The organism is Trabulsiella odontotermitis (assembly GCF_030053895.1).
Classification (GTDB): Bacteria; Pseudomonadota; Gammaproteobacteria; order Enterobacterales; family Enterobacteriaceae; genus Trabulsiella; species Trabulsiella odontotermitis_C.
Genome location: NZ_CP125781.1, coordinates 2,808,293 through 3,731,038 on the forward strand (window position 1 = coordinate 2,808,293; position 922,746 = coordinate 3,731,038).

A 922,746-nucleotide genomic window follows, 5' to 3' on the forward strand; every position below is an offset into this window, starting at 1 on the left:
CTGGCGGCCAGTACAGCAACGGCACCACTGATGCCACGCGCACGCTGGCGTTTGGTCAACAGGGCCCGCAGCAGCGCCTGCACTACACTGCCGTGCTGAAGGGGTTTTTATCGCTGATCACGCTGCAATTCCCGCAGGGTTCGCACGGGCATCAGCTTGACGCCTTTGCCCGCCGCCCGCTGTGGGAACTGGGGCTCGATTTTGATCACGGTACCGGCCACGGCGTAGGGCATCAGTTGATGATCCACGAAGGGCCGCAACGCATCGCCAAAAAGGTCAACCCATGGCCGCTGACGGCGGGCAACATCATGACCATCGAGCCCGGTTACTATCTGGCTGATCAGTACGGCATTCGTATTGAAAATCAGGTGGAAATTGTCGATGCGCAGCCCGGCTTCTGCCGTTTTGCTTCTTTGACGCTGGTACCGATTGATTTAAGCCAGGTGGACTGGAATCTGCTCAATGATCAGGATGTTGAGTGGATCGACAACTACCACCAGCTCGTCCGCGAAACTCTGTCGCCCCTGGTGAACAGTGACGCCCGTCCGTGGCTGTTTGAGGTGACGGCGCCAGTGCGGGTACAGGTAAACTAAACGAAAACGCGGGTTAGCGCTCAGCTAACCCGCCGGATGTTGCGGGTGAATTGTTGTTCTGTCATGAGGCTTCCCCACTGGTCGCCCTGCCATTCTTTCGTCAGTGTAAAACCGAAGGATTCGTACAGACGCCTCGCGGCCGTCAGTTTATTAAACGTCCATAACTGAACCGCAGAGAATCCCTGTTCATTACAAAAATTCATCGCTTCTGCCATCAGCTTTCTGCCCACACCACTGCCACGGCAACCATCGTCGAGGATGAACCAGCGCAAGTGCGCCTCATTGTTTCCCAGATCTTCACCGTCAATGGCGACAGAGCCGACGATGCGCCCGTACTGCACAGCCAGCCAGATTTGATTGCGCGCCTTATCCAGACGGCCCGAAAAGTCAGCCAGCCCTGCGGCGACCTTACTTTCAAAAAAACAGCCAAAGTTGTGCTCTCTGGCGTAATAACGGCCATGCATTTCCGTGATGCGGCCAATCATTCCTGGCTGATAACCTGAGACAATATTGATGCCGCCCTGCCCGTTCAGGTCGGTGTGATCACGGCAGGCTTTCAGGGCGCTGGCATAGCAACGAAGACCTTGTGAGACGACGTGCTGCTGACAAGCGTCCATTTTTCCCAGTGCAGCAATGACCTGCTCATTACCGTAATGGTTAATTTTCCGCACCGTTTCTCTGCCCTGCTCCGTCAGACTAAGCTGCTTAATCCTTGCATCCTCTGTAGACGGAGTGACTTGCAGTTCACCGTCTTTAACCAGTTTTGCCAGCATGCGACTGACACTGGACTTCTCAAGCCCCAGAAGCTGTACCAGTTGAGCCGCGGTCATTGCCCCCCGGGCTTCCACTTCAAGCAACGTATGCACAACGGAAGGAGAATACGCCGTTGCCGCCAGCGTGTGGCGCATGAAGCCGAGTTCCCGAACCATCAGACGCGATGATGTGCGAATTTCTTCAACCAGTGGCGATTCGGCTGTCATTGACTTTTACCCTATGGAATATAGTTGTATCATACAACCATATTTTTAAAATCGCTGTCAATGGGTGTGCTGGGAGTGAGAGTTAATATGGGTAAGGGATTAGAGGCTAACTGATTTGACAGGCCGCTTCGTGCCAGGAGCGGACGTTGCTAACATCATGCTATGTTAGTGCACAAAATGAAGATAATTTGAATAGGCAAGGTCACACCATGGATACTTCTGAACACTGTAAAGAGGTCTACGCATACTTTGGTCTTGCGATGTATAGAGCACATGACCTGCTCCCCGTTGATTAGTACACCCCGATGTTAGTAATGTCTTCATAAGCCACATGAGGACATCCCCATGAAGAAGCGTTTTTCCGACGAACAGATCATCAGTATTCTCCGCGAAGCCGAAGCTGGGGTACCCGCCCGTGAACTCTGCCGCAAGCATGCCATTTCCGATGCCACGTTTTACACCTGGCGTAAGAAGTATGGCGGTATGGAGGTGCCTGAAGTTAAGCGCCTGAAGTCGCTTGAGGAAGAGAACGCCAGACTCAAGAAGCTGCTTGCCGAAGCCATGCTGGATAAAGAGGCGCTTCAGGTGGCTCTTGGGCGAAAGTACTGACGACAGACCAGAAGCGGGAAGCCGTGATGTTGATGTGTGATGCGACCGGTCTGTCGCAACGTCGTGCCTGCAGGCTTACAGGTTTATCCCTGTCGACCTGCCGCTATGAGGCTCACCGTCCGGCTGCTGATGCGCATTTATCAGGGCGCATCACTGAGCTGGCACTGGAGCGCAGGCGTTTTGGCTACCGTCGTATTTGGCAGTTGCTGCGCCGTGAAGGGCTTCATGTTAATCATAAGCGCGTGTACCGGCTTTATCACCTCAGTGGCCTGGGCGTAAAACGCAGAAGACGTCGTAAAGGGCTGGCAACAGAACGTCTGCCGCTGCTCCGTCCGGCGGCGCCCAATCTGACCTGGTCGATGGATTTCGTCATGGACGCACTTTCCACCGGTCGCAGGATCAAGTGTCTTACCTGCGTCGATGATTTCACAAAGGAATGCCTGACGGTCACTGTTGCCTTTGGGATTTCAGGCGTTCAGGTCACGCGTATTCTGGACAGCATTGCACTGTTTCGAGGCTATCCGGCGACGATAAGAACTGACCAGGGGCCGGAGTTCACTTGCCGTGCACTGGATCAATGGGCCTTTGAGCATGGTGTTGAGTTGCGCTTAATCCAGCCGGGCAAGCCAACGCAGAACGGATTTATTGAGAGCTTTAACGGACGATTTCGCGATGAATGTTTGAATGAGCACTGGTTCAGCGATATCGTTCATGCCAGGAAAATTATTAATGACTGGCGGCAGGATTATAACGAATGCCGCCCGCACTCCACGCTGAATTATCAGACACCGTCTGAATTTGCAGCGGGCTGGAGAAAGGGTCATTCTGAGAATGAAGATTCCGGCGTTACTAACTGAGTGTTGTATCTAATCGTGGGGGCAGGTCACACAATGTGTAGAGCAGTCGATAGTTCAACTTCTCATTTTCTTCGATTTTTTTACAACGAATGTGCCCACATTTACTACCCACGATAAGTGGGAAGTAGAGTTTGACAAGTTTGATAAGGTATTGTCTGAGAAAACAATGGGACAGCTTTTAGGCCTTATTAGAAAACTTGAACTTCTTGATAGTAATATTGAAGTTATGCTTTCAACAACCTTAAAAAAAAGAAACTGGCTAGCGCACTCTTTTTTTGTCGACCATGCAGTAGATTTCATTAATAAAAATGGACGGGATCAAATGATTAAGGAGCTTAATGATTCAATCGAACTATTTAATTCTGTTGAAGATATCCTCTATCCTATAGGTCGTAACGCTGCACTAAAATACGGTTTAACCGATGAGTTATTGGACAAAATTCAAAGCGAACTGTGTAAATCTACAACGAGTGATAATTAGGTATCCTAACTTCCGTTTCTCGCTCAAAGCGGACCAAATATCCTCAAGACCAGACCGGGCGATAGCTTCCCGGCCTTCAATAAATGAGTTCAGACTGATATCTACTATGTGAAACTACAGCAAAAGACGGATAACGCTTTTGCTCAAGTCAACGACATTCCACCGTCGACCTTCAGTGTGGTACCGGTGATAAACTGACTCGCCTCTGACGAAAGAAAAAGTGCCGCATTCGCCAGGTCCTGAGCATGTCCCATTCGGCCCAGGGGGATCATCCCGGCAAATTGTTGTTCCGTCTCAGCGTCAATCCCGAGCTTAGTTAATATTGGGGTTTGCGTTGGTCCGGGGCTGAGAGTATTCACCCGGATTTTTCTGGCGCTGAATTCTACGGCCCAGCTACGTGCGAAAGCCTCTATTGCTGACTTTGTCCCGGCATACACTGTATGCCCTGGCAAGACTTTGTCAGACGCTATCGAACTTATCAGCACTATTGAGCCACCTTCACGCATCACTGGCTGGATTTTTTGTACGCCAAAGAACACGCCACGGGTGTTGGTTGCAAACTGCTGATCGTACTCTTCAGCACCCACCTTATCGGCAGGTTGAATATTGATCACTCCTGCGTTCGCCACGTAAATATCAATTTCACCGAATTTATCCCTGCCAAGCGCAGCAACGCGCTCATGTGTCGTTATGTCACTGATATCGCCAACCACACCTGATGCCTTATCGCCTAACAGAGCTACCGTTTCTTTTACTGCCTCGTCCCGGCGCCCAACGATGATCACCCGAGCTCCCTGAGCAACGAACAACCTGGCGATTGCCAGCCCAATACCGCTATTGCCGCCTGTAATGACAGCAACTTTATCGTCTAAGCTTCCCATATTTGTCTCCTCTGTTATTCCTGTGCCCGTCGTTTCAGAGGATTTTATTTGAGACAAATTTGTCACGGTAGTCATACAATGAAGCAAACATTTATTCCGGAATGTCATCAATGGCTACCAACACCTTACATAGTTTGTCTGCCTTTGTGCGTGCGGTTGAAGCAGGTTCATTTACGGGTGCCGCAAAACTGCTGGATACCACGCCATCTGCAGTATCAAAAAGCGTTTCACGTCTGGAACGGCGACTTGGGGTAAAGCTCTTTCTGCGTTCTACACGCTCATTTATGCTCACGGGCGAGGGGCAAATCTATTATGAAAACGTCGCACCATTGCTTCGGGGGCTGGATGAAGCGGATAGCACGATAGCGTTTAGAGCGCAGGCTATCGGGAAGCTGCGCATTAGTATGCCGAATGATATTGGCCGTATGCTGCTGACATCTGTCACGTCCCGGCTCGTACAACAGCATCCCGGTTTATCACTGGATATCAATTTAAGTGATCGGTATGTCGATATTATTCGGGAGGGCTTTGATGTGGCCCTGAGGCTCGGGCACATCTCAGACAGTGAATTATACGCCAGACGGCTTACTGACCTGCCACTGGTTCTGGTCGCCTCACCTGACTACTTAACCCAAAATAATGAACCGAAAACACTCGCAGATCTTGAGCTGCATCGCCACGTCAGGTATCGAACAGGCGCAAAGGTATTACCCATCAGGTTAGCAGACGGTTCGCATATTCCCGTTACAGGAACATTCGATGCTGACAGCGGTGAAGCCATGCGTATAGCCGCTATTAATGGACTGGGCATTGCACAAATTTTAATGAGTACAGTTCAGGATGATATTCATCAGGGCCGATTAAAACGCGTCATGGCCAACGTCAGTCTGATGCCTGTTCCCGTGCAGGTTGTACATGGATTTGGGCGCACAGTGCCGATAAAAGTGAAAGTATTCATCGATTTCATTGCAAAGGAACTTGAATTACTGACATCAGCATTGTCTGCCGGGGACAAAGCGCCAGCAGAAAACTCTTACACTACCGGGTCAGCAGGCAAATCAAACAGATAGGCCGCTCCTTTAATCGTCTGATGAGGTCATCATCTGCGCAAAGTAGCTCTGCAATTTGTCATAGGAGCGCGTCTTGTGTCGCCACATCAATTCAGCCAGCTCTTTTCCTTTCCTTTCTTTCAGCAACTGAATGAATTCCTGATGCTCCTGTATAGAAATCACCACCACTTCAGGGAAGAGATCGAAAATGGTTTTCGTGCGCCGCTCGTTAGCCAGTAATTCGCTGAGTATTTTCTTCAGATAGCTGTTATCACTCGCTTCTATGATTAACTCATGAAACTGGCGATTGAGCGTGGAGTATTCAGAGTAATTTTTCTCTTCGGCCAGTTTAATCAATTGCTGGTGCAATGTTTCAAGCGACGCAATCAGTTCCGGCGTCGCGTGTTCAGCCGCCAGTCGGGCCGCCAGCGGTTCCAGTGTTTTCCGTATTTCAAGCATATCCTGCATTTCTTTGATGGATAGCCGTTTTACGCGTGAACCTTTATGAGGGCTCATTTCAACCAGATCTTCCGCGGCCAGTTCCTTAAGCGCTTCACGAACCGGTATGTCGCTGCTGTCGTAAGAGAGTGCCAGTTGATGAATGATAAGACGGGTATCTGCTTTGATTTCACCAGATAGGATCCTGTGCTTCAGATCATCATAAATAAGCTTAGATTTAGTCTTGGTGGTAATCTTCATAACAATATGATCGCTTAAGAGTAACCGAGGGCCCGGTGGACGGATGCGCCACAACGCTCAATTGTAACCTACATCCTGAGTGGGGCGTCTACTGATTTCATATGCAAAGGAGAAGAATTCCAGTCTCTCTCCGGAACACGATTTTCCCCGCGCTTTCAACGCCTCACGATGCAAACCCTCCTTCCCTGTTTTTCCGGCTAACCGCCCTCTTTTCGCCTCTGCTACCACTTTGAACTCGCGATGATCGCATTGCCCGGAGAGAGATCTTGATCTCTTTTTCGGCCTTCTTTTCTGCTATTATATATAATATATGATTTATTATATATTATCGTATTCTGGTTAGTCAGATGCGCCAGTTCCAGCGGAAAAACCACCATTAAATCAAAGGAAGCAATGAGGATAACTTAATGAAAAAACTCGGAATTACTTATGAAGAGGTCTACGACCTGCTGCATAAGGCCTGTACCACCATCTCACCCGATGCCCTGCATATGTTGCGGCAAGCCCGCAACAGAGAAAGCGATCCCGGGGCGAAAGTCTTTCTGGAAACCATGATCAGCAACGTTGCGCTCGCCGGCGCAGAGAACAAACCGGTGTGTCAGTCCCCCGGCTACCCCACCGTCTGGATCCGTTTCGGTGAAGCATTCGATATGGACGACTTGCTGAGTTTTTTACCCAAAGCCATTACCGAAGCGACACTAAAGGGACTGATTCGCCCAAGCATTGTGCACCCCCTCACTCGCCACAACCCTGGTGACAGTACTGGCGCGGGCGTACCTAACGTGGAATTGCGCTATGTTCCAGGGCAGAAATTCGTGGAAATCATCATGAGCGCCAAAGGATGCGGCGCAGAACTGGGGAACATATCAAAAATCCTGACCCCGGCCACATTGGGTAAAGACTACAGCGGCCTGAAAAAACTGGTGCTGGATACCGTGATTAATGCCGGGGGTTTTCCGTGCCCACCGTCCGCCATTGGTATCGGCCTCGGCGGGCAAATGGATGTCAGTGCCAAGCTCAGTCGCGAGGCTATCAGCACGCGTAACTGGCTGGATCACAACCCGGATCCATTGCTGGATAAGCTGGAGCAGGAATTACTGGAAGAAATTAATCAGTTAAATATTGGTCCGGCTGGCGTGGGTGGCAAAACCACAACACTGGCGGTGAAAATAGCCTATGCCGCCACACACACCGCAATTTGCCCTGTCACTATTAATTTCCATTGTTGGGTAGCGCGCCGTTTCGGTATTCGACTTTATCCCGATGGGCATCGGGAAACTCTTTTTCAGGTGGAGGAATAATCATGACGGTACATACCCTGACACTCCCTGTCGCGGATGAAGAAATCGAAAAACTGAATATTGGCGATACTGTCTATCTGAACGGTACGGTTTGCACGGCGCGCGATATGGCGCATCTGCAAATTCGCGAACTGGTGCAACGTGGGGAAGCGTTACCGGAAAACTTAGCCGGCAGCGCCATTTTCCACGCGGGCCCGGTAATGATCAAAGATCAGCAGAATCACTGGAAATTACATGTTATTGGCCCAACGACATCCATTCGTATGGAGCCCCATGCTGACTTTGTCGGTAGCCTGGGCGTGAAACTGATCATCGGTAAAGGTGGTATGGGACAAGACAGTCTGGATGCGTTCAAAAAATACAAACAGGCTTATCTTCAGGCCGCTCCCGGATGCGCAGTGGTACTTGCCGCGGGTGTGAAAGCGGTAAAGAATGTGTACTGGCTGGAAAATGGGATGCCGGAAGCGATGTGGGTAATGACGGTAGAACAATTTGGACCTTTTGTTGTGACAATGGATTGTAAAGGAAATAGCCGTTATGAGTGTATTAAAAAACGGGCTCGGGAAATAATGGAGTATATTACAGCAGAAAAATAACCTATTCAGAAATACCGAATATTAACCAGCCAGTTTATAAAAAGTGTCATTACTTTTTTAAATGACCGTGTCATTTAATCATGAGACACATTTATTCAGGAGAATTAAAAATGAAAATTGTCAGCGTTGACATTATTGATGTAAAAAACCCGCTACAGTCGGCAGTGGCTAAATGGCGTCCGATTGTGGTGCGCATTAATACCGACGAAGGTATTTCCGGGTTTGGCGAAGTGGGGATGGCATACGGTGTAGGTGCCTCCGCCGGATTCGGCATGGCGAAAGATCTTGCTGCGATTATTATCGGCATGGACCCGATGCAAAGCGAGAAGATCTGGGACAAAATGCAGAAGAAAACATTCTGGGGACAAGGCGGTGGTACAGTGGTTTCCGCCGGAATGAGCGCGATTGATATCGCATTATGGGATATTAAAGGCAAGGCACTTAATGTCCCCTGCTATCAACTTTTAGGAGGCAAATGCCGTGACTCATTGCGCACTTACGCCAGTCAGTTACAGTTTGGCTGGGGAGACGCCGCAAAGAAAGAGATCCTGACCACACCGGCACAATATGCGGCAGCGGCAGAAAAAGCCCTCGCCGAGGGTTATGACGCGATAAAAGTCGACGTCAATGAAATCGATGAACAGGGTGGTTTGAAAAAACGGAATTTGTACGGTGTCTTTGCTGACCGCGACTTAATGGTGGGGTATAAACGCATCAAAGCCATTCGTGAAGCGGTTGGTGATGCTATTGATATTATCGTTGAGGCGCACGCCCTGACAGATACCGCGTCCGCGATCCGTTTTGGTAAAATGATCGAAGAGTTCCGTATTTCCGCCTATGAAGAACCCACCATGGCGCTCAATTCCGGGCAGCTAAAAGAAGTCAAACAAAATGTGAATATTCCCATCGCTGCGGGTGAACGCATTTATACCCGCTGGGGATTCCGGCCATTCTTTGAAGAACATATTATTGATTTGATCCAGCCCGATCTGGGAACGTGTGGCGGCCTGAGTGAAGCGAAAAAGATTTGTGATATGGGGCATATCTACGATACCACATGCCAGATTCATGTGTGCGGAGGTCCAATTATGACCGCAGCATCGTTACAACTGGAATGCGCGATCCCTAACTTCGCTATTCACGAACTGCATCGCTATGCATTGCTGGAAGGAAACCGGAATACCTGTAAATACGATTATCTGCCGAAAAATGGTCAATATGAAATTCCTGATCTCCCGGGAATTGGCCAGGAATTGACAGATAAATCTATCGCCGAGTCACCAAAAGAAACGGTGCAATAAATTTGTCATTAATGGTAAAAGACATTATACATTGGGACAAAATACGGATAAAATATCCGCAGCAGAATAAATTAATTAAGTAAAGCAACCGGTCATAGGTACGTTTGCTTGCATCTGATATTTTTATTGCCACAGAAAATGGTTTGCAATTATTTAACCTTTTAAAAATATTCAGAATAAATAATAACACCTGTATTTATTATGCGTCCTGTTTCTCGTCATATTCCCTGGGGCAAACTGGGAGAGTCCCTTTTTGTCCTGAATGAGGATAGAACAATGGGATTGATCATATCATTATTTGTTATCGCCTGGGTTGCCTGGGCGATAGCAAAGAAAGGTTACGCCACCGCCATTTTATTGATAGCTGGCGTGGTGTTATTGAGTCTTTCGGTATTATTTGATTTAGGGCCGGGACTGGTATTAAAAAAATCGACCGGTAATGGTTTCTTCGATATCTTTCTGGTCGTTCAACAGATTATGTCATCTAATCTGGCCGGGTTAGGGTTATCGATTATGGCGATGGGTGGGTTTTCCCGCTATATGGATACCCTTAATGCAGGCCAGGCGCTCTACGCTATTGTTGGCGGGCCGTTGAAATATATTAAGTCGCCCTATGTTCTGGCTTGCATGGGATTTATTATTTCGCAAATTGTCGGTATGGCGATCCCCAGCGCATCCGGGCTGGCGTTAATGCTCATGGTCACGTTATACCCGGTCATGATCCGCGCAGGGGTTTCCCGTTTAACAGCAGTGGCGATCATTGGTTCGAGCCGTTTTTTTGACCTCGGCCCAGGTTCGGCCAATTGTCTGCTGGCGGCAAAAACAGCGGGAATCGAATGGGCAGAATATTTCCTCAACTGGCAGCTGATCATCTATTTTCCATTGATGCTCACGATGCTGATTTCCCATTATTTCGTTCAGCGTTACTGGGATCGCCGTGAAGGTCCTGATCCGGAAGAAATGGTGCTGCGGGAAAAATTCCATCAGGAGCAAACCGATCAACAACTTTCCATACCTAAAATTTATGCCCTGTTGCCGATTATTCCTCTGGTGATCCTGCTGGCGTTTAACCCGGTGGTTCTGGGTGAGTTCGGTATCAATATCAAAGTCGATGTTCCCACGGCGATTGTGCTTAGTACCTTTATTGCCATGGCGTTTGAATTTATTCGCACCCGCAAAGGGCTGGATGTCATGGCTGGCATGAAATCCTTCTTTGAAGGGTTGGGTAAACAACTCACCGTGGTGGTCGCGCTGATCGTTGCCGGCCAGGTTTTTGGTGAAGGGTTGATCGCAATCGGCTCGGTGAACTCGCTGATTACTGGCGTGGAAGGCATCGGCCTGGGGGCTGGTTTCATGATCTTATTCATGAGTCTGGTCATTGGTGTCGTGGCTTTCCTGATGGGTTCAGGTAACGCCCCTTTCTTCTCTTTTGCCGCGTTGATTCCGGAGCTGGCGACAAAATTTGGCGTACATTCCGCCGCGATGCTGCTCCCCTTACAAACGATGACCGGTTTCGGTCGTACACTTTCTCCCGTAACGGGTGCGATTGTCGCCATTGCCGGGATTGCAGGGGTATCTCCGTTCCAGATTGTAAAACGCAATGCCGTGCAGCTCATTCTTTGTGCCGTGGTTAACTTTATTTTGACGTTCATCTTTATACTTCCGTCTTAATAAAGCGTTCTTTATTGATGTCCTTTTTTTAAAGGACATCTTTTTATCGAGGAGCAACGATGGACAGGATCCAACAAAACCTGGCCGACTTTATCGCCGGGTGCGATTATGCCAACATTGATAACAAGTATATTCAGGATATCAAATATCGAATTATTGACTGGCTTGGCTGCGCCATCACTGGCGCTCACTACCCCCAGTCAACGATTGCACGGCAGTTTTTTTCCCAGTCACAGGGAATTCAGGAAGCGACGATCATTGGTGCGCAAGGTAAATATCCTGCCGGTAACGCAGCGCTGGTTAACGGTATTATTGGTCATGTTTGTGAACTGGACGATGGTCATCGTAAAGCTATCGGTCACCCCGGTTCAGTTACGCTGCCCGTAGCGCTGGCGCTTGGCGAAAAGCTGAACGCCAGCACAGAGGATTTTCTTAAGGCGTTGATTCTGGGCTATGATCTTTTCGCCAGATTGGGGCAAGCCGTGAACCCTTCGCATTATGCTACCTGGCATACTACAGGGACCTGCGGCGCCTTTGCGGCAACGGCCACGGCGGCGTCACTGATGCGGTTAGATCCACAACAGACCTGTCACGCGCTGGGTATTGTGGCGACCCTTGCCAGCGGAATTCAGGAATCATTCGGAACGCATGCTAAGGCACTGACGATTGGTAATGCCTGTCAGAACGCGATCTATGCGGTCTCACTGGCTAAGCTTGGTTACACAGGCTCCCCCACCGCCATCACCGGGAAAAAAGGATTTATTTCATCGACCTGTACTGAGGCGCATCTTGATATTCTGAGAAATCCCAGCGAAGCCACACTCATCTCGGATACGGCATTTTATAAAATCTATGCGTCCTGCGGTCACACCAACTCGCCGCTGGATGCGCTATTCAGTTTGCTGAAACAGCACACCATCTCTCCCGAGCACATCAAACAAATCACCGTGGAAACCTATAAAGTCGCGGTCGATATCACCCGGGAATTAAAGTCTGATACAGAAGATGCGGCTAAATTTTCGCTACCCTACTGTCTGTCAGTCGCCATTCTGTTTGGTGAGGTGTCGCTGCGTCAGTTCCGGCCCGCTATTCTGCATGATCCCGACGTCAACGCGCTGGCGGCGAAAGTACAGGTTGTTGAATCCGCTGAGGCAACAGCACGCTTTCCCAAACGGCAGGCCAGCGTCAGCATACGGTTACATGATGGTACGCAGTATGTGGCACAGGTTATGGATGCAACAGATGAGGTAAATACGCATCAAATCGAACAAAAATTCCGCGCGGCGACCAGCCATCTCGCCGGGCAGGAAACGGAATCTATGGTCACTCCCGTTTTTGCAACACCGATTTTGACGACAAGTTGGCTTGCTTGAATCTATCCGGCGTCTGAATGGGATTTTATTCCCGCGCCTTGATGAGTTCCGCGCCTGATGAACCTCCAGAAAATATACGGCTTCAATGAGCCTTTCCGTTTTACAGGTTCCTCAACAGGCCGGTGGGCCGTTAGTATCATCAATATCAGTATTCGCAAAACCAGATCAGTAATTCTTTAAACCGGTGTATTTCTGCCGTTATGCTACATAAGTTTGCTGTCGTGCCGTTAGGGCCCAGGCTATTCTGGCCAGCTTGTTTGCCAGAGCACAAGTGACGACAAAGTTGCTTTTCCGGCACAGTAAATCCCTGACCCAATCGGCCAATTTGCCAGACTGGTGTTCCAGTTTTTGTATGAATACCCTGGCACATTGAACCAACAAAGTTCGGATCTTTTTATTACCTCGCTTACTAATTCCCAGCAATGTCGTCCTACCTCCCGTGCTGTACTGCCGAGGTACAAGCCCTGTTGCCGCCGCAAAGTCACGGCTGCTGGCGTACTGCTTCCCGTCGCCAATCTCAGTTGAAATAGTACTCGCTGTCAGTGTTCCGACGCAGGGAATGCTCAGCAAGCGCTGTCCAACCTCATCTTCGTCCAACTTTCGTTTCAACTGGGATTCCAAATCTTTAATCTGCTCAACAAGATAGTGATAATGCTGTTGTAATTTCAGCAATAACTGGCTGAGGTAAAGAGGCAAACTATTATCCTCAAGAATGGTACTCAGTCGGCTAATAACGGCAGCTCCTCGGGGAACGCTAATGCCAAATTCCAGCAGAAAAGCATGCATTTGATTGGTTGTTTTTACCTTATCCTGAACCAGGGATTCACGGACACGATGCAGAGCCCGCATTGCCTGCTGAGATTCCGTTCTGGGCTGCACAAAACGCATAGACGGACGCGATGCAGCTTCACAAATAGCTTCGGCGTCGACAAAGTCGTTTTTATTGCTTTTAACGAACGGGCGGACAAATTGTGGTGATATCAGCTTTGGGGAATGCCCCAACTCTTCCAACTTGCGTGCCATAAAGTGAGAACCGCCACAGGCTTCCATTGCGATGGTTGTAGCGGGGCATGTCGCCAAAAATTCGATCAACTTTGGCCGGGTAAATTTTTTACGGTAAACAGCCTTCCCGCGACGATCCTGGCAATGAATATGGAAAGAGTTTTTACCCAGATCGATACCAATGAGCGCAATGTTTTCCATGATAGTTCTCCGAATGAAAGCCTGTCCTCAGCATAGTACCGGGAAGGAGGGAGTGACCATCTCATTAAATATCCTGTGTTATTTACGGGAAATGGAACAGCATGCTGATCTTACCCCATTAATTCGCTATATCTCGCAGTCTTGCGACTAACGGCGAGCCCAGCCAGGAGCTCAACTGCACGATGACCTGCGCTGCTGGCGCGATCTCCCTATCACGCAAGCAGAAAACCCTTACGCTACCGGGTCAGCAGGCAAATCAAACAGATCGGCTTTGCCACCCGTATAGAGCTGGATAGTGGACGGCTCGGTATACATCCGATGCGGGAAGGTTGCCGGAATCGCGCTGGCCTGGTCGAGCTTCCCGATTTGCTCAGGGGTGAGCGTGAGCTTCACCGAGGCGAGGTTTTGCTCGAGCTGCTCATGAGTACGAGGACCGATGATCGGCAACGCTCCCCTGGCGGCGACCCACGCGATGGCAACCTCACCCGCTGTCACACCCGCCTCGCTGGCGACGGCTTCGACGGCATCAAGAATTGCGGTCCGCTGTGGTGAATCTTCGGCCTGGAAAACCTTGCCCCCGAAGCCTTCCCGGCGTCCGCTTTCACCTTTGCGATATTTACCGGTGAGCATACCGCCGCCAAGCGGCGACCACGCGACGATGCCAAGACCGAGTCCGTGCGCAGCGGGCAGCATTTCGTGTTCAACCGTGCGTTCGACCAGGCTATATTCCAGTTGCAGCGCGGCAATCGGCACAGCGCCTCGCAGCTCGGCAATAGTGGCAGTACGCGCCAGGCGCCACGCGGGAAAATCGGACAGCCCGGCGTAGAGGATCTTACCAGCCCGGGCGAGGTCATCGAAACCACGGACGATCTCCTCGGACGGCGTCACCTGATCAGGAAAGTGCGCCCAGAGCAGATCAATGCGGTCGGTTTTGAGGCGCTTCAGACTCGCTTCTACCGAGCGAATCATCGACAGGCGGCTATTACCACTGGTGAGGATGCCCTCCGAAGGGTCCGTCTGCGACGTATACTTCGTCGCCAGCACGAATTGATTCCTGCGGCCAACCAGTAAGTCACCGAGGATCTCCTCGGATTCACCAAACTGATAGCCATTGGCGGTGTCGATGAAATTCCCACCGGCATCGGCGTAGGTATCGACGATGCGGCGAACCTCGTCAGGTCCGGCGCCGTGTCCCCAGCGCGTCCCAAAAGTACCGGCGCCCAATACGAGTTCTGATACCCGCAGGCCCGAGTGTTTACCAAAGAGTTTGTAACGCATATTCACTCCCGTTGATCAGGTTAGTTGACTATTTGCTTGCACAAGCCACCTGGACTCGAGCGTAAGAGCAGGAAACCGCTGGCTACTGTTCGGTGAACGCAGCCGTTTTGCTGGATCCAGGTAACGCGTCAGCCGCAGCTTCCAGAATTCGTCGTGACAAATTTTCGTCTTCTACGGCGCGTGACAACATCAGCGCGCCGACCATCATTGACAGAATAGCGAGGGCATTCATATCGTTTTGTGTCTCCCCCTGACTACGGGAAAGGGCTTTCTCAATAACCTCTGAATAGCCCCGAATACCGTTCTCAAAACTCTGGCGGATTGGCCCCTCCCGGCGGGCGACGTCCGCCACCAGGGCAGCAATCGCGCAGCCCACGGCGGGATTGTTCCGGTGCTCGGGCGAGAGATATCGGTCGATGATCGCCGCCATCACATCGCCATTGCTGCTGTTAATGAGCGAATTCAGCGTGTCAATATTTGCCGCCATCGCCTGCTCGCACGCTTCAACCGCAAGATCATCTTTTGACCCGAACTGCTTGTAGAACCCGCCTTGCGTCAGGCCCACAGCACCCATAATTCCGCTCAAAGCAACACCGTCAATGCCGTGTTCGCGAAAAAGTTTCGCTGCTTCCTTAACAACAGCGCGACGATTCTCCTCGGCCTTCGCCCGACTCACTTTCATGGAATACCTCAATATGATTTTAGATTATCAATATAATCTAAAAAGGATAGTAGTAAAGGAATCTTTAACGGTCTGCCGCTGACGCCCGTGATTACGATTACCTTGCTAATCTTTCTGTCGCAGTTTCTTTTGCAAAGGATCCGGCATATCGTGTTATGAGTGTTAGCTCATTAACAGGAACGACATCATGCGTGACCTCCCCCCTACCGCCACGCTGCGTACATTTGAAGTTGCCACCCGCCATACCACATTTACCTCAGCGGCCGCAGAGCTGTTTATTACACAAAGCGCGGTCAGTCATCAGCTGAAAAATCTGGAGGAAATCTGGGGCGTGCAGCTTTTTGAGCGAGGGAAAACCCTCAGGCTGACCCCGGCTGGTGCAGCGCTTGCTCCCCTGGTGCGCGAATTCTTTAGTAAGCTTGAAACCACACTTGCCGATCTTCGAGAGCAAAAAGGCCGGGTGCGATTGCGGGTTAATACCACTTACTCTTTCGCCCTGAAATGGCTGCTGCCCCGCCTGCCAGGTTTGGCACGTTTGCATCCGGAAATTCTGGTAACGCTGGAAAGCACTGACAAAGCCATCAATTTCGCCAGTACCGATTCCGATGTGGCGATCCGTTTTGGCCATGGTAATTATCCGGCGCTGCACACAGAATTTATGTTCCGCGAGCAGCTATTTCCGGTTGCCAGCCCGGCGCTATTACAACGTTTTGGCATACCCGACGAACCTGCCGAACTGCTGCGTTACCCCCTTCTTATGCGTGATGGCGCGGATCTGGTGCCGAAATGGGATGTCTGGTTTAAGTTTATCGGCCTGAACACGGATGTGCTGCATGAAAGCGTTCGTTTCGCGGATACTAATATGACGATTGAAGCCGCGCTACTCGGTCAGGGCATTGCATTAGCACGCAGCGGGCATGTTGAAAAAGAGATTGCTGATGGCAGTCTGGTGCGCCTCTTTGATGTGCCTTTTCCTTCCCCCGCCGCCTATTATTTCGTCTGCCCGAAAGGTATCGAAACGCAACCGCACATCATTCATTTCCGTAAATGGTTACTGGCGGAATCACAACAGGCGCAGCTCAGTTACCGTTGAAGTATGAGTATTTGCTCATAGTTTAATGACAACACTTCACTTTTCATTCGGGCACATGCCGTTTAGCATCAGGATATGCCCATTCATATTGTTTTACTTACATTATTTGCCGCTCTGCTACATGCCAGCTGGAACGCCTTGTTGCGCGGCGGGACTGACCGGTTATGGTCGATGACCATTATGTGTCTGACGATCGCCGTGACCTGTGCCGCAACCGCACTGTTTTTGCCAGCCCCTGACAGCGCCAGCTGGAAATACGCGCTGCTCTCGGCACTGCTGCATGTCGGCTATAACCTGTGTCTGATACGCAGCTATCGGAGCGGAGATTTCGGCCAGACCTACCCGATAGCACGCGGTTCTTCACCACTGATGGTGACCTGTGCGGCGGCACTGTTCGCCGGGGAAAGAATTGAACTGAGCACCCTTCTCGGTATCACACTCATTTCCGTCGGCATCCTGATGCTTGCCGCCGTTGGGCGCAAACGGGTGATGTCAGGTTTGCAATATCCCCTTGCTACAGGGGCGTTTATCGCCGCGTATAGCGTCGTGGATGGTATGGGTGTGCGCGTCTCCGGCAACGCGCTTTCCTATACCGTATGGATGAGCGCATTATGGGGTGTGATGATGCCAGCACTCTATATCACATTGCGCGACAGTAAAAGTTTGCTCTGCTGGCGACCCGATTTACTCCGTGCGGCAGGGGGCGGTCTTGTTTCGCTGCTCGCTTACGGCATCATCATTTATGCCATGACAGCAGCGCCAATGGGGGCTGTCTCTGCATTACGTGAAACCAGCGTGTTGTTTGCCGCTGTGCTGGGTTATCTGTTTCTCGGCGAAACGTTAACGCTGAGAAAAATGCTGACGTGCACAATGATTGCCGCCGGTACGCTGATGATAGGTTAATCAAATCAGGAGAATACACGATGTCTGACCATCTCTCGATTGCGCTTGTTGGTCCGGGGGCTATCGGTACGACCATCGCCGCTGTACTTCACGAAGTTGACCGTACCCCCGTTCTTTGCGGGCGCACCGCGCATTCGCAGTTAATTTTGCGTCATGATGAGGGTGAAATTGTCGTACCAGGTCCGGTACTGAGCAATCCGGCGACGATAAGCCACCCGTTCGATCTGGTGTTTGTCGCGTTGAAAACGACTCAGGTCGCTGACAGCGCCGGGTGGCTGGCCGCATTGTGCGATGAAAATACTGTTGTGTGCGCACTGCAAAATGGCGTCGAACAGGAAACACAGCTGAAACCCTTTGTTAACGGCGCAAAAGTGTTGCCGTCGGTGGTGTGGTTCCCGGCCCAGCGCGAGCCTGATGCTTCGGTATGGTTACGCGCCAGACCGCGCCTGACGCTGCCGCATGTGCCGCAGGTAAAACGGGTTGTAGATGCGCTCGCGGGCACGCGCTGCGCGGTTGAGCTGTCTGCTGATTTTATCTCCATCGCCTGGCGCAAACTGTTGCAGAACGCCGTCGCGGGTCTGATGGTGCTGGCGAATCGCCGTGCCGGAATGTTCGCCCGCGAGGATATCACTGAACTGGCGCTGGCTTATCTGCGCGAATGTCTGACGGTAGCCCGTGCGGAAGGCGCAGAACTGCCCGATAGCGTTCTGCAGGAGATCATCGACGGTTTTCATCGCGCCCCTGCGGATTTAAGTACCTCTATTCTCGCCGACCGTCAGGCCAATCGCCCGATGGAGTGGGATATCCGCAACGGCGTGATACAGCGTTATGGTCGCTTACATCAGATTCCAACGCCCATCAGTGACGTCGTGGTGCCGCTGCTGGCGGCAGGAAGTGAGGGGCCAGGTTGATAACGTTCTGGAGCAGAGAACATACGGCCTCCCTATTGATTGCCAGTGGAGGCCGTCTGCGTTTTATTATCCTTTCGGCTCGATCCCTCGAGATTGCAATTCCTTTCGCAGTATCCGTTTTAGCCAGGTCGCCAGCGTACTGTCGCCATCCTTACGCGCCTGCTCTTCAAGCTGTATACGAAACTCATGAGAAAGTCTGATTTGGTACTGATCGGTTTTCGCCTTTTGTGTTGACATTGTAATTACAAATTCCGTAGCATAGTCTTATTGTAATTACACCGCAATGACGAGGTGTAATGCAACTGAAATGAAGCCCGGCAGTGCGCGAACACATGCCGGGCCTCTGACCACAACATTAACGGAGATAATGCTATGGCTAACGCTGATGCTACCACAAACATATATACCGACTCACTGCGCTATACGGACATTCACTATTCTGATATGGCAGGCGCACTGGCGAATATTGATTTTTCCAGAATGGATGACGGCGAATGTCTGATGCTCTCCTGGCGCTGCGACGAAACCCGCGCGGGGTTATGCCACTGCCTGGCTTTTTTAGGTGACTTGCTGGCAAAGGGAGATGCTAACCTCATGTCAGAAAACTATCGTTGTCAGATAGCACATACGCTGACAACCATCAGCCAGCTTGTCCCTGCCCTCACCGACTTGTCACAATTTGTTATGGCCGATTTGCGTGGGCGGGGAGCAGTACTGTCGTAAGTGTGGAAGGCATGAGCCCACGAAGGTGGGCTCTGGAAATCTGATACAGGTAACACAACGCATCGTTGTCAGCACCGAGTGAAAAAACATGCCTGCCATTTTTCACAAATGCCTTTAAATCAAACGATGAGGATGCTACTGAGCGGAAATAGGTTGACAGGCTGCTTAGTGCCAGTAGCGGACGTATGAACACTTGATTTAATTCTATTAATGGCAGAGCATAGTGGATAAAAATGGAGGACCGTTGGTGATTATTGTATCATATACTCACCGTATATAACCTTTGCGATTCATAATTCTTTCATTGTTTTATTATGATGAAAGTTGCGTGATTTGATGTAATGAGATAAAGGGAAAAAGATTGTCATGAAAAAAATAGTATCTATATTTTCTTTGGCAGTGATTCTGTTATTATCTATGAAAGGTATTACCTATATCGATTTTTCCGAAAAAGATATGATAAAATCAATCGTTCCGGCCTGGATTCAAGCCATTGGTAGTATTTTAGCAATAATTATTGCTGGTATGATTTCAGCCAATCAAATTAAACATGAAAAACAACTTGAAAAAAGAAAAGTAGCCGAGTCAGATTTGGCAAAAATGCATATAGTAAGAGCGTTGATAATACGTTCGTTAACGTTAATGAATGAGGTCCGTACGGCAATGGAACGTGGCGAAAAAAACGACTTTCAGCAAGTATCTCCGTGGACTATGCGTAATACAAAGCGCGCAATTGATAATTTAAATTTATTTGAAGTACCAGAGGGAATGTTAGCTCTAGATCTGTTGGCCATAGGCCCATCTCTTGAGGAAATAGCAAAGTTATGGGAACAATGTATGCAAGAGTCATTACACTCTGAAAATCACACCCCTACTATTGATTCTTATAATGATCTTGATGAAGCATCTCAAGAGGTTTTGAAAATATGTGAAGCCGCTTTTAAATTGGCTACGCAAGAGGTTAATCGGCTTTTGGCTATAGTTAAAGAATGACATTGTATCGAATATTATTTTATTGGTTTAAGCTCATAATGCCTACAATTATATAGATGCTTTCTGTTAACTCTGCAGTATTATTTTTCATGATGCTCTTAACTTTCACGGCTAAGAGAAAATTACGTTGTAATGATATCGTTATAAATGAGGCGAATAACTCTTACAACGGAGCAAGAGGGTTGTCACAAATAGAGGAGCTCTAGATATATACATCAATGATACAGGCTTCAATATATCACTGTAATATTGCAGATCAATGCCTGCACAAGTATATTAACCCGCTCAAGGCTATTTAGCAGACTTGTACAAGTCTCCTCCAGTAACGCTTCATGTCAAAAGCGGGCGTTATGTATAGAGTAAATAATCAGTCATTGGAATCGGGCTAGTTTTAGTTAGGAGGGATGATAGCCTTAGAGTTTAACAGGATGCTTCGGTCACTTCCTTCGTACGTGGAAGTAAAACTTCCTATTTTTCTCTCCAAGAAATCAGACCAATTTCTACCTAGCTCATCTATAAAATCAACAAATGAATCATCGACCCGCTCACTATAACTGGGTACCCAAAGTAATTTAGGTTCATTTGAACCATTGATTGTAATATAGCGATTCAAAGTCATATATACAAAACAATTTATCGAAGAATAAGAATGAGTTAATGCATCACAAGCTAATGCTTGGACTAAATAAGGTGAAATGCCAGTAAAACCATCATTGACAAAAAATAAAACACCCTTGGCGTTAGGAACATCGAAATATTTTTTTGTTTCCTTAATTTGTGTGTTTGCTTTTTTTAGAATCCTAGTAATTCCCGGGCGAGCCAGTCTTACAAATTCATATTTAAACCAATTTGGAAAATTATCATTTCCTCCTAAAAGCGAAGGTTTCCAATCCGGGCATTCTTGTAGTAATCGCTTCATCATTTCAAAAAACTTTATTTCTGCACCTTTCTGGTTAAGGAATTCGGTTTTAATTTCTTTTAACTCACCTATTATATTATGGTTCTTGAATGAATAATCAGCATTTTCAAAAGAAGGATTCCCTGGTAAAATATCAGATACAACACATCCTCCATTTTGTCGAATAAAAGAATGAAAGGTGTCCTCAACTGGCAAAGGGGAATGTGGACCAATATCCCAAAATTTTTCATAATTGCTCATGCCGACCTCATAATTAATAATAAAAAAAGGGGTATAACCAATCCAAGATTACAACACTAGGCAGTGATAGTCCACAGGCAATTAATCCTTTATATCCCCCTTAATTAGTAGTTTCATTAATAAATGTTCATTTTAATTGATGTATTCTCTGTGTCAAAAGCTTACGTTTGCGAGTATTGATATAAAGTATTCATAAATTAAATTCCTGTTTTAGGCGAACTTCTTTAGTCACAAAGTCCGCTTCTCGCTCATAACGGACATTCAGCGCTCTGTATATGTCCCCTTCGCGCCAGAAACAGACGCTACTAACGTCAGACTGAGTTCATTGTTGGGGTACTATAAAAGCATGTTGCCACCTTCCTGGTGATGGTGGAGGTGGAGGTGGCAAAACGACAATCCTGCGATGGGTCTTCTACACTGATGATGGCCATACGTGCGGGACAATTTTGTTTGCCGTTAACGGTGCCAGTTGCCTGGACGAAATATCAGAAGGTGACAACCAGAGAATTTCCTCAATTTCAGCGGCGGGTCGAACTTCCTGAATGCATCTTTCTGTGCTGAACATACTGGCGTGAAGAAGATGACCGGGCTCATTAGCCGCTATATCTGTAAATTCCCCAAGCGGCGTAAGCTCCTCAGGTGATAGTTCAAGGTTAAGCTCTTCCCTGAGTTCCCGAATCAGTGCTGACTGAGCGCTTTCTCCCGGCTCAATTTTCCCTCCGGGTTGCATAAAATATGCAGTGTCTCTTTTCCTGACAAGGAGTAACCGTCCTTTTCCGTCCTTCATGATGGCTGCAGCAATGTGGATAGTTTTTGGTTCAGGCATGATGATTTCCGTTCTGAGTAGTCCACTTTGAAACAGGGGGTACGTAGGTTTTAAAATAATCGATAATGTCTTGTAAATTTTCAGAAAACAGAAGCATGTCAGCATAGGCCTGTTTCATAAAACCTTCGCTTACCATTTGCTGCACCATCACTCTTAGCGGATCATAAAAGTGGTTAACATTCAGAAACGCACAGGGTTTATCATGTATTCCGAGTTGCGCCCAGGTCCACTGTTCAAATATTTCCTCAGCAGTTCCTGCTCCACCAGGTAATGCGATAAAACCGGATGATAGTTCTGCCATCACATTTTTTCTCTGGTGCATATTATCCACCACATGAAGCTCGGACAATCCGGTGTGAGCGATTTCACGCTCCAGCAAAGATTTCGGAATAACACCCGTTACATGCCCACCGTATGCGAGAGCGGAGTCAGCGACGGCACCCATCAAGCCAACACGTCCGCCGCCATAAACGAGACGTATCTCTTGTTCTGCCAGCCATTTACCTACGTGACGTGCAGCGTCCATGTACGCCGGTGAACAGCCCTCAGAAGAGCCACAGAATATGCCTACTGTGTGCATATTTTCTCCTCAAGAAAATGAACAGAAAGCCCCGTAATAGGGAGAATCAAGCGGGGCTCATGATAACATTCGTCCTTTCCTGAAGGGAGTACCGTCGTTCGTCCCGATAGAGATGAGTAAGGCACAGATATAATGATGGTCAGTCTGATGTTTAATCCTCGCTCATAGCAAAAAGCCCGCTTAAGTTTCCTTAAGCGGGCTTTTCTAAATATGGCTCCTCTGACTGGACTCGAACCAGTGACATACGGATTAACAGTCCGCCGTTCTACCGACTGAACTACAGAGGAATTGTGTGAACGGGGCGCATATTAACGAGGCGCCCCGGGCTTGTCAAAGTCTGTTTTCACTATTTAAATCGTTTGCCGATTTATTCTCCATTCCGGACGATCCCTCCCTCAGGATTCCCACGCCTGCTCCGCTTTTGCGCCTTCAAACTGCGGCGGCGGCTTGCGGAAACGCTGCGTCAACCAGCCGAGGTAGACAACCCCGACACCGGCCCAGACCAGCCCCAGCGTCAGCGAGGTGATCTCAAGGTTAATCCACAACACAGCGACGGTAGCCGCGCCAATCAGCGGCAGGATCAGATAATGCAGTTTCTCCTGCCAGGTTTTGTTACGCCCTTCCCTGCGCCAGAAGTGGTTAAACACCGACAGGTTCACGAAGGTGAAAGCCACCAGCGCACCGAAGTTGATCAGCGCCGTGGCAGTGACGAGATCGAAAAACAGAGCCGACAGCGCCACAATGCCCACCATGATCACGTTCAGCGCCGGGGTGCGCCATTTCGGATGCACATAACCAAAATATTTCTCCGGGAAGACGTTGTCGCGGCCCATCACGTACAGCAGGCGCGACACGCTGGCATGCGACGCCAGCCCCGACGCCAGCGTATTCACGAACGTGGTGCACAGAAAAATGGACTGGAACAGTTTGCCGCCAACGTACAGGGCGATTTCCGGCAACGCGGCATCGGGATCTTTAAAACGGCTGATATCCGGGAAAAACAGCTGCATAAAGAAGGACGCGGCGATGAAGATCAACCCGCCGTACAGCGCGGTGAGGAAAATCGCTTTCGGGATGGTTTTTGCCGCATCCGGCGTCTCTTCCGACAGCGTCGTCACGGCGTCAAAACCGAGGAACGAGAAACAGACAATGGTGGCCCCGGTAATAATCGGGATCAGATGCGCATTCTGACTGATAAACGGTTGCAGCGACCAGACCGTCCCGACGCCCTCGCCTTTATGCAATCCGTCCACCACCAGGTAAATAAAGACCACGATGATGGCAATCTGCACCAGCACAAACAGCGCGTTAAAGTTCGCCACCAGGTTTACGCTCTTCAGGTTGGCGGCAGTCAGGATCGCCACAAACGTCACTACCCATACCCACGGCGGTACGCCGGGAAATAATGCGGTGAGGTAAATCTTCGCCAGCAGTACGTTAATCATCGGCAGGAACAGATAATCAAGCAGCGACGACCAGCCGACCATGAAGCCCACGTGCGGGTTAATCGCTTTTTGCGCGTAGGTATAGGCGGAACCCGCCTGCGGGAACTGGCGCACCAGTTTGCCGTAGCTGATGGCGGTAAACAGCACGCCGGCCAGCGCCAGCAAATAGGAGGCCGGAACGTGGCCGTCGCTGATGCCGGAAACAATACCGAAGGTATCAAACACGGTCATCGGCGTCAGGTAAGCAAGCCCCATCACCACGACCTGCCAGAGCTTGAGGGATTTACGCAACTGCGGTTTGCCCGCCTGCGTTGAGGTATTCACAGAGGAGTTAGCCGCCATGCCCTTTCCCCCCTTTGCCGGCAATGATTTGCGTTCGTTGTTTCCTTCGAACACACCTGCTTAGCAAGGGGGTAAATCGTGTGAGATCGGTAGTCAAGAAGCGTTCACGGTGCGGGAGTGGCCCGTACTCACAGCGGCTCAGGCAACCGCCCTCGCCATGCGGGTATTTAAACATCTGCATCATCTCATTTCCTCGTCACAAAATCTGTCGTGTTTCTGAAGACCCGATGCCGCCAGCGCTCCATAACGCGACATACGGGAAATGGCAGGGTTTCCTGCAAAGTCTGGCTGCCCGGCTCCGCGCAGGCAGCATGATGCTACAGTCTTATCTAATATCAGGCGTTTTTCAGCATCCACTCGATTTCGGTATCGGTGATGAGACGCTCAAACTGGATTAATTCGTCATTCTTACACGCGTGGTAAACGTGGCAAAAACGCGCTCCCAGCAGGTCACGCAGCGCGGCACTCTCGGTGAATTCACACAGCGCGTCACTCTGGCGGATCGGGAACGGCAGGCCGTCCTGCTCCAGCCCATTGCCTTCGACTTCTGCCGGTAACGGCAAATCGTTATCGAGGCCGTGCAAAATGCCCGCCAGCAGGGTGGCCATCACCAGATAGGGGTTGGCATCTGCACCGGCCACCCGGTATTCAACACGATGGTTGTCGCGGTCGCCGCAGGGAATTCGCAGCGCAACCGTACGGTTGTTGTGCCCCCACGACGCCTGCGTTGGCACATACATGCCAGGCTGGAAACGGCGATACGAATTTACGTTAGGCGCTAACAGTGCCATAGAGGCAGGCATCAGGTCTATCATTCCCGCCAGTGCCCGCTTCAGCGTGCTCGAATCTTCGCCATCGGCGTCCGCCAGCACGTTTTCGCCTTTATTATTCAGGATGCTGATATGGATATGCATCCCGCTGCCCGCATGCTCTTCATACGGTTTCGCCATAAACGTGGCGTGCATTTTATGCTTCTCGGCCACCAGGCGAACCAGACGCTTTAGCGCCAGCGCATCGTCACAGGCATCCAGTACGTTGTCAGTATGATGGAGGTTGATTTCGAATTGACCGGGCGAGGCTTCGGCGACGGCACCATCCGCCGGGATCAGTTGCATCCGCGCCAGGTCATCAATATCCGTCAGCACGTCGGCGAAATGGTTCAGGTTATCAACGGAATAGACCTGACTTTGCATATTGCGATCCTGCGTACCTGGCGCGCACGGCGGCTGGAGATACCCTTCTGCGTCACGCTGCCGGTCCAGTAAATAGAACTCCAGCTCTACCGCTACCACGGGGTGCAGACCGCGCTGGCGAAGCTGCTGCCAGAGTCGGTTCAGTACGTTCCGCGGCTCAACGTCAAAGGGAGCGCCATCTTCATCCAGCATGGTCAGCATCATCTGACCGATAAACTCCGGGTCCGCCGCGGACGGTGTCAGCGTACCCAGTACAGGAACACAACTGCGATCCGGCTCACCCAGCTCCTGCCCTAGCCCGGCTTCTTCAACCACATTGCCGAGGATATCCATGGCAAACACCGAGGCCGGGAAATAACAGCCCTTCTCTAACTTGCGTAGCCCCGAAACCGGAATACGCTTGCCGCGGAAGCAGCCGTTCAGATCGGTTAACAGAACATCGACATACTGCGTTTGCGGGTAACGTTCGAGATAGTGTTTTACTTCGCGCGCAAACGCGCTACTTCGTCTCTCTTCAGACTGCTGAACAAAATTCTTAACTTCTACGATATTGGTTTCCATGATTCACCGCCGTTGCTTTGAGGTACGGTCACTGACACAGACCGTTAAATATAATGTCCATTCATCGACTCTGGCTGCAATCCAAATGTTTGTCAAATGTTAAATGAAGTTTGCAAACAAGTTATCTCACTGCTAGATTGAGAAAATATTGAACGGAAATTTGCAACAGGGAACCGTTTGGCAATAATTTTTTCCAGAACGTGAGGCCGATCATGGGCAATATATTTGACAAGCCAGTCATTGGTGTTGTGATGTGCAGGAACAGGATCAAGGGTCACGAGACCCAGACTTTGCAGGAGAAGTACCTGAATGCCGTTTTAAACGTCGGAGGATTGCCCATCGCGTTACCGCATGCGCTGGCAGAACCGGAACTTTTTGCCGCCCTGTTACCAAAACTTGATGGTATTTTCCTGCCAGGTAGCCCGAGCAATGTACAGCCGCACCTCTATGGTGAAAACGGCGATGAGCCTGACGCCGATCCCGGGCGTGATCAACTGAGCATGGCGTTAATCACCGCCGCGCTCGAAAGGCGCATCCCCCTTTTCGCCATCTGCCGGGGAATGCAGGAAATGGTTGTCGCTACTGGCGGGACTCTGTATCGTCGCCTGTACGATCACGCCCAGTTTCTGGAACACCGCGAAGATGCGGAGTTACCGGTGGAGCAGCAGTACGCGCCTTCGCATGAAGTTCAGGTGCAGGAAGGCGGATTGCTTTCAGCATTACTGCCCGGTTGCAGCACATTCTGGGTCAACTCCCTGCACGGTCAGGGCGCAAAAACACTGGGGCCGCGGCTGCGCGTTGAAGCGCGTTCGCAGGATGGGTTGGTGGAAGCCGTGAGCGTTCACGATCATCCTTACGCGCTGGGCGTTCAGTGGCACCCGGAATGGAACAGTAGCGAATACGCCCTGTCGCGTTTGTTGCTCGAAGGTTTTATTACTGCCTGTCAGAACTATCTCGCTGAAAAGCAGCGACTCTGACCACTACTGTTAAGGAAATAGAAATTATGAGCGATGACGGCCTGGCTCCGGGGAAACGTCTGGCGGAGATTCGACAACAACTGGGTCTTTCTCAGCGTCGCGCAGCCGAACTGTCTGGATTAACACACAGTGCAATCAGCACTATTGAACAGGATAAAGTCAGCCCGGCGATCAGCTCGCTCCAGAAGCTGCTGAAAGTTTACGGACTGTCTCTCTCCGAGTTCTTTGCCGAACCGGAAAAACCGGACGAGCCACAGGTCGTTATCAATCAGGACGATCTGATCGAAATCGGCAGTCAGGGTGTTTCCATGAAGCTGATTCATAACGGGAATCCTAATCGCACACTGGCGATGATCTTCGAGACGTACCAGCCCGGTACGACGACAGGCGAGCGGATCAAACACCAGGGTGAGGAGATTGGCACAATACTGGAAGGTGAAGTGGTATTGACCATAAACGGACAGTCGTACCACTTAGTTGCGGGACAGAGTTATGCCATCAACACCGGCATTCCTCACAGTTTCAGCAACACCTCGGCAGGCATCTGCCGCATCATCAGCGCCCACACTCCCACCACGTTCTGATTTTTCTGGCCTGACGCGTTCAGGCCTTTATTAACACAAAGTGTCACAGGCGAACCCGCCTGCGGCTCTCTGCGGCCAGATTTTGCCGGAGCAATAATTTATCCGATTGAAATAAGAGGTTTTTATGAATTTCCATCATCTGAATTACTGGCAGGGAAAAGCAAAAAATATCACGCCGGAAAGCCGTTTATTTATTAATGGCGAGTATTGCGAAGCACAGGATAACAGTACGTTCGCCACGCTGGATCCCGCCGCCCAGCGTCCGATTACTGCCGTCGCCCGCGGGAAAAAAGCTGACGTTGACCTCGCCGTACGTGCTGCACGTGAAGTGTTTGAGCGCGGCGACTGGTCGCAGGCGGCACCGGCGAAACGCAAAGCGGTGCTGAATAAGCTCGCGGATCTCATGGAGCAGTATCACGAGGAGCTGGCATTACTGGAAACGATCGATACCGGTAAACCGATTCGCCATAGCCTGCGTGATGATATTCCTGGCGCGGCCCGCGCTATCCGCTGGTATGCCGAAGCCATTGATAAAGTGTATGGCGAAGTGGCGACCACTTCACCGAATGAACTGGCGATGATCGTCCGCGAGCCGGTTGGTGTGATTGCCGCTATTGTGCCGTGGAACTTCCCGCTGCTGCTGGCCTGCTGGAAGCTCGGCCCGGCACTGGCCGCAGGTAACAGCGTCATCTTAAAACCCTCAGAAAAATCACCGCTGACGGCCCTGCGTCTGGCGGGGCTGGCAAAAGAAGCCGGGCTGCCGGACGGCGTGCTCAACGTGATCAGCGGTTTCGGGCACGAAGCCGGGCAGGCGCTGTCGCTGCACCCGGACGTGGACGTTATCACCTTTACCGGCTCCACCCGCACCGGGAAACAACTGCTGAAAGACGCTGGCGATTCCAATATGAAGCGCGTCTGGCTGGAAGCGGGCGGCAAGAGCGCCAACGTGGTTTTTGCTGACTGCCCGGATCTGGAAAAAGCAGCCGCCGCCACCGCGGCGGGGATCTTCTACAACCAGGGGCAGGTCTGCATCGCCGGCACCCGTCTGCTGGTGGAAGAGAGCATCGCCGACCGTTTCCTTGCGCTGTTGAAAGAACAGGCGAAAAACTGGCAGCCAGGCAACCCGCTCGATCCCGCCTGCACCATGGGCACCCTGATCGACAACGCCCACGCCGACACGGTGCAGAGTTTTATCCGCGACGGCGAATCCGGCAATACACTGTTGCTCGACGGTCGCAGCGATGCCCATCCGGCGGCTGTCGGCCCGACCATTTTTGTGGATGTCGATCCCAACTCGCATATATCACGCGACGAAATTTTCGGCCCGGTGCTGGTTGTTAATCGCTTTCGTAGTGAAGAGGACGCGCTGCAACTGGCGAATGACAGCGATTACGGACTCGGCGCGGCAGTGTGGACCGGGTCGCTTAATCGCGCGCACCGCATGAGCCGTCGCCTGAAAGCGGGGTCAGTTTTTGTGAACAACTATAACGACGGGGATATGACCGTACCGTTTGGCGGTTATAAGCAAAGCGGCAATGGTCGCGATAAGTCCCTGCATGCCCTTGAGAAATTTAGCGAACTGAAAACCATCTGGATTGCCCTGGAGCCTTCATCATGACTGAACATACCACCAGCTATTATGCCGCCAGCGCCAATAAATATGCGCCATTTCCGACGCTTTCAGAATCCATCACCTGTGACGTCTGCGTGGTGGGCGGCGGTTACACCGGCCTCTCTTCCGCCCTGCATCTTGCTGAGATGGGTTATGACGTGGTGTTGCTGGAATCCGCCCGTATCGGTTTTGGCGCCAGTGGTCGCAATGGCGGCCAACTGGTGAACTCCTACAGCCGCGACATCGACGTGATTGAAAACAACTACGGCCCGGACGCCGCCCGCATGCTCGGTAGCATGATGTTTGAAGGCGGCGAGATCATTCGCGAACGCATTAAACGCTACCAGATTGACTGCGATTACCGCCCCGGCGGCCTGTTTGTGGCACTGAACCCTAAACAGCTGGCAACGCTCGAAGAGCAAAAAGAGAACTGGGAGCGCTACGGCAACACGCAACTGGAGATGCTGGACGCCGACGCCATCGCCAGAGAGGTGAATACCGATCGCTACGTCGGCGCCCTGCTCGACCGCAGCGGCGGGCATATTCATCCGCTGAATCTTGCCATTGGCGAAGCCGACGCGATCCGTCTGAACGGCGGGCGTGTCTACGAACAATCGCCGGTGACCAGGATCCAGCACAGCAATCCGGCAGTGGTCAGTACGGAAAAAGGCCAGGTGACCGCCCGCTATGTGATCGTCGCCGGTAACGCCTATCTCGGTGATAAAGTCGAGCCGGAACTGGCAAAACGCAGTATGCCATGCGGTACGCAGGTGGTAACCACCGAACCACTGTCAGCGGAAGTGGCGCAGTCGCTGATCCCGAATAACTACTGCGTGGAAGATTGTAACTATCTGCTGGATTACTACCGTCTGACCGGCGATAACCGCCTGCTGTACGGCGGCGGCGTGGTGTATGGCGCGCGCGATCCCGATGACGTTGAGCGCCTGATCATGCCGAAACTGCTCAAAACGTTCCCACAACTGAAAGGGGTGAAAATCGATTACCGCTGGACCGGCAACTTCCTGCTGACGCTCTCAAGGATGCCGCAGTTTGGCCGCCTGTCCGGTAACATTTATTACATGCAGGGTTACAGCGGCCACGGCGTGACCTGCACGCACCTGGCCGGCCGACTGGTTTCAGAAGCATTACGCGGTGATGCAGAGCGTTTCGACGCGTTTGCAAAACTGCCGCATTACCCGTTCCCTGGCGGGCGCAATCTGCGCATTCCGTTTACCGCCATGGGCGCGGCGTACTACAGTCTCCGCGATCGCCTTGGGGTTTAATGGCCCACGCACAGGGTGATCCCCCCTGTGCGTTTTTTTACTGTGATTTTATTCTGGGGTATTTCTGCAACCAGCGTCCGCTGACCATACGCCAGTAGAACAGCACGCCGCGTACTGCCCAGTCGAGGAACATACCGAGCCAGACGCCGATCACCCCCATGCCGAGCATAATCCCCAGCACATAGCCCGCCACCACGCGGCAACCCCACATGCTGAACATCGATACCCACATGGCGAAACGTGCATCACGCGCCCCTTTCAGCCCTGACGGCAACACCCATGACGCCGCCCAGATCGGCATAAACGCCGCATTGAGCCACAGCAGCACTTTCACCACCTCCTGGACATTCTGGTCCTGGGTGTAAAACGCGGCGAACACGCCGGCAAGCGGCGCGGTTCCCCAGGCGATCACCGTCAGTCCTATCGTCGACAGCCAGAATACATGGCGCAACTGGCGTTCCGCCTGACCAATCTGCCCTTTGCCGAGACGCTTCCCGGTGATAATTGTTGATGCAGAACCCAACGCGTTCCCCGGCAGGTTGATGAGTGACGCCACGGAGAAGGCGATAAAGTTGCCTGCAATGACGTCCGTCCCCATCCCGGCAACAAACATCTGCGTCAGCAGTTTACCGCCGTTAAACAGCACTGATTCAATACTGGCGGGGATCCCGATGCCCATCACTTCCCAAATGATGCCGAAATTTAACGGCCTGAAGTAACTTCTCAGGGAGATCCGCAGGGATTTCACCCCTTTGATCAGCACCAGTACGATGGCTATCGCGCCGATATAGCGTGAGATGGTTAACCCGAGCCCGGCGCCCACAAACCCCAGCCCTTGCCAGGACAGGAAACCGTAGATTAACCCGCTGCTGATGATAATGTTCAGGATGTTCATTCCGCCGTTAATCAGCAGCGGAATTTTGGTATTGCCCGCCCCGCGCAACGCGCCGCTACCAATCAATGCAATGGCTGCCGCCGGGTAGCTAATCACCGTCAGCTCGAGGTAAGTTAACGCCAGCGCTTTCACCGGCTCTGTCGCCGCTCCCGCAATGATGTCAATAATCTCTTTGCCAAAGGCGTGAATAACAATCGCCAGCACCACGGAAAACAGCGCCATAATCACCAGAGATTGCCGTGCCGCCGCCCTCGCCCGCTTGTGATCGCGTTTGCCCAGACTGAACGCCACCACCACCGTCGTACCCAGATCGATCGCCGCAAAGAAGGCCATCACCACCATGTTGAAGCTGTCCGCAAGACCGACGCCAGCCATGGATTCCGCCCCCAGCCAGCTGACCAGAAACGTGCTCAATACGCCCATCAACAGAACGCAGGTGTTTTCCAGAAAAATAGGCACAGCAAGGGGGGTGATTTCACGCCAGAAGAGGACCCGATAACTTTTTCGGTTTTTATACCAGGCCGTGCGTTCTACGGACTGGCGAAATGCTGCGGTGACGTTCAAGAGGGACCTTAATGAGAAAGTTGAAACTCCATTTCAAATGATGATGGAGAATGCGCAAAGCTGCAAAATATTTTTCTGTATTAATTGGCGGAAATTACAACAAATTGTTGTCAGAAGAAGCAATCAGACGCGATTGCGCGAAATGGGGTTTGACAAAGATTTTTTCGCCGCTAAGATAACCCTCCACACGATTCCTCTGTAGTTCAGTCGGTAGAACGGCGGACTGTTAATCCGTATGTCACTGGTTCGAGTCCAGTCAGAGGAGCCAGATTCAAAAAAGCCTGCTTTCGAGCAGGCTTTTTTGCCTTTCAGTTGCTGTTGATGCAACTGCCGAGACCCCACCAGGCAACCACAAAACTACGCCGTCGGCAGCACAATATCGCTTCCTGCCAGCGTGCCCATCTGGTTGTACATCGTGCAGGCGGCATCGACGATATGCATGGCCAGTGCCGCGCCACTGCCCTCACCCAGGCGCATGTCCATATTCAGGTACGGTTCAAGCTGTAGCGCATTCAATGCCACGCGGGCGCCTTTCTCGGCAGAAACATGAGACGGAATCAGATAGGGTTTGATCGCAGGTGCAATCTGGCAGGCGGCAAGAGCGGATGCGTATGACAGAAAACCATCCAGGATGACCGGCAAACCACAGGAGGCGGCGCCGAGCATTACGCCGGTCATGCCGACGAGATCAAAGCCGCCCACTTTTGCCAGCACGTCGGTCGCATCGCTGGCGTCCGGCTGGTTAATGTCGATGGCGCGACGTACCACAGCCACTTTATGCGCCAGTTGGTTCACAGGGAGATTGGCTCCGACGCCAACCACCGCTTCCGGTTCGGTTTGCGTCAACACACTGACTACCGCAGCGGCGGGCGTGGTGTTTGCCATCCCCAGCTCGCCAACACCAAACAGCGTCACACCGTTGGCGGCAAGCTGGCGTGTGTACTGCATCGAGGCCACCAGTAACGCGATGGCCTGCTCACGGGTCATCGCCGCTTCGCGGGCAATGTTACCGCTGCCCCGTGCCACTTTCATGTTGACGACGCCGGGAATCGGATCGGCATCAATGCCCACATCAACTACATGCACCTGCGCGCCAGCCTGTTTCGCCAGTACGCAGACGCCAGTGTTCTGGCGGATCATATTGGCGGTCTGAATGGCCGTCACGATCTGCGGTGAAATGGTGACGCCTTCATGCCAGACGCCATGGTCAGCGCACATGACGATAATGGCTTTATTATCAACCTGCAGCTTACCGGCCAGACCTGGCATACCCATCAGTTGTACGGCCAGCGCCTCAAGCCGCCCGAGACTGCCCGGCGGTTTCAGCAACCCATCAATATGCTGCTGCGCACGGGCCATCGCTGCCGTATCCGGCTGCGGAATAGTATCTAATAACGCATTCAGGTTTTGCATCGTCAACGATCCCTGTTACAGCAGAGCCAGCAGAAAGACCACTTCGCCCAGTTCAATTGCCGCGCCCAGCGTGTCGCCGGTCTGGCCGCCCAGCGTGCGTTTGAGCAATTTTGCGATCAGGTAAATCGCCACGAGGGTGAATAAGAACGCGACCAGGCCATTCATGCCCAGCAGTGCTATCGCCAGCACGGCGGTGACGCCAAGCGTGATGGTCGCCTGTTTGAACGTTACTTTGCCGATGAACAGGTTGCCCATGCCCTCTTCGCGGGCATAGCGCTGTCCGTACATCAACAATACCGAAACCCCGCGCCCGGCGGCGCAGGTGGCGGCAAGCACCGCCGGAAGCCAGACGCCCCGCAGCGACAGTTCGCTGATCAGCAACACTTTCGCCAGCAAAACAAAAATGAGTGCCAGCCCGCCATTTGTCCCGAGACGGCTGTCGCGCATGATCTCCAGCATCCGCTCACGCGGGCGCGATGAAAATACGCCATCGCAGGTATCCGCAAGCCCGTCCAGATGCAGCCCACCGGTCAGCAATGCCAGTGTCAGCACTGCAAACAGTGCGGCCAGTGGCGTACCACACCAGGTATGCAGCAGCGCAAACACCAGCCCGCTCAACGCACCGAGTAGCAACCCGACCAGCGGAAACGTAATGATGCCACGGACATAATCCTGTAGTTCCACACCCTGAGACCAGCGCTGCGGCACAGGCAGACGGCTCATAAAAGAGAGCGTGGCAAAGAAAACCCTGTTCATTTTATTTTGACTCCTATACCTGACACCACCAGCCAGACGTTTTCCGCCGCCTGTGCCAGTTTTTGATTGACTCGTCCGGCAATGTCACGAAAATGCCGCGCCAGCCGGTTCTCCGGCACAATTCCCATTCCCACTTCGTTTGTGACCAGCACAACCGGTGACGGGCAGCGCTGGCACAATGTGATCAGATGCGTAATATCGTCGTCCACTCGCCGCTCCAGCGCCGCGTAATCCCATGTATCAGGATCACTGTCGCCGCCTTCTGCAAAAAGGATATTGGCGACGAGCGTCGTGATGCATTCCAGCAGGATCGCCTCGTCGGGGGAATTATCCGGTGTGATCAGTTGTTCGAGGTGTTGCCAGCGCTCTTCGGTGCGCCAGTGCGTCGGGCGATGCTGCCGGTGATGGGCGATCCGCTCCGCCATCTCGTCATCAAAAATTTGCGATGTCGCGATGTACAGTACGGAACGGTAATGACACAGCAAAGACTCGGCATGTCGGCTTTTGCCGCTGCGCGCGCCGCCAGTGATAACAATCATGTTGAGGATTCCTGATGCAGAGGCTGTGCAGGTTTGAATAAAATAAGATTCATACAAACATCAGGATGAAAGGAAGAGGAAACGGCGAGAGCCACGCTCTCACCGCGAACCGGTTTATTCGGTTTTACCTTCAGGCACTTTGACTTCGCCCATGACTTTCAGCTTCTTGGAAATGTCACGGCGTTCTTTGGACAGCTCGGCATTTTTGATGATGTAGTCATCAACGCGATCTTCGTAATCGCTTTTCATGCTGGCGATAATGCCCTGAATGGCGTCGACGCTCATGCCTGGCTTGATGTAGTCGCTCAGGTTGTCGAGCAGCAGAACACGCTTCTGGTTGTCACGGATCTTTTTCTCAACGTCCTGGATTTCACGCTGCAATTTGTTCTTGCGTCGGAACAGGCGAACAAACTCCAGTACATCCTGAAATGAAGGCTTAGTTGTTTCCATTTTTACACCCCTGCTAATTAAAACTCGGATTCGTTAAAGCAACCGCTATCGCCTGAGGGATACATTACGTATAGCAATTGCTGATGACAATGGTTATTGCTTTGGGGCCATCATAACCCTAAATGCCGCTGAATCGAAACAACCTGACGTCACACCGTTGCCCGTCTGTCTTTTATTTGCGCAATGCGCGGCAAATCAGATGCGACAGCAGCTCCAGCTGGCGAGCGAGTTCCATGCTGAGCCAGACGTAGCCGTGGATCGGCGTTTCCGACAGGTTTTCGCTATGGTACGCCTGCATGAGCTGCCGTAATTCGGCGGCGATTTCACTTAATCTTTCGCTATTAGCCAGTATCGGCTGCGGATTACCTTCGTACAAGGCATGGGCGATGGTCAGCAGTGTCTGCTGCGTCATCTGTTGCGTCTCGCGCAGTGTCCGGGCATTGAGCATCACAAAATGGCTTTCGCGCGACGCCCAGTTCGCATTGATTTGCAACTCCAGCATACACACCAGATTACGGCTGACGGTCTGAATACCTTCAAAAATCGATTTCTGAATGCGCGTCTCTTTGCTGGCGGGGGTGATAAGCCCTCGCATCTTAACAACCTCGCTGAGCATTTTCTGCAGATGTTTATCCAGACGCGGGCGTTCGAGCAAGTTGGGTGAGGTTCCCGTCTGGTAGAGGCGATTGTAGAGGGTGACAAAATTCGCCATCTGAATTCGCCAGTGGAGGAAAGCGCGCTGCGGCCAGATGCCGGTAAACAGCATCGCCAGCAGGGAACCAAAAATCACATCGCCGCTTCGCCAGAGCGCGGTGGTCAGATCACCCGGCGGCGCCCCTACCACCACCGCCAGCGTGATGCCAATCAGCAACGCCTGATAGGGTTTTTTGCCCAGCGCCAGCCAGCCACAGAGGAACATCGCCACAGAACACCAGATCAGCATCAACGGCAGAGAAATAAGTTCAAGCTTGAGCGCCACCAGCCCCAGCGCGGAGCCCAGGATGGTGCCGCCAATGCGTTCATAGGCGCGCGGAACCACGTTTCCCCAGAACGAAATGGGCCCCATCACCACGACCAGCGTGATCAGGGGCCACGTCCCTTCCGGGATATCAAACACGCGGACCAGCAAAAAGGTCAGAATAAATGCCAGCGCTATCCGCACCCCGTGAACAACACGGTAGTGCCGATACAGGCGAATTTCAAAAGGACTCAGTGATTTATCAGCACGCACACCCGCTCTCCGGCAACGCCGTAAAGCACAATTGTAACGGGTTTTCTGCCGATCGCATCACGCTACGGTAATAATCCTTAACTTTCGCAGGGAAAAAGTGCGCCCGTTTACTTACGTTCGACCGAAACGTACATATCGATGTCCCAGTAGCCGTCAGCGGTGCCATCGTTCAGATAGACTTCAAACGTAGCTTTCGGCGCAAACTGCCAGGTCGCATCTTTCTGCAGACTATCGAAAAACTGATACCACGGGGTCGCGAAGTCGTCATTGACTACCCGCGCGCGGGCCACGGCATAATCCCCGCCGTCTACGGTAGTCATCATCACGCCTTCGCTGTTCGCCGGGATCGTAAAATCATCAGGGACCGTGACGGCGGTGTCGCAGCGCAGTTTTTCTGGCGGCGTGACATCCGGGTTGTCGTAATAAACAGCAATCCATTCGAGCGGCTGAATTTGTTTGCCATCCACCCACGCCATCAGTTGTCCAAATCCCTGTTTGACCTTTTCTTCCCACGGCCCTACCAAATGAAACCCGGCAATCGTGCGCTGACGTTGTTGCTTGATGCTGTATTCCATGTTGCCTCCATTATTGGCGATTTACTGTATAAATATACATATAAAGCTAGCAAAGGAGCCATTGATAGTATGTGCGATGATTCACAAAATTACGCTTTATGGTGCAGCCAGTCGCTGAAGCGTGAGAACAACCCGCCCTTTTCTACACTTTCCAGCGTAACCAGCGGCATATGCGCCACCACGTTATCGCGGTCGAGCAGTTCAATTTCTCCGACCCGTTTGTTCGCCGCCAGTGGCGCCTCCAGCGATTTCTGATCCAGTACGTATTTCGCTTTGATATGCGGGATCTCCGCTTTCGGCAGGGTCAGCCAGAAATCTTCAGCGGTACCGAGGGCGATGTTTTCTTTATTGCCGTACCAGATACGCTCAGTACCCACCTGTTTACCCTGTTGCAGGATCTGCACGGTATCAAAATTCTGTTGCCCCCACTGCAACAGCTTGTGCGCCTCAACTTCGCGCCCTTTCATGCTCTCCGCCCCCATAATGACGGCAATCAGGCGACGTTTCCCGTCTACAGCTGAGGCAATCAGATTATATCCCGCCCCGGACGTATGGCCGGTTTTAAGGCCATCAACATTCATGGTTTTATCCCACAGTAAACCGTTACGGTTCTGCTGGGTGATCCCGTTCCAGGTCAGGCTTTTTTCGCTGTACATATGGTAGAACTCAGGCTCGCCGTGGATGATGGCCCGCGAAAGCACGGCCAGATCGTACGCGGAGCTGTGCTGGCCAGGCGCATCCAGACCATGGACGGTCTCAAAGTGCGTATCCCTGAGCCCCATTTTTTGCACATAGTCGTTCATCATCGCTACAAACTGAGGCTCTCCACCCGCCACGTAATCCGCCAGCGCCACGCAGGCATCGTTACCGGAATCGACAATCAGACCACGGCTTAAATCACGCACCGTCAGGCGCTCGCCCGCTTTCAGGAACATCAGTGATGAACCATCAAACACCGGATTCCCTTTCGCCCACGCGTCACGCCCTACGGTGACCATGTCGTCCGCCGTAATACGGTGGCTGTCGATAGCGCGGTCAACCACATAGCCCGTCATCAGCTTGGTGAGACTGGCGGGGTTGCGCTGCTGATGTTCGTTGCCGGACGTTAAAATCTGGCCGGTGGTGTAATCCATCAGCACCCAGGAACCCGCCTGGATGGTGGGCGCGGCGGGGGAAAATTCAATCGTTTCGGCGGCCAGTGCCGATGAAATACTCATCGCGAGTAAAGATGCAGCAATAAACAAACGGCGTTTCAACAGCATATCCTCAAGAACATTATAAAAATCGCTGTTCTTTTTACGGAAGTTCGCGTGTCAGCGCCTGGCAAAATTGCAAAGAAATGTGACTGTGCCCACTTTCATCCCGCGCCATTCTGTGCAGAGGCACGAGAAAGCACGGCTTTTTATTCGGATGTCAGGCCACAATCGTTTACCATACCCCATCATATTCATACAGGATGGAGCTTCGGGTGTCTGATTCCGCAACGCAGCCAACTTTTCTCTTCCACGATTACGAAACCTTCGGCACCAGCCCGTCTTTAGACAGGCCAGCGCAGTTCGCGGCGATTCGTACCGACTCGGATTTCAATATCATCGGCGAGTCGGAGGTCTTTTACTGTAAGCCTGCCGACGACTATCTGCCGCAGCCCGAAGCGGTATTGATAACCGGGATCACACCGCAGGAAGCGCGAGCCAAAGGTGACAACGAGGCCGCGTTTGCCCGCCGTATTCATGACATCTTTACCGTGCCGAAAACCTGCGTGGTGGGCTATAACAACGTCCGTTTTGATGATGAAGTGACGCGTAATATTTTCTACCGCAACTTCTACGATCCTTACGCCTGGAGCTGGCAAAACGACAATTCACGTTGGGATCTGCTCGACGTCATGCGCGCCTGCTATGCGCTGCGCCCGGAAGGGATCCACTGGCCGGATAACGACGAAGGGTTGCCGAGCTTCCGCCTTGAGCATCTGACCAAAGCTAACGGTATTGAACACAGCAACGCCCACGATGCGATGGCTGACGTCTACGCCACCATCGCCATGGCGAAGCTGGTGAAAAGCCAGCAGCCGCGCCTGTTTGATTATCTCTACAGCCACCGCAGCAAGCAGAAACTCGTGCCGTTGATTGATGTGCCGCAGATGAAACCGCTGGTGCATGTTTCCGGTATGTTCGGCGCCTGGCGCGGCAACACCAGTTGGGTCGCGCCGCTCGCCTGGCACCCGGACAACCGCAATGCGGTGATTGTGGTTGACCTTGCGGGTGATATCTCTCCGCTGCTGGAGCTGAATGCCGATGCCCTGCGCGAACGGCTTTACACCGCCAAAGCCGATCTCGGTGACAACGTGCCGGTGCCAGTGAAACTGGTGCATCTGAATAAATGCCCGGTGCTGGCGCAGGCCAATACCCTGCGCCCGGAAGATGCCGATCGTCTGGGGATCAACCGCCAGCATTGCCTCGATAACCTCAAGGTGCTGCGGGAAAATCCGCAAGTGCGCGACAAAGTGGTGGCGATTTTCGCCGAAGCGGAACCGTTTGTGCCCTCTGAGAACGTTGACGCGCAACTGTATAACGGCTTTTTCAGTGATGCTGATCGGGCGGCGATGAAAATCGTGCTGGAAACCGAACCACGCAATCTGCCGGCGCTGGATGTCACCTTTGCCGACAAGCGAATCGAACGGCTGCTGTTCAACTATCGCGCCCGTAACTTCCCGGGAACGCTGGATGATGCCGAGCAGCAACGCTGGTTACAGCATCGCCGCAACGTCTTTACGCCGGAGTTTTTGCAGGCATACGCTCAGGAGCTGGAAATGTTATACGGTCAATATGACGGGGACAGCGAAAAACTGGGGCTACTCAAGGCGCTGTATCAGTACGCGCAGGATATCGTCTGAAAAAAAAACCGGAGACCATGGTCTCCGGTTTTTCATTGATATCGGCGTTAATTACGCAACGTCTTCGTACTGCGGCACCGGGTTACGGAAGCTTTTAGTCACACAAGCCAGATAGACCAGACCGATACCGGCCCAGATCAGGCCCAGCACCATCGAGCTTTCTTCCAGGTTAATCCACAGCGCACCTACCGTCAGCGCACCACACACCGGCAGCACCAGGTAGTTGAAGTGATCTTTCAGGGTTTTGTTGCGCTTCTCACGGATCCAGAACTGCGAGATCACCGAGAGGTTAACGAAGGTGAAAGCCACCAGCGCCCCGAAGTTGATCAGCGCTGTCGCGGTGACCAGGTCAAAGTTAATCGCCAGCAGAGCAATCGCGCCCACCAGCAGCACGTTCCAGGCCGGCGTACGCCATTTCGGGTGAATGTAACCGAAGAAGCGACTCGGGAACACACCGTCACGACCCATGACATACATCAGGCGAGAAACGCCAGCGTGTGCCGCCATGCCGGACGCCAGTACGGTCACGCTGGAGAAAATCAGCACACCCCACTGGAAGGTTTTCCCTGCCACGTACAGCATGATTTCAGGCTGCGACGCGTCCGGATCTTTGAAACGAGAGATATCCGGGAAATAGAGTTGCAGGAAGTAAGAGGCGCCAATAAACACCAGACCGCCAATCAGCGCCGTCAGGAAAATCGCTTTCGGGATCACACGCTCGGCGTCTTTGGTCTCTTCCGACAGCGAAGAGATACCGTCAAAACCCAGGAATGAGAAGCAGAGGATCGTCGCACCGGTGATCATCGGCACCACGTGCGCATCTTCAGACCAGAACGGGCGGGTGCTGGTCAGTGTACCTGCGCCTTCACCGTGAGAAACACCGTAGATAATCAGACCCACGATCACCGCCACAATCCCCATCTGCAGAATCACAATCAGGGTGTTGAAGTTGGCGACGGTCTTGATGCTGCGCAGGTTAGAGATGGTCATAAAGGCCACCAGCGCCACCACAAAGATCCACGACGGTACGGAAGGCACCAGCGCTTCGAAGTAAATTTTCGCCAGCAGGATGTTGATCATCGGCATGAACAGGTAGTCCAGCAACGACGACCAGCCCACCATAAAGCCTACGGTCGGGCTAATGGATTTCTGGGCATAGGTATACGCCGAGCCAGCAGACGGGAAACGGCGAACCAGTTTACCGTAGCTCAGCGCAGTAAAGAGAATGGCGACCAGCGCAAAGGCGTAAGCCGTTGCAACATGACCGTCAGTGAGGCCTGAAACGATACCAAATGTATCGAACAGCGTCATCGGCTGCATATAGGCAAGACCCATCATGACAACCGGAACCAGCGTAAGCGTTTTACGTAATTCCACGCGAGAGGTGTTTGGAGTAACGTTATGCGACATGGTCATCCCCCTTTACGGCGAATGCCGTCGCGTAAGCAAAAAATTGCCCCATTGTTCTGGAATCCTCAGCGACAACAACTGTCGGTTTTTGGTAAGTATCTATCCGGTACGAAGCCCGGCCTCTTGGTTTTTAATGACGAAACGCAATGCAAAAAAAATAACCGACGAGTGAATAAAACGTCGGTTAGTCTCTGATTTTGCAGGCGGCGTATTGTGCCCTCAACGCTGGTTAAAAACAAGAGAATGCGAGCGCCGTCAAAAAAAACTTTTCAATAAATGATTGATTTTTAAACACCCAATTTATGATAGACCGCAGCAATGGCATTATTTGCTAAAATAGCCTCCCGCCACCACACACTGGCGAGCCCTGCCGTCTGATCGTTCCAGCCAATCCATACCGGATCAAACGCCGACCAGGAAGCCACTTTTTTCTCCACCAGCGCACCGCTATCAAGAAAACGTTGTGCCATATAACGCGGCACAAAACCACACCCCAGTCCACTTATCTGCAATTCCAGTTTAGTTTTAAAATCAAAGACTGTGATGGCGTCCTGATCGTCTAACAGTTGTCGAAACGCGGGGCATTCTGGCGAGGCGCTGTCGCCCACGACAATGGCGCGAAAACGCTTGATGGTGCGTCGGCTGAGCGGTTCGTTCTCCTGCGCCAGTCCGTGATGCGGCGCGACGACAAAAACATGTTCCAGCTCGCCAAGTGCGGCGAAAGCAAAGCCGCTTTGCAGCGGCGGATCGCGCAGCGCACCGACCACAATATCCGCCCGCCCGTGGATCAGCGCGTCCCACGAGCTGCCCAGTACACCATTGATAAATTTCAACCGGGTGACGCTGTGGCTTTGATAGAAGGTTTCAATCAGCGGCGCCAGCAGGGAAAAAGGGAACGTATCATCGACGCCGATAATCAGCTCATTCTCCCAGCCCTCGTTGAGCTTGATGGCCTGCTGTTCCAGCTCGCGCACGTTGTGCAGCACCTCGCGCCCTTTTTCCAGCAGCAATTTGCCGGTGCGGGTGAAGGTGGCGCGGTGTCCGCTGCGGTCGAGCAGTTGAATGTTGAGATCGCTTTCGAGCTTATGAACGGTATAACTGAGCGCCGAGGGCGTCTTGTAGAGCTTTGCCGACGCCGCAGCAAAGCTCCCCTCTTTTTCCAGGGCATCAAGAATGATGAGGACATCCAGCAGTGGCTTCATCGTCGCTCCTTTGCGTGGCGCGATTTGACCGCCGGTATGTCACTCCATCGGCATTACCAGCGGATCAGGGTACTGATATTCAAAGCCGAGTTCATTGCAAATCCGGCTGCCATCAATGACTTTCCCCTTCTCTTTACTGTCTCCTGCAACAAAGGAAGGCGGTTCCAGCCCCAGCTCCCTCGCCATTTGCGGATAAAACACCGCGCGCGAAGGATGTTTCGGCGCACATATATTATAGATGTGTCCCCCTTTTGGGGCCTGTAACAGCAGTGTAATAGCGGAAATCACATCTTCCAGATGCACCAGATTGACGCCATGTTCGCCGTCCGGTGCCTGTTTTCCGGCGAAAAAACGCCCCGGATGCCGCCCCGGCCCCACCAGCCCGGCCAGCCGCAGAATATCCACCGAGGTACCCGGCAGATGATGCAGCCAGTCTTCCAGCTCTTTCAGCACCCGACCGCTGGCGGTGACGGGTTCACGCGGCGTGCTCTCTTTAATGAGGCCCGTCGCATTGCCATACACCGAAGTGGAACTGGTGAAGATGATCCGTGGGATGTGATAAGCCAGCGCAGAATCCACGATTTCCTGCACCGCCTGAAGGTAAAATTCCTCGCCCGGACCGCTGCGACGCGCCGGAAGCGTGATCACCAGCGCGTCCACGTGCATTAGCGCATCCAGATCTTCCGTTTCGCAGACCAGCTGAGGCTCCAGCCGTAAGGGATAGCTGTCGATCCCGCACATCCTTGCCGCCTCCACGCCATCCTGGGTGGTTTTACTGCCCGTGACCTGCCAGCCGTGCGCGGTTAACGACAGCGCCAGCGGCATGCCCAGCCACCCTAATCCGACAATCGCGACTTTTTTCATGCGTTATCTCCTGACTCATTCGGTCTCCTGCATTAAGGCTACGCCAGCCCACCGGAACTGACAATTCATAGCATCAATATGAATTCAATAATCAATGGAAAAAAGCCCTTGCTTTCGGGGACAAAAGTGGTTTAGGTTAAAAGGCATAGTGTGAATAAGCATTCAATGAGAATTTTTATGAGCGTTCAATTTAAACACCACCATCATCACCATCATCCTGACTAGTCTTTCAGGCGATGTGTGCTGGAAGACATTCAGATCTTCCAGTGGTGCATGAACGCAAGAGAGAGCCCCCGGAAGATCATCTTCCGGGGGCTTTTTTTTGGTTCGCTTTCAGACAGGTATACAGAGGAAATAACAATGTCAGATAACAGCCGTTTACGCATAGCTATTCAGAAATCAGGGCGCCTGAGTGAAGATTCACGCGAACTCCTTTCCCGCTGCGGCATAAAAATTAATCTCCACACGCAGCGTCTGATTGCGCTGGCCGAAAATATGCCCATCGATATTCTGCGCGTACGCGACGACGACATCCCGGGTCTGGTCATGGATGGCGTGGTTGACCTCGGCATTATTGGCGAAAACGTGCTGGAAGAAGAGCTGCTGAGCCGTCGCGCGCAGGGCGAAGATCCGCGTTACTTCACGTTGCGCCGTCTTGATTTCGGCGGCTGTCGCCTGTCGCTGGCGACGGAAGTTGATGATGTCTGGGACGGCCCCGCCTGCCTCGACGGCAAACGCATCGCCACCTCCTACCCTCACCTGCTGAAGCGTTATCTCGACCAGAAAGGCATCTCTTTTAAATCCTGTCTGTTAAATGGTTCTGTGGAAGTCGCACCGCGTGCCGGACTGGCCGACGCCATCTGCGATCTGGTCTCCACCGGGGCGACGCTGGAAGCCAACGGCCTGCGCGAAGTGGAAGTGATTTACCGCTCGAAAGCCTGCCTGATTCAGCGCGACGGTGATATGGACGACGCCAAACAGCAGTTGATCGACAAACTTCTGACCCGTATTCAGGGCGTGATTCAGGCGCGCGAATCCAAATACATCATGCTGCATGCGCCCACTGAACGTCTGGAAGAAGTTATTTCCCTGCTGCCTGGCGCCGAACGCCCGACCATTCTGCCGCTGGCCGGCGATCAGCAGCGTGTGGCAATGCACATGGTCAGCAGCGAAACCCTGTTCTGGGAAACGATGGAAAAGCTGAAAGTGCTTGGCGCCAGCTCCATTCTGGTACTGCCGATTGAGAAGATGATGGAGTAACCGCCATGAGCTTCAACACGATTATCGACTGGAACCAGTGCAGCCCCGAGCAACAGCGTGAACTGCTGATGCGCCCGGCGATGTCCGCGTCTGAAACCATCACCCGCAGCGTGGTGGAGATCCTCGAGAATGTGAAAGCGCGTGGCGATGATGCACTGCGTGAATACAGCGCCCGCTTTGATAAAACCGATGTCGCGTCGCTGAAGGTGACGCCTGAAGAGATGGCAGCGGCAGGCGACCGCCTGAGCGCCGAACTGAAGCAGGCGATGGCAGTGGCGGTTAAAAATATCGACACTTTCCATACCGCGCAGCAATTACAGATTATCGACGTGGAAACGCTGCCGGGGGTGCGCTGCCAGCAGATGACCCGCCCGCTGGCGTCCGTCGGGCTGTACATTCCTGGCGGCTCTGCGCCGCTGTTTTCCACGGTATTGATGCTGGCAACCCCGGCGCGTATCGCCGGGTGCAAACGGGTGGTGCTCTGCTCACCGCCGCCGATTGCCGATGAAATTCTCTATGCCGCACAACTCTGTGGCGTGCAGGAAGTGTTTAACGTCGGCGGCGCACAGGCGATTGCAGCCCTGGCCTTCGGAACTGAAACCGTCCCGGCGGTCGATAAGATTTTTGGCCCGGGTAATGCCTTCGTGACCGAGGCGAAACGCCAGGTCAGTCAGCGTCTTGACGGCGCGGCGATCGACATGCCTGCCGGTCCGTCCGAAGTGCTGGTGATTGCTGACAGTGGCGCCACCCCGGATTTTGTCGCGTCTGATTTGTTGTCGCAGGCGGAGCACGGCCCGGATTCACAGGTGATCCTGCTGACGCCGGACGCCGACATGGCACGCCGGGTGGCCGACGCCGTGGCACGCCAGTTAACCGACCTGCCGCGCGCAGAAACCGCCCGCCAGGCGCTCTCCGCCAGTCGCCTGATCGTGGCGAAAGATATCACCCAGTGCGTGGCTATTTCGAATCAGTACGGCCCTGAGCACCTGATCATCCAGACCCGCAATGCGCGCGAGCTGGTTGATGGCATCACCAGCGCCGGTTCAGTGTTCCTTGGCGACTGGTCGCCGGAGTCAGCGGGTGATTATGCGTCCGGCACCAACCACGTGCTGCCGACCTATGGTTACACCGCCACCTGTTCGAGCCTTGGCCTCGCCGATTTCCAGAAACGCATGACCGTGCAGGAGCTCTCCCGTGACGGTTTCGCGAGCCTCGCCAGCACTATTGAAACTCTGGCGACTGCCGAGCGTCTGACTGCCCACAAAAATGCCGTTACGCTGCGCGTTGCAGCCCTCAAGGAGCAAGCATGAGCATTGAAGATTTAGCCCGCGAGAACGTCCGCAATCTGACACCGTATCAGTCCGCCCGCCGTCTTGGCGGCAAAGGTGATGTCTGGCTGAATGCCAACGAATTTCCCACCGCGGTGCCGTTTGGCCTGACGCAGCAGACGCTGAACCGTTACCCGGAATGCCAGCCAAAAGCGGTGATCGACAACTATGCCCGCTACGCTGGCGTGAAGCCGGAGCAGGTGCTGGTCAGCCGCGGCGCGGATGAAGGCATTGAGTTGTTGATCCGTGCGTTTTGCGAACCGGGTAAAGATGCGATTCTGTTCTGCCCGCCGACCTACGGCATGTACAGCGTCAGCGCGGAAACGTTCGGTGTTGAGTATCGTACTGTTCAGGCCAGAGAGGGCTGGCAGCTTGATTTACCGGCAATTGCGGAAAAACTGGATGGCGTAAAACTGGTGTATGTCTGCAGCCCGAACAACCCAACCGGGCAGGTCATCAACCCGCAGGATATGCGCGACCTGCTGGAAATGACGCGCGGTAAAGCGCTGGTCGTTGCCGACGAAGCCTATATTGAGTTCTGCCCGCAAGCGACGCTGGTCAACTGGCTGGATGAATATCCGCACCTGGTGGTACTGCGTACGTTGTCGAAAGCCTTTGCCCTCGCCGGGCTGCGCTGCGGTTTTACCCTCGCCAGCGACGAAGTGATCGCCCTGCTGATGAAAGTCATCGCCCCCTACCCACTCTCCACGCCGGTGGCAGATATCGCGGCACAGGCATTGAGCCCGGACGGAATTGTCGCCATGCGCCAGCGCGTGACACAGGTAATCGACGAGCGCCAGTATCTGATAAGCCAGCTGCGCGACATCCCGTGCGTTGAGCAGGTTTTTGATTCGGAAACTAACTACATTCTGGTTCGCATCACCGCGTCCAGTGCGGTATTTAAATCCCTGTGGGATCAGGGCATTATTCTGCGAGACCAGAACCGACAACCTACACTGAGCGGCTGTTTGCGTATCACGATTGGTACCCGTGCTGAGAGCCAGCGCGTCATTGATGCCTTAAGAGCGGAGAATGTATGACCCAGAAGTTTCTCTTTATTGACCGTGACGGCACGCTGATTGCCGAACCGCCGAGCGATTTTCAGGTCGACAGATTCGATAAGCTGGCCTTCGAGCCGGACGTCATCCCGACGCTGCTGGCGTTGCAGAAAGCCGGCTTTAAGCTGGTGATGATCACCAACCAGGACGGGCTGGGAACGAGCAGTTTCCCGCAGGCGGATTTTGACGGTCCGCATAACCTGATGATGCAGATCCTCACCTCGCAGGGCGTGGTATTTGAAGATGTGCTGATTTGCCCGCACCTGCCCGCTGATAACTGCGACTGCCGCAAGCCGAAAACACAGATGGTCACCCGCTGGCTGGAAGCGGACGTGATGGACACCGCCAACAGCTATGTGATTGGCGACCGTGCCACCGATGTGACGCTGGCGGACAATATGGGCATCACTGGCCTGCTCTACCACCGCGACACGCTGAACTGGCAGGCGATTGGCGCACAACTGACGAAGCGCGACCGTTACGCTCATGTAGAACGAACCACCCGCGAGACGCAGATTGACGTCAAACTATGGCTGGACCGCGAAGGCGGTAGCAAGATTAACACCGGCGTCGGCTTCTTCGACCACATGCTCGATCAGATTGCCACCCACGGCGGATTCCGCATGGAAATTGCGGTGAAAGGCGATCTCTATATCGACGACCACCACACAGTGGAAGATACCGGGCTGGCGCTCGGCGAAGCGCTGAAGCTGGCGCTGGGCGACAAACGCGGGATCAACCGCTTCGGCTTTGTACTGCCGATGGACGAGTGCCTGGCGCGCTGCGCGCTGGACATCTCCGGCCGCCCGCACCTCGAATACCGCGCGGAATTCACCTACCAGCGCGTGGGGGATTTGAGCACCGAGATGGTCGAACACTTCTTCCGTTCGCTCTCTTACACCATGGGCGTGACGCTGCACCTGAAAACCAAAGGCAAGAACGATCACCACCGCGTGGAGAGTCTGTTCAAAGCGTTTGGTCGCACCCTTCGCCAGGCCATTCGCGTCGAAGGTGATGCACTGCCGTCGTCAAAAGGAGTGCTGTGATGAACGTGGTGATTCTGGATACCGGTTGCGCCAATCTGAACTCGGTGAAATCTGCGGTGAGTCGTCACGGCTATGCGCCGGTAGTCAGCCGCGCACCGGAGGTGGTTCTGCGCGCCGATAAGCTGTTTCTGCCAGGCGTTGGCACCGCGCAGGCGGCAATGGACCAGTTGCGCGAACGAGAACTTATCGAACTCATCAAAGCCTGTACTCAGCCGGTGCTGGGGATTTGCCTCGGCATGCAGTTGCTGGGTCGCCGTAGTGAAGAGTCGCATGGCGTCGATATGCTCGGCATTATCGACCAGGATGTGCCGAAGATGATTGACCGCGGCCTGCCACTGCCCCATATGGGCTGGAATCGCGTTTACGCAAAAGCCGGAAACCCGTTGTTTCGCAACATTGACGATGGCGCGTATTTCTACTTTGTTCACAGCTACGCGATGGCGGTCAACCCGTATACCATCGCCCGCTGTGATTACGGCGATGCCTTCACTGCCGCGGTGCAAAAAGATAACTTTTTTGGCGTCCAGTTCCACCCTGAACGTTCCGGTAAAGCGGGCGCTCAGTTGCTGAAAAACTTTCTGGAGATGTGATGATCATTCCGGCTTTAGATTTAATTGATGGCACGGTGGTGCGTCTCCATCAGGGCGATTACGGCCAGCAGCGCGACTACGGTACCGATCCGCTGCCGCGTTTGCAGGACTATGCCGCTCAGGGCGCCGAAGTGCTGCACCTGGTTGACCTGACCGGCGCGAAAGATCCGGCGAAACGGCAGATCCCGCTGATTAAAACACTGGTGGCAGGCGTTACTGTCCCGGTACAGGTTGGTGGCGGTGTGCGTACAGAAGATGACGTTGCAGCGCTACTGGATGCGGGCGTGTCACGCGTGGTGATTGGCTCAACGGCGGTGAAATCACCAGAGCAGGTAAAAGGCTGGTTTACCCGTTTCGGGGCGGAAAAACTGGTGCTGGCACTGGATGTGCGCATCGATGACAAGGGCAACAAGCAGGTCGCTGTCAGCGGCTGGCAGGAGAACTCCGGCGTGACACTGGAAGCACTGGTCGACGCCTATCTGCCGGTTGGCCTGAAACATGTGCTGTGCACTGATATTTCCCGCGACGGCACGCTGGCAGGCTCAAACGTCTCGCTGTATGAAGAAGTCTGCGCCCGTTATCCGCAGGTGGCATTTCAGTCATCAGGCGGCATCGGCGGACTGGACGATATCGCCGCGCTGCGCGGTACTGGCGTGCGCGGCGTGATTGTCGGTCGCGCGCTGCTGGAAGGTAAATTTAACGTCACGGAGGCGATTCAATGCTGGCAAAACGGATAATCCCCTGTCTTGACGTACGTGACGGGCAAGTGGTGAAAGGCGTTCAGTTCCGCAACCACGAAATCATTGGCGATATCGTGCCGCTGGCGCAGCGCTACGCCGAAGAAGGCGCCGACGAACTGGTGTTCTACGACATCACCGCTTCCAGCGATGGCCGGGTGGTGGATAAAAGCTGGGTGTCGCGGGTGGCAGAAGTCATCGACATTCCGTTTTGCGTCGCAGGTGGTATTAAATCGGTTGATGATGCAGCGAAAATTCTGTCGTTCGGCGCCGATAAAATCTCGGTGAACTCCCCTGCTCTTGCCGACCCTGAGCTGATTACCCGTCTGGCGGATCGCTTTGGTGTGCAGTGCATTGTGGTGGGCATTGATACCTGGTTTGACGCTGACAGCGGCAAATATCACGTCAATCAATATACCGGCGATGAAAGCCGCACCCGGGTGACGCAGTGGGAAACCCTCGACTGGGTGCAGGAAGTGCAACGGCGCGGCGCCGGGGAAATCGTCCTCAACATGATGAATCAGGACGGTGTGCGTAACGGTTATGACCTTGAGCAACTGAAAAAAGTGCGCGAGGTGTGCCACGTCCCGCTGATCGCCTCCGGCGGCGCAGGCACCATGGAGCATTTCCTCGATGCTTTCCGGGTGGCGAACGTTGACGGCGCGCTGGCTGCCTCCGTATTCCATAAGCAAATCATTAATATTGGTGAATTAAAAACGTACCTGGCAGCACAGGGCGTGGAGATCAGGGTATGTTAACTGAACAACTGGACTGGCAAAAAACCGACGGACTGATGCCCGCCATTATTCAACACGCAGTTTCCGGTGAAGTACTGATGCTTGGCTATATGAACCAGGACGCACTGGCGAAAACGCAGGAGACTGGCAAAGTCACCTTTTTCTCTCGTACAAAGCAGCGCCTGTGGACCAAAGGAGAGACCTCCGGCAATGTGTTAAATGTGGTCAGTATTACGCCGGATTGCGATAACGACACGCTGCTGGTGCTGGCGAACCCGGTTGGCCCGACCTGCCATAAAGGCACCTCCAGTTGTTTCGGCGAGACCAGTCACCAGTGGCTGTTTCTCTATCAGCTTGAGCAACTGCTGGCCGAGCGCAAAACCGCCGACCCGGCCAGTTCCTACACCGCGAAACTGTATGCCAGCGGCACCAAGCGCATCGCGCAGAAAGTGGGCGAAGAAGGCGTTGAAACCGCACTGGCGGCGACGGTGCATGATCGCAATGAACTGACTAACGAAGCGTCGGATTTGATGTATCACTTGCTGGTGCTGCTGCAGGATCAGGATCTGGATTTAACCACGGTGATTGAAAACCTGAGAAAGCGGCACAAATAATCAGGCATAAAAAAACCGGGCAAGCCCGGTTTTTTATCAATTACTGTTTCGGTCGATAGCTGCGTACAGCGTTGCGCCCCAGCACCACTCCCGCGCCAATCATCCCACCCAGCAGCACCGCCAGTACCAGCGTCAACGCCCGTTTCGGACTGTCGCGATAAACCGGCAAATCAGGTTTCATAACGTAACGGTAAGCATGAATGGTGGTCGGATCGACTTTCAGGTTCTGGATGTCCAGCAGTGTCTGTTTGGTCTGGAAGTACGCAGGCGAGAACACCAGCGGACGCGTGGATTCATTCTGAATCATCGAGTTCAGTGCATCGCTACCCAGCAGGAACATGGTGTCCTGAGTGACGTCCTGCGTTTGTTGTACCTGCGGTTTAGTAATATTGGCCTGCTCAGCAAACTTCAGTGCTTCCTGAATCTGCTTAATGCGCAGATCTTTCTGCTCCTGCGCCACCTTCTCCTGGGTTTCCAGGGAATCACTCAGTGTGCCAATCTGCAGCGTGATGTTGTCTTTCAGGTCAACATCGATTTCTTTCGCGATCTGCTCGTCAACCTGCTGAATATACTTCGCCAGTTGCTGTTGCGCACCTTCGGCAGTCTGCCCCTGGTAGGTAATCTGCAGCGGAACCTTTTCGGTTTTTACCACTGGCTCAATAGCCAGTTTTTCTGGTTTTTCCTGATTATTGAGTGATTCCGCCAGTGCGGAAAACGCTGAATTAAAGCGATCAACCACCCGTGTCTGCAAATCAGTGACATTGGGCGCGGCATTGCCATACAGAATATTCAACGCGTTGCTGTAAGTGGCGATTTGCGCTGTGTCAGGTTGGGTAATAATCGCTGTGGATGTCCATTTTTCTTTCGCAATAAACAGGTATCCTGCCGCGACAAGAATGGCAATGATAATACAGACGCCGATCGTCACTTTTCCACGCCAAAGTTGTATCACTACGTCAATTAAATCAATCTGTTCGGAGTCGACACGGCGCGCGTCAGTTCCATTATTGTTATCTTGTGTCATACGAACCTTATATAGGACAAAGATGGACTATTCACAAAGTGATTTAGTTTACGGATTAACCTGCCGATTACTATCAGAATTTATCCTGATTTTCGAGGAATTTACCTGTTTCAGTGGCAATGTTAATTGTAGATTATGATTATCTTTTTTCACCTTCGACGGGTATTATTTTGCCTTTCGTAACAGATGAAGGTGAGAGCGCCTTCCTGAACGCGTGTTTTGAGGGAATGCTATGAAATATCTGGTAACAGGAGCCGCCGGTTTTATCGGTTTTCACGTCAGCGAGCGACTACTGAAAGCGGGACATCAGGTGGTGGGAATCGATAATCTCAATGATTACTACGATGTGAGTCTGAAGCAGGCGCGCCTTGACCGGCTTGTCTCCCCGCTGTTCAGCTTCCATAAAATCGATCTGGCAGACCGCCCAGCGATGGAAGCCCTGTTCGCCAGCGAGAAGTTTGATCGTGTGATTCACCTTGCCGCGCAAGCCGGTGTGCGTTATTCGCTGGAAAACCCGCATGCGTACGCCGAGTCGAACCTGCTTGGGCATCTGAACATCCTCGAAGGCTGCCGGCATAACCGTGTTCAACACCTGCTGTATGCGTCATCCAGCTCGGTCTATGGCCTGAACCGCAAAATGCCGTTCTCCACCGATGACTCTGTTGATCATCCGGTATCGCTGTATGCGGCAACCAAGAAAGCCAACGAGTTGATGTCGCACACCTACTCACACCTTTACGGTCTGCCCACCACGGGCTTGCGCTTTTTCACCGTGTATGGCCCGTGGGGACGCCCGGATATGGCGTTGTTTAAATTCACTAAAGCGATGATTGAAGGCAAAAGCATTGACGTTTACAACTACGGCAAGATGAAGCGTGACTTCACCTATATTGATGACATTGCCGAAGCCATTATTCGTCTGCAGGATGTGATCCCGGAAGCTAACCCGGAATGGACCGTGGAAACCGGTTCCCCGGCAACCAGCTCCGCCCCTTACCGCGTTTATAACATCGGTAACAGTTCGCCCGTCGAATTGATGGATTACATCACGGCACTGGAAGAGGCGTTAGGCATTGAAGCAGACAAGAACATGATGCCAATTCAGCCGGGCGACGTGCTGAACACCAGCGCCGATACCAAAGCGCTGTATGAGGTGATTGGCTTTAAACCACAGACGTCTGTGAAAGACGGGGTGAAAAACTTCGTTGACTGGTATCGTGGGTTCTATAACGTCTGAATCTGTTTAACCCCCGGCCACCGGGGGTTAACAACGTCGAAGGATTAGTCGTTACCAAACAGATCGCGGGTATAAACCTTATCCGCCACGTCTGACAGTTCTTCCGCCATTCGGTTGGAAACAATCACATCCGCTTCCTTCTTGAATGCGTCCAGATCACGCACCACGCGAGAGCGGAAAAATTCATCTTCTTGCATCACCGGCTCGTAGACAATGACTTCGACGCCTTTGGCTTTGATGCGCTTCATGATCCCCTGAATGGAAGAGGCGCGGAAGTTATCGGAACCACTCTTCATGATCAGGCGATACACCCCTACTACCTTCGGCTTACGCGCCAGGATGGAGTCAGCAATAAAGTCTTTACGTGTACGGTTGGCATCAACGATGGCTGAGATGAGGTTATTCGGCACCTGGTCATAGTTTGCCAGTAGCTGTTTGGTGTCTTTCGGCAGGCAATAACCGCCGTAGCCAAAGGATGGGTTGTTATAGTGATTGCCGATGCGCGGATCCAGACATACGCCTTCGATAATCTGACGAGAGTTCAGCCCCAGACTTTCCGCATAGCTGTCCAGCTCGTTGAAGTAGGCGACGCGCATTGCCAGAAAGGTGTTGGCGAACAACTTGATAGCTTCCGCTTCAGTGGAGTCAGTAAACAGCGTCGGGATATCTTTCTTAATCGCTCCTTCCTGCAACAGCGCCGCAAAACGCTTAGCACGCTCGGAACGTTCACCGATGACAATGCGTGACGGGTGCAGGTTGTCGTACAGCGCACGGCCTTCACGGAGGAATTCCGGCGAGAACAGAACATTGTCGATACCGAATTTTTCTTTAATCGAGTTGGTGAAACCGACCGGAATGGTGGATTTAATCACCATCACTGCCTTCGGGTTGATCTCGATAACATCACGGATCACCGCTTCTACGGAGGACGTATTGAAGTAGTTCGTCTTCGGATCGTAATCGGTCGGAGTCGCGATAATCACATAATCGGCATCGCGATAGGCATCGTGCTTATCGGTCGTCGCACGAAAATTCAGCGGTTTATTAGCGAGATAATCTTCAATTTCTTTATCGATGATAGGGGATTGCTTCTTGTTCAGCATATCCACCTTAGCCTGCACGATATCCAGTGCGACGACTTCATGGTGTTGTGCGATCAGGATGCCATTTGACAAGCCAACGTAACCAGTACCGGAGATAGTTATTTTCATTCGATTGCAACTTATGTGAGTTTAACCGTGGCGACGGCACGCTAGCCGTCACGATAATCAAGGACTGAGTGGGGTTTTACCTCTTCAGTCAACGGACTGTCAAGGCGCTGAATCCCTTATCAGACAAGACATTGAGTCGTGGTTGATGAAACTTGCAATGTAAAAAGTCAGCCATAGCAGGCATAAAAAAGCCCGAAGACAAGCTTCGGGCTGCATTCAGTACTAAGGCTAAATCAGATTAATCCAGCCATTCGGTGTGGAACACGCCGTCTTTATCAGTGCGCTTGTAAGTGTGTGCACCGAAGTAGTCACGTTGTGCCTGAATCAGGTTTGCAGGCAGTACCGCAGAACGGTAGCTGTCGTAGTAGGCAACCGCGGCGGAGAAGGTCGGCACCGGAATACCGTTTTGTACTGCATAGGCCACGACATCACGCAGCGCCTGCTGGTAATCATCAGCGACTTTCTTGAAGTAAGGCGCTAACAGCAGGTTGGCAATGCCTTTGTTTTCAGCATAGGCGTCAGTGATTTTCTGCAGGAACTGAGCGCGGATGATGCAACCGGCACGGAAGATTTTTGCAATCTCGCCGTAGTTCAGATCCCAGTTGTGCTCGTCGGACGCGGCACGCAGCTGAGAGAAGCCCTGCGCGTAAGAGACGATTTTACCGAGGTACAGCGCACGGCGGACTTTCTCAACAAACTCGGCTTTATCCCCTGCCGGTTTGGCCTGCGGGCCAGACAGCACTTTGGAAGCAGCAACACGTTGCGTTTTCAGGGAAGAGATGTAACGTGCAAAGACGGATTCGGTAATCAGCGACAGCGGTTCGCCGAGATCCAGAGAGCTCTGACTGGTCCATTTACCGGTACCTTTGTTTGCCGCTTCATCAAGGATCACATCAACCAGGTATTTACCCTCTTCATCTTTTTTCGTGAAGATGTCTTTGGTGATGTCGATGAGGTAGCTATTCAGCTCGCCTTCGTTCCACTCAGAGAAGACATTTGCCAGCTCGTCATTGGAGAGGTTCAGGCCGCCTTTCAGCAGAGCATACGCTTCGGCAATCAGCTGCATGTCGCCGTATTCGATGCCGTTGTGAACCATTTTCACATAGTGACCCGCACCATCCGGACCAATATAGGTCACGCAAGGCTCACCATCTTCCGCCACCGCAGCGATTTTGGTCAGGATTGGCGCAACCAGTTCATACGCTTCTTTCTGACCACCAGGCATGATGGAAGGACCTTTCAGCGCGCCCTCTTCGCCGCCGGAAACACCGGTACCGATGAAGTTAAAGCCATCAGCAGACAGTTCACGGTTACGACGAATGGTGTCCTGGAAGAAGGTATTACCGCCATCAATGATGATGTCGCCCTTATCAAGGTACGGTTTCAGGGAATCGATAGCAGCATCAGTACCCGCACCGGCTTTCACCATCAGCAGGATGCGGCGCGGCGTTTCGAGAGACTCGACGAACTCCTGAACGGAGTAATAAGGAACCAGTTTTTTGCCCGGATTTTCGGCAACAACTTCTTCAGTTTTTTCGCGGGAGCGGTTGAAAATGGAGACGGTATAACCACGGCTCTCAATGTTGAGCGCCAGGTTGCGCCCCATCACCGCCATACCAACGACGCCGATCTGCTGTTTGGACATTACAAAACTCCTGTCTGGTGTGGTCGCCGCGACGTGTGCGCGGCTTGAAATGTGGCTTAGATGTTAACTCAGTATTGGTGCTGTCGGGTAGCCTTTGGGAGCTCATTACCAAGGGCTTCATTGTATGTTATTTCTGCGTTGAAATTCAAAATAGAGCACAAGTTCTGCACACTCTAGCGATTTAGCGAGAAATTTAATGCAATTGTTGATAAATCGTAAGATGTTGTTCCACTATTTTATCAATAGAGAAGGCACGTTCCGCTAAAAGTCTTCCCGCAATGCCCATTTTTATGCGCTCTTCTGGATGCTCATATAAATATTGAATCGCATCTGCTAATGAAACTGCATCACGGACGTTGACTAATATACCCGTCTCTGAAGGTTCTATAGCATCACGGCAACCTGGTACATCTGTGGTGATTACTGCTCTTCCACAAGCCGCAGCCTCAACTAAAGCTTTCGGTAATCCCTCGCGATATGACGGCAAGCATATAATATTAGCCTGCGAATACTGCTCAGCAATATCACTCCGGTATCCTTGTAAACTCACAACATCTTCTGTCTTCCATGCCTGCAATTCAGTGTCAGTGATACTCGTTGGATTACAAGGATCAGGAGCACCTATTAATCGCATTTCTATTATTTCCCCGCGAGATTTAAGGATGCGCGCAGCTTCAACAAACTCATATACGCCTTTATCTCGTAGCAATCGTGCAGCCATCACCACAACATTCCCATGCATATTTTCTGCCCGGAATGGGTAATTTTTCAAATCGACCCCAGACCCTCGGACAAGGCGAGTCTGCGATTCTTTTAATGCCTTGAAAGCGAGCATTAAATTTTTATCGTCTGGATTCTGAAATATCACAGCGATTTTCTTTTGTGCAAAAGCAAGTCTATAAAGCTTTGCTACAAACCAGCGCCGAATACTACTAACTATACCTTCACTAAGAAAAACCGTCCCTAAACCCGACACAGCAGCAACAACTGCTGGAACATGTGACAATCGAGCGGCAAGCCCACCATATAATACCGGCTTGATAGTGACTAAATGGATAATATCTGGACGGATTTTTTTGAAAATCCGGACAAGCTGAAAAACTGTCCGGATGTCAGTTATTGGATTATTCCCACCACGTGATAGCGTAATATTATGGCATGACACACCTATTTTTCTTAAGCGTTCATCATTCTCCGCATTTGGTGCGATCACACAAACCGCATACCCGCGCTGTTGCGCAGCAAGCAGAATCGGTAATCTATGCGATAAGAGAAAATCCACATTGTTAATAACAAAAGCAAGCTTAGCCATTATTAATCTTTTGATAGAGGTTGAGATATTTTTGCGAAATGCTATGCATTGAAAAATTTTCTTTTATTCTTTTTTGCAGCGCCAGTCCTAACTCCTTTCTCTCTGAGAAATCCATACTAAGGAGTGAACGAAGGCATTGGGCTAACTGAACCGGTTGCTTTGCTGGAACAACATATTGTCTCATACCAATGAGAAAGGAAGCATCTCCAACATCTGTGGTGACGGAAGGCACTCCCATAGCCATAGCTTCACCCAAAACATTGGGAAACCCTTCGGTTACTGAATGAAGGCAAAATATGTCCGAAGCCTTCAGACAACATGGTATGTCATTACGTTCCCCTGCGAGTATAAATTGTTCCGCGTAACCAGTGAGATTAATAGCATTCATCAATGCGCTATTGTCAGAAGTTAAATCCCGACCGACCATCAGAAAGCGTAGGTTCTTATCATCTTGGGCCAATTCCGCGGCGGCTTGTATGAATGTAAGGTGATCTTTTACTGGGCTATAACGACCTACGGAGATTACCACTCGATGGTAACCCTGAATACCTAGATTCTCCTTGAGGATATTAACCAGGTCATCACTTGCACTTAAACGAGACAGATCAAATCCATTCGGAATAACTTGAGATTTTTCAGGTCTGTATCCAAGTTTTTCATGAACTTTTCGTGAGGCTTCAGCCGCATAAACTATCCGTATTGGGAGAATACCAGATAAAATAGCACAAGCATTTCGAATTAATAGAGTAAGCTTGCTCCCACCTTTATTAATATCAGTACTACGTACACACCAGATGATGTTACGTAACCCCAGGCTCCGCGCTGCCAGTCCACCTAAGAGATCACTATGGTACATCCATGTATGTACAATATCCGGATGTAATATAAGCAGGCGTCGGCGCAGCCGATAAAAACAGCGTAATGCACCAAAAAAAGAACGCATTCCTAATGCTTCTATTTGGATCCCTGAGTGTCTTAATTCGTCACCGAGCGTTCCATGGTCAGTTAGAGAAATGACAATATGTTCAATTGCAGGTTCCGTTCTCTGCTCAAGGATAAGGCGTTTTAGCATGAGTTCCGCACCGCCAACATTTAAGCCGATAATGATATGAACGACTCTCAATGGTTTTTCTCCAGCCAGGCCTGAAACATCAGAACGTTCCATAATTGTCGAGAATAGTCCTTTTTTCCTGTCAGATGCTTTTCCCATCGGCTGCGAATGACGGAAGCATTAAAATAGCCTTCTCTATCCAGGCGTTCTTCATTGAGAAGAAACTCAGCCCAATCCCTAAGGGGACCACGTAGCCAATTTGCTAATGGCACAGAGAACCCTTTTTTCGGGCGCTCGATCATTTCACGTGGAACATAACGATAGAGAATATCTCTCAATGGCAACTTACCCGTTCCGTTTCGGATCTTAGAATCGAATGGCATTTGCCAGGCAAACTCAATAACGCGATGATCTAACAAAGGAACTCGAGTCTCGAGGCTACTGTACATTGCCGCGCGATCTACTTTCACTAAAATATCGTCCGTCATATAGACCAAGGCATCAGTTGCCATCATCCATTCAACGAAATTATCCGTTTTAGGCCACAATTCCGGATTGTTAAACGCAGTATAAGGCTCACACCCTTTCAAAACGACTGATTCAGGTAATTGCCAGTGGCTAATGATCTTTAGATAAAATGCCTCTCGGGAAGCTGCGTCCAAACAAGTCGCGAGTTTTTGTAATTTCTGTGGCAGTGGCAGGCTTTGTGCGTTTTTCGCAATGAATCCTCTTAATGCGAGAGGGATGCGTTTCACTGAACTCCAATATCGCGGCGTAAACTGATATGGAGTATAGCCACCAAATAGTTCATCTCCTGCATCACCACTTAACGCAACAGTAACATGCTGACGCGCCATTTTTGACACCATGATGGTAGGAAGCTGAGAACTGTCAGCAAAGGGTTCGCAATAGATATCCGGCAACGAAGGTATAAGCTCAAGGATGTCTTTTTCTGAAACATACATATCAGTATGATCAGTGCCCAAGTGTCTGGCAACAGCGGCTGCATAAGGTGCTTCATCAAAACGCTCATCTTCGAAACCGATTGCGAACGTCTTAACTGGAATTGATGAGAACTTTTGCATTAAGGAAACTATCAGGCTGCTGTCCACACCACCACTAAGAAAAGCTCCTAATGGCACATCTGACAACATTTGATCACGAATACTTGCGGAAATTATCTCTTCCAACCGATCAGTACATTCACTTTGGCTACCTTCGAACGGATTTGAAAGACCCGCTTCTATAACATCATTCATCGACCAATATGCAGTTGATGCAACATGCTGATTTGTGCCACCCGCTGAAAAAGTAATGTAGTGACCCGGCATCAATTTGTAAATTCCAGCATATATGGTATGCGGTGCTGGAATGTAACTGTGACGCATCAATAGACAAAGCGCATCGCGATTAATATCAGCAGAGAAATCAGGATGGACTTTTAATGCTTTAAGTTCCGATCCAAATAGCAGAGTATCATTTTGCCACCCCCAATAAAGAGGCTTTTCCCCCACTCTGTCACGCGCTAGCGTCAATTTATTTTCTAATTTATCCCATAAAGCAATAGAAAACATACCAACACATGATTGCAATGTTTTTTCAATGCCCCAGAAACTAAAACAAGACAACAGTGTTTCCGTATCGGAATGACCACGCCATTGGATTTCATTATCCTTTTGCAATAGTTTTCTTAATTCCAGATGATTATATATTTCACCATTAAAAGTAATAACATATCGTCCACATGAAGAAGACATAGGCTGGTGACCTGCACTAGAAAGGTCAATTATAGCCAGTCGAGTATGAACCAATCCAATACCAGCCTCGGAATCATACCACGTCCCAGTACCATCAGGCCCACGGCGATAAAGCACATCAGCCATTGATATAAGGACATTATTAATATCAGTGCCTTTTTTATTTATATTAATGAAACCTGCTAAGCCACACATAACTATCCTATTTTTCACGAGGAACGTATATAAATTTTTGTGTTTGCCAACAAACTTATTAGACAGGCGTAAATCGCTAAGTTAACATATGCACCTAACCACCCATGAAATAAAAAAACAATTGAGAAACACGACAAAATATTTAATAGTTTTTTCCCAGCATATTTTGATACAATATAATAAGGAAGACAAAGAATAGCCAGAATATAAAAGACGAAAAATACCGACTCTCCCCTCAATATAAAAAGCCAACCAACAAGCCCAACATTAATATTCCATGATGGATTAGGTATATTAAAAAAATAGCCCACCAAATATGTAGTTACTTTATTAACTTCAATATTTAAAAGCTTTGATATGACAATTTGAGGCAACCCTTCCCAGTAATAACCAGAAAATTTATTCTCCGAATATTCTCTATATAATGCAGAGGAATTATCTAGAATTAATGCTAGATGTCCTACATGTTGAAAACGATTCAACAGGTAATCAGTGCCCATTGAATATCTATCAATTGTAAAGTAAGAAGGAATTCCACTTATAAAAGATAGAGCTGATACCCCAGTCCGCATTGCCCATTTCGCCTCTATGATCGCGGGCATCACGGCCAGTAATATTAGTAAGCAAAAAAACAATCTGATAAAGGATTTTAAAGAAATTTTAGCATAAGGGTAACGAGACAAGATAAGAAAAAAAATAATAAAAATACCACTCATCCATCCGCGTAATAACATCGAGAAAGTATAGGCCACAATATTTAGCCAAAACAGAAAAGGGGATTTTAAGCAAAGTGAAATAATTATAGCAATATTATCAGGCTGAAGAAGAATAAAAAGATAGTTTGTGAATGAGCCACCTTCAATTCTTTCAGTGCTGCCTGCAGTGTTTATTCCCATTTTATAATTAAACAGAGCAAATGTGAATTGTATAATAAACAACACCGCTCCCCACGAATTACCTAATGTCAAATCATTATGTGATATTTTTTTATAAAATAATCTATATAATACATATAAAAAAAGAAGGCAGGAAACCTGTAGGATAAACGAATAGACTAATGATTCAGCACTAATTTTGAAAAAAGTAGTCTCTACCTTAACTCCATCGTTCATGCATCCCAAGACCATCGTCAGGAAATTCACAAATAAATACAGAATGATTAAGAGCACTACCGGGTTAAGAGCCAGCATATCTTCAAACTCATTTTAATTAATAGAAAAACTCCAACCATGAAGGTATTTATAAAATTACAAACCAAGCACCTGAAAACAATAAAAATATTCATACATTAGATTTTAACTCTGTAAAACGCAATGACGCTCTTAATTTGCACAATAAAACCACCAAACCCGGAGTAAAAGAAAAAATAAAAAAACATATTTGTTTTGCAGATATTAACTTAAGCTGTATTGACTTACGAATATATAAACGCATACCGTCTGAATCACCTAAAACCGCGGATTGATAGGCATATTTGAAAAGAGCTCTGGCATAAGCTCTTTTAACAAAATTTTTATTATCACCATCTAATAGAGCCTTTTGGAAGATACGATGACATGCTGATACAAGTAACGGATTGATTTTTTTATTATTAACAGACATACCAGTAAAAACTCTATAAGAACCTAAAGAGTCATTGATATGATAAATATTTCCCTTACAAACCTGCCTTGTGTGTATTTCGATATCTATTGCACTGTCAGTCAATTCACCCCAGAACGAATCTTTGAGATCATTCCGGAACATTTTTGAAGAATGAGCAAAAAAAGGCAAGTTCATATATAAATCATACTTATTATATATACCTTGAGGAAAATCTTTGTATTTTTCCTTGATTCTTTTCCCATTTTTATCAATCAAACAAACTTCATGCGAAACGATACAACAGTCAGAATTATCATCCAGTACCTTAGCTTGCAAAGAGATTTTTTCACGTGCCGCCAGATCATCCCCGTCAATATGTGCAATATATTTCCCTCTGGCTATTTTATATACAGATAGTATATTCTGAAAAGCACCAACGTTTTTCTCATGTAAAATTGTTGTTATCAGTTGAGGATACTTAGATGCATAACGTTTTATGACATCAACAGTACCATCAGTCGAAGCATCATCACCGATAATAATTTCATACTCAAAACCGCAGCACTGATTAAGCAAAGATTCCAGACAAGGGCCAATATAAGCTCCTTGATTATAAGTCACAACACAAATAGAAACTTTAATTTGGTTTTTCATTTTTTGTCAATTTATTTCGCAGTATTTTCATTGCTTCGCTTGAAGATAAAACAGCAATGCCCAAGCTCACGCTCGATAAGAGAACTATCATCAATAAATCTTTAATTCTATCAAATTGAAAATTGTATAAGTAATTAAAAACATATCCTGTGATTATTACTGGAATATATACTCTAACGATATTATTAAAGAACCATTTTATGTGTAATCCGGGTTCAAGCTTTGAGTGTACAAAACCAACCCAAACTAGTAGATACAATAAATTAGTAAACACCCATGCATAACCAGCTCCAACTCCACCATAGTTTTTAGCCATAAAAACAATCAATGGAATCAAAGAAAATAGCATTACTAAATTGCCGACAAAATGGTATTTAAGTTTACCTCTGGCATATTGAAGATAATATGGGAAAGCCGATACTGCCAACAAGCCATTGCCAACAGCATAGGCAGAAAGAATTGGAGCACTATCATGTGCTAACCCCCGATCACCTGTCCAGATATAAAGCAAAGGTTCCGAACAAAAAGCTAACACAACTGAAGTTGAGCTTGCTATGACACAAACTAACTGCGTAGTACTATTATATAAAGCTAATAATTTGTCATTGCTACCTTCAGCATGAAGTCGCGCAAATCGCGGCAATAAAGCAGTGCTTATGGGGCCACTAATAATCATTATCCCGCTGGCAACCAGTACAGCCAGAGTGAAATGTCCATATTCTTTCAGTGATAATATTCCAGAGAGAACTAACTTATCCGTTTGTGTTATCATTACCCAAATAGACGAGGTAAAAGCGATCGTAAGCGAAAATGTCAGCACTGATCTCACAGGCCTAAACGACCAGCCGATTTTTCCTAGACCTTTTGAGCCCGGAATAAGATGCCTACTTATAAAGAAAAAACCGCTAAATTCAATTATCGCAATAGTAAACTGATGCAGGAAAAATACAACAGGAGTAAAACCAAATATATACATTGTAAAAAAAACGAAAATAAATCGCAGTGTACAGATTACGACGTTAAAAGAGCTTAGCCAAATTAGTTTTTCCGCCCCGGTAATTACACCTCGATAGAGACCACAAAGCCACCTTAATGCAACACATACAGCAATAACCTTTATGCTTAACACGACTTCAGACAATGGCAATGTATTAATATGTAACCAATATTTAGTAATATCTCCAGCAGAAAAAAATAGTAATCCTCCCCCGACAACGGCAATACTTACAAAAATCACATTCAGTGCTCTCAGTAATTTCCGGTAGTCTAACGCATTCGTTGAACCTCCATAATAGCGAGCAGTTTCTCTTCCAATAGTAGGCGTTAGCCCCAGATCGAGCAGAGTAAACCATGATTGTAACATTGTAAAAAAACCAATTAACCCATAAGCCTCAGCTCCCATGTATTTTATGTATAAAGGGAGAATCAGTATTCCTATGGCGCTAACATAAATTTGGCTTACATAATTTGCAATAATATTTTTTTTAAAAGACACGTCAGGAATATCTCGTGATAATAACAATGGAATAACAAATTATCGAAGCTGCTTAATATATCTACTAGCAAGGTTAGCGCTTACCAATATCAATACACATAGAAGCTTCCAACACCAACTTTCCATGTGTACCGACTTTACGAAGCTTTTTTTTGATATTTTATTACAATCACTTATTATTGCGCATCTGCGAATTATATGAACCTTGTAATACAACTATAATTTGTTGCTTTACTTTGGGTCAAAGTGTATACAATACCATCAATCCAACCTATAAGACATTAGGTTATTTTATAGCAACTAAGCGAAAACGATAGCTCAACACTCATGGCTTATCCGCATCAAAATCTAATAAAACGCGCAATCCCAATTATAACCTCAAGCAGCACTTCTAATAAGCCCCACAATCCTTTCAAGATCAGACTCATCTAACTCTGGATACATAGGCAAGCACAATACTTTATGAGATATATTAAGCGCTACAGCTGTATCATGGTTTACGAAAAAAGTATTCTTTTTATAAACATTGAATTCAGAAATTATCGGGTAAAAATAGCGACGAGCAATAATGTTATTCGCTTTCAATAATTCATCTAATTCATCACGGGACAGCGGATATGCGTCTTCAATCAAAATTGGAAAATATGAATAGTTAGATGTTTTTTGGCCCGCAGAGGGTACAATAGTGATGCCATCAATTGAAGATAAATTTTTATGATAGTAGGAATTAACTCGGCTTCTACCGGAAAGAAACTTCTCCATATAATTTAACTGAAGTAAACCAAAAGCCGCATTGACCTCACTCATTTTACCATTTGAACCAATAGTATTGATGGTAAGTTCGTTTTCGTAGCCAAAATTTTTCAAACGTTCAATTCGCTCTTTCATTTCTTTGCTAGAACAAATTATAGCGCCGCCTTCAAATGTATTGAATACTTTTGTTGCATGGAAGCTAAGTACGCTCAAGTCACCATGGCGAAGTACACTACCCTGGTCGTCCTCAACACCAAAAGCATGGGCTGCATCGTAGATAACCTTTAGATTATGTTTTTTTGCAATAGCTTCGATGGCGTTAACATCACAAGGGTTACCGTAGCAATGCACCGGCATGATAGCAGTTGTTTCAGGTGTTATTGCAGCTTCGATCTTAGATGGATCAAGATTTAATGTTATGGGATCGATATCAACAAAAACAGGTTTTAAACCGTTTAAAACTAAAGAATGACTGGTTGCAACAAACGAGTAAGGAGTTGTAATGACCTCACCTGAAAGCTCAAGTGCCTGGACGGCTGTTTGCAACGCAATCGTGCCATTATTGAACAAGCAAATATATCTTACGCCGAGATATTTACACAATGCTTTTTCTAATTGTTGGTGCATCGGGCCATTATTCGTCAGTTGTTTGTTTTCCCAAATTTCTTCGAGATAAGGGATAAATTCAGCCAGTGGAGGGAGGTTAGGACGTGTAACGAAAATAGGCTTATTACTCATGATTATTCCTTGATCAATGACATTAAGTATTGACCGTATCCATTTTTTATAGATTCGTTCGCTTGCTGAAGTATCTGTTCTTTACTCAGCCATTTGTTGTGATATGCAATCTCTTCCAGACAAGCGATTTTAAAGCCTTGATGTTGCTCAATAGTTTCGACAAAATGTGAAGCTTCCAGCAAACTTTGATGGGTTCCTGTATCAAGCCAAGTAAAGCCCCGTCCCAGTAGCTCCACATTAAGTTCACCTTGCTGCAAATACACTTCATTTACGCTTGTAATCTCTAACTCACCACGAGTTGAAGGTTGAATAGTTTTCGCGATTTCCACAACTTTATTGTCATAAAAATACAATCCTGTAACAGCATAATTCGATTTAGGATGCCTTGGTTTTTCTTCAATCGAGAGTGCTCGTTTATTTTCATCGAAATGAACTACACCGAAACGTTCAGGATCTTTAACCTGGTAGCCAAAGACTGTCGCTCCAACTTTACGCCCTGCTGCTTCTTTCAACTTTGGAGAAAAGCCTTGCCCGTAAAAGATATTATCACCCAACGCCAGACAGACATTGTCGCTACCAATAAAGGCCTCGCCTATAGTGAATGCCTGGGCCAGCCCATCGGGTTTTGCTTGTACTGCAAACTCTAACTGTATGCCGAACTGTGCACCATTACCTAATAATCGCTGAAAATTTTCAGAATCTTCTTCAGTGGTGATGATCAATATTTCGCGTATCCCTGCCAGCATTAGCACTGATAGTGGATAATAAATCATTGGCTTGTCATAAATAGGGAGCAACTGTTTGGATATACCTTTTGTTATGGGGTATAGCCGTGTCCCCGAACCACCGGCAAGAATAATTCCTTTCATTTTATTATACTCCAGATACCATACATGTAGGCTAAGTACCTTTTATAATTAATTATTTAGCAAAGTGTTTACATACCATGGCATAGCTTCACTGATGCCTTGTGATATAGTATGGGTTGGTGAGTAACCTAATAGTTTTTTGGCTTTATTAATATCAGCTTGAGAATGACGAACATCCCCCGTGCGGAACTCTTTATAGATTGCTGATTGCTCATAAGAAACATTGTTATTACCAAGCGCTATTTTCAAAGCATCAAATAATTCATTTAATGTTGTTCTATCGCCAACAGCAACATTATAAACTTCATTTTTAGCTTCGACAGGCGCTAATGCAGCTAAAATGTTCATTTGCACAACGTTATTAATATAGCAAAAATCCCTACTCGTTTCACCGTCCCCATTAATGACAACGTCATTATTATTAATCATAGACGCAGTCCATTTTGGTATGACAGCAGCATAAGCTCCATTTGGATCTTGTCTTTTACCGAATACATTAAAATAGCGTAGGCCGATGGTTTTAAAATTATATGTCCGAGCAAAAACCTGTGCATAAAGCTCGTTAACGTATTTGGTAACCGCATATGGCGAAAGAGGATTGCCAATGTTTTCTTCAACCTTAGGTAGCGCTGGATGATCACCATAGGTTGAACTACTCGCTGCATAGGTAAAACTTTCAACGTTCTGATCACGTGCCGCAACTAGCATGTTAAGGAATCCAGTGATATTAGCAGCGTTTGTGGTTAATGGATCTGCAATCGAGCGAGGCACAGAACCCAACGCAGCTTCATGCAAAACATAATTTACTCCGGTAGCTGCTTTTTGACATGTTTCTGGATCACGAATATCACCTTTGATAAACCGGAATTGCTCCCATTGTTCTTTAGAAACCAATGATTGCACCTCATCAAGATTGTGTTGATGACCGGTCGCAAAATTATCCAGACCAACCACTTTTTGATTAAGTGAGAGTAACGACTCCAAAAGATTTGAGCCAATAAAACCAGCCACACCGGTTATCAACCATGTTTTCTGATTATCTAGCAGATAATTTTTGATTTCATCAAATTTCACAATAATTCCTTGTCACAATACATTTTCATAAAAATGGTAGAAAATCACAACCGAATATCTACAATCTCAGGATCAATAATATATTTGAGATCATAGATTACGCCGTTTCCTTTTATTAACCCTTTTATTTCAGTGTTATCCATTTTTTCAAATTGTGAATGTGCCACAGCAAAAATAACACCATCATAGGTGTTAGTTGGCTTTTTGGCTAACACATCTATACCATATTCATGCTTCGCTTCTTCTATGCTAACCCACGGGTCATAAACATCGACGCAAATATTATATTCTTTTAATTCTGTGATGATATCGACAACTTTGGTATTTCGCAGGTCAGGGCAATTTTCTTTGAAAGTTAAACCCATTATTAAAATTCGAGCCCCTTCAACTTGCACTCGTTTCTTAATCATTGATTTAACTAATTGTGAAGCGACATATTTGCTCATAGCATCGTTGATACGACGCCCGGAAAGAATTACTTCTGGATGGTAGCCAATTGCTTGTGCTTTATGTGTCAGGTAATACGGATCCACTCCGATACAGTGCCCACCTACCAAGCCAGGTCGGAATGGCAAAAAGTTCCATTTAGTACCCGCGGCTTTTAAAACTTCTTCTGTATCGATGCCAAGTTTATTAAAAATTACCGCAAGTTCATTGATTAATGCGATATTTAGATCACGTTGAGTGTTCTCAATCACTTTTGCCGCCTCTGCAACTTGAATAGATGAGGCTTTATGAGTTCCCGCTATGATAATACTTTTATATAATTGGTCAACGAACTCGGCTATAGCCGGAGTAGAGCCCGAAGTAACTTTTTTAATGGTTGTTACACGATGTTCTTTATCACCTGGATTGATTCGTTCTGGACTATATCCTGCAAAAAAATCTTTATTGAATTTCAACCCTGAAATGCTTTCAAGTACAGGAATACATACTTCTTCTGTAGCGCCAGGGTAAACTGTCGATTCATATATTACAACATCATTCTGCTTCAGAACTTTTCCTAATGTTTCTGAAGCTTTTACTAAAGGAGTCAGATCCGGTTGCTTGTACTCATCAATAGGTGTAGGTACAGTTACAATATAGACATTACATGTACGTAACATTTCTAAATCGCAAGAATAACTTAAATGATTTGCTGACCTCAATTCTTCTGAAGAACATTCGAGAGTAAAATCATCACCGTTTGTTAAATCTATAATTCTTTTTTTATTAATATCAAAACCAAGTGTATTGTATTTTTTACCAAACTCAACAGCTAACGGTAAGCCAACATAGCCTAAACCAATGATTCCCACTTTGCAATTATTTAGCTCTATACTCATTATTTAATTCCTGATAACATTTAGAAAACAAATAAGATTAACAGTCAATTTGATCTTGTAATCTATTTTTCTCTTCAGTGCCACTGTTCATCCCAAAATCCAAGCAAGATTTTTGCAAATCTAAAGTACTTAAATAAAGGAATAAAGATGAATACGTAATAGATCTCATATAGTTCCTGCTATAAAATCTGAATTAGCAGTTCCAGTTTAGGAATACTATAATTAATCAACGCTACCGCCCCTGGCTCTACAGCTACCAGTGGACTGCGCAAAAATCCAGTATGTGAAAGCAAACTAATGCTTTCCCCCTCAAAAACACACCTTAACTACAATCTGTTATTGTCGTATCAAAAAGAGAACGAAACAAGAGAAATTCTTCCAGGAAGAGGCTGTCTGTCATGCAAATCCATATCATTCAACTCCCTGAAAATGAATAAAAAAACGACAGAAAAACCTGAATCATGCTTGCGCCATAATCCAAATTCCGCTGCCGTTTATGAGGGGCTTCATGACACTCTGTCTGGCTTACTCCGCTAGCAACTTCTCAATGCCTTTACGGAACTTCGCCCCTTCCTTCAGGTTACGCAGCCCATACTGAACGAACGCCTGCATGTAGCCCAGTTTCTTACCACAATCGTAAGACTGGCCCGTCATCAGCATCGCGTCAACCGGTTGTTTTTTCGACAGTTCAGCGATGGCATCGGTTAACTGAATACGGCCCCAGGCACCGGGTTCGGTACGCTCAAGCTCAGCCCAGATATCGGCAGAAAGCACATAGCGGCCTACAGCCATCAGGTCGGAATCCAGCGTATGCGGCTCGTCTGGCTTTTCAACGAACTCAATGATGCGGCTGACTTTACCTTCGATTTCCAGCGGCTCTTTGGTTTGAATCACAGAATATTCGTTGAGGTCTCTTGGCATATGTTTCGCCAGTACCTGGCTGCGACCGGTCTCTTCAAAGCGCGCCACCATCGCCGCAAGGTTATAGCGCAGCGGGTCAGCGGTGGCTTCATCAATGATGATGTCCGGCAGTACGACAACAAACGGGTTATTACCGACAACCGGGTGTGCACACAGAATAGAATGCCCCAGGCCCAGCTGTTGCCCCTGACGGACGTTCATGATGGTCACGCCCGGCGGGCAGATAGATTGTACTTCAGCGAGCAACTGGCGCTTAACGCGCTGCTCGAGCAGTGATTCAAGTTCGTAAGAGGTGTCGAAGTGGTTCTCAACCGCGTTTTTTGAAGCGTGAGTGACCAGAACGATTTCTTTGATCCCTGCAGCAACAATTTCGTCGACGATGTATTGAATCATCGGCTTGTCAACGATCGGCAGCATCTCTTTTGGAATGGCTTTAGTGGCTGGCAGCATATGCATGCCCAGACCCGCTACCGGAATTACTGCTTTCAAATTCATCATCGCATGTCCACCTGTAAATGGTTGAATAATTATAGTCTTTAAACCGCGTTAATCCAGTATGATTTTTTCTATTCTACCCCTTAAAAAACGGCTTATTCTTCAGCGCAAATCTGAGAAATGGCTTAAGCCTCCAGGAATGTTCGGAAATCATTTCCCAGGCAGTGCAAAATTCAATCTATCCACATTCACTACATGCTGATCCACCCGATCGATATCTACCGAACGCTGCCCTTTCTCGTTAACCGCCGTGATGTTTGCCAGCGACAGCAGTGTGTCCTGGCGCGCCATAAACTTGCCGCGCACATCTTTGCGCATGTCGAAATTGATCTTCAGCGCCGGGCCGCGCTCGGCGTCCTGCATGACGTTGATATTTCGCATAAAGATATGCTGCGGTTTATTGTGCAGCTCCAGTGACGCACGCTTCATATCCAGGTTGGTAATGGAGACAAACGACCGGGCATTTCCTGAGGAAATCTGGATACCGCGGACCTTATATGCCAGTTGGCTGTTATCCATCTGGATATTATTCAGGCGAAAATTCTGCGGAATGGAAAGATAATTACCTTTGATAACGCCATAACCAATTAGCATCCCGGCGCTATTGACCATATCGACATTATCAATAACGAAATTATCACAGCCATAAATCGCCACCGTGGCATTATCGATGCCTGCCTGTTTACTGAACGATGGCAGAATATTTTTCGCTTTTACATTACGGATAATAAAGTGTTTGCCATTTTCGACATGCACCAGTTGGCGGCAGTTGCTACCGGTAATATTGGCGACGACGAAGTTTTTTACCGCCTGGTTCTCAGGGTAAGTATTGTCGTAGGTACTACCCGCAAGGCCGATCCCGATGCCCCAGTTGATCTTGCCATTGGTGCAGTTGATGTTGTCGATGACATGATCGGAAATGAGGATGTTCTTATCGTTAATCGCGACGTTCCATTCAATGGCATCGCCCTGCAGGTCGCTAAAGCGACAGTTAGTGATTTTTACGCCGTCCATCTGGTTGTGAAACCCCTGCCGCAGAATCGCGTAATTGGCTTTGGTCACGGTCAGGTTATCGATGGTCAGGTTACGCATCACCGCCGGTTTTTTGCCGCCAATGTAGATCTGCATCACCGGGCCGTAGCCGCTCATCGCAATCCCCTGGATCGTACAGTCAGAGCCGCGCACATCAAGGGCGATATTGTAGAGACTCCCCCCGTCTTTACCGATGATTTTGCAACCGTCCTGCAGGGCAAAGCGCCCTCGCCCGTTGCCTTTCAGCGCTCCCAGCACCTGCAGCGTTTTGCCCGGCGGCATGATGATGCCGGTGTTGATGTTATCGCACACCACACCCGCCGGAACATCGACCACATCCACTGCAGCGAATGCGTCCCGAAAGGCGCGGATCCAGTCATTATTTGAAACATAGTCGCGGATATCAGCGGACTCGCTGCCGCCAATAGCGCGGGCGGCAGGAGCGTGAAGTAACGGGAGAGCGGCAAGGGCGGAGCCTGCCGAGAGAAAACGACGGCGGGAGAGTGTGAGTCTGTTGTCAGGCATAGTTCCTCTCTGGTATGCCCCGGCCCGTCAGGCGAGCCGGGTTTAAAGCGCGTATAGCAGGCTCGCCAGCTGTTGGTTAATGACCTGCTGATTAAATTCAGTTTCGACCTTCTGGCGGGCGCGTTGTACCACCGGTTGCAGAGCATCCGGGTCGATGGCACAGAAATCGCGCAGACGTTCAGCCAGTGCGCTGGCATCGTTTTCCGGCACCAGCCAGCCGGATTCATCGGCATCGATCAGTTCAGGAATACCGCTGTGGAGCGTCGAAACCACCGGAATGCCTACCGCCATCGCTTCCATCAGCGCGACGGGGATCCCCTCCATATCACCATCGGCGCCAGTGACAGACGGCAGCAGGAAGACATCCGCCTCGTCCAGCATGGCTTTGACTTCATGGCTCGGCTTGAATCCCGGCATCTCAACGACATCTTCCAGCTGATACTGTTCGATCAACGTCCGCAGGCGGCGCTCCCAGGGGCCGATACCCAGAATGCGATAGTGAAAATTCACCCCCTGCTCTTTCAACTGGCGGCAGGCTTCAATGGCCACATGCAGCCCTTTTTTCTCGGTCAGACGGGCGACGGAGATGATCTGCAGAGTATCGCCGGGGGTTTTCAGCGGACGCAGCGCAAAGCGGTCCATATCCACCCCCATGCGCGAGACGGCGATTTTTTGCGCCGGGCACCCCATGGTCTGCAGGCGGTGTGACCAGAGATCGCTTATCGGCAGCATCAGGTCGCCACGGCGAAACAGTTGCTGATACTCCGGCGTGTAATGGTTGAGCACCTCGCGGCTGGAAATATCAATGCCGTGGAACACGGTGGCGATTTTGCCCTGCAGCACACCCAGCTCGCGCAGTTTGGCCGCCGTCACGCCCGCCGGGCCAAAGTGTGCGATAAACACATCCGCACGTACAGGCTCCGGCATCATGCCGCAAATGGCGGAGAGGATCAGATTGCGCGCCTCGTCGCCGTACTGCCGGACGTTCAGCGCTTTCCAGGTCGCCTGGCGCGTCAGGCCACGTGCGGTATGCAGCGCCCGGTACTTGAGTTTTGCCGCCCGGCCTTCCGGCTCATCCAGCAGCCAGCGGGTTTTCTCCGCCAGTTGATATTTTGTGTAAGCCGCGTGCGTATTGGTCAGGTCGCCTTTTTGCAGCGCAACAATCTCCACCTCATACCCCATCTCGATAAACGCCACGATCTGGTTAAGGACGAAAGTCTCTGACGAGAGCGGAAATTTCAGTAAGAAGAACCCAACCTTCATTTCACCTCCCCGATCCGCGCCAGTACTGATTGCACCATTTTCATGCCTGTCGCGCGTTCAGCGGTGACTGCCTGCGCCAGCCGTTCGTTAATCGCCGCAAGCTGGCCCAGCGTATCGCCGACCATCGCCCCCAGGCTGCCGTCCAGCAGATGACGAATATCCACCGCCATTTCCGGCATCCCCAGTTGCTGCATAATGCCCGCCGATTTGTGCTCGTAATTAATCGCGATGGCTGGCGTACCGAAGTTCATGGAGATAATCGCCGAATGCAGGCGCGTGCCGACGGTCAGTTCGCTGGCGCCGAGGATTTTCCCCATCTCCAGATCGTTCAGTTCGTCCATCACCACGTGGTATTGCGACGGATCACGCAGGTATTTGCGCAGATTCAGCGCCACCATGCGGTCATCTTTGTTGTAACTGTCGATACCGGTGCAGGTCGAAAGCGCCACCACCTGATAGCCATCGTCAATAATGCGATTCACCACTTCAGCGAACGCTTTTTCATACGCCTCCTGAGTGGTGCCGAGGCGCTTATCGAACGGAGCCAGCTCGCGTAGCGTCACGGCGACCGTTTTCTTCTGCGCAATCACCTGCAGCCAGTGCTGCACCGCGTAACTGGCGACGAAATCCGCCTCATGGTGATCCACCAGCCAGGCGGTATCGACGCCCTGCTCAACTTTTGCGGTGTCGATGTCGCTGCGTTTCATCATGTTGAGGCTGACGGATTCCCGCAGGATCAGCGCATCGCAATGACCAAAAACATAATTCGCCAGTTGGTTAAACTGTGGCTGCTGGAACGGCCCGACGCTGTGACCAATCATGTACAGCGGTTTTTTTGCCATGAACGTACAGAGCGCATGCTCGAATTGCGGCACACCGTATAAATCGACAAAAAACGAACCGCCGACCTGAATGATGGCATCGTAGCCGGACAACAAACGGACAAAATCAGTAAACCCCTGGGCGATGGCGATATTGCGCAGTTTGCCGCTGTCGGTCACCCGCGAGAGCAACACCTGGTGCTGATAGCGGCGGCGAAGCATTTTCTTCACCCGCCCCATCACACCCGCGGCGTTGTTGTGCTGTTTCATCTGCGAATAGAGCGGGTCGCCCATCACCGGGCGGTCGAGCAGCCAGGACGAGCTCACCGGGTAGCGGCTCATCACGTCCACATCCGCATCCGGCTCGAGTGTGTTAATCGCGTCGAGCAACCCACGAAGAATGGCGCTATCACCACGGTTGCCGCAGGTGTGGTTGCCAAGAATCAGTAATTTCATAGTGACCTCTGAAAAGGGGGTTCTTCTCACCCTGCGCGCAGCAGGGTTTTCATTTTTTCGTTGCGGCACAGCTGGCGTTTCATCTCCACCACCAGCGCATTACGCGACAGCACTATCATCACCAGGAACGCCAGCGCTCCTGCGGCAATCTGCACCGCCAGCAGCAGCGACAACGGCAAGTGACCATTGAGCAGGATGCCCAGCGCGTAACTAACCACCAGTGTCGGCAGCGAGAGGTAAAACGGCAGCCACAGGCTCAGGATGTACTCGCGGTAGCTTGAGCCAAGCACCGGTTTGATCATCACGAAATAGCTGAGCACGGTGTTGATGATTTGCACCAGCAGGAAACCGAGCGTCACGCCCAGTGCCCCGGCAAGGTGGCCCCCAATGACGATGGCGGGAATGAACAGAAACGTTTTAAAGACATTGAATTTGAAGCTGATATCGACGCGTGCTTTCGCCATCAACAACGAGCCGATCGGGTTACCTACCGAGCGCAGCAGCCCGACGATGCACAGCAGTTGCAGAATGGGGATGATGCCCGCCCACTTCTCACCAAACACCAGCGGCACGAAATTGTTGCTGACCACCATCAGCCCCAACAGCGCCGGGAAATTGATAATCCCCACCACCGACAGCAACTTGTAAAAGTTCACGCGCAGTTTTTCGGTGTCATCCTGAATTTTGGCAAACGCCGGGAACAGCACGCGGGTGATGATCGGGTTGAGCTTCATCGGCGGCACCACCGCCACGTTGTAAGCCAGGTTATAACCGCCCGCCACGCTGGCACCGAGAATACGCGCCAGCACCAGGGTGGAGAGATTGGTATTGACGTAATTGATGATGCTGTCCGCCGTCAGCCAGGCACCAAAGCGCAGGTTGGAGGAAACGGACGCCAGCGAAAAATGCAGACCGGGGCGATAAATCTTGCGACCGAACCAGCCGAACAGCAGCGTCCGCACGGCGCTATTGACCAGATACCCCAGAATGGCGGTCATCGCCACCGGCCAGAAGTGCGCGGTGACGACCGTAAAGGTAAACCCCGCCAGCACGGCGGAGGTTTCAATCATGCCGATTTTGTTGAACTCCAGTTCTTTTTGCATCAGCGCGCGGAACTGCTGCCCGTGCGGAATGACCACAAACGCGAACGACAGCGTACGCATCAGCGGCGCCAGGTCCGGGTTGTTCAGTACGGTAGCAATCAGATCGCTCAGCAAAAAGACGGCGACAAACACCACAATCCCCAGCCCGACGTTCAGCCAGTACAGCGTGGTGAGCTCCAGATGGCTGATCTCTTTACGCTGGATAATGGAGTTGGCAATGCCAAAATCCGACAGCGTATCGGCCAGCGCGATGATCACCAGCGACACCGTCAGCAGACCAAACTGGTGGTTATCGATGATCCGCGCCAGTACGGTCATCTGCACCAGGCCGAGGCCGATAATGACGATGGTCGCCATTGCCGACCATTTCGCGCCGCTGATGGTTCTTTCTCTCAGGCTCATGCCGCTACCTCAATACGCCGCTTTGTTAACAAAGCCTTTGAACACCGTCAGAAAAACAATTTTGATATCGAACCAGAGGCTCCATTCGCGGATGTACTCGAGATCGAACTCAATGCGTTTTTCCATTTTTTCCAGCGTGTCGGTCTCGCCGCGCCAGCCGTTGATTTGCGCCCAGCCGGTGATCCCTGGTTTGACTTTGTGACGCAGCATGTAGCCCAGAATCAGCGGGCGATACTGTTCGTTATGTGCCACCGCATGCGGACGCGGGCCGACAATCGACATCCCCCCCGTCAGCACATTGATGAACTGCGGCAGCTCATCAAGCGACGTGCGGCGCAGGAAGTTCCCCACTTTCGTGACGCGCGGATCGTTCTGCGTCGCCTGAGTCACCACCTTGTCGTTTTCCATCACCCGCATGGAACGGAATTTCCACACCATGATCGGCTTGCCGTCCATGCCGTAGCGGGTCTGGCGGAAGATGATCGGGCCGGGCGAACTCAGCTTCACGGCGAGGGCAATCGCGCACAGCACCGGGGAGATCAGCAGCAAAATGAAAGCAGAAAGGACGATATCTTCCAGGCGCTTCAGCACCCGGTTGGTGCCCGACAGCGGCGTGTCGTACAGCGGTACCACCGGTACGCCGTTCACCTCTTCCACGCGGGAATGGAGAATATTGAAGGTGAAAACATCGGGGATCAGGATCACCGAACAGGTGGTATCGGCAAGGTCGCGAACCAGTTTTTTGATGCAGGATTCGTCACGCATCGGCATGGCGATATAGACGTTATGGATCTTGCCCGCTCGGGCATCTTCGAGCAGTTGCTGAGTATTTCCGGCCCAGTCGGCGCCCACGCCACCCGGTTTGGGATCGTGATAAGTGCCGATCACTTCGTAACCTAACCACGGCTGATTGCGGAAGCTGTCGAGCAACGCCTGCCCGACCGGTAAATCACCGGCCACCGCCACGCGACGGGTGTTATAACCCTGATTGCGCAGCCAGCCCGCACCGGAACGGATAAACGCCCGGCTCACCACCATGCCGGTGGTGCTGAGTAAATACCACGCCAGCCAGATGCCAAAGCTGTTGTTGAAATCATCGTTGAACGCCAGCAGCCCGGCGCTGAACACCAGACTCAGCGTCCAGTTTTGTAGCAGTAACAGCAGTTCCGTCGAGATGCGTACGCCACGCCATGAGCGGTAAAAATCGGTCATGCCGCCGATCATCTGAAAGACCACCAGGGTAATCAACGCCATCAGCAAATGCATATACAGAAAGGGCAGTGCCGCTCCCTTACACACCACCCACAGGCCACCGACCATGATGGTGATGTCAGAGAATCGCTGCACCATTGAGATTAACGATGCATTCGTTTTGGCTCGCTCGCGCTTTCTTAGAGTCGTCATCGTTGTTCCTGTTCAGAGATCCCCCTCCCGTCCGGGAGGGGAAGGATTTACTGTTTCAACAGCGCCAGAATGTCCTTTGTTCGCGCTTCCATCAGCGCCGGATTGCCGCGTGATTCCACGTTCAGTCGCACCACCGGTTCGGTGTTCGATGAACGCAGGTTGAAACGCCAGTCGGCATACGCCACGCTGATGCCGTCGGTACGGTCAATCTCCAGCGCATCCTGAGCGAAGTGCTGTTCGACCCGGGCAATGGCTGCCGCAGGTTCCGCCAGCGTGCTGTTGATTTCGCCGCTCGCCGGGAACGCTGCCATGCGGTCGCGCACCAGTTCGCCGAGCGTCTGCCCCTTCAGGCACAACAGTTCGGTGACCAGCAACCACGGGATCATCCCGCTGTCGCAGTAGGCAAAATCTCGGAAATAGTGATGGGCGCTCATTTCGCCGCCGTAGATGGCGTCTTCCTGGCGCATGCGCTCTTTAGTAAACGCGTGACCGGTTTTGGACATCACCGGCGTGCCGCCCGCGGCACTCACCACATCCACGGTATTCCAGGACAGACGCGGGTCGTGAATGATCTTCGCACCAGGGTTTTTCTCAAGGAACGCTTCCGCCAGCAGGCCAACAATGTAGTAGCCCTCAATGAACTGGCCGTTTTCATCGAACAGAAAGCAGCGGTCGAAATCACCGTCAAAGGCGATACCCATGTCCGCGCCATGTTCAATGACGGCGTTGCGGGTATCGGCGCGGCATTCCGGCAGCAGCGGGTTCGGAATACCGTTGGGGAAATTGCCATCTGGCGTGTTATGGACCTTAATGAAGGTCACCGGCACATTGTGGGACTGGAAGCGGGCTTCCAGGGCGTCAATCACCGGGCCTGCCGCGCCGTTGCCGGAGTTAATTACCAGCTTCAGTGGCGTCAGGTTGCGGGTATTGATGTAGCCGAGCAGGTGGTCAATGTAGGCATCACGCAGGTCGATTTTCTGATAGCTGCCGCGTTTCGTTTCATCTACCGGCGGGAAATCATTGGCTTCCGCCAGACGCTGCACGTCGCGCAGGCCGGTGTCGCCGCTGATGGGGCGCGCGCCTTCGCGCACCAGCTTCATGCCGTTATAGTCCATCGGATTGTGACTGGCGGTCACTTCAATGCCGCCGTCCACGCCGAGGTGGAATGTGGCAAAGTAAATCTCTTCGGTACCGGACAGGCCGATGTCGAGCACGTCAACGCCCGCGTCGCGCAGGCCTTTTGCCAGCGCCAGTTTCAGCGTTTCGCTGGTCAGGCGCACATCGCCGCCGAGGACGATGGTTTTCGGTTTCAGGTATTCGCCATACGCGCGGCCAATGCGCCACGCGATATCTTCATTCAACTCTTCACCCAGCTTGCCGCGAATATCGTAGGCTTTAAAACAGGTCAATTTTGTCATGGTTTTACCCTTTTTCAGGCAACAGTGAGCCCTGACCCTCGCAGGTCATTTTTTATTGAGTTGTTTTCATCGCCGGATGGCGATGCGCCACTCCGTAGGCCCGGTAAGCGCAGCGCCACCGGGCAAGGTAATGCGCGCTAAACGCGTCCGTACCGATCCGCAAATCGCACGACGTCATCCTCTTCGAGGTACGCGCCGGAGCGGACTTCAATCAGGTCGAGCGGGATCTTCCCGGGGTTTTCCAGACAGTGGGTCGCACCGAGCGGGATATAAATCGACTCGTTTTCTCCCAACAATTTGATTTCATTATTGATAGTGACTTTGGCGGTACCGGCCACCACAATCCAGTGCTCCGCACGGTGGTGGTGCATCTGTAATGAGAGTCCCTCACCCGGCTTCACGGTAATGCGTTTCACCTGATAGCGTTCGCCGGAATCGATGGAGTCATATTTCCCCCACGGGCGATACACTTCACGGTGGATATGGTGCTCGTGGCGACCATCGGCTTTAATTTGCTCCACCACTTTTTTTACATCCTGCACAGCGTTGCGATCCGCAATCAGCACCGCATCTTTGGTCTGCACCACGACCAGATCTTTCACTCCGACGGTGGTCACCAGACCAGATTCCGCATACACATAGCTGTTTTCAGTTTTATGGCTGATCACATCGCCATGATGCACATTGCCTTCGGCGGTATGGGCGCTGATTTCCCACAGCGAAGACCACGAGCCGACATCGCTCCAGCCTGCGTCCATCGGCACCACCACCGCGTCCGCCGTGCGTTCCATCACCGCATAATCGACAGACTCTTCCGGACAGGCGAGGAACGCCGCTTCTTCGACGCGAATAAAGTCGAGATCCGGGTCCGTCACGTTCATGGCGTTTTCGCAGGCGTCGAGAATATCCGGGCGGTATTTTTTCAGCTCTTCGAGGTAACGTCCGGCGCGGAACAGGAACATGCCGCTGTTCCAGTAATATTCACCGCTGGAGACATACGCCTGCGCAGTATCAAGATTCGGTTTTTCGACAAACTGCGCCACTTCAAACGCCACCGCATCTTTTTCGCCAGGGCAAACCTCGCCGCGGCGAATGTAGCCGTAGCCGGTTTCCGGCAGATCCGGCACGATGCCGAAGGTCACCAGTTTGCCGCTTTCCGCGTAGGGCATCGCGTCGCGCACCGCAGCGCGGAAGGCATCTTCATTCTGAATGACATGATCCGCCGCCAGCACCAGCATCAGCGGATCGTTATCCGGACAACTGCGTTTTGCCGCCAGCGCCGCCAGGGCGATCGCCGGGGCAGTATTGCGTCCTGCCGGTTCAAGAATAATGTTTTCCGTCAGCTTGTTGAGCTGACGCAATTGTTCGGCCACGATGAAGCGATGCTGCTCGTTGCAGATCACCACCGGGCTTTCGCATTCCACGCCGTTGAGACGGTTAATCGTCGCCTGCAGCATGGTCAGTTCCCCTTTCAGGCAGAGAAACTGTTTGGGATAAAGCACACGGGACAGCGGCCATAAACGGCTGCCGGAGCCACCGGCCATCACGACGGGAAATAACTGTGACTGACTCATTGTTTAACCCCGAATATCAGCAATAAATTGGCTCAGCACGTTCTCTTTTTCGAGCGTGCGTTCAGCGTACTCGTGCGCCAGCCGGTTCTCTTTCGGCAGCGCCAGCGCGCGTTCAATTCCTGTCACCAGCGCCGGAACGGACTCCGGCTCGACGCAAACCGCGATCCCGGGAATGGCGTTGCATAACTGCCCCAGTTCGGTTTCCGCCTCGGCGGTGATCACCGCATTGCCGCCGACCGCGAGAATGTTCGTCAGCTTCGACGGCAGCACCGCATCAGCGGCGCCGCGTTTCTGGATAACCAGATGGCAATCGCCCATTTTCAGTAGCGCGGGCAGCGCTTCATACGGTTGTAGCGGCAAAAAGCGCACGTTGTTTAAACCGCGTTCTGCCGCCAGCTTTTCCAGCCGCGCTTTTCCGCCGCCCTGCCCGACAATCACAAACAGCCATGGCTGGTGTTGCAGTTGCGAAGCAGCGTCAATGACACTCTCCAGCCCCTGCTTTTCCCCGATGTTGCCGGAATAAAGAATGATTTTTTGATCGGCAGGTAATCCCAGCTGTTCGCGCAATACCGCCACCTGCGTCGCGCTGACGTCGCGAAAACGCGCCACTTCTGACCAGTTGGGGAAGAAAATCACTTTCTCCGCAGGAACGCCTTTCTCCTGCGCTTTGTTCATCATCGAACGAGAAATCGTGGAGACGTTGTCGACGTGGTGCAGGCCGCTGCGCTCAAAGGCGCTGGCCAGTTTCGCCACTTTGCCGCCATTGCTCTTTCCGGCCATACCGAGACCGAGCATGGCATCAACTTCGTAATCCTGAATATGCAGTAACGTACGCGCCCCGGAAAGTTTCGCCAGCAGGCGCATGCCCGGTGTGCAGAACAGCGTCGGCACCACACCGATAATGCGGTCTGGTTTCCAGCGTCGCTGAGCCATCAGCGGGAAAAAGCTACTGAGCGCAAAACTGCCGAGATGCAATAATCGTTTCAGCGTTGAAGGCTGTTTCGGCACATACAGCGGGCAGCGCCAGACGGTGGCGTCACCCTCTTCCCGGCGGTAGCGCCAGGCGGAATACCGTTCGCCGACTTTCCATTCCGGGTAGTAAGGCGGTGCGGTGATCACCCGCACTTCATGGCCCTGACGGGCCATCCACTCAACCATCTCCCCGGTGTATTTGCCGATGCCGGTTAGCTCGGGAGAATAATTAATGCCGTAAACCAGAATCTTCATAGTCCCGGCACCTCAGCGCGCTTCTCCACGAGGAAGTAGGCGCGGCTGTTGTCGTGCACGTTATCGGCGGCCAGCAGTTCCGCTGACGTCAGCCAGCGGTAGTCGTTATGCTGTTCGACCGGTAAATTCAGCGCGTCTGCGTCCACTTTCAGACGGAAGCCGAGCACCACATAGTGGGTGGTGAAATCGGTGCCGGAAAAATTGTCGTCATAGAAATGTTGCCAGACACCGTAAAACTCCCCTGCCGACATCGGCAGGCGCAGGCCCAGCTCCGCATCGGTCAGACGGGCAAAGGCGTCAGCGAGCGTCTCGTCCTTCTGCACGCGCCCGCCCGGCACGAACCAGTAGCCCTGTGCCGGACGGTTATTGCGTTTCCCGAGCAGAAATTCCCCACGCGCGTTCTCGACGATCAAATCAATAGAGATGAGCGGCGTTGAACGCACCACGGTGGCAAAATCTTCGTGCTTAAGAAACATGGTTACCCCCGGAAACGCTGCTGGTTTTCAAGGAACCACTGGTACGTACTGGCCAGCCCTGCCTCAAGGGTGATTTCGTGATACCAGCCCAGTTGATGCAGACGCGACACGTCCAGCAACTTGCGCGGCGTACCGTCTGGTTTCGAGGCATCAAACACGATGCGGCCTTTGTAGCCCACCACCGTCGCGATAGTTTGCGCCAGTTCGCGAATGGTGCAGTCAACGCCGGTACCGACGTTAATGTGCGACAACATCGGCTGGGTGTTTTCTTTCCACACCTCGCTGTCGAGTTCCATCACATGGATGCTCGCTGCCGCCATGTCGTCAACATGGAGGAACTCACGCATCGGCGTACCACTGCCCCACACCACCACATCCGGCGCATTCTCCTGCGTGGCTTCGTGGAAGCGGCGCAGCAGCGCCGGGATCACATGCGAGTTGCTCGGGTGGAAGTTATCGTTCGGCCCGTACAGGTTGGTCGGCATCACGGAGCGGTAGTCGCGACCGTACTGGCGGTTGTGAGACTCGCACAGTTTGATCCCGGCGATTTTGGCAATCGCATAGGGCTCATTCGTCGCTTCCAGCGTGCCCTGTAGTAGTTCGCTTTCCGGAATCGGCTGTTTCGCCAGTTTCGGGTAGATGCAGGAGGAGCCAAGGAACAACAGCTTATCCACGTTGTGCATATGTGCGGCGTGAATGATGTTGCTCTCAATCATCATGTTCTCGAAGATGAAATCCGCTGGGTACGTGTTGTTGGCGACAATACCGCCTACTTTCGCCGCCGCCAGATACACCTGGTCAATGCGTTCTGCTTCAAAGAACGCATTCACTGCGTTGCTGTCGAGCAGGTTGAGCTCATCACGGGTGCGCAGAACCAGCTCCACGTCATCGCGTTGCTCAAGCTGCCGGGCGATGGCCGAGCCCACCATCCCCCGGTGGCCCGCCACAAAAATACGTTTTCTGGTCATGGATCAGGACTCCATCGCGATGGCGACCTCGTAGCCGTGGGATTTGAGCAGGGAATGTTTCTTCGCCGCTTCCAGATCTTTAGCCACCATTTCAGAAACCATTTCCTGCAGGGTGGTTTCCGGTTTCCAGCCCAGTTTTTCGTGTGCTTTGGTCGGGTCGCCGAGCAGGGTTTCCACTTCCGCCGGACGGAAGTAACGCGGATCCACAGCCACCATCACATCACCCGGTTTTACACCCGGCGCGTCGTGACCCGTAACGGAAACCACGATCCCTTTCTCGTCCACACCAGTACCTTCGAAGCGCAGTTTGATACCGAGTTGCGCTGCCGCCATTTCGACAAACTGACGTACGGAATACTGCACGCCGGTGGCGATGACGAAATCTTCCGGCTGATCCTGTTGCAGCATCATCCATTGCATTTTGACGTAGTCTTTGGCATGACCCCAGTCACGCAGGGAATCCATGTTGCCGAGATACAGGCACTTCTCCAGACCCTGCGCGATGTTGGCGATCGCGCGGGTGATTTTGCGGGTCACGAAGGTTTCGCCACGGCGCGGCGATTCATGGTTGAACAGAATGCCGTTGCAGGCGTACATGCCGTAGGATTCACGGTAGTTAACGGTGATCCAGTAGGCGTACAGTTTCGCTACGGCATACGGAGAGCGCGGGTAAAACGGCGTGGTCTCTTTCTGCGGAATTTCCTGCACCAGACCGTACAGTTCAGACGTGGAGGCCTGATAGAAGCGGGTTTTCTTTTCCAGACCGAGGAAGCGAATGGCTTCCAGCAGACGCAGGGTACCCATCGCATCAACGTCGGCGGTGTATTCCGGGGATTCAAAAGAAACCGCAACGTGGCTCATGGCGCCCAGGTTGTACACTTCATCCGGCTGCACTTCCTGCAGGATACGGGTCAGGTTGGAGGTATCCGTCAGGTCGCCGTAATGCAGGTGGAATTTCGGGTTGCTGGTATGCGGATCCTGATAAATGTGATCAACGCGTTCGGTGTTGAACGAGGAAGCACGACGTTTAATCCCATGAACTTCATACCCTTTTTCCAGCAGCAGTTCTGCCAGATACGAGCCATCCTGTCCGGTTACGCCGGTGATGAGAGCGACTTTTGACATAATTATATTCCTCTGTTTTATCAGGGTTGAGTTGTTACCACGCGTTCGCGCGTCACCACTGCGGGGTTGCCACGGCAAATCGCATTTGCCGGTAGCGATTTAAATACGCTGCTGCGTGCGCCAACGACGGTGCCATCACCAATCGTCACGCCCGGCGCGACAAACACATCTGTCGCCAGCCAGCATTTTTCGCCAATCACAACCGGCGTCGCGTTAATATCAAAGTGCGCGCTGGAATAATCGTGACTGCCGGTACACAAATAACATTTCTGCGAGATGACAGAATTAGCACCAATCGTTATCTCGCCAAGCGTATATAAAACCGCGTCATCGCCGACCCAGGCATAGTCACCGAGGGTTAATTTCCACGGATAAGTAATTTTTACCGACGGACGAATGACTACGTTTTTTCCGATTTTTGCGCCAAATAAACGAAGCAGGAAAGCGCGCCAGCGGTAAAGTATTTGTGGCGACCAGGCAAATAATGTTGCCTGAACAGCCCACCACAGTTGCACCTTAATACCATTCCCGCCCCGGAACCCTTTCGGCACGGAGAAGCCGCTTAACTCTTGCATAAGTTTTCCCGATATTTATATTTTGTTATATAACGCTTTGGTTTTACCGGTGGTACGCAACCGCATTAAATAAGACAATTCTGCCCAGAAGCCTGGCACCCGCAATATTTTGCGCTGCACGTTTTTTGCATCCTGACATAATTCAAGGTTATTCGAGGTAGATACGCCGCCCATCGAGAATTCAGAAACCAGACCTTTCACACGCTTAAACGGATAGCCCGATTTATACATCCTGGCGGCCAGCGCGTAATCCGATGAGACACGGTATTGCAGATCGTAGGGGTGATTTTTCAGTCCCGTTACCGGGAAAAAGATAGCCTGATGGCTGGCCGGCAGACTGTGATAAATATACCAGCCCGGTTTTGCCCCGCGACGAATTTTCGTGCCATCGCCAAAATCTAACAGCGCATCGCCGATATACATCGCATTGTCTTTTTTGTTCGCCAGCTGACGAACGAAATGGGCAATATCCTGATGGAAAACGTCGCCGGAATTAAGGAAGATCGCGAACTTACCCTGCGCCATGGCGATGCCTTTATTCATGGCATCATACAGGCCATTGTCGCGTTCGCTGACGTAGCGTAAGTTGTACTCACCGTTAAGGTTTTTCAGATATTCTGCGGTACCGTCGGTTGAGCCACCATCCACCACAATCCATTCGAAATCGAGGTCGGTTTCGCGCGCCAGATGCGCCAGTGACGCTTTCGTTTTCACGACCCCGTCATAATTGCGAAACGCCACGGTAATAATGCTCAGCAGCATATTCGTTCCCACCTCATACTTTGTGCACAATATTCAACGCTTTGCGCAGAATAAAAGGACACACAATTAAAAACGCATATTCCGGGCTAAATATTGAACCGGTAAAAAACAGCGACAGTGGCGTAAAAAGATACAATTGCACGCCGAAATTCTGGTTATTGCCAAAGGCGTTAATCGTCATTTTTGCAATCTTAACCAGATACCATGCTGTCAGTATTACCGCGAACCAGGAAAAATAGATAATTAACAGATACAAGCCATTATCTATTGTTTTACCGACATCGGCACCGTTAAAGATTCCGAATGATGCAACATATTCGTAAAGAGAACCAAAACGCACCACGCCATCAATATGGGTCAGGGAATAGCCCACCATCACCAGCGGACCGATAATTCGGTAGTAAGATGATGAACCTTCAGTGCCCAAATCGCCGAGTCGTGTTGAAATATACGGGAACGCGAAAATCACCCCCAGCAAAAAAACAGCCAATGAGATAATCGCCAGCGGCAATTTCTTACGAATCGCCTCTTTATTCAGATACTGGAATGCCCATTCCAGCAGGTAAAACAGGATAAATGTCATCACTCCTGAAAACGATCCTGAAAGAACTATCCCTGCAAGAATCATAGCATCGGTCTTTGGGGTTTTGATACCAAACTGTTTGATGCTGAGCCAAATTGAGATTAGTGCCAGAGCAAAAAATGCCGGTTCGAAATAAAGCGCGGTGGTTCGCTTACCGCCAAATTTGATAAAGTTCAGAACATAGCTGTTACTGTAAATAAGATATTTCGAAATCGACTCCATTAAACTGCTGCCGCCGCTGAGGATGATCTGCGCCATCTCTGCCGCCGCCAGCATCACCACCAACCCCACCACCACATAAAAGAAACGCAGAATCTTGCGGTAGTTATGTGGCGAGATGGTTTTGAAGCGAATGCTCCACACCATGCCGATGATGATTACGATGTAGATAAACAGCATGGTCGAGGTGACATATTTGCTGGCATCCAGCGACTGACCGAACAGATAGTTGAAAGCGGTCAGTCCGGCACCTGCGCCCAGCGCAATCATCAGCTTTTTCAGATTCAGGCGTTCGACATACAACAGCAACAGCACAGGCAGGAAGGTCACGATGGTGATCGGAAAACTCTCGCCCAACTGCGCCAGTTTGACGTTAACCAGCAGGTAGATTAACGGCAGCAGCAGATAGCTACAGACTCTGATAGAACGAGACATATTCCTCCAGCATCTGTTGTCCACTGTAGGCCTTGCGGCTGCGGTCGCGAAACGCCTGCAGCGAATCGCCAAACACCGCCTGCGCCAGTTCCGCTTTCGGCAGCGTCACCAGCTGTAACACCTCGTCGTTGCCAAACGTCCGGCCGCCCGATTTCTGCAACACTTCCTGCGCTGCCTCGCTGTGCGTGGCAATCACCGGCACGCCAATAGACAGCGCTTCGCAGAGAATTAACGGGTAGTTATCCACGCGGGAACTAAACAGTAACGCGTCGAGCTGATTCAGTTCATTCATCAACTGGCGCTTGTCGGTGAGAAAACCGTGGTTGATGACGTTTTTTCCCTCAAAAGGTGAAAACTTGCCGAAGGTATGGACTTCAACGGCTTCGCCAAGCGCGATGATGTCACGCACCAGTTGCTGACTGGTTTTGCCGTCGTAACGCAGATCGTGCGCCACCACCGCGATTTTCGGTTTACCCGCCGTCGCCGTCAGCGGCGTTAATTCGGCGAGAATCGCTTCGGTCGCCACGTCGATGCCGTTGTTGATGATTCGGCAACGCCCGTCGCCGTACAGGCTGTTAAACGCGTCCGCAACGTGCTGGCTGGGTGAAATAAACTGGCAACCGAGAGCCAGCATGTTGCGAAATAACTGCCGCTTGCCTTCCACCAGCTGATGTGCGCGGTCAATTTTCACTGGCGGATAGTTGCTCAGCGTCGGGCATTTCTGACAGCCGGTTTTCCAGCCGTCGCAGCCGTCAAGGAACGCACAGCGCCCGGTCACGCTCCAGTGATCGTGCAGCGTCCAGACAAAGGTCACATCGCCTTTATGCGCTTTCACTTTCTGGCAAAAGCTGACCACCTCGTCGAGATTCAGCCAGTAGCTGTGCAGAACATGAAAATGGAGCACCACCGGCCCGCGGGTGCGGGTCACCGTGCGGTAAAGATTATTGAGATTGCCAAACAGGTCGCGGTTGAACAGACGGAACAGCGCCAGGTTGGCCATTGAAGTGACGCGCGCTGTCTGCTTGATCACCTGCGGATAACTATCATGGCTGACGCTTTTCTTACCGCCTTTGCCGTAACCGTAGACAAACTGTGAATGCAGCCCTTTTTGCAACGCGCGCTGGTGTAAATCCAGCGCCACGCCCGCAGCCCCGCCTTCGGCGAGACGCACGTTAAATTGTAAAATATTCATTTAATGACCTTCACTCGCGCTTTTTCGCCCACCACCAGCGCGTTGTCCGGCACGTCGTCCAGCACCACGCTGCCCGCGCCGACGGTGACGTTATTACCGATTGTGATGGCGCCAAGAATGATGACGTTAGCGCCTAACTCGACACCGTTGCCGATCACCGGACAGGTCAGGCTGTCTGCGCCACGGTTACCGATGGTGACGCCATGGCGCACGGTAAAGTCGTCGCCCGCGACCACGTTTTTGTTGATGACCACGGCATAGCCATGGTGAATGGTAAAGCGACGACCAATAGTCGCAGCGGCCTGAATCTCATAGCCAAACAGGCACTCGGTGATGATGCGGTACAGGACCAGCACCGGCGCGGCCCAAATATTGTTGATGATATTTTTCTTGCGCCACACCGAACAGAAATGGGCCACGCGATAGGCCAGCACCATGCAGCAGGGGCGCAAACTCCAGCTGTTTGCGCGGCAATCTTCCAGTAGCATTATTTCCCCCGCAGCCCGTCAGCCAGACGTTTGCCGTTACGCAGCGAAAAGAGTGTCAACAGCGTGCGCCACTTCATACGCTTGTTGCGGATCTGATAGAGCGTAAACAGCTGATACTTTTTGCTGGCACGGTCGAATTTATCTTTGTGCTTGCGATAGAAATGGAAGTAACCGGAAAATTTCTTCGGCGATGAGGTGATCTGCATTTCGCCGTGGTTGATGTGCAGGATCTGCGTCGCCTCTTCGACTTTCCACGGTTCGCCATACGCCACCACCATGCGCAGAAAAATGTCGTAATCCTGCGCGGCTTTCAGTTGCGTATCGAACAGTGATTCTTTAAAGCGCCACGCCCAGCTAAAGACCTGGTTACCAATGATATTGCGTTTATAAAACAGCTTGCGGGAGTATGGCGACTTCGGGTACAGCGGCAGGCTCGCCGGTTGTGAGTAAACTTCGCCCTCGCAAACGTAATCATCGGCATAGAGAAAAGCGTGCGTCGTCAGCTGATGCTTGTGTTCGAGAAAGACCGACAGACGGTTCGGCGTCCATTCATCATCATCATCGATGCCGGTGATGTAATGCCCTTTCGCCTGCAAAATCGCCTGATTGCGCACCGCGCAGGCGCCGGAGTTGAAATCATTACGGGTGTAGTTCACGCGCGGATCGTTCAGTTCGGCGACAAACTGCGCCAGTTGTTCGAACGAGGCGGAACAGTCATCCACTATCATCAGTTCCCAGTGCGGATAATCCTGACGAAGAACAGATTTAATCGCACGAATGGCCAGCTGTTGCCGGTTCCATGTCGGCATATAGATTGAAATAAGCGGACGATGATTGGTCATTATGTTCCCCGGTTGGTATCTGACCCTTCGCCCTGCCCTCATCCTCCAGGACGAGGGTCAGGGAGAAGGGAAAACTTATTTGTTGTCAGACTTATATTCGTACTCGTAGTAACCGTAATCCTGATAACCCGTCGCCCGGCGGAAGATGGAGTTGAGGATCACCCCGCGTACTTCGATGCCGTTCTGTTCGAAACGACCGAGGCTGGTTTCCACCTCTTTCAGGGTGTTGACCGCGTAGCGCGCCACCATCAGCGTGGTGCCAGCCAGACGACCGACCACGGCGGCGTCGGTGACAGCCAGAATCGGCGGGGTATCGATCAGCACCAGGTCGTAGTTGCTGCTCGCCCACTTAACCAGCTCGGCGAAACGCTCGCTCATCAGCAGTTCGGATGGGTTCGGCGGCACCTGACCGCGCGGCACCAGATCGAAATTGTTGATGGCGGTCTTTTTGGCACAACCCGCGATATCCGCTTTGCCCACCAGAATCTCCGACAGGCCGTTGACGTTGGTCGTACCGAGCAGTTCATGCGTATAGCCTTTGCGCATGTCACAGTCGATCAACAACACGCGCTTGTTGGTCTGGCTGATCACCGCCGCCAGGTTGGCGCAGACAAAGGTTTTACCGATTGACGGGCTCACCCCGGTCAGCATCAGGACGTTATTTTTCGCCTGCATCATGGCGAAGTGCAGGCTGGTGCGCAGGCTGCGAATCGCTTCAATCGCAAGGTCGGTCGGGTTACCCACCGCCAGCAACTGACTCTGCTTGTAGCGCTTAACGCCGCGGATGGTTTTGACGCTGTCATGGGACTTCTGCCATTCCGACAGTGGGATGCTGGCGTAAACGCTGATCCCCTGCTCTTCCAGGGCCTGCGGGCTTTCAATACCGCGGTTAAGCAACGCGCGCAGCAGTACGCCGACAATGGACAGCATCAGGCCGAGGATCAGGCCGCCGAGGATGATCAGCGCCTTTTTCGGCTTCAGCACGCCAGGCTGCGTGATTGCATGGTCAACGATGCGCACATCACCCACGGTGCTCGCTTCCTGAATCTTCAGCTCCTGCTGTTTGTTCAACAGTTGCATATAGACCTGCTGGCCCGACTCAACATCACGCGTCAGACGCACAATCTCCTGCTGCGTTTTCGGCATCGCCGTCACGCGTTGATTCAGGTTCGCCTTTTCTTCTTCCAGCGCCTGACGTTTTTCCAGCAGTGTCCGGTACGCCGGGTGACGTTTGGTGTAGAGCTTGGAAATCTCCGCCTCTTTGAAGGTCAGCTCGTTAAGCTGCGCGTCGATGTTGACCATCGAATCGAGCACTGATTTCGCTTCCAGCGGCAGGTCGACCGAGTCTTTTTCCTGACGGTAGGCGTTGAGTTTGTTTTCAGCGACATCAAGGTGGCTTCGCACTTCCGGCAGTTGGCGGGCGAGGAACGCCAGACTTTTCCCCGCTTCTTCTGACTTGCGCTCAACGTTCTGCTCAAGGTAGTTGCGGGTGATGTTGTCGAGAATAGTGCGGATCTGCTCACGGTCTTCGCCAACAAAGTTCAGGCTCAGGACGCCGGTGTCTTTGCCTGTTTCGGTGACCGTCAGGTTATTCTGCAGGTTGTTGATCATCCCCAGCGTGGAGAATTTGGTAATGGTAAATTCGCCGCCAGTTTCCGCGTTAATACCGCTCACCAGCAACGTGACGCCGTCTTTGCTGAGCGGTTGACCGACGTCACCGCGGGCGCTGAAGCCTCCGTCGCTGGTCAGCAGGTACTGTTTCGGCCCCAGCACTTCAAGCGTAAAGACCTGCTCTTTCATGCTGGCGGGCAGCGTAAAGGTTTCCACATGAACGGTATCGTTCTGCCGTCCCATCAGGCGATCCCAACCCGCGCCGAAGATCGGGAAGGTGATTTTGGTGACGCTGATATCGAGGTTCAGATCGTCAACTGTTTTGCCCAGCACCAGACGCGAGCGAATCAACTGGATCTCCGCTTCCGAGGCGGGCGGTTTGCTGTTGAGCGCCGAGTTAATATCCTGCACCAGTGAGCTGCCGGCGTTCTGTTCTATCTGTACCAGCGCATCGGCGCTGTAGATGGGAGTGGCAAACAGCGTGTAGACCACCGCCGCCAGGCCAAACAGCGCTGTCGTCCCCAGAACCCACCATTTCGCCTCAATGACCGTGCCTATCAGGCGTCCGATATCAATTTCATCATTGCCCGTGGCCTGCGGGGCAGCGTGTTTTACTTTTTCTGTCATTGTTATCCCTGCTGAGCTTTGAGTGCCTGTGCCCACTGACGGGCGGACTGATCGAGTAAGGAGTACACCGCTTCGAAAGCGTCACGGCTCTTGCGGTACGGATCGGGGATTTCGCGTTCATCATCCCAGTGACCGAACAGCATGACTTTGCCGCGCATCTCCGGGGCCATGTCGCACAGGCGCGTAATGTGCCGCTTTTCCATAGTCAGGATCAGGTCATAGTCCCGACACATCCGTCCGGAAATTTGCCGCGCGCAATGCCCTTCAAGCGAGATGTTGTGAGCAGCGGCGACGCTCGCGGCTGAGTCATCTGCCCCGTTACCCACCAGCGCCCCCAGACCCGCTGACTCGACGGTCAGCGAAGGGTGATAGGTTTTCAGCAGACGTTCTGCGGTCGGGGAACGGCAGATGTTTCCCACGCAAACGACCAGTATTTTGTTAAACATGCGCATTACCACGTATGGATGTCTTTTGCTGTATCCGTCATGTAGCGAACGCCACTGATGGTTGGCAGCAACTGGTTGATCAGACGGTTCCAGCGGGCAACCGGTGCGGTCGTGACATACACCACGTCATACGGCTGCAACACGAAGTTGGTGGCCATGACCAGGGATGTCGCATCGGACATATCGAGCTGGTAAACGTTGGCAATCTTGCCGTTTTTGTCCTGCTGTAGCGGACGGATCACGAAGATGCCGCTGGCGTTGGAAGTCGTCATGTCGATGCCTTCCGCCTGGCCCAGCGCTTCGGTCAGAGTCATGCCGCTGAAGTCCATTTTGAGGGTGCTCTGTTTCTTCACTTCACCCATCACGAAGACTTTCAGATCGTCATTGCGCGGCACGAACAGAATGTCGCCCGGGTAGAGCAGCCGGTTCTGGCTGAGATCGCCGTTTTGCATCAGCGCCTGCAGCGAAATGCGCTGCTCACGGCCATTATGGGTCAGCACCACGTTGCGCCAGTCTGCGGCTTCTGTCAGACCGCCCGCGGCGTTGATGGCATCCAGTACGGTCAGCGGCACGTTGGTGATTGCCTGTTGCCCGGATTTATTCACCTGCCCGGAGACGTAGGCTTTCTGCGAGCGGAACGCGGCGACGTTAACGTCAACCTGCGGGTCATTGATATAGGCCGCCAGACGCGAAGTCACCTGTGAACGAATTTCGGCCAGCGTTTTCCCGGCCACCTGCACTTTGCCGACGTACGGATAGAAAATTGAACCATCAGGCTGTACCCAGTTACCGGTGTCACTCGAGCTGCGGTACTGACCCGCAGGGGTCGTGAGTTCGGGGTGATCCCAGACCGTCACGTTGAGGACATCGCCCGGCCCTACCCGGTACTGGTAATTGTTTAACTCCTGATCCAGCGACATATTGGGTTGCGCCACATTCGGTCGAGGGCGTAATTGGTCAATCAGTCGCGGGGTCAGCGGATAAACATTCACCATTCGGTCAATGTCAAAATCAGCATCTTGCTGTTTGATCACGTCTTTACCGAAGGTAGACATATTGCTGCCGGGAAGGACAGTACAACCACTCATGAAGGTTACCGACACCAATAATGGCATCAATTTTAGTTTGGATTTCATCATTGATTATTTATCACTTTGGCAGAAAATTATCCTGTGCGAATAAAATATAACGTTCTTTTTTCCATTCTTAGTTGAAGCAGAATGCATTTAATCGAAACGCAATATAATTGGTATCTATCCTAAAAAAGACGTTATTTACTCGCAGGCTATTGACAGAATAATCGAAGCAGGTTGTCACGCCTTCAGGCACGCTACCGCCCTTGGCTTTCAGTTACCAATCCACTGTTAAATCAAATAATTAAAAGATACAACCCTGCTTCACAGGGCTTACCAGAGAATATTCCTGAGGCATATTGTGAAATCATTTTCAGGCTTTCATATGACAGCAATGAAAGAGGCAAAAGATTATTACTCACGATATGCTGGAAGAATTGTTGCAGCTAAGCCAATATCAGGCAAGGTAACAACCTCCCTAAATGGAGTTTTTAAGATTAATATTAAGCGCTCATTTTTATACTTTTAGGATTTTATTTATATTGACAATTTGCGAGCGTTCTTTTTCTCTAAGAAAATTTCCGTTTAACGATACAAAAAGGTGATAATAAATGCCTGAAACAATAAGGTTATATTGGTACCGGCGGAATTAGTTTATTGAGATAAATCTCAGGTAAAGATTGCATTTCAACTCCGCTTTATCCATGATCTCCTTGTGTCATTTTTTTTACGTTACGAAAGGTATTAATCCGTATATGGAATGGATCGCCGATCCCTCAATCTGGGCCGGTCTGATGACGCTGATTGTCATCGAACTGGTATTGGGTATTGATAATCTGGTGTTTATCGCCATCCTCGCTGAAAAGCTTCCGCCCGGGCAGCGTGACCGCGCCCGCGTGACAGGGCTGATTCTGGCGATGTTGATGCGTTTGCTGCTGCTGGCTTCTATCTCCTGGCTGGTCACCCTCACTAAACCGCTGTTCAGCATTCGCGATCTCAGCTTCAGCGCCCGCGACCTGATCATGCTGTTTGGTGGGCTCTTTCTGTTGTTTAAGGCCACCGTCGAATTAAATGAAAGGCTCGAAGGGAAAGACAGCGAAAATCCGACGCAGCGACGAGGAGCAAAATTCTGGGCTGTCGTGACGCAGATAGTGGTGCTGGATGCGGTCTTCTCGCTGGATTCAGTGATCACCGCAGTCGGGATGGTTGACCACCTCGCGGTGATGATGGCGGCGGTGATTATCGCCATCAGCCTGATGCTGCTCGCCAGCAAGCCGCTCACCCGCTTCGTCAATAACCACCCGACCATTGTCATTCTCTGTCTCAGCTTCCTGCTGATGATCGGCTTCAGTCTGATTGCCGACGGTTTTGGCTTCCATATTCCGAAAGGCTATCTGTACGCGGCGATTGGTTTCTCGGTGATGATCGAAGCCCTCAATCAGCTGGCGATTTTCAACCGCCGCCGTTTCCTGTCAGCGAACCAGTCGCTGCGCGCCCGCACCACGGAAGCAGTCATGCGCCTGTTAAGCGGGCAGAAAGAGGATGCGGAGCTGGATGCCGAGACCGCCTCGCTGATTGCCGACCACAACGACAGCCAGTTGTTTAACCCGCAGGAGCGGTTGATGATCGAGCGCGTGCTGAATCTCAATCAGCGCACCGTCAGCAGCATCATGACCTCGCGCCACGACATTGAGCATATCGACCTCAACGCGCCGGAATCAGAGATCCGCGCGCTACTGGAGAAAAACCAGCACACCCGTCTGGTGGTCACCAGCAATGACGATGAAGAAGATCTGCTGGGCGTGGTGCACATCATCGACCTGCTGCAACAGTCGCTGCGCGGTGAGCCGCTCAACCTGCGGGTGCTGATTCGCCAGCCGCTGGTCTTCCCGGAGACACTGCCACTGCTGGCTGCGCTGGAGCAGTTCCGTAATGCACGCACTCACTTTGCGTTTGTGGTCGATGAATTTGGTTCGGTGGAAGGGATTGTCACGCTGAGCGACGTCACAGAGACCATCGCCGGGAATCTGCCTAACGAGGCTGAAGAGATCGACGCCCGGCATGATATCCAGAAAAATACCGATGGCAGCTGGACCGCTAACGGCCATATGCCGCTGGAAGATCTGGTGCAGTTTGTGCCAATTCCCCTCGACGAGAAGCGGGAATACCACACCATTGCTGGTTTGCTGATGGAACATCTGCAGCGGGTGCCGCAGGCGGGAGAAGAAGTGGTCGTGGATGGCTTTACGCTGAAAACGCTGGAGGTGGAAAACCACCGTGTGCAGCGGGTGCAGATTTTCCCACCGCAAGAAACGCCTGATTACGAAGTCTGAAAACCACCGGACGGCTCAGCGCCGCCCGGTGGTCATCACAGTTTTTCCAGCAGCTTTTTCACGTCCTGACTGCTCTGGCTTCCTTTGTTCTTATCGGCCCAGTCGTTCAACCGGCGCTTCATTTCATCCTGCAGTTGTTTACGCAACACCTGGTCGACCTGCAGACTGTAGTTCAGCGACTCCCACGGACCGTACACGCGCAGCGGGATGGCGGTCTGTTTCAGCATTTCCACCAGCTTACTGTCGCCTTTCCAGCCTTCCAGCACGCGAACGTTGAAACGCATATCGCCCTGCTCTTTCATCAGGTCCAGCGAACCCTGTCCGGTCAGTGCCAGCAACGCGGACTGTCCGTCCATATTGCTGAGCGTCAGTACGCCATTGTCGAGTTGCAGATCGCTGGCGAGCTTATCCAGTCGGGTTGCTGTTTCGTAGTTTTCCTGCGCCTGCACGTTGGCGCTGCGCTCTACCGCCTGCTGCACGAGTTGCTGGAAGTTGAGGCCTTCGGCGCGGGTGTTGAGCATCTCAACGTGCCCTTCGCCCTGCCAGTTGCGGCGGAAATCATCAGCGTCAATTTTGCTGCCGCTGAAATCCCCGGCGAGCGTCATTGAGCCTGTCAACTGGATCGGGTAATCAAACGCTTTCAGAATGGTGCCGATTTCAACGTTGTCCAGCTTCGGCTGAAACTCAACCTGCACGTCATTGCGGCGCGCGTCGAGTGTCCCTGGCAGTGAGATTTGCCCGTCGCCAAGCCGCCCCTGCAGTTCGGCAATCGTCAGCAAACCCGACTGGTTGCTGAGATCGCCGCTCACCTGGCTGAAATTCATGCCGCGCCACAGGATCTGGTTCGCTTTCAGTTTGATGGCCGCAGTAAAGCCCCGTAAACCGCTGTAATCAGGCTGCGGATTGCCATCGGCAATCACCGGGCGCTGCTTGACCGGGCTTTGCCCCTGCTGCGTCACGTTGTTGTTTGTTGAGGCGCTGGCAGGTGACAGGAGATTATCCAGATTGAGTTTGTCGAACTGCAGATCCAGCGCCCATTCAGGACGGTCCGCCAGCACTACATGCGCCTCACCGGTAACGATACTGTCGTTCGCCGTCAGATTGAGCTTACTGAAACCGAGCGTTTTGCTCTCTTCCTGCCAGCTAGCCAGCAGGCTACCCTGACCGGTGATGCCCTGCGCCGGGAGATCCGCGCCCTGGAACTGCCAGTTAAGCTGGGTCAGGTTCGCCGACAGGGTGTGCGGATAGTCGCTGCCGTCGATATCGGCGGTGAAGGAGAGCGCCAGGTCACGCTGGTCGCGATTGACCCGGCCGGCAAATTCCATCGAACCTTTATGCTGTTCGTCCTGCTCCATCTGCAAACGGATGTCACGGACGGTCACCAGCTCGTCGCTGTCGTGCTGGAACACCAGCACGCTGTCCGCCACTTTCAGTTTCGCGATATCAAATGACCAGCCGCGATCTTCCGCCACTTCCGGCAAAGTGTTTTCTTTTGGTACGACGGGCGCGTCCTGTCCGCGCACCGCTTCTGTCTGCGGGGTGAGCTGGATCACCGCCCCTTTCAGCATCACCTGGCGCACCTGCAACTGGTGAGAGAGCAGCGGCAACAGCGAGACATCAAGACGCATGTTATCCGCGCGCACCAACGGTTCGCTGGCGCCGGGCGCGGTGAGCGACATTCTGCCGGAGAGAATGCTGAGTTGCGGCCAGACGTGCCAGCGCAGCGGCCCGTCGAGTTGTAACTGATAGCCGCTTCGCGTTTCGACCTGTCGCACCATATAGGCGCGGAAATCATTAGGATTGACCAACAGCACCAACGCAGAGAGACCGGCGATAATCACCACCAGTAAAATCATCAGCGTCGTCAGAAGTCGTCTCATGGCACCCTCAATACAACTGAGCGAACTCAGTCCTTATCAATACGGCTGGCAACAGCACCCTGCTGATCACGATACTTCGCATCTTCACGGCGGTTATACGGGCGCGCAGCCGGACCGGACAGCGGTTCAAAACTCAACGCGCCGATCAGCATCCCCGGACGCAGCGCCAGCGGCAGCTTACCGGAGTTATAGAATTCCAGCACAATGCACCCGGACCAACCGGGATCGATGCGGTGCGCCGTGACGTGAACCATTAATCCAAGACGCGCCAGCGACGAGCGCCCGTCCAGCCAGCCGACCAGATCAGCAGGCAGCGTGACGGATTCATACGTCACCGCCAGCGCCAGTTCGCCCGGGTGGAGGTAAAACGCGTCACCTTCAGCCAGCACAATCTCTTCGCTCATGACGCGATCCAGCGCCGCGCTCACTTCCGCTTTCGGCCCGCTCAGGTCGATAAACGCCGCGGTATGACCACTAAAGGTGCGGAATTTATTGCCCAGACGGACATCCACGGTGGCGCCGTTGATACGCTCAACGGGCGGACGCGGGGTAATCGACAGGCGGCCTTCGTCCAGCCAGGCTTCTATATCTCGGTCACACAGACGCATGCGCATTCTCCTTTCGTGCATCGCGCCCTTACCGTTTCAGGGCATAAGGGCTAAACAGATTCTCTCTGAACGTTACACAATTCACGGGGTTTATTCAAAAAACTGGCTAATTTTCGCTTTCAGGATATCAATCGCAATGCGGTTTTTACCGCCGCGCGGCACGATGATATCCGCGTACTGCTTTGACGGCTCAATAAACTGCAGGAACATCGGGCGCACCGTTTTCTGGTACTGCGCCATCACCGAGTCCATCGAACGCCCGCGCTCGTTTACGTCGCGACGGATGCGGCGCATCAGGCAGATATCAAGTGGGGTATCCACAAAAATGGAGAAGTTCATTTCTTCGCGCAGACGCGCATCAGTCAACAGCAGAATACCTTCAAGGATGATGACTTTTTTCGGCACGACGTGAACCGTCTCTTCCATGCGGGTGTGTTCAACGTAGCTGTAAACCGGGAGTTCGATGGGATTGCCGCGCTTGAGCATTTGCAGATGCTGGAACAGCAGGTTGTGATCCATCGCGTTCGGATGGTCGTAGTTGGTTTTGACACGTTCTTCCATCGACAGATGACTTTGATCTTTGTAATAGCTGTCTTCAGGAATGACGCCAATGTGCTCATCACCAACCTGTTCACGTAATTCGCGGTAAAGCGTACTGGCAATAAGACTTTTTCCGGATGCCGATGCGCCTGCGATACCTACGATGACGCACTGATGAGACTTCTCAGTCATATATTTTTGCGACCTGATTAACCTGGAGTTTTGGAAGGGCGACGCCGGAGCGTCAAACGCGGCAATTATAGGGATTTCAACGCGCCGATACCAGTCATGCTTGCGGATCTGCCAAAGCAAATACAGAAACGCGTAATATCCGCCTTAGTGCAAATTTTTATGCCTGGTTTTAATGCAGCATCGGCAGTTTTCGACCATTCTAAGTAATTAATATCTCGACGCTGTCAAAATATGAACAACCACAATAGGAATTGTAAATTGTTTGTACTAGCATAACTTCAGATAATCGTTCAGTCGTCCGGGCTTGCTCCTGGCGGGAAAGCTACGCGGATTGTAGTAATGAAGAAACCATACCATCGTGTATTCGTCACTCCGGCCCGTCCTCTGCTGCATTTTGCCAGCCTGGGACTCGTGACGTTCATCTTTACACTTTTTTCGCTTGAGCTGACCCGCTTTGGCACCCTGCTCGCGCCGCTGTGGTTCCCGACCTCAATCATGATGGTCGCCTTTTACCGCCATGCCGGAAAATACTGGCCGACGATTGCCCTCGTCTGCTCCGCTGGTAATATCGCTGCCTCATTAGTGTTGTTTCCCGTCGCTGCCGCCAACCTGGGCTATGTGGCGATAAATATTGCCGAAGCGCTGTTGGGCGCGGTACTGCTGCGTAAGCTGCTGCCGAACTATAATCCGCTGCAGAATCTCAACGACTGGATACGGCTGGCTATCGGCAGCGCGGTGATCCCCCCCCTGTTTGGCGCGCTTCTGGTCTGGCTGCTGATCCCCGGCGATAAACCACTGCAAACGATCATCGTCTGGGTGCTGTCAGAAACCATTGGTGCCCTGGCGCTGGTTCCTCTGGGGCTGCTGTTTAAATCGCACTATCTGTTGCGCCACCGTGATCCGCGACTGCTGCTGGAAACGCTAATCACGCTCGCCGTGACGCTGGCGCTGAGCGGTCTGGCGATACACTGGCTGCCCTGGCCTTTCACCTGTGTAATTGTGCTGTTGATGTGGAGCGCGATTCGTCTGCCGCGCATCGAAGCCTTTCTGGTTTTTCTGCTGACGGTGATGATGGTGTCGCTGATGATGGCCGCCGATCCCGACATCATTACCGCGCCGCACACCTACGCGCTGAACAATGCGGCCTGGCTGCCGTTCCTGATGATTCTGTTACCCGCCAACGTCATGACCATGGTGATGTACGCCTTTCGCGCCGAACGTAAACACATCACCGAAAGCGAGGCGCGTTTCCGCAATGCGATGGAATATTCAGCGATCGGCATGGCGCTGGTCGGCACCGAAGGCCAGTGGCTGCAGGCTAACAAAGCGCTGTGCCAGTTTCTGGGTTACAGCCAGGACGAACTGCGGGCGCTGACCTTTCAACAACTGACCTGGCCTGAAGATCTGAATAGTGATCTCGTCCAGCTCGATTTGCTGGCGAAGGGCGACATCAACAGCTATTCGATGGAAAAGCGTTACTACACCCGCAAAGGGGACGTGGTATGGGCGCTGCTGGCGGTGTCGCTGGTGCGACACGCCGACGGTTCGCCGCTCTATTTCATCGCCCAGATTGAAGATATTAACGATCTCAAACACACCGAATGGGTGAACAAACGGCTGATGGAGCGCATTACCCTCGCCAACGAAGCCGGCGGGATTGGCATCTGGGAATGGGAGCTGGAGCCGGACGTGATCAGCTGGGATAAGCGCATGTTTGAGATGTATGACGTGCCGTCGCACCTCAAACCCACCTGGAAGCTGTGGTACAACTGCGTGCTGGAAGAAGATCGCCCTCATGCCGAGCAGACCATTCGCAACGCCCTGCGCGCCCGTTCGCCGTTCAAGCTGGAGTTTCGCATTCAGGTGAAGGACGGCATTCGCCATATCCGCTCGCTCGCCAACCGCGTTCTGAATAAAAATGGCGAAGTGGAACGCCTGCTCGGTATCAGTATGGATATGACCGAGGTAAAACAGCTCAACGAAGCGCTGTTTCAGGAGAAAGAACGCCTGCACATCACCCTTGATTCCATCGGCGAAGCCGTGCTGTGTACCGACATCCATATGAACGTCACCTTTATGAATCCGGTGGCGGAAAACATGAGTGGCTGGACGCAGGAACAGGCGCTAAAACAGCCGCTGCTCAACGTGCTGCATATCACCTTTGGCGACAACGGCCCGCTGATGGAAAACATCTACAGCGGTGACTTCTCGCGTTCAGACATTGAACAGGATCTGGTGCTGCACAGCCGTCACGGCGGCAGCTACGATATTCACTACAGCATTACGCCGCTCAGCACCCTGGACGGACATAACATCGGCACCGTACTGGTCATCCAGGACGTGACCGAGTCGCGCAAAATGCTGCGTCAGCTCAGTTACAGCGCCTCCCACGATGCGCTGACGCAACTGGGCAATCGCGTCAGCTTTGAAAATCATCTCAAACGGCTGCTGCACAACGTGCAGGAAACACATCAAAAACATGCGCTGGTGTTTATCGATCTCGATCGTTTTAAAGCCGTTAACGACACCGCCGGGCACGCGGCAGGCGATGCCCTGCTGCGCGAGTTGTCGGCACTGATGCTCAGCATGTTACGCACCAGCGACATCCTGGCGCGTCTGGGCGGCGATGAGTTTGGCCTGCTTCTGCCGGACTGCAACATCGAGAGCGCACGCTATACCGCGACGCGCATCATTACGGCTATCAATGATTACCAGTTCCACTGGGAAGATCGTACCCACCGCGTTGGTGCCAGCGCCGGGGTCACGCTGATTGATGAGAGCAATAACGTGGCGTCCGAGGTGATGTCACAGGCCGATATCGCCTGTTATACCTCGAAAAACAGCGGGCGCGGCATGGTGACGGTGTACGAATCGCAACAGGCAAACCAGCCTGCGCGCAGTACCCTGACGCAGGATGAGAAATGGCGCATCATCAAAGAGAACCATCTGGTGTTTATGGCCCGTAGTGTCGCCTCGCCACGTACTCCGGAAGCCAGCCACTTCTGGTTGCTGTCGCTGCGCCTGTGGACCAGCGAAGGTGAAATGCTGGAAGAGAAAGCATTCCGCAACAGCCTGTCCGAAAGCGAACTGTTGCGGGCGCTGGACCGCCGGTTGCTCGCTGAATTCTTCCTCCAGTGGGCGCAAAAAGTGGCGGCAAAAGGCATCGGCGTGACCTTACCGTTATCATCAACCAGCCTCGCCAGCGCGCCGTTGATTGACGAGCTGCTCGGTCAGCTGACGGAAAGCAAGATACCTGCCAGGCTGCTGCATTTTGTCATCAGCAGCGACTGCCTGCTCAGTGAGGATCCGACAATGGCGCAAAGCATTCGGCGGTTACGCCAGGTGGGCTGCAAACTCATTCTCAGCCATCCGGGCCAGGATCTGGATATCTTTAACCGCCTGACACCGGATACCGCCGACTACATCATGCTCGACGCTGACTCGGTGGTAAACGTGCATCTCAATCTGATGGATGAAATGATGGCGACCATCGTGCACGGTCACGCGCACCGGCTGGGAATGAAAACTATCGCCGGCCCGACCAACGAATCGCTGGTGATGGACACGCTGTCGGGTATCGGCATTGATATGATTTTCGGCGACACCATCTCACAAAACCAGCCGCTGGAGCTGGTTCTGCACAGCAGTTATTTCGCGATTAACTGATGTCCGGCGCCCAGTCGTCGGTGTACCAGATGTGCAACAGGGCGTACGAGCGCCACGGCTGCCAGCGCTCGGCATAACGGCGAATTTGCGCGGGCGTCATGCCGGGAAAACGCTGCTTGATCAGGTAATCATCGGGCAAAAACACGTCTTTGGCCTGCCAGCCGCGCAGGGCAAAATAGTTTGCCGTCCAGCGGCCAATGCCGGGAAACGATTGCAGAGACTTCATCCCCTGCTCGATGTTATCGGGCGCCATCAGCGGGAGTTCACCGCTCAGCGTTGCGTTCGCCAGATGAATCAGCGCCTCAGCGCGCTTCAACGGCATGCCGAGCGTTTTCAGACGGAGCGGATCGGCTTGCGCCAGTTGCTGCGGCGTCGGGAAGCAATAAAACCCCGGCGCGTTTTCCAGCGGCTCCCCGCAGGCATGTACCACTTTTGAAGTCAGTTTCGCCGCCATGCTGACGCTCACCAGTTGCCCCAGGATCGCCCGAATCCCCTGCTCAAATGCATCCAGCGCGCCAGGCAGACGCAACCCCGGACGCGGCGCACCAAGCGGCCCTAACGCCCGGGAAACCACCTGCGGATCACAGCGCAAATCCAGCAAGCGTTCGACCCGCGCCAGACACTGTTCGGCAACCGGCAACAATCCGTCGCTCAGCGTGACCCGCAGCGTCCGGGTGTGTTCGTCCGGCGCAAGCGTCATCAGCCCCCGATGACCGTCGAGCGCAAAACTACGGGTATAGCGCCCGTCGCTGAACACTTCAACGCCCTCAACGGCACGCATCTTCAGAAAGCCAAACATCCAGTCCCAGTCATAAGGCGGTAGCCAGCGCAGTGTATACATAAACGCTCCTTTATCAGTGGCTAAAGCATATACGTCACGACGACAGGATGCCTTGCTTTTATATTCCAGTTGTCGTCGTCGCCACATTCCGCTAAAGTCGCCACCCTTTCTTCACTGGCATGGGGATAAGTGACGTGTTTATTGGTTTTGATTACGGCACCGCAAACTGTTCGGTGGCGGTCATGCAGGACGGCAGCCCGCGACTGCTCACCATGGAAAACGGTAGCACTCTGTTGCCGTCGATGCTCTGCGCGCCCACGCGCGAAGCAGTCAGTGAATGGCTGTACCGCCATCATGATGTGCCGTTAATGGGTGATGAAACCCAGGCGCTGTTGCGTCGGGCGATTACGTTCAATCGCGATGAAGACATTGAGGTGCTGCAAAATAGTGTGCAGTTCGGTCTCGCCTCGCTGAAACAGTATATGGACGATCCTGAAGAAGTCTGGTTCGTCAAATCACCGAAATCGTTCCTGGGCGCCAGCGGTCTGAAGCCGCAGCAGGTGGCACTGTTTGAGGATCTGGTTTGCGCAATGATGCTGCATATCAAACAGCAGGCACAGACGCAGTTGCCGGAAAGCATCGACCAGGCGGTGATTGGCCGCCCGATTAACTTCCAGGGACTGGGCGGCGAAGAGGCCAACCAACAGGCGCAGGGGATCCTTGAACGCGCGGCAAAACGTGCCGGTTTTCGCGACGTGGTCTTTCAGTATGAACCGGTCGCCGCCGGGCTCGACTTCGAAGCCACGCTGACAGAAGAAAAACGCGTGTTAGTGGTGGATATCGGTGGCGGTACCACCGACTGTTCTTTGTTGCTGATGGGGCCGACATGGCGTCACCGTCAGGATCGCGCGCAAAGCCTGCTCGGCCACAGCGGTTGTCGCATCGGCGGTAACGATCTGGACATCGCGCTGGCATTCAAATGCCTGATGCCGTTGCTGGGTATGGGTGGCGAAACGGAGAAAGGTATCGCGTTGCCAGTACTGCCGTGGTGGAATGCGGTTGCCATCAACGACGTACCCGCACAAAGTGATTTCTACAGCAGCGCTAATGGTCGTGCACTGCGCGATATGGTTCGCGACGCGCGCGATGCTGAAAAAGTCGCATTACTGTTAAAGGTCTGGCAACAACGTCTGAGCTACCGGCTGGTACGCAGCGCCGAAGAGAGCAAAATCGCCCTCTCCGACCGCCAGGAAATTACCACTGCCCTGCCGTTTATCAGCGAATCACTGGCAACGGACATCAACCAGGCCGGTCTGGAAGCTGCGCTGAACCAGCCACTGGCGCGCATCCTGGAACAGGTACAGTTAGCTCTTGATAACAGCAACGTTCGCCCGGACGTCATCTACCTGACCGGTGGCAGCGCGCGCTCGCCGCTGATCCGTAAAGCGCTGAGCGAACAGCTTCCCGGCATTCCGGTCGCCGGTGGCGATGATTTCGGTTCGGTGACCGCCGGGCTGGCGCGCTGGGCACAGGTTGTCTTTGCCTGATTTCACGATCCGCCTCGGGAAAGCGGGGATTGACTCCGCCGCGTAATCGTCTTAACGTGGAGGGATAAGGGAAAGGGAGGAGTATCCTCCCCCTGGTGTCTTAGTAAGCTGTGAAACTTATAACTAAGAGTATCACCAGTATGATGACGAGCTTCATCATATGCCCTTTCCTTCTGAAGGCCCCTTCCTCGGGAGGGGCTTTCCCGTTTCAGCCCCTTGCTGAAATCCTTTCAGCCTGACCTCCCTGCCGGTACGCACTTTAGCGCGCAACGCGGGTTTCCTGCTCAGCTTTCCTTCCGCCTTGCGAGGCGTCTCGTAAAACGCTGATATTGACTGCTTCTCAGACGAATCCTGACGGTGTTTCATATTTCCTCCATTTTTCCGGGGAGCGCGATGACTAAACTAGTATCATCTCCGACACGTTTCAGGATGAGAGTCGATAACGATGAAAGGCAGTAAGAAAACCCGCTGGGGAAGCGCACTGGCCGTGATGGTGGTGATTGCCGCTGCGGGCTACTGGTACAGTCGTTCCGCACCGGATACGACCACGCCCACCGCTAAAGAACAGGGGCAAAAGCCTGCCGCAGGGGCACGCAGAGGCGGACGTTTTGGCGGCGCGCTGGCGCCCGTCCAGGCGGCGACCGCCACCAGCGAATCCGTCCCCCGTTATCTCACCGGGCTTGGCACCGTCACCGCGGCCAACACCGTGACCGTTCGTAGCCGGGTTGAAGGCCAGTTACTGGCGATTCACTTCCAGGAGGGCCAACAGGTAAAAGCGGGCGATCTGCTGGCGGAAATCGATCCCAGCCAGTTTAAAGTGGCGCTGGCACAGGCGCAGGGCCAGCTGGCAAAAGACACCGCTACCCTCGCCAATGCACGCCGCGATCTGGCGCGTTATCAGCAACTGGTGAAAACCAGCCTCGTCTCCCGCCAGGAACTCGACACCCAACAATCGCTGGTCAGCGAAAGTCAGGGCACCGTTAAGGCTGATGAAGCAAACGTCGCCAGTGCGCAGTTACAGCTCGACTGGACGCGCATTACCGCCCCCATTGATGGTCGTGTCGGTTTAAAACAGGTGGATATCGGCAACCAGATCTCCACCAGCGATACCAACGGTATTGTGGTGCTGACCCAGACGCATCCTGTCGATCTGGTCTTTACCCTGCCGGAGAACGACATCTCTACTATCGTTCAGGCGCAAAAAGCCGGGAAAACCCTGACAGTGGAAGCGTGGGATCGCACCAATAAGCAGAAACTGAGCGCGGGTACCCTGCTGAGTCTTGACAACCAGATTGACGCTACCACCGGCACCATCAAACTGAAAGCACGCTTTAACAACGAAGACGACGCGCTGTTTCCCAACCAGTTCGTCAACGCGCGCATGCTGGTGGATACCGAACAAAACGCCGTAGTGATCCCCACCGCCGCGCTGCAAATGGGGAACGACGGTCACTTCGTCTGGGTACTGAATATGGACAATAAAGTCAGCAAGCACAACGTCACTCCGGGCATTCAGGACAGCCAGAAAGTGGTGATCAGTGCCGGGTTATCCGCAGGCGATCGCGTGGTCACCGACGGGATCGACCGGCTAACGGAAGGCGCGAAAGTGGAAGTGGTGGAAGCGCACAGCACCACCGCAGCCCCGGCAGAAAAACCGACCGCGCGCGACTATGGACAGAAAGGAGCACGCTCCTGATGCAGGTATTACCACCGGGCAGCACGGGCGGCCCGTCCCGCCTGTTTATCATGCGTCCTGTTGCCACCACGCTGTTGATGGTGGCGATTTTGCTCGCCGGGGTGATTGGCTATCGCTTCCTGCCGGTCTCTGCCCTGCCGGAGGTCGATTACCCGACGATTCAGGTGGTTACGTTGTATCCTGGCGCCAGCCCGGATGTGGTGACATCAGCCATTACCGCGCCGCTTGAGCGGCAGTTCGGGCAGATGTCCGGTCTCAAACAAATGTCGTCGCAAAGTTCCGGCGGCGCTTCGGTGGTCACCCTGCAGTTTCAGTTGACGCTGCCGCTGGATGTCGCTGAGCAGGAGGTGCAGGCCGCTATCAATGCAGCAACCAATCTGCTACCAGACGATTTACCCAATCCCCCTGTCTACAGCAAAGTTAACCCTGCCGATCCGCCGATCATGACGCTCGCCGTTACCTCTTCCGCCATGCCGATGACCCAGGTGGAAGACATGGTCGAAACCCGCGTCGCGCAGAAGATTTCACAGGTCAATGGCGTGGGTCTCGTCTCCCTTGCTGGCGGCCAGCGTCCGGCGGTGCGGGTGAAACTTAACGCGCAGGCCATCGCCGCGCAGGGGCTGACCAGCGAGACGGTACGTACGGCGATTACCAGCGCTAACGTCAACTCGGCGAAGGGGAGTCTTGACGGCCCGGCGCGCGCGGTGACGCTGTCGGCGAACGACCAAATGCAATCCGCCGAAGAGTACCGCCAGTTAATCATTGCCTATCAGAACGGTGCCGCCATTCGCCTTGGCGACGTGGCGACCGTCGAACAGGGCGCGGAAAACAGCTGGCTGGGGGCGTGGGCCAACAAAAAACAGGCGATTGTGATGAACGTCCAGCGCCAGCCGGGCGCGAATATCATCGATACCGCCGACAGCATCCGCCAGATGCTGCCGCAACTGACAGAAAGCCTGCCGAAATCGGTGCAGGTGAAAGTCTTGTCCGATCGCACCACAAACATTCGCGCGTCGGTCAGCGACACGCAGTTTGAGCTGATGCTGGCTATCGCGCTGGTGGTCATGATTATCTATCTGTTCCTGCGCAACATCCCCGCCACCATCATTCCTGGCGTGGCGGTCCCGCTGTCGCTGGTCGGTACGTTTGCGGTAATGGTGTTCCTCGATTTTTCGATCAACAACCTGACGCTAATGGCGCTCACCATCGCCACCGGGTTCGTGGTTGATGACGCTATCGTGGTGATCGAGAACATCTCGCGTTATATCGAAAAAGGCGAAAAACCGCTGGCCGCCGCGCTGAAAGGGGCCGGGGAGATCGGCTTTACCATCATTTCACTGACCTTCTCGCTGATTGCCGTGCTGATCCCGCTGCTGTTTATGGGCGATATCGTGGGGCGTCTGTTCCGCGAATTTGCCGTTACCCTCGCAGTGGCGATTTTAATCTCTGCCATCGTCTCGCTGACGCTGACGCCGATGATGTGCGCGCGCATGCTGAGCCACGAATCACTGCGCAAGCAAAACCGTTTTTCGCGTGCCAGCGAGCGCTTCTTTGATAACGTTATTGCCGGGTACGGCCGCTGGCTGGCGAAGGTACTTAACCATCCATGGCTGACGCTGGGCGTGGCGCTGGCAACGCTGGTACTCTCTGTTTTGCTGTGGATTTTTATCCCGAAAGGCTTTTTCCCGGTACAGGACAACGGCATTATTCAGGGCACGTTGCAGGCACCGCAATCAGTCTCCTTCGCCAGCATGGCGCAGCGCCAGCAGCAGGCCGCGGATAAAATCCTCAGTGATCCCGCCGTGGAAAGCATGACTACGTTTGTCGGCGTTGACGGCACTAACCCGGCGCTGAACAGTGCGCGTCTGCAAATTAACCTCAAGCCGCTGGCGCAGCGTGATGACCGCGTGCAGACCGTCATCCGCCGTCTGCAACGCGAGATCGACGGCATTCCAGGCGTCGACCTCTATCTGCAACCGGCGCAGGATCTCACCATCGACACCACCGTCAGCCGCACGCAGTATCAGTTTACGTTGCAGGCGAACTCGCTGGATGCGCTCAGCACCTGGGTGCCACAGCTGATGACGCAATTGCAGGCATTGCCGCAACTGGCCGATGTCAGCAGCGACTGGCAGGACAAAGGGCTGGCGGCGTATGTTAACGTTGATCGCGACAGCGCCAGCCGTCTCGGTATTTCAATGGCGGATGTCGATAACGCGCTGTATAACGCCTTTGGTCAGCGGCTGATCTCGACGATTTACACCCAGTCTAACCAGTATCGCGTGGTGCTGGAGCATGACACCAGTGAAACGCCGGGGCTGGCGGCGCTGGACAACATTCGCCTCACCAGTAGCAGTGGCGGCAGCGTGCCACTGACAGCCATCGCTAACGTTGAGCAGCGTTTTACGCCGCTGTCGGTGAACCATCTTGATCAGTTCCCGGTGACCACCATTTCGTTCAACGTCGCGCAGGGCTCTTCGCTGGGTGACGCCGTCGACGCCATCATGAGCGCTGAGAAAACGCTGAACCTGCCCGCCGATATTCGTACCGAATTCCAGGGCAGCTCACTGGCGTTTCAGTCGGCGCTCAGCAGCACCGTCTGGCTGGTGGTCGCCGCGATTGTGGCGATGTATATCGTGCTCGGCATCCTGTATGAAAGCTTTATTCACCCGATAACTATTCTGTCGACGCTGCCCACGGCGGGCGTTGGCGCGCTGCTGGCGTTGCTGCTCTCCGGCAGCGAACTGGACGTGATCGCCATCATCGGCATTATCTTGCTGATCGGTATCGTGAAGAAAAACGCCATCATGATGATCGACTTTGCGCTGGCCGCCGAACGCGAACAGGGTATGGCGCCGCGCGAGGCGATCTACCAGGCCTGTTTGTTGCGTTTCCGTCCGATTCTGATGACCACCCTGGCGGCGCTGCTCGGCGCCCTGCCGCTGATGCTGAGTACTGGCGTCGGCGCTGAACTGCGTCGTCCGCTGGGGATCGGCATGGTCGGCGGTCTGCTGGTCAGCCAGGTGTTAACGTTGTTCACCACGCCGGTTATCTACCTGCTGTTTGACCGTCTGTCGCTGCACCTGAAGAGCCGTTTCCCGAAACGTGAAGAGGAGGCGTAAATGAAGTTTTTCGCCCTCTTCATTTACCGCCCGGTGGCGACGATCCTTATCTCGCTCGCCATCACCCTGTGCGGCGTGCTGGGGTTCCGGCTGTTGCCGGTCGCCCCGCTGCCGCAGGTGGATTACCCGGTGATCATGGTCAGTGCCTCGCTGCCCGGCGCTTCGCCGGAAACCATGGCCTCGTCCGTCGCCACGCCGCTGGAGCGGTCATTAGGGCGCATCGCCGGGGTCAACGAAATGACCTCCACCAGCTCACTTGGCAGCACCCGCATCATCCTGCAGTTCGACCTCAATAAAGACATCAACGGCGCGGCACGCGACGTGCAGGCGGCGATTAATGCCTCGCAAAGTCTGTTGCCAACCGGTATGCCGAGCCGCCCGACCTACCGAAAAGCCAACCCGTCTGACGCGCCGATCATGATCCTGACACTAACGTCAGACACCTACTCACAGGGCGAACTGTACGATTTCGCCTCAACGCAGTTAGCGCAGACGGTGGCGCAAATCGACGGCGTGGGCGACGTTGACGTCGGTGGCAGTTCGCTGCCCGCGGTGCGTGTCGATCTCAACCCGCAGGCGCTGTTCCACCAGGGCGTCTCACTGGATGACGTTCGTAGCGCCATCAGCAGTGCCAACGTGCGTAAACCACAGGGGGCGATTGAAGATGGCAGCCATCGCTGGCAGCTTGCCACCAACGATGAACTCAAAACCGCCGATGAATACAAACCGCTCATCGTTCATTACAACAATGGCGCGGCAGTGCGTCTGGGTGATGTGGCGACGGTCAGCGATTCGGTGCAGGACGTGCGTAACGCCGGGATGACCAACGCTAAGCCGGCCATTCTGTTAATGATCCGCAAGCTGCCGGAAGCCAACATCATTCAGACCGTGGATGCGATCCGCGCCCGCTTGCCGGAACTCAAAGAGACCATTCCCGCCGCCATTGACCTGCAGATTGCCCAGGACCGCTCTCCCACCATTCGCGCCTCGCTGGAAGAAGTGGAACAAACGCTGGTGATCTCCGTCGCGCTGGTGATCCTCGTGGTGTTCCTCTTTTTACGCTCCGGGCGTGCAACGCTGATCCCGGCGGTGGCGGTGCCTGTTTCGCTGATCGGCACGTTTGCCGCCATGTATTTATGCGGCTTCAGCCTGAACAACCTGTCGCTGATGGCACTGACGATCGCCACCGGGTTTGTGGTCGATGACGCGATTGTGGTGCTGGAGAATATCTCACGGCACCTTGAAGCGGGGGTAAAACCGTTGCAGGCCGCGCTTCAGGGGAGCCGGGAAGTTGGTTTTACCGTTCTGTCGATGAGCCTGTCATTGGTGGCGGTCTTTTTACCGCTGCTGCTGATGGGCGAACTGCCGGGCCGGTTATTGCGTGAGTTTGCGGTGACGCTATCGGTCGCGATCGGGATTTCGCTGGCGGTATCATTAACCCTGACGCCCATGATGTGCGGCTGGCTGCTGAAAAGCCATAAGGCGCACCAGCCGGTGCGCAAACGCGGTTTTGGCCGGATGCTGGTAGCGATGCAGCAGGGGTATGGCCGCTCGCTGCGCTGGGTGCTGAACCATACCCGGCTGGTCGGGGTGGTGCTGTTGGGCACCATTGCGCTCAATATCTGGCTTTACATCTCCATTTCGAAAACCTTCTTTCCGGAGCAGGATACCGGCGTGCTGATGGGCGGTATTCGGGCAGATCAGAGCATCTCTTTCCAGGCCATGCGCGGCAAACTTCAGGACTTCATGAAAATCATCCGTGAAGATCCCGCCGTTGATAACGTCACTGGTTTTACCGGCGGCTCGCGGGTCAACAGTGGCATGATGTTTATCACCCTGAAATCCCGCGACCAGCGTCAGGAAACCGCACAGCAGGTGATCGACAGGCTACGCGTTAAGCTGGCGAAAGAGCCCGGGGCGAATCTGTTTCTGATGGCGGTGCAGGATATCCGCGTGGGCGGGCGTCAGGCCAACGCCAGCTATCAGTATACCCTGCTGTCAGATGACCTCGCCGCTCTACGAGAGTGGGAGCCGAAAATCCGCCGGGCGCTGGCGGCGTTGCCGGAACTGGCAGACGTCAACTCCGACAGCGATGACAACGGCGCCGAGATGGATCTGGTTTACGATCGTGAAACCATGTCGCGGCTTGGCATCAACGTGGAAGCGGCAAACAGCCTGCTGAATAACGCCTTCGGCCAGCGTCAGATCTCGACCATTTATCAACCGCTGAACCAGTACAAAGTGGTGATGGAGGTGGATCCGGTCTACACCCAGGACGTCAGTGCGCTGAATCAGATGTTCGTGATTAATAACGACGGCAAAGCAATTCCGCTCTCGTATTTTGCCAAATGGCAGCCTGCCAACGCGCCGCTGTCGGTGAATCATGAGGGGCTTTCCGCTGCCTCCACCGTCTCCTTTAACCTGCCGACCGGGAAATCGCTGTCTGATGCCAGCGCAGCCATTGAACGCACGATGACGCAACTGGGTGTACCATCAAGCGTGCGTGGCAGTTTTGCTGGCACGGCGCAGGTTTTCCAGTCGATGATGCAATCGCAGGTGATCCTGATTCTGGCCGCCATCGCGACGGTCTATATCGTGCTGGGGATCCTGTACGAGAGCTATGTACACCCGCTGACCATTCTTTCCACGCTGCCGTCGGCGGGAGTCGGCGCGCTGCTGGCGTTACAACTTTTCGGCGCCCCATTTAGCTTAATCGCCCTGATTGGTATCATGCTGCTTATTGGTATCGTCAAAAAGAATGCCATCATGATGGTCGACTTTGCGCTTGAGGCGCAACGCACCGGCAATCTGTCGCCTGAGGAGGCTATTTTTCAGGCCTGCCTGTTGCGTTTCCGGCCGATTATGATGACCACGCTGGCGGCGCTGTTTGGCGCGTTGCCGTTAGTGTTATCCGGCGGCGATGGCTCCGAACTGCGCCAGCCGCTGGGGATTACCATTGTGGGTGGCCTGGTGATGAGCCAGCTACTGACGCTGTACACCACGCCGGTGGTGTATCTTTTCTTTGATCGTCTGCGTTTGCGCTTTGCCCGCAAACCCCGACAACCTGTGACCGGGTGAACATGGTAGATCTTCCGCGTAGCGTTCGCTGGCAGCTATGGATTGTGGCCTTCGGCTTCTTTATGCAGTCGCTGGATACCACTATCGTCAACACTGCCCTCCCCTCGATGGCGAAAAGCCTCGGGGAGAATCCGTTGCACATGCATATGGTGATTGTCTCGTATGTCCTGACCGTCGCCGTGATGCTGCCTGCCAGCGGCTGGCTCGCTGACCGCGTCGGTGTGCGAAACGTCTTTTTCACCGCCATTGTCCTGTTTACCGCCGGTTCGTTGTTCTGCGCGCAATCCAGTACGCTGAATGAGCTGGTGATGGCCCGTGTGTTGCAGGGCGTGGGCGGTTCGATGATGGTGCCGGTCGGGCGTTTAACGGTGATGAAAATCGTCCCGCGCGATCAGTACATGGCGGCGATGACCTTCGTGACGCTTCCCGGACAGGTAGGGCCATTGATGGGACCGGCCCTCGGCGGGATCCTGGTGGAATACGCCTCCTGGAACTGGATTTTTCTCATCAATATTCCGGTCGGGATTATTGGCGCGATTGCCACACTGATGCTGATGCCCAACTACACGTTGCAGACGCGGCGCTTTGATGTGTCGGGCTTTATTTTGCTGGTGATTGGCATGGCGACACTGACGCTGGCGCTCGACGGGCAAAAAGGACTCGGTCTGTCGCCACTGATGCTCGGCATACTGGTCACCGTCGGGCTGTTTTCCATTCTGTTTTATCTCTGGCATGCGCGTGACAACGACACGGCGCTGTTCAGCCTCAAGCTGTTCCGTACGCCGACGTTTTCTCTTGGGCTTGGCGGCAGCTTCGCCGGGCGTATCGGTAGCGGCATGCTGCCGTTTATGACGCCGGTATTCCTGCAAATCGGCCTTGGCTTCTCGCCGTTTCATGCCGGGTTGATGATGATCCCGATGGTCATTGGCAGCATGGGCATGAAACGTATTATCGTGCAGGTGGTCAACCGCTTCGGTTATCGCCGGGTGCTGGTGGCGTCAACGCTGGGGCTGGCGCTGGTCAGCCTGCTGTTCATGACGGTTGCGCTGCTGGGCTGGTATTACCTGCTGCCGGTGGTGCTGTTTGTGCAGGGAATGGTGAACTCCACCCGCTTCTCCACCATGAACACCATGACGCTGAAAGATTTACCGGACGAATATGCCAGCAGCGGCAACAGCCTGTTGTCGATGATCATGCAGTTGTCGATGAGTATTGGCGTCACCGTCGCCGGGTTGTTGCTCGGGCTTTATGGTCAGCAACATGTCGCTACCGACACCAGCGCCACGCATCATATTTTTCTCTACACCTACCTCAGCATGGCGGTGATCATTGCGCTGCCGGCACTGATTTTCAGGCATGTCCCCGACGACATCACCAAAAACGTGGTGATAAACCGACGTAAAAGGAGGGAATCGTGAAATTCTGGCGTCCGGGGATCACCGGTAAACTGTTTCTCGCTATTTTTGCCACCTGCATTGTACTGCTGGTCACCATGCACTGGGCGGTGCGGCTGAGCTTTGAACACGGCTTTATTGATTACATCAAGCGCGGCAACGAACAGCGCCTGCAACTGCTGGGCGATGCGCTCGGCGAGCAGTATGCGCTGCACGGCAACTGGCGTTTTTTGCGCAATAATGATCGCTTTGTCTTCCAGATACTGCGCTCGCTCGAGCACGATGGGGGCGATGATCGCCCCGGTCCTGGCATGCCGCCGCACGGCTGGCGGACGCAATTCTGGGTAGTTGATCAGGATGCCCATGTGTTAGTTGGCCCGCGCGCGCCCGTTCCACCGGATGGCACCCGGCGCGCGATTGTCGTCAACGGTGCCGAGGTGGGCGCGGTGATCGCCTCCCCCGTTGAGCGCCTGACGCGCAACACCGACATCAATTTCGACCGTCAGCAAAAGCGCACCAGTTGGCTCATCGTCGCGCTCTCCACGCTACTGGCGGCGCTGGCGACCTTCCCGCTGGCTCGTGGTCTGCTGGCGCCAGTGAAACGGCTGGTGGAAGGTACCCATCAGCTGGCGGCAGGGAATTTTTCCACCCGCGTCACCGCCACCGGTGCTGATGAGCTGGGAAAACTGGCGCAGGATTTTAACCAGCTCGCCAGCACGCTGGAACGCAATCAACAGATGCGTCGCGATTTTATGGCCGATATTTCCCACGAGCTGCGCACCCCGCTGGCGGTACTGCGCGGTGAACTGGAAGCCATTCAGGATGGCGTGCGTCAGTTTACGCCGGAGTCCGTCGCGTCATTGCAGGCGGAAGTCGCCACGCTGACTAAACTGGTGGAAGACCTGCACCAGTTGTCAATGTCCGACGAAGGCGCGCTGGCGTACCAGAAAGCCACCGTTGATGTGGTGACGCTGCTGGAGATGGCGGCGGGCGCTTTCCGCGAACGGTTTGCCAGCCGCGGGCTGTCCATCGCCTTTTCGCTGCCGGAAACCATCACCGTGTTCGGTGACCGCGACCGCCTGATGCAACTCTTCAACAACCTGCTGGAAAACAGCCTGCGCTACACCGACAGCGGCGGTAAGCTGCTGATTAGCGCAGTGACGGAAAATCATACCGTCACCATTGATTTCGCCGACAGCGCGCCCGGCGTCACTGACGAACAGCTGAATTTACTTTGCGAGCGCTTTTACCGTACCGAAGGGTCGCGCAATCGCGCCAGCGGCGGCTCCGGCCTGGGTCTGGCGATTTGCATGAACATCGTCGAGGCGCACGGCGGCACGCTCAACGCCACGCATTCGCCTTTTGGCGGGGTTAGCATTAAAGTAGAGCTACCGTTGGAACGCGATTTACCGAGAGACGTATGACCACGCTACCCATTGATGACAACGCACCACGGATTTTGATCGTGGAAGATGAACCCAAGCTGGGGCAGTTGCTGATCGACTATCTGCAGGCGGCGAACTACGCGCCGACGCTTATCAGTCATGGCGACAAAGTGCTGTCGTATGTGCATCAGACGCCGCCCGATCTCATCCTGCTGGATCTGATGCTGCCCGGCACCGACGGCCTGACGCTGTGTCGCGAAATTCGTCGTTTCTCGGAAGTGCCGGTGGTGATGGTGACCGCCAAAATTGAAGAAATCGACCGCCTGCTGGGGCTGGAAATTGGCGCTGACGACTACATCTGCAAACCCTACAGCCCGCGCGAAGTGGTCGCCCGCGTGAAGACCATTTTGCGTCGTTGCAAACCGAAGCGTGAGTTGCAGGCGCTGGATGCCGAAAGCCCGCTGATTGTTGATGAAGGCCGTTTTCAGGCGTCATGGCAGAACAAGTTGCTGGATTTAACCCCCGCCGAATTTCGCCTGTTGAAAACGCTCTCCAGCGAGCCGGGGAAAGTCTTCTCCCGCGAGCAACTGCTCAACAACCTGTACGACGATTACCGCGTAGTGACTGACCGCACCATCGACAGCCACATCAAAAACCTGCGCCGTAAACTGGAGGCGCTGGATGCTGAGCAGTCATTCATTCGCGCCGTGTATGGTGTTGGTTATCGCTGGGAGGCGGACGCCTGCCGTATCGGCTAGAATCTTCGGTTTACTCCCCTGCGACCCGGCGCTACAATTCCGGCCCTAAATGTAAGGGTACTCCCCTGCCGCTTCACCGTGTGACGCGGATCTGACCTGTCATCAGAACGAGAAAATCATGTTTAAACCGGAACTCCTTTCCCCGGCGGGAACGCTGAAAAATATGCGTTACGCGTTTGCCTATGGCGCCGATGCCGTTTATGCGGGCCAGCCGCGCTACTCCTTGCGTGTACGCAACAACGAATTCAATCACGAAAACCTTCAGCTTGGCATTAACGAAGCTCATGCGCTCGGCAAAAAATTCTACGTGGTGGTTAACATCGCGCCGCATAACGCCAAGCTGAAAACGTTCATTCGTGATCTGAAACCAGTGGTGGAAATGGGACCGGATGCGCTGATTATGTCCGATCCGGGGCTGATTATGCTGGTACGCGAGCACTTCCCGGAGATGTCCATCCACCTTTCCGTCCAGGCCAACGCCGTTAACTGGGCAACCGTGAGATTCTGGAAGCAGATGGGCCTGACCCGCGTGATCCTCTCCCGCGAACTGTCGCTGGAAGAAATCGAAGAGATCCGCAATCAGGTGCCGGACATGGAGATCGAAATCTTCGTTCACGGCGCGCTGTGTATGGCCTATTCCGGCCGCTGCCTGCTCTCCGGCTACATCAACAAACGCGATCCAAACCAGGGCACCTGCACTAACGCCTGCCGCTGGGAATATAACGTCCAGGAAGGTAAAGAGGACGACGTCGGCAACATCGTGCATAAATATGAGCCGATTCCGGTGCAGAACGTGGAGCCGACGCTGGGCATCGGCGCGCCAACGGACAAGGTGTTTATGATTGAAGAGGCGCAGCGCCCGGGCGAATACATGACCGCGTTCGAAGACGAACACGGCACCTACATCATGAACTCGAAAGATCTGCGCGCCATTGCACACGTTGAGCGTTTGACGCATATGGGCGTTCACTCGCTGAAAATCGAAGGCCGCACCAAATCCTTCTACTACTGTGCCCGTACCGCGCAGGTTTATCGCAAAGCCATCGACGACGCCGCCGCCGGTAAACCGTTTGATACCAGCCTGCTGGAAACGCTGGAAGGGCTGGCGCATCGCGGTTATACCGAAGGTTTCCTGCGCCGTCACACCCATGACGATTATCAGAACTACGAATATGGTTATTCGGTTTCCGAGCGTCAGCAGTTTGTCGGCGAGTTCACCGGCGAGCGTAACGGCGCACTGGCCGCTGTAGCGGTGAAAAACAAGTTCAGCGTGGGCGACAGCCTTGAGCTGATGACACCGCAGGGCAACGTCAACTTTACGCTGGAGCACATGGAAAACGCGAAAGGTGAAACGATGCCGATCGCGCCGGGCGATGGTTACACCGTCTGGCTGCCGGTACCGGAAGAACTGGTGCTGGATTATGCACTTCTGATGCGTAATTTCGCGGGTCAAAGTACCCGCAACCCGCACGGTAAGTAGTTAATCTGGGTTATTTTTTCTGCGCGGAAGATTCTTAGAATCCGATCACATACCGCTTCGTTCATTAAGGGTATTATCACTACGCTGAAAAACATAACCCATAAAGCTAGCTGTACCAGGAACCACCTCCTTGGCCCGTGTAATCTCCCTTACGCGGGCTTATTTTTTTCCCCCTCTTCACTATTTTCCGCTGTTTCAGTCTGTTCCTGGGCGACATTTCCAATCCTGCGATAAACTTGTTCTCATGTTAAAAAATGAGGCACCAAGGATGACCACATTTCCCGCCAGTTTGCTGATTCTCAATGGTAAAGGCGCTGATAACGCCCCACTGCGTGATGCCGTAACCCAGTTGCGTAATGAAGGTGTGGAGATCCACGTTCGCGTGACCTGGGAAAAAGGCGATGCCGAACGTTATATTGACGAAGCCCGTCGGCTGGGCGTTGCTACCGTGATTGCCGGGGGCGGCGACGGCACCATTAATGAAGTCGCTACGGCGCTGATTCACTGTCAGGGCGATGATATTCCGGCGCTGGGCATTCTGCCGCTTGGCACTGCCAACGATTTTGCCACCAGCGTCGGCATTCCGGACGAACCGGATAAGGCGCTGAAACTCGCCATCGCCGGTAACGATATCGCCATTGATATCGCCCAGGTGAATGACAAAACCTGTTTTATCAATATGGCAACGGGTGGCTTTGGTACCCGCATCACCAGTGAAACCCCGGAAAGACTTAAAGCCGCGCTGGGCGGTATTTCATACCTGATTCATGGATTAATGCGCATGGACACGCTCAAGCCAGACCGCTGCGAAATTCGCGGTGAAAACTTTAACTGGCAGGGCGATGCGCTGGTGATTGGCATCGGCAACGGCCGTCAGGCCGGTGGCGGGCAGCAATTGTGCCCTGATGCGCTGATCAATGATGGTTTGCTTAACCTGCGGATCCTGACGGGCGAGGAAATCCTCCCCGCCCTGTTCAGCACGCTGGCGAAATCCGGGCAGAGTCCGAATATTATCGAAGGCGCGTCATCATGGCTGACGATTAGCGCCCCCCATGACATCACCTTCAACCTTGACGGCGAACCGCTCAGCGGTCGCGAATTCCGCATTGAAATTCTGCCGTCAGCGTTACGCTGCCGGTTGCCGCCGGACTGCCCGCTACTGAAGTAAAAGGCCAGTATCACCTCTCCCGCAAGAGAGGTGATGAATCCGCCATCAGGCGATAGTCACTTTCGCGTCGAGATAAACATCCTGCACGGCATTGATCAGCTTCACGCCGTCGGTCATGGTTTTCTTGAACGCTTTACGGCCCAGAATCAGCCCCATGCCGCCCGCGCGTTTGTTGATCACCGCCGTCCGTACCGCATCAGTGAGATCGGTCTCGCCGCCCGCGGCACCGCCGGAGTTGATCAGCCCGGCGCGCCCCATATAGCAGTTCGCCAGTTGATAACGCACCAGATCGATCGGGTTTTCACTGGTCAGCTTGCTGTACACCCGGTCATCGGTATAGCCGAAGTTCACCGCTTTATAGCCGCCGTTGTTTTCCGCCATTTTCTGTTTCACGATATCTGCGCCAATGGTCGCCGCCAGATGGTTCGCCTGACCGGTTAAATCAGCAGAAACGTGGTAATCGACACCGTCTTTCTTAAAGTCCGGGTTACGCAGATAGGCCCACAGCACGGTCACCATGCCCAGTTCATGCGCGCGCTCAAACGCCGCAGAAATCTCTTCAATCTGGCGACGTGATTCGACAGAGCCAAAATAGATTGTCGCCCCTACCGCCACCGCGCCCATGTTGAACGCCTGCTCAACGCTGGCATAGAGGGTCTGGTCATAGGTGGTTGGGTAGCTCAGGGTTTCGTTGTGGTTAAGTTTTACCAGAAATGGAATGCGATGCGCGTAACGGCGGGACACCGACGCCAGCACGCCGTAGGTGGAGGCCACACAGTTACACCCGGCTTCAATCGCCAGTTCGACAATATTCTTCGGATCAAAATAGAGCGGGTTGGCGGCAAACGAGGCGCCAGCAGAGTGTTCCACGCCCTGATCCACCGGCAAAATGGACAGATAGCCTGTCCCGGCCAGACGGCCCGTGTTATACAGCGTCTGCATATTTCGCAGTACCGCCGGGGGACGATTATTATCAATCATCACACGGTCAACGTAATCATGACCCGGCAGATACAGCTGGTCAGCGGAAATGGTCATACAACGGTGCTGTAACAGGCTGTCGGCGTCTTTGCCAAGCAATTGCGCAATATCAGTCATAACGATGCTCCCGTAAGTTCCGACATGATGTCAGAAATGGATTGTCCTGACCCGCACCATCGCGGGCAGAATAAGCCTGGTACTCCACGGGCAGTTTTGCCAGCCTGCAGGGTGTTTTTAAGCACAATCCGCTGTCACGTTTCAGGTGCGGTAATTTGCGAGAGCGATCAAACTTTCCGATCAAAGGTATTTAAAAGGTATTATTCATTGGTATTGTTAAGGCGTACCTTACCTGTCATGAAGGATTTAACGATGAAAACTACAGTAAAGCTGTCGTTCATGATGTTTGTTGAATGGTTTATCTGGGGCGCCTGGTTTGTACCGCTGTGGCTGTGGCTGAGTAAAAACGGGTTCAGTGCGGGTGAAATTGGCTGGTCTTATGCCTGTACGGCGATTGCGGCAATCCTGTCGCCAATCCTCGTCGGCTCGCTGACCGACCGCTTTTTCCCGGCGCAAAAAGTGCTGGCCGTACTGATGTTTGCCGGGGCGATCCTGATGTATTTCGCCGCGCAGCAAACCACTTTTGCAGGCTTTTTCCCGCTGCTGCTCGCCTACTCGCTGACTTATATGCCGACGATAGCCCTGACCAACAGCATCGCCTTTTCTAACGTCCCGGACGTCGAGCGTGATTTTCCGCGCATTCGCGTCATGGGTACCATTGGCTGGATTGGCTCCGGTCTGGTGTGCGGCTTCCTGCCTGAAATGCTGGGCTACGCCGATATCTCGCCGACCAGCATTCCGCTGCTGATCACCGCCGGCAGTTCGGCGCTGCTGGGGGTATTCGCCTTTTTCCTGCCGGATACGCCGCCGAAGAGCACCGGCAAAATGAGCCTGAAAGTGATGCTGGGGCTTGATGCGCTAATTCTGTTGCGCGACAAGAACTTCCTGGTCTTCTTTTTCTGCTCTTTCCTGTTCGCGATGCCGCTGGCGTTCTACTACATCTTCGCCAACGGTTATCTCTCCGAAGTGGGGATGAAAAACGCCACCGGCTGGATGACGCTCGGTCAGTTCTCCGAAATCTTTTTCATGCTGGCGCTGCCTTTCTTTACCAAACGCTTTGGTATCAAAAAGGTATTATTGCTTGGTCTTATCACTGCGGCGATCCGCTACGCGTTCTTTATCTACGGTGGCGCGGACCATTACTTCACTTACGCCCTGCTGTTCCTCGGCATTCTGCTGCACGGTGTGAGCTATGACTTCTACTACGTCACCGCCTATATCTACGTTGATAAAAAAGCGCCGGTGACCATGCGTAACGCCGCGCAGGGGTTGATTACCCTCTGCTGTCAGGGGTTCGGCAGCCTGCTTGGTTACCGCCTGGGCGGTGTGATGATGGAGAAAATGTTCGCCTATAAAGAACCGGTGAATGGACTGACCTTTAACTGGGCGGGCATGTGGACCTTCGGCGCGGTGATGATTGCCGTGATTGCAGTCCTGTTTATGTTGCTGTTCCGCGAGTCTGATAGAGAAATCACTGCCATTAAAGTGAAAGAAGACAACCGCGATATTGCGTTAACACAAGGGGAAGTTAAATGAAATACGAGCGTATTCTCGGTGCCTTATATGGCCAGGCGGTAGGGGATGCGATGGGTATGCCATCGGAACTGTGGCCGCGTTCAAGGGTGAAAGCGCATTTCGGCTGGATCGACCGCTTTCTCCCCGGGCCTGCGGAAAACAGCGCCGCCTGCTATTTCAAACGTGCTGAGTTTACCGACGACACCTCCATGGCGCTGTGTCTTGCTGATGCGCTACTGGAGTGTGAAGGTCAAATCGATCGGGATGTGATTGGCCGTCACATCCTGGCGTGGGCCGAACGTTTTGATGCATTCAATAAAAACGTGCTCGGCCCGACGTCGAAGATTGCGTTACGCGCCATTCGCGACGGCCAGCCGGTCAGCGCACTGGAGAACAACGGCGTCACCAATGGCGCCGCAATGCGCGTTTCGCCGCTGGGCTGCATGTTGCCGACGGCAGATCTGGATCGCTTTATTGATGATATCGCCCTCGCCTCCAGCCCGACGCATAAGTCTGATCTGGCGATTGCCGGTGCGGTGGTGGTGGCGTGGGCGATTTCCCGCGCCATCGACGGCGAACGCTGGGGAAACATTGTCGAAGCGTTGCCTGCTATCGCCCGTCATGCGCAGGAAAGACGCGTCACCACCTTCAGCGCCTCGCTGGCGGCACGGCTGGAGCTGGCGCTGAAAACAGTACGTGAGGCCAATGGCGTGGAGTCTGCCAGCGAGCAGCTTTATCAGCTCGTCGGTGCAGGCACCAGCACCATTGAATCGGTACCCTGCGCCATTGCCATGGTGGAGCTGGCGCAGACCGATCCCAACCGTTGCGCGGTACTGTGCGCCAACCTCGGCGGTGATACCGACACCATCGGCGCGATGGCCACCGCCATCTGCGGTGCGTTGCAGGGGATTGACGCCATCGACCCGGTGCTGAAAGCGGAGCTGGACAGCGTAAACCATCTGGATTTCACCCGCTATGCCAGCGCGTTGCGGGGGTATCGTCAACAGCGGGAGGCGCTATGAAGGGATCAGGGCTGGCCGATAAACTCAGAACGCTGGAACAACAGCGCCCGGTCACGGTGATTGGCGCGGCGGTGATTGACGTTATCGCCGATGCCTACGCCCTGCCCTGGCGCGGCTGCGACATCGAGCTTAAGCAGCAGGGAGTGAATATCGGCGGCTGCGCGTTAAACATTGCCGTAGCGCTGAAACGACTGGGGATCAGCGCCTGCAATGCGCTGCCGCTCGGCCAGGGCGTGTGGGCCGAAATCATTCGCAATAACCTGGCGCGTGAAGGGCTGGTCAGTGCTATCGATAACGCCACCGGCGACAACGGCTGGTGCCTGGCGCTGGTCGAACCTGATGGCGAACGGACGTTTATGTCATTCAGCGGTGTGGAAAACGAATGGGTTCCGGCATGGCTGGAGGCGTTACCGGTGCAGGATGGCGGGCTGGTTTATCTCTCCGGCTATCAACTGGCGTCGCCGTGCGGCGAGCTGCTGGTCAACTGGCTGGAGAACACCGCGGGCATGACGACGCTCATCGACTTCGGTCCGCGGATTGCAGACATTCCTCCGGCGCTGATGGCGCGTATTATGGCCTGTAAACCGCTGGTTTCGCTCAATCGCCAGGAAGCGGAAATCATTGCTGAAATTGCGGATTTACCGGCGGAGACCAGCGCCTTCGGTCCGGCCTGGCTTGCCCGCTATGGCGCGCCGGTAATTATTCGTCAGGACAAAGATGGCGCCTGGTATTTCACACCGGAGGCGCAGGGGCATGTTGCCGCGTTTCCGGTGGACGTTGTCGATACGATTGGCGCGGGAGACAGCCACGCGGGCGGCGTTCTTGCCGGGCTGGCGGCGGGATGGGCATTGCCGGACGCAGTCAGGCTGGGGAATGCGGTTGCGTCCTGGGTTGTCGGGCATCGCGGCGGCAACTGCGCGCCCTGGCGCGAAGAATTACTCCTCGCACACGAAAACGTATAGATCGCTGCGGCAGTGGCTGATGCTGTATTCAATCGGCCGCTGCAGCTGATCCAGCGCTACCTGTTTGATCACCAGCACCGGGATCCGGTCATCCATTTTGATATGTGACTGAAATTCAGCGTCCGGCATGCGGGCGCTGACCCGCGAGCGCGTGCGTTGCGGGAAAATATTCTGGCTGCGAAAGTACTCGTACAATGAAATGCCAATCGCGTCAGGATCAGCAATCAGCGGCGCCGGCACCCAGGACTCCTCAATAGACACCGCGTCTTCATCAACGTAACGAATACGTTTGAGCAAAAAAACTTCGCTGCCGGGCGACACCGCCAGCTCCACCGCCACCTCGTCCGGACAGGCGACGATGCGTTTGTTGACCCATAACGTGTCCGGTTTTTTGCCGCGCAAGACCACCTGTTGCGAAAAGCCGCGCGCCTCTTTCAATGAATATTCAAAGATATTATTGATTTGCGTACCGTAGCCGCGCGAACGCGTGACCACGCCTTCATCTTCCAGCGTCTGCATCGCCTTGCGCACGGTAATGCGCGATACTCCGGTCAACTGGCTGAGATCGCGCTCGCCAGGCAGGATATTGCCGTGTTCAAGCCAGCCGCTGCGAACCGCATTCTTCACCGTTTCGGCAAACTTCAGGTACAACGGCATATTGTCGGCAGCGGCGATGCGCTCATTCAGTTGCTCAATAAGACGGGTATGCGCTTGTTCCATCGACTCTTTTCCTGGCAGTGATCTCCTGCCAGTATACTACCACCACGCATGAAAGTGATGCACCGGTCCAATTCCATGTCCCACTTCCAGAGAATCCGCCTGTGCCAGCGCTGCCGACAGCCATGCTTTCGCTTCCGGCACGGTCTCCAGCCAGTTGTTATGACGCGGACGTAACGCCGCCAGCGCCGCCGACAGTGTACAGCCGGTGCCGTGCGTATTTTTCGTTGGTACACGCGGGGTGGTAAACCGCTGCTCACCGGCGGCGGTAAACAGCCAGTCCGGGCTTTCGGCATCATCCAGATGCCCGCCCTTCATCAGTACCGCCTCGCAGCCCAGCGCCCGTAATGCTCGCCCTTGTTCGAGCATTTCTCGTTCATTCTGCGCATGCGGCGCGTCCAGTAGCGCTGCGGCTTCCGGCAGGTTTGGCGTGATCAGCGACACCTGCGGTAGCAGATGTTTACGCAAGCTCTCTACCGCCGACGGCGACAGCAGCGGATCGCCGCTCTTCGCCAGCATGACAGTATCGAGCACTACGTTCTGAATACGGTAACGTTGCAGTCGCTCCGCCACCGCTTCGACGATATCTGTCTCCGCCAGCATGCCGATTTTGGTGGTATCAATGCGCACATCGCTGAACACCGAATCGAGTTGCGCGGCGACGAAATCCGGTTCGATGCGATAGACCGACTGTACACCGCGGGTATTTTGCGCCACCAGTGCGGTGATCACCGCACAGCCGTATGCGCCGAGCGCCGAGAAGGTTTTCAGATCAGCCTGAATACCTGCGCCCCCCGTCGGGTCCGTTCCGGCAATCGTCAGAGCGTTAATGCGTTTCATACTTGCACCTCCCCGCTTAGCGTATACAGCGCATCAAGAAAGGCGGGTTCAAACGCTCCCGGCCCGTTGCCGTTTTGCGCAGCAATCTCGCCCGCCTGTTTCATCACGCCACAGGCGGTGGCGACATTAACCAGCCGATCACCTGGCAGGGCGCAGAATGCAGCAACCACCGCCGACAGCGCGCAGCCGGTGCCGACCACGCGAGTCATCAGTGGAGAACCACCTGCAACAGCGAGGGTTCGCTCGCCGTCAGTGACATAATCCGTTTCCCCGGTTACAGCAACAATCGCACCACTTTGCTGCGCCAGTTTCTGCGCTGCCGGGACAGCGGCGGCGGCGGTGTCTGTGGTATCGACGCCACGCCCTCCCCGGCTCATTCCGGCGAGCGCCATAATTTCAGAGGCGTTGCCGCGAATGGCGGTAGGGTGCAAATTTAAACTTTGCTGGCAAAAGCGGGTACGCAGCGACAACGCGCCGACGGCGACCGGATCCAGCGTCCAGGGTTTTCCCGCCTTAACGGAGCTGCCGATCGCCGCCTGCATCGCCGCAGCGCGGTCTGCTGTAAGAGTGCCGACGTTTATCAGCAACGCATCAGCGACAGCCGCAAACTCAGCGGCTTCGTCAGGATCAATCACCATCGCCGGTGACGCGCCGAGCGCCAGCAGAACGTTAGCGGTAAAGGTCTGAACGACGTCATTGGTCATGCAGTGCACGAGCGGAGAACGGGTACGGAACGATTGTAAGGATTGCGCGATAAGCGCCGGACTAAGCAGGTCAGATGGCATGGTATGCTCCTGCCAGGTCGTGAAGAAGTGATGACCGGACAGGTCTCTGACTTCCCTACGCTGGCATTATCCAGATCAGGTGGTACGGGTCTTTCTCAGCCTTCACCGTGTGAAGGGCACCCCGAGTCATAGTATTTCGACTTGCAGAATAAGCAGGTCATCCGCAGGATGCAAGCGCTGCTCAGAAATCTGGTGATATCTGCCAACTGCCGGAGAAGTTCAGAGAAATCCGGTTATCCGTAGCGCTAATGTTCAACCTGGTTACAATTTTCCCTGAACATATTATTCTCTGGTTCGCTTAAGATAATCTTTCCCCTGCTCACGCCAGTGGTTATGCGGGGCTGGTACCAGACTGATTTTGTGGAGAAATAATGGGTAAGTGTAGATTGCTGTTTCTCAGCGCACTGCTGGCAGTGGCGGGTGCAACCTGGGCCGCACCGGCAACGGTGTCGACGTCAGGCATTCAAAAATATGAACTCGATGGATTTATCGCCGATTTTACCCACTTCAAAATCGGGGACACAGTGCCGGAGCTGTATCGCACTGATGAATACAAGATTAAACAGTGGCAGTTGCGGAATCTGCCAGCACCCGATGCCGGAACGTACTGGACTTACATGGGTGAGAACTACGTGCTGGTTTCGGAGGCTGACGGCAAAATCCTGAAAGCCTACGACGGTGATATTTTCTACCACCGCTGACGGACAGGTGCTACGCCACACGCGTAGCACCCTCTGACGTTACACCGCGCGGAACGCAATCTCGCTCGGGATCACTTCGCCCATCCAGTACAGCTGCGAGGCCACGCGACCAGCCAGCTGACGATAGGATGCGGTAAATTCACTCTCCGGGCGGCTGACCACGGTCGGCGTACCTCGATCGAGATCTTCACGCAGGCTGATATGCAGCGGCATCTGACCGAGTAGCTCAGTGTGATACTGCTGCGCCAGCTTCTCTGCCCCACCAGTGCCGAAAATCGGCTCATGATGACCGCAGTTGCTGCAGATATGCATACTCATGTTTTCGACGATCCCCAGTACCGGCAGATCGACTTTCTCGAACATCACAATGCCTTTTTTGGCGTCGATCAGCGCCACGTCCTGCGGCGTCGTCACCACCACGGCACCGGTAACCGGGATATTCTGCGCCAGCGTCAGCTGGATATCGCCGGTGCCTGGCGGCATGTCCAGCACCAGATAGTCGAGATCCGGCCACAGGGTCTCCTGCAACATTTGCAACAGCGCTTTGCTGGCCATCGGGCCGCGCCACACCATCGCGTTATCATCAGTGACCAGATAACCGATTGAGTTCGTCGCCAGACCAAATTTCATGATTGGCGCCATATGGGTGCCATCCGGCGACGTCGGGCGCTGATCTTCCGCGCCTAACATCATCGGCACCGACGGGCCATAAATGTCAGCATCGAGAATACCAACTTTCGCCCCTTCCGCCGCCAGCGCCAGCGCCAGGTTGACCGCCGTGGAGGATTTCCCCACGCCGCCTTTACCGGAGCTGATGGCAATAATATTTTTCACGCCGTTGACGCCCGGCTGATTCTTCACGCGTTTCATCGTGGCAATGCTGTGTGACAGCTTCCAGTCGATCGCTTTCGCACCAGTGATGCGCAGCAGCTCAGCGCTGCATTCGTCTTTCAGCGCTTCAAACGCGCTCTGCCAGACAAACGGCATCTGAATTTCGATATGCACAACGTCGTCCAGCAGGGCGACATGATGCAACGCCTTCAGCGTCGTCAGGTTGTGCTTCAGGGTTGGGTGCTGAAAATTGGCCAGCGTCCCGGCGACCATCGCACGCAGGCGCTCCGGGGAAGTGGCCTGGGATTGTGAACTCATCCCGACTCCTTTGTTCTTGTGAGTAAACGCGTTAATCAACAAGTTTACCTGAAAGGCTCAGGTTTGTGCTTACTTAATAATGACCCTTTTGGTAATATCGAAAGCCCTTTTCACTATCAAAGAAGTAATATCCACTATGACTCATGTCGCGAAAAAAATTCTGGTAACGTGCGCGCTGCCGTACGCCAACGGCTCAATCCACCTCGGCCACATGCTGGAGCATATCCAGGCTGATGTCTGGGTCCGTTACCAGCGAATGCGCGGCCACGAGGTTAACTTCATCTGTGCGGACGATGCTCACGGCACGCCAATCATGCTGAAAGCGCAGCAACTGGGGATCACCCCGGAGCAGATGATTACCGAAATGAGTCAGGAGCATCAGACCGATTTTGCTGGCTTTGATATCAGCTATAACAACTATCACTCCACGCACAGCGACGAAAACCGCGAGCTGTCGGAGCTGATTTACACGCGCCTGAAAGAGAACGGTTTTATTAAAAACCGCACCATTTCTCAGCTCTACGATCCGGAAAAAGGTATGTTCCTGCCGGACCGTTTTGTGAAAGGCACCTGCCCGAGATGTAAATCCCCGGATCAGTACGGCGATAACTGCGAAGTGTGCGGCGCGACCTACAGCCCGACCGAGCTTATCGATCCGAAATCCGTGGTCTCCGGCGCGACGCCAGTGATGCGTGAATCCGAACACTTCTTCTTTGACCTGCCGTCATTCAGCGAAATGCTGCAGGCGTGGACCCGTAGCGGCGCGCTGCAGGAGCAGGTGGCGAATAAAATGCAGGAATGGTTTGAATCCGGCCTGCAGCAGTGGGATATCTCCCGCGATGCGCCGTACTTCGGTTTTGAAATTCCAAACGCGCCGGGCAAATATTTCTACGTCTGGCTGGATGCGCCAATTGGTTACATGGGCTCTTTCAAGAACCTGTGCGACAAGCGCGGCGACACCGTCAGCTTTGACGAATACTGGAAGAAAGACTCCGACGCCGAACTGTACCATTTCATCGGCAAAGACATCGTTTACTTCCACAGCCTGTTCTGGCCGGCGATGCTTGAAGGCAGCGGTTTCCGCAAACCAACTAATCTGTTCGTTCACGGCTATGTGACGGTGAACGGCGCGAAGATGTCGAAATCTCGCGGCACCTTCATCAAGGCCAGCACCTGGCTGAACCATTTTGACGCCGACAGCCTGCGTTACTACTACACGGCGAAACTCTCTTCCCGCATCGACGACATCGACCTGAACCTGGAAGATTTCGTGCAGCGCGTGAATGCCGACATCGTCAACAAAGTGGTTAACCTGGCCTCGCGTAACGCGGGCTTTATCGCCAAACGTTTTGATGGCGTGCTGGCGGCTGAACTGGCTGACCCGGCGCTGTATCAGACCTTCGTTGACGCCGCAGACACCATCGCGGACGCGTGGGAAAGCCGTGAATTCGGTAAAGCGATTCGTGAGATCATGGCGCTGGCCGATGTCGCTAACCGCTATGTGGACGATCAGGCACCGTGGGTGGTGGCGAAGCAGGAAGGCCGCGACGCCGATCTACAGGCCATTTGTACCATGGGTCTGAATATGTTCCGCGTGTTGATGACCTGGCTGAAGCCGGTGCTGCCGTCACTGACTGAACGCGCTGAAGCATTCCTCAATACCGAACTGACCTGGGATGCAATTCAGCAGCCGCTGCTCAGTCACAAGGTGAACACCTTCAAAGCACTGTATAACCGCATTGAGATGAAACAGGTCGATGCGCTGGTGGAAGCCTCGAAAGAAGAGGTGAAAGCTGCTGCCGCACCGGTCACCGGCCCGCTGGCGGACGATCCGATTCAGGAAACCATCACCTTTGATGATTTCGCGAAAGTGGATTTGCGTATCGCGCTGATTGAAAATGCGGAATTCGTTGACGGCTCCGACAAGCTGTTGCGCCTGACGCTGGATCTCGGCGGCGAGAAACGTAACGTCTTCTCCGGCATTCGTTCCGCGTACCCGGAACCGCAGGCGCTGATTGGCCGTCTGACGGTGATGGTCGCCAACCTGGCGCCGCGTAAAATGCGCTTTGGCATCTCTGAAGGGATGGTGATGGCCGCCGGTCCTGGCGGGAAAGACATCTTCCTGTTAAGCCCGGACAGCGGTGCGCAGCCGGGCCAGCAGGTCAAATAACGCTTTCACTCTCGGGCAACGTTACGTTGCCCGATTTATTTCTCGTCAACTCTGATCAACAACGTCAGCACTTCATAATGGGCGGTATGCGGAAACATATCGAACAGTTGTACTCGCTCAATGCGGTACCCCGAAAGATGGCGAAAATCACTGGCCATCGTCTGCGCATTACAACTCGAATAGATGATAAATGACGGCGCCATCTGGCTCAGGTAGTCGCACAGCGCTTTACCGATGCCGCGTCGCGGCGGGTTGACCAGCACCAGATCGGGAATATCGCCCTGCCCGGTGGCAAACCGCGTGGAGTCCAGCGCCTGAAAATGCAGGTTTTGCAACCCCAGTTCCGCCGCTGACTGTTTCGCGCAGGCAATAGCTTCTGGCGAAATTTCAATACCGGTTAAGGTCATCTCCGGCGTTGCGCAATGCAGACCAAAACCGCCGACGCCACAGAACAGATCCCACATATGCTGAACCGGCAGTTGCCGCACCCAGTCGCGGGCGGTGGCATACAGCTGGCTCGCCACCGTCGGGTTGGTCTGGAAAAAACTTTGTGGGCGGATCCACAGCGGGACGCCGTTAAACGTCTCCGCCAGTGCCTGCTGTTCCGTAAAGAAGATCTCCTGCTCCCCTTCCATGATGGCCATATGCACCGGCTGAATATTGGCAGTGATCACCTTAAGCTGCGGCAATTGTGCCTTCAGCCATGGCAAGGCCACGCGTAACTGCTCCAGTTTGCTTTCCGAACGCAGCACAAAACGCAGCATCATGCCGCCGTCGCGCTGGCTTTCGGTCAGCAGCAGATACTTCAGCTCACCGCGTTTACGGGCGACGTTATAGGGCGTCAGCCCTGCGCGGGCAATAAACGGTTTGAGGGCGGCAAACACCGGGTAAAACGAGGCCGGATAGAGCGGACAGGCGGTCAGATCTTCCGGCGTGCCGTCACGGTGTAACATGCCGAGTAGCGGTTTTTCCACGCTACCGCTGACCACCATTTTGGCTTTATTACGAAACCCCTGCTCCGAGCCACTGACCGGCGCACACCACGCTGTCACCGGCATGGACGCCAGCAGATGGCAGAGATCATCCATTTTTGCCGTGAGTTGTTCGCTGATCGGCTGCGCTATCCACTGACAGGAGCGACAACGACCAGCATCATAGAGTGCGCACTGCATACCAAAGCCTTAATGAATTCAGGGGCGGGGATTGTATCACCGTTATTGTAAGCGGAAAAACCGACGGCTCGCGGAGGGGATAAAAAGCAGAAGCAGCACCAGGATATCAGGAAGTTTTTGCATCATCAGCGAGCGGAAAATTTCCCGTTTCGAGCCACCGGCGATGCTGAAAAGTTCCGGATAACCGTACCCGAGCGACGATGCCCAGAGATAACCGGTGGTGATAATTTGCGTCAGCAGATACAGCCAGCGCGCCCAGTTGCGCCCTTTCACCAGCGAAAAAGCGCAGTAAATTTCGATAAACACCAGCGCCAGGCTACTGAGGAAAACCAGCGTCAGGCTCCACGTCTGCACACTACGGTGAATAAATTCCCCGATGCCGCGGATGCCGAGCAGGTTGAAGATCATCAGTAAATCCAGCGCCCGGATCAGGATAATGGCGAGCGCCGCCACCTGCACAATGGCAGGGACGTTCATGCGGGCATGCGACTGACGTGTTTTGGTAAAAAATCCCACAGCTGACTTCCCTGAAAACTGTGCCGCGACGGGCGCGGCACTTTCGCGGAGGAAATAGTAAATCCTTCAGCCACGTCTTGCACGCTGGATATCGCGCACCCGCTGCTTTTCTGCGCGAGCCATTAAATACCAGGCGATTAAACCAACAATCCCCACTACACCGAGGATCAACGTTGCCAGGGCGTTAATCTCCGGGTTAACCCCCATACGCACACTGGAGAAAACCAGCATCGGCAAGGTGGTGGCACCCGGACCGGAGACGAAACTCGCGATCACCAGATCATCAAGCGACAGCGTGAACGCCAGCAGCCAGCCGGAAATCACCGCGGGCATAATCATCGGCAGCGTAATGATGAAAAAGACCTTCAGCGGCGTGGCGCCAAGATCCATCGCCGCCTCTTCGATGGAGCGATCCAGCTCACGCAGACGCGAGGAGATCACCACCGCCACATACGCCGTACAGAAAGTGACGTGCGCCAGCCAGATGGTCAGCATACCGCGTTCAGACGGCCAGCCGATGGCGTGACCGAGGGCGACAAACAGCAACAACAGCGACAGACCGGTGATCACGTCCGGCATGACCAGCGGCGCGGTGATCATAAAGGCAAAACCGTTGGAGCCGCGAAAACGCCCGAAACGTACCATTACTACAGCAGCAATGGTGCCGAGGATCGCCGCTATGGTCGCCGCCAGCGCCGCGATGGTCAGACTCAGCCCCACGGCGCTCATCATGGCGTCGTCATGAAACAGTTCGCTGTACCAGCGCGTGGACCAGCCGGCCCACACCGTCACCAGTTTTGAACTGTTAAAGGAGTAGATCACCAGCATCAGCATTGGCGCATACAGAAAGGTAAACCCGAGCACCAGAATAAAAATACGCCACGGGGAGCGCACTACTGGCAGATTGTTCATCCGTGTTCCCCCATTTGTTTTTGCTGATGCTTATGGAACCACATGATCGGCACAATCAGCAGCAGCAACATGATAATCGCCACCGCAGACGCCACCGGCCAGTCACGGTTATTGAAGAATTCCTGCCACAGTACGCGACCAATCATGATACTGTCTGGCCCACCGAGCAGTTCCGGGATCACAAACTCCCCGACCGCCGGAATGAACACCAGCATCGAACCGGCAATAATGCCGCCCTTGGTTAACGGCACAATCACGCTGAAGAAGGTTTTCAGCGGACGCGCGCCGAGATCGAGCGAGGCTTCCACCAGCGAGTAGTCAATACGGGTCAGCGCGGTGTAAATCGGCAGCACCATGAACGGCATATAGGCATAGACAATCCCGATGTACACCGCGAGATTGGTGTGCAGGATCGTCAGCGGCTGATCGATAATTCCCGCCCACATCAGGAAATTATTCAGTACGCCGTTGTTTTTCAGGATCCCCATCCAGGCATACACGCGAATCAAGAACGAGGTCCACGACGGCAAAATCACCAGCAACAACAGGATATTGCGTGTGGACGGTCGGCTGTGCGCCACCGCCCAGGCCAGCGGGTAACCCAACAGCAGACAACAGAACGTGGAGATCGCCGCCACCTGCAGCGACTGCAGGTACGCTTCAAAATAGAGCGGATCATCAGTCAGTTGCAGGAAATTGCCGATGTTCAGCGTCAGGCTGAGCTGGTCGTCCGCCCATTCCAGCAGGTCAGTATACGGCGGGATCGCCCGCGCCATCTCGGCAAGGCTGATTTTGAACACAATCAGGAACGGCAGCAAAAACAGCAGGATCAGCCAGATGTACGGCAGCGCGATCACCAGCTTGCGACCATGCAGCATCTGCATACGCGCCAGCCACGGTGCAAATCCCGTCGGTTTTATGGCGCGAACAGGTGGTTCTAATGTACTCATCGCCCCTCCTTACACCGTCAGGACCACACAGCTGTCAGCATCCCAACACAGCCGCACTTCATCGCCCCAGGTCGGCAGACCTTTGCGGTAGCGATGGGCATTCTGCAACTGAGCGCTGAGCATCTGACCGCTTTTGAGACGCACATGATAAATAGAGAGATCGCCAAGATAGGCGATGTGCACCACTTCGCCGACGGCAAAATTGAAGCCATCCGCTGGCGGCTCTTCGCAGAGCATGATTTTTTCCGGCCGCAACGCGACGTACACCGGCACGTTGTCCACCACGGAGGCGTCCGGGTCGACCTTCAGCGGATGCACAAGCCCTGGCGAGTCAATCACCAGACCATCATCCTGGCGATCTTTCAGCATCCCCTCGAAGACATTCACCGAGCCAATAAATTCTGCGCTGTAGCGGGTGGTCGGATGCTCGTAAATCTCTTCCGGTTCGCCGATCTGCACGAACTTACCGCGGTTCATGATGGCGATACGCCCGGCCATGGTCATCGCCTCTTCCTGATCGTGAGTCACCATCACGCAGGTCACGCCGACGCGCTCCAGAATATCCACCACTTCGAGCTGCATCCGGTCGCGCAGTTTTTTATCCAGCGCGCCCATCGGTTCGTCGAGCAGCAGCAGCTTTGGCCGCTTCGCCAGGCTGCGCGCCAGCGCCACACGCTGACGTTGCCCGCCAGAGAGCTGATGCGGTTTGCGTTTAGCAAATTCCTGCATATGTACCAGCGTGAGCATCTCCTGCACCCGACTGGTGATTTCCGCTTTCGGCAGTTTGTCCTGCTTCAGGCCGAATGCAATGTTTTGCTCCACCGTCATGTGCGGAAACAGCGCGTAGGATTGAAACATCATATTGATCGGTCGCTGGTAAGGCGGCACGCTGGAAAGATCGACACCGTCGAGCACAATTTGCCCGGCGGTGGGGTGTTCAAACCCGGCCAGCATACGCAGCAGCGTGGATTTCCCGCAGCCAGAGGGGCCGAGCAGGGCAAAAATTTCGCCTTTGTAGATAGTCAGACTGACGTCATCAACGGCATGTTGTCCGTCGAAGGATTTCGTGAGGTTGCGGATTTCCAGCAGCGGGGTCAGCGCTTTGCGGGTTTTCGCCTGTGGGCGGGGTGTCGCGTCATTCAATCGGGTGCTCTCCGGCAAAAAACAAGCATCAGTATGGACCGGTGCCATACAAAGTCGTTGTAGTGCAGGCGCACCACAGCGGTGCGCCTGTTGCCGGGCAATGAAACCTGCCCGGCGGGTAAAGCGTGTCGAAAAGCGCTAATTACTTCCCGCTTTTGACTTTCGTCCATGCACGGGTACGTACGCGGTCAATCTTCGGATCCTGTACTTTCAGGGTGAACAGTTTGGCCTGCACATCTGCTGGCGGGTAGATGCCAGGGTTAGTACGAACCTCTTCGCTCACCAGCGCCGTCGCCTCTTTGTTGACGTTGGCGTAGTACACATGGTCAGAGATATGGGCGATCACGTCCGGACGCAGCAGGTAGTTCAGGAACTGGTACGCTTCATCTTTGTTTTTCGCATCCGCTGGCATCGCGAATACATCAAAGAATGCCAGCGCCCCTTCTTTCGGGATGGAATAAGAAATATTCACACCGTTTTTCGCTTCTTTCGCGCGGTTCGCTGCCTGCCATACGTCGCCCGCCCAGCCGATAGCCACGCAGATATCGCCGTTTGCCAGGTCGTTGATGTATTGCGAAGAGTGGAAGTAACGAATGTTCGGACGCAGCTTCAGCAGCAGCTCTGTCGCCGGACCGGTGTAGTCATCCGCTTTGGTGCTGTTCGGATCTTTGCCAAGGTAGTTCAGCACGGTGGCAAACACCTCTTCCGGCGCATCAAGGAAGGACACGCCGCAGCTTTTCAGTTTTTCCAGATTTTCTGGTTTCAGGATCAGATCCCAGCTGTTCAACGGGGCATCCGCCCCCAACGCCGCTTTGACTTTATCGACGTTATAGCCAATACCGGTGGTCGCCCACATATACGGCATTGCGTATTTGTTACCCGGGTCGTGACGCGCGATAAGCTTCAGCAGTTCCGGATCGAGGTTTTTCCAGTTCGGCAGTTTGCTCTTATCGAGCGGCTGGAACACACCGGCCGCCAACTGGCGTTCAAGGAAGCTGGCAGACGGAACGACCAGATCAAACCCGGTACTGCCCGCCATCAGTTTGCCTTCCAGTACTTCATTGGAATCAAACACGTCGTAAACCACTTTAATACCGGTTTCTTTTTCGAAATTCGCCACCGTGTCCGGCGCGATATAGTCAGACCAGTTATAGACATGCAGGGTTTTCTGTTCAGCCGCGAGCGAACCAGCAGACACGGCCATCAGCGCACCCGTCACCAGACCGGTTAACCATTTCTTACTAAAAGCGGTCATATCTCTTTCCTTCTCAACGATTGTTAATAAATGAACCAAAATATTGGAGCCTGGAAGCATGCAAAAACCATGCATATTTTGTCATTGTGTCCAGAAAAGGAGAGACGGCGCTCCCCTGCGGTTACAGCTCGCTTTTGCGGCGTAATCCCACCGTTATTAATGAGATATCACCGGGGCATCGCAAGAATAACTGTAGCCAGGGTTGCAGGCTATAGCTCAGATTAAAAAACGCCTTTTATCAATTTTTTATGCAAGATCACTCTATTCGATAGAGCTTACAGGTCGGAATGGTGGTGAATAATTCTTTAATGAAAGGTTAAATGCAGAATAATAAAACGGAACAGGCAGCCGCGCTGGCAGCGACTGCGCTTATCAAAGGGGGGATCAGTGAAGAAAATGGTACTGAATCTCTTCTTTTGGCAGCTCTTCTTCTTCTGGCTTGTAGAGCAACTGATGCGCTGAAGCCTCAAGGATCACCATCGAAATCTGCTCTTCACTCTGGCGGACAAACCAGGAGAATTGCTCAAGCGACACCCCAGCACCGGCGGATAAAGACTGGCAAACCACCAGTTTTGGCAGATTATCATCCTGAATATCCAGGAACGCTTTGATGGTCAGCGAGCTGGCGTTGATGGAAGAGAGATCGGCGGAGAGCGTCAGCAGCGCGGAGGGCTTCACTTCGGCAAGCGCGGAAAAGAGGATGACATTATCAAGAAGATCGATTTTGGCATCGAAAATCCCGTCAAAATTTTGCATATGCGGCAGGTGCAACGCCTGACAGGTATCGCATTCGAAAAAGTTTATGCCGAGTTCATCGAGCCACTGACGTAACGTGTCAAGACCCGGAACGACGAGTGAAGCCATATGCCTGAGACCTTTAGCTGAGAAATAACGGGGCACATATTACGCATAAAGTCTGACATATACTATGAAAGCCGTCGAAAATGGCATCATCCGCCAGTTTTCAGACAGAATCCCGGCTGCGCGTGACGCTCAATCCATTGAATCATACGCCCGGCAATATCAATGCCGGTAGTTTTCTCAATGCCTTCCAGCCCCGGCGACGCATTGACCTCCATCACCAACGGCCCGCGTGACGCCCGCAAAATGTCAACGCCCGCCACATCCAGACCGAGCGTTTGCGCGGCTTTAATGGCGATTTCCCGCTCGCGCGGCGTGATATTGGCGATCGTCGCCACCCCGCCCCGGTGCAGATTCGAACGAAAATCGCCGTCTTTTGCCCGCCGTTCAATGGCGGCGACCACTTCATTGCCCACCACCAGGCAGCGAATATCACGCCCTTTCGCCTCCTGGATATACTCCTGCACCAGAATATGGGCGTTTAGCCCGCGAAACGCGTCAATCACGCTTTCTGCCGCCTGGCGCGTTTCCGCCAGCACCACGCCAATCCCCTGCGTCCCTTCCACCAGTTTAACCACCAGCGGCGCGCCGCCGACCATGTCGATGAGATCGCTGGTGTCGTCCGGGGAATGGGCGATGCCGGTCATCGGCAGGTCGATCCCCTGACGCGCCATCAGTTGCAGCGAGCGCAGTTTGTCGCGCGCGCGCATGATCGCCACCGATTCATTCAGCGGATAGCTGCCGAGCATTTCAAACTGGCGCAGCGCCGCCGTACCGTAATAGGTAATGGCGGAACCAATGCGAGGAATGACGGCATCAAAATGGGGAAGCTGACGGCCTTTATAATGAATGGAGGAGGCCGCCGGATTGATATTCATATAACAGGAGAGCGGATCGAGGATTTCGACCAGATGACCGCGCTTCATCGCGGCCTCCCGCAGGCGTTTACAGGACCAGAGTGTTCCGTCCCGGGACAATATGGCAATCTTCATCCTGCACCTCTTCTGACGTCTGAAAAAGACCTTGGGAAAGTGGGCGTATCATACACTTAGTCAGGCGCAGGCTGAACGGGATTTTAACGTGTCGCCCAACCTTGTTTATGTAAGTAATCAAGGATAAACGGACGCGTTTCTTTGATAACGGTGCGACGAATATGATCACTCCAGGTATCCCGGCGCGTATTGCTGTTGCGCGACAGATAGTAACTGGCCATTTCTTCGTCGTATTGCGCCAGAATCTGTTCATCGACCGGCTGATACTGGTTTTCATGCACCAGCATCGCCGCAGGCATTCGCGGTTTCACGCCCGGATCGTCCGCCGGCCAGCCGAGGCACAGACCAAACAGCGGCAGCACATGTTTCGGCACTTTCAGCGCCTCACCCACCGCTTCAATGTTGTTTCGAATGCCTCCGATGAAAACACCGCCCAGGCCTAACGACTCTGCCGCTGCCATCGCGTTCTGCCCCATCATCGCCGTATCCACCGCACCGAGCAGTAACTGTTCTGCCCTTCCCAGACTGGCATCAGGGCAGATTTGCAAAAGGCGATTAAAATCGGCGCAAAATACCCAAAACTCCGCCGCCTGCGCGACATGTTGCTGACCGCCAGTAAGCGTGACGAATTGTGCGCGGAGACTGGGGTCAGTGACGCGAATAATCGAACTGCACTGCAAAAAACTGGAGCTGGAAGCCGCCTGCGCGCTGGCGATAATAGCGTTGCGCTGCGCCTCGCTTATTGGCTTGTCGGTAAAATGGCGGATGGATCGGTGGCTACGCAGCAGATCAATGGTCGGCGTCATCACGTTTTTTCCTTTCAGAATGTGAAGAAGAGGTTTTGTCGCTCTGCATCAGCTGTGGCGCAATACCCTGCGCCAGTTTCCAGAACAGTGCGAAAGCCGCCGGAAGCATCAGGAAAATCCCCGCGAAAATCATCACGACGGCCGCCATCTGGCTGGCAAAAGGCGCAGGCAAACTGATGTACTGGTTCAGCGACAGCCACGCCAGGGCGAGTAATATCATCCCTGCCGCTTCGAGGATCAGAACGCTTTTCGGTAGCGCGCCGAGCGATTTCATGGATGTTCTCCGGCAGACTCTTTTCAGATGAGAATAACAAGAGTCATTATCAATACAAACCCTAAGCAATCGAAACGACAGGTAAAACCTTCTTTCCCTCTCACGCTGCTGGCGTCATCATAAGCGCTATTCGCCGTCAGGCTTTAGGTTAAGGAGAGAAACAATGTTTGCTGTTATTTTTGGTCGTCCGGGTTGCCCTTACTGTGTTCGCGCAAAAGAACTGGCTGAAAAACTGACCACAGAGCGTGACGATTTCAACTACCGTTATGTTGATATTCATGCGGAAGGGATCACCAAGGCTGATCTGGAAAAAACCGTCGGTAAACCGGTCGAAACCGTACCGCAGATTTTTGTCGATCAAACGCACATCGGTGGTTGCACAGATTTTGAAGCGTGGGCGAAAGAGAATCTCGGCCTGTTCGCGTAACGTTTTATTGACGCCCTGCCCCAGGGCGTCAACGATCGCTGCGTTTGTTACCCAGCAGACTGCAGATAAACAACCCGCACAGCGCACCCAGCGCGCACCAGAATACGGCACTGAATAACCATGCCAGTTCCTGCCAGAAAGAACGTTGCGTCGCCAGATAAACGCGCATCAGCAGAAGACATAATGGCATCGCCAGAATCGCGCCCAGCACCGGACGCACAACGCTTCCCCTGACGGAAATGATACTCGCCAGCGCACCCGGTATGAGGAAAAAGAGTAAACCCAGTTCAGAATTTCCGGACGCAGAAAACGCGCCTTTCATATGCAAAGAAACGGAAAAGCAGACCACAATAAAAAGTAAGAAACAGCAGGCCACGCCTACCCAGCCATGTTCAGACTTCAAAGAATCCTCCTGACAGCATCTCTATCAAACTCACGATTTGCCCCGAAAGGCCCCAGTCAGATAAAGCATTCAGGCATTCCATGCCAATAAGCGCTTACACGTATAAAAACGATTGTGACTAGCCGTAGCATCGCGGAACGATTAAACTAACGGGCTTAATTTGATGGTTATTACCGCTTCAGGGAAAGCGCATTTTCCCTTTCAGATTCTTGGGAAACCTTAGCCCAAATAACCATTTCTTTCAACAACTTACTAGTAAACAAGAAGTTAGCTTCCGTGAATATAAACGTCGCAGATTTGTTAAATGGGAATTACATCCTGTTATTATTTGTGGTACTGGCGCTCGGTCTTTGTCTTGGGAAATTGCGTCTGGGTCCGGTCCAACTCGGTAATTCCATTGGCGTTTTAGTGGTCTCCCTCTTATTAGGTCAACAGCATTTCAGCATTAACACTGACGCATTAAATCTGGGCTTTATGCTGTTTATTTTTTGTGTGGGCGTGGAAGCCGGACCTAACTTTTTCTCTATTTTTTTTCGCGACGGTAAGAATTATCTGATGCTGGCGCTGGTGATGGTCGGTAGCGCGCTAATAATTGCCTTAGCGCTCGGAAAACTGTTTGGCTGGGATATTGGCCTGACGGCCGGTATGCTGGCTGGTTCGATGACCTCAACGCCGGTGCTGGTTGGCGCGGGCGATACGCTCCGCCATTCCGGGATGACCGGAACGCAACTTTCTTCGGCGCTTGACCACCTGAGCCTTGGCTACGCCCTGACCTATCTGATTGGTCTGGTGAGCCTGATTGTTGGCGCACGCTATCTGCCGAAACTGCAGCATCAGGATCTGCAAACCAGCGCGCAGCAAATCGCCCGCGAGCGCGGTCTTGATACCGACATTAATCGCAAAGTCTACCTGCCGGTCATTCGCGCTTATCGCGTCGGTCCTGAGCTGGTCGCCTGGGCTGATGGCAAGAATCTGCGCGAGCTGGGGATTTATCGCCAGACGGGCTGCTATATTGAACGCATTCGCCGCAACGGTATTCTCGCCACACCAGATGGTGATGCGGTTTTGCAACTGGGCGACGAAATCGCGCTGGTGGGTTACCCGGATGCCCATTCCCGTCTCGACCCCAGTTTCCGTAACGGTAAAGAAGTGTTCGACCGCGACCTGCTGGACATGCGCATCGTAACGGAAGAGATCGTGGTGAAAAACCATAACGCCGTCGGTCGCCGCCTGGCGCAGCTCAAACTGACCGACCACGGCTGCTTCCTTAACCGCGTGATCCGCAGCCAGATCGAAATGCCAATCGACGACAACGTGGTGCTTAACAAAGGCGATGTATTACAGGTCAGCGGCGATACGCGCCGGGTAAAAACCATTGCCGATCGCATTGGATTTATCTCGATTCACAGTCAGGTGACCGACCTGCTCGCTTTCTGCGCTTTCTTCATCATCGGCCTGATGATCGGCATGATCTCCTTCCAGTTCAGCACCTTTAGCTTTGGCGTCGGTAACGCCGCTGGCCTGCTGTTCGCCGGGATCATGCTCGGCTTCCTGCGTGCCAACCACCCGACCTTCGGCTATATTCCGCAGGGTGCGCTGAACATGGTGAAAGAGTTCGGTCTGATGGTGTTTATGGCGGGCGTGGGCCTGAGCGCAGGCAGCGGTCTGACCCACAGCCTCGGGGCGGTCGGCGGGCAAATGCTGATCGCCGGATTGATCGTCAGCCTGGTGCCGGTGGTGATTTGCTTCCTGTTCGGGGCATATGTTTTACGAATGAACCGCGCGCTACTGTTCGGCGCCATGATGGGCGCCCGCACCTGCGCCCCGGCGATGGAAATTATTAGCGATACCGCACGCAGTAACATCCCGGCGCTGGGCTACGCAGGCACCTATGCGATAGCGAACGTACTGCTGACGCTGGCGGGTACGCTCATCATCATCATCTGGCCGGCATTAGGATAAAACTGAAGTTTGCAAGCAGCAGAAAAAATTTATGTGAACTACAGAACTTTTTTATCGGACATCAGTCATAAGTAATGCCACTGCTTTTCTTTGATGTCCCCATTTTGTGGAGCCCATCAACCCCGCCGTTTCGGTTCAAGGTTGATGGGTTTTTTCTTTTCTGCCCCCCTTCTGAACCCACGACAGCCCTGCCCGCTTTCTGCTACTGTGTCGGGTATCATTTTTATCAGGCGTTATCGGATGACGACAGAACACTCTCGCAAAGCCCTGCGGTTACGTATGTGGGCACTGTTTACTTTGTTTTTCCTTCCTGGCTTATTGATGGCCTCCTGGGCAACCCGCACACCGGCGATCCGTGATGTGTTATCCGTTTCCACGGCCGAAATGGGCGTCGTGCTGTTTGGCCTTTCGGTCGGGTCAATGAGCGGTATTCTCTGTTCCGCATGGCTGGTCAAACGCTACGGCACACGAAATGTCATTCGTGCCACCATGTCCTGCGCGGTGCTGGGCATTATTATTCTGAGTGTTGCGCTGTGGCTCGCCTCGCCGCTGGTGTTCGCTCTCGGCTTGTGCGTTTTCGGCGGCAGCTTTGGTGCGGCGGAAGTGGCGATTAACGTTGAAGGCGCCACCGTTGAGCGTGAAATGAATAAAACCGTGCTGCCGATGATGCACGGGTTTTACAGTTTCGGCACCCTGGTCGGTGCCGGGATCGGCATGATGGTGACCGGGTTTGGCGTGCCGGCCAGCATCCACATTTTGCTGGCCGGGCTGGTGGGCATTGCGCCGATTGTCATTGCCATCCGCGCGATCCCCGACGGCACGGGCCGCAATTCAGCGGAAGAAGCGCATCTGCAAAAAAAAGGGGTGCCGTTTTATCGCGATATCCAGTTGATGCTGATCGGCGTGGTGGTGCTGGCAATGGCGTTTGCCGAAGGCTCCGCCAACGACTGGCTGCCACTGTTGATGGTGGATGGTCACGGCTTCAGCCCTACTTCCGGCTCCCTGATTTATGCGGGGTTTACGCTCGGCATGACCATCGGACGATTCACCGGCGGCTGGTTTATTGACCGCTACAGCCGCGTGGCCGTGGTTCGCGCCAGCGCCATGATGGGCGCGCTGGGGATCGCATTGATTATTTTCGTCGACAGCGCCTGGGTGGCAGGGGTTTCCGTGGTGCTCTGGGGGCTCGGCGCCTCGCTGGGCTTTCCGCTCACTATTTCCGCCGCCAGCGATACCGGCCCGGATGCCCCGACGCGCGTCAGCGTAGTGGCGACCACCGGATATCTGGCGTTTCTGGTGGGCCCGCCGCTGCTCGGCTTCCTCGGCGAACACTACGGCCTGCGCAGCGCCATGCTGGTCGTCCTGATGCTGGTGCTGATTGCCGCGCTGGTGGCACGTGCGGTCGCGAAACCTGATGCTGAACCTGTCATGGAGAAAAATTGATGAGCGTAAAACTGATTGCTGTCGATATGGACGGCACCTTTCTGAACGACGCAAAAACCTATAACCGTGCGCGATTTCTGCAGCAGTACCAGCGTATGAAGCAGCAGGACATTCGTTTCGTGGTCGCCAGCGGCAACCAGTATTACCAGTTGAAATCCTTCTTTCCCGAGATTGCCGCAGAGATTGCGTTTGTCGCCGAAAACGGCGGCTGGGTGGTGAATGCCGAAGAAGATGTCTACAACAGCGACCTGCCAAAATCCCATTTTGATCAGGTAGTGCGCTATCTGCAGACACGATCGGAGTTTGAAATCATCGCCTGCGGCAAAAATAGCGCCTACACCCTGCGCAAGTACGATGACGCGTTCGTCACCATGGCGACGCGTTATTACCATCGTCTGGAGCGCGTGGACGATTTCAACAACATTGACGACACCTTCCTCAAGTTTGGCCTGAACATCGACGACAGTCTGGTGCCTGAGATGCAGGCGCTGCTGCACGAGGAGCTGGGCGATATCATGACCGCAGTAACCACCGGACACGGCAGCATCGATTTAATCATTCCGGGTATTCATAAAGCTAACGGTCTGAGGCTGTTGCAGGCGCAATGGGGTATTGAGGATAAAGACGTGCTGGCGTTTGGCGACAGTGGTAACGATCTCGAAATGCTGCGTCAGGCGGGTTACGGTTTTGCGATGGCGAATGCTTCACCGGCAGTGAAAGCGGTCGCCCGTTTCGAAGCGCCGCATAACAACGATGAAGGCGTGCTGGAAATTATCGAAAAGGCGCTCAATCAGGACGTGCCGTTTCGTTAAGCATCATCCTTCTCGCGAGGCGCCGACGGTTTTATCTTTCAGGAAATAGACCGTCAGCGCCAGCCACAGGACGCCGTTCAGCAGGTTGAAGACGCTGAACAGACCGTTACCGCCCCACAGGTAAGCATATTTACTGACTTCAATGCCGATGGTAAAAATCAGCATCTGCAACATGCCCATCGCGGCGGAGACTGTGCCTTTGCTGATGTCGCTGGCAAACAACGTCAGACGCACCAGGCCGGCGTTCGCGATGCCGATGCCAAATGCGTAAAGACTGAGCCCGGCCGTCATCCACAAATACGCATGGCCGGAGACCACTGTCGCAGCCGCCGCCAGCACCAGCCCGACCATGATCGGCCCGACGCCCATCAGGATCAACGCCCGTACGGTACGACGCGAGGTCAGCCGCGCCAGCACCAGATTACCGATAATCAGCGCGCCAAAAATCGGCACCTGTAACAAGCCATATTCATAAGCGCTGGCCTTTTCGCCACTGATAATAATGATCGGCGACTGGGCAATCCACGCCAGTAACGGCAGGCTGACAAACCCTATTGCCAGCGACCCGGCGACAAAGCGCCGGTTTTTCAGCACCGCACCATAATCCTGTCCCAGATCCTTCAACGAGAGTTTTTCACCGAGCCGCGTGGCGGTTTCCGGCATCGCACGCTGTAAGCCAAAGAAAGCGATACCGGCGAGTACGGCGAAGAGCACAAACATCGTCTCCCAGGGCGCGACATGGACCCACGCTGCGCCCACCAGCGGCCCCAGCAGCGGCGCAATCAACGCGACATTCGCCATCAGAGCGGTGATTTTGATACACACCGCCTCCTCAAAGGATTCCTGTATCGCGGCGTACCCTACCGCGCCAATAAAGCACAGGCTGATCCCCTGCAAAAACCGCAGAAAAGTGAACTGTTCGATATTCTGCGCCAGGAGCGTGGCGAGGCAGGTAATCACAAACCACACCACGCCGGTCAGCATCACCGGGCGGCGACCAACGCGGTCAGACAGCGGCCCTAACAGCCATTGTAAAAACATGCCTCCTGCCAGGTAAGCCGTCATTGACGTCGGCACCCATTCGATGCCCGCCTGATACTGCTCCACCACCGCCAGCATGCCCGGTTGGATCATGTCATTGCCGATATAGGTGGAGAATTCATAGAGCACGAGACAGAGAGGAAACAGTAATGCCTGGCGACCCAGACGTTTACCGGAAAGCGAATGATTTTGCATACCTACTCTTATTCCAAAAAAATCGCGCAAAGTGTAATGAAATCCCCGACAAGGAGATACTACATTGTGGTCGACGACGGCAATTTTTACCTTTTTTCATTCGTTTAAGGTTCGCTTAAGTATCGACTCATATACTTCCAGCAGTAGATGCAGGATCCGGTAACGCGGCTTCAGATTGTTCGTAAACTACGGACAACTCAGACAACGTGAATTTACCGCTGCGGTCATCGCTTTTAAGGTGAAGGCGTATGACATCCGTCTGGCGCGGCATAATTTGCCCCACTGCAATGAGTCTGGAAAGTATGCTGGAAAATATCAATTACACCTTGTTTTCGCTAATTAACGCCACGCCTGCTTCGCCGTCATGGTTAATTTCGCTGGCTATTTTTATCGCCAAAGATCTGATCAGCATTGTGCCGCTGATGGCGGTCGCGCTCTGGTTATGGGGACCGCGCGCGCAGGTCAGCGAGCAGCGCAAACTGGTGATCAAAATCGCGCTGGCGATGGCCATCAGCATGACGCTCTCCTGGCTTGTCGGCCATCTCTATCCGCACGACAGACCCTTTGTCGAGGGCGTCGGCTATAACTTCCTGCATCATGCGCCGGATGACTCTTTCCCGAGCGATCACGGTACCGTTATTTTTACTTTTGCGCTGGCCTTCCTGTTCTGGCATCGCCTGTGGTCAGGAGCGATTCTGATGGTCACCGCCATCACTATTGCCTGGTCGCGCGTTTACCTCGGCGTGCACTGGCCGCTGGATATGCTGGGCGGGCTCCTGACCGGCATGATCGGCTGTCTGGTGGCACAAATGCTCTGGCAGCGTGTTGGGCACGTTATTTATCTGCGGCTGCAGCAGCTTTACCGTTTATGTTTTTCTGTACCCATCCGCAAAGGCTGGGTGCGTGACTAACCCCCGCCACGCAGGTAATATTGTCCACGACGCCCTGCCGATGCAGGGCGCGTTTTCTCTGGCGGGGACATATGGAAACACGGCGGGACGAGCGGATTGGTCAACTGATTCAGGCCTTAAAGCGTAGCGATAAGCTTCACCTTAAAGAAGCTGCGGCATTGCTTGGTGTTTCGGAAATGACCATTCGTCGCGATCTCAACAGCCACAGCGGGCCAGTCGTGCTGCTGGGCGGTTACATTGTGCTGGAGCCCCGCAGTGCCAGTCATTACCTGCTGAGCGATCAAAAATCCCGTCTGGTGGAGGAAAAACGCCGCGCCGCACGCCATGCCGCCGCGCTGCTGGAAGCGCATCAGATGGCATTTTTCGACTGCGGCACCACCACGCCGTGGGTGATTGAAGCCATCGATAACGATCTCCCCTTCACCGGCGTCTGCTACTCGCTGAATACTTTTCTGTCGTTACAGGAAAAACCGCACTGCCGGGTGATCCTCTGCGGTGGCGAATTTCACGCCAGTAACGCCATTTTTAAACCGCTCGATGTTCACGACACTCTCACGCATCTCTGCCCGGATATCGCGTTTTACTCGGCGGCAGGTGTGCATGCGGTTCAGGGCGCGACCTGTTTTAATCTGGAAGAGCTGCCGGTAAAACACTGGGCGATGCGCCAGTCGCGCCGTCACGTGCTGGTGGTTGATCACAGCAAATTTGGTAAAGTGCGCCCGGCAAGAATGGGCGATGTGAAGGTTTTCGATACCATTGCCAGCGACACCCGCCCCGATGACGATCTGGTGGCGCTGGCGAAAATGCACAACATTACGCTGCTGTACTGACCGCGCCGGGCAGCGCGGTCACGATGATCAGAACCAGCCGCCAAACCATTCGTGGAATTTCATCAGCACAAAATCCACGATGCGGCTGAAGAACCCGCCCTCTTTCACCTCTTCCATCACAATCAGCGGACGCTGCTCAATGGTTTTATCGTTGAGTTTAAAGTCGATGGTACCAACAACCTGCCCTTTGCTTAGCGGCGCGGTCAGTTGCGGCTGCGTCAGCGTATAACTGGCTTTCAGGTTTTTCAGTTGGCCTTTCGGGATGGTAATCGAGCCCGCTTCACCGGCACCGAGTTTGGCCTCGCGGCTGTCGCCGTACCAGACGCGTTGCTCGATAAAAGTGGCGTCAGGTTTAATCGGGGTCACGGTTTCATAGAAACGGAACCCCCACGTCAGCAGTTTTTCAGATTCATTAAAACGGATCCGATCAGTTTTGGTGCCCAGCACCACGGCAATCAGACGCATATCCCCCTGGGTGGCAGACGACACCAGATTGTATCCCGCCCCGGCGGTGGTACCGGTTTTCACGCCATCGGCGTTCAGGCTGGTGTTCCACAGCAGTCTGTTACGATTCGGCTGACGGATTTTATTGAACGTGAACTCTTTTTCTTTGTGGATGGCGTACTCATCCGGCACGTCATGGATCATCGCTTTGGTCAACAGTGCCATGTCGCGGGCGGTACTGAACTGCCCCGGCGCATCCAGGCCGTGCACGGTTTTGAAGGTGGTTTTGGTCAGCCCGAGCTTCTGCGCATAACTGTTCATCAGGCCGACAAAGGAGTCCTGACTACCGGCGACGTAATCGGCAATCGCAATACTGGCGTCGTTACCGGACTGAATAATCACCCCTTTATTTAGATCTTCCACCGAGACCTGATCGCCCGGTTTGAGGAACATCACCGACGATCCGCGCAGCGCCGGGTTACCCGTCGCCCAGGCGTCTCTGCCCACCGTCACACTGTCTGTGAGCTTGATTTTGCCTGCTTTCAGCGCCTGACCCACCACATAGCTGGTCATGATTTTCGTCAGGCTGGCGGGATCCAGTTGTTCGTCGGCGTTGCCTTCCGTCAGCACCTTGCCACTGGCGTAATCCATCAGGATCCACGCTCGCGCGTCAACAGCGGGTGCGGCGGGCGCTTGTTCCGCCGCCTGCAGAGAAGGTACAACGAGGAGTAAAAGCGCGGAGCCTGCTGCCAGGCCGCGAAGAGAAAATGCATCACGCGTCATAAGAGCCACCCAAGTATCCATTCCAAAAAACCGCTAATACGCACCAAACGGTGAGTAATAACGTAGAAATGACCGCAAAGAAACAGTGAGTTGGTAAAGTTTTTAAAGTTTAAGCAATAACTCGCCACCGTGCCGAAAACTCAGTGTTTTTTTTGATCACGATTGCTTACCGCCTGACTTTCGCTCAACATGTCTGGTCTTCATCACCTGAATGCAACATCACGAAAGCAGGAGTTTTTTATGATAACGCTGTGGGGCAGAAACAACTCAACGAACGTTAAAAAAGTTCGTTTGACGCTGGAAGAACTCGGGTTACCTTACGATCAGATCCTGGCAGGGATGGAGTTCGGTATTAACCAGGATGCGAACTTCCTGGCGATGAACCCGAACGGTCTGGTGCCGCTGTTACGTGATGACAGCACTGACCTGGTGCTGTGGGAATCCAATACCATCGTACGCTACCTGCTGGCGCAATATGGTCAGGGAAGTTTATGGGTGGAATCGCCAGTGCAACGCGCGCAGGGCGAAAAATGGATGGACTGGGCGAACGGTACGCTCTCTCCGGCGCATCGCGTGATCCTGATGGGGCTGGTGAGAACACCGGTGGAACAACGGGATATGACAGCGATCAACGCGGGCATCGCTAGTTGCGAGCCGCTGTTCGCTATGCTGGATAACGAACTGGCGACACATCGCTGGCTCTCAGGTGACGCGTTTGGCGCAGGTGATATCGCTGTCGCGCCGTTTGTCTATAACCTGTTGCAAACGGTGGAAACCTGGCAGCCGCGCCCTCACCTGCAACGCTGGTACAAACAGCTGGCGGAGCGTCCGGCCTTCCAGAACGTCATCGCTATTCCGGTTACCTGATTAGCGCTGCGGGCTGACTTTCAGCAACTCGCCGTCGGACTCATCGGTTAAGACATACAGATAACCATCGGGTCCGACGCGCACATCACGAATGCGCTGTTGACGATCTCCCAGAATGCGCCCATCTTCGGTGACCTTTTTGCCGTCAACGCTCAGCACAATCACATCTTCATCTTTCAACGCACCGATAAACAGCTTCTGTTGCCATTGCGGGAAGGTCTTCGCGTTGTAGAACGCCATGCCGCTCACCGCCGGGGATTTCTCCCACCAGAACAGCGGCGGCTCCGTGCCAGCCACTTGCTCGCCTTTCGCTTCCGGGATGGGCAATCCGCTGTAATTAATGCCATGCGTCGCCAGCGGCCAGCCATAATTTTTGCCCTTCTCCGGGATGTTAATTTCATCACCGCCGCGCGGCCCGTGCTCGTTAAGCCAGACGGTATTGCTCCACGGATTCAACGCCATGCCCTGTGGATTGCGGATCCCGTACGACCAGATTTCCGGCCGTGCGCCTGCCTTGCCGACAAAGGGGTTATCCTCCGGCACTTTGCCCTGATCCGTCAGGCGCACGACTTTACCCTGTAGCTTGTCCAGATCCTGCGCTGTCGGGCGTTGATTATTCTCGCCTAGGCCGATAAACAAATAGCCTTTGCCGTCAAACACCAGTCGCCCGCCGAAATGGTTGCCGGTGGAAAGTTTTGGCATCTGGCGGAACACCACCTGAAAACCTTCCAGCCGTTTGAGGTCATCACTCAGGCGGCCATAGCCCACGGCGGTACCTGCTTTTCCGTTATCACCGACCTCAGCGTAACTCAGCCAGATCCGGCGCGATTCCCCGTAATCAGGTGCCAGTACCACATCAAACAACCCGCCCTGCCCGTTATTCCAGACGCGCGGTACGCCAGTGATGGGGTCAGAAAGTCCTTTATCCGATTGCCAGTGACGTAACTGCCCGCCACGCAGAGTGATGAGCATGCCGTGATTATCGGGCAAAAACGCCAGCGACCAGGGGTGATCGAGTTTGCGCTGCAATACCTCGACGTTCACCTCTGCGGCATACGCAGAAGACATCAGCATCGCAGAAAGCAGTAGCACAGGAACAGTGAGGCGCATGGCGGGCTCCTTTTATCGACTCTGGAATAAGGTTAGCCAGCACGAACGGGCATGACGGGATTTTTACAAAAACTTAAGCTGACAGGGGGAGCCCCGCTCCCCCCGATTTCAGACATGCGCGTGTGAAGATACGACATCCAGTTTCTGGATGCTTGATGTCAGTGTTTCAAGACAGCGTTCAAGCGTCTCTACGTTAACAGTGATGTATAATGGGCAATCCCGATGCCCGGTCATCAGGCAAATCGCGGCGGACGCGATTGCCTCCCCCGCCTGACGTAGCGCGTCTCGCTCTTCTCGCGTCAGGGACTTCCTGAGTGGTACGACTTCGTTGATCATTTCCTTACACAGTTCAAACAGATTTTCACGTAGATGATCATTTTCGCTGACTGACATGTATCCTTTCGCCTTTCTCAGTTGCAGATAGGCATCGAGGTCGATACGCGCATTGATGAGTTTTTTCATCATGTTGCGTTTCAGTCTGCCAACGCTCATGCTCTTTTCCTCCTCTGTTGTCCCCTGATACCTTCATAGTATGGTCGTTTTTTGTACAGAATGATGAGCGAAGTCAATGTTTGCTGTTTTTCTTAACATCCTTTACAAAGTCACAACACCCGGAGGGGAGCTCCGGGCGAAGCGGTGTGTTTACGATTTCAGTGCGTGATGGATGGAGTCGAGGATCGGCTGATAGCCAGTACAACGGCAGATATTCCCTTCCAGCACATCTTTGAGCTGCGCATCCGTTGGCTGCGGTGTTTTCTCCAGCAGTGCCGTCGTGCTGACCAGCACGCCAGGCGTACAAAACCCACACTGAACGCCGCCCTTTTCAACAAAGGCAGCCTGCAGTTTTTGTGTGATGGGGTTATCGTTCAGCCCTTCCAGGGTGGTGATTTCCGCGTCATCGCACTGAGCGGCCAGTACCAGGCAGGAGCAGACCGCGTTACCATTCATAATCACGGTACAAGCGCCGCACTCCCCGATAGAGCAGCCTTCTTTGGTCGCCGTCAGCCGGAATGTGTCGCGGACCAGGTCCAACAGTCGCATGTTCCCTTCTACCTTCGCTTCAACCAGTTTGCCGTTGATCTTCACATTAATTGTGCTCATGGTTTTGTCCCTTCAGCAGGGCGCCCCGCGCCCTGTTTCCTGTGTTAATTTATTTGCCCAGCGAAGTTTGTACTTCTGCCATCATGTCGCGGAACATACTGATAAAGACCGGCTGTTTATACGCCGCTGACCAGCGCTTACCGATAGCGGCATCGATCAGTTTTTCCAGTACCTCGCAGGCGCTGTCGATGGTTTCGCTGTCCAGACGTTGTCCCAGCAGACACCGCTCCACGTCCAGCAACCGCTGCGGTTTACTGAACAGCGCGCCATCTACCAGGCGGCAGTAGTTCACCACGCCATTGTCGTCGTATTGCATCAGCGCGCTCAGGCTCTGGCGGGTAATGTTCAGGGCATTGCGCCGCCCAAGTTGATGGTAAAAACCACGTGCGTCCGGTCTGGCGGGTGGCGGCAGGATCACCCTCGTCAGCAGTTCGTCCGGCTGGCGCTGCGTTTTGTATCCCGATAGCAAAAATTCCCCCAACGACAGATTGCGTACGGCATAACGGGAGCGCAATTCGATGCGCGCGTCGTAGAGAATGGCAGGTGGAATGGAGTCTCCGCAGGGCGCGGCGTTGACGATATTGCCGCCAATGGTGGCGCGGTTGCGGATTTGATGCGAACCCACCGTATGACATGCCTCAACCAGCAGCGGGTATCGTGCTTGCAACAGCGGATGATCTGTAATGCGGTTAAAAGTCACCGCCGCGCCGATCGTCATTTCATGGCTGAGCGGATCTTCGCTGATGGCAGTCAGTTCCTCCAGATGCGAAATATCCACCAGCTTCATCGGTCGGGTCTGCAGGCGCCCTTGTACGATAACATCCGTCCCGCCCGCAATGGCGCTGATACCGTCATCGGCCAGCAGCGTTAATGCCTCTTCCAGGTTCTGCGGACGACTTACCGCCACGTTAGTCAGACGCAACACCTGTTTTTTATTATCGTGCTCGATCATCAGCTCGCTCTGGCGCGCCGGCTTTTTCAGGTTGTAGCCGAGAATGACCTGCTCCAGCGTCAGGGGCAGCTTATTGAAGCGAGTCCCGAGGGCGAAACTCACTGCGTTGTTGATGGCGGCAGCGGCCAGTTCCGTGGCGGGTTCGCCGATCCCTTTCGCCCCCAGTGGCCCGGCGGCATCGGGGTTTTCGACGCCAATCACAGTGATCTGTGGAATATCTTTGATGGTGGGCAGGAGATAGCTATCGAAGTTTTCTGATTTGACCTGGCCGTGTTCGATGTTGAAATCTTCCAGCAGCGCATAGCCAAACCCTTGCGCAACCCCGCCGCAAACCTGGCCTTCAAAGCCGACCGGGTTCAGTACATGCCCGACATCGTGGGCGGCGGTCACATGCAGGAGATCGGTTTTCCCGGTACTGGTGTTCACTCTGACTTCCGCCACCTGGCAGCCATAAACCCAGGTAAAATAGGGGCTACCGCACCCTTTTTCTTCGTCCCAGTGGATTGGTGGTGGCACGTACCAGCCATATTCGGTCAGACTGACGCTCGCCCATTTGGTCTGATTAACCGCGGTTTTGAAATCCAGACGGCGGCTCTGATCATGTTTGTTGATGATGAAACCGTCCTGCCAGAGAGTATCAGCAAGCACTGTCGTGCCGATGTGCTCTCCGGTGACATTCAGAATGCGCTGTTTAATTTTTTCTGCCGCATCGAGGATTGCCCCGCCGCCAACCATGGTGCCACGCGTGGCTGCCGTCGAACCGCCGTCGCCGATCACTGACGTCGGCGGCTCGCTGAAATGGATGTCCGCGAGCGCGATGCCAAACGCCTCTGCCGCAATCAACGACATGGTGGTCTGCAGCCCCTGGCCGTTTTCCGACACGGAAGTGGAGATATTCACGCTGCCGTCTTCATTGACCTGAATCAGCGCCGTGGAGGTGTCGACCCCTTCCGCGCCAATGGAACAGCCGCGGTAGCTCAGCGCAAGGCCGATACCGTAGCGGTAAACACCGCCCTGCTGATTGAGTTCATGATAGTGCTGGCGTTTCGCCATGAACGCTGAGGACGCGGTGGCTTTTTCCAGCACTTCCAGCGCTGACACGGTGTGCTTATCGAACACCTGCCCGGTCACCGAGGCGTCGCCCTGACGCAGGGCGTTTATTTCCCGCAGCGCCACCGGTGACATGTTCAGTTGTTCGGCAATGTCATCCATGAAAGATTCATGGGCGTAAACCACCTGCGGCGAGCCAAAGCCACGCATCGCGGAGGTATAACTGTTATTGGTATAAATCGCCGTCACGTCGATGTGGACGTTGGGAATATGGTACGGCCCGGCGGCCTGTACGGAAGAGCGCCAGGTGACGAACGGCGACGAGGCCGCATAACCGCCACTGTCTGCCAGAATGTCGATTTTCATCGCCACAATCCGCCCGCTATCATCCAGCCCTGCTTTGTACTTCATTTTGTAAGGGTGGCGCTTACAGCTCTCGATGATCGATTGCTCACGGTTGTAGGCAAACTTTACCGGACGCCCGGTCAGACGGGTCAGCAGCGCGGAACGACAGGCGAGATGATCGATAACGTCATCCTTACCACCAAACGACCCACCCATGACCGCACGTTTGACGTTGATCTGACTTTGCGGACACCCCATAAATTTAGCGACAAAACCGCGAACGCGATGCGGGTTCTGAATCGAGCCAGAAATAATCAGGCTACCGTCGGTCGGGTCAAGCCAGGTAAGCACCACTTCCGGCTCAATGTAGGCATGCTCCTGAAAACCAACTTCATAGTCGCGTTCAAAGAGATGCGTCGCCTGCGCAAAACCCTCGTCAATATTGCCTTTGATGGTGTGATGATGTGCGGCGATGTTATCACTGCGATCAGGATGAATGAGGCGCGCATCCGGTGCCAGTGCGGCTTCCACATCGGTTAATGGCATATACGGCGTGTAGCGTACACGAATTTTATCCGCTGCTTCGCAGGCCGCGGCGTAGCTGGTGGCGGCGACCACCGCAATCACGTCGCCGCGAAACACCACTTCGTCCTTTACGATGGGCAGATAATCTTTAACGATAACGCCCACCACCGGCGTGCCGGGGATATCCTGCCAGGTGGCGATTTTAACCACCCCGTCCACTGCCAGCGCATCGCTGAGATCGAGCTGGTCGATTTTTCCGGCCGGGATATCCGCATAACGGCACACGCCATATAACATGCCCGGCAGGGTGATATCATCACCGTAAATCGCCGTCCCTTTCACTTTCGCGAGTCCATCCACTCGTCCTTGCGACGCTGAACGTAAGGCACACATAGTATTCCCCTTTTCACTATCCGTAAGATGCAAACCAGAAGGACTATGCGTGATGTGTGCCAACATTGGTCAGGTGGAGGTTATTGATAAATTAACGTGACGGGTTTCATAAAAACGAAGTCAGAGAAACTTACAACTAAAGATGTAAATGTCGATAATTTAATAAAAGACGAGAGTTGATAATGATAAATTATCACATTGAGAGGGAATAACTCTGTCAGATGAAACAGACTATCTGTGCCCTACCGGAGACAGCGGTCGATGACAATCTCCAGTACAATTTCTCCCCCGATCTCTGTAGAATCGCTGCCCTGACCATTCCTGTAATTGAATAAATTTTAAGCTATGAGCAATGTAACGCAGCAGCCTAAGATTGGTTTTATCTCTTTAGGCTGCCCGAAAAATCTGGTTGATTCCGAGCGCATCCTCACTGAACTGCGTACCGAAGGGTATGATGTGGTTCCCCGTTACGACGATGCCGATATGGTGATCGTCAACACCTGTGGTTTTATCGACAGCGCAGTCCAGGAATCGCTGGAAGTCATCGGTGAGGCACTGAACGAAAACGGCAAAGTCATCGTTACCGGTTGTCTCGGGGCGAAGGAAGATCAGATCCGTGAAGTGCACCCGAAAGTACTGGAAATTACTGGCCCGCACAGCTATGAGCAGGTGCTTGAGCATGTACATCATTACGTGCCGAAGCCGCAGCACAACCCGTTCACCAGCCTGGTGCCGGAACAGGGCGTGAAACTGACGCCGCGCCACTATGCTTATTTAAAAATTTCCGAAGGCTGTAACCATCGTTGTACCTTTTGCATTATTCCGTCCATGCGTGGCGATCTCGACAGCCGCCCGATTGGCGATGTGCTGGCAGAAGCCAAACGCCTCGTCGATGCCGGAGTGAAAGAACTGCTGGTGATCTCCCAGGACACCTCCGCCTACGGCGTTGATGTAAAACACCGCACCGGTTTTTACAACGGCGAGCCGGCCAAAACCAGCATGGTCAGCCTGTGCGAGCAGCTGGCGAAGCTGGGCGTCTGGGTGCGTCTGCATTATGTCTATCCCTATCCGCATGTTGATGATGTGATCCCGCTGATGGCGGAGGGCAAAATTCTGCCGTATCTGGATATCCCGCTGCAGCACGCCAGCCCTCGCATTCTCAAACTGATGAAGCGCCCGGGTTCAGTCGATCGCCAGTTAGCACGCATCAAACAGTGGCGTGAAATCTGCCCTGAGCTGACGCTACGCTCGACCTTCATCGTGGGCTTCCCGGGCGAAACCGAAGAAGATTTCCAGATGCTGCTCGACTTCCTGAAAGAGGCGCGTCTGGATCGCGTTGGTTGCTTCCAGTACAGCCCGGTCGAAGGCGCTACCGCCAACGAATTACCGGATCAGGTGCCGGAAGCGATCAAAGAGGAGCGCTGGAACCGCTTCATGCAGCTTCAGCAGCAAATTTCCGCTGAGCGTTTGCAGGAGAAAGTGGGCCGCGAAATCATGGTGATTATTGATGAAGTCGATGAAGAAGGCGCGATTGGCCGCAGCATGGCGGATGCCCCGGAAATCGACGGCGCGGTCTATCTGAACGGTGAAACGAAGGTGAAACCAGGCGACGTGGTTCGCGTGAAAGTCGAAAACGCTGATGAATACGACTTGTGGGGCAGCCGGGTTTAGTCATCAACATGAGAAATAAGGGGACATTGCGTCCCCTTATTTTTTCAGTGTTAATAGTCGAACTGGCGATAGTAGCGACGAATATTCAAATCATGCCCGGTATAATGTTCGAAATGCGCCGCGAGACGGTCTACCAGCAGCGTGGAGATAATGCACGGCGCGAGGATCCAGCGGAATTCGTCATCAATGCCCGCCAGCGGATAATCGCGGGGATCCAGCACAATTAAATGGTCAGTGATCTTTTCGGCAAAACGCTCGACACGCTCATCCAGCACCCGACACTTCCCTTCCCCTTTCACCAGAAATAACGGCACTTCTTTTTCCAGTAATTCCAGCGTACCGTGGAAAAACTCAGCGGACGAAACAGATTTGGTGCGTTTCCACTGCATTTCTTCAAGAATACACATTGAGAAGAGATAGACTTCGCCCCACATTTCCGCGCCACCAGTCCACATCATATAGTCACAGCTGTGATATTTGCTGGCGATGTCGTCAGCCTGCGGGTCAAATTTCTTTTTTGCGTTCAGCAGGTTTTCAGGCAACCGTTCCAGTTGGCTGGCAAACCGATCATAGTGCGCAAATTCCCCCTGACGTTGCACAAGGCGGAAAAATAACCAGTAGAGCAACATATATTCATATTCCACACCATTTTTATGGCGCATCGGAATATGCCAGGTTGCCGCGCTGGCCAGTGGCGAGTCGCTGTTTCTGGTGATCGCCACCACACGTATTCCCTGCGATTTGCACCACTGCGCGATATCCACCGACTCTTTGGTATCGCCTGATTTTGATAATGTCACGACGACCGAATCTTTGGTGAGTTTTTTATGCCCGGTGTGAATTAACTCTGCCGCCTGCTCAAGATAAACGGGGATATCGGTTAATTCTTTAGCAAAGGCGTTTATTGCCATCATCGGGGCTAACGAACCGCCCACAGAGGCGAAAAAGAGCGTGCTGACACCCTGTTTAAAAATATCATCTGCGACGTTTTCCGCCTGTTTACGCGCAGCAATGATCTCACGAGCACTCGTCAGGTACTCGTCCTGATTAAAACCCAACATATTTTTCTCCTGAAGTATTAGATCTTACTTTTTAAGACACGATCGAAATCATCAAATATGCGAACCGCGAGGTTAATGTCTTTGGCGCAGGCCGTTCGCCAGGCCAGGATCTGCATCGGGACAATCAACAACAGTGGCGAAAAGTAATGCGTGACCGGGCAATCCAGCGCCAGCGTCTGCGCGTTCTGTTCATTGCCGAGTGTGACTCTGAAGGTCCGATCCACCGCAGGGGTCATGTACTCCTGCAATGCCCGCAAGCGCGGATTGAGCGTGTCTTCGATAAACAGCATGACATGCCGCGCGTTCGCTTCGAGGTACGGGCCATGCATGTAGGCTTCCAGTTCAAACCCGCTCGACGGCACGCGCACGGTTTCGGTGAACTTCGTTTCAAATTCCTTCGCCACGCCAGTTAACGCGCCATAGCCGATGGCGACAAAACGCGTTCCGTCCTGGAACACTTTCTCATGGCGGTCAAAAAATGCCTGTGTGCGGGCAATGACTGCCGGAACAGAAGCAGCGATGTGCTGCAATGCCGCCAGCGAATCCTGTTGTTCGTCATCGCTGATCTGCTGCTGCGCACGGGCGATAATCAACGCGATCAGCAACAAATTGAGCACGGTGGCGCTGAATCCGCGGGTGACAAATCCCACCTTTTCGATGCCGGTATTAATATTCAGCACCGCGTCGCAGGCCTCGCCAATCGGGCTGTGCGGATCGGAAGTCAGGGCAAACACAGGCAGTTTTGCCGCCTGTACTTTTTGCATCGCAATCAGCGTCGAGGCGCTTTTTCCACTCTGCGAAATCGCCAGTACCAGATCGGTATCGGGATCGAGCGTCTCGTAATGGACAAAGTTATAAGGCTCTTTAATCTCCACTCGCAGCCCGAAACGCTGTTCAAAAAAGTGCTGCGCGCACATCGCCGCGTTCAACGACGAGCCCGTTGCCAGAATCAGTACCCGGCGAACCGGACGCTGGCGCACGTAAGCGGTCAGCGGCGCCAGATGCTGCGGATACTCCCGCAGGATTTTCTCAAGTGCCGCAGGCTCTTCTTCGATATACGTCATCATTGTGGGTAACATCGTTATCTCCTGTTAAAACAAGCCAATCCATGAGCCCAGAATGCCCACCAGCGCCATGCCGCCGATAATTGTGAGCGGTTTTACTTTGCGCCCGAGCAGCCAGTAGACAATGCCAAAACTCACCAGCGGCAGCAGGCACGGCATAATGTCGTTAAGGATGTCCTGAACGTTGGTTTTCGCCTCGCCGGTGCCAAAGGAGATCGGAATGGTGATATCTATCATCGATGCCGCCATCGCACCGACCACCATCAGGCCGATGATCGATGCGCCATAGGTGACGTTCTCCATCATGCCGCTGCGCTGGATGCGCTGAAGCACGCCCGTACCGAGAACATAGCCCCAGCGCGTGAAAAACCAGCGCACAAGAAGATGCGGTACGTTGAACACCAGCAGGAACAGAATGGGCCCGAGGATATTGCCTTTCAGCGCCAGGCTGGTGCCGATGCCGGTTGCAATCAGGCGCAATGTCCCCCAGAAAAAGGAGTCGCCCAGCCCGGCCAGCGGCCCCATCAGCGAAGCTTTTACGTTCTCAATCGCGCCATCGTCCATCGCCTTCTGCTGGCTGTTTTTCTCCTCCATCGCGGTAGTGATCCCAAGCAAAAGGGTCACGATGTGTGGCGTAGTATTGAAAAAGACCAGGTGACGCTTCAGCGCGTTTTTCAGATCCTCTTTCTGCGGATAGAGCTTTTTGAGCACCGGGATCAGCGCATAAACAAACGCCAGGTTCATCTGCCGTTCATAGTTCCAGGAAAACTCCATCTGGAATGAGCGCCAGAACACGCGGCGTAAATCACGGGCGTTAATCTGCTGCTCGCTCTGCTCTTGCGGCAGACATTCTTCAGAAATCTTCGTCGTCATCGCTGACTCCTTGACTGGTTTGGGTCCGGGGTGAGGCAAAGGTGGAGACGTTCACCATCACAACGGCGACAATGGCACCAAGAATGGCAATACCGGTCACCGGTATTTTCAGATACGCCATCAGCACAAAGCCGAGGAAGAAATAAGGCGCCACTTTTTTATTGATCAGCAGACGGGCGAGCATGGCGAAACCGAGCGCCGGAATCATGCCTGTTGCCACGCTTAGTCCGTGTTTAATAAATTCCGGAATTGCATCCAGCAGCGCTTTTACGGCGTTGCTACCTATCAGAAACGAAATTGTGACCACCGCCGCCAGCATCAGCGACAGGCCAAACCCGGCAATCAGATGCATGCGCTCAATACCGCGCGTGTCAGCCTGTTCGGCGTAGCCGTCCGCCTTCTGACTCAACATCGGAATGAACATGCCTAAATAGACGTTTTTGAGTACCAGCGTCAGCGTCGCGATAGGCAATCCCAACAGCAACGCTGTTTCTGTTCCTGCCCCTGACGTGATGGCGAACGCCACCCCTAACACCCCGCCGGTGACGACATCTGGCGGAATGGAAGCGCCAACAGAGAAGGAACCAATGAAGGCCAGTTCCAGCGTCGCGCCCATAATGATGCCGGTTTCGACATCGCCCAGAACCAGCCCTGTCAGTAAACCGGTGACGATGGGCCGGGAAATGAGCGAGGTTCCGAGGGCATATTCTGATTGCGCGATAAACGCTACCAGCCCAAGTAAAAGTGCCTCTACCATAGTGAGTCCTCAGGAATTACACACATTCCGTGAATAGCTGTTTGCGATCGTTGGGTACCTGGCGAATTTCCACTTCAACGCCCTTCCCAACCAGCTGTGTCAATTTTTCTATTTCATCCGGCAGGAGATTAATGGCTTTGGAAATATTAATGCTGCCTTCCTTCACTTTAATTCCGCCAAGATTGATACTTTTGATATCGTCCACCGCACTGGCTAATCGCCAGGCGTCTTCGACAGATTCAACAACAATAAAAAGGTTATATTTATCGGTGACGCCGCTTTTTATCGCTTCGATTGAGTCGTCGATATTTTTGATCACCAGCTTCACCGAAGGCGGTTTAGCCAGCTTTATGGTCGTTTTGCGCAGTTCATCATTGGGGACACTGTTGTTCGCAATGAGAATGCAATCTGCGCCGACATATTGCGTCCATGAAAAGGCAACCTGCCCATGGAGTAATCGGTGGTCAACCCGCATTAAGGCAATCATCATTTTTCCTCATTATCAGAAATCTTTATCCGCCTGGAAGGCAGTGGCGAGGGTTTGATTACAGTACTGAATACTTTCTTTGGAACTGATCAGCGCGTCGTTAATTAATTTGCTGGTATTCTGCTCTTCAGCAGAAATCAGCAAATCAATTACCAGAGGCAAGTTCAGTCCGGAAAGTAAATGAAACTGTGGCCGTTGCAAAAAGCGCACAAACTCATTATTCACGCTACCGGCAAAAATATCGGTAATGGCAATGACGTCGTCTTCTTCAGGCAGAGACGCCATTAACGCCCCAACCTGCGCTGTCAAATCCGTATTTTCATCTACATAAGCGCATAACGTGTAGATATTCGGTTGCATGCCGAGAATCAGCTCAACCGAATTGAGTACCCCTTGGGCGAAAGTGCCATGGCTGGCAAAAATATAGTGTCGTTTCATCCTGTCCTCGAAAGCTCATTCCACCACGCGTAATTTTGCAAGCCGCGTGCCAGTAAAAAGTGGCGATCGACAGGATGAAACGTAAGAAGGGTTAAAACTCTTGATCCTGCTGGATAAATTCAGTCTCCAGCGTTAACACATCATGAATGTAATAAAGCTCCACTACCGGGATTTTGACACTATAGCTCGCCTCAATGACACTAAAGGCCTGGCGCAGGAGTGTCAGCTCGCTCTCCGGACACTGCCGTCCGGTGTAAGTGCCCGGCGATGCGTTACGAATCAAACGCTCAATCAGGCAACTGATGTGAACATACAGCGCCACCTTGCGATCATTCGGCACCTGACACCCGGCCAGATGCTCATAGCGGAAAACAAACTGCTCGACCTGGTTGATCACTTTGCCGGTGTCGAGAATAGTGACCGATTCAATCACCCGCCGCAGGGAGAAGTTTTTCAGCAGCAGGTTATTGATTTCATTAACCTGCTCTGCGGAGGCAATCGTGCCGAAAATGCGCATCAGTTGCCCGTTGCCACCCCCTGCGATCAGGGAATCCAGCGAAATCCACGGCACGGCGGGGATACGCGGGTCAAGCGTACCGACTACCGCCAGCACGTCGTAGCGGTTAAAGATCAGCGCACGCTCATGGGTGTTGCTGAGCATGTGATAATCGCACGCAATAATATCGACGCCGAGGGTTTCCGGAATGCTGGCCTTCAGCAGCATACAGAGGTTTGTCGCTGCCCCCATGCCCGTCACGCAAGTGGTGAGGATCACCCGCGGTTTATTCGCCTGCGGCCAGAACAACTGATGTTCAACAGGAAGATCGGCACTTACCTCCCGCGCGATATCCTCAATCAGATGCCCCTGTAAGATCCGTTCACCGACATACAGCGCCATGCTGGTCGACACGTTGTTGACGATGGCGACCGGCGTGGCGACACGGCGCTGGAAATAGCTATGAATAGCGTTCAGCGAGCCCATATCCACGAGGATCATTAGCCCTGAAGAGAGCGCGTTGCTCTCGATATAGTTCACCACCTGCTGCGCAATGGCCTCCGGCGTGACATCCAGTGGCATGTCAAACGACTCAAATACCGGATTCTTCAGCAGCCGGTTAGCTACGTTGGCGATGCTGCTGGCAGTCGCAAACCCGTGCGCCAGAATGACCGCCCGGCTGACATGCGTCTGGCTGACCGCGCCCGCTTTATGCAGCCATAACGCCAGCAACAGCGCGTCGATTCGCTGAGGCTCAATATCGAGTTTCTGAGTCAGCGCCGCGATCACCGCCTGACAAAAACGGTATAACTGCGAATATTTCTGCGCCAGATAATCATCCAGCAGACGAATGCGTTCATGGCTAAGCGCCGAGTGCGAGCCGTGAGAGCGATGAACCAGATAGTGGCTGAGCGCATAGATGCAGTTGCCGTTAAACTGGATGTTGAACTGCTTTTCCAGCCGGTAAAATTCTTCTCGCACCTGCTGCGTGGTCAACAGCAGCATCGGTGAATCCGTGGTATCACGATGTTCAAAAATGAGCCGATCGAAGAGCGTCTCAATCTCTTCACCCATTCGTTTCTGTACGTCCTCCCACCGCGACTCCCCGGTGTTGACCTGTTCAAACAGCGCCAGCACCTGGCATTGCGTGTCATGAATGATCCCCTGAACCGGGTTGCGCGAACGCAGCAGCCAGACGAGGCTGGTTCGCGGATCGACCGTCAGCCGTTCCTCAGTGGCTAACGGCTCCCCGGAAGCGGGCAACGCGACGGCCACCTTTTCCGGCAGATCCTGAATGCCTACGCTCAGTCTCTCACTGCCCCGCTGTTTCGCCCACGCCGCCGCGACGGCATACTTCACCACGTTTTTCAGCTCGCCGACGTTGCCGCGATAGTGGTAATGATTCAGCACCTGCAACAGACGCGGCGTCAGCGCCAGTTGCGCTGCCAGCGTTTTCGCCTCCAGCCAGAAAAAGAGCAAAATCAGCGCCTCTTTTTCCTGCCGCGAGCGGCTCTGAAGGTCCGGCAGCGTCACCAGTACAGGGATGCGACGCAGAAACGTCGTCAGGAACGTACTGTGCAACTCTTCTGTGGTAGCGAAAATCAGGCGCGTAGAGACCGGGTGCCCCTGCGAGGTTTCACCCACGCGATAGATCTCTTTGCGATCCAGCCAGGTAAATAGCTTTTCCTGCCCCTCGGCGTTCAGCCGATGCACCTCATCAAGAAACAGCATGCCGCCATCCGCGGCTTCGAATGCGCCCTGCTTATCGGTTTGCGCGCCGGTAAACGCCCCTTTAACGTAGCCAAACAGGTTGGCGGCCAGTAGCTCCGGGTTACTGGCGTACTGAGCGCAGTTGAAACTGATAAATGGCGCATCGTCTGCCAGTAGCCCCTGCGAAATGGCGAAGTGATGCATCAGTTCGGCGATATAACTTTTGCCGGTGCCACTGTCACCGGTCATCAGTAGTGGCAGACCACCGTCAGGGTAAAAGAGCGCGCTTTTAAGCTGCTCGATGGGCTTTTTCAGGCTGCCGTCGTGACCAATCAGTAAGGAAAAATGGTCGGGCTGCTCAGGCGCAGGCCCGTCATCGGCAAGAAGTTGGGCTACGCTGTCGTAGTCATTACGCGAGAGCGTAAAAAACTGCTGACAGAAACTCTCTTTATGCAGAAAGTAGACGGGCCGGGTATTAATTTTCACCAGCACGCCCTGCGCCACCAGTTGGTTGAGATAGTGACTGGCAGTATTTCTTTTTAACGCAAAGCGTTGCGCCAGATAGCGGGCAGTGAAAACATCACTCAGGTTTTTAGGATCAAAAAAATCCGTCTGGTTCGCCAGAAATGTCAGTAATTCATTACGCATTGCTTCTCCCGGAACAGGACACCTTGCGCACATGATGCCCGTAAACCCGGGAAGTGAGGGAGCCAGACGGCGGTGAATTTCCGCTTTTGTGGGGGAGTGCACAGAACATACAGGCGCGGTGTCACCGCGCCTGATATTACCCTTTTATCTTCGGATCCAGCGCGTCACGCAGGCCGTCGCCCAGCAGGTTAAACGCCAGCACCGTCAGGAAAATAGCAATCGCCGGGAAAATCGCCACGTGCGGAGCAATCACCATGTCGGCGCGCGCTTCATTAAGCATCGCGCCCCATTCAGGCGTTGGCGGCTGCGCGCCCAGGCCAAGGAAAGAGAGACTGGCAGCGGAGATGATCGACACGCCAATACGCATGGTAAAAAAGACCACAATCGACGACACAGTTCCCGGCAGAATATGACGGAACAGAATGGTGCTGTCGCTGGCGCCAATGCTGCGGGCGGACTCAATAAACGTCTGCTGTTTAAGCACCAACGTATTGCCGCGGACCAGGCGGGCAAACGCCGGGATCGAGAAGATAGCCACGGCGATGATCACATTCGCCATCCCGCTACCCATCACCGCGACGACCGCAATCGCCAGCAGGATGCCAGGGAAAGCGAACAGCACATCGCAGATGCGCATGATGATGCGATCCCACCAGCCTTCGTAGTACCCGGCCAGGAGCCCCAGCACAATGCCCGTCACCGCGCCAATCAGCACGGCAAACACCCCGGCGGCGAGCGAGATCCGCGCGCCAAGCAGCACCCGGCTGAAAATATCGCGACCAAGCGAGTCAACACCAAACCAGTGGATCGTCGACGGCCCGTCGTTCAGCCGATCGTAGTCAAAGTAATTTTCCGCATCAAACGGCGCTATCCACGGCGCTGCAACCGCTACCACGATCAGCAGCAGCACAAACAGCCCGGCTGCCAGCGCGATGGGTTGACGGCGGAACCGTCGCCAGAACTCACACCACGGCGTGCGCACCCGACCGGGCTTGACCGTCGGCATGGCGTCTAATACGGCCTGTCGTCGCCAGTTTAACAATCTCACCTTATTTGTACCTGATCGCCGGGTTAATGGCTGCGTAGAGCACATCCACCACTAAGTTGATAAGAATAAATTCCAGGGAAAACAATAACACTTCCGCCTGAATGACCGGATAATCACGCATTTCGACGGAATCCACCAGCAAACGCCCCAACCCCGGCCAGTTAAAGACTTTCTCCACCACGATAGAGCCGCCGAGCAAAAAACCAAACTGCAGGCCCATCATCGTCACCACCGGGATCATGGCGTTTCGCAGGCCGTGCTTGAGCACTACCAGCGTTTCGCTCACCCCTTTCGCCCGCGCCGTGCGCATGTAGTCTTCGTTGAGCACATCCACAAACGAGGCGCGGGTAAAGCGCGCCATCACCGAAGCCACCGCCGCACCAAGGGTGATGGAGGGCAGAATGTAATGCCGCCAGCTGTCCGCACCGACAGTAGGTAACCAGCCCAGCTCGACGGAGAAGATTTGCATCAACAGCATGCCCAGTGCAAAGGCGGGAAACGAAATGCCGGTCACCGCCAGCGCCATGCCGAGCCGGTCGGGCCATCGATTGCGCCACACCGCCGCCGCGATGCCCATCGCCATGCCGAAGATCACCGCCCACACCATGCTGGCGATGGTCAGCCACAGCGTCGGCAGGAAGCGGCTGGCGATCTCTTCCGACACCGGACGCCGTGACACCATCGAGTGGCCGAAATCGCCCTGCAACACGTTAATGATGTAATCAAAGAACTGAATATGCAGTGGCTGATCGAGCCCCAGTTGTTGCCGCACCAGTGCGATAACCTCCGCATCCGCTTCGGGACCGGCGATTAACCGCGCCGGGTCACCCGGCAACAAATGGACGAACAGGAACACCAGCACCGCCACAATCAGCAGCGTGGGGATCAATCCGAACAGCCGTTTAATCACATAATTGAGCATTACTTCAGATCGGCCTCGTCAAAGCTGAATCCGGTATCCGGCATGATGTAAAACCCGGTCAGATTTTTGCTGTGCGCGGAGACCAGTTTTTCGACCACCAGCGGTACCCACGGCGATTCTTTCCAGACGATATCCTGCGCGTCTTTGTACAGACGGGCTTTCTCTTTCGGATCGTTGGTTTTCAGGGCGTCAGTCAGATCGCTGTCCACCTGCTTGTTGCTGTAAAACGCAGTGTTAAACAGGGTTGGCGGCCAGTTCTGCGAAGCGAACAGCGGCGACAGCGCCCAGTCGGCTTCACCGGTCGAGGCTGACCAGCCAGTGTAGAACATCCTCACCCCGCTCTCTTTCTGCCCTTTGCCTTCCACTTCCGCCGCGCGTTGCCCGGCATCCATCGCCGTCACCTGCGCTTTAATGCCGATCTGCGCCAGCTGCTGCTGGGTAAACTGCAACACCTTCTGCGCTGTGCTGTGGTTATGCGACGACCACAGCGTGGTGCTGAAACCATTGGGATACCCGGCTTCCTTCAGTAGCGCCTTCGCTTTGGCCGGATCGTACGGCCACGGCTGATACTGCTGAGCGTAAGCAATCGACGGCGGCACGATACCCGTCGCCGGAGTGGCGTATCCGGCAAACGCCACTTTCACCAGCGCCTGACGGTTAATGGCGTAGTTGATCGCTTCACGCACTTTCGGGTTGTCGAACGGCTTTTGCGTGACGTTCATGCTGATGTAACGCTGCATGATAGACGGGCTGGCAACCAGCTCCAGCTTGCTATTTTTACCGAGGATCGCCGCCTGTTCGTAGGGGATCGGAAACGCGAACTGCGCTTCACCGGTCTGTAACATTGCCGCACGGGTATTGTTATCAACCACCGGACGCCAGGTGATGGTGTCGAGTTTCGGCAACCCTTGCTGCCAGTAACCGGCGAACTTCTTCACCTTCACAAAATCGGTTTGGTTCCAGGTGTCCAGTTGATACGGACCGGTACCCACCGGGTGGAAACCAATCTCGTTGCCATATTTTTTCAACGCCGCCGGGGAGATCATCGCCGTCGCCGGGTGCGCCAGGATATTGATAAACGCAGAGAACGGTGACTTGAGGGTAATTTTCACCGTGGAAGGATCCACCGCTTCGGTCTTGTCGATATTTTTGTACAGGTTATAACGCTTCAGATGGTTAGCCGGGTTGCTGGCGCGGTCGAGGTTAGCCTTCACCGCCTCAGCGTCAAACACAGTGCCGTCCTGAAACTTCACCCCCTGACGGAGCTTGAGGGTATAGACCAGACCATCATCAGAAACGGTATAACTCTCCACCAGCACGTTCTGCAATTTCATGTCTTTATCAAGGCCAAACAGCCCCTGATAGAAGGATTTTGCCACGGCCTGTGACAGGGTATCGTTGGCATCGTAGGGATCTAACGTGGTGAAATTAGAGCCTACCGCTACCACGACATCTTTCTGCGCAAAGGCGGGCGCGGCGGTCAGGGCAGAGACAACACCCAGCGCCAGCAGCCACTTACCTGAAATTCGTTGTGTCATCTCACTCTCCTGATAATCCCTGCTTTATTAACGCGTCAGAGCGTTTGCCACCGGATCGCGGGCGACAAAATGGCCCGGCGCAACCTGTTGCAACGGTACACTGACGCTCTGTTCTCCCCGCTTGTAAATATTCCCCGGCATCTCATCCGACAGCAGCACACGCTGCGGAGGGCGATGCGCCGGATCGGCCACCGGAACAGCGGCCATCAGTTTGCGGGTGTAGGGGTGTTGCGGGTTTTCAAAGACGGCGCGCCGGGGACCCATCTCAACGATCCTTCCGCGGTACATCACCGCCACACGATGGCTGATACGCTCAACCACCGCCATATCGTGGGTAATAAATAAAAATGCGATGCCCATCTCGCGCTGCAAGTCGAGCAACAGATTGATGATCTGCGCGCGAATGGAGACGTCGAGTGCGGAGACGGACTCATCAGCCACCACCACTTTCGGGTTCAGCGCCAGCGCCCGGGCGATACAGATACGCTGCCGCTGCCCGCCGGAAAACTCATGCGGGTATCGCCAGGCGTGTTCCGCTTTCAGCCCCACGCGCTCCAGCAGCCAGGCGACGCGTCGGCGGGCGGCGTCGCCCTCCAGCAGGCCGTGCACCAGCAGTGGCTCCATAATCGAATATCCGACCGTCTGGCGCGGGTCGAGCGACGCGTAAGGATCCTGAAAAATAAACTGAATGTCGCGGCGCAACGCCTGCAGCTTGCCGGAGGAGAGCTTATCCACCCGCTGCCCCTGAAACGTGATGGTGCCGCTTTGCGCTTCAACCAGCCGCAGCAACGCGCGCCCGGTGGTCGATTTCCCACAGCCGGATTCGCCCACCAGCGACAGCGTCTCTCCCGGCCATAAATCAAAACTGACTTTTTCTACCGCATGCACTTCGCGGGTGACACGATTAAGAATGCCGCTGCGCAGCGGGAAGCGCGCGACCAGATCGCGCACCTGCAAAATGGGCTCGCCCGCGACCACCGTGTCCTGTTCCGGCTCAGGGCGGGTAAACGATGTTCCTTCCGTCACCAACGGGAAACGCCGCGGCAAATCGCTGCCGCGCATCTCACCGAGCTTAGGCACCGCAGCCAGCAGTGACTGCGTGTACGGGTGCTGCGGCGCATTGAAAATCTGCGTCACGCTACCGGTTTCCACCGCTTCGCCCTCGTGCATCACCAGCACCCGATCAGCGATATCGGCCACCACGCCCATATCATGGGTAATAAAAATTACCCCCATCGCCATCTCTTTTTGCAGGACGGCAATCAGTTGTAAGATTTGCGCCTGAATGGTGACGTCAAGCGCCGTGGTCGGTTCATCGGCGATCAGCACCGCCGGGCGACAGGAGAGCGCCATGGCGATCATCACCCGCTGGCGCATGCCGCCGGAAAGCTGATGCGGGTAACGCGACAGCATTGATTGCGCCTCCGGGATGCGCACCCGGTCGAGCATTTTCCGCGCTTCCGCTATCGCTTTGTCGCGGCTGAGCCCCTGATGCAAACGAATCGATTCGGCGATCTGCTCGCCGATGGTGAACACCGGGTTAAGCGAGGTCATCGGCTCCTGAAAAATCATCGCGATATCGGCGCCACGTACGCGACGCATCTGTGCGGCGCTTTGTTCGCCCAGCTCAATCACCTGTTGATTGCGACGGCGCAGCAGCAGGCGCTCGCTGCGCATCTCACCCCCCGCCTGTTCAATCAGCCGTAACAGCGACAGGGCGGTGACTGATTTCCCCGAGCCGGACTCGCCAACAATCGCCAGCGTCTCGCCACGCCGGAGCTTAAACGACAGGTTACGGACAGCAGGCACCGACTGCTGTTCATGGGAAAACGCGACGTTGAGGTTTTTGACCACCAGCACATCGTTGGGATCTATCTCTCGACTGTGAGGCAAACTGGCTCCTTACTCACTGTAGATACCGACACTCGGGGCATCACCGGCGAAGGCAAACGCGCGATACATTCCCTCGCTGTTGAAGGGCAGCGCGACGTTACCTTCGCGATCGATGGCGATCAGCCCACCGCTGCCGCCGAGCGCGGGTAATTTTTCGCGGATCACCCGTTCGCAGGCATCCTGCAGACTCAGCCCGGCGTACTCCATCAGCGCCGAAATATCGTAGGCCGCCAGCGTGCGCATAAACACTTCACCGGTACCGGTGCAGGAGACCGCGACGCTGGCGTTATTGGCGTAACATCCGGCCCCGACAATCGGCGTATCACCCACGCGGCCCGGCAGTTTGTTGGTCATTCCGCCGGTGGAAGTGGCCGCCGCCAGATTGCCCATCGAATCCAGCGCTACGGCGCCAACGGTGCCCATTTTGCTGCGCTCATCGAGCGGTGCCGCGTCATGATCAAGCCGGGTTTCCCCCGCCTCGCGCGCCTGCAAAAGCTGTTCGTAACGTTCCGGGGTCGAAAACAGGCTGTTTTCCACCGGCTCCATTCCCTGCGAGGCAGCAAACTGTTCAGCACCTTCGCCAATCAGCAGCACATGCGGACTGCGCTCCAGGACCATCCGTGCCGCCAGAACAGGGTTACGCAGATGTTTGACTCCCGCCACCGCACCCGCCTGCAACAAATTGCCATCCATGATGCAGGCATCCATTTCATGCTGTTCAGCCGCGGTAAACACCGCGCCGGTGCCGGCATTAAATAACGGGCACTCTTCCAGTAAACGGACGGCTTCAGTGACGACATCCAGCGCGCTGGCTCCCGTTTCGAGCATCCGTTGCCCTTTTTCCACAATGACCGAAAGCGCCGCGACGTACTGCTGCTCACGCTCCGGAGAAAGTTGCCCACGAGAAATCGCGCCTGCGCCACCGTGAATGGCGATCACCGCTTTACTCATTTCTTCGCCTTGTGATGAATTGAACTGCTTTTTCTATACATATCATTAGACTGTCGTCTTGCTTATCTCTTTTTTGAATATAGAAAGTGCCGCCGGTACTGTAAAGGCTACACCTCATGTGGCATACAGTGCATTGCCCTTTTCTGCCATAATGGGCGCAATTGAATTTTCAGCAGGAGTTACTCATGGATTTTACCGCCGGACTGATGCCGCTTGAGGCTGCCCTGTCGCAAATGCTTTCTCAAATCACGCCGCTCGCCGCGTCGGAATCCGTTCCGCTGGTGCAGGCGTTTGGCCGGATCACTGCAGCCGACGTAGTATCGCCGCTGGACGTACCGGGTTTTGATAACTCAGCGATGGATGGGTATGCAGTCAGGCTGGCGGAGGTGCAACGCGGCGCGCCGTTGCCAGTCGCCGGAAAAGCCTTTGCCGGGCAGCCGTTACAGGGCGAGTGGCCAGCAGGCACTTGTATTCGCATTATGACCGGGGCGCCGGTTCCCGTTGGCTGCGATGCGGTAGTAATGCAGGAAGAGACCGAACAAACCGACGAGGGCGTACGGTTTATGGCGCAGGTCAAAGCCGGGCAAAACATTCGCTATCGCGGTGAAGATATCTCCATGGGCGCAACGGTATTTCCGGCAGGCACAAAACTCAGCGTTGCAGAACTGCCGGTGCTCGCGTCGCTGGGGATCCCCGAGGTCAACGTGGTGCGCAAAATCCGCGTGGCGCTGTTTTCCACCGGTGATGAATTGCAGTTACCGGGCCAGCCGCTTGGCGACGGGCAAATCTACGACACCAACCGCCTGGCGGTGCACCTGATGCTGGAGCAGCTCGGCTGCGAGGTGATTAACCTTGGCATTGTGCGCGACGATCCCGAACTGTTACGCCAGACCTTTATTACCGCCGACAGCCAGGCTGACGTGGTGCTGAGCTCCGGCGGCGTGTCGGTGGGCGAAGCTGATTACACCAAAGCGATCCTTGAAGAACTGGGCGAAATCAGTTTCTGGAAACTGGCGATCAAACCCGGTAAGCCGTTCGCCTTCGGTAAACTGAAAAGCAGTTGGTTCTGCGGTTTGCCGGGTAACCCGGTGTCTGCCGCCCTTACCTTCTACCAACTGGTGCAGCCGCTGCTGGCCGCGCTGAGCGGCAGTAACGCCCCGGTGTTCCCGCCCCGCCAGCGCGTGCGTACCACCACGCGGCTGAAAAAAACGCCGGGCCGGCTCGATTTTCAGCGCGGTATCCTCAGCGTTAACGCGCAGGGCGAGCCGGAAGTCACGACCACCGGGCATCAGGGCTCGCATATTTTCAGCTCCTTCAGTCAGGGAAACTGCTTTATTGTGCTGGAACGTGAACGCGGGAATGTGGATGCGGGCGAATGGGTTGAAGTGGAATCCTTTAATCATCTGCTGGGAGGGTTGTGATGACCGTCGAACTGAGCGATGCGGAGATGCTGCGCTACAATCGCCAGATTGTGCTGCGCGGTTTCGATTTTGACGGTCAGGAGGCGCTAAAAGCCGCGCGGGTGCTGGTCGTCGGGCTGGGTGGCCTCGGCTGTGCCGCCGCTCAGTATCTGGCAGCGAGCGGCGTTGGCAACATGACGCTGCTCGATTTTGACACCGTGTCGCTCTCCAACCTTCAGCGCCAGACGCTGCACAGCGACGCGACCATCGGGCAACCGAAAGTGGATTCCGCGCACGCGTCGCTGGCGCGGATTAACCCGCACGTTCAGTTCACGCCCCTTAACGCCCTGCTGGACGACGATGCGCTGCAGGCGCAAATTGCACAGCATGATCTGGTGCTCGACTGTACCGATAACGTCACCATTCGTAATCAACTGAACGCCGGCTGTTTTGTGCATAAAACACCGCTGATCTCGGGCGCGGCGATTCGTATGGAAGGCCAGATCAGCGTCTTTACCTATCAACCAGGCGAACCCTGTTATCGCTGTCTGAGTCGCCTGTTTGGCGAAAATGCGCTGACCTGCGTGGAAGCTGGCGTGATGTCGCCGCTCGTTGGCGTGATCGGCTCATTGCAGGCGATGGAAGCCATCAAGCTGCTGGCTCACTACGGCACGCCCGCGGTCGGCAAAATCGTGATGTATGACGCGATGACCTGCCAGTTCCGCGAAATGAAGCTGATGCGCAACCCGGGCTGCGAGGTGTGCGGGTAAGCATTAGACCTCCGTTATTTGCGTTCATCATTCCCTGCGTCACAGAGTGACAAGGTCTCACCAGACAACCTGTCACCTTTTTGATTTGCATCAAATCAACTTTCATTCGAAAGTCATTTAATTTTCATATGCAAATCGCAAAGGTGATTTATGATCTTCAACATTCAGCGCTACTCAACCCATGACGGCCCCGGTATCCGTACCGTGGTGTTCCTCAAAGGGTGCTCGCTCGGATGCCGCTGGTGCCAGAATCCGGAGAGCCGCTCGCGCTCCCGCGACCTGTTATTTGATGCCCGCTTATGCCTCGACGGCTGCCAGCTCTGCCAGCAGGCCGCGCCGGCAGTCATCGAACGTGCGCTGAATGGTTTGCTGATCCACCGCGAAAAACTGACCGAAGACCATCTTACTGCGCTCGACAACTGCTGTCCGACGCAGGCGCTGACGGTGTGTGGCGAAACGAAAAGCGTGGATGAGATCATGTCCATCGTTTTGCGCGATAAACCCTTTTATGATCGCAGCGGCGGCGGGATTACCCTTTCCGGCGGCGAACCGTTTATGAACCCTGAGATGACGCTGGCACTGCTGAAACAGATCCATCAGCAAGGGATCCATACTGCTGTGGAAACCTGTCTGCATGTGCCGTGGAAATATATCGAACCGGCGCTGCCATTTGTTGATCTGTTCCTGGCGGATCTGAAACACGTCGATGACGCGGTGTTTAACGCCTGGACTGACGGCTCGGCGAAACGGGTGCTGGATAACCTCAAACGCCTCGCCGCGGCCGGAAAAACGCTGACTATTCGCGTCCCGCTGATCCCCGGTTTCAATGCCGATAAAGCCTCGATTACCGCTATCACTGACTTTGCCGCCGACGAACTGCACGTCAGCGATATCCATTTTTTGCCGTATCACACGCTGGGCATGAATAAATACACCCTGCTCGGCCAACCCTACTCTGCCCCTGACAAGCCGCTGGACGACCCGGAATTACTGGCCTTTGCGCAAGACATTGCCCGCCAGAAAGGGTTAACGGCGACCCTACGAGGATAAACCGATGACCATTCTGACACTCAACACGCTCTCCGCCCGTATTCAGGCGCACAAAAAAGCGCTGGTTCACATCGTGAAGCCGCCGGTCTGTACCGAACGCGCCCGTCACTACACCGAAATGTATCAGCAGAACATGGATAAACCGATCCCGGTACGCCGCGCGCTGGCGCTGGCTCACCACCTGGCGGAGCGGACTATCTGGATCAAACATGACGAGCTGATCATCGGCAACCAGGCGAGCGAAGTCCGCGCCGCACCGATTTTCCCGGAATACACCGTCAGCTGGATTGAAAAAGAAATTGACGATCTGGCCGACCGTCCCGGTGCCGGGTTTGCGGTCAGCGAAGAGAACAAACGCGTTCTGCATGACATTTGCCCGTGGTGGCGCGGCCAGACGGTGCAGGATCGCTGCTACGGTATGTTCACCGACGAGCAAAAAGCGCTGCTGGAAACCGGCATCATCAAGGCCGAAGGCAACATGACCTCCGGCGACGCGCATCTTGCGGTGAACTTCCCGCTGCTGCTGGAAAAAGGGCTCGACGGCCTGCGCGAGAAAGTGGCAGAGCGCCGTTCGCGTCTGAATCTCACCGTGCTGGATGACCTCCATGGCGAGCAGTTTCTGAAAGCCATCGACATTGTACTGGCAGCCGTCAGCTCACATATCGAACGCTACGCCGCGCTGGCGCGTGACATGGCGCGTGATGAAATTCGCACCAGCCGTCGCGATGAGTTACTGACGATAGCAGAAAACTGCGACCGTATCGCCCACCAGCCGCCGGAAACCTTCTGGCAGGCGTTGCAGTTGTGCTGGTTTATCCAGCTGATGCTGCAAATTGAATCCAACGGCCACTCCGTGTCGTTTGGCCGTATGGACCAGTATCTCTACCCGTGGTATCGCCGCGACGTTGAACTGAATCAGACGCTGACCCGTGAACAGGCAATCGAACTGTTCCACAGTTGCTGGCTGAAGTTGCTGGAAGTGAACAAGATCCGTTCCGGCTCTCACTCGAAGGCTTCTGCCGGTAGCCCGCTGTACCAGAACGTCACCATCGGCGGCCAGATGCTGGTGAATGGCAAACCGCAGGACGCAGTCAACCCGCTGTCATATGCGATTCTGGAATCTTGTGGTCGTCTGCGCTCCACCCAGCCGAACCTCAGCGTACGCTATCACGCCGGAATGAGTAATGACTTCCTCGATGCCTGTGTGCAGGTGATCCGCTGCGGATTCGGCATGCCCGCGTTCAACAATGACGAAATCGTGATCCCGGAATTTATCAAACTCGGCATCGAGCCGCAGGACGCTTACGACTATGCCGCGATTGGCTGCATCGAAACCGCCGTCGGTGGTAAATGGGGCTACCGCTGCACCGGCATGAGCTTTATTAACTTCGCCCGCGTGATGTTGGCGGCGCTCGAAGGCGGCCGCGATGCCACCAGCGGCAAAATCTTCCTGCCGCAGGAACTGGCGCTGTCGAAAGGCAATTTCAGTGATTTTGACGAGGTAATGACAGCCTGGGATCGCCAGATCCGTTATTACACCCGTAAATCGATTGAAATCGAGTACGTTGTCGACACGATGCTCGAAGAAAACGTTCACGACATTCTCTGTTCGGCACTGGTCGATGACTGTATTGAACGCGCGAAGAGCATCAAACAGGGCGGCGCGAAATATGACTGGGTTTCCGGGTTACAGGTCGGTATCGCCAACCTCGGCAACAGCCTGGCGGCGGTGAAAAAACTGGTATTCGATCAGGGCGCAATTGGTCAGCAACAACTGGCGGCAGCGCTGGCGGATGATTTCGATGGCTTAACTCACGAACAGTTACGCCAGCGTTTGATCAACAGCGCGCCCAAGTACGGTAATGATGACGACAGCGTTGATGACCTGCTGGTTCGCGCTTACCAGACCTATATCGACGAGTTAAAACAGTACCATAACCCACGTTATGGTCGCGGCCCCATCGGCGGCAACTACTACGCCGGGACGTCATCAATCTCCGCCAATGTGCCGTTTGGCGCGGCAACCATGGCGACACCGGACGGGCGTAAAGCCAGAACGCCGCTGGCGGAAGGCGCGAGTCCGGCGTCCGGTACTGACCATCTCGGCCCGACCGCGGTGATCAGTTCCGTCGGTAAACTGCAGACCGGTTCGATTCTCGGCGGCGTGCTGCTCAACCAGAAACTGAACCCGGCGACGCTGGATAACGACAGCGATCGGCAGAAACTGATGATCCTGCTGCGCACCTTCTTTGAGGCGCATAAAGGCTGGCATATTCAGTACAACATCGTGTCGCGCGAAACGCTGCTGGATGCGAAAAAACACCCGGATCAGTACCGTGATCTGGTGGTACGTGTGGCCGGTTACTCGGCGTTCTTTACCGCCCTGTCACCGGATGCGCAGGACGATATTATCGCCCGTACCGAACACACCTTGTAAAAGCCTGCCGGGTAAGGCGCAGCCGCTACCCGGCGTTTTCTTTCATTCGAAATATATTTGTGGTTTAGCTCACATTATCATTAGAATGCTTCTGGTCGCAGTCACCCCAGGAGCACAGGTATGACCGTAAAAGTAATCGTCACTGATATGGACGGGACTTTTCTCAATGATTCCAAGACATACGATCGTGAACGTTTTCAGGCGCAGTTCCGCGCACTGAAAGCGCGTGATATCGAATTCGTCGTCGCCAGCGGCAACCAGTACTACCAGCTCATCTCCTTCTTCCCGGAGCTCAAGGATGAAATGTCATTCGTCGCGGAAAACGGCGCGCTGGTGTATGCCCATGGCGAGCAACTGTTTCATGGCGAGCTGACGCAGCATGAGTCGCAGATTGTGATCGGTGAACTGCTGAAAGATGAGCACCTGAATTTTGTGGCTTGCGGTCTGGAGAGTGCGTACGTCAGCGATCAAGCGCCCGATGATTTCGTGGCCCTGATGGCGAAACACTACCACCGCCTGAAGCGCGTCGCCGACTACCGCGAGATCAATGACAAGCTGTTTAAGTTTTCGCTTAACCTGCCGGACAGCGATATCCCGCAACTGGTGGACAAACTCCACGTCTCCCTCGATGGCATTATGAAGCCGGTCACCAGTGGATTCGGTTTTGTCGATTTGATCATCCCCGGTTTGCATAAAGCCAACGGCATCAGTCGCCTGCTGAAGCGCTGGAAACTGTCGCCGCAGAACTGCGTGACGATTGGCGATAGCGGCAACGACGCAGAAATGCTGGCGATGGCGAAATATTCCTTTGCCATGGACAACGCCGGGCAAAGCATCAAAGACATTGCCCGCTACCGGACTGATGATAACAATCACGATGGCGCGCTGAACGTCATTCAGGCCGTACTGGACAACGCCTCGCCGTTCGACAGCTGATCCCCCACCGGAGCGCCCTGCTCCGGTTTTTTGTACACCTCCTCTCACTTTCACTCTGTAGCAAGTTATTTAACTTGCTTTAACTTATTTTTAACTTAAAGTATCACTTGTAAGTTAAATTACTTTCGAATGAAAGATTGAGAGGTCATCATGACGCTTACCTTTACCCACGATACCCTTCCTGCCGATCACCACGCGGCGATCCGGCAGATGAAAAAAGTGCTGCGCGAGCAAATCGGCGACGTTCAGCAGGTTTTCGCTGCATTATCAGCGCGAATCGAAGCGCGTGTCGCAGAGATTGACGCACTTAAAGCGCAGGGCGATCCGGTCTGGCCGGTGATTGATTATCGTCGTCTTGCCGCCGGTGAAGTGAGCGACGCGGAGCGCGAGGCCATCAGACGCCACGGCTGTGCGGTGATCAAAGGCCATTTCCCCCGCGAGCAGGCGCTTGGCTGGGATCGTTCAATGCTGGAATATCTCGATCGCAACCATTTCGACGAACAATACAAAGGTCCGGGCGATACGTTTTTTGGATCACTCGACGCCTCACGCCCGGAAATTTATCCGATTTACTGGTCGCAGGCGCAAATGCAGGCACGGCAGAGTGATGAAATGGCCGCCGTGCAATCGTTCCTGAACCGGCTGTGGACGTTTGAAACCGACGGTAAGACGTGGTTTAACCCGGATGTCAGCGTGATTTACCCGGACCGCATTCGCCGTCGCCCGCCAGGCACCACCTCGAAAGGTCTCGGTGCGCATACCGATTCCGGCGCGCTGGAGCGCTGGCTGCTACCAGCTTACCAACAGGTATTCGCCAGTGTGTTTCGCGGGGACATCGACAACTACGATCCGTGGAATGCGGCGCACCGCACTGAGGTGGAAGAATACACGGTCGATAACACTACCAAATGCTCGGTATTCCGTACCTTCCAGGGCTGGACGGCGCTGTCGGATATGATCCCGCATCAGGGGCTGCTGCATGTGGTGCCGATCCCGGAAGCGATGGCGTACGTTCTGCTGCGCCCGCTGCTGGACGATGTCCCTGACGATGAGCTGTGCGGGGTGGCGCCGGGGAAAGTGCTGCCGGTCTCGGAGAAGTGGCACCCGCTGTTGATCCGCGCACTGACGTCCATTCCGGCGCTGGAAGCAGGTGATTCGGTGTGGTGGCATTGCGATGTGATTCATTCCGTCGCACCGGTGGAGGATCAGCAGGGCTGGGGCAATGTGATGTATATTCCCGCCGCTCCGCTGTGTGAAAAAAATCTGGCCTATGCGCAGAAAGTGAAAGTGGCGCTGGAGCGTGGCGCGTCACCGGGAGATTTCCCGCGTGAAGATTATGAGGTCGAGTGGAAGGATCGCTTCACGCTGGCTGATCTCAATATTCACGGCAAACGCGCGTTGGGCATAGCGCCTTAATCATCGTACAGTCCTTGTTGTGAAACAGGGGTACGTCGGCTGCCCTGGCGTACCCGTCGCACCGACTCACGCACCGCCAGCGTACCGTTGAGCAACAGCGTTCCCACTGGCGCATCCGGGCGGATCAACCGCTGCTGGAGCATATGCACCGCTTCGGTTCCCAGTTCATCGCGCGGTACGTGTACCGCTGTCAATGGCACGTCCTGGATAGCCGCAAGGTTGAAGCCGTCGATACTCATCACTGAGACATCCTGCGGTACGCGCAGCCCCCGTTTCTGCAGGGCATTCATGGTGCCGACAGCCATAAAGTCGCTGCCCACCAGAAACGCCGTTGGCAGCGTTTTTCCCGCCAGGTTGTCGAGCCATTCACCCACCAGCGCTTCGGTCTCTCTGACACTAAAACTTGGCACCAGAATCAGATCTCTGGCGCCCTGAAAGCGCAGGTTGTGCCGCTTCCACGCCTCTTTGATGCCGGTCAGGCGTAGTTCCATGGTGTAGCGACGCAGGCACAGCACGTTCATAACGGTCCGGTGTCCCATCTCAAACAGATAATGGGCGGCAAACTGGCCGATCAGCCGGTGATCCGGTGAGATGGACGGCAGACGCATCCGCTCGTCGCGGCAGTTGATCAGGACGCATGGTTTCGCCACATCCGCCGCCAGATCGTGGATATGCGTATCATCGATACCCAACAGAACCGCTGCCTGCGTCTCAGCCTCATGCATACGGGAGAGAAAAAGATTGGCGTCGCTGTCATTTTCTTCCAGCGCGCAAAAACGCAACCGCACTTCATGGGAGGCCAGCGCTTTGTTGATGCTCTGGATCACGCGGTAATAAAAGATGTCGGACCGCTCATCAAAAGCGCGCTGCGGTGCAAATACCAGCAGGCTGTTGAGCAGCATACGACCGGCTGCCATGCCGTCCAGCACACCCAACTCGCGCGCGCATGCCAGCACCCGGCTGCGCGCCTTTTCGCTGGTATTAGCTTTCCCCGCCAGCACGCGCGAAACAGTGCTGGCAGACAACCCGGTACGGGCCGCGATTTCAGCGATTTTGAGCTTTTTGTCCATTTTGTGATCTGCCTCTGATTTGAAAATGAAAGAATTTTCACAATCAATAGTGTCCATTCTGACGGGGAAAAAACCTTATCGCCGTGAACCATTCATCACTTCATGAAAAAACTTGCATAAATACGACTGTAACGGCGTGATTTTTCGTCTTAACCTGAATTGGTCCGATAACTTCCATACTAGTTATGTAAGAAATCAGTAAAATAAAAATAATAAGAACAACAGGTTAATAACAACTGGTATGACAGCTCAGGTGCGAGCTGGTCATTTTCCCCTACGACGACATGCCTTGTGGAGACAGCGATGAGCCAGGGCCTTAACAACGATATGGCGGTCAGCAAGACCCGCCGGGTGGTAAAAAACTTACGCTGGTGGATGCTGATTCTGTTCCTCCTCGGCGTGACCGTGAACTACATCACCCGTAACTCTCTGGGCATTATTGCCCCAGAACTTAAAGACAACCTCGGCATTACGACCGAGCAATATTCCTGGATCGTCGGCGCTTTTCAGCTGGCCTATACCCTGTTCCAGCCGCTGTGTGGCTGGCTTATCGACGTCATCGGTCTGAAACTCGGCTTTATGATCTGCGCCACGCTATGGGCGGTCGCCTGTATTGCCCACGCCGGGGCGGGCAACTGGTTGCATCTGGCAATCCTGCGCTTCTTTATGGGTGGCGCAGAAGCGGCGGCGACTCCTGCCAATGCCAAAACCATCGGTGAGTGGTTCCCGAAATCGGAACGCCCGATTGCCGCAGGCTGGGCTGGCGTGGGTTTCTCCATCGGCGCCATGCTGGCACCGCCTATCATCTATTTCGCCCATGCCTCTTTTGGCTGGCAGGGTGCCTTTATGTTTACCGGTGTGCTGGCGCTGCTGTGGGTGGTGCTGTGGTGGGCGTTCTATAACAACCCGGACAAACACCCGAACCTGGGTAAATCCGAGCTGGAGTACATTAAGCAGGATAACGAAGCGCCGCCGGTGAAACTGCCGTTCCTGACCGCGCTGAAAACGGTGGGTAAAAACAAACGCTTCTATGGTATCGCCATTCCGGCGTTTATGGCGGAGCCTGCCTGGGCGGTACTGAGCTTTTGGGTGCCATTGTATCTGGCCAAAGAGCACGGCATGGATCTGAAACAGATTGCCATGTTCGCCTGGCTGCCGTTCCTCGCCGCCGACCTCGGTAGCATTGCCAGCGGCTATCTGACCAAAATCTATACCCGCCTGTTCGGCGCAACGCGGGTGAACTCCATCGTCGCCAGTTCGGTGACCGGCGCGTTCCTGATGATTTCGCTGGCGATTGTCGCCATCACCCGCGATCCGTACATCACCATCGTCCTGATTTCCATCGGCGGTTTCGGCCACCAGATCATCTCCTGCATGCTCAGTGCGCTGGTGGTGGAATCGTTCGATAAAGGCCAGATGGCGACCGTGAACGGGATGCGTGGTTCCGCCGCGTGGATCGCAAGTTTCCTGTTCTCCCTGTTAATTGGGGTTACCGCCGACAAGATTGGCTTTAACCCGCTGTTTATCGCCATGGGCTTTTTTGACCTGATTGGTGCCCTGTTCCTGGTTGCTTTTATTGCTGAACGTCGCGCGAAACGCGCCTGAGAGTGGATGTAAATTATGAAGACGCTTAAACACTGGACTTTTGAAACGCAGTCAGCCCATCACGTTGAGTTGAAGGTTGACGGCCAACATAGCCTGTGTCTGTACATGCTGGAAGAAAATCTGTTTCGCGTGCTGATCAAACGCAACGGCGAGCTGGCGCTGGACAGAACCTGGAGTATTGCGCCAGCGCAGGATGTTCCCTGGGAGGGCCGTCCCCGCGAGGATCTGAGCGGCTTCACCTGCCCTGCCTGGACGCTGGCACAGCAGGACGATCAGTTAACCATCGCCACTCAACAGTTGCGCGTGACCGTACATCAGCCGCTGTGGCTGGAGTGGCATTATCGTAACGACGCCGGTGAGTGGCAGTACCTGGCTGGCGATCGCCCGACCAGCGCTTACCTGCTGAACGCCCACGGTGACGGCGTGGCGCACTATCTCAGCCGTCGCAAAAACGAGCGCTTCTATGGCCTCGGGGAAAAAGCAGGTGATCTACAGCGCACCGGTAAACGCTACGAGATGCGTAATCTGGATGCCATGGGCTATAACGCAGTCAGCACCGATCCGCTGTATAAGCACATTCCGTTCACCATCACCCGCCGCGACGATATCAGCATGGGACTGTTCTACGACAACCTGAGCAGTTGCTGGCTGGATCTGGGTAACGAAATCGACAACTATCACACCGCCTACCGCCGCTGGCAGGCCGAGGCGGGCGATATCGATTACTACATTTTCACCGGCAAACGCGTGCTGGATGTCACCAAAGCCTTTGTGCGCCTGACGGGTAAAACCTTCTTCGGGCCGAAGTGGAGCCTGGGTTACAGCGGCTCAACCATGCACTACACCGACGCGCCGGATGCGCAAAACCAGCTGATGAATTTTATTCGCCTGTGCGAAGAGCATGCGATCCCCTGTGATTCGTTCCAGCTCTCATCCGGCTATACCTCGATCAACGGTAAGCGCTACGTCTTCAACTGGAACTACGACAAAGTGCCGCAGCCGAAGGTGATGAGTCAGGCGTTCCACGACGCCGGTCTGCATCTGGCGGCTAACATCAAGCCGTGTCTGCTGCAGGATCACCCGCGTTACCACGAGGTCGCGGAGCGTGGTCTGTTCATCCGTGATTCCGAATCGAATGCGCCGGAACGTTCCAGTTTCTGGGATGACGAAGGCTCCAACCTCGATTTCACCAACCCGGAGACCGTGGCCTGGTGGCAGGAAGGCGTCACCACCCAGTTGCTGGAGATGGGGATTGATTCAACCTGGAACGACAACAACGAATTTGAGGTCTGGGATGGCGAAGCGCGCTGTCACGGCTTCGGCAACGAGATTGCCATCAAACACATTCGCCCGGTGATGCCGCTGCTGATGATGCGCGCCTCAATGGAAGCGCAGCAGCGTTTTGCGCCGGAGAAACGCCCGTACCTGATCTCCCGTTCCGGCTGTGCCGGGATGCAGCGTTACGTGCAGACCTGGAGCGGCGATAATCGCACTCACTGGGACACCCTGCGCTACAACACCCGCATGGGCGTCGGGATGAGTCTTTCCGGGCTGTATAACGTCGGTCATGATGTGGCCGGGTTCTCTGGCGACAAGCCCGACGCCGAGCTGTTCCTGCGTTGGGTGCAGAACGGAGTGATGCATCCGCGTTTCACCATTCACTCATGGAATGATGATCAGACGGTCAACGAACCCTGGATGTATCCGGCGATCACCCCGGCGATCCGCAGCGCCATTGAGTTGCGCTATCGTCTGCTGCCCTATCTCTACACTCTGCTGTGGCAGGCGCATGCCGATGACGAGCCGATGCTGCGCGCGACTTTCCTCGATCACGAGCACGATGAGCAAACCTTCGAGGAGTGCGACGACTTCCTGCTTGGCCGCGATATTCTGGTCGCCAGCGTTGTGGAGCCGGGTCAGCGCAAACGCCGCGTGTGGCTGCCGGCTAACGAATCCGGCTGGTACGACTTTTACAGCAGCGAGTGGTTCTCCGGCGGCCAGTGGGTGACGCTGGATGCGCCACTGGAAAAACTGCCGCTGCTGGTCCGCGCTGGTGCTGGTCTGCCGCTCAGCGAGCGCATCACCTATGTTAATGCTGCGAAAGACGATCGCCGTGAACTGCGCCTGTTTCCGCTGAAAGGCGTGGGTACCACCCGTGGTTTGCTGTTTGAAGATGACGGTGAAAGCTGGGGTTACAAAGACGGCAACGCCCTGTGGCTGGAGTGGGAAATGGTGTGCGACGGCGCCACCATTAACCTGAAGGTGAACACCCGCGGCGATTATCGTCCGGCGTGGAAAACGCTGAAAGTAACGATACCGGCAGAGGAAAAACGGAAACTGCTGATTAACGGCGTTGAAGGAATTGAGTGGGTGTTTTGAGTAATTGATTGCCGGGTGGCGGCTGCGCCTGACCCGGCCTACAACATTCGAACCGTAGGCCCGGTAAGCGTAGTGCCACCGGGCTTTGTTTTTACCCGTCGATCCCTTTACTGCGCAGATAATCTTCATAGTTGCCGCTGAAATCCACCACACGCTCTGGCGTAATTTCAATCACCCGGGTTGCCAGCGAGGAGACGAACTCGCGGTCATGCGAAACGAAGATCAGCGTGCCCTGGTAAAGTTCCAGCGCCATGTTCAGCGATTCGATCGATTCCATATCGAGATGGTTGGTCGGTTCGTCCATCACCAGGATATTCGGTTTTTCCATCATCAGCTTACCGAACAGCATACGGCCTTTCTCCCCACCGGAGAGCACTTTCGCTGGCTTTTTGATGTCGTCCTGGCTGAACAGCAGACGCCCGAGAATGCTGCGCACCGCCTGCTCGTCATCGCCTTCCTGCTTCCACTGGCTCATCCAGTCGAACACCGTCAGGTCGTTTTCGAATTCGTATTCATGATCCTGCGCGTAATAGCCAATCTGCGCATTCTCAGACCATTTTACGGTGCCATTGTCCGGTGGCAGCTCACCGACCAGCGTTTTCAGCATGGTGGATTTACCCACGCCGTTGGCACCGAGGATCGCAATCTTCTCGCCCACTTCCAGCAGCAGATTGAAGTTTTTAAACAGTGGGCCGTTGTCGAAGCCTTTCGCCAGCGCTTCCACTTCCAGCGCGTTGCGGAACAGTTTCTTGTCCTGCTCGAAACGAATAAATGGGTTCTGGCGGCTGGACGCTTTGACTTCATCCAGTTTGATTTTGTCTATCTGACGGGCACGGGACGTTGCCTGGCGGGATTTCGACGCGTTGGCGCTAAAGCGGCTGACGAACGATTGCAGGTCGGCAATCTGCGCTTTCTTCTTGGCGTTGTCGGCGAGCAGACGTTCGCGCGCCTGGGTGGCCGCCGTCATGTATTCGTCGTAGTTACCCGGATAAACGCGCAGCTCGCCGTAGTCGAGATCCGCCATGTGCGTACAGACCATATTGAGGAAGTGACGGTCATGCGAAATGATGATCATGGTGCTGTCGCGCTCGTTCAGCGTCTGCTCCAGCCAGCGAATGGTGTCGATGTCCAGGTTGTTGGTCGGTTCATCAAGCAGCAGAATATCCGGGTTAGAGAACAGCGCCTGCGCCAGCAGCACACGCAATTTCCAGCCTGGCGCCACTTCGCTCATCGGGCCGTAATGCTGCTCGACAGGAATACCTACGCCCAGCAGCAGTTCACCGGCGCGGGATTCGGCGGAGTAGCCGTCCATCTCGCCGTATTTCACTTCCAGATCAGCCACTTTGTAGCCGTCTTCCTCGCTCATTTCGGCGAGCGCGTAGATGCGGTCGCGTTCCTGCTTCACATCCCACAGTTCCGCGTGGCCCATGATCACCGTGTCGAGCACGGTAAAGTTTTCGAAGGCAAACTGGTCCTGACGCAGTTTACCGATGCGCTCGTTAGGATCGAGCGACACGTTGCCCAGCGTCGGTTCTAAATCGCCGCCGAGAATTTTCATAAAGGTGGATTTACCGCTACCGTTGGCGCCAATCAGGCCGTAACGGTTGCCGCCGCCAAATTTGACGGAGATATTTTCGAACAGCGGCTTACTGCCAAACTGCATGGTGACGTTGCTGGTGACTAACACGGAGATATCCTGAACGATGTGACAAACCGCTTATTATGCCACTGTCTGGCCTTTTTTTCACGGTTACGGCGAATTTCGTTTCCTGCCGCTTCCATTGTTCCGAATTTGTCGCCAGCGTGTACAACAACGGCTACAGTAGCAATCAGGATGAAAAATACTGATTTCGTAGACATCTGAATTCCCTGTTTGCTGGAATGCACATATAATGCGCTCCCATCTGAGGTCTTAATTCTCCAACAACGCCAGTGTGGCAAACTATTTCGCACAACATGAATATGAAATTATCGACAGTTTTTGCGGCTGCTCTGGCCGTTGTAGGCTTTTGTAATACTGCGTCAGCTGTGACGTATCCCCTTCCTACCGACGGCAGCCGTCTGGTAGGGCAAAACCAGGTCATCACGGTGCCGGAAGGCAACGACCAGCCGCTGGAGTATTTCGCCGCGGAGTACCAGATGGGCCTGTCTAACATGCTGGAAGCCAACCCGGGCGTCGACACCTTCCTGCCGAAAGGCGGCACCGTGCTGAACATTCCGCAACAGCTGATCCTGCCGGACACCGTGCATGAAGGTATCGTGATCAACAGTGCCGAAATGCGTCTGTATTACTACCCGAAAGGCACCAACACCGTTATCGTGCTGCCGATTGGTATCGGCCAGTTAGGCAAAGATACGCCGATCAACTGGACCACCAAGGTAGAACGTAAGAAAGCCGGTCCGACCTGGACCCCAACCGCGAAGATGCACGCCGAATACCGCGCTGCCGGTGAACCGCTGCCTGCCGTTGTTCCGGCGGGCCCGGATAACCCGATGGGCCTCTATGCGCTGTACATCGGTCGTCTGTATGCCATCCACGGCACCAACGCCAACTTTGGTATCGGTCTGCGCGTGAGCCACGGTTGCGTACGTCTGCGTAACGATGACATCAAATTCCTGTTCCAGAACGTACCGGTCGGTACCCGTGTTCAGTTTATTGATGAGCCGGTAAAAGCCACCACCGAGCCGGATGGCAGCCGCTACATCGAAGTTCACAACCCGCTGTCCACCACCGAAGCGCAATTTGAAGAAGGTGAAATTGTGCCGATCTCGCTGAACAAATCTGTGCAGCAGGTAACTGGTCAGTCTGACGTTGATCAGGACGTACTGAACCAGTCGATTCAGGCGCGTTCCGGAATGCCGGTTCGTCTGAACTAATTACCAGGCAGGACAAAAAAAGGCGGATTATCATATCCGCCTTTTTTATTATCCGTTATTCACAATCACCATGCCGCCGTGATCGTAGCGGTAATGGCAACGGGCGTACTCCAGCGGCGTGCCGTCCTCAAGATAGATAACCTGCTCCACTTCCAGAACCGGGTCAGTGACGTCACAGTGCAGATGCTGCCGGTCCAGTTCATTGGGCTTCAGCGCACGTACCACGCGCCGGGAGCCCATCAGCTTTAGTCCTAACGTCTCCTGAACGTAGCGAAAGACCGAGCTTTCCAGGTGCGATTTATTGAGACCCGGCACCAGCGCTACCGGCATGACGGTTTCATCGAGCGACACCGGTTCGCCGTTAAGCAACCGCAGACGGGCAAAGTCATACACTGGTGCGTCAGCATCAATCAACAGCGCACTCTGTTCATTTTCACTGGGAAAACGCAGTTCAAAGCGCAACACCTGGCTTTCCACCGGGCCGACGTGCTCCCAGGTTTTGGTGGCGCCAAAGTAGTCGCTACCGGCCAGATCCCACTGCGAAAGCTGACTGTAGTTTTTGCGGATAAACGTTCCCTGCCCCTGACGGGTATAGACCAGCCATTCGACAATCAGCTGGCGCATCGCCTGCTGGATGGTCATCCGGCTGGTACTAAACTCCGCTGCCAGCGCGTGCTGGTCAGGCAATGGCGCATTCGCCGCGTACTGCTGGCTGTCAATGCGCTTTTTGATTTCCCGCGCGATGGCGAGATATTTGGCGGTCATCGTTACATCTCTTCGCCGTTGCTGTGAATGGCGCGCTTCAGCCAGGCATAGCTTTTCTTCGGCACGCGTTTGAGATCTTTAAGATCGTGATTATCACGGTTTACATACACCACGCCGTAGCGTTTGCGCATATCACCCTGCGAACTGAGGATATCAATCAGTCCCCAGCCAAGATAGCCAATCACCTCGGCGCCGTCCTCAAAAATCGCCGCTTTCATGGCGTTGATATGATCGCGATGATACTCAATGCGGTAGTCATCATCGACCGGGTTGACGCCGTCCCAGGCTTCAATCACGCCAATCCCGTTTTCAATCGGGAATACCGGCAGTCGCCAGTCGTTGTAATAACGGGTGATGATAGTGCGAAAGCCCAGCGGATCAATCTGCCAGTTCCACTCGGTCGCTTTCAGGAACGGGTTATCCTTCATGCCATACGTCAGATAATCATTCACCGCCGTTCCCGCCGGGATCACGTCACTGTCGAGGGTACGACTGGCATAGTAGCTGAACGCCAGATAATCGCATTTTGTGGTGGTGAGCAACGCCAGATCGGCAGGCTGATAAATATCGGTAAACCCTTCACGCTCCACCACCGCCAGCACTTCCGGGCTGTAGCCTTCCCCGGCATAAACACGCAGCAGGTTCTGGTTGGTGAATTCGTCGTACTGCTGTGCACAAAAGACATCCTGCGGTTTGCAGGTCGCCGGATAGACCAACTGGTGTGCCAGCATGCCGCCCATGAGCGCCGCAGGTTGGGTATCGTGCAGATAGCAGGTCAGGTGTACGTGCGCCATCATCACATGATGCTGGATCTGGTACAGTTCGCGCAGCGTGCGGTCGCCACGCATGTAACCGGAAATGAGAAACGCATCCGGCATGTGGTAAAGATTTTGTTCGTTAAAGGTCAGCCACCATTTCACCCGATCGCCAAAACAGTCGATCATTTTCTGACCGTAGCGAATAAAGGCCTCCATCACCCGGCGGTCGGTAAAACCGTTGTATTTTTCTGCCAGCGCCAGCGGCATGTCGAAGTGATAAAGGCAGATCATCGGCTCAATGCCGCGGGCGATGAGATCATTGATAAAGCGATCGTAAAAGGCGATGCCTTCGTCGTTAAATTCGCCATCGCCGGTCGGGCAGACGCGGCTCCAGGCAATCTGGAAGCGGTAGCAGTTCATGCCCAGATCTTTCATCAGATCGAAATCTTTCGGGTAGCGGTGATACGAATCGGTGGCGACTTTCCAGTCGGAGGCAAATTCGCGCGGCTCGCGTATGTCATATACCGACATCCCCTTCCCGCCCTCGTTCCATGCGCCTTCCGTCTGCATGCTGGACACCGAGTTTCCCCACAAAAAATTGGCTGGCAGTCGATTCATCTCTCGCACCTCTTAATATGACTAGTCATTTAATATGATATGACTAGTCATATTAAACCTGAACACTATTCGGGCAAATGAAAAGCACGCTTTTTGTGATCCAAAATAAAAAAACCGGGCACCCCTGCTGGCGTACCCGGTTCTGAATCGTTCTTGCGTTATTTGGATGTCAGTTGATTACGGCGATATTCGCCCTGACGTTCCAGCATCCAGCCAGGATACTCACGCGGCAGTTCGCTGACGTCATTCAGCTGTTGCAGCTCTTCAGCCGTGAAGCGAATATCCGTCGCCGCCAGGTTATCCTGCAGTTGATCCGCACGTTTAGCACCGATAATCACGCTGCTGACCACTGGCTGATGCAACAGCCAGGCAAGCGCAATCTGCGCGACGGAAACACCTTTGTTTTCCGCGATGGTACGCATGACGTCCACGCAGTCGAACGCACGGTCTTTGTCCACTGGCGGGAAGTCAAATTCCTGCCGACGACCGCCGCTTTCGCTTTGCCCGTTGCGGTCATATTTACCGCTCAGCAGACCGCCCGCCAGCGGGCTCCAGACCATCAACCCGACGCCTTCGCTTTGCATCATCGGCACCAGTTCACGTTCCAGGTCGCGCCCGGCGATGGTGTAATACGCCTGCAGCGACACAAAGCGCGCCAGCCCAAGCCTGTCGGAAATACCCAGCGCTTTCATGATTTGCCATGCCGCCCAGTTCGATACGCCGATGTAACGTACATGGCCCTGCTGGACAAGGCTGTCCAGTGCATGGAGCGTCTCTTCCATCGGCGTTGCCGGGTCAAAACCATGCAACTGGTAAAGGTCGAGATGATCCAACTGTAAACGGCGCAGGCTCTCTTTGACGCTATTGATGATGTGATAGCGCGAGCTGCCGCGCGAGTTAACGCCCGCCGTGCCAGTCTCGCCAAACACCTTGGTTGCCACTACTACGTTTTCGCGTGGCACTTTCAGGTTTTTCAGCGCCTGACCCGTGATCTCCTCCGAACGTCCTTCGGAATAGACGTTGGCGGTATCAATAAAGTTAATGCCCGCATCCAGCGCGCTGCCCACCAGTTGTTCGGCTTCTGCCTGACGCAGCTGGCCAATCTTGCCCCACATGCCGCCTTCACCACCGAATGTCATGGTGCCGAGGCACAGTTCAGACACAAATAACCCGGTATTGCCTAGTTTCTGGTATCTCACAGGAGTCTCCTCGAATTGAATGATGCGAGTGCCCTATAGTTATAGCCAGTGACGGGTATTTGCGAATGGGGCAATTCTGCCCGTTTCTTGCCTGATCCTCTTTATATGCTGCGCAGCAACAGATAACCGACGAGGGTCGCCCAGGCCAGAACCGGCAGTGAATAGAGGTGAAAACGCCACCAGATGCGGCGATCGTTCGCCATCCGCAGGGCAATGAGATTAGCCAGCGATCCGGGTAATAATCCAAACCCGCCGACGTTAACCGCCCAGGCGAGCAGGGCTGTTGGTGGTATGTAATTCAGCAGCAGAATGGTAGAGGGGACGTTACTGATAAACTGCGACAGGCCAATGGCGGTCAGCCACAGGCCACCGTCGGAGAATTTACCGACGCCGGTCAGAAGATGATGCAGCGAGGGAAGCTGCGTCAGCAGATGCACATCGATAAACATCGCCACAAACACCAGCAACAGCGACCTGTCAACACTCAGCACCACACGCCTTGCCAGTAACAGGAACCCGACGGCGATCAGCGCCAGCCCCCACAGTTCCAGTTTCAGCTCCAGCGCCACCAGAAAGATCAGGTAAAACGCCAGACAACTCCAGACTAAAACCGGCGACCACTGCGGCGAGCGATCGCTGCTCTGAAAGACCAGCGTTTTTGCCGGGAAACAGAACCAGCACAGCACCAGCAGCGTCAGCATCATGGCCAGCGCCAGCGGAAACATTTGACCGATAAACGCGACGAATGAAAGACCGGAACGCCCCCATAACAGGATGTTTTGCGGGTTACCGATGGGGGTTAGCAGCGAACCGGCGTTAACCGCCAGCGCTTCGAAAATAATCAACCGGTTGACCGGGATCGCACACCATTTTTTCAGCGTCAGGGTGAGCGGTACGATGATAAATAGCGCGACGTCGTTGGTTAAAAAGGTGGACAGCAACGCGGCAGCCAGCACCATAAAGAGGGCGATTTGCCGTTCGGTGACAAACCGGCGCGCCATTTTTCGCCCGAGCACGTCAAAATAGCCGCTCTGCTCCACCCCTTTGGTGAGCAGCATCAGACCGCTGAGGGTGATAATTGTGTGCCAGTCAATGGCGGCAGGCCATTTCTGCGGGGCGAAGGGAACCAGAAAACTGAGCAGAATGCCAATAACAACCAGCAGGTGCAGGAATCGATCACGCGCCAGCGCGCGCAAAAACGGCAGATTCATTCAGAGCGTTGCCCCTGCCTGAGAGTGAACTGGTGAAAGACGTCGAGAGTTTCCTGGCTGACATGATGCTCGATGCCTTCGGCATCGCGACGCGCAATCTCCGGGCTGACGCCAAGCACCAGCAGGAAGTTTTCAACAATATGGTGGCGAATGCGGCTCTCCTCCGCCAGGCGTTCCCCTTCCGCGGTCAGGAACACGCCGCGCCATGGGATCTGTTCAATCAGCCCGACGCTCGCCAGCCGCTTGAGCATTTTCGCCACCGTCGGTTGCGACACGCCGAGGCGAGCAGCCATGTCAACCTGACGGGCTTCCCCCACTTCACGGATCAAATCGGAAATCAGTTCGACATAATCATCAATCAGCTCGCGACGATGCGCCTCCCGCACCTGGCGAAAAGCTTCGACGTGCTCTTCCACATTCACCAGATGCGTTACTTTTTTCTTCACTGGCGGCCCCTCGCGACGACTCATTGTGCTTCCTCATTCATGCAACGCGTCAAAGCATCATATAAAGAAGCACCATTGTAAAGGATTGCACCCATAGCACAAAAATTTAACGTGTTAGCAATAGCTATATAATATAGCCTGTGCTATATCTGTATATAAGACGAACATTCTTCATGGACGGAAGAAGCCACAGGTCCCGGGAGGTTGCCATGAATGAATTCAAGAGGTGCTTACGCGTGTTTACTCACTCTCCTTTTAAAGTCCGGTTGATGCTGCTGAACATGTTGTGCGGCTACATCAACAACAAACCGCAACAGGATAAACCTTCCCACTAAAATGCGGCGTCGCGGTACGCCGCTTCATTTTTTTGTCACAATCCCCTGCCAGACTGGCGTTAGCATCACAAAATTCGCCTGTTTTTTTACGGATTTGCAAACTTCCTCGCAAAACATTTGCTTACCGGTAGTTGACCTTCTCATAGCGCCGCTCTATCTTCGTGCAGCCCTGCATGGCTTATGGCATTCAGCTGAGAACCTTTCTCGTTTTTCTCGCACTATCCCGGCAGGTTTTAACCCTTGACGCCAGGGGAAGCACATGGCGTTTTTATGATAGTGACCTATGAATTTAACCCTGAAAGATTCACTTGCTGCCCGCGGTGTGACATTAAGCCCGTGGACAGGTTTTTATGTTCTGCAATCTCTGCTGATTAACCTCGCGCTGGGTTACGCCTTTAGTGCGCTCTATACGGTGGCGTTTGCCTGCGTTCTGCATTTATTGTGGCGCACGTTTCCGCGCGTACAAAAAGCGCTCATCGGAGTCTATTCGCTGGTAGCGGCCTTCTATTTTCCGTTCGCGCAGGCGTACGGCGCGCCGAACTTCAATACCCTGCTGGCGCTGCATTCCACTAATATGGAAGAGTCGACGGAAATCCTCACCATCTTCCCGTGGTATAGCTATTTTATCGCCGTCTTTATTTTTGCCCTCGGCGTGATTGCCGTGCGCCGCAAAATTACCGAGCGCACACCGTGGGGTAAATTGCAAATGCTGGCGCTGGTCTTCTGCGCCGGGACGATTTTCGTCCAGCCGGTGCAAAATCTGGCGTGGGGTGGCGTATTTAAAGTGATCGATACCGGCTACCCGGCGTTTCGCTTTGTGAAAGACGTGATTGTCAGCAACCATGAAGTGCTCGATGAAAAAGCGCGGATGGCGGAGCTGTCCGGCATGAAAGATACGTGGAATATCGTGGCGGTGAAGCCGAAATATCACACCTATGTGGTGGTGATTGGCGAAAGCGCGCGCCGCGACGCACTCGGCGCCTTTGGCAGTCACTGGGATAACACCCCGTTCGCCAGCCACATCAACGGCTACCTGTTTACCGATTATGTGGCAGCCAGCGGCTCCACACAGAAATCGCTCGGCCTGACCCTCAACCGGGTGGTTGACGGCAAACCCCAATATCAGGATAACTTCGTCACCCTCGCCAATCGCGCGGGTTTCCAGACCTGGTGGTTCTCGAATCAGGGGCAGATCGGCGAGTACGATACCGCCATCGCCAGCATCGCGAAACGGGCCGATGAAGTACAGTTCCTCAAAAGCGGCGATTTCGAAGCGGATAAAAACACCCGCGACGAAGCCCTGCTGAAAATGACCGCGCAGGTCTTTTCCAGCGAGCACACCCAACCGCAGCTGATTGTGCTGCACCTGATGGGCTCGCACCCGCAGGCGTGCGACCGGACGCAAGGGAAATACGCGGAGTTCGTGCAGTCGAAAGAGACGTCATGCTATCTCTATACCATGACACAAACCGATGAACTGCTGAGCAAGCTGTACACGCAACTACGCAATACCGGCGACAGCTTCTCGATGGTCTATTTCTCCGATCACGGGCTGGCGTTTAAAGAGCGTGGGAAAGAGGTACAGTATCTGGCACATGACGACAAGTTTCAGCAGAACTTCCAGGTGCCGTTTATGGTGCTTTCCAGTGACGACAAGTCACACCGCATCATTAAAGCGCGGCGTTCCGCGAACGATTTCCTGAGCTTCTTCTCTCAGTGGACAGGCATCAAAGCGAAGGAGATCGCCTCCCGCTACCGTTTCATTTCCGAGCAGAAAGCGGGCCCGGTGTATATCACCAACTTCAAATTGCAGAAGGTGGATTACACCCATCTCGGCACCGACATTTTCACGACCAACACCCGTTAAGCAGTAACGCGCAGGCAAAAAAAATCCGCCCTATGAGGCGGATTTTTTATTATCACCGAAGTGATTAGAAACGGTAACCAACGCCTGCGATCCAAGTGCCAACGTCAACGTTACGGATGCGAGACTGCTCATAGGAAACGTCCAGAGCCACGTTCTCGATCGGGTTGAACTGGAGACCAGCACCGTAGGAGAAGCCGTAATCGCTGGTGTCAGACTTGCTAGCCGGGAAGTCGTTCGCCTGGAATTTACCGTAGCCAACACCCACTACACCGTAGATGCTTGCCCAGTCGTTGATGCGGTAAGCCGGACCCGCAGTGATACCGTAGTACTGACCTTTGTTGTAAATGCCGTTTTCGGTACGATCTTTTTCAGTGTAAGTAAAGGAACCGATAACACCGAGCGGGTTGCTGTCGTCGAACTCGTAACGGTACTTCAGGTTGAAACCGTTCGCTTTGTTAGCAACGCCCTGCATATCGCTCTGAGCGTAACCACCAGTAACGGTAGAAGTACCTGCAACAGCAGAACCTGCGGAAACAGCCAGAACTGCGGCCAGTGCTGAAAGACATGCAATTTTTTTCATAACCACCTCAAATGTGCTTCAAGTAAATCCTAAGTTTTAAATATATCAAAAATTGTTAAGAAACTCTTTCCACTTTACGCTGTCTAAAGGCCCATTTCATGTAACTAAACGTTTCCATGGCTGACTATACCTTTCAAAAATCAGCGAATTTACCGAATATTACGCCATTATTACGAGTATTACACCCGCACCTCATCCAGATTAATCCTAATTTTGTAGCGCAAAAATCCGACAGCGTGGCGACATTCTACGACTTTCCGGCTGCTTTTTTTTCAACAATAGCTAAACCGCAAAGGGGTTATTCATTTACACTGACGGTTTTACTTCCTTTGACAAAAACTGACAGGAGAAAGGATGCCTGCGCCGTCCCGCACCACGCCAGCCTGGTTGCCAATTCTGGTGATAATCATAGCGATGTGCTCTATTCAGAGCGGCGCGTCGCTGGCTAAATCGTTGTTTCCGCTGGTTGGGGCTCCGGGGGTCACCGCGCTGCGACTGGCGCTGGGCACGCTGATCCTGGTGGTGATTTTTAAGCCGTGGCGGCTGCGTTTTGAAAAATCAAAGCGTCTGCCTCTGCTTCTGTACGGGTTGTCCCTCGGCGCGATGAACTACCTGTTCTATCTCTCCATTCAGCGCATTCCGCTGGGCATCGCCGTGGCGCTGGAATTTACCGGGCCGCTGGCCGTCGCCCTGTTCGCCTCCCGCCGTGCCGTTGATTTTGTCTGGGTGATCCTGGCCGTGGCCGGGTTATGGTTTCTGTTGCCGCTGGGCCAGCAGGTCGCGCATGTTGATCTCCTCGGTGCCGCACTGGCGCTGGGCGCCGGGGCTGGCTGGGCAGTGTACATTCTGACCGGTCAGCGCGTGGGCGAAGAGCATGGCGCGGCAACGGTTTCCGCCGGTTCACTGATTGCCGCGATCGTGTTTGTCCCCATCGGCGTGATGCAAACCGGCGATGCGCTGTGGCACTGGTCGCTGCTGCCACTCGGGCTGGCGATTGCGGTCCTCTCCACGGCGCTGCCTTACTCGCTGGAGATGATCGCTCTCACCCGACTGCCGACACGCACGTTTGGCACACTGATGAGCATGGAACCCGCGCTGGCGGCAATCTCCGGGATGATTTTCCTCAACGAGACGCTCACCTTTACCCAGTGGCTGGCGCTGCTGGCGATTGTGACGGCATCGATGGGCTCCGCGTTAACGGTACGCGGTAGCAGTACGATTAAAGAGGTGGATATCAGCTAATTCCTGACAGCAACATACATTTTCCACTATCAAACCGATAGGTACAGCGTGAATCGTACTGTCCGGATCCGGTGCTATACTTATTTCCGTTAATTATCGGGGATAATACATTTCAAGAGGATATGAGATTATGGCTACCGCTAAACTGGTAAAAACTAAAACATCTAATCTGCTTTATACTCGCAACGATGTATCGGATAGTGAAAAGAAAGCCACGGTTGAGTTGCTCAACCGCCAGGTCGTTCAGTTCATTGACTTGTCGCTGATCACTAAACAAGCCCACTGGAATATGCGCGGCGCGAACTTTATTGCAGTGCATGAAATGCTGGATGGCTTCCGTACTGCGCTGACCGACCATCTGGATACCATGGCAGAACGTGCCGTTCAGCTTGGTGGCGTGGCGCTGGGTACCACTCAGGTCATCAACAATAAAACACCGCTGAAAACCTACCCGCTGGATATTCACGACGTTCAGGATCATCTGAAAGAGCTGGCTGACCGTTATGCTGTTGTGGCGAACGATGTGCGCAAAGCCATCAGCGAAGCGAAAGACGAAGACACGGCGGATATCTTCACCGCAGCGTCCCGTGATCTCGATAAATTCCTGTGGTTTATCGAATCCAACATCGCGTAATTCAACATGCCACACTGAAGCCCTCCACCCTTGTGGGGGGCTTTGCACATATATGGTGCAAACTTCTGCACCATTTCTCGCCAAAGTAAATTAATTGTAATAATCACTTCACAGAATCGTTAACAAAAGATTGTTTTATCACCGGCTCTTGCGTTAAAAAACACCTTCTGTCGCGGTGCGGTAAAACTGCACCAAAATGACGCCCCATAACGGTGCACACAAGCTGAATGCTGCCCGTTATCGTGCATTGCCAGTTTCTTCCGTTGTTATAAAACAACAAGTTACAAACATGGCACGATTTTTTCATATTGCCCTGTGTTCTCGCAGGGGATCGCCCCGTGGATAAAAAAGGAAATTCTATGAAGTCTGTACTCAACGTTTCACTGGCTGCACTGACCCTGGCTTTTGCGATGTCCTCTCAGGCCGCGGAAAAACAACTGGTTGTCGCGACCGACACCGCATTTGTCCCGTTTGAATTTAAGCAAGGCGATAAGTATGTCGGCTTTGACGTCGATCTGTGGGCGGCTATCGCGAAAGAGCTGAAACTCGATTACACCCTGAAACCGATGGATTTCAGCGGCATCATTCCGGCGCTGCAGACCAAAAACGTCGACCTGGCGCTGGCGGGCATCACCATTACCGAAGAGCGTAAAAAAGCGGTCGATTTCTCTGACGGCTACTACAAAAGTGGTCTGCTGGTGATGGTTAAAGCCAACAACAACGACGTCAAAAGCGTGAAAGACCTGGACGGTAAAGTAGTAGCAGTGAAGAGCGGTACCGGTTCGGTTGACTACGCGAAAGCCAATATCAAAACCAAAGATCTGCGTCAGTTCCCGAACATCGATAACGCCTATATGGAGCTGGGAACCAATCGTGCGGACGCAGTGCTGCATGACACGCCGAACATCCTGTACTTCATCAAAACCGCGGGCAACGGTCAGTTCAAAGCCGTGGGCGAATCGCTGGAAGCGCAGCAGTATGGTGTCGCATTCCCGAAAGGCAACGACGAACTGCGTGAGAAAGTGAACGGCGCGCTGAAAACCCTGCACGAAAACGGTACGTACAACGAAATCTATAAAAAATGGTTCGGTTCTGAACCTAAATAATTCTGCCTGAATTCAGGTTTGTAACGCCCGGTGGCGCTTGCGCTTACCGGGCCTACGTTTTTCGTTTTTCACCACGGTATACAGGAACTTATCATGCAGTTTGACTGGAGTGCCATCTGGCCTGCCATTCCGCTTTTGATGGAAGGCGCCAAAATGACGCTGTTGATCTCAGTTGTCGGCCTGATTGGCGGCGTGATCATCGGTCTGGCAGCAGGTTTTGCGCGCTGCTTTGGCGGCTGGATTTCCAACCATATCGCACTGGTCTTCATCGAAGTGATCCGCGGCACCCCGATCGTCGTGCAGGTGATGTTTATCTACTTCGCCCTGCCGATGGCGTTTACCGACCTGCGCATTGATCCGTTCAGCGCCGCCGTCGTCACCATCATGATTAACTCCGGCGCCTACATCGCGGAAATCACCCGTGGCGCGGTATTGTCTATTCATAAGGGCTTTCGCGAAGCCGGTCTGGCGCTGGGGCTGTCCCGCCGCGAAACCATTCGCCATGTGATCCTACCGCTGGCGCTGCGCCGTATGCTGCCGCCGCTCGGTAACCAGTGGATCATCAGCATTAAAGATACCTCGCTGTTTATTGTTATCGGCGTCGCCGAACTGACCCGTCAGGGCCAGGAGATCATTGCGGGTAACTTCCGTGCCCTGGAAATCTGGAGTGCGGTCGCCGTGTTCTATCTGATCATCACCCTGGTGCTGAGCTTCATTCTGCGTCGTCTTGAAAGAAGGATGAAAATCCTGTGATTGAATTTAAAAACGTCTCCAAGCACTTTGGCCCGACCCAAGTGCTGCATAACATCGATCTGAACATCAAACAGGGTGAAGTGGTGGTGATTATCGGTCCGTCAGGCTCCGGTAAATCGACGCTGCTGCGCTGCATCAACAAGCTGGAAGAGATCACCAGCGGCGAGCTTATCGTCGACGGTCTGAAAGTGAACGATCCGAAAGTGGACGAACGCCTGATTCGCCAGGAAGCCGGCATGGTGTTCCAGCAGTTCTACCTGTTCCCGCATCTGACGGCGCTGGAAAACGTCATGTTTGGCCCGCTGCGCGTGCGTGGCGCGGATAAAGCCACCGCCGAGAAACAGGCGAAAGATCTGCTGGCGAAAGTGGGGCTTGCCGAGCGCGCGCACCACTACCCGTCTGAGCTTTCCGGTGGTCAACAGCAGCGCGTCGCGATTGCCCGCGCGCTGGCGGTAAAACCGAAAATGATGCTGTTTGATGAGCCGACTTCGGCGCTGGATCCGGAACTGCGTCATGAAGTGCTGAAGGTGATGCAGGATCTGGCCGAAGAAGGCATGACGATGGTGATTGTCACCCACGAAATCGGCTTTGCTGAGAAAGTGGCTTCCCGTCTGATTTTCATCGATAAAGGCCGTATCGCGGAAGATGGCGACCCGCAGGCGTTAGTCAAAAACCCACCGAGCCAGCGCCTGCAGGAATTCCTGCAACACGTTTCCTGATAGTCCTCCCCGCTCTCTCCCCGCCGGGGAGAGAGTCATTACCTCACCAGATTGTTCTCAAAACCCGCGCGCTGGCGTCTGCCTTCTATACTTATCATTTTGTTGGACATTTTCGACGGAGGCTATCGTGCCGTGGGTTTTCCTCTTCCTTTTCGCACTGTTCAGTGCGCCGCTACAGGCGGTGACGATCCCGGGGGTCACCTCCGGCGCCTCGTCTGACGCCAGTCAGGCGTCTGTCCAGGAGCCCGATCTGGCGCAGAAAAAAGCGGCCTATGCGGCGCTGGCTGATGTCCTGGAAAACGACACGTCGCGCAAAGAACTGATCGAACAGCTGCGCCAGGCGGCAGCCACGCCGCCCGCAGAACAGGTGCCGAAAATCATCCCGCCGGAGGTTACTGAGCAAAAAACAGTGCTCGAAAACGTCACCGATGTCAGCCGTCACTATGGCGAACAGCTTTCATCGCGCTTCGCCCAGCTCTGGCGCAACATTACCGGCTCGCCACATAAGCCGTTTAACCCGCAAACCTTCACCAACGCCCTGACCCATTTTCTGCTGCTGGCCGCGCTGGTGTTCGCCATCTACGGCCTGTTACGGCTCTGCGCGCTACCGCTGTACCGCAAAATGGGGCAATGGGGGCGACGGAAAAACCGCGAGCGCAATAACTGGCTGCAATTGCCGTTGATGATCGTTGGCGCGTTTATTATCGACCTGCTGTTGCTGGCATTCACATTATTTATCGGCCAGATGCTGAGCGATAACCTGAACGCCGGCAGCCGCACCATCGCCTTTCAGCAGAGCCTGTTTCTCAATGCCTTTGCGCTGATCGAGTTTTTCAAAGCGATTCTGCGGTTGGTTTTTTGCCCCCGGGTTCCCGAGCTGCGACCGTTTAATACGCAGGATGACGTCGCGCGTTACTGGAATCTGCGGCTGAGCACACTGAGCAGCCTTATCGGCTACGGGTTGATTGTGGCGGTGCCGATTATCTCTAACCAGATCAACGTGCAGGTGGGTGCGCTGGCAAACGTGGCGATTATGCTGGTGATCACCCTCTGGGCGCTGCGGTTGATTTTCCGCAACAAACAGAATATCACCCACAGCCTGCAACAACTGGCTGACCATTCGCTGCCCTTTTTCAGCCTGTTTATCCGCGCCTTTGCGCTGGTGTGGCACTGGGTAGCGAGCGCCTATTTTATCGTGCTGTTCTTTTTCTCGCTGTTCGACCCCGGCAACAGCCTGAAATTTATGATGGGCGCGACGGTGCGCAGTCTGGCGATCATCAGTATTGCGGCTTTCGCGTCCGGCATTCTTTCCCGCTGGATTGCGAAAACCATCACCCTGTCGCCGGAAACGCAGCGCAGTTATCCTGAGCTGCAAAAACGACTTAACGGCTGGATCTCCGCGTCATTAAAATTCGCCCGCTTCCTGATTGTCTGCGTTGCCGTCATGATGTTGCTCAGCGCCTGGGGGCTGTTCGATTTCTGGCAATGGCTGCACTACGGCGCGGGGGAGAAAACCGTCGATATCCTGATCCGCATCGCGCTGATCCTCTTTTTCTCTGCGGTGGGCTGGACGGTGCTCGCCAGTCTTATCGAAAACCGCCTCGCGTCAGATATTCACGGTCGCCCGCTCCCCAGCGCGCGCACCCGGACGCTGCTGACACTGTTTCGTAATGCGCTGGCGGTAGTCATCAGTACCATCACGGTGATGATTGTGCTGTCGGAAATTGGTGTGAATATCGCCCCGTTGCTGGCCGGTGCCGGGGCGCTGGGTCTGGCAATCTCGTTCGGTGCGCAGACGCTGGTGAAAGATATCATTACCGGGATCTTTATTCAGTTTGAGAACGGCATGAATACCGGTGATCTGGTGACCATCGGACCGCTGACCGGGACGGTGGAGCGGATGTCAATTCGGTCTGTTGGCGTGCGTCAGGATACCGGTGCGTATCACATCATTCCCTGGTCGTCGATCACCACCTTCGCTAACTTTGTCCGCGGCATTGGTTCGGTAGTGGCGAACTATGACGTCGATCGTCAGGAAGATACGGATAAGGCCAACCAGGCGCTGAAAGATGCCGTCGCTGAGCTGATGGAGCAGGAAGAGATCCGCGGTCTTATCATCGGCGAACCGTCGTTTGCCGGACTGGTGGGGCTGACCAATACCGCGTTTACCCTGCGCGTCTCCTTCACCACCCTGCCGCTGAAGCAGTGGACCGTGCGCTTTGCGCTCGACACGCAGGTGAAAAAACACTTCGACCGCGCGGGCATTCGCGCGCCGGTACAGACCTACCAGATGCTGCCGGTCAGCGGCGCCGCACCCGAAGGCCAGCCACCGCCGCAGGAGCCGACGCTTTAACGCGGGCGCGAGGCGAAACGGCGACGTTGCTCGTCATTCATAAAGGTCCAGGCGATAAAGCGACTCTGCTTTTGTCCCTGGGCCATCTCTTTTTTCACCACCTTCACGGTACCTGCCTGCGTCAGCGCGCGGTACAGCTCCGGCAGATTATCGCCACGAGAAACCAGCGAGGTGAACCACATCACCTGACGCGCGAACTGCTGACTTTCGGCAATCATTTTACTGATGAAGGCCACTTCGCCGCCCTCGCACCATAATTCCTGCTGCTGACCGCCAAAGTTGAGTGCATCGTTTTTGTCCTGCCCCAGATTGCGGCGTTTGCGCTCGCTGCCCTGACGCGCGGCGGCGGCAGAATCATGGAATGGCGGGTTACACAGCGTAGCGTCGTATTCTTCATTTTTATGGATGATGCCACTGAAAATCTGCTGTGTATTTTTCTGCCTGCGCAGGCGGATCTGACGGCTCAGCCCGGCATTGCCGCTGACAATCGCCTGTGCGCTGGCAAAAGCATCGGCATCCACTTCGCTGCCGGTAAAACGCCAGCCGTATTCATGCGCACCAATCAGCGGATAAATGCAGTTGGCACCGATGCCGATATCGAGAACGGTAGCATTGCGCGGGATCTCGCCGGTCGTTTCGCCCAGCAGATCCGCCAGATGGTGAATGTAATCAGCGCGCCCCGGTACTGGCGGGCAGAGAAAACCATCAGGAATGTTCCAGTGCTCCACACCATAAAAATGCGCCAGTAACGCTTTGTTCAGCGCTTTCACCGCCAGCGGATCGGCAAAATTGATCGTCTGCTCCCCCGCCGGGTTGAGCGTTAAAAAAGGCGCCAGTTGGGGGCTGGTCTGGCTCAGCGCGGTGAGATCGTAGCGGGTGTTGTGACGGTTACGCGGGTGCAGTCCCGGCTTCTGGGCATTCATGGCTTTCTCCTGTTTTCCGCGCGTAAGATACCCGTTGACGGCGGCGGGGTAAATAAGTGAGGCTGGAGAAAATCATGACGACAACAAGGTGCGCTATGTATTTCTATCAACCTTCGCAGGGACACGGACTGCCACACGACCCGCTGAACGCCATTATCGGCCCGCGCCCTATCGGCTGGATCGCCTCCCTCGACGCACAGGGACGACGCAACCTGGCGCCCTACAGCTTCTTCAATTGTTTTAACTATCGTCCGCCGATTATCGGTTTCGCCAGCAGCGGCTGGAAAGACAGCGTACAGAACATCGTGGAAACGAAGGAATTTGTCTGGAATCTGGCGACACGAGACCTTGCCAGCGCCATGAATGAAACCTCCGCCAGCCTGCCCCACGGCGAAGACGAATTTGCTGTCGCAGGCTTAACCCCGGCGGCAAGCCGCTTTGTGAAGGCGCCACGCGTGGCGGAAAGCCCGGTCAATTTTGAGTGCAAACTGTCACAATGCATTCAGCTCACCGCCGCCGACGGCACCCCAGTCGAAAGCTGGCTGGTGCTGGGCGAAGTGGTTGGTATTCATATTGATGAAAGATTACTTGAAAACGGCATTTATCAGACCGCCAGAACTAATCCGGTACTGCGCGCAGGCGGCCCTACCGCGTATTACACCATTAGCGATAGCCACCGGTTCGACTTAGTCCGGCCGGATGCCAGATAACTCTTCATAAAACAGCCACTTCCATGTGGCTGTTTTGTCAACGAAATGTCAGTTTTTGTTGTTCAAAAAATACGCATTTCACCATCAATTTTTTGCGCGCATCCTCGCTTCGTGACCACCTACACTTCTATAGTATTCCGTCGAAACAGAGAGGTTGTCACCATGAAAAGAAGTCTTGCGTTGATTGCTGCTGGCGCGTTAGCCGCCTTCTCTTTCGCGTCACAGGCGGAGCCACAGCAACTGAACCGGGGTGAGACCGGGCAGCTACGTCCGGCCGGTACGGTGTCCGTGAGCGGTGCCAGCAGTCTTGATGAGCTGCAGGCTAAACTGGCAGAAAAAGCCCAGGAAAAAGGGGCAACGGGCTATGTGATTAACGGTGCCAGCGGTGAAAACAAAATGTTCGGTACGGCCACCATCTACAAATAATGCCCTTTTTCCCCGCCATCAGAATGCACTCACACCGTGGGTGCATTATTTTTATCTGTCTCTTGTTTGTTTAATTTTTGACCACATATAATAGATTACGATGATGTGACAATGTCGGAGGTGAGACATGGCTTCAGGATGGGCAAATGATGATGCCGTTCAGCAACAAATCGACAGCACGGTTGATGATGCCGTCGCGCGCGTGAGAAATGCTATTTCAGGTGGTGAAAGCCTCAAATTTTGTGATGAATGCGCAGAGGCGATCCCGGAGGCACGCAGAAAGGCCGTGCCGGGTGTCAGATACTGCATCAAATGCCAGCAGCAGAAAGATTTACATAACTCTACGTTTTCGGGATATAATCGCCGTGGTTCAAAGGACAGCCAGCTTCGCTGACAAATCCTTACCTGTTTACACAGAATAACTCAACGTCTTTACTTCCACGATTTCTGGCGAAATAAGTCGCATTCCGTGCCTTTTTCGCCAGGTGATCGACTTCACACTTCCTTTCTGTGCGTTTTCGAAAAATAATTTATTAATAATCAATAAATTATTATTGATTCAAATTATTTGATGAAGACTATCAATTATGTTCGATTTTCTCCATCGACTAAAAACGTGATACTCATCACATCGACGGAACATCGTCCTCTACAAAACAACCTGCGAGAATCTGAACATGAAAAACGTTAAATATGCTGTTGCTGCCATCGCCCTGTCTACGCTCTCCTTTGGTGCTTTCGCTGCTGATGCCGTTTCTCCGGCGCAGGCGCAGGGCATGAATAAAATTGGTGTGGTTTCCGCTGAAGGCGCAAGCACGCTGGATGGTCTGGAAGCAAAACTGGCTGAGAAAGCGGCTGCTGCAGGCGCAACGAGCTACAGCATCACGTCCGCTAACACGAATAACAAAGTGAGCGGTACTGCCGTTATTTACAAGTAAGCCACATACCCTCTGTGTTGATTAACCCTCATTAACCCTGTTTGTTACCCTTGCTTGCCCGTCCTCGCCACTGGACGGGCTTTTTTTTGCTCTTTTTCCGGCAATCAGCCCGTTACCAGCATTCCGCCACACGAGCCAGCCCTGCTTCAAGGCTTGCGACTTCGCCGGTCGCCAGTAAACAGCAGGCGAGCTGAATTTTCAGCGACTGCGGCACCGGCTCGCTGCCCGCCACGCAGCGCTCAATCCAGTGCGCGGTGATCAGCGGATCTTTCGACGCGGGCAGGATGACGTCGCGGTTATCTTCGCTCTGGCGCTCAACCAGTACCTGCACACCGTTTTCATCGATCAGATTAATCTGCGGGCAACGCTGCGGGCTGGCATACACTTCGCCTTCGGTGCCATGCAGCAAAATGCCACGTCCGCCGATATCAGTGAAAAAGCTGGCAACACGGGTGACATATTCCGGGTGAGAGACACTCGACAGGCGCAGCGCGGCGCTTTCCGCAAACGGGGTTGCCAGTTTCGCCAGCGTGTGCGCGCTGTTACGTACGCCCATCCGCCAGCGCATCGCCAGCTGTTTTTCCATCGGTGGGCACAGCGCGCTGACTGGCATATAGACCGGCTGATGACCTTCCAGTTTGGCCTGCGCCTGCCCGGCGTGGCGCGTAGCCTCGATGCCGATCATCTCGAAAATGGTTTCCGTCAGGATGCGGGTGGGATCTTCACTCACGCCATGCACCACCACCGGAAACCCGAGCTTGTGCAGTAGCATGGCGAGCAGCGGCGTGAGGTTGGCCTGTTTGCGCGCGCCGTTATAACTGGGGATAACGATCGGCATTGGCTTTCCGACCGGAGGCGTCAGGCGGATAGTCTGCTGCTGCATCGCCTCATAAAAGCCGCGCATTTCCGCTTCACCCTCGCCCTTAATCCGCAGCGCAATGAGAATACCGCCCATTTCAAGATCCGGTACATCGCCTTCCAGCATTCGCGTATACAGGGCGCGCGCGGTATCGAAATCGAGGTCGCGCGCATGATGCTTTCCTCGCCCGACTTCTTTGATGATAGTGCGATAATCCATGTTAACTCCTTGCCTGACGCTATCGTCGTTTACGACGGCTCTGTTTTGCTTTGCTTTTTACTATAACCTCTGGCACATCAGGTTGCTCGATGGGAAATACCGGCAGCGCATTAAGTAAGCGCTTACCATAACTCTTGCTCAGCAGGCGCTTATCATAGATAACCACTTCGCCCCAACAACTGTGGCTGCGGATTAGGCGCCCGACCTGCTGGATCAGGTTAAACGAGGCGCTCGGCAGGCTCTGCACTTCGAACGGATAACGGTTGAGACTCTTCAGCCATTCGCCTTCGGTGATCACCACCGGGCTGTCGATGGGCGGAAAGGCGATTTTATGAATATGCACCTGGCTTAGCAGTTCGCCTTTCAGATCCAGCCCTTCCGCGAACGACTGCAACCCCACCAGCACACTGCGCTCACCGTTTGCCACACGCTTGCGGTGCAGTTCCACCAGCCGGTAACGTGGCTGATCGCCCTGCACCAGCAGCATCAGGCGCAAATCGGTGACGTACTCAAGAAAACGCTGCATCGCCCGGCCACTGGCAAACAGCACCAGCATGCCGAGATGCTTTTTGCTTTCCAGCGACTGGCGAAAGAACGCGGCCATTTCGGCGATATGCTGCTCTTCGTTTTCCATCAGCGGCTCATAGCGCATCTGTGGAATCACGATTTTGCCCTGCTCAACGTGATTAAAGGGGGAATCGAGCGCCACAAAGCGGTCACCGGCGATTTCTTTCAGGCCGCTCATCTCCTGCAGGCGCGAAAAGCTGTTCAGCGAACGCAGCGTGGCGGAAGTGACAACAATGTGCGGCACGCTGCGCCACAGTAGCTTTTCCAGTTGATCGCTGACGCGAATGCCGACGCAATGGAACATGATGTGCACCTGCCCATCACGGATTTCCCGCGTCGCCCATTTGCTCACCGGCGCGCCGGACGCCTGTACCATCGACGCCAGCCGCCACAGCTTGCTCTGGCTTTCAAACATGCCAAGGGCGCGGTTCATCTGCAACAATACGCGGTGTAAACGCACGATATCGTGGCTGCCGGTTTTTTCGCTGAGATCGTTAAGAAACAGTTCTGACAGCCCGCGCAACTGTTCGGTGAGCTTCGCCAGTCGCTGGCAAATCGCCATAACTTCGTCAGGTAACTCGCCCATCGTGAAGCGATGCTCGGCCTCCTGGGTGGCAGGCATATAGTGATTGAGCAAAGTATTCAGCGACGAAATCAGTTCGTACAGCTCTTCGCAATGCGCATTCAACCGTTCCGGTATCGCCAGCGGCGGTGTGGTCTTCGGGCGAAATTGTTCGAGGCAGGTCGCCACCAGTTTGGTGAACAGATCTAACTGCAGCCGGTACCAGGGTGCGCTAATCTCTGCGCTCATCTCCAGCGCATCACGCGCAACGTCTGGTAAATGATGGCCTTCATCGAGGACCAACAGCAGGTTTTTCGGCTCCGGCAGCACCGCTTCGCTCTCCATCGCCGCCATCACCAGCGCATGGTTGGCGACCACCACTTCGGCTTCCTGGATTTCCCTGCGGGCGACGAAAAACGGGCATTCGCGATAGTAATGGCAGTTCCGGTTCAGGCAGCTGGCTTTGTCAGTGCTCAGCCGCCGCCAGAGATCGTCATCAATGGCGATGTCGGTGTGATCGCGCAGGCCGTCCCATTTGTAGCCATCGAGATCTGCTTTCAGCTTCGCGCAGCGCTTCTGCTCTTCCTGATTATTGGGAGTTAATGCGTCGTCAAGAAAAGCGAGCAGATCCTGTTGTGTTGGTTCGGTACTGGCGAGTGCCGTCAGGTTACGCGGGCAGACGTAACGCCCGCGGCCAAAGGCGGCGGTAAAGCGCAGATCGGGTATGATTTTTTTCAGCAGCGGCAGATCCTTGCTGAAGATCTGATCCTGCAGGGCGACGTTGGCGGTGCTGACCACCAGCGTTTTTTGCTCTTCGCGCGCAATGGCGATGCCAGGAATTAAATAAGAAAGGGTTTTCCCGACGCCGGTGGGAGCCTCAATTGCCAGATGCCGCCCGTCTTCTCCGGCGAGCGTTTTCGCCACATCAGCAATCATCTGCCGCTGTGGGGGGCGCGGGATAAAGTCGGGGATCTGCTCCTGAAGCGCTTTATACCAGGTGGCAATTTGCGCCTTCAGCGCGGCGGTAAGTGACATCGGGACAACCTGAATACTGTATAAACAGCCACTATTGTGGCACTTTCCAGGCCGGTGGGCAAAGTAAAAGCCCGGCTTTTCGGCCGGGCTCGCAAATTACTCTGCAATCTTACGTGGACGGCGACGACGCGGTTTTTCGCCCGTTGGTTTGTCGTCCTGACGGCGAGGCGCTTTTGGCTTCGCGCTACCGCTATCGCTGCGGCGCGGTTGTTGTTGTCCGCGCCCCGAATTCTGCCTCTGGCCCTGACCGCGGTCACCGCGACCCTGACGACCATTCTGGATAGGTTCCGCTTTGATGGACGGATCCGGCTCGAAACCCGGCAGCGCAATGCGTGGGATCTCTTTCTTCAGCAGACGCTCGATGTCACGCAGCAGCTTATGCTCATCAACACAGACCAGCGACAACGCTTCGCCGGTGGCCGCCGCACGGCCGGTACGACCAATGCGATGCACGTAATCTTCCGGGACATTTGGCAGCTCGTAGTTCACCACATGCGGCAGTTCTTCGATGTCGAGACCACGCGCGGCGATGTCTGTCGCCACCAGCACGCGGAGATCGCCGGATTTAAAATCCGCCAGCGCACGGGTACGCGCGCCCTGGCTTTTGTTGCCGTGGATCGCCGCACTGCGGATACCATCTTTATTTAACTGCTCCGCCAGATGGTTAGCGCCGTGTTTGGTACGGGTGAAGACCAGCACCTGTTGCCAGTTGCCCTGACCAATCATCAGCGACAGCAGCTCCCGCTTGCGTTTCTTATCGACAAAATGGACGTGCTGCGTTACCTGCTCAGAGGCGGTATTGCGACGCGCCACTTCGATTTCCAGCGGATTGCGCAGCAGTTTTTCGGCAAGCTGTTTGATGTCATCAGAGAAGGTGGCGGAGAACAACAGGTTCTGGCGCTTCGGCGGCAGTTTCGCCAGCACGCGGCGGATATCGTGAATGAACCCCATATCCAGCATGCGATCAGCTTCGTCGAGGACGAGGATTTCAATACTGTCGAGTTTCAGCGCATTCTGATGCTCGAGATCGAGCAGACGCCCCGGTGTTGCCACCAGCACATCAACGCCGCCGCGCAGTTTCATCATCTGCGGGTTAATGCTGACGCCGCCGAACACCACCAGCGAGCGAATATTGAGATATTTGCTGTACTCACGCACGTTTTCGCCCACCTGCGCCGCCAGCTCGCGGGTCGGGGTCAGGATCAGCGCACGGATCGGGCGACGACCTTTGGCGTGAGGTTCATTGGAAACTAAATGCTGCAACAGCGGTAAGGTAAAACCGGCGGTTTTCCCGGTGCCGGTCTGGGCGCTGGCCATCAGGTCACGGCCTTCCAGCACCGCAGGGATCGCCTGCTTCTGGATAGGGGTAGGCTCGCGGTAACCCTGCTCTGCAACAGCGCGCAGGATCTCCGGATTCAGGCCAAGGGTATCAAACGACATAACAACTCCGCACCGCCCCGACCATTGCAGGTGTAGTTTTCAGGGTGATAGTAAACAAACAGATGACAAAAACCACAATGTCAGAAAGAGGCGGAGTGTAGCAGCTTTTGTGACGTAGCGCATAAAATATCCCTTCATGCCGAAAGCTGCGACGACGAACTGGACAAGGTGAGAAAACAGTCATAATCTTAATCAATCGATTGATTAATTTTTGGTGTGCGATGAATACGACTCCCACCACCAGTAAAGGTGAACAGGCCAAAAGCCAGTTGATTGCCGCCGCCATCGCTCAGTTTGGCGAGTACGGACTGAACGCGACCACCCGCGATATTGCCGCGCAGGCCGGGCACAATATCGCCGCTATCACCTATTATTTTGGCTCGAAAGAAGACCTTTACCTCGCCTGCGCCCAGTGGATCGCCGATTTTATTGGCGGTAATTTCCGTCCGCATGCCGAGGCCGCCGAACAACTGCTGGCGCAGCCCACCCCGGATAAAACCGCCATCCGCGCGCTGATCCTCAGCGCCTGCAGGAATATGATCCTGCTGCTGACACGCGACGAAACGGTGAACCTGAGCAAATTTATTTCCCGTGAGCAGCTATCGCCGACGCAGGCCTATCAGTTAATTCACGATCAGGTGATTTCCCCGCTGCACAGTCATTTCACGCGGCTTATCGCGGCGTATACCGGTTGCGATGCCAGCCACACCGAAACCATTTTGCATACCCACGCGCTACTGGGTGAGGTACTCGCCTTCCGTCTCGGGCGGGAAACCATTCTGCTGCGCACCGGCTGGACGCAGTTTGATGAGCAAAAAACTGAACAGATCTACCAGGTCATCACCAGCCATCTCGATTTTATCCTGCAAGGATTAATGCAAAGGAGTCTGACGTCATGAAGAAGCCTGTGGTCATCGCGCTGGTTGTCGCGGTAGTGGTCGCCGTCATCGGTGCCGGCACCGCGTGGTACCAGAGTCGTCAGGATCAAGCCCTGACCCTCTACGGCAATGTGGATATTCGCACCGTCAATATGAGCTTCCGCGTCGGAGGGCGCCTGCAGGCACTACAGGTTGATGAAGGCGATGCGATAAAAGCCGGGCAGACCCTCGGCGAGCTTGACCGCGCGCCTTATGAAAATGCGCTGATGCAGGCAAAAGCGAACGTCTCCACCGCCCAGGCGCAATATGATCTGATGATGGCGGGCTACCGCGCCGAAGAGATTGCCCAGGCCGCAGCCGCCGTGCGTCAGGCGCAGGCGGCGTATGACTATGCACAGAACTTCTACCAGCGTCAGCAGGGATTGTGGAAAAGCCGCACCATTTCCGCCAACGATCTGGAGAACGCCCGTTCATCGCGCGACCAGGCACAGGCCAGCCTGAAATCCGCGCAGGACAAACTCAGTCAGTACCGGGCTGGTAACCGGCCACAGGAAATCGCCCAGGCGAAAGCGAATCTGGAACAGGCGCAGGCGCAACTGGCGCAATCGCAACTGGATTTACACGATACCACGCTGGTCGCGCCCTCTGACGGCACGCTGCTCACCCGCGCCGTTGAGCCGGGCAGCATGCTGAACGCGGGCAGTACCGTGCTGACACTCTCTCTGACGCGACCGGTGTGGGTGCGGGCGTATGTCGATGAAAAAAATCTCAACCAGGCGCAACCGGGTCGTGAACTGCTGCTCTATACCGATGGCCGCCCGGATAAGCCTTATCACGGCAAAATCGGCTTCGTTTCGCCGACCGCTGAATTTACGCCGAAAACTGTGGAAACGCCGGACCTGCGTACCGACCTGGTGTATCGCCTGCGCATCATCGTGACGGATGCCGACGACGCGCTGCGCCAGGGCATGCCAGTCACCGTCCGTTTCCCTGACGGAGAGTAAAATGACGGAAGCGGTGATTACCCTCAACGGGCTGGTCAAACGCTTCGCGGGCATGGATAAACCCGCCGTGGCGCGACTGGACTGCACCCTTCATGCCGGGTATGTGACCGGGCTGGTCGGCCCCGACGGCGCCGGAAAAACCACCCTGATGCGCATGCTCGCCGGTCTGCTGAAGCCCGACGAAGGCAGCGCGTCGGTGCTGGGGTTCGATCCAGTAAAAGATGACCGCGCGCTGCATGCGGTGCTCGGTTACATGCCGCAGAAGTTTGGTTTGTATGAAGATTTAACGGTGATGGAAAACCTCACGTTGTATGCCGATCTGCGCAGCGTGGTGGGGGAAACCCGGGAGAAAACCTTTGCCCGGCTGCTGGAATTTACCTCGCTGGGGCCGTTTACCGAACGGCTGGCCGGGAAGCTGTCCGGCGGTATGAAACAGAAACTGGGGCTGGCCTGTACGCTGGTCGGCGAACCGAAAGTACTGCTGCTTGACGAGCCTGGCGTCGGGGTTGACCCTATCTCCCGCCGCGAACTGTGGCAGATGGTGCATGAGCTGGCTGGCGACGGTATGTTGATCCTGTGGAGCACCTCCTATCTCGACGAAGCCGAGCAGTGCCGCGACGTACTGCTGATGAATGAAGGTGAAATGCTCTGGCAGGGCGAGCCGACGACGCTGACGCAAACCATGGCCGGACGCAGTTTTCTGATGCACAGCCCACAGCTCAATAACCGGCAGTTACTGCAACGCGCCCTCACCCTGCCGCAGGTCAGCGATGGCGTGATCCAGGGGAAATCGGTACGCCTGATCCTGAAAAAAGAGGCCCACACTGACGATGTCCTTGCTGCGCCCGGTATGCCGTCGGCCATTGAATTTAGTGAAACCGCGCCACGTTTTGAGGATGCGTTTATTGATTTGCTCGGTGGCGCCGCGACGTCGGAATCCCCGCTGGGGGCGATTCTGCACACGGTGGACGGCGAGCCCGGCGAAACCGTGATTGAAGCCAAAGCGCTGACCAAAAAATTCGGTGATTTCGCCGCCACCGACCATGTGGATTTTGCCGTGACCCGCGGCGAAATTTTCGGTCTGCTCGGCCCCAACGGCGCCGGGAAATCCACCACCTTTAAGATGATGTGCGGCCTGCTGGTGCCAACCTCCGGCAAAGCGCTGGTGCTGGATATGGATCTCAAAGTCAGCTCCGGCAAAGCCCGCCAGCACCTTGGCTATATGGCGCAGAAATTCTCGCTCTACGGCAACCTGACCGTTGAACAGAATCTGCGTTTCTTCTCGGGCGTATATGGTCTGCGCGGAAAAGCGCAGGATGAGAAAATCGCCCGCATGAGCGACGCCTTCGGCCTGAAAAACATCGCCAGTCATACTACCGACTCCCTGCCCCTTGGCTTTAAACAACGGCTGGCGCTGGCCTGCTCGCTGATGCATGAACCGGATATTCTTTTCCTTGATGAACCCACTTCCGGCGTCGATCCCCTCACCCGCCGCGAGTTCTGGCTGCACATCAACAGCATGGTGGAGAAAGGCGTGACGGTGATGGTCACCACCCACTTTATGGATGAGGCCGAATACTGCGATCGCATCGGGCTGGTGTATCGCGGCAAGCTTATCGCCAGCGGCACGCCGGACGACTTAAAAGCGCAGGCTGCCGACGACAGCACGCCGGATCCGACCATGGAGCAGGCTTTTATTACGCTGATCCACGACTGGGATAAGGAAAACGCCGATGCCCAATAACAGCATGATCTCCTGGCGGCGCGTGCGCGCTCTGTGCGTCAAAGAGACGCGGCAAATCGTTCGTGACCCGAGTAGCTGGCTGATTGCGGTGGTGATCCCGCTGATGCTGCTGTTCATCTTCGGTTACGGGATTAACCTCGACTCCAGCAAACTGCGGGTCGGGATTTTGCTCGAACAGCAAAGCAAAGAGGCGCTGGATTTTACCCATGCGATGACCGGTTCGCCTTACATTGATGCCACTATCAGTGATAACCGCCAGGCATTGATTCAGAAAATGCAGGCGGGGCAGATCCGCGGTCTGGTAGTGATCCCGGTGGATTTCGCCGCAAAGATGGCGCGGGACAACGACACCGCGCCCATTCAGGTGATCACCGATGGCAGCGAACCGAATACTGCAAACTTTGTGCAGGGTTATGCCGAAGGGATCTGGCAGTTGTGGCAGCATCAGCGCGCGGAAGATCGCGGGGAAAACTTTGAACCGCTGATTGACGTTCAGACGCGCTACTGGTTCAACCCGGCCGCCATCAGCCAGCATTTTATTATTCCTGGCGCAGTGACCATCATCATGACGGTCATCGGCGCCATTCTGACTTCGCTGGTGGTGGCACGCGAGTGGGAGCGCGGCACCATGGAGGCGCTGCTTTCTACCGAAGTAACGCGGGTTGAACTGCTACTGTGTAAGCTCATTCCTTACTATTTCCTCGGCATGCTGGCGATGCTGCTGTGCATGCTGGTGTCGGTATTTATTCTCGGCGTGCCATACCGTGGCTCGCTACTGGTGCTGTTCTTGATCACCAGCCTGTTTTTGCTCAGCACGCTGGGCATGGGATTGCTGATTTCCACTATCACCCGCAACCAGTTTAACGCGGCCCAGGTGGCGCTCAACGCGGCGTTTCTACCATCGATTATGCTGTCCGGTTTTATTTTTCAGATAGACAGCATGCCCGCGGTGATCCGCGCGGTGACCTATATTATTCCGGCGCGCTACTTCGTCAGCACATTGCAAAGCCTGTTCCTGGCGGGAAATATCCCCATTGTGTTGTTGGTTAACGTGCTGTTTTTGATTGCCTCGGCGACGATGTTTATCGGCCTGACGTGGCTGAAAACCAAACGGCGACTGGACTAACCTGGGTGCCCGTATTTTGCCCGGCGGCACTTCGCTTGCCGGGCCTACGGGAAATGTAGGTCGGGTAAGCAAAGCGCCACCCGACACGAGGATGACACCGATATGTTTCATCGTTTATGGACGTTAATTCGTAAAGAGCTGCAATCCCTGCTGCGCGAGCCGCAGACCCGGGCGATCCTGATTTTGCCAGTGCTGATTCAGGTGCTGCTGTTCCCCTTCGCCGCGACGCTGGAAGTGACCAACGCCACCATCGCCATTTACAACGAAGACAGCGGCAAGCATGCCATCGAACTGACCCAGCGCTTCGCCCGTGCGAAAGCTTTTACCCATATTCTGCTGCTGAAAAACCCGCAGGAGATCCAGCCGACTATCGACACCCAGCGCGCACTGCTGCTGGTGCGTTTCCCGGCCGATTTTTCGCGCAATCTCGATACCTTCCAGCCCGCGCCAATGCAGCTTATCCTCGACGGGCGCAACTCCAACAGCGCGCAGATTGCCGCTAATTATCTGCAACAAATCGTGAAGGAGTATCAGCAGGAGCTGATGGAGGGTAAAGCGAAGCCGAATAACAGCGAGCTGGTGGTGCGCAACTGGTATAACCCGAATCTCGATTACAAATGGTTCGTGGTGCCGTCGCTGATTGCTATGATCACCACCATCGGCGTGATGATCGTGACGTCATTGTCGGTGGCGCGCGAACGTGAGCAGGGAACGCTGGATCAGTTGCTGGTGTCGCCGCTCTCCACCTGGCAGATTTTCGTCGGCAAAGCGGTTCCGGCGCTGATTGTCGCGACGTTTCAGGCAAGCATCGTGCTGGCGGTGGGCATCTGGGCCTATCAGATCCCGTTTGCCGGGTCGCTGCTGCTGTTTTACTTCACGATGGTGATTTACGGGCTGTCACTGGTGGGATTTGGTCTGTTGATCTCATCACTTTGCTCGACTCAGCAGCAGGCGTTTATCGGCGTGTTCGTCTTTATGATGCCGGCCATTTTGCTGTCGGGGTATGTGTCGCCGGTGGAGAATATGCCGGTCTGGCTGCAGGATCTGACGTGGATAAACCCGATTCGCCACTTTACGGATATCACCAAGCAGATCTACCTGAAGGATGCGAGTCTGGAAATTGTTTGGGGAAGTTTGTGGCCGCTACTGGTGATAGCGGCCACGACGGGCTCAGTGGCGTACGCGATGTTCCGGCGGAAGATCCTCTAGCGTCGTTGTCTTCTCTTTCGCCAGTAACGACACCACGGCAGGGCCAGCAAGGATAACGGCGCCAGCCATCGCTAACAGCAGGTTGTTGTGCAACACGCGTGACAACAGCCACAGCGCAATCATTGCCGCACCAAAATACCAGGTGGTGGTGAGCTCTTCGAGCACATCACCGACATTACGCCAGCGCTCATCCTGGTGACGCTGCAAAAAGAGCATCATCACCACCGTCACGCCGTACAGCACACACAGGCCTAAACCGACGCGAACCAGCGCGCCGCTGGTCCATCCCATGACCAGTACCGCCACAACCAGCAAATGCAACATTATCTGCCAGCAACTGAGACCAGTTGTGACACGAACGCGTTGTTGCCACTTCATGGCTTCTCTCCTGGGAAATTTTCAACTGATTATTCAGAGTACCGCACTTTACGGAAAATTCCGTTACACCGCATCTTTTTGTGACGACGACTACACTATTTCAATCAGGAAAGTGACGTTGACGGGAGAATCATGACGCAACAAACACCACCATTTTCAATAAAAGTGCTCACGATTAACACACATAAAGGCTTCACGGCGCTGAACCGCCGATTCATTTTGCCTGAGCTGAGAGACGCCGTTCGCACCGTCAGTGCAGATATCGTCTGCCTGCAGGAGGTGCTCGGCGCGCACGAGGTGCACCCGCTGCACGTCGAGAACTGGCCCGACACCAGCCACTACGAATTCCTGGCCGATACCATGTGGAGCGATTTCGCCTACGGTCGCAACGCCGTCTACCCGGAAGGCCATCACGGCAACGCTGTGCTGTCACGCTATCCTATCGCCCGGTATGAAAATCTGGATATCTCTGTTGGCGAAAGCGAAAAGCGGGGCGTTTTGCATTGCCAGATCGCGCCCCCCAACCTTGATCATCCTGTCCATATCTTATGTGTACATCTGGGTCTGAAAGAGATCCACCGCCAGCAGCAGCTTTCGCTGCTCTCGGATTACGTTAACGCACTGCCGGAAGGTCATCCGGTGGTGGTGGCGGGTGATTTCAATGACTGGCGGCAGCGGGCGAATCATCCACTGAAAGTACAGGCGGGGCTGGAGGAGATTTTTACCCGCGCTACCGGGCGCCCGGCGCGCACCTTTCCGGTTCGCTTTCCCCTGCTCCGTCTCGACCGTATTTACGTGAAAAACGCCAGCGCCTCCAGCCCGACGGCGCTGGCGCTCAGCAACTGGCGACATCTGTCCGATCATGCCCCTCTCAGTGCGGAGATCCATCTATGAAATGTAGCTGGCGCGACGGCAACCGTATCGAACTGCTGGAAAATGGCGATAACTACTACCCCGCCCTGTTTAGCGCAATCGACAAGGCGGAAAGCAAGGTCATCCTCGAAACGTTCATCTGGTTTGAAGACGAGGTGGGTAAACAACTGCATAGTGTTCTGTTGCGCGCTGCGCAGCGCGGCATCCAGGTTGAGGTGCTGCTCGATGGCTACGGTTCGCCGGATCTCAGCGATGATTTCGTCGAAACCCTGACGTCCGCAGGCGTCATTTTTCGTTATTATGATCCGCGCCCGCGACTGTTCGGCATGCGCACTAATCTGTTCCGCCGCATGCACCGCAAGATTGTGGTTATCGACACTACGGTCGCGTTTATTGGCGGCATCAACTACTCCGCAGAACACATGACCGACTACGGTCCGGAGGCGAAACAGGATTACGCCGTGCGGGTGGAAGGGCCGGTGGTGCTCGATTTCGTGCGGTTTGAGCTGGAAAACCTGCCGGGCAACGAAACGCTGCGCCGTTGGTGGAAACGACGTACCCGGGCGGAAGAGAACCGCACACCGGGCGAAGCGCAGGCATTGTTCGTCTGGCGCGACAATGGCGAGCATCGTGACGACATCGAACGTCATTACTTGAAAATGCTGGCCAACGCGCGGCGTGAAGTAATTATCGCCAACGCGTATTTCTTCCCCGGTTACCGTCTGCTGCATGCCATGCGTAACGCGGCCCGTCGCGGCGTCAGCGTAAAGCTCATCGTGCAGGGCGAGCCGGATATGCCTATCGTCAAGGTCGGCGCGCGGCTGCTGTATAACTATCTGGTGAAAGGCGGTGTGCAGGTTTATGAGTATCATCGCCGTCCGCTGCACGGCAAGGTCGCGCTGATGGACGATCACTGGGCGACGGTCGGCTCCAGCAACCTTGACCCGCTCAGCCTGTCGCTTAACCTCGAAGCCAATCTGGTCATCCACGATCGCCAGTTTAATCAGACCCTGCGCGATAACTTAATAACCATCCTGCATCAGGACTGCCGACGGGTCGATGAAACGATGCTGCCGAAACGCACCTGGTGGAACCTCGGGAAAAGCGTCCTCGCCTTCCACTTCCTGCGCCACTTCCCGGCCTGGGTCGGCTGGTTACCCGCCCATACGCCGCATCTGGCGCAGGTTGCGCCGCCTGTGCAGCCCGAGATGGAAACCCAGGATCGGGTTGAGGCGGAGAATCAGGAGGTGAAATCCTGATGAGCCATTCACATCCGCGCTGGCGACGGGCGAAAAAAATCCTCACCTGGTTGTTTTTCATCGCAGTGGCGGTGTTACTGGTGGTGTACGCCCAAAAAGTGGACTGGGGGGATGTCTGGAACGTGGTGCGTAATTACAACCGCACAGCGTTTTTCAGCGCCATTGGGCTGGTGATCGTCAGTTATCTGCTATACGGCTGCTACGACCTGCTGGGGCGTGCCTACTGCGGTCACAAGCTGGCGAAACGCCAGGTGATGCTGGTGTCGTTCATTTGTTACGCCTTCAACCTGACGCTCAGCACCTGGGTTGGCGGCATTGGCATGCGTTACCGGCTTTACGCGCGACTCGGCCTGCCGGGCGCGACCATCACCCGCATCTTCTCACTGAGCATTACCACCAACTGGCTCGGCTATATCCTGCTCGGCGGGCTCATTTTCACCTTTGGCGTGGTGCAGCTTCCTGAGCACTGGTATATCGACGAACAGACGCTGCGCCTCCTCGGCATTGCGCTGTTGGCCATCATCGTCATCTATCTTTCTGCCTGCGCCTTCGCCCGTCGCCGCAGTCTGACCATCAAAAAGCAAAAGCTGGTGCTGCCGAAATGGCGCTTTGCACTGTTGCAGATGGCGATTTCCAGCGCGAACTGGATGGTGATGGGAGCGATTATCTGGATCCTGCTGGGCCAGTCTGTCGATTACTTCTTCGTGTTAGGCGTACTGCTGGTCAGCAGTATTGCGGGCGTTATCGTCCATATTCCGGCGGGGATCGGCGTACTGGAAGCGGTATTCATGGCGCTGCTGGCGGGCGAACATACCTCGCAGGGCACCATTATCGCCGCTCTGCTCGCTTATCGCGTGCTGTATTATTTTATTCCGCTGCTGCTGGCGCTGATCTGCTATTTGTGGCTGGAAAGCCGGGCGAAGAAACTGCGGGCGAAAAACGAAAAGGCGCTGGCGAAGTGATTTCCCCCTCCCGTACGGGAGAGGGAAAACAGGGTTTAGCGACGGTTGCCGAAAATACGCAGCAGCATCAGGAACAGGTTGATGAAATCAAGATACAGCGTCAGCGCGCCAAGAATGGCGTATTTGCGCAGGTTGCTGCTGTCGCGGGTATCAATCTGCTCACCGATGTTTTTCAGCTTCTGGGTGTCATACGCCGTCAGGCCGACAAACACGATCACCCCGATGTAGGTTACCGCCCACATCAGCGCTTCACTCTTCAGCCAGAAGTTCACCAGCGACGCCAGAATGATACCAATCAACGCCATAAACAGCATATTGCCGAAACCGCTAAGGTCACGTTTGGTGGTATAGCCGTAGAGGCTCATCACGCCGAACATGCCGCCGGTGACCACAAAAGTGCTGGCGATGGAGGAGTAGGTGTAAACCACGAAAATGCTCGACAGCGTCAGCCCGGTGAGCGCCGAGTAGAGCATAAAGAGCGTGGTCGCCATGCCGGCGCTCAGGCGCTGCACCATGGCAGAAAGCGCAATCACCAGCCCCAGTTGCACGATGATCAGCCCAAAGAAGGTGATTTTGCTCGAGAAGACGAACATCATCACCGCCGGGGTGTTGGCGGCATACCAGGCGATAAACGCCGTCAGCAACAGGCCGCAGGTCATCCAGCCATACACCTGCGCCATGTACGTCTGCAGGCCGGAACGCGCCTGTACGATGGAATCCGAACGTGGGAATCGATCCATGATACTAACCTCAGAAATTGAAAGTGTGTGATGGTAAGACTAACACATCCTGCACAAGCCGCGAGTGTCCCACAACAGACTTACCAGCGCTCCGCGGCCTGTTTGTCGCTGTCGCGCGATTCCACCCAGCGCTCGCCTTCCGGCGTGGCTTCCCGCTTCCAGAACGGCGCGCGGGTTTTCAGGTAATCCATAATGAACTCTCCGGCGGCGAAGGCGCTGCTGCGGTGAGCGCTGGTGACGCCAACAAACACGATTTCTTCACCGGGCCACATTTCACCAATGCGGTGGATCACTGTCACGCGGCCCAGCGGCCAGCGACTGCGCGCTTCATCGACAATCTCAGCAAGGGATTTTTCGGTCATACCGGGATAGTGCTCCAGCGTCAGTGCTTTCACGCTGTCGCCGAGATTGTGATTGCGCACTTTGCCAGTGAACGTCACCACCGCGCCGTCTTCATCTCGTTCCGCCAGCCAGCAGTACTCATCCCCCACGCGAAAGCGCGCAGGCTCGACACGAATACGCGTTTCGCTCATCTCAGCCTCCGGTGACCGGCGGGAAAAACGCCACTTCATCACCGGCAACGACCGGGTGATCAAACCCGACCAGCGTCTGATTCACCGCCGCCAGCAGTTTGCCCTCTTCGAGCGCCAGCGCCCAGCGATCACCGCGCGACGCCAGATGCTGACGTACGGCTTCCACCACCGGGAAGTTGGCATCAATCGACAGGCTGTCAGTGCCTACCAGTTCGCGCACCTGCGCAAAAAATAAGACTTTAATCATCAGTATCTACCCTGAAATCGCCGGATTTGCCGCCGCTTTTCGCCAGCAGGCGAACCGGACCGATCACCATATCTTTTTGCACCGCTTTGCACATGTCATAGATAGTCAGCGCCGCGACAGAGGCCGCCGTTAACGCTTCCATTTCCACACCGGTTTTACCGGTCAGACGGCACAGCGACTCAATGCGTACACGGTTGTGTTCGGGCTGCGCCAGCAAATTCACTTCCACTTTGCTGAGCATCAGCGGGTGACACAGCGGGATGAGATCCCACGTACGCTTCGCCGCCTGAATACCCGCAATACGCGCGGTCGCAAACACGTCGCCCTTGTGGTGGCTGCCGTCGATAATCATCGACAGCGTTTCTGGCAGCATGGTGACAAAGGCTTCCGCGCGCGCTTCACGGACGGTTTCCGCTTTGGCAGAGACATCCACCATATGCGCTTCACCGGCGGCGTTGATATGGGTCAGTTGCGACATAATCTATTTCTTTAAATGAGGATGAAAATTACAAGGACGCGTCCGCGCATCCAGCTGTGGCGCAATAATGTTTTCCCAGGCCGTGCGACAGGCTTTGGTCGAGCCCGGCATCGCAAAGATCAGGGTGTTATTGGCGATACCCGCTACCGCGCGGGATTGCAGCGTGGCAGTGCCTATCTCTTCAAACGACAACATGCGGAATACTTCACCGAAACCTTCGATTTCACGGTCAAACAGCGGCAGCAATGCTTCCGGCGCCTGATCGCCTACTGTCAGCCCGGTACCGCCAGTGATCAACACCACCTGCACGTCATCGCTGGCGATCCAGTTCGACACCTGCGCGCGAATGGCATAGCGGTTTTCTTTCACGATCGCCTTATCAACGATCTTGTGCCCGGCCTCGTGCGCTTCGTCGCGCAGGTAATGACCGGAAGTGTCATCTTCTTCGCCACGACGATTAGATATCGTAAGAATGGCAATACGCGTCGGAATAAATTCTGCGCTTACCTGGCTCATCATAGTCTCCCTATGTCTGATAACGATTACCCGCGTTTATCCGCCAATATAAGACAGATTTTGGGTAATGCCGGTGTTGCCCTGATGCAGGAAATGGGTTTGCTTTTTATGCGCCAGCGCGGCGGCAATACGTGTTTCCAGCGCCTGCTGCTGAGCATCTGACGCCAGTAAATCGCGCAATTCGACGCCGCCATCGCCAAACAGGCATAAATGCAGCTTGCCGATGGACGAGACGCGCAGCCGGTTGCAACTGGCGCAGAAATCTTTCTCGTATGGCATGATGAGGCCGATTTCGCCTTCGTAATCAGGGTGGCAAAAGACCTGCGCCGGGCCGTCGCTGTGGTGTCTGAGCTGGTGGATCCAGCCGCGCCTGAGCAGTTCATCACGCAACACCATGCCGGAAATATGGTGCTTGCGGAACAGGTCGCTGCCCTCGCCGGTTTCCATTAACTCGATAAAACGCAGCTGGATGCGGCGTGGTTTGATCCACGCCAGAAAGGTGTCGAGCTGATGATGGTTCACATCGCGCATCAGGACGGTGTTGACCTTCACTTTTTCAAAGCCTGCGGCAAAAGCGGCATCAATGCCGTCCATCACCTGGTGGAACTTATCCTGCCCGGTAATCGCATGAAACTGGCGTGCATCGAGACTGTCGACACTGACATTCACCGCCGTCAACCCGGCGTCGCGCCAGGTCGCGGCATCCCGCGCCAGGCGATAGCCGTTGGTGGTCACCGCAATCTGGCGAATATCCTGATTTTCGCGAACAGCCGCTATAATGTCGGTAAAATCACGACGCAAGGACGGCTCGCCGCCGGTGAGGCGCACTTTTTCAGTGCCGAGCGCGGAAAACGCACGAGTCACCCGTCGCACTTCGTCGACCGTTAAAAAGCCATTATTGTTGACGCCGCTGGGCTTGTAGCCGTCCGGCAGACAGTAGGTGCAACGAAAGTTGCACACGTCGGTGATTGACAGGCGCAGGTAATAAAACTTGCGTGCATAAGCATCAGTCAGTTGTGTGGCCATATACACCTTTCCAAATACGGGAGGCACAGTCATTTCTTCCTGTACCCTGGTGGCTTTCGCCACGGCCAGAGCGCCATATCCGGGGACGTAGGCACAAAGGCTAGAGTGTTTTTTCTTAGCGTGATGCTAAGACTGGTATGCCGATAGTAGCGCGTCAGAACAACATTCGCCAGACGCGCCTTCGCTATATAATTATGTATATAGCGACATGATCGTGCATTTTTACTACAGAATACGTAAAAAACCCCCTTTTGCATTGACATGCATCATTTTAGCTCGGGCGAAATATCGTCTTTTAGAGGTAGATCAGGTATTTTATGGCACTTACTGACGGAAGGAATGGATATGCGCACTCGCACTCTAGCGGATCTTGATCGTGTTGTCGCACTCGGCGGAGGCCATGGACTCGGGCGCGTAATGTCCTCTCTCTCATCATTAGGTTCTCGTTTGACCGGCATTGTCACCACCACCGACAATGGCGGTTCAACCGGGCGCATTCGTCGCTCCGAAGGCGGCATCGCCTGGGGCGATATGCGTAACTGTCTGAACCAGTTGATCACCGAACCGAGCGTCGCTTCAGCGATGTTTGAGTATCGTTTTGGCGGTAACGGCGAACTTTCCGGCCATAACCTCGGAAATCTGATGTTAAAGGCGCTCGACCACCTGAGTATCCGGCCTTTAGAGGCGATCAATTTAATCAGAAACCTCCTCAAGGTGGAGGCTTCGTTGATCCCGATGTCAGAGACCCCGGTCGACCTGATGGCACTCGACCACGAAGGCCACGAAATCTACGGTGAAGTGAATATCGATCAGCTAAAAACACCGCCAAAAGAGCTGATGCTTTACCCGAACGTGCGCGCCACCCGCGAAGCAGTGCAGGCCATTGCGGAAGCGGACCTGATCCTCATCGGCCCCGGCAGTTTTTACACCAGCCTGATGCCGATTCTGTTAGTCGAAGAGCTGGCTCAGGCGCTGCGTCGTACCCCTGCGCCAATGGTGTACATCGGCAATCTTGGCCGCGAACTGAGCGTCGCCGCGGCCAGCCTGACGCTCACCGACAAGCTGGCGCTGATGGAGCATTACGTCGGCCGCAAAGTGATCGACGCGCTGGTGGTCGGCCCGAAGGTTGACGCCTCGGCTATCACTGACCGCATTGTTATCAAAGACACCCTTGAAGCCAGCGATATCCCCTATCGCCATGACCGCCACTTGCTGCACCTGGCGCTGGAAAAAGCGATCCAGGCGCTGGGTTAAATTAATATGAAGGATTTATTAAGGTCTTAAGGTTGTCTTAAAAAACCGCTGTCACCATGACGAGTATCGTTATCAGCAGGATCTCGTCATGCGCTTACTTTCACGGCGCCCGGTGCTCGGGCGGCTTGCCTTTATTATTTTGTTTTCGCTCTACATTGCGTTGTTTCTTAACATTGCTTTTTACAAGCAGGCCTTTACGGAACTGCCGGTAGACAATCTGCACAACTGGCTGGTGTTTTTGACCATGCCGGTCGTGGCGTTCAGCGTGATCAATATTGTTCTGACACTGGCCTCGTTCTTATTTCTTGAGCGTCTGTTCATTACGCTGTTTGTGCTGGTCAGCGCCGCCGCGCAATATTTCATTCTGACATTTGGAGTGATCATTGACCGCTCGATGATCACCAATATTTTCGATACCACCCCGGCTGAAAGCTATGCATTGATGTCGACCAAAATGGTGGTGACGCTGCTGTTTTCCGGGGTACTGGTGATTCTCCTCGCCTGGTGGATCAAAACTAAAAATTCCACACCGGCCTGGCGCAGTATTCTGCGCCGCATGATTAATCTCGGCGTTTCCGCGCTGTTGATTGTGATCGTCGCGCTGCTGTTTTACAAAGATTACGCTTCGCTGTTTCGCAATAATAAAGAGCTGGTGAAAGCGTTAAATCCATCGAACAGTATTACGGCGGTCAATTCCTGGTATGCGCATAACAGGCTGGATAACCTGCCGCTGGTCAGAATTGGCGAGGATGCGAAACAACGCCCGGAAATGCAAAACGGACCGCGTAAAAACCTCACAATTTTGATCGTCGGCGAAACCTCGCGTGCGGAAAACTTCTCCCTCGGCGGTTATTCACGCGACACCAACCCGCGTCTGGCAAAAGATAACGTGGTTTATTTCCCGCAAACCGCGTCCTGTGGAACCGCCACCGCGGTTTCGGTGCCGTGCATGTTCTCGAATATGCCGCGGGCGAAATATGACGAAGAGCTGGCGCACCATCAGGAAGGGCTGCTCGACGTGCTGCAACGCGCAGGCATTCAGGTGCTGTGGAATGAAAACGACGGTGGCTGCAAAGGCGCCTGTGATCGCGTGCCACATCAGGATATAACGAAATTAAACCTGCCGGGTCAGTGTATTGAGGGAGAGTGTAATGACGAGGTGCTGTTCCACGATCTCGACAATTACATTAATAACCTGCAGCACGACGGCATTATTGTTTTGCATACCATAGGCAGCCACGGCCCAACCTATTACAACCGTTATCCGGCGCAGTTCCGTCAATTTACGCCAACCTGCGATACCAATGAAATTCAGACCTGTTCGCGGCAGCAACTGGTGAATACGTACGACAATACCATTTTGTATGCGGATTATATTATCGACAAAGCCATTACCTTGCTGAAATCCAAACAGGACAGATTCACCACCAGCCTGGTTTATCTCTCTGACCACGGCGAATCACTGGGTGAGAATGGTGTCTACCTGCATGGTCTGCCGTATTCCATTGCTCCGGAGACGCAAAAGCATGTGCCAATGCTGCTCTGGCTGTCGGATGATTATCAGCAGCGCTATGGCATTAATTACCAGTGCCTGAAAACGCGTGCTGCCGCCAACCCCTATTCGCAGGATAACCTCTTCCCGACGATGTTAGGTATACTTGGAGTCGATACCCGGGAATATCAGGCCGCGGACGATATTCTTGCGCCATGCAGAGGAAAAAGCCGATGAAAATATTAGTCATTGAAGACGACGAGTTGCTGTTACAGGGGCTGATCCTGGCGATACAGAGTGAAGGTTACGCCTGCGATGGCGTGGCTACCGCACACGACGCCGCGCTGTCGATTGCTAACGGTCATTACAGCCTGGTGGTGTTAGATTTAGGCTTGCCGGACGAAGACGGCCTGCATTTTCTGGCGCGGCTGAGACGTGAGAAATTCACCCAGCCGGTGCTGATCCTCACCGCGCGTGACACCATCAGCGATCGCATCACCGGTCTTGATACCGGCGCTGATGATTATCTGGTGAAGCCATTTGCGCTTGAAGAGCTAAACGCCCGCATCCGCGCCCTGCTCCGCCGTCATCACAATCAGGGTGAAAGTGAAGTGAAGGTGGATAACCTGCGGCTGAATGTCACCCGTAGACAGGTCTGGCTGAGTGACGTGGCGCTGGAGCTGACGCCAAAAGAGTACGCCTTGCTGTCCCGCCTGATGCTAAAGGCCGGTAGCCCGGTGCATCGCGAAATTCTCTACAACGACATCTACAGCTGGGACAACGAACCCGCCACCAACACGCTGGAAGTGCATATTCACAACCTGCGTGACAAAGTGGGCAAATCCCGCATCCGCACCGTGAGAGGCTTCGGTTACATGCTGGTTACCGGCCCCGAGGCGGAATAATGGCGCTTTTCCCGACACAAAAATGGACGATGCGCAGCAAGCTATTGCTGACGATTGGTATTATCCTGGTGGTGTGCCAGCTCATCAGCGTGTTCTGGCTCTGGCATGAAAGTGAAGAGCAGATCCAGTTACTGGTACAAAGCGCCATTGAAGGCCACAACAATCGCAAACACATCCAGCACGAAGTGCGCGAGGCGGTGGCCAGCCTGCTGATCCCCAGTCTGTTGATCATCGGACTGGCGCTGTTTATCTGCGTGCAGGCGGTAAAACGCATCACCCGTCCACTCGCCGATCTGCAAAAAGAGCTGGAAACCCGCACGCCGGATAATCTGCAACCGATTTGCATCGCCAATAATGTCAGCGAAGTGGAATCCGTTACGTCAGCCATTAACGATCTGGTTTCGCGCCTGACGCAGACACTGGAGCGCGAACGGCTATTTACCGCCGACGTCGCTCATGAGCTGCGTACGCCACTCGCCGGATTGCGTCTGCATCTGGAACTGATGGCAAAATCCCACGCTATTCAGGTCGCACCGCTGTTGCAACGACTTGATCAGATGACGGAAAGCATCGCCCAGTTGTTACAACTGGCGCGCGTCGGTCAGTCCTTTTCTGCCGGCAGTTATCAGCAGGTGGATCTGGATAACGATGTGATACAGGCGGAGCGCCCTGAGCTAGAACGTATTCTCGCCCAGCGCCAGCAAATACTGGTGATTAAACCCGCGACGCGGGAAGCGGCGGTTCAGGGGGATGCCACACTGCTGCGCGTACTGCTGCGCAACCTGGTGGAAAACGCCCACCGTTACAGCCCGGAAGGCTCAACCATCACGCTCAGCGTCGAATACGACGCCGGTCCGGTGCTGGCAGTGGAAGATGAAGGGCCGGGGATCGATGAAGCGAAAAGCGGTGAGCTCAGTAAAGCCTTCGTGCGGATGGACAGCCGATACGGCGGCATCGGGCTCGGGTTGAGTATCGTCTCGCGCATCGCACAACTTCACGATGCAAATTTCTTCCTCAACAATCGCAAACCCGCTGCCGGGGCGCGCGCATGGGTCAGATTCCATGCGCTGCAGCGTTAATCAGTAAGTAATGGCCCAGTGGTAAGCAAAACCAGTCACCAGCAGCAAAGCAGCCAACACAGCGAGATATTCACGAATTTGTAATTTTGGCATGGACACTATCCTCATTAAACTGAGGACAGTGTCGCCGTAAATTATTAAGCCAACATTAAGGGCCAGTCGCTAAACCTGCAAAATCACGAAGCCGCAATAAACAGGTCACGCAGTTGATGGAGCTGATCGCGGATGGCCGCCGCCTCTTCGAATTCGAGGTTTTGCGCATGCTGCATCATCTGCCCTTCCAGCTCGTGGATCTTCTGCTGCAACGCTTTCGGCGTTAACGCGACGCTGTCTTCCTCAACGATACGCAGTTTACCGCGCCCTTTGGTCTTGGTTTTCGCAATGCCCGCGCCGAGCGCCAGAATATCCACCACTTTCTTGGTGAGCCCTTGCGGCACAATGCCGTTTTCGTCGTTGTAGCGCTGCTGTTTCTCGCGGCGGCGTTCCGTCTCGCCAATCGCTTTCGCCATCGACGGCGTGATCTTATCACCATACAGGATGGCTTTACCGTTAATGTTACGCGCCGCACGACCGATAGTCTGAATTAGCGAGCGCTCGGAACGCAGGAAGCCCTCTTTGTCGGCATCAAGAATGGCAACCAACGACACTTCAGGCATATCCAGCCCTTCTCGCAACAGGTTGATCCCCACCAGCACGTCGAACTCGCCGAGACGCAAATCGCGGATAATTTCCATACGCTCAACGGTGTCGATGTCCGAGTGGAGATAACGCACGCGCTCGCCGTGCTCTTCCAGGTATTCGGTTAAGTCTTCCGCCATACGTTTGGTCAGTGTCGTGACCAGCACACGCTCATTGATGGCGGCGCGAATACGAATTTCAGAGAGCAGATCATCCACCTGCGTCGCCACTGGCCGGACTTCGATGACCGGGTCAAGCAGCCCTGTCGGACGCACGACTTGATCCACCACATCGCCGCCGGATTTTTCCAGCTCATAATTGCCCGGCGTTGCGGAAACATAAATCGACTGCGGCGCCAGCGCTTCAAATTCTTCAAACTTCAACGGGCGATTGTCCAGCGCCGACGGCAAACGGAAACCGTATTCCACCAGCGTCTCTTTACGGGCACGGTCGCCGCGATACATCCCGCCAATCTGCGGAATGGTGACGTGGGATTCGTCAATCACCAGCAGCCCGTCGGCAGGCAGGTAATCAAACAGCGTTGGCGGCGGCTCGCCCGGCCCGCGCCCGGAGAGAAAGCGCGAGTAGTTTTCGATGCCGGAGCAGTAGCCAAGCTCGTTCATCATCTCCAGATCAAACTGCGTACGCTGGCTCTGACGCTGCTCTTCAAGCAGTTTATTGTTCGCCAGCAGCACTTTTCGGCGATCGACCAGCTCGTCTTTAATGTCTTCCATCGCCTGCACGATACGCTCGCGGGGCGTGACGTAGTGCGTTTTCGGGTAGATGGTGAAGCGCTGAATGGTCGATTCAATATGACCGGTTAACGGGTCGAACAGCGACAGTCGCTCGACCTCTTCATCAAACAATTCGATACGCAGCGCAATGTCGTCAGATTCCGCCGGGAACACGTCAATCACCTCGCCGCGCACCCGGAAGGTACCGCGCTGGAAGGCCTGATCATTACGCGTGTATTGCAGTTCGGCAAGACGACGCAGAATGGAGCGCTGATCGACGATCATGCCGACTGTCAGATGCAACATCATTTTCAGGTAAAGATCAGGGTCACCAAGGCCGTAAATCGCCGACACCGAGGCCACCACGATGACGTCACGCCGCTCCAGCAGCGCTTTAGTCGCCGATAGTCGCATCTGTTCGATGTGTTCGTTCACCGAGGCGTCTTTTTCGATAAAGGTGTCTGAGCTGGGGACGTAGGCTTCCGGCTGGTAGTAATCGTAGTATGAGACGAAATACTCCACCGCGTTTTCGGGGAAAAATTCCTTCATTTCGCCATACAACTGCGCCGCCAGCGTTTTGTTGGGCGCCAGCACCATCGTCGGGCGCTGGAGGTCGGCAATTACGTTGGCAATGGTAAACGTCTTACCTGAGCCCGTTACACCAAGCAGCGTCTGGTGAGCCAGACCATCTTCCAGCCCCTCTTTCAGTTTGTTGATGGCCGCAGGCTGGTCACCTGACGGTCGAAAAGCGGAATGCAGCTTGAACGGTTTACTCATGAATGACGACCTGTGAAGGAATGGACGGCAGGAGAGTAATTTTACTCGCCACGCCTCATTTTGCCAACTAAAAATACTGGATATAAAAACAGTAACATATTATCGTATCTCTGATACTCACCCCTTAAAGGGCGAGAGTTACCGCTTAATTTTCACCGCAACGATATAAAACACCAGTCAACCCAGGTTATCCCCAGAATTTTTTCCCTTTTAACATTTGTCAAGTCAGGTAATGAAACTTTTATGGCAAGGCATGACACTTTTCTTACAGCCATTGATTTTATCTAACCTGCTAATTTAAAAGATAAATCTTTAAAAGCCGTCTTTCGCAGCAATTAAGGCGTAAGCCGCGTGGTCTCTCGTTTGCCGCAGGTTTTCTAACTCTAATACACAAGGTTATCCACAGGAATAGTGGATAACTGCGCCCAGGCCATATCCGGGGCTTAACGGCGAAATGACATCAACAACGAAACGTCGACAGGAAAAAATATTTATCGCTATTTTTTGATGTTTTTTCGCTAACGAGAGGGGCAATATCAGACGCGATCCTTATCACAATTCCGATCTTTTCCCCGATCCAGTTGACCGAGATCGAGATAATTTCCTAAATCGTAAGAAGCGACCTCGCCATCCAGCCAGGGAATTTCGCCCAGCAATGGCGCAGGCAGCATTTGCGTCAACGTCGCCATGTATTCCTGATGACGTCGCCCCGGCGGCGTCACGTCGTTCGCCACCCAGCCAGCCAGAGGCAATCCCGCCTGCTGCACCGCCTGCGCAGTCAGTAACGCATGATTGATACACCCTAGTTTGACACCCACCACCAGGATAACTGGCAGGCGTTCCGCCTTCACCCAGTCAGCAAAACTCAGCGCTGGCGACAGCGGCGTGTACCAGCCACCAGCGCCTTCTACCAGTACCCAGTCAGCCAGCGTTTCCAGTTCACGCAGACCCGCTGAAAGGGTTTCCGCGTCGATGGGTCGTTGCTCATCCGCGCTGACGATGTGCGGTGATGTCGGTTCTTCGAAAGTGTAAGGATTCACCTGTTCATAGCGCAGGGAGACAGCACTGTTGCGTTGTAACGCCAGCGCGTCGCTGTTACGTAGCCCCGCCGGGGTAATCTCACTCCCGGAAGCCACTGGTTTATAACCTGCGGTGCGCAGGCCCAGACGATTCGCCGCCTGCAGCAGCGCGCTGCTGGCGACAGTTTTCCCGACTTCGGTATCCGTACCGGTCACAAAATAACGTTCAGACACGTTCAATCACTCCCCAAAAAAGATGATAGGTCAGCGGACAGACACCCGCCTGCTGCGGCCACGCCAGTTGAAGCGCTCTGAGCCTGCCGCGGGTAAATAATTGCGCCGCACGCCCTTCATGAAGATGCGTGGCGCCAATGCCCTTCAGCGAGCGCATCGCGCTCAGCGCGTCGGGGAAGGACAAGGTGATGGATTCCACCCGGGAGCGCCCCTGCCAGCGGGACAGCGCTGCACAGAGCGTCTCCTCGGGAAGAAAACGGTTGGCATGAGGTCGATCATCCACCGCCTGCCAGGCCTGGTTCAGCTCCGGCAACGAGCCTGCCGCCAGGGTGGTAAACGCCAGCACACCGCCAGGGCGTACCACGCGATACAGCTCGCCCAGCGCCGCGTGCAGATCATCGCACCACTGCACAGCGAGATTGCTCCACACCAGATCAAACTGTGCATCGGCCAGCGGCAAGGCTTCGATATCCGCCGCGACATAGTGATGCGCTACCCGGTTCAGGCGCGCCTGCGAGAGCATCTGCGGCGACAGATCCAGCGCCGTAACCTCGCAGCCGCTGTTTTTCCAGTAACGACTGGCCGAACCCGGCCCGCAACCGGCGTCCAGTACACGGGAAAACGCACGCCCCGGCAACTGCGCCAGCAGCCGATCTGCGCTGCGGCGCTGGAGCTCATCATGCTGCTGATAATGCGCTGCCGCGCGGCCAAACGCGGCAGCAACAGCCTGCTTATTAACGAGCGGCATGCAGCACCTCCAGCAACTGTTCGATATCCTGCGACTGATGCGCCGCCGTTAGCGTCAGCCGCAGCCGCGCCGTCCCGGCGGGCACGGTAGGCGGGCGGATCGCCGTCACCCAACAACCCTGCTCGCGCAGGCGTTGCGCCAGCGCCAGCGCCCGATCGTTTTCACCGACGATGAGCGGTTGGATCGCGCTTTGTGAGTCGGTCAACGTCAGCCCCAGCGTCTGCGCACCGCGGCGAAATGCGCGGATGTGCCCGGCCAGGATCTCCCGCCGCCGCTCACCATCGTCGCTGCGAATAATTTCCAGCGCCGCGCGCAAGGCCACCGCCTGCGCAGGGGGCATTGCAGTGCTGTAAATCAGATGACGGGCAAACTGCAACAGGTAATCCGCCACCGCATCGCTACACAGCACTGCCGCGCCGCTCTGCCCAAAGGCTTTGCCAAAAGTCACGACCAGCAGTTCAGGACGGACGTTTTGCGCATCGCAGCTGCCGCGGCCCTGTGCACCGGTCACGCCGATGCCGTGGGCGTCGTCGACCATCAGCCAGGCGCCGGACGCCCGGGTTGCCGCGTGAATCGCCGCCAGCGGCGCGGCGTCGCCGTCCATACTGAAAATGCCTTCGGTGATTGCCAGCTGTTGCCCGTCTGGTGCGCTGGTCAGCAACCGTTGCAGATGGGAAACATCGTTGTGGGTAAAGCGCCGGAGCAGCGCCGGGCTGAAGCTGGCGGCCTCCAGCAACGACGCATGGCTGAGACGGTCGGCCATCAGCCGATCGTCTTTTCCGGCCAGTGCGGCGATCACCGCCTGGTTGGCGGCGAATCCGGAAATAAACAGCAATGCACGCGGGTAGCCGAGCCACCCCGCCAGTGTCTCTTCCAGTTGTTGATGCGCGACGGTATAACCGCTGACATGCCCGGAGCCACCGCTGCCGACACCGTAGCGCACCGCGCCCTTCTGCCAGGCGGCAACCGCCTGCGGATGCTGGCTCAGCCCCAGATAGTCGTTGCTGGAGAAATTGAGCCAACGCTGACCATCGCGCTCCAGCCAGCGCCCCGCACCATGCTCCACCGCCACACGGCGGCGAAAAGCATCCGCCGCGCGCCGTTCGTTCAGCGCGTCGTCAATGCGTTGCTGCCAGCTCATACTGCTGCCGCGTTGTAATACTGTTCGGTATCCGGCGAGCGCAATGCCTGCTCCAGCCGTTGTTGCTGTTCGTTATCGCCAGCGGTGACTTCCGTCTGTTGCGGATTCAGCCCCAGCTTACGGAACAGCAGCAGATCTTTATCCTCTTCCGGGTTCGGCGTGGTTAGCAGTTTGCAGCCGTAGAAAATGGAGTTAGCGCCCGCCATAAAGCACATCGCTTGCGTCTGCTCGTTCATCTGCTCGCGACCGGCGGACAGACGCACGTGCGAAGTCGGCATCATGATGCGCGCCACCGCGATGGTGCGGATGAAATCAAAGGCATCGACGTCGTCGTTATCCGCCAGCGGGGTGCCTTTCACCTTCACCAGCATGTTGATCGGCACACTTTCCGGCGGCGTCGGCAGGTTTGCCAGTTGCAGCAGCAGACCCGCCCTGTCTTTCTCGGTTTCGCCCAGCCCGACGATGCCGCCTGAACAGACTTTAATGCCGGCATCGCGCACTTTGCCAAGGGTATCGAGGCGTTCCTGATAGCTGCGGGTGGTGATGATATTGCCGTAAAATTCCGGTGAGGTGTCAAGATTGTGGTTGTAGTAATCCAGCCCGGCAGAGGCCAGCCGTTGCGCCTGGTCGTCGGTGAGTGTACCGAGTGTCATGCAGGCTTCCAGCCCCATCGCCTTCACGCCCTGCACCATCTGCTCCAGATACGGCATATCGCGCTCATGCGGATTTTTCCACGCCGCCCCCATGCAGAAACGGGTAGAGCCGGCATTTTTCGCTTTCCGCGCCGATTCCAGCACCTGCTCCACTTCCATCAGACGCTCCGCTTCCAGTCCAGTTTTGTAGCGGGCGCTCTGGGGGCAGTATTTGCAGTCTTCCGGACAGGCGCCAGTTTTAATCGACAGCAGCGTGCTGACCTGAACCTGGCGCGGATCGAAGTGCTGACGGTGCACCTGTTGGGCTTCAAACAGCAGTTCAAGAAATGGCTTCTCAAATAACTCAGTAACTTGCGACATTGTCCAGCGTGCGTGGTGAGCCATTGGCGTCTCCAAAAGGGTTTTGTTAATTTTTGCTTCGGTGTAAACTCGTAAACCTAAAACTTTTCAAAATGGTTTACAAGTCGATTATGACAATGGACGATCTTGCTTTCGATCAGCGCCACATCTGGCACCCCTACACCTCGATGACTCAACCGCTGCCGGTATACCCGGTGGTGTCTGCGCGCGGCTGTGAGCTGGAACTGGCTAACGGCGAGCGTCTGGTGGATGGCATGTCTTCATGGTGGGCGGCGATTCACGGCTACAACCATCCGCGCCTTAATGCGGCGATGAAAGCGCAGATTGACCAGATGTCGCACGTGATGTTTGGCGGCATTACTCACCCTTCCGCCGTGGCGCTGTGTCGCCGTCTGGTGGCGATGACGCCGGACGCGCTTGAGTGCGTGTTTCTCGCTGATTCCGGTTCGGTGGCCGTTGAAGTCTCGATGAAAATGGCGCTGCAGTACTGGCAGGCGAAGGGTGAGCCGCGTCAGCGCTTCCTCACCTTCCGCAACGGCTATCACGGCGATACGTTTGGCGCGATGTCGGTGTGCGATCCGGATAACTCAATGCACAGTCTGTGGAAGGGCTATCTGCCGGAAAATCTGTTCGCTCCCGCGCCGCAGAGCCGTTTTGACGGCGAGTGGGATGAGCGCGATATGGTGGCTTTTGCCCGTCAGATGGCCGCGCACCGCCATGAGATTGCGGCAGTGATCATCGAACCCATCGTGCAGGGCGCAGGCGGGATGCGCATGTACCATCCGCAATGGCTGAAACGCATCCGACAAATGTGCGATCGTGAAGGGATCCTGCTGATTGCCGATGAGATTGCCACCGGATTTGGCCGTACCGGCAAGCTGTTCGCCTGCGAGCACGCCGAAATCACGCCGGATATTCTCTGCCTTGGCAAAGCCCTGACCGGCGGTACGATGACCCTTTCCGCCACACTGACCACCCGCGACGTGGCGAATACCATCAGTAACGGCGAGGCCGGTTGTTTCATGCACGGTCCGACGTTCATGGGCAATCCGCTGGCCTGCGCCGTCGCCAGCGAAAGCCTGGCGATCCTCGACGATGGTGCCTGGCAGACGCAGGTGGCCGCCATTGAAACGCAGCTCAAACAGGAACTGGCGGTAGTGCGGGGCAATGAAAAGGTCGCCGATGTGCGCGTGCTGGGCGCCATCGGCGTCGTGGAAACTCATCAGCCAGTCAATATGGCGCGCCTGCAAAAATTCTTTGTCGAACAGGGCGTGTGGATCCGTCCGTTTGGCCGCCTGATCTACCTGATGCCGCCGTACATTATTCGCCCGGAACAACTGACTCGCCTGACGAATGCGGTCAGGAGCGCCCTTAACGACAACACGCTGTTTGCGCAGTGATCTACACTGAGGCGTTAGTGGGTTAATAAGGAGCAGCAATGAAACTTATCAGTCATGATCTCAAAGACGGTGAAAAGTTACCGGCCCGCCATGTCTTTAACGGCATGGGCTACAACGGTGACAATATTTCCCCGCATCTGGCGTGGGACGACGTCCCGGCAGGAACCAAAAGCTTTGTGGTGACCTGTTACGATCCCGATGCACCAACCGGCTCCGGCTGGTGGCACTGGGTGGTAGTGAATCTACCCGCCGATACCCGTGTACTACCGCAGGGCGCCGGTTCCAGTATTTCTGAATTACCGGAAGGCGCACTGCAAACACGTACGGATTTTGGCAAAGCCGGTTATGGCGGCGCGGCACCGCCAAAAGGAGAAACGCACCGCTACATCTTTACCGTTCATGCGCTCGATGTGGATAACATCGACGTAGACACCGATGCCAGCGGCGCGATGGTGGGCTTTAACGTTCATTTTCATAGCCTGGCGAGCGCTTCGATTACCGCCCTGTTCAGCTAAAAAAACGCCCGGTTTGCACCGGGCGTTTTTTCAGTACTCTGTTACCGCCGCTTCCGCCCGCTTTTTAGCACGGGTAAACCACAGCACCGTCAGCAGCGCCAGCCAGACCAGCCCGGCGATCAGCGCAATCCGCGTCTCTTCTACCCAGCCAAGCACCACGATCACCAGTCCCATTAACAGTAGCGTTAACACTGGCGCCAGTGGCCAGAACGGCAGCGGGAAGGCGATCTCGTCACGCTCCTGCGGTGTCAGGCTGCGGCGCATGGCGAAGTGCGACAGCAGAATCATCAGCCATACCCAGATGGTGGCGAAGGTCGCCAGTGAGGCAATCAGCACGAAGATCTGTTCCGGGATCAGCCAGTTAAGCACGACAGCTACTAACAGTGCGCCACCCATCACTACCACCGTCATCCACGGCACGCCATTACTGGCGATGCGCAGGAAGCTTTTCGGTGCCAGACCCTCTTTCGCCATCCCGTACATCATGCGGCCCGCGCCAAAGATGTTGCTGTTGATCGCCGAGATAGCGGCGCTGATTACAATAACGTTGAGAATATTCGCCGCCGCCGGGATCCCCAGCCCGCTGAAGATCAGGACGAACGGACTGCCCGCCTGACCAATGCTGTTCCACGGGAAAATCGCCATCAGGATCATCAGCGTGCAGATGTAAAACAGCACAATACGCAGGGGAATGGTATTGATGGCCTGCGGGATCACTTTTTGTGGGTCCTGCGCTTCTGCGGCGGTAATACCGATAATTTCAATCCCGCCGAAGGCAAACATCACAATGCCCAGCGATGCAATCACCCCTCCCCAGCCGTTTGGCGCAAAGCCGCCGTGCGACCAGAGATTCGACAGCCCGGTTGCCGGGAAGGCGTGACCGAATCCGAAGAACATGATCCCGGCACCAGCGGCAATCATGGCGATGATCGCCGCCACTTTTATCAGTGACAACCAGAACTCCATTTCACCGAAGATCCTTACGTGGCAGAGATTCAAGGCGCCAATAAAGCAAATGATGCTCATCACCCAGATCCAGCGCGGCACGTCCGGGTACCACAACCCCATGTAAATACCGAAGGCGGTGACATCGGCGAGACAGACGATGACCATTTCAAACGTGTAGGTCCAGCCGGTGATAAACCCGGCCAGCGGCCCAAGATATTGACGGGCATAACTGCCGAACGAGCCGGAGATGGGGTTGCGTACCGCCATTTCGCCAAGGGCGCGCATGACGACAAACACCGCTGCGCCGCCGATCAGGTACGCCAGCAGCACAGCGGGCCCGGCAGTCTGGATAGCCGCCGCAGAACCGTAGAATAACCCGGTGCCGATGGCAGAACCGAGTGCGATGAAGCGAATATGACGGGCATTCAGCCCGCGCAGCAGATGAGGCTTGTGTTGTTGTTGCATTTGCGATTGTCCTGCTCGTTATTATGTGACAGCAAAAATGCGCGTAGGGCGGTCAGGGGGCGGAACTCCCCCTGACGCAGGTACAGAAACAACAGAGATTAGATCTGACTGGGTAAGACAGGAGGCAGCAGTTTCGTCAGATGACGTTCTGCCAGTAACGTTGTGGCGTTATCGATGTCCGGCGCAAAATAGCGGTCTTTTTCATAGTGCGACACGCGCTCTCGCAGCAGATGACGCGCCTGCTCCAGCAGCGGGCTGGTGGTCAGCCCTTCGCGCATATCCATCCCCTGACAGGCAGACAACCATTCCACTGCGATAACGCCCCGGGTGTTGGCGGCCATTTCCCACAGGCGGCGACCGGCGGCAGGCGCCATCGACACGTGGTCTTCCTGGTTCGCTGAGGTGGGCAGGCTGTCGACACTGTGCGGATGCGCCAGCGCTTTGTTTTCGCTCGCCAGTGCGGCGGCAGTCACCTGCGCAATCATAAAGCCGGAGTTTACGCCACCGTTTTTCACGAGGAACGGCGGCAATTGTGACATATGGCTGTCCATCAGCAGCGCGATGCGGCGCTCCGACAGTGAACCGATTTCGGCAATCGCCAGCGCGATGTTGTCTGCCGCCATCGCCACCGGCTCGGCATGGAAGTTGCCGCCGGAGATAACATCGTTTTCCGCTGCAAACACCAGCGGGTTATCGGAAACGGCGTTGGCTTCAGTCAGCAGCACTTCGGATGCATAACGCAACTGGGTCAGGCACGCGCCCATCACCTGCGGCTGACAGCGCAGCGAGTATGGATCCTGTACTTTGCTGCAGTTTTCATGGGACTGCGACACCGCGCTGGTGTCGGTCAGCACATGGCGATACAGCGCCGCAGCATCAATTTGCCCGCGCTGACCACGCACATCATGAATACGGGCGTCGAACGGACGACGCGAGCCCAGCGCCGCTTCCGTGGTTAACGCGCCGCACACCACCGCCGAGGCGAAAAGATCCTCCGCTTCGAACAGTCCGCGCAGAGCGAATGCCGTGGAAGTCTGCGTGCCGTTGAGCAGTGCCAGCCCCTCTTTCGCCGCCAGTGTCAGCGGTGCCAGCCCGGCGTTCTTCAGCGCTTCAGCAGCGGGCAACCACTCGCCCTGCCAGCGCGCTTTGCCTTCGCCCAACAGCGTCAGCGACATATGCGCCAGCGGTGCCAGGTCGCCGGACGCGCCGACCGATCCCTTCGCCGGGATCCACGGATAAACCCCCGCGTTAACCATCGCCACCAGCGTCTGGATCACCTGCAGGCGAATGCCAGAGAAACCGCGTGCGAGGCTGTTAATCTTCAGCACCATAATCAGACGCACCATCGCGTCGTCCAGCGGTTCACCAACGCCCGCCGCGTGGGACAGCACCAGCGAGCGTTGCAGGTTTTCTAAGTCTTCATTCGCGATACGGGTCGACGCCAGCAGGCCAAAGCCCGTATTAATGCCATAGGCCGTGCGCCCTTCCGCCATGATGGCGTTGACACAGGCCACACTCTCGTTGATGGCGGCAAACGCGCCGTCATCCAGTGTCAGCTGTAACGGTTGGCTGTAAACATCGCGCAATTGTGACAGCGTCAGCTGGCCGGGAATAAGCGTTAACGTTTTCATGATTAGCGGTTCCCCTGCGTTGCACTGACCATAGGAAGATTGAGCCCCTGCTCTGCAGCGCAGTCAATCGCGATATCGTACCCGGCGTCGGCATGGCGCATGACGCCGGTCGCCGGATCGTTGTGCAGCACGCGGGCGATGCGCGCAGCGGCTTCGTCGGTGCCGTCGCAGACGATGACCATCCCGGAGTGCTGGGAGAAGCCCATCCCCACGCCGCCGCCATGGTGCAGCGACACCCAGGTCGCACCGCTGGCGGTGTTGAGCAACGCGTTCAGCAGCGGCCAGTCGGAGACTGCATCGGAGCCGTCGCGCATCGCTTCGGTTTCACGGTTCGGACTGGCGACAGAGCCAGAGTCCAGATGGTCACGACCGATAACGATCGGCGCGGAAACTTCACCGCTACGTACCATTTCGTTAAATGCCAGACCGAGCTTCTGACGCCACTCCAGCCCTACCCAACAGATACGCGCCGGCAGCCCCTGGAAGCTGATGCGCTCGCGCGCCATATCCAGCCAGTGATGCAGATGCTTGTCATCGTTGATGATCTCTTTCACTTTAGCATCGGTTTTGTAGATATCCTGCGGATCGCCGGAGAGCGCGACCCAGCGGAACGGACCGATACCACGGCAGAATAGCGGACGGATGTAGGCTGGTACGAAGCCCGGGAAATCAAACGCGTTATCAACGCCCATCTCTTTCGCCATCTGACGGATGTTATTGCCGTAATCAAACGTCGGAATACCCATTTCGTTGAAAGCCAGCATCGCGCTGACGTGTTCCGCCATCGCGCGTTTGGCGGCCTGCACCGTGCCTTGCGGGTCAGATTCCGCTTTTTGCTGATATTCCTCCCATGTCCAGCCCTTCGGCAGATAACCGTGCAACGGGTCGTGAGCGCTGGTCTGGTCGGTCACCATGTCCGGGCGCACGCCGCGTTTTACCAGTTCCGGCAGAATTTCTGCCGCGTTGCCGCACAGGGCGATGGAGACCGCTTTGCCTTCTGCGGTGTATTTTTTGATACGCGCCAGCGCGTCATCCAGTGAGGCGGCCTGTTCGTCGACGTAGCGGGTACGCAGACGGAAATCGATACGGCTCTGCTGGCACTCAATGTTCAGCGAGCAGGCGCCAGCCAGCGTCGCCGCCAGCGGCTGCGCGCCGCCCATACCGCCGAGACCAGCGGTTAACACCCAACGCCCCTGTAGGTTGCCGTTGTAGTGCTGACGGCCTGCTTCGACGAAGGTTTCGTAGGTGCCCTGCACAATCCCCTGGCTGCCAATGTAAATCCAGCTGCCGGCGGTCATCTGGCCATACATCGCCAGCCCTTTGGCGTCGAGTTCGTTAAAGTGTTCCCAGGTCGCCCAGTGTGGCACCAGGTTAGAGTTGGCGATCAGCACGCGCGGCGCGTTGTCGTGGGTTTTGAACACCCCGACCGGCTTGCCGGACTGTACCAGCAGAGTTTCATCACTTTCCAGTTGCGTTAACGCTTTTACGATCGCGTCATAACATTCCCAGTTGCGTGCCGCACGACCGATCCCGCCGTAGACCACCAGCTCATTCGGGTTTTCCGCCACGTCCGGGTCCAGATTATTCATTAACATGCGCAGCGGCGCTTCGGTCAGCCAGCTCCTGGCAGTCAGCGCTGTGCCGCGCGGGGCGCGGATCTCTTGCTGGCGATATTTGGTTTGCGACATCGTTGTTCTCTCCTGAGGGGAAACGGTGAATGTATAAACACATATACTTGTCTATACATATACACACAAGGTGAGATTTAACAAAAATGATACAATTTTGTTATATTGCGTCAGCAATCACGTTTTTTGCTGACGCCGGGGATCAGGAGCTGAAATGGCCCTGCAGACGATAGCGACTGCCGGGGAACAGCAGGCTGGCGTGGGAAACGATGTGCGAGGTTGACCAGGTGCGACGGCGGATCAACAGACACGGGTCGTGCTCTTTGATATGCAGCAGACGGCACTCTTCCGGAGTGGCAGCCACGGCTTCGACAATATGCTCCCCTTCCGTCAGCGGCGCAATCAGCGAAAGATAAGCGTGCGGCGTGGTGGTGGTGTAATCCTGGCGCAGATAGTCCGGCACTACCGCGGCGTTGACGCTGCGATCCTCAATCTGCACCGGGACATCGTTTTCAAAATGCACTATCCGCGAGTGAAAAATCCGCGTGCCCTCTTCGACGTCCAGCGCCGCAGCCTGGGTGAAATCGGCACGGGTCTCTTCCAGCAACAACACTTCACAGCGATGCTGATGGTGCCGGGCGGCGATCTCATCGGCAATACTGCGAATTTCAAACAGCGCCGACTGCCCTTTCGGCTCAGCCACGAACGTGCCGACGCCCTGCAGACGCACCAGCAGCCCTTCGTCGGTTAACTCACGCACCGCGCGATTGATGGTCATCCGGCTAAAGCCAAACTGCGCTACCAGCTCGGCTTCGGACGGAATACGGTCGTGGGGTCGCCAGGTACCGGCATAGATCTTTTCGCTGATAGCCTGCTTCACTTTTTCATAAAAAGGCACCGGCGCGCTGGCAGGGGCCGGTCGGGGACGAGGCGAATACATGGCGCTGGCGTTCCTTATGTCAGTCAATGTCGGCGATGTCATGGCAGTATATCCCGTGGGTTACCATTGCCACCAGTGGGTTATCTGCCAGGCGAGACGGGCAGCTATTTTCGCGCCCTGCCCTTCACGATCGAACGTCGGGTTAAACTCGACCAGATCGACCGCCTGCAGCTTGCCGCTGCGGCATAACGGCTCAACGATGCGCAGCAACAGCGCCAACGGTACGCCTAACGCGGCAGGCGCCGATACGGCAGGCATCTCGGCGGCGGGCAACACGTCCAGATCGATTGTCAGGTAGATCCGGTCATAGCTGTTAATGCAGCGGGCGATCTCCGGCAACACCCGCGCCTCCAGCGCATTGAGCACATCGAGATCGTCGATCACCGTAACGTGACGACGTGCGGCCTCATCCCACAGCGCGGCCGTGTTGGCGGCCATGCTGGCGCCAATGCAACAATAGTGAAAACCGCGCTGCTGCGCGTCACAGTGCAGCGCCAGCTGGCGAAACGGCGTGCCGGAACTGGCGCGCGGGGCATGGCGTAAGTCGAGGTGCGCGTCGAGGTTGATGATCCCTACTCGCGCATCAGGAAAAGCGTCAAGAATGGCCGAGCCGTGCCCGAAGGCGGTTTCATGGCCGCCGCCCAGCACCAGCGTACGCATCTGCGCCTGCTGGCAGGCAAGTACCGCGTCATGCAGCGCCTGCTGGGCCGCTTCCAGCGCCTCAGGTTGCGCGCGAATATTACCCATTTCCACCAGCCGATCATGCCCGCTGTGGCTGGCCATATTCGCCAGAGCTTTACGCAGCGTGTCCGGCCCCTGCGCGGCGCCGGGTCGCCCCTGGTTACGTTTGACGCCTTCGTCACACTCAAAACCTAACAGGGCGATTTTGCCGCCATGGCGCTGCGGCGCAAATTCGCCGCGGTTGTCGATGGTCTGAAACAGGCGCAGCGCGTTCGGTGCTTCGGCGCTGTCGTCGCGCCCTTGCCAGAGAGCACGATCAACCGGATGCCATAAATTCATGCTGTCACCTCACCACGGAAAATACGCTGCCAGAGCGGGTTGCGCATCGGTTCATAGACCATTTCGACCGGATGTTCCGCATCCCAGACCACGAAATCCGCCACAAAACCGACCGCCAGTTGACCATGGCTTTTCTCTCGCCCCAGCGCCTGCGCGGCGTGTCGCGTGACGCCCGCCCACGCCTCTTCCGGCGTCAGGCCGAATTTAACGCAGGCCATGTTCATCGACAAATGCAGGCTGGTGAACGGGCTGGTGCCAGGGTTAAAGTCGGTGGCGACCGCCATCGGCACCTTTTGTTGACGCAGCAGCTCCACCGGCGGTTTACGGGTTTCATTGAGAAAATAGAACGCGCCCGGCAGCAACACGGCGACCGTGCCACCGTTGCGCATGGCGGCGACGCCCTCTTCGCTCAGGTATTCAATATGATCCGCGGAAAGCCCTTTATAGCGGCTGACCAGTTGCGCCCCGCCAAGCGATGAGAGCTGTTCGACATGCCCTTTCACCGGAATGCCGAAATCACAGGCGGCGCGAAAAACCCGCTCGGTTTGCGCCGGGCTGAAACCGACGTTTTCACAGAATACATCAACCGCTTCGAACAGCCCTTTTTCCCACAGCGCAGGCAGGATGGTTTCGCAAACCAGTGATATATAACCGTCCTGATTGTCTTTATATTCCGGCGGCGTGGCATGGGCCGCGAGCAGCGTGCGGCTGACCTCAACCGGATTCGCCTGCGCCAGCGCGCCGGCGACCCACAGCATTTTCTCTTCGTTTTGCAGATCCAGCCCGTAGCCGGATTTGATTTCCAGTGTGGTGACCCCTTCGCGCATCAGCCGTACCAGCCGCTGCTGCGCAAGTGCAGTCAGCGTTTCGGCGCTGCTCTCGCGCGTGGCGCGTACCGTGGAATTAATGCCGCCGCCCTGGGCACTGATCTGCTGATACGAAACGCCGTTCAGCCGCTGCTCCCACTCCTGCGCACGGCTGCCGCCAAAAATCAGATGAGTGTGACAGTCGATAAGGCCGGGCGTGATCAGGCGGCCCTGTACATCAGTCACATTACGGGCATTCGCCGGAATCTCCGCATCCGGAATAATCGCGTGAATGCGCCCGTTGCGAACCACCAGCGCATGCTGTTCCAGCAGCCCGTAAGCCTGCGGTTGCGACGGATCGAGGGTGGCGAGACGCGCATTGCGCCAGATGCGGTCTGCAGCTGTCAGTTCAGTCATAATCTTCACTTGTCATGGGTTGTATAGACATTTATTTTCATTCTGCCCCTATTGTCAACAAAGGCTTATGTAAATGTTGATTTTTTGTGACTACTCACCCGCCTGTCATCACGTGTTTTCCGCAAACTGACGAACTTTTTACCAATCGTACTTCCCGTTTCGCCCAACTTAGTATAAAAAGCAGGTTTTGAAGGACTCATCCTCTACTTAACAGCTCTGGAGTAACATGAACACATTTTCGGTTTCTCGTCTGACGCTGGCACTGGCTTTTGGCGTGACACTGACCGCCTGTAGCTCAACGCCGCCGGATCAACAGCCTTCCACGCAAGAAGCGCCAGGCACCACGCTGCGTCCGATCCTTTCCGCTGCTGAAGCGAAAAACTTCGTACAGGCTCATTATTTTTCTACCCTGGATCCTAACGCTGCGCCATGGGCGCCAGCCGCGATCAGCCTCCCGGCTCAGCCCGATTTCGTGGTTGGTCCGGCGGGCGCTCAGGGCGTGACGCACAGCACCATTCAGGCAGCGGTTGACGCGGCGATTGCTAAGCACTCCAGCCGTCGTCTGTTCATCGCGATTATGCCGGGTGAATATCAGGGCACCGTGTATGTTCCCGCTGCACCAGGCAGCCTGACGCTATATGGTACTGGCGAAAAAGCGTCCGATGTGAAAATCGGCCTGGCGATCGACTCTGAGATCGATCCGAACAGCTGGCGTCGTCTGGTCAACCCGGCCGGTAAATACATGCCGGGGAAACCAGCGTGGTACATGTTTGACAACTGCCAGAGCAAACGCGCGGCAACGATTGGCGTGATGTGTTCAGCGGTATTCTGGTCGCAGAATAACGGTCTGCAGTTGCAGAATATGACCATTGAAAACAATCTTGGTGACAGTGTAGATGCAGGCACCCACCAGGCGGTAGCATTGCGCAGCGACGGCGACAAGGTACAAATCAACAACGTCAATATTCTTGGCCGTCAGAATACCTTCTTCGTGACCAACAGCGGCGTGCAGAACCGTCTGCAAAATGACCGTCTGACCCGTACGCTGGTAACCAACAGCTATCTCGAAGGTGATGTCGACATTGTTTCCGGGCGCGGCGCAGTGGTGTTTGATAACACCGATTTCCGCGTCGTGAACTCGCGCACGCAGCAGGAAGGTTACGTCTTCGCACCGGCGACGCAGTCCAATCTCTACTACGGCTTCCTCGCCACCAACTCTCGCTTTAACGCAGCGGGTGACGGCGTCGCACAGCTGGGTCGTTCGCTGGATGTCGACAGTAACACCAACGGGCAGGTAGTGATCCGCGACAGCGTGATCAACGAAGGCTTCAACCTGGCGAAACCGTGGGCTGATGCCGCGATTTCCAAACGTCCGTTCAGCGGCAACACCGGCGCTAAAAACGACAAAGGCGAAGTCCAGCGCAACCTGAACGACACGCAGTTCAACCGCATGTGGGAATTCAACAACCGCGGCGTGGGCAGCGAAGTGGTAGCTGTACCGAAGCAGTAATTGCAGATAAAGAAAAAACCTCGCAATCGCGAGGTTTTTTTATGGCGGAGAATCAGTGTGCGTTAACCACGACCCACATCGGTCCCTGGCCTACCGCATAGCGACCTTTCTCTTCCAGTAGCCCTTGTTCGCCTTTGATTTCATACACCGCGATATGGTGTGATTTCTGCCCGGCGGCAATCACATATTTCCCGCTGTGATCGACGTTGAAGCCGCGCGGCTGGGTCTCGGTCGGCTGGAAACCTTCCAGACTCAGCACGCTGCCGTCTTCGGAGACGCTGAACACGGTGATCAGGCTGGCGGTGCGGTCACAGGCGTAGAGATGACGGCCGTTGGGAGTCAGATGGATATCCGCCGCCCAGCGCACCCCTTTGAAATCACCCGGCATCATATCGAGCGTCTGCACGCATTCGATCTTGCCGTACGGATCTTTCAGCTCCCAGACATCCACCGTGCTGTTGAGCTCATTAACACAATAGGCGTACTGCTGATTCGGGTGGAACGCCATGTGGCGCGGACCTGCGCCTTCGACCGTCGTCACTTCGGCAGGTTCCTGCGCCACCAGTTGACCATCGTCGCTCAGGGTGAACAGGCAGATGCGGTCCTGTTTCAGCGCCGGTACCCACAGCGTGCGGTTGTCCGGCGAGATATTGGCCGAGTGGCAGCCTTCAAGCCCCTCAACGGTATCCACCACGTCAACCGGCAGGCCCGCGTCCAGACGCGTCACGCTGACGCAACCCGCGTTGTAGGAGCCGCTGAACAGGAATTTACCCTGATGATCGGTGGAAATATGGGTCGGACTTCCCGGCAACGGGGATTCCGCGGTATAGGTCAGCGCGCCGTCATCAGGGGCGATGCGGTACGCCAGCACGCGAAACTCAGGACGAACACCAACGTACAGGTAACGCTTATCCGGACTGACGACCATCGGCTGCACCTGACCCGGGACGTCAACCACCTGCACGAGCGTTAATGCGCCGTCGTGTTTCAGGCTCCAGACGTGGATCTGCTGACTTTCCGGGCTGGCGGTATAAACGGTTTGTTTCATGAAAACTCCTTTCCTTACTGCACGTGGAAGCAAAATACCAGGATAGACGGTTTTAGCGGTCAATGCTGTATAAATTTGTCTCACTGCCGTATCGGTGTACCATCACCCGCAACGACATGTTCAACATCAACCTGGAATAACACATGACCTCTCGCGTGATCGCCCTTGATTTAGACGGAACTCTACTGACGCCACAGAAAACACTGCTTCCCTCTTCAGTAGAAGCGCTGAAACGCGCCAGGGAAGCGGGTTTTCAGCTTCTCATCGTCACGGGTCGGCATCACGTTGCCATTCATCCTTTTTATCAGGCACTGGCTCTCGATACACCTGCAATTTGCTGTAATGGCACTTATTTGTATGATTATCATGCAAAAAAGGTACTGGAAGCCGATCCTATGCCCGTTGATAAGGCGCTAAAGGTCATTGATCTGTTGAATGAGCATAGCATCCACGGCCTGATGTATGTCGACGATGCGATGCTTTATGAACGCCCGACCGGGCATGTTGTTCGTACCAGCAACTGGGCGCAGACGCTGCCGCCGGAACAGCGTCCGGTGTTCACGCAGGTGCCGTCACTGGCGCAGGCGGCACAGGACGTCAACGCGGTATGGAAATTTGCGCTGACCGATGAAGACATGCCGAAGCTGCGCGAGTTTGTCAGTCACGTTGAAACGTCGCTGGCGCTGGAGTGCGAATGGTCGTGGCATGATCAGGTTGATGTCGCGCGGCAGGGCAACAGCAAAGGCTACCGACTGCAACGCTGGGTGGAAGCACAGGGGTTATCAATGAAAGACGTGGTGGCTTTTGGCGACAACTATAACGACATCAGCATGCTGGAAGCCGCAGGCACCGGCGTGGCAATGGGCAACGCCGATGACGCGGTTAAAGCCCGTGCGGATGTGGTGATTGGCGATAACACCACCGACAGCATTGCCAGCTATATCTATCACCACCTGCTGTAACTACGAGGTGATCGAGACGCTCTTAATCTGCGCGTACAACCACTGGCCTAGCTTAACCCCCAGGTCATCTCTCGCCCACGGGCTGATGCGCGCCCACAGCGGGCGCCCGCCCACTTCAAGCTGCACTTCCACCTGACCGTTGTTGTCGTAACACTCCACCACTTTGGCGCGTAAAATGTTGCGGATACTGGTCTGCGTTGGCGGCTGCAGCACCAGTGACACATCAGAGGCCTGAACGCGCACACGCACGGCGGTCTGTACTGGTTTGTCGAGTTTGTTGACCCATAAATGCTGGTCGCCCAGCGCCAGCGCGGTCATCGCATAATGCGGATGGTGTTCCAGCACCGTGACTTTCAGGATGCTGCTCTGCTGCTCCTGCGGCAGCCACGGGTGCATGACGCTGCTGCTCCACACCTCTTCAAGATTACCAAACGCTTTAACGCGACCGTCTTCCAGCACCAGCACTTTATCTGCCAGATGTAATATTTCATCCAGCGAATGGCTGACGTAGAGCATGGGAATGTTGATTTCACGCGCCAGGCGTTGCAGATATGGTAGCAGCTCGCGCTTGCGTGGGATATCCAGCGACGCCAGCGGCTCGTCCAGCAAGAGTAACTCCGGCGCGGTCAGCAGCGCACGGCCAATCGCCACACGTTGTTTTTCACCACCGGACAGGCTGCCCGGCAGACGATCCAGCAACGGCGCAATCCCCAGCAGCGCCACCAGCTTGTCGAACTGCCCGGCCATGTTTTTTGCCATGCCATAGCGCAGGTTACCGCGCACTTTGTAGTGCGGAAACAGGCGTGCATCCTGAAAGATGTACCCCACGCGGCGTTTTTCCGGCGTTAAGCAGATCCCTTTTTCGACGTCATTAAGAACCCGTCCGTTGAGGACAATGCGCCCGGCTTCCGGCTGCGTTAAGCCGCTGATGGCATTGATGAGCGACGTTTTCCCCGCCCCGGAGACGCCAAATACCGCCGTAATGCCGGAGGCAGGCAGCGTTTCGTGAATGTCCAGGCGATGTGTGCCCAGCGTCTGCGTAAAGTTGAGTTCCAGCATGGTCACTTCCCTGTCCGTTCGCGGCTAAGACGCGCCAGCCATTCGGACACCAGCAGCGACACCAGCGCCAGCACGATAGAAATAATACACAGACGCGCAGCGGCGCCTTCGCCACCGGGCATCTGAATCAACGTATACATTGCCGAAGGAATGGTGCGCGTCTCCCCGGGGATGTTAGAGACGAAGGTGATGGTCGCGCCGAACTCGCCGAGGGAGCGGGCGAACGCCAGCACCGTGCCGACGATAATTCCCGGCAGCATCAGTGGCAAGGTGATAGTGAAAAAGACACGCCAGCGATCGGCGCCAAGGGTGCGCGCCGCCTGCTCAAGTTTGATGTCGACGCCTTCCAGCGCGAGACGGATCGCCCGCACCATCAACGGAAACGACATCACCGCCGCTGCCAGCACCGCGCCGCGCCAGCTAAAGGCGAAGGTGATGCCAAACCAGTCATAGAGCCAGGAACCGATAAACCCGCGTCGCCCCATGGCGATGAGCAACAAATAGCCCACCACCACCGGCGGCAAGACGAGCGGTAGATGGATCACGCTGTCGAGCAGCGCTTTGCCGGGAAAATTACGCCTGACCAACAACCAGGCCATGAAGATCCCAAAGGGCAAGCTGAAAATCACTGCCAGGGATGAAACTTTCAGGCTCAGCAGTACCGCCTGCCATTCGGGATCCGTCAATATCATCAGTGCGTCGTAAATCCGTATTGTTTAAAGATTGCAGAAGCCTGCGGCCCTTTCAGGTAATCATAAAAGGCGCTGACGGTGGCGTTTTTATGTCCATCAACAATAGCCATCGGATATTCCACTTTTTGATGTGAACTTTCAGGGAAGGTACCGACCACTTTTACCCCTTTACTGGCAACCGCATCAGAGCCGTAAACGATGCCCAGCGGCGCTTCGTTACGTTCTACCAGCGCCAGCGCACCACGCACATCTTCCGCCGGGGCCAGCTTCGGCGACAGCGTATCCCATGCGCCCAGTTTTTGCAGCGCTTCTTTTGCATAGATACCCGCCGGAACGTGATCCGGGTCGCCAACCGCCAGACGTCCGCCGTTCAGCAGGCTGGTCCAGTTCGTTTTCGCATCAATGGTGATTTTGCTCTGCGCGCTTGCTTTCGGGGCGACTACCACCAGGCTGTTGCCAAGCAGCGTTTCGCGCGTGGCAGTGTCGATGGATTTCTTATCGACGGCATAGTCCATCCACTTCTGATCAGCAGAAATGAAGAGATCGGCAGGCGCACCGGCTTCAATCTGCCGAGCCAGTGTAGAGGAAGAGGCAAATGACGAAACCACCTCGACATTTTTCTCTTTTTTGTATTCTTTAGCGATATCCTGCATTGCGTTGGTCAGAGACGCCGCCGCAAAGACCGTAATTTTTGCATCATCCGCCAGAGCATGACCTGCAACAGAAAGTGTCAGTGTTGCCCCTGCAAAAAGGCGTAACCATGTACGTGCCATTTGTAACTCCTGTGTGTGTCGTTATATACAAGCTAATATAACGACAACAGTGGGGTTTTCAAAGCGCTTACTGGTACCACAATGTGGGTAATGTGATGATTATCGGTTAAAAAGGCGGGAACCTAAAAGACAAACACCCGGCAAAACCGGGCGCTTTTCTCGAAATAATTTATTGATTCTGGTGATTCTGATGGGGGCGGTCTCTGTGACCGATACTGGAAAGGACATTAAACACTTCACCCAGACCATAGATTAACCCCAGGATGACGGCCATCACCACGGGAACCATGATTACGGCAAAGACCAGACTTTTCAACAACTCTAACATGGTCGACTCCTGATATTGTGATTCTCTTATTGTAACCTGATAATCAGGAAAAACACGCCCCTTTTGTGCGATGCCTTTAACCGCACATTCAGATGCGCCACACTCGCTTTTTTGATCAGGACTTTGTTATGCAAGCCGAAATTCTTCTTACCCTCAAGCTTCAACAACGCCTGTTTGCCGACCCGCGCCGCATCGCGTTGCTTAAGCAAATCGACCTGACCGGCTCTATCAGCCAGGGGGCGAAGAACGCCGGCATCAGCTATAAGAGCGCCTGGGACGCAATCAACGAAATGAACCAGCTCAGCGAACAGACGCTGGTTGATCGCGCGACCGGGGGTAAAGGTGGTGGCGGCGCGGTGCTGACCCGCTACGGTCAGCGGCTGATTCAGCTTTATGATCTGCTCGCGCAAATCCAGCAGAAAGCGTTTGATGTACTGAGTGATGACGACGCGCTGCCGCTCAATAGCCTGCTGGCGGCCATCTCCCGTTTTTCGCTGCAAACCAGCGCCCGCAACCAGTGGTTCGGCACCGTCACCGCACGCGATCACCACCAGGTTCAACAGCATGTTGACGTATTGTTAGCCGATGGCGAAACCCGCCTGAAAGTGGCGATCACCGCGCAGAGCGGCGAACGGCTGGGACTCGACGAAGGCAAAGAAGTGCTGGTACTGCTGAAAGCGCCATGGGTGGGCATCACCCAGGATAAACGCGTTGCCGCCGATGCAGATAACCAGTTGGCCGGGCGAATCAGCCATATTGAATGCGGTGAAGAACAGTGCGAAGTGCTGATGACGCTGCCGGACGGGCAGACGCTGTGCGCCACGGTACCGCGCGATGACGCGCAGAGCCTGGCAGAAGGTGCTGAGGTGACAGCATTTTTTAATGCAGATCGCGTGATCATCGCCACGTTGTGCTGATGCGCTCGCCTGTCATTGACATTATTTGCAGGAAAACGTATCCCTGTGCATAGTGATGCGAAAAACGGGATATATCATGTCATTGTTGCAAATTATGCAAGGCACATTTCGTCTTAGCGATACAAAAACGCTCAAAATAGAGGCCCTGACGCTCCGCGCCGGTGAAAGCTGGGCGTTCGTGGGTAGTAACGGTAGCGGTAAATCTGCACTGGCCCGCGCGTTGGCGGGTGAGCTTCCACTGCTCTCCGGCACGCGCCAGTCTGATTTTGCGCGAGTGACACGCCTGTCATTCGAGCAACTACAAAAGCTGGTCAGCGACGAGTGGCAGCGCAATAATACCGATCTGCTGAGCCCCGGCGAAGATGACACCGGTCGCACCACTGCCGAAATTATCCAGGATGAGATCCACGATCCGCAGCGCTGCGCCGTGCTTGCAGAACGCTTTGGCATTACCGCCCTGCTCAACCGCCGCTTTAAATACCTCTCCACCGGGGAAACCCGCAAAACCCTGCTTTGCCAGGCGCTGATGGCAGAGCCGGACTTGCTGATCCTCGACGAGCCGTTTGACGGACTGGATGTGGCATCACGCCAGCAACTTGCAGAACTGCTGGCGACGCTCAACGGCGAAGGCTACACCATTGTGCTGGTACTGAACCGCTTTGATGAAATTCCTGCGTTTGTACGTTTTGCCGGGGTGCTGGCGGACTGCACACTCAGCGACGTGGGCGAGAAAAAAGCACTGCTCGAACAGGCGCTGATTGCCCAACTGGCGCACAGCGAAAAACTCGACGGCATTACTCTGCCGGAACCGGATGCGCCTTCCGCCCGGTTATCACTTCCGGACGACGCCCCGCGCATTGTGCTCAATGACGGCACGGTGTCTTACAATGACAGGCCAATCATCAGCCACCTGAGCTGGACGGTTAATCCGGGTGAGCACTGGCAGATTGTCGGCCCGAACGGCGCCGGAAAATCGACACTGCTGAGCCTTGTTACCGGCGATCACCCGCAGGGTTACAGTAACGACTTAACGCTGTTTGGCCGCCGTCGCGGCAGCGGCGAAACCATCTGGGATATCAAAAAACATATTGGCTACGTCAGCAGCAGTCTGCATCTCGATTACCGCGTCAGCACCACGGTGCGCAATGTGATCCTGTCGGGCTATTTTGATTCCATCGGCATCTACCAGGCCGTGTCGGATAAGCAGCAAAAACTGGTGCAGGCATGGCTCAGCATCCTTGGGATCGACAGCCGTACCGCTGACGCGCCGTTTCATAGCCTGTCGTGGGGGCAGCAGCGACTGGCGCTGATCGTGCGGGCGCTGGTGAAGCACCCCACGCTGCTCATTCTTGATGAACCGTTACAGGGGCTGGATCCGCTGAATCGCCAGTTGATCCGCCGTTTCATTGACGTGCTGATTGGCGAGGGTAAAACGCAGTTGCTGTTCGTTTCCCACCATGCCGAAGATGCTCCGGACTGTATTACCCATCGGCTGGAATTTGTGCCTGATGGCGACGGCTACCGTTACGCCATCGGCAGACGTTAACCCCCTTCCTCAACGGAGGTATTTGCCTCCGTTTTTCAGACAAACGGCATCGTCTCTTCTCATCGCCCTTGTTTTATAATGGAAAAAAACAGCGACCCTCACAATATGTCAGGCGTGTAAACGATTCCACTAGTTTATCCCATGTCACACTTTTGACTTCTCTGTTATGCTATGTTTATTACATACCATAAGCCTAATGGAGCGAATCATGAGAGTACTGGTCACAGGTGGTAGCGGTTACATAGGAAGTCATACCTGCGTGCAATTGCTGCTGCAGGGTCACGACGTCATCATTCTTGATAACCTCTGTAACAGTAAGCGCAGCGTGTTACCGGTGATTGAACGTCTGGGTGGTAAGCAGGCCACTTTCGTGGAAGGCGATATTCGCAACGAAGCGCTGATGACGGAAGTTCTGCACGATCACGCCATTGATACGGTGATCCATTTCGCCGGTCTGAAAGCCGTAGGCGAATCCGTTACTAAACCGCTCGAGTACTATGATAACAACGTTAACGGTACGCTTCGTCTGATTTCCGCAATGCGCGCCGCGAACATCAAAAACTTCATTTTTAGTTCTTCCGCCACCGTCTACGGCGATCAGCCGAAAATTCCTTACGTTGAAAGCTTCCCGACCGGGACGCCGCAAAGCCCGTACGGCAAAAGCAAGCTGATGGTGGAACAGATCCTCACCGACCTGCAAAAAGCGCAGCCGGAGTGGAGCATCGCACTGCTGCGTTACTTCAACCCGGTTGGCGCACATCCGTCAGGCGATATGGGCGAAGATCCTCAGGGCATTCCGAATAACCTGATGCCCTATATTGCGCAGGTGGCGGTAGGTCGCCGCGAATCGCTGTCGGTGTTCGGCAATGACTACCCGACGGCAGACGGCACGGGTGTGCGTGATTACATCCATGTAATGGATCTCGCCGACGGTCACGTTGTCGCCATGGAAAAACTGGCCGGTAAACCAGGCGTGCATATTTATAACCTCGGTGCAGGCATCGGCAGCAGTGTGCTGGATGTGGTCAACGCCTTCAGCAAAGCTTGCGGCAAACCGGTGAATTATCATTTTGCCCCGCGTCGCGATGGCGACCTTCCCGCTTACTGGGCCGATGCCAGCAAAGCCGATAAAGAGCTGAACTGGCGCGTGACCCGCGATCTTGACCAGATGGCGCAGGACACCTGGCACTGGCAGTCCCGCCATCCTCAGGGCTATGCAGACTAAGGAACCACATGTAATGGAGCGCTTTAATCCCGTCGACCATCCGCATCGTCGTTATAACCCGCTGACCGGGCAATGGATCTTAGTTTCTCCGCATCGCGCGAAGCGCCCCTGGCAAGGGGCGCAGGAAACACCGGCTAAGCAGACGCTACCGGCTCACGATCCTGACTGTTTTCTTTGCCCGGGCAACACCCGCGTGACCGGGGATAAAAACCCGGACTACCCCGGCACTTATGTCTTTACCAACGATTTCGCCGCGCTGATGGCCGACACGCCCGACGCCCCGGAAAGCGACGACCCGCTGATGCGCTGCCAGAGCGCGCGCGGCACCAGCCGGGTGATCTGCTTCTCGCCGGATCACAGCAAAACGCTGCCGGAGCTGAGCGTCAGCGCGCTGGAAGAGGTGGTCAAAACCTGGCAACAGCAAACCGCCGAGCTGGGTGAAATTTATCCGTGGGTGCAGGTGTTTGAAAATAAAGGCGCGGCGATGGGCTGCTCCAACCCGCATCCGCATGGTCAGGTGTGGGCAAACAGTTTTCTGCCGAATGAAGCCGAACGCGAAGACCGCCTGCAGCGTGACTATTTCCAGCAGTACGGTTCACCGATGCTGCTGGATTATGTTCAGCGTGAACAGGCGGACGGCAGCCGCACGGTAGTGGAAACCGAACACTGGCTGGCGGTGGTGCCCTACTGGGCGGCGTGGCCGTTTGAAACGCTGCTGCTGCCGAAAGCGCATGTTCTGCGGATGCCTGACCTCAGCGACGCACAACGCAACGACCTTGCACTGGCGCTGAAAAAGCTGACCAGCCGCTACGACAACCTGTTCCAGTGCTCATTCCCTTACTCGATGGGCTGGCACGGCGCGCCGTTTACCCAGGACGAACATTCACACTGGCAGTTGCATGCCCATTTCTATCCGCCTTTATTGCGTTCAGCCACGGTTCGCAAGTTTATGGTCGGTTATGAAATGCTGGCGGAAACCCAGCGTGATCTTACGGCAGAACAGGCGGCTGAACGTCTGCGTGCCGTCAGCGATATTCATTTTCGCGAATCCGGAGAATAACAATGAGTCTGAAAGATAAAACCCAATCCCTGTTTGCTGAAAAATTTGGCTACTCTGCCACCCACGTTATCCAGGCGCCGGGCCGCGTTAATTTGATCGGTGAACACACCGACTATAATGATGGTTTTGTGCTGCCATGCGCCATTGATTACCAGACGGTGATCAGTTGCGCGGCGCGTAACGACCGTACGGTGCGCGTCATCGCCGCCGATTATGACAACCAAATCGACGAGTTCTCGCTGGACGCGCCGATTGTGGCCCACGACAGCCAGCAGTGGTCGAACTACGTGCGCGGAGTGGTGAAACACCTGCAAAAACGCGACCGCAACTTTGGCGGCGTGGATATGGTGATTAGCGGTAACGTGCCACAGGGCGCGGGCTTAAGTTCATCCGCCTCACTGGAAGTGGCGGTCGGTACCGTTCTCCAGCAGTTGTACCATCTGCCACTCGATGGCACACAAATCGCGCTAAACGGTCAGGAAGCGGAAAACCAGTTTGTCGGCTGCAACTGCGGCATTATGGATCAACTGATTTCCGCGCTCGGCAAGAAAGATCATGCCCTGCTGATCGACTGCCGTACGCTGGGCAGTAAAGCGGTGTCGATGCCAAAAGGCGTCGCAGTCATCATCATCAACAGTAATTTTAAACGTACGCTGGTCGGCAGCGAATACAACACACGCCGCCAGCAGTGTGAAACCGGGGCGCGTTTCTTCCAGCAGCCGGCACTGCGCGATGTCACGCTGGCACAGTTCAACGCCGTGGCGAATGAGCTGGATCCGCTGGTGGCGAAACGCGTACGCCACGTGCTGACCGAAAACGCCCGTACGGTAGAAGCCGCTGATGCGCTGGAAAAAGGCGATTTGCAGCGCATGGGTAAACTGATGGCCGAATCCCACGCCTCCATGCGTGACGATTTCGAAATCACTGTGCCGCAGATCGACACGCTGGTTGAGATTGTGAAAGCGGCTATCGGTGATAAAGGCGGTGTGCGCATGACTGGCGGCGGCTTCGGTGGCTGCGTCGTGGCGCTGGTGCCGGAAAATCTGGTGGAGACCGTGCAACAGGCAGTAGCCTCGCAATATGAAGCCAGAACCGGCATCAAAGAGACCTTCTACGTTTGCAAACCTTCACAAGGAGCAGGCCGTGCTGAATGAGACACCTGTGCTGGCCCCGGACGGCCAGCCCTTTCGACTACTGACGTTGCGCAATCGCGCAGGGATGATTGTCACGCTGATGGACTGGGGCGCCACGCTGCTCTCTGCCCGTATTCCTCTTTCTGACGGCAGCGTGCGTGAAGCGCTGCTCGGCTGCGCCAGCCCGGAACAGTACCCGGAACAGGCGGCCTTTCTTGGCGCCTCGGTGGGACGCTACGCAAACCGTATCGCCGACAGCCGCTACACACTGAATGATGAAACCATCGAGCTGGTACCGAGTCAGGGTGTCAACCAGCTTCACGGCGGCCCGGACGGGTTTGACAAACGTCGCTGGCAGATCCTCAGCCAGAACGATGAAGAGGTGCTGCTTACGCTGGCCTCTGACGATGGTGATCAGGGCTATCCCGGCAACCTCACCGCCCTTGCGCGGTATCGCCTGACAGACGACTGCCGGATTTCCATTGAATATCGCGCCACGGTCGATAAAGCCTGCCCGGTCAACCTGACCAACCACGTCTACTTTAACCTCGACGGGGTGCAGGGCGATGTGCGTCAGCATAAATTGCAGATCCTCGCCGATGACTACCTGCCGGTAGATGAGATGGGTATTCCGCGCGAGGGGTTGAAAAGTGTGGCGGACACCAGCTTTGATTTCCGAACGCCAAAACGCATTGCGCAGGATTTCCTCAGCGATGACGATCAGAAAAAAGTGAAAGGTTACGACCACGCGTTTCTGTTACAGGCCAAAGGTAATGTGCGCGAACCGGTAGCCCGCGTCTGGTCGCAGGATGAAAAATTGCAGCTGGCGGTATATACCACCGCGCCTGCCCTGCAGTTCTACTCCGGAAATTTTCTCGGCGGCACACCGTCGCGTGAAGCTGAGCCCTACAGTGACTGGCAGGGTCTGGCGCTGGAGAGCGAATTCCTGCCCGACAGCCCAAACCACCCGGAATGGCCGCAGCCCGACTGTATTCTGCTTCCCGGCGAGGAGTACATCAGCCTCACGGAATATCAGTTCATCCCCCGCTAATCCCGAACCCTCCTGATGGAGGGTTTTTTCATTGCAAATTGCTGAAAATAACGCCATTCGCAGACAAAATCATAACCCCGGATTCACAAGCATCTTACACTCAGGCGCTATTTTCGCTATGGTTATGGATAAGCGTTGCTGCGGGTGTCGCCCGGGCAATATAATGAGAATTGTTATCATTCAAAATAAAAGCTTGAGGAGTAGGATATGGCTGTAACTAAGCTGGTTCTGGTGCGCCACGGCGAAAGCCAGTGGAACAACGAAAACCGCTTCACCGGTTGGTATGACGTTGACCTGTCTGAGAAAGGCGTGAGCGAAGCCAAAGCGGCGGGTAAACTGCTGAAGGAAGAAGGCTTCAGCTTTGATTTTGCTTATACCTCAGTGCTGAAACGTGCCATCCACACCCTGTGGAACGTGCTGGATGAACTGGATCAGGCCTGGCTGCCGGTCGAAAAATCCTGGAAACTGAATGAGCGTCATTACGGTGCACTGCAGGGTCTGAACAAAGCGGAAACCGCTGAAAAGTACGGTGACGAGCAGGTGAAACAGTGGCGTCGTGGTTTTGCTGTGACTCCGCCTGAGCTGACTAAAGATGACGAGCGTTATCCGGGCCACGATCCGCGCTACGCGAAACTGACCGAGAAAGAGCTGCCGCTGACCGAAAGCCTGGCGCTGACCATCGACCGCGTGGTGCCGTACTGGAACGACACCATTCTGCCGCGCCTGAAAAGCGGTGAGCGCGTGATTATTGCCGCTCACGGCAACTCCCTGCGTGCGCTGGTGAAATACCTCGACAAAATGGGCGAAGATGAAATCCTTGAGCTGAACATCCCGACCGGCGTACCGCTGGTGTACGAGTTCGACGAAAACTTTAAGCCGATCAAACACTACTATCTGGGTAACGCCGACGAAATCGCTGCGAAAGCGGCCGCGGTGGCGAACCAGGGTAAAGCGAAGTAAATAAAAAAGGCCCGGTTACCGGGCCTTTTTACTGTCCATACGCGCTTAACCGCGACGGGCTTTGACCGCGTTCGATAACTGACGCAGAACGATTTCAGTATCATCCCAGCCGATGCAGGCATCGGTCACGCTCTTGCCGTAGACCAGCGGCTCACCGCTTTCCAGACTCTGATTTCCTTCAACCAGATGGCTTTCAATCATCACGCCGATGATCGCTTTCTCGCCGTTAACGATCTGCTCGCAGACATTCTGCGCGACATCCATCTGTTTTTTAAACTGTTTGCAGGAGTTGGCATGACTGAAGTCGATCATCACCTGCTCTGGCAGGCCCGCTTTTTTCAGCCCGGCTTTCACTTCTGCGACGTGCTCTGCACTGTAGTTCGGCGCTTTACCGCCACGCAGAATAATATGGCAGTCGCCATTGCCGCCAGTATTCACAATCGCGGAATGGCCCCATTTGGTGACCGACAGGAAGCAGTGCGGCGCCCCGGCGGCGTTGATGGCGTCAATCGCCACTTTGATCGTACCGTCAGTGCCGTTTTTGAACCCCACCGGGCAGGAAAGACCAGACGCCAGTTCGCGGTGCACCTGAGATTCGGTGGTCCGCGCACCGATCGCGCCCCAGCTCATCAGATCAGCAAGATACTGTGGCGTGATCATATCCAGGAACTCGCCGGCAGCAGGCAGGCCGCTGTCGTTAATCTCCAGCAGCAGTTTACGCGCGATACGCAGACCGTCGTTAATCTGGAAGCTGTTGTCCATATGCGGATCGTTAATCAGTCCTTTCCAGCCCACGGTAGTACGTGGCTTTTCAAAATAGACGCGCATGACAATTTCCAGCTCGCCTTTCAGCACGTCACGCAGCGTCAACAGGCGAGACGCATACTCTTTTGCTGCCGCCGGATCGTGAATTGAGCACGGGCCAATCACTACCAGCAGACGATCGTCATCACCGTTAAGGATCTTGTGAATCGCTTTGCGGGCATGTGAAACGGTATTCGCAGCATTTTTAGTCGCGGGGAATTTTTCAAGGAGCGCGACAGGGGGCAGTAACTCATTGATCTCTTTAATGCGTAAATCGTCGTTCTGATAATTCATCATCTTTCCAGCGTTGCCATACTTATCTAATTGAGTGCAATCCTTTCAATCTATCTTGTCGGTCAGAAAGTGTAAACGGGCTTTTACACTCAGGACGGATAATTCCTGGAATTACAGAAAAATTCGCCACAAAGTAGCGAAAAGTGAGATCGCGTCTACAATTTTTACTTTGAAACACTCTGTTTTTGCCGCTTAACAATATTCCATGCTGAGTTAAATCAGCCCAGTGGAATATTTAACCCTCTTGAGGGCGTATAGCCCTCGCGCATGCACTGTTGGAAGAAGTTATCCGACGTAACGACCAGAACAGGAGCATCTTTATGAAAATGAATAAATTAGCCTCACTTTTACTGACGGCAACCCTCTCTCTGACCAGCGGCGCAGCGCTGGCCGCCACCGGTTCGGACAGCAACGGTGATGCCAACGCGGCGGCAGAAGCCGGCCAGGTTGCACCAGACGCCCGTCAAAACACCGCGCCGAATAATGTTGATAACAACCAGATCAACAACGGCGGCACCATGCTTCATCCTAATGATTCCTCCAGTAATATGAGTCAGGAAGGGATGACCAAAGACGAAGTGCATAAAAACTCGATGTGTAAAGACGGTAAATGTCCTGACATCAATAAGAAAGTCCAGACCGGCGACGGCATCAACAACGATGTTGACACCAAAACGGACGGCACCACGCAGTAACCCTCCCCTTCTGTACCGAACCATGGAGAGCTTCGGCTCTCCTTATTTGTATGCGCAACCGAAAAAGATCTGTAATGATGACAGGCATAACATTTAAATAATCAGGACGACGTTATGGCGCACTCCCATTCGCACTCGCATTCCCCGCAACCGCAGGACGGCAACGCCCGTCGGTTACTGCTGGCTTTTGCGATTACCGCTGGCTTTATGGTCATTGAGGTCATCGGTGGCCTTATCTCTGGCTCGCTGGCGCTGCTGGCCGATGCCGGGCATATGCTGACCGATGCCGCGGCTCTGCTGTTTGCCCTGCTGGCCGTCCAGTTTGCCCGTCGCCCGCCCAATAACCGTCACACCTTCGGCTGGCTGCGCCTGACGACGCTCGCAGCGTTTGTGAATGCGATTGCCCTGGTGGTGATTACGTTTCTGATTGTCTGGGAGGCAATCCAGCGTTTTTACCATCCGCAACCGGTCGCCGGGGCGACCATGATGGTGATCGCCGTAGCCGGATTGCTGGCGAATATTTTCTCGTTCTGGATTTTGCACCGCGGCAGTGAAGAGAAGAATCTTAACGTACGCGCCGCTGCGCTGCATGTGCTGGGGGATCTGTTAGGTTCGGTCGGGGCTATCGGTGCGGCAGTCGTGATCCTGCTGACTGGCTGGACGCCGATTGACCCGATCCTGTCAGTGCTGGTGTCGTGCCTGGTACTTCGCAGCGCCTGGCAACTGCTGAAAGAGAGCGTTAACGAGCTGCTTGAAGGTGCACCACGCGCTATCGACGTTGGCGAGCTGAAGCGCAAACTGAACCGCGCCTTACCGGAAGTGCGCGACGTGCATCATGTTCATGTCTGGATGGTGGGCGAGAAACCGATCATGACACTGCATGTTCAGGTGATCCCGCCTCATGATCACGATGCGCTGCTCGATCGCATCCAGCATTTCCTCGAGCATCACTACAACATTGAGCATGCCACGATACAAATGGAGTACCAGCCCTGTAGCGGCCCGGAATGCCGTCTTAGCGAGCTGCACGCCGGGCATGGACATTCACACCATCCTTAACTCGAAAGCGCGTGAGAGCCTCGCTCACGCGCGCTGTTAATCCACATCCGGCTACCATTAAGCGCGATGAAGGTCAGCAGCAGATATTCCAGCGACATCGCGTAGACGCCCTGCAAAGCAAAAATAGCGACGCTGATGACGTTGATAATCACCCACAGCAGCCAGTTTTCGACATACTTACGAGTCATCAGGATCATCGCCACAATCGACAGCACCATCATGCAGGAGTCCCAGAACGGGAAGGCGTCAGGCTGCAGCACAGGCATGGCGACGTTCAGCCCCAGCGCCTGCATGATCGACACCGCAATCCGCGTCAGGAAAGCGAAGACCGGATCGATAAACACCGTCATCAGTCCAATCGCCACCACACATACCGCCAGCCAGGTGATCGCTTTCGGCAGCGGCAACCAGCGGATTTGTAGTTCGGCCTCATGCTGACTGGTTTGCCGCGACCACGCGTACCAGCCATAGATGTTGGCGGCGAAGAAAAAAAGCTGCAACAACAGGCTGGCATAAAGCTGGATCTGAAAGAAAATGATGGCGAACAGCGTGACGTTGATAAGACCAAAGAAGTAATTGCTGATTTTTTCGAGGCTGGCGAGCCAGATACACAATAACCCCGCCACCGTCCCGACGGCTTCTATCCACGACAGATCGTAACCGCCAGCGCCAATCGGGATGTGTACCAGTATGTTCTGCGTGCTGAAGAAATCCATTTTAAACCCCGCAAGATAACGTCAATGGTTAAGGACGAAGTGTAGCCGCAAAATCGAGCATCCGGTTGAGAGGCAGTAATGCACCTTCCCGTAACGCGGCATCGACGTGTATTTCGTGTGCCGCACCGCCGTTCTCCAGCCCTTCGGCAATCGCTTTTAAGCCGTTCATCGCCATCCACGGACAGTGCGCACAACTGCGGCAACTGGCCCCCTCGCCCGCCGTCGGCGCTTCCAGCAACTCTTTTTCCGGCACCGCCTGCTGCATTTTGTAAAAAATCCCGCGGTCGGTCGCCACAATCAGTTGCTGATGCGGAAGCGTTCTGGCAGCGGCAATCAGCTGGCTGGTTGAACCCACCGCATCGGCCATATCAACGATAGCCTGCGGCGATTCCGGGTGTACGAGTACCGCGGCGTCCGGATACAGCGCTTTCATGCGGGTCAGCGCCTGCGTTTTGAATTCGTCATGAACGATACAGGCGCCCTGCCAGCACAGCACATCGGCCCCACTCTGCTTTTGCACATAACGGCCAAGGTGGCGGTCCGGCGCCCAGAGAATTTTCTCACCCAGGCTGTCGAGATGTTCAATCAGTTCAACGGCGATACTGGAGGTCACCACCCAGTCTGCCCGCGCTTTTACCGCGGCCGAGGTGTTGGCGTAGACCACCACTGTGCGGTCCGGGTGCGCATCACAAAACGCATTAAACGCATCGCTGGGGCAACCGAGATCCAGAGAACATTCGGCCGCCAGCGTCGGCATCAGGATGGTCTTTTCCGGGCTGAGGATTTTGGCGGTTTCGCCCATAAAGCGCACACCCGCGACCAGCAGCGTTGATGCCGGATGCTTCGCACCGAAACGCGCCATTTCCAGCGAGTCAGAAATACAGCCGCCCGTCTCTTCCGCCAGTTGCTGAATTTCAGGATCGGTATAGTAATGCGCCACCATCACCGCATCGCGCGCTTTCAGCAGACGTTTGATTTTCTCACGGTAGAAGTGCTTTTCCTCGAGGCTCAGCGGCGCAGGTTTCGGCGGAAAAGGATAAATGGCGGTTTCGGGGTCAAACATTACGCTCATCATGCAATCTCGTTTTACAGGCTTAACAAAATGCCGTTATAGCCGCAGAGTTACAGCTCCTGACGGCTTCTGTGTTTTGTATGCTAAACAAGATAGCAGATTGTGCATGTCGGGGGTATATCGCAGATAGCAAAAAAGCGCCTTTAGGGCGCTTTTCTACACTGGTGGGTCGTGCAGGATGACTCGGCTTCGCCTCGCCCTTCGGGCCGTTGCTGCGCAACGTTATCCTTCACGTTTTACCATCGCTATCTACCTAACGATTGGTGGGTCGTGCAGGATTCGAACCTGCGACCAATTGATTAAAAGTCAACTGCTCTACCAACTGAGCTAACGACCCCTTGCGGGATTGTTCTTCGAAGTGGTGGGTCGTGCAGGATGACTCGGCTTCGCCTCGCCCTACGGGCCGTTGCTGACGCAACGTTATCCTTCACGTTCTCTACCAGTGACCACCTTTGGAATGGTGGGTCGTGCAGGATTCGAACCTGCGACCAATTGATTAAAAGTCAACTGCTCTACCAACTGAGCTAACGACCCCTGCGGGTCATGACTTCGAAGATAATTTTTTACTCGGAACCACACTAAGTGGTGGGTCGTGCAGGATGACTCGGCTTCGCCTCGCCCTTCGGGCCGTTGCTGCGCAACGTTATCCTTCACGTTTTACCATCGCTATCTAGCTAACGATTGGTGGGTCGTGCAGGATTCGAACCTGCGACCAATTGATTAAAAGTCAACTGCTCTACCAACTGAGCTAACGACCCGAGTGGTGGGTGATGACGGGATCGAACCGCCGACCCCCTCCTTGTAAGGGAGGTGCTCTCCCAGCTGAGCTAATCACCCGATACTACGCTGGATATTGCTAAGTGGTGGGTCGTGCAGGATGACTCGGCTTTGCCTCGCCCTACGGGCCGTTGCTGACGCAACGTTATCCTTCACGTTTTACTATCGCTATCCACCTAACGATTGGTGGGTCGTGCAGGATTCGAACCTGCGACCAATTGATTAAAAGTCAACTGCTCTACCAACTGAGCTAACGACCCACTTGCGCTGCTTCGGAGATGTTTGATATCCCTCGGCAACGGCGGCATATATTACTGGTTTAAGATTTCAGCGCAACAAAAATTTCGATGAAGATCACTTAACTGCTTACGTTTCAGGCGACACGACCAGAAAAAACACGATTCCTGGTCATGCCGTCATCATTGCAGCGATCCGAGACGTTTTTGCGCCAGTTTTGCGCCTTCGGTACCAGGATACTTGCTGACCACTTGCTGGTAGACCGCTTTCGCTTTTGCCGTGTCCCCTTTGTCCTGCATGATCACGCCGACCTTGTACATCGCGTCAGAGGCTTTGGGTGATTTCGGGTAGTTTTTTACGACAGAAGCAAAATAATAGGCGGCATCATCTTTTTTACCCTTGTTGTAATTCAACTGACCGAGCCAGTAGTTGGCGTTCGGCTGGTAGGTTGAATCTGGGTATTTTTTGATGAAGTTCTGGAAAGCCGCGATCGCGTCGTCCTGGCGAGAGGAATCCTTCACCAGCGCAATAGCCGCATTGTAATCGGTATTGGCGTCACCGCTTTGCACCGGTGCGCCTGACGTGGCCGCGCCAGCCGCAGGCGCTGTGGTGGATGCGCCAGCATTGCTGCTTTGATCGCCACCTGTCTGCTGCGTTTGCGTTGCCGCGCCGCCGCTGGTCAGGCTGTCAATCTGCAGCTGCACTTGTTTCTGGCGTTCAATCACCTGATTCAGCTGGTACTGACTCTCCTGGATCTGTCCGCGGAGGGCGTCAATATCGGCCTGGTTATCAGAAACTTGTTGCTGGAGTTGGGTTAAAAGTTGGCTGTGAGCATTGGAAATACGCTCGAGTTGAGTCACGCGGTCTTCGACCGAGCCTGAGCCGACACTACTGATTGGTGCCTGAGCAAAAGCGGCCCAGGGGGCCGCTATTCCAACCAGTAACGACAGACTCAACAGGTGATGTCTGAAGTTACTGTTCATACGATTCTCTTAGTAAACCAGTACGGCGCGACGGTTTTTAGCGTAAGCCGCTTCGTCGTGACCCAGTACTGCAGGTTTTTCTTTACCGTAAGAAACGATGGAGATCTGATCAGCAGAAACGCCTTTACCCTGCAGGTACATCTTAACGGCGTTAGCACGACGCTCGCCCAGGGCGATGTTGTACTCCGGAGTACCACGTTCGTCCGCGTGACCTTCTACGGTGACTTTGTAAGAAGGGTTGCTACGCAGGAAGTTCGCGTGTGCGTCCAGCATTGCAGCGAATTCAGAACTTACATCGTACTTGTCGAGACCGAAGTAAACGATGTTGTTCTGCTGCAGCTGTTGCATCTGCAGACGAGCCTGTTCTTCAGAAGACATGTTGCCGTTAGCATCCATACCAGTGCCGGCGCCCATCATGCCTTCGCCGCTCTGGTCGTTGCTGGCGTTCTTGTTGGAAGAACATGCCGCGATTGCCATTACCGGCAGAGCCAGCATCAGTCCTTTCAGCACTTTGTTCAGTTGCATTTCTTTGATTCCTATATAACTAATTATTTATTATTACAGATACGGAGACCAGGCAGGGAATTTGACCTGTCCATCAGTCGCCGGAAGACGCGCTTTGAAACGCCCATCTGTAGAAACCAGGTTCAGCACGGATCCCATCCCCTGAGAAGAGCTGTAGATAACCATAGTGCCGTTAGGTGCCAGACTTGGCGTTTCATCTAAAAACGTTGACGACAGAACCTGCACGCCACCCGCTTCCAGATCTTGTTTGGCAATGTGTTGCTGACCATTGGCCGAGCTTACCATTACCATAAATTTACCGTCAGCGCTCACATCCGCATCCTGGTTTTGATTACCTTCCCAGGAAATACGCTGCGGAGTACCACCATTAACGTTGACTTTATACACCTGCGGACGACCGGCCTGGTCAGACGTGAAGGCCAGATTCTGGCTGTCCGGGAACCAGCTTGGTTCGGTGTTGTTGCTGCGACCGTTAGTCACCTGACGGATCTGACCAGAGCCGATATCCATCACATACAGGTTCAGGCTACCGGTTTTAGACAGCGCAAACGCCAGTTTGCTGCCATCTGGCGAGAACATCGGCGCACCGTTGTGCTGCGGGAAAGAAGCAACCTGACGCACGGCGCCGTTTGCCAGCGTCTGGATAACCAACGCAGAACGACCGCTTTCGAAGGTGACGTAAGCCAGTTTAGAACCGTCAGGAGACCATGCCGGAGACATCAGCGGCTGCGGAGAGCGGTGTACCACGAACTGGTTGTAACCATCGTAGTCAGAGACGCGCAGTTCGTACGGGAACTGGCCGCCATTGGTCTGTACTACATAAGCGATGCGGGTACGGAACGCGCCTTTAATGCCAGTCAGTTTTTCGAATACTTCGTCACTGGCAGTATGGCCAGCATAACGCAGCCATTGCTTGTTCACTTTGTAGGAGTTTTGCGCCAGTACGGTGCCCGGGGCACCGCCAGTGTCAACCAGCTGATAAGCGACGTTGTAAGAACCGTCCGGGTTAGGCGTTACCTGCCCGATAACGACAGCGTCAATCCCCAGCGCGGACCATGCGGCAGCCTGGACTTCCTGCGCGGACCCCGGTTGCTGAGGCAGGCGAGAACGATCTAATGGATTGAATTTACCGCTGTTGCGCAGGTCAGCCGCAACAATACCACCGATATCTTCAGGTGCAGCTCCCGGACCAGCCCACTGGAAAGGCACAACGCCAATCGGACGCGCCGAGTCCACCCCCTGGGTGATCTCGATACGTACTTCTGCGTGCAGCGCCGCTGCCCACAGCATCAGAAAACCAAATGCTACTCGTAATGCCTGCTTCATCATATCTCCCTTATCCGGATACAAAATCCACGATAATTTAGCAGAATGTTAACAAACTCAAATACACAAGACTACCAAAACCCTGAGACTACCGTAGTTTGTTTTTCCCCCATCATCATAGAGAGAAATCCATTAAGGTTTGAAGTCCAGCGGCGCATTCTTGAATACTTCATATACAGCCTGTGATGGCGGTTTTGGATACTTCGCCTGACGGGCTGCGGAGAGCGCAGCGCTACAAAGCGCAGGATCGCCACCTTCAGACTGGATATCCAGAAGCATGCCATCTGGCGCCAGTTTGATACGTAATGTACATGTCTTACCGGCGTAAGAGGAAGCATCATAAAAACGGCTTTCGATCGCTGCTTTTATCTGCCCGGCGTAGTTACTGATATCCGCCCCTGATGCACCGTTATTTTTATTGTTACCGCTTCCGGCTGGTGAAGCATTGTTCCCTTTCGCTCCTCCGCCAGTTTTCGGCGCATTCTTACCTGAACTCAGGTCACCGAAAAGATCGTCAACATTGGCTTCCGATGCTTTTGCTGCCGCGGCAGCTTTTTTCGCCGCGGCCGCTTTGGCGGCTTTGTCAGCGGCGGCCTTCTCTGCTGCTGCTTTTTTCTCAGCGGCAGCGGCTTTGGCTGCAGCCGCTTTTTCGGCGGCAGCTTTCTCAGCGGCAGCCTGCTTAGCCTCAGCGGCGGCTTTCTTCTCCGCGTCCTGCTGCGCTTTTTTCGCGGCTTCTGCTTCTGCTTTTTTCTTCGCATCGGCAGCGGCTTTTGCTGCTTCGGCTTCCGCTTTCTTCTTGGCGTCAGCGGCGGCTTTTGCCGCATCTGCTTCGGCTTTCTTCTGTGCGTCGGCAGCAGCTTTCTTCGCCGCATCAGCCGCCGCTTTGGCGTCAGCTTCCGCTTTGGCTTTAGCATCTGCAGCCGCTTTCGCCGCCGCTTCTTCAGCCTGCTTTTGCTTCTCCTGCGCGCTCTTCGCCGCTTCCTGTGCTTCTAAACGTTCTTTTTCCAGTTGCTTCAGACGTTCCTGCTCAGCGGCCTGCTTCTCACGCAGCTCTTCCGCCTGCTGCTGCGCCTGTTTATCTCGCTGCTCCTGAGCACGTCTGGCGCTGGCCTGTTGCTGCTGCTGCCGGTCGTAGTTCTGAACGACCGCACCGGGATCAACCATCACGGCGTCAATGGCTGAACCACCGCCGCCGCCAGCAGAAGCATCTATATGCTCATCGAACGAACTCCAGATCAGCAGTGCGATCAATATGATATGCAGCACTACTGAAATGATGATCGCGCGTTTAAGCTTGTCGTTTTGTTCGATTGCCTTCGACACTCTCGGTTCCCAAAAACTTTGTACCTGTTTCACCGGTTAAATCGGTTGGGTCATTAAACCGACCGACTTCACACCGGCGCTATGTAACAGGTTCAGCGCTTTAATAATTTCATCATATGGCACATCTTTTGCGCCACCGATTAAGAAGACCGTTTTCGGATTCGCCTCAAGACGACGCTGCGCTTCAGCAACAACCTGCTCCGGCGGCAATTGCGGCATCTTTTCCTGGCCAACGTTCACGCTGTACTGACCCACGCCAGAAACCTCAACGATAACCGGGGGATCGTCATTGGTGCTGACCGTTTGCGAATCCGTCGCATCAGGCAGATCCACTTCCACGCTCTGCGTGATGATTGGCGCAGTCGCCATGAAGATCAGCAGCAGCACCAACAACACATCCAGCAGCGGAACAATATTAATTTCGGACTTCAGTTCGCGACGTCCGCGTCCACGTGCTCTGGCCATGGCTTACCCCTTGTTGCTCTCGCTGCTGGTAAACGCCTGACGATGCAGAATCGCGGTGAACTCTTCCATAAAGTTGTCGTAGTTCAATTCCAGTTTGTTGACGCGCTGATTCAGGCGGTTATACGCCATGACCGCAGGAATGGCGGCAAACAGACCGATTGCGGTAGCAATCAGCGCTTCTGCGATACCCGGCGCAACCATTTGCAGCGTGGCCTGTTTCACCGCGCCGAGCGCGATAAAGGCGTGCATGATCCCCCACACGGTACCAAACAGACCGATGTACGGGCTGATGGAGCCGACAGTGCCGAGGAACGGGATATGGGATTCCAGCGTTTCCAGTTCACGGTTCATGGAGATACGCATCGCACGCGACGCCCCTTCCACGATAGCCTCTGGCGCATGGCTGTTAGCACGATGCAGCCGGGCAAACTCTTTGAAACCGCTGTAGAAAATTTGTTCGGAGCCGGTCAGGTTATCGCGACGCCCCTGACTTTCCTGATACAGGCGAGAAAGCTCAATACCAGACCAGAATTTGTCTTCAAACGCTTCGGCCTCACGCCCTGCCGCATTCAGAATGCGGGTACGCTGAATAATAATAGCCCACGAGGCGATTGAAAAACCAATCAAAATCAACATGATAAGTTTAACCAGAAGGCTAGCCTTCAGGAACAAATCAAGGATGTTCATGTCAGTCACTGCTTAAACTCCGCGACAATAGACTTGGGAAGCGCACGAGGCTTCATTAAGAGAGGATCAACACAGACAATCAAAACTTCTGCCTGGTTAAGCAGTTGATTCTCCGCGTTGACGATCCGCTGCGTGAAAACCAGTGAGGTTCCGCGCATCGATGTTATTTCCGTTTGGACTTCGAGCATGTCGTCGAGTCGGGCGGGCGCAAAATACTCCAGCGTCATTTTGCGTACCACGAAAGCTACGCGCTCGGCCAACAGCACCTGCTGGCTAAAGTGATGGTGGCGCAGCATCTCGGTGCGTGCTCGCTCATAAAAAGCGACGTAGCTGGCATGGTAAACCATACCACCGGCATCGGTGTCTTCGTAATAGACACGTACCGGCCATCGAAATAGCGTTGTATTCACTTTACATCCCGGTAATGCAAAAAAGTTTAGAACATTTAAACTTCGCTACTATACGCGCGGCAAACGTGCTTTGGAATGGGTGTAAGTAAACGGAGAGTAAATTTTTATGGGCCTGCGTCAGCCCATAAAAGATTGCGGAGGATTCTTAATCAGGCGAAGAAGAAAATCAGCCCGGCGAGCAAGAGCAGATCGGCGATCAGCGGGCAGAAAATGCCCTGCCAGTGAAGGGCTTTCGGACGGAAACCGACGCCGTGGATAACCCCTGCACACACCGCCCACATCAGCAGTAAACCCTGCCAGATGGAAAGCGCGCTGGTTTTCGCTGCAAAGCGTGTCGGGTCCCAGAACATGCAGCCCGCCAGCACCAGCGCCATCAGTAAGGAAAGGGCCCTTAACGGGCCCTTGTCCATTACCGCATATAACATTGCGATAACACTTTTCATTAATGATCTTCTTGTCCGGATTCAACATGCTCCAGAGCCAACGCGGTGACCACCCCAAAGGCACAAGCCAGAAGCGTCCCCAGAATCCATGCAAAGTACCACATAATTTGCTCCTTACTTAGTACAGAGAGTGGGTGTTGCTTTCGATATGTTCTTTGGTGATGCGACCAAACATCTTCCAGTAACACCAGATGGTGTAAGCCAGAACAATCGGAACGAAGATGATCGCAACGTAGGTCATCAGGTTCAGCGTGATATGGCTGGAGGTTGCATCCCACATGGTCAGACTGGCGTTCATCATCGTGCTGGACGGCATCACGAACGGGAACATCGCCACACCGGCAGTCAGAATAATGCAGGCCAGCGTCAGCGACGAGAACAGGAACGCCCAGGCGCTTCTGTCCATCCGCGCAGTCAGAATGGTCAGCAGCGGCAATACCACACCCAGAGCCGGAATCAGCCACAGGACAGGCGCGCTGTTAAAGTTCACCATCCACGCACCCGCTTCACGCGCCACTTCTTTCGTCAGCGGGTTAGAGGCTGCGGAATGGTCGATGACGGATTTAACCACATAGCCGTCAATACCGTAAACCACCCAGACACCTGCCAGCGCGAAGCAGACTAACGTGACCAGCGCAGTGACCTGTGCGGTCGCTTTAGTACGCAGATGCAATTCGCCAACGGTGCGCATTTGCAGATAGGTCGCGCCCTGCGTCAGGATCATTGCAACGCTGACAATCCCTGCCAGCAGGCCAAACGGGTTCAGCAACTGGAAGAAATTACCGGTGTAATAAAGGCGCAGATACTCGTCCACGTTGAACGGTACACCCTGCAACAGGTTGCCGAACGCCACGCCAATCACCAGCGGCGGCACGAAGCTGCCGAGGAAGATGCCCCAGTCCCACATGTTACGCCAGCGGTTGTCTTCAATCTTCGAGCGGTAGTCGAAACCGACCGGACGGAAGAACAAGGACGCCAGGACCAGGATCATCGCCACATAGAAGCCAGAAAACGCTGCGGCATAGACCATCGGCCAGGCCGCAAACAACGCGCCACCGGCGGTGATCAGCCACACCTGGTTACCGTCCCAGTGCGGAGCGATTGAGTTGATCATGATTCGACGCTCGGTGTCATTACGACCGAGGATACGGGTGAGCATGCCCACCCCCATGTCGAAACCGTCCGTGACGGCAAAGCCAATCAGCAGTACACCGACCAGCAGCCACCAGATAAAACGTAATACTTCATAATCGATCATTTGATGACTCCTGTCTTAGCGTGCCGGCTGAGTCGTCGAAAGCGACTGCTCATAGTGATAGCGACCGGTTTTCAGGCTGCTTGGGCCAAGGCGCGCGAACTTAAACATCAGATAAAGTTCAGCCACCAGGAACAGGGTATACAAGCCGCAGATCAGGATCATCGAGAAGAGAATATCGCCTGCGGTCAGCGACGAGTTCGCCACTGCCGTCGGCAACACTTCACCGATAGCCCACGGTTGACGGCCATACTCGGCGACGAACCAGCCCGCTTCTACGGCAATCCACGGCAGCGGAATACCATAGAATGCGGCGCGAAGGACCCATTTCTTATCACCAATGCGGTTACGAATAACGGCCCAGAAGGACGCGGCAATGATGATCAGCAACAGGAAGCCACACGCCACCATGATACGGAAGGCGAAGTACAGCGGCGCCACGCGAGGAATGGAATCTTTCGTCGCCTGCTTGATTTGCGCATCCGTCGCATCCGCTACGTTCTCTGTATAGCGCTTGAGCAACAGGCCATAGCCCAAATCTTTTTTCACGCTGTTGAACTGATCGCGGACCGCCTGATCGGTGGAACCCGCGCGCAGCTCTTCCAGCAGTTTGTAAGCGGTCATCCCGTTACGGATACGGTTTTCATGCTGCACCATCAGGTCTTTCAGACCGACAACGGGTGTATCCACGGAACGGGTCGCGATGATCCCCAATGCATAAGGAATTTGAATCGCGAAACGGTTTTGCTGTGCGTCCTGATCGGGAATACCGAACAGTGTAAAGGCTGCTGGTGCAGGCTGTGTTTCCCATTCAGCTTCAATAGCGGCGAGTTTGGTTTTTTGTACGTCGCCCATTTCGTAGCCGGATTCATCACCCAGCACAATAACGGACAGGACCGCCGCCATACCGAAGCTGGCTGCAATGGCAAAGGAACGCTTGGCGAAGGCGAAGTCACGACCTTTCAGCATATACCAGGCGCTGATACCGAGGATGAACATCGCCCCGGTGACATAACCTGATGCCACGGTGTGAACAAACTTCACCTGAGCAACCGGGTTCAGCACCAGCTCAGAGAAGCTCACCATTTCCATACGCATGGTTTCGAAGTTGAAATCCGAGGCGATCGGGTTTTGCATCCAACCGTTCGCGACAAGGATCCACAACGCGGAGAGGTTAGAACCCAGCGCAACCAGCCAGGTTACCGCCATATGCTGGACTTTGCCCAGACGGTCCCAACCAAAGAAGAACAGACCTACAAAGGTGGATTCGAGGAAGAACGCCATCAGACCTTCAATGGCCAGCGGCGCACCGAAGATATCGCCCACGTAGTGAGAATAATAAGACCAGTTCGTTCCGAACTGGAACTCCATGGTCAAACCGGTGGCAACACCCAGAGCGAAGTTGATCCCAAACAACTTGCCCCAGAACTTAGTCATATCTTTATAAATCTGTTTGCCGGAAAGGACATACACGGTTTCCATGATGGCCAGCAGGAACGCCATACCGAGCGTCAGTGGCACAAACAGGAAGTGGTACATCGCGGTCAAGGCAAACTGTAAGCGCGACAGTTCGACTATATCTAACATCTTGACTCCTTGCTCATCGCATGAAGACTCCGAGAATGAACCCGTCTGAGCGGTTCACACACATGCCCCAATACAATTAATTTGTATCCAACGTCGTTGCTGAGTTCCTGCAAGAGGAAACGACAATCATTAAAGGTTACAAACACGTTAATAAAAAAACCAATTTGATCCGTAATTATATTACGCCGCAAAACCCTCACAATAAACAGGTTTTTACAGTAAAAAATTTACGTTTTTCGACATTGATCAATTTATAGCTTGAACACCATATTTCCACCAGATTGATCTGCGACAATTTACCCATTTTCAGGAAATTTTCCAATCTTTAAACATTGATTTATATCAATTCGCATGGATTTTGTTAATGGTGTTTAGCATCAGTAAATCACGTATGTTTATTGTTAAGAGTATGTAGCGGATAAGAGATTCGTCGTTACGGAGAGGCAAAGAATATATTTCAGAAAAGATTATTGTTTAATGTCGTGCCCCCTTGCTCTGCCCTGTTCAGAAAATAATTAATGTTAACGGATTCACATTATTTTTATCTTTATGAGTGTCCTGATTAACACCACGGCCTAATTATCACAAAAAAAAGAGCCACGCATGGCGTGGCTGTGGTGAGCACGGGTGTGATTTCATACAAAATCCATCATGATGGTGGCGGTGCCGTGGTAAGCGCCGGGGGTCACCGCGCCACCGGACGGTAGCAGGTAAACATCGAGTGTGATGTTTTTGCTCATCGCATTGACGGTAGTGGTGTTGCCGAAAGTCCAGGTCAAGGAATTGCTCGAATTGAAGTAGAGATCCTTACCGGCGTTATCATTGGAACCATCCTTGTTTCTGTACTGCGGGTTAACACGTATCGCGACACCCACATGCTGTGAACCGGAAGTCTCGTTGTTGCCCAGCACCAGTCCGTTTTCCAGCACTGGCGTGTTGTTAGTTGCCGTGACCGTCGTTTTTACCTTATTGACTCCGTAACAATTATCCATGTTCAGCGTCAGTTGTTTTACCTGACGGGCGCTATTACGATCGCCAGTGCTACCAGTCACCTCTCCCGAAGCGACAGAGCCAAAATCAACCACACCGTTATCTGACAATGAGTACGCACAGGAAGCGGTAATGGCAACATTCATTGGCTCCGGGTAAAAATTATATATTATTGACTGAGTCGCCGCAGAAGAGCCCGTTTCACTCGCATCGCTGACATTTATTGTAAATTGTGATGGCGTCGTTGACACGACGGTACCTGTCGGAATGCCACGAAACTGATTATTCACTACGGGGATCATAACGCCGCCCTGAATGTAAACGTCTTTCCAGTCGTCCTTATGAACCACGCTGATCGGAGGATACGAATTATTTGTTCTTTCCGTCAGCATAAAAAAAAGCCCCTGAACTGAGCTGCGCACTAATAATCCACCTTTATCGTCATCAATTCCCTTACTCCCGAGATTATAAAGGTTAACGACGGAATTCTCATTGATGGCAATTAGCGAGTTGCCCTTCTCGGGCAGATAACGCACCGTGATTTGAGACTGGGGTTGCCCTAAATTACTGCACGTTTTCATAAATGACTTTGTGTCTGAAACACCCGAAAAGTTATTCCCATAGTCTGGGTTATCCAGCATCAGGTACTGACCGTCACCAAGCGCGCGCAACAACGATGAGTTTAGCGTAAATGAGTTTCTTATTGACGTATTTGCAGTATCCGCCGATTGGATATCCCGCACACAGTTTTGCGGCTCTGAATCATAGCTCACCATATAAGCCCAGCTTTGCCCGCTCCAGAACGATGCAAGCAGGAAAATCAACCAATATTTCCCTTTCATATAACTCCTCATAAAATTATCACTCAGAATTAATATTGTATTTGTATAGTCGGGACTAATGTTAATTCCCGGAAGAATAATACTCTGCTGCGCGGCGTGATAACTTATGATTTCTGAATTTACAATTAAGTTGTACTAATAGGCGATGGTTTGCCTGAATTTATGCTGTCCACGGGTATGAGTATCGAGATATAAAAAAGGCCGCTTCTCAGCGGCCAACCATGTCGAAATCGGACATTAAAGCTCCCCTGCGCCGGGGAGCAGAGAGGATTAATTACTTAATGATGGTCTGCAGCGCTTCGCCGATGTCGGCCAGGCTGCGAACGGTTTTCACACCCGCTGCTTCAAGAGCCGCGAATTTCTCGTCTGCCGTGCCTTTACCACCGGCGATGATGGCGCCAGCGTGACCCATACGCTTGCCTTTCGGCGCGGTAACACCTGCGATGTAACCCACGACCGGTTTGGTCACGTGATCTTTAATGTACGCCGCCGCTTCTTCTTCTGCGCTGCCGCCGATTTCACCGATCATCACGATCGCTTCCGTCTGCGGGTCTTCCTGGAACATCTTCAGGATGTCGATGAAGTTAGAGCCCGGGATCGGGTCACCGCCGATGCCCACACAGGTGGACTGGCCGAAACCGTAATCGGTGGTCTGCTTAACCGCTTCATAGGTCAGCGTACCGGAACGGGAAACGATGCCCACTTTGCCTGGCTGGTGAATGTGACCCGGCATGATGCCGATTTTGCACTGACCCGGCGTGATAACACCCGGGCAGTTCGGGCCAATCATGCGCACGCCCGCTTCATCCAGCTTCACTTTCACGGTCAGCATATCCAGTGTCGGGATGCCTTCGGTAATGGTGATAATCAGTTTGATGCCAGCGTCGATAGCTTCCAGAATGGAGTCTTTGCAGAACGGTGCCGGTACGTAGATAACCGTCGCGGTCGCGCCAGTTGCTTCTACCGCTTCACGCACGGTATTAAACACCGGCAGGCCCAGATGCGTGGTGCCGCCTTTGCCTGGCGTTACGCCGCCAACCATTTGCGTACCGTAGGCAATCGCCTGTTCAGAGTGGAACGTCCCCTGGCTGCCGGTGAAGCCCTGGCAGATAACCTTGGTGTTTTTATCGATTAAAATGGACATTATTTCCCCTCCACTGCGGCAACTACCTGCTGAGCGGCATCGGTCAGACTTTTCGCTGCAATAATATTCAGGCCGCTGTCAGCCAGTTTCTTCGCGCCCAGTTCGGCGTTGTTACCTTCCAGACGCACAACCACCGGAACGTTAACACCAACTTCTTCTACCGCACCCATGATGCCGTCTGCGATCAGGTCGCAACGCACGATGCCGCCGAAGATGTTAACCAGTACCGCTTTAACATTGTCATCGGAGAGGATGATTTTGAATGCTTCGGTTACGCGCTCTTTGGTCGCGCCGCCGCCCACGTCGAGGAAGTTTGCTGGTTCGCCGCCGTGCAGTTTAACGATGTCCATGGTGCCCATTGCCAGGCCCGCGCCGTTAACCATGCAGCCGATGTTGCCATCAAGCGCCACGTAGTTCAGTTCCCACTGTGCCGCCTGCGCTTCACGCGGATCTTCCTGAGACTGGTCGCGCATTTCACGCAGTTCAGACTGGCGGAACAGTGCGTTGCCGTCAGCGCCCAGTTTGCCGTCGAGGCAGATCAAATCGCCCTGCTTCGTGATCACCAGCGGGTTGATTTCGATCAGCGCCAGGTCGCGCTCGAGGAAAATAGTCGCCAGGCCCATGAAAATTTTGGTGAACTGCTGAACCTGTTTGCCTTCCAGACCCAGTTTGAACGCCAGCTCGCGTCCCTGATACGGCATCGGGCCGGCCAGCGGATCGAGCGCCACTTTGTGGATCAGGTGCGGGGTTTCTTCCGCCACTTTTTCGATTTCCACGCCGCCTTCGGTAGAAGCCATGAAGACCACACGGCGAGAGCTACGGTCAACTACCGCGCCCAGATACAGTTCTTTATCGATATCGGTCGCTGCTTCAACCAGGATCTGGTTGACCGGCTGGCCGTTAGCGTCTGTTTGATAAGTCACCAGGCGTTTGCCCAGCCAGTGCTCAGCAAACGCGCGAATTTCTTCTTTGCTCTTAACGACTTTCACACCGCCCGCTTTACCGCGGCCACCAGCGTGAACCTGACATTTCACAACCCACGGACCCGCACCAATTTTAGAGGCGGCTTCTTCAGCTTCACGCGGCGTGGTACAGGCATAGCCCACTGGCGCAGGTAAACCATAGCGGGCAAACAGTTGTTTTGCCTGATATTCATGTAAGTTCATGCGTTCTATCCATTCTTAGTAATGGTTATCATTAAGCCTGTAGTCCGGTCGCTGTTGCGCCGGGTGACGCTCCGCTTACCCGGCCTACAGGGCAGGTGATGCTTTTGACTATGACGACTACACGTCCAGCAGCAGACGAGTCGGATCTTCCAGCAGCTCTTTAATCGCGACCAGGAAGCCTACAGACTCGCGACCGTCGATCAGACGATGATCGTAGGACAGCGCCAGATACATCATTGGCTGAATCACGACCTGACCATTCACCGCCATCGGGCGATCTTTAATGGCGTGCATACCCAGAATCGCGCTCTGCGGTGGGTTGATGATCGGCGTGGACATCAGCGAGCCAAAAACGCCGCCGTTGGTGATGGTGAAGTTACCGCCCGTCAGATCGTCAACGGTCAGTTTGCCGTCACGGCCTTTCACCGCCAGCTCTTTGATGTTTTTCTCGATGTCAGCCATACCCAGCAGATCAACGTCACGCAGAACCGGGGTCACCAGGCCGCGCGGCGTGGAAACCGCCATGCTGACGTCGAAATAGTTGTGATAAACCACATCATCGCCATCAATAGACGCATTCACTTCCGGGAAGCGTTTCAGGGCTTCAACCACCGCTTTCACGTAGAAGGACATAAAGCCCAGACGGATGCCGTGACGTTTTTCGAACGCTTCGCCGTACTGCTTACGCAGATCCATAATCGGCTTCATGTTGACTTCGTTGAAAGTCGTCAGCATGGCGGTGGAGTTTTTCGCTTCCAGCAGACGCTCAGCCACGCGCTTACGCAGACGGGTCATCGGGACGCGTTTTTCGCTGCGGGAACCCAGCGCAGGCTGCGCCGCAGGTGCCGCGGCAGCAGGCGCTGCTTTGCTTTCGGCTTTCGCCGGCGTTTTCGCCAGATGTTTTTCCACATCTTCACGGGTGATACGACCGCCCACACCAGTGCCTTTAATGGCGCTGGCGTCGAGGCTGTGCTCAGCCAGCAGGCGACGGATCGCCGGGCTCAGCGCATCGTTGTTTTGCTCTTCCAGAGACGCCTGCTGGCGCTGCGCCGGAGTAGACTCTTTCGCATCGGATTTGGCACCAGACTCTTTACCAGAGCTGTTGCCTTCACGCAGGCGACCGAGGATTTGACGAGAGGTAACGGTGGTGCCTTCGTCTTCCAGCACTGCATCCAGAATGCCGTCCGTCGACGCCGGTACTTCCAGTACCACTTTGTCAGTTTCGATTTCTACCAGCACTTCATCACGGGTTACCGCATCACCTGGTTTTTTATGCCAGGTCGCAACGGTCGCGTCTGCAACGGATTCAGGCAGGTCGGGAACAAGAATATCTACGCTACTCATTATTTATCCTTTAATTAATCGACGTTCAGCGCGTCATTAACCAGATCTTGCTGTTGTTTCTGGTGAACGGACATATACCCTACCGCCGGAGAGGCGGAGGCCGGGCGACCTGCATAACGCAGAGCGGACCCAAACGGAATCACTTCACGGAAATGATGCTGGCTGCAGTACCAGGCGCCCTGGTTGAGCGGCTCTTCCTGGCACCAGACAAAATCATGTACGTGAGCATATGGTTTCAGCGCGTCCTGCATCGCCTGATGCGGGAACGGATAGAGCTGTTCGATACGCACAATAGCGACATCTTTCTGATCATTTTTGCGGCGCTGTTCCAGCAGGTCGTAATAAACCTTACCAGAGCACATCACCACACGCTTAACGGCTTTCGGATCCAGCTCGTCAATTTCACCAATCGCCGGCTGGAAAGTACCGTTTGCCAGTTCATCCAGCGACGACACGGCCAGCGGGTGACGCAGCAGCGATTTCGGCGACATCACCACCAGCGGACGACGCATACCGCGCAGCGCCTGACGACGCAGCATGTGGTAAACCTGCGCCGGGGTCGACGGGACGCACACCTGCATGTTCTGCTCTGCGCAGAGCTGCAAATAACGTTCCAGACGCGCCGATGAGTGTTCCGGACCCTGCCCTTCATAGCCGTGCGGCAGCAGCATCACCAGACCACACATGCGGCCCCATTTCTGTTCGCCGGAGCTGATGAACTGGTCGATAACCACCTGCGCGCCGTTGGCGAAGTCACCAAACTGCGCTTCCCAGATGGTCAGGGTGCGCGGTTCCGCGGTCGCATAACCGTATTCAAACGCCAGCACCGCCTCTTCAGAAAGCACGGAGTCCCAGACTTTGAACTCGCCCTGCCCGTTATGCACATGCTGCAGCGGGGTGTAGGTTGAGCCGTTGGCCTGGTTGTGGATCACCGCATGGCGGTGGAAGAAGGTGCCGCGACCGGTGTCTTCCCCGGACAAACGCACAGAAACGCCTTCGTCAACCAGTGTAGCGTACGCCAGGTTTTCCGCGCCGCCCCAGTCGAACAGTTTCTCACCGGCGGCCATCGCCTGACGGTCACTGTAGATTTTCGCCACGCGGGACTGCATTTCAATCGCGTCCGGTACGGTGCTGATGCGCTTAGCCAGTTCCTGCACGCGCTTCATTTCCACCTTGTTCGGGTAGCTCTCATCCCACTCGTGGTTGAGGTACGGCGACCAGGTGAAAGAGTGCATGTTCATCGGGCGCCACTCTTCAACCACACATTCACCCGCATCCAGCGCGTCGCGGTACAGATTGACCAACTCGGTCGCATCTTCCAGCGTCGTCACCTTGTCCTGTTCCAGCTTGTCGGCGTAAATCTTACGCGGCGTCGGGTGTTTTTTGATTTTCTGGTACATCAGCGGCTGGGTTGCGCTCGGCTCGTCAGCTTCGTTATGGCCGTGACGGCGGTAGCACACCAGATCGATGAACACATCGCGTTTAAAGGTGTTACGGAAGTCCAGCGCCACACGGGTCACGAACGCCACCGCTTCCGGGTCATCCGCGTTCACATGGAAAATCGGCGCCTGAACCATTTTACCGATGTCGGTGCAGTACGGCGTGGAACGCGCATCCAGCGGGTTAGAGGTGGTGAAGCCCACCTGGTTGTTAATGACGATACGCACGGTACCGCCCACTTCATAACCGCGCGCTTTCGACATGTTCAGGGTTTCCTGAACCACGCCCTGACCGGTCACTGCCGCGTCACCGTGAATGGTGATAGGCAGCACCATGTTGCTGCTCGGATTGTCGAGGCGGTCAAGACGCGCACGGACAGAACCGATAACCACCGGGCTGACGATTTCAAGGTGCGACGGGTTAAACGCCAGCGCCAGGTGAACCAGGCCGCCTTTGGTTTCGAAATCGGAAGAGAAGCCCATGTGGTACTTCACGTCGCCGGTGCCGAGGTGTTCTTTATGTTTACCCGCGAATTCGTCGAACAGATCCTGCGGCTTTTTACCCAGCACGTTAATCAGGACGTTCAGACGACCACGGTGCGCCATGCCCAGCACCACTTCACGGGTGCCGCTGTTGCCAGCGTGGCGAATGAGCTCTTTGAGCATCGGGATAAGGGCATCGCCCCCTTCGAGGGAGAAACGTTTCGCGCCCGGGAACTTGGCGCCCAGATAGCGCTCCAGCCCTTCGGCGGCGGTCAGTTCGCTCAGGAAACGTTTTTTCTCTTCCGCCGAGAAGGAGGCATGACCGACCACGGATTCAATGCGCTGTTGGATCCAGCGTTTTTCTTCCGTGGAGGTAATGTGCATATATTCCGCGCCGATGGAGCCGCAGTAGGTTTGCTTCAGCGCCTCAATCAGGTCGCCGAGCTGCATCGTATCTTTACCGATGGCAAAAGAACCTACGTTAAAGCTTTCCTGGAAATCAGCCTCGGTCAGATCGTGGTATGACGGATCTAAATCCGCAACACGATCCTGTTTCCACAGTCCCAGCGGATCGAGATTCGCATGCTGGTGACCACGGAAGCGATAGGCGTTGATGAGCTGCAGGACTTTGACCTGCTTCACATTGGTGTCAGGGTCGGAAATCGAGGAAGTATAACGTGAGGCATCCTTCGCCAGACGACGGAAATAATCACGTGTTTTGGAATGAAATTGATCGGGTTTGACTCCAGTGCCAGGCAGTTGCTGGAACATAGAACGCCAGTTAGCGTCAACAGAGTCAGGATCGGTTAAGAAGTCTTCATAGAGCTGTTCTATCCAGCTCTGGTTGGCACCAGAGAGGTAAGAAGAGTCCAGCCAGGCTTTCATTGCGCCGTTCTGCATCGTGATCCCTTAAGCATTTAATGCTTATTTCGCCGTAGAAACTACCACATACACCAGGTGCATGTGCCGGGGTTCACTTGCGAGCTCTTGTCTTATGCTGGCTCGCGAAGGAACCTTTAAAAACTGTCAAAAACATGTTCAGGGGCAGTTTTTAGAGGTTTCCTGTTTGCCCGGTAAGCGTAGCGCCACCGGGCAATAACATGACTTACGCACTGCGTTGCAGCAGCATCGACTTAATATGGCCGATAGCGCGCGTCGGGTTCAGCCCCTTAGGACACACACTGACGCAGTTCATGATGCTATGGCAGCGGAATACGCTGAAAGCATCGCTTAACCCTTCCAGACGGCTGTCGGTTTCGGTATCGCGGCTGTCGATCAGGAAACGATACGCTGCCAGCAGACCCGCCGGGCCGATGAACTTGTCCGGGTTCCACCAGAACGACGGACAAGACGTTGAACAACATGCACAAAGAATACACTCGTACAGACCATCGAGTTTTTCACGCTGCTCTGGCGACTGTAAATGCTCGCGAGCCGGTGGATTCTTCTCATTATTCAACAAGTAAGGCTTAATCTTCTCATATTGTGCATAGAATTGCCCCATGTCTACCACCAAATCGCGAACTACCGGCAGCCCTGGCAGAGGACGGATGACAATTTTCTGACCCGGGCGATTGAGCGCCGAAATCGGCGTGATGCATGCCAGGCCATTTTTGCCGTTCATGTTCAGACCGTCGGACCCACAGACCCCTTCACGACAGGAACGACGAAACGACAGTGTCGGATCTTTTTCTTTCAGCTGGATTAACGCATCCAGCAGCATCATATCGCGACCTTCTTCCGCTTCCAGGGTGTAATCCTGCATATGCGGAGCATCATCGATATCCGGGTTATAACGATAAACTGAGAATTCGAGTTTCATTGTCCTGTCTCCGCATTAATAAGTACGAATCTTCGGCGGGAACGCCGGACGCAGTTTCGGCTCCATATTGACGCTACGACGCGTCATGGATTCCGACTCTGGCAGATACAGGGAATGGCACAGCCAGTTTTCGTCATCACGATCCGGGAAGTCGAAGCGGCTATGCGCGCCACGGCTTTCGGTACGGTAGTTAGCAGACTGAGCCGTTGCATAAGCGGTTTCCATCAGGTTATCCAGCTCCAGGCACTCAACGCGCTGGGTGTTGAACTCGCTGGAGGTGTCGTCCAGACGGGCATTTTTCAGACGCTCGCGGATCACTTTCAGTTGCTCAAGCCCTTTGTGCATGGCATCACCTTCGCGGAATACCGAGAAGTTGTGCTGCATACATTCCTGCAGTGCTTTACGGATTTCCACCGGATCTTCACCGCTGCGGGTGTTGTTCCAGCGGTTGAGACGATCGAGAGAGCCTTCAACGTCGGATTCGCTGGCGTCACGTAGTGCGCCCTGCTCAGCAATGGATTCCTGCAGATGCAGACCCGCCGCGCGGCCAAAGACCACCAGATCCAGCAGCGAGTTGCCGCCGAGGCGGTTGGCGCCGTGAACCGATACGCAGGCGATTTCGCCCACCGCGAACAGACCCGGGATCACCACGTCTTCGCCCTTCTCGTTCACGGTCAGCGCCTGGCCGGTCACTTTGGTCGGAATACCGCCCATCATGTAGTGGCAGGTCGGAATCACCGGAATCGGCTCTTTCACCGGATCGACGTGCGCGAAGGTGCGGGACAGTTCGAGGATACCCGGCAGGCGGGATTCCAGAACCTCTTTCCCCAGATGGTCGAGTTTCAGTTTAGCATGCGGACCCCACGGGCCATCGCAGCCGCGACCTTCACGGATTTCGATCATGATGGAACGCGCCACCACGTCACGACCCGCCAGGTCTTTCGCATTTGGCGCATAACGCTCCATAAAGCGCTCGCCATGTTTGTTCAGCAGATAACCACCTTCACCACGGCAACCCTCGGTCACGAGGACGCCCGCGCCGGCGATACCGGTCGGGTGGAACTGCCACATTTCCATATCCTGCACCGGCACGCCAGCGCGGATCGCCATCCCCACGCCATCACCGGTATTGATGTGGGCGTTGGTTGTGGACTGATAGATACGGCCTGCGCCGCCAGTCGCCAGCACGGTGGCGCGGGCTTTGAAGTACACCACTTCACCGGTTTCAATGCACAGCGCGGTACAACCCACCACCGCGCCATCCTGGTTTTTCACCAGATCCAGCGCATACCACTCGGAGAAAATGGTGGTGTGGTTTTTCAGGTTTTGCTGATACAGCGTGTGCAGCAGTGCGTGACCGGTACGGTCAGCCGCCGCTGCGGTACGTGCCGCCTGCTCGCCGCCGAAGTTTTTCGACTGGCCGCCAAACGGACGTTGATAAATTTTACCATCATCCAGACGGGAGAACGGCAGTCCCATGTGCTCGAGCTCCAGAATCGCTTCCGGGCCGGTCTTACACATATATTCAATCGCGTCCTGATCGCCGATGTAGTCTGACCCTTTCACGGTGTCATACATGTGCCATTCCCAGTTATCTTCATGGGTATTACCGAGCGCCACGGTGATGCCACCCTGCGCGGATACGGTATGGGAACGGGTCGGGAACACTTTAGAGAGCAGCGCACAGGTCTGGCCGCTCTGGGAAATTTGCAGCGCAGCGCGCATGCCTGCGCCACCTGCGCCGATAACGACAGCATCAAATTCTCTGACTGGCAGTTTCATTACACACCCCACACCACAACGAATCCATAAATCACGTAAACCACCAGCGCAACCACGATGAGCAGTTGCAGAATCAGGCGTACAGCCAGCGGTTTAACGTAGTCGGTCAACACCTGCCACATGCCGATCCAGGCATGAATCAAGATGGAAAAAAGCGCCAGCAGGGTAAAGACTTTGGTGAACGAGGAAGAGAAGAAACCCGACCAGACTTCCCAGGTCAGCGTGCCGCTCGTCGCGAAAAAGCCAACCATATAAATGATGTAGAGGGTCAGAACGATAGCGGTAGCACGGACCAGGATGAAGTCATGTACGCCGTTGCGTCCTAATGCTGAGGCGTTGCTTACCATACGAGGACTCCTGCGAGAAGTGAAAGCACGACAGTAATAACAAAAGAGATAGTAGCGGAGCGTTTCCCTGCTTCGAGGGTTTCGTCCAGGTAGCCAAAGTCCATCAACAGATGGCGAATACCGACGACAGTATGGTATGCCAGCGCAGTGAGGATGCCCCACATAATGAACTTAACGAAGAAGCTGCTCATAATTGAGCTGGCGACGAGGAAACCTTCTGGAGAAGAGAGGCTGGTGCCCAGCAACCACAGCAGAATACCGACGGCCACGAAGGTGATCACACCGGAGACGCGATGGAGAATGGACGCTATCGCCGTTACAGGAAACCGGATCGTTGCAAGATCCAGATTGACAGGTCTTTGTTTTTTCACATTTCTTACCATGAATAACGCCCACATGCTGTTCTTATTATTCCATCCTCCGGTCTGCGTGCGGGTCAAGCAGCGTCCTTACTATAACTAAGCGTCATGTTAAAACTCCCTTTCAGAAGCAAAAACGACACAAAACAACGCTGGGTGGCTCGGGATTAGCAGGGTGTTCCGGAGACCTGGCGGCAGTATAGGCTGTTCACAAAATCATTACAATTAACCTACATATAGTTTGTCGGGTTTTATGCGGAACAGTGATCAATATCACGATAACAACATTTTTTTAAAATTTAATCAGCTGATTTGACAAATATTAAACATTACTGTTACAACCATCACCAGAAAAGTCATATAATGCGTAAAAGTTATGAGGTCGTGCTTTCACCTGAATATAAGTTATGTAACAGTGTGTCGGTATTGACCGAAGTGATCAGGACAGTTATTAGTGATATACAGGTTTGAATGATACGGACTGCTAAGACCCTGATTTGCTGTTGTTTCGCTGTAAACTAACCGTCTGCCATCCAGCGCCCTTTGCTCTGTACCCTGGTTTCTCCTCTGAAACAGAGCGGCGAGCCAAATAACAATTTTGGTAACGGTTATGAACAGTCTGAATGCGAATCCGGCACCCGGCAGTCTTAAGCAATAAGGCGCTAAGGAGACCGTAATGGCTGATACTAAGGCAAAGCTCACTTTAAACGGTGATATTGCTATCGAACTGGATGTGCTAAAGGGCACGCTCGGTGAAGATGTTATTGATATCCGTAAGTTAGGTTCACAAGGAATGTTTACCTTTGATCCTGGCTTCACCTCTACCGCATCCTGCGAATCCAAAATCACCTTTATTGATGGTGATGAAGGTATCCTGCTGCATCGCGGTTTTCCCATTGATCAGTTAGCAACCGAGTCTAACTATCTGGAAGTGTGTTACATCCTGCTGAACGGCGAAAAACCGACGCAGGCGCAATATGACGAATTCAAAACCACCGTCACCCGCCACACTATGATCCATGAGCAGATCACCCGACTGTTCCATGCATTCCGTCGCGATTCCCATCCGATGGCGGTGATGTGCGGGATTACCGGCGCACTGGCGGCGTTCTATCACGACTCGCTGGATGTGAATAATCCGCGTCATCGCGAAATCGCGGCGTTCCGTCTGCTCTCCAAAATGCCGACGATGGCCGCCATGTGTTACAAATATTCCATCGGTCAGCCGTTTGTTTATCCGCGCAACGATCTCTCCTATGCGGGTAATTTCCTGAATATGATGTTCTCCACACCGTGTGAAACCTATGAAGTTAACCCGGTACTGGAACGTGCGATGGACAGGATCCTCATCCTGCACGCTGACCACGAACAGAACGCGTCAACTTCAACGGTACGTACTGCAGGCTCGTCGGGCGCGAACCCGTTTGCCTGTATCGCGGCAGGTATTGCCTCCCTGTGGGGACCGGCACACGGCGGCGCCAACGAAGCGGCGCTGAAAATGCTGGAAGAGATTAGCTCGGTTGAGCATATTCCGGAATTCGTCCGTCGCGCGAAAGACAAAAACGACTCTTTCCGCCTGATGGGCTTCGGTCATCGTGTTTACAAAAACTACGATCCGCGCGCCACTGTCATGCGTGAAACCTGCCATGAAGTGCTGAAAGAGCTGGGCACCAAAGATGATCTGCTGGAAGTGGCGATGGAGCTGGAAAACATCGCGCTGAACGACCCGTACTTCATCGAGAAGAAACTCTACCCGAACGTCGATTTCTACTCTGGCATTATTCTGAAAGCGATGGGCATTCCGTCTTCCATGTTCACTGTGATCTTCGCCATGGCGCGTACCGTCGGCTGGATTGCGCACTGGAATGAAATGCACACGGAAGGGATGAAAATTGCGCGTCCGCGTCAGCTGTACACCGGCTACGACAAGCGTGAATTTGAGTCCAACGTGAAAAAACGCTAAGCCATTAGCGGTCTGAACACACCGGGGACGCGGCAACGCTCCCCGGTTTTTTATCTCACGCGGCGCTGACCGTAATGCCATGTTCCGCAAATGCCGCCCGCAGACGGCGAGCAAACGCCAGCGCCTGTTCGCCATCGCCATGCAGGCAAACGGTTTGCGCACGCACGGTCGCCCATTCACCGGTGATGCTCTGCACGCGACCGCGCAGCACCATCTCCAGCGTCTGTGCCAGCGCCCTGTCTTCATCAACGATCAGCGCACCTGGCTGCGTACGCGGCACCAGGCTGCCGTCCGCCAGATAACCGCGATCTGCAAACACCTCTTCCTGCGTGGTCAGGTGGTTCCGTTGCCCGGCGCGGATCAATTCGCTGCCAGCGAGCCCGGTCAGAATCAATTGCGCGTCAGCGTCACGCACCGCGCGGGCAATCGCGTCCGCCAGATCTGCCGATTTCGCCGCCTGGTTATACAGCATGCCGTGCGGTTTGACGTGGCGCAGCACACCGCCTTCCGCACGAACAATCGCCCCCAGTGCGCCAATCTGATACAGCGTTTGCGCATACACCGTTTCGGGGGGCAGCGACATCGCTGTACGGCCAAAATTCTCCCGGTCGGGAAAGCTGGGGTGTGCGCCAATCGCCACGCCGTTACGCATCGCTTCCCGCACGGCGGTACGCATCATCACCGCATCACCGGCATGAAATCCGCAGGCGATATTGGCCGAAGAGACCAGTTGCAACAGTTGCGCGTCACTGGCCCCCCCTTCCCCGAGATCGGCATTCAAATCAATGTTCATCGTTAAGCCGCCACGCCAGTTGTTCAAGGTAACGTTGCTGATCGCTGCGCGCTTTCAGCGCTTCTTCCAGCGAACAGGGCACAAAATGCACCGGCTGTCCGAGCGGGATTTGCGCCAGCTGGTACATATCCGCATCAATAATACAGGCGATGCGCGGATAGCCGCCGGTGGTCTGCGCGTCGCTCATCAGCACGATGGGCTGTCCGTTATGCGGCACCTGCACCACGCCCGGCAACAAACCATGCGACAACAACTCCCGCTGCGTCGTGCGCACCAACGGCTGGCCTTTCAGGCGATAGCCCATGCGATTGCTCTGCGGGCTGAGTTGCCACGGCGAGCGCCAGAACGCCTCCTGCGAGGCAGTATCAAACTCATGGTATTCCGGGCCGGGCAGCGCGCGAATGCGGTTGCTGGTCAATAACTGTTTCACCCCCGTCGGCTGGCTAAAGGTGCGCGTTGACGGGCAAATCGCCAGCCGATCACCATCCGCCAGCCTGCGCCCTTCCAGACCGCCGATCCCCACTTTCAGATCGGTGCTGCGGGAACCCATCACTTCCGGCACGTCAAAACCGCCAGCCACCGCCAGATAGCTGCGAATACCATGCAGCGGGCGTTTCAGCACCAGTTGCTGTCCGGCGAACGCCTGCTGTCGCCAGCCGCTCCATACCGGTTTTCCGTCGAGCTGCGCTTCACACCCTGCCCCGGTTAACGCAAACCAGTTGTCGCGTTCAAACTCCACGGTTATCTGCCCGAGAGTAATTTCAATCGCCGCCGCATTCGGCGGATTTCCCACCAGCAGATTGGCGGTGATAAGCGCCGGTTTATCCAGCGCACCGCAGTGGCTGACGCCGGACTGACGCAGGCCATAACGGCCCGTATCCTGAATGGAGGCATACAGTCCGGCACGGATAATTTTCAGCATACGCCCTCCCGCTGCGGGATAAAGCGCACGACATCGCCGGGGCGCAACAGCGCAGGCTCAGCACGCGCCGGGTCAAACAGCCGCAGCGCAGTATGACCGATGAGCTGCCAGCCACCCGGCGTATCCAGCGGATAAATGCCTGTCTGCGCGCCGCCGATCCCTACCGTTCCGGCGGGTACGCTCAGGCGCGGCTCTCCCCGGCGCGGAGTGATGAGGGGTTCCGGCAGCCCACCGAGGTACGGAAACCCCGGCTGAAAACCGAGAAACCACACCACGTATTCTACCGAGGCGTGCAGCTCAACAACCTGCTTTTCAGTGAGCCCGCAGTGCTGCGCCACCACGCCGAGATCCGGTCCGACATTTTTGCCATACACCACCGGGATTTCAACGTAGCGGGAGTCCGGCTGCAGCGCCTCGCTCTCTTCCCACCAGCGCTGAAGGCGCTCAATGGCGTCCAGCGCCAGCGACTGCGGATTTCGCAACACCACGGTGATGTTATTCATTCCCGGAATGGCTTCCACCACGTCGGGTTGATCCGCCAGACGCTGGGTCAGCCGCCAGATCCGCTTCTGGCTCTCCAGCGTCACTGGCGGCTCCAGCTCCAGCACGACGGCAGTTTCACCCAACAGATAACAACGCGCTCGCTGCACTTTTCTCTCCACTCAGGCAGGATTCGGGATATCGATAAAGGTAACATCCAGATCGGTGGTCTCGTTCAGCCACTCGCTGAGCGCACGGATCCCACCGCGTTCGGTCGCGTGATGACCGGCGGCATAGAAATGCAGCCCCTGCTCACGCGCCGAGTGAATGGTTTGCTCGGACACTTCACCGGTAATAAACGCATCAACGCCAAAGCGGGCTGCGCTGTCGATGAATCCCTGACCGCCACCGGTACACCAGGCGATGCGCATGATTTTATCCGGCCCGGTATCCCCACTCCATAGTGGTTTGCGACCAAGGCGGGCTTCAATCCACGAAGCCAGTTCGGGGCCAGGTACCGCCATAGAGAGTTCTCCCCATGGCACCAGCGGCTCGACTTCACCCATGATGTTAATCCCCAGCAGTCCCGCAAGCTGGGCGTTGTTGCCGAGCTCCGGGTGCGCATCCAGCGGCAGATGCCAGCCATACAGATTGATATCGTTTTCCAGCAACGTTTTCAGGCGACGGCGCTTCATGCCGCTGATCACCGGTGATTCCCCTTTCCAGAAATAACCGTGATGCACGATGACCGCATCCGCCCGCAGACGAACGGCTTCATCCAGCAGCGCCTGGCTTGCCGTGACGCCAGTGACAATCCGGCTGACTGTCTCGCGCCCTTCCACTTGCAGACCGTTAGGTGCGTAATCGCTGAACGCCCCGCTGTTAAGCTTTTCGTTAATCAGTTGCTCAAGCTCGGTGTTTTTCATCGTTACTCCTCTATCCACAAAACGATCCAAAATAAAAAAGGTTTCACAGGCACACCATAGCGATCTCAGTCGTCCGCGACAACGGCCCGCGTCCCCTTTCTGGCGGCATCGTACGCCGCAAGCGTCGCTTCGCGTGCCCGTTTGTGATCGACTACCGGGCGAGGATAATCAAGTACTACCTGTGTTTTTTCCGCCCATTGCCACGGCGTATGGATTGATGCCGTCGGTACCGCCGCCAGTTCAGGGATCCAGCGGCGAATAAATTCACCAGCTTTATCAAATTTCTCGCCCTGGGTGGTGGGGTTAAAAATGCGAAAATACGGTGCGGCATCCGTACCCGTAGAGGCCGCCCACTGCCAGCCGCCGTTGTTTGCCGCCAGATCGCCGTCGATCAGCTGTGACATAAAATAGCGTTCCCCTTCCCGCCAGTCGATCAGCAGGTCTTTCACCAGAAAACTGGCGACGATCATCCGTAAGCGGTTATGCATCCAGCCCGTCGCATTGAGCTGACGCATGGCCGCATCGACGATTGGATATCCGGTCTCGCCGTTCTGCCATGCGGTGAGTGTCGCGTCTGGTTTTTTCCACTGTACGCGGTCCGTCCAGTCGATAAACGGCTGGTGTTTACATAACTGAGGATAACGGGTAATCAGATGACGGTAGAACTCCCGCCAGATCAGCTCATTCAGCCAGACCGATCCCCTTCCCCCTTCCAGCGCGTCCGGGTGCGTTTTCAACAGGCGATGCAGGCACTGGCGCGGCGATAACACCCCCAGCGTCAGGCAGGCGGAAAGCCGGCTGGTGCCATCGATGGCCGGGAAATCGCGATCGACCTCGTAACGCGCCAGCGCCTGCTGGCAAAAAAGGCGCAACCGCGCCAGGGCACTTTGCTCGTCGGCGGGAAACGCGTCAGCATCAAACGGCTGCTGCGGGTAATCTACGTTCACCGGCGACAGTGCCTCATTAAGCGCCCCACGCTGCCTGACCGCCGGAGCGTGATGACATAGCGGAAGTTCGTCGCGCAGACGGCGCAAAAAAGCGTTTTTGAACGGCGTAAACACTTTGTACATTTCGTGATTGCCAGTGGTGACGCTGCCGGGCGCGAGCAATACGCTGTCATCAAAGCCCTGACAGATTACCTTTTCCAGCGCGCGCTCCACCGCGGCATCCCGCTGGCGCTCGTTAATTTCATACTGATAATTGTAGAAAAGCGCACTGACGTCGTACGCGGCACACACGTCCTGAATCACCGTGACGCTATCGGCAAAGGTGTCAGCTGATTTTACTATCAGCGGAATGCCCCTCTCCGCCAGCGCCTGCTGCAGCGCGTTCAGATGGCTGACCAGAAACGCGGCCTGCCGTGGCGCCATTTGATGTTGTCGCCACTGCGCCGGTGTGGCGATATACAGCGCCAGAACGCTGGCATCCTGATTGCGGCAGGCCGCAGTGAGCGCCAGATTGTCATGCACGCGCAAATCCGCGCGAAACCAGACCAGATGAGTGGTCATACTGCTCCCGATTTAATGTTCGTCGTATAAAGACCAGAACTCAAAATAGCGCTGGCTGCTCAGGTAAGCGTCAGGAAATTCAGACATATAGTGTTGGATGAGGGTGACGGGCGCAAGCAGCGGTTGCGTTCCCTGCCGGTAGTCGTCAATCACCGTGGCCAGTGCCTGGCGCTGCGACGAACTGAGATACGGGCGAAAATACCCCTGCACATGCATCAGCACGTTGGTGTGATTGTTGCGGGTGGCGGGTTGGGACAGGAGATCGCTCAGACGCTGAAGGTACTCACGATAAAAATCCTCCAGCGAAGACCAGCGCGCGATCTCCGCCATAAAACGCCCGAGCTCTCGATACGCTGGCTGTGAATGCGCCAGAAGTACCAGCTTATAGCGGCTATGAAAGGCCACCAGCGCGCCGCGCGTTAATCCCTGTTCCCTGAGTTCGTTAAGCTCCTGAAGCGCATAAGTACGCGCATAAAAATTCTCACACATAGCGGCTCCCTTTCAGTGGTTACCCTAAGTGTAAACCGGGAGATAAAAAAAGCCGCCACCTGAGGTGACGGCTTTTGCATTGCTGTGTGTATCTTCGTTAGTAAAAATCGCAGGTCACTTTTTCGGCCTGGTCCATCCACACCGGTTTATCGCTGGTTTTAGACCAGACGCGATGCAGATAGCTATAAAAACGGGCACGGTCTTTCCAGAACAGCATGACCGGCAGCGCAACAATCCCCGCCACCACGGCGAAAGTGCGACGCAGAAAAATAACAGGTGCTGGATACTCTTTGTAAAGATCCATGATTCTCTCCCCTTTGGCTGGCCGGTAATGTTCACCGGTAAATGGGCTAAATGATGTCTGGCTAAAATAGTACCGCTTTGCCTGTAATTTTACTACTCATCCGACCACTTTTTTTAGCGTGTTTAGCCTTTATTTACATTATTTCTGTAAATAAGTTACGTAAAAGTTAAATTAATACTAACCATTAGTTAAATTGTGGCTTTAGGCCATTTTTATACTTTTTTTACATCCGCCACCGCGATTTTTGCGACATCTTTGCGCCGCGATTTCTACCATCCGGGTAATAACTCAAAGCCCCCGGAGGTGGATTGTGACTACAGGTGTAATAGCCGGCGTTGTGCTGGTTTTCCTGTTACTGGCGTATCTGGTGTATGCCTTGATTAATGCGGAGGCATTCTGATGGCCGCTCAGGGATTTTTACTGATTGCCGGTTTTTTACTGGTGCTGTTCATACTGTCGCGCCCGCTCGGGACGCTGCTTGCGCGCATGATTAACGATACCCCGCTGCCGGGTGTTGCTGGTGTGGAACGCGGGATCTGGCGACTTCTCGGCATTCGCCCACAGGAGATGGGCTGGCGCCAGTATCTGATGGCGCTGTTGCTGCTCAATATCTTTGGCCTGGTGGTTCTGTTCGTTCTGCTGATGTGTCAGGGCGTGCTGCCGCTGAACCCGCAAAACCTGCCGGGTCTGTCCTGGCATCTGGCGCTGAACACCGCAGTCAGCTTTGTAACCAACACCAACTGGCAGTCCTACTCTGGTGAAACCACCATGAGTTATCTGAGCCAGATGGCGGGGCTGACAGTACAGAACTTTCTCTCTGCCGCCACCGGTATCGCGGTGATCTTCGCCCTGACGCGTGCGTTTGCCCGTCGTAGCGCCACCACGCTCGGTAACGCCTGGGTGGATTTAACCCGCATTACGCTATGGGTGTTGTTGCCGCTGTCGCTTGTTATCGCGCTGTTTTTTATCCAGCAGGGCGCGCTGCAAAACCTCCTGCCATACCAGCCATTCACCTCGCTTGAAGGGGCAAAACAACTGCTGCCGATGGGGCCGGTCGCCTCGCAGGAAGCGATAAAAATGCTGGGCACCAACGGTGGCGGCTTCTTTAACGCTAACTCATCGCACCCGTTCGAAAACCCCACGGCGCTGACTAACTTTGTACAAATGCTGGCGATTTTCCTGATCCCCGCCGCGCTGTGCTTCGCCTTTGGCGATGCTGTCGGCGATCGGGGTCAGGGGCGCACCCTGCTGTGGGCGATGTCGATCATTTTCGTCGTTGCCGTGGCAGTGGTGATGTGGGCGGAAACACAGGGCAACCCGCACCTGATGGCGCTGGGCGCGGACAGCAATATCAATATGGAAGGCAAAGAGAGTCGCTTTGGCATCCTCGCCAGCAGCCTGTTTGCGGTAATAACCACTGCGGCCTCTTGTGGAGCGGTGAACGCGATGCACGACTCCTTTACCGCATTGGGCGGCATGGTGCCGATGTGGCTGATGCAGATTGGTGAAGTGGTGTTCGGCGGTGTCGGCTCCGGGCTGTACGGCATGCTGCTGTTTGTGCTGCTGGCGGTGTTTATCGCCGGGCTGATGATCGGCCGCACGCCGGAATACCTCGGTAAAAAAATCGACGTGCGCGAAATGAAAATGACCGCGCTGGCGATTCTGGTCACGCCGACGCTGGTCCTGCTCGGTACGGCGCTGGCGATGATGACCGACGCCGGACGCAGCGGCATGCTCAACCCTGGCACGCACGGTTTCAGCGAAGTGTTGTACGCCGTCTCCTCTGCGGCCAACAACAATGGCAGCGCCTTTGCCGGTCTGAGCGCCAACACACCATTCTGGAACTGCCTGCTGGCCTTCTGCATGTTCTTCGGACGTTTTGCCATCATCGTGCCGGTCATGGCGATTGCCGGTTCGCTGGTGACGAAAAAAATACAACCTGCCAGCACCGGGACGCTGCCGACGCACGGCGCACTTTTCGTGGGGTTGCTGATCGGCACCGTTTTATTAGTCGGCGCGCTGACCTTCATTCCCGCGCTGGCGCTGGGGCCGGTCGCTGAACATCTCTCGTTATTTTAAGTCGTACGGAGCCTTATTTTATGAGTCGCAAACCCATGGCCCTGTTTGAACCCTCGCTGGTCCGCCAGGCGCTGATCGATTCTGTTAAAAAACTAAGTCCTGACATTCAGTGGCGCAATCCTGTGATGTTTATCGTCTGGATCGGCAGCGTACTGACGACCGTGCTGGCGATCGCCATGGCCACCGGTCACCTCACCGGCGATGCCTTCTTTACCGGCGCTGTCAGCCTGTGGTTGTGGTTTACCGTGCTGTTCGCCAACTTTGCGGAAGCGATGGCGGAAGGCCGCAGCAAGGCGCAGGCCAACAGCCTGCGTGGCGTGAAGAAAACGGCGTTCGCCCGTAAGCTGCGCGCGCCGCACCATGGCGCTCAGGTTGATCACGTTCCGGCGGACGAGTTACGTAAAGGCGACGTGGTACTGGTCGAGGCCGGGGATATTATCCCCTGCGATGGCGAAGTGATCGAAGGCGGCGCGTCCGTTGACGAGAGCGCCATCACCGGGGAATCGGCGCCAGTGATCCGCGAATCCGGCGGCGACTTCGCCTCGGTGACCGGCGGCACGCGCATTCTTTCCGACTGGCTGGTGGTGCAGTGCAGCGTTAACCCGGGCGAAACCTTCCTCGACAGAATGATCGCCATGGTTGAAGGCGCCCAGCGTCGCAAAACGCCGAACGAGATCGCGCTGACCATTTTGCTGGTGGCGCTGACCATCGTCTTCCTGCTGGCGACCGCCACTATCTGGCCCTTCTCCACCTGGGGCGGCGCGGCGGTCAGCGTGACCGTGCTGGTGGCGCTGCTGGTGTGTCTGATCCCGACCACCATCGGCGGTCTGCTGTCGGCGATTGGCGTCGCCGGGATGAGCCGGATGCTCGGTGCGAATGTGATAGCTACCAGCGGTCGCGCCGTGGAAGCCGCCGGTGACGTCGACGTTCTGTTGCTGGATAAAACCGGCACCATTACCCTCGGCAACCGTCAGGCTTCTGATTTTCTGCCCACCAGAGGCACCGATGAACGCACGCTGGCCGATGCCGCGCAACTGGCGTCGCTGGCGGATGAGACACCAGAAGGCCGCAGCATTGTGGTGCTCGCCAAACAGCGCTTTAACCTGCGCGAGCGCGACGTGCAACAACTGCATGCCACGTTCGTGCCCTTCACCGCCCAGACGCGGATGAGCGGCATTAACATCGACAACCGGATGATCCGCAAAGGCTCTGTTGATGCGATTCGCCGCCACGTTGAAGCCAACAACGGCCACTTCCCGGCGGACGTTGACCAACTGGTGGAAAGTGTCGCACGCCAGGGCGCCACACCGCTGGTGGTGGTGGAAGGCGCGAATGTCCTCGGCGTTATCGCCCTGAAAGACATCGTAAAAGGCGGCATTAAAGAGCGTTTTGCCCAGTTGCGCAAAATGGGTATTAAAACGGTGATGATCACCGGCGACAACCGGCTGACGGCTGCCGCTATCGCTGCCGAAGCCGGGGTGGATGATTTCCTCGCCGAAGCCACGCCGGAGGCCAAGCTGGCGCTGATTCGCCAGTATCAGGCGGAAGGACGACTGGTAGCGATGACCGGTGACGGCACCAACGATGCGCCAGCGCTGGCACAGGCCGATGTGGCGGTGGCGATGAACTCCGGGACTCAGGCGGCGAAAGAAGCGGGCAACATGGTGGATCTCGACTCCAACCCCACCAAGCTGATTGAAGTCGTACACATCGGGAAACAGATGCTGATGACCCGCGGTTCGTTAACCACATTCAGTATTGCCAACGACGTGGCGAAATACTTCGCCATTATTCCGGCAGCATTCGCGGTAACGTATCCGCAACTGGGCGTGCTGAACGTGATGCATCTGCACTCTCCGGCGTCGGCGATTTTAAGCGCGGTGATCTTTAACGCGCTGATCATCGTGTTCCTGATCCCGCTGGCGCTGAAAGGGGTGAGTTACAAGCCGCTGACCGCCTCAGCGATGCTGCGCCGTAACCTGTGGATTTACGGCCTCGGCGGCCTGCTGGTGCCGTTTGTTGGCATCAAAATTATCGATCTTCTGTTAACCCTGCTGGGTCTGGTGTGAGGAAATAACCATGTCATTAATACGACCGGCTTTTGTTTTACTGATTTTTCTGACGCTGGTCACTGGCGGACTCTACCCGCTGCTGACCACCGCCCTGGGTCAGTGGTGGTTTCAGGATCAGGCCACCGGTTCATTGATCCGTCAGGGTGATGCTCTGCGCGGCTCGCGTCTGATTGGTCAGAATTTCACCTCGCCGGGCTATTTCCACGGGCGTCCGTCCGCCACGGCAGAGACACCTGATAACCCGATGGCCTCTGGCGGCAGCAATCTGGCGGTCAGCAACCCGGCACAGGATAGCGCCATCGCCGACCGCGTTAAGGCACTGCGTCTCGCCAACCCGAACGCCGCAGCTCAGGTACCGGTAGAACTGGTCACCGCCTCCGCCAGCGGGCTGGACAGCCAGCTCACCCCTGAAGCGGTACTGTGGCAGGTACCGCGTGTCGCTCACGCGCGTCACCTTTCCGCAGAGCAAATCACGAAACTGGTGAGGAGCATGACCGAAGAACCGCCGGTCGGCGTTCTGGGGCAATCTGTGGTAAATATTAATGAGCTGAATATGGCACTGGATGCCCTGAAGGAAGAGTGAAATGACCGAAGAGCCGCTGCGCCCGGATCCCGACCGGTTACTGGAACAGACCGCCTCCCCCCATCGCGGTAAGCTGAAGATCTTCTTTGGCGCCTGCGCCGGGGTGGGGAAAACCTATGCCATGCTGGCAGAGGCGCAACGACTGCGGGCGCAGGGGCTGGACATTTTAACTGGCGTCGTGGAAACCCACGGCCGCAAAGAAACCGCGGCTATGCTGACAGGACTGGCGACGCAACCGTTAAAGCGCATCGCTTACCGCGGGCGCTATGTCCTTGAATTCGATCTTGACGCCGCCCTTGCGCGGCGTCCGGCGTTAATTCTGATGGATGAACTGGCTCACAGTAACGCGCCGGGCTCCCGTCATCCGAAACGCTGGCAGGATGTAGAAGAGCTGCTGGAAGCCGGTATCGACGTCTTTACCACTGTTAATGTTCAGCATCTGGAAAGCCTCAACGATGTGGTCAGCGGCGTGACCGGCATTCAGGTGCGCGAAACGGTGCCTGACCCGTTCTTTGATGCCGCCGATGAAGTGGTGCTGGTCGACTTACCGCCGGACGATCTGCGTCAGCGCCTGAATGAAGGCAAAGTGTATATCGGTGGTCAGGCGGAACGGGCGATTGAAAATTTCTTTCGCAAAGGCAACCTGATTGCCCTGCGCGAGCTGGCGCTGCGCCGTACCGCCGATCGCGTCGACGATCAAATGCGTGCCTGGCGCGACAGACAAGGGCAGGAAAAAGTCTGGCACACCCGCGACGCCATCCTGCTGTGCATCGGCCATAACACCGGCAGCGAAAAACTGGTGCGCACCGCGGCGCGGCTGGCGGCGAAACTTGGCAGCGTCTGGCATGCAGTGTATGTCGAAACCCCTGCCCTGCACCGTCTGCCGGAAGAGCAGCGGCGGGCGATCCTCAGCGCGCTAACGCTGGCGCAAGAGCTGGGAGCGGAAACCGCTACACTTTCTGATCCTTCTGAAGACCGCGCCGTACTGCGCTACGCCCGCGAGCATAATCTTGGCAAAATCGTTATTGGCCGCTACAGCAAACGCCGCTGGTTTAACCGTAGCGGTTTTGCCGACCGGCTCGCCGCCCATGCGCCGGATCTGGATCTGATGGTCGTGGCGCTGGACGAAAAGCCCGCGAATCTGCCGTCTCGCGCCAGCGATACCCGCCCCTGGCGGGAGAAATGGCGGGTACAGCTGCGCGGTTGCGCGGTGGCGGTGGCCCTCTGCGCCATTATCACGCTGGTGGCGTCGCAGTGGCTGACAGCGTTTGATGCCACGAACCTGGTGATGATTTACCTGCTGGGCGTGGTGCTCGTCGCCCTGTTTTTCGGTCGCTGGCCCTCGGTGCTGGCGACTGTCATCAACGTCATGAGCTTTGACATCTTCTTTGTAGCGCCCAGGGGCACGCTGGCAGTCTCGGATGTGCAGTACCTGCTGACCTTCGGCGTGATGCTGACCGTCGGGCTGGTGATCGGTAACCTGACGGCGGGCGTTCGCTATCAGGCACGCATCGCCCGTTATCGCGAACAGCGCACCCGTCATTTGTATGAGATGTCGAAAGCGCTCGCCGTTGGTCGTAGCGTGACGGACATCGCCGTCACCAGCGAGCAATTTATTCAGTCCACTTTTGATGCCCGCAGCCAGGTGCTGCTGCCGGATGCGAACGGAAAAATCGTCCCACTGACGCAGCAACAGGGCATGACGCCATGGGACAGCGCCATCGCACGCTGGAGCTTTGACAAAGGGCAGCCTGCCGGGGCCGGTACCGATACCCTGCCCGGCGTGCCGTATCAGATTTTACCGCTCATCAGCGCCGACAAAACTCACGGGCTGGTCGTGGTCGAGCCGAGCAATCTGCGCCAATTGATGATCCCGGAACAGCAACGTCTGCTGGAGACCTTTACCCTGCTGGTGGCAAACGCGCTGGAGCGGCTGGCGCTGACCGCCAGCGAAGAGCAGGCCCGCCTCGCCAGCGAGCGCGAAAGTATTCGCAACTCGCTGCTGGCGGCGTTGTCGCACGATTTACGCACCCCGCTGACGGTGCTGTTTGGTCAGGCGGAGATCCTGACGCTGGATCTCGCCAGTGAAGGTTCAAAACATGCGCCGCAGGCTAATGAAATCCGCCAGCATGTGCTGAACACCACCCGGCTGGTAAACAACCTGCTCGACATGGCGCGCATCCAGTCCGGCGGCTTTAACCTGCGCAAAGAGTGGCTGACGCTGGAAGAAGTGGTCGGCAGTGCGCTAAAAACGCTGGAACCGGGTCTCGGCGGGCGTCATATCAACCTTTCCCTACCCGATCCGCTGATGCTGGTTCACGTCGACGGGTCGCTGTTTGAGCGCGTACTGATTAACCTGCTGGAAAACGCAGTCAAATATGCCGGGCATCATGCACACATCGGTATTACGGCAAAAACCGACAATGACAAGTTGCTGTTGGACGTTTGGGACGATGGCCCTGGTATTCCCGAGGGTCAGGAGAAGGCCATTTTTGGCAAGTTTGCCCGCGGCACGAAAGAGTCTGCGATCCCCGGCGTCGGGCTCGGACTGGCTATCTGCCAGGCGATTGTCGAGGTGCATGGTGGCACCATTTCAGCGTGGAACCGCCCTGAAGGTGGTGCCTGTTTCCGTGTTACACTTCCACTGGAGTCCCCTCCCGAACTGGACGATTTTCAGGAAGAACTGTGATTAACGTACTCATTGTTGAAGATGAACAGGCTATCCGTCGCTTTCTGCGCACCGCGCTGGAAGCCGAGAACATGCGCGTATTTGAGGCTGACACTTTACAGCGTGGTCTGATTGAAGCAGCAACCCGCAAGCCGGATCTGGTGATCCTCGATCTCGGCCTGCCGGATGGTGACGGTATCGACTTTATCCGTGACCTGCGCCAGTGGAGTCAGATCCCGGTGATTGTCTTGTCAGCCAGGGTGGAAGAGACGGACAAAATCGCTGCGCTGGATGCCGGAGCCGATGATTATCTCAGTAAGCCGTTTGGCGTCGGGGAATTGCAGGCGCGTCTGCGCGTGGCGCTGCGTCGTCATGCCGGGGGGCAACAGAGCGAGCCGTTGATTCACTTTGCCGATGTCGAGGTTGATCTGGTCTCACGGCATATTGTTCGGGGCAGCGAAGAAATTCATCTCACCCCGATTGAGTTTCGTTTGCTTGCGGTTTTACTCAATAACCCGGGAAAAGTACTGACCCAGCGCCAGCTGTTAAATCAGGTCTGGGGACCAAATGCGATTGAACATAGCCATTATTTGCGTATTTATATGGGTCACCTGAGACAGAAACTGGAAGCCGATCCCGCGCGGCCACAGCATTTATTGACAGAAACCGGGATTGGCTACCGCTTTATATTTTGAATAACTATTCATTTTAATCAGCACCTGTCTTAGTTTTTATTTATTTCTAAATTAACACACCGCTCAAATTAAATTTTGTCGCGGTGAGTTACTATATTAAATAGATAAAAGAACAATCCATTTACAAAAAAGTCACAATACAGCAGATTGACCTGCGATATGCATAAGTAGTGACTAATTATTTCTGCAATGATCGATATTTATTGATCTTGTTCACAGAATAAGCCGCATTCCTGGATAAAATGGCTGTACCTTCAGTTAATCAGTGAAAGGTACATATCATGGAAAACAATAACCGAATGATGCCACACATAAGGCGGACAACACATATTATGATGTTTGCCCACCGCAACAGCTTTGATTTTCACTTCTTTAATGCCCGGTAGTCATCCGACTACGACGGGCGCTTCAGCATACAGGTCATCCTGAATCCTCGTTAATGCAGGCACACGCCTGTAGCTCATTGCGCTCATCTGAATAGATCCTTTATTTCCAGCAACCGGGCTGGCGGGATTTATTACATCTAAAAAAAAGCAACCTACTGATTTATTCATCAGCGGAGTGGTATTGCTTTTTTTCCGGAATAATCAGTTTCTCATTAGGGAAATTGAGGACCTGTTATTACCTGAAATTAAAGAGATTAAAAATGACTGAATTAAAAATCGCGGTTAGCCGTACTTGCCCTGACTGTTTTTCAACTCAGCGCAGCATTGTAAATACTTCTGAAACCGATTTTATTGACGTTGCCGCCGTTGTCCTCACTATCGAAGATGTTGAATGCGGGATGCTCGATAAATTAAATTCCACCGGCTATAACATTCCGGTATTTATTTCTATTAATAGAGACGAAGTAGTCCCGTCAGAATACCTGGCGCGCGTCCAGGGCGTATTCGAACACGACGAAACCCGCAATGAGTTCTATGGTCGTCAACTGGAAGCCGCGGCACTGAAATATGAAACTCAGTTGCGCCCGCCGTTCTTCCGTGCGCTGGTCGATTACGTGAAGCAAGGCAACAGCGCCTTTGATTGCCCTGGGCACCAGGGCGGTGAATTCTTCCGTCGTCACCCGGCCGGTAACCAGTTCGTGGAATTCTTCGGCGAAACCCTGTTCCGCTCTGACCTGTGCAACGCCGATGTCGCCATGGGCGACCTGCTGATTCACGAAGGCGCGCCGTGCACCGCACAGCAGCACGCGGCAAAAGTATTTAACGCCGATAAAACCTACTTCGTCCTGAACGGTACCTCCTCCTCAAACAAAGTGGTGCTGAATGCGCTGCTGACCCCAGGGGATCTGGTGTTGTTTGACCGTAACAACCACAAATCTAACCACCACGGCGCGCTGTTGCAGGCTGGTGCGACGCCGGTTTACCTGGAAACCGCACGTAACCCGTACGGCTTCATCGGCGGTATTGATGCGCACTGCTTCGAAGAAGAGTATCTGCGTAATCTGATAGGCGAAGTGGCGCCGAAACGTGCGCACGATGCCCGTCCGTTCCGCCTCGCCGTGATCCAGTTAGGCACCTACGACGGTACCATTTATAACGCCCGTCAGGTGGTGGATAAGATTGGTCACCTTTGCGACTACATCCTGTTTGACTCCGCGTGGGTTGGCTACGAGCAGTTCATTCCGATGATGGCGGATTGCTCCCCGCTGCTGCTGGATCTGAACGAAAACGATCCGGGTATCCTGGTGACGCAGTCCGTTCACAAGCAACAAGCCGGTTTCTCGCAGACGTCGCAAATCCATAAAAAAGACAGCCATATCAAAGGCCAGTCCCGCTACGTTCCGCATAAGCGTCTTAACAACGCCTTTATGATGCATGCCTCCACCAGCCCGTTCTACCCGCTGTTTGCGGCCCTGGATATCAACGCCAAAATGCACGAAGGCGAAAGCGGCCGTAACATGTGGATGGACTGCGTGGTCAATGGCGTCAATGCCCGTAAGATGATCCTCGACAGCTGCAAACATATTCGCCCGTTTGTGCCGACGATGGTCGACGGTAAACCGTGGCAGTCTTACGATGCCGCTACCATTTCCAGCGATCTGCGTTTCTTCCAGTTTGGTCCTGGCGAACGCTGGCATGCCTTTGAGGGTTATGCCGCAAATCAGTACTTCGTTGATCCATGTAAACTGCTGCTCACTACCCCTGGCATCAATACCGCCAGCGGCGAATATGAGTCGTTTGGCGTTCCGGCGACCATTCTTGCCAACTTCCTGCGTGAAAATGGCGTGATCCCGGAAAAATGCGACCTCAACTCCATCCTGTTCCTGCTGACTCCGGCTGAAGATATGGCCAAGTTGCAGCAACTGGTTGCGCATCTGGTGCGTTTCGAACAACTGCTCGAATCCGATGCGCCGCTGAAGGATGTTCTGCCGTCCATCTACAATCAACATAAAGAGCGTTATGCCGGGTATACCCTACGCCAGCTGTGTCAGGAGATGCACAACCTGTACGCTCGTCACAACGTTAAGCAGCTACAAAAAGAGATGTTCCGTAAATCACACTTCCCGCGCGTCAGCATGAATCCGCAGGATGCCAACTACGCCTATCTTCGTGGCGAAGTTGACCTCGTGCCGCTGCCGCAAGCCGAAGGACGCATTGCCGCTGAAGGCGCACTTCCTTACCCGCCAGGCGTGCTGTGTGTAGTCCCGGGCGAAATCTGGGGTGGTGCCGTTCTGCAGTATTTCACAGCACTGGAAGAAGGTATCAACCTGCTGCCTGGTTTCGCGCCAGAGCTGCAAGGGGTCTATATCCAGGAACATGAAGGTCGCAAAGAAGTGTGGTGCTACGTCATCACGCCTCGCGACACCAAAGGGGAAAAATTATGAGTGGTAAATCCAATAAGATGGGCGTTGTACAGCTCACCATCCTGACGATAGTGAACATGATGGGCTCCGGCATCATCATGTTGCCCACCAAACTGGCGGAAGTGGGGACTATCTCCATTATCTCCTGGCTGGTCACTGCGGTAGGATCGACGGCGCTGGCGTACGCTTTCGCCAAATGCGGGATGTTCAGCCGCAAATCAGGCGGGATGGGCGGTTATGCCGAATATGCTTTCGGTAAATCCGGTAACTTCATGGCGAACTACACCTACGGCGTATCACTGCTGATCGCCAACGTGGCTATCGCCATCTCCGCAGTCGGCTACGGCACCGAGTTGATCGGTGCCACCCTGTCGCCGGTACAGATTGCACTGGCTACCATCGGGGTGCTGTGGCTGTGCACTGTCGCTAACTTCGGCGGCGCACGTATCACCGGTCAGATCAGTAGCGTGACCGTGTGGGGGGTTATCATCCCGGTGGTGGGTCTGTGCGTTATCGGCTGGTTCTGGTTCAGCCCGACCCTGTACGCCAACTCCTGGAACCCGCATAACGTGCCGTTCTTCAGCGCAGTAGGCTCATCCATCGCCATGACGCTGTGGGCCTTCCTCGGTCTGGAATCTGCCTGCGCCAACATGGATGTGGTGGAAAACCCGGAACGTAACGTGCCGATCGCCGTACTGGGCGGTACGCTGGGTGCGGCGGTGATTTACATCGTCTCCACCAACGTGATTGCCGGTATCGTGCCGAACATGGATCTGGCGAACTCTACCGCGCCGTTCGGTCTGGCGTTTGCGCAGATGTTCACTCCGGAAGTCGGTAAAGTGATCATGGCGCTGATGGTGATGTCCTGCTGCGGCTCGCTGCTCGGCTGGCAGTTCACTATCGCACAGGTCTTTAAATCTTCTGCAGATGAAGGTTATTTCCCGAAAGTCTTCTCCCATGTCTCTAAAGCGAATGCACCGCTGAAGGGGATGCTAACCATCGTGATCCTGCAGTCGGTTCTGTCACTGATGACCATTAGTCCGTCGCTGAACAGCCAGTTCAACGTACTGGTTAACCTGGCGGTGGTGACCAACATCATTCCTTACATTCTGTCGATGGCCGCGCTGGTCATTATTCAGAAAGTGGCGAATGTGGATGCAGGCAAAGCCCGTGTCGCGAACGTGGTGGCGTTCGTCGGTGCCCTGTACAGCTTCTACGCGCTCTACTCCTCAGGGGAAGAAGCGATGCTGTGGGGCGCGCTGGCGACCTTCCTCGGCTGGACGCTGTACGGTCTGGTATCACCGCGCTTCGAACTTAAAAACAAACACAGTTAATCTGTTCTCCCGGCAGCGGCTATGCCCGCTGCCGCCATCACGTAATGTAAAACAGGCTCCTTGCGGAGCCTGTTCTTTTTTACGCGTTTTTCAGCACTTCGCTGACAATTTCTACCGCTTCTTTCTCAATTTTGCGGCGATGTTCTTCGCCAAGGAAACTTTCGCAATAGATTTTGTAGGCATCTTCCGTGCCAGACGGACGCGCAGCAAACCAGCCGTTGTCAGTCATCACTTTCAGACCGCCGATGGACGCCCCGTTGCCCGGAGCTGCCGTCAGGCGGGCGGTGATCGGGTCACCGGCCAGCGTGCTGGCGCTCACCATTTCCGGCGACAGCTTAGACAGGGCCGCTTTCTGCGCGGATGTCGCCGCCGCCTGCAGACGGTTGTAGCTCGGCGCGCCAAAGCGCTGGGCCAGCTCATCATAATGCTGCTGCGGGTTCTTACCGGTGACCGCGGTAATTTCAGCCGCCAGCAGGCACATGATGATGCCGTCTTTATCCGTCGACCATGGCGTACCGTCGAAACGCAGGAAAGAAGCCCCTGCGCTCTCTTCGCCACCGAAGCCGAAGCTGCCGTCGAACAGACCATCAACGAACCATTTGAAGCCTACCGGCACTTCCACCAGCTTGCGGCCCAGGTCGTTAACCACACGGTCAATCATTGCGGAAGAGACCAGCGTCTTACCGACCGCCACGTCTTTGCCCCACTGCGGACGATTCCGGAACAGGTAATTGATTGCTACCGCCAGGTAATGGTTCGGGTTCATCAGCCCTGCCGGGGTGACGATGCCGTGACGGTCGTAATCCGGATCATTGGCAAACGCCAGGTCAAACTTGTCGCGCAGCGCCAACAGGCCCGCCATCGCGCACTCGGAAGAGCAGTCCATACGGATAGCGCCGTCTTTGTCGAGATGCATAAAGCGGAAGGTCTGATCGACCTGATCGTTCACGATGGTGAGATCAAGTTTGTAGAATTCAGCAATGCGTTTCCAGTATTCGATCCCGGAGCCGCCGAGCGGATCAACGCCCAGTTTCAGGCCCGCTTTCTGGATAGCCGCCATATCGACGATATCCGCGAGGCCCTCAACAAACGGCTGCACCAGATCCAGCGCCTTCACGCGGCCGCTTTTCCAGGCGTCATCCAGCGTGATGCGTTTAACGTCTTTCAGACCGTTCGCCAGCAACTGGTTCGCGCGGTCTTCAACCACTTTGGTGACGTTAGTGTCCGCTGGGCCGCCATTGGGCGGGTTGTACTTGATGCCGCCGTCTTCCGGCGGGTTATGCGATGGCGTAATCACAATACCATCCGCCAGCGCGCCGCCTTTTTTGTTGTGAACCAGAATGGCGTTTGAAACGGCAGGCGTCGGCGTAAAGCCGTTCTCTTCCTGCACGATGATATCAACGCCGTTGGCGGCCAGTACTTCAAGCACAGAAATGAACGCCGGTTCCGACAGCGCGTGAGTATCCTTGCCCACGAAGCACGGTCCGGTGATGCCGTTTTTGGCGCGGTCTTCAGCGATAGCCTGGGCAATCGCCAGAATATGCTGTTCGTTAAAGCTGTGACGTTCGGCGCTGCCACGGTGACCGGACGTACCGAATTTCACCGCATGTTCAACATTATTGACATCCGGTTTCAGCACATAGTACTGAGACGTCAGCTGAGCGACGTTAATCAAATCACTTTGTTGTGCAGGCTGACCTGCACGCGGATGGTTTGCCATTGCCTGGTCCTTCTTATGCAAGGGTTAAATTGTGCCGCAAACCTTTTCAATCAATTCCGCGGGGAACTGCATTGACTGCATGATGTGCTCGATCATGCTGCATTTACGGCCCGTATTCGTGTTGGTTATCACCCAGTATGGCGTATCAGGCACCTGTTTGGGCTTTGTTTGATTGCCATTTTTCAGCAGCGTTTGCTCGTCCGCCGCGAAATAAACCCGGGTACGACCGTGGAGCGATTCCGTCGCATCGGCAAACGCGCTGTTGTCCAGTTTCCAGAGCGTGGAGAGCACCAGCATAAAGCGGTTTACCGCTTTCTTTTGTTCTGCGTATTCATCAGAAAGCAGCAGTTCACGCATAGCGCGAACGTTGTCTTTCTTCGGGTTGGCAGATTTAGCGTCGGTGACCGGCGCCTGAGCGATTGCGGGTGCTGAAACCGTGCGGGTGGCCGGAGCAGCGGTTTGCGTTACGGCGGAAAACTTGAGCATACGCCGTAAAATGTCGGATGCGGTCTCGCCAATGTGCTGCGTGTGGCTGGCAATATAGCGATAGAGTTCGTCATCAACTTCGATCGTTTTCATCTTAATCCAGTGATATATCTTTTCTGAATACAAGTCGTTGGGATTATAAGTACAAAACCCAACCGCGGATAGCGTCAAACCAGGATGGCGGCAAAATCCAGATTAGTTCCTGGTCTTGCGGCCGGGCGGCAGAATGTTCACCATGATACCCTAACCCGACAGAGCGAAATAAAGAACTTTACTATGATTTTGAATACCCGAGCGCAAACTGCACAAAACCTGCACAAGAATTCTCCCATCCTTCTGGTACATGGTCTGTTCGGCAGTCTCGACAACCTCGGCGTGCTGGCACGCGATCTGGTGAGCGACCACGATGTTTACCAGGTCGATATGCGTAACCACGGCCTGTCGCCGCGTTCAGCGGTCATGAATTACCCGGCAATGGCGCAGGATCTGCTCGACACGCTGGACGAATACCACCTGGAAAAGGCGATTGTCGTTGGTCACTCTATGGGCGGTAAAGCCGCGATGGCGCTGACCGCGCTGGCCCCGTCACGTGTGGAAAAACTGGTCGCCATTGATATTGCGCCGGTGGATTATCAGGTGCGCCGCCATGATGCGATCTTCGCGGCTATTAATGCCGTTACCGATGCCGGCGCCACGACCCGTCAGCAGGCGGCCAGCGTTATGCGTGAACAATTAAAAGAAGAAGGCGTGATTCAGTTTCTGCTGAAGTCCTTCATTGATGGCCAGTGGCGGTTTAACGTGCCGGTGCTGTGGGAGCAGTATCCACATATCGTCGGCTGGGAAACCATCCCGGCGTGGAACCACCCTGCCCTGTTCATTCCTGGCGGCAATTCGCCGTACGTCACCGAAGCGTACCGCGACGCCTTGCTCTCCCAGTTCCCGCAGGCGCGGGCGCATGTGATTGCCGGTGCCGGACATTGGGTGCATGCGGAAAAACCTGATGCGGTGCTGCGCGCCATTCGCCGCTACCTTGCCGACGCCTGAATGCTTAAAAACTCAGCGACCGCGCGCCAGAATGGCTGCGGTCGTTGGCGTGGGGGTTTCGCTGATGTATGATGGCGCGCTATCCATCCGGGCAATGGCCTGGTTGTTTGTTTCCCCGAAGTCACTCTGAATCATGGCAAAAGAACAAACGGACCGTACGACATTAGATTTGTTCGCAAATGAGCGTCGCCCGGGAAGACCGAAAACCAATCCGCTCTCGCGTGACGAACAGTTACGCATCAATAAGCGCAATCAGCTCAAACGCGATAAAGTTCGCGGTCTGAAGCGTGTTGAGCTCAAGCTCAACAACGATGCCGTGGACGCGTTAAATGAACTGGCCGATGCCCGCAATATGAGCCGCAGCGAACTCATCGAAGAGATCCTGTTGAGCCAGCTTGCCAGCCTGCATCGCCAGGAAAACCGCTGAAAAAGCGCAAAAAACACATTTTCATGTAGCAGAGAGTGCAGTCCGGCATGATTGCTGTTTCCGTGCACTTCTCTGTTCTGCTATGATTGCCCTTATCTGTGGGCAATATGCCACCACCATATCATTTAGTTTCAAGAGGTTATTTTACTCATGGCAATCGTAGGCATCTTTTTCGGCAGCGACACCGGTAATACCGAAAATATCGCGAAAATGATTCAAAAACAGCTTGGTAAAGACGTTGCCGACGTGCATGACATTGCAAAAAGCAGCAAAGAAGATATCGAAGCGTTCGATCTCCTGCTGTTGGGCATTCCGACCTGGTACTACGGTGAAGCACAGTGCGACTGGGACGACTTTTTCCCGTCGCTGGAAGAGATAGACTTTACCGGGAAACTGGTAGCCCTGTTTGGCTGTGGCGACCAGGAAGACTATGCTGAATACTTCTGCGACGCGCTGGGAACCATCCGCGACATCATCGAACCGCGCGGCGCGATCATTGTCGGTCACTGGCCGACAGCGGGTTATCACTTCGAAGCCTCTAAAGGGCTGGCGGATGACGACCACTTTGTCGGTCTGGCAATTGACGAAGATCGTCAACCGGAACTGACTGCTGAGCGCGTTGAAAAGTGGGTCAAACAGGTTGCCGAAGAACTTAATCTGGAAGCCATTAAAAACGCATAAGGCGTGAGCGGTGCGATGAATAAATCGCACCGTATTAATAGATAAAAGCAATCAAATTTATCGCTACAAATTTTTAACTTTTAAGCGCATGCCTGTACAATGACAGCTGATTTAACGAGGTTCGTTCATTAGCTTTGCTGGTAGTGCCTCGTTTTTGAAAGCATAGTATGCCAGGCGCTTGCAGTTTTCATTTATACATGGCAGTTCTATAATTGAGACGCATTCTACCGGGCGCATTCTCTGTGAGACTTCCACTTCAGGAAGTGAATCGTTTAGCAACAGGACAGATTCCGCATGACTGACAACAATACCGCATTAAAGAAGGCCGGCCTGAAAGTCACGCTTCCACGGTTAAAGATTCTGGAAGTACTCCAGGAGCCGGATAACCACCATGTCAGTGCGGAAGATCTATACAAGCGTCTGATTGACATGGGTGAAGAGATTGGGCTGGCAACGGTCTATCGCGTGCTCAACCAGTTTGATGACGCCGGTATCGTAACCCGCCACAATTTTGAAGGCGGCAAATCGGTTTTTGAACTGACGCAGCAGCACCACCACGATCATCTGATCTGCCTGGATTGCGGCAAAGTGATCGAGTTCAGCGATGACTCTATCGAAGCGCGTCAGCGTGAAATTGCCTCACGCCATGGCATCCGCCTGACCAACCACAGCCTGTACCTGTATGGTCACTGCGCTGAAGGCGATTGCCGCGAAGATGAACACGCGCACGACGCCGTGGAAAAATAATCTTCAGCTACCCCAGAAGCCAGCCTCCGGGCTGGCTTTTTTATTGCCGTTTTTCAGCCAAATAAAAAGACCCGCAGCGCGGGCCTCTCTTCACCATCGAAACGGTTATGGTTTGTTGTTGCTGCGGATTTCCTGCCAGATGCGATCGCAGTTGGCCTTGACCGCCTGGTCGTTGCCGGTACGGGTCGCCTGAATGCACTGCTGATAATCCAGCGTACGCACGGTTTCCTGCGTGGCGAACTGCTCGTGCGCTTTCTCTTTTTTCAGCACGTTCAGCACGCTCTGGCAGGCTTCGAGTTTATCCGGGTTGCCTTCCGCCGTGTTAATGCAGGCGCTGTAAGCCTCTTTCAGGCGGCTGTCTTCCTTCGGCGCTGGCGTCGTCGGCTGTGCACACGCAACCAGCCCCGATGCCATGATAGCGATAAGAATGAGTTTCTTCATTATGTCGTCCTTATGTCAGGAGCGGGTTGCCCCGCCCCTGCTGGCATCAGAAAATAGTGAACGGTGCGATGACGATAAATTTCACGTCGCGCTCATCCTGGAAGATGTTGCCGTAACCGCCACCCCAGCTCGGGATATCGGAGTGGTTGTCGTACTGTGTGAAGTGAAGTTTGAGCATCGTGCCTTTGGCACGGCCTTCCTGCACGGTGTACATCGCGTCCAGGCTGTAGGCAGATTCTTTGATTTTGTTGGAAGCCATGTCTTCACGCTGGCCCGCACCGTTGATAAACCAGTCAGACGGTTTCGCATCCCATGCATAGACGTAAGAAGCACCGACCGCCCAGCCAGGCAGATCCCAGTTTTTCAGGTCATACATCGCGCCGAAGAAGACCGCTTTTTCACCGTTGGCGTTGAAGTCTGAGCGGTTATCCCACCAGATATCCAGACGACCATTAGAGGAGGCGTAGGTCGGCGTCATACGCTGCAGGAAGTAGCCCTGCTGTGTACTGACCCCAAAAAGTTGGACAGTTAAACACGAGGCACATAGGTCTGGGTTCGATATTCAATTGGACTCAGACCTTTTAATTTCAGGCTAATTCTTCTGCTGTTGTAGTAGTCAATATATTCCGTAACAGCATCCTTCAGTTCGCTTATATTACTGAACTCGTCAAGATAAAAACACTCCGACTTTAAGGTTCCAAAGAAACATTCCACGACTGCATTATCCAGACAATTGCCTTTTCTGGACATGCTCTGTGTAATGCCTTGTTCTTTAAGGATGTTTTGATACCTTCTCATACGATACTGCCATCCCTGGTCAGAGTGCAGAATAGGATGCTCGTGAGGCTTAAGCTTTTTGAATGCCTGATCGAGCATATTCTCGACCATGTTCATCACAGGTCTTTCCGACAGGCTGTAAGAAATAACTTCGTTGTTGAAGAGATCTATTACTGGAGACAAATACAGCTTTCGCCCATTGACTGCAAATTCAGTAACGTCGGTAACCCACTTCTCGTTTGGCCGTGTAGCCTTGAAATCCCTTTGGAGAACATTGGGGGCGGTTTGCCCTACCTCTCCTCTGTAGGAGCTGTATCGCTTGACCTTAATCGCTGCCTTAAGCGAGAGGGTTCCCATCAGGCGCTGAACGGCTTTATGGTTAATCCGTTCCCCGTCTCGATGGAGAGACAACGTTACCCTACGGTATCCGTAACGACCTTTATTCTCGTGATAAATCTCACCAATACGCTTTTTAACATCCGCATACTTATCAGGCTTGCTGAGAGCCTTTAGATGGTAATAAAACGTACTGCGCGGTATCTCCGCTGCCTTGAGAAGCTCATCAAGAGGGTAAAACTGCCTTAGCTCGTTGAGTACTTTCACTTTTTCGCGGGATGAGCTAAGGCTTTCAGCTTTTTTAGATACGTAAGCCGCATTTCAAGGAATCGAACTTGTCTTTCAAGATCCTCAATACGTCGGTCTTTCGACAGCTCCAATGCTAACGCCGCTTTTTCTGGATCAACTGACATTGTAATGTTTCTTTTGGTGCCGATCTTGAGTGCGCGTAAACCAGCTTCTCCGTGCTCCTCATAGACTTTCAGCCACTTGGCTACAGAACCACTACCAGCAAGCATAAAGTGAGCAGCAGCCTGATTGAGGGACATCTGCTGCTCGGTCACGGCTTTCACGACCTTAATGCGCAACTCTGGATCAGCACTAACGCCTTTAGGTTTGGGAATTAAACCTTTTTCTCCATGTTTTTCATAGAGGGCAACCCACGTCCTGACCTGGGTTCGAGGCACACCAAAACGTGCAGAGATGATCCTGTAACCATCATCAGTTGTGAAGTAGTGATTCACGACTTCAAGGCGCTTTTCGAAGGGGTATTTTGGCTTTGACATATCAGGGACTATTCCATTTCATCGTCCAACAAAATGGGTGCAGTACACTGGCCTTCCGCACGTACCCAGGTGCCTTCCAGTCGCAGGTCAACCACATCCGCCACTTTGTAGCCGAAGGTCAGCGCCTGTAACCATGCGGTGCCATCGTAGATATCGTTGATGGTATTATTGTCCGCTTTGTCGCGAGCGCCATAGAACTGATAGCTGGTGGAGAGCGGAGAACCGGCGACATCAAATTTGTAACTGGCTTTCGCGAAGTACTGGTCGACAAACCCTTCAGACTGACCAAACGCCGCTTCCAGCACCAGGTCGTTTTTGAAATCGTATTTGGCACCGAGAGAGTGCAGGTAATCGACTTTGGTTTTCTTGTCGTTCTGGTAGAACTTGTCGGTTTCAATATGCCACGGCGCTTTATACTCGTTGGTCCACATGTAGGAGAAGCTCAACGCGCCCGCATCGCCATAATCAAAGTTCGCCCCGGCCTCCGCACCCTGGTAAGTACCCGGCATGAAGCTCCAGTGCGGCGCTAACAGGGTTTGCCCGGTCGGCTGAATGTAACCCGCACGCGCCCATACCGGGCCATATTTGAATTTTGCTGCCGCTTTGTAGAGGCTGATCCCGCTCTTATCACCGGAGTAGTCTTCGTCATAACCCTTGTTGATCGAGGAGAACGCGATTTCGTTCGGGTGGCCACTTTCAGCAGATTCGGCCATTTCGATAGCGGTAAAGGCGGCAATATCCAGACCGAACATGTCGGCGGCATAGCCAGACTGGAAGTCCAGATTGGCGTTCCAGGTGGAGTGAGAAAGGTTGGTTTTGTATTTGTCGCCGTCGGTCACGTCTTTACGGTCACGCTCACGCTGCCAGTAATAGATGCCGCCGGTTAAAGTTGAATCATCGATGAAGCCTGCTGCACTGGCCTGCGGAACCGCAACCCAGCCCGATAATGCGGTGACGCCTGCAATAGCCAGCGCCAGCGTACTACGTTTGCCACTGAACGTACGCATGTGTATATCCTCTTTGACTTTTAAAAACGCCGCTCAAAAGGCGAACAGCGATAAAAATAAAAATGTGAAAAAGTAGTCGGGAAAATTCCCGTGCATCTACTGATGTGTAGACTATTTTTCGCGACGCGAATTATCAATCACTTTATGGCACGAAATGACAAGATTATGACAAAGCGCACATAATTGATTGCACTTTGTAACAAAGAGCATCGCCTGCGGAATTTGACAGAAATCGCTACGGATTCAGGAAAATGCGTTTATCAGAAGATGAGATTTAAGATTTTATTATTAAATCAGGTTTGAAAAAGAGTGTTTGCAAATAGTATTAATTCGCATCGCGAATGTTAATAAAGTGTAACGCCATGATTGGTAAGCGAAAAAAAACGCCGCGCTAAGCGGCGTCTTTACTGGAATGACGAATTACTCGCCGATTTTCGCCCAGGTGTCGCGCAGACCGACAGTGCGGTTAAACACCAGTTTGTCCGCGGTTGCGTAACGGCTGTCGAGGCAGAAATAGCCTTCACGTTCAAACTGGAACGCTTTACCCACTTCTGCGACCTTCAGACCTGGCTCAACGAAACCATTTTTGATCACCAGCGATTGCGGGTTAATCGTCGCGAGGAAGTCATCTGCCGCGCCCGGGTTTGGCACGCTGAACAGGCGATCATACAGACGAATCTCCACCGGCAGCGCATGCGCCGCGCTGACCCAGTGGATCACGCCTTTGACTTTACGGCCATCAGCCGGATCTTTGCTCAGCGTATCTGCATCGTAGGTGCAGAAAATGGTGGTGATATTGCCTTCGGCATCTTTCTCAACGCGCTCTGCCTTGATGACGTACGCATTACGCAGACGCACCTCTTTACCGAGCACCAGGCGCTTGTACTGCTTGTTGGCTTCTTCACGGAAGTCAGCACGGTCGATCCAGATTTCACCGCTGAACGGCACCTCACGGCTGCCCATTTCCGGTTTATTCGGATGGTTCGCCATAGTGACCATTTCGCTTTCGCCCTGCGGGTAGTTTTCGATAACCAGTTTCACCGGATCAATTACCGCCATCGCGCGTGGGGCGTTTTCGTTGAGATCTTCACGAATGCAGGATTCCAGCGAGGCGATCTCGATGGTGTTGTCCTGTTTGGTCACGCCGATTCGCTTGCAGAACTCACGAATCGACGCCGGGGTGTAACCACGACGACGCAGACCGGAGATGGTCGGCATCCGCGGGTCATCCCAGCCTTCTACGTGCTTGTCAGTCACCAGCAGGTTCAGCTTACGCTTGGACATGACGGTATACTCCAGGTTCAGACGAGAGAACTCGTACTGACGCGGATGAACCGGGATTGTGATGTTATCCAGCACCCAGTCGTACAGACGGCGGTTGTCCTGGAATTCCAGCGTACACAGCGAGTGAGTAATGCCTTCCAGCGCATCGCTGATGCAGTGGGTGAAGTCATACATCGGGTAGATGCACCACTTGCTGCCGGTCTGGTGGTGATCAGCAAATTTAATGCGATACAGCACTGGATCACGCATGACGATGAACGGCGACGCCATGTCGATCTTCGCACGCAGACAGGCTTTACCCTCTTCAAAACCACCAGCACGCATTTTTTCGAACAGCGCCAGGTTTTCTTCAACGCTGCGATCGCGGTACGGGCTGTTTTTACCCGGCTGGGTCAGCGTGCCTCGGTACTCACGAATTTCATCCGCAGAGAGTTCGTCAACATAAGCGAGGCCTTTGTTGATAAGCTCAACCGCATAGTGGTGCAGTTGATCGAAATAATCCGACGAATAGCAGACTTTGCCTGCCCAGTGGAAACCTAACCATTGCACGTCATTCTGAATAGACTCGACGTATTCGATGTCTTCTTTTACCGGGTTGGTGTCATCGAAACGCAGGTTGCACAGCCCGTTGTAGTCCTGGGCGATGCCAAAGTTCAGGCAGATAGACTTCGCATGACCGATGTGCAGATAGCCGTTCGGTTCAGGCGGAAAACGCGTGTGGATCGTGGTGTGCTTACCACTGGCCAGATCCTCATCAATGATCTGACGAATAAAGTTTGTCGGGCGGGCTTCAGCCTCACTCATCGTGGGTTCCTCAAGGCGTAAACAACGTATAACGGCATATGATCTTATAAGCCAGTCGAAGAGACAACCATTAGTTGCGGAAATTACCTCTCTGAAGAACTATCTGGGGGCTGATTGCTGCAAAAAAAAGCGGCGGAGGAGATCCCCCGCCGCTTAAGGCATGCAGTTGCTTGCTCAGGAGCGATTACTTGCCTTTAATCTCATACAGCGCGGTTTCGCCTGCAACAACGTGACCCTGCGCCTTAATGACCAGGCCGCTGAAGTCGTCGATGTTGCTGCAAACCACCGGGCTAATCATCGAGCGCGCGTTGGCGTTCAGGAAGTCCAGGTCCATCTCAAGGATGGGCTGACCTGCTGTCACTTCCGCACCCTCTTCCACCAGACGCTTAAAGCCTTCACCGTTCAGCGCGACAGTATCGATACCCATGTGGACAACGATTTCCGCGCCTTTGTCAGTTTCCAGGCAGAAAGCATGGTTGGTGTTGAAGATTTTCACGATCGTGCCCGCTGCCGGAGAAACGACAACACTTTCCGTCGGTTTCACCGCCACGCCGTCACCGACCGCTTTGCTGGCGAAGGCTTCATCAGGCACCTGATCCAGCGCCACCACGTCACCGGTTACTGGAGAAACCAGTGCGGCGATGGTAACCGCGTTCGGCACCGCCTGCGGTTTTGCCGCCGCCTGTGCTGGCGCTGCTGCCGGAGCTGCTTCTACCGCCGCGACAGGGCCGGTGGTGTGCATCGCGTTAGCAATTTTCTCAGCCACAAAGCCAACGATGATCTGCACGCTGGTTTTGTTCAGACGGATAACACCGGTTGCGCCCAGGCGTTTAGCCAGTGCTTCGTTCACCAGGCTTGAGTCTTTCACGGACAGACGCAGACGGGTGATACAGGCATCGATACCAGTCAGGTTGTCAGAACCACCGACAGCGGCGATGTACTGACGTGCCAGACCTGCGACATCCTGATCTTTACCACTGCTCAGATTCACGTCCTGACCATCCGCTTCGCTGCCAGCAACCGCCAGTTCGCGACCCGGAGTCATCAGGTTGAATTTGGTGATGGTGAAGCGGAACACCAGGTAGTAGATCACGAAGAACACCAGGCCCTGCGGGATCAACATGTACCACTGGGTTGCCAGCGGGTTACGCGAAGACAGCACCATATCCACCAGACCGGCGCTGAAGCCAAAGCCCGCAATCCAGTGCATGCTCGCCGCGATGAACACGGAGATACCGGTCAGGATGGCGTGGATGACATACAGCACAGGCGCAACGAACATGAAGGAGAATTCCAGCGGTTCGGTGATACCAGTGAAGAAGGCCGCGAAGGCGCCCGCCATCATGATACCCAGTACTTTCGCTTTGTTTTCCGGACGTGCGCAATGGTAGATAGCCAGTGCTGCACCTGGCAGACCGAACATCATGATCGGGAAGAAGCCCGCCTGATAACGACCGGTGATACCGACAACCGCTTTACCTGCTTCGATGGACTGTGCACCACCCAGGAAGTTAGGAATGTCGTTAATACCCGCAACGTCGAACCAGAATACGGAGTTCAGCGCGTGGTGCAGACCTACCGGGATCAGCAAACGGTTGAAGAAGGCGTACACGCCCGCACCGATGGAGCCCAGTTTCTGGATGTGCTCACCAAAGTTCACCAGACCGTCGAAGATCACCGGCCAGATGTACATCATGATGAACGCCACCACGATCATGACGAAAGAGGTGAGGATCGGCACCAGACGACGACCGCTGAAGAAGGAGAGCGCTTTTGGCAGCTCTACGCTTGAGAAGCGGTTGTACAGTTCAGCGGAGATGATACCCACCAGGATACCGACGAACTGGTTGCTGATTTTACCAAACGCCGCCGGAACCTGGTCCGCCGGGATTTTTTGGATCATCGACACGGCAGCTGGCGAGCAGAGTGTCGTTAAAACGAGGAAACCGACGAAGCCGGTGAGTGCTGCTGCACCGTCTTTATCTTTGGACATACCGTAAGCCACACCGATGGCGAACAGTACGGACATGTTGTCGATAATAGCAGAGCCGGATTTGATGAAGAACGCCGCCAGCGCGTTCTCACCACCCCAGCCTACCGGGTCGATCCAATAGCCGACACCCATCAGGATGGCTGCGGCCGGCAGCGTGGCCACTGGCACCATCAGTGCGCGGCCTACTTTTTGTAAATAACCTAGAATACTCACTTTCTTCCCCCTATGAGACCCCGTTCAGACTCATTCAAAGCCGTTTTTTTATTGTGTAACAAACCTTGAAGCGTGGCGATTTATCACCTACGTTCAGAGTGTGTGGAAAATTAATTCGTCTCGCAAATTAAACACCCGCTTTTTGTGATTATAATCACCAAATATCGTAATAACCCCTCCCATTCGCTGGCTAACAGCCAAAACTTATTTTATCATTCAAAAAATCAAGACGGATTGTCCCCTTTCGCTGGCAAACCAGGTTACCCTTAACAGAGTATCGGTACCAATCCGCCAACGCTTTAAATTAACATTATTGAGGTGAACAATGAGACTGATCCCCCTGGCGACTGCTGAACAAGTAGGTAAATGGGCCGCACGTCATATCGTCAATCGTATCAATGCCTTCAAACCTACTGCTGATCGCCCGTTTGTACTCGGCCTCCCGACCGGCGGCACGCCGCTTACCGCGTACAAAGCGCTGGTTGAGATGCATAAAGCAGGCCAGATTAGCTTTAAGCACGTTGTCACCTTCAACATGGACGAATACGTTGGTCTGCCGAAGGAACACCCGGAAAGCTACCACAGCTTTATGCACCGCAACTTCTTCGATCATGTTGATATCCCGGCAGAAAACATCAACCTGCTGAATGGTAACGCGCCGGACATCGATGCGGAATGCCGTCAGTACGAAGAAAAAATCCGTTCCTACGGTAAAATTCATCTGTTTATGGGCGGCGTAGGTAACGACGGCCATATCGCGTTCAACGAACCGGCCTCTTCTCTGGCCTCCCGCACCCGTATTAAAACCCTGACCCATGACACTCGCGTGGCAAACTCCCGTTTCTTCGACGGTGATGTCAACCTGGTGCCGAAATATGCACTGACCGTTGGCGTGGGTACCCTGCTGGATGCGGAAGAAGTGATGATTCTGGTGCTGGGTTCTCAGAAAGCCCAGGCACTGCAGGCGGCCGTGGAAGGAAACGTCAATCACATGTGGACCATTAGCTGTCTGCAACTGCACCCGAAAGCGGTCATGGTTTGCGACGAACCGTCCACCATGGAGCTGAAAGTGAAAACGTTAAAATACTTCAACGAGTTAGAAGCAGAAAACGTTAAAGGTCTTTGATTCAATACCGTCTCTCCTGAGGGGGAGACGGTCGTATTTTTGTAACCGGGGGTTGTAATGTATGCATTAACCCATGGTCGGATTTATACCGGCCACGAAATTCTGGATGACCATGCGATTGTTGTCGCCAATGGCCTGATCGAACGTCTCTGTCCGCTGGCGGATCTACCGTCTGACATTGAGCAGCGCTCAGTCAATGGCGCCATTCTCGCCCCGGGTTTTATAGATGTTCAGCTGAACGGCTGCGGCGGCGTGCAGTTTAACGACACCATGGACGCCGTCAGCGTGAAAACGCTGGAAATCATGCAGAAGGCCAATGAAAAATCGGGCTGCACCAGCTATCTGCCGACCCTGATCACCTCCAGCGACGAGCTGATGAAACAGGGCATTCGCGTGATGCGCGAATATCTGGCGAAATACCCGAACCAGGCGCTGGGTCTGCATCTGGAAGGTCCGTGGCTGAATATCGTCAAGAAAGGCACCCATAACCCGGATTTCGTGCGTAAGCCGGACGCGGAACTGGTGGATTTCCTCTGCGCTAACGCCGACGTCATCACCAAAGTCACCCTCGCGCCGGAGATGGTTGAACCTGAGGTGATCCGCAAGCTGGTGAATGCCGGGATTGTGGTCTCCGCCGGGCACTCCAACGCCACGCTAAAAGAAGCGAAAATCGGCTTCCGCGCCGGGATTACTTTCGCGACGCACCTTTATAACGCCATGCCGTATATCACCGGCCGTGAACCGGGTCTGGCGGGCGCGATTTTTGATGAGCCGGACGTTTACTGCGGCATTATCGCCGACGGCCTGCATGTCGATTTCGCCAACGTCCGTAACGCAAAACGTCTGAAAGGCGACAAGCTGTGTCTGGTAACCGATGCGACCGCACCGGCAGGCGCAAATATTGACCAGTTCATTTTTGCCGGGAAAACAATATACTACCGGAATGGATTGTGTGTAGATGAGAATGGCACGCTGAGCGGCTCCTCTCTGACCATGATTGAAGGAGTTCGCAATCTGGTTGAGCATTGCGGCATTGCGCTGGATGAAGTCCTGCGTATGGCGACGCTCTACCCGGCGCGTGCGATAGGTGTCGATAAGCAACTGGGCAGCATTGCGCCTGGGATGATCGCCAACCTGACCGCATTCACTCGCGACTATAAGGTAACCAAGACCATCGTTAATGGTAACGAGGTCGTCACTGAGTAAGTAAATGTATGACACCTGGCGGACAAGCTCAAATTGGCAATGTTGATCTCGTAAAACAACTGAACAGCGCGGCGGTATACCGTCTGATCGATCAGCACGGCCCCATCTCGCGCATTCAGATCGCAGAACAAAGCCAGCTTGCCCCCGCCAGCGTGACAAAAATTACGCGTCAGTTGATTGAACGCGGCCTGATCAAAGAAGTCGATCAGCAAGCCTCCACCGGGGGCCGCCGCGCAATCTCCATCATCACCGAAACCCGCAATTTCCACGCCATCGGCATTCGCCTCGGCCGTCATGACACGACCCTGACACTCTACGATCTGAGCAGCAAAGTGCTGGCGGAAGAGCACTATCCGTTACCAGAGCGCACGCAGGAAACGCTGGAACACGCGCTGCTGAACACGATTTCGCTGTTTATCACCTCTTGCCAGCGGAAAATCCGCGAGTTGATTGCTATTTCGGTGATCCTGCCCGGGCTGGTCGACCCCGACAGTGGCGTGATCCGCTATATGCCGCACATCCCGGTGGAAAACTGGGCATTGGTCGATGCGGTGGAAAAACGGTTTAACGTCACCTGTTTTATTGGCCATGATATCCGCAGCTTAGCGCTGGCGGAGCACTATTTTGGTGCAAGTCAGGACTGTGAAGACTCCATTCTGGTGCGTGTCCACCGCGGCACCGGCGCCGGGATCATCTCCAACGGGCGCATCTTTATCGGCCGTAACGGCAACGTCGGTGAAATCGGCCACATTCAGGTCGACCCGCTGGGCGAACGCTGCCACTGCGGCAATTTCGGCTGTCTGGAAACCGTCGCCGCCAACGCCGCCATCGAACAACGCGTTCGTCATCTGCTGGAACAGGGCTATCAGAGCCGTGTGACGCTGGATGACTGCACGATCAGCGCCATCTGCAAAGCCGCCAATAAAGGCGACCCGCTGGCGAGCGAAGTCATTGAGCACGTAGGCCGCCAGCTCGGCAAAACCATCGCTATCGCCATTAACCTGTTTAACCCGCAGAAAGTGGTGATTGCCGGGGAAATCATCGAAGCCGAGCGCGTGCTGCTGCCCGCCATTGAAGGCTGCATTAATACGCAGGTGCTGAAGGCGTTTCGCAAAAATCTGCCGGTGGTGCGTTCCACACTCGATCACCGTTCCGCTATTGGCGCGTTTGCGCTGGTAAAACGCGCTATGCTTAACGGCATCCTGCTACAGCGTTTGCTGGAAAGCTAAAGCGGTTTTATAGTACGCCTCTCTTTAAGCTGTTGAGCCTGGGTATCCATGACCATTAAGAATGTAATTTGTGATATCGACGGCGTGCTGATGCACGATAACGTCGCCGTTCCCGGTGCTGCGGAGTTCGTCACCCGCATCCTGGAGAAAGGGCTGCCGCTGGTCCTGCTGACCAACTACCCTTCCCAGACCGGGCAGGATCTGGCAAACCGTTTCGCCACCGCCGGTGTCAATGTGCCGGACAGCGTGTTTTACACCTCGGCCATGGCGACTGCAGATTTTCTGCGTCGTCAGGAAGGCAAAAAAGCGTATGTCGTCGGCGAAGGTGCGTTGATTCATGAATTATATAAAGCCGGGTTCACTATCACGGACGTTAACCCGGATTTCGTGATCGTCGGCGAAACGCGCTCCTACAACTGGGACATGATGCATAAAGCGGCGTTCTTCGTCGCCAATGGCGCGCGCTTTATCGCCACCAATCCGGACACCCACGGTCGCGGTTATTATCCGGCCTGCGGCGCACTTTGCGCTGGCATCGAGAAAATCTCCGGTCGCAAACCGTTTTACGTCGGCAAACCCAGCCCGTGGATCATTCGCGCCGCACTCAACAAAATGCAGGCGCATTCCGAGCAAACGGTCATTGTCGGCGACAACCTGCGCACCGATATTCTGGCAGGCTTCCAGGCCGGTCTGGAAACTGTTCTGGTGCTCTCCGGCGTCTCAACGGTCGATGACATCGACAGCATGCCGTTCCGCCCTTCCTGGATTTACCCGTCCGTTGCGGAAATTGACGTTTTTTAATCACCGCGCCGGATGATGCATAACGCATCCGGCCTGCAATTATCATTTATCTAATGAATAATGTCTTTTACTAATAATTCATCAACAAATGCACAGCAACGCCGCGCCTTTTTCATCAATCAACAACTCTCATTGCATTATTTTCTGATAAGCCCGTAAACCCCTTGCGCCAGCCTCACGCTTTGCGGCATTGTCTCTCTCAGAGCAAATGACACAACAGCATTACGCAACAGGGTAACGGAGACGTTTATGTGTTCTATTTTTGGTGTACTGGATATTAAAACTGACGCGGGGGAGCTGCGCAAAAAAGCGCTGGAGCTTTCCCGCCTGATGCGCCATCGCGGCCCGGACTGGTCCGGTATCTATGCCTGCGATAAAGCGATTCTCGCCCACGAACGTCTGTCGATTGTCGACGTCAACGCCGGTGCCCAGCCGCTGTATAACGAAAAGAAAACGCACGCGCTGGCGGTTAACGGTGAGATCTACAACCACCAGGCGCTACGCGCAGAATATGGCGATCGCTACGCGTTCCAGACCGGCTCTGATTGCGAAGTGATCCTCGCCCTGTATCAGGAAAAAGGCGCTGAGTTTCTCGACGATCTGCAGGGCATGTTTGCTTTCGTCCTTTATGACAGCGAAAAAGACGCCTACCTGATTGGCCGCGACCACATTGGTATTATTCCGCTGTATATGGGCTACGACGAGCACGGCAACTTCTATGTCGCTTCTGAAATGAAAGCGCTGGTGCCGGTGTGCCGCACCATTAAAGAGTTCCCTCCGGGAAGCTATCTGTGGAGCAAAGACGGCGAGATCCGCTCTTACTATCAGCGCGACTGGTTTGATTACGACGCCGTCAAAGACAACGTGACAGACAAAGCAGAGCTGCGTCAGGCGCTGGAAGATTCGGTTAAAAGCCATCTGATGTCTGACGTGCCGTACGGTGTGCTGCTGTCCGGCGGGCTGGATTCGTCAATTATCTCCGCGATCACCAAAAAATACGCCGCGCGCCGTGTTGAAGATCAGGAACGTTCAGAAGCCTGGTGGCCGCAACTGCACTCTTTCGCTGTCGGTCTGGTGGGTTCGCCGGATCTGAAAGCCGCGCAGGAAGTCGCTAACCATCTTGGCACCGTCCACCATGAAATCCACTTCACGGTGCAGGAAGGTCTCGACGCGATCCGCGACGTGATTTATCACATTGAAACCTACGATGTGACCACGATTCGAGCCTCGACGCCGATGTACCTGATGTCCCGTAAAATCAAAGCGATGGGCATCAAAATGGTGCTCTCCGGCGAAGGTTCTGACGAAGTGTTTGGCGGCTATCTCTATTTCCATAAAGCGCCGGATGCGAAAGAGCTGCATGAAGAGACCGTGCGTAAATTGCAGGCGCTGCATATGTTTGACTGCGCCCGCGCCAACAAAGCGATGTCCGCCTGGGGTGTTGAAGCCCGCGTACCGTTCCTCGACAAGAAATTCCTCGACGTGGCGATGCGCATCAACCCGCAGGACAAAATGTGCGGTAACGGCAAAATGGAGAAACACGTCCTGCGTGAGTGTTTTGAAGCTTACCTGCCGGCAAGCGTTGCATGGCGTCAAAAAGAGCAGTTCTCCGACGGTGTGGGTTACAGCTGGATCGACACGCTGAAAGAGGTGGCGGCAAAGCAAATTTCCGATCAACAACTGGAAACTGCGAGCTTCCGTTTCCCGTACAACACGCCAACATCGAAAGAAGCGTATCTGTATCGTGAGATTTTCGAGGAGCTGTTCCCGGTACCGAGCGCAGCAGAATGTGTGCCTGGCGGTCCGTCTGTCGCCTGCTCTTCCGCCAAAGCGATCGAGTGGGATGAGGCCTTCAAAACCATGAACGATCCCTCAGGTCGTGCGGTTGGCGTACACCAGTCCGCTTATCAGTAAAAGTGATGAAAATTCGCACTGGGCCCTGCGGGGCCCTTTGTTGTTTTTCATCACTAAATTTGAGAAATAACCAATAATTGCCGAATAATGCGCCACGCTGTTCGCAACCTAACCAAACAGTCACATTCCGGCGATTTTCCGTCAAAAAGAGGTTGACGCTACAGGGCTCAATACGCATAATGCGCCCCGCAACGCCGATAAGGTAACGCGAAAAAGATGGCTACGTAGCTCAGTTGGTTAGAGCACATCACTCATAATGATGGGGTCACAGGTTCGAATCCCGTCGTAGCCACCATCTTTTTGCGGGAGTGGCGAAATTGGTAGACGCACCAGATTTAGGTTCTGGCGCCGCAAGGTGTGCGAGTTCAAGTCTCGCCTCCCGCACCATTCCCAGGTAAGCGTTGTACGGATGGGGTATCGCCAAGCGGTAAGGCACCGGTTTTTGATACCGGCATTCCCTGGTTCGAATCCAGGTACCCCAGCCATATTTCATCGACTCACTGACGTACCTGTTGTTGGGGTATCGCCAAGCGGTAAGGCACCGGTTTTTGATACCGGCATTCCCTGGTTCGAATCCAGGTACCCCAGCCAGTCGATGAAAAGGAAGTATCGGCTACGTAGCTCAGTTGGTTAGAGCACATCACTCATAATGATGGGGTCACAGGTTCGAATCCCGTCGTAGCCACCAAATAAAATTGGGGTATCTCCAGGCTGTATGACATCGGTCTGATTACGGCACGAAAGCAGAGATAAACCACAAACAATTGGGGTATCGCCAAGCGGTAAGGCACCGGATTCTGATTCCGGCATTCCGAGGTTCGAATCCTCGTACCCCAGCCAAATTTAAAAGACGTTTTAACCTGATGTTAGACGCACCCTGTTGGGGTATCTCCAGGCTGTAAGGCTCCGGTCTGATTCCGGCACACAGGCAGAGATAAACCACAAACAATTGGGGTATCGCCAAGCGGTAAGGCACCGGATTCTGATTCCGGCATTCCGAGGTTCGAATCCTCGTACCCCAGCCACTTCAATGCAAAAAAGCTCGCTTCGGCGGGCTTTTTTGCTTTCTGCCTCTCTATCATTCCCCTCTATAAAAGAGGGGAATTGAACGTTACAACCCCAACGCATACTTCAGCGCCTGACGTTTCAGGACACCCGCGCGTTCGGCTGCCATCAGGCCGATATTGCGCAGCACCCGTACGGGCGCAAGGTCGTTGCTGAATCCGGCATAAAACAGATCCATTCCCGACTGCATAATGTAGTTATCCGCCATACGGCGCGTCTGGTAGCGTTTCAGAATGGGGTAGCTGTACCACGCTTCGCCGTGACTGCGCGCACTGGCTAAGACATCCAGCAGCGCATCCACGTCACGATAGCCGAGGTTAACGCCCTGCCCCGCCAGCGGATGAATGGTGTGCGCCGCATCGCCGACCAGCGCCAGCGACGGCTGGACATACTGCAGCGCGTGGCGGCGGGTCAGTGGGAATGCGCCTGCAGCCACCGGTTTTACCTTGCCGAGTCGTGACGGAAAGACGCGTGTAATTTCCTGCTGCAACTGCTCCATCGTCAATGTTTGTAGCTGGCGAATGCGGGCGGGATGGTCATACCACACCAGCGACGCCCAGTGATCGAACAGCGGCAGGAAGGCGCGCGGCCCGTCAGGGGTAAACTGCTGCCAGGTGCTGTCGCCCGGATCATCTTCGCATTCAACAGTAATTAACATGCAGGACTGCTGATACTGCCAGGAATGAGTGCCGATGCCCGCCATCTGCCGCACCTGCGAATTCGCACCGTCAGCGCCCACCACTAATGATGTGGACAACTCGCTGTCATCGGCGAACAGCAGCCGGTAGCCATCGTCCTGCCGCAACATAGAGGCAAGACCGGTTGCGACGCGCAGCGTCACCTGCGGATGGACCGCCAGCGCCTGCCAGAGCGCGCGCTGCAACACCGGGTTTTCAACCATATATCCGAGCTGCGGAAGTTTCAGTTCTGCGGCATCAAAGACCACATGCGCGTTTTCCCACTCCCAGGTTTCCAGCCGCCGCCAGGGATGACAGCGCATCTCACGCACGCTATCCCAGACGCCCAGCCCGCGCAGCAGTGCGACAGACGCGGCGCTGATCGCCGAAATGCGCACATCCGGCTGCGATTGCGCATTGAACGCGGGCGGTTCCGCTTGTTCGATCACTGTTACCGTAAAGCCCTGCTGCGCCAGACCCAATGCCAGTGCGCTGCCGACCATTCCGCCGCCGACGATGGCGACATCAGTGGTTAGATTGTTCATGGTCACTTATCCTTAAACCTGAATACCCTAAGTTTACCGGATTTTTAACGCCTTGAGGCCAGGCTGGTCACAACGACGGCAAAGCATTACAATACGCGCCCTGCAATCCTGGCTTTACACTGAGCATGAGCAAGTCGATGACGAAAAAACTCCATATTAAAACCTGGGGCTGTCAGATGAACGAATACGATTCATCCAAGATGGCCGATCTGCTGGATGCCACTCACGGGTATCAACTGACCGACGTGGCGGAAGAAGCGGATGTGCTGCTGCTTAATACCTGCTCAATCCGCGAGAAGGCACAGGAAAAAGTCTTCCATCAGTTAGGTCGCTGGAAGCTGCTTAAGGAAAAGAACCCCGATTTGATTATCGGCGTCGGTGGCTGCGTGGCCTCGCAAGAAGGCGATCACATTCGCCAGCGCGCGCACTACGTCGATATTATTTTTGGCCCACAAACACTGCATCGTCTGCCGGAGATGATCAACTCCGTGCGTGGCACCCGCAGCCCGGTGGTGGATATCAGCTTCCCGGAAATCGAGAAGTTTGACCGTCTGCCGGAACCGCGCGCTGATGGCCCGACCGCGTTTGTCTCCATCATGGAAGGCTGCAACAAGTACTGCACTTACTGCGTAGTACCGTACACCCGAGGTGAAGAGGTCAGCCGTCCGTGTGACGATATCCTGTTTGAGATTGCCCAACTGGCGGCGCAGGGCGTGCGTGAAGTGAACCTGCTCGGCCAGAACGTGAACGCCTGGCGCGGTGAAAACTACGACGGCACCACCGGTACCTTTGCCGAACTGCTGCGGCTGGTGGCGGCGATCGACGGTATTGACCGAATTCGCTTCACCACCAGCCATCCGATCGAATTTACCGATGACATCATTGACGTGTATCGCGACACGCCGGAGCTGGTGAGTTTCCTGCATCTGCCAGTGCAAAGCGGGTCCGATCGCATCCTTAACCTGATGAGCCGCACCCACACGGCGCTGGAGTATAAAGCGATCATCCGTAAGCTACGCGAAGCGCGCCCGGACATCCAGATTAGCTCTGATTTTATCGTCGGTTTCCCGGGCGAAAGCACCGAAGACTTCGAGAAAACCATGAAGCTTATCGCTGATGTGAATTTCGATATGAGCTACAGCTTTATTTTCTCTGCCCGTCCTGGCACACCGGCCGCCGATATGGTGGACGATGTCCCGGAAGAAGAAAAAAAGCAGCGTCTGTACATTCTGCAGGAGCGCATCAACCAGCAGGCTATGGCCTGGAGCCGCCGTATGCTCGGCACCACCCAGCGTATTCTGGTCGAAGGCACGTCACGTAAGAGCATCATGGAGCTCTCAGGCCGTACTGAAAATAACCGCGTGGTGAACTTTGAAGGCTCCCCGGAGATGATCGGCAAATTTGTGGATGTGGAAATCGTCGACGTTTACCCGAACTCGCTGCGCGGCAAACTGGTGCGCACTGAGGACGAGATGGGCCTGCGCGTGGTGGAATCCCCGGAATCCGTCATCGCCCGTACCCGTAAAGAGAATGACATCGGCGTGGGGATCTATCAGCCCTGATCCCGGCGGCCTGCCCGCTCGGGCAGGCCCTTGCATTTTCCCCTGCCCGACCACATCTACAGTGTGTCGCTTGCGCCTTTTTCAAGCACCGTGAATAATTCCCTTAAGAGGCTCGCCGCCCCAGGCCGGAGAAGCGAAACGCGTCCGGCAATACTGTAAAAGAGGAACAGTTTGAACATAGAAACCCGAGAAATTACCCTGGAGCCAGCAGACAACGAACGCCTGCTGGGCCTGTGCGGCCCGTTTGATGACAACATCAAACACCTGGAGCGACGTCTTGGCATAGAGATCAGCCGCCGCGATAACCACTTCAAGCTCACCGGACGCGCCATCTGCGTCAACGCCGCCGCAGATATCCTGCGTACCCTGTATGTCGATACCGCCCCGATGCGCGGTCAGGTTAAGGACATTGAACCCGAGCAAATCCATCTCGCGATCAAAGAAGCGCGAGTGCTGGAACAGAGCGCGGAAAGCGTGCCGGATTACGGCAAAGCCATCAACATCAAGACTAAACGCGGCGTCATCAAACCGCGTACGCCGAATCAGGCGCAGTACATCGCCAATATTCTTGATCATGACATCACCTTCGGCGTCGGCCCGGCAGGTACCGGTAAAACGTATCTGGCGGTCGCCGCGGCGGTGGATGCGCTTGAACGTCAGGAAATTCGCCGTATTCTGCTCACCCGCCCGGCGGTGGAAGCCGGTGAAAAGCTGGGCTTTCTGCCAGGCGATCTGAGCCAGAAGGTTGACCCGTATTTGCGCCCGCTGTACGACGCCCTGTTCGAAATGCTGGGCTTTGAAAAAGTCGAAAAGCTGATTGAGCGTAACGTCATTGAAGTTGCGCCGCTGGCTTATATGCGCGGTCGTACGCTGAATGATGCGTTCATCATTCTTGATGAGAGCCAGAACACCACCATCGAACAGATGAAAATGTTCCTGACCCGTATCGGTTTTAACTCGAAAGCGGTGATCACCGGTGACGTAACGCAGATTGACCTGCCGCGCAACACCAAATCCGGCCTGCGCCACGCGATTGAAGTGCTGGCCGAAGTGGATGAGATCAGCTTTAACTTCTTCCACAGCGAAGACGTGGTTCGTCACCCGGTCGTCGCACGTATCGTTAATGCCTATGAAGCCTGGGAAGAGGCGGAACAAAAACGTAAAGCTGAACTGGCTGCCGAGCGTAAACGCGAAGCCCAGTTGGCGCAGGAGCAGAAATGAGTCAGGTGATCCTCGATTTACAGTTGGCCTGCGAAAACACCACCGGTTTGCCGGACGAAGCACGTTTTCAGACCTGGCTGGATGCTGTTATTCCGCAATTTCAGGAAGAATCAGAAGTGACGATTCGTCTGGTTGATGAAGCCGAAAGCCACGATTTAAACCTGACCTACCGCAGCAAAGACAAATCCACTAACGTACTTTCGTTCCCGTTTGAAGCGCCGCCGGGCATCGACATGCCGTTGCTCGGCGATCTCATCATCTGCCGTCAGGTGGTTGAGCGTGAGGCCGAAGAACAGGGAAAACCGCTGGAAGCGCACTGGGCGCATATGGTCGTTCATGGCAGTCTGCACCTGCTCGGCTACGACCATATTGAAGACGACGAAGCGGAAGAGATGGAAAGTCTGGAAACAGAGATAATGCTTGCTCTGAACTATGATGATCCGTACATTGCCGAGAAAGAATAGTCAGTCATGCCGTCTGCGCTGAGTTTACGCGAGACGGCGAATTTTTCATTAACATGAGACCCCACACGACGCCATGAGCGACGACAATTCACACAGTAGTGACACCATTAACAGCAAGAAGGGATTTTTCTCCCTGTTACTGAGCCAGCTTTTCCACGGTGAACCGAAAAACCGTGATGAGTTGCTGGCGCTGATCCGTGATTCCGGGCAGAACGACCTTATCGACGAAGATACGCGCGATATGCTCGAAGGGGTAATGGATATCGCCGACCAGCGCGTCCGCGACATCATGATCCCCCGCTCGCAAATGATTACCCTGAAACGCAACCAGACGCTGGACGAATGCCTCGATGTGATCATCGAATCCGCCCACTCGCGCTTCCCGGTCATCAGCGAAGACAAAGATCACATTGAAGGGATTCTGATGGCCAAAGATCTGCTGCCGTTTATGCGCAGCGATGCCGAAGCCTTCAGCATGGACAAAGTGTTACGCCCGGCGGTTGTCGTACCTGAAAGTAAGCGGGTCGACCGCATGCTCAAAGAGTTCCGTTCGCAGCGTTATCACATGGCGATCGTCATTGACGAATTTGGCGGCGTCTCGGGTCTGGTGACCATTGAAGACATCCTTGAACTGATCGTCGGTGAAATTGAAGACGAATACGACGAAGAAGAAGATATCGATTTTCGTCAGCTAAGCCGCCACACCTGGACGGTGCGCGCGCTGGCTTCCATTGAAGATTTCAATGACACCTTTGATACCCATTTCAGCGATGAGGAAGTGGATACCATCGGCGGGCTGGTGATGCAGGCCTTTGGTCATCTCCCGGCGCGTGGGGAAACCATTGACATTGATGGTTACCAGTTTAAGGTCGCCATGGCCGACAGCCGACGTATCATTCAGGTTCATGTCAAACTTCCGGACGACGCTCCACAACCGAACCTGGAAGACTAAATTAACAGGACGACATATTTACATGGCATTTGCCTCTCTTCTTGAACGCCAGCGCGTGCGCTTGTTGCTGGCGTTACTCTTCGGGGCCAGCGGAACGCTGGCTTTTTCTCCTTATGACTTCTGGCCCGCGGCACTGGTTTCGCTGTCTGGACTGCAGGCGCTCACCCTCAACCGCCGTCCACTGCAAAGCGCATGGATTGGCTATGCCTGGGGCATGGGGCTGTTTGGCAGCGGTGTTCACTGGGTTTACGTCAGTATCGCCCAGTTTGGCGGGATGCCCGGCCCGGTTAACGTTTTCCTCGTGGTATTGCTGGCGGCGTATTTATCGCTCTACACCGGGCTGTTCGCGGGTATCCTCTCCCGCCTGTGGCCGCAAACCAGCTGGCTACGCGTGGCGATTGCCGCGCCGGTAGTCTGGCAGATAACCGAATTTCTGCGCGGTTGGGTGCTGACCGGTTTCCCGTGGTTGCAGTTTGGCTACAGCCAGATTGACGGCCCGCTGAAAGGGCTGGCGCCGGTGATGGGGGTGGAAGCCATTAACTTCCTGCTGATGACGGTCAGCGGCCTGCTGGCCCTCGCCATCGTTCGCCGCAGCTGGCGTCCGCTGGTGGTGGCGCTTGTCCTGTTTGCGCTCCCCTTCCCGCTGCGCTACATCCAGTGGTATCAGTTGCTGCCTGAGCGCGCCACCCAGGTGTCGCTGGTGCAGGGCAATATTCCGCAAGCGCTGAAGTGGGACGAAGACCAGCTGATTAACACGCTGAAAATTTATCTCGACGCCACGCAGAAAGTGATGGGCAAATCACAGCTGATTATCTGGCCGGAGTCCGCGATCCCGGACCTCGAAATCAATCAGCAGCGTTTGCTGAGCATGATGGATGATATGCTGCGCGCCAAAAACAGCTCGCTGATTACCGGGATTGTCGATTCGCGTCTGAATCAGAAAAATCGCTACGACACCTACAACACCATCATCACCCTGGGCAAGGATAATCCGTACAGCTACAACTCGGCCGATCGTTACAACAAAAACCATCTGGTGCCGTTTGGTGAGTTTGTGCCGCTGGAAACGATCCTCCGCCCGCTGGCGCCGTTCTTTGATCTACCGATGTCCTCATTCAGCCGCGGCGCGTACGTTCAGCCTCAGCTCAGCGCGCACAACCTGAAACTGACGGCGGCCATTTGCTATGAAATCATCCTTGGCGAGCAGGTGCGCGATAATTTCCGCCCGGACACCGATTTTCTGCTGACGCTCTCAAACGATGCCTGGTTTGGAAAATCCATCGGCCCGTGGCAGCATTTCCAGATGGCGCGCATGCGCGCGCTGGAGCTGGCACGTCCGCTGTTGCGCAGCACCAACAATGGCGTCACCGCCGTGATTGACCCGCGCGGCGATGTCCAGGCCATTATCCCGCAATTTACCCGCGACGTACTGACCACTACCGTCACGCCGACGCGCGGTATGACGCCTTATGCCCGTACCGGCAACTGGCCGCTGTGGATCCTGAGCGCGTTGTTCGGCTTTGGCGCACTACTGGTCAGCCTGCGTCAGCGTCGTAAATAAGCCTTCTCCCCACTCCTCTCTCTTAACGGGAGAGGAGAAATCCCCCTTCCTTTTGCCATTTCTGGCACGTCTATTGCTTTGTTAAATCAGGAATTCCGCTTTTGGCTTATTGTGCAACCTGGTTGCACCAGCGCAGTTCAGCGGTAGCACCAGCCTGGTGCAATCGGCGATTTTTGCTTCAGAATGGTGCGGTGCGCCTCGCAAAAATAAACAAAAAAGCATCATTATCTTTACAATAAGCCAAACTAAATGCTAACAAACAGGCATAACACTGCACATTTAAGCGGCAGACCATAACAACATCACAATGGGTATCAATAGCGTCTCTGGCGCTGACGATAAAGGAGTTGGATATGCAATTACGTAAACTGACCACAGCAATGCTGGCACTGGGCCTGACTGCCGGTCTGGCTCATGCAGAAGACGCACCTGCTGCGGGCAGCACCCTGGACAAAATCGCTAAAAACGGCGTAATTGTCGTCGGGCACCGTGAATCTTCCGTTCCATTCTCTTACTACGACAACCAGCAAAAAGTGGTGGGTTACGCGCAGGATTACTCCAACGCCATCGTTGACGCGGTTAAAAAACAGCTCAATAAACCTGACCTGCAGGTGAAACTCATCCCTATCACCTCTCAGAACCGTATCCCGTTGTTACAGAACGGCACGTTTGACTTCGAGTGTGGTTCCACGACCAACAACCTGGAACGTCAGAAGCAGGCTGCGTTCTCTAATACTTTCTTCGTCGTCGGCACCCGTCTGCTGGTGAAGAAAGGCGGTCCGATCAAAGACTTCTCGGATCTGAAAGGCAAAACGGTGGTTGTGACCTCCGGTACCACCTCTGAAATTCTGCTGCACAAACTGAACGATGAGAAAAAAATGAATATGCGCATCATCAGCGCTAAAGATCACGGTGACTCCTTCCGTACGCTGGAAAGTGGTCGCGCGGTGGCATTTATGATGGATGACGCGCTGCTAGCCGGCGAACGTGCAAAAGCGAAGAAACCGGACAACTGGGAAATCGTCGGCACGCCGCAGTCCAAAGAAGCTTACGGCTGCATGCTGCGTAAAGACGACGTCGCTTTCAAAAAGCTGATGGATGACACCATCGCTAAGGCCCAGACCTCGGGTGAAGCCGCGAAGTGGTTTGAAAAGTGGTTCAAAAACCCCATCCCACCGAAAAACCTGAACATGAACTTTGAATTGTCGGACGACATGAAAGCGCTGTTCAAATCACCAAATGACAAGGCTCTTAACTAATTAGAACTACAGGGGCGGGATCTCCTGCCCTCTCGATTGTCGGGAAGCATGGACAGACTATACGTTGAGCGGTCGTTCCCCACTCAGCGCGAAAAATGAGCTTCTCACCAATCTTCGAGGGTAGCGCTGCTACCCTTTTTTTTCTGGAGTCGATTTATGTCAATAGACTGGAACTGGGGCATCTTCCTGCAACAAGCCCCGTTCGGCAACACCACCTATCTGGGCTGGCTGTGGAGTGGCTTTCAGGTTACCGTCGCCCTGTCGGTTTCCGCCTGGATTATCGCTTTCCTCGTAGGCTCTCTTTTTGGCATTCTGCGTACCGTCCCCAACCGTTTTCTCTCCGGTATCGGCACGCTGTATGTTGAGCTTTTCCGTAACGTTCCGCTGATTGTGCAGTTTTTTACCTGGTATCTGGTGGTACCGGAGCTATTGCCGGAAAACCTCGGCATGTGGTTTAAAGCCGAGCTGGATCCGAACATTCAGTTCTTCCTCTCTTCACTGTTCTGCCTGGGGCTGTTTACCGCCGCCCGCGTGTGTGAACAGGTGCGCGCCGCGATTCAGTCGCTGCCGCGCGGGCAAAAAAATGCCGGGCTGGCGATGGGGCTGACCCTGCCGCAAACCTACCGTTATGTGCTGTTGCCAAACGCCTATCGCGTGATTGTGCCGCCCATGACGTCCGAGATGATGAATCTGGTGAAGAACTCCGCCATCGCCTCAACGATTGGTCTGGTGGATATGGCGGCGCAGGCGGGCAAATTGCTGGACTACTCCGCGCACGCCTGGGAGTCATTTACCGCCATTACGCTGGCCTATGTACTCATTAACACTGTGATTATGCTGGTGATGAATCTGGTTGAACGTAAAGTTCGCCTGCCTGGCAATCTGGGAGGCAAATAATGTACGAGTTTGACTGGAGTTCCATTGTTCCCTCTTTGCCGTACCTGCTGGCAGGGCTGGTGATCACCCTGAAAATCACCGTGACTGCGGTGATCATCGGTATCGTCTGGGGCACGCTGCTGGCGGTTATGCGACTGTCGAGCTTCCTGCCGCTGGCGTGGTTTGCCAAAGCGTACGTTAACATATTCCGCTCCGTACCTCTGGTGATGGTACTGCTGTGGTTTTACCTGATTGTGCCGGGTTTCCTGCAAAACGTGCTCGGCCTGTCGCCGAAAACCGATATCCGCCTGATTTCCGCAATGGTGGCGTTTTCGATGTTCGAAGCCGCTTACTACTCTGAAATCATCCGTGCGGGGATCCAGAGCATCTCCCGCGGGCAGTCGAGCGCGGCGCTGGCGCTGGGGATGACCCACTGGCAGTCAATGAAGCTCATTATTCTGCCGCAGGCGTTCCGCGCGATGGTGCCGCTACTGCTCACGCAGGGCATCGTCCTGTTCCAGGATACCTCACTGGTTTATGTATTGAGCCTGGCGGACTTTTTCCGTACCGCCTCCACCATTGGCGAACGTGACGGCACACAGGTCGAAATGATCCTCTTTGCAGGCGTCGTGTACTTTGCCATTAGTTTAAGCGCATCGCTGTTGGTCAGCTGGTTGAAGAAAAGGACAGTGTAATGATTACCCTGAAAAATGTTTCTAAATGGTATGGTCACTTTCAGGTGCTGACCGACTGCTCCACGGAAGTCAAAAAAGGTGAAGTGGTGGTAGTTTGCGGGCCTTCCGGCTCCGGGAAATCAACCCTGATTAAAACCGTCAACGGTCTCGAGCCGGTGCAGAAAGGTGAAATCGTCGTCAACGGCACCAAAGTGAATGACAAGAAAACCAACCTGGCGGATCTGCGTTCCCATGTCGGGATGGTTTTTCAGCACTTCGAGCTGTTCCCGCACCTGTCGATCATTGAAAACCTGACGCTGGCGCAGGTAAAAGTGTTGAAACGCAACAAAGCCTCGGCTCGTGAGAAAGGGCTGAAACTGCTGGAGCGCGTGGGCCTGTCGGCGCATGCGAATAAATATCCGGCACAGCTTTCGGGCGGTCAGCAGCAGCGTGTGGCGATTGCCCGTGCGCTGTGCATGGATCCGGTCGCCATGCTGTTTGACGAACCGACCTCCGCACTCGACCCGGAAATGATCAACGAAGTGCTGGACGTTATGGTCGAGCTGGCACAGGAAGGGATGACGATGATGGTGGTCACGCACGAAATGGGCTTCGCCCGTAAAGTGGCAAACCGCGTCATCTTTATGGATGAAGGCAAGATCGTGGAAGACTCCGAAAAAGAAGCCTTCTTCGCTAATCCAAAATCTGATCGCGCGAAAGACTTCCTCGCCAAAATCCTGCACTAACTAAACCTGTCGGCGCGCACCCTCCAGAGTGCGCGCCACTTCACGCTTTCCGTTCTGTTTTCTCGTCTGTCATACTTGCTGGCGTTACCCTTGTCACAAATTCCCCCTACAAGGAGCCGCTATGCCACTGCCCATTATTCTTGATTGCGATCCAGGGCATGACGACGCGATCGCCATGGTGCTCGCCCTCGCCTCGCCAGAGCTTGACGTCAAAGCCATTACCTCATCCGCCGGTAACCAGACGCCCGATAAAACCCTGCGCAACGTGTTGCGGATGCTGACGCTGCTAAAACGCCACGATATTCCGGTAGCCGGAGGTGCAGTAAAGCCGCTGATGCGTGAGTTGATTATTGCTGACAACGTGCACGGCGAAAGCGGTCTCGATGGCCCGACGCTGCCGGAGCCAGGCTTCGCCGTGCAGAAAGGGACTGCGGTTGAGCTGATGGCGAAGGTGCTGCGCGACAGCCCGGCGCCGGTCACGATCGTGGCGACTGGCCCGCTGACCAACGTCGCGCTGCTGTTGAACAGCCATCCTGAGCTGCATCACAACATCGCTCGCATCGTGATCATGGGCGGCGCGATGGCGCTGGGTAACTGGACACCGGCGGCGGAGTTCAATATTTTCGTCGATCCGGAAGCGGCGGAGATCGTCTTTCAGTCGGGGATCCCGGTCGTTATGGCGGGTCTTGACGTCACGCACAAAGCACAGATCCGCCGGGAAGATATCGAGCGTTTCCGCGCCATCGGCAACGAGGTGTCGACCATTGTCGCTGAGCTGCTGGATTTCTTTATGGAGTATCACAAGCAAGAAAAATGGGGATTCACTGGCGCGCCGCTACACGACCCGTGCACCATCGCCTGGTTGCTGAAGCCAGAGATATTCACCACGGTGGACCGCTGGGTCGGCGTTGAAACCCAGGGAAAATATACCCAGGGCATGACAGTGGTGGATTACTTCTTCCTCACCCAAAACCGCCCCAACGCCACAGTGATTACCGATATCGACCGTCAGGCGTTTGTGGATCTGCTGGCCGAACGACTGGCATTTTACCGTTAAGGTTCGAACGGACGGCGCTGGAACTGATCATGCCCGCATTTCGGGCACAGCGGCAGCACGTCCGGGGTGTAAATCGCCAGATGGTAATGGCACTTTTCACACACCAGATTTCCGAGTCCAACGACTTCGCCGCTGTGGTAGACGCCGTGATGGTTGAGATCCTGAAACACCTCGCGCCATTCAAGCTGCGTTTTGTCGGTGATGTCCGCCAGCTCCTGCCAGAGACTCTCTTTGATGACCCGCATAAACACGCTGTCATTAAGTTCGTCCTGGCTCTCTTCATAGCTGCGGGCGAACTCTTCAAGGTCACGGCGCACGGCACGCGTCACCTCTTCAACTTCGGTACGCGTTAACTCCCCGGTTTGACTGACCCGTTCGCGCGCATGTTCCACCAGCGCGTCGATATCGCGCTCTCCGTTGCGTAAACGCTCGGTCAGCGACGTGACCAGTTCGCGATAATATTGAGCAACCTTGTTCATTGTTTCGTCTCCTGGGTCGTTAACTCTCTCTAATGATAGACCTTATTTGTTCAGTGCTGTGTCAGGCGGGCCACAGACCTGGTAAATAAACGCCAGCGCTTAATGTGTGAAAGGCTGTTTTGCCGTGGACGTTTGGGCTATGCTATGCGGATCTGAAATAACACATCCATTGGCTACGTTTGTAGCTGTATTGAAAACAGGACCACTGGCTGCCATGCAAGAGCAATACCGCCCGGAAGAGATAGAATCGAAAGTCCAGCAACACTGGGATGAGAAGCGCACATTTGAAGTCACTGAAGACAACAGCAAAGAAAAATATTATTGCCTGTCGATGCTTCCCTATCCTTCTGGTCGACTACACATGGGCCACGTGCGTAACTACACCATCGGTGATGTGATCGCGCGTTATCAGCGCATGCTGGGTAAAAACGTCCTGCAGCCTATCGGCTGGGATGCATTCGGTCTGCCGGCAGAAGGTGCCGCGGTGAAGAACAACACCGCCCCGGCGCCGTGGACTTACGACAACATCGCGTACATGAAAAACCAGCTCAAAATGCTGGGCTTTGGTTATGACTGGAGCCGCGAGCTGGCAACCTGCACCCCGGAATACTACCGCTGGGAACAGAAGTTCTTCACCGAGCTGTACAAAAAAGGCCTGGTCTACAAAAAAACCTCTGCAGTGAACTGGTGTCCGAACGACCAGACCGTGCTGGCGAACGAACAGGTTATCGACGGCTGCTGCTGGCGTTGCGACACCAAAGTCGAACGTAAAGAGATCCCACAGTGGTTCATCAAAATCACCGCTTACGCCGACGAACTGCTGAACGATCTGGATAACCTGGATCACTGGCCAGACACCGTTAAAACCATGCAGCGCAACTGGATCGGCCGTTCTGAAGGGGTTGAAATCTCCTTTGATGTGACCGGTTATGCTGACAAGCTGACCGTCTACACCACTCGTCCGGACACCTTCATGGGTTGCACCTACCTGGCTGTGGCTGCGGGTCACCCGCTGGCGCAGCAGGCCGCCGCGAACAATCCTGAGCTGGCGGCGTTTATCGACGAATGCCGTAACACCAAAGTGGCCGAAGCCGACATGGCGACCATGGAGAAGAAAGGCATCGACACCGGGTACAGAGCGATTCATCCGCTGACCGGCGAAGCCATCCCGGTATGGGCTGCAAACTTCGTGCTGATGGAATACGGCACCGGCGCTGTGATGGCCGTTCCGGGCCATGATCAGCGCGATTACGAATTTGCCAGCAAATACGGTTTATCCATCAAACCGGTCATTCTGGCGGCGGACGGGTCTGAACCGGATCTCTCTGAACAGGCGCTGACCGACAAGGGCACACTGTTTAACTCCGGCGAGTTCAGCGGCCTGTCTTATGAAGACGGTTTTAACGCCATTGCCGACAAACTGGCTTCGATGGGTGTTGGCGAGCGCAAAGTCAACTTCCGTCTGCGCGACTGGGGCGTTTCCCGTCAGCGTTACTGGGGCGCGCCAATCCCGATGGTCACCCTGGAAGATGGCACCGTGATGCCAACGCCGGAAGATCAGCTGCCAGTGATCCTGCCTGAAGACGTGGTGATGGACGGCATTACCAGTCCGATCAAAGCGGATCCGCAGTGGGCGAAAACCACCGTTAACGGCAAGCCTGCGCTGCGCGAAACTGACACCTTCGACACCTTTATGGAGTCGTCCTGGTACTACGCGCGCTACACCTGCCCGCAGTACAACGAAGGGATGCTCGATTCCGATGCCGCTAACTACTGGCTGCCGGTCGATATTTACATCGGTGGTATCGAACACGCCATCATGCACCTGCTCTATTTCCGCTTCTTCCACAAGCTGATGCGCGATGCGGGCATGGTGAACTCTGACGAACCGGCGAAACAACTGCTCTGCCAGGGCATGGTGCTGGCGGACGCGTTCTATTACGTCGGCGAAAGCGGCGAGCGTAACTGGGTTTCTCCGGTTGACGCTGTCGTTGAACGCGACGACAAAGGCCGCATCGTGAAAGCGAAAGATGCCGCGGGCCACGAGCTGGTGTATACCGGCATGAGCAAAATGTCGAAGTCGAAAAACAACGGCATCGACCCGCAGGTGATGGTTGAGCGTTACGGCGCCGATACCGTGCGTCTGTTCATGATGTTCGCCTCGCCAGCGGATATGACGCTGGAATGGCAGGAATCCGGTGTGGAAGGGGCAAACCGCTTCCTGAAACGCGTCTGGAAACTGGTTTACGAACACACTGCGCTCGGCGCGGTCGCGCCACTGAACGTTGCCGCGTTGACGGAAGATCAAAAAGCGCTGCGTCGCGACGTGCATAAAACTATCGCTAAAGTGACTGATGATATCGGTCGTCGTCAGACCTTCAATACCGCGATTGCGGCGATCATGGAGCTGATGAACAAGCTGGCGAAGGCGCCGCAGGAAGGCGAACAGGATCGCGCGCTGGTCCGTGAAGCGCTGCTGGCGGTCGTTCGTATGCTCAACCCGTTCACACCGCACGTCAGCTTTACGCTGTGGCAGGAGCTGGGTGGCGAAGGCGATATCGACCACGCGCCGTGGCCGGTCGCTGACGAAAAAGCGATGGTGGAAGACAGCACGCTGGTGGTGGTCCAGGTAAATGGTAAAGTTCGTGGTAAAATTACCGTTCCGGTGGATGCAACCGAAGAACAGGTCCGTGAACGTGCGGGCCAGGAACATCTGGTCGCGAAATATCTTGACGGTGTTACCGTGCGTAAAGTGATTTACGTACCGGGTAAACTGCTCAACCTGGTCGTTGGCTAAGCGCGGGAGGAAGCGTGCGATATCTGGCAACATTATTGTTATCCCTGACGGTGCTGGTCACCGCCGGGTGCGGCTGGCACCTGCGTAGCACCACGCAGGTACCGGAGACGATGAAAACCATGATTTTCCAGTCTGGCGATCCTAATGGCCCGTTAAGCCGTTCGGTGCGTAACCAGTTGCGTCTCAATGGTGTAGAACTGGTGGATGGCAGCACCCTGCGCAAGGACATCCCGTCCCTGCGTCTGCTCGGTTCCAGCATCAGCAAAGATACGGCGTCGATTTTCCAGGATGGTCGTACGGCGGAATATCAGATGGTGCTGACGGTCAGCGCCAGCGTGCTCATTCCGGGCCATGACATCTACCCGATCAACACGAAGGTGTATCGTTCCTTCTTTGATAACCCGCAAACGGCGCTGGCAAAAGACGCGGAACAGGCTCTGATCATTCAGGAAATGTACGACAAGGCCGCTGAGCAGTTAATTCGTAAGCTGCCAAGCGTACGGGTTGCTGATGCTCAGGAAACCCAAAACGACACCACGCCGGTGACGACAACCGAAGAAACGTCATCCGACTCGCGTGTCTCCACGACGCTGGGTAACTGATGATTCGGTTGTACCCGGAACAACTCCGCGCGCAGCTCACTGAAGGGCTGCGCGCGGCGTATCTGCTGCTGGGCAACGATCCGCTGCTGCTACAGGAAAGTCAGGACGCGGTCCGCCAGGCGGCTGCGGCGCAGGGGTTCGAAGAACACCACACCGTCAGCATCGATGCCAGCACCGACTGGAATGCCCTTTTCTCGCTCTGCCAGGCGATGAGCCTGTTCGCCAGCCGGCAAACGATCCTCCTGTTGCTGCCAGAAAACGGCACTAACGCCGCCATTAACGAACAACTCGCCACGCTTATCAGCCTGTTGCATGATGATCTGCTGCTGATTTGCCGCGGTAACAAGTTCACCAAAGCGCAGGAAAATGCCGCGTGGGTGACGCAACTGGCTAACCGTTCGGTATTGATTACCTGCCAGACGCCGGAACAGGCGCAACTGCCGAAATGGCTGGCGGCGCGCGCCCGTCAACTCAAACTGCAGCTTGATGACGCCGCAAGCCAGTTGTTGTGCTACTGCTACGAAGGCAACCTGCTGGCGCTGTCGCAGGCACTGGAACGTCTGGCGCTGCTGTGGCCGGACGGCAAACTAACGCTGCCGCGCGTTGAAAAAGCGGTGAACGACGCCGCGCATTTCACCCCCTTTCACTGGCTTGACGCGCTGCTCGCAGGCAAAAGCAAACGGGCGCTGCACATTCTTCAACAGTTGCGTCTGGAAGGCAGCGAGCCGGTGATCCTGTTACGTACACTACAGCGGGAATTGCTGATGCTGGTCACGCTCAAACGCCAGTCAGCGCAGACGCCGCTGCGTACCCTTCTCGACAAGCATCGCGTCTGGCAGAATCGCCGACCGCTTATCACCGACGCGCTGAACCGCCTGAGTGCGGCACAGCTACGGCAGGCCGTGACGCTGCTTAGCCGCACCGAGTTAACGCTGAAAAAGGATTACGGGCAGTCTGTCTGGGCTGAGCTGGAAAGCCTTTCTCTGCTACTCTGTCATAAGGCACTGGCTGACGTATTTATTGATGGATGATATGACATCGTTGCAGGCAATTTATGGCGGCACCTTTGATCCGGTGCATTACGGGCATCTGAAACCCGTCGAAATTCTGGCAAACCAGATTGGTCTGTCAAAAGTGATCATCATGCCCAACAACGTGCCGCCGCATCGCCCGCAGCCGGAAGCAAACAGTGAGCAACGCAAACGGATGGTCGAACTGGCGATCGCCGATAAACCCCTGTTTGTGCTTGATGAACGCGAACTGAAACGCGATGCGCCCTCCTGGACCGCACTGACGTTAAAAGAGATGCGCGAGGAAGTCGGGCCGCAAAAACCGCTGGCGTTTATCATCGGCCAGGATTCACTGCTGAACTTCCCGACCTGGCATCAGTACGACACCATTCTCGACAATGCGCACCTGATTGTCACCCGCCGCCCCGGCTATCCGTTAGAGATGGCGGAAGAGCAGCATCAGCGGTGGCTGGAAAACCATCTGACCTGGGATGTCGAGAATCTGCATTCGCTTCCTGCCGGTAAAATCTATCTGGCGGAAACGCCGTGGTTTGATATCTCGGCCACTATCATCCGCGAACGCCTGGAGCGCGGAGAACCCTGCGATGATCTGCTGCCCGACACGGTGCTCGAGTACATTCATCAGCAAGGTCTGTATCAGGCGGGGTAACGATGAAACTGTGGCTGGTTCGACATGGTGAAACGGAAGCCAACGTCGCCGGCGTGTACAGCGGCCATGCCCCCACCTCACTGACGTCACGTGGCATCCAGCAGGCGGAAACCCTCGCCTCGCTCCTCTGGCATGTGCCTTTTGACATAGCCTTATGCAGCGAGCTTGAGCGTGCGCAGCACACTGCCAGACTGGTCCTCGCCGGGCGCGACGTGCCGATGCTCACCACGCCACTGCTGAATGAAATGTTTTTCGGCGACTGGGAAATGCGCCATCATCGCGATCTGACCATCGAAGACAGCGAGAATTACGCCGCATGGTGTGCCGACTGGCAACATGCCACGCCAACCAATGGCGAAGGGTTTCAGGCTTTTTCTCGTCGCGTGCAGGAATGTCTTGCGCTGCTTCGCGAACATTACCATCACCAGCACGTTCTGGTCGTCAGCCACCAGGGCGTATTAAGTCTGATGACCGCATTGCTGCTCGGGCTTCCCGCCGCCGCAATGTGGCACTTTCCCATCGACCAGGGTGCCTGGAGTTTGTTTGACTTACGGGATGATTTTATCTCGCTCCAGGTGCTTAATAGTCGTGCAATTTACGAGAAAGCATCGGGATAACTCTATTTTCTTTCCTCAGCCGCACCCAGACCATTGACACGCCGGGACAGGCTGCTATTCTCCGCAGCCAGACAGCGCTTCCCGGTAGGTTTACAGAAATTGTTTTACAAAAATGGCGATGCAATCCCCGACGATGAATGGGATGATAGCGCGCCTTAAACCTGTCTGGTGACATTTGTCCCGACATCACCTTCAGTTCGGGTATACTATCTGGCTGTTTATCGTTATTAATTTTCACGCACCCAGGGGGAACACTTGCAGGGTAAAGCACTCCAGGATTTTGTAATCGACAAAATTGATGACCTGAAAGGTCAGGACATCATCGCCTTAGACGTTCACGGCAAATCCAGCATCACCGATTGTATGATCATCTGCACCGGCACCTCCACACGCCACGTGATGTCTATTGCCGATCATGTAGTCCAGCAATCCCGCGCCGCCGGTATGCTGCCGCTCGGTGTGGAAGGCGAAAACGCCGCCGACTGGATTGTTGTCGATTTAGGCGATGTGATTGTCCATGTGATGCAGGAAGAGAGTCGTCGCCTGTATGAACTGGAAAAACTCTGGGGTTAATGCGTGAAGCTGCAACTGGTGGCGGTTGGCACCAAAATGCCGGACTGGGTACAGACGGGATTTACCGAATATCTGCGTCGTTTTCCCAAAGATATGCCGTTTGAACTGGTGGAGATCCCCGCCGGTAAGCGCGGCAAGAACGCAGATATTAAACGCATTCTTGATAAAGAGGGCGAACAGATGCTGGCTGCCGCAGGCAAAAACCGCATCGTCACCCTCGATATTCCAGGCAAAGCCTGGGATACGCCGCAGCTGGCGCTGGAGCTGGAGCGCTGGAAGCAGGATGGCCGCGATGTCAGTCTGCTGATTGGCGGCCCTGAGGGGCTATCCCCCGCCTGTAAAGCCGCGGCTGAGCAAAGTTGGTCTCTCTCCGCCCTGACGCTGCCACACCCGCTGGTTCGGGTACTGGTCGCGGAAAGCCTTTACCGGGCGTGGAGCATTACCACCAACCACCCTTACCACCGCGAGTAATGATGACCAGGGTAGATTAAGCAGCGGATGAAACTACAGAATTCTTTTCGCGACTATACGGCTGAGTCCGCGCTGTTTGTGCGCAGGGCGCTGGTCGCCTTTACGGGGATTTTGCTGCTTACTGGCGTGCTGATTGCCAACCTCTATAATCTGCAGATTGTCCGTTTCACCGATTACCAGACCCGTTCGAACGAAAACCGCATCAAACTGGTTCCCATCGCCCCAAGTCGCGGCATTATTTATGATCGCAACGGCACGCCGCTGGCGCTTAACCGCACCATCTACCAACTGGAAATGATGCCGGAAAAAGTCGATAACGTGCAGGAAACCCTTGATGCACTGCGCAGCGTCGTTGAACTGAGCGATGATGACGTTGCCGCGTTCAAAAAAGAGCGTGCACGTTCGCACCGCTTTACCTCAATTCCGGTGAAAACCAACCTGACGGAAGTACAGGTGGCGCGTTTTGCCGTGAATCAGTACCGCTTCCCGGGCGTGGAAGTGAAAGGCTACAAGCGCCGCTTTTATCCGTACGGCTCCGCGTTAACCCATGTGATCGGCTATGTCTCGAAAATTAACGATAAAGACGTCGAACGTCTGGATAAAGACGGCAAGCTGGCAAACTACGCAGCGACGCACGACATCGGCAAGCTGGGTATTGAACGCTATTACGAAGATGTGCTGCACGGTCAGACCGGCTACGAAGAAGTTGAAGTCAACAACCGCGGACGCGTCATCCGCCAGCTCAAAGAAGTGCCGCCACAGGCCGGGCATGACATCTACCTGACACTCGATCTTAAACTACAGCAATACATTGAAACTCTGTTGGCGGGCAGTCGCGCAGCGGTGGTGGTCACCGATCCACGTACCGGCGGGATCCTGGCGCTGGTCTCTATGCCCAGCTATGACCCGAACCTGTTTGTTGACGGCATCTCCAGCAAGGATTATTCCGGCCTGCTGAACGACCCGAATACCCCGCTGATCAACCGTGCGACACAAGGGGTTTATCCGCCGGCGTCCACCGTGAAGCCATTTGTTGCCGTTTCGGCGCTCAGCGCGGGCGTAATCACCCGCAATACCAGCCTGTTCGACCCGGGCTGGTGGCAGTTGCCGGGCTCGGAAAAACGCTATCGCGACTGGAAAAAATGGGGCCACGGTCATCTGAACGTCACTAAATCGTTAGAAGAATCGGCGGATACGTTCTTCTATCAGGTGGCGTACGACATGGGCATCGACCGGCTCTCGCAATGGATGAACAAGTTTGGTTACGGTCATTACACCGGTATTGATCTCTCCGAAGAGCGCTCCGGGAACATGCCCACCCGCGAATGGAAACAGAAACGCTTTAAGAAACCGTGGTATCAGGGCGATACCATCCCGGTCGGCATCGGCCAGGGTTACTGGACTGCCACGCCCATCCAGATGAACAAGGCGTTGATGATCCTCATCAACGACGGCGTGGTGAAAGTGCCACATCTGCTGATGAGCACCGTGGAAGAAGGCAAGAAAGTTCCGTGGTCGCAGCCGCAGGAACCCCCGGTGGGCGACATCCACTCCGGCTTCTGGGAGATTGCCAAAGACGGCATGTTCGGCGTGGCCAACCGCGGGAACGGTACGGCGCATAAATACTTTGCTGGCGCGCCCTACAAAGTGGCGGCAAAATCCGGTACGGCGCAGGTCTTTGGCCTGAAAGCGAACGAAACCTATAACGCGCACAAGATTGCTGAACGACTGCGTGACCACAAACTGATGACCGCCTTTGCGCCATACGATAATCCCCAGGTGACTGTGGCGATGATTCTGGAGAACGGCGGCGCGGGTCCGGCGGTCGGGACAATAATGCGTCAGATCCTCGATCACATCATGCTTGGCGATAACAACACGGTTCTGCCTGCGGAAAATCCGGCAGTATCGGCAGCGGAGGACCAATAATCATGACGGATAATCCGAACAAAAAATCGTTCTGGGATAAAATCCATCTCGATCCGGCAATGCTGCTGATCCTGCTGGCGCTGCTGGTCTACAGCGCGCTGGTGATCTGGAGCGCCAGCGGCCAGGATATCGGCATGACGGAACGCAAGATAGGCCAGATCGCCATGGGTCTGGTGATCATGGTGGTGATGGCGCAAATTCCACCGCGTGTGTATGAGGGCTGGGCGCCGTGGCTGTATATCGTCTGTATTATTCTGCTGGTCGCCGTAGATGCATTTGGCGCTATCTCAAAAGGCGCGCAGCGCTGGCTGGATCTGGGCGTTGTTCGCTTCCAGCCGTCGGAAATCGCCAAAATTGCGGTACCGCTGATGGTGGCGCGCTTTATCAACCGTGATGTCTGCCCACCGTCGCTGAAAAATACCGGTATCGCGCTGGTGCTGATTTTCCTGCCGACGCTGCTGGTGGCGGCGCAGCCGGACCTCGGAACGTCGATTCTTATCGCCCTCTCCGGCCTGTTCGTGCTGTTCCTTTCCGGGCTGAGTTGGCGGCTGATTGCTATCGCCGTGGTGCTGATCGCCGCGTTCATCCCGATACTGTGGTTCTTCCTGATGCATGATTACCAGCGTCAGCGCGTGATGATGCTGCTCGATCCAGAAACCGATCCGCTCGGCGCGGGCTATCATATTATTCAGTCGAAAATTGCGATCGGCTCTGGCGGTCTGCGTGGCAAAGGCTGGCTGCACGGAACGCAGTCGCAGCTGGAATTCTTGCCGGAGCGCCATACTGACTTTATTTTCGCCGTCCTTGCAGAAGAGCTGGGTCTGATTGGCATTCTGATCCTGCTGGCGCTGTATGTCCTGCTTATCATGCGCGGGCTGTGGGTCGCCGCTCAGGCGCAAACCACCTTTGGTCGCGTGATGGCTGGTGGCTTGATGTTGATTTTATTCGTTTATGTCTTCGTAAATATTGGTATGGTGAGTGGTATCCTGCCGGTGGTTGGCGTGCCGCTGCCGCTGGTGAGCTACGGGGGGTCAGCCCTGATCGTGCTCATGGCCGGGTTTGGTATCGTGATGTCGATCCATACCCACAGGAAAATGTTGTCGAAAAGCGTGTAAGGGGTGCGCAATGCGTAAGCTTTGGATTGGTGTCTGCATCGCCGCAGGTGTGCTGGCGGGTTGTACGAGCGATGATGGTCAACAGCAGACCGTCACCACACCGCAACCGGCAGTGTGTAATGGCCCGGTCGTGGAAATCGGCGGCGCCGACCCCCGCTTTGAACCGCTGAACGCCACCGCGAATCAGGATTACGAGCGTGACGGCAAGAGCTACAAAATCGTTCAGGATCCCTCCCGCTTCAGTCAGGCCGGTTTTGCCGCTATTTATGATGCCGAACCGGGCAGCAATCTGACCGCCAGTGGCGAAGCGTTTGATCCGATGCAACTGACGGCGGCGCATCCGACACTGCCGATCCCCAGCTACGCTCGTATCACCAACCTGGCGAATGGCCGGATGCTGGTAGTACGTATCAATGATCGCGGCCCATACGGCAATGATCGCGTGATTTCGCTGTCCCGTGCTGCCGCTGATCGCCTGAATACCTCAAACAACACCAAAGTGCGGATCGACCCGATTATCGTGGCGCAGGATGGTTCGCTGTCCGGCCCGGGCATGGCTTGTACGACAGTCGCTAAGCAGACCTATGCTCTGCCCTCCCGCCCGGATCTGGGCGGTGGTATGGGGAGCGCAACCTCCGCTCCGCAGGCACAAACGCCGCAGACGGATGTACGCGCTATCAGCAACAGCACGTTGAAACCGGAAGACGCCACCGGTGCACCGGTGAGCAGTGGCGGATTTTTAGGTGCCGCTACGCCGCTGAACAATGGCGTACTGGAGAGCAGCGAACCTGCAACGCCAGCGCAACCTGCCACGCAGAATGCGCCGGTGACAGCACCCGGCTCTGTACAGGGTAGCGTTGCTCCCACCGCTGCGCCTGCAGCCGCACCAGCCGCCAGCGCGGCCACTGGCGATTTCGTGGTACAGGTCGGCGCCGTGAGCGATCAGGCGCGTGCGAAGCAGTACCAGCAGCGTCTCAGCCAGCAGTTCTCTGCGCCTGGCCGCGTCACGCAAAATGGCGCAGTCTGGCGTATACAGCTCGGGCCGTTCAGCAGCAAAGCGGAAGCCACCACGCTTCAGCAGCGTCTGCAAAATGAAGCTCAGTTGCAATCGTTTATCACGCGGGCCAACTAAAACCCAGCGAAGGCAAGCATCTCATTGTCAATGCGTGTAAATGTCGTTAACAAAGTCATGCGTAATGTCAGATGTTTGCCCCTGGTGTATTTGTTATAGTTAGGCACTTTTTTAACTCCATCACGGATGTCGTTGTTCAGACCATGAAGACCACTTTTTCTGCTCGTTTACTCATTACGGCGCTCTCCGTCGCAGCACTCTCTTCCGCTGCCCGCGCCGATGACCTGAATATTAAAACTATGATCCCGGGCGTTCCGCAGATTGACGCGGAATCCTACATCCTGATCGATTACAACTCAGGTAAAGTGCTGGCCGAGCAGAATGCGGATGCCCGTCGCGACCCTGCCAGCCTCACTAAAATGATGACCAGCTACGTTATCGGTCAGGCGATGAAAGCCGGTAAGTTCAAAGATACCGACCTGGTGACTGTCGGTACTGATGCCTGGGCGACGGGTAACCCGGTGTTCAAAGGCTCTTCCCTGATGTTCCTGAAACCAGGTATGCAGGTGCCGGTATCACAACTGGTGCGCGGTATTAACCTGCAATCCGGTAACGATGCCTGCGTGGCGATGGCAGACTACGTGGCGGGCAGTCAGGATGCATTCGTCGGGCTGATGAACAGCTACGTTAACGCGCTGGGTCTGAAGAATACCCATTTCCAGACCGTTCACGGTCTTGATGCTGACGGGCAGTACAGTTCAGCGCGTGATATGGCGACCATCGGTCAGGCGCTGATCCGCGATGTGCCGAACGAATACGCTATCTATAAAGAAAAAGAGTTCACCTTTAATGGCATCCGTCAGTTGAACCGCAACGGTCTGCTGTGGGACAACAGCCTGAAAGTGGACGGTATTAAAACCGGTCACACCGACAAAGCCGGCTTTAACCTGGTCGCCTCCGCAACAGAAGGCCAGATGCGTCTGATCTCCGCGGTCATGGGCGGTCATACCTTCAAAGGCCGTGAAACCGAGAGCAAAAAACTGCTGACCTGGGGCTTCCGTTTCTTTGAAACCGTCAGCCCGCTGAAAGCCGGTAAAGAGTTCGCCTCCGAGCCCGCCTGGTTTGGCGACAGCGATCGCGCCTCTCTTGGCGTAGACAAAGATCTGTATCTGACGATCCCGCGCGGTCGTATGAAAGATCTCAAAGCCAGCTACGTGCTAAACACCGCCGAGCTGCACGCGCCACTGCAGAAAAACCAGGTGGTAGGCACCATTAACTTCCAGTTAGATGGTAAAACCATCGATCAGCGTCCGCTGGTGGTGTTGCAGGAAATCCCGGAAGGAAACTTCTTTGGCAAAATCATTGATTACATTAAATTAATGTTCCATCACTGGTTTGGCTAATAATTGCACACTTGAAAGTGTGATTTACGTCCCCATATACTAGCTATCAATATCACTACTCCCTGTTTTTGCGCAGTGCGCGAATGCAGGGAGTCGTTTTTTATACCACCCGGAGCTGACATGAAAACCAAACTTAACGAACTGCTTGAATTCCCTACTCCATTTACTTACAAAGTGATGGGACTAGCGAAGCCTGAGCTGGTTGATCAGGTGGTGGAAGTGGTGCAGCGCCATGCGCCAGGTGATTACTCCCCGCAGGTAAAACCCAGCAGCAAAGGCAATTACCACTCGGTCTCTATCACCATCACGGCGACCCATATTGAGCAGGTTGAAACGCTGTACGAAGAGTTAGGCAATATCGAAATTGTTCGTATGGTGCTGTAATACCTCTGTTACCCGGCACGCCGGGTAACTGCCCTCTCCGCTGTGTTATACTCCCCGCCATCTGATTTTCCTTCTCTGCGGAGATGCTGTAATGGATCACGCTAAAATTCTCATCCGCCAACTCGGCCTGCAACCTTATGAACCCGTCTCTCAGGCGATGCATGATTTCACTGATAATCGTGATGAGACCACGCTGGATGAAATCTGGCTGGTGGAACATCTGCCGGTCTTTACGCAAGGCCAGGCGGGTAAAGCCGAGCATGTGTTGACGCCTGGCGATATCCCGGTGATTCAGAGTGATCGTGGCGGTCAGGTGACCTATCACGGGCCAGGGCAGCAGGTAGTGTACGTCTTACTGAACCTGAAACGCCGCAAATTGGGCGTTCGTGAACTGGTGACGCTGCTGGAGCAAACCGTGGTTCATACACTGGCAGAATATGGCGTAGAGGCGCACCCTCGTGCTGACGCACCTGGCGTCTATGTTGGAGAGAAATGAATATCGCGATGGATTTATCGCCTTTTTTGCGTATCAACCCCTGCGGGTACGCCGGAATGGAGATGACGCAATTGCAACAATGGCGTCCTGAAGCCACGGTAGAAAATATTGCCCCGGTACTGGTCTCTAATTTGTTAGCCTTGCTAAACAATCCGCCCCATGAATATATCCTCGCTTAATATATAATCCCGAAAGGTCCGGTAATTTACCGGACCTGGCCCTCTTTAACGCGCCACCTCTTTACTTCCTTCCCAACTTTCTATATTTTTTCTTTCTGCAAAAATTTCACTTAACGCACAATTTTGTTTTTTGACGGTCTGATTATCATCAGAATCGTGTATATATTCATGCACATAATGTATTGACAAAAAAAGAAAGCGCCTCCCTTGACGAATGGTTTCATCTGAAAAAGAAATAACAAAAAAGGGATCCTCAACTATCATTCATATTGTGAATGAATATGGAGCAAGAGTGTGGAATATAACGATTTACCGGAAAGCCAAATTAGTCAGCATCGCGAAAATGACACGCCACAAATCTTCAGGACATTGCGCAATATTGATCTCAATTTACTGACCATTTTTGAGGCAGTATATGTACATAAAGGTATTGTTAACGCAGCGAAAATTCTGAATCTTACCCCTTCGGCTATTAGCCAGTCGATCCAGAAACTACGTACCATATTTCCTGACCCGCTTTTTATCCGCAAGGGCCAGGGCGTGACACCGACAGCCTATGCCTCGCATCTCCACGAATACATCAGCCAGGGGCTGGAATCGATTCTGGGCGCGCTGGATCTGACGGGCTGTTACGACAAGCAGCGGACTATCACCATTGGCACGCCGCCGTCTATTGGCTCCGTCATCATGCCTGCCATCTACCAGGCGGTAAAACAGCACTATCCCCAGTTGTTGATTCGCAACATTCCGGTGGTGGATGCGTCCAGTCAGCTGGGCCAGTTTCAGACCGATTTGATTATCGACAGTCATGTCCACACCACCCGTGCGCTCAGCCATCACGTGCTGTTCCGTGACAACATTGTACTGGCCTGCCGCGACAACCACCCTCTGCTAAAAAACCCAATCACCGCGGAAGCACTCGGCAGCTGGGAATACGCGATACTGATGACCGAAGGACACGCACTGGCCCATCTGCAGAAACGGCTTTACGACCTGTTCCCCAACCGGCAGATAAACTTCAGCAGTTACAATCTGTTTACCACCGCGGCGCTGATAGGCAGCAGTGATTTACTCGGCCTGATGCCAGGGCGTTTTTTTAGCGTCGCGGCAAATTGCTGGCATTTAAAAGCCATCCACTATGCCCCACTGCAGGAAGAACAGATTGAATTTTCATTGCATTACAACAAACTGAGCCTGCGCGATCCGATACTGCAAAATTTAATCAGTGTCATTCGCCAGGCTTTTCTGTGATTCATCATACCGGGGGACGTTGACTGAGACACACAGGCTAAAAAGCATTATTCAACAATTATTTTACAATTTGGCGCGCTGTCGGGCTGCTTTATGACCCATTTCAATGATATACTGCCTGTCATTAATTCAAAAATAGTTGATAAATACAACATTCCCTTGAATTGAAACGCTTTCCTTCTGTTACTCGCAACTGGAACACGCACGCTATGAGTAAACCCATTGTGATGGAACGCGGTGTTAAATACCGCGATGCCGATAAAATGGCCCTTATCCCGGTTAAAAACGTGGTCACTGAGCGAGAAGCTCTGTTGCGCAAACCGGAATGGATGAAAATTAAGCTTCCGGCGGACTCTTCCCGTATCCAGGGTATCAAAGCAGCAATGCGCAAAAACGGCCTGCACTCCGTCTGTGAAGAGGCTTCCTGCCCTAACCTTGCTGAATGTTTCAATCACGGTACTGCCACCTTTATGATCCTCGGGGCTATCTGCACCCGCCGCTGCCCGTTCTGTGACGTCGCTCATGGCCGCCCTGTAGCGCCAGACGCTAATGAACCGCAGAAACTGGCACAGACCATCGCCGACATGGCGCTGCGTTATGTGGTGGTAACTTCTGTTGATCGTGATGATTTACGTGATGGCGGCGCGCAGCATTTCGCGGATTGCATCACTGCCATTCGCGAGAAAAACCCGTCGATTAAAATCGAAACGCTGGTCCCGGATTTCCGTGGCCGTATGGATCGCGCGCTGGAAATCCTCACCGAAACCCCGCCGGACGTCTTCAACCATAACCTGGAGAACGTGCCTCGCCTGTATCGTCAGGTTCGTCCGGGCGCGGATTACGCATGGTCGCTGAAGCTACTGGAACGCTTTAAAGAAGCGCATCCGGAAATCCCGACCAAATCGGGTCTGATGGTCGGTCTGGGTGAAACCAATGCAGAGATCATTGAAGTGATGCGCGATCTGCGCCGCCATGGTGTCACCATGCTGACGCTGGGCCAGTACCTGCAACCGAGCCGTCATCACCTGCCCGTGCAGCGCTATGTCAGCCCGGACGAGTTCGACGAAATGAAAGCGGAAGCGCTGGCAATGGGCTTTACCCATGCGGCTTGCGGCCCGTTTGTTCGTTCGTCCTACCATGCTGATCTGCAGGCGAAAGGCGAAGAAGTGAAGTAACACCGTCACATCTGCTTACAGAACCCATAAAAAAACCGGCACATGTGCCGGTTTATTATTTCTGCGAGCCGCTCAGTGAGGCTGTGGTTACTCTTTATGAGCGATCTTTTCCGCCGGAGCCGCTTCCTCTGTGCTCTGTTTCGCCGTGGTTTCATCGTCATTGATGGCTTTCTTGAAGCCTTTAATGGCAGAACCCAGGTCTCCGCCCAGCGTACGTAACTTTTTAGTACCAAACACCAGGATAATCAGTGCTGCCACAACCAGCAGTTTGGTAATACTAATCTCACCCATAGATACCTTCTTCAATAAACAGGCTGCATAACGCGCCATTAACCCATAACCTATTAACGGTCATTTGACGCTCGCACACAATAGCAATCTGTAACAAGGTGAATCAAGCGTTGTTTAAAATAACATCACAATAGTTGCGGTGGCGCAAAACGGCGGTTCTCAAGCACCGGCAGCTTGCCCCGCACCTGCAACAAATGCTCGCGATTAACGTCAGCGTAAATAATCTGCTGCTGATCGGATGCGCCCGCGAGCGTCACGCCCAGCGGGTCAACAACCCGGCTCAGACCAATATTACGGCTCCCGCATTCGCCCGATGCCACCATGTAGCAAGTGGTATCCAGCGCCCGGGCCGCAATCAACGTTGACCAGTGATGTTCTTTCAATGGTCCCCGCACCCAGGCGGCAGGCAGTGCCAGTAGTTCAGCTCCCTGCAATGCCAGCGTGAGCGCCAGTTCAGGGAAGCGCAAATCATAGCAGGTCATCAGCCCGACCCGCAGCCCGTCCACCTCAATCAACGGAGGGAGTTGATGACCGGCATCGACCAGTCGCGATTCCTGGATGCTGAACGCGTCGTAGAGATGGAGCTTCTCGTAGTGAGCAATCACCTCGCCTGCGCGCAGTGCCACCAGCGTATTAACTGCTCGCCCGGCGGATGACGGCACATGGATCGTCAGCACTGTGGTCATGGCGTTGCGGCGACTCTCAGCGATAAGTAAAGCAAGAAAACCGCCTTCCAGCGTTTGTGCGGATTTCACCGATAAGTCGGGGTCGTCATCCGCACGGGCCAGTAACGCCTCGGGTAAAACCAGTAAAGAGGCGTGACGCTGCGCCGCCTCCTGCATTAACGCCACACAGGTTTTGGCATTTCGCTCCCAGTCCGGAGTAACGATAAATTGTCCCGCTGCGACTATCATGTTCTGATTCTCATCGTGTTATCCCGTAGCCAGAGACTGAACTCTGACGGTAAACTTAGCCCTTTCTATTTTGATAGCAGGAAATCGCCGTGTTACAAATCCTTTTAGCAGTTTTTATTGGTGGTGGAACGGGAAGTGTGATGCGCTGGCTGCTGGGGATGCGTTTAAATCCTCTGCACCATGCGTTGCCGGTCGGGACGCTGACGGCTAACCTGTTAGGGGCGTTCATCATTGGCGCCGGGCTCGCGTGGTTTAACCGGGCGACGGGAATTGATCCGATGTGGAAACTGCTGATCACCACCGGATTTTGCGGCGGCTTAACCACTTTCTCCACCTTTTCTGCGGAAGTGGTTTTCCTGCTGCAGGACGGGCGTTTTGGCTGGGCGATGCTAAACGTTGCCGTAAACCTGTTGGGCTCTTTCGCAATGACAGCGGCGGCGTTCTGGCTCTTTTCCAGTCGGTAGCAGGCGTAAAAAAACCCGCTCGTGAGCGGGTTTTGGAATTCAGCTATCGTAATGCTTACAGAGCAGTTACGTTTGCAGCAGAAGGACCTTTGGCACCGTTAGTGATTTCGAACTCTACACGCTGACCTTCAGCCAGAGTTTTGAAGCCGTTGGTCTGGATTGCAGAGAAGTGTACGAACACGTCTTTGCTACCATCTTCAGGAGTAATGAAACCGAATCCTTTGGACTCATTAAACCACTTAACGTTACCTTTAATCTTAGACATCAATATTACCTTTAACATGAAAATAGACACAAATGCTGTGTCGGATATCAGTACAACAATTGTGATGGCTTTTGTCCAGCGTAAGTTTGCTAAAAAGTGATAAAAGTCTCTAACTTTTCACTTAAGCAGGCATTACTCCTTGTTTTTCAACGTCAGAAACGACTTATGTCGTTTCTGAATATCTCCATACAAAATTTAAAACTGGAAGCGCACCCAGGCAAAGTACACGTTGCCGTTATTATAGGTGCCAGGAATATACGTCATCTGGAACGTCGCCGGACCGTAACCGATTGAAGCCAATGGCAAAACGAGTGGCACCGGAATGTAATGCCAGTTATCGCGCGCCGTTACGCCCACGGTGTAACCCAGACCGAGGTGGAAGTTGTCATCCGACAGGGGTCGCCAGGTTTTTTCCCAACCGTAACCGCCAATCGGTTCCCACTTGTTATAGGAATCTTTGAACGCCATCAGGTACAGGCCGTGCCAGTTGCCTTTTTCATCCCAGCGGGACTGACCAAAGCCCGCCCCCCAGGGGCGCTCGTTATACCTGTCCGTCTTTTCTTTATCGTACGCAAAGCGGGCATGCCAGGTGATCGCCGGAACGTAGAGCTCGTAATGCTCCGGGTCGTTCCACGTTTGTACAATGTTATCGCTGAGCGTGTTATATCCATCGCGAACTGTTGCTGTAAACGAGGCTTGCGCAACCGATGAAAACAACACAGAGCCCGACAGCACCAGAAAGAATAAAAAGAATCGTTTAATACTGACCACGTTATTATTACCACTTCCATTTACTAAGCCGGTTACGATAACGAAGATAGTATTAATAGAGCCTTAACAACATCAGATTTTACCCCATTTTCCCTGAAAAATCGGCTAACAGGCTGATCCCGTTTTTAACATCGCCCCTTCTGAAATTGTGACGCAGGAGTTTTAATTCGCGCGACCCCGGACTAATCTTCCACTTTCTTGATTTTCGTCAGCAAGTTTTGCCCAATTCTTCGGCAGATTGCATCTCTTCATTTCTTGAACGACTTCTCTTACAGAACATTCTTTGGGAACGGTGATAATAATGTTAATGATAATGGTCGAACTCCTTATCGGGGTTCTGGTGGTGACGGGCGTGGCCCGCTATATCATCAAAGGGTATTCCGCCACGGGGGTATTATTTGTCGGCGGTTTGTTATTGCTGATCGTCAGTGCCTTAATGGGGCATAAGATTTTACCGTCAAGTAACACCAGCACCGGTTATTCTGCCACTGACATCGTCGAATACGTTAAAATTCTGCTGATGAGCCGCGGCGGCGATCTCGGCATGATGATCATGATGCTGTGTGGTTTTGCCGCCTATATGACGCATATCGGCGCCAACGATATCGTTGTTAAGCTGGCTTCAAAACCACTGCGCTATATCAACTCCCCTTACCTGCTGATGATTGCGGCGTACTTCGTTGCCTGTCTGATGTCGCTGGCGGTCTCTTCCGCAACCGGCCTCGGCGTGCTGTTAATGGCAACGCTGTTCCCGGTCATGGTCAACGTCGGCATCAGCCGTGGCGCAGCCGCCGCTATTTGCGCCTCGCCGGCCGCTATTATTCTCGCCCCGACGTCTGGCGACGTGGTGCTGGCAGCACAGGCGGCAGAAATGCCGTTGATTGATTTTGCCTTCAAAACCACGCTGCCCATCTCCATTGCGGCGATTATTTGCATGGCAATCGCTCACTTTTTCTGGCAGCGCTATCTGGATAAAAAAGAGAACGCCGTGCACGAAATGCTGGATGTGAACGAAATCACCACTACCGCTCCGGCGTTTTATGCCATTCTGCCGTTTACTCCCATCGTTGGCGTGCTGATTTTTGACGGCAAATGGGGCCCGGAACTGCACATCATCACCATTCTGGTCATTTGCATGCTGCTGGCGGCGGTGCTGGAATTTATCCGCGGCTTCAACACGAAAAAAGTGTTTGCTGGTCTGGACGTGGCGTACCGCGGCATGGCGGATGCCTTCGCCAACGTGGTAATGCTGCTGGTCGCGGCGGGGGTATTCGCGCAGGGCCTGAGCACCATCGGCTTTATCGACAGTCTGATCGCCATCGCCACCTCGTTTGGTTCGGCCAGTATTATTCTGATGCTGGTCCTGGTCATTCTGACCATGCTGGCGGCCGTCACCACCGGTTCGGGTAACGCGCCGTTCTACGCGTTTGTGGAGATGATCCCGAAACTGGCGCAGTCGTCCGGTATCAACCCGGCCTATCTGTCGATTCCGATGCTGCAGGCCTCAAACCTCGGTCGTACCATCTCCCCGGTTTCTGGCGTGGTGGTTGCCGTCGCGGGTATGGCAAAAATTTCGCCGTTTGAAGTGGTGAAACGCACCTCGGTTCCGGTGCTGGTTGGCCTGATCGTGGTGATTATCGCAACGGAAATTCTGGTGCCTTCCGCCCGGATCCTGTAACGCGTGGTATTGATGAAAAGGCGCCTGTGGGCGCCTTTTTTATGCTTTAATTAGTCGCATAAATCAATCAACGCCAAATCATCAGGAATATAAATGTTCAGGAAGGATATTGCTGCCTGCGCCGCGACCGTCGCTGCAGTTTTCTGCGCGACCAGCGTCGTTGCCGCCCCGCTGACTGCCACCCGCTACGCTGATTTTGATCGTTATGTTCTGGCGCTCTCCTGGCAGACCGGCTTTTGCCAGAGCCAGCACGATATGAATCGCGATGAGCCCGCCGAATGCCAGTCGCAGCGAGAACAAAAGGATAAAACCCGCAATCTCACCGTGCACGGATTGTGGCCTGGACTCCCCAAATCGATTGCGTCACGCGGCGTTGATGAGCGTCGCTGGATGCGTTTTGGCTGCGCGACGCGCCCAATCCCCAACATGCCGGAAGCCCGCGCCAGCCGAAAATGCGCGGCAGCAGAAACCGGCCTGTCACTGGAGATGGCTAACCAGCTCAATAACGTGATGCCGGGCGCGGGCGGAAATTCCTGTCTTGAACGTTACGAATACGCCAAGCACGGCGTCTGTTTTGGCTTCGATCCCGATGCCTACTTTGGCACAATGGTACGGCTGAACGGGGAAATCCGGCAGAGCGCGGTGGGTCAGTTCCTTGCCGACAACTATGGCAAGACAGTCAGCCGCAACGATTTTAACGCCGCAGTGGCGAAAAGCTGGGGCAAAGAGGGCGTCAGCGCCTTTAAATTAACCTGTGACGGCAACCCCGCCTGGCTCACGGAAGTGCAAATCTCCATCAAAGCCTCGGCCATCAACGCCCCGCTAAGCCGTGACGCGTTGCTGCGACAACCGCACCCAGGCAACTGCGGCAAGCAGTTTGTCATCGATAAAGCCGGTTATTAAGGATTGCCCGGCGCCATATGCGTCGGGCAACATCGTCAGCGCTGAAGAAACGCCAGCAGGTCCTCGTTAATCTGCTGCTTATGGGTTGTACAAATCCCGTGAGAGCCCCCTTTGTAAACTTTCAGCTCTGCATCCGGCAGCATTTCCGCCGCCACTTTGCCGCAAGTTTCAAAGGGAACAATCTGATCGTCATCACCGTGGATCACCAACGTCGGGATCGTCATCCGGCGCAGATCTTCACGCAGGTCGGTTTCCGAAAATGCTTTGATGCAGTCATAAAGCGCTTTAATCGAGCCCTGTAGTCCCTGCGCGACAAACCCCTGGCGCACAGCTTCAGACGCTTTCGCGCCGTCACGGTTATAGCCATAAAATGCCTGCGTCAGCTCATAGAAAAAGGCACCACGATCGTTTATCACCCCTTCGCGGATCCCGTCGAAGACCTCTTTTGGTACGCCATTCGGGTTGAAATCCGTTTTGATCATAATCGGCGTCACCGCGCCGATCAGCACCGCTTTTGCCACCCGCTCCGTACCGTGGCGACCAATGTAGCGCGCCACTTCGCCGCCACCGGTTGAGTGACCGACATGCACCGCATTTTTCAGGTTCAGATGCGCGGTCAGTTGCGCCAGATCGTCGCCATACTGATCCATATTATGCCCGTCCCAGGGCTGCGCCGAACGGCCATGCCCGCGACGGTCGTGAGCAATCACGCGATATCCCTTTGACGCCAGAAACAACATTTGATCTTCAAACGCATCCGCCGTCAGCGGCCAGCCGTGACTGAACACAACCGGTTGCCCGCTTCCCCAGTCTTTAAAGTACAGGTAGCTGCCATCTTTAAGCGTAAGTTTGTCGAAGCTGCTCATAGGATCTCCTGAAACGGAGGGTATCGCCCCACGCGACACCGCCTGAAAAGGATAAGACAGAATCCAGAAAGGTGACGGATTTCGCATAAAATTCACATTAACGACCGGATAAACATTCTTTATTGTGCTCTTTATCACTTCAAACTGGCGCCAACTCTCAGTATGATGGCGAGAGGACAACCCTTGCCGCTGCCGGTGAGGGTTTTCTTTTGGATACAGGTACCTGGAAAGACATGGAGTAAATAATGACCAGACCCGCCATCATTATTAATGAGCTTGATGCTGAACGCATCGACCGCCTGCTTGAACAACCGGCTTTTGCCAGCTTACCCGTGGCTGAAGCACTGAACGCCGAACTGGATCGCGCAAAGATGTGTGCGCCTGAAGAGATGCCTCATGACGTCGTCAGCATGAACAGTCAGGTACGCTTCCGTGATTTAACCACTGGTGAAGAACGTGTGCGAACCCTGGTCTTCCCGGCACAAGTGACCGACAGCAATACACAGCTTTCCGTCATGGCGCCGGTTGGTGCCGCACTGCTGGGGTTACGCGTGGGCAACACCATTCACTGGCAATTGCCGGGCGGTACGTCAACTCACCTTGAAGTGCTGGAGCTGTTGTATCAGCCTGAAGCCGCCGGGGATTTTCACCGCTAATTCTGCTGCTTTTTACGGAGGATGTTGAAACATCCTCTTTCCGTTTTTCCCGCCGACAAAACTTTACCCCACCCCACCCCGCCTCCTGACAAATTTGCGACCTGAATGACACAAAAATGTCGCCAAATATGTTTCAATATATGTATCTCATAAGGACAAGGAGCTACGCATATGTACAAAACAATCATTATGCCGGTTGATGTCTTTGAAATGGAGCTAAGTGACAAGGCTATCCGCCATGCGGAGTTTATGGCGCAACAGGATGGCGTTATTCATTTGCTTCACGTACTGCCGGGTTCCGCCAGCTTTACGATGAGCCGCTTTGCCGCAGATTTACGCCGCTTTGAGGAGCATCTGCAACATGAAGCGGAAACCCGCCTGCAGACGATGATCGGACATTTCAGCATCGACCCATCACGGATAAAAATGCATGTTCGGATTGGTACCGTTCGCGATGTGGTGAACGAGCTTGCCGAAGATCTGGATGCCGATGTGGTGGTTATCGGCTCTCGCAATCCCTCTATCACGACCCATCTGCTCGGCTCAAACGCTTCGAGCGTTATTCGTCACGCTCATATCCCGGTGCTGGTGGTTCGCTAACCCATCAGAGGCTACCAGTGGGTAGCCTCTCTACGTCCTACTTCTGCTGGGTGAGCAGCAACCTGATCCCTAAGCCGACAAATCCCGTCGCAAAACCGATGCGCAACGCTTTAAGCATCCCCGGCTTTGACAGCACCTGCCCGCGCGCGAAAGCGGAAAATACGCCGTACAGCGCAAATATGCACAGCGTCATCAACATGAAAATGCTGCTGAGTATCAACAGTTCCGTGACCGGTGAAGCGGCGTCGGTACGAATAAACTGCGGCAAAAAGGCGAGAAAAAAGAGCGGCAGCTTGGGGTTCAGCAGGTTGATCAGTATTGCGTGAAGTATTATTTCGAACGGCGATTTGCGCTTCCCTTGTGGGTTGAGCTGCATCGATCCTGTCTCTTTAAGTGTGTTCCATGCCATGTACAACAGCCAGATCACACCAAGAAACTTAATGCCTTCAAACGCCAGCTGACTGGTATGAAAAATCGCTGCCAGACCGGTAATTGCGGCAATCATGTGAGGAATGATACCGAGCGTACAGCCAACAGCGGCAAAAAGACTCTTTCTGACTCCCTGCGATAATCCGGTGGCGACGGTATAAAGGGTACCGGTACCGGGCGATACCACGACGATAAATGACGTAATCAGGAATTCGGTGCTGATTTGCATGGCGTTATATCTCGTTGAAATGAGGAATAACGCAGACTATCCCTGACGGGTCGCAGCACTGTCTTGAACAAAATTGCAAAGAACGATTTACGTCAGCGAAAGCACGTACTGGCCTGGCGTCACGCCAAGCTGCCGCTGAAACGCGCGAGTCAGGTGGCTCTGATCAGCGAAGCCTGCCTGCAGCGCGGCATCGACAGGCCGTGTTCCCTGTTGCAATAACCGCTTTGCCAGCCGTACACGCGACTGGATAAGCCACGCATGCGGCGTTGTTCCGGTTTCGCGCGAAAACTCTCTTATCAGTTGAAAACGGCTCATACCGCATAACCCGGCCAGAGCCGCAAGCGTAACGGGCTCAGCGGGCGAATCATCAAGATATTCTCTGGCGAGCGCAATGGAGGGGGAACAGGCATGGCGCGACGTGGCCGAAAGCAGGTGTTGTTTCGTCACCCGCATCAGACACAGCATGACGGCTTCTTCGATGGCGGCCTGGTCGGGCGCCGGGCTGTTAAGTGTCAGGAACAGCCGTTGCATCATCCCGCTAAGTTCAGGATCGGTAGCGACCGGTTTCATATCAACCTGCCTGTGAAGCTCTTGTGCCATGATATCCGGTTCGATATACAGCATATGCCAGCCACGCGGTCCCGCCAGTGGCACGCCATCATGGATCTCTCCGGGATTCACCATAATGATATTTCCCGCGGAAGCCTCAACGCTGCCGATGCAGCTTTGCGAACGTTGCGCACCCTCAACAAACACCCCAATGCCAAACTGATCGTGCGAATGGCGCGGAAACGTATGCGCCGTCAGCAGCGAAACCGCCTCCACGCCCGGCAATGGCTGGCGATACGGCCTGACCTGGTGGATGGCTGTTTTCATGAACATTCCCGCGCGCGTTGACCTGAAACCTTAGGTGTAGCAAAAACCCACGCCGGATGTCACTAAAAACGAAAAAGCCCGGAAGCTTTCGCCGCCGGGCTGCATTGCAGGTGTGGTCTTACTTTTTTTATGCTGTTTTGGTGCGAATCAAATAATCGAACGAACTCAGAGAGGCTTTTGCGCCTTCGCCGGTCGCGATGATGATTTGCTTATACGGTACGGTGGTGCAGTCGCCCGCCGCGAAGATGCCCTTCACGCTGGTTTCGCATTTCGCATCGATGATGATTTCACCCATACGGTTGCGTTCGATAGCGCCATCCAGCCAGGTGGTATTTGGCAGCAGACCAATCTGGACGAAGATCCCTGACAGCGCGACCTGATGCGTGTCGCCGCTGACGCGGTCACGATATTCAAGCCCCGTCACTTTACTGCCATCGCCCTTCACTTCGGTGGTCTGCGCGTTGAGGATGATATCGACATTCTTCAGGCTGCGGACTTTGTCCTGCAATACCTGGTCTGCTTTCATTTCCGGAGCAAACTCCAGCAGCGTAACATGTTCAACGATACCGGCCAGATCAATCGCCGCTTCTACGCCGGAGTTACCGCCGCCGATGACCGCCACGCGCTTGCCTTTAAACAGCGGGCCGTCGCAGTGCGGGCAATAGGTGACGCCTTTGGTACGATACTGATCTTCACCCGGTACGTTCATGTTGCGCCATTTGGCGCCAGTTGCAATGATGATGCTGCGCGCTTTCAGAACAGCGCCAGACGCGGTTTCAATCTGGTGCAAACCCCCTTCCTGCGCCGCCGGCACCAGTTTGCTGGCGCTCTGGCTGTCTATCACATCCACTTCATAATCAGACACGTGCGCTTTCAGCGCGCCCGCCAGTTTCTGACCTTCGGTTTTCGGCACAGAAATATAGTTTTCGATATCGACGGTATCCAGCACCTGACCACCGAAGCGTTCGCCCATCAGGCCGGTACGGATCCCTTTACGTGCGGAATAGACCGCCGCCGCCGCACCCGCCGGGCCGGAACCGACAATCAGCACATCGTAGGCATCACGTTTGTTCAACTCTTCTGCCGCACGTTTTTCCGCACCGGTATCCACTTTGGCAACAATTTCGGTGAGCGTCATGCGACCCTGACCAAACTCTTTACCGTTCACGAACACCGCCGGAACGCCCATCACGTTGCGATCGGTAATTTCATTCTGGAACGTGCCGCCATCAATCGCCGTATGTTTGATGCGCGGGTTCAGCACCGACATCAGGTTCAGGGCCTGCACCACGTCCGGGCAGTTATGGCAGGAGAGCGAATAATAGGTTTCAAATTCGAAATCACCGTCGATATCGCGGATCTGCTCCAGCAGCGCCTGCGCTTCTTTCGACGGGTGTCCACCAGTCCACAGCAGCGCCAGTACCAGTGAAGTAAATTCATGACCGAGCGGCGAGCCAGCGAAACGTGGCCCCTGCGTTGAACCCGGGTTGGTGATCAGGAACGACGGTTTACGCACCGGAAGGCTGTTGTCTTCTTTAAAGGTCACCTGTGGCGACAGTTCGGCAATCTCAGCCAGCAGTTCCTTGATTTCGGCCGATTTTCCGCTGTCATCCAGCGTGGCAATCAGCTCAACAGGTTTTGTCAGTTTCTCAAGATAAGCCTTGAGCTGGGTTTTCATATTTGTGTCGAGCATCATTATTCCCTCTCTAAAAACGCCATCATGCAAACCGTACGCATTGCGACAGCCTGAATGCGACTTGCATCATGGTGCTGGAATGAAATGGGCGCGGATGCGCCCATGATGAAAGCATTTCCCGGAGGCCTGCTACAGGCCCATGCAAGCACAGCGCCGCCGGGTTTGGCAGACTTAGATTTTACCAACGAGGTCCAAGGACGGAGCCAGCGTCGCATCACCTTCTTTCCATTTCGCAGGGCAAACTTCGCCTGGGTGAGACGCAACATACTGCGCGGCTTTCACTTTACGCAGCAGGTCAGACGCATCGCGGCCGATACCTTCAGCGGTAACTTCGATGGCCTGGATAATGCCCTGCGGGTCAACAACGAAAGTGGCACGATCTGCCAGACCTTCATCTTCACGCATGTTGTCGAAGTTACGGGTCAGGGTGCCAGTCGGGTCGCCGATCATCGCGTATTTGATTTTAGCGATGGTGTCAGAGCTGCTGTGCCATGCTTTGTGGGTGAAGTGGGTATCGGTAGACACAGAGTAAACGTCTACACCCAGTTTCTGCAGCTCGTCGTAGTGGTCTGCCACGTCGCCCAGTTCGGTCGGGCATACGAAGGTGAAGTCAGCCGGGTAGAAGAAGAAGACGCTCCAGCGGCCTTCGGTATCTTTCTCGGTAACTTCGATGAATTCACCGTTTTTGAACGCCTGGTTTTTGAAAGGTTTGATTTTGGTATTAATTAAGGACATCTATACTTCCTCCGTGTTTTCGTTGAGTGGTAAGGTAACCAACTTTTGCTACTTCGGCTAATGCGTTTCCTTTATCAAATCAATAAGTATTAGCTAACAACACGCCACGGCCTGGCTGACCAGACACCACCATGAAGTATGTTACCCATTGATTTATAAGGATTGTCATGATTAAACGCACCCTTCTTATCGGCATGATCCCCTGGTTTGTTTCCGCTCAGGAACTGCCGGAAGCAGTAAAAGCCATCGAAAAACAGGGCATTACGATCGTTAAACCGTTTGATGCGCCAGGCGGCATGAAAGGGTATCTCGGCAAGTATCAGGATATGGGAGTGACTATCTACGTCACGCCGGACGGTAAACATGCCATCTCGGGTTATATGTACGACGATAAAGGGGCAAATCTGAGCGAGCAGGTCATCCAGAAAGAGATCTATGCGCCCGCGGGGCGTGAAATGTGGCAGCGCATGGAAAAAGCCAGCTGGATCCTTGATGGCGAAAAAACTGCCCCGACGGTAATTTACGTCTTTGCCGATCCCTTCTGCCCTTATTGCAAACAGTTCTGGAAACAGGCGCGTCCCTGGGTTGAATCCGGAAAGATTCAGCTCCGCACACTGATGGTCGGCGTAATTAAACCTGAAAGCCCTGCCATGGCCGCCGCCATTCTCAGCGCCCGTGATCCGGCCAAAACCTGGCATGAATACGAACAATCCGGGGGCAAGCTGACGCTGGATGTCCCGAAATCCATCCCGCCCGCGCAGATGAAAGTGCTCAATGAAAACCAGCAGCTGATGGATGAGCTGGGGGCTAACGCCACACCCGCTATTTACTATATGAATAGCGAAAAAGAACTTCAGCAGATTGTTGGACTGCCCGATAACACCCAACTAAAAGCCATGCTTGGTGAAAAACCATAAAGAACAATACGATAGTTTTCGCAGGTGATATTCCTCGCCTGTGAAAACAGGCTACAAATGTTCCTTAGCAAATTTTCATTTATCGAATATAATGATTTGTAAGTCTATATTACTCAATCAACGACTCAATACAGTTTACCAGGAACGGTAATATATCGTCGTCTTGTTGATGCGATTGCCCGCTGAAGGATAAAACATGGCTAACCTCTACGATCTAAAAAAATTCGATCTCAATCTTTTAGTAATTTTTGAATGTATTTATCAGCATTTGAGTATCAGTAAAGCGGCGGAAACGCTGTTTATCACCCCTTCAGCCGTTAGCCAGTCATTGCAGCGTCTGCGCAGTCAGTTCAACGATCCTTTATTTATTCGTTCCGGCAAAGGCATCACGCCAACCACCGTCGGCACAAATCTGCATCTGTACCTTGAGAACAACCTTAACCAGATCGAACAAACTATCAATATTATGCATAGTTCAGTGTTGAAAAAGCAGTTTGTGATCTACTGTTCTTCGCTCATACTGGCCGGCGGGATGCTGGATCTTATTACGACATTGCGTAAGCAAAACGATTATGAAATAGAGCACCACGATATTTTCGTCACCCCTGAATCTGCTGAGGATTTACTCGCCTGGCGTAAAGCGGATTTGATTATCTCTATTTTCCCGACCAATAACCGCTCGGTAATTTCTGAACATTACATGAGTACGCCGGTGATCCTCGCCTGCCGCAAAAATCACCCACGAATAAGTGATTACGCAGGCCTTTCTGCATTACACGAAGAGGAGTTTACCTATTACATCACTGATGAACCCGGCGCAAAGCAGATGCGCGATTTCACTGATGCCCAGTTTCCGGATCGCAAATGTACTTTTCGCAGCGACTCGCTGATTTCGATTATTAATATGGTGGCCAATACCGATATTCTTGGGTTTATTCCAAAACTGGCTTTTGATTATTACAAAGATACGCTGCAGTTGCAGGAAATAAAAACACCGCTGACACTCCCCGAAATTAATCTCTATCTCATGTACAACCGTGCGTCGTTGACCAGTGATTCATTTGCGACGTTCATTAATCAAATCAAAAAATAACCACGTCCATTAAAGCATTCTTTCCATGAATGCTTTAATTTACTTTTATTCACTTAAATAATACCAAATAAAAAATTCTGGCGAATAATTGTCATAATAAAATCTCACTATAATATAAAGAACTCTGGATACACACTTGTACGGAAACTGACCATGTCTATTTACAAATACCCGCTCAGCCAGAACGTGCTGGATGCCGCCACCGAACGCATTACATGGGCATTGAATAATTTACCCAAAGTCTGTATCTCGTTTTCCGGTGGCAAAGATTCTACCGTAATGCTGCATATCGCGGCATTACAGGCGCGCAAATTGCATAAAAAAATCTGCGTGTTATTTATCGACTGGGAAGCGCAATTTTCCGCCACGATTACACATATTGAAGCCATGCGCGCAGAATATCAGGATGTTATTGACTATTTCTGGTGGGTTGCGCTGCCATTAACCACCCAAAATTCCCTGTCGCAGTTCGAACCGGAATGGCAGTGCTGGCAACCGGGAACCTCCTGGGTTCGCCAGCCACCCCCGGATGCCATCACCCGGACCGATTACTTTCCCTTTTACCAGACGGGGATGACCTTCGAAGCGTTCGTGCGCAAATTTGCCGACTGGTTCGCGGATAATCGCCCGGCGGCCATGCTGGTCGGCATCCGCGCCGACGAGTCTTACAACCGATTTTTAACTATCGCCTCCGCCCGCAAACAGCGCTTTGCCGATGACAAACCCTGGACCACCATCGCCCCGGGCGGCCATACCTGGTACGTCTACCCAATCTATGACTGGAAAACAGCGGATATCTGGACCTGGTTCGCCAAAACACAACTGAGCTACAACCCGTTGTATAACCTGATGTATCAGGCGGGCGTCCCGTTCCGTTATATGCGTATTTGTGAGCCTTACGGCCCGGAACAACGTCAGGGACTGTGGCTGTATCACGTGATTGAGCCTGAGCGCTGGGCCGCCATGTGTCAGCGGGTCAGCGGCGCACAAAGCGGCGGGCTGTACGCCGGACAGGATAATCAATTCTATGGCCATCGTAAGCTCGATAAACCCGCCAGTCATAGCTGGCAAAGCTATGCCCTGTTTTTACTGGAAAGCATGCCGCAGAAAACGGCTGAACATTACCGAAATAAAATTGCGATTTACCTGCACTGGTATCAGAAAAGGGGCGAAGAGATTCCGGATACGCAGCACGGCGATACTGGCTCGAAAGATATCCCCTCGTGGCGACGCATCTGCAAGGTACTGCTCAACAATGACTACTGGTGCCGGATGCTCTCTTTCAGCCCAACGAAACCTGAACACTATCAGCGCTACAGCAGCCACATGGCCAAAAAGCGCAAGGAATGGAACATCTTATGCAACAACAACTAATCCAACAGCTGGAGCATTATCTGGATTCGCTCGGCGAAGAGGAACGCGTTGAGGCCATTAATCAGTTTCGCCTGGCGATCCATCGCCATAGTCCGTTTCAGGACCAACCAGTGGATTGTGTGTTATGGGTTAAACAAGAAACCGTTGCGCCCAATGACTACAACCCCAACAACGTCGCGCCTCCTGAACGGCGACTGCTGCAAAAATCGCTGGAAGCGGATGGTTTTACCCAGCCCGTTGTCGTGGTGTCGCGTGGCAGTCAACGCTTCGAGATTATCGATGGCTTTCATCGCCAGGAACTGGTTAAAACGAAAAACGTGTTAAAAGCGCAGCTTAAAGGGTATCTCCCCATCACCTGCTTACACGATAACGGCCAGACATCGGCCTCCGGTATGGCATCGACTATTCGCCACAACCGGGCCCGGGGACGCCATCAGATCAACGCCATGTCTGACATCATCCGCGAGCTTGCCCAACTGGGGTGGAGTGATGAAAAAATCAGCAAGGAACTGGGCATGGACAGCGACGAAGTGTTGCGTCTGAAGCAGATAAGCGGACTGCTTGAACTGTTTGCCGACCGTCATTTTTCCGGTGCCTGGACCGTCAAATAAGCCCGGATTTACGATCCGTTATCCACTTTTTCTGAACGTCTTTGCCGTGAGGTGGAGACGTTTACGATGAGCTTCGTATCTCATTCTTCCTCTGCTTTAACCCTCCCTTTTCCGGCCGTAGGCTCTGCGTCATTAGATAATACAAGAAAAGCTAATTATCTAATTATTTACTTATATTTCGCAACGCGATATGCTGGAGGTGTTAGATGACATTTGTCTGGTCCAGAGCTGCCTGGAAGCAGCTGATGAAAATTGATTTTCGTTATCGTCAGAGGGTGAAAGACAGGCTGGTTGATATTGGCGATAGCAATGCGCCACCGCCTGATTTGAAAAGGTTGTTGCACCCCGAAGGGCATTTCCGGCTGCGGGTCGGCGACTATCGGGTCATCTTTGAAATGCAGGGGGAACAGCAGGATATCTGCTACATCGTGGCAGTAAAACGCCGAACCTCCGCCACGTATTTGCATGAGGAGAGTGCTACTTATGGATGTTCAGTTTATTAAAGACGGAAACGGCGAACCGCAGTTCGTAGTCATCCCGTACGATCTCTGGTTTCGTCTGCGTCTCGGGCAAACAGAAGTTGATGACAAAAACGAAGAGGGCTGGGAAGAGATCCCTTATGAGCCTGACGAGTATGACGACGTTGGTATCCCAAACCATATCGTTAATATTATGGACGCGGAAGGCGTCAGCCTGCAGGCCGCATGGCGTATCGCCTGCGGTCTCTCACAACAGGAAGTGGCAGAAAAACTGGGAATAACGCAATCTGCTGTGTCACAACTGGAATCGCCAGACTCACGTCCGCAGAAACGCACCCGTGAAAAACTGGCGGCAATCTATGGCTGCACCCAGGCGCAAATCAGCCTGCGAATTTAGCAGCAGCGGGCGCCGCCTTTACTGCCGTAACGCGCATCTTGTCTGTCGCGGAAAAAGGCTTCGTAGGTCATCGGTGTCTGGTCCGGGTGGTTCACTCGCATATGCTCGACGTAGTTATCATAGTCGGGCACACCGACCATCATTTTTGCCGCCTGACCCAGGTATTTTCCGGCTTTAGAAAGCGTGTCGAACATAACAGCTCCGGTCTGGTTTGCCGGGTAACGCGCTCGCTACCCGGCCGGTTGTGATTAATGCGCGCCTTTTGCCTGCGTCACGATCTGCTCGAGATTTTCCGGCATCGGTTCATACGGCAGCTCTTTGTCCGTCGGTTTATCGACTTTTAACGCCGCCAGCGCGGTCTTCACAGAATACAGCGCCAGTACCACGACCACCACCATAAAGAAGATGGTCAGTCCGGCATCCAGGCGGTTATTGAACACCAGTTGAACCAGCTGCGATTCAGTGTACTGCGACGGAATGTTGCCGCTGTCGATCATCCCCTGGAAGCGGTTGGCGATGGCCAGAAAGCCCACTTTAACGTCCGGGCTAAAGGCTTTCTGCCAGCCAGCGACCAGCGTACAAATCAGCAGCCATGCGGTTGGCAACAACGCCACCCACGCATAACGCTGGCGCTTCATCTTGAACAGCACGACAGCGCAGAGCATCAGCGCCATCCCTGCCAGCATCTGGTTGGCGATACCAAACAGCGGCCACAGAGTGTTGATGCCGCCCAACGGATCCACCACGCCCTGATGCAGGAAGTAACCCCAGGCCAGCACGCAAAGCGCCGTAGCGAGCAGGTTGGCAGGCAGCGAGTCGGTGCGTTTGAGATTCGGGCTGATGACGCCGAGCAGATCCTGCAGCATAAAGCGCGCCGCACGAGTGCCCGCATCTACCGCTGTCAGAATAAACAGCGCTTCAAACAGAATGGCGAAGTGGTACCAGAAGGAGACGTCCATCAGGCCACCCAGTGAACCATGCAGAATGTAGGCCATGCCCACCGCCAGCGTTGGCGCACCACCCGCACGCGAGATAATAGACTGCTCGCCCACCTCACTCGCGATCTGTTTCAGTGTATCCGGCGTGACGGTAAAGCCCCAGCTACTGACCACCTGCGCAGCAGAGGCCACTACATCAGTTGTCCCCGCAGGCGCCAGCACAGCCATCGGGCTGTTCATCGCAAAATAGACGCCCGGATCGATAATGCACGCGGCAACCAGCGCCATGATCGCCACGAAGGATTCCATCAGCATGCCGCCGTAACCAATCAGGCAGGCCTGATTTTCGTTCGCCAGCATTTTCGGCGTGGTACCGGAAGAGATCAGTGCATGGAAGCCCGATACGGCGCCACAGGCGATGGTAATAAACAGGAACGGGAACAGATCACCCGTCCACACCGGGCCAGTGCCATCAACAAACTTAGTGAGTGATGGCATGGTCAGTGTCGGACGCATGATCAAAATACCAATCGCCAGCCCGACAATGGTACCAATTTTCAGGAAAGTGGAGAGATAATCACGCGGCGCCAGCAGCAGCCACACCGGCAATACCGCCGCCACAAAACCGTAGCCCACCAGCATCCAGGTCAGTTGTACGCCGGTAAAATCAAACCACGGCGCCCAGGTTTCGCTCTCTGCCACCCAGCCGCCGGAAATAATGGCGAACACCAGCAGCACGAGTCCGATAACAGACACTTCACCAATCCGCCCCGGACGCAGGTAACGAATATAGATCCCCATAAACAGCGCCAGTGGAATGGTAAAGGCGACGGTATACGTCCCCCACGGGCTGTGGGTCAATGCTTTCACCACGATCATCGCCAGCACCGCAAGGATGATCACCATGATCATAAAGGTCGCGATCAGCGCGATAACGCCCGCCGTCGGCCCCATCTCTTCTTTCACCAGCTCGCCCAGCGAACGACCGTCGCGGCGGGTGGAAACAAACAACACCATAAAGTCCTGAACCGCCCCGGCCAGTACCACGCCCGCGAGGATCCAGATCATGCCCGGCAGATAGCCCATTTGCGCAGCCAGCACCGGCCCGACCAGCGGCCCGGCTCCGGCTATCGCCGCAAAATGGTGTCCGAACAGCACTTTTTTATCGGTTGGTACGTAATCCAGTCCGTCGTTATGGCGAACGGCAGGCGTCATGCGTGTCGGGTCAACCCCGAGGACATTATTCGCGATATAACGGCCATAAAAACGATAGGCAATAAGATAAAGGCAGACCGCCGCCACGACGATCCACAACGCATTTATCTGTTCACCACGGTTGAGGGCGATATAGCCCAGGGCGAAGGCTCCCACAACGGCAAGCACTGCCCAGATGAGGTATTTCCCTGCGTTATTCATTGTGTAGGTTCCATTAGCGCTGAAGTAAGTTGTTACATTTTGTATCTATAACACTCGAATGGAAATTAACAATCCAATAACCCAAGAAAGCGGACATATCACCGAATTTTTACATCACATTGTTAAGCCGATCACTTTCGACCTTTTTCACCCCATTACCCGCGTGCTCAACCGGCATGTACAGCAGCGTCGGCCCTGTTCGTCAAACACCACAATTTCCCAGCACTGATTTTGTCGTCCGGGATACAGCGGCTGACATACGCCACGCACTTTTCCCTGAGACACCGGGCGATGATGGGTGACACTGAGTTCAGTCCCGACCACGCATTCCCCGTCGCGTGTCATCAGAAAGGCCGCCATCGACCCCAGCGTTTCCGCCAGCGCTGCCGAGGCTCCGCCATGCAACAGACCAAACGGCTGATGCGTACGCGCATCCACCGGCATTTCGGCTTCCAGCAGGTCGTCGCCGAGACGGGTATAGTGAATGCCAAGGTGCGCCACCAGGGTGTTCTGACTGGTGGCGTTCAGCGCATCAAGAGACATATGACGTTTCCAGATCATTTACGCCCCCAGCGTTGAGCCGCCATCTACCACGATATCCTGCAACGTGATGTGGCTGGCATGGTCGGAGGCGAGGAACAGAATCGTGCTGGCGATCTCCTGCGGACGGGCGATTTTTCCCAGCGGAATGCCCAGCTTAAACTGTTCTCCGAAGCCGCGAATGCGCTGTTGTTCGGCGTCATCACTGGCCCACAGCGTTCGCTGCATGTCGGTATCGGTTGAGCCTGGCGAGACGAGGTTACAGCGCACGCCGCTGGCGGCCAGCTCCAGCCCGACGGTCAACGCCAGACTTTTTAGCGCCGCTTTCGAGGCGCCATAAGCGCTCATGCCGAGGCGCGGTGTGTGAGCAGCATCCGACGCGACGGTCACGATCGCTCCGCCCTGCTGACGACGAAACTGTGCCATTGTCTGCCGGAACAGGTTAAACGCACCGCCAACGTTCACGGCGAACGTCTGTTGCCAGTCCGCCACGCTCAATGCATCGGTCGCCCCCATGCGCAGAATACCCGCCGCGTTAACCAGCACGTCCAGACGTGGCTGGTTTTCAAGCACGCGGCGACACACCTGCGCCACCTGCTGCGCATCAGCCACATCCAGCACTTCCATGGTAAAAGGATAATGCTCGCCATCGAACGCCAGGTCAAAACCGGTCACCGCCGCGCCCGCATCAGCGAACGCCAGCGCAGTGGCGTAGCCAATGCCTTTTCCCGCCCCGGTAACCCAGACGGTTTTGCCGTGAAAATCAAACCCGGTCATCACTTCACCTCGCGAGAGAGCAGCGTCCACCAGGCTTCAATTGTCGGGTTCTTCGCCAGCATCACAAAATCAATATCACCATGCACTTTGCGCCAGCGCGCCGCCAGCGCCATCATGCGAACGGAATCCAGACCGTAGTCGATCAGGTTTTCGTCATCCAGCGGCTCGTCGGTTTCGTCCAGCAACGGCAGGATCAGCGCCCGTAGCGCCGCTTTTGATAGCGGCACCGGCAGTAGCGTGTCAGTCATTACCACCCGCCCGGAACGCCCGGCGACATAGTTGAGCGCCATCAGATGTTCTTCCCGGCTGAAATCCGCCAGCGCGTCAGCGACAAAGAACGGTTTGATATCACGCATGAAGGCATCCGTTGCGGTGGTCATGCAGCCGATGTGCGCGTAAACCCCGGTGATAATCAGTTGATTACGCCCGGTCTCTTTCAGCATCTGTTCCAGGGGAGAGCGATGAAACGCGCTGTAACGCCATTTTACCAGCACGTTATCGGCCTCGTCCGGTGCCAGCGCGGCGATGATTTGCTGCTGCTCCGGCGAACGGGTCAACCCCGGCCCCCACATGTCATTGAGCAGCGCGCGGTCGTCATCACTCTGATCTTTCGGCTGCGCGGTGTAATAGACCGGAATATGCTGCTGCTTACAGTACTGGCGCAGTGCGGCAATGTTGGCGACCACGGTTTCCATCATCGGGCTGTTCTTGCCCCAGAAATTGAGGAAGTATTCCTGCATATCGTGGATCAGCAACGCCGCGCGTTCAGGCTCAAACACCCAGTCAACTTTATTCGTCGGGACGTCGCTGGCGGTGGGCAGGTCATAGGCCTGCAGTTTTGGGATGGTCATGCTTTTCTCTCCTTCAGGCCAGGGGGCGCTCCGCCAGCCACTGACGCAGTTTCTTCTTATCCACTTTGCCGACCGGCGTCAGCGGCAGCGCATCCACGCAGACCACGCGATCCGGCAGCTTGAATTCCGCAACACCCTGTTCGCGCAAAAAACGTCGTACGGCCACCGCGCGCAGTGGTGCCGTCACCACCAGATACGCGCAGCTTTTCTCGCCCAGCAGGCTGTCCTCCATGCTGACCAGCGCGGCATGGATCACCGCCTCATGGCGCAGCAGCAGGTTTTCAATCTCCTCAGCGGCAATCTTTTCGCCGCCGCGGTTGATCTGATCTTTTTCGCGCCCCTGAACGGTGATGTACCCGGCTTCGTCGATGGAAATCAGGTCGCCGGAGCGGTAAAAGCCGTTTTCATCAAACGCCTGTGCGTTATGTTCCGGGCTGCGGAAATAGCCACGGAAGGTATACGGGCCGCGCGTCATCAGGCGCCCCACTTCACCTCGCGGCAGCGGGTTGCCGTGTTCATCCGCCACCCAGACTTCGTCGTCCGGGCTCATCGGGCAGCCCTGCGTATTGAGGATGCGCTCCGGTGGATCGTCGAGGCGGGTGTAGTTCACCAGCCCTTCCGCCATACCGAATACCTGCTGCAACTGGCAGCCGATCTCCGCCGGAATGCGGGCGGCAAGCGTGGCAGACAACCGCGCGCCGCCCACCTGCAAGAGATTCAATGAGCGTAACGACGCATTACTGCCCTCTTCGCTAATTGCCTGTAACCACAGGCTGACCGCCGGGGGCACCAGCGCCGTCACGTTAATCTGATGCTGTTCAATCAGCGGGAAGCAGAGCGTGGCGCTCGGATCGTTCGCCAGTACCACGCACCCTTCGGCCAGAAACACGCCAAGCGCGCCGGGGGAGCTCATCGGGTAGTTATGCGCCGCAGGCAGCGCGCAGAGATAACGCGTCTGCGCATCAAAATGACAAATCTCATTGCTGCGGCGAATGCTGTAGTAGTAGTCGTTATGCGTACGGGGGATCAGTTTCGGCGTGCCGGTACTGCCGCCGGAAAGCTGGAAAAACGCCACCTCATCAGCAGGTGTTGGCGTCGCGGTAAAACCCGCTGCCGGTTGCGCGATGGCTGTTTCCAGCGCGTGGGCGCCGCTGTCGTGACGCAGCAGCACCAGCCGCAGCGAGCGATGCGCTTCTACAAAAGAATTGAGAAACGCGTCATCGGCAAACAGTGGGTGGCCCCGGTCAGCAATCAGCACCGCCGGTGCAATCTGCAATGCGTAGGCATTAAGTTCGCTGCGCTGGTGGCTGAACAGCGCATTCACCGGCGCGACGCCGAGGCGCAGCAACGCAAACAGCGTGATGTAAAACTCCGCGACGTTTCCCAACTGAACCAGCGCAGTTTCGCCACACTTCAGCCCCTGCTGTTGCAGATGCGCCGCCAGATTGTCCGCCGCCTGATGCAACTGGCGATAACTGATACGGCGCTCGCCGTCGATGACCGCTGTCGCGTCGCTGTCGGCATGGCGGGTCAGGATGTCGGTCAGCGGCAGATCCCGCCAGTAGCCTTTTTGCCGGTAGCGCGCTGCCGCCTCGTCCGGCCAGCGGGTAAAGGGAATGCTCATTGTCGTTCCTTAATGCAGGCCAAAAACGTTCAGCATGGTGGAGAGTTTCACGCCGGTTTCGCGCCACTCGGAAAGCGGTGACGACGCAGGCACAATCCCCGCGCCAGCAAACAGACGCACCTGGTTTTCCCGCACGCGAGCGCAGCGGATTGTCACCACCCATTCGCCGTTGCCTTCGTCGTCGCACCAGCCGACGATGCCGCCAAACAGTTCGCGTTCGAAAGGCTCCAGTTCCGCAATCAGGCGCTTCGCGGCCTGATGCGGAAAGCCGCTCAGCGCCGGAGTCGGATGCAGCAGGCAGGCCAGCGACAACGCATTTTCTTCCTCGCGCGCCACGCCTTCGATGGGCGTCGCCAGATGCCACAGCGTCGGGGTGGTCATCAGTTGCGGGGAATCTGGCATCGCCAGCATTTTGCTGCGCGGTGCCAGCACAGTTTTCATCGCCTGGGTCACCAGATCGTGTTCGTGGCGATCTTTCTCCGAAGCCAGCAGCTTATTACCCGCTTCGCGATCCAGCATGTCGTCCGGCTGACGGCGCGCCGAACCGGCCAGCGGCAGAGAGCTGTAGTGCTCGCCCTCTTTGCGCAGCAACAGTTCCGGGCTGGCACCCAGCAGCACACCGCCGTCCGGCAGTGGAATGTGGAAGTTATAGCTCGCCGGATTCTGCGCGATCAGCCGTTCCAGCAGTGCCCCGCTGTCGAGCGGCGCATCGGTCGAAATGTCGATCAGTCGCGAAAGCACCACTTTGTCCACTTCCGGCGTGGCAGTGCGCTCCGCCGCCCGTGCGACCATGGTCATAAAGCTGTCCTGCGCGGGGATTTCCTGACGTGCGGTAACGTTGATTTCCGGCAGCGCTGCCGCGTAACGCGCCGCATGTTGCCTGCGGGTACGCGAAAAAGTTTGCCAGCGTTCAGGAATAAACAGTGCGGAAGGTTGCGTGGTATCAAACGGGATCGCCCCGACCATCACCGGCTTGCGGATCCCGGCGGCTTTCGCGTCGCCGAAGGCGGTGGTTAAGGTTCGCTGGAAGGCGCTGTTGAGGTTGTCCCCGTCTACCACCGGCGTGGTGATACGGCGGAAGCAGCCAGACGCGGTAAAGCTGCGGTAAGGTGACATAAACAAAAAGCGGTCGGGCGACAGCGTAGTCGTTGCATCCAGCACATCCTCAGCCATTGACGTTTCCATATCATCCTCCAAAAACGATAAAGACATTAATAATGATTATCATTTGTATTTTGGTTCGGTAAGCTAAAAGTAATTGCGCGGGATGTCAACCTGTCCGGCAACGTCTTGTGCGTCAAACGCTTGCAACCGTCGCAGCGACTTGTGAAAATGAGACGCATTCACTTCCATATAAAACAGGAACCTTATCCGTGAAATTCCCTTCGTTGTGGCGTAATACCCTGCTGATTTCCGGCCTCTGGCTTTTAGGATTAGCCTCAGCCAGCGCGGCAGACTGGCCGCGTCAGGTGACAGACAGCCATGGTACGCAGACGCTGGAACACAAGCCGACGCGCATTGTCTCCACCAGCGTCACTCTCACCGGCTCGCTGCTGGCGATTGACGCCCCGGTGGTCGCCAGCGGCGCTACCACACCGAATAACCGCGTCGCCGACGATCAGGGTTTTCTGCGCCAGTGGGGTGATGTGGCAAAAGCGCGCAAGCTCACACGGCTGTACATCGGCGAACCCAGCGCGGAAGCTGTTGCCGCACAAATGCCGGATCTGATCCTCATCAGCGCCACGGGCGGTGATTCCGCCATCTCGCTTTACGATCAGCTCTCCGCCATCGCCCCGACGCTCATCATCAACTACGACGATAAAAGCTGGCAGGAACTGCTGGCGCAGCTCGGCACCATTACCGGTCAGGAAAAAGAGGCCACCGAGCGCATTACCAGCTTCAATCAGCAGCTGGCGGCGCTGAAAAAGCAGATGACCCTGCCGCCGCAGCCGGTCAGCGCGCTGGTCTATACCGCTGCGGCGCACAGCGCCAATCTCTGGACGGCCGAATCCGCGCAGGGCAAGCTGTTGCGCCAGCTCGGTTTTACCCTCGCCCCGCTGCCTGCCGGGCTGCACACCAGCCAGAGCCAGGGCAAACGTCACGACATCCTGCAACTTGGCGGTGAAAATCTGGCGACCGGGCTGAACGGTGAATCGCTGTTCCTGTTTGCCGGTGACCAGAAAGACGTTGACGCGATTTACGCTAACCCGTTGCTCGCCCACCTGTCTGCGGTCCAACACCAGCAGGTTTATGCGCTCGGCACCGAAACCTTCCGTCTCGACTACTACAGCGCCATGCTGGTGCTACAGCGTCTGGAAACATTGTTCGGTTGAATGGTTGCGCCAGTGAGACCTGTAGGCCGGGTAAGGTACAGCCGCCACCCGGCATATCAGACAGTGACTTCCCGCCTGAAGGTTCGTAGCTCCCGTAGCAGCCCCGCCAGCAACACGCCGATCAGCGCCAGCACCCACCCGCTGGCGCTGGCGGAAACCACCGGCGTCAGAATCGCCCCGATTCCACCCAGCAGCGCCGCGCCAATCGCGTCTCCGGTAACATTTTGCGCGGTCCACAATCCGTTAATGCGCCCGAGCATCGCTTCCGGCGTTTGCGTCTGGATCAGGGTGTACTGCAACAGCGAACTGATGGCGCTCAGCCAGCCCGCGAACACCAGGCACAGCACGCCAGCGGGCCACCACGGCATTACGCTGAATAATGCCATTGCGATAAATGCAGCGATCGTCGTCAGCAGCATCACCCTGCCCGGTCGCGGCGTCTGTGAAAGCGTGCCGCTGGTCAGCGCGCCCAGCGCCGCGCCAAGCGGGAATGCCGCATACAGCAGGCCAATTTGCGAAGCGGACATCTGCCAGCCCTGCGCCAGCGCCGGATAGAGCACGCGCACGGCGCTCGCCATGGTCAGCAAACCACCCAACAACGCAATGCCGCCAATCAACGGGTGGTGGACCAGAAAACGGATCCCCGCCAGCAGCGAGGCCAGCGGGTGCTCACGCGGTTGCGGCGGTGGCGGCAGCAATGGCAGACGCAGCAGCGTCAGGGTGGTGATAAAGGTGCCGAGCGCCGCCAGCAGGAAATTCCATGCCACACCACCAGACGCCAGCAACAGGCCGCCGATCATCGGCGAAATGACCGACCCCAGACGCACCGTCAGCATGGTGATCGCCCCCGCCTGCATCAGATTTTCCCGCCCGACCAGCGCCGGGGTAGCCGCCAGCAGCGCAGTCACGCCTAACGACGCGAAAAAGCCATCCCACAGGCCGAGCAGGTAAATCGCCAGCAGCGATGGTTCCGGCAACTGCGCGTTCAGCCACAGCCCGAGAAAACCGATGCCGCAGGTGCCGCGCGCCAGCAGGATCAGTTTTTTACGTTCATAACGATCCGCCAGCACGCCGCCCGCCATCAAACCGACAAACATCGCGCTGCCGGTCAGCGTTACCGACAACCCCACCTGCCAGGTGGAGTGGGTCATCGTCTGGATCTGCACCGGGATCGCCACCCCCAGCAAACCGAGCGATAAAATCGAGATAAAGCGGGCAATAAATACAGCGCGATACGCCGGATGCGTTTTCAGCAGGCTCAGGTTGAGCAGCCAGGATTGTCGGTTCATGACGGTGCCTTGAATGATTTTCTTACCCTTTCCGTGGTGGCACATGTTAACATAATCAAATAAGATCGATAACGATAATTACTATCATTATCATACTCATGGATGTACTTATGACATGTGCGAAAACCGCGATGCGCGCCGTTGCCGTGCCCGGTTTGTTGATCCTGTTAATTTTTGCCACGGTGCTCAGCCTGCTTATCGGGGCGAAACCGCTGCCCTTTGGCGTGATTACCGATGCGCTGTCGGGCCGTTGTCAGAGCGCCGATTGCACCATCGTCCTTGATGCGCGCCTGCCGCGAACCCTTGCCGGGCTGCTGGCGGGCGGCGCGCTGGGTCTGGCCGGGGCGCTGATGCAAACCCTGACCCGCAATCCGCTTGCCGACCCGGGCATTCTTGGCGTCAATTCAGGCGCCAGCTTCGCCATCGTGCTCGGCGCGGCGCTGCTCGGCTTTTCTTCACCGCAGGAACAACTGATGATGGCCTTCAGCGGCGCGCTGGCGGCATCGCTGCTGGTGGCGTTTACCGGCAGTCAGGGCGGCGGTCAGCTCAGCCCGGTTCGCCTGACGCTGGCGGGGGTGGCTCTCGGCGCGGTGCTGGAAGGGCTGTCCAGCGGCATCGCGCTGCTCAACCCGGACGTTTACGACCAGTTGCGTTTCTGGCAGGCCGGTTCGCTGGATATCCGCACGCTGCACACGCTGAAAGTGGTGCTGCTGCCGGTACTGATTGCCGGTGCCGTGGCGCTCGGCCTGAGTCGTTCGCTGAACAGTCTGAGCCTTGGTGCCGATACCGCCACCGCATTGGGCAGTCGCGTCGCGCGCACGCAACTTATCGGCCTGCTGGCGATCGCCGTACTGAGCGGCAGCGCCACCGCGATTGTCGGCCCCATCGCCTTTATTGGCCTGATGATGCCGCACATGGCGCGCTGGCTGGTGGGCGCCGATCACCGCTGGTCGCTGCCGGTCACGCTGCTCGCCACCCCCGCGCTACTGCTGTTCGCCGATATTCTCGGCCGCCTGCTGGTTCCTGGTGAACTGCGGGTGTCAGTGGTGAGTGCTTTTATTGGCGCACCGGTGCTGATCTGGCTGGTGCGTCGTCAGCCGAAAGGAGCTGCGCGATGATCGCCCCTTCCCGCCGGTTAGTATTGAGCTGTGTGCTGCTGGTTGCTGCCAGTCTGGCGATAGCGTTGTGGGGCTTGCGAAGCGGCGCGGTCACGCTGGAGCTGAATCAGGTAATCGCCGCGCTGTCTGGCGATGCGCCGCGCAATGTCACGCTGGTAGTGACCGAATGGCGGTTACCGCGGGTGTTGATGGCACTACTGACGGGCGCCGCGCTTGGCGTCAGCGGTGCCATTTTTCAGTCGCTGATGCGCAACCCGCTCGGCAGCCCGGACGTCATGGGCTTCAACACTGGCGCCTGGAGCGGCGTGCTGGTGGCGATGGTACTGTTCGGCCAGCAACTGACCGCCATCGCGCTAGCGGCGATGGTCGGCGGCGTGCTCACCTCGCTGGTAGTCTGGGCGCTGGCCTGGCGCAACGGCATCGACACCTTCCGTCTGATTATTATCGGCATCGGCATTCGCGCGATGCTCATCGCTTTTAATACCTGGCTACTGTTGCGCGCCTCGCTGGAAACGGCACTGTCAGCGGGACTGTGGAATGCCGGATCGCTGAACGGTCTTACCTGGGCGAAAACCTGGCCGTCCGCGCCGCTGATTATCCTCGCGCTACTCTGCGCCACGCTGCTGGTACGGCGGATGCGTCTGCTGGAAATGGGCGATGACAGCGCCTGCGCGCTTGGCGTGCGGATCGAGCGTTCCCGGTTGCTGCTGATGCTGATCGCGGTAATCTTAACCGCCGCAGCCACCGCGCTGGCCGGGCCGATTTCGTTTATTGCGCTGGTGGCACCGCACATCGCCAGACGCCTCAGCGGTACCGCCCGCTGGGGGCTGACGCAATCGGCACTGTGCGGCGCATTACTGCTGACGCTGGCAGATTTCTGCGCCCAGCAACTGTTTTTACCGTACCAGCTCCCGGTGGGCGTGGTGACCGTCAGCCTCGGCGGCATCTACCTCATCGCGTTGTTAATTCAGGAGTCCCGCAAAACATGATCGAGACCTCAGCCCGTCTGCGCGGCGACCAGTTAACCCTCGCTTACGGCAAGAAAATCATTGCCGAACAACTCAGCGTCGCCATACCCGACGGCCACTTCACGGCGATCATCGGCCCGAACGGCTGCGGAAAATCGACGCTGCTGCGCACGCTGAGTCGTCTGATGACGCCGTCGCACGGCCATGTCTGGCTTGATGGCGAGCATATTCAGCATTACCCCAGCAAAGAGGTGGCGCGGCGCATTGGCCTGCTGGCGCAAAACGCCACCACACCTGGCGATATCACCGTGCAGGAACTGGTGGCGCGCGGACGCTACCCGCACCAGCCGCTGTTCACCCGCTGGCGTCAGGAAGATGACGAGGCGGTCACCCGGGCGATGCAGGCCACCGGGATCACCGAACTGGCGCAGCAAAGCGTGGATACCCTTTCTGGCGGCCAGCGGCAGCGGGCGTGGATCGCCATGGTGCTGGCGCAGGAAACCGCCATCATGCTGCTGGATGAACCCACCACCTGGCTGGATATCAGCCATCAGATCGATCTGCTGGAATTACTCAGTGAACTGAATCGCGAGAAAGGCTACACGCTGGCGGCGGTACTGCATGACCTCAACCAGGCCTGCCGCTACGCGACACATATCATCGCCCTGCGTGACGGGAAGATTGTGGCGGAAGGCGCGCCGAAGACGATTATCACTGCCGGACTGATTGAGGCGATCTACGGCCTGCGCTGTACCATCATTGACGACCCGGTAGCCGGTACGCCACTGGTGGTGCCACTGGGTAAACGGGGGCGCTAAGCCCCCTGTGAATTAGCCTAAAATCTCACGCAACACCGGGCCAATCTGTTTAAACGCCTGCGGGGAGATAATCTCCACATGGGCGCAATCCTGACGGTACACTTCCAGCGTTTTTACCCACGGCGCCCAGGCGCGTTGCGGATCCATCCCCTCCGGCAGCGTCTTTTCCGCCACGAACAGTGTCGCGGTACCGTCAAACGGCACGCTGTGTGCCGTGGTCAGCAAACGCACCGCATCGGCATAATTACCTTCGATGGCGCTGAACAGCGCGTCAGACCCCTGCCCCTGCTGCGCGGCAATAAACGCCTCACGCTCGCGGGCAATTTCCGCCAGCACCTCCGGATCGAGACCGTTGGCCTCTTTTTCCGCCCAGTTTTGCGTCTCCGGCGGCCAGGTATCGAGCAGCCCTAAAAACGCTACTGTTTCCCCGCGCTGATGTAAACGGGCAGCGATGCCCTGCGCCAGCGTTCCGCCCAGCGAATAACCGAACAGGTAATACGGGCCTTCCGGCTGCTGCGCCAGCAGCGTATTCAGATGCTGTTCGCAGACCTCGTCGAGCGTTGCGGCGGTCTGCATCGGCCCTGCCGGACGCGGCGACTGAATGCCGGTGATGTTCCAGTGCTCACGCAGATAGCGCGCCAGAACGCTAAACTGCCAGGCAAAACCGGAGGCCGGATGGAAGCAGAACAGCGTCGGGCCGTGGCTTTTTCGCAGCGGTAACACCGCCTCAAACCCCAGCCGCTGCGCCTGCGCATTATCCTCTGCGGTCAGCAACGCGCTCAGTGTCGCCACCGTCGATGCCACCATGATCTGCCCTGGCGTCACCTGCCGGGCAAACGTGCGGCTCAGTTGCGCCGCCAGCCGCATCGCCAGTAGCGAATGACCGCCGAGGGCGAAGAAATCCGCGTCAGCGTCGTTGACCTCACAGCCCAGTAACGCGCTGAATGCCCGCGCGACAGTGGATTCGGTGCCCGGTAACGGCGCACGTCCGCGGGTCGTCGGGGTCAGTTGCGGCAGCGGCAGCGCTTTGCGATCCAGTTTGCCGTTAGCGCTGAGCGGCAGCGCATCCAGTTGCAGAAGCACTGCCGGTACCATGTGTGGCGGCAGTTGTTCACGCAGTTGCGCCTGCAATACGCGGGTGTCCAGCGGCAGCCCGGAAGCAGAAATCAGATAACCCACCAGTTGACGCGCATCGCCACCGGTTGCCGCCGCCTGATTAAACACGCAGGCATGAGCTACCGCCTGCGCGACGTCCGGCAGGGCCGACATCACGCGGTCGATTTCACCCAGTTCAATGCGCTGGCCGCGGATTTTCAGCTGATCGTCGCTGCGACCGAGATATTCCACCGCGCCGTTATCCAGCCAGCGCGCCACGTCGCCAGTGCGGTACATGCGCTCGCCGGGGACAAACGGATCCGCGATAAACCGACTGGCGGTTAAATCCGGCCTGCCCAGATAGCCCTGTGCCAGTTGAATGCCGGTGAGATAGAGATCTCCCGCCACGCCTGGCGGCACCGGGCGCATCATCGCATCGAGAATCCGCAGCCCGGTATTCCATACCGGGAAACCAATCGGCACACTGTTGCCGGTCACTGCGGCCAGTTCTGCTCCACAGGCCGGATACCAGCTGACATCCACCGCCGCTTCCGTCGGGCCGTAAAGGTTATGCAATGGCGTGCCGGTCAGTTGCTCCCATTCGCGGCACAATCCGGTCGGCAGGGCTTCGCCACTACAGAACACCTGTTTCAGGCTCCGGCAACAATCGCGGTTTTCCGCCGTCAGCGAGGCGACAAACGCCGCCAGCATCGACGGCACAAAATGGGTGGTGGTGATGCCATAATGACGGAAGAACTGCTGCATCGCCAGCGGATCGCGGTGCGCTTCCGGCTCCGCCATCACCAGACTTGCACCGGCAATAAACGGCCACCAGAATTCCCAGACCGAGACGTCAAAACTGCACGGCGTTTTCTGCGCCACCACGTCATCCGGCGTTAACGGATAATGATGTTGCATCCACAGCAGGCGATTCACGATGGCGGTTTGCCCGACCATCACCCCTTTCGGGCGCCCTGTCGAGCCGGAGGTAAAAATGATGTACGCGGTGTGTTGCGGGCGGGACAGCGCCAGCGTCGCGCCGTCGGTGACCGGCAGCGGTGCGCTGTAACACAGCGTGTCGATGCCGGAGAAACGCGACAGTTGATCGGCGGAGGTGATCAGCAATGACGGCTGCGCATCGTCCAGCATCATCTGCAGACGGTCATCCGGGTAGCCGGTATCTAATGGCAGCCAGGCGGCCCCGGCTTCGACGATACCGTGCAGCGCCAGGGTCAGAAACACCGAGCGCGGCAACGCCACCGCCACGCTGTCGCCAGGCTTCACACCGCGTTCGCGTAAGCACGTCGCCAGTGCCACCACCTGCTCGCGCATCTCCCGGTAGCTGAACTGCCAGCGAGCATCCAACAGCGCCGTGGCGTCGGGCGTTTTCGCCGCCTGCGCCGCCACCAGTGCGCTGAGGGTGGTTTCCGGCAACATCATGCCGGTATCGTTAATCGCCGCCAGTCGCTGAACCTCAATGGCTGACAGCAGATCAACCTCGCCGCAGCGCAATGCGGGATCTGCCGCAAACTGGCTGAGCATCGCCGTCAGACGGTCAACGTGAGCGGTGAGCGTGGCGTGATCGTAACGCTGTTTATTGGCAAGAATTTCGAGGGTTAAGCCGCCGCTGTCATCCGGGAACAGCGCCAGTTCGAGATCGTTAACCGGGCCAGTGGCAAGGGTGTGAGTGGTCGCGCGAATGCCCGGCAAATCGAGCTGATAGTCAAACACTTTGACGTTCAGCACCGGGCCAAACAGCGGTTCATCACCGGCCGCTTTGCCGCTGTCGCGGACAATCTGCTCGGCATCGTAACGCTGATGGCGGCGCATTTTCTTCAGTTGCGCCGCAAGCCGCTGTGCCAGTTGTGGCAGCGTTTCAGCCGCATTAAGCTGAACCGCCATCGGCAACACGTTGAGCACCGGGCCGGTGGCGGTCAGCGCTGCGGAGCCCATGCGACGCATAAAAATAAACCCGGCGGCGTATTCGGTGCGTCCGCACAACCGACCGAGCCACAGCGTCACCAGCGCCAGTGCCAGATCGGCGCGCTGGCAGTCCATCGCTGCGCTTGCCAGTTGGCTGAACGCCTGGCGATCAGCCGTCAGATGCAGACGCCAGATCTCGGTGGTCGCCGCGCGCCCCGGTAGCGGCAGCGGAGAGAGCGACGCCGGAGACGGCAGTGCTGCGCGTTGCGTGGCCCAGAACTGTTTGTCGCGCTGATACGCCTCGCTGTGCGGGTACTGCTGATACTCTTCCACCACCTCAGCAAACGGCGTAAACGGCGAGGCTGGCGTCGGCTCGCCCTGCTGCCAGGCACGATAAATCGTCACAATCTGGCGGGTTATCGCCGGGAAACTGAAGCCATCCACCAGTAAATGATGATAACGCTGATACCAGTACCAGCGATTGTCAGCAATGCGGAACAGGGCGTGCCTCACCAGCGGGTTGCCGCTGTCGACGCGCAGATCCTGATTAAGATCGGCCTGCATCATCGCCAGCGCGGCAGCATGCGGTTGCGCCTCAGCACGCACATCGACAACCTCCGGGGCGGCAAACGTCAGCGTCTCGTCCAGCCACTGGCTGACCACGCCATCCTGCTCGCGAAAACGCATACGCAGCGTGTCGGCCTGCATCATCCCGGTGATAATCGCCTGGCTCAGCCGCGCGGCATCCAGCTCGCCGCTCAGTTCAACGTAATGCGCCACGCTCCACGCGTTCGGCAATGTGGAAAGCTGCTCGGCCATCCAGATCCCCGGCTGTGCCGCCACCAGTGGAAGATAATTATTCATGTTCGCGTCCTGCACTGGCGTAATGAGCGGGGCTTAACGTAGTAACACGATCTGCCAGCCAGGCGTTGCACTGTTCCACGGATTGCGGCTCGCAGACCGCCAGCCACCCGGCAGGTAATGCGCATTGTTGCGGCCACAGGCAATACTGCTGCTGCGCGTTACGCAGAATGTAAAACTGCCCCTGAGGATCGTCGAAAGGGTTACTGCCCTGCATAGCAAACTCCTGTAGATGTTAGCGTCCGGCGGTGAGCAGCGGTTGCCAGAGCGCGATCAGCCCGGCGGTCAGCCCGCCCCGCCAGCACAGCGCATCATGACCGCCATCTACCGGCCACCAGAGCACCTGTCGGGCGGTGGCCTGCAACGGCGCTAACAGCGCCTGATTAGCGCGAAAGATCACCGGCTCGCGCTCGCCCGCTTCCAGCCAGATGCGTAAACCGTGCGGCGAGGCCTCGCCACGTTTGAGTTGTTCGGGCAACGCGCCCGACTGCTGCCCGCCGCGATGCGGCCACCAGTAAGAGCCGGACTGGCTCAGCACGCAACCAAAGCGCTGCGGCCAGTGCAGCCCGGCGTACATCGCCGCCAGACCACCAAAACTTTGCCCCGCCACCACCGTCTGTTCAGGGCGATCGCTGAACGGTGCCACCGCCCGCACCTGCGGCAACAACTCTTGCTGCACCGCCTGCCAGAAATCGTCGTTACACGGCAGTTCCCGACCACGGGTGGCGGTATCGAGCGCATCAATCAGCACGTACACTGCCGGCGGCAGTTCGCCCTGCTGTGTCAGCGCTGCCAGCGCAGGCCACACAGGCTGGCTTTGCGCCCAGAACTGGCCGTCCAGCAGGATCGCCAGCGGGCGCGTGGCGTCGTTATCGTTACCGGTGGTGAATACCCACACCCGGCGCGTGTTGTGCAATATCGGGCTGCGCCAGGTCAGGCGCACCGGCGGCGTGTACACAGGCGCTGGCAGATTCCAGCCGGGTTGCACCGGCGCGTCCGGCATCTCCAGCACCGACACGGCATGCCCTCGCCCACCCGTCCAGCCCTGCGGATTGCGCGGATCGGCAATCGCCTGCGGCAGCAGTTTTCGCCAGCCGTCACGCAATGCGTTGCGCTCAGGCGTGCCGCTGAACACGTCCGGGGGAAAATCGTCATCACGTTCGGAAGGGATAAAACAATAAGTGCCGCGCCAGTGGGCGGGCAGCAACGTCTGCCACTGCCAGACATCAGTGCCGGGCAGGCGCGTCAGGGTTTGCGGCGTGGCGTTCTGGTGATGATCAGTAACCCCGGTGATATAAATCCACACCCGCTGTACGGCGGAGATTTGCTCACTACCGGCCGGATCGCGCCACCAGAACGTGACGCGATAACCGTCACCTTCCGGCTGCCATTGCGGGCCTTTTTTCTCCGCCCACCATCTTTCACTACCTGCCGTTAACATCTCCGCCACATTAACCCCATGTTTACACTGTATTTTGTGGTATCACTCAAAATATACTGATAATACTATTGATAACTATTTTCATTTGCAATAGCGTAATGCCGCGCGTTTTTTAATTCAGACCTTTCACATCGGGAATAAAAATGAATAACAAGATCAAATCCCTGGCCTTGTTGGTCAATCTGGGAATTTACGGGATTGCATTACCATTGCACGCAGAAGAGACCACCGACGAGAAAACCGCGGCAGCGGAAGAGACGATGGTGGTCACTGCGGCACAACAAAACCTTCAGGCGCCGGGTGTGTCTACCATCACCGCCGACGAAATCCGCAAGAATCCGGCGGCGCGCGATGTCTCTGAGATCATCCGCACTATGCCGGGCGTGAACCTCACCGGGAACTCCACCAGCGGTCAGCGCGGCAACAACCGGCAAATCGACATCCGTGGGATGGGGCCGGAAAACACGCTGATCCTGATCGACGGTAAACCGGTCACCAGCCGCAACGCCGTGCGTCTTGGCTGGCGCGGCGAGCGTGACACCCGTGGCGACACCGGCTGGGTACCACCGGAGATGATCGAACGCATCGAAGTGATCCGTGGCCCGGCCGCCGCCCGTTACGGCAACGGTGCCGCTGGTGGTGTGGTGAACATCATCACCAAAAAAGGCGACAACGACTGGCACGGCTCATGGAATACCTATTTCAATGCGCCGGAGCATAAAGACGAAGGTGCCACCAAACGCACCAACTTCAGCCTGAACGGCCCGCTGGGCGGCGATTTCAGTTTCCGTCTGTACGGCAACCTCGACAAAACCCAGGCCGATGCGTGGGATATCAACCAAGGGCATCAGTCTGAACGTACCGGGATTTATGCCAACACCTTGCCCGCCGGGCGTGAAGGGGTGATCAATAAAGATATTAACGGCGTGCTGCGCTGGGACTTTGCGCCGATGAATTCGCTGGAGTTTGAAGCGGGCTACAGTCGCCAGGGCAACCTCTACGCGGGCGATACGCAGAACACCAACAGTAACGATCTGGTGAAAGAGAACTACGGTAAAGAGACTAACCGTCTCTATCGCCAGAACTACTCGCTCACCTGGAACGGTGGCTGGGACAACGGCGTCACCACCAGTAACTGGGTGCAGTACGAACACACCCGCAATTCGCGTAAAGGCGAAGGGCTGGCGGGCGGCACCGAGGGGATTTTCAGCAGCAATAAATTCGTGGATATCGATCTCTCTGACCTGATGTTGCACAGCGAAGTCAGCCTGCCGCTGGATCTGCTGGTCAACCAGAACCTGACGCTGGGCACCGAGTGGAACCAGCAGCGCATGAAAGACATGGCGTCGAACACCCAGGCGTTCATGGGCGGCAACATTCCTGGCTCCAGCAGTACCGACCGCAGCCCCTATTCGCAAGCAGAAATCTTCTCGCTGTTTGCTGAAGACAACATGGAGCTGACCGATTCCACCATGCTGACCCCGGCGCTGCGTTTTGATCATCACAGTATCGTCGGCAACAACTGGAGCCCGTCGCTGAACCTGTCGCAGGGACTTGGCGATGACTTCACGCTGAAAATGGGTATCGCCCGCGCCTACAAAGCGCCGAGCCTCTATCAGACCAACCCGAACTACATTCTGTACAGCAAAGGCCAGGGCTGCTACGCCAGCGGCACCGGCGTGGGTTGCTACATGATGGGTAACGACGATCTTAAAGCGGAAACCAGCATCAACAAAGAGATTGGCCTGGAGTTCAAACGTGATGGCTGGTTAGCGGGCGTGACCTGGTTCCGTAACGACTATCGCAATAAAATCGAAGCGGGCTATGCGCCAATTAGCCAGACGTCGAAAGGCTCGACGAAAACTGACATCTACCAGTGGGAAAACGTGCCAAAAGCAGTGGTTGAAGGGCTGGAAGGCACCCTGAATGTACCGGTCACCGACACGGTGAACTGGACCAACAACATCACTTACATGTTGCAGAGTAAAAACAAAGAGACCGGCGATCGCCTGTCGATCATCCCGGAGTACACGCTCAACTCGACGCTGAGCTGGCAGGTACTTCAGGATGTCTCTGTGCAATCCACCTTTACGTGGTACGGCAAGCAGCAGCCGAAGAAATACAACTATAAAGGTCAGCCGGTCACCGGTTCTGAAACCAATGAAGTCAGCCCGTACAGCATCGTTGGCCTGAGCGCGACCTGGGACGTCACTAAAAACGTCAGCCTGACTGGCGGTGTGGATAATGTCTTCGACAAACGCCACTGGCGTGCCGGGAATGCCCAGACCACCGGCGGCAGCACTGGCTATATGTATGGCGCAGGCGCGGAAACGTATAACGAATCCGGCCGTACGTGGTACATGAGTGTTAACACGCACTTCTGATAGCCCTTCGCCCTCTCTCCTGTGGGGAGAGGGCAGCCGGAGACAATCATGAATGTTCAGCACCACACATTTCCCTTCGCCGGTTGTCTCATCCATCAGGTCGATTTTGACCCCGCCACGTTACACCAGGACGATCTGCTCTGGCTTCCCCATCACGCACAGCTTCACCAGGCCGGACGCAAACGTCAGGCCGAACATCTGGCAGGGCGAATCGCCGCCGCGCACGCCATCAAAGCGTTAACCGGTCGCGCCACCGTGCCTGACATCGGGCCGCAGCGTGAGCCGTGCTGGCCGGATGGTATTCGCGGCAGCATCAGCCATTGCGGTCAGCAGGCGCTGGCCGTCGTGACAGAAAATGAAAAGGCGCTGGTAGGGATTGATGCGGAGAGTGTGCTCAACGAACCAGAAGCGAAAGAAATCTGGCAGAGTGTAATAAAGGAAAGCGAACGCCAGTGTCTGACATCACTGCCCTTTGCGCTGAGCGTGACGCTGGCGTTCAGCGCCAAAGAGAGTCTGTACAAAGCCCTGCACCGGCGCGTTAACCGGCTGTTCGGCTTTGCCAGCGCAGAGGTGATGGCCGTTACGCCGCATACCCTGACGCTGGCGCTGACGGCGCCTCTGGCGGATTTCGCCAAAGACACCGTCTTTACCCTTCACTGGCAGCAGGAGGGCAACCGGGTGCTCACCCTGCTTTGTGCAGCATAGCCTCTGCCTGCGCGGCAATGCTCGCGGCATCAAAACCGTGGCGCTGACGCAGATAGGCGCGATCCGATGCCGCCGCGTATTCGCCGTCAGGAATACCCAGCCGTTTGAGTGTGGCAGGCAGTGCGGATTCAGCCATCACTTCCGCCACCAGACTCCCCAGACCGCCATTGATATTGTGCTCTTCCACTGTAATCACCGCATGGCAGCCAGACAGCGCCGCGCGTAACGCGTCGGTGTCGCAGGGGCGAATGGACGGCACGCTAATCACTTTCGCCTGAACACCCGCGTCCGCCAGCCGCGTGGCGGCATCGACGATTTCATGCACCGTGGAGCCTGTCGCCACCAGCGCAATGTCGCGCCCTTCACGCAACGTCACTACCGCGCCCGGCGTAAAGCGATAACGCTCGTCATACAGTTCCGGCAGGGCTTTACCGTCCATGCGGATGTAGACCGGGCCGACATAGCCCAGCGCGTACTCGATAATCTGTCGGCACTCCCGCGGCGACGACGGTGCGAAAATCTGGATGCGGCCAAAACCACGCATCACCGCGAGATCGTCAATCGAGTGGTGAGTGCTTGCTAACGGGCCGTAGCTGCCGCCCGCGTTCAGGCCAAACAGCTTCACGTTGGTGTTGTTGTAGCAGATATCGACTTTGATTTGTTCATTGGCGCGGGAGATCAAAAACGGTGCCGCGTTACAGGTCACTGCCACTTTGCCGCCCAGCGCCAGCCCGGCGGCGGTGCCGACCATGCTCTGCTCGGCAATCCCGACGTTGACCACCCGGCCGGGAAACTTCTGCATGAACGGTGAAATTTTTGCCGTGGAGGTGGAGTCCGCGACCACCGGTACCAGGTCAATCCCCTGCTCTACCGCGTCGATAAACGCCTGCACCATCACCGTCGCCAGATGTTCTGCATTACTCATCTTTCAGTTCCTCCAGAGCCAGCTCAATCTCATCGCCTTTCGGTACCCGGTGGTGCCACTCCGGCCGCCCCTGGATAAAGGAAATGCCTGCACCTTTGGTGGTATTGGCGATAATCACGTTCGGTTTCCCTTCCTGCTTCAGCCCTTCAATCGCCGCCACCACTGATGCCATGTCGTTGCCCTGGCATTCAGTTACCTGCATTCCGAAGGCGCGCCATTTGTCCGCCAGCGGATCGGTATTCATGATGTCGCGCGTGGCGCCCGCCAGCTGAAGATTGTTCTTGTCATTAATGATGACGATGTTGTCCAGACCGTAATGCGCAGCGGCCAGCGCGGCTTCCCAGTTGCTGCCTTCGGCCAGCTCACCGTCGCCGGTGATGAGGAAAATGCGGCGGCGGCTGTTGTCGCGTTTTGCCGCCAGCGCCAGCCCGACCGCCACCGGCAGACCGTGACCTAATGCACCGGTATTCAGCTCGATGCCCGGTGTTTTCTGCCGTACCGGGTGGCCCGGAAGATGGGAATCGGCATGCTGATAAGTCGCCAGCCAGTCAACCGGGAAGAAACCCGCTTCGGCCAGCACACAGTAGTAGCACCCCACCGCATGCCCTTTTGACTGGATATAAATATCCCGCTCGTTATCATCAATGCGATCAGGCGCGACGTTGAGAATGCGGAAGTACAGCGCGGTCAGCAATTCAACCTGCGACAGATCAGCCCCAGTGTGACCGCCCGCCGGGCTGTTGGCGTTCAGCCTGACGATGTGCCGCCGTACGGCACGTGCTTTGCGCTCCAGCGCTTCAATATCATAGTTATAGGGATTCATTTAATACCTCTGAATTTAATTTCAATATGGAATATTTATTCCAACAGGAACTAAAAAAACCAGAAATCCCCCGACAACGCACGACAGGACTGACGCCGTTGGAACGTATTCAGGTACATTCTGCCTCCTCCCCACCCGGCACCACAGCACCCGGCGTATTTTCAGTTGACCTGGAATCACCCTGAATATATATTCAATAATGACTCTTTATTCAATTATGGTATCACTGTTGAGAAATTGTCCATAGCTGTTTTAGAGGATTGGTGAAAATTTGCGTTGCATCACACTTAAGCGCGCTTTTTTGTCGCGTAACGTGATGGGCTCAAACATAATGGCTGCAATTAACGACTTTCTGGGGATCTACATGGCTAAGCAGGATGAACAACGGCTATTGGTAAAAATCGCAACCCTTTACTATCTGGAAGGACGCAAACAGTCCGATATCGCTCAACTTCTCTCGCTTTCTCAGTCATTTGTCTCCCGGGCGATCACCCGCTGCCAGAAAGAGGGCGTGGTGAAAATCAGCGTCGTCCAGCCGTCCAATATTTTTCTCAATCTGGAAAAAGGAATTGAAGACCGTTTCGGCATCAAGCAGGCCGTGGTGGTGGATACCGAAGAGGACGCCTCCGATCACACCATCAAACGCGCCATCGGCTCGGCAGCGGCGCACTATCTGGAAACCCGTCTGCGGCCCAAAGATCTGGTCGGCGTCTCCTCATGGAGTTCCACCATCCGCGCGATGGTCGATGAAGTCCACACCCAGAATCTCAAAGCGGGCGGTGTGATCCAGTTGCTCGGCGGCGTCGGGCCGAACGGCAACGTACAGGCCACTATTCTGACGCAAACCCTCGCCCAGCAACTGAACTGTAACGCCTGGCTGCTTCCTTCACAGAGCATTGAAGGGTCAGTGCAGGAGAAAAACCGGCTGACCGCCAGCAAGGACGTGGCCGATGTGATTGCCCGTTTTGACGAAGTGGACATCGCCATCGTTGGCGTCGGTATTCTCGAACCGTCGCAACTGCTGAAAACCTCGGGAAACTACTACGGCGAAGAAATGCTGCACGTACTGGCCGAACGCGGCGCGGTAGGTGACATCTGCCTGCACTACTATGACAAACAGGGGAACGCGGTGTTAACGGATGATGAAGATCCGGTCATCGGTATGGCGCTGGAAACGGTTAAAAAATGCCCAAATGTTATCGCACTGGCGGGTGGCATTGATAAGGTCGGCGCTATCAAAGGCGCGCTCACCGGCGGTTATATTGATGTTTTAATCACCGATTACCCGACCGCCAGAGAACTGATGAAATCCTGATTTTCAACCCCGGTTTTATTCTCCTGCCTTTGCGTGCTCAAAAAACGCGCAAAGGCGGAATCCATAAAGCAACTATTTTTCAATAGGTTACAGGCTAGTTTTCCTTCTCATTTTTCCCGCTGCTTACCTTTTCTTTGTGACGATAAATGTGATTATCAGCACAAATGATGATTTTGCCAGTGGCCCGCTCGTATGAATCTGGCTAAGGTATTAAATAAATAATCAACACCGAATATATATTCAGTGATTGCAAAAGTGATAACGAAATGTCACACCGAAACCTGACAGAAACGCGATGCCACCACCAGGGGCAGGCCGGAGTGTGACGCAGGAGAAAAACTATGTTCACAGCCACAAAAGAGATCATTATTGCGCTGGACGAAGGGACAACCAATGCCAAAGCCGTCGCACTTGACGGCCGCGGCAACGTTGTCGCCCGTTTTTCTCAACCGCTCGCCATCCAGACGCCACGCGAAGGATGGGTCGAGCAATCCGGTGAAATGCTGGTCAGCGCCTCGCTGCAGGTCATTGCACAGGCGGTCGCGCAGGTCGGGGCGGAGAATGTCGCCGCTCTGGCGATCAGCAACCAGCGGGAAACCGCCATCGGCTGGTATCGCAGCAGTGGGAAACCGCTGAATGCGGCCATTACCTGGCAGTGCACGCGTGGTGCAGGTTTTTGCGAAGCATTGCGACGCGACAACCTGGAGCAGCAGATCAAAACCGTCACTGGTCTGCCCGTCTCACCGATGTTTTCCGCATCCAAAATGCGCTGGTTGCTGGAATCGGTGCCTGACGGGCAGCAGCTGGCGGAGGATGGCGAGATCTGCCTCGGTACGATCGACAGCTGGCTGCTGTGGAATCTGACTGGCGGCGCGCAATTCAGCTGCGACTTTTCCAACGCCTCGCGCACCCAGTTGCTCAATCTGCAAACCGGGCAGTGGGACGACGAGATGCTGAAAGTGTTCCGCATTCCGCGCAACGCTTTGCCAGAGATAAAACCCTCCAGCGGCCTGTTTGGTTATACCCGTGGCTTACCGGCCATTCCTGACGGCATCCCGGTAATGTCGATGGTGGGCGACTCCCACGCGGCGCTGTTCGGGCATGCGCTGGGCGAGTTGGGCTGTGTTAAAGCCACCTATGGCACCGGATCGTCGGTAATGGCGCCGGTCAGCACCGCCCAGTGCAATATCGACGCTTTAGCCACCACCATCGCCTGGCATGACGGCGAACGGCTGATTTACGGGCTGGAAGGCAATATCCCGCACACCGGCGATGCCGTGGCGTGGATGGCGGACAGCACCGGGCTGAGCGAACTGTCAGAGAAAGAACTCACTCATGAACTCAACACCCTGCCCGCCTCGGTGGAATCGACGCTCGGCGTCTATTTCGTTCCGGCGTTGACAGGGCTCGGCGCGCCCTGGTGGGATCCGCAGGCGCGCGGCGTGATTTGCGGGCTCAACCGCGGCGTGAAGCGCGCGCATCTGATCCGCGCTGCGCTGGAATCGATCACCTATCAGATTGCCGATGTGGTGGTGGCGATGCGCCAGCACAGCGACTTTACCCTTACCGCGCTGATGGTCGATGGCGGCCCGACGAAAAATGACTGGTTAATGCAGTATCAGGCCGATTTGCTCGGTTGCCCGGTAATGCGCAGCGATGTACCGGAACTGTCGGCGATCGGCGCGGCGTTGCTGGCGCGAAAAGCGCTGACCCAGGTGTCCGTGCAGGAAATGAAAGCGTTTCTTGCGCTGCACAGTGAATTCCGCCCGGATGCCGATCGCCATCAGCGATTGCAGGCCCGGTGGCAAGGCTGGCGGGATGCCGTGGAACGCACGCTATGGAAGCCGACCCATTAAGCCCTCTACAGAAACTGAAAAGTATTAAAGCCTTACGTTGTTTCAACCGTACCCGACAATAACTATATAGAGAGAACATTGTCATGAAATTACGTTTATCGCTGTTAACCGTTGCTACCCTGACTGCTTTTTCTCTGTCTGCCCAGGCCGCAGAGAGAGGCACGATTATGATCCTTGTGAACTCACTGGATAACCCGTACTACGCCTCTGAGGCGAAAGGCGCCAGTGAAAAAGCGAAGGAGCTGGGGTATTCCACCACCATTCTTTCTCACGGTGAGGACGTTAAAAAACAGAACGAACTGATTGATACCGCCATCGGTAAAAAAGTTCAGGGGATCATCCTCGATAACGCCGATTCCACCGCCAGCGTCGCCGCCGTTAAAAAGGCCAAAGACGCCGGTATTCCGGTGGTCCTGATTAACCGTGAAATCCCGGTCGATGACGTGGCACTGGTGCAGATCACCCACAACAACTTCCAGGCCGGTTCTGAAGTCGCCAACGTTTTCGTCGAGAAAATGGGCGAAAAAGGCAAATACGCGGAACTGACCTGCAACCTGGCGGATAACAACTGCGTCACCCGCTCTAAATCGTTCCACCAGGTGATCGACCAGTACCCGGATATGGTCAGCATTGCCCGCCAGGATGCCAAAGGCACGCTGATCGACGGCAAACGCATTATGGACAGTATTCTGCAGGCGCACCCTGACGTGAAAGGCGTGATCTGCGGTAACGGTCCGGTTGCCCTCGGCGCGATTGCAGCGCTGAAAGCCGCAAACCGTACCGACGTGGTGGTGGTGGGTATCGACGGCAGCAACGACGAGCGCGATGCGGTGAAAGCCGGCTCTCTCCAGGCCACTGTGATGCTGCAGGCACAGGCCATTGCAGCGCAAGGGGTGACCGATCTCGATAACTACCTGCAACACGGGAAAACCCCGGAAAAACAACGCGTGATGTTCCGCGGCGTCCTGATTGAAAAGGACAACGCAGACAAAGTACAGGATTTCAATATCAAGTCCTGAGTTCGGGTTGTCGCGCCCCCGCTCCGGGGGCGCAGAGGAGAGAGTTATGTACAGAAAAGCCTGGCTGGCGCTGGCCATCATTGCGCTCGGAGGCTGTCGGATCGTGTCTGAAAAAGAGCTCGCCGACCTGAAAACGCCGCCGAACCCGCACATGGCCGAAGCGGCAAAAACCTGGCAGGAAAAACTGGTGCCGCAGGTGGTACAGCTGGCACGCCCTGCTGGCGAACTGCTGACCGCCCTGCATGCCGCCAAAGATATTGATACCGCCTGTAAAACCCTGGGCTACCGCGCGCAGGATGAAAACCCGTGCATTTTCTATGTGAAAGTTGCAGGCAGCGTTGAAAAAATCGATACCGCCTCACGCAGCGGCAAAATGACCATCAAAGATACCAGTGGCAATGTCGTGGTGGTGCAAATCGGCCCGACGATCCGCGGGACGCAACTGCGCGACGGTTACAAAGGCCTTAGTTACGGCGATTTTAACGATCAGGTGCTGTACGGCGATTATGGTCGGGCCATTAACGATCAGGCCGTGAAAATGATCCAGGCGACGCCGTTAAAAACCGGCGAGCAGGCGGAAGTGTACGGCGTGTTCTCGGCCTGGGATGTTCCTGACACCCTGCCCGATGTGACGCCCGCGAAAATCGTCCGCGCAGGGGGGCAGTAAGATGTCACAACAAGAGCCCGTTACCTCACCGGTTGCTGAACCCGATGTGATTATCGAAACTCGTGCGCTGTCCCGCATCTATCCTGGCGTTATCGCGCTGGATAACGTGGACTATCGGGTCTATCGCAACAAAGTGAACGTCCTGATTGGCGAAAACGGCGCCGGCAAATCCACCATGATGAAAATGCTGGCGGGGGTGGAATCGCCCTCTTCCGGCGAAATGTTGCTGGAAGGGAAACCGGTCTCGTTTAATTCCACCCATCAGGCGGAAAAAAATGGCATCAGCATTATTTTTCAGGAACTGAACCTGTTCCCGAATATGAACGTGATGGACAACATTTTTATCGCTAACGAGTTCTTTCAACACGGAAAAATCAACGAAAAATATCAATATGAGCTGACGAAAGCGCTGCTTGACCGCCTTGAGCTGGATGTCGACCCCTATACGCCACTCGAAGAGTTAGGCATCGGCCACCAACAACTGGTGGAGATTGCCCGTGCGCTCTCCAAAGACACCCGCGTGTTGATTATGGACGAACCGACTTCAGCACTCAGCCAGTCGGAAGTCAAAGTGCTGTTTAACGTGATTGATCAGCTCAAACGCCGCGGCGTAACCATTATTTATATTTCCCACCGGCTGGAAGAGCTGATGGAAATTGGCGATCACATCACTATTTTCCGCGACGGGCGCTTTATCAGCGAACGGAAAGTCAGTGAGGCCAGCATTCCGTGGATCATCGAACAGATGGTCGGGGATAAGAAAAAACATTTTGATTATCAGCCCGCCCCCCAGGGCGAAACCGTTCTCGACGTCAGCGGCCTGACGGCGCTGCACCAGAGCGGCGGCTACAAGCTCAACGACGTCAGCTTCAGCCTGAAAAAAGGCGAAGTGATCGGCATTTATGGCCTGTTAGGCGCCGGGCGCACCGAGCTGTTTAAAGGGCTGGTGGGGCTGATGCCCTGCCAGCAGGGCAGCGTCCACCTGAACGGCCAGTGCCTTGATAAAGCCCATTTTCAGACCCGCCTGAAACACGGGCTGGCGCTGGTGCCGGAAGATCGCCAGGGCGAAGGCGTGATCCAGATGATGTCGATTCAGTCCAACATGACGCTCTCCGATTTCAGTCTGCAGGGTTTTCGCCGGGCCTGGAAATGGCTCAATCCCCACAAGGAACGCGCCAGCGTGAAGGAGATGATCCAGCAACTGGCGATCAAAGTCAGCGACCCCGAACTGCCGATCACCTCGCTCAGCGGGGGCAACCAGCAAAAAGTAGTGCTGGGGAAAGCGCTGATGACGCAACCGCAGGTGGTGTTTCTCGATGAGCCAACGCGGGGTATCGACGTGGGCGCCAAAACCGATGTCTATCACCTGATCGGCAAAATGGCGCAGCAGGGGCTGGCGGTGATGTTCTCTTCATCCGAACTGGATGAAGTGATGGCGCTGGCGGACCGCATTCTGGTGATGGCCGACGGTCGCATCACCGCCGATTTACCGCGACACGAAGTCACCCGGGAAAAGTTGATTGCCGCATCAACCCCACAAGATTAATCAGGCTGGAATCGATCATGAATCAGAAATATATGCTCTATATGTACTTGCTGAAGGCCAGAACGTTTATCGCTCTGCTGCTGGTTATCGCCGTCTTCAGCGTGATGGTGCCGAATTTCCTGACCACCTCTAACCTGTTGATTATGACCCAGCACGTTGCCATTACCGGCCTGCTGGCGATTGGCATGACGCTCGTGATCCTCACCGGTGGCATTGACCTTTCCGTCGGGGCGGTCGCCGGGATCTGCGGCATGGTCGCCGGGGCGCTGCTGACCAACGGTATGCCCATCTGGGGCGGCAACATCATCTTTTTCAACGTCCCGGAAGTGATTTTATGCGTCGCGGTGTTTGGCATCATTGTCGGCTTTATTAACGGCACCGTCATCACCCGCTTCGGCGTGGCGCCGTTTATCTGCACCCTCGGCATGATGTACGTTGCGCGCGGCGTGGCGCTGCTGTTCAACGACGGCAGCACCTATCCAAACCTCAACGGTATGGACGCGCTGGGCAATACCGGTTTTGCTATTCTCGGCTCCGGCACACTGCTCGGCATCTACATTCCCATCTGGCTGATGATAGGCTTCCTGCTGCTCGGCTACTGGATCACCACCAAAACCCCGTTGGGCCGATACATCTATGCCATTGGCGGCAACGAATCCGCCGCGCGTCTGGCGGGTGTGCCGGGCGTCAAAGTGAAGATTTTTGTCTACGCCTTCTCCGGCCTCTGCGCGGCACTGGTCGGGCTGATTGTCGCCTCGCAGTTGCAGACCGCCCACCCGATGACCGGCAACATGTTTGAGATGGATGCCATCGGCGCCACCGTGCTCGGCGGTACCGCACTGGCCGGGGGTCGCGGTCGCGTCTCCGGCTCCATCATCGGCGCCTTTGTCATCGTCTTCCTCGCCGACGGCATGGTGATGATGGGCGTCAGCGATTTCTGGCAGATGGTCATCAAAGGCGTGGTTATCGTCACCGCCGTGGTGGTCGATCAGTTCCAGCAACGCCTGCAGAACAAAGTCATCCTGCTCCGCCGCCATGAAGAGAAACAGGCCGTTTCTCAGGGAACCGCCGCCCCGCAGGGTTAACCGACATTCCACCGGGCACCGTGTGGCCCGGTTTTATTAAGGAGAAACAAATGCAACGAGATTTCAGCAACAAAACGGTTGTGATCACCGGCGCATGTCGGGGGATTGGCGCAGGCATTGCGGAGCGTTTCGCCCGTGACGGCGCCCGGCTGGTGATGGTATCGAACGCGGAGCGCGTGCATGAAACCGCCGAACAGATACGCCAGCGCTATCAGGCCGATATCCTCTCCCTGCAGGTGGATGTCACCGATGAGGCACAGGTTCGCGCACTGTACGAACAGGCGGCGGCACGTTTCGGCACCATTGATGTCTCCATCCAGAACGCCGGGGTGATCACCATTGATTATTTCGACCATATGCCGAAAGCCGATTTCGAAAAAGTGCTGGCAGTGAACACGACCGGCGTCTGGTTGTGCTGCCGTGAAGCGGCGAAATATATGGTGAAACAAAACCACGGCTGCCTGATTAACACCTCATCCGGTCAGGGTCGCCAAGGGTTCATCTACACGCCGCATTACGCCGCCAGCAAGATGGGGGTGATCGGCATCACCCAGAGCCTCGCCCATGAACTGGCGCCGTGGAATATCACCGTTAACGCCTTTTGCCCGGGCATTATCGAAAGCGAAATGTGGGAATACAACGACCGCGTCTGGGGGCAGATCCTCAGCAGCGACAAAAAACGTTACGGCAAAGGCGAGTTGATGGCGGAATGGGTGGAAGGTATTCCGCTGAAACGCGCCGGGCAACCGGCTGACGTGGCCGGACTGGTGGCGTTCCTCGCCTCTGACGATGCGCGTTATATCACCGGCCAGACGATCAACGTCGATGGCGGCCTGATCATGTCCTGAGGGAGACAGCACCATGATAGCGAAAGATTTTGCCCAACAACTGTTCTCCCTCAAAGGCCGCGTCGCGTTCGTGACGGGCGCAGGCAGCGGTATCGGGCAGACCATCGCCTGGGGTTTTGCCAGCGCCGGCGCGCAAGTGGTCTGTTTTGATTTGCGTGATGACGGCGGTCTTGCCGACACCGTTAAACATATCGAGGCCATCGGTGGCGAAGCCTGCCTGTTTACCGGCGATGTACGCAAACTCAGCGATCTGCGCGAGGCGGTCAAACTGACGAAACAGCAGTACGGGCGTCTTGATGTGGCGGTCAACGCCGCGGGGATCGCCAACGCCAACCCGGCGCTGGAAATGGATGCCGAGCAGTGGCAGCGGGTGATTGATATCAACCTCACCGGTGTGTGGAACTCCTGCAAAGCGGAAGCCGAACTGATGCTGGAGTCCGGCGGCGGGTCGATTATCAACATCGCCTCGATGTCCGGGGTGATCGTCAACCGGGGTCTTGAGCAGGCGCACTATAATTGCTCGAAAGCGGGCGTTATTCACCTGAGCAAAAGTCTGGCGATGGAATGGGTGGATAAGAATATCCGCGTCAATAGCATCAGCCCGGGCTACACCGCCACGCCGATGAACACGCGCCCGGAGATGGTGCATCAGACGAAGGCGTTTGAAAGCCAGACGCCGATGCAGCGCATGGCGTCGGTTCACGAAATGGCAGGCCCCGCCATCTTCCTTGCCAGCGATGCCGCGTCGTTCTGTACTGGCGTGGATCTGCTGGTCGACGGCGGTTTTGCCTGCTGGTAATCACAGGCCGGGGAACATTACGCTGTTTCCCGGCGCTTCTCGATGCAGATGGATAAAGTTCAGGTGACGCTCGTACTGGTCCAGAATGTCAGTGATCACCTGTTCTTTGCTGTAGTCCATCAGGTCGTTGCCCTGACTCCCCTCCAGTAAGAAGGTTTCCAGCCGGTAATAGGTCGATTTCCCGCTGCGGGCGCGGTAGGTAAAGCCCGGCACTGAGTAGAGCTGCGGCCACACCTGGTAGATAAAGTTCTGCTCATCGCCCATATGCACCAGCAATTCCAGGTGACCCAGCATATCGCCCTCTTCCGGCGGCAGGCTTTTCAGCTCAACGTACGCGCCACGTACCCGTAGCTCCTGCGCCACTTCTTCCATTGCCGGGTAGCATACTGTCTCCATCATCTGTTTGGTGTAACGCGTGCCCGGGTAGTTCATCAGGCGCGACAGCCGTTTTTTCCAGCTCAGCCGATCCTGGACACCGAGCGGTCGCGGCGCGGTATCACGGCTGGCGCTGACGCGGCGATAGTCTTCCACTTTCAGTGACTTATACAGTCCGGCCATCACGAAGAAAATCACAAAACTGAACGGCAGCCCCATGATCACCGTGGCGTTCTGCAAGGCGGAGATCCCGTTGGTCATCAGCATGCCGAGCGTCAGCAAACCAATCACCACCGACCAGAACATACGCAGCCAGTTGGGCGCATCGCTGTTGATATCCTTCAGTTTTGAGGTGAAGTTCCCCAGCACCAGTGCGCCGGAATCCGCCGAGGTGACGTAAAACAGCAACCCGGTGATGGTCGCCACCGAGGCGCTAAAAGTAAACGCCGGATACTGCGCCAGCAGGCTGTAGAAACCGCGCTCAGGGTGAGCAATCGCCTCCTGCGCAAAGCCCGCGTCGCCGTGAATAATTTCGTACAGCGCGCTGTTACCGAACACAGACAACCACAGCAGGGTAAAAGTGAACGGAATGATCAGCGTTCCCAGCACGAACTGGCGGATAGTGCGCCCGCGGGAAATACGTGCCAGGAACAGACCGACAAACGGCGACCATGCCACCCACCAGGCCCAGAAAAAGAGCGTCCAGCTGTTCATCCATTCGACCGGGCGATCGAAGGCGAAGCTGTTCAGCGTCATGCCCATAAAGCGGTTAACGTAATCGCCGACATTCAGCACCAGCGCGTTAAGCAGGAATTCGGTATCCCCCATGAACAGGATAAACAGGATCAGCCCCAACGCCAGCACCACGTTCAGCTCTGACAGCACGCGAATGCCCTTATCGACGCCCGAAGTCACCGAAATAGTGGCGATGATCACCGACAGCACGATCAGCGCCGTTTTTGCCGCCATTGAATCCGGAATATCAAACAGTACGCTCAGGCCATAGTTAAGCTGCACCACGCCGATGCCGAGGGTGGTGGCAATCCCGAAGATAGTGCCGATCACCGCCGCGATATCGACGGTATGCCCAATCGGGCCGTTGATCTTCTTACCGAAGATGGGATAGAGCGCCGAGCGGATGGTCAGCGGCAGGTTATAACGGTAGCTGAAGTAGCCGAGCGCCATGCCCATCAGCGCGTACATCGACCAGCCGGTCAGTCCGTAATGGAACAACGTCCAGACCATCGCCTGACGCGCGGCTTCCATCGTCTGCCCCTGCCCTTCCGGCGGTAGCATATACTGGGTCACCGGCTCGGCAACGGAGAAGAACATCAGGTCGATGCCGATCCCGGCGGCAAACAGCATCGCCGCCCAGCTCAGCACGCTGAACTCCGGTTTCGACTGCTCCGGCCCCAGTTTCACCGAACCAAAGCGCGAGCAGGCGATACACACCACAAAAACGATATACAGCGTTGCCGCCAGCAGGTAATACCAGCCGAAGGTTTTTGACACCCAGTTCAGCGTCCGGCCAATCAATGCCGCCGAAAAATCACTGAAGAAGATAGTCATCAGGGAAAACAACAAAATCAGTCCGGCGGAGGTGTAGAAAACCACCGGATTGATTTTGTCCTTTTCTCTGGGTTGCGGAAGATCTGTCATCCCATAACCTCACTCTTTTTGTAACTATTTAAAATCAAATCGGCAACAATTAAGACACATTTTATATTGAACGTCCAATCAAAAACCGCTTTAATGGATAACCTGAGCTGATGAATGGAGGGCGAGAAATGCCCAAACTGGGGATGCAACCGATACGACGCCGACAGCTGATCGACGCCACGCTTGAGGCCATTAACGAAGTGGGAATGCACGATGCGACCATCGCGCAGATCGCCCGCCGGGCGGGTGTATCGACCGGGATCATCAGCCATTATTTTCAGGATAAAAACGGTCTGCTGGAAGCCACCATGCGCGACATCACCAGCCAGTTGCGCGATGCGGTATTACGCCGTTTACGGGCGTTACCTGGCGCGTCGGCGGAGCGGCGGCTACAGGCGATTGTCGAGGGCAACTTTGACGACAGCCAGATAAGCCCGGCGGCAATGAAAGCCTGGCTGGCGTTCTGGGCCAGCAGCCTGCATCAGCCGATGCTCTGGCGGCTGCAACAGGTCAGCAGTCGTCGCCTGCTCTCCGGCATCGTTTACGAATTCAGACGCGAGCTGCCGCGCGACCAGGCGCAACAGGCCGGGCACGGTCTGGCGGCGCTGATCGACGGACTCTGGCTGCACGCCGCGCTCAGCGGTAAGCCGTTCGAACAGGAGCGCGCCCGAACCCTGACCCATCATTTCATCAGCCAGCATTTACCACCGGCTACTGACTAACGGAGGAACCATGTCCCGACTGGCCGAACAACAGCTTTATATTCATGGCGGTTATACAAATGCCACCAGCGGCAATCATTTCGAAACCCTTAACCCGGCGAATGGCGAGGTGCTGGCGACCGTCCAGGCCGCCGGGCGCGATGATGTTGACCGCGCAGTGAAAAGCGCGCAACAGGGGCAAAAAATCTGGGCGGCGATGACCGCTATGGAACGCTCACGCATTCTGCGCCGGGCGGTCGATATTCTGCGCGATCGCAATGACGAATTAGCGAAGCTGGAAACCCTCGACACCGGCAAGCCTTTCTCCGAAACCTCGACAGTGGATATCGTTACCGGCGCGGATGTGCTGGAGTATTATGCGGGGCTCATTCCGGCGCTGGAAGGCCGGCAGATCCCGCTGCGCGACACCTCGTTCGTCTACACCCGCCGCGAGCCGCTCGGTGTCGTTGCGGGCATCGGCGCATGGAACTACCCGATTCAGATTGCGCTGTGGAAATCCGCCCCCGCACTCGCCGCAGGCAACGCGATGATCTTCAAACCGAGCGAAGTGACGCCACTGACCGCGCTGAAACTGGCGGAAATCTACAGTGAAGCGGGTCTGCCGGATGGCGTGTTTAACGTGCTGCCGGGCGTCGGCGCGGAGACCGGGCAGTATCTGACAGAACATCCTGGCATTGCCAAAGTGTCGTTTACCGGCGGTGTCGCCAGCGGCAAAAAAGTGATGGCCAACGCGGCGGCCTCGTCACTGAAAGCGGTCACTATGGAGCTGGGCGGCAAATCGCCGCTGATCATTTTTGACGATGCCGATCTGAGTCTCGCGGCGGACATCGCCATGATGGCGAACTTCTTCAGCTCCGGTCAGGTGTGTACCAACGGCACGCGGGTGTTCGTGCCTGCCACGCTGAAAGCGGAATTTGAATCGCGCATTCTGGAACGCGTAAAACGCATCCGCGCAGGCGATTTGTTCGACAGCGCGACCAATTTCGGCCCACTGGTGAGCTTCCCGCATCGCGACAACGTGTTGCGCTACATGGACGCGGGCCGCCGGGAAGGCGCTACTCTGCTGTGTGGCGGCGACGCACTCAGAGGCGACGACTTTGACAACGGCGCGTGGGTTGCCCCCACCGTATTCACCGATTGCCGCGACGACATGACCATCGTACGCGAAGAGATCTTTGGCCCGGTGATGTCCATCCTGACGTATGACAGCGAAGAAGAGGTGATTCGCCGCGCCAACCAGACCGATTATGGTCTGGCGGCTGGCGTCGTCACCGCCGATCTCAACCGCGCGCATCGCGTTATTCATCAACTGGAAGCAGGGATCTGCTGGATCAATACCTGGGGCGAATCCCCGGCGGAAATGCCCGTCGGTGGGTACAAACACTCCGGCATTGGTCGCGAAAACGGCATGATGACGCTGGAAAGCTATACACAAGTGAAATCCATCCAGGTCGAGATGGCGAAATTTCAGTCCATTTTTTAACCCGGAGGTGCAATGCAATTTGACTACATCATTATTGGTGCCGGTTCTGCCGGCAACGTACTGGCAACACGACTGACGGAAGACGCGGAGACCACCGTTCTGCTGCTGGAAGCAGGCGGCCCCGATTACCGTTTTGATTTTCGTACCCAGATGCCCGCGGCGCTGGCCTTCCCGTTACAGGGGAAACGCTATAACTGGGCCTATGAGACCGAGCCTGAACCGCATATGAACAACCGCCGGATGGAGTGCGGACGCGGCAAAGGGCTTGGTGGTTCCTCACTCATCAACGGCATGTGTTACATCCGCGGCAACGCCATGGATCTCGACAACTGGGCCGATGCGCCGGGTCTTGAACACTGGAGCTATCTCCATTGCCTGCCCTACTACCGCAAAGCGGAATCCCGCGATATCGGCGCCAACGACTACCACGGCGGCGACGGCCCGGTGAGCGTCACCACGGCGAAAGAGAACAACAATCCGCTGTTCCATGCGATGGTCGAGGCGGGTGTGCAGGCGGGCTATCCGCGCACCGATGATCTCAACGGCTATCAACAGGAAGGATTTGGTCCGATGGACAGAACCGTGACGCCGCAGGGGCGTCGCGCCAGTACCGCCCGCGGGTATCTGGATCAGGCGAAAGCCAGACCGAATCTGACCATCAGAACCCATGCGCTGACCGACCATATCCTTTTTGACGGCAAACGCGCGGTGGGTGTGGAGTGGCTGGAAGGCGACAGCACGGTGCCTGCGAAAGCGACGGCGCGCAAAGAAGTATTGCTGTGCGCGGGTGCCATCGCCTCGCCACAGATCCTGCAACGCTCCGGCGTGGGCAGCGCTGCCTTACTGAAAGAACACGAGATCCCGCTGGTGCACGATTTGCCCGGCGTCGGCGAAAACCTTCAGGATCACCTGGAGATGTATTTGCAGTACGAGTGCAAAGAGCCGGTATCGCTCTACCCGGCGCTGCAGTGGTGGAACCAGCCGAAGATTGGCGCGGAATGGCTGTTTAACGGCACCGGCGTCGGCGCCAGCAACCAGTTTGAAGCGGGCGGTTTTATCCGCAGCCGTAATGAATTTAGCTGGCCGAACATTCAATATCATTTCCTGCCCGTTGCCATTAACTACAACGGCTCCAATGCAGTAAAAGAGCACGGTTTCCAGTGCCACGTCGGCTCCATGCGCTCGCCGAGTCGCGGCCATGTACGGCTGAAATCACGCGATCCGCGCGAGCATCCGGCGATTCTGTTTAACTACATGTCCTGCGAGCAGGACTGGCAGGAGTTCCGCGACGCTATCCGCATTACCCGCGAAATCATGCACCAGCCCGCGCTGGATAAATACCGCGGTCGGGAAATCAGCCCAGGTATCGACTGCCAGACCGACGAACAACTTGATGCGTTCGTGCGTAACCACGCTGAAACCGCCTTTCACCCGTGCGGCACCTGCAAAATGGGTTATGACGAGATGGCGGTGGTCGACGGCGAAGGTCGCGTGCATGGTCTGGAAGGCCTGCGGGTGGTGGATGCGTCGATCATGCCGCAAATCATTACCGGCAACCTGAACGCCACCACCATCATGATTGGCGAGAAAATCGCCGATGCCATTCGCCAGCAAACGCCACTGCCGAAAAGCAACGCCCCTTACTATGTTGCCGGTAACGACCCGGTCCGCCGGTAATCCCGCCCCTTTCATTAGCCCGCACCACGGGCTAATGCTTTTCCGTTCCTGACTATACTTTTATCGAATAAATTATTCTGAATTATGACTTTACGGAATTTTCATGGCGTCCTAACGTAGCGGAGCATAATAATCAGACAATATTCATTTTTTTCAGGGGTTGCTCATGACTAAGAAACTGTTGCCGTTAGTAATACTGGCTGCGCTGTCAGCCTCCGCCTGGGCCGCTACACCGCCCACCACGCTGGTCGTTGCTCAGGGGCTCGACGATATCGTCAGCCTGGATCCGGCCGAAGCCAACGAGTTGTCGAGTATTCAGACCGTCCCGAGTCTTTATCAGCGGCTGGTGCAGCCGGATCGCGATAACCCGGAAAAAATCACCCCGATCCTCGCCGAAAGCTGGCAGGCTGATCCCGCCGCCAAAACCCTGACCGTGACGCTGAAAAGCGATGCGAAATTCGCCTCCGGCAACCCGTTGCGCCCGGAAGACGTGATTTTCTCGTATACCCGCGCGGTGAAACTGAACAAGTCTCCGGCATTCATTCTTAACGTGCTTGGCTGGGAAGCGGACAACATCGACAGCCAGTTGAAGAAAATCGATGACCATACGCTGCAACTGCACTGGACGGCGGACGTCAGCCCGGCGGTGGCGCTGAACATTCTCTCCACGCCGATTGCCTCCATCGTTGATGAAAAACTGGTGGCCGCTAACGTGAAGGGCGACGACTTCGGCAACACCTGGCTGAAAATGCACTCCGCTGGCAGCGGCGCGTTTAAAATGCGTGTCTATCAGCCGCATCAGGCCATCGTGCTGGATGCCAACGCCAGCTCGCCAGGCGGTGCGCCGAAACTGAAAAACATCATCATTAAAAACGTGCCGGACCCGGCCTCCCGCCGTCTGTTGATCCAGCAAGGTGATGCTGACGTGGCGCGCGATCTCGGCGCCGATCAGATTGCCGCGTTGCAGGGCAAAGCGGGTATTCAGGTGCTGAGCATTCCTTCTGCCGAGCAAAACTACGTGGCGTTTAATACCGCCAACAGCGCCAACCCGTTGCTGAAAAACCCGGCATTCTGGGAAGCGGCGCGCTGGCTGGTGGATTACGACGGTATTACCAAAAATCTGCTGAAAGGTCAGTATTTCGTTCATCAGAGCTTCCTGCCAGTGGGACTGCCGGGGGCGCTTGAGGACAACCCGTTCAAATTCGATCCGGCAAAAGCGAAAGCGATTCTGGAAAAAGCCGGCATTAAAGATGCGCACTTCACGCTGGATGTGGAAAACAAACCGCCGTTTATCACCATCGCACAGTCGATGCAGGCGAGCTTTGCGCAGGGCGGCGTGAAAGTGGACTTACTGCCCGCGGCCGGTAGTCAGGTGTACGCCCGCGTACGCGCGAAACAGCATCAGGCAGCAGTTCGTCTGTGGATCCCCGATTACTTTGACGCTCACTCCAACGCCAGCGCTTTCGCCTGGAATGACGGGAAATCCAGTACCGTGGCGGGCCTCAACGGGTGGGAGATTCCGGATCTGAACAAGCAAACGCTGGCCGCCGTAGCGGAACCTGATCCGGCAAAACGTCTCGACCTGTACAAGAACATGCAGGAAGAATTGCAGCGCAGCTCGCCGTATGTGTTCATCGACCAGGGCAAAACCCAGATCGTGGTGCGTGATAACGTGAAGGGGTATCAGCAGGGTCTGAATGCCGATATGGTGTGGTACGATAAAGTGACCAAATAATTCGCCCTCAGTGCCGGGTGGCGGCTGCGCCTTACCCGGCCTGGAACACAGTGCGAGCCCGATAAAGAGCGTTTCATGTCTGACTTGTCTCCCCGCGTGTGGCGGCTGCTCCAGCCGTTGTTCACGCTCGCCCTGACCCTGCTCGGTCTGCTGCTGGTGACGTTTGCCCTGTCGGCGCTGTCGCCGGTAGATCGCGTATTGCAAATCGTCGGCGATCACGCCAGCCAGTCCACGTACGATCAGGTGCGCCACCAGCTAGGGCTCGATCAGCCGTTGCCGGTGCAGTTCTGGCACTACCTGGTGGATCTGGCGCATGGCGATCTCGGGACTGCCAGCGCCACCGGGCAACCGGTATTGCAGGATCTGCTGGCCGCGTTTCCGGCAACCCTGGAGCTGGCGACGCTGGCGCTGATCGTCGGTGCGGTGCTCGGCGTTATCGCCGGGGTGTTGTGCGCTCGCTTTGCTGGTTCGCCGTGGGATCTGGCGGTTCGCACCGTTACGCTGCTCGGCAACTCGGTGCCTATTTTCTGGCTCGGTCTGCTGATGCTGGCGTTGTTCTACGCGAAACTGCAATGGAGTGCCGGACCAGGGCGGCTGGATGATATTTACCAGTTTACGGTGGAACCAAAAACGGGCTTTGCGTTGATCGACACCTGGCTGTCCGGTGATCGCGAAGCCTTTAAAAATGCCATCAGTCATCTGGTGCTGCCCGTGGTACTGCTGAGTTACTACTCCCTCGCCAGCATTACCCGCCTCACCCGTTCCGCCTGCCTGAGTGAAATGAACAAGGAGTATATCCTGCTGGCGCGCGCCAAAGGCGCTGGTGAGATGACCATTCTGCTGCGTCATGTACTGCCCAATATTCGCGGTACGTTGCTGACGGTGATCGCACTGGCGTACACCAGCATGCTGGAGGGCGCGGTGCTCACCGAAACGGTTTTCTCCTGGCCGGGAATTGGTCGCTACCTGACCACCGCGCTGTTCGCCGGTGACACCACCGCCATCATGGGCGGCACACTACTTATCGGCGCCAGCTTCGTGCTGATTAACCATCTCACCGATTTCCTGGTGCGACTGACCGACCCGAGGGTGCGCTAATGCCAGTATCGCTGTTTTTCCTCCGCCTGCGCCGCTCGCCCGCCGCGCTGTGCGGCCTGACGCTGGCACTCTTGCTGCTGTTGATCGCGCTGTTTGCCCCATGGCTGTCGCCGCAGGATCCGAACTGGCAGGATGCCGCCGCGCGGCTGCAGGCCCCGAATGCGCAGCACTGGCTGGGCACCGACAGCTACGGGCGCGATCTGCTGTCGCGCCTGCTGTACGGCACCCGCCCGGCGCTCGGTCTGGTGGCGCTGGTGACGGTCATCACCCTGCCCGTCGGCCTGCTGGTCGGTATTCTGTCCGGCTATTACGGCGGCTGGCTGGAGCGTGTGCTGATGCGTTTTACCGATGTGGTAATGTCAATGCCACGTCTGATTCTGGCTTTTGCCTTTGTCGCCATGCTCGGCCCTGGTCTGGTCAATGGCGCGCTGGCGCTGGCATTAACCACCTGGCCTGCTTATGCCCGTCAGGCGCGCAGTGAAATTCAGCGCCTGCGCCACAGCGACTATCTCGCTGCTGCCGAAATGATGGGCATTCGAGGTCTGCGTTTATTAACCGGTCATATTCTGCCGCTGTGCCTGCCATCCGCCATCGTGCGGCTGGCGCTGGATCTGGCGGGGATTATTCTTGCCGCCGCCGGTCTTGGTTTTCTCGGCCTCGGCGCACGTCCGCCGATGTCCGAATGGGGTGCGATGATTGCCGACGGCATGCAGGTGATTTTCGACCAGTGGTGGGTAGCCGCCATTCCGGGGGCGGCGATCCTGCTCGCCAGCCTCGCCTTTAACCTGCTGGGCGATGGCCTGCGTGACGTTCTGGAGCCGCAACATGACTGATTCCCGCCTCTGCGTACAAAACCTGAATATCGACTACCCCGGTGCCCGGGTGGTGAACAATCTCAGCTTTACGCTCGGTACCGAGCGGCTGGCGCTGGTAGGCGAATCCGGCTCCGGCAAATCCATGACTGCCCGCGCGCTGATGGGGCTGGTGCGCAGACCCGGCGTTGTCAGCGCTGACACACTCAATGTGCTCGGTCATGATCTCCTCGCCCTGCGCCCCAGCGGCTGGCAGCAGTTGCGCGGCAACGGTAACGCCATGGTGTTGCAGGATCCGCGTTACGCCCTGAATCCGGTGAAAACCGTCCATGCGCAAATCAGCGAAGCTCTGACGCTGCACCAGCGACTGAACCGCGCGCAACGTGAGGAAAAAATTCAACAGGCCGTTGCCGCCGTCGGGCTTGAGCCGCGCGTGCTGAAGCGCTATCCCGGCGAGCTTTCCGGCGGTATGGGTCAGCGGGTGATGATTGCCATCGCGCTGGTCAATGATCCGCAGGTACTGATCGCTGACGAACCCACCTCCGCCCTCGACGCCCGCCTGCGTAATCAAATTCTTGAGTTGCTGGTGGCGCAGTGTGAACAGCGAAATATGGCGATGCTGCTGATAAGCCACGACCTGCCGCTGGTGGCGGCGCACTGCCATCGCGTGCTGGTGATGTATCAGGGGGAAAAGGTGGATGAAATGGCCGCCCCACAACTGCCGCATGCCACGCATCCTTACACGCGCACATTGTGGACCTGCCGTCCGAACGCCAGCACCTGGGGCACGATGCTGCCGACGCTTGACCGCAGCCTGAATTTTACGGAGCAGTCGCATGAGCATCGTTAACGTTGACGCACTACAAGTACGCTTTGCCGATAAAATCGCCGTGCACGATGCCGCGTTCCACGTCGAAGCAGGCGAAACCTTTAGTCTTATCGGCGAATCCGGTTGCGGTAAATCCACCCTGCTGCGCGTGCTGGCCGGACTGCAACGGGAATGGCAGGGGCAGGTATCACTGTTTGATGTGCCCATCCGCCCCGGTGCCCGCTTTCAGGGCGAGCTGCGGCGCAACGTGCAGATGGTGTTTCAGGATCCTTACGCCTCGCTGCATCCCAACCATACGTTGTACCGCACACTGGCAGAGCCGCTAAAGATTCACGGCGAAACCGACATCAACACCCGCGTCACGACGGCCTTAACCGACGTCGGGTTGCCTGCCGACGCCGTGTTGCGTTACCCGCATCAACTTTCCGGCGGTCAGCGCCAGCGCGTGGCGATTGCCCGCGCCCTGCTGCTGCGACCCAAATTACTCTTGCTGGATGAACCCACCTCAGCACTGGATATGTCGGTGCAGGCGGAAATCCTCAACCTGTTGAATCGTCTGAAGGCGCAGCACGGGATGACCTACCTGCTGGTCAGCCACGATGCGGATGTGATTGCGCACATGTCCGATCGTGCCGCGTTTATGGCTGACGGCGCTATCCAGCGCTTTTTCGATCGTCATGCGCTGACGCGGGGTGAGCACCGGATGGGGTAACGGCGGCATTCTTTCCTATACTGACAAGAAAATGTCAGGGAGCCTGCTATGCCTTTATCCGATTTTCACGTCTCCGATCCTTTCACGCTGGGCATTGAACTGGAACTGCAGGTGGTGACGCCACCGGGCTACGATCTCAGTCAGGACTCGGCCACGCTCATCGATGCCGCAAAAGCGGACGTTAAAGCGGGCGAAGTAAAACACGACATCACCGAGAGCATGCTGGAGATCGCCACCGGTGTCTGTCAGGACATTCATCAGGCCAGCGCACAGTTTTCGGCCATCCAGCAAATTCTGCTGCGGGCCGCTGAAACCCATCATCTGCAAATTTGCGGCGGCGGCGCGCACCCGTTTCAGTCGTGGCAGCGTCAGGAGGTGTGCCAGAATCCGCGCTACCAGCGTACACTGGAGCATTTTGGCTATCTGGTGCGTCAGGCTACGGTATTCGGTCAGCATGTGCACATCGGCTGTCAGAGCGGCGATGACGCTATTTATCTGCTGCATGGTCTGTCGCGCTTTGTGCCGCATTTCGTCGCTATCAACGCCTCTTCACCCTGGCAACAGGGCAGCGATACGCAATTTGCTTCCTCGCGGCTGAACGTCTTTTCAGCCTTCCCGGATATGGGTGCCATGCCGTGGGTCAGCAACTGGCAACAGTTTGAAGGGCTTTTCCGCCGCCTGAGCTACACCAGCATGATCGACGGCATTAAGGATCTGCACTGGGACATTCGCCCCAGCCCCAATTTCGGCACGGTAGAGGTGCGGGTGATGGATACGCCGCTGACGCTGTCGCAGTCGGTGAACATGGCGGGGCTCATTCAGAGTGTTTCGTACTGGCTGCTGGCAGAGCGCCCGTTTAAGCATCAGGAACAGGATTATCTGTTGTACAAATTCAACCGTTTTCAGGCCTGTCGCTACGGCCTGCAAGGGCTGATTACCGACGTGCATACTGGCGAGCAGCAGACCATCGGCGACGACATCGCCCGCCTGCTGGACAAAATTGCCCCCTATGCCGATAAACTCGGCGCCAGTAGCGCGCTGGAAGAGATAGCCCTGCAGGTGAAACAGGGGAAAGGCGAAGCACAGGCGATGCGTCAGTTTATTGCCGATGGCGGATCGCTGATCCAGCTGGTGCAAAAACACTGTGAAATCTGGGCGACAAGCGAGTAAGCGCACTTTTTTTGGCGAATGGTGAAAATTACCGGACAATGGCTTTTTTAACTGATGATTAACACGTCATGAAACATCCGCTGGAATCGCTGATGGCGGCTGCCGGTATTTTACTGCTGGCTCTGCTCTCTTGCTTACTGCTGCCCGCCCCGTCACTGGGGCTGACGCTGGCGCACTCGCTGATGGAGACTTTCCATTTTACGGATCTCAATCAGCTTTATACGATACTGTTCTGCCTGTGGTTTTTACTGCTGGGCGCAATTGAATATGGCGTGATCCGCTTCGTCTGGCGCCGCTGGTTTTCCCTCGCCGAACGCTAAAAAAAGCCCCGGCGAACCGGGGCTTGTGCAGGTGAATAGCGTTAGAGCACCTGGGTGTGATTCTGTTTACGCCAGGCGCCTGGCGGCTGTTTAAACGTGCGGGTAAAGATGCGGGTGAATGTCTGTTGTGAATCAAAACCATACTTCAGACAGATATCGTAGACCCGTTGATCGGTATCCCGCAGGTCACGCGCCGCCAGTAGCAGTTTGCGATCGCGAATATAGCGTCCCAGACTCTTCCCTGTGTACTGCAAAAACAGTCGCTGAAGATGCCATTTGGAGTATCCCGCATGGCGTGCGATGTCATCAATACGCAACGGTTGATGCAGATTGTCATCGATCCACTCGACAATAGTCTCGATAACCTGAGCGGAAATCGTCATACCTCCCTCCCCTCTTTTTACGGCGCTGGGGTTATTCCCACCAGGCTCTGAATTGTTGGCTGCGATCGTCAACGCGCACCGGCTCGCCGAGCACGGGCGTCAACAGGCGATAGCCTTTGTCGCGGCTGGCAAGCGCCAGCTGTTTGTACGGGTCGTCCCAGGTATGTTTTGCCAGCACAAACCGCCCGGCATGACCTGGCAGTACCGCCTGCGCGTTGAGATCAACCGCGGCCTGCGCGGTCTCTTCCGGCATCATATGGATGTATTTCCAGTCCTGGTCATACTGACCGTTCTCCATGATGGCCAAATCAACGGTGCCAAACTGCTCGCCAATGGCTTTGAAATGCGGGCCATAGCCGCTGTCACCGCTGTAGTAAATCTTGTGTTGCGGGGTCACAAACATGAAGCTGCCCCACAGAGTCTGGTTGCGCTTCAGTCCGCGCCCGGAGAAATGCCGCGCGGGCAGGACGTGCACAGTCAGATCATCGGTGACGCTGAACTGCTGCTGCCAGTCCGCCTCGGTGATCTTCTGGCTGTCCATCCCCCAGTACAGCAGGTGCGAGCCCACGCCCAGCGGGGTGATCACGCGACGAACCTTCGGCATCAGCGCGGTCATCGTCGCATGATCGAGATGATCGTAATGGTCATGGGAGATAATCAGCAGGTCTATTTCCGGCATCGCTTCCGCCTTCCACGGATAGTCGCCAGCAAACGCTTTGTTAAGGAATCTGAACGGCGCCGCGTAGTTGCTGAAAACCGGATCAATCAGGATACGCTGCCCCGCCAGTTGCAAATACCAGGACGAGTGCCCGAGCCAGATCATCACTTCCAGCTCACGCGGCAGGCTGGCGAGATCGGTTTTCACCAGCGGCAGCGGCTGCGACGGACGTGCATTCTCCCGCTTTGTGGTCAGAAACCCCCACCACGCTGCCAGCATGTTTTTTTCGCCGGTATAGCCCGGCGTCGGAAGCTGGTTATGAAACTGCCCTTCCCGATAGTTGGGCGAGCTTTCTACCGTCGTCAGCTGCGCGCCCTGTGGCGCCTGCCCAAAACCGGCATTCAGTACAAACGGCAAACTGGCTGCTGAAGCAATTATCATGAGTACAACCACGCTGAAAATGAGTCGTTTCATATCCCGACCAGGAAGATCCGTTCTGATCCGTCAGAAGGCGAGTGTATTAGACTTGATTATGAGTGAGTAAGCACTCATTATAGGAATGAATAGAAAGTCGTCAAGACGATTTTCAAATTTTGACATTCACCGTTGAAGTGCTGCATCACGCATGTTTCAATCGTGTTTTTCGCCGTCAGAGAGGTAAAGTGTAGTGGCTCGTCCAAAGAGTGAGGATAAAAAACAAGCGTTACTGGAAGCCGCCGCGGCTGCCTTCGCGCAGTCAGGGTATGCGGCATCAACGGCAGCCATTGCCCGCAGTGCCGGGGTTGCCGAAGGGACGCTGTTTCGCTACTTCGCCACCAAAGACGATCTGCTCAATGCCCTTTATCTGCATATCAAGACCTCGCTTATCTCGTCCATCATCTCCGGGCTCGATCCCGATGCCACCACGCCGAAAGCGCATACGCGCGATATCTGGAACAGCTATATCGACTGGGGCATTCGCAATCCCGTCTGTCACAAAGCGATTCGTCGCATCGCGCTGAGCGAAAAAATATCCGAAGAGACCAAATTACAGGTAAGTGAAATGTTCCCTGAACTGCACCAGTTGTGCGAACGGTCGATGCGGAAAATCTTTCTTACCGCCGAGTATCAGGATTTTGGCGACGCCCTCTTCCTGGCGCTGGCGGAAACCACCATTGAATTTGCGGGTCATGAACCGCAACGCGCGCAGGAGCTGATCGCCCTTGGTTTTGAAACCATGTGGCTGGCGCTGGCAGAGGAAACCGCCTGATGAATGAAAAATTGCTGCACGCCAGCGCGCACCGTATCGCGCTGGAACTCCCCTTTACCGGGCAGTGCTGGCCGTTCGGCCCGGATTGTGACGTGTTTAAGGTTGGCGACCGGATGTTTATGCTGACCATGACGGTACGCGGCCGCGCGCTGGTCAATCTGAAAGCGGATCCGCAGAAGGCATTGCTGCATCAGGAAATTTACCGCAGCATCGAGCCGGGCTATCACATGAATAAAAAGCACTGGATCACCGTCGTTCCCGGCGACGACATCAGTTATGACCTGCTCGTGGAGTTGATCGCCGATTCCTGGAATCTGGTGGTTGATAAGCTGCCGAAACGGGATCAAAAACGACTGCGTCCTGTCTGAGACTTAGTCTGCCGCGATAAGGGCATTTTTAACCCTTATCAACGCCCCGGCTTCACGGTAATCTGCTCCCAGCAAACATCACTGAGGAGTATGTATGGATATCGTGTCTGTCGCCCTGAAGCGCCACTCCACCAAGGCCTTCGATCCCGCTAAAAAACTGACCGCTGAGCAGGCTGAAAAACTAAAAACCCTGCTGCAGTACAGCCCGTCCAGTACCAACTCGCAACCGTGGCACTTTATCCTTGCCAGCAGCGCCGAAGGCAAAGCGCGTGTCGCCAAAGCCGCGACCGGCAATTATGTCTTCAACGAACGTAAAATCCTCGACGCCTCGCACGTTGTGGTTTTCTGCGCGAAAACAGCGCTGGACGATGACTGGCTGCAAAAAGTGGTGGATCAGGAAGACCTGGACGGCCGTTTTGCCACCCCGGAAGCGAAAGCGGGCAACCAGAAAGGCCGCCGCTTCTTTGCCGATATGCACCGCGTTGATCTGAAAGACGACGCACACTGGATGGCGAAACAGGTTTACCTCAATGTCGGTAATTTCCTGCTCGGCGTTGCGGCGCTGGGTCTCGACGCCGTACCGGTAGAAGGTTTTGACGCCGCCATTATGGACGAAGAATTCGGTCTGAAAGCGAAAGGCTTTACCAGCGTGGTGGTGGTGCCGGTCGGCCATCACAGCGCAGAAGACTTCAACGCCGTCCTGCCGAAATCCCGCCTGCCGCTCAGCACCACGCTGACGGAAGTTTAAGCCAATAAAGGGAACCTAATATCACGTCAGGTTCCCTCCTTTCCCCGTTACCCTTTCCGCCGCAGCAGTTTAAACGCGATAAACAGGAAGATGACCCACGCGGGCAGCAGGAGTGCGGACAGGCGCATGCCGTCCATGGTGCACATCAGGCCGAGGATCATCAGCAGAAACGCGATGCAGAGGTAATTGCTGGCAGGCGACAACAGCGCTTTAAACTTCGGCACTCTGCCCTTGCGACGCTGCGCCGCGCGGAATTTCAGGTGCGCCATGCAGATCATCACCCAGTTCAGCAGCAGTGTTGCCACTACCAGCGCCATCAGCAGGCCAAAGGCTTTCTGCGGCAGCAGGTAGTTGATCAGCACCACCAGCGAGGTGATGGCGCCGGAGAGCAACAGCGAGTTGACCGGCACACCGCGACGGCTGATGCGGGTGAGGAACTTCGGCGCGTTGCCCTGAATGGAAAGCCCGAACAACATACGGCTGTTGGAATAAACCCCGCTGTTATAGACCGACAGTGATGCTACCAGAATCACGAAATTCAGTGCAGAAGCCACTACGTTGCTGTCAAGATGATGGAAAATCATCACAAACGGGCTGCTGTCGGATTTGATTTCCACCCACGGATAGAGCGCCAGCAACACCACCAACGAACCGATGTAAAACAGCAGAATGCGATATACCACCTGATTAACCGCTTTCGGAATAGTGGTTTCCGGGTCGCGGGCTTCCGCGGCGGTAATCCCAATCAGCTCAAGGCCGCCAAAGGAGAACATAATGACCGCCAGCGACAGGATCAGCCCATGCCAGCCGGTGGCGAGGAAACCGCCAAACTGCCACAGATTATCAAAACTGGCGTGCTCACCGCCGTGGCCGGAAAAGAGCATCCACAGCCCGAAGCCAATCATGCCGATAATTGCCAGCACTTTGATCAGCGCAAACCAGAATTCGGTTTCACCGTACAGGCGAACGTTAACCAGATTCACGGCGTTGATGATAATGAAGAATGCCGCGGCCCAGATCCAGGTCGGCACGTCGGGGAGCCAGTACTGCATATAAATACCGGCGGCGGTCAGTTCTGCCATGCCCACCAGCACGAACATCACCCAGTAATTCCAGCCGGAGAGGAATCCGGCAAATGGTCCCCAGTATTTATAGGCAAAGTGAGCGAAAGAGCCAGACACCGGTTCTTCGACGACCATTTCGCCAAGCTGGCGCATGATCAGAAACGCGATGATCCCGGCGATGGCGTATCCCAGCAGCACGGCAGGACCCGCCATCTGAATTGCCGGGCCAATGCCCAGAAACAACCCGGTGCCGATGGCGCCGCCGAGGGCGATAAGTTGGATATGGCGATTTTGTAATCCACGGTGAAGCGTCGGCGCTGGCGACGACCCGGCATCCGTTTGCGACTTGTCGGATGCTAATGACGCGTTGTTCACGTCTTTCCCCTGTATCTTTTTTAGAAGGGGCACCTTTTATCACTTAGGAAAAAATGTCGCAAGGTCAGGGACAAAATGAGTGGCGCGGCAATGGTTTGCCGCGCCCGGTTCATGTCGGTGATCAGAAGTCGTAAGACATCGACACTTTCAGGGTGCGAGGTTCCCCCTGGAAGACATACGTGCCGTTATCTTCGACGCTGGCCCAGTATTTCTCATTGGTGACGTTATCCACACCGACGCGCCAGACCATTTCGTTCTGATCAGCGTTCAGGCGCATTTTGTAACGCACGCCGAGATCCAGCGTGGTGTAGCTGTCGAGCTTTTTGCTGTTCGCCGCATCGGCGTACTGCGAACCGGTGTGGTTCACTTTCGCCGTAGCAGTCAGCCCTTCAACCGGCTTGATGTCATATTCCGCGCCCAGCACCGCATAGAAGCGCGCCACGCCAATGGCGTCATGACCATCGTTGGTGCCGCCAGCGGTTTTGGTCAGCTCAGGATCAAGCCAGGTGGTACTGCCGTTCAGACGCAACCCCAGCAGCGGCTCGCCAAAGATGTTCAGCTCAACGCCCCGGTTTCGCTGCTCGCCATCCAGTACGTATCTATTGTCGCTGTTCAGAATCGCCGACGGTTTTTTGATTTCAAACAGCGCCAGAGAACCGCCGATGCTGCCGTAATCCAGCTTCACGCCCACTTCTTTCTGCTTCGAATGGGCGATACCCATACTCTGCCCGTAATTCTCCGCCCCTTTCGGCGCGTTATCACCCGGTTGCAGCGCTTCGGTGTAGTTGGCATACAGCGACACGACATCCCACGGCTTGTACACCAGGCCGAAAGTCGGCATCCAGCGGCTCTGGGTGTAGCGACTGGTGGTATCTTCCAGGCCAGTGGCGTTGCTGTAATTTCGCACCACCACTTTCTGATGACGCGCCGCCGCAGTGAACAGCAGGGAATCATCAAAGAAACCCAGCGTATCGCTCAGCAGCCAGCCTTGCGTACGGTTACGCGAGGTGGTCAACGGATCAAAATAGTTGCCGCCAAAGTAGGCGTTGTCCGGCATGGAGACATCATGATTGTTATAAATATTGGTGGTCGGATTGTTGGCCGACATGCGCCACGCGGTTTTATCGCTTTTGATCTGCGCCGAATAACCAACGTTCACTTTGTGAGAAACCGGGCCGGTGTCGAAATTGCCGCGCAGACCGGTCATACCGCTGTATGCGTCCATGATACGGTTGGTATCGAGACGCCCGGCCGTCGCGTCACCACTGGCGTCGATCAGTTTCGGCGCACTGTAGGTACCGACTTCATGTGCGTGCTGAGCGCCGAACGCGGCGTAGGTGGTCCAGTTGTCCGTCAGATCGAATTCCGCTTTTGCCATACCGAATTCGTTTTCGATATCGCTGTGGCTCCACTTCTGGCTGTAGCTTTTCCGCGTATCCGGAACCTCAGGAACGAAGTCGACAGCGCTGATGTTGACGCCCGTCGCGCCGCCGTGGAACGTTTTTTTCTGATAGCCAACATCCAGCGAGGTGCGGAGACGATCACCGCGATAGTCCAGCCCCAGCGATGCCAGCGTGGTGCGGCGTTTATCCGCCTCCACCGCGGTTTCGCCTTCACGGTGCAGCAGGTTCACCCGCACGCCAAACTGGTTGTTATCGCCAAAGCGACGCCCGAGATCCAGTGAGCTACCCACTTGTGAGTCTGAGGTGTAATCCACGCCGACGCGGGTGGTTGGCGTATCTTCCGCGTGTTTCGGCTCAAGGTTGATCATCCCGCCCACACCGCTACTCGCCGCACCGTTCAACAGTGCGTTTGCGCCTTTGAAAATTTCGACGCGTTCCAGCATCTGAGTATCCACGACCTGACGCGGCACCACGCCCGGCAGACCGCCCATGGTCATGTCGTCGCCATCAAGTTTAAAGCCGCGGATACGGTACGTTTCCGCAAAGTTACCGTACCCCTGAACCGCCTGCACGCTGGCATCGTTGCTGACCACATCGGCAATGGTTTTGGCCTGCTGATCCTGTACCAGTTTCGAGGTGTAGCTGATCACGTTGAACGGTACGTCCATCGCTTTCTGCTCGCCGAGGATGCCCAGACGCCCGCCGTGGGCGATTTGCCCGTCGAGGAATGCCGGTACCAGTGCGTCGCCGCCGGGTTTAAAATCGCTCCCCTCAGTACTTTCGACAACCATGGTTTCTTCCGCCGTTTTTTTCTTTGTGGCGTCAGACGTGGTAGTGGGCGTTGCCGCGCTGGCGGTGTGGCTCAGCGCGCCAATCGCTAACGCCAGCAGCGTTTTGCGTAACGGTAAAGTCAGTGAATGGGTGTTGTGCATAATTCGCTCTTTATAGAGGCTAAGTGAAACATGGCCCGACGCAACGCCGGGCCGGAAAATTAATGGGCTAAATCAAGACGAACAACGCTGTCCGGACCTTTTGTGGAGTGGTCCTTATTGAACGGTTGTTTTACGGTGACAAACAGGGTTTGCCCGTCCGCGGACAGCGTCAGGCTGTTCGGATTCGGCGGCAGATCCCAGCTTTTCTTCACGGTATAGCGCGTCGCATCCAGGCTCAGTACTTTCCCGGAATCACGCTGAGAAATGTAGATTTCATGGCGTTTCGCGTTAAACAGCACAGAGAGCGAGTCGCCGACGTCGAGCTGTTTAATCACGTTGCCGGTGTGAATATCGAGTACCAGCGTGGTTTTGGCTTTCGAGTTATCGGTCACGAACAGGCGACCGGTGTCGGCATCTTCCGCCAGATTGAGCAGCAGTGCCGGTTTATCGCCCAGCGGTTTCCAGCGCTGTTCAATGCGGTTGTTACGCGGGTTGATCACCAGAATTTCGCCGCTGCCGTTAGCCGCGTACAACCGCCCGGTTTGATCCGAATAGTGCAGGCCAGTCATCCACTTGCCGGTATTTTTGATGCGGGTTTTCAGCTTCAGGGTTTTCGCGTCAACCACCCAGATGACCGCCGGATAAGCCACCGCACCGACATACAGCGTGTCGCCGTGCAGCAGGATTTGGCGCGCACCGTACGGCAGGCCTTTCTCGTTACGTTCGCTGAACAACAGGCGGGCTTTTACTTTGCCATCAGCCGTATTGATGGCGCTGATACCGCCATCCAGCGAGTTGGTGACATAAACGGTTTTACCGTCTGGCGTTATCTGCATGGCGAAATTTTTCAGATCGGTGTGCGTGGCGCCGAGGGTTTTCAGGGTTGCCGGATCCAGTTTGTAAACCATACCGCCCTGCACATCTTTAAAGCCTTCAGCGCTGGCGACGTACAGCGCGTCGCCGGTCGGACTCAATGCCATTTCATACAGCCCTTCCGCCAGAGCGCGTTTGATGATATCTGTCGCGGGAGCGGAAACCGCCGCCGATGGCGTGGCCGCGTGTGTGGAGGGAGAAGGCTGCGTGGCGCAGCCGCTCAGCGCGACAGTGAATGCCAGCGCCAGCGTGGAGAATTGCAATTTCATCAGGAAATCCTTCACCAAAAATAAGCAGTAGCGCGACGCTTCCGGATTTATACGTTCCGGTTATCGGTCATCACGTCGCCGTGCGCCTCAGTGTTTCCCTGTGAATCACTTTTCACTTGATTGCAGGAATCTCCATGCCTCGCCTGCGAATAACAAAGAGAATGAGAACTATACGCATTATCTTTCTCTAATCAAGTGTAATCGTTTACCATGCATAAAAAAGCGACGCGGATCCGCCTTTGCGATCTGCGGGTTATCAGGGATAATCGCCCCTTTTTTGTCGGGCTTCCCCGGGGAACGTAAAAGGAAGATCGTGTGTTTAATGTGTTAATCGTCGAAGACGACGCCATGGTGGCGGAGCTTAACCGCTGCTATATTGCGCAGGTTTCCGGCTTTCAGTGCGTCGGCACTGCGTCCACGCGACGCGAGGCCGGGGCGATGATGAATGATCCGGCCCTGGCTATCGACCTGATCCTGCTGGACGTCTGGCTGCGACAGGAGAACGGGCTGGATCTGTTGCCGCTGTTGCGCGCCTCAGGCCGCACGGCAGATGTGATCATGATTTCGTCCGCCGCCGATGCGGCAACCATACATCACTCCCTGCATTACGGCGTGGTGGATTACCTCATCAAGCCCTTCCAGTTCCCGCGTTTTGAAGAGGCACTGACCAGCTGGAAAACGAAGAAAATGCAGTTGCAGGGGCAAAAACAGTACGCGCAGGCCGATATCGATCGTCTGCTGCACGGTGACACGCCGCAAGCCGCTGATATTCAGCGTTTACCAAAAGGGCTTACCCCGCCGACGCTGCGCACGCTGTGCCAGTGGATCGATGCCCATGCCGATCTGGAGTTTTCAACGGAGGATCTGTCGAACGCGGTGGGGATCTCGCGGGTCTCCTGTCGCAAATACCTGATCTGGCTCGCGCAGATTAACGTCCTGTTCACCCGCATTCAGTACGGCACCACCGGGCGTCCGGTTTATCGTTACCGGTTACTGACGGAACAGCACGCGTTGCTGAAACAGCTTTGCCAGTGAACTATCTCTTCATAATCAAAATTATGAAGAATTTATCTTTCAGTAAGCGCGTGTCACCCCATTTTGCTGGTGGATTTTCGACTACGCTTATTGCTGTTTCTGCCTGAAACATTCATCACACACAGGAGGTTGTATGGGATTGTTCAGTTTTGTTAAAGACGCCGGGGAAAAGATCTGGGACGCGGTATCGGGTAACGATAAAACCACCCAGGCTGAAAAGTTAAAAGAACACATTAACAAGCTGGGGTTGCCTGATTCGGACAAGGTCGACGTTGTGGTCAACGATAACGGGACGGCAACGGTAAGCGGCGACATTCTCTCTCAGGAAGCCAAAGAGAAGATTCTGGTCGCCATTGGCAACGTCGCAGGTATTAGCGGTATTGATGACAAAACAGCGGTCGCCGGGGGCGGCGCAGAAAGCCGTTACTACACCGTGAAATCCGGCGATACCCTCAGCGCTATCGCCAAAAAGGAATACGGCAACGCCAACGATTACCAGCGTATTTTTGAAGCCAACAAGCCGATGTTAAAACACCCGGATAAAATCTACCCGGGGCAGGTGCTGATTATTCCGCAGAAATAATCACCAGGCTTATTTGCTTCATTCTTCATTAAGGAATCCCCCGGCATGCAGGTCGGGGGATTCCTTTTCCCCCTTCCGCTCGCACCGTGACAAATTTTCTCACCCCTTAACGAATCTTCACATCCGTCTGTGAGTACTGTTTTTATCCCTTATCTTAATTTATTAATTAAAAACAATACATTAAATGTAGTTTATAGCTTTTGGCGATCCTGCTGTTTGTGAGAATCATCATGTGAATGTGAAGTTTTCTGCTGAATAATATGCTCAATTCTCAGACAACATGAGCGGAGCAGGATCGATGGCTGTCATGACCGGCGTAATCGCCGATGATTTTACCGGAGCAACCGACATTGCGAGTTTTATGGCGGAACAGGGATGGCGCGTGGCATTGCTGCCAGGCATGCCGGACATGACGCAACGCTGGAATGATGATGCTGACGCTATTGTCATCTCGCTGAAAAGCCGTTCACTGCCCGCGGATGAAGCTGTGCGTCAGTCGTTGCAGTGTTATCAGTGGCTGAAACAACAGGCCGATGCAAAACAAATCTACTTCAAATACTGTTCCACCTTCGATTCCACACCCGCGGGCAATATTGGCCCGGTGAGCGATGCGCTGTTAGAGGCCACCCGGGCGCCGCTTATCGTTCACTGCCCGGCGCTGCCGCAAAATGGCCGCACGGTGATCCACGGACATTTGTTTGTCAATGGCGTGCTGCTGAACGAATCCGGGATGGAAAAGCACCCGCTTAACCCGATGACCGACGCCAGTCTTGAACGTCTGCTGGCACCGCAAACCCCGTACGCCACTGGCGTCATCAACCTCGCCACCGTGCAGGCAGGCGTGCAGGCGGTGACCGACGCGCTGCTTCAACACCAGCAGGCGGGCAACAAACATATTATTGTCGATACGCTGACCGAAGCCGATCTACTCACCCTCGCAGAAGCGTTGCAGTCATACCCGTTGCTGGCGGGCGGCTCCGGGCTTGGCGGCGCACTGGCAGCCACCGCCCGGCCACCACACCCGCTTGCGCAGGTCAGTGGTTTCGCGCCGACCATTCAGGCGGTGATCCTCTCCGGCAGTTGTTCGTCGATGACCAACCGTCAGGTGAACGCCTACAAAACCCAGGCCGCCAGCCTGCCGCTGGACGTCGCCCGTTGCATGGCGGATGACGCAGGGCATATCGATGAGATTGCCCGGTGGGCGCTGGCGCATCGCCATGACGTTTACGCGCCGCTGGTTTACGCCACCCAACCACCGGACGTTCTGCGCACTATTCAGCAACAGTACGGCGAGCAGGCGGCAAGCCTGGCGGTCGAACGGACGTTTGCCCGTCTGACCACCACACTGCGCGACGCCGGCATCAATACGTTTATCGTTGCTGGCGGCGAGACCTCCGGCACCGTGGTGGAAGCATTACAGGTGAAACGCCTGACCACAGGAAAAGCGATCGCCCCTGGTGTTCCCTGGGTCTTTGCCCCGGAGCAACAGCTGTCGCTGGCGCTGAAATCAGGCAATTTCGGGCAGGCGGATTTCTTTTTCAAAGCGCAGGAGTATGCATCATGAGCCCTCTGACCGAACAACAGCTTCGCGAGCAAATGGTTCATTATGGCCGCTCCCTGTTCAGCCGCGGCTACAGCAGCGGCGGCGGCGGCAACCTCAGCGTGAAACTGCCGGACGGCGGTTATCTGGTCACGCCGACCAACTCCTGCCTCGGCGAACTGCAAGTGGAAACGCTCAGTCGGCTGGATGAAAACGGCGTCCACATCGACGGTGATCGCCCATCGAAAGAGGTGCCAATGCACATGGCCTGGTACCGGCATCGCCCTGAGTGCAGCGCGGTGGTGCATCTGCATTCGCCGTGGCTCACCGCCCTCGCCTGCCTGCCGTGTTCCACGCCGGAAAACTGTCTGCCGCCGCTGACGCCCTACTATGTGATGCGCATCGGCCAGTTGCCGCTGCTGCCCTATTTTCGCCCCGGTCACGAAGGTATCGCCACGGCATTGAGTGAAATCGCCGCCAGCCACATCGCCGCGTTGCTGGCTAACCACGGTCCGGTGGTCAGCGGTCGTTCGCTGCGTGAAGCGGTGTTTAACACTGAAGAGCTGGAAGACAGTGCGCGCATCTGGCTGACGCTGAAACCGCTGGGATACGTTCCGCTGACGCCCGCCGCGGTGGCTGAGCTGGAACAGGCCCGGATAAGGTAAGGAGTGAGCAATGATCCCCGACCAACGCCGCGATTTTATCTATCGCTATGTGCATGAAAAAAACGTCGCCTCGTTTAATGAACTGGCGGAACTGATGAGCGTGTCGCACATGACGGTGCGGCGGGACATTCAGTTGCTGGAAGAAGAAGGGAAAGTGGTCGCTATCAATGGTGGTGTGAAGCTCAACAACCTGTTGAAATCTGAGCTGCCGTGGCGGGAAAAAGCCGAATTGCATCATGACGTCAAACGCAAGATGGGCGCGCTGGCGGCGATGCTGATTGAACCGGGCCAGACGCTCTACCTGGATGCGGGCACCTCGCTGTTCGAGGTGGCGAAAGCGGTGGCCGCCAGCCACTGTTTTAACCTGACGGTGGTGACGAACGACTTTTCCATCAGCCACTATCTGATGGACATGCCGCATATCACGCTGTACCACACCGGGGGGCTGGTCGATCAACGCAACCGCTCCTGTCTCGGCAAAAGCGCGGCCAGTTTTCTGCACACCATTAACATTGATGTGGCGTTTCTGAGCTCGTCGTCCTGGGATCTGGCGCGCGGCATGTCAACGCCCAGCGAAGGCAAAGCGTCGGTGAAAGAAGCGGTGCTGACCGTCTCCCGCCGCCGCGTGCTGGTGTGCGACAGCAGCAAATATGGCAAATATGGCATGTTCCATATCTGCGCCCTGAATCAGCTGACGGATATTGTCTCCGACCAGCATCTGCCTGCCGACGCGCAACAGGCGATCCAGCAACAGGGAATTAAACTCCATCTCGTGGAGAGTGACGAGGGGGCGCATTATGCTGAAGCTGGCCGCTAACCTCGACTGGATCTTCAAAGACCTGCCGATTTCCGCGCGCTTTCACGCCGCCCGGCAGGCCGGGTTTCACGGTGTCGAAGGGTTGTTTCTCTGGCAGCATTCGCTGGCCGAACTCCGACTGGCGCAACAGGAGACGGAACTGCCGGTCGTGCTGCTCAATGCCCCGGCGGGCAACTGGTCAGCGGGAGAACGCGGGCTGGCTTCCCTGCCCCTGCGTGACGACGAATACCGCGCCAGCCTGAGTCTCGCCCGTGACTACGCCAGCGCGCTGGGGTGTCGGCAGGTACATGTGATGGCCGGAAACCGTACAGCGGCGCTGTCGGTTGAACAGCAGCAGGCGTTGCTGGTAAGCCGCTTGCAGTACGCCTGCGATTTTATGGCGACAGCGGGCATTACCGTGCTGATTGAGCCGTTAAATCCGCAGGATATGCCGAATTATTTTATTGATAATTTCCCGCTGGCCGAAAAAATGATTACCCAGGTTGCCAGAGAAAATATCGGTTTACAGTTTGATATTTACCATTGCCAGAAAACCCATGGCGATGTGGCCCGGAATATTGCGCATTACTGGCCGTTAATTCGCCATTTTCAGATTGCCTCCGTACCGGGTCGACATGAACCAGGCACCGGAGAACTTAATGATGCGTGGTTATTAAATTATATACAGGAATTGAATTACCGGGGGTGGATTGGCTGCGAATATACGCCATTAAATTCCCCTGCGAACTGGATCACAACAACATTATAAATATTACTATCTCTGTACCGGAGGATATTATGTCGGATAACGTCATTATTTCGCTGGCGCCTGTTGCCGCGGATTGCCCCACCGTTATACCTGAGGAAGTGGCGAATGAAATTTTAGCCAGCGTCGAACATGGCGCCGCTATTGTGCATTTACACGTCCGCGATAAACAGGGGCGTCTGACGCCAGACACACAGCATTTTCAGGCCACTATCGCGCCAGTGATGGCCCACTCAGACCTGATTATTCAGGCCTCAACCGGTGGTGTGTCGTCGATGTCTATCGAAGAGCGCTGCGCGCCGCTGGCCTGCCCCGGCGTGGAAATGGCGTCGCTCAACGTGGGTTCGGTTAACCTCGGCGATAACGTCTATTTTAACCCCACGCCGGACGTGGAATATTGCTCACGCGAAATTGTGAAGCGTAATATTATTCCCGAATTCGAAGTCTTTGAAATCGGGATGATTAATAATATTCTCACTTTACAGCAAAATATCCCGTTTAAAACACCGATGCTGTTTAATATCGTGCTGGGTCACCGCGGCAGTTCACCGGCGACGATTGATGCGTTAATTGCCCTGCGTAGTATGATCCCCCGTGACGCATTATGGGGAATTACCCACTATGGCCGACAGAATTTTGACATTATTGCCGCGGCAGTGGGAATGGGCGCCTGTGAAGTCAGAATTGGTTTTGAAGACAGCTATTATTTAAGCGCGAAAGAAAAAGCCTCGCAGAATTATCAGCAGGTTAAGAAACTCGCCACACTTATCCGCAGCATGGATAAAACCGTCGCGACACCCGAAGTGGCGCGTCAGATGTTATCTATTCCGCCACGGCAACACGCGTGACGCTGAAAGGAATTTTCGCCATGACTATTCAATCCGTAATACAAAAAAGTGGGTTAGGCGTCAGCATCGCGGGTATTGCACTGGCGGCGATCGGCGCCCTCATGCAGTCCCCTGCGCTCTGGCAGCCAGGTCTTGTGATGTTTACCGCCGGGTTCGCCGCGGGCGCAGGCCACTGGCCATCGCTGCGCAGCTACCAGTTTACGCTGTGGATCATCGCCGGTTTCGTCGCCGCGATGACCTGGTCGACGGATCTGATCGTCTGGGGCGGTTTTAACATCACCCACAAATGGATCGTCTTCCTGGTCATTCAGGCCACCATGTTCAGCATGGGCACCAAACTGACGATTCAGGATTTTATCGACGTCGCCAAAATGCCGTGGGCGGTGTTTATCGGTACTTTCTGCCATTTCGTGATCATGCCGCTGCTGGGGCTGACCATCACGCTGATTTTCCACTTTCCGCCGGAAGTCGCTGTGGGGATCCTGCTGATTGGCGCCTGCCCGAGCGGACTCTCGTCAACGGTAATGGTCTATATCGCCAACGCCAACCTGGCGCTGGCCGTGTCAATCGCCGCGGTCTCCACGCTCGCCGCCACCGTGATGACGCCGCTGTGGGTCAACCTGCTGGCCGGATCGATGATCGACATCCAGCTCACCGCAATGGTAATGGACGTGGTGAAAATCGTGCTGATCCCGATTGGCGCCGCCATTCTGCATGATTACCTGAAAACCTACGCCAGCCAGAATGGCCGCCGCGTGGTGCAGGGACTGGCTGGCATCAGCGCGCTCTGGCTGCTGTACATGATTGCCGGTGGCTGGGATTCGCTGTTCGGTACCGCCAGCGCCGAAGCGCAGATGTACGCCGTGGTGCTGAACTTTGTCGCCGGTGGCATCGTCTGGGCGCTGTTCTACAACTGGTTGTATGGCCGTTTCAGTAGCATCAAAAACATCATGCCGACCATCTCGATGATGGGCATCATTTTCTTCACCACCACGGCCGCCGCTGCGGGGCGTGACAACCTGGTACAGGTTGGTTTCCTGCTCTGCTTCGCCATGCTGATGCATAACCTGGGCGGCTTCTGCATCGGCTATCTGATGAGCCGCTTTATCTTCCGCATGGATGTTCAGTCCGCCCGTACCGTGGCCTTCGAAGTGGGCCTGCAGAACGGCGGGATGGCCTCGGGTCTCGCCGCGGCGATGGGCAAACTGGCGACGGTGGGCCTGGCCTCGGCGGTGATGACGCCGCTCGGCAACGTCAGCGGATCGCTGCTCGCCAACTACTGGCGTAAAAAAGATGCCCGTGCCGCGAAAGCTGCCGCTGAGGCGCCACTGACCGCCTCCGATTCTCTCCCGAAAGGAAAATTATTATGACCACATTGACGTTGCAGCAGGCGCGTCGGGCGCAGGAATACGCCCTGACGCTCGCCGAAACCCAATACAACCAGCGGCCACTCAGCGTGGCGGTCTGCGATGCCAGCGGTGAACTGCTCTGTTTCGCCCGCATGGATAACGCAAAACTGTTGACGGTTGAGCTGACCCAACGCAAGGCGCGCACCAGCAGCCGTCTGGGTTGCACTACTCTGGCGTTTCTCCAGCGGCTGCAAAAAGAGCAACTGGATATCAGCTACTTTGCCGACCCGCGCTTTACCGCGCTGCCCGGCGGCATACCGGTGATGCGCGACGGCAAATGCCTCGGCGCAGTGGCGGTCGGCGGACTGTCGGCGCAGGAAGATCACGAGGCGGCAGCGGCAGTCGCTGCCCTGCTCACTGAGGAGATTGCACGATGAAAAAGATTGCCATGCTGCACACCAGCGCCGCCACGCTCGCCATGATGCAACAGCTGATTGCCGACATCATGCCGCAGGCGGAGGTGATGCACCTTGTTGAAGAGTCGATGATTAAACAGGTCATGAAAGCCGGCGGCGTAACCCCGGCCATCAGCGCACGCATCGCGGGTTATATTCAGATTGCGGAAAAAGCGGACTGCGAGATTTTCATGACCGCCTGTTCGTCCATCGGCACCGCCGTTGAGCAGTGTCAGTTTATGACCCCACTGCAACTGACCCGCATTGACTGTGCGATGGTGGAAAACGCCATTGCGCAGGGTCAGCGCATCGCGGTGCTGGCGACGGTAGCGACCACGCTGAAACCAACGCTCAGCTATGTGCAGCGCAAGGTGCAGGAGAGCGGTAAACCGCGCGAAATCGTGCCAGTGCTGATGGAAGACGCGTTCCATGCGCTGCTGGCCGGTGACATGGCGACACATGACCGCATCGTCAGCGAGGGGCTGAAAAATGCCTTCGCGTCAGCGGATGTGATCATGCTGGCGCAGGCATCGATGGCACGCGTGCTGCAACAACTCCCGACGCCACCAGTACCGGTGCTGACTTCGCCGGAAAGCGGTATTCGCTGGCTTAAGGCATTAGCGGAAGCGTAAGCCAGCATCATAAAACAAAGAAGCCCGTAAACGGGCTTCTTTTATCCGGACAGGAATTACCGTTCCCGCAGCGCCTCTTTCGCTTTGTTCAGCGGTTTCAGCAGATACTCCAGAATCGTTTTATTCCCCGTCTTAATATCCACGGTCGCAATCATGCCGGGAAACACCGGAAACGCTTTTTTCTGCTTGTTAACCAGCTGGTTGCTGTCGGTACGAATGTAAACCCGGTAAAAATAGACGTCGCGTTTAACTTCATCCTGAATGGTGTCCGGCGAAATCATCGTCACCACGCCGTCAATGCCGCCGTAAATCGAGTAATCGTACGCCGTCACCTTCACCAGCGCTTTCTGTCCGGGGTGGATGAACGCCACATCGCGCGGCAGAATTTTCGTTTCAATCAGGATCTGATCGTCCAGCGGCACCAGGCTCATCAGCTTGCCGCCGGGCGGGATGACGCCGCCAACGGTGGTGACATCAATGTCTTTCACAATGCCACGCACTGGTGCGGTGAAGGTCAGACGGGTAAGTGAGTCCTCACGTCCACGCATGACCGAACGTTCGGCTTCGACTTCCGCATTTGCATGCGCCAGCTCTTCCCGCGCCCGTACGTAATACTGGTTTTGCATCTCAGCGATTTTATTCTCCAGCTCATTTTTCTGCCGCTGGAGGCGCAGCACTTCCACGTTGCTGGCAGCGCCCTGTTGGATCAGCGGCTCGGTGAGCGACAGCTCTCGCTGCACCAGTAAAATGCCCTCTTTCAGACCCGCCATCCCTTTTTCAAGGCTGTCGCGACGGGACTGATACAGCGCGGTTTCCTGCCTGACCAGTTCCGACTCGTTACCCAGCTCCGGCGGAAACACCAGCGCGGTATCGTTCACTTCGGCGTCAAGCCGCGCGGCAGTGGCCATGGCGGCATGCAGTTTGGATTCGCTCTCCAGCACGCTGGATTCCGTTTTGGTGCGGTCAAGCTGCGCCAGTTGCTGGCCTTTTTCGACGATGTCCCCTTCATGCACCATCAGCTTGTAGATAATGCCGCCTTCCAGCGACTGGATCTCCTGCTCATGGGATGACGGCACCACTTTGCCGCTGCCGGTGGTGACTTCATCGAGGTGAAACATGCTCGCCCAGCCGACAAACGCCGCCAGCGCGATAAATAAAAACCACGCCACCAGCGAGGAGCGCGGCAGGCTCGGCTCGCTCAGGCGACTGTTAAAACGATTCATTTCGCTCATTTTACGATCTCCCCTGCGACGGGGTTTTCATCATCGACACATTACTGTCGGGCGTTAAGCCATGTTTTTTAAGGATTGCCTCGCGCGGGCCATCCATCACGATGCGGCCGTTATCCAGCACGATAATCCGGTCGACCAGTTCGAGGATTGGCAGCCGGTGCGTGGCGACAACCATTGTGCGGTGCGTACCCAACCACTGTTTGAGGTGGTGAATAAACTGCTGCTCGCCGATCTCGTCCAGCCAGGCGGTAGGTTCATCAAGCAATAAAATATTGGGTGATGTCAGTATCGCTCGCGCCAGCAACAACGCCTGACGCTGACCGCCGGACAAGCCCGCGCCACCTTCGCTGATCACGTAATTCAGCCCCATTTTTTGCTTGCGGACGAACTCCAGCGCGCCGCTTATCGCCAGCGCCTGCTGGATGTCGTCGTCGGTGGCCGTCGGGTTGCCTAAGGTGATGTTGTCATGGATAGAACCGAAGAACAGCCGCGCCTGCTGGCTAAGCAACTGCATATCGCGGCGCACGTCCGCCGGATCGAGATGGTTAAGCGCAATGTTGTCGAGCAGCACGGAACCCTGCTGCGGCTCCTGCATTCCGGCCAGCACCTGCAATAGCGTGCTTTTACCGGAACCGTTGCGCCCGAGTACCGCCACGCGCTCGCCGGCATTGATGGTCAGCGCCGGGATGGTCAGCACGCTCAGCTTCTCTTCTTCATCGTAATAGAAACCGACGTTTTCCAGCTGATAGTGCCCGCGCAGGTGCGCTTTATGCACTTTTTTACCGCGCTGCGGTTCGTCAATCGGGCGCTGCATAAGATCATCAAGCCCCTGCAACGCCACTTTTGCCGACTGCCAGCGCGACAACACGCCGGAGATCTGCGACAGCGGCGCAATAGTGCGCGACGCGAGGATCGAGGTCCCGACCAGCGCACCGGTGGTCATGTCGCCGCTGATCACCAGATAACAGCCAATCAGCAGTACCACAGCATAGACTATCGACTGCACTTCCTGCGTCCACGTCAACAGCATGCCGGTCAGCCAGCGCTGACGCATGCCCACATCGGCGGCGACAAAGTTGGTGTTATTCCATTGATTCTGGAAACGCTGTTCGGCGCGCATCAGCTTGATGTCTTCAATCCCCTGCACTGCTTCAACCAGCGTTGCGTTGCGGATGGCGGATTCGCGCATCCCTTCCGTTGACAGCCGCGCCAGCGGGCGCTGCACCAGCATGCCGGGAATGAGCAACAGAGGCACTGCCATCAGCACCACCAGCACCAGCGGGCCGCCAATCATCCACAAGATGAAGACAAACAGCAGGAAAAACGGCAGATCGGAAATCGCCGCAATACTGGTGGAGGTGATCAATTCCCGCACCGCTTCCAGTTCGCGAATTTGCGAAATAAACGATCCGGTGGATTTTGAACGAGCGCCGTTTTTAATTCGCAGCGCGTGGGCAAATACCCGTTCGGAAATGCGTAAATCGGCGCGTTTGCCGATCACGTCGGAGATATAGACCCGCAGCATACGCATAATAAATTCAAACAGGATCGCCAGCATCACCCCGCCAAATAAAACCCACAGCGTGGTTTCTGATTGCGACGGCACGACGCGGTCATAGACCTGCATCGAAAAGATCATGCCGGACAGCGCCAGCACGTTCGCCACCAGGGCGACGACCATAATATCGAGATAACGGTGCCAGTCTTTTAACGCCAGTCGCCAGAACCAGCTTTTTTTATACGGCTTAATATAATCATCAACGCGCGCGTCGGGGGTGGATTCCAGCGGGCGAAGTATAAATAACGTTTTGATCCGCGTGCCTAATTCATCACGCGTTAACACGGTTTCCAGCCCTTCATCGCCGCTGAACTGCAGGCTGACATTGCCTTCGCTGTCCATGCGATTAATCACCGCGATTTGCCCGCCGTCGAATTCCGCGATCAGCGGTAACCGCCAGGGATCAAGATAAGAGACTTTCGCCGGAACACGGCGCAGCCCCAGGCCGAGCTGCCGCGCCATATCTTTTAATACCAGATCGCGAGGTGACTGCCCTTCGTAATTGATCGTCACCCGAACATGTTCCTGAGAAAAGTCGAGACGATAATATTGCGCAACGCCGATCATGGCCTGAAGCCAGGGTTCATATTGCGGGTTCGCATTCATAGAGTTACGTTCCTGTTCTGCGTGATGACGCTGTACTGGAAAAACGTTATTCGTATTTGAGATGGTGTTCATACGGTTTCTGCGCATGAATAAACGCAGGCCAAAGAGCCTCTGTTTATTCTAGTGGTTATTTAGCATGATATTTGCCGGGGGAATAAATTCCCCCGGCATCGGAGTTACATCACCAGTAACTGATGGTTTGCCAGCAGTGTGGCAAGGTCGGTCTGGACACCGTTCAGCGTGACCACCGTCGTCGGCGAGAAGTTGCCGGACGCACCATCGATATCCACCTGGATCTCGGTGTTGCTGCCGTTCTGCACCACACGAATGTAGTCGCTGATGTTACCCGCCTGCGGATCCAGCGTGGCAACACTGTCCACGTAGGTCGCGCTGGCGGTGCCGGTGTAGCCGCTACCGGACAGCAGCTCACGCAGGTCGATACGGTCGGTATCCGCGGTCCCTTCCCAGGTCCCGATGGTAAAGCCGTTCACCACGTCGCTACCGTTGCCGCCCGAGGCATCTGCCGGATTGAGCAGTTTGTACAGCAGCGTATCCTGACCACCGTTACCGATGTTGAAGGTATCGTTGCCGCCGCGACCTTCGAAGAAGTTCTCCGAGGTACTGCCGGTAAAGACGTCGTTACCGTTACCCCCGGCGATCCCTTCGACATTCACGAACTGCGCATTACCGAACCCGGTGTTCTGCATCGCGCCGTTGCTCAGGTCGATGTTCAGCGACGTGTTGCCCGCCAGTTTGTAGTCGACGATGTCCATCCCGCCGTTCGCAGTCCAGACGTCAACATCAGAAACCTCGCGGCTACCGCCACCCCCGTTATAGATGTGCGTCCCCGCCGTGGCGTTCAACGTATCGTTGTAGCCCGTCCCCACAATACCGATGGAGTTGGTGCCGTCCGTGGCTGCCTGCGCACTGTTCGTCGCCGACGCGCCGTCTTCCGCCGTCAGGGTATAGGCGTGGTTCTTCTCTACCGCCTTCAGGCCGCCCCACGAGGCGTTGACATTCTCGATGGAATTCGAGACGCCGGAGGAGTCGAAACTCACCGACGACACGCCACCGTAGTCATTGCCGTTTGCCAGCAATACCGCGCTGTACGATTTGCTCGCATCCAGGCCGTAGAAGTAGACCAACCCGGACGAGTCGTTCATGTTCACACCGCCCTGGGCGTTAATCACCTGCGAACCGACCACCTTCCCGGTACTTTCATCAATGAGCAGCACCGTGTTGCCATAGAAGGCGTTGATGCCGTTCGCGTCTGAAATACGCAGGATGATGCTGGTACCATCGTTGATTTTGTTGGTGTTCTCGATGTATTCCGTTTTACCGCCTGCGGCGCGGAACATCACCAGATCTTTGTCACCATCGTAATCCAGGTCCAGCGCCAGCGCACCGGTAGTAAAGTTGGAGCTGCCCTGGTTGGCGTTGGTGATCAGCGTTTGCGACGTCCAGTTAACCTGGCCGGTACCGCTGTTCACACCGTTGTTGGTCCACAGCAGCCCCACGTTGCTGGCGTTGTTGTTCGCCGTCGAACCCGCCGCACCGGCAATTTCGATGAGATCCATCTTGCCGTCGCCGTTCCAGTCCACCGCCAGCGAAGTCATACTGTTCACGCTGTCGCCCAGGGTCTGCACATTCGACCCGGTACCCACGCCATTGGCCGCCGCCGTTAAGTTCCCGTTACCATCGTTATAGAAGATGGCACTGGTGGCGTTGCCCTTATCGGTTAACCCGGCCACGAACAGATCCATATAACCGTCGCCGTTAAGATCGGACCAGGTCATGGTGGTGTAGTAGTTATCCGTGGCGCTGTCGCCGTCGAACACGTCGGTCACCACCTGGGTGTTGGTCAGCGTCATGTTGCCATTCGCATCAACCCCGTTGGTCACCACCACCAGACGAGAACTCGACGTGCTGCTACCGCCGCCCGAGGTGGCGTTCGACCCTGACGTACCGTGATAGGTGATATCGACATAACCATCGTTGTTCAGGTCGACACCCGATACCTCACGGTCTGGCGTTGCGTTACCGCTGTTGGTCGCCGGTGTGCCATCCTGCGAGGTGCTGCTGTTGACATAGGTGCCGGTCTTATCGAAACCAGTAATGGTCCCGTCGGTGTTCATCACGAAACTGGAGTCATAACCGCCGCGCGCTTCTTCATCGTTCGGCGTTTCGTCACCATAGACCATATCAACATAGCCATCGCCGTTGATATCGATCCCCATCGCACCACCGTACCAGCCGTAGATGTTACCGTTAGGATCGTTGGTCTGACCCGATTCACCATAAGCCCCCACCTGGAAGGAGCTGTAGGTACCGTCTTCGTTATATTTGAACGACTGCTGGCCGTTCCCATAGTCAGTATCCGCCCCCAGAATATCCATCAGACCATCGCGGTCGAAGTCGATAAACGACGACTGCTGTTGCTCATCCGGACCACTGATGGCCACCGAGTCAAACGAGCCTAAGGTGGTCGAGTCGGTGGCATTCTGCGTGAACACCGTCGAGTTGCTCAGGATACGCCATGTACCATCTTCACCCAGCGTCAGCGCCGTACCGGTATCATCAGAAGACGCCGCCGATGACGTAAAGGTAATGGACGGCGTCGGAGATACCGTCAGTTCACCGGTGGTGTCATCCGCCGTAATCTGCGTGCCATCCGCTTTATAGAGCACCGCTTTCACATCGTAAGTACCCAGCGCCAGTGCATCACTGTCAGGGATCTGCACATACCAGGTGCTGTTTAACGGGTCGATGACCACCGCACCGGTACGGGAGCTGTAAACCACGTTGTTAATCGTCACTTCGACGTATTCACCGGTGAGGATCTCGAAATCAACACGACCGGTCACGATGGGGGTGGTGTCCAGGGTGTTCTGCGCGGCCGCATACATTTTCAGATCCACGGTGAAATCAAACACCGGAGACGGCGCGCCTTCGTTACCCGCGGCATCAACCACCACCGCATAGAACTCGCCCTGCTGACCGTCGATCAGCGGTTCGTTCAGTTGGTATGTCCAGTCGGTGCCGTTAACATCCGCTTCGCCGAGCAGCGTACCGTCGGCGCTGTAGATGCGGACCAGCTCGCCTGTCTGCAGACCGGTGGACAAAGTCCCGTTCAGCACCGGCATGCGATCATCGGTGATGGTGCCGGACGCAAACTCACCGCGTGAAGAGGCCACATCATCGGTATAGCTGACAATGGTTGCCGCCGTGGTTGGCGTCGTAAGGTCAACGGTCACGACCTGCAGTGTCGTCGCGCCGGCATTCCCGGCCACGTCAACAACACGTACCTGATAGGTATGATCGCCATCCGTCAGGGTACGCGAGTCAACAAACGTCCAGCTGTTACCATTCATAACGACGTTCTGCCAGGTCAGACCGTTATCGGTACTGATCTGCACCTGGTCGCCAGCACCCAGCGGCGCGCCGATAGAGCCGGTGATGGTCAGCGACGTATCGTTGGTCAGGAAGTCACTGTCGCTATAGCCGCTGTCGGTGGTGATACTGTCAATGCTGACGGTAATCGCGCTATCCGGCGCCACCAGATCAACCGTGACCTGCTGGTGCGCTGTCGCGCCGATGTTACCCGCCGTATCAATCACACGCACCCAGTAGTCATACGTGCCATCGGCAAGCGTACGACCGTCGTCAAAGAACCAGCTGTTGCCAATCACTGTCACGCTCTGCCAGGTGGCGCCGCCATCAAGGCTAATCTGTACGATTTCGCCCGGAGACAACGTGGCGCCCAGGGAGCCCTGCAGGCTCAGCGAGGTATCGTTGGTGACGAAGTCGCTGTTGCTGAGACCGCTGTCATCGCTGATGCTGTCAAAAGCGATGGTTTTGCTGGCGTCCGGCACCTGCGTATCAACGGTCACCGTCTGACTGGTGGTGGCGCTGATATTGCCGGCGTCGTCGATCACGCGCAGCTGATAGAGGTAGTCGCCATCCGCCAGCGTACGACCATCAACCCAGGTCCAGCTCTGGCCGTTCACGCTGACATCAACCCAGGTGAGACCGCCATCAAGGCTGATCTGTACATGTTCACCGCTGGCCAGCACCGCATTCAGTGAGCCCTGCAGGGTGATCTGGTTGTCATAGGTAATGAAATCGCTGGTCGACAGACCGGTGTCCTGCGACACCGAATCCACAGAGATCAGCGTTATCGCTGGCAGCGTGGTATCCACCACCACCGTCTGACTGCTGACCGCACCAACGTTGCCCGCGTTATCAATCACACGCACCATGTACTGATGCGCGCCATCTGCCAGAGTACGCCCGTCGCTGAAGGTCCAGGTGGTGCCGTTCACCACCAGGTCAATCCAGGTCGCACCACCGTCGAGGCTGATCTGCGCGGTTTCACCGTTGCCGAGCTGCGCAGAGAGCGAACCGTTCAGCACGATCTGGTTATCGCTGGTGATGAAATCGGCGCTGTTCAGACCGGTATCATTCTGTACCGCAACGATGGTGATGATCTGCGCCGGCGGCGTCAGATCGACGTTAACAACGTGATCATCACTGGCGCTGTTACCAATGGTGTTGCTGACTTCCGCATGCACCGTATACGCAGTGCCATCCGCCAGCGCGGCAACGTCGGTGCTGCTCACGACGACGCTCCACTGACCGTTGCTCTGTACTGTAGTGGTGTAAGTGTTGCCGTTCAGCGTAATGGTAACTGTCTGACCTGCCGGTGCCGTCGTCGTTCCGCTGATGGTCAGCGCCGTGCCGTGCTCGGCGGCGTTGATGATGTCATCCACGCTCAGAGTGTTCACTGTAATGGTCGGGACATCGCCATTCAGCGTTACGTTGTGACTGCTGTTGCCCGCGTTACCCGCAACGTCATTCACGGTCGCGGTGATGGCGTACTGACCATCCACCAGACCCGCAAAATCAGTCGCCGGTACAAACACCGACCAGTTCCCGGCGCTACCTACGGTTGCCAGATAGGTGTGGCCGTTAAAGGTCACGGTTACCGTCTGGCCCTGCTCTGCCGTGGTGGTGCCGCTGATGGTTTGCCCCGCCAGCTGTTCGCCGTTATTGACGATATCATCGCTCGCCACGGTATCGATGGTGACCACAGGCGCGGTGGTATCTACCGTCAGGTTATGGCTTGCCGATGCCGGGTTACCCGCCACGTCATTGACGCTGGCAGTGATAACCGCGGTACCGTCAGTCAGTGCCGCCACATCGCCCGCCGGAACGGTGACGCTCCAGTTGCCGTTGGCCTGTACCTGCGCGGTATAGGTATTACCGTTCAGCGTGATGGTGACTGTCTGCCCCGCTTCCGCAGTACTGGTACCGGTGAGCACCAGATCAGCCTGCGCTTCGGCAGCGTTCAGAATATCGTCTGCCGCCAGGGTGTTGATGGTGATGACCGGCGCATCGGTATCCACGCTGTAGCTATGGTCGGCTGATGCGCTGTTACCGCTGGCGTTGCTGACGCTGACCTGGACACGGGCGCTGCCGGCGTTCAGGTTAGCCAGATCCGCTGACGGAATGGTGTATGACCAGTCGCCATTGCTGTCAACGACGGCGGTCACGGTCTGACCGTTAAAGATAATGGTGACGGTCTGACCCGCTTCCACATTAACGGTAGAGCCGGACAGTACCAGATCCGCGCCCGTTTCCGCCGCGTTGATGATGTCATCCGCTGTGACGCTGTTGATGCTGACGGAGACCGGGTTCAGGTCAACATCGACATCATGCGTTGCGGAGCCACTGTTACCGGCCGCGGTGGTGACGGTCACACTGATGGTGCTGGTACCGTCCTGCAGAGCCGTCACATCGGCCGCCGGAACACCGACGCTCCAGTTGCCGTTCGCGTCGATGACGGTGGTGTAGCTGTTGCCATTCAGGGTCACGGTTACAGAATCACCCGGTGCTGCATTGGTGGCAGAACCGCTGATCACCTGCGCCTGACCGTGTTCGGTGGTATTAAGAATGTCATCGCCGGCAACGGTGTTAATCGTCACTACTGGTGCTGCGGTGTCCACCGTCAGGTTATGGCTGGCAGACGCCGGGTTACCGGCGGTGTCAGAGACAGAAGCCGTAACAGTGGCGTTGCCGTCAGTCAGGGCAGCCACGTCAACTGCCGGAACAGTGATGCTCCAGCTGCCGTCCGCCTGTACCAGCGCAGTGAAGGTGTTGCCACCAATCGTGACGGTGACGGTCTGACCGGCCTGTGCGGTGGTCATGCCGTTGATCACCAGATCCGCCTGGGCTTCGGTCGCGTTCAGGATGTCATCGACGGCCAGCGTATTGATGGTGATAACCGGGGCCGCTGCATCCACCAGCAGGTTTGCGGTGGTGCTGGTGCTGTTACCGGTGCTGTTGGTCGCACTGGCGCTGACGGTGTAATCCGCTTCGCCAAGTGTAGCCAGATCCGCTGCCGGAACCGTCAGTGTCCAGTTGCCGGAGGCATCGGTGGTTGCCGTGTAGGCAGTGCCGTTCAGCATTACCGTTACGGTGGTACCCGCCGTCAGGCCGGTGCTGGTACCGCTGAGGGTCAGATCCTGACCTTTTTCAGCCGCATTCAGTACGTTATCGGTGCTGATGGCATCGAAGCTGATACTCGCCACAGACGAATCCACAATCACATCATGTGTTGCAGAGCCGCTGTTACCCGCCGCCGTGGTCACCGTCACGCTGATGGTGCTGGTGCCGTCGTTCAGGGCCGTCACGTCAGCCGCCGGAACACCGACGCTCCAGTTGCCGTTCGCGTCGATGACGGTGGTGTAGCTGTTGCCGTTCAGGGTGACCGTCACGGAATCGCCCGGCGCTGCGTTCGTTGCAGAACCGCTGATCACCTGTGCCTGACCGTGTTCGGTGGTGTTCAGAATGTCATCGCCCGCGACGGTATTAATCGTCACTACCGGTGCTGCCGTATCAACGTTCAGGTTATGACTGGCTGACGCCGGGTTACCGGCGATGTCAGAGACAGAAGCCGTAACAGTGGCGTTGCCGTCAGTCAGGGCAGCCACGTCAGCCGCCGGAACAGTGATGCTCCAGCTGCCGTCCGCCTGTACCTGTGCGGTGTAGCTGTTGCCACCGACAGTGACCGTCACGGTCTGACCGGCCTGGGCGGTGGTCATGCCGTTAATCACCAGATCCGCCTGCGCTTCAGTCGCGTTCAGAATATCGTCAACCGCCAGGGTATTAATGGTGATCACCGGGGCTGTCGCATCCACCAGCAGGTTTGCGGTGGTGCTGGTGCTGTTACCGGTGGCGTTGGTCGCGCTCGCCGTCAGCGTGTAATCCGCTTCGCCGAGGCCGGCCAGATCTGCGGCCGGAACCGTCAGTGTCCAGTTACCGGAGGCATCGGTGGTTGCCGTATACGCGGTGCCGTTCAGCATTACCGTTACGGTGGTGCCTGCCGTCAGGCCGGTGCTGGTGCCGCTCAGAACCAGATCCTGCCCTTTCTCTGCCGCGTTCAGTACGTTATCGGTGCTGATGGCGTCAAAGGCCAGCGTCGGTGCCGTGGCATCAACATTCACGTCGTGCGTCGCGGAACCGCTGTTACCGGCTGCGGTAGTTACCGTCACACTGATGGTGCTGGTGCCGTCATTCAGGGCCGTCACATCGGCTGCCGGAACACCCACGCTCCAGTTGCCGTTCGCATCGATGACGGTGGTGTAGCTGTTGCCGTTCAGGGTGACGGTCACGGAATCGCCCGGCGCTACGTTGGTCGCAGAACCGCTGATCACCTGTGCCTGACCGTGTTCGGTGGTGTTCAGGATGTCATCGCCGGCAACGGTATTAATCGTCACTACCGGTGCTGCGGTGTCCACCGTCAGGTTATGGCTGGCTGACGCCGGGTTACCGGCGATGTCAGAGACAGAAGCCGTAACAGTGGTGTTGCCGTCAGTCAGGGCAGCCACGTCAGCCGCCGGAACGGTCACGCTCCAGCTGCCGTCCGCCTGCACCTGTGCGGTGTAGCTGTTGCCGCCAATCGTGACGGTCACGGTCTGACCGGCCTGTGCGGTGGTCATGCCGTTGATCACCAGGTCAGCCTGCGCTTCGGTCGCGTTCAGAATATCGTCAACCGCCAGGGTATTGATGGTAATGACCGGTGCCGCTGCATCCACCAGCAGGTTCGCGGTGGTGCTGGTGCTGTTACCGGTGGCGTTGGTCGCGCTGGCGCTCAGCGTGTAATCCGCTTCGCCGAGGCCGGCCAGATCCGCTGCCGGTACGGTCAGCGTCCAGTTGCCGGAGGCATCAGTCACCGCCGTATACGCCGTGCCGTTCAGCATCACGGTGACAGTCGTGCCTGCCGTCAGGCCGGTGCTGGTGCCGCTGAGGGTCAGATCCTGCCCTTTTTCGGCGGCGTTCAGCACGTTGTCGGTGCTGATGGCATCGAAGCTGATACTTGCCACAGACGAATCCACAATCACATCGTGTGTTGCCGAACCGCTGTTACCCGCCGCCGTCGTCACGGTCACGCTGATGGTGCTGGTGCCATCGTTCAGGGCCGTCACATCGGCTGCCGGAACGCCCACGCTCCAGTTGCCGTTTGCATCGATCACCGTGGTGTAGCTGTTACCATTGAGGGTCACGGTCACAGAATCACCCGGTGCTGCATTGGTGGCAGAACCGCTGATCACCTGTGCCTGACCGTGTTCGGTGGTGTTCAGAATGTCATCACCGGCAACAGTGTTAATCGTTACTACCGGTGCGGCGGTGTCCACCGTCAGGTTATGGCTGGCAGACGCCGGGTTACCGGCGATGTCAGAGACAGAAGCCGTAACAATGGCGTTGCCGTCAGTCAGGGCAGCCACGTCAACTGCCGGAACAGTGATGCTCCAGCTGCCATCCGCCTGCACCAGCGCAGTGTAGTTGTTGTCACCGACAGTGACCGTCACGGTCTGACCGGCCTGGGCGGTGGTCATGCCGTTGATCACCAGATCTGCCTGCGCTTCGGTCGCGTTCAGAATATCGTCAACCGCCAGGGTATTGATAGTAATGACCGGTGCGGCTGCATCCACCAGCAGGTTCGCGGTGGTGCTGGTGCTGTTACCGGTGGCGTTGGTCGCGCTCGCCGTCAGCGTGTAATCCGCTTCGCCGAGGCCGGCCAGATCTGCGGCCGGCACGGTCAGCGTCCAGTTGCCGGAGGCATCTGTCGTTGCCGTGTAGGCAGTGCCGTTCAGCATTACCGTTACGGTGGTACCCGCCGTCAGGCCGGTGCTGGTCCCGCTCAGAACAAGATCCTGCCCTTTCTCTGCCGCGTTCAGCACGTTGTCGGTGCTGATGGCATCGAAGCTGATACCTGCCACAGACGAATCCACAATCACATCGTGTGTTGCCGAACCGCTGTTACCCGCCGCAGTGGTCACGGTCACACTGATGGTGCTGGTACCGTCCTGCAGGGCCATCACATCGGCTGCCGGAACGCCCACGCTCCAGTTGCCGTTTGCATCGATGACGGTGGTGTAGCTGTTACCGTTCAGGGTGACGGTCACGGAATCGCCCGGCGCTGCGTTGGTCGCAGAACCGCTGATCACCTGCGCCTGACCGTGTTCAGTGGTGTTGAGAATGTCGTCGCCCGCGACGGTATTAATCGTTACTACCGGTGCGGCGGTGTCCACCGTCAGGTTATGGCTGGCAGACGCCGGGTTACCGGCGATGTCAGAGACAGAAGCCGTAACAGTGGCGTTGCCGTCAGTCAGGGCAGCCACGTCAACTGCCGGAACAGTGATGCTCCAGCTGCCGTCGGCCTGCACCAGTGCGGTGTAGTTAGTACCACCAATCGTCACCGTCACGGTCTGACCGGCCTGGGCGGTGGTCATGCCGTTGATCACCAGATCCGCCTGCGCTTCGGTCGCGTTCAGAATATCGTCAACCGCCAGGGTGTTGATGGTAATGACCGGTGCGGCTGCATCCACCAGCAGGTTTGCGGTGGTGCTGGTGCTGTTACCGGTGCTGTTGGTCGCGCTGGCGCTGACGGTGTAATCCGCTTCGCCGAGGCCGGCCAGATCTGCGGCCGGCACCGTCAGCGTCCAGTTACCGGAAGCATCTGTCACTGCGGTATACGCGGTGCCGTTCAGCATTACCGTTACGGTGGTACCTGCCGTCAGGCCGGTGCTGGTCCCGCTCAGAACAAGATCCTGACCTTTCTCTGCCGCGTTCAGCACGTTATCGGTACTGATGGCATTGAAACTGATACTTGCCACAGACGAATCCACAATCACATCGTGTGTTGCGGAACCGCTGTTACCCGCGGCGGTGGCCACGGTCACGCTGATGGTGCTGGTGCCGTCGTTCAGAGCAGAAACATCGGCTGCCGGAACACCGACGCTCCAGTTGCCGTTCGCGTCGATGACGGTGGTGTAGCTGTTGCCGTTCAGGGTGACAGTCACGGAATCGCCCGGCGCTGCGTTGGTGGCAGAACCGCTGATCACCTGTGCCTGGCCGTGCTCGGTGGTATTCAGGATATCGTCACCGGCAACGGTATTAATCGTTACTACCGGTGCTGCGGTGTCCACCGTCAGGTTATGGCTGGCAGACGCCGGGTTACCGGCGATGTCGTTAACGCTGGCAGTGATGACGGTGTTGCCGTCGGTCAGTGCTGCGACGTCGTTTGCCGGAACAGTCACGCTCCAGCTGCCGTCCGCCTGCACCAGCGCAGTGTAGTTGATACCGCCGACAGTGACGGTCACGGTCTGACCGGCCTGGGCGGTGGTCATGCCGTTGATCACCAGATCCGCCTGGGCTTCGGCCGCGTTCAGAATATCGTCAACGGCCAGGGTGTTGATGGTGATGACCGGTGCCGCCGCATCCACCAGCAGGTTTGCGGTGGTGCTGGTGCTGTTACCGGTGCTGTTGGTCGCACTGGCGCTGACGGTGTAATCCGCTTCGCCAAGTGTAGCCAGATCCGCGGCCGGTACGGTCAGCGTCCAGTTGCCGGAGGCATCGGTGGTTGCCGTATACGCCGTGCCGTTCAGCATTACCGTTACGGTGGTGCCTGCCGTCAGGCCGGTGCTGGTCCCGCTGAGGGTCAGATCCTGACCTTTTTCGGCGGCGTTCAGCACGTTATCGGTGCTGATGGCATCGAAGCTGATACTTGCCACAGACGAATCCACAATCACGTCGTGCGTTGCAGAGCCGCTGTTACCCGCCGCCGTCGTCACGGTCACACTGATGGTGCTGGTGCCGTCATTCAGAGCAGAAACATCAGCCGCCGGAACACCGACGCTCCAGTTGCCGTTCGCGTCGATGACGGTGGTGTAGCTGTTGCCATTCAGGGTGACGGTTACAGAATCACCTGCGGCTGCATTGGTGGCAGAACCGCTGATCACCTGTGCCTGGCCGTGCTCGGTGGTGTTAAGAATGTCATCGCCGGCAACAGTGTTAATCGTCACTACCGGTGCTGCCGTATCGACGGTCAGGTTGTGGCTGGCTGACGCCGGGTTACCGGCAACGTCGTTAACGCTGGCAGTAATGACAGTGTTGCCGTCAGTCAGCGCAGAGACCGCAGACGCCGGAACAGTGATGCTCCAGCTGCCGTCGGCCTGCACCAGCGCAGTGTAGCTGTTGCCGCCAACAGTGACGGTGACGGTCTGACCGGCCTGTGCGGTGGTCATGCCGTTGATCACCAGATCCGCCTGCGCTTCTGCCGCGTTCAGAATATCGTCAACGGCCAGGGTATTAATGGTGATCACCGGGGCTGCCGCATCCACCAGCAGGTTTGCGGTGGTGCTGGTGCTGTTACCGGTGGCGTTGGTCGCGCTCGCCGTCAGCGTGTAATCCGCTTCGCCGAGGCCAGCCAGATCCGCTGCCGGAACGGTCAGCGTCCAGTTGCCGGAGGCATCAGTCACCGCCGTATACGCCGTGCCGTTCAGCATCACGGTGACAGTCGTGCCTGCCGTCAGGCCGGTGCTGGTACCGCTCAGAACAAGATCCTGCCCTTTCTCGGCGGCGTTCAGCACGTTATCGGTGCTGATGGCATCGAAGCTGATACTTGCCACAGACGAATCCACAATCACGTCGTGCGTGGCCGAACCGCTGTTACCGGCCGCGGTGGTCACCGTCACACTGATGGTGCTGGTGCCGTCGTTCAGGGCCGTCACGTCAGCCGCCGGAACACCGACGCTCCAGTTGCCGTTCGCATCGATCACTGTGGTGTAGCTGTTGCCGTTGAGGCTCACGGTCACGGAATCGCCCGGCGCTGCATTAGTTGCAGAACCGCTGATCACCTGTGCCTGGCCGTGCTCGGTGGTGTTCAGAATGTCATCGCCGGCAACGGTGTTAATCGTTACTACCGGTGCGGCGGTGTCCACCGTCAGGTTATGGCTGGCAGAGGCCGGGTTACCGGCGATGTCAGAGACAGAAGCCGTAACAGTGGCGTTGCCGTCAGTCAGGGCAGCAACATCAGCCGCCGGAACGGTCACGCTCCAGCTGCCGTCCGCCTGCACCTGTGCGGTGTAGCTGTTGCCACCAATCGTCACCGTCACGGTCTGACCGGCCTGGGCGGTGGTCATGCCGTTAATCACCAGATCCGCCTGCGCTTCGGTCGCGTTCAGAATATCGTCGGCTGCCAGGGTGTTAATGGTGATGACCGGTGCGGCTGCATCCACCAGCAGGTTCGCGGTGGTGCTGGTGCTGTTACCGGTGCTGTTGGTGGCACTGGCGCTGACGGTGTAATCCGCTTCGCCGAGGCCGGCCAGATCCGCTGCCGGCACGGTCAGCGTCCAGTTACCGGAGGCATCGGTGGTTGCCGTGTAGGCATTACCGTTCAGCATCACCGTTACGGTGGTGCCTGCCGTCAGGCCGGTACTGGTCCCGCTCAGGACAAGATCCTGCCCTTTCTCTGCCGCGTTCAGTACGTTATCGGTGCTGATGGCGTCAAAGGCCAGCGTCGGTGCCGTGGCATCAACATTCACGTCGTGCGTCGCGGAACCGCTGTTACCGGCTGCGGTAGTTACCGTCACGCTGATGGTGCTGGTGCCGTCATTCAGAGCAGAAACATCGGCTGCCGGAACACCGACGCTCCAGTTGCCGTTTGCATCGATGACGGTAGTGTAGCTGTTACCGTTGAGGGTCACGGTTACAGAATCGCCCGGTGCTGCATTGGTGGCAGAACCGCTGATCACCTGCGCCTGGCCGTGTTCGATGGTGTTAAGAATGTCATCACCGGCGACGGTGTTAATCGTCACTACCGGTGCTGCCGTATCAACGTTCAGGTTATGGCTGGCAGACGCCGGGTTACCGGCGGTGTCGTTAACGCTGGCAGTGATGACAGTGTTGCCGTCAGTCAGCGCAGAGACCGCAGACGCCGGAACAGTAATGCTCCAGCTGCCGTCAGCCTGCACCTGTGCGGTGTAGCTGTTGCCACCGACAGTGACCGTCACGGTCTGGCCGGCCTGGGCGGTGGTCATGCCGTTGATCACCAGATCTGCCTGGGCTTCGGCCGCGTTCAGAATATCGTCAACCGCCAGGGTATTGATAGTAATGACCGGGGCCGCTGCATCCACCAGCAGGTTCGCGGTGGTGCTGGTGCTGTTACCGGTGCTGTTGGTGGCACTGGCGCTGACGGTGTAATCCGCTTCGCCCAGGCCGGCCAGATCCGCTGCCGGCACGGTCAGCGTCCAGTTGCCGGACGCATCGGTGGTCGCGGTGTACGCGGTGCCGTTCAGCATTACCGTTACGGTGGTGCCTGCCGTCAGGCCGGTGCTGGTGCCGCTGAGGGTCAGATCCTGACCTTTTTCGGCGGCGTTCAGTACGTTATCGGTACTGATGGCATCAAAGGCCAGTGTCGGCGTCGTGGCATCGACCATCACGTCGTGTGTTGCGGAACCGCTGTTACCCGCGGCGGTGGTCACGGTCACACTGATGGTGCTGGTGCCGTCATTCAGAGCAGAAACATCGGCTGCCGGAACGCCCACGCTCCAGTTGCCGTTTGCGTCGATGACGGTGGTGTAGCTGTTGCCATTCAGGGTCACGGTTACAGAGTCGCCCGGTGCTGCATTGGTGGCAGAACCGCTGATGACCTGTGCCTGACCGTGCTCAGTGGTGTTCAGAATGTCGTCACCGGCAACGGTATTAATCGTCACAACCGGTGCTGCCGTATCGACGGTCAGGTTGTGGCTGGCTGACGCCGGGTTACCGGCGGTGTCGTTAACGCTGGCAGTGATGACAGTGTTGCCGTCAGTCAGCGCAGAGACCGCAGACGCCGGAACAGTGATGCTCCAGCTGCCGTCGGCCTGCACCAGTGCGGTGTAGCTGTTGCCACCGACAGTGACCGTCACGGTCTGACCGGCCTGGGCGGTGGTCATGCCGTTAATCACCAGATCCGCCTGCGCTTCGGCCGCGTTCAGAATATCGTCAACGGCCAGGGTATTGATGGTGATAACCGGGGCCGCTGCATCCACCAGCAGGTTTGCGGTGGTGCTGGTGCTGTTACCGGTGCTGTTGGTCGCGCTGGCTGTCAGCGTGTAATCCGCTTCGCCGAGGCCGGCCAGATCTGCGGCCGGAACCGTCAGCGTCCAGTTGCCGGAGGCGTCAGTGATCGCGGTATAGGCGGTGCCGTTCAGCATTACGGTGACAGTCGTGCCTGCTGTCAGGCCGGTGCTGGTCCCGCTGAGGGTCAGATCCTGACCTTTCTCGGCGGCGTTCAGTACGTTATCGGTGCTGATGGCATCAAAGGCCAGTGTCGGCGTCGTGGCATCGACAATCACATCGTGCGTTGCCGAACCGCTGTTACCCGCCGCAGTGGTCACCGTCACACTGATGGTGCTGGTGCCGTCGTTCAGAGCAGAAACATCGGCTGCCGGAACACCGACGCTCCAGTTGCCGTTCGCGTCGATGACGGTGGTGTAGCTGTTGCCGTTCAGGGTCACGGTTACAGAATCACCTGCGGCTGCGTTGGTTGCAGAACCGCTGATCACCTGTGCCTGGCCGTGTTCGGTGGTGTTAAGAATGTCGTCGCCCGCGACGGTATTAATCGTCACTACCGGTGCTGCCGTATCGACGGTCAGGTTGTGGCTGGCTGATGCCGGGTTACCGGCAGTGTCGTTAACGCTTGCAGTGATGACAGTGTTGCCGTCAGTCAGCACAGAGACCGCAGATGCCGGAACAGTGATGCTCCAGCTGCCGTCGGCCTGCACCAGCGCAGTGTAGCTGTTGCCGCCAACAGTGACCGTCACGGTCTGACCGGCCTGGGCGGTGGTCATGCCGTTGATCACCAGATCTGCCTGCGCTTCGGTGGCATTCAGGATGTCATCGACGGCCAGGGTATTGATGGTGATGACCGGCGCGGCCGCATCCACCAGCAGGTTCGCGGTGGTGCTGGTGCTGTTACCGGTGGCGTTGGTGGCGCTGGCGCTGACGGTGTAATCCGCTTCACCCAGTGTTGCCAGATCCGCTGCCGGTACGGTCAGCGTCCAGTTGCCGGACGCATCGGTGGTCGCGGTGTACGCGGTGCCGTTCAGCATTACCGTTACGGTGGTGCCTGCCGTCAGGCCGGTGCTGGTGCCGCTCAGAACAAGATCCTGACCTTTTTCGGCGGCGTTCAGCACGTTATCGGTGCTGATGGCATTGAAGGCCAGTGTCGGCGTCGTGGCATCGACAATCACGTCGTGCGTGGCCGAACCGCTGTTACCGGCCGCGGTGGTCACCGTCACGCTGATAGTGCTGGTGCCGTCGTTCAGGGCCGTCACGTCAGCCGCCGGAACACCGACGCTCCAGTTGCCGTTCGCATCGATGACGGTGGTGTAGCTGTTACCGTTGAGGGTCACGGTTACAGAATCGCCCGGTGCTGCATTGGTCGCAGAGCCGCTGATCACCTGTGCCTGGCCGTGTTCGGTGGTGTTCAGAATGTCATCACCCGCGACGGTGTTAATCGTCACTACCGGTGCCGCCGTATCAACGTTCAGGTTGTGGCTGGCGGAGGCCGGGTTACCGGCAACGTCGTTAACGCTGGCAGTGATGACAGTGTTGCCGTCAGTCAGCGCAGAGACCGCAGACGCCGGAACGGTCACGCTCCAACTGCCGTCCGCCTGCACCAGTGCGGTGTAGTTGATACCGCCGATTGTTACGGTGACAGTCTGACCGGCCTGGGCGGTGGTCATGCCGTTAATCACCAGATCCGCCTGCGCTTCGGCCGCGTTCAGAATATCGTCAACCGCCAGGGTATTGATAGTGATGACCGGTGCGGCTGCATCCACCAGCAGGTTTGCTGTGGTGCTGGTGCTGTTACCGGTGGCGTTGGTCGCGCTCGCCGTCAGCGTGTAATCCGCTTCGCCAAGTGTAGCCAGATCCGCTGCCGGAACCGTCAGCGTCCAGTTACCGGAGGCATCGGTGGTTGCCGTGTAGGCAGTGCCGTTCAGCATTACCATTACGGTGGTACCCGCCGTCAGGCCAGTGCTGGTCCCGCTGAGGGTCAGATCCTGACCTTTTTCGGCGGCGTTCAGCACGTTATCGGTGCTGATGGCGTCAAAGGCCAGCGTCGGTGCCGTGGCATCAACATTCACGTCGTGCGTCGCGGAACCGCTGTTACCGGCTGCGGTAGTCACCGTCACGCTGATGGTGCTGGTGCCGTCCTGCAGGGCCGTCACATCGGCTGCCGGAACACCCACGCTCCAGTTGCCGTTTGCATCGATCACCGTGGTGTAGCTGTTACCATTGAGGGTCACGGTCACAGAATCACCCGGTGCTGCATTGGTGGCAGAACCGCTGATCACCTGTGCCTGACCGTGTTCGGTGGTGTTCAGAATGTCATCACCGGCAACAGTGTTGATGGTGACTACCGGTGCTGCCGTATCGACGGTCAGGTTATGGCTGGCAGACGCCGGGTTACCGGCGATGTCAGAGACAGAAGCCGTAACAGTGGCGTTGCCGTCAGTCAGGGCAGCCACGTCAGCCGCCGGAACAGTGATGCTCCAGCTGCCATCGGCCTGCACCAGTGCGGTGTAGTTGATACCGCCGACAGTGACGGTGACGGTCTGACCGGCCTGGGCGGTGGTCATGCCGTTGATCACCAGATCCGCCTGCGCTTCGGTCGCGTTCAGAATGTCATCTGTTGACAGGGTATCGATAGAGATCATCGGCGCGGCCGTATCCAGCGTCACTACGTGCGCGGCATCTGCCGTGTTACCGCTGACGTTTGTCACGCTAACGCTGATGTGTTCACGGCTGTCCGTCAGTGTTGACATGGAACTTGCCGGAACGGTCACGCTCCAGCTGCCGTCCGTCTGCACCTGTGCGGTAAAGGTCTGACCGGCGAATTTAATCACTACGGTCTGACCCGCTTCAACGCCCTGCGTCTGACCAGAGATCAGCAGGTCCGCACCTTTTTCCACGGCGTTGATGATGTTATCTACGGAAACCGTATCGATGGCGATCGCCACCGGGTTGAGATCGAGTTCAACAGCGGTATTCGCTGAAACCGGGTTGCCCCAGTTGTCCTGCGCACTGGCGTCTACCGTCAGCTGACCGGCATTCCAGTTCTGCAGATCCGCAGACGGCACACCGATTTGCCAGTTACCGTTATTGTCGATGACCGCCTGATAAGTGGTGTTGTTGATGGTGACGTTAACGAGTGTCCCCGGCGCCAGATGGGTGCCTGACCCCGTAATCACCAGATCCTGCTGCTGTTCGATGGCGTTGACGATGTCATCGCCGGACAGCGTATTGATGCGCAGCCCCGGCAGCGAAGCATTGATATTGATATCGCGATCGTCGGTACCCGTGTTGCCGTGGCTGTTGGTCACGGAAGCCGTGAAGGTCAGATCGCCGTCGCCGAATGCCAGCAGGTCAGCCGACGGGATCGTCACCTGCCAGGTCAGATCGCTGGCGACAATGGCGGTATAGCTGTTGCCGCCAACGGTGATGGTAACCGTATCGCCTGCCGCGGCGCCCGTTACACGGCCACTCAGCAGTTGATCGCTGTTGGCTTCTGCGTTGTTAACAAGATCATCGCTGGCGAAAGGATTAATGATGACCTGCGGCAATTTCGTATCGACGAGGAAAGAACCGCTTGCCGAACCGCTGTTGCCGGTAGTGTCGCTGCCGCTTACCGTGACGGTATAGAGGGTATCGGCGAGGTTCAGCACATCGGTCACTGGCACCTGAACAGACCAGACGCCGTTATTCACCGTGGCGGTGTAGGCGACATTGTTCAGCATCACCGTCACGGTGCTGCCGTTCGCCAGCGAGCTGGTCCCGGTTAAAGTCAGCGGCTGTAAGGCTTCCTGCGCATTGAGCACATTGTCCTGGCTCACCGCATCGACGCTGAAGTTAACCGCCGTGCTGTTGAGCGTGACGTTGTGTGATGCGTTGCCCGCATTACCCGCGGCGTCAGTGACGGTCACGGTAATGGTGTGCTGGCCGTTATTCATTGCGGTCAGAACCGAGGACGGAACGCCCACGCTCCAGCTACCGTCTGCTTGTACGACGCCGGTAAAGGTCTGGTTGCCAAACTGCACGGTAACGACATCGCCTGCCGCCGCGCCGGTCGCATGCCCGGAGATGATCTGCGCGGTGCCCTGCTCATCGGTGTTCAGGATATCGTCGCCCGCAACGGTGTTGATGGTCACGACCGGCGCGGTGGTATCCACGCCAACCGTTGCCGTCGTCTGGCTGTTGTTGCCCGCTTTATCACTGACGGATACCGTCAGCGAGTGATTGCCGTCGGTCAGCGCCTGGACATCATTCGCCGCCAGCGTCAGCGTCCAGGTGCCGTCATTGCCAACGGTCGTGGTGTAGGTGTGGCCGTTCAGCGTCAGGGTGACGGTCTGCCCGGCTTCGGCGTTGGTTTTACCACTCAGGGTCAGCGGCGCGTTATGCTCTGCCGCGTTGATAAGCTGATCCTGAGCAATGGTGTTGACCGACAGCAGCGGCGCCTGCGTATCCACAGTGATCGCCTGGTTGCCAGTGACCGTGTTCCCTGCCGCGTCATGACCGCTGACGGTTACTGTCCAGTTTCCGTCTGTCAGCGCGTTCGCGTCAGCAGCCGGAACGTTAACCTGCCACGCCCCGTTCGCGCCAACCACGGTGGTATACGTTTTGCCGTTCAGGGAAACAGTGAGTGTCGTGCCCTGCGCCAGATGCTGGCTGGCGCCGGAAAGCGTAAAGCCAGCAGCATGTTCGCTGGCATTGATGACGTTGTCGCCCGCCGTGGTCGCGACCGTAATCGCCGCTTTGGTGGTGTCAACGTTGATGGTGATATTGCCTGCCGACGTGGTTTCGTCGCCGTGGATCTGCACTACGGACCAGGTGTGCTGGCCGTCAGTCTGTACCGGCAGTTTAACCGTCCAGACGCCGTCGCTGTTGACCATTGCGCTGGCGATAGTATTGCCATTGCTGTCTTTGACCTGGATGGTTGAACCCGGCTGCCCGGTACCGCTGAAGGTCGGGGTGTTGTCATCGGTGGTGTCATTCGCCGACAGGCCACCCTGTTTTTCACCCTTTTTATCCGTCACGCTGTAGGTCGGGGGAATTTTAGTGTTATCAACCACTTCCGTTTTGGTCACGGTTTCCGTGACGGTCTCGGTTTTGCCGTCATCGCCCTTACTGGCAAACAGCGCGCCAAGCGCACCGCCGCCCAGTGCCGCCGCGCCCAGCCATCCCCACGGGGTATCGCTTTCGCTGGCAGCCTCAGTCAGGAACGGCTCAATGCTGTCAATCGGTGTGCTGTGCGCCGTCAGTTCTACGGCGTTCAGATCAGAGACGTTACCCACATCATTGAACGTGACGTGCGTTAAGCCGCTTTCATCATTGAAAACCAGTTCAGAGTGCTGTTTTGATTCCGGATCTTCGATGAAATAATCGTTGCAGCGAATCACGCTGCCGTCTTTCATATAAATTAATAAGTCGTTGCCCTGGCGGACATAGCGTACGACATCCTGTGCCGACGCCTGAACTTCAATTACCGAGGCCGCGGAAACCGCGACAGAAAGATTACCTTCGCCCGTTAATACCGTTTTTTTAGCGGTCGCGCGATTAATTACATTTACAGTTTTCAGCGTATTCATAATAGTGTTCATGCAGGTTATATATTCCGTGTCAGTGTGAGCCGGAGACACGCGGTGCGTGACTATCCCTGGCGATAATCGTCAATATGAGTAAGTGGTTGAATTAATTAAGTTCAGGAAGTTTTTCTGTGGCCCGTTTTTCAATGCCAATCAGCGGTAATAAATTATCAATCGCCGTGGCGTAACTAATTGCCGCGCTCCAGCCATCGTATTCCGCGTTTATTTTGGCAGAGGTCGCCTGCCAGACATCCTGTTCAACACTCAGTAAGTCATTGATGGTTTTCTTACTCAGCGTATATTCGTTTTTATAAACGGTACGGGTCTGTACGGCGTTCATAAGCTGGAATTTACCGGCATCTTCACGACCACGTGCGCCTGTCCAGTCGGCCATGGCCGCCGAGGCTTCCTGCAGGACGTCGTAACGTGCCTGATCCACCTGCGATGCCGCCATCGCTTTCGCCCCTTCCGCTTGACGAACACGGGCAGAAACCGCCCCGCCCTGATACAGCGGCGCATCGAGACTCAGTTGAATTTGATCATCCCAGTATGCGCGGTTGTCAGATTCATAACGTGTACGACCCGCTTTCAGACTCACGGTCGGCAGGTGCTGGGCTTGCGCCTTTTTGATAGCGAACTCAGCCGATGTTTCCATTGAGCGTGCCGCCAGAACCGACGGAATGCGCGAGTAATCGATGTTATCCACTGAGGTTTGATTCACTTCGAGCGCTTCCGGCAGCTCAGCATAATTTCTCGCATTGACGCCCGTCTGCACCGCCAGTACCGCTTTGGCTTTCTGCAGCGCGGCTTCGTATTGCTCAAGCGACGCGCGCATTCCGGCGATACGGGTTTGCGTTTGCAGGGTGTCGGAGGTGGAGCTGAGACCCGCATTCGCGCGCAGCGCCGCCAGTTGCTGGATATTTTCCAGCGCCGTAATGTTCTCGCGGGCGGCGTTCGCCAGTTTGCTGTAGCGCTTCACTTCGACATAGCCCTGCGCGGCTTTTGCCGCCACGTCTGACAGGGTCGCCATCAGCTGATAGCGGTAGCTTTCCTGCTGTGCTTCTGACTGGGCAATCGTGTTATTCGTCTTACCAAAGTCATAGATCAGCTGTGTCAGCGTCAGCCCCCAGGAAGCAGAATTTTTTAGCGAACCATTGGAGTCTGTTGTCTGGCTGTGGCCGGTACTACCGGTGAGACCAATCTGCGGCATCCAGCCACTTTTTGCTTCGTCGGTCATCGCCTGACCGATACCCATTTGTGCCGCCTGCTGGCTGACGGAAGGGTCGCGGTCAAAGGCAAATAAAATACTTTCCTTGAGGTTGGTTTCTTCCACGCTTGCCAGCGCGGCGAAACCTGGAAATGCCGTGCCCCACAGCGAGAGCGACAACATTAATAATGGCAAGATAATACGAGTGCTCAAAATAAATATCCTAAAAACAGTTAATGATATTCAGGCGGAATATTCACACCTGGCATAAGATAAAATAACTATCACTGCGGGGCAGCGTTGAATGGCCGCAAGTTTGAAGGATGGCGATGTGACAGAAAAGGGAAATAGACTTATATCGTCTTAAATACGATGGGGTTAAGAGGCATGAAATAAAAACAACAGGCAAAACGAGGCCTTACCCTTGCGGCGTAACCTCACAAAGCGTTGGGGGGTGAACATTAGCGATGTAGGCAGATCCGTCGAACCGGAGACTCTGCGGTGTCATTTAAGGCCATTTAAGAATCTGGATCACATAAACCTTAACGGCAAACACTTAAATAAAACTATATTTTAATAAATAAACTCATATTTTGCTACATTTATGCAACAGACGTAGCACCCCGCCTTTCTGTTATAAGGCTTATTGACCACCGTTATTTCTGTTAATACCAACCCAGTTGAGCAGCATGGAAGCGCTAGAAATAACGTTGATGTTAGAAATATAACCGTCGTAGCGGTTATTTATTGCCGACAGCTGATTATTAAAGTGGTCATTTTCGGCGGTCAGCACATCCAGTAATGTTCTTTTTCCCAGGTGGTACCACTGCTCATAAAACATTTGCCGTACGCGGTCGGTTTCTGAAGACAGACGATCATAATCATCGGCCCGTAAAAAAGAAGAATCACGGATCTGAATCTGATTGTTAATCTGGTATTCCAGGTCGCGGTAGCTGACTTCATATTGCTGTTGCGCGGCATTGGCTCTCGCCCGTGCCGACATTTGCGCCGCCCGTTCGGAACCGCCGCTGAACGCATTCCATTCGACGTTCACGCCGGTATACCACCCGCTTTCATTGCCGTTGATATCCTTGGCGGTACTTTTCGAAATCACCCAGTTCACCTGCGGCAGGCTGGAGGCTTTGATGCTTTCCGCTTCATGCTCCGCCGCCCGGACTTTCGCCTGCAGGCTCATCATCATCGGGCTCCTGTCGAGCGAGGCGATGGCGGTGGAAACCGGGATCACCGTATCGCGCCAGGAGATATCTTCCGGCACCACCGGCTCGACGCCCAGCAGACGCACCAGCTTGATCCGGCTGGAACTGACCTGATGTTCAATGTTGTCCATGTTCGCCTGTGCCGACATCAGCTTGGCTTTTGCCTGCACCAGTTCGCTGTCGCGTCCCGGATCTGCGTCGGTGATTTGCGACAACATGGTGACCAGCTCCTGCATCCTGTCCACATAGGCTTTCGCCACCATCCGGCTGTGCTGATAACGACTCAGGTTCATCAGCTCCGAGATGGTGTTGTAGGCCAGCTGTTCGCGGGAGTGATCCTGGTCATAACGCGCGGATTTTGCTGATTCTTCCGCGTTGTCGACCTGGCTGCTGATCCGCCCCCAGTCGATAATGGGTGTGGAAACCGATACCGAACCGCTGGTATCGCTGATGTGGGAGTTGTTGTTAGTGGACGTATCACCGCCAACGGTGGTGAACGGTGAAGTCACGCCCAGTTTTACCTGCGGCCAGCGCTGGCCGCGAGCCTGATCAACGCTGTACTCCATCGCCAGCACTTCGGCGGAGGAGGCGCGCATCTCCGGGCTGTACGCCAGCGCTCTGACCACCATCTGACGCAAAAAGTCGCGCGACGGGTTTTCACTTAACGCTTTAAACTGCTGTTGCGACATACTGCTGATGTCGCGAGGACCACTGCTTCTCTCGGATTGCCCCTGCCAGCGCACTTTGTTGTACGCCGGATCGGGCTTGTAATATTCGGTGACAGGCGGGAAGTAATCATAGGTTTGCTTCAACACCGCTCTGTTTTCTGATGTCTCTGCCACTTCTTCACGCCGCACAAATGCTGGTTTTGCTTTTTTTGGCGGCGGCGTTGACGCACGATTGCTCACTGCGACTGGCGCGGACGTGCTGATGGTCGCGGGCGCGGTGATCCGCTCGTAGCGCTCTTCCGGCGTACTGTTGCTGTTAACGGGCGGCGGACTGACCGGCGCGGGCGGTGGCGTTATCGCCGGAACCGCGGAGGTCGTCGCGATCGGTCGCGGCGCCTGTGTTGATGAGGTCGACATGGACGGCGCCGATCGTGGCGCGGCAGAAGCGCTCGTCGATGGCGCCACTGCTGATTTTTGCGCACTCATGTACTGCGACTGCGTTCGCATCGTCGGTAAAGCGGAGAGCGACCGGTCAGCCGCCTCCGCAAAGAGAGGAAAAAGTGCAGAAGAACACGGTAAACAAATCGCAACAGCCGTCGCCACTTTCGCCCAACGGTGGTCTTTATTTTTATGAGCCATGATGTTTATCTCTCCCTGAACGCTTCACGCGCCTTCAGCACAGGTTTGAGGATATAAGAAAGAATGGTTTTCTCGCCGGTCCTGATTTCTACGTTTGCTACCATCCCCGGCATAATCGGGAACACTTTGTCTTTCACATGCAATGCGGCCTGATCCGTGCGCACATACACCCGGTAGTAGGTCGAATCGCCACGACCCATGCGGGCCTTTTCTTCATCGATCAGGGTGTCGGAGCTGAGATGCTCAACCACGCCGCTCAGACCACCATAAATGGCATAGTCATAAGCGGTAATTTTCACCGTGGCCGGCAGACCCGGGTGAATAAATGCCACGTCAGACGGTTTGATTTTCGCTTCCACCAGCAGGTTGTCTTCCAGTGGAATGATGGTCATGATTTCAGCGCCCTGTTGAATAACCCCGCCGCGGGTAGTGACGCGAATATTATTGACGGTGCCGTGTACCGGGGCGACAACCGTGGTGCGATCCATCACGTCCTGACGCCCGCGCAGGATCTCTTCGGCCTGCGCCAGTTCAGATTCCAGACGGTTGAGTTCGCTGTTGGCGTCAGCGCGGAAACGGTTGGTACGTTCGGCGATTTGTAAGCGAAATTCGTTGGCCTGGCGCTTCAGACGCAAGATTTCCACGTCTGACATCAGCCCTTTATTGGCCAGCGGTTCAGAGAGACTCACTTCATTTTGCGCCAGTGCCAGACTGCGTCTTAGCGCATCCACACTTTCATTCAGGGTTTTGATTCGCGCGTTGTAGGCCTGCGTTTCATCGTGAACGATAGACGCGATGTTGGCGATGTCAGACGGGAACTCCAGCGGCGTGCCATACGCTTCTGCACGCAGACGGGCGATGCTGCCTTTCAGCCCCTGCACTTTCGACAGTGATTCGCCATAGCTGGCCCCGGCACGCGTCGGGTCGATTTTGAGCAGGATCTGCCCTTTCTCGACCACATCACCTTCGTGCACGTTCAGTTGTTCGAGGATCCCGCCTTCGAGGCTCTGGATCACCTGTTCACGACTGGCGGGGATCACTTTGCCGTCACCGCGCGTAATTTCTTCCACGCGGGCGTAGTGCGCCCAGACCCCGGCGGCAACAACAATAAACGCAATAAGGTAGAGCATGATCATGCTGAACGGGGTCTTTTGTGAAATCAGCGCCCCCTGCAGATCGTGCATGAATCTGAGATCTTCCGATTTAACTTTCCCGGTGACCTGTTTTTGCGGTTCCTGTTGCGGCTTAGCGGTTTTAGCCGCAGGCGAAGGCGCGCCGATTTTTTTCAGCGCCGGGGAGGAAGCACTCGTCACCAGTTTTACTGTTTTGTCGGATGCGTTGTCGTTCACATCGTCGCTGCTCATCATCCCTACCTTATCTCTACTACAGAAACCGTCTGTCAGTGGTTCATCAAAATTATTTCGGCCGATACTGCATCGGGGCTTGTGGCTTCTTCTGCGCACTTTCGTTGAGGCTGGCAATCACCTGCTCTTTGGGGCCGTCTTTCACAACGTGACCGTCTTCCAGCACAATCAGGCGATCGACCAGACTTAATACCGACATACGGTGGGTAACGATGATCAGCGTCTGCCCTTCTGTCGCCTCTTTCAGGCGGCGCAGGAACAGGGTTTCGGTCATCGCATCCATGGAGCTTGTCGGCTCATCCATCAGTAAAATTTTGGGCTTCAGCAGCAGGCAACGCGCCAGCGCCACCAGCTGTTTCTGCCCGCCAGACAGGCCGTTACCCATTTCACCGATCGGCATTTCATAGCCCAGCGGGTGTCTGGCCGCGATATGGTCAAGGCCGGTCATGCTGGCGACACGTAAAAAATCTTCCGTACTGACGCTTGGGTTACCGATGATGACGTTCTGGCGCAGCGTGCCGTAGAACAACCGGCAGTCCTGGCCGACGTAACCGACCGCCGCACGCCAGTCGGCCGGGTCAACTTGTGTTGCATCCACACCATCAATAAAGACCTGGCCGCCTGCAGGCTGGAACAGCCGCGCCATCACGCGCAGCAACGTGGATTTACCGCTGCCGATTTTGCCGAGAATGGCAATGCGTTCGCCGGGGGTGATCTTGATATTGATGTTTTCCAGTACGCGGATCGGCACCATCATGCCGGGCACCGGCCAGGCAAAGGACACCTTCTTCAGCCGCATGCTGCCGGTGAATTTTGGCGTCGGCAGATACGAAATGTTGGGATCGCGCTCAGTGGGCGCATCCATCAGATTGTTCAGTGATTTCAGTGCGGTTTTCGCGTGCTGATAACGCAGCGCCAGCCCGACGACCGACGCCAGCGGCGCCAGACAACGACCAGAGAGGATCACCACCCCAATCATCGCCCCCATGGTGAGATCACCAGCGTGGATCAGATAAACGCCGTACACCACGATACACACGGTATTGATTTGCTGAATAAAGGTGACGAAATTCGAGGTCAGCATCGACAGGTAACGGGTTTTCATCGAGGATGCCGCCGCCATGGCGCTGAAATCATCCCAGCGTTTTTGCATTACCCCTTCGCCGCGCGCTGCTTTTAACGCTTCCAGCCCTTCGATGCTCTCAATCAACAGCCCCTGCTTGAGCGAGATCTCGCGGATGTTCTCTTCCATGTAACGGCCCAGCGGCCACTGAATAATCACGCTGGCGATGAGGATGATGGGGATTGCCGCCAGCGGAACATACGCCAGCGCGCCGCCGATCATGTAGATGATGAACATGAACAGCGCACAGAACGGCAGATCCGACAGCGTCGCCAGCGTCGCGGAGGTGACGAAATCGCGCACCGCTTCAAAATCGCGCAACTGGTTGGCGAACGTCCCGGAGGACTGCGGTTTATTCTCCATGCGCATCGCCATCACCTGACGGAACAGCTTCGCACCGAGGATCAGATCCGCTTTTTTCCCGGCGACATCAATCAACCAGGTACGCACCTGGCGGGTGGTAAATTCAAAAACAATGGCGATGATCACCCCCACCGCCAGCGACCATAACGTAACGTACGCCTGCGTTGGGATCACGCGGTCGTAAACGTTCATGGTGAAAAAAGTGCTTGCCAGCGTCAGGACGTTCGCCAACAGCGCCGCCAGTGCCGCGCTGTAAAAATAGCGACGATAGCGCCACAGTGTTGAAAACAACCAGTGGCCTTCGCCTGGCCCTTTGGGTAACAGTTGATCGTCGGCACGCGAATCCAGTTTCGGTTTCGGCGTCGCCACCAGGGCGTAGCCGGCGTAGCTTTCCAGCAACTCCGCTTCGGCAAGCATTAACGCGCCGCCGCTCTCCGGAACAACCACCTGATATATATACTGACCGCGTTTTCCCCGACGGGCAGTCAGAATGCAATAGGTTCCGTCTTTGCGGGCAATCATCAACGGAAAAAGATAGGAAGACAGTTTATTCAGATCGCGCTTTACCCAACCCGCAGAAATACCGACCTGTTCCAGCATGCGCAAGGCGGTTTCTGGATCAAGTCTCTCGGTACGGGGTAAACCGGAATATAAAACTTCCTTGCTTACCAGTTTTGTATGATGCGCGCAAATCCACTCCAAGTGAATCTTTTCCGTGGTCTTCTATATTTTCAAAATGAGAAGGGGAGGACAATTCAGCCGCAGAAGTCTGAACACTCATTATTGTTCCCTGGCCTACATAATACGGTAAAGCGATGCGATAAGTACTTTACTTTTCCTCTGGTTGTTATATCACAACACCCGCTATTCCTGCTCAATTTTCGTCTAGGAATACCCTTATTTAATAACCCTTAAAAATAAGAAAAATTAGGAGGTTACAGTTTATCCAACAAGCCATTTGGGGATTAATAATTGAGAGAAATTCTCTATTCTGACCAGCCCAAAAATGCCACAAAGCCTGAAAAACAAATAAATACCAGGATTCGGGAAATTATCCTAAGAATATCTTTCGATTATTAATTAAATGTTATATCCATGTCACACTGAGGAAAGTTAAATAACTATGTGACCGAGCGCAGACATTAAATAAGTCATAAAAAAACGGGCCCCATATTGGCGGCCCGTTTTACGGTAAGCAGTATTAATCAGTTGCCTCTGACCAGAATATCTACACGGCGACTGTTCACGTTACATCCAGCATCCTGCTGACTGGCGCGAGTGCCGCACCCTTCTGCCGACTGAGCCACGCCCTGCCCCATCGTGTTGTTGATCATCTCAGGTTTAATGCCCTGATCGATCAGCAACGCACGTACGGTGCTGGCGCGCGCTTCTGAGAGACGCAGGTTAGCATCACGGTTGCCAATGGCGTCGGTAAAACCGACAAGCTGAATGTCGCTGACGTTATTGGCCTGCTTAATAAACTTCACCACGTTATCCAGCTTGCCGCGCGATTCGGGCAGGATCCCCGCCGCATCGCTCTTCGCGAAGCGGAACAGGACCTGTTCCTGAATCAGAACCACACCGTTGGTGTTGATGTAATTACAGCTCTTCGCCTGCGGTGCGCGGTTCACAAGGCGGGTGTGTTTTTGCAGGCGGTTCAGAATCGACTCTGCCTGCGGGCGCTCTTCCAGTGCAGCCGTGTTGCCGGTTGTGCCGGGGTTAACCTGCACAAAGTAGGTTTCACCGCCCTCGGCAGGCAGTTGCTGCGTCGGGTTTTGTTTACCCTGATAAAGCGGGTGATCGTTGAAAACAGATTCGATTGCATGCGCACCCGGCGTCACGCAAAAGACAGTAAACTCACCTGGCAGTAACGCAGACTGCAATTCACGGTCTACGTAGACCGTCGCCGGCACGCTTCCCTGTGGATAGTACATCACCACCTGCGCCTGTTCAGGTACCACTGCTGCAACCGGGCGGTAAGGTTCAGCCGACGCCACAGACGCGCCAGCCCCTGCCAGCGCGCAGAGAATCAACGTGAATTTGCTAAAACTAAAACAGCTTGCTTTCATTTTTCACTCCCGGATTAACCCAGTAATTCATCGATAAATAACAACATCCAGACAATTCGCCTCACTTATCCCTTCCGTCGCGCCCTGACTCCGGGCGCGAACAGATAGCCCGCCATCCGGAGATGGCGGGGATTACCGGGTTAAATCGTGATCTGGTTGTTCTGCAGCAGAGTGACCAGATCGGTCTGTACGTCTGCCAGGGTGACAACCTGCGTGAAGCCATGCTGTCCGCCCTGACCATCACGGTCGATGCTGATGACCGTGTCGTTACCGACCACTTCTGTCTTCAGGTAATTCTCAAGCCCTTTCGATGCCGCATCCAGCTCCGTCTTACCGTTGTTCTCGAAGAAGGAGATTGGACCGCTGTAATCCAGCAGATCGCTGAGGTTGAGCGTATCGGCGTCACTGTCAGTTGCCACGTTGCCCACGTTGAAGCAGTGAACCACGTCGTGACCGTTGCCGCCGGTACTGTCATTACCCATGCCATCCAGCACCTTGTACATCAGCGTGTCGTTACCACCGTTCATCAGGTAGAAGGTGTCATCACCTGCTCCGCCCTCAAGAACGTTATCCGCTGAGTTATCCGTGATGACGTCATCACCGCTGGTACTGATAAGCGTGGTGATGTTTTCCAGCTGCTCGCCTGCGGAGTTGAAGCCAGTCCACAGGTTGGCGGTCATCCCTTCGCTCAGCGAGCTGAAGTTCGCGGTGCCGGCACTGTTCGCGCTGCTCAGAATCAACTGGTGGTTAGCCAGCAGCGTCGCGAGGTCGGCTTCCGTGTCCGTCAGCGTCAGCAGTGTGGACGCGCTGTAGGCGCCGCCGCTGCCGTCGCGGTCGATGGACACGACAGTATCCTTACCGTTGTAGGTCACCGTCAGGAACTGACCGATGGTTTCACCCGCATCGATGGTGGCAACACCGTTGATGTAGTGAGCCGCACCGTCCGCGCTTGCAGAGTAACCGACCAGCAGGTTGCTGACGTCGATAGCATCCGCGCTGCTCGTCGCTTCCACCGTACCGACCCAGAAGCCGTTGACCGTATCGCTACCGTTACCGCCGGTACCGTTACTGCTTCCGCCTGCCTGGACCTGGTACATCAGGGTATCCTGACCACCACCATTCTTAGCGTTGTCGAGATTGAAGATGTCATTCCCGCCGCGGCCTTCGAAGTAGTTGTTGCCTGCGTTACCGGTGAAGGTATCGTTACCCTGACCACCGGCCAGACCTTCGACGTTCACGAACCGGGCGCTACCAAAGCCCGTGTTCTGCATGGTCGTCTTGTTCAGGTCAATGGTCAGCGCGGCGTTGCCTGCCAGCTTGTAGTCAACGATGTCGAGACCACCGGTGTTGCTCCAGGATTTCACGCCGGAGACGGTTTGCGTACCGCCTGCACCGTTGTACAGGTCATTACCCAGGGTCGCGAAGAAGGTATCGTTATAACCGGTACCCACAATACCCGTGGTGTTGGTGCCGCCGGTGTTGCTGGCGTTCGCCACGTTAGTTTCGGACTCTGTGGTCAGTACGTAAGCGTCGTTGGCTTCACCCGCGGTCAGTCCTGCCCACGCCTTGTTGACGTTCTGGACAGTCTTACCGTTCACCGACGCAACACCGCCGACGTTCTCAACCGCACCGCCGCTGGAGCGCAGGATCACTGCGCTGTACGACTTGCTGGCATCCAGACCGTAGAAGTCCACCATGGCGGTACTGTCGTTCGTCTGGTTACCGGACTGGGCGTTGATAATCCGCGTTGCCACCACAGCACCTGTCGCTTCATCAATCAGCTGTACGGTATTGCCATACAGTGAGTTGATACCACCCTCATCGAGGATGCGCAGATGGATAGCCGAGCCATACGCAACATCGTTCTTGTTCTCGATGTACGTAGTGGTACCACCACTGGTGAAGATCAGCAGATCACGGTCACCGTCCCAGTCAACGTCGATAGCGACACTACCGGTCACCTGCTGCGCGGTTGACGAACCACCAATGGTGGTTTTACCAACCTGCGTCAGCATGTTGGAGGTACTAAAGCTCGTCGCACCGCCCGTCGAGGTGTTGGTGTACAGGTTCACCGCGCCGGTCGCCGCGGCATCACTGATACCACCACGTGTGGACTCCATCCCCGGCATTTCGATGATGTCCACCTTGCCGTCGTGGTTCCAGTCCAGTGCCAGAGAGACACCACCAGACACCGTGTCGTTGAAGGTGTACATCCCGGTCGGGTTACCGATGCCGTCGTTGTTCGGGTCGCTGAACTGCAGCTTTCCGGTGCCATCGTTAAAGTGAATACGGCTGGCGTATTCAGCAGCGTTGTTATCCGGACTCGAATCATCGGTAGTACTTTCACTACCACGACCCAGGAACAGGTCCATGTAACCGTCGCCGTTGAAGTCGGCCCAGGTCATCGGCACACCGTTACCGATATCCGGGTCGTTATCCGTACCGCGCTGGAACACGTTGTCGACGATCTGCGACACCTGCCAGTTACCGTTGTTGGTACCGTTCACGACGACCAGACGTGCCCAGTTATCACTGATAGCGGCAGTGCTGTCCGTAGCCCCCGGCTTGTCGATGCGAGAACCATCCGCAACGATGTTCTGACTGTGCATCACAAAGTCGACGATACCATCGTTGTTGATATCCACACCCGACAGTTCCATATCCGGCTGCGACTGATCCAGCCCGATCGGATCCATGCCCGGATCAGCGGCATAGTCTGTGGCGAAGGTACCGTCTTTGCTCATACCGACGATGGTGCCATCGTTGTTCAGAACAATCTGCGAGCCATAGCCACCCTGGGTCCCGGAGTCGTTCGGGGTCTGGTCGCCACTGATAAGGTCAACGTAGCCGTCGCCATTCTTATCGATAGCAATGATACCGCCATACCAGCTCCAGGTGTTCGCACTACCATCGGTATCCCTGTCACCTGCAAAGTCACCCGATTGCGGCGTATCATCTTCTGCCCCAACCTGATACGCGGTGTAACCCGAACCGTTGTAGTAGAACATCTGCTGACCGTCATCGTAGTTACTGTCGATGGCAAACAGATCCATCAGACCATCACGGTTGTAGTCGACGAAGGTCGCGTTCTGTACGTAGTTTCTCGAGTCATAGCCATTACCGGAGTTACTCACCAGCGCGGTGGTCGAGAAATCACCCAGTGAAGACGACGAAGTCGCAGAAGAGTCCAGCATGGTCTGGTTAGTATGGATACGCCATACACCATCTTCGCTCAGCGTGACCGACGTTGCTTTCTGATCCGGGTCGCCACCACCGGCACCGACGGTGACTTTCGGTGTTGGCGAAACCACCAGTTCATTGGTCGTATCGTCAGTGGTGATGCGTACGCCTTCCGGCGAGTACAGCACCGCGGAAACGTCGTATCTGCCTACCGCCAGCGCATCGCCGTCCGGGATCTGTACATACCAGGTGTTGTTACGCGGGTCGACCACCACCTGTCCGTTCTGCGAACTGTAGGTCTTACCGTTAACCGTCACCTCGACGTACTCGCCCGGCTGGATTTCAAAGCCGGTGGAACCGGAAATGATCGGTGTGGTATCCAGCGTATCCTGGTCGTTAACCACCACGTTCAGATCCACCGTGATCCGGAAGTTACCGGAGGTGGTGCCTTCGTTACCGGCGCTATCCGAGACGACCGCACGGAAGTTGTAGGTCGTTTCGTCATTCAGCGCAGGCAGTTCGAAGGTCCAGCTGTCACCGGTCACCGTTGCCGTACCAAGCAGCGTGTTGCTGTCAGCATCGTAGATGCGGACTTCATCACCGGCATCCAGTGCCGTTCCGGCGATCTTACCGTTCAACACCGGCTGACGGTCGTCAGTGGAGGTGTTCGGGCCCATGTTGCCAGTGTCCACACCGACGTTGTCGGTGTAGCTGGTGATGGTGACCGTCTGGGTCGGCGGATCCAGGTCGATGGTCAGTGCAAAGGCCGGTGTCGCGCTGGATTCGTTACCGGCAGCGTCAACGGCTGTGGCGGTAAACTGATACGTCTTCGTATTTTCCAGACCGCTGACATCCAGCGTCCAGGTGTGCTGACCACGATCCAGCGTCGCATTGCCGATGAAAATGCCATCCTGATAGATGCGGATGTACTCGGCTGCGCCCAGATCGCCCGACCAGCTGCCTCTCAGCACTGGCGCGGTATCGTCAGTGCTGGTGCCACTGGCAGTAATCACGCCCTTGTTGGTGCCGACATCATCGAGGTAGCCGTCAATCGCCAGCGTAATACCCGGTGCCTGGGTATCAACGGTGATATTCACCGGTGATGTTGGCGCGCCAGTGTTACCCACGCTGTCAGTAACGGTGGTGGTGAACTGATGTGCACCATCTGCCAGTTCCGTGGTCGGCGTCCAGCTCCAGTTACCGAAGTTATCCACCGCGGCACTACCGATAACAGTACCGTTATCGAGGATAGTGACAATGCCGTTTGGCTCTGCCTTACCGGCGAAGGTCGGTTTGTTATCATCAGTGACGTCGTTGTTGTTCAGCGTACCGGTGATGGTACCGACGTCGTCAGTGATCGTGAGATCCGTGACCGCACCCGGTGCCGTCGCATCAATTTCGATGCCGAACGACGGGCTCTTCGCACTTTCCTGACCGGCGGTGTTTTTCACCGTGACGGTAAAGTCGTACGTGCCATCGGCCAGCGCAGGCTGCGGCGTGAAGGTCCAGTTACCACTCGCATCCAGCGTGGTCGAACCCACAACCTGGTTACCGTCGTAAATGGTCACGATGTTGCCAGCCACGCCCGGTGCCGTACCGTGCAGTGTCGGTGTGGTGTCTTTGGTCACGCCGTCGATGACCAGCTCGACATTCGCCGAACCGGTATCGTCGGTTACGCCATCAATCACCGGCGCCGCAGGCGGGTTAGACAGTGTTACGTCGTAAGTGCCTGACGGTTTCGCCTCGTTACCGACGCTGTCGGTTTCCGTGACGGACAGTTTGTTAATGGAATCCGCGTACAGTGAATCGGACGGCGTCAGTGTCCATCTGCCGTTGGCATCAACGGTGGTGGAACCCAACACTTTGGTGTTGCCATCTTTATCCGTCGTGTACACGGTAATGACGTTGCCCTGTTCAGCACCGGTACCCCCGATGACCGGACGTGGATCATCCAGTACGCCACCGCTCAGAACCGGGCCCTGTACGTTACCGTACTGGTCGGTCACGGTGTCGATGGAGACCTTGCTGGCATCCGGCGAGGTGTAGTCGGTATTCACCACGAAGTTCGCAGACTTGTCGCTGACGTTACCGGCTGCATCCGTCGACGTGACGTAGAAGGTGTTTTTACCTTCAGGCAGCTTGCTACCCGGCTTGAAGTTCCATGCGCCCGTACTGCTGGTGGTTGCCGAACCGATCAACGTACCGTCAAGGGTGTAGATATTGACGATGCTGTTCGCTTCTGCCGTACCGTGCAGAATTGGCTGCGGATCATCGGTATAGCCGTTGTTGCTCAGGTCATTCTGAACGGCACCCACCTGATCTTCTGCGTAATCAATCGTCGGACGGTTTGGCGCCGCGGTATCCACGCTGAAGTTGAAGGCACCGGAAGTATCTTCCTGACCTGACAGGTCTTTTGCCGTTGCCGTGATGCTGTGCGCACCATCACCCAGGTTGGTTGACGGCGTGAAGGTCCAGGTACCGTCAGCCTCGGCGGTCGTGGACCCCAGTACCGTAGTACCATCCTTGATGGTGACAATACTGCCTGCCTTCGCCTTACCGGTAATTTCCGGACGGGCGTCGTCAGTCACCATATTCGCCGCGACATCGCCGGTCACTGTACCCACATCATCCGTTACGTTGGTGATAGAGACCGTGACAGCAGAGGTATCTACGATGACCGTCATACCGGTATTCACCGGACCCAGGTTACCTGCGGTATCTTCAGCACGCGCCGTAAAGGTGTGCTGACCATCCGCCAGTGACGTGGTGGTGTATTCCCAGTTACCCGAGGCATCGGCCGTCGTTGAGCCATTCTCCACGCCATCGACGTAGATATGGACAACGCTGCCAGGCTCTGCGATACCGCTGATCTTCGGCGTTGCATCGTTGGTCGTATCGCCATCGCTCAGGTTGCCGACCTGCGGCGCCTGATCGTCAGTGACCACGAAGTTAGACACCGCACCCGGAGCTGCTGTATCAACCGTGACCGGGAAGCCGCCAGTCTGCGGGCTCACCTGACCGATGCTGTTAACAGCTTCAGCAACGAACGTGTGCAGACCGTCTGACAGTGCTGGCGTGGTGTAAGTCCAGTCGCCGTTGGCATCTGCCGTGGTTGACCCCAGCAGCGTGGTGCCGTTGGCGCCACCGTAGATCTTAACCGTTACGTTAGCTTCGGCCGTACCTGTCAGCGTCAGGGTGTTGTCGTTGGTAATGGCATTGCTCTGCAGGGCGCCCGTATAAGTCGCCACATCGTCAACGACGCTGGTCAGTGTCGGCGGCAGCGGCTGGCCGCCTGCGTCGATCTGAATCACGTATTCCGGCGATGCAGAGGTTTCGTTACCCACTTTATCGGTTTCTTTCGCCGTCAGTCTGTAGGTACCGTCAGCCAGCGCAGTATTCACCTGCAGTGACCATGTACCATCACCCTGTACGGTTGCCGTACCGATAACCGTGTTGCCGTTGTAGACCGTGATCGTGTTGCCCGGCTCTGCGCCAGTCCCCTTGATCAGCGGCGTGTTGTCGTCGGTGATATTTCCGGACGCAACATTACCCGTGACAAGACCCGCATCATCAACCACGCTGGTGATGCTGACTTTGCTGCTGTCCGGCGGTGTGAAGTCCAGCGTCAGCTCAAAGTTATCGGACGGCGCACTGGTGTTGCCGGCCTTGTCGGTTGCGGTGACGTAGAACTGGTGGCTGCCTTCGCTCAGGTTCGCCGTCGGCGAGTAGCTCCAGGTACCGTCAGCGCGAGCGGTGACAGAACCCAGCAGACCGTTCTGATCGTAGATCGTCACGATGCTGCCCGCTTCCGCCTTACCGTTCAGGGTCGGGGTCGGGTCATCCGTCACGCCATTGTTCGCCAGCGGTGTCTGAATGGAACCCACATCATCGGTTGCACTGTCGATGCTCGGTTTCACCGGGGCATCGATGTCGATGGTGACGGTCCAGCTGCCACTGTCGGAATCATTACCTGCCGGATCTTTCGCCGTCGCGGTGAAGGTATGGTTGCCTTTACCCAGATCAACTGCCGGGGTGAAGGTCCAGTTACCGTCAGAGCCCGCGGTGGTGGAGCCCAGCACGGTGCCGCCATCCTTGATGGTGACCACGCTGCCGGCCTTCGCCGTACCGGTGATTTCCGGACGGGTATCGTCCGTCACGCCGTTCTGAGCGACAACGCCCGTCACCGTACCCGTATCATCGTTTACAGCGGTGATAACGGTCTGACCCGGAGCAACGTCGACCACGAAGGAGGTGTGCGACCCTTCCGGTCCGGTATTACCCGCGGTATCAGTCACTTTCGTAGTGATGTCGTGCGGACCGTTCGCCAGCGGCGTGGACGGTGTGAAGCTCCAGTTGCCGTTGGTATCGGCGACAGCCGTGCCGATGACAGTACCGTTGTCGATGATGCTCACCGTACTGCCCGCTTCAGCTTTACCGCTGATAACCGGCACGTTGTCATCGGTAGTATCACCGGTATTCACCGGACCAGTCTTCGTACCGACATCGTCAATGATCAGCAGATCAGAGGCGGCAGACGGCGCGCTGGTATCCACAACAATGTCGAAGCCACCGGTGGACGGGCTGACGCGCCCTACGGTGTCGGTGACCGTGGCAGTGAAGTTGTGGTTGCCGTCGCTCAGCGCCGTACCCGGCGTGAAGGTCCAGCTTCCGCTACCATCGACCGTCGTGGTGCCAATCAGCGTACCGTTGTCATAGACACTGATGGTGCCGTTGGCCACACCCGTACCGCTGAGGGTCGGTGTACTGTCGTTGGTGATCTCACCTTTCTGCAGGAAGTCCACACCCGGTGCTGCGTCGTCATAGACTTTATCCAGCGTCGGCGCCTGCGGGCCATCAGTCGATACCTTGATGGTGTAGTCGTTTGACGGACCCGATTCGTTGCCGACTTTGTCGGTTTCTTTCGCGGTCAGGACGTAAGTACCGTTTGGCAGCGGCGAGGACGGTTCCAGTTCCCAGGTACCGTCGGACTTGACGGTGGTGGAGCCGATGATCTTGTCGCCGTTGTAGACCGTAATCACGTTGCCTGCTTCCGCACCGGTACCGGAAATAACCGGACGGTTATCATCGGTTTCACTGCCGCTTGCGACAGAACCGGTCACTCCGCCAAAGTCGTCCACCACATCGGTGATGGCGAGTTTGCTGCTGTCCGGCGGTGTGAAGTCCAGCGTCAGTTCGAAGTTATCCGATGGCGCACTGGTGTTGCCGGCTTTGTCGGTTGCAGTGACGTAGAACTGGTGGCTGCCTTCGCTCAGGTTCGCCGTCGGCGAGTAGCTCCAGGTACCGTCAGCACGTGCGACTACAGAACCCAGCAGACCGCTCTGATCGTAGATCTTCACGATGCTGTCCGCTTCCGCTTTACCGTTCAGCGTCGGGGTCGGGTCATCCGTCAGGCCATGATTCGCCAGCGATGTCTGCACCGCGCCCACATCATCGGTTGCACTGTCGATGCTCGGTTTCACCGGGGCATCGGTGTCGATGGTGACAGTCCAGCTGCTGCTGACAGAGTCGTTGCCAGCCGGATCTTTCGCCGTGGCGGTGAAGGTATGGTTACCCTTGCCCAGATCACCAGACGGTGTGAAGGTCCAGTTGCCGTCGGAGCCCGCGGTGGTGGAGCCCAGCACGTTGCTGCCATCAGTGATGGTGACCACGCTGCCGGCCTTCGCCGTACCGGTGATTTCCGGACGCGTATCGTCGGTCACGCCACCCTGCGCAACGTTGGTGGTGACGCTGCCCACATCGTCCTTAATAGCGGTGATTTCGACTTTACCTGCGACCACATCAACCACGAAGGAGGTATGCGACCCTTCCGGCCCGGTGTTACCCGCCGTATCAGTCACTTTCGTGGTGATGTCATGCGGACCGTTCGCCAGCGGTGTGGACGGTGTGAAGCTCCAGTTGCCGTTGTTATCGGCGACAGCCGAGCCAATGACAGTACCGTTGTCGATGATGCTCACCGTGCTGCCCGCTTCAGCTTTGCCGCTGATGGTCGGTACGTTGTCATCGGTGGTGTCATTGTTATTCACCGGACCGGTCTTCGCACCGACATCATCGGTGATCAGCAGATCAGAGGCGGCTGACGGCGCGGTGGTATCAACAACAATGTTGAAGCCGCCGGTAGCCGGGCTGACGCGCCCTACGGTGTCGGTGACCGTGGCAGTGAAGTTGTGGTTGCCGTCGCTCAGCGCCGTACCCGGCGTGAAGGTCCAGCTTCCGCTACCATCAACCGTCGTGGTGCCGATCAGCGTACCGTTGTCATAGACACTGATGGTACCGTTGGCCACACCCGTACCGCTGAGGGTCGGCGTATTGTCGTTGGTCACTTCGCCTTTCTGCAGGAATTCCGTCTGCGGCGCTACGTCGTCGTATACCGTATCCAGCGTTGGTGCCTGTGGCGCCACCGTGGAGACTTTAATGGTGTAGTCGTTGGACGGACCCGCTTCGTTGCCGACTTTATCAGTTTCCTTCGCGGTCAGGACGTAAGTACCGTTCGCCAGCGGTGAAGTCGGTTCCAGTTCCCAGGTACCGTCGGACTTGACGGTGGTGGAGCCGATGACCTTGTCGCCGTTGTAGACCGTAATCACGTTACCTGCTTCCGCACCGGTACCGGCGATCACCGGACGGTTGTCGTCGGTTTCACTGCCGCTCGCGACAGAACCGGTCACTCCGCCAAAGTCATCCACCACATCGGTGATGGCGAGTTTGCTGCTGTCCGGCGGTGTGAAGTCCAGCGTCAGTTCGAAGTTATCGGACGGCACGCTGATGTTACCGGCCTTGTCGGTTGCGGTGACGTAGAACTGATGGCTGCCTTCACTCAGGCCCGCCGTCGGCGAGTAGCTCCAGGTACCGTCATCGCGGGCGACCACGGAACCCAGCAGACCGCTCTGATCGTAGATCTTCACGATACTGCCCGCTTCCGCCTTACCGTTCAGTGTCGGAGTCGGGTCATCGGTCAGGCCATGATTTGCCAGCGATGTCTGCACCGCGCCCACATCATCGGTTGCACTGTCGATGCTCGGCTTCGCCGGGGCATCGGTGTCGATGGTGACAGTCCAGCTGCTGCTGACAGAATCGTTGCCCGCCGGATCTTTCGCCGTGGCAGTGAAGGTATGGTTACCCTTGCCCAGATCGCCAGACGGTGTGAAGGTCCAGTTACCGTCGGAACCCGCGGTGGTGGAGCCCAGCACGTTGCTGCCATCAGTGATGGTGACCACGCTGCCCGCCTTCGCCGTACCGGTGATTTCCGGACGCGTATCGTCGGTCACGCCACCCTGCGCAACGTTGGTGGTAATGCTGCCCACATCGTCCTTGATGGCGGTGATTTCAGCCTGGCCCGGCGTGACGTCAACGATAATGTTAACGTGCGAGCCTTCCGGCCCGGTGTTACCCGCCGTATCGGTCACCGTGGTGGTCAGGTCGTGCGGACCATTCGCCAGCGGTGCACCCGGTGTAAAGCTCCAGTTGCCGTTAGCATCCGCAACAACGGAGCCGATGACGGTATCGTTGTCAATGATGTTCACCGTGCTGCCCGCTTCGGCCTTGCCGCTCAGGGTTGGGGTGTTGTCATCGGTGGTGTCACCGTTGTTTACCGGTCCCTGATAAGCACCGACGTTATCGGAAACCAGCAGGTCAGAGGCGGCAGACGGCGCACCGGTATCGATGGTGATGTCATAGCCCCCCGTAGCCGGGCTGACGCGCCCTACACTGTCCGTGACCGTGGCGGTGAAGTTATGGCGGCCATCGTTCAGCCCCGTACCCGGCGTGAAGCTCCAGTTACCATTGGTGTCGACGATAGTCGTACCAATCAGCGTACCGTTGTCATAGACGCTAATCGTGCCGCCAATCAGACCAGAACCGTTCAGGGTCGGGGTACTGTCGTTGGTCACTTCGCCTTTCTGCAGATAATCCACATACGGCGCGGCGTCGTCATAGACCGTATCCAGCGTCGGTGCCTGTGGCGGCGTCGTGGACACATTAATGACGTATTCAGCCGACGGACCTGCTTCGTTGCCCACCTTGTCGGTTTCTTTCGCGGTCAGCGTATAACGACCGTTTGGCAACGGCGAGGACGGTTCCAGTTCCCAGGTACCGTCAGACTGGACGGTGGTGGAACCAATAACCTTGTCACCGTTGTAAACGATGATAGTGTCACCCGCTTCCGCACCGGTACCTTTGATCAACGGACGGTTATCATCCGTCATCCCTTCATGGGATACCGAGCCTGTAACGAGGCCAACATCATCCACCACATCGGTGATGGCGAGTTTGCTGCTGTCCGGCGGTGTGAAGTCCAGCGTCAGTTCGAAGTTATCCGACGGCACGCTGATGTTACCGGCCTTGTCGGTTGCGGTGACGTAGAACTGGTGCGCGCCTTCGCTCAGGTTCGCCGTCGGCGAGTAGCTCCAGGTACCGTCATCGCGGGCGACTACCGAGCCCAGCAGACCGCTCTGATCGTAGATCTTCACGATACTGCCCGCTTCCGCTTTACCGTTCAGTGTCGGGGTCGGGTCATCAGTCAGGCCATGGTTCGCCAGCGCGCCCTGGCTGCTGCCCACATCATCATTCGCCGCATCAATGCTCGGCTTCGCCGGGGCATCGGTGTCGATGGTGATGGTCCAGCTGCTGCTGACAGAGTCGTTACCCGCCGGATCTTTCGCCGTGGCGGTGAAGGTATGGTTACCTTTACCCAGATCGCCGGTCGGTGTGAAGCTCCAGTTGCCGTCAGAGCCTGCGGTGGTGGAGCCCAGCACCGTGTTGCCATCGGTGATGGTGACCACGCTGCCTGCCTTCGCCGTACCGGTGATTTCCGGACGCGTATCGTCCGTCACGCCACCCTGCGCAACGTTGCTGGTAATGCTGCCCACATCGTCCTTGATGGCGGTGATTTCGGCTTTACCTGCGACCACATCAACCACGAAGGAGGTATGCGCCCCTTCCGGCCCGGTGTTACCCGCCGTATCAGTCACTTTCGTGGTGATGTCATGCGGACCGTTCGCCAGCGGTGTGGACGGTGTGAAGCTCCAGTTGCCGTTGTTATCGGCGACAGCCGAGCCAATGACAGTACCGTTGTCGATGATGCTCACCGTACTGCCCGCTTCAGCCTTGCCGCTGATGGTCGGTACGTTGTCATCGGTGGTATCGCCAGTATTCACCGGACCAGTCTTCGCACCGACGTCATCGGTGATCAGCAGATCAGAAGCCGCAGACGGCAAGGTGGTATCCACAACAATGTTGAAGCCGCCGGTGGCCGGGCTGACACGTCCCACGCCATCGGTGACCGTCGCCGTGAAGTTATGGTTACCGTCGTTCAGCGCCGTACCCGGCGTGAAGCTCCAGGTGCCGCTGCCATCAACGATCGCGGTACCGATCAGGGTGCCGTTGTCATAAACGCTAATCGTGCCGCCAATCAGTCCCTTACCGCTGAGGGTCGGGGTACTGTCGTTGGTGATTTCACCTTTCTGCAGGTAGTCCACATACGGTGCGGCGTCGTCGTATACCGTATCCAGCGTCGGTGCCTGCGGCGGGGTGACACCCACCGTGATGACGTACTCGTTGGACGGACCGGCTTCGTTACCGACTTTGTCGGTTTCCTTCGCGGTCAGTCTGTAAGTACCATCCGGCAGCGGCGTAGACGGTTCCAGCGCCCAGGTACCGTCAGCCTTGACGGTGGTGGAGCCGATCACTGTATTACCGTTGTAAACCGTGATGGTATCGCCTGCTTCTGCACCGGTACCGGAGATGACCGGACGGTTATCGTCCGTTTCGCCGTTGTTCGGTACATCACCGGCAAGTTTCACGTCATCATACACATTGGTGATGGCGAGTTTGCTGCTGTCCGGCGGCGTGAAGTCCAGCGTCAGCTCGAAGTCATCCGACGGCGCGCTGGTGTTGCCAGCTTTATCCGTTGCAGTGACATGGAACTGATGGCTGCCTTCATCCAGTTTGGTAGTTGGCGTGTAGCTCCAGGTGCCGTCATCACGTGCGGTGACGGAGCCCAGCAGACCGCTCTGATCGTAGATCTTCACGATGCTGCCCGCTTCTGCTTTACCGCTCAGGGTCGGTGTCGGGTCATCCGTCAGGCCATGGTTCGCCAGCGCGCCCTGGTTGCTGCCCACATCATCCATTGCGCTGTCGATGCTCGGTTTCACCGGCGCATCGATGTCAATGGTGATGGTCCAGCTATTACTGGTAGAGGTATTCCCTGCCGGATCCTGCGCCGAGGCGGTGAAGGTATGGTTGCCTTTACCCAGATCGCCGGTCGGTGTGAAGCTCCAGCTGCCGTCAGAGCCCGCGGTGGTGGAGCCCAGTACGGTGCTGCCATCCATGACCGTAACAATACTGCCCGCCTTCGCCGTACCGGTGATTTCCGGACGGGTATCGTCCGTCACGCCGTTCTGGGTGACGTTGGTCGTGATGCTGCCCACATCATCCTTCACGGCAACGATCGCGGCCTGACCCGGATCGACGTCAACGTCAAAGGTGACGTGTGATCCTTCCGGCCCGGTGTTGCCCGCGGTATCGGTCACCGTGGTGGTGATGTCGTGCGGACCGTTCGCCAGCGGCGTGGACGGTGTGAAGCTCCAGTTACCGGTGTTATCAACAACAGCGGTGCCGATCACCGTACCGTTGTCGAGGATGTTCACCGTGCTGCCCGGTTCGGCCTTGCCGCTCAGGGTCGGCAGGTTGTCATCGGTAGTGTCGCCGGTATTCACCGGACCTGTCTTCGCACCGACATCATCGGTGATCAGCAGATCAGAAGCCGCAGACGGCATGGTGGTATCCACAATGATATTGTGTCCACCCGTTGCCGGGCTGACGCGTCCTACCACGTCAGTGACCGTCACGGTAAAGTTATGGTTGCCGTCGTTCAGCGCCGTATCCGGCGTGAAGCTCCAGCTACCATTGCTGCCTACGGTCGCGGTACCGATCAGGGTGCCGTTGTCGTAGACGCTGATGGTGCCGCCAATCAAGCCGCTACCGCTCAGGGTCGGCATATTGTCGTTGGTGACTTCACCTTTCTGCACAAAGTCAACAGAAGGTGCGACATCGTCATAGACGCTATCCAGCGACGGAACCGGCGGAGCCTGAGTAGACAAGTTGAAAGTGTACTCGTTGGACGGATCGGAGACGTTACCGACAGAGTCGGTTTCCTTCGCCGTCAGGGTGTACAGGCCATCAGGCAGCGGCGTGGTCGATACCAGTTCCCAGCTACCGTCAGCCTGGACGGTGGCGGAGCCGATCACCGTGTCACCGTTGTAAACGGTGATGGTATTACCCGCTTCTGCGCCAGTACCTTTGATCAGCGGACGATTATCGTCAGTGATGCTACCAGTACCGCTCGGCACAGAGCCCGTCACGCCACCGACGTCATCCACCACATCCGTAATGGTGACCTTGCTGCTGTCAGGCGCGGTGTAGTCGGTGGTCAGTACGAAGTCGTCTGATTCCGGACCGGTGTTACCCGCTTCGTCTGTCGCGGTGGTGGTGATGTGATGCTCACCTTCCGGGAGCGGTGTGGTCGGGGTGAACTGCCACGACCCGTTATCGTCAGCGATAGCCGAACCGATCAGGTCGCCGTTGTCGTAGATATCGACACGGCTGCCCGGCTCGGCAGTGCCGTTCAGGGTCGGGTTAGCGTCATCAGTAACATCGCCGCTGTGGAGATCGTTACGGTTTGAGCCCACGTCATCAATGGCAGAGCCAATCGACGGTTTGCCCGGCGCCACGGTGTCCACGGTCAGATCGAAGGCCGGAGAGGTGACGTCGTTACCTGCCTGATCGACAGAGGTTGCTGTCAGGCTGTGATCGCCATCGCTCAGATCCTGAACCGGTGTGAAGCTCCAGCTGCCGTCCGGCTGAACGGTAGTGCTGCCCAGTACATCATTACCATCCTTGATGGTCACGATGCTGCCTGGTTTGCCGCTGCCGGTCAGTTCCGGACGCGCGTCGTCGGTGACGTTGCCGTCAGTCAGACTGCCGGTGATCGGACCCTGGTCGTCATTAACAGAGCCAATGGTGACCTGGTTCGGATCCGGATCAACGGTGAAGCTGATGCCCGGAGACGGATTGCTGCTGTTGCCCGCAGGGTCGGTGACCACGGTGGTGATCTCGTGATCGCCTTTATCCAGCGGTGTTTCCGGCGTGTATTCCCACTTGCCGTCGTCGCCGACGACAGTGGAACCAATCACTTCGCCGTTGTCGATGATTTCCACCACGCTGCCCGGTTCAGCGTTACCGCCGAAGGTCGGGGACTGGTCGTCGGTGGTGTCGCCATCGTTAACGGTACCGGTCAGATCACCCACATCGTCGTTCGCCGCCACATCACCGGCGCTCGGTGCAGCGGTATCAATCACGATCGGGAAGCTGCCGCTCTCTTTATGGTTACCCGCCGGATCAGTAGCGGTAACGGCAAAGTTATGGTTGCCGTCTGCCAGGGCAGTGCCCGGGGTGAAGGTCCACTTACCGTTGCTGTCCGCGGTAACCGAGCCGAGGATCGTGCTGCCGTCACGGATAGTGACGATATCGCCTGCCGCCGCGGTCCCGTTCAGAGTCGGGGTGCTGTCGTTGGTGGCATCGCCTTTCTGCAGCGGGCCAACGTGCGGTTCGCTGTTATCGACCACACTGGTGATCGACGGCTCAGTGCCGGTCGGGATCAGCAGCGTAATGTCGTAAGCCGGCGCTTCACCGGTGATGCGGTTACCGGCCGGATCCTGGGTTTCCAGCGTCAGGCTGTTCAGGCCTTCCAGCAGCGGTGCGTCCGGCGTCATGCTCCAGTCACCATTGCTGTCAACCACCGCCGAGCCAATCAGGTGCTTCCCTGCCGCATCGGTGGTGTAGACGAACACAATGTTACCGGCACCGCCGATACCGCTGATCACTGGCTGGCTGTCATCGGTGATGTCACCGCTGGCAACGTTGCCCTGCAGATCGCCAATGTCATCCGCCACGGCGGTGATCTTCAGGCTGTCTTCAGTGGCAACCGGCGGTGTGTAGTCGGTGGTCAGCTCGAAATCGTCTGATTCCGGACCGGTGTTACCCGCTTCATCCGTCGCGGTGGTGGTGATGTGATGCTCACCTTCCGGGAGCGGTGTGGTCGGGGTGAACGACCAGGCGCCGTTTTCATCGGCAATGGTCGAGCCAATCAGGTCGCCGTTGTCGTAGATGTCGACACGGCTGCCCGGTTCGGCATTGCCTTTCAGCGTCGGGTTGGCGTCGTCAGTGACGTCGCCACTCTGCAGATCATCGCGGACGGAGCCCACATCATCAATGGCAGAGCCAATCGACGGTTTGCCTGGCGCGGTGGTGTCCACGGTCAGATCGAAGGCCGGAGAGGTGACGTCGTTACCTGCCGGGTCAACCGAAGTGGCAGTCAGGCTGTGATCGCCGTCGGCCAGATCGGTTGTCGGCGTAAAGCTCCAGCTGCCATCCGGCTGGACGGTGGTGCTGCCCAGCACGTTATTACCATCCTTGATGGTCACGATGCTGCCAGGTTTGCCGTTACCAGTCAGTTCCGGACGCGCGTCGTCGGTGACGCTGCCGTCAGTCATGCTGCCGGTGATCGGCCCCTGGTCGTCATTAACAGAGCCAATGGTGACCTGGTTCGGATCCGGATCAACGGTGAAGCTGATGCCCGGCGACGGATCACTGCTGTTACCGGACGGATCAGTCACTACGGTGGTAATTTCGTGATCGCCTTTATCCAGCGGTGTTTCCGGGGTGTATTCCCACTTGCCGTCGTCGCCGACGACAGTGGAGCCAATCACTTCGCCGTTGTCGATAATATCCACCACGCTGCCCGGCTCAGCGTTGCCGCTGAAAGTCGGGGACTGATCGTCGGTGGTATCGCCATTGGCGATCGGGCCAGTCTTGTCGCCCACATCGTCATTCACCGCAATGCTGCTGGAATTCGGTACGGTGGTGTCGACGACGATCGGGAAGCTGCCGCTGTCCTTATGGTTACCGGCTGCATCGGTAGCCGTTACGCTGAACGCATGGTTACCATCCGCCAGGGCAGTGCCCGGGGTGAAGGTCCACTTACCGTTGCTGTCCGTGGTGACCGAACCAAGAACTGTGCTGCCATCCTTAATGGTGACGGTGTCGCCAGCCGCCGCCGTCCCGCTCAGGGTCGGGGTGCTGTCGTTGGTGGCATCGCCTTTCTGCAGCGGGCCAACGTGCGGTTCGCTGTTATCGACCACACTGGTGATCGACGGCTCAGTGCCGGTCGGGATCAGCAGCGTAATGTCATAAGCAGGCGCTTCACCGGTAATGCGGTTACCGGCCGGATCCTGGGTTTCCAGCGTCAGGCTGTTCAGGCCTTCCAGCAGCGGTGCGTCCGGGGTCATGCTCCAGTCACCATTGCTGTCAACCACCGCCGAGCCAATCAGGTGTTTCCCTGCCGCATCGGTGGTGTAGACGAACACAATGTTACCGGCACCGCCGATACCGCTGATCACTGGCTGGCTGTCATCGGTGATGTCACCGCTGGCAACGTTGCCCTGCAGATCGCCAATGTCATCCGCCACGGCGGTGATCTTCAGGCTGTCTTCAGTGGCAACCGGCGGTGTGTAGTCGGTGGTCAGCTCGAAATCGTCTGATTCCGGACCGGTGTTACCCGCTTCATCTGTTGCGGTGGTGGTGATGTGATGCTCACCTTCCGGGAGCGGTGTGGTCGGCGTGAACGACCAGGCGCCGTTTTCATCAGTCACTGTCGAACCAATCAGCTCGCCGTTGTCGTAGATGTCGACACGGCTGCCCGGTTCGGCATTGCCTTTCAGGGTCGGGTTGGCGTCGTCGGTGACGTCGCCACTCTGCAGATCATCGCGGACGGAGCCCACATCATCAATGGCAGAGCCGATGGACGGTTTGCCCGGTGCGGTGGTGTCCACCGTCAGTTCAAAGGCCGGAGAGGTGACGTCGTTACCTGCCGGGTCAACCGAGATGACAGACAGGCTGTGGTCGCCGTCGGCCAGATCGGTTGTCGGCGTAAAGCTCCAGCTGCCATCCGGCTGGACGGTGGTGCTGCCCAGCACGTCGGTACCGTCCATTACGGTGACCACACTGCCCGGCTTGCCACTGCCGGTCAGTTCCGGACGCGCGTCGTCGGTGACGTTGCCGTCAGCCAGACTACCGGTGATCGGCCCCTGATCGTCATTGACGGTGCCAATGGTGACCTGGTTCGGATCCGGATCGACAGTGAAGCTGATGCCCGGAGACGGATTGCTGCTGTTACCGGACGGATCAGTCACCACGGTGGTGATCTCGTGATCGCCTTTATCCAGCGGCGTTTCCGGGGTGTATTCCCATGTACCGTCGTCGCCGACCACGGTGGAGCCAATCACCTCACCGTTGTCGATGATTTCCACCACACTGCCCGGTTCATCTTTGCCGCTGAAGGTCGGGGACTGGTCGTCCGTGGTTTCGCCATCGTTAACGGTACCGGTCAGATCGCCCACATCGTCGTTCGCCGCCACATCACCGGCGCTCGGTGCTGCGGTATCAATCACGATCGGGAAGCTGCCGCTCTCTTTATGGTTGCCTGCCGGATCAGTAGCGGTAACGGCAAAGTTATGGTTGCCGTCTGCCAGGGCAGTGCCCGGGGTGAAGGTCCACTTACCGTTGCTGTCTGCGGTGACCGAGCCGAGGATCGTGCTGCCGTCACGGATAGTGACGATATCGCCTGCCGCCGCGGTCCCGTTCAGGGTCGGGGTGCTGTCGTTGGTGGCATCGCCTTTCTGCAGCGGGCCAACGTGCGGTTCGCTGTTATCGACCACACTGGTGATCGACGGCTCAGTGCCGGTCGGGATCAGCAGCGTAATGTCATAAGCAGGCGCTTCACCGGCGATGCGGTTACCGGCCGGATCCTGGGTTTCCAGCGTCAGGCTGTTCAGGCCTTCCAGCAGCGGTGCGTCCGGGGTCATGCTCCAGTCGCCATTGCTGTCAACCACCGCCGAGCCAATCAGGTGTTTCCCTGCCGCATCGGTGGTGTAGACGAACACAATGTTACCGGCGCCGCCGATACCGCTGATCACTGGCTGGCTGTCATCGGTGATGTCACCGCTGGCGACGTTGCCTTTCAGATCGCCAATGTCATCCGCCACGGCGGTGATCTTCAGGCTGTCTTCGGTGGCAACCGGCGGTGTGTAGTCGGTGGTCAGCTCGAAATCGTCTGATTCCGGACCGGTGTTGCCCGCTTCATCTGTTGCGGTGGTGGTGATGTGATGCTCACCTTCCGGGAGCGGTGTGGTCGGCGTGAACGACCAGGCGCCGTTTTCATCAGTCACTGTCGAACCAATCAGCTCGCCGTTGTCGTAGATGTCGACACGGCTGCCCGGTTCGGCATTGCCTTTCAGGGTCGGGTTGGCGTCGTCGGTGACGTCGCCACTCTGCAGATCATCGCGGACGGAGCCCACATCATCAATGGCAGAGCCGATGGACGGTTTGCCCGGTGCGGTGGTGTCCACCGTCAGTTCAAAGGCCGGAGAGGTGACGTCGTTACCTGCCGGGTCAACCGAGATGACAGACAGGCTGTGGTCGCCGTCGGCCAGATCGGTTGTCGGCGTAAAGCTCCAGCTGCCATCCGGCTGGACGGTGGTGCTGCCCAGCACGTCGGTACCGTCCATTACGGTGACCACACTGCCCGGCTTGCCACTGCCGGTCAGTTCCGGACGCGCGTCGTCGGTGACGTTGCCGTCAGCCAGACTACCGGTGATCGGCCCCTGATCGTCATTGACGGTGCCAATGGTGACCTGGTTCGGATCCGGATCAACGGTGAAGCTGATGCCCGGCGACGGATTGCTGCTGTTACCGGACGGATCAGTCACCACGGTGGTAATTTCGTGATCGCCTTTATCCAGCGGGGTTTCCGGGGTGTATTCCCATGTACCGTCGTCGCCGACGACAGTGGAGCCAATCACTTCGCCGTTGTCGATGATTTCCACCACGCTGCCCGGTTCAGCGTTACCGCCGAAGGTCGGGGACTGGTCGTCAGTGGTGTCGCCATTGGTGATCGGGCCAGTCTTGTCGCCCACATCGTCATTCACAACCACAGTGCTGGAATCCGGCACGGTGGTGTCGACAACAATCGGGAAGCTGCCGCTGTCTTTGCTGTTACCTGCCGGATCGGTGGCGGTAACGGCAAAGTTGTGATTGCCATCTGCCAGACCGGTATCCGGCGTAAAGGTCCACTTGCCGTTGCTGTCCGCGGTGACCGAGCCAAGGACCGTACTGCCGTCCTTAATGGTGATGATATCGCCCGCCGCCGCGGTCCCGTTCAGGGTCGGGGTGCTGTCGTTGGTGGCATCGCCTTTCTGCAGCGGGCCAACGTGCGGTTCGCTGTTATCGACCACGCTGGTGATCGACGGCTCAGTGCCGGTCGGGATCAGCAGCGTAATGTCATAAGCAGGCGCTTCACCGGCGATGCGGTTACCGGCCGGATCCTGGGTTTCCAGGGTCAGGCTGTTCAGGCCTTCCAGCAGCGGTGCGTCCGGGGTCATGCTCCAGTCACCATTGCTGTCAACCACCGCCGAGCCAATCAGGTGTTTCCCTGCCGCGTCGGTGGTGTAGACAAATACCGTGTTACCGGCAATGCCAATACCGCTGATCACTGGCAGGCTGTCATCGGTAATTTCGCCGCTGGCGACGTTACCCTGACGACCACCTACATTGTCATCAACTGCCGTAATGCGCAGGCTGTCTTCGGTGGCAACCGGCGGTGTGTAGTCAGTGGTCAGTTCGAAATCGTCTGATTCCGGACCGGTGTTACCCGCTTCGTCTGTCGCGGTAGTGGTGATGTGATGCTCACCTTCCGGGAGCGGTGCAGTCGGGGTGAACGACCAGGCGCCATTCTCATCGGTCACTGTCGAACCAATCAGTTCGCCGTTGTCGTAGATGTCGACACGGCTGCCCGGTTCGGCATTGCCTTTCAGCGTCGGGTTGGCGTCATCGGTGACGTCGCCACTCTGCAACTCGCCACGGTTTGAACCCACGTCATCTGTCGCAGATCCAATAGTCGGTTTTTGCGGAGCTTCAGTGTCAACGGTCAGATCGAAAGCCGGAGAGGTGACGTCGTTACCTGCCGGGTCAACCGAGGTGGCCGTCAGGCTGTGGTCGCCGTCGGCCAGGTCGTCGGTCGGCGTAAAGCTCCAGCTGCCGTCCTGTTTAACCGTCGTAGAACCCAGTACCTCATCGCCATCCTTGATGGTCACGATGCTGCCCGGTTTGCCGCTGCCGGTCAGTTCCGGACGTGCGTCGTCAGTGACATTGCCTTCCGTCATGCTACCGGTGATCGGCCCCTGATCGTCATTGACGGTGCCAATGGTGACCTGGTTCGGATCCGGATCAACGGTGAAGCTGATACCCGGCGACGGATCACTGCTGTTGCCTGCCGGGTCGGTAATGACAGTGGTGATCTCGTGATCGCCTTTATCCAGCGGCGTTTCCGGGGTGTATTCCCATGTCCCGTCATCGCCAACGACGGTGGAGCCAATCACCTCACCGTTGTCGATGATTTCCACCACGCTGCCCGGTTCATCTTTGCCGCTGAAGGTCGGGGACTGGTCATCCGTGGTTTCGCCATCGTTAACGGTACCGGTCAGATCGCCCACATCGTCGTTCGCCGCCACATCACCGGCGCTCGGCGCTGCGGTATCAATCACGATCGGGAAGCTGCCGCTCTCTTTATGGTTGCCTGCCGGATCAGTAGCGGTAACGGCAAAGTTGTGGTTGCCGTCTGCCAGGGCGGTGCCCGGGGTGAAGGTCCACTTGCCGTTGCTGTCTGCGGTGACCGAGCCAAGGACCGTGCTGCCGTCCTTAATGGTGATGATATCGCCCGGTGCTGCGCTACCGTTCAGGGTCGGGGTGCTGTCGTTGGTGGCATCGCCTTTCTGCAGCGGGCCAACGTGCGGTTCGCTGTTATCGACCACGCTGGTGATTGCCGGTTCGGTACCGGTCGGGATCAGCAACGTGACGTCATAAGACGGCGCTTCGCCGGCAACGCGGTTACCGGCCGGATCCTGGGTTTCCAGGGTCAGCTTATTCAGCCCTTCCAGCAGCGGTGCGTCCGGCGTCAGGCTCCATTTGCCATCCGCATCAACAATAGCCGAGCCGATCAGGTGTTTACCTGCAGCGTCGGTGCTGTAAACAAATACGGTATTGCCTGCTTCGCCAATACCAGTGATAGCAGGCTGGCTGTCATCGGTGATGTCACCGCTGGCCACGTTGCCCTGCTGATCGCCGACGTTATCCGCGACACCCGTAATTTTCAGGACATCTTCGCCAGCGCCTGGCGGGGTCGTATCAACGCCAAAATCCAGCGAATCAGAAGGTTCGCTGGTGTTTCCTGCCGGGTCAGTTTGCGTCAGCGTAATGCTGTGTTCGCCATCGTCCAGCGGCTCTTCCGGAGTGAATGACCACTTACCATCATCGCCAATCACGGTGGTGCCCAGAACTTCATCGCCGTCATAAATGGTGACGGTATCGCCCGGTTGACCACCGCCGCTGAAGGTCGGTCTGGAGTCGTCAGTGACGCCACCGTCCTTAATCATGCCGGTGATCGGATCGTTATCATCCAGCGCGTTCGCTACATCAGGTTTTGCCGGTGGCGTGGTATCTACCACAATCTGAATCGGGTCAGAAGGATCGCTGATATTGCCCGCTTTATCCTGCTCGCTCACTTCCAGTTCGTGCTCGCCCTCGTCCAGATCATCAGTCGGCGTGAAGCTCCACTTACCATCGTCGTCAACGATGGTAGAGCCAATCACTTCATCGTTGTCTTTGATGATGATGACGTTGCCCGGTGTACCGTCACCGTTGAAGGTCGGTTTGGTTTCGTCGGTGACATCGCCTGAATCCAGCGGGCCGGTCTTCGGACCGGTGTTATCAATGACGTCTGGCTGCTCCGGTTTTTCCGGTGCGCCAGTGATGACGTTAAAGTCACGAATCGGGGAAGGATCGCTGACGTTACCGGCTTTGTCCGTCTGCGTGACGGTGATGTCATGGTTGCCATCCGCCAGGTCCTGGGTCGGTTTGAAATACCAGCGACCATCGGCGTTCACTTCGGTCTGACCGATAGCTTTGCCGTTATCGTAAATGGTGATCGTTGCACCCGCTTCGCCGGTGCCGCTCATTTCAGGGCGGGTATCATCGGTCCAGCCGTTCTGGTTAACTTCACCAACGACATTACCCACCTTATCAATAACGTGTTGAATGGCGGGTGCGTTTGGTGGAACAGTATCAACAATAACAACGATGGGGTCAGAAGGCGGGCTAACGTTGCCGGAGGGATCTTCTTCCGTGAGGGTGATGTCATGTTTACCATCATCCAGCGGTTTATCCGGCGTGTAGGTCCATGTGCCATCGTCGCCGACCACGGTAGAGCCAATCTCTTTGCCGTTGTCGTAAATATGAATGGTATCGCCAGGCTCGCCGCGACCGCTCAGGGTCGGCGCGCTGTCATCGGTGACATCACCACTCTTCAAAGGACCGACAATAGAACCCACATCGTCGACAGTGCTGCCAATGGCCGGTTTTTCCGGCGCGGAGCGGTCAGAGTTGTCATTGTCGTCATCATTCATTGCCACGGCAGCACCAATACCGATCGCGCTTGCCGCCGCCAAAAAGCCTAACAGGCCAAACAGGGAATCGTCGTTATCACCGGGCGCCGTAAAAATACCGCTGCCTGGCCCCATAGGCTCACCACCCAGGGCAACCGGTGACATATTGCCGTCGGCAATCAAATAACCGGTATCGTAACTCTCTCCGGACAGTGGAACATAGGCATACAACTGGCCATCTTCCGCCATACCGAGCAGCACAGGATTATTAGGGTCACCATCAAAGTAATCGTCAATAATGATACTCGGCTGAGTATCCCCTTCCTGAATAACATGCAACGCTTTGCCAACGCGTTTAAGTGTAATATTTTCTGGTGCGAAGTCATCGTTGACATTCTTTAACAAATACTTATTACCTGGGACAAGCTTTACATTAACGGCCTTGCCAGCTTCAGCGGTTAACAGACGCGTCTTTCCTTCTCCGCTGTTAATAGCCAGAATAATTTTATTTTCCATCATTTATACTCCAGACATCATGATATGTAACCGGTCGCTTCCTTTCTTGAATAGGTAAAGATGACCCTTATCCGGAAGAGCTTGCGCTAACTTACCATCAATTATTTCGCCAAAACATGAGCATCATCTCTCAGAATCTTTGCCTTTTAACCTGTATCTGATGCTACTTAATCTTTCCTGGATTCTGCACAACGTTTAATTGATTGCTTTGTATAGATATTTACCCCTGAAGTGTTGAGAGGACAGTGAGTGAAACCGTTTGCCCCTTATAAAAACAAAGAAAAAATAAGTAATGTACTGACAGATTAAGCGTTCCTTAAACTGGCAGTGATAAAATCGTGATCACAAAAATCATCCATCACCATAGGTACGTTTCATAAATACAGAGATGTAAGCAAGGAGAGTAATATCGTTATCGATATTACTCTCCGCACTCCGCCGGTGGCACTATTAGGGTAATATTTCAGCGGCAGTGGAAAAAGAGATCAGAAAAACGCTTCACGCCGAGCTTGCGTAATATATTGGATTTGTGCGCGCTGATCGTTTTTTCACTACGGGATAGCCGAATAGATATCGCCTTGTTGGTTGCGCCATCCAGGCACATTTTCAGAATCTCTGTCTCCCTGCGCGTCAGGCCCGCTGAAGCGTAATACTCATCATTAAACATGGCGGCGCCATTATTCTTGATAGAATGAATATCCCAGGAATAACAATAGCCGCCGTCACGTATGATATTGATTGTATTTATAAAAAATTCGACATCGCTTTCGCGCTTAATCACACCATGAACGTTGTCGATCTGCTCGAGATACTTTTGCCATGGCTGATCATCTTCAACCAGAAGCAGGACAGGACAGTTCAGTAATTGAGAGATCTGCTTCAGTTGGTGCAGAGGACAGGTGTGTAGTGCCTTGCCGTCGATAATGCCGATGCTGTAGTGCTGTTGTTCTGTCCCTTCTTCGAGAAATTTTTCTACATTTTTCAGTATGACCGAAGCCATCTGGTAGCTGGCCTCAATGATGCTGATAATGCCCAAACTGCCGAGATTCTTTTCACCCAGATATAATGCTTTCATAAATCATCCCTATTTGCACTGATGCTAAAAGCCGTAGTTTATACTGATAGCGAACAAGCGTCCGAACCCGTTGCATTCCCTGCAATAGCATTCGTAAGGCTTTTTCATATCGCTCATATAAACGGGCTGGCAGCACTGCCTTCTGAAGCAAACAACCCTATGTAACATGGCACTGAATACATTCCGTCTCATCAATAGGGATAGATCTTCTGTATCTGAATTCAATAAAATATTGAAGATACAAAGATGAGAGTAAGAGTTTCTTGAAGTAAGTCATTTCCCTGAAAATGCATAAAACAGTACCGATAACATATGAAATGTTATCTCCACATATTTTTTACAAATTCTGAATTACTACCCTAAGAATATCCCTGGCGATAAAGATAGTCAATCCTTTGCGCGCAGAAACGCATGTGTAAGCGTCGCATCTCACACAAATAAAAACTCTCTCCACAAAAAACTCGCACGTATTTATCGCGTTATTTTTCAGATAATTTCGGGGTAATACTTAGTGAATCTCATTTTTACTTAATAAACTCTCCACATCCCTTACAACAACCTTAATACAAAGTAAGAATAAAATCCCGTAGAATATTTCCTGGTTTTATTTCCTCTTGTATCTAATAGCGTTCATCCTTCATCGAAATATTCTCCACGACATAACGAATATTCTCAACAACCATGACAATACTACAGCCGATGAATGCATTTCAATAAGACAAAATGACACAAAAAATCCTGTCTAAATGAAATACAACGGCAAAAAACATGATTTTAAGGCAAAAAAGTAAAACAAGGTTTAAATAAGTATCCAGTTCGATCATAAAAATTAGCAAAATATTAACAAATCAGTGTACCCGAGGCATAATGTAGATCATTCCGCGAGATATTTTCTGAAAATCCGGAAAAAGTAAACCTCATTTCCAGCAATACAATTCAGAACCATTGCTGATAAAAAATACGTTTGTTGCACGTTTTGTGATCCAGATGTCGGCGGATTAAGCTGAGCCACTAAACCGTGACTGTACATCCGTCTTTTTCGCTGCGTTTCATTTGCGTTTCGCCTCATTTTTTATCACCGCTCACAAATTTCATTTTTCCTTTCGTCCAGGACTTGTCTGATCGAAATTTACGCTATAACGTCCTCTGTAACGATTTAGTGTAACGTTACAGAAGAATAAGAAAGTCGCAGTCATGCCCTGACAGACCGTGCTATCGGTCGGGAACAATAGAACAAATGTTTTCACACAAGGATTAACATGATGAACATTCAGCAACCTTTTTTACGTAAAACCCTCGTTGGAACCTTACTTACCTCTATGCTGTTCGCGGCCGGTGCTGTTACCAACCTTGCCGAAGCGAAAGTCACCTTTCGTGTTTACTCGTCGCTAACGGCAGATGACAACTCTGCACACTACATCTGGTTCAAACGTTTACAGTCCAATATCGAAAAAGATCCGCAACTGAAGGATGAGATCAAACTCAACTACTTCCCTAACGCGATGCTCGGTAAAGAAGCGGATGCAACCCAGCAGGTGCGCATCGGCGCCATCAACATGATGATTTCCGGCACCTCTATCTGGGCAACGCTGGTACCTGAAATCGGCGTGCTGGATCTGGGTTACCTGTTTAAAGACTGGAATCAGGTGGGCAAAGCACTGGACGGCAAAGCCGGTAAAGAACTGTCTGACCTGATGCTGAAAAAAGCTAACGTGGTGGTGGTTGACTACGCCTACAACCTGGGCGCCCGCAATGTCTACACCAAAAAAGTGGTCGAAAAACCAGAAGATCTGAAAAACCTGAAAATCCGCGTTCTGCCGGTACCAAACTTTATCGCCACTATTAACCATATGGGCGCAGTTTCCATTCCGATGCCGGGCGGTGAAGTCTATTCCAGTCTGCAGATGGGTGTGATTGATGGTCTGGAGCATGACTCCGCAACCGTGCTCGCCAACAAGTTCTATGAGATCGCCAAAAACGCAAGCCTGACGCAGCATATCTATAACCCGATCATGATTGCGATGAACAAAAACAGCTTCGAGCAAATCCCGGAAAAACTGCGTCCTGGATTCCTGGCAGCGGCTCGCGAAGCAACCGAGTATGAACGTCAGCAATCCTACAAGATTGAAGAAAAAGCGGTAGCGCAACTGAAAACCCTTGGCATGGTGTTCCATGATATTGACCGCAATGCCCTGCGCGCAGATGTGAAACCGGTCTGGGATGAGTTCCTGGCAAAATATCCAAATATGAAAACTGTCGTTGATGAAGTGACTGCGGCGGAGTAATTCCCGCCCCTTTCATTCATCCAGGCGGCCAGCATCTGGCTGGTCGCCACCGACGGGAGCTTTATAACGAGGTTCGATATGGCTGACACATCGATGGCAATCAAAACCCCCGCGGGGCCGCTGGCTTACCTTTCCCGGCTGAATAAATTCCTGACAACACTGACCGCCTGGGCAGGCGGGCTGGTTTTACTGATTAACGTACTGGTGGTTTTTGCCTCCGTCATCTGGCGTTATGCCCTGCACTCCCCGATTGAATGGGCGGAAGAGATGGCGCGCGCTATGATGATTGCGCTGGTCTTCTTCGGCGTGGCGACCTCGACCGGGCGCGGCGGACATATCGGCGTTGATCTCTTTTTGCGCTTCATTCCTGAATCTGTCCGTCCTTATATTGTGCATGCCAGCCGTTGGGTACTGCTGCTGGTCGCTATCGGACTGGTGGTATCCAGTTATGATCTGCTGATGGCGGCTCGCCTGCAAACCACCGAAACCGGGCTGCCGCAAATTATCTCGGTCATTCCAGTGCTTATCGGCACCAGCGTAATGATGCTGGCGGCGCTGGAACATGCGCTGAAAGCGCCAGCGAAAGTTGTGCTGGTCAGTGGCGCAGGGATTCTGGTGTTAATTCTGCTGGGATGGCTGAAACTTTCCCTGATGGCAGACCCGGCAACCGCTGCCGCCGGACTGATGCTGATCTGCTTCGTGCTGGGCATTGTCGCGGGTGTGCCGATTGCCTTTACCCTCGGGATGTCGGCGATGGCATTTTTCATCTGCGACCCTTCCCTGCCGTTCGTCTTTTTCTCACAGCAGGTCGTCGCCGGGGTGGATCACTTCGTGCTGCTGGCAATTCCGTTCTTCCTGCTGGCTGGCGCCGCGATGGAAATCAACGGTATGTCAACGCGTCTGGTCGAGCTGGTCGTGCGTGGCATGGGGCGTTTCCGTGGCGGTCTGAACATGACGACTGTACTGTCGATGGCCTTCTTCTCCGGCATTTCCGGGTCGAAGCTGGCAGACGTCGCGGCAGTGGGCGGCGTACTGATGCCTGCCGTTCGCCGTGCGAAAGAAGACAGTGAAGAAGCCGCGGGCGTGTTCGCTGCTTCCGCCGTCGTGGCGGAAACCATTCCCCCTTGCGTTAACCTGATTGTACTGGGCTTCGTGGCCAACATCTCCATCGGCGCGCTGTTTATCGCCGGCCTGATGCCTGCCGCCTGCCTGCTGGTACTGATGCTGATCGCGGCCAACCGTTTCGGCGGCAAGATCAACATTCGTGAAGCGTATCCGCAGATGCGTCCTCTGCTGCAACTGTGGTTAGGCGCAATTGTCGGTCTGGCGATGATCTTCATGATTGGCCGTGGGGTCATGATGGGGATCGCCACCTCAACGGAAATCTCGGCGTTTGCGGTGGTGTATGCGATTGTGATTGGTCGCCTGGCCTTCCGTGAACTGACGTTCCGCGCCACCGTGAAGATGTTTATCGACATCGCGGCGATGTCCGGCGTGCTGTTGTTCATCGTTGCCTGTGCTACCAGCCTGTCGTACGTGCTGACGATTCAGATGATCCCACAGCAAATTGCGGAACTGCTGGTTGGCATTGGTCACTCGCAGGGCGCCTGGGTCTTCCTGTTGCTGACCATCATTATTCTGATTGTCTTCGGTGCGGTTCTGGAAGGTGCGCCGGCACTGATCATCTTCGCCCCGATTCTGGTGCCGATTGCTGTCCAGCTTGGCTTTAACGCCCTGCACTACGGCATTGTCATGATTCTGGCGATGGGCTTCGGTCTGTTCTCCCCCCCTATCGGCCTCGGGTTATACACCACCTGCGCCATTTGTGGGGTAGAAATGAAGAACGTGATCCGTCCGATGGTGAAATACCTGTTGGTTTCCCTGTTTGGCATCATCCTGATTGCGATGATTCCGATCATCACCACCTGGTTGCCAGGACTGGCAGGATACTGATCGCTAAAGCAGTTGAATTAACAGATAATTAAGTCAGTAAACGCGTAAATAATGAGGGCAGTATGGCTAATATCAGGGATGTCGCGAACCACGCTGGCGTTTCCGTCAGTAGCGTGTCGAATGTGTTGAATGGCCGCACTAATCAAATGCGCCCGGAGACACTCGCGCGTATCCGGCAGTCCATGCGTGACCTGAATTATCTGCCGAACCGGGTGGCTCAGCAGTTGAAAACCGGCCAGGCGCGAATGATTGGCTTACTGGTGCCGTCGATTGTGAACCCCAGTTTTGCGATGCTGACGCGTGAGGTCGATCGCGTTGCTAAAGCCAATCAGTATCGGGTGTTGTTGGGTAACACCTATCGCCAGGAAGACGAAGAAAAAGCCTTTCTGGAAGATATGTTTGCCCATGGCGTAAAAGGCGTGATTGTTGTCGCAACGGCAATGGATCGCCCCCACTTCGCCAACGCCGCCCGCCACGGCATGGTGATGGTGAACTACGACAGTCTGATGTCAACTCACGCGCCGGACGGCAATCCGCCGTTCGACAGCGTCTCGATGGATAACGTCGAAGCCGGGCGACTGGCGGCGGAGCACTTAATTGAACGGGGTTGCCGGCAACTGGTATTCGTCACCGAAGCCACACAGTTACCAAGCCGCCTGCATAAAATTGAAGGTTTCTATTCCGCCGTCAACCGCCATGGTTTGCAGGAGAGCGCACAGGTTATTGAAGGCAAAGCCGGGGAAGCCTACGGCGATGCTGAAATGACCGAACTGGGGCGATCGCTTGCCGCCAGAGTGCTCGAGCAGTCACCGCGCCCGGATGGCATTGTGGCCATCAACGATGCGATGGGTATTGGTCTGATGGCCGGGTTACGCAGCGCGGGGGTACGGATCCCGCAGGACATGTCCGTCATCGGTATTGATAACATTCCGCTTGCGGATCTGGTGCAACCGCCGATGAGCTCGGTGATGCCACCGCTGGCCGACATGGTCACCATGATGGTTGATCGCCTGCTGACGCGCATTGAAAACCCGGATCTGACGCCGGAGGAGTTTTTATTTATCCCTAAACTCATTAGCCGCCAGTCGGTGATTGAGAAGGGAGAGTCTTAATATTCTGTAAGAAAGAGGCGGCAGCGTGAATAAAGCTGCCAACACCGGGGAAGTTTATTGGTCAGTCAATGACCACGGCCCACTGTTGCCTTAAATAAGCAACTGAAGCCACAAAATAATAATTCAGGTTTGCAGTTTGTCATTCGCAGAAATCAAATACAGGAGATTAAAATGGGTAATCTTTCCGGAAAAAGAGTGCTGATTACTGGCGCAGAACAAGGGATCGGCAAGGCGACGGCGAAAGCGCTGATCGAAGCCGGATGCGATATTTATATCCATTACTTCAGCGGAGAAGAAGGTCCGAAAGAACTGGCTGCACTGGCAACCTCACTGGGGCAAAAAGCGGCTTACGGTCATGCCGATTTAACCGATGAAGTCGATGCCGCGAAATGTGTTTCTATTGCGGCGGAATTCCTCGGCGGTATTGATATTCTGATCAATAACGTCGGCGGGATTATTGCCAGAAAATGGATGGGCGAAATTGATCAGGCCTTCTGGAAGACCGTTATTGACGTCAACATGACCACCATGCTGAACGTCACGCAAAGCGCGTTGCCATATCTCAAAGCGGCCAAAGACGGCGCCAGCATTGTGAACCTCGCCTCGCTGGCGGGCCGCTCCGGCGGGCATTCCGGTTCTCTGGTCTACTCCACCACCAAAGGCGCGGTGCTGACCTGGACGCGTTCGCTGGCGGCAGAGCTGGGACAGTATGGCATTCGCGTTAACGCTGTCGCGCCAGGGCTGATTCTTGGCACCCGTTTCCATAACGTCCACACCACCAAAGAATCCGCCGATGAAACCATCAGCGCCATTCCGTTGGGACGTGCGGGCACCGCTGAAGATGTTGCACGCACTATTCGTTTCCTGGCCTCGGAATATGATGGCTTTATTTCTGGCGCCACTATCGATATTAACGGCGGCATTTATCGTATGTGACGGGAAAGCAGTGGCAACCGTCAATTTGAACATGCCAGGGACAATAATGACCTGGCACGTTTTACAGGGATCATTATGATTAAAACAGACATCATTCACCCGGAGCTGTTAAGCGTCCTGGCAAAATGTGGTCATAAAACAAAAATATTGCTCGCTGACAGCAACTATTCTTTCGTGACCAATTCAGCCCCTGATGCGACGATTATCTATCTCAATTTTGCTCCCGGGATGATCAACAGCCCGTTTATTCTTGAGAAGCTACTGAAATATATCAATGTCGAAAGCGCGACGCTAATGGCCTCCCCTGCCGACTTTGATAATACCATTGAAAAAGAGTATCAGCGTCTTTTATCACCCGAAACGGAATTTAACTGGCTGACGCGCGAAGCATTCTATGCGCTGGCTAAATCATCCGACACCCTGCTGGTGATTGCTTCCGGCGAAACGCGACGCTTCGCCAATATTATTCTGACCGTTGGTGTCGTGCGGGTATAACTCACCGCTGCGCCATCTCGCGCGCCAGCGCCAGAAACGCCGCCAGCCCGGCGGAGGGGTGGCGTCTGCCTGGATAGTAAAGGCACAGCCCCGGAAACGGCGGCGTCCAGTCATCCAGAAGGCGCACCATGCGCCCGGCGGCAATATCGCCGACCACGTTCTGTTCGAGGAAAAACCCAATGCCGAGCCCTTCCAGCACGGCAGCGCGGGAGAGTGCGGCGTCGTCCAGCGTCAGTGGCCCGTTCACTTCAACATGCGCCACTTCCCCCTGTTTTTCCAGATGCCAGCGATAAAGCGCACCATCCGGCAGACGCACACGCAGACAGGCATGCCTGAGCAGATCGCCCGGTGTCGTCGGTGTGCCATGTTGCGCCAGATAATCTGGTGACGCCGCCACCGCGAAACGCTGCGGCTGCCCGAGGGAGAGCGCAATCATGTCCTGCGGCACCAGACCCGCGACCCGGACGCCCAGATCAAACCCTTCCGCCACGATATCCACCAGCCGCCCTTCAGTGACCAGATCAATATGCATCTGTGGATAACGGCGCAGAAACTCGACGATCAGCGTCGAAAACAACGTGAGCGCGGCAAACGGTGGCGCATTGATGCGTAACACACCGGATGGTGTGCCCTTGCGGGCGCGCACCGCTTCCAGCGCATCATTCACCCCCTGCAGTGACGGCCCCAGTTGTTCGACCAGCTGTTGCCCGGCCTCTGTCAGCGCCACGCTACGGGTGGTGCGATTAAACAGTCGCACCTCAAGTTCCGCCTCAAGGCGGGCGATGGTGTGGCTCAGCGCGGTGGTCGACATATCTAAATCGATCGCCGCCGCCCGGAAGGTTCCCCGGCGGGCGATGGTGAGTACCGCCTGTAAATCATTCAGCGTCACGCGCGACATTATCCCGATTCCTTCATCAAGTCATTCCTGTTTATCCCCGTTGTCCAAATTATCTGCCTTCCTTAAAGTTAACAAGCACCATTAACCAGATAACTGAAATGAACAAAAACGAGTCGGGAGATAAATAAATGGCGGAATTTCTGACGCTGAAAGGCAAGCGCGCACTGGTCACCTCCGGCACCAAAGGCGCAGGAGCGGCGACGGTCGCGTTGTTTCGTGAACTGGGGGCGCAGGTGATGACTGTAGCGCGTCATCGACCTGAAGACTTGCAGGACGACAGCCTGTTCGTTGCCGCCGATCTAACCACCGACGCCGGATGCCAGCAGTTGGCAGAGCAGGTAACCGCGCGCCTCGGCAGCGTGGATATCATCGTGCATATGCTGGGCGGGTCGTCGTCGCCAGCCGGGGGATTTGCCGCGCTGGACGAGCAGCAATGGCAGCGGGAACTGGCGCTCAATCTGATGCCTGCGGTGCGGCTGGACAGGCTGCTGGTGCCGGGCATGATTTCGCGTGGCGCGGGCGTTGTCATTCATGTCTCGTCCATTCAGCGCCTGATGCCGCTGCCGGAAGCAACCACCGCTTATGCCGCTGCGAAAGCCGCGCTCTCGGCCTATAGCAAAAGCCTGTCAAAAGAGGTATCGCCCAAAGGCGTTCGTGTGTTGCGCGTCTCCCCCGGATGGATAGAAACCGAAGCCGCCGTGCGTCTGGCAGAGCGGCTGGCCGAACAGGCGGGAACAGACTATGCGGGGGGTAAAAAAATCATTATGGATTCGCTGGGCGGGATCCCGCTCGGGCGCCCCGCGAAACCGGAAGAGGTGGCGAATCTGATTGCCTTCCTGGCTTCTGATCGCGCGGGGGCGATTACGGGGACAGAGTACCTGATTGATGGCGGCACCGTCCCCACGGTGTGAAGACTACTGCGGATTAATCGGGATTCATGGCGCGGAAAATCGCGTCGTAAGTACCCTCTCTTTCCGCCCAACGGCGGGCTTTATCACGTTCCAGCAGGATCTCCCCGCCAGGATGGTCATGACGTTCAAGCAGCGTCATGACCTCGTGGATATATGCCGCCAGCGGCATGGCACGTGGATCCGTCGCCTGTTGAATGCCAGTGATCATGGTCTGTACGTAAGGCGGCGCCAGCTCAAGCACTTCCACAGGGATGTCACGCAGCTGGTAACGGAGCGACACCAGCCACGAGTGCAGGAAGGCTTTACTGGCGCAGTAGGTCGGGAAAACCGCTCTGGGCAGAAACGCCAGCGCCGAACTGGTCGCCATCAGCGTGGCGCCAGGCTGCGTTTTGATCAGCGGAAGAAACGCCGCAGTGGCACGGATCACCCCGAGGATGTTGGTGTCGACAATCGCCTGCGCGACGTCAGCATTCCAGTCCGCGTCAGTGATATCCTCAGTCTGAGAAATCCCGGCATTGGCGATCAGCATATTCAGCGCCGGGAAACGCGACCGCACGCTGGCTGTGACATCCGCGAGCATCGCCGTATCGGCAAGATCGAGCCGGTAGCCAGCCATGCCCGGGTTCGCCGCGGTGATCTCATCGAGCAGCGCCTGACGACGCCCCGTAATGATGACCTGATTGCCCCGTTCGTGAAAAGCTTCCGCCAGCGCGCGGCCAATTCCGCTGGTGGCACCGGTAATAAGAAGAGTATTGCCGCTCATGTTCATTCTGTTTTCCTCAAAAGAAAAATGACCTGGCAGGCAGCGACACGAAAATCACGCGTGTGCGTGATGTCGTTTTAATGAAGTAAGGACGTCGCGCCAGATGACCCCTGTTTTCTCTGCTGAGACCCTCGGGATCGGGGCGCGTTGGATGACGGTAACGCCTACGGCATAAAAGGAAATGCGTAATGATTATATTGGCACCAGCAGGCCCCGGCAAGAGGCCTTAACTGGTCGCCAGTGAGACGGCTTTGCGCAACCCGTCCACACCGCTGGAATTCAGTGGCGTGACTAACGCGTAGTTATAGTGTTCGTCGCTCCAGTATTGCGCCATCACATCTTCCCCCTGCCGCTCGCCATGCGGTAATTTCACCGGACTTAACGGACGGATATACCAGCCGACGCGGGTTCCCTGCGGATCCTCATACATCACCAGCGCCGCCGGACCTTGCGCGGTCGCTATCAGCCGTGCGCCCCGTAGTTTGAACCCGTACTGTTCGAGATCCGGCGGCGGCACACCATTCATAAAATAGCGCGCCACCCAACGGCTCAGTTCAGTCTGCCGGGTTGCCACCACGTCCATGGGGGTGAGCGCGGCGTTATCAAACAGTTTATAGGCCTGCACCGCATCTTCCATCGGTTGATGGCTCATCAATAATTGCGACTCTTTCATCTGCCAGCCAGTCACCCCGCCGACGCCCAGCGCCAGCACCAGCGCGCAGGCGGTTGCCAGCCGCCATTGCCGCTGTTGCCGCACCTGACGACGCAAATAATGGGGTTCCGGGCTTTCCAGTACGACGGTCTGGCGGTTCATCGCCTGGCGCAACTGCTGCGCGTCCTGGCGCCAGCCCGCCACCCGGGCCGCGGCATCCGGGTTCTCAGCCAGATAACGTTCCACGCGCGCTGAGGTCGCGTCATCCGCTTCGCCATCCATCCAGGCATGCAGATCGTGTTCATCCGGGGGCAAAGTCATTTCAGTCTCCTCAGCGGTAACGGCGTTACCTTACCTTCTAATTTCTCATGAAGCAGCTTACGCGCCCGGGAGAGCCGCGACATCACGGTTCCGGGCGGAATATCCAGCGTTTCAGCGACCTCTTTATAACTCAGCCCTTCAACGCTCACCAGCAACAAAATGGCGCGATAGTCGGTCGGCAGCGTGGCAAACTGCGCCAGCGTCTCGTCGGCCATCGCCAGCGATTCGGTGGAATACCCCTCTGCTTCCTCACCGGTAAAAAAAGTGAGCAGTTTCAGGTAGCGCTTGCGCCGCCGCTCGCCATCAATGAACTGGCGATAAAGAATGGTGAACAGCCAGGCGCGCAGGCTGTGCTCGTCGTCATGTTGCGGCCGACGGGTAAGCGCCTTCGTCAGGCAGCTTTGCACCAGATCCTCCGCGCTGTGCGGGTTGCGGGTCAGCCACAGCGCAAAGCGTTGCAGATGTGGCATCACCCGGCGGATCTCACCATCAGTCAGCTGTGACATAACGCTCCTTCACCGTTTACGGGTGCCCGCCATGCTTTGAAATACCCCGTCGCGGAGTATCAGCGCATGACGTAACGCCGCGGCCAGATGCAACATTACGGTGGCAAACAGCGCCAGCGCAACCAGAGAATGCAGCGGGCGCAGGATCGCATAGCTGTCGTTACTCACCGGCAGGATCGGCGGTAACACAAAACTCCCGCCCAGGGTAATCGGATATCCCGCCGCCGACAGCATCGCCCAACCGATGAGCGGCTGCGCCAGCATCATCGCATACAGCGCCCAGTGCGACGCATGCGCCGCCACCCGCTGCCAGGCAGGCAACGAATCCGGCAACGGCGGTGTGGCGGTGGAGAAGCGCAACCCCAGACGCACCACCACCAGCACAAGGATCATCAACCCCAGCGGTTTGTGGATCGCCACCAGCAAACCGTGCAGCGATGACACCGTGGCGACCATTGCCACACCAATAAACAGCATCGCCAGTATTGCCGCTGCCATTAACCAGTGCAGCAGGCGCAGCGCCGGGTGAAAGTAAGCCACCTGTTTCATAAATGCTCTCCTGCCTGTTCACGGGTGCGCGCGTTGTAGGATTTGGCATAGGCCGAAGAACGCGCATTGAGTAAAGGATCGTCGGAAGCGGCAATGCCGTCCGGCAAAATCAGCGGATCATAGTTGATGTCGTTGCACGACCCTTGCGCCTGGGCAGTGGCACTGGTCAGCACTAACGTGCCGGCATTAATGGTTTGCCGATCAGCAGGCCAGCTTTTCGCCGCATCGCTGCCGTCATCCCCGGCATTAGCGACGGTGATCAGCAGATCCCATTTCAATGGCCCCTGCGCCAGCCGTTGTTGCAGATCGGTCTGCAGGAAATTGCTGTTATTTTTATCGTCCGCGGTGATCGGCTGATAGCTGGCGTGCGGCACCATGCTCCAGCGCACCAGATGCGTTTCTCCCGAGCGATTGATAAAGCGAAACGCGTTCAGGCCATTGAAGCGGTCACTGGCCCAGCTTGACGACGGGACATATTGTTTAGACCAGGCAAGGAAAGGCAACATTTGCGGATGTTTCGCAATAAACGCCTTAAATTTTTCCGGGTTCGGTTTGCCGGTCGCCGGATCCGGTAGCGTGGCGACCTGAAGCTCGTAGAAATCTTCTACTGTGGAGATCGGGAAGAACGGCATGGCGTTCATACCGGTGCGCCACTGTTCGCCGCCGGGCAACTGAAACGCCAGCGCCATGCTGCGCACGGGTACGGCGTAATCCGGCGCGGCCGGGTTACCGCCAGCAAGGGCAAAGCGCCCGGTGACCGGCGTCTCGCCTGGCGAAAACACTGAGGCGCGCGAAATCGCGCTGGCGTTGCCGTTGGAGAGGAAACTGCCGGTCACGCAAATGCCTTTGGCATGGTTACGGCGATAACCCGGATGCTCGCCGCCGGACTGCTGCAACACCGTGATCAGCTTATCGGAGGTCAGGCGCTGCGGCGTCAGCCAGCCGCCGACCCACAAAAATAATAAAATCAGTACCAGTGGAACAAGGCCGACCAGCGCGAGACGCGCGATTTTCTGGCCGGTGGTTAGTGGAGTGGTCGTCATAGTCAGGCTCACCTTGCAAACATTGAACCTATAAGACGAAGAGGAGGGAGGTTTATTCCCGGCGAAGGAAAATAAAAACCAACGGGGTTCCCGCTATTTTTTCATGTCGTCAAACATCGGGATCGGCGTTCCGTGGATGTAGCGACGGCGCAGCCAGGCGGAAAGGGTATCCATGATCATCACCACCGCCACCAAGATGAGGGTAATGAACATCACCACATCCCAGTTCCACAAACGCATGTTCTCGGCGTAAATCAGGCCGATCCCCCCTGCACCAACAAACCCCAGCACCGCCGCGGAACGGGTGTTGGATTCAATCTGATACAGGCTGAGTGCAAGAAAGGTCGGGAAGGATTGCGTAAAGATGCCGAAGCGATGTTTTTGCAGGCCGTTAGCGCCGACCGCCATCAGGCCGCGGCCCGGTGAGCGCTCCACCGCTTCATGCCCTTCCGCGTACAGACGCCCCAGCAACCCGGTGTCCTGCATGATGATCGCCATCACGCCAGCCAGCGGCCCCAGCCCGACTGCACGGACGAAAATCAACCCCCAGATAGCCATATCAATGCCACGCAGTACGTCAAACAAACGACGCATCAGCAACGCGATAATGCGCGTCACCGGACCCTGCATAATATTGCGCGCCGCGAGGAATGACAGCAGCAGTGCAATCACCGTCGCGGTCAGGGTGCCGGCAAAAACGATCCCCAGAGTGACCAGGATTTGCGTGAAGTAATACTGAAACGGCCAGTTGAGGAAATCTCGCCAGACGAACATACGCAGAAAATAGCGCCCCAGCTCCTGCACGCCATTAAGCGCCTGCGCCAGCGGGAGGCCAAACTGGAAGAAAAACCAGACGTAATAGAGGAATATCGCCAGCGCCAGCAGACCGATGCGGCGCAAATAACGAGGCTGCGCGCGGTACAACTCCGCGTGCTGCTGACGGCTGGTCATCAGATCAGGTTCCGTTTGCCAGGTTTTCATTTGTTTCCCTCCAGTACCCAGTGACGCAGACGTCCAGAGAGCATGTCCAGTAGCGAGACCACAACAATGATCAACAGCAGCGTCATGCTCACCTGATCGTAACGATCGAGTTTAATGTTGGTCATCAGCTCCTGGCCGATGCCCCCCGCCCCTACCAGACCGAGAATGGTCGAGGAGCGAAAATTAATCTCCATGCGCATAAAGCTGTAGGAGATGAAGACAGGCTTCACTTGCGGCCAGAGCGCGAAACGCATGCGCTGAAACGGTGTGGCGCCGCAGGCCGCCAGGCCGCGTACGGGTTTGTCCTGCGCGCTTTCGATAGCTTCATAAAACAGTTTTGTCAGGCTGCCGATGGTGTGCAGCATCAGCGCCAGAAAACCGGGAATGGCGCCAATACCAAACGCCATCACGAAAATCACCGCCCACGCCAGTTCCGGCATAGTGCGTAAAAAGGCGACTAACGCCCGGATGCTGTAACGTACCCAGGCGGGCGACCAGGCGTTGCTGGCGGCAAGGAAAGAGAACACCGTCGCCAGCCCGGCGGCGGCCAGCGTCGATGCCAGCGCCAGTTGCAGGGTTTCCCAGATCAGCGGCAGTTGAATCGGCAGCCGGTAGCCCCAGTAGGCCAGCGAGCCTTTGGTATGTGAATCGGCAAACAGCACGGACACATGCAGCGTGGGAATGGTTTCGACAATGTAATCGAGAAAGTTCGGCAGCGAGCGCCAGACGGTCAACAGATTGAATTCCGCGATATTACCCGCCGCGAAGTACAGCGCCAGCAATAAGATTGACCAGGTGAAAGTATCCCGCGTCTGGCGTAGCTTTATCTCCCGAAAGTAACGTTCAAATTCGGTATTTCGCATGTTCGCTCACAGGGTTATCACTAAAAAAATCCCCCGGCCTGTTTGACCGGGGGAGCGGGCAGGACGAGATCAACGAGCAGTAACCAGCTCGCGTTTCATCTCGATGATCTGTTTGAAATCGTCGACGCTTCCCGGGCCGATGTGCTGTGTGCCACCCATGGCTTTGACGAAACAGGCGTGATCGTCTTTATCCAGTTTTTTCACCGCGGCAATAACTTTGGCTTTAAAGTCTGCCGGCAGGCTGTTGCTCACCAGAATCGGGCCATTCGGGATCAACGGCGATTGCCAGATAATACGGATTTGCTTCATCAGATCAGGATGATCCATCCGAATCAGGCGGTTGAACGCGCCGGAGGTGTAGCCGGTATTGTAATCACCCACCATTGAAGCCCAGGTCACGGCGCCCGCGAACTGGTTATTCAGCACGCCGAGGATATCCTGCTCGTGACCGCCGGAGAACGTCACACTGGAGAAGTGGTTTTTGTATTTGTCGTCCGCAGAACCGCCAAACTTCTGTTTGAATTCCTGGTTCGGGATCAGGAAGCCGGAGGTGGAATCCGGGTCAGCAAAGCCAAACGCGGTGCCTTTCAGGTCTTCCAGCGTTTTGTACGGGCTGTCCGCTTTCACAATCACGACAGAGTGATAACCACGGGACTGATCTTTATCGTCAACCGCGATGCCGACAATATCAACCGCTTTCGGGTTGCTGATATAGACCGACGCGTAAGATGACGGTGACATACTCAGCACCACGTCCACTTTACCGCCGAGCAGCCCCTGAATAACGCCAGAATAATCAGAAGAATTACGCAGTTTGGTATCAACATTTAATTCTTTGTCGAGGAATTGCTTCACACACTGGTTATCACCAATCTGCTGCGTCGCATTTTGCCCGCCAAGAATACCCAGATTAAGTTCTTTAGGTTGTTCAGCCGCATTGACCTGCCAGGCCAATACCAGGCTTGCCATCAGGGTGGAAATACGAAATGCGCGAGTCATCGATTTTTTCATTATACGTGTCCGTAGTCGTAGGAAAGAAATTAATGTAACTGGCTGATTTCATCGCCATAAAGTTTGTGCAGAATGTCATCGGTTAACAGGGATGGATTACCGTCGAAAATAATCTCACCCTTCGCGATGCCAATCGCACGCGTGCAGTACGCTTTCACCAGGTCGATGGAATGAAGATTGACGATGACGCTGATCCCCTGTTCGCTGACGTCATTCAGCACGCGCATGATGCGCTGGGTATTTTTGGGATCCAGTGAGGCGACGGGTTCGTCGGCCAGCAGAATGGAAGGGTTCTGGATCAGCGCCCGGCAAATCGCGACGCGCTGCATCTGCCCGCCGGAGAGATTTTCCGCGCGTTGCAGGGCATGCGGCAGCATGTTCAGCCATTCCAGCAGGTCGATGGCTTTCGCCCTGTCTTCCTGCGAAAAGACCTTGAACAGCGATTTCAGCGTTGACGTCTGGCTGAGGCGCCCGAGCAGAACGTTGGTCAGCACATCCAGCCGCGGTACCAGGCAGAAATCCTGGAAAATCATCCCGCATTTGCTGCGCCAGCGGTTCAGCTCACGCCCGCGCAACACAGCGACATCCCGCGGCGTGCCGACGTCCGGGTAATCCAGGATCTCGCCGGAGGTCGCCGGATGGGTGCCATTCAGGACATGCAACAGGGTTGATTTACCGGCACCGGAGCGGCCGATAACCCCTACCATTTCACCGGCATGCAGATCGAAATTAATATCTGAGAGAACAGGTGAATGATTGTTATACGATTTGTACAGATTCTTAACGCTCAATACTTTCTTATTTTGCAGGCGCAGGTAATTCACCTGCGGCAGCGTCGTTGGGGCATGTTCAATTATTACATTTTGTGCTTGTGCTCTGTTCATCATACTGTCCAGAGAGTTAGGTTATTCGAGGGATATTAATAACGTTGCCGATGACGTTTTAATGACAAACAGACGAACAAAAAATGAACGCCGTGTTTAATCACGAAAAATGCGAAAACCCACCGGTCATATTTTTGTCAGATTTCCTTGTTTTAATTATCGAAACAGAAAGATAAGAGAAATCATCATGAAGCTGGCAAAATTAGCAGAAACCTGGATTGACCCCAGCGTCCGGATCCGTGAATGCCATATCGGTTTGCAGTGTGAAGTGCTTGCCAGCAGCGTGATGGAATACAGTACGCTGGGCGATTTTTCCTATCTCGGCGAATACGTGACGGTGGCCGACGCGACCATTGGCAAGTTTGTGGCGATTGCCAACAATGTGCGCATCGGCGCGCCGAACCACCCGATGGAGCGCCCGTCGCAGCATCGCATCACCTATTGCCCGGAATACTATTCCGTCAATGCCGTGCGTGATCATGCGTTTTTCTCTCATCGCCGTGACGCCGTGGTCACCATCGGTAACGATGTCTGGATTGGCCACGGCGCGATTGTGTTGCCGGGAGTGACGGTCGGTGACGGCGCGGTCATCGCCGCCGGTGCCGTGGTGAGTAAAGACGTTGCACCCTACACCATCGTCGGCGGCGTTCCCGCCAGAACCATTCGTTTACGATTCGCACCGCATTTCGGTGCTCAGTTGCAGCAGATTGCGTGGTGGAACTGGCCGCTGGAGACCATCATCGAGCGGCTGGCGGATTTTCAGGATGACGATATTGCGGCGTTTTGCGAGAAGTGGGGAAATTCGTAGCACGTGATCGTCAGCGGGCATAGCGGCCCGGCAGATTCATGCACAGTTTCGTTTCCTCGGCATAAAAATGAGACGGGTTCCGCTGATAGTCAGACGGCGTGACGCCACAAAGCGCTTTAAAGTCTTTACTGAAGTGGGCCTGATCATGGAAATCGAGATCACAGGCAAGTGTGCGCAGGTCGGCGACACCGTGACTGATGCGCCGACACGCTTCATTAATCCTGACAATACGGACAAACGATTTCCAGGAGACGCCAATTCTTTCCTGGCACAAGCGGTTAATATGCCGGGCACTGTATGACGTCATATCGGTCAGAGTATTAAGACGAATGCTCCCGTTCAATGGAGAAGCGTGAATCAGCACCTGGCGCAAGAGCGGTTTTTCCACGACCGCGCCGAAGCGCCGCACCAGCACGTCATCAACGGCCTGAAGAAGAACCGGCCAGGTGGCGTAATGCCTTTCCACTACGCAACGAAAGAGTCTGTCCAGCGCAGGGTCAATGGCATCCAGCAGGCACTGGCTGTTATGCAGTTCATGTAAAGGAAGACTGCCGAAAAGCCCGAATGCCCCGCCCGGCAGAAACTCCACCAGCAGACGCAGCGTGATGGTGTTGAAATCCCGCATCACCTGATGCGTTTCGCTGTTCGGCCCCCAAAAAACCGGTTTCACGCGCCCGTGATTCACGGTGAACACCAGGCAGCCGCTGGCATCCGGGATGATCGTCAGCGGGCGTGCCGACGGCAGCTCACAGGCATTACGCAATTGCACGGTGTAATGTGATATATGGCCACGCAATGGCATCGACGGCGCGAAGAAAAATTGCGTCGCCCCACTATGATGGTTGCCTGAAATGGGCTCCAGTCCACCTGAGTCAGAATTCATCGTCCATGCCTCTTCGAAACGTCCTTTTTTTACAACGCAGAATCTAAATTGTGTCGTACGCTTCCTGCTATCCAGGAAGGATATTTTATGGCTGATAGCGCAGCCGGGCAACCGACGCAGGTTTTAACGGAACAAAACCCGCGCGTGATCATGTGCGCACCAGGAGGTAAAAATGACCCGTCTACCTGAAGGGATCGAAGTGTTATTTATGGCGGGACTGGGTCCTGTCACCACGAATGCGAAAGAAAGTGAGCATTTGTACAAAGACTTGTTACGACTGCCGCTTGAAACAATTGATGGTTATGAGGGATATCTGCATTCGCAACATATTCCGGGGATTAAATATTTTGCGGTCTGGCCGCTGGATAAAGTGGCGCTCTCGTGTTTTGGTACCGACGAATGGCCTGATACGTTACCGGCTCCTCAGGCCTGGCTTGAAATTGAAGTCGCCGATATGCGCCGCGCAACCGACATTCTGGAACGCGAAGGCTATACCTTGCTCACCCGTTTGCAGGAAGAGCCCTGGGGGCAGACCGTCACCCGTTTTCTCAGCCCTGAAGGGCTCATTATGGCAGTAACTCACACCCCGTCTTTACGCGATTCGCCGGAAAAGGAATGATGATTTCACCTTGAATATGAACAAAATAGCACTAAATAGCTCCCGTTATTTAGTGCTATTGGGCCGTTACCCCGGGCGGGTTATTACACTAAAATAAACCTATTATTCAACCAGATAACCCGCCCTTACCTTCCCCTTATTTTTTAATTTAGCAATTAGTGCTTTTAATTAAAAATTTATGCCATGCCAGTTTGTGTATAAAATTCTTATTAATGCGTGTAAATATCCCAAATTTATTACTATCGCCCGGAGCAAAACGAGAAAAAACAAGTCTGACAAATTAATAAATCTAAGAATTTACTTACATTGATAATTCAGGTGCGTAACTACCCGCTCACCGCATCTCCCCCTGCCATATTGAAATGATTGTTGCTCAGTGTGAAACTGACTACAGAAAGCCATCCATCATCTCATTTCAGTCAATTGCAGTCAGCAACATATATGATGAATGCATCAGGATTATATTCACATGGACACATAATCCTGTCTACCCGCTCTTTATTAATTTCCCTCAGAATTTAATAGGAATTCTTATTCCATTAAAGCTTGTCTTTCAGAATATTTCTCTGAAAGCGCTGAGTGCCATTTATTTATTAACAAAACAAGCCTGTTATATTTTTATAAAAACAATGAAATAGACAGGCAGACTCAAATATTTAACGAGTGTGCAACATGAATAAAGTCTATCGTGTTATCTGGAACAGCACCCTGCGCGTCTTTCAGGTTTGCTCCGAATTGGTGAACGGGAAATCTGTAAGCCAGACGATGTCCGCAACTTCCTCTCTACAGGATATACCCGCTCTCCGCCCTCTTCCTTTACGGCTCCGCGTCCTTTCTCTACTGATACTGATGGCGCTGCCAGGTGTCGCCTCTGCTGACCTGGTCGTGGACAGCAGTCTGGGCAACAGTCCCCTGTCCGTTACACAAGATAATCCCGTCACAGATGCAGGAAACATTATCGTGGGCAGTACCAATGGCGGTACGGGAGAGCTCATCATCAGCAACGGCGGTACCGTAACCGGCGATTACAGTACGATTGGGTCAGTAGCCGGTAGCACAGGAACCGTCACAGTAGATGGGGCAGGTGCGGTAATGAATACAGCGGGAATAACAGTGGGTAACGCCGGCGAGGGGACGCTTAACATTACCAGTGGAGGGGAAGTCAATTCATCCTCTGCTGTTGTCATTGGCGTGGGTGCGACGGGGAGCGGTACCGTGACTGTCAACGGCCCCAATTCTGTACTGAACGCTAACGGTTCCCCATCAGCGAGTTGGGGTTCGCTATATGTGGGCTCAGATTATTTGTACCCAAATGGTACCGGCACACTTACCATTGCTGATGGGGGAGTAGTGAACAGTGTCCGCTTTGGAATGATCGGCTACTCAACGAACAGCAATGGCGTGGTTAATGTCAGCAGCAACGGACAGTTGAATCTTGTTAATGCCAGTGGGGTCGCTCAGGGATTGACCATAGGTAATAGCGGTACCGGTACGCTCAATATCAATACTGCAGGTAATGTGACTGCTGGTTCTGTCGGGATTGGTAGTCAAACTACGGGTGTGGGTACGGCGAACATCGATGGTGTTGATGCGTTACTGAATACCGCAGCGATAACAGTGGGCGCGTCCGGTCAGGGTACACTCACCATCACTGATAGTGGTGTTGTGAACAGTACCGGGGCAGGCACCCTGGGTAGCGTAGCAGGCAGCACAGGTGACGTTGATGTCAGCACTGGCGGTCAATGGAACCTGGTCAACGACAGTAATGTGGGTCAGAACCTGGTCGTGGGTGGTAGCGGAGAAGGTACGCTCAATATCCATGCAGACAGCAGCGTGACGGCCGGGGCAACCCATATCGGCTTTTACCTGCCGTCATTTGGCCCGGGCGGTACCGGTACCGTAACTGTTGACGGCGCGGGGGCTGTACTGAATACCACCGCCATGACAGTCGGTTCTGTCGGTCAGGGTACGCTTGTCATCACTGATAACGGTGTGGTGAACAGCAGTGGTGCAAGTACTGTCGCAGCAAACGCAGGAAGCACAGGAACGGTTGATGTAAGCAGCAGTTCCAATTGGAATTTAGTCAGTACTGCGACCGGAACTGCGCAGAATCTGACGGTTGGGCACCAGGGTAACGGTACAGTCAACATCAATACCACAGGGACGGTCACTGCCGGAAACACGGTCATTGGCAATGGTGTAACTGGCGTGGGAACCGTGAAGGTGGATGGCATCGATGCCATGCTGAATACCGCCGGGCTGACCGTGGGGCAGACTGGTACAGGTACGCTCAACATCACTGACAGCGGTGTCGTAAACAGCTCAGGTGCAGGTGCTGTGGGTGCAGGGGCGAACAGCAACGGTGAAGTTATTGTCAGCGACGGTGGGATATGGGATCTGATTAATGCCAGCGGTATCCGGCAAATCCTGACCGTGGGGAATAACGGTACCGGCACACTTAATGTCAGCACTGACGGCATGGTTAGCGCAGGAGCCACAGCCATTGGTGGCACGACGACGGGAGTGGGTACCGTGAAGGTGGACGGTACGAATGCAGTTCTGAATACCACAACCCTGACAGTCGCTAATCTCGGCCAGGGTACATTGACGATTGCTGATAGTGGGATAGTGAAAAGCACCGGCGCAGGCATTGTGGGTACTGCAGCGAACAGTACGGGTACCGTCATCGTTGACGGGACGGGCTCACAGTGGAATCTGACCGGCACACTGACCACAGGTGGTTCAGGTACCGGCACGATGACATTGACGGATAATGCGCGGGTAACCAGCCAGGGCGGCACCATCGGTAACGCCGGTGCAGGTAATGGTACTGTGGATGTCAGTACCGGAGCGGAATGGAACAATCTTAACGGCACACTCACGGTGGGCAACGGTGCCACGGGAACCCTTAATATTCATGACACAGGTGTGGTGGACGCTGCCTTCACCCTGCTGGGTGGCCAGGCTTCCGGTGAGGGTACAGTAAATGTGGTCGGTTCGGGGGCTGTGCTGAACGCAGGTGCCCTGACCGTGGGACAGGCCGGTACAGGTACACTGACGGTGACTGACGGCGGCGTGGTGAAAACCGCAGGCGTCACCCTGGGCAATGCCGCTGGCAGTAGCGGAACAATAGACGTTAGCTCGGGGGCATCATGGGATAACGGCATGCAAATTTTGACTGTGGGGAATAACTCCACTGGTACAGTCAATATCCATGATGGCGGAACAATTACCACCGGTGCGGCGCTTCTTGGTAAGTCCGCTGCAAGTGATGGCACAGTGAATGTCGATGGTGCCGGATCCATTCTGAATCTTGTGAATGGCAACACGTATATTGGTCAGAGCGGCAAAGGCGCACTCAACATAACCAATGGTGGCGTGGTTGAACAGAATACGCCCTACGGCATATTTATCGCTGACGGAAGTTCAGTATCCGTGGACGGTGCAGGCTCCACCCTGGGATATAACGCAGGTGCCCTGTGGGTAACCGGCGACCTTTCAGTCACAAATGGGGGCCTGGTAAATAATATCCCCGCAGGAATCGGCATTAGTATCACTGGAACAGCCGAAGTTGATGGTGCGGATTCCAGATTGACAGGGTCCAATTTTACCGTCAACTCCGGTGGGACGCTGGACATCACCCAGGGCGGAAGCACTACCATCACGGCTTATGGAGTCAACCGGATCAACGGCACAGTAAATGTTGATGGAGCCGGCTCTACACTCGACGTTTCGCCTGCCCTGCTTTATGTCGGTGCTACCTCGCCAGGCACTACCGGCGTCGTCCGGGTCACAAATGGGGGAGCCGTAACGGCTGTCCAGACTATCCTTGGCACTTATGCGGATGATACAGCTGACGTTCTGGTCGATGGTGAAGGATCCACCTGGACAAGTATCAGTGGATTGAACGTTGGGAGCTCAGGCGCTGCTATTGTATCGCTGACCCATAATGCAGTAATGGATGGCCTCACTGGTGCCTCCATTGGTACCGCGGCGGGCAGCAATGGCACAGTCAATGCCAGCAGCGGCGGACAGTTGAATCTGGTCAATGCCAGCGGAGCAGCCCAGGGGCTGACAGTAGGTAATAGCGGAGCGGGTACGCTCAATATCAATACTACCGGGACAGTCACTGCCGGAGGCTCGACAATTGGTAATGCCGCTACGGGAGTCGGTACTGTGAATGTCAATGGACAGGACTCCGTGCTGAACACCACCGGATTGACGGTGGGGTATGGCGGGCTGGGTACGCTAAGCATTTCTGACAGTGGCACAGTGAACAGTACCGGTGTTGGCGTGGTGGGTAGTATTGCAAACAGTACGGGTACGGTTGATGTCAATAGTGGCGGAACATGGAATCTTGTCAATAACGGCGTCGCCCAGAATCTGACCGTGGCGCAGTCCGGTACAGGTACGCTCAATATCCATGCGGACAGTTCGGTCACTGCCGGAAACACACAGCTTGCCAGTGCGGCTGGAAGCATCGCCACCGTTACGGTAGACGGAACCAATGCCGTGCTTAATGCGGGACAGGTGAGGCTTGGCGTACTGGGCAATGCCACGATGACGCTTTCCAATGGTGGTACGCTGTCGGTGACCAACAATGTGCCTGTTTCCATTGCCAGCAACGGAGGTGGTACAGGCACCCTCAACGTTGGTGCGGCACACGGTGATTCTGCTACCGGCGCAGGGTTTATCACTGGCACTAACAGTGTAAACATGGGCGCGGGGACAGGCACCCTCGTCTTCAACCATACCGAAACCGACCCGACCACTGCAGGTGGATATCAGTTCACCCCGCTGATTACCGGCAACGGCACGGTGATGCAGGATGCGGGGCATACCGTTATCAGTGCGGAGAACACTTACAGCGGCGCCACACAGATTAACGGCGGCACTCTCACCACCACCGTGCAGTCAACTACCGGCAATACCGGCCTCGGCACCAGCGCGGTGAACATTGCCGCGCCGGGGATGCTGGAGGTGGCAGGCGCCACGACGGATGGTTCAGGCAATTTTACCTTCAGCAACCTGCTCACGGGTAACGGCCTGCTGAGTGTGGACCTGGCGTCAGCCGCAGACACGTTTGCCTTTGCTCCGTCTGCCGGCACCGCCTTCGCTGGGGTCGCTGACCTGAAAAACAGCACCTTTGCCCTGTCCGGCGATAACGCCACGGCACTGACAGACGCCATGCTAATAACCAGTACCGGTAACACCACCACGGTGAGTGACGGTGTTCAGCAGACTGACGGACTGGCCTTTAATGGCGGCACCCTGGTGCTGGATATCTCCCTGCCTGGCGCGGCACAGTCTGACGGTGTTCTGCAGACCGGGACGCTGGTTGCCGGCGCAGGGACTTTCAGCCGCAATGGTCGGGATTTCCAGGCAAGCGGCACTGGTAACGTTCAGGTGACGCTGACGGACCCGTGGAATGACCCGGGGCTGACGGCTGACCCGGATACCAGCCTCAACCTGCTGCAGCAGGATGACACGCGCGCGGATATTCAACTGGTACAGGCAGATACCGTCATCGGTTCCGGCGGTTCGCTGATGCTGACGGACCAGAACGGGAATGCCATCGGGACTGACGAAACTGTCGCCATTGCACAGAACGGCACGGTGGTCGCTGACGGGCTGTATGGTATCCGGATGACCACTGCGCCGGGAGACGGTCTGTATGTGAACTATGGTCTGAAAGAGGTGGATATCCGTACCGGGCAGACGCTGACGCTGGCTGAGTTCGCGGGTGCCACCGGGGCGGATGCGGACATGTCAGCGAAAGTCTCAGGTAGCGGTAACCTGGCCGTAAGCACAGGCGGGACGGTTTCCCTCTCGAATGGTCTTAACGACTACAGCGGCACCACGCTGGTACAGGCCGGCACGCTGCGTACCGATGCGGATGGTGCGCTGGGTAATACCCGTGAGCTGAACATCAGCAGCGGTGCCACGGCAGACCTTAACAACACCGTACAGACTGCCGGGATGCTGACAGGCCAGGCAGGCTCGACCCTCAACCTCAATGGCGGCGCACTGACGCTGGCAAACGGCGGCCTCAGCAACGGCAGCCTGGCCGGCAGCGGTTACCTGAATGTTGACGGCGGCGTGCTGACCATTAACGGTGCCAACAGTGGTCTGAGCGCCACCACCGCCATCAGCAATGGTGCGCAGGTGAGCATCAATGATATTCAGGGTGCAGGTACCGGGGATATCACCGATGACGGCACCCTGACGCTGGATGGCGTCACCGGCACGCTGGTTAACAGCCTCAGCGGTACTGGTACAGTCGCACTGAGCAACGAAACGGACATTTCAGCCACAGCAGACAACGCTCTGTTTACCGGCACCTGGGATGTTCAGGATGCGTCGCTGCTGCATTTTTCCCGTGAGGAGAATGCGGGCACGGCGACGGTCAGTACTCATAACACCGGCACGTTGTCGCTGGACGGTTATCACGGTGACCTGAACAACAGCGTCACCGGTGCCGGTATCGTGATGCTGACAGGCAATGCGGATGTCACGGCCACGGAAACGGGGAGTCAGTTTACCGGGACATACGACGTCCAGTCCGGCAGTACGCTGCATGTGACCGATGCCACCCTGCCTTCGGCAGCGGCACTGAACGACAACGGGCTGACGGACCTGACCACGGCCGGGGCTTACACCCTGCAGAATGTCCTGACCGGTACCGGGATACTGAAGGCAGACACGGCCGGTGAGGCATTTGATTTCGCATCCGCGGCAGGCAGCGCGTTTGCCGGAACCGTAGACCTCAGCAATGCGACCCTGGCGCTGGGCGGCGTGAACACGTCTGCCCTGACAAACGCCACCCTGAACGCGAACACCGGCAGCATCACCACCGTGGCGGATGGTGAGCAGGTCATCGGCGGTCTCACCTTCGCCGGGGGAGAAATGGTCTTTAACGCGACCCTCCCGGATGAGAAAGTGGCGGCCAGTCATGTGACAACCACGACACTGGAGGCATCCGGTACCGGTACGGTACAGATTACGGTTCCGGCATCGTATGTCCCTGACCATGAGACCAGCACCACCTCATCCCTGATGACGCAGGACGAGGCCGGTATTGAGGTACAACTGGTCAGTGCCACACAGGTCACCGGCAGTGGGGGTAACCTGGAACTCCGGGACCAGGGCGGCAACACCATCACCGATGCCACGCAGGTGGATATCACCCAGGGTGGCAGCATTGTGGCGAAAGGCACATACGATTACCGCCTGACAACAACCGGGACTTCCGGTAACCAGGACGGTCTGTACGTCAACTATGGCCTGAAAGAACTGGAACTGTTGCAGGGCCAGACCCTGACGCTTGAGGGCGACCCGGGTGCCACCGGTGCGGCCGCGGACCAGTCTGCCCGCATCACCGGCAGCGGTAATCTGGCCATCCTGACGGCAGACGGCGATGTACTGTCCCTGTCGGACGGTGGTAATGACTATACCGGCGAGACCACAGTTCTGAGCGGTACCCTGCGTACCGATGCAGACGGCGCGCTTGGCAATACCAGCGAGCTGAACATCAGTAGCGGTGCCACTGCCGACCTTAACGGTACCCTCCAGACAGCGGGCATCCTGAACACTGAACCGGACGGTACGCTGGCGCTGAATGCCGGGACGCTGAATCTCACCCAGGGCGGCAACGTGAAGGGAGAGATGACCGGAGACGGTCAGCTGAACGTGAACGGCGGCATCCTGACGGTGGAGAGTGTGAACACTGACATGACAGCAGGTGTGATGATTGCTGATGGTGCCACGGTAGTACTGAGCTCGCCTGACACCGTGCTGGGCGGACAGGGAGCCCACGATGTGACGGTGGCTGAGGGCGGTACGCTGGGCGGTCAGGGTATGGTGGGAGGCAATGTCGTGAACAGCGGCATGCTCAGCGCCATGAACGCCCTGCCGGGTTATGAAGCCGGACCTGCTGGTCGCCTGACGCTGGGTGGGAACCTGACCAACAGCGGCACGCTGAATCTTGCTGGCAGCAAAACCGGTAACCAGTTAGTGGTCAACGGCAACTATACCGGCAGCGACGGTCTGCTGGCACTCAATACGGTACTTGACGGTGATGACTCGCCGACAGATAAACTGACGGTTCACGGTGACACGACGGGCAATACCCGGGTCAGCGTGACCCGCGCAGGCGGCACCGGCGCACAGACGGTGAACGGCATTGAGCTGGTTCAGGTGGACGGCAGCTCTGCCGGTAACTTCGCCCTGACTACCGGAACGGTGGAAGCAGGTGCCTATGTCTATACCCTGGCGAAAGGGACTGGCGAGGCAGCGAAAAACTGGTACCTGACAAGTAAATGGAACGGTGCGGTACCCGTGCAGGATCCGCCGGTCGTCGACCCGACCGCCCCTGACGCCCTGCGTCCGGAAGCGGGCAGCTATATCAGCAATATCGCGGCGGCCAACACGCTGTTTAACCACCGCCTGCATGACCGCCTCGGTGAACCGCAGTATACCGGCAACGCCACCAGCATGTGGATGCGTCACGTCGGTGGCCATGAGCGTTCCTCTGCCGGTGACGGTCAGCTGAAAACACAGAGCAACCGCTATGTGCTGCAGCTCGGCGGCGATATCGCGCAGTGGAGTGCTGACGGCGCTGACCGCTGGCATCTGGGCGTGATGGGGGGCTATGCGAACGAGCACAGCAACACCCGTAGCGGTCGTGCCGGTTACGACTCGGATGGGCGTGTCAGTGGTTACAGCGCCGGTCTGTACGGTACCTGGTACCAGAACGACGCGGACAAAACCGGAGCGTATGTGGACAGCTGGATGCTGTACAACTGGTTCGACAGCAGCGTGACCGCGGAAAACCGTGACAGCGATGAGTACAAATCGAAAGGGCTGACCGCCTCTCTGGAAGCGGGTTATACCCTGAAAGCCGGTGAGTTCACCGGCAGCCAGGGCACGCTGAACACCTGGTATGTGCAGCCGCAGGCACAGGTCACCTGGATGGGCGTGAAGGATGATGCACACACCCGGAATGACGGCACCCGCATCGAAACCGAAGGCGACGGCAACATCCAGACCCGTCTGGGCGTAAGAACCTACCTGAACAGTCACCACAAAAGGGATGACGGTAAACAGCGTGAGTTCCAGCCGTTCGTGGAAGTGAACTGGATCCACAACACCGAAGCCTTTGGCGTGAAGATGGATGGCACGAAAGTCAGCCGTGATGGCGCCCGCAACCTGGGCGAGATCCGCACCGGGGTGGAAGGCAAGCTGAACGACCGCCTGAGTGTCTGGGGCAACGTGGGCGTGCAGATGGGTGACAAAGGCTACAGCGACACCCAGGGCATGCTGGGGGTGAAATACAGCTGGTAAGTGACAATCCCTGAAGTGAAAAAGAAGCCGGGTTCTCCGGCTTCTTTTTTTCTGGAAACATCTGGATCAGCAGACAGCAATATTCATTCACCAGGATCACTAATAAATAATATTTAACTATCGCAGGCTGACAGATATAAAAAAAGGCACAACAAAATATGTTGTGCCATCTGTACTTTTGTATGATTATTAGTGGAGTAATATTCCCTGGTGTTTGGCCGCTGGCCGCCCGAACTTTCTATAAACAGATGTTCGGGTTTTTTTTATAATAATAAGTGCTTCGCAGTTCATTATTGGTTGATAATAGTGCGAAATTTCATAAAAAACATCTGTCTGTAGGTACAGTTCATTTGCTGTACCTTAGACCTGTACCACGGTTAACAGAAGGAAATGACGGCAGGGCGCATGCTCTCCAGTATGTGTTATATTTATGTCATACGCCGTTCGTGCAGGCAAGGAGAACGAAATGTTAATGGAAAGAGAAAAAAATGTAGAAGTTGTTATAAGGAATCAGCTTGAAACCACGCTGAACACGTTAGGGGAATTAACCTGGGCGTATGTTGTTCTCTCCAAAAAAGATATGTCATGCATCTTTGGCGTAACCAATTACCCGGACGAATGGGTCACGCATTACAGAGAAAAAGGGCTCCAGTATACCGACCCGGTAGTCATTACTGCACTTAACAAATTAACGCCCTTCCCCTGGGATGAAAAACTGATGGCACATTCAGAATTTAATTTCTCCAGGTTGTTCAACCAGGCCAGTCAGTTTGGGTTGATTAATGGATATACCTTCGTATTGCATGATTATAATAACAACCTGGTGACCCTATCTTTTATTGTTCCGGCGTTAAAAAGAACAGAGATCATGCAGACACTCATTGAAAATAAAGGAGACATATCGCTCTTATTAGCCTCGGTACACGAAACCTACCTGACGTTAACCTCATTATCAGAAAAGAACAGCGAAAACCCGGAAAAACAGAGCCAGTTTACCCCGCGGGAAAACGAGATCCTCTACTGGACGAGCGTGGGTAAAACCTATCAGGAAACCGGCATGATCCTTGGGATCACCGTGCGAACCGTGAAATTTCATATGTCTAATATCGTTAAAAAAATGGGAGTCGCCAATGCCCGGCATGCTGTACGTCTTGGCGCGGAGCTTCAGCTGATTAAACCGGTTGAATGATTATAAAGGGGTGTCAAATGACAGAGGCCAGTCCTTAAGCCTGTTTTCGTCCTGATCAGCACACTGACTGCATATTCTGTCTTTCAGCGCTGTTTGACTTGCAGGATCGGCATGGCCGAGCAGCAGATAAACCGGTTCCTCTTTTTCAGATATCCCCGTTTTCAGTACTGTCACATTCCAGCCGGATCGCCTGATAATATGCATCATGGGATGACTTGCCACCGCCAGGATACCGTCATAATGATGCCGCCGCGCATAGTTAATTAACGCCAGGAATAAAACCAGTGTTACCGGATAGCGCTTCCCGAGAAACTCACTGACCCTTTCTTTATCGACAAAAAAACGCGTGGATTCAAGGAAATTCCCTTCCGGGATTTTAACGTCATTAAAGAATGCTGAAAATGTGTCATCCAGCATATTATGATGCTTCATATCAATGATCCGTGTACCACAGATTATCATGCCGTTTTTAACGCCAAACAAATAATTCGCCGTTTCATTATCAAACTGATCGTATTCTTTCCCCTCAAAACAACTCACTGCCCATTGCAGACGATCTTTAAAAATATTCTTCCTTAACATAAAAAACTCTTCCGATTTTTCATGACTCAGCGATGAGAAATTAACAACATAAACGTTAAACATAATGTCACCTGTATAAATGTATTTGAAATTACATTCGGTAACATCAGTGAAGCTTAACCAATAGCATGCCGGAGCCCGGAAATAATAATTCTTTTTGGCGGCATGTAAAAAGGAATAACTGACGGGAGAGTTTATTCAATATTTAATATTTGCTCCCCCCTGTTCATTCATCGTGTCCAATTCACTACGGGCCACTGGCGAATCTCGCCCTGAGCCTGTAATTGTGGACAAGGATTGACCAGAACCACCTCGTCAGCGACAAGGCATAACGGAAAGTCATTGATGGAATCGGTGTAAAACACCATTTTCCCGCCCGCCTGCGGATGCATCGCCAGCCATTCCTTCAGCCGGGTCACTTTTCCCTGCTGATAGCTCGGCGTACCACTAATCACGTTGCTGTAATGACCATCGTCAATGCGCACATCAACCCCTGCCACGTGATCGATACCCAGAGCGCGGGCGATGGGTTTCACCAGCAGACTGACCGATGCGGAGATAATCATCATGTGCTGCTTTTCAGCGTGCAGTGTCTGGATCAGATCCCGCGCCTGCGGGTACACACGGGGGATGATCGTGTCATTGACCCATTGCATAATGCGCCGATCAACCTCCTCTGTGGTCATTGTCGCCAGCGGTGCCAGCGTCAACGCCACGTAAGCATGGATATCCATTTTGCCGACCGCATAGTCAGCCATCAGTCGCGCTTCCTGCTGCAGATAGCCGGCATCATGGACCAGGCCTTCACGGACCAGATATTCACTCCAGTAAGTGCTGCTGTCGCCCTCAATCAGGGTGTTGTCTAAATCGAAGAGATACAATGAGTCAGTCATAATGCGTCCGTCGCCGTGGGAAAGTTCAGGGTATAGCACAGAGAGATGACGGCTGAATGGCAGAACATAACATGATGAAAATACTCAGATGATCTTTCATTAAAGCGAGAAGATTTAAATCTTTAGTGACCAGCGAAATTATCCATAAAAATAACCTCCAGCGAATTATCAGTAAATCTCTCCCTTATTGCCGAAATATGTGTTCGATCACACTTTTCGGCTATAACATGGTTCAGCCTGTTGAACTAAGGGTATTTTCGCCATTTCACTATTTATAAACTCAATACCAGTTCAACAAGAGGCCGCCATGAGTAGCAGAGGGTGTAATTCATTAATCCGTGCTGAAAAAATACTGACTTATATCGCTTACGTCGGTGTAGCGAGCTATATGGAGCTGTTAAGGGAATTCCAGTACCCTAAAAGTAGTTTGTTAAATTTATTAAATGTTATGATTGAATGTGGCTTTTTAATTAAGAGTGAAAATAACCAGTATGCGCTGGGAATTAAAAATTATGAACTCGGATGCCAGGCGCTACATCGGAAAAACATTTTTGAAGTCACCAAACGGCCAATGCATGAGCTGTCATTAAAAAGCGGGCTGGTGTGTCATCTCGGGGCGATGGAGAGTCATTCCGCTATCTACCTCGATAAAGTGGAAAGTCACGATTCTGTTCCGACACGGAAAAGCTGGATTGGCAAGACGCTGGAGCTTCACATTACCGCGCTGGGCAAGGCATTGCTGGCATGGAAGACCCCGGACGAACTCGATTATTTTATGGATGTCCTGACGCTTAAAAAACACACTGAAAATACGATCACCGATAAAAAAGCGTTCAGGGAAGAGTTACAGAAAACGCGTTTACGTGGCTGGGCCATTGATAACGAAGAATCAACCTATGGCGCCGTCTGTTTAAGTATGCCGGTTTTTAATATGTACAAACGGGTTAACTATGCGATTTCCCTTTCGGGGGATCCAGAAGTGTACTCAGGAAATAATGTTGACAGGTACCTCGAATTGCTAAGGCAATGCGCCGGGCAAATTTCCTATGGGCTGGGGTACCGAAATGAATCTTTAAGAAAAGGAAACTGATGTAATGAAAAAATTTAAGGGGATTATTCCGCCAGTCTCCAGTACTTTCGACCGTCATGGTGCTATCGATAAAGTGGCAATGAAACAGGTTGCGGACTTTTTGATTAACAAAGGCGTCGATGGTCTTTTTTATTTAGGCACAGGCGGAGAATTTAGCCAGATGAATGCCAGTCAGCGAATGGCATTTACAGAAGCGGCGGTCTCTGCGGTGGACGGGCGTGTCCCCGTATTAATTGGCGTGGGTTCACCATCAACCGATGAAGCGGTAAAACTGGCGCGCCATGCCGAAGCATGTGGTGCAGAGGGTATTGTCGCGATTAATCCTTATTACTGGAAGGTGGCTTCCCGCAACCTGGACGATTATTACCACCAGATCGCCAGCAATGTCGAACTCCCTGTCATCATTTATAACTTCCCGGATCTGACCGGCCAGGATCTCAACCCGGAGATGGTTAAACGTTTAGTCCTGCAGAATGAAAATATTGTCGGTATTAAAGACACGATAGACAGCGTTGCGCATTTGCGCACGATGATCAATACCGTAAAAGCGGTGCGCCCCGACTTCTCCGTATTCTGCGGTTACGATGATCATTTACTGAATACGTTACTGCTTGGCGGCGACGGCGCAATTACCGCCAGCGCGAATTTTGCCCCCGAACTCTCTATTGGTATCTACAAAGCCTGGCAGGAAGGCGATCTCGCGCTGGCGGCCTCTCTCAATAAAAGGCTGCTGCAACTGCCCTCCATTTATGCGCTGGAGACCCCTTTCGTCTCGCTGATAAAACATGCCATGCAATGTGTCGGGTTACCCATTGATGCTTATTGCCTGCCGCCGATACTGGAAGCCTCAGAAGAGGCAAAAGATAAAGTCCATGCATTACTCGTCGCGCAGGGAATAGTAAACGCCTGAGGAGGCAATATGTCTGTTCATGATATTTTTGATGACGACAACCGGGATATTTATAGCGTCAGAACCCATGCCGCTGGCCCGGAAGGTGAACTCCCGCTGACCGCCGATATGCTCATCAATCGACCGAGCGGTGACATATTTGGCATGACAATGAATGCGGGGATGGGCTGGAAGCCGGACGAACTTGATCGTGACAGTATTCTGTTACTCAGCACGCTGGGCGGATTGCGTGGCGCTGATGGCAAACCTGTCGCCCTCGCGTTGCATCAGGGTCACTATGAGCTGGATATCCAGATGAAAGCGGCGGCGGAGACGATCACCGCCAATAAGGCGTTGCCGTATGCCGTGTATGTCTCCGACCCTTGCGATGGCCGCACGCAGGGGACCAACGGTATGTTCGATTCCCTGCCGTATCGTAACGATGCCTCCATGGTGATGCGCCGGTTGATCCGTTCTCTGCCGGATGCCAGAGCGGTGATCGGCGTTGCCACCTGTGATAAAGGCTTGCCGGCGACCATGATGGCGCTGGCGTCCCAGCATGATAAAGCCACGGTGCTCATCCCCGGCGGCGCCACCCTGCCCGCTCAGCACGGCGAGGATAATGGCAAGGTTCAGACCATTGGCGCGCGTTTTGCCAACGGTGAGTTAACGCTACAGGCCGCTCGCCGTGCCGGGTGCCAGGCATGTGCGTCGTCTGGCGGCGGCTGCCAGTTCCTCGGTACGGCAGGCACATCGCAAGTGGTTGCCGAAGGTCTGGGGCTCGCCATTCCGCATTCTGCCCTGGCGCCTTCCGGGGAACCGGTATGGAAAGAGATCGCCAGAGCCTCGGCGCGCGCGGCGTTACAGCTGGTCAAAAAAGGGATTACGACAAAAGATATCCTCACGGATAAAGCCATTGAGAATGCCATGATGGTGCATGCCGCCTTTGGCGGATCCACGAATCTGCTGCTGCATATCCCGGCCATAGCCCATCAGGCGGGTTGTCATCTGCCTACCGTGGATGACTGGATCCGCATCAACAAACAGGTGCCTCGCCTGGTCAGTGTGTTGCCCAACGGCCCGGTGTATCACCCGACGGTGAATGCGTTTATGGCGGGCGGTGTGCCGGAAGTCATGCTGCATCTGCGCGAGCTGGGTTTACTGCATGAAGATGTGATGACGGTGACCGGCAATACTCTCAAAGAAAACCTCGACTGGTGGCAACATTCTGAACGTCGGCAGATGTTTAAAGACCTTCTGCGTAAACAGGAACATGTTGAACCGGAAGACGTGATTATGTCGCCGCAGCAGGCATTAGCGCGTGGATTAACCTCCACCATTACCTTCCCTGTCGGCAATATTGCACCAGAAGGTTCCGTCATTAAATCAACCGCGATTGACGCGTCGGTCATTAATGAAGAGGGTATTTATTATCATAAAGGTGCCGCGAAAGTTTATCTTTCAGAGAAAGCGGCGATTTATGATATCAAGCACGAAAAAATTAAAGCAGGCGATATTCTGGTCATCATGGGTGCCGGCCCGTCAGGCACCGGGATGGAAGAAACGTATCAGGTCACCAGCGCGCTGAAGCATCTGTCGTATGGCAAACATGTTTCGTTGATTACCGATGCCAGATTTTCGGGCGTATCGACTGGCGCGTGTATTGGTCATGTTGGCCCGGAAGCCCTTGCCGGAGGCGCCATTGGTAAATTACGCACTGGCGATATTATCGAAATCAAAATTGACTGCAAACAACTCCAGGGCGAAGTTAATTTCCTGGGAACCCATCTTGATGAAAAACCACTCTCACGAGAGGAGGCTACTGTTATTTTGAATACCAGGGATACACATCCTGATTTAATGCCAGACCCTGAACTGCCGGATGATACAAGATTGTGGGCAATGCTCCAGGCGGTCAGTGGCGGCACATGGACTGGATGTATATATGATGTCAATAAAATAAATCAGGCCTTACAGCAATGTATTAAAAAGTCCTGAAATAAATAAAACCTTTATCCTGAGTCATTCAGGCTGAATACATCATTAATATGCATTCAGCCTGGATTATGGTGGATAATTTTCTGATGAATGAGAGGACGTTATGCCGCTATTGATCGTTGTGGCAGGTATCGCTGTACTCCTGCTTTTAACTATAAGAATTAAACTGAACACCTTTGTTTCTTTAATTATCGTCTCTATTGGCGTCGCCATCGCCAGTGGTATGAGACTGGATAAAGTTGTTACGTCTGTTGAATCGGGACTGGGTGGCACGCTGGGCCATATTGGTCTGATATTTGGTTTCGGTGTGATGTTAGGGCGCTTATTAGCCGATGCCGGTGGCGCTCAGCGTATTGCCCTGACCATGCTCAAGTATTTTGGCGCGAAAAAACTGGACTGGGCGGTGGTATGTTCAGCCTTTATTGTCGGGATCGCTTTATTTTTTGAAGTCGGTTTGATTTTGCTGGTGCCGATTTTATTTGCCATCGCGCGTGAAGCGAAAATTTCGCCCATGTATATGTGCGTACCGATGCTCGCGGGTTTGCTGGTGGCGCACGGTTTCCTGCCTCCGCACCCGGGTCCGACCGTCATTGCCAGAGAATATGGTGCTGATGTCGGCGTCGTACTCCTTTACGGTATTGCGGTAGGTATTCCGACCTTTATTATCTGTGGTCCATTGCTCAACAAAGTCTGTCAGCGTTTAATTCCCGATGCGTTTAAAAAAGAGGGGAATATCGCTTCTCTTGGCGCAACCAAAAGCTTTAGTGAAAGCGAAATGCCTGGCTTCGGTATCAGTTTTCTGACTGCGATGTTACCGGTGATATTAATGGCGCTGGTTACCATTATGCAGATGGCGCGTCCGGCGAATGCCGGTGAGCCAGGCACACTGTATAACGTGTTCCTGTTTTTAGGCAACTCCACCATTGCGATGCTGATTTCTCTGCTTTTCGCCATTTACACCATGGGCCTGGGGAGGGGGAAAACCATCCCTGAACTGATGGATTCGTGCGGTAAGGCAATTGCAGGGATCGCGGGCCTGTTATTAATTATCGGTGGCGGTGGTGCATTCAAACAGGTGTTGATCGACTCCGGCGTGGGGCAGTTTATTTCCACGATGGTTTCGGGCATGGATATTAACCCAATTCTGATGGCCTGGGGTGTGGCCGCATTTCTGAGGATTTGCCTGGGTTCAGCCACTGTCGCGGCAATATCAACGGCAGGGCTGGTGATCCCACTTCTGGCAGCGCATCCCACCACCAATCTGGCGCTGATCACGCTGGCTACCGGCGCGGGTTCCTGTATCTGTTCGCATGTGAATGATGCCAGTTTCTGGATGATTAAAGATTTCTTCGGGTTAACGACAAAAGAAACGTTATTATCCTGGACGCTGATGTCTACCCTGCTGTCGATTTGTGGGCTGATTTTTATTCTCCTTACCAGCATGGTGATGTAATTTCGCATAATTCAGGCTGGCTTCGGCCAGCCTTTGTTTTGCCGGTACTTTTTCCTCATCTTTGCATTACTTTACGCGTCGCCACTTTGACCTTGCCCTAAGGGGAAGCTTTATAATCAAATACACTTATTTCATGTGGAATTAAAATCATGTCTACGCCATCACAATTAGTGTTATTAAGTCTGCTTGTCAGCAGTACCGCCTTCGCCGCCACGCCAGAATCAGAGTTCCTCGCTTCACACGGGCTGGCGGGTAAATCCGTTGAGCAAATCATCGAAACCATTGATCAGACACCGCAAAACCGCCCGCTCCCCTATTCCGCCTCTGTCACCAGTACCACCCTTAAGCTGTCCGATGGCGGGCAAACCTATATGCTCCCGCTGGGTGAAAAGTTTTATCTCTCAGCGGCACCTTATGAAAACCAGACTCACCCTTGTTTTAATCACAGTCTTTCCGGTTGTCAGGGCGAAATGCCCAATGCCACGTTTGATGTAAAAGTGACTGACAATAAGGGAAATACGGTTATTCAGAAAAAGATGACCAGCCACCAGAACGGTTTTATTGGCCTGTGGTTACCGCGCAATATGGAAGGTTCAATTGAAGTGAGTTATAACGGCAAAAAGGCTGTTCACCCTATTACAACCAAAGATGACAGCCAGACGTGCCTGACGGAATTGCAATTGCAGTGAGTATCAGTGACGCCATGCGGTGCTCGGTAACTACCCGTACCGGCAAGCGCCCATTCTTCATTGATTTCATGCCTGATAATTTTCGTCATAACGCATCCCTGTAGTGTGTGCTCTATGACCTTGTTGATTATAAGGTTTTACGCAATCACTATAGTCAGCGCGAAACGGTGAGTACATTTTTGTTACGGGTAAAGTGGTTGGGTGAGTGTATTTTCGACTATTTGCTTCGTTATCCGGGCGCGTCTTTCCACGTCAAACCTGCTCACCGATTTAAGCGGATATAAAATACGCTACCTCTAAGCATAGGGATGTGGTTTGTTGGTAGCCGTTGAAGAAGGGTAGGTTTGAGAAATTGTATTCTGGCGTCTAAAAACTCCCGGTGAAATTCCTACGTATTTATTGAATGCCACGTTGAATGCACTTGCTGATTGATAACCTATCTGGAATGCAATCTGTTCGATTTTATCATTGCTACTCATCAGTGCTTTTTTCGCTAACGACATGCGCCAGAAGAGTAGGTATTTCAGTGGAGACATACCGACTGTCTCATTGAATACAGCAAAAAAAGATGAACGAGACATTGCGCAGTGGCTGGCGAGTTGGGCTATTTTCCAGTCAAAATCCGGCTTTTCATGAATGAGATGCAGTGCTAATGCGATCCTTTCGTGTTGTAGTCCTTGTAAGATGCCTGCCTTTTTTGACAGCGCTCCAGATGCACTACATCAAAACGCGATCCAAGGTGTATACGGCGTTGGGTTCATTAAGCTGAAATGGAAGAAATGCATGCGAGGCTTGAGTCATTTCCTCAGGCGGTGGTCATGCGAAAGCAAACGGTAGAACATCCGTTTGGGACAATTAAAATGTGGATGGGTGCAACGCACTTCCTGATGCGGAAATTTAAAAACGTCAGTACGGAAATCAGTCTACATATATTGGCTTATAACCTGAAAAGGGTGCTATCGATATGGGGTACTGCAGGATTGATAATTCAGCTGCAGGAACAATACGGCTAACGGTTCCAGCCGTTTTATCCTCCAGTAACAACAGAGATCAGGTTCTTCTCCGCAATAAAAACTTCTGAGTCATCCGAATAAAATCACAGATTACCTCGTCAACTTAAACGACATTCTTAAAACACAGATGAGAAATATTGTTTGGCTAATTGAAGCTATGAGTTTTCACACAGCTTGCGCTCAGAGCGGACCTTCGAAGACATGTTTTGGTTTTCCATAATCAACCCGCCCTAATCATGTCACTGGAGCCTGAACACCTCCGGTGACTTCTGCACTTTGAGGGGACTCAAAGTGCAAACGACAATCAGAACGCATTCCCACCAGTCACAGATGCACCTGCGATTTTTTGCTTTCAGCGTTTTATTTCTGCGGAGGTGAAGCGTGAAGCCTCAACGCCGGTGCAAAATCTGTAGCCATAAATTCGTTCCCGCTTTCGATAAAGGGTACAGCGTCGACGACCTGAAGCTGGTTATCGACCTGGATCACGAGCACTGGCATGACAATGACGAGCAGTATCAGAACATGCGTCCTGAGACACTGTTGGCCCGGTAGACACGACGATTCCGAAGGGATTCAGAGATAAATATTTATTGCAGTTCTCTTGTCGGGGAGCAAGTAATGGCTATTTTTTGGAGGATTTAAGAAAAAGAGGCTATGAGAAGTCAGATATGACTTTCATAGCAATGAAGCCGCAGAAAAATGACTGTTAAGCATAAAAATAGAAATGAGAATTATCTTAATGATATATTTCCAATGTAATCTCAATGACGTCAGGAATGTAAGAAACCGTAAACGCTAAAAGTCACTGAATCTAAGATGAATATGGTTTCGCTATTTTGTGGAACTCCTTCTTTCTATTGTAAAAGTGCTTGTTTTCAAAGCTATTATTATTCCTTTTAATATGTAATCGAAACGGTGATTCTCGCAGAAAATTTAGATTATTAAAAAATGTTTATCGTGTTTATTATTTGACGCCAGAGAAATAACAGCTAAATTTAATTCCTGAACGACAACGGATACGTGCAAATACGTATCTTACTGACATAAACGCAACAAGAGGGTTGAAATATGGCAGAACATCGTGGTGGTTCCGGTAATTTCGCTGAAGACCGAGAAAAAGCTTCTGAAGCTGGACGCAAAGGCGGTCAGCACAGCGGCGGTAATTTTAAAAATGATCCGCAACGTGCATCCGAAGCAGGTAAAAAAGGTGGTCAGAACAGCCATGGTGGTGGCCGTAAGTCAGATAATTCCTGACCTCTTTTTCAATGTCGTAAATATTAATGAGAGCATTGCGGGCCTTCGGGTCCGCATTATTTCCCAGCAAAAGGATACACAGTAATGAAAATGAATAATATTGAGGATGTTTTTATTCATCTGCTATCAGACACCTATAGCGCCGAAAAACAATTAACACGTGCTCTTGCCAAACTAGCCCGCTCTGCAGCTAGTGAGGAACTGAGTGCGGCGTTTAATGCTCACCTGGAGGAGACCCAGGGGCAGATTGAACGTATAGATCAGATTGTTGAACAGGAAGAGAACATTAAAATTAAGCGGATGAAATGTGTAGCAATGGAAGGCCTCATTGAAGAAGCCAAGGAAGTGATTGAAAGTACAGAAAAGAATGAAGTTCGTGATGCGGCACTCATTGCTGCTGCTCAGAAAGTTGAGCATTATGAAATTGCCAGCTATGGTACCCTCGCCACCCTGGCAGAGCAACTTGGATATAAAAGCGCCCTCAAGCTACTTACCGAAACTCTGGAAGAAGAAAAAAATACCGATCTTAAACTTACAGATCTGGCGACCAGTAATATTAATCAAAGTGCGGAACGCTAAACTTAATTAAAGATATCAAAATGAGCATCAGCCCGAAAGTGGTTAAACGATGCCATCTTACTGCGGCAATTATCTGGTGCGGACCGCTATTCCTTCAGTTATATGGTGGAAGGAAAGTGTGCTTTGGGTCATTATTATTAGCATTTATGCCAATATAGTCGGACATCTGTCAGGCTATAGTGCCGCACGAGCTGACCAGACTGCTGAAGACGAAGCGAAATAGCATTCTAATAGATGAGGAATTCATTATGAATCACGTAGAACATTATCATGACTGGCTACGCGATGCCCATGCGATGGAAAAACAAGCCGAGTCAATGCTTAACTCTATGGCCAGTCGTATCGATAACTATCCAGACTTGCGTGCAAGAATTGAGCAGCATATTAATGAAACGCAGCATCAAATTTCTGTACTCGAAGAGATACTTGAACGAAATAGTATTTCGAACTCCGTTGTAAAAGATTCAATGAGTAAGATGGCAGCGTTAGGACAGTCTATTGGTGGCATGTTTACTCCGGACGAAATTGTTAAAGGGTCAATTAGCGGCTACGTTTTCGAACAATTTGAAATTGCCTGCTACACCTCTCTGCTGGCGGCCGCGAAAAAAGCGGGAGATAACGCCTCAATTCCTGCGATTGAGGGCATTCTGAAGGAAGAGTATGAAATGGCCGACTGGCTTATTCGCCATATTCCTGAAACAACAGAACAATTCCTGCTTCGTTCCGACATGGATGGCGTGGAAGCTAAAAAATAAACTGAGAGGGGTGACAATATGTTCCGACACGTTAAGCAACTTCAATATACCGTCCGTGTCTCTGAGCCCAATCCTGGACTGGCAAATCTCCTTCTGGAGCAATTCGGTGGGCCGCAAGGGGAACTTGCCGCGGCGTGCCGTTATTTTACTCAGGGTCTGAGTGATGAAGATGCCGGCCGAAAAGATATGCTGTTAGACATTGCAACGGAAGAGCTAAGTCACCTTGAAATTATTGGGACGGTGGTCGGTATGCTCAATAAAGGGGCAAAAGGCGAACTGGCAGAGGGCACAGAAAATGAAGCGGAAATGTACCGTTCACTGACCGCAAATGGCAATGACAGTCACATTACCTCTTTACTTTATGGTGGCGGTCCATCGCTTACCAATTCTGCCGGTGTTCCCTGGACTGCGGCCTACATAGATACCATCGGTGAACCTACCGCCGATTTACGTTCTAATATAGCTGCCGAAGCAAGGGCAAAAATCATCTATGAACGCCTGATAAACGTCACAGATGATCCCGGCGTAAAAGATGCGCTAGCATTCCTGATGACGCGTGAAGCTGCACATCAGCTCTCGTTCGAGAAAGCGCTGCAATCTATCAGAAACAATTATCCGCCTGGCAAATTACCACCGATCATCCAGTACACAGATAAGTACTACAGCATGTCCGAAGGGGGTGAGGTTCGAGGGAGCTGGAACAGCGATAAGAATTTTGACTATATCGATAATCCTCAACCTGCTGTTGATGGCGGAGATGGAAGCGCGAGCGTTAAATTAACGCCGAAACAGCAGGCGCTGGTTAAGGCCATGGCCGAGCGGACGCAATCCTCGACTGAGGGAAATCCTCTTACCGGCGCTGAGCTCGGTGCAGGGAAGAAGAAAGTGTAATCATCAGGCAGCGTTTTTCATCCTCAAGCCCCGCCTTAACGGACGGGGCTTTTCTATGCCGACGCGAATTGTGTTGGTCAAATACGAGCACAGTAAAGGGAAGGAGATAGAAGTTATGGCAAAAAATTTGATGTGTTTTCTACGCTTGCTGAGGATAGGTGGCAGTCTGCTTTGCGTCAGTTTTTATCGTCGACACAAGAGTGAGTGTTAGCTTGCGACTGCCTGTAGACGGGCACCGATCGGCACACTTACGGAAAGGGCTTCCCCGGCTCTTCAACGTTCAACAACCACACTCCCGCGTGACTGTCTGCGACGCTTTTAACCAGGGTAGTCCAGGTCGAAGGATCGTATGCCCACTGAATAATTTATTTACTTATCTGTTGGCATCGCAATTTGCTGGGCGGACTTCAGGTGCTGCTCAACGACTGGCGTATGCGCGTCGGCCAGAGCCTTCACATCTGGATCCTTGATTTCCCTGGAGTCACTTTGCAGCGTCGACAGCACCATTTTGTGGTCTTTGGTACCGGCGTTTTCCATATACATTTTGTCAAATGCGTCGCCACTTTGTTTTTCCAGCTTAGCGGCTATGGCCTTGTGCTTAGCGTCCGGCTCAGTCGGCAGTGCCACGCCCTTTTGCTGGGCGACCGTCTGTACTTTGGTCAAAGCATCGCCGTGATCTTTGACCATTTGTTGAGCGAAGGCTTTGACTTCGCTGCTTTGGGCCTTGCTCTGCGCGATCCTGGCGGCGGCGATTTCATTGATATTGGCCTGAGCCATATCCTTCAACGCTTTTTCGTCGCCGGTGTTAAGCCTGGCGATCGTTTCGGTCTGGCCTGTGGCACTCACCGGCGTCTGGGCTTGCACGCTTACAGTGCTGAACAATGCTGCTATCGCCGATAAGGTGATCATTCCTACCAAGGTTTTACTCTTTTGCATATTGTTCTCCTGCTGGTCATAGGTAAGGTTGGTGTGAGGTAATTAATCGTGCGCAGCCTCGTATGAAAATGACAACTGCAATGGTGAGTATAGTGGCTCAACGATTTTAGGCGGCTGTTAAGGCATATTCACCAGGAAAGACAGTTGGAAATGACAGAAGCAAAGCAGCGGAAAATGCATTGTCTCGAATCCAGGAACTCCCCCTCTGATTCGTACCACCCCCGAAACGGATACGATCCGGCATAACCACAAAAAGAAAATGGATGCTAATCCATCCGTTTTTCATCGCATTGCGGCGCATTGTCATCACTAAAATGAAGAGGTTAACTCACTGAAAGAATAGAAAATGGCTATTCAAGAAATTGGAAATTGCCTCACTATGGAGCAACAGGATTTCAAAAATCTGATGGCAAAAGCTACCGATACCGCAGGCGCTTCGCCAAAAGCGCAAGCGTCAGCCAGTAGCAATGGCGCGACGGGATGGCTGGCATAGACGATGCTAAAAAAGCCAGTCATCGCGACTGGCTTTTTCTTACTGTGCCCACCAGGTTCTTGTTCTGCCCTCCCTGAAGTCTCTGGATAATATATGGCGATTCGATCAGCATTTATCCGCAATATTTTTATTCGTCGCCATGTTGAGATACACAATGATTAAACAGCGGGAAGCGCGCGGGAAACTCTATTTTTGCGTGTCAGGTCAATCGTAGACTGCTTCAAAAAAATTCCCGTATTTGTTATATTGTGCTTAATGATTACTCACCTCTGCGGTGCCAAAAAGAACAAGATTCACCGCAACCCAGGACAATAAAATGTTAGATTACCGCTTCCCGACAGCTTTGCAGATGGTTCTCAGCGTAGCGATGGCGGAGCAATTGGGTGAACGTTCGACGAGTGCGATTCTGGCCTACGGTCTGGAAGCGAATCCGAGCTTAATCCGCAAATTGATGGTTCCACTCACGCGTGATGGCATTATCGTCTCAACGCTTGGCCGCAACGGTTCTATTCATCTTGGTCGTCCGGCGGAAAAGATCACCCTGCGCGATATCTACGTTTCCGTAATAGAAGATAAAAAACTGTGGGCGTCGCGTCCCGACATACCTGCTCGCTGTGTGGTCAGCGCCAACGCGTGCTGGTACTTCAAATCTATCACTGATGAAGCGGAGCAGGCTTCGTTAGAGGTATTAGCTCGTCATACCGTGGCAAGCGCGCTGGAAGAGGTCAAAAAAGCCGATACCAGTGGGTGCGATCCGCTACCTGAAATTGATGCCCTGTATAAAAAAGCGAATTAATTATTTTCTTATTGTCAAAAAAACCGCCTTCACAGTGAAGGCGGTTTTTTGTTATCTGCGACAACTACGCAGGCAAAACGTCTCTTGCCGGTTTGCCGCGCGTCACGAATTTACGCAACGTAACGTAAAACACCGGTGTCAGAAACAGACCAAACAGCGTCACGCCCAGCATCCCGGAAAACACCGTGATCCCGGTGACGCCGCGCACTTCTGCACCCGCGCCATGACCGAGGATCAGCGGGATCGTCCCGGCAATAAAAGCGATGGAGGTCATAATAATCGGGCGTAAACGCAGACGGCAAGCGGCCAGCGCCGCTTCCATGATACCTTTCCCCTGAATTTCCAGCTCGCGGGCAAACTCAACGATCAGAATCGCGTTTTTACAAGCCAGCCCCATCAGTACGACCAGACCCACCTGCACGAACACGTTGTTATCGCCACCGGTCAGCCAGACGCCAAACAGCGCGGACAGCATCGTCATCGGGACGATAAGGATCACCGCCAGTGGTAACGTCCAGCTTTCATACAGCGCCGCCAGCACCAGGAACGCCAGCAGAACCGCGACCGGGAAGACGATCAGCGCTGTATTACCCTGAGTGGCCTGCTGGAAGCTCAGGTCCGTCCATTCAATATTCATCCCATTCGGCAGTATCTGCTTAGACATCTCATCCAGTTGCGTCATCGCCTGCGAGGAAGAGAGTATGCGCGGATCCGCATCGCCAATGAGATCCGCCGCCGGATAACCATTGTAGCGAATCACTGGATCCGGCCCGTACGTGGTACTGATATTCACCATACTGCCGATCGGCACCATTTCGCCCTGATTATTACGGGTGCGCAAATTAGCAATATCTTCTACGCTGTCGCGGAACGGACCGTCAGCCTGCGCCATCACGCGCCAGGTACGTCCGAACTGGTTAAAATCATTCACATAAGACGATCCCAGATAGGTTTGCAGCGTACCGAAAAGATCGGTCAGCGACACGCCCTGTGCTTTTGCCTTATCACGATCGACCTGCACATCCAGTTGCGGAACGTTAGCCTGGTAGGTTGAGATGGGGAAATGCATCCCCGGCGTCTGCATAATCGCACCAGACATTGTGTTCACCGCGTTTTGCAGCGCGCCATAGCCAAGACCAGCGCGATCCTGAATGTACAGCGAATAGCCAGAACCCTGACCCAGCCCTAAAATCGGTGGCGGCAAAATGGAGAAGCCAAAGCCCTGCTGGATTTGGGCGATCTTAGCGTTGATCTCCGCGTTAATTTCCGCAGCAGAATGTTTACGCTGGTCGAACGGTTTCAGGCCAAAAAAGACCGTCCCGGTATTCGGCGTGTTGGTGAACTGCAGCGCATTAAGCCCAGGAAAAGCTACCGCGTAATCCACACCTTCAGTATTCATCCCGATTTCGCTCATTTTGCGGATCACCGCATCGGTACGTGCCAGCGAAGCGCCTTCCGGCATTTTCACGCCACCAATCAAATACAGCTTATCCTGTGTAGGAATAAACCCGCCGGGCACGGCTTTGAACATGACGCCAGCGGCACAGAGCAGCAGCACATAAACAGCAAACACCGCACCACGTCGTCCGAGCGTTTTACCAACCAGCCCCTGATAGCGGCTCGAGCTATGGTGGAAAAAGCGGTTAAACGGACGGAAAAGCCAACCGAACAGACGATCAATAAGCCTGGTAGGAAAGTCTTTTGGTGCACCGTGCGGCTTTAACAACATGGCAGCCAGAGCCGGAGAAAGTGTCAGCGAGTTGATAGCGGAGATCACCGTTGAAATCGCGATAGTCACCGCAAACTGTTTGTAGAACTGGCCGGTGACCCCGGAGAGAAACGCCATCGGTACGAACACCGCGCACAGCACCAGCGCAATAGCGATAATCGGCCCGGAAACTTCACGCATCGCCTGATGCGCCGCCGCAAGGGGAGCAAGCCCCTCTTCGATATTTCGCTCAACGTTTTCCACCACCACGATAGCGTCATCCACAACGATACCGATAGCCAGGACCAGCCCGAACAAACTCAGGGTATTCAATGAAAAACCAAGCAGGTAGAGAATGCTGAACGTTCCCACGACCGATACCGGCACCGCGATCAGCGGAATAATCGACGCGCGCCAGGTTTGCAGAAACAGGATCACCACCAGTACAACCAGCACTACCGCTTCCAGCAGCGTTTGCACGACCGCGCGAATGGAATCGCGAACGAAAACCGTCGGATCGTAAGGTGCCGCCCATTTCATATCTTCCGGGAAACGGGTGGACAGTTCGTCCATTTTGGCGCGCACCGCGTTAGACAAATCAATGGCGTTCGCCCCCGGAGACTGGAAGATACCAATCCCGACTGCGTCTTTATTATTCAGCTGAGAGCGCAGCGCATAGCTGCCAGAACCCATTTCTATCCGCGCCACGTCGCGCAGGCGTACCAGCGAACCGTCTTGCGCCGTTTTCAGAATAATATTGCCAAACTCTTCTTCCGTATGCAGACGCCCCTGGGCGTTAATGGAGATCAGGAAATCGCTCTCTTTCGGCAGCGGCTCGGCGCCAAGTTGCCCGGCGGAAACCTGTACGTTTTGCTCCTGCATCGCCGTCACCACATCCGAAGCAGTTAACCCGCGCGCCGCCACCTTATTGGGATCCAGCCAGATACGCATAGCGTATTCACCCGAGCCAAAAATCTGAATCTGGCCGACGCCGGGCAGACGCGCCAGTTCATCCTTCACTTTTAGCGTGGCGTAGTTACGCATATACAATGAATCGTATTTACCGCCAGGCGAGAACAGATGCACTACCAGCGTGAGCGTCGGCGATTGCTTCTGGGTGGTGATGCCCAGACGCCGCACATCTTCCGGCAGACGCGCTTCAGCCTGTGATACCCGGTTTTGTACCTGAACCTGCGCCTGATCGGGATCTGTACCCGGACGGAAAGTGACGGTGGTCACCAGTACGCCATCAGAGCCTGCGACGGATTTCATGTACATCATGTTTTCAACGCCGTTGATCGCTTCTTCCAGCGGCGTCGCCACGGTCTCTGCAATCACTTTCGGGTTAGCACCTGGATACTCCGCGCGCACCTGCACGCTTGGCGGTACGACGTCAGGATATTCGCTGACCGGCAACAGTGGGATGGCGATTAATCCTGTGGTAAAAATGAGTATCGACAGCACCGCAGCGAAAATCGGCCTGTCGATAAAAAAGCGGGAAAAGTCCATGTGTCGGATTCTCAGGTAAGGGATCAGTTGGGGGCGGTGCTGACGGTCATGGCAACGGTTTTCGCGTTAACCGGCATGCCCGGCATAAACACTTTTTGTAAACCATCGACGATGACTCTGTCGCCAGGGTTCAACCCCTGCTGAACGATGCGTAAACCGGCAGCCAGACGCCCCGGCGTAATATCGCGACGCTGTGCTTTACCCTCTTTATCAACGACATAAACATATTTGCGATCCTGATCGGTCAGCACGGCTTTGTCGTCGATAAGCGTGGCTTTGAATTCAGCGCTGCCCGGCAGACGTACGCGGGCAAAGAGTCCCGGCGTGAACTGACGCTGTGCGTTATCCAGCAGCGCGCGCATACGGATCGTACCGGTACTCGGCGTTAACTGATTATCAAGAAAATCCACTTTGCCCTGATGGGGGTAGCCATCTTCGCCAACCAGGCCAATCTCAACCGGTAGCGCCAGGTGATTACTGGACGCCCCCTGCCCGCTGCGGGCGAGATTTTGATAGTGAAGGTAGGTCGACTCATCCACGTCAAAGTAGACGTAAACCGTCTTCTGCGATATCACCGTGGTGAGCACGCTGGCGCTGTCACCCGCGGTAACCAGATTACCGCTGGTGATCAACGCACGGCTGGCACGACCATCGATAGGCGCGGTCACTTTGGTGAAATCCAGGTTAAGTTGCGCGGCGTCAACCGCCGCCTGCGCTGCGCGAATGTCAGCCTGTGCCTGGGTGGCGGCCGAACGGCGCTGCTCCCATTCTTCACGGGATACCACGTTGGTGTGGATTAATTTATCGGTACGGTTAGCCTCACTTCGCGCCAGGCTGGCCTGTGTTTTGGCTCTCGCCAACGTTGCCTGCGCCTGTTCCAGTGCGGCGCGGTAGGTTCTGTCATCAATAGTGAACAGCACCTCGCCCTTTTTCACTTCCTGACCGTCGGTGTAATTCACTTTATCAATGTAGCCGGAGACGCGGGGGCGGAGCTGAACACTTTCCACCGCTTCAATCCGACCGTTAAAGCTGTCCCACTGACTAATGGATTTCACGACCACATCAGCGGCGCTGACGGCGGGGGCTTGTGGCGCGGCGTTTTGCGCGACACCGTCATCGCACCCGACGAGCAGTACGGAGAGTAACATCGCTCCCAGTACATGCAGAGGAAAGTTAACCCAAGGTTTTTGCAGGCTCATTATTTTTATTCCGGTAATTGTAGCCGCCGGGCAAGACGCTGCGGGAGACGCCGCGCCACTTCCTTTGTCCGGGCTGGCTTCAGGCCATTTGTGCCGTTCATCGCCACAAAACTGTAACAATTTCGAATACACTATCGCGGCGATTGTAGGAAGGCGCTAAATTAAGTGCAAGAATAATTAATACACTTTATGTGCTATTTCAGGCAGAGGCATTAGACGCATTACCGGCAAGGACTTAAATGCAACAATAAAACTTGCAATTAATGCAAAAACGGGCCACCTTTAAATGCAACAGACAAAGATGCTTTTAATACCCTGCGTGGGGGGAAACGAGATGAACACGGGTGCATTTATTCACGATTTACTCGACTGGATCGACAACAACCTTGAAAGCCGTCTGGACATTGACACTGTTTCCAGGCGAGCCGGCTATTCGAAATGGCACCTCCAGCGGATATTCAAAGAACATACGGGTTATCCTCTCGCCGAGTATATTCGTACGCAAAAGCTGCAAAAATCGGTTGAGTGCTTAACCCACAGCGACGAACCGATTTTGAACGTGGCGATCGCATTGGGCTTTGACTCCCAGCAGTCCTTCAACCGCAGCTTCAAGCGTCAGTATGGCCAGGCCCCCGGCGCATGGCGTCGCAGTATCGTCTGCCCTGAAACGCAGCCATTACGCCAGCCATCAACCTAGTGCGTCGTGTTTTTTGCAGCGACCCGTTCAGGATGAAGTCGTCGGCCTGGCAAATGCAGCTATCAGTTTTGGAATCAGCACATGGTGACTTACGCATGTTTTTTATTGCCTATCATCATATTTTTCAACTCTTCAACTGATAGCACTTTACTCCCGCGATGGAGATCAGCTCCTCGCTCATTCCTTTCATACTCCTCGGAAGCATAGACACCACACCCACCAGGAGCCGATCCCCTCTCACCATCAGAACACAGACCTAAAAGCATTCGATAATGGTAGAGACAAAATCCTGCCAGGTCCGGCATTCGCTGGCTTTTTTTAGGTTGGGTGGCTCAAGCAATAAAACGATCAGGTTATCAAAAATGTCGTAAAACAGTGCCCGTTCGGCCTGATTAATGGAAAACAGCAGCACCACATTGACCATATTATTCCCCCAGGGGAATGTTTTTTCGCTGATGACGACGCACAACCCGGTTTTCTTCGCATTCATTTTCATCGAGTGTGGGACGGCAATATTGCCAAAGGTGGTGGAATAACTGCGTTCGCGCTCGAAGACATCCCCGACAAAAGCGGCGTCCACATAGCCGTGACGGTGCAGTGCCTCAGCCATGAAAGGGATAGCCTCGTTTTCATCCGCCAGTTGCGGATTAAAGAAGAACAAATCTTCATTGGAGATTAACTGCAAGTTCTCCAGCAACCGGGCTCGTTTCTTTTTCTGCCTTACCCGTTCCATTTTATATTGCAACGCGGAGACATCGCGGTCGGTCAGGAACGGATTGATATACACCCATTCCATCATGGTTTGTGGGATCCGTAATGTGGAAATAAGGAAATCTGGGGTCGACAGGTTTATAAACTCCTCGTAAGAGGTAACGATGGCCCTGATGATAAGTTGCTGGCCGAACAGACTATCGATTTGCGAGATGAGCCGGTTGGTATGGTTATGATAGTGTGGCACGAGGAGCACACAACTCACTTTATTCTGCTCGGCAATCTGATTCCCCAGGATGCTGCCGATATGCAGTGCGATATAGGCGATTTCATGCTCATCCACCGTAAAGCCGGTGGACTGCCGGATCTTTTCGGAAATAGCCACCGCACATTCAAAAATTAACGGGCAGGACGTTTTGATATGTTCAGTCAGCGGATTACGAGTAACGTGCCCGTGCTGTAAACGCACTAACAGATTCTTAATATGGATAGTGAAGCGAATCAGAAACTGTTTGCTGTCGCCATCAATAAAATCATAACGCTGCATTTCTTTACGTAAAACCCCGACCAGCTCCATGCATTTTTTACCCGCCAGTTCTTCAATATTTCCGGCATGGATTTCATCCATATCAACTCTGATCAGGCTGCTCAGCAGCACTACGGTTAACGCTTCGGCTTCGAGCTCGTTATAGATCACATCGAAATGTCGCTCAATATCATGAATGACTTTGCGGGCGAGCGTCGTTTCATGTTCGTCATATTTTCGAACGCCGGAAGCGTCGTGCGTAGCCCCGTTTTTATGGTAAGTATGATCGTTGCGGATCCTGTCGATACTGATGACTACATCCAGTACCAGGCTCAACAACGCATATTCGTTAATAAAATAGTGCCAGGCTTTGCAGGACTCCACCAGAATGGAAACGAGGTGGTCGATATCATATTGCGGAAATATCCGGCCGATTTCTGCGAGACTGAGTATATTCGCGCTGAATTCCGCATACAGCAGGCTGGAAAACATGCGTCGCTTATCGCGCTCCAGCCCTTCGATATCCAGGCAATCATTAGTGACGGTGAGGTAAAGATTGAAATCCTTTAGTTTTTTCCGCACCAACAATAAATCTTTCTTAACGGTTTCATAGCTGACGCACAGAATATCGCTAAGGCCATACAGATCGGGGAGCTGGCTCGTGGGTTGGCGGCTGTTGAGTAACTGAGTCAATAGGTAATGGACCCGCTCTTCCGGCGTCTGGGGCATTTTATGCACCTGGCTGGAGAGCACTGACATGGCGCGCGCTTTATCCACCACGTAGCCGCGATGTGAAGACTGAATAAGCCCGGGCTCGCTGGTGTTGATCTCGGCAATGTAGTTCTTCACGCTACGATCGCTGACGGCCATATTCATCGCCAGCACCTGAGCAGTCAACGCGTCGGTGCTGTCGAGAAACAGTCGCAACAGTTTCATATGCTTGTTTTGCATTATTACTCCTTCTTCTGGCCTGGCCTGATGCAACCCGAAACCAGCGGTACGCGTTTTTGCGCAGCGCCCGGACGGTTCATCACCAGTAACCCGCTGATGACGAGCAGGATACCCAGGCAGGCCCACACGCCTGGCGTCTCATGAAAAACGGCCATTCCCAACAGCGTCGCTACTACCGGCTCGACCGAGGCCATCATTGCCGCTTTGCTTGCGTCACCCAGACTCACTGCCCGCGTATAAAGCAGATAAGGCAAAGCCGTATTCAGGATACCTATAACCACCACCCACAACAGCGCGCCGGGCCCGGCGCGTAACACGCTCAGGCCATGAGGAATATTCACTGCCATTACCGCGGCGGCGGCACCAAACAACAAACTCCAGGCGGTAACCGTTAAGGCATCGCAGCGTTGCGTCTGTATCTTTGCCAGTACGGCATACAACGCATACAGTAATGCAGCAAGCAAGGCAAAACCAATCCCCCGCCAGGAGTAGTGCAACGTGGCGGGAAACAAGCCTGCGGCCAGACTGCAGCCGCAAAACGTAAGCGCCAGCGCGAGGAGCTTATGTCGCGTTAGCGGTTCATTGAACATCACCACCGACAGCAACATAACGATCGCCGGAGACGTATAGATAAGTACAGCCGTCAGCGACAGGGAGACCTCCTGCACTGACAACACATAGCACAGCGAGAAAAGGAACAGGCAACCTGCCCCCATCGCCACCAGCCAAGGTAACTGCTGCAGGCTGATGCGCATACCGGTCGGGCGACGAAGCGCAATCGCGCTCATTACGCCTGCTGCAACCAGCAGGCGTAAAGCACCGATTTCTGCCGCATCGAAGCCATACGCGCCGAGATAGCGCATCACCAGTCCCGAAGTCCCCCAGCAGATCCCGCTGGCCATCGCCAGCAGGGCGGTTTTGTCAGCCACGATCAGAGTTCTTCCCCATGACTGGCGATGACCCGCTGATACCAGCCATAACTTTTCTTACGGCTGCGCGCCCCGCTTCCCTGTCCATAGTCGTCGAGATCCACGTAAATAAACCCATAACGTTTGCTCATTTCAGACGACGAACAACTGACGATATCGATAGGCCCCCACGGGAAGTAACCGATGACGTCGACGCCATCGCGAACCGCTTCCTTCACCTGCGCCAGATGCGAACGCATATAATCGATGCGGTAATCGTCCTGAACCTCTCCGTTTGCCTCTTTTTTGTCGAACGCGCCAATGCCATTTTCCGCGATCATGATCGGAACCTGATAGCGATCCCAGTACAAATTCAGCTTGGTGCGTAAGCCAACAGGATCAATACCCCATCCCCAGTCACTTGCCTTGATGTGTGGGTTGGCATACGAGGTTTTGTGTTTTAACACGCTTTCGGCATCGCTGATCCGGGTGTAATAGTAAGAAATAGCCATAAAATCAGCGGTATTAAGTAATGCTTCCTCATCGCCCGGGTAAAACTGCAATTGGATATCATGCTCGGCGAAATAGCGGAACGCATAGCCCGGGTAGCGCCCGCGCAGCAGAACATCGCCATAAAAATATTCCATCTGGTTGCGGCGCACGGTCGCCAGCACATCATCAGGTTTACAGGTGGCAGGATAGCTAATGCCATCGGCGAACATCATGCCAATACGGAATTGCGGATTAATGCGCCGCGCAATCGCTGTGGCTTTCGCGCAGGCGACCATCTCATTATGCACACCCTGATATTTCGCTTCGGCCAGATTGCCGACTTTATCTTCTGCAATACCCAGGTGGTTAAACGATTCATGAATAATCAGGTTGATTTGATTGACGATAATCCAGTACTTCACCTTGTGCTGATAGCGGGTGAATACCGTCTCACAATAACGAACGAAGAAATCGACCAGCTCACGTGAATACCAGCCGCTATACGCGGTGGTCAGATGTAGTGGCATTTCATAATGGGAGAGCGTGATCACCGGCTCCATGCCATTAGCGATAATTTCATCAATCAGATTGTCATAAAAGCGCAGTCCGGCTTCATTCGGCTCCCTCTCGTCACCGTTCGGGTAGATACGGGACCAGTTGATGGAAGTACGAAACGCGTTCATGCCGGTCTCGGCTAATAATTTCAAATCTTCTTTGTAGGTATGGTAAAAATCAATGGCATTGCGCTTAGGATAGATGCCTTGCGTGTCCTGCATGGCTGACAGAATATCCTGAGTGGTAATCTCTTCATTGTATTTTTTATCCAGCGCAATATCGTTACGGAAAAGATTAATATCCGCGACACACCAGCCTTTGCCATCTTCTTGCCAGGCGCCTTCACACTGGTTAGCAGCAACGGCGCCACCCCATAAAAATGTATCGGGGAAGCCGTCAGGAATACGTTTATGAGTCAAAATAGATTACTCCTTTCATTTCGTGGCCCGCAGGCCACGTGTAGGGGATACATTCAGGCAGTGGCAGATTCTGCAGCAACCTGCTGCCTTTCATACATTTTGAAAAAGGGATACCAGATGAGCGTGCTGACCGTGGCGACAACGGCCAGCAGAATCAGGCCATTCAGATCCTGCGATACAATCCAGGTCGAAATCGGGAACGGGCAATACCACATGTCGAATACGGCGGCAGGAATATTGACCACGCCCATGCTCAGCACCACATACGTGATTAACGGTAAAATAATGCCCTGCAACCACAGCGGTACCATTAAGATGGGGTTCCATGCCACAGCGCCAAAAATAACCGGTTCATTAATATTAAAAATGCCAGGTACCAACGATGCCGAGCCCAGCGCTTTCAGCCGGCGGGATTTGGATCTCACCAGCATAATGACCAGCGGCAGTGTGGCGCCAATACCACCAATCGCCACCCACCCGGAATAAAGTACTTCTGCGGTGACGATATTTTTCGCCACACCACCCGCGGCAACCGCCGCCATATTTGCAGTAATACCCGCGAGGAAAATCGGCTTGGTGATGGGGAAAAGTACCCATCCACTGATCCCCATCGAGTAAAGAAATACGCCAAGGAAAGTGATGAGCAGAAAGCCGGGTAACGTCTGAGCGAAACTGGTGATCGGCATGAAAATGTTAATCAGGATCTGGTAGAGATCCAGCTTGAAAATATAGACGGCAAGCCAGCCAGTAGCGGTCACGACCAGGATAGGGATGATGGCGTCAAACCAGACCCGGACAAAATCCGGAATAGCGCTGTCCTGTTTAAAAAAGGAATATTTACCGGCGATACCCATAATAAAGGCAACATAGATCCCGGCGATAATGGCGACAAACATCCCACCCGCGCCAAAATACTTAAATTGCAGAACAGGGACTTCCTGTAATTTCACGATAATCATGAATAAAGCGATACCGGACATCCCAGCAATCAGACGCATTTTATTGATTTTCTTTTTTTCCATATAATTAAATGGAATCAAAAAAGCGATAAATATCGAAATTAACCCCATGGTATAGCTGGAAAGTGTCGAAAGATTAGGGAACCACGGAAGAAAATTTTTCAGGATCGATAATACCGTGACCAGTGAGCCAACCAGGATCATCGGCAACACCTGCATGATCGAATCTTTCAGCGTCAGTACCCAAACGTTGCGGTTGATTCTGTTCATTGGCGGTGCGAAATGCACCTCCATCCAGTCAATAAATTTCTGCATGATGGCCAGCTCCGCTTAATTCTTATTTAATTCAGCCAGAAGATGATCCAGCGCCTGGGCTCCATCAAGGAGCGAGTAATAGGATTTTTCCATCAGGATAACTTTGATGTTCATCGCTTCCACTTTTTCTTCCAGTTCTGGAATCAAATATTTCAGGTGGGGCCCGACCATCAGACAATCTATTTCCTGGAGGTAGCTTTCCACTTCAGCTTCGCTGCGGGCAACGATGTTACAATCAAGCCCACGTTTCGCCGCTTCTTTACGTATATTGGCTGCAAGAAATCCACTGGATGCCCCGGAGCCGCAGATCAACAAGATATTTAGCTTTTTCATTTACATGTGGACCTTTATATTAATGTGTGTTTGTAGGGTGATTTTATATTGCTGTCCCTGCCATTGAATCGCAAATACACCGTTTCACCACCGAAGTGAAAATCTTTACTGATGCGATGAATCGGAAAAAATTAAGTGATCATCATCACAGCAAAAATAGCGATTTATTTCCCCTGGTGTTATTGAATTTACTTATCGTGATAACGCTGACGCGTTTCGCTGTCTGGCGACAAATAAAGATGCCCGGTTGCGCTATCGACGAGCGCTTCCAGCCCTTCCCACTCATCTGGCAAAGCAGGGATATTCAGGCCCATAATCGCCGGAATACCCATCGCTCTCGCCAGGATCGCGCTATGAGAAATGCTCGAGCCCTGACGGGTCACGATGGCGACGATGCGTTGCCTGTCGAGCTGTACGGTTTCGCTGGGCGTTATCTCTTCAGCCAACAGAATGGTGTTGCTTGCGTATGCGGGTTGCGCCGCGCGTGGATGCCCGCAGAGAAGCGTAATGAGTCTTCCGGCCACATCCCGGATGTCTACTGCCCGGGCCTGAAAATAGGTATCTTCCATCGCCGCCATCTGAGCGGCGAACAGTTCGCTCGTCTGTTTGACTGCCCAGGCCGCACTGGCATGCTCGCGGCTGATTGCATCACGAATTTCCTGTTGAAAATCATCGTCCTGCAGCATCAACTGATGAGCGGAGAACAGTTGGGCGGTTTCTTCTCCCGTATCGTCCCGTATGCTGTCTTCCAGCGCCTGCAACTGCGATAATGCGACGTCACAGGCCTGTTCAAACCGTTGCAACTCCTGCGCGGAATCAACGATGCGTTGTGGGTCAATATTCCATATGGCCGGATGCCAGATCCCGATATGCCCCAGGGCGATACCCGGGGAGGCAATGGTGCCTTCGACTATTTGCATAATTTTTCCTCGCTAACGTTAAAGGTGCTGACGGAAAAAGTCATGCAGCGCAGCGATGGCCTGCTGCTCATCATCTCCGCTGGCGCAAATGGTCACCGTATCGCCGCATTTCACATTCATCCCCATGACGGTGAAGATCTTTTTCAGGCTGGCCTGTTTGTCGTTTCTGGCAATTTGCAGCTCAGAGCGATAGCTCATGGCTAAACGAACCAGCAATCCTGCCGGGCGGGCATGAATACCGAGGTCGTCACGGATAGTGTATTGAAATTGTTCCATTGAAAGATCCTGAGTTTTTGATAAGGAACGTAGGGCTGCACCACTATTAATTCTGCTGTTCGAGATTGCTTAAACGTTTATCCAGCATATGGAAGATTTTTAACAGGTGGCGGCTCATCAGCAGCTCACTGTTAATTGTCATTAGCGTATCCTGAGCATGATTAAATAATAATGAGGGGGGGAAAACGTCGCCGTGAATTTCGCTCTGAACAATATCCGTCTGATTACTGTGGGCAATGGTTATTTTCTTTTGTGCCTGACTAATCTTTTCACCTGCCTCAGTGAAATGGTTTTGTTCGATGGCTAATAATGCATCCGTGATTAATGCCCGGGCATCCCCGGCCTCCATGATAATATTCATTGCCACGCTATTGATCTGTTCGCTTTTATCCATTGGTTATCTCGCTATGCAGTTAATTTTTCCGTTCCGTCCTACCGTAGACGGAGGAAATGGAGTCTGTTTCTGTCATAGATATACTTGAGCACAGGGGAGAAATCGGGACAAATAAATAATTTCCCACCCGAGGGGAAAACCGTCAGCGTTATGCTGAGGGTTCACATTTTCTAAACTAGCGCCTCGGATTATGTTGTTTTGTGTGTTACCCATGGAAAAGGTATACCTTGCAGGAAGGTTCCTTTAACAGGCAGGCAAACATGAGCACACATACCCGCATTCGCAAATTCAATACGAAAGAAACATACCCGAATCAGTCACTGGATAACGATCTTTGTCAGGCCGTTCGTGCCGGCAACACCGTTTATGTTCGTGGTCAGATTGGGACTGACTTCGAAGGCAATCTGGTAGGGCTTGGCGATCCGGCGGCGCAAGCCGAACAGGCAATGAAGAACGTCAAACAACTGCTCGAAGAGGCAGGCAGCGATCTGTCTCATATCGTTAAAACGACCACCTATATCATCGACCCCCGCTATCGCGAGCCGGTTTATCAGGTTGTTGGCAAATGGCTGAAAGGCGTATATCCGATCTCAACCGGGCTGGTGATTTCCGGGCTTGGTCAGCCGCAGTGGCTGATGGAAATTGATGTTATCGCTGTGATCCCGGACGACTGGCAATCGTAAACAGGAGTATAAAATCATGACGTTATCGATTGTCGGGCGCTGCGCGCAGACCGGCCAGATGGGTATTGCTATCAGCTCTTCCAGCATCGCGGTGGGCGCGCGCTGCCCCTGGTTGCGCAGCAACGTGGGTGCGGTATCTACCCAGAACATCACATTACCGGCGCTGGGACCGCGCATTCTTGATCGGTTACAGCAGGGCGACGCCATTGAAGCCGCGCTGAAGGCTGGGCTCGGCACGGATGACTATCACATGTACCGGCAGGTCACCGTTCTCACAACCGACGGAAAAAGCGCGTTTTACAGCGGCGAAAAAACGCTGGGCATCAACCACGCCCTGAGCGGTGAAAATTGCGTGGCGGCGGGGAATATGCTCGCGAATCAGGAGGTTATTGTTGCGATGGTAAATGCCTTCGAACAACAGTCAGGGCATCTTGCTGACAGGCTCATTGCCGCACTGCAGGCAGGACTGAAAGCTGGAGGGGAAGCGGGCCCGGTGCATTCGGCAGCCCTGTCGATTGTGGATTCTCCCGTCTGGCCGATCGTTGATTTACGCGTCGACTGGACCGATGCCGATCCAGCTGATGAACTCAGCAAACTCTGGCAAGCCTATAAACCGCAGATGCAGGACTATATCACCCGGGCACTCGATCCCCGCAGTGCGCCGGGTTACGGCGTCCCGGGCGACGAATAACCGCAAGGAGAGCTGATAATGACCAGCCGCAAACTGCTGGAACAACTGGTGGCCTTTGACACCACCAGCCGCGAATCTAACCTGGCGCTGATCGATTTTGTCAGCCGCTACTTAACGGAACTCGGCGTCAGCTGCGAACGGGTTTATAACGCCGAACGCAGCAAGGCCAATCTTTATGCGCGGCTTGGCCCGGCGGGTAGCGGCGGCGTGATGCTTTCCGGTCACAGCGATGTGGTACCGGTTGACGGGCAGAACTGGAGCGTCCCCCCTTTTGCGCTGACTGAGCGTGAGGGCAAACTCTACGGTCGTGGCACCGCGGACATGAAAGGTTTTATCGCCTGCATGCTGGCGGCGGTGCCGCATTTTCTTGCGCAGCCACTGGCACAACCGCTGCATCTGGCGATTTCTTATGATGAAGAAGTGGGTTGTCTTGGCGTGCGCACCTTGCTGGACGTGCTCTCCGCTCGCCCGGAAAAACCCGATATCTGCATCATTGGCGAACCCACCGAATTGCAGCCTGTGCTTGGCCACAAAGGCAAGATCGGCGTTCGGTGTGAAGTTCAGGGTGCGGCCTGCCATTCGGCCTGGGCACCGCAGGGTGTTAATGCCATCGAATATGCTGCCAAGCTTATCCATCATCTTACAGTGACAGGCCAGCGACTGGCCGCGCCACAGTATCACGATGCACGTTTTGACCCGCCATTTACCACCGTGCAGACCGGCGTGATTCAGGGCGGTCGGGCACTGAATATCGTGCCTGCCGAATGTGCGTTTGATTTCGAAGTGCGCACCCTGCTGCAGGATGACGCGCAGGAAGTGGTTCGGGATCTGGAGCGTTACGCCCGGCACGAGCTGCTGCCGCAAATGCACGCCGTGAATCGCGACACCGCGATCCGTTTTTATCCCATCAGCAGTTACCCCGGTTTGTACACTGCGGAACAAAGCGCCGCCGCGCGATTGCTTGCCCATCTCACCGGTTCGGACGCGTTCAGCACCGTCGCATTCGGGACTGAAGGGGGATTGTTCAGTCAGATCGGTATCCCCAGCGTGGTATGCGGACCGGGCAGTATCGCGCAGGGCCATAAACCCGATGAGTTCATCACTGTCGAGCAGTTGGATGCCTGCGATGCCCTGCTGCGCCGCCTTGCCGCATGGATGTGCCAGCCAGCATGAAACCCCGGGGCGAGCGCCGGCCCGCCCTTTCCTCTCTGCTTTAACTTTTCCAAACGCCAGCTTCAGGAAGCACTAACCGCGTGATGCGCGCTTAAGCCGTATGCTGGTGACACGCATTTGACAGCCCGTTTCCGGAGATCCCATGGTAAGTGCAGAAGTCACCCTCTTCCCGCAGCCTAAAACACTGCATCCTGTCGCGAACAACGCTAACGTTGCCGTCCGGCTTGATGGCGTACTGAAACGCTTTGGCGACGCCACCGCTTTACACAAAGTTTCCCTGATGATCGAGGAAGGCGAATTTATTACCCTGCTCGGCCCGTCAGGCTGCGGCAAGACCACGCTGCTGAATCTGATGGCGGGTTTCGCCGAAGCGGATGGCGGCGAGATCTTTATCGATGGTGATCTGGTGACGGATATCCCGCCATACCAGCGTGAAATCGGCATTGTGTTTCAGAACTATGCGCTGTTCCCGCATATGACGGTCGAGAAGAACGTGGGCTACGGCCTGCGTATGCGCGGCGTGCCAAAAGCCGAGATCGCCGAACGCGTTGCCCAGGCGCTGGAACTGGTGAAACTTGCCGGTTATGGCCATCGCAAGCCACGCGAACTTTCTGGCGGTCAGCAGCAGCGTGTGGCGCTGGCGCGAGCTCTGGTGATCCGCCCCAAAGTGCTGCTGCTCGATGAGCCTTTCTCCGCACTGGATAAAAACCTGCGCCTCTCAATGCAGGTTGAGTTAAAAGCGATTCAGCGCAAACTGGGCGTCACCACCGTGTTTGTGACGCATGATCAGGGTGAAGCGCTGAGTATGAGCGATCGCGTGGTAGTGATGTCGGCAGGGCATGTACGCCAGATTGGTACGCCGGACGAGATTTATCGTCGTCCGAAAGATCCGTTTGTCGCGGGCTTTGTCGGTGATGTAAACATTCTGCCGGGGCGCTACGCGGGTCGCGACGGCGAGGCGATGCTGGCGTTGGGCGGCAATGTGCTGCGTCTGCCCGCGGAGCGTGTACAGGCCACGATTGGCGAACGCCTTGATGTCTACGTCCGTCCGGAAAACGTTCAACTGGCGCCGCTGGGCCCGCTTTCGCTGTTCAGCGCCACGGTGATCGCGCATGTATTTCAGGGCGATCATGTCGATGTGCACCTTGATGCGCCCGCACTGGGCAATGCCACGCTGTTTGCGCGCCAGTCCGGGTTGAATGCGCTGACGCGCTGGCCCGTCGGCAGCCTGGTCGGTGTGAACGTTGATGACGAAGGCGTGTGCGCGTTTAGCACGGCGACAGGGGAATAAGCGCTGATGATGCCTGAAATAATGAACGCGGTCATAGCACGCCAGCCTGGCGGCCCCGGGGTGTTAGAACTCGTGCAACGCAAAGTACCGAAACCTGAAACCGGGGAAGTGCTGATTCGCGTCGCCAGTGCGGGCGTGAATCGTCCCGATATCCTGCAGCGCTCCGGCATGCCGTTGCCGCCGGGCGTCACTGATGTGCTGGGGCTGGAAGTCTCCGGCACCGTGGTCGCGCTGGGCGCAGGGGTTGCATTTCCCGCGGTTGGCACGCCGGTGATGGCGCTGCTCAACGGCGGCGGTTATGCAGATTACTGTGTGGCACGTGCCGAACTTTGTTTAGCCGTACCGGAAAACCTGCCGCTTTCGCAGGCGGCGGGTGTGCCGGAAGCGGCCTTTACCGTGTGGCATAACCTGTTTGAACTGGGGCGTTTGCAACCGGGCGAAACCGTGCTGATCCACGGTGCGGCCAGCGGCGTGGGCACATTTGCCATTCAGTGCGCACAGGCCTGCGGGGCGCGGGTGATGGCGACGGCAGGCGGTGCTGAAAAAATTGCGGCGCTGCGACAGCTCGGTGTCTGGCGTGCTATCAATCGCCACAGCGAAGATTTTGTCGCGGTCATTCTTGATGAAACCCAGGGACGCGGTGTGGATGTGGTACTGGATAACGTCGGTGGCGATTACGTGGCGCGCAACCTGAGCGTATTAGCGCCAGGCGGTCGTCATGTCAGCCTTTCTTTTATGCAGGGCGCGAAAATTGAACTCGATCTGCAACTGGTGATGCGTAAAGGCCTGAGCCTGACGTCATCCACGCTGCGCCCGAAAAGCGCAACGGAGAAAATGCGTCTGGCGCAATGCATCAGCAAACATCTGTTGCCGCTGATCGCCGCCGGAAAAATCGCCCCCACCCTTCATCAGACGTTACCGTTAGCGCAGGCCGCCGATGCGCATCGCATTCTGGAAGCCAACGCCAACATCGGCAAAGTGCTGCTGCAGGTGGCGTCATGATGCAACTCTTTTATGCCAGCACCTCGGCGTACGTCCGCAAAGTGATAGTCTGCGCGATCGTACTGGGTCTGGTTGATGCGCTGGAACGGCTGGATTCTGCTGCGCATCCGATCGTGCGCGACGAACGCATCGCGGCGTTTAATCCACTGGCTAAAGTGCCGGCGCTGCGTACCGAAAACGGGATGTGTCTCTATGACAGCCGGGTCATCTGCGAGTATCTCAACGCGCGTGCGCAGGGCGATTTATTCCCGGCAAACGGGGACGCGCGCTGGCGCAGTCTGGCACGACAGGCACTTGGCGATGGGATCATTGATGCCGCCTTGCTGGCGCGCTATGAGTTCAGCGCCCGCCCGCCCGAAAAGCAGTGGCAGGACTGGGCGGACGCGCAACTGAAAAAAGTCGCCGCCGCCCTGTCAGACATTGAGGCTCAGGTCAGCGGTTTTAGCGATCAACCCGACGATATCGGGCTCATTGCCATTGGTTGTGCGCTCGGTTATCTCGATTTCCGTTTTGCCGGACTCAACTGGCGTGACCGTCACCCGCTTACCGCCACCTGGTTCGCCGTTTTTGATGCGCATCCGGCCATGGCGGCCACGCGTCCACATGTTTAATCAGGAGTGCGCATGTCACAGCAAATCTATTTCCTCAACGGGCCGAACGCGAATTTGTACGGGCTGGATAAAAATGGCACCTACGGCAGCGACAGTTTTGCCAGCATCGGCGAGCGCTGCCAGCGTCGCGCCGACTCGCACGGTGTTATTTTGCATTTCCGCCAGAGCAACCACGAAGGCGTGCTGGTCGACTGGATCCAGGAAGCGCGTCAGCATGCCGCCGGGCTGATTATCAACGCCGCAGGTCTGACTTACAGTTCAGTGCCGATCCTCGATGCGTTATTGATGTTTGATGGCCCGATTATTGAAGCGCATATGAGCAACATCTGGAAGCGTGAACCGTTCCGTCACCATTCCATGGTGTCGAAAGCCGCCACTGGTGTGATTGCCGGTCTGGGTGTGGCAGGTTATGAGCTGGCGATTGATGCCGTGGTCAACCTGCTGGGAACGCACGCCGCATGAGTACATTAGTGTTTTACAGCGAGTTCGACAGCTTCGACGAGTGGTCGGCCTTACTTGCACCGTATTTGCCCGGCGTGACGATTTGTCGCGCCGAAATGGTGCAAAAAACGGATGACGTGCACTATGCGCTGGCATGGAAACCACCACGCGGTTTCTTTGCGCCCTACCGCAATCTCAAACTGCTGGTGAATCTCGGCGCGGGTGTCGATTCGCTGGTCGGTCGCGACGATCTGCCGGATATCCCGATTATTCGGCTGTCTGACCCTGATATGGCGCGCATGATGGCCGGTTATGTGCTGTTTGCCGTGCTGCGCTACGCGCGTGATATTCCGGCATTCGAGCGTGCGCAGCGTGAACAGCGCTGGCATTACCTGCATCCGCGCGACCCCTCCGGCATCCGTGTCGGTGTGCTGGGGTTGGGAGAGTTAGGTGCGTATACGGCGCGGGAACTGGCGCGACAGGGTTTCGATGTGCGCGGCTGGTCGCGTTCGCAAAAAGAGATTACGGGTATTCGCTGTCGCAGCGGTCTGGAATCGCTGAATGATTTTCTCAGCCAGAGCGACATTCTGGTGGTCATGCTGCCCCTCACCCCGGACACGACGGGCTTGCTCAGTGCCGAACGGCTGGCGCAGCTCCCGCCTGGCGCAGCGTTCATCAATGTGTCGCGCGGGGCGATTGTCGATCAGGCGGCGCTGACGGCAGCGTTGCGTTCAGGACAGATTGCGCACGCCACGCTGGATGTGTTTGACCGCGAACCGCTGCCGCCGCACGATCCGCTGTGGCGGATGGAAAACGTGCTGATCACGCCGCATCTGGCTTCCGTCGCCATTCCTGCCAGCGCCGCCCGGCAGGTCGCTGAAAACATTCACCGCGCCGCACGCGGAGAACCGGTGACGAATCAGGTGTTCCCGGCGCGCGGCTATTAGCACAGGCTCACGCCACCCGCACCACCTGCGGGTCAAAATAGCTCGGTGCCGCCATGCCAGGAATATACTGGTCGGAAATAAAGATGCGACAGCGCTCGGCAAAGGCGTTCACCACCATTGAATGCTGCGTATGGGCGACGGTCGCGTAACCGAGTTGCATCGGCCTGTTCACCCCCGCCAGCCGCACGCGGATCAGGCGTTTGCCATCCTGAGACAGATGCGCTTTTGGCCGCACGTTGGCGATACCAAATCCCACGCCGTTTGCCACCATCGCGCGCACCACTTCCATATTGCCGGAACGCATCACCACATTCGGCGTGACGCCCGCTTCGCTAAAGAGTCCAAGGAAATATTCACGGCTCCACGGCATATCCAGTAAGACCATCGGCATCGTCGCCAGCTCCTGAATCGTCACCGCCGATTGCGTGGCAAGCGGATGATGTTCACCCACCATCACATACGGCGGCAACTGCGCCAGCGAAGTAAAGGCGATGTCATTAGCCGGGACTAAATCATACGTCAGGGCGATGTCGATATCGGCTGAGCGCAGTTGTTTCAGCAACTGTTCATGGTTGCCTTCCACCAGCGTAATGCGCACGCCGGGAAACGCGCGGCCAAAGCCGAACACCAGTTCTGGCGTCAGCATGGGAGCCAGCGTATCCAGACAGCCCACGCGCAGCGGGCCGCGCACGTTGTTCATCGATTCCGATGCGATCGTATAAAGGTTCAACATCTGTTCCAGAATAAGCTTCGCCTCTTTCAGAACCTGATGACCGATAGCGGTCAGCGACACGCCCTGCGCGTGATGACGCACAAAGAGCTGTACGCCAAGTTCAGATTCGATATGGGTGATGGCAGCAGAGATCGACGGCGATGAAACGTGGATGCGTTCTGATGCGCCAATAATGCTTCCGGCTTCTCCGGACGCGACAAAGTATTCCAGCTGACGCTGGGTTATGCGACTGAGCATGCAGGTTCTCCTGAGATTGCCGGCGCGATCATGTCGCGCCAGTCATTCTAATAGTGCAGATCCTCCTGCACTTATCATGCCAGATTTCAAATTGCAGCATAATCGCCTGGCCTGATGAGGACTCTCCTGCGTCAGAAATCCTGATGCAACGACGAGGAAAAGGCTGTTTTACGGAATTCTCTCACCGCGGCATTATCGATTTCACACCAGGGAACACCGTTTGCACCCCTTTGGCGCGCCGGGTTTCAGATTGCTACACCAGTCATTTCAATATGGGGATAAGAATATGTCGCGTAAGATTTTTGCCTTAACGTTGTTGACCACGATGGTGTTAAGCGCAGGAAATGCAATGGCCGCCGACAAGCTGATTGTCAGCACCTGGGGCGGCGGTTTTAAAGATCTGATCGATGAGACCATTGCAAAAGAGTTCACCAAAGAAACCGGCGTAGAAGTCCAGTTTGTTACGGGTGGCACCATTGATCGTCTTAACAAAGCCAAACTGGCTGGCGGCACGCCTGAAACTGACGTGACCTTTACCACCTCGCACGTGGGTTTTCTGTACGCCAACTCGGGCCTGTTTGAAAAACTCGATATGAGCAAAATCCCGAATGCCGCGAATCTGGTGCAGCAGGCGAAAGTCAGCCCCTGGCACCTCGGCGTATGGGGCTACGTTTACACCATCGGCTATCGTCCGGATCTGGTGCCAAAGGGCGAAACCTTTGAGAGCTGGAACGATCTGTGGAAGCCCGAACTGAAAGGCATGCTGGCGCTGCCAGACTGGGATCCGAGCCATATCATCGCGGTTTCCGCCAGACTCTCCGGCACCGATGCCGCGCACTGGCAGCAGGGCCAGGCGAAGATGAAAGCACTGATCCCGAATATCAAATCTTTCTATACCGATGATGCCAACAGCCAGCAACTGATCTCCACGGGGGAAACGCCGGTACAGGTAATGCTGTCGATGAACGCTTACAACATGCTTGCTGAAGGGGTGAACATCAAACTGGCGATCCCGAAAGAAGGCGCGATTCTGGGCGTCGATACCGTCGGTATCAACAAAGGCACCAAACGTGCGGATCTCGCGTATAAGTTTATCAATATCGCCCTGAAGCCCGAGATTCAGGAGCAGGTGGCGAAGATTTATCACGGCAGCCCAACGGTCACCAACGCGCATATCGATCCCGAACTGGCAAAACTGCCGGGCATGCTGACCACGCCTGAACAGTGGAATGCCACCATCAATACTGATCCGCAACTGCGTGCCGAAAAGACCGCAGAATGGCGTCAGTGGTTCTCTGAAAACATCATGTCTCATTGATTGACCGGGCGGCCCGCGGGTCGCCCATTTCTACCCGTACCACATTACGCAGGCAGCACGTCTATGACGAGAAAACCGACATTTTTACCGTGGTTCATTATTCCCGCCACGCTGACCGCAACAGGGCTTTTTTTCGCCATGTTCGCTGTGATGCAGTTCAGTGTGCGCGCTTATATTCCCGGTTCGCTCGACGTGGGCGGATTTACACTGGCGAACTTCAGCGGATTGCTTAAAAGCATCTATGCCGGTGCTTTTATTAACACCGTCATGCTGAGCGCCAAAACCGCGGTCTTCGGCCTGTTGATGAGTTATCCGCTGGCGTATGCCCTGGTGCGCACCCGCACGACGTGGATCAAATCCACGATTTTGATTATCGCGATTACGCCGCTGTTTCTCGGTGAAGTCGTGCGCACCTATTCATGGATTATCGTGCTGGGGAACAGCGGCTTCCTGAATAGTCTGTTGCTGGCGTTGGGCATCATCTCAACCCCCATTCAGTTTATGTTTACACAAACTGGCGTGGTGTTGGCGCTGGTGCATGTCACTATGCCGATCATGGTGTTGATGCTGGCGACCGCGTTGTCACACATCAACCCGGATTACGAGAAAGCCGCCACCAGCCTCGGCGCAGGCCCGATCCGCACCTTGCTGACCGTGACGATCCCACTGTCGCTCCCCGGTATTATCGCCAGTCTCACCACCGCTTTTGCCTGGACCTTCAGCGCTTTCGCCACCCCACAACTCATTGGCGGCGGACGCGTCAGTACCGTGGCGACCATGGTTTATCAACTGGGCTTTTCGTCGATGAACTTTCCGTTCGCCGCGGCCCTGAGCATTGCCGGTTTAGTCCTGACCATTCTGGTGCTGATGGCGCTGAAACGCATGACACGATTCCTGCACGCAATGGGAGATCATTAATATGACCCGTTCGATGAACGATAAACTGACAACGCTGGCAGGCCGCCTGCTGGTTGCCGCGATTCTGATCTTTGTCATGCTGCCGACCATCGTGGTGTTTATCTCCTCGTTCAGCAGCACCGCCGTGTTGTTCTTCCCGCCGAAAGGCTGGTCGCTGCGCTGGTTCGAGCGTGCGGTGAATTACGATGATTTCCGTCACGGCTTTTACTCCGGGCTGATTGTTACCGCATGGGCATCGTCGCTGGCAGTGATCATCGGGACGACGCTGGCGATTGCCATTGAGCGCTATTCCTTCCCGTACAAGCAGGTGCTGGAAGGGGTTCTGATGTCGCCGCTGTTCATCCCGCACTTCACGATTGGCCTGGGCCTGTTGATGCTGGTATCGCAACTCAATCTGGGGCGCGGTTATCCGCTGGTGATTTTCTGCCACATCGTTCTGGTACTGCCGTTTGTGCTGCGCAGTGTTTACGTGTCGCTAAAAAACCTCGAACAGCGCATTGAGCTGGCGGCGGCAAGTCTCGGCGCTTCGCCACTGCGCGTGGTGTGGACCATCACCGTGCCGCTGATTTTGCCAGGCCTCTTTGGCGGCTGGCTGTTTGCGGCGATCCTCTCCTTTAATGAATTTACCGCGTCGCTGTTTATTACGACGCAGACAACACAGACCTTACCGGTAGCGATGTACAACTATGTCCGTGAATTTGCGGACCCGACACTGGCAGCCCTGTCAGTCATTTATATTGCTGTCACCGCCGCGATGTTAATTATCGCCAATAAGTTTTTAGGTCTGGGGAAAATATTAAACGTTGAAGCCAGACATTAATTAATAGTGAACGCCTGATTATCATTAATACGACACCCGATAACGCTTAGCGATGTAAATATCGAGGGTCGCTTATATTTAGAGGTTTAACATGTCAGCAGAGAAAATTAATACCGTGATTGTCGGCGCCGGTCAGGCGGGTATTGCCATGAGTGAACATCTGGCGCAAATGGGGGTGCCCCACGTCGTGCTGGAGCGCAGCCGCATTGCTGAACGCTGGCGCTCAGAACGCTGGGATTCACTGGTGGCGAACGGCCCCGCCTGGCACGACCGTTTCCCGTCGCTGAAATTTGATAATATTTCCCAGCAAGCCTTTCCACCGAAAGAACGGATGGCTCAGTATTTCGAAGATTATGCGAAGATGCTGAATGCGCCAGTGCGTACCGGCGTTGACGTGCATCAGGTTACGCGTCTGGCAGGACGCAGCGGCTTCAGGGTAGTGACCTCTGCTGGTGATTTTGAGGCCGACAATGTGGTGGCCGCCACCGGCCCGTTCCAGAAACCGTCTTTTCCCCGGATCGTGCCCGAAAGCGCCGGGGTGCATCAGATGCACTCTTCCGTCTACAAAAATCCGCAGCAATTGCCCGCGGGCGGCGTGCTGGTGGTGGGCGCGGGAGCGTCTGGTACACAAATTGCTGAAGAACTACGTAAATCGGGCCGGGACGTGTATCTGTCGGTCGGCGAACATTATCGTCCGCCACGCGCTTACCGTAACCGTGATTACTGCTGGTGGCTCGGGGCGCTCGGACTGTGGGATGAAGTTAAAATAAAGCCGAAGAAAGAGCATGTGGCCTTTGCGGTGAGCGGTTACGAAGGCGGTAAAACCGTGGATTTCCGCCGTCTGGCGCATATAGGTATTACGCTGGTGGGTATCACCAGAAGCTGGGATAACGGTGTGCTGAGCTTTGCCGAGGGTCTGGCCGAGAATATCGATGCGGGTGACAAAGCCTATTTTGACGTGCTGCGCGATGCGGATGCCTACATTGAACGCAACGGTCTGGATCTGCCACCAGAGCCGCAGGCGTGGGAGCTACTGCCGGATCCCGAATGTCTGCGTAATCCGCTGGCGCATTTAGATATTGCAGCGGCGGGCATTACCACAATTATCTGGGCGACCGGCTTTAAGTTTGATTTTAGCTGGCTGCAGGTGGATGCCTTCGATGAAAAAGGCCTGCCGTTTCATAAACGTGGTATTTCAGCAGAACGCGGAATTTATTTTCTCGGCCTGCCGAATCTGGTCAACCGCGCATCATCCTTTATTTATGGTGTATGGCATGACGCAAAATACATTGCCGATCATATTGCTTTGCAGAACGCTTATACCGACTATGACCCCTACAGGATTTAAATAACCCCCTCAAACCCTGGTTATCAACAGGATCCGGGTCGTTACCCTGAGCGGCACCAAAATTGCATGGTTCTGTATGAGTCACATAAAGATTTGTACAAACCATGCCCGTGGCGTGGCACCGTTCAACGTGAGGGGATAAGCATGCCAGTTGAGATCAAGCGCCCTGGAAATACGGATTCGACCAGGCTTAAAGCAGCGTTCGCCAGGCTGTTTGCCCGGACGCAATCATTGGATTTTGATGCCGTGATTCACCACGCTTCGCCGGTTCTACGTTCGCTTGAGGGAGAACTGATTACCCCTTCGTTACTGGAAATGCGTAATGCACCGGCCGATATGCATCAATTATGGTGCGAACGTGGCTGTTATCAGGCCGATCCGGTGCAGCGTTACGCCTTGCAAAGTTGCGTGCCGTTGCATCTTCCAAATGGCGAATTTGTTACCCTGACAGGCATGTTAACCCGTCATTATCTGCACCCTGATATCAACGATACACTCGCCCGGATGATGTTTCTTGCACATCACTTTCAGGAGACAGCTTTTCCGCTGTTTGACGCCTCAATGCGTACCTGTTGCCACATCCGGCTGAGTAACCGCGAGCGCGAGTGTCTGGCGTGGTCCGCCGAAGGGCTGACGGCAAAACAGATTGCCCGTAAACTGCATCGCTCGGTCGCCACGGTCACGCTGCATCTGAACACCGCGGCGAAAAAACTCGGCGCGACGAATCGCGTACAGGCTGTCGTCCGCGCTATACACTACCGCCTGCTCGATAGTTAAGAACTAGCATTTTTACTAGTATTCAGCACGGCCCGGGACGTTCTACCCTGAGAGCAGGTTCACTTCAAAGGAAAACGTCCTATGTACACCATTCGCGAAGGCTTTGCGCCCTTTCAGGGCTATCAGACCTGGTTTCGCATCTGCGGCGATCTGCATAACGGGCAGACGCCGCTGGTGGTAGCTCACGGCGGCCCAGGTTGTACTCATGATTATGTTGATGCGTTTAAAGATATTGCCGAAACCGGACGCGCCGTTATCCATTATGATCAACTGGGAAACGGGCGTTCCACCCATCTGCCGGATGTCGATCCCTCATTCTGGCAACCTTCCCTTTTTCTTGCCGAGCTGACTAACCGCTCCTGGTTCTGGGTATTAATGAGGACTACGCCTTGCTCGGTCAGTCCTGGGGCGGAATGCTGGCGGCGGAACATGCCGTCACGCAGCCGCCAGGTTTGAAAGCGCTTATCCTCGCCGACACGCCGGCATCCATCGCACTGTGGATGGATGCCGCCGCCAGACTCCGCGCTGAGCTGCCAGCAGAGGTGCAGGCCACATTGCTGAAACATGAAAAAGCGGGAACGCTCGACAGCGAGGAATACAAAGCGGCAAGCATGTTTTTTTATCAGCGCCACGTTTGCCGCCTTGATCCCTGGCCAGACGATGTCATGCGTACCTTTGCGGCGCTGGAATCCAATCCTGGTGTGTATCTGGCCATGAACGGCCCCTCGGAATTTCACGTGATTGGCACGTTGAAAAACTGGAGCATTGTTGACCGACTCGGGCAAATTACAGCGCCAACCCTGCTTATTTCCGGGCGCTACGACGAGGCAACCCCGGAAGTCGTACAGCCTTTTATGGATAAAATCAGCGGCGCGAAGTGGGTCATTTTTGAGAACTCAAGCCATATGCCCCATGTAGAAGAGCGGCAACGCTGTATGCAAGTCGTGGGAGATTTTCTGCAGGCAAATTGAAACCGCGTGATACGGGGATAACTGCGTTGACCTGGAAATGGCACGCCCTACAGGATTCGAACCTGTGACCTACGGCTTAGAAGGCCGTTGCTCTATCCAGCTGAGCTAAGGGCGCACTGAGAAGTCGGGAACTTCGCGGTGTGAAACGCCTGGAATTATACGGTCAACGCCTGCTGAGTCAATGGCTTTTCCCCCAACCCGGCGTTTCTGCTGTACTGTTGCTTATTTGCTAACCGGAATCACACCGCGCTCTGCTGACGCTTCAGCGCCATCGCCTGTTGGATGATGGGGATGGGCGTCAGCAGGTGCTGGCGCATCCGTTCGCAGGCGAGGCTGGCGTCCCGCGCCAGTATCGCGTCGACCAGTTCCTGATGCTGGTCGTGCTTGTCTTCCAGCATTTCGACCGACAATACCGTTTCACGTAGCCAGATAAACCGGTAGCGTGCCGCAAGGTCAAACAACCTCTCACGCATCTGCAACAGATACTGCGAACCGCAGCCATCCACAATAGCCGTGTGGAACGCCTGATGCCGTTGGTCCCACGCTTCCAGCATCCCTTCACTGGCGTTGCTGGCGGAGAGTTTGTTCAGCATGTGCGCCCGGGCGAGAATTTCCGCTTCCCACGCGTCTCCGCCCCGCGCAATCGCCAGCCCCACCAGCATTGCCTCCATGTTGGCGCGCGCATCGAAGATATCAAGCAGTTCCGTCTCGGACATTGGCGCGACACGGTAGCCTTTCTGATTCACCACGGTAACCAGCCGTTCGGCCACCAGTTGCGACAGCGCCTCCCGCAGCGGCCCGACGCCGAGTGCGTAACGTGCGGTCAGCAGGCTCATCCGCAGTTTCTCCTCCGGCTGCCAGACACCGCGAATAATATCGTTCTTGAGCCGCCGGTAACCGTCAACCGGGACTGAAGGGATCGAGGCGGTTTGTCCCATGGTTTTTTCTCCCGGGCGATGTGGTTTGCTGGCTGTCGAGCAGGCTCTGCACTTTACTGACAATGTGCGCGCCAATAGGTATCGCCGACGTTGCGGCCGGAGACGGGGCGTTACAGGTATGAATCGTGCGTCGCGTGGTGACGAACAGAAAATCGTCGATGAGTTTCCCGTCCGGTGACACCGCCTGCGCCCTGACGCCCGCAGGCCAGGGCTGTAAATCTTCGGCACGCAGGCTGGGGCAATACTTTTGCACCTGCCGCAGATAGCCGCTTTTACACAGCGAATTTTTCATTTCGTGTAACCCGGCGCGCAGGTTGCCGTTCAGCACGCGGCGGATCCCCGGCGAACGCAGAATTTCCAGCGTGTCCTGCAGCGAAATATCGCGCTTGCGATAACCTTCGCGTTTAAAGGCCAGCACCGCGTTGGGGCCGACCGTCACGCTGCCGTCAATCATGCGCGTCAGGTGCACGCCAAGGAACGGCATCGCCGGGTCGGGAATCGGGTATATAAGATGGTTGACGATCTGATTGTGCTGCGGAGCAAGGCGGAAATATTCCCCACGGAACGGGCAGATAATAAAGCCGGGATCGAGCCCGAGCATGCTGACCAGCCTGTCAGCCATTAGTCCGGCGCAGGTGATGAGCGTCGAGGCTTCCAACTCCTGCCCCTGTTTCGTTCTCACCACCACGCCGGTCGCATGTTCTTTCAACGCGCTGACCTCTGCGCAATATATAATCTCGCCGCCGCTGTCGCGAAACCGTTGCGCCATCGCTTCCGTGACCTCGCGATAACTGACGATCCCGCTGGAGGGAACAAAAATGCCGCCCAGGCCACGGATGTTCGGCTCACGCTCGCGCAGTGCTTCTGCGCTCAGCCAGTAGCGCTCCAGCTGGTTTTCGGCGGTGCGATCCCATAGCGCCCGCATACGCGCCATTTCCAGCGGCGAGGTGGCAACCAGTATTTTTCCGCAGGTCTCGACGCGGATGCCGTTTTGCTCGCAAAACGCTTTTGTCGCCCGGTTTCCGGCGAGGCAAAACTGCGCTTTGAGAGTACCTGGCGTGTAATACACCCCGGCGTGGATCACCCCGCTGTTGCGCCCGGTCTGGTGCTGCGCGGCGGCAGACTCTTTTTCCAGTAACGCAATTCGGGCATCGGGATAGACCCCCGCCAGTTGCATGGCAGTCGACATCCCGATGATGCCGCCGCCGATAATCACAAAATCATACATCCAGTGAATTCCTTCGCCAGTGAGGGGTTACGGCATTACGGGATCGCAGAAATAACCGCGTTGGCGCATCAGTTCGCGGCGCAGATCCGGGTGTGGCGTAAAACGATCGCGTCCGTGCAACCAGAAGAGATTGTTAATGAGCAGGAACTGGCCGACCGGCACCGGCACGGAGAGGATTTGCTTACTGGTCTCCAGCGCATCCGAGAGCGCACTCAGCCAGGTCCCCTCCTGCAGATCTTTGGGTTGCACAAACTGGTCGATGTAACGCATCACCGGTCGCCCTTGCGTGTCAACGTCAAACACCGGGTGCCAGATATCCTTGCTGACATTCTTGCTTGGCGGTGCGGCCCAGCGCATCGGGCGGCGCGCCAGCGGATGGGTGAAGAAGCGCTCCAGATGTTCCCAGTCGTCGAGGTGCAGCAATAGCGAATTGCCGCCCTGCATGTTCTGCTCGTCGATTTTCATCATCAGCACATAATCGGTCGGTTCTTCGACATAGGTTCCGTCATTATGCAGTTCCATCACACGATGCGGCTGCCGCAGATAACTGTCAGAATTATCGACATTTTGCACCACGAAGCGGGCATAATACTGCCCACTCATCGCATCAAAATTGGAGCGACCAACCAGATGCGCCACGGCAGTCGCCAGTTTGACCATCTCATCAGCCTGCGCCACATTGTCCAGCCCCGGTGCCGCTACCAGTAATGCCCCTTCGCTGCGCGACAGCAATGCCTTAAACAGCAGAGGACGCAACTGGTTGCCACACAGATCATCAAGGATTTGCGCCACCCGGAAACGCAGGAAAGATTTGTATTCCAGCGCCTGCACCGGCCACTGTGCCACCTCCTGCAAAAATTGCTGTGTCACCTCTGTGGTAAAAGTGAGTTCAAGCAGACGAGGTGACTGGCGTGAAGGGGTTACGGTAAAACCGATACTGGAGCGTGACAGGTCGGACGGGCTCTGTTTCAGGGCAGTCAGTGCATTCATCAGAATCAATCCTCTCGGTAGAGTATCAGGCAGAGATGACGCTATTTATTTCGTCGCCATACCCTAAAAATATCTACATTTTTTAAAATTGCGCATAAAACAGGCTGTTTGTTTATTTTTTGTGATCAAAGGCAATATATATTTAACAACGCAATTCATCGCAACCTCTCCCGCAGCCTCCCTCGCAACTGCGAAATGTCTCAGTGGGTTTTAAGTATCGCCTGGTTTTTAGACGATTCCCGCTTCAGGACAATGGAGGTTCAACGATTCCGGCATACCAGCCTGTCACGATTTCAGTTTATTACCGCCAGGGAAGCGTATCTGGTTCGCATAAGACTCTCTGATATTCTCAATGGGCTTACGGCGTGAGAGGGAATTTATGCGCGTGGTGTTACGCAGGGAAAGACGTCGTCGCAATGTGACCCCGGTGGGCGGGTCCCGCTTACCATTACCGCATTATGCGTTGGTTGACCGGCTCGATCTGCTGGCGAACCCGGCCACCAACCAGGTAGCCTCCCTGGGCGACAGGTTGCTCCTGGTGACGCAGGACAACTACCTCGCGACCGGTATCCGCTACTGCCCGCCGCCACTGGCCTGCAGTACGATTTTTCCCTGTCTGGAAGACGCGCTCGACGCCCGGCAAAAGTGGGGTTCCTCACGCATTATTATCGATCTCAACGGCAGCACAACTTCAGTGCTCGACACCCTGCATCAACTGCATCTCATCAACCAACAGCAACCCGAGCTGGCGGTTGACCTGCTGACGGAAGTGGATGACCGCGAAATCGTGCATTTTATTGAGGCGAGCTGCCTGTGCCGGATTATCGACCGTCGCATCACATTGAGCGGTGTGCAACAGGCGCTGGCGTTTCCGCGCGTGGTGTTTAATCACCCCAGGACGCGTTTTAGCCGCCAGGAGTGGCAGATTATTCGCCTGATGGCACACGGCATGACGTTGCGAAATATCGCCACGCAGCAAAACCGCCCCTACCACCGCATTATTTATCGCCTCACGCGCATCCTGGCACTGTTGAAATTACCGAAACGGCTGCAATTTATCCGCCTGTTACAGCGATTAAGCGGAAACGCGTTCCCTTACTGATTTAGGAAATTACTTAATTTCTTGTTAAATAATAGTAAATTAGTAACATTTTCAAAACAATTACAACTATTCCTAAAAAAACGCCAGCTTCAGAATTTATAACCAGATAAATGCAACACACCGGTTTATATTGCTACGAAAATTTTCCCCTGGGTCAACCTGAGAACAATTCTTCGATGAAAATATCAACAACAGCATGTTATTGACCAGTAAAACGCGACCCGCACAGACGATCCTGCTGAGACCAGCGCAGCTCGCGAGATCGGTCCAGAACAGCAATAAACCGCGATAAATTCTGAATTCAGCCGCAGGTTTACATTTTGCCTTCATAATAAACGTTCAGAAATTTATTTAACAACAGATCAACAACCAGTCATTAATGTCGTTTTTCCTCATTATCTTAACGGTTAATTTTATCATTAAGAAAAATCCTAGCCAGTTACGCCAAAACAGAAAATATTGTTACCTGTCGTCAGAATATCCTAACTGGTAAAGCTTTTTGTCAATTTCACAGGCTTTTCCAGGAAAAGTTACCAGGTATAATCAGTGATGTCAGGATAAGAAATAATAATATGACATCGTGCTTATTTATTCTTTCGTAGAATAAATGAACCGCCTTCGAATAAGTAATAGCTACGCATACAGGAACGCTTTTGTACTTTCCATGGAAACATACTTCGGTATCAGGATTTCTTGATTTTATCCTTCCAGCTAGCGGTGGATCCGGAAAGGATTCGGCACGACTGTTCTAACAATCTGAGGAATAGAAAAATGAAACCGCATTCCGTAATTATTATGGACGAACAGCCCATCGTCAGAATGTCAATTGAAGTCTTACTGCATAAAAATAAGGATATCGAGGTGGTTCTGAAAACCGATGATAATCGGGAATTACTCGATTATCTTCGCCATAATCCCACCGATATGGTTATTCTGGATATCGAATTACCCGGCACAGATGGTTTTTCTTTGCTCAAAAGAATCAAGGAGATAAATCACCGAACCAAGGTGTTGTTTTTATCTTCCAAGTCAGAATCTTTCTATGCCGGACGAGCGATACGAGCGGGCGCGAATGGATTTGTCAGCAAACGAAAGGATCAAAACGACATCTATAAAGCGGTGGAAATGTTGCTGGCGGGATATTCTTTTTTTCCGTCATCATCACTGTCGATGATCAACCACTCACGGCGTGGCGACCTGCCGGAACTGCCATTATCGAATCGTGAAGTGATGGTACTGCGTTATCTGGCAAACGGGTTGACAAATAAAGAGATCGCCGATCAATTATTATTGAGCAACAAAACGATCAGCGCTCATAAGTCAAATATTTTCAGCAAACTTGGTGTTCACACCATTGTTGAATTGATTGATTATGCGAAAGCCCACGAATTATTATAAGCAACACGAACTCCCGAGCAAAAAATATCATTCGGGAGTTCACTTCATTCTCAATTATAATTAATCATAAATGTGGCATCCGCGTCCGCGACGCCGGGCTGAGGATCGTTCGCCATCGCGATGTAATTCGCGAAAAACTGCAACGTCGCATTACCCAGCGCATCGACGACTACGTCCTGGCTGGCCTGTTCCAGCGGCAGGCGGGTCCGGTCTTTATCACGGATTTCCACCGCCACCCTGCTGGCCTGGCTGTTGCCGTTCAGCCCCAGCAGGGTGCTGTCCTGCGTGTCAGGCGTGCCGGAAAAGGTGATGGATGCGGCGCCCGGCGGGCAGCCAGTCAGCTTCAGGGTAAATGGCACTTCCTGAGTGGTATTCCCCGCCTGCTGCAGTTGTTTCGTCGGCCAGCGCCCCAGTTGCACGGTTTTGTTGCTGTCCCCCACCTCAGCGACGCAGGTGAAATCCACGACATTGCCCCGCAGCTCAATGTTGATTTCACCAAGCGGCGTTTGCGCCTGTACGGTCAGGGTGGTGAGTAGCATCAGGCCAGCAAATACGCGCCCGTTAATCATAGTCGACACGCAGGTACCCCCTCGCCGTAAATGGCCCTTCGCTGGGTTTGTTTCCCGTTACGCTCACCGGCCAGGCGCGAATCGGCACCTGCGCCTGAGCGCTGTCATTCAGCCGGAAAGGAATTTTGCTGGTGAGATTATTGGGCGTCAGCGGGTTGCCGGAACCGTCGGCAATGATAAATCCCAAATCCGGGTTATCTGAGATCATCGTGTTGCCCTGCGCCTGTTCGGCTTCAATACGCATACTCAGATATGCCTGCGCCTCAACGTTGGTACATTTGATGGCGACCGTTTTCTGCTGCACAGAAACGCCTTGCGGTCGATTCCCTGCCCCGGCCCTGCTGAACAGCGACGCGCCGATATCGCCGAAGTCGAACTCCACCACATTACCGGCGTTGATGGCGCAGTTCTGCGGCACTTCAATGATACCGCTGTAGCTGATGGTATAAACCGCCGTGGTCAACGGATCGCCCTTCGTCGTCGTGACGTACACGCGAAACATGATCTGCCGCGGGATCACCACCATGTTGATAAACCGCCGCATAACTTTCAGGCGAAACACCAGCTTTGAATCCTTAACCGGGAAAGGCTGATTTTTCGAGACGTTGGGGTGAGATCCCATCTGGATGTAATTCTGCGGCGGATGGAACACCCCGGCGAAGCTGTCGGTTATCTGCATCGCGCCGTTAAGGTACTCGTTCAACTTGAGGTACTGAAACCCGCTCTCCACGCTCTGCACCGGGAGATCAGAAACGTAACTGCGCAGGGTGGTATTCCCCGACGTACCTTTCGGGCAGACCGCGTTTACCCCCACCCAGCCGGATTTATCGCTCAGCGTCACGATTTGCCCGGGCTGATTGTTCGCGCTGCTAAACGTGTCGGTCAGATCGTAAAAGATGTCCGTTGCCACCCCGTTTTCGTTGTAGCACACCGTCGCCAGCGCATGGCTGGCGGGCAGCAACAGTAGTGCCACCAGCCAGTATTTTTTCATCACATTACCGATCACAGCGAACCTCCGTGAGCGTGATCGCCTGTTGCAGGCTCTTTTCAGGCAGACTGTACGCCGCGCGACATTGCGCATTCGCGCCCTCTCCCCATTGGATCAACAGTTCACCGCGCAGCGGCAAACCACTTAAGTAAATCTGCCCATCGTCGCCCACCATGCTGGTCACACCGCGCCGGGTTTCGCGCACAATCGCGCCAAACGGTACCGGCTGATTGCCGCGACGGGCGGTGATCAGCGCACGCACGCCGATGCGGGTATCAAACGCGGCACGCACCACCGCGCCTTCGGTCGGCACCACATTGCTGACGTTGTTTTCGATGTCGGTGTTGTTGCTCATGGAGTTGGTATCGAGCGCCACGCGGTTGTAGCGATAGACGGTGGCGTACGGCATGACGGCATAGCCGCGCCAGTCGGTTTTCACCCCGGTCTGGTTTTCAATGCTGACGCCGGACGCACCGGGCGCTTTGATCAGCACGTTGGTATCACCCAGCGGCTGACTGAAGGTGATGCCATCAGCATGGCCTAACACGCCGCCCGACAGTTGCCAGTTGAGATCGTGTTGATCGCGGTCATAGTTGTAGCCCATGCCCAGCGTGCCGTACGTCGCCTGCCAGTTGGCGCTGGCGCTGCCGGTATAGCCATTAGTACTGGAATGCCCCTGCGTCACGCTGTAACTCAGGTTGCGCCCTTCAAGCAGCGTCCCGTTAATGCCGCTCTGCCAGCTGTTTTGCCCGTCGCTGTTGCGGCTGGCGGCAACGGTGGCATAAGCGCGATCAAACGCAGTATCGCGACGATAGCCCTGCCCGCTGAACAAACTGAACGGAATCGACAGGTTAAAGGTGACGATACGGTCAGTGCCGGAAATCCCCACAGCACGGTTCCACGACCACGCCAGCGAGTAGCTGATCCCCTGCCAGCCACCGGAATAACCAAGCTGATACCAGGTGTTGGTCTCGCTGGTGCCCCAGTAGCTTTGCTGGCTGCCGGAGAGATACAGCGAGCCGTAATCCCCCAGCGACTGCGAGATATTGACCTGAAAACGGCCCTTCTTGTTGAACGTCAGATTGTGGTAGCTGATGATGTCGAGGACGCCGTCATCGTCCTTGTCATTGTCGTCATACTGATAGCCACTCATCGTTTTCCAGGCGGTGTCGTCGAGGGTATAAAAGCCTTTTGTGGAGTAGCGATAGCCGAGCAACTGGAAGTTGGTGCCAAACCGGTTCAGTGATTTTGCATACAGGAAACGCAGCGACTGCCCTTCGTGGTTGCTGCCATCCACCAGTGTGCTGCGCGCGTGAGTGACGTCCAGCGAAACCGCGCCCCAGTCGCCGAGGTTTTTACCGGCGCCCAGCGCCACGGCGGTGTAGTTTTCCGCCAGTTGCGAGCCGCCGTAAAGCGTCACGCCGTTATTGAGACCGGCAATCAGCGTGCCCTGAGAGAAAAACGGCGTTCCCTGTTGCGTGTTGCCGGAACGATAATCCCCCGCCACCACGTCAAATTTGACGCGGCCTGCACGTTGCAACAGCGGCACGCTGGAATACGGTATCGTGTAGCGCTGCTGGCTGCCGTCTTTTTCTTCCACGGTCACTTCCAGGTCGCCGCTGGAAGAGGTCGGATTCAGATCGTTAATGGCGAACGCACCGCTCTGTACATAGCTCTGATACACCACATAGCCGTTCTGGCGGATCACCACTCTGGCGGGCGTGCGGGCGATACCGCGCACCGTCGGCGCGAAACCCTGCATGCTGTCCGGGTACATGCTGTCAGACGAGTACAACCGCACGCCGCGGAACCCTACGCTGTCGAAGAGATCATTGCCGGTGTTGCTGTCGCCGAGCACCAGCTCGCTTTTCCACGGAATAATGGCGCGCTGAACCCAGGTCGATACGTTCTTCCAGTGGCTTTCATGCTGGCCGTTGTTGCGGCTGTAATTCCAGGTGCCGTTATTACGCAGCCGCCACGGACCATAATTCAGCCCGCTCATCAGGCTGAGAAAATAGCTGTCATCCTGGGTGCCACGGTTACCGCTGAAGCTGTAGTTAACCAGCGCAGCGGGGATCCCGTCGTCCCACTCCTCTGGCGCAATGTAGCCCCTGGCGCTGTTTTGCATGGCAATTTGCGGAATGCTGAAGGTGAGTTTGAGCGCCGCAAAATCAAAATTAATCTCCGTACCGGGAATGCGCGTGACCAACGGAATGCAGGTGTCGCCGGGCGTCTTCGCCAGATCAGGAACGGCCTGGCGGTTAACACCGAGCCGCGTAATCAGCGCCAGATCCACGCATGGCGTCAGCCCCCCCGCCGCCGGCCCCGTTTTTTCCGCTGCCACAAACGGCAGATCCTGGGTGCCAATAAATTCGTCATTGCGCCAGATATCCACCCGGTAGACGCCCGCCGGCTGTTGGTTACCTTTTTCGAAGCGCGATAAATCGGCGACACTCGCGGCATCGTCCGACAGAAACGCCGGGTTGAAATAATCCTCAGCCCAGCCTTGCGATGACCAGCAGGCGCCGGACAGTACCAGTGCCAGCACGTTCCGGCGCAAGTGGATGGCAGAAGTCATGATCAACATTCGCACAGCCGTTATAACTGCACGCGACGTGCAGGCGTGATCGCGCCGTAATCATTGACGCTTTGCCAGCTCAGCGCCCCCTGCGCCCCCGCAGGTATCGCCACCTGCCCGCTGTTTTTCGGCGCTACCATCAGGTTCTCCAGTTTTTTACCGGCAATATTCAGATTGACCAGCGTGATGTAATACGGCGATGCGTTGGTGACGTTCAGCTGATTTCCGGCGCGGGAAAACGTCAGCTGCGACAACGCCTCAGACGGTTGTACCGGCAGATTCGCCGGGCGCACAAACAGCTTGATGCGCGACAGGATCGCCAGTTGCAGCACGTTCTTACCGCTGGCGTTCTCTTTATTGACGGAAGGGATGGCTTTGACGTTCATCCAGAACAGCGACTCGCGATCGGCGGGCAGCGGCGGTCCGGCATAAATAATACGCAACGTGTTTTCACTGTTGGCTTCGCTGACAAACAGCGGCGGCGTGACAGCAAACGTTTTTTCTTTTTGTCCGTTATTGTTTTCGATCCACGCATTAATTAAGTAACGCTCCTGCGCATTACTGTTGGTAATAGATAATGAAGTCTGCCTGGCATCCGCCGGATAAATAACGCGCGTCGCCCCCAGTGCAATTCCACCCGCAGCCTGGGCGGGTAAAGAAATAACGAAGAATAAAAAGGCGACAATGGCTCCCGGGTTGAATAGCTTGTCCATAACTGCATACCTGTATTTATTTTTGTTGGCGAATGTCATCGCTTCAGGGATAAACCAGCGTAAACCAGACATCCGAATGAATATTGCCGGGGATCAGCGGCAAAGAAATCACCCGATAACGCGCACTGAAGTGCAGCCTCATTTCGGCAGCGTCAATGGGTTGATAAGTCTGAGGCTGGGCATTCGGCACAATGCGCTGCTGCTGTGCATCAAACAGACCTAATCCCAGGCCGCTGTCGCTTTGCGCGCCACCCACGCGCGTGGAAGCGGCAAACACCTGCGGATCTTCTGCCGGCGTCAGCCCCTGAAATGCCACGCCAACCAGACGGGAAACCTCGCTGTGACACTCCACCAGTCTGATGCTGAACGGCACCGTGACCGTGGAGAAACTCCCGACGCCCGCAAAAGCGTTAGTGCGGTATTGCCCCATATCGATACGCAAATTTGCACTTTCCGGCGAGACGGCACAGGCGCCGTTAACCAGCTCGCCACGCAATTGTACGCGACCACCGTCAACCACCATCCGTTGCGCGCAAACCGGCGCTATCAGCACCGGGCACAGCATGAGTAAACTCAACGTCCGTATCATTCCTGCTCTCCGGTGTGGGCTTTGACGCGCCTCCTCCCTGAGGCCGGGATCATCCTGATAGCGTTATGGCCTTATTCGTACTTCATCACAAAGGTCGCGTCAGCATTGGCCTGACCCGGCGCAGTGGTATCAGCTGTCGATTTGTAGCGTGCGCTGAAATGCAGGGTGTTGGTGCCCTGAATCAGATTCTGCGCCGCAGAGAACATCGTGCCGTTCGGCGTCAATACGCTGGAAGCGTTGTCCAGAATCTCAATACCCACCCCCTCCGCTGAGGTGCTGTTATCGCCTGACGTCACCGCCAGCAGGGTGTTGTCGTCGGCATCGATCGAGCCGTTAAACGCTACAGCCGCCGTCGCGGCAACCGTCGGATCGCAGTCGTTCAACACAATGTTAAACGGGATCTTCGCAGAGGTATCGCCAGTCTGAGTGAAGGTCGCGGTGCGGTACTGACCCAGTTCCACCGTCTGGTTGGAAGAGGTCGTGCTTACCGCACAAGCCGCGTTCACCAGTTCACCTTTAAAATGCACGGTGCCGCCATTAACAGACGTTGCCGCCGCATTTGCCGTAGTGGTTGCAAGACCGAACGTTGCTACCAGAGCAGCAGCAAGAGTTTTTAATTTCATGGGTTTTCCTTGAATTGAAAAAAAAAGCACATCCGTCGCGTGCTTCCTGTACGCTCCGTGTGATTTACCATGGCGGATAATAATATCCGCCAGATTGCTCCCGTCTTCCCGCTGAGAGTGATTTCTTCGCAGTACACCGCCCCGCTAATTAAAAAAATTAGCGGTTATTCTCCGGGCTAAAATAATGTCCCTGATGTGGCGAATAAATTAACCCAACTCACTCATACAAAATACGTATAAAGACTTTCATTACGTTAAGCCACGTCTTAAACAGGAATAAGAAAAGCCTCACTGCTATTGCGGGTTTGTGATTAACAACATGCCGTTGACGTTCGACACGGCGCAACCGCCAGGTTGGCCGCGATAAAAACGTAAACGGTGACTGACATCACGCCCCGCTTCTGACAAAATATGCGCAATCCCCCTTTTCTTGATGACAGATGGAATCCTCTCTCTGATGGCAGCAAAGATTATTGACGGTAAAACGATTGCGCAGCAGGTGCGCTCTGAGGTTGCGGAAAAAGTGAAGGCGCGTCTCGCCGCCGGAAAACGCGCCCCGGGACTGGCTGTTGTGCTGGTCGGTAGCAACCCTGCATCGCAAATTTATGTTGGCAGCAAACGCAAAGCCTGCGAGGAAGTGGGTTTCATCTCCCGCTCTTACGATCTGCCCGAAACCACCACCGAAGCCGAACTGCTGGAACTTATTGATACGCTGAATGCTGATAGCGATATCGACGGTATTCTGGTTCAGCTCCCTCTGCCTGCAGGCATTGATAACGTGAAGGTGCTGGAACGTATTTCGCCGGATAAAGACGTCGACGGTTTCCATCCGTACAACGTCGGTCGTTTGTGCCAGCGTGCGCCGCGCCTGCGCCCGTGTACGCCGCGCGGCATCGTGACGCTGCTGGAGCGTTACAATATTGATACCTATGGCCTGAACGCGGTAATTATTGGCGCGTCCAATATTGTCGGCCGCCCGATGAGCATGGAGCTGTTGCTGGCGGGCTGCACCACGACCGTGACCCATCGCTTTACCAAAAACCTGCGTCATCACGTTGAACATGCTGATCTGCTGATTGTGGCGGTCGGTAAACCGGGCTTTATTCCTGGCGACTGGATCAAAGAGGGCGCGATAGTCGTGGACGTCGGGATTAACCGTCTGGAAAACGGCAAAGTGGTGGGCGATGTGATTTTTGACGATGCCGCCGCGCGCGCGTCGTATATCACCCCGGTGCCGGGCGGCGTCGGTCCGATGACCGTGGCAACGCTTATCCAGAACACGCTGCAGGCGTGCGAAGAATATCATGATGTGGAGGAGGCATAAGATGGCCACGTTTTCGTTAGGTAAACACCCACACGTTGAACTGTGCGATCTGCTGAAGCTGGAAGGCTGGAGCGAAAGCGGCGCCCAGGCCAAAATCTTCATTGCCGACGGGCAAGTGACGGTGGATGGCGTGGTGGAAACCCGCAAGCGCTGCAAAATTGTCGCTGGTCAGACAGTAAGTTTTGCCGGTCAGAACATTACTGTCGTCGCCTGATATTCCTCCCACCCTCTTCGCCTGAAGAGGGTTTCACCCCACAACCATAACGGTTAATTCTCGATCAACGTCAAAGAATCACAAACTCGTCTGCCCTGAATGTGAAAATTTAGTTGCGGCGGATATCAGATTATTCCACGATAAGTAGAACGTTCTACTATAACGTTCTACTCACTACAATAACGCGTGAAAAGCGCACATCAGGGTCTCCACTCGGGGGAAATCAGCATGAGTCTGATATCAGGTTTTGTTAAATCGCTGTCTAAGTTATCGATGATTGGCCGCGCATTAATGCTGCCAATTTCTTTACTGCCCGCTGCCGGTCTGCTGTTGGCATTCGGGGATAAATTCCATCTTCCGCTAATGATGAACGCGGGTGGGGTTATCTTCGACAACCTGCCAATGCTGTTTGCTATCGGTTCGGCGGTCGGCCTGGCGTCAGAATCCGGGATTGCCGCACTCTCTGCGGCGGTGTCGGTTTTTGTCACCAACATCACCATCAGCACGGTCCTCGGTATTACGCCGGAAATGGCGTCGCAGGGCGGAAAATACGCAATGGTGGTGGGGATTCCCACCTTACAGATGGGCGTCTTCGGGGGCTTAATTTGCGGGATCCTCGCCGCGTGGTGCTATAACCGCTTCCACGCGATGCAGCTTCCGGAATTCCTCGGTTTCTTCTCCGGCAAGCGCTTTGTCGCCATCGCCACCGCGTGTCTCTCTTTCGTGCTCGGTCTGCTGCTACCTTATGTCTGGCAGCACATTCAGGCCGGTATCGACGCGCTGTCGCTGATCGTGAATGGTGATAATCAGGCCGCCTCGACATTTATCTTTGGCCTCGTGGAACGCGCACTGATCCCATTGGGTCTGCACCATATCTGGTATCCGTCATTCTGGTATTCGTTTGGTGATTACACCACGCAGGCCGGTCAGGTGATCCACGGCGACCAGACTATCTGGTTCAAGATGCTGGAAGAAGGCGTGAAATCATTCAGCAGCGATACGTACCAGAACGCCGGTAAGTTCATGCAGGGTGAATTCCCGCTGATGCTGTTCGCGCTGCCGGCGGCCTGTCTGGCGATGTACCACGAAGCGCATACCAAAAACAAAAAGATCGCCTCCGGTATTCTGTTCTCCGCCGCCCTGACCTGTTTCCTGACCGGGATCACCGAGCCGGTTGAGTTTACCTTTATCTTCGTGGCGCCGATCCTCTACGTCTTTAACGCCATCATGGCCGGTCTGGCGTACATGACCATGTTCCTGCTGCATGCGCATATCGCCAAGTCGTTCTCCGCGGGCTTTATCGACTATCTGTCATTTGGCATTGTGCCGTCGCTGAACGGTTACCAGACCAACTTCCTCAACGCGGTGATTGTCGGTATTCCGATGGCGCTGATTTACTACTTCACCTTCCGCTATGTTATCCGTCGTTTTGATGTGAAAACGCCGGGCCGTACCGAGGTGACGTCAGACGCGAAAGACAAAACCGACACCGAACTGGCGAACGAGATCATCGCACTGCTGGGCGGCGCGCACAACATCGACTCCGTCGGTTCCTGCATCACCCGTCTGCGTCTGGAAGTCGCCAACAGCGAGAAAGTGGACAAAGACGGACTCAACGGTGTCGGCGCACGCGGCGTGGTATTTGTGGGCGATAATGGCATTCAGGTGATTTTTGGCGCCAGAGCGCAATTTATTGCACAAACTATGTCGACGATGATTGGCAAATAACAGGAAAATGATACGCTGAACGTCTCCTGCTACGGCGGGAGACGGGCAGGTATCTGGCTGACCAGCTTACTTTTTCAGGGAGTGGATTTGAAGAAAGTCAGTATTATTGACGTCGCGAAACTGGCGGGGGTTTCGGTCTCAACCGTTTCACTGGTACTGCGCCAGAAAGGGAAAATCTCTGACGCGACCATCGGGAAAGTCCACGCCGCCATCACCGAGCTCGGCTACGTCCATAACGTCGCCGCTGCCAATCTGCGCGCCAATACCTCCAATCTCATCGGTCTGATCCTGCGCGACTTCAGCGACAGCTTTTCCATTAAAGTGATGGCCAGTATCGTGCAGGAGCTGGAAAAACAGGGCTACATGGTGTTTCTTGGCCAGCCGCTGAATGATGATGACCATCTGGAACGTTGTCTGCTGTCGTTCAAACAACAGGGTGTGGCCGGCGTCATTTACCTCTCGTCAGACGCCACCACGCTGCATTTGCCGGAGAAAATGCGCCAGTGCCCGTTGCCGCTGGTGGTGGTATCGCAATCGCTGCTGGAAGAGAACTGCCATCTGGTGATGCGCGACAACCGACAGGCCGCCAGCCTGGCGACCCGCTACCTGATTGAGCGTGGGCATCGCAGCATCGCCTACATCGGCGGGCGCGAAAATGACATGATCCGCCAGCAGCGTCTGGTCGGTTTTCACAGCGCACTGTCACAGTACGGCATGGTATGGCGGGATGAATCCACCCCGGCCTGCAGTGACGATACCCACGCCGCCAGCATCGTCACCCGGCAATTGCTGGAAAAAAACAACACCATCACCGCCCTGCTCTGCCATTCGCCGGATGCGATGATCGGCTCTATCACCGGTATTCATCAGGTGGGGCGCACGGTGGGGAAAGACGTTTTCCTCACCCAACAGGTGGCGCTGATTGGTTTTGAAGATATGCTGCATGTGAATCTGACGTCGCCGTCGTTCACTTACGTGTCGTCTGCCAGCGAAGAGACCGGTCGCCAGGCGGCAACGCTGATGATCCGCAAGCTCAAAGAGCCGGAGTTGCAGATTCAGCGCATCACGCTGTCAGGGCAGCTCATCGCCCGGGAATCCGCCTGATTTCAGAATTTCCCCTCTGCGTATCCCGCTGAGGTTGCTGCTATATTATTTTTTTCCCCACGGATGATCCCCTATGCCAACCATCATCACTCATGCTGCGGTTCCGCTTTGTCTCGGACTGGGGCTCGGCACCCGCGTTATTCCGCCTCGCCTGCTGCTGGCTGGCATCGCGCTGGCGATGCTGCCGGATGCCGACGTGCTGGCATTCAAATTCGGCATCGCCTACGGCAATATTTTTGGCCATCGTGGGTTCACCCACTCGTTGCTGTTTGCCTTCGTGGTACCGCTGTTGTGCGTGCTCATCGGGCGACGATGGTTCCGCGCGGGCCTGACGCGCTGCTGGCTGTTTCTGACGGTGTCGCTGCTGTCACACAGCCTGCTGGATTCAGTGACGACCGGCGGCAGAGGGGTTGGCTGGCTGTGGCCATGGTCGGATGAACGCTTCTTCGCGCCGTGGCAGGTAATCAAAGTCGCGCCGTTCGCGCTGTCGCGCTATACCACACCATACGGCCATCAGGTGATCATGTCTGAGCTGTTGTGGGTGTGGTTGCCGGGCGTGGTGGTGATGGGATTATTGTGGTGGAAGCGGCGTTAAATTCCACGCCCGGCAGGCATTGTGCCACCGGGCATGACTGATTTACTTACGGCGCCAGGTGGTGCCCTGCGGGCCGTCTTCGAGGATGATGCCCATCTCGTTCAGGCGGTCGCGCGCCGCGTCGGCTGCGGCCCAGTCTTTCGCCTGACGGGCTTCCAGACGTTGTTTGATCAGCGCTTCAATCTCTGCCACTTCATCGTCATCCGCCTGCGCCCCGCTCTGCAGGAAGGTTTCTGGATCCTGCTCCAGTAAACCCAGCACGCCAGCGAGTTTACGCATATGTGACGCCATCGCATTCGCCGCCGCGGCATCTTCCGTTTTCAGGCGGTTAACATCGCGCGCCATGTCGAACAGCACGGAATACGCTTCCGGAGTGTTGAAATCGTCATCCATGGCTTCAACAAAGCGCGCTTCAAACGCCTCGCCGCCTGCCGGTGCGGCAGATTTATCGGTACCGCGCAGTGCCGTGTACAGACGCTCCAGCGCTGAACGCGCCTGTTTGAGGTTCTCTTCGCTGTAATTCAGTTGGCTGCGATAGTGACCGGACATCAGGAAATAGCGGATGGTTTCCGGATCGTAATACTTCAGCACGTCGCGCACGGTAAAGAAGTTGCCCAGCGATTTGGACATTTTTTCGCGATCCACCATCACCATCCCGGAGTGCATCCAGGTGTTGACGTATTCGCCGTCGTGCGCACAGGTAGACTGCGCGATCTCGTTTTCGTGATGCGGGAACATCAGATCCGAACCGCCGCCGTGAATATCAAAATGGGTGCCCAGCTGTTTGCAGTTCATGGCTGAACATTCAATGTGCCAGCCCGGACGCCCTTCGCCCCACGGTGACGGCCAGCTTGGCTCGCCCGCCTTGGACATTTTCCACAACACGAAGTCCATCGGGTTACGCTTAACGTCCACCACGTCAACGCGCGCGCCTGCCTGCAGTTGATCCAGATCCTGACGCGATAACTGACCGTAGGTCGGGTCGGTCGGCACAGAGAACATCACGTCGCCATTGTCCGCCACATACGCATGACCGCGTTCAATCAGACGTTCGGTGATCTCAATGATTTCGTGAATATGGTGCGTGGCGCGCGGTTCGCTGTCCGGGCGCAGAATATTAAGTGCATCAAAATCTTTGTGCATTTCGGCGATCATGCGATCGACCAGCGCGACAAAACTTTCGCCGTTTTCATTCGCACGCTTAATGATTTTGTCGTCGATATCGGTGATATTTCGCACGTATTTCAGTTTGTAGCCGAGGAAGCGCAAATAGCGCGTCACGACATCAAACGCCACGAACGTACGACCATGACCAATATGACAGAGATCGTAAACAGTAATGCCACACACGTACATGCCGACTTCCCCGGCACGAATGGGTTTGAATTCCTCTTTCTGACGAGTCATGGTGTTGAAGATTTTTAGCATCGAAGATTCCATATATCCGTGTGTGAACGAAAAGCGCGTATTCTACCCGTAATTCAATCCGGAAGCAGCACACATTGCAAGATGATCCCGCCCCAAGGTTATGCTATAACAGCCCCCTACATCTGACCCACTGTTGGGTCTACGCACTACTCTACCGGAACAGGATGCAAAAATGGTTACTTTCCACACTAATCATGGCGATATCGTTATCAAAACTTTTGATGAAAAAGCGCCTGAAACAGTTAAAAACTTCCTGGACTATTGCCGTGAAGGTTTCTATAACAACACCATTTTCCACCGTGTAATCAATGGGTTTATGATCCAGGGCGGCGGTTTCGAGCCTGGCATGCATCAGAAAGAGACCAAAGCGGCGATCAAAAACGAAGCCAACAACGGTCTGAAAAACAGCCGTGGTACGCTGGCAATGGCCCGTACTCAGGCACCGCACTCCGCTACTGCGCAGTTCTTCATCAACGTCGCGGATAACGACTTCCTCAACTTCTCCGGCGAAAGCCTGCAGGGCTGGGGCTACTGCGTGTTTGCCGAAGTCGCTGAAGGGATGGACGTGGTAGACAAAATCAAAGGCGTCGCCACCGGCCGCAGCGGGATGCATCAGGACGTGCCGAAAGAGGACGTCATCATCGAAAGCGTGAGCGTCAGCGAGTAATTCGTGGCGACGCTCTTCATCGCAGACTTGCATCTGCACACAGAAGAACCGGCGATCACCGCCGGTTTTCTGCGATTTTTAAGCGGCGAAGCCCGCCAGGCGGACGCGCTCTATATTCTGGGCGATCTGTTTGAAGCCTGGATCGGCGATGACGACCCAAACCCGCTGTATCGTGAGATTGCCGCCGCCATTCATGCGCTGGTGGATACAGGCGTTCCTTGCTATTTCATCCACGGCAACCGGGATTTCCTCGTCGGCAAACGGTTCGCGCGGGAAAGCGGGATGATCCTGCTGCCGGAAGAAAAGGTGCTGGATATCAACGGTCGCCGGGTACTGATCCTGCATGGTGACACACTCTGTACCGACGATACCGGGTATCAGGCGTTGCGCAAAAAAGTACACACGCCGTGGATCCAGACGCTGTTTCTCGCCCTGCCGTTGTTTATCCGCCAGAAAATCGCCGCCCGAATGCGCGCAAGCAGTAAAGCCGCCTACAGCAGCAAATCGTTAGAGATGATGGACGTCAATCCTCAGGCGGTAGTCAGCGTGATGGAAAAACACCACGTCCAGTGGTTGATCCACGGGCATACCCATCGCCCGGCGATTCATGCCCTGCAGGCCAACGGCAACGAGGCGTTTCGCGCAGTGCTGGGCGCCTGGCACAGTGAAGGGTCGATGATCAAAGTCACGGCTGAGAATGTTGAACTCATTGCCTTCCCGTTTTAAATTTTCTTTTCTCATAATGTTCTACTGATGTAGATCATCATCCCGGGTACCGGGACCGCTATGCTGAAACGCAATAATCAATATTGCGGGATCGTTATGAACATAGAACGTGATTTTATCCATGAGGTTGTTAATAATTTCTATGACAGCATCATGCAGGATGGTGATTTGTGTGGTTACTCTGACGCATCGCCGATCAATGGCAATTATGATGATAAAATTTATCAAAAAATCTATGCTCTGAAATACTTTCCCGCTTATTACTTTGAATATTGCGTGCTGGCCAGAAAACTTGCTAATAGATTGAAAAAGAAAGAGATAGACGAAATAAACGTCTCTTCTTTTGGCTGTGGCCTTTATCCGGATTATTTTGCGCTCCTGCATAATCTGGAAGATATTGAATTCGATTATTCTGGTTATGACATCTGCAAATGGAAAACAAGAAATTTACTTCCTGAAAGCGAGGATAACCTGTGCTTAAAAACGATGTCCATTGCCGACATCAGGCAAACGGAACTTGATGATTCAGATGTTTTTATCTTTCCAAAATCCCTGGGTGATATTGCTGAAAACATTGATATGCAGGCGTTCGCCAGAAGAATAGCCAATACACCAAAAGATACCGTTTACTTCCTCAATTCTTTTATTACCGTCAATCACAACCTTAACCGCCATCATGTGGAACTTTTCTCTTACTTTCATGACGCCATGTTAAAGCAGGGCTTCACAACTGAAGATCCCAGTGATGAGACATTTTACCGGGGAGACCATGAATTTCAGGGTCTGAAAGGGATAAATTATGGTTTCGACTACCCGCAAGGAATACATCTTTGCGAAGAAGGTGTTGAGCTGGATTGTAAATGCCGGGTCGTCCACAATCCGGTGCTGACGAACAGCTATATGAACTACCAAATCCTGGAATACACGCGATGATCATCAGCGCCAGTCGCCGCACTGACATTCCTGCGTTTTATAGCGAATGGTTGATGAACCGTATTCGCGCGGGGTTTTTGCTGACCCGCAATCCGTTTAACTATCATCAGGTTTCGCGCGTCTCGCTGCTGCCTGAAGATGTTGACGCTATTGTTTTCTGGACGCGCAACCCCACTAAATTGCTCCCTTACCTTGATGAACTGACCGAACTCGGGCATCGCTTTTATTTCCAGTTCACCATCACGGGTTACCCGCGCGTGCTGGAAGCAAAAACACTCAATCCGCATAAGGCGATCGATGTGTTCAAACAGTTGTCAGCGAAAGTGGGCGCTGACAAAGTGATCTGGCGTTACGATCCTATCCTGTTCTCTAACATGCTGCCTTTTGATGAGCATCTTCGCCTGTTCAGCAAACTGGCGGGTGAACTGGAAGGCCACACCCGCCGTGTCGTCATTAGCTTTGCGGATTTTTATCAAAAAACGGAAAAAAACCTGAAAACCGTCGATTCGCTGATATACAGCGATATTACCCACAACCATGAACTTTGCCTGTCGCTATCGCAAAAGATGGCGGAAATCGCCCGGCAGCATGGTCTGGCGATTTATTCCTGCGCTGAGGACGTTGACCTGGCGATGCAGGGCATTCTGCATGGCAAATGCATTGACGATGCGCTGATCAACACGCTGTTTGGCCTGTCACTGGCAAACGGTAAAGACCCCGGTCAGCGTGAAGCCTGCGGCTGTGTCAAAAGTATCGATATCGGTGCATACAATACCTGCCTGCATGGCTGCAAATACTGCTACGCCACCTTCAATCACAACCTGGCCAACAGCAATTTCAAAAAGCATGATCCACAAAGCCCCTTTTTACTCGGTGACGCCACCGGGGTGGATCCACACCTGTTACAGCCGGTTATCTTCCAGCAGAATTTATTCTGACCCCGTTCGGGTATCATGATTTCATGGCTGCGCAACCGTTTTCCTTGCCGGTTTTCCGTGCTATTCTCTGTGCCCTCTGCAGCAGTGTGTATGACACCCACAGGAGTTTTAAGACGCATGTCTTCCCGCACTAATCCGGCACGTATCGCCATCGTTATGGGGTCCAAAAGCGACTGGGCAACCATGCAGTTCGCCAGCGAAATCCTCGACACCCTGAATGTTCCGTACCACACCGAAGTGGTTTCCGCTCACCGTACCCCGGACAAACTGTTCAGCTTTGCCGAAAGCGCGGAAGCGAATGGCTATCAGGTGATTATTGCGGGCGCAGGCGGCGCGGCGCATCTGCCGGGCATGATTGCCGCGAAAACCCTGGTGCCGGTGCTCGGTGTACCGGTGCAAAGCGCCGCGCTGAGCGGGGTGGACAGCCTCTACTCCATCGTCCAGATGCCGCGCGGGATCCCGGTGGGAACGCTGGCGATCGGTAAAGCGGGTGCGGCAAACGCGGCACTGCTGGCAGCACAAATTCTCGCCCAGCATGACGCGGCGTTGCACCAGCGTCTGAGCGACTGGCGCAAAGCACAAACGGATGACGTGCTGGATAACCCGGACCCGCGGGGTGCGGCATGAAGCAGGTATGCGTGCTCGGCAACGGCCAGCTTGGCCGGATGCTGCGCCAGGCAGGTGAACCGCTGGGGATTGCTGTCTGGCCGGTCGGCCTGGAAGCGGATCCCGAAGCGGTGCCGTTTCATCAGAGCGTGATCACCGCTGAAATCGAGCGCTGGCCGGAAACGGCGCTGACCCGCGAACTGGCGCGTCACCCGGCGTTCGTCAACCGCGACGTCTTCCCGATTATCGCCGACCGCCTGACGCAAAAATCGCTGTTCGATAAGCTCGACCTGCCCACCGCGCCGTGGCAGTTGCTGGCGAGTGCCAGTGAATGGCCGGGCGTATTTGCCCGTCTTGGTGAGCTGGCTATCGTTAAGCGCCGCACCGGGGGTTATGACGGTCGTGGTCAGTGGCGTCTTCGCGCTGGCGAAACCGACGAACTGCCGCAGGAATGCTACGGCGAATGTATTGTTGAGCAGGGCATTAAATTCTCCGGCGAGGTATCGCTGGTCGGTGCCCGCGCTCATGACGGCAGCACCGTATTCTACCCGCTGACGCACAATTTGCATCAGGACGGCATTTTACGCGTCAGCGTGGCCTTCCCGCAGGCCGATGCCCGCCAGCAGACGCAAGCGGAGAAAATGCTCACCGCGATCATGAACGAACTGAATTACGTCGGCGTGATGGCGATGGAGTGTTTTGTCACGCCATCTGGCTTGTTGATTAACGAACTGGCGCCACGGGTTCACAACAGCGGGCACTGGACGCAGAACGGCGCATCAATCAGCCAGTTTGAGCTGCATCTGCGCGGCGTGACCGATTTACCGCTGCCGCCGCCGGTGGTCAACAGCCCGTCGGTGATGATCAACCTGATCGGCACTGACCTGAATTACGACTGGCTGAAGCTGCCGCTGGTGCATCTGCACTGGTACGACAAAGACGTCCGTCCGGGCCGCAAAGTCGGACATCTCAATCTGAACGACACCGACACCGACAGGCTGCACGCCACACTCGAAGCGCTGACGCCGCTTCTGCCCGCCGAATACGCCAGCGGTATCGCGTGGGCGCAAGATCATCTGAAATAACCGCTTTCGCCGGGGAATTCCGCACTTCCCTCTTCCCCGGCACACCTCATGGCGCGTAAACTTCCCCGATGCCTTAACCGGCTTCAGATTTCCACAGAAGGATTTGCCCATGAACGATGGGACGGATTACTGCGCGATCCTTAGCGCGGATATCCCCATTATTGATGTTCGCGCCCCGGTTGAATTCAGCCAGGGCGCGATGCCTGCCGCCGTAAATCTTCCGCTGATGGATGACGACGAACGTGCCGCTGTCGGCACCTGCTACAAGCGTAACGGTTCGCAAGCCGCGCTGGCGCTCGGCCATCAGTTAGTCAGCGGCGAAAAACGCGCCTGCCGCCTCACCGCCTGGCGCGAGGCCTGCGCCCGTTACCCGCACGGCTACCTGAGCTGCGCCCGCGGCGGGCAGCGTTCGCACATTGTTCAGCAATGGCTGAAAGAAAACGGCATTGATTTTCCGCTGGTGATTGGTGGCTATAAAGCGCTGCGCCAGGCCGCCATTCAGGCGACGGAGTCGCTGGTGCAGCATCCGCTGGTGCTGGTCGGCGGCTGTACCGGCAACGGCAAAACGCAACTGGTGCGCGAAATAGCGCAGGGGATCGATCTCGAAGGGCTGGCGCACCATCGCGGGTCGTCATTTGGCCGTACGCTGCAGGCACAACTGCCGCAGGCCTCGTTCGAAAATCACCTGGCCGTGGCGCTGCTGAAAAACGCCCGGCAGAACGACAGCCTGCGCTGGGTGCTGGAAGATGAAGGCCATATGATTGGTGCCAACCATCTGCCGGAATGCCTGCGCGAGCGTATGGCGCAGTCGCCGATTGCGGTGGTGGAAGATCCGTTTGAAATTCGCCTCGAACGTCTGCGGGAAGAGTATTTCACCCGCATGCATCGCGATTTTATCGCCGCGATGGGCGAAGACGCGGGCTGGCAGGCGTACAGCGAGTATCTGCATCACGGGTTGTTCGCTATCCGCCGCCGTCTGGGGTTACAGCGTTTTGCACAGTTGACTGACCACCTCGATACCGCGCTACTGCAACAACAGCGGACAGGCTCAACCGAGGTGCATTTCAGTTGGCTGGTGCCGCTGCTGAATGAGTATTACGATCCAATGTATCGCTATCAACTGGAACGCAAAGCCGGGAACGTCGTTTTTCGCGGCAACTGGCAGAGCGTGAAGGCGTGGCTGAGAAAATAGTGTGAAAACAGGCGGGAAACCCCGCCTGTTTTTTCATCACTCAACCGCTGAACTGGCGGAACAGCGCTTTGCCTTTCAGCAGGCGGGTGCCGAGCCAGCCGCCGCACAGCGACAGCAGAATCGCCCCGCAGACAGGCAGCGTGACCCACAGCCGCCAGTCAGGCTCCCACGGAAAATCAAACACCTTCGTCTGCAATACCGCCAGTGCGGTTTCCGCGCCAATAGCAGCCACCAGCCCGGAGACCACACCCAGAAGAGCGAATTCCGCCCATAGCGTCAGCCGCAACAGCCGTTTGCCTGCGCCAAGCGTACGGTAGACCACCAGCTCCTGATGGCGCTGACGCATACCGACCTGCACCTGCGCCAGCAACAGCAAAATACCGCAGGCGGTGACCAGCACCACCATCACTTCCAGCGCCCGGCTCACCTGCCCCAGCACCTGCCCGACCTGCTGGAGGATCGCGCCGATATCCAGCAGACTGACGGTCGGGAACTGGCGATTCAGCTGAGTCAGCAGCGTATTGCCGTTATCCCAGCGGAAACTGGTCAGCCAGCTCTGCGGCTGTCCGTCCAGCGCGCCTGGCGGGAAAATAAAGAAGAAGTTAGGACGCAGGCTCTCCCAGTCAACTTTACGGATACTGGTGACTTTTGCCGTAAACTCCTGGGTATCGCCGGTAAACGTGACGCTATCGCCAGTTTTAATATTCAGCCGTTCGGCCAGCCCCTCTTCGATGGACACTTCTCCGGCTTTCGGCGGCCAGTTACCGTCGACGATCGGATTATGCTCCGGGCGCTGGCTCTGCCAGGTCAGATTCAGTTCGCGGTTAAGGGATTCATCACTGTTGCCTTCCGTCGGCTCGCCGTTAATTTGCGTCAGACGCGCGCGGACGATCGGGTAAAACGCTTCCGGCGTCACCTGATGCCCGGCAAGAAACGCTTTCACCGGTGCCACCTGCTCCGGCGCAATGTTAATCAGGAAGTAGTTCGGGCTTTCCGGCGGTAACTGCTGTTGCCAGCGATCCAGCAGATCGCCGCGCAACACCAATAACAGCGCCAGCAGCATGAACGACAGCGAGAAAGCCGCCAGCTGGCTGAGCGTGGCCCACGGCTGGCGCAGCAGACGGTTAACAGCGAGGCGCAGCGGCAGCGCTTTCAGCGTCAGTCGTTTAAGGACGTTGAGCAGGATCCAGCCCACCACACCGCACAGCAGCGCCAGCACCACCGCGCCAGCCAGCACCGACCACAGCAGCATGCTGCCGCCCATCAGCCACGCCAACAGCAGAATGACCACCACGGTGATCACCGGGATGTAATAGTGCAGCGGCCAGACCTGCGCGACGACGTCACCGCGCAGTACGCGCAGCGGCTGCGTCGCCAGCAGCAACCGGTAGGGACGCAGACCGACCAGCAGCGAAATCACCACCATCGCGCCGACCGCCCACAGCCACGGCCAGAAACTGGCGGGCGGCAGCGTGGCGGGCAACACCGGCTTTAGCAGGATCATCAAGATTTGCTCAAACAACAGCCCGATGACACCCCCGGTGACCACGGAAATCACCAGCAACAACAACCACTGGCCGATAATCAGCTTACGTAACTGTGACCGCCCGGCGCCCAGCGTTTTCAGGATAGCCACCAGATCGTAACGGCTGCGGCAATAGTGCCCCATCGCTACCGCCACGGCTGCCACCGCCAACAGTAGCGTCAGTAACGCGGAAAGCAGCAAAAATTGTTGCGAACGCTCCAGCGATTTCCCCAGCGCACCGTCGTCTTGCTCCAGCCCGTACCAGCGATGTTCCGGCTTGAGTTGCGGCAGCAGCCATTTCTCGTAACTTTCGAGCTGGTCCGGCGTACCGGCAAATTTATAGCGCCAGCTGACGCGGCTCCCGGGCTGAACTGCCCCGGTTTTCGCCACATCGGCCATGTTCATCATCAGCCGCGGCGCCATCTGGAAAGGATTAAATCCGCCGTCCGGCTCCTGCACTACCACCCCGGCGATCCGCAGGGTAGCATCGCCCACGTCAATATTGTCGCCGGGTTTGAGATCCAGCAACGCCATCAACCGTGGTGCCAGCAGCACCGTTCCGGCGGTCGGTTTCAGTCCTGGCGGATCGGTTTCCAGCTTGCCATACAGCGGATAGAGATCGTCCACCGCTTTGACGTTAGCTAACTGCGGCGTATCCCCCGCAAAAGTCATGGTGGTGAAGTTCAGTTGTTCGCCGACTTTCAGCCCCTCCTCGCGCGCTCTGGCGATCCACGCCTCAGGCACTTCGCGGGAGCTGCGCAACTGACGATCCCCGGCCATAAAATCACGGCTTTGCTGATTGAGCCCTTTTTCCATTCGATCGCTGATATTGCCCAGCGCCAGCACGCAGGCGACGGCCAGGCTTAGCGCCATCCAGACGATCAGCAGCGAGGGCGAGCGCCACTCGCGCCAGAACCAGCGTGCAATCATGCTTCCTCCTGCAACTGCCCGTCCACCAGCCGCAAACGTCGGTCGCAGCGCGCCGCCAGCGCCGGATCGTGGGTCACCAGCACCAGAGTCGTGCCATGCTCCTGATTGAGGCTGAACAGCAGATCGGCAATTTTATCGCCCGTCTGGCGATCGAGATTGCCGGTAGGTTCATCGGCAAACAGCAACGCCGGGCGACCGTTAAAGGCGCGGGCCAGCGCCACACGCTGCTGTTCGCCGCCGGACAACTGCGCCGGAAGGTGCGTGAGGCGTTTACCGAGCCCCAGTTGTTCCAGCAACGCGCTGGCCTGCTTGCGGCTCTGGTTGCTGTTCTCACCGCGCAGCAACGCCGGAAGCTCGACGTTCTCCAGTGCATTGAGGGTGGGAATTAACATAAATGACTGAAAAACAAAACCAACATGCTGTGCACGCAGTTTCGCCCGTGCCTCTTCATCCATGCTGGTGAGCGACTGGCCGAGCAGTTGAACATCACCGCCGCTGCCATCGTCCAGCCCGGCAAGGATCGCCAGCAGTGTCGATTTGCCCGAACCCGATTCGCCAATCAGCGCCAGGGTTTGCCCCCGTTTGACAACCAGGTCAACTCCGGTAAGGATGGAAAGCTGATGATCCCCCTGACCGACGGACTTCTTAAGATGATGGACTTCAAGTATATTTTCCGCTGGCATTTCCCTTTCCTGTTGCTGGTTCTGTTTGCCGTCCGCGCCGCAGCGGCGGACACGGTGTTAGTTCTGGGTGACAGCCTGAGCGCCGGTTATCGTATGGCGGCGAATGCTGCCTGGCCTGCGTTGCTCAATGACAAATGGCAGCCGCAGACGCGCGTGATCAATGCCAGCATTAGCGGCGATACTTCGCAGCAGGGGCTGGCGCGCCTGCCCGCATTACTGAAACAGCATCAGCCGGACTGGGTGCTGGTGGAGCTCGGCGGCAACGACGGCCTGCGCGGCTTCCAGCCGCAACAGACAGAGCAAACGCTGCGCACCATTTTACAGGATATCAAAGCGGCAAATGCCCGGCCCGTGCTGATGCAAATTCGTCTGCCCGCCAACTACGGGCGTCGGTATAATGAGGCGTTCAGCGCAATTTATCCAAAGCTTGCCGGTGAATTCAGCGTCCCTCTCCTGCCGTTCTTTATGGAAGAGGTCTATCTGAAACCGCAATGGATGCAGGATGATGGCATTCACCCCAATCGTGACGCCCAGCCGTTCATTGCTGACTGGATGGCGACACGTCTGGCTCCCTTAGTTAACCACGACTCCTGAGTCTCAGGGGTCGTCTCCAGGTAAAGATATGCAAAAAACGGTCTTAATTACAGGATGTTCCAGCGGTATTGGTCTCGAAAGCGCGCTTGAGCTTAAGCGCCAGGGGTTTCGGGTGCTGGCCGCCTGCCGTAAACCTGAGGATGTGGCGCGTATGCAGGGCAAGGGACTGACTGGTGTTCAGTTGGATCTCGACTCCCCCGAAAGTGTGGATCGCGCGGCAGATGAAGTGCTCACGCTCACCAACCATCGCCTGTACGGCATTTTTAATAACGCCGGTTATGGCGTTTATGGTTTGCTGACCACTATCAGCCGTACGCAGATGGAACAGCAGTTTTCTGCCAATTTTTTTGGCGCGCATCAGCTGACCATGCGCCTGTTACCTGCCATGGTGCCGTACGGCGAAGGCCGTATTGTGATGACCTCGTCGGTGATGGGGCTTATCTCTTCGCCGGGCCGAGGCGCGTATGCCGCCAGTAAATATGCGCTCGAAGCCTGGTCTGACGCGCTGCGCATGGAGCTGCGCCACTCCGGCATCAAAGTGAGCCTGATTGAGCCAGGCCCTATCCGCACACGCTTTTTTGAAAACGTCAGCCAGACTCAAGCCGACAAACCGGTGGAAAATCCGGGGATCGCTGCCCGTTTTACGCTTGGCCCGGAGGCAGTCGTTGAAAAAGTGCGCCATGCTTTTGTCAGCGACAAACCGAAAATCCGCTATCCTGTGACGCTGGTGACCCGGGTTGTCAGTCTGCTTAAACGCCTGTTGCCTGATCGCGCGATGGATAAAATTTTGCACGGCTGAGTTGAAGGCCGCGACCGCGCCCCCATGTCATTGGAAACTGACTAAAGAGAATGCCCCATGTCTGTACAGAATATTATCGATATCACTGAAGCTAACCTGCACCAGACGCTGGAACAGTCGATGACGACGCCAGTGCTGTTTTATTTCTGGTCCGCCCGCAGCCAGCACTGCGAGCAACTGACCCCGGTGCTCGAGAGCCTCGCGGCACAGTATAACGGGCAGTTTATTCTGGCGAAGGTCGATTGCGATGCGGAGCAAATGGTGGCCTCGCAGTTTGGCCTGCGCGCCATCCCGACGGTCTATCTGTTCCAGAATGGTCAGCCGGTTGATGGCTTCCAGGGCCCGCAGCCGGAAGAAGCTATTCGCGCCCTGCTCGACAAAGTACTGCCGCGTGAAGAAGAGTTAAAAGCGCAACAGGCGATGGCGCTGATGCAGGAAGGCAACTACGCCGACGCGCTGCCGCTACTGAAAGACGCCTGGCAGCTTTCCGGTCAGGAGAGTCAGATTGGCCTGCTGCTGGCAGAAACGCAGATTGCGCTAAACCGTTCGGAAGACGCTGAAGCGGTGCTGAAAACCATACCGTTGCAGGATCAGGACACCCGTTATCAGGGACTGGTAGCGCAAATTGAACTGCTGAAGCAGGCGGCAGATACACCGGAAATCCAGCAGTTGCAACAGCAGGTAGAGCAGAACCCGGATGACGCGGCGCTGGCCTCGAAGCTGGCGCTTCAGTTGCATCAGGTGGGGCGTAACGAAGAGGCGCTGGAATTGCTGTTCAGCCATCTGCGTAAAGATTTAGGCGCCGCGGACGGACAGGCGCGCAAAATGTTGCAGGAAATCCTTGCCGCGCTCGGCACCGGCGATGCACTGGCGTCGAAATACCGCCGCCAGCTTTACTCGCTGCTGTACTAAGTGCTCGTCTTTCCCTTCAGTGTTTCTTCAACACCGTCACCACCAGCTGGTGACGGTCGTTATAAAACTTACGATACGTCAGATAGCAGGCGATGATCGTCGACAGGCTGGCTGTCGACAGCAACATAAACGTCACCATAATCTGATACTTAATCGCTTTAACCGGATCGATCCCGGCAAATATTAACCCTGACATCATCCCCGGCAGGCTTACCAGCCCGACAGTTTTCGCCGAATCCACGGTCGGAATCAACGACGCGCGGATGCTGTCGCGAATGAGCTGAGCGGAAGCCATTTTCGGTGTCGCACCAAGGCTCAGCTTCTCCTGAATCTGCTGTTGCTCGCTGCTGAAACGCTGGCCGAGATTGTTGTAGCACAACCCTACCGCCACCATCGCGTTGCCGGCAATCATCCCGGAAATGGGGATCACCTGCATCGGGACAAATTCAATCGAACCGGAAAATACCAGCACCGCCAGCGTTAATCCGGCGCCGGTGGTAATCGCGATAAACGACGAAACAAAGGCTTTATCGATGTATTTACTGCGTTTCATCGCGTTATATGCCGCGTTAAAGCAAATAAACAACACCATTAATAACGTCAGCACTGCATGGTTAACGTTAAATATATATTTCAGGACATAGCCAACGATAATTAACTGCACCACCGCCCGGCAAATACTCCAGATGATGTCTTTTTCCAGCGCCAGTTTTTCGCGATAACTCACTATAATCGCAACGAAGACCAGGACCATCGATAATGCCAGCGATTCGTTAGTAATATTATGCCCGTTCACGGTTTGCCTCCGGCTCTTCTGCTCTGGCATGCGTCTGCAGGGTGATCACATCATCCGCATGGGCGATTTCGTCTTTATCATGCGTCACCCACAGCACGGCGATTTGCTTCTCCTGCACGTAGCGATGCACTATCTCATTGACGTTCTGTTTGTTGCGCTCATCCAGCGCGCTGGTGATCTCATCCAGCAACAGCACTTTTGGCAGGAACTGGAGATTACGGATCAGCGACACTCGTTGTTTTTCGCCACCCGACAATTCAGATATGGATTTCTCCAGCGTCTCGTGCGCTAAACCAAAGCGGGTCAGATCGGCAAGGAATGTTTTCGGATCGGGCGTCTGATTGCGGATTTGCCACGGAAAAATCAGGTTGTCGTAAACCGTGGCACCGAACAGCGTCGGCGTTTGCGCACAGTAAGACACCTGCTGCCGGTACGTTTCCGGCGACAGCGTGGTAATGTCTTTACCTTCAAACAGAATGGCGCCCTCTGTCGGGCTCAGCAGCGAGGCGATAATCTTCAGCAGTGTGCTTTTCCCACAGCCTGAAGGGCCGGTAATCAGCTTAAATTCGCCAGGCTCCAGCGTGAGATGAATATGACTGAGGATGGTGGTGTTGTCGGGGCGATACCCGACATCGTCTAATTGCAAAAGCGTCATAGTTTCCTTCATGTCGATTCCGGACTTTCTTCCTGTTTCTTTATTAGTGTACCGGGTTGCTTTATTACTAGCGAACTTACCGTAATAAACAGATATACTTATCAACGACGAGCGACAAATAAATCTCGTAACCACATGGACTGTACGACAGGAGGTTTTTAATGCTAATTGTTATCCCCATTTTAATTTTCGTTGCACTGGTGATCGTCGGTGCGGGTATCAAAATCGTCCCGCAGGGTTTCCAGTGGACTGTCGAACGCTTCGGCCGTTACACCAAAACATTGCTGCCGGGGTTAAACCTTGTCGTCCCGTTCATGGACCGTGTGGGTCGCAAGATCAACGTCATGGAGCAGGTGTTAGACATCCCCTCGCAGGAAGTCATCTCCAAAGATAACGCCAACGTCACCATTGACGCCGTCTGCTTTATTCAGGTGATTGATGCGCCGAAAGCGGCGTACGAAGTCAGCAACCTTGAGCTGGCGATCATCAACCTGACCATGACCAACATCCGTACCGTGCTGGGGTCGATGGAGCTCGATGAAATGCTCTCCCAGCGCGACAGCATTAACACCCGTCTGCTGCACATCGTTGACGAGGCGACCAATCCATGGGGCATCAAAGTCACGCGTATTGAAATCCGTGATGTCCGTCCGCCCGCTGAGCTTATCGCCTCCATGAACGCGCAGATGAAAGCCGAACGTACCAAACGTGCTTACATCCTTGAGGCCGAAGGGGTGCGTCAGGCGGAAATCCTCAAAGCCGAGGGTGAAAAGCAGTCGCAAATCCTTAAGGCCGAAGGTGACCGTCAGTCCGCCTTCCTGCAGGCAGAAGCGCGTGAACGTTCGGCGGAAGCCGAAGCCCGGGCCACCAAAATGGTGTCTGAGGCGATCGCCGCCGGGGACATCCAGGCCGTGAACTACTTCGTGGCTCAGAAATACACTGACGCGTTGCAGCAAATTGGTTCGGCGAATAACAGCAAAGTGGTGCTGATGCCGCTGGAGGCCAGCAGTCTGATGGGCTCTATCGCCGGGATCAGCGAACTTATCAGCGAAAGCACGGGGTCGCGGAAAAAATCATGATGGAACTGATTCTGGCCCATCCACACATCTTCTGGCTGAGCCTTGGGGGATTGTTGCTGGCGACAGAAATGCTCGGTGGTAATGGCTATTTGCTGTGGAGCGGCGTGGCGGCGGTCATCACCGGGCTGGTGACCTGGCTGCTGCCCATCAGTTGGGAATGGCAGGGCGTGCTGTTTGCCCTGCTGACGCTACTCGCCGCATGGCTGTGGTGGCGCTGGATGTCAAATCGCGTTAAGCGCCAGCGCCCGAGCGACAGCCATCTCAACCAGCGCGGTCAGCAATTAATCGGCAGCCGCTTTGTGCTGGAGAACACGCTGGTGAACGGTCGTGGCCATATGCGGGTTGGCGACAGCTCCTGGCCGGTGTCGGCAGAAGAGGATCTGACCGCCGGGACGAAAGTGGAAGTGATCGCCATCGAAGGTATCACCCTTCGCATCAGGCCTCTGCTGCCCCGCTAATCAGGCTTTTGCCTTTGCTTTGTGATGACAGCAGCCGGCGAGGTTATCAATAATCGGGCAGTCGGCGCTGTCATCGCCCGGGCAGGCATCCGCCAGTGCCAGCAGTTGTGCGCGCATCGCCTGCAATTCTTCAATATGCCGTTCAATATTCGCCACGCGTTGTAGCGTACGCGATTTCACATCCGCGCTGTGACGACCCGGATCGTTAAACAAATTCACTAGCTCGCCACACTCTTCAAGATTAAACCCCACCTGACGCGCCTGGCGCAGCAGGGTCAGTTCATCAAGATGTTTTTGCGAGTAACTGCGGTAACCATTTTCACTACGCAGCGGCGGTGTCACGATCCCTTTCTCTTCGTAAAAGCGAATCGCTTTGCTGGTCAACCCGGTTTTTTTCGCCACATCGCTAATATTCACATTTCCCCCTTGACCTTCCCCTTGATGGAAGGTTTACCCTTATTCACAGTGATATGAAAAAAGGTGGATCAGGCAGTCTCTGGTCTGATGATTATACCCTAAAAGGAGATCGATTATGTCTCAAACGATAAACCTGACGCTGGATGGTCTCAGCTGTGGTCACTGCGTTAAACGCGTGAAAGAGAGTCTCGAACAGCGTCCCGACGTTGAAAAGGCCGAGGTTTCCCTCGACCATGCAGAAGTCGTTGGCAGCGCCAGTGCTGACCAGTTGATCGACACCGTAAAACAAGCCGGATATGGGGCGGAGCTAAGCCACCCAAAGGCTGACCCGCTGGCGGAATCAAAAAACCCGTCGGAAGCACTGACAGCGGCAACTCCTGAGCTTCCGGCAGCGCAAGAGCCTGATGACAGCCAACAGTTGCTGATCAACGGCATGAGCTGCGCCAGTTGTGTTTCCCGCGTTCAGAATGCGCTACAGGCGGTTCCGGGGGTGACGCAGGCACGGGTAAACCTTGCGGAACGCTCTGCGCTGGTAATGGGCAGCGCGTCCGCAGCCGATTTAGTGCAGGCGGTGGAAAAAGCCGGCTACGGCGCAGAAGCGATTGAAGACGATCTTGAGCGCCGTGAACGCCAGCAGGAAACCGCTCTTGCGACCATGAAACGCTTCCGCTGGCAGGCCATTGTGGCGCTGCTGGTCGGTATCCCGGTGATGGGCTGGGGAATGATCGGCGACAATATGATGGTCACCGACGCCAACCGCTCGCTGTGGCTGATGATTGGGCTTATCACCCTCGCGGTAATGGTGTTCGCCGGGGGGCATTTCTACTCCAGCGCCTGGAAGAGCCTGAAAAACCGCACCGCGACCATGGACACGCTGGTCGCGCTCGGTACCGGGGTAGCATGGCTCTATTCGATGAGCGTCAACCTGTGGCCGCAGTGGTTCCCGATGGAAGCGCGGCACCTTTACTATGAAGCCAGCGCAATGATCATCGGTCTGATTAACCTGGGTCATATGCTGGAAGCCCGCGCCCGTCAGCGTTCGTCAAAAGCGCTGGAGAAACTGCTCGATCTCACCCCGCCCTCTGCGCGCGTCGTGACCGAAGACGGCGAAAAAACCGTACCGCTGGCTGACGTCCAGCCAGGCATGACGCTGCGCCTGACCACCGGTGATCGTGTGCCGGTTGACGGTGAAATCACCCAGGGCGAAGCCTGGTTCGATGAAGCGATGCTGACCGGCGAACCTGTTCCGCAGCAGAAAGGCGATGGCGAAAGTATTCATGCCGGGACGGTCGTCCAGGACGGTAGCGTATTGTTTCGCGCCAGCGCCGTAGGCAGCCACACCACGCTGTCCCGCATTATTCGTATGGTGCGGCAGGCCCAAAGCAGTAAACCGGAAATGGGTCAGATGGCCGACAGAATCTCTGCGGTATTCGTACCCGCCGTGGTCGCCATTGCGCTGTTCAGCGCCGCCATCTGGTATTTCTTCGGCCCTGCGCCGCAGATTGTCTATACGCTGGTGATCGCCACCACAGTGTTAATTATTGCCTGTCCGTGTGCGCTGGGGCTGGCAACGCCGATGTCGATCATTTCAGGCGTGGGGCGGGCGGCGGAATTTGGTGTGCTGGTGCGTGATGCCGATGCGCTGCAGCGCGCCAGCACGCTCGACACGCTGGTGTTTGATAAAACTGGCACCCTGACAGAAGGCAAACCGCAGATCGTGGCGGTGAAAACTGTCGCGCAGTTCGATGAACGTGAGGCGCTGCGTCTGGCGGCAGCGCTGGAACAGGGATCGAGCCACCCGCTGGCAAGAGCGATCCTCGAAAAAGCAGGCGACGCGACACTACCGCAGGTCAATGGCTTCCGCACCCTGCGTGGGCTGGGCGTTAGTGGCGAAGCCGAAGGGCACACGCTGCTGCTTGGCAACCAGGCGCTGCTCAACGAACAACAGGTGGATACGAAAGCACTGGATGACGAACTGGCCGCACAGGCCTCCCGTGGCGCCACGCCGGTACTGCTGGCGGTTGATGGTCAAGCCGCCGCGCTGTTCGCCATCCGCGATCCGCTGCGTGAAGACAGCGTAGCCGCACTTGAGCGCCTGCACCGCGAAGGCTATCGTCTGGTGATGCTCACCGGCGACAACCCGACCACGGCGAAGGCGATTGCGAAAGAAGCGGGTATCGATGAAGTGATCGCCGGCGTATTGCCGGACGGCAAAGCTGAGGCCATCAGGAAACTGCAGAGCCAGGGACGCCAGGTGGCGATGGTCGGCGATGGCATCAACGACGCCCCGGCGCTGGCACAGGCGGACGTCGGGATCGCAATGGGCGGCGGGAGCGATGTGGCTATCGAGACTGCAGCGATTACCCTGATGCGTCACAGCCTTGCAGGGGTTGCCGATGCGCTGGCGATTTCCAAAGCCACGCTGCGTAATATGAAACAAAACCTGCTTGGCGCGTTTATCTACAACTCGCTGGGCATTCCGATCGCCGCTGGGATCTTATGGCCGCTCACCGGCACGCTGCTGAACCCGGTTGTGGCAGGGGCCGCGATGGCGCTCTCCTCCATCACCGTGGTGAGCAACGCCAACCGGTTGCTGCGCTTTAAACCGAAAAACTAACCTGCCCCCCTCTCCCGCTCCGGGAGAGGGTTCCGTTTGCACCCGTCTTTGCAACGCGCTAGCATGGTCGCCTCAACCACGGAGTGCGTATGAGCCTGTTAACTCAACTAAAAACGCTGTGGAATCATCTGAAGGGAACGGCGTATTCATGGCCCGCCATTGACCTTTCACTTTCCGGCGATCGTCATTTCCACCTGGTCGGTAGCATCCATATGGGCACACGCGACATGTCGCCGCTCCCTCCCCGGCTGCTGAAGAAAATGCGCGAGGCGGATGCGCTGATCGTCGAAGCTGACATTTCAGGCCAGGAAACCCCGTTCAGCGATCTCCCCGTCTGCCCCCCACTTGAAGAACGCCTCAGCGCCGCACAGCGCGAGCAGTTAGCCGTGCTTGCCGAAGAGATGGGGCTTTCCGTTTCACTATTTGATCATCAACCGTTATGGCAAATTGCCATGATATTGCAGGCGACCCAGGCGCAAAAGCTGGGGCTGCGTCCGGATTACGGCATTGACTATCAATTGCTGCGGGACGCCAGAGCGCATGACATGACGATCATTGAACTCGAAGGCGCAAACAGCCAGATGGCATTGCTGAATCAGCTTCCGGATAACGGTCTGATGTTGCTGGAAGATACGCTCACCCACTGGCACACCAATGCGCGGTTGTTGCAGGTAATGATCGGCTGGTGGCTGGAGCAGGCACCCACTCAGGGAGCGGTCGAATTACCAAATACGTTTAGTGAATCGCTTTACGATATCCTGATGCATCAGCGTAATCTCGCCTGGCGCGACACGCTGCTGGCGCTTCCCGCCGGGCGTTATGTGGTGGCCGTTGGCGCGCTGCATTTGTATGGGGAAGGGAACCTGCCGACGCTGCTGAAATAAAAAAGTGGCCAATATTTCTATTGGCCCGTCAAAGAGGAATTTCATCATTATTATTATCCCGGGATTTGCACCCCGGATCTTTCGATTGTCGCTCAAACTCATCATCACTGCCAACACTATTGAGCAAGATAATGCTATTTTTTAGACAACCGTCAGGCGTAATCTTTACCGGTAACGTTATTGTTGAAGAAGGACTGTTATGACTCCCGCGGTTAAGTTACTCGAAAAAAACAAGATTCCTTTCCAGATACACACTTACGATCACGATCCGAATGAAACAAACTTTGGCGACGAAGTGGTACGCAAGCTCGGTCTGGATCCGGACAGGGTTTATAAGACGCTACTGGTAGCGGTAAATGGCGATATGAAGCATCTGGCGGTAGCCGTCACGCCAGTCGCCACGCAGCTCGATTTAAAGAAAGTGGCGAAAGCCCTGGGTGCGAAAAAAGTGGATATGGCTGATCCGCTGGTGGCGCAGCGCACCACCGGCTATCTGGTAGGCGGCATCAGTCCGCTGGGGCAGAAAAAACGCCTGCCGACGCTGATCGATGCGCCGTCGCAGACGTTTGAAACTATTTATGTGTCCGGCGGAAAGCGCGGGCTGGACATTGAACTGACGGCGAGCGATCTGGCAAAAATGCTGAGTGCACAATTTGCCGATATCGCCCGCCGCGATTAAAACCTTGCCCGGTGGCGCTGCGCTTACCGGGCCTACAAACGTAGGCCGGGTAAGGCGTAGCCGCCACCCGGCACTGTTCATGGTTATTGCCAGCTCACCTCGCCTTTCGGTTCGTAAGCATTCACATCCAGCGGAGAATTCTGCTGGATGTACTGTTTCAGCACCTCAGCATCAATAAAACCGGTGTTCACATAGCCAGGTTTACCGTCGATTTTCGGGTAGCCGTCACCGCCGCTGGCATTAAAACTCAGCGTCGCCATCCGGTATTTTTTGCTGGCATCGACCGGTTCGCCGTTGATTTTCAGATCATTAAGTTTGCCTGCTTTCGCCACAAAACTAACGTTGGCAAATTGCGGGTAAGCGCCTGAATCCGGCTTCATCTGAGCGACGGCTGTCAGGTATTCCGTGACTTCCTGCCCGCTCATGTCAGCGTAGACCAGCAGGTTGCCAAACGGCTGCACTTTCAGCACATCTTTGTAGCTAATATCACCCGCCTCAATGGAATCACGAATACCGCCGCCGCTCATGACAGCAAAATCTGCGTTGGTGCGCGCCATCTGCGCGGCCAGGATCAGGTGCCCCAGATTGGTCTGCACGAAACGCACTTTGCTGCGATCCCCTTCAAGATGACCGTTGACGTTGCCGATCTTCACGCCCAGTTGCGCTTTGCCTTTGTTCTGGAACGGTGACAGCAACGACAGCATTTGCGGGTTTTCCGGGATCTGCGGCGTATACAGTACGCGCTCGCTCTCGCCGTTGTCGTAGGTAATTTTCTTCTTCAGGTTGATCGGGATGAGCTGATAATGCACCAGTTTCATCTCTCCATTGCGGAATTCAAAATCCGCACGACCGACGTATTTACCCCATTCGTGGGCCTGAACAATCCAGATACCGTTTTGTTTGTCCGGCGCACAAGGGGTTCCCGGTACATAATCCACCTGCTTTTTATTTTCCGACGCCATACACACCGGATCCTGCGAGTGCCCGCCCACAATCATCGCCAGCGAACCGGCCGTCAGACTGCGTGCCAATTCCACGTCGCCCGGCGCGTTTGAACCGTGGTTGCCGTTATCGTAATGGCCCATGTGAGTGGTTGCGATCATGATATCCGGCTTTACCGTCTGCTGAAGCTCCTGAATGACCAGCTTCGCTTCCTCGGCGGGCTTACGAAATTCGATGTCGGTAAAAAACTCGGGATTGCCGATTTTCGCCGTGTCATCGGTCGTCAGGCCGATCACCGCGATATTCAGCCCCTGGCGCTTAAACAACGCCCAGGGTTTAAACAGCCGCTCGCCGGTGCTTTTCTGGTAAATATTGGCGGACAGAAACGGGAATTTCGACCACTTCTCCTGCTGGCGCAGCACCGTCAGCGGGTTATCAAACTCATGGTTACCGACAGCCATCGCGTCATAACCAATCAAATTCATGCCACGAAAATCCGGTTCTGCATCCTGCAAGTCGGATTCCGGCACGCCGGTATTGATGTCACCGCCTGACAGCACCAGCACGCTGCCGCCCTCAGTCGCCACCTCTTTGCGAATGCCATCCACCAGCGTTTTCTGCGCCGCCAGACCGTATTCGCCGTAATCGTTACGCCAGAAATGACCGTGGTGATCGTTGGTATGCAGAATGGTGATGTTATAGGTTTTATCCTGCTCGTACGCCTGCGCGGGTAACCCTGCCAGAGACCATGCCGCGACGAATGCCAGCGCCACACCCCGTTTATTCAATTTCATGTTTCTCTCCCTGACTCGATGACTTAGCAAAAACTACCGTGGCTGACGGCATTAAACAACACTGTTTTCAGAATTGAGACTTCCTTCAAGCGCCTGACACAGTTATCTTAGTCTGATAATTATTACATCCCTTAAACATCGCACACTCTGAATTAAGTGAAATCTATGGCAATCAGTGAAACCTCCTCTGCGCTGCCGAATAAAGCGCGGACTTCGTTTGGAATTCTGGGAGCGATCAGTCTCTCTCACCTGCTGAACGACATGATCCAGTCGTTGATCCTGGCAATTTATCCGCTGCTACAGTCAGAGTTTTCGCTGACGTTTGTGCAGATCGGCATGATCACCCTCACCTTCCAGCTTACGTCATCGCTGCTGCAGCCGGTGGTGGGTTATCTGACCGATAAACACCCGATGCCGTGGTCGCTGCCCATCGGCATGTGCTTTACGTTAAGCGGTCTGGTGCTGCTGGCGCTGGCTGGCAGCTTTGGTACCGTCGTGCTCGCCGCTGCGCTTGTCGGAACCGGATCGTCAGTATTCCATCCTGAATCCTCACGCGTGGCGCGCATGGCCTCCGGTGGCCGCCATGGTCTGGCGCAATCGCTGTTTCAGGTGGGCGGCAACTTTGGCAGCTCAATGGGGCCGTTGCTGGCTGCGGTGATCATCGCACCGTATGGCAAAGGCAACGTCGCCTGGTTCGTGCTGGCAGCGCTGCTGGCGATCGTCGTGCTGGCGCAAATCAGCCGCTGGTATGCCACGCAGCATCGCATTAATAAAGGAAAACCGAAGGCGCCGGTGCTCAATCCGCTGCCGCGTAATAAGGTGATTCTGGCAGTTTGCGTCCTGTTAATGCTGATTTTCTCGAAATACTTCTATATGGCGAGCATCAGTAGCTATTACACCTTTTATTTGATGCATAAGTTCGGCTTATCCGTGCAGAATGCGCAGTTTCATCTGTTCGCCTTCTTGTTTGCCGTTGCGGCGGGCACCGTGATTGGCGGGCCTGTGGGCGATAAAATCGGGCGCAAATATGTCATTTGGGGCTCTATCCTCGGCGTCGCGCCGTTTACCCTCGTTTTACCCTATGCCAGCCTTGAATGGACGGGTATTCTGACGGTGATCATTGGATTTATCCTTGCCTCCGCCTTTTCTGCCATTCTGGTCTATGCGCAGGAGCTGCTTCCGGGAAGAATCGGCATGGTTTCCGGGTTGTTCTTCGGTTTCGCCTTTGGCATGGGTGGCCTTGGCGCGGCAGTGTTAGGGCTGGTTGCTGACCACACCAGTATCGAGCTGGTTTATAAAATCTGTGCTTTCCTGCCGCTTCTTGGCATGTTGACCATATTCCTCCCTGATAACCGACAGAAACACTAATTTTCAGGTAGCCAAAGTCAAACTTTGGCTACCCTGATTTCCTTTGTTCATCAATCACTTCCTCATGAAGCCTCTTCTCCTTTTCCGATCCGTGCTTTTTCTGCGTTTAATGACGATTTTCTTCAAAATTCAACAATTATTCATAAACGTAGTGGTTAAAATTGTCATAAACTATTACCAGGTTTTTTGGTTTTTATGCCAAAAATGGATCACGCACTGACGAAAGGAGACGGAATGCATCACGCCACCCCGCTTATTACCACCATTGTTGGCGGCCTTGTGCTCGCTTTTATCCTTGGCATGATTGCCAACAGGTTGCGTATTTCTCCTCTGGTGGGATATCTGTTAGCGGGCGTTCTGGCCGGTCCTTTTACGCCGGGTTTTGTTGCGGATACCAAACTGGCCCCTGAACTGGCTGAACTGGGCGTGATCCTGCTGATGTTTGGCGTGGGCCTGCACTTCTCGTTGAAGGATCTGATGGCGGTAAAGTCCATCGCCATTCCCGGTGCGATAGCGCAGATAGCGGTCGCCACGCTGCTGGGTATGGCTCTCTCTGCCGTCCCTGGCTGGTCAGTCATGACCGGTATCGTCTTTGGTTTGTGTCTTTCCACCGCCAGTACCGTGGTGCTGTTGCGGGCGCTGGAAGAACGGCAGTTAATTGACAGCCAGCGCGGGCAAATCGCCATCGGCTGGCTGATCGTTGAAGATCTGGTGATGGTGCTGACGCTGGTGTTGTTGCCGGCGGTGGCGGGCATGGTGGAGAAAGGCAACGTTGGCTTCGCCACCCTGGCGCTTGATATGGGGCTGACCATCGGTAAAGTCGTCGCCTTTATCGCTATCATGATGCTGGTTGGCCGTCGTCTGGTGCCGTGGATCATGTCCCGCAGCGCGGCAACTGGCTCCCGCGAACTCTTCACGCTCTCCGTGCTGGCGCTGGCACTGGGCATCGCGTTCGGTGCGGTCGAGCTGTTTGATGTCTCCTTCGCCCTCGGTGCCTTCTTCGCCGGGATGGTGCTTAACGAATCTGAACTCAGCCACCGTGCCGCCCACGACACGCTGCCGCTGCGCGATGCCTTCGCCGTGCTGTTCTTTGTCTCTGTCGGCATGCTGTTCGATCCGATGGTGCTTATCGAACAGCCGCTGGCGGTGCTTGGTACGCTGGCGATTATCATTTTCGGTAAATCGGCGGCGGCCTTCATTCTTGTGCGCCTGTTTGGCCACTCTCCGCGCACGGCACTGACCATCGCGGCGAGCCTCGCGCAGATTGGTGAATTCGCGTTTATCCTCGCCGGACTGGGCATGTCGCTAAATCTGCTGCCGCAGGCAGGGCAAAATCTGGTGCTGGCAGGCGCCATTCTCTCCATCATGCTTAACCCGGTACTGTTCGCACTGCTCGAAAAATACCTCGCGAATACCGAGACGCTGGAAGAACAGACACTGGAAGAAGCTATCGAGGAAGAGAAACAGATCCCGGTGGATATCTGTAACCACGCGCTGCTGGTCGGGTTTGGCCGCGTCGGCAGTCTGCTGGGTGAAAAACTGATGGCGCAGGGGATCCCGCTGGTGGTAATTGAAACCTCGCGTACCCGCGTGGACGAACTGCGCGAGCGTGGCATCAGGGCAGTGCTGGGCAATGCCGCCAATGAAGAGATCATGAATCTGGCGCACCTTGACTGCGCCCGCTGGCTGCTGCTGACCATCCCTAACGGCTACGAAGCCGGTGAGATTGTCGCCTCAGCGCGCGAGAAATGCCCGAACATCGAGATCATCGCCCGTGCGCATTACGATGACGAAGTGGAGTACATTACCGAGCGCGGCGCCAGCCAGGTGGTGATGGGCGAACGTGAAATCGCCAACACGATGCTGGCGCTGATTAAAACGCCGCCCGCAGGTGAAGTGGTTACCGGTTAACGGTCCCAGTACGCCTCTTCGAGGCTGTCCTCACGTTCCGGAAGCCCGCGTGTCAGTCGTGGTGAATGCTGATTCAGCACCTGATAGCTCACGCGGTTGGCATATTTGCACACCTGTGCCAGCGACGAGTACGTCAGCCAGGTAAACTGGTGTTTGCTGGAGTTCGGTACGTTGTTGCGGTGGTAATTGTTGGCGGTAATGTCATGCAGTAAGGCCGCCAGCGCCCCGTCGCCTGCGCCATTGGTGTTCATGATCTTCTCAGGCCCACCCATGTACGGCGCAATGTGCGAGTAGATGCGCAGCGGGTGCTGACAATCCTGGAAACGCATTGCCCTGCTGAATTCATACTGGTTAAACTCTGCAATCGCGCCTGGCAGCAGCGGATGCTGCGTTTTACGCTTCATTTCTTCCTCGGTATACCCTGCCATATACAGGCCAATCGGGCCTGCGGTACACAGCACGAGATCCACCCACTCCAGCGCCTTATCAGACGCCAGCAGCGGATCGGCAATGCCTGTCAGCGCTTCCCCTTCTTCTTCGTTCATCGCCAGGATCGAGACGTTTTCTTTGAGGAATGCCTGCCACCAGGCCGGGTTGTCGGCGATAACGTATTTAGTACCGAGCGTCAACACCACCGGCACGTTGTATTTTTTGGCGTAACCGATCGCTTTCATGGTTGCTTCAGGCATGGGTTCGCCCGGTTTACAGCGCACCAGGTAGGAGGTCAGCACCAGCGCGGACGCACCGGCAATCACCGCTTCAGGAATACTCTCCGGGCGCAGCTGATTCATATGCCCGGGGCTGATGGCAAACGTCCGTTCACCGGCATCGCTTATCAGCGTGAAGCAGCGGCCAATCGGCCCGTCCACACCCTGCAAATGGTTGAGATCGGTACGGCTGGAGGTGTTACACAAATAGCGGTAGGCGTAGCCGCCAATGTCGATGTTGCTGCACATGACGCCCAACAGCACCGAACGGTCATCCGCCAGCACCGAGTAGTTGTGCATGGTGTTGCCAATGGTGCCACCAGCAAACTGATGGGTAATCAGATTTTCGCGGGTGAGTTCATTGTACAGCGCATCGGCAACGTCATCTTCAATGACCAGTGAATGGCCGGCGCTGAGTCCATACCGTTCGATAAACGCGTCATCCACTTTTGCTTCAATATCCACCAGCGTCTGGTCAATACCAACCACCCATGAGGCGCTGGTTTCGCTTTCCGGCTGAATTTGTTGCAACAGCGGATCGCGGGCATTGACGGGAAAATAGTGTTTGGATTTACGTTTACCGGGAAATTTCATGGTTGTGCTTACGGGATGGTCAAAAGAGCGATAAAGAGTACCACATTCTGCTTTCGGCAGCGATTTGCGTTGCGCAAGCGCATTGTTCAATATCGGCGCAGCGGATCGCAGTTTCGTGATTTGGGTTGCCTACAATGGCTGCATTTCATCAGGAGGGAACCATGAAACCCGAAAATAAACTGCGTGTGCTTGAAAAGCTGTCCGCTGAAATGCGCCAGGTAATGCAATTTCAGGCAGAGAACCCCCAACCCACCCCGGCTGGTGATGATTTTCCGTCACAGCGCAACGCGTACAATGCCGAACGCCGTTACTGGAACGAAGGTGCGCCGGAGATGCTCAGCACTACGGACATTGACGTGCCGGGCCCATACGGCCACACCCCAACGCGAATCTATCTGCCGCAGGAGCAGCCCCCTGCGACGCTGTTTTATCTGCACGGCGGCGCGTTTATTCTCGGCAATCTCGATACTCATAGTCGCATTATGCGTTTGTTGGCCCGCTATACCGGCTGCGCGGTGATCGGCGTTGATTATTCACTCTCCCCCGAAGCGCGTTATCCCCAGGCGATAGAAGAGACGGTGTCGGTCTGCCAGTTTTACCGCTATCACGCGGAGCAGTGCGGCCTGAACATGACGAAAATCGGCTTTGCCGGAGATTCTGCCGGCGCTATGCTGGCGCTGGCGTCCGCGCTGTGGATCCGCGATCGCGCCCTCGACTGCGGGCAGGTCGCCGGGGTTATGTTGTGGTATGGCTTGTACGGTTTACAGGATTCCGCGAGCCGCAGACTCTATGGCGGAAGCTGGGACGGGCTCACCCGCAGCGATTTAGCCGCCTATGACGCCGCCTATTTGCGCAGCGAAGCCGACCGCGAATCGCCCTATTATTGCCTGTTCAATAACGATCTGACACAGAACGTGCCGCCCTGCTTTATTGCCAGCGCGGAGTATGATCCGCTTATCGATGACAGCGTGGCGCTTTACCGCACGCTGCAGGAACACGGGCAGGCCTGCCAGTACAGTATGTACCCCGGCACCCTGCACGCGTTTTTACATTATTCACGCATGATGAAAACTGCCGATGAGGCGATTCGCGACGGCGCACGCTATTTTGTTCAGCATATCACTTGCTGATTTACAGATAAGGCTGCGTCAGGTTAACCATCATTTCAATATGTTCCGGTGTAGCATTTAGCGCCGGAATATATTCATATTTTTCGCCACCCGCCTCGAGGAACAATTCCCGGTTCTGCACGGCGATCTCTTCCAGCGTTTCCAGGCAGTCCGCCGCAAACCCCGGACACATCACCTGAACATGTTTTACGCCTTTTTCGGCCAGCAGTTTCAGCGTTTCGTCGGTATAGGGCGTCAGCCACGGCTCGCGTCCAAAGCGCGACTGGAAGGTCATCATCACTTTATCGTGCGAAATCCCCAGCGCGGAGACCAGCTCACGCGTGGTATCGCGGCAACGCTGCGGGTAATCATCGCCTTCATCAGCGTAACGCTGCGGAATGCCATGATAAGAGAGCAGCAGGAGATCGGGTTCGCCATGGGTGGTAAACGACGCGCGGGCACTGTTCGCCAGCGCAGTAATGTAATCGTGATCGTCAGCGTAATCACGGATAAAAGAGATGCCAGGTATACGGCGTTTTGTTGCGAATATCCGCGCCAGCTCGTTCCAGACAGCGGCCACGGTAGAGCAGGAATACTGCGGATAGAGCGGCAGCACGACGATATGCTCAACACCCTGCGCCAGCAACTCCTCAACGGCGCTCTCCAGTGATGGCGAACCGTAGCTCATGCCCAACACCACCGGCGTATCCGGTAAACGCGCGGCCAGCGCCTGCTGTTGTTGGCGGCTATAGACCATCAGCGGGGAACCGTCTTCCATCCAGATGGACTGATAAAGCTTCGCCACCCGCGGCGCGCGCAGCGGCAAAATGACGCCGCGCAGCAGCGGCCACCACAACAGACGAGAGGTGTCGACGACCCGCGTGTCGCTTAAAAATTGTCGCAGATAGCGTTTCACCGCTTGCGGGGTTGGTGCATCGGGCGTGCCGAGGTTGGCTATCAGAATGCCGGTTTTCGTCTGACGCATTACCGCCTCTTAATCGTTGAACTGGCTGATAATTGTAGCTGAAAAGGGCGTAAGAAGAACCAATTGGTGTGAAAGGTATTGTTTTTGCCGGATGGCGATAACAGTAGGCCCGATAAGCGTAGCGCCATCGGGCAATTTTACAGATTAGCCGAGGATTTTTTCCAGTTCTGCACGAACGGCGGCCACGGCCTGGGTGCCGTCAATTTTGGCGTATTTGGTGTTGCCCGCCTGCGCTTCTTTCTGGTAGTAGCCGATCAGCGGCGCGGTCAGCTGATGGTACTCCACCAGACGTTTGCGTACGGTTTCTTCCTGATCGTCTTTACGGGTGGTCAGCGCTTCGCCGGTCACGTCGTCTTTGCCTTCGATTTTCGGCGGATTGAATTTGATGTGGTAAACGCGGCCAGACGCAGCATGAACGCGGCGACCCACGATGCGCTCAACAATCAGGTCGTCCGGTACGTCGAACTCCAGCACGTAATCCACCGTGATGCCGGCTTCTTTCATCGCGTCAGCCTGAGGGATGGTGCGCGGGAAACCGTCCAGCAGGAAACCGTTGCGGCAGTCTTCCTGAGCAATGCGTTCTTTGACCAGCGCGATAACCAGTTCATCGGTCACCAGCTTGCCGGCGTCCATGATATCTTTCGCTTTTTTACCCAGCTCGGAGCCAGATTTTACCGCGGCGCGCAGCATATCACCGGTGGAAATCTGCGGAATACCGTATTTCTCCATGATGAACTGAGCCTGAGTTCCTTTACCCGCGCCCGGAGCGCCAAGCAGAATAATACGCATTGCGAAAATCCCCTCAAATGTCGATTTAATTTTTCAAAAAGCGCTAAACGATACCACCAGAACGCGGATGTCTCAAGGAAGGCGGATCTGCTGAAACGGTTAATAAGAAATATTTAGGAGGAGAGGACGTAAAGACCCTCTCCCGGCGGGAGAGGGTGGAGATCATTGAGGTGAGGAAATCAGGACACCAGCAACTGATTCATACGGCGAATAAACTGGTTCGGATCTTCCAGCGTGCCGCGCTCGGCAAACAGCGCCTGATCGAGCAGCAGTTCAACCCATTCGCTGAACTGCGCGTCGTCCTGGGTATCGGCAGCGCGTTTCACCAGCGCGTGATCCGGGTTCAGTTCGAAGATGTATTTCACATCCGGTACGCTCTGACCCGCCGCCGCAAACAGTTTTGCCATCTGGGTGCTCATTTCGTCCGCATCAGTGGTGACGATGGCGGGTGTGTCGGTCAGACGATGCGTCAGACGCACCTCTTTTACCCGCTCGCCGAGCAGCGTTTTCACGCGATCGACAAACGGCTCCAGCGCTTTTTCCGCTTCTTTGCTGTTGTCGTCCGGCTCATCAGCCAGTTTATCCAGCGATTCGTCCGCTTTCGCCACTGACTGGAAGGCTTTACCGTCGAACTCGGTCAGATAGCTCATCATCCACTCGTCGATGCGGTCGGAAAGCAGCAGGACTTCGATGCCTTTCTTACGCAGTAACTCCAGATGCGGGCTGCTCTTCGCCGCCGCGTAGCTGTCAGCAGTGATGTAGTAGATCTTCTCCTGTCCTTCTTTCATGCGCGAAACGTAGTCGTCCAGCGATACGGTCTGCGCGGAAGAGTCGGTGTGTGTGGAGGCAAAACGCAGCAGCTTCGCAATGGTCTGCACATTCGCGCTGTCTTCTGCCGGGCCTTCTTTCATCACCAGACCGAACTGTTTCCAGAACGTCTGGTATTTTTCGGCATCGTCTTTCGCCAGTTTTTCCAGCATCTGCAGCGCACGTTTGCTCAGGGCATTGCGCAGATTGCGGGTCACAGTGCTGTCCTGCAGGATTTCACGCGAGACGTTGAGCGGCAGATCGTTAGAATCAATCAGGCCACGCACAAAACGCAGGTAATTAGGCATGAACTGCTCGGCGTCGTCCATGATGAACACGCGCTGCACATACAGCTTCAGACCGTGCTTGTGATCGCGATTCCACATGTCCCACGGCGCCTGTGACGGGATATACAGCAGGCTGGTGTACTCCTGCTTCCCTTCCACACGGTTGTGGCTCCAGGTCAGCGGATCAGTAAAGTCATGAGCGATGTGCTTATAGAATTCGTTGTATTCGTCGTCTTTGATTTCAGACTTGTTGCGCGTCCACAACGCCTGCGCCTTGTTGATCTTTTCCCAGGAAACGATGGTCTCACCGTCTTTCTCTTCCTGTTTTTCAATCTCAACCGGCAGCGCGATGTGGTCGGAATATTTGCTGATGATGGAACGAACACGCCAGTCATTCAGGAAATCATCTTCGCCTTCACGCAGATGCAGGGTAATTTCGGTCCCGCGATCCGCTTTAGTGATATCGGCAACGGTATATTCGCCTTCCCCTTCAGATTCCCAGAACACGCCATGGTCCGCGCTGTCGCCTGCCGCACGGGTCCGTACGGTCACTTTGTCGGCGACGATAAAGGCGGAGTAGAACCCCACGCCGAACTGGCCGATCAACTGGCTGTCTTTCGCCTGATCGGAGCCCATCGATTCGAGGAAGGATTTCGTCCCGGATTTAGCGATAGTTCCCAGGTGGTCAATCACCTCGTCACGGTTCATGCCAATGCCATTATCAGCAATGGTTAGCGTGCGTTTTTCCTGATCGAACGACACACGGACACGCAGCTCGCCGTCACCTTCGTACAGATCCGGGTTCGAGAGCGCGCGGAAACGCAGTTTGTCTGCGGCATCGGAGGCGTTAGAGATAAGCTCGCGCAGGAAAATTTCTTTATTTGAATACAGAGAATGGATCATCAGGTGCAGAAGCTGCTTCACTTCAGACTGAAAGCCACGGGTCTCTTGTCCTTTCATTTGGGAATACCTCAACAAAAACAGGTAACAGTAGAAATAAAACGTTGAGGATGAGATGGGGATACGGGGCAAAAATTTCAAGCGGAGGCCAGCGGTTCAGCCTCCGTTTGTTCAGAATTTAATCTTGTGGCGACCGGCAAGGGAGTGAGACAGCGTTGTGCCATCCACCATTTCCAGTTCGCCGCCCACTGGCACGCCGTGGGCGATACGGCTCGCGTCGACGCCATACTGCGCGCAGAGCTCGGCAATATAGTTCGCGGTGGCTTCGCCTTCGACTGTCGGGTTGGTCGCCAGGATCACTTCGTTGAGGGTTTCTTCCTGCAGACGTTGTTCGAGGCGGTCAAGACCAATATCATCCGGACCAATGCCGTCGAGCGGGGAAAGATGCCCCATCAGCACGAAGTAGCGCCCTGAAAACTGCCCGGTTTGTTCGATGGCGTAGATGTCCGCCGGACTCTCTACCACACAAATCTGACCATTTTCCTGGCGACGCGGGTTCGCGCAGATGTTGCAGACCTCCTGCTCGGTAAAGGTCCGGCAATCCGCGCAATGACCGATTTCGGACATCGCACGGGTCAGCGCCTGCGCCAGGCGCATGCCGCCGCTGCGGTCACGCTGCAATAGCGTAAACGCCATCCGCTGCGCGGACTTGGGGCCAACGCCCGGCAAACAACGCAGCGCTTCCATTAGCTGGGTTAACAGCGGGCTGGTTTGCATCAGAACGGCATCTTGAAGCCCGGCGGCAACTGCATACCGGAAGAGACTGAGGCCATTTTCTCTTTCTGGGTTTCTTCGATACGGCGCGCCGCATCGTTAAATGCAGCAGCGACCAGATCTTCCAGCATCTCTTTGTCATCTTCGAGCAGGCTCGGGTCGATTTCCACGCGACGGCAGTTATGCGCGCCATTGATGGTCACTTTCACCAGACCTGCGCCAGACTCACCGGTCACTTCCAGTTGCGCGATCTCTTCCTGCATTTTCTGCATTTTGTCTTGCATCTGCTGGGCCTGTTTCATCAGGTTGCCCAGACCGCCTTTTCCAAACATAGGCTTCTCTCTCATTGAGGGTTGTGACCGCAAGCCAGGCTTATGGTCAAATGGGGCGAATACTCTCTTCATCCAGCTCCGCATCAAAGAAGCGGCGCAGGGTCTGAATATTGTTATCCGCAATCATCGACTCGCGCGCTTGCGCGAGCTTCTCTTCATAAATGGCCTGTCGCCACTCCAGCGGCGTTCTCACCGCCGGATTATCATCTTCAACGATGGTCAGTTCAACCGCTTCGCCGGTGAAGGCACACATCGCCTCCGTCAGTGTTTGTAACGCACCCGCATTATTCAGGTGGCGCTGCGAAGGGCGTAAATGCAGGCAAACCGCTGTGCCGTTCTGTTCTTTCCAGGCGTTTAACGCGACCTGCTCTACCAGTTTAGGCAATTTGAGCTGGCTGACTTCCGCCGCCCAACTGTCGCGGGCAATGGACTCTTCCGCCAGTTTTGCCGCCAGCTCCGGCGTTTTTTCATGTTCCAGCGCTTTTTTCAGCGCTTTCGGCGTGGCTACCTCTTCCTTCACCTCATCGATGATGGTGGTCGCTTTCCAGCGATACGCCTCTTTTTTAACCGTTTGTTGCGCTTCCAGCGCAGAAGGCGACGGACGCGACTGCGCGCGTTCGCTCATCGAAGCCAGCCTTTCCAGCGCAGCATTATTCACCGGCCGCGCGCGGGGGGCGGCTGCCGGTTCACTCTTTTTTGGTTTGGGCGCTCCCTGGGTGCGCTGAAGCTGATTGCGCGCAGCCAGCACCTGGCTGGTGGATTCGGGCAAGGCTTCGTTCTGGTACGCGGGTGCAGCGGGTTGTTGCTGCGGCGGCACCTGTGTCGGGGTCATCACCGCTGTCGGCGCGACGGGCGCAAAGGAAGGCGTCTGCACTTCCGGCTCCGGCAATGGCTGGCGCGGATGGAACGCCAGTGCGCGCAGCAGTGTCATTTCGATGCCCATACGCCGGTCAGGCGCATACGGCAGTTCTTTGCGACCGACGAGCATCGTCTGGTAATAGAGCTGGATATCCGCAGGCGGTACGGTCCGCGCCAGGTCGCGCATTCTCTGCTCTACTGTGGCCATATCAGCGCCCAGCGCCGACGGCGACAGTTGCACCATGGCGATGCGGTGTAACAGGCTTTGCATTTCCACCAGCAGCGCTTCCCATTCAACACCACGCTGAGCCGCCTCATTGACCAGCGCCATCACGCGTTCACCGTCTGCGGCAACCAGCGCTTCAATCAGCGACAACGCCTGATCGTCGTCCAGCGTACCGAGCATGGTGCTCACAGCGTCCGTCGTCAGTTGCCCTTCACCACTGGCAATCGCCTGATCGGTAAGGCTGAGCGCGTCGCGCAGACTGCCGTCAGCGGCGCGGGATAACAACTGCAGCGCACGCGGTTCGAAACTGATTTTCTCTTCACCGAGAATATGTTCAAGCTGATGGCGAATTTGTTCGACATCCAGCGCCTTGAGATGGAACTGCAGACAACGGGAGAGGATAGTCACCGGCAGCTTTTGCGGATCGGTGGTCGCCAACAGAAATTTCACGTGCGACGGTGGTTCTTCCAGCGTTTTCAACAGCGCGTTAAAGCTGTGACGCGACAGCATGTGCACTTCATCGATCAGATAGACCTTGAAGCGGCCACGCGCCGGAGCGTACTGGACGTTATCGAGCAAATCACGGGTATCTTCGACTTTGGTGCGCGACGCGGCATCGATCTCAATCAGATCGACAAAACGGCCCTGCTCAATTTCACGGCAGTTATCACACACACCGCAAGGGGTTGCGGTAATACCGGTTTCGCAGTTAAGCCCTTTCGCCAGCAGTCGGGCAATAGACGTTTTCCCGACGCCACGGGTGCCGGAGAAAAGATAAGCGTGATGAATGCGTCCTAACGATAAGCCATTCGCCAGGGCTGTCAGCACATGTTCCTGGCCAACGACGTCAGCAAAGGTTTGTGGGCGCCATTTTCGGGCTAAGACCTGATAACTCATGGGCAGGCTCTGCAACGCTGGAAGGTGGATTGTCAGGGGAGTAATGCTAACACAGCCTCGCAGTGACCGCGAGACTGTGTATTCGAGTCGGGATCAATGTCCCGGGAATGGAACCAGGCTGTAGCTATGAATGCCCTGCTTCTCCAGGCGCTGCTCGCCGCCCAGATCGAACAGGTTAATGATAAACGCTGCATCAGTGACTTCACCACCCAGACGACGAATCAGTTTTACTGTCGCTTCGATGGTGCCGCCGGTCGCCAGCAGATCGTCAACCACCAGCACTTTATCACCCGGTTCAATGGCGTCCTGGTGAATTTCCAGTTGATCGGTGCCGTACTCCAGCTCATAGCTTTCGGCGATCGTTTCACGCGGCAGTTTGCGCGGTTTACGCACCGGGACAAACCCTACGCCCAGCGCCAGCGCTACTGGTGCACCAAAAAGAAAACCACGCGCTTCGGTGCCCACCACTTTGGTGATGCCAGCGTCCTTATAGCGCTCGGTGAGCAGTTTGATACTCAGTGCGTAGGCTTTTGGGTCTTCAAGCAAACTGGTGACATCACGGAACAGAATGCCAGGCTTCGGATAGTCCTGGATACTTTTGATGCTGTTTTTCAGATATTCAAGCTGCTGTGCAGTCGCGGTCATAGGTTTGTGCCTGATAAATACTGTTACTTAAGGCGCGCAACGTTCCGGGCCAGGAAGACAATCGTCTAACCTTTGACCGGGCGCACCTGTACTCGAAAACGCTCGAATTTACTGGCAGAAGGCAATAATTGCAACAGCCATCATTGCCCTTTACGGTTTTTGTTGCTTTGCATCAACCACCGGCAATCGCCACATAAAAATGAGCAGACAGAAAAGGATAAGCAGAAGCAAGATTCGTACCCATGTCATTTTTACCATCCATAGCGAAACGCCGAATGTGATTAAAATCACCACAATGGCACGCGGCTTCGCCCCTGCCGGCATCGCCTTGTGTTTCTGCCAGAAACGCAAATAGCCGCCGAACCACGAGCGATAAAGCAGCCAGTGGTGAAAGCGTGGCGATGAGCGTGAGAAGCACCATGCGGCGAGCAGAATAAAAGGGGTGGTCGGTAAAACGGGTAAAAATACCCCGAGCGTCCCTAAGACTACCGCCAGCCAGCCAATGATGATTAAAATAGTACGTTGCATAATGCGAATCGTTATCAACCCTGACCGCTAATGTAGCATAAACACTCGCCATTACTGGAAGCGCAACGTGAAAACTGACTCGCTTTTACAAACGCTGGAAAAACAGCTGGCACTGCTGGAAGCCCGTACCGCGCCGCTGGCGCAGTTCGCGACACTCGGCCCGCGCTTCGACAGGCAGTTGTTTCAGACGCGCAGCACGCGCCTGGACGCCTGTCTGACAGAAACAAGACATAACCTCAGCGCCCTAAAGCAGGCCGTTGAACATCAGCAATTGCCGCAAATCAGCTGGCTTGCCGAACATCTGGCCGCACAAATGGAAGCCATTGCTCGCGAAACTGACGCCTGGTCGCTACGCTCGTGGGATACTGGATCTCCTGCGCTAACGCGCTGGCAACGTAAGCGGCTACAGCATCAGGAGTACGAGCGTCGGCTGCTGGCACTATGGCGTGAGCGCGAGCAATTGCTGGCGCAGGCGACCGGTTTTGAGGAACAGCAGCGGTTGTCCCGTGAAGTGGCAGCTTTCGCGGGCAGACTCCAGCGCTGCCGCAAAGCGCTGCAGGATATTGAAGCTGTTCTGGCGCGAATGACCCGTTAACAGGAGACACTATGTCACTCGAAAATGCCCCCGATGAGGTCAAACTGGCGGTCGATCTGATCATGCTGCTGGAGCAACATGAGATCTCCCCTCAGACGGTGTTGCGCGCACTCGAGATCGTGAAGCGCGATTATGAAAGCAAGCAAAAAAGTGCGGAAGCCGCCTCGCAAGAAACGAATAACCCCTCTGACGCCAGATGATAAATGCTGTCATCGTGGTCCTTTGCGACAACGATGATGGAGTGACATGGAAAAACTTTCAGCAACGCCGTACGATGCGGTATCCTGAAAAATGTGGTATTCGCAGACTGGCGCAACGTGCACCGCAACATAAGGATTTACTGATGACTATCGCGCAATGGCTGGAAGAAAAAGGCCGACAAAAAGGACAGAAAGAAGGTATCCGACAAGGCATGGAAGAAGGCATCAAAGAAGGCATGCAAAAAGGCCGTGAGGAGGAAACACGCAACATCGCCCGGAAAATGCTGGCCTGCGGTATCGACACCACTACCGTAATGACAGTCACCGGGTTAACACCTGAAGCACTGGCGACGCTGACGCACTAAATGTCAACGGGGCGAGCATGACCCGCCCCGCGTTGTTATTCGCTTACTGCCCCTGCGGCATCATCCCCTTTAATCTCTCGCTTCACTTCCCTGACTTCATCACCCTTTTCATTCCGCAGATGGACTTCCAGTTGGTTAAAGGCAATGTCGATACCGTTTTCACGGCACAGGCGATCGATAGCCCGGTTCAGCTCATCGACGGTGTAGCTGCGATCACGCAGTTCACGAACGTACAAACGAAGCTCGTGGTCCAGCGTACTGGCGCCAAAGGTAGTAAAGAACACGGCGGGTGCCGGATCCTGCATCACCGTAGGATGTTCATTCGCCGCCTTCAGCAGTACCTCTTTCACCTTGTCGAGATCGGATCCGTAAGCCACCCCGAGGCGGATCACCACGCGGGTGATGGTGTCGGACAGAGACCAGTTGATCAATCGCTCGGTCACAAAGGCCTTATTCGGGATGATCACCTCTTTGCGGTCGAAATCGGTGATCGTAGTCGCGCGAATACGGATCTTGCTGACCGTACCAGAGAATGTGCCAATGGTAACGGTATCGCCGATGCGTACCGGGCGTTCAAACAGGATGATCAGACCAGAGACAAAGTTACCGAAAATCTCCTGTAAACCAAACCCGAGACCGACCGATAACGCCGCCGCCAGCCATTGCAGTTTATCCCACGAGACGCCGAGCGAACCAAATACGGTCATCGCGCCCGCGGCGATAATCACGTAATTAAGGATGGTAGTAATGGCATAGGATGCGCCCTGGCGCATGTTCAGCCGGGACAGCACCAGCACTTCCAGCAGGCCCGGCAGGTTGCGGATCAACGCCCAGGCCACCATTGATGCAATCACCGCAAACAGCAAACTGCCCAGTGTGACGCTCTTCATGACGCTGGCGCCCGCCTCGGAACCGGTGTAGTGCCATAACGTGATGCTATCGAGATAGGCAAACACGGTGATGAGATCGGACCAAATGGCCCAGAACATCACCGCAAACAGCGCCACCATCACCAGCATAGTAATGCGCAGCGTTTGCTGGTTGACCTGCTCCAGCGCAATCGTCGGTTCTTCCTGCGGCTCTGCGCCCTCGGCCCCCTCTTTCACCATATGCTGGCGACGCGCCAGCGCCCGACGATAGGCAATGCGACGCGCGGCGACGCTCAGCCCGCGTAATACGGTCTGGTACAACAGATTCCAGAGGATGACCAGATAAACGGTTTCAATCCAGCGCCCGGCCAGTCGTAGCGTAGTGTAGAAATAACCGGTAGCGGTGAGAACCATCAGCGCTACCGGGACAATCGCCAGCACGGTGACGGTCGCCAGACGCAGACTATGAGATTCTTTGTCCCGCCAGCTGTCGCGGCACATCGGCCAGATCAGAATAGTGATGAGCAGCAGATTAAGCAGAATGACAAACTGCCCCAGCACATCATCCATCAGATGCAGCGGAGAAAGCTCAGACACGACCGACCAGAAATGCAGCGGCAGCAGCGCCAGGCTGACGCGCACAATCTGGCGTCGCCAGTGGCTGGTCAGCTCCGCGGGCATATTGAAATGCGTTACCGCCACGCCATTTTTTTCCAGTACTTTCCAGCACAGGCCGAATACCAGCCAGAACATCGCCAGTTTTTTACTGAATGCCCACAGCAGATCGCTGATATTGAGTTGCATGGTCAGCAAAATAAGCCCGACAGCGAGGATAATCATCACCACCGGCAACGCGCGGATCAGATCGATAAGTATCGCTTTCGGCGTATGCAACTGGCTGTCGTTACGCAGTTGCCCGACCTGAGACGCCAGCTTCTGCTGATAATCCCGCAACCATTTCAGCCGCCAGCGGATCAGCGCGGCGATGAGCAGCAGCGGTAATCCGGCAAGAAATGCGATAAACACCGCAGGCCACGCCTTTTCCCAGTTGACGGTGATTTTCATCGCTTTGAACTGATCTTTCAGCGCTTTCGGGAAGGATTTAATCCAGTCCCAGTCCATTGGCTTGTTGCTGTTTACCCAAAAAATCTGCTGAGTGAGGATCTCTTTTAAGCTTTTCGATACGCTCACCAGCTGCTGCTGGTTGATTTGCAGGTTAATGGCCATCATCAGCTGGTTGCCCAGCTGTTTATTGAGCTGATCGAGCAGCTCGCGGCGCATATCGACCACTTCCACCAGCGCGTCATGGACCTCGCCATTCACTTCGCTGCTGTGCCCCTCCTCCAGTTTTGCGACAAACGTGTCGCTCTGGAAAAGAGCATCGCGCTGCTGATTCACTTCGAACTGCTCCAGACGTAAATCCGCGATCCGGTTGGTCATATCTTCCAGTTCATCGGCGGACGGCAGCGTCTGTTGCTGCTGATAAAGGATACGCGACAGCAGCAGACTGCCCTTCAATACCGCAATCTGTTCTTTAATATTGCGCTCGGACTGCAACGCGCGATCAAGCCAGTTTTTGACTTTAATATTTTGCTGAACCAACTGGTTGCCGTTTTCAGTGGCGCTGATGAGCCGCTGACTCAGCTGATGGTTGATCTCCAGCTCCTGTTTCACCAGCGGATTAGCCTGAATACGCGCCGTTTCATCTGGCGTTACCGCTTCCTGCGCGGTTTTCTCGGTGAGCGTCAGCCGTTTGCTGTTTACCGCTTCCTGCAACAACTGGAGCTGATGCTCGAGACGGTTGCTGTTAGCGGTCACATAGTCGCGCTGTTTCTGCAGCGTATCCTGCAAAATCGTATTGCCTTCGAGGCTTTTACGCTGTTGGTCAATCTGCGCATTCAACAAGGCCTGTTGCGTCAGCAACAGCCCTTGCTCGCTGGGGCGCAGCGCGCCTTCGCCAACAATCGTACCGTTCAGGCGATTACGAATTTGCTGAAGCTGCTGTGACGCCGTGTACATGGCGTTCTGCACCCGCTCAGGCTGGGTCTGCAACGACACCAGTTGGCTGTTATAGGTCGCGAGATCGTTTTGTGAGGTCTGTAGTTCATCGAGGATTTGCGACACCCGCGCTTCCAGCTGGCGCAGCGACAGCGTGCTCAGCGTTTTGCGGGTTTCGTCGTCGTTATCCACATCGCTCAGCGCATTGAGGCTGTCTGTCGCCTGGCGCATTTTGGCAGGCGCCTGCGCCACTTGCTGCTTGAGCTGTGCCGTCTCATCTTTGACGCGATCAATTTTATCGAGCGTCTGTAATGTTTCCGTAAGATCCTGCTGGATAAGCTTATCCTGCGCAGAGAGTTCTTTCTGTTTATTCAGCGCGTTCAGTTGGCTCTGAACATCGGCGCGGTCGGGCAGGTCATTTGCCCCGGCGCGGGCCTGACTCATGGAGACGACGCTAAAAAAACAAATGAATACGACAACCAGTGCGGTGAGATTATTCCGCCAGCGAATTGAGTGCAGCATAGTGTTATCAAGAATGATTGCAGAAACCGGGATGACCGGGGACAATTGCCCGGCGAAGAATAGCACTTCTGCCATCAGCCGAATAGCCAAAGACGATAAGAAAATTCCTGGTGTGGCGACAAGCCGTTACCCGGCTGGTGGCGCACGCAGCGTCGGGCAAAACTGATACATTTCCAGCAAAATGGCGACGTAGTCCCGCGCTTCTTTTTTGAGATCAAACAGCTGAGGGGAGAAAAGCCAGTTTTCCATAATGCCGGAGATGTAGCTGCGCATCAGGATCGCCGAGCGGCGGGTCAGCAAATTGGCGGGCAGGAGCCGGGCATGAATGCACTCTTCCAGCGCCTGTTCAATGCGATCGTAACTCTGGAGACACAGACTACGCTGCGCCTGTTGCACTGCCGCCATCTCGCCCACGAACTCACATTTGTGGAAAATAATCTCCATCATCAGGCGTCGGCGCTCATCGATCACTGTAGCTTCAAGAATATAGACTAGTATTTCCCTTAAAACTGAGAGTGGATCCCCAGGGAATTTTGCCCGATACTCAGTTTCGAGATCGCTGATACTCGACTCTGAAAGCTCCCAGATCTCACTGAATACATCAGATTTGTTTTTAAAATGCCAGTAAATAGCTCCACGCGTGACGCCAGCGGCTTTTGCAATCTCCGCCAGTGAGGTGGATGATACTCCCTGCTGCGAAAACAAACGCAGCGCGACATCCAGAATGTGTTGTCGCGTTTCGAGCGCTTGCTGTTTGGTTTTTCGTGCCATATGTCGGTGAATTTACAGGGGTTAGATTTACATACATTTGTGAATGTTTGTACCATAGCACGACGATAATATAAACGCAGCAATGGGTTTGCGGACATTTGATCCATTGATCAATTTGAAATCGGACATTAGAGGTTTCCATATGAACAAAAACAGAGGGTTGACGCCTCTGGCGATCGTTCTGATGCTCTCAGGCGGCATAGCGCTAACAGGATGTGACGAAAAACCAGCTCAACAAGGAGCGCAACAGATGCCAGCCGTTGGCGTCGTAACGCTCAAATCAGAACCTCTACAGATCACCACTGAACTCCCTGGCCGCACCAGCGCATACCGTATTGCGGAAGTTCGTCCCCAGGTCAGCGGTATCATCCTGAAACGTAACTTTGTAGAAGGTAGTGATATCGAAGCCGGTGTCTCTCTGTATCAGATTGATCCAGCAACCTATCAGGCCACTTATGAAAGCGCGAAAGGCGATCTGGCGAAAGCCCAGGCTGCCGCCAACATCGCGTCGCTGACGGTCAAACGTTATCAGAAACTGTTGGGTACCAAGTACATCAGTCAACAGGATTACGACAGCGCGCTCGCGGATTCCCAGCAGGCTAACGCTGCTGTGGTCGCGGCAAAAGCCGCGGTAGAAACCGCGCGCATTAACCTCGCCTACACCAAAGTCACCTCGCCTATCAGCGGCCGCATTGGCAAATCTGCTGTCACGGAAGGCGCACTGGTGCAGAACGGGCAATCAACGGCGCTGGCCACCGTGCAGCAACTTGATCCGATCTATGTGGATGTGACGCAATCAAGCAATGATTTCCTGCGTCTGAAAGAAGAGTTGGCGAGCGGCAAGCTGCAGCAGGAGAACGGTAAGGCGAAAGTCGAACTGGTCACCAGCGAAGGCAAAACACTACCGCAGTCAGGCACGCTGGAATTCTCCGATGTGACCGTTGATCAGACGACCGGTTCTATCACGCTGCGCGCTGTCTTCCCGAACCCAGATGGCTACCTGTTACCAGGCATGTTTGTACGTGCCCGCCTGCAGGAAGGCACTAATCCGGAGGCCTTGCTGGTTCCGCAACAGGGCGTAACCCGCACACCGCGTGGTGATGCGACGGCAATGATCGTTGGCGCAGGCGATAAAGTCGAAGTGCGCCAGATTACGGCAACGCAGGCGATTGGCGACAAGTGGCTGGTGACAGAGGGTCTGAAATCTGGCGATCGCGTCATTGTGACAGGACTGCAAAAAGTGCGTCCTGGTGTTCAGGTACAAGCGCAGGAAGCCGCGGCGGAAAATAACCAACAAGCCGCAGCGGGCAAGCAGCCTGAACAACCTAAGTCTTAACTTAAACAGGAGCCGTTAAGACATGGCTAAGTTTTTTATCGATCGCCCCATCTTTGCGTGGGTTATCGCGATCATCATCATGTTGGCAGGGGCGCTTGCGATCCTGAAGCTGCCAGTGGCGCAATATCCTACCATTGCGCCACCCGCGATTCAGATCACCGCAACCTACCCTGGCGCAGATGCGAAAACGGTCCAGGATACCGTTACGCAGGTTATCGAACAGAACATGAACGGTATCGATAACCTGTTGTACATGTCCTCGGCCAGTGATTCCTCTGGTACCGTGCAGATTACGATTACCTTTGATTCCGGGACAGACGCCGACATCGCGCAGGTTCAGGTGCAGAACAAACTGCAACTGGCCATGCCGCTGTTGCCGCAAGAAGTTCAACAACAAGGGGTAAGCGTAGAGAAATCGTCCAGTAGCTTCCTGATGGTTCTCGGTATGATCAGTACCGATGGCTCCATGACCCAGGAAGACATCGCGGACTACGTCGGTGCGACCATTAAAGATCCGGTCAGCCGTACCAGCGGTGTCGGTGACGTTCAGCTGTTCGGCGCCCAGTACGCAATGCGTATCTGGATGGATCCGAACAAACTGAATAATTTCCAGTTAACACCGGTTGACGTGATTACCGCGATCAAAGCCCAGAACGCCCAGGTGGCGGCCGGCCAGCTCGGTGGTACGCCGCCGGTGAAAGGCCAGCAGCTTAACGCCTCGATCATCGCGCAAACCCGTCTGACCAATACGGATGAGTTCGGCAAAATCCTGCTGAAAGTGAATCAGGATGGCTCTCAGGTTCGTCTGCGTGATGTGGCGAAAATCGAGCTGGGTGGTGAAAACTACGATGTTATTGCCCGCTTTAACGGCCAGCCAGCTTCCGGTCTGGGGATTAAACTGGCAACCGGTGCCAACGCGCTGGATACCGCTGAAGCGGTACGTGCGACCATCGCTAAACTGGAACCGTACTTCCCACATGGCCTGAAAGTGGTTTACCCGTACGACACCACCCCGTTTGTTAAGATCTCCATTAACGAAGTGGTGAAAACGCTGGTTGAAGCGATCGTGCTGGTGTTCCTGGTCATGTACCTGTTCCTGCAAAACTTCCGTGCGACGCTGATCCCAACCATCGCGGTGCCGGTCGTTCTGTTAGGGACGTTTGCGATACTCGCCGCGTTTGGCTACTCGATAAACACCCTCACGATGTTCGGGATGGTGCTGGCGATAGGTCTGCTCGTGGATGACGCCATCGTCGTGGTGGAAAACGTCGAACGTGTGATGATGGAAGAAGGGCTACCGCCTAAAGAAGCCACGCGTAAATCCATGGGCCAGATTCAGGGCGCACTGGTGGGTATCGCGATGGTGCTTTCTGCGGTGTTCATTCCGATGGCCTTCTTCGGCGGTTCGACCGGGGCTATTTACCGTCAGTTCTCGATCACTATCGTTTCCGCGATGGTGCTGTCAGTACTGGTGGCGATGATCCTCACCCCGGCCCTCTGCGCCACGATGCTGAAACCGGTGGCGAAAGGCGATCACGGCGAAGGCAAAAAAGGCTTCTTCGGCTGGTTTAACCGCATGTTCGAAAAGAGCACGCACCATTACACCGACAGCGTAGGCAATATTCTGCGCAGCACCGGTCGTTATCTGCTGCTCTATATCATCATCGTGGTAGGCATGGCGTTTCTGTTTGTTCGCTTGCCCAGTTCGTTCCTGCCGGACGAAGACCAGGGCGTGTTCCTGACCATGGCGCAGCTTCCCGCCGGTGCGACGCAGGAGCGTACGCAGAAAGTGCTGGATGAAGTGACCGATTACTACCTGAAAAACGAAAAAGACAACGTTAACTCCGTCTTTACCGTTAACGGTTTCGGTTTCTCCGGTCGTGGGCAGAACTCCGGTCTTGCGTTTATCTCACTGAAAAACTGGGATGAGCGTCCGGGTGAAGAGAACAAAGTGCCCGCTATCGCCGAACGCGCCAGCGGACATTTCGCCGGTATCAAAGATGCAATGGTCTTCGCCTTTAACCTGCCCGCTATTGTGGAACTGGGTACGGCGACCGGCTTCGACTTCGAGCTGATTGACCAGGCGAACCTCGGTCACGAAAAACTGACGCAGGCGCGTAACCAGCTGTTTGGCGAGATTGCGAAACATCCTGACCTGTTAGTCGGTGTTCGTCCTAACGGCCTGGAAGATACGCCGCAGTACAAGATCGATATCGATCAGGAAAAAGCGCAGGCACTGGGTGTTTCCATTAGCGACATCAATACCACGCTGGGCTCTGCCTGGGGCGGTAGCTACGTCAACGACTTCATCGACCGTGGTCGTGTGAAGAAAGTGTACGTGATGTCTGAGGCGAAATACCGCATGCTGCCGGACGATATCAACAACTGGTACGTGCGCGGTAGCGACGGGCAAATGGTGCCGTTCTCAGCATTCTCGACCTCACACTGGGAATACGGTTCTCCGCGTCTGGAGCGTTATAACGGTCTGCCATCAATGGAAATTCTGGGCCAGGCCGCACCCGGCAAGAGTACCGGTGAAGCCATGGCGATGATGGAAGAACTGGCGGGTAAACTGCCGACCGGTATCGGTTATGACTGGACGGGTATGTCCTATCAGGAACGCCTCTCCGGCAACCAGGCACCGTCGCTGTACGCCATCTCGCTGATTGTGGTCTTCCTCTGTCTGGCCGCACTATACGAGAGCTGGTCGATTCCGTTCTCGGTTATGCTGGTGGTGCCGCTGGGGGTTATCGGTGCGCTGCTGGCGGCGACCTTCCGTGGGTTGACCAACGACGTTTACTTCCAGGTGGGCCTGCTGACAACCATTGGCTTGTCGGCGAAGAACGCGATATTGATCGTCGAATTCGCCAAAGATCTGATGGAGAAAGAGGGCAAAGGTCTGATTGAAGCGACGCTGGAAGCGGTTCGTATGCGTCTGCGTCCAATCCTGATGACCTCGCTGGCGTTCATCCTCGGGGTACTGCCGCTGGTTATCAGCACCGGTGCAGGCTCCGGTGCGCAGAACGCCGTTGGTACCGGCGTGATGGGCGGGATGGTGACCGCCACCATTCTCGCTATCTTCTTCGTACCGGTGTTCTTCGTGGTGGTTCGCCGCCGCTTTAACCGCAAAAACGAGGATATTGAGCACAGCCATACGGTTGAGCATCACTAATCCTGCCGACCAGGGGCCGCGTTTGCGGCCCTTTTTTTCGTCTGAATCCCAAAATGAATTTATTGCGTTAACGTTTATTTAAGATAAGGTGATTAAAGTATATAATATACATTATAGAGACTTTTCCCTTTTCTCAGTGTGGGCTAAATATGCTTTCTCAGAGAACTGCGCGGACCACCAGGAATATTCCTGGCTGAGTGTTCACGCTAAGAATTGTCATTAAATTGTGAGTAATAATACTAAGTTAATGAATTGAAAGGGCCATACATGGAACTTTGCCTTTAATCCAGGGTCAGAAGGTTTAGTTTTACTTACTGCGCCGGAAGATTAACTTTAATTACATCGAATATTTGTAATTTTTCGTAATAGGCCAGTGAAATCTTTATAAGAGTAGATTATAGTAATAGCTAATCAGGTTTACAGCTAATGCCTCAGGTCAGTCAGTAGTCTCCATCCCGAAACGGTGTTTGATCGTCGTCGTGTATACCACTCATAAGGGGATGCGTTATGGACGAATATTCGCCAAAAAGACATGATATCGCACAGCTTAAATTTCTCTGTGAGACCCTGTATCATGATTGCCTTGCTAACCTCGAGGAGAGCAACCACGGATGGGTTAACGACCCGACCTCTGCGGTTAATCTTCAGTTGAATGAGCTGATTGAGCACATTGCGACCTTCGCACTTAATTATAAAATTAAGTACAATGAAGACAATAAACTGATTGCTCAGATTGATGAATACCTAGACGACACTTTTATGTTGTTCGGTAACTATGGGATTAATGCAGAAGATCTGCAGAAATGGCGGAAGTCCGGGAACAGACTTTTTCGTTGTTTCACCAATGCGAGCCGGGCTAACCCCGTCAGTCTCTCATGTTAAAGATATTACAAACAACAGGTGAATTTATGTCAGATAAGCCATTAACCAAAAATGATTATTTGTTGCGTCTGCGACGTTGCCAGTCTATTGATACCCTTGAGCGTGTGATCGAAAAAAATAAATATGAACTTCCCGACAATGAACTGGCTGTATTTTACTCAGCGGCCGATCATCGTCTCGCTGAATTGACGATGAATAAACTTTACGACAAGATCCCGACCTCCGTATGGAAGTTTATCCGGTAATTTTGCGTTCACTTCACCGTATGTTTGTCTTCGTTTCTGCTTCCAGGCTCGTGGCCTCTGCGTACACACAGCATCGTCGGGATTGTTCCCTGCAAACAGTTTTTGCAGTCAACTGTTATGCTTTTCCGCAACCAATCTGTTACTTTTCGCCTTGGTTTTCGCAACATAAAATAGGCCGTTTCCCTATATAGCATAACCCGAGGTTCGGATGACAGAGATCCAGCGGCTGCTCACCAATACCATTGATGAGCTCAATCTTCAGGAAAAGCGCGACAACCGACCGCGTTTCAGTATCAGTTTTATTCGTAATCATCCGGGACTGTTTCTCGGCATGTACGCAGCGTTTCTGGCCACGCTGATTGTGATGCTGCGCAGCGAAACGCTGGCCGATTCGGTCTGGCTGTTGCTGGTACTGTTTATTCTGTTGAACGGTTTTTTCTTTTTCGACGTCTACCCGCGTTATCACTATGAAGATATCGACGTGCTGGATTTCCGCGTTTGCTATAACGGCGAATGGTACAACACCCGTTTCGTGCCTGCGCAGTTAATTGACCGTATTCTCCAGTCGCCGGACGTCGCGGAACAGCAAAAGTCGCAGTTGCAAAAAATGATCGCCACCAAAGGCGAACTCTCTTTCTATGATATCTATACCCTGACCCGTGCCAGCTAACGCTGGCCCTCACGCTGCACCTTTCCATCCGGCGCGGAACAGCATACGCTCATAGCGTGTTCCCATAAGGATATTCCCATGACTCAGCTTAATCAGTTTGGCCAGCCTGTTGGCGACGCGCTCCCCGACTGGCAGCCACGCCCCTGTCCTGAACGCGTGATCCTGGAAGGACGTTTATGTCGTCTTGAACCGCTGCAGGTTCGCCACGCCAGCGCGTTGTTTTCTGCCTATGCCCTGTCACCCGACACCCGTAGCTGGACGTGGCTTGCACGCGAGCCGGATACCAGTGTTGAAGATTTTACCCGTTGGGTTGAGAGCATAAGCACGTTGCAGGATCCGCTCCATTTCGCGGTAATCGACAAACAAACAGACGCCCCGGTCGGCTCGCTGGCCCTGATGCGCATTGATGCCAGAAATGGCGTCATGGAGGTCGGTAGCGTACATTTCTCTTCCCTGATGACGCGCACGCCGTTGTCAACAGAAGCCCAGTGGCTGCTGATGCGTTACGCCTTCGACACGCTCGGTTATCGACGCTATGAATGGAAATGCAACAGCCTCAATGAGCCGTCGCGCCTCGCGGCAGCACGACTGGGATTTCAGTATGAAGGACGGTTCCGCCAGGCGCTGGTAGCCAAAGGTCATAATCGCGATACCGACTGGTTTTCCATTATTGACAAAGAGTGGCCTGCCCTCGATCGCGCTTTTCGCAAATGGCTCTCAGCCGACAACTTCACCGACGACGGCAAACAGTTAAATACGCTGGAAAGCTGTCGCCAGTAATCCTCCCCGCACCGGTGCCTTTGCGTTATGCGTTTTATGCAAAAGCACCGAACCCCACGCTGTCATAAGTTAGAAAAGAACGGTATTGGTTGAAAAATTCCGCTTCAGGCACTCTGCGTACAGAACCCCATGACGAGGAATTCACCATGCAGCGCTGTTGTTACCCCCCGACGCTCCCCAGACGACTATTTTCATCGCCCCTGTTTTCAGGAGACAACAATGAGTATTACCACGCTGCCCGTACTGGACTTTGCCCGCTACCATAATCCCGCCGAACGCCCTGCGTTCCTGCAACAACTGCGCCACGCCGCGCGTGATGTCGGCTTTTTCTATCTCACAAATCACGGTATTGAAGACAAACTGCAACTGACGTTGCAGCAGGAAGCCCGACGCTTTTTTGCCCTCAGCGAGACGCAAAAACAGCAGGTGGCGATGATCCACTCGCCCCATTTTCGCGGCTACAACCGGGCAGCTGCCGAACTGACCCGCGGGCAACCCGACTGGCGCGAACAGTTCGACATCGGTGCCGAACGCCCTGCCCTCCAGTTGGCTGATGATGCTCCCCGCTGGCAACAGCTTCAGGGTCCTAATCTCTGGCCTGCCGCCCTGCCGACACTGAAACCCGCGCTGCTGACGTGGCAACAGGCTATGACCGGCATGGCAATCGATCTGCTGCGCGCGTTTGCCGAAGCGCTCTCTCTGCCGGTCACAGCGTTCGATGCGCTGTACGGCGAAAAACCCAACGAACATATCAAATTGATCCGCTACCCCGGGCAGCAGGAAAACCAGAGTTCGCAGGGTGTGGGCGCGCATAAAGATTCCGGCTTCCTCAGTTTTCTGCTGCAGGATGAGCAAAAAGGATTGCAGGTGGAAGTCAGCGAAGGTGAATGGATTGATGCCGCGCCGCTGCCCGGCAGTTTTGTCGTGAACATCGGCGAACTGCTGGAACTGGCAACCAATGGTTATCTGCGCGCCACGGTTCACCGCGTCGTCTCACCACCTGCGGATCAGGAACGGTTGTCGATTGCCTTCTTCCTCGGCGCACAGCTGGATGCTGTGGTGCCTGTCTATGCGCTGCCGGATGTGCTGGCAAAAGAAGCCCCCGGGCCGCAAAGCGATCCGCAAAATCCGCTGCTGCGCGATGTGGGCTGGAATTACCTCAAAGGACGGCTGCGATCGCACCCGGATGTGGCCGAACGCTACTATCGCGACGTGTTGCGCGAACGTACTGAACAGTTAATCGCTTAAATAACAACAGGAATAACATCATGAAAAATGCCGCTTTCAGACTGGCAGGGGTTACGCTGGCGCTTTCACTGGCATGGGGCGCACAGGCCGACGCCTTGCGCATTGCCGCCGATCCGGTGCCGCACGCCGAAATCCTTAACTTCATCAAAAAGCAGGATCCGAAACTGGATCTGAAAATCGTCGAACTGACCAGCGGCGTGAACGCCAACGAACTGCTGGCGAATGGCGACGTGGACGCTAACTATTTCCAGCATCTGCCCTATCTGAAAGATCAGGAAAAGGCGCTGGGCAAGACGTTTGCCGTCGCCGCGACGGTGCATATTGAGCCGCTCGGGATCTATTCCCACAAACATAAAGATTTTACATCGCTGCCTGACGGTGCCACGGTTGCTGTACCGAATAACGCCACCAACCTGAGCCGTTCGCTGTTCCTGTTGCAAAGCCAGGGGCTTATCAGACTCAACGCGAAATTCACCGATCCGGCAACCACGCTGGCGACGCCGAAAGACATCGTCGATAACCCGAAAAAACTGAAGATCCTGGAAATTGAATCACCACAAATTCCCCGCTCGCTGGACGATGTTGACCTCGCGGTGATCAACGGTAACTACGCGCTGGAAGCGGGCCTGTCGCCAGCCAAAGATGCGCTGGGGCTGGAGAAGGCGGAGCACAATCCGTACGCCAATATTCTGGTCACTACACCGCAACTGGAGAACGATCCGCGCATTAAAGAACTGGCGAAAGATCTGGCCTCGCCGCAGGTGGCAGCGTTTATTCGTCAGCATTACAACGGCTCGGTGATCCCGGTAGCGACGCCACAGTCATGATCCAGATTGAAGGGCTGAGCAAGCAGTATGCCGGAACAGGCCGACCGGCGCTTCAGGACATCTCGCTGGCGATCCCGCACGGCGCTATTTACGGCATCCTGGGTCGAAGCGGCGCAGGAAAGAGCACCCTGATCCGCTGTCTGAATATGCTGGAACGCCCCTCCTCGGGCCGGGTGCTGTTCGATGGCGTGGACATCAGCCTGCTTGACAGCCGTGCGCTGCGGGCACACCGGCTGCGTACCGGGATGATTTTTCAGCACTTCAATTTACTGCACGCCCGCAACGTGGCCGATAACATCGCTGTTCCGCTGGAGATTGCCGGGGAACCCAAAGCCCGGCGGCAGGCACGGGTGACGGAACTGCTTTCGCTGGTCGGGCTCAGCGAAAAAGCCGCCGCCTTTCCATCGCAGCTTTCTGGCGGACAGAAACAGCGCGTCGGTATCGCCAGAGCGCTGGCGGCACGGCCCGACGTGCTGCTGTGCGACGAAGCCACCAGCGCCCTCGATCCGGAAACCACTGCGTCGGTGCTGTCCCTGCTGGCGCAAATTAACCAGCAGCTTGGCCTGACGATCGTCCTGATTACCCATCAACTGGAGGTGGTCAAAACCCTTTGCGATCACGCCGCCCTGCTGGAAAACGGCGAGCTGATTGAAAGCGGGCGCATTGCTGATTTGCTGGTGTCGCCGTGGTCGCGTCTGCGCCAGGCGCTACTGACCGACCCGGACGCCGAACGGCGCTTTCTGGCGCGTCACAACGTCGACAGGAGGCTGTTATGGGGAGTCGCATGAGCTGGGAAGACTTGTGGCCGGTGCTGCTGAACGGCACGCTGGAGACGTTGTATATGGTAGGCTTTGCCGCACTGTTCACCGTACTCATCGGCCTGCCGCTCGGCGTACTGCTGTTCGTTTCGCGCCGGGACGGATTGCTGCCGCTGCCAAAAATCAATGCTGTTCTGGGGGCTATCATTAACATCGGCCGTTCGCTGCCGTTTATTGTGTTGCTGATCGCCATGATCCCTTTCACCCGACTGCTGGTCGGCACAACGCTTGGCAGCACGGCGGCCATAGTTCCGGTCACTATCGGCGCGTTTCCGTTTTTCGCACGCCTGACGGAGAACGCGCTCGATGAAGTGGATTACGGTCGCATTGAAGCGATTTTGTCGATGGGCGGTAATCTCTGGCAGGTGATCGCCAAAGCATTGCTGCCCGAAGCGCTACCGACGCTGCTGGCAGCCATTACTTTAACCGTGGTGATGCTGATTGGTTTCTCGTCGATGGCAGGCGTCATTGGCGGCGGCGGGCTTGGCGATCTGGCGATCCGCTACGGTTATCAGCGCTTTAATAATCAGATCATGTTTGGCACCGTCGCCATCCTCGTGTTACTGGTGCAGGGCGTACAAATGGCTGGCGATCGGCTGGTGCGCTCGCTGGCGCATCGTCGCTAAATATTCGCCGCCGGGTTCCCCTCATACGGCCCCCAATTCCTCTGTTTTCACAAGGAGGATTTTCTACCATCGCGTATAATTGTTTTACTGATATCAGCCTTTTAGAAGGGAAGGTCTGTGACGACGCGACATCTGGTGAGCCTGGTGACAGGTGTTTTGATCCTCTCTGTTTTTGCTCCCATCATTCTCAGCGTCTGGCTGGCGAATCGTCAGGCTAATGAAGTCTTTATCAAGGAGCTGGAGTCGTACACCGATCGGGTGCTGATGCGCACTAACATGGTAACGCAACAGGCAAAAGAGGCGCTGGTCGAGGCGAATGAATTCACTGGCGTCCCCTGCAGCACAGCGCATCTGCGTTCGATGCGTCAGATTTCGTATGTTCACCGCTATGTCCAGGAAGTCCTGTGGACAGAAAACGCGGTGCCGCAATGTTCATCGCTTGAGCGCCATAGTCCGGAGATCACCTTTCCTCCTCCCGATAGCGTGACAGCGGACGGCTACAAAGCCTGGTTAACTCAGCAAAACGACCTCGGTATAAAGCATTTTATGGGCGCGATGGGATCGGGAAACTACATGGTAATGATCGATCCCGCCTCGCTGATTGACGTGCTTCCGGCGGGCACCAATGAGATTGAGACTGCGCTGATCGGCAGCAAAGGACAACGCGTGATCGCCTCGACGCAGCCGGTTGATCTGAGCGTCTGGCGGCGAATGACGAAAGAACAACTGTCGACGCTGGAAAACAAAAACTCGCTTTATAATCTGCGGGAATACCCGGAACTCGGTCTGGCGATCCTGACCTGGTCATCGGTTACACCGCTGAAAATGCAGTGGCATCGTCAGTTACTGGTGTGGATGCCAATCGGCGTTCTGGTCAGCCTGTTAACCTGCTTTTTTATCGTGCGGTTGCTGCGCCGTTTACAGTCGCCTCATCACCGGATGCTGGATGCGATCAACGCCAACGAAATCTCGGTACATTACCAGCCGATTGTGTCGCTGAGCAGCGGCAAAATCGTCGGCGCCGAAGCGCTGGCGCGCTGGCAACAACCGGACGGTAGCTGGCTGTCGCCAGAGATTTTCATTCCGCTGGCAGAACAGACCGGGTTGATTACCCGACTCACCGAGCGGGTCATTGCCCGTGTATTCCAGGATCTGGGCAAGTGGCTGCAACAGCACCCGGATTTTCACGTCTCGATCAACCTGTCGGTTGAGGATTTGCTGTCGCCCTCGCTGGCGGCGTTTCTCAGCAAACAGCTCAACCACTGGCAGCTGGCGCCGTCGCAAATCGCTCTTGAGCTGACCGAACGCGGGTTTGCCGATCCGAACGCAACGCTGCCGGTACTGACCCGATACCGTAAAAACGGCCACGCCATCTATATTGATGATTTCGGCACCGGCTATTCCAGCCTGCGCTATTTGCAGGATCTGGACGTGGACACGCTCAAAATCGACAAGTCTTTTGTCGATGCGCTGGAATATAAGCAGGTGACGCCGCATATTATTGAGATGGCAAAATCGTTGAATCTGGCGATGGTTGCCGAAGGTGTGGAAACGACAGCCCAGCGCGACTGGCTGCGGGCGCATGGTGTGCAGTACGGTCAGGGCTGGTTGTACAGTAAGGCGCTGCCTAAAACAGATTTTATTCTGTGGGCAGAAGAGAACCTCAGAGCACCGTGAGCCTCACCGTCATGGTGTTCTCCTGATGAGGATTAACCATGATGCAAAAAAAACCATGGCCGTTACACGACGTCCGCCACTGGCTGGAACCCGGCCCGGTGGTACTGGTCAGCAGCCGCTGGCAGGGCCGGAATAACATAATGACCCTCGGCTGGCACACGATTCTGGAATTCACCCCATCGCTGATTGGCTGCATGATCTCCGCCGGGAATATCAGCTTTGACATGATCCGCCAGAGTGGCGAGTGCGTGATAAATTTGCCTGATGTCAGCATGGTCGACACGGTGGCGAAGATCGGTAATTGCGACGGTGATCGCATCGATAAATTTGCTGAATTCGGCCTGACGGCGGAAAAATGCGAACATGTTCACGCCAGCGCAATAGCCGAATGTCACGGCAATTTTGAGTGCCGTTTATACGACGATGCGTTGGTCGATAACTACAACTTTTTTATTTTCGAAGTGGTGGCGGCCCGCGTTAAACCTGAGCCCGCCTGGCCGCAAACGCTGCACTATCCTGGTGGCGGGCTGTTCCGTACGGATGGCGAGGTGATCGACCGCCGCAAGCTGTTCACTAAGGTGTCGTAAACCCTATTTCAGATAGGATTTGATCACCTGCATCACTATCTCGAGATCCGCCTCGCGCTGTTCTTCGGCGGATTCTTTGACCACATGATCGGTCAGATGCCCCTGAATCACCTGCAGCATCATGCCGTTCACCGCTCCGCGGATCGCGGCGAGCTGTTGCAGGACTTCTGCACACTCATGCTCGCGATTGAGCATTTTTTCCAGCGCACTGCTCTGCCCCTGAATTTTCTTCAGGCGAGTCAATAACATCTTCTTGTGACGAACGGTATGCGACATAGCGGGATCCTGCTGTTAATTCGGTTGCCAGCATATCATGCTCTCCCTCTGCGGCGTATTTTTCTACTGGGGGGTAGTATAATTATACTCGGGGGGAGTATGATAACGCCACTTTATGGCAAGGATCTTTTCTATGAACGACTTCTCCTCATTGCTTCAGCAGGGAAACGCCTGGCTGTTCATTCCCAGCGCGATTTTACTCGGTGCGCTGCACGGGCTGGAACCCGGCCACTCAAAAACGATGATGGCCGCTTTTATTGTGGCAATCCGGGGAACACTCAAACAGGCGGTATTGCTGGGACTGGCGGCGACGGTGTCGCATACGCTTGTTGTCTGGATCATTGCCATGGCGGGAATGTGGTTTGGCCGCGGCTGGGATGCACAAACCTCAGAGCCCTGGTTCCAGCTGATCTCCGGGATTGTCATTATTTTGATCGCCGTCTGGATGCTGTGGCGTACCTGGCGTGCGACGCAGCCGGACGATCACGCGCATCATGACCATGACCATGACCATCATCATGATCACGACCATCACCACGATCACCACCACCATCATGATGAACTGGTGACGGCTGAAGGGCTGGATGCGCACGCCTTCGCTCATGCGAAAGAGATCAACCGTCGTTTTCAGGGGCAAAACGTCACTACCGGGCAGATTGCGCTGTTTGGCCTGACCGGTGGGTTGATCCCCTGCCCGGCGTCGATCACCGTTTTGCTGATTTGCCTGCAACTAAAGCAGGTGGCGCTGGGTGCCACGCTGGTGCTCAGCTTTAGCGTCGGGCTGGCGCTGACGCTGGTCGCCTCCGGTGCCGTAGCGGCGTTGAGCCTGAAGCACGTTTCATCGCGCTGGAAAGGGTTTGGTGAGCTGTCGCAGAAAGCGCCGTGGATTTCAGGCGTGCTGATCATCGCTGTGGGGATTTACATGATGGTGCATGGCCTGAGCGGCATTCAATAAAACGCAGACAACTGGCTGGCGGTCACGCCGCACAGCCAGACAAACTACTCGTCGAGAAGTGGCGCAAAGCCGCCGTAGATCATACGTTTGCCGTCAAACGGCATTGTCTCACCGAACTCTTTCATCCGTGGGTCGGCCATCATTTTGGCGTTCGCGGCATCGCGCACCTCTTTCGAGGGGTACTCAATCCAACTGAAAACCACCTCTTCGTCGTCCTCCGCTTTTACCGCCATGCGGAAATCGGTCAGTTTCCCGTCAGGGACATCGTCTGCCCAACATTCCACCACGCGGGTGGCGCCAAATTCCTTAAACAACGGCGCCGCTTTTGCCGCCATCTGGCGATACTCCTCCTTATTTTTCGCCGGTACGGCAACAACAAAACCATCAACATACTTCATGAGAGAACCTCCGAAGTGAGCAGTGCGGCCAGCGTGTCTGGCCGCATCTGGCGTTGATAAGTTTAGTCCTGATGCCAGCTAAACGCGTAACGCAGGTGTCGCTGCGGCAGTAAAAACTCAGGCGATACGCTGGGGCTCCAGGAGTCATCGCCGCCGACGCCCATGTGGAACGCATCCAGATTCAACCATGTGCCCGGCTCTTCACGCAGCAGATGACGGTGTGTTGTGTCATGTAACTGGCGCTGACTGTAACGGCTGAGGCCAAAATGGAACACGCCCTGCAAACTGTGCCTACCGTAATGCAGTTCACGGGTATCGCAGCGCAAACCGTTTTCCGACGGAAAAACGTACGGTGTAAATAATTCCGGCAGCGGTAACGTCCAGCGCCCCTGTCGCGCCGCCAGCTTACGATCCGGGTAGTTTTCATGCGGCCCCAGACCCAACCAACTGACGTTCGTGGCGGTTTCAGCCAACTGGCAATGCAAACCGATGCGCGCCGGCGGCGGGATATCCGTAGCGACCTGCACATCCACATCGCCGTGCAAAATCCCCTGTCCGTCGATGCGCCAGCGCTTGCGACTGATAAACAGCGGCTTGTCCTGATAACACCAGGCCTGCTGCGTTTCAATCACCACTTGCGTGTCACAGACATGCGCCTGACAGGCGAGCAGCCGGGAGGTCATCTGATACAGACCGGCAGCTTTCCAGCGCTCAACCCAGGCATTGGGATCGATGCGGGCGGCTTCGCTGACGCCGATATCGTTATCGAGCGGCGCGCGGGTAAAGTTATCGCGCAGCGGGCTTAACAGCGTCGGTTGCTCGTCACGCCACCACTGAATGAGATCACCGCTTTCACGGCAGAACCGCCAGCGCTGCTGGCGATTAACAATCTCGTAAAAAGCATCACTGGTCTGCAGACGGGGTGGCACTCCAACCGGAGCCTCATCAGGCAGCGCCAGCGGTGACGGAAGTTGCCACTGATCCCAGGCGCAGCGATGTTCCGCCGGAGACCAGGCGGTGGCTGCTTTCTGATACACCTCTACGTTGAGCCAGACCTCGCCCGGCGTCGCCGACAATGCGGGCAACGGCAGGGTCAACTGTCGCGTTCCCTGCGGAGCCAGAGTAAGCGCACACTCACCTTCGGCCAGCCGTTCGCCATCACGTTCAATCCACCAGCGCAGTTGTTCGTTATCGCTGGTACGGAACAGGAATTCGCTTTCGACCTCCACCACCAGCGGCGACGTGCTCAGCAGGCGGAACTGGAAAAATTGCTGTGCGCGCTGTGCTTCGTATAATGCCGGGTGCGGCGTGCGGTCGGGAAATACCAGCCCGTTCATGCAGAACTGGCGATCATTCGGCGTATCGCCAAAATCACCGCCGTAGGCCCAGAAGGTGTTGCCGTCAGCATCGGTTTTGCTCAGCGCCTGGTCCACCCAGTCCCAGACGAAGCCCCCCTGCAAACGCGGGTAAGCGCGAAAAGCCTGCCAGTATTTAGCAAAACCGCCAAAGCTGTTGCCCATCGCATGGGCGTATTCGCAGAGGATGAGTGGTCGCGTTTCACCGGGTAATGATGGCCACTTTTTAATTGACCACTTCGGCACCGCCGGGAATGGCTGATCCTGATCGACCCGGGCATACATCGGGCAGACAATATCCGTGGCGGCCGTATTTGCGCCACCGCCTTCATACTGCACCGGGCGTGTGGGATCAGTGGTTTTCAGCCAGCGGTACAGCGCATCGTGGTTCGCGCCATGCCCGGACTCATTGCCCAATGACCAGATAATGATCGACGGATGGTTGCGATCGCGCATCACCATGCGGGTCACGCGCTCGCTCATCGCCGGCAGCCACTGCGGATCGTCCGCCAGACGGCTCATCGGCACCATACCGTGGGTTTCGATATTCGCCTCATCCACCACGTACAGCCCGTAGCGATCGCAAAGTTTGTACCACAGGGGATGGTTGGGATAATGCGAGCAGCGTACGGCGTTAAAATTGTGCTGCTTCATCAGTTCGATATCGCGGCGCATGGTGGCTTCATCCACCACCTGACCGTTTTGCGGATGGTGCTCATGGCGGTTTACGCCGCGGATCAACAACGGTTTGCCGTTAAGCGTTAACAGGCCGTTGTCGATGACCACATGACGAAAACCAACATCGCAGGCTTCACTTTCCAGAAGCTCCCCCTGCGCGTCATACAGCGCCACCACCAGTCGGTAAAGGTTCGGCTGTTCAGCACTCCATAAACGGGGATTTTCCACGGGCAGCGAGAGCGTCAGGCGTTCCGCCCAGCCGCCACGCTCATCAACAATCTCGCAGCCGGGGCGCTGGCGCTGTTGTATCACCCGCGTTTCACCCCACCACAGCGAAGCCTCAATCTCCGTATCCGCCATCGCGTCGCCCTGTAACGTCAGGTGCACCGCCAGCGTGGCATGGTGAAAACCGGCGCTAAGCTGTGTGTCGATATGATAATCAGCGATCTGCGTGAGGGGTTTATGCAGCAGCGTGACGTCACGAAAAATGCCGCTCATCCGCCACATATCCTGATCTTCCAGATAACTGCCGTCGCACCAGCGCAGCACCATCACTGCCAGCCGGTTGACGCCGGGTGTGAGCACGTCGCTCAAATCAAATTCGGCGGGCAAACGGCTGTCCTGGGAATAACCGACCCAGCGTCCGTTACACCACAGATGAAACGCAGAATTCACGCCGTCGAAGATAATGCGTGTCTGACCGCTCGCCAGCCATGCCGCGTCAATGTCTATCGTGCGTGAATAGCAGCCAGTGGGATTACTGGCCGGAACCCGCGGTGGCGTCACCGGAATCGGATAAGTGACGTTGGTGTAAACCGGCGTATCAAACCCCTGCATCTGCCAGTTTGAGGGAACCGGCATCGCCACCGCATCATCACAGTCCTGATCCAGCCAGCGCTCCGGTACCGCTTCCGGCGCGGCAAATAACGAGAATCGCCATTCGCCATTCAGTGAACGCCGGGAGGCTGAAGGCGCGTCGCGACAGGCCGAATGCAGATCGCGCCAGCTGTGAAACGGTGCGTGAGCGGGAAGCCGGTGCCAGTGAGTCACCTGCGGATTTTCCCAGTCCCGGCGCGCCAGCTGCGTCAGAAGTTGTGTCATGTTGTCCTCATCATGATGCGTAAAAAAAGCTTCTGCCACATTGCCGTTTTCGACGCGGCGGGTAAAGCGGCGCACGCACAGGAGGAGAGTCAGATCACGCCGGTGTTGGCCTTGCGGGCAGGCGGACGAACCATGGCAGGCAGAGCTGGATCAGCGGGCCAATCGCCAGCGCATAAAACACGGTACCCACCCCCACCGAACCGCCCAGCAGCCAGCCAATGAACAGAACAGACAGCTCAATGCAGGTACGAATCACCCGTACCGACCAGCCAGTGCGCGCGTGAAGTCCGGTCATCAGCCCGTCGCGCGGGCCCGCGCCAAACCCGGCGCCAATATAGAGCGCCGTCGCCAGCGCATTCATCACCACGGCGGAGACCAGCAGCGTGATACGAACCGTCAGTGAAGTCACCGGCGAGACGACAGCCAGTGTCGCGTCCGCCACCAGCCCCAGCACGATAACGTTACTGATGGTGCCGAGCCCCGGGCGTTGCCGCAGCGGGATCCACAGGAGCAGCACCAGCACACCAGTGAGGATCACCACCTGACCGATTTTCATCGATAACAGAAATGACACGCCCTGATGAAACACATCCCACGGATCCAGGCCCAGATCAGCACGCACGAACAGCGCAATAGAGACGCCATATAACATCAGGCCAGTATAAAGTTGAATCAAGCGACGCCCCATTTTTCACCTCAGTTAACCGCGTTATGCTTTCATCATGCGTAAAAATGGCATTATGATTAATGACCAGTTTTTAGAAAGTGGACTGCTATGTCACCTCGTCGTTCCGGAACCCAATCGCTGGTACGCCTGCTCGGCCGCTGGCAGGAAACCACCTCACGCACTCCGCTATGGCGGCAGCTTGCGGATGCGCTACGCCTGTTGATCCTCGACGGTCGGCTGGCGCTGGACAGCCGTTTACCTGGCGAGCGTGAGCTGGCGACCGCTCTGGCGGTCAGCCGCACGACCATTGCCAGCGCGCTCGGGCAGTTACGTGATGAAGGCTATATTGTCAGCCGTCACGGCAGCGGTTCGCGGGTGATCCTGCCGGAGAGCAGCCCGGCGGTGCCGACTCGTATGTCGGCGGTACAGGCGCTGGATCTCTCCACCGCCGCGCTGGCTGCCGGGCCGGAAATTCATCAGGCGTTCAGCCATGCACTGACGGTATTGCCGCAACACCTCACCAGCACCGGCTACGATCAGCAAGGGCTTCTGGCCCTGCGTGAGGCCATCGCCCGGCGCTATTGCGAGCGGGGGCTGGCGACGCGCGCCGATGAGGTGATGGTAGTAAACGGCGCTGTCAGCGGTCTGGCGTTGATCCTGCGCCATCTGACCGGGCCGGGGGATCGCGTGGTGGTTGATAACCCGACCTATCCGCTGGCGATCGCCGCCATTCAGGGAGCGTCCTGCCGTCCGGTCGGCGTTTCGTTGCCGGAACAGGGATGGGATGTGCACGGCCTGACCGCGACGTTCGCCCAAACCGCTCCGCGGCTGGCGTACCTGATGCCTGATTTCCATAACCCCACCGGCCGTTGTATGGACAGCGCCACGCGGCAGCGTGTTGCGGATCTCGCTGCCCGCTCGCGCACCACGCTTGTGATCGACGAGACGATGGTGGATCTGTGGTACAACGCGTCCCCCCCGCCACCGCTGGCAGCGTTCAATACCGACGCGCCGGTGATCACGCTCGGTTCGGCGGGGAAGAGTTTCTGGGGCGGGTTGCGGCTCGGCTGGATCCGTGCGTCATCACGCACTATTGCATCGCTTATCCAGACGCGTGACACGCTGGATCTCGGTTCGCCGCTGCTGGAGCAACTCGCCTCCTGCTGGCTGGTGGAAAACGCATCCACATTGTTGCCTGCACGTCGCCAGATGCTCGCGGCCCGGCGGGATATGTGCCGTCAGCTGATGGAAGAGTATTTTCCGCAGTGGCGTTTTACGCAGCCGGACGGCGGTCTTTCATTCTGGGTTGAGCTGCCGGATATGCTGGCGACCTTGTTTGCCGCGCGAGCGGAAAGCGCCGGAATACACCTGGGCACCGGCACACGGTTTGGTCTGGCGGGTGCGTTTGATCGCTATTTGCGCATTCCTTTTACGCTGGAAGATGATGCATTACGGGCGGCATTTAACACCTTACAACCACTATGGAATTCACTGGCGGGTCAGCATAACGTGATGCGAATGCGTAAAATAATATAATCTGAGGTTACCGCAGGCACCGGGGAAAAGAGAAATTGACGAACCCCGAAGAGTTCGTCTAAATCAGCGTCCATGATGATATGAGATGAGTAGAGTAGAGTATCTTAATTGCAGCTCGTCATCCCGTCATTTTATGACAGAAAAATGACAGAATTAGTGTTGCCGTGGGATAGGAAAACCTTTCAGCGAGATAATAAAACCGTCGCCGTCTTTTTTGATTTTCGCACCAGTATCGCACCAGTCGGAAGCAATGCGGAAAAATTCATCGCTCCCGACATTCCAGTTCAGTCGGACATGTTTAACGTAGCCCGAGCGTAGCAGCTCACAGGCTTCGTTATAATTACTGGCTGTTGAGAGTTGCTGTTTCATTTTTTCTTCTTCAGAAGTTTACGTAACGCTTTGATTTCTTTAGGAGTAAAAGGAGTTACATCTTCTTCGATATGCTGACTGTCAACGTCATCTTCTGATACTCCCGCCTCTTCTGCCGCTTCGAAGGCTAGCAGCAGCAGTTTCTCTGTTGCGGTACCCAAATTCTCGTTATTGACTTCTGCATAATGGCGCAGTCTTTCTTTTAAGGCTTCGTCAATTTTAACATTCAAAACTACAGTGGCCATGTTAATGTGTCCCCGTATTAAAATATCAACTATTTAATACACTAAGTTAACATGTTGTTCCAGTGATATATTTTTTACTTATACCCAAAAGAATACGCCTGATGTCACTCTGCCTTTTATTTATGTCGAAATAATGACGATATTATGACAGTATTATTTCAATAATATGACAATGTCTTTTATTCAGGCTATCGTTAATACACCGCCAGGCTTCATTACCAGCAATAAACTCCATTAAGATCCTATAATTAACGGGGTAATAACTTGCCCCACTTTCATTCGGAGAGAGAAACGATGCCAGAAAAATTATTAGCGCAATGCCATTGTGGCGCGGTGGTATTTTCTGTTCAGTTATCTGACGGCTATCACACCATTCGCCGCTGTAATTGTTCGTTTTGCCGGATGCGCGGCGCGGTGACCGTCTCGGCACCGTTGTCGGGTATTGAGGTCCTCAAAGGGAAAGACAAACTGACAGAGTACCGCTTCAATACTCGCCAGGCGGTACACTACTTTTGCTCGGTATGCGGCATCTACACATTCCACCAGCGACGTTCGAACCCTGAGCAGTATGGCGTTAACGTCGCCTGTATTGAGGGTGTTTCACCCTTTGATTTCCGCGAAGTGGTTGTCTCCGAAGGTAACCATCATCCCTCCGATGGCGGTGGTGGTGTTGCAGGGTATCTGCATTATTCACCTGCAGAAATAACGGATAAGAAAGCGTGAGCGTGGCGTCAGCTTTCTCACCCTATTACACGCTAACCATCCGTTGAGCGACTGACATTTTCCCATGCGGCAATATCAGCAGTCATTTGCTGCAATTTGTCCCTGACGAACGTGACCGCATCGCTACCAAGCAGCAGTGACGCTGGCGGTTCAGGGTGATTGAGCAGGTGCAGAATGGCTCTGGCGGCCTTCAGCGGGTCGCCGGGCTGGTGACCACTGCGTTTTTCTCGCGTTTCTCTTATCGGTCCGAAACTGTGATCGTAATCGTTGATACTGCGGGGTGAGCGAACCATCGAGCGTCCGGCCCAGTCTGTTCTGAACGATCCTGGCTGAATAGCAGTGACCTTAATGTTGAAGGGCTTCAGTTCCTTACTCAACGTTTCGGAAATTCCCTGTAAAGCAAATTTACTCCCGCAGTAGTAGCTGATCCCCGGCATCGTAATGAAGCCCCCCATGGAGGTAATGTTCAGAATATGACCAGCACGACGTGTACGAAAATAAGGCAGAAAGGCCTTAATCACCGCCACCGCGCCAAACACATTGACATCAAACTGATGGAGGGCTTCACTCAGCGGCGACTCTTCCATAATGCCTTCGTGGCCATAACCCGCATTATTCACCAGCACATCCACTGCGCCGATGTCCTGTTCGGTGGCATTCACCAGCGGCGCAATCGCGTCAAAATCCGTGACATCCAGAATGCGCCCGAAACACTGACCCGGCGCCACGGCTTCGAATGCCTCTTTCGCCTGTTGATTTCGCACTGTACCCACCACACGGTGCCCGGCCTTCATCGCTTCTGTAGCAAGCGCACGCCCAAAACCGCTGCTGACGCCGGTGATAAAAAATAGCTTTGACTGATTCATAACATCTCCTCTTGAAAGGAGATTCAGAATAGGCGGCTCAGGACAAAATCCGTAGCCCGGATCCTCTGTGATCTTTGCCTGATTCTCTACACCATCTGGACGGTCCTGAAATTCAATGCCACACTCCGGAGACGTTTTGCTCCTTTCCCCTGACGCTTATGACCACTTCTTCCCCGACAGTGACCGAACAAATGGTTGCACTTTTGGATCGGCTAACGCCGCTTCAAGGCTACAACATCACAGGTTTAGCGGATGTTCGCTTTTTACGCTCTAATCGTCCGTTGCTACGCACGCCGGTATTATACGAACCGGGGATCGTGATTGTGGTACAAGGACGAAAACGGGGATATTTCGGCCAGGATGTCTATTTGTATGATGCGCAGCATTATCTGATGGTCTCTGTTCCGGTGCCTTTTACGATGGAAACGGATGCCAGTGAGTCAGAACCGATGATGGCAATCTATATACGACTGGATTTCACCTTAGCGGCCGACATGATGCTTGAACTCGCAAAATTCGGGCAAACGACGGCAACGCCGCCACGAAGCATGATGTCGAGCCCAATGGACGAAACCATGCGCCATTCAGTTTTACGTTTTCTGCAAGTGATGGCTGAACCGCGGGATGCGGAAATTCTGGGACCGGCAATGCTGAGAGAAATTTATTATCGGGTATTAATGGGAGCCCAGGGGGCAGTATTGCGAAGCACGCTCACTCTGCAAGGGCAGTTTGGCAAGGTAGCAAAAGCGTTGCGAAAGCTGCACGCCGAATATGATTCGCATCTGGATGTGTCAGCCCTGGCGAAAGAAGCCAGCATGAGCTTGCCGTCTTTCTACAGTCATTTCCGAACGGTGACTGACACCTCCCCGATACAATACCTCAAATCCATGCGGTTACATCAGGCCAGACTACTGATGCTACGCAACAATCTCACTGCCTCCGCCGCCAGCAGGCAGGTGGGGTATGAAAGTGTTTCGCAGTTCAGCCGAGAATTTAAACGTCTGTTCGGGCTGACACCACTCAGCGAAGTGGAGCGAATGAGAAAGCATTTTTCAATGCCCGCGCCAGTCACTGCCTCAGCGTTTATTTCTTCTCACTGAAAGCGTTAGGTCTTGCGCTCTGGTGTAAGCCGCTCGCCAGTCGTGTAAAAACGTCAATACTCTTTGGCAACGCCTGTTGTGGATCGTCGCTGGCCGCTACCCAAAGCGCCGCATTCAGCGCGGCGCTATTCAACAGATGTGCCGCAGCATCAGCATCCACAGATTTAAGTACGCCGCGTTCAATCAGCGTTGTAAGGGTCTGCCGGGTGGATTCAAGGCAGCTATTCTGACCAGGCCACTGTGAGGGATCGCCGAGAAAAGCCGGACCATCAAGCAGAACAATACGCCGCACTTCAGGGTCCAACGCCATTTTGATGTAGGCGACGCCTTCAGCCAGTAGTCGTTCCCAGTCATCGCCAGCGGTAGCGGCGGCAGATTTAGCACGTTGTGCCATTTCACCATCGACCTGGTCTACCACCGCCGCCAGCAGCCCTTTTTTATCGCCAAAATTATGGTATAGCGCTCCACGCGTCAGGCCGACGCTGGCGGTTAATTCGTCCATTGATGCGGCGGCAAACCCTCTTTCAGCAAAGGCTTTGCGTGCTGCCTTGATCAATCTGGCGCGGTTCTCTTCCATCGTTTCACTGCGGCGTCTGGCTGCCATATGTTCCCCTTTGACGAATATTGTATATTATTTGACATACACAACGTATGTGAGATACGTTTCACATACGCCTCGTATATTAAACCAAATAGACGTGTCGCGCTTCCCGCATTATTCATTTGCTGAAGTAAAGGAAACCTTATGATCCCACGCGAACCCGTTTTTCCTGCTCACCGCCATGCGCTTTATGAAGCACATGGTTATTCTGCCGCCATCCGTTCTGGCGATTTGCTGTTTGTTTCCGGCCAGGTCGGTAGCCGCGCCGACGGTACGCCAGAGCCGGATTTTGCCGTTCAGGTACAGCTGGCATTTGATAACCTGCGAGCGACCCTGGCTGCTGCAGGGTGTACCTTCGACGATCTGATCGATGTCACTACTTTTCACACCGATCCGGAAAATCAGTTTCCAGCAATTATGCAGGTGAAACAGGCTATTTTTCCGCAACCCCCCTATCCTAACTGGACAGCCGTTGGGGTTACCTGGCTTGCAGGATTCGATTTTGAAATTAAGGTCATAGCCCGAATTCCAGGCCATTAAAAAGACAGAGGGAAGGAGAAGGTGGATATCATGCGCCGAGCACAAATGGGTGGGGGCCCTGCCAGCTACATCCCGGCACACACGTCGTCTGCTCTGGCTGCTTCCTTCCGGACCTGACCTGGTAAACAGAGTAGCGTTGCGGGAGAACCAACAGAGCCCCCATTGAGAGCGTTGATAACCAACGCGCTGGCGCATTATCCCTGTGCAGTCCGGCAATTGCAAGCCGGGGCGGTCCGGATGCTGGATTATTGTGCAACAGAATAAAAACACAGGCGGCAGGCTGCCTTCACAATGGCTGAGCCGTAGCTTATCCTGTGTTTTTCACTGCTACCGGACGTGCTATGGAACCCATCGACACCTTCCCGCAACGAGTCTGGCAAATTATCGCCTCCATTCCCGAAGGCTGCGTCACGACCTATGGCGATGTCGCGCGACTGGCGGGATCGCCGCGTGCGGCGCGTCAGGTGGGTGGCGTACTCAAACGTTTACCGGAAGGTTCGACCCTGCCGTGGCACCGGGTGGTAAACCGTCATGGCACCATTTCACTCACCGGCCCCGATCTGCAACGGCAGCGGCAGGCATTGCTTTCCGAAGGCGTTCAGGTTTCTGGCGGCGGGAAAATTGATATGCAGAAGTATCGCTGGGTGTACTGACGGCCCCCTCACACGGAGAGGGCCGGAAGACAGGTTATGGAATTTGCGTCGGCGCAGGGGTTGCGCCGGACGGGCTCACCTGAGTGGGCGAGGTTGACGGTACTGTGGTTGCAGCACCACCGCTCCCCTGCATCGGGATCGCCGTCTGCTGAACCGGCACCAGCGTCAGATCCGCTTTGGTTCCGCCGTTGTTGATGACCGGCTGGACGGTATCGGTGATAAACACCAGCTTGTCATTCACGGTGATGGCTGCACTCAACAGAATACGCGCATTCGGCTGGACGTCGGCAGGGTTATACGGCAGCACGAAGCTGAACGGTGCCTGCTTACCCTCGGTACGAACGGCTTTCTGCGATAACACTTTAGATGGCGCATCCGCCAGGGAGGCATCCGACAGCGTCACGGTCAGCACGGCATCCGGCGGCAAAGCCACTTTCTGACGGATCCAGACGGTACCTGACACATTAGGTTGCTGAATAGCGGGTTGTGTAGCCACACCAGACGTATTGGGGTTCGGTGCCGGGGTCTGGATATCCGCGCTTTTATCAGCGCAGGCACTCAGCGCGACCGCAACCGCTAAACCACTTAACATATGCACGAGTTTCATTATGTTCTCCTTATCATCCATGCATCCACAGACGTTAATTATGCGGACTGAGTGGTCTGAACAATCTTTACGAGCATAATTGTGGCACAGATCTCACATTCGTGCCTGGAAAGGACCCGTAATTCAGACTATTGCACCCGACAGGTCATTTTTGATTCTGCGTTATAATCTGGTTATTCTCATGCCGCCGCGTTTCTATTACTGAGGTTATCTATGAGTCTGGCATTAACGAACCTGCTGACGTTGTTGAATCTGGAAAAAATTGAAGAGGGACTGTTTCGCGGCCAAAGCGAGGATCTTGGCTTACGTCAGGTATTCGGCGGCCAGGTCGTAGGCCAGGCGCTGTACGCTGCCAAAGAGACGGTACCCGCAGATCGTCTGGTGCACTCATTCCACAGCTATTTTCTGCGCCCCGGCGACAGTGCTAAACCCATCGTTTATGACGTTGAAGTGCTGCGTGATGGCAACAGCTTCAGTGCTCGCCGTGTGGCGGCGATCCAGAATGGTAAACCTATCTTCTATATGACCGCCTCGTTCCAGGCACCAGAACCCGGTTATGAACACCAGATGCCGATGCCGCCCGCTCCGGCGCCGGAATCACTGAAATCCGAAACAGATATCGCCCGCTCGCTGGCGCATTTGCTGCCACCTGCCGTGCAGGAAAAGTTTTTGAGCGATAAACCGCTTGAGATCCGCCCGGTGGAGTTCCATAATCCGCTGAAGGGTCATGTCGCCGAGCCCAAACGCCAGGTCTGGATCCGCGCGAATGGCCCCCTGCCGGAAGATTTCCGCATTCATCAGTATCTGCTGAGCTATGCCTCCGACTTCAACTTCCTGCCTGTCGCCCTCCAGCCCCACGGCGTGGGTTTTCTCGAGAAAGGGATGCAGGTGGCGACCATCGATCACTCTATGTGGTTCCACCGTCCATTTAATATGAACGAATGGCTGCTCTACAGCGTGGAAAGTACATCTGCCTCGAGCGCACGCGGCTTTGTGCGAGGGGAGTTCTTTACTCAGGACGGCGTGCTGGTCGCCTCTGCGGTACAGGAAGGAGTAATGCGAAACCGGGGGTAAGGTAAGGGTAAGAAAAAAGCCTCCCGGCGGGAGGCTTCTCTGTTTTAGGCGTTGTAAGCATTCTCGCCGTGGCTGTTGACGTCCAGCCCTTCGCGTTCCTGCTCTTCCGGTACACGCAGACCAACCGTTAAATCCGCCAGCTTGTAGCCGATATAAGACACGACGCCAGACCAGACGATAGTGATGGCCACGCTCTCGAGCTGTACCAGCACCTGATGCCCCATCGTGACGCCTTCTGCGTACCCGACGCCGCCCAGAGCGGTTGAGGCAAAGACGCCTGTCAGCAGACAACCGATGATACCGCAGACGCCGTGAACGCCAAATACGTCGCATGGATCATCCACACGCAGCCAGCGTTTCAGCGCAGTAACGCCCCACAGCCCGGCAAGACCTGCCACGATGCCGAGGATCAGCGCGCCGCCGACACCGATGTAGCCACAAGCCGGTGTGACCGCAACCAGACCGGCAATCGCGCCGGAACAGGCACCCAGCAGCGACGGTTTACCACGCAGCGCCCACTCGCCAAAGACCCAGCCGAGGATCGCCGCAGCAGTTGCCACTACGGTATTCACGAACGCCAGCGCGGAGATTTCGTTCGCCGAGCTCGCAGAACCGGCGTTGAAGCCGAACCAGCCAACATAGAGGATCGCGGTGCCGGTAAACACCATCGGCAGGTTATGCGGTTTGAAGGCTTCTTTGCCAAAGCCCACACGTTTGCCGATCAGGTACGCGCCCACCAGACCTGCAATCGCGGCGTTGATGTGCACGACCGTACCACCAGCGAAATCCAGCGCGCCGTGAGCAGCCAGCAGACCGCCGCCCCAGACCATGTGCGCAATCGGCACATAGGAGAGCGTCAGCCACACCACCACAAAAATCAGCACAGCAGAGAAGCGGATGCGCTCAGCCAGCGCGCCGACGATCAGGCCGACGGTAATGCAGGCAAACGAGCCCTGGAACGCGACGTGAATATACTGATAAAACGTGCCCATCAGCGCTGTGAGCTGGATATTTTTCAGCATCACCCAGTCGAAGTTGCCGAAGAAGCTGCCACCGGTACCGAACGCCAGCGTATAGCCGTAAACCACCCACAAAATGCAGACCAGCGCGAAAGTGACCGCGACCTGCGTTAACATCGAAAGCACATTTTTGCCGCGAATCAGGCCGCCGTAAAACAGCGCAATGCCGGGAATCGTCATAAACAGCACCAGCGCGGTACAAATCATCATAAAGGCATTGTCGGCTTTGTCTGCGACAGCCGGAGCGGCCATCGCCAGGCCTGGCATCAACGCCAGCGCCCCCAGGCCTGTTTTCATCGTAGCTATTTTCATTTTTCGATCCCTATCGCTGTGTACCAGGAATTAAAGCGCCGCTTCGTCGGCTTCGCCGGTACGAATGCGAATCACGCGTTGCAGTTCGGCGACGAAGATTTTGCCGTCGCCAATTTTTCCGGTGTAGGCCGCTTTGCTGACCACATCGATCACTTCATCAAGCTGATCGTCAGCAATCGCCACATCAATTTTTACTTTGGGCAGGAAATTGACGCTGTACTCTGCACCACGATAAAGCTCAGCGTGACCTTTCTGGCGTCCGAAACCCTTCACTTCTGTGACGGTCAGCCCCTGAATACCAATAGAAGACAGCGCTTCGCGAACGTCTTCGAGTTTGAATGGTTTGATTACCACGGTAACCAGCTTCATAGTTCCTCTCCAGTCTGAATTCGGTAATGGCCTGAAGAGTAAAGCAAGGGGCATGCCAGAAATGAAACAGGCAGAAAAACGGGCGTGGCGCGCGATAAACAGGCAGGCGCAGAAAAGAAAAACGCACCATGACAGTGCAGGTGCGTCGAATGTTTAACAGATTGCCTGATACTGGTGCATCAGGCGATAAGTGATTCATCATGTGCACTGGCAGCCAGCTCTTCGCCCGCCAGTTGCAGTTGATACATCTGCCAGTAGCGGCCTTTCGCTTCCAGCAGTTGCTGGTGCGTCCCCTGCTCTACCGCCTCCCCACGATGCAGCACCATGATGGTGTCCGCATCGACAATTGTGGAGAGTCGGTGAGCGATAACCACCAGCGTAGTATGCTGGCGAACGGCGATCAGCGCCTGCTGAATCGCCCGCTCAGTGCCGGAATCGATGCTCGCCGTCGCTTCGTCGAGGATCAGCACCTGTGGGGTTTCCACCAGCACGCGCGCCAGCGCCAGCAGCTGTTTCTGCCCGACCGATAGCGTGTTTCCCTGCTCGCCGAGGCGCGTATAAATGCCTTCCGGCATGCTGCGCGCCAGCGTCGCCAGTTGTACCGTTTCCAGCGCCTGCCAGACGCTCGCCTCGCTGATGTCGCGCCCCAGCGTAACGTTGGCAAAGAACGAGTCGGCCATGACCACCGGATCCTGTTGCACCATCGCGACGCCCTGTCGCAGCGCGGAATGGCTTAACGTCGAAAGTGGACGCCCGTCGAGGCGGATCTCGCCCTGAGTCAGTGGGTAATACCCCATGAGCAAACTGGCCAGCGTGCTTTTCCCGCTACCGGTGTGCCCCACCAGCGCCACAAAGCTGCGCGACGGGATCGTCAGATTGATATCCTGCAGTACCAGACGGTCATCGCGATAGGCAAAAGAGACGTTATCGAACTCCACAGCACCGCTTTGCAACGGCGCGCTGTCACTGCCGTAGGTCTGGCGCGGTCTGTCCATCATCTCAAACACGCGCTCACCCGCCACCACCGCCTGCTGCATGATGGACTGCTGCGTGGTGAGTTCAATCAGCGGCTCGTTCAGACGCCCGAGATAACTAATGAACGCATACAGCACGCCCACTTCAATCGTGCCAACAGAGGTAAAGCCGAACAGCAGCAGCAAACCGCACAGCACCATGGCGGAAAACAGGCTCAGTAGCGGACGCAGCAAAAAGCCATCGAGTCGGAGCGTCTGCATCCGCGCGAGATAATGCGAACGGCTTGCTTCGTTCATCCGCTCCCCGAAGCGCGCCTGCTGACGGAACTGCTGAATGACGCTCATGCCGTTGATGACCTCGTTGAAGCCATCGTTGATGTCCGCCAGATAGGCTCGTACGCGGCGCACAATCGGCGTGCTGTAGCGCTGATAGATAAGCATCACCACAATCACCGCCGGGAAGATGCCGATCGCCACCAGCGCCATGCGCCAGTCGAGACTGAACATCGCGACCAGCATCGCGCCAATTAAGGCGGCGCTGCGCAGCACCGTCGCCACCACCATAACGTAGAGATCGCGGATCACTTCGGTGTCGTTGGTGACGCGGGAGATGATCTCCCCCACCGGCTGCGTATCGAACGCACTCAACGGCTGGCGCAGCGCGGCATCCATCACATCAATACGTAATTGCTGGACGACGCCCACCGCGGCGCGGTTAAACAGCAGTGATTGCGCGTAGTGAAGGCTGGCTGCCAGCAGTTGCAACCCGACATAGGCCGCCGCCAGACCGCTAATAATGCCCAGCGGCAGATAATCTTTCGCCACCATGTTGTCGATAAAATAGCTGATGAGCATCGGGCCGCTCACCTCCGCGGCGGCGGCAATCCACATCATTACAACGGCGATAGCCAGCGGTTTACGCCATGGCGAACCGTACGCCAGCAACCGTTTCAGCGTCGGCCAGAGCTGCCCCCTGTTACGATTCTTCATGGGTCACCTCCTCTGCCGGTGCATCGTTCAGCGCCGCTTCCAGTTGCTGGTAGCGATACATATCGCGATACCATCCCGACTGCGCCGCCAGTTGTTCATGCCTTCCGCGCTGGGCGATGTGCCCATGCTGCATGACGATAATTTCGCTGGCGTCGGTCAGCGCCGACAGCCGGTGCGCGCTGATAATCACCGTACGCCCTTCGCCCCACTGGCGCAGGTTATGCAGGATCTGGTGTTCCGTGCGGCCATCCACCGCCGACAGCGCGTCGTCGAGGATCAGAATTTCCGCTTCCAGCAGCAGCGCGCGGGCAATCGCGATGCGCTGTTTTTGCCCGCCGGAGAGCATTACGCCGCGCTCGCCCACTTCAGTGTCATATCCCTGCGGCAGACGCAGGATATCGTCATGGACACTCGCCAGCCGCGCCGCGTGTTCAATCTCCTGTTGCGTCGCGCCGGGTCTTCCCAACGCGATATTGCTCGCCACGGTATCGGAAAACAGGAATGGAGTCTGACTCACCACCGCCAGACGGCTACGCCAGTCGTCCAGTTTCAGGCGCGGCAAGGGGATATCGTGATAACGGATCTCGCCCTGCGTCACGTCGAAATGGCGCTGGATCAGCGACAACACGGTAGATTTACCCGCGCCGGTCGGGCCGCAGATCCCGAGCATCTGCCCGGGCTGGAGCGTGAAGTTAACCTTCTCCAGCGTCGTGGCATCGGTATGTGGATAGTGAAACTCGCGAATAGCCACCGCCAGCGCGCCACGCCCGGCAGGAATCGCGTCTTCGCCATCGTTCACCACCGGCGCTTCCGCCAGCATCGCGCGAATGCGGCTGTAGGCGGCGCTGCCGCGCTCAACGATGTTAAACATCCACGCCAGCGCCAGCATCGGCCAAATCATCAGCCCGAGGTACATCATAAAACTGGTGAGCTGACCGAGCGTGATCGTGCCCTGAGTGACCATCCAGCTACCACCGCCGATCGCCAGCAGGTTTGCCATTCCGATAGCGATATAAATCGTCGGATCAAAACGGGCATCAACGCGGGCCACACGCATGTTTTTCACGCCGGTATCCGCCGCATCAGCAGCAAACAACGCCGACTGGCGATCCTCAAGCCCGAAGGCTTTGATCATGCGGATGCTGGTCATGCTCTCCTGGGTACGATCATTCAGCGTGGAGAACGCCGCCTGCGCCAGTTTGAAGCGTTCGTGCAGCATGTCGCCGTAACGTTTGATCACCAGCGCCATGACAGGCATCGGCACCAGCGCCAGCAGGGTTAACTGCCAGCTGATTTGCGTGGACATCACGATCAGCACCGCCAGGCCCGTGACCATGGAATCCACCAGCGTCAGTACACCTTCCCCGGCAGCAAACACCACACGGTCGACGTCGTTGGTCGCACGGGCCATTAAGTCACCGGTACGATGGCGGAGATAAAATTCCGGGTGCTGACGGCTGAGCTGACGGTAATAATCTTCCCGCAGCTCGACAGCCAGTTGATAAGACGCGCCAAACAACAGCACGCGCCAGACATAGCGCAGCAGATAAACCACCACGGCGATCAGCAACATCGTGCCGATCCACATCAACACGCGCGCTGAGGTGTAATGTTGTTCGGTGACGCCATCTACGATAATCCCCACCACTTTCGGCGGGATGAGCTGTAAAAAGGCGATGATAATAAGCAGTGATACGGCCCCGAGGTAGCGTCGCCACTCCCGACGGAAATACCAGCTTAATTGAGCAAATAAACGCAAGCAGTTTGATCCTGAACGTGATTGTCCGGTTAAAACCGGGAGAATTAGTCAATCGGTAACGCGGTAGTGAATTTTATCTGTTCCATGGCAAAACTGGAGGTTACATCCGATAAGCCAGGCACATTGTTCACCAGCCGTTTATAGAAGTCGTCATAGCGTTTCATATCCGCGACCTGCACGCGCATCAGGTAATCGTATTCACCTGCCATGCGCCAGAACCCCAGGACTTCCGGCATTTGCGAGACTTCAGTGACAAAACGGCAATACCAGTCGCTGCTGTGATGCTGCGTTTTGATCAGTACAAAGGCAGTCAGGCCCAACCCCAGTTTTTCGGCATCCAGCAACGCGACCCGCCCGAGCAAAATGCCATCATCTTCGAGACGTTTCAGCCGTTTCCAGCAGGGTGTGGTGGTCAGATTAACGGCATCAGCCAGCTCCTGCAAAGAGAGGGTGCAGTCTGCCTGCAGCAGGGAAAGCAGCTTTCGGTCAATTTTATCTAACACAACACACCTCGGGAGAATTTTTTTCTCCTTTTATTCTATTTCAAAGGCTAAACAGCGACAATTTTTTCCGGGCATCGGGCACAAAATGATAAGTCGTCTGCACGTGGATACGCGGCATAAAAAAAGCCGGGTATCAGAGGATATCCGGCTTGCTGGAAGGGATCTCGTCATTCGGGGGAATAAGGAAGATGTGGTGTGTCCAGCCAATGCGTCAAAAAGTGGGAAACCGCCTGATTCTGGCAGTGCCCGATAACCGTTAAGTGGGGCAATTCCGCTTTGAGTTGCGGCATGGCATTGCCCATGATCACGCCACGACCAACCAGCCCCAGCATTTCGCGATCGTTCATTGCGTCACCAAAGGCCATGCAATCCTGCATCGTCATGCCGAGATGCCCGCTCAGCACCGAGAGCGCCGCGCCTTTGTTACAGCCTACCGGCAGCACTTCCAGGCAATCGACCGCCGAGAAGCAGAGGTTAGCGCGCTCGCCCAGCGCCTCGCGCAGTTGCACCTGCAAACGGACCAGATCGTCATGATCGCCACAGAAACAGATCTTGGTAACGTCACTGGCAGGCAGCGCTTTGAGATCGCATATCTGATAGTGGAAACCGCTGTAGACGTGGGCGTGGAGCAGATCAGGGATGTCTTTATCCGTCAGCCAGCCATTGTCATTAAAGGCGTGAATACTTGCTTTGGTATCCCAGACGGTATGCAAAACGCAGTGGGCGATGTCAGGCGCCAGATCGCTGCGATGCAACACCTCGCCTTCCAGCGAATGGATGCGCGTGCCGTTGCCGGTGATCAGAAACGCGTCCAGCGCAAAGCGACCAATCAGATGGCGCATTTCCAGCACATGACGACCGGTAGCGAACGCCAGCGTGATATCACGTTCACGCAGACGTTTCAGCGTCGACAGCGTCTCATCACCCAGCAGGTGATTCGGCATCAACAGCGTACCGTCCATATCGAATGCAGCCAGTTTTGCCATGATCGTTTCCCGGAGTGAAAAATGAGCTATTGCGAGGTAGTATTATCCGGGATATACGGAAGTAATAGTGAATAGTTCATTTTTATTGTTCCGGGTTTTTGTTCCGCCGGAGAGGCCGACTTACGATGAGAGTGTTAAACCGACTGAATCAGTTCCAGCGTCTGTGGCAACCCGGGCAGGGCACGCCGCAACAGGTGACGGTGGCAGAACTCGCTGAACGCTGTTTCTGCAGTGAGCGTCACGTCAGAACACTGCTGCGTCAGGCGCAGGATGCTGGCTGGTTGGAGTGGCAGGCGCAATCGGGGCGCGGTAAGCGCGGGACGCTGCGTTTTCTGACGACGCCCGATACCCTGCGAAATCAGATGATGGAACAGGCGCTCCGCGAGGGGCAACAACAGAATGCACTGGAGCTGGCGCAACTGGCGCCGGTAGAGTTGCGGGCACTGCTGCACCCGTTTCTCGGCGGCCAGTGGCAGAACAACACCCCGACGCTGCGTATCCCCTACTATCGCCCACTCGACCCGCTGCATCCGGGTTTTCTGCCCGGACGCGCGGAACAACACCTGGTCGGGCAGATTTTTTCCGGTTTAACGCGCTTCTCGCTGGATTCCGCCCGGCCTGTTGGCGATCTCGCCCATCACTGGGAGGCCAGCGACGATGGCCTGCGCTGGCACTTTTACATTCGCTCCACGCTGCACTGGCATAACGGCGATGTGGTTGAAACCGCGCAGCTTCAGCAGCGCCTGTTGATGCTGCTCACATTACCGCGGATGCGCGAACTGTTCGCCAGTGTCAAAGCGATTGAAATCACCCATGCGCAATGCCTGACCTTTACACTGCATCACCCGGATTACTGGTTACCGTGGCGACTTGCCAGCTACTGCAGCCTGCTGGCGCACCCGGATAACCCGGAGCTTGGCACCGGTCCGTTCAAGCTGAAAATCTTCGAACCGGAACTGGTCAGGCTGGAGAGTCACGCCCGCTATCATTTGAGTCACCCGTTACTGCAGGCGATCGAATACTGGATCACCCCACAACTGTTCATCAAAGACATGGGATCCAGTTGCCGTCATCCGATCGAAATCGCCATTGGGAAACCCGAAGAGCAGGATCAACTGCGACTGGTCAGTAACAGCATCAGCCTCGGTTTTTGCTATCTGGCGCTTCGCCAGAGCGAACGACTCACGCCAGCGCAGGCGCAGCGGGTGATTGCGCTGATCCATCGCACAACACTTCTTCAAACGCTGCCGCTTGATGAAAACCTGATCACCCCCTGCGATGAACTGTTGCCCGGGTGGCCTATCCCACAATGGGCAGAAGACGAACAGGTGGCGCTGCCGACATCCTTAACGCTGATTTACCATCTGCCGGTGGAGCTTCACACGATGGCGGAACAACTCCGCCAGGCGCTGGCCGCGCGGGGCTGCCAGCTGACAGTGATTTTTCATGACGCGAAAACCTGGGATGGTTGCCCGGCCCTGGCCTGCGCTGATCTGATGATGGGCGACAGGCTGATTGGCGAAACGCCGGAATATACGCTGGAACAATGGATGCGCTGCGATCCGCTGTGGCTGAACGTCCTGACGCATCCGCAATATGCCCATTTACAGGCCACGCTGGATGCAGTCCAGCGCCAGCGCGATGACGCTTCCCGCGCCACGGCATTACTGGGCGTAGTCAGCAATTTGATGGAAAGCGCGACGCTGACGCCGCTGTTCAACTATCACTATCGGGTCAGCGCGCCGCCGGGCGTGAATGGTATTCGCCTTACCCCGCGCGGCTGGTTTGATTTTACCGAAGCCTGGCTTCCGGCCTCTTCCGGTGAAGAAGCTGGTCGCTGAGACTTTCTGGCGCTACCATAGCACCCTCATTTTTTGACTGTCAGGAATTGCCATGAAACGCGCCGTTGTCGTCTTTAGCGGAGGACAAGATTCCACCACCTGCCTGGTACAGGCATTGCACCAGTACGATGAAGTTCATTGCGTCACATTCGATTATGGTCAGCGCCATCGCGCCGAAATCGACGTTGCGCGCGACTTAGCGCTGAAGCTTGGCGCAAGAGCGCATAAAGTGCTGGATACGACGCTGCTCAACGAACTGGCCATCAGTAGTCTGACCCGCGACAGCATTCCGGTACCGGATTACGAACCGGACGCCGACGGCATCCCCAATACCTTTGTGCCGGGCCGCAACATTCTGTTCCTCACGCTGGCGGCGATTTATGCTTATCAGGTCAAAGCCGAAGCGGTGATCACCGGCGTCTGCGAAACCGATTTTTCCGGTTACCCGGACTGCCGTGACGAATTTGTCAAAGCGCTGAACCATGCGGTGAATCTGGGCATGGCGAAAGAGATCCGCTTTGAAACGCCGCTGATGTGGATAGACAAAGCCGAAACCTGGGCGCTGGCAGACTACTGGGGCAAACTGGATCTGGTACGCCGCGAAACGCTCACCTGCTATAACGGCATCCAAGGCGACGGTTGCGGACACTGCGCAGCCTGTAACCTGCGCGCCAACGGTCTGAACCATTATCTAAGCGATAAACCTGGCGTTATGGCTGCAATGAAAGCGAAGACCGGGCTGAAGTAATTCATGATCCCCGGCATTGGGTTTGCCGGGGGTTACGAAAACGGCTTTGTGATACGTTCAAGTGCAGCCTGAGCAAGAAACCCGGAACGACTCTTAAACTCAGGATGACGTGCAACGCAGCGGTCGATTCGGTCAATGAGTGATTTCGGCAACGTTACATTGATTTTCTCCGACCCACCCAGCAGACGGCTCACATCAATATCCACCAGTGCCCACGTCATACCCTGATACTGCGGTTGCGCCACCAGATCGTTTACCGTCGAGATAAGCGGAATATCCTCACCCATTTCAACGAGCAGTTCGATATGCGCGGTAATCGCTTCCCGCGCGTTTACGATGGCTTCATCCAGCGTATCTCCTGCAGAGAAGCAGCCAGGAAGATCCGGCACAATGACCCCCCAGGCATGCTTTTCATCGCCACTTTCAACTACAATTGGGTAATACATACTATCTCCAGGGTAACGCAAGAGGATTTTCGTAGCCTGCCTGGCGACGGATACTTTTTACGGTTCCGACGGGTAAATCTTTTTTCGGATGTGGAACAGTTACCAGTCCACGCTTAATCGGGTGACGGAAGTGATGATGGCTTCCGGTCACCCTGATTAAAATCCAGCCATCGGCTATGAGCTCAGCGATCAATGCTTTACTATTCATCCATGATATCCTGGATTTTTAAATAACTCCAATAACCCCATAACAAGGCATTTATGCCACCATCTGCTCAAGGTGCTCGCGGAGTTCGCCTTCCAGTGCGAGCGACTTCTGCGTTTTAAGATCGATACAGACAAACGTAATCAGGGCATCCGCTACCACTTCCCCTTCGGGTTCCAGCGTGACGACCTGGCTCAGCACACCGCTTTTGCCGTTGAGTTGTTTTACGGCACTGGTCACCGTCAGCAGGTCGCCGAGCACCGCCGGACGCCGGTAATTGATATTGATGTTAACCACCACAAACGCGATGTTATGGGCAGTCATCCACTGAAAACCGGCACTGTTTTCCAGTCCGTCCCAGCGCGCCTCTTCGAGAAACTCCAGATAGCGGGCGTTATTTACGTGCTGATAAACATCGAGATGGTATCCACGAACCTTGATTTGAGTCTGCATAGCGCAATAGCCTTATCTTTTTATGTTTAATAGAATCAGAGGTCACACCACTGGTATGACCTCTCTAGTCTGGCAAAAAACGGCCACTCTGCAAACTTGCGTCAGGATCAGAGCATCAGATGGGCCAGGTTGCGTTCAACCAGCGAACTTCCCATTCCCGGCACCTGGCGAAGATCATCAAGCGTTTTGAAAGGACCGTATTCCTCACGAAAGCTGACGATGGCCTGTGCTTTTTTCAGCCCCACACCGTTCATCACCCGCGCCAGTTCTTCCGCCGGGGCGGTATTGATGCTGACTTTGGTACTTTCCTCATCGGCAGGTTTTACGACATCCGCTTTTTTCGCCTGCGCCGTTTGCGTTTCAGACTGCGTTTGCGCAGCCTGCGGTTTCGCCGTTGAGCTTGCAGCCAGCGCGTTATGGCCCATACCGGCAAAAACGAGACTGGCGGTGATGATGAGGGTTTTAATTCCACGTTTCATGCTGTTTTCTCCTTGTTTGTTGACAGCGAGGCCACGATAGCGGGAAGGGAAAAACAGAACAAAAGACAAATATCAGAAATGGAAAAGGCCGCGAGCGCGGCCTTTCGGTATTACATGGTGTTACTTAATTCTGCGAAGCGGATTCCGCTTACTGCTGCTGTTCGACGACATCGCCGAGCTTGATTTTGGCCTGTTTGCGCAGGTTACTCATCAACGCTTCGAAGGCGATTTGCGCGTTATTCTGCGTGATGCCCTGAACCATCGCTTTCTTCTGCTCTTCCGGCATTGAACCCGCTTTCACGTCGTCCAGCGCCAGCAGCACGACGTTGCCCTGCAGATCGCTACCGATGCCATAGCTCGGCTTGTCTTTCTGCGGTAGCGGCAGCGTAAACGCCGTCTGGCTTACCGGATCCTGACCGGCACGGCTCAGGGTTTTCGCTTCCCCAAAGCTCAGCCCGGCCGCTTTCAGTGCTTCAGCACCTTTATCGGTTTTCAGTTCCGCCAGCAATTTTTCTGCATCCAGCTTCGCCTGCTGTTCCGCTTTGGTGTGTTTTACTATGTCAGCGACCTGGTCTTTGACTTCGCTCAGCGGTTTAACGGCTTCCGCTTTATGCTCGCTGATGCGTAGCACGAACGCGCGATCACCATCAACAGTGATGATGTCGGAGTTACTGCCCGGCGTACCGTTTTCGCCCACCAGACCGCCATTGAAAATGGCATCCGAGACCGGTTTAAAATTCAGTTCTTCCGGCAGCGTGTTTTGCGTAAACCAGTCGGTTTCCACCACTTTCTGGCCTGAAACCTGCGCCGCACCTGCCAGAGATTCGTTATCGTTGCTGGCCGCGTCGCTCACTTTCTGCTGCAGCGCATAGTAAGCATCCAGCGCTTTTTCCTGCTTCACTTTCGCTGCGATGTCATCGCGCACGTCGCTCAGCGGTTTTACCTGCGCCGGCTGGACGTCATCCAGGCGCGCAACAAGGAAGCCCACCGAGGAGGTGATCACGCCTGACAGTTGCCCTTTCTCTTTCAGACCCGCGTTTTTCAGCTCATCCGGAGTGGTGGACTCTTCCAGCCAGCCCATATCGCCACCGTTGCGGGCAGAGATGATGTCCGTCGATTTCGCTTTCGCGACGGTGGCGAAATCTGCGCCTTTATTCAGCTCATCCAGCGCCGCTTTCGCATCAGCTTCGGTTTTAGTCTGAATTACGCTGTAGCGGTTACGCTGCGGCTGCGTGAACTGATCTTTGTGCTGATCGTAGTAAGACTGGATTTCAGCGTCAGAGGCGTTCTCCTGCAGCTCGGCGGCATCCATTTTGATGTAGCTGACGCGAAACTGCTCCGGAGACATGAAGTTGCCTTTGTTTTGCTCGTAGAAAGCGTTGATTTCCTGATCGCTCACCTGTTGTTTTGCCGCCAGGGCGTTAACATCAATGGTGGCTTCACGCACGACGCGTTGCTGGGAAACCAGTGCCGCCAGTTCATCAGTCTCGCCTGGCAGCATAAAATCGGTACCGGCGACAGCGTTGATGAGCTGCTGAGTGACCAGTTGATTACGTAGCGCCTGCGCGTATTGATCGGCGGTCATGCGCATCTGGTTCACAATGCTGTTGAAACGCGCATTGTCAAATTTACCGTCAGTCTGGAACGCCTGAGTATTAAAAATGGCCTTCTTTACCTGCTCATCGCTGATGTTCAGACCGAGCTCTTTGGCGTACTGATCGAGCAGCGACTCGTCAATCAGGCGATTCAATACCTGCTGACGCATCGTTTTCATGTAGTTTTCGTTACTGGCCAGTTCGGAGAATCGGTCACCCAGTTGCTGCTGCATACGGTTACGTTCGCTGGCAACGGCATTTTCAAACTGCGGACGGCCAATTTCCTGGCCATTCACTTTCGCGGCATAGGTATTGTTACCGCCAATCAGGTAGCTACTGACGCCGGTCAAAATGAACGACACAATAATGATACCGAAAATAATCTTGAGCACGATGCTGTTAGCTGCCGTGCGTAAGTTGTCCATCATGGTGTAACAACGCTCCGCTGTAGGTGACTGTAGACCTCGCGCAGCATAGCACGTCATGACCGCTGCGCGTGAGGCCGTATTTTGACAAGAAAACGGGTCTGTTGTCAGCCCACTACGCGCAATTCTCGCAGAAATGGGATAAAAAAAGGCACATCCAGCGATGCGCCCTTGTACTTAGTCACTTCCCTTTTCGGGAATCGATCAGTTTACTGCGTCTTTCAGTGCTTTACCTGCACGGAAACCAGGCACTTTAGCGGCAGCAATGGTGATTTCTTTACCTGTTTGCGGGTTGCGACCAGTACGGGCAGCACGCTCTTTAACAGCAAAAGTACCAAAGCCAACCAGTGCAACGTCATCCCCAGATTTCAGAGATTCAGTAACAGAAGCGATCAGCGCATCTAATGCACGTCCAGCTGCAGCTTTAGAAATGTCCGCACCCGCAGCAATTTTGTCAATCAGTTGAGATTTATTCACTGTTTTCTTCCTCTCTTTATAATTTATATCGCACCTGAATCCTTCATAGTGCGACCGCGCAGCAGTTATATCAGGTGTGTCATAACCTTACAACACCCGTAAATGATGACATACCCAACCAGCAATCTAAATTAGCTATACAAAAAAAGGCTGGCAAGTACGAAATGACTCACCAGCCTCTATTTTATTAGCGCTCTTTGCGCGCGGTCACTATTTTGCGGTCACAACCTGCATTCCGAAGGGTTCATTCTGCAGTGCGAGAGCCAGAACTTCCTCAATACGTTTCACCGGATGGATGTCCAGATCAGCGATAACGTTGTCCGGAATCTCTTCCAGATCACGTTTGTTTTCGTCAGGAATCAGAACTGTCTTAATCCCGCCGCGATGTGCCGCCAGCAGTTTTTCCTTCAGTCCGCCGATCGGCAGAACCTGACCACGAAGGGTGATCTCGCCTGTCATCGCGACATCAGCGCGTACCGGGTTGCCTGTCAGGCAGGAAACCAACGCAGTACACATAGCGATACCGGCGCTCGGACCGTCTTTCGGCGTTGCCCCTTCCGGAACGTGAACATGGATATCGCGTTTCTCGTAGAAATCGCCGTTGATGCCCAGTTTTTCCGCCCGCGCACGCACGACGGTCAGCGCGGCCTGGATGGATTCCTGCATTACTTCACCCAGCGAACCGGTGTAGGTCAGCTTGCCTTTACCCGGTACGCACGCGGTTTCGATAGTCAGCAGATCGCCGCCCACTTCCGTCCACGCCAGTCCGGTCACCTGACCGACACGGTTTTCGCTGTCTGCGCGGCCATAGTCAAAGCGCTGTACGCCCAGGTATTCGTGCAGATTGTCGCCGTTGATCTCAATGTGCTTGAGGGTTTTATCCAGCAGCAGCTGTTTAACTGCTTTGCGGCACAATTTCGAGATTTCACGCTCGAGGCTACGCACGCCCGCTTCACGGGTGTAGTAACGAATAATGCCCACAATAGCGCTATCGTCAACGGTCAGTTCGCCTGATTTCAGCGCGTTACGCTCAATCTGCTTCGGCAGCAGGTGGCGTCTGGCGATATTCAGCTTTTCGTCTTCCGTGTAACCGGAAAGGCGAATCACCTCCATACGATCCAGCAGCGGCGCAGGAATATTCATGGAGTTAGACGTCGCGACAAACATCACATCGCTGAGGTCGTAGTCCACTTCCAGGTAATGATCGCTGAACGCCACGTTCTGCTCTGGATCCAGCACTTCCAGCAGCGCTGAAGCTGGATCGCCACGCATGTCCGACGACATCTTGTCGATCTCATCGAGCAGGAACAGCGGGTTTTTAACGCCCACTTTCGCCATTTTCTGGATCAGTTTGCCCGGCATTGAACCGATGTAGGTACGGCGGTGACCGCGAATTTCCGCTTCATCACGTACGCCGCCCAGCGCCATACGAATGTATTTACGCCCGGTGGCTTTGGCGATGGACTGACCCAGAGAGGTTTTACCCACCCCCGGCGGTCCCACCAGACACAGAATCGGCCCCTTGATTTTGTTTACACGGCTTTGCACCGCGAGATACTCAAGGATGCGGTCTTTAACGCGCTCCAGGCCGTAATGGTCAGTATCGAGGATTTCCTGTGCCTGACGCAGGTCTTTTTTGACCTTGCTACGGGCATTCCACGGCACCTGCACCATCCAGTCGATGTAACCTCGCACCACTGTCGCTTCCGCGGACATTGGCGACATCATTTTCAGTTTTTGCAGCTCAGCTTCGGCCTTCTCTTTGGCCTCTTTCGGCATTTTCGCCGCGTCGATTTTACGCTTCAGCGCTTCGTTTTCGTCCGGCGCGTCATCCATTTCGCCGAGCTCTTTCTGAATGGCTTTCATTTGCTCGTTCAGATAGTACTCGCGCTGGGATTTCTCCATCTGTTTTTTGACGCGATTACGAATGCGTTTCTCAACCTGCAGCAGATCGATTTCCGATTCCATCATTGCCATCAGGTATTCCAGACGTTCGTTGATGTCGGACATTTCGAGTACCGACTGCTTGTCAGCAAGCTTCAGCGGCATATGCGCCGCGATAGTGTCCGCCAGACGCGCCGGATCGTCGATACTGTTCAGCGACGTCAGCACTTCCGGTGGGATCTTCTTGTTCAGCTTGATGTAGCCTTCGAACTGACTGATAGCCGTGCGCACCAGTACTTCCTGTTCGCGCTCATCAATCGCCGGAGATTCAAGGTATTCCGCTTTGGAGGAAAAATGTTCGCCATCATCGGAAAGCGTGGTAATACGCGCACGCTGCAGGCCTTCGACCAGCACTTTGACGGTACCGTCAGGCAGCTTCAGCATCTGCAGAATAGAGGCCACGGTCCCGACGGTGAAAAGATCGTTTACACCCGGCTCATCCGTTGAGGCTTCTTTCTGAGCCACCAGCATGATTTTTTTATCATGATCCATGGCAGCTTCCAGACAACGGATAGATTTTTCCCGCCCTACAAATAAGGGAATGACCATGTGCGGATAAACCACCACATCGCGCAACGGCAATACGGGGATTTCAATGCGTTCAGAACGCTCAGGATTCATAGAGCTCTCTCTTAGTTTAGTGTCCGCCAGGTAGCCGATGACATGATCAAATCCCATGCCACCGTTTAACATGTATTCCAGTATATGGGGATGATTCCCATACATTCAACGCCGGGAATGCAGGAAAAATAAAAGGGGAGATAAAATCTCCCCTTTTCGCTTAACTGATTGACTAATTTGGCGAATTATTCGCCAGATGCCTGTTGGGTTTCCGAGGTGCCGTAGATCAACAGCGGTTTGCTTTGACCTTCAATCACCGACTCATCGACAACCACTTTTTCGACATCTTCCATCGACGGCAGGTCGTACATTGTGTCGAGCAGCGCCGCTTCGACAATAGAACGCAGACCACGTGCACCGGTTTTACGCGCCATGGCTTTACGGGCAATCGCATCCAGCGCTTCGTCACGGAACTCCAGATCAACCCCTTCCAGATTAAACAGCGCCTGATACTGTTTGGTCAGGGCGTTTTTCGGCTCTTTCAGGATCTGAATCAGCGCTTCTTCGCTCAGCTCTTTCAGCGTCGCGACTACCGGCAGACGACCGATAAACTCAGGGATCAGACCAAACTTAATCAAATCTTCTGGCTCTACCTGCGTCAGCAGTTCGCCTTCGTTAGCTTTTTCTGACTTCGCCTTCACCGTCGCGCCAAAACCGATACCAGTCCCGGTTTCTACGCGATTCGCGATGACTTTGTCGAGGCCTGCAAACGCGCCACCACAGATAAACAGAATTTTTGAGGTATCAACCTGCAAAAATTCCTGCTGCGGATGTTTGCGTCCACCTTGCGGCGGTACTGCTGCCACAGTGCCTTCGATAAGCTTCAGCAGCGCCTGCTGCACGCCTTCACCGGAGACATCGCGGGTGATCGACGGGTTATCCGATTTTCGGGAGATTTTGTCGATCTCATCAATGTAAACAATGCCGCGCTGCGCTTTCTGTACGTCGTAGTCGCATTTCTGCAGCAGTTTCTGAATGATGTTTTCAACGTCTTCACCGACGTAGCCCGCTTCGGTCAGCGTGGTCGCATCCGCCATGGTGAACGGAACGTCCAGCAGACGCGCCAGCGTTTCCGCCAGCAGGGTTTTACCGGAGCCGGTCGGGCCAATCAGCAGAATGTTACTTTTGCCGAGTTCAACGCCGTTACTGGAATCGCCGTTACGCAGACGCTTGTAATGGTTGTACACCGCCACGGCCAGCACTTTTTTTGCCTGTTCCTGACCGATAACATAGTCATCAAGGTGATGGCGAATTTCGTGTGGCGTCGGCAGAGCACTGCGTTCACGATGCGGCGCTACTTCTTTAATCTCTTCGCGAATGATGTCGTTACATAAATCAACACATTCGTCGCAGATATACACGGACGGCCCGGCAATCAGTTTACGCACTTCATGCTGGCTTTTGCCGCAAAAAGAGCAGTACAACAATTTGCCCGAACCATCTTTGCGTTTATCTGTCATGAGTCAAAACCTCTTCTTAAGTTCTTTGTGCCGCACATGACGACGCAAATGCCATTATCAAGCGCAAGCCGCTTCACAAGCAGTGTGCCGCCCATACATAGTATAGCGGCACGCGCGCACCTGGCATTAGTTACGATGGGTCAAAATGGAGTCGACTAAACCGTACTCAACCGCCTCTCCTGAGGTCAGGAAGCGATCACGCTCGGTGTCGCGCTCAATCTGCTCAAGAGATTGACCCGTATGGTGCGCCATGAGTTCATTCATGCGCGCTTTAACTTTCAGGATCTCTTTAGCGTGGATTTCGATATCCGTCGCCTGACCCTGGTAACCGCCCAGCGGCTGGTGAATCATCACCCGGGAGTTCGGCAGGCAGAAGCGTTTACCTTTCGCGCCTGCGGTCAGCAGGAAGGCGCCCATCGACGCTGCCTGGCCCATACAAATGGTGCTGACGTCCGGTTTGATGAACTGCATGGTGTCATAAATGGACATCCCTGCGGTGATCACGCCGCCCGGTGAGTTAATATACAGATAAATGTCTTTTTCCGGGTTTTCCGCTTCCAGAAATAGCATCTGCGCCACAATCAGGTTCGCCATGTGGTCTTCCACCTGGCCTGTCAGAAAAATGACGCGTTCCTTGAGCAGACGGGAATAGATATCAAATGAGCGCTCACCACGTGAGGTCTGTTCAATGACCATCGGCACCAGGGCCATATGGGGTGCAAAGTTATCTCGTTCGCCACTGTATGACATTTCCGTCTCCTGGATAAATATTGAAAAATACCTGCTGTACTGATTGTAACCTTGTCGACGGAACATCAGCCAGTCACTTATTGCCGTATTGATGGTTATGGGTACGGTAATCCGCTATTTCAAGCATAACAATCTTTTGTTGTTACGCTAACACCGAAACGTGGATTTGGCACTCATGTACAACAAATTGCGATGACAAAAAAAACCCGTCACCAGAGGGCAACGGGTTTTTGTGCAAACTTTGTCCCAGTATAGCGAAATTACGCTTGCTGGTTCATCAGTTCGTTAAAGGAAGTGGCTTTTTCAGTCACTTTCGCTTTATTCAGAACAGTCTCAACTGCCTGTTCTTCCAGAGCCACGTTGCGCATGTTGTCCATCAGTTCTTTGTTTTTGCTGTAGAACTCGATGACTTCAGTCGGATCTTCGTAAGCAGACGCCATCTCTTCGATCAGGCCTTTAACGCGTTCTTCGTCAGCTTTCAGCTCGTTGGTGCGAATGACTTCGCCCAGCAACAGACCAACAACAACGCGGCGTTTTGCCTGCTCTTCGAACAGTTCACGCGGCAGTTCCAGAGCCTGTTTCTCGTTGCCACCGAAACGCTGTGCAGCCTGACGACGCAGAACGTCGATTTCGCTGTCGATCAGCGCAGCCGGCACGTCGATGTTATTCGCGTTCACCAGGCCTTCAATCGCCTGAGACTTCACGCGGTTACGCACAGCGCCTTTCAGCTCGCGTTCCATGTTTTTACGCACTTCAGCGCGCAGGCCTTCAACAGAACCGTCTTCCACGCCGAAACGTTTGATGAATTCAGCCGTCAGCTCCGGCAGTTCACGCTCTTCAACTTTCTTCAGGTTGATAACGAATTTCGCCGCTTTACCTTTCAGATTTTCTGCGTGGTATTCTTCCGGGAAGGTCACGTCGATAGTGAATTCTTCACCCGCTTTGTGACCTTTGATGCCGTCTTCAAAGCCCGGGATCATACGACCCTGGCCCATTGCCAGCACGAAATCAGTGGCTTTGCCGCCTTCGAATTCTTCACCGTCAACAGAACCGGTGAAATCGATGGTGACGCGATCTTCAGCGTCAACAGCGCCTTCTTTGTCTTTCCAGGTCGCCTGCTGCTTACGCAGGGTGTCCAGCATGGTGTCGACGTCAGCGTCAGTCACTTCTACCAGCGGTTTTTCAACTTCGATGGTTTCCAGACCTTTCAGCTCAACTTCCGGGTACACTTCGAACTCAACGGCGTAGGTGAAGTCTTCACCCAGTTTGTATTCGCCCGGAACATAGTTCGGCGCGCCAGCCGGATTGATTTTTTCTTTGATGATCGCGTCAACAAAGTTGCGGCTCATCAGGTCACCCAGCACATCCTGGCGAACAGAAGCGCCATAACGCTGAGCAACGACATTCATCGGTACTTTACCCTTACGGAAGCCGTCGATGCGTACTTTTTTCGCAACGTTGACCAGCTCGCTTTTTACAGCGTTTTCGATGCTGTCAGCAGCGATAGTAATCGTTACACGGCGGCCAAGGCCCTGAGTGGTTTCAACTGAAACTTGCATCTTGTTACCTCAAAAAAATCACAGTGCTCGGTCAACTCTGAATTCGCCTGCGCAGTACCGGGATGAAGGTGAATCACCGTCCCTGTCGCCAGAATCATCCCGAAGACGTTCAATAAAATAAGACGCAGCATTATAGCGGCATCACAAGAGTGAGTCGAGAACGGTGGTGGCATGTTGATGCGGCTTTTTTCACAATTCCCGGTGTTTTTTTGTCTGAAAACGGTCAGCTCTATGCGTTTTCCAGGCAAAATAAAACGGCCTGGTGGCCGTTTTGTCATCATCTTTACGCAACATACTGGAAAACTTCCGCCCGTTGCAATGCGTTTTGTCAGGCGATGCTTCCTGCGCCGCGGCAAGCCGGAGAGGCAAATACCGTATCCTGTAGCCCTTCCCACTCCTTAATCGTGTAAGTATGTAACGCCAGTGCATGAACCGTGGAAGCGAGTTCATCCGCCAGCGTGCTGTAGATCATGCGGTGACGATTGAGGAAACGTTCGCCAGCAAAACAGTCGCTGACCAGCACCACTTTGAAGTGGCTTTCCGATCCGGCGGGAACATTGTGACGATAGCTTTCATCAACCACTTCCAATACTACGGGTTTAAACGCTGCACTTAATTTTGCTTCGATTTGTTCGCGTATCATCATGACATTACTCCTTCGACGACGCTGAGATGCCGCCCATCTCTTTAAATATTAGCCGCTTTTACCGTTTCCATTACATGAAGACAACAAATATTTAGCTTTCGTCCGATAGCCTCAACGAAACGGATGCGCTTTACTCATCCATGCAAACGTTTCGCTGCCAGACGACCTGCAAAACGGTAAAGAAGCGGTCAGAAAACGCACATCACGATGAAATTCCATGCGCAGCTACTTCCTCTTACCGTTGGCGATGTTATGATGGCGAGAATTTTTCTTTTACTTAACCAAAGCGTTGAGAGCCTGACATCATGTTGAAAAAAATCCTTTTCCCGTTGGTGGCCCTGTTTATGCTGGCGGGTTGCGCCACACCGCCATCCACCATCGACGTATCGCCGAAAATCGCCCTGCCGCAGCAGGACCCTAGCTTGATGGGCGTCACCGTGAGCATTAACGGTGCCGATCAGCGTCAGGATCAGGCGCTGGCGAAAGTCACCCGCGACAACCAACTGGTCACTCTGACCGCCTCCCGTGACCTGCGCTTCCTGCTGCAGGAAGTGCTGGAGAAACAGATGACCGCGCGCGGTTATATGGTTGGCCCAAGCGGCGCCGTTGACCTGCAGATCATCGTGAACCAGCTGTACGCCGATGTGTCTCAGGGTAACGTGCGTTACAACATCGCCACCAAAGCCGACGTCGCGATCATCGCGACCGCGAAAAACGGCAACAAGATGACGAAAAACTACCGTGCCAGCTACACCGTTGAAGGCGCCTTCACGGCAAACAACCAGAATATCGCTAATGCAGTGAATAGCGTGCTGACTGACACCATCGCCGATATGGCTCAGGACACCAGCATCCACGACTTCATCAAGCAAAACGCCCGTTAATCGCCGTTGTCTGACCCGGCGCCCTGCCGGGTCAGCAGTCAGGACCCATGACCAGTCAATACTTACGCATCTTCCAGCAGCCTAAATCGGCCATCCTGCTGATCCTCGGCTTTGCTTCCGGGCTGCCGCTGGCGCTGACATCCGGTACCCTGCAGGCCTGGATGACGGTTGAGAATATCGATCTGAAAACCATCGGCTTCTTTTCCCTTGTCGGGCAGGCGTACGTATTTAAATTTCTGTGGTCGCCAGTGATGGATCGCTATACGCCGCCGTTTCTCGGTCGTCGCCGTGGCTGGTTGTTAACCACTCAGGTATTGCTGCTGGTGTCCATCGCCGGTATGGGTTTCCTCGAGCCGACGTCGCAGTTGCGCTGGATGGCGGCGCTGGCGGTGGTGATTGCCTTCTGTTCTGCCTCGCAGGACATCGTCTTTGACGCCTGGAAAACCGATGTGCTGCCGCCCGAAGAACGTGGCGCAGGCGCGGCGATAAGCGTACTGGGTTATCGCCTCGGCATGCTGGTATCCGGCGGTCTGGCGCTCTGGCTGGCAGATAAATGGCTCGGCTGGCAGGGCATGTACTGGTTAATGGCGGCGCTGCTTATTCCTTGCATCATCGCGACGATGCTGGCGCCGGAACCCAGTGATGTGATCCCGGTTCCCAAAACGCTCGAACAGGCGGTCGTCGCGCCCCTGCGCGATTTCTTTGGCCGTAATAATGCGTGGATCATTCTGTTGCTGATTGTGATGTATAAGCTCGGCGATGCGTTTGCCATGAGTCTGACCACCACGTTTCTCATCCGCGGTGTCGGATTTGACGCAGGTGAAGTGGGAGTGGTCAACAAAACGTTGGGGCTGTTTGCCACCATTATCGGCGCGCTGTATGGCGGCGTGCTGATGCAACGGCTGACGCTGTTTCGCGCGCTGCTTATTTTTGGCCTCTTGCAGGGTGTCTCTAACGCCGGTTACTGGCTGTTGTCAGTGACTGATAAACATCTGATTTCCATGGCGGCTGCCGTCTTTTTTGAAAACTTGTGCGGCGGCATGGGGACTTCCGCTTTTGTCGCTCTGCTGATGACGCTGTGCAACAAATCGTTCTCAGCCACCCAGTTTGCGTTGCTGTCTGCAATTTCTGCCATTGGCCGCGTGTATGTCGGCCCTGTCGCTGGCTGGTTTGTGGAAGCGCACGGCTGGCCGACCTTCTATCTCTTTTCTGTTGTGGCGGCGGTGCCGGGGCTTATCCTGCTGCTGGTGTGTCGCCGTACGCTGGAATACACCCAGCAGACGGAGCACTTTATGCCGCGCAGCCAGTTCGACGGCGGTTATCGGTTCGCGCTGTATATGCTGATGCTGGGCTGTTTGCTGCTGGCGCTGTGGCTGTTAATGCTGACGCTGAACGCTCTCGACTACACGGCGTTCTCCTTCCTCCCCGGCTTGCTGGAAACTGCCGCGCTGATCGCAGTCGGCGGCATCGTCATCGGCGGCACGCTGGATTTTCTGGCACTGCGCAGAACGCGATTCGCATAAAAATCCCGTGTTGTTATTCGCCGTTGTAATTACAGCAAGTAATTATAACGGTGAATGACGGGCATAATTATCACTTGTTAATTTGTGCGCTTTAGAATTTGGAAATTATTGGTAATTTCTGGCTACAGCCTATTTTCTTAACGATTCAGCTACCAGGCTTTTATTTTTCGATGCTGACGATGTCTTTTATTTGCTAATTTATTGTTAATTATTTGTATATTTCAGACAATAGTTATACCAATTGACCACGATAAGATTTTATTGCATCCCCTTTCGTTATAACGCTGGCGGCACGCGGCTTCTGGTTGAAAAGTAGACATATTAGGTAACATATGTGACATGAGCGGCAGAACCCGGTAACACATAACAGACACAACCCCAATCATGTTTACAGTAATGTAACCTTCCCGTAAAATGCCCACACACTTTAAACGCCACCAGATCCTGTGGAATTGAGGTCGTTACATGAGACTCAGGAAATACAATAAAAGTTTGGGATGGTTGTCATTAATCGCAGGCACTGTTTTACTCAGTGGCTGCGATTCTGCACTGCTTGACCCCAAAGGACAGATTGGACTGGAGCAACGCTCACTGATACTGACGGCATTCGGCCTGATGTTAATTGTCGTTATTCCCGCCATCTTGATGGCAGTTGGTTTCGCCTGGAAGTATCGTGCAAGCAATAAAGATGCGAAGTACAGCCCTAACTGGTCACACTCCAATAAAGTGGAAGCTGTGGTCTGGACGGTGCCGATTCTGATCATCCTGTTCCTCGCCGTACTCACCTGGAAAACCACTCACGCGCTTGAACCCAGCAAACCGCTGGCGCACGACGAACAACCGATCACCATCGAAGTGGTGTCCATGGACTGGAAATGGTTCTTCATCTATCCGGAGCAGGGCATTGCAACGGTGAATGAAATTGCCTTCCCGGCGAACGTTCCGGTTCAGTTCAAAGTGACCTCCAACTCCGTGATGAACTCGTTCTTCATCCCTCGTCTGGGTAGCCAGATTTATGCGATGGCCGGTATGCAGACCAACCTGCACCTGATCGCGAATGAAACAGGCACCTACGACGGTATCTCTGCCAGCTATAGTGGTCCGGGCTTCTCAGGTATGAAGTTCAAAGCCATCGCAACACCGGATCGCGCCACATTTGATCAATGGGTCGCGAAAGTGAAGCAGTCTCAGAACACCGTCAGCGATATGGCGGCGTACGAGAAACTGGCTGCACCGAGCGAATACAACAAGGTGGAATACTTCTCCAGCGTGAAGCCAAATCTGTTTGTTGATGTTATCAACAAATTCATGGCTCACGGCGACATGCACATGGGCCAGCCCGAGGGTGAACACACGTCACACGACGGGATGGAAGGCATGGATATGAGCCACGCGGAAACCGCCAACTCAAGGGGTTGAGGAAGAAAACGATGTTCGGAAAATTGACACTGGATGCAGTGCCCTACCATGAACCCATTATCATGGTTACGGTGGCTGCGATTATCATCGGGGGTCTGGCGGTTCTCGCCGCGATCACTTACTTCGGTAAGTGGTCGTACCTCTGGAATGAGTGGCTGACCTCTGTCGACCACAAAAGACTTGGCATTATGTATGTCATCGTCGCTATCGTCATGCTGCTGCGTGGCTTTGCCGATGCAATTATGATGCGTAGCCAGCAGGCGCTGGCGTCAGCCGGGGAAGCAGGTTTCCTGCCGCCTCATCACTACGATCAGGTCTTCACCGCCCACGGTGTGATCATGATCTTCTTCGTGGCAATGCCGTTTGTTATCGGTCTGATGAACCTGGTGGTTCCGCTGCAGATCGGCGCACGCGACGTGGCGTTCCCGTTCCTCAACAACCTGAGCTTCTGGTTCACGGTTGTCGGTGTGATTCTGGTTAACCTGTCTCTCGGCGTGGGTGAGTTCGCGCAGACCGGCTGGCTGGCTTATCCGCCGCTATCGGGGATTGAGTACAGTCCGAGCGTAGGGGTCGATTACTGGATATGGGCGTTGCAGCTCTCCGGTATTGGTACGACGCTGACCGGTATTAACTTCTTCGTGACGATCATCAAGATGCGCGCGCCAGGCATGGGCATGTTCAAAATGCCGGTATTTACCTGGGCATCACTGTGCGCCAACGTGCTGATCATCGCATCCTTCCCGATCCTGACGGTGACCATCGCGTTGCTGACCCTGGACCGCTATCTGGGCACCCATTTCTTTACCAATGATATGGGCGGCAACATGATGATGTACATCAACCTGATCTGGGCCTGGGGCCATCCGGAAGTGTACATCCTGGTTCTGCCGGTCTTCGGGGTCTTCTCTGAAGTGGCGGCAACCTTCTCCCGTAAGCGTCTGTTTGGTTACACCTCGCTGGTATGGGCAACCATTTGTATTACCGTTCTGTCGTTCATCGTCTGGCTGCACCACTTCTTCACCATGGGTGCTGGCGCCAACGTAAATGCCTTCTTCGGTATTGCCACCATGATTATCGCCATCCCGACCGGGGTGAAGATCTTCAACTGGCTGTTTACCATGTATCAGGGCCGTATCGTGTTCCACTCCGCGATGCTGTGGACCATTGGTTTCATCGTCACCTTCTCTGTGGGCGGCATGACCGGTGTACTGCTGGCGGTACCGGGCGCGGATTTCGTCCTGCATAACAGCCTGTTCCTGATCGCGCACTTCCACAACGTTATCATCGGCGGCGTGGTGTTCGGGTGCTTCGCGGGTATGACCTACTGGTGGCCGAAAGCCTTTGGTTTCACCCTCAACGAAACCTGGGGTAAACGCGCATTCTGGTTCTGGATCATCGGCTTCTTCGTGGCATTTATGCCGCTGTACGTGCTGGGCTTCATGGGCATGACCCGTCGCCTGAGCCAGCAGATTGATCCGCAGTTCCACCCGATGCTGTTGGTTGCAGCTTGCGGCGCCGCGCTGATTGCCTGTGGCATCCTGTGCCAGCTGATTCAGATCTTCGTTTCTGTCCGCGACCGCGACCAGAACCGTGACCTGACCGGTGACCCATGGGGCGGTCGTACGCTGGAGTGGTCAACCTCCTCTCCTGCGCCGTTCTACAATTTTGCCCACGTCCCGCACATTCATGAGCGTGATGCATTCTGGGAAATGAAAGAGAAAGGCGAAGCGTACAAGAAACCTGCGGGCTACGAAGAAATTCACATGCCGAAAAACAGTGGTGCGGGCATTATCATCGCCGCTTTCTCAACCATCTTTGGTTTTGCCATGATCTGGCATATCTGGTGGATGGCGATTGCAAGCTTTGCCGGCATCATCATCTCCTGGATCGTGAAGAGCTTCGACGAGGACGTGGATTACTACGTACCGGTTGCGGAAATCGAAAAACTGGAAAACCAGCATTTCGATGAAATCACTAAAGCAGGGCTGAAAAATGGCAACTGATACTCTGACCAACGCGCACGCCCACGCGCACGAACATGGGCACCATGATTCAGGGCCGACAAAGGTTTTCGGCTTCTGGATCTACCTGATGAGCGACTGTATTTTGTTCTCCATCCTGTTTGCGACCTATGCCGTTCTGGTGAACGGCACTGCAGGTGGCCCGACAGGAAAGGACATTTTCGAACTGCCGTTCGTTCTGGTGGAAACCGCCCTGCTGCTGTTCAGCTCCATCACGTATGGCATGGCGGCAATCGCCATGTACAAGAACAACAAGAGCCAGGTGATCTCCTGGCTGGTGTTGACCTGGCTGTTCGGCGCTGGATTTATCGGGATGGAAATCTATGAATTCCATCACCTGATCGTCGAAGGCATGGGCCCGGATCGCAGCGGCTTCCTGTCAGCGTTCTTCGCGCTGGTCGGCACTCACGGTCTGCACGTGACCTCTGGTCTTATCTGGATGGCAGTGCTGATGATTCAGATCGCTCGTCGCGGCCTGACCAGCACTAACCGCACCCGCATCATGTGCCTGAGTCTGTTCTGGCACTTCCTGGATGTGGTGTGGATCTGTGTGTTCTCTGTAGTTTATCTGATGGGGGCGATGTAATGAGTCATGCAACCGATCACGGCGCTTCCCACGGTAGCGTAAAAACGTACATGACAGGATTTATCCTGTCGATCATCCTGACGGCCATTCCGTTCTGGATGGTGATGAACGGTACTGCGTCCCACGGTGTCATTCTTGGCACCATCCTGGCGACCGCAGTGGTACAGATTCTGGTGCACCTGGTTTGCTTCCTGCATATGAACAGCAAGTCTGATGAGGGTTGGAACCTGACGGCCTTCGTCTTCACTATACTGATCATTGCGATTGTGGTGATAGGTTCAATCTGGATTATGTGGAACCTCAACTACAACATGATGGTTCGATAAGAGCGGCGCGTATGTTTAAGCAATACCTGCAAGTAACAAAACCTGGCATCATCTTTGGCAACCTGATCTCGGTGATCGGCGGTTTCCTGCTGGCCTCAAAAGGCAGCATCGATTACCCGCTGTTCGTCTGGACGCTGGTCGGGGTCTCTCTGGTGGTGGCTTCAGGTTGCGTGTTCAACAACTACATCGACCGCGATATCGACAGGAAGATGGAAAGGACCAAGAATCGGGTGCTGGTAAAAGGCCTGATTTCACCAAAGGTCTCGCTGGTGTACGCCACCTTGTTGGGTATTGCTGGCTTCATGCTGCTGTGGTTTGGCGCCAATCCTCTGGCCTGCTGGCTGGGGGTGATGGGGTTCGTGGTTTATGTCGGCGTCTACAGCTTGTACATGAAGCGCCACTCCGTCTACGGCACGCTGATTGGCTCTCTCTCCGGCGCTGCGCCGCCGGTGATTGGCTACTGCGCGGTCACCGGTGAATTTGACAGCGGCGCACTTATCCTGCTGGCGATTTTCAGCCTGTGGCAGATGCCTCACTCCTACGCCATCGCGATTTTCCGTTTCAAGGATTATCAGGCGGCGAATATTCCGGTACTGCCGGTCGTGAAAGGCATCTCCGTGGCGAAAAACCACATCACGGTTTATATCATCGCCTTTGCCGTGGCGACGCTGATGCTCTCGCTGGGCGGTTACGCCGGCTATAAGTATCTGGTGGTAGCGGCGGCGGTGAGCGTCTGGTGGCTCGGTATGGCGCTGCGGGGCTATAAAGTGGCCGATGACCGTGTCTGGGCGCGTAAACTGTTCGTCTTTTCTATCGTGGCTATCACGTCGCTGTCGGTGATGATGTCCGTCGACTTTATGGTTCCGGATTCTCATCACCTGCTGACTTACGTCTGGTAAGCGGCAAGACGGTCAAAAAAGGGTGCTGCGGCACCCTTTTTCATGCGCGCTATCAAATTCCCCTGAATGACAATCTGAAATATTGATGGGGTTAATATTTGTTCACTAAGGCTTTGTTTACCCCGCTCTCTCCCCGCTTTACACTATGCGCAATTGAAACGCTGAGGTTGGAATGAACGATTTTAAAATGACGCCAGTCGAATTGCGCGCGACCTGGGGTTTAGGGACAGTATTCTCGATGCGCATGCTTGGCATGTTCATGGTTCTGCCTGTTCTTACCACCTACGGCATGGCGCTTCAGGGGGCGAGCCAGGCGCTGATTGGTATTGCGATAGGCATCTATGGGCTGATGCAGGCGATTTTTCAGATCCCCTTTGGCCTGCTTTCTGATCGTATTGGTCGCAAACCGCTGATTATCGGTGGGCTGTTGGTCTTTGCCGTTGGCAGTATCATCGCCGCGCTGTCTCATTCCATCTGGGGCGTGATCCTGGGCCGTGCCCTGCAGGGGTCCGGCGCCATTGCCGCCGCGGTGATGGCGCTGCTGTCTGACCTGACACGCGAACAGAATCGCACTAAAGCGATGGCCTTTATCGGCGTCAGCTTTGGCATTACCTTCGCCATCGCCATGGTGCTCGGGCCCATTATTACCAATGCGCTGGGTCTGCATGCCCTGTTCTGGATGATTGCGGTGCTGGCTTTACTCGGCATTGCCCTCACGCTGTGGGTGGTGCCAAACAGCAGCAGTCATGTTCTGAACCGCGAATCGGGAATGGTCAAAGACAGTTTCCGCAAAGTGCTTGCCGAACCCAAATTACTAAAACTCAACTTCGGCATCATGTGTCTGCATATTCTGCTGATGTCGACTTTTGTTGCCCTGCCCGGCCAGCTGGAAGCCGCGGGTTTCCCCGCCGCAGAACACTGGAAACTCTATCTGGTGACGATGCTGATTTCATTTGTCTCCGTCGTGCCATTCATCATCTATGCGGAAGTAAAACGCCGCATGAAGCGGGTTTTTCTGGTCTGCGTGGCGATCCTGCTTATCGCCGAAATTGTGCTCTGGGGCGCGGGCGATTTCTTCTGGGAACTGGTGGCGGGCGTACAGATCTTTTTCCTCGCCTTCAACCTGATGGAAGCGATGCTGCCGTCGCTTATCAGCAAAGAATCTCCTGCCGGGTATAAAGGCACGGCGATGGGCGTCTACTCCACCAGCCAGTTCCTCGGCGTGGCCATCGGCGGCTCGTTGGGCGGCTGGCTCGACGGCTTCTTTGATTCGCAAACGGTATTTTTAGTCGGCGCGCTACTGGCCACACTCTGGCTGCTGGTTGCCATGACGATGAGCGAACCGCCGTACGTCAGCAGCTTGCGGGTGGAAATTCCTGACGACGTGGAGGCCGATGCGTCGCTTCAGGCACGCTTACTGGCGACCAGGGGGGTCAGCGAAGCGCTGGTTGTGGCGAAAGAACGCACGGTATATGTGAAAATCGACAACAAGGTGACGAATCGCTTTGAGGTCGAGCAGGCGATGAAACCGGCATAAAAAAAGCGGGGAAACCCGCTTTTTTTATTAATCGCGAAAGTTTTTAAACTGGAACGGCTGGCCGAGATTGCCGCCGCGCACCAGCGCCATCACGGATTGCAGATCGTCACGCGATTTGCCCGTCACGCGGATCTCCTCGCCCTGAATTTGCGTCTGCACTTTCAGTTTGCTGTCTTTAATCAGCTTAACGATTTTCTTCGCCACGGCGCTGTCAATGCCGGTTTTCAGTTTTGCTTCCACGGACCAGGTTTTGCCGCTGTGCAAAAACTCTTCCGGCACCTCAATGGAACTGCCTTCAATGCCGCGCTTCAGCAGTTTTGCACGCAGGATATCAAGCAACTGATTGACCTGGAAATCGGACTCGCTCAGCACCTTAATGGTCTGATTCTTTTCATTCAGTTCAATGGTCGCTTCAACATTACGGAAATCGAAGCGGGTCTCCACTTCACGCACGGCGTTTTCGACGCCATTACGCGCTTCCTGAATATCAACCTCAGAAACAATATCGAAAGATGGCATGTTTTACTCTCCCTCTCTTTTTGATGCGATGCATAATACCTGCAACCTGAGATAACACAACCTGTTATGCCTGTGTCTGAAGGATAGCTGATAGCGCTATACTGACAGGGATAACGCCTGTGATCGCGGCAGGTGAGGAGGAAAAATGAAGATTACCGTGCTGGGATGCGGCGCCCTCGGGCAGCTCTGGCTGAACGCTCTGCATCGCCAGGGCCATGAAGTGCAGGGATGGCTGCGCGTTCCACAACCGTGGTGCAGCGTGAACCTGCAGGAAGTCGACGGTAGCGTCTTCAACGAATTGCTGACGGCCAACGACCCTGAGTTTCTGCAAAATAGTGACCTTCTGCTGGTCACACTCAAGGCCTGGCAGGTCTCAACGGCGGTGAAAAACCTCGCCAGCCAGTTGCCCGCCCGTTGCCCAGTCCTGCTGCTGCATAACGGGATGGGAACGCTGGATGAGCTGGGTGCGTTACAACAGCCGCTGCTGACAGGCATGACCACGCACGCGGCGCGCCGCGACGGGAATGTGATTGTTCATGTTGCCAATGGCACCACCCACATTGGCCCGGCAAATGCGGCAGCGCGCGATTACAGCTTTCTGGCCGATACGCTGCAGGCCGCGTTACCCGATGTCGCCTGGCACAATGATATGGGCGCCTCGAGCTGGAAAAAGCTGGCGGTTAACTGTGTGGTTAACCCGCTGACTGTGGTCTATGACTGCCCGAATGGCGCGCTGGTGAATTATCCGCAGGAAGTGGCGGCCATTTGTCACGAAGTGGCAGCGGTGATGCAGCGCGAAGGGCATCACGCCAGCCAGGACGATTTGCTTTTTTACGTCTGGCAGGTGGTGGAGAGCACTGCGGGAAATATCTCCTCGATGCTGCAGGACGTTCGTGCCCTGCGCCATACTGAAATAGACTATATCAATGGTTATCTGCTTAAACGCGCGCGCGCCCACGGCATCAGCGTGCCGGAAAACGCCAGACTCTACGAACTGATTAAACGTAAGGAGAATGAATATGAGCGCGTCAGCACTGGTATGTCTCGCCCCTGGGAGTGAAGAGACCGAAGCGGTCACCACTATCGATCTGCTGGTGCGCGGCGGGATCGCGGTCACCACAGCCAGTGTCGCCAGCGATGGCAACCTGACAGTGACCTGCTCACGCGGCGTGAAACTGCTGGCCGATGCGCCGCTGGTTCAGGTCGCTGACGGCGATTTCGACGTGATTGTCCTGCCGGGCGGTCTGAAAGGGGCGCAAGCGTTCCGCGACAGCCCGTTGCTGGTCGAGACGGTCAGGCAGTTTCATCTCTCCGGGCGTATCGTCGCGGCAATCTGCGCCGCCGCAGGTACCGTGCTGGTACCGCACGATCTCTTTCCCATCGGCAATATGACCGGCTATCCGGGGCTTAAAGAGACGATTCCCGAAGAGCAATGGCAGGACAAACGCGTGGTCTGGGATCCGCGGGTTAATCTGCTCACCAGCCAGGGACCGGGTACGGCGATTGATTTTGCGCTGAAGATTATCGATCTGCTGGTCGGCCGCGAGAAAGCCCACGAAGTGGCGTCGCAACTGGTGATGGCGGCAGGAATTTATAATTATTACGAGTAGATTTTGCCCGGCCTACAACGTCCGTAGGCCGGGTAAGGCATCGCCGCCACCCGGCATAACGATTACGGACGATACACTTTCACGTTGGTAAAGCCCTGCTCACGCAGGTACAGTGCCTGCAGACGGCTCATCACACCACGCTCACACCACAGCAACCAGGTTTTGCTCTGATCGAGATTGCCAAACTGGGTGCTCAGCTTGTAGAACGGCAGCGAGACCACGTCAATGCCTTCCACTTTCAGCGGCTTGTCATCCTGCTCGTCAACAGAGCGAATATCGAGGATCACATCGTTGGCACCGAAACCGTTCACGGTTTCCACTTCGACCACGTCCTGGCTGGTCTGTTGCGCGATGTCGCGGATATCAAGGTTGCTGGCTTCAGCAACGACGGTATCGAGGATACTGAAATCAAAATTCGCTTCTTCCGCTTCGATCTTCGCTTTTACCGCCTTTACCGTCGGGCTTTTCGAAATCACGCCGCAGTATTCCGGCATCGTGCGGGCAAAGTCTTCGGTACCGATTTCACGCGCCAGGTTGATGATGTGCTCTTTGTCGTAGGAAATCAGCGGGCGCAGGATCAGCGTATCCGAGACGTTATCGATAAGACGCAGGTTGGTCAGCGTCTGGCTGGAAACCTGCCCCAGCGCTTCACCGGTCACCAGCGCCTGCACACCGTAACGCTCTGCCACTTTTGACGCCGCGCGTACCATCATGCGTTTCAGCACCACGCCCATCTGACCGTCATCGATTTTTTCGAGGATCTCGCCGACCACTGGTTCAAAATTGATCGCCACAAAACGCACACGGTGCGAGCTGCCGAAGCGGTTCCACAGATAGTGCGCCACCTGACGAACGCCGATTTCATGCGCCGCGCCGCCAAGGTTAAAGAAACAGTAATGAACGCGGCAGCCGCGACGCATCAGCATATAACTGGAAACGCCGGAGTCGAAACCGCCGGAAATCAGCGACAGGACATCTTCCTGGGTGCCGATAGGGAAACCGCCAATGCCTTCGTAGCGCCCTTTCACCAGCAGCAGACGATCATCTTCAATCTCCAGATTGACCGTGACGTCCGGGTTCGTCAGTTTCACGCGCGCGGACTCAACATGCTGATTTAAACCGCCGCCGACATAACGTTCCACTTCAATGGAGCTAAACTCATGCTTACCGCGACGTTTTACGCGCACGCAAAAGGTTTTGTTTTCCAGCTTCTCACGCCAGGCGTCCAGCGTTTTCTCGAAGATGTCGTGCATTGAGGTGAACGGCACATCTTCGACTTCAAGAATATGGTGAATACCGGGAATGCGGGTCAGCGCGTCACGGATAGCAGGACGCTGGTTTTCGTCTTTCGCACGGACTTCGATGTGATCCCAGTGGCGAACGACGGCAAGCGTCTCGTCGTAGTGCTTCAGAACGTTACGAATGTTACCGGTTAGCATCTTAATAAAGCGCAAACGCACAGATTGGCTTTTGATTGTGATTTCCGGGAACAATTTAATGATAAACTTCATGGCGGCAATGGTTCGTTGGCAAACCCTGGGTTTGCATGACAAAAAAATATTGCAGCCCATACCTGCGGCTGCATCCAGGCGCGGAAGTATATCACCTTCGTTACCAACCTGCGCGTTACCATTATGCGTTATTTCCCTGGCGACCTGACTTCGCTACCATAGTGTGGTCGCCCTAAAATAGAGTCAGACATTCACTATGCCAAAGAAAAATGAAGCCCCTGCCAGCTTTGAAACTTCGCTGAACGAGCTTGAGCAAATCGTCACTCGCCTGGAAAGCGGCGAGCTTCCGCTGGAAGAGGCGCTGAATGAATTTGAGCGCGGCGTCCAACTGGCGCGTCAGGGGCAAAGTAAACTGCAACAGGCCGAGCAGCGTGTACAAATCCTGCTGGCGGAAAGCGAAGATGCCCCACTGTCCCCTTTCACCCCGGACGCTGAGTAATGGATTTTTCGCAACAATTACAGGCGTGCGTGACTCGGGCGAATGACGCCCTGCATCGTTTCATCGATCCGCAGCCGTTTCAGAACACTCCGCTGGTTGAAGCCATGCACTACGGCGCATTATTAGGCGGAAAGCGGCTGCGTCCTTTCCTGGTGTACGCCACCGGTAGTATGTTCGGCGTCAGTCTGGAAACCCTTGATGCTCCGGCAGCCGCGGTAGAATGCATTCACGCCTATTCGCTGATGCATGACGATCTTCCGGCAATGGACGACGATGACTTACGCCGCGGGCAACCCACCTGTCATATTAAATTCGGCGAAGCGAACGCCATTCTGGCGGGTGATGCCCTGCAAACGCTGGCATTTTCTATACTCAGCGATGCACCGATGACTGACGTCAATGATCGCGATCGCCTGGCGATGATTTCTGAACTGGCGCAGGCCAGTGGCGTGGCGGGCATGTGCGGCGGTCAGGCGCTGGATCTCGCCGCCGAAGGCCAGCATGTGGATCTCGCCGCGCTGGAACGCATTCATCGTCACAAGACCGGCGCGCTGATCCGCGCGGCTGTCCGTCTCGGGGCTCTGAGCGCCGGAGAACGAGGCCGCGCCGTCCTGCCGGTACTGGATCGCTACGCGCAAAGCATCGGCCTCGCGTTCCAGGTTCAGGATGACATTCTTGATGTGGTGGGGGATACTGCCACGCTTGGAAAGCGCCAGGGCGCTGACCAGCAGCTCGGAAAGAGCACCTATCCCGCACTGCTGGGCCTTGAGCAGGCCCGGACGAAAGCCCGTGATTTGATTGAAGATGCCCGCCAGTCGCTGAACCAGCTGGCCGCCCAATCACTGGATACCACGGCACTGGAAGCGCTAGCGGACTATATAATCCAGCGTGATAAATAAACACTAGAACCACGATGAGTTTCTGATGAGCTTTGATATTGCCAAATACCCGACGCTGGCGCTGGTGGACTCGACTCAAGAGCTACGCCTGTTGCCGAAAGAGAGCCTGCCGAAACTGTGCGACGAACTGCGTCGCTACCTGCTCGACAGTGTGAGCCGTTCCAGTGGGCATTTCGCCTCCGGGCTTGGCACGGTGGAACTCACCGTGGCGTTGCATTACGTCTATAACACGCCTTTTGATCAGCTGGTGTGGGATGTCGGGCATCAGGCGTACCCGCATAAAATCCTGACCGGGCGTCGTGATCGGATCGGCACTATCCGTCAGAAAGGCGGTTTGCACCCGTTCCCGTGGCGCGGTGAGAGCGAGTATGACGTGCTGAGCGTCGGTCACTCGTCGACCTCCATTTCTGCGGGCAGCGGCATTGCGATTGCTGCCGCGAAAGAAGGCAAACAGCGCCGGACGGTCTGTGTGATCGGCGACGGTGCCATTACCGCCGGTATGGCATTTGAGGCGATGAACCACGCGGGCGATATCAAACCGGATATGCTGGTGATCCTCAACGACAACGAAATGTCGATTTCCGAAAATGTTGGCGCGCTGAACAACCATCTGGCGCAACTGCTCTCCGGCAAACTCTATTCCACCCTGCGCGAAGGCGGCAAAAAAGTCTTCTCCGGCGTACCGCCGATTAAAGAGCTGCTCAAACGCACCGAAGAACACATTAAAGGGATGGTGGTGCCAGGCACGCTGTTTGAAGAGCTGGGCTTTAACTACATCGGCCCGGTTGACGGACACGACGTGCTGGGACTGGTCAGCACCCTCAAAAATATGCGTGACCTGAAAGGCCCGCAGTTTTTGCACATCATGACCAAAAAAGGGCGTGGCTATGAGCCTGCCGAAAAAGACCCAATCACCTTCCATGCGGTGCCGAAATTTGACCATACCAGCGGAAAATTACCGAAAAGCAGCGGCGGTCTGCCGAGCTATTCGAAAATTTTTGGCGACTGGCTGTGCGAAACCGCCGCCAAAGACGACAAATTAATGGCCATCACGCCTGCCATGCGTGAAGGCTCCGGGATGGTGGAGTTTTCCAAAAAATACCCGGATCAGTACTTTGATGTGGCGATTGCTGAGCAGCATGCGGTCACCTTCGCCGCAGGCCTGGCGATCGGCGGCTACAAGCCAGTGGTGGCGATTTACTCCACCTTCCTGCAGCGCGCTTACGATCAGGTGATCCACGACGTGGCGATCCAGAAACTACCGGTGATGTTTGCTATTGATCGCGCGGGTATCGTCGGTGCCGACGGCCAGACGCACCAGGGCGCGTTTGACCTCTCTTTCCTGCGTTGCATCCCGGAGATGGTGATCATGACACCGAGCGACGAAAACGAATGTCGCCAGATGCTCTACACCGGTTATCACTATAACGAAGGGCCTTGCGCAGTGCGTTATCCTCGCGGCAACGGTACTGGCGCTGAACTCCAGCCACTGGCGAAACTGCCGCTGGGGAAAGGCATTATCAAACGCGAAGGCGAAAAGCTGGCTATCCTCAATTTCGGTACGCTGTTGCCGGAAGCAGCAGCGGTGGCTGAAAAACTGAACGCGACGCTGGTCGACATGCGCTTCGTTAAGCCACTGGATGAACAGCTGATTCTGGCAATGGCGGAGCAACATGAAGCGCTGGTCACGCTGGAAGAAAACGCTATTATGGGTGGAGCAGGTAGCGGCGTTAATGAAGTCCTGATGGCCCATCGCAAGCCCGTTCCGGTGCTGAATCTGGGTCTGCCGGATTTCTTTATTCCGCAAGGCACGCAAGAAGAAGCGCGCACGGAAATCGGCCTCGATGCCGCAGGAATTGCAGCGAAAATCGCCTCCTGGCTGGCATAATCCCTCCCCTTTCCGCTCCTGCTATGCTTAACGGTACAATTTTGAGCCATCAGCAGGAGTGGAACCATGAAATACAATACGTTAGGAAAAACAGATCTTAAGGTTTCCCGTCTTTGCCTCGGCTGCATGACGTTCGGTGAGCCCGATCGCGGCAGACATGCCTGGACGCTGCCGGAAGAGAGCAGCCGCCCGATCATCCAGCGGGCGCTGGAAGGCGGCATCAACTTTTTTGACACCGCCAACAGCTACTCCGACGGCAGCAGTGAAGAGATTGTTGGCCGCGCGCTGCGCGATTTTGCCCGCCGTGACGACATTGTGGTCGCCACCAAAGTATTTCATCAGGTCGGTGATTTAGCGGAAGGTTTGTCCCGCGCCCAGATCCTGCGCTCCATCGACGATAGCCTTAAACGTCTCGGTATGGAGTATGTCGATCTGCTGCAAATCCACCGCTGGGATTACAACACGCCCATCGAAGAAACCCTCGAAGCACTGAACGACGTGGTCAAAGCGGGTAAAGCGCGTTACATCGGCGCCTCCTCCATGCACCCGTCGCAGTTTGCCCAGGCGCTTGCCCTGCAGGCGCAGCACGGCTGGGCACCGTTCGTCACCATGCAGGATCACTACAACCTGATTTACCGCGAAGAAGAGCGGGAGATGCTGCCGCTGTGCTACAAAGAAGGTGTGGCGGTGATCCCCTGGAGTCCGCTGGCGCGCGGGCGCTTAACCCGCCCGTGGGGAGAAACCACAGCACGACTGGTATCGGATGAGTTCGGCAAAACGCTCTACAGCACGACGGAAGACAACGACGCGCAAATTGCGGAACGGCTGGCCGCGATCGCTGAGGATCTGGGTGCCACCCGTGCGCAGGTTGCGCTGGCGTGGCTGCTGAGCAAACCCGGTGTGGCTGCACCGATTATTGGTACGTCCAGAAAAGAACAGCTTGATGAGTTGCTGAATGCAGTCGATATAACACTGAAACCGGAGCAAATCGCCGAACTGGAAACGCCGTACCAGCCGCACCCGGTGGTCGGGTTTAAATAGTTTTTTGCCGCCGGGTAAGGCGAAACTGCCACCCGGCGCAAATTTAAAACAGCCCAATCGGCCAGTGGTGGCCAATCAGATACAAAATCCCGGCAGAGATAATGCCAGCGACGATATCATCCACCATGATCCCCATACCGCCGTGGACGTTGCGATCAAACCAGCGAATCGGCCACGGCTTCCACATATCGAGAATACGGAAAATCACAAACCCCGCCGCAACCCACTGCCAGTCATTGGTCGGCAACGCCATCAACGTGATCCACATGCCAATGAACTCATCCCAGACAATGCTGCCGTGATCATGTACGCCCATGTCTTTCGCCGTCTGGTGACAGAGATAAACGCCGATACAGATCCCCAGCATCACCACCAGCGAATAGAGCTGCCATGGCAGAAAGGTCATCAGATACCAGAACGGGATCGCCGCCAGCGACCCCATCGTGCCCGGGACAATCGGGCTTAAACCACTGCCAAATCCCGTCGCCAGTAAATGCCACGGATTGAGCAAATTCAGGCGGCTTTTGGCAACATCTTTAGTGCGCGTCAAAATGATCGTACCCTTTCCAGTCCAGCGTAATATTTTTGCCATCTCGCTGGAAATGCAGCCCTTCCACTTCCGCGCTGATTTGCCCGATGCAGGTAACCGGAATGCCTAAATGCCCGACAGCAACATCCATCGCACCACGGTTCAGCTCCGGCACCGTGAAACAGAGCTCGTAATCTTCTCCGCCCGACAGCGCCCAGCGCAGCGCCTGCTCCGGATCGACATGGCGCCGCATCGCATCGGAATACGGCATCGCATTGAGATCGAGTCGCGCGCCGCAGCGGCTGGCTTTCAGGATATGACCGAGATCGGAAATCAGGCCATCAGACAGATCGATAGCCGAGCTGGCGAGATCGCGCAGTGCCTGACCGTGCAGAATACGTGGCGTTGGCCGCAAGTGCCGCTGCTTCAGATAGCGGGCGTCGTCTGTCGCGTTCACCTGCAGGCGATCCTGCAAAATTGCCAGTCCCGCCGCGCTGTCGCCCGGCGTCCCGGTGACGCAGATCCAGTCGCCCGGTTTCGCCCCGGATCGTTTCAGGGCGCGGCCTACCGGCACAAAACCGTGGATGCCGAGTGTCATCGACAACGGACCACGCGTGGTATCGCCGCCAATCAGCTGCATATCGTAATAGTTGAGCTGTTCGAACAGGCTGTCGCTGAACGCCTGTAGCCAGGGTTCATCCACCGTCGGCAGGGTCAGCGCCAGCGTCAACCACGCTGGATCGGCACCCATCGCCGCCAGATCGCTCAGGTTAACCGCCAGCGCTTTATACGCCAGATCAGCAGGATCGATATCGGGTAAGAAATGAATGCCAGAAACCAGCGTATCTGTGCTGATCGCCAGCGTTTGTTTGTCCGGAATATTGAGGAGAGCGCAGTCGTCGCCGATGCCTGTATCGACGTCGAGACGAGAGCTTCTCACGCGATCAAAATAACGGGCAATCAGGGAAAATTCACCGCATGCCATACGTTATGCCTCAGCAGAAGAAATAAAAAAGCCGGAGATGAAGAGCTGACTCTCAATCTCCGGCCTGTCGATTACTTTTTGTGGGGGCGAATTACCGGAGCTGCTTTATCCAGCACGCCATTGACGAACTTGTGGCTGTCTTCCGCACCGAAGGTTTTTGCCAGTTCGATGGCTTCGTTGATGGCCACTTTGTACGGCACATCATCACGTTTAGCCAGTTCGAAAAGCGCAATACGCAGCACCGCTTTCTCAACCTGACCCAGCTCTTCAAGCAGACGGGACAGGTACGGCTTCATCAGGCCGTCGAGATATGCGCTGTTAGTCGCCACTCCGGTCAGCAGTTCACGGAAATACAGAACATCAACGTCTTTCACGTCCTGTTCCGCCAGGAACTGGTATTCAACATCAGCGATGTCGTTTTTGGACAACTGCCAGGAGTAAAGCGCCTGGACGGCACACTCACGGGCGCGGCGACGAGCAGCAGGTTTCACGGAATTCCCCTTACAAAAAAATCAGGCCTTGATGGCTTTCAATACATTAATCATTTCAAGCGCGGTCAGTGCAGCTTCTGCACCTTTGTTACCGGCTTTAGTGCCAGCGCGTTCGATGGCTTGTTCAATGCTTTCAGTGGTCAGAACACCAAAAGCAACCGGGATATCGCAATCCTGAGCGACGTGCGCCAGGCCATTGCTCGCACCACCGGCTACATATTCGAAGTGTGCAGTACCGCCGCGGATCACCGTACCCAGCGCGATAACCGCATCAAATTTACCGGTCTTCGCCATTACGCTTGCGGCCAGCGGCAGTTCGTATGCGCCAGGCACCCACGCCACGGTAATATTTTCATCTTTGACCTGACCAATACGTTTCAGGGCGTCAAGCGCACCGTTCAGCAGGTTGTCGTTGATGAAGTTATTGAAACGCGCAATGGTGATGGCAACGCGGGCGTCTGGGGTAGCAACGGGTGCTTCGATAATGTTCATACTTTTCCTTTACGGGTTCATTATGGCCCCGCAGGGGGGCGGATTTTATCATAATCTTTTGCGCACTGCTTACTTTATGTCGCAGACGTCAAATGCAGACACAGATCAGGGCCGACCTGCCGTATCTCGTTGAATTTCAAATGGGGGGCGTCAACCAGTTTCTCAAGCCCCGGCAGTGCACATAATCCACGGGCATCACTGCCTAACAGTGTAGGCGCAAGATAGACAATCAGCTCATCCACCAGACCCGCCTGTAGCAGAGCCCCGGCAAAGGTCGCCCCGGCTTCCACCCACAGACTGTTAATTTGCGCTTTGCCCAGTTGCATCATCAGTAACACCAGATCGAGATGGCCGTTATGCTCAGACATCTGCAACGCGCGGACGTTTTCCGGCCATTGACGGTCATCTTCTTGCGCGCGCACCAGCCAGGTTTCTCCCGCCTGCTGCACAATGCGGTGTTCCGGCGTCACCTGCCCGGTACGGTCGAGCACAATACGCAGCGGCTGGCGCAGATTTTCACGCGGGTAACTGGCCTGAGACTGGCTGTCTAACTCGTCCCAGCGCACGGTAAGCGCCGGGTCGTCTGCCAGCACGGTTGCGCTGGTGGTCAGAATGGCATGGCTTTGCGCACGCAGTCGTTGTACGTCACGGCGGGCAGCGGGCGACGTGATCCACTGGCTTTCGCCGCTGGCCATCGCGGTACGGCCATCCAGCGATGCGCCAAGCTTGAGTTGAATATAAGGGAAACCGGTGCGCATACGCTTCAGGAAGCCTTTGTTCAGCGCCTCGGCCTCGCTCATCATCAGCCCGTGGCTGACTTCAATGCCGGCCTGCTTCAGGCGGTGCAGACCGCGACCTGCGACCTGCGGGTTAGGATCCTGCATGGCCGCCACAACCCGCGACACGCCGGCGGCGATTAACGCGTCGCAGCACGGCGGCGTGCGCCCGTGGTGGCTACACGGCTCCAGGGTGACATAGGCGGTCGCGCCTTTCGCCTTCTCCCCCGCCATACGCAGTGCATGCACTTCAGCATGCGGTTCGCCTGCACGATAGTGAAACCCTTCGCCGACGATCTCGCCATGATTAACAATGACGCACCCCACGTTGGGATTGGGATGCGTGGTGAAACGACCGCGCTGCGCCAGCTTCAGCGCACGCGCCATGTAAATTTCATCCGACATGGCTTAATCCTGTAGACGGGCGATCTCTTCGCCGAACTCTTTGATATCTTCAAAGCTGCGATAGACCGAGGCAAAGCGGATGTAGGCGACCTTGTCGAGCTTCTTCAGTTGCTCCATCACCAGATTACCGATCATTTTGCTCGGCACTTCACGCTCACCGGAGGCACGCAGCTGCGATTTAATATGATTTAGCGCGATTTCGACATCATCGGAACTGACCGGGCGCTTTTCCAGCGCTTTCAGCATGCCGCTGCGCAGTTTATCTTCATTGAATGGCTCGCGGACGTCATTACTCTTCACCACGCGCGGCATCACCAGTTCAGCCACCTCAAACGTGGTGAAACGTTCGTTGCACACCAGACACTGCCGACGGCGACGAACCGACGAGCCTTCACCCACCAGGCGTGAATCGATGACTTTTGTATCTACGGCGAAACAAAATGGGCAATGCATAGCGCGTCCTGATTGTCGAATTAACTGAAATCCATTTTACCCTGTTCTGACCCGACAACAAAGGAAGAGCGCTTTTTGAGACAAACAGCAGATGTCTGAAAGTGCTTTGCTGGCTACCATTAAGCCAACGATGGTTTCAAGGAAAAATGAGATGAAGACAAGACGTTACCTAAGAATTCTCCTGGTGGGAAGCCTCTTTTCCCTCAGCGCCTGTGCGCAGCAAAGCGAAGTGCGTCAAATGCATCAAAGTGTGAGTACGCTGAACAAAGAGATGACGCAGCTTAACAAGGAAACGGTAAAAATTACGCAGCAGAATCGGCTAAATGCGCAGTCCAGCAACGGCGTCTATTTACTGCCTGGCTCCAACACCCCTGCACGCCTTGAGAGCCAGATTGGCACTTTGCGGATGTCACTGCTGAACGCGGCGCAAAACGCGCAGGGCACCCGGGTAACGCTGCGCATTCAGGGCGAATCGAATGATCCACTGCCCGCCTTTAGCGGCACCGTCGAATGGGGTCAAATCCAGGGTACCACAGAAAGTTTTCAGGAAGTTAACGTACAGAACCAGTTGATCAACGCACCGGCCAGCACGCTGGCGCCGAGCGACGTGGATATCCCCCTCCAGCTCAACGGCATCACGCCGGATCAGTTAGGTTTCGTGCGCATTCACGACATCCAGCCTGCCGTTCAGCCTTAACCCCATCACTCAATAACCGGATGGTGTCACTGCCATCCGGCTACCTTTGTCTAAATACGCATCAACCCGCCGGACTAAGTCTTCTTTTCAGCCGCTATCGATTGGCAACTTTTAACAATCTCAGTACAATCCCGGCCTGCCAAAGCACGCAAACGTGAACGCAATCGATTACGTGAATGAGAGATCTGTGAAACAAGACATATTTTTGTGAGCAATGATTTCTATAATAGGCACGCAGAAACACGAAACATTCAGAAACGTTAAAACGACTCTTATAACTCCCCCGCTCAGGGGTTTTAATCAGTGGCAAAATGATGAAAAAAACATTACTGGCAGCCGGTGCTGCACTGGCGCTTTCCGCATCTTTCACTGCCAGCGCGGCAGAAAACGACAAACCGCAATATCTCTCCGACTGGTGGCACCAGAGCGTTAACGTGGTAGGCAGTTACCACACCCGCTTTGGACCGCAGATCCGCAACGATACGTACCTTGAATATGAAGCCTTTGCCAAAAAAGACTGGTTTGATTTCTATGGTTACATCGATGCGCCGGTCTTCTTCGGTGGTAACACTGACGCAAAAGGGATCTGGAACAACGGTTCTCCGCTGTTTATGGAAATCGAACCGCGTTTCTCTATTGATAAGCTGACCGGCACCAGCCTGGCGTTTGGTCCGTTCAAAGAGTGGTATTTCGCGAATAACTATATCTACGATATGGGCCGCAATGACTCTCAGGAGCAAAGCACCTGGTACATGGGTCTGGGTACCGATGTTGAAACCGGTCTGCCGATGAGCCTGTCGCTGAACGTGTATGCGAAATACCAGTGGCAGAACTATGGCGCATCCAACGAAAACGAGTGGGACGGCTACCGTTTCAAAGTGAAATACTTCGTGCCTATCACCCAACTGTGGGGCGGCCAGTTGAGCTACATCGGCTTTACTAACTTTGACTGGGGTTCTGACCTGGGCGACGATAATTTCTACGACAACAACGGGAAGCACGCGCGTACCAGCAACTCCATCGCCTCCAGCCACATCCTGGCGCTGAACTACGATCACTGGCATTACTCTGTTGTTGCCCGTTACTGGCACAACGGCGGTCAGTGGGCGGACGACGCCAGCCTGAACTTCGGCAAAGGCGACTTCAGCGTTCGTTCCACCGGCTGGGGTGGTTACCTGGTCGTGGGTTACAACTTCTGATCCCCGTCCTGCTGAAAAAAGCCAGCCTTCGCGCTGGCTTTTTTAATGTGTGTCGACCCGCTTTACCTTACGTAAAAAGTCGCTGAGCGAGCGATCTGCCTGCTCGCTGAAGCGTCTGTCCAGCGTGGTGATATTCAGGCAGCGATCGAGCCGGAAGCAGCGGTAATCCTCCCGCCGTTCACACCAGGTCACCAACAGCCAGTGCTCGCCCCAGAAAAACAGCCCCAGCGGCTGCACGTTGCGCCATGACAACTGCCCCGACTCATCACGATAATGCAGCGCCAGCACCTGCTGGGCGGAGATCGCGTGATGGATTTGATCGAACACGCTGCGGGAGTGCGACGGCAAACCGATATCGGGCGCAAAAATACGCGTTTGTTCCGCTTTACGCCGACGCTCATCCGGCAGGATCGCGAGGATCTTTTCCTGTGCCGACTCAAGCGCCAGCGACAGCGTTTCGCCCCCCCAGGTTTTTAGCAGGCGAATCGCCACGATTAGCGCTTCCGATTCGTGAGTGGTCAGCATCAGCGGTGGTAGATCGAAGCCGTCCATCAACCGGTAACCGCTCCCGGCCTCGCCTTCCACCGGCACGCCGGAGACAGATAGATCGCGGATGTCGCGGTAAATCGTCCGTTCGGAGACACCCAGACGCTCTGCCAACAGCGCCGCCGTCGTCAGCCTCCTGCCACGCAGGATCTGCACAATCTGAAAGAGTCGGTCGGCGCGTCGGGACATGATCTCTCCGGGTCAGACGTTAAAGCGGCGGCTGATGCAGGCCAATGCGGTTGCCTTCGCTGTCCATAAACAGGGCAATAGCGCCAATGTTATTGGGTAATTCCAGCGGACCAAAAACACACTCGCCACCGGCAGCGGCCACGCGTTCCAGCGTCGCGTTCAGATCGCGGGTATGTAAATAGATAATACAACCCTGGGCCGATGGTGCGAAATGTTCAAACTTCACCAGCGCGCCGCCAGTGGCCGGATCCTGATACGGAAATATCGCCATCTCGATATTGGACATGTTTTCATGGCGCAGTGAAAGCTGCATGACCGGCTCGTAGAAAGCCATTGCGCGTTTCAGGTCGGTGACCGGAATTTCAAACCAGTTGATGATGTTGTTCATAGTGACTCCAGGGGTTGGGTGGGTACATAAGGAGTCTATGACAGGCCTCCTGACAGCATAGTGTCAGGAGTGTGCAAAAAAAATCCCGATCAGATGACCGGGATTTTATTCAGCACGTATTTACGCAGTTACGGCAGAATTGACGGCTGATCCGCCCCTTCTTTTTCCACTTTCTGCTGCAGCATGTGCTCACGCTTCATGCCCAGTTTCAGCGCCAGCGCCGAAGCCACGTAGATGGACGATGCGGTACCGATGGTGACACCGATAAGCATGGTCAGCGAGAAGCCTTCCAGCACCGGACCACCGAAGAGGTACAGCATCAGGATAACCATCAAGGTTGTCCCGGAAGTAATCAACGTACGGTGCAGCGTCTGGGTCAGCGACACGTTAAAGATCTCGTAAGGCGTACCGCGACGGATCTTGCGGAAGTTCTCACGGATACGGTCGGAGACCACGATGCTGTCGTTCAGCGAGTAACCGATGACTGACATCAGCGACGCCACAATGGTCAGGTCGATTTCGATATGGAACAGCGACAGCACCCCAAGGGTGATGATAACGTCGTGCAGCAGCGAAATAACGACCCCTGCCGCCAGACGCCACTCAAAGCGGATGCCGACGTAGACGAGGATAGACAGCAGCGCCGCCATCAGCGCCATCGCACCGGTCTGAGCGAGATCGGCACCCACACTCGGGCCCACAAACTCAATACGCTTAACCGTCGCGTTCTGGCTGGTGGACTCGTTGATGACGCTCACGACCTTGCTGCCCAGCGCCTGGCTACCATTCGCGTCATGCTCTGGCGGCATACGCACCATGATGTCGCGGCTGCTGCCGAAGTTCTGCAATTGCGGCTCAGCAAAGCCTGCTTTTTCCAGCGCTTCACGCATCTGGTCCATATCCGCTGGTTTTTCCAGCGTGATTTCGATAACCGTACCACCGGTGAAATCGAGACCCCAGTTGAACCCGCGTACGCCCATCACGACGATAGCCAGCACGAGCAGCAAACCTGAGATGCCGAAAGCCCAGTAGTCCCAGCGCATAAAGTCCCAGACTTTACGGCCGTGGTTCAATTGTTCAATTGTATATTCCTGTGCCACAACGCACTCCTCAGATAGACAGCTTTTTAATGCGCTTGCCGCCGTACAACAGGTTCACGATGGCACGGGTACCGACGATAGCGGTAAACATGGACGTCGCGACACCGATACCGGTCGTGATCGCAAAGCCTTTGATGGCCCCGGTACCGACCGCGTACAGGATGATCACTTTAATCAGCGTCGTGATGTTCGCATCGAAAATCGAGCTAAACGCCCCACGATACCCTTCGTCGATAGCCTGTTGAACCGTACGCCCGTTGCTCAATTCTTCTTTGATACGTTCGTTGATCAGAACGTTGGCGTCGACGGCCACCGCAAGGGTTAGCACGATACCCGCAATCCCCGGCATACTCAGCGTCGCGCCAGGTAGCAGCGACATCACGCCAACAATCAGGATCAGGTTCGCCACCAGCGCGCTTGTCGCGATCAGACCAAACTTCTTATAGAAGAAGATCATGAAAATGATAGAAACCGCCAGCCCCGCCAGACAGGCTTCGAGACCCTGCTGGATGTTCTGCAGACCCAGCGTTGGACCAATGGTACGCTCTTCAACGATCTGAATCGGTGCAATCAGCGCGCCTGCACGCAGCAGCAATGACAACTGACGCGCTTCGTTCGGGTTGTTGATCCCGGTGATGCGGAAACTGTTACCCAGACGAGACTGGATATTGGCGATGTTAATCACCTCTTCCTCTTTCACCAGCACCGCACGACCGTTGGCATCTTTCTTACCGCTGTCTTTGTACTCCACAAACAGGGTCGCCATCGGTTTACCGATGTTGTCCTTGGTGAAGTTAGACATGATGTTGCCACCGGCGCTGTCGAGCGAAATGTTCACCTGCGGCTGGTTGTATTCATCCTGGCTGGAAGTGGAGTCGGTGATATGGTCACCGGTCAGGATCACGCGTTTGTACATGACAACCGGCTGACCTTCACGGGTGGATTTCACTTCGGAATCGCCCGGCACACGGCCAGACGCCGCCGCAGACTGATCAACGTTAGTGTTGACCAGACGGAATTCCAGGGTCGCAGTCGCGCCGAGGATCTCTTTCGCACGTGCCGTATCCTGAATACCAGGCAGTTCAACCACGATACGATCAGCGCCCTGACGCTGTACCACTGGCTCGGCAACACCCAGTTGGTTAACGCGGTTACGCAGAATGTTGATGTTCTGCTGAACGGCATATTCACGGGCTTCTTTCAGACGCTCGTCGGTCATCACCGCGCGCAGCTGGTTGTCGCCCTGGCTGGAGATCACCAGATCGCGGTGACGCGGCGCCAGATAGTCAATCGCCTGAGAACGTGCCGCGCTGTCGCGGAAGGTGATGCTGAGGCCGTAGTTTGCCTCTTTGCGAACGGTAGTATACGGAATGCCTTTTTCACGCAGATCACTGCGCAGGCCATCGATATTCTGTTCCTGCAGTTTACCGAGCGCGGTATCCATATCCACTTCCATCAGGAAGTGAACGCCGCCACGCAGGTCGAGGCCGAGTTTCATCGGCTCCGCATGCAGAGCAGCTAACCAGCGCGGCGTAGCAGGAGCAAGGTTCAGCGCCACGACGTATTTATCACCCAGCACGCCCACCAGCGCTTCGCGAGCGCGCAGCTGGACGTCAGTGGAGTCGAAGCGCGCAAGAATTGCGCCCTCTTCCAGTGCCACAGACTTAGCGGTAATTTTTTCTTCTTTTAAGGTGTTCTGGACCTGGATCAGCGTTTGCTCACTGGCGGCGACGCCGCGCGCGCCAGTGATTTGAACAGCCGGATCCTCACCATACAGGTTGGGAAGTGCGTAAAGCAGGCCGACGAGAATCACGACGACCAGCATGATGTACTTCCACAAAGGATAACGGTTTAACACGGCAGTTCCCTTTGGGAAAACGAAAGATTACAGCGCCTTCATGGTGCCTTTCGGCAGAACGGCGGCTACGAAGTCACGTTTGATAACCACTTCAGTGGTGTCGTTCAGCGCGATAGCAATGTAGCCGTTTTCAGCCACTTTGGTTACGCGGCCAACCAGACCACCGTTGGTCAGCACTTCATCACCTTTGGCAATGGAGTCCATCAGCTTTTTGTGCTCTTTAGTACGTTTCTGCTGTGGGCGTAAAATCATGAAGTAGAAGATCAGACCAAAAACCACCAGCATCAGGATCAGAGACATCGGGCTGCTCTGCGCCGGTGCTCCGGTTGCCGCTACCGCATCAGAAATAATAAAGCTCATTCAAATTCCCTCATTATTAAAATTAATCAACGTTCAAAGGTGGAACGGGTCGACCCTGTCGTTGGTAAAAATCGGCCACGAAGCTCTCTAATTTACCCTCTTCAATAGCCTTGCGTAAACCAGCCATTAAGCGCTGATAGTAGCGCAAGTTATGAATGGTATTGAGACGTGCGCCCAATATTTCGTTGCAACGGTCAAGATGATGCAAGTAAGCGCGCGAATAATTGCGACATGTATAGCAATCACACTCGGCATCGAGCGGGCTGGTGTCGCTTTTATGTACGGCGTTACGGATTTTCACCACCCCGTCGGTGACAAAAAGATGACCGTTACGGGCATTGCGCGTCGGCATGACGCAGTCGAACATATCAATGCCGCGACGAACACCTTCCACCAGGTCTTCCGGTTTACCCACGCCCATCAGGTATCGCGGTTTATCCGCCGGGATCTGCGGGCAAACATGTTCAAGGATGCGATGCATATCTGCCTTCGGCTCACCAACAGCCAAACCGCCGACAGCGTAGCCATCAAAGCCAATCTCTACCAGACCTTTGACAGAGATATCGCGTAAATCTTCGTAAACGCTGCCCTGAATGATGCCAAACAGCGCATTTTTGTTGCCCAGCCCGTCAAAGCGATCGCGGCTGCGTTTCGCCCAGCGCAGGGACATTTCCATCGAACGTTTCGCGTAATCCCAGTCTGCCGGGTAAGGCGTACATTCATCAAAAATCATGACGATGTCGGAGCCGAGATCGTACTGAATTTCCATTGAGGTTTCAGGATCAAGGAAAATCGGGTCGCCGTTAATCGGGTTACGGAAGTGCACGCCCTGCTCGGTGATCTTACGAATGTCGCCGAGGCTGAACACCTGGAAGCCGCCGGAATCGGTGAGGATCGGCCCTTTCCACTGCATGAAGTCATGGAGATCGCCGTGCAGCTTCATGATCTCCTGCCCCGGACGCAGCCAGAGGTGGAAAGTATTGCCGAGAATGATTTGCGCGCCGGTCGCTTCAACTTCTTCCGGCGTCATGCCCTTAACGGTGCCGTAGGTACCCACAGGCATAAAAGCAGGCGTTTCCACTACGCCACGATCAAACACCAGGCGGCCACGGCGTGCGCGACCGTCGGTCGTATCCAGTTCAAATTTCACTACATTTCTCCTGCATCAGAGAGACAGTCTGATGATTAAACCTGTGCCGCGGCATTATTCCCCGACACGTTCAGTAATGGCTTGCGGATTGTACGTGATAAACATCGCATCACCGTAACTAAAAAAGCGATATTTCGTCTTAACCGCTTCCTGATAGGCCTGCATGGTGTGCTGATAGCCCGCAAAGGCGGAAACCAGCATGATCAGCGTCGATTCAGGCAGATGGAAGTTGGTGACCAGCGCGTCGATCACCTGATACTGATAACCCGGGTAGATAAAAATCTGTGTGTCGCCAAAGAACGGCGCAATCAGTGCGTCTTTTGCCGCCTGCGCTGCGCTCTCCAGCGAACGAACGGAAGTGGTACCCACCGCCACAACGCGGTTGCCGCGCGCTTTCGCCGCCAGCACCGCATCCACCACGCTCTGCGGCACTTCGGCATATTCGGAATGCATAATGTGCTCTTCGATGCTGTCGACCCGCACTGGCTGGAAGGTGCCCGCACCAACGTGCAGCGTTACGAACGCCATCTCAATGCCCTTCTCGCGCAGACGCGCCAGCAACGGTTCGTCAAAATGCAGACCGGCAGTCGGCGCGGCGACCGCACCCGGTTTCTCGCTGTAAACGGTCTGATAGAGTTCGCGGTCGGCATCTTCGTCAGGGCGGTCAATGTACGGCGGCAGCGGCATATGGCCGATGCTGTTGAGGATATCCAGCACCGGGCGCGGGTCGTTAAACTGCACTTCAAACAGCGCGCCATGGCGGGCCACCATCGTGGCATTGATGCTTTCATCGTCGCCCAGCAGCAGTTCTGCGCCGGGTTTTGGCGCTTTAGAGGCGCGAATATGTGCCAGAATACGTTTATCATCGAGCATACGTTCGACCAGCACTTCAATCTTGCCGCCACTGGCTTTACGGCCAAACAGGCGTGCCGGGATCACGCGGGTATTATTAAAGACCAGCAGATCGCCAGGGTTGAGCTTGTCGAGCAAATCGGTGAAAGTACCGTGCGTCAGCGCGCCCGTCGGCCCATCCAGCGATAACAAGCGGCAGCTACTGCGCTCAGGCTGTGGATAGTGGGCAATCAGGGATTCGGGCAACTCAAAGGAGAAATCGGCAACACGCATGACGTAGACTCGTGACTTAAAAACAGGCGGCTTAGTCTAGTGCTCGCGCCTCTTCGCTGCAACACTTAGCCGTTACCGGACAGAGATACACATGAATTTTCTTGCACATTTACATCTCGCCCACCTTGCCGACAGCTCACTGCCCGGCAATCTGCTCGCCGACTTTGTGCGCGGTAACCCGGACGAACTCTACCCGGTTGACGTCGTGGACGGTATTCATATGCATCGTCGCATTGACGTGCTGACCGACAACCTGCCGGAAGTGAAAGAAGCGCGCGACTGGTTTCGCCCGCAAACGCGCCGCGTGGCGCCGATTACGCTGGACGTGATGTGGGATCATTTTCTGTCCCGCCACTGGGAACGATTGTCGCCGGAGATGCCGCTGGCAGAATTCGTGCGCTATGCCCATGCACAGGTGAGCGTGATCCTGCCGGACTCCCCGCCGCGGTTTGTCAATCTGAACGACTATCTGTGGTCGGAGCGCTGGCTTGAACGCTATCGTGAAATGGACTTTATTCAGCGTGTATTAAACGGCATGGCCAGTCGCCGCCCGCGACTGGAAGCCCTGCGCGACTCCTGGCATGACCTGGATACGCACTATGACGAACTGGAAAATCGGTTCTGGCGGTTTTATCCGCGCATGATGGCGCAGGCGAGAAAAAGAGCACTTTAAAACTTGCGCTTTATCACAAATTCGATATCGTACAGGTGTTTTTTAAAATCGATTGATAGGTAAAACCTGTCTCATTGATTGTCAGCATCACGTTGAGCTTACCAATACCACTCTCTATACTGGCCCGCGTTGCGTTCCATTAACCTTATAAATGTAAAGGAGAACCCCATGGTTCTGGTTACTCGTCCGGCTCCTGACTTTACTGCTGCGGCTGTTCTTGGTAGCGGCGAAATTGTTGAAAAATTTAATTTCAAACAACACACCAATGGCAAAGCAACGGTTGTGTTCTTCTGGCCGATGGACTTCACCTTCGTCTGCCCGTCTGAACTGATCGCATTTGACAAACGTTACGAAGAATTCCAGAAACGCGGCGTTGAAGTCGTTGGCGTTTCCTTCGACTCAGAATTCGTCCACAACGCATGGCGCAACACCCCTGTCGACAAAGGCGGCATCGGTGCAGTGAAATACGCAATGGTTGCTGACGTTAAGCGCGAAATCCAGAAAGCCTACGGCATCGAACACCCGGACGAAGGTGTTGCACTGCGTGGTTCTTTCCTGATCGACAAAAACGGTATCGTGCGCCATCAGGTCGTTAACGATCTGCCGCTGGGTCGCAACATCGACGAAATGCTGCGCATGGTTGACGCGCTGCAGTTCCACGAAGAGCACGGCGAAGTGTGCCCGGCACAGTGGGAAAAAGGGAAAGAAGGCATGAACGCGTCTCCGGACGGCGTTGCTAAGTACCTGAGCGAAAACGTCTCTAAACTGTAATCGACAGCGTTAACGAAAAGGCTCGCCTCGCGAGCCTTTTTTGTGCCTGCTATTCCGGTTTGTTCTTCACTTCCCGCCAGATCCGCCACGCCATGCCCAGCAACAGCACAACACCGACAATTAACGCCCCCCATACCAGCATTGTCTGCCACTGACTGGCGCGTTCCGCTTCCGAAGTCGCCGTCAGTCGCTCCTCGCCACCGAGCGTGACTGGCTCCAGCGCAGTTGCGTGAGGAATCGCCTCCAGCGGCCAGGCTTTCTCCAGCGCCTCCGGGATCAGCATGTTCATTGCGATGCTGACGTTTTCTGCCGCGCCATTCCCCCAGGCAAGCAGATAAGGCGCGTTACCCTGCGCATTAAAGACCAGCGTTAGCTGGTCCCGACGGCCGGAGATGTCTGGCAGCGTCTCCGGCAGATGGGCATTCACCGTCGTCAGACGTATCGCCTGCACCACCCTTTCCTGCATCAGGAACGGCTCTGAACGTCGGTTATCCAGCGAATAAAGTACCTGCTTCGTTAAGGGCTGCCACGCACCGTTTTCCGCGCTGCGCCAGGCGAGTTCCACCGGCAGCACCGAACCATTCTCCAGTGTGAAAGCGATCGACGTCAGCGGTTGCGGCTGTGCCCACTGGTAAATCGCCTGGTTTTCCGACACCCGTTTTTCTGCGCTTTTCAGCACGACCTGATCGTTTTCCAGCGCTCTGTTACGTGGCAACGCCGAAGCCCCTGTGAGGGTCAGCGGCGGGGTTTGATCGGCAAACACCAGCAGCAGATAACGCGTACTGTCTGACGACATTCGGGTTGAAAGACTGAGGCGATCCATCTTCAGGCGGTCGGTACCGCTGGTCAGATCCATCAGCGTTGCCGACTCGTCCTGCAACGTCCAGTCGTCCAGATCGTGGCTGGTATAGAGCGAAACTTTACCTTGCCAGTTGCCGGTCGGGGTTTTCCAGTCCAGCCTGAGCTGCGAAATATAGCGCGACTCCTTTGACGCATCAGGCAACGCCAGTAAATAGCTCTGTCCGGCGTTTCTGGCGTCCTCGCTTTGCAGATGCACTTCCAGACCGCCCGACGAGCGAAGCACCATGGTCTCCGGCGCGCGTCGGGTGTCTGTATTCACGTTGAGCGGTGCCGCGGTCAGCGGAAAAACACGCAGTGGAATGGCCTCAGGAGCAGTGGCAGCCGTTTTCTGCACCACCACTGAAAAAGGTACCGTCTCACCCTGCTGGTTAAAGACGCGCACATCGCGCATATCCGGCCACGCCGTCTGCTGGTAGACCTGCGCGGGTAAATCAATGCGAAACCAGGGCGCTGATGCCGACGTTTCCAGCGTCATGCCAAAGGCGTAATCCCCCGGCGTTTCCGCAGGAGCCTCAGCGCAAAATGCCGGTATCGCAGCACTGAGCGCCGCTCCCAGCATGACGCTTTTCATCCATTTCATTGTTCTTCTCCTGCTTTTTTGACCGGTTCCGCTCTCGGCGGTAAAGGTGAAAAGTAGCCGATAATCAGGACCAGCACCGCCACGCCGATAAACGCAATAGCACGCGCCAGTCCGCCGCCGCGCGCGCTGTCCACCAGCATTAGTTTAACAATCACCACACCCAATAACACCGCGCCGCAAAGCCATTCGTAGCGCGACGCGCGACGGGTGGCGCGCAGCATGACAATCAGCGCTGTCAGCATCCAGAACAGGGCAAACGTGGTCTGAAGCAGGCGTGAATGCCACAAACTTTCGGGATACCATGGGATCTCGCCAAAATACGCCAGCGCACGCAACAGCACCCCGTTCAGCCACCAGAAGCTGAGCGCCAGCAGCGCGACCTTCATGAGACGACGGAAAGCAGCGACCTGCCGCGGGAAGCGCGATACCGGGAAACGGCTGTACACCAGCAACCCCAGCAGCGCGAACGCCGCGCCCTCTTCCAGCGGGTTAAGCAGTGGCAGATAGCGCTGCTGGAAAACAACGCCGTTCTGAAAATTCGCCACGATCAGCAACAGCAACAACACAACAGCCACGGGCGCCATTGCCAGCGCGCCATACAGCTCAGGCCAGACGCGGAACGGCCAGTACTGACGACGAAGCGCGATATTCACCAGCATGATGGCGAGACCGCCCGCCGCCATCACGAGGCCGCTCATCCAGGCGTCCATTCCCCACGGCAATGCCCGGACAAACCAGAAAAGCTCATGGCCCAGCGCCAGCAACAGCATCCAGAAGAGCGATAAATGCAAGCCTTGCGAGGCGAGGCGTCGCAGCTCCGCCTCATCCCGACGCAACAGCAGGATGGCGGAAGGCAGCGCCACCAGCCACGTCAGGCTCTCCCGGCCAGCGGTGAAAATGCCGCCGTGTCTTATCTGATAATCGAGCAATAACAATATCGCGGGCCACAACAGCCATTTCGCATAGCCCACTTCGGCCCATGCCAGGCGGATCCCGCCGTAGCGCCAGATCCAGGCGGAAACGGCGAGCAGCGCCAGCATCACGGCATAAATATAAGGCTCGTGATCCAGCAGCAGTTCGGTCGCCTGATAAAGTGTAAAGATCCAGAAAATGATCCCGCCTGCCAGCAGTGCCCAGCTCACTTCCCGACGCAGCGCGCACCACAGCCACGCCGCCGCCAGCCAGCAGGCGCTCATGACCAGTGAAATCATCATCATAGTGAGCGCGCCGGAAGGTTGCATAAAGGCGGTTATCGCACTCGCCAGCGCCAGTATCAGCAGTACCGTGCCGCTGATACTCATGCGCCTTTGCTGCTGTTGTACGCCCAGCCACAGTACTCCGAGCCCTTCCAGCGCCCAGGCCATCGCCGTCCAGCGCGCGGAGAGCGCCAGCGGGATCGCCAGTGTCACAAAAGCGCCGCCGAGGGCCAGCGCCGCCAACACCAGTGGTTTGCCACCAAGGGAAAAACGTTTGAGCGCCAGCCAGGCCAGTAGCATATAGACGCCGCCATAGGCCAGCGCGCTGAGCGCCGGGCCGTATTCCATATGCTGAGTGATACCGTACTGCAGTCCATAGCCCACCAGCGGCGGCGCGAAGAGCAGAATGCCGTCCACCACCCGCTGACCGCGACTCTGCGCCCGCAACGACAGCACCACGCTCAGCACGCCAAACAGCAGCATGTTGGCAATCAGAAACAGCTGGCTGTTGAGGTAATACTCAGGTTTCCAGGAATCAATACCCCACAAGGTGCCGACGCCAAAGGTAAACAGTAGCCCTAACAGATTCAGCTCGCGCCAGTGCTGCCACACGCTGATGGCGAGGATACCGACCGACAGCAGCAGGTAAAACGAGAAAAGCGCGACATAATTCCCGCTTCCGGTGGAGAGCAACAGTGGTGTCAGATAACCGCCGAGACTCGCCAGCATCGCCAGACTGAGCGCCTTTTGCAGGATCGCCAGCCCGACGCTGGCGGCACAAATCAGCACCAGCAATCCAAACGCCAGCGAGACGGGTAGCATGTCCCAGAGCCGGAACGCGCCAAAAACTGTCAGATAGAGCACGCCCGTGCCGCCACCCTGCAGGATCAGCGCATAAACGCGCTGTTTATGCCGCAGATACCAGCCAAAGGCGAGGAGTCCCACCGCCGCCAGCGCCGTTAATGCCAGCCGCAGTTCGAGGGAAAGAAGTTGATGTTCAACGGAATAGCGGATCAGGAAGGAGAGCCCGACGAACAGCAGGATAATCCCCAGTTTTGCCAGCGGATTGCCCTGCATAAACCAGCGTGCCAGCGAGGTAACCATGCCGCCAAACGCCGTGGGTTTTTCCGGCTGAGCGGGTTTCGCGTCCACCACTTTTGGCGGCACGGGTGCAGGCGCGGGTTCCGCCTTCTGCACAGGTACCGCCGGTATAACCGTTGCAGGCTTCGGAACCGGGACAGGTTCGGGCTTCTGTTGCTCAAGTTGCTCAACACGGCGGCGTAGCATCGCCAGCTCATCCCGCATGGCTCCGCTTCGCCGGAAGGCAATAATGGCAAGCGCTGGCACCACCACCAGCGCAAAAAACAGTATTACGCTGCCAAGGAAAAGAAGTTCATCCATGTTTTCACCTTCGCTGTATGCAGTCCCATTACAGTGGCACAAAATGTGCCATTTGTACTTAGTCACGACTCAAACGCGATGAAAATCAGAAAACATTTCGGGAAAAACTGGCGAGAAACTCAGCGAACGCTACGCTTAACTGCCCGTCCACACCGTGGCGGAAATCGATGGCAGCGTCAGGATATTGTCATGGATGACGCCTTTTCCTTCGCGGTTTTGCCACGCGTTGACCGCCATCAGCGGCGTTTTCTCCAGCACGACTTCACAGGCGTCGCCCCGGTTGATCGCCACCAGTACACGCTGCTGCTGCCAGACGCGCAGAAACACCACCACGTTATCCTCTGCATACACCACATGACAGGCGCCATAGCGTAGTGATTTGCTGCTCTTACGCAGTTTCGCCATGCGCTGATAAAGCGCCCGCAGTTTCTCATCCTGATGGCGTTTGTCCCACGGAAACGGCTTGCGGCAGAATGGATCGTTATTGCCGTCCAGCCCCACTTCATCACCATAGTAAATGCAGGGAACGCCGGGCCAGGCAAACAGCCAGACCACCGCCAGCGGCAGCCGCGCCACATCTTTCCCCAGCAGCGTTTTAAAACGCGCCGTGTCATGGCTGTCGAGCTGGTTGAACATCCGCAACTGCTGCTGATGCGATAACCCGGCGCGATAGTTTTCCATCCACGCCATACAGGTCTGAGCGTCGAGCTGCTGCGGATCGTAAGAGATATCGGTATTGGCGAGAAATCCCCATAGCGGATAGGTAAAGCCGCGATAGTTCATGGCCGCGTCTTCTGCATCCGCCTGCAACCACTGGCGGGCATCACCGAAATGCTCACCAAACACGTAGGCTTCCGGCTGCGCGTCTTTGGCCGCGCGAGTGATACCCGCAACGTGTTCGAGGTTGTTTTTCGCACCACCGGCTTCGCCCAGCATATGCACCACATCGAGACGCCAGCCATCCATCTGCCATGGCGCCTTCAGCCAGTGGCGAACAATGCTGTCTTCACCACGGTAGATCTCCTCCACCAGTGCTGGCGAACAATAGTCCAGTTTCGGCAGACTCGGATAACCCAGCCAGTCCAGCGCACGACCCTCGTCGGAAAAACTGTACCAGTCACGCCAGCGGGAGTCGGGATCATGACACGCTCCACCGCCTGTGCGTTGATGCCGGTCGAACCAGGGGTGCGACTCGCCGCTGTGGTTAAAAACGCCGTCGAGGATCAGCCGCATGCCTTCCTGCCGCGTATTATGCCGCAGGCGTAGCAGCGCCTCATCACCGCCAAACTGCGGGTCAACGTGGCGATAATCTTGCGTATCATATTTATGCACGCTCGGCGCGGTAAAAACCGGGTTCAGGTAGAGCGCCGTGACGCCCAGCGTTTTCAGGTAGGGCAGTTTTTCACTGATGCCATCGAGATCGCCGCCATAAAACGTCGATCCGGCCCCTTCTGCGGTGAGCGGTTCATCCCAGTCGCGCAGCGTAATATCCCGTGCGGACTGGCGCGAACGGCTGCGGGCAAAGCGGTCGGGAAAGATTTGATAAAAAACCTGTTCAGCCACCCATTGCGGGCCATGATCGGGGAGATCGATGGCAAACAGTTCGAGCTTTGCAGGTGGAAAGCGGCTGAAGCCCTGCGGCGAAAACCACAACTGACGATTATCCCACAGCAGCTTAAAGCCGTAGCGGCGACGGGGCTGCCCCTGAGTGAGATCGATCTCCCCTCGCCAGGCCACTACGCCGTTGTGCGGCGAGCGCCGCAGGCGGTGCATCGGCAACGTCAGTTCTTCATTATCCTGTTCAGCACGCAACGTTATCCGTGTCGGAAGATTGTCACCACGCAGCCACAGCGTAATCGACAGTCGATCCTGGTGCGCTTTAACAAACGGCGCAACAGGAAGATGCCAGGCCTTCAACATCGTCAGATCCCCTCATTACAAAATACTTTCACCATGCCATAGCCGGGGAAAGGATAACTCATCATCAAGCGGTTTATTGGGGGGAGGAGCCCGGGGGAGGAGAAATTCGCCCCTTTCCCGTTTGAGAAAGGGGCGATAAAAGTCAGTTATTTTCAGCGAGCTGGCGCTGACGACGTGTTTTGATGCCCCAGCCAGCCAGCAACAGGACAATCCACGCGAAGCCGACGTACAGCGAGATGCGCGTATCCGGATGATAGCCAATCAGCGCGATAATAAACACCAGGAACAGCAAACCAACCACGGTGGTCGCAACACCGCCCGGCACTTTGAATTTCAGCGCATTCACTTCTTCCGGCGGCAGACGACGACGGAAAGCGATTTGCGACAGCAGGATCATGATCCACACCCAGACAGTGGCAAAGGTCGCCAGCGAGGCGATAACCAGGAACACATTTTCCGGCATGATGTAGTTGAGATACACCGCAGACAGCAACGCAATAGTCATCACCAGTACCGTCACCCACGGAATGCCGCGGCGCGAGGTTTTGGCAAACACCTTCGGCGCGCTGCCTTGTTCCGCCATGCCGTGCAACATACGCCCTACGCCAAACACATCACTGTTGATGGCGGAGAGCGACGCCGTCAGCACCACAAAGTTGAGAATGCTGGCGGCGAAGGTAATGCCCATGTGCTGAAAGGTCAGCACGAATGGACTACCGTTAGTGCCCACCTGATTCCACGGGTAAATCGACATGATCACAAACAGCGTGCCGACATAAAACACCAGAATACGCATCGGTACTGAGTTGATGGCGCGCGGAATGGACTTCTCTGGGTCTTTCGCTTCACCAGCAGTGATGCCGATGATTTCAATCCCGCCGTAGGCGAACATCACCATTTGCAGTGACATCACCATCCCGAGCCAGCCGTTACTGAAGAAGCCGCCGTTGCTCCAGAGATTGTGAATACCGGTGGGCTGCCCGCCGTTGCCGATGCCCCAGATGATGATGCCGAAACCAGCGACAATCATGATGATAATAGTGGCGACTTTAAAGAACGAGAACCAGAACTCCAGTTCACCGAACACCTTCACGCTCATCAGGTTGATAGCACAGATGATCAGCACCACGCTCAGCACCCAGATCCAGTGCGGCACCGCCGGGAACCAGACACCCATATAGATGCCGAAAGCGGTAACATCCGCGATTGCCACAATCAGGATTTCGAAACAGTAGGTCCAGCCAGTGATGTACCCGGCAAGCGGGCCGAGATTTTCCTGCGCATAGCGCGAAAAGGAGCTGGCAGAAGGGTTGTGCACGGACATTTCGCCCAGCGCACGCATAATGATATAAGCGGCGACACCGCCAATGATATACGCCAGCAGCACGCTCGGACCGGCCATTTTAATGGCGTCGGCCGAACCATAAAAAAGCCCGGTACCAATCGCAGATCCGAGCGCCATGAAGCGAATGTGGCGCGTGCTCAGCCCGCGTTTTAGCTTATTTGTACTTTCCATCGACTCCACTGCCAAAAATGCCAAATTATCAAAAACAAAAACCACGGAGTTTCACACCCCGTGGTTATTTAACCCTGTTTGCGCCGGATTAGTGGGCGTTTGACGTTACCTGACGGCCCGCAGCGCGATCCCAGATAACAGCCAGCACCACCATCACCATCGTCGGCATCAGCCAGGCAAGCCCCTGCTCTGCCAGCGGCAGACGCGCGGTCCAGCCCGGCAGCATCTCCGCAAAGGCGGACGCCTTAACGCCGTCAAGGATACCAAAAACCAGGCTGATAAACATCGGCGGCGCAATCACGCGGGTGGTACCGTGCCACCAGTTGCGGGTGAAGCTCAGCACGACCAGCGCAATACACGGCGGATAAATGGCAGTCAGCACCGGAATGGAAATCTGGATCAAATGGCTCAGGCCAAGGTTGGACACCGCCATCGAGAAGACGCCAAGTACCAGCACCAGCGTGCGGTAGGAGAACGGCAGATATTGCGAGAAGAACTCTGCGCAGGCGCAGGTCAGGCCCACGGCGGTAACCATACAGGCGATGAAAATCAGCGCCGCTAACAGGAAGCTGCCCGCGCCACCGAAGGTGTGCTGCACATAAGCATGCAGAATGGCCGCGCCGTTGGCGGATTGATCAACCAGCAGCGAGCTGTCAGAGCCGAGGCGGAACAGCGCCAGGTAAAGCAGCGTCAGGCCGACACCGGCCATCAGACCGGCCCAGATGGTGTAGCGGGTCAGCAGGCGCGCTTCCGTTACGCCACGCGAACGCGCCGCGTTAACAATAACAATACCAAAGACCATCGCGCCCAGCGTATCCATCGTCAGATAACCGTTAACAAAACCGTTGGAGAACGGCGCGGTCTGATAGGCTTCCAGCGCATGGCTGATCGGCCCGGCCGGCCAGACGATAGCGGCAATAGAGAGGATCAGCAGCGCGATGATTTTCAGCGGCGCCAGGAAGTTACCGACGGTGTCCAGCAGCTTGCCCGGGTAGAGCGACACGAGGATCACCAGTGCGAAATAGACCAGGCTATAGATGAACAGCGGCATCGTGCCGTCACCCGTCAGCGGCGCAATCCCCACTTCAAAGGAGACCGTCGCCGTACGCGGCGTGGCGAACAACGGACCGACCGCCAGATAGCAGACCGTCGCCAGCAATACGCCCGCGATTTTACCAATCGGCGTGCTGAGGCTGTCCACACCACCGCCGACTTTCGCCAGCGCCACCACCGTCAGTACCGGCAGCCCCACTGCCGTAATCAGGAAGCCAAACGCCGCCATCCAGACGTGTTCACCAGCCTGCAAACCAACCATAGGTGGAAAAATAATGTTGCCAGCGCCAACAAACAACGCAAAGGTCATAAAGCCCAGGGCGATGATGTCGCGTGATTTTAACTGATGGGTCATAGTGTCTGACTGCCTGTGGATGTGGTGTTGTAAAAATGTAACCTTTCGCGTTTTCCCGATGGGATAATACCGCGGCAATAAATGGGTAACTCAGCGGGATATGCTCCCGAATACGCGCGGCGAAGAATTGTTTTTCGAATTACCACGCAAATGCAGTGCGTAAAAGTCTGCAAGGGCGCAATTTAAACGCTTATAACGTTTTAAAGCAAGGAGGGATCGTGAAACCAGATGATTATGCTAATAGTAATTTCTGGCATAGCTTTTTCAGCCAGTCAGACAAAAAACTTATGGCTAATCATGCGAACAAAAAAACATCAGACGCGCATTAATCCATCAGATTTACGATCAGCTGCAAATAAAAAGGACCAGCCTGCGCTGGTCCCGGAAAGAAAAGCTGACAACGCCAGGATTATCCGGCTTTTTTGGCAATCAAACGTTCCGGCAGGATAAAGCTAAAACGCGTGCCTTTGCCGACGGTACTTTCAATATCCAGACGGCTGTCGTGATGGCTGATCGCATGTTTCACAATCGCCAGCCCCAGGCCGCTGCCGCCGGTTTGCCGCGAACGGGCTTTATCAACGCGATAGAAACGTTCGGTCAGACGCGGAATATGTTCCGCCGCAATCCCCGGGCCGTTATCCTCCACGCTGAACAGCGCGCCATGCATCACCCGCTCCCAGCGAACGGTGATCTCCGTGCCGGCTGGCGTGTGGTTAATCGCGTTATACACCAGGTTTGAAATGGCGCTGCGCAACTGTTCTTCATTACCCATTACCTGCAGGGAATCATCCACCTCAAAATGGAGGATATGCTTCTGCTGGCTGAGGGTTTGCGCTTCGCGTTCCACCACGCGCAGCATCATCGGCACGTCAATGCGGTCGTTCAGCGCCATTTTCGGCGCGGCTTCAATCTTCGATAACGTCAACAACTGTTTGACCAGCCCTTCCATCCGATAGGTTTGCTCACGCATGGTATGCAGGGCTTTGTCACGCAACGGGCCTTCCAGTGTCTGCTCCTGCATCATTTCGAGATAACCCTGCAACACCGTCAGCGGTGTACGCAGCTCGTGACTGACGTTGGCGAAGAAATTGCGTCGCGCGCCTTCCAGTTGATGCATCTGGGTGACGTCGCGCGCCACCATCAGCCACTGTTGCTCGCTGTAAGGCATCACGCGGATTTCCAGATGTCGCCCGGTATTAAGCACCAGATTCAGCGGCTTTGAGAAATCGCGATGTTTAAGGTAGTGGGCAAATTCTGGATAGCGGAGCAGATTAAGAATGTTTTGCCCACTGTCGTCGGGCCAGCGTAACCCCAGCACCTGCTGTGCCAGACCGTTACACCAGAACATGTTGCCCTCCTCAGTGGTGAGGATGACGGCATCCGGCAGTGATTCCGCACCGCTGCGAAAGCGTTTGATCAGACTTCCCAGCTCGCGCCGCCGTTTTTTATTACGCAACTGCATCTGATGCAGACCGTATAACAGCGGCTCCCAGCTGCCAAGTCCTGGCGGCGGCGTCATGCTACGATCAACCCAAAGCCACCAGGAAAGACGTAATAAATTCCAGAAATGCCAGATTAACAACCCTGTCACCGCCGCCAGTAAAAACCACGGCAGATAACCAAAAATAGCCCCCAGAATGAACGCCGGGATACAACATAAGATCAGCTCAAGCGCCAGCCTTCTCCATGACAGCCGTTCCAGCACGGGTCTACTCCTGTCAAATTTTTAGAAACGAGCAGAAAAACGATAGCCCGTACCGCGAACGGTTTGAACCATGCGATCATGACCGCTCAGTTCCAGCGCCTTACGTAAACGACGAATGTGAACGTCGACCGTCCGGTCTTCGACATACACATTGGTGCCCCAGACATGATTTAACAATTGTTCGCGACTGTAAACACGTTCCGGGTGTGTCATAAAGAAGTGCAGGAGCTTAAATTCGGTAGGCCCCATATCGAGCGGGTTTTCGCCAGTCATGACGCGATGCGAGGTGGGGTCGAGACTTAATCCCTGCATCTCAATCACCTCTTCCACTGCCATCGGTGAAATACGGCGCATCACGGCCTTAATACGGGCCACCAGCTCTTTCGGAGAAAAGGGTTTGGTGATGTAATCGTCCGCGCCGGTTTCCAGCCCGCGCACGCGATCTTCTTCTTCGCCGCGCGCCGTTAACATGACAACGGGAATTTCACGCGTCATCGCTTCGCGTTTCATATGTTTGATGAACTGAAGCCCCGATCCCCCCGGCAACATCCAGTCAAGCAGAATCAAATCAGGCCAGGGTTCGTTGAGTTGATTCACTGCACTGTCATAATCCTCGGCCTCAACTGGCTGAAAGCCATTTTGCTCCAGCACGAAGCACACCATCTCGCGGATAGGTGCTTCATCTTCAACGACCAGAATTCGTCTCGCCATTATTTACCCTGTATTTTTAGTAGCAATTATAGAGTGCGGCGCCATTATGCGTCAGATTTATGACAGATTTATGAAAAGATGACCGTCTTATGATAGTCACACCCGGAGATTATGACACCCGTCGACCCCACCCGCGTTGAATGTTTATAATCGGCGCTACGCTTCTCTGCTACGGACCCACTATGCGCATCATCCACACCTCAGACTGGCACCTCGGCCAGAACTTTTACAGCAAGAGCCGTGCTGCCGAACACGAGGCATTTCTTGACTGGCTGCTGCTGACCGCAGAAGAACAACAGGTTGATGCCATTATTGTTGCAGGCGATATTTTTGATACTGGTTCGCCGCCAAGCTATGCGCGCGAACTCTATAACCGCTTTGTCGTGAAGCTCCAGCAAACCGGCTGTCATCTGGTGGTGCTTGCCGGCAACCATGACTCTGTCGCGACGCTTAATGAATCGCGCGATATCCTCGCGTTTCTGAATACCACGGTGGTTGCCAGCGCGGGCTGCGCCCCTTTTGAACTGAAGCGCCACGACGGCACCGTGGGGGCGATTTTCTGCCCGGTGCCTTTCCTGCGCCCGCGCGATATCGTCACCAGTCAGGCCGGGCATTCTGGCAGCGAAAAACAGCAGCACCTGCTGGCTGCCATTACCGATTACTATCATCAGCAACACCAGCAGGCTGTTGCGCTGCGTGGCAACCGCGCGTTGCCGATTATCGCCAGCGGCCACCTCACCACTGTCGGCGCCAGTAAAAGCGATGCAGTACGCGATATCTACATCGGCACGCTTGACGCCTTTCCGGCGCAGAATTTCCCCGCTGCTGATTACATCGCTCTCGGCCATATCCACCGCGCGCAGCAGATCGGCGGCAGCGAGCATATTCGCTACTGTGGCTCACCGATTGCCCTGAGTTTTGACGAAACCGGAAAACGCAAAAGCGTCCACCTGGTGAGTTTCAGCGGCGGCAAACTGGCGCAAGTCGATACGCTTGAGGTGCCGGTGACGCAGCCGCTGGCGGTGATCAAAGGCGATTTCGCCAGTATCAGCGCCCAGCTTGGCGAGTGGCGCAACCGTACAGAAACAGTGCCGGTGTGGCTGGATATCGAAATCAGCAGCGACGAATACCTGCACGATCTACAACGCAAAATTCAGACCCTCACCGAAGATTTGCCGGTTGAGGTGCTCCTTATTCGCCGTAGCCGCGAACAGCGGGAGCGGATCATCGCCAGTGAGAAGCGTGAATCCCTGAGCGAACTGCGGGTGGAAGAAGTGTTTGCCCGCCGCCTCGCACTGGAAACGCTGGAGGAGGACCAACAGGCGCGCCTGCGACAGTTGTTCGATGAGACCCTGCACAGCCTGTCCGGGGAGGAAAACGCATGAAAATCCTCAGCCTGCGACTTAAAAATATCAACTCCCTCAAAGGTGAATGGAAAATCGACTTCACCGCCGAGCCGTTCGCCAGCAACGGTTTGTTTGCCATCACCGGCCCGACCGGCGCAGGGAAAACCACGCTGCTGGACGCCATCTGCCTCGCGCTTTACCACGAAACCCCGCGTCTGAACACCGTCTCACAATCGCAAAATGATCTGATGACCCGCGACACCGCCGAGTGTCTGGCGGAGGTGGAATTCGAGGTTAAAGGGGTCAGTTACCGTGCCTTCTGGAGTCAGAACCGCGCGCGTAATCAGCCGGACGGAAATTTACAGGCACCGCGGGTGGAGCTCGCCCGCAGCGAAGACGGCAAAATTCTGGCAGATAAAGTCAAAGACAAGCTGGATCTGACCGCCTCGCTGACCGGGCTCGATTATGGCCGTTTCACCCGTTCGATGCTGCTGTCGCAGGGGCAATTCGCTGCCTTTCTTAACGCAAAACCCAAAGAGCGGGCTGAATTGCTCGAAGAGCTGACCGGCACGGAAATCTACGGGCAAATTTCGGCGATGGTGTTCGAAAAACACAAAAATGCCCGTACCGAACTGGAAAAATGGCAGGCGCAGGCATCCGGCGTGCAGATGCTCAGCGACGAGCAACAGCAGGCGTTGCAGCAACGTTTGCAGGCACTTACTACGGAAGAACAGCAGACGCTGACTGCTCAGGCACAGTTGCAGACGCAGCTCCAGTGGCTCCACCGCCAGCAGGAGCTGGAAACTCAGCAGCAGCTTAGCCAGACCCGCTTACGCGACGCACAACAGGCGTTAGTGGCGGCGCAACCACAACTGGAGACCCTGACCCGCACGCAACCTGCCGAACAGTTACGCCCGCTATGGACGCGCCTGCAAGAACAGACGGCGACAGTCGCTGACACCCGTCGGCAGAGCGAGGAAGTAAATACTCGCTTACACGCCTCGCTGCGCTTGCGTGACCGCATCTGGCGCAGCGCCGAACAGCAGCACAGTGCCTTGCGCGAACAGGAAAAACGCGTCGCAGACTGGATCGAACAGCATGAACACTTTCGCCAGTTGGCAACGATGCTGAGCGGCTGGCAGGCCACTTTCTCCCAGCTCTCGCGGGATGGCGCGCAACTCGCCACGCTGCGGCAAAAACAACATGAGCTGGAGCAAAAACGCCTGGCGCTGCCAGATTCCGGCCTGACGCTGGACGGCGATGCCCTCGCGCGAGCACTGGCGCAACACAGCGCCCTGCGACCGCAACGTCAGCAACTCGCTGCCCTGCACGGCCAGTTTTTACCGCTGCAACAACGCTTACAACGGTTGCAGGAAGGGTTAATCGCGCGCCAGAACGAGCAGGCGCAAATGGAAACCCAACTGCAACAGCGACGCCAGCACTATAAAGAAAAACAGCAGCAGTATGTTGACGTGCGTACCCTGTGCGAGCAGGAAGCCACCATTGTGAAGCTGGAAGCGGAGCGCGCGCGTTTGCAAGCCGGGCTGCCCTGCCCGCTGTGCGGCTCAACGGAACATCCGGCAGTGGCGGAATATCAGGCCATCGTTCCCGGCGTGAATCAGGCTCGCCGCGATGAACTTGAGCGCGAAGTTAATAAGCTGAAAGAGGAAGGCGCGGCGCTGCGGGGGCAACTGGAGGCGTTGCAGAAGCAGACGCAAAATGACACGCAGGAAGCGGACGCTCTGCGCCAGCAAACGCTCGCGCTCACGGCACAATGGCAACAGGTGATCAGCGAACTACAGATCACGCTGTCACCCACGGACGATATCGCCGGCTGGCTGAAACAGCAGGACGATGAAGAACAGCAACTCTGGCAGGCCAGCCAGCGGCTCAGCCTGCAGAGTCAGATCAACGAATTACAGCAGCAATATGAGCAGCTGACGCAGGAAGGTGAGGCGCGTTTACAGGTGCTCGACGACGCGCTCCGCCCGTTTAACCTGACGCTGCCCGCGACTGGCGAAGAAACGCACTGGCTGGCGGCGCGCAATGAAGATGCCCGTCAGTGGCAGACGCAGCAAACGGAGCAACAGACGCTCCAGCAACAGCGTAGCGCGCTGGTTCCGTTGCTGGAAACGCTGCCAAAACCTGCTACGGAAGAGACACTGGAGCCTGCGCCGCTTGATGGCTGGCAGCAGGTGCATCATGACTGCGTGTCGTTGCACAGCCAGTGGCAAACGCGCCAGCAGCAGGAAGCGCTGGAGAACGAACGACTGACCGCGTTGCAGAAACAGTTTACCGACGCGCTCGTCGCCAGCCCGTTTGCCGATCAACCCGCTTTTCTGGCCGCCCTGCTTGATGAGAACACTCGCCAGACGCTGGAACAGTTGAAAACAGAGCTGGAGAAAGCGGTTCAACAAGGGCAGACGCTGGCAGAACAGGCGCAGGCGGCGCTGCAGCAGCATCAGCAAACACCACCCGCCGCGCTGGATGCCACACGACCGCTTGACGAGTTACAGCAACAGTTGCAGCACTTCACGCAACAACTGCGCGAAAACACCTCGCTACAGGGGGAGATCCGCCAGCAACTGAAACAGGATGCCGACAACCGGCAGTATCAGCAGGCGCTGATGGAGAAAATCACCCAGGCCACCCGGCAGGTGGAGGACTGGAGCTGGCTCAACGCGCTGATCGGTTCAAAAGAAGGTGATAAATTCCGCAAATTTGCCCAGGGGCTGACGCTCGACAATCTGGTGTGGCTGGCGAATCATCAACTGACCCGCCTGCATGGCCGCTATCTGTTGCAGCGCAAAGCCAGCGACGCGCTGGAGCTGGAAGTGGTCGATACCTGGCAGGCCGATGCGGTGCGCGATACCCGCACGCTGTCCGGGGGCGAGAGCTTCCTCGTCAGCCTCGCGCTGGCGCTGGCGCTTTCAGATCTGGTCAGCCACAAAACGCGGATCGACTCGCTGTTCCTCGATGAAGGGTTTGGCACGCTGGATAGCGAAACGCTGGATACCGCACTCGATGCGCTTGATGCGCTGAATGCCAGCGGCAAAATCATCGGCGTCATCAGCCACGTTGAGGCGATGAAAGAGCGCATTCCGGTGCAGATCAAAGTGAAGAAAATTAACGGTCTGGGCTACAGCCGGCTGGATAAAACCTTCGCGGTGGAGTGAACGCCAGCCCGGGGCGCTATGCTTGCCGGGCTTACGGGTGATTGCAGTATGTGAGGCTACAGCGGCCACAACCAGGCGGCGCCGCGCACGCCGCTGGAATCGCCATGCGCCGCTTTGCGGATCGGCGTTTCGCACTCGCCGCCAAACACCCCGTTTTTCACCAGCCCCGGCACCGTTTTGTACAGACGATCCACATTACTCATGCCGCCGCCGAGGACAATCACGTCCGGATCGAGAATATTCACTACGTGCGCCAGTGACTTCGCCAGCCGCAGTTCGTAGCGGCTGAGCGCCAGTTCCGCGACCGGATCCTGTTGCTCCACCAGGTGCATGATTTCATCTCCCTTTAGCGCCTGACCGCTCAGCCGCTGATAATCAGTGGCAAACCCGGTACCGGAAATAAAAGTTTCAATGCAACCCTGTTTCCCGCAGTAGCACGGTACTTCCGCGCGGTAACGCAACTCGTCATCGTCCATCCACGGCAGCGGATTATGCCCCCACTCGCCCGCCGTGCCGTTGCCGCCGATATGCGAGCGACCGTTGATCGCCACTCCTGCGCCGCAGCCGGTACCAATAATCACCGCGTAGACCGTTTGCGCCCCTGCCGCCGCACCGTCCACCGCTTCTGACACCGCCAGGCAGTTGGCGTCGTTTGCCAGACGCACGTCGCGATTGAGACGCTGGCTGAGATCCTTATCAAATGGTTTCCCGTTAAGCCAGGTCGAATTGGCATTTTTTACCACGCCAGTGTAGGGCGAAATAGAGCCGGGAATGCCTATGCCGACGGTACCCGGCTGGCCGGTCTCTTTTTCCGCCATCGCCACCAGCGTCGCAATGGTTTCAATGGTCTGATGATAGTCATCACGCGGCGTCGGCAGGCGATGACGAAATAGCTGTTTCCCCTGGTCGCTGAGTGCCACCACTTCGGTTTTGGTACCGCCTAAATCAATGCCTATACGCACAGAACGCTCCCCTGAATCCGGATTAACAATGCAAGCGTAGCGACAATTCGCTATCATGCCCGCTGGTTTCAAACATTGCCGTGGAAATTAACATGCTGTGGTTCAAAAATGTAATGGTTTACCGTCTCAGCCGCGACATCACGCTGCGTGCTGAAGAGATGGAGAAACAGTTAGCCGGACTGGCATTCACCCCGTGCGGTAGCCAGGATATGGCAAAAACCGGCTGGGTACCGCCGATGGGTTCACACAACAGTGACGCGCTGACGCACACGGCAAACGGCCAGATAGTCATCTGCGCGCGTAAAGAGGAAAAGATCCTCCCTTCGCCGGTGATCAAACAGGCGCTGGAAGCCAAAATCCAGAAACTGGAAGCCGAACAGAGCCGCAAGCTGAAAAAAACCGAAAAAGATTCCCTGAAAGACGAAGTGCTCCATTCCCTGCTGCCGCGCGCGTTCAGCCGCTTCAGTCAGACGATGATGTGGATTGATACCGTCAACGGGCTGATCATGGTGGACTGCGCCAGCGCGAAGAAAGCTGAAGACACGCTCGCCCTGCTGCGTAAAACCCTCGGCTCGCTGCCGGTAGTGCCGCTGTCGCTGGAGAATCCTATCGAACTGACGCTGACCGAATGGGTACGTTCCGGTGCGGTCGCCCAGGGGTTCCAGCTGCTGGACGAAGCCGAACTGAAAGCGATGCTGGAAGATGGCGGCGTGATCCGCGCGAAAAAACAGGATCTGGTGAGTGATGAAATCGCGGTGCATATCGAGGCCGGGAAAGTGGTGACCAAACTGGCGCTCGACTGGCAGCAGCGCATCCAGTTTGTGCTTTGCGACGACGGTTCGCTGAAGCGCCTGAAATTCAGCGATGAACTGCGCGATCAGAACGATGACATCGACCGTGAAGATTACGCCCAACGTTTTGATGCAGATTTCATCCTGATGACCGGCGAGCTGGCCGCGTTGATTCAGAATCTGGTGGAAGGCCTGGGCGGCGAAGCCCAGCGCTAAGAATAATCCCGGCGCAAGGCCGGGATTTTTTTATTTCAGATAACGGCAAAGATACGAGGTCGGCTCCGCGACCTGCAGATGAAACTCGCTGTGGCCAGGCACATGGAATACCGCTCCGGCTTCATAGGTTTTCCATTCAGTTTCCCCTGGCAACAGCACGCGCAGCGCACCGCTGACCACCGTCATCTCTTCCGGCTCTGCGGTTCCAAAGGTGTACTCTCCTTCCGCCATCACGCCAACGCTGGCTTTGCCTGTACTGCTGCTGGTAAATCCAATGGATTTCACTTTGCCGGAAAAGTATTCATTACTTTGAAGCATAAACTGGCCCTTATCGCTTAAGTTAAGCTTTCAATATAGGGGTCAGCGTGAAGGGCTGTCACGCAAAAAAACGCGTTACACCAGCAGCTCAGCGGCCAGGCGCGCCACCAGGATATTTGACAACAATACCGGGACATCCAGCTTCTTTTGCAGCAGATCGCGATGCTTCTGGCTATAACCGAGACAATCCAGCATCAGCACATCCGCGCCGCTGTCAAGTAATTCGCGCCCGGCATCCACCAGTTGCGCATCGGTATGCCGCATCGGGTCCGCCAGCGCAAAACGGGGCGGGTTTTCCAGCACCTGCCATTTCTGTTGTTGCGAGGGGATCAGCTCTTTTAACGGCACGAGCACCCCGACGTGATGACCATCGACGATCGACGCCACCAGCGGCGGAATAATCCGCAACGGCTCCAGCAGGATGGCATTGCGCGCGACGAGACTGGTAATCGGTGCGGTGCTCATAAACAGGATCACATCATAATGCTGCTGATCTAAAACCTCGATAACGGCCTGCAGGTCGCGCGCCACTTTGGCTTTTGACACGTAAACTCTTTCGTTGTCGTTCAGTAACGACACGATCATCTCTTCGCCGGGCTCAGCGCCATAATCTTCCATCACCTCTTCACGGGTCATTTTGCCAAGCAGGCTGATATGAGTGATTTGATCTTCCCTGATATTCTCGGTCAGATAGGGTAATGCCTCATTGACTGGCACGACACCAATAGTAAGAATCGCCAGGCTTGCACTCATGTTATGTACCTTTCTTTCAGACTGCGTCCGCCCTGGCAGAGCACAGTCTTTCCACTGCTTTTGATACAGGCTTACGACAGATATCCGCCTTTTTTCTGGTTATGAAAAGAACCGTTCAAAAGCGTAGCATCTCCACTGGCCATCGAAATGTAAAGATTCCAAATGATTCCAAAACTCACCTGAAATATCCTGAGCTTAACCTCTCATTAACACTTTCGATTAATGAAAAGTGTGATTCACCGCGTATCAGGCATATTTCGGCGTGCAGGAAAAGCACAAATGGCGCAATTTTTGCTCGTTCAGGACAAATCACAGTAAGAAAAGAAAAGGAATCAGCAGCAAGCTAGCCCCGTCACTACGGGGCCATGACGGAGATCAGCTGGCGCGAGCAACCTGTAATGCGATCAGGATTTCCCGAACCACCTGCTCCGGAGAGCCGCTGGCATCGACCACATGATGCGCAGTCTGGCGATAGAGCGCGTCACGCTGCGCCAGCACTTCATGCACCTCTTCACTGATCGGTTTGCCGGTCAATGTCGGGCGCTGCGCCTCTTCCGGGAAGGCTTCCAGCCGTTCCGCCAGCACGGAAACCGGCGCATTCAGGTAGATCACCACACCATGGCTGCGCATAAAATCGCAGTTCACAGGAGAAAGAATGATTCCGCCGCCGGTGGCGATCACCGTTGCGGGCTGCGTGACCGACTGCAGCGTCGCCGTTTCATGTGCGCGAAAGGCTGACCAGCCCTCTTGCTCAACAATCTCGGCGACAGACCGCTGCGCCTTCGCCTGTAATACCTGGTCGGTGTCGATAAAGGTATAACCGCAGGCGCGGGTCAGCGCCTCACCAACGGTCGTTTTCCCGCAACCGCGGGCACCGATCAGAAATATAGGTTGTGTCATAACCTGGGGATCCCCCTGGTAGCGCAAAGCGCGGGATGGTCGTTCAAAGAAAAAAGTACCATTGGACGAATACATGTCTACGTGTAAAATTAATTTTACAGATTCATGTTAACACGTTCACTAATAAGGGCTGTTTATAGCCCAAAACCCGCGAAAGTGTAAACATTTCAGGTCAATTTATGTTTCGCCAACATTACATGAAAGCGTCAGCTTTTGACAAGCCTTATGACCCTGACGCCAGTGCCAGACGGTGATTAATCCTGCTGACGTTTAACGCTAAGTAGCCACTTCTCAAGCTCGGCGGCAAACTGCTGCCGGTCGCGTTGCGATAAGCTGTCCGGACCGCCCGTCTGAATACCACTGGCGCGGAGTGTGTCCATAAAATCACGCATCGTCAACCGTTCGCGGATCGTCGCTTCGCTGTAACGCTCACCGCGTGGATTAAGCGCCACGCCGCCTTTTGCCAGCACTTCCGCCGCCAGCGGAATATCCGCGGTGACCACCAGATCGCCGGGCTGGCAGAGCCGCACAATTTCGTTATCCGCGACGTCGAACCCGGCGGGCACCCGCAGTGTCCTGATAACGCGCGACGGCGGCACCCGCAAATTCTGGTTCGCCACCAGCGTAAGCGGGATTTGCGTCCGCTCGGCCGCACGAAAAAGAATATCTTTGATGACGTTCGGACATGCGTCCGCATCCACCCAAATAGCCATTGTGACTCCTGAAGATCCTGTCAGCGGGCTATTATCTCGTGCTTTTCCCGCCAGAGATAGTCACAAGATGTTAAGCTATATCGCTATAAAACGAGCTGAGGGAGAACGTGATGGAGAAAAAGATCGGTTTTATCGGCTGCGGCAATATGGGCAAAGCCATTCTCGGTGGGCTTATCGCCAGCGGGCAGGTGATGCCAGGGCAGATTTGGGTGTATACCCCATCGCCGGACAAAGTGGCCGCCCTGCATGATGAGTTCGGGGTCAACGCCGCGCAGAGTGCTCAGGAGGTCGCGCAGATCGCGGACATCGTCTTTGGCGCCGTAAAACCGGGCATCATGGTCAAAGTACTGAGTGATATCGCCTCCAGCCTGAATAAAGATTCCCTCGTCGTCTCCATCGCGGCAGGCGTCACGCTTGAACAACTCGCCCGTGCGCTGGGTCATGATCGCAAAATCGTCCGCGCAATGCCGAATACCCCGTCGTTGGTGAACGCTGGCATGACGTCGGTGACGCCAAACGCACTGGTCACGCCGGAAGATACCGCCGATGTGCTGAACATTTTCCGCTGCTTCGGCGAAGCGGAAGTGATTGCCGAACCGATGATCCACCCGGTCGTCGGCGTCAGCGGCTCCGCACCGGCGTACGTTTTCATGTTTATTGAAGCGATGGCCGATGCCGCCGTGCTGGGTGGCATGCCACGCGCGCAGGCCTATAAATTCGCCGCGCAGGCAGTAATGGGCTCCGCCAAAATGGTGCTCGAGACAGGAAAACACCCGGGCGAACTGAAAGACATGGTGTGCTCGCCTGCAGGTACAACCATCGAAGCCGTACGCGTTCTGGAAGAGCGAGGTTTCCGCGCCGCAGTAATTGAAGCGATGGTGAAATGCATGGAAAAATCGGAACAGCTGAGCAAATCCTGATGGGATAAACACGTCGGGTGCGATGTCACACCGCTCACCCGACGTGATAAGGATTAACCCTGTTTCTTCAGGCAGGCGCTCATAAACTTACTGCGATCGTCCCCTTTGAGTGACTGCTGCGTCGCCTGTGAGTTGCATTCACGCATTTTCTGCTGCTGCGGCGTCAGGCTTTTCTCGTTTGACGCCGACGCGCCGTTCTTCAGGCAATCACTCATATAGGTTTTCCGCGCATCGCCTTTCAGCGTTTTTGCGGTCGCCTGCTGGTTGCAGGTAGCCATTCTCTGCTGCTGTGGCGTTAAGGTTTTCTCCGCCGCATTCACCGTCGTCATCACTACCATGCCAAAGAGCAACGTCACCAGTAATGTCATTTTCATCGGACAATCCTTCTGAGAGTTATTCCCTGTAAGTCTGGTCGGTTACGGCAAAAAAACCACCCGGCAGCGCGTTTTCACTGCCGGGTTTTCCATTATTTCAGTGCCAGCGCTTCTTTCATGGTGTAGAAAAGGTCGGTCTGATCGGTCAAGCCAATGACATTCGCGGCATGCGGACCATAAGCAGCGATGCGAAGCTGCGCACCGGTATGCTCCATGGACTCTTCTTCAGAGTTGCCGTAGGTCATTGCCATGACTGCGCCATCTTTGGTGTTCAGCGCTTGCGACAGGCCTGGCGCTTTGGTGTCCGCCGGGATGATCTGGCTGGCGTGTGCATGATCAGCGGTGACGATGACCAGCGTGTTGCCGTCTTTTTTGGCAAACTCCAGCGCCTTTTGCACAGCTTCGTCCAGGTCTACCGTTTCGCCAATCTGACCACACGGATTTGCCGCGTGATCCTGCTTGTCGATGGATGCACCTTCAACCTGCAGGAAGAAGCCTTTCTCGCCGTTGCTGAGCAGGGAAATGGCCTTTTCAGTCATTTGCGCCAGCGTCGGTACGCTCGCGTCACGTTTCGGATTCGGCGTACAGGTCACAGCCGGTTTGTCGATATTGCCATGGAATGAGGCTTTCGGTCCTTCCCAGCGCACCGGCATGTTACCGTCGGCGAACAACCCCAGCAGCGGTTTATCCTGATTAGCTTCGGTGATGGCAGCCAGTGAGCTTGCATCGCTGACTAACTGGTAGCCTCGCGCCTGGGCCTGCTCGCGCAGCGTTTTGCCCTGCCATTCGCCGGCAATCGCCGTTTCGGCGAAGGTTTTCGCGCCGCCGCCCAGAGTGACGTCTGCACGCGCATTCAGCAGTTGTTCGGTAATCGAGCCTTTACCGCCTTTTTCCAGCGCGTTGGTCGGACACTGCTCACTGGTCACGCCCGGACCGTAACATTTGCGCGACGTGACATGCGAAACCAGTGCCGCAGGTGTCGCATCCTGCAATTCTGCCGTAGAGACGTTACCGGTTTTTAAACCCGCCGCTTTTGCCATTTCAAGAATCGTGGGGTGGTCTTTTTCGTGAATATCCACACCCAGCGCGCCGTTATAAGTTTTCACCCCGGTGCTCCATGCAGTGGCGGAAGCGGCGGAGTCCGTGACGTAATCCGGTTTGCCCGTTTTCTTATCTAATGCGTAATGCGTATATTGACCAGTGAGAGGTAATGCATCAATCCCTTTAAAATAACCGCCAGCCCCTTCGGCATAATTTCGGGCGGCTGTAATTTCTGAATCACCCATACCGTCGCCAATCAGCAGAATAATATTCTTTGCCTGACCGCTGTTAATTGAAGCGCGGATCGCTTCGGTCTGGTCAGCAGATAAACGACGGGCTCCACCAGGCGTAGTGATATCCCCCTGCGCAGCACGGTTATCCAGCACGGCCGTTGATGTCGTTTCGGCACCAATAACCGGAGCGGTAAGCAGAGGTAATAATGCGATGAATATTGCGCTGTATCTCACTTTTATCTTCTCCATGTAATAAATACTTTTAAAAACAAGGAGACTTTATAAAAGGCAGATGACACTCTTATGACAGCATCCGCCACGTCAGCGCGGCGCGTTAGCTACGCGGATGCCTTAACAACTTATTTAGATATTGCCTTAATATTTCCATATCACGCTCAGGAACATAGGGCCTGGGATCGGCTTGATCCAGCGCGGATTCGACATCGGTAACCAGCGCATCGAATTGCTTCTTTTCCATATGCCGGAGCAGCGCGGTCATGACTATTTCCAGCGCCTCAACCTGGGCGGTCAACTCTTTCGCTTCCTCTTCTTTTTCTGCAAGCTTCACCAACAACTCTGCAATAAGATTTTTCATGGTGCTATTTCCTTTTCAGAGGGATTTCGACATTAACACAGTTTTTCGAATATGCCTGATAAAAGTCGCATCTATTTTGCATGAAATAGAAAAAATGTCAGATGAAAACAATAGCGAAACGTTTCTATGGCAACGGATAATCATCGAACGTCGATTTTATTCGTTGATATTATAAGGAAATGGTTTACGACAGAGTAAGTATTATTTTTTAGCCGCGCGACGCAGCGCAAATCGCAGCGGGAATAAGTTTATCAGCACCACAATGGCCGTGGCGATAAAGACCCAACGGAAACCCGCCATTGCCGATACCGAGGCGCCCATTAACGGACCCGCGACATTTCCCAGATACATAAATGACTGGTTGTACCCGAATATACGCCCTGTCACCTGGTCACTGGAATATTTGAGCAGTAGCGTTTGCACCGCCGGCAGCATTGCGCCATCGGCAAAGCCTAATAAGAAACGCAGAATACCGAGTTGCAACGGCGAGGTTACAAACGACATGGCGAAAAACATCACCACGGCACAGCATAGCGTAGCGAGAAGAATGCGTCCGGTACCGATGCGGTCGCCCAGTTTACCCAGTCGCGGCGCGGAGATAAGCGCCGAGATCCCCGGCACGGCGGCGATCATCCCACTGAGGAAAGCGATATTATTGCTGTCAGGCGCCATGGATTTAATAAACAGCGCCAGAATGGGGCCAATCGATCCATTACATAATTGAATGACCATCGTCGTGACGAACAGGCAAATCACCAACCCCGGATACGGCAACGTGGCGAATACCGCTTTTCCGCTCAGGCGCTCCTCTTTGCTGATGGACGGGCGGGCGCTCTCTTTAATGAGGAACAGCGTGACCAGAAAACTGACAGTCAGCAGGATCGCCGTAATAAAAAACACCGCACGCAGGCCGACATGGTCCGCCAGGAACCCGCCCAACAACGGACCGCCAATCACACCGCTGATTTGTGCCGTCGATAACGTACTGAGCGCCCAGCCGCTGCGCTCCCGCGGCACCTGAGAGGCAACGAGCGCCATCGCGTTCGGAATGTACCCGGAGGTCAGCCCCATGATCGCGCGCAGAATAAACAGTTGCCAGACGTTGGTAGCAAATGCCTGTAACAGGATGGCAATCGCCATGCCGAGCGACGCGCGCAGCAGCATGAGCTTGCGACCTTTACGATCCGCGAGGCTACCCCACATCGGGGAAACAATGGCGGAAACCAGAAACGTGACGCTAAAGGTCAACCCGGACCACATCGACAGAGCTTCGTGAGACGTTACGCCCAGTTGTGAAACATACAGGGGAAGAAACGGCAAGATTTGGCTGATAGCCAGCCCGGTAAAAAAACACCCAAACCAGACTGAGATGAGGTTAACCTTCCAGGATTCCATAACTGCGCGTTTTCATTCACCTTATAAATTGATTAGTCAGCTTAGCAATACACCGACCGGGAAATCTTGCGTTAGATGCGCTGCGGATAAATTCAGGGTTTTATCTTTCCTCGACATAATCTTGTGAACATTATCACGTTTATTTTCTCCTTTCACAGCGTGTTGTCCTCAGCGCTGCGCTGAGAAATGAATGCTTTAAAGATTATGGCAGATGCACCGAAATTGACGTGGTATGGTATGTGCTTTGAGTTTTTTAGCGGATGAATGTTGAGATGGCAAAGTTGCGGGTGGGCATTGTTTTTGGTGGTAAATCAGCAGAACACGAAGTGTCGTTGCAGTCGGCGAAAAACATCGTTGAAGCAATTGATAAAACAAAGTTTGATGTGACCCTGCTTGGGATCGATAAGCAAGGCCAGTGGCATATCAACGATGCCAGCAACTATCTGTTAAACGCGCAGGATCCCGCGCACATCGCGCTGCGCCCTTCTGACATCACGCTGGCGCAAATTCCGGGCAAAGCGGTACAACAACTGATCGACGCGGATAACGGTCAGCCGCTGCCTGCCATTGATGTTATTTTCCCGATTGTTCACGGCACGCTGGGCGAGGACGGCTCACTGCAGGGTATGCTGCGCATGGCTAATCTCCCCTATGTGGGTTCTGACGTGCTTGGCTCTGCCGCCTGCATGGACAAAGACGTCACCAAGCGCCTGCTGCGCGACGCTGGCCTTGCCATCGCACCATTCATTACGCTGACCCGCGCTAACCGCGATCATATTCCCTTTGCAGACGTTGAAGCACAGCTCGGTTTGCCGTTGTTTGTAAAACCGGCGAATCAGGGGTCGTCCGTTGGCGTCAGCAAAGTCACCAGTGAAGCGCAATATCACCAGGCCGTGGCGCTGGCCTTTGAGTTTGACCACAAAGTGGTGGTGGAACAGGGTATTAAAGGGCGCGAAATTGAATGTGCGGTATTAGGTAATGACTTCCCGCAAGCCAGCACCTGCGGCGAAATTGTGCTGAACAGCGAGTTCTATGCCTATGACACCAAATACATTGATGACAACGGCGCTAAAGTGGTGATTCCGGCGGCGATCGCCCCGGACGTTAACGATAAAATTCGTGATATTGCGGTCAGGGCGTACCAGACTCTGGGCTGCAGCGGCATGGCGCGTGTCGATGTGTTCCTGACTGCGGATAACGATGTCATTATTAATGAAATCAATACGCTGCCCGGTTTTACCAATATCAGCATGTACCCAAAACTGTGGCAGGCCAGTGGGCTGGATTACACCTCGCTGATTACCCGTCTGATTGAACTGGCGCTGGAGCGCCATCAGGCCGACAGCGCGCTGAAAACCTCCATGTAACTTTACCGCCAGGCGGCGGATAGCTGCCTGGCGTCACTCCGCCGGAGTGTCCTCTTCCGGGCGACGACGAATAATCACCCCCGCCAGCCAGAAGCTAATCACCCAGGTCACCAGACCGACCGCATACGTCTGCCAGCCCTTCGCTTCAAAACCAAGCAGACCGACAACACCGTTAAGAATAAAGATCAGGCCAATCGCAAACGCGTAGTAATGCCAGTCACGGCGAATTTTTACAGGCAGGTTCATGGTCGCTCCAGAGAAGAAAATCGTATCATCACATATTCTGCATTAAGCGTCTGCGGAACCCGCGACAAATCTGAAAAATGTGTCACGTTGTCCTGCATTAACGCATTTGTGATCGCCAACAAAATTCCATCATCTCAGACGATTCCGGAGCGGAAATTACCATAAATCTGATATTGACAAACGGCAACCACTGTCACACTTAAGTCATATTCACTGGACAGGAATCCAGCACCTTATGTCCGGGAGGCGTATATGACAGATTTCACCATGTCGAAGCCCATTATCAGTGGGAAAAAAAGGGAATCTTCCGCGCCAGGCAATATCGCCTATGCGCTGTTCGTGTTGTTATGCTTTTGGGCAGGTGCTCAGCTCCTTAATATGCTGGTACATGCACCAGGCGTTTATGAACATCTGATGCAAATGCAGGATACCGGTCGTCCCCGCGTGGAGATGGGTCTTGCGGTCGGCACGTTGTTTGGTTTAGTGCCCTTCCTGACAGGCTGCGCCCTGTTTGGCGTGATAGCTTTATTCCTGCGCTGGCGCCGATACCATTAATTCTGCGCCATACAACGGGCCCGACGATCATCAACGCGTTTTGCGAACCACGCCGTGGTGAGATTACGTGTGATCTTCGGGCTCTCAAGCTGGATCCCCGGTAATACCGCTTTTGGCAACGTTTTCCCGGTTTTCGCTTCCGCCAGTCTGAATACCCCTGCGTAAACATCCGTCTTTTCAAACGCCAGACTGTCGCCTTTCTGTAACTGGCGATGGATCTCGCTGTTGCTTAATGACAGGCGTGACGCCAGCTTGCGTACCGCCATTTCCGTCGTGCCGGGTTCATCGCTGTCATAACGGATCAGATCGCCATCGAGCGCCAGTTTCACGCCTGTTGCCTTACTGACCGCGTTCTGGAACGCGGCATTACGACTGGCGTACCATCCGGCATTAAAATCCGCAAAGCGATACAGCGGCGCGCTGTAATTCGCCGGATAGTTCAGCAGATGATACGTGCCAAACCAGAGGCCGCCGCGCAGGGAAAAGACCTCCTGCCGCACCGTTCCCGCCATTTTCCACGGATAGCCGTCAGTGTGCGCCTCGGCAAAAGCAATGCTGACCTGCATCGGGCCACCCGTGTGGACCGGGTTGAGCGATCCAAACAACGTTTGCCCCATCGGCACCATGTTGATGAAATCATCAAAGATCTCGCTGAGCTGCTTTTCCGTTTTCACGTTGTCCAGCCGTTCGCTATAACTTTTGCCGTTGGGAGACGTAATTTTCAATGCGGTATGCACCAGCATCGCCGGAATATGCAGACGCGCCGCCCGCCGATCGATCTCTTTCCAGGCGATGTTACTCAGCCCGGGCACGGCGGGGTCAGCCTGGTAGTTCGACTCCTGCTGCGCCACCGCCAGCACCGAGCAGACGTTTTCTACCGTCGGCGCCAGTTTCTGGCTTTCAAACGTCTTTGCCATGTTCTGTGCCCACGCCTCGCGATTTTTAACACTGGCAGGCATTTTTTGCCGCACTACCGCCGCCACATCAATCGCCTTTTCGCCCTCCTTTAACACCGGTGCTTTGCTGGTACACGCGCTCAGAATGGCGCCGGCCAGTAGCGTTAATGAGGCCGTAAAAAAACGTGATGCGGCAATGGTCATAAGGCTTCCCTGTTTAGCTAAAAGATGGCGTTACGGGCTCGCTGTCCGGGTTATCCAGTTCACGCTCAAAACTCCGCAGACGTTTATAGATGGACATCAGCTCCACCAACGTGGTCCACGAACTGATGAGATACTGGAACGATCCTCGCACCTGGCCAAAGGCATTGGTGATCTGGTTCATCAGACCCAGCGTGATTGTACCCGCGACAATCGACGGGAAAAGCAGGAACACGCCGAAAACGTTATCTACCTGCAGGTAGAGGATACGCGCGATGTTGAAATACATGTAATGGAAATAGAGGCGGAAATAGTTCCGGCGCACAGCCTCGAACAGCTCGCGAACGGTGGGTGGTGTGGCGCGGGCAGGATCGTCTTCCCCGTACACCAGCTCTTTACGGTACGCCGCTTCCACACGCTGATTCTTAAAGGCCAGACCCGGCAGTTTAATCCCCACGACCGCCAGCAAACCGGTTCCCATCAATGACCAGACGATAGCCGCGATGACCAGCCCGTAGGGTATATGCCCGACAATCGGCAACGCCTCGACGTGCGGCGACAGCGCCACCAGCACCGGCAGAAAGGCAATCAGTGTCATCACCGCCTGGATAAAGCTGACGCCCATATCTTCCAGCGTGGAGGCAAAACGCATGGTGTCTTCCTGCACACGCTGTGCCGCGCCTTCGATGTGGCGCAAGCGCTGCCAGTGCGTCATGTAATATTCGTTCATCGCCGTACGCCAGCGGAACACGTAATGGCTAATAAAAAAGTTATTCAGCACACCGACCACAACCGCAATCAATGCAATACCGAGAAACACTCCGACTTCTTTATAGAACTGTTCGATAGGAATTTTATGCGGTGAACTGAGGGCGGTCTGGATCAGATCGAAGAACGGCGCATACCACGCGTTGACTGCGACGCCCACTTCCACCAGAAACCAGGTCACAAAGATAATTAACGACGACCCCAGAATCGACCAGTATTGCCAGCGATGCGGGCTATAAATGAACCAGAACAGGGCGAATACGGTCACGCAAAAAGCGTAATAGGCGTAAAACAACAAATAGCTGCCAGACCAGAAGCGCGTGGCGCTGATGGGGACTTTATTGCTGACATCGGCGAGCCGCTCAAAAAACGCGCTACCGCCCGCTTGCCAGAAGACGACGGCAATGAGTGCCCAAATAAATGCCGAAAGGAAAAACGGCCCCGGCTTTGGGAAAAAAGACTTAAACATATAACTCTCCTGCTAACTTCTTTTTGTTCTGGCTATTGCTGTGTCAACACATCGCCAACCGCAGCAGTGCTGCGGTAAATCAGGGGGAAACCAAACGGTCAGACCGCTCAATGAGACCGGAAATTAGCGGCTTAGTTCGTCAACCATTCTTGTAGAATTGTTTCGACGGGTTTCACGTAGACGGGATTGTCGGGCACGATGAGATCTCGCCAGACATCATTATGGTGGGCAATCAGTGTTTCGGCCGGAGCCGCTGACCGGTTGGCGGTAGTGTGAGCATCTTCGGCAACCGTGATGGCATAGCCACGGCTGGCGCCGTTTCGGATGGTGGTATCGACACAATAGTCAGTCGCACAACCGCAAATGACGAAAGCATGGATATCGTGCGCGGCAAGCACCCCGGCGAGCGTCGTGCGGTAGAAGGCATCGCACGCGGTTTTGGTGACGTACAGGGAATTATCCGGTTGCCACAGATCAGGCAGCAGGGCAAACCCTTCACTCCCCTCTTCCAGCCCGCCCGCTTGCGCATGCTGGATGAAAATGACGATATCCGCCACGCGGGTCAGGCGATTGATTTGCGCGACGTAGTGTTCCGGGTTGAGGCGCGGCGTGGCGAAAACGCCATTTTGCATATCCACGACCATGACAGCTCGTTTTCCGACCATTCTCTGCTCCGTAAAAGTATTAATTCTATGACTATGATAAGCGCCGGATCACAAAAGTGGATGCCCCATCTCAGGAAAACGTTCTAAATTTACGCGTCGTTACGTTTTTATCAGAATGATTGCGGTGAAAGGGGCTTTGCATCGCGACGGTAAGTAGTATAAATACGCATTATCTTTCTATTTCAATTCATGGACACACCCGTTGAAACGTAGTCTGTTGTTGAGCATTGCGCTGTTGGCGTCAACCCTGTCTGTGGCACACGCCGCCCAGACCTCCCCCGATCCTGTTTTTGCCTCTGATATTGTTGACCGTTATGCCAATCACATCTTTTATGGCAGCGGCGCGACAGGCATGGCGCTCGTCGTGATTGATGGTAATCAGCGGGTGTTTCGCAGCTTTGGTGAGACTCGCCCTGGTAATAACGTACGTCCACAGCTGGACTCGGTTATCCGCATTGCGTCCCTGACGAAGCTGATGACCAGCGAAATGCTGGTGAAGTTGCTCGATCAGGGCACTGTCAACCTGAACGATCCGTTAAGTAAATATGCACCGGCTGGGGCACGCGTTCCCAGCTATAACGGCACGCCGATTACGCTGGTGAATCTGGCGACACATACCAGCGCCTTACCGCGCGAGCAGCCTGGCGGCGCGGCGCATCGCCCGGTGTTCGTCTGGCCAACCCGCGATCAGCGCTGGAACTGGCTCTCGACGGCCACCCTGAAAACGACGCCAGGCTCGCAGGCTGCTTACTCAAACCTGGCGTTTGATCTGCTGGCGGATGCGCTGTCAAGTGCCGCCGGGAAACCGTATCCGCAGCTTTTTGAAGAGCGCATCACGCGCCCACTGGGGATGAAGGACACCACCTTTACACCATCGCCAGACCAGTGTCAGCGCCTGATGGTGGCGGAGAAAGGCGCCAGTCCATGTAATAACACACTGGCAGCCATCGGCAGCGGTGGCGTCTACTCCACACCTGGCGACATGATGCGCTGGATGCAGCAATTCCTCTCGTCTGACTTTTACTCCCGCACCTCGCAAGCGGATCGGATGCAGACGCTTATCTACCAGCGCAGCCAGTTGACGCGCGTCATCGGGATGGACGTTCCCGGAAAAGCCGATGCGCTTGGTCTGGGTTGGGTCTATATGGCACCGAAGAATGGCCATCCGGGGATCATACAGAAAACCGGCGGCGGCGGCGGTTTCATTACCTATATGGCGATGATCCCTCAGCACAATGTCGGCGCTTTCGTGGTGGTGACCCGTTCATCACTGACGCGCTTTGCCAACATGAGCGACGGCATTAACGATCTGGTGACGGAGCTGAGTAACAACAAGCCCGCCATTGTTCCCGACTCCTGAGCTTAATAATCTAAAGGCAAGCGGTTGATACTCAACAGCTTGCCTTTATGCATTCTGATATATTCTCCCTGCCGCAGCGCCGCGAGAACTTCGGCAATCACCGAACGGGAGATCCGCGTCCTTCGCTGGATGTAGTTCATCACCCCGACGCGTAAGCGTAATGATTCATCCCATTTCGCCATGGTCAATAACGACGCGCGGATCTGGTTATAACTGTTGCTGCCCACCAGCTGGTTATCGCGCATTTCCAGGATCCGGTGCTGCCAGGTCATCCAGTGAAAGGCTTCCCGCCAGAGCGTATATTTCTCCAGCAGTTCTAACGCCTGGGCGGCAGGAAGATAATAGCCACTGCACTGCATTTCTGTCGCTAAGTGATAATCGGTCTGGTTTGACATCACGCCAGCCGCAAGGCCAATCACACAGGGTGCCTGCGCGAAGCCAAGCAGCACGTTGTTATGCTTGCGACTCAGGGACGCGCACCCCTGTAGAATCACGATGGTGTACTGATTCGCCGGCTTGTCCGCTGGCAAAATGTTCTCTCCTTCCGCCACGACAAATGGCGTACCGTGGGCGTGGAGGTGCTGATTGAGAGTATCAAATTCAATGAGTGGTTTGTTCAGTTGCGGCATATCAGGTAGTCCTACAACGATGCCCGCCATTTGCATGACGGGCATCAGAATGTTAACCCCATCAGGAAGGAACTCCTTCCTGCCAGACAGTATTACCAGGTGTATTTCACACCGGCGTTAGCAGCCCAGTCCTGATCAACATCACCGCCACCGAGGTAGTTCACACCGGTATAGGCGCTAAAGTTCTTGGTGAAGCTGAACTGGCTGCCCACACCAACACGTACCGCAGATCCTTCAACACCGTTATCAATGGTATCGCCGTTGATATCCGCATCATTGTTGGAATCGTCATAGACGTATGCCAGCTTGAAGTACGGCGTCATGGCCTGATCGCCAAAGTTGAAGGTGTAACCGGCATCTACGCCCAGTTCATAACGCAGGCTGTCGTAATCCTGGCTGTTGACGCGCATATCGTTACTCAGACGATAGCTGTCGCCAGACTGGAACAGACCGGAAATGCCGCCGTACGGAGTGATGTAACCGTTGCTGTCAGGCTTCCAGTCATAACCCAGTTTCAGGCCGAATCCCCAGGCATCTGACGTGGTGTTGCCATCAACGTAGTCGCCGTTGCTCATAGTGGCGGTCAGATCGTTGTTGAAGCGGGTGTAGTTCAGGTTGCTGTCAAAGAAGACGTTGTTCGCAAAACGCGCTGAAGAGTAGAGGTAAGCGGACTGGCTGTCCTGATCAACCTGGCCGGTACGATCGTTGAGATCGCCTTTGGCAAAGCCTGCCGCCGCACCCACGATCCACTTCGCATTGTTGCCATCCACTTTGGTATCAAGGCCGACCATCAGACCATTGACGTCCTGGTCGTAGTTGATCACGCCGTTATCGCCATTGAAGTTGCCGCCGAAGTAGCTCACCCAGGCGCCGCCGTTGTCATCAAAGCCGTGACGAGCACTGTTCAGACGGTTGTTCAGCGTATCCTGCTGCAGGTTCCAGATATTGGTGTTCGCAGACGGAATGCTCAGCGCCATGTTGGCATAATCGGTCAGGCGATCCTGATGCAGGATCACTGTGTCGCCCTGCTGCTGCGCTTCATAGGTGTACGCACCGAGATCGGCACGGTTTGCCGCAGTGAAGGTGGCTGCGGTATCGGCATTGTTGTCATACACGCGAATCACTTCGTTGTTCTTGTAATCCGCGATGGAGCCCGCGCCGGTGGCATTATCGATACGAACCTTATAGTTACCTGCCACATCGCCATTCACTGCCAGATGACCATCTGAATTCAACGCCACAACGCCGTAACCGTAGTTGGTTTGCGCTTTGTCGTTGCTGTGACCGTTAAGCATATCGCCATTCAGCACATAGTCGCGGCTGGCAACGTTGAACGTACCGCCGTTGGTCAGTGTCAGTGTTGCAGTATCGACTTGACCCAGCCCCAGGTTCAGTTGCGCGCCGCCGTCAACGGTTACCGTATTAGCATACAGTTCAGCCGTTTCTTCTGTCAGCGTCGCGGTACTGTAGCTGTTGAGGTTTACGCTGTCGGTCGCGACACGGCCGGAATCGCCAATATTCAGCGAGGAGCCGGTATTCAGGGTCACGTTGTCAGAAACCAGATCGGAAGCTTCCACATTCACCTGAGAACCGTTGTTAACGGTTAAGGTGTCAATCAGCGATGATTTACGGGTATCCCACTCGGAGCCGTGATCCAGCGTGACGTTGAACAGGCCGCTCTGATACACCTCATTGCCGGTAACGTGGTTGCCTTCGCTGAACGCCGTTTTGTCGTTGTCGATACCGTAGGTTGAAGTTGGCCACAGGCTGTTGGCAGTTACGTCGTACAGTGTCGCGGTGGCTTCGGTGCCCGCTGCATAGCTGTCATAAACGCCGTCGCCATTGCTGTCGACTTCATGCACGGAGACGGCCGCGCCAACCCACTTACTGCCGTTATCCAGCGTCAAATTCAGGCTGTCAGTGCCATCCCAGCCGTTAGTGTCAGGATTAGCATCGGTATCGCGGTAGCTGTCCGCGCCGTTCGGGAAGAAGTTTTCGTCGAAGTTGCTGGAGAAGACCACATCACCGGTTAAGGTGGAATTGCTAAAATTAGCGGTAGTCTGCATGGCGTTATCGGCATAAGGATTCGCGACAACCGCCAGCGCGACATCGTCCGCCGTCCAGGTTTTTCCGTTGTAATCGCTGGCATTGCCGGAGCGACCAAAGAAGCCTTCAGTGCCTTCATCTGACCAGGAGCCGGATGTCACTACGGAGTCTTTCACATTAATGGTGTTATTAAACACTTCGCTGCTGTTCACACCGGTACTGACGGTATTGTCGTCGGTATCCTGCCATTCATAACCCTGCGTCAGGGTAATACCGGCAACGTGGGAATTATTTTGAATGGTGAGATCAACTTCCTGATCCAATGTAATTGCGGTACCAAGATCATACACATCGACCACATGGGTATCCGGCGCATCATTCCAGGTACCGTTGTAGGTATAATGTTCATAGTTGTCATCAATAGTTGAGTGATCAACCGTTAATGCCAGGCGATCGTAATAATAGTCCGCGCCGCTGCGATTATCGCATTCGGTGGTCATACACGCGGAAGTGATCATGCCATGAATGGTGCTGTTGCTGATGGTGAGGCTGTTTGGATTGGAGTTGGTAGAGAGGCCGTCATCGAGGTAATAAGTAGAGATAACGCCGTTAACTGTTGCATTATTGATGACCGGATAAATATCACCATTATAAATACTATCAGCGCCGTAATTATTCCAGCCGACATATCCATCATAATAAACGCCGTCTGCATAAGTCGCATCATTATAATGAATAAATGTTGTGTAATCCGTATTCGATATATCCGTCGATGCATTGGCCTGAGAAGCGATTGCGAGCGCACAGGCCATTGCTAATTGAGATACCACAACTTTCTTTTTCCACGAGTGCATTTGTTATCCCTCCTCAGGGACTTATTATGTTGGTCCATCAAATAAGATTAAATTGCGGTTGAATTATGCGTTCCTGATACAAGATAGTTCAATTAATCTTTGGTAGAAGTTCGAAACCGGACGCAATATATCCTTACAGGGTTTAAAAATAACAGTTTTTAATTTATTACTTTCAATGAGTTAAGTGAGCACACAATTAACAAAATATATCTCATAAATATAAATGATAAAAATAACGCATTCATTATTTATATTTCCATATGTGTGGTTATTATTTAATTAAATAGATTTTTTGAGAGTGTGACCGTTCACCCCCCTTCGCAGAGGGATACGCCCCACTTTGATAAACAATCAGGGCGGAGATCGGGTAAACTAACCTGAATGTTCCACAAACATCAGGCATACCATGACAGCTCTACTTAATCGCCCACGTCGCCTGCGCAAAACTGCTGCGCTACGCGCTATGTTTGAAGAGACAACACTGACCTTAAACGATCTGGTGTTGCCGATCTTTGTTGAAGAAGAAATCGACGACTACAAGCCTATCGAAGCCATGCCTGGCGTGATGCGCATTCCCGAGAAACATCTGGCTCGTGAGATTGAACGCATCGCCAACGCCGGGATCCGCTCCATCATGACCTTCGGTATTTCCCATCACACCGACGCCACTGGTAGCGATGCCTGGAAAGAAGACGGTCTGGTGGCACGGATGTCGCGCATCAGTAAACAAACCGTCCCGGAAATGGTGGTGATGTCCGATACCTGTTTCTGCGAATACACCTCGCATGGCCACTGCGGCGTGCTGTGCGATCACGGCGTGGACAACGACGCAACCCTCATCAACCTCGGGAAACAGGCGGTGGTTGCCGCTGCCGCGGGCGCTGATTTCATCGCCCCGTCGGCGGCGATGGACGGTCAGGTGCAGGCGATCCGCGAAGCGCTGGATGCAGCCGGTTTCACCGACACCGCGATCATGTCCTACTCCACCAAATTCGCCTCCTCTTTCTACGGCCCGTTCCGTGAAGCGGCAGGTACAGCGCTGAAAGGCGACCGCAAAACCTATCAGATGCATCCGATGAATCGTCGCGAAGCGATCCGTGAATCCCTGCTCGACGAAGCCCAGGGCGCAGATTGCCTGATGGTAAAACCGGCGGGCGCTTATCTTGATATTCTGCGTGACATCCGCGAGCGTACCGATTTACCGCTGGGGGCCTATCAGGTCAGCGGTGAATACGCGATGATCAAATTCGCCGCGATGGCGGGCGCCATCGACGAAGATAAAGTGGTACTGGAAAGCCTCGGCGCCATCAAGCGCGCAGGGGCGGATCTTATCTTCAGCTACTTTGCCCTCGACCTCGCCGAAAGAAAACTGCTCCGCTGATTAACCGGCCCGGAAGCCGCGTGCTACCGGGCCTCTCTCCGCCACTCAAAGCTTCATTAAACTGCAATACAAACGACACGTTAGCCTTCTACTGTCTGCCTCAAGACTGCAGGAGGAACCACCATGTTTAGTCTCGATAATGTTCTTGATGACCTCTGGCCACAGGCAAAGCCCGCGCCCTGGCAAAAGAGTCTGCTCAGGCGTCTGCTACACGAGGAAGAGTTTCAGACGTTTGCCGCCCGCCACTCGCACTTACGCGGACTGGATATGGTCGAGCAGGTCCTTGAACACTTACAAATCCGCTGCAATATTGCCCCCCGCGAACTCGAAAACATCCCCGAAACCGGTCCTCTGGTGATTATCTCGAATCACCCTACCGGTACACTGGATGGGCTGGCATTGCTGTATGCGGTATCCCGCGTACGTCGTGATGTGAAAGTCGTCACCAACCGCATGCTCAGCCATCTTGAACCGCTGAGTAACCTGTTTATTCCGGTCGACAACATCAACGGCGGCACGCGCAAATCTTCGCTGTCGTTGATGGAACAACAGTTGCAGAGCGGCGGGGTGCTGATCTTTTTCCCGGCTGGTGAAGTCTCACGCATGACCCGCAAGGGCATCGCTGACGGTCACTGGCATTCCGGATTCATCAAGCTGGCGGCGAAATTCCGCGCCCCGCTGCTGCCGGCATTTATTCATGCCAAAAATAGCCCGCTGTTTTATGCCAGCACCATGATCTCCCCGACGCTGGCGCTGCTGCTGTTGATGCAGCAGATGTTCCGCCGTCGCAATTCCACGTTGCCGGTGACGCTCGGTCAGCGTATCGCGTGGGAGAGCTGGCACAACGCTCAGACGCCTGCCCGCGAACTGGCGAAGAAATGTCGCCAGCATGTCGGTCTGCTGGGGAAAGGGCTACCGGGGAAATTCAGAACCGAGAGCGCGATTGCACGCCCGGAAGAACGCGCTGTGCTTCGTCGCGAACTCAGCAAAGCGGAATGTCTTGGCAGCACTGCTGATGGCAAAACCATTTATCTGTGGCAGCGAAATGGTCAGGAAGAAGCGCCGCTGCTCAGAGAACTGGGACGTCTGCGTGAAATTGCTTTTCGGGCCGTCGGCGAAGGCAGCGGCAAACGTCGCGATGTCGACAGCTATGACGATGATTACCTGCATCTGATCCTGTGGGATGAGGTGGATCTGGAGATTGTCGGCGCTTACCGTTTTATACCCGGTGGCATGCAGCTCGATAAACGCGGCGTGGAAGGCCTGTACAGTTACAGCCTGTTTCACTATGACGAACGGATGAATAACATCCTGCGCGAAGGCATTGAGCTTGGGCGCAGCTTCATTCAGCCGCGCTACTGGGGCCGTCGCGGGCTGGATTACCTCTGGTTTGGTATCGGCGCGTATCTGGCGCGTTACCCGCAGTATCGCTACCTGTTTGGCCCGGTGTCGATTTCAGGCGGGTTGCCGCCTGCCGCACGGGATTTGCTGGTCGCCTTTTACCGGCTCTGGTTCCCGGCGATGCATCCGCTGGCCGAGTCACGCCGCCCCTATCCCGCCAGCCTGCCGGAAGCGCTGGCGCAATTTGGTGGTGAAGATTACACCGAAGATCTGACGCGGCTGAAATCGCTGCTCGGCAACCTCGGCTGCGGCATTCCTCCGCTGTATAAACAGTATTCCGAAGTGTGCGAACCCGGCGGCGTGCAGTTTATCGATTTCGGCAGCGACCCGGATTTCAACGATTGTATCGACGGCTTAGTGCTGGTCGATCTGACCCTGTTGAAAGCCAACCGCTACCAGCGCTACATCGGGGCACATCAGTAGTGCCGATCCTCTCCGTCAGGAGAGGATCGTATCTTCAACCTGCCCGGTAGAACGGCTTATCACCAAGAATCGTTGCCCGGTGCATGATCCGCCGCTGCGGCAGGTAATCCGCATTGGCGTAATGCTGCGTCACCCGGTTATCCCAGATGGCGAGATCGTTCGGCTGCCAGCGCCAGCGCACCTGAAATTCCGGTTTGGTGATATGGGCAAACAGGAAGCTCAGCAGCGTGTCGCTCTCTTTCTGTGTCAGGTCAACAATTCGCGTGGTAAATCCCTCATTCACGAACAGCGCCTGCCTGCCGCTGACCGGATGCGTGCGCACCACCGGATGCAGCAACGGTGGATTCTTCTCTACCGCCGCCAGCCAGCGCTGATGCTCTGCATCTGTTTTGCGGTATTTATATTCCGGGAACGACTTTCTGAAATCGTGCTCAGCCTGTAACCCGCTTAACAACTGCTGAAGTGGCGCAGAAAGCGCGTCAAACGCAGCAACGCCGCTGGTCCACAGCGTATCGCCGCCTGTTGACGGCAATTCTTTGGCGGCGAGGATCGCCCCGGCAGGTGGCGTGTCGATGAAGGTGACATCCGTATGCCAGTTGTCATTGTCCGGCGGATTATCATTATGCGTGTCCAGCACGATGATTTCTTCCACTCCTTCGGCGTGAGGATACACCGGGTGAATGTGCAAATCGCCAAAACGCAACGCCAGCGCACGCTGTTGTTGCGGCGAAATAGCCTGCTCGCGCAGGAAAATCACCTGATGGCGCAGCAGCGCATGATACAACTGTTCGAACTGGTTATCGCTCAGCGGTCGGCTGACATCAATGCCAGACACCTGCGCGCCAATGTACGGCCCCAGCGGGGTAATCGTCAGACGTTCACTCATGCTATTTCTCCATGCCAGGGCGTCAGGCGACGTTGCAGCGCGCGCAGCCCCAGTTCTAATACAAAGGCGATCACGGCAATCACCGCGATCCCGGCCAGCACCACATCGGTCGCCAGAAATTCCCCTGCTGACTGCACCATAAACCCAAGCCCGCGTGTGGCGGCAATCAGCTCCGCTGCCACCAGCGTTGACCAGCCGACGCCAAGACCAATGCGCAAGCCGGTTAAAATTTCAGGTAATGCGCCAGGCAAAATCACCAGCCACAACACCTGCAAGCGGCTGGCACCCAGCGCCTGCGCCGCGCGGATCCGTACCTGCTGCGCGCTTTTCACTCCCGCCAGCGCTGACATCGCCACCGGGGCAAAAATCGCCAGGTAAATCAGCAGGATTTTTGAGGTCTCGCCAATGCCAAACCAGATCACCATCAACGGCAGATACGCCAGCGGCGGCACAGGACGATACAGTTCAATTAATGGATCGAGGATCCCGCGAATGGTCGGGCTGAGCCCCATCGCAATCCCGACAGGGATCCCAAGGACGACAGCCGCCAGCAGCGCCACCAGAATGCGCGTCAGGCTGGCCGCCAGATGCTGCCACAGCGTGGCGTCCATAAAGCCCTGCGACCCGGCGATAGTGAACAATTTCTGTAAGACCTGCGTGGGCGGCGGCAGAAACAACGGGCTTATCAGGTGCAGCGCCGCGACACTCCACCACAGCGCCAGCAACACCAACAGCGTAGCCGTGCTCAGCGTCAACTGGCGGGAAAACGGCCAGCGCCATGCCACCTGCAGGCGACGGGGTTTATCGTTGATCACAATGCTCATGAGAAAGCCTCCCGCTGTTCGAATACACGGCTCAAAACGTATTCACGTTGGGCGATAAAATTGGGGTCGGATTTAATGTTGCGGCAGGATTCTCCGGCGACGAAACGATGAGCAAAATCCAGTGACAAACGCTCCAGCACCCGTCCCGGGCCGGGCGACAGCAGCACCAGCTCTGTGGCCATAAAAATGGCTTCTTCGATATCGTGCGTAATCAGCAAAACCTGTTTACCGGTCTCGTGCCACAGGCGCAGCAGCAGGGTTTGCATCTGCTCGCGGGTGAAGGCATCGAGCGCGCCAAAGGGTTCGTCCAGCAACAGTAACTGCGGGTTCGCTGCCAGTGCCCGCGCAATGCCGACGCGCTGACGCTGGCCACCGGAAAGCTGCCAGATGAAGCGTTTTTCCGCCCCCTCCAGCCCGACTCTTTTCAGCATCTGACGCGCGGCCTGCCGGCGTTCCGCCTGCGTGACACCCGCCAGTTGTAACCCCAGCGCCACGTTATCCTGCACGTTGCGCCACGGCAGCAATCCTTCATTCTGGAAGACCACGCCGCGCTCCGCGCCAGGCCCGTTGACGGTTTTTCCGTCAAGCTGGATGCTGCCGGTATCGTAGGGCAAAAAGCCCGCAATCAGGTTCAACAGCGTGGTTTTACCGCAGCCCGACGGGCCAAGCACCACCAGCAGTTCACCGCTATCTACCGTGAGGTTGATATCTTCAAGCGCGGGTTTACCGCCGTATCTGGCCGATAAGTGAGACACCTGCAGCATCATGCGCTCCTTATTTCACAAAGCGGTCAGTAACGAACTGGCTGTAGTCGCTGGCGACGGCCGGAACTTTCCCTTGTTCTTTGAGGAACTGGGCGGTATCAAGAATCGCTTTATTCACCGGCCCTGAGAGCTGCTGAATTTGCTGCTCAGTGGTGAGATAGGTGTTCCCTTTCACCAGCCCCGGCACGTCGGCTTCCGGCACACCGCTCAACCGAGACAACTTATTCAGGTTGTCCGGCTGCTTCAGCCATTCTTCCGGGTTATCAATATAAGGGCGCTGCGCGTCAATGGCGCTTTTCGCGAAGGCTTTTACCACTTCCGGATGTTGTTCGGCGAAATCTTTGCGTACAACCCATACATCCAGCGTCGGTGCGCCCCACTGCGCCACTTTGGCGGAATCGGTCAGCACCGTTCCCTCTTTTTCCAGTTCATTCACCGCTGGCGCCCAGACATACGCACCGTCGATGTCACCCCGCTGCCAGGCGGCAATAATAGCGGGAGGTTGCAGATTGAGAATTTGTACCTGGCCTGGCTTGATACCCCAGTGTTTTAGCGCTGCCAGCAGGCTGTAATGGGTGGTGGAGATAAACGGTACGGCGATGCGTTTGCCGATCAGATCTTCCGGTTTAGTGATGCCTTTTTTCACCACCAGCGCTTCGGAATCTCCTAACTGAGACGCCAGCAGAAAGACTTCTATCGGCACCTGCTGGCTGGCGGCCACCGCCAGCGGGCTTGAGCCGATATTGCCGATCTGGACGTCGCCAGATGCCAGCGCACGCACCACGCTGGAGCCGCTGTCGAATTTACGCCAGTCCACCGTAGCGCCACTCTCTTTAGCAAAGGTATTGTCTGCCTGCGCCACTTTGGCGGGTTCGGCTGACGTCTGATACGCGACGGTGACGTTAACGGCCTGCGCCTGAAACGTCAGTAACGCCAGTGCGGTGATGACTGAAAAACGCGATGTGAATCCCATAGTGTCTGCCTCTCGTATTGTTATGAAAGGCAGTATTTCCGGCGGATGACTATTTGATAAAGGAATTAAAACTTCTGTTTAATTCCAAATAGTTTTTAGAAAAAAAACGGAAAACCTTAGCGATTAACTGCACAAACGTCACACTCAGCCACGCACCAGATGCAGTTTTGCTCTCCGGGCACTCAGCCGTGGGTGAGACGTCATGATCACAAACAGAAACGGTCGCCAGGCCATAAACACCTCCAGCATTGTTTAATGCTAATGCTGTACGCTAAAGGCGCGTTTCACCTTCAGCACAACGTCGTAACGCGACTCCGTCAGGTAATACTTGTGCATCAGTAAAAAAACATCTGTTAATCCACTCGAAAAGTGAGTGAATTTTTTAGCGCTTTTGTGAGTGTTTTCACGTTCAAAACAGGCAATGGATGAAGCACTGATTGTATGTTGTAACTACTCCCGCCCCAACCGCGGTATCACGCGGATATAAATAAGCTCAGCCAGCAGTTCAATCAGAGTCTGCGTGACGATCACCGCCGGGAGTACCGGTATCGCGCCGGGAACCGCCAGCGCCAGCGGCAGGATCACCAGTGAGTTTCGCGTCCCGGCGCTAAAGGTCACCGCCCTCCCCGCGCCAGTTTCCAGTCTGAACAGGCGACTCGTACCCCAGCCCAGCAGCGGTGCGAAGATGGCATACAGGAGATAGACCGGTGCGGCGTGTAGCGCAGCATTCACTGCACTACTTATCTGCGGTACAACCGATGCGACCACCGCAAACAGCACCAGCGCCGTTGCCGGAACCGGCAGCAGACCAAGTGTGTCACTCACGCGCGCGCCGCTCTCGTTGCGTTTCGCCCACCGCTGAACCAGTACGGCAGCGGCAAGCGGAACGGCTATCAGCCATAAAAACGCATGGAGGAAGGGCCCTGACTGTACGTACTCTGCCACGTGTTCGCCGAGAAAGGCATGGAGGTATACCGGCAACAGGAGGATTTGTATGATCAGCAATGCCGGTGTGGCGGCCAGTAACAGGCGCGAATCCGCACGTCCGAGCTGTGAAAAGGTCACGACATAATCGATGCACGGACAGAGCAGCACCAACAGCACGCCGAGGTGCAGGAGCGGCTCATCCGGCAGCAGCGGAAGCAGGGCCGCCACCAGCAACGGCATGACGATAAAATTCGTCAGTAGCAAGGAGATCAGAAAACGCAGCTGCGTTATGGCTTTGCCGAGTTCGATGACCGGCACCTGCAAAAAGGTGACAAACAACATGAAGGCCAACGCCGGATTAATCAGCCACGCGAGGCGCTCCGTCCCCGGCACCAGTAATGCGACGAGTACCGCAACGGCGACTGCCGTGAAATAAATAAAGACCTGACGCTGCTCCAGCGTATCGCGCAATGTTCCCATATGAAAATAAAGGTTACCGGTTAGTTAAAAAACTGGTGATATCATACCGGATTTGCGTGATGGATTAATCATCCTTTCGTTTAAGCATGGTGACGCAATCAGTAATACAGAAGGTGAAGCAAACAGGACATAGTAATAATTCACAAAAAAATAGTTCACCGATGAGAGATGTTATTTAGATATATTTTCTGATTACTGGCTTATAACTACCATGATCAAATAAGTAATATTAGGAGTTTAATCACACCAACAGTTCAGATATGTTATCAACAGTTCATTTAGTAATATTTTCCCGGATTGACAGATATCTTGCCCGATGCAATGCTGACCGCTAAAACCCTATAAAGATAATTTATCAGGAAAGCGCCATCAATGCAGTATGACGGGGCGCAGCGGAAGCGTACATGTATGTCTTTCAGATATATTCTCTGAATCGACTTGTTATTATATTTCCTGATAACGCTCAGACAATCTGAAATGTTTTCATCGTGTTAATTTACCTAAGATACACCCGTGAAATTAACGTTACATCTCGTCTGTCTGTTGTTATTTATTTGTCCACTGGCATTTTTACCAGAGATATTATACGAGTGTGTAAGATGAACAAAATATTCAGAGTTGTCCGGAACGAAGCGACAGGCGCGTGGGTCGCTGTACCCGAGTTTGCGAAGGCCCGAGGAAAACGAACGGGTCGTCGCGCACAGTCTGCTCTGTTTATGTCGGCTGCCATTATCGTGTCAACAATGACCGGGGCCGCGCCGTCACTCGCCGCGACAGTGACCATCGCGGCGGGCGAAAACGCTTATCTGTCACAAATCTATGGCACCGGCGCCACTCAGACAACGCGCTTATCTGACCTCATTTTTAATGGCACCAGTACCTCGCCCGCGACGCTTATCGTGGATAGCAATACAGCACAGGGATCCGATAGCTGGCTGTTCAATGCCACCGGTAACGCCGTTAACCGTATTGATCTTAATGGAACCCGACGGGCAGTCATTCAATTACTGGATGGCATCAATATGACGGTGAGCAACTCCGTGGGAGGGATTGTTTCCAGTACGACAACCACTTCGGGTATTGAGTTTGTACTCGGAAATGATAGTCAACTGAGCTTTGTTAATAACCATGCTAATAATGGCTATCCTGGTCTTATCTCCTCAACTTCGGATGTCGTGTTTCGCGGTGAGAATGGTACCGTCATTTTTGATAACAACAGCTCGTATAGCTATGATCCTGCCATTAACACCATTGACGGCGATATCATCTTTGAAGGCAACGTCACGCTGACCAATAATATCAACTACGGTGTTGCCGGGGGTGCCCTCCGGACAAGTCGCACGGGAGATATTATTTTTAGCGGTACTGATGCCATGGTTCTTATCAGTAATAACAGCGCAATCAGCTCGGGCGGCGCACTGTTTTCCGACGGTGATGTGCAGTTCTATGGTAACGCTGACATTTATGGCAACCGGGGAGTCAGGGATACCGCTGGCGCGATTGTCGCCCAGACCGGCCTGGTGATGGAAACCAACGGCACCGATGGCATTAAAGTCCATGACAACTATTCCAGCGCCCAGTCTGCGGGCGCCATTCTGATTGGCAATGGGACGGGCTTTACCGGTAGCTCTCTGCTGCATGCGAAAAACAGCGATATCCAGTTCTACGACAACTTCACCAACGTCGGGAACGGTTCGACACCGAATCTGACAAATGCGATTGCCAATGCCATCAATATCCGCCAACCGAACGGCACCCTGAATATTGCCGCCGAAGCGGGACGTCAGGTGCTGTTTCGCGATCCGATAACCAGCCTGGCCGCCAACGGCTCGGTGGTGAATGTCGTGGTTGGGATCAACACCACCGACGGCAGCGATGCAACTGACGGTAAAGTGACCTTTACTGGCGAAGATTTCACTGCCGGTTCCCGGAGCACACAATCGCGGATTTACGCCAACACGACCGTTTATGGTGGTGAACTGGAGCTGAAAGACAATGCGCAGTACGGCATGAACACCAGCAGTACCCGTTTCACGTTGCGGGATGGCGCGACATTAGTATCAACGGGTACGACAGCGAACACGGTGAATGTGCTTGCATCAGGCACCATGAATTTCGCCGATGGTTCAGTGATCAAAAGCAATGGTGACAGCACGTTACAGTTGAACGCCAGTAACCGGCTGGTTGGTGCTGCGGCGGATGATACGGTCACGATTGAAACAGGTGGGACCGATCAACTAACGCTCAGCGGCGTCCTGCCGGGCCAGGGGAAACTGGAAAAGATCGGCACGGGCGTTTTAGTAGCGGCCAATGCCAACCAGTTCCTCAACACCGGCGGTTTTAACCTGGCCGAAGGAACGCTGAACGCGCAAAACCTGTCACAGACCTTCACCGCACTGGATGTGCAGTCCGGCGCATTGCTGACCATGGGCAGCAGTGGCGCGAATCTGGCGATCACCGATCGCGCCATGATTGCCGGCGCGCTGGAACACGTTCAGACACTGACCAAAACCGGCAGCGGCGATCTGCAGATCGCGAACTCGGTGGGGGCTGACAGGCTCAATATGACGGGCGGCACGCTGAAAATTGATGCGGGTAAAACGTTAACTATCGCGACTGACGCGATGCTTGGCGATGGCGTCGCCACCCAGGTTGATATCGCCAGCAATCCGGCACTGAGTGCCGATGCCCTGGCGCTGCTGGGAAACAATACGCTGGATATTACCGGCTATGCACCACAAACCGACGAGAACCTGTATACCCTGGTCAGCACGCAGAACGGCATCAACGGTGATTTTCGCTATACCGTCGCCGGGCAGGCGCTGCAGGATTATGTCGACATCGACCATTTTCTGGTTGGCTGGGCGAAGAAAGATGACGCCGGTAAAAACGTCATCGCGCAGTTTGATCTGGTCTGGTTCAACACCGAAGACAACAGCGCCCACGGCACGTTTAACGTCACGGACGGCAACAGCTTCACCCCGGGTAAAGCGCTGACGGATAACCTGACCACCACTGCGTATGGTTATGGCTGGGACGGGAAAAGCCTGACCAAAACCGGCGACGGCACCCTGATTTTCTCCGCTGTTAACAGCTATAGCGGCAGCACCACTGTCGACGCGGGTACGTTGCGGACGGATATTGCCGGTACCCTGAACAGCAGCAGCGATGTCATCATCAACGGTGGTGTGCTTGATCTGAACGGCAATGACCAGCAGGTTAACCGCCTTAGCGGCAACAGTGGTACGGTATCACTGAACGGGGCGGCACTGACTGCCGTTAACGCTACCGATACCGACGATACCCGCTTCGCAGGCGATATCATCGACGGTGATATGGCGGGCGGTCGTTTTATCAAAACAGGCGACGGCAGCCTGACACTGGCAGGCCAGACCGGTTGGACCACCGACACCGAACTGAACGCGGGTGAGCTTGTCCTCGACGGCGTTAACGGCGGCGCGCAACTGACCAGTAACATCACCGGCAGCAGCGGCAGCCGTCTGACCCTGCAAAACGGCGCGACGCTGACCGGCTGGATCGACCCGACCGATGTGGACATTGATGCCGCCAGCCACTGGAACATGACCGGCGATTCACTGGTCAACAACCTGACCAGTGCCGGGACGATCGCGTTTTCCGCGCCAACAAATGATGATTTCAAAACCCTGACCGTTGAAGGCAACCACACCGGCAACGACGGGTTGATCGCGATGAATACCACACTCGCCGGAGATGACTCCCCGACAGATAAACTGGCAATTCGCGGCGACACCACGGGCAATACCCGGGTTGTGGTGAATAATGTCGGTGGTGCTGGCGAACAGACGGTTAACGGCATTGAGCTGGTTAAGGTGGACGGTAACTCTGCCGGTAACTTCGCGCTGACCAATGGCACCGTGGAAGCCGGGGCGTATGTTTATGCCCTGGCGAAAGGCACGGGAAGCGCGGAGAAAAACTGGTACCTGACCAGTAAATGGACAGGCAGTGTGACGCCGCCACCGGATGACCCAGTACCGCCAGTCGATCCGGTGAAACCGCCGGTGGTTGACCCGACCGCCCCTGACGCCCTGCGTCCGGAAGCGGGCAGCTATATCAGCAATATCGCGGCGGCGAACACGCTGTTTAACCACCGCCTGCATGACCGTCTCGGTGAGCCGCAGTACACCGACGCCCTGCGTAACGGTGATGATAACGTCACCAGTATGTGGATGCGTCACGTCGGCGGCCATGAGCGTTCCTCTGCCGGCGACGGCCAGCTGAAAACTCAGAGCAACCGCTATGTGCTGCAGCTGGGCGGCGACATCGCACAGTGGAGCACTGACGGCGCTGACCGCTGGCATCTGGGCGTGATGGGTGGCTATGCGAATGAACACAGCAACACCCGCAGCAACCGCGCTGGATACGGCTCCGACGGTCGTGTCAGCGGCTACAGCGCCGGGCTGTACGGCACCTGGTACCAGAAAGATGCGGACAAAACCGGAGCGTATGTAGACAGTTGGGTACAATACAACTGGTTCGACAGCAGCGTGACCGCGGAAAACCGTGACAGCGATGAGTACAAATCGAAAGGGCTGACCGCCTCACTGGAAGCCGGTTACACCCTGAAAGCCGGTAAGTTTTACGGCAGCCAGGGCACGCTGAACACCTGGTATATCCAGCCGCAGGCGCAGGTCACATGGATGGGCGTGGAGGATGATGCACACACCCGGAACGACGGTACCCGTATCGAAACGGAAGGCGACGGCAACATCCAGACGCGTCTCGGGGTGAGAACGTACCTGAACAGTCACCACAAAAGGGATGACGGTAAACAGCGGGAGTTCCAGCCGTTCGTGGAAATGAACTGGATCCACAACACCGAAGCCTTTGGCGTGAAGATGGACGGTCAGCGTGTGAGCCGTGACGGCGCCCGCAACCTGGGCGAAATCCGCACCGGCGTGGAAGGCAAGCTGAATGACCGCCTGAGCGTGTGGGGCAACGTGGGCGTGCAGATGGGTGACAAAGGTTACAGCGACACCCAGGGCATACTGGGGGTGAAATACAGCTGGTGATAATCAGTCAATATAGAGGAAATGTCCCTGACGGGACGTTTCCAGCCAGCTACTCAAGATCCGCATGCCGCTTAAACATGCTGTCGCTGGATTCGCCAGGCTGCGCCATTAGTTCAGGCACAATAGCGTCGTAGGTGATAAAATACATTTGCTCGAAAGACTTACGCAGAATATTTAAAGTTATTGTCGCACGCTCATTGGATTGTTTCCCTCCAGGCGGTAAGAAGACATTCCAATACTGGCACAAGAGGCATTTGACGATGTATGCCGGTACACCTGCATCAAAATCAATAGAGTGTATAGGCCTCAAGATTTCCGCTGTTTTCCCGCAACGTAAAGTCAACGCCATATATCCGGCTTGCAGAAACAACGCCTTTCTTTTTCTTAGCGGATGATTCAAGAATAATGGAATAGTTATAAGCTTTCCCTGCCTCAAAGCGATACCCAAAGTTTGGGATACATTTATCCGATGACACTGTAATAGCGTCATCATAATAAAATCTTTCTAGTTTATTCCTGGGATTACCCACTTCTTCAATGATAAGGCTGATAAGCTTTTCATCACCTTCCGGTTGAACAGCGACGCATACCTCATTCGCGACAGTGAATACAGAAGCCCGATAATGCTTCGCGCGAGGATCGCCAATATGAAAACACCCCGCCAGCAGTAAAGTGAATACGCTAACTAAAATAATCTTTTTCACCGCATTACCTCTGCTTAAGCAATTAGGATAGTCGTCAATAATGAAGATTATCCGTTCTATTTGATAATATCCAACAGCAATAGAAACACATCAAGACATCTGAAAGTGATGTGGGCCGAGCTCTATTGAAAATAGCTAGCGATGGAATAATTAACACTCCAAACCATTAACTCCATCTTCGTACTGGTTCACAGGATCACCAAGATGAAGGATGGCATCAGCACGGATATCGGGGAACGGTAACGCTCCGGATTCGGTATGGCTAAGTCTTGTTATTGCCCTTATACATGTAATGGTGAAAACTGGTTAAGATTGGCGCGATCAGTGGTAAAAAACGCACTTGTGTATATATGATAACCTGGTAAATTATAAAAGTCGGCGTGGCCGTTTAAGCAGAAAACTGGTTGCTTGAAAAAGTCACACGCAAAGGAAAGCGACACGAATACAAATTATTTTAATGAAATCTAATTGTACCAAGCCCAATAAGGAAGGGGCTTTCGGAGAAAGACCACTAAAAGGAAAATTCCGACATGGCAAATAACATCTACCTGACTATTAATGGTAAAAACCAGGGACTGATCTCAGCCGGCTGCTGTACTCTGGATTCTATCGGAAATAAATACCAGAGCGTACATAAAGATCAGATCCTCGTCCTCCAGTTCGACCATACCATCAGCCGCAGCCAACATACTCAACATCATCCTATCAAGTTCTGCAAACCCATCGACAAATCTTCTCCGCTCTTTGGCATTGCCATTACCAATAACGAAGAACTCGAACTCCTGTTTGATTTCTACCGCACAACGCAAACAGGAGCACAAGAAAAATACTATTCCATTCAGCTTACCAGAGCGACCTTGATGAATGTATCGGTATCCTATCCCCATGCCATGACTCATGCTGAAAACCAGCCCGAAGAAATGATCTCGGTTGCCTACCACAGCATCGACTGGAAACACCACATCGCTGGAACCAGTGGTTACAGCATCTGGGATGAACGCGTGTATTGAGAGGAATAGCACCATGCTAAATACCGTCGTTGCCCGAAACCAATTCTGTGATATCAGCCGGATAAAATTCAGAAAGTGGGATGAAATCGACGTGATGTACTGGAAATTGACTAAAAATGACCCTATGCGAAAAAGTGGAGAGTACTATTCGAACGCCTATAAAGATGCCTATGTTCAGTACAACAGACGGCTCATCATCGAATCTGCCAATGCCTTTGGTATTCCACCTGAACTGTTGGGGGGCATTGCCTGGATTGAAGTGGGCGGCAAACCAGAAGAATATAAACCTCTGACTATGAACTGGCGGGAACAGTTCAGTTTCATGAGAAATATCAAACCGACAGATCATACTTCTGTCGGTTCAGTTGCCATGCAAATCCGTGTCGCCGCCAGAACGCTCGGGCTTGATCCGGGAGCGCTAACCACACGTGACCAATTAGAGCTTGCCACTTGCCTGTTGGAAGACGAATTCAACCTGCGTCTGGTGGCACAACACCTTAGAGATCTGATCCTCTATGACTACCCGGACGCGGCCACACTTCACCCAACAGACATACAGTACAAAATAGCCGGTATTCGCTACAACCGTGGGATTGAACGCCAGCGGAATGATTTCATCCGATGGATGAGTAGCAACATACGCAAAGGCGATCGCAACTGGCCTTACATCTCCTACGGTGAGCGCTTGTTGTCCATCCGCCCTCACATAAAAAAACTGCTGGAAATAAACTGGTGAAAATAGATCGAAAAAGACTGGTCGAAATTCTCTCCCTCGGGGGATATTTCATTCTCGTTTATCTGTGTATGCAGGTCTTCAATGTAGGTGAATATGACTGGATGCGAGAACCTGGTAGCAGTGTGTGCAGCATCCCCCAAGACCCGGACGATACACGAGATATCACTGCACCTCTGTTTTTGTTTTTTCTGGGGACACCGCTCCTGATTGCTATGGTCAGGGACATCATCTGCAAGGATCTCTTCAAGGCGATTCTCTATGGCTTAGGACTGGTAGTCGTCATCGTCTACTGGTGGTGGTCGTTCTGGGGACAGTACAGCGCGTGTACTATCTGATCCCCTGAAAAACCTAATGCGGGCTTTAAGTTGATTTCGATAGATTTGGGAAATGTTTGAATTGGTGCCGGTAATAGGAGTCGAACCTACGACCTTCGCATTACGAATGCGACGTTATTATATTTTTACCCCTTTAAAAACCTACTCTTAAAACAAGTAATTCATTATAAAACATTATGTTATGAAAAACACCTGTTGATAAAAATTGACAGGTGTTGATGTTTATTCCCCCATTTTACTTACACCAGCAGTTACATTATGGTGATGTAACATTTCTCATCTGGAGCCCCAAAATGGCACTTCCAAGACAAAAACTCACCTTCGAGCGCATTCGAAAATTTGCTTTATCTGAAGGAAAAACCCAGGCATTTCTTTGGGATGCGGACGTAACTTCCCTGGCATGTCGGGCAACTCGCGGAACAAAAGCTTTTGTGTTCCAAAGCGTATATGCGGGAAAAACCCTTCGCATGACCATTGGCAACATTAACGATTGGAGGATTGATGATGCCAGGGCCGAAGCCAGGCGGCTGCAAACATTAATCGATACTGGGATAGATCCGCGTATAGCTAAGGCAGAAAAAATTGCTGAAGCGGAATCACAGCAGGCTGAATCTGACCTGCCCCCACGATTAGATACAACACTCAGTTAGTAACGCCGGAATCTTCATTCTCAGAATGACCCTTTCTCCAGCCCGCTGCAAATTCAGACGGTGTCTGATAATTCAGCGTGGAGTGCGGGCGGCATTCGTTATAATCCTGCCGCCAGTCATTAATAATTTTCCTGGCATGAACGATATCGCTGAACCAGTGCTCATTCAAACATTCATCGCGAAATCGTCCGTTAAAGCTCTCAATAAATCCGTTCTGCGTTGGCTTGCCCGGCTGGATTAAGCGCAACTCAACACCATGCTCAAAGGCCCATTGATCCAGTGCACGGCAAGTGAACTCCGGCCCCTGGTCAGTTCTTATCGTCGCCGGATAGCCTCGAAACAGTGCAATGCTGTCCAGAATACGCGTGACCTGAACGCCTGAAATCCCAAAGGCAACAGTGACCGTCAGGCATTCCTTTGTGAAATCATCGACGCAGGTAAGACACTTGATCCTGCGACCGGTGGAAAGTGCGTCCATGACGAAATCCATCGACCAGGTCAGATTGGGCGCCGCCGGACGGAGCAGCGGCAGACGTTCTGTTGCCAGCCCTTTACGACGTCTTCTGCGTTTTACGCCCAGGCCACTGAGGTGATAAAGCCGGTACACGCGCTTATGATTAACATGAAGCCCTTCACGGCGCAGCAACTGCCAAATACGACGGTAGCCAAAACGCCTGCGCTCCAGTGCCAGCTCAGTGATGCGCCCTGATAAATGCGCATCAGCAGCCGGACGGTGAGCCTCATAGCGGCAGGTCGACAGGGATAAACCTGTAAGCCTGCAGGCACGACGTTGCGACAGACCGGTCGCATCACACATCAACATCACGGCTTCCCGCTTCTGGTCTGTCGTCAGTACTTTCGCCCAAGAGCCACCTGAAGCGCCTCTTTATCCAGCATGGCTTCGGCAAGCAGCTTCTTGAGTCTGGCGTTCTCTTCCTCAAGCGACTTCAGGCGCTTAACTTCAGGCACCTCCATACCGCCATACTTCTTACGCCAGGTGTAAAACGTGGCATCGGAAATGGCATGCTTGCGGCAGAGTTCACGGGCGGGTACCCCAGCTTCGGCTTCGCGGAGAATACTGATGATCTGTTCGTCGGAAAAACGCTTCTTCATGGGGATGTCCTCATGTGGCTTATGAAGACATTACTAACATCGGGGTGTACTAATCAACGGGGAGCAGGTCAAATCTCGTAAAACGAAGGTAACCTTCACAAGCGCTTGGGAAGATTACCTTGAAGAATTGAGAACCGGAATCAGCGCAAAAACTAAACGCCCATATTCTACTCGATACATTGCCGATCACATTAACTTGTCCAGCCGTGGAGGGGTAAGTAAAAAAAGAGGCCGGGGCCCAACCTCGGCTGGACCATTGGCTAGCTTACTCGACCTACCGTTATCGGAACTAACACCAGAGAACATTGCCGCATGGCTAAGTACAGAGAGACAAAATCGGCCTACCGTCACTGCTCATGCCTACCGGCTGTTGCGTGCATTTATCAAATGGGCTAATTACCAGAAAAAATATCAGGGAATAATCCATGGCGATATTGCACAAGATCATAACGTGAGAAAAGTGGTTCCAGTATCAGCGAGTAAAGCGGGAGATTGCTTACAAAAAGAACAGTTAAAAATCTGGTTCAGTGCCGTACGTAGCCTCAATAATCCCATTGCATCGGCCTATCTCCAAGTACTTTTGCTCACCGGTGCACGGCGTGAAGAAATTGCGTCACTTCGGTGGTCTGACGTAGATTTCAAATGGTCAAGCATGAGGATTAAAGACAAGATCGAAGGCGAACGTATCATCCCTCTCACTCCTTATGTTTCTGAGCTGTTAAGTGCGCTAGCGCAATTCCCAAATTCTGACGTAAATAAGGAGGGTTGGGTTTTCAGAAGTAACAGCAAAAGTGGCAAAATTATTGAACCGCGTTCAGGACACAACAGAGCGTTAGCTCGAGCTGAGTTACCACATATCAGCCTTCACGGCTTACGCCGTAGTTTTGGCACTCTTGCTGAATGGGTTGAAGTGCCAACAGGTATTGTTGCTCAAATTATGGGACACAAACCAAGTGCACTGGCGGAAAAACACTACCGCCGTCGTCCGTTAGATCTGTTGCGCAAATGGCATGAAAAAATTGAGAGGTGGATCTTACAGCAAGCAAATATTGTAAAAAAATAACCGTTGATATGCGTTGATTTCATTTAATATCAATAGATTACAGAACAACATCCATCGTTGACATAAGTGTATTTTAAGGTTTAAATTCCATCGTCCACTTTTAAATCAGGAGATAAAGCATTATGTCTAATTCTTTGATGAGTTCTGCGCAAACTAGCTCAAAGGCTCGAATAGTACGGGTCGTGGGTAAGATCAAAGTTGTTCGTTCTAGTAAGCAGCGACAAACCTGTGCTGAGTCCATATTTCAGGAAAGACAGATGAACATCAGGATTCGAGCTGCTCTTGGACACCTCAATGAAAAAAACTCTTTATACAATAAAAACAATCGACATAAAACTTTGGGCGTTTTTTTTGCACGTATCATCTCGCACAAAAATCTGGCCGAAAACTCGCAAGGTAATGCGTCTAAATCAACTAAAAGTACCTCATCCGGCTCAAGCGAAGGTAGTGACCCTGACCCTGAAGCTTATTCAAGCTTGGCTTTTTCGTTTTCTTTTTGGTCCTTTCTTTCCCTTCTAATTTCATTACTTTTTGTATATGCCTGCATCTCAATCATTGAGGTGGTAGCATGAGCATATATGAGCAATCCAGAACATCTTTATCTGAACTTGTTTCCACAAGTGAGTTAGCACATCTATTAAACCTTAAAGCCCAAACAATTCGAAAATGGCTTTGCCAAGACAAGCTGCCTAATGGTTTACCACGCCCAAAGAAAATTAACAGCCGACATTATTGGTTACGCAAAGACATTGATAGGTTCCTATTAACCTTCTCAGTATATTGTAATTAACAGCAGCCTCAAAATCATAACTCCCCAGCTATTCTAAAGAATAGCTGGCTTAATTAACAGAAACAATCCGTCAATAAAAGATACTAAATCACCACCGTTTATCACATTTTACATTAACGAAAGTCAAGGATACATATGAAAAAACGCATCACTTTCAGCGCAAACAAAAAATCAACTATTGATGCAATCGACGACTATAGCAATGCAAAAGGATACTCTAGGTCAGAGGTGATATCATTTTTGTTAAACGCCACAGCCCCAGCATTGAATAAAATAACATCGCAATATCATATAGCTCAAACTTTGGAGTCAACATTAGGCTGTATTTTTGAAGAGAAGGCCCCCTCAATCGCACGGGGTGAGCCAAAATTAACTTACGAAGAGTTTTTTTATTCCGTCTGGAACACTCACATTCGACACCGGAACGAGGTTGTCGATCAAGATTTTTATGCGCACAAAATACCTCATGATAAGATGGGTAAGAGCGAAAAAAAATTAATTCATGAAAAGCTCTCATACATTATAAAAAGTTTCAATGTAAAAAAAGCAATTTTTATTTACACAGATCGGCGCGTGAACCGCAAACATCTCATTGCAGGAGGGTTATCTAATATCATACTGATAAAGGACACAGTCTACGATGGTTGTTTTTTTGATTTGAGCAGCATTGTGATTATGCCAATCTTTGAACTTATTACATTTGGAGTTGAGGCAGTATTGAAAAGAAATAAAACTCCCCCTAAACAATCATGCTATTGCTGGATACCAATTTATTACACAAATGATCTAGCGGTAATGGTTCCGGTAATTGCCGAAGGCGATACACCTCAAAAGGCGATGAAAGGAGGAGATGCCATCATTATTAATCCCTTTAACGGTGAAGTAAACCATACATTCTGATACCAATGTTAAGCATAACCACTTAGTTTACATACATCTCGACAGTATGGAGTTATTGCCTAATAGCTAGATGAGAGCAAAAGATGCCTACTAACAAAACAAAACCAAAGAAAATGCAGGGAAGACCTGAAGGAAGTAAATATTCTTATCTAATTCAGAATGAGAAGGCTAAGCATTACTCTCAATCCAAGGTGGCAAAGATCTTAGGAATAAGCATTTCCACGGTAAAAAGATACTGGGATAATGGTATCTTTGGATGATCATAATTGCAGAGTTACTTTTTAAGTATTTTACTGCACGGGTAATGGGTTGATAACAAGTTTTATTGTTGGAAAGGTATTATAAAGCAATCATTACTACCAACAGTTAATTAACATAACTAATTACAGACATTCAACTATGTCTTATCATATTACTATATACGGCTATCGAAAGCCGTAGGACTAGCTACAGGATCGAAACATGGAATTATATCATGGTTCACATGGTGAGCATGTGCTCGCCTATAAAAAAAATATTGAACGAGTCGTCAATGATGCACTCAGTGAATTCCCCAGAACAATGGCATTACGTGTTGATGTACATTACCCCCCCATTCTAGACAGAGGTGATACTGTTTGCTGTTTTCCTAATCTAGAGCCTGGTGCCATATCCCGTTTCCGTAATGCATTAAATGCCATGTTGGAGGCCAATGAGAGAGCCAGAGCCGCCAACGGTAAAAGAATATATCCAAACCGAGTTCGTCATGTTTGGGTAAGGGAGTTTTCCGAAGAGGGAAAATGTCATTTTCATATTGGTCTTTTTTTTAACAAAGATTCTTATTACCATTTAGGTGATTATGAGGCTGAAAGCAATTTAAGGATGATGATTGTAAGAGCATGGTATAGCGCACTGGGATTGGAACTGGATGATTATCCGGGATTGGTTCACTACCCTGAAAATTGTCGTTATATATTAGACGTCAATGATTTTAACTTTGAAGGAGAATACAATAAATTACTGAATCGTCTTGACTACCTGGCTAAACTTGATACAAAAGTATACGGAGATGGCGACCGTAGCTTCGGCTGCAGTCGCGGGTAATTTATTTTTTTACAGAAATGGCCTTTCTTATGGATGGAAAGGCCAAACCCATCAGTTAAAGATGGTTGTTTTACTATAATCCAACGACCTCATCCCCGATATTAGTCAAAATCATTAATTCTTTAATCTCTCGTTGTGCCAACTGTAATTCAAACTGCTCTTGAATTAACATCCACTTCGACCAACTTCCACCGACTACATGCGATAACCGGAGTGCCATAGCTTTCGTCAGTGAAACTGAACCGTTCAACAATTCAACTATCTCTTGCTCGCGACATCCCATGTAAACCGAAAATTTATTCAGTCCTATATTTGATACCGCTAGTATTTCGGCCAGTTTAATGCCGGGATGATCAGGAAGTAAGGTCATGCCGTATTCATCCTGATAAATTCCATAAATAGAACAGCCAGTTTCTCTCAGTTCTCGTAAATTCTTCCCTGCAAACTTCAGCTCGTGTGAAAGCCCGAGAAACTCACCAGTAAATTCATATTCTGCTTCAGGCCTATGGTGGCATTTGATCAATGCAAATGCCGCCCCTACTTTTTCAACTGTTACAGTAACCGACATTGAACCACCTCCGTCAAGATAATCGATGAACGTTTTAGACTGTCCAGCTGTTCGACACCACTTCTGCCTGCTTCAAAATCAGTTCCACGGCGCCCGGCGTTTTGTCCGGCGGATACTTATACTTACGCAGCGTCTGACGCACCAGAATACGCAATCGGGCACGCACGCTTTCACGCACCTGCCAGTCCACGGTGGTGGACTGCCGCAATTTCAATGTCACTTCGATGGCCAGCTTTCTCAGCGTATCATCGCCCAGTTCACGCACTGCACTTTCATTTTCAGCCAGCGCATCATAGAAGGCGATTTCATCCGGGGTCAGCCCTAACGCATCATCACGCGCCATCGCCTCCTGGAACGCTTTCGCCATCTGGATCAGCTCTTCAATCACCTGCGCGGTCTCAATGGCGCGGTTATTGTATTTGAGCAGCACCGCTTTCAGTCGGTCGGAGTATTTCTTCTGCTGCACCACGTTATTGCCCGAACGGGCATGAATGCCGTCATTGAGCAGTTTTTCCAGCAGTTCCACTGCCAGATTACGCTGCGGCATTTCCCGCACTTCTTCCAAAAACTCATCGGACAGCAAACCTATGTTCGGTTTATCCAGCCCGGCGAGTGCGAAGACATCCTCAACCCCGGTCGCGACAACCGCGTTATCGAGGATCTTGCTCAGAAGAGAGTTTTTTTCTGACTGGCTAAACTTTGCCTTCGGATCGAGCTTGATAAGCCCCACCCTGACCGCCGAAAGAAACGCGAACTCCTCCTGTAAGGGTTTCGCCTCATCCAGCGTATTACACAGTGACCAGGCTTTACTCATCGCCAGCGAAACATCGAGGTAGCGTTTTTTACCGTCATCCAGCCCCAGAATATAGTTCACCGCATCGCGTAAGAACGCTAACGGGTCGCGAGAAAAACCTGCGTAACTGAAGCCGGGTTTTCCTGCCGAGGGCGCAAACATCCCATGAATAATGTCGATTTTTTCCAGCAGAATGGCAAAGGCTTCCCGGGCATCGACCGTGGACTGCCCTTTGCCTTTTGAGTCGGTATAGGTTTTCAGCGCCTGCTTCAGCTCGTTGGCAATGCCGATGTAATCGACCACCAGCCCGCCGGGCTTATCGCGGAACACGCGGTTAACACGCGCAATGGCCTGCATCAGGTTGTGGCCACGCATCGGCTTGTCGATATACATGGTGTGGCAGCACGGCGCGTCAAACCCGGTCAGCCACATATCACGGACTATAACCAATTTGAGCGGATCGTTTAAATCTTTAAACCGAGTTTCAAGGCGCTTTTTAGTCTGCTTGTTGTAGATGTGTGGCTGGAGATGGTCTTTATCCGATGCCGAGCCGGTCATAATGACTTTAATAGCCCCTTGTTCGACATCCGTGCTGTGCCAGTCTGGGCGGATCTCGGTGATGGCATTGTAGAGCTTCACACAGATATCACGGCTCATGGCGACTATCATCGCCTTGCCATTCATCGCCGCATTGCGTGTTTCAAAGTGCTGAACCAGATCGGCCGCGACCTGTTTGATGCGTGGCTCAGAACCTACCAGCTTTTCCAGACGGCTCCAGTCACCTTTGGTTTTCTCCTGCTGGCCGGTCTCTTCATCTTCCACCAGCTCATCCACCTGATCGGAGAGCGTTTCCAGCTCCTCATGGTTCAGGTCGAGCTTTGCCAAGCGGGATTCGTAGTAAATCGGCACCGTCGCGCCGTCATCCACCGCATCCTGAATATCGTAGATCGAGACATAATCACCGAACACGGCACGGGTATCTTTATCTTCAGACGCAATCGGTGTACCGGTAAAGCCCATAAACGACGCATTCGGTAGCGCATCGCGCATATGCTTGGCGTAGCCGTATTTATAGGCCCCGGTTTGCCGGTCCAGCGTGGCGCTCAGGCCATATTGGCTGCGGTGCGCTTCATCGGAAATCACCACGATGTTGCTGCGGACGTTAAGTGCCGGATGGCTCTGTTCACTGTCCAGCGGCGCAAACTTCTGCACGGTGGTAAAGATAATGCCGCCGGATTCACGGGCGTTGAGCAGCTCGCGCAGTTCGTCGCGGTCGTTGGCCTGTAACGGCGTTTGCTTGAGTAAATCATGCGCCTGGCAAAACGTGGCGTAGAGCTGCCCGTCAAGATCGTTACGGTCGGTCACCACGACGATGGTCGGATTATTCATCTCTGTTTGTTGCAGCAGCTTTCCGGCGTAACAGCACATGGAGATACTTTTGCCGGAGCCCTGGGTATGCCACACCACGCCCGCTTTTTTACTGCCGGGGGTAATGTTGCTGCGCAGCGGAAGATGTTTACCGGTAGAGGCCACAATCGTTGCCGCAACCGCTTCACGCACCGCGTGGAACTGATGGTAAGCGGCAATCTTTTTGATAAGCCGTTTGCCATCGTTTTCAAACAGCACAAAGAAACGAATGTAATCGAGCAGCAGTTCGCTATTAAAGAAGCCCTGCACTACCGTTTTAAGCTGCCAGTGAAACTGCGGTTTATCATCTTCGTTCGCCACCGTTTTCCACGGCAGAAAACGCTCTTCATCAGCGGTCAGAGAGCCGATACGCGCATTTTGCCCGTCGCTCACTACCAGCGCTTCGTTACAGATAAACAGGTCGCTGAGTTCGTTTTTATAGGTCTGCAGCTGGTTAAACGCAGCCCAGATATCGGCATTGGCATCAATCGGGCTTTTCAGCTCAATCACCGCCACCGGCAGGCCGTTGATATAGCAGATAATATCCGGACGACGAACCTGTTTTATCCCCTGAATAGCCACCTGATTTACGACCATAAAGCGGTTATTGCCGGGATGGTTGAAATCCATCAGCAGGGCTTTATCGTGAACCGTTTTGTCTTCACGCTTGTACTCAACGGGTACGCCGTCGAGCAACAGGTGATGGAATGCTTTGTTGCTGACGACCAGATCCGGGCTTTCGGGGCGGGTAATACGGAGTATCACCTCTTCCAGCACGGAAACAGGGAGATGGGGGTTGATGGTTTGCAGCTGCTCCAGCATCACCGGGCGCAGAAACACATCATGAAATGAAGCACGCAGCGGGTTGTCGCCATCCGGCGCGATATCTGGCCCGTGCAGCACTTCCCAGTCCTGTTCAGCAAACCATTTCAGGCATTGCTGCTCTAAATCGTCTTCGCTCAGCATTACTCTTCCTCTCCCTCGGTGATCATACCGGTCTGTTTCAGCTCAATCGCCAGTTCCAGCAGGCTCGGGCGGATCGCTTTTTCCAGACGGTTCATGCTATCCATCATCCAGTCGATAATGACAGGCCAGATCTCTTTATTGCCGCCGTCAAACGTCTTTGAACAGACGATCTGGCAGCTTTTTCGCTCTGGCAGCAACCGCCAGTCGAGCGGCTCGCCAAACAGCGATTCAATGTGCGTTTTACGTTCCTGAAGGCGTTCAAATAACCAGGTGTTTTCCAGCGCATCTCCGCGCGAAATATTGAGCTGCACGCGAGCGTCTTTCTGGGAAAAGATAAGCTCAAACGGCACGCCGCTAACGCCCGACCCGGCAGCCAGCCAGTGATCGGTTGAGGGAGCGCGGTTGTTAAACAGTGAACAGGGGCTGGTGCGGAATTTTTCCAGCGCCATCGTCCAGAACTCGCGGCGCAGATAGTGACGCTGCTGCAGTTCGCTACTGCTGGAGGTGGACTGCTCTTCCGCCTCTTTTTGCGCCATGCCAATCATGTACGACTCCGCTTCCGGGGTTGGGATAACCTGGCGGATATCGACAAACACGTCTTCACCAAAACGGTAGGGGGTCACTTTGAAGCACTGGGCGCGGATACCAAATTGCATCAACCACAGCGCGGTATTGGTGACCTCTTTGCGGAAATTGGCCGCAACCATGATGACGCGCTGGGTGCCTTTGCGGTTGAGCACCCCTTCTTTCAGGCTTTCCCAGCCCATAAATTCGGCGATGACCTCTGCCGCCTGGCGGTTCTCGTTGGGCTCATACTGATCCAGATAAAGCTGGAAGATCTCCACCACGCTCTCCTGACGCAGGTTGGCGCAGTAGCCGGCATATTTCAGCGCCTGCCAGACGACGTCGCGCCCGGAATCATCAAGCTTATTTTCGATGATGACCAGGTTGCCTTTTTTATCGAGCGCCAGCAGATCGAGACGTTCTTTGGTGTCGTCAAAACCGGCGAACTCTTTCTGGATAATCAGCAACTCATCGTCGTTGTCGCGGGTTAACGCCTGGGGATTCTTTGCCAGCCACTCCTGCAGGTGATCGCGCTCGCGAAAGCCGAGGCTGCTGAACGACACCTCTTGCAGAGAATGCAGACTATTGGTCGGCGTATCGACTTTATACATTTTCCGCCTCACTTACCGCCTGCTCGGCTTCCGGTAGGGTGATTTCACCCGAGAGGAGTTTGGGGAGAAGGGTGTCGCGGAGTAATGCCAAAGATTGAGAGTGTTTTAAATTTACATGTGCACGCTGATGCAAAAGCAAGGCTGATGATTCAAACAAATTTACTAATGCCATAGGGGGGAGTGGATAGCTCAAACTATGTATATGATTACGGTTCAAAGAAGGAACAGCTGAACCTGCATTAAACGCTTTCATATCTAATAGTCGCAGCAACTCATAAGCGTAACAGGGTGTTGCACGTTTGAATTCCTTTACCCAAAGGGTTGTATTCAATGGCCAATAATCTTCAAGCGTTAAATAAACTTTACCAAGCACACCAGAACGACCAGTTATAACGCCCGGAGCTTTAGCCATTGCCACATTATGAGTACCGTTGGGGCCACTGGCGGCAATCAGAGGAAACTCACCATCTTTTCGTGCCGATGAAGGGAGATCAAAACCTCTCTGTAATACCAACAAATCTTGAAGCTTCCCTAACTCCCATGTCACAGGGATATTTCCCAACTCACTATCCTGCATCGCGGACGGAAACAGTTCTGCCGTGGCTTTTAACTCGGCATATTGTTCAGGGTGTTCACGCTCAAAAACCGCCAGCGCATCAGCATCTTTCCCGGAAATCGCTGTCATAGCGGCAAGCATCGCGTCTGCCTGCGAACCGCCCGATTCCAGCACTGCCATTTTGGCTTTTACCGGTTCAAAATCGACAAACCAGCTTTTGAACAGGGCTTGCGCCATTTGTTCGAGAGTATGGTTGATTTCGGTATTTACTTCTATTTTTGTATCCAAGGAGTCAAGTATTAAAGCGATTTTATTTTGCACGGGTTTAACGGGTAATGAAACCTTAAATTGGCTAAAGTGCCCCTTATTCAAAATTGGGGTTGCACTTCCTCCAGCAATTGCTTTGAAATCATCCTGCAGAGTTGAAAGATAATAATAGACATACTTGTAATCAAAATGTTCTGAATCTACAACGATGGCATTTATCTGCTGATTAGTAATGCTTTCACCGGGTAATAAAACCGTTTTCCCCATATCTGAACCAATACAAGATACCGCAATACTATTTTGAGGCAGTAAGCAATTCCGCACCGCTTCGACACCCTGGGAAGACAAATACCTTTCGGTTTTATCTATAAGTCTACGACCGTCCATATCTTTTGGCGTTACAAAAGGAATACCTTGTGCGCTAAAAGCATCACTAATTTTGGAAGGCGGTGTTTTACCAGTGATAACTTTACCTAGATCCTCAATTTTGTATTCATATAACTCAAAACTCATAACCCAATCCCCCCAGATTCGCCTTAATCTGCTTCTCCAGCTCAGCGCTCTCTTCCAGTTGCTCTTTCAACTGCTCGGTCAGTCGCGCCATCTTCTCGGCAAAGGGTTCATCGTCTTCTTCCTGCTCGACAGCACCGACATAACGGCCTGGGGTTAGCACAAAGTCGTTTTTCTGGATATCTTCCAGCGTTGCGGAGAAGCAGAACCCGGCTTCGTCTTCGTAGTTTTTATCCGCCTGCCAGTTCTGGAAGGTGTCGGCAATTTTGGCGATATCCTCACGGGTAAAATCGCGCAATACGCGGTCTTTCATATAGCCAATCTGGCGGGCGTCGATAAACAGCACCTGGCCTTTGCGGTGGACTTTACCGTTGCCGCCGGATTTGTCTTTGGTCAGGAACCAGATGCAGGCCGGGATTTGGGTGTTGGTAAACAGCTGTCCCGGCAGCGCCACCATACACTCCACCAGATCGGCTTCGATCAGATTGCGGCGGATCTCGCCTTCGTTGTTGGTGTTGGAACTCATCGAGCCGTTGGCCAGCAGCAGCGCCATCGAGCCTTTCGGCGCCAGGTGGTGGATCATGTGCTGCATCCATGCGAAGTTGGCGTTGCCCTGCGGCGGCGTGCCGTATTTCCAACGCACGTCGTTTTCCAGCTTCGCGCTCCACCACTCTTTCATGTTGAACGGTGGGTTAGCCATAACGAAGTCGGCGCGCAGATCCGGATGCTGGTCGTCCAGCAGGGTATCGGCATTTTTCGTACCAAAATTAAAGTCGATGCCACGGATTGCCATGTTCATCGCCGCCAGCTTCCAGGTGGTCGGGTTGGATTCCTGACCGTAAACGGAGATTTTCTGCTTCTGCTCAGCGGCGTTGTACTGCTTCTCGCCCGCGTGCTCTTCAATAAAACGGTCACTGGACACGAAGAACCCGCCGGAACCCATCGCCGGGTCATACACACGGCCGTTATACGGCTGTAGGCATTCAACAATCAGGGTCACGATGCTTTTTGGCGTGTAATACTGGCCGCCCTGTTTGCCTTCCGCCAGCGCGAACTGGCCGAGGAAATATTCGTACACGTGACCGAGAATATCTTTGCTCTTTAAGTTGAGCTTCTCGCCGTTATATTCCGGGTTGCTGAAGTTGGCGTCAGAGAAAGTATTAATCAGCCCGGTCAACACTTCGTTGCCCAATTGATACTGGCTGATACGGTTCAGAATACCTTTCAGCTTCGGGTTGGTTTTTTCGATTTCATCGAGCGCGTTATCCACCAGCCAGGACACAGAGCGCAGCGTCACATCCTTGCCGGTGGTTTCATCCACCCACAGCACGGTGCCGGTCGGCAACATGGCTTTGTTTTTCAGCGTGTCCCAGCGCGCGGCTTTCGGCACCCAGAAGATGTTCTTTTCGGTGTAGTAATCTTCCACCTCCAGTTCATCCACAATCGCCTGTGCGTACTCTTCATCAGAGTCGTAACCGTCGCGCGACATGGCATAGATGTTGTCCGGGTTGCCGACATCGCGGAACAAGGTGATTAGCTCCTGCTGACGCGCCTCGAAGGCATCGGACACATACTTGAGGAAGATAAGCCCCAGCACCACGTGCTTGTAGTTGGCGGCATCCATGTTGGCGCGTAGCTTGTCGGCGGCTTTCCAGAATTTGTTATCCAGCTCGTTCAGGAACTGTTGTTCGGCGTTGTTCATGATAATCCTCAGGGGCGATCGCAGCGATAGTGCAAACATGCCTATCTTAAATTTGGTTTTGGAATGCTAATCGCAAAATGATACCCGGAATGACTAGGTTCATAAACGAGATAGCGCAAAGAAGTGGAAGATGGGCTATGGCTAAGTTGACATTAAGTTCCGGGCCTCAAGCAGACGTCTCAACGTTGTCTCGCGAATATGCCAAATTATTCCGCAGCAGATGCTCAGCCCTACGGATTGACAGTCTATATTACTCTCCAAACAGTCTTCATTTACCTTCGGTTTTACGATACATGTCTGGTCGGTTGATCTGCCAGACAAAGTCTGGTCGGTTCAACGGGAGATACCCCATTTTCTGGTATAGCCAAGGGGCGCTGTCAGTGACCAGCATTATCCGTCGCAGGCGTGACATCAATGGATGGGCGTGACAGCATTCAATCAACCAACGACCGAGGCCACTTTTCTGATAGTCGTTCAGCACGTAGACGTCGCACAAATAACCAAAAGTGGCAAAGTCTGTCACCAGACGGGTGAAACCGATCTGTCTTGTGCCATCCAGTAGGCCAAAACAAAGGCTGTTCTGGATAGATACACTGACCGTTTCTATATCAATACCAGGAGCCCAGGACGATTGCGAAAGGTAATCATGAATGGCTTCCAGCTCAAAAAAGCGGGATCGGTTGTGACCGTAAACAGGTCTTTAGTAAAACTGAGATGCGGGTTATCCACTGATTAACTCCTTGTAAACGAATATGTGACGAGACAGGACCGAACGGTATGTTGGGTAACTCTCAGGATGATTTCTCATGTACCGTCATGATGAACACCAATGGGCTCGCTCCTCGGTTTTCATAGCAATGCGCAACGTCTGTTCTCGCGGTTGCCGAACAGTTGGTGTTCACTTGATACAGGTGATCTTGTACACCCAGTGTGAGTGTGCCTTCCTGGACGTAAAACAATTCAAGCGTTCCATCTGTGTGGCCGGGGGAAGCAAACTTTTCCCCCGGTTGCATTTCCCACATCCACATCTCGGTCATATCAGGGCCACCTGATCCTGCAAGCAGTCTGGCTCGTCCGCCTTTTTCGCCTTGCCATAATTCGGGGATTTCCTCTTCAGCGATGAGATGCACCGTTGGTTTCGAACTGACATCCACAAAGTCTGCCACCGAAACCCCCATCGCGACGGCCAGGCGGCACAACAGAGCAATACTGGGATTTGCCCGGCACCCCTCAATTTCAACCAGTGCACCCTTGCTGACGCCCGCCCGGCGGGAGAGTTCATCAAGGGAGATTTTTTTTTGTTTGCGATACAGCTTAATCCGCTGAGATACAGCTTCATTTACTGTGCTGGCAATCGAACCAGCATCGGTCATTAAATTGACTTTTTTAGTCATTGGTCATTATCATGATTTAAATTGGTCATTACAGGATTATTCCGTGTTAACAGTATCTCCGTCAATTGCCCCTGAAATTTATCGTATTGCACCCGGTTTCCGGGCACTCAGTATCTATGTAAACGCTGCGCCGGTGCTGAACCCTGATATTGGTGAAACAGCGCTGAGAGAAGCTTGTGAAGCGGTTCTTGTCGGTGAGCCTGAGTGGGCAGAATCGCATTTAGCTGCATGGGCTGAGATTTTTCAGACGTTTGGCGCTAAGCCTAAACGCACCCCTTGTTCAGCTGATGCGTTACGTAAGCGTGTATTACGTGACGGCGCGATGCCAGCACTTGACCCCATCGTTGATCTCTATAATGCCGTTAGCCTTCGCTACGCCGTGCCGGTGGGGGGCGAGAACATTGCTGCCTATCAGGGGCTACCACGCCTCGTTGTGGCAACAGGCACTGAGCCGTTTGATACGGTAAAAGAGGGTGAAATCGCCGTTGAATATCCTTCGCAAGGTGAAGTTATCTGGCGTGATGATGCCGGTGTGACCTGCCGTCGCTGGAACTGGCGACAAGGAGTCAGAACCCGCTTAGATGTGGAAGCACAGCACATGTGGTTTATTCTGGAGAGTCTGCCGCAAATGCCACTGGAAAAACTTCACGAAGCCGGGAAGATGCTGACCGATGGCCTCGAAGCAATGACGCCAGGTCTGCGGGTTGACGTAACTCTCATTGAAGAGCAACAACCGTAATACCATTGAGGAGAAACACCATGTTCACCGGCTTGTCTGCTTTCCCAATGACCCCTGTTACCGCCAACGGCGTCGATGAAAAGGGATTCAATAATATTTTGGCCCGCCTTACGACGGCACGGGTGGATTCAATGGGTATTCTGGGGTCTACCGGTAGCTACGCCTATCTAACCCCGGAGCAGCGCAAACGTGTCGCGACTCTGGCAAAACAGGTTGCTGGGGATATCCCTGTTATGGTGTGTGTGGGGGCAGTCAGGGAAGGTGCGAATAAGCAGGTCATTTCTTCCCAAGCTGACTCGCTGATTAAAATTTCGCGGATCTGGGCCGATTTTTTTCCCGCAAACACATCGAATCAGCCTATTTAGGCTATTTTTTCCACCATTTCTGGCGTTATTTCCGGTTTTTACTGAGATCTCTCCCACTGACGTATCATTTGGTCCACCCGAAACAGGTTGGCCAGGGTGAATAACATCGCCAGTTGGTTATCGTTTTTCAGCAGCCCCTTGTATCTGGCTTTCACGAAGCCGAACTGCCGCTTGATGATGCGAAACGGGTGCTCCACCTTGGCACGGATGCTGGCTTTCATGTATTCGATGTTGATGGCCGTTTTGTTCTTGCGCGGATGCTGCTTCAAGGTTTTTACCTTGCCGGGACGCTCGGCGATCAGCCAGTCCACATCCACCTCGGCCAGCTCCTCGCGCTGTGGCGCTCCTTGGTAGCCGGCATCGGCTGAGACAAATTGCTCCTCTCCATGAAGCAGATTACCCAGCTGATTGAGGTCATGCTCGTTGGCCGCGGTGGTGACTAGGCTGTGGGTCAGGCCACTCTTGGCATCGACACCAATGTGGGCCTTCATGCCAAAGTGCCACTGATTGCCTTTCTTGGTCTGATGCATCTCCGGATCGCGTTGCTGCTCTTTGTTCTTGGTAGAGCTGGGTGCCTCAATGATGGTGGCATCCACCAAAGTGCCTTAGGTCATCATGACGCCTGCTTCGGCCAGCCAGCGATTGATGGTCTTGAACAATTGACGGGCCAGTTGATGCTGCTCGAGCAGGTGGCGGAAATTCATGATGGTGGTGCGATCCGGCAGGGTGCTATCCAGGGATAATCGGGCAAACAGGCGCATGGAGGCGATTTCGTACAGGGCATCTTCCATGGCACCGTCGCTCAGGTTGTACCAATGCTGCATGCAGTGAATACGCAGCATGGTCTCCAGCGGATAGGGCCGTCGGCCATTGCCCGCCTTGGGATAAAACGGCTCGATGACAGCGGTCATATTCTGCCATGGCAGAATCTGCTCCATGCGGGACAAGAAAATCTCTTTTCTGGTCTGACGGCGCTTAGTGCTGAATTCACTATCGGCGAAGGTGAGTTGATGGCTCATGATGTCCCTCTGGGATGCGCTCCGGATGAATATGATGATCTCATATCAGGAACTTGTTCGCACCTTCCCTAAAGCACTCGTATTGACCGTGGCGGCTACCACATTCTGTCTGATGACCAGCCCGGCGTTCGCGGTTGAGGAAACCACGCCGCAGAATATGACCTGTCAGGAATTTATGGATATGAACCCAAAAAGCATGACCCCGGTGGCCTTCTGGGTAGTGAATCGCAACACCGACTTTAGCGGCGGCGACTATGTTGACTGGCATGAAGTCGAGACCGTTTCGGTACCGAAAATGCTGCAGGAGTGCCACAAGAACCCCGCCGCTAAACTTGGCGATCTCAGCGCGGTCATCAAAAAATAACCCCCCCGGCATCAGGCCGGGGAAACCCGCCGCGCTGCGGCGGGTCCCGCTTTACTCATCGATACCGCATTCGCACGGCAGAAGGCGGCCGATAAGCTTGCGATACAAAAACGCCCCGATAATCGCCCCCACCACCGGCGCCAGCAGCGGCACCAGAAAGTAAGGGATCGCCAGCCCACCGGTAAAGGCGATCGAGCCCCACCCGGCCAGACTGGTAAACAGTTTTGGGCCGAAGTCGCGCGCCGGATTCAGCGCAAAGCCGGTTAGCGGCCCCATCGACGCGCCGATCACGGCGATCAGCAAGCCAATCAGCAACGGCGCCAGCGGCCCGCGCGGAATTCCGTTGCCGTCGTCGGTCAGGGCCATGATCATCGCCATCAGGATTGCCGTGATGGTGGTCTCAACGGCAAACGCTTGTATAAAAGTGATATGTGGATGCGGGTACGTGGAAAAGACCCCGGCCAGGTTAAGGCTGGCGGCAGTGCCGCGCACGATATGCTGACTCTGTTCAAGATCGAGAAACAGCTGGCGATAGAGCCCATACACCAGCGCGGCGGCGCAGAAGGCCCCGGCCGTCTGGGCAACAATAAACGGCAGCACCTTGCGGCGTTCAAAACAGGCGAACAGCCACAGGGCAATGGTCACCGCCGGATTAAGGTGCGCGCCGGAGACACCGGCCGTCAGGTAGATGGCCATGGCGACGCCAAGGCCCCAGATAATACTGATCTCCCACTGACCAAAGCTGGCCCCGGCGACCCGCAGCGCAGCGACGCAGCCCGCGCCGAAGAAAATGAGCAATCCGGTGCCAAGAAACTCGGCCACGCACTGCCCGGTTAAGGTAGAAGTCTGGTTCATTATCGGCATCCTGAAATAGCACGTTAAAGAGAGAGGCTGGCGCGAGCGCCCGTTTAATTCGCCTGACCGGCCAGTAGCAGCCCGGTGGCGACCGCATTGCGCGGCCCTTCTGTTCCCCGAATATTGCCCTGCCCGGCGACTACGCCATAGTGCGACAAGGCTTCCGTGATAAGCTGCGGGATCTCAAAGTCCAGCGATGAGCCGCCCACCAGCACCACAAAGGCGATATCGCGAATGGAACCGCCGGGTGAGACCTGGCGCAGCGCGCGCAGGCAGTTGGTGACAAACACTTTCTCTTTCGCCTGCCGGCGCACGAGACGAATTTTTTCCAGCGGGCTGGCGTTATCGATCGGCACCAGTTCGCCCTCCTTGATGTACACCACTTTGGCGAACACCGCCGGGCTGAGGGCTTCCCGAAAGAACTCCACCGCGCCATTCTCGTGACGAATACTGAACAGGCTTTCCACTTTGGCCAGCGGGTATTTTTTTATCGCTTCCGCCAGCGAAAGATCCTCGAGGCCCAGCTCGGTTTTAATCAACAGGCTGACCATATTCCCCGCCCCGGCGAGATGGACCGCCGTTATCTGCCCCTCCGCGTTGACGATCGCCGCATCCGTCGAGCCGGCGCCGAGATCGAGGATCGCCAGCGGCGCCGCACAGCCGGGAGTGGTTAACGCCCCGGCGATGGCCATGTTGGCCTCCACGCCGCCCACCACCACCTCGGTCTGCAGTCGGGCGCTCAGTTCGCGGGCGATAACCTGCATTTGCAGACGGTCCGCTTTCACCATCGCCGCCATCCCGACGGCATTTTCCATGGCGCACTCGCCGGCCATCCCGCCCTGCACCTTGCGCGGAATAAACGTATCCACCGCCAGCAGATCCTGGATGTATATCGCGCTCATCTCATGGCCGGTCAGGGACGCCATTACCTTGCGCACCCGCTCAAGCATGCCGCCGGCGTGAGTGCCCGGTTCGCCGCGGATGTCGCGTACCGGAGCACAGGCGCTCATCGCCTGCATGATGGCTTCCGCGCCCTCGGCGACATCGGCCTCTCCGCGGCGCTTTTCGCCGCTAATGTAGAGGTTGCCCGCCGGGATCACCCGCGACTGCACGTCCCCCTGCGGGGTCTTGAGCACCACCGCTGAACGGTTGCCAATCAGGGCGCGGGCGATGGGGACGATGGCCTGGGTCTCTTCCGGGCTTAGCCCGAAGAAGGTGGCGATCCCGTAGGGATTCGACAGGATCCGCACCACCTGGCCCGGCGCGGCCACTTCCACCGCCGCCATCACCCCCTCGGGGACCTGCTCCAGGAGCGTCACTTCATCTACCACCGGCAGGGTTTTACGCAGGCGGTTGTTCACCAGCACGCCGTCGTCCTTTTTGAGGATCGCCGCCACCACGTTGATCCCCCGGTCGAGCGCCTCATTGAGCCACCACACGGCGTCAAGGAAATCGACGGCGTCGTCAATCAGTACGATCCACCCCTCGGCATACTGCGCCGCCGGCAGCGTCGCCAGCCGCCCGAGGGCGATAGTCGTCCCCACGCCAACGCCCACCCCGCCCGGCGTCTGCGGGTTATGACCGATCATGGTCGATTCGGTGATAATGGTCTCGGTGATGGTCTCCATCGCCACATCGCCAATCACCGGCGCGGCTTCGTTAAGATAGATGCGAGAGACATCGCTCATCGACCACGGTGTTTTCGCCAGGGCCTGCTCCAGCGCGGCGAGGGTCCCGGCGATATTGTCCCGCGTCCCTTTCATGCCCGTCGTCGCGACGATCCCGCTGGCAACAAACGCCCTCGCCTGCGGGTCGTCGGACGCCAGCGCCACCTCGGTGGTGGCGTTGCCGATATCAATCCCGGCTATTAACGGCATGCTGACCTCCGCTTAGCTTCCTTTACGCAGCTTATGCCGCTGCTGATACACTTCCGCCGACTCCCGGACAAAGGCGGCATTCACTGTCGCATGCCAGGTGTGCTCCAGCTCGTCGGCGATCGCCAGCAGCTCCGCCTGCGAGGAGCGGAACGGGCGCAGCGCGTTATAGATAGCCAGAATGCGCTCGTCAGGAATGGCGATAAGCTCCGCCGCGCGGCGGAAATTGCGCGCCACCGCATGGCGCTGCATCTGCTCAGCAATCTGCGCCTGGTACTCAAGGGTCTGGCGGGAGATCCGCACATCCTGCGGGCCCACCTCGCCAGAGAGCACCTTCTCGAGGGTAATATCGGTCAATGGTTTGCCGGTAGGCGTCAGGATATGCTCCGGGCAGCGGGTGGCTAACGGATAATCCTGCACGCGCATGGTTTTCTCGCTCATGGTCACTCCCTTACTAAGTCGACGTGCAGGGTGACGGGCTCGGCGTCCTGCACCACATGTTTGGTCTCTTTGATATGAAATAGCGCGGCTTTGGCCATAAATTTCGGCCGCACCATCTGATCGTTCACCACCGGCACCGGCGAAGGTGACTCTTTGCGCGCATAGCGCGCGGCGTTTTTGCCAATCTGCCGGTAGGTTTCCAGCGTCAGCAGCGGCGCCTGGGAGAACAGCTCCAGGTTGCTGAGCGGCAGCAGATCGCGCTGATGGATGACCGTGGTCCCCTTCGACTGGATACCGATGCCGATCCCCGAGCCGCTCAGGTTGGCAGCATCCCAGGCCATAAAGGAGACGTCGGACGTGCGCAGAATGCGCACCACCCGGGCGTGAAGCCCCTCTTCTTCCACCCCGGCAATCAGCTCTTTGAGGATCGCGCCATGGGGCATATCGATCAGAGTGTGATGCTGGTGTTTATCGAAGGCAGGGCCGACGCCGATCACCACTTCATCGGCGCGTTCATCGGCAGAAGCTACCCCGCCCTCGCGGGTTTTCAGGGTAAAAGAGGGCTGAATTTGGGTTGTCTGTTGCACAGGAATACCGCCTTATTCAATGGTGTCGGGCTGAACCACGCCCGGAATATTTTTGATCTCCGCCCAGCGTTCGGCAGAGATGCGATAGCCGGTGCCCGGCCCCTGATAGTCATTGATGTCGTTGACCGCACTCACCACCTCGAACTGCCGATCGAGAATGGCCGAGGTCTGCAGGTAATCGCCGGTGACCCGCTGGCGCAGCATATTGAGAATATTGCTGGCGATATCCTCAAAGCCGCTGCGGCTCAGCGCGCCGACAATATCGAGGCCGGTGATGTTGCGCTTCATCATCTCTTCCACCGCACTCAGATCCTCCACCACGTTACGCGGCGGCATCTCGTTGCTACCGTGCGCGTAGGTGGCGGCCTCCACCTCCTCGTCGGCGATTGGCGGCAGCCCCAGCTCGCGGAAAACCGCCTGGATCGCCCGCGCCGCTTTCTGGCGAATGGCAATGGTTTCCGCCTCGGTCACCGGACGCAGGCCGCCGTCAACCATCAGGTCACGCTGCAGGATGTTGTAATCATCAAAATCTTCCGCATCGAAGTTCGAGCCGGCGAACATGTTGTCGTAGTTCGGCACCGCGCTGTAGCCGGAGAAAATAAAGTCGGTGCCCGGCAGCATCTGCATCAGGGTGCGCGCGGTGCGGCGAATATCCGAGTGGGAGAAAGTCTGGTCGTTAGCGGACGCCACTTCGAGGTCGAGCATAGAGGCGATCAGGTTTTCCGCCAGCACCGCCCGAATGCCCGACGGCACAGCGCCGGTCATGCCGATACAGCTCACCGCGCCGTTTTGCAGCCCCTGAACCCCGGCGCCTTTGGTAATGAAGATGCAGCGCGATTCGAGGTAGAGCATCGACTTGCTCTCCGAATAGCCCATCAGCGCTTCGGATCCGGTGCCGGAGGTGTAGCGCATTTTCAACCCGCGGGAGGCGTAGGCCGAGGCGAGGAACGCCTTTGACCACGGAGTATCATCGCCGTCGGTAAATACCGCTTCAGTGCCGTAGACCGACACCGTCTCGGCGTAGCTGGTTAAGCCACGCATGCCCAGCTCCAGCTCGGTGGCCTCTTCCACCGAGCACTGCGTCAACACGCCGGGACGGCCGCACTGCGAACCGACCAACAGCGCCAGGGCGTTAAACGGCGCATAGCGCGCGATACCGACCGTGGTCTCCTGTTCTGAGAAGCCGCGGATCCCGGCCTCGGCGGCGTCAGCGGCAATCTGCACCGGATTATCTTTGAGATTGGTGACGTGGCACTGGTTGGAGGGGGTCCGGCGGGCACGCATCTTCTGCAGCGCCATCATCATCTCCACCACGTTCATCTGCGCCATCACCTCGACCGCTTTGGCCGGCGTGATGGCGGTAGTGATGGCAATGATCTCCTCCCGGCTGACGTGAATATCCACCAGCATGCGGGCTATTTCCACCGCCTCCAGGCGCATTGCCTGCTCTGTGCGCTCAACGTTGATCGCGTAATCGGCGATAAATCGGTCGATCATGTCAAACTGGTCCCGGCGTTTGCCGTCCAGTTCGACGATCAGACCGTTGTCCACTTTTACTGAAGAGACCGGGTCAAAGGGGCTGTCCATGGCGATCAGCCCCTCTTCAGGCCACTCGCCAATCAGCCCGTCCTGATTGACGGGGCGCTGGGCCAGTACTGCAAATCGTTTTGATCTTTTCATTGTTCATCGGCTCAAAAGGTGAAATCCGCAGACGGTAGCGAATACGCCGGGCCAGCGTCGTTGCCGCCCGGCCATTACTGGCAATAGCGGAACTTTAAATGAGCCAGTGGTGAAAAAAATAAATTTAATTTCGTTTCAATTTGGCACACGAAATCTACCGACAGTTTCACTATGAAACTTTACTCCGGCGGCAAAAATAAAAAATGTGATCGCCCGCAATGATATAAATCAATTAATAAAAAACGCCCTTAATTACGTTTTGCCGACGCTATTTTAACCCTATTGACTAAATCATGGCGGGCGACAAAATAACGCTGACAAAAATAAAGCAAGCCAACCGAATGGTAATAGTTTTTTACTATCGCCCCCTACTGACTATTCGCGCCAGCGTTATCCTGGTGCGGGAGAGAATGATGAACAAGAGCCAACAAGTTCAGACAATCACCCTGGCCGCCGCCCAGCAAATGGCGGCGGCGGTGGAAAAAAAAGCCACTGAGATCAACGTGGCGGTGGTGTTTTCCGTGGTTGACCGCGGAGGCAACACGCTGCTTATCCAGCGGATGGACGAGGCCTTCGTCTCCAGCTGCGATATTTCCCTGAATAAAGCCTGGAGCGCCTGCAGCCTGAAGCAAGGTACCCATGAAATTACACCAACGGTCCAGCCAGGACAATCTCTGTACGGTCTGCAGCTTACCAACCAACAGCGAATTATTATTTTTGGCGGCGGCCTGCCAGTTATTTTTAATGAGCAGGTAATTGGCGCCGTCGGCGTTAGCGGCGGTACGGTCGAGCAGGATCAATTATTAGCACAGTGCGCCCTGGATTGTTTTTCCGCATTATAACCTGAAGCGAGAAGGTATATTATGAGCTATCGTATGTTTGATTATCTGGTGCCAAACGTTAACTTTTTTGGCCCCAACGCCATTTCCGTAGTCGGCGAACGCTGCCAGCTGCTGGGGGGGAAAAAAGCCCTGCTGGTCACCGACAAAGGCCTGCGGGCAATTAAAGATGGCGCGGTGGACAAAACCCTGCATTATCTGCGGGAGGCCGGGATCGAGGTGGCGATCTTTGACGGCGTCGAGCCGAACCCGAAAGACACCAACGTGCGCGACGGCCTCGCCGTGTTTCGCCGCGAACAGTGCGACATCATCGTCACCGTGGGCGGCGGCAGCCCGCACGATTGCGGCAAAGGCATCGGCATCGCCGCCACCCATAAGGGCGATCTGTACCAGTATGCCGGAATCGAGACCCTGACCAACCCGCTGCCGCCTATCGTCGCGGTCAATACCACCGCCGGCACCGCCAGCGAGGTCACCCGCCACTGCGTCCTGACCAACACCGAAACCAAAGTGAAGTTTGTGATCGTCAGCTGGCGCAACCTGCCGTCGGTCTCTATCAACGATCCGCTGCTGATGATCGGTAAACCGGCCGCCCTGACCGCGGCGACCGGGATGGATGCCCTGACCCACGCCGTAGAGGCCTATATCTCCAAAGACGCTAACCCGGTGACGGACGCCGCCGCCATGCAGGCGATCCGCCTCATCGCCCGCAACCTGCGCCAGGCCGTGGCCCTCGGCAGCAATCTGCAGGCGCGGGAAAACATGGCCTATGCCTCTCTGCTGGCCGGGATGGCTTTCAATAACGCCAACCTCGGCTACGTGCACGCCATGGCGCACCAGCTGGGCGGCCTGTACGACATGCCGCACGGCGTGGCCAACGCTGTCCTGCTGCCGCATGTGGCCCGCTACAACCTGATCGCCAACCCGGAGAAATTCGCCGAGATTGCTGAACTGATGGGCGAAAATATCACCGGACTGTCCACTCTCGACGCGGCGGAAAAAGCCATCGCCGCTATCACGCGTCTGTCGATGGATATCGGTATTCCGCAGCATCTGCGCGATCTGGGAGTAAAAGAGGCCGACTTCCCCTACATGGCTGAGATGGCTCTGAAAGACGGCAATGCGTTCTCGAACCCGCGTAAAGGCAACAAGCAGGAGATTGCCGCGATTTTCCGCCAGGCATTCTGAGTGTTAACGAGGGGACCGTCATGTCGCTTTCACCGCCAGGCGTACGCCTGTTTTACGATCCGCGCGGGCACCATGCCGGCGCCATCAATGAGCTGTGCTGGGGGCTGGAGGAGCAGGGGGTCCCCTGCCAGACCATAACCTATGACGGAGGCGGTGACGCCGCTGCGCTGGGCGCCCTGGCGGCCAGAAGCTCGCCCCTGCGGGTGGGTATCGGGCTCAGCGCGTCCGGCGAGATAGCCCTCACTCATGCCCAGCTGCCGGCGGACGCGCCGCTGGCTACCGGACACGTCACCGATAGCGACGATCATCTGCGTACGCTCGGCGCCAACGCCGGGCAGCTGGTTAAAGTCCTGCCGTTAAGTGAGAGAAACTGAATGTATCGTATCTATACCCGCACCGGGGATAAAGGCACCACCGCCCTGTACGGCGGCAGCCGCATCGAGAAAGACCATATTCGCGTCGAGGCCTACGGCACCGTCGATGAACTGATATCCCAACTGGGCGTCTGCTACGCCACGACCCGCGACGCCGGGCTCCGGGAAAGCCTGCACCATATTCAGCAGACGCTGTTCGTGCTGGGGGCTGAACTGGCCAGCGATGCGCGGGGCCTGACCCGCCTGAGCCAGACGGTCGGCGAAGAGGAGATCACCGCCCTGGAGCGGCTTATCGACCGCAATATGGCCGAGAGCGGCCCGTTAAAACAGTTCGTGATCCCGGGGAGGAATCTCGCCTCTGCCCAGCTGCACGTGGCGCGCACCCAGTCCCGTCGGCTCGAACGCCTGCTGACGACCATGGACCGCGCGCATCCGCTGCGCGACGCGCTCAAACGCTACAGCAATCGCCTGTCGGATGCCCTGTTCTCCATGGCGCGTATCGAGGAGACTAGGCCTGATGCTTGCGCTTGAATTGGCTGGCGTCAATATCGTACTGCTTCATTTTGCGCCACAGGGTGGTGCGGCCGATATTGAGCAGCTGCGACATCTCCTGCACCCGCCCGCTGGTCACCCGGGCGGCGTGAATAATAGCTTCCTTTTCGATGGCGCTAAAGGTCAGGCTGGCCGGCAGCAGCGATGACGCGCTATCCCCGCCCGGCCGCTCGGAAAAGAGATATTCCGGCAGATTACTCAGGCGAATGTGGCCGTTGTCGCTGCTGATGGCGATATTCTCAATGACGCTGTTGAGCTCAAAATCATTCCCCGGCCATGAGTAGGCCACCAGCTGCGCCAGCGCGTCATCGTCCACTTTCAGTCGCGAAGAGAAACGCTTCTCCAGGCTCTTCAACCGGTTATGCACCAGCGACGGAATACTGTTGCGTCGGGCGCGCAGCGGCGGGATGACGATCTCAAAGGAGTGCAGCGCATAGTACAGCTGGCGGCTAAAGCGGTTCTGTTCCACCAGATTGGCCAGATCGACGGTGGTGGTGGCAATCACCTTCACATCCACCGGGATCAGGCGCCGGGCGTCGAGGCGGGTGAGCACGCCCTGCTTAATCACCTGCAGTAGGGCCGACTGCAGCTCCGGCGCCAGATACTCGATCTTTTCCAGAAACAGGGTGCCGCCGTTGGCCAGCTCAAGGCGGCTCAGGCGACCATTTTCATCGTCGGTAGGGGCGCTGCCCATAAAGTCCTGGCCCAGCACGCTGTCGGCATATAGCTGGCAGTTGACGGCGATGTAGGGGCCGCCCGCCCGTTCGCTTTCATTGTGGATAGCCTGGCTCAGCAGCTCTTTCCCAACCCCCTCTTCGCCGCACAGCAGCACCGGGAAGCCACCGCGCGCCGCCTGGCGGCCAAAGTGGATCAGGCGTCGGGTTTCCGGATCGTCGGCAGACATCTGCTCAAAGGTGTGGCTCACTTTACCGAGCTGGCTGGTCATCAGCTGCCGCATCTGCTCCACCGGGTGCAGCAGCAGAATAAAACTGTTGCCTTGCGCCTCGACAATCGGTTTTAAGGTGATCACCGCATCGACAAACTGATGCTGACTTTCAAAGGTGACTTCGACGTGATTCAGGCCACGGGCGTGTTTGATGGCGCGGCGCAGCAGCGCCGGGAGGGTCACCAGATCGGCGATATTTTTCCCCTGGCTGGCCTGAGCATCAAGATGCAGCAGTCTCGCCGCCTGAACATTGAGAAACTGCAGCACGCCCTGTTCGTTCCACGCCATCACCCCATCGTCCATGCTCTCCAGCAGGCCGTACATCTGATTGAGGTGACGGTTGGATTCCGCCAGCAGGCTGTCGGTAAGCAGGGAGTTACCCACCTCGCGGGCGATGGCCAGCGTCAGGGAGAGGTCGGCGCTGGACTGGTGCTCGACCAGACAGCAAAGCGAGATAGAGCCGAACAGCCGCCCGTGGTTATCAAACACCGGCGTCGAGCAAAAACTCCATGGCTGTAGCGCCTGCTTAAAATGCCGATCGCCGGCGGTGTTGATCGGCTGGCCCTGCATCGCGGCCAGCGACAGCGCGCAGGTGCCGATAATGCTCTCCGCACAATAGCTGCCGTCGCGAAATCCCAGGGCAGCCAGCTGGGCCAGGGTTTGCGGCTCGCCGCAACGGCTCAGGATGCAGGCAGACTCATCAAGAATAAACAGCGCGCAGGGGCGGCCGTCCATAAACTCCCAGGCGTCTTCCAGAGCCGCCTGGCCGATGGTCAGCAGCGCGGTTTTACGCCGACAGATGGAGTCGAAGGTCAGGCCCTGGGCCTGGTGCGGCGTTTGCCAGGTTTCGCGCTGCATAAACTTGCTGCAGCGGTGCCATGACTGGGCGATGACGGAAGAGACCACCTTCCCGGTTTCCTGAGTCTGAACAGTCATATCCTTTTCCGCGTTGTACCATAGAGAACCCCTCCGGCAGCGACTGCCGGAGGGGAGAAAGAAAAACCGCTGACCTGGGCCAGCGGTTTAGCCACCGCGAATTAACGCGCCAGCCACTGCTGGCCTAACAGATCGGCGGTGAGGATAGCGGCATGGACGCTCTCCGGGGTCACCGCAAACGGCATATTATGGATGGTTTCCCCTTCCGCGCAGGTGGCTTTCGCCACCGCGGCGATTTTCTCGTCGATCCCCTCTTTGACGCCCATCTGCGCGAGCGTCACCGGCAGGCCGACGCGCTGGCAGAAGCCCAGCACCGTTTCAATCTCGTCCATCGGGCTGTTCTGTAGCACCAGCTGCGCCAGGGTACCGAAGGCCACTTTCTCACCGTGATACAGATGGTGGCACTCTTCAAGGATGGTGAAACCGTTGTGAATCGCGTGCGCGCCGGCCAGGCCGCTGCTCTCAAAACCGATACCGCTCAGATAGGTGTTGGCTTCGACAATACGCTCCAGCGCATCGGTCACCACTCCAGCCTGAGCCGCCAGGCGTGCTTTTTCGCCTTCCGCCAGCAGCGTATCATAGCACAGGCGCGCCAGGCTCAAGGCCGCCGCCGTGGACTGCCCGCCCGCCATGCTGGTGGCTCGCGCATCGAAGCAGGCCTTGGCTTCAAACCAGGTGGAGAGCGCATCGCCCATCCCGGCCACCAGCAAGCGTACCGGCGCTTTGGCGATAATCGCCGTGTCCATCACCACCATATCCGGGTTTTTCGGGTAGATCAGATACTCTTCAAACTCGCCCGCCTCGGTGTAGATAACCGACAGCGCGCTGGTCGGCGCATCGGTTGAGGCAATTGTCGGGATCACCACCACCGGCAGCTTCTGGTAATAGCCGATCGCCTTCGCGGTATCGAGGGTTTTCCCGCCGCCGATACCCACCACGCCGCGGCAGCCGTGCTGCTTAAGAATGGCGATCAGGCGGTTGATTTCCGCATGGCTGCACTCGCCGTTAAACCGTTCCGCATGGCAGCTAATATTGTGGCTATGCAGGCCGTTCAATACTTTGTCGCCCGCCAACTTCATCACGAAGTCATCGGCGATAACAAAAAAGCTGTCGGCCAGGTTTTTAGCGTATTCGCCAAACAGCATGGCGGCATCAGGTCCCTGGAGATATTTGGCTGGAGATTGAATAACTTTTAGCATTTCTTTCACCCTCAAATAAGTGCGTATGTTGACACGTGAGCCCAGGCCGTCATGCCGCGGCGCCTGATATCAATGGCGCTTACAGCCACGCTGCCGGAGCGATGCATCCACTGTAGGGCGAGCCGCGGCGAAAAAAATTTTTCCCTTTTTTGTTCTGTTCTGAAACAGATAAAAAAATAATGCGTTTCACATTGAAACAATGTGACTGAGAAAGCGATGGGATTGCGATCGCGATCGGATCATTTTGGCAAAAAAGCCGCTATCGTCTCCCCTCTCTAACGCAGAAAATTGCCTCAATGCGGCACAATGGCGAAAAAAATCATCCTTGCCCCATTTCTGATAGCAGAAAAAAACGGACAAATTATTAGCGCTGGCTCGCATTTCTCCTGTTTATCGGCAATTAATGTTCCATAAAGGAACAAAAATTCTTTTCTACGTTCCGTTATGGAATCAATTTTGACGGCATTTTATTTTGCGCCCGCTCAGCCAGAATCACTACATCGCCGGGCTACCCTTATAGACAGGCGACCTCCCCCTACCCTACGGAGCATAAACAATGAAAAAACTGATTAACCGTGTGGAAGATGTACTGAGTGAACAGCTTATCGGCCTGGCGAAGGCGCATCCTGAACTGACGCTGCACCAGGACCCGGTCTATGTCACCCGCGCTGATGCACCGGTCGCCGGCAAAGTGGCGCTGCTCTCCGGCGGCGGCAGCGGACACGAACCGATGCACTGCGGCTACATCGGCCAGGGCATGCTCTCCGGCGCCTGTCCGGGGGAAATTTTCACCTCGCCGACGCCGGACAAAATGTTCGAATGCGCGATGCAGATTGACGGCGGCGAAGGCGTCCTGCTGATTATCAAAAACTATACCGGCGACATCCTGAATTTTGAGACCGCCACCGAGCTGCTGCACGAAAGTGGCGTTAAGGTTACCACCGTCGTGGTGGATGACGACGTGGCGGTAAAAGACAGCCTCTATACCGCCGGACGCCGCGGCGTCGCCAATACCGTGCTGATTGAAAAACTGGTCGGCGCCGCCGCCGAACGCGGCGACTCGCTGGAAGCCTGCGCTGAACTGGGCCGCCGTTTAAATAACCTTGGTCACTCGATTGGCATCGCGCTGGGCGCCTGCACCGTACCGGCCGCCGGACAGCCCTCCTTTACCCTGAAAGATGATGAGATGGAGTTCGGCGTCGGCATCCATGGCGAGCCGGGTATCGACCGCCGCCGCTTCAGCTCGCTCGACCAAACCGTCGATGAGATGTTCGATACCCTGCTGGAAAACGGCGCATACAGCCGCACGCTGCGCCAGTGGGATAACGTCAAGGGAGCGTGGCAGGAAGTGAAACAGAGCAAAACCGCGCTGCAAAACGGCGATCGGGTTATCGCGCTGGTCAATAACCTCGGCGCCACCCCGCTTTCCGAACTGTACGGCGTTTACAACCGCCTTGCCCAGCGCTGCGAAGCGTCCGGCATTGTGATTGAACGCAACCTCATCGGCAGCTACTGCACCTCGCTGGATATGGCGGGTTTCTCCATCACCCTGCTGAAAGCGGATGATGACACGCTGGCGTTATGGGACGCCCCGGTCCATACCCCAGCGCTGAACTGGGGAAAATAAGGAGCACGACATGTCACTGAACAGAACGCAAATCGTCGACTGGCTGTACCGCTGTGGCGACATTTTCACCAAACAGAGCGATTTTCTCACCGGCCTTGATAAAGAGATCGGCGACGCCGACCACGGCCTCAATATGCATCGCGGCTTCAGCAAAGTGGTCGAAAAGCTGCCGTCGATCGCCGATAAAGACATCGGTTTTATTCTCAAGAATACCGGGATGACGCTGCTTTCCAACGTCGGCGGCGCCAGCGGCCCGCTGTTCGGCACCTTCTTTATCCGCGCCGCCCAGGTCACCCAGGCGCATCAGAGCCTGACCCTCGACGAGCTTTATCAGATGATCCGCGAAGGCGCGGACGGCGTCGTCAACCGTGGTAAAGCGGAGCCGGGCGATAAGACGATGTGCGACGTCTGGCTGCCGGTGGTGGAATCCCTGCGTCATTCCAGCGAGCAACATCTGTCTATCCCTGCCGCGCTGGATGCCGCCTGCGAAGTGGCCGAGCGCGCCGCCCACGCCACCATCACCATGCAGGCGCGTAAAGGCCGCGCCAGCTATCTCGGCGAGCGCAGCATCGGGCATCAGGATCCCGGCGCGACCTCGGTGCTGTTTATGGTTCAGATGCTGGCTGCCGCCGCCAAAGAGTAAGGAAATCGCGATGGTAAACCTGGTTATTGTTTCTCATAGCGCCCGGCTGGGCGAAGGTGTCGGAGAACTGGCCCGGCAGATGTTAATGAACGATGGCTGTAAGCTGGCGATCGCCGCCGGGATCGACGATCCCGACAGCCCGATCGGCACCGATCCGATTAAAGTCATGGAGGCGATCGAATCCGTCGCCGATACCGACCATGTTCTGGTGATGATGGATATCGGCAGCGCCCTGCTCAGCGCCGAAACCGCCCTCGATCTGCTCGATCCGGCGATGGCGGCAAAGGTGCGGCTGTGCGCCGCGCCGCTGGTCGAAGGGACGCTGGCGGCCACCGTCAGCGCCGCCTCCGGCGCCGGGATCGACAAAGTTATCGCCGATGCCATGAACGCCCTGGAAGCCAAGCGGGTTCAGCTGGGTTTACCTTCGCACACGCCTGACGCCGCCGCCCCAACGCTTGCTGACGACGGCGATGCTAAATCGGTTTCAGTCATTATTAACAATCACAACGGCCTGCACGTGCGTCCGGCATCAAAGCTGGTCGCCGCGCTGGCGGGTTTTAACGCCGACCTGGTGCTGGAGAAAAACGGCAAATGCGTCACCCCGGACAGTCTGAATCAAATCGCTCTGCTACAGGTGCGCCGCCACGATAAGCTGCGCCTGCTGGCCCGCGGTCCGGACGCCGATGCGGCGCTGGCGGCGTTTCAGGCGCTGGCCGCCGATAACTTCGGCGAGTCGCCGGAGGCGCAGCCGACAGCGGAACCCGCCATACCTGCGCGTGTTGAAGGCGCCGCGATGCTTTATCCGCAGGCGCCGATCCAACCGGCGCTCCCCGCCGCCGCCGACATCGCCCGCGAGCAGCAGCGCCTGCGCCAGGCGATCGACCAGACGCTGGCCGATCTCAATGCGCTCACCGAGCTGGCGGAACACAAATTTAACGCCGATATCGCGGCGATCTTCGCCGGTCATCACACCTTGCTCGACGATGAAGATCTGTTTGATGCCGCCAACGATCGCCTGCTCACCGAACAGTGCTCGGCGGAATGGGCGTGGCATCAAGTGCTGATGGAGCTCAGCCAGCAGTATCGTCAGCTGGATGACGCCTATCTGCAGGCCCGTTATATCGATGTCGACGATATTCTGCAGCGCACGCTGCGCCATCTGCAGGGTATTAAGGAGACGCTGCCATTCGCCAGTGAGCCGACGATTATTATCGCCGACAATATTTATCCCTCGACTGTACTCCAACTGGATGCCAGCAAGGTCACCGGCCTGTGCCTGCGCGACGGCAGCGAACAGGCCCACGGCGCGATTATCGCCCGCGCGGCGGGGATCGCCTGGCTATGCCAGCAGGGCGAAGCGCTGAATGATATTCAGCCTGGCGAAGCCATCACGCTCGATATGCGTCTGCAACGTCTTATTCGTCGCTAAATCCACTTTGACCGTTACCACTCCGGGGGCCCGCCTCCGGAGGGTGAGTTTTCGCTTACTGATCAGGAACCACTATGTCTCAATTCTTTTTTAACCAGCGCGCCAGCCTCGTTAACGACGTGATCGAGGGAACCATTATTGCCAGCCCGTGGAACAACCTCGCCCGCCTGGAGAGCGACCCGGCGATCCGTGTAGTGGTACGCCGCGATCTGAATAAAAACAACGTGGCGGTGATTTCCGGCGGCGGTTCAGGACACGAACCGGCGCACGTCGGCTTTATTGGTAAAGGCATGCTGACCGCCGCGGTCTGCGGCGATCTGTTCGCCTCGCCGAGCGTCGATGCGGTACTCACCGCGATTCAGGCGGTGACCGGCGAGGCGGGCTGTCTGCTGATCGTTAAAAACTACACCGGCGATCGGCTTAACTTCGGCCTCGCGGCGGAGAAAGCGCGCCGTCTTGGCTATAACGTAGAGATGCTGATCGTCGGCGACGATATTTCGCTGCCGGATAACAAACAGCCGCGCGGTATCGCCGGGACTATTCTTGTGCATAAGGTGGCGGGCTATTTCGCCGAGCGCGGCTTCAACCTCGCCACCGTCCTGCGTGAAGCGCAATACGCCGCCAACCATACCGCCAGCATCGGGGTGGCGCTGGCCAGCTGTCACCTGCCGCAGGAAGCGGAAAGCGCGCCGCGCCATCAGCCCGGCCACGCCGAGCTGGGGATGGGCATCCACGGCGAACCGGGAGCCTCGACGATCGCGACCCATAACAGCGCGGAAATCATGCAGATTATGGTAGAGAAGCTGACCGCCGCCCTACCTGAAACCGGCCGCCTGGCGGTGATGCTCAATAATCTCGGCGGCGTGTCGGTGGCCGAGATGGCGATTCTGACCCGCGAGCTGGCCAACACCCCACTCCATGCGCGCGTTGACTGGTTGATTGGCCCGGCTTCGCTGGTAACGGCGCTGGATATGAAAGGCTTCTCGCTGACCACTATCGTGCTGGAAGAGAGCATTGAAAAGGCGCTGCTGTCGGATGTCGAAACCGCCAGTTGGCAGAAGCCGGTGCAGCCGCGGGCTGTTAATATCATGCCGTCCGCGCTCGCCAGCGCACGCGTCGCCTTTACGCCATCGGCCAACCCGCAGGTGGGCGATTACGTGGCGCAGGTGACCAGCACCCTCTCCGGCCTCGAAACCCATCTCAACGCGCTTGACGCCAAAGTGGGCGACGGCGATACCGGCTCCACTTTCGCCGCTGGCGCGCGTGAGATTGCCGCTCTATTGCAACGCCAGCAACTGCCGCTCAATGATTTACCCACGCTGTTCGCGCTAATTGGCGAACGCCTGACGGTGGTGATGGGCGGCTCCAGCGGCGTATTGATGTCGATTTTCTTCACCGCCGCCGGGCAGAAGCTGGAGCAAGGCGCCAGCATGGCGGAAGCGCTGAACGCCGGTCTGGGGCAGATGAAATTTTACGGCGGCGCCGATGAGGGCGACCGGACGATGATTGACGCTCTACAGCCGGCGCTGGCGGCGCTGCTGGCCGAACCGGATAATCTGCAGGCCGCTTTCGCCGCGGCGCAGGCCGGCGCGGATCGCACCTGCCAGTCGAGCAAAGCCGGCGCCGGACGCGCCTCCTATCTCAATAGCGAGAGCCTGCTCGGCAATATGGACCCCGGCGCCCACGCGGTGGCGATGGTGTTTAAGGCGCTGGCGGAACGCTAAGCCTCACCCGGTGGCGCTGCGCTTACCGGGGCGACATAACACCATTGAAAGGTAGCCCGGAGAAGGCGCAACGCGCCGCCATCCGGGTTTACCACACTGCCGATTATTTGCTATGCCAGTACGCCTGCGAACGCACCAGTTGCTGATCGATACTCGGCTCCTCAAAGCGCGCCAGCAGCGATTTCACCACGCCGCCTTCTCCGGTCAGCCAGATAAAATAATCTTCTGACGGCACCTTGACCTGAGCCAGCCGCTCGGCGACGAACGCCGGGTTGTGGCCTACCACCCATTCGATATTAAAGCCGTCGAGATCCGCCAGATAATCTTTATACGAAGCATCCGCGACGGTGACGATGGCCGTCACCTGCGGCGTCACCGGCAGCTGACGTAATCCCAGCAGGCGACGGCGCAGCGCCGGCATGCCCGACTCGTCACAGACATAAAGCTGCCAGGCGTAATCTTCCGGCACCACCAGCGAGCCGCGCGGCCCGCCGATCACCAGCTTATCGCCGATGTTGGCTTCCAGCGCCCAGCGGCTGGCAATACCGCCATCGTGGATATAAAAATCGTAAGCCAGCTCGTGGCGTTCGGCATCGTACAGCGGCGTGTAGTCGCGGGTCGCCGGGCGCACGCCCTCGCCCCAGTTAATGCCTTCGTCGGTCACTTCCGGCGGCGTAAATACGCTGCCCGCCTGCGGGAAAAACAGTTTGGTGTGGTCGTCAAAACCTTGTGAAACAAAGCCATCCAGCGCCTCGCCCCCCAGCACGATCCGCTGGAACGCCTGGCCGATACGCTCAACGCGCAGCACGGTTAATTCGCGAAAACGTAGTTCGTTACGCACGCGCTGTGGGTAGCGTGAGGTGTTTTTTGTCATTTTTCGCCTTCGTGAAGATAATACGATATATCTAAATTTATTTTTAAATGATAATGATTGCTAATCAAAAAGATTGCAAGCACTTTTTTGATATAGTCAGCTTGAGATTAAACAGCTATCAGCAATCCATAAAAACCATTAATAATCATCAAATTAAACAAAAATTATTTTATAGACTTGCAAGTCGATAAACTTTAGATATAAATTAGATATATCTAAATAACATCAGGAGACGATGATGCAAAACCATCATGAAGGTTGCTGTAAACATACAGAGCACCAACACGAAGGCTGCTGCAAGGGTGCTGGATGTGCATCCGAGTGGTTTTTACGCCTGGCTTCAGCAGCCGGATTCACGGCGGCATCATGCTGACCTGAGGCTGACGGGGCTGATAAAGCAGTTCTGGCTGGAGTCGGGTTGCGTTTATGGTTATCGCAAGATCCACCTCGACCTGCGGGATACCGGACAACAGTGCGGAGTTAATCGTGTCTGGCGACTGATGAAGCGTGCCGGGATAAGGGCTCAGGTCGGGTACCGTAGCCCACGGGCACGTAAGGGTGAAACCAGCATCGTGACGCCCAACAGGCTCCAGCGGCAGTTCAACCCGGAAGCACCGGATGAGCGTTGGGTAACGGACATCACCTACATCCGGACTCACGAAGGCTGGCTGTATCTGGCTGTTGTTGTTGACCTGTTCTCGCGCAAAGTTATTGGCTGGTCAATGCAGCCCCGGATGACAAAGGATATTGTCCTGAATGCACTTCTGATGGCCGTGTGGCGACGTAATCCTCAAAAGCAGGTGCTGGTTCATTCTGATCAAGGCAGTCAGTACACAAGCTATGAGTGGCAGTCGTTCCTGAAATCACACGGGCTGGAGGGCAGTATGAGCCGTCGCGGTAATTGCCATGATAATGCGGTTGCAGAAAGCTTTTTCCAGTTGTTGAAACGCGAACGGATAAAGAAAAAGATCTACGGAACGCGGGAAGAAGCCCGCAGCGATATTTTTGATTACATCGAAATGTTTTATAACAGTAAGCGTCGGCATGGTTCCAGCGATCAGATGTCACCGACAGAATATGAAAACCAGTATTATCAACGGCTCGGAAGTGTCTAAATTATCCGTGGCGATTCAGCCAGCAGTCGCGCAGCTGCCTCAAGCGCAGAGGATTGAAAAAATCTTCAGATATATATCATCACTCTGAACATACGCAATTAACGGCGGAATCTCACGATTCTACCGTTTTTTATTATTTTTCAGAGGAGTAGTGATGAATAATTCTGAAGGTTTGAAGTCGTTTCAGCAATCGCTTGCTGATCTGCCGCAATGGGTATCAGAGCGGCTTCTGCAGCAAATTAACCAGTTAACTAACTACGAGCCAGTGATCGGCATTATGGGTAAAACCGGTGTTGGGAAGAGCAGTCTGTGCAATGCCCTGTTTGCCGGAGATATATCACCGGTCAGCGATGTGGCGGCCTGTACACGTGAGCCACTGCGCTTTCGCCTGCAAGTCGGCGACCGCTATATAACGCTGATGGATCTGCCCGGCGTGGGCGAAAGTGGCGCTCGCGATACCGAGTATGCTGCGCTGTACCGCGAACAGCTTCCTCGCCTCGACCTGGTACTGTGGCTGATTAAGGCCGATGACCGGGCGCTGACGGTGGATGAACATTTTTATCATCAGGTGATTGGAGAGGTATACCGGCATAAGGTGCTGTTTGTTATCAGCCAGTCGGATAAGGCCGAACCTACCAGCGGTGGGGGACAGTTGTCCACGGCGCAGAAGCAGAATATCAGCCGCAAAATCTGCCTGCTGCATGAGCTGTTCCAGCCCGTCCATCCGGTGTGTGCTGTGTCGGTCCGTCTACAATGGGGGCTTAAGGTGATGGCCGAGCGGATGATTAAGTGCCTGCCACGTGAGGCCACCAGCCCGGTGGTGTCGCAACTCCATCCTTCCTTTCGCACGACGGTAGTCCGGGAACAGGCTCGTAGCGATTTTGGTGAAACCGTCGGGGCCGTACTCGATAGCATCAGTGCCTTTCCCCTGATACCCGCCCCGGTGCGGGCCGTCATTCAGGCCGTGCGCACCACGGTGGTGTCAGTGGCCCGCGCCGTCTGGGATTTCTTCTTCTGAGTATTTAACCCATCCCTGTTACTTCCCTGCCCCTGTCGCCGATGCGACGGGGATCCCTTTTATTTGTTTTCCCGTTATGAGGAGTCTGCTTATGACCCGTCTGGCTTCGCGCTTTGGCGCAGCAAACCTTATCCGTCGCGACCGTCCGTTAACCCGTGAAGAGCTGTTTCGCGTAGTGCCCAGTGTATTCAGTGAGGACAAACACGAGTCCCGTAGTGAGCGTTATACCTATATACCCACCATCTCCCTGCTCGACAGCCTACAGCGAGAAGGCTTCCAGCCATTCTTTGCCTGTCAGACCCGAGTGCGTGACCCGGGTCGTCGTGAACATACAAAGCATATGCTGCGTCTGCGGCGGGAAGGGCAGATCACCGGTAAACAGGTGCCGGAAATTATTCTACTCAACTCTCACGATGGAACCAGTTCGTATCAGATGTTGCCGGGACTATTTCGTGCGGTTTGTCAGAACGGGCTCGTCTGCGGTGAGTCGTTTGGCGAGGTGCGGGTGCCACACAAGGGGGACGTGGTGAGTCAGGTGATTGAAGGCGCGTATGAGGTGCTGGGGATTTTTGACCGGGTGGAGGAGAAACGGGATGCCATGCAGTCGTTGCTGTTGCCACCCCCGGCACAGCAGGCACTGGCAAAAGCCGCCCTCACATACCGCTTTGGTGAAGACCACCAGCCGGTGACTGAATCGCAGATCCTCTCCCCTCGCCGCTGGCAGGATGAGAGCAATGACCTGTGGACCACGTACCAGCGTATTCAGGAGAACCTGATTAAGGGCGGGCTCAGTGGCCGTAATGCCAAAGGAGGACGGTCACATACCCGTGCCGTTCGCGGTATCGACGGGGACGTGAAACTTAACCGGGCACTGTGGGTGATGGCGGAAGCCCTGCTCACGCAACTGCAGTGACCGTTTAATGTTGCTGCTTTGTTAATATCGGACACCACCTGTCCGCATCGCACCGTGCTGACGGTCCTCACTCACCGAGGGAAGGCCTGTAACCCCCGCTGCCTCTGGCTTTTGCAGAAATGAAAAATAGTTTCTGTGGTGTCCATACCCTGTCCGACCCCCTCTTTAAAGTAATCACATCATTTTCAGTCAGTTAACTTTCACGGAGAACGTCTCATGACACAGGCAGAACGCCGCCATGACCGGCTGGCTGTCAGGCTGTCACTGATAATCAGCCGTCTGGTGGCAGGGGAAACGCTGAGTGTGCGTAAGCTTGCCGCTGAGTTTGGTGTGTCGGTGCGCACGCTGCGGCGTGATTTTCGTGAGCGGCTGATGTATCTGGACCTGGAGTATCAGTCCGGATATTGCCGCTTACGCACTGCGGGCAGTGAGACGCAGATGGTGCCCGACGTGCTTATCTTTGCCCACCGCAGCGGGATGGCCGGTCTTTTCCCTGGCTTTGACCGTCGTCTGGTAAACGCACTGCTGATGTGCGATGAGTCTCCCTGCGTAATCGCACCCGCCAGTCCGGCTCCTTCGCCATCAGGCGCATTGTCTTTCTGGCGACTGATTCAGGCCATTACCGGGCGCAGGCGGGTGACTCTGATTGCCGAGGGGCAGCGCTGTGAGCGGCTGGCTCCCTGCCGGTTACTTATCCACCAGCAGGCCTGGTATCTGGTGGCAGAGCACGACGGACATATCGCCGTATTCTCCCTGGATGAAATCCATCTGGTTCAGCCCCTGCAGGAGACTTTCCGGCGTAACGACAGTCTGTGTCGTCTTGTTGAAGACCCGGGCTTTATTCAGTCCTTACCCCATTTTCGCTTTATCCAGCAGTCACTGCTTACGTTTGTTCCGGCCAACAGCTCACCAGAATAGCGCAAGCGTTGTTATCAACCCGGCAACAGGGAGGAGCCCTATGCCCGTTATTGCCATTATCGCCATTGTTGTCATCGTCATCATTCTGAACAAAACCGGGGTGTCCGACAGTCTCGCGGCCCTGACCCTTGCCACTGTTGCCGCACTGCTGACGGGAGGTGGCGCAGCCGGTGCTGCCAGTGTCGCGCTAACACCGTTCGTCGGCGTGCCGGTGGGTATTTTCGTGGGCATTTATGTCTTTGCCAAAGTGGTTCGTCTGATTTCAGGAAAAAAATAATGAAACGTAAAACACTGCCTCTGCTGGCGCTGGTTGCCACCACTCTGTTTCTCATCGCATGCGATGACAGAAGTGATGACCTGAAGGCCATCAGTAAATTTAAGGACCTCACCCCACCGCGTTTCAGTGATGTGGTCAGCCACCAGGATGATGTCAGCGAAGAATGGTCACAGGTTGACTACTTATCCGGTCCCACCTTGCAGGTTTTACGTACCCGCCAGTCGCCCGATGGCTGCGAGGATGGCAGTTACTACTACCTCGTGGATATGCAGGAAAAAACCGTCCAGCCACTGATGAATGCGCTGTGTATTGCCGATAACATCAAACTGGAATACCAGGAGGTGACGGACCCGTATACCAAAGAAAAATACTTTGAGTACGCCCATGACGGCAAACTGATGGGGCAGCTACTGATACCCTCGAACCCTGACAATCAGGAATAAAAACAACGATAAAGGAAACAGAAATGACAATACGTTCACTAAGTCGGTTTGTGCTGGTGGGTGTACTGCTCGCGAGCTTTAATGCCTCTGCTATCCCGGGGTTCTGGCAGCAGGGTTACGGTCAGGGCAATACGGAATACAGTGTGACCGAAGCCAGCGGGAAGACGTTTACCATCAACTGCACAGGTAACCCGGACCAGAATGGTTTTTATCAGCATTCAGTCTTTCTTACCCTTGCCGATGACAAGATGGTCAGTTCGCACGATGACGACACTACTATCACCGTAGTGATGGATCACCAGCAGTACATTATTCCGTCCAGCCTGGGCTGGCGTAACGGCGATAACGCCTGGTTTGACTTCATCAGCAATATCTCTGAGGCCGGGCAGTTCGACGTCTACGTCAATGACCACAAAGCAGGGACCTTCACTGCGGACCGGAAGAACGCTGAGAAAGTTCTGTCCACTCTCGGAGACTGCAGCAACGACTGATAGTAGTATCTTCCCCAGCAAATCCACCCCGACAGCTAGCAGGCTGCCGGGGTTTTCTTTTATCAGGAGCCCGAAAATGACCCAATCCGTGTTGCTGCCACCGGGGCCTTTCACCCGGAGACAAGCGCAAGCGGTCACTACCACGTACAGCAATATCACACTCGAAGACGACCAGGGCAGTCACTTCCGTCTGGTGGTTCGTGATACTGAAGGCCGGATGGTCTGGCGGGCATGGAACTTTGAGCCGGATGCCGGTGAAGGTCTTAACCGCTATATCCGCACCTCAGGCATCCGTACAGACACGGCCACCCGCTGATCGCGAAGCATTTACCCGCATTCACCTCCCCGAACACACTTTATATCCCCATACGCCAGCCATCGCCGCTGGCGTTTTTATTGACGGAGACATACCCATGACAACACAGACGCAGCACGACCTCGCACCCGCTAACCAACCCGAATTTGAACTGACCGTCACGCCGGTCCCCGATGAACAGCGTATCGATTTCTGGCCACAGTACTTTGGCGCTATCCCGCAGTGGCTACTCCTGGAGCCGCATATCTTCGCCTGGATGGACCGCTTCTGTGAGGGCTACAGCGGTGGTATCTGGTCGTTCTACACCCTCAGCAATGGCGGCGCATTTATGTCCCCCGAGCCTGACAACGATGAGACATGGCGTCTGTTTAACTGCCTGAACGGTAACGATGCCCAAATGAGTGCAGAAGCAGCAGGTATTGCTGTCTGCCTGATTGCGTATAGCCACCATGCCTGCCGTACAGAATGTGACGCGATGACCGCACACTATTACCGCCTGCGGGAGTATGCCATGCAACATCCAGAGGCTCACGCCATTCTGCGTATTATCGACTGACCGAAGGAGCAACAGATGAAACAGCTTTCCTTTTTACCCGGCGAGATGACGCCACAGGACCGGCGTCTCATTCAGCGGGCGCTCAGGGCTCTGGACCGCCACCTGCATGAGCCCGGCGTAGCCTTCACCTCTACCCACGCCGTACGTGAATGGCTGCGACTGCATATGGCCGCGCTTGAGCGGGAAGAGTTCCGGGTGTTGTATCTGGACAACCAGAATCAGTTGATTGCCCATGAAACGCTCTTCACCGGCACGATTAACCGCACCGAGGTGCATCCCCGGGAGGTGGTCAAACGTGCTCTGCACTTCAACGCGGCGGCGGTGATACTCGCGCATAACCATCCTTCCGGCGAGACGACACCTAGCCAGGCCGACAAAACCCTCACGCAGCGACTGTTTCAGGTGCTTCAGCTGGTGGATATCCGTGTCCCTGACCATCTGATTGTCGGTGGCAGGCAAATCTATTCGTTCGCAGAACACGGTCTGCTTTGAGGTATTACATGAAAATTATCAGTAAACGCAGGGCAATGACGATATACCGCCAGCATCCTGAGTCCCGAATCTTTCGCTACTGCACCGGCAAATACCAGTGGCACGGTAGCGTCTGTCATTACACCGGCAGGGACGTTCCGGATATCGCCGGAGTCCTCGCGGTATACGCCGAACGCCGCCAAGACCGCAATGGGCCCTATACCTGCCTGATGAGCATCACCCTGAACTGACAATAGTGGAGAACTGTAATGAGCAACCCTACCAGGGGCCTGCAGCGGGAGATTACACTGCGCCTGGGAGCCCGTCTGGTGCAGGAAGGCAACCGACTGCATTATCTGGCTGACCGGGCCAGCATCACCGGCAAGTTCAGTGACATCGAATGCCGGAAGCTGGATGAAACATTCCCGCACTTTATCCGCCAGATGGAATCGATGCTGACCACCGGTGAACTCAGCCCCCACCATGCCCACTGCGTTACCCTGTACCACAACGATTTTACCTGCGAAGCCGACACCCTTGGCAGTTGCGGCTACGTATACATCGCCATTTACCCCACTCAGCGTTAATTACCTACACGAGAGCAAACATGAAAACTTTACCTGCAACAACTCAGCGGGCGGTGAAGCCCTGCCTGTCACCCGTGGCTGTCTGGCAAATGTTACTGACACGTCTGCTGGAACAGCACTATGGTCTGACAATAAACGACACGCCATTCTGCAACGAGGCTGTGATTAAGGAACACATCGATGCCGGTATCACCCTAGCCGATGCCGTGAATTTTCTGGTAGAAAAATACGAGCTGGTTCGTATCGACAGGAAGGGATTTAGCTGGCAGGAACAATCTCCTTATCTCCGGGCTGCAGACATTCTGCGAGCGCGGCAGGCAACTGGCTTGTTGCGGCAAAGCCGTAACAACGTAGTACGATGAACATTGCGTACAACCTTCCCGATTTACATTTCTGAACTTCCTCCCTTGTTTACCTATTGCGTAATGCGCCTGCTACTACCCGGCAGGCGCGTTATCTTTTTACGGACAAACAATCATGCAACCAGAAGTTGAAGTATTAACCGATCATAATGAGCTAATTTGTTCGAGCTTTATTGAACACATTGCCAACACATTAAATTTAGGAGTGGTGTACAACTAAACCTGCAGCCAAGGATGTATAGTGAGCGAAGCCCTATCAGGCCTTTTTGGTCAGTAGATAAGATTGATCTTCGTTGATAGAATTTACTTACACCAGCTGTTACATTAAGATAATTTTTTGGTGGGAGAATGATAAGATCTTACGTAACAATTTGATTTTAATGGTGCCGATAATAGGAGTCGAACCTACGACCTTCGCATTACGAATGCGCTGCTCTACCAACTGAGCTATACCGGCCCTGAGACGTGTTCACGAGCGTGAATCACGGTGTAGAAGGTTAAATCTAACAGGGTGATGCGTCAATAACCCAGGTAACCAACTGCCTGTTTTTGCATCACCCTGTTTCATTTAAGCACGAATCGTATCGTCGCCGAAGCCAATCCACTTGTAGGTGGTCAGCGCTTCCAGCCCCATCGGACCGCGCGCGTGCAGTTTTTGCGTGCTGACGGCCACTTCTGCGCCAAGACCAAACTGCCCGCCGTCGGTGAAACGGGTGGAAGCGTTCACATAAACCGCCGAGGAATCCACTTCGTTGATAAAACGATCAGCATGACGCAACGTACGCGTCAGAATGGCGTCGGAGTGCTGCGTGCCGTGCTGGCGAATATGCGCGATAGCGTCATCAAGGTCGCTGACCACTTTGACGTTGAGATCCAGCGACAAATACTCATCGTCATACTGCGCGTGTTCTACCGCTACCACTTTCGCTGGCCCGGCTTGCAACTGTGCCATGGCGTTGTCGGCAGCATGCAGCGTGACGCCGCTCTTCGCCATTTGCTGGCTCAGCGCGGGCAAAAACGTATCAGCAATCTTCTGATGCACCAGCAGCGTCTCCACAGTGTTACAGGTGCTCGGACGCTGGGTTTTCGCGTTGACGATGATCTTCAGCGCAGGCTCAATTTCCGCACTCTCATCAACGAAAATATGGCATACGCCGATACCGCCGGTGATGACTGGAATCGTCGATTGTTCACGGCACAGCTTGTGCAAACCCGCACCACCGCGGGGAATGATCATGTCGATGTATTTATCCAGGCGCAGCATTTCGCTCACCAGCGCACGGTCCGGGCTTTCAATCGCCTGAACCGCACCCGCAGGCAATCCGCACTCTTCCAGCGCCTGCTGGATGACTTTCACCGTGGCGGCATTGGTGCGCCAGGTCTCTTTGCCGCCGCGCAAAATCGCCGCGTTGCCGGTTTTCAGGCACAGCGAGGCGACGTCCACCGTCACGTTCGGGCGCGCTTCGTAAATCACGCCAATTACCCCGAGCGGAACGCGGCGGCGCTCAATACGCAGACCGCTGTCCAGCAGCCCGCCATCAATCACCTGCCCGACCGGATCGGCGAGCTGGCAGACCTGGCGAACATCGTTCGCGATCCCCTGCAAACGCGCGGGGTTCAATGCCAGGCGATCCAGCATCGCATCGCTCAGGCCGTTAGCACGCGCGTCGGCGAGATCCTGTTCGTTGGCATGCAGAATGTCTTCGGTCTGCGCTTCCAGATAATCAGCAATTTTTTCCAGCACCCGATTTTTTTCGCGGCTGGAGAGTAATGCCAGTTGGTAAGAGGCCGCTTTGGCCGCAATACCCATTTGTTCCAGCATGTGAGGCTCCTTAGCGGGTGATCATATCGTCGCGATGCACGGCCACCGGGCCGTACTCGTAACCAAGAATGGCGTCGATTTGCTGTGAGTGATGCCCCGCAATGCGGCGCAGCGCGTCACTGTTGTAGCGGGTGACGCCATGGGCAATGTCGCGACCATCAAGATTACAGATACGGATCACTTCACCACGGGAGAAGTTACCTGTCACGCTTTTAATCCCTTTTGGAAGCAATGAGCTCCCTCTTTCCAGAATCGCGCGGGTGGCGCCTTCATCAACGGTGATTTCCCCGGCGGGCGGCGCGCCGAAAATCCAGCGTTTGCGGTTTTCCAGCGGCGAGGCCTGGGCGTGAAAACGCGTGCCGACGGAAAGCCCTTCCATCACATCGCCAATCACGCCAGGACGGCTGCCTGCGGCAATAATGGTATCGATGCCTGCACGGCAGGCAACATCGGCCGCCTGAAGCTTGGTCCCCATACCGCCTGTACCCAGACCAGAGACGCTGTCGCCGGCAATGGCGCGCAGCGCATCGTCAATGCCGTATACGTCCTGAATCAGTTCGGCCTGCGGGTTGGTGCGCGGATCAGCGGTAAACAGCCCCTGCTGATCGGTTAACAACAGTAATTTATCAGCACCCGCGAGGATAGCAGCCAGTGCGGAAAGATTGTCGTTATCGCCGACTTTAATTTCAGCGGTGGCGACCGCATCGTTTTCGTTAATGACTGGCACGATGTTGTTATCAAGCAACGCGCGAAGCGTGTCGCGGGCGTTAAGGAAACGCTCGCGATCTTCCATATCGGCACGGGTCAGCAGCATCTGTCCGACATGAATACCGTAAATGGAAAACAGCTGTTCCCATAGCTGGATCAGTCGACTTTGCCCCACCGCCGCGAGCAGTTGTTTGGAGGCGATGGTGGCGGGCAGTTCAGGATAACCCAGGTGCTCACGCCCGGCAGCGATGGCCCCGGAGGTGACAATCACAATACGATGCCCGGCGGCATGCAACTGCGCGCACTGGCGCACTAATTCGACGATGTGGGCGCGATTCAGGCGGCGCGATCCGCCTGTTAAAACACTGGTACCCAGTTTGATCACCAGCGTCTGACTGTCACTCATGATTTTCTGCCGTTCAATATTCAATAAAAATGAAAAATCCGTATCGAACAGACGTTTTAACAGGACTCCCGCCGCTTGCCAACTCTCATGGCAAAAGGGGTGAAATTTTATTGCGCGGGATCAGGAAGCGTAACGGCAACATTTGACAACTTTATGACGGAAACATGAAAACACAACTATTTAAAAGTATTCTTAAATTGTCATAAAAGTTTCACTCCTGCGAGTTAAAAACCTCTCTGATTTTCACGGGGCTTGTTCCCCCCACGACTATTAGCGCGTTTTTTTAACTCGGGATTGAAAATGAAAAAAAGCACACTGGCATTAATGATAGTAGGCGCGATGGCTTCTCTTTCAGCTCAGGCTGCAGAGGTCTATAACAAAGATGGCAATAAGCTGGATCTGTATGGTCGTGTAAAAGCTGAGCACTACTTCAGCGACAACGATGGTGTGGACGGTGACCAGTCATATGCGCGTCTGGGCTTTAAAGGCGCCACCCAGATTAACGATATGCTGCAGGGTTACGGTCAGTGGGAATACCAGATCGCAGCGAACAAAGTAGAAGGCGATGCTAACACCACGAAAACCCGTCTGGCGTTCGCTGGTCTGAAAGCCGGTGATTACGGCTCATTCGACTACGGCCGTAACTACGGCATCTTGTATACCGTCGCAGCGTATACCGATATGATCCCGGAATTCGGTGACGACTCCTATATCAAAACCGACAACTTCATGACCGGTCGTGGTAATGGTATGGCGACTTACCGTAACAACAACTTCTTCGGTCTGGTTGATGGCCTGAAACTCGGCCTGCAGTATCAGGGCAAAAATGAGAACGACGGCCGTGCCGCCAGCAAAGCCAACGGCGACGGTTTCGGTACTTCTCTGAGCTATGACTTTGGCGACACGGGTCTGACGCTGGGTGCGGCGTATGCCAACTCTGACCGTACACTGGCGCAGGAAAACCAGAGCTTTGGTCATGGTTCTAATGCTGAAGCCTGGACGACAGGTGTGAAATATGACGCTAACAGCATTTATCTGGCTGCTGTTTATGCAGAAACGCGTAACATGACGCCGGTGTCTGGTACTGCAACTATTGGCGGTGTGAGCACTTCCGTTAGCGGTTTCGCTAATAAAAACCAGGCCTTCGAAGTGGTTGCGCAATATCAGTTCGATTTCGGTCTGCGCCCGTCGTTGGGTTATGTCCAGTCTAAAGGTAAGGATATTGAAGGCGTAGGCGATGTTGACCTGGTGAAATATGTCGACGTGGCAGCAACTTACTACTTCAATAAAAACATGTCCGCGTTCGTGGATTACAAAATTAACCAACTGGATGACGACAACAAACTCGGCCTGAATACCGACGACGTTGTTGCGGTTGGTATGGTTTACCAGTTCTGATTCATGAATACCTGAAATTAAAAAGGCGCTTCATCTGAAGCGCCTTTTTTATTCTCAGGCCGTGAGTCTGACCGCTTTCTCGTTAAAATCATCCGCCGGCTCTAAACGTAAAGACAGTTTAGTCAGCAGTTCCGCCACGCGGACATGGAAATCGCTGCGCGTCTTTTCCAGACGCTCCGCCACTTCGCTGTCTTTAATATCGGTGGCCTGCCATTTTCCGTTTTTATCGAAAAGTCCGAACTGGTAGCTGTAGGTAAAACGCTTTTCCTGCGCTTCCATGATCATCCACCAGCCCCAGAATTCCCTCACTTCCGGCGCCGGTTTTACATTCACACAAACAGCAAGGCAATCGAAAAAGAAGTGGTTGTCTTTGCACTGTTCTTCGCGGATATAAGGGCCAAGCGCAGCGAAATTCTTAATCAGTTTACTCTTCGGGTGTCCACTCGGTAACGTCATTGCGATCTCCTTTAGTGATGCAACTGTTTTACCAAATCGATAAAATTTAGCAAACTATTAACCAAATTGTTTGTTAATCCATTTGGCAATTTCTTTCAGTCCATTGTCAAAATTACGATACAACGGGTTGAAAGGAATATGCAGCATTTTACCTTGCGCGGATGACGACGTGATTAAGCGAGACTCCTCTTCAGGGCTGAACGGATCGTTTTGCCAGTAGCCTGACAATACCGGTGTCGGGCAGCGGCGGCCCAGCAGTCCCTGGGTTTTTAGCGAATAGCGATTCAGCTCTACGCGCAGCGCTTCATCGGAGGCATCGTGCATCCCCAGACGCGACGCCAGCACGTCAAGGTACATTTCCGGCACACTACCCTGACGCTGCGGATCCACCAGTAAGCCATGTACCACCGGACCAAGACAGGCCACCGCTTTCAGGCGCGGCGATTCAAGATAGGCCAGCCGGACCGCCACATTTGCGCCAAAGCGAAAGCCAAACGCCGCGACGCGGGTATGGTCAATCCAGGGAACGTCGGGCAACGATTTCAGCGCGTGCTGGTGAAGCAGGCTGGAATCCTGGGAGAGTTTCCATTTGGAAGAAAAACCGATAGACGGCATATCCAGCGTCAGCATCGCGATTCCCAATGGCGCCAGATAATTCTCAAAAAGGGTGTAATAATCGCTTTGCAGCGCATCAAGCCCTCCGCACATCAGCACCGTCGGGAACGGTCCTTTGCCCTTCGGCATATGCAGAAAACCGGTCACGGGCGCACCACCAGGGATGGGGAACTCCAGTTCGCGCATTTCTCCGGGCAGACGCTGGGAAGCCTCTTCGTAGGCTCGATTCGCCAGCGCCTGCGCCTGATCAGCCAGATCGTCGCCTTTCAGATGCGGATAAGCCGCAATGCTGTAAAGATTGGAAGCATGCAGCCAGTGGCGACCACAACGCTCGGGATCTTCTTCCTGCATTGCTTTTTGCTGCCAGAGCATCGCCTGTTTTGACCACTCGAAAATCCAGTTGCCTCCACGATACCCCACCACCGTGTCGTAGAGATCGGGATCGGTACGCTCGGCATCGCTCATGACAATGCGCGATTGCACATCAAGGATCTCCTGTGGCGAGATGCCACGCCAGATCCACATCAGGCGGTTCATCATCCGGTACCAGTGCGGTACGTTTTTACCGTCCAGCGCCGACTGAACCGCGGGTTGCGCCCCCTGGTTAAAACGACGAACCAGCGTGGACGTTTCCGGATGTTTGAATCGGGGTTTAAACAGGACTTCGCTGAGGTTAGCCTCTGGCATCGCGGGCCTCCATAAGAACAATACTGTTCCTATTGTAACGCGCCAGGCGCCAAAAAGAACAACGCCCGGTCAAACCGGGCGCTGGAATGGCAGGATTAACGACCAGAGATAGGCGGAACGAAGACCACGCCCATGTCCCACGGCTGTTCAATCCAGGTGTCCTGCGGGATATCAATCACGTAATCATCGACCAGCGGACGACCAGCCGGTTTTGCGAAGATAGTGACGAAATGCGCTTTCGGGTACATTTCGCGGATAGCCACCGCCGTGCCGCCGGTATCCACCAGGTCGTCGATCACGATGAAGCCTTCGCCGTCGCCTTCTGCGCGTTTTACCACGGTCAGCTCGCGCTGGTTGTCATGGTCGTAGCTGGAGATGCAAACGGTATCAACATAGCGAATACCCAATTCACGCGCCAGCAGCGCACCCGGTACCAGACCACCACGGCTAACAGCAATGATGCCTTTCCATTGCTCAGCTGGCAGCAAACGGCTTGCCAGCTTACGGGCGTGGATCTGCAACATGTCCCAGGTGACGACGTATTTTTCGCTCATGTAAAAAGTCCCAGCCTGTTTATATACGGCTTAAAAAGTGTTCGAGGGGGAAAAGGTTGCGCGAGATTATAGAGATCTGACGCACTAAAAACCAGTGTTAAGCGGAACACGGGTGCCTTTTTACGTGGTTTGTTCTACCAGAGCAGTAAGAAAGTGGTATTCTCACCGCTGTATCGCAATATGCTAACCCTCTACCTGCAAGCGACTTTTGCAGTAAGCCGTAAGGAGACTTACCGTGTCTGAATTGTCTCAATTATCCCCGCAACCGCTATGGGATATTTTTGCCAAAATTTGTTCCATTCCGCACCCGTCCTACCACGAAGAAAAACTGGCTGAACACATCATGGGCTGGGCGAAGGAAAAAGGCCTGCACGCGGAGCGCGATCAGGTTGGCAATATTCTGATCCGCAAAGGCGCTACCGCCGGTATGGAAAACCGTAAACCGGTGGTCCTGCAGGCGCATCTCGACATGGTTCCGCAGAAAAACAACGACACCGTGCATGACTTTACCAAAGATCCGATTCAGCCATACATCGACGGCGAGTGGGTCAAAGCGCGCGGCACGACGCTCGGCGCCGACAACGGCATCGGTATGGCTTCTGCGCTGGCGGTACTGGCGGATGATTCCGTTCAGCACGGTCCGCTGGAAGTGCTGCTGACCATGACCGAAGAAGCGGGCATGGACGGCGCATTCGGTCTTCAGCCAAACTGGCTGCAGGCAGACATCCTGATCAACACCGACTCCGAAGAAGAAGGTGAGATCTACATGGGCTGCGCCGGTGGGATCGACTTCACTTCCAACCTGCCGCTGACCCGTGAAGCGGTGCCGGCCGGTTTCCAGCGTTTCAAACTGACACTGAAAGGGTTGAAAGGCGGTCACTCCGGTGGTGAAATCCATGTCGGTCTGGGCAATGCCAACAAGCTGCTGGCGCGTTTCCTCGCCGGTCATGCGCAGAAGCTGGATCTTCGTCTGGTCGATTTCAACGGTGGTACGCTGCGCAACGCCATCCCGCGTGAAGCGTTTGCGACTGTCGCGGTTGCTGCGGATAACGTCGATGCGCTGAAAGCGCTGGTGAGCAAATACCAGGAGATCCTGAAAAACGAACTGGCGGCGAAAGAGAAGAATCTGGTCGTGCTGCTGGACGCTGTCAGCAATGATCACGCAGCGCTGACCGCACAATCCCGTGACGGATTTATTCGTCTGCTGAATGCGACGCCGAACGGGGTGATCCGTAACTCTGACGTGGCGAAAGGCGTAGTGGAAACCTCCCTGAACGTCGGTGTTGTCACCATGACCGACGACAATGTGCAAATCCACTGTCTGGTGCGCTCTCTGATCGACAGCGGCAAAGATTATGTGGTCAGCATGCTGGATTCGCTGGGTAAACTGGCAGGCGCGAAAACCGAAGCCAAAGGCGCGTATCCTGGCTGGCAGCCGGATGCCAACTCACCGGTGATGCATCTGGTGCGTGAAACCTATCAGCGTCTGTTCAACAAGACGCCGAACATTCAGATTATTCACGCCGGTCTGGAATGCGGTCTGTTTAAAAAACCGTATCCGGAAATGGACATGGTTTCCATCGGGCCAACCATCACCGGCCCGCACTCCCCGGATGAGCAGGTACATATCGAAAGCGTGGGCCAGTACTGGACGCTGCTGACGGAACTGCTGAAAGCGATTCCGGCGAAGTAACATTGTGCATAATGCCCGGCAGCGTCAGTGTGCCGGGCGTTTTTACAACCCCAGCACCAGTTGCCGCTCGATTTGCGGATCCAGCAACGTCACGTGTAACCCCACCAGTCTTACGCCACGCCCGCCCCGCCGTTCATGCCAGGTTTTATATGCCGTGGCGATGAGATCGTCTTTATTCAGTTGCGGCCAGACATGTTCCTGGGTGGTGAGCTGAAAATCATTGAACTTGAGTTTGACGCCCTGACGGGCAATCAGCAGATCCGGTTTAACCTTCGCCAGACGGCGTTCCAGTTCGGGATAGAGCTGTTCAATAATGGCTTCGCAATCTGACCAGTCGTGAATGTCTTCCGCCAGTGTACGCTCAACGCCGACCGATTTACGCAGCCGTTCATTATTCACGCTGCGTTCGTCAATGCCCTGACTGCGCTCCCACAGCACCCGGCCAAATTTACCAAATCGTTTAAGCAGACCGGCGAGATCGCTTTTCTGCACATCTTCACAGGTGCGCAGCCCCATGCTTTCCAGCTTTGCTGCTGAAACTTTACCGACACCGGGGATTTTCCCGAGCGGTAGCGTGCGCAGAAACTCCGGGACGTCCGCCGGTGTAATTACATACTGACCGTCAGGTTTGTTGAGATCAGAGGCTATTTTGGCGAGAAACTTTACCGGCGCGACCCCTGCCGACGCCGTTAACTGCAGCTCGTTAAAAATGGTCTGACGGATCTCCTGCGCGATGAGCGTCGCCGAGCCGTGACAATGAACACTGTCGGTGACATCCAGATAGGCCTCATCGAGGGATAACGGTTCAATCAGCGAGGTATAACGGGAGAAGATTTCACGGATATGCAGCGACGCCTCTTTATACGCCTCGCCGCGACCAGGCAGCAGTGTGAGGTGCGGGCAAAGTTTGAATGCCATCGCCGTTGACATGGCGCTGCGCACACCATATTTCCGCGCCGGATAGTTGGCGGTACTGATGACGCCTCTGCGTTCCCGGCTACCGCCAATGGCAATCGGGATGTCACGCAGCGCCGGATTATCCCGCATCTCTACCGCTGCGAAAAAGCAGTCCATATCGACATGGATTATTTTGCGCATAGTTAGCCCTCACTCACCACTGGATAAGTATACAGCAAAATAATCGAGAAAGAGAAGCGGAGAACCCTCTCCCGGCGGGAGAGGGGAAAATCAGAGAATGCGGTTATTCTGGCGCTGCGCGTCACGCGCCATGCGTTTTTTACGGGCGTCACACGGTTCAGGGCAGTCACAGACCTTTTCAAGCCCGAGTGACGAAATACCGCCACAACTGCCCTGAATGCTTTTCCGCTTGATCAGATAACCCAGCGACAACGCCAGGATCACCAGCGCAAAGATAGCGAACGTGGCCAGAAACACGACAATCATCATCAGCCTCCGAAGTCATCCAGCAGGATGTTGTCATCTTCAACGCCAAGATCTTTCAGCATCTTAATGACCGCGGCGTTCATCACCGGCGGCCCACACATGTAGAATTCACAATCCTCTGGCGCCGGGTGATCGCGCAAATAATTTTCATATAACACGTTATGAATAAAGCCAGTGTAGCCCATCCAGTTATCTTCCGGCTGCGCATCGGAAAGCGCGACATGGAAGGTAAAGTTCGGGTTCTCACGCGCCAGTTGTTCAAACTCATTGTCATAGAACATTTCACGCAGGGAACGCGCGCCATACCAGAAGCTGATTTTACGCTTGCTGTTCAGGCGCTTAAGCTGATCGAAAATGTGTGAACGCATCGGCGCCATTCCCGCGCCGCCACCGATAAAGACCATTTCCGCGTCGGTTTCTTTGGCGAAGAACTCGCCGAACGGACCGGAGATCGTCACTTTGTCGCCCGCTTTCAGCGACCAGATATACGAAGACATGATCCCCGGCGGCACATCCGGCGCTGACGGTGGCGGCGTGGCGATACGTACGTTGAGCATGATAATGCCCTTCTCGTCCGGGTAGTTCGCCATTGAATAGGCGCGCAACGTCGGCTCTTTAACCTCAGAGACATAGCGGAACAGATTAAATTTATCCCAGTCGCTGCGGTATTCCGCTGGCACGTCAAAATCAGCATACGCGACGGTATGTGGCGGGCATTCAATCTGAATATAGCCTCCAGCACGGAACGGCACGCTTTCGCCCTGCGGGATCGCCAGCTTCAGTTCTTTAATAAACGTGGCTTTGTTATCGTTGGAGATAACTTCACATTCCCACTTTTTAACACCGAAGACCTCTTCCGGCAGTTCGATTTTCATGTCCTGCTTCACCGCCACCTGGCACGCCAGACGGCAGCCCGCTTTCGCTTCGCGTTTGGTGATATGCGACAGTTCCGTCGGCAGAATGTCGCCGCCGCCTGCCTTCACCGTCACCCGGCACTGGCCGCAGGAGCCACCGCCGCCACAGGCGGAGGAGACGAAAATTCCGTTGCCTGACAGGGTATTCAGCAGCTTGTCGCCCGCCGGGGTGCGGATTTGCTTATCCGTGTCGTTGTTGATTTCAATAAGTACATCGCCGGAATTCACCAGCTTTGATTTGGCAAACAGGATCAGTACCGACAGCGCCAGTACGATCGCAGTAAACATGCCTACGCCAAGTAAGATTTCCATAAACGTCCGCCCTTACAGCTGCACACCGGAGAAGGACATAAAGCCCAGCGCCATCAAACCGGTGGTAATGAAGGTGATCCCAAGGCCGCGCAGACCGGCCGGCACGTTGGCGTATTTCATTTTTTCGCGGATACCGGCCATGGCGACGATCGCCAGCAGCCAGCCAATTCCGGAACCGAAACCGTAAACGACAGATTCACTAAAGTTATAATCGCGCTGCACCATAAACGAGACGCCACCAAAAATAGCGCAGTTGACGGTGATAAGCGGCAGGAAGATCCCCAGCGCGTTATACAGCGCCGGGAAGTACTTATCGAGGATCATCTCGAGGATCTGCACCAGGGCTGCGATCACGCCAATAAAGGTGATGAAGTTGAGGAAGCTCAGATCGACGCCATCGACCAGCGCACCGTCACGCAGCACCAGGTTGTAAACCAGGTTATTCACCGGCACGGAAATCCCCAGCACCACGGTGACCGCGATGCCAAGGCCAAAGGCGGTGGAGACCTTTTTCGACACCGCAAGGAACGTACACATGCCGAGGAAGAAGGCCAGCGCCATGTTTTCAACAAACACCGCGCGCACAAACAAACTCAGGTAATGAGCCATGATCGGTTACTCCTTTTCCTGCTGTTCTGGCTTCCACGTGCGCAGCGCCCAGATCAGCAGACCGATAATGAAAAATGCGCTCGGCGCCAGCAGAAACAGACCATTCGGCAGATACCAGCCGCCGTTCTGCACCGTTTCCAGCACCGTGATGCCAAACAGTTTGCCGCTGCCAATCAGTTCGCGCAGGAAACCGACAATCAGCAGGATTGCGCCATAGCCCAGGCCGTTGCCAATCCCGTCCATAAAACTCGCCAGCGGCGGTGACTTCATGGCGTAGGCTTCGGCGCGGCCCATCACGATACAGTTGGTGATAATCAGCCCGACAAAAACCGAAAGCTGTTTTGACACTTCATAGGCGAAGGCGCGCAGCAGCTGATCCACCACGATCACCAGCGACGCGATGATCGCCATCTGGACGATAATGCGCACGCTATTGGGAATATGGTGGCGGATCATTGAGATAAACATGCTCGAGAACGCTGTGACCAGCGTCACCGCAATGGTCATGACGAAGGCGGTTTCCAGCTTGGTGGTCACCGCCAGCGCCGAACAGACACCCAACACCTGCAATGCGATCGGGTTATTGGCGATAAATGGCCCTACCAGCACCCGTTTCACTTCTTTCATATCACCGAGTTCAGCCATTATTCAGCCCTCCGTCACGAACCTGTTTCAGGAAGGGGCCAAAACCGAGCGAGCCCATCCAGAAATCAAAACTGTGCTGCACGCCGTTTGACGTCAGCGTGGCGCCGGACAGGCCATCCACCGCGTATTCATCACCCTGACGCGCACTGCCTTTCACTACTTTCAGTGCGGGCATGCCGTTATCATCCACCACTTTTTTGCCGATAAACTGCGCGCGCCAGTTCGGGTTTTCGATTTCGCCCCCCAGCCCCGGTGTTTCACCCTGATCGTAATAGGTGATGCCTTTCACTGTGCGTCCGTCGGTATCCAGCGCCACAAAGGCGTACATCATTGACCACAGACCGTTGCCGTAAACCGGCAGGACAATCTCCTGGACCCGTTGTTGTTCATCGCGCACCAGGTAAATTTCCACGAGGTTACTGCGACGCTTAATACCTGCCGGATCCTGATTCGCGTCCAGCGCGATGCTTTGCTCCGCATCTTTCAGCGCCTGCGCCTGATTAAACGACGCAGGGTCTTTATCCAGCAGCGCGCCTGTGTTGAGATCCACCAGTCGCGGGGTAATGCGGGTCGCGAAAACATTCGCGACGTCGTCGGCGCTCATGCCCTGTTGCATCAGCCCGGCCACCGACAGGATATTGCGCTGCTTATCCAGCGCGCGCTGCGTCTGCTGGCGCGCCTTCAGGCCAACGGCCGATCCCGCCACCACAATGGAGCACACCAGGCAAAGCACCAGTACCACCAGCAACGTTTTACCGATGCTATCGTTACTTTTATTCTCAGCCACGCGACTTCCTCCGCTTAATGTTGGCCTGCACCACCAGGTAATCGAACAGCGGCGCAAAAAGATTGGCGAACAATATAGCCAGCATCATGCCTTCCGGGTAGGCCGGGTTAACCACCCGGATCAACACGCACATCACGCCGATAAGCGCCCCGTAGCACCATTTTCCTTTGTCAGTAAACGACGCAGATACCGGGTCCGTCGCCATAAACATCATGCCGAAGGCAAAGCCACCTAACACCAGATGCCAGTACCACGGCATGGCGAACAGCGGGTTACTGTCAGAGCCGATCAGGTTAAACAGCGTGGCGGTGGCGATCATGCCGAGCATCACGCCTGCCACGATGCGCCATGACGCCACGCGGCCAAAAATGATGATGGCGCCGCCGATGAAGATCATCAGCGTGGAAACTTCACCAATCGAGCCGGGAATATTGCCGATGAAAGCATCCAACCAGCTGACTGGCTGGCCGGTCACGACGTTGACCAGCGCTTCACCGCCATGGCTCGCCCACTGGGAAAGCGGCGTGGCACCGGAGAAACCGTCTGCCGCCGTCCAGACCAGATCGCCGGAGATTTGCGCCGGATAAGCAAAGAAGAGGAATGCACGCCCGGCCAGCGCCGGGTTGAGGAAGTTACGCCCCGTGCCGCCGAAAATCTCTTTGGCGATCACCACGCCGAACGAAATGCCGAGCGCAGCCTGCCAGAGCGGCAGCGTGGGCGGAACGATCAGCGCAAACAGAATCGAGGTCACGAAGAAACCTTCGTTGATCTCATGCTTACGAATAATCGCAAACAGCACTTCCCAGAAGCCGCCGACAATAAAGACAGTGAGATAAATCGGCAGGAAGTAGACAGCGCCAAGCCCCATCATGCTCATCCAGCCCGCATCCGGGCCGAAACTGACGCCCAGCCATTGCGCTACGCTGTAATGCCAGTTATTGGCGATAATCTGCGGTAACTGCTCCGCACCGTACATTTTATTGAGCGCCGGAATGGTTTGCAGCCCGACGTTGTACATGCCCCAGAACATAGCCGGGAACACCGCTAACCAGACCAGAATCATCATTCTCTTCAGATCGATGGCGTCACGGACATGGGATGCCCCTTTCGTCACCTGACCCGGCGTGTAGAAAATCGTCGCTGCCGCTTCATACAACGGATAATACTTTTGCAGTTTGCCGCCGTGGGTAAAGTGCGGCTCGATTTTTTCCAGAAGATGTTTTAAGCCCATCACTTATCCTTCCTGCTCAATGCGGGTTAACACTTCGCGCAGCACCGGTCCGTACTCATATTTTGCCGGGCAGACATAGGTACACAGCGCCAGATCTTCTTCATCCAGCTCCAGACAGCCTAGCGCCTGGGCGCTGTCGGTGTCGCCGGACAGCAGATCGCGCAGCAGCATGGTCGGCAGAATATCCAGCGGCATGACCCGCTCGTAGTTGCCAATCGGCACCATGGCCCGCTCGCCGCCATGGGTATCGGTAGAAAAGTTAAACAGCTTGTGCTTAAGGAAGTGACCCAGCGTGGTGCGGGTTACCGAGTGTTTATCTTTCCCCGGCATTACCCAGCCGAACAACTCTTTATCGCGCCCTTCTCTCACCACGCTCACCTGCAGGTGGAAACGGCCAAGGAAAGCGCGCGGCCCGACGGCGTGGGTGCCGCTCAGTACCGAACCGGAAATCACCCGGTTTTCACCGTCCTGAAGTTCGCCTGCCAGCAAGGCATCAAGATTTGCGCCGGGAACGGTGCGTACCAGCCGCGGATTTTTCACCTGCGGACCGCCAATCGCGATGATGCGTTCGCTCCAGAGTTCCCCCTCGGTAAACAGCTTGCCGATGGCAATGACGTCCTGGTAATTGAGATGCCAGACCTGCTTTTTCAGGCTGACCGGCGCAAGGAAATGAATGTGCGTTCCCACCAGACCCGCAGGATGCGGGCCGGTAAATTCGTTATATTTCACCTGTCCGGCAGGATGACCGCCAAGTTTGCCGCCGCTCGCCTGGCAGACGTGGACCATGCCTTTCGTCAGACGCGTCAGTACCGTCAGGCCCGCATTGAATGCCTCGCGATACATGAAAATGATGGGTTGCGGATCAGCCGCCAGCGGGTTGGTATCCATGGCGTTGACGAAAATCGCCGCCGGTTCAGTGCCCGGCACAGGAGTTTTACTGAAGGGACGCGTGCGTAGCGCCGTCCAAAGCCCGGAGGCCAGTAATTGCTCCTGCACCTGCTCCGCAGGCAGCATCGCCAGCTCGCTCACCGGAAAACGGGGGAATGCGATCGCCGCATCGCCGTCAATATCGATTACCACCGCCTGCAGCACACGGCGCTCGCCACGATGAATGGCGCTGACCACGCCGCTCACCGGCGCAGTAAACCGGACGCCAGGATTTTTTTTGTCTTCGAAAAGCAGTTGCCCTTTTTTGACTCGTTCACCTTCCTGAACGGCCATCGATGGTCGCATACCGATGTACTCTTCACCGAGCAGCGCTACCTGTTTTACCATCGCGCCTTCGGAAATCTGCTGTTGTGGCATGCCAGCTATGGGCAAATCTAGCCCTTTTGTGATTTTAATCATATGGTTAGCGGGTATCCGTAAACGAAACATCAGCTTTGAGCTGAAGCCAGCGTATTGATAAATGAAACTGAAGAAAGGTCGAGCGGCGCTGGCATTTATCCTTGCCAGCAGGGGATGGGAAACGCGTCCTTTCCTGTTCCGTCAAATGACGCCAGGAGTTTATCATTTTCTGCCGCAAACGCTCAGTAATTCGGCCCGGGACGGTAATTTTTTGAGAACTATTGCTCAAACTTCAGGCTGCCGCGCATCGCCATTTACGGTATAAATAAAGGCGAAAGTGTAAACAGCGTAATCCGGGCTTGCGAAAAACTGCGGTGGTGCTAATGTGAGCGCACTAACTTCCAGATTAGTCTGATTTCGGGTTTCTTTTGCCGTCCTGGCATGTCGTTTAGGTTTTATCAAGGAACAAGTGGTATGCGCAAAATCGCATTCTTTATTGCGATGCTCCTGATTCCGTGCGTCTCGTTCGCGGGGCTGCTTAGCAGCAACCATGGCACAACGCCGGTCAGTAAAGAATATAAGCAGCAGTTGATGGGGTCGCCGGTTTATATCCAGATCTTCAAAGAAGAGCGCACGCTCGATCTGTTTGTGAAAATGGGCGAAACTTATCAGCTCCTCGATAGCTACAAAATTTGTAACTATTCCGGTGGCCTGGGCCCAAAACAGCGTCAGGGCGATTTCAAAAGCCCGGAAGGGTTTTACAGCGTCAGCCGCAATCAGCTCAAGCCCGACAGCCGCTTCTATAAAGCCATTAACATCGGCTTTCCGAACGCGTTTGACCGCGCGCACGGCTATGAAGGGAAATACCTGATGATCCACGGCGCTTGCGTGTCCGTTGGCTGCTACGCAATGACCGACTCCGGCATTGATGAGATTTTCCAGTTTGTCACCGGCGCACTGGTGTTTGGTCAGTCAAGCGTTCAGGTCAGCATCTACCCGTTCCGTATGAACGACGCCAATATGCAGCGCCACAAGTATTCCTACTACAAAGATTTCTGGGCGCAGCTGAAACCGGGGTATGACTACTTCGAGCAAACCCACAAACCGCCGATGGTCTCGGTTGTTGATGGCCGTTATGTGGTCAGCAAGCCGCTGACCAGCGATGTCGTCCAGCCGCAGCTGGCATCAAACTACACGCTCCCCAAGGCAAAATAACGCCCACTCGCCTGGCATAACTTTATGCCAGGTTTCATTGGTGGTCAGCGGTTGCGTCGCGATGACCGTCACCACATCGTTAGGTGTGGTTTCGGTCTGAAAATCAATTTCCACGTCCTGATCAAGCAGCTTTGCCACGCCAAACGGCGCGCGACGAGTGATCCAGAACAGGTTGGTGGAACAAAACGCCATCACATAACGCCCGTCAGACAACAGCATGTTAAAGACGCCTTTCTTGCGCATCTCTTCAGCCAGCGCCGCGATATAACGGAACACCGCAGTCATGTTTCCCGGCGTACGCGGATAGCGCTGCGTCAGCTTATACAGCATCCAGCAAAACGCTTTTTCGCTGTCGGTGTCGCCTACCGGGCGAAAGTTGCCGGTTTCGAGCGATTTGTACCCTGTCAGTTGCCCGTTATGGGCATAGGTCCAGTTGCGGCCCCACAGCTCACGGGTAAAAGGATGGGTGTTTTCCAGCGAGACAATACCGCGATTCGCCTGGCGAATATGGGCAATGACGGAGCGGGATTTGATGGGATATTCCTGCACCAGCCTGGCGATCGGTGACTGAAAGCTGGGTTCAGGATCTTTAAATGTGCGACAGCCTTTGCCTTCGTAGAAGGTAATCCCCCAGCCGTCTTTGTGCGGCCCGGTTCCGCCCCCACGCTGGACAAGCCCGGTAAAACTGAAGCAAATATCGGTTGGCACATTAGCGCTCATCCCGAGCAGTTCGCACATACGTCACCTCATACGCGTTAACGGGGGTCGCCCCCCGACATCATTACGCTTTCACCATCTCTTTTTCGATCAGCATAATCAGGATGTGGATCACCTTAATATGGATCTCCTGAATGCGATCCGCATAGCCAAAATGTGGCACACGAATTTCAACATCTGCATTACCGGCCATTTTGCCGCCGTCTTTGCCCGTGAGCGTAATCACTTTCATGCCTTTTGCGCGCGCTGCGTCGATCGCTTTGATCACGTTACCGGAATTGCCGGAGGTGGAGATCCCCAGCAGCACGTCGCCTTCACGCCCCACCGCTTCAACATAACGCGAAAAGACATAGTCATAGCCGAAATCGTTACTGACGCAGGACAGATGGCTGACATCAGAAATCGCGATCCCTGGATAGCCTGGACGGTTTTCACGATACCGACCGGTCAGTTCTTCCGCGAAATGCATCGCATCGCAGTGCGAACCGCCGTTACCGCAGGAGAGCACTTTGCCACCGGCTTTGAAGCTGTCTGCCAGCAGAACGGCCGCACGCTGGATAGCGTGAATATTTGCTTCATCTTTCAGGAAGTTAGCCAGAGTGTCTGCTGCTTCGTTCAGTTCGTTACGAATAAGATCCTGGTACATGAGGATAATCCTTCAGCATTGATTGATAAGACATGCTGCAGTGTACCGGATAGCGCCAGTAGCGAGAAGCCAAAGCCAGCGTAAAAAACCGGGCCTTTGATTTTCCGTGCCCCATTCCGCGATGACAATGTGAGCCATGTTGTAATTATTTTGTAAACACATTGCTAAAACAAATCGCATCCACTACAACCATAACATCACAAGTGGTCAGACCTCCTACAAGCAAGGGAGCTTTTCTTTATGATGATTTTGAGTATTGTTGCAACCCTCGTATTACTTGGTGCGCTCTTCTATCACCAGGTAAACCTGCTGCTCAGCAGCGTGGTTTTGCTGGCCTGGACTGCGGCGCTGGGTCTTGCCGGGCTGTGGAATATCTGGCTGCTGGTGCCGCTGGCGATCATTCTGCTGCCGTTCAACATTGCCCCGATGCGTAAATCGATGATTTCCGCGCCGGTGTTCCGCACCTTCCGCAAAGTGATGCCGCCGATGTCGCGGACGGAAAAAGAGGCGATTGATGCCGGTACCACCTGGTGGGAAGGCGACCTGTTTCGTGGCAATCCGGACTGGAAAAAGCTGCATAACTATCCGCAGCCGCGTCTGACGGAAGAAGAACAGGCGTTTCTGGATGGCCCGGTGGAAGAAGCCTGCCGCATGGCGAACGATTTCCAGATCACTCATGAAATGGCCGATTTGCCGCCGGAATTGTGGGCGTTTCTGAAAGAGCACCGTTTCTTTGCGATGATCATCAAGAAAGAGTATGGCGGTCTGGAGTTTTCCGCTTACGCCCAGTCCCGCGTGTTGCAGAAACTGTCCGGCGTTTCGGGGATCCTGGCGATCACCGTAGGCGTGCCTAACTCTTTAGGGCCGGGCGAACTGCTGCAACACTATGGTACTGACGAACAGAAAAATCATTATTTGCCGCGTCTGGCGCGTGGGCAGGAGATCCCTTGCTTTGCGCTGACCAGCCCGGAAGCGGGCTCCGATGCGGGTGCAATCCCGGATACCGGCGTGGTCTGCATGGGTGACTGGCAGGGCGAGCAGGTGCTCGGCATGCGACTCACCTGGAACAAGCGTTACATCACGCTGGCGCCTATCGCCACCGTCCTCGGCCTGGCTTTCAAACTCTCCGATCCGGATAAACTGCTGGGTGGTGAAGAAGAGCTGGGTATCACCTGTGCGCTGATCCCCACCAGCACACCGGGCGTTGAAATTGGTCGTCGCCACTTCCCGCTCAACGTGCCGTTCCAGAACGGGCCGACCCACGGGAAAGATATTTTCGTGCCGATCGATTATATCATCGGTGGCCCGAAAATGGCCGGTCAGGGCTGGAGAATGCTGGTTGAGTGTTTATCCGTTGGCCGCGGTATTACGCTGCCGTCGAACGCGACGGGCGGCCTGAAATCGGTTGCCATGGCGACCGGTGCTTATGCGCATATTCGTCGCCAGTTCAAAATCGCTATCGGCAAAATGGAAGGGATTGAAGAGCCGCTGGCGCGTATCGCCGGTAACGCTTATGTGATGGATGCCGCCGCGTCGCTGATCACCTACGGCATTATGCTCGGTGAAAAACCGGCCGTGCTGTCAGCCATCGTGAAATATCACTGTACCCACCGTGGTCAGCAATCCATCATCGATGCGATGGATATTACCGGTGGTAAAGGCATCATGCTCGGCGAAGGCAACTTCCTTGCCCGCCATTATCAGGGGGCGCCGATCGCCATTACTGTCGAAGGGGCAAACATCCTCACTCGCAGCATGATGATCTTTGGCCAGGGGGCGATCCGTTGCCATCCGTACGTGCTGGATGAAATGGCCGCCGCGCAGACCAACGACGTCAATGCCTTTGATAAACTGCTGTTTAAACATATCGGTCATGTCGGCAGTAATAAAGTGCGCAGCTTCTGGCTGGGCCTGACGCGCGGCCTGACCAGCAGCACGCCAACCAATGATGCGACCAAACGTTACTATCAGCATCTGAATCGTCTGAGTGCTAACCTGGCGCTGTTGTCCGATGTTTCGATGGCCGTGCTGGGCGGCAGTCTGAAGCGCCGCGAGCGAATCTCCGCGCGTCTTGGCGATGTGCTGAGCCAGCTCTATCTGGCCTCTGCCGTACTGAAACGCTATGACGATGAAGGCCGCCACGAAGCTGATCTACCACTGGTTCACTGGGGCGTTCAGGATGCGCTGCATCAGGCGGAACAGGCAATTGACGACCTGCTGCGTAATTTCCCGAACCGCTTTATTGCAGGAGCAATGCGATTTGTCATCTTCCCGACCGGTCGTCATTACACGGCGCCGTCCGATAAGCTGGATCATAAGGTGGCGAAGATCCTGCAACTGCCGGGCGCGACCCGCTCCCGCATTGGCCGCGGTCAGTACCTGACACCGAGCGAGCATAACCCGGTAGGTCTGCTGGAGCAGGCGCTGCTGGACGTGATGGCCGCCGATCCGATTCATCAGCGCATCTGCAAAGAGATCGGCAAAAACTTGCAGTTCACCCGTCTGGATGAACTGGCAAGAAATGCGCTGGCGAAGGGGTTAATTAATCAGGATGAAGCGGAGATCCTCACCCGGGCGGAAGTCAGCCGTCTGCGCAGTATTAATGTCGACGATTTCGAGGCCGACGCGCTGGCGACACAGCCGGTAAAGCCGGCAGCGCCGTTACGCAAAACTGAAGCGGCCTGATCACCGTTCAAAACTCAAACGGAGCCCCCGGGCTCCGTTTTTTTATGATAATTTTCGGCTACACACAGAGAACAAATATGGTGATACAGTGATTATCACGCATCTTCAATTCAGGAGGTCACAATAGTGTCTGGCTTGAAAATTACGTTATTGCAGCAGCCGCTGGTCTGGATGGATGGCCCGGCAAACCTGCGCCACTTTGATCTCCAGCTGGAAGAACTGACCGGGCGGGATCTGATCGTCCTGCCGGAAATGTTTACAACAGGATTTGCCATGGAAGCGGCACAACAGTCGCTGCCTCAGGACGAGGTCGTCGCGTGGATGCGCGCCAAAGCACAGCAAACGCAGGCGCTGGTTGCCGGGAGCGCGGCGCTGCAGACAGAACGCGGTGCGGTAAACCGTTTTTTGCTGGTTGAGCCCGGTGGCCACGTGTATTTTTACGATAAACGTCATCTGTTTCGTATGGCGGATGAACACCATTATTACCAGGCGGGGAGTGAGCGCGTGGTGTTCGAATGGCGTGGCTGGCGTATTTTGCCGCTGGTGTGCTACGACCTGCGCTTTCCGGTGTGGTCCCGTAACCGCGATGATTACGATCTGGCGCTGTATGTCGCGAACTGGCCAGCGCCGCGCTCGCTGCACTGGCAGTCGTTGCTTATCGCCAGAGCGATAGAAAACCTGGCGTATGTGGCAGGTTGTAACCGCGTCGGCACTGACGGTAACGGGCATCACTACCGTGGCGACAGCCGAATCATCAGCCCGCAGGGTGAAATTCTCGCCTCGGCCGAGGCGCATCAGGCAACGAGACTCGACGCGGAGTTGTCACTGGAGCTGTTGCAGGAATACCGGGAGAAGTTTCCCGCCTGGCAGGATGCGGACCCGTTTACGCTGGGTCGCTAAAACGACGAAGGCCTGAATCATTACTGATTCAGGCCTTCTGAATAGTGGCGGAACGGACGGGACTCGAACCCGCGACCCCCTGCGTGACAGGCAGGTATTCTAACCGACTGAACTACCGCTCCGCGTTGTTGTTCCGTTGGGAACGAGGCGCATATTACGGATTACCCGCACCCCCGTCAACGCTTTTTCCGGCATTTTGAATCGTTTGCTGCAAATTTCACCCACACGGCGATTTTCGCATTACTCACTGCAAATTCAGGCACGCCAGAGGCAGCTTCCCCCTTTTTTCTCCACCAGATCAAGCCGCGATTCATGCGCCACCAGCTCGTCATCGCTGGCTAAAACAACGCGTAATTTACTGGCCGCGCGAACAACGCGCTGAATCCCCACATCACCGGCCTGCTGTTGCGACTCACCCTCGACCGCAAAGGTCATCGAGGTTTGCCCGCCAGTCATTGTCAGCCAGACGTCAGCGAGGATCTGGGCATCGAGCAATGCCCCGTGCAGCGTACGCTTGGTATTGTCTATTTCGTAGCGGGAGCAAAGCGCATCGAGGCTGTTCCTTTTACCCGGGAACATACGTCTCGCCAGCGCCAGGCTGTCGGTGACCTTACAAAAGGTGTCCGTTTTCGGAATACCACGATTGAGTTTCGCGAACTCATAATCCATAAAACCGATATCAAACGAGGCGTTATGAATGACGAGTTCCGCACCGCGGATATACTCCAGAAACTCATCGGCGACATCCCCGAACGTGGGCTTGTCCAACAGAAATTCGTCGGCGATGCCATGAACCATAAACGCTTCCGGATCCACCAGCCGGTCCGGCTTCAGGTAGACATGGAAGTTGTTGCCCGTCAGGCGACGGTTGATCACCTCAACAGCACCGATTTCAATGATCTTATGCCCTTCGTAATGGGCACCGATCTGGTTCATACCGGTGGTTTCAGTATCGAGGACGATCTGTCGTGTAATTGCAGTGCTCATCACGGTCATTTATGTCAGACTTGTCGTTTTAATCACAGGAAGTCTACCAGAGATGCTTAAACAGGTAGAAATTTTCACCGATGGTTCTTGCCTCGGCAATCCAGGGCCGGGTGGCTACGGTGCTATTTTACGCTATCGCCAGCACGAAAAAACCTTTAGCGCAGGTTATCATCTTACCACTAACAACCGCATGGAACTGATGGCAGCGATTGTCGCGCTCGAAGCCCTGAAAGAACATTGTGAAATCGTGCTGAGCACGGACAGCCAGTATGTTCGTCAGGGGATCACCCAGTGGATCCACAACTGGAAAAAGCGCGGCTGGAAAACGGCCGATAAAAAACCGGTCAAGAATGTCGATCTCTGGCAGCGCCTGGATGCTGCCCTCAGCCAGCATCAGATCCGTTGGGAGTGGGTTAAAGGCCACGCCGGGCACCCGGAAAACGAACGCTGCGACGAGCTGGCGCGGGCTGCCGCCTGCAACCCCGCATTCGACGATACGGGTTATCAACCCGAATAACTAGTCGTAGGGCTTGCGGTATTGTCGGGTCGCCCCTACCGCAGGTCTCAACTGTGTTTTGGCTTTGCTTTGTCGCATCGGGTTTAACGTCAACGGAATCGTGCGTTTACGGGCGATAATCAGTTGCAGGCACCCCAGCGCGGGAATGTGCGTGCTGAGAAGCCGCCCTCCCTGCCGGGTCCAGGGTAAAACCTGAAAACGGCCGTAGTGCAGTACTTCAAAATTCAGCAGCGCCAGCCAGTCCATCTGGCGCATCATGGTAAACATTCGGCTATTGTAGGGCGTGCTCTTTCTTAATACCGGCACCAGTTTGCGCATGCCCATCAGGCTGACCGGGTTGAAGCCGCTCAGAATGAGCCAGCCATCGTCAATCAGCACGCGATCAACTTCGCGCAGCAGACGATGGGGATCCTGACACCAGGGCAGCGTATGTGCCAGCATGCAGGCATCAACCGATTTTTCGGCAAACGGTAACCACAGCGGATCGGCTTTGACCTGCATCGGTTCGCCCCGCAGCGATACATTAACCTGATGCGAAATCGCGCAGGCTTCCGTGTTGATTTCCGCGCTGAGATTGCCAATCTTAAGCAAGTGAAAGCCGTACAATTTGGCCAGCCAGGGTTTAAGCTGATATTCCAGCGCCTCGCGATAGTATTCCCCCCACGGCATTTCTGACCAGTGGATGGGCGCTTCTACTGTTTGAGGTATCCTTGCCGGTTTCATTACAACCTTCCGCTACGCTTTGTGAGGTAATTTATGAATCTTATCAGTATTCCTGCCTTTCAGGACAACTACATCTGGGTTCTGAGTGACGATAACGGCCGTTGCCTGATTGTGGATCCTGGTGAGGCGGCGCCGGTGCTTGCTGCTATAAAAGAAAACCAGTGGCAGCCCGAAGCGATTTTCCTTACCCATCACCACCATGACCACGTTGGCGGCGTGAAAGAACTTCGCCAGCATTTTCCTGATGTAGTGGTATATGGCCCTGCTGAGACACAAGATAAGGGTACAACGAAAGTCGTAGGTGAAGGCGATGAGGTGGCTATTTTGGGGGGCAAATTTCGGGTAATTTCTACCCCAGGTCACACTTTAGGACATATCTGTTTCTTCAGCGATCCTTATCTTTTCTGCGGCGACACGATGTTCTCAGGCGGTTGCGGTCGTTTGTTTGAAGGAACGCCAACACAGATGTATCAATCCTTCCAGAAGATAAATGCACTTCCGGCAGATACGCTGATTTGTTGCGCACACGAGTATACTTTAACAAATATAAAGTTTGCCTTAAGCATTCTCCCCCACGATCCTGCAATAAATGATTATTACCTTAAAGTTAAGGAGTTACGTGCAAAAAATCAAAAAACACTGCCCGTAACTCTGAAAAATGAGCGTCAAATAAATATTTTTTTACGCACGGATGACATTGATTTAATTAATGAAATATCCAAAGAAACAAAATTGCAACAACCTGAAGAGCGATTCGCCTGGTTACGGGTAAAGAAAGACAACTTCTGAAAATTCCGGGTTGCCTTTTAAAAACTTCGCCGTTATGATTGCTCGTCTTTTAAGCAACTATTGACACACACATGAAGGCAAAAGCGATATTACTCGCCTCTGTCCTGCTGGTGGGGTGCCAGGCGTCTAAGCACGATGGTAACGTTCAGCAGCACGCACAGAGCCTTTCTGCAGCTGGTCAAGGGGAAGCAGGAAAGTTCATAAGTCAGGCGCGATGGATGGACGATGGAACATTCTACGCACAGAATCAGGACTTGTGGGCTTTCATAGGCGACGAGCTAAAGATGGGAATTCCGGAAAACAACCGGATTCGCGAACAAAAACAAAAGTATTTGCGTAACAAGAGCTATCTCCACGATGTAACTTTACGGGCAGAGCCGTATATGTACTGGATAGCAGGGCAAGTTAAGAAACGTAACATGCCCATGGAACTGGTACTACTACCCATAGTGGAGAGCGCTTTTGACCCGCATGCAACGTCTGACGCCAATGCCGCAGGCATCTGGCAGATCATACCGAGCACCGGGCGGAATTATGGTTTGAAACAGACCCGCAGTTATGACGCGCGTCGTGATGTGATTGCCTCTACAACGGCAGCTCTCGACATGATGCAACGTCTTAACAAGATGTTTGACGGCGACTGGTTGTTAACGGTTGCCGCTTACAACAGCGGTGAGGGTCGAGTGATGAAGGCGATGAAAGCGAACAAAGCGCGTGGCAAACCCACCGACTTCTGGTCACTCTCATTACCTCAGGAGACCCGGGTATACGTGCCTAAAATGCTGGCATTGAGCGACATCCTCAAGAACAGCAAACGTTATGGCGTTCAGTTACCAACCGCAGATGAAAGCCGTGCACTCGCGCGCGTTCATCTGGATAACCCGGTTGATCTGAAACAGGTAGCGGATATGGCCGGTATCTCTGTGACTAAGCTGAAAGCATTTAACGCCGGCGTTAAGGGTTCTACCCTCGGCGCAGCAGGACCTAAGTATGTGATGGTGCCAAAGAAGCACGCAAATCAACTGCGTGAATCTCTGGCTTCTGGCGAGATTGCCGCCGTCCAGCCTACGCTGGTTGCCGACAACACCCCGCTGAGCAGTCGCAGCTATAAGGTTCGTTCAGGCGATACACTTTCCGGCATTGCCGCGCGCCTTGGCGTATCGGCGAAAGATCTTCAGCAGTGGAATAATCTGCGGGGATCAAACCTGAAAGTGGGTCAGAACCTGACAGTAGGCGCAGGGAGCAGCGCACAGCGTCTTGCCCGCAACAGCGATAGCATTACTTATCGCGTACGCAAGGGTGATTCACTGTCGAGCATTGCGAAACGTCATGGTGTCAACATTCGTGACGTGGTCCGCTGGAATGGCGGTACCGATAGCCTGCAACCTGGCGATCAGCTGACGCTGTATGTGAAAAACAGCAGCAGACCAGAATCCTGATAACAGCATGAACTAAAAAAGGCACCGCTTCCCGGTGCCTTTTATTTTTTATGCAGCTTTATACGCTTCCAGCATCACGATGTCGCTGGTAAACGATCCTTCCGCCTGCAGAGCAAAGTACGCTTTTACGTCTGTTGATGCGCTGTCCTGATACAGCCGAATAGCCTCACACAATGCCTGAGGCGTACGCATTCGCGCCACCCATGAAGAGAACTCAAGCGGTAATTTGTCGGTGGTTAACGTTCGCGTAACCAGTCCGGCCTCGTTGACCAGCGCTAACCATTCGCCGCTTGAATAATTTCGCACATGCGAGGTATCCCGCAGCGCTTCGACGGTTTGCAGCCAGATATCGCGGACCGGATGCCCGGGCGACATTACGTCCATCATGATGAACACCCCGCCAGGTTTGAGCACCCGTTTAACCTCTCGCAGCGCCTGCCCTACGTCGTGCCAGTGGTGAGCCGAATAACGGCTAATCACCACATCAAAGGTGGCATCGGCAAACGGCAACGCTTCCGCGTACCCTTGCTGCGTGCGGATGTTATGCAGCCCTTTTTCCTGCGCAGCATGCTCAACGACCTCCAGCATCTGACGGGATAAGTCATAGGCTGTGACGTTCGCTACGTTGCCAGCCGCCACAAAGCTGGCGTGCCCTGCTCCGCATCCCATATCCAGCAGTTGTGCCTGTGGGAACGCTGAAAGTCGCTCAGCCAGACGCTGGAGATCGCGCCCGGCGGCATGCACCGTGCTGGTTAAATAGGCCTGAGCCTGCGAGCCAAACTGTTTTTCGACGTTATCGTGATGAGAACCTGTGGTCATATGCTGTCCTTTGATGAGTGATAATAAAGGGCAGCACTGAGATCAGGTCTGCCCCACGGCAGACCTGACATACCTTTATTTATCAGGCTTGCCGGGACTGAATTCAACGAGTAGCGGGTTGTGGTCGGACGCGCGGGTGACCAGCACAGAGGCTTCATCCACCGCGAGGCCGCGATAGAAAACAAAATCGAGCGGACGGCCAAACGCACGACGGCGATTGTCATCTGTAAAGCGGACTTCGCGTAAGGACATCTCACGCGCAAAACGGTACAACGCGTTCATTCGCGGACGGCTCCAGGCATTGAAGTCACCGGCCATAATCACCGGGCCGCTGTGGTGGGCAATCTGGTCGCCAATGGGAAGTAATTGCTTACTGTACACATCCACCCCCAGACTAAAATTTACCGCGTGAATATTCACTACCATCAACAGGCGAGTGTCCGGTAACGGATAGACCGTCACCAGCGCGGACTTCGCCAGACGCAGGATCGGCTCACGTTCACGCAACGGGCAACAATAAACAGGATGCGCCGCTGACAGTGTCATTACGCCAGAGGGATGCTGCGGTAACACAAAGGCGGGAACCTGATCCGCCGCCAGATAGTTAGTGGTCGCAAACGACACCAGTTCAGGCGTGGTTTGCGCCTCCTGCAATAACACCAGATGCGCATCTTTGCCGAAATTTTTCAGCACCGACATCCATTCAGCGCGCTGCTGTTTAAAGATATTCCAGACGAGGATCCGTATTTTTTCTTCACTGCTGATGGGCGCACCTGCGGGTAACGCTGTACCAATGCTCGCAAACGATCCTGGTGGCAGGATCCGCTCCGCCGGTTGTCCGGCGACATAACGCATGGCATAGGTATTCTTTCGCACTTTTAGCTTCGAACCTCAATGACAAAAAACCCGCCCAGAATCGCGCGGGTTCTTCTGTTATAGGGATTTCCGCTCATACTTTCAACGCTATTTACCAGAAACATTGTATTATTGAATTTTTGCGCATGGAGCAACAATGAAAGCAACCTCTGAAGAAATTGCCATCTTTGTCGCGGTTGTCGAAAGTGGAAGCTTTAGTCGGGCGGCAGAACAGCTCGATCAAGCTAACTCCGCCGTCAGCCGGGCCGTCAAAAAACTCGAATCAAAACTGGGCGTCAGCCTGCTCAACCGAACCACCCGTCAGTTGAGCCTGACCGAAGAAGGTGAGCGTTATTTTCGCCGGATGCAGGTGGTGTTGCAGGAAATGGCAGCCGCGGAAAACGAGCTGATGGAGACGCGAAACACACCGCGAGGCTTGCTGCGCGTCGATGCCGCCACGCCGGTGGTGCTTCATTTTCTGATGCCGCTGATAAAGCCGTTTCGGGAACGCTACCCTGAAATGACACTCTCGCTGGTCTCCTCAGAAACGTTTATCAACCTGATTGAGCGCAAAGTGGATGTCGCCATTCGGGCCGGGACGCTCACTGACTCCAGCCTGCGCGCGCGTCCGCTGTTCAACAGCTACCGGAAGATCATCGCCTCACCAGATTATCTTGAGAAACACGGCACGCCGCAAACCGTGGAAGAACTGAAACAACACCTGTGCCTGGGTTTCACCGAGCCAGTTTCCCTGAATACATGGCCCGTATCCTGTAATGACGGGCAACTCTTTGAGATTCAGTGCGGACTCTCGTCAAATAGCGGCGAAACGCTAAAACACCTCTGCCTGAGCGGCAATGGCATTGCCTGTCTGTCCGACTATATGGTGGATAAAGAAATTGAGAAGGGAGATTTTGTCGAGCTGCTGGCGGATAAACGTTTGCCGGTCGAGATGCCATTCAGCGCGGTCTATTACAGCGACAGAGCGGTAAGTACCCGCATTCGGGCGTTTATTGATTTCTTGAGTGAATACATTAAGCAGAACATGAAATAAAAAAGCGAGTGGCGCAATGCCACTCGCTACTCTGGAGATTAATCCCAGTTCGGCGCCAGGCCTTCCGGGCTAACCAGACGATCGTTGCAATCAAGCGCAGCAATCGCTTTCTTATCTTCCTCGTCCAGCTTCAGATCGCGTGCCAGCAGGTTGCTCGCCAGGTTTTCACGTTTAGTGGATGATGGGATCACGGCATAACCTTCACCCATTGCCCATGCCAGGATAACCTGAGCCGGGGTAGCGTTGTGTTTTGCAGCGATACGCGCAATCACTTCATCTTTCAGCGCCTTACCATAAGCCAGCGTCATATAAGAGGTGATGTGGATACCGTGAGCCTTCGCCCAGTCAACCACTTTACCGTTCTGCAGGTACGGTGACAGCTCAATCTGGTTCGTCGCGATGTTTTCTGCCCCGACCGCAGCGATGGCTTTTTCCATCAGTGGGATGGTGAAGTTAGAAATACCGATTTCGCGAGTCAGACCCTGCTTTTTCGCTTCCAGCAGCGCCTGCATGAATTCTTCAACAGACACTTCATCATTCGGGGACGGCCAGTGAATCAGCGTCAGATCCACATAATCGGTACGCAGTTTCTGCAGGCTCTCTTTCAGACTTGAGATCAGCTTGTCTTTGCTCAGATTCTCGATCCAGATCTTAGTGGTGATAAACAGATCGCTGCGCTTAACGCCGCTTTCCGCAATTGCCTGACCAACAGCCGCTTCGTTGCCATAGATCTGTGCAGTATCAATAGCGCGGTAGCCGAGCTCCAGCGCATTTTTTACAGAAGCGATAACTACATCGTCGTTCAGACGGAACGTACCAAGACCAAATGCAGGGATAGACATAAGAATTCCTCTTTTTCACAGTTTGTGTTTAATGCGAGGATTATGGATGAAGCCATGGAAGGAAAACAGATCGTAAAACGCAGAGGATTTTTGCTAATACAGCAATAATCAATATTTTAGAATATGAAAAAGCCCTGAGTTTTCACTCAGGGCTCTCAATAAGTGGCGGAACGGACGGGACTCGAACCCGCGACCCCCTGCGTGACAGGCAGGTATTCTAACCGACTGAACTACCGCTCCACCGAAACTGTCTACAACGCCCGGTTTTACCCGGGTTACTGCTAAATGGATGCCTGGCAGTGTCCTACTCTCACATGGGGAAGCCCCACACTACCATCGGCGCTACGGCGTTTCACTTCTGAGTTCGGCATGGGGTCAGGTGGGACCACCGCGCTAAAGCCGCCAGGCAAATTCTGTTATCTGTATCAGGCTGAAAATCTGTCTCTCACGCCAAAACATCTTCGGCGTTGTAAGGTTAAGCCTCACGGTTCATTAGTACCGGTTAGCTCAACGCATCGCTGCGCTTACACACCCGGCCTATCAACGTCGTCGTCTTCAACGTTCCTTCAGGAGACTTAATGTCTCAGGGAGAACTCATCTCGGGGCAAGTTTCGTGCTTAGATGCTTTCAGCACTTATCTCTTCCGCATTTAGCTACCGGGCAGTGCCATTGGCATGACAACCCGAACACCAGTGATGCGTCCACTCCGGTCCTCTCGTACTAGGAGCAGCCCCCCTCAATTCTCCAGCGCCCACGGCAGATAGGGACCGAACTGTCTCACGACGTTCTAAACCCAGCTCGCGTACCACTTTAAATGGCGAACAGCCATACCCTTGGGACCTACTTCAGCCCCAGGATGTGATGAGCCGACATCGAGGTGCCAAACACCGCCGTCGATATGAACTCTTGGGCGGTATCAGCCTGTTATCCCCGGAGTACCTTTTATCCGTTGAGCGATGGCCCTTCCATTCAGAACCACCGGATCACTATGACCTGCTTTCGCACCTGCTCGCGCCGTCACGCTCGCAGTCAAGCTGGCTTATGCCATTGCACTAACCTCCTGATGTCCGACCAGGATTAGCCAACCTTCGTGCTCCTCCGTTACTCTTTAGGAGGAGACCGCCCCAGTCAAACTACCCACCAGACACTGTCCGCAACCCGGATTACGGGTCCACGTTAGAACACCAGCCATTAAAGGGTGGTATTTCAAGGGCGGCTCCATGCAGACTGGCGTCCACACTTCAAAGCCTCCCACCTATCCTACACATCAAGGACCAGTGTTCAGTGTCAAGCTATAGTAAAGGTTCACGGGGTCTTTCCGTCTTGCCGCGGGTACACTGCATCTTCACAGCGAGTTCAATTTCACTGAGTCTCGGGTGGAGACAGCCTGGCCATCATTACGCCATTCGTGCAGGTCGGAACTTACCCGACAAGGAATTTCGCTACCTTAGGACCGTTATAGTTACGGCCGCCGTTTACCGGGGCTTCGATCAGGAGCTTCGCCTTACGGCTGACCCCATCAATTAACCTTCCGGCACCGGGCAGGCGTCACACCGTATACGTCCACTTTCGTGTTTGCACAGTGCTGTGTTTTTAATAAACAGTTGCAGCCAGCTGGTATCTTCGACTGGTCTCAGCTCCATCCGCGAGGGACTTCACCTACGCACCAGCGTGCCTTCTCCCGAAGTTACGGCACCATTTTGCCTAGTTCCTTCACCCGAGTTCTCTCAAGCGCCTTGGTATTCTCTACCTGACCACCTGTGTCGGTTTGGGGTACGATTTCGTGTTACCTGGAGCTTAGAGGCTTTTCCTGGAAGCAGGGCATCTGTCACTTCAGCACCGTAGTGCCTCGTCATCACGCCTCAGTGTTAAAGCACTCCGGATTTGCCTGGAGCACACACCTGCACGCTTAAACCGGGACAACCGTCGCCCGGATGACACAGCCTTCTCCGTCCCCCCTTCGCAGTAACACCAAGTACAGGAATATTAACCTGTTTCCCATCGACTACGCCTTTCGGCCTCGCCCCTTAGGGGTCGACTCACCCTGCCCCGATTAACGTTGGACAGGAACCCTTGGTCTTCCGGCGAGCGGGCTTTTCACCCGCTTTATCGTTACTTATGTCAGCATTCGCACTTCTGATACCTCCAGCAGCCCTCACAGGCCACCTTCAACGGCTTACAGAACGCTCCCCTACCCAACAACACTTAGTGTCGCTGCCGCAGCTTCGGTGCATGGTTTAGCCCCGTTACATCTTCCGCGCAGGCCGACTCGACCAGTGAGCTATTACGCTTTCTTTAAATGATGGCTGCTTCTAAGCCAACATCCTGGCTGTCTGGGCCTTCCCACATCGTTTCCCACTTAACCATGACTTTGGGACCTTAGCTGGCGGTCTGGGTTGTTTCCCTCTTCACGACGGACGTTAGCACCCGCCGTGTGTCTCCCGTGATAACATTCTCCGGTATTCGCAGTTTGCATCGGGTTGGTAAGTCGGGATGACCCCCTGGCCGAAACAGTGCTCTACCCCCGGAGATGAATTCACGAGGCGCTACCTAAATAGCTTTCGGGGAGAACCAGCTATCTCCCGGTTTGATTGGCCTTTCACCCCCAGCCACAGGTCATCCGCTAATTTTTCAACATTAGTCGGTTCGGTCCTCCAGTTAGTGTTACCCAACCTTCAACCTGCCCATGGCTAGATCACCGGGTTTCGGGTCTATACCCTGCAACTTAACGCCCAATTAAGACTCGGTTTCCCTTCGGCTCCCCTATGCGGTTAACCTTGCTACAGAATATAAGTCGCTGACCCATTATACAAAAGGTACGCAGTCACACCCAAAAGGGTGCTCCCACTGCTTGTACGTACACGGTTTCAGGTTCTGTTTCACTCCCCTCGCCGGGGTTCTTTTCGCCTTTCCCTCACGGTACTGGTTCACTATCGGTCAGTCAGGAGTATTTAGCCTTGGAGGATGGTCCCCCCATATTCAGACAGGATACCACGTGTCCCGCCCTACTCATCGAGTTCACAGCCTGTGTGTTTTTGTGTACGGGGCTTTCACCCTGTATCGCGCGACTTTCCAGACGCTTCCACTGACACACAAACTGATTCAGACTCTGGGCTCCTCCCCGTTCGCTCGCCGCTACTGGGGGAATCTCGGTTGATTTCTTTTCCTCGGGGTACTTAGATGTTTCAGTTCCCCCGGTTCGCCTCGTAACACTATGTATTCATGTTACGATGATGCACCGAAGTGCACCGGGTTTCCCCATTCGGACATCGCCGGTTATAACGGTTCATATCACCTTACCGGCGCTTTTCGCAGATTAGCACGTCCTTCATCGCCTCTGACTGCCAGGGCATCCACCGTGTACGCTTAGTCGCTTAACCTCACAACCCGAAGATGTCTTGTTCTGTCCGGCTTGTTGCGCGTCGTGAATACTGCGTTGTTCCGTACTCGCGATGCTCATGGACATTAAGTCCACTGCGCTCGCTACGTGCGGTACGCCTTGTCTTCACTTCGCTCACATCACCTCTGACAGTGTTGTCTTCTGATTGCGAAAATTTGAGAGACTCACGAATAATCTTTCGACTATTCAGTGTTTCAATTTTCAGCTTGATCCAGATTTTTAAAGAGCAAAACTTCGCAGTGAACCTTTTCAGGCACACTCTGAAGTTTTCTTGTGTCGCAGTAAAGATGGTGGAGCTATGCGGGATCGAACCGCAGACCTCCTGCGTGCAAAGCAGGCGCTCTCCCAGCTGAGCTATAGCCCCATCGTGATTACCTCTGTACCGGTAATTTTTCCTGAGACAAGGCGCGCAACGGCGAAGCATACAATCAGTATGCGAGTCGTTTCGCAACGCAGTATTCAGGGAAAATTTGGTAGGCCTGAGTGGACTTGAACCACCGACCTCACCCTTATCAGGGGTGCGCTCTAACCACCTGAGCTACAAGCCTGCAGAGATTTTTTACTGCTGTAATTTCATCAGACAATCTGTGTGAGCACTTCAGAGGCAGGTTCTTTCAGGTAAGGAGGTGATCCAACCGCAGGTTCCCCTACGGTTACCTTGTTACGACTTCACCCCAGTCATGAATCACAAAGTGGTAAGCGCCCTCCCGAAGGTTAAGCTACCTACTTCTTTTGCAACCCACTCCCATGGTGTGACGGGCGGTGTGTACAAGGCCCGGGAACGTATTCACCGTGGCATTCTGATCCACGATTACTAGCGATTCCGACTTCGTGGAGTCGAGTTGCAGACTCCAGTCCGGACTACGACATACTTTATGAGGTCCGCTTGCTCTCGCGAGGTCGCTTCTCTTTGTATATGCCATTGTAGCACGTGTGTAGCCCTGGTCGTAAGGGCCATGATGACTTGACGTCATCCCCACCTTCCTCCAGTTTATCACTGGCAGTCTCCTTTGAGTTCCCGACCTAATCGCTGGCAACAAAGGATAAGGGTTGCGCTCGTTGCGGGACTTAACCCAACATTTCACAACACGAGCTGACGACAGCCATGCAGCACCTGTCTCACGGTTCCCGAAGGCACATTCTCATCTCTGAAAACTTCCGTGGATGTCAAGACCAGGTAAGGTTCTTCGCGTTGCATCGAATTAAACCACATGCTCCACCGCTTGTGCGGGCCCCCGTCAATTCATTTGAGTTTTAACCTTGCGGCCGTACTCCCCAGGCGGTCGACTTAACGCGTTAGCTCCGGAAGCCACGCCTCAAGGGCACAACCTCCAAGTCGACATCGTTTACGGCGTGGACTACCAGGGTATCTAATCCTGTTTGCTCCCCACGCTTTCGCACCTGAGCGTCAGTCTTTGTCCAGGGGGCCGCCTTCGCCACCGGTATTCCTCCAGATCTCTACGCATTTCACCGCTACACCTGGAATTCTACCCCCCTCTACAAGACTCAAGCCTGCCAGTTTCGGATGCAGTTCCCAGGTTGAGCCCGGGGATTTCACATCCGACTTGACAGACCGCCTGCGTGCGCTTTACGCCCAGTAATTCCGATTAACGCTTGCACCCTCCGTATCCCGCGGCTGCTGGCACGGAGTTAGCCGGTGCTTCTTCTGCGGGTAACGTCAATTGCTGCGGTTATTAACCACAGCACCTTCCTCCCCGCTGAAAGTACTTTACAACCCGAAGGCCTTCTTCATACACGCGGCATGGCTGCATCAGGCTTGCGCCCATTGTGCAATATTCCCCACTGCTGCCTCCCGTAGGAGTCTGGACCGTGTCTCAGTTCCAGTGTGGCTGGTCATCCTCTCAGACCAGCTAGGGATCGTCGCCTTGGTGAGCCGTTACCCCACCAACAAGCTAATCCCATCTGGGCACATCTGATGGCATGAGGCCCGAAGGTCCCCCACTTTGGTCCGAAGACGTTATGCGGTATTAGCTACCGTTTCCAGTAGTTATCCCCCTCCATCAGGCAGTTTCCCAGACATTACTCACCCGTCCGCCGCTCGCCGGCGGGGAAGCAAGCTTCCCCCCGCTGCCGCTCGACTTGCATGTGTTAGGCCTGCCGCCAGCGTTCAATCTGAGCCATGATCAAACTCTTCAATTTAAGTTTGATGCTCTAAGAATTAAACTTCGTAATGAATTACGTGTTCACTCTTTGAGACTTGGTATTCATTTTTCGTCCGAGGACGTTAAGAATCCAGTCACTCCGAGTGCCCACACAGATTGTCTGATAAATTGTTAAAGAGCAGTTGCGACGCGGCTTACAGCGCACTGTCGCGAGGTGGCGTATATTACGCTTTCCTCTTTCAGAGTCAACCCCAATTTCTCAGGATTTTTTCTCTTCCGACTCACCGTCGCTGTGTGATGTTTGTCATCAGCGCCGTGTCGATGGAGGCGCATTATAGGGGGCCTGCGAGGAATGACAAGCGGAAAAATTCATTTTTATTTCAACCGCTCATCTTTTCGTCATAACGCTGGTTATTTCCGCTTTTTGATAGCCGCAGGCAAATCAGCAAGACTATTAATCACCCAATCAGCTGACTTTTCAGCCTCGTCGGTTACAGGCTTACCGGTACGCACCAGCACTTTGGTTCCGATCTCTGCCGCGGTCGCCGCCTGCATATCTTCCAGCTTATCGCCAACCATATAAGACGCAGCCATATCAATGTGCAGATAATCACGCGCAGAGATCAGCATTCCCGGGTGCGGTTTGCGGCAATCACAGACCTGGCGGAATTCCTCTACGCTCCCTTGTGGATGATGTGGACAATAATAGATACCATCCAGATCGACACCGCGGTCGGCCAGTGACCAGTCCATCCACTCGGTCAGTGTTTCAAACTGCGCTTCGGTAAATTTGCCGCGCGCAATTCCGGACTGGTTGGTCACCAGTACCAGAGCAAAACCCATCTCTTTGAGTTCACGCATGGCATCAATGACGCCATCAATAAACTCAAAATCATCAATTTCATGCACATAGCCGTGATCAATATTTATTGTGCCATCACGATCGAGAAAAACTGCGGGTACTGACTTTGCCACGATGAGCTCCTGAATATAGCCTGTGCCGCTAGTATCGCATGTTTCGTCACGCAAGAAAGTGCTCATTATTGAAAGCTGGATTGATTTAGACGTCTGGATGCCTTAACATCCATTTCATTGACGGCCTTCGTGCGCGTCCGGCAGTAAAAAATGCCACGGCTAACATTTAAACGATAATAAATACCTAATGATTAAACTTTCGAAAATCACCAAAGTGTTCCAGCAGGGAAACCGTACTATTCAGGCTCTCAATGATGTCAGCCTGCATGTACCTGCCGGGCAAATCTACGGCGTCATTGGCGCCTCCGGTGCGGGTAAAAGTACGCTGATTCGCTGTGTGAATCTGCTGGAACGTCCGACTCAGGGCAGCGTACTGGTTGACGGCCAGGAGTTGACGACGCTCTCAGAATCCGCGCTGACCAAAGCACGTCGCCAGATCGGCATGATTTTCCAGCACTTTAACCTGCTCGCTTCTCGTACCGTTTTTGGTAATGTCGCGTTGCCGCTGGAGCTCGATAACACCCCGAAAGAAGAAATAAAGCGCCGCGTCACTGAATTGCTGGATCTGGTCGGTCTGAGCGATAAACACGACAGCTATCCGGCAAACCTGTCGGGCGGTCAAAAGCAGCGCGTCGCCATTGCGCGTGCGCTGGCCAGCAATCCCAAAGTACTGCTGTGTGATGAAGCCACCAGCGCGCTCGACCCGGCCACCACGCGCTCCATTCTGGAACTGCTGAAAGACATTAACCGTCGTCTGGGCCTGACCATTCTACTGATCACGCATGAGATGGATGTGGTGAAACGCATCTGCGATTGCGTTGCGGTTATTAGCAACGGTCAGTTGATCGAGCAGGATACGGTGAGTGAAGTGTTCTCCCATCCGAAAACCCCGCTGGCACAACAGTTCATTCAGTCGACACTGCATCTGGATATCCCGGAAGATTACCTGGCGCGCCTGAAAGACTTCCCGTTGTCGGACAGCGTGCCGATGCTGCGCATGGAATTTACCGGTCAGTCCGTTGACGCCCCGCTGCTCTCCGAAACCGCGCGTCGTTTTAACGTGAATAACAATATTATCAGCGCACAGATGGATTACGCCGGCGGCGTTAAGTTCGGCATCATGCTGACCGAAATGCACGGAACACAAGTAGATACGCAAGCCGCCATTGCCTGGCTGCAGGAACGACATGTAAAAGTAGAGGTGCTGGGTTATGTCTGAGCCAATGATGTGGTTACTGGCCCGCGGCGTCTGGGAGACGCTGGCGATGACCTTCGTCTCCGGCCTGTTCGGTTTTGTCCTCGGCCTGCCCGTGGGGGTTCTGCTGTATGTCACCCGTCCGGGGCAGATTGTGGAAAATGCGAAGATCTACCGCACCGTTTCGGCGCTGGTGAATATCTTCCGTTCGATTCCTTTTATTATTTTGCTGGTGTGGATGATCCCATTCACCCGGGTAATCGTCGGCACCTCCATCGGTCTGCAGGCAGCGATTGTCCCGCTGACCGTCGGGGCGGCGCCGTTTATCGCCCGTATGGTAGAAAACGCGTTGCTTGAAATTCCCACCGGATTGATTGAAGCGTCCCGCGCTATGGGCGCTACGCCGATGCAGATCGTACGCAAAGTCCTTTTGCCGGAAGCGCTGCCCGGTCTGGTGAATGCGGCAACGATTACCCTTATCACACTGGTAGGCTATTCGGCGATGGGCGGTGCCGTTGGCGCAGGCGGTCTCGGCCAGATTGGCTATCAGTACGGCTATATCGGCTATAACGCGACGGTAATGAATACGGTACTGGTATTGTTAGTCGTTCTGGTTTATTTAATTCAATTCTGCGGCGATCGTATCGTCCGGACTGTGACTCACAAATAACGTAATACACAACATACAAAGGAAATAACATGGCGTTCAATTTGAAGACTTTTGCGGCCGTGGGTGCCCTGCTTGGTTCTCTGGCTCTGGTGGGTTGCGGTCAGGATGAAAAAGATCCGAACCACATTAAAGTAGGTATCATCGTTGGCGCTGAGCAGCAGGTTGCTGAAGTCGCGCAGAAAGTTGCGAAAGAGAAATACGGTCTGGATGTTGAACTGGTGACCTTTAACGATTACGTTCTGCCGAACGAAGCGCTGAGCAAAGGCGATATCGATGCAAACGCCTTCCAGCACAAACCGTACCTGGATCAGCAGATCAAAGATCGCGGCTACAAACTGGTACCAGTCGGAAACACTTTCGTTTACCCGATCGCAGGTTACTCCAAAAAAATCAAAACGCTGGACGAGCTGCAGCCAGAATCACAGGTTGCCGTTCCGAATGATCCGACCAACCTTGGCCGTTCCCTGCTGCTGCTGCAGAAAGTGGGTCTGATCAAACTGAAAGATGGCGTGGGCCTGCTGCCAACCGTGCTGGATATCGAGCAGAACCCGAAAAACCTGAAAATTGTTGAGCTGGAAGCGCCGCAGTTGCCGCGTTCTCTGGACGACGCACAGATTGCGCTGGCCGTCATCAACACCACATACGCCAGCCAGATCAACCTGACGCCGGCGAAAGACGGTATCTTTGTTGAAGATAAAGAGTCTCCGTACGTTAACCTGATCGTTTCCCGCGAAGATAACAAAGACGCCGAAAACGTGAAAAAATTCGTTGAAGCGTATCAGTCTGACGAAGTGGCTGCGGCGGCCGACAAAATCTTTAATGGCGGTGCAGTGAAAGGCTGGTAATCTCTCTCCCCAGTCAATATCATTCAGGACGGGCATATGCCCGTCTTGTCATTTTGACCAGCACCTGATTCAATAACTGTCTGGTTTACCATTCATTGAGGAAATATTATGCGTGCTTTACCGATCTGTTTACTGGCACTCATGTTAAGCGGCTGTTCCATGCTAAGCAGATCTCCTGTCGAACCCGTACAAAGCACCGCAACGCCGCCCAAAACGGAAACCGTCAAACCCAAAGCACCGCGCCCTGTTCCGGTAAAAATCTACACCAAAGCAGAAGATTTGCTCGGTAAACCTTTCCGCGAACTCGGTGAAGTCTCCGGTGATTCCTGCCAGGCGTCCAATCAGGACTCTCCGCCAAACATTCCAACAGCGCGGAAACGTATGCAGATTAACGCTTCTAAAATGAAGGCGAACGCGGTTCTGCTGCACAGCTGCGAAGTGACCAGCGGTACGCCGGGTTGCTATCGTCAGGCCGTCTGTATCGGATCGGCCCTCAACGTTTCGGCGAAATGAGTGCGTTTCAGTTTGAGCAAATAGGCATCATTCGCTCTCCGTATAAAGAGAAGTTTGCCGTTCCCCGCCAGCCGGGGCTGGTGAAAAGCCAGGGCGGCGAACTTCATTTGCTTCCCCCCTACAATCAGGCCGAAGCCGTTCGTGGTCTTGAAGGTTTCAGCCATTTGTGGGTGTTGTTTGTTTTTCATCAGACGATGGACGGCGGCTGGCGTCCTACCGTCAGACCACCGCGTCTTGGCGGTAATACCCGTATGGGCGTTTTTGCCACCCGTTCCACCTTCCGCCCGAATCCGATCGGCATGTCGCTGGTTGAACTGAGGGGCATCCGCTGTGAGAAAGATCAGGTGATCCTGCAACTGGGCAGTCTGGATCTGGTGGACGGCACGCCGGTCATCGACATTAAACCCTATCTGCCGTTTGCTGAAGCGCTGCCGAACGCCACCGCCAGCTACGCGCAACAGGCACCGCAGGCCGACATGCCCGTCAGCTTTACCGACGACGTTGAAGCCCAGTTATTGCCGCTGGAAAAACGGTATCCGCAGTTGAAAACGTTCATTTGCGACGTTCTGGCCCAGGATCCGCGTCCGGCGTATCGAAAAGAAGAAGAAAGCGGGAAAACCTACGCCGTCTGGTTGCTGGATTTCAACGTTCGCTGGCGCGTAAACAGCAACGGTTTCGAAGTCTTTGCGCTGGAACCGCGCTAATTTTATTTTTCCTCTCTTTTGGCATCTTTGCCACACTGGTAAACTAAACCACTTTTTTTGAATCAGGCTCGCCCTGAGTCTGTTCCAATCGTCCAAATGGAATCGTAACAACATGCGTACTAGCCAATATCTGCTCTCCACTCTGAAGGAGACACCTGCCGACGCCGAAGTCATCAGCCATCAGCTGATGCTGCGCGCCGGGATGATCCGCAAGCTGGCCTCCGGGTTATACACCTGGCTGCCAACCGGCCTGCGCGTCCTGAAAAAAGTCGAAAACATCGTGCGTGAAGAGATGAACAACGCCGGTGCGATTGAGGTGTCAATGCCAGTAGTTCAGCCAGCTGATCTGTGGCAGGAGAGCGGTCGTTGGGAGCAGTATGGCCCGGAACTGCTGCGCTTTGTTGATCGTGGCGATCGTCCGTTTGTCCTAGGCCCGACTCACGAAGAAGTGATTACCGATCTGATCCGTAACGAGCTGAACTCATACAAACAGCTGCCGTTGAACTTCTTCCAGATCCAGACCAAGTTCCGTGACGAAGTGCGTCCGCGTTTTGGCGTCATGCGTTCCCGCGAATTCCTGATGAAAGATGCCTACTCTTTCCATACCTCACAGGAATCCTTGCAGGAAACCTACGATGCGATGTATGCCGCCTACAGCAAAATCTTCACCCGCATGGGTCTGGATTTCCGCGCCGTGCAGGCAGATACCGGCTCTATCGGCGGTAGCGCTTCTCATGAGTTCCAGGTGCTGGCACAGAGCGGTGAAGATGATGTGATCTTCTCCGACAGCTCTGATTTTGCCGCTAACATTGAATTCGCAGAAGCCCTTGCGCCGAAAACGCCGCGCGCGGCTGCAACGCAGGAAATGACGCTGGTCGATACGCCGAACGCGAAAACCATCGCCGAGCTGGTTGAGCAGTTCAATCTGCCGATTGAGAAAACCGTTAAAACGCTGCTGGTGAAGACGGTGGAAGGCAGCGAATATCCGCTGATTGCGCTGCTGGTGCGTGGCGATCACGAACTGAACGAAGTGAAAGCAGAGAAGCTGCCGCAGGTGGCAAGCCCGCTGACCTTCGCCACCGAAGCGGAAATTCGCGCGGTAGTGAATGCCGGTCCGGGTTCCCTTGGCCCGGTGAACATGCCGGTTCCGGTGGTGATCGACCGTACTGTGGCGGCGATGAGCGATTTCGGTGCTGGCGCGAACATTGATGGCAAACACTATTTTGGCATCAACTGGGATCGCGACGTTGCGACGCCAGAAGTGGCCGACATCCGCAACGTGGTTGCTGGCGATCCGAGTCCGGACGGTCAGGGTACGCTGCTTATCAAACGCGGTATCGAAGTGGGTCATATCTTCCAGCTTGGCACCAAGTACTCTCAGGCGATGAATGCCGCTGTGCAGGGTGAAGATGGTCGTAACCAGATCCTGACGATGGGTTGTTACGGTATCGGCGTGACACGTGTGGTTGCGGCGGCGATCGAACAGAACAACGATGAGCGAGGTATCGTCTGGCCGGACGCCATCGCGCCGTTCCAGGTGGCGATCCTGCCGATGAACATGCACAAGTCCTATCGCGTACAGGAGCTGGCGGAAAAACTGTACAACGAACTGCGCGCGCAGGGCATTGACGTGCTGATGGATGACCGTAAAGAGCGTCCGGGCGTGATGTTCGCCGATATGGAGCTGATTGGTATCCCTCACACCATCGTGATTGGCGACCGTAACCTTGATAACGACGATATCGAATATAAATACCGTCGTTCAGGTGAGAAGCAGCTGATTAAAACCGGCGACATTCTCAATTACCTGGTCACTGCCATTAAGGGCTAAGCTGACAAAAAAGCCTCGCAATCGCGAGGCTTTTTTTATTACTCGTTACAGTCTTTGCCGGGGATAAATTTAGATCCTTTATCCGCCATCAGCGTTTTGGTCATTTCGCCGGTATCCGGATTTGGCTCAAGGGTGAAATGCCCTTCGACCACCAGTAAAATGGGTTTGGTTTCGGTGCCTCGCGCAACGGCATAATCTCGTTCCAGCTGGGCATTATTGGCTACCGCGACGCGCTGACCCGTTGCACAATCAGTAAAGATGGCGGCGTCAGCCATATAAAAATACATTCCACGCATCGCCATCGGCGTCGTCGGCAGGCTTGCCTTTACCGGTTCAAGCGTATAATTCAGTGTCGATTCGATCGGGTTACCGTCACGATCGAGCATTTCCAGTTTATTGCCCTTCGCACGGTAGTAAGACTTTTCTCCGTCGCTGTCGGTCAGCACCAGTTTATCTGCCGTGCGCGCCCAGGTCCCATATGACGCAAATGAAGACGGCTCGTGTTGTACGCCCTGATAGCGTTCGTTCATCACCCAGGTACCGTCTTTTTCCAGGAACAGCGACGTCTCAATACCTTCGCAATCCGCACAAGGTAAAATACCACGCCAGCTTTGCTGCATCGGGGTTAACGCTTCCGACTGCGGCACCAGCACCGTATCCACTTCAGCACGGTTATTACAGCCGATGAGCGCAAAGAGCGTGCAGGCTGCAGCCACTGTTAATATCGCTTTCTTCACCTTGAATTCCTTATTCTCAATGGTTTTTCTTCGTCACGATGAGGAATGACGAACTTTACCGCGCAGCGCTTTTACCGAGGATTTCTGAGCCTTTGAGGCCAGTCTGCGTTCTTTCGACGCTTTTGTGGGTCGGGTTGATTTACGATGTTTCTGCACGGCGGTTAATTCTTTTATGACGCTCACCAGGCGAGCCAGTGCGGCTTCCCGATTCATCTCCTGGCTGCGATATTCCTGCGCCTTTATCACGATCACGCCATCTTCAGAAATTAAATGATGGCTGGCGGCCAGTAGGCGCTCCTTGTAGTACTCTGGCAGGCTCGAGGCCCGAATGTCAAAGCGCAAATGTATAGCCGTTGAGGCTTTGTTAACGTGCTGCCCACCCGCGCCCTGCGCACGGATCGCCGTAATCACCACTTCATCGTCAGCCAGGGAGACATTTCGCGAAAGGGTAATCATGCCTGCTGTTGCCAGGGGATCAAATGAATTTCCAGATTATTCTGATCATCCGACAGCCAGATGGCACCATCCTGCAACGTCGCCTGTAACGTCATGGTGCGTGCGGCAAAGGCACTCAGCTGCGCTAACTGCGCATCATCAAGATACCAGATTGACAGATTATCAAACGAGGCCAGCTTCGCCTGGTTCTGCTGCCACCACACTTCCGCCGCGCGGCTGTTATACGTGAACAACGCCACCGCCTGCGAACGTGAGCAGGCTTTTTTGATACGGCGTTCGTCCGGCAGCCCCAGTTCAATCCATAAATCAATCGCTAAGTGATCGTTTAACAGCCAGAGCTCAGGCTCATCATCCGCACTTAACCCGCGCGTGAACTGCAACCGCTCGTCGGCATATTTCAGCCAGGCCAGCAAACGCAGCATCATTCGCTCTTCGGTTTCCGAGGGGTGACGCGCCAGCGTCAGGTTAGCATCCAGAAACTGATTGCGGTCGAGGTCGGCAACGTTCACTGTCGCTTTATAAATTGTCGCTTTCAGCGCCATGAGGTAACTCCTGCAAAAATTGGCGGTTATTGTAGCGAAATCCGTGACAAAAGGCTGTCACGAATTCGCCGAGTTAACGCTCATCCTGCTGATATTGCTTTGATGGGTATGGTATAGTCACCTTGCTAAACAGAGTTTATCTTCGTAGGCTTAAACTTGCATCCCACGGTTAAGTCAGAACGCTGACAGGAGGGCATGTGGAAAAGTATTGTGAGTTAATACGCGCGAGATATGCGGAAATTGCCAGCGGAGATTTAGGGTATATCCCGGATGCGCTGGGTTGTGTGCTGAAGGCATTGAATGATGTTGCATCTGATCATGCCGTTTCAGAGTCGGTCAGGGAAAAAGCAGCCTATGCCGCTGCGAACTTACTGGTGAGCGATTATGTCAATGAATGATACTTATCAACCCATCAATTGTGATGACTATGACAATCTCGAACTCGCCTGCCAGCATCATCTGATCCTGACGCTGGAGCTGAAAGATGGTGAAGTCCTGAAAGCGAAGGCCGATGACCTGCTGTCACGTAAAAACGTGGAGTATCTGGTCGTCGACGTCTCCGGTGAAACCCGGGAGCTACGTCTTGATAAAATCGCCAGCTTCAGTCATCCGGAAATCGGCACCGTCGTGGTCAGTGAGTCGTAATTTATGAACGGGCAGGCAACTGCCCGTTTTTTATCCATTCCAGCTGTACGCCATTCCCCGCTTCTGCCAGACCGTCCCGCGTCACAAACTGCCCCGCCGCTGCAATCAACGTCTCACCATAAAACAGCAGCGGCGTTGTGTCCCGCAGCCAGGGCGCGACGCCCAGTTCCTGCCAGATTTTTTTCAGCTTGCGGCTCCCGTTACGCCCCACAATGCGCAGCATGCCCGGCGCTTTAAACCGCACGCTGACAACATCGTCATCCGCCGGAGCGCGAATCAGCCCACCCGGCGTCAGCCGCAACTGGCCGAGATTATCCGGTAGTGTGAGCACTGCCGATGGCGATGGCCAGGCAATCACCCGCTCCGCCTGACTGGCATGCGCTTTCAGCCACCAGAGCCGGTGCTGAAAACGACGGATTTCAAACTCGCCAACGCGCAGACAAGGGTTCGCATCCTCGCGGGCCTGCGCCACTTCGTCCCACAGATGCTGAAGACTTTCTCTGGAAGGCATAGGCGCCTGCTGTTGCGCCAGCCAGCGCCGCAACAGCGCGGCGCGGCGCACCTCGCTGACGTGCTCCAGCGGTGCGATGATCAACGCGCCTTCGCTGTCCGTTAATGTCGCCAGTTCATCGGTCAACAGCTCATCCAGCAGTTTTTCCTGCTCGCCGCACAGTGCCGCACTGCGCGCGACCGCTTGTGCAAAATGCGGCCAGCGAGCGGTAAACTCAGGCACCACGCGCAGGCGCAGGAAGTTACGGTCATAGGTATCGTCCTGATTGGATTCGTCTTCGATCCAGCTCAGCGCATGATCCTGCGCCCACTGCAACAGCGAGGCACGGGACGTATTCAGTAACGGGCGCAGCAGTTTCGTCCCGGCGAAATCTGCCTGAGTAGGCATCGCCGACAACCCCGCCGGCCCGCTGCCGCGCTTTAACGCCAGCAAAAAGGTTTCACACTGATCGTTCAGATGCTGCGCCGTGACCAGCACTTCGCCAGGCGCCAGCGCCTCACGAAAAGCGGTGTAACGCGCCAGTCGCGCATGCGCTTCCGTTCCCTTTCCTTCATCCACCAGCGTAACGCGAACCACCTCCAGCGGGATTTCCCACTGTGCACAAAGCTGCTGGCAATGCGTCACCCAGTCATCAGCGTTGGCGCTAAGACCGTGATGAATATGAATCGCGCGTAACTGGATGTCGGGGTTTTCTTGCCGCCAGCAGAACAACTGGTGCAGCAGTACGGTAGAGTCAAGCCCGCCGCTGAACGCGACCAGAAAACGACGCCAGGGAGAGAGAAATTGAGCGATTGCCGGGGTTGTCATGATGGTATTGCATTAAAGAAGCCTAACCCGGCACGTTACCGGGCTAAGTCGGTGATGACAAGCGTTATTGCTGATAGAGTTCCAGCGGCAGGCCGTCCGGATCGTTAAAAAAGGTAAAGCGCTTGTCGGTAAAAGGATCAACGCGAATCGCTTCACAACGCACGCCTTTGCCTTCAAGGTGAACGACGGCCTGATCGATATCCTCTACGCTGAACGCCAGATGGCGCAACCCACAGGCTTCCGGGCGACTCGGGCGCGCTGGCGGAAACGGAAAGGAGAACAGTTCAATCACATACTGCCCGTTCAGCGCCAGATCGCCTTTCCAGGAATCGCGCGCTTCGCGATACGCTTCACTCTGCAGCGTAAAACCGAGAATGTCGCAGTAGAACGCTTTGCTCTTCGCGTAATCCGACGCAATGATGGCAATGTGGTGAACCTGTTTTAAACCCAGCATGAAAATCCTCCTTAAAGTCTCCCTGCACGTTACTCGCCCGCGCCCGATGCGCGCAACCCTTCAGTCATTTTTTAAGACTCGTACCCGATAGATGCCGTCCTCACCGCGCCGCGCGCCGTGGATGTCGGTTTCAAATCCGGGATAGTGGTGCCCGATGGAACACAGCATCAGCAGGAAATCGAGCACCGACCGGCTCTCTTCGGTGATCATCTCACCCGGCATCAGCAGCGGTACTCCCGGCGGATAAGGCAGGATCATATTCGCCGAGACGCGGCCCACCAGATGCTCGAGCTCGATGGTTTCCACCTCGCCTTTGATCTGCCGTTGCCACGCCTGATGCGGCGTCATAACCATTTGCGGAAGCACATCAAATGCGCGCAGCATCAGGTGCGAAAGCTGATGCTGACGGATCAGTTTGTGGATCCCCTGCGCCAGATCCTGAATGCGCATGTTACGGTAGAAATCAGGATCTTCGGCATAGAGATCAGGTAGCATATTTTTGACGCGTAAATTGAGATCGTACGCGCGTTTAAATTCCGTCAGCCCACGCAATAACCCCATTGCCCGGGTTTTATCGATGCCGATACTGAATAAAAACAGCAGGTTGTAAGGCCCGGTTTTTTCCACTACCACACCGCGTTCGTCAAGGAATTTTGCGACCAGCGCTGCCGGGATCCCCTCATCGCCCATATTCCCCTGCTCATCCATGCCCGGCGTCAGAATGGTCACTTTGACCGGGTCGAGAAACATATGGTCCGCGTCGGCATCGGCGAAACCGTGCCAGTCTTCACCCGGTGCGACCGGCCAGCACTCCGCTTCGTCTACCGCTTCCGGCTGCCAGATATCAAAGAACCAGCCGTCTGATTCTTCCCTCAATCGTTGCACCTCTTTACGGAAATGCAGTGCGCGCTCGACCGAGCGATGAATAAGCCGCTTACCCGGATTTCCTCGCAGCATTGCCGCCGCCGTTTCAATCGAGGCGACAATGGGATAACTCGGCGACGTTGAGGTATGCATCATAAACGCTTCGTTAAACGCCTCTTCGTCATAATCCCCTTTGATATGAATCAGTGAAGCCTGCGACAGCGCTGCGAGCATCTTGTGCGTTGATTGCGTCTCATAAATCACTTTGCCCGGCACCCGGTCGCCGCTCATCCCGCTTTTTCCCTGATAGATCGGGTGAAAATGCGTATAGGGCACCCAGGCGGAATCAAAATGAATAGAGGGAACGTCCAGCGTCTGCTTAATCCAGGTGGTGTTATACAGCAGGCCGTCATAAGTCGAATTGGTGATCACCGCATGCACCGGCCACTGCGCCTGCGGCGTGGCCGCTACCTTTTGCGCGAGGCTGTCACGGGTGAATTCGCGTCGTGGAATGCCGCCCAGGTTCCCCAGTGCGTTACGCGTCGGCTTCAACCACAGCGGCACAACGTCGCTCATCATTAGCAGATGCGCTAGCGATTTGTGGCAGTTGCGGTCGATGAGCAGCGTACTGCCCGCGGGCGCGGCATACATACCAATGATTTTGTTCGAGGTCGAGGTGCCGTTGGTCACCATATAGCTCTGCTCGGCACCGAATGTACGGGCGATATATTCTTCCGCTTCCAGATGCGGGCCGGTGTGATCGAGCAGCGAACCCAGTTCCGTTACTGAAATCGACACATCCGCTTTCAGCGTATTCCCGCCGAAAAAATCATAAAACAGGCAGCCCACCGGGCTTTTCTGATAGGCCGTACCGCCCATGTGCCCGGGTGTACAGAAGGTGTATTTGCCCTCTTTCACATATGTGAACAGCGCGCGGGTAAACGGCGGCGTGATGTTATCCAGATACTCGCCGGTGTACTGACGAATGCGGGTGGCGATGTCCTCCGCCTGCCCCAGCGCATACTCAAAGAACCATAGCGCCATGCGCATGTCGTGGACCGAGACATCCATCGTCGAGTGGGTATCAATAAAAGCGTAAAGCGGAAGATATTCATTCAGCTGGTTTATCTCACTGCACAAATCGACGCTGTATTCGTCCCAGTCGAAAATCACGCCGCAAATACGTGGATTATGCTCAATGAACTTGATCAGATCGGCGCTGTTTTGCGGCCAGATGGTTTTGAACCCCTGCCGCGCCAGCGCCGCTTCCAGTTCCTTGATCGGCTCGTCTTTGTGGTAGACCCCGTGAGGCCCCATGATGGCAATAATGTTCACGTGTTCCTCCTGGAAAATCTTTAGCTAATCATAGCCTGGCTGCACTGCAGATATAAAAAAAGCCGCACTCTTGTGCGGCTTTTCGGAAGGCTCTGTCGGTTATGCGTAACCGTAGCTCATCAGGCGCTGATAGCGACGATTGAGCAGATCGTCTTTGCTCAGCACATCGAGATCAGCGAGGTCGGCCAGCAGTTGCGCCTTCAGGCTGGCGGCGATCGCTTCCGGGTTGCGGTGTGCGCCACCCAGCGGTTCCGGAATGATGGAATCGATCAGCTTCAGCTCTTTCAGGCGTGGGGCGATAATGCCCATCGCTTCCGCAGCCAGCGGCGCTTTGTCAGCGCTTTTCCACAGAATTGACGCACAACCTTCCGGCGAGATCACCGAATAAGTACTGTACTGCAGCATGTTGACTTTGTCGCCCACGCCGATGGCCAGCGCACCACCGGAACCGCCTTCACCGATGACGGTACAGATGGTCGGCACTTTCAGGCGCGACATTTCACGCAGGTTGCGGGCGATTGCTTCAGACTGACCACGCTCTTCCGCGCCCACGCCAGGGTATGCGCCCGGCGTGTCGATGAAAGTGATGATCGGCATATTGAAGCGTTCTGCCATTTGCATCAGGCGCAGCGCTTTGCGGTAGCCTTCCGGCGCTGGCATACCAAAGTTACGGCGAATTTTCTCTTTGGTTTCGCGGCCTTTCTGATGACCAATGATCATCACCGGACGCCCGTCCAGACGCGCAATCCCGCCGACAATCGCTTTGTCGTCAGCATAAGCGCGGTCACCGGCCAGCTCGTCGAATTCGTCGAACGCCAGGCGAACATAATCCAGGGTATATGGGCGTTGTGGATGGCGCGCCAGCTGGGCAACCTGCCATGCACCAAGATCGGCGAAGATTTTGCGTGTCAGTTCTACGCTTTTTTCACGCAGACGATGCACTTCTTCATCGATGTTAATATCCAGTTTCTCATCCTGACGGCTTACTGCTGTCAGGGAATCGATTTTCGCTTCCAGCTCGGCGATCGGCTGTTCGAAATCAAGGAAATTCAGACTCATAGTATTCCTGTATTAGTCAAACTCCAGTTCCACCTGCTCCGGGCCGATGAGGCCACGCAGATCATTGAGTAAACGATCGCTCGGAGAGACACGCCAGGTCGCGCCAAAACGCAACCGCGCGCGTGCATCCGCTCTCTGATAGTAGAGATGCACTGGAATGGTCCCCGAACGGTGGGGTTCCAGAGACTGGCGGAGACGGTTTAAAAGCTGGTCATCAATTTGCCTGTCCGTCAGCGAGATAGCAAGCCCGCGTGCATATTTTTCCCGGGCTTCGTCAATGTCCATCACTTCGCGGGCGGTCATTTTAAGCCCCCCACTGAAGTCATCAAAGCTGACCTGTCCGCTGACGATAAGTATGCGGTCTTTTTCCAGCAATTGCTGGTATTTATCCAGGGCGTCCGTGAACAACATCACTTCAAGCCGCCCGGAACGGTCATCCAGCGTACAGATGCCGATACGATTGCCGCGTTTGGTGACCATGACCCTCGCGGCAATCACGAGCCCCGCCGCCGTGGTGACTTTACCACGTTCGGTCGGATGCATGTCTTTCAGCCGGTAGCCTCCGACATAGCGCTCAATTTCTTTCAGATACTGGGTGATCGGGTGCCCCGTCAGGTACAGCCCTAACGTTTCACGCTCGCCATCCAGAACGATTTGTTCCGGCCAGGGCTGGCAACTGGCATAGGATTGTTCAATTTGTTCAGGTTCTTCCGCCAGCACACCAAACATATCAGCCTGGCCGATAGCTTCGGCTTTGGCATGTTGATCGGCGGCTTTCAGCGCATCGCTGAGCGAATTCATCAACGCCGCGCGGTGCGGGCCAAGCCGGTCAAACGCCCCGGACATGATCAGTTTTTCCAGTACCCGGCGGTTGAGTTTTTTGGTGTCAGTGCGCGCGCAGAGATCAAACAACTCACGGAAATAACCGCCCTCGTTACGTGCTTCGAGGATTGCCTCGATAGGGCCTTCACCGACGCCTTTGATCGCCCCAATGCCGTAAACGATTTCACCATCATCATTGACGTGGAAATGGTACAGACCGGAGTTGATATCCGGCGGCAGGATTTTAAGCCCCATGCGCCAGCATTCATCCACCAGCCCCACCACTTTTTCGGTGTTGTCCATATCGGCGGTCATTACCGCCGCCATAAACTCGGCCGGATAGTGCGCCTTCAGCCACAGCGTCTGGTAGGAGACCAGCGCGTAAGCGGCGGAGTGAGATTTGTTAAATCCGTAACCGGCGAATTTCTCCACCAGGTCGAAGATTTTCATCGCCAGTTCGCCGTCAACGCCGTTTTTCTTCGCCCCTTCTTCAAAGGTGCCGCGCTGCTTGGCCATCTCTTCTGGCTTTTTCTTACCCATCGCACGACGCAGCATATCCGCGCCGCCCAGCGTATAGCCGGAAAGCACCTGAGCGATTTGCATCACCTGTTCCTGATACAAAATAATGCCGTAGGTCGGCTCCAGCACCGGTTTCAGGCTCTCATGCTGCCATTGAACGTCCGGGTAGGAAATCTCTTCGCGTCCGTGCTTACGGTCGATAAAGTTATCTACCATGCCCGACTGTAACGGCCCAGGACGGAACAGGGCCACCAGCGCGATCATATCTTCGAAGCAGTCAGGCTGCAGACGTTTAATCAGATCTTTCATGCCACGCGATTCAAGCTGGAATACCGCGGTGGTTTCCGAGCGCTGCAGCATGTCGAAACTTTTCTTGTCATCCAGCGGGATGGCAGCGATATCCAGCGGCGGCTCGCCGTTTTTCTCACGGCGGGCGTTAATCATCTCCAGCGCCCAGTTAATAATGGTGAGCGTGCGCAGACCGAGGAAGTCGAATTTGACCAGCCCGGCGTATTCCACGTCGTTCTTATCAAACTGCGTTACCGGGTGCTGACCCGCTTCATCGCAGTACAACGGGGCGAAATCGGTGATTTTAGTCGGCGCGATCACCACGCCACCGGCGTGTTTACCGGCGTTACGCGTGACGCCTTCCAGCTTGCGCGCCATGTCGATCAGCGCTTTCACCTCTTCGTCTGCCTCGTAGATCTCCGGCAGTTGCGGCTCGGCTTCAAACGCTTTCGCCAGCGTCATGCCCGGATCGGGCGGCACCAGTTTAGAGATGCGATCGACGAAGCCATAAGGGTGCCCCAGCACGCGGCCCACGTCGCGGATAACCGCTTTCGCCGCCATCGTACCGAAGGTGATAATCTGCGATACCGCGTCGCGGCCATACATGTCCGCCACGTGCTCGATCACCTGGTCGCGCTTCTCCATGCAGAAGTCGACGTCAAAGTCAGGCATAGAGACACGTTCCGGGTTAAGGAAACGTTCGAACAGCAGATCGAATTCGAGAGGATCGAGATCGGTAATTTTCAGCGCGTAGGCCACCAGCGAACCCGCACCGGAACCTCGCCCAGGACCCACCGGCACGCCGTTATCCTTCGACCACTGGATAAACTCCATCACGATAAGGAAGTAGCCAGGGAACCCCATCTGGTTGATCACCTGGAGTTCAATATCCAGACGCTCATCATATTCCGGGCGGCGTTTTATGCGCTCTTCAGGATCAGGGAACAGGAATTCAAGACGCTCTTCCAGACCCTCTTTCGATTTGGTAACCAGGAAGTCTTCTGTGGTCATCTCCCCGGTAGGGAACTGCGGCAGGAAGTATTCGCCTAAACGCACGGTCACGTTGCAGCGTTTGGCAATCTCAACCGTGTTCTCCAGCGCTTCAGGGATATCTGCGAACAGCTCGCACATTTCATCTTCAGTACGCATGTACTGTTGTGCGGAGTAGTTGCGGGGGCGTTTGGGATCATCAAGCGTAAAGCCGTCGTGGATCGCGACGCGAATTTCATGGGCGTCAAAATCACCGGCGTCGATAAACCGTACGTCATTGGTCGCCACTACCGGCAACCCGCGCTCTTCGGCCAGGTTTATCGCCGCGTGAAGATAGTTCTCTTCATCCGCACGGCCGGTACGAATCAGCTCAAGATAGTAGCGATCAGGGAAATGTTCTTCATAAAACGACACGCACTGATCGACCAGCGCCATGTTGCCGCGCAGCAGACTGCGACCCACGTCGCCCATCCGCGCGCCTGACAGCAAAATCAGCCCGTCGTTGTGCTCGACCAGCCAGTCGCGGTCGATCCACGGCCCCAGCGCGCCGTAACCGCGCTGGTAAGCACGGGAAATCAGCAGCGTCAGGTTCTGGTACCCGGTATTGTTGGCAGCAAGCACTGTCAGTTCGGTGAGTTCCTCGCCCAGCAGATCGCTCTGGACGTGAAAATCGGCGCCGACGATCGGCTTCATGCCGGCACCGTGTCCCGCTCCGTAGAACTTCACCAGCCCGCACAGGTTGGTGAAATCGGTGATCGCCAGCGCAGGCATACCGAGCGCGGCCGCCTTTTTCACCAGCGGCCCGGTCTTCGCCAGCCCATCGATCATGGAGTAGTCACTGTGCACCCGCAGGTGTACGAAACGTGGTTCAGCCATCTTCAGATTCCGCGTTGCTTAATAGCGCCCGGTCAGGACACCAGACCCAGCGCACGTTTTACCGGAGCAAAACTGCGTCGATGGTGCTCGGTCGCACCGTGTTCGGCCAGCTTCTCCAGGTGGAAAGCGGTAGGATACCCTTTATGCTGCGCAAAGCCATACTGGGGAAAGTTGAGATCCAGCGCCGTCATTTCCGCATCACGCGTCACTTTCGCCAGAATCGACGCGGCACTGATTTCCTGCACCCGGCTGTCGCCTTTGACCACCGCCAGAGATGGCATGGGCAGCGCCGGGCAGCGGTTGCCGTCAATCAGCACATATTCCGGCGCGATCGTTAACCCGGCAACGGCGCGCTGCATCGCCAGCATCGTGGCGTGCAATATATTCAGTTCATCGATTTCATGCGGCTCTGCGCGGCCAAGGCTCCAGCACAGGGCTTTCTCGGTGATTTCGTCAAACAGCGCGAGACGGCGCTTTTCAGAGAGTTTTTTGGAGTCGTTAAGGCCCACGATCGGGCGCGCGGGATCGAGGATCACCGCCGCTGTCACGACCGCGCCGACCAGCGGGCCACGACCAACTTCATCCACACCCGCCACCAGGTGCGTGTGCGGATAGATAAATTCCATCATTGTGCTAACTCCAGTACCGCATCGGCGGCCTGCTCATCCGCATTGCAGCGGATTTGCTGATGCAGCTCTCGGAAAGTGTCATGCATTTCATGGCTGGTTTTGCCATTGGCCAGCAACGGCAGCAGCGCGTCAGCCAGTGTCTGCGGCTGGCAGTCGTCCTGCAGGAGCTCTTTCACCAGCTCACGCCCGGCAAGCAGATTCGGCAACGAAACATAGTCTGTTTTCACTAAACGCTTCGCCAGCCAGAACGTAAACGGCTTCATGCGATAGCCCACCACCATCGGGCATTTCGCCAACATACACTCCAGCGCCGCCGTACCGGAAGCGAGCAATGCTGCATCGCTGGCGACCATCGCCTCGCGCCCTTTGCCGTCAAGCAAATGCGCGCGGAGATCGGGAGCAACCTCAGCTTTAATCCGCTCAAATTGTTCGCGCCGCTTCGCGTTAACCAGCGGCACAACCACCTCGAGATCAGGATAATGATTACGCAGGATCTGCGCCGTTTTCAGGAAATCTGCGCTGAGCATTTCCACTTCTGCGCCGCGACTGCCGGGCAGTAACGCGAGACAGTGAGCGTCATGCGCAATGCCCAGTGCGTCGCGCGCCGCGTTTTTATCGGGATCCAGCGGCATGGCGTCAGCCATGGTGTGGCCGATAAACCGGCACGGCACGTTGAAACGGTCATAAAACGCTTTTTCGAAAGGCAGGAAAGCGAGCACCAGGTTGGTGGATCTGCCGATTTTGAAAACACGTTTTTGTCGCCAGGCCCAGACGGACGGGCTGACGTAATGAATGGTTTTGATCCCCTGCTTTTTCAGATTCCCTTCAAGGGTAATGTTAAAGTCAGGCGCATCAATACCCACGAAAACATCGGGCTGGAGCTCAGTAAAGCGCTGAGTGAGATCGGCACGAATGTGCAGCAGACGACGCAGACGCCCCAGCACCTCGACAACGCCCATCACCGCCAGCTCTTCCATTTCATACCAGGCTTCACAACCTTCCGCCTGCATCAATGGACCCGCCACACCGACAAAGCGTGCATCGGGTACCCGCGCTTTCAGTGCGCGGATAAGGCCTGCACCAAGGATATCGCCGGAGGTTTCTCCGGCGACCAGGGCAATTGTCAGAGGACGCTGTTCCGCCATTAACGAATCAGTCCGCGCGTCGAACGTTCGAAGAACTCGGTGAACGCTTTGACTTCCGGATACTGTTCGGCCAGGGCTTCAATCTCTGGTTTGGCTTCTTCCAGCGTTTTACCGCTACGGTACAGCTGTTTGTACGCATTACGGATCGCCGTAATCGCCTCACGGCTGAAGCCGCGACGCTTCAGCCCTTCGATGTTGACACCGAAAGGCGTGGCGTGGTTGCCCTGCGCAATCACGTACGGCGGTACATCCTGGGCGACGCCAGAACAACCGCCCACCATCACGTGCGCACCAATGATGCAGAACTGATGGATGGCCGTCATACCGCCGATAATCGCGAAGTCATCAATCGATACGTGCCCCGCCAGCGTGGCGTTGTTGGCGAGAATGCAGCGGTTGCCGATGGTGCAGTCATGCGCCACATGAGCATTGACCATCAGCAGGTTATCGCTGCCCACCTTCGTCAATCCGCCGCCCTGTACTGTGCCGCGATGAATGGTCACGCTTTCGCGGATACGGTTGCGGTCGCCAATTTCCACACGCGTCGGTTCACCAGCATATTTCAGATCCTGGTTAACTTCCCCGATGGAAGCGAACTGATAGATCACGTTGTCATTGCCGATCTTAGTATGACCGTTAACCACGACATGAGATTTCAGTACGGTGCCCTCGCCGATTTCAACATTCGGGCCAACAATACAAAACGGGCCAATATGGGCGCCGGCGCCGATGACAGCACCCTCTTCCACAATGGCGGTTGGATGAATAAAGGCGGTTTTATCAATCACGTATCAGGCCTCCCGGCTACGCGCACACATCATAGTCGCTTCACAGACCACTTTACCGTCAACCAGGGCAACGCCCTTGAAGCGGGTCAGGCCACGACGGGTTTTTTCAAAGGTCACTTCCATGATCATTTGATCGCCAGGCACAACCGGGCGTTTAAAGCGTGCTTCGTCGATCCCGGCGAAATAGTACAGCTCGCCAGGTTCCAGTTTACCTACGCTTTTGAATGCCAGAATGCCGGTGGCCTGCGCCATCGCTTCCAGGATCAGAACGCCCGGAAAAATCGGCTTACCAGGGAAATGTCCCTGGAAAAACGGTTCGTTTACAGAAACATTTTTCACTGCGCGCAGAAAACGACCTTCTTCAAAATCCAGCACGCGATCGACCAGTAAAAACGGGAAGCGGTGCGGCAGAAGTTCTAAAATCTCTTCAATGTGCAGAGTATGAGTGTCAGTAGTCAAAATACTCTTCCTGTCAAAATATACTGAATGGCAATAATAACACGGCCTGCCGCAATCAAAGGAATGCCGACAGGCCGGGAAATGCAGGTCTGAATGATGAATTTTTAGTCTTGTTGATTGACCTTGCGCTCAATACTCTTAAGACGCTTATTCATATCATCAATGTTCATCACCAGGGCTGCCGTTTTGCGCCACACTTTGTTCGGTTGCAGCGGAATACCGGAGGAATAGATGCCAGGTTCGGTGATCGGACGCATCACCATGCCCATACCGGTTACCGTAACCTTGTCGCAAATTTCCATGTGCCCGTTAATCACGCTCGCACCGCCAATCATGCAGTAACGGCCGATTTTCAGGCTTCCCGCCATGATAACGCCACCTGCAACCGCGGTATTGTCGCCAATAACCACGTTATGTGCAATCTGGCACTGGTTATCAATGATAACACCGTTGCCGATCACCGTGTCGTCCAGCGCCCCACGATCGATTGTGGTACAGGCGCCAATTTCAACGCGATCACCAATAATGACGCGACCGAGCTGCGGGATTTTAACCCAGTTACCACGATCGTTGGCATAGCCGAATCCGTCTGCGCCGATCACGGTGCTGGACTGGATCAGGCAATTTTCGCCGATTTCAATCTCGTGGTAAACGGTAACGTTGGCCCACAGACGGGAACCCGCACCGATTTTTGTGTTTTTACCCACGAAGCAACCTGCGCCGATGACGACGTTATCGCCGAGAACAACGCCGGATTCAATCACCGCGTTCGCCCCGACGGAGACGTTGCTGCCGAGCGTCGCCGTCGCGTCGATCACCGCACTGGGTGCGATGTTCTGTGCAGGTTGCGGCGTGGTATCAAGAAGTTGTGCCATACGAGCATAGGTCAGGTAGGGGTTCTTCACCACCAGAGCCGCGCTTTTGGCAAAAGGAAGATCGTCCTGCGTCATCACGATCGCAGAGGCCTGGCAAAGCGCCAGGTGTTCACGGTATTTAGGATTCACCATGAACGAAATGTGACCTGCTTTAGCAGATTGCATGGACGCAACGCCGGTGATGACGAGCTCGCCATCACCGTGTAACTCTGCATCCAACTGCTGAGCTAAATCAGCCAGTCGAATTGAAGGCATTACTTATTTAACCTGTTTCAGTACATCAGCGGTGATATCTTTGATATCGCTGCTGTTGTAAGCGACGGTGTTCGCGTCAACAACCAGGTCGATGCTTTGATCGTCAGCCACTTTCTTCACGGCAGTCTGGATACGGGTGACCAGTTTACCGCGCTCTTCGTTAGAGCGACGCGCACGATCCTGCTCAAAAGCTTGCGCTTTCTGAGAGAAGGTCTGACGCTGAGACATGATGTCTTTTTCCAGTTTGCTACGGTCGCTGGCCTTCATGGTAGAACCATCGCGCTGCAAACGCTGCATTTTGGATTGCAGATCGGATTCCTGACGCTGCAGTTCGCCGGCACGGCCTTTGAACTCGTTTTCCAGCGTTGCAGAAACGCCTGTTTTCTGTGCAACCTGCTGGAACAGACTACCCATGTTAACAATCGCAATTTTGTCAGCTGCCTGAGCAGAAGTTGCCATTGCTAAACCGAGACCTGCAGCTAATAACCACTTTTTCACAATTAACTCCTTACCATCCCATATGTACCCTGAGGTACCGTCTTTTGCGTGGCCTGGCGACCACCGAAGTGTTCGCCTGAGTCATCGCTACACTGCGAGTGCATTCCGTTGCACTGAACAATTACCAGGTTTTACCAATGTTAAACTGGAACTGCTCTGCTTTGTCTCCGTCGTATTTCTTAAACGGCTGGGCGTAGGAGAAGACCAACGGCCCCAATGGAGACATCCATTGTAATGCGATACCGGCAGACATACGGATATTACTCGGATCGCTATAATCCGGAATACCTGCTGCACGCGTTGCCGCTGTGTTTTCCCAATGGGTATCCCACACAGAGCCCGCATCCCAGAAGAAGGAGGTACGAATCGAGTTCGAATACTTATCGCTAACGAACGGCGTCGGAACAATCAGCTCCATACTGGCGACACCCATGGCGTTACCACCGACCGCATCATCAGACTTACAAATACCTGAGCTCTGATCACATTCATCCAGCCCTGGTGCGCCATAGTACGCGGCTTTCGGGCCGATGTTATTCGACTGGAAACCACGAACGGTGCTGGAACCACCGGCATAGAAGTTTTCATAGAACGGCATCTCTTTGCCGCTCAGACCATCACCATAACCCCAACGGGTACGCCCCAGTACCACCCACTTATGATCGTCATCGATCGGGAAGTAGGACGCGGTATCCAGCGTCATTTTGTAGAACTCGTTGTCAGAACCAGGGACCGTCACTTTACCGTTCAGGTTGACACGGTTACCTTTTGTCGGGAAGAACCCGCGGTCGAGGTTGTTGTACGTCCAACCGTAGTTAAAGGTGAAGTCATCTGCCGAGAAACCGTTGTCATCCTGCGTGGTGCTGGCAGTCTGGCCGATAGAGGTCAGATAACGGTTCATCGCCACCTGCGGTTCCATGTTAGACAGGTCGTTATGGACGTAGCCTAAACCGGCGCGCAGCGTGTTGTATTCGTTAATCGGGAAGCCAAGCGTTCCGTCTACACCGTAGCTCTTGTTGGTGTATGAGGAGAGATCAGCATCATCCGCTTTAAAATCATTGTAGAAGATACGACCACCGAGGCTCACACCATCAACCGTAAAATACGGGTTGGTCACAGAAAATTCGGAATAGGTCTGATAGTCGTTCTTGGTGCCGTTGATACCGACAGAGTAACCGGTACCTAACCAGTTATCCTGCTGAACGCCGACCTGGAAGCTGACGCCGCTTTCTGTACCGTAACCGACGCCGAAGTTGAAGCTACCGGTGTTACGCTCTTTCACCTTGTAAACCACATCGACCTGATCCGGGTTACCCGATACACGCTGGGTATCCACATCTACGGTTTCGAAGTAGCCAAGACGGTTCAGACGCTCTTTACCCTGGTCAACGAGATCGCTGCCCAGCCATGCGCCTTCCATCTGGCGCATTTCGCGACGCAGAACGGCATCTTTGGAGGTGTCGTTCCCTTCAAAGCGGATTTTACGCACGTAGTAACGGTTGCCGGCATCGACGTTCACATGCAGCTTGACGGTTTTATCAGCGTCGTTGATTTCAGGCTGAGACTGCACGCGCGGATAGGCGTAACCATAGCGACCCAGAAGCTTTTTAATATCATCTTCCATTTTGGTCACTTTGGTACCGTTGTAGAGCTCACCCGGCTCCACTTTGGTCAGGCTTTCGATCTCTGCGGAGTGCCCCGCGAGATTACCGCTCACCTCAACGCCAGACAGCTTGTACTGGTCGCCTTCGGTGATGTTGACGGTAATGTAGATGCCTTTTTTGTCCGGCGTCAGGCTGACCTGCGTCGAATCAATGTTGAAGCGTGCGTAACCGCGATCCAGATAGTAGCTGCGCAGGGTTTCAAGGTCGCCTGCCAGTTTCTGTTTCTGATATTTACGATCGCCCACCACGTTCCACCACGGCACTTCATCACGCAGCTGGAAGCTGGAGATCAGTTCGTCAGTGGTAAACGCGTGGTTACCCACGATGTTGATCTGTTGGATGGTGGCTGAGACGCCTTCCTGGAAGACCAGCTTGAGGTCAACGCGGTTGCGCGGCAGTGGCGTTACCACCGCTTTCACGCTGGCGCTGTATTTACCTACGCTATAGTAAAAGTCTTCCAGCCCCTTCTCGATATCGGAAAGGGTTGTGCGGTCAAGGGATTCGCCAACGCGAACACCGGAGGCTTCCAGGTTCTGCTTCAGCATGTCATCTTTCACCGACTTGTTGCCGGAGAAAGTGATGCTGGCAATAGTGGGACGCTCTTTTACCTGAACCAGCAGCGTATCACCATCCCGCAGAACGCGTACGTCCTCAAAGTTTCCGGTCGCGAACAACGCGCGAATAGTGTTACTGATGTCGTCATCAGTCACCGTATCGCCCGGTCGCACTGGCATACTCAGAAGGGCCGCACCAACGGCGACTCGCTGCAAGCCTTCGAAATGAATGTCCTTCACTACGAACCCGTCAGCACCGTATACGGTCGCGCTGCTAAACAGCAGCGACGCTATAAGCAACTTTTTCATCGCCATCGTTATTATGCGTTCTTCCTAACCATCTCTCTTAGAGCCGAGAGAAATCATTGAAAAGTGCAAGCCCCATTAACAGCACCAGCAGAATTGAGCCAATGCGATAACTAAAGTCTTGAACTCGCTCGGATACCGGTCCGCCTTTCAGCTTTTCAATCGCTAAAAAGAGCAGATGACCCCCATCAAGTACGGGCAGCGGGAACAGGTTGATAATGCCGAGATTCACACTGATGAGCGCAAGAAACATCAGGTAGTAAATCAACCCAAACTCCGCTGACATCCCAGCCCCCTGAGCGATAGAAATCGGCCCACTGAGGTTGTTCAGTTTTACGTCACCGGTTATCAATTTTCCTAACATACGAACTGTTAGCGTCATCAACTGCCAGGTTTTATCCGTGGCCTGAAGGATCGCGTCAAACGGTCCATATTGCCGAACTGTCTTAAACTCATCGGGCAGCGGCGTGACTTTTGGCACCACCCCTGCAAACCCCTGAGCCACATCACTACCGCGTTTTGTATCGGGTATCAATGTTAATGACAAGGCGCTGCCCTGCCGTTCAATCTCAAGTGCCAGTGGCTTACCAGGATTGTCACGCACCAGCGTAACAAACGTTAACCAACGCGTCAGCGGCTGACCACCGACTTTAACGATCCTGTCGCCCGCTTGCAAACCTGCCTTGCTTGCCGCGGAGTCTGGCTGCACTTCCGCCAGAACGGTCTCAATTTGCGCACTACGGGGATGAATACCCAGCGCGGTGACCGGATCTTCTTTGTCCGGCTCAAAAGCCCAGTGCCGAAGATCAAGGATTTTATCCTGGCGTTGGGGACTTCCGAAAGGGGCAACCGTGATTGTCGTCTGAGAATCACCTATTTTTGCGACCAGCGCCAGACGCACCGCATCCCAATCAGGCGTTTCGATACCGTCAACGGCTTTAAGTTCCGTACCAGGTGCAATTTGTGCTTCTGCGGCGATCGAATTGGGCGTTATTTCACCAACCACGGGCCGAATACCCGGCACGCCGATGATGAACACCAGCCAGTAGGCGAAAATAGCAAAGAGGAAATTCGCCACCGGCCCGGCGGCGATGACAGCGGCGCGTTGCCCCACTGTTTTATTATTGAAGGCGTAATGGCGCATCTCCGGCGTAACCGGTTCAACACGCTCATCCAACATTTTGACGTAACCGCCAAGGGGGATCATGGCGATGACAAATTCGGTACCACGCTTATCGATACGGCGCCACAGCGCTTTGCCAAAACCGATGGAAAAGCGCTCGACACGAATACCGCAGCGGCGAGCAACCCAGAAATGGCCAAACTCATGCACGGTGATCAGCACACCCAGCGCAATGATAAACGCAGCCAAATTCCAGAGAATGCTCAGCATAAAACCTTCCGTTAAATCGTCCTGAAAACTAACAATAACAGACAGGCGAAGACCGGAACAGCCGCCGTCAGGCTGTCAATACGATCCAGTATACCGCCGTGCCCTGGAATCAAATGACCACTGTCTTTGATTCCCGCTTCCCGCTTGAACATACTCTCGGTGAGGTCGCCGAGGACCGACGCTAGCGCCGCCACAACAGAACAGAGTAACAGGGTGACCGGAGCCACTTCCAGATTTGCCCACATTCCGTACGCCCAGGAGATAATCGCTGCGGTGAATAGCCCGCCGATAAATCCTTGCCACGTTTTGCCCGGAGAGACTTTCGGCGCCAGCTTATGCTTGCCGAACAGTTTTCCGAACATGTAAGCCCCGGAATCCGCGCCCCAGACCAGCACCATAATATAGAGGAGCCACAGCGCACCGCTGTAGTGATTCGCCTCATAATGCCACGCGCGCAACGCCACCATACCCCAGAAAAACGGCACGATGGTTAAGAAACCAAAAATCAGACGCAGCGTTTTCGAGTTGCGCCACAGCGCCGCAGAGCCGGGGTAAGACAACACCAGCAGAAGCGCCACTATCCACCATCCGAGGGAGGCCCAGAGCGCCCCTTCAATCAACGGTTGATGAATATTTTGATGATACTCCGGCAGCGAAAACAGCATTACCACCAGCAACAGGCCGCAAAGCACCGCCAGCCAGACTCGCTGTGTGCGAGACGTGAAACCGCTTAACTGACCCCATTCCCACGCGGCCAGCATACAGACAACCAGCGTGATAATGGCAAACCCCAAAGGCGGCAAAAGAAACAGAGCCGCGATGACAACGGGAATTAAAACGAAAGCAGAAATCAGGCGATACTTCAGCAAAAGCGACCCCCATCAGGCATTTTCGCCACCTGGCTCGGTGCCGCCGAAACGACGCTCACGATTGGCAAAGGCATGCAACGCACCTTCAAAGTCTTGTTCATCGAAATCGGGCCAAAGAACATCGGTGAAGTAAAGTTCCGCATAGGCAATTTGCCAGATCAGAAAGTTACTGATGCGATGTTCTCCCCCTGTCCTAATAACTAAATCTACGGGAGCCAGCTCGTGCATGCAGATTTGCTGACTCAGCAAATCTTCAGTGATTTGATCGGGGCGGAGTACGCCTTCCTGAACCTGTTCAGCCAGGTGCTGAACTCCCTGAATAATATCCCAACGACCGCCGTAATTTGCCGCAATATTGAGTGTTAACCCTGTATTATTCTGCGTCAATGCTTCGGCTTTACGAATTCGCTCCTGCAAACGCGCATTGAAACGGCTGGTATCGCCAATAATGCGTAAACGCACATTGTGGCGATTCAGACTTTTAACTTCGCTATCCAGCGCCCAGACGAACAATTCCATCAGCGCACTGACTTCCTGCGCTGGCCGGTTCCAGTTTTCACTACTGAATGCGTAAAGCGTTAACGCGCTGATACCATTATTGGCAGCAAAGGAGACCGCGCGACGGACGGATTTCGCCCCCGCTTTATGACCAAAGGCTCGTATCTTCCCTTGTCTCTTCGCCCAGCGCCCATTGCCGTCCATGATTATCGCCACATGATGACAGCCATGTGCGGGCAATTTTTCGCTGATTGGTTGATTCGCAGACAACATAACGCGTTAATGATCCATGAAAAGGAATTAGCGGTACTACGGAATACCCGCCCCTGACAGCCCATCACTGCGCTGCTGGCTTCGCGTCGACCCAGGGCCAACCACGGGATACAGTCTAAAGCTTTACGCAAAAAAAGCCGTGGAAAATCACGGCTCACCTGCCCGCAAACGATCAAATCGCTACGATAGGGTGGCGCAGACTATATCACCGAAGCTCTGCGCTAACAAATGCCGCGACTCAACACAGACGGATTATCATCAGCTTGCGAAACGCATCACTTGTTTTTGCGCTATCTCACGCGCGCCAGCATCCACCGCAAGCACTTCATCAATACTTTGCGGTTCCGCCATCGACATCATCTCCAGTACCGATAAATTTAACGCCGCGATATCGGTAAAACGAATGCGTCCGGCGAGGAACGCGGCGACGGTAACTTCATTCGCCGCATTCAGCGTCGTGGTCGCCGCCTGCCCGTTCTCAAAGGCATTCATCGCCAGTTTCAGGCACGGATAGCGGTGATAATCAGGCGCAGCAAAACTTAATGTTCCCAGCGAGCAGAAGTCGAGCGGTTTGGCGCCGGAGACCACGCGCGCAGGCCACCCCATCGTATGGGCGATCGGCGTACGCATATCCGGCTCACCCAACTGCGCCAGCACGCTGCCATCCAGATAACGCACCATCGAGTGAATCACTGATTGCGGATGCAGCAGGACTTCCATCTGCGCGGCAGAAGCATTAAACAGCCAGCGGGCTTCGATATATTCCAGACCTTTGTTCATCATGGTGGCCGAATCGACGGAGATTTTACGCCCCATCGACCAGTTCGGATGTTTACATGCCTGATCCGGCGTCATTGCCGCCAGCTCAGACAGTGCGGTTTCACGAAACGGGCCACCAGACCCGGTAAGCAGAATCGACGAAACGCCATTCTGCTCCAGGTCAGCGTATCCCAGGTTCTGCTGAATTGTTTCCGGCAAACTCTGAAAAATCGCGTTATGTTCGCTGTCTACGGGCAGCAACTGCGCGCCGTTGCGTTTGACGGCATCCATAAACAGACGTCCGCAGGTCACCAGCGCTTCTTTGTTTGCCAGCAGCACCGTTTTCCCGGCGTGGATCGCCGCAAGCGTTGGTACCAGCCCCGCCGCTCCGACAATCGCCGCCATCACCAGGTCGACATCATCCAGTGCGGCGACGTCACTGGCTGCCTGTTGTCCACTCATGACTTCCGTTCGGCTACCGTGCTGCTGCAATGCCATTTTCAGCGTTTTCGCACTCTGGTCATCGTCCATCACGGCAAAGCGCGGCGTAAACTCCAGGCATTGCTCGACCATCCGGTCAACGTTTTTCCCGGCAACCAGCGCGGTAACGGCGAAGCGGTCACGGTTATGACGCACCACATCCAGTGTGTTACAGCCAATTGAGCCGGTAGAGCCAAGAACGGTTAATTGCTTCATGAAAGATCCGGAAGAATTTTAAAGAGGTATAAAAAGCAAAACGCCGCCAGCAAAGCTATAAGCCTCCTGTACGGCGTTGTCGGCTATCCGTGCAAATCAGAACTGCATCAGTTCTGCTTCTTTTTCTGCCAGCGCGGTATCAATTTTCTTGATAGCCACGTCAGTCAGTTTCTGCACGTCGTCCTGAGAACGGCGATCGTCATCTTCGCTGATCTCTTTGTCTTTCAGCAGCGCTTTTACTTTGTCGTTCGCGTCACGGCGCACATTACGCACAGCCACACGGCCCTGCTCGGCTTCGCCACGCACGACTTTGATCAGATCTTTACGACGTTCTTCGGTCAACGGCGGCAGTGGAACACGGATGTCGCTGCCCGCAGAGCTCGGGTTCAGACCCAGATCGGAGGCCATAATCGCTTTTTCAACCGCTGGTCCCATAGAACGATCGAACACGTTGATTTTCAGCGTGCGGGTATCTTCTACTGTGACGCTGGCCAGCTGACGCAGCGGCGTCGGCGTACCGTAATATTCGACGACAATGCCATCCAGCAGGCTGGGAGAAGCACGGCCCGTGCGAATTTTGCTGATTTGGTTTTTGAACGCTTCTACGCATTTTTCCATGCGCACTTCAGCATCTTTTCTGATATCGCTAATCACGTTACGAATCCTTGAAAACTTGTCTCAGTCAGACCAGACAGTCACACCGCGGAGAATAAAGTGTGCTAAGTATAGTCTCGTTTAAATCATGCCACCGGGTAAATCACCCGCCAATGTTAAAGCAGAATCTTACCCGTATTTGGCCGCGACGGAAATTATTCCGTAATCAAAGTGCCTTCTTTTTCACCCATCACCACGCGACGCAAAGCGCCTGGCTTGTTCATGTTGAAAACGCGAATCGGCAAGTTGTGGTCACGAGCCAGCGTAAAGGCTGCCAGATCCATGACTTTTAATTCTTTTTCCAGCACATCCTGATAGGTGAGCTGGTCGTACAGCGTTGCGGTCGGGTCTTTCATCGGGTCAGCCGAAAAGACGCCGTCCACTTTGGTGGCTTTCAGCACCACATCCGCTTCAATCTCGATCCCGCGCAGGCAGGCGGCGGAGTCGGTGGTGAAAAACGGGTTGCCGGTCCCTGCGGAGAGGATCACCACACGGTTGTTGCGCAGCAGGCTGATTGCTTCCGCCCAACTGTAGTTATCACACACGCCATTCAGCGGAATCGCTGACATCAGACGAGCATTCACATAGGCGCGATGCAGTGCGTCACGCATTGCCAGACCGTTCATCACAGTCGCCAGCATACCCATGTGATCGCCCACCACGCGGTTCATCCCCGCTTTCGCAAGCCCTGCGCCGCGGAATAAGTTACCGCCACCAATCACCACTCCGACCTGGATACCCAGTTCAACCAGTTCCTTAATTTCCTGCGCCATACGGTCGAGAATGCTTGCATCAATGCCGAAGCCTTCTGAGCCCTGCAGCGCTTCGCCACTCAGCTTAAGCAGAATACGTTTGTAGACGGGTTTTGCGTTGGTAGCCATGTTTCTTTCCTGAGACTGTCACGAATGGGATGGTTTTAATCTGGCGACATCATGCGTTGCTTCACAGTCGTACCCAATCGGAGCTGACTGAATTTCACATGATGGGTACAAAGAAGAGCCGCCCTCAGGCGGCTCCTTTACTTCGATTAAGACTGCTTGGACATGGCAGCAACTTCAGCTGCGAAGTCAGTCTCAACTTTCTCGATGCCTTCACCCACTTCAAAGCGGATGAAGCCAGTCACGTCAGCGTTGTGCTCTTTCAGCAACTGACCTACTGTTTTGCTCGGTTCCATCACGAAAGGCTGGCCGGTCAGAGAAACTTCGCCGGTGAATTTCTTCATGCGGCCTTCAACCATTTTCTCTGCGATTTCTTTCGGCTTACCAGACTGCATGGCGATGTCCAGCTGTACCTGGTACTCTTTTTCTACCACGTCAGCAGACACGTCTTCCGGCTTAACGAATTCCGGCTTGCTTGCAGCAACATGCATTGCCAGCTGTTTAACCAGTTCTTCGTCAGCGCCAGTTGCAGCAACCAGAACGCCGATACGCGCGCCGTGCAGGTAGCTGCCCAGCACGTTGCCTTCCAGGGAAGATACGCGACGGATGTTGATGTTTTCACCGATTTTGGCCACCAGGGCAACACGCTCTTCTTCGAACTGTGCTTTCAGAACTTCAACGTCAGTGATTTTGCCTGCAGTCGCCGCGTCCAGAACTTTATTAGCAAATGCCTGGAAGCCACCATCTTTAGCAACGAAGTCAGTCTGGCAGTTAACTTCCAGAATCACACCGTAGTTGCCGTCGATTTTGGTGAGGATCACGCCGTCAGCAGCAACGTTGCCTGCTTTTTTCGCCGCTTTGATAGCGCCGGATTTACGCATGTTCTCGATTGCCAGCTCGATGTCGCCGTTAGCTTCAACCAGAGCTTTTTTACATTCCATCATGCCTGCGCCAGTACGTTCGCGCAGCTCTTTTACCAGGGAAGCGGTAATTTCAGCCATTCTAAAATCCTCGGGAGATTGAGACCTGCCTGGCTCCCGGCCAAACAGATATAAAAGTGAAAAAGGGGCCATAAAGAGGCCCCTAACCAAACTCAGTACTACCTGGTTAAATAAGGGCTTGAACCTTATTATTCAGCTTCTACGAAGCTTTCTTCCGCCTGAGAAGCCAGATCCTGAGAACGGCCTTCACGAATGGTCGCAGCGACTGCGCCCAGGTACAAGTTGACAGCACGGATAGCATCGTCGTTACCCGGGATAACGAAATCAACGCCGTCCGGATCAGAGTTAGTATCAACGATAGCAAATACCGGAATACCCAGGTTGTTTGCTTCTTTGATAGCGATGTGCTCGTGGTCAGCGTCGATAACGAACAGTGCGTCCGGCAGGCCGCCCATGTCTTTGATACCGCCCAGGCTGTTTTCCAGCTTGTCCAGCTCACGAGTACGCATCAGCGCTTCTTTCTTGGTCAGCTTTTCGAAAGTACCGTCCTGAGACTGAGTTTCCAGATCTTTCAAACGTTTGATGGACTGACGAACGGTTTTCCAGTTAGTCAGCATACCGCCCAGCCAGCGATGGTTCACGAAGAACTGGTCGCAGCTGTTAGCAGCTTCTTTCACCGCTTCGCTTGCAGCGCGTTTGGTACCAACGAAAAGGATTTTACCTTTGCGAGAAGAAATCTTGCCCAACTCAGCCAGTGCGTCGTTGAACATCGGTACAGTTTTCTCAAGGTCGATGATGTAAATTTTGTTACGCGCACCGAAGATGAACGGCTTCATTTTCGGGTTCCAGTAACGGGTCTGGTGACCAAAGTGAACACCAGCCTTGAGCATGTCGCGCATGGAAACAGTTGCCATGTTTAAAACCTCTATATAAAAGTTGGGGTTATGCCTCCACGTATCCCATGTTACCGACCCCAAAGGGCACCCCGGAATATGTGCCGATACGTGTGTGTTGTTACACAAAGTGAGATTTAGCGCTTCCGTCCAGCCGGTATATCTGAGATGGATCGGAAGTCCGGCGCGCTTTATACCATAAATCGCCGTCGGAAACCAATAAATGTTGGCGCTACGTGCTGAACTGGATTCTCAATTTGGCAGGAAGTACGCCGGGCTGATACCATTGCAGCACTTAGACTAGTATTGCCGAAAAATCGGCCCTGATGGACAGAATTCATGGCTATCTCAATCAAGACCCCTGAAGAAATCGAAAAAATGCGCGTCGCGGGCAAACTGGCTGCGGATGTGCTGGAAATGATCGAACCGTATATCAAGCCAGGCGTGAGCACTGGCGAACTGGATCGCATCTGCAACGACTACATCGTGAATGAACAGCACGCGATCTCCGCCTGCCTCGGCTATCACGGCTTCCCGAAATCCGTGTGCATCTCTATTAATGAAGTGGTGTGCCACGGCATTCCGGATGACGAAAAATTGCTGAAAGATGGCGACATCGTCAACATTGACGTGACCGTCATTAAAGACGAGTACCATGGCGACACCTCAAAAATGTTTATTGTCGGAAAACCGACCATTCTGGGCGAGCGCCTGTGCCGCGTCACTCAGGAGAGCCTGTATATCGCGCTGAAAATGGTGAAACCGGGCATTCGTCTGCGAGCTCTCGGCGCCGCTATCCAGAAATTTGTTGAAGCGGAAGGGTTTTCCGTGGTGCGCGAATATTGTGGTCACGGCATTGGCCGCGGGTTCCATGAAGAGCCGCAGGTACTGCATTATGACGCTGATGACGGCGGCGTGGTGCTGAAACAGGGCATGACCTTCACTATTGAGCCGATGGTCAACGCCGGCGATTACCGCATCCGCACCATGAAAGACGGCTGGACGGTGAAAACGAAAGACAGAAGCTTGTCTGCACAATACGAGCATACTATTGTGGTGACGGACAACGGCTGCGAAATTCTGACGCTACGCAGGGATGACACCATCCCGGCGATAATCTCGCACAACGAATGACGAAGAGCCGGCGAAAGCCGGCTTTTTTATGGGTGATAGTTTTCTCTTATGGGTGGCGCGATGAACACTTCTTTACCTGACACCACACTGCCTGTTTTGCCCGATCAACCCGCGAACCCGGTTTCGTGGCCGGAAACATTCCTCGACTGCGCGACGATCAAAGCGCAACTGGAGACATTCCAGCGCTGGCTCGGCGATGCCTTCGACAGTGGGATCTCCGCGGAACAGCTGATTGATGCCCGCACCGTGTTTATCGATCAGTTACTGCAGCGCCTGTGGCTGCATTACGGCTTTGGCGAGATGAGCGACGTGGCGCTGGTCGCCGTTGGCGGCTACGGGCGCGGCGAACTGCACCCGCTGTCAGATATCGATCTGCTAATACTCAGCCGTAAAAAGTTGCCGGACGACGCAGCGCAAAAGATTGGCGAACTGCTGACGCTGCTGTGGGATGTCAAGCTGGAAGTCGGTCACAGCGTCCGTACGCTGGAAGAGTGCCTGCTGGAAGGGTTATCCGACCTCACCGTCGCCACCAACCTGATTGAAACCCGCCTGCTCATTGGCGATGTCGCGCTGTTTCTCGAACTGCAAAAGCACATTTTCAGTGACGGCTTCTGGCCTTCTGAGAAATTCTTTGCCGCCAAAGTGGAAGAACAGAACGATCGCCACCAGCGCTATCACGGCACCAGTTATAACCTCGAGCCGGATATCAAAAGCAGCCCTGGCGGCTTACGGGATATCCACACTCTGCAGTGGGTTGCGCGCCGTCACTTCGGCGCTACCTCACTCGACGAAATGGTCGGTTTCGGCTTTCTGACCGAAGCCGAACGCAACGAGCTGAACGAGTGCCTGCATCTGCTGTGGCGCATCCGTTTTGCGCTCCATCTGGAACTTAATCGCTACGATAACCGTCTGCTGTTTGATCGTCAGTTAAGCGTCGCGCAGCGGCTCAACTACCACGGCGAAGGTAATGAGCCGGTTGAGCACATGATGAAGGATTTTTACCGCGTCACCCGTCGCGTCGGCGAGCTGAACCAGATGCTGCTCCAGCTGTTTGACGAAGCCATTCTGGCGCTGACCGAAGACGAAAAACCGCGCCCGCTGGATGACGATTTCCAGTTGCGCGGTACGCTCATCGATCTGCGCGATGAAACGCTGTTTATGCGCGAACCGCAGGCGATCCTGCGCATGTTCTACATAATGGTGCGTAACAGCACCATCACCGGAATCTACTCCACCACGCTGCGTCATTTGCGCCACGCGCGTCGCCATCTGGCGCAGCCGCTGTGTTACATCCCGGAGGCGCGGTCGATTTTCCTCAGCATGTTGCGCCACCCCGGCGCGGTACGCCGCGGTCTGCTGCCTATGCACCGCCACAGCGTGCTGTGGGCGTATATGCCGCAGTGGTCGCACATCGTCGGGCAAATGCAGTTCGATCTGTTTCACGCCTACACGGTCGATGAGCACACCATTCGCGTCCTGCTGAAACTGGAAAGTTTTGCCCATGAAGAGACCCGCTCGCAGCACCCACTGTGTGTTGAACTCTGGCCACGGCTGAACCACCCGGAACTGATCCTCATCGCCGCCCTGTTTCACGATATCGCCAAAGGGCGCGGCGGCGACCATTCCGTGCTCGGTGCGCAGGACGTACTGAAGTTTGCGGAACTGCATGGTCTCAACTCCCGCGAAACGCAGCTTGTCGCCTGGCTGGTGCGCCATCATCTGTTAATGTCGGTGACCGCGCAGCGCCGCGATATTCAGGATCCTGAAGTGATTAAGCAGTTTGCCGAAGCGGTGCAGACCGAAAACCGCCTGCGTTTTCTGGTCTGCCTGACCGTCGCCGATATCTGCGCCACCAACGAAACACTGTGGAACAGCTGGAAACAGAGCCTGCTGCGCGAACTCTTTTTCGCGACGGAAAAACAACTGCGCCGCGGCATCCAGAGCATGCCGGATATGCGTGAACGCGTACGCCATCATCAGTTGCAGGCGCTGGCGTTACTGCGGATGGACAACATCGACGAAGAGGCGCTGCATCAGATTTGGGCGCGCTGCCGTGCCAACTACTTTGTGCGCCACACGCCGAACCAGCTCGCCTGGCACGCACGTCATCTGTTACAGCACGATCTGAAACAGCCGTTGATCCTGCTAAGCCCACAGGCGACGCGCGGCGGCACGGAAATTTTCATCTGGAGTCCTGACCGCCCTTACCTCTTCGCCGCCGTCTGCGCGGAACTCGACAGACGTAACCTCAGCGTGCACGACGCGCAGATTTTCACCACCCGCGACGGCATGGCAATGGATACCTTTATCGTGCTGGAGCCAGACGGTAGCCCGCTGTCGGCGGATCGTCACGAGGTTATCCGTCACGGGCTGGAGCAGGCGATTACCCAGCGCGCCTGGCAGCCGCCAACGCCGCGCCGGAAACCGGCAAAACTGCGTCATTTCACCGTCGATACCGAAGTCAGTTTTCTGCCGACGCATACCGACAGAAAATCCTTCCTTGAGCTGATTGCCCTCGATCAACCCGGACTGTTAGCCCGTGTCGGCCAGGTATTTGCCGACCTCGGTATTTCGCTCCACGGGGCCAGGATCACCACGATTGGCGAGCGAGTAGAAGATTTATTTATAATCGCCACCGCCGACCGGCGTGCCCTTAATAATGCGCTGCAACAAGAAGTGCAACAGCGGTTGACAGCAGCCCTCAATCCAAACGATAAAGGGTAACGTTATTTTTTAAGTGAATGGAAAGAGAAACAATGCAGCAGTTACAGAACGTTATTGAGTCCGCTTTTGAACGCCGTGCCGAGATCACTCCGGCAAACGTGGATACCGTTACCCGTGAAGCGGTTAACCAGGTCATCTCCCTGCTTGATTCCGGTGCACTGCGTGTTGCCGAAAAAATCGAGGGTCAGTGGGTGACCCACCAGTGGCTGAAGAAAGCGGTTCTGCTCTCTTTCCGTATTAACGATAATCAGGTTATCGATGGTGCGGAAAGCCGCTACTTCGATAAAGTGCCGATGAAATTCGCCGATTACGATCAGGCGCGTTTCCAGAAAGAAGGTTTCCGCGTCGTACCGCCAGCCGCGGTGCGTCAGGGGGCGTTCATCGCCCGCAACACCGTGCTGATGCCCTCTTACGTGAACATCGGCGCATACGTTGACGAAGGATCAATGGTCGATACCTGGGCGACTGTCGGCTCCTGCGCGCAGATTGGTAAAAACGTTCACCTCTCCGGTGGCGTTGGCATTGGCGGCGTTCTGGAACCGCTGCAGGCCAACCCGACCATCATCGAAGACAACTGCTTCATCGGCGCCCGTTCTGAAATCGTCGAAGGGGTAATCGTTGAAGAAGGCGCGGTGATCTCCATGGGCGTGTACATCGGCCAGAGCACCAAAATTTATGATCGTGAAACCGGTGAAGTGCATTACGGTCGCGTCCCGGCGGGCTCCGTGGTGGTTTCCGGCAACCTGCCGTCAAAAGACGGCAAATACAGCCTGTACTGTGCAGTCATTGTCAAAAAAGTCGACGCCAAAACGCGCGGCAAAGTCGGTATTAACGAGTTGCTACGCACCATCGATTAATATCGGGATTGAAAAGCGGGCGTGTCCCGCTTTTTTTACATGTTGCGCTGGCGGAAATGGATTTTTTCATTAATTATTCAATAGTTATATTGAAATTAGGGGTACCGCTATGTACGACAATCTGAAAAGTCTGGGCATTACCAATCCTGATGAAATCGATCGTTACAGCCTCCGGCAGGAAGCCAATAACGATATCCTGAAAATCTATTTCCAGAAGGATAAAGGCGAGTTTTTCGCTAAGAGCGTGAAATTCAAATATCCGCGCCAGCGAAAGACCGTCGTGGCGGATGGCGTGGGTCAGGGCTACAAAGAAGTGCAGGAAATCAGCCCGAATCTGCGCTATGTGATTGATGAACTGGATCAAATCTGCCTGCGCGACCGTACTGAAGTCGATCTGAAGCGTAAGATCCTTGACGACCTTCGTCATCTGGAAAGCGTGGTCACTAACAAGATCAATGAAATCGAAGCGGATCTTGAAAAGCTGACCCGTACCAAATAAGTGGTTTATTGCCGGGCGGCGGTTTCGCCTTGCCCGGCAATCACTTCACCGTTGCTCATCCAGTTGCAATGCAATATAGAGCAGCAGCCTGTCGTCAAAATTACCTAAATCCAGCCCGGTCAGTTCTGAAATGCGGTTCAGACGATATTCAAGCGTGTTGCGGTGAATAAATAGCGCCTTTGACGTCGCCAGCGGCTGCACGTTGTGACGAAACCAGGCCTGCAACGTACGACGCAACAGCCCGTTGTTATCCATCGCTTTCAGCCGCACCAGCGGGCGGGCCAGTTCGTTCGCCTGCCAGCCGCCGCGCAGGCTGTCGAGCAGCACGGGTAACATCAGATCCTGATAAAAATAGCTGCGGCTGTCGGGCATCCGTTGTTTGCCGACCATCATGGTTGTTCGCGCCGTGCGCCAGGAACGCGCGATGCTACCCGGCCCGGTAAAGTAGTTCCCCAGCGCTACGCGAAAACGCAACTGGCCGTTCTCTTTCATGCGGGAGATCAGCTGTTCCACGCGGCGACGGTGATCGTCCGCATCCCAGCGACCAAAGTTGTTCAGCGCCGGTTTCAGCACCACCATTTCAGTCAGCGACACAATCGCGATGAGGTTATTGCGTTCGGGAGTGGTCAGCGCCGTTTGCAGCTGTTGCAGCTCCGCCATCGCGCTGTCTACGCCAAGCTGTCCGCTGTCGACTTCCACCACCGCCGCAACGCGCGGTTGGTTGAGATCAATGCCCAGTCGCTGCGCCCACTCCGTCAGCGCCGGGGTGTTCTCTTCTGCCTGAATCAGGTTCATCACCAGTTCTTCACGCAGTCGGCTGTCCTGCGCCAGCAAATGCATCAGGCGAGATTGTTCCAGCATCATTTCGGCGGTCATGCACACCAGTTCACCGTATTTGCGCAGGGATTCCGGTTCGCCGGTCAGGCCGATAACGCCGACAATCTCCCCTTCCAGACGCAGCGGCAGGTTGATCCCTTCACGGACGCCGTGCAGATGGCGGGCGACGGCATGATCGATATCCACAACCCGGCCCTGTGACAGCACCAGTAACGCACCTTCGTGCAATTCCCCAATACGTTCACGATCGCCGCTGCCGATGATCCGCCCGCGGGCATCCATCACGTTGATATTGGTATCAATGATGCGCATGGTGCGCGCCACGATATCCTGCGCCATTTTGGTATCAAGATGCCAGCCAGCCATATCCCCTCCTGTCAGCAGAGCATCAGCTTAGTGAAGATACTACGCTACCACATTGTGCAGATGCACAAACCAGCGGTCAGATGTATGGAGATGTGGGAATAATCACAGATTGGAAAGAAAGCGGCCCCTCCCGGACGGGAGGGGCCCTGGGGATTACTGCATCAGCAGGTAAATCGTGCTGTCGCCGCGCTGGATATTCAACGCCAGAACAGACGGTTTGCTGTCGAGGATCTTACGCAGATCCGCGATATTCTTCACTGGCTGCTGGTTAGCGCCGACAATGATATCGCCTTTCTTCAGGCCAATCTGCGCAGCCGGAGAAGCGGCTTTCACGGTATTCACCACCACGCCTTTGTCCTGGCCTTTGTTGCTCATTTCAGCGCCTTCAATGCCGTTGAAAATAGAGCTGGATTCCACCTGCGTCTGGCTGCTCTGTTGCAGTTCCAGCGATACCGTCATCGGTTTGCCGTCACGCAGCAGACCCAGACTGACTTTGCTGCCGACCGGCATTGAGCCCACCTGCGCACGCAGTGCCGCGAAGCTGCTGATCGGTTTGCCATCCAGCGAGGTGATGACGTCACCCGCTTTAACGCCTGCTTTCGCCGCAGAAGAATTCGGCATGACCTGGCTGACGAAGGCCCCGCGCTGCGCGTCGACTTTCATCGCTTTCGCCAGCTCAGAGTTCAGTTCGGTACCCATAATGCCCAGCTCGCCGCGTTTCACCTGGCCATACTTGACCATCTGCTCGGTCAGGTTTTTCACCATGTTGCTCGGAATGGCAAAGCCGATGCCGATGTTGCCGCCGTCCGGCGCCAGGATCGCGGTGTTAATACCAATCAGTTCGCCATTCAGGTTGACCAGCGCACCGCCGGAGTTCCCGCGGTTAATCGCCGCATCCGTCTGGATAAAGTTTTCATAGTTTTCCACGTTCAGGCCGCTACGGCCCAGCGCGGAGACAATCCCGGAGGTGACGGTTTCGCCGAGACCAAACGGGTTACCAATCGCCACCGTGTAATCACCAACCCGCAGCGCATCGGAATCAGCGAGTTTAATCGCCGTCAGGTTTTTCGGATCCTGAACCTGGATCAGCGCGATGTCAGAGCGCGGATCTTTACCGACGACTTTAGCGTCAAGTTTACGGCCATCACTCAACTGGACTTTAATCGACGTCGCGTTGTCGACCACGTGGTTGTTGGTCACCACATAGCCTTTCGCGGCATCAATAATGACGCCGGAACCCAACGCCATGAATTTTTGCTGCTGGCCGCCGCCATTACCACCGGCGCCCGGGCCACCCTGGCAGAACGGAGAACTCTGGAATGGGGAACCGTCCTGGCAGAATGGGGAATCATCACCAAAGAACTGCTGAAAGTTGCGCGGCATCCGCGGTGTATTAACGGTGGTGCTACCCTCAACGTTAATACTAACCACTGAAGGCATGACTTTTTCAAGCATCGGCGCCAGGCTTGGCATCTGCTGCGCTGTGGTTGCCGTGGAGGCCGTTTCCGCCGCCGTCGCCGACAGTGGCGATAATGCTAAGCTTAAACTCAGAGCCAGTGCACTCATTGCTAACGTGGTTTTTTTCATGTTTCTCAATCTCAATTCCAATTTCAGATAGGGCTAAAACGCTGTGTACGTCACTATCAGATTCACTTTATAGCGGGAAGTTCCGGAATTAAGTTTATGGAAAAAGTAAAAAAATATTGTCCGTCTTTACAAAACTCACCGCTTATTCCACCGCCATCAGACGGCGGTATTCATCCCAGGCGTAGAGATCGGTCATGCCGCTGATATAATCCTGGATCAGGCGGCAACGATAATAATATTCCATCACCACGAACGTCGCCGAATCACGTGGAACTTTATTTACCGCTTCGATATAAGCCAGTCGATGGCGGGTCGACAGTTTCTGAAAAAGCCGTGATTCAATCGGCAAATGACGCAGCCGTTCTTTTGCCACCAGCTCGCTAAAATCATGCTCCGATAATTCCAGCAACGGTTTGTAGATCTCCAGCAGGCCACTAATGACGCGGTATCCCTGCAATTCCAGTTGTTCTACGTCCGGGTGACAGAACACATGTTTCATTGCCACCTTTTTATAGAGATCAAGCAGTTGACTAAAGTCGCTGTCATCTTCCAGCAGCGCATGGTTAAATTCGCCGTCAAAAATCTGCGCGATATTATCAATAAAGCGCTGCGCCGCATAAGGCACCAGCTTATTCAGCGTGTTGACCCGCAAATACATAAAGAACTGATCTTCTGTACTGCGGCTCAGGGAATTAGAACGCGATTTATCCCACGCATTTTCGACGACCTGAGAAAACAGCGATCCTTTTTCATGATGCCCCCAGGCGTCATGCAGATGCTGATACAACTGCTCGACACTAAATATGCGTTTTTCTACCGCATCTTCTAGGTCGGCCACGCAATAAGAGATGTCATCCGCAGCTTCCATTATCCAGGTCAGCGGAAAACGACTGTAAGGCGCCAGTGAAAGTTCTTTACGCAGCCGTGCAATGTAGGGCTCTTCTGACAGGTAATAACCCGGTTTTTTCATCAGATAACTATGGGTTTGCGGCGGCGGCCCCACCCACCACGCCGGGCGCGTGTACTTCAGAATGCAGCCCACCTGCGCCCAGGTGAGGTTCATACGCATTAGCGTATGGACCAGGCGAATGCCCTGCGCGTTGCCTTCAAACTGGCACAGGTCCTGGCGCACCTTGCGGCGCAGCTCGTTCAGCGCCTCTTCGCCTTCCCTAAGCGGTAATCCGGGCACCGCGCAACGGTCGTCGCTCAGCGGCTGGCTGGCGGCATCACTCGGGAACAGACGCTGGCGGAACCAGTCGTTGATCGCCGCTTCGCCAAAGTGACCAAACGGCGGGTTGCCGATGTCGTGCATCAGGCAGGCCATTTCGACAATGCTCTCAAACGGCCCGGTGAGCTCATCCAGCCCGTAGGTCGCCAGCAGTTTTTGCTCTTTCAGGCGCGTCAGCACCTCTTTGGCGATATAGCGCCCGACCTGCTGCACCTCCAGCGAATGGGTAAGACGCGTACGCACCGCGGCATTTCGTTCCAGCGGGAAGACCTGGGTTTTTTGCTGCAACCGACGAATCGCTGGTGAGTTAATGATGCGCCCGCGGTCGCTTTCGAAAATGCGCAGGATCTCATGTTCGGTTTTCTCGCCCTGCGGAGAACGATAACGCCGACGCCAGTTTATTTTATTGCGAAAGTCGATCTTAGCCATACCCGCTCCCGGTCCGGAAATGCGCATCTTCTGAGCGCATGGTAAACTATGCCTCTAATTATGACTTATCGCGAGTAAATCTATGAAAATCGGCATTATTGGTGCAATGGAAGAAGAAGTTACGCTGCTGCGTGACAAAATCGAGAACCGCAAAACGCTCACTCTGGGTGGAAGCGAAATTTACACCGGTACGCTGAATGGCACAGAGATCGCATTGCTCAAATCCGGGATCGGTAAAGTGGCGGCGGCGATGGGCGCGACCCTGCTTCTCGAACATTGCAAACCCGATGTCATCATTAACACCGGCTCCGCAGGCGGTCTTGCCCCGACGCTGAAGGTGGGTGATATCGTCGTTTCTGACGAAGCGCGCTATCACGATGCCGACGTTACCGCCTTCGGTTACGAATATGGTCAGTTGCCGGGCTGCCCGGCAGGTTTTAAGGCGGATGAGAAACTGATCGCCGCCGCAGAAAACTGCATCACTGCGCTGAACCTGCACGCGGTGCGCGGGCTCATCGTCAGCGGCGATGCCTTCATCAACGGCTCTGTCGGCCTGGCGAAAATTCGCCACAACTTCCCGCAAGCGATTGCCGTCGAGATGGAAGCCACCGCCATTGCGCATGTCTGCCACAGCTTTAGCGTGCCGTTTGTGGTGGTCCGCGCGATCTCCGACGTGGCCGACCAGCAGTCACACCTCAGCTTTGACGAGTTCCTCGCTGTCGCCGCGAAACAGTCTACCCTGATGGTAGAAACGCTGGTGCAGAAGCTGGCGCGTGGCTAACGCCTGCTTCAGGGCTGTCATCGCCCTGCTCCTGCTTACCCCGGCGTGGCTGCTCGCCGCGCCGCGGGTCATTTCTCTTTCTCCGTCCAATACCGAACTGGCTTTCGCCGCCGGGATCACCCCTGTCGGCGTGAGCGCGTTTTCTGATTATCCGCCGGAAGCCGCCGCCATTGAGCAGGTAGCGAGCTGGCAGGGCATCAACCTTGAACGCATTGTGGCGCTGAAACCAGACCTGGTGCTGGCGTGGAAAGAGGGAAACGCCGAACGCCAGATCAACCAGCTGAGCACGCTGGGCATCCACGTGCTGTGGATTGAAACCGATTCTGTCGCCAGCATCATCGACGCGCTGCAACAACTGGCCGCCTGGAGTCCGCAGCCTGAAAAAGCGAAACAGGCCGCTCGTGAGTTACAACATGACTATGTAGAGCTGAAATCCCGCTACGCCAGCACGCCTGAAACGCGCGTTTTTTTGCAGTTCGGCACAAATCCCCTCTTTACCAGCGGAAAGCACTCGATTCAGAACGAGATCCTCGAACTGTGTGGTGGAGAAAACATTTTTGCTGCCAGCCGGGTTCCCTGGCCGCAGGTCAGTCGCGAGCAGGTGCTGTCCCGCGATCCGCAGGCCATCGTCTTCGGGGGAAAAGAGAGAGAAGTTCCGAAAATTGAAGCTTACTGGCATACCCAGCTCAAAATTCCGGTTATTGCTCTCAATAGTGACTGGTTTGAACGCGCGAGCCCGCGTATTATCCTCGCCGCAAAACAACTCTGTTCTGCGCTTGCGCAGGTGAATCAGGCAGGAAAATAACGATGCTCGTATATTGGCTGGATATCGTAGGTACAGCCGTTTTTGCTATCTCCGGCGTTCTGCTCGCCGGAAAACTCCGCATGGATCCCTTTGGCGTACTGGTGCTCGGCGTGGTCACGGCCGTCGGTGGCGGTACGATTCGCGATATGGCGCTGGCCAATGGCCCGGTATTCTGGGTGAAAGATCCCACGGATCTGGTCGTCGCGATGGTCACCAGCATGCTGACAATTTTGCTGGTGCGTCAGCCACGCCGGTTGCCAAAATGGATTTTGCCGGTGCTTGATGCCGTCGGACTGGCGGTGTTCGTCGGAATTGGCGTCAACAAGGCGTTTCTGGCTGACAGCGGGCCGTTAGTCGCTATCTGTATGGGCGTGGTGACTGGCGTCGGCGGTGGGATCATCCGTGACGTGCTGGCGCGCGAAATCCCGATGATTTTACGCACCGAAATCTACGCCACCGCCTGTATTGTCGGCGGCATTGTGCATGCGACGGCACATCACACGTTCGCGATGTCTCTCGAAAATTCAGCGATGCTGGGGATGTTAGTGACGCTGGTAATTCGCCTGGCGGCGATACGCTGGCATCTGAAACTGCCGACGTTTGCACTGGATGAAAACGGACGGTAACGCGGTATGTCGGCCCGGTCAGTGCCGGGCCAACGGCATCAGATACTGAACGAGGAACCACACCCGCAGGTGCTGGTGGCGTTCGGGTTGGAGACGATGAAGCGAGAACCTTCCAGGCCTTCCGTGTAATCCACAGAACCTCCCACCAGATACTGCAGGCTCATCGGATCCACAACCAGACCGACACCCTGCTTCTCAATGGTCATATCGCCTTCGTTGATCTGATCGTCAAAGGTAAAACCGTACTGGAACCCGCTGCAACCACCGCCAGTGATGTACACGCGCAATTTCAGGTTCGGGTTGTCTTCATCCGCAATCAGGCTTTTTACCTTGTTCGCTGCGGCATCGGTAAACTGCAGCGGCAGTGCTGCTACGTCATCACTCATTTCTTACTCCCGGTTATACTGCAGTCAGGTTAAATTATAACCTGAGCTTTTGAGCCATTATCTAATACCCGAGTATTTCGTTCAAGTATTCTCCCCACTCACCTGCTGTGTATTGCGCTCTTGTTCTGTCTGCTGTTTTGCCAGTGTACGCGCGAGGATAGTGGAGTATAGCGGCTTACCGCCCAGAAATTGTGCCAGTAGTGTTGCGCCAAGACAGGTAATAATCATTGGCAAAATGAGCTGATAATTGTCAGTCATTTCCAGAACCAGCACGATCCCGGTGAGTGGCGCGCGCAGCGACGCCGCCAGCAATGCCCCCATTCCGGCAATCGCAAAGGTGCCTGCGTCCAGTTGATATGCCGGAAAACTGACGGCCGCCGCCATGCCGAACGCAGTGCCGAGCAGCGTCCCCAGCGCCAGCATTGGCGCAAAAATTCCGCCCGGCGCGCCGGAAGAGAAGCAGAGCAGTGTCGTCACCACGCGGGCGATAAAAATAAACAGCAGCACGCCGATGGTGTAATTACCCGCTGCCGCGATCGGGATGAGATAAAAACCGCCGCCTGCCGCTGCGGGTTGGATCAACCCCAGCACGCCGCACGCCCCGCCAATCACGCCGCCGATCAGCACCCATTTTTTGATTTCCCCGCCATGCAGGCGTTGAAACATATCCTGCGTACGCAGCACCAGCGCGTTAAACAGCGGGCCCACGCAGCCGAAAATCATCCCTAAAATCAGATACAGCCACAGCGTATTCACGGGCGCGTTCGACAGATGCCCGACATCGATAATCGCCACTTCGCCGTTGAAAATACGAAACACGATGCTCGACATGATAACGCCGGTAAACACCGCTTTAATGGAGATGAGGTTATAGCGAAACTGTGGGCGCATCTCTTCGATGATAAACAGGATCCCGGCCAGCGGCGCATTAAACGCCGCCGACAACCCCGCCGCGGCCCCGGTCGCCAGCAGCGTATGGCGCGCTTCCGGGCTGCGCATCCGGAACAGATCCAGCACCATGCGACCAATGTTGCCGCCAATCTGTACTGTCGGCCCTTCGCGACCCAGTACCATACCCGCGCCCAGCGTTCCCATCCCACCGATGAATTTTACCGGCAGCACCCGCCACCAGCGCACCGGACGCAGCTCTTCCAGCGCGCCTTCGATTTCCGGGATCCCCGACCCCCCCGCTTCCGGCGCAAAGCGGCGTACCAGAAAATAGCCCACCATCGCCAGCAACGCCGAGAGGATAAACGCCAGCGGCCAGAGCAGAAAAGCGTGATCCGCCACCTGCGTCAGCGTTCCGATGCGCCAGTTCTGTACCCCCGTGACGGCTTTTTCAAAAGCGACGCCCACCAGCCCGGTGATCGTGCCCACCACGGCCGCCATCAGCAGAATCGCCAGCGGCGTTTTGTCGCGGTTCAGCAGACGACGCACCACATGGCGGCGGCGTAAACGAAGTAATTGCTGTGATTCAAAAGAAGACGTTTCTGCTTTCATGCCATTATCGTTAATTGGTCATACAAATCGCGCGGCGTATTGTACTCATCCTGCCGCCGTGCTGTCGCCTGAAAATTCCCTGCTCTTACTCGCGGAATATCTTAGAATAGTCCTCATTTCGCTTTCTACGAACCAGGAAAAGGCTATGAGCAAATCAGAAAACCTCTTCAGCGCCGCGCGCGAACTCATCCCCGGCGGTGTTAACTCACCGGTACGCGCCTTCACCGGCGTGGGCGGTACGCCGCTGTTTATCGAACGTGCCGATGGTGCTTACCTGTACGACGTAGACGGCAAAGCGTATGTCGATTACGTAGGCTCCTGGGGGCCGATGGTGCTGGGGCACAACCATCCTGCCATCCGCAATGCAGTGATTGAAGCGGCGGAACGTGGTCTGAGCTTCGGTGCGCCCACCGAAATGGAAGTGAAAATGGCGGCGCTGGTCACCGAACTGGTGCCGACGATGGATATGGTGCGCATGGTGAACTCCGGCACCGAAGCGACCATGAGCGCGATCCGTCTGGCGCGTGGTTTTACTGGTCGCGATAAAATCATCAAATTTGAAGGCTGCTATCATGGCCACGCCGACTGCCTGCTGGTGAAAGCCGGTTCCGGCGCGCTGACCCTTGGCCAGCCGAACTCGCCAGGCGTGCCGGCAGATTTCGCGAAACATACCCTGACCTGTACCTATAACGATCTGGCATCGGTCCGCGCGGCGTTTGAGCAGTATCCGCAGGATATCGCCTGTATCATCGTTGAACCGGTCGCGGGCAACATGAACTGCATTCCACCGCAACCAGGTTTCCTGTCAGGCCTGCGCGCATTGTGCGACGAATTTGGCGCGCTGCTGATCATTGACGAAGTGATGACTGGCTTTCGCGTGGCGCTGGCGGGCGCGCAGTCGTATTACGATGTGGTGCCGGATCTGACCTGCCTTGGCAAAATCATCGGTGGCGGTATGCCTGTCGGCGCGTTCGGCGGACGCCGTGACGTGATGGACGCGCTGGCGCCGACTGGCCCGGTCTATCAGGCGGGCACGCTGTCCGGCAACCCAATTGCCATGGCCGCCGGTTTCGCCTGTTTAACAGAAGTCTCCCAGCCGGGCGTGCATTCCACGCTCACCGCGCTGACGACGCAACTGGCGAATGGCTTACTGGAGGCGGCAAAAGAGGCGGGGATCCCGCTGGTAGTGAACCACGTTGGCGGTATGTTCGGGATTTTCTTTACCGATGCGGAAACCGTGACCTGCTATCAGGATGTGGTGAAATGCGACGTGGAGCGGTTTAAACGCTTCTTCCATTTAATGCTGGAGGAAGGTGTTTACCTGGCGCCATCGGCGTTTGAAGCGGGCTTTATGTCGGTTGCCCACAGCGAAGAAGATATCGATAACACTATCGATGCAGCCCGCAGAGTGTTTGCGCAACTGTAAGTGTTGCAGGCCGGGTACGCGTGAGCGCTGCCCGGCATTGCGTTATCTGCTCTGCTTCCTCAGCAGGTAGATGAAGTACGGCGCGCCGATAAACGTCGACAGCAGCCCCGCCGGGATCTGGTAGGGGAACAGCACCATCCGCCCACACCAGTCAGCAAGCACCAGCAGCAGTCCGCCAAGGAGCGCCGACAGCACGATGTGCGGCATCGTCCGGCGGAATCCCATCATGCGCGCCATATGCGGCGCCATCAGACCAATAAAGCTGAGTGGTCCAATGGTCATCGTCGCGGTGGCTGTCAGACACGCCGCCAGCAACAGCAAACCAACGCGCGACGGCGTCAGCGCTATCCCGACCGCACGGGCCGTTTCACCGCCCAGCGGTAAAATGGTCAGCCAGCGACGGCAAAACGGCACCAGCGCCAACAGCACAATCATCATTAACCCGGTGCGAACCACCTGCGGATACGACGCGTTGTAGGTCGACCCGGAGATCCACGTCAGGATCTGCGCCATACGCGGGTCGCCGCTGGCCTGTAACATCATCAACAGCATGGCGAACGCCGTGCTGAGCGCCATCCCCGCCAGCAGCATCCGGTGCGGCGAAAAGCCGCCACGCCCGGCGGCGATCAGGATAACCATCAGCGTCGCTGCTGCACCAAGACTACCGGCGGGCATCAGCCAGCCAAAGGCATCACCTGGTACGAAAAACAGCATCACCACCACACCAAACGCCGCGCCGGAGGAGATCCCCAGCACTTCCGGGCTGGCCATCGGGTTGCCGGTCAGACGCTGGATAATACAGCCCGCCACCGCCAGCATCATCCCGGCGATCAGCGCCGCCAGAATTCGCGGCGCGCGCCATTCCATTAGCTGATTCAGCAATTCACTGCCCGCCCACTGCCAGCCCTGAGAATCACGACCAAATGAGAGAGATACCAGCATCACCAGTAGCAACACCGCCAGCCCCGCCAGCGACCAGACCAGTACGCGCTGGCGTTCAACAGCGACATGATCCCCGGCATCCATCGCCGGCGCGCTGATGCTGCGCAGACGCGGCAACAGCCAGAGCAGCAGCGGTGCGCCAATCAGCGCGGTCACGGAACCGGTTGAGACTTCCATCCAGACGCGGGAAAGCCAGAGGATGATTTGATCGGACAGCCAGAGGATCAGCGCGCCAATGAGCGGCGCCAGCATCAGGCGGGAAAGCAATCGACGGGCGCCAAGCATTTTCGCCAGCAGCGGCGCAAACAGACCGATAAAACCGATGATCCCCACCGCGTTCACCAGCAGGGCGCTGATGACAATCGCCAGCACCAGCGCGGCCAGACGCGCCAGCGACAGCGCCAGCCCGAGGTTACGCGCCACGCCATCATCCAGCCCCATCAGCGTCAACGGACGCAATAGCAGCAGGGTCAGCATCACGCCGCCAAGCAGTTGCGGCCACAGTTGTTTCACCACGCTCCAGTCAGTTTGCGTCAGCGTCCCGGTACCCCACAGGAACACGCTCTGCAGTTGATCATGATGGAAAATCGCCAGCAACTGATTGATTGCGCCGCAGTACATGCTGACCACCAGACCCGCGAGGATCAGCGTCACTGGCGACAGGCGTTTGCCCCAGGAGACGCCGAACACCAGCGCACCGACGATACAGGCACCCGCCAGCGCCGCAAACTGCGATGTCAATGTGCCGGGCAAGGCCCACAACGCGGTAACGGTGATCCCCAGTTGCGCGCCTGTCGCGACGCCGAGCGTCGTCGGTTCCGCCAGCGGGTTACGCAGCACCTGCTGGAACAGCACGCCCACTAACCCCAGCCCGGCGCCCACCAGCAGTGAAACCACCACTCGCGGCAGTAAACTGTAGTGGAACAGCATCTGCGCGATGCTATCAATGTCCGGCTGCCAGAACGCCTCGCCCCACTGCGCGCGCGGCAATGCGATATTGAAATTCACCCAGCTCAGCACTGCGGCGGCAATGAACAGCACAAGCAATAGCGCTGCCGGGAAAAGCGCAATTCGCGATCTCATGCTTTTCCTCCCAGCGCGTTATCCAGCACGCGAATAAAATTCATCGCCGACAGCGTGGCGCCGTAGAACCAGACCGCAGGCACGCGCTGGAAACGCTGCTGGCGGACAAACGGCATCGCCTGCCACAGCGGTGTCGCCATCAGTTTTTGCATGTCGGCGTCGTTGCCGTGGTCAAAGCACAGCACGTCCACATCTTTAAATTCGCCGAGACGGTCGATCCCCACCACTTCACTGCCCCAGAAGTTGGGATTGCCCTGCCAGGCATTGACGATGCCGTACGCGTCAAGAATCGGCTGGAACAGACAGTTAGGGCCGAAGGCGAGCATATGGCGGGCGTCGAGCAGCGTCAGCATCAGCAACGGGCGCTGGCCTCGCTGCGTAAAGCGTGATTTGTGCTGTGCGACAAACTGGTCGAAGTGATCAAGATGCTGGTGGGCCGCTGCCTCCAGCCCGAGCAGTTGCGACATTTCCACCAGCGATTTACGCGCCATCGCCAGCGGATTTTTACCGTCACTAAAGTTAAAGCCACGACCGGGGGCGATTTTCGCCAGCGTCTCCGGCGATGGACCATAACCTGATGACCAGACCATATAAGACGGTTTCATTTCGGTCAGCAGTTCAAGATTGGGCTCAGTGCGTAATCCAACGTCAATCACCGAATCAGGCAGCGCGGGCTCGTTCACCCACAGCTTGTAGTTGGGAATATCAGCAATGCCATAAGGCGTCACGCCAAGCGCCAGCAGCAGCTCCACTGGCAGCCATTCCAGCGCCACGATGCGATGCGGATCGACCAATGCCGCGCGGGCGTCGTTCATTTTCAGCAGCAACGGCGACAGCGCCATGGCGGTCAGCAAACGTCGGCGGCTAATTAACATTGAACTGTCCATCAATAGACAAAACTTACCGGTGCAGCGCCCGCCGGGTGTGGCAGAATGCCCATCGGAATACCGTAGATCTGTTCCAGCGTTTCACCGCACATCAGCGTTTCCGGCGTTCCCTGAGCAATCATTTCACCGCCACGCAGCGCCACCAGAAAATCGCAGTACCGCGCCGCCATGTTGATGTCATGCAGCACAGCGATCACCGTCAGCCCGCGCTGCTGGCTCAGACGATGCACCAGCGCCAGCACGTCCACCTGATGCGCGATATCCAGCGCGGAAGTCGGTTCGTCAAGCAGCAGACAGCGGCTGTCCTGCGCCACCAGCATGGCGATCCACGCCCGCTGACGTTCGCCGCCCGAGAGACTGTCCACCAGACGATGCGCCAGCGGCTTTAAGCCAACCAGGCTTATCGCCTCTTCCACTTTTTCTCTGTCCGCCACGCCAAAGCGCCCTAACGCGCCGTGCCACGGATAACGCCCAATCGCCACCAGTTCGCGCACCGTCATCCCTTCCGCCTGCGGTAGTTGCTGCGGCAGATAGGCGACCTTACGGGCGAACGACTTGCTGTTCCAGCTCTCCAGTGGCTGTCCGTCGAGCAGGATCTCCCCTTCCGACGGCGGCTGATGGCGGCCGAGCATTTTCAGCAACGTCGATTTGCCCGAGCCGTTATGACCGATGAGTCCGGTCACTTTGCCCACAGGAAACGTCAGAGAGAGAGGATGCAGCAGCGTACGGCCCGGTACGCGGAAAGAGACGTTGCTAAGCGAAAAGGTAGTTTCGGAAAGAGAAGTTTTTTCCTGCATAGCGACCAACGTGTGAAAAAGGCGCGGCAAGCCGCGCCTGAAAAGGATTTAGAAACGGAACGTTGCGGTAGCAACCACCTGACGCTCTGCGCCCCAGAAACAACCGTAGGTTTCGAAGCAGCTGGAGACGTATTCACGATCAAATACGTTGTTAACGTTCACCGCGAGGCTGGAGCCAGCCATACCGAAGCGTGCCAGATCGTATTTCACAACCGCGTCCATGACGGCAGCGCTACCGACCTTGAAGGTATTTGCCGGATCGCCATAACTGGAACCAATAAAGCGTCCACCGGTACCCAGCGTCAGGCCTGACAGAGTACCTTCATTGAAGGTGTAATCGCCCCACAGAGAAGCCATATGCTTAGGTACCTGCACCACGGTATTACCTTTCAGATTGGTATCTTTCGTGTATTGCGCATCGGTGTAGGTGTAAGACGCAGTCACGTTGATATTGGCATTTACCGCCGCTTTGGCTTCGAGTTCTGCACCGCGAGAACGAATCTCACCCGCAGGCACCTGATTCAGAGCATTGTTAGGATCCGCCATCAGGGTGTCAGATTTGGTCAATTGATAGAGCGCCCCAGTCACCACGATCGGCATATCTTTCGGTACATATTTCACGCCCGCTTCATACTGCTCACCTTTAGAAGGTGCATAAGCAACGCGAGGTGTACTGTAAAGACTAAAGGCGTTCGGTTCGAAAGACTGGCTATAGCTAACGTATGGTGAAATACCATTATCGAACAGATAGTTAACGCCACCACGCCAGGTAAATTTGTGATCGTTGCGATCGATGTAGCCATTGTCGCTGCGAACGGTAGTTGCCTGCTTCGACCAGTCATAGCGACCGCCCAGCGTCACCACCCATTTGTCCCACTCAGCTTGATCCTGAACGTAAATGCCCGTTTGCTTGCTTTCGTTCATCTGGTAAGGAACAGCATCACCAAAATCAACATCATTCATTGACGGCAGATTGTTGAGATCCAGCGCCGGGGCGTTACCAAACAGGGCATTGATATCGTTGCGCATACGCATGTAATCAACACCGGTCAGCAGCGTATGATCGACACTGCCGGTCGCAAATTTGCTTTGCAGTTGAGTATCAACGCTAAAATTCTGCAAACGCTCGTTGTCCACGACAGTGCCACGCCCCAGGTAATGTGCCTGTTGTTCTGGCGTCAATGCCTGACAGTAAACGTTGAAGGCATTCATGCTGTTGTTACACAGACCGGTACCGTAAGCACTTTTTTGTGCAACCTTCATTTCAGAGAAACGCAGGTTCTGGCGCACGGTAAACGTGTCGTTGAAACCGTGTTCGAAGCTGTAACCCACCATTTTCTGATTACGGGAATAGGTGTTGTTACTGGCTCCTTCGTTGAAACTGGTTGGCAGATGACCACCATTTGGCAACGGTTGAACAGTCCCTTCTTTCGGTAACCAGCCGTAGTAGCCAGTTTCCGGTTCATTCTGGAAGTATGACAGGAAGGTGAAATTGGTTTTGTCATCCGGGCGCCAGGAGAAAGACGGCGCAATCGCATAGCGTTGCTGCTTCGCATTTTCCTGCTGCTCATTACTGGAACGCGCCACGCCGGTCAGACGGTAGGAGAATTCACCGTTGTCATCCAGCGCATCACTGAAATCAAAACCGGTCTGGAACAGATTATCTGTTCCCATTTTGAACTGAACTTCACGCAGCGGCTCAGTGGTCGGGCGCTTGCTGACCATAGAGATAATACCGCCCGGGTTGCTTTTACCATACAGCACCGATACCGGGCCGCGCATCAGCTCAACACGCTCCAGCATGTAGGGATCGATGACCGCATCGTTATAGAAATCACCCTGCAACTTCATGCCATCCAGATAGTTATTCTGGCTCAGGCCAACAGAAGAAAAACCACGGATGATGACAAAATCATAGGTATTCGAAGCACCACGGCTGCTGACCGTCACGCCTGGCGTGTAACCCAACGCTTCCTTGACGGACTGGAACTGATGCATTTGCATCTCTTCGTTCGTCACCACGGAAATCGACTGCGGCGTTTTTTCAATCGGGGTATCGGTTTTCGTTGCCGTCGCGGTACGTTTGGCGGCAATCGTCGGTGCCGGGCCCCAGGCGCTTTCCTGGGCGGCAGGTGCGGCGGTAACGGTGAGGGTTTCTTCTTTCGGTTGTTCAGCCGCCTGTGCGTATACAGACATGCCGCTAACCGCTGTGGCTACTACCACTGCGATTTTACGCAGCGTGGCAGGCTTTGGCTGAGCAGTTTTTAGACGCGCCATTTCGTTTCTCTGATGAAATAGTGAATGATAACGTAAACGAGAATTATTATTATACCGGCAGCATAATAGGCGAAACGACGCGGCCATAGCAAGTGGAATGCGCCCCTGAGGGTTCTAAGGGAATAAAAAATAACCGGAGTGTTGTTAAGGAGTTAGGAGAGGGTTAAATCGGGGACCATGAAACGCCCTCTCCCCGGTAGAGAGAGGGCGCGCGGTGTGGCGTTAATCGCCGCCAAACATGTCTTTGATCCAGCCTGCGACGCCGTCGCTTTTTTCCTGCTGCTGCGGCTGTTGCTGCTGTTGTTGCGGCGGCTGTTGAGGCTGCTGCTGCGACTGGTTAAACGGGTTACCCGGCTGCTGTTCCTGCTGCGCCTGGCTCTGCTGGCACAGCGCATCCGGGTTTGTCGTCCAGACCGGCAACGTGCGCATACCGCCGCCACCGCAGACAAAGTAACCGTTATCATCCACGCCCATATCAACGATATCTTCCGGCGGGGTCAGATTCAGCGGGATCGGCGACTGATTTGCCAGATAGCGCTGGTAAATCGACATCGCACCGCTGGCACCGTACAGCTTCGTCGGCTGGTTGTTGTCGCGGCCAACCCAGGTGATCACCACTTCACGCCCGTCGATACCGGCAAACCAGGTGTCGACGTTGTTGTTGGTGGTCCCGGTTTTACCCGCCAGATGCAGGCCCGGATATTTCGCGCCCAACTGACGACCCGTACCGCGCTGCACCACCTGCTGCATGGTCCACAGCGTCATGTACGCCGCCTGTGCCGGTACCGCGCGTTCTGCCTGCGGATAGCTCTGATAGAGCACCGTGCCGTCTTCGGCAATCACTGAGCGCAGCGCGGAGAGGCTGGCGCGGTTACCGCCGCTGGCGATGGTCTGGAACGCCTGCGCCACTTCGATTGGCGTCAGGTTCAGCGCACCCAGCAGCATCGCCGGTACCGCGTTCAGTTGATCTTTCGGCGCACCCAGTTTCAGCCAGGTGTCGGTCACCGCAGGCAGACCCAGCGCCATCCCGAGGTTGACCGTCGGCACGTTCATGGAACGGGTCAGCGCATCCACCAGCATTACCTGACCGCTGTAGCGATGGTCATCGTTCTGCGGCGACCAGGTCTGGCCGTTTGACAGGCGAATGGAGACGGGCGCATCGGCAATCCAGGTGTTCAGGCGGTAGAGATTCGGCTGGCTCAACGCGGTCAGATAAGTCGCCGGTTTCGCCAGAGAACCAATTGAACGGCGCGCCTGCATGGCACGGTTGTAGCCCGCAAACTGCGGCTCCGCCCCACCGATCATCGCCCGGACTTCACCGCTAAAGCGGTCAACGACCACCATCGCGGTTTCCAGATCGCTCAGCTTGCGCTGTTTCTTCAGTTCCGGGATCCCGTCGGTCGCCGCTTTTTCAGCCGCATCCTGCGCGACCGGGTCAAAGGTGGTGAAAATCTTCACGCCGGAGAGATCTTTCACCTTATCACCCAGCTTCGCCTGCAACTCCTGACGAACCATCTGCATAAACGCAGGCTGTGGTGAAATCACGCCGCCGCGTGGCTGAACCCCCAGCGGACGGGCACTCAACATGTCGTACAGCTCCTGGTCGATCACGTTCTGCTGTTGCAGCAAACGCAGTACCAGATTACGACGCTCCAGCGCCAGTTTCGGGTTACGCCACGGGTTATAAATCGACGCCCCTTTAACCATCCCCACCAGCAGCGCCTGCTGGTCGAGGCTCAGCTCTTCCACCGGACGACCGAAATAGTACAGGCTCGCCAGCGGGAAGCCGCGGATTTCATTGTCGCCGCTCTGACCGAGATAGACTTCGTTCATGTACAGCTCAAGGATGCGATCCTTGCTGTAACGTGCGTCCATGATCAGCGCCATATAGGCTTCGTTCGCCTTACGCCAGTAAGAACGCTCACTGGAGAGGAACAGGTTTTTCACCAGCTGTTGCGTCAGCGTACTGGCACCCTGGACCGTCCGCCCGGCGGTCAGGTTAGCCAGCACCGCACGACCGATAGAGTACAAGCTGATGCCGTCATGCTCGTAGAAGTGACGGTCTTCGGTGGCCAGCAGCGTATCGACCAGCAGATCCGGGAAGCCGTTACGCGGCACAAACAGGCGCTGTTCGCCGTTAGGCGAGGAGAGCATGGTGATGAGTCGCGGATCGAGACGGAAGAACCCGAACTGACGGTTGTTGTCAATGTTGGTGATGGTCGAGAGGTGATCACCCTCAAAGGTCAGACGCGCACGCACCTGCCCCTCTTTGCTGTCCGGGAAGTCAAACGGACGGCGGATCATCTCAATACTGTTCGCCTGCACAGTAAACTCGCCAGGGCGCGTCATTGCCGTCACCTGACGGTACTGCGTGGCTGTCAGCAGTCGCACCATTTCGTTTTTACTGACCGGCATGTCGGGCTCAAGGTTGACCATTCGGCCATACACCGCCGCCGGCAGTTGCCAGACTTTACCGTCGATACGGCTACGAATTTTTTGATCAAGATAGACGCCATAAATGGCAACCAGCACCGCAAGGACGATGCAAATCTTCACCAGCAGCCAGAACCAGCCGCGTTTACCACGAGGCTTACGCCCTCTGCCTCTCCCCTTACGCGGCATCGGCTCTTCATCCTCATCGTCGTAGTCATCGTACTCGTCGTCATACTCCTCTTCCCGAAGTCGACGACGACTTATCTTTTCTTTTGCCGGACGCGCGGGTCTCCCCTTTCGTCCTATCGGCTCGCGGTCATTCCCCGCCATGCTTTCTCTCCGCATTTTTCAGGCGTAATGGCCTGATTCTCTTGTCTTTCACCCGCAGGTGAAAGAAGAAATCTCTCAATTTTTGGTCTGTGAATATTTCTTCGTTCGCCGGGTAGGCACCGCATTCGCAGGGTCGTCTGGCCATACGTGCTTTGGATAGCGCCCTTTCATCTCTTTTTGCACATCACGATATGCCCCCTGCCAGAACGCGCTGAGATCGCGCGTGATCTGCAACGGTCGCTGCGCAGGCGACAGGAGCTCAAGCACCAGCGCAATGCGCCCCTGAGCAATCGTCGGCGTTGCTGCTTCGCCGAACATCTCCTGCATCCTCACCGCCAGCGCCGGGGGATTTTCGTCGTGATAGCGGATGGCAATCCGGCTTCCGGTCGGCACAGTGTAATGCGCTGGCAGCTCACTATCCAGTTGTTGACGTAATGACCACGGCAACAGGTTTTGCAACGCCGTGTGAAGATTGAGGGCTTTCAGCGCCCGCAGCGAGTGTACGCCCTGCATTTGCGGCAGTAGCCAGCTTTCCAGTGACGCCAGCAACGACGCGTCATCGACCGCCGGCCACGGCTGTTCCGGCAGCCATTTTGCCGCGCAATGCAGGCGCAACCGATACTGTTCCGCCTCCGGAGTCCAGTTCAGGACCGCCAGGCCTTTATCGCGAATGCCGTTCAGCATGGCCTGATGCAACTCTTCTTCAGACGGCTTCGCCAGCGGCTGGACTTTGACCACCAGTTCGCCGATGCGCTGGCGACGCCAGGCTTTCAGCGTGCCCTGCGCGTCGTCCCATTCGATGGTATCTGACTGCTGCAACAGCCACGGACAGCGGGCGATCAACGAGTCGATATCCAGCGGCAGCGCCTGCAGAATGCGCGCGTCCGGCGACTGACTGCCCTGTAACAGCAGCGGCGCAATCAGCCACTCATGACGACTCAACGCGTCATCAGCGTCCAGCATCGCGCCCATCCCGTTCGCCAGTTGGTATCGACCTTCCTGACCACGTCGGCGGGCAATCCTGTCAGCAAAAGCGCGCGCCAGTAGCGGCGCCAGCGCGCCAATGTCGGCGTTTCCACCTGTCGTCCCCAGACGCTGGCTGAGCTGTCGGGCGCGCTGCTGCCAGTTGGGCTGATGACGCGAAAACGCATGACTGAGATCGCTGCCGCTGTTGCGCGGCGGCTCTTCCAGAATCGCTGCGGCTTTCGCCGCCGTCGCCACGTCGTCGCGCCCGTCAGCCGCCACCAGCATTGCCGCCAGCCGCGGATCATTCCCCAGCGCGGCCATACGTTGCCCGCGCGGCGTTAACCGTTCTCCCTCCAGCGCCTGTAACTGAGTGAGCAACCGGCGCGCGGCGGCCAGGTTACTGGCTGGCGGAAGGTCGAGCCAGCAAAGTTCCGCCGGATCGGCACAACCCCACAGCAGGAGATCCAGCAACAGCGCGGAAAGATCGCTTTGCAGGATCTCCGGTTCACTCTGCGCCGCTGCCCGCTCCGCCTGTTCTTTGCCAAGCAGATGCAGGCAGATTCCCGGTTCCAGACGCCCGGCGCGTCCGGCGCGCTGGGTCATTGAAGCCTGGCTGACGCGCTGCGTGACCAACCGCGTTAACCCCGTCCGGGCATCAAACCGTGCAACCCGCTCCTGCGCGCAGTCAACCACCAGGCGGATCCCTTCGATAGTCAGACTGGTTTCGGCAATGTTCGTCGCCAGTACCACTTTGCGTATGCCTGCCGGGGCAGGAAGAATTGCTTTTCGCTGCTCGCTCAGCGGCAGCGCGCCATATAGCGGGCACAGCAACGTATCACCGGCGACGCGCGAAGCCAGTTGTTCCTGAACGCGCTGGATTTCACCGACGCCCGGCAGAAACAGCAGCAGCGAGCCAGACTCCGCACGCAGCAGTTCGGTGGTGGCGATGGCGACCGCTTCATCAAAACGTTGATGCGCCGCCAGCGCCTGATAGCGCCGCTCCACCGGGAACGCGCGCCCTTCGGAAACAATCACTGGCGCGTCAGGCAACAGCTGTTGCAGCCGCACGTTATCCAGCGTTGCGGACATGATCAATAATTTGAGGTCTTCGCGCAGCCCCTGCTGGACATCCAGCAGCAGCGCCAGCGCCAGATCCGCCTGCAGGCTGCGCTCGTGAAATTCATCGAGGATCACCAGCCCCACGCCGCTGAGCTCGGGATCATGCTGAATCATGCGCGTGAGGATCCCTTCGGTGACCACTTCCAGCCGCGTTGTCGGCCCGACGCAGCTTTCGGCGCGCATCCGGTAACCAACTGTTCCGCCAGGTTGCTCGCCCAGCAGTTCCGCGAGCCGCTGCGCAACGTTGCGCGCCGCCAGTCGGCGTGGCTCCAGCAGGAGGATTTTGCCCGTGATCACACCCTGTTCCAGCAGTTGCAGCGGCAGCCAGGTAGATTTCCCTGCACCGGTCGGCGCATTGAGTAAGACCTGCGGCGCATGGTTCAGCGCCTGAAGAAGTTCGGGAATGACAGCGGCAACCGGCAATGAGGACACAAAAGCTCCGAAGGGTTAACATTCAGGGTCATGCATTGTAGCATCGCGATAAATCATTACCGAGTACCCATCATGTCTGAGCCGAAAAGGCTGTTTTTTGCCCTTGAATTACCGGGCGATATTCAGCAGCAGATAATCCACTGGCGCGCGGCACAATTCCCGCCGGAAGCCGGGCGGCCGGTCGCGGCGGCAAACCTGCACCTGACGCTGGCGTTTCTCGGCGATGTCAGCGCAGAAAAACAGCGTGCACTGACGGCGATGGCCGGACGCATTCGCCAGCCAGGGTTCACCCTGCATCTGGACGACGCCGGGCAGTGGCTGCGTTCACGGGTGGTCTGGCTCGGCACACGCCAGCCGCCGAGAGGACTGTTGCAGTTAGCCAGCCTGCTGCGCTCGCAGGCGGCGCGAAGCGGCTGTTACCAGAGCCCACAACCCTTTCATCCGCACATTACGTTATTGCGTGACGCCAGCCATGCGGTGAAAATCCCGCCACCAGGGTTCCACTGGCCGGTGCCAGTGAGCGAATTTGTGCTGTACGAGTCAACATTTTCGCAGGGGCGAACGCGTTATACTGCGCTGGAGCGTTGGGCGTTAACAGAATAATCAGGAAACAAAGATGCAGTTCATTCCTAAATTACAATCTGCCACGTTGATAAAACGCTATAAACGCTTTCTGGCGGATGTGGTCACCACTGAGGGAACAGTAATAACGCTCCATTGCCCAAATACCGGGGCAATGACAGGATGTGCAACGCCGGGGGATACCGTGTGGTATTCCACCTCGGATAATATTAAACGTAAATACGCTCAGACCTGGGAATTAACACAAACTCAGCACGGCGCTTTTATTTGCGTCAATACATTACGGGCGAACGCGTTGGTCAAAGAAGCGATTCAATCCGAAATTATTCCTGCACTTCGCGGATATACTGTATTGAAAAGTGAAGTGAAATACGGCGCAGAGCGCAGTCGTATTGATTTTATGTTACAAGCAGAGAATAGACGAAACTGCTATATTGAAGTGAAATCGGTTACGTTGGCGGAAAATGAGAACGGTTTTTTCCCGGATGCCGTGACGGAAAGGGGTCAAAAGCATCTCCGGGAGCTGATGAGCGTGGTGTCAGAAGGCGATCGTGCCGTCATTTTTTTTGCGGTACTTCACTCAGCCATCACCTGTTTTTCACCCGCGCGCCACATCGATGCTAAATACGCGCAACTATTGAATGAGGCACAAAGCACAGGGGTGGAAATTCTGGCTTATAAAGCGGAACTTTCTGCCGATATTATGACTCTGAGTGAGCCGATACCCGTGGTGTTATAGCGTGGTAAACCGCTGAACAATAAGTGTGCTGGTCGCGTGCGCAAATACGCTTTTCCTCACAGGGTTGTCAAGTGTAACGTTTAGATAATTGCTATCCGGAAAAGCATCTGCTATTTATAGCGGCCTGATTTTTCCCCCAACATGGGGATCGATAGTGCGTGTTAAGGAGAAGCAACATGCAAGAAGGGCAAAACCGTAAAACATCGTCCCTGAGTATTCTCGCCATCGCTGGGGTGGAGCCGTATCAAGAGAAACCGGGCGAAGAGTATATGAACGAAGCCCAGCTGGCGCACTTCAAGCGCATCCTTGAAGCATGGCGTAATCAACTCAGGGATGAAGTCGATCGTACTGTTACACACATGCAGGATGAAGCTGCTAACTTCCCGGATCCGGTTGATCGCGCCGCGCAGGAAGAAGAGTTCAGCCTCGAACTGCGTAACCGTGACCGCGAACGCAAGCTGATCAAAAAGATCGAAAAAACGCTGAAGAAAGTCGAAGACGAAGATTTTGGCTACTGCGAATCCTGCGGTGTTGAAATCGGGATTCGTCGTCTGGAAGCGCGCCCGACGGCCGATCTGTGCATCGATTGCAAAACGCTGGCTGAAATTCGCGAAAAACAGATGGCCGGTTAATTCCAGCACTGTATACCATCCAAAGGCGGGAGTTTCTCCCGCCTTGTAATGACTGATATGTCTGAATCTCACTATATTGGGCGCTTCGCGCCATCTCCCTCCGGTGAATTACACTTCGGCTCGTTAATTGCCGCGCTTGGCAGTTACCTTCAGGCCCGCGCTAATCACGGTACCTGGCTGGTACGTATCGAAGATATCGATCCCCCTCGTGAAGTTCCCGGTGCCGCAGAGACCATTCTGCGCCAGCTGGAACATTACGGTCTGCACTGGGATGGCGAGGTGTTATGGCAGTCGCAACGCCACGGCACCTACCACGCCGCGCTGGACTGGCTTGCACAGCAAGGGCTCAGCTATTACTGCACCTGCACCCGTGCCCAAATCCACAGCATGGGCGGGATCTACAACGGTCACTGCCGCGATTTACATCTCGGCCCGCAAAACGCTGCCCTGCGTCTGCGCCAGCAACAACCGGTACTCCAGTTTTACGATAAACTTCGGGGAGAGATCGTCGCCGACGAGGCGCTGGCGCGGGAGGATTTTATTATTCATCGCCGTGACGGGCTTTTCGCCTATAACCTGGCGGTGGTGGTTGACGACCATTTTCAGGGCGTTACGGAAATCGTGCGCGGGGCCGATCTGATTGAGCCCACCGTGCGGCAGATCTCCCTCTACCGCCATTTTGGCTGGCAAGCGCCGGACTACATTCATCTGCCGCTGGCGCTGAATAGCGACGGCAATAAGCTGTCCAAGCAGAACCATGCGCCCGCGCTGCCGGAGGGCGATCCGCGTCCTGTGTTAATCAACGCTTTACAGTTTCTTAATCAGGATATAGTAAAAGAATGGCAGGATTTGAGCGTTGAGGAACTGCTGAAAAATGCAGTGGCTAACTGGAAGCTTTCGACAGTACCGGAAATCCAGCATTCTCAAACGCGTTTGGCTGAGCTATGATTAGCCGCTATTTTTTGTCCGAAACCTGACTTTTCGTTTTTCGATACTACACAACCGAGGTGCAATATTTTTACCCGAGTCGCTAATTTTTGCCGTAAGGTGCTAAGCCGTGAGGAGAGCGAGGCAGAAATCGTCGTCGCCAGACCTAAAATGACGGTTATCCCGCGTGAGCAGCATGCTATTTCCCGCAAAGATATCAGTGAAAATGCCCTCAAAGTTCTCTATCGACTGAACAAAGCGGGCTATGAAGCCTATCTGGTCGGCGGCGGCGTGCGTGATTTGCTGTTGGGCAAAAAACCCAAAGATTTCGACGTCACGACCAGTGCGACGCCCGACCAGGTGCGCAAACTGTTCCGCAATTGCCGCCTCGTGGGCCGCCGTTTTCGCCTGGCGCACGTGATGTTTGGCCCTGAAATCATCGAAGTCGCTACCTTCCGTGGTCACCACGACGGCAGCCCGATCGACCGCACCACCTCGCAGCGCGGCCAGAATGGCATGCTGTTGCGCGATAACATTTTCGGCTCCATCGAAGAAGATGCCCAGCGTCGCGACTTCACCATCAACAGCCTGTATTACAGTGTGGCAGATTTCACAGTACGTGATTACGTCGGCGGCATGCAGGATTTGAACGATGGCGTGATCCGCCTGATTGGTAACCCGGAAACCCGCTATCGCGAAGATCCGGTGCGTATGCTGCGCGCCGTGCGTTTTGCCGCGAAACTTGGGATGAATATCAGCCCGGAAACCGCCGAGCCGATCCCGCGTCTTGCCACGCTGATTAACGATGTGCCGCCCGCGCGCCTGTTTGAAGAGTGTCTGAAGCTCCTGCAAGCAGGTTATGGATTCGAAACCTGGCGTTTATTGTGTGAATACAGCCTGTTCCAGCCGCTGTTTCCGACTATTACCCGTTACTTTACTGAAAACGGTGATAGCCCAATGGAACGTATCATCGCCCAGGTTCTGAAAAATACCGATACCCGCATTCATAATGAGATGCGCGTGAACCCGGCTTTTTTGTTCGCGGCAATGTTCTGGTATCCGCTGCTGGAAATGGCGCAGAAAATTGCGCAGGAAAGCGGTCTGGCCTATTACGACGCCTTCGCGCTGGCCACCAACGACGTGCTGGACGAAGCCTGCCGTTCCATCGCCATTCCGAAACGCATTACCACGCTGGTGCGTGATATCTGGCAGTTGCAGTTGCGTATGTCGCGTCGTCAGGGCAAACGCGCCTGGAAGCTGATGGAGCATCCGAAATTCCGCGCGGCTTATGATCTGCTGTCGTTGCGTGCAGAAGCGGAGAGCAGCGCCGAACTGCAACGCCTGACGCAATGGTGGGGCGAGTTCCAGGTGGCCGCACCGCCTGAGCAGAAAGATATGCTGACCGATTTAGGCGATGAACCCGCTCGCCGTCGTCATCGTCGCCCGCGCAAGCGAGCACCACGCCCGGGTAGCAGCGCGTGACCACAGTCTGGATCGCCATTGGCAGTAATCTGGCGTCGCCGCTGGATCAGGTTAACGCGGCGATCGCAGCACTGGGAGAGATCCCCGACAGCCGCATCGTCGCCCTCTCCTCTTTCTATCGCACCCCGCCACTCGGACCGCAGGATCAACCCGATTACCTGAACGCCGCCATCGCGCTGGAAACCTCGCTGTCACCGGAAACGCTGCTCGACCATACCCAACGCATTGAACTGCAACAAGGCCGCGTGCGTAAAGAAGAACGCTGGGGACCACGGACGCTCGATCTCGATATCATGCTGTTCGGCGATCGTGTTATTCAGACCGAACGGCTCACCGTTCCCCATTACGACATGAAAAACCGCGGTTTTATGTTGTGGCCGTTGTTTGAAATTGCTCCCGATCTCACTTTTCCTGATGGCACACCACTTGCCGTTGCGCTGAAATCACTCAATAGCGCACAACCTGCCCACTGGTAAACTTGTCCCCCTGATGGTTGCTGTTACAATGCCGCAAGAATCGGCTTTTGCTATCAGGAAACGCAATGAAACCAACCACCATTTCCCTGTTGCAGAAATGCAAACAGGACAAGAAACGCTTCGCGACCATCACCGCGTATGACTACAGTTTTGCGAAACTGTTTGCCGACGAGGGGATTAACGTCATGCTGGTCGGCGACTCGCTGGGAATGACGGTCCAGGGGCATGACTCCACGTTGCCAGTCACGGTCGAAGATGTGGCGTATCACACCCGCGCGGTACGTCGTGGCGCGCCTCGCTGCCTGCTGCTCACCGATCTGCCGTTTATGGCCTACGCCACGCCGGAACAGGCGTTTGAAAATGCCGCGACGGTAATGCGCGCCGGGGCGAATATGGTCAAAATTGAAGGCGGCGCCTGGCTGGTGGAGACGGTAAAAATGCTCACCGAGCGCGCCGTGCCGGTATGCGGGCACCTCGGCCTGACGCCGCAGTCGGTCAACATCTTCGGCGGTTATAAAGTGCAGGGGCGCGGCGATGCGGCACAGGTGCTGTTTGATGACGCGCTGGCGCTGGAAGCGGCTGGCGCGCAGTTGCTGGTGCTGGAGTGCGTACCGGTAGAGCTGGCGAAACGCATCACTGAGGCGTTACAGATTCCCGTGATCGGCATCGGTGCAGGCAATGTCACCGACGGGCAAATTCTGGTAATGCACGACGCATTTGGCATTACCGGCGGCCATATTCCGAAATTTGCCAAAAATTTCCTTTCTGAAGCGGGCGACATGCGCGCCGCGGTACGGCAGTATATTGCTGACGTTGAGTCCGGGGTGTATCCGGGCGAAGAACACAGTTTCCATTAAGGAGTTTTGTTGTGGTGATAATCGAAACCCTCCCGCTGCTGCGTCAGCATATCCGCAGACTGCGCCTGGAAGGCAAACGTATTGCGCTGGTTCCGACGATGGGCAACCTGCACGATGGTCATATGAAACTGGTGGATGAAGCGAAAGCGCGCGCGGACGTGGTTGTCGTCAGTATTTTTGTTAACCCGATGCAGTTTGACCGACCGGACGACCTGGTGCGCTACCCGCGCACGTTGCAGGAAGACAGCGAAAAGCTGAACAAACGCAAAGTCGATGTGATTTTCGCCCCGGCACCTGCCGATATCTACCCGCACGGTACCGACACACAAACCTACGTCGATGTGCCCGGCCTTTCGACCATGCTGGAAGGCGCCAGCCGTCCGGGCCATTTTCGTGGCGTCTCCACGATTGTCAGCAAGCTCTTTAACCTGGTACAGCCGGACGTCGCCTGCTTTGGCGAGAAAGACTTCCAGCAACTGGCGCTGATCCGCAAAATGGTGGCCGATATGGGCTACGACATCGAGATTGTCGGCGTGCCGATCGTCCGTGCTAAAGATGGTCTGGCGCTGAGTTCCCGCAACGGTTATCTCACCGCGGCCGAGCGTAAAATCGCGCCGGGACTGAGCAAAGTCATGAACAGCATTGCGGAAAAACTGCAGGCCGGGGAGCGTGATCTCGACGAGATGATCGCCCTTGGCGAGCAGGAGCTGAACGAAAAAGGGTTCCGCAGCGACGAAGTGCAAATCCGCGATGCCGATACCCTGCTGGAACTGACTGAAAGCAGTAAACGGGCGGTGATTCTGGTTGCCGCCTGGCTTGGACAGGCGCGTCTTATTGATAATAAACAGGTTGAGCTGGCGTAGTAGACACCGATTAAAAATCGGGCAATACTGCGCGCATACAGGTTCCGGGAATAACTCCCTTTTACCCTGCCCTCTCTTACGGGAGAGGGTAATGCATGATGATTAAAGGTAGACGTAATGATTCGCAAAATGCTGCAAGGTAAGCTTCACCGTGTGACAGTGACTCAGGCCGACCTGCACTATGAAGGTTCCTGCGCCATTGACCAGGATTTTCTCGATGCGGCAGGTATTCTTGAAAACGAAGCGATTGATATCTGGAACGTGAACAACGGCAAACGCTTCTCCACTTATGCCATTGCGGCCGAGCGCGGTTCTAAAATCATTTCTGTTAACGGTGCGGCAGCGCACTGCGCAGATGTGGGCGATATTGTGATTATCGCCAGCTTCGTCATGATGTCCGACGAAGAAGCCCGTCGCTGGCAGCCGAAAGTGGCCTACTTCGACGCTGGCAACGAAATGAAGCGCACCGCAAAAGCGATTCCGGTGCAGGTCGCCTGACCGCTCTCCACTACCCTTGCGGCTGATTGCTGATCAGCCGCGACATGGTTTCCAGCGAATCCGTTCTTAAAATATACAAACGCTTCAGTAAGAACGGATTATCCCCCGGCTTCACCTTCCCTTTCACCGTCGTCACCGCCATATGAAAACCGGCGTCGTTTGCCGCCTTAATCGCGTTGTTGTTGTAGCCGCCAAAGGGGTAAGAAAGATACAGCACATGCGGGTTAAACTGCGCCAGTGAACGGCGGGAGCGGGCAAAATCAAACAGAATGTTGTGATAACTGCGACTCAGCAAAATCGGGTGACGGTTTCCATCAACGCGGTGCAGGAAATGAGTATGCGACTGCACATCAAAGACGTCCTCAATGCCACGTAATTCGGAAACGCTCATAAACTGCAGCGATTTCGGATCCCATTTCTGCGGATGGCGCTTTATGCGCGACGAGATAATAAACGCCGTGGCTTTAAAACCGTACGGCTTGAGCACCGGGTAAGCATAACGGCTGACCGATTTCAGGCCGTCATCGAAGGTGATCACCACCGAACGCGCCGGCAGGTTCATTTTGTTACGGACATAACCTTCCAACTGATACATCGTCAGCGTGGTATAACCCTGATCACGCAGCCAGGTCATTTGGTTACTGAACGCACGCACCGAAGTGGTGGTCGAGGTGTGACGAAAGCGCGTGTTTTCTTCATCACGCAGAATGTGGTGGTAGGTGAGCACCGGAATGCCGTTATCTTCCTGCGCATCCAGGCTGCTGATCCACGCCAGCCGGTTACCAATGCGGATCTGATACCAGGTCTGGTTCAGCCGGTCTTTCAGTTTGCTGATGACCGGATATCGCAGGTTGTCCGCCAGCACGCCAAACGGCGCGCTACCGGTATCCGGCGCGTTATAGACCGGCGTGTCCCGCCAGGTGAGCAGGTTCTGATTACTGAGCGGCTTGTTCAGATCACCGAGGGTATCTTCAACACGCTGATGCCCTTGTACCGGCTCCAGATGTTCTTTATCGATAAACCCGGTGCCAAAACCAAAGCTGAATTCGTAATAGTCAGCGGCGCCCGGCACCACTGCGAGAATTTGCCCGGCCCGCACGTTACCGACCGTCACCACGTTATTGCCGATCTGCGCCCAGATGGTGGCATCTTCCGTCGTTTGCATATATCGGGCAGGCAGCCGCTGTTGATTGATGAGGCTGGCGGAGGCGCTGCTGGTAATGAACAGCAGGAATACGAGAAAAACGCGAGTGAACATGCGTGAAAACCGGAGCAAGGAAACTGTTGTTATTGTAACAAAAGACCAATCAATACCAATGGTTAATTGTCATACAGGTCATGGAGTAAAACGAAAGGCGGATTTTTTTGCTGCTGATGCCAGAGGCTGCTGACTTCTGCACCGCCACTGCTCACAATGGCTTCCCGGAAGGCTTCGCTGCTCAGCGTTCCGCGCAGAGGATACATTCGCTCCAGTAATGAATAGCTGACGCCGGAGATAACTTCACAGTGGTTGTGTTTGTGGCTCATTAACGCGGCGACGCGATAAGGCGCAGCACCGGGGATATCAGTGAGAAAAATAACACCGTCGCCGGAATCGGCACTGTGCAACGCATCGCACATCATCCGGCTGAGCATATTGGCGCTCAGTCCTCGCCAGTAGTTGACGGCCTGACACTGCACCAGCGGACCAAATTTTTTTTCCAGCCGCTCGCGCATGTCTTCTGCCTGGTCGTCATGGCAGGCAATGACCCAACCTAGCATTTTCTTCCCCTTCAGAAACACGCCCGGCGGGCATCAGCACCGCCGGGCGTGGGATCAACTGCGCAACCCACGGCCACGCTGAATCAGATACCAGCACAGCAGGTAGAATGCCACGATAAAAATCACCAGTACACCCACCGTGGTAAACAGCGGCACGTCGGTAATGCCGAGGAAACCAAAACGGAACCCGCTGATCATATAGACGATTGGGTTCAGGTGCGACAGCGCCTGCCAGAACGGCGGCAGTAGCGTCAGCGAGTAGAACACCCCGCCAAGGTAGGTCAGCGGCGTCAGCACAAAGGTCGGGATCAGGCTGATGTCGTCAAAGGTTTTCGCAAACACCGCGTTCAGTAGCCCCGCCAGCGAAAAGAGGATCGCCGTTAACAGCAGCGTCAGCGCGACAAACACCCACGAATGCACCTGGAACGGGACGAAGAACAGCGACACCGCCGTAACCAGGATCCCCACGCACAGACCACGCGCCACGCCGCCGCCGACATAACCGGCGATAATAACGTGAGTCGGTACCGGCGCCACCAGCAGTTCTTCAATGTTGCGCTGGAACTTGGCGCTGAAGAACGACGAGGCCACGTTGGCGTAGGCGTTGGTGATCACCGCCATCATGATCAACCCCGGCACGATAAACTGCATGTAGGTGAAGCCATGCATCTCACCAATCCGGGAACCGATCAGATTACCAAAGATGATGAAATACAACGTCATAGTAATCACCGGCGGCACCAGCGTCTGTATCCAGATGCGCATAAAGCGCTGAATTTCTTTCGTCCAGATGCTTTTCAGCGCGACCCAATAAAGCTGCATCATACTTGTTCTCCCTGTTTTTCATTCACCAGCGAGACAAACAGCTCTTCCAGACGGTTCGCTTTGTTACGCATACTTAATACCTGAATCCCCTGCGCGCTCAGTTGGCTGAACACGCTGTTAACGCCCTGCTCACGCAACACTTCCACCTCCAGCGTGGAGGTATCCACCAGTCGGTACTGATACCCTTCCAGCACCGGAAGCGGGCTTTTCGGCGCCAGATCGAGAATAAACGTTTCTGATTTCAGTTTTGACAACAGCGCTTTCATGGAGGTGTTTTCCACCAGCGCGCCATGCTGAATGATGCCGATGTTGCGGCACAGCATTTCGGCCTCTTCCAGATAGTGCGTCGTTAAAATGATCGTCGTGCCCTTATCATTGAGATCCTTCAGAAAGCCCCACATTGAGCGGCGCAGCTCGATATCGACCCCGGCGGTGGGCTCGTCGAGGATCAGCAGTTTTGGCTCGTGCATCAGCGCGCGAGCGATCATCAGGCGGCGCTTCATCCCACCGGATAACATCCGCGCACGTTCGTTGCGTTTTTCCCACAGATCGAGCTGTTTCAGGTATTTTTCGCTGCGGATAACCGCTTCTTTGCGCTCAACGCCATAATAACCCGCCTGGTTGACCACAATCTGCTGAACGGTTTCGAACGGGTTGAAGTTAAATTCTTGCGGCACCAGCCCCAGCTGGCGTTTCGCATTGACGACGTCTTTGTCGAGATCATAGCCAAAGACGCTCACTTCACCGGCGCTCTTGTTCACCAGCGAGCTGATGATGCCGATGGTGGTGGATTTCCCCGCGCCATTCGGCCCCAGGAGCGCATAGAAGTCGCCGGCTTCGACGGTCAGATCGATTCCCCGCAGCGCCTGGACGCCGCCCGGATAGGTCTTTTTAAGCTGCTTAAGTTCCAGTGCAATGGTCATTAAATATCTCTTATCAAGTTGTGACACTCGATGCATGGTTTTAAAAAGTCAGGAGTTGACCTATATTAGCGCAACGCACTAACTCGGTTACAGGTCGTTAACCTCCATGAAAGATATAGATACACTCATCAGCAATAATGCACTATGGTCAAAAATGCTGGTGGAAGAGGACCCCGGTTTTTTTGAGAAACTGGCGCAAGCGCAGAAACCGCGCTTTCTATGGATTGGATGTTCCGATAGCCGCGTTCCCGCTGAACGCCTGACAGGGCTTGAGCCGGGTGAACTCTTTGTTCATCGTAACGTTGCCAACCTTGTTATCCATACTGACCTTAACTGTCTCTCCGTCGTCCAGTACGCGGTGGATGTGCTGGAAGTCGAGCATATCATCATTTGTGGTCACTACGGCTGCGGCGGTGTACAGGCAGCAGTTGAAAACCCGGAACTGGGGCTTATCAATAACTGGCTGCTGCACATCCGCGACATCTGGTTTAAACACAGCTCGCTGCTGGGCGAAATGCCGCCTGAGCGCCGTCTGGATACCCTGTGTGAGCTGAATGTGATGGAGCAGGTTTATAACCTGGGTCACTCCACCATCATGCAGTCCGCCTGGAAACGCGGCCAGAAGGTCACGATTCACGGCTGGGCCTACGGCATTCACGATGGCCTGCTGCGCGATCTGGACGTCACGGCCACCAACCGTGAAACCCTTGAGCAGCGTTACCGCCACGGGATTTCCAACCTCCAGCAGAAACACCACAACCACAAATGACAAAAGGCCCCGAGGGGCCTTTTTTTATTCGTCCAGCAACACCACTTTGCCGACGTAGGGCAGATGGCGATAATGCTGCGCGTAGTCGATACCGTAACCGACCACGAACTCATCCGGGATCGAGAAGCCGATAAATTCTACCGGCACGTCCACTTCACGACGCGAAGGTTTGTCGAGCAATGTGCAGATCGCCAGTGATTTCGGTTCACGCAGGCGCAGGATCTCGCGTACTTTCGACAATGTATTGCCGGAGTCGATGATATCTTCGACGATCAGCACATCTTTGCCACGGATATCTTCATCCAGATCTTTCAGGATTTTCACGTCGCGGGTTGACGACATGCCGCTGCCGTAGCTCGACGCTGTCATAAAATCGACTTCATGTGATACCTGCACTTCGCGGCACAGGTCAGCCATGAACATAAATGAACCGCGTAACAACCCCACCAGCACCATGTCGCTGCCGCTATTTTTGTAGCGCTCAGTAATCTGACGACCCAGTTCGGCGATACGCGCTTTGATCTCCGCTTCCGGGATCATCACTTCAACAGTATGTTTCATAAAACTAACCATCTGATTTTGGTAGTAAATCACTCAACACCGCTACGTTAAGCACCAGCATTGATCAGCAAGGCACGCAGTATACCAGCAAATCGATTTATACGGTGTATGCGATCACAAAGCTCGATTTGTGATTCCGATCACACTTGTTAACTCCTATAATTAGTTGCTACTAAAAAATTAACGACTTTGCAGGTGTCTTTCTATGGCAGAAACAAAATATCAACAATCGCGACTCCTTGTGAGGCTAACGGCGCTCTTCGCGGCCTTTTGTGGTCTCTATCTACTTATCGGAGGGATATGGTTAGCCGCGATCGGGGGTTCGTGGTACTACCCGGTTGCTGGTCTGGTCATGCTGGCCGTGACGGTGATGCTGTGGCGTCGTCAGCGTTCGGCGCTGTGGCTGTATGCGGCATTGTTACTCGCGACCCTGATCTGGGGCGTATGGGAGGTCGGCTTCGATTTCTGGGCACTGACGCCACGCAGCGATGTTCTGGTCTTCTTCGGCATCTGGCTGATCCTGCCATTTGTCTGGCGTCGGCTGATTGTCCCTTCCACGGGTGCCGTGACGGCGCTGGTCATCGCGCTGCTGATAAGTGGCGGGATCCTGACCTGGGCGGGCTTTCACGATCCGCAGGAAATCAACGGCACGCTGAGCACTGACGTCACCCCTGCTGCGCCGATTTCACAGGTTGCCGATCAGGACTGGCCGGCTTACGGGCGTAATCAGGAAGGGCAGCGCTATTCGCCGCTGAAACAGATTAACGCCGACAACGTTAAGCAACTGAAAGAGGCCTGGGTCTTTCGCACCGGTGATCTGAAACAGCCGAACGATCCCGGTGAAATCACCAATGAAGTCACGCCGATTAAAGTCGGCGACACGCTGTTTCTCTGTACCGCCCACCAGCGTCTGTTTGCGCTGGATGCCGCAACCGGGAAAGAGAAATGGCACTTTGATCCTCAGCTAAATGCCAACCCGACCTTCCAGCATGTGACCTGTCGCGGTGTTTCTTATCACGAAGCCACGCCAGAGAACGCCCCGGCGGATGTGGTGGCTAACTGCCCGCGCCGGATCATTCTGCCGGTGAATGATGGCCGCCTGTTTGCCATTAACGCCGAAACCGGCAAGCTGTGCGAATCCTTTGCCAATAAAGGGATCCTCAACCTGCAGACCAACATGCCGATCACCACGCCAGGCATGTATGAACCCACATCCCCGCCGATCGTGACCGATAAAACCATCGTGATCGCCGGTGCGGTAACGGATAACTTCTCCACGCGTGAACCGTCGGGCGTGATCCGCGGCTTCGACATTAACACCGGTGACCTGCTGTGGGCCTTCGACCCGGGCGCGAAAGATCCCAACGCCATTCCGACCGATGAGCACCACTTCTCGCTAAACTCGCCGAACTCCTGGGCACCTGCCGCCTACGATGCGAAGCTGGATCTCGTTTACCTGCCGATGGGCGTGACCACGCCAGATATCTGGGGCGGTAACCGCACGCCGGAACAGGAGCGTTTTGCCAGTTCCATTGTGGCGCTGAATGCCACCACCGGTAAGCTCGCCTGGAGCTACCAGACCGTTCACCACGATCTGTGGGATATGGATATGCCTTCCCAGCCGACGCTGGCGGATATCACCGTTGGCGGCAAAACCGTACCGGTGATTTATGCGCCAGCGAAAACCGGGAATATCTTTGTTCTCGACCGTCGTAACGGCGAGCTGGTGGTGCCGGCACCAGAAAAACCGGTTCCACAGGGCGCGGCAAAAGGCGACTACGTGACCAAAACGCAGCCGTTCTCCGAGCTGAGCTTCCGTCCGAAGAAGGATCTGACCGATAAGGACATGTGGGGCGCCACGATGTTCGATCAACTGGTGTGTCGCGTGATTTTCCACCAGATGCGCTATGAAGGCATTTTCACGCCGCCGTCTGAACAGGGTACGCTGGTCTTCCCTGGCAACCTCGGTATGTTTGAGTGGGGCGGGATTTCCGTCGATCCGAACCGCCAGGTGGCGATCGCTAACCCGATGGCGCTGCCGTTTGTGTCGAAGCTGATCCCACGCGGTCCGGGTAATCCGATGGAGCAGCCGAAAGATGCGCAGGGTACCGGTTCAGAATCCGGCATTCAGCCGCAGTACGGCGTCCCGTATGGCGTAACGCTGAACCCGTTCCTGTCGCCGTTTGGTCTGCCGTGTAAACAACCGGCCTGGGGTTACATTTCCGCACTGGATCTGAAAACCAACCAGGTTGCATGGAAAAAACGCATTGGTACCCCGCAGGACAGCATGCCGTTCCCGATGCCGGTTCCGGTCCCGTTCAATATGGGGATGCCGATGCTGGGCGGTCCGATTTCCACCGCCGGTAACGTGTTGTTTATTGCGGCCACCGCTGATAACTATCTCCGTGCGTACAACATGACTAACGGGGAAAAACTGTGGCAGGCGCGTCTGCCTGCGGGCGGTCAGGCTACACCGATGACCTATGAAGTGAATGGCAAGCAGTACGTTGTCATCTCAGCAGGCGGTCATGGTTCGTTTGGGACGAAGATGGGCGACTATATTGTCGCGTATGCGTTGCCGGACGACGTGAAATAATGTGATGCCCGGTAAGCGCCGCTGCTTACCGGGCTTTTTTATACCGTAAACCCCAACATCATTCCGGTGTCTTCGTGTTCTAACAGATGACAGTGCGCCATATAGGCGAATTCCTTCGGCGCGTCATGGTTAAATTTCACCAGCACTTCGCTGACATTTCCTTCGACTTGCACCATATCTTTCCAGCCGGAACGATGCGCCGCAGGCGCTTTACCGTTCTCAGACAGAATGCGGAACTGCGTCCCGTGGATGTGGAACGGGTGCAGCATCATGTCGCCTTTGCCGGAGATCACCCAGCGCTCATACTGCCCTTTCGCCGCGGCAAACATCGGTTTATCCATTTCAAAGGCCACACCGTTAACCTTATTGGCATTATGGAAATCAAAACCTTTGCCGCTGTGATCCATCGACCCCATATGGCCCATCATGTCGAGCATCGGATCCATAGACAGTTGCAGGGTACGCTGCGTCATCCCGTCCAGCGATGGCAGCGCGGGCATGCGGGTTAACGTATCCGGCAAAGTGCCGGACGCCGGGATCACCAGCGGCTGGATGCGCATCACCGGGTGCGCGTCATCAAACGGCGCAATCGCCATGCCCATTTGATTGACCGGCAGCGTGACCAGATCAAACGCTCTGGCGTCGCTGATATCCACCAGCACTTCAAAACGTTCTCCTGGCAACACCGGCAGTTCTGTCACTTTCACCGGTTCCGGCAGTAACCCCCCGTCGCTGGCAATGACGTACAGCGGTCGGTTATCACTGGTGGCGAAATTCAGCATCCGCGCGTTGCAGCCGTTGAGCAGACGCAGACGCAGCCAGCCTTTCGGCGCGGAATGCTGCGGATAGATGGCACCGTTAGTCAGCAGCGTATTGCCGACCCAGCCGACGGCCGCGCTCATGATGTCGAGCTGATAATCAATTTGCCCGTTGGCGTTAAATTTCTTGTCCTGCACGATCACCGGCACGTCATCAATGCCCCACTGTTTCGGCAACAGCAGCTTGCGCAGTTCGTTGTCTTCTATCAGCACCAGCCCGGCGAGCCCCATCGCCACCTGACGCCCGGTTTTGCCATGTTGATGTGGATGGAACCAGCAGGTCGCCGCACGCTGCGTCGGCGTAAAGGTGACCGTGCGCGTTTCGCCGGGTTTGATGATTCCCTGCGGGCCGCCATCTACTTCGCCAGGCACTTCCAGCCCGTGCCAGTGCAGTGTAGTCTCTTCGCTGAGCTGATTATGAATATCCACCGTCACCGCTTTTCCCTGACGCAGTTGCAGCGCAGGGCCGAGCAGGTTGCCGTTATAGCCCCAGGTGGTGGCTAAATGCGGGCCAAACTGTGTTTTACCAGCCTGAACGTTGAGGGCAATGCGGCTGGTGGCGTCGGCGGTCAGCAGGTCGGGGATCGGCAGCGCGGGGCGATCGGCGGCAAACGCAAATCGGCTCCATGCCGGTAATGCACTGGCGACGCCCACGGCGGCGGTGAGTTTTATAAAGTCACGGCGATGCATTTTTTTACTTCCTTTTATTTTTATGGTGAATAATTAAGCTTACCCCTTTCCCTTGCGGCAAGGTCAAGCAGAAAGATAGCAAGAAACAGCGGCGAGTCCCTGGGAAGTATGCTAACGTTGAACTTCCACGAATTAAGGTAGAACCCATGAAGATGTTTTTCAGAACACTGGTGCTTGGCAGCCTGCTTGCCCTCTCCTGCAACAGTTACGCGTTAAGCGAATCCGAAGCAGAAGATATGGCTGACCTGACCGCCGTCTTTGTGTTCCTGAAAAATGATTGTGGTTACCAGAACTTACCGAATGGTCAGATCCGCCGGGCGCTGGTGTTTTTCGCCCAGCAGAACCAGTGGGATTTGAGCAACTACGACACCTACAATATGAAAGCCCTCGGTGAAGACAGCTATCGCGATCTGAGCGGCATCAGCATTCCTACCGCCAAAAAATGTAAAGCGCTGGCGCGCGATTCATTAAGCCTTCTTGCCTACGTGAAATAATCCTCTGATGAAATAATGACCGTGCATCCACGGTTATTGTTGGCTATCATGTTGCGCCCATTTTGAAGGGGTGTTAACAAAGGAGGTATCTGTCGATGACCGAGAAAAACGTGTGGCACGAAACCCTGCACGACCAGTTTGGTCAATACTTTGCCGTTGATAACGTCTTGTATCACGAGAAGACCGACCACCAGGATCTGATCATCTTCGAAAACGCGGCGTTTGGCCGTGTGATGGCGCTGGATGGTGTGGTGCAGACCACCGAACGCGACGAATTTATCTATCACGAAATGATGACCCACGTTCCGCTGCTGGCCCACGGTCAGGCGAAACACGTGCTGATCATCGGCGGTGGCGACGGCGCAATGCTGCGTGAAGTCTCCCGCCACAAAACCGTTGAAACCATCACGATGGTGGAGATCGACGCCGGCGTGGTCTCGTTCTGCCGCCAGTATCTGCCGAACCATAACGCTGGTAGCTATGACGATCCGCGTTTCAGGCTGGTGATTGATGACGGCGTCAATTTCGTCAACCAGACTCGCCAGACATTTGATGTGATTATCTCGGACTGTACCGATCCTATCGGTCCTGGTGAGAGCCTGTTTACGTCTGATTTTTACGAAGGCTGCAAGCGCTGCCTGAACCCTGGCGGCATTTTTGTCGCTCAGAATGGCGTGAGTTTTCTGCAGCAGGATGAAGCCATCGACAGCCATCGCAAACTGAGCCACTACTTCCGCGACGTGAGCTTTTACCAGGCGGCGATCCCGACCTATTACGGCGGCATCATGACCTTCGCCTGGGCGACAGACAACGGTGCGCTGCGCCATCTTTCCACCGAAATCATCCAGGCGCGCTTTCACAGCTCCGGTCTGAAATGCCGCTATTACAATCCCAGCGTGCATACGGCTGCCTTCGCCCTGCCACAATACCTGCAAGACGCACTCTGCTTCTAAGGAGATGATAAAAATTGAAAAAGCTAAAACTGCATGGCTTTAACAACCTGACCAAAAGCCTGAGTTTTTGTATTTACGATATCTGCTATGCCAAAACAGCGGAGGAGCGCGATGGTTATATCGCCTATATCGACGAACTCTATAACGCCAACCGTCTGACCGAAATCCTGTCAGAAACCTGCTCGATTATCGGTGCCAATATTCTCAACATTGCCCGCCAGGATTATGAACCTCAGGGCGCGAGCGTCACCATTCTGGTGAGCGAAGAGCCCGTCGACCCGACGCTTATCGACACCACCGAACACCCGGGACCGTTGCCTGAAACGGTGGTTGCTCATCTTGATAAAAGCCATATCTGCGTGCATACATACCCGGAAAGCCACCCTGAAGGCGGTCTTTGTACCTTCCGTGCGGATATTGAAGTATCTACCTGCGGCGTAATTTCGCCGCTCAAGGCGCTGAATTACCTGATCCATCAGCTGGAATCGGACATCGTGACCATCGATTACCGCGTGCGTGGTTTTACCCGTGACGTCAACGGTATGAAACATTTTATTGATCACAAAATTAATTCGATTCAGAACTTTATGTCCAACGACATGAAGGCGCTGTACGACATGGTGGATGTGAACGTTTACCAGGAAAACATCTTCCATACCAAAATGTTGCTTAAAGAGTTCGATCTTAAGCACTACATGTTCCATACCAGGCCGGAAGATCTGACGGAAGCCGAGCACAAAGAGATTACCGCTGCGCTGTGGAAAGAGATGCGTGAGATCTACTACGGGCGCAATATCCCGAGCGTGTAAGATTAACCCTCAGGAGCTCTGCGGAGCTCCTGAGCGAAATCAGGGCTTATTCATTTCCCCATCGATTCAGGAATTCAGCGATATCATCGATGCGTTGCGCATCAATTTCGGCTTCACTGGCCATCTCTTGCTGCGCCTCTTCGCTGATCTCTTCATTATTTCTTAAACGGGTGATCAGGAGCTGGAAATAGCGTGCCAGAGCGTCACGCTCCGACGTGTTAACAGGCTCTGCGGACTCCGTCGAATACTCATCCACGATGTCATAAAATTGCAGTGGTATTTCATTACCCATCACTCATCTCCAGGTTTATCCCAACGTCTGCTATCCGGTAATTAAGGTTGAACCAGCGTCAGGGCGACGGATTGCGCTTTCAGTTCGGCCTGCACGGCCTGCGGTAAATTAACATCGGTGATGACGTCGGTAAAGCGGCTGAGAGAGGCGACATTAAACAGAGAATGCGCGCCATATTTGCTGCTGTCGGCCAGCAACACCTTACGCTGGGCGTTAGCGATAATTTCTTGTTTCAGCCCCGCTTTGTCTTCCGTCGGTGTAGTCACCCCTTTCTCCAGACTCCAGGTGTTACAGCTCATAAAGGCGATATCGGGATAGACGCTGCGCAGCATCTTGCGGCCATATTCACCGATGCACGACTGGCTGCTGTCATCAATCCGACCACCGACAATCGTCACTTCTATCTGGCGAAACTCCGATAAAAACAGGGCGATGTGCAGATCAACGGTAATCACGCGTAACGGCAGATGCGTCAGACACTTTGCCAGTTCCAGCATCGTGGTACCGGCATCAAGCACGACGGCATCACCGGCATGCACCATGGAGGCGGCATAACGCGCGATCGCCCGTTTTTCAGCGGGGGATCGCAGTTGTTTCTCGTTAGTGGTCGGTTGCGCAGGTTCAAAGCGTCGTAACGCAACACCGCCGTGGCTGCGGCTGATCACTCCCTGTTCATCCAGTTTGATCAGATCGCGTCGGATCGTCGCCGGGGAGGCGTCAACCGCATCCACCAGTTGTTCCACGGTCACCAGCGTATGATTTTTCAAATACGCCACAATCTTATCCAGACGGTGTTGTCCTTTCATAACAGGAAATTACGCCAGTTGCATTGCCAGTTTAATCGATACGGCCATGCTCTCAGATTTTGCTTTTCCCGTCCAGGCGATATCAAATGCCGTCCCGTGATCGGCAGAGGTGCGGATAAATGGCAGACCGGCAGTGATGTTGACGCCATCGTAAAAACCGAGCAGCTTTAACGGGATATGTCCCTGATCGTGGTACATTGCCACCACCATGTCATAGTGACCTTCATACGCCTGTAAAAACACCGTGTCCGGCGGGCACGGGCCGTAAACATCGATCCCCTTCGCCTTCATGTGCTCAATCGCGGGTCCGACAATCCGGATCTCTTCATCGCCAAACAGTCCGTTTTCACCGGCATGGGGATTCACACCAGCCACCGCAATTCGTGGATTCGCGAATCCCACGCGTTTCAGGAAGGTATCAGCGATGCCGATCACCGTTTCCACGCGCTGAGCATTCAGGGTATCGAGGAACTTACGCAGAGCGATGTGGGTAGAAACATGAATCACTTTCAGTTTGTCGGTGTAGAGCACCATCGCGAAGTCGCGGCTTTCGGTCAACGTTGCCAGCAGCTCTGTATGGCCCGGGAAGTTGTGCCCGGCAAGATGCAGCGCTTCTTTGTTCAACGGGGCGGTGGCGATGGCATGAACGTCGCCTTTCATCGCCAGCTCCGTCGCGCGTTTTACGCAACGAAACGCCAGATCGCCCGCCTGCGCCTGCACTTTACCCGGCTCCAGCGCCTCCGGCTGTGCCAGCGGTTCATCGATCACATGAATCACGCCCGGCGCGAAGCGGGCATCCGCGACCCGGGTGATCGCACGGAACGTTACGCCCTCCGCCAGCCCTTTGGACTGCAACCGCTTCAGGGTTTGCAGGCATCCCACCACCACCAGCGGTGCGCCGGTCAGTTCATCCTGGCTGAGCGCTTTAACAATAATTTCCGGTCCGATCCCTGCCGGGTCGCCCATCGTAATCGCGATTGTTTTAGTTACCACTGTACATCTCCTCAATAAAATAAAGCGCATCACAAAGGGTACTGTCTGAGCCGAATCCTCCTGCTTTGGTGATAACCGGCAGATCGTCAATCTCGCTGTTCACAAAGGTGCCGCACGGAATGCAGGGGGCGACTTCGCTTTGAATGCGATACCCTTCCGCACCCAGCGCACTGGCTACCGCGGTGGCGATATCCCCTCCGGTGAGGAACAGGCCGCCGATGCGCGCCTGCTCAATAATGCGTAACGTGATGGACCCAAGCCGCTGACTCAACAGTTCGCCGAGCTGCTGGCGACTCATCCCCACAGCGCTACACAACGTGTCGATCATCTCCCGATCTTCCGCACGCCGACTGGTGCGTAAAATCGTATGATGCCGACGGCTCAATAGCGTACAGGTCTCCTCCACAATCGCGGCGATCTCCTGTTCGAAATGGGCTGAGACCAGTCGTGAGGCATCAATATCAACGACCTTCGCTCTCTCCTGACACAGCGCTTTGTCGACCTGACGTCGCGTGGCTTCGCTCATCGAGCCCGCCACCACCAGTACTGGCAGCGCTTGTTTCTCCTGCATAAACATTCTGACCGGCAGGGCATTGGCGAGTCCGGCCGCGCCGACCAGCAGCGGCAGCTGTTTTTGTTCATTAATAGCCTGCGCAATCAGCGACAGATCGCGATCTTCCACCGCGTCCACCACAACCATGCATTCACCTTCTTCAGCGAAGGCGCTCAACAGCGCGCCCAGTTGGCCGCGACGGACGTCTTCAAGCGAGACCTCGCGCACCGGAATGTCACTCTGCAACGCGACCAGTTCCGCAATGCGTGAAGAGACAATCGGCGTTTTGGGATCGCTGGCAAATTCTGTCTCCAGTAAAGGGGTTCCGTTGACCAGGCACAACCCATCACGGGTAGTGCGCCCGGCGGCGGGGATCGCCGCTGCAATGACCGCCAGTGGCCGATGAGTCGCCCGCATCGCCGCGCTGACCTCGGCCCCCACGTTGCCGCGAAAGGTCGAGTCGATTTTTTTATACACCAGCGGCACGCTGCTCCCTTCGCACCACGGCGCTAATGCCTGCTGTACGGCCTGTTCGGCTTGCGCCGCAGAGATTGCCCGACTTTCGGTATTGATAACCAGCACATCGGCCCGGCGCGAAGGCTTCTGCGCCGGGGTGAGCATCACTTCCGTGCGCGCGCCCTTCTTCGCCAGCTGCACGCCGGTATCGTTAGAGCCCGTAAAGTCATCGGCGATAACGATCATTTTCATGCTTTATTCTCCTGAGCCACCTGACGCGCCTGACGTTTTGCCACCCATGAGGTGAGGACTGGCGTCAGGATCGCAGTGGTAATCACCGACGCGGCAACCAGTGGCGCGGCGGCGGCGGCAACTTCCGCCAGCGAAGGGTCAGCCTGCGCAATTGCCAGTGGCGTCGCGACGGCGTTACCCGCCGTACTGGACGCGGCGGCGCCGGCAATGCCACTGCCGCCAACCAGCCGGTCTGCGCGGATGTTAAAGAAACCGCCAACGAAAGTGGTCAGCACGCCAAGCAGGATGCCCGCCAGACCGCCCTGCAACAGCATCTCCAGGTTAATGCCAGCGCCCAGCGCAAAGGCAAAGAAAGGAATCAGCAGCGGGCCGCCTTTGGTCAGGAAGTCGCGCATATTATGGTCGAGGTTACCGAGGATCATCCCCACCACCAGTGGAACCAGCACCGCCACCAGCGCCATGATCGGAATGTTTGCCATTCCCGCCGCGCCCAGTGCGATCATCGTAAAGAACGGACCGTCATTAAGAGACAGAATGGAGATCGCGCCAACATCACGTTCGTTGCCGAATTCGCCAACCAGCGCCGCATACAGCCCGCCATTCGAATTGCTCATTGCCGCAATAATCGCCAGGCCGCTTAAGCCAAAGATCCCTTCCGTACCAAATAGATGCTCAACGCCAAGACCGATCGCAATGGCGATCAGCAATTTTGTCAGGGTGATCGTACCACCCTGCAACAATGCCTGAGGCGCAGCCTTCACGCTGATCCCGGCGCCCATACACAGCAGGAATGCGCCGATCAACGGGGCCGCGCCATTTTTAAACAGCGCGGTGGTAAACCCGCCGATCTCCAGCGCCTGCGGGGCAAAGGTATTGATAATGGCACCGATAACCAATGGCACGACCATCATGCCGCCGGGTACGCGTTCTATTGCCTTTTTGATGTTCATGGTCTTCCCGCCTGTTGTTGTGTTGTGATTAAATAAAATCATAAAGATTATATTTAATCAAATTTAGATCACAAAGGTGTCAGATCACAGTTTTAAACTGATTAATAAAAATCAAAGAATCATTTTTCAGCAAAAAAAAGCCGGACACGAACGTCCGGCTGCTTTGATGATTGAAATAGCTCAGGATTGATGAAGAAATTCCCGGTATGCTTTCACCACCTGAAGAAAGTCTTCCACGCCGCACAGCGACAAACTCTCTTCATCGTAGTAACTCATCCCTTCTTCCATTTCGTCACCGGCGAACTCCAGTTGGTTGGCGCGGATTATCGCCTCTTCGCCATCCATCCAGAGCGTATATTCATGCCCCACTCGTTGCCAGGAACGTTCGCTGCCTTTCACCGCGCGCGCCGCCTGTTCCACTTCATCCAGCAGGGCCAGGTTTTCTTTCACTTCTTCATTAAACCAGTGCCCGACCACTTCGTGGCCCATGGACATGCGCACTTTTACTACTCCGGTAACATCGCGCAGAAATTCGTAATCCATAATGTGTCCCTCTGCAAAACTCTTGCAGTAATTATCGCAGCAGCGCAGCAGAAAAACAGCGGTACACAGGGAAGGTTTGAAAATAAAAAACCCTTCTCCGGGGAGAAGGGTTTGTAGGCCTGGTAAGCGGAGTACTTACACTGCCGTCTGGAAAATCACGCCATCAGCTTTCTCGGTGTATTGATTAAGCTGGTCGAAGTTCAGATAGCGATAAGTATCCACAGCGGTTTTATCCACCTGCGCGACAAAGGTCTGATACTCTTCCGGCGTCGGTAGTTTACCGATCAGCGCCGCAACCGCCGCCAGCTCCGCAGACGCCAGGTAGACGTTCGCGCCGGTACCTAAACGGTTCGGGAAGTTACGGGTTGAAGTGGAGACCACCGTCGCACCGTCCGCCACACGCGCCTGGTTACCCATGCACAGCGAGCAGCCCGGGATTTCAATACGCGCGCCGCTCTTACCGAACACGCTGTAGTAACCCTCTTCAGTCAGCTGTGCCGCATCCATACGGGTTGGCGGCGCCACCCACAGACGAGTCGGCAACTGGCCTTTGTGGGTATCCAGCAGTTTACCTGCCGCACGGAAGTGACCAATGTTGGTCATGCAGGAGCCGATAAACACTTCGTCGATCTTGTCGCCCTGAACGTCGGAGAGCAGACGCGCATCGTCCGGATCGTTCGGCGCACACAGGATCGGCTCTTTGATATCAGCCAGATCGATGTCGATCACCGCCGCATATTCCGCATCTGCGTCTGCTTCCAGCAGTTGCGGATCCGCCAGCCATTTCTCCATACCCTGAACGCGACGTTCCAGCGTACGACGGTCGCCGTAGCCTTCTGCAATCATCCACTTCAGCAGCACGATGTTTGAGTTCAGATACTCAATGATCGGCTCTTTGTTGAGCTTAATGGTGCAACCCGCTGCAGAACGTTCTGCAGAGGCGTCAGTCAGTTCAAACGCCTGCTCGACTTTCAGATCCGGCAGACCTTCGATTTCCAGAATGCGGCCAGAGAAGATGTTCTTCTTGCCCTTCTTCTCAACGGTCAGCAGGCCCTGTCTGATGGCGTACAGCGGGATCGCGTGAACCAGGTCGCGCAGGGTAATGCCCGGCTGCATTTTGCCTTTGAAGCGCACCAGAACGGATTCCGGCATATCCAGTGGCATCACGCCGGTCGCGGCAGCAAACGCCACCAGACCAGAACCCGCCGGGAAAGAGATGCCGATCGGGAAACGGGTGTGCGAATCACCACCAGTACCGACGGTATCCGGCAACAGCATACGGTTCAGCCACGAGTGGATAACGCCATCGCCAGGACGCAGCGAAACGCCGCCACGGTTCATGATGAAGTCCGGCAGCGTATGGTGAGTGGTCACGTCGACCGGCTTCGGATAGGCTGCGGTGTGGCAGAAGGACTGCATCACCAGGTCAGACGAGAAGCCCAGGCAGGCCAGGTCTTTCAGTTCATCACGGGTCATCGGACCGGTGGTGTCCTGAGAACCGACGGAGGTCATCTTCGGCTCGCAATACGCGCCCGGACGAACACCGGCAACGCCACAGGCGCGGCCAACCATTTTCTGTGCCAGCGAGAAGCCACGGCCGCTTTCCGCCACGTCTTTCGCTTTGCGGAACACATCGCTGTGCGGCAGACCCAGCGCTTCACGCGCTTTGGTGGTAAGTCCTCGACCGATGATCAGCGGAATACGGCCACCGGCACGCACTTCGTCGATCAGCACGTCCGTTTTCAGTTCAAAGCTCGCCAGCAGTTCGCCGGTTTCGTGGTTACGCACTTCACCTTTGAACGGGTAAACGTCAATCACGTCGCCCATGTTCAGGTTGCTGACATCCACTTCAATCGGCAGCGCACCGGCATCTTCCATGGTGTTGAAGAAGATTGGCGCGATTTTACCGCCAAGCACCAGACCGCCGCCGCGTTTGTTCGGCACATGCGGGATGTCATCGCCCATGAACCACAGCACCGAGTTGGTCGCGGACTTACGGGAAGAACCGGTACCGACCACGTCACCGACATAGGCCAGCGGGAAGCCTTTTTTCTGCAGTGCTTCGATTTGTTTGATGGGGCCAACGACGCCAGGCTGATCCGGCTCAATACCTTCACGAGCGTTTTTCAGCATCGCCAGCGCATGCAGCGGGATATCCGGACGTGACCACGCATCCGGCGCCGGAGACAGGTCATCAGTATTGGTTTCGCCCGTCACTTTAAAGACGGTGACAGTGATTTTTTCCGCGAGCTGAGGACGGTTCAGGAACCATTCTGCGTCAGCCCAGGACTGCATCACCTGTTTCGCGTAAACGTTACCCGCTTTGGCTTTCTCTTCTACGTCGTAGAAGTTGTCAAACATCAGCAGCGTTTGCGACAGCGCTTTGGCAGCAATCGGCGCCAGTTTTTCGTTATCCAGCGCGTCAATCAGCGGATGAATGTTATACCCGCCCTGCATGGTGCCAAGCAGTTCAATCGCTTTTTCAGGGGTAACCAGTGGGGAGCTCGCTTCGCCTTTGGCGACAGCGGCGAGGAATCCGGCTTTAACATAGGCGGCTTCATCAACGCCAGGCGGGACACGGTTGGTCAACAGATCTAACAGGAATTCTTCTTCGCCAGCAGGCGGATTTTTCAGCAGTTCCACCAGCGCGGCCATTTGGGTTGCATCTAAGGGTTTAGCAACAATCCCTTCGGCGGCACGCTCAGCTACGTGCTCACGGTATTCTTTTAGCACGACGGTTCTCCTCGCTCTCATTGTCATGTGCGGCAGGCGATTCTCTTCACGCTCCTGTGAGACAGCAGTTTGTAGGGTAAATGCCGGATACCGCGTCGGGCAGCATAGCAGGATTTTGGCAGTGTGTTAATCCGTTTACAAAAAAGCAACATTAAATAATTTGCTGAATCGTTGCGATGAATATATTGCAGGCCAAACGCGGTTTCTCAGGCACAAAAAAACCGCCGTAAAGCGGTTTTTTTGTTGCTTCAGGGTGGTAGCAGGCACCGTAGAAGCAGGTTTTGTGGCAATTACCAGGCAAGGACGATTTTGCACAGAACATCACCCGTTTGCAATGGTCAGTTTCGGTTTTGCGTAGCGCATTCCCGTTTTAACAAAATGTCAGAAACAAACGATGCTTTACTATCGCCATTTGAAAAAGTGGCGATATAGTCGCTTCTGGCCTGCTTCACTGGCGTAGCAGCCAGTCACCGGGCCTGGAAGCAGTTCCTGTACTCCGCGTGGCAATTACCAGGTTTGCCCGGTTCTGCCTTTCCCGGTGAAGAAGGAATCAACGTGGCCCTTAAAGGGAAAACGTGCAATGGAGATGCGTTATCTGTATGCGCTCATCATTGTGACAGGTTTAGTGCTGGCATCGCTGCATGGTGGCTGGAATATTTCCGACATCACAGTGATGTTCGTCCTGAACCTGGGCAAGTAAGCTAGTGGTCGCCCGCAAGGGCGACCGTCTATATCTCAGAAAACGTATTATCAACCCTGATGCGGCATCAGTTTAGGATGACCCACCACGGCAGGTTTAGTGCTGGAGAGCGCGGCTTCGTCAGCGCTGATGCTGCCCGAATTTGCCGCCCAGACGCCTTCATGGGTTTTAGTGATCGCCTGATGCTGCGCGTTCAAATCTTCTCCCATGGCAGCGATGTGGGTACTTTCGGTGCCGCCGCTGTTGTCGGCCCAAGGAATGACAGGATCCGCGGCGAATGCCAGGCCAGAAACCAGCGTCGCGGTTAATGTTGCTGTAGCCAGTAAAGTTTCCATAGTGCACCTCTGAATTAATTAGCACACTAAAAGTTTACATTGCAATTATTTAAAAAAGCGCTTCAGGTTGTACTGAGGTATTACCGGAGAAATAGTTTTTCAAACTTTTGCCGTCGTGCAGAAAAAGAAAAAAGCGGCTGATTCAGCCGCTTTTTATCATCAGGGCAGAAGAATTATTTTTTCTTCGCTTTCGGGTTCGGCAGGTCGGTGATGCTACCTTCGAACACTTCAGCCGCCAGACCCACGGATTCATGCAGGGTCGGGTGAGCATGGATGGTCAGCGCGATATCTTCGGCGTCACAACCCATTTCGATCGCCAGACCGATTTCACCCAGCAGTTCGCCGCCGTTGGTACCGACAATCGCACCACCAATCACACGGTGAGTTTCTTTGTCGAAAATCAGTTTGGTCATACCGTCTGCACAGTCGGACGCGATAGCACGACCAGACGCCGCCCACGGGAAGGTGGCGGTTTCGTAGCTGATGCCTTTCTCTTTCGCTTCTTTCTCAGTCAGACCGACCCATGCCACTTCTGGCTCGGTGTAAGCGATAGACGGGATCACTTTCGGATCGAAGTAGTGTTTCTGACCGGCGATCACTTCAGCGGCAACGTGACCTTCGTGAACACCTTTGTGCGCCAGCATCGGCTGACCGACGATATCGCCGATAGCAAAGATGTGCGGCACGTTGGTGCGCAGTTGCTTGTCAACGCGGATGAAGCCGCGATCGTCAACTTCAACACCGGCTTTGCCCGCGTCGAGGTTTTTACCGTTCGGCACACGACCGATGGCCACCAGCACCGCGTCGTAACGCTGCGGCTCTGCCGGGGCTTTTTTGCCTTCCATCGAAACGTAGATACCGTCTTTCTTCGCTTCTACGGCAGTCACTTTGGTTTCCAGCATCAGGTTGAATTTCTTGCTGATGCGTTTGGTGAAGACTTTAACGATGTCTTTGTCTGCCGCCGGGATCACCTGGTCGAACATTTCAACCACGTCAATCTCTGAACCCAACGCATGGTATACAGTACCCATTTCCAGACCGATGATCCCGCCACCCATCACCAGCATACGCTTCGGTACGGATTTCAGTTCCAGGGCGTCGGTGGAGTCCCATACGCGCGGGTCATCATGCGGAATGAACGGCAGTTGAATCGGACGGGAACCCGCCGCGATGATAGCGTTGTCGAAGTTGATCACGGTTTTACCGTTTTCGCCTTCCACTTCCAGGGTGTTCGCCCCGGTAAATTTACCCAGACCAGTGACCACTTTCACCTTACGGCCTTTCGCCATACCGGCCAGACCGCCAGTCAGTTGCGTGATGACTTTTTCTTTCCAGGTACGAATCTTGTCGATATCGGTTTTCGGCTCGCCGAAGACGATACCGTGTTCAGCCAGCGCTTTGGCTTCTTCGATAACTTTTGCAACGTGCAGCAGCGCTTTAGAAGGGATACAGCCGACGTTCAGACAAACACCACCGAGAGTGCTGTAGCGTTCTACGATAACGGTTTCCAGACCTAAATCAGCGCAACGGAAGGCAGCAGAGTAACCTGCCGGGCCTGCCCCAAGTACCACGACCTGAGTTTTGATTTCAGTACTCATCATGACCTCTTAATTGATATCCGGCGATCCCTGGTCTTCTCGCCCATCATCCACCGGGTCGTTCTATCCGCCCGTATTTTACAAAATTGTTAACAATTTTGAAACAACAAAACGGCAACGATTTATCTTTGGCACTAATAACCTCACAGCACGCCATGAGATTACCAGAAAAAAGCCGGCCGTCAGGCCGGCTTTTCGATTACATCACCAGGCGGCGAATGTCGCTCAGGGTGTTGTTGATGATGGTAATGAAGCGCGCACCATCAGCACCGTCAATCACACGGTGGTCGAAGGAGAGCGAAATCGGCATCATCAGACGCGGCATGAACTCTTTACCATTCCACACCGGCTCCATCGCAGACTTGGACACACCGAGGATAGCTACTTCCGGCGCGTTGACGATCGGCGCGAAATGGGTGGTGCCCAGGCCGCCGATGCTGGAGATGGTGAAGCATCCGCCCTGCATTTCGCCTGCGGTCAGCTTGCCATCACGCGCTTTTTTGGAGATGGTCATCAGTTCGCGTGACAGCTCGATGATGCCTTTCTTGTTCACGTCTTTGAATACCGGAACCACCAGACCGTTTGGCGTATCAACCGCCACACCGATGTTGATGTATTTTTTCAGCGTCAGCTTCTGACCGTCTTCGGACAGCGAGCTGTTGAAGCGCGGCATCTGCTCAAGCGCAGCAGCAACGGCTTTCATGATGAAGACCACCGGGGTGATCTTCACGTCCAGCTTACGCTTCTCAGCTTCCACGTTCTGCTGTTTACGGAACGCTTCCAGCTCGGTGATATCGGATTTGTCGAAGTGCGTAACGTGCGGGATCATCACCCAGTTACGGCTCAGGTTAGCCCCAGAGATTTTCTGGATGCGGCCCAGTTCGACTTCTTCGATTTCACCAAACTTGCTGAAGTCCACTTTCGGCCACGGCAGCATACCAGGAATACCGCCGCCAGTGGCAGCAGGGGCAGACTCAGCACGTTTGACCGCGTCTTTCACGTACGCCTGAACGTCTTCGCGCAGGATACGGCCTTTACGACCGGTGCCTTTCACTTTCGCCAGGTTAACGCCAAATTCGCGCGCCAGGCGGCGGATCAGCGGCGTCGCGTGGACGTAAGCGTCGTTTTCCGCAAACTCAGATTTGCCTTCAGCTTTCGCCGCCGGAGCCGCAGCAGGTTTTGCCGCTTGTGCAGCTGGCGCAGCGGCCGCTGGTGCAGCAGTCGGAGCCGCGGCAGGCGCAGCACCTTCCACTTCGAAGACCATAATCAGAGAGCCGGTGGAGACTTTGTCGCCGACGTTCACTTTCAGCTCTTTCACGGTGCCTGCGAACGGCGCCGGAACTTCCATAGACGCTTTGTCACCTTCTACGGTGATCAGCGACTGCTCAGCCGTGACTTTGTCGCCGACTTTCACCATCACTTCGGTGACTTCAACTTCGTCGCCGCCGATGTCCGGGACATTAACATCTTTCGCACCGCCAGCCGCAGCAGGTGCTGCCGCCGGAGCGGCTTCCGCTTTAGCAGGAGCCGCAGCAGGCGCAGCGCCCGCCACTTCAAAGATCATGATAAGAGAGCCGGTAGACACTTTGTCGCCGGTGTTCACTTTGATCTCTTTCACGGTACCCGCGAATGGCGCCGGCACTTCCATAGAGGCTTTGTCGCCTTCTACGGTGATCAGCGACTGCTCAGCGGTTACGGTGTCGCCGACTTTCACCAGGATCTCAGTGACTTCAACTTCATCACCGCCGATGTCCGGTACGTGAACGTCTTTTGCCGCAGCCGCAGCAGGTGCCGCCGCCGGATCCGCTTCTTTCTTCTCTTCTGCCTTGGCAGGTGCTGCAGTTGCAGCACCATCGGCGGAATCGAAAATCATGATCAATTTGCCAGTCTCGGTTTTATCGCCAACAGAGACTTTGATCTCTTTAACGATGCCTGCCTGCGGAGACGGAACTTCCATAGAGGCTTTATCGCCTTCCACGGTGATCAGCGACTGCTCAGCTTCAACCTTGTCGCCCACTTTGACCAGGATCTCGGTGATTTCAACTTCATCAGCCCCGATGTCCGGTACATTGATTTCGATAGCCATTATTCTTTTACCTCTTACGCCAGACGCGGGTTAACTTTATCTGCATCGATGTTGAATTTGGTGATCGCTTCCGCCACCACTTTCTTATCGATTTCGCCACGTTTAGCCAGTTCGCCCAGCGCCGCGACCACCACGTAAGAAGCGTCTACTTCGAAGTGATGACGCAGGTTTTCGCGGCTGTCAGAGCGACCGAAACCGTCAGTACCCAGTACGCGGTAATCGCTTGCCGGGATGAAGTTACGGATCTGCTCAGCGAACAGTTTCATATAGTCAGTGGATGCCACTGCCGGTGCATCGCTCAGAACCTGCGCAACGTACGGTATGCGTGGTTCTTCGGTCGGGTGCAGCATGTTCCAGCGCTCACAATCCTGGCCATCACGCGCCAGTTCAGTGAAGGAAGTCACGCTGTACACGTCAGAACCCACGCCGTAGTCTTTCGCCAGGATCTGCGCCGCTTCACGAACGTGACGCAGGATAGAGCCTGAACCCATCAGCTGAACTTTGCCTTTGCTACCTTCGAGGGTTTCGAGTTTGTAGATACCTTTACGGATACCTTCCTCAGCGCCTTCCGGCATCGCCGGCATATGGTAGTTTTCGTTCAGCGTGGTGATGTAATAGTAAACGTTCTCTTGTTTCTCACCGTACATGCGATCCAGACCGTCGTGCATGATCACTGCAACTTCGTACGCGTAAGCCGGATCGTAAGAGATACAGTTCGGGATAGTCAGAGACTGAATGTGGCTGTGACCATCTTCATGCTGCAGACCTTCGCCGTTCAGGGTCGTACGACCCGACGTACCACCAATCAGGAAGCCGCGCGCCTGCTGGTCGCCCGCCTGCCAGCACAGGTCGCCGATACGCTGGAACCCGAACATGGAGTAGTAGATGTAGAACGGGATCATCGGCAGATCGTTGGTGCTGTAAGACGTTGCTGCTGCCAGCCAGGATGCGCCTGCGCCCAGCTCGTTGATACCTTCCTGCAGGATCTGACCTTTTTCGTCTTCTTTGTAGTAAGCAACCTGCTCACGGTCCTGCGGGGTGTACTGCTGGCCGTTCGGGCTGTAGATACCGATCTGGCGGAACAAACCTTCCATACCAAAAGTACGCGCTTCGTCAGCAATGATTGGCACCAGACGATCTTTGATCGACTTGTTCTTCAGCATCACGTTCAGGGCACGAACGAAAGCGATGGTGGTGGAGATCTCTTTGTTCTGCTCTTCCAGCAGTTGAGAGAAGTCTGCAAGCTGAGGCAGTTCCAGCTTCTCAGTGAATTTCGGCTGACGAGACGGCAGATAGCCTTTCAGCGCCTGACGACGTTCGTGCAGGTACTTATACTCTTCAGAACCTTCCGGGAAAGTCAGGTAAGAGAGGTTTTCAACCTGCTCGTCAGTGACAGGAACATTGAAACGGTCGCGGATGTAACGCACGCCGTCCATGTTCATTTTCTTCACCTGGTGAGCGATGTTTTTACCTTCAGCGGTATCGCCCATGCCGTAACCTTTAATGGTATGGGCGAGGATGACCGTCGCTTTACCTTTGGTTTCCTGCGCTTTTTTCAGTGCCGCGTAGACTTTCTTCGGATCATGACCACCACGGTTCAGTGCCCAGATCTGATCGTCAGTCCAGTCAGCAACCAGCGCGGCCGTTTCCGGGTATTTACCGAAGAAGTGCTCACGCACGTAAGCGCCATCTTTGGATTTGAAGGTCTGGTAATCGCCGTCAACGGTTTCGTTCATCAGTTGAATCAGCTTACCGCTGGTGTCTTTGCGCAGCAGTTCGTCCCAACGGCTGCCCCACATCACCTTGATTACGTTCCAGCCAGCACCGCTGAAGATGCCTTCCAGTTCGTTAACGATTTTGCCGTTACCGGTGACCGGGCCATCCAGACGCTGGAGGTTACAGTTGATGACGAACACCAGGTTATCCAGTTTTTCGCGGGTAGCGATGGTGATCGCACCTTTAGATTCCGGCTCGTCCATTTCGCCATCGCCCAGGAAGGCGTAAACGGTTTGTTCGGAGGTATCTTTCAGACCACGGTGTTCCAGATATTTCAGGAATTTAGCCTGATAGATAGCGCCGATCGGGCCCAGGCCCATGGAGACGGTCGGGAACTGCCAGAATTCCGGCATCAGTTTCGGGTGCGGGTAAGAAGAGAGACCGTTACCGTGAACTTCCTGACGGAAGTTGTTCATCTGCTCTTCAGTCAGACGGCCTTCCAGGAATGCACGAGCATAGATGCCCGGGGAAATGTGGCCCTGGAAGTACACCAGGTCGCCGCCGTCTTTCTCGTTACGGGCACGGAAGAAGTGGTTGAAGCACACTTCATAAACGGTTGCGGAAGACTGGAAGGACGCCATGTGGCCACCCAGTTCCAGATCTTTCTTGGACGCGCGCAGAACGGTCATAATCGCGTTCCAGCGGATAGCTGAACGAATACGGCGCTCCAGATCCAGATTACCCGGGTATTCCGGCTCATCTTCAACGGCAATTGTGTTTACGTAGTTGCTAGCCCCTGCACCAGCAGCCACTTTCACGCCGCCTTTGCGCGCTTCTGAAAGGAGCTGGTCAATCAGATACTGAGCACGCTCAACACCTTCTTCACGGATGACCGATTCGATCGCCTGTTGCCAGTCGCGAGTTTCGATCGGATCCACGTCATTTTGGAAACGTTCTGACATGGGGGGTATTCCTTATCTCTAATTCGTTGATTTGTCTGGAACCTGTCCCATTGCGTTTTCAGCTAAAAGCGCAATAAGACAGGTTCTGCGTTTAGTTGCCGCGCTCTAAAAAAACGGCGCTTAATCCTTTCGTTGCTGTAGGCGGCGAAGTGAACGTTCACGACGACTTTGTTCACGGCTGCGGTCCAGCAAGATCTCCTCAATGAAAGCCAGATGTCGGTGCGACGCTTCGCGCGCCTGCTCCGGCTCTCTGGCCATAATCGCCTCGAAAATTCGGGTGCGATGGTTGCTGACCAGCGGAAGCATTTCCCGACGGGCATACAACAATTCAAAATTCTGACGAACGTTTTGAGCCAGCATGGGCTCCATGCAGCGTAGCAGATGAAGCAAAACTACGTTGTGTGCCGCCTCGGTGACGGCAATCTGGTACTGGACGACGGCATTAGACTCGGCATCAAGGTCGCCTGACTGCTGTGCCCGTTCGATGGCCTGATGAAGTTCACCAATGCGTTCACGGTCTTCATCGGTACTGCGCAGAGCCGCGTAATAAGCCGCAATGCCCTCAAGCGCGTGACGGGTTTCCAGCAGATCAAACTGAGATTCAGGGTGGTCGGACAGGAGCTCTACCAGCGGGTCGCTGAAGCTCTGCCACAGGCTGCTCTGTACAAAGGTACCGCCGCCCTGGCGACGAAGCAGAAGGCCCTTGGCTTCGAGACGTTGAATCGCCTCACGCAGCGAGGGGCGGGAAACGTCGAACTGTTTGGCCAGTTCGCGTTCAGGTGGAAGTTTTTCGCCGGGGCGCAGTGTCCCCTCCAGAATCAAAAACTCCAGCTGCTGCTCTATCACATCAGAAAGTTTTGGTTGGCGGATCTTGCTGTAGGCCATTATTCCCTGTCTCTGCCATTAGCCCGGAGTCAATTGGTCTTACCAATTGCAAGTTCGTAGCGCTAAAGTAACAAAGTATTCACCTAATGTCCATACAGGTTTTGATTGAAATCAGGAAACCACGCACATTTTAACAACAGTACAGAAATAACGTTTCAAACATGTAACTTTGCACAAATGCTGCGTTTACTCACAAAGGGGGAGATTTAACCTTCATGAAACGCAATTTATTGCATTACGAACCGATTCACCAACAAATGAAGTGAATAAAAATGCAATAAACTTGAATATTGAATGAGAAGCGTGCGCGGCGATAAACTCCTGCTACGCTGTACACATGCTTTCTTTTTATGCAATCCGTCACTACCCCTTCATAAAGCAGGTGCATTACGCCGCGCTTAACACTATTCTTCCTCTTGCGAAAGAGGCGAGAGGAACTTTCCCGTTATTAACACGTAAATAAATAAGTACAGAAAATGGAATTTCATAATTACACACGCAATATAAGCGTATAAAAAATACAACCACACACGAGGTTTTCATGATGGAAGGTCAACAGCACGGCGATCAGCTAAGGCGCGGACTCAAAAACCGCCATATTCAGCTCATTGCGCTGGGCGGCGCTATCGGTACAGGCCTGTTTCTTGGTAGCGCATCTGTAATTCAATCTGCCGGTCCGGGGATTATTCTGGGGTATGCGATTGCCGGCTTCATCGCCTTCCTGATCATGCGTCAGTTGGGGGAAATGGTGGTGGAAGAACCGGTTGCTGGTTCCTTCAGCCACTTTGCCTATAAATACTGGGGAAGCTTCGCCGGCTTTGCCTCAGGCTGGAACTACTGGGTGCTGTATGTGCTGGTGGCGATGGCGGAACTGACCGCCGTCGGGAAATACATCCAGTTCTGGTGGCCAGAAATCCCGACGTGGGTTTCTGCGGCGGCGTTCTTTGTGATCATCAACGCCATTAACCTGACCAACGTGAAAGTGTTTGGCGAAATGGAGTTCTGGTTCGCCATTATCAAAGTGGTCGCCGTGGTCGGTATGATCCTGTTTGGCGGCTGGTTGCTGTTCAGCGGCAACGGCGGCCCGCAGGCGACTGTGCGCAACCTGTGGGAGCAAGGGGGCTTCTTACCTAACGGCATGACCGGTCTGGTGATGATGATGGCGATAATCATGTTCTCCTTCGGCGGGCTGGAGCTGGTCGGGATCACCGCGGCGGAAGCGGACGATCCGGAAAAAAGCATCCCGAAAGCCACTAACCAGGTTATCTACCGTATCCTGATCTTCTATGTGGGCTCGCTGGCGGTTCTGCTGTCGCTGTTACCGTGGACGCGTGTCACCGCGGATACCAGCCCGTTTGTGCTGATTTTCCATGAGCTGGGCGATACCTTTGTGGCGAACGCCCTGAACATCGTAGTACTGACGGCGGCGCTGTCGGTCTATAACAGCTGCGTTTACTGTAACAGCCGTATGTTGTTTGGCCTGGCGCAACAAGGCAACGCGCCGAAAGCGCTGTTGAAACTTGACCGTCGCGGCGTGCCGGTCACCACCATTCTGGTTTCCGCTGTGTTCACTGCGCTCTGCGTGCTGATTAACTATCTGGCGCCGGAATCGGCGTTCGGTCTGCTGATGGCGCTGGTGGTCTCCGCGCTGGTCATTAACTGGGCGATGATTAGCCTCGCGCACATCAAGTTCCGCCGTGCGAAGCAGCAACAAGGGGTCACCCCGCGCTTCCCTGCCCTGCTCTACCCGCTGGGTAACTGGCTTTGCCTGCTGTTCATGGCGGCGGTGCTGGTGATCATGCTGATCACCCCGGGCATGGCGATCTCCGTGTGGCTGATCCCGGTCTGGCTGGTGATCCTCGGCATCGGTTATCTGTGCAAACAGAAAAACGAAAAAACCGTTAAAGCGCATTAATCCTTAACGCCTCTGCGCCTGTTTCAGGTGCAGAGGCGTTGTTAACTGCTTCACACTTTCCCACCAACAGCTGTTTCATCCATATCACCGCCTCTATCCTGCTACGCAAATATTGCTTTGCGTGCGAATAATTCTCTCCATATCTCATTATGGAGTGATGTCGATGGACAACAATAAACTGTCTGTAAAAGAAAAGATCGGCTATGGCATGGGCGATGCAGGATGCAATATCATCTTCGGCGCCATTATGTTGTTTGTTAACTATTTTTATACCGACATCTTCGGTCTGACGCCGGCGCTGGTCGGCGTGCTGTTGTTATCGGTTCGTGTTATTGATGCCGTTACTGACCCGATTATGGGTGCGCTGGCTGACCGCACGCGCAGTAAATGGGGGCGATTTCGTCCATGGCTTCTGTGGATTGCGTTCCCTTATGCCCTGTTCAGCGTACTGATGTTTACCACGCCAGAATGGAGCTACAGCAGCAAAGTTATCTATGCGTTCGCCACCTATTTCCTGCTTTCTCTCACCTATACAGCGATTAACATCCCCTACTGCTCGCTGGGGAGTGTGATTACCAATGATCCTCAGGAGCGCGTCGCCTGCCAGTCGTATCGCTTTGTGATGGTAGGGATCGCCACGCTACTGTTGTCGCTGACGCTGCTGCCAATGGTCGACAGTTTCGGCGGCGGTAACAAAGCCAAAGGTTATCAACTGGCGATGACCGTGCTGGCGTTCATTGGCATGTGCATGTTCCTGTTCTGCTTCGCCACTGTGCGCGAGCGCATTCGCCCGGCGGTGCAAACCAACGACGAACTCAAGCAGGATCTCAAAGACGTATGGAAAAACGACCAGTGGGTGCGCATCCTGCTGCTGACGCTGTGCAACGTCTGCCCCGGCTTCATCCGCATGGCGGCGACCATGTACTATGTCACCTGGGTGATGCAGCAAAGCACCCACTTCGCCACCCTGTTTATCAGCCTCGGCGTGGTCGGGATGATGATTGGCAGCATGCTGGCAAAAGTGCTGACCGACCGCTGGTGTAAGCTGAAAGTCTTTTTCTGGACCAACATCGCGCTCGCAATTTTCTCCTGCGCGTTTTACTTCTTTGATCCGCACGCCACGATGATGATTCTGGTGCTCTATTTCCTGCTCAACATCCTGCATCAAATCCCCTCGCCGCTGCACTGGTCGCTGATGGCAGATGTTGACGATTATGGCGAATGGAAAACCGGCAAGCGCATCACCGGTATCAGCTTCTCCGGCAACCTCTTTTTCCTCAAGGTGGGGCTGGCGATCGCCGGGGCGATGGTCGGTTTCCTGCTCTCCTGGTACGGTTATGACGCCGGGGCGAAAACGCAGAGTGCCACAGCGCTTAACGGCATCGTCATGCTGTTTACAGTAATTCCGGGCGTCGGTTATCTCATCACCGCAGGTGTGGTTCGCCTGCTGAAAGTGGATCGTGATTTTATGCAGCAGATCCAGACCGACCTGGAAAAACGCCGTAATAACTATCGCGAACTGAACGAGTATCTGGAACCGATCGAACAGGTAAGGAAAGCATAATGAACGTATGGCCAAATCCCTTTATCGAGCAGCGCGCCGACCCGTTTATCCTTCATCATGAGGGCCAGTACTATTTTATAGCTTCCGTGCCGGAGTATGACCGTCTGGAGATCCGCCGGGCGGCAACGCTTGATGGTTTACGCACCGCTGAGGCCGTTGTCGTCTGGCGCAAACCGTTAACCGGCCCGATGAGTAAACTCATCTGGGCGCCGGAATTGCACAACATCAATGGCATGTGGGTGATCTACTTTGCTGCCGCGCACACCGAAGCGCTGGACTCGCTCGACATGTTCCAGCACCGCATGTTTGCACTCATCTGCAACGACGCCGATCCGCTGACCGGGCAATGGGAAGAAAAAGGTCAGATCAAAACGCCGTTTGATACCTTCGCGCTGGATGCCACCACGTTCCGTCATCAGGGAAGACAGTGGTATCTGTGGGCACAAAAAGCGCCGGATATTGCCGGTAACTCCTGTCTCTATCTGGCTGAACTGGAAAACCCGTGGACCCTGCGCGGCAAGCCAGTAATGCTCAGCAAACCGGAATTTGACTGGGAATGCCGGGGCTTTCTGGTCAACGAGGGTCCGGCGGTGATTACGCATGGCGACCGGTTGTTCATCAGCTATTCCGCCAGCGCGACAGATGAAAATTACTGCCTGGGGCTGCTGTGGATCGATCTCATTGCCGATCCGTTGCAGGCGCGTAACTGGCACAAATCTCCGCAGCCGGTGTTCACCACCAGCGATGAGCATCGTCAGTATGGGCCGGGGCATAACAGCTTTACGCAGACGTCAGAGGGAGAGGATGTGCTGGTTTATCACGCCCGTCACTACACGGAGATTGAAGGTGATCCGCTGTACGATCCCAATCGTCATACGCGGTTGAAGCTGATTCGCTGGCAGGAAAACGGGATGCCTGACTTCGGCATCCCGCCTGCGGATACGCACGCTTAAATCAGCGTACCGTAGATAGTCAAAAGTGCGGTGATCACCACCACGACAAGCGAGGTCTTTTTCGCCATGGATACCGCCGCCTTCGGCGTCTCAACGGTATCCATGTGCGGTTCGCGGGCCAGTGAAAACTGCGCCAGTTGCGTCAACACCTGATACTGCGAGGTGTAGCGGTCGCCCAGCGAGGCAAACCATGCGGGCAACGCTTTCTCGCCGTGCCCCAGCAGGGCATAAACCACGCCCACCAGCCGCACCGGTACCCAGTCGAGCACATGCAGAATACCGTCGATCCCTGACTGTAAACGGTGGTGCGGCGTCTGATAACGCGCCAGCCAGGTCTGCCAGGCGCGCAGGAACGCGTAACCGGTGAGTGTCACCGGACCGAGCGGCCCGCCGACCACAAACCAGAACAACGGCGCGAGATAAAAACGGAAGTTAATCCACAACAGGGCGTTTTGCAGCTCACGAAGGTATTCCCGCTCGTCACAACCCGGCGGCACACCGTGGATAAGCGTCAACTCGCTTGCCATCGAATCGCAGGCATGACTGTCTTTGCGCGCGGCGGCCTTCAGATAGGCGTGGTAATGCATCCGCGCTTTCCCCGCACCGATGCACAGCAGTCCGAGCAAAATCCACAAGATCAACAGCGGCACGTTAAACAACAGACCGTACAACGCACGCTGCAACAGATACACCACCGCCATCACGACCATCGTCATCAGCAGCGTGTGGAAGAGGGAATAATGTTTAACGCGGCGGAACAGGACTTCCAGTCGGTGATCGAGCTGCCAGTGCTCACCCAGCTTGAACAACCGCTCGGCGATCAGCACCAGCAACGTAGTAAACAGCGTCATGTCATCTCCTTATCTGACGAAGGGGTGACCAGTGCACGAAACCGCGCCCAGTCAAACGCCGGACCGGGATCGGTTTTGCGTCCTGGCGCAATATCACTATGGCCTGTCATATTATCGGCAAGTATCGGATAAACACGGATTAATAATTGCGTGACTGCCGCCAGTTGTTGGTATTGCGCCGGGGTAAATGCCAGCGTATCCGTCCCTTCCAGCTCGATGCCAATCGAAAAATCATTACAGCGCTCACGGCCTTTATAACTCGACACGCCCGCATGCCAGGCACGCTTGTCAAAAGGAACGTACTGCACAATTTCGCCATCCCGGCGAATCAGGCAGTGCGCAGACACCCGCAGGTGGGCGATTTCGGCAAAATAAGGATGAGCGGCAGGATCTATCGTTCCGGTGAAGAGTGCGTCAATCCACGGACCACCAAACTCGCCGGGCGGCAGGCTGATATTATGCACCACCAGCAACGACGGGGCTTCATCGTCAGGACGGCAATCCTGGTGCGGCGACGGCACACGTCGCGCGCCCACCAGCCATCCCTCTTCTAACTGCATGCAAAAATCTCCTCATTCATACACAACATCATTCAGGATGCGTCGGGGCGATGTGAAGGATGAAGTCTATATGGTACTGATACCCGGTTCAGAGTAGCATGTTTCAATCTTATGATTCGTTACCATTTTGGAGTTTTCTCATGCCGCCTCGCCGCTATAACCCTGAGCAACGACGTGACGCGCTGCTTGAACGCATCAATCGTGATATTCCCGCCGCTGTCGCCCTGGCCCTGCGTGAAGATTTAGGGGGAGAGGTGGATGCCAGTAACGATATTACCGCGCAATTATTACCGGAAAACACGCCCGCGCATGCGGTGGTAATCACCCGTGAAGAGGGTATTTTCTGCGGCAAACGCTGGGTGGAAGAGGTCTTTCTCCAGCTGGCGGGGGGTGACGTCTCAATCATCTGGCATGTGGCGGACGGCGATCATATCACCGTCAACCAGCCGCTGTTTGAGTTGCAAGGCCCGGCGCGCGTCCTGCTGACCGGCGAACGTACATCGCTCAATTTCGTCCAAACGCTCTCCGGCGTGGCCAGCGAGGTGCGCCGCTATGTCACCCTGCTGGAAGGCACTCATACTCAGTTGCTCGACACGCGAAAAACGCTGCCGGGACTGCGTACCGCGCTGAAATATGCCGTGCTGTGCGGCGGTGGCGCCAATCATCGTCTGGGGCTGTCCGATGCCTTCCTGATCAAAGAAAACCATATCATCGCTTCGGGATCTGTTCGTCAGGCTATTGAAAAAGCCTTCTGGTTACACCCGGATGTGCCGGTGGAAGTTGAAGTCGAAACGCTGGATGAACTGAACGATGCGCTGAAAGCGGGCGCGGATATCATCATGCTGGATAACTTCACCACTGAGCAGATGCGTGCCGCGGTGAAGCTGACCAACGGCCAGGCGCGCCTGGAAGTCTCCGGTAATGTGACCTTCGAAACGCTGCGAGAATTCGCTGAAACCGGCGTGGATTACATCTCCGTCGGCGCGCTGACCAAACACGTCCGCGCGCTTGATCTCTCCATGCGTTTTAAATAAGCCCTGCCATCGCGTCCTCTCTCCGCCCGGGGGAGGACGCTCGCGCCTTTCTTCGATCCCCCTCGTATTTTTTCGCAACAATCCTGCACATACGTAAAAACGGCGGGATCCGCTGTCCTGATTTTTCTTTTGCCCGTCGCACTGATGTTCTGTTGCTGACAGAGTGGCGACGACAAAAACAGGAGCAGCGTATGAACAGACAACACGGATTCACGTTAATTGAACTGATGGTGGTGATTGGCATTATTGCCATTCTCAGCGCCATCGGCATTCCGGCATACCAGAACTACCTGCGCAAGGCGGCGTTGACCGACATGCTGCAGGTGTTTATCCCCTACCGTACCGCCATCGAGCTTTGCGCGCTTGATCACGGCGGCATTTCCGCCTGCAACGGCAGCACAAACGGTATTCCCTCACCCGCCACCAGCCGCTATGTCTCTGCCATGAGCATTGCGCAGGGCGTCGTCACACTTAGCGGTCAGGAGAGCCTTAACGGCCTCACGGTGGTGATGACCCCGCTATGGGATAACGCCAACGGTATTACCGGCTGGCAACGCGTCTGCGAGGTACAGAACGACGGCGCGCTACAGCAGGCTTGTGAAGATGTTTTCCGGTTTGACGCGCAGTAAAAGGAGTTGCTATGAAACAGGAACAGCTGGACGCGCTGTGCAAACGTCACGATGCCGTGTTATTGAGCAGTAGCGAGCGAATGCTCAGCATCGCCGTGGTAGAAAACCCCTCGCCGGAACTGGTCGAAGCGCTGCGGTTCGCCACGCAAAAGCGAGTCGATATTGAATGCTGGAGCCAGGAACAAATGGATAAACATCTGCAAATGGCCTCGCAAACCCGACTCCCGGCGGTCACCGACGAGGGCGGAAATGCCGTTGAACTGATTAATCAGACGCTGGAACAGGCGCTGGTACAGCGGGCCTCTGATATTCACTTTGAACCAGACGACGACCATCTGCGCATTCGCCTGCGGGTTGACGGCGTACTGCATACGCTGCCGCGCGTTCCTGCCTCGCTAACGCCGACGCTCATCGCGCGCCTGAAAGTGCTGGGAAATCTGGACATTGCTGAGCGGCGTTTACCGCAGGACGGGCAATTTACCGTGACGCTGTCCGGTAAGGCGCTCTCTTTTCGCATCGCGACGCTACCCTGCCGCAGTGGCGAAAAAATCGTGCTCCGTTTGTTGCATCGTCAGGAGCAGGCGCTGGATCTTCAGGCCTCCGGCATGTCGCCTGCGCAGTTGTCGCTGTTCACCCAGGCGCTGGAGAACCCACAAGGGTTAATCCTGGTAACCGGCCCCACGGGGAGCGGTAAAACCGTGACGCTGTACAGCGCGCTGCAACAGCGCAACACCCCGGACGTGAATATCTGTAGCGTCGAAGATCCTGTGGAAATCCCCATCGCCGGGCTGAACCAGACGCAGATTAATCCGCGCGCGGGCCTGACGTTTCAGAGCGTGCTGCGCGCCCTGCTCCGTCAGGATCCGGACATCGTCATGGTAGGGGAAATCCGTGATGGCGAAACCGCAGAGATTGCCATCAACGCCGCGCAAACCGGGCATCTGGTACTGTCGACGCTGCATACTAACTCCACCAGCGAAACACTGATCCGCCTGCAGCAAATGGGCATCGCGCCGTGGATGATCTCATCAGCCCTGTTGCTGGTTGTGGCCCAACGTCTGGTCCGCAAGCTTTGCCCGCACTGCCGCGCGCCAGCACCCGATACTATCACGCTGCCCTCAGCGCTCTGGCCTCGTCCCCTTCCCCACTGGCGAGCGCCCGGCTGCGAACACTGCTACCACGGCTACTATGGCCGGATGGCGCTGTTCGAGCTGTTGCCCGCCAGCCCTGAAATGCGCCAGTTGATTGCTACCGGCGCAACGGCGTCTGACATCGAACAGCAGGCACGCTGCGCAGGAATGACCACGCTATGGGAAAGCGGCTGTCAGGCGGTTGAGCAAGGGTTAACCTCCATGGAGGAACTGCTACGGGTGCTGGGCATGTCGCATGCAGAATAACCTGCTCTGGCGGTGGCGTGGCCTCAATGCGGAAGGTGAAAGCGCCCATGGCACGCTATGGGCGGCGCACCGCACAGCAGTGTTGTTTCAGCTACAGGCGAGACAAATCACGCCACTGGACATCACGCGCTGTCGCGTGAACACGGCACACTGGAACGTACAGCGCAGCACGGAAATCGTCGCGCAACTGGCGACACTGTTGCAGGCGGGGCTTTCGTTG

The 922,746-nt window shown here is 55.0% G+C and carries 798 protein-coding genes, 20 tRNA genes, 3 rRNA genes, 1 other RNA gene, 20 pseudogenes, 2 riboswitches and 2 other annotated features (2 of these 846 only partly in view); of the genes and pseudogenes, 399 read left to right on the forward strand and 443 right to left on the reverse strand.

What is annotated here, in order from left to right:
• A protein-coding gene (locus QMG90_RS13510; RefSeq protein ID WP_283280158.1) for an aminopeptidase P family protein crosses the window boundary here: on the forward strand, positions 1–593 show its final stretch. It extends 1,186 nt beyond the left edge of the window; 593 of the gene's 1,779 nt are visible here — the last part of the coding sequence; the start codon falls outside the window, past its left edge; its stop codon occupies positions 591–593.
• Between the two features lie 20 nt (positions 594–613).
• On the opposite strand, the gene QMG90_RS13515 is transcribed toward QMG90_RS13510, so the two are convergent.
• On the reverse strand, positions 614–1,573 hold the full coding sequence (locus QMG90_RS13515; RefSeq protein ID WP_283280159.1) for a bifunctional helix-turn-helix transcriptional regulator/GNAT family N-acetyltransferase: 960 nt from the start codon (positions 1,571–1,573) through the stop codon (positions 614–616).
• 345 nt (positions 1,574–1,918) lie between these two features.
• On the opposite strand from QMG90_RS13515, the gene QMG90_RS13520 reads away from it, so the two are divergent.
• A protein-coding gene (locus QMG90_RS13520; protein WP_108716776.1) for an IS3-like element ISSen4 family transposase occupies positions 1,919–3,039 on the forward strand; the annotation gives its coding sequence in 2 pieces (ribosomal slippage) (positions 1,919–2,177 and positions 2,177–3,039; 1,122 coding nt in all).
• A gap of 166 nt (positions 3,040–3,205) precedes the next feature.
• Positions 3,206–3,520: a hypothetical protein gene (locus tag QMG90_RS13525; protein WP_283280160.1), complete on the forward strand. Its 315-nt coding sequence runs from the start codon at positions 3,206–3,208 to the stop codon at positions 3,518–3,520.
• A 143-nt stretch (positions 3,521–3,663) separates the two neighbouring features.
• Here QMG90_RS13525 and QMG90_RS13530 read toward each other — a convergent pair whose 3' ends face one another.
• Positions 3,664–4,401: an SDR family NAD(P)-dependent oxidoreductase gene (locus tag QMG90_RS13530; RefSeq protein ID WP_283280161.1), complete on the reverse strand. Its 738-nt coding sequence runs from the start codon at positions 4,399–4,401 to the stop codon at positions 3,664–3,666.
• 110 nt (positions 4,402–4,511) lie between these two features.
• On the opposite strand from QMG90_RS13530, the gene QMG90_RS13535 reads away from it, so the two are divergent.
• Positions 4,512–5,471: a LysR family transcriptional regulator gene (locus tag QMG90_RS13535; RefSeq protein WP_283280162.1), complete on the forward strand. Its 960-nt coding sequence runs from the start codon at positions 4,512–4,514 to the stop codon at positions 5,469–5,471.
• A 9-nt stretch (positions 5,472–5,480) separates the two neighbouring features.
• On the opposite strand, the gene QMG90_RS13540 is transcribed toward QMG90_RS13535, so the two are convergent.
• The gene (locus QMG90_RS13540; RefSeq protein WP_283280163.1) at positions 5,481–6,149 is read right to left on the reverse strand and encodes a GntR family transcriptional regulator; all 669 of its coding nucleotides are present in this window, start codon (positions 6,147–6,149) and stop codon (positions 5,481–5,483) included.
• Between the two features lie 407 nt (positions 6,150–6,556).
• Between QMG90_RS13540 and QMG90_RS13545 the strand changes: the two genes are divergently transcribed.
• The 5 genes from QMG90_RS13545 to QMG90_RS13565 all read left to right on the forward strand — a co-directional run bounded on the left by QMG90_RS13545 (position 6,557) and on the right by QMG90_RS13565 (position 12,391).
• The gene (locus tag QMG90_RS13545) at positions 6,557–7,450 is read left to right on the forward strand and encodes a fumarate hydratase (RefSeq protein ID WP_283280164.1); all 894 of its coding nucleotides are present in this window, start codon (positions 6,557–6,559) and stop codon (positions 7,448–7,450) included.
• A 2-nt stretch (positions 7,451–7,452) separates the two neighbouring features.
• Positions 7,453–8,046: a FumA C-terminus/TtdB family hydratase beta subunit gene (locus QMG90_RS13550; RefSeq protein WP_283280165.1), complete on the forward strand. Its 594-nt coding sequence runs from the start codon at positions 7,453–7,455 to the stop codon at positions 8,044–8,046.
• Between the two features lie 110 nt (positions 8,047–8,156).
• Positions 8,157–9,347: a mandelate racemase/muconate lactonizing enzyme family protein gene (locus tag QMG90_RS13555; protein WP_283280166.1), complete on the forward strand. Its 1,191-nt coding sequence runs from the start codon at positions 8,157–8,159 to the stop codon at positions 9,345–9,347.
• Positions 9,348–9,623: 276 nt separating this feature from the next.
• Positions 9,624–11,018 carry a C4-dicarboxylate transporter DcuC gene (gene dcuC / locus QMG90_RS13560; RefSeq protein WP_283280167.1) on the forward strand — a complete coding sequence of 465 codons (1,395 nt, stop codon included), beginning with the start codon at positions 9,624–9,626 and terminating at the stop codon, positions 11,016–11,018.
• Positions 11,019–11,077: 59 nt separating this feature from the next.
• Entirely contained in the window at positions 11,078–12,391 is a 1,314-nt protein-coding gene (locus tag QMG90_RS13565) for an MmgE/PrpD family protein (protein WP_283280168.1), read from the forward strand.
• A gap of 198 nt (positions 12,392–12,589) precedes the next feature.
• Here the strand turns inward: QMG90_RS13565 and QMG90_RS13570 are convergent, their stop codons facing one another.
• The 3 genes from QMG90_RS13570 to QMG90_RS13580 form a co-directional block, all read right to left on the reverse strand.
• A complete protein-coding gene (locus QMG90_RS13570; RefSeq protein WP_000427623.1) occupies positions 12,590–13,594 on the reverse strand; it encodes an IS110-like element IS4321 family transposase in 1,005 nt (334 codons plus the stop codon).
• A 231-nt stretch (positions 13,595–13,825) separates the two neighbouring features.
• Positions 13,826–14,872 carry an aldo/keto reductase gene (locus QMG90_RS13575; RefSeq protein WP_283280169.1) on the reverse strand — a complete coding sequence of 349 codons (1,047 nt, stop codon included), beginning with the start codon at positions 14,870–14,872 and terminating at the stop codon, positions 13,826–13,828.
• Positions 14,873–14,954: 82 nt separating this feature from the next.
• Positions 14,955–15,554, reverse strand: a complete 600-nt coding sequence (locus QMG90_RS13580) for a TetR/AcrR family transcriptional regulator (protein ID WP_283280170.1) — start codon at positions 15,552–15,554, stop codon at positions 14,955–14,957.
• Between the two features lie 187 nt (positions 15,555–15,741).
• On the opposite strand from QMG90_RS13580, the gene gcvA reads away from it, so the two are divergent.
• The 3 genes from gcvA to QMG90_RS13595 all read left to right on the forward strand — a co-directional run bounded on the left by gcvA (position 15,742) and on the right by QMG90_RS13595 (position 18,461).
• Complete coding sequence (gene gcvA, locus QMG90_RS13585; RefSeq protein ID WP_283280171.1) at positions 15,742–16,647, forward strand: transcriptional regulator GcvA; 906 nt, start codon at positions 15,742–15,744, stop codon at positions 16,645–16,647.
• Between the two features lie 75 nt (positions 16,648–16,722).
• Positions 16,723–17,550, forward strand: a complete 828-nt coding sequence (locus QMG90_RS13590; protein WP_283280172.1) for a DMT family transporter — start codon at positions 16,723–16,725, stop codon at positions 17,548–17,550.
• A 20-nt stretch (positions 17,551–17,570) separates the two neighbouring features.
• Entirely contained in the window at positions 17,571–18,461 is an 891-nt protein-coding gene (locus tag QMG90_RS13595) for an oxidoreductase (RefSeq protein ID WP_283280173.1), read from the forward strand.
• 66 nt (positions 18,462–18,527) lie between these two features.
• Here the strand turns inward: QMG90_RS13595 and QMG90_RS13600 are convergent, their stop codons facing one another.
• Complete coding sequence (locus tag QMG90_RS13600; protein WP_283280174.1) at positions 18,528–18,698, reverse strand: hypothetical protein; 171 nt, start codon at positions 18,696–18,698, stop codon at positions 18,528–18,530.
• Positions 18,699–18,833: 135 nt separating this feature from the next.
• Between QMG90_RS13600 and QMG90_RS13605 the strand changes: the two genes are divergently transcribed.
• Together QMG90_RS13605 and QMG90_RS13610 are read left to right on the forward strand one after the other, a co-directional pair.
• The gene (locus QMG90_RS13605) at positions 18,834–19,184 is read left to right on the forward strand and encodes a hypothetical protein (protein WP_283280175.1); all 351 of its coding nucleotides are present in this window, start codon (positions 18,834–18,836) and stop codon (positions 19,182–19,184) included.
• Positions 19,185–19,550: 366 nt separating this feature from the next.
• Entirely contained in the window at positions 19,551–20,177 is a 627-nt protein-coding gene (locus QMG90_RS13610) for a hypothetical protein (protein ID WP_283280176.1), read from the forward strand.
• Between the two features lie 391 nt (positions 20,178–20,568).
• Here the strand turns inward: QMG90_RS13610 and QMG90_RS13615 are convergent, their stop codons facing one another.
• The 6 genes from QMG90_RS13615 to QMG90_RS13640 form a co-directional block, all read right to left on the reverse strand.
• A complete protein-coding gene (locus tag QMG90_RS13615; RefSeq protein ID WP_283280177.1) occupies positions 20,569–21,336 on the reverse strand; it encodes a hypothetical protein in 768 nt (255 codons plus the stop codon).
• Positions 21,337–21,748: 412 nt separating this feature from the next.
• Positions 21,749–22,162 (reverse strand): NUDIX hydrolase, encoded by a 414-nt coding sequence (locus tag QMG90_RS13620; protein WP_283280178.1) that lies wholly within the window; start codon positions 22,160–22,162, stop codon positions 21,749–21,751.
• Positions 22,155–22,742 carry an LOG family protein gene (locus tag QMG90_RS13625; RefSeq protein ID WP_283280179.1) on the reverse strand — a complete coding sequence of 196 codons (588 nt, stop codon included), beginning with the start codon at positions 22,740–22,742 and terminating at the stop codon, positions 22,155–22,157. Before QMG90_RS13625 ends, QMG90_RS13620 begins: the two co-directional genes overlap by 8 nt.
• Positions 22,743–22,953: 211 nt before the next feature.
• Positions 22,954–23,029: transfer RNA gene (locus QMG90_RS13630), tRNA-Asn, on the reverse strand.
• 108 nt (positions 23,030–23,137) lie between these two features.
• The gene (locus QMG90_RS13635) at positions 23,138–24,529 is read right to left on the reverse strand and encodes an APC family permease (protein ID WP_283280180.1); all 1,392 of its coding nucleotides are present in this window, start codon (positions 24,527–24,529) and stop codon (positions 23,138–23,140) included.
• Positions 24,530–24,864: 335 nt separating this feature from the next.
• Complete coding sequence (locus QMG90_RS13640) at positions 24,865–26,283, reverse strand: glutamine synthetase family protein (RefSeq protein WP_283280181.1); 1,419 nt, start codon at positions 26,281–26,283, stop codon at positions 24,865–24,867.
• Between the two features lie 212 nt (positions 26,284–26,495).
• Here QMG90_RS13640 and puuD point away from each other — a divergent pair, with 212 nt between their 5' ends.
• The 4 genes from puuD (at position 26,496) to QMG90_RS13660 (ending at position 30,739) form a co-directional block, all read left to right on the forward strand.
• Entirely contained in the window at positions 26,496–27,260 is a 765-nt protein-coding gene (puuD, locus tag QMG90_RS13645) for a gamma-glutamyl-gamma-aminobutyrate hydrolase (RefSeq protein ID WP_283280182.1), read from the forward strand.
• A 26-nt stretch (positions 27,261–27,286) separates the two neighbouring features.
• Positions 27,287–27,844, forward strand: coding sequence for an HTH-type transcriptional regulator PuuR (gene puuR / locus QMG90_RS13650; protein WP_049848290.1), 558 nt, complete (start codon positions 27,287–27,289; stop codon positions 27,842–27,844).
• Positions 27,845–27,968: 124 nt separating this feature from the next.
• Entirely contained in the window at positions 27,969–29,462 is a 1,494-nt protein-coding gene (puuC, locus tag QMG90_RS13655; protein ID WP_283280183.1) for an aldehyde dehydrogenase PuuC, read from the forward strand.
• Positions 29,459–30,739 (forward strand): NAD(P)/FAD-dependent oxidoreductase, encoded by a 1,281-nt coding sequence (locus QMG90_RS13660; RefSeq protein WP_283280184.1) that lies wholly within the window; start codon positions 29,459–29,461, stop codon positions 30,737–30,739. Before puuC ends, QMG90_RS13660 begins: the two co-directional genes overlap by 4 nt.
• Before the next feature lie 37 nt (positions 30,740–30,776).
• Here the strand turns inward: QMG90_RS13660 and QMG90_RS13665 are convergent, their stop codons facing one another.
• On the reverse strand, positions 30,777–32,198 hold the full coding sequence (locus QMG90_RS13665) for an EmmdR/YeeO family multidrug/toxin efflux MATE transporter (protein ID WP_283280185.1): 1,422 nt from the start codon (positions 32,196–32,198) through the stop codon (positions 30,777–30,779).
• A gap of 94 nt (positions 32,199–32,292) precedes the next feature.
• Positions 32,293–32,385 carry a DUF5951 family protein gene (locus QMG90_RS22555; RefSeq protein WP_430381663.1) on the reverse strand — a complete coding sequence of 31 codons (93 nt, stop codon included), beginning with the start codon at positions 32,383–32,385 and terminating at the stop codon, positions 32,293–32,295.
• A gap of 5 nt (positions 32,386–32,390) precedes the next feature.
• On the opposite strand from QMG90_RS22555, the gene QMG90_RS13670 reads away from it, so the two are divergent.
• A tRNA-Asn gene (locus QMG90_RS13670) sits at positions 32,391–32,466 on the forward strand.
• Positions 32,467–32,555: 89 nt separating this feature from the next.
• Here the strand turns inward: QMG90_RS13670 and cobT are convergent.
• The 7 genes from cobT to dacD form a co-directional block, all read right to left on the reverse strand.
• The gene (gene cobT, locus QMG90_RS13675) at positions 32,556–33,611 is read right to left on the reverse strand and encodes a nicotinate-nucleotide--dimethylbenzimidazole phosphoribosyltransferase (RefSeq protein ID WP_283280186.1); all 1,056 of its coding nucleotides are present in this window, start codon (positions 33,609–33,611) and stop codon (positions 32,556–32,558) included.
• 15 nt (positions 33,612–33,626) lie between these two features.
• Positions 33,627–34,367 carry an adenosylcobinamide-GDP ribazoletransferase gene (cobS, locus tag QMG90_RS13680; RefSeq protein ID WP_283280187.1) on the reverse strand — a complete coding sequence of 247 codons (741 nt, stop codon included), beginning with the start codon at positions 34,365–34,367 and terminating at the stop codon, positions 33,627–33,629.
• Positions 34,364–34,906 carry a bifunctional adenosylcobinamide kinase/adenosylcobinamide-phosphate guanylyltransferase gene (gene cobU, locus QMG90_RS13685; RefSeq protein ID WP_283280188.1) on the reverse strand — a complete coding sequence of 181 codons (543 nt, stop codon included), beginning with the start codon at positions 34,904–34,906 and terminating at the stop codon, positions 34,364–34,366. Before cobU ends, cobS begins: the two co-directional genes overlap by 4 nt.
• A 114-nt stretch (positions 34,907–35,020) precedes the next feature.
• A complete protein-coding gene (locus QMG90_RS13690) occupies positions 35,021–35,356 on the reverse strand; it encodes a DUF496 family protein (RefSeq protein WP_283280189.1) in 336 nt (111 codons plus the stop codon).
• A gap of 172 nt (positions 35,357–35,528) precedes the next feature.
• A complete protein-coding gene (locus tag QMG90_RS13695; protein ID WP_283280190.1) occupies positions 35,529–36,587 on the reverse strand; it encodes an FUSC family protein in 1,059 nt (352 codons plus the stop codon).
• A gap of 107 nt (positions 36,588–36,694) precedes the next feature.
• Positions 36,695–37,162 carry a DNA gyrase inhibitor SbmC gene (gene sbmC, locus QMG90_RS13700; protein ID WP_283280191.1) on the reverse strand — a complete coding sequence of 156 codons (468 nt, stop codon included), beginning with the start codon at positions 37,160–37,162 and terminating at the stop codon, positions 36,695–36,697.
• A gap of 89 nt (positions 37,163–37,251) precedes the next feature.
• Positions 37,252–38,424, reverse strand: coding sequence for a serine-type D-Ala-D-Ala carboxypeptidase DacD (gene dacD / locus QMG90_RS13705; protein WP_283280192.1), 1,173 nt, complete (start codon positions 38,422–38,424; stop codon positions 37,252–37,254).
• A 194-nt stretch (positions 38,425–38,618) separates the two neighbouring features.
• On the opposite strand from dacD, the gene sbcB reads away from it, so the two are divergent.
• Positions 38,619–40,055: an exodeoxyribonuclease I gene (gene sbcB / locus QMG90_RS13710; RefSeq protein ID WP_283280193.1), complete on the forward strand. Its 1,437-nt coding sequence runs from the start codon at positions 38,619–38,621 to the stop codon at positions 40,053–40,055.
• 51 nt (positions 40,056–40,106) lie between these two features.
• Here the strand turns inward: sbcB and QMG90_RS13715 are convergent, their stop codons facing one another.
• From QMG90_RS13715 to QMG90_RS13725, 4 genes and pseudogenes are all read right to left on the reverse strand, one after another.
• On the reverse strand, positions 40,107–41,465 hold the full coding sequence (locus tag QMG90_RS13715; RefSeq protein WP_283280194.1) for an APC family permease: 1,359 nt from the start codon (positions 41,463–41,465) through the stop codon (positions 40,107–40,109).
• The gene (gene yoeI / locus QMG90_RS22560) at positions 41,455–41,517 is read right to left on the reverse strand and encodes a membrane protein YoeI (protein WP_407830030.1); all 63 of its coding nucleotides are present in this window, start codon (positions 41,515–41,517) and stop codon (positions 41,455–41,457) included. Before yoeI ends, QMG90_RS13715 begins: the two co-directional genes overlap by 11 nt.
• A gap of 177 nt (positions 41,518–41,694) precedes the next feature.
• Positions 41,695–42,667 (reverse strand): annotated as a pseudogene (locus QMG90_RS13720) (LysR family transcriptional regulator).
• A 39-nt stretch (positions 42,668–42,706) separates the two neighbouring features.
• Positions 42,707–43,531, reverse strand: coding sequence for an SDR family oxidoreductase (locus tag QMG90_RS13725; protein ID WP_283280196.1), 825 nt, complete (start codon positions 43,529–43,531; stop codon positions 42,707–42,709).
• Positions 43,532–43,708: 177 nt separating this feature from the next.
• Between QMG90_RS13725 and hisL the strand changes: the two genes are divergently transcribed.
• The 9 genes from hisL to hisIE all read left to right on the forward strand — a co-directional run bounded on the left by hisL (position 43,709) and on the right by hisIE (position 50,901).
• Positions 43,709–43,756 (forward strand): his operon leader peptide, encoded by a 48-nt coding sequence (gene hisL, locus QMG90_RS13730; protein ID WP_124965863.1) that lies wholly within the window; start codon positions 43,709–43,711, stop codon positions 43,754–43,756.
• Positions 43,732–43,855 (forward strand) — a sequence feature (His leader region). Its footprint overlaps the gene before it by 25 nt.
• 36 nt (positions 43,856–43,891) lie before the next feature.
• Entirely contained in the window at positions 43,892–44,791 is a 900-nt protein-coding gene (hisG, locus tag QMG90_RS13735) for an ATP phosphoribosyltransferase (protein ID WP_283280197.1), read from the forward strand.
• A 5-nt stretch (positions 44,792–44,796) separates the two neighbouring features.
• Positions 44,797–46,101: a histidinol dehydrogenase gene (hisD, locus tag QMG90_RS13740; RefSeq protein ID WP_283280198.1), complete on the forward strand. Its 1,305-nt coding sequence runs from the start codon at positions 44,797–44,799 to the stop codon at positions 46,099–46,101.
• Entirely contained in the window at positions 46,098–47,159 is a 1,062-nt protein-coding gene (gene hisC, locus QMG90_RS13745; RefSeq protein ID WP_283280199.1) for a histidinol-phosphate transaminase, read from the forward strand. The genes hisD and hisC overlap by 4 nt, the downstream gene beginning before the upstream one ends.
• A complete protein-coding gene (hisB, locus tag QMG90_RS13750; protein ID WP_283280200.1) occupies positions 47,156–48,223 on the forward strand; it encodes a bifunctional histidinol-phosphatase/imidazoleglycerol-phosphate dehydratase HisB in 1,068 nt (355 codons plus the stop codon). The genes hisC and hisB overlap by 4 nt, the downstream gene beginning before the upstream one ends.
• The gene (hisH, locus tag QMG90_RS13755) at positions 48,223–48,813 is read left to right on the forward strand and encodes an imidazole glycerol phosphate synthase subunit HisH (protein WP_283280201.1); all 591 of its coding nucleotides are present in this window, start codon (positions 48,223–48,225) and stop codon (positions 48,811–48,813) included. Before hisB ends, hisH begins: the two co-directional genes overlap by 1 nt.
• A complete protein-coding gene (hisA, locus tag QMG90_RS13760) occupies positions 48,813–49,550 on the forward strand; it encodes a 1-(5-phosphoribosyl)-5-[(5-phosphoribosylamino)methylideneamino]imidazole-4-carboxamide isomerase (RefSeq protein ID WP_283280202.1) in 738 nt (245 codons plus the stop codon). The genes hisH and hisA overlap by 1 nt, the downstream gene beginning before the upstream one ends.
• Positions 49,532–50,308 (forward strand): imidazole glycerol phosphate synthase subunit HisF, encoded by a 777-nt coding sequence (gene hisF, locus QMG90_RS13765; RefSeq protein ID WP_283280203.1) that lies wholly within the window; start codon positions 49,532–49,534, stop codon positions 50,306–50,308. The genes hisA and hisF overlap by 19 nt, the downstream gene beginning before the upstream one ends.
• On the forward strand, positions 50,302–50,901 hold the full coding sequence (gene hisIE / locus QMG90_RS13770; RefSeq protein WP_283280204.1) for a bifunctional phosphoribosyl-AMP cyclohydrolase/phosphoribosyl-ATP diphosphatase HisIE: 600 nt from the start codon (positions 50,302–50,304) through the stop codon (positions 50,899–50,901). Before hisF ends, hisIE begins: the two co-directional genes overlap by 7 nt.
• Positions 50,902–50,941: 40 nt before the next feature.
• Here hisIE and wzzB read toward each other — a convergent pair whose 3' ends face one another.
• The gene (gene wzzB, locus QMG90_RS13775; RefSeq protein ID WP_283280205.1) at positions 50,942–51,925 is read right to left on the reverse strand and encodes an LPS O-antigen chain length determinant protein WzzB; all 984 of its coding nucleotides are present in this window, start codon (positions 51,923–51,925) and stop codon (positions 50,942–50,944) included.
• A 232-nt stretch (positions 51,926–52,157) separates the two neighbouring features.
• Here wzzB and QMG90_RS13780 point away from each other — a divergent pair, with 232 nt between their 5' ends.
• Positions 52,158–53,162, forward strand: coding sequence for an NAD-dependent epimerase (locus QMG90_RS13780; protein WP_283280206.1), 1,005 nt, complete (start codon positions 52,158–52,160; stop codon positions 53,160–53,162).
• A 44-nt stretch (positions 53,163–53,206) separates the two neighbouring features.
• Here QMG90_RS13780 and ugd read toward each other — a convergent pair whose 3' ends face one another.
• The 33 genes from ugd to QMG90_RS13945 all read right to left on the reverse strand — a co-directional run bounded on the left by ugd (position 53,207) and on the right by QMG90_RS13945 (position 92,954).
• Positions 53,207–54,373: a UDP-glucose 6-dehydrogenase gene (gene ugd, locus QMG90_RS13785; protein ID WP_283280207.1), complete on the reverse strand. Its 1,167-nt coding sequence runs from the start codon at positions 54,371–54,373 to the stop codon at positions 53,207–53,209.
• A 238-nt stretch (positions 54,374–54,611) separates the two neighbouring features.
• A complete protein-coding gene (gene gndA, locus QMG90_RS13790; protein ID WP_283280208.1) occupies positions 54,612–56,018 on the reverse strand; it encodes an NADP-dependent phosphogluconate dehydrogenase in 1,407 nt (468 codons plus the stop codon).
• 193 nt (positions 56,019–56,211) lie between these two features.
• Positions 56,212–57,330 (reverse strand): glycosyltransferase family 4 protein, encoded by a 1,119-nt coding sequence (locus tag QMG90_RS13795; RefSeq protein WP_283280209.1) that lies wholly within the window; start codon positions 57,328–57,330, stop codon positions 56,212–56,214.
• Positions 57,323–58,495, reverse strand: coding sequence for a glycosyltransferase family 4 protein (locus tag QMG90_RS13800; protein WP_283280210.1), 1,173 nt, complete (start codon positions 58,493–58,495; stop codon positions 57,323–57,325). Before QMG90_RS13800 ends, QMG90_RS13795 begins: the two co-directional genes overlap by 8 nt.
• A complete protein-coding gene (gene asnB / locus QMG90_RS13805; RefSeq protein ID WP_283280211.1) occupies positions 58,450–60,333 on the reverse strand; it encodes an asparagine synthase (glutamine-hydrolyzing) in 1,884 nt (627 codons plus the stop codon). The genes QMG90_RS13800 and asnB (QMG90_RS13805) overlap by 46 nt, the downstream gene beginning before the upstream one ends.
• A gap of 14 nt (positions 60,334–60,347) precedes the next feature.
• A complete protein-coding gene (gene wzy / locus QMG90_RS13810; protein ID WP_346733122.1) occupies positions 60,348–61,523 on the reverse strand; it encodes an oligosaccharide repeat unit polymerase in 1,176 nt (391 codons plus the stop codon).
• Positions 61,524–61,614: 91 nt separating this feature from the next.
• On the reverse strand, positions 61,615–62,571 hold the full coding sequence (locus QMG90_RS13815; protein WP_283280212.1) for a glycosyltransferase family 2 protein: 957 nt from the start codon (positions 62,569–62,571) through the stop codon (positions 61,615–61,617).
• Positions 62,555–64,066 carry an oligosaccharide flippase family protein gene (locus QMG90_RS13820; RefSeq protein WP_283280213.1) on the reverse strand — a complete coding sequence of 504 codons (1,512 nt, stop codon included), beginning with the start codon at positions 64,064–64,066 and terminating at the stop codon, positions 62,555–62,557. The genes QMG90_RS13815 and QMG90_RS13820 overlap by 17 nt, the downstream gene beginning before the upstream one ends.
• Before the next feature lie 378 nt (positions 64,067–64,444).
• Positions 64,445–65,557 carry a DegT/DnrJ/EryC1/StrS family aminotransferase gene (locus tag QMG90_RS13825; RefSeq protein WP_283280214.1) on the reverse strand — a complete coding sequence of 371 codons (1,113 nt, stop codon included), beginning with the start codon at positions 65,555–65,557 and terminating at the stop codon, positions 64,445–64,447.
• Positions 65,558–65,559: 2 nt separating this feature from the next.
• Positions 65,560–66,426, reverse strand: a complete 867-nt coding sequence (gene rfbA, locus QMG90_RS13830) for a glucose-1-phosphate thymidylyltransferase RfbA (protein ID WP_283280215.1) — start codon at positions 66,424–66,426, stop codon at positions 65,560–65,562.
• Positions 66,427–66,474: 48 nt separating this feature from the next.
• The gene (locus tag QMG90_RS13835; RefSeq protein WP_430381691.1) at positions 66,475–67,503 is read right to left on the reverse strand and encodes an NAD-dependent epimerase/dehydratase family protein; all 1,029 of its coding nucleotides are present in this window, start codon (positions 67,501–67,503) and stop codon (positions 66,475–66,477) included.
• Between the two features lie 41 nt (positions 67,504–67,544).
• A complete protein-coding gene (gene tviB, locus QMG90_RS13840; RefSeq protein ID WP_283280217.1) occupies positions 67,545–68,825 on the reverse strand; it encodes a Vi polysaccharide biosynthesis UDP-N-acetylglucosamine C-6 dehydrogenase TviB in 1,281 nt (426 codons plus the stop codon).
• Positions 68,826–69,350: 525 nt separating this feature from the next.
• Positions 69,351–70,244: a UTP--glucose-1-phosphate uridylyltransferase GalF gene (gene galF / locus QMG90_RS13845; protein ID WP_283280218.1), complete on the reverse strand. Its 894-nt coding sequence runs from the start codon at positions 70,242–70,244 to the stop codon at positions 69,351–69,353.
• Positions 70,245–70,391: 147 nt separating this feature from the next.
• Positions 70,392–71,798: a colanic acid biosynthesis protein WcaM gene (wcaM, locus tag QMG90_RS13850; protein WP_283280219.1), complete on the reverse strand. Its 1,407-nt coding sequence runs from the start codon at positions 71,796–71,798 to the stop codon at positions 70,392–70,394.
• A 42-nt stretch (positions 71,799–71,840) separates the two neighbouring features.
• A complete protein-coding gene (gene wcaL, locus QMG90_RS13855; protein WP_283280220.1) occupies positions 71,841–73,061 on the reverse strand; it encodes a colanic acid biosynthesis glycosyltransferase WcaL in 1,221 nt (406 codons plus the stop codon).
• Positions 73,058–74,338 carry a colanic acid biosynthesis pyruvyl transferase WcaK gene (gene wcaK, locus QMG90_RS13860; RefSeq protein ID WP_283280221.1) on the reverse strand — a complete coding sequence of 427 codons (1,281 nt, stop codon included), beginning with the start codon at positions 74,336–74,338 and terminating at the stop codon, positions 73,058–73,060. The genes wcaL and wcaK overlap by 4 nt, the downstream gene beginning before the upstream one ends.
• A 26-nt stretch (positions 74,339–74,364) precedes the next feature.
• Positions 74,365–75,843 (reverse strand): colanic acid undecaprenyl disphosphate flippase WzxC, encoded by a 1,479-nt coding sequence (gene wzxC, locus QMG90_RS13865; protein WP_283280222.1) that lies wholly within the window; start codon positions 75,841–75,843, stop codon positions 74,365–74,367.
• 9 nt (positions 75,844–75,852) lie between these two features.
• The gene (wcaJ, locus tag QMG90_RS13870; protein ID WP_283280223.1) at positions 75,853–77,247 is read right to left on the reverse strand and encodes an undecaprenyl-phosphate glucose phosphotransferase; all 1,395 of its coding nucleotides are present in this window, start codon (positions 77,245–77,247) and stop codon (positions 75,853–75,855) included.
• A gap of 47 nt (positions 77,248–77,294) precedes the next feature.
• Positions 77,295–78,665 carry a colanic acid biosynthesis phosphomannomutase CpsG gene (gene cpsG, locus QMG90_RS13875; protein WP_283280224.1) on the reverse strand — a complete coding sequence of 457 codons (1,371 nt, stop codon included), beginning with the start codon at positions 78,663–78,665 and terminating at the stop codon, positions 77,295–77,297.
• Between the two features lie 137 nt (positions 78,666–78,802).
• Positions 78,803–80,239: a mannose-1-phosphate guanyltransferase gene (gene cpsB / locus QMG90_RS13880; protein ID WP_283280225.1), complete on the reverse strand. Its 1,437-nt coding sequence runs from the start codon at positions 80,237–80,239 to the stop codon at positions 78,803–78,805.
• 3 nt (positions 80,240–80,242) lie between these two features.
• On the reverse strand, positions 80,243–81,466 hold the full coding sequence (gene wcaI, locus QMG90_RS13885; protein ID WP_283280226.1) for a colanic acid biosynthesis fucosyltransferase WcaI: 1,224 nt from the start codon (positions 81,464–81,466) through the stop codon (positions 80,243–80,245).
• On the reverse strand, positions 81,463–81,942 hold the full coding sequence (locus QMG90_RS13890; RefSeq protein ID WP_283280227.1) for a GDP-mannose mannosyl hydrolase: 480 nt from the start codon (positions 81,940–81,942) through the stop codon (positions 81,463–81,465). The genes wcaI and QMG90_RS13890 overlap by 4 nt, the downstream gene beginning before the upstream one ends.
• Positions 81,943–81,944: 2 nt before the next feature.
• Positions 81,945–82,910, reverse strand: a complete 966-nt coding sequence (gene fcl / locus QMG90_RS13895; RefSeq protein ID WP_283280228.1) for a GDP-L-fucose synthase — start codon at positions 82,908–82,910, stop codon at positions 81,945–81,947.
• A 3-nt stretch (positions 82,911–82,913) separates the two neighbouring features.
• On the reverse strand, positions 82,914–84,035 hold the full coding sequence (gene gmd, locus QMG90_RS13900; RefSeq protein WP_283280229.1) for a GDP-mannose 4,6-dehydratase: 1,122 nt from the start codon (positions 84,033–84,035) through the stop codon (positions 82,914–82,916).
• Positions 84,036–84,055: 20 nt separating this feature from the next.
• On the reverse strand, positions 84,056–84,610 hold the full coding sequence (gene wcaF / locus QMG90_RS13905; protein ID WP_038162864.1) for a colanic acid biosynthesis acetyltransferase WcaF: 555 nt from the start codon (positions 84,608–84,610) through the stop codon (positions 84,056–84,058).
• A 15-nt stretch (positions 84,611–84,625) separates the two neighbouring features.
• A complete protein-coding gene (wcaE, locus tag QMG90_RS13910; RefSeq protein WP_283280230.1) occupies positions 84,626–85,372 on the reverse strand; it encodes a colanic acid biosynthesis glycosyltransferase WcaE in 747 nt (248 codons plus the stop codon).
• Positions 85,373–85,385: 13 nt separating this feature from the next.
• Positions 85,386–86,609 (reverse strand): colanic acid polymerase WcaD, encoded by a 1,224-nt coding sequence (wcaD, locus tag QMG90_RS13915; protein ID WP_283280231.1) that lies wholly within the window; start codon positions 86,607–86,609, stop codon positions 85,386–85,388.
• Entirely contained in the window at positions 86,584–87,801 is a 1,218-nt protein-coding gene (wcaC, locus tag QMG90_RS13920; protein ID WP_283280232.1) for a colanic acid biosynthesis glycosyltransferase WcaC, read from the reverse strand. Before wcaC ends, wcaD begins: the two co-directional genes overlap by 26 nt.
• Entirely contained in the window at positions 87,798–88,289 is a 492-nt protein-coding gene (gene wcaB, locus QMG90_RS13925; protein ID WP_283280233.1) for a colanic acid biosynthesis acetyltransferase WcaB, read from the reverse strand. Before wcaB ends, wcaC begins: the two co-directional genes overlap by 4 nt.
• Positions 88,289–89,131 carry a colanic acid biosynthesis glycosyltransferase WcaA gene (gene wcaA, locus QMG90_RS13930; protein WP_283280234.1) on the reverse strand — a complete coding sequence of 281 codons (843 nt, stop codon included), beginning with the start codon at positions 89,129–89,131 and terminating at the stop codon, positions 88,289–88,291. The genes wcaB and wcaA overlap by 1 nt, the downstream gene beginning before the upstream one ends.
• A 75-nt stretch (positions 89,132–89,206) precedes the next feature.
• Positions 89,207–91,369 carry a tyrosine-protein kinase Wzc gene (gene wzc, locus QMG90_RS13935; protein WP_283280235.1) on the reverse strand — a complete coding sequence of 721 codons (2,163 nt, stop codon included), beginning with the start codon at positions 91,367–91,369 and terminating at the stop codon, positions 89,207–89,209.
• Positions 91,370–91,371: 2 nt separating this feature from the next.
• On the reverse strand, positions 91,372–91,815 hold the full coding sequence (gene wzb / locus QMG90_RS13940) for a low molecular weight protein-tyrosine-phosphatase Wzb (RefSeq protein ID WP_283280236.1): 444 nt from the start codon (positions 91,813–91,815) through the stop codon (positions 91,372–91,374).
• 5 nt (positions 91,816–91,820) lie between these two features.
• A complete protein-coding gene (locus tag QMG90_RS13945; RefSeq protein WP_283280237.1) occupies positions 91,821–92,954 on the reverse strand; it encodes a polysaccharide export protein in 1,134 nt (377 codons plus the stop codon).
• 689 nt (positions 92,955–93,643) lie between these two features.
• Between QMG90_RS13945 and QMG90_RS13950 the strand changes: the two genes are divergently transcribed.
• Positions 93,644–95,221, forward strand: a complete 1,578-nt coding sequence (locus QMG90_RS13950; protein WP_283280238.1) for a TerC family protein — start codon at positions 93,644–93,646, stop codon at positions 95,219–95,221.
• Positions 95,222–95,256: 35 nt separating this feature from the next.
• Here QMG90_RS13950 and asmA read toward each other — a convergent pair whose 3' ends face one another.
• From asmA to udk, 3 genes are all read right to left on the reverse strand, one after another.
• The gene (gene asmA / locus QMG90_RS13955; RefSeq protein WP_283280239.1) at positions 95,257–97,101 is read right to left on the reverse strand and encodes an outer membrane assembly protein AsmA; all 1,845 of its coding nucleotides are present in this window, start codon (positions 97,099–97,101) and stop codon (positions 95,257–95,259) included.
• Positions 97,102–97,127: 26 nt separating this feature from the next.
• The gene (dcd, locus tag QMG90_RS13960; RefSeq protein WP_038162824.1) at positions 97,128–97,709 is read right to left on the reverse strand and encodes a dCTP deaminase; all 582 of its coding nucleotides are present in this window, start codon (positions 97,707–97,709) and stop codon (positions 97,128–97,130) included.
• 90 nt (positions 97,710–97,799) lie between these two features.
• Positions 97,800–98,441 (reverse strand): uridine kinase, encoded by a 642-nt coding sequence (udk, locus tag QMG90_RS13965; protein WP_054180260.1) that lies wholly within the window; start codon positions 98,439–98,441, stop codon positions 97,800–97,802.
• A gap of 339 nt (positions 98,442–98,780) precedes the next feature.
• Between udk and QMG90_RS13970 the strand changes: the two genes are divergently transcribed.
• Positions 98,781–102,107, forward strand: coding sequence for a diguanylate cyclase (locus QMG90_RS13970; RefSeq protein ID WP_283280240.1), 3,327 nt, complete (start codon positions 98,781–98,783; stop codon positions 102,105–102,107).
• On the opposite strand, the gene alkA is transcribed toward QMG90_RS13970, so the two are convergent.
• Complete coding sequence (alkA, locus tag QMG90_RS13975) at positions 102,100–102,948, reverse strand: DNA-3-methyladenine glycosylase 2 (RefSeq protein ID WP_283280241.1); 849 nt, start codon at positions 102,946–102,948, stop codon at positions 102,100–102,102. The genes QMG90_RS13970 and alkA overlap by 8 nt on opposite strands.
• Positions 102,949–103,082: 134 nt before the next feature.
• On the opposite strand from alkA, the gene yegD reads away from it, so the two are divergent.
• Positions 103,083–104,435 (forward strand): molecular chaperone, encoded by a 1,353-nt coding sequence (yegD, locus tag QMG90_RS13980; protein ID WP_283280242.1) that lies wholly within the window; start codon positions 103,083–103,085, stop codon positions 104,433–104,435.
• A 100-nt stretch (positions 104,436–104,535) separates the two neighbouring features.
• Here the strand turns inward: yegD and QMG90_RS13985 are convergent, their stop codons facing one another.
• Positions 104,536–104,595 carry a type I toxin-antitoxin system Ibs family toxin gene (locus tag QMG90_RS13985; protein WP_072171031.1) on the reverse strand — a complete coding sequence of 20 codons (60 nt, stop codon included), beginning with the start codon at positions 104,593–104,595 and terminating at the stop codon, positions 104,536–104,538.
• Between the two features lie 285 nt (positions 104,596–104,880).
• Here QMG90_RS13985 and QMG90_RS13990 point away from each other — a divergent pair, with 285 nt between their 5' ends.
• The 8 genes from QMG90_RS13990 (at position 104,881) to yegS (ending at position 118,516) form a co-directional block, all read left to right on the forward strand.
• Positions 104,881–106,131 (forward strand): MdtA/MuxA family multidrug efflux RND transporter periplasmic adaptor subunit, encoded by a 1,251-nt coding sequence (locus QMG90_RS13990; RefSeq protein WP_283280243.1) that lies wholly within the window; start codon positions 104,881–104,883, stop codon positions 106,129–106,131.
• On the forward strand, positions 106,131–109,253 hold the full coding sequence (locus QMG90_RS13995) for an MdtB/MuxB family multidrug efflux RND transporter permease subunit (protein ID WP_283280244.1): 3,123 nt from the start codon (positions 106,131–106,133) through the stop codon (positions 109,251–109,253). Before QMG90_RS13990 ends, QMG90_RS13995 begins: the two co-directional genes overlap by 1 nt.
• Entirely contained in the window at positions 109,254–112,331 is a 3,078-nt protein-coding gene (gene mdtC / locus QMG90_RS14000) for a multidrug efflux RND transporter permease subunit MdtC (RefSeq protein ID WP_283280245.1), read from the forward strand. It abuts the gene before it with no gap.
• A gap of 2 nt (positions 112,332–112,333) precedes the next feature.
• Positions 112,334–113,749 (forward strand): MFS transporter, encoded by a 1,416-nt coding sequence (gene mdtD, locus QMG90_RS14005; RefSeq protein WP_283280246.1) that lies wholly within the window; start codon positions 112,334–112,336, stop codon positions 113,747–113,749.
• Entirely contained in the window at positions 113,746–115,149 is a 1,404-nt protein-coding gene (gene baeS, locus QMG90_RS14010) for an envelope stress sensor histidine kinase BaeS (protein WP_283280247.1), read from the forward strand. Before mdtD ends, baeS begins: the two co-directional genes overlap by 4 nt.
• Complete coding sequence (baeR, locus tag QMG90_RS14015) at positions 115,146–115,868, forward strand: envelope stress response regulator BaeR (RefSeq protein WP_038162797.1); 723 nt, start codon at positions 115,146–115,148, stop codon at positions 115,866–115,868. The genes baeS and baeR overlap by 4 nt, the downstream gene beginning before the upstream one ends.
• Positions 115,869–115,986: 118 nt before the next feature.
• Entirely contained in the window at positions 115,987–117,348 is a 1,362-nt protein-coding gene (gene trhP, locus QMG90_RS14020) for a prephenate-dependent tRNA uridine(34) hydroxylase TrhP (protein WP_283280248.1), read from the forward strand.
• Positions 117,349–117,616: 268 nt separating this feature from the next.
• Positions 117,617–118,516: a lipid kinase YegS gene (gene yegS, locus QMG90_RS14025; protein ID WP_283280249.1), complete on the forward strand. Its 900-nt coding sequence runs from the start codon at positions 117,617–117,619 to the stop codon at positions 118,514–118,516.
• Between the two features lie 45 nt (positions 118,517–118,561).
• Here the strand turns inward: yegS and fbaB are convergent, their stop codons facing one another.
• Positions 118,562–119,614, reverse strand: a complete 1,053-nt coding sequence (gene fbaB, locus QMG90_RS14030; RefSeq protein ID WP_283280250.1) for a class I fructose-bisphosphate aldolase — start codon at positions 119,612–119,614, stop codon at positions 118,562–118,564.
• Positions 119,615–119,866: 252 nt separating this feature from the next.
• Between fbaB and QMG90_RS14035 the strand changes: the two genes are divergently transcribed.
• The 3 genes from QMG90_RS14035 to QMG90_RS14045 are packed head-to-tail and all read left to right on the forward strand — an operon-like array spanning position 119,867 to position 123,113.
• The gene (locus QMG90_RS14035) at positions 119,867–121,150 is read left to right on the forward strand and encodes a nucleoside permease (protein ID WP_283280251.1); all 1,284 of its coding nucleotides are present in this window, start codon (positions 119,867–119,869) and stop codon (positions 121,148–121,150) included.
• Positions 121,147–122,151 (forward strand): ADP-ribosylglycohydrolase family protein, encoded by a 1,005-nt coding sequence (locus QMG90_RS14040; RefSeq protein ID WP_283280252.1) that lies wholly within the window; start codon positions 121,147–121,149, stop codon positions 122,149–122,151. The genes QMG90_RS14035 and QMG90_RS14040 overlap by 4 nt, the downstream gene beginning before the upstream one ends.
• The gene (locus QMG90_RS14045; RefSeq protein WP_283280253.1) at positions 122,148–123,113 is read left to right on the forward strand and encodes a PfkB family carbohydrate kinase; all 966 of its coding nucleotides are present in this window, start codon (positions 122,148–122,150) and stop codon (positions 123,111–123,113) included. The genes QMG90_RS14040 and QMG90_RS14045 overlap by 4 nt, the downstream gene beginning before the upstream one ends.
• Here the strand turns inward: QMG90_RS14045 and QMG90_RS14050 are convergent.
• From QMG90_RS14050 to thiM, 3 genes are read right to left on the reverse strand one after another with little or no spacing between them, the layout of a single operon-like run.
• Positions 123,087–123,833, reverse strand: a complete 747-nt coding sequence (locus QMG90_RS14050; protein WP_283280254.1) for a GntR family transcriptional regulator — start codon at positions 123,831–123,833, stop codon at positions 123,087–123,089. The genes QMG90_RS14045 and QMG90_RS14050 overlap by 27 nt on opposite strands.
• Before the next feature lie 36 nt (positions 123,834–123,869).
• Positions 123,870–124,670 (reverse strand): bifunctional hydroxymethylpyrimidine kinase/phosphomethylpyrimidine kinase, encoded by an 801-nt coding sequence (gene thiD, locus QMG90_RS14055; RefSeq protein ID WP_283280255.1) that lies wholly within the window; start codon positions 124,668–124,670, stop codon positions 123,870–123,872.
• Entirely contained in the window at positions 124,667–125,455 is a 789-nt protein-coding gene (gene thiM, locus QMG90_RS14060) for a hydroxyethylthiazole kinase (protein ID WP_283280256.1), read from the reverse strand. Before thiM ends, thiD begins: the two co-directional genes overlap by 4 nt.
• Before the next feature lie 35 nt (positions 125,456–125,490).
• Positions 125,491–125,589: riboswitch (TPP riboswitch) on the reverse strand.
• 237 nt (positions 125,590–125,826) lie between these two features.
• Here thiM and QMG90_RS14065 point away from each other — a divergent pair.
• Positions 125,827–126,156 (forward strand): RcnB family protein, encoded by a 330-nt coding sequence (locus QMG90_RS14065; protein ID WP_283280257.1) that lies wholly within the window; start codon positions 125,827–125,829, stop codon positions 126,154–126,156.
• 39 nt (positions 126,157–126,195) lie between these two features.
• On the opposite strand, the gene apbC is transcribed toward QMG90_RS14065, so the two are convergent.
• Positions 126,196–127,305: an iron-sulfur cluster carrier protein ApbC gene (apbC, locus tag QMG90_RS14070; RefSeq protein WP_283280258.1), complete on the reverse strand. Its 1,110-nt coding sequence runs from the start codon at positions 127,303–127,305 to the stop codon at positions 126,196–126,198.
• 136 nt (positions 127,306–127,441) lie between these two features.
• On the opposite strand from apbC, the gene metG reads away from it, so the two are divergent.
• The gene (gene metG, locus QMG90_RS14075; RefSeq protein ID WP_283280259.1) at positions 127,442–129,475 is read left to right on the forward strand and encodes a methionine--tRNA ligase; all 2,034 of its coding nucleotides are present in this window, start codon (positions 127,442–127,444) and stop codon (positions 129,473–129,475) included.
• Between the two features lie 35 nt (positions 129,476–129,510).
• On the opposite strand, the gene rlmC is transcribed toward metG, so the two are convergent.
• The 10 genes from rlmC to QMG90_RS14125 all read right to left on the reverse strand — a co-directional run bounded on the left by rlmC (position 129,511) and on the right by QMG90_RS14125 (position 138,356).
• The gene (gene rlmC / locus QMG90_RS14080; protein ID WP_283280260.1) at positions 129,511–130,647 is read right to left on the reverse strand and encodes a 23S rRNA (uracil(747)-C(5))-methyltransferase RlmC; all 1,137 of its coding nucleotides are present in this window, start codon (positions 130,645–130,647) and stop codon (positions 129,511–129,513) included.
• 42 nt (positions 130,648–130,689) lie between these two features.
• The gene (locus tag QMG90_RS14085; protein ID WP_283283967.1) at positions 130,690–131,124 is read right to left on the reverse strand and encodes a YbjO family protein; all 435 of its coding nucleotides are present in this window, start codon (positions 131,122–131,124) and stop codon (positions 130,690–130,692) included.
• Positions 131,125–131,229: 105 nt separating this feature from the next.
• Complete coding sequence (potI, locus tag QMG90_RS14090) at positions 131,230–132,075, reverse strand: putrescine ABC transporter permease PotI (RefSeq protein ID WP_283280261.1); 846 nt, start codon at positions 132,073–132,075, stop codon at positions 131,230–131,232.
• A complete protein-coding gene (potH, locus tag QMG90_RS14095; RefSeq protein ID WP_283280262.1) occupies positions 132,072–133,025 on the reverse strand; it encodes a putrescine ABC transporter permease PotH in 954 nt (317 codons plus the stop codon). Before potH ends, potI begins: the two co-directional genes overlap by 4 nt.
• 9 nt (positions 133,026–133,034) lie before the next feature.
• Complete coding sequence (gene potG / locus QMG90_RS14100; RefSeq protein WP_283280263.1) at positions 133,035–134,168, reverse strand: putrescine ABC transporter ATP-binding subunit PotG; 1,134 nt, start codon at positions 134,166–134,168, stop codon at positions 133,035–133,037.
• Positions 134,169–134,310: 142 nt separating this feature from the next.
• Positions 134,311–135,423: a spermidine/putrescine ABC transporter substrate-binding protein PotF gene (potF, locus tag QMG90_RS14105; protein ID WP_283280264.1), complete on the reverse strand. Its 1,113-nt coding sequence runs from the start codon at positions 135,421–135,423 to the stop codon at positions 134,311–134,313.
• A 384-nt stretch (positions 135,424–135,807) separates the two neighbouring features.
• On the reverse strand, positions 135,808–136,287 hold the full coding sequence (locus QMG90_RS14110; protein ID WP_283280265.1) for a type III secretion system chaperone family protein: 480 nt from the start codon (positions 136,285–136,287) through the stop codon (positions 135,808–135,810).
• Positions 136,288–136,373: 86 nt separating this feature from the next.
• Positions 136,374–137,276, reverse strand: a complete 903-nt coding sequence (rimK, locus tag QMG90_RS14115; protein ID WP_283280266.1) for a 30S ribosomal protein S6--L-glutamate ligase — start codon at positions 137,274–137,276, stop codon at positions 136,374–136,376.
• An 83-nt stretch (positions 137,277–137,359) separates the two neighbouring features.
• Positions 137,360–138,082 carry an oxygen-insensitive NADPH nitroreductase gene (gene nfsA, locus QMG90_RS14120; protein ID WP_283280267.1) on the reverse strand — a complete coding sequence of 241 codons (723 nt, stop codon included), beginning with the start codon at positions 138,080–138,082 and terminating at the stop codon, positions 137,360–137,362.
• Complete coding sequence (locus QMG90_RS14125) at positions 138,066–138,356, reverse strand: YbjC family protein (RefSeq protein WP_283280268.1); 291 nt, start codon at positions 138,354–138,356, stop codon at positions 138,066–138,068. The genes nfsA and QMG90_RS14125 overlap by 17 nt, the downstream gene beginning before the upstream one ends.
• A gap of 163 nt (positions 138,357–138,519) precedes the next feature.
• On the opposite strand from QMG90_RS14125, the gene QMG90_RS14130 reads away from it, so the two are divergent.
• Positions 138,520–138,783 (forward strand): GrxA family glutaredoxin, encoded by a 264-nt coding sequence (locus QMG90_RS14130; protein WP_038159980.1) that lies wholly within the window; start codon positions 138,520–138,522, stop codon positions 138,781–138,783.
• Between the two features lie 28 nt (positions 138,784–138,811).
• Here the strand turns inward: QMG90_RS14130 and QMG90_RS14135 are convergent, their stop codons facing one another.
• Positions 138,812–139,186, reverse strand: a complete 375-nt coding sequence (locus QMG90_RS14135) for an inner membrane protein YbjM (protein WP_283280269.1) — start codon at positions 139,184–139,186, stop codon at positions 138,812–138,814.
• 276 nt (positions 139,187–139,462) lie between these two features.
• Between QMG90_RS14135 and QMG90_RS14140 the strand changes: the two genes are divergently transcribed.
• The 3 genes from QMG90_RS14140 (at position 139,463) to QMG90_RS14150 (ending at position 143,403) form a co-directional block, all read left to right on the forward strand.
• Complete coding sequence (locus QMG90_RS14140; protein WP_283280270.1) at positions 139,463–141,148, forward strand: aspartate:alanine antiporter; 1,686 nt, start codon at positions 139,463–139,465, stop codon at positions 141,146–141,148.
• A gap of 240 nt (positions 141,149–141,388) precedes the next feature.
• Positions 141,389–142,591 (forward strand): MFS transporter, encoded by a 1,203-nt coding sequence (locus QMG90_RS14145; RefSeq protein ID WP_283280271.1) that lies wholly within the window; start codon positions 141,389–141,391, stop codon positions 142,589–142,591.
• Positions 142,591–143,403 carry a Cof-type HAD-IIB family hydrolase gene (locus tag QMG90_RS14150; protein WP_283280272.1) on the forward strand — a complete coding sequence of 271 codons (813 nt, stop codon included), beginning with the start codon at positions 142,591–142,593 and terminating at the stop codon, positions 143,401–143,403. Before QMG90_RS14145 ends, QMG90_RS14150 begins: the two co-directional genes overlap by 1 nt.
• 3 nt (positions 143,404–143,406) lie before the next feature.
• Here QMG90_RS14150 and QMG90_RS14155 read toward each other — a convergent pair whose 3' ends face one another.
• Positions 143,407–144,639: an MFS transporter gene (locus QMG90_RS14155; RefSeq protein ID WP_283280273.1), complete on the reverse strand. Its 1,233-nt coding sequence runs from the start codon at positions 144,637–144,639 to the stop codon at positions 143,407–143,409.
• A gap of 302 nt (positions 144,640–144,941) precedes the next feature.
• On the opposite strand from QMG90_RS14155, the gene ybjG reads away from it, so the two are divergent.
• Both ybjG and deoR read left to right on the forward strand, forming a co-directional pair.
• Complete coding sequence (gene ybjG, locus QMG90_RS14160; RefSeq protein ID WP_283283968.1) at positions 144,942–145,550, forward strand: undecaprenyl-diphosphate phosphatase; 609 nt, start codon at positions 144,942–144,944, stop codon at positions 145,548–145,550.
• Between the two features lie 71 nt (positions 145,551–145,621).
• A complete protein-coding gene (gene deoR / locus QMG90_RS14165; RefSeq protein WP_283280274.1) occupies positions 145,622–146,380 on the forward strand; it encodes a DNA-binding transcriptional repressor DeoR in 759 nt (252 codons plus the stop codon).
• Between the two features lie 27 nt (positions 146,381–146,407).
• Here deoR and dacC read toward each other — a convergent pair whose 3' ends face one another.
• Positions 146,408–147,607: a serine-type D-Ala-D-Ala carboxypeptidase gene (dacC, locus tag QMG90_RS14170; protein WP_283280275.1), complete on the reverse strand. Its 1,200-nt coding sequence runs from the start codon at positions 147,605–147,607 to the stop codon at positions 146,408–146,410.
• A 240-nt stretch (positions 147,608–147,847) separates the two neighbouring features.
• Here dacC and QMG90_RS14175 point away from each other — a divergent pair, with 240 nt between their 5' ends.
• On the forward strand, positions 147,848–148,474 hold the full coding sequence (locus QMG90_RS14175) for a glutathione S-transferase family protein (RefSeq protein WP_283280276.1): 627 nt from the start codon (positions 147,848–147,850) through the stop codon (positions 148,472–148,474).
• Here the strand turns inward: QMG90_RS14175 and QMG90_RS14180 are convergent, their stop codons facing one another.
• The 4 genes from QMG90_RS14180 to QMG90_RS14195 form a co-directional block, all read right to left on the reverse strand.
• The gene (locus tag QMG90_RS14180) at positions 148,475–149,584 is read right to left on the reverse strand and encodes a PQQ-dependent sugar dehydrogenase (protein ID WP_283280277.1); all 1,110 of its coding nucleotides are present in this window, start codon (positions 149,582–149,584) and stop codon (positions 148,475–148,477) included.
• 108 nt (positions 149,585–149,692) lie between these two features.
• Positions 149,693–150,076, reverse strand: a complete 384-nt coding sequence (locus QMG90_RS14185) for a biofilm formation regulator BssR (protein WP_283280278.1) — start codon at positions 150,074–150,076, stop codon at positions 149,693–149,695.
• Positions 150,077–150,226: 150 nt separating this feature from the next.
• On the reverse strand, positions 150,227–150,685 hold the full coding sequence (locus QMG90_RS14190) for a (2Fe-2S)-binding protein (RefSeq protein WP_283280279.1): 459 nt from the start codon (positions 150,683–150,685) through the stop codon (positions 150,227–150,229).
• A 49-nt stretch (positions 150,686–150,734) separates the two neighbouring features.
• On the reverse strand, positions 150,735–153,950 hold the full coding sequence (locus tag QMG90_RS14195; protein ID WP_283280280.1) for a molybdopterin cofactor-binding domain-containing protein: 3,216 nt from the start codon (positions 153,948–153,950) through the stop codon (positions 150,735–150,737).
• 345 nt (positions 153,951–154,295) lie between these two features.
• Between QMG90_RS14195 and rimO the strand changes: the two genes are divergently transcribed.
• Positions 154,296–155,621, forward strand: coding sequence for a 30S ribosomal protein S12 methylthiotransferase RimO (gene rimO / locus QMG90_RS14200; protein WP_283280281.1), 1,326 nt, complete (start codon positions 154,296–154,298; stop codon positions 155,619–155,621).
• Between the two features lie 50 nt (positions 155,622–155,671).
• Here rimO and QMG90_RS14205 read toward each other — a convergent pair whose 3' ends face one another.
• The 12 genes from QMG90_RS14205 to iaaA form a co-directional block, all read right to left on the reverse strand.
• A complete protein-coding gene (locus tag QMG90_RS14205) occupies positions 155,672–156,682 on the reverse strand; it encodes an SIS domain-containing protein (protein WP_283280282.1) in 1,011 nt (336 codons plus the stop codon).
• 17 nt (positions 156,683–156,699) lie between these two features.
• Positions 156,700–157,761: an SIS domain-containing protein gene (locus QMG90_RS14210; protein WP_283280283.1), complete on the reverse strand. Its 1,062-nt coding sequence runs from the start codon at positions 157,759–157,761 to the stop codon at positions 156,700–156,702.
• 12 nt (positions 157,762–157,773) lie between these two features.
• Positions 157,774–158,619 carry a PTS system mannose/fructose/sorbose family transporter subunit IID gene (locus QMG90_RS14215; protein ID WP_283280284.1) on the reverse strand — a complete coding sequence of 282 codons (846 nt, stop codon included), beginning with the start codon at positions 158,617–158,619 and terminating at the stop codon, positions 157,774–157,776.
• Entirely contained in the window at positions 158,600–159,376 is a 777-nt protein-coding gene (locus QMG90_RS14220) for a PTS mannose/fructose/sorbose/N-acetylgalactosamine transporter subunit IIC (RefSeq protein ID WP_283280285.1), read from the reverse strand. The genes QMG90_RS14215 and QMG90_RS14220 overlap by 20 nt, the downstream gene beginning before the upstream one ends.
• A 16-nt stretch (positions 159,377–159,392) precedes the next feature.
• The gene (locus tag QMG90_RS14225) at positions 159,393–159,863 is read right to left on the reverse strand and encodes a PTS sugar transporter subunit IIB (protein ID WP_283283969.1); all 471 of its coding nucleotides are present in this window, start codon (positions 159,861–159,863) and stop codon (positions 159,393–159,395) included.
• Between the two features lie 15 nt (positions 159,864–159,878).
• Positions 159,879–160,301, reverse strand: a complete 423-nt coding sequence (locus QMG90_RS14230) for a PTS sugar transporter subunit IIA (protein WP_283280286.1) — start codon at positions 160,299–160,301, stop codon at positions 159,879–159,881.
• A gap of 91 nt (positions 160,302–160,392) precedes the next feature.
• Positions 160,393–163,155, reverse strand: coding sequence for a sigma-54-dependent transcriptional regulator (locus QMG90_RS14235; RefSeq protein WP_283280287.1), 2,763 nt, complete (start codon positions 163,153–163,155; stop codon positions 160,393–160,395).
• A 136-nt stretch (positions 163,156–163,291) separates the two neighbouring features.
• Positions 163,292–164,203 carry a glutathione ABC transporter permease GsiD gene (gene gsiD, locus QMG90_RS14240; protein WP_283280288.1) on the reverse strand — a complete coding sequence of 304 codons (912 nt, stop codon included), beginning with the start codon at positions 164,201–164,203 and terminating at the stop codon, positions 163,292–163,294.
• A 1-nt stretch (position 164,204) separates the two neighbouring features.
• Positions 164,205–165,125 (reverse strand): glutathione ABC transporter permease GsiC, encoded by a 921-nt coding sequence (gsiC, locus tag QMG90_RS14245; RefSeq protein WP_283280289.1) that lies wholly within the window; start codon positions 165,123–165,125, stop codon positions 164,205–164,207.
• The gene (gene gsiB / locus QMG90_RS14250; RefSeq protein WP_283280290.1) at positions 165,125–166,663 is read right to left on the reverse strand and encodes a glutathione ABC transporter substrate-binding protein GsiB; all 1,539 of its coding nucleotides are present in this window, start codon (positions 166,661–166,663) and stop codon (positions 165,125–165,127) included. Before gsiB ends, gsiC begins: the two co-directional genes overlap by 1 nt.
• A 27-nt stretch (positions 166,664–166,690) precedes the next feature.
• Complete coding sequence (gene gsiA / locus QMG90_RS14255; protein ID WP_283280291.1) at positions 166,691–168,556, reverse strand: glutathione ABC transporter ATP-binding protein GsiA; 1,866 nt, start codon at positions 168,554–168,556, stop codon at positions 166,691–166,693.
• A gap of 9 nt (positions 168,557–168,565) precedes the next feature.
• Positions 168,566–169,507 carry a beta-aspartyl-peptidase gene (gene iaaA / locus QMG90_RS14260; protein WP_283280292.1) on the reverse strand — a complete coding sequence of 314 codons (942 nt, stop codon included), beginning with the start codon at positions 169,505–169,507 and terminating at the stop codon, positions 168,566–168,568.
• Between the two features lie 185 nt (positions 169,508–169,692).
• Between iaaA and moeA the strand changes: the two genes are divergently transcribed.
• The 6 genes from moeA (at position 169,693) to QMG90_RS14290 (ending at position 177,516) form a co-directional block, all read left to right on the forward strand.
• Positions 169,693–170,928 carry a molybdopterin molybdotransferase MoeA gene (moeA, locus tag QMG90_RS14265; RefSeq protein WP_283280293.1) on the forward strand — a complete coding sequence of 412 codons (1,236 nt, stop codon included), beginning with the start codon at positions 169,693–169,695 and terminating at the stop codon, positions 170,926–170,928.
• The gene (moeB, locus tag QMG90_RS14270; protein WP_283280294.1) at positions 170,928–171,677 is read left to right on the forward strand and encodes a molybdopterin-synthase adenylyltransferase MoeB; all 750 of its coding nucleotides are present in this window, start codon (positions 170,928–170,930) and stop codon (positions 171,675–171,677) included. The genes moeA and moeB overlap by 1 nt, the downstream gene beginning before the upstream one ends.
• A gap of 150 nt (positions 171,678–171,827) precedes the next feature.
• Entirely contained in the window at positions 171,828–172,727 is a 900-nt protein-coding gene (locus tag QMG90_RS14275; RefSeq protein WP_283280295.1) for a glycyl-radical enzyme activating protein, read from the forward strand.
• A gap of 4 nt (positions 172,728–172,731) precedes the next feature.
• Positions 172,732–175,164: a formate C-acetyltransferase/glycerol dehydratase family glycyl radical enzyme gene (locus QMG90_RS14280; protein ID WP_283280296.1), complete on the forward strand. Its 2,433-nt coding sequence runs from the start codon at positions 172,732–172,734 to the stop codon at positions 175,162–175,164.
• 120 nt (positions 175,165–175,284) lie between these two features.
• A complete protein-coding gene (locus QMG90_RS14285) occupies positions 175,285–176,100 on the forward strand; it encodes a Cof-type HAD-IIB family hydrolase (protein ID WP_283280297.1) in 816 nt (271 codons plus the stop codon).
• A 150-nt stretch (positions 176,101–176,250) separates the two neighbouring features.
• Positions 176,251–177,516 (forward strand): DUF1479 domain-containing protein, encoded by a 1,266-nt coding sequence (locus tag QMG90_RS14290; RefSeq protein ID WP_283280298.1) that lies wholly within the window; start codon positions 176,251–176,253, stop codon positions 177,514–177,516.
• Here the strand turns inward: QMG90_RS14290 and QMG90_RS14295 are convergent.
• Entirely contained in the window at positions 177,513–178,643 is a 1,131-nt protein-coding gene (locus QMG90_RS14295) for a LacI family DNA-binding transcriptional regulator (protein WP_283280299.1), read from the reverse strand. The two genes, QMG90_RS14290 and QMG90_RS14295, sit on opposite strands and share 4 nt — an antisense overlap.
• Before the next feature lie 246 nt (positions 178,644–178,889).
• On the opposite strand from QMG90_RS14295, the gene QMG90_RS14300 reads away from it, so the two are divergent.
• Together QMG90_RS14300 and QMG90_RS14305 are read left to right on the forward strand one after the other, a co-directional pair.
• Complete coding sequence (locus tag QMG90_RS14300; RefSeq protein WP_283280300.1) at positions 178,890–180,191, forward strand: MFS transporter; 1,302 nt, start codon at positions 178,890–178,892, stop codon at positions 180,189–180,191.
• A gap of 15 nt (positions 180,192–180,206) precedes the next feature.
• On the forward strand, positions 180,207–182,570 hold the full coding sequence (locus tag QMG90_RS14305) for a glycoside hydrolase family 31 protein (protein WP_283280301.1): 2,364 nt from the start codon (positions 180,207–180,209) through the stop codon (positions 182,568–182,570).
• Positions 182,571–182,661: 91 nt separating this feature from the next.
• On the opposite strand, the gene QMG90_RS14310 is transcribed toward QMG90_RS14305, so the two are convergent.
• Positions 182,662–184,257 (reverse strand): ABC-F family ATPase, encoded by a 1,596-nt coding sequence (locus QMG90_RS14310; protein WP_283280302.1) that lies wholly within the window; start codon positions 184,255–184,257, stop codon positions 182,662–182,664.
• Between the two features lie 269 nt (positions 184,258–184,526).
• Here QMG90_RS14310 and ldtB point away from each other — a divergent pair, with 269 nt between their 5' ends.
• Positions 184,527–185,447, forward strand: a complete 921-nt coding sequence (gene ldtB, locus QMG90_RS14315) for a L,D-transpeptidase (RefSeq protein WP_283280303.1) — start codon at positions 184,527–184,529, stop codon at positions 185,445–185,447.
• 48 nt (positions 185,448–185,495) lie between these two features.
• On the opposite strand, the gene QMG90_RS14320 is transcribed toward ldtB, so the two are convergent.
• The 5 genes from QMG90_RS14320 to mntR form a co-directional block, all read right to left on the reverse strand.
• A complete protein-coding gene (locus QMG90_RS14320) occupies positions 185,496–186,212 on the reverse strand; it encodes a GntR family transcriptional regulator (RefSeq protein WP_283280304.1) in 717 nt (238 codons plus the stop codon).
• Between the two features lie 2 nt (positions 186,213–186,214).
• Positions 186,215–187,588, reverse strand: coding sequence for a glycoside hydrolase family 1 protein (locus QMG90_RS14325; RefSeq protein ID WP_283280305.1), 1,374 nt, complete (start codon positions 187,586–187,588; stop codon positions 186,215–186,217).
• A gap of 158 nt (positions 187,589–187,746) precedes the next feature.
• Positions 187,747–188,787: an aldo/keto reductase gene (locus QMG90_RS14330; RefSeq protein WP_283280306.1), complete on the reverse strand. Its 1,041-nt coding sequence runs from the start codon at positions 188,785–188,787 to the stop codon at positions 187,747–187,749.
• Between the two features lie 101 nt (positions 188,788–188,888).
• Entirely contained in the window at positions 188,889–189,998 is a 1,110-nt protein-coding gene (locus QMG90_RS14335; RefSeq protein WP_283280307.1) for an SLC13 family permease, read from the reverse strand.
• Positions 189,995–190,468: a manganese-binding transcriptional regulator MntR gene (gene mntR / locus QMG90_RS14340; protein ID WP_283280308.1), complete on the reverse strand. Its 474-nt coding sequence runs from the start codon at positions 190,466–190,468 to the stop codon at positions 189,995–189,997. The genes QMG90_RS14335 and mntR overlap by 4 nt, the downstream gene beginning before the upstream one ends.
• A gap of 185 nt (positions 190,469–190,653) precedes the next feature.
• On the opposite strand from mntR, the gene mntS reads away from it, so the two are divergent.
• Together mntS and QMG90_RS14350 are read left to right on the forward strand one after the other, a co-directional pair.
• Positions 190,654–190,779, forward strand: a complete 126-nt coding sequence (mntS, locus tag QMG90_RS14345) for a manganase accumulation protein MntS (RefSeq protein ID WP_283280309.1) — start codon at positions 190,654–190,656, stop codon at positions 190,777–190,779.
• Between the two features lie 283 nt (positions 190,780–191,062).
• Positions 191,063–192,646 carry a phosphoethanolamine transferase gene (locus tag QMG90_RS14350; protein ID WP_283280310.1) on the forward strand — a complete coding sequence of 528 codons (1,584 nt, stop codon included), beginning with the start codon at positions 191,063–191,065 and terminating at the stop codon, positions 192,644–192,646.
• Positions 192,647–192,710: 64 nt separating this feature from the next.
• On the opposite strand, the gene ompX is transcribed toward QMG90_RS14350, so the two are convergent.
• Complete coding sequence (gene ompX / locus QMG90_RS14355; RefSeq protein WP_283280311.1) at positions 192,711–193,226, reverse strand: outer membrane protein OmpX; 516 nt, start codon at positions 193,224–193,226, stop codon at positions 192,711–192,713.
• Between the two features lie 116 nt (positions 193,227–193,342).
• Between ompX and QMG90_RS14360 the strand changes: the two genes are divergently transcribed.
• From QMG90_RS14360 to ybiO, 7 genes are all read left to right on the forward strand, one after another.
• Positions 193,343–193,675, forward strand: coding sequence for a hypothetical protein (locus QMG90_RS14360; RefSeq protein WP_283280312.1), 333 nt, complete (start codon positions 193,343–193,345; stop codon positions 193,673–193,675).
• Positions 193,581–194,468 carry a threonine/homoserine exporter RhtA gene (gene rhtA / locus QMG90_RS14365; RefSeq protein WP_283280313.1) on the forward strand — a complete coding sequence of 296 codons (888 nt, stop codon included), beginning with the start codon at positions 193,581–193,583 and terminating at the stop codon, positions 194,466–194,468. The genes QMG90_RS14360 and rhtA overlap by 95 nt, the downstream gene beginning before the upstream one ends.
• Before the next feature lie 130 nt (positions 194,469–194,598).
• Complete coding sequence (dps, locus tag QMG90_RS14370) at positions 194,599–195,102, forward strand: DNA starvation/stationary phase protection protein Dps (RefSeq protein ID WP_038159856.1); 504 nt, start codon at positions 194,599–194,601, stop codon at positions 195,100–195,102.
• A gap of 359 nt (positions 195,103–195,461) precedes the next feature.
• The gene (gene glnH / locus QMG90_RS14375; RefSeq protein ID WP_283280314.1) at positions 195,462–196,208 is read left to right on the forward strand and encodes a glutamine ABC transporter substrate-binding protein GlnH; all 747 of its coding nucleotides are present in this window, start codon (positions 195,462–195,464) and stop codon (positions 196,206–196,208) included.
• A 93-nt stretch (positions 196,209–196,301) separates the two neighbouring features.
• Complete coding sequence (gene glnP / locus QMG90_RS14380) at positions 196,302–196,961, forward strand: glutamine ABC transporter permease GlnP (RefSeq protein ID WP_038159854.1); 660 nt, start codon at positions 196,302–196,304, stop codon at positions 196,959–196,961.
• Complete coding sequence (gene glnQ, locus QMG90_RS14385) at positions 196,958–197,680, forward strand: glutamine ABC transporter ATP-binding protein GlnQ (RefSeq protein ID WP_283280315.1); 723 nt, start codon at positions 196,958–196,960, stop codon at positions 197,678–197,680. The genes glnP and glnQ overlap by 4 nt, the downstream gene beginning before the upstream one ends.
• Positions 197,681–197,807: 127 nt before the next feature.
• Positions 197,808–200,033 (forward strand): mechanosensitive channel protein, encoded by a 2,226-nt coding sequence (ybiO, locus tag QMG90_RS14390; RefSeq protein WP_283280316.1) that lies wholly within the window; start codon positions 197,808–197,810, stop codon positions 200,031–200,033.
• Here the strand turns inward: ybiO and rlmF are convergent.
• Entirely contained in the window at positions 200,030–200,956 is a 927-nt protein-coding gene (rlmF, locus tag QMG90_RS14395) for a 23S rRNA (adenine(1618)-N(6))-methyltransferase RlmF (RefSeq protein ID WP_283280317.1), read from the reverse strand. The genes ybiO and rlmF overlap by 4 nt on opposite strands.
• Before the next feature lie 95 nt (positions 200,957–201,051).
• On the opposite strand from rlmF, the gene QMG90_RS14400 reads away from it, so the two are divergent.
• From QMG90_RS14400 to ybiJ, 4 genes are all read left to right on the forward strand, one after another.
• Positions 201,052–201,666, forward strand: coding sequence for a flavin reductase family protein (locus tag QMG90_RS14400; RefSeq protein WP_283283970.1), 615 nt, complete (start codon positions 201,052–201,054; stop codon positions 201,664–201,666).
• A gap of 162 nt (positions 201,667–201,828) precedes the next feature.
• Positions 201,829–202,092, forward strand: a complete 264-nt coding sequence (locus QMG90_RS14405; protein ID WP_283280318.1) for a YdgH/BhsA/McbA-like domain containing protein — start codon at positions 201,829–201,831, stop codon at positions 202,090–202,092.
• Between the two features lie 127 nt (positions 202,093–202,219).
• Positions 202,220–202,486: a DksA/TraR family C4-type zinc finger protein gene (locus QMG90_RS14410; RefSeq protein WP_283280319.1), complete on the forward strand. Its 267-nt coding sequence runs from the start codon at positions 202,220–202,222 to the stop codon at positions 202,484–202,486.
• A 283-nt stretch (positions 202,487–202,769) separates the two neighbouring features.
• Positions 202,770–203,030 carry a DUF1471 family protein YbiJ gene (gene ybiJ / locus QMG90_RS14415; protein ID WP_038159842.1) on the forward strand — a complete coding sequence of 87 codons (261 nt, stop codon included), beginning with the start codon at positions 202,770–202,772 and terminating at the stop codon, positions 203,028–203,030.
• Between the two features lie 112 nt (positions 203,031–203,142).
• Here the strand turns inward: ybiJ and ybiB are convergent, their stop codons facing one another.
• From ybiB to rhlE, 3 genes are all read right to left on the reverse strand, one after another.
• A complete protein-coding gene (gene ybiB / locus QMG90_RS14420; RefSeq protein WP_283280320.1) occupies positions 203,143–204,108 on the reverse strand; it encodes a DNA-binding protein YbiB in 966 nt (321 codons plus the stop codon).
• 19 nt (positions 204,109–204,127) lie between these two features.
• Positions 204,128–206,272, reverse strand: coding sequence for an ATP-dependent DNA helicase DinG (gene dinG / locus QMG90_RS14425; RefSeq protein ID WP_283280321.1), 2,145 nt, complete (start codon positions 206,270–206,272; stop codon positions 204,128–204,130).
• Between the two features lie 96 nt (positions 206,273–206,368).
• Complete coding sequence (gene rhlE / locus QMG90_RS14430) at positions 206,369–207,712, reverse strand: ATP-dependent RNA helicase RhlE (RefSeq protein ID WP_283280322.1); 1,344 nt, start codon at positions 207,710–207,712, stop codon at positions 206,369–206,371.
• Between the two features lie 221 nt (positions 207,713–207,933).
• Here rhlE and cecR point away from each other — a divergent pair, with 221 nt between their 5' ends.
• From cecR to QMG90_RS14455, 5 genes are all read left to right on the forward strand, one after another.
• On the forward strand, positions 207,934–208,611 hold the full coding sequence (gene cecR, locus QMG90_RS14435) for a transcriptional regulator CecR (protein WP_283280323.1): 678 nt from the start codon (positions 207,934–207,936) through the stop codon (positions 208,609–208,611).
• Complete coding sequence (gene hlyD, locus QMG90_RS14440; protein ID WP_283280324.1) at positions 208,608–209,594, forward strand: secretion protein HlyD; 987 nt, start codon at positions 208,608–208,610, stop codon at positions 209,592–209,594. Before cecR ends, hlyD begins: the two co-directional genes overlap by 4 nt.
• A gap of 1 nt (position 209,595) precedes the next feature.
• On the forward strand, positions 209,596–211,338 hold the full coding sequence (locus tag QMG90_RS14445; protein WP_283280325.1) for an ATP-binding cassette domain-containing protein: 1,743 nt from the start codon (positions 209,596–209,598) through the stop codon (positions 211,336–211,338).
• A gap of 4 nt (positions 211,339–211,342) precedes the next feature.
• Positions 211,343–212,464, forward strand: a complete 1,122-nt coding sequence (locus QMG90_RS14450; RefSeq protein WP_430381692.1) for an ABC transporter permease — start codon at positions 211,343–211,345, stop codon at positions 212,462–212,464.
• A 102-nt stretch (positions 212,465–212,566) separates the two neighbouring features.
• Entirely contained in the window at positions 212,567–213,673 is a 1,107-nt protein-coding gene (locus QMG90_RS14455) for an ABC transporter permease (RefSeq protein WP_283280327.1), read from the forward strand.
• Here the strand turns inward: QMG90_RS14455 and QMG90_RS14460 are convergent.
• Entirely contained in the window at positions 213,635–214,051 is a 417-nt protein-coding gene (locus QMG90_RS14460; RefSeq protein WP_283280328.1) for a YbhQ family protein, read from the reverse strand. The genes QMG90_RS14455 and QMG90_RS14460 overlap by 39 nt on opposite strands.
• Positions 214,052–214,183: 132 nt before the next feature.
• On the opposite strand from QMG90_RS14460, the gene QMG90_RS14465 reads away from it, so the two are divergent.
• Genes QMG90_RS14465 through QMG90_RS14475 form a run of 3 tightly spaced genes read left to right on the forward strand, consistent with a single transcriptional unit; the run spans position 214,184 to position 217,145 of the window.
• The gene (locus tag QMG90_RS14465; protein ID WP_283280329.1) at positions 214,184–214,945 is read left to right on the forward strand and encodes an endonuclease/exonuclease/phosphatase family protein; all 762 of its coding nucleotides are present in this window, start codon (positions 214,184–214,186) and stop codon (positions 214,943–214,945) included.
• On the forward strand, positions 214,942–216,183 hold the full coding sequence (clsB, locus tag QMG90_RS14470; RefSeq protein WP_283280330.1) for a cardiolipin synthase ClsB: 1,242 nt from the start codon (positions 214,942–214,944) through the stop codon (positions 216,181–216,183). Before QMG90_RS14465 ends, clsB begins: the two co-directional genes overlap by 4 nt.
• Positions 216,183–217,145: a lysylphosphatidylglycerol synthase domain-containing protein gene (locus QMG90_RS14475; RefSeq protein ID WP_283280331.1), complete on the forward strand. Its 963-nt coding sequence runs from the start codon at positions 216,183–216,185 to the stop codon at positions 217,143–217,145. Before clsB ends, QMG90_RS14475 begins: the two co-directional genes overlap by 1 nt.
• A 35-nt stretch (positions 217,146–217,180) precedes the next feature.
• Here QMG90_RS14475 and QMG90_RS14480 read toward each other — a convergent pair whose 3' ends face one another.
• From QMG90_RS14480 to moaA, 6 genes are all read right to left on the reverse strand, one after another.
• Positions 217,181–217,885: a Bax inhibitor-1/YccA family protein gene (locus QMG90_RS14480; RefSeq protein ID WP_054179982.1), complete on the reverse strand. Its 705-nt coding sequence runs from the start codon at positions 217,883–217,885 to the stop codon at positions 217,181–217,183.
• An 80-nt stretch (positions 217,886–217,965) separates the two neighbouring features.
• Positions 217,966–218,418 (reverse strand): molybdopterin synthase catalytic subunit MoaE, encoded by a 453-nt coding sequence (gene moaE, locus QMG90_RS14485; RefSeq protein ID WP_283280332.1) that lies wholly within the window; start codon positions 218,416–218,418, stop codon positions 217,966–217,968.
• 1 nt (position 218,419) lies between these two features.
• The gene (gene moaD / locus QMG90_RS14490) at positions 218,420–218,665 is read right to left on the reverse strand and encodes a molybdopterin synthase sulfur carrier subunit (protein WP_283280333.1); all 246 of its coding nucleotides are present in this window, start codon (positions 218,663–218,665) and stop codon (positions 218,420–218,422) included.
• Entirely contained in the window at positions 218,658–219,143 is a 486-nt protein-coding gene (gene moaC / locus QMG90_RS14495; RefSeq protein WP_038159822.1) for a cyclic pyranopterin monophosphate synthase MoaC, read from the reverse strand. Before moaC ends, moaD begins: the two co-directional genes overlap by 8 nt.
• A gap of 3 nt (positions 219,144–219,146) precedes the next feature.
• Positions 219,147–219,659: a molybdenum cofactor biosynthesis protein B gene (gene moaB, locus QMG90_RS14500; protein WP_283283971.1), complete on the reverse strand. Its 513-nt coding sequence runs from the start codon at positions 219,657–219,659 to the stop codon at positions 219,147–219,149.
• 36 nt (positions 219,660–219,695) lie between these two features.
• Positions 219,696–220,685 (reverse strand): GTP 3',8-cyclase MoaA, encoded by a 990-nt coding sequence (gene moaA, locus QMG90_RS14505; protein ID WP_283280334.1) that lies wholly within the window; start codon positions 220,683–220,685, stop codon positions 219,696–219,698.
• Positions 220,673–220,805: riboswitch (molybdenum cofactor riboswitch) on the reverse strand. (Overlaps the previous gene by 13 nt.)
• 225 nt (positions 220,806–221,030) lie before the next feature.
• On the opposite strand from moaA, the gene yvcK reads away from it, so the two are divergent.
• From yvcK to pmrB, 4 genes are all read left to right on the forward strand, one after another.
• The gene (gene yvcK / locus QMG90_RS14510) at positions 221,031–221,939 is read left to right on the forward strand and encodes a uridine diphosphate-N-acetylglucosamine-binding protein YvcK (RefSeq protein WP_283280335.1); all 909 of its coding nucleotides are present in this window, start codon (positions 221,031–221,033) and stop codon (positions 221,937–221,939) included.
• An 88-nt stretch (positions 221,940–222,027) separates the two neighbouring features.
• Positions 222,028–223,668, forward strand: a complete 1,641-nt coding sequence (gene eptA, locus QMG90_RS14515; RefSeq protein WP_283280336.1) for a phosphoethanolamine transferase EptA — start codon at positions 222,028–222,030, stop codon at positions 223,666–223,668.
• The gene (gene pmrA, locus QMG90_RS14520; protein WP_283280337.1) at positions 223,665–224,336 is read left to right on the forward strand and encodes a two-component system response regulator PmrA; all 672 of its coding nucleotides are present in this window, start codon (positions 223,665–223,667) and stop codon (positions 224,334–224,336) included. The genes eptA and pmrA overlap by 4 nt, the downstream gene beginning before the upstream one ends.
• On the forward strand, positions 224,336–225,415 hold the full coding sequence (gene pmrB / locus QMG90_RS14525; RefSeq protein ID WP_283280338.1) for a two-component system sensor histidine kinase PmrB: 1,080 nt from the start codon (positions 224,336–224,338) through the stop codon (positions 225,413–225,415). The genes pmrA and pmrB overlap by 1 nt, the downstream gene beginning before the upstream one ends.
• A gap of 176 nt (positions 225,416–225,591) precedes the next feature.
• Here pmrB and uvrB read toward each other — a convergent pair whose 3' ends face one another.
• The 5 genes from uvrB to bioB all read right to left on the reverse strand — a co-directional run bounded on the left by uvrB (position 225,592) and on the right by bioB (position 231,783).
• The gene (gene uvrB, locus QMG90_RS14530; protein WP_283280339.1) at positions 225,592–227,604 is read right to left on the reverse strand and encodes an excinuclease ABC subunit UvrB; all 2,013 of its coding nucleotides are present in this window, start codon (positions 227,602–227,604) and stop codon (positions 225,592–225,594) included.
• Between the two features lie 536 nt (positions 227,605–228,140).
• Positions 228,141–228,857: a dethiobiotin synthase gene (gene bioD, locus QMG90_RS14535; protein WP_283280340.1), complete on the reverse strand. Its 717-nt coding sequence runs from the start codon at positions 228,855–228,857 to the stop codon at positions 228,141–228,143.
• Complete coding sequence (gene bioC / locus QMG90_RS14540; protein WP_283280341.1) at positions 228,850–229,605, reverse strand: malonyl-ACP O-methyltransferase BioC; 756 nt, start codon at positions 229,603–229,605, stop codon at positions 228,850–228,852. The genes bioD and bioC overlap by 8 nt, the downstream gene beginning before the upstream one ends.
• Positions 229,592–230,746, reverse strand: coding sequence for an 8-amino-7-oxononanoate synthase (bioF, locus tag QMG90_RS14545; RefSeq protein WP_283280342.1), 1,155 nt, complete (start codon positions 230,744–230,746; stop codon positions 229,592–229,594). Before bioF ends, bioC begins: the two co-directional genes overlap by 14 nt.
• Positions 230,743–231,783 (reverse strand): biotin synthase BioB, encoded by a 1,041-nt coding sequence (gene bioB, locus QMG90_RS14550; protein ID WP_283280343.1) that lies wholly within the window; start codon positions 231,781–231,783, stop codon positions 230,743–230,745. The genes bioF and bioB overlap by 4 nt, the downstream gene beginning before the upstream one ends.
• Before the next feature lie 86 nt (positions 231,784–231,869).
• Here bioB and bioA point away from each other — a divergent pair, with 86 nt between their 5' ends.
• Positions 231,870–233,159 carry an adenosylmethionine--8-amino-7-oxononanoate transaminase gene (bioA, locus tag QMG90_RS14555; protein ID WP_419097037.1) on the forward strand — a complete coding sequence of 430 codons (1,290 nt, stop codon included), beginning with the start codon at positions 231,870–231,872 and terminating at the stop codon, positions 233,157–233,159.
• 38 nt (positions 233,160–233,197) lie between these two features.
• Complete coding sequence (locus tag QMG90_RS14560; RefSeq protein ID WP_283280345.1) at positions 233,198–233,674, forward strand: kinase inhibitor; 477 nt, start codon at positions 233,198–233,200, stop codon at positions 233,672–233,674.
• Between the two features lie 30 nt (positions 233,675–233,704).
• On the opposite strand, the gene QMG90_RS14565 is transcribed toward QMG90_RS14560, so the two are convergent.
• From QMG90_RS14565 to hutI, 6 genes and pseudogenes are all read right to left on the reverse strand, one after another.
• Positions 233,705–235,087 (reverse strand): amino acid permease, encoded by a 1,383-nt coding sequence (locus QMG90_RS14565; RefSeq protein WP_283280346.1) that lies wholly within the window; start codon positions 235,085–235,087, stop codon positions 233,705–233,707.
• A 98-nt stretch (positions 235,088–235,185) separates the two neighbouring features.
• Entirely contained in the window at positions 235,186–236,718 is a 1,533-nt protein-coding gene (hutH, locus tag QMG90_RS14570; RefSeq protein ID WP_283280347.1) for a histidine ammonia-lyase, read from the reverse strand.
• 2 nt (positions 236,719–236,720) lie between these two features.
• Entirely contained in the window at positions 236,721–238,406 is a 1,686-nt protein-coding gene (hutU, locus tag QMG90_RS14575) for a urocanate hydratase (RefSeq protein WP_283280348.1), read from the reverse strand.
• A gap of 142 nt (positions 238,407–238,548) precedes the next feature.
• Positions 238,549–239,286, reverse strand: a complete 738-nt coding sequence (locus QMG90_RS14580) for a histidine utilization repressor (RefSeq protein ID WP_283280349.1) — start codon at positions 239,284–239,286, stop codon at positions 238,549–238,551.
• A 60-nt stretch (positions 239,287–239,346) separates the two neighbouring features.
• Positions 239,347–240,306, reverse strand: coding sequence for a formimidoylglutamase (gene hutG / locus QMG90_RS14585; protein ID WP_283280350.1), 960 nt, complete (start codon positions 240,304–240,306; stop codon positions 239,347–239,349).
• A pseudogene (gene hutI / locus QMG90_RS14590) lies at positions 240,303–241,570 on the reverse strand (imidazolonepropionase). The gene hutG and the pseudogene hutI overlap by 4 nt, the downstream one beginning before the upstream one ends.
• Positions 241,571–241,755: 185 nt before the next feature.
• Between hutI and QMG90_RS14595 the strand changes: the two are divergent.
• A complete protein-coding gene (locus QMG90_RS14595) occupies positions 241,756–243,039 on the forward strand; it encodes a putative acyl-CoA thioester hydrolase (RefSeq protein ID WP_283280351.1) in 1,284 nt (427 codons plus the stop codon).
• A 52-nt stretch (positions 243,040–243,091) separates the two neighbouring features.
• On the opposite strand, the gene pgl is transcribed toward QMG90_RS14595, so the two are convergent.
• Positions 243,092–244,087, reverse strand: a complete 996-nt coding sequence (gene pgl / locus QMG90_RS14600) for a 6-phosphogluconolactonase (protein WP_283280352.1) — start codon at positions 244,085–244,087, stop codon at positions 243,092–243,094.
• Positions 244,088–244,230: 143 nt separating this feature from the next.
• Here pgl and QMG90_RS14605 point away from each other — a divergent pair, with 143 nt between their 5' ends.
• Positions 244,231–245,049: a pyridoxal phosphatase gene (locus QMG90_RS14605; protein WP_283280353.1), complete on the forward strand. Its 819-nt coding sequence runs from the start codon at positions 244,231–244,233 to the stop codon at positions 245,047–245,049.
• On the opposite strand, the gene modC is transcribed toward QMG90_RS14605, so the two are convergent.
• The 4 genes from modC to QMG90_RS14625 all read right to left on the reverse strand — a co-directional run bounded on the left by modC (position 245,050) and on the right by QMG90_RS14625 (position 247,901).
• Entirely contained in the window at positions 245,050–246,108 is a 1,059-nt protein-coding gene (gene modC, locus QMG90_RS14610) for a molybdenum ABC transporter ATP-binding protein ModC (RefSeq protein WP_283280354.1), read from the reverse strand.
• Between the two features lie 2 nt (positions 246,109–246,110).
• The gene (gene modB / locus QMG90_RS14615) at positions 246,111–246,800 is read right to left on the reverse strand and encodes a molybdate ABC transporter permease subunit (RefSeq protein ID WP_283280355.1); all 690 of its coding nucleotides are present in this window, start codon (positions 246,798–246,800) and stop codon (positions 246,111–246,113) included.
• Positions 246,800–247,573 (reverse strand): molybdate ABC transporter substrate-binding protein, encoded by a 774-nt coding sequence (gene modA / locus QMG90_RS14620; RefSeq protein ID WP_283280356.1) that lies wholly within the window; start codon positions 247,571–247,573, stop codon positions 246,800–246,802. Before modA ends, modB begins: the two co-directional genes overlap by 1 nt.
• Before the next feature lie 169 nt (positions 247,574–247,742).
• Entirely contained in the window at positions 247,743–247,901 is a 159-nt protein-coding gene (locus QMG90_RS14625; protein ID WP_283280357.1) for an AcrZ family multidrug efflux pump-associated protein, read from the reverse strand.
• Positions 247,902–248,029: 128 nt separating this feature from the next.
• Here QMG90_RS14625 and modE point away from each other — a divergent pair, with 128 nt between their 5' ends.
• The 7 genes from modE to gpmA all read left to right on the forward strand — a co-directional run bounded on the left by modE (position 248,030) and on the right by gpmA (position 255,793).
• On the forward strand, positions 248,030–248,818 hold the full coding sequence (gene modE / locus QMG90_RS14630; RefSeq protein WP_283280358.1) for a molybdenum-dependent transcriptional regulator: 789 nt from the start codon (positions 248,030–248,032) through the stop codon (positions 248,816–248,818).
• A gap of 76 nt (positions 248,819–248,894) precedes the next feature.
• Positions 248,895–250,364 carry a molybdate ABC transporter ATP-binding protein ModF gene (gene modF / locus QMG90_RS14635; protein ID WP_283280359.1) on the forward strand — a complete coding sequence of 490 codons (1,470 nt, stop codon included), beginning with the start codon at positions 248,895–248,897 and terminating at the stop codon, positions 250,362–250,364.
• 208 nt (positions 250,365–250,572) lie between these two features.
• Positions 250,573–251,589, forward strand: coding sequence for a UDP-glucose 4-epimerase GalE (gene galE / locus QMG90_RS14640; protein ID WP_283280360.1), 1,017 nt, complete (start codon positions 250,573–250,575; stop codon positions 251,587–251,589).
• Positions 251,590–251,602: 13 nt separating this feature from the next.
• Complete coding sequence (galT, locus tag QMG90_RS14645) at positions 251,603–252,649, forward strand: galactose-1-phosphate uridylyltransferase (RefSeq protein WP_283280361.1); 1,047 nt, start codon at positions 251,603–251,605, stop codon at positions 252,647–252,649.
• A gap of 2 nt (positions 252,650–252,651) precedes the next feature.
• Positions 252,652–253,803, forward strand: coding sequence for a galactokinase (galK, locus tag QMG90_RS14650; protein WP_283280362.1), 1,152 nt, complete (start codon positions 252,652–252,654; stop codon positions 253,801–253,803).
• Positions 253,793–254,833, forward strand: a complete 1,041-nt coding sequence (gene galM, locus QMG90_RS14655) for a galactose-1-epimerase (protein WP_283280363.1) — start codon at positions 253,793–253,795, stop codon at positions 254,831–254,833. The genes galK and galM overlap by 11 nt, the downstream gene beginning before the upstream one ends.
• A gap of 207 nt (positions 254,834–255,040) precedes the next feature.
• On the forward strand, positions 255,041–255,793 hold the full coding sequence (gene gpmA, locus QMG90_RS14660) for a 2,3-diphosphoglycerate-dependent phosphoglycerate mutase (RefSeq protein ID WP_283280364.1): 753 nt from the start codon (positions 255,041–255,043) through the stop codon (positions 255,791–255,793).
• A 45-nt stretch (positions 255,794–255,838) separates the two neighbouring features.
• On the opposite strand, the gene aroG is transcribed toward gpmA, so the two are convergent.
• Positions 255,839–256,891, reverse strand: a complete 1,053-nt coding sequence (aroG, locus tag QMG90_RS14665; protein ID WP_283283972.1) for a 3-deoxy-7-phosphoheptulonate synthase AroG — start codon at positions 256,889–256,891, stop codon at positions 255,839–255,841.
• Positions 256,892–257,211: 320 nt separating this feature from the next.
• Between aroG and QMG90_RS14670 the strand changes: the two genes are divergently transcribed.
• Positions 257,212–257,586, forward strand: coding sequence for a YbgS-like family protein (locus QMG90_RS14670; protein WP_283280365.1), 375 nt, complete (start codon positions 257,212–257,214; stop codon positions 257,584–257,586).
• 114 nt (positions 257,587–257,700) lie between these two features.
• Entirely contained in the window at positions 257,701–258,645 is a 945-nt protein-coding gene (gene zitB, locus QMG90_RS14675) for a CDF family zinc transporter ZitB (protein ID WP_283280366.1), read from the forward strand.
• Here the strand turns inward: zitB and pnuC are convergent.
• The 27 genes from pnuC to sdhC all read right to left on the reverse strand — a co-directional run bounded on the left by pnuC (position 258,642) and on the right by sdhC (position 282,208).
• Positions 258,642–259,361 (reverse strand): nicotinamide riboside transporter PnuC, encoded by a 720-nt coding sequence (gene pnuC / locus QMG90_RS14680; RefSeq protein WP_283280367.1) that lies wholly within the window; start codon positions 259,359–259,361, stop codon positions 258,642–258,644. The two genes, zitB and pnuC, sit on opposite strands and share 4 nt — an antisense overlap.
• A 28-nt stretch (positions 259,362–259,389) precedes the next feature.
• The gene (nadA, locus tag QMG90_RS14685) at positions 259,390–260,433 is read right to left on the reverse strand and encodes a quinolinate synthase NadA (RefSeq protein WP_283283973.1); all 1,044 of its coding nucleotides are present in this window, start codon (positions 260,431–260,433) and stop codon (positions 259,390–259,392) included.
• Positions 260,434–260,694: 261 nt separating this feature from the next.
• Positions 260,695–260,770 (reverse strand) — tRNA-Lys (locus QMG90_RS14690).
• 121 nt (positions 260,771–260,891) lie between these two features.
• Positions 260,892–260,967: transfer RNA gene (locus QMG90_RS14695), tRNA-Lys, on the reverse strand.
• A gap of 148 nt (positions 260,968–261,115) precedes the next feature.
• Positions 261,116–261,191, reverse strand: a tRNA-Lys gene (locus QMG90_RS14700).
• Between the two features lie 3 nt (positions 261,192–261,194).
• Positions 261,195–261,270, reverse strand: a tRNA-Val gene (locus QMG90_RS14705).
• A gap of 124 nt (positions 261,271–261,394) precedes the next feature.
• A tRNA-Lys gene (locus QMG90_RS14710) sits at positions 261,395–261,470 on the reverse strand.
• Between the two features lie 159 nt (positions 261,471–261,629).
• Positions 261,630–262,430: a cell division protein CpoB gene (gene cpoB / locus QMG90_RS14715; protein WP_283280368.1), complete on the reverse strand. Its 801-nt coding sequence runs from the start codon at positions 262,428–262,430 to the stop codon at positions 261,630–261,632.
• A gap of 9 nt (positions 262,431–262,439) precedes the next feature.
• Entirely contained in the window at positions 262,440–262,955 is a 516-nt protein-coding gene (pal, locus tag QMG90_RS14720) for a peptidoglycan-associated lipoprotein Pal (protein WP_049849563.1), read from the reverse strand.
• 33 nt (positions 262,956–262,988) lie between these two features.
• A complete protein-coding gene (gene tolB, locus QMG90_RS14725) occupies positions 262,989–264,281 on the reverse strand; it encodes a Tol-Pal system beta propeller repeat protein TolB (protein WP_283283974.1) in 1,293 nt (430 codons plus the stop codon).
• Positions 264,282–264,413: 132 nt separating this feature from the next.
• Positions 264,414–265,604 carry a cell envelope integrity protein TolA gene (tolA, locus tag QMG90_RS14730; protein WP_283280369.1) on the reverse strand — a complete coding sequence of 397 codons (1,191 nt, stop codon included), beginning with the start codon at positions 265,602–265,604 and terminating at the stop codon, positions 264,414–264,416.
• A 36-nt stretch (positions 265,605–265,640) separates the two neighbouring features.
• Positions 265,641–266,069: a colicin uptake protein TolR gene (gene tolR, locus QMG90_RS14735; protein WP_038159699.1), complete on the reverse strand. Its 429-nt coding sequence runs from the start codon at positions 266,067–266,069 to the stop codon at positions 265,641–265,643.
• 3 nt (positions 266,070–266,072) lie between these two features.
• Complete coding sequence (tolQ, locus tag QMG90_RS14740; RefSeq protein WP_124965809.1) at positions 266,073–266,765, reverse strand: Tol-Pal system protein TolQ; 693 nt, start codon at positions 266,763–266,765, stop codon at positions 266,073–266,075.
• Positions 266,762–267,166 carry a tol-pal system-associated acyl-CoA thioesterase gene (gene ybgC / locus QMG90_RS14745; RefSeq protein ID WP_049847132.1) on the reverse strand — a complete coding sequence of 135 codons (405 nt, stop codon included), beginning with the start codon at positions 267,164–267,166 and terminating at the stop codon, positions 266,762–266,764. The genes tolQ and ybgC overlap by 4 nt, the downstream gene beginning before the upstream one ends.
• A 149-nt stretch (positions 267,167–267,315) precedes the next feature.
• A complete protein-coding gene (ybgE, locus tag QMG90_RS14750; protein WP_283280370.1) occupies positions 267,316–267,609 on the reverse strand; it encodes a cyd operon protein YbgE in 294 nt (97 codons plus the stop codon).
• Positions 267,609–267,713 carry a cytochrome bd-I oxidase subunit CydX gene (cydX, locus tag QMG90_RS14755; RefSeq protein WP_072012006.1) on the reverse strand — a complete coding sequence of 35 codons (105 nt, stop codon included), beginning with the start codon at positions 267,711–267,713 and terminating at the stop codon, positions 267,609–267,611. The genes ybgE and cydX overlap by 1 nt, the downstream gene beginning before the upstream one ends.
• A 14-nt stretch (positions 267,714–267,727) precedes the next feature.
• Positions 267,728–268,867 (reverse strand): cytochrome d ubiquinol oxidase subunit II, encoded by a 1,140-nt coding sequence (cydB, locus tag QMG90_RS14760; RefSeq protein ID WP_283280371.1) that lies wholly within the window; start codon positions 268,865–268,867, stop codon positions 267,728–267,730.
• A 15-nt stretch (positions 268,868–268,882) separates the two neighbouring features.
• On the reverse strand, positions 268,883–270,451 hold the full coding sequence (gene cydA / locus QMG90_RS14765; protein ID WP_038159686.1) for a cytochrome ubiquinol oxidase subunit I: 1,569 nt from the start codon (positions 270,449–270,451) through the stop codon (positions 268,883–268,885).
• Positions 270,452–271,086: 635 nt separating this feature from the next.
• Positions 271,087–272,283: a fimbrial protein gene (locus QMG90_RS14770; RefSeq protein ID WP_283280373.1), complete on the reverse strand. Its 1,197-nt coding sequence runs from the start codon at positions 272,281–272,283 to the stop codon at positions 271,087–271,089.
• A gap of 274 nt (positions 272,284–272,557) precedes the next feature.
• Positions 272,558–273,427 carry a succinate--CoA ligase subunit alpha gene (gene sucD, locus QMG90_RS14775; RefSeq protein WP_054179933.1) on the reverse strand — a complete coding sequence of 290 codons (870 nt, stop codon included), beginning with the start codon at positions 273,425–273,427 and terminating at the stop codon, positions 272,558–272,560.
• Positions 273,427–274,593: an ADP-forming succinate--CoA ligase subunit beta gene (gene sucC / locus QMG90_RS14780; RefSeq protein ID WP_054179932.1), complete on the reverse strand. Its 1,167-nt coding sequence runs from the start codon at positions 274,591–274,593 to the stop codon at positions 273,427–273,429. Before sucC ends, sucD begins: the two co-directional genes overlap by 1 nt.
• Positions 274,594–274,710: 117 nt before the next feature.
• Positions 274,711–275,937, reverse strand: coding sequence for a 2-oxoglutarate dehydrogenase complex dihydrolipoyllysine-residue succinyltransferase (gene odhB / locus QMG90_RS14785; protein WP_283280377.1), 1,227 nt, complete (start codon positions 275,935–275,937; stop codon positions 274,711–274,713).
• 14 nt (positions 275,938–275,951) lie between these two features.
• Positions 275,952–278,759: a 2-oxoglutarate dehydrogenase E1 component gene (gene sucA / locus QMG90_RS14790; RefSeq protein ID WP_283280379.1), complete on the reverse strand. Its 2,808-nt coding sequence runs from the start codon at positions 278,757–278,759 to the stop codon at positions 275,952–275,954.
• A 205-nt stretch (positions 278,760–278,964) separates the two neighbouring features.
• Positions 278,965–279,681, reverse strand: coding sequence for a succinate dehydrogenase iron-sulfur subunit SdhB (gene sdhB / locus QMG90_RS14795; protein WP_054179929.1), 717 nt, complete (start codon positions 279,679–279,681; stop codon positions 278,965–278,967).
• Between the two features lie 15 nt (positions 279,682–279,696).
• Positions 279,697–281,463 (reverse strand): succinate dehydrogenase flavoprotein subunit, encoded by a 1,767-nt coding sequence (gene sdhA / locus QMG90_RS14800; RefSeq protein WP_283280381.1) that lies wholly within the window; start codon positions 281,461–281,463, stop codon positions 279,697–279,699.
• Positions 281,463–281,810: a succinate dehydrogenase membrane anchor subunit gene (gene sdhD, locus QMG90_RS14805; protein ID WP_283280383.1), complete on the reverse strand. Its 348-nt coding sequence runs from the start codon at positions 281,808–281,810 to the stop codon at positions 281,463–281,465. The genes sdhA and sdhD overlap by 1 nt, the downstream gene beginning before the upstream one ends.
• A complete protein-coding gene (sdhC, locus tag QMG90_RS14810; protein ID WP_283283975.1) occupies positions 281,804–282,208 on the reverse strand; it encodes a succinate dehydrogenase cytochrome b556 subunit in 405 nt (134 codons plus the stop codon). The genes sdhD and sdhC overlap by 7 nt, the downstream gene beginning before the upstream one ends.
• A gap of 324 nt (positions 282,209–282,532) precedes the next feature.
• On the opposite strand from sdhC, the gene QMG90_RS22565 reads away from it, so the two are divergent.
• Both QMG90_RS22565 and QMG90_RS14815 read left to right on the forward strand, forming a co-directional pair.
• Entirely contained in the window at positions 282,533–282,640 is a 108-nt protein-coding gene (locus tag QMG90_RS22565; RefSeq protein WP_419098689.1) for a hypothetical protein, read from the forward strand.
• 205 nt (positions 282,641–282,845) lie between these two features.
• Complete coding sequence (locus QMG90_RS14815; protein ID WP_283280384.1) at positions 282,846–284,132, forward strand: citrate synthase; 1,287 nt, start codon at positions 282,846–282,848, stop codon at positions 284,130–284,132.
• A 55-nt stretch (positions 284,133–284,187) separates the two neighbouring features.
• Here the strand turns inward: QMG90_RS14815 and pxpA are convergent, their stop codons facing one another.
• The 7 genes and pseudogenes from pxpA to QMG90_RS14850 form a co-directional block, all read right to left on the reverse strand.
• The gene (gene pxpA, locus QMG90_RS14820; protein WP_283280385.1) at positions 284,188–284,925 is read right to left on the reverse strand and encodes a 5-oxoprolinase subunit PxpA; all 738 of its coding nucleotides are present in this window, start codon (positions 284,923–284,925) and stop codon (positions 284,188–284,190) included.
• Positions 284,915–285,847 carry a 5-oxoprolinase subunit PxpC gene (gene pxpC, locus QMG90_RS14825; protein ID WP_283280387.1) on the reverse strand — a complete coding sequence of 311 codons (933 nt, stop codon included), beginning with the start codon at positions 285,845–285,847 and terminating at the stop codon, positions 284,915–284,917. The genes pxpA and pxpC overlap by 11 nt, the downstream gene beginning before the upstream one ends.
• Positions 285,841–286,497: a 5-oxoprolinase subunit PxpB gene (gene pxpB, locus QMG90_RS14830; protein ID WP_283280388.1), complete on the reverse strand. Its 657-nt coding sequence runs from the start codon at positions 286,495–286,497 to the stop codon at positions 285,841–285,843. Before pxpB ends, pxpC begins: the two co-directional genes overlap by 7 nt.
• Positions 286,498–286,509: 12 nt before the next feature.
• Positions 286,510–287,253, reverse strand: a complete 744-nt coding sequence (locus tag QMG90_RS14835) for a type 2 GTP cyclohydrolase I (protein WP_283280389.1) — start codon at positions 287,251–287,253, stop codon at positions 286,510–286,512.
• A 65-nt stretch (positions 287,254–287,318) separates the two neighbouring features.
• Entirely contained in the window at positions 287,319–288,761 is a 1,443-nt protein-coding gene (gene phrB / locus QMG90_RS14840) for a deoxyribodipyrimidine photo-lyase (protein WP_283280391.1), read from the reverse strand.
• 12 nt (positions 288,762–288,773) lie between these two features.
• Positions 288,774–289,253: pseudogene (locus QMG90_RS14845) on the reverse strand (DUF1722 domain-containing protein); the annotation flags it as partial.
• Between the two features lie 94 nt (positions 289,254–289,347).
• Complete coding sequence (locus QMG90_RS14850) at positions 289,348–289,554, reverse strand: YbfA family protein (RefSeq protein WP_283280392.1); 207 nt, start codon at positions 289,552–289,554, stop codon at positions 289,348–289,350.
• 310 nt (positions 289,555–289,864) lie between these two features.
• On the opposite strand from QMG90_RS14850, the gene kdpF reads away from it, so the two are divergent.
• The 9 genes from kdpF to potE all read left to right on the forward strand — a co-directional run bounded on the left by kdpF (position 289,865) and on the right by potE (position 301,794).
• A complete protein-coding gene (gene kdpF, locus QMG90_RS14855; RefSeq protein ID WP_081005628.1) occupies positions 289,865–289,954 on the forward strand; it encodes a K(+)-transporting ATPase subunit F in 90 nt (29 codons plus the stop codon).
• Positions 289,954–291,633, forward strand: a complete 1,680-nt coding sequence (gene kdpA / locus QMG90_RS14860; RefSeq protein WP_283280393.1) for a potassium-transporting ATPase subunit KdpA — start codon at positions 289,954–289,956, stop codon at positions 291,631–291,633. The genes kdpF and kdpA overlap by 1 nt, the downstream gene beginning before the upstream one ends.
• A gap of 20 nt (positions 291,634–291,653) precedes the next feature.
• Positions 291,654–293,702, forward strand: a complete 2,049-nt coding sequence (kdpB, locus tag QMG90_RS14865) for a potassium-transporting ATPase subunit KdpB (RefSeq protein WP_283280394.1) — start codon at positions 291,654–291,656, stop codon at positions 293,700–293,702.
• 10 nt (positions 293,703–293,712) lie between these two features.
• Positions 293,713–294,288: a potassium-transporting ATPase subunit KdpC gene (gene kdpC / locus QMG90_RS14870; protein WP_283280395.1), complete on the forward strand. Its 576-nt coding sequence runs from the start codon at positions 293,713–293,715 to the stop codon at positions 294,286–294,288.
• A 1-nt stretch (position 294,289) separates the two neighbouring features.
• Entirely contained in the window at positions 294,290–296,977 is a 2,688-nt protein-coding gene (kdpD, locus tag QMG90_RS14875; RefSeq protein WP_283280396.1) for a two-component system sensor histidine kinase KdpD, read from the forward strand.
• Complete coding sequence (kdpE, locus tag QMG90_RS14880) at positions 296,974–297,651, forward strand: two-component system response regulator KdpE (RefSeq protein ID WP_283280398.1); 678 nt, start codon at positions 296,974–296,976, stop codon at positions 297,649–297,651. The genes kdpD and kdpE overlap by 4 nt, the downstream gene beginning before the upstream one ends.
• 281 nt (positions 297,652–297,932) lie before the next feature.
• Positions 297,933–298,037, forward strand: coding sequence for a leader peptide SpeFL (speFL, locus tag QMG90_RS14885; protein WP_006819052.1), 105 nt, complete (start codon positions 297,933–297,935; stop codon positions 298,035–298,037).
• A 260-nt stretch (positions 298,038–298,297) separates the two neighbouring features.
• The gene (gene speF, locus QMG90_RS14890) at positions 298,298–300,481 is read left to right on the forward strand and encodes an ornithine decarboxylase SpeF (protein ID WP_283280401.1); all 2,184 of its coding nucleotides are present in this window, start codon (positions 298,298–298,300) and stop codon (positions 300,479–300,481) included.
• Positions 300,475–301,794 carry a putrescine-ornithine antiporter gene (gene potE / locus QMG90_RS14895; RefSeq protein WP_283283976.1) on the forward strand — a complete coding sequence of 440 codons (1,320 nt, stop codon included), beginning with the start codon at positions 300,475–300,477 and terminating at the stop codon, positions 301,792–301,794. Before speF ends, potE begins: the two co-directional genes overlap by 7 nt.
• Positions 301,795–301,873: 79 nt before the next feature.
• Here the strand turns inward: potE and pgm are convergent, their stop codons facing one another.
• Positions 301,874–303,514: a phosphoglucomutase (alpha-D-glucose-1,6-bisphosphate-dependent) gene (gene pgm, locus QMG90_RS14900; protein ID WP_283280404.1), complete on the reverse strand. Its 1,641-nt coding sequence runs from the start codon at positions 303,512–303,514 to the stop codon at positions 301,874–301,876.
• Between the two features lie 24 nt (positions 303,515–303,538).
• On the reverse strand, positions 303,539–304,093 hold the full coding sequence (gene seqA, locus QMG90_RS14905; RefSeq protein ID WP_283280405.1) for a replication initiation negative regulator SeqA: 555 nt from the start codon (positions 304,091–304,093) through the stop codon (positions 303,539–303,541).
• Between the two features lie 183 nt (positions 304,094–304,276).
• Here seqA and ybfF point away from each other — a divergent pair, with 183 nt between their 5' ends.
• The 4 genes from ybfF to fur all read left to right on the forward strand — a co-directional run bounded on the left by ybfF (position 304,277) and on the right by fur (position 306,899).
• Entirely contained in the window at positions 304,277–305,044 is a 768-nt protein-coding gene (ybfF, locus tag QMG90_RS14910) for an esterase (protein ID WP_283280407.1), read from the forward strand.
• Positions 305,045–305,177: 133 nt separating this feature from the next.
• Positions 305,178–305,471 (forward strand): LexA regulated protein, encoded by a 294-nt coding sequence (gene ybfE, locus QMG90_RS14915; RefSeq protein ID WP_283280408.1) that lies wholly within the window; start codon positions 305,178–305,180, stop codon positions 305,469–305,471.
• Between the two features lie 150 nt (positions 305,472–305,621).
• Positions 305,622–306,152, forward strand: a complete 531-nt coding sequence (gene fldA / locus QMG90_RS14920) for a flavodoxin FldA (protein WP_054179906.1) — start codon at positions 305,622–305,624, stop codon at positions 306,150–306,152.
• A gap of 294 nt (positions 306,153–306,446) precedes the next feature.
• Positions 306,447–306,899: a ferric iron uptake transcriptional regulator gene (fur, locus tag QMG90_RS14925; RefSeq protein WP_004885952.1), complete on the forward strand. Its 453-nt coding sequence runs from the start codon at positions 306,447–306,449 to the stop codon at positions 306,897–306,899.
• A gap of 105 nt (positions 306,900–307,004) precedes the next feature.
• Here the strand turns inward: fur and QMG90_RS14930 are convergent, their stop codons facing one another.
• The 6 genes and pseudogenes from QMG90_RS14930 to nagE all read right to left on the reverse strand — a co-directional run bounded on the left by QMG90_RS14930 (position 307,005) and on the right by nagE (position 314,539).
• Positions 307,005–307,340 carry a ChiQ/YbfN family lipoprotein gene (locus QMG90_RS14930; protein WP_283280410.1) on the reverse strand — a complete coding sequence of 112 codons (336 nt, stop codon included), beginning with the start codon at positions 307,338–307,340 and terminating at the stop codon, positions 307,005–307,007.
• Positions 307,341–307,386: 46 nt separating this feature from the next.
• Positions 307,387–307,842, reverse strand: a pseudogene (locus QMG90_RS14935) (OprD family outer membrane porin); the annotation flags it as partial.
• A 26-nt stretch (positions 307,843–307,868) separates the two neighbouring features.
• Positions 307,869–309,238 (reverse strand): IS3-like element ISKpn8 family transposase gene (locus QMG90_RS14940; protein ID WP_085949440.1). Its coding sequence is split into 2 segments (ribosomal slippage): positions 307,869–308,758 and positions 308,758–309,238, totalling 1,371 coding nucleotides; the frame shifts between segments, so codons are not numbered across the junction.
• Between the two features lie 47 nt (positions 309,239–309,285).
• Positions 309,286–310,245, reverse strand: a pseudogene (locus QMG90_RS14945) (OprD family outer membrane porin); the annotation flags it as partial.
• A gap of 420 nt (positions 310,246–310,665) precedes the next feature.
• Positions 310,666–312,333: a glutamine--tRNA ligase gene (gene glnS / locus QMG90_RS14950; protein WP_283280412.1), complete on the reverse strand. Its 1,668-nt coding sequence runs from the start codon at positions 312,331–312,333 to the stop codon at positions 310,666–310,668.
• A gap of 184 nt (positions 312,334–312,517) precedes the next feature.
• Positions 312,518–314,539: an N-acetylglucosamine-specific PTS transporter subunit IIBC gene (gene nagE, locus QMG90_RS14955; protein ID WP_283280414.1), complete on the reverse strand. Its 2,022-nt coding sequence runs from the start codon at positions 314,537–314,539 to the stop codon at positions 312,518–312,520.
• A gap of 325 nt (positions 314,540–314,864) precedes the next feature.
• Between nagE and nagB the strand changes: the two genes are divergently transcribed.
• From nagB to QMG90_RS15015, 12 genes are all read left to right on the forward strand, one after another.
• Positions 314,865–315,665, forward strand: coding sequence for a glucosamine-6-phosphate deaminase (gene nagB, locus QMG90_RS14960; protein WP_283280416.1), 801 nt, complete (start codon positions 314,865–314,867; stop codon positions 315,663–315,665).
• Between the two features lie 57 nt (positions 315,666–315,722).
• Complete coding sequence (nagA, locus tag QMG90_RS14965) at positions 315,723–316,871, forward strand: N-acetylglucosamine-6-phosphate deacetylase (RefSeq protein WP_283280417.1); 1,149 nt, start codon at positions 315,723–315,725, stop codon at positions 316,869–316,871.
• An 8-nt stretch (positions 316,872–316,879) separates the two neighbouring features.
• Positions 316,880–318,100, forward strand: coding sequence for a DNA-binding transcriptional regulator NagC (gene nagC / locus QMG90_RS14970; RefSeq protein WP_283280418.1), 1,221 nt, complete (start codon positions 316,880–316,882; stop codon positions 318,098–318,100).
• Between the two features lie 48 nt (positions 318,101–318,148).
• Entirely contained in the window at positions 318,149–318,901 is a 753-nt protein-coding gene (gene nagD, locus QMG90_RS14975; protein ID WP_038159550.1) for a ribonucleotide monophosphatase NagD, read from the forward strand.
• 249 nt (positions 318,902–319,150) lie between these two features.
• Entirely contained in the window at positions 319,151–320,815 is a 1,665-nt protein-coding gene (gene asnB / locus QMG90_RS14980; protein WP_283280419.1) for an asparagine synthase B, read from the forward strand.
• A gap of 218 nt (positions 320,816–321,033) precedes the next feature.
• Positions 321,034–321,110: transfer RNA gene (locus tag QMG90_RS14985), tRNA-Met, on the forward strand.
• A gap of 7 nt (positions 321,111–321,117) precedes the next feature.
• Positions 321,118–321,202: transfer RNA gene (locus tag QMG90_RS14990), tRNA-Leu, on the forward strand.
• A gap of 23 nt (positions 321,203–321,225) precedes the next feature.
• Positions 321,226–321,300 (forward strand) — tRNA-Gln (locus tag QMG90_RS14995).
• 31 nt (positions 321,301–321,331) lie between these two features.
• A tRNA-Gln gene (locus tag QMG90_RS15000) sits at positions 321,332–321,406 on the forward strand.
• A gap of 20 nt (positions 321,407–321,426) precedes the next feature.
• Positions 321,427–321,503, forward strand: a tRNA-Met gene (locus QMG90_RS15005).
• Between the two features lie 77 nt (positions 321,504–321,580).
• Positions 321,581–321,655: transfer RNA gene (locus tag QMG90_RS15010), tRNA-Gln, on the forward strand.
• A gap of 110 nt (positions 321,656–321,765) precedes the next feature.
• Positions 321,766–321,840 (forward strand) — tRNA-Gln (locus QMG90_RS15015).
• Between the two features lie 86 nt (positions 321,841–321,926).
• Here the strand turns inward: QMG90_RS15015 and ubiF are convergent.
• Complete coding sequence (ubiF, locus tag QMG90_RS15020; protein ID WP_283280421.1) at positions 321,927–323,102, reverse strand: 3-demethoxyubiquinol 3-hydroxylase; 1,176 nt, start codon at positions 323,100–323,102, stop codon at positions 321,927–321,929.
• Positions 323,103–323,239: 137 nt separating this feature from the next.
• On the opposite strand from ubiF, the gene miaB reads away from it, so the two are divergent.
• From miaB to rihA, 10 genes are all read left to right on the forward strand, one after another.
• A complete protein-coding gene (miaB, locus tag QMG90_RS15025; protein ID WP_283280423.1) occupies positions 323,240–324,664 on the forward strand; it encodes a tRNA (N6-isopentenyl adenosine(37)-C2)-methylthiotransferase MiaB in 1,425 nt (474 codons plus the stop codon).
• A gap of 171 nt (positions 324,665–324,835) precedes the next feature.
• The gene (locus QMG90_RS15030; protein WP_283280424.1) at positions 324,836–325,885 is read left to right on the forward strand and encodes a PhoH family protein; all 1,050 of its coding nucleotides are present in this window, start codon (positions 324,836–324,838) and stop codon (positions 325,883–325,885) included.
• Entirely contained in the window at positions 325,882–326,349 is a 468-nt protein-coding gene (gene ybeY, locus QMG90_RS15035; protein ID WP_283280425.1) for an rRNA maturation RNase YbeY, read from the forward strand. Before QMG90_RS15030 ends, ybeY begins: the two co-directional genes overlap by 4 nt.
• A gap of 73 nt (positions 326,350–326,422) precedes the next feature.
• Positions 326,423–327,301, forward strand: coding sequence for a CNNM family magnesium/cobalt transport protein CorC (gene corC / locus QMG90_RS15040; protein WP_054179892.1), 879 nt, complete (start codon positions 326,423–326,425; stop codon positions 327,299–327,301).
• A 22-nt stretch (positions 327,302–327,323) separates the two neighbouring features.
• Positions 327,324–328,862 carry an apolipoprotein N-acyltransferase gene (gene lnt / locus QMG90_RS15045; RefSeq protein ID WP_283280426.1) on the forward strand — a complete coding sequence of 513 codons (1,539 nt, stop codon included), beginning with the start codon at positions 327,324–327,326 and terminating at the stop codon, positions 328,860–328,862.
• Between the two features lie 353 nt (positions 328,863–329,215).
• The gene (locus QMG90_RS15050; RefSeq protein WP_283280428.1) at positions 329,216–330,121 is read left to right on the forward strand and encodes an amino acid ABC transporter substrate-binding protein; all 906 of its coding nucleotides are present in this window, start codon (positions 329,216–329,218) and stop codon (positions 330,119–330,121) included.
• Between the two features lie 156 nt (positions 330,122–330,277).
• Positions 330,278–331,018, forward strand: a complete 741-nt coding sequence (locus tag QMG90_RS15055) for an amino acid ABC transporter permease (protein ID WP_283280430.1) — start codon at positions 330,278–330,280, stop codon at positions 331,016–331,018.
• Positions 331,018–331,692: a glutamate/aspartate ABC transporter permease GltK gene (gltK, locus tag QMG90_RS15060; RefSeq protein WP_283280431.1), complete on the forward strand. Its 675-nt coding sequence runs from the start codon at positions 331,018–331,020 to the stop codon at positions 331,690–331,692. Before QMG90_RS15055 ends, gltK begins: the two co-directional genes overlap by 1 nt.
• Complete coding sequence (locus QMG90_RS15065) at positions 331,692–332,417, forward strand: amino acid ABC transporter ATP-binding protein (protein ID WP_283280432.1); 726 nt, start codon at positions 331,692–331,694, stop codon at positions 332,415–332,417. The genes gltK and QMG90_RS15065 overlap by 1 nt, the downstream gene beginning before the upstream one ends.
• Positions 332,418–332,538: 121 nt before the next feature.
• Positions 332,539–333,474, forward strand: a complete 936-nt coding sequence (gene rihA, locus QMG90_RS15070) for a pyrimidine-specific ribonucleoside hydrolase RihA (protein WP_283280433.1) — start codon at positions 332,539–332,541, stop codon at positions 333,472–333,474.
• Here rihA and QMG90_RS15075 read toward each other — a convergent pair.
• Positions 333,471–333,953: a zinc ribbon-containing protein gene (locus QMG90_RS15075; protein WP_283280434.1), complete on the reverse strand. Its 483-nt coding sequence runs from the start codon at positions 333,951–333,953 to the stop codon at positions 333,471–333,473. The genes rihA and QMG90_RS15075 overlap by 4 nt on opposite strands.
• A gap of 214 nt (positions 333,954–334,167) precedes the next feature.
• Here QMG90_RS15075 and leuS point away from each other — a divergent pair, with 214 nt between their 5' ends.
• From leuS to lipA, 15 genes and pseudogenes are all read left to right on the forward strand, one after another.
• Complete coding sequence (gene leuS / locus QMG90_RS15080; protein ID WP_283280435.1) at positions 334,168–336,750, forward strand: leucine--tRNA ligase; 2,583 nt, start codon at positions 334,168–334,170, stop codon at positions 336,748–336,750.
• Positions 336,751–336,764: 14 nt separating this feature from the next.
• Entirely contained in the window at positions 336,765–337,352 is a 588-nt protein-coding gene (lptE, locus tag QMG90_RS15085; RefSeq protein ID WP_283280436.1) for an LPS assembly lipoprotein LptE, read from the forward strand.
• Positions 337,352–338,383 carry a DNA polymerase III subunit delta gene (holA, locus tag QMG90_RS15090; RefSeq protein ID WP_283280437.1) on the forward strand — a complete coding sequence of 344 codons (1,032 nt, stop codon included), beginning with the start codon at positions 337,352–337,354 and terminating at the stop codon, positions 338,381–338,383. The genes lptE and holA overlap by 1 nt, the downstream gene beginning before the upstream one ends.
• Positions 338,376–339,032 (forward strand): nicotinate-nucleotide adenylyltransferase, encoded by a 657-nt coding sequence (gene nadD, locus QMG90_RS15095; RefSeq protein WP_283280438.1) that lies wholly within the window; start codon positions 338,376–338,378, stop codon positions 339,030–339,032. Before holA ends, nadD begins: the two co-directional genes overlap by 8 nt.
• Before the next feature lie 2 nt (positions 339,033–339,034).
• Positions 339,035–339,649, forward strand: coding sequence for an adenosylcobalamin/alpha-ribazole phosphatase (locus tag QMG90_RS15100; protein ID WP_283280440.1), 615 nt, complete (start codon positions 339,035–339,037; stop codon positions 339,647–339,649).
• Between the two features lie 255 nt (positions 339,650–339,904).
• Positions 339,905–340,222 carry a ribosome silencing factor gene (gene rsfS / locus QMG90_RS15105; protein ID WP_283280442.1) on the forward strand — a complete coding sequence of 106 codons (318 nt, stop codon included), beginning with the start codon at positions 339,905–339,907 and terminating at the stop codon, positions 340,220–340,222.
• A gap of 3 nt (positions 340,223–340,225) precedes the next feature.
• Positions 340,226–340,693: a 23S rRNA (pseudouridine(1915)-N(3))-methyltransferase RlmH gene (gene rlmH, locus QMG90_RS15110; protein WP_283280443.1), complete on the forward strand. Its 468-nt coding sequence runs from the start codon at positions 340,226–340,228 to the stop codon at positions 340,691–340,693.
• 27 nt (positions 340,694–340,720) lie between these two features.
• A complete protein-coding gene (mrdA, locus tag QMG90_RS15115) occupies positions 340,721–342,622 on the forward strand; it encodes a peptidoglycan DD-transpeptidase MrdA (RefSeq protein ID WP_283280444.1) in 1,902 nt (633 codons plus the stop codon).
• A gap of 2 nt (positions 342,623–342,624) precedes the next feature.
• Positions 342,625–343,737 (forward strand): peptidoglycan glycosyltransferase MrdB, encoded by a 1,113-nt coding sequence (gene mrdB, locus QMG90_RS15120; protein WP_054179878.1) that lies wholly within the window; start codon positions 342,625–342,627, stop codon positions 343,735–343,737.
• A gap of 10 nt (positions 343,738–343,747) precedes the next feature.
• Positions 343,748–344,869, forward strand: a complete 1,122-nt coding sequence (gene rlpA / locus QMG90_RS15125; RefSeq protein ID WP_283280445.1) for an endolytic peptidoglycan transglycosylase RlpA — start codon at positions 343,748–343,750, stop codon at positions 344,867–344,869.
• Between the two features lie 143 nt (positions 344,870–345,012).
• A complete protein-coding gene (dacA, locus tag QMG90_RS15130; protein ID WP_038159489.1) occupies positions 345,013–346,212 on the forward strand; it encodes a D-alanyl-D-alanine carboxypeptidase DacA in 1,200 nt (399 codons plus the stop codon).
• A 120-nt stretch (positions 346,213–346,332) separates the two neighbouring features.
• Complete coding sequence (gene ybeD, locus QMG90_RS15135) at positions 346,333–346,596, forward strand: DUF493 family protein YbeD (RefSeq protein ID WP_042392026.1); 264 nt, start codon at positions 346,333–346,335, stop codon at positions 346,594–346,596.
• A 91-nt stretch (positions 346,597–346,687) separates the two neighbouring features.
• Positions 346,688–347,271 (forward strand): annotated as a pseudogene (lipB, locus tag QMG90_RS15140) (lipoyl(octanoyl) transferase LipB).
• A 294-nt stretch (positions 347,272–347,565) separates the two neighbouring features.
• Entirely contained in the window at positions 347,566–348,522 is a 957-nt protein-coding gene (locus QMG90_RS15145; protein WP_283280446.1) for a YbeF family transcriptional regulator, read from the forward strand.
• 209 nt (positions 348,523–348,731) lie between these two features.
• Positions 348,732–349,697 (forward strand): lipoyl synthase, encoded by a 966-nt coding sequence (gene lipA, locus QMG90_RS15150; protein WP_283280448.1) that lies wholly within the window; start codon positions 348,732–348,734, stop codon positions 349,695–349,697.
• Positions 349,698–349,784: 87 nt separating this feature from the next.
• Here lipA and tatE read toward each other — a convergent pair whose 3' ends face one another.
• Positions 349,785–349,988, reverse strand: coding sequence for a twin-arginine translocase subunit TatE (gene tatE, locus QMG90_RS15155; RefSeq protein ID WP_283280450.1), 204 nt, complete (start codon positions 349,986–349,988; stop codon positions 349,785–349,787).
• A gap of 125 nt (positions 349,989–350,113) precedes the next feature.
• Positions 350,114–350,902, reverse strand: coding sequence for a deaminated glutathione amidase (locus QMG90_RS15160; protein ID WP_283280452.1), 789 nt, complete (start codon positions 350,900–350,902; stop codon positions 350,114–350,116).
• A gap of 89 nt (positions 350,903–350,991) precedes the next feature.
• On the opposite strand from QMG90_RS15160, the gene crcB reads away from it, so the two are divergent.
• On the forward strand, positions 350,992–351,366 hold the full coding sequence (gene crcB / locus QMG90_RS15165; protein WP_283280454.1) for a fluoride efflux transporter CrcB: 375 nt from the start codon (positions 350,992–350,994) through the stop codon (positions 351,364–351,366).
• 55 nt (positions 351,367–351,421) lie between these two features.
• On the opposite strand, the gene cspE is transcribed toward crcB, so the two are convergent.
• Together cspE and pagP are read right to left on the reverse strand one after the other, a co-directional pair.
• A complete protein-coding gene (cspE, locus tag QMG90_RS15170) occupies positions 351,422–351,631 on the reverse strand; it encodes a transcription antiterminator/RNA stability regulator CspE (RefSeq protein WP_000034826.1) in 210 nt (69 codons plus the stop codon).
• A gap of 195 nt (positions 351,632–351,826) precedes the next feature.
• Complete coding sequence (pagP, locus tag QMG90_RS15175) at positions 351,827–352,402, reverse strand: lipid IV(A) palmitoyltransferase PagP (protein ID WP_283280456.1); 576 nt, start codon at positions 352,400–352,402, stop codon at positions 351,827–351,829.
• A gap of 307 nt (positions 352,403–352,709) precedes the next feature.
• Here pagP and dcuC (QMG90_RS15180) point away from each other — a divergent pair, with 307 nt between their 5' ends.
• Together dcuC (QMG90_RS15180) and rna are read left to right on the forward strand one after the other, a co-directional pair.
• A complete protein-coding gene (dcuC, locus tag QMG90_RS15180) occupies positions 352,710–354,080 on the forward strand; it encodes an anaerobic C4-dicarboxylate transporter DcuC (RefSeq protein WP_430381693.1) in 1,371 nt (456 codons plus the stop codon).
• A 93-nt stretch (positions 354,081–354,173) separates the two neighbouring features.
• Complete coding sequence (gene rna, locus QMG90_RS15185; RefSeq protein ID WP_283280458.1) at positions 354,174–354,983, forward strand: ribonuclease I; 810 nt, start codon at positions 354,174–354,176, stop codon at positions 354,981–354,983.
• 35 nt (positions 354,984–355,018) lie between these two features.
• On the opposite strand, the gene QMG90_RS15190 is transcribed toward rna, so the two are convergent.
• Positions 355,019–355,849, reverse strand: coding sequence for an alpha/beta fold hydrolase (locus QMG90_RS15190; protein ID WP_283280459.1), 831 nt, complete (start codon positions 355,847–355,849; stop codon positions 355,019–355,021).
• Between the two features lie 245 nt (positions 355,850–356,094).
• Here QMG90_RS15190 and rnk point away from each other — a divergent pair, with 245 nt between their 5' ends.
• Positions 356,095–356,505, forward strand: a complete 411-nt coding sequence (rnk, locus tag QMG90_RS15195) for a nucleoside diphosphate kinase regulator (RefSeq protein ID WP_283280460.1) — start codon at positions 356,095–356,097, stop codon at positions 356,503–356,505.
• 171 nt (positions 356,506–356,676) lie between these two features.
• On the forward strand, positions 356,677–357,105 hold the full coding sequence (gene uspG / locus QMG90_RS15200; RefSeq protein WP_054179865.1) for a universal stress protein UspG: 429 nt from the start codon (positions 356,677–356,679) through the stop codon (positions 357,103–357,105).
• 37 nt (positions 357,106–357,142) lie between these two features.
• Here uspG and QMG90_RS15205 read toward each other — a convergent pair whose 3' ends face one another.
• The 4 genes from QMG90_RS15205 to ahpC form a co-directional block, all read right to left on the reverse strand.
• Positions 357,143–357,763 carry a LysE family translocator gene (locus QMG90_RS15205; protein ID WP_283280461.1) on the reverse strand — a complete coding sequence of 207 codons (621 nt, stop codon included), beginning with the start codon at positions 357,761–357,763 and terminating at the stop codon, positions 357,143–357,145.
• An 87-nt stretch (positions 357,764–357,850) separates the two neighbouring features.
• A complete protein-coding gene (locus QMG90_RS15210; protein ID WP_283280462.1) occupies positions 357,851–358,639 on the reverse strand; it encodes an AraC family transcriptional regulator in 789 nt (262 codons plus the stop codon).
• A gap of 127 nt (positions 358,640–358,766) precedes the next feature.
• Positions 358,767–360,332, reverse strand: coding sequence for an alkyl hydroperoxide reductase subunit F (gene ahpF / locus QMG90_RS15215; protein WP_283283977.1), 1,566 nt, complete (start codon positions 360,330–360,332; stop codon positions 358,767–358,769).
• 174 nt (positions 360,333–360,506) lie between these two features.
• Positions 360,507–361,070, reverse strand: a complete 564-nt coding sequence (gene ahpC / locus QMG90_RS15220) for an alkyl hydroperoxide reductase subunit C (protein WP_283280463.1) — start codon at positions 361,068–361,070, stop codon at positions 360,507–360,509.
• Between the two features lie 167 nt (positions 361,071–361,237).
• Here ahpC and dsbG point away from each other — a divergent pair, with 167 nt between their 5' ends.
• The 6 genes from dsbG (at position 361,238) to QMG90_RS15250 (ending at position 365,941) form a co-directional block, all read left to right on the forward strand.
• Positions 361,238–361,987 (forward strand): thiol:disulfide interchange protein DsbG, encoded by a 750-nt coding sequence (gene dsbG / locus QMG90_RS15225; protein WP_283280464.1) that lies wholly within the window; start codon positions 361,238–361,240, stop codon positions 361,985–361,987.
• 196 nt (positions 361,988–362,183) lie between these two features.
• On the forward strand, positions 362,184–363,080 hold the full coding sequence (citR, locus tag QMG90_RS15230; RefSeq protein WP_283280465.1) for a DNA-binding transcriptional repressor CitR: 897 nt from the start codon (positions 362,184–362,186) through the stop codon (positions 363,078–363,080).
• 153 nt (positions 363,081–363,233) lie between these two features.
• Positions 363,234–364,454 carry a phosphoadenosine phosphosulfate reductase gene (locus tag QMG90_RS15235; protein WP_283280466.1) on the forward strand — a complete coding sequence of 407 codons (1,221 nt, stop codon included), beginning with the start codon at positions 363,234–363,236 and terminating at the stop codon, positions 364,452–364,454.
• A complete protein-coding gene (locus tag QMG90_RS15240) occupies positions 364,439–365,065 on the forward strand; it encodes an IbrB-like domain-containing protein (RefSeq protein WP_283280467.1) in 627 nt (208 codons plus the stop codon). Before QMG90_RS15235 ends, QMG90_RS15240 begins: the two co-directional genes overlap by 16 nt.
• Before the next feature lie 206 nt (positions 365,066–365,271).
• On the forward strand, positions 365,272–365,568 hold the full coding sequence (locus QMG90_RS15245) for a type II toxin-antitoxin system RelE family toxin (protein ID WP_283280468.1): 297 nt from the start codon (positions 365,272–365,274) through the stop codon (positions 365,566–365,568).
• The gene (locus QMG90_RS15250; protein WP_283280469.1) at positions 365,549–365,941 is read left to right on the forward strand and encodes a helix-turn-helix domain-containing protein; all 393 of its coding nucleotides are present in this window, start codon (positions 365,549–365,551) and stop codon (positions 365,939–365,941) included. Before QMG90_RS15245 ends, QMG90_RS15250 begins: the two co-directional genes overlap by 20 nt.
• Here QMG90_RS15250 and QMG90_RS15255 read toward each other — a convergent pair.
• From QMG90_RS15255 to entC, 7 genes are all read right to left on the reverse strand, one after another.
• A complete protein-coding gene (locus QMG90_RS15255; protein WP_283280470.1) occupies positions 365,938–366,135 on the reverse strand; it encodes a YbdD/YjiX family protein in 198 nt (65 codons plus the stop codon). The genes QMG90_RS15250 and QMG90_RS15255 overlap by 4 nt on opposite strands.
• A 54-nt stretch (positions 366,136–366,189) precedes the next feature.
• The gene (gene cstA / locus QMG90_RS15260) at positions 366,190–368,295 is read right to left on the reverse strand and encodes a pyruvate/proton symporter CstA (RefSeq protein ID WP_283280471.1); all 2,106 of its coding nucleotides are present in this window, start codon (positions 368,293–368,295) and stop codon (positions 366,190–366,192) included.
• A gap of 147 nt (positions 368,296–368,442) precedes the next feature.
• On the reverse strand, positions 368,443–368,856 hold the full coding sequence (entH, locus tag QMG90_RS15265) for a proofreading thioesterase EntH (RefSeq protein WP_283280472.1): 414 nt from the start codon (positions 368,854–368,856) through the stop codon (positions 368,443–368,445).
• Positions 368,857–369,612, reverse strand: coding sequence for a 2,3-dihydro-2,3-dihydroxybenzoate dehydrogenase EntA (gene entA / locus QMG90_RS15270; protein WP_283280473.1), 756 nt, complete (start codon positions 369,610–369,612; stop codon positions 368,857–368,859). It lies immediately after the preceding gene.
• Entirely contained in the window at positions 369,612–370,463 is an 852-nt protein-coding gene (locus QMG90_RS15275) for an isochorismatase (protein WP_283280474.1), read from the reverse strand. The genes entA and QMG90_RS15275 overlap by 1 nt, the downstream gene beginning before the upstream one ends.
• Positions 370,464–370,476: 13 nt before the next feature.
• Entirely contained in the window at positions 370,477–372,087 is a 1,611-nt protein-coding gene (entE, locus tag QMG90_RS15280) for a (2,3-dihydroxybenzoyl)adenylate synthase EntE (RefSeq protein ID WP_283280475.1), read from the reverse strand.
• A gap of 9 nt (positions 372,088–372,096) precedes the next feature.
• Positions 372,097–373,272 (reverse strand): isochorismate synthase EntC, encoded by a 1,176-nt coding sequence (entC, locus tag QMG90_RS15285; protein WP_283280476.1) that lies wholly within the window; start codon positions 373,270–373,272, stop codon positions 372,097–372,099.
• A gap of 188 nt (positions 373,273–373,460) precedes the next feature.
• Between entC and fepB the strand changes: the two genes are divergently transcribed.
• Positions 373,461–374,420, forward strand: a complete 960-nt coding sequence (gene fepB, locus QMG90_RS15290; RefSeq protein ID WP_283280477.1) for a Fe2+-enterobactin ABC transporter substrate-binding protein — start codon at positions 373,461–373,463, stop codon at positions 374,418–374,420.
• A gap of 56 nt (positions 374,421–374,476) precedes the next feature.
• On the opposite strand, the gene entS is transcribed toward fepB, so the two are convergent.
• Positions 374,477–375,709 (reverse strand): enterobactin transporter EntS, encoded by a 1,233-nt coding sequence (entS, locus tag QMG90_RS15295; protein WP_283280478.1) that lies wholly within the window; start codon positions 375,707–375,709, stop codon positions 374,477–374,479.
• 110 nt (positions 375,710–375,819) lie between these two features.
• On the opposite strand from entS, the gene fepD reads away from it, so the two are divergent.
• The 3 genes from fepD to fepC are packed head-to-tail and all read left to right on the forward strand — an operon-like array spanning position 375,820 to position 378,613.
• Positions 375,820–376,827, forward strand: coding sequence for a Fe(3+)-siderophore ABC transporter permease (fepD, locus tag QMG90_RS15300; protein WP_283280479.1), 1,008 nt, complete (start codon positions 375,820–375,822; stop codon positions 376,825–376,827).
• Entirely contained in the window at positions 376,824–377,816 is a 993-nt protein-coding gene (gene fepG, locus QMG90_RS15305; protein ID WP_283280480.1) for an iron-enterobactin ABC transporter permease, read from the forward strand. Before fepD ends, fepG begins: the two co-directional genes overlap by 4 nt.
• Entirely contained in the window at positions 377,813–378,613 is an 801-nt protein-coding gene (fepC, locus tag QMG90_RS15310; protein WP_283280481.1) for an iron-enterobactin ABC transporter ATP-binding protein, read from the forward strand. Before fepG ends, fepC begins: the two co-directional genes overlap by 4 nt.
• Before the next feature lie 12 nt (positions 378,614–378,625).
• Here the strand turns inward: fepC and entF are convergent, their stop codons facing one another.
• From entF to fes, 3 genes are read right to left on the reverse strand one after another with little or no spacing between them, the layout of a single operon-like run.
• A complete protein-coding gene (gene entF, locus QMG90_RS15315; protein ID WP_283280482.1) occupies positions 378,626–382,495 on the reverse strand; it encodes an enterobactin non-ribosomal peptide synthetase EntF in 3,870 nt (1,289 codons plus the stop codon).
• Positions 382,488–382,709, reverse strand: a complete 222-nt coding sequence (locus QMG90_RS15320; protein WP_283280483.1) for an MbtH family protein — start codon at positions 382,707–382,709, stop codon at positions 382,488–382,490. The genes entF and QMG90_RS15320 overlap by 8 nt, the downstream gene beginning before the upstream one ends.
• An 18-nt stretch (positions 382,710–382,727) precedes the next feature.
• The gene (gene fes / locus QMG90_RS15325) at positions 382,728–383,933 is read right to left on the reverse strand and encodes an enterochelin esterase (protein WP_283283978.1); all 1,206 of its coding nucleotides are present in this window, start codon (positions 383,931–383,933) and stop codon (positions 382,728–382,730) included.
• A 143-nt stretch (positions 383,934–384,076) separates the two neighbouring features.
• Here fes and QMG90_RS15330 point away from each other — a divergent pair, with 143 nt between their 5' ends.
• On the forward strand, positions 384,077–386,317 hold the full coding sequence (locus tag QMG90_RS15330) for a TonB-dependent siderophore receptor (RefSeq protein ID WP_283280484.1): 2,241 nt from the start codon (positions 384,077–384,079) through the stop codon (positions 386,315–386,317).
• A 48-nt stretch (positions 386,318–386,365) separates the two neighbouring features.
• A complete protein-coding gene (entD, locus tag QMG90_RS15335) occupies positions 386,366–387,022 on the forward strand; it encodes an enterobactin synthase subunit EntD (protein WP_283280485.1) in 657 nt (218 codons plus the stop codon).
• Here the strand turns inward: entD and QMG90_RS15340 are convergent.
• A complete protein-coding gene (locus QMG90_RS15340; protein ID WP_283280486.1) occupies positions 387,000–387,947 on the reverse strand; it encodes a transketolase family protein in 948 nt (315 codons plus the stop codon). The two genes, entD and QMG90_RS15340, sit on opposite strands and share 23 nt — an antisense overlap.
• Positions 387,940–388,770, reverse strand: a complete 831-nt coding sequence (locus tag QMG90_RS15345; protein WP_283280487.1) for a transketolase — start codon at positions 388,768–388,770, stop codon at positions 387,940–387,942. The genes QMG90_RS15340 and QMG90_RS15345 overlap by 8 nt, the downstream gene beginning before the upstream one ends.
• 364 nt (positions 388,771–389,134) lie before the next feature.
• Here QMG90_RS15345 and QMG90_RS15350 point away from each other — a divergent pair, with 364 nt between their 5' ends.
• The 8 genes from QMG90_RS15350 (at position 389,135) to QMG90_RS15385 (ending at position 397,905) form a co-directional block, all read left to right on the forward strand.
• Positions 389,135–390,085 carry a sugar-binding transcriptional regulator gene (locus QMG90_RS15350; protein WP_283280488.1) on the forward strand — a complete coding sequence of 317 codons (951 nt, stop codon included), beginning with the start codon at positions 389,135–389,137 and terminating at the stop codon, positions 390,083–390,085.
• Between the two features lie 341 nt (positions 390,086–390,426).
• Complete coding sequence (locus tag QMG90_RS15355) at positions 390,427–391,941, forward strand: FGGY family carbohydrate kinase (RefSeq protein ID WP_283280489.1); 1,515 nt, start codon at positions 390,427–390,429, stop codon at positions 391,939–391,941.
• 83 nt (positions 391,942–392,024) lie between these two features.
• Positions 392,025–392,960, forward strand: a complete 936-nt coding sequence (locus QMG90_RS15360; protein WP_283280490.1) for a D-ribose ABC transporter substrate-binding protein — start codon at positions 392,025–392,027, stop codon at positions 392,958–392,960.
• A 46-nt stretch (positions 392,961–393,006) separates the two neighbouring features.
• Positions 393,007–393,627: a DUF2291 family protein gene (locus QMG90_RS15365; protein ID WP_283280492.1), complete on the forward strand. Its 621-nt coding sequence runs from the start codon at positions 393,007–393,009 to the stop codon at positions 393,625–393,627.
• 1 nt (position 393,628) lies between these two features.
• Positions 393,629–395,173 (forward strand): sugar ABC transporter ATP-binding protein, encoded by a 1,545-nt coding sequence (locus QMG90_RS15370; protein ID WP_283280493.1) that lies wholly within the window; start codon positions 393,629–393,631, stop codon positions 395,171–395,173.
• Between the two features lie 17 nt (positions 395,174–395,190).
• Positions 395,191–396,258: an ABC transporter permease gene (locus tag QMG90_RS15375; protein ID WP_283280495.1), complete on the forward strand. Its 1,068-nt coding sequence runs from the start codon at positions 395,191–395,193 to the stop codon at positions 396,256–396,258.
• 50 nt (positions 396,259–396,308) lie between these two features.
• Positions 396,309–397,106: a glucose 1-dehydrogenase gene (locus QMG90_RS15380; protein ID WP_054179833.1), complete on the forward strand. Its 798-nt coding sequence runs from the start codon at positions 396,309–396,311 to the stop codon at positions 397,104–397,106.
• 13 nt (positions 397,107–397,119) lie between these two features.
• A complete protein-coding gene (locus QMG90_RS15385; protein WP_283280498.1) occupies positions 397,120–397,905 on the forward strand; it encodes an SDR family oxidoreductase in 786 nt (261 codons plus the stop codon).
• On the opposite strand, the gene QMG90_RS15390 is transcribed toward QMG90_RS15385, so the two are convergent.
• Positions 397,906–399,939: a choline transporter gene (locus QMG90_RS15390; RefSeq protein WP_283280499.1), complete on the reverse strand. Its 2,034-nt coding sequence runs from the start codon at positions 399,937–399,939 to the stop codon at positions 397,906–397,908. It lies immediately after the preceding gene.
• A gap of 128 nt (positions 399,940–400,067) precedes the next feature.
• Between QMG90_RS15390 and betI the strand changes: the two genes are divergently transcribed.
• The 10 genes from betI to QMG90_RS15440 all read left to right on the forward strand — a co-directional run bounded on the left by betI (position 400,068) and on the right by QMG90_RS15440 (position 410,497).
• Entirely contained in the window at positions 400,068–400,661 is a 594-nt protein-coding gene (gene betI, locus QMG90_RS15395; protein WP_283280500.1) for a transcriptional regulator BetI, read from the forward strand.
• A gap of 10 nt (positions 400,662–400,671) precedes the next feature.
• On the forward strand, positions 400,672–402,144 hold the full coding sequence (betB, locus tag QMG90_RS15400) for a betaine-aldehyde dehydrogenase (protein ID WP_283280501.1): 1,473 nt from the start codon (positions 400,672–400,674) through the stop codon (positions 402,142–402,144).
• A gap of 12 nt (positions 402,145–402,156) precedes the next feature.
• Positions 402,157–403,821, forward strand: coding sequence for a choline dehydrogenase (gene betA / locus QMG90_RS15405; RefSeq protein WP_283280503.1), 1,665 nt, complete (start codon positions 402,157–402,159; stop codon positions 403,819–403,821).
• Positions 403,822–403,987: 166 nt separating this feature from the next.
• Positions 403,988–405,556, forward strand: a complete 1,569-nt coding sequence (locus tag QMG90_RS15410; protein WP_283280504.1) for an ABC transporter substrate-binding protein — start codon at positions 403,988–403,990, stop codon at positions 405,554–405,556.
• Positions 405,557–405,631: 75 nt separating this feature from the next.
• Positions 405,632–406,654, forward strand: a complete 1,023-nt coding sequence (locus QMG90_RS15415; protein ID WP_283280505.1) for an ABC transporter permease — start codon at positions 405,632–405,634, stop codon at positions 406,652–406,654.
• Entirely contained in the window at positions 406,654–407,487 is an 834-nt protein-coding gene (locus QMG90_RS15420; RefSeq protein WP_283280506.1) for an ABC transporter permease, read from the forward strand. The genes QMG90_RS15415 and QMG90_RS15420 overlap by 1 nt, the downstream gene beginning before the upstream one ends.
• Positions 407,480–408,316: an ABC transporter ATP-binding protein gene (locus QMG90_RS15425; protein ID WP_283280507.1), complete on the forward strand. Its 837-nt coding sequence runs from the start codon at positions 407,480–407,482 to the stop codon at positions 408,314–408,316. The genes QMG90_RS15420 and QMG90_RS15425 overlap by 8 nt, the downstream gene beginning before the upstream one ends.
• Positions 408,303–409,007, forward strand: coding sequence for an ABC transporter ATP-binding protein (locus QMG90_RS15430; protein WP_283280508.1), 705 nt, complete (start codon positions 408,303–408,305; stop codon positions 409,005–409,007). The genes QMG90_RS15425 and QMG90_RS15430 overlap by 14 nt, the downstream gene beginning before the upstream one ends.
• A gap of 48 nt (positions 409,008–409,055) precedes the next feature.
• Complete coding sequence (locus QMG90_RS15435; protein WP_283280509.1) at positions 409,056–410,177, forward strand: YbdK family carboxylate-amine ligase; 1,122 nt, start codon at positions 409,056–409,058, stop codon at positions 410,175–410,177.
• A gap of 68 nt (positions 410,178–410,245) precedes the next feature.
• Entirely contained in the window at positions 410,246–410,497 is a 252-nt protein-coding gene (locus QMG90_RS15440) for a DUF1158 domain-containing protein (RefSeq protein ID WP_283280510.1), read from the forward strand.
• 41 nt (positions 410,498–410,538) lie between these two features.
• Here the strand turns inward: QMG90_RS15440 and QMG90_RS15445 are convergent, their stop codons facing one another.
• Positions 410,539–410,880, reverse strand: coding sequence for a RamA family antibiotic efflux transcriptional regulator (locus QMG90_RS15445; protein WP_049849962.1), 342 nt, complete (start codon positions 410,878–410,880; stop codon positions 410,539–410,541).
• A gap of 31 nt (positions 410,881–410,911) precedes the next feature.
• Complete coding sequence (locus QMG90_RS15450; RefSeq protein WP_283280511.1) at positions 410,912–412,012, reverse strand: MBL fold metallo-hydrolase; 1,101 nt, start codon at positions 412,010–412,012, stop codon at positions 410,912–410,914.
• Between the two features lie 193 nt (positions 412,013–412,205).
• Here QMG90_RS15450 and QMG90_RS15455 point away from each other — a divergent pair, with 193 nt between their 5' ends.
• The 3 genes from QMG90_RS15455 (at position 412,206) to nfsB (ending at position 413,903) form a co-directional block, all read left to right on the forward strand.
• Positions 412,206–412,787: a TetR/AcrR family transcriptional regulator gene (locus tag QMG90_RS15455; protein ID WP_283280512.1), complete on the forward strand. Its 582-nt coding sequence runs from the start codon at positions 412,206–412,208 to the stop codon at positions 412,785–412,787.
• Positions 412,787–413,155: an MmcQ/YjbR family DNA-binding protein gene (locus QMG90_RS15460; protein ID WP_283280513.1), complete on the forward strand. Its 369-nt coding sequence runs from the start codon at positions 412,787–412,789 to the stop codon at positions 413,153–413,155. Before QMG90_RS15455 ends, QMG90_RS15460 begins: the two co-directional genes overlap by 1 nt.
• Before the next feature lie 94 nt (positions 413,156–413,249).
• A complete protein-coding gene (gene nfsB, locus QMG90_RS15465; protein WP_283280514.1) occupies positions 413,250–413,903 on the forward strand; it encodes an oxygen-insensitive NAD(P)H nitroreductase in 654 nt (217 codons plus the stop codon).
• A gap of 47 nt (positions 413,904–413,950) precedes the next feature.
• Here nfsB and pheP read toward each other — a convergent pair whose 3' ends face one another.
• The 3 genes from pheP to QMG90_RS15480 form a co-directional block, all read right to left on the reverse strand.
• Positions 413,951–415,342, reverse strand: coding sequence for a phenylalanine transporter (gene pheP, locus QMG90_RS15470; protein WP_283280515.1), 1,392 nt, complete (start codon positions 415,340–415,342; stop codon positions 413,951–413,953).
• 121 nt (positions 415,343–415,463) lie between these two features.
• Positions 415,464–417,677, reverse strand: coding sequence for a TonB-dependent receptor (locus QMG90_RS15475; protein WP_283280516.1), 2,214 nt, complete (start codon positions 417,675–417,677; stop codon positions 415,464–415,466).
• A gap of 59 nt (positions 417,678–417,736) precedes the next feature.
• Positions 417,737–418,819 carry a YncE family protein gene (locus QMG90_RS15480; protein WP_283280517.1) on the reverse strand — a complete coding sequence of 361 codons (1,083 nt, stop codon included), beginning with the start codon at positions 418,817–418,819 and terminating at the stop codon, positions 417,737–417,739.
• A gap of 315 nt (positions 418,820–419,134) precedes the next feature.
• Between QMG90_RS15480 and dcuR the strand changes: the two genes are divergently transcribed.
• The 10 genes from dcuR (at position 419,135) to QMG90_RS15530 (ending at position 427,488) form a co-directional block, all read left to right on the forward strand.
• Entirely contained in the window at positions 419,135–419,854 is a 720-nt protein-coding gene (dcuR, locus tag QMG90_RS15485) for a two-component system response regulator DcuR (RefSeq protein WP_283280518.1), read from the forward strand.
• A gap of 133 nt (positions 419,855–419,987) precedes the next feature.
• On the forward strand, positions 419,988–420,437 hold the full coding sequence (gene lysM, locus QMG90_RS15490; RefSeq protein ID WP_283280519.1) for a peptidoglycan-binding protein LysM: 450 nt from the start codon (positions 419,988–419,990) through the stop codon (positions 420,435–420,437).
• Positions 420,438–420,735: 298 nt separating this feature from the next.
• Positions 420,736–422,001, forward strand: coding sequence for a 3-oxo-tetronate kinase (otnK, locus tag QMG90_RS15495; protein ID WP_283280520.1), 1,266 nt, complete (start codon positions 420,736–420,738; stop codon positions 421,999–422,001).
• On the forward strand, positions 421,998–422,642 hold the full coding sequence (otnC, locus tag QMG90_RS15500; RefSeq protein ID WP_283280521.1) for a 3-oxo-tetronate 4-phosphate decarboxylase: 645 nt from the start codon (positions 421,998–422,000) through the stop codon (positions 422,640–422,642). Before otnK ends, otnC begins: the two co-directional genes overlap by 4 nt.
• A gap of 10 nt (positions 422,643–422,652) precedes the next feature.
• Positions 422,653–423,459 (forward strand): DeoR/GlpR family DNA-binding transcription regulator, encoded by an 807-nt coding sequence (locus tag QMG90_RS15505; RefSeq protein WP_283280522.1) that lies wholly within the window; start codon positions 422,653–422,655, stop codon positions 423,457–423,459.
• Positions 423,440–424,207 carry a hydroxypyruvate isomerase family protein gene (locus QMG90_RS15510; protein WP_283280523.1) on the forward strand — a complete coding sequence of 256 codons (768 nt, stop codon included), beginning with the start codon at positions 423,440–423,442 and terminating at the stop codon, positions 424,205–424,207. The genes QMG90_RS15505 and QMG90_RS15510 overlap by 20 nt, the downstream gene beginning before the upstream one ends.
• A gap of 29 nt (positions 424,208–424,236) precedes the next feature.
• The gene (locus QMG90_RS15515) at positions 424,237–425,052 is read left to right on the forward strand and encodes a beta-keto acid cleavage family enzyme (protein ID WP_283280524.1); all 816 of its coding nucleotides are present in this window, start codon (positions 424,237–424,239) and stop codon (positions 425,050–425,052) included.
• Between the two features lie 20 nt (positions 425,053–425,072).
• Positions 425,073–426,422: a bile acid:sodium symporter family protein gene (locus QMG90_RS15520; RefSeq protein WP_283280525.1), complete on the forward strand. Its 1,350-nt coding sequence runs from the start codon at positions 425,073–425,075 to the stop codon at positions 426,420–426,422.
• Positions 426,419–426,838, forward strand: a complete 420-nt coding sequence (locus tag QMG90_RS15525) for a GlcG/HbpS family heme-binding protein (RefSeq protein WP_283280526.1) — start codon at positions 426,419–426,421, stop codon at positions 426,836–426,838. Before QMG90_RS15520 ends, QMG90_RS15525 begins: the two co-directional genes overlap by 4 nt.
• Complete coding sequence (locus QMG90_RS15530) at positions 426,835–427,488, forward strand: aspartate/glutamate racemase family protein (RefSeq protein ID WP_283280527.1); 654 nt, start codon at positions 426,835–426,837, stop codon at positions 427,486–427,488. Before QMG90_RS15525 ends, QMG90_RS15530 begins: the two co-directional genes overlap by 4 nt.
• A gap of 56 nt (positions 427,489–427,544) precedes the next feature.
• Here the strand turns inward: QMG90_RS15530 and QMG90_RS15535 are convergent, their stop codons facing one another.
• From QMG90_RS15535 to QMG90_RS15580, 10 genes are all read right to left on the reverse strand, one after another.
• A complete protein-coding gene (locus QMG90_RS15535) occupies positions 427,545–428,720 on the reverse strand; it encodes an HlyD family type I secretion periplasmic adaptor subunit (protein WP_283280528.1) in 1,176 nt (391 codons plus the stop codon).
• Position 428,721: 1 nt separating this feature from the next.
• The gene (locus QMG90_RS15540; RefSeq protein ID WP_283280529.1) at positions 428,722–430,884 is read right to left on the reverse strand and encodes a type I secretion system permease/ATPase; all 2,163 of its coding nucleotides are present in this window, start codon (positions 430,882–430,884) and stop codon (positions 428,722–428,724) included.
• 176 nt (positions 430,885–431,060) lie between these two features.
• Positions 431,061–450,860 (reverse strand): Ig-like domain-containing protein, encoded by a 19,800-nt coding sequence (locus QMG90_RS15545; protein WP_283283979.1) that lies wholly within the window; start codon positions 450,858–450,860, stop codon positions 431,061–431,063.
• Positions 450,861–450,963: 103 nt separating this feature from the next.
• Complete coding sequence (locus tag QMG90_RS15550; protein ID WP_283283980.1) at positions 450,964–452,247, reverse strand: TolC family outer membrane protein; 1,284 nt, start codon at positions 452,245–452,247, stop codon at positions 450,964–450,966.
• Between the two features lie 460 nt (positions 452,248–452,707).
• Entirely contained in the window at positions 452,708–454,588 is a 1,881-nt protein-coding gene (locus QMG90_RS15555; RefSeq protein WP_283280530.1) for a TolC family protein, read from the reverse strand.
• A gap of 5 nt (positions 454,589–454,593) precedes the next feature.
• A complete protein-coding gene (locus tag QMG90_RS15560) occupies positions 454,594–455,955 on the reverse strand; it encodes an HlyD family type I secretion periplasmic adaptor subunit (RefSeq protein WP_283280531.1) in 1,362 nt (453 codons plus the stop codon).
• A 49-nt stretch (positions 455,956–456,004) separates the two neighbouring features.
• Positions 456,005–458,140, reverse strand: coding sequence for a type I secretion system permease/ATPase (locus tag QMG90_RS15565; RefSeq protein ID WP_283280532.1), 2,136 nt, complete (start codon positions 458,138–458,140; stop codon positions 456,005–456,007).
• 503 nt (positions 458,141–458,643) lie between these two features.
• Positions 458,644–459,507 (reverse strand): OmpA family protein, encoded by an 864-nt coding sequence (locus QMG90_RS15570; RefSeq protein ID WP_283280533.1) that lies wholly within the window; start codon positions 459,505–459,507, stop codon positions 458,644–458,646.
• Positions 459,508–459,647: 140 nt separating this feature from the next.
• Positions 459,648–483,659 carry an Ig-like domain-containing protein gene (locus tag QMG90_RS15575; protein WP_283280534.1) on the reverse strand — a complete coding sequence of 8,004 codons (24,012 nt, stop codon included), beginning with the start codon at positions 483,657–483,659 and terminating at the stop codon, positions 459,648–459,650.
• 574 nt (positions 483,660–484,233) lie between these two features.
• Positions 484,234–484,845 (reverse strand): helix-turn-helix transcriptional regulator, encoded by a 612-nt coding sequence (locus QMG90_RS15580; RefSeq protein ID WP_283280535.1) that lies wholly within the window; start codon positions 484,843–484,845, stop codon positions 484,234–484,236.
• Between the two features lie 1,259 nt (positions 484,846–486,104).
• Between QMG90_RS15580 and QMG90_RS15585 the strand changes: the two genes are divergently transcribed.
• The 5 genes from QMG90_RS15585 to QMG90_RS15605 all read left to right on the forward strand — a co-directional run bounded on the left by QMG90_RS15585 (position 486,105) and on the right by QMG90_RS15605 (position 491,626).
• Positions 486,105–487,130 (forward strand): TRAP transporter substrate-binding protein, encoded by a 1,026-nt coding sequence (locus QMG90_RS15585; protein WP_283280536.1) that lies wholly within the window; start codon positions 486,105–486,107, stop codon positions 487,128–487,130.
• Between the two features lie 78 nt (positions 487,131–487,208).
• A complete protein-coding gene (locus QMG90_RS15590; RefSeq protein WP_283280538.1) occupies positions 487,209–489,083 on the forward strand; it encodes a TRAP transporter large permease in 1,875 nt (624 codons plus the stop codon).
• A 62-nt stretch (positions 489,084–489,145) separates the two neighbouring features.
• Positions 489,146–490,195 (forward strand): LacI family DNA-binding transcriptional regulator, encoded by a 1,050-nt coding sequence (locus QMG90_RS15595; protein ID WP_283280539.1) that lies wholly within the window; start codon positions 489,146–489,148, stop codon positions 490,193–490,195.
• Positions 490,196–490,366: 171 nt separating this feature from the next.
• Positions 490,367–491,131, forward strand: a complete 765-nt coding sequence (locus QMG90_RS15600) for an SDR family NAD(P)-dependent oxidoreductase (RefSeq protein WP_283280540.1) — start codon at positions 490,367–490,369, stop codon at positions 491,129–491,131.
• A gap of 75 nt (positions 491,132–491,206) precedes the next feature.
• Positions 491,207–491,626, forward strand: a complete 420-nt coding sequence (locus QMG90_RS15605) for an RbsD/FucU family protein (RefSeq protein ID WP_283280542.1) — start codon at positions 491,207–491,209, stop codon at positions 491,624–491,626.
• 1 nt (position 491,627) lies between these two features.
• Here the strand turns inward: QMG90_RS15605 and QMG90_RS15610 are convergent, their stop codons facing one another.
• Positions 491,628–492,524 (reverse strand): LysR family transcriptional regulator, encoded by an 897-nt coding sequence (locus QMG90_RS15610; RefSeq protein WP_283280543.1) that lies wholly within the window; start codon positions 492,522–492,524, stop codon positions 491,628–491,630.
• Positions 492,525–492,652: 128 nt separating this feature from the next.
• Between QMG90_RS15610 and QMG90_RS15615 the strand changes: the two genes are divergently transcribed.
• Positions 492,653–493,435, forward strand: coding sequence for an SDR family oxidoreductase (locus QMG90_RS15615; protein WP_283280544.1), 783 nt, complete (start codon positions 492,653–492,655; stop codon positions 493,433–493,435).
• A 13-nt stretch (positions 493,436–493,448) separates the two neighbouring features.
• On the opposite strand, the gene QMG90_RS15620 is transcribed toward QMG90_RS15615, so the two are convergent.
• From QMG90_RS15620 to phnC, 9 genes are all read right to left on the reverse strand, one after another.
• On the reverse strand, positions 493,449–494,198 hold the full coding sequence (locus QMG90_RS15620; RefSeq protein WP_283280545.1) for an SDR family oxidoreductase: 750 nt from the start codon (positions 494,196–494,198) through the stop codon (positions 493,449–493,451).
• Between the two features lie 226 nt (positions 494,199–494,424).
• Positions 494,425–495,171, reverse strand: coding sequence for an anti-sigma factor family protein (locus tag QMG90_RS15625; RefSeq protein ID WP_283280546.1), 747 nt, complete (start codon positions 495,169–495,171; stop codon positions 494,425–494,427).
• Complete coding sequence (locus tag QMG90_RS15630) at positions 495,168–495,677, reverse strand: RNA polymerase sigma factor (protein ID WP_283280547.1); 510 nt, start codon at positions 495,675–495,677, stop codon at positions 495,168–495,170. The genes QMG90_RS15625 and QMG90_RS15630 overlap by 4 nt, the downstream gene beginning before the upstream one ends.
• A gap of 9 nt (positions 495,678–495,686) precedes the next feature.
• Positions 495,687–496,226, reverse strand: a complete 540-nt coding sequence (locus tag QMG90_RS15635) for a cytochrome b (protein WP_283280548.1) — start codon at positions 496,224–496,226, stop codon at positions 495,687–495,689.
• Positions 496,223–497,269 carry a catalase family peroxidase gene (locus QMG90_RS15640; RefSeq protein WP_283280549.1) on the reverse strand — a complete coding sequence of 349 codons (1,047 nt, stop codon included), beginning with the start codon at positions 497,267–497,269 and terminating at the stop codon, positions 496,223–496,225. Before QMG90_RS15640 ends, QMG90_RS15635 begins: the two co-directional genes overlap by 4 nt.
• 93 nt (positions 497,270–497,362) lie before the next feature.
• On the reverse strand, positions 497,363–498,250 hold the full coding sequence (phnE, locus tag QMG90_RS15645; RefSeq protein ID WP_283280550.1) for a phosphonate ABC transporter, permease protein PhnE: 888 nt from the start codon (positions 498,248–498,250) through the stop codon (positions 497,363–497,365).
• Positions 498,247–499,113 carry a phosphonate ABC transporter, permease protein PhnE gene (gene phnE, locus QMG90_RS15650; protein WP_283280551.1) on the reverse strand — a complete coding sequence of 289 codons (867 nt, stop codon included), beginning with the start codon at positions 499,111–499,113 and terminating at the stop codon, positions 498,247–498,249. Before phnE (QMG90_RS15650) ends, phnE (QMG90_RS15645) begins: the two co-directional genes overlap by 4 nt.
• 69 nt (positions 499,114–499,182) lie before the next feature.
• Positions 499,183–500,124 (reverse strand): phosphonate ABC transporter substrate-binding protein, encoded by a 942-nt coding sequence (phnD, locus tag QMG90_RS15655; protein ID WP_283280552.1) that lies wholly within the window; start codon positions 500,122–500,124, stop codon positions 499,183–499,185.
• A gap of 29 nt (positions 500,125–500,153) precedes the next feature.
• Positions 500,154–501,008, reverse strand: a complete 855-nt coding sequence (gene phnC / locus QMG90_RS15660; RefSeq protein ID WP_283283982.1) for a phosphonate ABC transporter ATP-binding protein — start codon at positions 501,006–501,008, stop codon at positions 500,154–500,156.
• A gap of 187 nt (positions 501,009–501,195) precedes the next feature.
• Here phnC and QMG90_RS15665 point away from each other — a divergent pair, with 187 nt between their 5' ends.
• Positions 501,196–501,816 carry a DapH/DapD/GlmU-related protein gene (locus tag QMG90_RS15665; RefSeq protein ID WP_283280553.1) on the forward strand — a complete coding sequence of 207 codons (621 nt, stop codon included), beginning with the start codon at positions 501,196–501,198 and terminating at the stop codon, positions 501,814–501,816.
• Between the two features lie 10 nt (positions 501,817–501,826).
• Here the strand turns inward: QMG90_RS15665 and QMG90_RS15670 are convergent, their stop codons facing one another.
• Positions 501,827–502,699, reverse strand: coding sequence for a helix-turn-helix domain-containing protein (locus QMG90_RS15670; RefSeq protein ID WP_283280554.1), 873 nt, complete (start codon positions 502,697–502,699; stop codon positions 501,827–501,829).
• Positions 502,700–502,871: 172 nt separating this feature from the next.
• Between QMG90_RS15670 and QMG90_RS15675 the strand changes: the two genes are divergently transcribed.
• From QMG90_RS15675 to QMG90_RS15685, 4 genes and pseudogenes are all read left to right on the forward strand, one after another.
• Positions 502,872–503,318 carry a VOC family protein gene (locus tag QMG90_RS15675; RefSeq protein ID WP_283280555.1) on the forward strand — a complete coding sequence of 149 codons (447 nt, stop codon included), beginning with the start codon at positions 502,872–502,874 and terminating at the stop codon, positions 503,316–503,318.
• A 672-nt stretch (positions 503,319–503,990) separates the two neighbouring features.
• Positions 503,991–504,050: pseudogene (locus QMG90_RS22570) on the forward strand (ESPR-type extended signal peptide-containing protein); the annotation flags it as partial.
• Between the two features lie 228 nt (positions 504,051–504,278).
• Positions 504,279–512,660, forward strand: coding sequence for an autotransporter outer membrane beta-barrel domain-containing protein (locus QMG90_RS15680; protein ID WP_283280556.1), 8,382 nt, complete (start codon positions 504,279–504,281; stop codon positions 512,658–512,660).
• Positions 512,661–513,132: 472 nt separating this feature from the next.
• Complete coding sequence (locus QMG90_RS15685) at positions 513,133–513,849, forward strand: helix-turn-helix transcriptional regulator (protein WP_283283983.1); 717 nt, start codon at positions 513,133–513,135, stop codon at positions 513,847–513,849.
• On the opposite strand, the gene QMG90_RS15690 is transcribed toward QMG90_RS15685, so the two are convergent.
• Together QMG90_RS15690 and QMG90_RS15695 are read right to left on the reverse strand one after the other, a co-directional pair.
• Positions 513,850–514,494, reverse strand: a complete 645-nt coding sequence (locus QMG90_RS15690) for an acyl-homoserine-lactone synthase (RefSeq protein ID WP_283280557.1) — start codon at positions 514,492–514,494, stop codon at positions 513,850–513,852. It lies immediately after the preceding gene.
• Between the two features lie 167 nt (positions 514,495–514,661).
• Positions 514,662–515,324 carry an HAD family hydrolase gene (locus QMG90_RS15695; protein WP_283280558.1) on the reverse strand — a complete coding sequence of 221 codons (663 nt, stop codon included), beginning with the start codon at positions 515,322–515,324 and terminating at the stop codon, positions 514,662–514,664.
• Positions 515,325–515,631: 307 nt separating this feature from the next.
• Between QMG90_RS15695 and QMG90_RS15700 the strand changes: the two genes are divergently transcribed.
• The 5 genes from QMG90_RS15700 to cueP all read left to right on the forward strand — a co-directional run bounded on the left by QMG90_RS15700 (position 515,632) and on the right by cueP (position 521,443).
• On the forward strand, positions 515,632–516,414 hold the full coding sequence (locus QMG90_RS15700) for an IclR family transcriptional regulator (protein WP_283280559.1): 783 nt from the start codon (positions 515,632–515,634) through the stop codon (positions 516,412–516,414).
• 4 nt (positions 516,415–516,418) lie between these two features.
• Entirely contained in the window at positions 516,419–517,324 is a 906-nt protein-coding gene (locus QMG90_RS15705; RefSeq protein WP_283280560.1) for a dihydrodipicolinate synthase family protein, read from the forward strand.
• Between the two features lie 9 nt (positions 517,325–517,333).
• Positions 517,334–519,301: a YjhG/YagF family D-xylonate dehydratase gene (locus QMG90_RS15710; RefSeq protein ID WP_283280561.1), complete on the forward strand. Its 1,968-nt coding sequence runs from the start codon at positions 517,334–517,336 to the stop codon at positions 519,299–519,301.
• Between the two features lie 103 nt (positions 519,302–519,404).
• Positions 519,405–520,754, forward strand: coding sequence for a GntP family permease (locus QMG90_RS15715; protein ID WP_283280562.1), 1,350 nt, complete (start codon positions 519,405–519,407; stop codon positions 520,752–520,754).
• 149 nt (positions 520,755–520,903) lie between these two features.
• Positions 520,904–521,443: a copper-binding periplasmic metallochaperone CueP gene (cueP, locus tag QMG90_RS15720; protein ID WP_283280563.1), complete on the forward strand. Its 540-nt coding sequence runs from the start codon at positions 520,904–520,906 to the stop codon at positions 521,441–521,443.
• 296 nt (positions 521,444–521,739) lie between these two features.
• Here the strand turns inward: cueP and QMG90_RS15725 are convergent.
• Positions 521,740–522,147: pseudogene (locus QMG90_RS15725) on the reverse strand (helix-turn-helix transcriptional regulator); the annotation flags it as partial.
• On the opposite strand from QMG90_RS15725, the pseudogene QMG90_RS15730 reads away from it, so the two are divergent.
• The 7 genes and pseudogenes from QMG90_RS15730 to QMG90_RS15760 all read left to right on the forward strand — a co-directional run.
• Positions 522,148–522,456: pseudogene (locus tag QMG90_RS15730) on the forward strand (transposase); the annotation flags it as partial.
• Positions 522,457–522,894: 438 nt separating this feature from the next.
• Positions 522,895–522,996, forward strand: a pseudogene (locus QMG90_RS15735) (conserved phage C-terminal domain-containing protein); the annotation flags it as partial.
• Positions 522,997–523,524: 528 nt separating this feature from the next.
• Positions 523,525–523,710, forward strand: a complete 186-nt coding sequence (locus tag QMG90_RS15740) for a con-10 family general stress protein (RefSeq protein ID WP_004150795.1) — start codon at positions 523,525–523,527, stop codon at positions 523,708–523,710.
• 84 nt (positions 523,711–523,794) lie between these two features.
• Positions 523,795–524,289, forward strand: coding sequence for a YciE/YciF ferroxidase family protein (locus QMG90_RS15745; protein WP_283280564.1), 495 nt, complete (start codon positions 523,795–523,797; stop codon positions 524,287–524,289).
• A 20-nt stretch (positions 524,290–524,309) separates the two neighbouring features.
• Positions 524,310–524,512 (forward strand): annotated as a pseudogene (locus QMG90_RS15750) (hypothetical protein).
• A gap of 25 nt (positions 524,513–524,537) precedes the next feature.
• On the forward strand, positions 524,538–525,044 hold the full coding sequence (locus QMG90_RS15755) for a ferritin-like domain-containing protein (protein ID WP_283280565.1): 507 nt from the start codon (positions 524,538–524,540) through the stop codon (positions 525,042–525,044).
• A gap of 18 nt (positions 525,045–525,062) precedes the next feature.
• Entirely contained in the window at positions 525,063–525,935 is an 873-nt protein-coding gene (locus tag QMG90_RS15760; RefSeq protein WP_283280566.1) for a manganese catalase family protein, read from the forward strand.
• A gap of 369 nt (positions 525,936–526,304) precedes the next feature.
• On the opposite strand, the gene QMG90_RS15765 is transcribed toward QMG90_RS15760, so the two are convergent.
• Positions 526,305–526,871: a DUF4142 domain-containing protein gene (locus tag QMG90_RS15765; RefSeq protein ID WP_283280567.1), complete on the reverse strand. Its 567-nt coding sequence runs from the start codon at positions 526,869–526,871 to the stop codon at positions 526,305–526,307.
• Between the two features lie 346 nt (positions 526,872–527,217).
• On the opposite strand from QMG90_RS15765, the gene QMG90_RS15770 reads away from it, so the two are divergent.
• Positions 527,218–527,364, forward strand: coding sequence for a hypothetical protein (locus QMG90_RS15770; RefSeq protein ID WP_283280568.1), 147 nt, complete (start codon positions 527,218–527,220; stop codon positions 527,362–527,364).
• 316 nt (positions 527,365–527,680) lie between these two features.
• Positions 527,681–528,160, forward strand: a complete 480-nt coding sequence (oqxR, locus tag QMG90_RS15775) for an efflux pump transcriptional repressor OqxR (protein ID WP_283280570.1) — start codon at positions 527,681–527,683, stop codon at positions 528,158–528,160.
• Between the two features lie 64 nt (positions 528,161–528,224).
• On the opposite strand, the gene oqxB is transcribed toward oqxR, so the two are convergent.
• Positions 528,225–531,377 carry a multidrug efflux RND transporter permease subunit OqxB gene (gene oqxB, locus QMG90_RS15780; RefSeq protein WP_283280571.1) on the reverse strand — a complete coding sequence of 1,051 codons (3,153 nt, stop codon included), beginning with the start codon at positions 531,375–531,377 and terminating at the stop codon, positions 528,225–528,227.
• 23 nt (positions 531,378–531,400) lie between these two features.
• The gene (gene oqxA / locus QMG90_RS15785) at positions 531,401–532,576 is read right to left on the reverse strand and encodes a multidrug efflux RND transporter periplasmic adaptor subunit OqxA (protein ID WP_283280572.1); all 1,176 of its coding nucleotides are present in this window, start codon (positions 532,574–532,576) and stop codon (positions 531,401–531,403) included.
• A gap of 334 nt (positions 532,577–532,910) precedes the next feature.
• Between oqxA and QMG90_RS15790 the strand changes: the two genes are divergently transcribed.
• On the forward strand, positions 532,911–533,273 hold the full coding sequence (locus QMG90_RS15790; RefSeq protein ID WP_283280573.1) for a helix-turn-helix domain-containing protein: 363 nt from the start codon (positions 532,911–532,913) through the stop codon (positions 533,271–533,273).
• Positions 533,274–533,529: 256 nt separating this feature from the next.
• Here QMG90_RS15790 and QMG90_RS15795 read toward each other — a convergent pair whose 3' ends face one another.
• The 8 genes from QMG90_RS15795 to QMG90_RS15830 all read right to left on the reverse strand — a co-directional run bounded on the left by QMG90_RS15795 (position 533,530) and on the right by QMG90_RS15830 (position 541,032).
• Complete coding sequence (locus tag QMG90_RS15795; protein WP_283280574.1) at positions 533,530–535,461, reverse strand: BglG family transcription antiterminator; 1,932 nt, start codon at positions 535,459–535,461, stop codon at positions 533,530–533,532.
• Between the two features lie 2 nt (positions 535,462–535,463).
• A complete protein-coding gene (locus tag QMG90_RS15800) occupies positions 535,464–536,390 on the reverse strand; it encodes a DMT family transporter (RefSeq protein WP_283280576.1) in 927 nt (308 codons plus the stop codon).
• A 2-nt stretch (positions 536,391–536,392) separates the two neighbouring features.
• Entirely contained in the window at positions 536,393–537,835 is a 1,443-nt protein-coding gene (locus tag QMG90_RS15805) for a glycoside hydrolase family 1 protein (protein WP_283280577.1), read from the reverse strand.
• Between the two features lie 53 nt (positions 537,836–537,888).
• A complete protein-coding gene (locus QMG90_RS15810; protein ID WP_283280578.1) occupies positions 537,889–539,109 on the reverse strand; it encodes a PTS sugar transporter subunit IIC in 1,221 nt (406 codons plus the stop codon).
• A gap of 15 nt (positions 539,110–539,124) precedes the next feature.
• Positions 539,125–539,442, reverse strand: a complete 318-nt coding sequence (locus QMG90_RS15815; protein ID WP_283280579.1) for a PTS sugar transporter subunit IIB — start codon at positions 539,440–539,442, stop codon at positions 539,125–539,127.
• Positions 539,443–539,630: 188 nt separating this feature from the next.
• On the reverse strand, positions 539,631–540,362 hold the full coding sequence (locus tag QMG90_RS15820; protein ID WP_283280580.1) for a phosphoenolpyruvate-utilizing N-terminal domain-containing protein: 732 nt from the start codon (positions 540,360–540,362) through the stop codon (positions 539,631–539,633).
• An 18-nt stretch (positions 540,363–540,380) separates the two neighbouring features.
• Positions 540,381–540,638: an HPr family phosphocarrier protein gene (locus QMG90_RS15825; RefSeq protein ID WP_283280581.1), complete on the reverse strand. Its 258-nt coding sequence runs from the start codon at positions 540,636–540,638 to the stop codon at positions 540,381–540,383.
• Positions 540,639–540,684: 46 nt separating this feature from the next.
• Positions 540,685–541,032 (reverse strand): PTS sugar transporter subunit IIA, encoded by a 348-nt coding sequence (locus QMG90_RS15830; protein ID WP_283280582.1) that lies wholly within the window; start codon positions 541,030–541,032, stop codon positions 540,685–540,687.
• Positions 541,033–541,292: 260 nt separating this feature from the next.
• On the opposite strand from QMG90_RS15830, the gene QMG90_RS15835 reads away from it, so the two are divergent.
• The 8 genes from QMG90_RS15835 (at position 541,293) to QMG90_RS15870 (ending at position 547,871) form a co-directional block, all read left to right on the forward strand.
• Positions 541,293–541,715 carry a RidA family protein gene (locus QMG90_RS15835; protein ID WP_283280583.1) on the forward strand — a complete coding sequence of 141 codons (423 nt, stop codon included), beginning with the start codon at positions 541,293–541,295 and terminating at the stop codon, positions 541,713–541,715.
• 16 nt (positions 541,716–541,731) lie between these two features.
• A complete protein-coding gene (locus tag QMG90_RS15840; RefSeq protein ID WP_283280584.1) occupies positions 541,732–542,406 on the forward strand; it encodes a DUF1028 domain-containing protein in 675 nt (224 codons plus the stop codon).
• Between the two features lie 18 nt (positions 542,407–542,424).
• Positions 542,425–543,579, forward strand: coding sequence for an acetylornithine deacetylase (gene argE / locus QMG90_RS15845; RefSeq protein ID WP_283280585.1), 1,155 nt, complete (start codon positions 542,425–542,427; stop codon positions 543,577–543,579).
• Between the two features lie 142 nt (positions 543,580–543,721).
• Positions 543,722–544,870: an ABC transporter ATP-binding protein gene (locus QMG90_RS15850; RefSeq protein WP_283280586.1), complete on the forward strand. Its 1,149-nt coding sequence runs from the start codon at positions 543,722–543,724 to the stop codon at positions 544,868–544,870.
• Positions 544,871–544,876: 6 nt separating this feature from the next.
• Positions 544,877–545,872: an NAD(P)H-quinone oxidoreductase gene (locus tag QMG90_RS15855; RefSeq protein WP_283280587.1), complete on the forward strand. Its 996-nt coding sequence runs from the start codon at positions 544,877–544,879 to the stop codon at positions 545,870–545,872.
• The gene (locus tag QMG90_RS15860) at positions 545,869–546,483 is read left to right on the forward strand and encodes a glutathione S-transferase (protein WP_283280588.1); all 615 of its coding nucleotides are present in this window, start codon (positions 545,869–545,871) and stop codon (positions 546,481–546,483) included. Before QMG90_RS15855 ends, QMG90_RS15860 begins: the two co-directional genes overlap by 4 nt.
• A gap of 12 nt (positions 546,484–546,495) precedes the next feature.
• A complete protein-coding gene (locus tag QMG90_RS15865) occupies positions 546,496–546,945 on the forward strand; it encodes a type II 3-dehydroquinate dehydratase (RefSeq protein WP_283280589.1) in 450 nt (149 codons plus the stop codon).
• Positions 546,942–547,871, forward strand: coding sequence for a 2-hydroxyacid dehydrogenase (locus QMG90_RS15870; protein ID WP_283280591.1), 930 nt, complete (start codon positions 546,942–546,944; stop codon positions 547,869–547,871). The genes QMG90_RS15865 and QMG90_RS15870 overlap by 4 nt, the downstream gene beginning before the upstream one ends.
• Before the next feature lie 7 nt (positions 547,872–547,878).
• Here QMG90_RS15870 and QMG90_RS15875 read toward each other — a convergent pair whose 3' ends face one another.
• Complete coding sequence (locus QMG90_RS15875; protein WP_283280592.1) at positions 547,879–548,841, reverse strand: LysR family transcriptional regulator; 963 nt, start codon at positions 548,839–548,841, stop codon at positions 547,879–547,881.
• Between the two features lie 286 nt (positions 548,842–549,127).
• Here QMG90_RS15875 and QMG90_RS15880 point away from each other — a divergent pair, with 286 nt between their 5' ends.
• From QMG90_RS15880 to QMG90_RS15905, 6 genes and pseudogenes are all read left to right on the forward strand, one after another.
• The gene (locus QMG90_RS15880) at positions 549,128–550,159 is read left to right on the forward strand and encodes an ABC transporter substrate-binding protein (RefSeq protein ID WP_283280593.1); all 1,032 of its coding nucleotides are present in this window, start codon (positions 549,128–549,130) and stop codon (positions 550,157–550,159) included.
• A gap of 63 nt (positions 550,160–550,222) precedes the next feature.
• Entirely contained in the window at positions 550,223–551,077 is an 855-nt protein-coding gene (locus tag QMG90_RS15885) for an ABC transporter permease (protein WP_283280594.1), read from the forward strand.
• 1 nt (position 551,078) lies between these two features.
• Positions 551,079–551,897 (forward strand): ABC transporter permease, encoded by an 819-nt coding sequence (locus QMG90_RS15890; protein WP_283280595.1) that lies wholly within the window; start codon positions 551,079–551,081, stop codon positions 551,895–551,897.
• A 91-nt stretch (positions 551,898–551,988) separates the two neighbouring features.
• On the forward strand, positions 551,989–553,245 hold the full coding sequence (locus QMG90_RS15895) for a flavin-containing monooxygenase (protein WP_283280596.1): 1,257 nt from the start codon (positions 551,989–551,991) through the stop codon (positions 553,243–553,245).
• 144 nt (positions 553,246–553,389) lie between these two features.
• Positions 553,390–554,022 (forward strand): helix-turn-helix transcriptional regulator, encoded by a 633-nt coding sequence (locus QMG90_RS15900; protein ID WP_283280597.1) that lies wholly within the window; start codon positions 553,390–553,392, stop codon positions 554,020–554,022.
• Positions 554,023–554,103: 81 nt separating this feature from the next.
• A pseudogene (locus tag QMG90_RS15905) lies at positions 554,104–554,993 on the forward strand (proline iminopeptidase-family hydrolase).
• Between the two features lie 38 nt (positions 554,994–555,031).
• On the opposite strand, the gene QMG90_RS15910 reads toward QMG90_RS15905, so the two are convergent.
• From QMG90_RS15910 to glaH, 4 genes are all read right to left on the reverse strand, one after another.
• Positions 555,032–555,108 (reverse strand) — tRNA-Arg (locus QMG90_RS15910).
• Positions 555,109–555,232: 124 nt separating this feature from the next.
• A complete protein-coding gene (csiR, locus tag QMG90_RS15915) occupies positions 555,233–555,931 on the reverse strand; it encodes a DNA-binding transcriptional regulator CsiR (protein WP_283280599.1) in 699 nt (232 codons plus the stop codon).
• Positions 555,894–557,159: an L-2-hydroxyglutarate oxidase gene (gene lhgO, locus QMG90_RS15920; RefSeq protein ID WP_283280600.1), complete on the reverse strand. Its 1,266-nt coding sequence runs from the start codon at positions 557,157–557,159 to the stop codon at positions 555,894–555,896. The genes csiR and lhgO overlap by 38 nt, the downstream gene beginning before the upstream one ends.
• Positions 557,160–557,186: 27 nt before the next feature.
• Positions 557,187–558,149: a glutarate dioxygenase GlaH gene (gene glaH, locus QMG90_RS15925; protein WP_283280601.1), complete on the reverse strand. Its 963-nt coding sequence runs from the start codon at positions 558,147–558,149 to the stop codon at positions 557,187–557,189.
• A 379-nt stretch (positions 558,150–558,528) separates the two neighbouring features.
• Between glaH and QMG90_RS15930 the strand changes: the two genes are divergently transcribed.
• Positions 558,529–559,251, forward strand: coding sequence for a helix-turn-helix transcriptional regulator (locus tag QMG90_RS15930; protein WP_283280602.1), 723 nt, complete (start codon positions 558,529–558,531; stop codon positions 559,249–559,251).
• 771 nt (positions 559,252–560,022) lie between these two features.
• On the forward strand, positions 560,023–560,649 hold the full coding sequence (gene fimZ, locus QMG90_RS15935; RefSeq protein ID WP_283280603.1) for a fimbria biosynthesis transcriptional regulator FimZ: 627 nt from the start codon (positions 560,023–560,025) through the stop codon (positions 560,647–560,649).
• Positions 560,650–560,699: 50 nt separating this feature from the next.
• Here fimZ and sfmF read toward each other — a convergent pair whose 3' ends face one another.
• The 6 genes from sfmF to fimA all read right to left on the reverse strand — a co-directional run bounded on the left by sfmF (position 560,700) and on the right by fimA (position 566,709).
• Positions 560,700–561,218, reverse strand: a complete 519-nt coding sequence (gene sfmF / locus QMG90_RS15940; RefSeq protein ID WP_283283984.1) for a fimbria assembly protein — start codon at positions 561,216–561,218, stop codon at positions 560,700–560,702.
• A complete protein-coding gene (gene fimH / locus QMG90_RS15945; RefSeq protein ID WP_283283985.1) occupies positions 561,211–562,209 on the reverse strand; it encodes a type 1 fimbria D-mannose specific adhesin FimH in 999 nt (332 codons plus the stop codon). The genes sfmF and fimH overlap by 8 nt, the downstream gene beginning before the upstream one ends.
• Positions 562,210–562,213: 4 nt before the next feature.
• Positions 562,214–564,793 carry a fimbrial biogenesis usher protein gene (locus QMG90_RS15950; RefSeq protein WP_283280605.1) on the reverse strand — a complete coding sequence of 860 codons (2,580 nt, stop codon included), beginning with the start codon at positions 564,791–564,793 and terminating at the stop codon, positions 562,214–562,216.
• Between the two features lie 11 nt (positions 564,794–564,804).
• Positions 564,805–565,497, reverse strand: coding sequence for a type 1 fimbria chaperone FimC (gene fimC, locus QMG90_RS15955; protein WP_283280606.1), 693 nt, complete (start codon positions 565,495–565,497; stop codon positions 564,805–564,807).
• A gap of 43 nt (positions 565,498–565,540) precedes the next feature.
• Positions 565,541–566,086, reverse strand: a complete 546-nt coding sequence (fimI, locus tag QMG90_RS15960) for a type 1 fimbrial protein subunit FimI (RefSeq protein ID WP_283280607.1) — start codon at positions 566,084–566,086, stop codon at positions 565,541–565,543.
• A 71-nt stretch (positions 566,087–566,157) separates the two neighbouring features.
• Positions 566,158–566,709 (reverse strand): type 1 fimbrial major subunit FimA, encoded by a 552-nt coding sequence (fimA, locus tag QMG90_RS15965; RefSeq protein WP_283280608.1) that lies wholly within the window; start codon positions 566,707–566,709, stop codon positions 566,158–566,160.
• Positions 566,710–567,166: 457 nt separating this feature from the next.
• Here fimA and folD point away from each other — a divergent pair, with 457 nt between their 5' ends.
• The 5 genes from folD (at position 567,167) to QMG90_RS15990 (ending at position 571,674) form a co-directional block, all read left to right on the forward strand.
• On the forward strand, positions 567,167–568,033 hold the full coding sequence (folD, locus tag QMG90_RS15970) for a bifunctional methylenetetrahydrofolate dehydrogenase/methenyltetrahydrofolate cyclohydrolase FolD (RefSeq protein ID WP_283280609.1): 867 nt from the start codon (positions 567,167–567,169) through the stop codon (positions 568,031–568,033).
• Between the two features lies 1 nt (position 568,034).
• Positions 568,035–568,247, forward strand: a complete 213-nt coding sequence (ybcJ, locus tag QMG90_RS15975; RefSeq protein ID WP_283280610.1) for a ribosome-associated protein YbcJ — start codon at positions 568,035–568,037, stop codon at positions 568,245–568,247.
• Between the two features lie 228 nt (positions 568,248–568,475).
• A complete protein-coding gene (locus QMG90_RS15980) occupies positions 568,476–569,975 on the forward strand; it encodes a PTS transporter subunit EIIC (RefSeq protein WP_283280611.1) in 1,500 nt (499 codons plus the stop codon).
• 87 nt (positions 569,976–570,062) lie between these two features.
• The gene (malI, locus tag QMG90_RS15985) at positions 570,063–571,079 is read left to right on the forward strand and encodes a Mal regulon transcriptional regulator MalI (protein ID WP_283280612.1); all 1,017 of its coding nucleotides are present in this window, start codon (positions 570,063–570,065) and stop codon (positions 571,077–571,079) included.
• 73 nt (positions 571,080–571,152) lie between these two features.
• Positions 571,153–571,674: a metal-dependent hydrolase gene (locus tag QMG90_RS15990; protein WP_283280613.1), complete on the forward strand. Its 522-nt coding sequence runs from the start codon at positions 571,153–571,155 to the stop codon at positions 571,672–571,674.
• Positions 571,675–571,716: 42 nt separating this feature from the next.
• Here the strand turns inward: QMG90_RS15990 and cysS are convergent, their stop codons facing one another.
• Positions 571,717–573,102, reverse strand: coding sequence for a cysteine--tRNA ligase (gene cysS, locus QMG90_RS15995; protein WP_283280614.1), 1,386 nt, complete (start codon positions 573,100–573,102; stop codon positions 571,717–571,719).
• A 172-nt stretch (positions 573,103–573,274) separates the two neighbouring features.
• On the opposite strand from cysS, the gene ppiB reads away from it, so the two are divergent.
• The 7 genes from ppiB (at position 573,275) to mnmH (ending at position 579,249) form a co-directional block, all read left to right on the forward strand.
• Positions 573,275–573,769: a peptidylprolyl isomerase B gene (ppiB, locus tag QMG90_RS16000; protein WP_283280615.1), complete on the forward strand. Its 495-nt coding sequence runs from the start codon at positions 573,275–573,277 to the stop codon at positions 573,767–573,769.
• Between the two features lie 3 nt (positions 573,770–573,772).
• The gene (gene lpxH / locus QMG90_RS16005; protein WP_283280616.1) at positions 573,773–574,495 is read left to right on the forward strand and encodes a UDP-2,3-diacylglucosamine diphosphatase; all 723 of its coding nucleotides are present in this window, start codon (positions 573,773–573,775) and stop codon (positions 574,493–574,495) included.
• A 60-nt stretch (positions 574,496–574,555) separates the two neighbouring features.
• Positions 574,556–575,428, forward strand: a complete 873-nt coding sequence (locus QMG90_RS16010) for a hypothetical protein (protein WP_283280617.1) — start codon at positions 574,556–574,558, stop codon at positions 575,426–575,428.
• Positions 575,425–576,366, forward strand: a complete 942-nt coding sequence (locus QMG90_RS16015) for a DUF1848 domain-containing protein (protein WP_283280618.1) — start codon at positions 575,425–575,427, stop codon at positions 576,364–576,366. The genes QMG90_RS16010 and QMG90_RS16015 overlap by 4 nt, the downstream gene beginning before the upstream one ends.
• A gap of 117 nt (positions 576,367–576,483) precedes the next feature.
• Complete coding sequence (gene purE, locus QMG90_RS16020; protein WP_283280619.1) at positions 576,484–576,993, forward strand: 5-(carboxyamino)imidazole ribonucleotide mutase; 510 nt, start codon at positions 576,484–576,486, stop codon at positions 576,991–576,993.
• Positions 576,990–578,057, forward strand: a complete 1,068-nt coding sequence (gene purK, locus QMG90_RS16025) for a 5-(carboxyamino)imidazole ribonucleotide synthase (RefSeq protein ID WP_283280621.1) — start codon at positions 576,990–576,992, stop codon at positions 578,055–578,057. Before purE ends, purK begins: the two co-directional genes overlap by 4 nt.
• A gap of 109 nt (positions 578,058–578,166) precedes the next feature.
• Positions 578,167–579,249: a tRNA 2-selenouridine(34) synthase MnmH gene (gene mnmH / locus QMG90_RS16030; RefSeq protein WP_283280622.1), complete on the forward strand. Its 1,083-nt coding sequence runs from the start codon at positions 578,167–578,169 to the stop codon at positions 579,247–579,249.
• Between the two features lie 40 nt (positions 579,250–579,289).
• On the opposite strand, the gene ybbP is transcribed toward mnmH, so the two are convergent.
• Both ybbP and ybbA read right to left on the reverse strand, forming a co-directional pair.
• On the reverse strand, positions 579,290–581,704 hold the full coding sequence (gene ybbP, locus QMG90_RS16035; RefSeq protein ID WP_283280623.1) for a putative ABC transporter permease subunit YbbP: 2,415 nt from the start codon (positions 581,702–581,704) through the stop codon (positions 579,290–579,292).
• The gene (ybbA, locus tag QMG90_RS16040; protein ID WP_283280625.1) at positions 581,701–582,387 is read right to left on the reverse strand and encodes a putative ABC transporter ATP-binding protein YbbA; all 687 of its coding nucleotides are present in this window, start codon (positions 582,385–582,387) and stop codon (positions 581,701–581,703) included. Before ybbA ends, ybbP begins: the two co-directional genes overlap by 4 nt.
• On the opposite strand from ybbA, the gene tesA reads away from it, so the two are divergent.
• Genes tesA through QMG90_RS16055 form a run of 3 tightly spaced genes read left to right on the forward strand, consistent with a single transcriptional unit; the run spans position 582,355 to position 584,692 of the window.
• The gene (tesA, locus tag QMG90_RS16045; RefSeq protein ID WP_283280627.1) at positions 582,355–582,981 is read left to right on the forward strand and encodes a multifunctional acyl-CoA thioesterase I/protease I/lysophospholipase L1; all 627 of its coding nucleotides are present in this window, start codon (positions 582,355–582,357) and stop codon (positions 582,979–582,981) included. The two genes, ybbA and tesA, sit on opposite strands and share 33 nt — an antisense overlap.
• 28 nt (positions 582,982–583,009) lie before the next feature.
• Positions 583,010–583,780: an SDR family oxidoreductase gene (locus QMG90_RS16050; protein WP_283280628.1), complete on the forward strand. Its 771-nt coding sequence runs from the start codon at positions 583,010–583,012 to the stop codon at positions 583,778–583,780.
• 57 nt (positions 583,781–583,837) lie between these two features.
• Positions 583,838–584,692, forward strand: coding sequence for a co-chaperone YbbN (locus QMG90_RS16055; RefSeq protein ID WP_283280629.1), 855 nt, complete (start codon positions 583,838–583,840; stop codon positions 584,690–584,692).
• Positions 584,693–584,708: 16 nt separating this feature from the next.
• Here QMG90_RS16055 and fetB read toward each other — a convergent pair whose 3' ends face one another.
• Together fetB and fetA are read right to left on the reverse strand one after the other, a co-directional pair.
• Positions 584,709–585,488 carry an iron efflux ABC transporter permease subunit FetB gene (gene fetB, locus QMG90_RS16060; RefSeq protein ID WP_283280630.1) on the reverse strand — a complete coding sequence of 260 codons (780 nt, stop codon included), beginning with the start codon at positions 585,486–585,488 and terminating at the stop codon, positions 584,709–584,711.
• A complete protein-coding gene (gene fetA, locus QMG90_RS16065; protein ID WP_283280632.1) occupies positions 585,475–586,155 on the reverse strand; it encodes an iron efflux ABC transporter ATP-binding subunit FetA in 681 nt (226 codons plus the stop codon). The genes fetB and fetA overlap by 14 nt, the downstream gene beginning before the upstream one ends.
• A gap of 149 nt (positions 586,156–586,304) precedes the next feature.
• Here fetA and QMG90_RS16070 point away from each other — a divergent pair, with 149 nt between their 5' ends.
• The gene (locus QMG90_RS16070) at positions 586,305–587,222 is read left to right on the forward strand and encodes an SPFH domain-containing protein (protein ID WP_283280634.1); all 918 of its coding nucleotides are present in this window, start codon (positions 586,305–586,307) and stop codon (positions 587,220–587,222) included.
• Positions 587,219–587,680, forward strand: coding sequence for an NfeD family protein (locus QMG90_RS16075; protein ID WP_283280635.1), 462 nt, complete (start codon positions 587,219–587,221; stop codon positions 587,678–587,680). Before QMG90_RS16070 ends, QMG90_RS16075 begins: the two co-directional genes overlap by 4 nt.
• Here the strand turns inward: QMG90_RS16075 and cueR are convergent, their stop codons facing one another.
• Positions 587,681–588,097, reverse strand: coding sequence for a Cu(I)-responsive transcriptional regulator (gene cueR / locus QMG90_RS16080; RefSeq protein ID WP_283280637.1), 417 nt, complete (start codon positions 588,095–588,097; stop codon positions 587,681–587,683). It lies immediately after the preceding gene.
• A gap of 115 nt (positions 588,098–588,212) precedes the next feature.
• Between cueR and copA the strand changes: the two genes are divergently transcribed.
• The 3 genes from copA (at position 588,213) to ybaK (ending at position 592,277) form a co-directional block, all read left to right on the forward strand.
• The gene (gene copA, locus QMG90_RS16085) at positions 588,213–590,714 is read left to right on the forward strand and encodes a copper-exporting P-type ATPase CopA (RefSeq protein ID WP_283280639.1); all 2,502 of its coding nucleotides are present in this window, start codon (positions 588,213–588,215) and stop codon (positions 590,712–590,714) included.
• An 89-nt stretch (positions 590,715–590,803) separates the two neighbouring features.
• Positions 590,804–591,598: a TraB/GumN family protein gene (locus QMG90_RS16090; RefSeq protein ID WP_283280640.1), complete on the forward strand. Its 795-nt coding sequence runs from the start codon at positions 590,804–590,806 to the stop codon at positions 591,596–591,598.
• Between the two features lie 199 nt (positions 591,599–591,797).
• On the forward strand, positions 591,798–592,277 hold the full coding sequence (gene ybaK / locus QMG90_RS16095) for a Cys-tRNA(Pro)/Cys-tRNA(Cys) deacylase YbaK (RefSeq protein ID WP_283280642.1): 480 nt from the start codon (positions 591,798–591,800) through the stop codon (positions 592,275–592,277).
• An 83-nt stretch (positions 592,278–592,360) separates the two neighbouring features.
• Here the strand turns inward: ybaK and ushA are convergent, their stop codons facing one another.
• A complete protein-coding gene (gene ushA / locus QMG90_RS16100; protein WP_283280643.1) occupies positions 592,361–594,013 on the reverse strand; it encodes a bifunctional UDP-sugar hydrolase/5'-nucleotidase UshA in 1,653 nt (550 codons plus the stop codon).
• Positions 594,014–594,178: 165 nt separating this feature from the next.
• Here ushA and QMG90_RS16105 point away from each other — a divergent pair, with 165 nt between their 5' ends.
• Positions 594,179–595,381 carry an MFS transporter gene (locus QMG90_RS16105; RefSeq protein WP_283280644.1) on the forward strand — a complete coding sequence of 401 codons (1,203 nt, stop codon included), beginning with the start codon at positions 594,179–594,181 and terminating at the stop codon, positions 595,379–595,381.
• A 234-nt stretch (positions 595,382–595,615) separates the two neighbouring features.
• On the forward strand, positions 595,616–597,292 hold the full coding sequence (gene ybaL, locus QMG90_RS16110; RefSeq protein WP_283280645.1) for a YbaL family putative K(+) efflux transporter: 1,677 nt from the start codon (positions 595,616–595,618) through the stop codon (positions 597,290–597,292).
• Here ybaL and QMG90_RS16115 read toward each other — a convergent pair.
• A complete protein-coding gene (locus QMG90_RS16115; protein ID WP_283280646.1) occupies positions 597,289–598,593 on the reverse strand; it encodes an inosine/guanosine kinase in 1,305 nt (434 codons plus the stop codon). The two genes, ybaL and QMG90_RS16115, sit on opposite strands and share 4 nt — an antisense overlap.
• A 161-nt stretch (positions 598,594–598,754) precedes the next feature.
• On the opposite strand from QMG90_RS16115, the gene aes reads away from it, so the two are divergent.
• Positions 598,755–599,723, forward strand: a complete 969-nt coding sequence (gene aes, locus QMG90_RS16120) for an acetyl esterase (protein WP_283280647.1) — start codon at positions 598,755–598,757, stop codon at positions 599,721–599,723.
• Position 599,724: 1 nt separating this feature from the next.
• Here aes and hemH read toward each other — a convergent pair whose 3' ends face one another.
• From hemH to QMG90_RS16160, 8 genes are all read right to left on the reverse strand, one after another.
• Complete coding sequence (gene hemH / locus QMG90_RS16125) at positions 599,725–600,687, reverse strand: ferrochelatase (RefSeq protein ID WP_283280648.1); 963 nt, start codon at positions 600,685–600,687, stop codon at positions 599,725–599,727.
• A 144-nt stretch (positions 600,688–600,831) separates the two neighbouring features.
• Positions 600,832–601,476, reverse strand: coding sequence for an adenylate kinase (adk, locus tag QMG90_RS16130; RefSeq protein WP_283280650.1), 645 nt, complete (start codon positions 601,474–601,476; stop codon positions 600,832–600,834).
• 179 nt (positions 601,477–601,655) lie between these two features.
• Positions 601,656–603,530, reverse strand: a complete 1,875-nt coding sequence (htpG, locus tag QMG90_RS16135) for a molecular chaperone HtpG (RefSeq protein ID WP_283280651.1) — start codon at positions 603,528–603,530, stop codon at positions 601,656–601,658.
• Between the two features lie 111 nt (positions 603,531–603,641).
• Positions 603,642–604,247: a recombination mediator RecR gene (gene recR, locus QMG90_RS16140; RefSeq protein WP_049855844.1), complete on the reverse strand. Its 606-nt coding sequence runs from the start codon at positions 604,245–604,247 to the stop codon at positions 603,642–603,644.
• Positions 604,247–604,576: a YbaB/EbfC family nucleoid-associated protein gene (locus QMG90_RS16145; RefSeq protein WP_038155020.1), complete on the reverse strand. Its 330-nt coding sequence runs from the start codon at positions 604,574–604,576 to the stop codon at positions 604,247–604,249. Before QMG90_RS16145 ends, recR begins: the two co-directional genes overlap by 1 nt.
• A gap of 46 nt (positions 604,577–604,622) precedes the next feature.
• On the reverse strand, positions 604,623–606,557 hold the full coding sequence (dnaX, locus tag QMG90_RS16150; protein ID WP_283280652.1) for a DNA polymerase III subunit gamma/tau: 1,935 nt from the start codon (positions 606,555–606,557) through the stop codon (positions 604,623–604,625).
• Positions 605,229–605,293 (reverse strand) — a sequence feature (DnaX frameshifting element). (Overlaps the previous gene by 65 nt.)
• A 93-nt stretch (positions 606,558–606,650) precedes the next feature.
• On the reverse strand, positions 606,651–607,202 hold the full coding sequence (gene apt / locus QMG90_RS16155; RefSeq protein ID WP_283280653.1) for an adenine phosphoribosyltransferase: 552 nt from the start codon (positions 607,200–607,202) through the stop codon (positions 606,651–606,653).
• Between the two features lie 150 nt (positions 607,203–607,352).
• Positions 607,353–607,730, reverse strand: a complete 378-nt coding sequence (locus QMG90_RS16160) for a DUF454 family protein (RefSeq protein WP_283280655.1) — start codon at positions 607,728–607,730, stop codon at positions 607,353–607,355.
• Positions 607,731–607,797: 67 nt separating this feature from the next.
• On the opposite strand from QMG90_RS16160, the gene priC reads away from it, so the two are divergent.
• The 3 genes from priC (at position 607,798) to QMG90_RS16175 (ending at position 608,890) form a co-directional block, all read left to right on the forward strand.
• Positions 607,798–608,325, forward strand: a complete 528-nt coding sequence (priC, locus tag QMG90_RS16165) for a primosomal replication protein N'' (protein ID WP_283280657.1) — start codon at positions 607,798–607,800, stop codon at positions 608,323–608,325.
• Between the two features lie 11 nt (positions 608,326–608,336).
• Positions 608,337–608,525 (forward strand): pleiotropic regulatory protein RsmS, encoded by a 189-nt coding sequence (gene rsmS, locus QMG90_RS16170; RefSeq protein ID WP_283280658.1) that lies wholly within the window; start codon positions 608,337–608,339, stop codon positions 608,523–608,525.
• A 143-nt stretch (positions 608,526–608,668) separates the two neighbouring features.
• Positions 608,669–608,890 carry an RpnC/YadD family protein gene (locus QMG90_RS16175; protein WP_283280660.1) on the forward strand — a complete coding sequence of 74 codons (222 nt, stop codon included), beginning with the start codon at positions 608,669–608,671 and terminating at the stop codon, positions 608,888–608,890.
• A 35-nt stretch (positions 608,891–608,925) separates the two neighbouring features.
• On the opposite strand, the gene mscK is transcribed toward QMG90_RS16175, so the two are convergent.
• Both mscK and acrR read right to left on the reverse strand, forming a co-directional pair.
• Positions 608,926–612,279 carry a mechanosensitive channel MscK gene (gene mscK, locus QMG90_RS16180; protein WP_283283986.1) on the reverse strand — a complete coding sequence of 1,118 codons (3,354 nt, stop codon included), beginning with the start codon at positions 612,277–612,279 and terminating at the stop codon, positions 608,926–608,928.
• A gap of 126 nt (positions 612,280–612,405) precedes the next feature.
• Positions 612,406–613,050 carry a multidrug efflux transporter transcriptional repressor AcrR gene (gene acrR, locus QMG90_RS16185; RefSeq protein WP_283280662.1) on the reverse strand — a complete coding sequence of 215 codons (645 nt, stop codon included), beginning with the start codon at positions 613,048–613,050 and terminating at the stop codon, positions 612,406–612,408.
• A gap of 142 nt (positions 613,051–613,192) precedes the next feature.
• Here acrR and acrA point away from each other — a divergent pair, with 142 nt between their 5' ends.
• From acrA to QMG90_RS16245, 12 genes are all read left to right on the forward strand, one after another.
• Entirely contained in the window at positions 613,193–614,386 is a 1,194-nt protein-coding gene (acrA, locus tag QMG90_RS16190; protein WP_283280663.1) for a multidrug efflux RND transporter periplasmic adaptor subunit AcrA, read from the forward strand.
• 22 nt (positions 614,387–614,408) lie between these two features.
• A complete protein-coding gene (gene acrB / locus QMG90_RS16195; RefSeq protein WP_283280664.1) occupies positions 614,409–617,558 on the forward strand; it encodes a multidrug efflux RND transporter permease subunit AcrB in 3,150 nt (1,049 codons plus the stop codon).
• A 507-nt stretch (positions 617,559–618,065) separates the two neighbouring features.
• On the forward strand, positions 618,066–618,440 hold the full coding sequence (tomB, locus tag QMG90_RS16200; protein ID WP_054180431.1) for an Hha toxicity modulator TomB: 375 nt from the start codon (positions 618,066–618,068) through the stop codon (positions 618,438–618,440).
• A 26-nt stretch (positions 618,441–618,466) separates the two neighbouring features.
• Positions 618,467–618,685, forward strand: coding sequence for an HHA domain-containing protein (locus QMG90_RS16205; protein ID WP_054180432.1), 219 nt, complete (start codon positions 618,467–618,469; stop codon positions 618,683–618,685).
• A gap of 208 nt (positions 618,686–618,893) precedes the next feature.
• Positions 618,894–619,355, forward strand: coding sequence for a YlaC family protein (locus tag QMG90_RS16210; protein WP_283280665.1), 462 nt, complete (start codon positions 618,894–618,896; stop codon positions 619,353–619,355).
• 78 nt (positions 619,356–619,433) lie between these two features.
• Complete coding sequence (locus tag QMG90_RS16215; protein ID WP_283280667.1) at positions 619,434–620,135, forward strand: GNAT family N-acetyltransferase; 702 nt, start codon at positions 619,434–619,436, stop codon at positions 620,133–620,135.
• Positions 620,136–620,354: 219 nt separating this feature from the next.
• Complete coding sequence (locus QMG90_RS16220; RefSeq protein ID WP_283280668.1) at positions 620,355–621,383, forward strand: isopenicillin N synthase family dioxygenase; 1,029 nt, start codon at positions 620,355–620,357, stop codon at positions 621,381–621,383.
• A gap of 20 nt (positions 621,384–621,403) precedes the next feature.
• Positions 621,404–622,210, forward strand: a complete 807-nt coding sequence (locus tag QMG90_RS16225) for a MetQ/NlpA family ABC transporter substrate-binding protein (protein ID WP_283280669.1) — start codon at positions 621,404–621,406, stop codon at positions 622,208–622,210.
• Positions 622,207–622,998, forward strand: a complete 792-nt coding sequence (locus QMG90_RS16230; protein WP_283280670.1) for a methionine ABC transporter ATP-binding protein — start codon at positions 622,207–622,209, stop codon at positions 622,996–622,998. Before QMG90_RS16225 ends, QMG90_RS16230 begins: the two co-directional genes overlap by 4 nt.
• The gene (locus tag QMG90_RS16235; protein WP_283280671.1) at positions 622,995–623,654 is read left to right on the forward strand and encodes a methionine ABC transporter permease; all 660 of its coding nucleotides are present in this window, start codon (positions 622,995–622,997) and stop codon (positions 623,652–623,654) included. The genes QMG90_RS16230 and QMG90_RS16235 overlap by 4 nt, the downstream gene beginning before the upstream one ends.
• 117 nt (positions 623,655–623,771) lie before the next feature.
• Positions 623,772–625,331: an EAL domain-containing protein gene (locus QMG90_RS16240; RefSeq protein WP_283280673.1), complete on the forward strand. Its 1,560-nt coding sequence runs from the start codon at positions 623,772–623,774 to the stop codon at positions 625,329–625,331.
• A gap of 41 nt (positions 625,332–625,372) precedes the next feature.
• Positions 625,373–625,918, forward strand: coding sequence for a flavin reductase family protein (locus QMG90_RS16245; RefSeq protein ID WP_283283987.1), 546 nt, complete (start codon positions 625,373–625,375; stop codon positions 625,916–625,918).
• A 3-nt stretch (positions 625,919–625,921) separates the two neighbouring features.
• On the opposite strand, the gene QMG90_RS16250 is transcribed toward QMG90_RS16245, so the two are convergent.
• Entirely contained in the window at positions 625,922–626,194 is a 273-nt protein-coding gene (locus tag QMG90_RS16250) for a metal/formaldehyde-sensitive transcriptional repressor (protein WP_283280674.1), read from the reverse strand.
• A 133-nt stretch (positions 626,195–626,327) separates the two neighbouring features.
• On the opposite strand from QMG90_RS16250, the gene QMG90_RS16255 reads away from it, so the two are divergent.
• Positions 626,328–627,149, forward strand: coding sequence for a nickel/cobalt efflux protein RcnA (locus tag QMG90_RS16255; protein WP_283280676.1), 822 nt, complete (start codon positions 626,328–626,330; stop codon positions 627,147–627,149).
• Positions 627,150–627,193: 44 nt separating this feature from the next.
• Here the strand turns inward: QMG90_RS16255 and QMG90_RS16260 are convergent, their stop codons facing one another.
• From QMG90_RS16260 to yczE, 3 genes are all read right to left on the reverse strand, one after another.
• Complete coding sequence (locus QMG90_RS16260; RefSeq protein ID WP_038155045.1) at positions 627,194–627,547, reverse strand: DUF1428 domain-containing protein; 354 nt, start codon at positions 627,545–627,547, stop codon at positions 627,194–627,196.
• 62 nt (positions 627,548–627,609) lie between these two features.
• Positions 627,610–630,681: a beta-galactosidase gene (locus QMG90_RS16265; RefSeq protein WP_283280680.1), complete on the reverse strand. Its 3,072-nt coding sequence runs from the start codon at positions 630,679–630,681 to the stop codon at positions 627,610–627,612.
• Positions 630,682–630,775: 94 nt separating this feature from the next.
• Complete coding sequence (yczE, locus tag QMG90_RS16270) at positions 630,776–631,369, reverse strand: membrane protein YczE (protein WP_283280681.1); 594 nt, start codon at positions 631,367–631,369, stop codon at positions 630,776–630,778.
• Positions 631,370–631,456: 87 nt separating this feature from the next.
• Between yczE and yczR the strand changes: the two genes are divergently transcribed.
• Positions 631,457–632,884: a MocR-like transcription factor YczR gene (gene yczR, locus QMG90_RS16275; protein ID WP_283280682.1), complete on the forward strand. Its 1,428-nt coding sequence runs from the start codon at positions 631,457–631,459 to the stop codon at positions 632,882–632,884.
• A 153-nt stretch (positions 632,885–633,037) separates the two neighbouring features.
• Here yczR and QMG90_RS16280 read toward each other — a convergent pair whose 3' ends face one another.
• Positions 633,038–633,253 (reverse strand): hypothetical protein, encoded by a 216-nt coding sequence (locus QMG90_RS16280; RefSeq protein WP_049848151.1) that lies wholly within the window; start codon positions 633,251–633,253, stop codon positions 633,038–633,040.
• On the reverse strand, positions 633,250–633,498 hold the full coding sequence (locus tag QMG90_RS16285; protein ID WP_283280685.1) for a hypothetical protein: 249 nt from the start codon (positions 633,496–633,498) through the stop codon (positions 633,250–633,252). Before QMG90_RS16285 ends, QMG90_RS16280 begins: the two co-directional genes overlap by 4 nt.
• Positions 633,499–633,792: 294 nt before the next feature.
• On the opposite strand from QMG90_RS16285, the gene QMG90_RS16290 reads away from it, so the two are divergent.
• On the forward strand, positions 633,793–634,221 hold the full coding sequence (locus QMG90_RS16290) for a GFA family protein (RefSeq protein WP_283280687.1): 429 nt from the start codon (positions 633,793–633,795) through the stop codon (positions 634,219–634,221).
• 32 nt (positions 634,222–634,253) lie between these two features.
• Here QMG90_RS16290 and QMG90_RS16295 read toward each other — a convergent pair whose 3' ends face one another.
• On the reverse strand, positions 634,254–635,087 hold the full coding sequence (locus QMG90_RS16295) for an oxidoreductase (RefSeq protein WP_283280689.1): 834 nt from the start codon (positions 635,085–635,087) through the stop codon (positions 634,254–634,256).
• Between the two features lie 158 nt (positions 635,088–635,245).
• On the opposite strand from QMG90_RS16295, the gene QMG90_RS16300 reads away from it, so the two are divergent.
• Positions 635,246–636,187, forward strand: coding sequence for an AraC family transcriptional regulator (locus tag QMG90_RS16300; RefSeq protein WP_283280690.1), 942 nt, complete (start codon positions 635,246–635,248; stop codon positions 636,185–636,187).
• Here QMG90_RS16300 and QMG90_RS16305 read toward each other — a convergent pair.
• Entirely contained in the window at positions 636,171–636,791 is a 621-nt protein-coding gene (locus tag QMG90_RS16305; protein ID WP_283280691.1) for a TetR/AcrR family transcriptional regulator, read from the reverse strand. The two genes, QMG90_RS16300 and QMG90_RS16305, sit on opposite strands and share 17 nt — an antisense overlap.
• A gap of 141 nt (positions 636,792–636,932) precedes the next feature.
• Between QMG90_RS16305 and QMG90_RS16310 the strand changes: the two genes are divergently transcribed.
• Positions 636,933–637,328 (forward strand): RidA family protein, encoded by a 396-nt coding sequence (locus QMG90_RS16310; protein ID WP_283280692.1) that lies wholly within the window; start codon positions 636,933–636,935, stop codon positions 637,326–637,328.
• 56 nt (positions 637,329–637,384) lie between these two features.
• Here the strand turns inward: QMG90_RS16310 and ffs are convergent.
• Positions 637,385–637,481, reverse strand: an RNA gene (ffs, locus tag QMG90_RS16315) — signal recognition particle sRNA small type.
• A gap of 188 nt (positions 637,482–637,669) precedes the next feature.
• On the opposite strand from ffs, the gene QMG90_RS16320 reads away from it, so the two are divergent.
• Positions 637,670–637,981 carry an MGMT family protein gene (locus QMG90_RS16320; RefSeq protein WP_283280693.1) on the forward strand — a complete coding sequence of 104 codons (312 nt, stop codon included), beginning with the start codon at positions 637,670–637,672 and terminating at the stop codon, positions 637,979–637,981.
• A gap of 34 nt (positions 637,982–638,015) precedes the next feature.
• Here the strand turns inward: QMG90_RS16320 and QMG90_RS16325 are convergent, their stop codons facing one another.
• Positions 638,016–638,588: a YbaY family lipoprotein gene (locus QMG90_RS16325; RefSeq protein ID WP_283280694.1), complete on the reverse strand. Its 573-nt coding sequence runs from the start codon at positions 638,586–638,588 to the stop codon at positions 638,016–638,018.
• A gap of 213 nt (positions 638,589–638,801) precedes the next feature.
• Between QMG90_RS16325 and tesB the strand changes: the two genes are divergently transcribed.
• Positions 638,802–639,662: an acyl-CoA thioesterase II gene (tesB, locus tag QMG90_RS16330; RefSeq protein ID WP_283280695.1), complete on the forward strand. Its 861-nt coding sequence runs from the start codon at positions 638,802–638,804 to the stop codon at positions 639,660–639,662.
• Between the two features lie 44 nt (positions 639,663–639,706).
• Here tesB and amtB read toward each other — a convergent pair whose 3' ends face one another.
• The 6 genes from amtB to cof all read right to left on the reverse strand — a co-directional run bounded on the left by amtB (position 639,707) and on the right by cof (position 646,574).
• Positions 639,707–640,993 (reverse strand): ammonium transporter AmtB, encoded by a 1,287-nt coding sequence (gene amtB, locus QMG90_RS16335; RefSeq protein ID WP_283280696.1) that lies wholly within the window; start codon positions 640,991–640,993, stop codon positions 639,707–639,709.
• A gap of 30 nt (positions 640,994–641,023) precedes the next feature.
• A complete protein-coding gene (gene glnK / locus QMG90_RS16340; protein ID WP_038155077.1) occupies positions 641,024–641,362 on the reverse strand; it encodes a P-II family nitrogen regulator in 339 nt (112 codons plus the stop codon).
• Positions 641,363–641,541: 179 nt separating this feature from the next.
• On the reverse strand, positions 641,542–643,326 hold the full coding sequence (locus tag QMG90_RS16345; RefSeq protein ID WP_283280699.1) for a SmdB family multidrug efflux ABC transporter permease/ATP-binding protein: 1,785 nt from the start codon (positions 643,324–643,326) through the stop codon (positions 641,542–641,544).
• A complete protein-coding gene (locus tag QMG90_RS16350) occupies positions 643,313–645,085 on the reverse strand; it encodes a SmdA family multidrug ABC transporter permease/ATP-binding protein (RefSeq protein ID WP_283280701.1) in 1,773 nt (590 codons plus the stop codon). The genes QMG90_RS16345 and QMG90_RS16350 overlap by 14 nt, the downstream gene beginning before the upstream one ends.
• Before the next feature lie 44 nt (positions 645,086–645,129).
• A complete protein-coding gene (locus QMG90_RS16355) occupies positions 645,130–645,588 on the reverse strand; it encodes an Lrp/AsnC family transcriptional regulator (RefSeq protein WP_283280702.1) in 459 nt (152 codons plus the stop codon).
• A 167-nt stretch (positions 645,589–645,755) separates the two neighbouring features.
• Positions 645,756–646,574: an HMP-PP phosphatase gene (cof, locus tag QMG90_RS16360; protein WP_283280703.1), complete on the reverse strand. Its 819-nt coding sequence runs from the start codon at positions 646,572–646,574 to the stop codon at positions 645,756–645,758.
• A gap of 125 nt (positions 646,575–646,699) precedes the next feature.
• Between cof and QMG90_RS16365 the strand changes: the two genes are divergently transcribed.
• Both QMG90_RS16365 and queC read left to right on the forward strand, forming a co-directional pair.
• A complete protein-coding gene (locus QMG90_RS16365) occupies positions 646,700–648,415 on the forward strand; it encodes an SgrR family transcriptional regulator (RefSeq protein ID WP_283280704.1) in 1,716 nt (571 codons plus the stop codon).
• 52 nt (positions 648,416–648,467) lie between these two features.
• Positions 648,468–649,163, forward strand: coding sequence for a 7-cyano-7-deazaguanine synthase QueC (queC, locus tag QMG90_RS16370; protein WP_283280706.1), 696 nt, complete (start codon positions 648,468–648,470; stop codon positions 649,161–649,163).
• Between the two features lie 32 nt (positions 649,164–649,195).
• On the opposite strand, the gene QMG90_RS16375 is transcribed toward queC, so the two are convergent.
• From QMG90_RS16375 to bolA, 12 genes are all read right to left on the reverse strand, one after another.
• Positions 649,196–649,609 carry a type II toxin-antitoxin system HicB family antitoxin gene (locus QMG90_RS16375; RefSeq protein ID WP_283280707.1) on the reverse strand — a complete coding sequence of 138 codons (414 nt, stop codon included), beginning with the start codon at positions 649,607–649,609 and terminating at the stop codon, positions 649,196–649,198.
• Position 649,610: 1 nt separating this feature from the next.
• Positions 649,611–649,817, reverse strand: coding sequence for a type II toxin-antitoxin system HicA family toxin (locus tag QMG90_RS16380; protein WP_283280708.1), 207 nt, complete (start codon positions 649,815–649,817; stop codon positions 649,611–649,613).
• A 51-nt stretch (positions 649,818–649,868) separates the two neighbouring features.
• Positions 649,869–650,267, reverse strand: a complete 399-nt coding sequence (locus QMG90_RS16385; RefSeq protein ID WP_283280709.1) for a YbgC/FadM family acyl-CoA thioesterase — start codon at positions 650,265–650,267, stop codon at positions 649,869–649,871.
• Between the two features lie 107 nt (positions 650,268–650,374).
• Positions 650,375–650,746, reverse strand: coding sequence for a helix-hairpin-helix domain-containing protein (locus tag QMG90_RS16390; RefSeq protein ID WP_283280710.1), 372 nt, complete (start codon positions 650,744–650,746; stop codon positions 650,375–650,377).
• Between the two features lie 148 nt (positions 650,747–650,894).
• Positions 650,895–652,769: a peptidylprolyl isomerase gene (gene ppiD / locus QMG90_RS16395; protein ID WP_283280711.1), complete on the reverse strand. Its 1,875-nt coding sequence runs from the start codon at positions 652,767–652,769 to the stop codon at positions 650,895–650,897.
• A 201-nt stretch (positions 652,770–652,970) separates the two neighbouring features.
• The gene (gene hupB / locus QMG90_RS16400; protein WP_007373541.1) at positions 652,971–653,243 is read right to left on the reverse strand and encodes a nucleoid-associated protein HU-beta; all 273 of its coding nucleotides are present in this window, start codon (positions 653,241–653,243) and stop codon (positions 652,971–652,973) included.
• A gap of 210 nt (positions 653,244–653,453) precedes the next feature.
• Positions 653,454–655,808: an endopeptidase La gene (gene lon, locus QMG90_RS16405; RefSeq protein WP_038155136.1), complete on the reverse strand. Its 2,355-nt coding sequence runs from the start codon at positions 655,806–655,808 to the stop codon at positions 653,454–653,456.
• Between the two features lie 185 nt (positions 655,809–655,993).
• The gene (gene clpX, locus QMG90_RS16410; RefSeq protein WP_283280713.1) at positions 655,994–657,268 is read right to left on the reverse strand and encodes an ATP-dependent protease ATP-binding subunit ClpX; all 1,275 of its coding nucleotides are present in this window, start codon (positions 657,266–657,268) and stop codon (positions 655,994–655,996) included.
• Positions 657,269–657,394: 126 nt separating this feature from the next.
• The gene (gene clpP / locus QMG90_RS16415; RefSeq protein ID WP_038155095.1) at positions 657,395–658,018 is read right to left on the reverse strand and encodes an ATP-dependent Clp endopeptidase proteolytic subunit ClpP; all 624 of its coding nucleotides are present in this window, start codon (positions 658,016–658,018) and stop codon (positions 657,395–657,397) included.
• Positions 658,019–658,278: 260 nt separating this feature from the next.
• On the reverse strand, positions 658,279–659,577 hold the full coding sequence (gene tig, locus QMG90_RS16420) for a trigger factor (protein ID WP_283280715.1): 1,299 nt from the start codon (positions 659,575–659,577) through the stop codon (positions 658,279–658,281).
• Positions 659,532–659,858 carry a hypothetical protein gene (locus tag QMG90_RS16425; protein ID WP_283280716.1) on the reverse strand — a complete coding sequence of 109 codons (327 nt, stop codon included), beginning with the start codon at positions 659,856–659,858 and terminating at the stop codon, positions 659,532–659,534. The genes tig and QMG90_RS16425 overlap by 46 nt, the downstream gene beginning before the upstream one ends.
• 47 nt (positions 659,859–659,905) lie before the next feature.
• The gene (bolA, locus tag QMG90_RS16430) at positions 659,906–660,223 is read right to left on the reverse strand and encodes a transcriptional regulator BolA (RefSeq protein ID WP_038155098.1); all 318 of its coding nucleotides are present in this window, start codon (positions 660,221–660,223) and stop codon (positions 659,906–659,908) included.
• Between the two features lie 305 nt (positions 660,224–660,528).
• Here bolA and QMG90_RS16435 point away from each other — a divergent pair, with 305 nt between their 5' ends.
• From QMG90_RS16435 to QMG90_RS16470, 8 genes are all read left to right on the forward strand, one after another.
• The gene (locus QMG90_RS16435; RefSeq protein WP_038155100.1) at positions 660,529–661,107 is read left to right on the forward strand and encodes a lipoprotein; all 579 of its coding nucleotides are present in this window, start codon (positions 660,529–660,531) and stop codon (positions 661,105–661,107) included.
• Positions 661,108–661,154: 47 nt separating this feature from the next.
• Positions 661,155–662,630, forward strand: a complete 1,476-nt coding sequence (ampG, locus tag QMG90_RS16440; RefSeq protein ID WP_283280718.1) for a muropeptide MFS transporter AmpG — start codon at positions 661,155–661,157, stop codon at positions 662,628–662,630.
• A gap of 465 nt (positions 662,631–663,095) precedes the next feature.
• Positions 663,096–664,049, forward strand: a complete 954-nt coding sequence (cyoA, locus tag QMG90_RS16445; protein WP_283280719.1) for a cytochrome o ubiquinol oxidase subunit II — start codon at positions 663,096–663,098, stop codon at positions 664,047–664,049.
• 11 nt (positions 664,050–664,060) lie between these two features.
• Positions 664,061–666,052, forward strand: a complete 1,992-nt coding sequence (gene cyoB, locus QMG90_RS16450) for a cytochrome o ubiquinol oxidase subunit I (RefSeq protein ID WP_283280720.1) — start codon at positions 664,061–664,063, stop codon at positions 666,050–666,052.
• Complete coding sequence (locus tag QMG90_RS16455) at positions 666,042–666,656, forward strand: cytochrome o ubiquinol oxidase subunit III (protein WP_283280721.1); 615 nt, start codon at positions 666,042–666,044, stop codon at positions 666,654–666,656. Before cyoB ends, QMG90_RS16455 begins: the two co-directional genes overlap by 11 nt.
• Positions 666,656–666,982: a cytochrome o ubiquinol oxidase subunit IV gene (locus QMG90_RS16460; RefSeq protein WP_054180469.1), complete on the forward strand. Its 327-nt coding sequence runs from the start codon at positions 666,656–666,658 to the stop codon at positions 666,980–666,982. Before QMG90_RS16455 ends, QMG90_RS16460 begins: the two co-directional genes overlap by 1 nt.
• An 11-nt stretch (positions 666,983–666,993) precedes the next feature.
• A complete protein-coding gene (gene cyoE, locus QMG90_RS16465) occupies positions 666,994–667,881 on the forward strand; it encodes a heme o synthase (RefSeq protein ID WP_283280722.1) in 888 nt (295 codons plus the stop codon).
• Between the two features lie 172 nt (positions 667,882–668,053).
• On the forward strand, positions 668,054–669,418 hold the full coding sequence (locus tag QMG90_RS16470) for an MFS transporter (RefSeq protein ID WP_283280723.1): 1,365 nt from the start codon (positions 668,054–668,056) through the stop codon (positions 669,416–669,418).
• A 27-nt stretch (positions 669,419–669,445) separates the two neighbouring features.
• On the opposite strand, the gene QMG90_RS16475 is transcribed toward QMG90_RS16470, so the two are convergent.
• Positions 669,446–669,937, reverse strand: coding sequence for a YajQ family cyclic di-GMP-binding protein (locus QMG90_RS16475; RefSeq protein ID WP_038155115.1), 492 nt, complete (start codon positions 669,935–669,937; stop codon positions 669,446–669,448).
• Between the two features lie 145 nt (positions 669,938–670,082).
• On the opposite strand from QMG90_RS16475, the gene panE reads away from it, so the two are divergent.
• Positions 670,083–670,997 (forward strand): 2-dehydropantoate 2-reductase, encoded by a 915-nt coding sequence (gene panE, locus QMG90_RS16480; protein ID WP_283280724.1) that lies wholly within the window; start codon positions 670,083–670,085, stop codon positions 670,995–670,997.
• A complete protein-coding gene (gene yajL / locus QMG90_RS16485; RefSeq protein ID WP_283280725.1) occupies positions 670,957–671,547 on the forward strand; it encodes a protein deglycase YajL in 591 nt (196 codons plus the stop codon). Before panE ends, yajL begins: the two co-directional genes overlap by 41 nt.
• Positions 671,548–671,609: 62 nt before the next feature.
• Here the strand turns inward: yajL and thiI are convergent, their stop codons facing one another.
• Positions 671,610–673,058 carry a tRNA uracil 4-sulfurtransferase ThiI gene (thiI, locus tag QMG90_RS16490; RefSeq protein ID WP_283280726.1) on the reverse strand — a complete coding sequence of 483 codons (1,449 nt, stop codon included), beginning with the start codon at positions 673,056–673,058 and terminating at the stop codon, positions 671,610–671,612.
• 196 nt (positions 673,059–673,254) lie between these two features.
• Between thiI and xseB the strand changes: the two genes are divergently transcribed.
• From xseB to QMG90_RS16510, 4 genes are all read left to right on the forward strand, one after another.
• Positions 673,255–673,497 (forward strand): exodeoxyribonuclease VII small subunit, encoded by a 243-nt coding sequence (gene xseB, locus QMG90_RS16495; RefSeq protein WP_283280727.1) that lies wholly within the window; start codon positions 673,255–673,257, stop codon positions 673,495–673,497.
• On the forward strand, positions 673,497–674,396 hold the full coding sequence (gene ispA, locus QMG90_RS16500) for a (2E,6E)-farnesyl diphosphate synthase (protein WP_283280728.1): 900 nt from the start codon (positions 673,497–673,499) through the stop codon (positions 674,394–674,396). The genes xseB and ispA overlap by 1 nt, the downstream gene beginning before the upstream one ends.
• A 25-nt stretch (positions 674,397–674,421) precedes the next feature.
• On the forward strand, positions 674,422–676,284 hold the full coding sequence (gene dxs / locus QMG90_RS16505; RefSeq protein WP_283280729.1) for a 1-deoxy-D-xylulose-5-phosphate synthase: 1,863 nt from the start codon (positions 674,422–674,424) through the stop codon (positions 676,282–676,284).
• Between the two features lie 66 nt (positions 676,285–676,350).
• Positions 676,351–677,325 (forward strand): aldo/keto reductase, encoded by a 975-nt coding sequence (locus QMG90_RS16510; RefSeq protein WP_283280730.1) that lies wholly within the window; start codon positions 676,351–676,353, stop codon positions 677,323–677,325.
• A 43-nt stretch (positions 677,326–677,368) separates the two neighbouring features.
• Here the strand turns inward: QMG90_RS16510 and pgpA are convergent, their stop codons facing one another.
• From pgpA to nrdR, 6 genes are all read right to left on the reverse strand, one after another.
• Entirely contained in the window at positions 677,369–677,917 is a 549-nt protein-coding gene (pgpA, locus tag QMG90_RS16515; protein WP_283280731.1) for a phosphatidylglycerophosphatase A, read from the reverse strand.
• On the reverse strand, positions 677,862–678,839 hold the full coding sequence (gene thiL / locus QMG90_RS16520) for a thiamine-phosphate kinase (protein WP_283280732.1): 978 nt from the start codon (positions 678,837–678,839) through the stop codon (positions 677,862–677,864). Before thiL ends, pgpA begins: the two co-directional genes overlap by 56 nt.
• 71 nt (positions 678,840–678,910) lie before the next feature.
• Positions 678,911–679,330 carry a transcription antitermination factor NusB gene (gene nusB / locus QMG90_RS16525; RefSeq protein WP_283280733.1) on the reverse strand — a complete coding sequence of 140 codons (420 nt, stop codon included), beginning with the start codon at positions 679,328–679,330 and terminating at the stop codon, positions 678,911–678,913.
• Positions 679,331–679,351: 21 nt separating this feature from the next.
• Entirely contained in the window at positions 679,352–679,822 is a 471-nt protein-coding gene (gene ribH / locus QMG90_RS16530) for a 6,7-dimethyl-8-ribityllumazine synthase (protein ID WP_283280734.1), read from the reverse strand.
• Between the two features lie 74 nt (positions 679,823–679,896).
• Positions 679,897–681,003, reverse strand: a complete 1,107-nt coding sequence (ribD, locus tag QMG90_RS16535; RefSeq protein ID WP_283280735.1) for a bifunctional diaminohydroxyphosphoribosylaminopyrimidine deaminase/5-amino-6-(5-phosphoribosylamino)uracil reductase RibD — start codon at positions 681,001–681,003, stop codon at positions 679,897–679,899.
• A gap of 3 nt (positions 681,004–681,006) precedes the next feature.
• Complete coding sequence (nrdR, locus tag QMG90_RS16540) at positions 681,007–681,456, reverse strand: transcriptional regulator NrdR (RefSeq protein ID WP_038155143.1); 450 nt, start codon at positions 681,454–681,456, stop codon at positions 681,007–681,009.
• Positions 681,457–681,607: 151 nt separating this feature from the next.
• Here nrdR and QMG90_RS16545 point away from each other — a divergent pair, with 151 nt between their 5' ends.
• On the forward strand, positions 681,608–682,153 hold the full coding sequence (locus tag QMG90_RS16545; RefSeq protein ID WP_283280736.1) for a SadB/YajI family lipoprotein: 546 nt from the start codon (positions 681,608–681,610) through the stop codon (positions 682,151–682,153).
• A 314-nt stretch (positions 682,154–682,467) separates the two neighbouring features.
• Positions 682,468–683,352, forward strand: a complete 885-nt coding sequence (locus QMG90_RS16550) for a nucleoside-specific channel-forming protein Tsx (protein WP_038155145.1) — start codon at positions 682,468–682,470, stop codon at positions 683,350–683,352.
• 42 nt (positions 683,353–683,394) lie between these two features.
• Here QMG90_RS16550 and QMG90_RS16555 read toward each other — a convergent pair whose 3' ends face one another.
• The 7 genes from QMG90_RS16555 to queA form a co-directional block, all read right to left on the reverse strand.
• Positions 683,395–684,087, reverse strand: a complete 693-nt coding sequence (locus QMG90_RS16555; RefSeq protein WP_283280737.1) for a helix-turn-helix transcriptional regulator — start codon at positions 684,085–684,087, stop codon at positions 683,395–683,397.
• Between the two features lie 19 nt (positions 684,088–684,106).
• Entirely contained in the window at positions 684,107–684,475 is a 369-nt protein-coding gene (locus tag QMG90_RS16560) for a VOC family protein (protein WP_283280738.1), read from the reverse strand.
• 128 nt (positions 684,476–684,603) lie between these two features.
• On the reverse strand, positions 684,604–685,575 hold the full coding sequence (secF, locus tag QMG90_RS16565) for a protein translocase subunit SecF (protein ID WP_283280739.1): 972 nt from the start codon (positions 685,573–685,575) through the stop codon (positions 684,604–684,606).
• Positions 685,576–685,585: 10 nt separating this feature from the next.
• Positions 685,586–687,433 (reverse strand): protein translocase subunit SecD, encoded by a 1,848-nt coding sequence (secD, locus tag QMG90_RS16570; protein WP_283280740.1) that lies wholly within the window; start codon positions 687,431–687,433, stop codon positions 685,586–685,588.
• Positions 687,434–687,460: 27 nt separating this feature from the next.
• Positions 687,461–687,793 carry a preprotein translocase subunit YajC gene (gene yajC, locus QMG90_RS16575; RefSeq protein ID WP_038155154.1) on the reverse strand — a complete coding sequence of 111 codons (333 nt, stop codon included), beginning with the start codon at positions 687,791–687,793 and terminating at the stop codon, positions 687,461–687,463.
• Between the two features lie 22 nt (positions 687,794–687,815).
• Positions 687,816–688,943 carry a tRNA guanosine(34) transglycosylase Tgt gene (gene tgt / locus QMG90_RS16580; RefSeq protein ID WP_054180489.1) on the reverse strand — a complete coding sequence of 376 codons (1,128 nt, stop codon included), beginning with the start codon at positions 688,941–688,943 and terminating at the stop codon, positions 687,816–687,818.
• 54 nt (positions 688,944–688,997) lie between these two features.
• The gene (queA, locus tag QMG90_RS16585) at positions 688,998–690,068 is read right to left on the reverse strand and encodes a tRNA preQ1(34) S-adenosylmethionine ribosyltransferase-isomerase QueA (protein WP_283280741.1); all 1,071 of its coding nucleotides are present in this window, start codon (positions 690,066–690,068) and stop codon (positions 688,998–689,000) included.
• 91 nt (positions 690,069–690,159) lie between these two features.
• Between queA and acpH the strand changes: the two genes are divergently transcribed.
• Both acpH and QMG90_RS16595 read left to right on the forward strand, forming a co-directional pair.
• On the forward strand, positions 690,160–690,741 hold the full coding sequence (gene acpH / locus QMG90_RS16590; RefSeq protein ID WP_283280742.1) for an ACP phosphodiesterase: 582 nt from the start codon (positions 690,160–690,162) through the stop codon (positions 690,739–690,741).
• Positions 690,742–690,909: 168 nt separating this feature from the next.
• Positions 690,910–691,512, forward strand: a complete 603-nt coding sequence (locus tag QMG90_RS16595; protein WP_038155161.1) for a peroxiredoxin C — start codon at positions 690,910–690,912, stop codon at positions 691,510–691,512.
• Positions 691,513–691,561: 49 nt separating this feature from the next.
• Here QMG90_RS16595 and QMG90_RS16600 read toward each other — a convergent pair whose 3' ends face one another.
• The 7 genes from QMG90_RS16600 to phoB form a co-directional block, all read right to left on the reverse strand.
• Positions 691,562–692,953, reverse strand: a complete 1,392-nt coding sequence (locus QMG90_RS16600) for a DUF3999 domain-containing protein (RefSeq protein WP_283280743.1) — start codon at positions 692,951–692,953, stop codon at positions 691,562–691,564.
• Positions 692,950–695,550: a DUF2339 domain-containing protein gene (locus QMG90_RS16605; RefSeq protein WP_283280744.1), complete on the reverse strand. Its 2,601-nt coding sequence runs from the start codon at positions 695,548–695,550 to the stop codon at positions 692,950–692,952. The genes QMG90_RS16600 and QMG90_RS16605 overlap by 4 nt, the downstream gene beginning before the upstream one ends.
• Positions 695,551–695,685: 135 nt before the next feature.
• A complete protein-coding gene (gene malZ, locus QMG90_RS16610; RefSeq protein ID WP_283280746.1) occupies positions 695,686–697,470 on the reverse strand; it encodes a maltodextrin glucosidase in 1,785 nt (594 codons plus the stop codon).
• A gap of 142 nt (positions 697,471–697,612) precedes the next feature.
• Positions 697,613–698,986, reverse strand: a complete 1,374-nt coding sequence (proY, locus tag QMG90_RS16615) for a proline-specific permease ProY (RefSeq protein WP_283280747.1) — start codon at positions 698,984–698,986, stop codon at positions 697,613–697,615.
• A gap of 88 nt (positions 698,987–699,074) precedes the next feature.
• Positions 699,075–700,394, reverse strand: a complete 1,320-nt coding sequence (gene brnQ, locus QMG90_RS16620; RefSeq protein WP_283280748.1) for a branched-chain amino acid transporter carrier protein BrnQ — start codon at positions 700,392–700,394, stop codon at positions 699,075–699,077.
• Between the two features lie 409 nt (positions 700,395–700,803).
• Positions 700,804–702,099, reverse strand: a complete 1,296-nt coding sequence (phoR, locus tag QMG90_RS16625) for a phosphate regulon sensor histidine kinase PhoR (protein WP_283280749.1) — start codon at positions 702,097–702,099, stop codon at positions 700,804–700,806.
• A gap of 21 nt (positions 702,100–702,120) precedes the next feature.
• Positions 702,121–702,810, reverse strand: coding sequence for a phosphate response regulator transcription factor PhoB (gene phoB / locus QMG90_RS16630; RefSeq protein ID WP_038155175.1), 690 nt, complete (start codon positions 702,808–702,810; stop codon positions 702,121–702,123).
• Between the two features lie 182 nt (positions 702,811–702,992).
• On the opposite strand from phoB, the gene sbcD reads away from it, so the two are divergent.
• Both sbcD and sbcC read left to right on the forward strand, forming a co-directional pair.
• Positions 702,993–704,195, forward strand: coding sequence for an exonuclease subunit SbcD (sbcD, locus tag QMG90_RS16635; protein WP_283280750.1), 1,203 nt, complete (start codon positions 702,993–702,995; stop codon positions 704,193–704,195).
• On the forward strand, positions 704,192–707,332 hold the full coding sequence (gene sbcC, locus QMG90_RS16640) for an exonuclease subunit SbcC (protein ID WP_283280751.1): 3,141 nt from the start codon (positions 704,192–704,194) through the stop codon (positions 707,330–707,332). Before sbcD ends, sbcC begins: the two co-directional genes overlap by 4 nt.
• 56 nt (positions 707,333–707,388) lie before the next feature.
• On the opposite strand, the gene mak is transcribed toward sbcC, so the two are convergent.
• Positions 707,389–708,294, reverse strand: a complete 906-nt coding sequence (gene mak, locus QMG90_RS16645; protein WP_283280752.1) for a fructokinase — start codon at positions 708,292–708,294, stop codon at positions 707,389–707,391.
• A gap of 92 nt (positions 708,295–708,386) precedes the next feature.
• Here mak and rdgC point away from each other — a divergent pair, with 92 nt between their 5' ends.
• Positions 708,387–709,301 (forward strand): recombination-associated protein RdgC, encoded by a 915-nt coding sequence (rdgC, locus tag QMG90_RS16650; RefSeq protein ID WP_283280753.1) that lies wholly within the window; start codon positions 708,387–708,389, stop codon positions 709,299–709,301.
• 30 nt (positions 709,302–709,331) lie between these two features.
• Here the strand turns inward: rdgC and ppnP are convergent, their stop codons facing one another.
• The 4 genes from ppnP to QMG90_RS16670 form a co-directional block, all read right to left on the reverse strand.
• Complete coding sequence (gene ppnP / locus QMG90_RS16655) at positions 709,332–709,619, reverse strand: pyrimidine/purine nucleoside phosphorylase (protein WP_283280755.1); 288 nt, start codon at positions 709,617–709,619, stop codon at positions 709,332–709,334.
• A 75-nt stretch (positions 709,620–709,694) separates the two neighbouring features.
• Positions 709,695–710,372, reverse strand: a complete 678-nt coding sequence (locus tag QMG90_RS16660) for an AroM family protein (RefSeq protein ID WP_283280756.1) — start codon at positions 710,370–710,372, stop codon at positions 709,695–709,697.
• A 375-nt stretch (positions 710,373–710,747) separates the two neighbouring features.
• Positions 710,748–711,272: a shikimate kinase AroL gene (gene aroL, locus QMG90_RS16665; RefSeq protein ID WP_283280757.1), complete on the reverse strand. Its 525-nt coding sequence runs from the start codon at positions 711,270–711,272 to the stop codon at positions 710,748–710,750.
• Between the two features lie 254 nt (positions 711,273–711,526).
• The gene (locus tag QMG90_RS16670) at positions 711,527–711,985 is read right to left on the reverse strand and encodes a YaiI/YqxD family protein (protein ID WP_283280758.1); all 459 of its coding nucleotides are present in this window, start codon (positions 711,983–711,985) and stop codon (positions 711,527–711,529) included.
• A gap of 110 nt (positions 711,986–712,095) precedes the next feature.
• On the opposite strand from QMG90_RS16670, the gene proC reads away from it, so the two are divergent.
• Positions 712,096–712,905, forward strand: a complete 810-nt coding sequence (gene proC / locus QMG90_RS16675; RefSeq protein ID WP_283280760.1) for a pyrroline-5-carboxylate reductase — start codon at positions 712,096–712,098, stop codon at positions 712,903–712,905.
• Between the two features lie 53 nt (positions 712,906–712,958).
• Here proC and psiF read toward each other — a convergent pair whose 3' ends face one another.
• From psiF to QMG90_RS16695, 4 genes are all read right to left on the reverse strand, one after another.
• Positions 712,959–713,279, reverse strand: a complete 321-nt coding sequence (gene psiF, locus QMG90_RS16680; protein ID WP_283280761.1) for a phosphate starvation-inducible protein PsiF — start codon at positions 713,277–713,279, stop codon at positions 712,959–712,961.
• Between the two features lie 92 nt (positions 713,280–713,371).
• On the reverse strand, positions 713,372–714,802 hold the full coding sequence (gene phoA / locus QMG90_RS16685; RefSeq protein ID WP_283280762.1) for an alkaline phosphatase: 1,431 nt from the start codon (positions 714,800–714,802) through the stop codon (positions 713,372–713,374).
• Positions 714,803–714,887: 85 nt separating this feature from the next.
• A complete protein-coding gene (gene iraP, locus QMG90_RS16690; RefSeq protein ID WP_283280763.1) occupies positions 714,888–715,148 on the reverse strand; it encodes an anti-adapter protein IraP in 261 nt (86 codons plus the stop codon).
• Positions 715,149–715,349: 201 nt separating this feature from the next.
• On the reverse strand, positions 715,350–716,543 hold the full coding sequence (locus tag QMG90_RS16695) for a multidrug efflux MFS transporter (protein WP_283280765.1): 1,194 nt from the start codon (positions 716,541–716,543) through the stop codon (positions 715,350–715,352).
• Between the two features lie 272 nt (positions 716,544–716,815).
• Between QMG90_RS16695 and ddlA the strand changes: the two genes are divergently transcribed.
• Positions 716,816–717,910: a D-alanine--D-alanine ligase gene (ddlA, locus tag QMG90_RS16700; protein ID WP_283280766.1), complete on the forward strand. Its 1,095-nt coding sequence runs from the start codon at positions 716,816–716,818 to the stop codon at positions 717,908–717,910.
• Positions 717,911–717,943: 33 nt separating this feature from the next.
• Here ddlA and QMG90_RS16705 read toward each other — a convergent pair whose 3' ends face one another.
• Entirely contained in the window at positions 717,944–718,156 is a 213-nt protein-coding gene (locus QMG90_RS16705; protein WP_283280767.1) for a DUF2754 domain-containing protein, read from the reverse strand.
• Positions 718,157–718,408: 252 nt separating this feature from the next.
• Between QMG90_RS16705 and QMG90_RS16710 the strand changes: the two genes are divergently transcribed.
• On the forward strand, positions 718,409–718,711 hold the full coding sequence (locus QMG90_RS16710; protein WP_283280768.1) for a YaiY family protein: 303 nt from the start codon (positions 718,409–718,411) through the stop codon (positions 718,709–718,711).
• Here QMG90_RS16710 and QMG90_RS16715 read toward each other — a convergent pair.
• The 3 genes from QMG90_RS16715 to QMG90_RS16725 form a co-directional block, all read right to left on the reverse strand.
• Positions 718,708–719,811: a DUF1615 domain-containing protein gene (locus tag QMG90_RS16715; RefSeq protein WP_283280769.1), complete on the reverse strand. Its 1,104-nt coding sequence runs from the start codon at positions 719,809–719,811 to the stop codon at positions 718,708–718,710. The two genes, QMG90_RS16710 and QMG90_RS16715, sit on opposite strands and share 4 nt — an antisense overlap.
• 13 nt (positions 719,812–719,824) lie before the next feature.
• On the reverse strand, positions 719,825–721,045 hold the full coding sequence (gene sbmA / locus QMG90_RS16720) for a peptide antibiotic transporter SbmA (protein ID WP_283280770.1): 1,221 nt from the start codon (positions 721,043–721,045) through the stop codon (positions 719,825–719,827).
• 131 nt (positions 721,046–721,176) lie between these two features.
• On the reverse strand, positions 721,177–721,710 hold the full coding sequence (locus QMG90_RS16725) for an isochorismatase family protein (protein ID WP_283280771.1): 534 nt from the start codon (positions 721,708–721,710) through the stop codon (positions 721,177–721,179).
• Between the two features lie 202 nt (positions 721,711–721,912).
• On the opposite strand from QMG90_RS16725, the gene ampH reads away from it, so the two are divergent.
• Entirely contained in the window at positions 721,913–723,070 is a 1,158-nt protein-coding gene (gene ampH, locus QMG90_RS16730) for a D-alanyl-D-alanine-carboxypeptidase/endopeptidase AmpH (RefSeq protein ID WP_283280772.1), read from the forward strand.
• Between the two features lie 2 nt (positions 723,071–723,072).
• On the opposite strand, the gene QMG90_RS16735 is transcribed toward ampH, so the two are convergent.
• Both QMG90_RS16735 and QMG90_RS16740 read right to left on the reverse strand, forming a co-directional pair.
• On the reverse strand, positions 723,073–723,699 hold the full coding sequence (locus QMG90_RS16735) for a helix-turn-helix domain-containing protein (protein WP_283283988.1): 627 nt from the start codon (positions 723,697–723,699) through the stop codon (positions 723,073–723,075).
• A 92-nt stretch (positions 723,700–723,791) separates the two neighbouring features.
• Positions 723,792–726,599: an autotransporter outer membrane beta-barrel domain-containing protein gene (locus tag QMG90_RS16740; protein WP_283280774.1), complete on the reverse strand. Its 2,808-nt coding sequence runs from the start codon at positions 726,597–726,599 to the stop codon at positions 723,792–723,794.
• 406 nt (positions 726,600–727,005) lie between these two features.
• Here QMG90_RS16740 and hemB point away from each other — a divergent pair, with 406 nt between their 5' ends.
• Positions 727,006–727,980: a porphobilinogen synthase gene (hemB, locus tag QMG90_RS16745; protein WP_283280775.1), complete on the forward strand. Its 975-nt coding sequence runs from the start codon at positions 727,006–727,008 to the stop codon at positions 727,978–727,980.
• Between the two features lie 123 nt (positions 727,981–728,103).
• Positions 728,104–729,804, forward strand: coding sequence for a bifunctional ornithine lipid synthase OlsF (gene olsF / locus QMG90_RS16750; protein WP_283280777.1), 1,701 nt, complete (start codon positions 728,104–728,106; stop codon positions 729,802–729,804).
• Between the two features lie 34 nt (positions 729,805–729,838).
• On the opposite strand, the gene tauD is transcribed toward olsF, so the two are convergent.
• From tauD to QMG90_RS16775, 5 genes are all read right to left on the reverse strand, one after another.
• On the reverse strand, positions 729,839–730,690 hold the full coding sequence (gene tauD, locus QMG90_RS16755; RefSeq protein WP_283280778.1) for a taurine dioxygenase: 852 nt from the start codon (positions 730,688–730,690) through the stop codon (positions 729,839–729,841).
• A complete protein-coding gene (gene tauC / locus QMG90_RS16760; protein ID WP_283280779.1) occupies positions 730,687–731,514 on the reverse strand; it encodes a taurine ABC transporter permease TauC in 828 nt (275 codons plus the stop codon). Before tauC ends, tauD begins: the two co-directional genes overlap by 4 nt.
• Positions 731,511–732,278, reverse strand: coding sequence for a taurine ABC transporter ATP-binding subunit (gene tauB / locus QMG90_RS16765; RefSeq protein ID WP_283283989.1), 768 nt, complete (start codon positions 732,276–732,278; stop codon positions 731,511–731,513). The genes tauC and tauB overlap by 4 nt, the downstream gene beginning before the upstream one ends.
• 10 nt (positions 732,279–732,288) lie before the next feature.
• Entirely contained in the window at positions 732,289–733,251 is a 963-nt protein-coding gene (tauA, locus tag QMG90_RS16770; RefSeq protein WP_283280780.1) for a taurine ABC transporter substrate-binding protein, read from the reverse strand.
• A gap of 450 nt (positions 733,252–733,701) precedes the next feature.
• Positions 733,702–734,658 carry an arsenic resistance protein gene (locus QMG90_RS16775; protein WP_283280781.1) on the reverse strand — a complete coding sequence of 319 codons (957 nt, stop codon included), beginning with the start codon at positions 734,656–734,658 and terminating at the stop codon, positions 733,702–733,704.
• Between the two features lie 599 nt (positions 734,659–735,257).
• Here QMG90_RS16775 and QMG90_RS22575 point away from each other — a divergent pair.
• Positions 735,258–735,329, forward strand: a pseudogene (locus tag QMG90_RS22575) (ESPR domain-containing protein); the annotation flags it as partial.
• A 2,415-nt stretch (positions 735,330–737,744) separates the two neighbouring features.
• Positions 737,745–739,709 (forward strand): annotated as a pseudogene (locus QMG90_RS22580) (autotransporter outer membrane beta-barrel domain-containing protein); the annotation flags it as partial.
• A gap of 287 nt (positions 739,710–739,996) precedes the next feature.
• Here the strand turns inward: QMG90_RS22580 and QMG90_RS16785 are convergent.
• Positions 739,997–740,413 carry a putative T6SS immunity periplasmic lipoprotein gene (locus QMG90_RS16785; RefSeq protein WP_283280785.1) on the reverse strand — a complete coding sequence of 139 codons (417 nt, stop codon included), beginning with the start codon at positions 740,411–740,413 and terminating at the stop codon, positions 739,997–739,999.
• Between the two features lie 530 nt (positions 740,414–740,943).
• On the opposite strand from QMG90_RS16785, the gene QMG90_RS16790 reads away from it, so the two are divergent.
• The 4 genes and pseudogenes from QMG90_RS16790 to QMG90_RS16805 form a co-directional block, all read left to right on the forward strand.
• Positions 740,944–741,423: an Hcp family type VI secretion system effector gene (locus QMG90_RS16790; protein ID WP_283280786.1), complete on the forward strand. Its 480-nt coding sequence runs from the start codon at positions 740,944–740,946 to the stop codon at positions 741,421–741,423.
• Positions 741,424–741,436: 13 nt separating this feature from the next.
• Positions 741,437–742,159, forward strand: coding sequence for a hypothetical protein (locus tag QMG90_RS16795; RefSeq protein ID WP_283280787.1), 723 nt, complete (start codon positions 741,437–741,439; stop codon positions 742,157–742,159).
• Positions 742,156–742,494 carry a DUF2645 family protein gene (locus tag QMG90_RS16800; RefSeq protein ID WP_283280788.1) on the forward strand — a complete coding sequence of 113 codons (339 nt, stop codon included), beginning with the start codon at positions 742,156–742,158 and terminating at the stop codon, positions 742,492–742,494. The genes QMG90_RS16795 and QMG90_RS16800 overlap by 4 nt, the downstream gene beginning before the upstream one ends.
• Before the next feature lie 218 nt (positions 742,495–742,712).
• A pseudogene (locus QMG90_RS16805) lies at positions 742,713–743,108 on the forward strand (Arm DNA-binding domain-containing protein); the annotation flags it as partial.
• A gap of 28 nt (positions 743,109–743,136) precedes the next feature.
• Here the strand turns inward: QMG90_RS16805 and QMG90_RS16810 are convergent.
• Positions 743,137–744,257 (reverse strand): IS3-like element ISSen4 family transposase gene (locus tag QMG90_RS16810; RefSeq protein ID WP_108716776.1). Its coding sequence is split into 2 segments (ribosomal slippage): positions 743,137–743,999 and positions 743,999–744,257, totalling 1,122 coding nucleotides; the frame shifts between segments, so codons are not numbered across the junction.
• 64 nt (positions 744,258–744,321) lie between these two features.
• Between QMG90_RS16810 and QMG90_RS16815 the strand changes: the two are divergent.
• From QMG90_RS16815 to QMG90_RS16835, 5 genes and pseudogenes are all read left to right on the forward strand, one after another.
• Positions 744,322–745,337 (forward strand): annotated as a pseudogene (locus QMG90_RS16815) (tyrosine-type recombinase/integrase); the annotation flags it as partial.
• A 105-nt stretch (positions 745,338–745,442) separates the two neighbouring features.
• Positions 745,443–745,892 carry a hypothetical protein gene (locus tag QMG90_RS16820; protein WP_124053099.1) on the forward strand — a complete coding sequence of 150 codons (450 nt, stop codon included), beginning with the start codon at positions 745,443–745,445 and terminating at the stop codon, positions 745,890–745,892.
• The gene (locus tag QMG90_RS16825) at positions 745,889–746,110 is read left to right on the forward strand and encodes a helix-turn-helix domain-containing protein (protein ID WP_003847740.1); all 222 of its coding nucleotides are present in this window, start codon (positions 745,889–745,891) and stop codon (positions 746,108–746,110) included. Before QMG90_RS16820 ends, QMG90_RS16825 begins: the two co-directional genes overlap by 4 nt.
• A gap of 135 nt (positions 746,111–746,245) precedes the next feature.
• Positions 746,246–747,010, forward strand: a complete 765-nt coding sequence (locus tag QMG90_RS16830) for a hypothetical protein (protein ID WP_006809977.1) — start codon at positions 746,246–746,248, stop codon at positions 747,008–747,010.
• 462 nt (positions 747,011–747,472) lie between these two features.
• The gene (locus tag QMG90_RS16835; RefSeq protein WP_283280789.1) at positions 747,473–748,093 is read left to right on the forward strand and encodes an inovirus Gp2 family protein; all 621 of its coding nucleotides are present in this window, start codon (positions 747,473–747,475) and stop codon (positions 748,091–748,093) included.
• Positions 748,094–748,166: 73 nt separating this feature from the next.
• On the opposite strand, the gene QMG90_RS16840 is transcribed toward QMG90_RS16835, so the two are convergent.
• The 7 genes and pseudogenes from QMG90_RS16840 to QMG90_RS16870 form a co-directional block, all read right to left on the reverse strand.
• Positions 748,167–748,661 carry a helix-turn-helix transcriptional regulator gene (locus QMG90_RS16840; RefSeq protein WP_006809979.1) on the reverse strand — a complete coding sequence of 165 codons (495 nt, stop codon included), beginning with the start codon at positions 748,659–748,661 and terminating at the stop codon, positions 748,167–748,169.
• A gap of 34 nt (positions 748,662–748,695) precedes the next feature.
• Positions 748,696–751,827 carry a type I restriction endonuclease subunit R gene (locus tag QMG90_RS16845; protein WP_047716669.1) on the reverse strand — a complete coding sequence of 1,044 codons (3,132 nt, stop codon included), beginning with the start codon at positions 751,825–751,827 and terminating at the stop codon, positions 748,696–748,698.
• Positions 751,827–753,002, reverse strand: a complete 1,176-nt coding sequence (locus tag QMG90_RS16850; protein WP_001581473.1) for a DUF4268 domain-containing protein — start codon at positions 753,000–753,002, stop codon at positions 751,827–751,829. Before QMG90_RS16850 ends, QMG90_RS16845 begins: the two co-directional genes overlap by 1 nt.
• Positions 752,995–754,338, reverse strand: coding sequence for a restriction endonuclease subunit S (locus tag QMG90_RS16855; protein WP_283280792.1), 1,344 nt, complete (start codon positions 754,336–754,338; stop codon positions 752,995–752,997). Before QMG90_RS16855 ends, QMG90_RS16850 begins: the two co-directional genes overlap by 8 nt.
• Positions 754,328–756,037, reverse strand: coding sequence for a class I SAM-dependent DNA methyltransferase (locus QMG90_RS16860; protein ID WP_032295511.1), 1,710 nt, complete (start codon positions 756,035–756,037; stop codon positions 754,328–754,330). The genes QMG90_RS16855 and QMG90_RS16860 overlap by 11 nt, the downstream gene beginning before the upstream one ends.
• Before the next feature lie 268 nt (positions 756,038–756,305).
• Positions 756,306–756,766: pseudogene (locus QMG90_RS16865) on the reverse strand (GNAT family N-acetyltransferase).
• A gap of 62 nt (positions 756,767–756,828) precedes the next feature.
• On the reverse strand, positions 756,829–757,431 hold the full coding sequence (locus QMG90_RS16870; protein ID WP_001581470.1) for a helix-turn-helix domain-containing protein: 603 nt from the start codon (positions 757,429–757,431) through the stop codon (positions 756,829–756,831).
• 43 nt (positions 757,432–757,474) lie between these two features.
• Here QMG90_RS16870 and QMG90_RS16875 point away from each other — a divergent pair, with 43 nt between their 5' ends.
• A complete protein-coding gene (locus QMG90_RS16875) occupies positions 757,475–758,170 on the forward strand; it encodes a B3/B4 domain-containing protein (protein ID WP_023336806.1) in 696 nt (231 codons plus the stop codon).
• Positions 758,171–758,190: 20 nt separating this feature from the next.
• Positions 758,191–758,436, forward strand: a pseudogene (locus QMG90_RS16880) (dihydrodipicolinate synthase family protein); the annotation flags it as partial.
• Here QMG90_RS16880 and QMG90_RS22475 read toward each other — a convergent pair.
• Positions 758,338–758,592, reverse strand: a complete 255-nt coding sequence (locus QMG90_RS22475; protein WP_305955147.1) for a hypothetical protein — start codon at positions 758,590–758,592, stop codon at positions 758,338–758,340. The pseudogene QMG90_RS16880 and the gene QMG90_RS22475 sit on opposite strands and share 99 nt — an antisense overlap.
• Positions 758,574–759,554: pseudogene (locus tag QMG90_RS16885) on the reverse strand (IS5-like element ISKpn26 family transposase). The gene QMG90_RS22475 and the pseudogene QMG90_RS16885 overlap by 19 nt, the downstream one beginning before the upstream one ends.
• A gap of 34 nt (positions 759,555–759,588) precedes the next feature.
• On the opposite strand from QMG90_RS16885, the gene hdeB reads away from it, so the two are divergent.
• On the forward strand, positions 759,589–759,918 hold the full coding sequence (hdeB, locus tag QMG90_RS16890; protein WP_032642469.1) for an acid-activated periplasmic chaperone HdeB: 330 nt from the start codon (positions 759,589–759,591) through the stop codon (positions 759,916–759,918).
• 51 nt (positions 759,919–759,969) lie between these two features.
• Here hdeB and QMG90_RS16895 read toward each other — a convergent pair whose 3' ends face one another.
• The 5 genes from QMG90_RS16895 to QMG90_RS16915 are packed head-to-tail and all read right to left on the reverse strand — an operon-like array spanning position 759,970 to position 765,355.
• Positions 759,970–760,773 carry an MIP/aquaporin family protein gene (locus QMG90_RS16895; protein WP_032669189.1) on the reverse strand — a complete coding sequence of 268 codons (804 nt, stop codon included), beginning with the start codon at positions 760,771–760,773 and terminating at the stop codon, positions 759,970–759,972.
• 53 nt (positions 760,774–760,826) lie between these two features.
• Complete coding sequence (locus tag QMG90_RS16900; RefSeq protein ID WP_002917661.1) at positions 760,827–762,650, reverse strand: diol dehydratase reactivase subunit alpha; 1,824 nt, start codon at positions 762,648–762,650, stop codon at positions 760,827–760,829.
• A gap of 12 nt (positions 762,651–762,662) precedes the next feature.
• The gene (locus tag QMG90_RS16905; RefSeq protein WP_002917670.1) at positions 762,663–763,088 is read right to left on the reverse strand and encodes a glycerol dehydratase small subunit DhaB3; all 426 of its coding nucleotides are present in this window, start codon (positions 763,086–763,088) and stop codon (positions 762,663–762,665) included.
• 2 nt (positions 763,089–763,090) lie between these two features.
• The gene (locus tag QMG90_RS16910; protein ID WP_002917672.1) at positions 763,091–763,675 is read right to left on the reverse strand and encodes a propanediol/glycerol family dehydratase medium subunit; all 585 of its coding nucleotides are present in this window, start codon (positions 763,673–763,675) and stop codon (positions 763,091–763,093) included.
• A 12-nt stretch (positions 763,676–763,687) separates the two neighbouring features.
• Positions 763,688–765,355 (reverse strand): propanediol/glycerol family dehydratase large subunit, encoded by a 1,668-nt coding sequence (locus QMG90_RS16915; RefSeq protein WP_002917676.1) that lies wholly within the window; start codon positions 765,353–765,355, stop codon positions 763,688–763,690.
• A gap of 413 nt (positions 765,356–765,768) precedes the next feature.
• On the opposite strand from QMG90_RS16915, the gene QMG90_RS16920 reads away from it, so the two are divergent.
• The 4 genes from QMG90_RS16920 to QMG90_RS16935 are packed head-to-tail and all read left to right on the forward strand — an operon-like array spanning position 765,769 to position 768,287.
• The gene (locus QMG90_RS16920; RefSeq protein WP_088544653.1) at positions 765,769–766,197 is read left to right on the forward strand and encodes a GlcG/HbpS family heme-binding protein; all 429 of its coding nucleotides are present in this window, start codon (positions 765,769–765,771) and stop codon (positions 766,195–766,197) included.
• Between the two features lie 21 nt (positions 766,198–766,218).
• Positions 766,219–767,382, forward strand: coding sequence for a 1,3-propanediol dehydrogenase (gene dhaT, locus QMG90_RS16925; RefSeq protein ID WP_283280798.1), 1,164 nt, complete (start codon positions 766,219–766,221; stop codon positions 767,380–767,382).
• Between the two features lie 20 nt (positions 767,383–767,402).
• Positions 767,403–767,756, forward strand: a complete 354-nt coding sequence (locus QMG90_RS16930) for a glycerol dehydratase reactivase beta/small subunit family protein (RefSeq protein WP_002917678.1) — start codon at positions 767,403–767,405, stop codon at positions 767,754–767,756.
• Entirely contained in the window at positions 767,757–768,287 is a 531-nt protein-coding gene (locus QMG90_RS16935) for a cob(I)yrinic acid a,c-diamide adenosyltransferase (RefSeq protein ID WP_127851055.1), read from the forward strand.
• Here QMG90_RS16935 and dhaR read toward each other — a convergent pair.
• Positions 768,265–770,190 (reverse strand): dihydroxyacetone kinase operon transcriptional regulator DhaR, encoded by a 1,926-nt coding sequence (dhaR, locus tag QMG90_RS16940; RefSeq protein WP_023336800.1) that lies wholly within the window; start codon positions 770,188–770,190, stop codon positions 768,265–768,267. The two genes, QMG90_RS16935 and dhaR, sit on opposite strands and share 23 nt — an antisense overlap.
• Positions 770,191–770,291: 101 nt before the next feature.
• On the reverse strand, positions 770,292–771,389 hold the full coding sequence (locus QMG90_RS16945) for a glycerol dehydrogenase (RefSeq protein WP_023336799.1): 1,098 nt from the start codon (positions 771,387–771,389) through the stop codon (positions 770,292–770,294).
• A gap of 556 nt (positions 771,390–771,945) precedes the next feature.
• Here QMG90_RS16945 and dhaK point away from each other — a divergent pair.
• The 4 genes from dhaK (at position 771,946) to QMG90_RS16965 (ending at position 776,812) form a co-directional block, all read left to right on the forward strand.
• Positions 771,946–773,016, forward strand: a complete 1,071-nt coding sequence (gene dhaK / locus QMG90_RS16950; RefSeq protein ID WP_020077889.1) for a dihydroxyacetone kinase subunit DhaK — start codon at positions 771,946–771,948, stop codon at positions 773,014–773,016.
• Positions 773,017–773,026: 10 nt separating this feature from the next.
• Complete coding sequence (gene dhaL, locus QMG90_RS16955; protein WP_007372179.1) at positions 773,027–773,659, forward strand: dihydroxyacetone kinase subunit DhaL; 633 nt, start codon at positions 773,027–773,029, stop codon at positions 773,657–773,659.
• Positions 773,660–773,669: 10 nt separating this feature from the next.
• On the forward strand, positions 773,670–775,088 hold the full coding sequence (dhaM, locus tag QMG90_RS16960) for a dihydroxyacetone kinase phosphoryl donor subunit DhaM (RefSeq protein ID WP_023336797.1): 1,419 nt from the start codon (positions 773,670–773,672) through the stop codon (positions 775,086–775,088).
• 74 nt (positions 775,089–775,162) lie between these two features.
• Positions 775,163–776,812: a glycerone kinase gene (locus QMG90_RS16965; RefSeq protein ID WP_007372177.1), complete on the forward strand. Its 1,650-nt coding sequence runs from the start codon at positions 775,163–775,165 to the stop codon at positions 776,810–776,812.
• Positions 776,813–776,915: 103 nt separating this feature from the next.
• Here the strand turns inward: QMG90_RS16965 and QMG90_RS16970 are convergent, their stop codons facing one another.
• On the reverse strand, positions 776,916–777,686 hold the full coding sequence (locus QMG90_RS16970; protein WP_007372176.1) for a siderophore-interacting protein: 771 nt from the start codon (positions 777,684–777,686) through the stop codon (positions 776,916–776,918).
• A gap of 299 nt (positions 777,687–777,985) precedes the next feature.
• On the opposite strand from QMG90_RS16970, the pseudogene QMG90_RS16975 reads away from it, so the two are divergent.
• From QMG90_RS16975 to ykfI, 13 genes and pseudogenes are all read left to right on the forward strand, one after another.
• Positions 777,986–778,801: pseudogene (locus tag QMG90_RS16975) on the forward strand (IS3 family transposase); the annotation flags it as partial.
• A 154-nt stretch (positions 778,802–778,955) separates the two neighbouring features.
• Complete coding sequence (locus tag QMG90_RS16980) at positions 778,956–779,819, forward strand: GTPase family protein (protein ID WP_001065553.1); 864 nt, start codon at positions 778,956–778,958, stop codon at positions 779,817–779,819.
• Between the two features lie 91 nt (positions 779,820–779,910).
• A complete protein-coding gene (locus QMG90_RS16985) occupies positions 779,911–780,732 on the forward strand; it encodes a DUF932 domain-containing protein (RefSeq protein ID WP_000197389.1) in 822 nt (273 codons plus the stop codon).
• Between the two features lie 216 nt (positions 780,733–780,948).
• Complete coding sequence (locus tag QMG90_RS16990) at positions 780,949–781,650, forward strand: DeoR family transcriptional regulator (protein WP_006812588.1); 702 nt, start codon at positions 780,949–780,951, stop codon at positions 781,648–781,650.
• A 40-nt stretch (positions 781,651–781,690) separates the two neighbouring features.
• Positions 781,691–781,927, forward strand: a complete 237-nt coding sequence (gene ypjK / locus QMG90_RS16995) for a protein YpjK (protein WP_001144031.1) — start codon at positions 781,691–781,693, stop codon at positions 781,925–781,927.
• Complete coding sequence (locus QMG90_RS17000; protein ID WP_000824223.1) at positions 781,927–782,370, forward strand: YfjS/YafY family lipoprotein; 444 nt, start codon at positions 781,927–781,929, stop codon at positions 782,368–782,370. The genes ypjK and QMG90_RS17000 overlap by 1 nt, the downstream gene beginning before the upstream one ends.
• A 23-nt stretch (positions 782,371–782,393) precedes the next feature.
• A complete protein-coding gene (ykfB, locus tag QMG90_RS17005; RefSeq protein ID WP_001581459.1) occupies positions 782,394–782,861 on the forward strand; it encodes a protein YkfB in 468 nt (155 codons plus the stop codon).
• Between the two features lie 76 nt (positions 782,862–782,937).
• Positions 782,938–783,177, forward strand: a complete 240-nt coding sequence (locus QMG90_RS17010) for a DUF905 domain-containing protein (protein WP_000194654.1) — start codon at positions 782,938–782,940, stop codon at positions 783,175–783,177.
• A gap of 97 nt (positions 783,178–783,274) precedes the next feature.
• On the forward strand, positions 783,275–783,733 hold the full coding sequence (locus tag QMG90_RS17015) for an antirestriction protein (protein WP_000211838.1): 459 nt from the start codon (positions 783,275–783,277) through the stop codon (positions 783,731–783,733).
• A gap of 15 nt (positions 783,734–783,748) precedes the next feature.
• A complete protein-coding gene (locus QMG90_RS17020; RefSeq protein WP_023336794.1) occupies positions 783,749–784,225 on the forward strand; it encodes a JAB domain-containing protein in 477 nt (158 codons plus the stop codon).
• Positions 784,226–784,233: 8 nt separating this feature from the next.
• Positions 784,234–784,455 (forward strand): DUF987 domain-containing protein, encoded by a 222-nt coding sequence (locus QMG90_RS17025; protein WP_000691994.1) that lies wholly within the window; start codon positions 784,234–784,236, stop codon positions 784,453–784,455.
• Between the two features lie 18 nt (positions 784,456–784,473).
• Positions 784,474–784,791 carry a type IV toxin-antitoxin system antitoxin YafW gene (gene yafW / locus QMG90_RS17030; RefSeq protein ID WP_023336793.1) on the forward strand — a complete coding sequence of 106 codons (318 nt, stop codon included), beginning with the start codon at positions 784,474–784,476 and terminating at the stop codon, positions 784,789–784,791.
• Between the two features lie 20 nt (positions 784,792–784,811).
• Positions 784,812–785,153 carry a type IV toxin-antitoxin system toxin YkfI gene (gene ykfI, locus QMG90_RS17035; RefSeq protein WP_000854680.1) on the forward strand — a complete coding sequence of 114 codons (342 nt, stop codon included), beginning with the start codon at positions 784,812–784,814 and terminating at the stop codon, positions 785,151–785,153.
• Between the two features lie 381 nt (positions 785,154–785,534).
• Here ykfI and QMG90_RS17040 read toward each other — a convergent pair.
• The 3 genes from QMG90_RS17040 to proB all read right to left on the reverse strand — a co-directional run bounded on the left by QMG90_RS17040 (position 785,535) and on the right by proB (position 788,089).
• A tRNA-Thr gene (locus tag QMG90_RS17040) sits at positions 785,535–785,610 on the reverse strand.
• Between the two features lie 111 nt (positions 785,611–785,721).
• A complete protein-coding gene (gene proA, locus QMG90_RS17045; RefSeq protein ID WP_283280800.1) occupies positions 785,722–786,975 on the reverse strand; it encodes a glutamate-5-semialdehyde dehydrogenase in 1,254 nt (417 codons plus the stop codon).
• Positions 786,976–786,985: 10 nt separating this feature from the next.
• Positions 786,986–788,089: a glutamate 5-kinase gene (proB, locus tag QMG90_RS17050; protein WP_283280802.1), complete on the reverse strand. Its 1,104-nt coding sequence runs from the start codon at positions 788,087–788,089 to the stop codon at positions 786,986–786,988.
• Between the two features lie 300 nt (positions 788,090–788,389).
• On the opposite strand from proB, the gene QMG90_RS17055 reads away from it, so the two are divergent.
• On the forward strand, positions 788,390–789,487 hold the full coding sequence (locus QMG90_RS17055; protein WP_283280804.1) for a porin: 1,098 nt from the start codon (positions 788,390–788,392) through the stop codon (positions 789,485–789,487).
• 54 nt (positions 789,488–789,541) lie between these two features.
• Here QMG90_RS17055 and crl read toward each other — a convergent pair whose 3' ends face one another.
• The 3 genes from crl to gpt all read right to left on the reverse strand — a co-directional run bounded on the left by crl (position 789,542) and on the right by gpt (position 791,799).
• Positions 789,542–789,943 (reverse strand): sigma factor-binding protein Crl, encoded by a 402-nt coding sequence (crl, locus tag QMG90_RS17060; protein ID WP_283280805.1) that lies wholly within the window; start codon positions 789,941–789,943, stop codon positions 789,542–789,544.
• Between the two features lie 57 nt (positions 789,944–790,000).
• Complete coding sequence (gene frsA / locus QMG90_RS17065; protein WP_283280806.1) at positions 790,001–791,245, reverse strand: esterase FrsA; 1,245 nt, start codon at positions 791,243–791,245, stop codon at positions 790,001–790,003.
• Positions 791,246–791,340: 95 nt separating this feature from the next.
• Positions 791,341–791,799, reverse strand: coding sequence for a xanthine phosphoribosyltransferase (gene gpt / locus QMG90_RS17070; RefSeq protein WP_038155455.1), 459 nt, complete (start codon positions 791,797–791,799; stop codon positions 791,341–791,343).
• Positions 791,800–792,034: 235 nt separating this feature from the next.
• On the opposite strand from gpt, the gene pepD reads away from it, so the two are divergent.
• The gene (gene pepD / locus QMG90_RS17075; protein ID WP_283280808.1) at positions 792,035–793,492 is read left to right on the forward strand and encodes a cytosol nonspecific dipeptidase; all 1,458 of its coding nucleotides are present in this window, start codon (positions 792,035–792,037) and stop codon (positions 793,490–793,492) included.
• A 42-nt stretch (positions 793,493–793,534) separates the two neighbouring features.
• Here the strand turns inward: pepD and dinB are convergent, their stop codons facing one another.
• The 8 genes from dinB to QMG90_RS17115 form a co-directional block, all read right to left on the reverse strand.
• The gene (gene dinB, locus QMG90_RS17080; RefSeq protein WP_283280810.1) at positions 793,535–794,590 is read right to left on the reverse strand and encodes a DNA polymerase IV; all 1,056 of its coding nucleotides are present in this window, start codon (positions 794,588–794,590) and stop codon (positions 793,535–793,537) included.
• Positions 794,591–794,680: 90 nt separating this feature from the next.
• Positions 794,681–794,896, reverse strand: coding sequence for a (Na+)-NQR maturation NqrM (nqrM, locus tag QMG90_RS17085; RefSeq protein WP_283283991.1), 216 nt, complete (start codon positions 794,894–794,896; stop codon positions 794,681–794,683).
• A 2-nt stretch (positions 794,897–794,898) separates the two neighbouring features.
• Complete coding sequence (gene nqrF, locus QMG90_RS17090) at positions 794,899–796,122, reverse strand: NADH:ubiquinone reductase (Na(+)-transporting) subunit F (protein WP_283280811.1); 1,224 nt, start codon at positions 796,120–796,122, stop codon at positions 794,899–794,901.
• Positions 796,123–796,134: 12 nt separating this feature from the next.
• Positions 796,135–796,731 (reverse strand): NADH:ubiquinone reductase (Na(+)-transporting) subunit E, encoded by a 597-nt coding sequence (nqrE, locus tag QMG90_RS17095; RefSeq protein ID WP_283280812.1) that lies wholly within the window; start codon positions 796,729–796,731, stop codon positions 796,135–796,137.
• A gap of 6 nt (positions 796,732–796,737) precedes the next feature.
• Positions 796,738–797,376 carry an NADH:ubiquinone reductase (Na(+)-transporting) subunit D gene (locus tag QMG90_RS17100; protein ID WP_054180547.1) on the reverse strand — a complete coding sequence of 213 codons (639 nt, stop codon included), beginning with the start codon at positions 797,374–797,376 and terminating at the stop codon, positions 796,738–796,740.
• Positions 797,369–798,163 (reverse strand): Na(+)-translocating NADH-quinone reductase subunit C, encoded by a 795-nt coding sequence (locus QMG90_RS17105; RefSeq protein ID WP_283280814.1) that lies wholly within the window; start codon positions 798,161–798,163, stop codon positions 797,369–797,371. Before QMG90_RS17105 ends, QMG90_RS17100 begins: the two co-directional genes overlap by 8 nt.
• A complete protein-coding gene (locus tag QMG90_RS17110) occupies positions 798,156–799,394 on the reverse strand; it encodes an NADH:ubiquinone reductase (Na(+)-transporting) subunit B (protein ID WP_283283992.1) in 1,239 nt (412 codons plus the stop codon). Before QMG90_RS17110 ends, QMG90_RS17105 begins: the two co-directional genes overlap by 8 nt.
• 3 nt (positions 799,395–799,397) lie before the next feature.
• Positions 799,398–800,741, reverse strand: a complete 1,344-nt coding sequence (locus QMG90_RS17115; RefSeq protein ID WP_283280815.1) for a Na(+)-translocating NADH-quinone reductase subunit A — start codon at positions 800,739–800,741, stop codon at positions 799,398–799,400.
• Between the two features lie 61 nt (positions 800,742–800,802).
• Between QMG90_RS17115 and QMG90_RS17120 the strand changes: the two genes are divergently transcribed.
• Both QMG90_RS17120 and dpaA read left to right on the forward strand, forming a co-directional pair.
• Entirely contained in the window at positions 800,803–801,006 is a 204-nt protein-coding gene (locus QMG90_RS17120; protein ID WP_283280817.1) for a hypothetical protein, read from the forward strand.
• Positions 801,007–801,155: 149 nt separating this feature from the next.
• Complete coding sequence (gene dpaA / locus QMG90_RS17125) at positions 801,156–801,896, forward strand: peptidoglycan meso-diaminopimelic acid protein amidase (RefSeq protein ID WP_283280819.1); 741 nt, start codon at positions 801,156–801,158, stop codon at positions 801,894–801,896.
• Here dpaA and QMG90_RS17130 read toward each other — a convergent pair.
• Together QMG90_RS17130 and lpcA are read right to left on the reverse strand one after the other, a co-directional pair.
• Positions 801,867–802,634, reverse strand: a complete 768-nt coding sequence (locus tag QMG90_RS17130; RefSeq protein ID WP_283280820.1) for a class II glutamine amidotransferase — start codon at positions 802,632–802,634, stop codon at positions 801,867–801,869. The genes dpaA and QMG90_RS17130 overlap by 30 nt on opposite strands.
• Positions 802,635–802,677: 43 nt before the next feature.
• Entirely contained in the window at positions 802,678–803,259 is a 582-nt protein-coding gene (gene lpcA / locus QMG90_RS17135) for a D-sedoheptulose 7-phosphate isomerase (protein ID WP_038155472.1), read from the reverse strand.
• A 240-nt stretch (positions 803,260–803,499) separates the two neighbouring features.
• Here lpcA and fadE point away from each other — a divergent pair, with 240 nt between their 5' ends.
• Together fadE and QMG90_RS17145 are read left to right on the forward strand one after the other, a co-directional pair.
• Positions 803,500–805,944 carry an acyl-CoA dehydrogenase FadE gene (gene fadE / locus QMG90_RS17140; protein WP_283280821.1) on the forward strand — a complete coding sequence of 815 codons (2,445 nt, stop codon included), beginning with the start codon at positions 803,500–803,502 and terminating at the stop codon, positions 805,942–805,944.
• A gap of 126 nt (positions 805,945–806,070) precedes the next feature.
• Positions 806,071–806,844 carry an amidohydrolase gene (locus QMG90_RS17145; protein WP_283280822.1) on the forward strand — a complete coding sequence of 258 codons (774 nt, stop codon included), beginning with the start codon at positions 806,071–806,073 and terminating at the stop codon, positions 806,842–806,844.
• A 45-nt stretch (positions 806,845–806,889) separates the two neighbouring features.
• Here QMG90_RS17145 and QMG90_RS17150 read toward each other — a convergent pair.
• Positions 806,890–806,966 (reverse strand) — tRNA-Asp (locus tag QMG90_RS17150).
• A gap of 133 nt (positions 806,967–807,099) precedes the next feature.
• Complete coding sequence (gene dnaQ / locus QMG90_RS17155) at positions 807,100–807,831, reverse strand: DNA polymerase III subunit epsilon (protein ID WP_283280823.1); 732 nt, start codon at positions 807,829–807,831, stop codon at positions 807,100–807,102.
• 52 nt (positions 807,832–807,883) lie between these two features.
• On the opposite strand from dnaQ, the gene rnhA reads away from it, so the two are divergent.
• Positions 807,884–808,348, forward strand: coding sequence for a ribonuclease HI (gene rnhA / locus QMG90_RS17160; protein ID WP_346733123.1), 465 nt, complete (start codon positions 807,884–807,886; stop codon positions 808,346–808,348).
• Here rnhA and QMG90_RS17165 read toward each other — a convergent pair whose 3' ends face one another.
• The gene (locus tag QMG90_RS17165) at positions 808,349–809,071 is read right to left on the reverse strand and encodes a class I SAM-dependent methyltransferase (protein ID WP_283280826.1); all 723 of its coding nucleotides are present in this window, start codon (positions 809,069–809,071) and stop codon (positions 808,349–808,351) included.
• Positions 809,072–809,104: 33 nt separating this feature from the next.
• Here QMG90_RS17165 and gloB point away from each other — a divergent pair, with 33 nt between their 5' ends.
• The gene (gene gloB / locus QMG90_RS17170) at positions 809,105–809,860 is read left to right on the forward strand and encodes a hydroxyacylglutathione hydrolase (RefSeq protein WP_283280827.1); all 756 of its coding nucleotides are present in this window, start codon (positions 809,105–809,107) and stop codon (positions 809,858–809,860) included.
• Between the two features lie 71 nt (positions 809,861–809,931).
• The gene (gene mltD, locus QMG90_RS17175; protein ID WP_283280829.1) at positions 809,932–811,299 is read left to right on the forward strand and encodes a murein transglycosylase D; all 1,368 of its coding nucleotides are present in this window, start codon (positions 809,932–809,934) and stop codon (positions 811,297–811,299) included.
• Between the two features lie 48 nt (positions 811,300–811,347).
• On the opposite strand, the gene QMG90_RS17180 is transcribed toward mltD, so the two are convergent.
• Both QMG90_RS17180 and QMG90_RS17185 read right to left on the reverse strand, forming a co-directional pair.
• Positions 811,348–812,118 (reverse strand): class I SAM-dependent methyltransferase, encoded by a 771-nt coding sequence (locus QMG90_RS17180; RefSeq protein WP_283280831.1) that lies wholly within the window; start codon positions 812,116–812,118, stop codon positions 811,348–811,350.
• Between the two features lie 75 nt (positions 812,119–812,193).
• A complete protein-coding gene (locus QMG90_RS17185; RefSeq protein ID WP_072171033.1) occupies positions 812,194–812,994 on the reverse strand; it encodes an endonuclease/exonuclease/phosphatase family protein in 801 nt (266 codons plus the stop codon).
• A gap of 136 nt (positions 812,995–813,130) precedes the next feature.
• Here QMG90_RS17185 and yafC point away from each other — a divergent pair, with 136 nt between their 5' ends.
• Complete coding sequence (gene yafC / locus QMG90_RS17190) at positions 813,131–814,027, forward strand: DNA-binding transcriptional regulator YafC (RefSeq protein WP_283280832.1); 897 nt, start codon at positions 813,131–813,133, stop codon at positions 814,025–814,027.
• A gap of 38 nt (positions 814,028–814,065) precedes the next feature.
• Here the strand turns inward: yafC and dkgB are convergent, their stop codons facing one another.
• The 8 genes from dkgB to gmhB form a co-directional block, all read right to left on the reverse strand.
• Positions 814,066–814,869, reverse strand: coding sequence for a 2,5-didehydrogluconate reductase DkgB (gene dkgB / locus QMG90_RS17195; protein WP_283280833.1), 804 nt, complete (start codon positions 814,867–814,869; stop codon positions 814,066–814,068).
• Positions 814,870–815,032: 163 nt separating this feature from the next.
• Positions 815,033–815,109, reverse strand: a tRNA-Asp gene (locus QMG90_RS17200).
• A 51-nt stretch (positions 815,110–815,160) separates the two neighbouring features.
• A 5S ribosomal RNA gene (gene rrf, locus QMG90_RS17205) occupies positions 815,161–815,276 on the reverse strand.
• 64 nt (positions 815,277–815,340) lie between these two features.
• Positions 815,341–818,249, reverse strand: a 23S ribosomal RNA gene (locus QMG90_RS17210).
• Between the two features lie 308 nt (positions 818,250–818,557).
• Positions 818,558–818,633, reverse strand: a tRNA-Ala gene (locus tag QMG90_RS17215).
• 107 nt (positions 818,634–818,740) lie between these two features.
• Positions 818,741–818,817: transfer RNA gene (locus QMG90_RS17220), tRNA-Ile, on the reverse strand.
• A 71-nt stretch (positions 818,818–818,888) separates the two neighbouring features.
• A 16S ribosomal RNA gene (locus QMG90_RS17225) occupies positions 818,889–820,429 on the reverse strand.
• Together the 16S, 23S and 5S rRNA genes with 3 tRNA genes alongside form the textbook arrangement of a ribosomal RNA operon.
• A gap of 374 nt (positions 820,430–820,803) precedes the next feature.
• Positions 820,804–821,367 (reverse strand): D-glycero-beta-D-manno-heptose 1,7-bisphosphate 7-phosphatase, encoded by a 564-nt coding sequence (gene gmhB, locus QMG90_RS17230; RefSeq protein ID WP_283280834.1) that lies wholly within the window; start codon positions 821,365–821,367, stop codon positions 820,804–820,806.
• 187 nt (positions 821,368–821,554) lie between these two features.
• Between gmhB and metN the strand changes: the two genes are divergently transcribed.
• From metN to proS, 6 genes are all read left to right on the forward strand, one after another.
• Positions 821,555–822,586, forward strand: a complete 1,032-nt coding sequence (gene metN, locus QMG90_RS17235; RefSeq protein WP_283280835.1) for a methionine ABC transporter ATP-binding protein MetN — start codon at positions 821,555–821,557, stop codon at positions 822,584–822,586.
• Positions 822,579–823,232 (forward strand): methionine ABC transporter permease MetI, encoded by a 654-nt coding sequence (locus QMG90_RS17240; protein ID WP_038155488.1) that lies wholly within the window; start codon positions 822,579–822,581, stop codon positions 823,230–823,232. Before metN ends, QMG90_RS17240 begins: the two co-directional genes overlap by 8 nt.
• Positions 823,233–823,261: 29 nt before the next feature.
• Positions 823,262–824,077 (forward strand): MetQ/NlpA family lipoprotein, encoded by an 816-nt coding sequence (locus QMG90_RS17245; protein ID WP_054178444.1) that lies wholly within the window; start codon positions 823,262–823,264, stop codon positions 824,075–824,077.
• Between the two features lie 108 nt (positions 824,078–824,185).
• A complete protein-coding gene (rcsF, locus tag QMG90_RS17250; protein WP_038155493.1) occupies positions 824,186–824,590 on the forward strand; it encodes an Rcs stress response system protein RcsF in 405 nt (134 codons plus the stop codon).
• On the forward strand, positions 824,587–825,294 hold the full coding sequence (gene tsaA / locus QMG90_RS17255) for a tRNA (N6-threonylcarbamoyladenosine(37)-N6)-methyltransferase TrmO (RefSeq protein ID WP_283280838.1): 708 nt from the start codon (positions 824,587–824,589) through the stop codon (positions 825,292–825,294). Before rcsF ends, tsaA begins: the two co-directional genes overlap by 4 nt.
• Positions 825,295–825,406: 112 nt before the next feature.
• On the forward strand, positions 825,407–827,125 hold the full coding sequence (proS, locus tag QMG90_RS17260) for a proline--tRNA ligase (protein ID WP_283280839.1): 1,719 nt from the start codon (positions 825,407–825,409) through the stop codon (positions 827,123–827,125).
• 38 nt (positions 827,126–827,163) lie between these two features.
• Here the strand turns inward: proS and nlpE are convergent, their stop codons facing one another.
• From nlpE to QMG90_RS17275, 3 genes are read right to left on the reverse strand one after another with little or no spacing between them, the layout of a single operon-like run.
• Entirely contained in the window at positions 827,164–827,862 is a 699-nt protein-coding gene (nlpE, locus tag QMG90_RS17265; RefSeq protein WP_283280840.1) for an envelope stress response activation lipoprotein NlpE, read from the reverse strand.
• 33 nt (positions 827,863–827,895) lie between these two features.
• Entirely contained in the window at positions 827,896–828,318 is a 423-nt protein-coding gene (gene arfB / locus QMG90_RS17270) for an alternative ribosome rescue aminoacyl-tRNA hydrolase ArfB (protein ID WP_283280841.1), read from the reverse strand.
• On the reverse strand, positions 828,315–828,860 hold the full coding sequence (locus QMG90_RS17275; RefSeq protein WP_283280842.1) for a YaeQ family protein: 546 nt from the start codon (positions 828,858–828,860) through the stop codon (positions 828,315–828,317). The genes arfB and QMG90_RS17275 overlap by 4 nt, the downstream gene beginning before the upstream one ends.
• A 197-nt stretch (positions 828,861–829,057) precedes the next feature.
• Between QMG90_RS17275 and QMG90_RS17280 the strand changes: the two genes are divergently transcribed.
• Both QMG90_RS17280 and rof read left to right on the forward strand, forming a co-directional pair.
• Entirely contained in the window at positions 829,058–829,258 is a 201-nt protein-coding gene (locus QMG90_RS17280; RefSeq protein ID WP_054178438.1) for a YaeP family protein, read from the forward strand.
• Positions 829,245–829,505 carry a Rho-binding antiterminator gene (rof, locus tag QMG90_RS17285; protein WP_283280845.1) on the forward strand — a complete coding sequence of 87 codons (261 nt, stop codon included), beginning with the start codon at positions 829,245–829,247 and terminating at the stop codon, positions 829,503–829,505. The genes QMG90_RS17280 and rof overlap by 14 nt, the downstream gene beginning before the upstream one ends.
• A 1-nt stretch (position 829,506) precedes the next feature.
• Here the strand turns inward: rof and tilS are convergent, their stop codons facing one another.
• The 20 genes from tilS to rpsB all read right to left on the reverse strand — a co-directional run bounded on the left by tilS (position 829,507) and on the right by rpsB (position 853,078).
• The gene (gene tilS, locus QMG90_RS17290) at positions 829,507–830,823 is read right to left on the reverse strand and encodes a tRNA lysidine(34) synthetase TilS (RefSeq protein WP_283280847.1); all 1,317 of its coding nucleotides are present in this window, start codon (positions 830,821–830,823) and stop codon (positions 829,507–829,509) included.
• Positions 830,824–830,887: 64 nt separating this feature from the next.
• The gene (locus tag QMG90_RS17295) at positions 830,888–831,277 is read right to left on the reverse strand and encodes a VOC family protein (protein WP_283280848.1); all 390 of its coding nucleotides are present in this window, start codon (positions 831,275–831,277) and stop codon (positions 830,888–830,890) included.
• 60 nt (positions 831,278–831,337) lie between these two features.
• Positions 831,338–833,476: a lysine decarboxylase LdcC gene (gene ldcC / locus QMG90_RS17300; RefSeq protein WP_283280849.1), complete on the reverse strand. Its 2,139-nt coding sequence runs from the start codon at positions 833,474–833,476 to the stop codon at positions 831,338–831,340.
• A 99-nt stretch (positions 833,477–833,575) separates the two neighbouring features.
• Positions 833,576–834,535, reverse strand: a complete 960-nt coding sequence (gene accA, locus QMG90_RS17305; RefSeq protein WP_049847509.1) for an acetyl-CoA carboxylase carboxyl transferase subunit alpha — start codon at positions 834,533–834,535, stop codon at positions 833,576–833,578.
• 12 nt (positions 834,536–834,547) lie between these two features.
• Positions 834,548–838,030: a DNA polymerase III subunit alpha gene (gene dnaE, locus QMG90_RS17310; RefSeq protein ID WP_283280851.1), complete on the reverse strand. Its 3,483-nt coding sequence runs from the start codon at positions 838,028–838,030 to the stop codon at positions 834,548–834,550.
• A gap of 32 nt (positions 838,031–838,062) precedes the next feature.
• On the reverse strand, positions 838,063–838,659 hold the full coding sequence (gene rnhB, locus QMG90_RS17315; RefSeq protein WP_283280852.1) for a ribonuclease HII: 597 nt from the start codon (positions 838,657–838,659) through the stop codon (positions 838,063–838,065).
• Positions 838,656–839,804: a lipid-A-disaccharide synthase gene (gene lpxB / locus QMG90_RS17320; RefSeq protein WP_283280854.1), complete on the reverse strand. Its 1,149-nt coding sequence runs from the start codon at positions 839,802–839,804 to the stop codon at positions 838,656–838,658. The genes rnhB and lpxB overlap by 4 nt, the downstream gene beginning before the upstream one ends.
• Entirely contained in the window at positions 839,804–840,592 is a 789-nt protein-coding gene (gene lpxA, locus QMG90_RS17325; protein ID WP_283280856.1) for an acyl-ACP--UDP-N-acetylglucosamine O-acyltransferase, read from the reverse strand. Before lpxA ends, lpxB begins: the two co-directional genes overlap by 1 nt.
• 3 nt (positions 840,593–840,595) lie before the next feature.
• Complete coding sequence (gene fabZ, locus QMG90_RS17330; RefSeq protein WP_006817227.1) at positions 840,596–841,051, reverse strand: 3-hydroxyacyl-ACP dehydratase FabZ; 456 nt, start codon at positions 841,049–841,051, stop codon at positions 840,596–840,598.
• A gap of 104 nt (positions 841,052–841,155) precedes the next feature.
• The gene (gene lpxD, locus QMG90_RS17335; protein ID WP_283280858.1) at positions 841,156–842,181 is read right to left on the reverse strand and encodes a UDP-3-O-(3-hydroxymyristoyl)glucosamine N-acyltransferase; all 1,026 of its coding nucleotides are present in this window, start codon (positions 842,179–842,181) and stop codon (positions 841,156–841,158) included.
• Between the two features lie 3 nt (positions 842,182–842,184).
• Entirely contained in the window at positions 842,185–842,679 is a 495-nt protein-coding gene (skp, locus tag QMG90_RS17340) for a molecular chaperone Skp (protein ID WP_038155526.1), read from the reverse strand.
• 121 nt (positions 842,680–842,800) lie between these two features.
• Entirely contained in the window at positions 842,801–845,212 is a 2,412-nt protein-coding gene (gene bamA, locus QMG90_RS17345; RefSeq protein ID WP_283280859.1) for an outer membrane protein assembly factor BamA, read from the reverse strand.
• 31 nt (positions 845,213–845,243) lie between these two features.
• Entirely contained in the window at positions 845,244–846,596 is a 1,353-nt protein-coding gene (gene rseP / locus QMG90_RS17350) for a sigma E protease regulator RseP (RefSeq protein ID WP_283280860.1), read from the reverse strand.
• 11 nt (positions 846,597–846,607) lie between these two features.
• Entirely contained in the window at positions 846,608–847,465 is an 858-nt protein-coding gene (gene cdsA, locus QMG90_RS17355; protein ID WP_283280862.1) for a phosphatidate cytidylyltransferase, read from the reverse strand.
• Positions 847,466–847,477: 12 nt separating this feature from the next.
• The gene (gene ispU / locus QMG90_RS17360; protein ID WP_283280864.1) at positions 847,478–848,236 is read right to left on the reverse strand and encodes a (2E,6E)-farnesyl-diphosphate-specific ditrans,polycis-undecaprenyl-diphosphate synthase; all 759 of its coding nucleotides are present in this window, start codon (positions 848,234–848,236) and stop codon (positions 847,478–847,480) included.
• Between the two features lie 258 nt (positions 848,237–848,494).
• On the reverse strand, positions 848,495–849,691 hold the full coding sequence (gene ispC / locus QMG90_RS17365) for a 1-deoxy-D-xylulose-5-phosphate reductoisomerase (RefSeq protein WP_283280866.1): 1,197 nt from the start codon (positions 849,689–849,691) through the stop codon (positions 848,495–848,497).
• Between the two features lie 96 nt (positions 849,692–849,787).
• Positions 849,788–850,345, reverse strand: a complete 558-nt coding sequence (gene frr / locus QMG90_RS17370; RefSeq protein WP_038155538.1) for a ribosome recycling factor — start codon at positions 850,343–850,345, stop codon at positions 849,788–849,790.
• Positions 850,346–850,500: 155 nt separating this feature from the next.
• Positions 850,501–851,226: a UMP kinase gene (pyrH, locus tag QMG90_RS17375; protein WP_038155539.1), complete on the reverse strand. Its 726-nt coding sequence runs from the start codon at positions 851,224–851,226 to the stop codon at positions 850,501–850,503.
• A 146-nt stretch (positions 851,227–851,372) separates the two neighbouring features.
• Positions 851,373–852,224 (reverse strand): translation elongation factor Ts, encoded by an 852-nt coding sequence (gene tsf / locus QMG90_RS17380; RefSeq protein WP_283280868.1) that lies wholly within the window; start codon positions 852,222–852,224, stop codon positions 851,373–851,375.
• Between the two features lie 128 nt (positions 852,225–852,352).
• A complete protein-coding gene (gene rpsB, locus QMG90_RS17385; protein WP_283280870.1) occupies positions 852,353–853,078 on the reverse strand; it encodes a 30S ribosomal protein S2 in 726 nt (241 codons plus the stop codon).
• A gap of 318 nt (positions 853,079–853,396) precedes the next feature.
• Between rpsB and map the strand changes: the two genes are divergently transcribed.
• The 4 genes from map to QMG90_RS17405 all read left to right on the forward strand — a co-directional run bounded on the left by map (position 853,397) and on the right by QMG90_RS17405 (position 858,271).
• Positions 853,397–854,191, forward strand: coding sequence for a type I methionyl aminopeptidase (gene map / locus QMG90_RS17390; RefSeq protein WP_283280871.1), 795 nt, complete (start codon positions 853,397–853,399; stop codon positions 854,189–854,191).
• Between the two features lie 60 nt (positions 854,192–854,251).
• Positions 854,252–856,915 (forward strand): bifunctional uridylyltransferase/uridylyl-removing protein GlnD, encoded by a 2,664-nt coding sequence (gene glnD, locus QMG90_RS17395; protein WP_283280872.1) that lies wholly within the window; start codon positions 854,252–854,254, stop codon positions 856,913–856,915.
• 32 nt (positions 856,916–856,947) lie between these two features.
• Positions 856,948–857,772 (forward strand): 2,3,4,5-tetrahydropyridine-2,6-dicarboxylate N-succinyltransferase, encoded by an 825-nt coding sequence (gene dapD / locus QMG90_RS17400; protein WP_038155548.1) that lies wholly within the window; start codon positions 856,948–856,950, stop codon positions 857,770–857,772.
• A gap of 109 nt (positions 857,773–857,881) precedes the next feature.
• On the forward strand, positions 857,882–858,271 hold the full coding sequence (locus tag QMG90_RS17405) for a DUF3461 family protein (protein ID WP_038155550.1): 390 nt from the start codon (positions 857,882–857,884) through the stop codon (positions 858,269–858,271).
• Positions 858,272–858,316: 45 nt separating this feature from the next.
• Here the strand turns inward: QMG90_RS17405 and QMG90_RS17410 are convergent, their stop codons facing one another.
• The 3 genes from QMG90_RS17410 to dgt all read right to left on the reverse strand — a co-directional run bounded on the left by QMG90_RS17410 (position 858,317) and on the right by dgt (position 862,718).
• Positions 858,317–859,474 carry a CdaR family transcriptional regulator gene (locus QMG90_RS17410; RefSeq protein WP_283280873.1) on the reverse strand — a complete coding sequence of 386 codons (1,158 nt, stop codon included), beginning with the start codon at positions 859,472–859,474 and terminating at the stop codon, positions 858,317–858,319.
• A gap of 153 nt (positions 859,475–859,627) precedes the next feature.
• A complete protein-coding gene (gene degP / locus QMG90_RS17415) occupies positions 859,628–861,061 on the reverse strand; it encodes a serine endoprotease DegP (RefSeq protein WP_283280875.1) in 1,434 nt (477 codons plus the stop codon).
• 142 nt (positions 861,062–861,203) lie between these two features.
• Positions 861,204–862,718 carry a dGTPase gene (gene dgt / locus QMG90_RS17420; RefSeq protein ID WP_283280877.1) on the reverse strand — a complete coding sequence of 505 codons (1,515 nt, stop codon included), beginning with the start codon at positions 862,716–862,718 and terminating at the stop codon, positions 861,204–861,206.
• 82 nt (positions 862,719–862,800) lie between these two features.
• Here dgt and mtnN point away from each other — a divergent pair, with 82 nt between their 5' ends.
• Genes mtnN through QMG90_RS17435 form a run of 3 tightly spaced genes read left to right on the forward strand, consistent with a single transcriptional unit; the run spans position 862,801 to position 864,930 of the window.
• The gene (mtnN, locus tag QMG90_RS17425) at positions 862,801–863,499 is read left to right on the forward strand and encodes a 5'-methylthioadenosine/S-adenosylhomocysteine nucleosidase (RefSeq protein WP_283280879.1); all 699 of its coding nucleotides are present in this window, start codon (positions 862,801–862,803) and stop codon (positions 863,497–863,499) included.
• Complete coding sequence (gene btuF / locus QMG90_RS17430) at positions 863,492–864,304, forward strand: vitamin B12 ABC transporter substrate-binding protein BtuF (protein ID WP_283280880.1); 813 nt, start codon at positions 863,492–863,494, stop codon at positions 864,302–864,304. The genes mtnN and btuF overlap by 8 nt, the downstream gene beginning before the upstream one ends.
• A gap of 2 nt (positions 864,305–864,306) precedes the next feature.
• On the forward strand, positions 864,307–864,930 hold the full coding sequence (locus tag QMG90_RS17435; protein ID WP_283280881.1) for a TRIC cation channel family protein: 624 nt from the start codon (positions 864,307–864,309) through the stop codon (positions 864,928–864,930).
• A gap of 38 nt (positions 864,931–864,968) precedes the next feature.
• Here the strand turns inward: QMG90_RS17435 and erpA are convergent, their stop codons facing one another.
• Both erpA and clcA read right to left on the reverse strand, forming a co-directional pair.
• A complete protein-coding gene (gene erpA, locus QMG90_RS17440; RefSeq protein WP_054178414.1) occupies positions 864,969–865,316 on the reverse strand; it encodes an iron-sulfur cluster insertion protein ErpA in 348 nt (115 codons plus the stop codon).
• 81 nt (positions 865,317–865,397) lie between these two features.
• Positions 865,398–866,816: a H(+)/Cl(-) exchange transporter ClcA gene (gene clcA / locus QMG90_RS17445; RefSeq protein ID WP_283280883.1), complete on the reverse strand. Its 1,419-nt coding sequence runs from the start codon at positions 866,814–866,816 to the stop codon at positions 865,398–865,400.
• A 145-nt stretch (positions 866,817–866,961) separates the two neighbouring features.
• Between clcA and hemL the strand changes: the two genes are divergently transcribed.
• A complete protein-coding gene (gene hemL / locus QMG90_RS17450; protein WP_283280884.1) occupies positions 866,962–868,242 on the forward strand; it encodes a glutamate-1-semialdehyde 2,1-aminomutase in 1,281 nt (426 codons plus the stop codon).
• Between the two features lie 42 nt (positions 868,243–868,284).
• On the opposite strand, the gene fhuB is transcribed toward hemL, so the two are convergent.
• The 6 genes from fhuB to hrpB form a co-directional block, all read right to left on the reverse strand.
• Complete coding sequence (gene fhuB, locus QMG90_RS17455; RefSeq protein WP_283280885.1) at positions 868,285–870,267, reverse strand: Fe(3+)-hydroxamate ABC transporter permease FhuB; 1,983 nt, start codon at positions 870,265–870,267, stop codon at positions 868,285–868,287.
• A complete protein-coding gene (fhuD, locus tag QMG90_RS17460) occupies positions 870,264–871,154 on the reverse strand; it encodes a Fe(3+)-hydroxamate ABC transporter substrate-binding protein FhuD (protein WP_283280886.1) in 891 nt (296 codons plus the stop codon). Before fhuD ends, fhuB begins: the two co-directional genes overlap by 4 nt.
• On the reverse strand, positions 871,154–871,951 hold the full coding sequence (fhuC, locus tag QMG90_RS17465; protein ID WP_049857158.1) for a Fe3+-hydroxamate ABC transporter ATP-binding protein FhuC: 798 nt from the start codon (positions 871,949–871,951) through the stop codon (positions 871,154–871,156). The genes fhuD and fhuC overlap by 1 nt, the downstream gene beginning before the upstream one ends.
• 48 nt (positions 871,952–871,999) lie before the next feature.
• Positions 872,000–874,228 (reverse strand): ferrichrome porin FhuA, encoded by a 2,229-nt coding sequence (gene fhuA / locus QMG90_RS17470; protein WP_283280887.1) that lies wholly within the window; start codon positions 874,226–874,228, stop codon positions 872,000–872,002.
• A 222-nt stretch (positions 874,229–874,450) separates the two neighbouring features.
• Positions 874,451–876,991, reverse strand: coding sequence for a bifunctional glycosyl transferase/transpeptidase (gene mrcB / locus QMG90_RS17475; RefSeq protein WP_283280888.1), 2,541 nt, complete (start codon positions 876,989–876,991; stop codon positions 874,451–874,453).
• Positions 876,992–877,066: 75 nt separating this feature from the next.
• Positions 877,067–879,508, reverse strand: coding sequence for an ATP-dependent helicase HrpB (gene hrpB, locus QMG90_RS17480; protein WP_283280889.1), 2,442 nt, complete (start codon positions 879,506–879,508; stop codon positions 877,067–877,069).
• A gap of 72 nt (positions 879,509–879,580) precedes the next feature.
• Here hrpB and thpR point away from each other — a divergent pair, with 72 nt between their 5' ends.
• The 9 genes from thpR to panD all read left to right on the forward strand — a co-directional run bounded on the left by thpR (position 879,581) and on the right by panD (position 886,564).
• The gene (thpR, locus tag QMG90_RS17485) at positions 879,581–880,111 is read left to right on the forward strand and encodes an RNA 2',3'-cyclic phosphodiesterase (protein ID WP_283280890.1); all 531 of its coding nucleotides are present in this window, start codon (positions 879,581–879,583) and stop codon (positions 880,109–880,111) included.
• A gap of 13 nt (positions 880,112–880,124) precedes the next feature.
• The gene (gene sfsA, locus QMG90_RS17490) at positions 880,125–880,829 is read left to right on the forward strand and encodes a DNA/RNA nuclease SfsA (protein WP_283280892.1); all 705 of its coding nucleotides are present in this window, start codon (positions 880,125–880,127) and stop codon (positions 880,827–880,829) included.
• 176 nt (positions 880,830–881,005) lie between these two features.
• Positions 881,006–881,461 (forward strand): RNA polymerase-binding protein DksA, encoded by a 456-nt coding sequence (gene dksA, locus QMG90_RS17495; protein WP_007749299.1) that lies wholly within the window; start codon positions 881,006–881,008, stop codon positions 881,459–881,461.
• Between the two features lie 57 nt (positions 881,462–881,518).
• Positions 881,519–882,409, forward strand: coding sequence for a tRNA glutamyl-Q(34) synthetase GluQRS (gene gluQRS, locus QMG90_RS17500; RefSeq protein WP_283280894.1), 891 nt, complete (start codon positions 881,519–881,521; stop codon positions 882,407–882,409).
• Between the two features lie 66 nt (positions 882,410–882,475).
• Positions 882,476–883,870: a polynucleotide adenylyltransferase PcnB gene (gene pcnB / locus QMG90_RS17505; RefSeq protein WP_283283993.1), complete on the forward strand. Its 1,395-nt coding sequence runs from the start codon at positions 882,476–882,478 to the stop codon at positions 883,868–883,870.
• Positions 883,867–884,346, forward strand: a complete 480-nt coding sequence (gene folK, locus QMG90_RS17510) for a 2-amino-4-hydroxy-6-hydroxymethyldihydropteridine diphosphokinase (RefSeq protein ID WP_283280895.1) — start codon at positions 883,867–883,869, stop codon at positions 884,344–884,346. The genes pcnB and folK overlap by 4 nt, the downstream gene beginning before the upstream one ends.
• A 65-nt stretch (positions 884,347–884,411) precedes the next feature.
• Complete coding sequence (gene panB, locus QMG90_RS17515; RefSeq protein WP_283280896.1) at positions 884,412–885,203, forward strand: 3-methyl-2-oxobutanoate hydroxymethyltransferase; 792 nt, start codon at positions 884,412–884,414, stop codon at positions 885,201–885,203.
• 11 nt (positions 885,204–885,214) lie between these two features.
• Positions 885,215–886,066, forward strand: a complete 852-nt coding sequence (panC, locus tag QMG90_RS17520; RefSeq protein ID WP_283280897.1) for a pantoate--beta-alanine ligase — start codon at positions 885,215–885,217, stop codon at positions 886,064–886,066.
• Between the two features lie 117 nt (positions 886,067–886,183).
• Complete coding sequence (panD, locus tag QMG90_RS17525; protein ID WP_038155586.1) at positions 886,184–886,564, forward strand: aspartate 1-decarboxylase; 381 nt, start codon at positions 886,184–886,186, stop codon at positions 886,562–886,564.
• Positions 886,565–886,574: 10 nt separating this feature from the next.
• Here panD and QMG90_RS17530 read toward each other — a convergent pair whose 3' ends face one another.
• From QMG90_RS17530 to QMG90_RS17545, 4 genes are all read right to left on the reverse strand, one after another.
• Positions 886,575–887,822, reverse strand: a complete 1,248-nt coding sequence (locus QMG90_RS17530; protein ID WP_283280900.1) for a polysaccharide deacetylase family protein — start codon at positions 887,820–887,822, stop codon at positions 886,575–886,577.
• A 62-nt stretch (positions 887,823–887,884) separates the two neighbouring features.
• Complete coding sequence (locus QMG90_RS17535; RefSeq protein WP_283280901.1) at positions 887,885–888,325, reverse strand: PTS sugar transporter subunit IIA; 441 nt, start codon at positions 888,323–888,325, stop codon at positions 887,885–887,887.
• Positions 888,326–888,379: 54 nt separating this feature from the next.
• The gene (locus QMG90_RS17540) at positions 888,380–889,150 is read right to left on the reverse strand and encodes an ABC transporter permease (RefSeq protein WP_054178397.1); all 771 of its coding nucleotides are present in this window, start codon (positions 889,148–889,150) and stop codon (positions 888,380–888,382) included.
• Positions 889,147–890,073, reverse strand: coding sequence for an ABC transporter ATP-binding protein (locus QMG90_RS17545; protein ID WP_283280903.1), 927 nt, complete (start codon positions 890,071–890,073; stop codon positions 889,147–889,149). Before QMG90_RS17545 ends, QMG90_RS17540 begins: the two co-directional genes overlap by 4 nt.
• A gap of 106 nt (positions 890,074–890,179) precedes the next feature.
• On the opposite strand from QMG90_RS17545, the gene can reads away from it, so the two are divergent.
• Positions 890,180–890,842 carry a carbonate dehydratase gene (gene can / locus QMG90_RS17550; RefSeq protein WP_038155591.1) on the forward strand — a complete coding sequence of 221 codons (663 nt, stop codon included), beginning with the start codon at positions 890,180–890,182 and terminating at the stop codon, positions 890,840–890,842.
• Between the two features lie 24 nt (positions 890,843–890,866).
• Here the strand turns inward: can and hpt are convergent, their stop codons facing one another.
• Positions 890,867–891,403: a hypoxanthine phosphoribosyltransferase gene (gene hpt / locus QMG90_RS17555; RefSeq protein WP_283280904.1), complete on the reverse strand. Its 537-nt coding sequence runs from the start codon at positions 891,401–891,403 to the stop codon at positions 890,867–890,869.
• A 205-nt stretch (positions 891,404–891,608) separates the two neighbouring features.
• Here hpt and QMG90_RS17560 point away from each other — a divergent pair, with 205 nt between their 5' ends.
• Positions 891,609–893,999 carry a glucose/quinate/shikimate family membrane-bound PQQ-dependent dehydrogenase gene (locus tag QMG90_RS17560; RefSeq protein ID WP_283280906.1) on the forward strand — a complete coding sequence of 797 codons (2,391 nt, stop codon included), beginning with the start codon at positions 891,609–891,611 and terminating at the stop codon, positions 893,997–893,999.
• Between the two features lie 38 nt (positions 894,000–894,037).
• Here the strand turns inward: QMG90_RS17560 and cueO are convergent, their stop codons facing one another.
• On the reverse strand, positions 894,038–895,507 hold the full coding sequence (gene cueO / locus QMG90_RS17565) for a multicopper oxidase CueO (RefSeq protein ID WP_283280907.1): 1,470 nt from the start codon (positions 895,505–895,507) through the stop codon (positions 894,038–894,040).
• A 146-nt stretch (positions 895,508–895,653) separates the two neighbouring features.
• Here cueO and QMG90_RS17570 point away from each other — a divergent pair, with 146 nt between their 5' ends.
• The 3 genes from QMG90_RS17570 (at position 895,654) to speD (ending at position 897,763) form a co-directional block, all read left to right on the forward strand.
• Positions 895,654–896,001, forward strand: coding sequence for a YacC family pilotin-like protein (locus QMG90_RS17570; protein WP_054178391.1), 348 nt, complete (start codon positions 895,654–895,656; stop codon positions 895,999–896,001).
• A gap of 95 nt (positions 896,002–896,096) precedes the next feature.
• On the forward strand, positions 896,097–896,954 hold the full coding sequence (gene speE, locus QMG90_RS17575) for a polyamine aminopropyltransferase (RefSeq protein WP_283280909.1): 858 nt from the start codon (positions 896,097–896,099) through the stop codon (positions 896,952–896,954).
• A 14-nt stretch (positions 896,955–896,968) separates the two neighbouring features.
• Positions 896,969–897,763 (forward strand): adenosylmethionine decarboxylase, encoded by a 795-nt coding sequence (gene speD, locus QMG90_RS17580; protein WP_283280911.1) that lies wholly within the window; start codon positions 896,969–896,971, stop codon positions 897,761–897,763.
• Between the two features lie 46 nt (positions 897,764–897,809).
• Here speD and QMG90_RS17585 read toward each other — a convergent pair whose 3' ends face one another.
• From QMG90_RS17585 to pdhR, 12 genes are all read right to left on the reverse strand, one after another.
• Positions 897,810–898,055 (reverse strand): DUF2543 family protein, encoded by a 246-nt coding sequence (locus QMG90_RS17585; RefSeq protein ID WP_283283994.1) that lies wholly within the window; start codon positions 898,053–898,055, stop codon positions 897,810–897,812.
• A gap of 41 nt (positions 898,056–898,096) precedes the next feature.
• A complete protein-coding gene (locus tag QMG90_RS17590; RefSeq protein ID WP_283280913.1) occupies positions 898,097–898,861 on the reverse strand; it encodes a DeoR/GlpR family DNA-binding transcription regulator in 765 nt (254 codons plus the stop codon).
• A gap of 9 nt (positions 898,862–898,870) precedes the next feature.
• Positions 898,871–899,854 (reverse strand): D-threonate 4-phosphate dehydrogenase, encoded by a 984-nt coding sequence (locus tag QMG90_RS17595; protein WP_283280914.1) that lies wholly within the window; start codon positions 899,852–899,854, stop codon positions 898,871–898,873.
• On the reverse strand, positions 899,844–901,115 hold the full coding sequence (gene dtnK, locus QMG90_RS17600) for a D-threonate kinase (RefSeq protein ID WP_283280916.1): 1,272 nt from the start codon (positions 901,113–901,115) through the stop codon (positions 899,844–899,846). Before dtnK ends, QMG90_RS17595 begins: the two co-directional genes overlap by 11 nt.
• On the reverse strand, positions 901,112–902,065 hold the full coding sequence (locus QMG90_RS17605; protein WP_283280917.1) for a 2-keto-3-deoxygluconate permease 1: 954 nt from the start codon (positions 902,063–902,065) through the stop codon (positions 901,112–901,114). Before QMG90_RS17605 ends, dtnK begins: the two co-directional genes overlap by 4 nt.
• Positions 902,066–902,245: 180 nt before the next feature.
• On the reverse strand, positions 902,246–902,608 hold the full coding sequence (gene yacL, locus QMG90_RS17610) for a protein YacL (RefSeq protein WP_283280918.1): 363 nt from the start codon (positions 902,606–902,608) through the stop codon (positions 902,246–902,248).
• A gap of 135 nt (positions 902,609–902,743) precedes the next feature.
• Positions 902,744–905,341 (reverse strand): bifunctional aconitate hydratase 2/2-methylisocitrate dehydratase, encoded by a 2,598-nt coding sequence (gene acnB / locus QMG90_RS17615; protein WP_283280920.1) that lies wholly within the window; start codon positions 905,339–905,341, stop codon positions 902,744–902,746.
• A gap of 750 nt (positions 905,342–906,091) precedes the next feature.
• Positions 906,092–906,376: a hypothetical protein gene (locus QMG90_RS17620; RefSeq protein ID WP_283280921.1), complete on the reverse strand. Its 285-nt coding sequence runs from the start codon at positions 906,374–906,376 to the stop codon at positions 906,092–906,094.
• Between the two features lie 173 nt (positions 906,377–906,549).
• Positions 906,550–907,974, reverse strand: coding sequence for a dihydrolipoyl dehydrogenase (lpdA, locus tag QMG90_RS17625; RefSeq protein WP_283283996.1), 1,425 nt, complete (start codon positions 907,972–907,974; stop codon positions 906,550–906,552).
• A 199-nt stretch (positions 907,975–908,173) separates the two neighbouring features.
• Positions 908,174–910,060: a pyruvate dehydrogenase complex dihydrolipoyllysine-residue acetyltransferase gene (gene aceF, locus QMG90_RS17630; protein WP_283280922.1), complete on the reverse strand. Its 1,887-nt coding sequence runs from the start codon at positions 910,058–910,060 to the stop codon at positions 908,174–908,176.
• Positions 910,061–910,074: 14 nt separating this feature from the next.
• Positions 910,075–912,738 carry a pyruvate dehydrogenase (acetyl-transferring), homodimeric type gene (gene aceE, locus QMG90_RS17635; RefSeq protein ID WP_283280923.1) on the reverse strand — a complete coding sequence of 888 codons (2,664 nt, stop codon included), beginning with the start codon at positions 912,736–912,738 and terminating at the stop codon, positions 910,075–910,077.
• 120 nt (positions 912,739–912,858) lie between these two features.
• Positions 912,859–913,623, reverse strand: a complete 765-nt coding sequence (gene pdhR, locus QMG90_RS17640; RefSeq protein ID WP_049848456.1) for a pyruvate dehydrogenase complex transcriptional repressor PdhR — start codon at positions 913,621–913,623, stop codon at positions 912,859–912,861.
• A 541-nt stretch (positions 913,624–914,164) separates the two neighbouring features.
• Between pdhR and aroP the strand changes: the two genes are divergently transcribed.
• The 3 genes from aroP to QMG90_RS17655 all read left to right on the forward strand — a co-directional run bounded on the left by aroP (position 914,165) and on the right by QMG90_RS17655 (position 918,055).
• Positions 914,165–915,538 (forward strand): aromatic amino acid transporter AroP, encoded by a 1,374-nt coding sequence (gene aroP, locus QMG90_RS17645; protein WP_283280924.1) that lies wholly within the window; start codon positions 914,165–914,167, stop codon positions 915,536–915,538.
• A 163-nt stretch (positions 915,539–915,701) separates the two neighbouring features.
• Positions 915,702–917,102 (forward strand): glycoside-pentoside-hexuronide (GPH):cation symporter, encoded by a 1,401-nt coding sequence (locus QMG90_RS17650; RefSeq protein ID WP_283280925.1) that lies wholly within the window; start codon positions 915,702–915,704, stop codon positions 917,100–917,102.
• Positions 917,102–918,055 (forward strand): glycoside hydrolase family 43 protein, encoded by a 954-nt coding sequence (locus tag QMG90_RS17655; protein WP_283280927.1) that lies wholly within the window; start codon positions 917,102–917,104, stop codon positions 918,053–918,055. Before QMG90_RS17650 ends, QMG90_RS17655 begins: the two co-directional genes overlap by 1 nt.
• Here the strand turns inward: QMG90_RS17655 and ampE are convergent.
• Both ampE and ampD read right to left on the reverse strand, forming a co-directional pair.
• The gene (ampE, locus tag QMG90_RS17660; RefSeq protein WP_283280929.1) at positions 918,052–918,906 is read right to left on the reverse strand and encodes a beta-lactamase regulator AmpE; all 855 of its coding nucleotides are present in this window, start codon (positions 918,904–918,906) and stop codon (positions 918,052–918,054) included. The genes QMG90_RS17655 and ampE overlap by 4 nt on opposite strands.
• Positions 918,903–919,466, reverse strand: coding sequence for a 1,6-anhydro-N-acetylmuramyl-L-alanine amidase AmpD (gene ampD, locus QMG90_RS17665; RefSeq protein ID WP_283280931.1), 564 nt, complete (start codon positions 919,464–919,466; stop codon positions 918,903–918,905). Before ampD ends, ampE begins: the two co-directional genes overlap by 4 nt.
• 140 nt (positions 919,467–919,606) lie before the next feature.
• On the opposite strand from ampD, the gene nadC reads away from it, so the two are divergent.
• The 4 genes from nadC to hofC form a co-directional block, all read left to right on the forward strand.
• The gene (nadC, locus tag QMG90_RS17670) at positions 919,607–920,500 is read left to right on the forward strand and encodes a carboxylating nicotinate-nucleotide diphosphorylase (RefSeq protein ID WP_283280933.1); all 894 of its coding nucleotides are present in this window, start codon (positions 919,607–919,609) and stop codon (positions 920,498–920,500) included.
• A gap of 191 nt (positions 920,501–920,691) precedes the next feature.
• A complete protein-coding gene (gene ppdD / locus QMG90_RS17675) occupies positions 920,692–921,129 on the forward strand; it encodes a prepilin peptidase-dependent pilin (protein WP_283280934.1) in 438 nt (145 codons plus the stop codon).
• Positions 921,130–921,140: 11 nt separating this feature from the next.
• Positions 921,141–922,526: a type II secretion system protein GspE gene (gene gspE / locus QMG90_RS17680; protein WP_283280936.1), complete on the forward strand. Its 1,386-nt coding sequence runs from the start codon at positions 921,141–921,143 to the stop codon at positions 922,524–922,526.
• Positions 922,516–922,746 carry the beginning of a protein transport protein HofC gene (hofC, locus tag QMG90_RS17685; protein WP_283280937.1) on the forward strand. The gene runs 972 nt beyond the window's last position, so 231 of the gene's 1,203 nt are visible here — the first part of the coding sequence; its start codon is at positions 922,516–922,518; its stop codon lies beyond the right edge, outside the window. The genes gspE and hofC overlap by 11 nt, the downstream gene beginning before the upstream one ends.

Excerpts from the sequence above, each read along its gene's own strand:
- QMG90_RS13515 (WP_283280159.1), bottom strand. The coding sequence starts at position 1,573 with ATGACAGCCGAATCGCCACTGGTTGAAGAAATTCGCACATCATCGCGT.
- QMG90_RS13525 (WP_283280160.1), top strand. The coding sequence starts at position 3,206 with ATGGGACAGCTTTTAGGCCTTATTAGAAAACTTGAACTTCTTGATAGT.
- QMG90_RS13530 (WP_283280161.1), bottom strand. The coding sequence starts at position 4,401 with ATGGGAAGCTTAGACGATAAAGTTGCTGTCATTACAGGCGGCAATAGC.
- QMG90_RS13535 (WP_283280162.1), top strand. The coding sequence starts at position 4,512 with ATGGCTACCAACACCTTACATAGTTTGTCTGCCTTTGTGCGTGCGGTT.
- QMG90_RS13540 (WP_283280163.1), bottom strand. The coding sequence starts at position 6,149 with ATGAAGATTACCACCAAGACTAAATCTAAGCTTATTTATGATGATCTG.
- QMG90_RS13545 (WP_283280164.1), top strand. The coding sequence starts at position 6,557 with ATGAAAAAACTCGGAATTACTTATGAAGAGGTCTACGACCTGCTGCAT.
- QMG90_RS13550 (WP_283280165.1), top strand. The coding sequence starts at position 7,453 with ATGACGGTACATACCCTGACACTCCCTGTCGCGGATGAAGAAATCGAA.
- QMG90_RS13555 (WP_283280166.1), top strand. The coding sequence starts at position 8,157 with ATGAAAATTGTCAGCGTTGACATTATTGATGTAAAAAACCCGCTACAG.
- dcuC (WP_283280167.1), top strand. The coding sequence starts at position 9,624 with ATGGGATTGATCATATCATTATTTGTTATCGCCTGGGTTGCCTGGGCG.
- QMG90_RS13565 (WP_283280168.1), top strand. The coding sequence starts at position 11,078 with ATGGACAGGATCCAACAAAACCTGGCCGACTTTATCGCCGGGTGCGAT.
- QMG90_RS13570 (WP_000427623.1), bottom strand. The coding sequence starts at position 13,594 with ATGGAAAACATTGCGCTCATTGGTATCGATCTGGGTAAAAACTCTTTC.
- QMG90_RS13575 (WP_283280169.1), bottom strand. The coding sequence starts at position 14,872 with ATGCGTTACAAACTCTTTGGTAAACACTCGGGCCTGCGGGTATCAGAA.
- QMG90_RS13580 (WP_283280170.1), bottom strand. The coding sequence starts at position 15,554 with ATGAAAGTGAGTCGGGCGAAGGCCGAGGAGAATCGTCGCGCTGTTGTT.
- gcvA (WP_283280171.1), top strand. The coding sequence starts at position 15,742 with ATGCGTGACCTCCCCCCTACCGCCACGCTGCGTACATTTGAAGTTGCC.
- QMG90_RS13590 (WP_283280172.1), top strand. The coding sequence starts at position 16,723 with ATGCCCATTCATATTGTTTTACTTACATTATTTGCCGCTCTGCTACAT.
- QMG90_RS13595 (WP_283280173.1), top strand. The coding sequence starts at position 17,571 with ATGTCTGACCATCTCTCGATTGCGCTTGTTGGTCCGGGGGCTATCGGT.
- QMG90_RS13600 (WP_283280174.1), bottom strand. The coding sequence starts at position 18,698 with ATGTCAACACAAAAGGCGAAAACCGATCAGTACCAAATCAGACTTTCT.
- QMG90_RS13605 (WP_283280175.1), top strand. The coding sequence starts at position 18,834 with ATGGCTAACGCTGATGCTACCACAAACATATATACCGACTCACTGCGC.
- QMG90_RS13610 (WP_283280176.1), top strand. The coding sequence starts at position 19,551 with ATGAAAAAAATAGTATCTATATTTTCTTTGGCAGTGATTCTGTTATTA.
- QMG90_RS13615 (WP_283280177.1), bottom strand. The coding sequence starts at position 21,336 with ATGAGCAATTATGAAAAATTTTGGGATATTGGTCCACATTCCCCTTTG.
- QMG90_RS13620 (WP_283280178.1), bottom strand. The coding sequence starts at position 22,162 with ATGCCTGAACCAAAAACTATCCACATTGCTGCAGCCATCATGAAGGAC.
- QMG90_RS13625 (WP_283280179.1), bottom strand. The coding sequence starts at position 22,742 with ATGCACACAGTAGGCATATTCTGTGGCTCTTCTGAGGGCTGTTCACCG.
- QMG90_RS13635 (WP_283280180.1), bottom strand. The coding sequence starts at position 24,529 with ATGGCGGCTAACTCCTCTGTGAATACCTCAACGCAGGCGGGCAAACCG.
- QMG90_RS13640 (WP_283280181.1), bottom strand. The coding sequence starts at position 26,283 with ATGGAAACCAATATCGTAGAAGTTAAGAATTTTGTTCAGCAGTCTGAA.
- puuD (WP_283280182.1), top strand. The coding sequence starts at position 26,496 with ATGGGCAATATATTTGACAAGCCAGTCATTGGTGTTGTGATGTGCAGG.
- puuR (WP_049848290.1), top strand. The coding sequence starts at position 27,287 with ATGAGCGATGACGGCCTGGCTCCGGGGAAACGTCTGGCGGAGATTCGA.
- puuC (WP_283280183.1), top strand. The coding sequence starts at position 27,969 with ATGAATTTCCATCATCTGAATTACTGGCAGGGAAAAGCAAAAAATATC.
- QMG90_RS13660 (WP_283280184.1), top strand. The coding sequence starts at position 29,459 with ATGACTGAACATACCACCAGCTATTATGCCGCCAGCGCCAATAAATAT.
- cobT (WP_283280186.1), bottom strand. The coding sequence starts at position 33,611 with ATGCAAAACCTGAATGCGTTATTAGATACTATTCCGCAGCCGGATACG.
- cobS (WP_283280187.1), bottom strand. The coding sequence starts at position 34,367 with ATGAACAGGGTTTTCTTTGCCACGCTCTCTTTTATGAGCCGTCTGCCT.
- cobU (WP_283280188.1), bottom strand. The coding sequence starts at position 34,906 with ATGATTGTTATCACTGGCGGCGCGCGCAGCGGCAAAAGCCGACATGCC.
- QMG90_RS13690 (WP_283280189.1), bottom strand. The coding sequence starts at position 35,356 with ATGGAAACAACTAAGCCTTCATTTCAGGATGTACTGGAGTTTGTTCGC.
- sbmC (WP_283280191.1), bottom strand. The coding sequence starts at position 37,162 with ATGGAATACAGCATCAAGCAACAACGTCAGCGCACGATTGCCGGGTTT.
- dacD (WP_283280192.1), bottom strand. The coding sequence starts at position 38,424 with ATGCTGTTGAAACGCCGTTTGTTTATTGCTGCATCTTTACTCGCGATG.
- sbcB (WP_283280193.1), top strand. The coding sequence starts at position 38,619 with ATGGAGCTTCGGGTGTCTGATTCCGCAACGCAGCCAACTTTTCTCTTC.
- QMG90_RS13715 (WP_283280194.1), bottom strand. The coding sequence starts at position 41,465 with ATGTCGCATAACGTTACTCCAAACACCTCTCGCGTGGAATTACGTAAA.
- QMG90_RS13725 (WP_283280196.1), bottom strand. The coding sequence starts at position 43,531 with ATGAAAAAAGTCGCGATTGTCGGATTAGGGTGGCTGGGCATGCCGCTG.
- hisG (WP_283280197.1), top strand. The coding sequence starts at position 43,892 with ATGTCAGATAACAGCCGTTTACGCATAGCTATTCAGAAATCAGGGCGC.
- hisD (WP_283280198.1), top strand. The coding sequence starts at position 44,797 with ATGAGCTTCAACACGATTATCGACTGGAACCAGTGCAGCCCCGAGCAA.
- hisC (WP_283280199.1), top strand. The coding sequence starts at position 46,098 with ATGAGCATTGAAGATTTAGCCCGCGAGAACGTCCGCAATCTGACACCG.
- hisB (WP_283280200.1), top strand. The coding sequence starts at position 47,156 with ATGACCCAGAAGTTTCTCTTTATTGACCGTGACGGCACGCTGATTGCC.
- hisH (WP_283280201.1), top strand. The coding sequence starts at position 48,223 with ATGAACGTGGTGATTCTGGATACCGGTTGCGCCAATCTGAACTCGGTG.
- hisA (WP_283280202.1), top strand. The coding sequence starts at position 48,813 with ATGATCATTCCGGCTTTAGATTTAATTGATGGCACGGTGGTGCGTCTC.
- hisF (WP_283280203.1), top strand. The coding sequence starts at position 49,532 with ATGCTGGCAAAACGGATAATCCCCTGTCTTGACGTACGTGACGGGCAA.
- hisIE (WP_283280204.1), top strand. The coding sequence starts at position 50,302 with ATGTTAACTGAACAACTGGACTGGCAAAAAACCGACGGACTGATGCCC.
- wzzB (WP_283280205.1), bottom strand. The coding sequence starts at position 51,925 with ATGACACAAGATAACAATAATGGAACTGACGCGCGCCGTGTCGACTCC.
- QMG90_RS13780 (WP_283280206.1), top strand. The coding sequence starts at position 52,158 with ATGAAATATCTGGTAACAGGAGCCGCCGGTTTTATCGGTTTTCACGTC.
- ugd (WP_283280207.1), bottom strand. The coding sequence starts at position 54,373 with ATGAAAATAACTATCTCCGGTACTGGTTACGTTGGCTTGTCAAATGGC.
- gndA (WP_283280208.1), bottom strand. The coding sequence starts at position 56,018 with ATGTCCAAACAGCAGATCGGCGTCGTTGGTATGGCGGTGATGGGGCGC.
- QMG90_RS13795 (WP_283280209.1), bottom strand. The coding sequence starts at position 57,330 with ATGGCTAAGCTTGCTTTTGTTATTAACAATGTGGATTTTCTCTTATCG.
- QMG90_RS13800 (WP_283280210.1), bottom strand. The coding sequence starts at position 58,495 with ATGGAACGTTCTGATGTTTCAGGCCTGGCTGGAGAAAAACCATTGAGA.
- asnB (WP_283280211.1), bottom strand. The coding sequence starts at position 60,333 with ATGTGTGGCTTAGCAGGTTTCATTAATATAAATAAAAAAGGCACTGAT.
- wzy (WP_346733122.1), bottom strand. The coding sequence starts at position 61,523 with ATGCTGGCTCTTAACCCGGTAGTGCTCTTAATCATTCTGTATTTATTT.
- QMG90_RS13815 (WP_283280212.1), bottom strand. The coding sequence starts at position 62,571 with ATGAAAAACCAAATTAAAGTTTCTATTTGTGTTGTGACTTATAATCAA.
- QMG90_RS13825 (WP_283280214.1), bottom strand. The coding sequence starts at position 65,557 with ATGAGTAATAAGCCTATTTTCGTTACACGTCCTAACCTCCCTCCACTG.
- rfbA (WP_283280215.1), bottom strand. The coding sequence starts at position 66,426 with ATGAAAGGAATTATTCTTGCCGGTGGTTCGGGGACACGGCTATACCCC.
- tviB (WP_283280217.1), bottom strand. The coding sequence starts at position 68,825 with ATGAGTATAGAGCTAAATAATTGCAAAGTGGGAATCATTGGTTTAGGC.
- galF (WP_283280218.1), bottom strand. The coding sequence starts at position 70,244 with ATGATGAATTTGAAAGCAGTAATTCCGGTAGCGGGTCTGGGCATGCAT.
- wcaM (WP_283280219.1), bottom strand. The coding sequence starts at position 71,798 with ATGCCTGACAACAGACTCACACTCTCCCGCCGTCGTTTTCTCTCGGCA.
- wcaL (WP_283280220.1), bottom strand. The coding sequence starts at position 73,061 with ATGAAGGTTGGGTTCTTCTTACTGAAATTTCCGCTCTCGTCAGAGACT.
- wcaK (WP_283280221.1), bottom strand. The coding sequence starts at position 74,338 with ATGAAATTACTGATTCTTGGCAACCACACCTGCGGCAACCGTGGTGAT.
- wzxC (WP_283280222.1), bottom strand. The coding sequence starts at position 75,843 with ATGAGCCTGAGAGAAAGAACCATCAGCGGCGCGAAATGGTCGGCAATG.
- wcaJ (WP_283280223.1), bottom strand. The coding sequence starts at position 77,247 with ATGACGACTCTAAGAAAGCGCGAGCGAGCCAAAACGAATGCATCGTTA.
- cpsG (WP_283280224.1), bottom strand. The coding sequence starts at position 78,665 with ATGACAAAATTGACCTGTTTTAAAGCCTACGATATTCGCGGCAAGCTG.
- cpsB (WP_283280225.1), bottom strand. The coding sequence starts at position 80,239 with ATGAGTCAGTCACAGTTATTTCCCGTCGTGATGGCCGGTGGCTCCGGC.
- wcaI (WP_283280226.1), bottom strand. The coding sequence starts at position 81,466 with ATGAAGATTCTGGTTTACGGCATTAATTATTCTCCCGAGCTAACCGGC.
- QMG90_RS13890 (WP_283280227.1), bottom strand. The coding sequence starts at position 81,942 with ATGTTTCTTAAGCACGAAGATTTTGCCACCGTGGTGCGTTCAACGCCG.
- fcl (WP_283280228.1), bottom strand. The coding sequence starts at position 82,910 with ATGACCAGAAAACGTATTTTTGTGGCGGGCCACCGGGGGATGGTGGGC.
- gmd (WP_283280229.1), bottom strand. The coding sequence starts at position 84,035 with ATGTCAAAAGTCGCTCTCATCACCGGCGTAACCGGACAGGATGGCTCG.
- wcaF (WP_038162864.1), bottom strand. The coding sequence starts at position 84,610 with ATGCAAGAGTTAAGCGGCTTCTCCGTGCCGAAAGGGTTCCGGGGCGGG.
- wcaE (WP_283280230.1), bottom strand. The coding sequence starts at position 85,372 with ATGCTGCTGAGCATTATTACCGTGGCGTTTCGCAATTATGACGGGGTC.
- wcaD (WP_283280231.1), bottom strand. The coding sequence starts at position 86,609 with ATGTCTCGTTCTATCAGAGTCTGTAGCTATCTGCTGCTGCCGTTAATC.
- wcaC (WP_283280232.1), bottom strand. The coding sequence starts at position 87,801 with ATGAATATTTTACAATTTAACGTGCGTCTCGCCGAAGGCGGGGCTGCG.
- wcaB (WP_283280233.1), bottom strand. The coding sequence starts at position 88,289 with ATGCTACTGGAAGATTGCCGCGCAAACAGCTGGAGTTTGCGCCCCTGC.
- wcaA (WP_283280234.1), bottom strand. The coding sequence starts at position 89,131 with ATGACCAATCATCGTCCGCTTATTTCAATCTATATGCCGACATGGAAC.
- wzc (WP_283280235.1), bottom strand. The coding sequence starts at position 91,369 with ATGACAGAAAAAGTAAAACACGCTGCCCCGCAGGCCACGGGCAATGAT.
- wzb (WP_283280236.1), bottom strand. The coding sequence starts at position 91,815 with ATGTTTAACAAAATACTGGTCGTTTGCGTGGGAAACATCTGCCGTTCC.
- QMG90_RS13945 (WP_283280237.1), bottom strand. The coding sequence starts at position 92,954 with ATGATGAAATCCAAACTAAAATTGATGCCATTATTGGTGTCGGTAACC.
- QMG90_RS13950 (WP_283280238.1), top strand. The coding sequence starts at position 93,644 with ATGGAATGGATCGCCGATCCCTCAATCTGGGCCGGTCTGATGACGCTG.
- asmA (WP_283280239.1), bottom strand. The coding sequence starts at position 97,101 with ATGAGACGACTTCTGACGACGCTGATGATTTTACTGGTGGTGATTATC.
- dcd (WP_038162824.1), bottom strand. The coding sequence starts at position 97,709 with ATGCGTCTGTGTGACCGAGATATAGAAGCCTGGCTGGACGAAGGCCGC.
- udk (WP_054180260.1), bottom strand. The coding sequence starts at position 98,441 with ATGACTGAGAAGTCTCATCAGTGCGTCATCGTAGGTATCGCAGGCGCA.
- QMG90_RS13970 (WP_283280240.1), top strand. The coding sequence starts at position 98,781 with ATGAAGAAACCATACCATCGTGTATTCGTCACTCCGGCCCGTCCTCTG.
- alkA (WP_283280241.1), bottom strand. The coding sequence starts at position 102,948 with ATGTATACACTGCGCTGGCTACCGCCTTATGACTGGGACTGGATGTTT.
- QMG90_RS13990 (WP_283280243.1), top strand. The coding sequence starts at position 104,881 with ATGAAAGGCAGTAAGAAAACCCGCTGGGGAAGCGCACTGGCCGTGATG.
- QMG90_RS13995 (WP_283280244.1), top strand. The coding sequence starts at position 106,131 with ATGCAGGTATTACCACCGGGCAGCACGGGCGGCCCGTCCCGCCTGTTT.
- mdtC (WP_283280245.1), top strand. The coding sequence starts at position 109,254 with ATGAAGTTTTTCGCCCTCTTCATTTACCGCCCGGTGGCGACGATCCTT.
- mdtD (WP_283280246.1), top strand. The coding sequence starts at position 112,334 with ATGGTAGATCTTCCGCGTAGCGTTCGCTGGCAGCTATGGATTGTGGCC.
- baeR (WP_038162797.1), top strand. The coding sequence starts at position 115,146 with ATGACCACGCTACCCATTGATGACAACGCACCACGGATTTTGATCGTG.
- trhP (WP_283280248.1), top strand. The coding sequence starts at position 115,987 with ATGTTTAAACCGGAACTCCTTTCCCCGGCGGGAACGCTGAAAAATATG.
- yegS (WP_283280249.1), top strand. The coding sequence starts at position 117,617 with ATGACCACATTTCCCGCCAGTTTGCTGATTCTCAATGGTAAAGGCGCT.
- fbaB (WP_283280250.1), bottom strand. The coding sequence starts at position 119,614 with ATGACTGATATTGCGCAATTGCTTGGCAAAGACGCCGACAGCCTGTTA.
- QMG90_RS14035 (WP_283280251.1), top strand. The coding sequence starts at position 119,867 with ATGAAAACTACAGTAAAGCTGTCGTTCATGATGTTTGTTGAATGGTTT.
- QMG90_RS14040 (WP_283280252.1), top strand. The coding sequence starts at position 121,147 with ATGAAATACGAGCGTATTCTCGGTGCCTTATATGGCCAGGCGGTAGGG.
- QMG90_RS14045 (WP_283280253.1), top strand. The coding sequence starts at position 122,148 with ATGAAGGGATCAGGGCTGGCCGATAAACTCAGAACGCTGGAACAACAG.
- QMG90_RS14050 (WP_283280254.1), bottom strand. The coding sequence starts at position 123,833 with ATGGAACAAGCGCATACCCGTCTTATTGAGCAACTGAATGAGCGCATC.
- thiD (WP_283280255.1), bottom strand. The coding sequence starts at position 124,670 with ATGAAACGCATTAACGCTCTGACGATTGCCGGAACGGACCCGACGGGG.
- thiM (WP_283280256.1), bottom strand. The coding sequence starts at position 125,455 with ATGCCATCTGACCTGCTTAGTCCGGCGCTTATCGCGCAATCCTTACAA.
- QMG90_RS14065 (WP_283280257.1), top strand. The coding sequence starts at position 125,827 with ATGGGTAAGTGTAGATTGCTGTTTCTCAGCGCACTGCTGGCAGTGGCG.
- apbC (WP_283280258.1), bottom strand. The coding sequence starts at position 127,305 with ATGAGTTCACAATCCCAGGCCACTTCCCCGGAGCGCCTGCGTGCGATG.
- metG (WP_283280259.1), top strand. The coding sequence starts at position 127,442 with ATGACTCATGTCGCGAAAAAAATTCTGGTAACGTGCGCGCTGCCGTAC.
- rlmC (WP_283280260.1), bottom strand. The coding sequence starts at position 130,647 with ATGCAGTGCGCACTCTATGATGCTGGTCGTTGTCGCTCCTGTCAGTGG.
- QMG90_RS14085 (WP_283283967.1), bottom strand. The coding sequence starts at position 131,124 with ATGAACGTCCCTGCCATTGTGCAGGTGGCGGCGCTCGCCATTATCCTG.
- potI (WP_283280261.1), bottom strand. The coding sequence starts at position 132,075 with ATGAACAATCTGCCAGTAGTGCGCTCCCCGTGGCGTATTTTTATTCTG.
- potH (WP_283280262.1), bottom strand. The coding sequence starts at position 133,025 with ATGAGTACATTAGAACCACCTGTTCGCGCCATAAAACCGACGGGATTT.
- potF (WP_283280264.1), bottom strand. The coding sequence starts at position 135,423 with ATGACCGCTTTTAGTAAGAAATGGTTAACCGGTCTGGTGACGGGTGCG.
- QMG90_RS14110 (WP_283280265.1), bottom strand. The coding sequence starts at position 136,287 with ATGGCTTCACTCGTCGTTCCGGGTCTTGACACGTTACGTCAGTGGCTC.
- rimK (WP_283280266.1), bottom strand. The coding sequence starts at position 137,276 with ATGAAGATTGCCATATTGTCCCGGGACGGAACACTCTGGTCCTGTAAA.
- nfsA (WP_283280267.1), bottom strand. The coding sequence starts at position 138,082 with ATGACGCCGACCATTGATCTGCTGCGTAGCCACCGATCCATCCGCCAT.
- QMG90_RS14125 (WP_283280268.1), bottom strand. The coding sequence starts at position 138,356 with ATGAAATCGCTCGGCGCGCTACCGAAAAGCGTTCTGATCCTCGAAGCG.
- QMG90_RS14130 (WP_038159980.1), top strand. The coding sequence starts at position 138,520 with ATGTTTGCTGTTATTTTTGGTCGTCCGGGTTGCCCTTACTGTGTTCGC.
- QMG90_RS14145 (WP_283280271.1), top strand. The coding sequence starts at position 141,389 with ATGACGACAGAACACTCTCGCAAAGCCCTGCGGTTACGTATGTGGGCA.
- QMG90_RS14150 (WP_283280272.1), top strand. The coding sequence starts at position 142,591 with ATGAGCGTAAAACTGATTGCTGTCGATATGGACGGCACCTTTCTGAAC.
- QMG90_RS14155 (WP_283280273.1), bottom strand. The coding sequence starts at position 144,639 with ATGCAAAATCATTCGCTTTCCGGTAAACGTCTGGGTCGCCAGGCATTA.
- ybjG (WP_283283968.1), top strand. The coding sequence starts at position 144,942 with ATGCTGGAAAATATCAATTACACCTTGTTTTCGCTAATTAACGCCACG.
- deoR (WP_283280274.1), top strand. The coding sequence starts at position 145,622 with ATGGAAACACGGCGGGACGAGCGGATTGGTCAACTGATTCAGGCCTTA.
- dacC (WP_283280275.1), bottom strand. The coding sequence starts at position 147,607 with ATGACGCGTGATGCATTTTCTCTTCGCGGCCTGGCAGCAGGCTCCGCG.
- QMG90_RS14175 (WP_283280276.1), top strand. The coding sequence starts at position 147,848 with ATGATAACGCTGTGGGGCAGAAACAACTCAACGAACGTTAAAAAAGTT.
- QMG90_RS14180 (WP_283280277.1), bottom strand. The coding sequence starts at position 149,584 with ATGCGCCTCACTGTTCCTGTGCTACTGCTTTCTGCGATGCTGATGTCT.
- QMG90_RS14185 (WP_283280278.1), bottom strand. The coding sequence starts at position 150,076 with ATGAGCGTTGGCAGACTGAAACGCAACATGATGAAAAAACTCATCAAT.
- QMG90_RS14190 (WP_283280279.1), bottom strand. The coding sequence starts at position 150,685 with ATGAGCACAATTAATGTGAAGATCAACGGCAAACTGGTTGAAGCGAAG.
- QMG90_RS14195 (WP_283280280.1), bottom strand. The coding sequence starts at position 153,950 with ATGTGTGCCTTACGTTCAGCGTCGCAAGGACGAGTGGATGGACTCGCG.
- rimO (WP_283280281.1), top strand. The coding sequence starts at position 154,296 with ATGAGCAATGTAACGCAGCAGCCTAAGATTGGTTTTATCTCTTTAGGC.
- QMG90_RS14205 (WP_283280282.1), bottom strand. The coding sequence starts at position 156,682 with ATGTTGGGTTTTAATCAGGACGAGTACCTGACGAGTGCTCGTGAGATC.
- QMG90_RS14210 (WP_283280283.1), bottom strand. The coding sequence starts at position 157,761 with ATGTTACCCACAATGATGACGTATATCGAAGAAGAGCCTGCGGCACTT.
- QMG90_RS14215 (WP_283280284.1), bottom strand. The coding sequence starts at position 158,619 with ATGACGACGAAGATTTCTGAAGAATGTCTGCCGCAAGAGCAGAGCGAG.
- QMG90_RS14220 (WP_283280285.1), bottom strand. The coding sequence starts at position 159,376 with ATGGTAGAGGCACTTTTACTTGGGCTGGTAGCGTTTATCGCGCAATCA.
- QMG90_RS14225 (WP_283283969.1), bottom strand. The coding sequence starts at position 159,863 with ATGATTGCCTTAATGCGGGTTGACCACCGATTACTCCATGGGCAGGTT.
- QMG90_RS14230 (WP_283280286.1), bottom strand. The coding sequence starts at position 160,301 with ATGAAACGACACTATATTTTTGCCAGCCATGGCACTTTCGCCCAAGGG.
- QMG90_RS14235 (WP_283280287.1), bottom strand. The coding sequence starts at position 163,155 with ATGCGTAATGAATTACTGACATTTCTGGCGAACCAGACGGATTTTTTT.
- gsiC (WP_283280289.1), bottom strand. The coding sequence starts at position 165,125 with ATGCTCAATTATGTGATTAAACGGCTGTTCGGATTGATCCCCACGCTG.
- gsiB (WP_283280290.1), bottom strand. The coding sequence starts at position 166,663 with ATGACACAACGAATTTCAGGTAAGTGGCTGCTGGCGCTGGGTGTTGTC.
- iaaA (WP_283280292.1), bottom strand. The coding sequence starts at position 169,507 with ATGAGTAAAGCGGTGATCGCCATTCACGGTGGCGCAGGCGCGATTTCT.
- moeA (WP_283280293.1), top strand. The coding sequence starts at position 169,693 with ATGGATTTTACCGCCGGACTGATGCCGCTTGAGGCTGCCCTGTCGCAA.
- moeB (WP_283280294.1), top strand. The coding sequence starts at position 170,928 with ATGACCGTCGAACTGAGCGATGCGGAGATGCTGCGCTACAATCGCCAG.
- QMG90_RS14275 (WP_283280295.1), top strand. The coding sequence starts at position 171,828 with ATGATCTTCAACATTCAGCGCTACTCAACCCATGACGGCCCCGGTATC.
- QMG90_RS14280 (WP_283280296.1), top strand. The coding sequence starts at position 172,732 with ATGACCATTCTGACACTCAACACGCTCTCCGCCCGTATTCAGGCGCAC.
- QMG90_RS14285 (WP_283280297.1), top strand. The coding sequence starts at position 175,285 with ATGACCGTAAAAGTAATCGTCACTGATATGGACGGGACTTTTCTCAAT.
- QMG90_RS14290 (WP_283280298.1), top strand. The coding sequence starts at position 176,251 with ATGACGCTTACCTTTACCCACGATACCCTTCCTGCCGATCACCACGCG.
- QMG90_RS14295 (WP_283280299.1), bottom strand. The coding sequence starts at position 178,643 with ATGGACACTATTGATTGTGAAAATTCTTTCATTTTCAAATCAGAGGCA.
- QMG90_RS14300 (WP_283280300.1), top strand. The coding sequence starts at position 178,890 with ATGAGCCAGGGCCTTAACAACGATATGGCGGTCAGCAAGACCCGCCGG.
- QMG90_RS14305 (WP_283280301.1), top strand. The coding sequence starts at position 180,207 with ATGAAGACGCTTAAACACTGGACTTTTGAAACGCAGTCAGCCCATCAC.
- ldtB (WP_283280303.1), top strand. The coding sequence starts at position 184,527 with ATGAATATGAAATTATCGACAGTTTTTGCGGCTGCTCTGGCCGTTGTA.
- QMG90_RS14320 (WP_283280304.1), bottom strand. The coding sequence starts at position 186,212 with ATGACCGCCAAATATCTCGCCATCGCGCGGGAAATCAAAAAGCGCATT.
- QMG90_RS14325 (WP_283280305.1), bottom strand. The coding sequence starts at position 187,588 with ATGAATCGACTGCCAGCCAATTTTTTGTGGGGAAACTCGGTGTCCAGC.
- QMG90_RS14335 (WP_283280307.1), bottom strand. The coding sequence starts at position 189,998 with ATGAATCTGCCGTTTTTGCGCGCGCTGGCGCGTGATCGATTCCTGCAC.
- mntR (WP_283280308.1), bottom strand. The coding sequence starts at position 190,468 with ATGAGTCGTCGCGAGGGGCCGCCAGTGAAGAAAAAAGTAACGCATCTG.
- mntS (WP_283280309.1), top strand. The coding sequence starts at position 190,654 with ATGAATGAATTCAAGAGGTGCTTACGCGTGTTTACTCACTCTCCTTTT.
- QMG90_RS14350 (WP_283280310.1), top strand. The coding sequence starts at position 191,063 with ATGAATTTAACCCTGAAAGATTCACTTGCTGCCCGCGGTGTGACATTA.
- ompX (WP_283280311.1), bottom strand. The coding sequence starts at position 193,226 with ATGAAAAAAATTGCATGTCTTTCAGCACTGGCCGCAGTTCTGGCTGTT.
- QMG90_RS14360 (WP_283280312.1), top strand. The coding sequence starts at position 193,343 with ATGGCTGACTATACCTTTCAAAAATCAGCGAATTTACCGAATATTACG.
- rhtA (WP_283280313.1), top strand. The coding sequence starts at position 193,581 with ATGCCTGCGCCGTCCCGCACCACGCCAGCCTGGTTGCCAATTCTGGTG.
- dps (WP_038159856.1), top strand. The coding sequence starts at position 194,599 with ATGGCTACCGCTAAACTGGTAAAAACTAAAACATCTAATCTGCTTTAT.
- glnH (WP_283280314.1), top strand. The coding sequence starts at position 195,462 with ATGAAGTCTGTACTCAACGTTTCACTGGCTGCACTGACCCTGGCTTTT.
- glnP (WP_038159854.1), top strand. The coding sequence starts at position 196,302 with ATGCAGTTTGACTGGAGTGCCATCTGGCCTGCCATTCCGCTTTTGATG.
- rlmF (WP_283280317.1), bottom strand. The coding sequence starts at position 200,956 with ATGAATGCCCAGAAGCCGGGACTGCACCCGCGTAACCGTCACAACACC.
- QMG90_RS14400 (WP_283283970.1), top strand. The coding sequence starts at position 201,052 with ATGTATTTCTATCAACCTTCGCAGGGACACGGACTGCCACACGACCCG.
- QMG90_RS14405 (WP_283280318.1), top strand. The coding sequence starts at position 201,829 with ATGAAAAGAAGTCTTGCGTTGATTGCTGCTGGCGCGTTAGCCGCCTTC.
- QMG90_RS14410 (WP_283280319.1), top strand. The coding sequence starts at position 202,220 with ATGGCTTCAGGATGGGCAAATGATGATGCCGTTCAGCAACAAATCGAC.
- ybiJ (WP_038159842.1), top strand. The coding sequence starts at position 202,770 with ATGAAAAACGTTAAATATGCTGTTGCTGCCATCGCCCTGTCTACGCTC.
- ybiB (WP_283280320.1), bottom strand. The coding sequence starts at position 204,108 with ATGGATTATCGCACTATCATCAAAGAAGTCGGGCGAGGAAAGCATCAT.
- dinG (WP_283280321.1), bottom strand. The coding sequence starts at position 206,272 with ATGTCACTTACCGCCGCGCTGAAGGCGCAAATTGCCACCTGGTATAAA.
- rhlE (WP_283280322.1), bottom strand. The coding sequence starts at position 207,712 with ATGTCGTTTGATACCCTTGGCCTGAATCCGGAGATCCTGCGCGCTGTT.
- cecR (WP_283280323.1), top strand. The coding sequence starts at position 207,934 with ATGAATACGACTCCCACCACCAGTAAAGGTGAACAGGCCAAAAGCCAG.
- hlyD (WP_283280324.1), top strand. The coding sequence starts at position 208,608 with ATGAAGAAGCCTGTGGTCATCGCGCTGGTTGTCGCGGTAGTGGTCGCC.
- QMG90_RS14445 (WP_283280325.1), top strand. The coding sequence starts at position 209,596 with ATGACGGAAGCGGTGATTACCCTCAACGGGCTGGTCAAACGCTTCGCG.
- QMG90_RS14450 (WP_430381692.1), top strand. The coding sequence starts at position 211,343 with ATGATCTCCTGGCGGCGCGTGCGCGCTCTGTGCGTCAAAGAGACGCGG.
- QMG90_RS14455 (WP_283280327.1), top strand. The coding sequence starts at position 212,567 with ATGTTTCATCGTTTATGGACGTTAATTCGTAAAGAGCTGCAATCCCTG.
- QMG90_RS14460 (WP_283280328.1), bottom strand. The coding sequence starts at position 214,051 with ATGAAGTGGCAACAACGCGTTCGTGTCACAACTGGTCTCAGTTGCTGG.
- QMG90_RS14465 (WP_283280329.1), top strand. The coding sequence starts at position 214,184 with ATGACGCAACAAACACCACCATTTTCAATAAAAGTGCTCACGATTAAC.
- clsB (WP_283280330.1), top strand. The coding sequence starts at position 214,942 with ATGAAATGTAGCTGGCGCGACGGCAACCGTATCGAACTGCTGGAAAAT.
- QMG90_RS14475 (WP_283280331.1), top strand. The coding sequence starts at position 216,183 with ATGAGCCATTCACATCCGCGCTGGCGACGGGCGAAAAAAATCCTCACC.
- QMG90_RS14480 (WP_054179982.1), bottom strand. The coding sequence starts at position 217,885 with ATGGATCGATTCCCACGTTCGGATTCCATCGTACAGGCGCGTTCCGGC.
- moaE (WP_283280332.1), bottom strand. The coding sequence starts at position 218,418 with ATGAGCGAAACGCGTATTCGTGTCGAGCCTGCGCGCTTTCGCGTGGGG.
- moaD (WP_283280333.1), bottom strand. The coding sequence starts at position 218,665 with ATGATTAAAGTCTTATTTTTTGCGCAGGTGCGCGAACTGGTAGGCACT.
- moaC (WP_038159822.1), bottom strand. The coding sequence starts at position 219,143 with ATGTCGCAACTGACCCATATCAACGCCGCCGGTGAAGCGCATATGGTG.
- moaB (WP_283283971.1), bottom strand. The coding sequence starts at position 219,659 with ATGAGCCAGGTAAGCGCAGAATTTATTCCGACGCGTATTGCCATTCTT.
- moaA (WP_283280334.1), bottom strand. The coding sequence starts at position 220,685 with ATGGCCACACAACTGACTGATGCTTATGCACGCAAGTTTTATTACCTG.
- yvcK (WP_283280335.1), top strand. The coding sequence starts at position 221,031 with ATGCGCACTCGCACTCTAGCGGATCTTGATCGTGTTGTCGCACTCGGC.
- eptA (WP_283280336.1), top strand. The coding sequence starts at position 222,028 with ATGCGCTTACTTTCACGGCGCCCGGTGCTCGGGCGGCTTGCCTTTATT.
- pmrA (WP_283280337.1), top strand. The coding sequence starts at position 223,665 with ATGAAAATATTAGTCATTGAAGACGACGAGTTGCTGTTACAGGGGCTG.
- pmrB (WP_283280338.1), top strand. The coding sequence starts at position 224,336 with ATGGCGCTTTTCCCGACACAAAAATGGACGATGCGCAGCAAGCTATTG.
- uvrB (WP_283280339.1), bottom strand. The coding sequence starts at position 227,604 with ATGAGTAAACCGTTCAAGCTGCATTCCGCTTTTCGACCGTCAGGTGAC.
- bioC (WP_283280341.1), bottom strand. The coding sequence starts at position 229,605 with ATGCCGCTCGTTAATAAGCAGGCTGTTGCTGCCGCGTTTGGCCGCGCG.
- bioF (WP_283280342.1), bottom strand. The coding sequence starts at position 230,746 with ATGAGCTGGCAGCAACGCATTGACGACGCGCTGAACGAACGGCGCGCG.
- bioB (WP_283280343.1), bottom strand. The coding sequence starts at position 231,783 with ATGGCTCACCACGCACGCTGGACAATGTCGCAAGTTACTGAGTTATTT.
- bioA (WP_419097037.1), top strand. The coding sequence starts at position 231,870 with ATGACAATGGACGATCTTGCTTTCGATCAGCGCCACATCTGGCACCCC.
- QMG90_RS14560 (WP_283280345.1), top strand. The coding sequence starts at position 233,198 with ATGAAACTTATCAGTCATGATCTCAAAGACGGTGAAAAGTTACCGGCC.
- QMG90_RS14565 (WP_283280346.1), bottom strand. The coding sequence starts at position 235,087 with ATGCAACAACAACACAAGCCTCATCTGCTGCGCGGGCTGAATGCCCGT.
- hutH (WP_283280347.1), bottom strand. The coding sequence starts at position 236,718 with ATGAAAACGTTAACGCTTATTCCCGGCCAGCTGACGCTGTCACAATTG.
- hutU (WP_283280348.1), bottom strand. The coding sequence starts at position 238,406 with ATGTCGCAAACCAAATATCGCCAGCAAGAGATCCGCGCCCCGCGCGGC.
- QMG90_RS14580 (WP_283280349.1), bottom strand. The coding sequence starts at position 239,286 with ATGTATTCGCCTCGTCCCCGACCGGCCCCTGCCAGCGCGCCGGTGCCT.
- hutG (WP_283280350.1), bottom strand. The coding sequence starts at position 240,306 with ATGAATTTATGGCATCCGGTTGATCGTGCTCTCTGGCAAGGGCGCGAC.
- QMG90_RS14595 (WP_283280351.1), top strand. The coding sequence starts at position 241,756 with ATGAACACATTTTCGGTTTCTCGTCTGACGCTGGCACTGGCTTTTGGC.
- pgl (WP_283280352.1), bottom strand. The coding sequence starts at position 244,087 with ATGAAACAAACCGTTTATACCGCCAGCCCGGAAAGTCAGCAGATCCAC.
- QMG90_RS14605 (WP_283280353.1), top strand. The coding sequence starts at position 244,231 with ATGACCTCTCGCGTGATCGCCCTTGATTTAGACGGAACTCTACTGACG.
- modC (WP_283280354.1), bottom strand. The coding sequence starts at position 246,108 with ATGCTGGAACTCAACTTTACGCAGACGCTGGGCACACATCGCCTGGAC.
- modB (WP_283280355.1), bottom strand. The coding sequence starts at position 246,800 with ATGATATTGACGGATCCCGAATGGCAGGCGGTACTGCTGAGCCTGAAA.
- modA (WP_283280356.1), bottom strand. The coding sequence starts at position 247,573 with ATGGCACGTACATGGTTACGCCTTTTTGCAGGGGCAACACTGACACTT.
- QMG90_RS14625 (WP_283280357.1), bottom strand. The coding sequence starts at position 247,901 with ATGTTAGAGTTGTTGAAAAGTCTGGTCTTTGCCGTAATCATGGTTCCC.
- modE (WP_283280358.1), top strand. The coding sequence starts at position 248,030 with ATGCAAGCCGAAATTCTTCTTACCCTCAAGCTTCAACAACGCCTGTTT.
- modF (WP_283280359.1), top strand. The coding sequence starts at position 248,895 with ATGTCATTGTTGCAAATTATGCAAGGCACATTTCGTCTTAGCGATACA.
- galE (WP_283280360.1), top strand. The coding sequence starts at position 250,573 with ATGAGAGTACTGGTCACAGGTGGTAGCGGTTACATAGGAAGTCATACC.
- galT (WP_283280361.1), top strand. The coding sequence starts at position 251,603 with ATGGAGCGCTTTAATCCCGTCGACCATCCGCATCGTCGTTATAACCCG.
- galK (WP_283280362.1), top strand. The coding sequence starts at position 252,652 with ATGAGTCTGAAAGATAAAACCCAATCCCTGTTTGCTGAAAAATTTGGC.
- gpmA (WP_283280364.1), top strand. The coding sequence starts at position 255,041 with ATGGCTGTAACTAAGCTGGTTCTGGTGCGCCACGGCGAAAGCCAGTGG.
- aroG (WP_283283972.1), bottom strand. The coding sequence starts at position 256,891 with ATGAATTATCAGAACGACGATTTACGCATTAAAGAGATCAATGAGTTA.
- QMG90_RS14670 (WP_283280365.1), top strand. The coding sequence starts at position 257,212 with ATGAAAATGAATAAATTAGCCTCACTTTTACTGACGGCAACCCTCTCT.
- zitB (WP_283280366.1), top strand. The coding sequence starts at position 257,701 with ATGGCGCACTCCCATTCGCACTCGCATTCCCCGCAACCGCAGGACGGC.
- pnuC (WP_283280367.1), bottom strand. The coding sequence starts at position 259,361 with ATGGATTTCTTCAGCACGCAGAACATACTGGTACACATCCCGATTGGC.
- nadA (WP_283283973.1), bottom strand. The coding sequence starts at position 260,433 with ATGAGCGTAATGTTTGACCCCGAAACCGCCATTTATCCTTTTCCGCCG.
- cpoB (WP_283280368.1), bottom strand. The coding sequence starts at position 262,430 with ATGAACAGTAACTTCAGACATCACCTGTTGAGTCTGTCGTTACTGGTT.
- pal (WP_049849563.1), bottom strand. The coding sequence starts at position 262,955 with ATGCAACTGAACAAAGTGCTGAAAGGACTGATGCTGGCTCTGCCGGTA.
- tolB (WP_283283974.1), bottom strand. The coding sequence starts at position 264,281 with ATGAAGCAGGCATTACGAGTAGCATTTGGTTTTCTGATGCTGTGGGCA.
- tolR (WP_038159699.1), bottom strand. The coding sequence starts at position 266,069 with ATGGCCAGAGCACGTGGACGCGGACGTCGCGAACTGAAGTCCGAAATT.
- ybgE (WP_283280370.1), bottom strand. The coding sequence starts at position 267,609 with ATGAAAAGTGTTATCGCAATGTTATATGCGGTAATGGACAAGGGCCCG.
- cydX (WP_072012006.1), bottom strand. The coding sequence starts at position 267,713 with ATGTGGTACTTTGCATGGATTCTGGGGACGCTTCTGGCTTGTGCCTTT.
- cydB (WP_283280371.1), bottom strand. The coding sequence starts at position 268,867 with ATGATCGATTATGAAGTATTACGTTTTATCTGGTGGCTGCTGGTCGGT.
- cydA (WP_038159686.1), bottom strand. The coding sequence starts at position 270,451 with ATGTTAGATATAGTCGAACTGTCGCGCTTACAGTTTGCCTTGACCGCG.
- QMG90_RS14770 (WP_283280373.1), bottom strand. The coding sequence starts at position 272,283 with ATGAAAGGGAAATATTGGTTGATTTTCCTGCTTGCATCGTTCTGGAGC.
- sucD (WP_054179933.1), bottom strand. The coding sequence starts at position 273,427 with ATGTCCATTTTAATCGATAAAAACACCAAGGTTATCTGCCAGGGCTTC.
- sucC (WP_054179932.1), bottom strand. The coding sequence starts at position 274,593 with ATGAACTTACATGAATATCAGGCAAAACAACTGTTTGCCCGCTATGGT.
- odhB (WP_283280377.1), bottom strand. The coding sequence starts at position 275,937 with ATGAGTAGCGTAGATATTCTTGTTCCCGACCTGCCTGAATCCGTTGCA.
- sucA (WP_283280379.1), bottom strand. The coding sequence starts at position 278,759 with ATGCAGAACGGCGCAATGAAAGCCTGGCTGGACTCTTCTTACCTCTCT.
- sdhB (WP_054179929.1), bottom strand. The coding sequence starts at position 279,681 with ATGAAACTCGAATTCTCAGTTTATCGTTATAACCCGGATATCGATGAT.
- sdhA (WP_283280381.1), bottom strand. The coding sequence starts at position 281,463 with ATGAAACTGCCAGTCAGAGAATTTGATGCTGTCGTTATCGGCGCAGGT.
- sdhD (WP_283280383.1), bottom strand. The coding sequence starts at position 281,810 with ATGGTAAGCAACGCCTCAGCATTAGGACGCAACGGCGTACATGACTTC.
- sdhC (WP_283283975.1), bottom strand. The coding sequence starts at position 282,208 with ATGTGGGCGTTATTCATGGTAAGAAATGTGAAAAAACAAAGACCTGTC.
- QMG90_RS22565 (WP_419098689.1), top strand. The coding sequence starts at position 282,533 with ATGCGTAAAAGTTATGAGGTCGTGCTTTCACCTGAATATAAGTTATGT.
- QMG90_RS14815 (WP_283280384.1), top strand. The coding sequence starts at position 282,846 with ATGGCTGATACTAAGGCAAAGCTCACTTTAAACGGTGATATTGCTATC.
- pxpA (WP_283280385.1), bottom strand. The coding sequence starts at position 284,925 with ATGAACATTGATTTGAATGCCGATCTCGGGGAAGGGGGGGCCAGTGAC.
- pxpC (WP_283280387.1), bottom strand. The coding sequence starts at position 285,847 with ATGCTGAAAATTATCCGTGCCGGACTGTATGCCTCCATTCAGGATACG.
- QMG90_RS14835 (WP_283280389.1), bottom strand. The coding sequence starts at position 287,253 with ATGAAAAACACCGAGCTTGAGCAACTGATTAACGAAAAGCTTAACAGC.
- phrB (WP_283280391.1), bottom strand. The coding sequence starts at position 288,761 with ATGACCACTCATCTGGTCTGGTTTCGCGCGGATTTGCGCGTGCATGAC.
- QMG90_RS14850 (WP_283280392.1), bottom strand. The coding sequence starts at position 289,554 with ATGGATCTTTACAAAGAGTATCCAGCACCTGTTATTTTTCTGCGTCGC.
- kdpA (WP_283280393.1), top strand. The coding sequence starts at position 289,954 with ATGGCCGCTCAGGGATTTTTACTGATTGCCGGTTTTTTACTGGTGCTG.
- kdpB (WP_283280394.1), top strand. The coding sequence starts at position 291,654 with ATGAGTCGCAAACCCATGGCCCTGTTTGAACCCTCGCTGGTCCGCCAG.
- kdpC (WP_283280395.1), top strand. The coding sequence starts at position 293,713 with ATGTCATTAATACGACCGGCTTTTGTTTTACTGATTTTTCTGACGCTG.
- kdpD (WP_283280396.1), top strand. The coding sequence starts at position 294,290 with ATGACCGAAGAGCCGCTGCGCCCGGATCCCGACCGGTTACTGGAACAG.
- speFL (WP_006819052.1), top strand. The coding sequence starts at position 297,933 with ATGGAAAACAATAACCGAATGATGCCACACATAAGGCGGACAACACAT.
- speF (WP_283280401.1), top strand. The coding sequence starts at position 298,298 with ATGACTGAATTAAAAATCGCGGTTAGCCGTACTTGCCCTGACTGTTTT.
- pgm (WP_283280404.1), bottom strand. The coding sequence starts at position 303,514 with ATGGCAAACCATCCGCGTGCAGGTCAGCCTGCACAACAAAGTGATTTG.
- seqA (WP_283280405.1), bottom strand. The coding sequence starts at position 304,093 with ATGAAAACGATCGAAGTTGATGACGAACTCTATCGCTATATTGCCAGC.
- ybfF (WP_283280407.1), top strand. The coding sequence starts at position 304,277 with ATGATTTTGAATACCCGAGCGCAAACTGCACAAAACCTGCACAAGAAT.
- ybfE (WP_283280408.1), top strand. The coding sequence starts at position 305,178 with ATGGCAAAAGAACAAACGGACCGTACGACATTAGATTTGTTCGCAAAT.
- fldA (WP_054179906.1), top strand. The coding sequence starts at position 305,622 with ATGGCAATCGTAGGCATCTTTTTCGGCAGCGACACCGGTAATACCGAA.
- fur (WP_004885952.1), top strand. The coding sequence starts at position 306,447 with ATGACTGACAACAATACCGCATTAAAGAAGGCCGGCCTGAAAGTCACG.
- QMG90_RS14930 (WP_283280410.1), bottom strand. The coding sequence starts at position 307,340 with ATGAAGAAACTCATTCTTATCGCTATCATGGCATCGGGGCTGGTTGCG.
- glnS (WP_283280412.1), bottom strand. The coding sequence starts at position 312,333 with ATGAGTGAGGCTGAAGCCCGCCCGACAAACTTTATTCGTCAGATCATT.
- nagB (WP_283280416.1), top strand. The coding sequence starts at position 314,865 with ATGAGACTGATCCCCCTGGCGACTGCTGAACAAGTAGGTAAATGGGCC.
- nagA (WP_283280417.1), top strand. The coding sequence starts at position 315,723 with ATGTATGCATTAACCCATGGTCGGATTTATACCGGCCACGAAATTCTG.
- nagC (WP_283280418.1), top strand. The coding sequence starts at position 316,880 with ATGACACCTGGCGGACAAGCTCAAATTGGCAATGTTGATCTCGTAAAA.
- nagD (WP_038159550.1), top strand. The coding sequence starts at position 318,149 with ATGACCATTAAGAATGTAATTTGTGATATCGACGGCGTGCTGATGCAC.
- asnB (WP_283280419.1), top strand. The coding sequence starts at position 319,151 with ATGTGTTCTATTTTTGGTGTACTGGATATTAAAACTGACGCGGGGGAG.
- ubiF (WP_283280421.1), bottom strand. The coding sequence starts at position 323,102 with ATGAACAATCTAACCACTGATGTCGCCATCGTCGGCGGCGGAATGGTC.
- miaB (WP_283280423.1), top strand. The coding sequence starts at position 323,240 with ATGACGAAAAAACTCCATATTAAAACCTGGGGCTGTCAGATGAACGAA.
- ybeY (WP_283280425.1), top strand. The coding sequence starts at position 325,882 with ATGAGTCAGGTGATCCTCGATTTACAGTTGGCCTGCGAAAACACCACC.
- corC (WP_054179892.1), top strand. The coding sequence starts at position 326,423 with ATGAGCGACGACAATTCACACAGTAGTGACACCATTAACAGCAAGAAG.
- lnt (WP_283280426.1), top strand. The coding sequence starts at position 327,324 with ATGGCATTTGCCTCTCTTCTTGAACGCCAGCGCGTGCGCTTGTTGCTG.
- QMG90_RS15050 (WP_283280428.1), top strand. The coding sequence starts at position 329,216 with ATGCAATTACGTAAACTGACCACAGCAATGCTGGCACTGGGCCTGACT.
- QMG90_RS15055 (WP_283280430.1), top strand. The coding sequence starts at position 330,278 with ATGTCAATAGACTGGAACTGGGGCATCTTCCTGCAACAAGCCCCGTTC.
- gltK (WP_283280431.1), top strand. The coding sequence starts at position 331,018 with ATGTACGAGTTTGACTGGAGTTCCATTGTTCCCTCTTTGCCGTACCTG.
- QMG90_RS15065 (WP_283280432.1), top strand. The coding sequence starts at position 331,692 with ATGATTACCCTGAAAAATGTTTCTAAATGGTATGGTCACTTTCAGGTG.
- rihA (WP_283280433.1), top strand. The coding sequence starts at position 332,539 with ATGCCACTGCCCATTATTCTTGATTGCGATCCAGGGCATGACGACGCG.
- QMG90_RS15075 (WP_283280434.1), bottom strand. The coding sequence starts at position 333,953 with ATGAACAAGGTTGCTCAATATTATCGCGAACTGGTCACGTCGCTGACC.
- leuS (WP_283280435.1), top strand. The coding sequence starts at position 334,168 with ATGCAAGAGCAATACCGCCCGGAAGAGATAGAATCGAAAGTCCAGCAA.
- holA (WP_283280437.1), top strand. The coding sequence starts at position 337,352 with ATGATTCGGTTGTACCCGGAACAACTCCGCGCGCAGCTCACTGAAGGG.
- nadD (WP_283280438.1), top strand. The coding sequence starts at position 338,376 with ATGGATGATATGACATCGTTGCAGGCAATTTATGGCGGCACCTTTGAT.
- QMG90_RS15100 (WP_283280440.1), top strand. The coding sequence starts at position 339,035 with ATGAAACTGTGGCTGGTTCGACATGGTGAAACGGAAGCCAACGTCGCC.
- mrdA (WP_283280444.1), top strand. The coding sequence starts at position 340,721 with ATGAAACTACAGAATTCTTTTCGCGACTATACGGCTGAGTCCGCGCTG.
- mrdB (WP_054179878.1), top strand. The coding sequence starts at position 342,625 with ATGACGGATAATCCGAACAAAAAATCGTTCTGGGATAAAATCCATCTC.
- rlpA (WP_283280445.1), top strand. The coding sequence starts at position 343,748 with ATGCGTAAGCTTTGGATTGGTGTCTGCATCGCCGCAGGTGTGCTGGCG.
- dacA (WP_038159489.1), top strand. The coding sequence starts at position 345,013 with ATGAAGACCACTTTTTCTGCTCGTTTACTCATTACGGCGCTCTCCGTC.
- ybeD (WP_042392026.1), top strand. The coding sequence starts at position 346,333 with ATGAAAACCAAACTTAACGAACTGCTTGAATTCCCTACTCCATTTACT.
- lipA (WP_283280448.1), top strand. The coding sequence starts at position 348,732 with ATGAGTAAACCCATTGTGATGGAACGCGGTGTTAAATACCGCGATGCC.
- tatE (WP_283280450.1), bottom strand. The coding sequence starts at position 349,988 with ATGGGTGAGATTAGTATTACCAAACTGCTGGTTGTGGCAGCACTGATT.
- QMG90_RS15160 (WP_283280452.1), bottom strand. The coding sequence starts at position 350,902 with ATGATAGTCGCAGCGGGACAATTTATCGTTACTCCGGACTGGGAGCGA.
- cspE (WP_000034826.1), bottom strand. The coding sequence starts at position 351,631 with ATGTCTAAGATTAAAGGTAACGTTAAGTGGTTTAATGAGTCCAAAGGA.
- dcuC (WP_430381693.1), top strand. The coding sequence starts at position 352,710 with ATGATAATGGTCGAACTCCTTATCGGGGTTCTGGTGGTGACGGGCGTG.
- rna (WP_283280458.1), top strand. The coding sequence starts at position 354,174 with ATGTTCAGGAAGGATATTGCTGCCTGCGCCGCGACCGTCGCTGCAGTT.
- QMG90_RS15190 (WP_283280459.1), bottom strand. The coding sequence starts at position 355,849 with ATGAGCAGCTTCGACAAACTTACGCTTAAAGATGGCAGCTACCTGTAC.
- rnk (WP_283280460.1), top strand. The coding sequence starts at position 356,095 with ATGACCAGACCCGCCATCATTATTAATGAGCTTGATGCTGAACGCATC.
- uspG (WP_054179865.1), top strand. The coding sequence starts at position 356,677 with ATGTACAAAACAATCATTATGCCGGTTGATGTCTTTGAAATGGAGCTA.
- QMG90_RS15205 (WP_283280461.1), bottom strand. The coding sequence starts at position 357,763 with ATGCAAATCAGCACCGAATTCCTGATTACGTCATTTATCGTCGTGGTA.
- QMG90_RS15210 (WP_283280462.1), bottom strand. The coding sequence starts at position 358,639 with ATGAAAACAGCCATCCACCAGGTCAGGCCGTATCGCCAGCCATTGCCG.
- ahpF (WP_283283977.1), bottom strand. The coding sequence starts at position 360,332 with ATGCTCGACACAAATATGAAAACCCAGCTCAAGGCTTATCTTGAGAAA.
- ahpC (WP_283280463.1), bottom strand. The coding sequence starts at position 361,070 with ATGTCCTTAATTAATACCAAAATCAAACCTTTCAAAAACCAGGCGTTC.
- dsbG (WP_283280464.1), top strand. The coding sequence starts at position 361,238 with ATGATTAAACGCACCCTTCTTATCGGCATGATCCCCTGGTTTGTTTCC.
- citR (WP_283280465.1), top strand. The coding sequence starts at position 362,184 with ATGGCTAACCTCTACGATCTAAAAAAATTCGATCTCAATCTTTTAGTA.
- QMG90_RS15235 (WP_283280466.1), top strand. The coding sequence starts at position 363,234 with ATGTCTATTTACAAATACCCGCTCAGCCAGAACGTGCTGGATGCCGCC.
- QMG90_RS15240 (WP_283280467.1), top strand. The coding sequence starts at position 364,439 with ATGCAACAACAACTAATCCAACAGCTGGAGCATTATCTGGATTCGCTC.
- QMG90_RS15245 (WP_283280468.1), top strand. The coding sequence starts at position 365,272 with ATGACATTTGTCTGGTCCAGAGCTGCCTGGAAGCAGCTGATGAAAATT.
- QMG90_RS15250 (WP_283280469.1), top strand. The coding sequence starts at position 365,549 with ATGGATGTTCAGTTTATTAAAGACGGAAACGGCGAACCGCAGTTCGTA.
- QMG90_RS15255 (WP_283280470.1), bottom strand. The coding sequence starts at position 366,135 with ATGTTCGACACGCTTTCTAAAGCCGGAAAATACCTGGGTCAGGCGGCA.
- cstA (WP_283280471.1), bottom strand. The coding sequence starts at position 368,295 with ATGAATAACGCAGGGAAATACCTCATCTGGGCAGTGCTTGCCGTTGTG.
- entH (WP_283280472.1), bottom strand. The coding sequence starts at position 368,856 with ATGATCTGGAAACGTCATATGTCTCTTGATGCGCTGAACGCCACCAGT.
- entA (WP_283280473.1), bottom strand. The coding sequence starts at position 369,612 with ATGACCGGGTTTGATTTTCACGGCAAAACCGTCTGGGTTACCGGGGCG.
- QMG90_RS15275 (WP_283280474.1), bottom strand. The coding sequence starts at position 370,463 with ATGACCATCCCAAAACTGCAGGCCTATGACCTGCCCACCGCCAGCGAC.
- entE (WP_283280475.1), bottom strand. The coding sequence starts at position 372,087 with ATGAGCATTCCCTTTACCCGCTGGCCGGACGAGGCGGCAGCGCGCTAC.
- entC (WP_283280476.1), bottom strand. The coding sequence starts at position 373,272 with ATGGAAACGTCAATGGCTGAGGATGTGCTGGATGCAACGACTACGCTG.
- entS (WP_283280478.1), bottom strand. The coding sequence starts at position 375,709 with ATGAACCGACAATCCTGGCTGCTCAACCTGAGCCTGCTGAAAACGCAT.
- fepD (WP_283280479.1), top strand. The coding sequence starts at position 375,820 with ATGACATGTGCGAAAACCGCGATGCGCGCCGTTGCCGTGCCCGGTTTG.
- fepG (WP_283280480.1), top strand. The coding sequence starts at position 376,824 with ATGATCGCCCCTTCCCGCCGGTTAGTATTGAGCTGTGTGCTGCTGGTT.
- fepC (WP_283280481.1), top strand. The coding sequence starts at position 377,813 with ATGATCGAGACCTCAGCCCGTCTGCGCGGCGACCAGTTAACCCTCGCT.
- entF (WP_283280482.1), bottom strand. The coding sequence starts at position 382,495 with ATGAATAATTATCTTCCACTGGTGGCGGCACAGCCGGGGATCTGGATG.
- QMG90_RS15320 (WP_283280483.1), bottom strand. The coding sequence starts at position 382,709 with ATGCAGGGCAGTAACCCTTTCGACGATCCTCAGGGGCAGTTTTACATT.
- fes (WP_283283978.1), bottom strand. The coding sequence starts at position 383,933 with ATGTTAACGGCAGGTAGTGAAAGATGGTGGGCGGAGAAAAAAGGCCCG.
- QMG90_RS15330 (WP_283280484.1), top strand. The coding sequence starts at position 384,077 with ATGAATAACAAGATCAAATCCCTGGCCTTGTTGGTCAATCTGGGAATT.
- entD (WP_283280485.1), top strand. The coding sequence starts at position 386,366 with ATGAATGTTCAGCACCACACATTTCCCTTCGCCGGTTGTCTCATCCAT.
- QMG90_RS15340 (WP_283280486.1), bottom strand. The coding sequence starts at position 387,947 with ATGAGTAATGCAGAACATCTGGCGACGGTGATGGTGCAGGCGTTTATC.
- QMG90_RS15345 (WP_283280487.1), bottom strand. The coding sequence starts at position 388,770 with ATGAATCCCTATAACTATGATATTGAAGCGCTGGAGCGCAAAGCACGT.
- QMG90_RS15350 (WP_283280488.1), top strand. The coding sequence starts at position 389,135 with ATGGCTAAGCAGGATGAACAACGGCTATTGGTAAAAATCGCAACCCTT.
- QMG90_RS15355 (WP_283280489.1), top strand. The coding sequence starts at position 390,427 with ATGTTCACAGCCACAAAAGAGATCATTATTGCGCTGGACGAAGGGACA.
- QMG90_RS15360 (WP_283280490.1), top strand. The coding sequence starts at position 392,025 with ATGAAATTACGTTTATCGCTGTTAACCGTTGCTACCCTGACTGCTTTT.
- QMG90_RS15365 (WP_283280492.1), top strand. The coding sequence starts at position 393,007 with ATGTACAGAAAAGCCTGGCTGGCGCTGGCCATCATTGCGCTCGGAGGC.
- QMG90_RS15370 (WP_283280493.1), top strand. The coding sequence starts at position 393,629 with ATGTCACAACAAGAGCCCGTTACCTCACCGGTTGCTGAACCCGATGTG.
- QMG90_RS15375 (WP_283280495.1), top strand. The coding sequence starts at position 395,191 with ATGAATCAGAAATATATGCTCTATATGTACTTGCTGAAGGCCAGAACG.
- QMG90_RS15380 (WP_054179833.1), top strand. The coding sequence starts at position 396,309 with ATGCAACGAGATTTCAGCAACAAAACGGTTGTGATCACCGGCGCATGT.
- QMG90_RS15385 (WP_283280498.1), top strand. The coding sequence starts at position 397,120 with ATGATAGCGAAAGATTTTGCCCAACAACTGTTCTCCCTCAAAGGCCGC.
- QMG90_RS15390 (WP_283280499.1), bottom strand. The coding sequence starts at position 399,939 with ATGACAGATCTTCCGCAACCCAGAGAAAAGGACAAAATCAATCCGGTG.
- betI (WP_283280500.1), top strand. The coding sequence starts at position 400,068 with ATGCCCAAACTGGGGATGCAACCGATACGACGCCGACAGCTGATCGAC.
- betB (WP_283280501.1), top strand. The coding sequence starts at position 400,672 with ATGTCCCGACTGGCCGAACAACAGCTTTATATTCATGGCGGTTATACA.
- betA (WP_283280503.1), top strand. The coding sequence starts at position 402,157 with ATGCAATTTGACTACATCATTATTGGTGCCGGTTCTGCCGGCAACGTA.
- QMG90_RS15410 (WP_283280504.1), top strand. The coding sequence starts at position 403,988 with ATGACTAAGAAACTGTTGCCGTTAGTAATACTGGCTGCGCTGTCAGCC.
- QMG90_RS15415 (WP_283280505.1), top strand. The coding sequence starts at position 405,632 with ATGTCTGACTTGTCTCCCCGCGTGTGGCGGCTGCTCCAGCCGTTGTTC.
- QMG90_RS15420 (WP_283280506.1), top strand. The coding sequence starts at position 406,654 with ATGCCAGTATCGCTGTTTTTCCTCCGCCTGCGCCGCTCGCCCGCCGCG.
- QMG90_RS15425 (WP_283280507.1), top strand. The coding sequence starts at position 407,480 with ATGACTGATTCCCGCCTCTGCGTACAAAACCTGAATATCGACTACCCC.
- QMG90_RS15430 (WP_283280508.1), top strand. The coding sequence starts at position 408,303 with ATGAGCATCGTTAACGTTGACGCACTACAAGTACGCTTTGCCGATAAA.
- QMG90_RS15435 (WP_283280509.1), top strand. The coding sequence starts at position 409,056 with ATGCCTTTATCCGATTTTCACGTCTCCGATCCTTTCACGCTGGGCATT.
- QMG90_RS15440 (WP_283280510.1), top strand. The coding sequence starts at position 410,246 with ATGAAACATCCGCTGGAATCGCTGATGGCGGCTGCCGGTATTTTACTG.
- QMG90_RS15445 (WP_049849962.1), bottom strand. The coding sequence starts at position 410,880 with ATGACGATTTCCGCTCAGGTTATCGAGACTATTGTCGAGTGGATCGAT.
- QMG90_RS15450 (WP_283280511.1), bottom strand. The coding sequence starts at position 412,012 with ATGAAACGACTCATTTTCAGCGTGGTTGTACTCATGATAATTGCTTCA.
- QMG90_RS15460 (WP_283280513.1), top strand. The coding sequence starts at position 412,787 with ATGAATGAAAAATTGCTGCACGCCAGCGCGCACCGTATCGCGCTGGAA.
- nfsB (WP_283280514.1), top strand. The coding sequence starts at position 413,250 with ATGGATATCGTGTCTGTCGCCCTGAAGCGCCACTCCACCAAGGCCTTC.
- QMG90_RS15475 (WP_283280516.1), bottom strand. The coding sequence starts at position 417,677 with ATGCACAACACCCATTCACTGACTTTACCGTTACGCAAAACGCTGCTG.
- QMG90_RS15480 (WP_283280517.1), bottom strand. The coding sequence starts at position 418,819 with ATGAAATTGCAATTCTCCACGCTGGCGCTGGCATTCACTGTCGCGCTG.
- lysM (WP_283280519.1), top strand. The coding sequence starts at position 419,988 with ATGGGATTGTTCAGTTTTGTTAAAGACGCCGGGGAAAAGATCTGGGAC.
- otnK (WP_283280520.1), top strand. The coding sequence starts at position 420,736 with ATGGCTGTCATGACCGGCGTAATCGCCGATGATTTTACCGGAGCAACC.
- otnC (WP_283280521.1), top strand. The coding sequence starts at position 421,998 with ATGAGCCCTCTGACCGAACAACAGCTTCGCGAGCAAATGGTTCATTAT.
- QMG90_RS15505 (WP_283280522.1), top strand. The coding sequence starts at position 422,653 with ATGATCCCCGACCAACGCCGCGATTTTATCTATCGCTATGTGCATGAA.
- QMG90_RS15510 (WP_283280523.1), top strand. The coding sequence starts at position 423,440 with ATGCTGAAGCTGGCCGCTAACCTCGACTGGATCTTCAAAGACCTGCCG.
- QMG90_RS15515 (WP_283280524.1), top strand. The coding sequence starts at position 424,237 with ATGTCGGATAACGTCATTATTTCGCTGGCGCCTGTTGCCGCGGATTGC.
- QMG90_RS15520 (WP_283280525.1), top strand. The coding sequence starts at position 425,073 with ATGACTATTCAATCCGTAATACAAAAAAGTGGGTTAGGCGTCAGCATC.
- QMG90_RS15525 (WP_283280526.1), top strand. The coding sequence starts at position 426,419 with ATGACCACATTGACGTTGCAGCAGGCGCGTCGGGCGCAGGAATACGCC.
- QMG90_RS15530 (WP_283280527.1), top strand. The coding sequence starts at position 426,835 with ATGAAAAAGATTGCCATGCTGCACACCAGCGCCGCCACGCTCGCCATG.
- QMG90_RS15535 (WP_283280528.1), bottom strand. The coding sequence starts at position 428,720 with ATGAGCGAAATGAATCGTTTTAACAGTCGCCTGAGCGAGCCGAGCCTG.
- QMG90_RS15540 (WP_283280529.1), bottom strand. The coding sequence starts at position 430,884 with ATGAATGCGAACCCGCAATATGAACCCTGGCTTCAGGCCATGATCGGC.
- QMG90_RS15545 (WP_283283979.1), bottom strand. The coding sequence starts at position 450,860 with ATGAATACGCTGAAAACTGTAAATGTAATTAATCGCGCGACCGCTAAA.
- QMG90_RS15550 (WP_283283980.1), bottom strand. The coding sequence starts at position 452,247 with ATGTTGTCGCTCTCGCTGTGGGGCACGGCATTTCCAGGTTTCGCCGCG.
- QMG90_RS15555 (WP_283280530.1), bottom strand. The coding sequence starts at position 454,588 with ATGGCTCATAAAAATAAAGACCACCGTTGGGCGAAAGTGGCGACGGCT.
- QMG90_RS15560 (WP_283280531.1), bottom strand. The coding sequence starts at position 455,955 with ATGATGAGCAGCGACGATGTGAACGACAACGCATCCGACAAAACAGTA.
- QMG90_RS15570 (WP_283280533.1), bottom strand. The coding sequence starts at position 459,507 with ATGAAAGCAAGCTGTTTTAGTTTTAGCAAATTCACGTTGATTCTCTGC.
- QMG90_RS15580 (WP_283280535.1), bottom strand. The coding sequence starts at position 484,845 with ATGAAAGCATTATATCTGGGTGAAAAGAATCTCGGCAGTTTGGGCATT.
- QMG90_RS15585 (WP_283280536.1), top strand. The coding sequence starts at position 486,105 with ATGATGAACATTCAGCAACCTTTTTTACGTAAAACCCTCGTTGGAACC.
- QMG90_RS15590 (WP_283280538.1), top strand. The coding sequence starts at position 487,209 with ATGGCTGACACATCGATGGCAATCAAAACCCCCGCGGGGCCGCTGGCT.
- QMG90_RS15595 (WP_283280539.1), top strand. The coding sequence starts at position 489,146 with ATGGCTAATATCAGGGATGTCGCGAACCACGCTGGCGTTTCCGTCAGT.
- QMG90_RS15600 (WP_283280540.1), top strand. The coding sequence starts at position 490,367 with ATGGGTAATCTTTCCGGAAAAAGAGTGCTGATTACTGGCGCAGAACAA.
- QMG90_RS15605 (WP_283280542.1), top strand. The coding sequence starts at position 491,207 with ATGATTAAAACAGACATCATTCACCCGGAGCTGTTAAGCGTCCTGGCA.
- QMG90_RS15610 (WP_283280543.1), bottom strand. The coding sequence starts at position 492,524 with ATGTCGCGCGTGACGCTGAATGATTTACAGGCGGTACTCACCATCGCC.
- QMG90_RS15615 (WP_283280544.1), top strand. The coding sequence starts at position 492,653 with ATGGCGGAATTTCTGACGCTGAAAGGCAAGCGCGCACTGGTCACCTCC.
- QMG90_RS15620 (WP_283280545.1), bottom strand. The coding sequence starts at position 494,198 with ATGAGCGGCAATACTCTTCTTATTACCGGTGCCACCAGCGGAATTGGC.
- QMG90_RS15625 (WP_283280546.1), bottom strand. The coding sequence starts at position 495,171 with ATGACTTTGCCCCCGGATGAACACGATCTGCATGCCTGGATGGATGGC.
- QMG90_RS15630 (WP_283280547.1), bottom strand. The coding sequence starts at position 495,677 with ATGTCACAGCTGACTGATGGTGAGATCCGCCGGGTGATGCCACATCTG.
- QMG90_RS15635 (WP_283280548.1), bottom strand. The coding sequence starts at position 496,226 with ATGAAACAGGTGGCTTACTTTCACCCGGCGCTGCGCCTGCTGCACTGG.
- QMG90_RS15640 (WP_283280549.1), bottom strand. The coding sequence starts at position 497,269 with ATGACGACCACTCCACTAACCACCGGCCAGAAAATCGCGCGTCTCGCG.
- phnE (WP_283280550.1), bottom strand. The coding sequence starts at position 498,250 with ATGAAAACCTGGCAAACGGAACCTGATCTGATGACCAGCCGTCAGCAG.
- phnE (WP_283280551.1), bottom strand. The coding sequence starts at position 499,113 with ATGCGAAATACCGAATTTGAACGTTACTTTCGGGAGATAAAGCTACGC.
- phnD (WP_283280552.1), bottom strand. The coding sequence starts at position 500,124 with ATGAAAAAATCGATGACTCGCGCATTTCGTATTTCCACCCTGATGGCA.
- phnC (WP_283283982.1), bottom strand. The coding sequence starts at position 501,008 with ATGAACAGAGCACAAGCACAAAATGTAATAATTGAACATGCCCCAACG.
- QMG90_RS15665 (WP_283280553.1), top strand. The coding sequence starts at position 501,196 with ATGAAGCTGGCAAAATTAGCAGAAACCTGGATTGACCCCAGCGTCCGG.
- QMG90_RS15670 (WP_283280554.1), bottom strand. The coding sequence starts at position 502,699 with ATGAATTCTGACTCAGGTGGACTGGAGCCCATTTCAGGCAACCATCAT.
- QMG90_RS15675 (WP_283280555.1), top strand. The coding sequence starts at position 502,872 with ATGACCCGTCTACCTGAAGGGATCGAAGTGTTATTTATGGCGGGACTG.
- QMG90_RS15685 (WP_283283983.1), top strand. The coding sequence starts at position 513,133 with ATGGAAAGAGAAAAAAATGTAGAAGTTGTTATAAGGAATCAGCTTGAA.
- QMG90_RS15690 (WP_283280557.1), bottom strand. The coding sequence starts at position 514,494 with ATGTTTAACGTTTATGTTGTTAATTTCTCATCGCTGAGTCATGAAAAA.
- QMG90_RS15695 (WP_283280558.1), bottom strand. The coding sequence starts at position 515,324 with ATGACTGACTCATTGTATCTCTTCGATTTAGACAACACCCTGATTGAG.
- QMG90_RS15700 (WP_283280559.1), top strand. The coding sequence starts at position 515,632 with ATGAGTAGCAGAGGGTGTAATTCATTAATCCGTGCTGAAAAAATACTG.
- QMG90_RS15705 (WP_283280560.1), top strand. The coding sequence starts at position 516,419 with ATGAAAAAATTTAAGGGGATTATTCCGCCAGTCTCCAGTACTTTCGAC.
- QMG90_RS15710 (WP_283280561.1), top strand. The coding sequence starts at position 517,334 with ATGTCTGTTCATGATATTTTTGATGACGACAACCGGGATATTTATAGC.
- QMG90_RS15715 (WP_283280562.1), top strand. The coding sequence starts at position 519,405 with ATGCCGCTATTGATCGTTGTGGCAGGTATCGCTGTACTCCTGCTTTTA.
- cueP (WP_283280563.1), top strand. The coding sequence starts at position 520,904 with ATGTCTACGCCATCACAATTAGTGTTATTAAGTCTGCTTGTCAGCAGT.
- QMG90_RS15740 (WP_004150795.1), top strand. The coding sequence starts at position 523,525 with ATGGCAGAACATCGTGGTGGTTCCGGTAATTTCGCTGAAGACCGAGAA.
- QMG90_RS15745 (WP_283280564.1), top strand. The coding sequence starts at position 523,795 with ATGAAAATGAATAATATTGAGGATGTTTTTATTCATCTGCTATCAGAC.
- QMG90_RS15755 (WP_283280565.1), top strand. The coding sequence starts at position 524,538 with ATGAATCACGTAGAACATTATCATGACTGGCTACGCGATGCCCATGCG.
- QMG90_RS15760 (WP_283280566.1), top strand. The coding sequence starts at position 525,063 with ATGTTCCGACACGTTAAGCAACTTCAATATACCGTCCGTGTCTCTGAG.
- QMG90_RS15765 (WP_283280567.1), bottom strand. The coding sequence starts at position 526,871 with ATGCAAAAGAGTAAAACCTTGGTAGGAATGATCACCTTATCGGCGATA.
- QMG90_RS15770 (WP_283280568.1), top strand. The coding sequence starts at position 527,218 with ATGGCTATTCAAGAAATTGGAAATTGCCTCACTATGGAGCAACAGGAT.
- oqxR (WP_283280570.1), top strand. The coding sequence starts at position 527,681 with ATGTTAGATTACCGCTTCCCGACAGCTTTGCAGATGGTTCTCAGCGTA.
- oqxB (WP_283280571.1), bottom strand. The coding sequence starts at position 531,377 with ATGGACTTTTCCCGCTTTTTTATCGACAGGCCGATTTTCGCTGCGGTG.
- oqxA (WP_283280572.1), bottom strand. The coding sequence starts at position 532,576 with ATGAGCCTGCAAAAACCTTGGGTTAACTTTCCTCTGCATGTACTGGGA.
- QMG90_RS15790 (WP_283280573.1), top strand. The coding sequence starts at position 532,911 with ATGAACACGGGTGCATTTATTCACGATTTACTCGACTGGATCGACAAC.
- QMG90_RS15795 (WP_283280574.1), bottom strand. The coding sequence starts at position 535,461 with ATGCAAAACAAGCATATGAAACTGTTGCGACTGTTTCTCGACAGCACC.
- QMG90_RS15810 (WP_283280578.1), bottom strand. The coding sequence starts at position 539,109 with ATGCAGAAATTTATTGACTGGATGGAGGTGCATTTCGCACCGCCAATG.
- QMG90_RS15815 (WP_283280579.1), bottom strand. The coding sequence starts at position 539,442 with ATGAAAAAGCTAAATATCTTGTTGATCTGCGGCTCCGGGGCATCCAGT.
- QMG90_RS15820 (WP_283280580.1), bottom strand. The coding sequence starts at position 540,362 with ATGCAAATAGTCGAAGGCACCATTGCCTCCCCGGGTATCGCCCTGGGG.
- QMG90_RS15825 (WP_283280581.1), bottom strand. The coding sequence starts at position 540,638 with ATGGAACAATTTCAATACACTATCCGTGACGACCTCGGTATTCATGCC.
- QMG90_RS15830 (WP_283280582.1), bottom strand. The coding sequence starts at position 541,032 with ATGGATAAAAGCGAACAGATCAATAGCGTGGCAATGAATATTATCATG.
- QMG90_RS15835 (WP_283280583.1), top strand. The coding sequence starts at position 541,293 with ATGAGCACACATACCCGCATTCGCAAATTCAATACGAAAGAAACATAC.
- QMG90_RS15840 (WP_283280584.1), top strand. The coding sequence starts at position 541,732 with ATGACGTTATCGATTGTCGGGCGCTGCGCGCAGACCGGCCAGATGGGT.
- argE (WP_283280585.1), top strand. The coding sequence starts at position 542,425 with ATGACCAGCCGCAAACTGCTGGAACAACTGGTGGCCTTTGACACCACC.
- QMG90_RS15850 (WP_283280586.1), top strand. The coding sequence starts at position 543,722 with ATGGTAAGTGCAGAAGTCACCCTCTTCCCGCAGCCTAAAACACTGCAT.
- QMG90_RS15855 (WP_283280587.1), top strand. The coding sequence starts at position 544,877 with ATGATGCCTGAAATAATGAACGCGGTCATAGCACGCCAGCCTGGCGGC.
- QMG90_RS15860 (WP_283280588.1), top strand. The coding sequence starts at position 545,869 with ATGATGCAACTCTTTTATGCCAGCACCTCGGCGTACGTCCGCAAAGTG.
- QMG90_RS15865 (WP_283280589.1), top strand. The coding sequence starts at position 546,496 with ATGTCACAGCAAATCTATTTCCTCAACGGGCCGAACGCGAATTTGTAC.
- QMG90_RS15870 (WP_283280591.1), top strand. The coding sequence starts at position 546,942 with ATGAGTACATTAGTGTTTTACAGCGAGTTCGACAGCTTCGACGAGTGG.
- QMG90_RS15875 (WP_283280592.1), bottom strand. The coding sequence starts at position 548,841 with ATGCTCAGTCGCATAACCCAGCGTCAGCTGGAATACTTTGTCGCGTCC.
- QMG90_RS15880 (WP_283280593.1), top strand. The coding sequence starts at position 549,128 with ATGTCGCGTAAGATTTTTGCCTTAACGTTGTTGACCACGATGGTGTTA.
- QMG90_RS15885 (WP_283280594.1), top strand. The coding sequence starts at position 550,223 with ATGACGAGAAAACCGACATTTTTACCGTGGTTCATTATTCCCGCCACG.
- QMG90_RS15890 (WP_283280595.1), top strand. The coding sequence starts at position 551,079 with ATGACCCGTTCGATGAACGATAAACTGACAACGCTGGCAGGCCGCCTG.
- QMG90_RS15895 (WP_283280596.1), top strand. The coding sequence starts at position 551,989 with ATGTCAGCAGAGAAAATTAATACCGTGATTGTCGGCGCCGGTCAGGCG.
- QMG90_RS15900 (WP_283280597.1), top strand. The coding sequence starts at position 553,390 with ATGCCAGTTGAGATCAAGCGCCCTGGAAATACGGATTCGACCAGGCTT.
- csiR (WP_283280599.1), bottom strand. The coding sequence starts at position 555,931 with ATGGGACAAACCGCCTCGATCCCTTCAGTCCCGGTTGACGGTTACCGG.
- lhgO (WP_283280600.1), bottom strand. The coding sequence starts at position 557,159 with ATGTATGATTTTGTGATTATCGGCGGCGGCATCATCGGGATGTCGACT.
- glaH (WP_283280601.1), bottom strand. The coding sequence starts at position 558,149 with ATGAATGCACTGACTGCCCTGAAACAGAGCCCGTCCGACCTGTCACGC.
- QMG90_RS15930 (WP_283280602.1), top strand. The coding sequence starts at position 558,529 with ATGCGCGTGGTGTTACGCAGGGAAAGACGTCGTCGCAATGTGACCCCG.
- fimZ (WP_283280603.1), top strand. The coding sequence starts at position 560,023 with ATGAAACCGCATTCCGTAATTATTATGGACGAACAGCCCATCGTCAGA.
- sfmF (WP_283283984.1), bottom strand. The coding sequence starts at position 561,218 with ATGATTAACGGGCGCGTATTTGCTGGCCTGATGCTACTCACCACCCTG.
- fimH (WP_283283985.1), bottom strand. The coding sequence starts at position 562,209 with ATGAAAAAATACTGGCTGGTGGCACTACTGTTGCTGCCCGCCAGCCAT.
- QMG90_RS15950 (WP_283280605.1), bottom strand. The coding sequence starts at position 564,793 with ATGTTGATCATGACTTCTGCCATCCACTTGCGCCGGAACGTGCTGGCA.
- fimC (WP_283280606.1), bottom strand. The coding sequence starts at position 565,497 with ATGGACAAGCTATTCAACCCGGGAGCCATTGTCGCCTTTTTATTCTTC.
- fimI (WP_283280607.1), bottom strand. The coding sequence starts at position 566,086 with ATGATACGGACGTTGAGTTTACTCATGCTGTGCCCGGTGCTGATAGCG.
- fimA (WP_283280608.1), bottom strand. The coding sequence starts at position 566,709 with ATGAAATTAAAAACTCTTGCTGCTGCTCTGGTAGCAACGTTCGGTCTT.
- folD (WP_283280609.1), top strand. The coding sequence starts at position 567,167 with ATGGCAGCAAAGATTATTGACGGTAAAACGATTGCGCAGCAGGTGCGC.
- ybcJ (WP_283280610.1), top strand. The coding sequence starts at position 568,035 with ATGGCCACGTTTTCGTTAGGTAAACACCCACACGTTGAACTGTGCGAT.
- QMG90_RS15980 (WP_283280611.1), top strand. The coding sequence starts at position 568,476 with ATGAGTCTGATATCAGGTTTTGTTAAATCGCTGTCTAAGTTATCGATG.
- QMG90_RS15990 (WP_283280613.1), top strand. The coding sequence starts at position 571,153 with ATGCCAACCATCATCACTCATGCTGCGGTTCCGCTTTGTCTCGGACTG.
- cysS (WP_283280614.1), bottom strand. The coding sequence starts at position 573,102 with ATGCTAAAAATCTTCAACACCATGACTCGTCAGAAAGAGGAATTCAAA.
- ppiB (WP_283280615.1), top strand. The coding sequence starts at position 573,275 with ATGGTTACTTTCCACACTAATCATGGCGATATCGTTATCAAAACTTTT.
- QMG90_RS16010 (WP_283280617.1), top strand. The coding sequence starts at position 574,556 with ATGCTGAAACGCAATAATCAATATTGCGGGATCGTTATGAACATAGAA.
- QMG90_RS16015 (WP_283280618.1), top strand. The coding sequence starts at position 575,425 with ATGATCATCAGCGCCAGTCGCCGCACTGACATTCCTGCGTTTTATAGC.
- purE (WP_283280619.1), top strand. The coding sequence starts at position 576,484 with ATGTCTTCCCGCACTAATCCGGCACGTATCGCCATCGTTATGGGGTCC.
- purK (WP_283280621.1), top strand. The coding sequence starts at position 576,990 with ATGAAGCAGGTATGCGTGCTCGGCAACGGCCAGCTTGGCCGGATGCTG.
- mnmH (WP_283280622.1), top strand. The coding sequence starts at position 578,167 with ATGAACGATGGGACGGATTACTGCGCGATCCTTAGCGCGGATATCCCC.
- ybbP (WP_283280623.1), bottom strand. The coding sequence starts at position 581,704 with ATGATTGCACGCTGGTTCTGGCGCGAGTGGCGCTCGCCCTCGCTGCTG.
- tesA (WP_283280627.1), top strand. The coding sequence starts at position 582,355 with ATGATGGACTTCAAGTATATTTTCCGCTGGCATTTCCCTTTCCTGTTG.
- ybbA (WP_283280625.1), bottom strand. The coding sequence starts at position 582,387 with ATGCCAGCGGAAAATATACTTGAAGTCCATCATCTTAAGAAGTCCGTC.
- QMG90_RS16050 (WP_283280628.1), top strand. The coding sequence starts at position 583,010 with ATGCAAAAAACGGTCTTAATTACAGGATGTTCCAGCGGTATTGGTCTC.
- QMG90_RS16055 (WP_283280629.1), top strand. The coding sequence starts at position 583,838 with ATGTCTGTACAGAATATTATCGATATCACTGAAGCTAACCTGCACCAG.
- fetA (WP_283280632.1), bottom strand. The coding sequence starts at position 586,155 with ATGAAGGAAACTATGACGCTTTTGCAATTAGACGATGTCGGGTATCGC.
- QMG90_RS16070 (WP_283280634.1), top strand. The coding sequence starts at position 586,305 with ATGCTAATTGTTATCCCCATTTTAATTTTCGTTGCACTGGTGATCGTC.
- QMG90_RS16075 (WP_283280635.1), top strand. The coding sequence starts at position 587,219 with ATGATGGAACTGATTCTGGCCCATCCACACATCTTCTGGCTGAGCCTT.
- copA (WP_283280639.1), top strand. The coding sequence starts at position 588,213 with ATGTCTCAAACGATAAACCTGACGCTGGATGGTCTCAGCTGTGGTCAC.
- QMG90_RS16090 (WP_283280640.1), top strand. The coding sequence starts at position 590,804 with ATGAGCCTGTTAACTCAACTAAAAACGCTGTGGAATCATCTGAAGGGA.
- ybaK (WP_283280642.1), top strand. The coding sequence starts at position 591,798 with ATGACTCCCGCGGTTAAGTTACTCGAAAAAAACAAGATTCCTTTCCAG.
- ushA (WP_283280643.1), bottom strand. The coding sequence starts at position 594,013 with ATGAAATTGAATAAACGGGGTGTGGCGCTGGCATTCGTCGCGGCATGG.
- QMG90_RS16105 (WP_283280644.1), top strand. The coding sequence starts at position 594,179 with ATGGCAATCAGTGAAACCTCCTCTGCGCTGCCGAATAAAGCGCGGACT.
- ybaL (WP_283280645.1), top strand. The coding sequence starts at position 595,616 with ATGCATCACGCCACCCCGCTTATTACCACCATTGTTGGCGGCCTTGTG.
- QMG90_RS16115 (WP_283280646.1), bottom strand. The coding sequence starts at position 598,593 with ATGAAATTTCCCGGTAAACGTAAATCCAAACACTATTTTCCCGTCAAT.
- aes (WP_283280647.1), top strand. The coding sequence starts at position 598,755 with ATGAAACCCGAAAATAAACTGCGTGTGCTTGAAAAGCTGTCCGCTGAA.
- hemH (WP_283280648.1), bottom strand. The coding sequence starts at position 600,687 with ATGCGTCAGACGAAAACCGGCATTCTGATAGCCAACCTCGGCACGCCC.
- adk (WP_283280650.1), bottom strand. The coding sequence starts at position 601,476 with ATGCGTATTATTCTGCTTGGCGCTCCGGGCGCGGGTAAAGGAACTCAG.
- htpG (WP_283280651.1), bottom strand. The coding sequence starts at position 603,530 with ATGAAAGGACAAGAGACCCGTGGCTTTCAGTCTGAAGTGAAGCAGCTT.
- recR (WP_049855844.1), bottom strand. The coding sequence starts at position 604,247 with ATGCAAACCAGCCCGCTGTTAACCCAGCTAATGGAAGCGCTGCGTTGT.
- QMG90_RS16145 (WP_038155020.1), bottom strand. The coding sequence starts at position 604,576 with ATGTTTGGAAAAGGCGGTCTGGGCAACCTGATGAAACAGGCCCAGCAG.
- dnaX (WP_283280652.1), bottom strand. The coding sequence starts at position 606,557 with ATGAGTTATCAGGTCTTAGCCCGAAAATGGCGCCCACAAACCTTTGCT.
- apt (WP_283280653.1), bottom strand. The coding sequence starts at position 607,202 with ATGACCGCGACTGCACAGCAGCTTGAATATCTGAAAAACAGCATCAAA.
- QMG90_RS16160 (WP_283280655.1), bottom strand. The coding sequence starts at position 607,730 with ATGCAACGTACTATTTTAATCATCATTGGCTGGCTGGCGGTAGTCTTA.
- rsmS (WP_283280658.1), top strand. The coding sequence starts at position 608,337 with ATGTCACTCGAAAATGCCCCCGATGAGGTCAAACTGGCGGTCGATCTG.
- QMG90_RS16175 (WP_283280660.1), top strand. The coding sequence starts at position 608,669 with ATGACTATCGCGCAATGGCTGGAAGAAAAAGGCCGACAAAAAGGACAG.
- mscK (WP_283283986.1), bottom strand. The coding sequence starts at position 612,279 with ATGCTGCACTCAATTCGCTGGCGGAATAATCTCACCGCACTGGTTGTC.
- acrR (WP_283280662.1), bottom strand. The coding sequence starts at position 613,050 with ATGGCACGAAAAACCAAACAGCAAGCGCTCGAAACGCGACAACACATT.
- acrA (WP_283280663.1), top strand. The coding sequence starts at position 613,193 with ATGAACAAAAACAGAGGGTTGACGCCTCTGGCGATCGTTCTGATGCTC.
- acrB (WP_283280664.1), top strand. The coding sequence starts at position 614,409 with ATGGCTAAGTTTTTTATCGATCGCCCCATCTTTGCGTGGGTTATCGCG.
- tomB (WP_054180431.1), top strand. The coding sequence starts at position 618,066 with ATGGACGAATATTCGCCAAAAAGACATGATATCGCACAGCTTAAATTT.
- QMG90_RS16205 (WP_054180432.1), top strand. The coding sequence starts at position 618,467 with ATGTCAGATAAGCCATTAACCAAAAATGATTATTTGTTGCGTCTGCGA.
- QMG90_RS16210 (WP_283280665.1), top strand. The coding sequence starts at position 618,894 with ATGACAGAGATCCAGCGGCTGCTCACCAATACCATTGATGAGCTCAAT.
- QMG90_RS16215 (WP_283280667.1), top strand. The coding sequence starts at position 619,434 with ATGACTCAGCTTAATCAGTTTGGCCAGCCTGTTGGCGACGCGCTCCCC.
- QMG90_RS16220 (WP_283280668.1), top strand. The coding sequence starts at position 620,355 with ATGAGTATTACCACGCTGCCCGTACTGGACTTTGCCCGCTACCATAAT.
- QMG90_RS16225 (WP_283280669.1), top strand. The coding sequence starts at position 621,404 with ATGAAAAATGCCGCTTTCAGACTGGCAGGGGTTACGCTGGCGCTTTCA.
- QMG90_RS16230 (WP_283280670.1), top strand. The coding sequence starts at position 622,207 with ATGATCCAGATTGAAGGGCTGAGCAAGCAGTATGCCGGAACAGGCCGA.
- QMG90_RS16235 (WP_283280671.1), top strand. The coding sequence starts at position 622,995 with ATGAGCTGGGAAGACTTGTGGCCGGTGCTGCTGAACGGCACGCTGGAG.
- QMG90_RS16245 (WP_283283987.1), top strand. The coding sequence starts at position 625,373 with ATGCAAAAAAAACCATGGCCGTTACACGACGTCCGCCACTGGCTGGAA.
- QMG90_RS16250 (WP_283280674.1), bottom strand. The coding sequence starts at position 626,194 with ATGTCGCATACCGTTCGTCACAAGAAGATGTTATTGACTCGCCTGAAG.
- QMG90_RS16255 (WP_283280676.1), top strand. The coding sequence starts at position 626,328 with ATGAACGACTTCTCCTCATTGCTTCAGCAGGGAAACGCCTGGCTGTTC.
- QMG90_RS16260 (WP_038155045.1), bottom strand. The coding sequence starts at position 627,547 with ATGAAGTATGTTGATGGTTTTGTTGTTGCCGTACCGGCGAAAAATAAG.
- QMG90_RS16265 (WP_283280680.1), bottom strand. The coding sequence starts at position 630,681 with ATGACACAACTTCTGACGCAGCTGGCGCGCCGGGACTGGGAAAATCCG.
- yczE (WP_283280681.1), bottom strand. The coding sequence starts at position 631,369 with ATGGGGCGTCGCTTGATTCAACTTTATACTGGCCTGATGTTATATGGC.
- yczR (WP_283280682.1), top strand. The coding sequence starts at position 631,457 with ATGTCACCTCGTCGTTCCGGAACCCAATCGCTGGTACGCCTGCTCGGC.
- QMG90_RS16280 (WP_049848151.1), bottom strand. The coding sequence starts at position 633,253 with ATGAAACAGCAACTCTCAACAGCCAGTAATTATAACGAAGCCTGTGAG.
- QMG90_RS16285 (WP_283280685.1), bottom strand. The coding sequence starts at position 633,498 with ATGGCCACTGTAGTTTTGAATGTTAAAATTGACGAAGCCTTAAAAGAA.
- QMG90_RS16290 (WP_283280687.1), top strand. The coding sequence starts at position 633,793 with ATGCCAGAAAAATTATTAGCGCAATGCCATTGTGGCGCGGTGGTATTT.
- QMG90_RS16295 (WP_283280689.1), bottom strand. The coding sequence starts at position 635,087 with ATGAATCAGTCAAAGCTATTTTTTATCACCGGCGTCAGCAGCGGTTTT.
- QMG90_RS16300 (WP_283280690.1), top strand. The coding sequence starts at position 635,246 with ATGACCACTTCTTCCCCGACAGTGACCGAACAAATGGTTGCACTTTTG.
- QMG90_RS16305 (WP_283280691.1), bottom strand. The coding sequence starts at position 636,791 with ATGGCAGCCAGACGCCGCAGTGAAACGATGGAAGAGAACCGCGCCAGA.
- QMG90_RS16310 (WP_283280692.1), top strand. The coding sequence starts at position 636,933 with ATGATCCCACGCGAACCCGTTTTTCCTGCTCACCGCCATGCGCTTTAT.
- QMG90_RS16320 (WP_283280693.1), top strand. The coding sequence starts at position 637,670 with ATGGAACCCATCGACACCTTCCCGCAACGAGTCTGGCAAATTATCGCC.
- QMG90_RS16325 (WP_283280694.1), bottom strand. The coding sequence starts at position 638,588 with ATGAAACTCGTGCATATGTTAAGTGGTTTAGCGGTTGCGGTCGCGCTG.
- tesB (WP_283280695.1), top strand. The coding sequence starts at position 638,802 with ATGAGTCTGGCATTAACGAACCTGCTGACGTTGTTGAATCTGGAAAAA.
- amtB (WP_283280696.1), bottom strand. The coding sequence starts at position 640,993 with ATGAAAATAGCTACGATGAAAACAGGCCTGGGGGCGCTGGCGTTGATG.
- glnK (WP_038155077.1), bottom strand. The coding sequence starts at position 641,362 with ATGAAGCTGGTTACCGTGGTAATCAAACCATTCAAACTCGAAGACGTT.
- QMG90_RS16345 (WP_283280699.1), bottom strand. The coding sequence starts at position 643,326 with ATGAAGAATCGTAACAGGGGGCAGCTCTGGCCGACGCTGAAACGGTTG.
- cof (WP_283280703.1), bottom strand. The coding sequence starts at position 646,574 with ATGGCAAAACTGGCTGCATTCGATATGGACGGTACGCTGTTGATGCCG.
- QMG90_RS16365 (WP_283280704.1), top strand. The coding sequence starts at position 646,700 with ATGAGAGTGTTAAACCGACTGAATCAGTTCCAGCGTCTGTGGCAACCC.
- queC (WP_283280706.1), top strand. The coding sequence starts at position 648,468 with ATGAAACGCGCCGTTGTCGTCTTTAGCGGAGGACAAGATTCCACCACC.
- QMG90_RS16375 (WP_283280707.1), bottom strand. The coding sequence starts at position 649,609 with ATGTATTACCCAATTGTAGTTGAAAGTGGCGATGAAAAGCATGCCTGG.
- QMG90_RS16380 (WP_283280708.1), bottom strand. The coding sequence starts at position 649,817 with ATGAATAGTAAAGCATTGATCGCTGAGCTCATAGCCGATGGCTGGATT.
- QMG90_RS16385 (WP_283280709.1), bottom strand. The coding sequence starts at position 650,267 with ATGCAGACTCAAATCAAGGTTCGTGGATACCATCTCGATGTTTATCAG.
- QMG90_RS16390 (WP_283280710.1), bottom strand. The coding sequence starts at position 650,746 with ATGAAACGTGGAATTAAAACCCTCATCATCACCGCCAGTCTCGTTTTT.
- ppiD (WP_283280711.1), bottom strand. The coding sequence starts at position 652,769 with ATGATGGACAACTTACGCACGGCAGCTAACAGCATCGTGCTCAAGATT.
- lon (WP_038155136.1), bottom strand. The coding sequence starts at position 655,808 with ATGAATCCTGAGCGTTCTGAACGCATTGAAATCCCCGTATTGCCGTTG.
- clpX (WP_283280713.1), bottom strand. The coding sequence starts at position 657,268 with ATGACAGATAAACGCAAAGATGGTTCGGGCAAATTGTTGTACTGCTCT.
- clpP (WP_038155095.1), bottom strand. The coding sequence starts at position 658,018 with ATGTCATACAGTGGCGAACGAGATAACTTTGCACCCCATATGGCCCTG.
- tig (WP_283280715.1), bottom strand. The coding sequence starts at position 659,577 with ATGCAAGTTTCAGTTGAAACCACTCAGGGCCTTGGCCGCCGTGTAACG.
- QMG90_RS16425 (WP_283280716.1), bottom strand. The coding sequence starts at position 659,858 with ATGATGACAAAACGGCCACCAGGCCGTTTTATTTTGCCTGGAAAACGC.
- bolA (WP_038155098.1), bottom strand. The coding sequence starts at position 660,223 with ATGATGATACGCGAACAAATCGAAGCAAAATTAAGTGCAGCGTTTAAA.
- QMG90_RS16435 (WP_038155100.1), top strand. The coding sequence starts at position 660,529 with ATGTTGAAAAAAATCCTTTTCCCGTTGGTGGCCCTGTTTATGCTGGCG.
- ampG (WP_283280718.1), top strand. The coding sequence starts at position 661,155 with ATGACCAGTCAATACTTACGCATCTTCCAGCAGCCTAAATCGGCCATC.
- cyoA (WP_283280719.1), top strand. The coding sequence starts at position 663,096 with ATGAGACTCAGGAAATACAATAAAAGTTTGGGATGGTTGTCATTAATC.
- cyoB (WP_283280720.1), top strand. The coding sequence starts at position 664,061 with ATGTTCGGAAAATTGACACTGGATGCAGTGCCCTACCATGAACCCATT.
- QMG90_RS16455 (WP_283280721.1), top strand. The coding sequence starts at position 666,042 with ATGGCAACTGATACTCTGACCAACGCGCACGCCCACGCGCACGAACAT.
- QMG90_RS16460 (WP_054180469.1), top strand. The coding sequence starts at position 666,656 with ATGAGTCATGCAACCGATCACGGCGCTTCCCACGGTAGCGTAAAAACG.
- cyoE (WP_283280722.1), top strand. The coding sequence starts at position 666,994 with ATGTTTAAGCAATACCTGCAAGTAACAAAACCTGGCATCATCTTTGGC.
- QMG90_RS16470 (WP_283280723.1), top strand. The coding sequence starts at position 668,054 with ATGAACGATTTTAAAATGACGCCAGTCGAATTGCGCGCGACCTGGGGT.
- QMG90_RS16475 (WP_038155115.1), bottom strand. The coding sequence starts at position 669,937 with ATGCCATCTTTCGATATTGTTTCTGAGGTTGATATTCAGGAAGCGCGT.
- panE (WP_283280724.1), top strand. The coding sequence starts at position 670,083 with ATGAAGATTACCGTGCTGGGATGCGGCGCCCTCGGGCAGCTCTGGCTG.
- yajL (WP_283280725.1), top strand. The coding sequence starts at position 670,957 with ATGAGCGCGTCAGCACTGGTATGTCTCGCCCCTGGGAGTGAAGAGACC.
- thiI (WP_283280726.1), bottom strand. The coding sequence starts at position 673,058 with ATGAAGTTTATCATTAAATTGTTCCCGGAAATCACAATCAAAAGCCAA.
- xseB (WP_283280727.1), top strand. The coding sequence starts at position 673,255 with ATGCCAAAGAAAAATGAAGCCCCTGCCAGCTTTGAAACTTCGCTGAAC.
- ispA (WP_283280728.1), top strand. The coding sequence starts at position 673,497 with ATGGATTTTTCGCAACAATTACAGGCGTGCGTGACTCGGGCGAATGAC.
- dxs (WP_283280729.1), top strand. The coding sequence starts at position 674,422 with ATGAGCTTTGATATTGCCAAATACCCGACGCTGGCGCTGGTGGACTCG.
- QMG90_RS16510 (WP_283280730.1), top strand. The coding sequence starts at position 676,351 with ATGAAATACAATACGTTAGGAAAAACAGATCTTAAGGTTTCCCGTCTT.
- pgpA (WP_283280731.1), bottom strand. The coding sequence starts at position 677,917 with ATGGCAAAAATATTACGCTGGACTGGAAAGGGTACGATCATTTTGACG.
- thiL (WP_283280732.1), bottom strand. The coding sequence starts at position 678,839 with ATGGCATGCGGTGAATTTTCCCTGATTGCCCGTTATTTTGATCGCGTG.
- ribH (WP_283280734.1), bottom strand. The coding sequence starts at position 679,822 with ATGAACATTATCGAAGCACCCGTTGCTACCCCAGACGCCCGCGTTGCC.
- ribD (WP_283280735.1), bottom strand. The coding sequence starts at position 681,003 with ATGTCGGATGAAATTTACATGGCGCGTGCGCTGAAGCTGGCGCAGCGC.
- nrdR (WP_038155143.1), bottom strand. The coding sequence starts at position 681,456 with ATGCATTGCCCATTTTGTTTCGCCGTAGATACAAAAGTCATCGATTCA.
- QMG90_RS16545 (WP_283280736.1), top strand. The coding sequence starts at position 681,608 with ATGAAGACAAGACGTTACCTAAGAATTCTCCTGGTGGGAAGCCTCTTT.
- QMG90_RS16550 (WP_038155145.1), top strand. The coding sequence starts at position 682,468 with ATGAAAAAAACATTACTGGCAGCCGGTGCTGCACTGGCGCTTTCCGCA.
- QMG90_RS16555 (WP_283280737.1), bottom strand. The coding sequence starts at position 684,087 with ATGTCCCGACGCGCCGACCGACTCTTTCAGATTGTGCAGATCCTGCGT.
- QMG90_RS16560 (WP_283280738.1), bottom strand. The coding sequence starts at position 684,475 with ATGAACAACATCATCAACTGGTTTGAAATTCCGGTCACCGACCTGAAA.
- yajC (WP_038155154.1), bottom strand. The coding sequence starts at position 687,793 with ATGAGCTTTATTATTTCTGATGCGGTAGCGGCAACCGGAGCACCGGCG.
- queA (WP_283280741.1), bottom strand. The coding sequence starts at position 690,068 with ATGCGTGTTGCCGATTTCTCCTTTGAGTTGCCCGAATCCCTGATTGCC.
- acpH (WP_283280742.1), top strand. The coding sequence starts at position 690,160 with ATGAATTTTCTTGCACATTTACATCTCGCCCACCTTGCCGACAGCTCA.
- QMG90_RS16595 (WP_038155161.1), top strand. The coding sequence starts at position 690,910 with ATGGTTCTGGTTACTCGTCCGGCTCCTGACTTTACTGCTGCGGCTGTT.
- QMG90_RS16600 (WP_283280743.1), bottom strand. The coding sequence starts at position 692,953 with ATGAAATGGATGAAAAGCGTCATGCTGGGAGCGGCGCTCAGTGCTGCG.
- QMG90_RS16605 (WP_283280744.1), bottom strand. The coding sequence starts at position 695,550 with ATGGATGAACTTCTTTTCCTTGGCAGCGTAATACTGTTTTTTGCGCTG.
- malZ (WP_283280746.1), bottom strand. The coding sequence starts at position 697,470 with ATGTTGAAGGCCTGGCATCTTCCTGTTGCGCCGTTTGTTAAAGCGCAC.
- proY (WP_283280747.1), bottom strand. The coding sequence starts at position 698,986 with ATGGAAAGTACAAATAAGCTAAAACGCGGGCTGAGCACGCGCCACATT.
- brnQ (WP_283280748.1), bottom strand. The coding sequence starts at position 700,394 with ATGACCCATCAGTTAAAATCACGCGACATCATCGCCCTGGGCTTTATG.
- phoB (WP_038155175.1), bottom strand. The coding sequence starts at position 702,810 with ATGGCGAGACGAATTCTGGTCGTTGAAGATGAAGCACCTATCCGCGAG.
- sbcD (WP_283280750.1), top strand. The coding sequence starts at position 702,993 with ATGCGCATCATCCACACCTCAGACTGGCACCTCGGCCAGAACTTTTAC.
- sbcC (WP_283280751.1), top strand. The coding sequence starts at position 704,192 with ATGAAAATCCTCAGCCTGCGACTTAAAAATATCAACTCCCTCAAAGGT.
- rdgC (WP_283280753.1), top strand. The coding sequence starts at position 708,387 with ATGCTGTGGTTCAAAAATGTAATGGTTTACCGTCTCAGCCGCGACATC.
- ppnP (WP_283280755.1), bottom strand. The coding sequence starts at position 709,619 with ATGCTTCAAAGTAATGAATACTTTTCCGGCAAAGTGAAATCCATTGGA.
- QMG90_RS16660 (WP_283280756.1), bottom strand. The coding sequence starts at position 710,372 with ATGAGTGCAAGCCTGGCGATTCTTACTATTGGTGTCGTGCCAGTCAAT.
- aroL (WP_283280757.1), bottom strand. The coding sequence starts at position 711,272 with ATGACACAACCTATATTTCTGATCGGTGCCCGCGGTTGCGGGAAAACG.
- QMG90_RS16670 (WP_283280758.1), bottom strand. The coding sequence starts at position 711,985 with ATGGCTATTTGGGTGGATGCGGACGCATGTCCGAACGTCATCAAAGAT.
- proC (WP_283280760.1), top strand. The coding sequence starts at position 712,096 with ATGGAGAAAAAGATCGGTTTTATCGGCTGCGGCAATATGGGCAAAGCC.
- psiF (WP_283280761.1), bottom strand. The coding sequence starts at position 713,279 with ATGAAAATGACATTACTGGTGACGTTGCTCTTTGGCATGGTAGTGATG.
- phoA (WP_283280762.1), bottom strand. The coding sequence starts at position 714,802 with ATGGAGAAGATAAAAGTGAGATACAGCGCAATATTCATCGCATTATTA.
- iraP (WP_283280763.1), bottom strand. The coding sequence starts at position 715,148 with ATGAAAAATCTTATTGCAGAGTTGTTGGTGAAGCTTGCAGAAAAAGAA.
- QMG90_RS16695 (WP_283280765.1), bottom strand. The coding sequence starts at position 716,543 with ATGGAATCCTGGAAGGTTAACCTCATCTCAGTCTGGTTTGGGTGTTTT.
- ddlA (WP_283280766.1), top strand. The coding sequence starts at position 716,816 with ATGGCAAAGTTGCGGGTGGGCATTGTTTTTGGTGGTAAATCAGCAGAA.
- QMG90_RS16705 (WP_283280767.1), bottom strand. The coding sequence starts at position 718,156 with ATGAACCTGCCTGTAAAAATTCGCCGTGACTGGCATTACTACGCGTTT.
- QMG90_RS16710 (WP_283280768.1), top strand. The coding sequence starts at position 718,409 with ATGACAGATTTCACCATGTCGAAGCCCATTATCAGTGGGAAAAAAAGG.
- QMG90_RS16715 (WP_283280769.1), bottom strand. The coding sequence starts at position 719,811 with ATGACCATTGCCGCATCACGTTTTTTTACGGCCTCATTAACGCTACTG.
- sbmA (WP_283280770.1), bottom strand. The coding sequence starts at position 721,045 with ATGTTTAAGTCTTTTTTCCCAAAGCCGGGGCCGTTTTTCCTTTCGGCA.
- QMG90_RS16725 (WP_283280771.1), bottom strand. The coding sequence starts at position 721,710 with ATGGTCGGAAAACGAGCTGTCATGGTCGTGGATATGCAAAATGGCGTT.
- QMG90_RS16735 (WP_283283988.1), bottom strand. The coding sequence starts at position 723,699 with ATGCCGCAACTGAACAAACCACTCATTGAATTTGATACTCTCAATCAG.
- QMG90_RS16740 (WP_283280774.1), bottom strand. The coding sequence starts at position 726,599 with ATGCACTCGTGGAAAAAGAAAGTTGTGGTATCTCAATTAGCAATGGCC.
- hemB (WP_283280775.1), top strand. The coding sequence starts at position 727,006 with ATGACAGCTCTACTTAATCGCCCACGTCGCCTGCGCAAAACTGCTGCG.
- olsF (WP_283280777.1), top strand. The coding sequence starts at position 728,104 with ATGTTTAGTCTCGATAATGTTCTTGATGACCTCTGGCCACAGGCAAAG.
- tauD (WP_283280778.1), bottom strand. The coding sequence starts at position 730,690 with ATGAGTGAACGTCTGACGATTACCCCGCTGGGGCCGTACATTGGCGCG.
- tauC (WP_283280779.1), bottom strand. The coding sequence starts at position 731,514 with ATGAGCATTGTGATCAACGATAAACCCCGTCGCCTGCAGGTGGCATGG.
- tauB (WP_283283989.1), bottom strand. The coding sequence starts at position 732,278 with ATGCTGCAGGTGTCTCACTTATCGGCCAGATACGGCGGTAAACCCGCG.
- tauA (WP_283280780.1), bottom strand. The coding sequence starts at position 733,251 with ATGGGATTCACATCGCGTTTTTCAGTCATCACCGCACTGGCGTTACTG.
- QMG90_RS16775 (WP_283280781.1), bottom strand. The coding sequence starts at position 734,658 with ATGGGAACATTGCGCGATACGCTGGAGCAGCGTCAGGTCTTTATTTAT.
- QMG90_RS16790 (WP_283280786.1), top strand. The coding sequence starts at position 740,944 with ATGGCAAATAACATCTACCTGACTATTAATGGTAAAAACCAGGGACTG.
- QMG90_RS16795 (WP_283280787.1), top strand. The coding sequence starts at position 741,437 with ATGCTAAATACCGTCGTTGCCCGAAACCAATTCTGTGATATCAGCCGG.
- QMG90_RS16820 (WP_124053099.1), top strand. The coding sequence starts at position 745,443 with ATGTCTAATTCTTTGATGAGTTCTGCGCAAACTAGCTCAAAGGCTCGA.
- QMG90_RS16825 (WP_003847740.1), top strand. The coding sequence starts at position 745,889 with ATGAGCATATATGAGCAATCCAGAACATCTTTATCTGAACTTGTTTCC.
- QMG90_RS16830 (WP_006809977.1), top strand. The coding sequence starts at position 746,246 with ATGAAAAAACGCATCACTTTCAGCGCAAACAAAAAATCAACTATTGAT.
- QMG90_RS16835 (WP_283280789.1), top strand. The coding sequence starts at position 747,473 with ATGGAATTATATCATGGTTCACATGGTGAGCATGTGCTCGCCTATAAA.
- QMG90_RS16840 (WP_006809979.1), bottom strand. The coding sequence starts at position 748,661 with ATGTCGGTTACTGTAACAGTTGAAAAAGTAGGGGCGGCATTTGCATTG.
- QMG90_RS16845 (WP_047716669.1), bottom strand. The coding sequence starts at position 751,827 with ATGCTGAGCGAAGACGATTTAGAGCAGCAATGCCTGAAATGGTTTGCT.
- QMG90_RS16850 (WP_001581473.1), bottom strand. The coding sequence starts at position 753,002 with ATGTATAAAGTCGATACGCCGACCAATAGTCTGCATTCTCTGCAAGAG.
- QMG90_RS16855 (WP_283280792.1), bottom strand. The coding sequence starts at position 754,338 with ATGAGTTTTGAGTTATATGAATACAAAATTGAGGATCTAGGTAAAGTT.
- QMG90_RS16860 (WP_032295511.1), bottom strand. The coding sequence starts at position 756,037 with ATGAACAACGCCGAACAACAGTTCCTGAACGAGCTGGATAACAAATTC.
- QMG90_RS16870 (WP_001581470.1), bottom strand. The coding sequence starts at position 757,431 with ATGACTAAAAAAGTCAATTTAATGACCGATGCTGGTTCGATTGCCAGC.
- hdeB (WP_032642469.1), top strand. The coding sequence starts at position 759,589 with ATGATCTCATATCAGGAACTTGTTCGCACCTTCCCTAAAGCACTCGTA.
- QMG90_RS16895 (WP_032669189.1), bottom strand. The coding sequence starts at position 760,773 with ATGAACCAGACTTCTACCTTAACCGGGCAGTGCGTGGCCGAGTTTCTT.
- QMG90_RS16900 (WP_002917661.1), bottom strand. The coding sequence starts at position 762,650 with ATGCCGTTAATAGCCGGGATTGATATCGGCAACGCCACCACCGAGGTG.
- QMG90_RS16905 (WP_002917670.1), bottom strand. The coding sequence starts at position 763,088 with ATGAGCGAGAAAACCATGCGCGTGCAGGATTATCCGTTAGCCACCCGC.
- QMG90_RS16915 (WP_002917676.1), bottom strand. The coding sequence starts at position 765,355 with ATGAAAAGATCAAAACGATTTGCAGTACTGGCCCAGCGCCCCGTCAAT.
- QMG90_RS16920 (WP_088544653.1), top strand. The coding sequence starts at position 765,769 with ATGAACAAGAGCCAACAAGTTCAGACAATCACCCTGGCCGCCGCCCAG.
- dhaT (WP_283280798.1), top strand. The coding sequence starts at position 766,219 with ATGAGCTATCGTATGTTTGATTATCTGGTGCCAAACGTTAACTTTTTT.
- QMG90_RS16930 (WP_002917678.1), top strand. The coding sequence starts at position 767,403 with ATGTCGCTTTCACCGCCAGGCGTACGCCTGTTTTACGATCCGCGCGGG.
- QMG90_RS16935 (WP_127851055.1), top strand. The coding sequence starts at position 767,757 with ATGTATCGTATCTATACCCGCACCGGGGATAAAGGCACCACCGCCCTG.
- dhaR (WP_023336800.1), bottom strand. The coding sequence starts at position 770,190 with ATGACTGTTCAGACTCAGGAAACCGGGAAGGTGGTCTCTTCCGTCATC.
- QMG90_RS16945 (WP_023336799.1), bottom strand. The coding sequence starts at position 771,389 with ATGCTAAAAGTTATTCAATCTCCAGCCAAATATCTCCAGGGACCTGAT.
- dhaK (WP_020077889.1), top strand. The coding sequence starts at position 771,946 with ATGAAAAAACTGATTAACCGTGTGGAAGATGTACTGAGTGAACAGCTT.
- dhaL (WP_007372179.1), top strand. The coding sequence starts at position 773,027 with ATGTCACTGAACAGAACGCAAATCGTCGACTGGCTGTACCGCTGTGGC.
- dhaM (WP_023336797.1), top strand. The coding sequence starts at position 773,670 with ATGGTAAACCTGGTTATTGTTTCTCATAGCGCCCGGCTGGGCGAAGGT.
- QMG90_RS16965 (WP_007372177.1), top strand. The coding sequence starts at position 775,163 with ATGTCTCAATTCTTTTTTAACCAGCGCGCCAGCCTCGTTAACGACGTG.
- QMG90_RS16970 (WP_007372176.1), bottom strand. The coding sequence starts at position 777,686 with ATGACAAAAAACACCTCACGCTACCCACAGCGCGTGCGTAACGAACTA.
- QMG90_RS16980 (WP_001065553.1), top strand. The coding sequence starts at position 778,956 with ATGAATAATTCTGAAGGTTTGAAGTCGTTTCAGCAATCGCTTGCTGAT.
- QMG90_RS16985 (WP_000197389.1), top strand. The coding sequence starts at position 779,911 with ATGACCCGTCTGGCTTCGCGCTTTGGCGCAGCAAACCTTATCCGTCGC.
- QMG90_RS16990 (WP_006812588.1), top strand. The coding sequence starts at position 780,949 with ATGACACAGGCAGAACGCCGCCATGACCGGCTGGCTGTCAGGCTGTCA.
- ypjK (WP_001144031.1), top strand. The coding sequence starts at position 781,691 with ATGCCCGTTATTGCCATTATCGCCATTGTTGTCATCGTCATCATTCTG.
- QMG90_RS17000 (WP_000824223.1), top strand. The coding sequence starts at position 781,927 with ATGAAACGTAAAACACTGCCTCTGCTGGCGCTGGTTGCCACCACTCTG.
- ykfB (WP_001581459.1), top strand. The coding sequence starts at position 782,394 with ATGACAATACGTTCACTAAGTCGGTTTGTGCTGGTGGGTGTACTGCTC.
- QMG90_RS17010 (WP_000194654.1), top strand. The coding sequence starts at position 782,938 with ATGACCCAATCCGTGTTGCTGCCACCGGGGCCTTTCACCCGGAGACAA.
- QMG90_RS17015 (WP_000211838.1), top strand. The coding sequence starts at position 783,275 with ATGACAACACAGACGCAGCACGACCTCGCACCCGCTAACCAACCCGAA.
- QMG90_RS17020 (WP_023336794.1), top strand. The coding sequence starts at position 783,749 with ATGAAACAGCTTTCCTTTTTACCCGGCGAGATGACGCCACAGGACCGG.
- QMG90_RS17025 (WP_000691994.1), top strand. The coding sequence starts at position 784,234 with ATGAAAATTATCAGTAAACGCAGGGCAATGACGATATACCGCCAGCAT.
- yafW (WP_023336793.1), top strand. The coding sequence starts at position 784,474 with ATGAGCAACCCTACCAGGGGCCTGCAGCGGGAGATTACACTGCGCCTG.
- ykfI (WP_000854680.1), top strand. The coding sequence starts at position 784,812 with ATGAAAACTTTACCTGCAACAACTCAGCGGGCGGTGAAGCCCTGCCTG.
- proA (WP_283280800.1), bottom strand. The coding sequence starts at position 786,975 with ATGCTGGAACAAATGGGTATTGCGGCCAAAGCGGCCTCTTACCAACTG.
- proB (WP_283280802.1), bottom strand. The coding sequence starts at position 788,089 with ATGAGTGACAGTCAGACGCTGGTGATCAAACTGGGTACCAGTGTTTTA.
- QMG90_RS17055 (WP_283280804.1), top strand. The coding sequence starts at position 788,390 with ATGAAAAAAAGCACACTGGCATTAATGATAGTAGGCGCGATGGCTTCT.
- crl (WP_283280805.1), bottom strand. The coding sequence starts at position 789,943 with ATGACGTTACCGAGTGGACACCCGAAGAGTAAACTGATTAAGAATTTC.
- frsA (WP_283280806.1), bottom strand. The coding sequence starts at position 791,245 with ATGCCAGAGGCTAACCTCAGCGAAGTCCTGTTTAAACCCCGATTCAAA.
- gpt (WP_038155455.1), bottom strand. The coding sequence starts at position 791,799 with ATGAGCGAAAAATACGTCGTCACCTGGGACATGTTGCAGATCCACGCC.
- dinB (WP_283280810.1), bottom strand. The coding sequence starts at position 794,590 with ATGCGCAAAATAATCCATGTCGATATGGACTGCTTTTTCGCAGCGGTA.
- nqrM (WP_283283991.1), bottom strand. The coding sequence starts at position 794,896 with ATGATTGTCGTGTTTCTGGCCACGTTCGCTATCTTTGCGCTGGTGATC.
- nqrF (WP_283280811.1), bottom strand. The coding sequence starts at position 796,122 with ATGGAAATCTTACTTGGCGTAGGCATGTTTACTGCGATCGTACTGGCG.
- nqrE (WP_283280812.1), bottom strand. The coding sequence starts at position 796,731 with ATGGCTCATTACCTGAGTTTGTTTGTGCGCGCGGTGTTTGTTGAAAAC.
- QMG90_RS17100 (WP_054180547.1), bottom strand. The coding sequence starts at position 797,376 with ATGGCTGAACTCGGTGATATGAAAGAAGTGAAACGGGTGCTGGTAGGG.
- QMG90_RS17110 (WP_283283992.1), bottom strand. The coding sequence starts at position 799,394 with ATGGGCTTAAAACATCTTCTGGAAAAAATCGAGCCGCACTTTACCCAC.
- QMG90_RS17115 (WP_283280815.1), bottom strand. The coding sequence starts at position 800,741 with ATGATTAAAATCACAAAAGGGCTAGATTTGCCCATAGCTGGCATGCCA.
- QMG90_RS17120 (WP_283280817.1), top strand. The coding sequence starts at position 800,803 with ATGAAACTGAAGAAAGGTCGAGCGGCGCTGGCATTTATCCTTGCCAGC.
- dpaA (WP_283280819.1), top strand. The coding sequence starts at position 801,156 with ATGCGCAAAATCGCATTCTTTATTGCGATGCTCCTGATTCCGTGCGTC.
- QMG90_RS17130 (WP_283280820.1), bottom strand. The coding sequence starts at position 802,634 with ATGTGCGAACTGCTCGGGATGAGCGCTAATGTGCCAACCGATATTTGC.
- lpcA (WP_038155472.1), bottom strand. The coding sequence starts at position 803,259 with ATGTACCAGGATCTTATTCGTAACGAACTGAACGAAGCAGCAGACACT.
- fadE (WP_283280821.1), top strand. The coding sequence starts at position 803,500 with ATGATGATTTTGAGTATTGTTGCAACCCTCGTATTACTTGGTGCGCTC.
- dnaQ (WP_283280823.1), bottom strand. The coding sequence starts at position 807,831 with ATGAGCACTGCAATTACACGACAGATCGTCCTCGATACTGAAACCACC.
- rnhA (WP_346733123.1), top strand. The coding sequence starts at position 807,884 with ATGCTTAAACAGGTAGAAATTTTCACCGATGGTTCTTGCCTCGGCAAT.
- QMG90_RS17165 (WP_283280826.1), bottom strand. The coding sequence starts at position 809,071 with ATGAAACCGGCAAGGATACCTCAAACAGTAGAAGCGCCCATCCACTGG.
- gloB (WP_283280827.1), top strand. The coding sequence starts at position 809,105 with ATGAATCTTATCAGTATTCCTGCCTTTCAGGACAACTACATCTGGGTT.
- mltD (WP_283280829.1), top strand. The coding sequence starts at position 809,932 with ATGAAGGCAAAAGCGATATTACTCGCCTCTGTCCTGCTGGTGGGGTGC.
- QMG90_RS17180 (WP_283280831.1), bottom strand. The coding sequence starts at position 812,118 with ATGACCACAGGTTCTCATCACGATAACGTCGAAAAACAGTTTGGCTCG.
- yafC (WP_283280832.1), top strand. The coding sequence starts at position 813,131 with ATGAAAGCAACCTCTGAAGAAATTGCCATCTTTGTCGCGGTTGTCGAA.
- dkgB (WP_283280833.1), bottom strand. The coding sequence starts at position 814,869 with ATGTCTATCCCTGCATTTGGTCTTGGTACGTTCCGTCTGAACGACGAT.
- metN (WP_283280835.1), top strand. The coding sequence starts at position 821,555 with ATGATTAAACTTTCGAAAATCACCAAAGTGTTCCAGCAGGGAAACCGT.
- QMG90_RS17240 (WP_038155488.1), top strand. The coding sequence starts at position 822,579 with ATGTCTGAGCCAATGATGTGGTTACTGGCCCGCGGCGTCTGGGAGACG.
- QMG90_RS17245 (WP_054178444.1), top strand. The coding sequence starts at position 823,262 with ATGGCGTTCAATTTGAAGACTTTTGCGGCCGTGGGTGCCCTGCTTGGT.
- rcsF (WP_038155493.1), top strand. The coding sequence starts at position 824,186 with ATGCGTGCTTTACCGATCTGTTTACTGGCACTCATGTTAAGCGGCTGT.
- tsaA (WP_283280838.1), top strand. The coding sequence starts at position 824,587 with ATGAGTGCGTTTCAGTTTGAGCAAATAGGCATCATTCGCTCTCCGTAT.
- proS (WP_283280839.1), top strand. The coding sequence starts at position 825,407 with ATGCGTACTAGCCAATATCTGCTCTCCACTCTGAAGGAGACACCTGCC.
- arfB (WP_283280841.1), bottom strand. The coding sequence starts at position 828,318 with ATGATTACCCTTTCGCGAAATGTCTCCCTGGCTGACGATGAAGTGGTG.
- QMG90_RS17275 (WP_283280842.1), bottom strand. The coding sequence starts at position 828,860 with ATGGCGCTGAAAGCGACAATTTATAAAGCGACAGTGAACGTTGCCGAC.
- rof (WP_283280845.1), top strand. The coding sequence starts at position 829,245 with ATGTCAATGAATGATACTTATCAACCCATCAATTGTGATGACTATGAC.
- tilS (WP_283280847.1), bottom strand. The coding sequence starts at position 830,823 with ATGACAACCCCGGCAATCGCTCAATTTCTCTCTCCCTGGCGTCGTTTT.
- QMG90_RS17295 (WP_283280848.1), bottom strand. The coding sequence starts at position 831,277 with ATGCTGGGTTTAAAACAGGTTCACCACATTGCCATCATTGCGTCGGAT.
- accA (WP_049847509.1), bottom strand. The coding sequence starts at position 834,535 with ATGAGTCTGAATTTCCTTGATTTCGAACAGCCGATCGCCGAGCTGGAA.
- dnaE (WP_283280851.1), bottom strand. The coding sequence starts at position 838,030 with ATGGCTGAACCACGTTTCGTACACCTGCGGGTGCACAGTGACTACTCC.
- rnhB (WP_283280852.1), bottom strand. The coding sequence starts at position 838,659 with ATGATGGAATTTATCTATCCGCACACGCACCTGGTGGCGGGTGTGGAT.
- lpxB (WP_283280854.1), bottom strand. The coding sequence starts at position 839,804 with ATGGCGGAACAGCGTCCTCTGACAATTGCCCTGGTCGCCGGAGAAACC.
- lpxD (WP_283280858.1), bottom strand. The coding sequence starts at position 842,181 with ATGCCTTCAATTCGACTGGCTGATTTAGCTCAGCAGTTGGATGCAGAG.
- bamA (WP_283280859.1), bottom strand. The coding sequence starts at position 845,212 with ATGGCGATGAAAAAGTTGCTTATAGCGTCGCTGCTGTTTAGCAGCGCG.
- rseP (WP_283280860.1), bottom strand. The coding sequence starts at position 846,596 with ATGCTGAGCATTCTCTGGAATTTGGCTGCGTTTATCATTGCGCTGGGT.
- ispU (WP_283280864.1), bottom strand. The coding sequence starts at position 848,236 with ATGTTGTCTGCGAATCAACCAATCAGCGAAAAATTGCCCGCACATGGC.
- ispC (WP_283280866.1), bottom strand. The coding sequence starts at position 849,691 with ATGAAGCAATTAACCGTTCTTGGCTCTACCGGCTCAATTGGCTGTAAC.
- pyrH (WP_038155539.1), bottom strand. The coding sequence starts at position 851,226 with ATGGCTACCAACGCAAAACCCGTCTACAAACGTATTCTGCTTAAGCTG.
- tsf (WP_283280868.1), bottom strand. The coding sequence starts at position 852,224 with ATGGCTGAAATTACCGCTTCCCTGGTAAAAGAGCTGCGCGAACGTACT.
- rpsB (WP_283280870.1), bottom strand. The coding sequence starts at position 853,078 with ATGGCAACTGTTTCCATGCGCGACATGCTCAAGGCTGGTGTTCACTTT.
- map (WP_283280871.1), top strand. The coding sequence starts at position 853,397 with ATGGCTATCTCAATCAAGACCCCTGAAGAAATCGAAAAAATGCGCGTC.
- glnD (WP_283280872.1), top strand. The coding sequence starts at position 854,252 with ATGAACACTTCTTTACCTGACACCACACTGCCTGTTTTGCCCGATCAA.
- dapD (WP_038155548.1), top strand. The coding sequence starts at position 856,948 with ATGCAGCAGTTACAGAACGTTATTGAGTCCGCTTTTGAACGCCGTGCC.
- QMG90_RS17405 (WP_038155550.1), top strand. The coding sequence starts at position 857,882 with ATGTACGACAATCTGAAAAGTCTGGGCATTACCAATCCTGATGAAATC.
- QMG90_RS17410 (WP_283280873.1), bottom strand. The coding sequence starts at position 859,474 with ATGGCTGGCTGGCATCTTGATACCAAAATGGCGCAGGATATCGTGGCG.
- degP (WP_283280875.1), bottom strand. The coding sequence starts at position 861,061 with ATGAAAAAAACCACGTTAGCAATGAGTGCACTGGCTCTGAGTTTAAGC.
- dgt (WP_283280877.1), bottom strand. The coding sequence starts at position 862,718 with ATGGCTAAGATCGACTTTCGCAATAAAATAAACTGGCGTCGGCGTTAT.
- mtnN (WP_283280879.1), top strand. The coding sequence starts at position 862,801 with ATGAAAATCGGCATTATTGGTGCAATGGAAGAAGAAGTTACGCTGCTG.
- QMG90_RS17435 (WP_283280881.1), top strand. The coding sequence starts at position 864,307 with ATGCTCGTATATTGGCTGGATATCGTAGGTACAGCCGTTTTTGCTATC.
- erpA (WP_054178414.1), bottom strand. The coding sequence starts at position 865,316 with ATGAGTGATGACGTAGCAGCACTGCCGCTGCAGTTTACCGATGCCGCA.
- clcA (WP_283280883.1), bottom strand. The coding sequence starts at position 866,816 with ATGAAAGCAGAAACGTCTTCTTTTGAATCACAGCAATTACTTCGTTTA.
- hemL (WP_283280884.1), top strand. The coding sequence starts at position 866,962 with ATGAGCAAATCAGAAAACCTCTTCAGCGCCGCGCGCGAACTCATCCCC.
- fhuB (WP_283280885.1), bottom strand. The coding sequence starts at position 870,267 with ATGAGATCGCGAATTGCGCTTTTCCCGGCAGCGCTATTGCTTGTGCTG.
- fhuD (WP_283280886.1), bottom strand. The coding sequence starts at position 871,154 with ATGGACAGTTCAATGTTAATTAGCCGCCGACGTTTGCTGACCGCCATG.
- fhuC (WP_049857158.1), bottom strand. The coding sequence starts at position 871,951 with ATGCAGGAAAAAACTTCTCTTTCCGAAACTACCTTTTCGCTTAGCAAC.
- fhuA (WP_283280887.1), bottom strand. The coding sequence starts at position 874,228 with ATGGCGCGTCTAAAAACTGCTCAGCCAAAGCCTGCCACGCTGCGTAAA.
- mrcB (WP_283280888.1), bottom strand. The coding sequence starts at position 876,991 with ATGGCGGGGAATGACCGCGAGCCGATAGGACGAAAGGGGAGACCCGCG.
- thpR (WP_283280890.1), top strand. The coding sequence starts at position 879,581 with ATGTCTGAGCCGAAAAGGCTGTTTTTTGCCCTTGAATTACCGGGCGAT.
- sfsA (WP_283280892.1), top strand. The coding sequence starts at position 880,125 with ATGCAGTTCATTCCTAAATTACAATCTGCCACGTTGATAAAACGCTAT.
- dksA (WP_007749299.1), top strand. The coding sequence starts at position 881,006 with ATGCAAGAAGGGCAAAACCGTAAAACATCGTCCCTGAGTATTCTCGCC.
- gluQRS (WP_283280894.1), top strand. The coding sequence starts at position 881,519 with ATGTCTGAATCTCACTATATTGGGCGCTTCGCGCCATCTCCCTCCGGT.
- panB (WP_283280896.1), top strand. The coding sequence starts at position 884,412 with ATGAAACCAACCACCATTTCCCTGTTGCAGAAATGCAAACAGGACAAG.
- panD (WP_038155586.1), top strand. The coding sequence starts at position 886,184 with ATGATTCGCAAAATGCTGCAAGGTAAGCTTCACCGTGTGACAGTGACT.
- QMG90_RS17530 (WP_283280900.1), bottom strand. The coding sequence starts at position 887,822 with ATGTTCACTCGCGTTTTTCTCGTATTCCTGCTGTTCATTACCAGCAGC.
- QMG90_RS17535 (WP_283280901.1), bottom strand. The coding sequence starts at position 888,325 with ATGCTAGGTTGGGTCATTGCCTGCCATGACGACCAGGCAGAAGACATG.
- QMG90_RS17540 (WP_054178397.1), bottom strand. The coding sequence starts at position 889,150 with ATGATGCAGCTTTATTGGGTCGCGCTGAAAAGCATCTGGACGAAAGAA.
- QMG90_RS17545 (WP_283280903.1), bottom strand. The coding sequence starts at position 890,073 with ATGACCATTGCACTGGAACTTAAGCAGCTTAAAAAGACCTATCCGGGC.
- can (WP_038155591.1), top strand. The coding sequence starts at position 890,180 with ATGAAAGATATAGATACACTCATCAGCAATAATGCACTATGGTCAAAA.
- hpt (WP_283280904.1), bottom strand. The coding sequence starts at position 891,403 with ATGAAACATACTGTTGAAGTGATGATCCCGGAAGCGGAGATCAAAGCG.
- QMG90_RS17560 (WP_283280906.1), top strand. The coding sequence starts at position 891,609 with ATGGCAGAAACAAAATATCAACAATCGCGACTCCTTGTGAGGCTAACG.
- cueO (WP_283280907.1), bottom strand. The coding sequence starts at position 895,507 with ATGCATCGCCGTGACTTTATAAAACTCACCGCCGCCGTGGGCGTCGCC.
- QMG90_RS17570 (WP_054178391.1), top strand. The coding sequence starts at position 895,654 with ATGAAGATGTTTTTCAGAACACTGGTGCTTGGCAGCCTGCTTGCCCTC.
- speE (WP_283280909.1), top strand. The coding sequence starts at position 896,097 with ATGACCGAGAAAAACGTGTGGCACGAAACCCTGCACGACCAGTTTGGT.
- QMG90_RS17585 (WP_283283994.1), bottom strand. The coding sequence starts at position 898,055 with ATGGGTAATGAAATACCACTGCAATTTTATGACATCGTGGATGAGTAT.
- QMG90_RS17590 (WP_283280913.1), bottom strand. The coding sequence starts at position 898,861 with ATGAAAGGACAACACCGTCTGGATAAGATTGTGGCGTATTTGAAAAAT.
- dtnK (WP_283280916.1), bottom strand. The coding sequence starts at position 901,115 with ATGAAAATGATCGTTATCGCCGATGACTTTACGGGCTCTAACGATACC.
- QMG90_RS17605 (WP_283280917.1), bottom strand. The coding sequence starts at position 902,065 with ATGAACATCAAAAAGGCAATAGAACGCGTACCCGGCGGCATGATGGTC.
- yacL (WP_283280918.1), bottom strand. The coding sequence starts at position 902,608 with ATGGATTACGAATTTCTGCGCGATGTTACCGGAGTAGTAAAAGTGCGC.
- QMG90_RS17620 (WP_283280921.1), bottom strand. The coding sequence starts at position 906,376 with ATGGAAACTTTACTGGCTACAGCAACATTAACCGCGACGCTGGTTTCT.
- lpdA (WP_283283996.1), bottom strand. The coding sequence starts at position 907,974 with ATGAGTACTGAAATCAAAACTCAGGTCGTGGTACTTGGGGCAGGCCCG.
- aceF (WP_283280922.1), bottom strand. The coding sequence starts at position 910,060 with ATGGCTATCGAAATCAATGTACCGGACATCGGGGCTGATGAAGTTGAA.
- aceE (WP_283280923.1), bottom strand. The coding sequence starts at position 912,738 with ATGTCAGAACGTTTCCAAAATGACGTGGATCCGATCGAAACTCGCGAC.
- pdhR (WP_049848456.1), bottom strand. The coding sequence starts at position 913,623 with ATGGCCTACAGCAAGATCCGCCAACCAAAACTTTCTGATGTGATAGAG.
- aroP (WP_283280924.1), top strand. The coding sequence starts at position 914,165 with ATGATGGAAGGTCAACAGCACGGCGATCAGCTAAGGCGCGGACTCAAA.
- QMG90_RS17650 (WP_283280925.1), top strand. The coding sequence starts at position 915,702 with ATGGACAACAATAAACTGTCTGTAAAAGAAAAGATCGGCTATGGCATG.
- QMG90_RS17655 (WP_283280927.1), top strand. The coding sequence starts at position 917,102 with ATGAACGTATGGCCAAATCCCTTTATCGAGCAGCGCGCCGACCCGTTT.
- ampE (WP_283280929.1), bottom strand. The coding sequence starts at position 918,906 with ATGACGCTGTTTACTACGTTGCTGGTGCTGATCGCCGAGCGGTTGTTC.
- ampD (WP_283280931.1), bottom strand. The coding sequence starts at position 919,466 with ATGCAGTTAGAAGAGGGATGGCTGGTGGGCGCGCGACGTGTGCCGTCG.
- nadC (WP_283280933.1), top strand. The coding sequence starts at position 919,607 with ATGCCGCCTCGCCGCTATAACCCTGAGCAACGACGTGACGCGCTGCTT.
- ppdD (WP_283280934.1), top strand. The coding sequence starts at position 920,692 with ATGAACAGACAACACGGATTCACGTTAATTGAACTGATGGTGGTGATT.
- gspE (WP_283280936.1), top strand. The coding sequence starts at position 921,141 with ATGAAACAGGAACAGCTGGACGCGCTGTGCAAACGTCACGATGCCGTG.